763 protein-coding genes, 15 tRNA genes, 1 other RNA gene, 2 pseudogenes and 3 riboswitches (1 of these 784 running past the window's edge) are annotated in these 902450 nt (G+C 50.1%); of the genes and pseudogenes, 395 read left to right on the plus strand and 386 right to left on the minus strand.

Annotated features, from left to right (window positions below; all coding sequences use genetic code 11):
- Positions 1-1521, minus strand: the 5' portion of a protein-coding gene (locus CFX1CAM_RS07350; protein WP_087862400.1) for a universal stress protein. Its footprint begins 231 nt before the window's first position; the window shows 1521 of its 1752 coding nt (coding positions 1-1521); its start codon is at positions 1519-1521; its stop codon lies off the left edge, out of view.
- Between the two features lie 386 nt (positions 1522-1907).
- Here CFX1CAM_RS07350 and CFX1CAM_RS07355 point away from each other — a divergent pair, with 386 nt between their 5' ends.
- From CFX1CAM_RS07355 to CFX1CAM_RS07385, 7 genes are all read left to right on the plus strand, one after another.
- Complete coding sequence (locus CFX1CAM_RS07355) at positions 1908-2777, plus strand: PfkB family carbohydrate kinase (protein ID WP_157891784.1); 870 nt, start codon at positions 1908-1910, stop codon at positions 2775-2777.
- Positions 2778-2797: 20 nt separating this feature from the next.
- A complete protein-coding gene (locus tag CFX1CAM_RS07360) occupies positions 2798-3595 on the plus strand; it encodes a ParA family protein (protein WP_087863251.1) in 798 nt (265 codons plus the stop codon).
- Positions 3595-4467: a ParB/RepB/Spo0J family partition protein gene (locus CFX1CAM_RS07365; RefSeq protein ID WP_087862402.1), complete on the plus strand. Its 873-nt coding sequence runs from the start codon at positions 3595-3597 to the stop codon at positions 4465-4467. Before CFX1CAM_RS07360 ends, CFX1CAM_RS07365 begins: the two co-directional genes overlap by 1 nt.
- A gap of 4 nt (positions 4468-4471) precedes the next feature.
- Positions 4472-6094 (plus strand): amidohydrolase, encoded by a 1623-nt coding sequence (locus CFX1CAM_RS07370; protein WP_087862403.1) that lies wholly within the window; start codon positions 4472-4474, stop codon positions 6092-6094.
- A gap of 67 nt (positions 6095-6161) precedes the next feature.
- Positions 6162-6830: a helix-turn-helix domain-containing protein gene (locus tag CFX1CAM_RS07375; RefSeq protein WP_087862404.1), complete on the plus strand. Its 669-nt coding sequence runs from the start codon at positions 6162-6164 to the stop codon at positions 6828-6830.
- 52 nt (positions 6831-6882) lie between these two features.
- Positions 6883-7752: a GNAT family N-acetyltransferase gene (locus CFX1CAM_RS07380; RefSeq protein WP_087862405.1), complete on the plus strand. Its 870-nt coding sequence runs from the start codon at positions 6883-6885 to the stop codon at positions 7750-7752.
- Positions 7753-7851: 99 nt separating this feature from the next.
- Positions 7852-8523 carry a DsbA family protein gene (locus tag CFX1CAM_RS07385; protein ID WP_087862406.1) on the plus strand — a complete coding sequence of 224 codons (672 nt, stop codon included), beginning with the start codon at positions 7852-7854 and terminating at the stop codon, positions 8521-8523.
- A gap of 64 nt (positions 8524-8587) precedes the next feature.
- Here the strand turns inward: CFX1CAM_RS07385 and CFX1CAM_RS07390 are convergent, their stop codons facing one another.
- From CFX1CAM_RS07390 to secG, 4 genes are all read right to left on the minus strand, one after another.
- Positions 8588-9301: a DUF554 domain-containing protein gene (locus CFX1CAM_RS07390; protein ID WP_087862407.1), complete on the minus strand. Its 714-nt coding sequence runs from the start codon at positions 9299-9301 to the stop codon at positions 8588-8590.
- 3 nt (positions 9302-9304) lie between these two features.
- Complete coding sequence (locus CFX1CAM_RS07395; RefSeq protein ID WP_087862408.1) at positions 9305-9853, minus strand: cob(I)yrinic acid a,c-diamide adenosyltransferase; 549 nt, start codon at positions 9851-9853, stop codon at positions 9305-9307.
- A gap of 8 nt (positions 9854-9861) precedes the next feature.
- On the minus strand, positions 9862-11568 hold the full coding sequence (locus tag CFX1CAM_RS07400) for an ABC transporter substrate-binding protein (protein WP_087862409.1): 1707 nt from the start codon (positions 11566-11568) through the stop codon (positions 9862-9864).
- 98 nt (positions 11569-11666) lie between these two features.
- Positions 11667-11897 carry a preprotein translocase subunit SecG gene (gene secG, locus CFX1CAM_RS07405; protein WP_087862410.1) on the minus strand — a complete coding sequence of 77 codons (231 nt, stop codon included), beginning with the start codon at positions 11895-11897 and terminating at the stop codon, positions 11667-11669.
- A 57-nt stretch (positions 11898-11954) separates the two neighbouring features.
- Between secG and CFX1CAM_RS07410 the strand changes: the two genes are divergently transcribed.
- Positions 11955-13022, plus strand: coding sequence for a CehA/McbA family metallohydrolase (locus CFX1CAM_RS07410; protein ID WP_087862411.1), 1068 nt, complete (start codon positions 11955-11957; stop codon positions 13020-13022).
- Here the strand turns inward: CFX1CAM_RS07410 and CFX1CAM_RS07415 are convergent.
- Together CFX1CAM_RS07415 and CFX1CAM_RS07420 are read right to left on the minus strand one after the other, a co-directional pair.
- Complete coding sequence (locus tag CFX1CAM_RS07415) at positions 13019-14476, minus strand: RtcB family protein (RefSeq protein ID WP_087862412.1); 1458 nt, start codon at positions 14474-14476, stop codon at positions 13019-13021. The two genes, CFX1CAM_RS07410 and CFX1CAM_RS07415, sit on opposite strands and share 4 nt — an antisense overlap.
- A gap of 11 nt (positions 14477-14487) precedes the next feature.
- Positions 14488-14889: an archease gene (locus CFX1CAM_RS07420; RefSeq protein ID WP_087862413.1), complete on the minus strand. Its 402-nt coding sequence runs from the start codon at positions 14887-14889 to the stop codon at positions 14488-14490.
- A 34-nt stretch (positions 14890-14923) separates the two neighbouring features.
- Between CFX1CAM_RS07420 and CFX1CAM_RS07425 the strand changes: the two genes are divergently transcribed.
- The 4 genes from CFX1CAM_RS07425 to CFX1CAM_RS07440 all read left to right on the plus strand — a co-directional run bounded on the left by CFX1CAM_RS07425 (position 14924) and on the right by CFX1CAM_RS07440 (position 19662).
- A complete protein-coding gene (locus CFX1CAM_RS07425) occupies positions 14924-15718 on the plus strand; it encodes an FhaA domain-containing protein (RefSeq protein WP_087862414.1) in 795 nt (264 codons plus the stop codon).
- Positions 15715-16146 (plus strand): FHA domain-containing protein, encoded by a 432-nt coding sequence (locus tag CFX1CAM_RS07430; RefSeq protein ID WP_087862415.1) that lies wholly within the window; start codon positions 15715-15717, stop codon positions 16144-16146. The genes CFX1CAM_RS07425 and CFX1CAM_RS07430 overlap by 4 nt, the downstream gene beginning before the upstream one ends.
- Before the next feature lie 10 nt (positions 16147-16156).
- A complete protein-coding gene (gene mtnP / locus CFX1CAM_RS07435; RefSeq protein WP_087862416.1) occupies positions 16157-17023 on the plus strand; it encodes an S-methyl-5'-thioadenosine phosphorylase in 867 nt (288 codons plus the stop codon).
- A 65-nt stretch (positions 17024-17088) separates the two neighbouring features.
- Entirely contained in the window at positions 17089-19662 is a 2574-nt protein-coding gene (locus CFX1CAM_RS07440) for an FtsW/RodA/SpoVE family cell cycle protein (RefSeq protein WP_087862417.1), read from the plus strand.
- Positions 19663-19705: 43 nt separating this feature from the next.
- Here CFX1CAM_RS07440 and tyrS read toward each other — a convergent pair whose 3' ends face one another.
- Positions 19706-20920 carry a tyrosine--tRNA ligase gene (tyrS, locus tag CFX1CAM_RS07445; RefSeq protein ID WP_157891785.1) on the minus strand — a complete coding sequence of 405 codons (1215 nt, stop codon included), beginning with the start codon at positions 20918-20920 and terminating at the stop codon, positions 19706-19708.
- Between the two features lie 448 nt (positions 20921-21368).
- Between tyrS and CFX1CAM_RS07450 the strand changes: the two genes are divergently transcribed.
- Positions 21369-21872 carry an HNH endonuclease gene (locus CFX1CAM_RS07450; RefSeq protein ID WP_087862419.1) on the plus strand — a complete coding sequence of 168 codons (504 nt, stop codon included), beginning with the start codon at positions 21369-21371 and terminating at the stop codon, positions 21870-21872.
- A gap of 68 nt (positions 21873-21940) precedes the next feature.
- Here CFX1CAM_RS07450 and CFX1CAM_RS07455 read toward each other — a convergent pair whose 3' ends face one another.
- Genes CFX1CAM_RS07455 through CFX1CAM_RS07495 form a run of 9 tightly spaced genes read right to left on the minus strand, consistent with a single transcriptional unit; the run spans position 21941 to position 31593 of the window.
- Entirely contained in the window at positions 21941-22648 is a 708-nt protein-coding gene (locus CFX1CAM_RS07455; protein ID WP_087862420.1) for an MBL fold metallo-hydrolase, read from the minus strand.
- A 37-nt stretch (positions 22649-22685) separates the two neighbouring features.
- Positions 22686-23558, minus strand: a complete 873-nt coding sequence (gene lgt / locus CFX1CAM_RS07460; protein WP_087862421.1) for a prolipoprotein diacylglyceryl transferase — start codon at positions 23556-23558, stop codon at positions 22686-22688.
- Complete coding sequence (locus tag CFX1CAM_RS07465; RefSeq protein WP_087862422.1) at positions 23551-24201, minus strand: CDP-alcohol phosphatidyltransferase family protein; 651 nt, start codon at positions 24199-24201, stop codon at positions 23551-23553. Before CFX1CAM_RS07465 ends, lgt begins: the two co-directional genes overlap by 8 nt.
- A gap of 39 nt (positions 24202-24240) precedes the next feature.
- Positions 24241-26496, minus strand: a complete 2256-nt coding sequence (locus tag CFX1CAM_RS07470) for an FtsK/SpoIIIE family DNA translocase (RefSeq protein WP_087862423.1) — start codon at positions 26494-26496, stop codon at positions 24241-24243.
- A gap of 10 nt (positions 26497-26506) precedes the next feature.
- Positions 26507-27520 (minus strand): 30S ribosomal protein S1, encoded by a 1014-nt coding sequence (locus CFX1CAM_RS07475; RefSeq protein ID WP_087862424.1) that lies wholly within the window; start codon positions 27518-27520, stop codon positions 26507-26509.
- Positions 27517-29430, minus strand: a complete 1914-nt coding sequence (locus CFX1CAM_RS07480; RefSeq protein WP_087862425.1) for a hypothetical protein — start codon at positions 29428-29430, stop codon at positions 27517-27519. The genes CFX1CAM_RS07475 and CFX1CAM_RS07480 overlap by 4 nt, the downstream gene beginning before the upstream one ends.
- A gap of 15 nt (positions 29431-29445) precedes the next feature.
- Positions 29446-29985, minus strand: a complete 540-nt coding sequence (locus CFX1CAM_RS07485) for a GNAT family N-acetyltransferase (protein WP_087862426.1) — start codon at positions 29983-29985, stop codon at positions 29446-29448.
- 8 nt (positions 29986-29993) lie between these two features.
- Positions 29994-30710 (minus strand): hypothetical protein, encoded by a 717-nt coding sequence (locus CFX1CAM_RS07490; RefSeq protein WP_087862427.1) that lies wholly within the window; start codon positions 30708-30710, stop codon positions 29994-29996.
- 46 nt (positions 30711-30756) lie between these two features.
- Complete coding sequence (locus tag CFX1CAM_RS07495; protein ID WP_087862428.1) at positions 30757-31593, minus strand: purine-nucleoside phosphorylase; 837 nt, start codon at positions 31591-31593, stop codon at positions 30757-30759.
- Between the two features lie 325 nt (positions 31594-31918).
- On the opposite strand from CFX1CAM_RS07495, the gene CFX1CAM_RS11505 reads away from it, so the two are divergent.
- Together CFX1CAM_RS11505 and CFX1CAM_RS07505 are read left to right on the plus strand one after the other, a co-directional pair.
- Positions 31919-32689: a hypothetical protein gene (locus CFX1CAM_RS11505; protein ID WP_162287632.1), complete on the plus strand. Its 771-nt coding sequence runs from the start codon at positions 31919-31921 to the stop codon at positions 32687-32689.
- Positions 32690-32759: 70 nt separating this feature from the next.
- The gene (locus CFX1CAM_RS07505) at positions 32760-33650 is read left to right on the plus strand and encodes a hypothetical protein (protein WP_087862429.1); all 891 of its coding nucleotides are present in this window, start codon (positions 32760-32762) and stop codon (positions 33648-33650) included.
- Between the two features lie 71 nt (positions 33651-33721).
- Here the strand turns inward: CFX1CAM_RS07505 and CFX1CAM_RS07510 are convergent.
- The 5 genes from CFX1CAM_RS07510 to CFX1CAM_RS07530 form a co-directional block, all read right to left on the minus strand.
- A tRNA-Met gene (locus tag CFX1CAM_RS07510) sits at positions 33722-33793 on the minus strand.
- Positions 33794-33858: 65 nt separating this feature from the next.
- Positions 33859-34605: a hypothetical protein gene (locus CFX1CAM_RS07515; protein ID WP_087862430.1), complete on the minus strand. Its 747-nt coding sequence runs from the start codon at positions 34603-34605 to the stop codon at positions 33859-33861.
- A gap of 377 nt (positions 34606-34982) precedes the next feature.
- Positions 34983-35705 (minus strand): lysoplasmalogenase, encoded by a 723-nt coding sequence (locus CFX1CAM_RS07520; protein WP_087862431.1) that lies wholly within the window; start codon positions 35703-35705, stop codon positions 34983-34985.
- Positions 35698-36621: a GTPase Era gene (era, locus tag CFX1CAM_RS07525; RefSeq protein WP_087862432.1), complete on the minus strand. Its 924-nt coding sequence runs from the start codon at positions 36619-36621 to the stop codon at positions 35698-35700. Before era ends, CFX1CAM_RS07520 begins: the two co-directional genes overlap by 8 nt.
- 57 nt (positions 36622-36678) lie before the next feature.
- Entirely contained in the window at positions 36679-37203 is a 525-nt protein-coding gene (locus tag CFX1CAM_RS07530; RefSeq protein ID WP_157891786.1) for a methylated-DNA--[protein]-cysteine S-methyltransferase, read from the minus strand.
- Between the two features lie 381 nt (positions 37204-37584).
- On the opposite strand from CFX1CAM_RS07530, the gene CFX1CAM_RS07535 reads away from it, so the two are divergent.
- The 8 genes from CFX1CAM_RS07535 (at position 37585) to mutS (ending at position 48095) form a co-directional block, all read left to right on the plus strand.
- Positions 37585-38136, plus strand: coding sequence for a phosphoribosyltransferase family protein (locus tag CFX1CAM_RS07535; protein ID WP_087862434.1), 552 nt, complete (start codon positions 37585-37587; stop codon positions 38134-38136).
- A gap of 125 nt (positions 38137-38261) precedes the next feature.
- Entirely contained in the window at positions 38262-38975 is a 714-nt protein-coding gene (locus CFX1CAM_RS07540; protein ID WP_087862435.1) for a DinB family protein, read from the plus strand.
- Between the two features lie 236 nt (positions 38976-39211).
- The gene (locus CFX1CAM_RS07545) at positions 39212-39742 is read left to right on the plus strand and encodes a lamin tail domain-containing protein (protein WP_087862436.1); all 531 of its coding nucleotides are present in this window, start codon (positions 39212-39214) and stop codon (positions 39740-39742) included.
- A 16-nt stretch (positions 39743-39758) separates the two neighbouring features.
- Entirely contained in the window at positions 39759-41465 is a 1707-nt protein-coding gene (dnaX, locus tag CFX1CAM_RS07550) for a DNA polymerase III subunit gamma/tau (RefSeq protein WP_087862437.1), read from the plus strand.
- Positions 41466-41494: 29 nt separating this feature from the next.
- Positions 41495-41842, plus strand: coding sequence for a YbaB/EbfC family nucleoid-associated protein (locus tag CFX1CAM_RS07555; RefSeq protein WP_087862438.1), 348 nt, complete (start codon positions 41495-41497; stop codon positions 41840-41842).
- 13 nt (positions 41843-41855) lie between these two features.
- The gene (gene recR, locus CFX1CAM_RS07560) at positions 41856-42464 is read left to right on the plus strand and encodes a recombination mediator RecR (RefSeq protein ID WP_087862439.1); all 609 of its coding nucleotides are present in this window, start codon (positions 41856-41858) and stop codon (positions 42462-42464) included.
- 252 nt (positions 42465-42716) lie between these two features.
- Entirely contained in the window at positions 42717-45461 is a 2745-nt protein-coding gene (gene alaS / locus CFX1CAM_RS07565) for an alanine--tRNA ligase (RefSeq protein ID WP_087862440.1), read from the plus strand.
- 63 nt (positions 45462-45524) lie between these two features.
- Positions 45525-48095, plus strand: coding sequence for a DNA mismatch repair protein MutS (gene mutS / locus CFX1CAM_RS07570; RefSeq protein WP_087862441.1), 2571 nt, complete (start codon positions 45525-45527; stop codon positions 48093-48095).
- A 99-nt stretch (positions 48096-48194) separates the two neighbouring features.
- Here the strand turns inward: mutS and glpK are convergent, their stop codons facing one another.
- Both glpK and fmt read right to left on the minus strand, forming a co-directional pair.
- Positions 48195-49694, minus strand: a complete 1500-nt coding sequence (gene glpK / locus CFX1CAM_RS07575) for a glycerol kinase GlpK (protein ID WP_087863253.1) — start codon at positions 49692-49694, stop codon at positions 48195-48197.
- Positions 49695-49699: 5 nt separating this feature from the next.
- Positions 49700-50623 (minus strand): methionyl-tRNA formyltransferase, encoded by a 924-nt coding sequence (gene fmt, locus CFX1CAM_RS07580; RefSeq protein ID WP_087862442.1) that lies wholly within the window; start codon positions 50621-50623, stop codon positions 49700-49702.
- 129 nt (positions 50624-50752) lie between these two features.
- Here fmt and CFX1CAM_RS07585 point away from each other — a divergent pair, with 129 nt between their 5' ends.
- A complete protein-coding gene (locus CFX1CAM_RS07585; protein ID WP_087862443.1) occupies positions 50753-51091 on the plus strand; it encodes a DUF4870 domain-containing protein in 339 nt (112 codons plus the stop codon).
- Positions 51092-51368: 277 nt separating this feature from the next.
- On the plus strand, positions 51369-51620 hold the full coding sequence (locus CFX1CAM_RS07590) for a glutaredoxin domain-containing protein (protein WP_087862444.1): 252 nt from the start codon (positions 51369-51371) through the stop codon (positions 51618-51620).
- 64 nt (positions 51621-51684) lie between these two features.
- Here the strand turns inward: CFX1CAM_RS07590 and CFX1CAM_RS07595 are convergent, their stop codons facing one another.
- From CFX1CAM_RS07595 to CFX1CAM_RS07605, 3 genes are read right to left on the minus strand one after another with little or no spacing between them, the layout of a single operon-like run.
- The gene (locus CFX1CAM_RS07595; protein ID WP_087862445.1) at positions 51685-51933 is read right to left on the minus strand and encodes a hypothetical protein; all 249 of its coding nucleotides are present in this window, start codon (positions 51931-51933) and stop codon (positions 51685-51687) included.
- A 13-nt stretch (positions 51934-51946) separates the two neighbouring features.
- A complete protein-coding gene (locus CFX1CAM_RS07600; protein WP_087862446.1) occupies positions 51947-52792 on the minus strand; it encodes a DegV family protein in 846 nt (281 codons plus the stop codon).
- Positions 52785-53348 carry a sigma-70 family RNA polymerase sigma factor gene (locus CFX1CAM_RS07605; protein ID WP_087862447.1) on the minus strand — a complete coding sequence of 188 codons (564 nt, stop codon included), beginning with the start codon at positions 53346-53348 and terminating at the stop codon, positions 52785-52787. Before CFX1CAM_RS07605 ends, CFX1CAM_RS07600 begins: the two co-directional genes overlap by 8 nt.
- 564 nt (positions 53349-53912) lie before the next feature.
- Here CFX1CAM_RS07605 and gcvT point away from each other — a divergent pair.
- Positions 53913-57047 (plus strand): glycine cleavage system aminomethyltransferase GcvT, encoded by a 3135-nt coding sequence (gene gcvT, locus CFX1CAM_RS11390; RefSeq protein ID WP_157891788.1) that lies wholly within the window; start codon positions 53913-53915, stop codon positions 57045-57047.
- 6 nt (positions 57048-57053) lie between these two features.
- On the plus strand, positions 57054-58271 hold the full coding sequence (locus tag CFX1CAM_RS07615) for an aminotransferase-like domain-containing protein (protein WP_087862448.1): 1218 nt from the start codon (positions 57054-57056) through the stop codon (positions 58269-58271).
- Positions 58272-58331: 60 nt separating this feature from the next.
- On the opposite strand, the gene CFX1CAM_RS07620 is transcribed toward CFX1CAM_RS07615, so the two are convergent.
- Together CFX1CAM_RS07620 and CFX1CAM_RS07625 are read right to left on the minus strand one after the other, a co-directional pair.
- On the minus strand, positions 58332-60059 hold the full coding sequence (locus tag CFX1CAM_RS07620) for a nucleoside kinase (protein WP_197687111.1): 1728 nt from the start codon (positions 60057-60059) through the stop codon (positions 58332-58334).
- Positions 60060-60117: 58 nt separating this feature from the next.
- A complete protein-coding gene (locus CFX1CAM_RS07625; RefSeq protein WP_087862449.1) occupies positions 60118-63183 on the minus strand; it encodes a glucodextranase DOMON-like domain-containing protein in 3066 nt (1021 codons plus the stop codon).
- Between the two features lie 472 nt (positions 63184-63655).
- Here CFX1CAM_RS07625 and CFX1CAM_RS07630 point away from each other — a divergent pair, with 472 nt between their 5' ends.
- Positions 63656-64342 (plus strand): 50S ribosomal protein L25, encoded by a 687-nt coding sequence (locus CFX1CAM_RS07630; RefSeq protein ID WP_087862450.1) that lies wholly within the window; start codon positions 63656-63658, stop codon positions 64340-64342.
- Positions 64343-64415: 73 nt separating this feature from the next.
- Here the strand turns inward: CFX1CAM_RS07630 and CFX1CAM_RS07635 are convergent, their stop codons facing one another.
- The 5 genes from CFX1CAM_RS07635 to mnmA are packed head-to-tail and all read right to left on the minus strand — an operon-like array spanning position 64416 to position 68885.
- Complete coding sequence (locus CFX1CAM_RS07635; RefSeq protein ID WP_157891789.1) at positions 64416-65021, minus strand: NUDIX hydrolase; 606 nt, start codon at positions 65019-65021, stop codon at positions 64416-64418.
- Positions 65009-65536: an IS1096 element passenger TnpR family protein gene (locus CFX1CAM_RS07640; RefSeq protein ID WP_087862452.1), complete on the minus strand. Its 528-nt coding sequence runs from the start codon at positions 65534-65536 to the stop codon at positions 65009-65011. The genes CFX1CAM_RS07635 and CFX1CAM_RS07640 overlap by 13 nt, the downstream gene beginning before the upstream one ends.
- A gap of 29 nt (positions 65537-65565) precedes the next feature.
- The gene (locus tag CFX1CAM_RS07645; protein ID WP_087862453.1) at positions 65566-67488 is read right to left on the minus strand and encodes an alpha/beta hydrolase family protein; all 1923 of its coding nucleotides are present in this window, start codon (positions 67486-67488) and stop codon (positions 65566-65568) included.
- A gap of 20 nt (positions 67489-67508) precedes the next feature.
- The gene (locus tag CFX1CAM_RS07650) at positions 67509-67772 is read right to left on the minus strand and encodes a hypothetical protein (RefSeq protein ID WP_087862454.1); all 264 of its coding nucleotides are present in this window, start codon (positions 67770-67772) and stop codon (positions 67509-67511) included.
- Positions 67773-67808: 36 nt separating this feature from the next.
- Positions 67809-68885, minus strand: a complete 1077-nt coding sequence (gene mnmA / locus CFX1CAM_RS07655; protein ID WP_087862455.1) for a tRNA 2-thiouridine(34) synthase MnmA — start codon at positions 68883-68885, stop codon at positions 67809-67811.
- 80 nt (positions 68886-68965) lie between these two features.
- Here mnmA and CFX1CAM_RS07660 point away from each other — a divergent pair, with 80 nt between their 5' ends.
- A complete protein-coding gene (locus CFX1CAM_RS07660; RefSeq protein ID WP_087862456.1) occupies positions 68966-69772 on the plus strand; it encodes a TatD family hydrolase in 807 nt (268 codons plus the stop codon).
- A 61-nt stretch (positions 69773-69833) separates the two neighbouring features.
- On the opposite strand, the gene CFX1CAM_RS07665 is transcribed toward CFX1CAM_RS07660, so the two are convergent.
- From CFX1CAM_RS07665 to CFX1CAM_RS07680, 4 genes are all read right to left on the minus strand, one after another.
- The gene (locus tag CFX1CAM_RS07665) at positions 69834-70493 is read right to left on the minus strand and encodes a response regulator transcription factor (RefSeq protein ID WP_087862457.1); all 660 of its coding nucleotides are present in this window, start codon (positions 70491-70493) and stop codon (positions 69834-69836) included.
- Positions 70493-71233, minus strand: coding sequence for a response regulator transcription factor (locus tag CFX1CAM_RS07670; RefSeq protein WP_231940973.1), 741 nt, complete (start codon positions 71231-71233; stop codon positions 70493-70495). Before CFX1CAM_RS07670 ends, CFX1CAM_RS07665 begins: the two co-directional genes overlap by 1 nt.
- A 25-nt stretch (positions 71234-71258) precedes the next feature.
- Complete coding sequence (locus tag CFX1CAM_RS07675; RefSeq protein ID WP_087862458.1) at positions 71259-72143, minus strand: PP2C family protein-serine/threonine phosphatase; 885 nt, start codon at positions 72141-72143, stop codon at positions 71259-71261.
- 128 nt (positions 72144-72271) lie between these two features.
- Positions 72272-72778 (minus strand): hypothetical protein, encoded by a 507-nt coding sequence (locus CFX1CAM_RS07680; RefSeq protein WP_087862459.1) that lies wholly within the window; start codon positions 72776-72778, stop codon positions 72272-72274.
- A 212-nt stretch (positions 72779-72990) separates the two neighbouring features.
- Here CFX1CAM_RS07680 and CFX1CAM_RS07685 point away from each other — a divergent pair, with 212 nt between their 5' ends.
- Both CFX1CAM_RS07685 and rpe read left to right on the plus strand, forming a co-directional pair.
- On the plus strand, positions 72991-74085 hold the full coding sequence (locus tag CFX1CAM_RS07685) for a protein kinase domain-containing protein (RefSeq protein WP_087862460.1): 1095 nt from the start codon (positions 72991-72993) through the stop codon (positions 74083-74085).
- A 26-nt stretch (positions 74086-74111) separates the two neighbouring features.
- Complete coding sequence (gene rpe / locus CFX1CAM_RS07690; protein ID WP_087862461.1) at positions 74112-74771, plus strand: ribulose-phosphate 3-epimerase; 660 nt, start codon at positions 74112-74114, stop codon at positions 74769-74771.
- Positions 74772-74837: 66 nt separating this feature from the next.
- On the opposite strand, the gene rpmB is transcribed toward rpe, so the two are convergent.
- The gene (rpmB, locus tag CFX1CAM_RS07695) at positions 74838-75023 is read right to left on the minus strand and encodes a 50S ribosomal protein L28 (protein WP_162287669.1); all 186 of its coding nucleotides are present in this window, start codon (positions 75021-75023) and stop codon (positions 74838-74840) included.
- A 116-nt stretch (positions 75024-75139) separates the two neighbouring features.
- On the opposite strand from rpmB, the gene CFX1CAM_RS07700 reads away from it, so the two are divergent.
- The 5 genes from CFX1CAM_RS07700 (at position 75140) to CFX1CAM_RS07720 (ending at position 81025) form a co-directional block, all read left to right on the plus strand.
- Complete coding sequence (locus CFX1CAM_RS07700) at positions 75140-75505, plus strand: Asp23/Gls24 family envelope stress response protein (protein WP_087862463.1); 366 nt, start codon at positions 75140-75142, stop codon at positions 75503-75505.
- Between the two features lie 57 nt (positions 75506-75562).
- Positions 75563-77248 (plus strand): DAK2 domain-containing protein, encoded by a 1686-nt coding sequence (locus CFX1CAM_RS07705; RefSeq protein WP_087862464.1) that lies wholly within the window; start codon positions 75563-75565, stop codon positions 77246-77248.
- A 206-nt stretch (positions 77249-77454) separates the two neighbouring features.
- The gene (recG, locus tag CFX1CAM_RS07710; protein ID WP_087862465.1) at positions 77455-79953 is read left to right on the plus strand and encodes an ATP-dependent DNA helicase RecG; all 2499 of its coding nucleotides are present in this window, start codon (positions 77455-77457) and stop codon (positions 79951-79953) included.
- A gap of 1 nt (position 79954) precedes the next feature.
- Positions 79955-80479 (plus strand): pantetheine-phosphate adenylyltransferase, encoded by a 525-nt coding sequence (gene coaD, locus CFX1CAM_RS07715; protein WP_087862466.1) that lies wholly within the window; start codon positions 79955-79957, stop codon positions 80477-80479.
- A gap of 81 nt (positions 80480-80560) precedes the next feature.
- Positions 80561-81025, plus strand: coding sequence for an ATP synthase subunit B family protein (locus CFX1CAM_RS07720; protein WP_087862467.1), 465 nt, complete (start codon positions 80561-80563; stop codon positions 81023-81025).
- Between the two features lie 85 nt (positions 81026-81110).
- On the opposite strand, the gene lon is transcribed toward CFX1CAM_RS07720, so the two are convergent.
- Both lon and CFX1CAM_RS07730 read right to left on the minus strand, forming a co-directional pair.
- On the minus strand, positions 81111-83570 hold the full coding sequence (lon, locus tag CFX1CAM_RS07725; protein WP_087862468.1) for an endopeptidase La: 2460 nt from the start codon (positions 83568-83570) through the stop codon (positions 81111-81113).
- Between the two features lie 40 nt (positions 83571-83610).
- A complete protein-coding gene (locus tag CFX1CAM_RS07730) occupies positions 83611-85005 on the minus strand; it encodes a bifunctional folylpolyglutamate synthase/dihydrofolate synthase (protein ID WP_087862469.1) in 1395 nt (464 codons plus the stop codon).
- Between the two features lie 378 nt (positions 85006-85383).
- Between CFX1CAM_RS07730 and mreB the strand changes: the two genes are divergently transcribed.
- The 8 genes from mreB to CFX1CAM_RS07770 all read left to right on the plus strand — a co-directional run bounded on the left by mreB (position 85384) and on the right by CFX1CAM_RS07770 (position 93377).
- Entirely contained in the window at positions 85384-86394 is a 1011-nt protein-coding gene (mreB, locus tag CFX1CAM_RS07735; protein ID WP_087862470.1) for a rod shape-determining protein, read from the plus strand.
- An 18-nt stretch (positions 86395-86412) separates the two neighbouring features.
- Positions 86413-87243 (plus strand): DUF6585 family protein, encoded by an 831-nt coding sequence (locus CFX1CAM_RS07740; protein ID WP_087862471.1) that lies wholly within the window; start codon positions 86413-86415, stop codon positions 87241-87243.
- Between the two features lie 479 nt (positions 87244-87722).
- Positions 87723-88091: a hypothetical protein gene (locus CFX1CAM_RS07745; protein WP_087862472.1), complete on the plus strand. Its 369-nt coding sequence runs from the start codon at positions 87723-87725 to the stop codon at positions 88089-88091.
- Between the two features lie 3 nt (positions 88092-88094).
- Positions 88095-89849, plus strand: a complete 1755-nt coding sequence (locus CFX1CAM_RS11600) for a hypothetical protein (protein WP_087862473.1) — start codon at positions 88095-88097, stop codon at positions 89847-89849.
- Positions 89850-89873: 24 nt separating this feature from the next.
- Positions 89874-91247 (plus strand): radical SAM/SPASM domain-containing protein, encoded by a 1374-nt coding sequence (locus tag CFX1CAM_RS07755; protein ID WP_087862474.1) that lies wholly within the window; start codon positions 89874-89876, stop codon positions 91245-91247.
- An 18-nt stretch (positions 91248-91265) separates the two neighbouring features.
- Positions 91266-92423 (plus strand): radical SAM protein, encoded by a 1158-nt coding sequence (locus CFX1CAM_RS07760; RefSeq protein WP_087862475.1) that lies wholly within the window; start codon positions 91266-91268, stop codon positions 92421-92423.
- 1 nt (position 92424) lies between these two features.
- Entirely contained in the window at positions 92425-93192 is a 768-nt protein-coding gene (locus CFX1CAM_RS07765; RefSeq protein WP_157891791.1) for a class I SAM-dependent methyltransferase, read from the plus strand.
- Positions 93193-93302: 110 nt separating this feature from the next.
- Positions 93303-93377, plus strand: a tRNA-Pro gene (locus tag CFX1CAM_RS07770).
- Between the two features lie 61 nt (positions 93378-93438).
- Here the strand turns inward: CFX1CAM_RS07770 and CFX1CAM_RS11510 are convergent.
- Positions 93439-93717 carry a hypothetical protein gene (locus CFX1CAM_RS11510; RefSeq protein ID WP_087862477.1) on the minus strand — a complete coding sequence of 93 codons (279 nt, stop codon included), beginning with the start codon at positions 93715-93717 and terminating at the stop codon, positions 93439-93441.
- 247 nt (positions 93718-93964) lie between these two features.
- On the opposite strand from CFX1CAM_RS11510, the gene CFX1CAM_RS07780 reads away from it, so the two are divergent.
- Entirely contained in the window at positions 93965-94846 is an 882-nt protein-coding gene (locus CFX1CAM_RS07780; RefSeq protein WP_157891794.1) for a family 16 glycoside hydrolase, read from the plus strand.
- A gap of 41 nt (positions 94847-94887) precedes the next feature.
- On the plus strand, positions 94888-96132 hold the full coding sequence (locus tag CFX1CAM_RS07785; RefSeq protein ID WP_087862479.1) for a YcjF family protein: 1245 nt from the start codon (positions 94888-94890) through the stop codon (positions 96130-96132).
- Positions 96133-96208: 76 nt separating this feature from the next.
- Here CFX1CAM_RS07785 and CFX1CAM_RS07790 read toward each other — a convergent pair whose 3' ends face one another.
- Positions 96209-97387 (minus strand): aminotransferase class I/II-fold pyridoxal phosphate-dependent enzyme, encoded by a 1179-nt coding sequence (locus tag CFX1CAM_RS07790; protein ID WP_087862480.1) that lies wholly within the window; start codon positions 97385-97387, stop codon positions 96209-96211.
- A gap of 181 nt (positions 97388-97568) precedes the next feature.
- Between CFX1CAM_RS07790 and CFX1CAM_RS07795 the strand changes: the two genes are divergently transcribed.
- The 20 genes from CFX1CAM_RS07795 (at position 97569) to CFX1CAM_RS07895 (ending at position 130126) form a co-directional block, all read left to right on the plus strand.
- Positions 97569-98432 (plus strand): hypothetical protein, encoded by an 864-nt coding sequence (locus CFX1CAM_RS07795; protein ID WP_087862481.1) that lies wholly within the window; start codon positions 97569-97571, stop codon positions 98430-98432.
- A gap of 252 nt (positions 98433-98684) precedes the next feature.
- Positions 98685-99806, plus strand: a complete 1122-nt coding sequence (locus CFX1CAM_RS07800; RefSeq protein WP_087862482.1) for a hypothetical protein — start codon at positions 98685-98687, stop codon at positions 99804-99806.
- Positions 99807-100037: 231 nt separating this feature from the next.
- Positions 100038-100784, plus strand: a complete 747-nt coding sequence (gene fadR / locus CFX1CAM_RS07805; RefSeq protein ID WP_157891795.1) for a fatty acid metabolism transcriptional regulator FadR — start codon at positions 100038-100040, stop codon at positions 100782-100784.
- Positions 100781-102379, plus strand: a complete 1599-nt coding sequence (locus tag CFX1CAM_RS07810; protein WP_087862484.1) for an FAD-binding oxidoreductase — start codon at positions 100781-100783, stop codon at positions 102377-102379. Before fadR ends, CFX1CAM_RS07810 begins: the two co-directional genes overlap by 4 nt.
- Before the next feature lie 17 nt (positions 102380-102396).
- A complete protein-coding gene (locus tag CFX1CAM_RS07815; protein WP_087862485.1) occupies positions 102397-103974 on the plus strand; it encodes a glycerol-3-phosphate dehydrogenase/oxidase in 1578 nt (525 codons plus the stop codon).
- 85 nt (positions 103975-104059) lie between these two features.
- A complete protein-coding gene (locus CFX1CAM_RS07820) occupies positions 104060-105607 on the plus strand; it encodes an FGGY-family carbohydrate kinase (RefSeq protein WP_087862486.1) in 1548 nt (515 codons plus the stop codon).
- Positions 105608-105649: 42 nt separating this feature from the next.
- Positions 105650-106021, plus strand: a complete 372-nt coding sequence (locus CFX1CAM_RS07825; protein ID WP_087862487.1) for a VOC family protein — start codon at positions 105650-105652, stop codon at positions 106019-106021.
- 89 nt (positions 106022-106110) lie between these two features.
- Positions 106111-107376: a nickel-dependent lactate racemase family protein gene (locus CFX1CAM_RS07830; RefSeq protein WP_087862488.1), complete on the plus strand. Its 1266-nt coding sequence runs from the start codon at positions 106111-106113 to the stop codon at positions 107374-107376.
- A complete protein-coding gene (locus tag CFX1CAM_RS07835) occupies positions 107373-108161 on the plus strand; it encodes an alpha/beta hydrolase (RefSeq protein WP_087862489.1) in 789 nt (262 codons plus the stop codon). Before CFX1CAM_RS07830 ends, CFX1CAM_RS07835 begins: the two co-directional genes overlap by 4 nt.
- A 305-nt stretch (positions 108162-108466) precedes the next feature.
- Positions 108467-110281, plus strand: coding sequence for an ABC transporter ATP-binding protein (locus tag CFX1CAM_RS07840; protein ID WP_087862490.1), 1815 nt, complete (start codon positions 108467-108469; stop codon positions 110279-110281).
- Positions 110268-112070: an ABC transporter ATP-binding protein gene (locus tag CFX1CAM_RS07845; RefSeq protein ID WP_087862491.1), complete on the plus strand. Its 1803-nt coding sequence runs from the start codon at positions 110268-110270 to the stop codon at positions 112068-112070. The genes CFX1CAM_RS07840 and CFX1CAM_RS07845 overlap by 14 nt, the downstream gene beginning before the upstream one ends.
- Positions 112071-113042: 972 nt before the next feature.
- Complete coding sequence (locus tag CFX1CAM_RS07855) at positions 113043-117806, plus strand: right-handed parallel beta-helix repeat-containing protein (RefSeq protein ID WP_087862492.1); 4764 nt, start codon at positions 113043-113045, stop codon at positions 117804-117806.
- Between the two features lie 650 nt (positions 117807-118456).
- Positions 118457-122614, plus strand: a complete 4158-nt coding sequence (locus CFX1CAM_RS07860; protein WP_087862493.1) for a dockerin type I domain-containing protein — start codon at positions 118457-118459, stop codon at positions 122612-122614.
- A gap of 123 nt (positions 122615-122737) precedes the next feature.
- Positions 122738-123277: a cohesin domain-containing protein gene (locus tag CFX1CAM_RS07865; protein WP_087862494.1), complete on the plus strand. Its 540-nt coding sequence runs from the start codon at positions 122738-122740 to the stop codon at positions 123275-123277.
- A 41-nt stretch (positions 123278-123318) separates the two neighbouring features.
- Positions 123319-124308 carry a dockerin type I domain-containing protein gene (locus CFX1CAM_RS07870; RefSeq protein ID WP_087862495.1) on the plus strand — a complete coding sequence of 330 codons (990 nt, stop codon included), beginning with the start codon at positions 123319-123321 and terminating at the stop codon, positions 124306-124308.
- 144 nt (positions 124309-124452) lie between these two features.
- The gene (locus tag CFX1CAM_RS07875; protein ID WP_162287671.1) at positions 124453-125445 is read left to right on the plus strand and encodes a cohesin domain-containing protein; all 993 of its coding nucleotides are present in this window, start codon (positions 124453-124455) and stop codon (positions 125443-125445) included.
- Positions 125442-126323 (plus strand): cohesin domain-containing protein, encoded by an 882-nt coding sequence (locus tag CFX1CAM_RS07880; protein WP_087862497.1) that lies wholly within the window; start codon positions 125442-125444, stop codon positions 126321-126323. The genes CFX1CAM_RS07875 and CFX1CAM_RS07880 overlap by 4 nt, the downstream gene beginning before the upstream one ends.
- Before the next feature lie 82 nt (positions 126324-126405).
- Positions 126406-128397 (plus strand): cohesin domain-containing protein, encoded by a 1992-nt coding sequence (locus CFX1CAM_RS07885; protein WP_087862498.1) that lies wholly within the window; start codon positions 126406-126408, stop codon positions 128395-128397.
- A gap of 55 nt (positions 128398-128452) precedes the next feature.
- Complete coding sequence (locus CFX1CAM_RS07890; protein ID WP_087862499.1) at positions 128453-129538, plus strand: immunoglobulin domain-containing family protein; 1086 nt, start codon at positions 128453-128455, stop codon at positions 129536-129538.
- 210 nt (positions 129539-129748) lie between these two features.
- Positions 129749-130126, plus strand: a complete 378-nt coding sequence (locus CFX1CAM_RS07895) for a cupin domain-containing protein (RefSeq protein WP_087862500.1) — start codon at positions 129749-129751, stop codon at positions 130124-130126.
- Positions 130127-130198: 72 nt separating this feature from the next.
- Here the strand turns inward: CFX1CAM_RS07895 and CFX1CAM_RS11410 are convergent, their stop codons facing one another.
- The gene (locus CFX1CAM_RS11410) at positions 130199-130528 is read right to left on the minus strand and encodes a hypothetical protein (protein WP_157891798.1); all 330 of its coding nucleotides are present in this window, start codon (positions 130526-130528) and stop codon (positions 130199-130201) included.
- Between the two features lie 39 nt (positions 130529-130567).
- Positions 130568-131251: a metal-dependent transcriptional regulator gene (locus CFX1CAM_RS07905; RefSeq protein WP_087862502.1), complete on the minus strand. Its 684-nt coding sequence runs from the start codon at positions 131249-131251 to the stop codon at positions 130568-130570.
- A 158-nt stretch (positions 131252-131409) separates the two neighbouring features.
- Here CFX1CAM_RS07905 and CFX1CAM_RS07910 point away from each other — a divergent pair, with 158 nt between their 5' ends.
- Positions 131410-132009, plus strand: coding sequence for a helix-turn-helix domain-containing protein (locus CFX1CAM_RS07910; RefSeq protein WP_087862503.1), 600 nt, complete (start codon positions 131410-131412; stop codon positions 132007-132009).
- 464 nt (positions 132010-132473) lie between these two features.
- Complete coding sequence (locus CFX1CAM_RS07915) at positions 132474-134204, plus strand: ABC transporter ATP-binding protein (RefSeq protein WP_087862504.1); 1731 nt, start codon at positions 132474-132476, stop codon at positions 134202-134204.
- Between the two features lie 35 nt (positions 134205-134239).
- Here CFX1CAM_RS07915 and CFX1CAM_RS07920 read toward each other — a convergent pair whose 3' ends face one another.
- Positions 134240-134893, minus strand: a complete 654-nt coding sequence (locus tag CFX1CAM_RS07920; protein WP_087862505.1) for an IMPACT family protein — start codon at positions 134891-134893, stop codon at positions 134240-134242.
- Between the two features lie 215 nt (positions 134894-135108).
- On the opposite strand from CFX1CAM_RS07920, the gene CFX1CAM_RS07925 reads away from it, so the two are divergent.
- Complete coding sequence (locus tag CFX1CAM_RS07925; RefSeq protein ID WP_269457049.1) at positions 135109-136365, plus strand: nickel-dependent lactate racemase family protein; 1257 nt, start codon at positions 135109-135111, stop codon at positions 136363-136365.
- Positions 136366-136464: 99 nt separating this feature from the next.
- On the plus strand, positions 136465-138309 hold the full coding sequence (locus CFX1CAM_RS07930; RefSeq protein WP_087862507.1) for an alpha/beta hydrolase: 1845 nt from the start codon (positions 136465-136467) through the stop codon (positions 138307-138309).
- Between the two features lie 186 nt (positions 138310-138495).
- On the opposite strand, the gene CFX1CAM_RS07935 is transcribed toward CFX1CAM_RS07930, so the two are convergent.
- Positions 138496-138571, minus strand: a tRNA-Glu gene (locus tag CFX1CAM_RS07935).
- A 93-nt stretch (positions 138572-138664) separates the two neighbouring features.
- Positions 138665-139333: an SOS response-associated peptidase gene (locus tag CFX1CAM_RS07940; RefSeq protein ID WP_087862508.1), complete on the minus strand. Its 669-nt coding sequence runs from the start codon at positions 139331-139333 to the stop codon at positions 138665-138667.
- 196 nt (positions 139334-139529) lie between these two features.
- On the opposite strand from CFX1CAM_RS07940, the gene CFX1CAM_RS07945 reads away from it, so the two are divergent.
- From CFX1CAM_RS07945 to CFX1CAM_RS07955, 3 genes are read left to right on the plus strand one after another with little or no spacing between them, the layout of a single operon-like run.
- Positions 139530-140705: a radical SAM protein gene (locus CFX1CAM_RS07945; protein ID WP_087862509.1), complete on the plus strand. Its 1176-nt coding sequence runs from the start codon at positions 139530-139532 to the stop codon at positions 140703-140705.
- Positions 140702-141079, plus strand: a complete 378-nt coding sequence (locus CFX1CAM_RS07950; RefSeq protein ID WP_087862510.1) for a DUF6504 family protein — start codon at positions 140702-140704, stop codon at positions 141077-141079. The genes CFX1CAM_RS07945 and CFX1CAM_RS07950 overlap by 4 nt, the downstream gene beginning before the upstream one ends.
- A complete protein-coding gene (locus CFX1CAM_RS07955; protein ID WP_087862511.1) occupies positions 141072-142715 on the plus strand; it encodes a hypothetical protein in 1644 nt (547 codons plus the stop codon). Before CFX1CAM_RS07950 ends, CFX1CAM_RS07955 begins: the two co-directional genes overlap by 8 nt.
- A 35-nt stretch (positions 142716-142750) precedes the next feature.
- On the opposite strand, the gene CFX1CAM_RS07960 is transcribed toward CFX1CAM_RS07955, so the two are convergent.
- Positions 142751-144607: an HD domain-containing protein gene (locus tag CFX1CAM_RS07960; protein WP_087862512.1), complete on the minus strand. Its 1857-nt coding sequence runs from the start codon at positions 144605-144607 to the stop codon at positions 142751-142753.
- Between the two features lie 306 nt (positions 144608-144913).
- Between CFX1CAM_RS07960 and CFX1CAM_RS07965 the strand changes: the two genes are divergently transcribed.
- The 4 genes from CFX1CAM_RS07965 (at position 144914) to CFX1CAM_RS07980 (ending at position 148563) form a co-directional block, all read left to right on the plus strand.
- Entirely contained in the window at positions 144914-145318 is a 405-nt protein-coding gene (locus CFX1CAM_RS07965) for a helix-turn-helix domain-containing protein (RefSeq protein WP_087862513.1), read from the plus strand.
- A gap of 91 nt (positions 145319-145409) precedes the next feature.
- Entirely contained in the window at positions 145410-145961 is a 552-nt protein-coding gene (locus tag CFX1CAM_RS07970) for a hypothetical protein (protein ID WP_087862514.1), read from the plus strand.
- Between the two features lie 30 nt (positions 145962-145991).
- Positions 145992-146255, plus strand: coding sequence for a hypothetical protein (locus CFX1CAM_RS07975; protein WP_087862515.1), 264 nt, complete (start codon positions 145992-145994; stop codon positions 146253-146255).
- The gene (locus CFX1CAM_RS07980; protein WP_087862516.1) at positions 146248-148563 is read left to right on the plus strand and encodes a DNA polymerase domain-containing protein; all 2316 of its coding nucleotides are present in this window, start codon (positions 146248-146250) and stop codon (positions 148561-148563) included. Before CFX1CAM_RS07975 ends, CFX1CAM_RS07980 begins: the two co-directional genes overlap by 8 nt.
- Here CFX1CAM_RS07980 and CFX1CAM_RS07985 read toward each other — a convergent pair.
- Positions 148462-149016: a 3'-5' exonuclease gene (locus CFX1CAM_RS07985; protein WP_087862517.1), complete on the minus strand. Its 555-nt coding sequence runs from the start codon at positions 149014-149016 to the stop codon at positions 148462-148464. The genes CFX1CAM_RS07980 and CFX1CAM_RS07985 overlap by 102 nt on opposite strands.
- A 24-nt stretch (positions 149017-149040) precedes the next feature.
- The gene (locus CFX1CAM_RS07990) at positions 149041-149532 is read right to left on the minus strand and encodes a metallophosphoesterase family protein (protein WP_087862518.1); all 492 of its coding nucleotides are present in this window, start codon (positions 149530-149532) and stop codon (positions 149041-149043) included.
- Between the two features lie 225 nt (positions 149533-149757).
- Between CFX1CAM_RS07990 and CFX1CAM_RS07995 the strand changes: the two genes are divergently transcribed.
- From CFX1CAM_RS07995 to CFX1CAM_RS08015, 5 genes are all read left to right on the plus strand, one after another.
- Positions 149758-150693: a tetratricopeptide repeat protein gene (locus CFX1CAM_RS07995; protein WP_087862519.1), complete on the plus strand. Its 936-nt coding sequence runs from the start codon at positions 149758-149760 to the stop codon at positions 150691-150693.
- Positions 150694-150805: 112 nt separating this feature from the next.
- The gene (gene gltA, locus CFX1CAM_RS08000; protein WP_087862520.1) at positions 150806-153073 is read left to right on the plus strand and encodes an NADPH-dependent glutamate synthase; all 2268 of its coding nucleotides are present in this window, start codon (positions 150806-150808) and stop codon (positions 153071-153073) included.
- Positions 153074-153080: 7 nt separating this feature from the next.
- A complete protein-coding gene (locus CFX1CAM_RS08005; protein ID WP_162287672.1) occupies positions 153081-154478 on the plus strand; it encodes a family 4 glycosyl hydrolase in 1398 nt (465 codons plus the stop codon).
- Between the two features lie 198 nt (positions 154479-154676).
- Positions 154677-154892 carry a cold-shock protein gene (locus CFX1CAM_RS08010; RefSeq protein ID WP_087862522.1) on the plus strand — a complete coding sequence of 72 codons (216 nt, stop codon included), beginning with the start codon at positions 154677-154679 and terminating at the stop codon, positions 154890-154892.
- A gap of 147 nt (positions 154893-155039) precedes the next feature.
- Positions 155040-156125: an AOC03_06830 family ribosome hibernation factor gene (locus tag CFX1CAM_RS08015; protein ID WP_087862523.1), complete on the plus strand. Its 1086-nt coding sequence runs from the start codon at positions 155040-155042 to the stop codon at positions 156123-156125.
- A 486-nt stretch (positions 156126-156611) separates the two neighbouring features.
- On the opposite strand, the gene CFX1CAM_RS08020 is transcribed toward CFX1CAM_RS08015, so the two are convergent.
- From CFX1CAM_RS08020 to CFX1CAM_RS08085, 14 genes are all read right to left on the minus strand, one after another.
- Positions 156612-156686 (minus strand) — tRNA-Pro (locus CFX1CAM_RS08020).
- Positions 156687-156980: 294 nt separating this feature from the next.
- Entirely contained in the window at positions 156981-159962 is a 2982-nt protein-coding gene (locus CFX1CAM_RS08025) for an MBG domain-containing protein (RefSeq protein WP_087862524.1), read from the minus strand.
- 27 nt (positions 159963-159989) lie between these two features.
- Positions 159990-160799: a hypothetical protein gene (locus tag CFX1CAM_RS08030; protein ID WP_087862525.1), complete on the minus strand. Its 810-nt coding sequence runs from the start codon at positions 160797-160799 to the stop codon at positions 159990-159992.
- Positions 160800-160874: 75 nt separating this feature from the next.
- Positions 160875-161081 (minus strand): hypothetical protein, encoded by a 207-nt coding sequence (locus CFX1CAM_RS08035; RefSeq protein ID WP_087862526.1) that lies wholly within the window; start codon positions 161079-161081, stop codon positions 160875-160877.
- Positions 161082-161149: 68 nt separating this feature from the next.
- Positions 161150-161446, minus strand: coding sequence for a hypothetical protein (locus tag CFX1CAM_RS08040; protein WP_087862527.1), 297 nt, complete (start codon positions 161444-161446; stop codon positions 161150-161152).
- A gap of 230 nt (positions 161447-161676) precedes the next feature.
- Positions 161677-166629, minus strand: coding sequence for a DNRLRE domain-containing protein (locus tag CFX1CAM_RS08045; protein WP_087862528.1), 4953 nt, complete (start codon positions 166627-166629; stop codon positions 161677-161679).
- A 202-nt stretch (positions 166630-166831) separates the two neighbouring features.
- Positions 166832-174424 carry an MBG domain-containing protein gene (locus CFX1CAM_RS08050; protein ID WP_087862529.1) on the minus strand — a complete coding sequence of 2531 codons (7593 nt, stop codon included), beginning with the start codon at positions 174422-174424 and terminating at the stop codon, positions 166832-166834.
- A 719-nt stretch (positions 174425-175143) separates the two neighbouring features.
- Positions 175144-176112 carry an MDR/zinc-dependent alcohol dehydrogenase-like family protein gene (locus CFX1CAM_RS08055; RefSeq protein ID WP_197687112.1) on the minus strand — a complete coding sequence of 323 codons (969 nt, stop codon included), beginning with the start codon at positions 176110-176112 and terminating at the stop codon, positions 175144-175146.
- A complete protein-coding gene (locus CFX1CAM_RS08060; protein ID WP_087862530.1) occupies positions 176112-177026 on the minus strand; it encodes a carbohydrate kinase family protein in 915 nt (304 codons plus the stop codon). The genes CFX1CAM_RS08055 and CFX1CAM_RS08060 overlap by 1 nt, the downstream gene beginning before the upstream one ends.
- A gap of 8 nt (positions 177027-177034) precedes the next feature.
- Entirely contained in the window at positions 177035-178783 is a 1749-nt protein-coding gene (gene mutL / locus CFX1CAM_RS08065; protein ID WP_087862531.1) for a DNA mismatch repair endonuclease MutL, read from the minus strand.
- Positions 178784-178869: 86 nt separating this feature from the next.
- Positions 178870-179268 carry a YkoF family thiamine/hydroxymethylpyrimidine-binding protein gene (locus CFX1CAM_RS08070; RefSeq protein ID WP_087862532.1) on the minus strand — a complete coding sequence of 133 codons (399 nt, stop codon included), beginning with the start codon at positions 179266-179268 and terminating at the stop codon, positions 178870-178872.
- 10 nt (positions 179269-179278) lie between these two features.
- A complete protein-coding gene (locus CFX1CAM_RS08075) occupies positions 179279-179920 on the minus strand; it encodes a class I SAM-dependent methyltransferase (RefSeq protein ID WP_087862533.1) in 642 nt (213 codons plus the stop codon).
- 200 nt (positions 179921-180120) lie between these two features.
- The gene (locus CFX1CAM_RS08080) at positions 180121-181128 is read right to left on the minus strand and encodes an AIR synthase family protein (RefSeq protein ID WP_087862534.1); all 1008 of its coding nucleotides are present in this window, start codon (positions 181126-181128) and stop codon (positions 180121-180123) included.
- A gap of 38 nt (positions 181129-181166) precedes the next feature.
- Positions 181167-182129 (minus strand): radical SAM protein, encoded by a 963-nt coding sequence (locus CFX1CAM_RS08085; RefSeq protein ID WP_087862535.1) that lies wholly within the window; start codon positions 182127-182129, stop codon positions 181167-181169.
- A 365-nt stretch (positions 182130-182494) separates the two neighbouring features.
- On the opposite strand from CFX1CAM_RS08085, the gene CFX1CAM_RS08090 reads away from it, so the two are divergent.
- The 4 genes from CFX1CAM_RS08090 to CFX1CAM_RS08105 all read left to right on the plus strand — a co-directional run bounded on the left by CFX1CAM_RS08090 (position 182495) and on the right by CFX1CAM_RS08105 (position 184650).
- Positions 182495-182719: a hypothetical protein gene (locus CFX1CAM_RS08090; protein ID WP_087862536.1), complete on the plus strand. Its 225-nt coding sequence runs from the start codon at positions 182495-182497 to the stop codon at positions 182717-182719.
- Positions 182720-182747: 28 nt separating this feature from the next.
- On the plus strand, positions 182748-183299 hold the full coding sequence (locus CFX1CAM_RS08095) for a hypothetical protein (protein WP_087862537.1): 552 nt from the start codon (positions 182748-182750) through the stop codon (positions 183297-183299).
- A gap of 115 nt (positions 183300-183414) precedes the next feature.
- Complete coding sequence (locus CFX1CAM_RS08100) at positions 183415-184128, plus strand: hypothetical protein (protein ID WP_087862538.1); 714 nt, start codon at positions 183415-183417, stop codon at positions 184126-184128.
- A gap of 75 nt (positions 184129-184203) precedes the next feature.
- Positions 184204-184650 carry a hypothetical protein gene (locus CFX1CAM_RS08105; protein ID WP_087862539.1) on the plus strand — a complete coding sequence of 149 codons (447 nt, stop codon included), beginning with the start codon at positions 184204-184206 and terminating at the stop codon, positions 184648-184650.
- Positions 184651-184789: 139 nt separating this feature from the next.
- Here CFX1CAM_RS08105 and CFX1CAM_RS08110 read toward each other — a convergent pair whose 3' ends face one another.
- The 7 genes from CFX1CAM_RS08110 to CFX1CAM_RS08135 all read right to left on the minus strand — a co-directional run bounded on the left by CFX1CAM_RS08110 (position 184790) and on the right by CFX1CAM_RS08135 (position 192159).
- The gene (locus CFX1CAM_RS08110; protein ID WP_087862540.1) at positions 184790-184969 is read right to left on the minus strand and encodes a hypothetical protein; all 180 of its coding nucleotides are present in this window, start codon (positions 184967-184969) and stop codon (positions 184790-184792) included.
- A 554-nt stretch (positions 184970-185523) separates the two neighbouring features.
- Complete coding sequence (locus CFX1CAM_RS08115) at positions 185524-186330, minus strand: DNA adenine methylase (protein ID WP_087862541.1); 807 nt, start codon at positions 186328-186330, stop codon at positions 185524-185526.
- 24 nt (positions 186331-186354) lie between these two features.
- Complete coding sequence (locus CFX1CAM_RS08120; protein ID WP_087862542.1) at positions 186355-187257, minus strand: hypothetical protein; 903 nt, start codon at positions 187255-187257, stop codon at positions 186355-186357.
- Entirely contained in the window at positions 187254-189377 is a 2124-nt protein-coding gene (locus CFX1CAM_RS08125; protein WP_087862543.1) for an AAA family ATPase, read from the minus strand. The genes CFX1CAM_RS08120 and CFX1CAM_RS08125 overlap by 4 nt, the downstream gene beginning before the upstream one ends.
- A complete protein-coding gene (locus CFX1CAM_RS11415) occupies positions 189370-189531 on the minus strand; it encodes a hypothetical protein (protein WP_157891800.1) in 162 nt (53 codons plus the stop codon). Before CFX1CAM_RS11415 ends, CFX1CAM_RS08125 begins: the two co-directional genes overlap by 8 nt.
- A gap of 24 nt (positions 189532-189555) precedes the next feature.
- Positions 189556-191100 (minus strand): ATP-binding protein, encoded by a 1545-nt coding sequence (locus tag CFX1CAM_RS08130; protein WP_087862544.1) that lies wholly within the window; start codon positions 191098-191100, stop codon positions 189556-189558.
- Between the two features lie 3 nt (positions 191101-191103).
- Positions 191104-192159: a DNA double-strand break repair nuclease NurA gene (locus tag CFX1CAM_RS08135; RefSeq protein ID WP_157891801.1), complete on the minus strand. Its 1056-nt coding sequence runs from the start codon at positions 192157-192159 to the stop codon at positions 191104-191106.
- A 241-nt stretch (positions 192160-192400) separates the two neighbouring features.
- Here CFX1CAM_RS08135 and uvrC point away from each other — a divergent pair, with 241 nt between their 5' ends.
- From uvrC to CFX1CAM_RS08160, 5 genes are all read left to right on the plus strand, one after another.
- On the plus strand, positions 192401-194263 hold the full coding sequence (gene uvrC / locus CFX1CAM_RS08140) for an excinuclease ABC subunit UvrC (protein WP_087862546.1): 1863 nt from the start codon (positions 192401-192403) through the stop codon (positions 194261-194263).
- A gap of 133 nt (positions 194264-194396) precedes the next feature.
- On the plus strand, positions 194397-195188 hold the full coding sequence (locus CFX1CAM_RS08145; protein WP_087862547.1) for a class I SAM-dependent methyltransferase: 792 nt from the start codon (positions 194397-194399) through the stop codon (positions 195186-195188).
- Complete coding sequence (locus tag CFX1CAM_RS08150; protein ID WP_231940974.1) at positions 195181-195957, plus strand: SagB/ThcOx family dehydrogenase; 777 nt, start codon at positions 195181-195183, stop codon at positions 195955-195957. Before CFX1CAM_RS08145 ends, CFX1CAM_RS08150 begins: the two co-directional genes overlap by 8 nt.
- A gap of 5 nt (positions 195958-195962) precedes the next feature.
- Positions 195963-196655 carry a 5'-methylthioadenosine/S-adenosylhomocysteine nucleosidase family protein gene (locus CFX1CAM_RS08155; RefSeq protein ID WP_157891802.1) on the plus strand — a complete coding sequence of 231 codons (693 nt, stop codon included), beginning with the start codon at positions 195963-195965 and terminating at the stop codon, positions 196653-196655.
- Positions 196656-196810: 155 nt separating this feature from the next.
- Positions 196811-197113 (plus strand): DUF5661 family protein, encoded by a 303-nt coding sequence (locus tag CFX1CAM_RS08160; RefSeq protein WP_197687113.1) that lies wholly within the window; start codon positions 196811-196813, stop codon positions 197111-197113.
- Positions 197114-197306: 193 nt separating this feature from the next.
- Here CFX1CAM_RS08160 and metG read toward each other — a convergent pair whose 3' ends face one another.
- The 3 genes from metG to CFX1CAM_RS08175 form a co-directional block, all read right to left on the minus strand.
- Positions 197307-199106 (minus strand): methionine--tRNA ligase, encoded by a 1800-nt coding sequence (gene metG, locus CFX1CAM_RS08165; RefSeq protein ID WP_087862550.1) that lies wholly within the window; start codon positions 199104-199106, stop codon positions 197307-197309.
- Positions 199107-199284: 178 nt separating this feature from the next.
- Positions 199285-200448, minus strand: a complete 1164-nt coding sequence (locus CFX1CAM_RS08170) for a sigma-70 family RNA polymerase sigma factor (RefSeq protein ID WP_197687114.1) — start codon at positions 200446-200448, stop codon at positions 199285-199287.
- Positions 200449-200514: 66 nt separating this feature from the next.
- Positions 200515-200976, minus strand: a complete 462-nt coding sequence (locus CFX1CAM_RS08175; RefSeq protein ID WP_087862551.1) for a YceD family protein — start codon at positions 200974-200976, stop codon at positions 200515-200517.
- 423 nt (positions 200977-201399) lie between these two features.
- Here CFX1CAM_RS08175 and rdgB point away from each other — a divergent pair, with 423 nt between their 5' ends.
- Complete coding sequence (gene rdgB / locus CFX1CAM_RS08180; RefSeq protein WP_087862552.1) at positions 201400-202014, plus strand: RdgB/HAM1 family non-canonical purine NTP pyrophosphatase; 615 nt, start codon at positions 201400-201402, stop codon at positions 202012-202014.
- A 5-nt stretch (positions 202015-202019) separates the two neighbouring features.
- Here rdgB and CFX1CAM_RS08185 read toward each other — a convergent pair whose 3' ends face one another.
- From CFX1CAM_RS08185 to CFX1CAM_RS08205, 5 genes are all read right to left on the minus strand, one after another.
- The gene (locus tag CFX1CAM_RS08185) at positions 202020-202529 is read right to left on the minus strand and encodes a nitroreductase family protein (RefSeq protein ID WP_087862553.1); all 510 of its coding nucleotides are present in this window, start codon (positions 202527-202529) and stop codon (positions 202020-202022) included.
- Positions 202529-204358: an ASKHA domain-containing protein gene (locus CFX1CAM_RS08190; protein WP_087862554.1), complete on the minus strand. Its 1830-nt coding sequence runs from the start codon at positions 204356-204358 to the stop codon at positions 202529-202531. The genes CFX1CAM_RS08185 and CFX1CAM_RS08190 overlap by 1 nt, the downstream gene beginning before the upstream one ends.
- An 8-nt stretch (positions 204359-204366) precedes the next feature.
- A complete protein-coding gene (locus tag CFX1CAM_RS08195; RefSeq protein ID WP_087862555.1) occupies positions 204367-204852 on the minus strand; it encodes an adenosine-specific kinase in 486 nt (161 codons plus the stop codon).
- Between the two features lie 134 nt (positions 204853-204986).
- Positions 204987-205919 (minus strand): lipoyl synthase, encoded by a 933-nt coding sequence (lipA, locus tag CFX1CAM_RS08200; protein WP_087862556.1) that lies wholly within the window; start codon positions 205917-205919, stop codon positions 204987-204989.
- Between the two features lie 137 nt (positions 205920-206056).
- Positions 206057-206278: a PspC domain-containing protein gene (locus CFX1CAM_RS08205; protein ID WP_087862557.1), complete on the minus strand. Its 222-nt coding sequence runs from the start codon at positions 206276-206278 to the stop codon at positions 206057-206059.
- Between the two features lie 185 nt (positions 206279-206463).
- On the opposite strand from CFX1CAM_RS08205, the gene CFX1CAM_RS08210 reads away from it, so the two are divergent.
- The 5 genes from CFX1CAM_RS08210 (at position 206464) to CFX1CAM_RS08230 (ending at position 210797) form a co-directional block, all read left to right on the plus strand.
- Positions 206464-207291: a lipoate--protein ligase family protein gene (locus tag CFX1CAM_RS08210; protein ID WP_087862558.1), complete on the plus strand. Its 828-nt coding sequence runs from the start codon at positions 206464-206466 to the stop codon at positions 207289-207291.
- A gap of 6 nt (positions 207292-207297) precedes the next feature.
- The gene (locus CFX1CAM_RS08215) at positions 207298-208389 is read left to right on the plus strand and encodes a phosphate/phosphite/phosphonate ABC transporter substrate-binding protein (protein ID WP_087862559.1); all 1092 of its coding nucleotides are present in this window, start codon (positions 207298-207300) and stop codon (positions 208387-208389) included.
- The gene (locus CFX1CAM_RS08220) at positions 208386-209042 is read left to right on the plus strand and encodes a SanA/YdcF family protein (protein WP_087862560.1); all 657 of its coding nucleotides are present in this window, start codon (positions 208386-208388) and stop codon (positions 209040-209042) included. Before CFX1CAM_RS08215 ends, CFX1CAM_RS08220 begins: the two co-directional genes overlap by 4 nt.
- A gap of 70 nt (positions 209043-209112) precedes the next feature.
- A complete protein-coding gene (locus tag CFX1CAM_RS08225) occupies positions 209113-209685 on the plus strand; it encodes an HD domain-containing protein (RefSeq protein WP_087862561.1) in 573 nt (190 codons plus the stop codon).
- Between the two features lie 14 nt (positions 209686-209699).
- Positions 209700-210797: a nuclear transport factor 2 family protein gene (locus tag CFX1CAM_RS08230; RefSeq protein WP_087862562.1), complete on the plus strand. Its 1098-nt coding sequence runs from the start codon at positions 209700-209702 to the stop codon at positions 210795-210797.
- Between the two features lie 25 nt (positions 210798-210822).
- Here CFX1CAM_RS08230 and CFX1CAM_RS08235 read toward each other — a convergent pair whose 3' ends face one another.
- The 14 genes from CFX1CAM_RS08235 to CFX1CAM_RS08300 all read right to left on the minus strand — a co-directional run bounded on the left by CFX1CAM_RS08235 (position 210823) and on the right by CFX1CAM_RS08300 (position 239549).
- A complete protein-coding gene (locus CFX1CAM_RS08235) occupies positions 210823-213264 on the minus strand; it encodes a DNA gyrase/topoisomerase IV subunit A (protein WP_162287673.1) in 2442 nt (813 codons plus the stop codon).
- 145 nt (positions 213265-213409) lie between these two features.
- Positions 213410-217768, minus strand: a complete 4359-nt coding sequence (rpoC, locus tag CFX1CAM_RS08240; RefSeq protein WP_087862564.1) for a DNA-directed RNA polymerase subunit beta' — start codon at positions 217766-217768, stop codon at positions 213410-213412.
- 354 nt (positions 217769-218122) lie between these two features.
- Positions 218123-221386 carry an ATP-binding protein gene (locus tag CFX1CAM_RS08245; RefSeq protein ID WP_087862565.1) on the minus strand — a complete coding sequence of 1088 codons (3264 nt, stop codon included), beginning with the start codon at positions 221384-221386 and terminating at the stop codon, positions 218123-218125.
- 90 nt (positions 221387-221476) lie between these two features.
- A complete protein-coding gene (locus tag CFX1CAM_RS08250; RefSeq protein WP_087862566.1) occupies positions 221477-222820 on the minus strand; it encodes a C69 family dipeptidase in 1344 nt (447 codons plus the stop codon).
- Entirely contained in the window at positions 222813-223493 is a 681-nt protein-coding gene (cmk, locus tag CFX1CAM_RS08255) for a (d)CMP kinase (RefSeq protein WP_087862567.1), read from the minus strand. Before cmk ends, CFX1CAM_RS08250 begins: the two co-directional genes overlap by 8 nt.
- A gap of 13 nt (positions 223494-223506) precedes the next feature.
- Positions 223507-225222, minus strand: a complete 1716-nt coding sequence (locus tag CFX1CAM_RS08260; protein ID WP_087862568.1) for a hypothetical protein — start codon at positions 225220-225222, stop codon at positions 223507-223509.
- Between the two features lie 200 nt (positions 225223-225422).
- Positions 225423-230810, minus strand: a complete 5388-nt coding sequence (locus CFX1CAM_RS08265; RefSeq protein WP_087862569.1) for a DUF2298 domain-containing protein — start codon at positions 230808-230810, stop codon at positions 225423-225425.
- Positions 230810-232927 carry an ArnT family glycosyltransferase gene (locus CFX1CAM_RS08270; RefSeq protein WP_087862570.1) on the minus strand — a complete coding sequence of 706 codons (2118 nt, stop codon included), beginning with the start codon at positions 232925-232927 and terminating at the stop codon, positions 230810-230812. The genes CFX1CAM_RS08265 and CFX1CAM_RS08270 overlap by 1 nt, the downstream gene beginning before the upstream one ends.
- 162 nt (positions 232928-233089) lie before the next feature.
- The gene (locus CFX1CAM_RS08275) at positions 233090-233893 is read right to left on the minus strand and encodes an FkbM family methyltransferase (RefSeq protein WP_087862571.1); all 804 of its coding nucleotides are present in this window, start codon (positions 233891-233893) and stop codon (positions 233090-233092) included.
- Positions 233890-234687 carry a class I SAM-dependent methyltransferase gene (locus tag CFX1CAM_RS08280; RefSeq protein ID WP_087862572.1) on the minus strand — a complete coding sequence of 266 codons (798 nt, stop codon included), beginning with the start codon at positions 234685-234687 and terminating at the stop codon, positions 233890-233892. The genes CFX1CAM_RS08275 and CFX1CAM_RS08280 overlap by 4 nt, the downstream gene beginning before the upstream one ends.
- Entirely contained in the window at positions 234680-235840 is a 1161-nt protein-coding gene (locus CFX1CAM_RS08285) for a glycosyltransferase family 4 protein (protein ID WP_087862573.1), read from the minus strand. The genes CFX1CAM_RS08280 and CFX1CAM_RS08285 overlap by 8 nt, the downstream gene beginning before the upstream one ends.
- Positions 235840-236862 (minus strand): lysylphosphatidylglycerol synthase transmembrane domain-containing protein, encoded by a 1023-nt coding sequence (locus CFX1CAM_RS08290; RefSeq protein WP_087862574.1) that lies wholly within the window; start codon positions 236860-236862, stop codon positions 235840-235842. Before CFX1CAM_RS08290 ends, CFX1CAM_RS08285 begins: the two co-directional genes overlap by 1 nt.
- A complete protein-coding gene (gene lepA / locus CFX1CAM_RS08295) occupies positions 236862-238658 on the minus strand; it encodes a translation elongation factor 4 (RefSeq protein WP_087862575.1) in 1797 nt (598 codons plus the stop codon). The genes CFX1CAM_RS08290 and lepA overlap by 1 nt, the downstream gene beginning before the upstream one ends.
- 87 nt (positions 238659-238745) lie before the next feature.
- Positions 238746-239549 carry a TlyA family RNA methyltransferase gene (locus CFX1CAM_RS08300; RefSeq protein WP_087862576.1) on the minus strand — a complete coding sequence of 268 codons (804 nt, stop codon included), beginning with the start codon at positions 239547-239549 and terminating at the stop codon, positions 238746-238748.
- A gap of 303 nt (positions 239550-239852) precedes the next feature.
- Between CFX1CAM_RS08300 and CFX1CAM_RS08305 the strand changes: the two genes are divergently transcribed.
- The 5 genes from CFX1CAM_RS08305 to greA all read left to right on the plus strand — a co-directional run bounded on the left by CFX1CAM_RS08305 (position 239853) and on the right by greA (position 244240).
- Positions 239853-240731: a decaprenyl-phosphate phosphoribosyltransferase gene (locus CFX1CAM_RS08305; RefSeq protein WP_087862577.1), complete on the plus strand. Its 879-nt coding sequence runs from the start codon at positions 239853-239855 to the stop codon at positions 240729-240731.
- A 13-nt stretch (positions 240732-240744) separates the two neighbouring features.
- Complete coding sequence (gene mvk, locus CFX1CAM_RS08310; RefSeq protein ID WP_087862578.1) at positions 240745-241698, plus strand: mevalonate kinase; 954 nt, start codon at positions 240745-240747, stop codon at positions 241696-241698.
- Positions 241698-242510, plus strand: a complete 813-nt coding sequence (locus CFX1CAM_RS08315; protein WP_087862579.1) for an isopentenyl phosphate kinase — start codon at positions 241698-241700, stop codon at positions 242508-242510. The genes mvk and CFX1CAM_RS08315 overlap by 1 nt, the downstream gene beginning before the upstream one ends.
- 73 nt (positions 242511-242583) lie before the next feature.
- Positions 242584-243738: a deoxyguanosinetriphosphate triphosphohydrolase gene (locus CFX1CAM_RS08320; RefSeq protein WP_087862580.1), complete on the plus strand. Its 1155-nt coding sequence runs from the start codon at positions 242584-242586 to the stop codon at positions 243736-243738.
- A 31-nt stretch (positions 243739-243769) separates the two neighbouring features.
- Positions 243770-244240: a transcription elongation factor GreA gene (gene greA, locus CFX1CAM_RS08325; RefSeq protein WP_087862581.1), complete on the plus strand. Its 471-nt coding sequence runs from the start codon at positions 243770-243772 to the stop codon at positions 244238-244240.
- A gap of 55 nt (positions 244241-244295) precedes the next feature.
- Here the strand turns inward: greA and CFX1CAM_RS08330 are convergent, their stop codons facing one another.
- From CFX1CAM_RS08330 to ffh, 8 genes are all read right to left on the minus strand, one after another.
- Positions 244296-245366, minus strand: a complete 1071-nt coding sequence (locus tag CFX1CAM_RS08330) for a hypothetical protein (protein WP_087862582.1) — start codon at positions 245364-245366, stop codon at positions 244296-244298.
- A gap of 102 nt (positions 245367-245468) precedes the next feature.
- The gene (gene topA / locus CFX1CAM_RS08335; RefSeq protein ID WP_087862583.1) at positions 245469-247790 is read right to left on the minus strand and encodes a type I DNA topoisomerase; all 2322 of its coding nucleotides are present in this window, start codon (positions 247788-247790) and stop codon (positions 245469-245471) included.
- A 12-nt stretch (positions 247791-247802) separates the two neighbouring features.
- On the minus strand, positions 247803-248897 hold the full coding sequence (locus CFX1CAM_RS08340) for a mannose-1-phosphate guanylyltransferase (protein ID WP_087862584.1): 1095 nt from the start codon (positions 248895-248897) through the stop codon (positions 247803-247805).
- A gap of 7 nt (positions 248898-248904) precedes the next feature.
- Positions 248905-250005: a DNA-processing protein DprA gene (dprA, locus tag CFX1CAM_RS08345; RefSeq protein ID WP_087862585.1), complete on the minus strand. Its 1101-nt coding sequence runs from the start codon at positions 250003-250005 to the stop codon at positions 248905-248907.
- On the minus strand, positions 250005-250559 hold the full coding sequence (rimM, locus tag CFX1CAM_RS08350; RefSeq protein ID WP_087862586.1) for a ribosome maturation factor RimM: 555 nt from the start codon (positions 250557-250559) through the stop codon (positions 250005-250007). The genes dprA and rimM overlap by 1 nt, the downstream gene beginning before the upstream one ends.
- Before the next feature lie 16 nt (positions 250560-250575).
- Positions 250576-250827, minus strand: coding sequence for a KH domain-containing protein (locus CFX1CAM_RS08355; RefSeq protein WP_197687115.1), 252 nt, complete (start codon positions 250825-250827; stop codon positions 250576-250578).
- A gap of 25 nt (positions 250828-250852) precedes the next feature.
- Positions 250853-251206, minus strand: coding sequence for a 30S ribosomal protein S16 (rpsP, locus tag CFX1CAM_RS08360; RefSeq protein ID WP_087862587.1), 354 nt, complete (start codon positions 251204-251206; stop codon positions 250853-250855).
- A 106-nt stretch (positions 251207-251312) separates the two neighbouring features.
- Positions 251313-252635 (minus strand): signal recognition particle protein, encoded by a 1323-nt coding sequence (ffh, locus tag CFX1CAM_RS08365; RefSeq protein WP_173745457.1) that lies wholly within the window; start codon positions 252633-252635, stop codon positions 251313-251315.
- 230 nt (positions 252636-252865) lie between these two features.
- On the opposite strand from ffh, the gene CFX1CAM_RS08370 reads away from it, so the two are divergent.
- The 4 genes from CFX1CAM_RS08370 to recA all read left to right on the plus strand — a co-directional run bounded on the left by CFX1CAM_RS08370 (position 252866) and on the right by recA (position 257309).
- A complete protein-coding gene (locus CFX1CAM_RS08370; protein ID WP_157891803.1) occupies positions 252866-253738 on the plus strand; it encodes a DegV family protein in 873 nt (290 codons plus the stop codon).
- 223 nt (positions 253739-253961) lie between these two features.
- The gene (locus tag CFX1CAM_RS08375) at positions 253962-255290 is read left to right on the plus strand and encodes a DUF1015 domain-containing protein (RefSeq protein WP_087862590.1); all 1329 of its coding nucleotides are present in this window, start codon (positions 253962-253964) and stop codon (positions 255288-255290) included.
- Between the two features lie 8 nt (positions 255291-255298).
- Positions 255299-256126, plus strand: a complete 828-nt coding sequence (locus CFX1CAM_RS11530) for a M23 family metallopeptidase (protein WP_231940975.1) — start codon at positions 255299-255301, stop codon at positions 256124-256126.
- A gap of 142 nt (positions 256127-256268) precedes the next feature.
- Positions 256269-257309: a recombinase RecA gene (gene recA / locus CFX1CAM_RS08385; RefSeq protein ID WP_087862591.1), complete on the plus strand. Its 1041-nt coding sequence runs from the start codon at positions 256269-256271 to the stop codon at positions 257307-257309.
- A 160-nt stretch (positions 257310-257469) separates the two neighbouring features.
- Here recA and ahcY read toward each other — a convergent pair whose 3' ends face one another.
- Genes ahcY through mtnA form a run of 3 tightly spaced genes read right to left on the minus strand, consistent with a single transcriptional unit; the run spans position 257470 to position 260793 of the window.
- Positions 257470-258729, minus strand: coding sequence for an adenosylhomocysteinase (gene ahcY, locus CFX1CAM_RS08390; RefSeq protein WP_087862592.1), 1260 nt, complete (start codon positions 258727-258729; stop codon positions 257470-257472).
- A 51-nt stretch (positions 258730-258780) separates the two neighbouring features.
- On the minus strand, positions 258781-259740 hold the full coding sequence (locus CFX1CAM_RS08395; RefSeq protein WP_087862593.1) for a carbohydrate kinase family protein: 960 nt from the start codon (positions 259738-259740) through the stop codon (positions 258781-258783).
- A 9-nt stretch (positions 259741-259749) separates the two neighbouring features.
- Positions 259750-260793, minus strand: coding sequence for an S-methyl-5-thioribose-1-phosphate isomerase (gene mtnA, locus CFX1CAM_RS08400; RefSeq protein WP_087863259.1), 1044 nt, complete (start codon positions 260791-260793; stop codon positions 259750-259752).
- A 414-nt stretch (positions 260794-261207) separates the two neighbouring features.
- Here mtnA and rpiB (CFX1CAM_RS08405) point away from each other — a divergent pair, with 414 nt between their 5' ends.
- The 11 genes from rpiB (CFX1CAM_RS08405) (at position 261208) to CFX1CAM_RS08455 (ending at position 269983) form a co-directional block, all read left to right on the plus strand.
- Positions 261208-261807 (plus strand): ribose 5-phosphate isomerase B, encoded by a 600-nt coding sequence (rpiB, locus tag CFX1CAM_RS08405; RefSeq protein ID WP_087862594.1) that lies wholly within the window; start codon positions 261208-261210, stop codon positions 261805-261807.
- Between the two features lie 245 nt (positions 261808-262052).
- A complete protein-coding gene (gene deoC, locus CFX1CAM_RS08410) occupies positions 262053-262739 on the plus strand; it encodes a deoxyribose-phosphate aldolase (protein ID WP_087863260.1) in 687 nt (228 codons plus the stop codon).
- 16 nt (positions 262740-262755) lie between these two features.
- Complete coding sequence (locus CFX1CAM_RS08415; RefSeq protein WP_087862595.1) at positions 262756-263046, plus strand: EutN/CcmL family microcompartment protein; 291 nt, start codon at positions 262756-262758, stop codon at positions 263044-263046.
- Positions 263047-263051: 5 nt separating this feature from the next.
- Positions 263052-264515 carry an aldehyde dehydrogenase family protein gene (locus CFX1CAM_RS08420; RefSeq protein ID WP_087862596.1) on the plus strand — a complete coding sequence of 488 codons (1464 nt, stop codon included), beginning with the start codon at positions 263052-263054 and terminating at the stop codon, positions 264513-264515.
- Positions 264516-264545: 30 nt separating this feature from the next.
- A complete protein-coding gene (eutM, locus tag CFX1CAM_RS08425; RefSeq protein WP_087862597.1) occupies positions 264546-264875 on the plus strand; it encodes an ethanolamine utilization microcompartment protein EutM in 330 nt (109 codons plus the stop codon).
- Positions 264876-264889: 14 nt separating this feature from the next.
- Entirely contained in the window at positions 264890-265756 is an 867-nt protein-coding gene (gene eutJ / locus CFX1CAM_RS08430) for an ethanolamine utilization protein EutJ (RefSeq protein ID WP_197687117.1), read from the plus strand.
- A gap of 23 nt (positions 265757-265779) precedes the next feature.
- Positions 265780-266406, plus strand: coding sequence for a hypothetical protein (locus CFX1CAM_RS08435; RefSeq protein ID WP_087862598.1), 627 nt, complete (start codon positions 265780-265782; stop codon positions 266404-266406).
- A gap of 32 nt (positions 266407-266438) precedes the next feature.
- Positions 266439-266804 (plus strand): hypothetical protein, encoded by a 366-nt coding sequence (locus CFX1CAM_RS08440; RefSeq protein WP_087862599.1) that lies wholly within the window; start codon positions 266439-266441, stop codon positions 266802-266804.
- Positions 266805-266807: 3 nt separating this feature from the next.
- A complete protein-coding gene (locus tag CFX1CAM_RS08445; protein WP_087862600.1) occupies positions 266808-267128 on the plus strand; it encodes a EutN/CcmL family microcompartment protein in 321 nt (106 codons plus the stop codon).
- A gap of 11 nt (positions 267129-267139) precedes the next feature.
- Positions 267140-267409, plus strand: coding sequence for a EutN/CcmL family microcompartment protein (locus tag CFX1CAM_RS08450; RefSeq protein ID WP_087862601.1), 270 nt, complete (start codon positions 267140-267142; stop codon positions 267407-267409).
- Positions 267410-267553: 144 nt separating this feature from the next.
- A complete protein-coding gene (locus CFX1CAM_RS08455; protein ID WP_087862602.1) occupies positions 267554-269983 on the plus strand; it encodes a lytic transglycosylase domain-containing protein in 2430 nt (809 codons plus the stop codon).
- Positions 269984-270042: 59 nt separating this feature from the next.
- Here CFX1CAM_RS08455 and CFX1CAM_RS08460 read toward each other — a convergent pair whose 3' ends face one another.
- From CFX1CAM_RS08460 to ppdK, 5 genes are all read right to left on the minus strand, one after another.
- Entirely contained in the window at positions 270043-270876 is an 834-nt protein-coding gene (locus CFX1CAM_RS08460) for an alpha/beta hydrolase (RefSeq protein ID WP_087862603.1), read from the minus strand.
- A 151-nt stretch (positions 270877-271027) separates the two neighbouring features.
- The gene (locus CFX1CAM_RS08465) at positions 271028-272332 is read right to left on the minus strand and encodes a dihydrolipoamide acetyltransferase family protein (RefSeq protein WP_087862604.1); all 1305 of its coding nucleotides are present in this window, start codon (positions 272330-272332) and stop codon (positions 271028-271030) included.
- Entirely contained in the window at positions 272325-273305 is a 981-nt protein-coding gene (locus CFX1CAM_RS08470) for an alpha-ketoacid dehydrogenase subunit beta (RefSeq protein ID WP_087862605.1), read from the minus strand. The genes CFX1CAM_RS08465 and CFX1CAM_RS08470 overlap by 8 nt, the downstream gene beginning before the upstream one ends.
- 1 nt (position 273306) lies before the next feature.
- Positions 273307-274320 carry a pyruvate dehydrogenase (acetyl-transferring) E1 component subunit alpha gene (gene pdhA / locus CFX1CAM_RS08475; protein WP_087862606.1) on the minus strand — a complete coding sequence of 338 codons (1014 nt, stop codon included), beginning with the start codon at positions 274318-274320 and terminating at the stop codon, positions 273307-273309.
- Positions 274321-274646: 326 nt separating this feature from the next.
- Positions 274647-277490, minus strand: coding sequence for a pyruvate, phosphate dikinase (ppdK, locus tag CFX1CAM_RS08480; RefSeq protein ID WP_087862607.1), 2844 nt, complete (start codon positions 277488-277490; stop codon positions 274647-274649).
- Between the two features lie 457 nt (positions 277491-277947).
- Here ppdK and CFX1CAM_RS08485 point away from each other — a divergent pair, with 457 nt between their 5' ends.
- Complete coding sequence (locus CFX1CAM_RS08485) at positions 277948-279423, plus strand: hypothetical protein (RefSeq protein ID WP_087862608.1); 1476 nt, start codon at positions 277948-277950, stop codon at positions 279421-279423.
- Between the two features lie 156 nt (positions 279424-279579).
- Positions 279580-280575, plus strand: coding sequence for an NAD-dependent epimerase/dehydratase family protein (locus tag CFX1CAM_RS08490; protein ID WP_197687118.1), 996 nt, complete (start codon positions 279580-279582; stop codon positions 280573-280575).
- A gap of 10 nt (positions 280576-280585) precedes the next feature.
- On the opposite strand, the gene CFX1CAM_RS08495 is transcribed toward CFX1CAM_RS08490, so the two are convergent.
- The 12 genes from CFX1CAM_RS08495 to CFX1CAM_RS08550 all read right to left on the minus strand — a co-directional run bounded on the left by CFX1CAM_RS08495 (position 280586) and on the right by CFX1CAM_RS08550 (position 290219).
- Complete coding sequence (locus CFX1CAM_RS08495) at positions 280586-281110, minus strand: nitroreductase family protein (RefSeq protein ID WP_087863263.1); 525 nt, start codon at positions 281108-281110, stop codon at positions 280586-280588.
- Positions 281111-281179: 69 nt separating this feature from the next.
- Positions 281180-281971: an alpha/beta fold hydrolase gene (locus CFX1CAM_RS08500; RefSeq protein WP_157891804.1), complete on the minus strand. Its 792-nt coding sequence runs from the start codon at positions 281969-281971 to the stop codon at positions 281180-281182.
- Complete coding sequence (locus tag CFX1CAM_RS08505; RefSeq protein ID WP_162287674.1) at positions 281961-283481, minus strand: tRNA nucleotidyltransferase/poly(A) polymerase family protein; 1521 nt, start codon at positions 283479-283481, stop codon at positions 281961-281963. The genes CFX1CAM_RS08500 and CFX1CAM_RS08505 overlap by 11 nt, the downstream gene beginning before the upstream one ends.
- Complete coding sequence (hpt, locus tag CFX1CAM_RS08510; RefSeq protein ID WP_087862611.1) at positions 283465-284022, minus strand: hypoxanthine phosphoribosyltransferase; 558 nt, start codon at positions 284020-284022, stop codon at positions 283465-283467. The genes CFX1CAM_RS08505 and hpt overlap by 17 nt, the downstream gene beginning before the upstream one ends.
- Positions 284023-284025: 3 nt before the next feature.
- Entirely contained in the window at positions 284026-284610 is a 585-nt protein-coding gene (locus CFX1CAM_RS08515) for a thymidine kinase (protein ID WP_087862612.1), read from the minus strand.
- Positions 284611-284695: 85 nt separating this feature from the next.
- Positions 284696-285175 carry a 50S ribosomal protein L31 gene (gene rpmE, locus CFX1CAM_RS11760; protein WP_087862613.1) on the minus strand — a complete coding sequence of 160 codons (480 nt, stop codon included), beginning with the start codon at positions 285173-285175 and terminating at the stop codon, positions 284696-284698.
- Positions 285176-285210: 35 nt separating this feature from the next.
- Entirely contained in the window at positions 285211-285477 is a 267-nt protein-coding gene (rpmA, locus tag CFX1CAM_RS08525) for a 50S ribosomal protein L27 (protein ID WP_087862614.1), read from the minus strand.
- Between the two features lie 5 nt (positions 285478-285482).
- Entirely contained in the window at positions 285483-285800 is a 318-nt protein-coding gene (rplU, locus tag CFX1CAM_RS08530; RefSeq protein ID WP_087862615.1) for a 50S ribosomal protein L21, read from the minus strand.
- A gap of 260 nt (positions 285801-286060) precedes the next feature.
- Entirely contained in the window at positions 286061-286462 is a 402-nt protein-coding gene (locus CFX1CAM_RS08535; RefSeq protein ID WP_157891805.1) for a hypothetical protein, read from the minus strand.
- 118 nt (positions 286463-286580) lie between these two features.
- Positions 286581-286964: a PadR family transcriptional regulator gene (locus tag CFX1CAM_RS08540; protein ID WP_087862617.1), complete on the minus strand. Its 384-nt coding sequence runs from the start codon at positions 286962-286964 to the stop codon at positions 286581-286583.
- Between the two features lie 284 nt (positions 286965-287248).
- Positions 287249-288706 carry a hypothetical protein gene (locus tag CFX1CAM_RS08545; protein ID WP_162287675.1) on the minus strand — a complete coding sequence of 486 codons (1458 nt, stop codon included), beginning with the start codon at positions 288704-288706 and terminating at the stop codon, positions 287249-287251.
- Positions 288696-290219: a UDP-N-acetylmuramoyl-L-alanyl-D-glutamate--2,6-diaminopimelate ligase gene (locus CFX1CAM_RS08550; RefSeq protein ID WP_087862619.1), complete on the minus strand. Its 1524-nt coding sequence runs from the start codon at positions 290217-290219 to the stop codon at positions 288696-288698. The genes CFX1CAM_RS08545 and CFX1CAM_RS08550 overlap by 11 nt, the downstream gene beginning before the upstream one ends.
- A gap of 782 nt (positions 290220-291001) precedes the next feature.
- Here CFX1CAM_RS08550 and mraZ point away from each other — a divergent pair.
- From mraZ to CFX1CAM_RS11420, 22 genes are all read left to right on the plus strand, one after another.
- Entirely contained in the window at positions 291002-291445 is a 444-nt protein-coding gene (gene mraZ, locus CFX1CAM_RS08560) for a division/cell wall cluster transcriptional repressor MraZ (protein ID WP_157891806.1), read from the plus strand.
- Positions 291442-292410 (plus strand): 16S rRNA (cytosine(1402)-N(4))-methyltransferase RsmH, encoded by a 969-nt coding sequence (rsmH, locus tag CFX1CAM_RS08565; RefSeq protein WP_231940978.1) that lies wholly within the window; start codon positions 291442-291444, stop codon positions 292408-292410. The genes mraZ and rsmH overlap by 4 nt, the downstream gene beginning before the upstream one ends.
- 19 nt (positions 292411-292429) lie before the next feature.
- Positions 292430-292915: a hypothetical protein gene (locus CFX1CAM_RS08570; RefSeq protein WP_087862622.1), complete on the plus strand. Its 486-nt coding sequence runs from the start codon at positions 292430-292432 to the stop codon at positions 292913-292915.
- Positions 292912-294696, plus strand: coding sequence for a peptidoglycan D,D-transpeptidase FtsI family protein (locus tag CFX1CAM_RS08575; RefSeq protein ID WP_087862623.1), 1785 nt, complete (start codon positions 292912-292914; stop codon positions 294694-294696). Before CFX1CAM_RS08570 ends, CFX1CAM_RS08575 begins: the two co-directional genes overlap by 4 nt.
- Positions 294693-296132 carry a UDP-N-acetylmuramoyl-tripeptide--D-alanyl-D-alanine ligase gene (locus CFX1CAM_RS08580; RefSeq protein WP_087862624.1) on the plus strand — a complete coding sequence of 480 codons (1440 nt, stop codon included), beginning with the start codon at positions 294693-294695 and terminating at the stop codon, positions 296130-296132. The genes CFX1CAM_RS08575 and CFX1CAM_RS08580 overlap by 4 nt, the downstream gene beginning before the upstream one ends.
- Positions 296132-297124 (plus strand): phospho-N-acetylmuramoyl-pentapeptide-transferase, encoded by a 993-nt coding sequence (gene mraY / locus CFX1CAM_RS08585; RefSeq protein ID WP_087862625.1) that lies wholly within the window; start codon positions 296132-296134, stop codon positions 297122-297124. Before CFX1CAM_RS08580 ends, mraY begins: the two co-directional genes overlap by 1 nt.
- 3 nt (positions 297125-297127) lie before the next feature.
- The gene (gene murD, locus CFX1CAM_RS08590) at positions 297128-298519 is read left to right on the plus strand and encodes a UDP-N-acetylmuramoyl-L-alanine--D-glutamate ligase (protein WP_087862626.1); all 1392 of its coding nucleotides are present in this window, start codon (positions 297128-297130) and stop codon (positions 298517-298519) included.
- Positions 298498-299724: an FtsW/RodA/SpoVE family cell cycle protein gene (locus CFX1CAM_RS08595; protein WP_087863265.1), complete on the plus strand. Its 1227-nt coding sequence runs from the start codon at positions 298498-298500 to the stop codon at positions 299722-299724. The genes murD and CFX1CAM_RS08595 overlap by 22 nt, the downstream gene beginning before the upstream one ends.
- On the plus strand, positions 299699-300763 hold the full coding sequence (locus CFX1CAM_RS08600) for a UDP-N-acetylglucosamine--N-acetylmuramyl-(pentapeptide) pyrophosphoryl-undecaprenol N-acetylglucosamine transferase (RefSeq protein WP_157891807.1): 1065 nt from the start codon (positions 299699-299701) through the stop codon (positions 300761-300763). The genes CFX1CAM_RS08595 and CFX1CAM_RS08600 overlap by 26 nt, the downstream gene beginning before the upstream one ends.
- A complete protein-coding gene (locus CFX1CAM_RS08605; RefSeq protein ID WP_087862628.1) occupies positions 300760-301287 on the plus strand; it encodes a CvpA family protein in 528 nt (175 codons plus the stop codon). The genes CFX1CAM_RS08600 and CFX1CAM_RS08605 overlap by 4 nt, the downstream gene beginning before the upstream one ends.
- Complete coding sequence (gene murC / locus CFX1CAM_RS08610) at positions 301287-302690, plus strand: UDP-N-acetylmuramate--L-alanine ligase (protein ID WP_157891808.1); 1404 nt, start codon at positions 301287-301289, stop codon at positions 302688-302690. Before CFX1CAM_RS08605 ends, murC begins: the two co-directional genes overlap by 1 nt.
- Positions 302687-303607 carry a UDP-N-acetylmuramate dehydrogenase gene (gene murB / locus CFX1CAM_RS08615; RefSeq protein ID WP_087862630.1) on the plus strand — a complete coding sequence of 307 codons (921 nt, stop codon included), beginning with the start codon at positions 302687-302689 and terminating at the stop codon, positions 303605-303607. Before murC ends, murB begins: the two co-directional genes overlap by 4 nt.
- Positions 303607-304710, plus strand: a complete 1104-nt coding sequence (locus tag CFX1CAM_RS08620; protein ID WP_087862631.1) for a D-alanine--D-alanine ligase family protein — start codon at positions 303607-303609, stop codon at positions 304708-304710. Before murB ends, CFX1CAM_RS08620 begins: the two co-directional genes overlap by 1 nt.
- Before the next feature lies 1 nt (position 304711).
- The gene (locus tag CFX1CAM_RS08625) at positions 304712-305716 is read left to right on the plus strand and encodes a cell division protein FtsQ/DivIB (protein ID WP_087862632.1); all 1005 of its coding nucleotides are present in this window, start codon (positions 304712-304714) and stop codon (positions 305714-305716) included.
- 2 nt (positions 305717-305718) lie between these two features.
- Positions 305719-306948, plus strand: coding sequence for a cell division protein FtsA (gene ftsA / locus CFX1CAM_RS08630; protein ID WP_087862633.1), 1230 nt, complete (start codon positions 305719-305721; stop codon positions 306946-306948).
- Positions 306949-306992: 44 nt separating this feature from the next.
- The gene (gene ftsZ, locus CFX1CAM_RS08635; protein WP_087862634.1) at positions 306993-308150 is read left to right on the plus strand and encodes a cell division protein FtsZ; all 1158 of its coding nucleotides are present in this window, start codon (positions 306993-306995) and stop codon (positions 308148-308150) included.
- 503 nt (positions 308151-308653) lie between these two features.
- A complete protein-coding gene (nrdR, locus tag CFX1CAM_RS08640; RefSeq protein ID WP_087862635.1) occupies positions 308654-309103 on the plus strand; it encodes a transcriptional regulator NrdR in 450 nt (149 codons plus the stop codon).
- 36 nt (positions 309104-309139) lie between these two features.
- Positions 309140-311710, plus strand: a complete 2571-nt coding sequence (locus tag CFX1CAM_RS08645) for an adenosylcobalamin-dependent ribonucleoside-diphosphate reductase (protein WP_087862636.1) — start codon at positions 309140-309142, stop codon at positions 311708-311710.
- 169 nt (positions 311711-311879) lie between these two features.
- Positions 311880-312704: an alpha/beta fold hydrolase gene (locus CFX1CAM_RS08650; RefSeq protein WP_087862637.1), complete on the plus strand. Its 825-nt coding sequence runs from the start codon at positions 311880-311882 to the stop codon at positions 312702-312704.
- Between the two features lie 40 nt (positions 312705-312744).
- Positions 312745-313380, plus strand: coding sequence for a deoxynucleoside kinase (locus CFX1CAM_RS08655; protein WP_087862638.1), 636 nt, complete (start codon positions 312745-312747; stop codon positions 313378-313380).
- 208 nt (positions 313381-313588) lie between these two features.
- Complete coding sequence (locus tag CFX1CAM_RS08660) at positions 313589-314440, plus strand: toast rack family protein (RefSeq protein WP_087862639.1); 852 nt, start codon at positions 313589-313591, stop codon at positions 314438-314440.
- Positions 314441-314581, plus strand: a complete 141-nt coding sequence (locus tag CFX1CAM_RS11420) for a hypothetical protein (RefSeq protein WP_157891809.1) — start codon at positions 314441-314443, stop codon at positions 314579-314581.
- 131 nt (positions 314582-314712) lie between these two features.
- On the opposite strand, the gene nadD is transcribed toward CFX1CAM_RS11420, so the two are convergent.
- The 6 genes from nadD to CFX1CAM_RS08690 form a co-directional block, all read right to left on the minus strand.
- Positions 314713-315330 (minus strand): nicotinate-nucleotide adenylyltransferase, encoded by a 618-nt coding sequence (gene nadD, locus CFX1CAM_RS08665; protein WP_087862640.1) that lies wholly within the window; start codon positions 315328-315330, stop codon positions 314713-314715.
- A 3-nt stretch (positions 315331-315333) separates the two neighbouring features.
- Positions 315334-316593 (minus strand): GTPase ObgE, encoded by a 1260-nt coding sequence (gene obgE, locus CFX1CAM_RS08670; protein WP_087862641.1) that lies wholly within the window; start codon positions 316591-316593, stop codon positions 315334-315336.
- 119 nt (positions 316594-316712) lie between these two features.
- A complete protein-coding gene (locus CFX1CAM_RS08675; RefSeq protein WP_087862642.1) occupies positions 316713-318029 on the minus strand; it encodes a cyclic 2,3-diphosphoglycerate synthase in 1317 nt (438 codons plus the stop codon).
- Between the two features lie 44 nt (positions 318030-318073).
- Complete coding sequence (gene argS, locus CFX1CAM_RS08680; RefSeq protein WP_087862643.1) at positions 318074-319831, minus strand: arginine--tRNA ligase; 1758 nt, start codon at positions 319829-319831, stop codon at positions 318074-318076.
- A gap of 283 nt (positions 319832-320114) precedes the next feature.
- A complete protein-coding gene (gene rpsT, locus CFX1CAM_RS08685) occupies positions 320115-320378 on the minus strand; it encodes a 30S ribosomal protein S20 (protein WP_087862644.1) in 264 nt (87 codons plus the stop codon).
- Between the two features lie 96 nt (positions 320379-320474).
- Positions 320475-321800: a hypothetical protein gene (locus CFX1CAM_RS08690; RefSeq protein ID WP_087862645.1), complete on the minus strand. Its 1326-nt coding sequence runs from the start codon at positions 321798-321800 to the stop codon at positions 320475-320477.
- Positions 321801-322127: 327 nt separating this feature from the next.
- Between CFX1CAM_RS08690 and rnpB the strand changes: the two genes are divergently transcribed.
- Positions 322128-322504: RNase P RNA component class A (gene rnpB, locus CFX1CAM_RS08695), an RNA gene on the plus strand.
- Positions 322505-322552: 48 nt separating this feature from the next.
- Here rnpB and CFX1CAM_RS08700 read toward each other — a convergent pair.
- From CFX1CAM_RS08700 to tgt, 3 genes are read right to left on the minus strand one after another with little or no spacing between them, the layout of a single operon-like run.
- The gene (locus CFX1CAM_RS08700; protein ID WP_087862646.1) at positions 322553-323302 is read right to left on the minus strand and encodes a type 2 periplasmic-binding domain-containing protein; all 750 of its coding nucleotides are present in this window, start codon (positions 323300-323302) and stop codon (positions 322553-322555) included.
- Positions 323303-323306: 4 nt separating this feature from the next.
- Positions 323307-324131: an undecaprenyl-diphosphatase UppP gene (uppP, locus tag CFX1CAM_RS08705; RefSeq protein WP_087862647.1), complete on the minus strand. Its 825-nt coding sequence runs from the start codon at positions 324129-324131 to the stop codon at positions 323307-323309.
- Positions 324132-324146: 15 nt separating this feature from the next.
- Positions 324147-325271 carry a tRNA guanosine(34) transglycosylase Tgt gene (gene tgt / locus CFX1CAM_RS08710; protein WP_087862648.1) on the minus strand — a complete coding sequence of 375 codons (1125 nt, stop codon included), beginning with the start codon at positions 325269-325271 and terminating at the stop codon, positions 324147-324149.
- Between the two features lie 146 nt (positions 325272-325417).
- Here tgt and CFX1CAM_RS08715 point away from each other — a divergent pair, with 146 nt between their 5' ends.
- The 6 genes from CFX1CAM_RS08715 to CFX1CAM_RS08740 all read left to right on the plus strand — a co-directional run bounded on the left by CFX1CAM_RS08715 (position 325418) and on the right by CFX1CAM_RS08740 (position 330400).
- Complete coding sequence (locus CFX1CAM_RS08715; protein ID WP_162287676.1) at positions 325418-326110, plus strand: PHP domain-containing protein; 693 nt, start codon at positions 325418-325420, stop codon at positions 326108-326110.
- A gap of 95 nt (positions 326111-326205) precedes the next feature.
- Positions 326206-326658 carry a hypothetical protein gene (locus CFX1CAM_RS08720; protein WP_087862650.1) on the plus strand — a complete coding sequence of 151 codons (453 nt, stop codon included), beginning with the start codon at positions 326206-326208 and terminating at the stop codon, positions 326656-326658.
- A gap of 183 nt (positions 326659-326841) precedes the next feature.
- Positions 326842-327702, plus strand: coding sequence for a glycosyltransferase family protein (locus CFX1CAM_RS08725; protein ID WP_087862651.1), 861 nt, complete (start codon positions 326842-326844; stop codon positions 327700-327702).
- Positions 327703-327839: 137 nt separating this feature from the next.
- The gene (prfA, locus tag CFX1CAM_RS08730; RefSeq protein WP_087862652.1) at positions 327840-328901 is read left to right on the plus strand and encodes a peptide chain release factor 1; all 1062 of its coding nucleotides are present in this window, start codon (positions 327840-327842) and stop codon (positions 328899-328901) included.
- Positions 328902-328944: 43 nt separating this feature from the next.
- Complete coding sequence (gene prmC / locus CFX1CAM_RS08735) at positions 328945-329757, plus strand: peptide chain release factor N(5)-glutamine methyltransferase (RefSeq protein ID WP_269457050.1); 813 nt, start codon at positions 328945-328947, stop codon at positions 329755-329757.
- 16 nt (positions 329758-329773) lie between these two features.
- Complete coding sequence (locus CFX1CAM_RS08740) at positions 329774-330400, plus strand: L-threonylcarbamoyladenylate synthase (RefSeq protein WP_087862654.1); 627 nt, start codon at positions 329774-329776, stop codon at positions 330398-330400.
- A gap of 345 nt (positions 330401-330745) precedes the next feature.
- Here CFX1CAM_RS08740 and CFX1CAM_RS08745 read toward each other — a convergent pair whose 3' ends face one another.
- The 6 genes from CFX1CAM_RS08745 to CFX1CAM_RS08770 form a co-directional block, all read right to left on the minus strand.
- Positions 330746-331729, minus strand: a complete 984-nt coding sequence (locus tag CFX1CAM_RS08745; protein ID WP_157891810.1) for a DUF4349 domain-containing protein — start codon at positions 331727-331729, stop codon at positions 330746-330748.
- Positions 331730-331856: 127 nt separating this feature from the next.
- Positions 331857-332588, minus strand: a complete 732-nt coding sequence (locus CFX1CAM_RS08750) for a metallophosphoesterase family protein (RefSeq protein ID WP_087862656.1) — start codon at positions 332586-332588, stop codon at positions 331857-331859.
- A gap of 3 nt (positions 332589-332591) precedes the next feature.
- Complete coding sequence (locus CFX1CAM_RS08755; RefSeq protein ID WP_162287677.1) at positions 332592-333809, minus strand: DUF3048 domain-containing protein; 1218 nt, start codon at positions 333807-333809, stop codon at positions 332592-332594.
- A gap of 109 nt (positions 333810-333918) precedes the next feature.
- The gene (locus CFX1CAM_RS08760; protein WP_087862658.1) at positions 333919-335802 is read right to left on the minus strand and encodes a bifunctional homocysteine S-methyltransferase/methylenetetrahydrofolate reductase; all 1884 of its coding nucleotides are present in this window, start codon (positions 335800-335802) and stop codon (positions 333919-333921) included.
- Between the two features lie 18 nt (positions 335803-335820).
- Positions 335821-339345: a methionine synthase gene (metH, locus tag CFX1CAM_RS08765; RefSeq protein ID WP_087862659.1), complete on the minus strand. Its 3525-nt coding sequence runs from the start codon at positions 339343-339345 to the stop codon at positions 335821-335823.
- A 94-nt stretch (positions 339346-339439) separates the two neighbouring features.
- A riboswitch (SAM riboswitch) is annotated at positions 339440-339552 on the minus strand.
- Positions 339553-339583: 31 nt separating this feature from the next.
- Entirely contained in the window at positions 339584-340438 is an 855-nt protein-coding gene (locus CFX1CAM_RS08770; RefSeq protein WP_157891811.1) for an acetate and sugar kinases/Hsc70/actin family protein, read from the minus strand.
- A 228-nt stretch (positions 340439-340666) separates the two neighbouring features.
- Here CFX1CAM_RS08770 and CFX1CAM_RS08775 point away from each other — a divergent pair, with 228 nt between their 5' ends.
- From CFX1CAM_RS08775 to CFX1CAM_RS08810, 9 genes are all read left to right on the plus strand, one after another.
- The gene (locus tag CFX1CAM_RS08775; RefSeq protein ID WP_087862661.1) at positions 340667-341074 is read left to right on the plus strand and encodes a hypothetical protein; all 408 of its coding nucleotides are present in this window, start codon (positions 340667-340669) and stop codon (positions 341072-341074) included.
- 23 nt (positions 341075-341097) lie between these two features.
- Positions 341098-342471 carry an L-seryl-tRNA(Sec) selenium transferase gene (selA, locus tag CFX1CAM_RS08780; RefSeq protein ID WP_087862662.1) on the plus strand — a complete coding sequence of 458 codons (1374 nt, stop codon included), beginning with the start codon at positions 341098-341100 and terminating at the stop codon, positions 342469-342471.
- Between the two features lie 46 nt (positions 342472-342517).
- Complete coding sequence (locus CFX1CAM_RS08785) at positions 342518-343756, plus strand: M24 family metallopeptidase (protein WP_087862663.1); 1239 nt, start codon at positions 342518-342520, stop codon at positions 343754-343756.
- A gap of 12 nt (positions 343757-343768) precedes the next feature.
- Complete coding sequence (tsaD, locus tag CFX1CAM_RS08790) at positions 343769-344803, plus strand: tRNA (adenosine(37)-N6)-threonylcarbamoyltransferase complex transferase subunit TsaD (RefSeq protein WP_087862664.1); 1035 nt, start codon at positions 343769-343771, stop codon at positions 344801-344803.
- A gap of 184 nt (positions 344804-344987) precedes the next feature.
- Complete coding sequence (locus CFX1CAM_RS08795; RefSeq protein WP_087862665.1) at positions 344988-345197, plus strand: transcription initiation factor IIE subunit alpha family protein; 210 nt, start codon at positions 344988-344990, stop codon at positions 345195-345197.
- Between the two features lie 45 nt (positions 345198-345242).
- A complete protein-coding gene (locus CFX1CAM_RS08800) occupies positions 345243-345665 on the plus strand; it encodes an OsmC family protein (RefSeq protein ID WP_087862666.1) in 423 nt (140 codons plus the stop codon).
- A gap of 191 nt (positions 345666-345856) precedes the next feature.
- Complete coding sequence (locus tag CFX1CAM_RS11425) at positions 345857-346000, plus strand: hypothetical protein (protein WP_157891812.1); 144 nt, start codon at positions 345857-345859, stop codon at positions 345998-346000.
- 255 nt (positions 346001-346255) lie between these two features.
- Positions 346256-347758 (plus strand): M1 family metallopeptidase, encoded by a 1503-nt coding sequence (locus tag CFX1CAM_RS08805; protein ID WP_087862667.1) that lies wholly within the window; start codon positions 346256-346258, stop codon positions 347756-347758.
- 100 nt (positions 347759-347858) lie between these two features.
- Positions 347859-349058 (plus strand): M23 family metallopeptidase, encoded by a 1200-nt coding sequence (locus tag CFX1CAM_RS08810; RefSeq protein WP_162287678.1) that lies wholly within the window; start codon positions 347859-347861, stop codon positions 349056-349058.
- 148 nt (positions 349059-349206) lie between these two features.
- On the opposite strand, the gene CFX1CAM_RS08815 is transcribed toward CFX1CAM_RS08810, so the two are convergent.
- The 4 genes from CFX1CAM_RS08815 to CFX1CAM_RS08830 all read right to left on the minus strand — a co-directional run bounded on the left by CFX1CAM_RS08815 (position 349207) and on the right by CFX1CAM_RS08830 (position 355172).
- Positions 349207-350598, minus strand: a complete 1392-nt coding sequence (locus tag CFX1CAM_RS08815) for a LysM peptidoglycan-binding domain-containing M23 family metallopeptidase (RefSeq protein WP_162287679.1) — start codon at positions 350596-350598, stop codon at positions 349207-349209.
- Between the two features lie 237 nt (positions 350599-350835).
- Positions 350836-352491 carry a M23 family metallopeptidase gene (locus CFX1CAM_RS08820; RefSeq protein WP_087862670.1) on the minus strand — a complete coding sequence of 552 codons (1656 nt, stop codon included), beginning with the start codon at positions 352489-352491 and terminating at the stop codon, positions 350836-350838.
- The gene (locus CFX1CAM_RS08825; protein ID WP_162287680.1) at positions 352457-353983 is read right to left on the minus strand and encodes a LysM peptidoglycan-binding domain-containing protein; all 1527 of its coding nucleotides are present in this window, start codon (positions 353981-353983) and stop codon (positions 352457-352459) included. Before CFX1CAM_RS08825 ends, CFX1CAM_RS08820 begins: the two co-directional genes overlap by 35 nt.
- A 4-nt stretch (positions 353984-353987) precedes the next feature.
- Positions 353988-355172 carry a polysaccharide deacetylase family protein gene (locus tag CFX1CAM_RS08830; protein ID WP_087862672.1) on the minus strand — a complete coding sequence of 395 codons (1185 nt, stop codon included), beginning with the start codon at positions 355170-355172 and terminating at the stop codon, positions 353988-353990.
- Positions 355173-355283: 111 nt separating this feature from the next.
- Here CFX1CAM_RS08830 and CFX1CAM_RS08835 point away from each other — a divergent pair, with 111 nt between their 5' ends.
- A complete protein-coding gene (locus CFX1CAM_RS08835) occupies positions 355284-356408 on the plus strand; it encodes a polyheme membrane-associated cytochrome C (protein WP_157891813.1) in 1125 nt (374 codons plus the stop codon).
- A 67-nt stretch (positions 356409-356475) separates the two neighbouring features.
- Here CFX1CAM_RS08835 and CFX1CAM_RS08840 read toward each other — a convergent pair whose 3' ends face one another.
- The gene (locus CFX1CAM_RS08840) at positions 356476-357801 is read right to left on the minus strand and encodes a ferredoxin reductase family protein (RefSeq protein WP_162287681.1); all 1326 of its coding nucleotides are present in this window, start codon (positions 357799-357801) and stop codon (positions 356476-356478) included.
- Between the two features lie 196 nt (positions 357802-357997).
- On the opposite strand from CFX1CAM_RS08840, the gene CFX1CAM_RS08845 reads away from it, so the two are divergent.
- The 4 genes from CFX1CAM_RS08845 to CFX1CAM_RS08860 all read left to right on the plus strand — a co-directional run bounded on the left by CFX1CAM_RS08845 (position 357998) and on the right by CFX1CAM_RS08860 (position 362305).
- Positions 357998-358435, plus strand: coding sequence for a DUF488 domain-containing protein (locus tag CFX1CAM_RS08845; protein ID WP_157891814.1), 438 nt, complete (start codon positions 357998-358000; stop codon positions 358433-358435).
- 78 nt (positions 358436-358513) lie between these two features.
- Positions 358514-360109, plus strand: coding sequence for an NBR1-Ig-like domain-containing protein (locus CFX1CAM_RS08850; RefSeq protein ID WP_087862676.1), 1596 nt, complete (start codon positions 358514-358516; stop codon positions 360107-360109).
- A 128-nt stretch (positions 360110-360237) separates the two neighbouring features.
- Entirely contained in the window at positions 360238-361236 is a 999-nt protein-coding gene (locus tag CFX1CAM_RS08855) for a hypothetical protein (RefSeq protein ID WP_087862677.1), read from the plus strand.
- A gap of 16 nt (positions 361237-361252) precedes the next feature.
- On the plus strand, positions 361253-362305 hold the full coding sequence (locus tag CFX1CAM_RS08860; RefSeq protein WP_087862678.1) for an SIS domain-containing protein: 1053 nt from the start codon (positions 361253-361255) through the stop codon (positions 362303-362305).
- Between the two features lie 56 nt (positions 362306-362361).
- Here the strand turns inward: CFX1CAM_RS08860 and CFX1CAM_RS08865 are convergent, their stop codons facing one another.
- Positions 362362-362940, minus strand: coding sequence for a nitroreductase family protein (locus CFX1CAM_RS08865; protein WP_231940980.1), 579 nt, complete (start codon positions 362938-362940; stop codon positions 362362-362364).
- Between the two features lie 510 nt (positions 362941-363450).
- Here CFX1CAM_RS08865 and CFX1CAM_RS08870 point away from each other — a divergent pair.
- Positions 363451-364884 carry an SdrD B-like domain-containing protein gene (locus tag CFX1CAM_RS08870; RefSeq protein WP_087862680.1) on the plus strand — a complete coding sequence of 478 codons (1434 nt, stop codon included), beginning with the start codon at positions 363451-363453 and terminating at the stop codon, positions 364882-364884.
- A gap of 46 nt (positions 364885-364930) precedes the next feature.
- On the opposite strand, the gene recF is transcribed toward CFX1CAM_RS08870, so the two are convergent.
- The 3 genes from recF to CFX1CAM_RS08885 all read right to left on the minus strand — a co-directional run bounded on the left by recF (position 364931) and on the right by CFX1CAM_RS08885 (position 368408).
- Complete coding sequence (gene recF / locus CFX1CAM_RS08875; RefSeq protein ID WP_087862681.1) at positions 364931-366139, minus strand: DNA replication/repair protein RecF; 1209 nt, start codon at positions 366137-366139, stop codon at positions 364931-364933.
- A gap of 6 nt (positions 366140-366145) precedes the next feature.
- Positions 366146-366649 carry a peptide deformylase gene (gene def, locus CFX1CAM_RS08880; protein ID WP_087863266.1) on the minus strand — a complete coding sequence of 168 codons (504 nt, stop codon included), beginning with the start codon at positions 366647-366649 and terminating at the stop codon, positions 366146-366148.
- A gap of 61 nt (positions 366650-366710) precedes the next feature.
- Positions 366711-368408, minus strand: coding sequence for a cyclic nucleotide-binding domain-containing protein (locus CFX1CAM_RS08885; RefSeq protein WP_087862682.1), 1698 nt, complete (start codon positions 368406-368408; stop codon positions 366711-366713).
- Positions 368409-368618: 210 nt separating this feature from the next.
- Here CFX1CAM_RS08885 and CFX1CAM_RS08890 point away from each other — a divergent pair, with 210 nt between their 5' ends.
- Positions 368619-372977: a SpoIIE family protein phosphatase gene (locus CFX1CAM_RS08890; RefSeq protein ID WP_087862683.1), complete on the plus strand. Its 4359-nt coding sequence runs from the start codon at positions 368619-368621 to the stop codon at positions 372975-372977.
- Between the two features lie 61 nt (positions 372978-373038).
- Here the strand turns inward: CFX1CAM_RS08890 and CFX1CAM_RS08895 are convergent, their stop codons facing one another.
- The 3 genes from CFX1CAM_RS08895 to ruvB all read right to left on the minus strand — a co-directional run bounded on the left by CFX1CAM_RS08895 (position 373039) and on the right by ruvB (position 377738).
- Complete coding sequence (locus tag CFX1CAM_RS08895) at positions 373039-375507, minus strand: ATP-dependent Clp protease ATP-binding subunit (protein WP_162287696.1); 2469 nt, start codon at positions 375505-375507, stop codon at positions 373039-373041.
- 158 nt (positions 375508-375665) lie between these two features.
- Complete coding sequence (queA, locus tag CFX1CAM_RS08900; protein WP_087862685.1) at positions 375666-376688, minus strand: tRNA preQ1(34) S-adenosylmethionine ribosyltransferase-isomerase QueA; 1023 nt, start codon at positions 376686-376688, stop codon at positions 375666-375668.
- A gap of 18 nt (positions 376689-376706) precedes the next feature.
- On the minus strand, positions 376707-377738 hold the full coding sequence (gene ruvB / locus CFX1CAM_RS08905) for a Holliday junction branch migration DNA helicase RuvB (RefSeq protein ID WP_087862686.1): 1032 nt from the start codon (positions 377736-377738) through the stop codon (positions 376707-376709).
- A gap of 174 nt (positions 377739-377912) precedes the next feature.
- Here ruvB and CFX1CAM_RS08910 point away from each other — a divergent pair, with 174 nt between their 5' ends.
- Positions 377913-378440: a flavin reductase family protein gene (locus CFX1CAM_RS08910; protein ID WP_087862687.1), complete on the plus strand. Its 528-nt coding sequence runs from the start codon at positions 377913-377915 to the stop codon at positions 378438-378440.
- Between the two features lie 53 nt (positions 378441-378493).
- Here the strand turns inward: CFX1CAM_RS08910 and CFX1CAM_RS08915 are convergent, their stop codons facing one another.
- On the minus strand, positions 378494-380335 hold the full coding sequence (locus CFX1CAM_RS08915) for a hypothetical protein (protein ID WP_087862688.1): 1842 nt from the start codon (positions 380333-380335) through the stop codon (positions 378494-378496).
- Positions 380328-380825 carry a hypothetical protein gene (locus tag CFX1CAM_RS08920; protein ID WP_087862689.1) on the minus strand — a complete coding sequence of 166 codons (498 nt, stop codon included), beginning with the start codon at positions 380823-380825 and terminating at the stop codon, positions 380328-380330. Before CFX1CAM_RS08920 ends, CFX1CAM_RS08915 begins: the two co-directional genes overlap by 8 nt.
- 165 nt (positions 380826-380990) lie before the next feature.
- Here CFX1CAM_RS08920 and CFX1CAM_RS08925 point away from each other — a divergent pair, with 165 nt between their 5' ends.
- The 16 genes from CFX1CAM_RS08925 (at position 380991) to CFX1CAM_RS09000 (ending at position 394297) form a co-directional block, all read left to right on the plus strand.
- The gene (locus CFX1CAM_RS08925) at positions 380991-381398 is read left to right on the plus strand and encodes a cobalamin B12-binding domain-containing protein (protein ID WP_087862690.1); all 408 of its coding nucleotides are present in this window, start codon (positions 380991-380993) and stop codon (positions 381396-381398) included.
- Between the two features lie 2 nt (positions 381399-381400).
- Positions 381401-382420 (plus strand): methylmalonyl Co-A mutase-associated GTPase MeaB, encoded by a 1020-nt coding sequence (gene meaB / locus CFX1CAM_RS08930; RefSeq protein ID WP_087862691.1) that lies wholly within the window; start codon positions 381401-381403, stop codon positions 382418-382420.
- A 71-nt stretch (positions 382421-382491) separates the two neighbouring features.
- Positions 382492-383811, plus strand: a complete 1320-nt coding sequence (gene aspS, locus CFX1CAM_RS08935; protein ID WP_087862692.1) for an aspartate--tRNA(Asn) ligase — start codon at positions 382492-382494, stop codon at positions 383809-383811.
- Positions 383812-383832: 21 nt separating this feature from the next.
- Positions 383833-384405, plus strand: a complete 573-nt coding sequence (locus CFX1CAM_RS08940) for a GNAT family N-acetyltransferase (RefSeq protein WP_087862693.1) — start codon at positions 383833-383835, stop codon at positions 384403-384405.
- 127 nt (positions 384406-384532) lie between these two features.
- Positions 384533-385876: a lysine 2,3-aminomutase gene (kamA, locus tag CFX1CAM_RS08945; RefSeq protein ID WP_087862694.1), complete on the plus strand. Its 1344-nt coding sequence runs from the start codon at positions 384533-384535 to the stop codon at positions 385874-385876.
- A 221-nt stretch (positions 385877-386097) separates the two neighbouring features.
- On the plus strand, positions 386098-386451 hold the full coding sequence (locus tag CFX1CAM_RS08950; RefSeq protein WP_087862695.1) for a cyclic-di-AMP receptor: 354 nt from the start codon (positions 386098-386100) through the stop codon (positions 386449-386451).
- Positions 386448-386711 carry a cyclic-di-AMP receptor gene (locus CFX1CAM_RS08955; protein WP_087862696.1) on the plus strand — a complete coding sequence of 88 codons (264 nt, stop codon included), beginning with the start codon at positions 386448-386450 and terminating at the stop codon, positions 386709-386711. Before CFX1CAM_RS08950 ends, CFX1CAM_RS08955 begins: the two co-directional genes overlap by 4 nt.
- Positions 386712-386728: 17 nt before the next feature.
- Entirely contained in the window at positions 386729-388075 is a 1347-nt protein-coding gene (locus tag CFX1CAM_RS08960; protein WP_087862697.1) for an MFS transporter, read from the plus strand.
- 342 nt (positions 388076-388417) lie between these two features.
- On the plus strand, positions 388418-388834 hold the full coding sequence (gene msrB / locus CFX1CAM_RS08965; protein ID WP_087862698.1) for a peptide-methionine (R)-S-oxide reductase MsrB: 417 nt from the start codon (positions 388418-388420) through the stop codon (positions 388832-388834).
- Positions 388831-389301, plus strand: coding sequence for a peptide-methionine (S)-S-oxide reductase MsrA (msrA, locus tag CFX1CAM_RS08970; protein WP_087862699.1), 471 nt, complete (start codon positions 388831-388833; stop codon positions 389299-389301). Before msrB ends, msrA begins: the two co-directional genes overlap by 4 nt.
- Before the next feature lie 87 nt (positions 389302-389388).
- On the plus strand, positions 389389-390153 hold the full coding sequence (locus CFX1CAM_RS08975) for an NYN domain-containing protein (RefSeq protein WP_087862700.1): 765 nt from the start codon (positions 389389-389391) through the stop codon (positions 390151-390153).
- Positions 390154-390228: 75 nt separating this feature from the next.
- Positions 390229-390846 (plus strand): HD domain-containing protein, encoded by a 618-nt coding sequence (locus CFX1CAM_RS08980; protein WP_087862701.1) that lies wholly within the window; start codon positions 390229-390231, stop codon positions 390844-390846.
- A 9-nt stretch (positions 390847-390855) separates the two neighbouring features.
- On the plus strand, positions 390856-391884 hold the full coding sequence (locus tag CFX1CAM_RS08985; protein WP_087862702.1) for a DUF2804 domain-containing protein: 1029 nt from the start codon (positions 390856-390858) through the stop codon (positions 391882-391884).
- Between the two features lie 148 nt (positions 391885-392032).
- Positions 392033-392692 carry a Crp/Fnr family transcriptional regulator gene (locus CFX1CAM_RS08990; protein WP_087862703.1) on the plus strand — a complete coding sequence of 220 codons (660 nt, stop codon included), beginning with the start codon at positions 392033-392035 and terminating at the stop codon, positions 392690-392692.
- A gap of 103 nt (positions 392693-392795) precedes the next feature.
- Positions 392796-393008, plus strand: coding sequence for an ATP-binding protein (locus CFX1CAM_RS08995; RefSeq protein ID WP_157891815.1), 213 nt, complete (start codon positions 392796-392798; stop codon positions 393006-393008).
- Between the two features lie 47 nt (positions 393009-393055).
- Positions 393056-394297 (plus strand): DUF438 domain-containing protein, encoded by a 1242-nt coding sequence (locus CFX1CAM_RS09000; RefSeq protein ID WP_087862705.1) that lies wholly within the window; start codon positions 393056-393058, stop codon positions 394295-394297.
- Between the two features lie 180 nt (positions 394298-394477).
- Here the strand turns inward: CFX1CAM_RS09000 and CFX1CAM_RS09010 are convergent, their stop codons facing one another.
- Together CFX1CAM_RS09010 and CFX1CAM_RS09015 are read right to left on the minus strand one after the other, a co-directional pair.
- On the minus strand, positions 394478-397546 hold the full coding sequence (locus CFX1CAM_RS09010; protein ID WP_087862707.1) for an alpha-mannosidase: 3069 nt from the start codon (positions 397544-397546) through the stop codon (positions 394478-394480).
- Positions 397547-397621: 75 nt separating this feature from the next.
- A complete protein-coding gene (locus CFX1CAM_RS09015) occupies positions 397622-398743 on the minus strand; it encodes a 6-phosphofructokinase (protein WP_087863267.1) in 1122 nt (373 codons plus the stop codon).
- 650 nt (positions 398744-399393) lie between these two features.
- On the opposite strand from CFX1CAM_RS09015, the gene CFX1CAM_RS09020 reads away from it, so the two are divergent.
- The 8 genes from CFX1CAM_RS09020 (at position 399394) to CFX1CAM_RS09055 (ending at position 407490) form a co-directional block, all read left to right on the plus strand.
- The gene (locus CFX1CAM_RS09020) at positions 399394-399942 is read left to right on the plus strand and encodes an ECF-type riboflavin transporter substrate-binding protein (protein ID WP_087862708.1); all 549 of its coding nucleotides are present in this window, start codon (positions 399394-399396) and stop codon (positions 399940-399942) included.
- Between the two features lie 186 nt (positions 399943-400128).
- A complete protein-coding gene (locus CFX1CAM_RS09025; protein ID WP_087862709.1) occupies positions 400129-401838 on the plus strand; it encodes an ABC transporter ATP-binding protein in 1710 nt (569 codons plus the stop codon).
- Positions 401835-402674 (plus strand): energy-coupling factor transporter transmembrane component T family protein, encoded by an 840-nt coding sequence (locus CFX1CAM_RS09030; protein ID WP_087862710.1) that lies wholly within the window; start codon positions 401835-401837, stop codon positions 402672-402674. The genes CFX1CAM_RS09025 and CFX1CAM_RS09030 overlap by 4 nt, the downstream gene beginning before the upstream one ends.
- Before the next feature lie 10 nt (positions 402675-402684).
- Entirely contained in the window at positions 402685-403527 is an 843-nt protein-coding gene (locus CFX1CAM_RS09035; protein ID WP_087862711.1) for an SAM hydrolase/SAM-dependent halogenase family protein, read from the plus strand.
- A gap of 291 nt (positions 403528-403818) precedes the next feature.
- On the plus strand, positions 403819-404238 hold the full coding sequence (locus CFX1CAM_RS09040; RefSeq protein ID WP_087862712.1) for a secondary thiamine-phosphate synthase enzyme YjbQ: 420 nt from the start codon (positions 403819-403821) through the stop codon (positions 404236-404238).
- A gap of 135 nt (positions 404239-404373) precedes the next feature.
- Positions 404374-406101, plus strand: coding sequence for a YgiQ family radical SAM protein (locus tag CFX1CAM_RS09045; RefSeq protein ID WP_197687119.1), 1728 nt, complete (start codon positions 404374-404376; stop codon positions 406099-406101).
- A gap of 64 nt (positions 406102-406165) precedes the next feature.
- Positions 406166-406816 (plus strand): SMI1/KNR4 family protein, encoded by a 651-nt coding sequence (locus CFX1CAM_RS09050; protein ID WP_087862713.1) that lies wholly within the window; start codon positions 406166-406168, stop codon positions 406814-406816.
- Positions 406810-407490 carry a hypothetical protein gene (locus tag CFX1CAM_RS09055; RefSeq protein ID WP_087862714.1) on the plus strand — a complete coding sequence of 227 codons (681 nt, stop codon included), beginning with the start codon at positions 406810-406812 and terminating at the stop codon, positions 407488-407490. Before CFX1CAM_RS09050 ends, CFX1CAM_RS09055 begins: the two co-directional genes overlap by 7 nt.
- Positions 407491-407579: 89 nt before the next feature.
- Here the strand turns inward: CFX1CAM_RS09055 and gltX are convergent, their stop codons facing one another.
- Positions 407580-409025 carry a glutamate--tRNA ligase gene (gene gltX, locus CFX1CAM_RS09060; RefSeq protein ID WP_087862715.1) on the minus strand — a complete coding sequence of 482 codons (1446 nt, stop codon included), beginning with the start codon at positions 409023-409025 and terminating at the stop codon, positions 407580-407582.
- 141 nt (positions 409026-409166) lie between these two features.
- Positions 409167-411581 (minus strand): DUF2298 domain-containing protein, encoded by a 2415-nt coding sequence (locus CFX1CAM_RS09065; protein ID WP_087862716.1) that lies wholly within the window; start codon positions 411579-411581, stop codon positions 409167-409169.
- A 538-nt stretch (positions 411582-412119) separates the two neighbouring features.
- Here CFX1CAM_RS09065 and CFX1CAM_RS09070 point away from each other — a divergent pair.
- The 3 genes from CFX1CAM_RS09070 to CFX1CAM_RS09080 all read left to right on the plus strand — a co-directional run bounded on the left by CFX1CAM_RS09070 (position 412120) and on the right by CFX1CAM_RS09080 (position 416449).
- Positions 412120-414243: an ATP-binding protein gene (locus CFX1CAM_RS09070; protein WP_087862717.1), complete on the plus strand. Its 2124-nt coding sequence runs from the start codon at positions 412120-412122 to the stop codon at positions 414241-414243.
- Between the two features lie 78 nt (positions 414244-414321).
- Positions 414322-415410 carry an LCP family protein gene (locus tag CFX1CAM_RS09075; RefSeq protein WP_087862718.1) on the plus strand — a complete coding sequence of 363 codons (1089 nt, stop codon included), beginning with the start codon at positions 414322-414324 and terminating at the stop codon, positions 415408-415410.
- Positions 415411-415492: 82 nt separating this feature from the next.
- Positions 415493-416449 carry a tyrosine-type recombinase/integrase gene (locus tag CFX1CAM_RS09080; protein WP_087862719.1) on the plus strand — a complete coding sequence of 319 codons (957 nt, stop codon included), beginning with the start codon at positions 415493-415495 and terminating at the stop codon, positions 416447-416449.
- Positions 416450-416480: 31 nt separating this feature from the next.
- On the opposite strand, the gene tilS is transcribed toward CFX1CAM_RS09080, so the two are convergent.
- Positions 416481-417920, minus strand: coding sequence for a tRNA lysidine(34) synthetase TilS (gene tilS / locus CFX1CAM_RS09085; RefSeq protein WP_087862720.1), 1440 nt, complete (start codon positions 417918-417920; stop codon positions 416481-416483).
- Positions 417921-417992: 72 nt separating this feature from the next.
- Here tilS and coaE point away from each other — a divergent pair, with 72 nt between their 5' ends.
- The 5 genes from coaE to lepB all read left to right on the plus strand — a co-directional run bounded on the left by coaE (position 417993) and on the right by lepB (position 423468).
- Positions 417993-419102, plus strand: a complete 1110-nt coding sequence (coaE, locus tag CFX1CAM_RS09090; RefSeq protein ID WP_087862721.1) for a dephospho-CoA kinase — start codon at positions 417993-417995, stop codon at positions 419100-419102.
- A gap of 20 nt (positions 419103-419122) precedes the next feature.
- Positions 419123-420019 (plus strand): diadenylate cyclase CdaA, encoded by an 897-nt coding sequence (gene cdaA / locus CFX1CAM_RS09095; RefSeq protein ID WP_087862722.1) that lies wholly within the window; start codon positions 419123-419125, stop codon positions 420017-420019.
- Positions 420016-421245 carry a CdaR family protein gene (locus CFX1CAM_RS09100; protein WP_087862723.1) on the plus strand — a complete coding sequence of 410 codons (1230 nt, stop codon included), beginning with the start codon at positions 420016-420018 and terminating at the stop codon, positions 421243-421245. The genes cdaA and CFX1CAM_RS09100 overlap by 4 nt, the downstream gene beginning before the upstream one ends.
- 171 nt (positions 421246-421416) lie before the next feature.
- The gene (der, locus tag CFX1CAM_RS09105; RefSeq protein ID WP_087862724.1) at positions 421417-422787 is read left to right on the plus strand and encodes a ribosome biogenesis GTPase Der; all 1371 of its coding nucleotides are present in this window, start codon (positions 421417-421419) and stop codon (positions 422785-422787) included.
- Between the two features lie 75 nt (positions 422788-422862).
- Positions 422863-423468 carry a signal peptidase I gene (gene lepB / locus CFX1CAM_RS09110; protein ID WP_087862725.1) on the plus strand — a complete coding sequence of 202 codons (606 nt, stop codon included), beginning with the start codon at positions 422863-422865 and terminating at the stop codon, positions 423466-423468.
- Here lepB and CFX1CAM_RS11640 read toward each other — a convergent pair.
- On the minus strand, positions 423433-423582 hold the full coding sequence (locus CFX1CAM_RS11640; RefSeq protein ID WP_157891816.1) for a hypothetical protein: 150 nt from the start codon (positions 423580-423582) through the stop codon (positions 423433-423435). The genes lepB and CFX1CAM_RS11640 overlap by 36 nt on opposite strands.
- On the opposite strand from CFX1CAM_RS11640, the gene CFX1CAM_RS09115 reads away from it, so the two are divergent.
- The 4 genes from CFX1CAM_RS09115 (at position 423567) to rlmB (ending at position 427417) form a co-directional block, all read left to right on the plus strand.
- Entirely contained in the window at positions 423567-423854 is a 288-nt protein-coding gene (locus tag CFX1CAM_RS09115; RefSeq protein ID WP_157891817.1) for a YgiT-type zinc finger protein, read from the plus strand. The genes CFX1CAM_RS11640 and CFX1CAM_RS09115 overlap by 16 nt on opposite strands.
- A gap of 303 nt (positions 423855-424157) precedes the next feature.
- Positions 424158-425237 (plus strand): PIN/TRAM domain-containing protein, encoded by a 1080-nt coding sequence (locus tag CFX1CAM_RS09120; RefSeq protein WP_087862727.1) that lies wholly within the window; start codon positions 424158-424160, stop codon positions 425235-425237.
- 44 nt (positions 425238-425281) lie between these two features.
- Entirely contained in the window at positions 425282-426682 is a 1401-nt protein-coding gene (cysS, locus tag CFX1CAM_RS09125; protein ID WP_087862728.1) for a cysteine--tRNA ligase, read from the plus strand.
- A gap of 3 nt (positions 426683-426685) precedes the next feature.
- Entirely contained in the window at positions 426686-427417 is a 732-nt protein-coding gene (gene rlmB / locus CFX1CAM_RS09130; protein ID WP_087862729.1) for a 23S rRNA (guanosine(2251)-2'-O)-methyltransferase RlmB, read from the plus strand.
- A 105-nt stretch (positions 427418-427522) separates the two neighbouring features.
- On the opposite strand, the gene serS is transcribed toward rlmB, so the two are convergent.
- The gene (gene serS, locus CFX1CAM_RS09135) at positions 427523-428800 is read right to left on the minus strand and encodes a serine--tRNA ligase (protein ID WP_087862730.1); all 1278 of its coding nucleotides are present in this window, start codon (positions 428798-428800) and stop codon (positions 427523-427525) included.
- A 373-nt stretch (positions 428801-429173) separates the two neighbouring features.
- On the opposite strand from serS, the gene CFX1CAM_RS09140 reads away from it, so the two are divergent.
- The 6 genes from CFX1CAM_RS09140 (at position 429174) to CFX1CAM_RS09170 (ending at position 437572) form a co-directional block, all read left to right on the plus strand.
- Positions 429174-430148, plus strand: a complete 975-nt coding sequence (locus CFX1CAM_RS09140) for a hypothetical protein (RefSeq protein ID WP_087862731.1) — start codon at positions 429174-429176, stop codon at positions 430146-430148.
- Positions 430149-431421: 1273 nt separating this feature from the next.
- Positions 431422-432390, plus strand: a complete 969-nt coding sequence (locus CFX1CAM_RS09150; RefSeq protein WP_087862733.1) for a CAP domain-containing protein — start codon at positions 431422-431424, stop codon at positions 432388-432390.
- Between the two features lie 423 nt (positions 432391-432813).
- Positions 432814-433809, plus strand: a complete 996-nt coding sequence (locus tag CFX1CAM_RS09155) for a GNAT family N-acetyltransferase (RefSeq protein WP_087862734.1) — start codon at positions 432814-432816, stop codon at positions 433807-433809.
- A 57-nt stretch (positions 433810-433866) separates the two neighbouring features.
- Positions 433867-435141 (plus strand): MFS transporter, encoded by a 1275-nt coding sequence (locus tag CFX1CAM_RS09160; protein WP_087862735.1) that lies wholly within the window; start codon positions 433867-433869, stop codon positions 435139-435141.
- A 72-nt stretch (positions 435142-435213) separates the two neighbouring features.
- Entirely contained in the window at positions 435214-436221 is a 1008-nt protein-coding gene (locus tag CFX1CAM_RS09165; protein WP_087862736.1) for a GNAT family N-acetyltransferase, read from the plus strand.
- 127 nt (positions 436222-436348) lie between these two features.
- The gene (locus CFX1CAM_RS09170; protein WP_087862737.1) at positions 436349-437572 is read left to right on the plus strand and encodes an MFS transporter; all 1224 of its coding nucleotides are present in this window, start codon (positions 436349-436351) and stop codon (positions 437570-437572) included.
- A gap of 225 nt (positions 437573-437797) precedes the next feature.
- On the opposite strand, the gene CFX1CAM_RS09175 is transcribed toward CFX1CAM_RS09170, so the two are convergent.
- Positions 437798-439702, minus strand: coding sequence for a CASTOR/POLLUX-related putative ion channel (locus CFX1CAM_RS09175; protein ID WP_087862738.1), 1905 nt, complete (start codon positions 439700-439702; stop codon positions 437798-437800).
- Between the two features lie 440 nt (positions 439703-440142).
- Between CFX1CAM_RS09175 and CFX1CAM_RS09185 the strand changes: the two genes are divergently transcribed.
- Entirely contained in the window at positions 440143-440940 is a 798-nt protein-coding gene (locus CFX1CAM_RS09185; protein ID WP_087862740.1) for a TrmH family RNA methyltransferase, read from the plus strand.
- Positions 440940-442151 carry a DUF711 family protein gene (locus tag CFX1CAM_RS09190; protein WP_087862741.1) on the plus strand — a complete coding sequence of 404 codons (1212 nt, stop codon included), beginning with the start codon at positions 440940-440942 and terminating at the stop codon, positions 442149-442151. The genes CFX1CAM_RS09185 and CFX1CAM_RS09190 overlap by 1 nt, the downstream gene beginning before the upstream one ends.
- A gap of 633 nt (positions 442152-442784) precedes the next feature.
- Here CFX1CAM_RS09190 and CFX1CAM_RS09195 read toward each other — a convergent pair.
- The 14 genes from CFX1CAM_RS09195 to CFX1CAM_RS09260 all read right to left on the minus strand — a co-directional run bounded on the left by CFX1CAM_RS09195 (position 442785) and on the right by CFX1CAM_RS09260 (position 456786).
- Positions 442785-443627, minus strand: coding sequence for a hypothetical protein (locus tag CFX1CAM_RS09195; protein ID WP_157891818.1), 843 nt, complete (start codon positions 443625-443627; stop codon positions 442785-442787).
- Positions 443539-444450 carry a peptidylprolyl isomerase gene (locus CFX1CAM_RS09200; protein ID WP_087862743.1) on the minus strand — a complete coding sequence of 304 codons (912 nt, stop codon included), beginning with the start codon at positions 444448-444450 and terminating at the stop codon, positions 443539-443541. Before CFX1CAM_RS09200 ends, CFX1CAM_RS09195 begins: the two co-directional genes overlap by 89 nt.
- Before the next feature lie 215 nt (positions 444451-444665).
- The gene (gene groL, locus CFX1CAM_RS09205; RefSeq protein WP_087862744.1) at positions 444666-446309 is read right to left on the minus strand and encodes a chaperonin GroEL; all 1644 of its coding nucleotides are present in this window, start codon (positions 446307-446309) and stop codon (positions 444666-444668) included.
- A gap of 29 nt (positions 446310-446338) precedes the next feature.
- On the minus strand, positions 446339-446632 hold the full coding sequence (gene groES / locus CFX1CAM_RS09210; protein ID WP_087862745.1) for a co-chaperone GroES: 294 nt from the start codon (positions 446630-446632) through the stop codon (positions 446339-446341).
- Between the two features lie 164 nt (positions 446633-446796).
- Positions 446797-448212 (minus strand): tetratricopeptide repeat protein, encoded by a 1416-nt coding sequence (locus CFX1CAM_RS09215; protein WP_087862746.1) that lies wholly within the window; start codon positions 448210-448212, stop codon positions 446797-446799.
- Between the two features lie 46 nt (positions 448213-448258).
- Positions 448259-449497, minus strand: a complete 1239-nt coding sequence (locus tag CFX1CAM_RS09220) for a tetratricopeptide repeat protein (protein ID WP_162287682.1) — start codon at positions 449495-449497, stop codon at positions 448259-448261.
- A gap of 238 nt (positions 449498-449735) precedes the next feature.
- Complete coding sequence (locus CFX1CAM_RS09225) at positions 449736-450209, minus strand: CopD family protein (protein ID WP_087862748.1); 474 nt, start codon at positions 450207-450209, stop codon at positions 449736-449738.
- 105 nt (positions 450210-450314) lie between these two features.
- Complete coding sequence (locus CFX1CAM_RS09230; RefSeq protein WP_087862749.1) at positions 450315-450983, minus strand: Crp/Fnr family transcriptional regulator; 669 nt, start codon at positions 450981-450983, stop codon at positions 450315-450317.
- 52 nt (positions 450984-451035) lie between these two features.
- Entirely contained in the window at positions 451036-451794 is a 759-nt protein-coding gene (gene pgl / locus CFX1CAM_RS09235; RefSeq protein WP_087862750.1) for a 6-phosphogluconolactonase, read from the minus strand.
- 16 nt (positions 451795-451810) lie between these two features.
- Positions 451811-452770, minus strand: a complete 960-nt coding sequence (locus CFX1CAM_RS11695; protein WP_087862751.1) for a DnaJ C-terminal domain-containing protein — start codon at positions 452768-452770, stop codon at positions 451811-451813.
- Between the two features lie 168 nt (positions 452771-452938).
- Positions 452939-453646, minus strand: coding sequence for a lysophospholipid acyltransferase family protein (locus tag CFX1CAM_RS09245; protein ID WP_162287683.1), 708 nt, complete (start codon positions 453644-453646; stop codon positions 452939-452941).
- A 222-nt stretch (positions 453647-453868) separates the two neighbouring features.
- The gene (locus tag CFX1CAM_RS09250; RefSeq protein WP_087862753.1) at positions 453869-454582 is read right to left on the minus strand and encodes an HAD family hydrolase; all 714 of its coding nucleotides are present in this window, start codon (positions 454580-454582) and stop codon (positions 453869-453871) included.
- Positions 454579-455745 (minus strand): hypothetical protein, encoded by a 1167-nt coding sequence (locus CFX1CAM_RS09255; protein ID WP_162287684.1) that lies wholly within the window; start codon positions 455743-455745, stop codon positions 454579-454581. The genes CFX1CAM_RS09250 and CFX1CAM_RS09255 overlap by 4 nt, the downstream gene beginning before the upstream one ends.
- A 372-nt stretch (positions 455746-456117) precedes the next feature.
- Positions 456118-456786 (minus strand): response regulator transcription factor, encoded by a 669-nt coding sequence (locus tag CFX1CAM_RS09260; RefSeq protein WP_087862755.1) that lies wholly within the window; start codon positions 456784-456786, stop codon positions 456118-456120.
- A 348-nt stretch (positions 456787-457134) separates the two neighbouring features.
- On the opposite strand from CFX1CAM_RS09260, the gene CFX1CAM_RS09265 reads away from it, so the two are divergent.
- From CFX1CAM_RS09265 to CFX1CAM_RS09280, 4 genes are all read left to right on the plus strand, one after another.
- Complete coding sequence (locus CFX1CAM_RS09265; RefSeq protein WP_197687120.1) at positions 457135-457689, plus strand: bifunctional nuclease family protein; 555 nt, start codon at positions 457135-457137, stop codon at positions 457687-457689.
- A gap of 120 nt (positions 457690-457809) precedes the next feature.
- Entirely contained in the window at positions 457810-459180 is a 1371-nt protein-coding gene (dnaB, locus tag CFX1CAM_RS09270) for a replicative DNA helicase (protein ID WP_087862756.1), read from the plus strand.
- Between the two features lie 13 nt (positions 459181-459193).
- Positions 459194-459886 (plus strand): DnaD domain-containing protein, encoded by a 693-nt coding sequence (locus CFX1CAM_RS09275; RefSeq protein ID WP_087862757.1) that lies wholly within the window; start codon positions 459194-459196, stop codon positions 459884-459886.
- Positions 459816-461201 (plus strand): ATP-binding protein, encoded by a 1386-nt coding sequence (locus CFX1CAM_RS09280; protein WP_087862758.1) that lies wholly within the window; start codon positions 459816-459818, stop codon positions 461199-461201. Before CFX1CAM_RS09275 ends, CFX1CAM_RS09280 begins: the two co-directional genes overlap by 71 nt.
- A gap of 81 nt (positions 461202-461282) precedes the next feature.
- Here the strand turns inward: CFX1CAM_RS09280 and CFX1CAM_RS09285 are convergent, their stop codons facing one another.
- Together CFX1CAM_RS09285 and CFX1CAM_RS09290 are read right to left on the minus strand one after the other, a co-directional pair.
- Entirely contained in the window at positions 461283-461618 is a 336-nt protein-coding gene (locus CFX1CAM_RS09285; protein ID WP_269457052.1) for a DMT family transporter, read from the minus strand.
- Positions 461619-461627: 9 nt separating this feature from the next.
- Complete coding sequence (locus CFX1CAM_RS09290) at positions 461628-462263, minus strand: DMT family transporter (protein ID WP_087862760.1); 636 nt, start codon at positions 462261-462263, stop codon at positions 461628-461630.
- A gap of 185 nt (positions 462264-462448) precedes the next feature.
- On the opposite strand from CFX1CAM_RS09290, the gene CFX1CAM_RS09295 reads away from it, so the two are divergent.
- The 4 genes from CFX1CAM_RS09295 to CFX1CAM_RS09310 are packed head-to-tail and all read left to right on the plus strand — an operon-like array spanning position 462449 to position 465762.
- On the plus strand, positions 462449-462751 hold the full coding sequence (locus CFX1CAM_RS09295) for a metal-sensitive transcriptional regulator (RefSeq protein WP_087862761.1): 303 nt from the start codon (positions 462449-462451) through the stop codon (positions 462749-462751).
- On the plus strand, positions 462748-462954 hold the full coding sequence (locus CFX1CAM_RS09300; RefSeq protein WP_087862762.1) for a heavy-metal-associated domain-containing protein: 207 nt from the start codon (positions 462748-462750) through the stop codon (positions 462952-462954). Before CFX1CAM_RS09295 ends, CFX1CAM_RS09300 begins: the two co-directional genes overlap by 4 nt.
- Positions 462955-462958: 4 nt before the next feature.
- On the plus strand, positions 462959-465388 hold the full coding sequence (locus CFX1CAM_RS09305) for a heavy metal translocating P-type ATPase (protein ID WP_087862763.1): 2430 nt from the start codon (positions 462959-462961) through the stop codon (positions 465386-465388).
- A 35-nt stretch (positions 465389-465423) separates the two neighbouring features.
- Entirely contained in the window at positions 465424-465762 is a 339-nt protein-coding gene (locus CFX1CAM_RS09310) for a rhodanese-like domain-containing protein (protein WP_157891822.1), read from the plus strand.
- A 242-nt stretch (positions 465763-466004) separates the two neighbouring features.
- On the opposite strand, the gene CFX1CAM_RS09315 is transcribed toward CFX1CAM_RS09310, so the two are convergent.
- From CFX1CAM_RS09315 to CFX1CAM_RS09330, 4 genes are all read right to left on the minus strand, one after another.
- Positions 466005-466856, minus strand: coding sequence for a hypothetical protein (locus tag CFX1CAM_RS09315; RefSeq protein WP_087862765.1), 852 nt, complete (start codon positions 466854-466856; stop codon positions 466005-466007).
- 92 nt (positions 466857-466948) lie between these two features.
- Complete coding sequence (rnhA, locus tag CFX1CAM_RS09320) at positions 466949-467383, minus strand: ribonuclease HI (RefSeq protein ID WP_087862766.1); 435 nt, start codon at positions 467381-467383, stop codon at positions 466949-466951.
- On the minus strand, positions 467383-468819 hold the full coding sequence (locus CFX1CAM_RS09325; protein WP_157891823.1) for an extracellular solute-binding protein: 1437 nt from the start codon (positions 468817-468819) through the stop codon (positions 467383-467385). The genes rnhA and CFX1CAM_RS09325 overlap by 1 nt, the downstream gene beginning before the upstream one ends.
- Positions 468820-468827: 8 nt before the next feature.
- Complete coding sequence (locus CFX1CAM_RS09330) at positions 468828-470051, minus strand: site-2 protease family protein (protein ID WP_087862768.1); 1224 nt, start codon at positions 470049-470051, stop codon at positions 468828-468830.
- A 160-nt stretch (positions 470052-470211) separates the two neighbouring features.
- On the opposite strand from CFX1CAM_RS09330, the gene CFX1CAM_RS09335 reads away from it, so the two are divergent.
- Positions 470212-471474: a hypothetical protein gene (locus tag CFX1CAM_RS09335; protein WP_157891824.1), complete on the plus strand. Its 1263-nt coding sequence runs from the start codon at positions 470212-470214 to the stop codon at positions 471472-471474.
- A 2-nt stretch (positions 471475-471476) separates the two neighbouring features.
- Here the strand turns inward: CFX1CAM_RS09335 and CFX1CAM_RS09340 are convergent, their stop codons facing one another.
- A complete protein-coding gene (locus tag CFX1CAM_RS09340) occupies positions 471477-471857 on the minus strand; it encodes an FmdB family zinc ribbon protein (RefSeq protein WP_157891825.1) in 381 nt (126 codons plus the stop codon).
- A 127-nt stretch (positions 471858-471984) separates the two neighbouring features.
- On the opposite strand from CFX1CAM_RS09340, the gene CFX1CAM_RS09345 reads away from it, so the two are divergent.
- Positions 471985-472608, plus strand: a complete 624-nt coding sequence (locus CFX1CAM_RS09345; protein ID WP_087862771.1) for a guanylate kinase — start codon at positions 471985-471987, stop codon at positions 472606-472608.
- Entirely contained in the window at positions 472605-473366 is a 762-nt protein-coding gene (locus tag CFX1CAM_RS09350) for a rhomboid family intramembrane serine protease (protein WP_087862772.1), read from the plus strand. Before CFX1CAM_RS09345 ends, CFX1CAM_RS09350 begins: the two co-directional genes overlap by 4 nt.
- 87 nt (positions 473367-473453) lie before the next feature.
- On the opposite strand, the gene CFX1CAM_RS09355 is transcribed toward CFX1CAM_RS09350, so the two are convergent.
- Complete coding sequence (locus CFX1CAM_RS09355) at positions 473454-479429, minus strand: Ig-like domain-containing alpha-2-macroglobulin family protein (protein ID WP_087862773.1); 5976 nt, start codon at positions 479427-479429, stop codon at positions 473454-473456.
- Positions 479430-479594: 165 nt separating this feature from the next.
- Positions 479595-480254 (minus strand): HAD family hydrolase, encoded by a 660-nt coding sequence (locus tag CFX1CAM_RS09360; RefSeq protein ID WP_157891826.1) that lies wholly within the window; start codon positions 480252-480254, stop codon positions 479595-479597.
- 151 nt (positions 480255-480405) lie between these two features.
- On the opposite strand from CFX1CAM_RS09360, the gene CFX1CAM_RS09365 reads away from it, so the two are divergent.
- From CFX1CAM_RS09365 to CFX1CAM_RS09375, 3 genes are read left to right on the plus strand one after another with little or no spacing between them, the layout of a single operon-like run.
- A complete protein-coding gene (locus tag CFX1CAM_RS09365) occupies positions 480406-481332 on the plus strand; it encodes a quinate 5-dehydrogenase (protein ID WP_087862775.1) in 927 nt (308 codons plus the stop codon).
- Entirely contained in the window at positions 481329-482111 is a 783-nt protein-coding gene (locus CFX1CAM_RS09370; RefSeq protein WP_157891827.1) for a nucleotidyltransferase family protein, read from the plus strand. Before CFX1CAM_RS09365 ends, CFX1CAM_RS09370 begins: the two co-directional genes overlap by 4 nt.
- The gene (locus CFX1CAM_RS09375; RefSeq protein WP_087862777.1) at positions 482108-482659 is read left to right on the plus strand and encodes a phosphatase PAP2 family protein; all 552 of its coding nucleotides are present in this window, start codon (positions 482108-482110) and stop codon (positions 482657-482659) included. The genes CFX1CAM_RS09370 and CFX1CAM_RS09375 overlap by 4 nt, the downstream gene beginning before the upstream one ends.
- Positions 482660-482667: 8 nt before the next feature.
- Here the strand turns inward: CFX1CAM_RS09375 and CFX1CAM_RS09380 are convergent, their stop codons facing one another.
- Entirely contained in the window at positions 482668-484290 is a 1623-nt protein-coding gene (locus tag CFX1CAM_RS09380; RefSeq protein ID WP_231940982.1) for an elongator complex protein 3, read from the minus strand.
- Between the two features lie 333 nt (positions 484291-484623).
- On the opposite strand from CFX1CAM_RS09380, the gene CFX1CAM_RS11435 reads away from it, so the two are divergent.
- Together CFX1CAM_RS11435 and CFX1CAM_RS09385 are read left to right on the plus strand one after the other, a co-directional pair.
- Positions 484624-484776: a hypothetical protein gene (locus CFX1CAM_RS11435; RefSeq protein ID WP_157891828.1), complete on the plus strand. Its 153-nt coding sequence runs from the start codon at positions 484624-484626 to the stop codon at positions 484774-484776.
- Between the two features lie 70 nt (positions 484777-484846).
- Positions 484847-485584 carry a class I SAM-dependent methyltransferase gene (locus tag CFX1CAM_RS09385; protein ID WP_157891829.1) on the plus strand — a complete coding sequence of 246 codons (738 nt, stop codon included), beginning with the start codon at positions 484847-484849 and terminating at the stop codon, positions 485582-485584.
- 52 nt (positions 485585-485636) lie between these two features.
- On the opposite strand, the gene CFX1CAM_RS09390 is transcribed toward CFX1CAM_RS09385, so the two are convergent.
- Entirely contained in the window at positions 485637-486449 is an 813-nt protein-coding gene (locus CFX1CAM_RS09390; protein WP_087862779.1) for a ZIP family metal transporter, read from the minus strand.
- 105 nt (positions 486450-486554) lie between these two features.
- Positions 486555-488012, minus strand: coding sequence for a glycoside hydrolase family 13 protein (locus CFX1CAM_RS09395; protein WP_087862780.1), 1458 nt, complete (start codon positions 488010-488012; stop codon positions 486555-486557).
- Positions 488013-488240: 228 nt separating this feature from the next.
- Between CFX1CAM_RS09395 and CFX1CAM_RS11440 the strand changes: the two genes are divergently transcribed.
- The 3 genes from CFX1CAM_RS11440 (at position 488241) to CFX1CAM_RS09405 (ending at position 492607) form a co-directional block, all read left to right on the plus strand.
- Positions 488241-488334 (plus strand) — tRNA-Sec (locus CFX1CAM_RS11440).
- A gap of 241 nt (positions 488335-488575) precedes the next feature.
- Positions 488576-490624, plus strand: coding sequence for a M6 family metallopeptidase (locus tag CFX1CAM_RS09400; RefSeq protein WP_087862781.1), 2049 nt, complete (start codon positions 488576-488578; stop codon positions 490622-490624).
- A gap of 111 nt (positions 490625-490735) precedes the next feature.
- Positions 490736-492607 (plus strand): glycoside hydrolase family 2 protein, encoded by a 1872-nt coding sequence (locus tag CFX1CAM_RS09405; RefSeq protein ID WP_087862782.1) that lies wholly within the window; start codon positions 490736-490738, stop codon positions 492605-492607.
- Between the two features lie 57 nt (positions 492608-492664).
- Here CFX1CAM_RS09405 and CFX1CAM_RS09410 read toward each other — a convergent pair whose 3' ends face one another.
- A complete protein-coding gene (locus CFX1CAM_RS09410; protein ID WP_087862783.1) occupies positions 492665-493000 on the minus strand; it encodes an STAS domain-containing protein in 336 nt (111 codons plus the stop codon).
- A gap of 163 nt (positions 493001-493163) precedes the next feature.
- Here CFX1CAM_RS09410 and miaB point away from each other — a divergent pair, with 163 nt between their 5' ends.
- Entirely contained in the window at positions 493164-494480 is a 1317-nt protein-coding gene (miaB, locus tag CFX1CAM_RS09415; protein ID WP_087862784.1) for a tRNA (N6-isopentenyl adenosine(37)-C2)-methylthiotransferase MiaB, read from the plus strand.
- Between the two features lie 61 nt (positions 494481-494541).
- Here miaB and CFX1CAM_RS09420 read toward each other — a convergent pair whose 3' ends face one another.
- From CFX1CAM_RS09420 to CFX1CAM_RS09435, 4 genes are all read right to left on the minus strand, one after another.
- Positions 494542-495234 carry an endonuclease III domain-containing protein gene (locus CFX1CAM_RS09420; protein ID WP_087862785.1) on the minus strand — a complete coding sequence of 231 codons (693 nt, stop codon included), beginning with the start codon at positions 495232-495234 and terminating at the stop codon, positions 494542-494544.
- Positions 495231-496292 carry an asparaginase gene (locus CFX1CAM_RS09425; protein WP_157891830.1) on the minus strand — a complete coding sequence of 354 codons (1062 nt, stop codon included), beginning with the start codon at positions 496290-496292 and terminating at the stop codon, positions 495231-495233. Before CFX1CAM_RS09425 ends, CFX1CAM_RS09420 begins: the two co-directional genes overlap by 4 nt.
- A complete protein-coding gene (locus tag CFX1CAM_RS09430) occupies positions 496279-497145 on the minus strand; it encodes an MBL fold metallo-hydrolase (RefSeq protein ID WP_087862787.1) in 867 nt (288 codons plus the stop codon). Before CFX1CAM_RS09430 ends, CFX1CAM_RS09425 begins: the two co-directional genes overlap by 14 nt.
- Before the next feature lie 88 nt (positions 497146-497233).
- Positions 497234-497968 carry a M23 family metallopeptidase gene (locus CFX1CAM_RS09435; RefSeq protein WP_087862788.1) on the minus strand — a complete coding sequence of 245 codons (735 nt, stop codon included), beginning with the start codon at positions 497966-497968 and terminating at the stop codon, positions 497234-497236.
- Between the two features lie 146 nt (positions 497969-498114).
- On the opposite strand from CFX1CAM_RS09435, the gene CFX1CAM_RS09440 reads away from it, so the two are divergent.
- The 3 genes from CFX1CAM_RS09440 (at position 498115) to CFX1CAM_RS09450 (ending at position 500563) form a co-directional block, all read left to right on the plus strand.
- Positions 498115-498531, plus strand: coding sequence for an Hsp20/alpha crystallin family protein (locus tag CFX1CAM_RS09440; protein ID WP_157891831.1), 417 nt, complete (start codon positions 498115-498117; stop codon positions 498529-498531).
- Between the two features lie 529 nt (positions 498532-499060).
- Entirely contained in the window at positions 499061-500080 is a 1020-nt protein-coding gene (locus CFX1CAM_RS09445) for a hypothetical protein (protein ID WP_087862790.1), read from the plus strand.
- A gap of 102 nt (positions 500081-500182) precedes the next feature.
- On the plus strand, positions 500183-500563 hold the full coding sequence (locus CFX1CAM_RS09450) for a hypothetical protein (RefSeq protein ID WP_087862791.1): 381 nt from the start codon (positions 500183-500185) through the stop codon (positions 500561-500563).
- A 204-nt stretch (positions 500564-500767) separates the two neighbouring features.
- Here CFX1CAM_RS09450 and CFX1CAM_RS09455 read toward each other — a convergent pair.
- From CFX1CAM_RS09455 to rho, 3 genes are all read right to left on the minus strand, one after another.
- Positions 500768-500841, minus strand: a tRNA-Arg gene (locus tag CFX1CAM_RS09455).
- Positions 500842-500872: 31 nt separating this feature from the next.
- The gene (locus tag CFX1CAM_RS09460) at positions 500873-501964 is read right to left on the minus strand and encodes a peptidoglycan DD-metalloendopeptidase family protein (protein WP_087862792.1); all 1092 of its coding nucleotides are present in this window, start codon (positions 501962-501964) and stop codon (positions 500873-500875) included.
- Positions 501965-501984: 20 nt separating this feature from the next.
- Positions 501985-503259: a transcription termination factor Rho gene (gene rho / locus CFX1CAM_RS09465; RefSeq protein ID WP_087862793.1), complete on the minus strand. Its 1275-nt coding sequence runs from the start codon at positions 503257-503259 to the stop codon at positions 501985-501987.
- A 547-nt stretch (positions 503260-503806) separates the two neighbouring features.
- Between rho and CFX1CAM_RS09470 the strand changes: the two genes are divergently transcribed.
- The 8 genes from CFX1CAM_RS09470 (at position 503807) to CFX1CAM_RS09505 (ending at position 513444) form a co-directional block, all read left to right on the plus strand.
- On the plus strand, positions 503807-506089 hold the full coding sequence (locus CFX1CAM_RS09470) for a DNA translocase FtsK (RefSeq protein ID WP_087862794.1): 2283 nt from the start codon (positions 503807-503809) through the stop codon (positions 506087-506089).
- A 167-nt stretch (positions 506090-506256) separates the two neighbouring features.
- On the plus strand, positions 506257-507720 hold the full coding sequence (locus tag CFX1CAM_RS09475; protein WP_087862795.1) for a 30S ribosomal protein S1: 1464 nt from the start codon (positions 506257-506259) through the stop codon (positions 507718-507720).
- A 61-nt stretch (positions 507721-507781) separates the two neighbouring features.
- On the plus strand, positions 507782-508882 hold the full coding sequence (locus CFX1CAM_RS09480) for a dipeptidase (RefSeq protein WP_087862796.1): 1101 nt from the start codon (positions 507782-507784) through the stop codon (positions 508880-508882).
- Entirely contained in the window at positions 508879-509457 is a 579-nt protein-coding gene (locus CFX1CAM_RS09485) for a hypothetical protein (RefSeq protein WP_087862797.1), read from the plus strand. The genes CFX1CAM_RS09480 and CFX1CAM_RS09485 overlap by 4 nt, the downstream gene beginning before the upstream one ends.
- A gap of 318 nt (positions 509458-509775) precedes the next feature.
- Positions 509776-511056 carry a M16 family metallopeptidase gene (locus tag CFX1CAM_RS09490; RefSeq protein ID WP_087862798.1) on the plus strand — a complete coding sequence of 427 codons (1281 nt, stop codon included), beginning with the start codon at positions 509776-509778 and terminating at the stop codon, positions 511054-511056.
- A gap of 3 nt (positions 511057-511059) precedes the next feature.
- Positions 511060-512352, plus strand: a complete 1293-nt coding sequence (locus tag CFX1CAM_RS09495; RefSeq protein ID WP_087862799.1) for a M16 family metallopeptidase — start codon at positions 511060-511062, stop codon at positions 512350-512352.
- A gap of 11 nt (positions 512353-512363) precedes the next feature.
- Positions 512364-512732 (plus strand): holo-ACP synthase, encoded by a 369-nt coding sequence (acpS, locus tag CFX1CAM_RS09500; RefSeq protein WP_087862800.1) that lies wholly within the window; start codon positions 512364-512366, stop codon positions 512730-512732.
- Positions 512733-512793: 61 nt separating this feature from the next.
- Positions 512794-513444, plus strand: a complete 651-nt coding sequence (locus tag CFX1CAM_RS09505; RefSeq protein WP_087862801.1) for a metallophosphoesterase family protein — start codon at positions 512794-512796, stop codon at positions 513442-513444.
- Here the strand turns inward: CFX1CAM_RS09505 and CFX1CAM_RS09510 are convergent.
- From CFX1CAM_RS09510 to CFX1CAM_RS09520, 3 genes are all read right to left on the minus strand, one after another.
- Complete coding sequence (locus tag CFX1CAM_RS09510) at positions 513436-513702, minus strand: hypothetical protein (protein WP_087862802.1); 267 nt, start codon at positions 513700-513702, stop codon at positions 513436-513438. The genes CFX1CAM_RS09505 and CFX1CAM_RS09510 overlap by 9 nt on opposite strands.
- A gap of 16 nt (positions 513703-513718) precedes the next feature.
- Positions 513719-514552 carry a hypothetical protein gene (locus tag CFX1CAM_RS09515; RefSeq protein ID WP_087862803.1) on the minus strand — a complete coding sequence of 278 codons (834 nt, stop codon included), beginning with the start codon at positions 514550-514552 and terminating at the stop codon, positions 513719-513721.
- Positions 514553-514813: 261 nt separating this feature from the next.
- Positions 514814-516109 carry an alkaline phosphatase family protein gene (locus tag CFX1CAM_RS09520; protein ID WP_087862804.1) on the minus strand — a complete coding sequence of 432 codons (1296 nt, stop codon included), beginning with the start codon at positions 516107-516109 and terminating at the stop codon, positions 514814-514816.
- Positions 516110-516135: 26 nt separating this feature from the next.
- On the opposite strand from CFX1CAM_RS09520, the gene CFX1CAM_RS09525 reads away from it, so the two are divergent.
- A complete protein-coding gene (locus tag CFX1CAM_RS09525) occupies positions 516136-517302 on the plus strand; it encodes a hypothetical protein (protein ID WP_087862805.1) in 1167 nt (388 codons plus the stop codon).
- Between the two features lie 3 nt (positions 517303-517305).
- Here CFX1CAM_RS09525 and CFX1CAM_RS09530 read toward each other — a convergent pair whose 3' ends face one another.
- Positions 517306-518073 carry a nucleoside phosphorylase gene (locus tag CFX1CAM_RS09530; protein WP_087862806.1) on the minus strand — a complete coding sequence of 256 codons (768 nt, stop codon included), beginning with the start codon at positions 518071-518073 and terminating at the stop codon, positions 517306-517308.
- A gap of 180 nt (positions 518074-518253) precedes the next feature.
- Between CFX1CAM_RS09530 and CFX1CAM_RS09535 the strand changes: the two genes are divergently transcribed.
- Positions 518254-519714: a hypothetical protein gene (locus CFX1CAM_RS09535; RefSeq protein WP_157891832.1), complete on the plus strand. Its 1461-nt coding sequence runs from the start codon at positions 518254-518256 to the stop codon at positions 519712-519714.
- Here CFX1CAM_RS09535 and CFX1CAM_RS09540 read toward each other — a convergent pair.
- Positions 519699-520553 carry a DNA-methyltransferase gene (locus tag CFX1CAM_RS09540; protein WP_087862808.1) on the minus strand — a complete coding sequence of 285 codons (855 nt, stop codon included), beginning with the start codon at positions 520551-520553 and terminating at the stop codon, positions 519699-519701. The two genes, CFX1CAM_RS09535 and CFX1CAM_RS09540, sit on opposite strands and share 16 nt — an antisense overlap.
- A gap of 178 nt (positions 520554-520731) precedes the next feature.
- On the opposite strand from CFX1CAM_RS09540, the gene CFX1CAM_RS09545 reads away from it, so the two are divergent.
- The 3 genes from CFX1CAM_RS09545 (at position 520732) to CFX1CAM_RS09555 (ending at position 523079) form a co-directional block, all read left to right on the plus strand.
- On the plus strand, positions 520732-521103 hold the full coding sequence (locus tag CFX1CAM_RS09545; RefSeq protein ID WP_087862809.1) for a PadR family transcriptional regulator: 372 nt from the start codon (positions 520732-520734) through the stop codon (positions 521101-521103).
- The gene (locus tag CFX1CAM_RS09550) at positions 521090-522118 is read left to right on the plus strand and encodes an HAAS signaling domain-containing protein (RefSeq protein ID WP_087862810.1); all 1029 of its coding nucleotides are present in this window, start codon (positions 521090-521092) and stop codon (positions 522116-522118) included. The genes CFX1CAM_RS09545 and CFX1CAM_RS09550 overlap by 14 nt, the downstream gene beginning before the upstream one ends.
- A 592-nt stretch (positions 522119-522710) precedes the next feature.
- Positions 522711-523079: a hypothetical protein gene (locus CFX1CAM_RS09555; RefSeq protein ID WP_087862811.1), complete on the plus strand. Its 369-nt coding sequence runs from the start codon at positions 522711-522713 to the stop codon at positions 523077-523079.
- Here CFX1CAM_RS09555 and CFX1CAM_RS11445 read toward each other — a convergent pair.
- Together CFX1CAM_RS11445 and CFX1CAM_RS11765 are read right to left on the minus strand one after the other, a co-directional pair.
- Positions 523076-523261 carry a hypothetical protein gene (locus CFX1CAM_RS11445; RefSeq protein WP_157891833.1) on the minus strand — a complete coding sequence of 62 codons (186 nt, stop codon included), beginning with the start codon at positions 523259-523261 and terminating at the stop codon, positions 523076-523078. The genes CFX1CAM_RS09555 and CFX1CAM_RS11445 overlap by 4 nt on opposite strands.
- The gene (locus CFX1CAM_RS11765) at positions 523221-523388 is read right to left on the minus strand and encodes a hypothetical protein (protein ID WP_087862812.1); all 168 of its coding nucleotides are present in this window, start codon (positions 523386-523388) and stop codon (positions 523221-523223) included. The genes CFX1CAM_RS11445 and CFX1CAM_RS11765 overlap by 41 nt, the downstream gene beginning before the upstream one ends.
- A gap of 371 nt (positions 523389-523759) precedes the next feature.
- Between CFX1CAM_RS11765 and CFX1CAM_RS09565 the strand changes: the two genes are divergently transcribed.
- The 17 genes from CFX1CAM_RS09565 (at position 523760) to pnp (ending at position 543934) form a co-directional block, all read left to right on the plus strand.
- Positions 523760-524374: an inorganic pyrophosphatase gene (locus tag CFX1CAM_RS09565; RefSeq protein WP_087862813.1), complete on the plus strand. Its 615-nt coding sequence runs from the start codon at positions 523760-523762 to the stop codon at positions 524372-524374.
- Between the two features lie 76 nt (positions 524375-524450).
- Positions 524451-525212 carry a tRNA (guanosine(37)-N1)-methyltransferase TrmD gene (gene trmD, locus CFX1CAM_RS09570; RefSeq protein WP_087862814.1) on the plus strand — a complete coding sequence of 254 codons (762 nt, stop codon included), beginning with the start codon at positions 524451-524453 and terminating at the stop codon, positions 525210-525212.
- A gap of 9 nt (positions 525213-525221) precedes the next feature.
- On the plus strand, positions 525222-526526 hold the full coding sequence (locus CFX1CAM_RS09575; protein WP_087862815.1) for an MFS transporter: 1305 nt from the start codon (positions 525222-525224) through the stop codon (positions 526524-526526).
- Between the two features lie 111 nt (positions 526527-526637).
- Positions 526638-527738: a BMP family lipoprotein gene (locus CFX1CAM_RS09580; RefSeq protein ID WP_087862816.1), complete on the plus strand. Its 1101-nt coding sequence runs from the start codon at positions 526638-526640 to the stop codon at positions 527736-527738.
- 116 nt (positions 527739-527854) lie between these two features.
- Complete coding sequence (locus tag CFX1CAM_RS09585) at positions 527855-529414, plus strand: ABC transporter ATP-binding protein (protein ID WP_087862817.1); 1560 nt, start codon at positions 527855-527857, stop codon at positions 529412-529414.
- A gap of 12 nt (positions 529415-529426) precedes the next feature.
- Positions 529427-530713: an ABC transporter permease gene (locus tag CFX1CAM_RS09590; protein WP_087862818.1), complete on the plus strand. Its 1287-nt coding sequence runs from the start codon at positions 529427-529429 to the stop codon at positions 530711-530713.
- Complete coding sequence (locus tag CFX1CAM_RS09595; RefSeq protein ID WP_231940983.1) at positions 530710-531987, plus strand: ABC transporter permease; 1278 nt, start codon at positions 530710-530712, stop codon at positions 531985-531987. The genes CFX1CAM_RS09590 and CFX1CAM_RS09595 overlap by 4 nt, the downstream gene beginning before the upstream one ends.
- Before the next feature lie 110 nt (positions 531988-532097).
- Positions 532098-533261, plus strand: coding sequence for a cysteine desulfurase family protein (locus CFX1CAM_RS09600; protein WP_197687122.1), 1164 nt, complete (start codon positions 532098-532100; stop codon positions 533259-533261).
- Positions 533262-533461: 200 nt separating this feature from the next.
- Positions 533462-534373 carry an ABC transporter ATP-binding protein gene (locus CFX1CAM_RS09605; protein WP_087863272.1) on the plus strand — a complete coding sequence of 304 codons (912 nt, stop codon included), beginning with the start codon at positions 533462-533464 and terminating at the stop codon, positions 534371-534373.
- Positions 534366-535580, plus strand: coding sequence for an ABC transporter permease (locus CFX1CAM_RS09610; protein ID WP_087862820.1), 1215 nt, complete (start codon positions 534366-534368; stop codon positions 535578-535580). The genes CFX1CAM_RS09605 and CFX1CAM_RS09610 overlap by 8 nt, the downstream gene beginning before the upstream one ends.
- Complete coding sequence (locus CFX1CAM_RS09615) at positions 535577-536845, plus strand: ABC transporter permease (protein WP_157891834.1); 1269 nt, start codon at positions 535577-535579, stop codon at positions 536843-536845. The genes CFX1CAM_RS09610 and CFX1CAM_RS09615 overlap by 4 nt, the downstream gene beginning before the upstream one ends.
- A gap of 267 nt (positions 536846-537112) precedes the next feature.
- The gene (locus tag CFX1CAM_RS09620; protein ID WP_087862822.1) at positions 537113-538273 is read left to right on the plus strand and encodes an NBR1-Ig-like domain-containing protein; all 1161 of its coding nucleotides are present in this window, start codon (positions 537113-537115) and stop codon (positions 538271-538273) included.
- A 150-nt stretch (positions 538274-538423) separates the two neighbouring features.
- Complete coding sequence (locus CFX1CAM_RS09625) at positions 538424-539038, plus strand: NBR1-Ig-like domain-containing protein (RefSeq protein ID WP_087862823.1); 615 nt, start codon at positions 538424-538426, stop codon at positions 539036-539038.
- A 36-nt stretch (positions 539039-539074) separates the two neighbouring features.
- A complete protein-coding gene (gene queG, locus CFX1CAM_RS09630) occupies positions 539075-540154 on the plus strand; it encodes a tRNA epoxyqueuosine(34) reductase QueG (RefSeq protein ID WP_087862824.1) in 1080 nt (359 codons plus the stop codon).
- Positions 540147-541106, plus strand: coding sequence for a tRNA dihydrouridine synthase (locus CFX1CAM_RS09635; RefSeq protein ID WP_157891835.1), 960 nt, complete (start codon positions 540147-540149; stop codon positions 541104-541106). Before queG ends, CFX1CAM_RS09635 begins: the two co-directional genes overlap by 8 nt.
- Before the next feature lie 146 nt (positions 541107-541252).
- Positions 541253-541525, plus strand: coding sequence for a 30S ribosomal protein S15 (gene rpsO, locus CFX1CAM_RS09640; protein WP_087862826.1), 273 nt, complete (start codon positions 541253-541255; stop codon positions 541523-541525).
- 222 nt (positions 541526-541747) lie between these two features.
- Positions 541748-543934, plus strand: a complete 2187-nt coding sequence (gene pnp, locus CFX1CAM_RS09645) for a polyribonucleotide nucleotidyltransferase (protein WP_087862827.1) — start codon at positions 541748-541750, stop codon at positions 543932-543934.
- Between the two features lie 1257 nt (positions 543935-545191).
- On the opposite strand, the gene CFX1CAM_RS09655 is transcribed toward pnp, so the two are convergent.
- Positions 545192-545265, minus strand: a tRNA-Val gene (locus CFX1CAM_RS09655).
- A 65-nt stretch (positions 545266-545330) separates the two neighbouring features.
- A complete protein-coding gene (locus CFX1CAM_RS09660) occupies positions 545331-546557 on the minus strand; it encodes a DegT/DnrJ/EryC1/StrS family aminotransferase (RefSeq protein WP_157891836.1) in 1227 nt (408 codons plus the stop codon).
- 219 nt (positions 546558-546776) lie between these two features.
- Between CFX1CAM_RS09660 and CFX1CAM_RS09665 the strand changes: the two genes are divergently transcribed.
- Positions 546777-547535 carry a PIG-L deacetylase family protein gene (locus tag CFX1CAM_RS09665; protein WP_087862830.1) on the plus strand — a complete coding sequence of 253 codons (759 nt, stop codon included), beginning with the start codon at positions 546777-546779 and terminating at the stop codon, positions 547533-547535.
- A 6-nt stretch (positions 547536-547541) separates the two neighbouring features.
- On the opposite strand, the gene CFX1CAM_RS09670 is transcribed toward CFX1CAM_RS09665, so the two are convergent.
- Both CFX1CAM_RS09670 and CFX1CAM_RS09675 read right to left on the minus strand, forming a co-directional pair.
- The gene (locus tag CFX1CAM_RS09670) at positions 547542-548825 is read right to left on the minus strand and encodes a hypothetical protein (RefSeq protein WP_087862831.1); all 1284 of its coding nucleotides are present in this window, start codon (positions 548823-548825) and stop codon (positions 547542-547544) included.
- Complete coding sequence (locus tag CFX1CAM_RS09675; RefSeq protein ID WP_087862832.1) at positions 548818-550167, minus strand: MFS transporter; 1350 nt, start codon at positions 550165-550167, stop codon at positions 548818-548820. The genes CFX1CAM_RS09670 and CFX1CAM_RS09675 overlap by 8 nt, the downstream gene beginning before the upstream one ends.
- A gap of 548 nt (positions 550168-550715) precedes the next feature.
- On the opposite strand from CFX1CAM_RS09675, the gene gyrA reads away from it, so the two are divergent.
- Positions 550716-553169, plus strand: a complete 2454-nt coding sequence (gyrA, locus tag CFX1CAM_RS09680; RefSeq protein ID WP_087862833.1) for a DNA gyrase subunit A — start codon at positions 550716-550718, stop codon at positions 553167-553169.
- Between the two features lie 59 nt (positions 553170-553228).
- Here gyrA and CFX1CAM_RS09685 read toward each other — a convergent pair whose 3' ends face one another.
- Complete coding sequence (locus CFX1CAM_RS09685; protein ID WP_157891837.1) at positions 553229-554008, minus strand: biotin--[acetyl-CoA-carboxylase] ligase; 780 nt, start codon at positions 554006-554008, stop codon at positions 553229-553231.
- 87 nt (positions 554009-554095) lie between these two features.
- Complete coding sequence (locus CFX1CAM_RS09690; protein ID WP_197687123.1) at positions 554096-554902, minus strand: HAD-IIA family hydrolase; 807 nt, start codon at positions 554900-554902, stop codon at positions 554096-554098.
- A 240-nt stretch (positions 554903-555142) separates the two neighbouring features.
- Between CFX1CAM_RS09690 and trpS the strand changes: the two genes are divergently transcribed.
- From trpS to CFX1CAM_RS11450, 4 genes are all read left to right on the plus strand, one after another.
- Positions 555143-556135, plus strand: a complete 993-nt coding sequence (gene trpS, locus CFX1CAM_RS09695) for a tryptophan--tRNA ligase (RefSeq protein ID WP_087862835.1) — start codon at positions 555143-555145, stop codon at positions 556133-556135.
- A 516-nt stretch (positions 556136-556651) separates the two neighbouring features.
- Positions 556652-557500, plus strand: coding sequence for an alpha/beta fold hydrolase (locus CFX1CAM_RS09700; protein WP_087862836.1), 849 nt, complete (start codon positions 556652-556654; stop codon positions 557498-557500).
- 79 nt (positions 557501-557579) lie between these two features.
- Positions 557580-560015: a glycoside hydrolase family 3 C-terminal domain-containing protein gene (locus tag CFX1CAM_RS09705; protein WP_197687124.1), complete on the plus strand. Its 2436-nt coding sequence runs from the start codon at positions 557580-557582 to the stop codon at positions 560013-560015.
- A 143-nt stretch (positions 560016-560158) separates the two neighbouring features.
- Positions 560159-561565 carry a bifunctional glycosyltransferase/class I SAM-dependent methyltransferase gene (locus CFX1CAM_RS11450; RefSeq protein WP_157891838.1) on the plus strand — a complete coding sequence of 469 codons (1407 nt, stop codon included), beginning with the start codon at positions 560159-560161 and terminating at the stop codon, positions 561563-561565.
- A 152-nt stretch (positions 561566-561717) separates the two neighbouring features.
- Here CFX1CAM_RS11450 and CFX1CAM_RS09715 read toward each other — a convergent pair whose 3' ends face one another.
- The 5 genes from CFX1CAM_RS09715 to thrS all read right to left on the minus strand — a co-directional run bounded on the left by CFX1CAM_RS09715 (position 561718) and on the right by thrS (position 569521).
- A complete protein-coding gene (locus CFX1CAM_RS09715; protein WP_197687125.1) occupies positions 561718-562692 on the minus strand; it encodes an aldo/keto reductase in 975 nt (324 codons plus the stop codon).
- 258 nt (positions 562693-562950) lie between these two features.
- Positions 562951-565485: a phenylalanine--tRNA ligase subunit beta gene (gene pheT, locus CFX1CAM_RS09720; protein ID WP_087862839.1), complete on the minus strand. Its 2535-nt coding sequence runs from the start codon at positions 565483-565485 to the stop codon at positions 562951-562953.
- A 109-nt stretch (positions 565486-565594) separates the two neighbouring features.
- Positions 565595-566020 carry a four helix bundle protein gene (locus tag CFX1CAM_RS09725; protein ID WP_087862840.1) on the minus strand — a complete coding sequence of 142 codons (426 nt, stop codon included), beginning with the start codon at positions 566018-566020 and terminating at the stop codon, positions 565595-565597.
- Positions 566021-566121: 101 nt separating this feature from the next.
- Positions 566122-567165: a phenylalanine--tRNA ligase subunit alpha gene (pheS, locus tag CFX1CAM_RS09730; protein WP_087862841.1), complete on the minus strand. Its 1044-nt coding sequence runs from the start codon at positions 567163-567165 to the stop codon at positions 566122-566124.
- A gap of 574 nt (positions 567166-567739) precedes the next feature.
- Positions 567740-569521 carry a threonine--tRNA ligase gene (thrS, locus tag CFX1CAM_RS09735; RefSeq protein WP_087862842.1) on the minus strand — a complete coding sequence of 594 codons (1782 nt, stop codon included), beginning with the start codon at positions 569519-569521 and terminating at the stop codon, positions 567740-567742.
- Positions 569522-570172: 651 nt separating this feature from the next.
- Here thrS and CFX1CAM_RS09740 point away from each other — a divergent pair.
- On the plus strand, positions 570173-571513 hold the full coding sequence (locus tag CFX1CAM_RS09740; protein WP_087862843.1) for an MFS transporter: 1341 nt from the start codon (positions 570173-570175) through the stop codon (positions 571511-571513).
- 34 nt (positions 571514-571547) lie between these two features.
- Here the strand turns inward: CFX1CAM_RS09740 and CFX1CAM_RS09745 are convergent, their stop codons facing one another.
- Both CFX1CAM_RS09745 and CFX1CAM_RS09755 read right to left on the minus strand, forming a co-directional pair.
- Positions 571548-572648, minus strand: coding sequence for a glycoside hydrolase family 172 protein (locus tag CFX1CAM_RS09745; protein WP_087862844.1), 1101 nt, complete (start codon positions 572646-572648; stop codon positions 571548-571550).
- Positions 572649-573459: 811 nt separating this feature from the next.
- Positions 573460-573533: transfer RNA gene (locus CFX1CAM_RS09755), tRNA-Val, on the minus strand.
- Between the two features lie 449 nt (positions 573534-573982).
- Here CFX1CAM_RS09755 and CFX1CAM_RS09760 point away from each other — a divergent pair.
- Positions 573983-574423, plus strand: coding sequence for a deoxycytidylate deaminase (locus tag CFX1CAM_RS09760; protein WP_087862846.1), 441 nt, complete (start codon positions 573983-573985; stop codon positions 574421-574423).
- A gap of 95 nt (positions 574424-574518) precedes the next feature.
- Here CFX1CAM_RS09760 and CFX1CAM_RS09765 read toward each other — a convergent pair whose 3' ends face one another.
- Positions 574519-575349 (minus strand): FkbM family methyltransferase, encoded by an 831-nt coding sequence (locus CFX1CAM_RS09765; protein WP_157891839.1) that lies wholly within the window; start codon positions 575347-575349, stop codon positions 574519-574521.
- A 294-nt stretch (positions 575350-575643) separates the two neighbouring features.
- On the opposite strand from CFX1CAM_RS09765, the gene CFX1CAM_RS09770 reads away from it, so the two are divergent.
- The 12 genes from CFX1CAM_RS09770 to rplL all read left to right on the plus strand — a co-directional run bounded on the left by CFX1CAM_RS09770 (position 575644) and on the right by rplL (position 581125).
- A tRNA-Thr gene (locus CFX1CAM_RS09770) sits at positions 575644-575715 on the plus strand.
- Positions 575716-575793: 78 nt separating this feature from the next.
- A tRNA-Tyr gene (locus tag CFX1CAM_RS09775) sits at positions 575794-575876 on the plus strand.
- 34 nt (positions 575877-575910) lie between these two features.
- Positions 575911-575983: transfer RNA gene (locus tag CFX1CAM_RS09780), tRNA-Thr, on the plus strand.
- A gap of 66 nt (positions 575984-576049) precedes the next feature.
- Entirely contained in the window at positions 576050-577252 is a 1203-nt protein-coding gene (tuf, locus tag CFX1CAM_RS09785; RefSeq protein ID WP_087862848.1) for an elongation factor Tu, read from the plus strand.
- Positions 577253-577316: 64 nt separating this feature from the next.
- Positions 577317-577484, plus strand: a complete 168-nt coding sequence (rpmG, locus tag CFX1CAM_RS09790) for a 50S ribosomal protein L33 (RefSeq protein ID WP_087862849.1) — start codon at positions 577317-577319, stop codon at positions 577482-577484.
- A 55-nt stretch (positions 577485-577539) separates the two neighbouring features.
- Positions 577540-577613, plus strand: a tRNA-Trp gene (locus CFX1CAM_RS09795).
- A gap of 62 nt (positions 577614-577675) precedes the next feature.
- Positions 577676-577894: a preprotein translocase subunit SecE gene (secE, locus tag CFX1CAM_RS09800; RefSeq protein WP_197687126.1), complete on the plus strand. Its 219-nt coding sequence runs from the start codon at positions 577676-577678 to the stop codon at positions 577892-577894.
- 273 nt (positions 577895-578167) lie between these two features.
- Entirely contained in the window at positions 578168-578674 is a 507-nt protein-coding gene (gene nusG, locus CFX1CAM_RS09805) for a transcription termination/antitermination protein NusG (protein ID WP_231941028.1), read from the plus strand.
- Positions 578675-578736: 62 nt separating this feature from the next.
- Entirely contained in the window at positions 578737-579162 is a 426-nt protein-coding gene (gene rplK, locus CFX1CAM_RS09810; RefSeq protein ID WP_087862851.1) for a 50S ribosomal protein L11, read from the plus strand.
- Positions 579163-579213: 51 nt separating this feature from the next.
- The gene (rplA, locus tag CFX1CAM_RS09815; protein WP_087862852.1) at positions 579214-579924 is read left to right on the plus strand and encodes a 50S ribosomal protein L1; all 711 of its coding nucleotides are present in this window, start codon (positions 579214-579216) and stop codon (positions 579922-579924) included.
- Positions 579925-580145: 221 nt separating this feature from the next.
- Positions 580146-580670 carry a 50S ribosomal protein L10 gene (rplJ, locus tag CFX1CAM_RS09820; protein ID WP_157891840.1) on the plus strand — a complete coding sequence of 175 codons (525 nt, stop codon included), beginning with the start codon at positions 580146-580148 and terminating at the stop codon, positions 580668-580670.
- Positions 580671-580744: 74 nt separating this feature from the next.
- Positions 580745-581125: a 50S ribosomal protein L7/L12 gene (gene rplL, locus CFX1CAM_RS09825; RefSeq protein WP_087862854.1), complete on the plus strand. Its 381-nt coding sequence runs from the start codon at positions 580745-580747 to the stop codon at positions 581123-581125.
- 155 nt (positions 581126-581280) lie between these two features.
- Here rplL and lexA read toward each other — a convergent pair whose 3' ends face one another.
- Positions 581281-581973, minus strand: coding sequence for a transcriptional repressor LexA (lexA, locus tag CFX1CAM_RS09830; RefSeq protein ID WP_157891841.1), 693 nt, complete (start codon positions 581971-581973; stop codon positions 581281-581283).
- Positions 581974-582179: 206 nt separating this feature from the next.
- Here lexA and CFX1CAM_RS09835 point away from each other — a divergent pair, with 206 nt between their 5' ends.
- Complete coding sequence (locus CFX1CAM_RS09835) at positions 582180-583091, plus strand: YitT family protein (RefSeq protein WP_087862856.1); 912 nt, start codon at positions 582180-582182, stop codon at positions 583089-583091.
- A 10-nt stretch (positions 583092-583101) separates the two neighbouring features.
- On the opposite strand, the gene CFX1CAM_RS09840 is transcribed toward CFX1CAM_RS09835, so the two are convergent.
- The 3 genes from CFX1CAM_RS09840 to CFX1CAM_RS11770 are packed head-to-tail and all read right to left on the minus strand — an operon-like array spanning position 583102 to position 584076.
- Positions 583102-583515 (minus strand): OsmC family protein, encoded by a 414-nt coding sequence (locus CFX1CAM_RS09840; RefSeq protein WP_087862857.1) that lies wholly within the window; start codon positions 583513-583515, stop codon positions 583102-583104.
- A 22-nt stretch (positions 583516-583537) separates the two neighbouring features.
- Entirely contained in the window at positions 583538-583825 is a 288-nt protein-coding gene (locus CFX1CAM_RS09845; RefSeq protein ID WP_087862858.1) for a metal-sensitive transcriptional regulator, read from the minus strand.
- A gap of 47 nt (positions 583826-583872) precedes the next feature.
- Positions 583873-584076 carry an FmdB family zinc ribbon protein gene (locus CFX1CAM_RS11770; protein WP_087862859.1) on the minus strand — a complete coding sequence of 68 codons (204 nt, stop codon included), beginning with the start codon at positions 584074-584076 and terminating at the stop codon, positions 583873-583875.
- A 152-nt stretch (positions 584077-584228) separates the two neighbouring features.
- Here CFX1CAM_RS11770 and CFX1CAM_RS09855 point away from each other — a divergent pair, with 152 nt between their 5' ends.
- A complete protein-coding gene (locus CFX1CAM_RS09855) occupies positions 584229-586583 on the plus strand; it encodes an SLC13 family permease (RefSeq protein WP_087862860.1) in 2355 nt (784 codons plus the stop codon).
- 182 nt (positions 586584-586765) lie between these two features.
- On the opposite strand, the gene CFX1CAM_RS09860 is transcribed toward CFX1CAM_RS09855, so the two are convergent.
- Entirely contained in the window at positions 586766-588439 is a 1674-nt protein-coding gene (locus CFX1CAM_RS09860) for a DUF4153 domain-containing protein (protein ID WP_157891842.1), read from the minus strand.
- 131 nt (positions 588440-588570) lie between these two features.
- Complete coding sequence (amrA, locus tag CFX1CAM_RS09865) at positions 588571-589134, minus strand: AmmeMemoRadiSam system protein A (RefSeq protein ID WP_157891843.1); 564 nt, start codon at positions 589132-589134, stop codon at positions 588571-588573.
- A 257-nt stretch (positions 589135-589391) separates the two neighbouring features.
- On the opposite strand from amrA, the gene CFX1CAM_RS09870 reads away from it, so the two are divergent.
- The 5 genes from CFX1CAM_RS09870 (at position 589392) to CFX1CAM_RS09895 (ending at position 593739) form a co-directional block, all read left to right on the plus strand.
- Complete coding sequence (locus tag CFX1CAM_RS09870) at positions 589392-590249, plus strand: N-acetylmuramoyl-L-alanine amidase (protein WP_087862863.1); 858 nt, start codon at positions 589392-589394, stop codon at positions 590247-590249.
- Positions 590250-590251: 2 nt separating this feature from the next.
- Positions 590252-591286 (plus strand): L,D-transpeptidase, encoded by a 1035-nt coding sequence (locus tag CFX1CAM_RS11535; RefSeq protein WP_173745460.1) that lies wholly within the window; start codon positions 590252-590254, stop codon positions 591284-591286.
- 18 nt (positions 591287-591304) lie between these two features.
- Positions 591305-592345, plus strand: a complete 1041-nt coding sequence (locus CFX1CAM_RS09885) for a L,D-transpeptidase (RefSeq protein ID WP_087862865.1) — start codon at positions 591305-591307, stop codon at positions 592343-592345.
- Positions 592346-592434: 89 nt separating this feature from the next.
- Positions 592435-592860: a hypothetical protein gene (locus CFX1CAM_RS09890; RefSeq protein WP_087862866.1), complete on the plus strand. Its 426-nt coding sequence runs from the start codon at positions 592435-592437 to the stop codon at positions 592858-592860.
- Positions 592861-592908: 48 nt separating this feature from the next.
- Entirely contained in the window at positions 592909-593739 is an 831-nt protein-coding gene (locus CFX1CAM_RS09895) for a tetratricopeptide repeat protein (protein ID WP_087862867.1), read from the plus strand.
- Between the two features lie 813 nt (positions 593740-594552).
- Here the strand turns inward: CFX1CAM_RS09895 and CFX1CAM_RS09900 are convergent.
- The 8 genes from CFX1CAM_RS09900 to CFX1CAM_RS09935 form a co-directional block, all read right to left on the minus strand.
- Positions 594553-595257: an MBL fold metallo-hydrolase gene (locus tag CFX1CAM_RS09900; RefSeq protein WP_087862868.1), complete on the minus strand. Its 705-nt coding sequence runs from the start codon at positions 595255-595257 to the stop codon at positions 594553-594555.
- A 108-nt stretch (positions 595258-595365) separates the two neighbouring features.
- Entirely contained in the window at positions 595366-595839 is a 474-nt protein-coding gene (locus CFX1CAM_RS09905; protein WP_087863275.1) for a DUF3021 domain-containing protein, read from the minus strand.
- Positions 595840-595849: 10 nt separating this feature from the next.
- Positions 595850-596290 carry a LytTR family DNA-binding domain-containing protein gene (locus tag CFX1CAM_RS09910; RefSeq protein ID WP_087862869.1) on the minus strand — a complete coding sequence of 147 codons (441 nt, stop codon included), beginning with the start codon at positions 596288-596290 and terminating at the stop codon, positions 595850-595852.
- 351 nt (positions 596291-596641) lie between these two features.
- Positions 596642-597874 (minus strand): class I SAM-dependent RNA methyltransferase, encoded by a 1233-nt coding sequence (locus tag CFX1CAM_RS09915; protein ID WP_087862870.1) that lies wholly within the window; start codon positions 597872-597874, stop codon positions 596642-596644.
- A 311-nt stretch (positions 597875-598185) separates the two neighbouring features.
- Positions 598186-599088: a 1-acyl-sn-glycerol-3-phosphate acyltransferase gene (locus CFX1CAM_RS09920; RefSeq protein ID WP_157891844.1), complete on the minus strand. Its 903-nt coding sequence runs from the start codon at positions 599086-599088 to the stop codon at positions 598186-598188.
- Between the two features lie 291 nt (positions 599089-599379).
- Positions 599380-600846, minus strand: coding sequence for a potassium/proton antiporter (locus CFX1CAM_RS09925; protein ID WP_197687127.1), 1467 nt, complete (start codon positions 600844-600846; stop codon positions 599380-599382).
- A gap of 329 nt (positions 600847-601175) precedes the next feature.
- A complete protein-coding gene (locus tag CFX1CAM_RS09930; RefSeq protein WP_087862873.1) occupies positions 601176-602600 on the minus strand; it encodes a sensor histidine kinase in 1425 nt (474 codons plus the stop codon).
- A 2-nt stretch (positions 602601-602602) separates the two neighbouring features.
- Entirely contained in the window at positions 602603-603289 is a 687-nt protein-coding gene (locus CFX1CAM_RS09935; protein WP_087863276.1) for a response regulator transcription factor, read from the minus strand.
- Between the two features lie 84 nt (positions 603290-603373).
- Here CFX1CAM_RS09935 and CFX1CAM_RS09940 point away from each other — a divergent pair, with 84 nt between their 5' ends.
- The gene (locus CFX1CAM_RS09940) at positions 603374-604045 is read left to right on the plus strand and encodes a sugar transferase (RefSeq protein WP_087862874.1); all 672 of its coding nucleotides are present in this window, start codon (positions 603374-603376) and stop codon (positions 604043-604045) included.
- On the opposite strand, the gene CFX1CAM_RS09945 is transcribed toward CFX1CAM_RS09940, so the two are convergent.
- Complete coding sequence (locus CFX1CAM_RS09945; RefSeq protein WP_087862875.1) at positions 604035-605090, minus strand: type 1 periplasmic-binding domain-containing protein; 1056 nt, start codon at positions 605088-605090, stop codon at positions 604035-604037. The genes CFX1CAM_RS09940 and CFX1CAM_RS09945 overlap by 11 nt on opposite strands.
- Before the next feature lie 148 nt (positions 605091-605238).
- Here CFX1CAM_RS09945 and CFX1CAM_RS09950 point away from each other — a divergent pair, with 148 nt between their 5' ends.
- On the plus strand, positions 605239-606420 hold the full coding sequence (locus tag CFX1CAM_RS09950) for an SH3 domain-containing protein (protein WP_087862876.1): 1182 nt from the start codon (positions 605239-605241) through the stop codon (positions 606418-606420).
- A gap of 33 nt (positions 606421-606453) precedes the next feature.
- Here the strand turns inward: CFX1CAM_RS09950 and CFX1CAM_RS09955 are convergent, their stop codons facing one another.
- The 6 genes from CFX1CAM_RS09955 to CFX1CAM_RS09980 are packed head-to-tail and all read right to left on the minus strand — an operon-like array spanning position 606454 to position 613046.
- Positions 606454-607524, minus strand: a complete 1071-nt coding sequence (locus tag CFX1CAM_RS09955; protein WP_087862877.1) for a hypothetical protein — start codon at positions 607522-607524, stop codon at positions 606454-606456.
- A gap of 15 nt (positions 607525-607539) precedes the next feature.
- Positions 607540-609309, minus strand: a complete 1770-nt coding sequence (locus CFX1CAM_RS09960; RefSeq protein ID WP_087862878.1) for a glutamate mutase L — start codon at positions 609307-609309, stop codon at positions 607540-607542.
- The gene (locus CFX1CAM_RS09965; RefSeq protein WP_157891845.1) at positions 609309-610001 is read right to left on the minus strand and encodes a hypothetical protein; all 693 of its coding nucleotides are present in this window, start codon (positions 609999-610001) and stop codon (positions 609309-609311) included. The genes CFX1CAM_RS09960 and CFX1CAM_RS09965 overlap by 1 nt, the downstream gene beginning before the upstream one ends.
- Positions 610002-610003: 2 nt before the next feature.
- The gene (locus tag CFX1CAM_RS09970; RefSeq protein ID WP_087862880.1) at positions 610004-611695 is read right to left on the minus strand and encodes a hypothetical protein; all 1692 of its coding nucleotides are present in this window, start codon (positions 611693-611695) and stop codon (positions 610004-610006) included.
- Complete coding sequence (locus CFX1CAM_RS09975; protein ID WP_087862881.1) at positions 611695-612315, minus strand: hypothetical protein; 621 nt, start codon at positions 612313-612315, stop codon at positions 611695-611697. Before CFX1CAM_RS09975 ends, CFX1CAM_RS09970 begins: the two co-directional genes overlap by 1 nt.
- Positions 612312-613046 carry a hypothetical protein gene (locus CFX1CAM_RS09980; RefSeq protein ID WP_087862882.1) on the minus strand — a complete coding sequence of 245 codons (735 nt, stop codon included), beginning with the start codon at positions 613044-613046 and terminating at the stop codon, positions 612312-612314. Before CFX1CAM_RS09980 ends, CFX1CAM_RS09975 begins: the two co-directional genes overlap by 4 nt.
- A 365-nt stretch (positions 613047-613411) precedes the next feature.
- Here CFX1CAM_RS09980 and wecB point away from each other — a divergent pair, with 365 nt between their 5' ends.
- The 4 genes from wecB to CFX1CAM_RS10005 are packed head-to-tail and all read left to right on the plus strand — an operon-like array spanning position 613412 to position 617974.
- Positions 613412-614551 carry a non-hydrolyzing UDP-N-acetylglucosamine 2-epimerase gene (gene wecB / locus CFX1CAM_RS09990; protein WP_197687128.1) on the plus strand — a complete coding sequence of 380 codons (1140 nt, stop codon included), beginning with the start codon at positions 613412-613414 and terminating at the stop codon, positions 614549-614551.
- Positions 614552-614595: 44 nt separating this feature from the next.
- Positions 614596-615621 (plus strand): glycosyltransferase family 4 protein, encoded by a 1026-nt coding sequence (locus CFX1CAM_RS09995; protein WP_087862884.1) that lies wholly within the window; start codon positions 614596-614598, stop codon positions 615619-615621.
- Positions 615618-616724, plus strand: a complete 1107-nt coding sequence (locus CFX1CAM_RS10000) for a glycosyltransferase family 4 protein (RefSeq protein ID WP_087862885.1) — start codon at positions 615618-615620, stop codon at positions 616722-616724. The genes CFX1CAM_RS09995 and CFX1CAM_RS10000 overlap by 4 nt, the downstream gene beginning before the upstream one ends.
- The gene (locus CFX1CAM_RS10005) at positions 616721-617974 is read left to right on the plus strand and encodes a glycosyltransferase family 4 protein (protein ID WP_087862886.1); all 1254 of its coding nucleotides are present in this window, start codon (positions 616721-616723) and stop codon (positions 617972-617974) included. Before CFX1CAM_RS10000 ends, CFX1CAM_RS10005 begins: the two co-directional genes overlap by 4 nt.
- Before the next feature lie 168 nt (positions 617975-618142).
- Here the strand turns inward: CFX1CAM_RS10005 and CFX1CAM_RS10010 are convergent, their stop codons facing one another.
- Both CFX1CAM_RS10010 and pgm read right to left on the minus strand, forming a co-directional pair.
- Positions 618143-619117 (minus strand): phosphatase PAP2 family protein, encoded by a 975-nt coding sequence (locus tag CFX1CAM_RS10010; RefSeq protein ID WP_087862887.1) that lies wholly within the window; start codon positions 619115-619117, stop codon positions 618143-618145.
- A gap of 60 nt (positions 619118-619177) precedes the next feature.
- Complete coding sequence (pgm, locus tag CFX1CAM_RS10015) at positions 619178-620830, minus strand: phosphoglucomutase (alpha-D-glucose-1,6-bisphosphate-dependent) (RefSeq protein WP_087862888.1); 1653 nt, start codon at positions 620828-620830, stop codon at positions 619178-619180.
- A 335-nt stretch (positions 620831-621165) separates the two neighbouring features.
- On the opposite strand from pgm, the gene CFX1CAM_RS10020 reads away from it, so the two are divergent.
- Positions 621166-621675: an FKBP-type peptidyl-prolyl cis-trans isomerase gene (locus CFX1CAM_RS10020; protein ID WP_087862889.1), complete on the plus strand. Its 510-nt coding sequence runs from the start codon at positions 621166-621168 to the stop codon at positions 621673-621675.
- Positions 621676-621762: 87 nt separating this feature from the next.
- Positions 621763-621835: transfer RNA gene (locus CFX1CAM_RS10025), tRNA-Glu, on the plus strand.
- A gap of 338 nt (positions 621836-622173) precedes the next feature.
- On the opposite strand, the gene CFX1CAM_RS10030 is transcribed toward CFX1CAM_RS10025, so the two are convergent.
- Both CFX1CAM_RS10030 and CFX1CAM_RS10035 read right to left on the minus strand, forming a co-directional pair.
- On the minus strand, positions 622174-622806 hold the full coding sequence (locus CFX1CAM_RS10030) for a cobalamin B12-binding domain-containing protein (protein WP_087862890.1): 633 nt from the start codon (positions 622804-622806) through the stop codon (positions 622174-622176).
- A gap of 264 nt (positions 622807-623070) precedes the next feature.
- Positions 623071-623712 (minus strand): hypothetical protein, encoded by a 642-nt coding sequence (locus tag CFX1CAM_RS10035; protein ID WP_087862891.1) that lies wholly within the window; start codon positions 623710-623712, stop codon positions 623071-623073.
- Positions 623713-623888: 176 nt separating this feature from the next.
- Here CFX1CAM_RS10035 and CFX1CAM_RS10040 point away from each other — a divergent pair, with 176 nt between their 5' ends.
- The 3 genes from CFX1CAM_RS10040 to CFX1CAM_RS10050 all read left to right on the plus strand — a co-directional run bounded on the left by CFX1CAM_RS10040 (position 623889) and on the right by CFX1CAM_RS10050 (position 627545).
- The gene (locus CFX1CAM_RS10040) at positions 623889-624308 is read left to right on the plus strand and encodes a CBS domain-containing protein (RefSeq protein WP_162287685.1); all 420 of its coding nucleotides are present in this window, start codon (positions 623889-623891) and stop codon (positions 624306-624308) included.
- Between the two features lie 118 nt (positions 624309-624426).
- Positions 624427-625680 carry an LCP family protein gene (locus CFX1CAM_RS10045; RefSeq protein WP_087862893.1) on the plus strand — a complete coding sequence of 418 codons (1254 nt, stop codon included), beginning with the start codon at positions 624427-624429 and terminating at the stop codon, positions 625678-625680.
- 11 nt (positions 625681-625691) lie between these two features.
- Positions 625692-627545 carry a hypothetical protein gene (locus tag CFX1CAM_RS10050; protein WP_087862894.1) on the plus strand — a complete coding sequence of 618 codons (1854 nt, stop codon included), beginning with the start codon at positions 625692-625694 and terminating at the stop codon, positions 627543-627545.
- Between the two features lie 105 nt (positions 627546-627650).
- Here the strand turns inward: CFX1CAM_RS10050 and CFX1CAM_RS10055 are convergent, their stop codons facing one another.
- The gene (locus CFX1CAM_RS10055) at positions 627651-627863 is read right to left on the minus strand and encodes a YtxH domain-containing protein (protein ID WP_157891846.1); all 213 of its coding nucleotides are present in this window, start codon (positions 627861-627863) and stop codon (positions 627651-627653) included.
- A gap of 291 nt (positions 627864-628154) precedes the next feature.
- On the opposite strand from CFX1CAM_RS10055, the pseudogene CFX1CAM_RS10060 reads away from it, so the two are divergent.
- Both CFX1CAM_RS10060 and CFX1CAM_RS10065 read left to right on the plus strand, forming a co-directional pair.
- Positions 628155-628523, plus strand: a pseudogene (locus CFX1CAM_RS10060) (secondary thiamine-phosphate synthase enzyme YjbQ); the annotation flags it as partial.
- A 96-nt stretch (positions 628524-628619) separates the two neighbouring features.
- Positions 628620-629792 (plus strand): TolB family protein, encoded by a 1173-nt coding sequence (locus CFX1CAM_RS10065; protein WP_087862897.1) that lies wholly within the window; start codon positions 628620-628622, stop codon positions 629790-629792.
- Between the two features lie 157 nt (positions 629793-629949).
- On the opposite strand, the gene CFX1CAM_RS10070 is transcribed toward CFX1CAM_RS10065, so the two are convergent.
- The 4 genes from CFX1CAM_RS10070 to CFX1CAM_RS10085 form a co-directional block, all read right to left on the minus strand.
- Positions 629950-630363, minus strand: a complete 414-nt coding sequence (locus CFX1CAM_RS10070) for a GtrA family protein (protein ID WP_231940985.1) — start codon at positions 630361-630363, stop codon at positions 629950-629952.
- Positions 630364-630402: 39 nt separating this feature from the next.
- Positions 630403-631512 (minus strand): DegT/DnrJ/EryC1/StrS family aminotransferase, encoded by a 1110-nt coding sequence (locus CFX1CAM_RS10075; protein ID WP_087863278.1) that lies wholly within the window; start codon positions 631510-631512, stop codon positions 630403-630405.
- Entirely contained in the window at positions 631512-631934 is a 423-nt protein-coding gene (locus CFX1CAM_RS10080; protein WP_087862899.1) for a sugar 3,4-ketoisomerase, read from the minus strand. The genes CFX1CAM_RS10075 and CFX1CAM_RS10080 overlap by 1 nt, the downstream gene beginning before the upstream one ends.
- 107 nt (positions 631935-632041) lie before the next feature.
- On the minus strand, positions 632042-632971 hold the full coding sequence (locus tag CFX1CAM_RS10085; protein ID WP_087862900.1) for a glycosyltransferase: 930 nt from the start codon (positions 632969-632971) through the stop codon (positions 632042-632044).
- Between the two features lie 258 nt (positions 632972-633229).
- On the opposite strand from CFX1CAM_RS10085, the gene CFX1CAM_RS10090 reads away from it, so the two are divergent.
- The 3 genes from CFX1CAM_RS10090 to CFX1CAM_RS10100 all read left to right on the plus strand — a co-directional run bounded on the left by CFX1CAM_RS10090 (position 633230) and on the right by CFX1CAM_RS10100 (position 636589).
- On the plus strand, positions 633230-634012 hold the full coding sequence (locus tag CFX1CAM_RS10090) for a class I SAM-dependent DNA methyltransferase (RefSeq protein WP_087862901.1): 783 nt from the start codon (positions 633230-633232) through the stop codon (positions 634010-634012).
- 176 nt (positions 634013-634188) lie between these two features.
- Positions 634189-636150 carry an aldehyde ferredoxin oxidoreductase family protein gene (locus tag CFX1CAM_RS10095; RefSeq protein ID WP_087862902.1) on the plus strand — a complete coding sequence of 654 codons (1962 nt, stop codon included), beginning with the start codon at positions 634189-634191 and terminating at the stop codon, positions 636148-636150.
- 1 nt (position 636151) lies between these two features.
- Positions 636152-636589: a 4Fe-4S binding protein gene (locus CFX1CAM_RS10100; protein WP_087862903.1), complete on the plus strand. Its 438-nt coding sequence runs from the start codon at positions 636152-636154 to the stop codon at positions 636587-636589.
- A gap of 319 nt (positions 636590-636908) precedes the next feature.
- Here CFX1CAM_RS10100 and CFX1CAM_RS10105 read toward each other — a convergent pair whose 3' ends face one another.
- Together CFX1CAM_RS10105 and CFX1CAM_RS10110 are read right to left on the minus strand one after the other, a co-directional pair.
- Positions 636909-638693, minus strand: a complete 1785-nt coding sequence (locus CFX1CAM_RS10105) for a vWA domain-containing protein (protein ID WP_087862904.1) — start codon at positions 638691-638693, stop codon at positions 636909-636911.
- Positions 638694-638850: 157 nt separating this feature from the next.
- Positions 638851-639465, minus strand: a complete 615-nt coding sequence (locus CFX1CAM_RS10110) for a MerR family transcriptional regulator (RefSeq protein ID WP_087862905.1) — start codon at positions 639463-639465, stop codon at positions 638851-638853.
- Positions 639466-639851: 386 nt separating this feature from the next.
- Between CFX1CAM_RS10110 and CFX1CAM_RS10115 the strand changes: the two genes are divergently transcribed.
- The 7 genes from CFX1CAM_RS10115 (at position 639852) to CFX1CAM_RS10145 (ending at position 651676) form a co-directional block, all read left to right on the plus strand.
- Positions 639852-640913, plus strand: coding sequence for a metallophosphoesterase family protein (locus CFX1CAM_RS10115; protein WP_157891847.1), 1062 nt, complete (start codon positions 639852-639854; stop codon positions 640911-640913).
- Between the two features lie 2 nt (positions 640914-640915).
- Positions 640916-643003, plus strand: a complete 2088-nt coding sequence (locus CFX1CAM_RS10120; RefSeq protein WP_087862907.1) for an ATP-binding protein — start codon at positions 640916-640918, stop codon at positions 643001-643003.
- A 43-nt stretch (positions 643004-643046) separates the two neighbouring features.
- Positions 643047-646124, plus strand: a complete 3078-nt coding sequence (locus tag CFX1CAM_RS10125; protein WP_087862908.1) for a PD-(D/E)XK nuclease family protein — start codon at positions 643047-643049, stop codon at positions 646122-646124.
- Entirely contained in the window at positions 646105-649416 is a 3312-nt protein-coding gene (locus tag CFX1CAM_RS10130) for a UvrD-helicase domain-containing protein (RefSeq protein ID WP_231940986.1), read from the plus strand. The genes CFX1CAM_RS10125 and CFX1CAM_RS10130 overlap by 20 nt, the downstream gene beginning before the upstream one ends.
- Before the next feature lie 315 nt (positions 649417-649731).
- Positions 649732-650133 (plus strand): hypothetical protein, encoded by a 402-nt coding sequence (locus CFX1CAM_RS10135; RefSeq protein ID WP_087862910.1) that lies wholly within the window; start codon positions 649732-649734, stop codon positions 650131-650133.
- A gap of 182 nt (positions 650134-650315) precedes the next feature.
- Positions 650316-650981 carry a head GIN domain-containing protein gene (locus CFX1CAM_RS10140; protein WP_087862911.1) on the plus strand — a complete coding sequence of 222 codons (666 nt, stop codon included), beginning with the start codon at positions 650316-650318 and terminating at the stop codon, positions 650979-650981.
- Between the two features lie 29 nt (positions 650982-651010).
- The gene (locus CFX1CAM_RS10145; RefSeq protein ID WP_087862912.1) at positions 651011-651676 is read left to right on the plus strand and encodes a pentapeptide repeat-containing protein; all 666 of its coding nucleotides are present in this window, start codon (positions 651011-651013) and stop codon (positions 651674-651676) included.
- Positions 651677-651805: 129 nt separating this feature from the next.
- On the opposite strand, the gene CFX1CAM_RS10150 is transcribed toward CFX1CAM_RS10145, so the two are convergent.
- The gene (locus tag CFX1CAM_RS10150; protein WP_087862913.1) at positions 651806-652315 is read right to left on the minus strand and encodes a lysozyme inhibitor LprI family protein; all 510 of its coding nucleotides are present in this window, start codon (positions 652313-652315) and stop codon (positions 651806-651808) included.
- A 312-nt stretch (positions 652316-652627) separates the two neighbouring features.
- Between CFX1CAM_RS10150 and CFX1CAM_RS10155 the strand changes: the two genes are divergently transcribed.
- Entirely contained in the window at positions 652628-653575 is a 948-nt protein-coding gene (locus tag CFX1CAM_RS10155) for a uroporphyrinogen decarboxylase family protein (protein ID WP_157891848.1), read from the plus strand.
- Between the two features lie 84 nt (positions 653576-653659).
- On the opposite strand, the gene CFX1CAM_RS10160 is transcribed toward CFX1CAM_RS10155, so the two are convergent.
- The 5 genes from CFX1CAM_RS10160 to CFX1CAM_RS10180 form a co-directional block, all read right to left on the minus strand.
- Entirely contained in the window at positions 653660-654787 is a 1128-nt protein-coding gene (locus CFX1CAM_RS10160; RefSeq protein ID WP_087862915.1) for a sodium ion-translocating decarboxylase subunit beta, read from the minus strand.
- A gap of 12 nt (positions 654788-654799) precedes the next feature.
- Positions 654800-655228: a biotin/lipoyl-containing protein gene (locus CFX1CAM_RS10165; protein ID WP_087862916.1), complete on the minus strand. Its 429-nt coding sequence runs from the start codon at positions 655226-655228 to the stop codon at positions 654800-654802.
- 4 nt (positions 655229-655232) lie between these two features.
- Positions 655233-655589, minus strand: a complete 357-nt coding sequence (locus CFX1CAM_RS10170) for an OadG family protein (protein ID WP_087862917.1) — start codon at positions 655587-655589, stop codon at positions 655233-655235.
- A gap of 12 nt (positions 655590-655601) precedes the next feature.
- The gene (locus CFX1CAM_RS10175; protein WP_087862918.1) at positions 655602-657146 is read right to left on the minus strand and encodes an acyl-CoA carboxylase subunit beta; all 1545 of its coding nucleotides are present in this window, start codon (positions 657144-657146) and stop codon (positions 655602-655604) included.
- Between the two features lie 171 nt (positions 657147-657317).
- On the minus strand, positions 657318-659750 hold the full coding sequence (locus CFX1CAM_RS10180) for a hypothetical protein (protein WP_087862919.1): 2433 nt from the start codon (positions 659748-659750) through the stop codon (positions 657318-657320).
- Positions 659751-659814: 64 nt separating this feature from the next.
- On the opposite strand from CFX1CAM_RS10180, the gene CFX1CAM_RS10185 reads away from it, so the two are divergent.
- From CFX1CAM_RS10185 to CFX1CAM_RS10215, 7 genes are all read left to right on the plus strand, one after another.
- On the plus strand, positions 659815-660852 hold the full coding sequence (locus CFX1CAM_RS10185; protein WP_087862920.1) for a GNAT family N-acetyltransferase: 1038 nt from the start codon (positions 659815-659817) through the stop codon (positions 660850-660852).
- 308 nt (positions 660853-661160) lie between these two features.
- Positions 661161-662192: a heat-inducible transcriptional repressor HrcA gene (gene hrcA / locus CFX1CAM_RS10190; protein WP_087862921.1), complete on the plus strand. Its 1032-nt coding sequence runs from the start codon at positions 661161-661163 to the stop codon at positions 662190-662192.
- A gap of 51 nt (positions 662193-662243) precedes the next feature.
- Positions 662244-662819 carry a nucleotide exchange factor GrpE gene (grpE, locus tag CFX1CAM_RS10195; RefSeq protein ID WP_157891849.1) on the plus strand — a complete coding sequence of 192 codons (576 nt, stop codon included), beginning with the start codon at positions 662244-662246 and terminating at the stop codon, positions 662817-662819.
- A 26-nt stretch (positions 662820-662845) separates the two neighbouring features.
- Positions 662846-664747: a molecular chaperone DnaK gene (dnaK, locus tag CFX1CAM_RS10200; protein ID WP_087862923.1), complete on the plus strand. Its 1902-nt coding sequence runs from the start codon at positions 662846-662848 to the stop codon at positions 664745-664747.
- Positions 664748-664889: 142 nt separating this feature from the next.
- Positions 664890-666020: a molecular chaperone DnaJ gene (dnaJ, locus tag CFX1CAM_RS10205; RefSeq protein WP_087862924.1), complete on the plus strand. Its 1131-nt coding sequence runs from the start codon at positions 664890-664892 to the stop codon at positions 666018-666020.
- Positions 666013-666954: a 50S ribosomal protein L11 methyltransferase gene (gene prmA / locus CFX1CAM_RS10210; RefSeq protein WP_157891850.1), complete on the plus strand. Its 942-nt coding sequence runs from the start codon at positions 666013-666015 to the stop codon at positions 666952-666954. Before dnaJ ends, prmA begins: the two co-directional genes overlap by 8 nt.
- 147 nt (positions 666955-667101) lie before the next feature.
- Positions 667102-667767 (plus strand): pyrimidine 5'-nucleotidase, encoded by a 666-nt coding sequence (locus CFX1CAM_RS10215; RefSeq protein ID WP_087862926.1) that lies wholly within the window; start codon positions 667102-667104, stop codon positions 667765-667767.
- Between the two features lie 116 nt (positions 667768-667883).
- Here the strand turns inward: CFX1CAM_RS10215 and CFX1CAM_RS10220 are convergent, their stop codons facing one another.
- From CFX1CAM_RS10220 to CFX1CAM_RS10235, 4 genes are read right to left on the minus strand one after another with little or no spacing between them, the layout of a single operon-like run.
- On the minus strand, positions 667884-669209 hold the full coding sequence (locus CFX1CAM_RS10220; protein ID WP_087862927.1) for an ABC transporter permease: 1326 nt from the start codon (positions 669207-669209) through the stop codon (positions 667884-667886).
- Between the two features lie 12 nt (positions 669210-669221).
- Positions 669222-670631, minus strand: a complete 1410-nt coding sequence (locus CFX1CAM_RS10225) for a COG1361 S-layer family protein (RefSeq protein ID WP_087862928.1) — start codon at positions 670629-670631, stop codon at positions 669222-669224.
- Between the two features lie 10 nt (positions 670632-670641).
- Positions 670642-671358 carry an ABC transporter ATP-binding protein gene (locus tag CFX1CAM_RS10230; protein ID WP_197687130.1) on the minus strand — a complete coding sequence of 239 codons (717 nt, stop codon included), beginning with the start codon at positions 671356-671358 and terminating at the stop codon, positions 670642-670644.
- Positions 671359-671367: 9 nt separating this feature from the next.
- Positions 671368-672159, minus strand: coding sequence for a Yip1 family protein (locus CFX1CAM_RS10235; RefSeq protein ID WP_087862930.1), 792 nt, complete (start codon positions 672157-672159; stop codon positions 671368-671370).
- Between the two features lie 357 nt (positions 672160-672516).
- Here CFX1CAM_RS10235 and CFX1CAM_RS10240 point away from each other — a divergent pair, with 357 nt between their 5' ends.
- The 3 genes from CFX1CAM_RS10240 to CFX1CAM_RS10250 all read left to right on the plus strand — a co-directional run bounded on the left by CFX1CAM_RS10240 (position 672517) and on the right by CFX1CAM_RS10250 (position 675646).
- On the plus strand, positions 672517-673848 hold the full coding sequence (locus CFX1CAM_RS10240; RefSeq protein ID WP_157891851.1) for a S41 family peptidase: 1332 nt from the start codon (positions 672517-672519) through the stop codon (positions 673846-673848).
- A 21-nt stretch (positions 673849-673869) separates the two neighbouring features.
- Positions 673870-674571: a zinc metallopeptidase gene (locus CFX1CAM_RS10245; protein ID WP_197687131.1), complete on the plus strand. Its 702-nt coding sequence runs from the start codon at positions 673870-673872 to the stop codon at positions 674569-674571.
- 148 nt (positions 674572-674719) lie between these two features.
- A complete protein-coding gene (locus tag CFX1CAM_RS10250; RefSeq protein ID WP_087862932.1) occupies positions 674720-675646 on the plus strand; it encodes a polysaccharide deacetylase family protein in 927 nt (308 codons plus the stop codon).
- A 114-nt stretch (positions 675647-675760) separates the two neighbouring features.
- Here the strand turns inward: CFX1CAM_RS10250 and CFX1CAM_RS10255 are convergent, their stop codons facing one another.
- From CFX1CAM_RS10255 to CFX1CAM_RS10265, 3 genes are all read right to left on the minus strand, one after another.
- Positions 675761-677647 (minus strand): S1 family peptidase, encoded by a 1887-nt coding sequence (locus CFX1CAM_RS10255; protein WP_157891852.1) that lies wholly within the window; start codon positions 677645-677647, stop codon positions 675761-675763.
- 116 nt (positions 677648-677763) lie between these two features.
- Positions 677764-678177: a hypothetical protein gene (locus CFX1CAM_RS10260; RefSeq protein WP_087862934.1), complete on the minus strand. Its 414-nt coding sequence runs from the start codon at positions 678175-678177 to the stop codon at positions 677764-677766.
- Positions 678178-678181: 4 nt separating this feature from the next.
- On the minus strand, positions 678182-678826 hold the full coding sequence (locus tag CFX1CAM_RS10265) for a class I SAM-dependent DNA methyltransferase (protein WP_157891853.1): 645 nt from the start codon (positions 678824-678826) through the stop codon (positions 678182-678184).
- A gap of 285 nt (positions 678827-679111) precedes the next feature.
- Between CFX1CAM_RS10265 and CFX1CAM_RS10270 the strand changes: the two genes are divergently transcribed.
- Positions 679112-679618, plus strand: coding sequence for an NfeD family protein (locus CFX1CAM_RS10270; protein ID WP_087862936.1), 507 nt, complete (start codon positions 679112-679114; stop codon positions 679616-679618).
- Between the two features lie 113 nt (positions 679619-679731).
- Here the strand turns inward: CFX1CAM_RS10270 and CFX1CAM_RS10275 are convergent, their stop codons facing one another.
- Positions 679732-680193, minus strand: a complete 462-nt coding sequence (locus CFX1CAM_RS10275; RefSeq protein WP_197687132.1) for an HIT family protein — start codon at positions 680191-680193, stop codon at positions 679732-679734.
- 333 nt (positions 680194-680526) lie between these two features.
- On the opposite strand from CFX1CAM_RS10275, the gene xseA reads away from it, so the two are divergent.
- The 5 genes from xseA to CFX1CAM_RS10305 all read left to right on the plus strand — a co-directional run bounded on the left by xseA (position 680527) and on the right by CFX1CAM_RS10305 (position 684235).
- Positions 680527-681771, plus strand: a complete 1245-nt coding sequence (gene xseA, locus CFX1CAM_RS10285) for an exodeoxyribonuclease VII large subunit (protein WP_087862939.1) — start codon at positions 680527-680529, stop codon at positions 681769-681771.
- A complete protein-coding gene (xseB, locus tag CFX1CAM_RS10290; RefSeq protein WP_197687133.1) occupies positions 681761-681991 on the plus strand; it encodes an exodeoxyribonuclease VII small subunit in 231 nt (76 codons plus the stop codon). The genes xseA and xseB overlap by 11 nt, the downstream gene beginning before the upstream one ends.
- 4 nt (positions 681992-681995) lie before the next feature.
- Positions 681996-682457 carry a divergent PAP2 family protein gene (locus CFX1CAM_RS10295; protein ID WP_087862940.1) on the plus strand — a complete coding sequence of 154 codons (462 nt, stop codon included), beginning with the start codon at positions 681996-681998 and terminating at the stop codon, positions 682455-682457.
- Positions 682458-682781: 324 nt separating this feature from the next.
- Positions 682782-683588: a hypothetical protein gene (locus CFX1CAM_RS10300; protein WP_087862941.1), complete on the plus strand. Its 807-nt coding sequence runs from the start codon at positions 682782-682784 to the stop codon at positions 683586-683588.
- A 221-nt stretch (positions 683589-683809) separates the two neighbouring features.
- Positions 683810-684235 carry a hypothetical protein gene (locus tag CFX1CAM_RS10305; RefSeq protein ID WP_087862942.1) on the plus strand — a complete coding sequence of 142 codons (426 nt, stop codon included), beginning with the start codon at positions 683810-683812 and terminating at the stop codon, positions 684233-684235.
- Between the two features lie 209 nt (positions 684236-684444).
- Here CFX1CAM_RS10305 and CFX1CAM_RS10310 read toward each other — a convergent pair whose 3' ends face one another.
- From CFX1CAM_RS10310 to CFX1CAM_RS10320, 3 genes are read right to left on the minus strand one after another with little or no spacing between them, the layout of a single operon-like run.
- A complete protein-coding gene (locus CFX1CAM_RS10310) occupies positions 684445-684795 on the minus strand; it encodes a DUF488 domain-containing protein (RefSeq protein WP_087862943.1) in 351 nt (116 codons plus the stop codon).
- Entirely contained in the window at positions 684792-685736 is a 945-nt protein-coding gene (locus CFX1CAM_RS10315; RefSeq protein WP_087862944.1) for a DNA-3-methyladenine glycosylase family protein, read from the minus strand. The genes CFX1CAM_RS10310 and CFX1CAM_RS10315 overlap by 4 nt, the downstream gene beginning before the upstream one ends.
- A 59-nt stretch (positions 685737-685795) precedes the next feature.
- Positions 685796-686281 (minus strand): carboxymuconolactone decarboxylase family protein, encoded by a 486-nt coding sequence (locus tag CFX1CAM_RS10320; RefSeq protein ID WP_087862945.1) that lies wholly within the window; start codon positions 686279-686281, stop codon positions 685796-685798.
- 367 nt (positions 686282-686648) lie between these two features.
- Here CFX1CAM_RS10320 and CFX1CAM_RS10325 point away from each other — a divergent pair, with 367 nt between their 5' ends.
- From CFX1CAM_RS10325 to CFX1CAM_RS10345, 5 genes are all read left to right on the plus strand, one after another.
- The gene (locus CFX1CAM_RS10325) at positions 686649-687482 is read left to right on the plus strand and encodes an energy-coupling factor transporter ATPase (protein WP_087862946.1); all 834 of its coding nucleotides are present in this window, start codon (positions 686649-686651) and stop codon (positions 687480-687482) included.
- Positions 687467-688324 (plus strand): ATP-binding cassette domain-containing protein, encoded by an 858-nt coding sequence (locus CFX1CAM_RS10330; RefSeq protein WP_087862947.1) that lies wholly within the window; start codon positions 687467-687469, stop codon positions 688322-688324. Before CFX1CAM_RS10325 ends, CFX1CAM_RS10330 begins: the two co-directional genes overlap by 16 nt.
- Positions 688321-689112: an energy-coupling factor transporter transmembrane component T family protein gene (locus CFX1CAM_RS10335; RefSeq protein WP_087862948.1), complete on the plus strand. Its 792-nt coding sequence runs from the start codon at positions 688321-688323 to the stop codon at positions 689110-689112. The genes CFX1CAM_RS10330 and CFX1CAM_RS10335 overlap by 4 nt, the downstream gene beginning before the upstream one ends.
- 187 nt (positions 689113-689299) lie before the next feature.
- Positions 689300-689848 (plus strand): ECF transporter S component, encoded by a 549-nt coding sequence (locus CFX1CAM_RS10340; RefSeq protein WP_087862949.1) that lies wholly within the window; start codon positions 689300-689302, stop codon positions 689846-689848.
- 49 nt (positions 689849-689897) lie between these two features.
- Positions 689898-690488: a class I SAM-dependent methyltransferase gene (locus tag CFX1CAM_RS10345; RefSeq protein WP_087862950.1), complete on the plus strand. Its 591-nt coding sequence runs from the start codon at positions 689898-689900 to the stop codon at positions 690486-690488.
- 35 nt (positions 690489-690523) lie between these two features.
- Here the strand turns inward: CFX1CAM_RS10345 and CFX1CAM_RS10350 are convergent, their stop codons facing one another.
- Entirely contained in the window at positions 690524-690859 is a 336-nt protein-coding gene (locus tag CFX1CAM_RS10350) for a metal-sensing transcriptional repressor (RefSeq protein WP_087862951.1), read from the minus strand.
- Positions 690860-691171: 312 nt separating this feature from the next.
- On the opposite strand from CFX1CAM_RS10350, the gene CFX1CAM_RS10355 reads away from it, so the two are divergent.
- The 4 genes from CFX1CAM_RS10355 (at position 691172) to CFX1CAM_RS10370 (ending at position 696275) form a co-directional block, all read left to right on the plus strand.
- Entirely contained in the window at positions 691172-694294 is a 3123-nt protein-coding gene (locus tag CFX1CAM_RS10355; protein ID WP_197687134.1) for a type ISP restriction/modification enzyme, read from the plus strand.
- A gap of 136 nt (positions 694295-694430) precedes the next feature.
- Positions 694431-695255, plus strand: a complete 825-nt coding sequence (locus CFX1CAM_RS10360; protein WP_087862952.1) for a PDDEXK family nuclease — start codon at positions 694431-694433, stop codon at positions 695253-695255.
- Positions 695256-695420: 165 nt separating this feature from the next.
- On the plus strand, positions 695421-695603 hold the full coding sequence (locus CFX1CAM_RS10365; RefSeq protein ID WP_087862953.1) for a hypothetical protein: 183 nt from the start codon (positions 695421-695423) through the stop codon (positions 695601-695603).
- Between the two features lie 33 nt (positions 695604-695636).
- Positions 695637-696275 (plus strand): hypothetical protein, encoded by a 639-nt coding sequence (locus CFX1CAM_RS10370; RefSeq protein ID WP_087862954.1) that lies wholly within the window; start codon positions 695637-695639, stop codon positions 696273-696275.
- A gap of 379 nt (positions 696276-696654) precedes the next feature.
- Here CFX1CAM_RS10370 and CFX1CAM_RS10375 read toward each other — a convergent pair whose 3' ends face one another.
- On the minus strand, positions 696655-697062 hold the full coding sequence (locus CFX1CAM_RS10375; protein ID WP_157891854.1) for a transposase: 408 nt from the start codon (positions 697060-697062) through the stop codon (positions 696655-696657).
- A 322-nt stretch (positions 697063-697384) separates the two neighbouring features.
- Here CFX1CAM_RS10375 and CFX1CAM_RS10380 point away from each other — a divergent pair, with 322 nt between their 5' ends.
- Complete coding sequence (locus CFX1CAM_RS10380) at positions 697385-698266, plus strand: M48 family metallopeptidase (protein WP_087862956.1); 882 nt, start codon at positions 697385-697387, stop codon at positions 698264-698266.
- A 96-nt stretch (positions 698267-698362) separates the two neighbouring features.
- On the opposite strand, the gene CFX1CAM_RS10385 is transcribed toward CFX1CAM_RS10380, so the two are convergent.
- The 9 genes from CFX1CAM_RS10385 to CFX1CAM_RS10425 form a co-directional block, all read right to left on the minus strand.
- Positions 698363-700159: a M3 family oligoendopeptidase gene (locus CFX1CAM_RS10385; protein WP_087862957.1), complete on the minus strand. Its 1797-nt coding sequence runs from the start codon at positions 700157-700159 to the stop codon at positions 698363-698365.
- A gap of 141 nt (positions 700160-700300) precedes the next feature.
- A complete protein-coding gene (locus CFX1CAM_RS10390; RefSeq protein ID WP_087862958.1) occupies positions 700301-701188 on the minus strand; it encodes a PHP domain-containing protein in 888 nt (295 codons plus the stop codon).
- 109 nt (positions 701189-701297) lie between these two features.
- Positions 701298-703907, minus strand: coding sequence for a type IV secretory system conjugative DNA transfer family protein (locus CFX1CAM_RS10395; RefSeq protein ID WP_157891855.1), 2610 nt, complete (start codon positions 703905-703907; stop codon positions 701298-701300).
- Positions 703908-704422: 515 nt separating this feature from the next.
- A complete protein-coding gene (locus CFX1CAM_RS10400) occupies positions 704423-705049 on the minus strand; it encodes a hypothetical protein (protein ID WP_087862960.1) in 627 nt (208 codons plus the stop codon).
- Between the two features lie 566 nt (positions 705050-705615).
- Positions 705616-705807 carry a hypothetical protein gene (locus tag CFX1CAM_RS10405; RefSeq protein ID WP_087862961.1) on the minus strand — a complete coding sequence of 64 codons (192 nt, stop codon included), beginning with the start codon at positions 705805-705807 and terminating at the stop codon, positions 705616-705618.
- A gap of 447 nt (positions 705808-706254) precedes the next feature.
- A tRNA-Gly gene (locus CFX1CAM_RS10410) sits at positions 706255-706326 on the minus strand.
- Positions 706327-706378: 52 nt separating this feature from the next.
- On the minus strand, positions 706379-707872 hold the full coding sequence (gene gatB / locus CFX1CAM_RS10415; protein ID WP_087862962.1) for an Asp-tRNA(Asn)/Glu-tRNA(Gln) amidotransferase subunit GatB: 1494 nt from the start codon (positions 707870-707872) through the stop codon (positions 706379-706381).
- Positions 707869-709464, minus strand: coding sequence for an amidase (locus CFX1CAM_RS10420; protein WP_087862963.1), 1596 nt, complete (start codon positions 709462-709464; stop codon positions 707869-707871). The genes gatB and CFX1CAM_RS10420 overlap by 4 nt, the downstream gene beginning before the upstream one ends.
- Positions 709465-709469: 5 nt before the next feature.
- Positions 709470-709790, minus strand: coding sequence for an Asp-tRNA(Asn)/Glu-tRNA(Gln) amidotransferase subunit GatC (locus CFX1CAM_RS10425; RefSeq protein ID WP_157891857.1), 321 nt, complete (start codon positions 709788-709790; stop codon positions 709470-709472).
- 231 nt (positions 709791-710021) lie between these two features.
- Between CFX1CAM_RS10425 and CFX1CAM_RS10430 the strand changes: the two genes are divergently transcribed.
- Complete coding sequence (locus tag CFX1CAM_RS10430; protein ID WP_087862965.1) at positions 710022-711206, plus strand: glycine C-acetyltransferase; 1185 nt, start codon at positions 710022-710024, stop codon at positions 711204-711206.
- A 94-nt stretch (positions 711207-711300) separates the two neighbouring features.
- On the opposite strand, the gene CFX1CAM_RS10435 is transcribed toward CFX1CAM_RS10430, so the two are convergent.
- The 3 genes from CFX1CAM_RS10435 to CFX1CAM_RS10445 form a co-directional block, all read right to left on the minus strand.
- Positions 711301-711549, minus strand: coding sequence for a hypothetical protein (locus CFX1CAM_RS10435; protein WP_087862966.1), 249 nt, complete (start codon positions 711547-711549; stop codon positions 711301-711303).
- A gap of 172 nt (positions 711550-711721) precedes the next feature.
- Complete coding sequence (locus tag CFX1CAM_RS10440) at positions 711722-712069, minus strand: hypothetical protein (protein ID WP_087862967.1); 348 nt, start codon at positions 712067-712069, stop codon at positions 711722-711724.
- Between the two features lie 63 nt (positions 712070-712132).
- On the minus strand, positions 712133-712927 hold the full coding sequence (locus CFX1CAM_RS10445) for a glycosyltransferase family 2 protein (RefSeq protein ID WP_157891858.1): 795 nt from the start codon (positions 712925-712927) through the stop codon (positions 712133-712135).
- A 264-nt stretch (positions 712928-713191) separates the two neighbouring features.
- On the opposite strand from CFX1CAM_RS10445, the gene CFX1CAM_RS10450 reads away from it, so the two are divergent.
- Entirely contained in the window at positions 713192-713857 is a 666-nt protein-coding gene (locus tag CFX1CAM_RS10450; RefSeq protein ID WP_087862969.1) for a YveK family protein, read from the plus strand.
- 9 nt (positions 713858-713866) lie between these two features.
- Entirely contained in the window at positions 713867-715429 is a 1563-nt protein-coding gene (locus tag CFX1CAM_RS10455) for an O-antigen ligase family protein (RefSeq protein WP_087862970.1), read from the plus strand.
- Positions 715430-715451: 22 nt separating this feature from the next.
- Here CFX1CAM_RS10455 and CFX1CAM_RS10460 read toward each other — a convergent pair whose 3' ends face one another.
- From CFX1CAM_RS10460 to CFX1CAM_RS10600, 29 genes are all read right to left on the minus strand, one after another.
- Complete coding sequence (locus CFX1CAM_RS10460) at positions 715452-716957, minus strand: glycosyltransferase family 39 protein (RefSeq protein ID WP_087862971.1); 1506 nt, start codon at positions 716955-716957, stop codon at positions 715452-715454.
- A 3-nt stretch (positions 716958-716960) separates the two neighbouring features.
- Positions 716961-717917: a glycosyltransferase family 2 protein gene (locus CFX1CAM_RS10465; RefSeq protein ID WP_157891859.1), complete on the minus strand. Its 957-nt coding sequence runs from the start codon at positions 717915-717917 to the stop codon at positions 716961-716963.
- Between the two features lie 2 nt (positions 717918-717919).
- Positions 717920-718735, minus strand: a complete 816-nt coding sequence (locus CFX1CAM_RS10470; RefSeq protein WP_087862974.1) for a 6-hydroxymethylpterin diphosphokinase MptE-like protein — start codon at positions 718733-718735, stop codon at positions 717920-717922.
- Positions 718732-719496, minus strand: coding sequence for an SDR family NAD(P)-dependent oxidoreductase (locus CFX1CAM_RS10475; RefSeq protein ID WP_087862976.1), 765 nt, complete (start codon positions 719494-719496; stop codon positions 718732-718734). Before CFX1CAM_RS10475 ends, CFX1CAM_RS10470 begins: the two co-directional genes overlap by 4 nt.
- A gap of 59 nt (positions 719497-719555) precedes the next feature.
- Positions 719556-720533, minus strand: a complete 978-nt coding sequence (locus CFX1CAM_RS10480) for an NAD(P)-dependent oxidoreductase (RefSeq protein ID WP_087862977.1) — start codon at positions 720531-720533, stop codon at positions 719556-719558.
- Between the two features lie 45 nt (positions 720534-720578).
- Positions 720579-721253, minus strand: coding sequence for an acylneuraminate cytidylyltransferase family protein (locus CFX1CAM_RS10485; RefSeq protein ID WP_087862978.1), 675 nt, complete (start codon positions 721251-721253; stop codon positions 720579-720581).
- A 175-nt stretch (positions 721254-721428) separates the two neighbouring features.
- Positions 721429-723039, minus strand: coding sequence for a capsular polysaccharide export protein, LipB/KpsS family (locus CFX1CAM_RS10490; protein ID WP_087862979.1), 1611 nt, complete (start codon positions 723037-723039; stop codon positions 721429-721431).
- A gap of 16 nt (positions 723040-723055) precedes the next feature.
- On the minus strand, positions 723056-723931 hold the full coding sequence (locus tag CFX1CAM_RS10495) for an N-acetylneuraminate synthase family protein (RefSeq protein ID WP_087862980.1): 876 nt from the start codon (positions 723929-723931) through the stop codon (positions 723056-723058).
- A 19-nt stretch (positions 723932-723950) separates the two neighbouring features.
- Entirely contained in the window at positions 723951-725015 is a 1065-nt protein-coding gene (locus CFX1CAM_RS10500; protein ID WP_087862981.1) for a radical SAM/SPASM domain-containing protein, read from the minus strand.
- Positions 725016-725055: 40 nt separating this feature from the next.
- On the minus strand, positions 725056-726303 hold the full coding sequence (locus tag CFX1CAM_RS10505) for an acylneuraminate cytidylyltransferase (protein ID WP_197687135.1): 1248 nt from the start codon (positions 726301-726303) through the stop codon (positions 725056-725058).
- Positions 726297-727118, minus strand: a complete 822-nt coding sequence (locus CFX1CAM_RS10510; RefSeq protein ID WP_087862983.1) for an SDR family oxidoreductase — start codon at positions 727116-727118, stop codon at positions 726297-726299. The genes CFX1CAM_RS10505 and CFX1CAM_RS10510 overlap by 7 nt, the downstream gene beginning before the upstream one ends.
- Before the next feature lie 126 nt (positions 727119-727244).
- Positions 727245-728240 (minus strand): Gfo/Idh/MocA family protein, encoded by a 996-nt coding sequence (locus tag CFX1CAM_RS10515; RefSeq protein ID WP_087862984.1) that lies wholly within the window; start codon positions 728238-728240, stop codon positions 727245-727247.
- Positions 728241-728286: 46 nt separating this feature from the next.
- Positions 728287-729282 carry a glycosyltransferase family A protein gene (locus CFX1CAM_RS10520; protein ID WP_087862985.1) on the minus strand — a complete coding sequence of 332 codons (996 nt, stop codon included), beginning with the start codon at positions 729280-729282 and terminating at the stop codon, positions 728287-728289.
- A gap of 27 nt (positions 729283-729309) precedes the next feature.
- Entirely contained in the window at positions 729310-730245 is a 936-nt protein-coding gene (locus tag CFX1CAM_RS10525) for a hypothetical protein (protein WP_087862986.1), read from the minus strand.
- A gap of 3 nt (positions 730246-730248) precedes the next feature.
- Positions 730249-731130 carry a class I SAM-dependent methyltransferase gene (locus tag CFX1CAM_RS10530; protein WP_087862988.1) on the minus strand — a complete coding sequence of 294 codons (882 nt, stop codon included), beginning with the start codon at positions 731128-731130 and terminating at the stop codon, positions 730249-730251.
- A gap of 188 nt (positions 731131-731318) precedes the next feature.
- Positions 731319-732092: a cytidylyltransferase domain-containing protein gene (locus CFX1CAM_RS10535; protein WP_087862989.1), complete on the minus strand. Its 774-nt coding sequence runs from the start codon at positions 732090-732092 to the stop codon at positions 731319-731321.
- 11 nt (positions 732093-732103) lie between these two features.
- Entirely contained in the window at positions 732104-732745 is a 642-nt protein-coding gene (locus CFX1CAM_RS10540) for a hypothetical protein (RefSeq protein WP_087862990.1), read from the minus strand.
- A gap of 117 nt (positions 732746-732862) precedes the next feature.
- On the minus strand, positions 732863-733957 hold the full coding sequence (locus CFX1CAM_RS10545; protein ID WP_087862991.1) for a glycosyltransferase: 1095 nt from the start codon (positions 733955-733957) through the stop codon (positions 732863-732865).
- A gap of 39 nt (positions 733958-733996) precedes the next feature.
- Positions 733997-735067, minus strand: coding sequence for an N-acetylneuraminate synthase family protein (locus CFX1CAM_RS10550; protein WP_087862992.1), 1071 nt, complete (start codon positions 735065-735067; stop codon positions 733997-733999).
- A 34-nt stretch (positions 735068-735101) separates the two neighbouring features.
- Positions 735102-736022 (minus strand): SDR family oxidoreductase, encoded by a 921-nt coding sequence (locus CFX1CAM_RS10555; protein WP_157891861.1) that lies wholly within the window; start codon positions 736020-736022, stop codon positions 735102-735104.
- Position 736023: 1 nt separating this feature from the next.
- Complete coding sequence (gene pseB, locus CFX1CAM_RS10560; RefSeq protein ID WP_087862994.1) at positions 736024-737028, minus strand: UDP-N-acetylglucosamine 4,6-dehydratase (inverting); 1005 nt, start codon at positions 737026-737028, stop codon at positions 736024-736026.
- Positions 737029-737056: 28 nt separating this feature from the next.
- On the minus strand, positions 737057-737980 hold the full coding sequence (locus CFX1CAM_RS10565) for a class I SAM-dependent methyltransferase (RefSeq protein ID WP_087862995.1): 924 nt from the start codon (positions 737978-737980) through the stop codon (positions 737057-737059).
- Positions 737981-738037: 57 nt separating this feature from the next.
- The gene (locus CFX1CAM_RS10570) at positions 738038-739624 is read right to left on the minus strand and encodes a capsular polysaccharide export protein, LipB/KpsS family (RefSeq protein WP_087862996.1); all 1587 of its coding nucleotides are present in this window, start codon (positions 739622-739624) and stop codon (positions 738038-738040) included.
- Positions 739625-740908 carry an ABC transporter ATP-binding protein gene (locus tag CFX1CAM_RS10575; RefSeq protein ID WP_087862997.1) on the minus strand — a complete coding sequence of 428 codons (1284 nt, stop codon included), beginning with the start codon at positions 740906-740908 and terminating at the stop codon, positions 739625-739627.
- Positions 740909-740914: 6 nt separating this feature from the next.
- On the minus strand, positions 740915-741763 hold the full coding sequence (locus tag CFX1CAM_RS10580; RefSeq protein ID WP_087862998.1) for an ABC transporter permease: 849 nt from the start codon (positions 741761-741763) through the stop codon (positions 740915-740917).
- 4 nt (positions 741764-741767) lie between these two features.
- A complete protein-coding gene (locus tag CFX1CAM_RS10585) occupies positions 741768-742712 on the minus strand; it encodes a GDP-L-fucose synthase family protein (protein ID WP_231940987.1) in 945 nt (314 codons plus the stop codon).
- A gap of 46 nt (positions 742713-742758) precedes the next feature.
- Positions 742759-743229: a MarR family winged helix-turn-helix transcriptional regulator gene (locus CFX1CAM_RS10590; RefSeq protein ID WP_087863000.1), complete on the minus strand. Its 471-nt coding sequence runs from the start codon at positions 743227-743229 to the stop codon at positions 742759-742761.
- 390 nt (positions 743230-743619) lie between these two features.
- Positions 743620-745185, minus strand: coding sequence for a hypothetical protein (locus CFX1CAM_RS10595; protein ID WP_087863001.1), 1566 nt, complete (start codon positions 745183-745185; stop codon positions 743620-743622).
- 61 nt (positions 745186-745246) lie between these two features.
- Positions 745247-746371: a glycosyltransferase gene (locus CFX1CAM_RS10600; RefSeq protein WP_087863002.1), complete on the minus strand. Its 1125-nt coding sequence runs from the start codon at positions 746369-746371 to the stop codon at positions 745247-745249.
- A gap of 288 nt (positions 746372-746659) precedes the next feature.
- Here CFX1CAM_RS10600 and CFX1CAM_RS10605 point away from each other — a divergent pair, with 288 nt between their 5' ends.
- The 3 genes from CFX1CAM_RS10605 to CFX1CAM_RS10615 all read left to right on the plus strand — a co-directional run bounded on the left by CFX1CAM_RS10605 (position 746660) and on the right by CFX1CAM_RS10615 (position 749639).
- On the plus strand, positions 746660-747562 hold the full coding sequence (locus tag CFX1CAM_RS10605; protein ID WP_087863004.1) for a lysophospholipid acyltransferase family protein: 903 nt from the start codon (positions 746660-746662) through the stop codon (positions 747560-747562).
- Between the two features lie 15 nt (positions 747563-747577).
- On the plus strand, positions 747578-748300 hold the full coding sequence (locus CFX1CAM_RS10610; protein WP_087863005.1) for a CDP-alcohol phosphatidyltransferase family protein: 723 nt from the start codon (positions 747578-747580) through the stop codon (positions 748298-748300).
- Positions 748301-748397: 97 nt separating this feature from the next.
- Complete coding sequence (locus tag CFX1CAM_RS10615; protein ID WP_087863006.1) at positions 748398-749639, plus strand: metallophosphoesterase family protein; 1242 nt, start codon at positions 748398-748400, stop codon at positions 749637-749639.
- Positions 749640-749800: 161 nt separating this feature from the next.
- On the opposite strand, the gene dnaK (CFX1CAM_RS10620) is transcribed toward CFX1CAM_RS10615, so the two are convergent.
- From dnaK (CFX1CAM_RS10620) to CFX1CAM_RS10645, 7 genes are all read right to left on the minus strand, one after another.
- The gene (gene dnaK, locus CFX1CAM_RS10620) at positions 749801-751696 is read right to left on the minus strand and encodes a molecular chaperone DnaK (protein WP_087863007.1); all 1896 of its coding nucleotides are present in this window, start codon (positions 751694-751696) and stop codon (positions 749801-749803) included.
- A gap of 106 nt (positions 751697-751802) precedes the next feature.
- Positions 751803-751937 (minus strand): hypothetical protein, encoded by a 135-nt coding sequence (locus tag CFX1CAM_RS11700; RefSeq protein WP_269457035.1) that lies wholly within the window; start codon positions 751935-751937, stop codon positions 751803-751805.
- Position 751938: 1 nt separating this feature from the next.
- Entirely contained in the window at positions 751939-752622 is a 684-nt protein-coding gene (locus CFX1CAM_RS10625; protein WP_087863009.1) for a cytochrome c biogenesis protein, read from the minus strand.
- Position 752623: 1 nt separating this feature from the next.
- Positions 752624-753307, minus strand: a complete 684-nt coding sequence (locus CFX1CAM_RS10630; protein WP_087863011.1) for a heme exporter protein CcmB — start codon at positions 753305-753307, stop codon at positions 752624-752626.
- On the minus strand, positions 753304-754029 hold the full coding sequence (gene ccmA, locus CFX1CAM_RS10635; RefSeq protein WP_087863012.1) for a heme ABC exporter ATP-binding protein CcmA: 726 nt from the start codon (positions 754027-754029) through the stop codon (positions 753304-753306). The genes CFX1CAM_RS10630 and ccmA overlap by 4 nt, the downstream gene beginning before the upstream one ends.
- Positions 754030-754070: 41 nt before the next feature.
- Positions 754071-754601 (minus strand): zinc ribbon domain-containing protein, encoded by a 531-nt coding sequence (locus CFX1CAM_RS10640; RefSeq protein ID WP_087863013.1) that lies wholly within the window; start codon positions 754599-754601, stop codon positions 754071-754073.
- A gap of 199 nt (positions 754602-754800) precedes the next feature.
- Positions 754801-755238, minus strand: a complete 438-nt coding sequence (locus CFX1CAM_RS10645; RefSeq protein ID WP_087863015.1) for an RrF2 family transcriptional regulator — start codon at positions 755236-755238, stop codon at positions 754801-754803.
- A gap of 263 nt (positions 755239-755501) precedes the next feature.
- Between CFX1CAM_RS10645 and CFX1CAM_RS10650 the strand changes: the two genes are divergently transcribed.
- Positions 755502-756461, plus strand: a complete 960-nt coding sequence (locus CFX1CAM_RS10650) for a GDP-mannose 4,6-dehydratase (protein WP_087863016.1) — start codon at positions 755502-755504, stop codon at positions 756459-756461.
- A 60-nt stretch (positions 756462-756521) separates the two neighbouring features.
- Positions 756522-757799 (plus strand): Kelch repeat-containing protein, encoded by a 1278-nt coding sequence (locus tag CFX1CAM_RS10655; RefSeq protein WP_087863017.1) that lies wholly within the window; start codon positions 756522-756524, stop codon positions 757797-757799.
- Positions 757800-757910: 111 nt separating this feature from the next.
- Here the strand turns inward: CFX1CAM_RS10655 and CFX1CAM_RS10660 are convergent, their stop codons facing one another.
- The 26 genes and pseudogenes from CFX1CAM_RS10660 to CFX1CAM_RS10790 form a co-directional block, all read right to left on the minus strand.
- Positions 757911-758372 (minus strand): peptidase associated/transthyretin-like domain-containing protein, encoded by a 462-nt coding sequence (locus CFX1CAM_RS10660; RefSeq protein ID WP_087863019.1) that lies wholly within the window; start codon positions 758370-758372, stop codon positions 757911-757913.
- Between the two features lie 165 nt (positions 758373-758537).
- Entirely contained in the window at positions 758538-759947 is a 1410-nt protein-coding gene (locus tag CFX1CAM_RS10665) for a hypothetical protein (RefSeq protein WP_087863020.1), read from the minus strand.
- Positions 759948-760027: 80 nt separating this feature from the next.
- Entirely contained in the window at positions 760028-760984 is a 957-nt protein-coding gene (locus CFX1CAM_RS10670) for a class I SAM-dependent methyltransferase (RefSeq protein WP_087863022.1), read from the minus strand.
- The gene (locus tag CFX1CAM_RS10675) at positions 760981-762153 is read right to left on the minus strand and encodes a glycosyltransferase family 4 protein (protein ID WP_087863023.1); all 1173 of its coding nucleotides are present in this window, start codon (positions 762151-762153) and stop codon (positions 760981-760983) included. The genes CFX1CAM_RS10670 and CFX1CAM_RS10675 overlap by 4 nt, the downstream gene beginning before the upstream one ends.
- Complete coding sequence (locus tag CFX1CAM_RS10680; RefSeq protein WP_087863024.1) at positions 762150-763400, minus strand: lipopolysaccharide biosynthesis protein; 1251 nt, start codon at positions 763398-763400, stop codon at positions 762150-762152. Before CFX1CAM_RS10680 ends, CFX1CAM_RS10675 begins: the two co-directional genes overlap by 4 nt.
- Positions 763397-764227 (minus strand): methyltransferase domain-containing protein, encoded by an 831-nt coding sequence (locus CFX1CAM_RS10685; RefSeq protein WP_087863026.1) that lies wholly within the window; start codon positions 764225-764227, stop codon positions 763397-763399. Before CFX1CAM_RS10685 ends, CFX1CAM_RS10680 begins: the two co-directional genes overlap by 4 nt.
- A 39-nt stretch (positions 764228-764266) precedes the next feature.
- Complete coding sequence (locus tag CFX1CAM_RS10690; RefSeq protein WP_087863027.1) at positions 764267-765202, minus strand: glycosyltransferase family 2 protein; 936 nt, start codon at positions 765200-765202, stop codon at positions 764267-764269.
- The gene (locus tag CFX1CAM_RS10695) at positions 765186-766001 is read right to left on the minus strand and encodes a class I SAM-dependent methyltransferase (RefSeq protein ID WP_162287687.1); all 816 of its coding nucleotides are present in this window, start codon (positions 765999-766001) and stop codon (positions 765186-765188) included. The genes CFX1CAM_RS10690 and CFX1CAM_RS10695 overlap by 17 nt, the downstream gene beginning before the upstream one ends.
- Before the next feature lie 342 nt (positions 766002-766343).
- On the minus strand, positions 766344-767453 hold the full coding sequence (locus CFX1CAM_RS10700) for a glycosyltransferase (protein ID WP_157891863.1): 1110 nt from the start codon (positions 767451-767453) through the stop codon (positions 766344-766346).
- Positions 767454-767730: 277 nt separating this feature from the next.
- The gene (locus CFX1CAM_RS10705; protein WP_157891864.1) at positions 767731-769278 is read right to left on the minus strand and encodes an ArnT family glycosyltransferase; all 1548 of its coding nucleotides are present in this window, start codon (positions 769276-769278) and stop codon (positions 767731-767733) included.
- Between the two features lie 168 nt (positions 769279-769446).
- A complete protein-coding gene (locus CFX1CAM_RS10710; protein ID WP_157891865.1) occupies positions 769447-771273 on the minus strand; it encodes a DUF6541 family protein in 1827 nt (608 codons plus the stop codon).
- Positions 771270-771752 carry a 2-amino-4-hydroxy-6-hydroxymethyldihydropteridine diphosphokinase gene (gene folK / locus CFX1CAM_RS10715; protein WP_087863033.1) on the minus strand — a complete coding sequence of 161 codons (483 nt, stop codon included), beginning with the start codon at positions 771750-771752 and terminating at the stop codon, positions 771270-771272. Before folK ends, CFX1CAM_RS10710 begins: the two co-directional genes overlap by 4 nt.
- Entirely contained in the window at positions 771752-772783 is a 1032-nt protein-coding gene (locus tag CFX1CAM_RS10720; RefSeq protein WP_087863034.1) for a homoserine dehydrogenase, read from the minus strand. Before CFX1CAM_RS10720 ends, folK begins: the two co-directional genes overlap by 1 nt.
- A 1737-nt stretch (positions 772784-774520) precedes the next feature.
- Positions 774521-776416: a DUF5666 domain-containing protein gene (locus CFX1CAM_RS10730; RefSeq protein ID WP_087863037.1), complete on the minus strand. Its 1896-nt coding sequence runs from the start codon at positions 776414-776416 to the stop codon at positions 774521-774523.
- 3 nt (positions 776417-776419) lie between these two features.
- On the minus strand, positions 776420-776947 hold the full coding sequence (locus CFX1CAM_RS10735) for an RNA polymerase sigma factor (protein ID WP_157891866.1): 528 nt from the start codon (positions 776945-776947) through the stop codon (positions 776420-776422).
- 2217 nt (positions 776948-779164) lie between these two features.
- A complete protein-coding gene (locus CFX1CAM_RS10745; protein WP_087863042.1) occupies positions 779165-779470 on the minus strand; it encodes a hypothetical protein in 306 nt (101 codons plus the stop codon).
- A gap of 7 nt (positions 779471-779477) precedes the next feature.
- Positions 779478-779927 (minus strand): hypothetical protein, encoded by a 450-nt coding sequence (locus CFX1CAM_RS10750; protein WP_087863043.1) that lies wholly within the window; start codon positions 779925-779927, stop codon positions 779478-779480.
- A 453-nt stretch (positions 779928-780380) separates the two neighbouring features.
- Positions 780381-782858, minus strand: coding sequence for an N-6 DNA methylase (locus CFX1CAM_RS10755; protein WP_087863044.1), 2478 nt, complete (start codon positions 782856-782858; stop codon positions 780381-780383).
- Positions 782859-782877: 19 nt separating this feature from the next.
- Positions 782878-785034 carry a DEAD/DEAH box helicase family protein gene (locus CFX1CAM_RS10760; protein WP_407923334.1) on the minus strand — a complete coding sequence of 719 codons (2157 nt, stop codon included), beginning with the start codon at positions 785032-785034 and terminating at the stop codon, positions 782878-782880.
- Positions 785035-785397, minus strand: a pseudogene (locus CFX1CAM_RS11775) (type I restriction endonuclease); the annotation flags it as partial. It abuts the gene before it with no gap.
- A 591-nt stretch (positions 785398-785988) separates the two neighbouring features.
- Positions 785989-787188 (minus strand): methionine adenosyltransferase, encoded by a 1200-nt coding sequence (gene metK / locus CFX1CAM_RS10765; protein WP_157891883.1) that lies wholly within the window; start codon positions 787186-787188, stop codon positions 785989-785991.
- A gap of 96 nt (positions 787189-787284) precedes the next feature.
- Positions 787285-787391: riboswitch (SAM riboswitch) on the minus strand.
- Between the two features lie 361 nt (positions 787392-787752).
- Positions 787753-788859, minus strand: coding sequence for an NAD/NADP-dependent octopine/nopaline dehydrogenase family protein (locus CFX1CAM_RS10770; protein WP_087863049.1), 1107 nt, complete (start codon positions 788857-788859; stop codon positions 787753-787755).
- A complete protein-coding gene (locus tag CFX1CAM_RS10775) occupies positions 788856-790493 on the minus strand; it encodes a cobalamin B12-binding domain-containing protein (RefSeq protein WP_087863051.1) in 1638 nt (545 codons plus the stop codon). The genes CFX1CAM_RS10770 and CFX1CAM_RS10775 overlap by 4 nt, the downstream gene beginning before the upstream one ends.
- Before the next feature lie 351 nt (positions 790494-790844).
- Complete coding sequence (locus CFX1CAM_RS10780) at positions 790845-791318, minus strand: GNAT family N-acetyltransferase (protein WP_087863052.1); 474 nt, start codon at positions 791316-791318, stop codon at positions 790845-790847.
- A 23-nt stretch (positions 791319-791341) separates the two neighbouring features.
- A complete protein-coding gene (locus tag CFX1CAM_RS10785; RefSeq protein ID WP_269457036.1) occupies positions 791342-792289 on the minus strand; it encodes a bifunctional NUDIX hydrolase family protein/GNAT family N-acetyltransferase in 948 nt (315 codons plus the stop codon).
- Between the two features lie 46 nt (positions 792290-792335).
- A complete protein-coding gene (locus CFX1CAM_RS10790; protein ID WP_087863055.1) occupies positions 792336-792575 on the minus strand; it encodes a hypothetical protein in 240 nt (79 codons plus the stop codon).
- Positions 792576-792843: 268 nt separating this feature from the next.
- On the opposite strand from CFX1CAM_RS10790, the gene CFX1CAM_RS10795 reads away from it, so the two are divergent.
- Both CFX1CAM_RS10795 and CFX1CAM_RS11780 read left to right on the plus strand, forming a co-directional pair.
- On the plus strand, positions 792844-793251 hold the full coding sequence (locus CFX1CAM_RS10795) for a Zn-ribbon domain-containing OB-fold protein (RefSeq protein WP_087863057.1): 408 nt from the start codon (positions 792844-792846) through the stop codon (positions 793249-793251).
- A 60-nt stretch (positions 793252-793311) separates the two neighbouring features.
- A complete protein-coding gene (locus CFX1CAM_RS11780) occupies positions 793312-793476 on the plus strand; it encodes a DUF4256 domain-containing protein (RefSeq protein ID WP_157891867.1) in 165 nt (54 codons plus the stop codon).
- On the opposite strand, the gene CFX1CAM_RS10800 is transcribed toward CFX1CAM_RS11780, so the two are convergent.
- Complete coding sequence (locus CFX1CAM_RS10800) at positions 793473-794654, minus strand: MFS transporter (protein ID WP_087863059.1); 1182 nt, start codon at positions 794652-794654, stop codon at positions 793473-793475. The genes CFX1CAM_RS11780 and CFX1CAM_RS10800 overlap by 4 nt on opposite strands.
- Before the next feature lie 170 nt (positions 794655-794824).
- On the opposite strand from CFX1CAM_RS10800, the gene CFX1CAM_RS10805 reads away from it, so the two are divergent.
- Positions 794825-796564: a CapA family protein gene (locus CFX1CAM_RS10805; RefSeq protein WP_087863061.1), complete on the plus strand. Its 1740-nt coding sequence runs from the start codon at positions 794825-794827 to the stop codon at positions 796562-796564.
- Between the two features lie 128 nt (positions 796565-796692).
- On the opposite strand, the gene folP is transcribed toward CFX1CAM_RS10805, so the two are convergent.
- From folP to CFX1CAM_RS10820, 3 genes are all read right to left on the minus strand, one after another.
- Positions 796693-797562 carry a dihydropteroate synthase gene (folP, locus tag CFX1CAM_RS10810; RefSeq protein ID WP_087863063.1) on the minus strand — a complete coding sequence of 290 codons (870 nt, stop codon included), beginning with the start codon at positions 797560-797562 and terminating at the stop codon, positions 796693-796695.
- A gap of 26 nt (positions 797563-797588) precedes the next feature.
- Positions 797589-798605: a hypothetical protein gene (locus CFX1CAM_RS10815; protein ID WP_087863064.1), complete on the minus strand. Its 1017-nt coding sequence runs from the start codon at positions 798603-798605 to the stop codon at positions 797589-797591.
- Positions 798606-798697: 92 nt separating this feature from the next.
- Positions 798698-799114, minus strand: a complete 417-nt coding sequence (locus tag CFX1CAM_RS10820; RefSeq protein WP_157891868.1) for a hypothetical protein — start codon at positions 799112-799114, stop codon at positions 798698-798700.
- A gap of 263 nt (positions 799115-799377) precedes the next feature.
- On the opposite strand from CFX1CAM_RS10820, the gene CFX1CAM_RS10825 reads away from it, so the two are divergent.
- From CFX1CAM_RS10825 to CFX1CAM_RS10835, 3 genes are all read left to right on the plus strand, one after another.
- A complete protein-coding gene (locus CFX1CAM_RS10825; protein WP_087863068.1) occupies positions 799378-800283 on the plus strand; it encodes an endonuclease/exonuclease/phosphatase family protein in 906 nt (301 codons plus the stop codon).
- Between the two features lie 74 nt (positions 800284-800357).
- Positions 800358-801851 (plus strand): phosphoglucosamine mutase, encoded by a 1494-nt coding sequence (gene glmM, locus CFX1CAM_RS10830; RefSeq protein WP_157891869.1) that lies wholly within the window; start codon positions 800358-800360, stop codon positions 801849-801851.
- 65 nt (positions 801852-801916) lie between these two features.
- The gene (locus CFX1CAM_RS10835; protein WP_087863071.1) at positions 801917-804469 is read left to right on the plus strand and encodes a phosphohexomutase domain-containing protein; all 2553 of its coding nucleotides are present in this window, start codon (positions 801917-801919) and stop codon (positions 804467-804469) included.
- Between the two features lie 79 nt (positions 804470-804548).
- On the opposite strand, the gene CFX1CAM_RS11460 is transcribed toward CFX1CAM_RS10835, so the two are convergent.
- From CFX1CAM_RS11460 to CFX1CAM_RS10855, 3 genes are all read right to left on the minus strand, one after another.
- Positions 804549-805544 carry a hypothetical protein gene (locus CFX1CAM_RS11460; protein ID WP_157891870.1) on the minus strand — a complete coding sequence of 332 codons (996 nt, stop codon included), beginning with the start codon at positions 805542-805544 and terminating at the stop codon, positions 804549-804551.
- Between the two features lie 29 nt (positions 805545-805573).
- Positions 805574-806422: an AmmeMemoRadiSam system protein B gene (gene amrB / locus CFX1CAM_RS10850; protein WP_157891871.1), complete on the minus strand. Its 849-nt coding sequence runs from the start codon at positions 806420-806422 to the stop codon at positions 805574-805576.
- Positions 806423-806521: 99 nt separating this feature from the next.
- On the minus strand, positions 806522-807736 hold the full coding sequence (locus CFX1CAM_RS10855; RefSeq protein WP_087863077.1) for a M23 family metallopeptidase: 1215 nt from the start codon (positions 807734-807736) through the stop codon (positions 806522-806524).
- 90 nt (positions 807737-807826) lie between these two features.
- Here CFX1CAM_RS10855 and CFX1CAM_RS11465 point away from each other — a divergent pair, with 90 nt between their 5' ends.
- A complete protein-coding gene (locus tag CFX1CAM_RS11465) occupies positions 807827-808015 on the plus strand; it encodes a hypothetical protein (RefSeq protein WP_157891872.1) in 189 nt (62 codons plus the stop codon).
- Here CFX1CAM_RS11465 and CFX1CAM_RS10860 read toward each other — a convergent pair.
- The 4 genes from CFX1CAM_RS10860 to CFX1CAM_RS10875 are packed head-to-tail and all read right to left on the minus strand — an operon-like array spanning position 807988 to position 810434.
- A complete protein-coding gene (locus CFX1CAM_RS10860) occupies positions 807988-808647 on the minus strand; it encodes a translin family protein (protein WP_087863078.1) in 660 nt (219 codons plus the stop codon). The genes CFX1CAM_RS11465 and CFX1CAM_RS10860 overlap by 28 nt on opposite strands.
- Positions 808647-808955, minus strand: a complete 309-nt coding sequence (locus CFX1CAM_RS10865) for a DUF3467 domain-containing protein (RefSeq protein ID WP_087863080.1) — start codon at positions 808953-808955, stop codon at positions 808647-808649. The genes CFX1CAM_RS10860 and CFX1CAM_RS10865 overlap by 1 nt, the downstream gene beginning before the upstream one ends.
- A 12-nt stretch (positions 808956-808967) precedes the next feature.
- Complete coding sequence (locus CFX1CAM_RS10870; RefSeq protein ID WP_087863082.1) at positions 808968-809393, minus strand: single-stranded DNA-binding protein; 426 nt, start codon at positions 809391-809393, stop codon at positions 808968-808970.
- Between the two features lie 36 nt (positions 809394-809429).
- The gene (locus tag CFX1CAM_RS10875) at positions 809430-810434 is read right to left on the minus strand and encodes an alpha/beta hydrolase (RefSeq protein WP_087863083.1); all 1005 of its coding nucleotides are present in this window, start codon (positions 810432-810434) and stop codon (positions 809430-809432) included.
- A 24-nt stretch (positions 810435-810458) separates the two neighbouring features.
- Here CFX1CAM_RS10875 and CFX1CAM_RS10880 point away from each other — a divergent pair.
- The 3 genes from CFX1CAM_RS10880 (at position 810459) to CFX1CAM_RS10890 (ending at position 812057) form a co-directional block, all read left to right on the plus strand.
- A tRNA-Pro gene (locus CFX1CAM_RS10880) sits at positions 810459-810532 on the plus strand.
- Between the two features lie 93 nt (positions 810533-810625).
- On the plus strand, positions 810626-811357 hold the full coding sequence (locus tag CFX1CAM_RS10885; protein ID WP_231940988.1) for a dolichyl-phosphate beta-glucosyltransferase: 732 nt from the start codon (positions 810626-810628) through the stop codon (positions 811355-811357).
- Positions 811341-812057 (plus strand): ribonuclease HII, encoded by a 717-nt coding sequence (locus CFX1CAM_RS10890; protein ID WP_087863085.1) that lies wholly within the window; start codon positions 811341-811343, stop codon positions 812055-812057. The genes CFX1CAM_RS10885 and CFX1CAM_RS10890 overlap by 17 nt, the downstream gene beginning before the upstream one ends.
- On the opposite strand, the gene CFX1CAM_RS10895 is transcribed toward CFX1CAM_RS10890, so the two are convergent.
- A complete protein-coding gene (locus CFX1CAM_RS10895; RefSeq protein WP_087863087.1) occupies positions 812054-812881 on the minus strand; it encodes an NAD+ synthase in 828 nt (275 codons plus the stop codon). The two genes, CFX1CAM_RS10890 and CFX1CAM_RS10895, sit on opposite strands and share 4 nt — an antisense overlap.
- Positions 812882-813095: 214 nt before the next feature.
- On the opposite strand from CFX1CAM_RS10895, the gene CFX1CAM_RS10900 reads away from it, so the two are divergent.
- Entirely contained in the window at positions 813096-813551 is a 456-nt protein-coding gene (locus tag CFX1CAM_RS10900; RefSeq protein ID WP_087863089.1) for a GNAT family N-acetyltransferase, read from the plus strand.
- Between the two features lie 155 nt (positions 813552-813706).
- Positions 813707-813949 (plus strand): SWIM zinc finger family protein, encoded by a 243-nt coding sequence (locus CFX1CAM_RS10905; RefSeq protein ID WP_087863091.1) that lies wholly within the window; start codon positions 813707-813709, stop codon positions 813947-813949.
- Between the two features lie 172 nt (positions 813950-814121).
- On the opposite strand, the gene CFX1CAM_RS10910 is transcribed toward CFX1CAM_RS10905, so the two are convergent.
- Complete coding sequence (locus CFX1CAM_RS10910) at positions 814122-814943, minus strand: aldo/keto reductase (protein ID WP_087863093.1); 822 nt, start codon at positions 814941-814943, stop codon at positions 814122-814124.
- 210 nt (positions 814944-815153) lie between these two features.
- Here CFX1CAM_RS10910 and CFX1CAM_RS10915 point away from each other — a divergent pair, with 210 nt between their 5' ends.
- The 8 genes from CFX1CAM_RS10915 to CFX1CAM_RS10950 all read left to right on the plus strand — a co-directional run bounded on the left by CFX1CAM_RS10915 (position 815154) and on the right by CFX1CAM_RS10950 (position 824242).
- A complete protein-coding gene (locus tag CFX1CAM_RS10915) occupies positions 815154-815759 on the plus strand; it encodes a class I SAM-dependent methyltransferase (protein ID WP_157891873.1) in 606 nt (201 codons plus the stop codon).
- 215 nt (positions 815760-815974) lie between these two features.
- Positions 815975-816400: a DUF3788 family protein gene (locus CFX1CAM_RS10920; protein ID WP_087863097.1), complete on the plus strand. Its 426-nt coding sequence runs from the start codon at positions 815975-815977 to the stop codon at positions 816398-816400.
- Positions 816401-816657: 257 nt separating this feature from the next.
- A complete protein-coding gene (locus CFX1CAM_RS10925; protein WP_162287688.1) occupies positions 816658-817701 on the plus strand; it encodes a sugar-binding transcriptional regulator in 1044 nt (347 codons plus the stop codon).
- On the plus strand, positions 817691-818719 hold the full coding sequence (locus CFX1CAM_RS10930) for a thiamine pyrophosphate-dependent dehydrogenase E1 component subunit alpha (RefSeq protein ID WP_087863101.1): 1029 nt from the start codon (positions 817691-817693) through the stop codon (positions 818717-818719). The genes CFX1CAM_RS10925 and CFX1CAM_RS10930 overlap by 11 nt, the downstream gene beginning before the upstream one ends.
- Positions 818712-819698: an alpha-ketoacid dehydrogenase subunit beta gene (locus tag CFX1CAM_RS10935; protein WP_087863103.1), complete on the plus strand. Its 987-nt coding sequence runs from the start codon at positions 818712-818714 to the stop codon at positions 819696-819698. Before CFX1CAM_RS10930 ends, CFX1CAM_RS10935 begins: the two co-directional genes overlap by 8 nt.
- Before the next feature lie 13 nt (positions 819699-819711).
- Entirely contained in the window at positions 819712-821037 is a 1326-nt protein-coding gene (locus tag CFX1CAM_RS10940) for a dihydrolipoamide acetyltransferase family protein (RefSeq protein WP_087863104.1), read from the plus strand.
- 285 nt (positions 821038-821322) lie between these two features.
- On the plus strand, positions 821323-822618 hold the full coding sequence (locus tag CFX1CAM_RS10945) for an NAD(P)H-dependent oxidoreductase (protein WP_087863105.1): 1296 nt from the start codon (positions 821323-821325) through the stop codon (positions 822616-822618).
- Positions 822619-822979: 361 nt separating this feature from the next.
- Positions 822980-824242, plus strand: a complete 1263-nt coding sequence (locus CFX1CAM_RS10950) for a sn-glycerol-1-phosphate dehydrogenase (protein WP_087863106.1) — start codon at positions 822980-822982, stop codon at positions 824240-824242.
- A gap of 152 nt (positions 824243-824394) precedes the next feature.
- Here CFX1CAM_RS10950 and CFX1CAM_RS10955 read toward each other — a convergent pair whose 3' ends face one another.
- The 13 genes from CFX1CAM_RS10955 to CFX1CAM_RS11020 form a co-directional block, all read right to left on the minus strand.
- On the minus strand, positions 824395-825471 hold the full coding sequence (locus tag CFX1CAM_RS10955; protein WP_087863108.1) for an ABC transporter ATP-binding protein: 1077 nt from the start codon (positions 825469-825471) through the stop codon (positions 824395-824397).
- A 22-nt stretch (positions 825472-825493) separates the two neighbouring features.
- Positions 825494-827212 (minus strand): ABC transporter permease, encoded by a 1719-nt coding sequence (locus CFX1CAM_RS10960; protein ID WP_087863110.1) that lies wholly within the window; start codon positions 827210-827212, stop codon positions 825494-825496.
- A gap of 86 nt (positions 827213-827298) precedes the next feature.
- Positions 827299-828453 (minus strand): ABC transporter substrate-binding protein, encoded by a 1155-nt coding sequence (locus CFX1CAM_RS10965; protein WP_157891874.1) that lies wholly within the window; start codon positions 828451-828453, stop codon positions 827299-827301.
- Positions 828454-828538: 85 nt separating this feature from the next.
- Positions 828539-829336, minus strand: a complete 798-nt coding sequence (locus CFX1CAM_RS10975; RefSeq protein ID WP_087863116.1) for a sugar phosphate isomerase/epimerase family protein — start codon at positions 829334-829336, stop codon at positions 828539-828541.
- Positions 829333-830199, minus strand: a complete 867-nt coding sequence (locus CFX1CAM_RS10980) for a PHP domain-containing protein (protein ID WP_087863118.1) — start codon at positions 830197-830199, stop codon at positions 829333-829335. The genes CFX1CAM_RS10975 and CFX1CAM_RS10980 overlap by 4 nt, the downstream gene beginning before the upstream one ends.
- A gap of 340 nt (positions 830200-830539) precedes the next feature.
- Positions 830540-831004, minus strand: a complete 465-nt coding sequence (gene rpiB / locus CFX1CAM_RS10985; RefSeq protein WP_087863120.1) for a ribose 5-phosphate isomerase B — start codon at positions 831002-831004, stop codon at positions 830540-830542.
- Positions 831005-831180: 176 nt separating this feature from the next.
- Positions 831181-831942, minus strand: coding sequence for a sugar phosphate isomerase/epimerase family protein (locus CFX1CAM_RS10990; RefSeq protein WP_087863122.1), 762 nt, complete (start codon positions 831940-831942; stop codon positions 831181-831183).
- 54 nt (positions 831943-831996) lie between these two features.
- Positions 831997-832773, minus strand: coding sequence for a sugar phosphate isomerase/epimerase family protein (locus CFX1CAM_RS10995; protein ID WP_157891875.1), 777 nt, complete (start codon positions 832771-832773; stop codon positions 831997-831999).
- The gene (locus CFX1CAM_RS11000; RefSeq protein ID WP_087863126.1) at positions 832766-833860 is read right to left on the minus strand and encodes an ABC transporter ATP-binding protein; all 1095 of its coding nucleotides are present in this window, start codon (positions 833858-833860) and stop codon (positions 832766-832768) included. Before CFX1CAM_RS11000 ends, CFX1CAM_RS10995 begins: the two co-directional genes overlap by 8 nt.
- A gap of 7 nt (positions 833861-833867) precedes the next feature.
- The gene (locus CFX1CAM_RS11005; protein WP_087863128.1) at positions 833868-834704 is read right to left on the minus strand and encodes a carbohydrate ABC transporter permease; all 837 of its coding nucleotides are present in this window, start codon (positions 834702-834704) and stop codon (positions 833868-833870) included.
- The gene (locus CFX1CAM_RS11010; RefSeq protein ID WP_087863130.1) at positions 834694-835596 is read right to left on the minus strand and encodes a carbohydrate ABC transporter permease; all 903 of its coding nucleotides are present in this window, start codon (positions 835594-835596) and stop codon (positions 834694-834696) included. Before CFX1CAM_RS11010 ends, CFX1CAM_RS11005 begins: the two co-directional genes overlap by 11 nt.
- 87 nt (positions 835597-835683) lie before the next feature.
- Positions 835684-837036 carry an ABC transporter substrate-binding protein gene (locus tag CFX1CAM_RS11015; RefSeq protein WP_157891876.1) on the minus strand — a complete coding sequence of 451 codons (1353 nt, stop codon included), beginning with the start codon at positions 837034-837036 and terminating at the stop codon, positions 835684-835686.
- A 332-nt stretch (positions 837037-837368) separates the two neighbouring features.
- Positions 837369-837611, minus strand: coding sequence for a hypothetical protein (locus tag CFX1CAM_RS11020; RefSeq protein WP_087863134.1), 243 nt, complete (start codon positions 837609-837611; stop codon positions 837369-837371).
- Between the two features lie 173 nt (positions 837612-837784).
- On the opposite strand from CFX1CAM_RS11020, the gene CFX1CAM_RS11025 reads away from it, so the two are divergent.
- Together CFX1CAM_RS11025 and CFX1CAM_RS11030 are read left to right on the plus strand one after the other, a co-directional pair.
- A complete protein-coding gene (locus CFX1CAM_RS11025) occupies positions 837785-838219 on the plus strand; it encodes a DUF3788 family protein (RefSeq protein WP_087863136.1) in 435 nt (144 codons plus the stop codon).
- A 267-nt stretch (positions 838220-838486) separates the two neighbouring features.
- A complete protein-coding gene (locus CFX1CAM_RS11030; RefSeq protein ID WP_087863138.1) occupies positions 838487-839158 on the plus strand; it encodes an MgtC/SapB family protein in 672 nt (223 codons plus the stop codon).
- Between the two features lie 100 nt (positions 839159-839258).
- Here CFX1CAM_RS11030 and CFX1CAM_RS11035 read toward each other — a convergent pair whose 3' ends face one another.
- Positions 839259-839966: an HAD family hydrolase gene (locus CFX1CAM_RS11035; RefSeq protein WP_087863140.1), complete on the minus strand. Its 708-nt coding sequence runs from the start codon at positions 839964-839966 to the stop codon at positions 839259-839261.
- 135 nt (positions 839967-840101) lie between these two features.
- Between CFX1CAM_RS11035 and glpX the strand changes: the two genes are divergently transcribed.
- The gene (gene glpX, locus CFX1CAM_RS11040) at positions 840102-841097 is read left to right on the plus strand and encodes a class II fructose-bisphosphatase (RefSeq protein WP_087863141.1); all 996 of its coding nucleotides are present in this window, start codon (positions 840102-840104) and stop codon (positions 841095-841097) included.
- A 95-nt stretch (positions 841098-841192) separates the two neighbouring features.
- On the opposite strand, the gene CFX1CAM_RS11045 is transcribed toward glpX, so the two are convergent.
- From CFX1CAM_RS11045 to CFX1CAM_RS11060, 4 genes are all read right to left on the minus strand, one after another.
- On the minus strand, positions 841193-842008 hold the full coding sequence (locus tag CFX1CAM_RS11045; protein ID WP_087863143.1) for a metal ABC transporter permease: 816 nt from the start codon (positions 842006-842008) through the stop codon (positions 841193-841195).
- A complete protein-coding gene (locus tag CFX1CAM_RS11050; RefSeq protein WP_087863144.1) occupies positions 842008-842793 on the minus strand; it encodes a metal ABC transporter ATP-binding protein in 786 nt (261 codons plus the stop codon). Before CFX1CAM_RS11050 ends, CFX1CAM_RS11045 begins: the two co-directional genes overlap by 1 nt.
- An 86-nt stretch (positions 842794-842879) precedes the next feature.
- A complete protein-coding gene (locus CFX1CAM_RS11055; protein WP_157891877.1) occupies positions 842880-843815 on the minus strand; it encodes a metal ABC transporter solute-binding protein, Zn/Mn family in 936 nt (311 codons plus the stop codon).
- Positions 843802-844239 (minus strand): Fur family transcriptional regulator, encoded by a 438-nt coding sequence (locus CFX1CAM_RS11060; protein WP_087863147.1) that lies wholly within the window; start codon positions 844237-844239, stop codon positions 843802-843804. Before CFX1CAM_RS11060 ends, CFX1CAM_RS11055 begins: the two co-directional genes overlap by 14 nt.
- A gap of 255 nt (positions 844240-844494) precedes the next feature.
- On the opposite strand from CFX1CAM_RS11060, the gene dnaG reads away from it, so the two are divergent.
- The 4 genes from dnaG to CFX1CAM_RS11080 all read left to right on the plus strand — a co-directional run bounded on the left by dnaG (position 844495) and on the right by CFX1CAM_RS11080 (position 848830).
- Positions 844495-846405, plus strand: coding sequence for a DNA primase (dnaG, locus tag CFX1CAM_RS11065; protein WP_087863149.1), 1911 nt, complete (start codon positions 844495-844497; stop codon positions 846403-846405).
- A gap of 96 nt (positions 846406-846501) precedes the next feature.
- Positions 846502-847932, plus strand: coding sequence for a sigma-70 family RNA polymerase sigma factor (locus tag CFX1CAM_RS11710; RefSeq protein ID WP_087863151.1), 1431 nt, complete (start codon positions 846502-846504; stop codon positions 847930-847932).
- Positions 847933-848081: 149 nt separating this feature from the next.
- The gene (locus CFX1CAM_RS11075) at positions 848082-848408 is read left to right on the plus strand and encodes an MGMT family protein (protein ID WP_087863152.1); all 327 of its coding nucleotides are present in this window, start codon (positions 848082-848084) and stop codon (positions 848406-848408) included.
- 65 nt (positions 848409-848473) lie between these two features.
- A complete protein-coding gene (locus CFX1CAM_RS11080; RefSeq protein WP_087863154.1) occupies positions 848474-848830 on the plus strand; it encodes a VOC family protein in 357 nt (118 codons plus the stop codon).
- Positions 848831-848943: 113 nt separating this feature from the next.
- On the opposite strand, the gene CFX1CAM_RS11085 is transcribed toward CFX1CAM_RS11080, so the two are convergent.
- Entirely contained in the window at positions 848944-850008 is a 1065-nt protein-coding gene (locus CFX1CAM_RS11085) for a D-alanine--D-alanine ligase family protein (RefSeq protein WP_087863155.1), read from the minus strand.
- Positions 850009-850314: 306 nt separating this feature from the next.
- Positions 850315-851625 (minus strand): MFS transporter, encoded by a 1311-nt coding sequence (locus tag CFX1CAM_RS11090; protein ID WP_087863157.1) that lies wholly within the window; start codon positions 851623-851625, stop codon positions 850315-850317.
- A gap of 315 nt (positions 851626-851940) precedes the next feature.
- On the opposite strand from CFX1CAM_RS11090, the gene CFX1CAM_RS11095 reads away from it, so the two are divergent.
- Complete coding sequence (locus CFX1CAM_RS11095) at positions 851941-852948, plus strand: alpha/beta hydrolase (protein WP_197687136.1); 1008 nt, start codon at positions 851941-851943, stop codon at positions 852946-852948.
- A gap of 9 nt (positions 852949-852957) precedes the next feature.
- On the plus strand, positions 852958-853692 hold the full coding sequence (locus CFX1CAM_RS11100) for a DUF1638 domain-containing protein (RefSeq protein ID WP_087863159.1): 735 nt from the start codon (positions 852958-852960) through the stop codon (positions 853690-853692).
- 136 nt (positions 853693-853828) lie between these two features.
- Here the strand turns inward: CFX1CAM_RS11100 and CFX1CAM_RS11105 are convergent, their stop codons facing one another.
- Entirely contained in the window at positions 853829-854821 is a 993-nt protein-coding gene (locus CFX1CAM_RS11105) for a hypothetical protein (RefSeq protein ID WP_087863161.1), read from the minus strand.
- Positions 854822-855263: 442 nt separating this feature from the next.
- Between CFX1CAM_RS11105 and CFX1CAM_RS11110 the strand changes: the two genes are divergently transcribed.
- The 3 genes from CFX1CAM_RS11110 (at position 855264) to CFX1CAM_RS11120 (ending at position 858603) form a co-directional block, all read left to right on the plus strand.
- A complete protein-coding gene (locus CFX1CAM_RS11110) occupies positions 855264-856664 on the plus strand; it encodes an efflux RND transporter periplasmic adaptor subunit (RefSeq protein WP_087863163.1) in 1401 nt (466 codons plus the stop codon).
- Positions 856665-856726: 62 nt separating this feature from the next.
- Entirely contained in the window at positions 856727-857368 is a 642-nt protein-coding gene (locus CFX1CAM_RS11115) for an ABC transporter ATP-binding protein (protein WP_087863285.1), read from the plus strand.
- Positions 857365-858603, plus strand: a complete 1239-nt coding sequence (locus tag CFX1CAM_RS11120; RefSeq protein ID WP_087863165.1) for an ABC transporter permease — start codon at positions 857365-857367, stop codon at positions 858601-858603. The genes CFX1CAM_RS11115 and CFX1CAM_RS11120 overlap by 4 nt, the downstream gene beginning before the upstream one ends.
- A 206-nt stretch (positions 858604-858809) precedes the next feature.
- On the opposite strand, the gene CFX1CAM_RS11125 is transcribed toward CFX1CAM_RS11120, so the two are convergent.
- On the minus strand, positions 858810-859595 hold the full coding sequence (locus CFX1CAM_RS11125) for an ATP-binding cassette domain-containing protein (RefSeq protein WP_087863166.1): 786 nt from the start codon (positions 859593-859595) through the stop codon (positions 858810-858812).
- Between the two features lie 255 nt (positions 859596-859850).
- Here CFX1CAM_RS11125 and CFX1CAM_RS11130 point away from each other — a divergent pair, with 255 nt between their 5' ends.
- The 3 genes from CFX1CAM_RS11130 (at position 859851) to CFX1CAM_RS11140 (ending at position 864535) form a co-directional block, all read left to right on the plus strand.
- Positions 859851-860648, plus strand: a complete 798-nt coding sequence (locus CFX1CAM_RS11130; protein WP_087863168.1) for an inositol monophosphatase family protein — start codon at positions 859851-859853, stop codon at positions 860646-860648.
- 420 nt (positions 860649-861068) lie between these two features.
- Positions 861069-863468, plus strand: a complete 2400-nt coding sequence (locus CFX1CAM_RS11135; protein WP_087863170.1) for a ComEC/Rec2 family competence protein — start codon at positions 861069-861071, stop codon at positions 863466-863468.
- 131 nt (positions 863469-863599) lie between these two features.
- Entirely contained in the window at positions 863600-864535 is a 936-nt protein-coding gene (locus tag CFX1CAM_RS11140) for a pseudouridine-5'-phosphate glycosidase (RefSeq protein WP_173745461.1), read from the plus strand.
- A 22-nt stretch (positions 864536-864557) separates the two neighbouring features.
- On the opposite strand, the gene CFX1CAM_RS11145 is transcribed toward CFX1CAM_RS11140, so the two are convergent.
- On the minus strand, positions 864558-865487 hold the full coding sequence (locus CFX1CAM_RS11145) for a hypothetical protein (protein WP_087863172.1): 930 nt from the start codon (positions 865485-865487) through the stop codon (positions 864558-864560).
- A 110-nt stretch (positions 865488-865597) separates the two neighbouring features.
- Between CFX1CAM_RS11145 and CFX1CAM_RS11150 the strand changes: the two genes are divergently transcribed.
- Positions 865598-867676, plus strand: a complete 2079-nt coding sequence (locus CFX1CAM_RS11150) for a protein kinase domain-containing protein (RefSeq protein WP_087863174.1) — start codon at positions 865598-865600, stop codon at positions 867674-867676.
- Positions 867677-867725: 49 nt separating this feature from the next.
- On the opposite strand, the gene CFX1CAM_RS11155 is transcribed toward CFX1CAM_RS11150, so the two are convergent.
- The 3 genes from CFX1CAM_RS11155 to CFX1CAM_RS11165 all read right to left on the minus strand — a co-directional run bounded on the left by CFX1CAM_RS11155 (position 867726) and on the right by CFX1CAM_RS11165 (position 871818).
- A complete protein-coding gene (locus tag CFX1CAM_RS11155) occupies positions 867726-869678 on the minus strand; it encodes an alpha-amylase family glycosyl hydrolase (RefSeq protein WP_087863176.1) in 1953 nt (650 codons plus the stop codon).
- A gap of 11 nt (positions 869679-869689) precedes the next feature.
- Complete coding sequence (locus tag CFX1CAM_RS11160) at positions 869690-870688, minus strand: PfkB family carbohydrate kinase (protein WP_087863177.1); 999 nt, start codon at positions 870686-870688, stop codon at positions 869690-869692.
- Positions 870689-870804: 116 nt separating this feature from the next.
- Positions 870805-871818 (minus strand): LacI family DNA-binding transcriptional regulator, encoded by a 1014-nt coding sequence (locus CFX1CAM_RS11165; protein ID WP_162287689.1) that lies wholly within the window; start codon positions 871816-871818, stop codon positions 870805-870807.
- 466 nt (positions 871819-872284) lie between these two features.
- Between CFX1CAM_RS11165 and CFX1CAM_RS11170 the strand changes: the two genes are divergently transcribed.
- From CFX1CAM_RS11170 to polA, 3 genes are all read left to right on the plus strand, one after another.
- A complete protein-coding gene (locus CFX1CAM_RS11170; protein WP_087863179.1) occupies positions 872285-873253 on the plus strand; it encodes a potassium channel beta subunit family protein in 969 nt (322 codons plus the stop codon).
- A 273-nt stretch (positions 873254-873526) separates the two neighbouring features.
- Positions 873527-873682: riboswitch (M-box (ykoK) riboswitch) on the plus strand.
- Between the two features lie 216 nt (positions 873683-873898).
- Entirely contained in the window at positions 873899-876619 is a 2721-nt protein-coding gene (mgtA, locus tag CFX1CAM_RS11175) for a magnesium-translocating P-type ATPase (protein ID WP_087863180.1), read from the plus strand.
- Between the two features lie 170 nt (positions 876620-876789).
- Positions 876790-879579, plus strand: a complete 2790-nt coding sequence (polA, locus tag CFX1CAM_RS11180) for a DNA polymerase I (protein ID WP_087863181.1) — start codon at positions 876790-876792, stop codon at positions 879577-879579.
- 179 nt (positions 879580-879758) lie between these two features.
- Here polA and fusA read toward each other — a convergent pair whose 3' ends face one another.
- Positions 879759-881831 carry an elongation factor G gene (fusA, locus tag CFX1CAM_RS11185; protein WP_087863182.1) on the minus strand — a complete coding sequence of 691 codons (2073 nt, stop codon included), beginning with the start codon at positions 881829-881831 and terminating at the stop codon, positions 879759-879761.
- A gap of 265 nt (positions 881832-882096) precedes the next feature.
- Here fusA and CFX1CAM_RS11190 point away from each other — a divergent pair, with 265 nt between their 5' ends.
- The 6 genes from CFX1CAM_RS11190 (at position 882097) to CFX1CAM_RS11215 (ending at position 887280) form a co-directional block, all read left to right on the plus strand.
- Complete coding sequence (locus CFX1CAM_RS11190; RefSeq protein ID WP_087863183.1) at positions 882097-883083, plus strand: ROK family protein; 987 nt, start codon at positions 882097-882099, stop codon at positions 883081-883083.
- A 175-nt stretch (positions 883084-883258) separates the two neighbouring features.
- On the plus strand, positions 883259-883762 hold the full coding sequence (gene sodN, locus CFX1CAM_RS11195) for a superoxide dismutase, Ni (protein ID WP_087863184.1): 504 nt from the start codon (positions 883259-883261) through the stop codon (positions 883760-883762).
- Positions 883763-883767: 5 nt separating this feature from the next.
- Positions 883768-884079, plus strand: coding sequence for a S26 family signal peptidase (locus tag CFX1CAM_RS11200; protein ID WP_087863185.1), 312 nt, complete (start codon positions 883768-883770; stop codon positions 884077-884079).
- 7 nt (positions 884080-884086) lie between these two features.
- Complete coding sequence (locus tag CFX1CAM_RS11205; protein WP_087863186.1) at positions 884087-884962, plus strand: DMT family transporter; 876 nt, start codon at positions 884087-884089, stop codon at positions 884960-884962.
- Positions 884963-885121: 159 nt separating this feature from the next.
- Positions 885122-885838 carry a 16S rRNA (guanine(527)-N(7))-methyltransferase RsmG gene (gene rsmG / locus CFX1CAM_RS11210; RefSeq protein WP_087863187.1) on the plus strand — a complete coding sequence of 239 codons (717 nt, stop codon included), beginning with the start codon at positions 885122-885124 and terminating at the stop codon, positions 885836-885838.
- Between the two features lie 41 nt (positions 885839-885879).
- Positions 885880-887280 carry a HEAT repeat domain-containing protein gene (locus CFX1CAM_RS11215; RefSeq protein WP_087863188.1) on the plus strand — a complete coding sequence of 467 codons (1401 nt, stop codon included), beginning with the start codon at positions 885880-885882 and terminating at the stop codon, positions 887278-887280.
- 110 nt (positions 887281-887390) lie between these two features.
- Here CFX1CAM_RS11215 and CFX1CAM_RS11220 read toward each other — a convergent pair whose 3' ends face one another.
- The 5 genes from CFX1CAM_RS11220 to CFX1CAM_RS11240 all read right to left on the minus strand — a co-directional run bounded on the left by CFX1CAM_RS11220 (position 887391) and on the right by CFX1CAM_RS11240 (position 894165).
- Positions 887391-888113, minus strand: coding sequence for a LysM peptidoglycan-binding domain-containing protein (locus CFX1CAM_RS11220; protein ID WP_087863189.1), 723 nt, complete (start codon positions 888111-888113; stop codon positions 887391-887393).
- 172 nt (positions 888114-888285) lie between these two features.
- On the minus strand, positions 888286-891195 hold the full coding sequence (uvrA, locus tag CFX1CAM_RS11225) for an excinuclease ABC subunit UvrA (protein ID WP_231940990.1): 2910 nt from the start codon (positions 891193-891195) through the stop codon (positions 888286-888288).
- Positions 891196-891396: 201 nt separating this feature from the next.
- Positions 891397-892005 (minus strand): class IV adenylate cyclase, encoded by a 609-nt coding sequence (cyaB, locus tag CFX1CAM_RS11230; protein ID WP_157891878.1) that lies wholly within the window; start codon positions 892003-892005, stop codon positions 891397-891399.
- Positions 892005-892502: a hypothetical protein gene (locus CFX1CAM_RS11235; protein ID WP_087863191.1), complete on the minus strand. Its 498-nt coding sequence runs from the start codon at positions 892500-892502 to the stop codon at positions 892005-892007. Before CFX1CAM_RS11235 ends, cyaB begins: the two co-directional genes overlap by 1 nt.
- Positions 892486-894165 (minus strand): hypothetical protein, encoded by a 1680-nt coding sequence (locus CFX1CAM_RS11240; RefSeq protein ID WP_157891879.1) that lies wholly within the window; start codon positions 894163-894165, stop codon positions 892486-892488. The genes CFX1CAM_RS11235 and CFX1CAM_RS11240 overlap by 17 nt, the downstream gene beginning before the upstream one ends.
- Positions 894166-894336: 171 nt before the next feature.
- Between CFX1CAM_RS11240 and murI the strand changes: the two genes are divergently transcribed.
- Positions 894337-895179 carry a glutamate racemase gene (gene murI, locus CFX1CAM_RS11245; protein ID WP_087863288.1) on the plus strand — a complete coding sequence of 281 codons (843 nt, stop codon included), beginning with the start codon at positions 894337-894339 and terminating at the stop codon, positions 895177-895179.
- Positions 895180-895344: 165 nt separating this feature from the next.
- Here murI and CFX1CAM_RS11250 read toward each other — a convergent pair whose 3' ends face one another.
- Together CFX1CAM_RS11250 and CFX1CAM_RS11255 are read right to left on the minus strand one after the other, a co-directional pair.
- A complete protein-coding gene (locus CFX1CAM_RS11250) occupies positions 895345-897615 on the minus strand; it encodes a S8 family serine peptidase (RefSeq protein ID WP_087863193.1) in 2271 nt (756 codons plus the stop codon).
- Positions 897616-897797: 182 nt separating this feature from the next.
- Entirely contained in the window at positions 897798-899729 is a 1932-nt protein-coding gene (locus CFX1CAM_RS11255) for an ABC-F family ATP-binding cassette domain-containing protein (protein WP_087863194.1), read from the minus strand.
- A gap of 98 nt (positions 899730-899827) precedes the next feature.
- Here CFX1CAM_RS11255 and CFX1CAM_RS11260 point away from each other — a divergent pair, with 98 nt between their 5' ends.
- Positions 899828-900865: a lysylphosphatidylglycerol synthase transmembrane domain-containing protein gene (locus CFX1CAM_RS11260; RefSeq protein ID WP_087863195.1), complete on the plus strand. Its 1038-nt coding sequence runs from the start codon at positions 899828-899830 to the stop codon at positions 900863-900865.
- Between the two features lie 13 nt (positions 900866-900878).
- On the plus strand, positions 900879-902198 hold the full coding sequence (locus CFX1CAM_RS11265) for an NAD(P)/FAD-dependent oxidoreductase (RefSeq protein ID WP_087863196.1): 1320 nt from the start codon (positions 900879-900881) through the stop codon (positions 902196-902198).
- The last annotated feature ends 252 nt before the right edge of the window (positions 902199-902450 follow it).

A 902450-nucleotide genomic window follows, 5' to 3' on the forward strand; every position in this document is an offset into this window, starting at 1 on the left:
TTGTCCTTGAGCCTCATCTTGATCCACAACCACAACGGATAAATCTTTGTCGTAACGACTGGCAAGGTACGTGGCAATATACAGCGCTTGTTTTCCCTTCGGACTGCCGTCATAAGCCAGCAACATACGATTCATCTCGCTTAATTCATTGCACACAAAAAGCATTGGGATTGTGCTTTTACGAACAATTCTACGCATACCTGATTTGAGCCGAGCAAACCGATTGGTCGAAGGCGGATGATCCAGTTTTAACACAACCAGATCATTGACCTTGTTCCTATTTAAAATCGTTTCTGCAATATTACCTTGAGCAAAAACCAGGTTGCCGTGTACTCCTTTGTCTTCAAGGCTTTCAGAAAAATGTCTGATGATCTCTTGTTCTGACACTTCCGGCCCGATCCAATCGAAGCCTTTTTTTATAACAAGGCCCCTCACATCAGCGCCTTCCAGTGCTCCGACCCTTACTGCCTGTTCAAGCGCAATCCAACTTCCTGACTTTCCGCTAAACGCTACGAGGATATCAGAAAACAACTTGTTGTGGTGGCGATTGATATTTAATTCATGCCCTTCATGGATTTTCTCACCCCGTGTGCTGCTTATCATAAATTCGTTGTTTTTCTTTCTGAACCAGCGTTTAATGGTGCGAAACATTTGTCCACTTTGTTGGCGCAGTAGATCCAAAGCAGCTTTTTCTGGCCTTACGGACCACCCCAATTGCTCTTGTAGATAAGCTTGATGATCAAGGATCCAAATATAGAGATCCGTCTCAGTTCGTTCAGGAAATTCCTTCATCAAATTCTGATCACGGATAATTTCTATCAGAGGTTGGTAAACATGCTCATACCAATGCCAAATCGCTTCATCCCAGGGTATTTCACGTTGCTGTTCCAAACCCATGTAATGTCGGTGAACGTGGATGTGTTCCTCAAGAATCAGGTATTGACCAGGAGAAGTTAACGAAAAGGTTGCGTCTGGAATAATCGAATCGATGTTAGTGTTTTCGAGGAATTTGCTGTATTCAGCCTTTAGAATAATATCATCCGGCGAATCCTCTGGGGTTATGGGGACACGCGTCTTAATTTCCGTTACGTAGGCTTCCAGTTCTTCCATTCCCATTTGCTTGGCAATCGACACACGGTGGTTGCCGTCTAAAACGAAATAAGCCTCTCCGATCTTATAAACCAGGATTGGTGGCAACCCCACTCCTCCAGGTTTTGTTATCGCAGCTTTGACGTTAGCCCAGCGCTCTATATCCGCATCCAGCAGTGGGAGAAAATTTCGATTAAAATCCTGGTAGCGATTCACACTACCAACAATCGCATTTACAGGGATTTCTTGCAACCCTCGTGATGAGAAACCGGTGCTCCTAATTCTCTGGGAAATGTCATTGAACCGTAGCAGGTCCAAAGATTCACCGGTGAAGGCAGCCCAAAGGCGCTGTAACCTTGCCTTTGCCCGCGCCCGCCTGAAGTCTTCTAATGCCCTCACGTATTCGATTTTGTTTTCATTTCCAGGCAGCATTTGACACCCAAATAACCTTTGCGCAAAATAAAAGAATGATTGTTATTCGCACACTGTTTATCTTACTGATTAACCAGCTTATTGACAATATCCATCAACTGGAATTTTTTAATGCATGGATTAGAAATCCAGGATGATTTTGGGAAATGCAGATCAACGGATTTCTATCACCAACATCAAATGAATCAATATTGATGTCACATGGCTATGTTTTATTAAGGTAATGGTTTAATAAAGAGGCAGAAACTCAAGCTTTCAGGGCTAGCGATGTTATCTATTCCGATTCAAAATGCCAACAGGTATTCATGCTATAATTTCGGAGACAAAACGCAGAACCCAAAATGATTTACCGGTTCATCAAACCTTGGAATATGAAGCAGCCAACAATGGATCAAGCAACAACTCTTCTTCAGCCCACAACGATCAGCGCATTAACTTATCTGGTCATCGGACATGTCACCGCAGACCTGACGCCCACAGGGATTCGTTTGGGGGGTACAGCAGCATTTTCGGGGTTAACGGCTCAGGCTTTAGGTTTAAGAACAGGAATAATTACCGCTTGTGCACCGGAGTTGAATACTCTGCGCATTAAATCCCTGTTGTTGTTTACAAAAATTAGCACACAATCCACCACCTTCGAAAATATTTCGGACGGCACGCAACGAGTCCAATATCTCTACCACCTGGCTGAACGGTTAACCGTTGAAGATATCCCCAGGTTTGACCCCGCACCGGATATCATTCACCTTGGCCCGGTTGCCAATGAAGTGGATTGGAAGATTATCCACAATTTCCCAAACAGCATGAAGTGTCTTACACCTCAGGGCTGGATGCGGTCAAGAAACTCAGAAAATCAAGTCCACTATCAACACTGGGATAACTTTGAACTTGCCCTTTCACATTCAGACGTTGCTGTCATCAGCCTTGATGACGTTCTCAAAGATGAAGCCTTGATTGCAGAAATGGCCAGCGCAATCCCTGTTTTTGCAGTGACTGAAAACTATCGTGGCGCTCGGGTTTACTGGAACAATGACGTCCGTTTTTTTAAAGCACCTGAGGTAAAATATGTAGACGATACAGGTGCAGGCGATATTTTTGCAACAGCTTTCTTTTATCGATATTTTTTCACCAAAGATCCCTGGGAAGCTGGCCGGTTTGCGGTGACGCTTGCCTCTAATTCGGTAACACGCAAGCACTTGGACAGCATTCCTTCAGCAGAAGAAATAGCTCATGCAAAAATTCAGCTGATCGGATGAAGAAGGATTCAGTGATGGCACTGGGCAGAATTTATACAATCGTTAATCAAAAAGGCGGCGTTGGTAAAACAACCACAGCGATTAACCTGGGGGCTTATTTAGGTTATTTTGGGCAACGAGTTCTCATTGTTGATATCGACCCGCAAGCCAATGCCACTTCCTGTCTTGGAATCGACAAACAAACAGTCAATGGCGGCGCCTATAACGTATTAATTGGCGCCCAACCCATCCTCTCCCAAATACTCCATAACCCCAGATTTAAAATATCCATACTCCCCTCCACGCCTGCGTTGGCTGGTGCTGAAATTGAGTTAATTGATATGCAGAATCGGGAGTTCACCCTGAAAAACGTTCTTGAACCCGTCAAATTTCGTTATGACTATATCTTAATTGATTGTCCCCCATCACTGGGCTTACTGACTCTCAACGGGCTTGTGGCAGCAGCCAATGGGGTACTCATTCCTGTTCAATGTGAATTCCTGCCCCTGGAAGGTTTGGGGCAGTTGACCACAACCATCAACCTGGTAAAAAGCTCATTATTTGGAAGTTTGCAAATTCGTGGCGTCATCCTCACCATGTTCGATAGGCGGACGAATCTGGCTGCAGATGTCGTCAGAGAGGTAAGAAATCACTTCGGAGACCGGGTCTTTGATGCAATTATTCCTCGTTCCATCCGTCTGGCTGAAGCACCATCTTACGGATTGCCAATCTCTGTATATGCACCGGATTCCATTGCCGCACACGCTTATAAAGCCCTGGCAAGAGAATTATTACTTGCGGACCAAGTACAAATACCGATCGTTCAGGAGACAAACTAATGGCACGTAGACCTGGCTTGGGAAAAGGGCTGGATGCATTAATCCCATCAAGCGATGAAAAGATATCAAACGGTTTGACCACCACCGGCAGCCGCATCCTGCACATCCCTGTTGAAAACATTTTCCCAAACCCTCAACAACCGCGCAGTAAGATCGAAGACAAAACTCTGGAAGAATTGGCTGCATCAATTCATGAACATGGCATCTTGCAGCCGTTAATTGTCACAAAACAGCACGACCAGGAGAAATATTTCCTGATCGCGGGTGAACGTCGTTGGCGGGCGGCACAACTTGCCGGTCTCACCATGGTGCCAGTCATTGTACGTACAGTCACAGAGCAAAGCCAATTAGAACTGGCATTAATTGAAAACTTACAGCGAAGTGACCTCTCACCCCTTGAAATGGCTGACGCCTATCATCATTTGGTTGAAGATTTTTCCCTGACGCACGAGCAAGTCGCTGAGCGGGTAGGAAAAAGCCGCACAAGTGTGACCAATACCTTGCGTTTGCTAAATCTACCGGAACAGGTCAGAAAATCCCTTGCTGAGAACCTGATCACTGAAGGTCATGCTCGAGCACTCCTTGGGCTGTCAACGGAAGCAGCACAATATTCAGTGCTGAGCATCATTCTTCGAGATAGTCTAAATGTTCGCCAAACCGAAGCCCTGGTTAAAAAAATGAGTGGAGAAAGACCCCCTTCCAGGACGAAACCCGGCCCCACCCCCCAGATCAGAGCGCTTGAAAACCGGCTCAAGAGTTTCTTTGGCACTAAAGTGAGCTTGCATGACGGACAAAACAGTGGGCGCTTGATCATTTACTATTATTCAGACGAAGAATTAAACGCGATTTTGGAAAAGATTCTCCCCGAATAATCCAATGATCATTCTTCACAACGCGAACATCTTCTCACCGGATCATCGCGGTGCTACCGCGCTTGCGATCGAAGACGACTGCTTCATAGCTGTAGGAAATGATGCAGAAATTCTCGCAAGTTTTCCATCCAGCGCTAAAACCATCAATTTGCACGGCATGACCATATTGCCTGGATTAATTGATGCTCATATCCATCTACGCCATTTGGCTGAAAGCATGTCAATCGTTGATTGTGAGACATCCACCCTTCAGGAATGCCTTTTGCTAGTAAAAAATGTCGTTGAGCGTTTGCCAAAGGATGCCTGGGTTAGAGGTCATGGTTGGAATCACAATCAATGGCGAGAGGGCTATGGCAACGCAAACCTGCTGGATCAGGTATGCGAAGAAAGACCCGCGTACCTGACCGCCAAGTCCTTGCATGCAGGCTGGGCAAATAGCCAGGCATTGAAACTGGCAGGGATCGACGCAGAGACACCGGATCCGCCAGGGGGTGTCATCCAGCGCAGTGCAAATGGTCAGCCAACGGGTATCCTTTTAGAAGCAGGTGCGATGAACTTAATCGAGACGCTTCTTCCCAAGCCCACTGTGGAAGACACCATCCACAAGATGAAAGCCCTCTTGCCTGAGCTCTGGAAGGTTGGCTTGATTGGAATCCATGATTTTGACGATTACACTTGCTGGATGGCATTGCAAGTGCTCAACCAGGAATGCTCAACACTTTTGCGTGTTCATAAACAAATCCCCTTCACAGACCTGGATGTGTTCATCAATGCTGGGATGAGCACCGGTTTCGGTGATTACCGCCTCAGTCTGGGTGGCGTGAAGCTCTTCTCAGATGGCGCATTAGGCCCGCATACCGCAGCGATGCATGAGCCATATGAAGGGACACACACCACGGGCGATCTCCTGTTGACCGAAGATGAGATTGTTGATATCGGGTGCCATTCAGCGAACCATGGTGTTGCGCTGACCGTTCATGCCATTGGCGATAAGGCAATTCATATCGTTTTGAACGCCATCGAGCGGATCAGGATTTATGAAGAAATTCATCATTATCCTCATTTGCCTCACCGCATAGAACATGTTCAGATCATCACTCCTGATGATCTGCCCCGGTTTAAAAAACTGGGTGTTATCGCCTCAATACAGCCAGTGCATGCACCTTCAGATATGGTCATGGCAGATCGCTTCCTTGGTCAAAGGTCACATTATGCTTATGCTTACCGCTCAATCCTGGATGCTGGCGCTGACTATGTGATGGGCTCTGATGCACCTGTCGAACCCTTTAATCCTTTCTATGGGATACATGCAGCGGTAACTCGCCGCCGACTGGACGGTTCACCCGGGGATGAAGGTTGGCACCCCGATCAGCGCATCTCACTTGCAGAAGCCTTACAGGGGTTTTCTCTTGCGCCCTGCTTGCTTGCAGGTCACGGGCGTCAATTGGGAAAAATATCACCCGGTTACCAGGCTGATTTTCTTATTCTTAAAGAAGATCCTTTCAAAATTCACCCACACGATTTAGGGTCCTTAAAACCCCTGGCAACCTTCATCGCCGGCGAATGCAAGCACAATAGTGTTAATTTCCCATTCGAAGTTCAAAATATACTGGGGCAATTCGTCTAATAAGCTGGCATGCGCTATAATAGGAGGACATCGTATTCCAAACGAATTCAATCACAGGACGTTTCTGATGACAGAATTAACCGACCACATCCCTGAACGGATTAAAACCATACGAAAGAGCAAACGTCGCAGCATTCATGATTGCGCGACCATACTGGGCTTGTCGAAGGGGACTTACCTCAACATTGAAAAAGGTTTAGAGCCGATCACCTTGCCAGAACTCGAGTTGTTGGCTCTTTATTTCGAAGAAGATCTGTCTGTTTTCCTGAACAGGGATCAATCTCCCAACGCAAATACCGCCTTTTTGGACGCAAACCTTCGTTCACAATACGTCCGGGTTCGAGACAAAATGCTGTGCGCCCTGATCAGCCTGGAGATAGATAAGCAGGCGGTAACCCTGGATGACATTCAACAAGCCACCCGCATTCCTATGGAAACTTTGCAAGCCTATGAAAATGGAACTGCAGCAATACCCGTTGGAGATCTGATCAAAATTTCAGTTTTTCTGGGCATTCAAATCGATTCTCTTTACAAACCCCTATGGTTAAATAAGCCTGAGCTTGAAGAGGATGTCAGCAAAGATGCCTGGCAGCCGGAATATCCAAAATCGGATATCCAGGAAAGTTCAGATGATGAAGAACCTTTTACTGACATCATGAACGCACTTCGTCAAGTTTCCAAACAAGACCAGGCATTTATCGCAAAGTATTTAATCGAGAAACTCAGATCGATATAAACCAACATGTTAAATTCAACATTGACTGATTCGCAGGTATCGTTTCTGAAATATGCACGATAGCCAGCTCTTTTCTTCGAAGGACAGAATTATCAGCGCTGCAACCAGTGAAGATCTACGCGAAATTACCCATTTTCTCAGTCAGAACTACCGCATTCATCAACATTTAGACTGGTTCAACGCGCCAGAATGGATTGGTCAACAGCCCTTTCTGGTTGAAAAATACCAGCAGCGGATTTATGCAATACTCCTTGCCGCGCCCGAGGTACCGGGAGCGACCTGGATCCGCTTATTTTGCATTAAAAATTCCGGGATGCTTGAACCCACATGGCAACGTCTGCTTGATCATGCCATTTTATCGATTAAATCAATGGGAATAAAAACATTGGCTGCACTCGGTACCAGCAGATGGTTTACAACCTTGCTTTCAGGAACAAAATTCGAGCAGATAAATAACATCGTTTCTCTTGAAAAAAAATGTTCGTCCGTGTTTGTGAACAACTACCCTTCACAAATTGAAATCAGGTCCATGAACGAAGATAATTTGCCTGAAGTCGCACAGATTGACCATGCCGCTTTCACTCCAATCTGGCAAAATTCACTGGCAAGTCTCAAGAAGGCTTTTCAACAACAAGGCGTCGCAACGGTGGCCGTCTGGAAACAAAAAGTCGTTGGATACCAAATCAGCACCTGGTGGAGCTTTCATGCTCATCTGGCTCGCCTTGCAGTACATCCCGAGCAACAGGGACAACACATTGCATCGATGCTGGTCGGCGACCTGCTAACCCGGTTATTAGCAAAGGAAATTACTCATGTGACAGTGAATACACAGGCTGATAATCATTCATCTTTAGCTGTCTATTCAAAATTTGGGTTTCAACAAACAAGTGGGGTAATCCCCGTCTATCAACGCGCCCTGTAATCCGATCAATTAACCCTGAAATTAATAATTTTTTTACTAGACAATGCAACGCAATTGTGAGAGAATCAAGCCATTACTTTGTCATTGGAGATCCTTTTTATGTCAACAAACCCTGCAAGACAACAACTGATCAGAAAAAAACGCCTGGAACAGAAGCGAAAAAAAACAAAGCGATTCCTTTTCATAACACTTGGGATCGTTTTGCTAATCAGCCTCGCAGCTGTTCTTCCCAATTTGCTGCACTCTAAAATAAATTACAAAGATAGCGCCGGTTTTACGCTTGGAAATCCGGATGCTCCGATAAAAGTGGTAAATTTTTCGAGTTTTTATTGCGGCTATTGTGCAGCCTTTTCAATGAACGATGAGCCAGAATTCATCAAAAAATATGTTGATACCGGTGAAGTTTATTATCGCTACGTTAACTTGGCCTTTTCAAGTGATGAGGGAACGCAAAACGCAGCCAAAGTCGCGTATTGCGTTGCAGAACAAAACCTTTTCTTTGAGTTGAAACCGAAACTTTATTCGGCTGCCGGGAACCAGGGCAGTTTTTCAATTACCAATTTGACCCGCCTGGCTGAATCCGTGGGTGTGGAGCGTGAAGAATTAGAAGCCTGCTTGACCAATAATGGCGCCCTTAACGAAAAACTCGCTGAAGATCTCCTCTTTGCTCAATCCGTTGGTGTCACCGGTACCCCAAGTTTTTTAGTCAACGACCAGTTAGTTTATTCGAATCAGTTGGTGCCACTGGTTGAATCATTGCTTGGGCGTTAATAAGGGAAGTTGAGAGCGAACCCCGGTTGCAAACGCGCAAGAAGCCGTCACAAATCCGAATGACTTACCCGCCAAAAAATTGTTCCAATAAGAACACGATTAATGGCGTAACCAACAGCGCCGGAAGGAAGCTACCGGTCCGGATTTTCTTGATTTCTAACAAACTATTAAGGGAGACAGCAATTAATATCAATCCGCCTGCGGCTGTCATTTCAGTAATCATGGCAGTCGAAAAGAACTGGCTGAACAACCCGGAGGTGAGTGCGATTCCACCCTGGTAAATCAAAATGCTTAATGCAGAAAAGGCAACACCAACGCCTAAAGATGAGGCAAAGGCGATCGAAGCAAATCCATCCAAAATTGCTTTGATGGATAACATTTCATAATTCCCGGTCACACCATCTTGTATGGCACCCAAAATCGCCATCGGGCCGATGACAAATACAAGCGAAGCCGTGACAAAGCCCTCTACAAATTTGGATTGCGTCTCCTGGTGTGAACCTTTGCGTACAAACAGTTGTTTTAATTTCTCGCCAATACGGGTAAGGCGTTCTTCTACTTTCAACCATTCCCCCATTAACGCGCCGATCAACAACCCACCCAAAGGCACCAGGGGATTGGATGTTTCTAAAAAGGACATCAATCCAAAGGCCAGAGTGAACAAACCCAACCCGTTGACCACGGTTTCACGCAGTTGTGAAGATAGGCGGGCACTGATCACAATTCCCAAGATAGAGCCGACCACGATGGTCGCAACGTTGATCAATGTGCCATGCATTGATCAGGTCTCTTTTGCCAATTGAATATCGTTCCCGGTGTTCAAAGCTTCGTATACTTCAACCATAAACAACAACGACGATAAGCGATTGAGGTATGCGATCAATAATTGCTTTTTGATTAATTCTGCCTCCAACAAGCTAACAGCCCGGCGCTCCGCTCGCCTGACAATGGTGCGCGCCAGATCAATTGCGCCGCTGGCTGGTGAGCTGCCCGGGATGATAAATTCTCTGGGCAGAACAACAGCATCCTCCAGTTCCTCAATTTGTTCCTCGAGCCAATTGATATGATCCTGGTTGAGGCGATCAAACTGAGCTGCCGTTTCAGGAGATGCTGACAATTCAGTCATTAACAAATACAGGTGTTTTTGAACTTCTAACAATACCATTTGCGACTTGGGGTTTGCACAAAGAGCACGAGCCAGGCCAATCGCGGCGTTGGCTTCATCAACGCTTCCAACAGACTCAATCCGCAAAGATGATTTTGAAATTCTGCCTTTGCCTAAATATCCTGTTTCCCCCTGGTCTCCATCCGATGTGTAAAAAGGGGACATTCATCCTCTCATTCTTCAATGACCACAGGCGCTTCCTTTGTGGCAGCCGTGTTTAAGTCACGCCCGGTGAGGATAAACCACTCCTGAACGTTTTGAAACCGATCGCCTGGCTCAAAAATTGGACCCAGGACAATTCCATTAATATCCGAGCTGATCGCGTAGGTGTAGGTCGAGTAAAACAAAGGTAAGGACGGCATTTCTCGGTTAAACATCACCTGGAAATTTCGGTAAAGTCGCTCTCTTTCACCCATATCCACTGTCATTCGAGCCTGCTCTAAAAACTCGCTGGCAGAACGATTATCCCAATCCGCATAATTTTGACCGGAGAGCGTTTGTGCCTGCCCCCAAAACGGGTATGGATCAGGATCGGGTGAACGCATCAGGTTGATTTCTACCAAAGCCACCTGGTAGTCCCGTGCTTCAAGATCAGCCAGAACGCTTTCGTATGGCTTGGCGTTCAGTTCAACCTGAAGCCCCAGGGATTCCCAATCCGATTTGATCATCTTCGCAATTCGTGTATGTTTCTCAGTGGAAGGGTGCTGCAAGGTGATCGCAATCTCTTGGCCACTATCGGTAACGTAAAACCCAGTTTCCTCATCTTGCACTGCACCTGTTGCCTCAAGCAGGCGCCGTGCCTCGAATGGATCATAACGAACACTTTCAAGGCTATCATAATAAGCCCAAGTTCCGGGCATAATCGGGCCATTGGCCATAACAGCCTGACCCCGGAAAACCTCATTCACAATACGTGACTGGTTGATTGCAGCCATTAATGCCTGTCGAAATTCGGGCTCTTGCAGAAAGCTAACCTCAGGATTGTTCAGGTTGAGATACACAATTGAGAGCAATGGCGCTCTCACCGTAAAAATCGAAAGTTCGGGTTCTTTTAAAACCTCACTTAATATTGAATCGTGAACCCACGCAATTCCCTCAACTTCTCCGCTTCGAAAAGCGTCCAGGGCTTTTTGAGAATCGGGATAATATCGAAAAATAAACTCATCCAGATATGGACGACCCAGGTAGTATGCATCAAACGCCTCGAGAACCACGCCGATGATTTGTTCGTTGTCAACCAGCAAACGTTGAAACCGAAATGGACCGGTGCCTACCGGCGCGAGGTTGAAAGGGTGATCGATCATTTCTTCCAGGCTCAGTCCGCCAAGCAAGTGTTCGGGGATGATGCCAAAGGTTAAATAATCCAGAAAAGGTGCAAAAGGTTCAGGAAGGAGAAACTGCATCTGAGTTTCCGACAAGGCCACGACCTCAACTTGCGACCAGAAGTTATGCAAGTCCTCGGGGATTAAAGGGTGATTTGATTTTAAGAAATCAATGGAAAAAAGCACGTCACTGCTATCGAAGATTTCACCATCATGCCAGAAAACATCATCTCGCAAAGAAAAATTATAAACAGTGCCATCAAATGAAACGCCCCAAGATTCAGCCAGATCCGCCTGGGGGATACCGCGCGAATCGAAGCGAATCAGGCCATTAAACAGCAGCCGGCTCACATCTTGATCGGGAGGATTGTAAATGCTGAGGAAAGGATTCAAACGCATGAAACTTCCGACCTGCGCTTCAGTATAAATCCCGCCTGAAATCGGTGAAGGCGTGGAGACAACTTCAACATCATCCTCAATTTGTTGAAGAATCAACAAAATGCCAACAATCAACCCGGTAATCAGAATGGTTAATAATTGCCAACGGAATTTTTTCATGATGTTAATATAAAATGGGCAACCTCGTTCTTGATCAGTTGCCCGCTTTTTCCTGATCAAAGTTTACAATTACCCAGGATTTTCACAAATAATGTGGATTATTGTCCAAACATGACCGTTAACATGGTAAGGATGAAGAAAAGTACACTAAGCCCTATTGTGATCCAAAACAAGGTTTTTTCCACACCACGCCGTTTTGTATAAACACCGCCAGCATCACCACCCCCACCTGTCAATCCACCCAAACCAACGCCTTTGCTCTGTAAAATGATACTCGCAATGAGGGCTACAGATGTTATAATCAAAGCTATGCTAAAATAATTTTCCAATCAAGCCTCCTTTAACAGGTGTGATTATACCCTTACATCAGAAACCTCGTCAACCCAATGAATGAAACCAGGTTCTCAATCCACATCCATACGCATTACTCTGACGGAAACGCATCTCACACAGAGTTGGTAAAAATTGCTGCAAAAGCCGGTCTGAACGGAATTATCACTACCGACCATAATATCTGGCTTGACGGATTAGACGGATACTATGGCGAAGGTAAACACAAGGTCATGCTGCTGGTCGGTGAAGAAATTCACGACCGTAAATTAGAGCCGCCTGGAAACCATTTGCTCGCCATCAATGCAGGCAAAGAAATGGCAATGTATGCTGATTCACCTCAGCGATTAATCGATCAAATTCAACGCAGCGATGGGCTTTCTTTTTTGGCTCATCCTATCGAAGATCCTTTAGAAATGTTTAACGAGAAGGAATTTTCATGGCGGGATTGGGATATCCATGGTTTCACCGGAATTGAGCTGTGGAATCAGATGAGTGAGTTCAAAAGCGTCACCACGGGCCTTTTTTCAGCCTTAAAGAATGCGCTTTTCCCTAAGCGGATGACGCAGGGACCCCTGGAACGGACACTGGCACTTTGGGACCAGTTAATCACCACTCAAATGCGGAAAATTGTTGCTATTGGCGGTGTTGATGCCCACAAAATTCAGAAGAAATTAGGTCCGTTCACCATAAACCTGTATCCATATCTCCATCATTTTAAAAGTGTGACTACGCACATCATCAACCCAAGACCATTGAGCGGTTCCTTTCCTGATGATCGCAATATGGTTATGCAATCACTCCGTCAGGGACATTGTTTTGTTGCTTACGACTTGCCCGCGCCAACCGAAGGATTCAAGTTTTTAGTTAACAACGAAGACGATCAATTTATGATGGGCGATACAGTAAAAATTCAAAATGGGCTAACTTTTCAAATCCGCCTGCCAGGTCGGGCGCTTTGTCGGTTACTCAAAGACGGAAAAATCATCAAGGAATGGGCAGACCGCGATATCAACACCTATATAACCACAGAACCCGGCGTCTATCGAGTAGAAGCTTTCATTCCATATAAAGGCAAAATGCACGGATGGATTTTTAGCAACCCCATTTATGCCTGGCGTTAACCTTTGATTACAATTAGCGGGGTGAGCACAGCAACTTTCTTCGCAATCCCTGCACCAACAACACTTTGAACAACCTGGTCCACATCCTTGTAGGCTTGCGGCGCTTCCTCTGCCAGCCCGGACATTGAACCAGCCCGAATTTCAATCCCAACCTTTTCCAACTCTTTCAATAATGTTTCTCCCCAAACATTGCGTTTCGCTTCCGAACGGCTCATCACACGACCTGCCCCATGACAGCATGAGCCAAATGAACGTTCCATGCTGGTGTGGGTACCGGTTAACACCCACGAACTGGTTCCCATGGAACCGGGAACCAGGACTGGCTGACCAATTTCTTGGTATTCGGCTGGTAAACCCTGTGTCCCCGGTCCAAAGGCGCGTGTAGCCCCTTTACGGTGGACACAAACCGTTTTCTTCACGCCATCAACCAGGTGATGCTCAAATTTGCCAATATTATGCGCAATGTCATAAACCTGTTTCAGGTGCCATTGGTCGACTTTTCCTGCCAAAACAATTTCAAAAGCCTGACGTACCTTATTGGTCAAAATTTGACGATTCAAAAAGGCATAATTCGCTGCGCAACGCATCGCAGCTAAATAATCCTGTCCCTCCTCAGAAGCAATTGGGGCACACACAAGTTGTTTGTCTGGCAATTTGATGCCATATTTCGCCACTGCACCTTGAAGTCGGCGGACATAATCCGTACAGATCTGGTGACCAAAACCGCGCGATCCGGTATGGACCTGGACAGCCAATTCTCCTGCAAACAGCCCCATTGCCTCCGCAGCGACCTCGTCATAAATCTCAGTGACAAGATCGACCTCAATAAAATGGTTTCCGCTTCCCAGGGTGCCAAGTTGTTTTCTGCCACGTTCCATGGCGCGTGAGCTGACTTTTCCCGGGTCGGCTCCTGCTAAACAACCCTGGTCTTCAGTTCGCTGAAGGTCTTGTGGCTCGGTGTATGGATCGCCCTTAGCCCAATTCGCACCCCGGATGCATACTTCAACCAGGTCTGCATCGGACAATTTCCTCTGGCTACCAACGCCAACCCCGCTCGGACAAAGCTGATTCAACATCGATGCCAAATCAGATAGAAAGGGAGTTGCCTCTTCCAACGTGATCCGCGAAGCCAGTAGGCGCACGCCACAATTGATATCATAACCAATCCCGCCAGGTGAGATCACACCGGTCTCAATATCCGTTCCCGCCACCCCCCCGATAGGAAAGCCGTACCCCTGATGCATATCAGGCATCACCATCACCGCCTCAACCAGCCCGGGTAGAGTGCTGACATTGACCGCCTGTTCGATTGATTGATCCTTAAAAGCGTCTTGCAGCAATGCCTGTGAGGCAAAAACACGTACTGGAACGCGCATATCTGAACAGAAATCAACAGGGATTTCCCACTCAAAATCGCTGATTTTGATAAACGATTTTTGTGTTATCGGTTGCATGAGCAATCCTCCTATACGTCGAAGGTAATTGTGGTTGAAAAGCCTTGATCGGTTGTTTCCACATGTAAATTGTGGAACGTTACTGCTTTTATTTCACGGCTCAGGGTCAGGATCTTTTCCCCGGTTGACCGAACAGAAATCGCATCCTGACTGGCATCAAAGCAAAAACCAGACAGAAACAAACCATCCTCTTCAACCAGGAACAATAATTCAGTTAAAAAATCAACCAGGATGGTTTCTTTGCTCCCCTGAGGAAGGGTGAACAGCCGTTGTAAAGTTGATGCTGTGGCAAGTTTAACCCCCATCAGGGCATACAGCCCCTCTGCCGCCTTCCTGAGCAATGTGTAAAAATCCTCTGCCCAAACCTGCAATGCGATATCCGCAGTATGCTCAACCTCTTTATATCCGTTCATAGCCTTCCTTGAGTATAATTATACCGGTATTGATATGATGAACACGAGCTTTGACCGCTTGGAAGCAAATCTGCGCGCCCTCTTTGAGAAAAAACTGCCCAAACTCTTCACCGGGCACCAGCCTCACCAATCATTGGTAGAACAAATCATTCGCTTAATGCGCGCCAATGCGATCAGCGATGCGACTGGACGTCTTCACGCGCCGGATTTGTATTCGATGAAGGTCTCACCCGAAAAATTGATCGAATGGCAATTACACCGGGATATCCTCGATGAAATTGCCGAATCAATCCTGGATGTGGGATCATCATTGGGTGTTTTTTTTACAAGGCCTCCAGAAATTGAGCTGGTTCCGCAGCCCGAAATTGCTATTGGCGCTTATGAAATCACCGCTCATTTTTCTGTTGCTGATCAACAACTTTCGGATACAGCCGTAATGATTCAAAATGAGCAAGGCAACGAGCAACCCGACTTGCCAGAAAACGCAATGCTGATCATCGACGGGAAAACCACCTATCCTTTAGACAAACCTGTCATCAATATCGGTCGCCATTCGAGCAACGATCTAATTCTTACTGATCCCCATGTATCTCGCCATCACGCCCAGCTCAGGGCGATAAAAAACCACTTTTCGATCTTTGATGTTGGCTCGACGGGTGGTTTATTTCTAAATGGGCAACGGATCTCCCGGGCGACTTTACACGCTGGCGATGTCATACGCGTTGGGACGATCAGCCTCATTTATAACCAGGAACCAACCCTTACTTTTGAAACCTCAGTACTGCCTGTAGATGATTTGGAAGAAAAACCTGGAGTTACGGGGCAATGACTGCTATCCTTGCGCTGACATTACGCATTCTATTTCTGGTCTTAACTTATCTTTTCGTCGGTTGGATTGGTTTTACCATTTATAGAGACTTGCAATCGCATTTTCACCAGAAAAATGCGCATGTTTCACCGCTCACCCTGCAAGTTGTCATCAACCAAGAACCCGTTGAAAAGCAGTTCACAAAAACCGAAATTATCATTGGGCGCGACCCGAGCAGTGACTTCACCATTTCCGATGAAACCATTTCCCTCAGACATTGCAGACTTTACTATCATCACAAACAATGGTGGGCGGTAGATCAAAATTCAACCAACGGTTCTTTTATTAACAATACACTGATCGACGCCCCAATCGTTGTTACAGAAGGCGATGAATTGAGATTAGGTAAAGTCACAATCCATATTCAAATCAATCAACAAAAAAGATAGGATGGAAACCATGTACGAAACCCCTGTATTAGCTGTTATCGGCGGGTCTGGATTGTACAATTTCAAAGAGCTTCGTGATATCCAGACAATTGAAGTGGACACCCCATTTGGTCAACCCAGCTCACCGATTACAATTGGGAAATTATCCGGCAAACCGGTTGCATTTCTCGCGCGCCATGGCATTGGTCATATTTTCCCACCCAGCGAAGTCCCATATCGTGCCAATATTTACGCCCTGAAATCCCTGGGGATCCGTCGCATTGTCAGTGTCAGCGCATGTGGATCGCTGCGCGAATCCTTTGCTCCCGGGCACATTGTCATCCCCAACCAGATCTTTGATTTTACCCATCTGCGCCAGCGTAGTTTTTTTGAAACGGGACTGGTCGCCCATGTCAGCGTTGCTGATCCGTTTTGCGAAGCGCTGTCAGATGTTCTTGAAGAAGCAATAAAAGCAACGGGTGCTACTTATCACCGAGGTGCAACCTACATCACCATTGAGGGTCCGCGCTTTTCTACAAAGGGTGAATCCAATCTATATCGGTCATGGGGTATGGATATTATCGGAATGACCGCTTCTCCCGAAGTATTTCTCGCGCGTGAAGCAGAAATGTGCTATGCCACCATGGCACATGTCACCGATTATGATGTCTGGCATACCGCCAAAGAGCCGGTAACAGTGGAGATGGTCATTGAAACTCTCTTCAAAAACATCGGCATTGCCCAGGCAGGAATTAAAAACATGGTTTCTTTAATTGATCCGGATTCTCGTTGCGATTGCGAAAATGGTTTGAAGAATTCGCTTATCACCAACCCTGAATATATCGATCCCGCAGCAGTTGAGAAAAGATCGCTATTGGTTAAAAAATACTTGGGTTAATTGTGCAAAGATTATTCTCAAGCAGGGGTCGAGGCGTTAATCACAAACAGCTTCAAAGCCGGTTGATGATCATAGCAAGTTTGGTGATCTTCTCCCTGGCTCTGATCCTGACGCTGACACCGGCTGTCCGTTACCACGCCGGGTTCGATCGATACCAGTTCCAACATTGGATCGGCGTAATCGTTTGGTGCCTGTTGTTTTCAATTCTAAATCATCAAACGAACCGAAAATTACCCCAAAGTGACCCTTATATATTGCCAGTCGTCGCACTACTGAGCGGAATAGGCTTACTCACCATTTGGCGACTTTTTCCCGGCCTTGGGCTGCGTCAGACCGTTTGGCTGGGTATTGGCTGCTTGCTGACATTGACTGGTTTTTTCTTTCCAACTTTTTTGCAATATTTACGCCGTTACAAATACATCTGGTTGATGACTGGTTTGTTACTCACCGGTTTGACCATTTTCCTGGGAACCAACCCCCAGGGTGAAGGGTCAGCCCGTTGGTTGTCTTTGTTTGGAATACACTTTCAACCATCCGAGCCATTAAAAATTTTATTGATCGTCTATCTTGCAGGCTATTTCACAGACCAGATAACCCTATCAACGAAGAATTTCGAGTCATTCCTGCCAACTGTGATAATCACCGGCATTGCATTGCTTTTATTAGTCTTCCAGGGTGATTTGGGAACTGCGTCGATATTCTTGCTGGTTTACCTGGCGATGTTGTTCACATCCGGAGGTCGGCGTTGGCTTCTCTGGTTGACACCTGTATTGATGTTCCTTGCAGGTTTGTCGGGTTACTTTTTGTCCGATATTGTCAAACTGAGAATAAATACCTGGGTAAAACCCTTTAGCGATCCAGGCGGTACTTCCTATCAGGTTATCCAATCGATAATTGCCATTGCAGAAGGGGGTCTGATGGGGACAGGGCAGGGTCTCGGCAGCCCGGGTTTGATACCGGTTGCCGTCTCGGATTTTATTTTTTCAGCTTTAGCTGAAGAAATAGGCCTGATGGGGATCACTGTCATTATTCTTCTATACATCATCTTAATTTATCGAAGTTTGCGCATCGCCATCACCACCAACACCTCATTCCATCGCTATTTATCCCTGGGTTTGACCTTCCTTTTTGGCGCCCAGAGCATTCTCATTATCGGTGGAAACATTGGATTGCTGCCCCTCACAGGTGTTACATTGCCATTTCTATCCTATGGGGGTTCTTCTTTGCTGGTATCTTTTATGGGCATGCTGATCCTGCTGACAATCAGCCATCAAACAGTACCGAAAGAAGAACTTTCAACCATTAAATTCCCACGATATGCTTTGATCGGATCAATTCTGATTGCTGCTCTAATTGTTGAGATCATTGCTGCAAGCTTGCTGGGATTTTGGTTTTCTCCTTCACTGGTCAACAGACCGGAAAACCCACGCTGGGTCATCGATGACCGTTTTGTTGAGCGAGGCGAGATCGTTGATCGAAACAATCAGGTCATCATCACCAATAGCGGACAGACAGGCAGTTTCAACCGCACAAGCCACCACATACCCCTCTACCCGGTGATCGGTTATACCAATCCCCTTTTTGGTCAAACTGGAATTGAAGCCTCCATGTTCAACTATCTCCGGGGGAATTCCGGCTACCCGTATTCAACCCTGTACTGGCAACGAGTCCTATACAATCAGCCTCCCACAGGATTAGATATACGCCTTACAATCGATCTTAACCTTCAACAGTCAGCGGACACCCTATTAGCCGAGCATCCTGGTGCAATTGTGATCATAAACGCCAGCTCTGGAGAAATTCTGGCGATGGCCTCGCATCCATATTATGATGCCGCTGATTTGCAAGAAAACTGGGATGAATTAATCTTAGATGAACGCGCACCTCTGCTCAATCGGGCTACCCAGGGTCTATACCCACCGGGAGCGACCCTTTTCCCCTTTATCGTTGCCATCGATCCAGACTATCTCTGGCAAGAACAGGAAACCCAGGAGAAAATTGAGAACAGGGTAGCCCATCTTAACTGCGCTCTCAACCCTGATGAGCCCCTCACCTGGCATAGAATCATAACGAATGGGTGTCTGGGAGTTCAAAAGGCAATCGCTGCAGACATCGGCAGTGAAACCTTGCTCGATTTATATTCCAACCTGGGTTTCTTCACCAGTCCCCGTTTACATCTCCCCGTTGTTGACGCTGTTGCAGCAGATTTAAATGATTTAAACGCCTTTTTCAATGGAGAGGGAAACTTTAAGGTCAGCCCTCTACAAATGGCGATGGCAGCCAGTACCATTTCCAGCCAGGGCATATTGCCCGGACCAAGGATCGTTAATGCTTTCAACGACCCCATCGATGGGTGGACCACTTTGCCGAAATTGCAGCCCAACAGCGACGCACTTAATCCTGTTTCAGCCGATCAAGTCAATGATTTGCTCAAGCTTCCAAATTTTCCCTATTGGCAGGTCCTATCAACGGTCTCAGCAGAAGACCAGCAAACGATCACATGGTTCATCGCCGGCACGTCATCCGATTGGCAGGGACAACCTTTAGCGGTTGTTGTCGTGTTAGAACATGATGAGCCTATCCTGGCAAGGGTAATTGGCAGGGCGTTGCTAAAAGAAGCAATCCGCTTTTCAGAGTAGAAATCCTGACCATCACCCTCCCGGAATACCCCAAAAATTATCGCTAATTTATTATCCGAATAAAGTGGCGTTTCCCAACCTGGATAATTGCATCAGGGTTAACCTGTAAATAGGGGTCGCCAACAGCCTTGCCATCAATTTTTACACCATTTTGCTCAATTAGCCGGCGCGCCTGGCTCTTACTGGTCGCCAATCCGCTATCCACCAAAATCTCTAACAGAAGCGGTTCGCCATGCGGTTTAAAATCAGGGATATAATCTGGCAGTTCCCCTTTTTGAAACATGTTGATAAATTCTTGACGGGCATGTTGTGCCTTTTCTTCATCGAAAAATGCAGCCGTGATCTCTTCAGCAAGTTCCATCTTTGCATCACGCGGATGAATCTCGCCGGAGTCAATATCACGCTCAAAGCGCTCAATTTTGTCGACCGACCAGCGGGTGACCAGGCGTGAATAGCTAGGCATTGCAGTATCCGGAACGCTCATCACCTTGCCAAACATATCCTCAGGCGTCGTGTTCAGGGGAATATGGTTACCCAAAGATTTACTCATCTTCAATACACCATCTGTTCCCGGAAGGATGGGTAAAATAATGCCAATGTTGGGCTTTGCCTTAAGATAGGTCATAATTTTACGTGCAGCAGTAATAATATTGAAAACCTGATCGGTACCGCCGACCTGGACATCTGCTTCTAATGCATAGGCATCATAGCCCTGCATCAAGGCATAGAAAAATTCATGGAAATAAATCGGTTCTTCACCATCCCAGCGCTTGCGAAAGTTTTCACGAGATAGGAATTGTTGTAAGGTGAAATTTGAGGCAAGGTGAATTAATTCACCAAAATCCAGCTTTGAAAGCCATTCCGCGTTGTAGCGAATTTCTGTTTTTTCTTTGTCCAGGATCCGAAAAGCTTGTTCAGCATAGGTTTCAGCATTAATTTTTGCTTCCTCGGGGGTTAACTGAGGGCGAAGTTTATCCTTATCCGAGGGGTCGCCGATCAAAGCTGTGTAAGTGCCAATCAAAAAGATCGCTTGGTGCCCCAACTCTTGAAATTGGCGCAGCTTTCTCATCGTCACCGTATGCCCGATATGTAAATCAGATGTGCGCGGATCATAACCGCAATACACCCGCAATGGTTTTCCAGTCCGATCGGCTTCGATTAAGCTGGCTCGCAATTCCTTTTTCATCACCTCAAATGTCGCCGGATCTCCGTAATCAACTCCGCGCATCAAGTATGTGACCTGTTGGTTAATGTTCATGCTCATCTCCTTGCAGTAAAGTAAATCTCAGTCCTGTTTCAAGCAAAATAAAACGCGCCCGTCTCACCAGGCGCGCCATCGGCCCAGAACGGAGTTTTTACCATCATCTTTCGTAATAATATTTCCTGTAGTTTTTCATAGTTAGATTATATCGAAAAAAACTAATTTTGATAACTATAATCCTTTTCTGACCTTAATTTCGGCTACAAAAGCGATTGAGCGCAGATGCACTCTAAACGATGAGCACTATCTCAATCATAATCTGACTGATTTTCATAGCCGTCCTTTCTATCAATACGATTTTAACCGATATTGCAGACCAACAGGGATTGACTTAAGGTCGTAGTTTATGCTGATTGTTGCTGGAAACCAATGCCCAGTGTTTAACTCCCCGTGTAGGGAAATATCTATCGAATTGCATTGCTGTTATAATTATGTTGGTGATGTTATGAAAGACCCCGTGCTTGTCCTGAATGCTAACTTCCAACCCATCAATGTCACATCGATGTACCGCGCCATCAACCTGGTGCTGTCGGATAAAGCAACCCTGATATTAAACGGCAGGGGAGTGATCCGAACGGTTTCACAAATCTTTTTAATGCCATCCGTAATTCGCCTCAATCACATGGTTAAACGTCCTAGACCGGTGGTTAAGTTGACCCGAAAAGAAATTTTCCGCAGAGACCGCTTCACCTGCCAGTATTGTGGTCGCCAGACCACCGATTTGACCATTGACCATATCATTCCTCGCCATTTAGGGGGCAAAACCCAGTGGGAAAATGTCGTTTCCGCATGTCCACGCTGCAACCACCTCAAAGGTGGTTTAACTCCGGAACAATCTGGAATGGTTCCAATAAAACCACCAAAATGTCCTCCCAATACAGCTACATACCTGTTTGGAAAGCACTTGAATCATCATAATGAATGGGAAAACTTCCTCTCAGGCTGGTAATTGGTTTTCGCCATTGTTTATAAAATCAATCAGATGTTAATCGTCATCCAATCCTTGGCTGCTTGAACCTACCCAGAGTAACGACTCCTGGCTCTATTCACCCATTCTTCAGTATCAACCCTTGAGGGATAATGAATTAATAATAATTGGCCTGCACCTGCCCTTTGAGCAATTTCACCAGCCTGCTCGGGAGAAGAGTGACCCATTTTTTCACCTGTCGCTTCATGGATCAGGACATCCACCCCCCTTGCCAATTCAATCATATTATCACAAGGCTGTGTGTCCGATGAGTAACACATAGAGCCGCCTGGGAATTGCATCCTTATCCCAATGGTGGGGATCAGATGGTGCACCGGAGATGTCCAAATTCGCACGGATTCAGTGTTCAACACATTCCATAACACTTGATCGGGGATGCGATGAAATTGAACCGGGAAAAAATCACCCCAATCCTGCCATTCGAACAATTCCAGCATTCCCACTGCCTGATCAATGACCTTACCTAAGCCATAGATATTTAACGGGTCCTTGCGCCCGAAGATTAACAAATCTAATAACAAAATAGGCAATCCAGCCACATGATCAGGGTGAAAATGTGTCAGAATAATATCTGTGAGTGAACACGGGTCAAGTCCAGCCTGGTCAAACCGTCTGATTGGATTACCAGCACAATCAACAAGGATTCGATGCTCACCTGATTCAACCAAGAAATGCGTGCTTTCACGGTCTTTGTTCGGCACCGCATTGGCCGTTCCCAGGAAAGTGATCGTCGCCATTTTATTAATTGTCTAACCTTATTGTTGCCAAGAAAAACTATTCTTCGTTTTTTTCAATCGCGTCTTCTAGATTTTCGATATCTTCGTGCTCTGGCTTTTCATTAGCCTGTCGGGGGAAAATTGTCTCGCGGTGTCGCCAAACAATCAACCCTGCAGCTGCCAATGCAATGATCAGCATTAAAGTTTGGTTTGCGTTCACGCCCCCCACAAGGCTGGCATCCAACCTGAGAAATTCCAAGAAAAACCTGAACATCGGGTAGGTCACCAAATAGGATAAGAAAATGTCACCTTGTTTAAGTTTATGCGCCATTTTTCGGGTGAGCCACAGCAAGAAGCCCATATTCAACAAATTGAAAATAGATTCATATAAAAATAATGGATGATAAGTGGCAACATCTCTGTATTCAGGCAACCTGTACCGCGGGTCAATCGTAATTGCCCAGGGAAGGTTTGACGGGCGACCATAAACTTCCTGGTTTATGAAATTACCCCAGCGGCCAATTGCTTGCGCCAGCGCTAAACCGGGGGCGATAATATCGACCCATAACAGGAAACTGATTTCACGCTTCCTGGTATAGAGATAAAGTGCCAGTGCACCGCCAGCAACCGCACCGGGTATCCCTAATCCGCCCCGCCAGATTGCGATGGCATCCAATGGATGCGTGAGGTAATACCAGGTAGTAACGCCTTGTTCGACCATCGAGGCGGGCGGAGTCAGGATATGCCAGATACGGGCGCCAATCACTCCCCCAAGAACGACCCAGGGTAAACAATCCCAAACGATATCAGCGTTCAACTTCCTGCGTTTTGCTTCATAATGGCTTAATGCCGCGGCAGCGATGACTCCTGCCATGATGATCATCCCGTAATAATTAAGTGTTAATGGGCCAATTCGAATACCTTCAGCCATTTTTCTTTTCCTCTCTAATATTTCGAACCTCTCCGTTGGCTTTCGCCTGTTTTCTCACGTGCAAAATTCGATGCAATGCTGTCACATTGCTAAGGATTGCCAAAATCCACAGAGATATTCGAGGAATACCAAAAATTACCCCGGGGATTAATACCAGGTATCTTTCCACACGGGTGAATAATCCAATCTTCGCTGAATAATTCAAGGATTCAGCTTTTGCGCGGATATAAGAGACCAAAATCGATCCCATAGCGGCAAACAATACCAGCATTGCATCTTTCCAGGTGCCGGTTTGAATAAAATACACCAACAAGCCTGCATATAAAGCAAACTCAGAATAGCGGTCAGTGACTGAATCAACAAAAGCACCGTAGCGACTGCTCTCGTTTCGCAAACGCGCCATGGTTCCATCAAGAGCGTCAAGAGGGGCCATTATCATAGCAACCAAACCGCCCCACATTAATTGACCTGAAGCAATTAACACACCACCCGCAACATTGCCCAATAATCCCGCCAGGGTGATGACATTAGGGCGAATCCCCAATCGATTCAAGAATATACCTATCCCGTCCAGAACCCCTTTAAAAATTATTCGCAAATGATCGGTAAAGGTTTTTTTTTCGGCGTTTTTCGATTGATTCATGGCTGTAAGTTTATCACACTGTAAGCAAAACAGAGAGCATCATTCATTTTCCCCATCTTCAAAATCAATCAAAATCTCTCGTTCTCGTCCGCCTCCCTGTGAAGGCCCGATAATGCCCATTTCCTCTAACTGATCGACCAATCGTGCAGCCCTTGGATATCCAATTCGTAATTGTCGCTGTAAAAATGAGGCGCTCACGTGGCCTTGTGCTTTGATCAATTTAATGGCTTCATCCACCAGTGCATCGTCGCTGCTCGAGGTCGCATCGTTTCCAACCTGGTCTTCCCAGGGTGGTGACTTTGAATCATCATAACGCTCATTTAGTGACGTAGATTGATCCTTTCGGTTCTTTTGCCACCAGCGGATAATCCGGTTCAGCTCCTTGTCAGTGACGATTACACCTTGGGCTCGTTGTGGAAGACCAAATTCAGGATGCATGAACAGCATATCTCCCTTGCTTAGCAAGGTTTCTGCACCACCTGTATCCAAAATGACGCGCGAATCCACAGATGTGGCAACAGCAAAAGCAATCCTGGTCGGAAAATTGGCTTTAATCAAACCGGTTACCACATCTGTGCTTGGACGCTGAGTGGCAAGGATCAGGTGAATGCCTACAGCACGCGCTTTTTGCGCCAGGCGAATAATTGCAAATTCTGTTTGGTCAGGAGCTGCCATCATCAAATCCGCAAGCTCATCAATGATGAGCACGATTTTAGGCATTTTTGGCTTGTTTTGGATTTCTAATTTTCGATTGTACGCGTCAATATTCCTCGAACGGGCTCGTTCCAGTAATTCATAGCGAAAATCCATTTCAGCCGTTGCCCACCGTAAAATCGCTAAAATTCGCTCGATTTCAGTCTCAACCTGACCCATTAAGTGTGGCAGACCATTAAAGCGCATCAATTCCACACGTTTTGGGTCAATCATAGCCAGCTTAATCTCGTCAGGTGTGTTATTCATCACCAAACAAGCTGTCAGCGCAGTGATACACACGCTTTTCCCGGATCCAGTCGTTCCAGCAATCAATAAATGCGGCATCGTTGCCAGATCGGAAATTACAGCTCGACCAGACACATCCCTTCCCAATGCCAGCGCTAACTGGGAATTAATCCTCGAAAAAGAATCCGTTTCAAGTAATGGTCTTAACTGTACATCAAAGCTGGTAGGGTTTGGGATTTCGATACCGACGTAGGATTTCCCGGGAACAGGCGCTTCGATTCTGAGCCGTTCAGCAGAAAGCGCAAGCGCGAGATCTCTTTGCAGGGATGAAATTTGGGATACCCGAATCTTTTGCCGATCATCGTCAGCTTTATCAATGTATCCTGGCTCGACGGCAAATTGCGTCACAGTGGGACCGGATCGAAATCCAACCACCTTCGCTGGAATCCCAAATTCAGCGAGTGTTTTCTCAATCAGCCCCGCAGTCATATTAATCGATCGCTTATCGGGTTTGAAAGACTCACCCTTATTTAATAAATCGAGTGGCGGCAGTTCCGGTGAACGCTCTAAAATAGAATCGGACGTTTCGTCTGCGACATCAGGAGTGGTAAACGATTTTCGAAATTCTGGGGGTAGCCAGGTAGTCCTCGCCTCTGGCCGTGTTTCTTCTTCCGGTTGCCTGATTTTTGTGCTCTCTGCGGCAGAAGGCTGTACAGGTTCTTTCTGCCTATCAAAGGTCTCCTCAACCATCGATAGATCGCGCACTTGCGTCTGGACGACCTTTTCAAGTTTCGGAAACACATTAAATGCAACTGCCACACATAGGAGCAATAATCCCACCAGGAGCAAAAAGCCTGCTGTCGGACCGATTGTTGAGCGAAAAACCTCTGCAATTCCCCAACCAACAATACCGCCGGGGTCGCGCCCTGCCTCAACCTGAGTAACAACACCGCTGGTTGCGATGGAAAGTACAGCCAGGAACAGAAAACCGATTCCTTCAAAAGCTAAAATCCGCCCCAGTGAGAGCTTGTGTAAAGGATATTTGCGCCATCGAACGACCTGTAACCCAACAGCAACCATTGCAACCACAATCAGGAAGCGACCTAAGCCAAACCAGCGCGTGAGAAAATCCACTAATGGGGTGACCAGCTCGCCTGATGTCACCTGGAAGAATCCAAGCAGCAGAATAAACGCTGCGGCAAAAAGCAGTATCCCAATCAAATCCCACCCATACTGCAGGATTTGCTTGTTGCGTTCTACTTCTGAATTGCCGGCTTTTTCAAACTGCTGGAACAATGAATCCTGCTGGACTTTACCTTGTTTTTTCTGTACGGGGGTTGAGATGCGCTTCGCCATTTTTCGATATCTAACCTTCCAGTGTTAAGCCCAATCGTCTTTTGGGCGCATCAATGCTGATCACATTGACTTTTACCCTCTGCCCAACTTTTAGAAAATCACTAATATGGACACAATCTGCAGGAAAGACGATGGTTGAAATATGGATTAATCCTTCTAAACCAATATCTAAACAGGCAAATACACCATATTTGACAATCCTGGTGACAACGGCATCAAGAACATCACCCGGACAGAGTTGACTGGATAAATTATCCCAGGGATTGCTCTTCAGCCGTTTAAGGCTCAGGGCAATCCGGGCCTGTTCTTCTAAGACTTCAACGATCACGGTCTCTATTTCTTGACCTAATTTCACGACCTCTGAGGGATGTTGCACGCGTCCCCATGACAACTCAGAAACATGGATCAATCCTTCAACTCCACCCAGGTCAACAAACACGCCAAAGTCAGTGATATTGGTCACAAATCCGCTGATGATATCCCCTTTTGCCAGACTGGCGAGAAGAGATTTTCGTTTTCCTGCGCCTGCCAGGGCGGCTCGTTCTGAAAAAACAACGCGATCCTTTTCAGGTTCGCATTCAATAACTTTCACTTGAATCTCTCGGCCTAAATATCGGCGGAAGATTTCTTCCCGTATCCCCTTGTTGGTCCCCACGGGATGATCAACCAGGTGCGATGCCGGAACGAAACCATGAAGAGAATTGCCTTTTACCAGGATCCCCCCACGATTATAACCAACCACTTCCAATGTGATTATTTCATCATTGTTTAATAAACATTCGACCTTATGCCAATTGATTGCAGATGCAAGTCGTCCCGGATTTTGGTGTTGATTATTTTTCTCATCACCCGTGTTGCTCGCTTCCCATCCAGCCACGAGCAGGGGTTGATCCGCACCAATTGAAATCCACCAACAATCATCTAATTTGTCAGGAGCAGTTAAATTGCGTGTCTCGCGATGATGTTCGCGATCTTTGGGGATGCGGTCCTTTTGCTTTCGCCCCACCCCGGGTTTTGCTTTCATGTTTGCTCCTTCTCACGCTCCGATAATTCCATACTGACAATCGTCTTCGAGACTGCTTCCAGTGCAATACGTTGTTTACGATAAAGATCAGCCTCAGACATTGCCAATCGGTTCGCAACCTCACGAACCTTCCTGCCCTCGAGGAATTTTAATTCGAGAATATTATATAAAATCCATTCTGCAGTGAACCGTCTTTCACCCTCAGGCTTGATATTATCAATAGCCGTTTTAAGGATTCCTCGCAAAGCATTAATTGGACTACCGTCATAATCATCGATCGCTGATTGCACGATCTGCAGACTCAGCAAAGGACTCTCCGTTAGTTTTGGTCCGCCCCAATAATGGGTAAGAGCACCTTTAACCCATTCAATGAAATCTTCCTCAGGTAATTGCACTTCATCCAGTAATACGCTGGTTTTGTTGTAACTTGATGCCGCTCGTAATTGCTGGATTAATGCAACTTGTGGATGCAGGCTTTCTAAAGAATCAATTACCTGTTGTTGTAATTTCCAATCCCGTAATGCAATGCTAATCCGAGTGGTCAACAAATTGATTGATTGTATATGCTCAGCATCCATTTCGCGGTCATTTTCCCAGGGGAATCCGCATAAACCAAGAAGCAATTTCCCGTTTTGCTGATCATCGTACACCAGAGGAATCAATAAATGCCCGCTCCACCTAAGAAAACCTTTATTAGTTTCGGTTCCATTTTCCAATGTCAATGCTAATACTTCATCAGACGATTCAATTTCGTTAAAGGCTGATTGGTCACCTGCCACAGTTAACATCATCAAGCCGCCTCCGTCCATCATGGAGATAAACGCGCTCTTTACCTGTAAAAGATCACAGATTGTGGCTGTGACAATTTCTAAAAATTGCTTTAAATCGGAGCGGGTCAACATATGGTCTTCAAGGGATTGAATCTGCATAATTTCTCTGCGGTCGCTACCATAAAAAAGCAACCGCTCCCAAAAAGGGGCCAACAAGGTGATGGAGTATTCCATTATCAAGATCAAACCCACCATAAAAATGGGGACAAAGGGATTATACGGGTCATCCCACAGCATTCCAAAACGCCGAATAATTGTCGTGGAAGCAAGTACGATCGAAGCTGTTAAAGGCCCGCGCAGAAACCATTTAAACAGGCGTCCTTTCACCAAGCGATCAGGCCAGCTGACTCCAAAGAAAGCAACCGAATAAGAAATGATCACCAGGAAACCTCCCACCAGCAAGTTTGCTATGCTGACAATAATCCAGAACAAGATCGGGAATTGGGAGAACAACCCGGACCCAAACAGTGAATAAGGAAAAATCCCCACTGCTGCTACTGTAGCACCTAATAAAAGGTAGATCATCCTGCGCCGACTGGTTTTGGTCACCGTACGTTGAAATGCTCGGTAAAGAATGGAGCCAGCAATGACCATAACACCAACATAATATAAAGCGAAAAACCCGGTATACAGAGTCCTTTCTAAATGTGGGGTTGGCTGGCCAGTTATATCCAGCGGTCCCACAAGAATATTCAAAGGAATTAAAAGGCATAAACCCAGAGAAAAAATAAATACCGCGCGAACCAACCACAAACGGCGTCCTCTGCTTGGTCGACCGGTCAAAGTTAATAATGCATTGGAAAAATACAAATAGGAGGCGGGAAGAAAAACTATTCCAACCCATTTAATTTTCAGGCTGATTTCAATGATCACTGCTTGGGTACTGACACTGGCGATGGTCTCTGCTGTGTAAAAAACAACGACACAGAGCAAAATTAAAATAAAAGCCCTAACAACTTGTTCCCGCAAATTGTAAATCAGGGCGAACAAGAGCAAAGAAAGCGCAGTGATTGCAGCCCCAGCGGCTGTAATCTGGCTGATCGTCTGAAAAATGCTTGTCCAGCTAATACCGAAAATCATGTCCTGATCTCTGGCTTAATGCGAAAACCTGCTAAAAAACAATGCCAGGTCATTATTTGGGAAATATTGATCCCTGAAACCACAATACTTGAATCCAAGTTTCGCCGCCATGCTGATGGCTGGATCATTTTTTGACTGTATTTCCAGCATCAAGGCTGAAAAGCCTCGACGAGAAATCAAGTCCATCACAGTTAACAATAATCCGCTGGCAATACCCTGCCTCCGGAGGGCGGCTGAAACAACCAGATCTGACACTCTGGCAATATGATTTGATCCTTCAGCCATGACCTTTATATAACCAACGGGTCGCTGATCAAGAATTGCAGCTAACACTGCCTCAGCATTGTTGAGGTCATTAAAGATCTGATCACGGTTTCGAGGGTAAGGCACAAAAACCTGGCGGGGCAACCGAATTCGAATAAATTTAATTTCCATCGATTCAAGTGCCAGATTCATGTTCATCTGCCAGACATATGAGCTGTGGTAGCCATGCTCAAATAACGAGAGGTCTTCAATATCAGCAGGTACTACCTGTCGAATTTCTATTTCAGGCATAAATTCCTTTACTCCTTGGGGGCAACAACCTCAACCGTGATGATACACGGCATTAACTCCTTACCAGTGTTATCTAACGGTACCAGGCGTAACAAATAACGACCGGGTGTCAATTCACTGGTATACCAAAACCCAATACTTTCGTGAAGTTTCAATTGATTACCGGCCGCTATTGTAATCCAATTGATGTTTCCGACCGGCGAAAATTCATATTTATACGAACCAAAATTATCAACATAAACCGAACCAAAAATTTCAACCGTGCCACTGATCGTGCCTCCATCAGTTGGTTCAGTAATTTCAACTTGATCTTCCACACACTCAAATACGAGTTCACCTTGTTCAACAGATGCATCGCTGCCTTCAACTACAGGTAGCGTTCGAGAGTTAGGGTTCTCATCGAGTTGCAATGTGGTTGTCGGGACGACCAGAGGATCCACGGACACCTGTGATTCGCTGGATTGTGCCGGCATGCGGGGTTCGATCAGGGTTACCAGCAAAAACTCACCAACCAATAATAAGAATAACAAAATCAGCCCGGTTGAAGCAGATACCAACCGCCGCTGGGCAATTCGGCGTTCAAGGCCAAAAACAGATTTTTTCCATTCCATCACGCCAATAATTAACATCCTTAAGTATACCAGGATGCCAACCCCCAACAGGATATAAATGATGGCCCGATACGTGACTAAACCGCGGAGGACTTTCTGTAAAACCATGTCCATGCTACAGATCCCCGTTAGAAGAAAATTTTAATAATAATTGACCGGCTTACAGTTTTGCCAGGAACCCGCGAATTAACGTCGTCAGCTTGGGTACCAACACCTGGCCTGCTTCCAGTACTTCTTCATGAGTTGTTATCGTACTTCCGTCCAGATTGGCTTTATTACTAATTCCTGATACGCCCAACACTCGCATCCCGCCGTGGCGAGCAACAATAACCTCAGGCACTGTGGACATTCCCACAGCATCTGCTCCGATTCCCCGCAGGAAACGCAGCTCAGCCGGGCTCTCAAAAGAGGGGCCGGAAAGAGAGGCATATACCCCTTCCCGATAAGTCATGTCGGCATCATCACATGCGACCCTGGCCATATCCAAAAACTCTCGGTCATAAGGTTGGCTCATGTCCGGGAAACGAGGCCCGAATTCATCAAGGTTAGGACCCTTCAGCGGGTTGACGCCTCCCATACCGATTAAATTAAGGTGATCGGTGATCAGCATCAATTCTCCAGGAACAAATTCAGGATTAATCGCGCCTGCTGCATTAGTAACAACCAACTTATCACAGCCCAACCGCTGCATTACACGCACCGGCAAGGTCACCCGACCTATGTCATATCCTTCATAAAAATGAGCCCGCCCCTGCAATACGAGGACCATTACACCCTCAAGCCGACCGATAACCAGTCGACCCTCATGACCTACCACAGTAGAAATCGGCCAGTTTGGAATCTGATCTGTTGGAATGATCACAGCATCCTCAATCGTTTCTGCCATCGGACCCAGTCCCGATCCCAGTATCATGCCAACCTCGGGCTGAATTTTGATTCTTGCCCGAATTGCATGGACAGCCTGGTCAATCTCTCTTATTGTCAGAAATTCACCCATAATTACCTCGTTTCGCTTAATTTCTCAATGCTCGTATTATAACACTCGGATAAGATTCTGTGGTTTCTAAAGGAGGGTTCGATTAAATCAGTATTTGATATTCGTTTTCGATTAACAAACAATTGACATAAATCACTCACACAAGGAGAACAGAATAAAGGGGTGTTTTAATTTGTTCTTACAATTGCACTTACATTCAGGCAACAACTAAATCAAATGCGTTCTTAACCCCCACAATGAGAACTGAAAGCTTATTGTCAAAAAGAATTGCGATATGGCAGATTTTTAGATTCGTTCATTTGGACCATACTGGTATAAAACTTGCATGACATCAAAAACAAGACTGAAATGGCATTTAATGATGGCAAAACTCAAGAAATTCATCATAAATTATCCAGTTTATTCTAGCGTCATTATTCTTGTGTTGGCGATAAGCCTCTTTTTAAGTTTAGGATTATTCACTCCAAAAGTGGGTGCTGCTCGTCAAAAAAACCTGCCGATTTACGGATGGATCGTCTGGGAAGACCTTGGTTTTGGTGAAATACCAGGACATCCACCAGCGCATCGCTTCAGGCTGGTTAACTTTTCAGGTGGACAAAGTCTATTGGCGTTCTGTTTAAATCAATATCTCCCTCCCCCACCCGTTGGGCAAATATGCGAACGAATCAGCAAAGATATTTTCTGGTGCGGTGAAATATATCAACCGGTGAAGATCTATGAATTACAGGCAACCACAACACCACAACCTTCAATAACTCCTACGGCTACCAACACCCCAACGCGAACGAATACGCCGACTGAAACATCAACGCCAACCGAAACACCAACACCGACTGAAACGCCAACACCAACTGAAACACCAACAGCGACTGAAACACCAACGCTGACAAGCACAGTTACATCAACTCCCACAATATCCCGTACGCCTTCAGTTACTCCGACAGAACGTAAACGAATGGGTGGGGAAGGCAATTTTCAATCAAAGGATTTAACAAAAGGGGTTTTAGGAGTGATTATTATTGGTTTCGGAGTCTCCATGGCGTTGATTAACTTTGGAATTCGGCAAAATAACCGCAAAAGCAATCCTAACAGATAAACTTCCGCAGTTACCAGATCGGGATTACTCGAAAACATAGCCATTTGAGAATTGGGAAACCGCAGTTCAAATGAAAACTAAACAATGCCTATCTTTTTTACTAAATTACTGGGGTGTCTGGGTTCTGGCCCTGTGTTTACTGGTTGGCGGAATTTTAATCAAACCTGTTCTGACGTTGGTTCCGGTCCTGCTGAACTCGGCTTCACGCAAACCTGCAACCAATAGTTCTGCCTTCAATCCGATTAATAATGAATTCCCGGCTGAAGTTCCAATCGAGCCAAATTATGCTCGTTTTTTACCATTGATTATTCAAAACGAATCCTTTAGTGAAGACCAACAAGTGGAAACATGGGATAAGGGGGCATTATCATCATTTGATTTTTCACCAAATAGCTCGCCAATCAAAGTGGCGTTCCTGCCCAAGAATGGGAACGATGCGGAAAAACTGGTAGAAGTGTTATTTTTGCCCGGAAGTCAATGCATTTACGGTGATGGACAGGCTTGCATTTTTGCTTTCCATCTTCAAAATCAAACACAGGTGATTTTTGCCAGTGTACATTCAGGTATGGATGGTGAAGGCGAACCTTTTAGAAATATGATCGAAGGGACTGGGATCAACAGGGGATTATTTACCCCTTTTCAGGTTGAAGACAACATGGCATCTATCGCAGGATCACAGGTAGTGATCAAACAAGGGGATCTCGCACTACAAAATCTGGAATTAACCGCCATTGCACGTATTCCACCAGCGTTTGTAGAAGCTTACCTGGCTTTGCCAATCGAATCCACCCTCGAGTATGCAATTGAAATCGGTGTTTTGAATCCAGAACTTCTTCGTGGGGAGGTATTTATTCTTGAAACATGCGGATGGCAATTGCCGGGTGAAGAAGCAAATGCCAATTATCCCAGCTCTGCCCAATCGATTTATCTTGGCGTTGTTCGTCCAGTTTCAATGTATTAGCTTGAAATTGGAAAACGATGGTTCTCAAAGGGCGTGTTTACCCATCACAGACAACAATTTAATAAAAAACATGGCGAAGGGCGGATTTGAACCGCCAACCAATGGCTTATGAGTCCACTGCTCTACCATTGAGCTACTTCGCCAGCTTTTTGGTCGTTTACCGTGATTATATTACTATGGCTTTTTTAAATTGTCAATTGTTTCTTGATTATGCCCGACGTTGCCCGCTGCCAGGGGACTTCAACGCATGGAAAACCGCTTCATCTTGCATGGGGATATAGGTCGGTTCAGGGCGATAGCCACGTTTTGCGTTTAAAGGCTGGGCAAAAGCAGTGCTATTCACCCCGGAAGGAACAGAGCGTTGATTCCCTGCTGGATGGGCTGCCCGACTTTGCGCCTGGCGCAGTTCTCGACGCGAGATTGTCGGTCCGCCAGACTGACCCGCTTCCGCAGTCAATCGATTCGCCTTCTTTGAAAAGCTGCCCACGATCATGATACGGATCACCCACACCATCATGGCAATAAATACCGGCACAGTTCGGAGGACAAGGCTCTCATTCACCACGCCCGCACTCGCCACCGGGTGAGATCCCACAGCCAGCGCTACTCCCCACCAGGTCAGGATGGCATTCATCGTAGCCGCTAAAAACCATGCGCCAAACATAAACCAGACAGAGCGATTCTCACCCTTCTCAGACTGCGGCGCCAGTAGAAGTGCGATGCCGGCAAAATCAATCCCGCAAAAGGCAATTGAAAGCAAGGTAGCCCAGCGAAATCCCAGGAAGCTACGGACACCCAACAAGTCAGAGAGGGCAAAATCAGTCGTGCTGTAATTAAAAGCCTCAAAGGCGACCAACGCTAGGGTAAAAAAGATAATATACAACATTTCTTTGCGCGTTTTCAACAACGAGTAAAAATTGGATAACGATATTTTTGCTGATTGGCTGACATTCATGAGTACCTCCAGTATGTTAAAGGGTTGAATTATGCACATTATAGAACACTTGTTCTATTTTGTCAAGCCCTTCACCAACTCATCTTGCCTGCAAAGTTTATGCATGCCAGCCCGGAAAAATCGTGCCACCCTTGACATCAATTTCATTTTTTCAGAGCAGCTCCCACCCGTACCACACCGGGTGCACTGATGGCGGCAATTCAGTTTTCTTTAACAAGCAAAACGATATCCTTGAAAACACTCCGTTCGAAAGCGTCAATGATCAAACGACAATTGTCCCCTCAACCATAAAAAAACTACATCAAAAACGAGAACTGTTTAATAGTTGTGAATTCAGGTATCTGGCCTTGAAGAAAAATCGAAAGAAGATGATTCGCTCAGGGAATTATGCCGAGGGCAGCAATAAAGCCCGCAGCCAGGCCAAACTGCGCCAGGTGATAGGTCACCATGACCCACAACCTGATTGCGGGAGTTTTTCGGGTAAACCGGTCGTATGCCAATAAGGAATCAGAAATGAAGAAAAGCAGAGCGCCAGCTGGCAAAAACAGCATTGCTGGTGAATAATTCGCCGGTATGGTTACCAATAAAAAGGAAACCATCACCAATATTCCCAGGATCCAGGCATAGACCTGAACCAAGATCCAAAAATAACGCAGCATCTTTAACCGGGGTGCTTCAGGGATAACAATGCGGTAAAACAACCTTAGCATAACTGCCCAAATGATGATAATTAAAACCATCCACCAGGCTGCATAGTGATTCAGACCAAACTCACGGGTAGCAGTGATGATTTGCCTCCCGATAAGCCCGATATAAAACAGGTGACCCACTAAAAAAGAGGCTAAACCCGCTAAAAACCAGCGCGGGCTCAGCATGAGGAAAATATCGCCAGCCAGGCCGGCTGTCTGACCTAAAATGAACAGGATCAGTAGAACCTCAAACGTCCACCCTGCGGTGAAACACGTCCACAATATAACCATCGCCATGGCAGCCGGCTTTAGAATATATTCAGCTTTTCGCCATGAAAAACCGACCGTCAACCAATCGGCAAAAAAGATGGCGAAAACAACTGCAGTCATCAACCAAAAGCGTTCAGTCATGGCTCAACCCGTATTGCCGCAAGAAATTTTGATCATTACGCCAATTCTTAACTACTTTGACCTTTAACTCAAGAAAGACTGGATTTCCGCTCATCTCTTCGATCTCCCGTCTGGCAACAGTGCTGATCTGTTTGATCATCGAACCGCCCCTACCAATCACAATCCCCTTATGCGATTCGCGATCAACGATCAGCGTGGCATGAATATAAAGCACGTCATTCTCGCGCAGCTTGTAATCATCCACCCGTACATAAAGACCGTAAGGCACTTCATCACGTAGAAAAGTTAATGCAGTTGAGCGAATCAGATCCTCTGCAATGTTTCTTTCGTAGATATCTGTGATTTGATCATCCGGAAAATACTGGGGACCTTCCGGCAGCAACTCAATTACCCGCTTCAGCAAAGCATCCTGTCCACGTGTGGTGATAGCAGAAATATAAATCCGGTCGACAAAGTCCAATAATTCGACGTAAGCGAGGGCGTTTTGCTCAGCTACGGTGGAATCGACTCGATCGGTTTTGTTCAGCACCAGCAATTTCTGCGTCTTTTGTGCCTTTTCAGCCACTTCTTGAGCCAGCCAACGGTCGTCCTCATCGGGCAACTGGCTGACATCTACCATGAACAGGATTAAATCGGCATCCATCAATGCATAGCAGGCTTCCTGGTTAATAAAATTGCTTAATTTATAGCCTCCTTTGTGTAATCCCGGGGTATCCACAAAAATGATTTGGGCATCTTCGGTTGTTAAAATACCCAGCTGGCGACGCCGTGTCGTTTGCGGTTTTATCGAAACAGCGGCTACCTTTTGCCCAAGATACCCGTTCAACAAAGTTGACTTGCCGACATTCGGTTTGCCCAGCAGGGCAACGTAACCCGACTTATAGCCGCCAAAATCCAATCCATCATGACTCGTCATTTTTGTTCTTCCCTGTATTTGTCCGCTACAAACGAAAAATTTGGGCGCGCGACCTTTTTACGGCTGAATCACCCTGTGGTTGATGACCGTATGACCTTCCAGTTTTAAAAGGTAAGCTTTTACATCCAAACCGCCACCGAAGCCGTGCAATCCATGGTCAGACCCAATAACCCGATGGCAGGGAATCACAATTGGTATCGGGTTGCGCGCCAGGGCGGTGCCAACTGCTCTTGCTGCACCCGGTTTACCAAGCTGATTTGCGATTGCACCGTAGGACATCACCTGTCCAAAAGGGATTTCATAGGTGATGCGCAGAACTTGGAGTTGAAATCCCTGGATATACGACCAGTCAATATCAACGGTGAACTCGCGTTGGAGGCCTGACAGGTAGGCATTCATCTCAACCAGCAATTTATTGGCGGTTTCCCAGCCCGCCAAAGTCGGAGTTTCGTCCGGTTGGTTGAGGGTTGCCTTATATTCTTCCAGGTTCGAGAAAGCGACACCTTGCAATCCGTGCTCACCGGATGCAAAACTGATCGGACCAATTGGTGAATTCGTTATTTCAACAAATGTGAGCCCCAAACAACACCTCTTTTCTTCTACTGAATTGATTTGTGTGGCGTCAATCATACTGCATATATTGCCAAAAACTACTTTTCTCAATGCTTTTCCATATGTATTATGGGACAATCGTAGAGTAATCGTAGGGCAATCGTCAAGCATGATCTTTCGATTTGCTGTAACATGGGTACAAGTAAAGGCGACTTCTCTTCTTCTCCTCCTTATATGAACGTGCCAGGGTCGGCGTCCATGGCACGTTCGAAATTTAATCTCTCAGAACCTGGCAATTGACAATATCTTTGCTGTCGATTACTTTTACGTTTCAGAAGCGGGAGAGTTGATAAAAAAATGAACAACATGATTTATAATTAACCCAATTAAAAATTCTTTGGAGAACTCACAATGAAAAAACGTGAAACTTATGGCATCGAAATCGCCGGATTGCACCGTGAATTAGAATTATTTGAAGTTAAACCTGGTTTAAGAATCGCGATTCTAAATATCCTTGGAGATACGCCCTTAGTCGAGGCTTGTGCTACAGCCCTGGCTGAAAAATTAATTGGTCTTGATTTTGATGTTCTGGTAACTGCTGAAGCAAAAAGCATTCCGATTGCCCATGCACTGTCCGTTGCCACTGGCAAACCCTATGTGGTGTTACGTAAATTCTATAAACTCTATATGGGCGATGCCTTGCAATCGGAGACATTCTCCATCACCACTGGCGAACAACAAACCCTGTTTCTCGATGAGAAAGATCGTGCATTAATCAAGAGCAAAAAGGTTGTGATCATCGATGATGTCATCAGTACAGGTTCGACACTCCAGGGCATGCATTTTATTCTGGATAAAGCCGGTGCATCCGTTGTTGCTGAAGCCGCAATACTCACCGAGGGCGAGCAGGCAAAATGGTCTAACATCATCTCCCTCGGACATATCCCAATATTCGTCGATTAATCATGGTCTCATTTCGCACAAAGCGCTGAATAACCAGGCGAGATCGGTCAATATTGTGCCCGATTTTCAATTCTCCGGGTCGTTAATGCGATTAGAATATGGCTGTCGCGTACAAAGGAGCATTTATGCACATTCGGATTGGCATCGAAAATAATATTGAAGGACGTACCCTGGCTTGGGCTTTGGATTACCCTGGCTGTTTCGCCTATGGCATGGACGAAGCCGAAGCTCTGATCAACCTGCCCCGAGCGCTGCTGGAATACGATTACTGGATCAAGAATCACACCGATGATCCCTGGGTGAATTTTACGGACATGGGCATGGTGGTTGTGGAAAAGTATGACACTTTCCGCCTGGGCGCAGACTATTTGCCCGCTCCCGCCGGCGAGGGATATGAGATCAACGCCTGGTTCATCGATGATTGGCGCCCGCTTTCAATGGTGGAGATTGAACAGGGGTTGATGATTTTTCGATGGCAGCGTGAGGAGTTGCTGGCAGGTCTAACCACACTCCCACCGCAATTGCTGGAAAAAGACTTCCCAAATCAGCGCTGGACCATTCTGGGCATCGCCAAACACGTCGCCAATGCGGAACTCTGGTATCTCCAACGAATGGATCTGGTTAACCTCACCCGGCAAGAATTCCCTACTGAAACAACAGCCCGCCTGGCACATACGGCGAATTTGATTGAGCAAACTTTCCCACAGTTTGCAGACAAGACGGTCGTCAGGGGCATTGAGGGCGAAATTTGGTCATATCGCAAAATCCTGCGGCGAACGCTCTGGCATCAGCGCGATCACATCGAACATATCAAACAATTGGCTTTTAGCGAAACATAAAATGTGATCAATCGCAGTCCAAAGCAAGCATTTAGAGCAATGCCTGTCTTGTTATTCATTAACCTGATATCGATAATGTACAGGGAAAAGCAAGGCTCACGAATCTCTTCTTCGGTGGAAAATTCGCAGTTCAAACGAATACGGCATTATGCTTTCATTAATTGTGGCTCTGATCCATTTTTTGGCAAAAAACCTAAGGTGTGCTATCATTTCATTACATCGGAAGGAAGCTTTCAATGGGAAAGAAATCGCGCGCGTTCCTTTTTATTTTAGTCAATATCATCGTTTCTGTAAGCGTTACACTGACTGTGCTGTGGTTTTGGCAGCGCGCGCATCCTCTCCCTGACATATCAGCCCCTTCTATTCCAGCCACTGCAGTGGATCAACCCTCCAGACAGAGCCAAACAGGCGTCCAGGATCTCGACCCCACTCCTGATCTTTCGCTCTTTGATCAGGATGTCAACATCACCATCCGTGCAATAGTCGGCGCTGGGGATATAAATATTGAATACGTTGAAATCATCAACCAGGGGAAAAATCCAACCAATCTAACGGGGTGGCAACTCATCGACGAGGACGGGCACAAATTCACATTTCCTGCCCTGATACTGAGCAGCGGCGGTGCCATCAAGATTCTCTCAAAAGCCGGGACGAATACGGTAATAGAATTGTTCTGGCGGGCAGATTCTGCCATTTGGCAATCTGGAGAAACAGCTCGTTTGGTGGATTCTGCTGGCGAGACTATAACAACTTATTCAATACCTTAGGGATAAAAGATAACTTATGACCCAAGCACTTTATAGAAAATGGCGCCCACAGGGTTGGGAAGAGGTAATCGCCCAGGAACATGTGACCCAGACGCTTAAAAATGCTGTCGCCAATGACCGAGTTGCCCATGCATTCTTATTCGCCGGTCCACGCGGCACAGGCAAAACAACAACCGCACGTATACTGGCAAAGGCTGTCAACTGCCTCGAACCGGACCTCTCCATGCGTCCATGTAATGCCTGTGCACACTGCCAGGCTCTCAATTCTGGACGATTCATGGATCTCATCGAAATCGATGCCGCTTCGAATACCAGCGTCGATGATGTCAGAGACCTGCGCGAAAAGATCAACTTTTCACCATCACAGGGACGTTTCAAGGTTTATATCATCGATGAAGTCCACATGCTTTCGAATGCAGCCTTCAATGCCCTCCTAAAGACGCTGGAAGAGCCACCTCCCCACGCAATTTTTGTCCTGGCCACCACGGAAATTCACAAAATTCCGGCGACGGTGCTCTCACGGTGTCAGCGTCATGAATTTCGCCGGATTCCTATTTCCAGCATGATCTCATACTTGAAAGAAAAAGCTCACGCTGAGGAACTCAATGTAGACGAATCCGTCTTTACTGAGATCGCCAGGCAAGCCACCGGCAGCCTGCGGGATGCAGTTTCTTTGCTTGATCAGCTCACATCCTCAGACGAGCACATCACGCTTGAGATGGCTCAACAAGTTTTAGGCACAGCCACCAGTTTGCGGGTGATTGAAGTCATCGACGCACTGCTGGCAAAAGACACTCAAACAGGTTTGTCCTTGATCAGCAATGCGTTGGACAGCGGCGCAGATGCGCGCCAATTTTCGCGACAAATCGTAACTTATCTTCGAAACGTTCTTCTTTACAAAATGAATAACAAAATCCAGGTTGAAGCGGTCGAGACCATCAAAGATGCACTCGAAAAACATGCCTCTCAATTTTCAATGCGAGAATTACTGGAAGCCATTAACGGATTCAATGCAGCAACCACCCAGGAACATTTCAACTGGCATCCAGGGTTGGGGCTCGAATTAGCCTTTAGCAGTTATTTAGCCCAACCCGAGCCAGAATTAGGCGCCCCTCGAGTGGATGTCGACCTGGTTAAAGTCGCAAAACCATCTCTGACAGCAGCAGAAAATTTAAAAGCATCCAAAGAGAAAGTCGAAGACACGACTCCAGCCCCACAAATCACCCCTGTCCCGAAAGCTGAAAAGCTTGTCGATAAAGCGGACCTTGAAGCAATAGATCTCGTGACACATGAAGCGGCGGAACCAGAAACCGTTGCAAATGCTGCGGTCACAAGCACCGCATCCTTACAGGATGCTGGAGGAATCAGCTTCAGCGATATCCAAAAAGCCTGGCCGAAAATTAAAGCCCTGGTTAAAAAACACAACCCTCGAACTGAAGGTCTGCTCAACTCGTCGAAACTGACTGGTATAAGAGAAAATGTTGTGATCCTTGGGTTTTCATCTAACCTGCTTAAGGAAATGATGGAAAAAGAAGGCAACCTCACGCTGACCATGGATATTCTCGAAGAAGTTCTGGGCCAGCCTTTATTAATCAAATGTATTGTTAGCACACACGATGGGAATCCAATTCCCGACGATTTAAAGATCGAAGAGGATGGAATGGTGAGTACAGCAACACGTGATCTGGGTGGTAGAATCAGCCGAGCAAAAGAAGAAAAATAAAGATTGAATAGTTGTTGAAAGGAAAAAACATGGCAAAAGGATACAATCGACCCCGACAAAGCAAGGGTGTTGGCGGAGGTGGGATGATGACACAATTTCAGCAGATGCAGGAGCAGATGGCACAAGCCCAGGCTGAATTGGCTGATGAAACCGTCACTGCGACCGTTGGCGGCGGCGCGATTCGTGTGACCATGACCGGCGATCAGGTGTGTAAATCGGTGGAAATCCTGCCGGATCTGCTGGAAGACATCGATGCCGAGATGCTTCAGGATTTGATCACCAGTGGTGTAAATGCAGCCTTAGACCAATCCCGAGAGCTCGCCAGCCAGAAAATGAGCCCCTTCACCAATATGTTGGGCGGATTGGGTTTGGGTTAGTAGGTTACTGTTTATGCATCGATTACCCGAACCTGTCCAGAATTTAATTGATGCCTTTGCTCGCTTGCCCGGAATCGGCCCAAAGACAGCTTCTAGGCTCACCTTTTTCCTGTTACGCGCGCCCGAAGATCTGGCTACATCCCTGTCTCAGGCTTTATTAGGAATTAAAAAAGATACAAAGCTATGCGAAGTTTGCTTTAATATCACCCTAAAAGACCGGCCAACCTGTGAGATTTGCAACAGCCCGCTTCGGGATGCCCAGACTTTGTGCATCGTTGAAGAACCCCTGGATGTTTTGGCGATCGAAAAAACTGCTGGATACAACGGTCTTTACCATGTCTTACACGGTGTGCTTTCGCCTATCGAAGGGATCGGCCCGGAGGATCTCAAAATCAAAGAATTACTGATTCGGCTGGAATCTCAAGATTTTAAAGAGGTTATCCTGGCTACAAACCCGAGCATGGAGGGTGATGCGACCGCCATGTATCTGCATGAGCGCATTGCACCTCTCAACATCCGGGTGACGCGGCTGGCTCGTGGGTTGCCCGTCGGTGGGGACCTGGAATACGCGGATCAGAATACGCTCCTGCGAGCATTGGCTGGCCGGGAGCGGCTGGAATGAGATCCACGAACTTGATCAGCAAATTACCTGCTTTTTCGAATCAAAATATTAATTAAAACCATAAATATCCTGTGATTTTTTGATTGCGGTTTCTATTTCCCCAAGCGATTTTTTCCTCGATTGAGTCAGAAAATGGCAGAAACTCAGGTACTGAATGATTTGGCATTCGCCAACCCGTTCGCCTTCCCAACCCCCTGCCAAATATCGTATAATTTATAGGTTATTATCATTACAGCATGTCAGGAGTCCTTTATGTCAGTAAAACCCACAGGGGCGGAGATAAGGCAAAGTTTCATTGATTTTTTTGTCGAACGGAGCCATACTTTTGTCCCATCATCCTCCTTGGTCCCCGGGGGAGACTCAACCTTGCTGTTTACTAATGCTGGCATGGTTCAATTTAAAGATGTCTTCCTCGGCACAGATCAACGGCCGTATACTCGCGCAGTCAACTCACAGAAATGTCTGCGGGTATCCGGAAAACACAATGATCTTGAGCAGGTGGGACGGGACAATACGCACCACACCTTTTTTGAAATGCTGGGAAACTGGTCCTTTGGCGATTATTATAAAAAAGAGGCTATCGCCTGGGCCTGGGAATTGCTGACGGAAGTCTGGAAACTCCCTAAAGAGAAATTGTGGGCTTCCTACTTCAAAGACGAACTGGGAATCATCCCGGAAGATCGAGAAGCTGCAGAAATCTGGCTTAAACAACCCGGTTTTAATCCTGATCACCTTCTGCCTTTTGGCCGGAAAGAGAATTTCTGGGAAATGGCTGATACCGGGCCCTGCGGACCGGACTCCGAAATTCACTTCGACCGCGGCCCTGAGTTCTGTGAATTTGGTGATGACCCGGACCACGTCTGCCAGGTCAATGGCGATTGTGGGCGCTTTTTAGAATTCTGGAATCTGGTTTTCATTCAATACAACCGTATCTCGCCAACTGAACTCATTCCATTAGAAAAAACTCATGTTGATACTGGCATGGGATTTGAGCGCATCGTTTCAATCTTGCAAGGTGTTCCGTCGAATTATAAAACCGACCTGTTCACCCCGCTGATAGCCTGTATCCAAAACCTGACATCACAGTCTGACGAAGAACGAGAAGCCAACCTGACACCCTACCGGGTGATTGCAGACCATGCCCGCTCTACGACCTTCCTGATTGCCGATGGCGTGGTACCTGGCAATATCGGTCGCAACTATATCTGCCGTATGTTGGTCCGCCGGGCGGCTCGTTTTGGAATGGCGCTGGGCTTGCACGAACCATTTTTAGCCAAAGTTTCGCAGGTCGTAATCGATGCGTATGGAGAATTCTTCCCAGAACTCAAGCGCAACGCCCCTGCCATTTTAGATAACCTCACACGGGAAGAAAAACGCTTCGCCAAAACGGTCCATGCCGGGTTAGAACATTTAGAAGAGCTGCTCGTTGAACTTAAAACCAGTGGAGAAAAGGTGCTGCCTGGAGAAAAAGCTTTCAATCTTTATGCTACATTGGGATTGCCTTTTGAAATTACCCGTGATATCGCCCAGGAACAGGGACTGGATGTCGATGCCTCAGGTTATCAAGAAGCCATGGAAACGCATCGTTTGATTTCAGGCGCGGATAAATCTTTTGCCGGGGAGGCCCCTGAAGAGGTGAAAGTTATTACCGCACTGCATGACCGACTGATCGACGCTGGAAAACTCTCACAATCCGGTGTCGGTTATGACCCATACCATCCTGAGGAAAAGCCACAAGAAGTCCTGGCACTGATTAAAGAGGGTCAAGTCGTGGACCAAGTTGCCTTGGGTGATACAGTCGAAGTGCTCTTGCCAGAAACTGCATTTTATGTCGAATCCGGCGGCCAGGTCTCTGATACAGGTCAAATCGTCAGCGCGGTTGAAGGCAATTGGGTCATCGATGTAACGGGGATGCGAAAACCCGCTGCGGGGATGATCGTTCACACTGGCAAAGTTACCGCAGGCAACCCACAGGTCGGTGACGTGGCCATAGCCCGGGTTGATCTCACACGAAGAGCCGAGATTATGCGTAATCACACCGCCACTCACCTCCTGCACGCTGCGTTGCATTCGGTTTTAGGATCACATGCCAGGCAGGCGGGTTCGCTGGTCGCGCCGACTCATTTGCGCTTCGATTTCACCCATCCTGAACCCATGACCCACCAGGAGATACTTGCGGTTGAGGCGCATGTCAACCAGGCCATTTTAACCAACTATCCTTTAAACATCGCTCAAAAGCCCCTCGATCAAGCCATACAGGAAGGCGCAATGGCGATCTTCGGTGAGAAATATGAGGGTATCGTTCGGACGATTCAGATCGGTGATGATGCACTTCTTTCCTACGAACTTTGCGGCGGTACCCATGTCGATAATACCGGCGATGTGGGCTTATTCCTGATCACCTATGAAGGCAGCATTGCAGCAGGTGTTCGCCGCATTGAGGCCGTCACCGGATGGCGCGCTTATCAGCTCGCCCGTGAACGCATGAACACCCTTGATGAGATTAATGCCCACCTGGGCACATCGCCGGCTGAAACACTACCTAAGGTAAAAAACTTACTCGATGCCATCAGCAACCTGGAAAAAGAAAATGAAAAAATCCGCCATAAGCTGGTCGGCAGTGCCTTTGATGAAATCCTGGATCATCTGGACCACATCGAAGGGATCCCAGTTCTTAAAGCCATTCTCCCTAACGCAGACATTGATGTCCTGCGTGAAATGGCCGACAGGTTCCGGGCAAAACACGGCACAGGTGTGACCGTCCTGGCATCCGACCAAAACGGTAAGCCGATCCTAATTGCCGCAGTTACGGATGACCTGGTGAAGCGCGGTTTTCATGCCGTTCACCTCGTCCAAAAGGTTGCCAGAGTTGTCGGCGGCGGCGGTGGAGGCAAGCCAAACCTGGCGCAAGCTGGTGGAAAAGATTCATCCAAACTGGCTGAAGCCTTGGATCAGGTGCAGGTTTATATCCGCGAAATTATGCAATCACCTCAGTAAGCAGTTCTCGAATGAGTCGGAATGGATTGACTAAAACAAAAGCACTTAATGTAATTTTAATTGATGGATAAATTAACCCCTCTCCGCCGGCAATATTTGGATATCAAGCGTCAGCATCCTGATGCGATCGTCTTTTTTCGGTTGGGTGATTTCTACGAAACCTTTGATGAGGATGCAAAAATCACATCGCGGGAACTGGATATTGTCCTCACCTCTCGACCGGTTTCAAAAGGCGTTCGCGTACCGATGGCAGGCATCCCCCATCATGCAGCTGAGAATTATCTTTCACGCCTGATCAACAAGGGTTACCATGTCGCCATTTGCGAACAGATCTCAGATGAACCGGAAAATGGACTGGTGCCGCGTGAAGTCATCCGTGTAGTCACACCGGGGACCGTTGTTGAACCCGGCTTGCTCCAACAACCCAGCAATAATTACCTGGCAACCGTTTTCTTCCAGGACCAGCGAGCCGGACTGGCTTATGTCGATATCTCAACCGGTGAATTTGCAGTCACTGAGCTGGTTGGCAAAGATGTCGAGGACCAGATCCGCTCCGAGCTTTTCAGGCTGCAACCATCAGAGATTCTCTGGCCCGATTCACTGCCACGACCTGAACATCTGCCCGGCTTCAGTACGCCTTATGAAAGCTGGCATTATGAGTTAGGTCGCTGCACCGACACCCTTAAAGAGCACTTTGGCGTGATTTCACTGGACGGCTTTGGTCTGAGGGGTAAGCCCATGGCGGTGCGCGTTGCTGGAGCAATCCTGGCTTATCTTGAAGACACCCAACGCCAATCCCTCAAACTGCTCAATCATCTCAGCACGTATACCCTGGACGAATTCATGGTGTTGGATGCAGAAACCCGTCGAAATCTTGAGCTCACCGAAACCATCCGCTCAGGGAAAACCCATGGCTCCCTGCTGGGCATCCTCGATTGTACGCTCACCCCGATGGGTCGTCGCTTGTTACACCAGTGGGTCAGCAAACCTTTGCGCAACACCGCTGAAATTCAACGCCGCCTGGACGCAGTTGAGTATTTTTATAGAAACGGTCTCATCAGAGCCGAAGCCATGGAGGCTTTGGAGTCCTTTGACGACCTTGAACGCTTGACCAACCGGGTGGTCTCCGGGCACGCCATCCCACGCGACCTGGTGTCAATCCGCGAAAATCTGGCACATTTACCGCGTTTGAAAGCTATTTTTAAGGATGAAGATCCCGCTATCGCCCACACATTGAGCAATATCCGCCTGTGCCATCACCAGCTTTCGCTGCTCCAAGCCGCCATCCAGGATGAACCGCCAGCAACTTTGGCAAGCATCGGTGTTATCCGCAAAGGATTTTCACCTGAATTAGACAACGTAATGGATTCTTCACAGCATGCGCGCCAGTGGATCGCAGACCTTGAAAAAAACGAAAAGCAACGTACGGGAATTAAAACACTTAAGGTTGGATATAACAAAGTCTTCGGTTACTACATTGAAGTGACCAAAGCAAACACCGATTTGGTGCCTGAGGAATATATCCGTAAACAGACGCTGGTGAACGCCGAACGCTATATTACTCCTGAGCTTAAGGAATACGAAAGCCTGGTTTTAAACGCTGAAGAACACATTCATGAGATTGAGAGCCGGGTATTTGCCCAGGTTTGTGCTGAATTGGCTGAAGGCGCCCAGGAATTGCTGGCTACCGCCCGGGCGATTGCACAGTTAGATGCTTATCTTTCTTTGGCAGACACTGCTGCACTCAACGGCTACCACCGACCTGAAGTCGTTGACAAAAAATGCCTGCAGATCATAAACGGGCGGCATCCGGTGGTTGAGAAGTTGCGCACATCTGATCGCTTTGTCCCAAACGATGCCGTATTTGAACAGGACGAGATCATCCGCATCATCACCGGTCCCAATATGAGCGGTAAATCAACCTTTTTGCGCCAGGTCGCGTTGATCGTCTTAATGGCGCAGATGGGTTCTTTTGTTCCCGCTGAATCCGCCAAAATCGGCCTGGTGGATCGGATATTTACCCGCATCGGCGCCCAAGATGAAATCCACGCCGGGCAATCGACCTTTATGGTTGAAATGGTCGAGGCAGCGAATATCTTGCACAACGCCACCCACCGTAGCTTGTTGATTCTGGACGAAATCGGTCGAGGCACCAGCACCTATGACGGGGTGTCTATCGCCTGGGCGATGGTTGAGTATATTCACAGCCACCCTGATTTAAAAGCTTCCACCTTATTTGCCACCCACTACCACGAGCTGACCCAGCTTGCTGATTTGCTGCCAGGGGTTCGTAATTACAATATTGCGGTTTCTGAAGCGGATAATAACGTGGTATTCCTGCACAAAATCGTGCCCGGGGGCGCCGATCGCTCGTATGGAATCCACGTGGCGCAATTAGCCGGTCTGCCAAAACCGGTGACCCAGCGCGCCCACGAAATATTGCGCCAACTGGAAATTTCTTCTGGATCCACGCTCGAACAAAAGGAGCAGGAAAAGGGTCAGCTCACCCTGTTCCCGGAGAACAATCCGCTGCTTCAAGCCTTTACAGACCTGGATATCAACAGCCTGACTCCAATCGAAGCTTTGAACCTGCTATATGACTGGAAGCGGCGATTCTTTCGCGACGATCAATAATTTGGAATAAAGCCACCGACAAGCCCTGGAACACTCCACAGATTTAAATCAGAGGATAAGCCATGACTGGTTCGGGTTAGATTTCAATGGGCATTAAGCTTAAGACTCGACCCAATCAAAGGTGCGGGTGACCGCTTTTTTCCAGCCTTGATACTTCACCGTGCGCTGTTCTTCTGACATCGTCGGCATCCAGCGCTGGTCCTCACGCCAATAGTCCCGCAGTGAGTCAATATTGGGCCAGAACCCTACCGCCAATCCGGCAGCATATGCCGCACCGAGGGCGGTGGTTTCTGATACCACCGGGCGGATCACCGGTACATTCAGGATATCCGCCTGGAACTGCATCAATAAGTTGTTAACGACCATCCCCCCATCCACCTTCAAAGCCTGTAATTTGACCTGTGAATCCTTCTCCATAGCATCCAGGACTTCGCGGGTTTGGAAAGCAGTTGCCTCCAGTGCCGCCCGGGCAATATGGCCTCGGTTAATGTAACGAGTCATTCCCACAATTACGCCACGTGCATCACTGCGCCAGTAAGGCGCAAACAAGCCTGAAAATGCAGGCACAAAATAAATTCCGCCGGTGTCCTCAACTGTTTTTGCCAGCCCTTCAACCTCGTCAGAAGAACCGAACATACGCAGATTATCGCGCAGCCACTGAACCAACGCGCCGGCAATGGCAATCGAACCTTCCAGGGCATAGACCACTGGCTGGTCGCCAATTTGGTAACCGACCGTTGTCAACAGGCCAGACGCACTGGGAACGACCTCCTGCCCGGTATTCATCAGCATGAAACAACCCGTGCCATAAGTATTCTTGGCTTCTCCCGGGTCGTAACATGCCTGGCCAAACAATGCAGCTTGTTGATCGCCCAGGATGCCGGCAACAGGCACGCCGGAAAGCACGCCTTTCGCTGTACCGTAAATCGTCGATGAGGGCCGGATCTCAGGAAGCATACTCCGGGGAATATTCAAAATTGAGAGGATGTTTTCATCCCAATCCAATGTGTGCAAATCCATCAACAAAGTTCTAGAGGCATTTGTCACATCCGTAATATGCACTCCCCCCTGTGGACCTCCCGTCAGGTTCCATGTCAGCCAGGTGTCAACTGTACCGAATATCGCCCTGCCAGCCCGTGCATCATCTTGCAAGCCAGGCACATTTTTCAGCATCCAGGCGATTTTTGGCCCAGAAAAATAGGTGGCAAGGGGCAGTCCTGTGACCTGGCGAAAACGATCCTGACCAAAGTCTTTAGCCAGTTCATTGCACAGTTTGTCCGTACGTGTATCCTGCCACACAATCGCGGGGTAATAAGGCTTGCCCGTCTCCCGATCCCAAACCAAGGTCGTCTCCCGCTGATTGGTGATCCCAATTGCAGCCAGAGCATTGGGTGTAAGGTTCAGGTCATTTAATACTCCCTGCACCACTAATTGGGTTGATGACCAGATTTCCAGAGGGTCATGTTCAACCCATCCCGGCTTGGGGTAATGTTGTTCGTGCTCCTTTTGTTTTATACCAATGATCTCCCCCTGGTGATTAAACACAATCACCCGTGTGCTGGTTGTCCCCTGATCAATTGCCATCACGTAGTTTGCCATTTGCATTAATCCTCCTGGTCTTCTATCCAATTATGCGTGCCCCGCAAGAATTCCCTGCCAGACATTCGTTTTTTTCCTGCCGCCTGCACCTCACTCAGTACCAGCATTCCCTTCCGAGTGCCCAACGCCGGTTGAGAATCGATAATATAGCGTTTGCCAGGGACAGCTTGTTTCTGTACCAAAGCCTGCGCCCGGAATACCCGGATTTGCACACCTTCTAAATAAAAGAAAGAACCCGGCCAGGGGTTGAAAGCCCGGATCTGACGGGTCAAATACTCCGCCGGGCGATTGAAGTCCAGCTCGCCGTCTGCCTTTACGAGCCGGGGTGCCTGCGTTGCCTCGGCATCAACTTGGGCACGGGGTTTAATCGCGCCATCGAAATATAATGGCAGGGTATCAATCAATAATTCTGCGCCCATTTGTGCCAGCGCAACGGATAAGTCGCCTGCGGTCATCTCATGTTGAATCGGCACTGAACGCTGGCTGAGTATTGGACCTGTATCCAAACCCTCGTCCATCTGCATAATAGTAACGCCGGTGATCTCATCATGCAAAATCGCCGCCTGGATAGGTGCTGCTCCACGCCAACGGGGCAGCAAAGATGCATGCACATTGATGCAACCATAAGACGGGATTGCCAGGACATCTTGTTTAAGAATTTGCCCAAAGGCTACCACGACAATCACATCAGGAGCAAGCTTGCGAATTAAATCAATCGCAGCAGTTTCTCGAAGCGTTTTTGGCTGAAAGATGGGCAACTGTAATTCATGAGCCAAAACCTTCACAATCGGGGGTTGAAGTTTTCGACCGCGTCCAGCGGGTCGATCGGGCTGGGTCACAACACCGACGATGCTCCAGTTCTTAGCAAGCGCCTGCAATGCAGGAACTGCAAAATCTGGTGACCCCATGAAGACGATCCGCTTATCCATACCTCCCATTTTAACATAATAAATCCCCCGGTGCGGGAGTTGTTTGGCATTTAAAATAATTTATGCTATACTTTTTTATAGAATGAACAAACCAATCATCAAACAACCACTACTTTCAGGAGGCATAGGATGACTGAGGAAAAAATAATTGATCCAAACATTACTAGCGATGATAAACTGTGGGCTTTATTGGCCTATCTACTTACACCATTAATCCCGATAGTTCTTTTATTGCTCGAAGACAAGAAAGATCGACCTTTTCTCAAGGCACATTATCCACAAGCCTTGGCTTTCGGCATTGTTGCCTGGGTGATTTCTGGTTTATTGTCGTTTGTATTTGTTGGCTGCGTGACCGGGGTCGCTGCCCTGGTCTTCCAGATTATTTGGGGCATTAAAGCCTACAATGGAGAGTATGTAACCATCCCGGTCATAACAGATTTTGTCAAAAAGCAGGGTTGGGCAGACTAAAAATTTTCAAAAATAAACAACCTGTCCAAACTTTATTGGACAGGTTGTTGTTTAACGATCTTTTTTTGGCCGATGGATTTCAGCAAGCCAACAATCGCCTGAAGATCTGACGATTTACTGTTTATTGGAATGAATTGTTAAAATAACCTGATTGGAGCCACAAATTTCGGGCGGAACATCCCCGGATTAACGATGATCGATTTGAGATCCTGGAATTTAGAATCGCTTTTCAGTCCATCTGATTACAATTAATCGGATCATCTGCTAAGGAGTGAATTTGACGAATAAGATCACAGTTTATGGTGTCCGCTGGTGCGGCGATTGCAAGCGAGCGTTGCGAATTTTGGATGAGCGCCAGGTTGATTATGTCTGGGTTGATATTGATCAGAATGAGGACGGAGAAGCCTTCGTTAAATCGACCAATCATGGTAATCGCAGCGTTCCGACAATAATATTTCCTGATGGCAGTATTCTGGTTGAGCCTGCAAACCAGGCATTGATCAATAAATTAGAGATTTTTGGTTTTTAAAAATCCACCCTCGACAAAACAATCTTGACTCAAATGATCAAGAGGCTTCAATCAGAAAGCTGATTTAAGCCTCTCTTGATCCTTGCAACAATTCTTTACCAATTAAAAAGATGATCAAACCAAAGAGAAGGCCGCCGGCTGTTGTAATAAAAATATAGGCAGTCCGGCGTTGCTTTAGAAATATCGGGGAATTTTCAAGGCGTGAGCGCAAATTTCCCACAAATCGCTGATCAGGCTTGATCGGATGAAACCTGTTTTTTAATATTCGTTCAATAGCCAATAACTCGTCGCTGACAGAGAGATGATCCTTCATTCCAAATTTCTCCCTAAATCATTTCCGGATATGCCACGATCCCAACTGTTTTGGGACCAAGATTCGCAGCTACCGAAATTGAAAGCTCAGTGAAGATAGTCTCAGTGACATTAAGCGTGTCACTAATCATTTTTTGCAATAATTCTGCAGTAGGCCTGTCTTGTGAATGAACAATCGCCACCTTAATCGCTTCATTGCCAAACCGCTGATAAACTTTAGCAACAATTTTTTCTAAAGACTTCCTACGTGTCCTCACCAGGTCTGACATGCTTAATAAACCTTCTTTCAGCGTGACAATTGGTTTAATATCCAAAATTGATGTTAAGGCGGCTTGCAGCTTGCCAACTCTTCCCGACCGATACGCAAACTCCAGGTTGTCAAGGGTTAGAACAATGATCAATTGATCTCTTAGCAGGCGAAGTTTTTCCAAAATCTGTTCAATGGTTTCACCGGCGATATCCCGCAGGCGTGCATCTCGTGCCATCAATGCAAGCACTGCAGATCCCGCATTCGAGTCAAATGTAATCACCTCTATCTTGTTTTTAAGCTCTTCAGCAGCTTTTTGCACCATTTGAACAGTTGCTGACATTTTCCCAGATACGTTAATCGATAGGACCGTATCACCTGCATCATATAAATTCTCTATCAACGTTTTGATCATGTCGGGTGATGGGGCTGCGGTTTTGGGCCGATTCTTTTCATCCTGAACCAGTTCATAAAAAAGACTAGGGTTGATATCCACACCCTGGTAGTAGGTTTTATCACCAATTTGGATTGGAATGGGAACGATCTGAAACTGGTATTTTTCTTCCCAACCTTCTGGCATGTCGCCCGAACCATCGATAAGGACTTTAAGCATTTTCTTCTTTTCCTGTGCTCATAATATCGCGCAATTCCAGCAGTGTCCGGTGATAAAGGCTTTTAATCGCGCCCTCGCTCTTTCTTAGAATTTTTCCAATTTCTGCGTTTGAAAGTTGATCCAAAAACTTTAACACCAACAATTCCTGGCGAATGGGTGAAAGCTTACGAATTGCTGCCATTAAATTTTCAATTTCTTGTGTCTTGACCGTTTGCTTTTCCGGATGTTGGTCATACTGGGGTAGAAACTGAGCCTGTTCATCATCCAGTGCTATTTCCCGTTTTCTCACTCGATCATGATAGTAATTTGCAACCAGATTGTGCGCAATTCGGTACAACCACGCTGAAAAGGGCAAACCCATGTGACGATAACTTTTAATATTACTCATCGCCTTGAAAAATACTTGCCCGGTCAGGTCCTCTGCATCCCTTTTGCTGTCAATGCGAAAATAAATGTAGTTATAGATGCGGTCAACATACCGCTCGTACAGTAAACCAAAAGCGTTTGGATCAGATTTCGCTGCATCGATCAGGGCGATTTCTTCCTGCGGGTCCATCAAGGGTGAGCGCCCTTCTGCTTAATAGTCATTAACAAAGAATTCATCAATAAGTCACATGAAATTGGAAATGGATTGACTTTTGTATGATTATAACAAAATAAGCCCATAAAGGAATGGATCATGCTTTATGTTCATCAAGCATTAATTTTAACCTTTTTCCGCCTTGAAACAGCAATCCAGTCCACCCAAGGTATGAAGTGGACTCTTATTATAATCACTGAGATCATCAGGAATCACGATTTTTCTCTCTTCTTTACCCAATGATGCGTAACAGAACACATTTGGCGTGCAACCTGTCCAAATTGCAGGTGATTAAAATCACATCTCTTATTATTACATGAAAAACATAACCATAAGCAATGTATAATATAATGTAACTACAGAATTATAATTTCATTGTCATTTAGAATATTTCTTGTATGCATTAAGGACAATGATACAGTTATATCACGCTTGCATGCGGAGGATCAAATCTCATGGTCAGTGCACATGATCCGGTTGAAAACATGTCAGCGGCATTATTCATTAAATTATAAAATTTTCCATAAAAGGAGATCACAAATGCGTCAATTTCATCATCAAAAAGACCTTGAGAATATCGATCCGGGCCTTTATGAAATCATTAAACTTGAAGAAGAAAGACAGGTAAGGCGCTTGATCATGATCCCCAGTGAATCTGCAACGCCTGTGGCAGTGCGCGAGTCGTTGGGTTCGATCTTCACCAACATCTATGCCGAGGGTTATCCACCTCCAGAAACACAGAAGTACACCGAGGAGGAAATCCTTGATTACACCCACATGCTGGGCATGTATCGGCGATATGGCGACCCGCGCTTTTACAAAGGCGTGGAATATGTTGATGTTGTTGAAGCCTTAGCCAGGCATCGCTGCGCGAAGGTCTTTGCCACCAACAACCTGACTCCGGATGATCTGTATGTAAATGTCCAGCCATTATCTGGTGCACCTGCCAATAATGCCGTTTATTCTGCCTTTCTACAGCCAGGCGATACCATCCTTGGTATGAATTTATTGCATGGTGGTCACCTCACGCATGGTTCTTCCGTAAACCGCTCGGGCATGATTTATAATGCCCAGCACTATTCTGTTGACCCGGTAACAGAAAAACTGGATTACGATGCAATCCTTGAAAAAGCACTCGAGGTTAAGCCAAAGATCATCATCGCTGGCTATTCCAGTTATCCCTGGATGCCAGATTGGCAGAAGTTCCGTGAAATTGCCGACAGTGCAGGCGCACTCCTGCTGACAGACGTGAGCCATATCGCTGGTCTAATTGCGGCTGGTGTGGTTCCTTCTCCAGTTGGGTTTGCTCACATCATCACGTTTACTACACATAAAAGCATGTTGGGTCCTCGTGGCGCCTGTATCATCACGGATAATCCAGATTTTTCTAAGAAAATCGATAAAAGCATTTTCCCGGGTGAACAAGGCGGACCTCATATAAACACAATCGCTTCAATGGCGCTGGCTTTTAAACTGGCACAAACCGACGCGTTTAAAAGGCTCCAAGCCCAGGTCTTGAAAAACGCAGTCGCATTCGCCGATCAGCTGCAAAAGCGTGGAATGCGTGTTCCCTATCAGGGCACCAACACTCATCTTGTTCTTCTGGATTGCAAAACGGTCAAAGCCAAAGATGGGACACATCTTTCCGGTGAAATGGGAGCTCGAATCCTCGATATCGCTGGTATTGTAGCCAACTACAATACCATTCCAGGCGATCGCTCGACCTTCTCTGCTTCGGGGATTCGGTTTGGAACGCACTGGCTGACCCAGCGTGGCCTGGAACCTGAAGATTTCGCACAAATTGCAGACATCATCTGTGACCTGTTCTGCGCTGTCACACCCTATAAAATGCCCGGACGTACGCGAACTTTACAGCACGCAAAAGTCGATTTCAACATCCTTGAAGACGCAAAGCGAAGAGTTATTGCCCTTGCAGAAAAAGCGGACCCCCTCATCGACCTACCGAAATACCATGGCTATCCGCATTTCTTCAGCTTAGACGACAATATTGATGCCGAATGGGCACGGTTTTCCCTCTCTGGCGATCAGATCCGAATGTTCCTTGACTACACTTTAGTCAGTGAAATTGAGAACCTGGATGAGGGAGAAAGCCAGGCAACCATGATCCACACCTCTGAAGGCTCGATTAAAGGCGTGATCAAATGCCTGGACCCAGGCACATTTACTCTTTATGTCCCTGGTCATCAGGCAGGATTGACCAGTAGCTGGTTACGTAACCTCTCTGACGGTTACATCAAATTTGACGACGATCTGATGCTTACTGTTCCAGGACCTGTACGCGTCGAAGACCTGCCCCCTGGCGCACCAGATATCACCATTAAAATCCTTTCAAGCAATCGTAAACCTTACTATATCGGGATGGATAATGACGAACATACGGGCGAAATCCTGCCTGAATTTGTGTGGGAAGAACCGCAATCTGAAGAACTCCGCAGGACACCGCTCTTCCAAACCCATGTTAACATGGGAGCCAGAATGATCCCCTTTGCGGGTTGGGAGATGCCGGTTTGGTACACTTCGGTTATGGAAGAACATAAGGCTGTGCGCCAGACAGCAGGTTTGTTTGATGTCACCCACATGGGTGTTTACCAGGCGGAAGGACCGGATGCTGCCATCTTCCTTGATAGCGTCTGCGGAAACGACATCAGCTGGCTGGCTGTCGGCGAATCCTGTTATACACATTTCATGGACCTGGATGCCAATGTCATCGATGATTTGTTGGTTTATCGACGGGATAAACAAAAATTCCTGGTTGTGGTCAACGCCTCCAATGATGATAAAGATTGGGCGTGGTTGAACGCTGTGCGCAAAGGCGAAGTGTTGGTTGACAGAGGAAAGCCATGGGCAGTTGCCTTTGGCAGAAACGTCATCTTACGAGATCTACGCGATCCCCAGGCAGGTGAAGACATGCTGGTGGATATCGCCATACAAGGACCAAAATCCCGTGATATTTTACTTTCGCTTAATTGCTCTCTCGTGGATCGAGAAGCCATCTTAGAATTGAGCAGGTCTCATCTCTGTGAAGCGACCCTGGATGGGATTCCCATCGTGGTGTCGCGAACAGGTTATACCGGCGAACAAATCGGTTATGAACTCTTTGTTCACCCTGATCGCTCCGTTGAGCTCTGGAACAAACTGATCCAGATTGGTCAACCCTACGGGATGAAACCTTGTGGGTTAGGAGCTCGAGATTCCCTGCGCACAGAGGCTGGTCTTCCGCTTTATGGTCATGAAATGGGCGGCGAGCTCAACTTAGGCACCAGCGAGGCCGGCTTTAGCTGGTTCGTCAAACGCCACAAGCCCTGGTTCATCGGACGAACGGCATTCCTGGAAAGAGAAACTAAACGCGAAGGCAATATTGTTCGCTTCAGGTTTGATGAAAAACGAACCCGACTGGCACATTTAGGTGATCCGGTCGTTGATGAGCGTGGCAAGGTTGTTGGCACTGTCACCAGTTGTGCCATTGATACTGAAGGCTCACTCACCGGTCAAGCCTATGTTTTAGACAAATACACAAAAGAAGATACCCCCATTTTGATCTACCAAAGCACTCCTTCATCCGGTGGAAAGGCTTTGGGGCAACTGCAAACAGGTGACCGGGTCACCTTACCATCCCGGGCAACAGTCATTAGTCGCTATCCAAAAAGGAGTTAATTGCTTATGAACACATTATGGAACGATAGATTTGCCAGTCGGACAGACCTGATTGGAAGCTCAGCAATACGGGAACTTTTAAAAATTACGTCCCTTCCCGATGTGATTTCCTTCGCAGGCGGTTTGCCAGCGCCGGAGGTGTTTCCAATTGAGCGCTTCAAGGAGGCAGCAGAAGTCGTACTCACAGAAATGGGAGATCGCGCACTGCAATACGGCACCACAGAAGGCTATCAGCCCCTGCGTGAAATGATCGCAAAAAATGCCAGCAAATATGGCATTAATATTACTGCTGATCATGTGCTGATCACCACAGGATCGCAACAAGCCCTTGACCTGCTTGGCAAAATCCTTATCAACCGGGGCGATCGAATTCTGGTCGAATCCCCTACTTATCTCGGTGCTTTACAGGCGTGGAACGCTTATGGTGTGAAATATATCACTATTCCTTATGACGATGATGGTATGCAAATTGATCTTCTGGAATCGCGTTTACGCAGAGGAATTAAATTCATTTATGTCCTACCGAATTTTCAGAACCCGACAGGCGTTACCCTTTCTCGTGAACGCAGAATTAAGTTGGTTGAATTAGCAAACGCTTATGGCGTTCCCATCATCGAAGATGATCCCTATGGCCAGTTGAGATATGAGGGCAATCATATCGAACCTGTTGTCGTTCTGGATGATCAATGCAACACCTCGGGTGAGCCGGCCTACAACGGGAATGTGATTTATACCAGTACTTTCTCAAAAACCCTGGCCCCCGGCTTACGCCTGGCTTGGGTTATTGCACCTCCTGAAGTCATAACAAAACTGGTTCAAGCGAAACAAGGGGCAGACCTTAACACATCAACTTTGAATCAGTTTCTGGCATATGAAGTTGCTAATGGTCCCTGGATGGATACCCATATTAAGACCATTCGCGATACTTATAAAGAGCGACGCGATGTTATGCTCAATGCATTGGAAGAATATATGCCAGATGGCGTTCATTGGACACGCCCCAAAGGTGGATTATTCCTGTGGGTAACCTTACCAGAAGGTTTGAACTCTAGCCACCTCTTCCCGACGGCAATTGAGAAAAGAGTGGCTTTTGTACCGGGTACTTCCTTTCACCCATTGGGTGGTGGGGAAAACACGATGCGGCTGAATTTCTCCTGTATGCGGCCAGAATTAATCGTTGAGGGTATCAAACGTCTATCCGAAGTATTTAAACAGAACCTTTAGACAAAGTTTGATTTTGAAGAAAAAAGGGGCTGAATTTTAATCAGCCTCTTTTTTTTCAGTCTAATACTGGATCATGCTATTGTGTTGCCAGATTGAAAAATCCGAAAGTATTGAATCCCCAATAAATTCGCGTAAAATCGAATTGTCAGGGATCAAGTTCTGATCGATTGGTAAAAACCATTGCAGGAATTTAAGCAGTCGTTTGGCTTCAACATGTTCAGGTGACCCGAAGGGAACCTGCCTTAGCAGCGGCTCGACTAATGGTTTTAAGGCTGAAAGCTCGTATGCCAGCGCAGAATTGAACATGATATCTGCATTTTCCTGGTAAGGAAAGATATGGTTCTTTTCGCCCTGCCTGACCAATTCCCACATGTTGATGGTTTGCTGGGCAGTATAGCCCCGGTCGCGGGAGTCACGCACAATTCGCCGTAGCTCTCGGGTATCCGTTGTTGAAATGCGGTTATGGCGGTCGAGATTCAATTGTGTCAAACAAGATACATAAATTTTATAAGTTTGCTCATCAGGGAAATTTTCTAACAGCTTTGGATTTAATCCATGGATTCCTTCCAGAATAATCATCTGATCCGGGGCTAAGCGAATTTCATCCCCTGGCTCGTTTTTGCCTCTTTTAAAATTATAGTGCCGCAATTGCACCTTTTCACCAGCAATCAACCGCGAAAGATGATCGTTTAACATCGATCGGTTTACGGCATCGATGTGTTCGAAATCATATTCACCCTTTTCGTTGAGGGGGGTGTCTTCACGGTCTACAAAGTAATCATCGATCGCTAACGCGAGTGGTGATATTCCCTCTGTGAGCAATTGAATCATCAGGCGTTTTGAGAAAGTTGTCTTGCCGGAAGAACTGGGTCCAGCAATTAAAATCACTCGAATTTCTTCTTTTCCTTTTCGGATGTCATTGGCAATCCGAGAAATTTGCTGCGCATGGAGTGCTTCAGAAACCAGGATTACCTCATTGATGCGGTCTTCTTTTATGGCATCATTTAATGCCCCCACACTTTGAATGCCCAGAGTTTCCAACCAGCCGCCGTATTGACGAAATGCTGTTAACAATTGTGGAGAACTGGTCAGTGGTGATAAATAATTGGGGGCATTTTTCCTGGGGAAACGGAGCACAAAACCCAGATCAATCAGTTGAAGATCAAAACGTTTTAAATACCCCGTCGAGGGCACCATGTAGCCGTGATGATAATCTCTCATATCGTGTAATGAATACAGCACAAGGTCATCGCCAACACGATAATTCAACAAGCGTAGTTTATCGTCCTGCCCAAGCTTTCTGAAAAAAGCCTTTGCTTCAGAAAGGGAAACCTTTTCTTTTAGAAGAGGCGCATCCTCATCAACCAAAGCACGCATGCGCGCTTCCAGGGCATCCAGGGATTCCTTCTGGAAAGGCTCCTGTTCACGAACATGGCAATAATAAGCTCCAGATGAGACGGAATGATCAATTGTCAACGTCCAATCCGGGAAAAGTTCCAAGAAAGCCACTTCCAATAAAAAGGTCAAAGAACGCCTGTAAATCCTGGCTCCATCGGCATCCGTCATAAACACCGGTGTGACTTTTGCGTCCGCCGAAATCGGGAAGGTCAGCTCGCGTAACTCGTGGTTCACAATTGCACCGACGATCAACGGCTGCTCAGGCTTTTGATATTTACGCATGAATTCTCCGACAGGGGTGTGCCGGGGACCGCTCATCACAGTTCCATCGCTAAGGACGACTTCAACTTCATCGCGCATTTTTGACTCGATTTTTATTTGATCATGCATCGTATCACCCTTAAATAATTAAAATTATTAACAATAGATTAATTCAATTCATTGCTGATCAGTTTTCAGGCTTCATCATTGGTATCTGAGCAAAATCATCTGGTGAGAGGGTGTCCGGGTTAGAAGCGCTGGGAACAAAATTCGAGAGCAGAGTCGCCTGGTCAAATTCGTTATCAACAGGCAAAACCAGATCGATAATGCGTGTGTGGTTTTTACTACCCTGAGGAGCACCGCCGAACCGCCATTGTGCTGCGGCAGGTTCAATATCCCGTATTCGCCATACGCCCTCAGCAGGGTAGCCTTCCTGGCTCATGACGACAGCTGAGTAAGCCCAATCCTCCGGATTGCCTTCACCCAGCAAATTCAACGGTATTCGAATAATCACCGCATTTTGAGCGGGGTCTACAATAATCCTCATGGCATTGGTCGCCTCGGAAAAAGGTAATGGGACCAAACTTTCCGGATCGGATTGCAGTACCTGAGCGTTCCAGCCCTCTGCCCACACGGCATATTCCCAACCAAACCCAGACATTAAAGCGGCGTTGCGTCCCGGCAGAAGCATCCTGGCGCCGGTGCCTTCACCGGGATCGGTGTCGATATACACATCCATGGTCTGAAGAGAAAGACCAATCGGTGAACCCCAGGGATTCTCAATTTCGCCAAGAAATTTAAAGGTCAACACCAGGTTCTCCTGGTCGGTTCCTACTTCAAAATAAGTTACATCAAAAACAGAGTCTTTGAAGACGCCATCCTGAGGATAGGTGTAAGTGCCAGGGCCATTGTCATCACCCGTAGGGTCATCTACCTGCAAGATTGCCGCAACCCCGCCTTTATCCGGGAGGACAACCCTGGCAGGTCCGCCTTGTGGTAGCAGGTCACCGAAAGGCTCAACAACCACGGCCAATTTGAGGGCGTCTCCAGCAGCAACTTCACCCAAGAACTCCAGCGGAAATGATATTTCAAGAATATCATCGCCGGCTTGAGCCAAGCCAGCGTCGGTTTTTTCAATCTGCCATGCGCTTTCTTTTGCCTCATAGGTGTTAACAACCTCCCCACCGTTCCATTCCACGAGTTTATTGGCGAAAATTCCTAAAATCACACCAGAGTCACGGCTGAAGGCTGAGGTGCCTCCTGTCCCTCCAGGGACATTAAAATAGAAACCCACGCCGATGTCCTTCATAGCACCATCAACATCCAGACGCAGGTAGAAATGATCCTCGTCCATAGTGAAGTAAAAACCCGTAACAGGAGAACTGCCCTCGACCGCATAAAATGCAGCAGTGTCCCAACCGGGGTCATTTCGACCGTCAATGATCGGCGTTGAGCTTCCGCTAAAGGGCCGTGTCGCAGACACAGGCCCGGCCTGGATGATGGGAACATTTACAAATTGCGGTACCTCGGCGTCCAACGCGGTATACACGCCCGCAAGCAACGCCCGAAAGGCTTCCTCAAAATAATCATCCTGTCCAGAATCCTGGTCATCACCAAACCACCAGAACCAATCCGATCCTTCAGCCAGGTACATAAAGTCAAAAGCTCGCTCAAGTGCGTCCGGGTGAGCTGCAACTTGTCCGCTCTCATATGGCACCAGGAACTTACGCGTGCGTGCAAGGTAATCCCAAGCTGTCGCTTCCTCGGATTCACCAATCCAGGTGTCATAATTTGGGCTGAACCAGGCGCCTGGAAATAATTGTTCAAGCGTTCTTTGTTCGGGGAAAAGCGCCAAGTATTGGGATGGCGTAACGGTTCTGAGTACTTCACTCTCGGTCAGACGCTGATACAGGGAATTTATAAAGTCATTGCCATCATTTGGGAAATGCTCCCAGGCATTTTCTCCATCCAGGATAATGCTGACAATATGAGGTCCTTCAAACCCGTTTTCCTGCAAATAAGCGTGGATGGCTTCCAGTCGATTGACCAGGTCAAGCGCACCAACATCGCCGGACATCCCGCTGTAAACAAAACCGATATTGTCAGAAAGCGTCCAATCTCTAAAAAAGACAGCAACCTGGTTTCCTGCCTGGTCGCGCACATAATAAGGTCGATACAACTGATCGGCTTCGCTGACCAAACCCTGAGAATCACGTGTGAAACCATCAAAACCGAGGGATTTCGCCAGCACCGGCTCACCGGTTTGCATAAAGGAAAACCCGGCTTCAGCAACCATCGGGATAATTTCCTCTGCCACAGCGCCCTCACCAGGCCACAACCCACGCACCTCGCGGTCAAAAGTCTCCATATACATATCAACACATAAATCCAGGTGAACCCGTGCATCCTGGGGGTAGGAAAAGGGCAATTCTGGCATTTCGGCGCCTGGATTGCCAATCAATGCAAGCTGATTATCGTAGATCAATGGCAAAATTGGGTGCGCATAAGGCGTGGTGGTCACTTCAATTTGACCGGCATCCTGCAATTCCTTGTGATAAGGCAGTACCAAGCGGATGATCTTCAACACTTCATCAAAAACGATCGTTTTATCGTCCTCAGTAAAACCCTCACCCTTCGTCACCAGATCCACCAGCGGTTCTCGTGCCAGGTAAACCGGGTCAAACCAGGCCAAATTGAACCAGATCTGCAGATCGCGGAAATCTTGTTCAGTAAATGCCGACAAAGCAACCTGGATGCTTTCCTCATCGGTACCGCCACGTTGGTCAAGCAAAGCCTGGTAACGGGGATAACGGGCGATGATATTCGTCCAATTCACATCATAAAACCGCTCCAGGATAAAACGTTTATCTGCCTCCGTCAGGGTTGAGGCAGGTTTTTCGCTTAACACCCAATAAAGGTCTTTGGCGCCATCGGCAAATGCATTCAATTGGCGGATTAAAGATGGTGTGTAATTGAAACTCACATGCAGACCCTCATAGTCCGCAACTTTCTCAGCCATGTCCAGGTAATCCTTCGTTGCGTGCACTCGGACCCAGGGGCGTGAAAACACACCATTTTCATCTTGATAATATAAAGGTTGATGCTGATGCCAGGTCAGGTTAACATAGAGCACATCCAGATCAGGCTCCAGCGTGGTTGTTACATCTGGTTGAGGTTTGCAGCCGGATAATAAGCTGAACAATAAACAAATTAATGCAAAAATAGAGTATAAAACTTTAATTTTTTTATTCATAGCGTCATCTCCCGATCGCTTCAAAGGTTTATCTGTCAATCAATAAGATTCTACTCGAAAAATTCAGCCTCGTGCTTGGTTGCTCAACCGGGTTGGCGTGAAGGTAAATTCGAGTGAACTTTGCTTCAAATTACACCGGAAAAGAAATCTCAACAAAACCGGACCAGCTCTCATTCTTTAAAACAAAAGCCAATCGTTATAAAATAATTAACTGAAACTCCTGATTATGGATGATTTGACCCATCGTACCCCGACCTGTGGAAATGAAGATTTTCCTTTTGAGTGCGGATAAATATTCAGGACTAAAACCAACCAACCTGTTTAGGATAAACCTGGTGGAATTTCCTTGACCTTTGTCCTGACCCCGGATAAAATTCAAGGTCGCTGGTTGCTACCAGAACATAAACCAAATTGATCAAAGAGCGAAGGTAATCCGTGCTTAACGGGTGAGAGGCGCTCGAAGGATGGAACTATGCCAGAAACAATCACTATTGAAGCACAAAAACGAACCGTGAGAGGCAAGCAAGTACGCGCCTTACGTCGGCAGGGGATTCTCCCTGCTGTAATTTACGGCAGGATCGGCAAAGAGCAGCTTGAGCCTATCCTCATTCAATTCGACCTCCATGATGCCTCCCTTATTATCAAGAAACTGACCGGATCGAGCCTGGTAACCATTGACGTTGAGGGTGAGAAATATCCCGCTATTATCCGGGAAATTCAAAAAGATATCATCTACGGCACCCTGCGGCATGTAGATTTCATGGCGGTTTCATTAACTGAGAAACTTCAAACTGCAGTTTCAATCGAATTGGTTGGTCAATCACCTGCTGAGATCAATCTGGCAGCTGTTGTCGTCACCGGCATTTCCGAGCTTGAAATCGAATGTCTCCCACAGGATCTGCCTGAACGCATTGAGGTTGATGCCACCCAGTTGGTCGATATCGATAGTGTAATTCACGTAAAAGATATTAAATTATCGGATAAGATCACAATCTTGACCGATCCGGAAGAACTCATTGCCAGTGTTACCCATGTCGCCATCGAAGAAGAACCGGCAGAGGAAGAAGGCGAACTCGCAGATTTGTTAGACAAAGATGTTGAGCCCGAAGTTATCGAAAAGGGCAGAGGTGAGGATGCTCTTGAGAGCGAAGAAGAATAATCTATCCGAATTGTAAACGAAAAATCAAAACAGAGATGCTCGCGAGGCATCTCTGTTTCTTTTAATTTTCGTGTTAACCAGATAAATTCAAAGCTTTCAGCAGTCCCAAAGTCATCTCTGCACTTGCCCCCCACAACTGGTAGCCATCATAATAATCGAAGAAAATCACCGGAACCTCACGTCCGGCGTAGTTGCGAAATTGAATGTGATGGTTTTCAGAATCAGCCAACCAGGGGATTGGAATTGAGAAAACACTCTTCACTTCTTCCCTGGCGATTTTTATCTCATAAGGCCATGGGATTCGACCCACATAAATTCGCACCAGGAAACCAGTCAAAATGGACATGTCGCCCAAATGACCAAAAATATCGACATCCTCAGGTTTTACCCCAATCTCTTCTTGCATCTCCCGTAGCGCGGTCTCACTAAGATCCTTATCTTCTTTTTCACGTGCCCCACCGGGAAAAGCGACCTGGCCGCGATGATCTTCCACGGTATCAGAGCGTTGCGTCAGCAGGATATGCCAATCATTGTTGTATTCAAACATGGGGATCATCACAGCAGCGCGTCGGAATTGATCAAGCTGGTCACGGGTATAAACGCTGCGATGCCGGAGCGCGACATCCGCCTGATAACTTTGAATCGCGTGTTGAATACCACTTTGTGTCAGATGCAACATGCCTCCCATTTTAATATCCTTGATATAAGTCTCATGCCAGATACTACTGGGTTGCACCGATACCGCGCCCTTGTTGATGGGGAAAAAATCAGGTAACCCGGATTGATGCTGAAATCTTCAGGCGGAAAAGCACAAGCTCCATCCATACCTAATGCGCCCGAAAAGAGCTCGACTGAATCATCAATACTGACGATCTCGTTCTCGTGTTTCCACTCATCGCCTATATCATTTGGATAGAAAGTTTCTTCCCTGAATGAAATTCTTTTTGCTACAAGATCTTCAAGAATAGCAAATGCTGCAAATAGGAACTGGAATGCATCTTCTTCCCAGCACGGAATATTGATGAACGTCATCGATTTATTCAGCAGGATAAAAAAGTGACTATTTGTCCACCCAAAAACATGCAGGATGACATAATACAAATCGAGCAAGGGTGCCTTCTCGGATATCCTGATCAGTCTCCAGAAAACAGGTTCAATCAGCATTAACGATATCTTGAGATTGATGGTTTTCATTCGATTTGTTTATTTTTAATGATTCGTTCCTACACACGAATTTTAGGTTTTAATGTCTTCTTGAAAAAATCTGTGATGGCGTTATAACAAATCACTTTATTGGCGAATTTTTCAACGCCATGACCCTCATCCTCAAACAGGAGCATTTCAATGTCCTTACCAATTTCCTGTAAATGGGCGACCAGATCTTCCGATTCCTCCGCCACAACCCTGGGATCATTGCGTCCTTGGATCACAAGCAGCGGCGCGTTGAAGTTCTCAATCGAGGTTTTGGGTGAGCGATCTTGTAGGAAAGCCAGATCCTCCGGATTGCTCGGGTCGCCCAGGACCATGCGATAATAAGGCTTCCACGTCGGTGGAATGCGCTCAAGAAAGGTGGTCAAATCATAAGGTCCAAACATATCCACAGCCGCAGACCATAATTCGGGATGCTTTCCCGCCAGGGTCAACGTCATATATCCTCCATAGGAGCGTCCAACAACACCCGCACGGCTAACATCCAGCCGATCATCCTTGGGCAGTACTTGCGTCATGGCGTGCACATGATCCAGACGGTCCTTGCCGCCCCAATCGCGATCCACATGCTTCGTATAAGAAAGTCCGTAACCCACACTCCCTCGAACGTTTGGAACGAAGACCGCAAACCCCTGCAGGGTTAAAAATTGGATCAGCGGCATAGAAAACCAGGCGAAATCTGGCCTTTCCTGGCTCTGGGGTCCGCCGTGGATATAATACACAACCGGTCGCTTGCCTTCAAAACCCAATTCAGGTGAGGGCAAATACAGCCTGGCAGATATGCGTAATCCATCAAAGGATGTAAATGTGCAATCCTCGCCCCGAGAAAGCAGGTTCTGGGGTACTCCCAGGATGACTTCATCCGTGTGGCGAACCACCCGGTCCCGGTCGACTCCCTCGATGGTGTAAATCTGGGTGGGCGATGTTGCAGTTGAAAAGGAAATGGCGAAGGCATCTCTCTCAGGAGTGTATGCAATCGCTTCCAAAACACCCTCAGAGAACACACCTTTACCGACCAGAACATTGACGACACACATCGTTTTTTCTACTGGATCATATTCTGCCTCGTAAGCCCAACTGGCGCCATCAATGTTAAAGTGCAGCAACAAACACCCCGTTTTCAATTTTTCCAGACCGGTGAATTCCCCAATACCTTTATGTGATAAATCCCTGAATGGGACCGGCGTAACACGTTCAGGTGCACGTAAATCAAGATATCCCAGACTGTAAGTGTTTTCAAACAGGGCATTGCTGAACACTAGTCCCTGACCGTCATCAGTGAAGAATCCATCACCAAAAGCCGTTAATGGAACTTCTTCACCCGCTTCTCGATCGACTAAGGGCTTGCCATATAATAAGCGCAGCTGTTTGCCCCGCTCCCACAAATAGGCGACCGTATCTCCAGCCATATAACTCTCAACCAGCACAATGCGTGAATAATCCTGATTAATAGCTGCCGGCCAGGCGCCAAAGGGGCTGGCATAGATTTCCTCAACTTTGCCAAGTGCAAAATCGCAAAGATAGGCGTGCACCATTCCCTCATCGCGTGATTCCGCCTGGATCACAAACAAGTTTTGTTCAGCATCCACTGCCCCCAGATGGCAACGGGTGTTTGCAAAGAAATTATCAAATGCCGGTTCGGGAAATCCTCCCTCAAGGGGAATCTGCATCGGCAGATAATTCTCATCGCCATCCTGGTCGATCATCACCAAAATTTTATCCAGGTTTGGAAAAACAGCGAAGGATTCACCACCAATGAGAAGTGGATTCTGGAGTGCAATATTTGGCGGTATCAGCGGCACCGGTACGCTGCCACCCTGTTTCATTACGTACAAACTATTGTGCCCACTTAAATTTGAGAGAAAATAAATTTGATCGCCAACCCACTTGGGACGCAAAAACATTCGTGCTGAGAGCAAGGCATCAATTCGATACATCTTTGTTAAACTCCTTTGTCCTAATGATTCATCTTTGGACTTAACCAGTATCCCAAAATCAGCAGCAATACGGAACCCAAAATTCCAAAACCCAGGTTAATCGTGCCCACCTGCAAAAAGCGGATTGAAAGCAAATTGGCAGCAAAATGACCGCCAAAAAAACCGATCACGCTGAGAACAAGGTAAAGAAGCAGGCGATACAAGCTGCCACCTCGCCACAAATGCAGAAGGCTGCCCAATAACAAAGCCATAAAAAACGAGAAAACAACTCCAGGAAGGGTCATCTTAATACTCCTTGAAAACCATCCATTTGATCGCAGTCACCAGGTTCGTTTGATAATTCCGCCGCCCAGGCAAACTTCATCCTGGTAAAGGACTGCAAATTGTCCGGGGGTGATCCCACGCAGCGGCTGATTAAATTCTAACCGAAATTCATCCATTGACGCCTCCTTCAGCTTTGCAGATACAGGGTTAGCCCGGTAGCGGATCATAACCTGGTATTGACCGCCTTCTTCAGGTGGCAAACCAGAAATCCAGTTCGACCTCGCGGTTTGAAGATGCTTGTTACCAGCATCTTTTGCATAACCAACGATCAAACGATTTGTCTGCGCGTCTTTGTCGATTACAAAATACGGCTCAGATGCCGCTATCCGGATTCCTCGACGCTGACCGATGGTATAAAAAGCCAGTCCCTGGTGCTCTCCCAGGACCTCGCCTGCCAGGTTGACAATCTCACCCGGTGCAGCAGCTTCAGGCGCATGCCTTTGCAGGAAAGCGCGGTAATCTTCATTTCGTAAAAAGCACAGGTCCTGGCTCTCTTTCTGGCCTGCCACAGATAAATTCAACGCGCCGGCAAGCCTGCGGACATCGGCTTTTGTCAGGTCTCCCAGGGGCAGCAAGCTGCGACTGAGCTGATGCTGACTGAGCATCGCCAGTACATATGATTGGTCCTTTCCGCGATCAAAGCCACGGAACAACTCAACTTTACCATTGGTTGTGGGTTTCAGACGGGCATAATGGCCTGTGGCAAAATAATCAGCGCCCTGGTCGAGTGCATACTCTTGCAATAAGCCCCATTTAATTTGCGGATTGCAAAACAGACATGGATTAGGTGTGAGTCCGCTCAAATATTGTTCAATAAAGGAGCGAATGACAACCCGGTAAAACTTCTCACGCACATCCAGGCAGATAAAAGGGACGCCGATCTTCTTTGCTGTAGAGGCTGCCACTTCCGCTTGTTCAAGCTCGGAGTCAGCAACAGTCCTGGCATGGGGATCATGCCAGGTTTGCATAAAGATCGCGGTAACGCGGTAGCCTGCCTCCAGCAAACGCACAGCAGCAACTGCACTATCAACACCGCCACTCAAGGCGACATACACATGTTTCACTGATTTCATTCAGTCCAATTTTACCTTATCCTCACCAGGCACTGCTATAATGATTAAAAACAACCCTGAGAGATAAATTAGGACAAACTGTGATCCCATATACTGATACCCATTGCCATTTAGATTTTGATAGATTTGAAAAAGATCGTGAGCAGGTTCTCAAGCGAGCCTGGAAAGCCGGGTTGGTTTGGATACTTAACCCGGGTACAGACCTGCATACCAACCAGGCTGCTATCGAACTCACTAAAAAATACCCTGGCAGAATTAGCGCAGCCGTCGGCATCCATCCCAATTTTGGAAAGCCCTGGCGAACTGAAATCCTGGTTAGATTACGTGAACAGGCTCAAGAAAAAGGCGTGGTCGCCATTGGGGAGATCGGTTTGGATTATTACCGTCAGTACACACCCGTTGATCAACAGCGAAAAATGTTTACTGACCAGCTCTCCCTGGCTGAAGAATTGGCTCTACCGGTGATCCTGCATAACCGCGATGCAGAGCATGACCTGCTTTCGATCCTCAGAGAATGGTGCCGCGGTTTACGCACGGCATCCCATCCCCTTGCTGAAACGCCAGGTGTGTTTCACAGCTTCAGCTCAGATCTCGAGACAGCAAAAGCCGCTCTGGAGATGAACTTCTTGATTGGTGTCAGCGGGCCGGTGACTTTTACAAACGCTATCGATCGAAAAGCGGTTGTGCGAAATTTGTCTTTAGAAAGCCTCTTACTCGAAACTGATGCCCCCTATCTAACACCGCATCCTCACCGCGGAAAACGCAATGAACCGGCTTATATTCCCCTGATTGCAGAGGAAATTGCCCGCTTGCACAACACGAGCCCCAAACAGGTCGCAGAAATAACCTATGCGAATGCCCGAAGGTTGTTCAATATATCTCCGTAAGCAAAAAATAATAATTCCGCCCGGTCAGGCGTCTGATCAAAAATTAATCTAAGTTCAACGATTAAAGATCAATATAATCCTTCAAACTGTGGGTGATTGCATAGGCAGCCGCCTCAGCACGGTTTTTTACCCCCAATTTTGAAAGGATACTGCTGACATAATTCCGTACAGTACCTTCACCAAGAAATAACGCCTCCGCAATTTCACGGTTGGTCTTACCTTCAGAAACAAGGGACAGGACATATTTTTCTTGCTGACTGAGACACGCAAAAGCAGCAGCTTCTTCTTCCTTCACTGCGCGACGAACCTCCTGGAACACCCTTTGCGTGACCGCGGGATCCAGCGGAGCTTCACCGCGATAAGCAGCCTCAATTGCTGAGATCAACCCTTCTGCGCCAATTTGCTTGAGCACATATCCGCTGGCACCGGCTCGAATCGCCGAAAACAACATGTCATCCTCTGCATACGATGTCAGCATGACCACCCGAACGTTCGGCCAACGTTCTGTAATCTCATGACAGGCCTCAATGCCTGATGCCCCGGGTAAACGGATATCCATCAAAACCACGTCAGGCTGGTATCGTTCCACCATCATGACGGCTTCTCTGGCTGTACCGGCCTCAGCGACAACATCAAATTTATCGCTATGTTCCAACAATGATTTCAATCCCAGGCGGACAACTTCATGGTCGTCAACCAGCAGGATTGTTTTCTTTTTCATCACAAGTCTCCTTTTCGATGGGAGTCGGAACGCTTGTAATTAACAAATCGGTAACCCACACCTCGCTCAGTAAGTAAATAAACTGGATTGGCTGGGTCTTTCTCGATTTTTTTGCGCAGATAGTTAACATACAGCCGTACATAGTGGGGTTCATCGCGATATTCATAACCCCAAACCTTGGTCAGGATCTGATCGTGAGTCAGAACCCATCCTGCGTTCTGCACCAAATGATACAACAAGCGATATTCTGTCGGGCGCAGTTTGACCAGCTTGCCCTCCACCCAGACTTCACGTCTGCCAAAATCGATCTTCAACCGGTCATCAACCTCGATCACGCCCTGTTCGTCCTCCTCAAAAGAAGTCCCACGGCGCAGTACTGCCCGCACCCGGCTGACCAGTTCCCGCGGGCTGAAGGGTTTGGTTATATAATCATCCGCGCCTAATTCCAGCCCTTTAACTTTATCATCCTCCTCCCCCTTAGCTGTCAACATGATCACAGGCACCTGGCTAACTTCACGAATGGTGCGTAACACCTCAAACCCATCAATGTCGGGCATCATAACATCGAGGAGGATGAGGTCTGGCAGTGAATCTCGCAATCTTTCCAACGCTTCGGTGCCGTTGTAAGCTTCTACAACCTCAAATCCATCCTGTTCAAGATTCAACCGAATAAAACCTACCATTCGGCGTTCATCATCGACCACTAAAATTCGATATTTCCGGGAAGATTTTTCCATCATCATTGCTCCTGTTTGTAAATACTGATTATGTCAATCGCTCTATCAAGATCACGCTGATGTTATCCGGACCCCCGCCATCATTGGCAGCCTTAACTAAATTGGTCGCGGCAGCATCAAGGTCCTCACTGTTTTGTATGATGTGTTGTAACTGTTGATGGGCAACAACACCCCACAGCCCGTCAGAACAGATTAATAATCGTTCTCCAACTTCCAGTGAAAATTCACCGATGTCGGGTTCAAAGGGGTCTGACTGGCCCAATGCTTTATACAAAATGCTGCGGTGCGAGTGTAATTCCGCGTCGTCCTCAGTTATTTCACCAAGATCGACCAGTCGTTTTACCAATGTATGGTCACGCGTGTGCAAGATAAGTGAACCATCCTTTTTAAGATGGTATAACCGGCTATCACCAATGTGGGCAAAGAACAATTCATCGCCAAAGGTTAGTACACAAGTTAGCGTGGTTCCTCCGCCAGGAACTCGTTGAAGAACCAGTGTTTGCGCTTCTTCAACAGCATTTTTAAGATGTTCGCGTAAATCAGATGAGGTGAGGGTTCTCCGCTCAAAAAGTGTACTCTGATACACATGGCTCATCAGATATTGACTGATCCCCTGAGCCGCATAATTACTGGCGATTTCTCCGCTCTGATGTCCCCCCATTCCATCTGCGACCAGATAAAACCCAAAGGCGATGGGCATATCCAGCCCACTGATATAAGTGTTCAAAGTCAAGAGTGTGTCCTCGTTGTTGGGACGTGCTTTTCCAGTCGATTGACAACTGGCAACCCGATACTTCGTCTTCGCAATGTCGGTTTCTTGAGCATCACCAGAAACAAAGTCAACCCGATCCTTAGCCCGGTTGAAAGCGCCCTTCTTCTTGTTCTTTGATATTTGTTTAATTATTTTTCGCATGGATCATGCTCCATACCCATCCAAAGGACTTGACAGGCGCATTAATTCTACCGGATTTGTCTCCCCATAACCAACCATATTGTTGGACAAGCAAACACTGCTTCATGGAAGTCGATTAATGAAATGTTCTAATCAATATCTTCTTTAATTGGCGACAAAAAGTTGGCAGAAGACCAGCCATTTCGATTCCGATCATAGGGCGCTTCTAAGTGCCACCATGTATGCCCATCAAGGGTTACGGGTCCATCAATTACCAGAAATACTTCCGAATCCATAGCAGAAAAATTAATCGCAGCTCCTAAGCCAGGCTCCGCTCGCATTCTCAAACCTGCGCCGTCCGTCCCGGTCACCTGGACATAAATACCAATCCCAATCACGCCCTCCGGTAAGAAGAAAATTGATGTCGGGGTTGGGGTGGGCGTCCTGGTCGGATCAATGACCCGGGGTGTTAAGGTTGGTGCTGGAATCAGGGTTGTTTCAGGAATGGTGCTGGCTCCGGTTGTCGGATTACGGCCAAAAAAAAGGATGACCAGCGAAATCAAAACCAATCCCACGGTAAGGATCGCCGCAGTCATAAGCGTGACGGGGTTTAATATCGAAATTATTTTGTGGCGCTTGGGTTGGTCTGGTATCATTTTTGTCGCTCTGGTACTCGTTGTCAAGTGATCATGGTAATTATAACTTATCCTCCAGGAGGACGACAAATTATCACCTGCAATCCCCTGGCGCATTTATCATTGAAAACACCGATATCCTTCACAAGGATCACAACCCGAACCCATCAACCTGAACCACTTTTGATCATCTGTTAGATATGATATAATTTTATGAGTAAAATAAAATTGCTATGATGGATTTACCTTTATTAAGCGGTCGCTATAAACTACTGCAACCCATTGGATCTGGGGGGACAGCTGTGGTTTATAAAGCCCTGGACGAAATGCTCGAACGGATCGTTTCGGTCAAGATCTTGCGAGAAGATCATTCCAATGACGGTGAGTTTCTTGAGCGTTTCAGACAGGAAGCGAAGGCAGCGGCGAACCTCTCCCATCCCAATATCGTCACCGTTTATGATTTCGGTTTTGATAAAGACCAGGTTTTCATCGTCTTCGAATATGTGGATGGAACCGATTTGAAAACTCTTATCCGCCAACAGAGCCGTTTCAGCATCGAAGACACACTTGGATTGATTACCCAGGCTTGTGCTGGTGTCGGCTATGCTCATCGCGCCGGTCTGGTTCACTGTGACATTAAATCCCACAACATGCTGGTATCAAAAGACTTCCGCCTAAAAGTCACAGATTTTGGCATTGCGCGTGCCCTGGCGACCATTCACCCAGAAGAACGCAGCGAAGTAGTATGGGGTTCACCTCATTATTTCTCACCTGAGCAAGCTTCGGGTTATGCACCTTCTCCAGCATCAGATGTATACTCGCTGGGAGTTATTCTATACGAAATGCTCACCGGTCGCCTTCCCTTCGAAGCAAAAGATGCCACCGAATTGGCTCGCATGCATCGCATGGAAACCCCTGTTCCGCCCAGAAGGCTGAATCCAGCCATCCCTGAACCCTTGGAGGAGATCACCCTGAAAGTCCTTTCAAAAGAGCCCGCGGCGCGTTATCGAACCGCTGACCAGCTGGGGCGGGTGTTGATGTCCTTTGGCAATCTAAATCCGGAAAAAACCGGGCCAATTATCCTCCCAGTAGCAAAAAGATCCAATATATCATCACCTCAACCTCACCCACCAGTCATTCCCAGGCGTACGCAAACAGAGACCCAACCAGTTGAAAGGACTTGGACGGATTACGCGAAAGACCACGAGGACACATTTGAAAGCCAGGCAATCGATTGGGGGACCTGGTTGCTGGGGGTGCTTGCCTTCACGGCAGTATTTGGTTTGATTCCCTTCTGGCTGTACATTTATTTTTTTCTCAACCCATGATTACAGATTAAAGGTATAGTAAACACATGTCTTATATTATTGCGCCCTCAATATTGTCGGCTGATTTAAGGAATTTTGAGGACCAGGTCAAACAGGCTATCGACTCTGGTGCTGACTGGCTCCACGTAGACGTGATGGATGGCAGCTTTGTTCCCAACATCACTTTCGGCCCCAAAATGGTGACAACGATTCGGAAAATCACATCCATGCCTGTTGATGTGCACTTGATGATTGTTAAGCCAGAGCGCCATATTCAGGCTTTCGTTGAGGCTGGCGCCAACTATATCACCGTCCACTACGAAACTTGCCCACACATCCAACGCACCCTAACGAGCATTCGGGAATTGGGTGCGACGCCATCGATTGTGATCAACCCCGGCACACCCGTGAGCATATTGCGAGAATTAGTGCACGACTTTGACATGGTCCTGCTGATGACGGTCAATCCTGGATTTGGCGGTCAGACATTTTTGCCTGGTATGGTCGATAAAATCCAACGAATGAAATCACTGCTTGATAAAACGGGGTCAAAAGCCATGATCCAGTTGGATGGCGGCATTGATTCGACAAATATTAAAACCTGTTACCAGGCAGGTGCAAGAAATTTTGTCGCTGGATCAGCAGTTTTTGGCCATAAAGATGGTATTGCAGCCGGGATAAAAGCGTTGCGCGACGCCCTGGAATGAGGGGTCAAATTAAAAGCAAAAATCGCAGCAGAGTGCCGCGACTAATGCGCTACGAGTATGTTTAACCTACTTAGAGGATTTGACCAACGTGCGAATGCAACGGGTGCACAATGTCTTGCGAACCATTCGTCCGTTCTCGTACACCGAGATTTTCTGAAGGTTGGGCTTGAATTGTCGCTTGGTCGCTCTCATCGAGTGGCTTCGATTGTGCCCGAAGGCGGTCTTTTTTCCACATTGTTCACAGATCGCCATGATGTCGTCCTTTCACAACTATACGATATAATAACAGGGTTTGGTAATTCTACATCCAAACAGCTAATGATTTTACCATACTCGATGAAAAGCTACAAGCAAGTAAGGTGAGATATATGAATAAAACAGGCAACATTCACAACGAATTAGGCAGCATCCTGATCCAAAAAGATGCTATCGCCTCAATTGCGCGTCAATCAACGTTGCAGTCCTATGGGGTTGTCGGTTTGGCGCCTAAAAACCTGGCTGAGAGCATACGTCAGATCATAAAAAAGGATGCTAAATATGGCATTGACGTGTCTTATGATCATGAGGGATTGGTCATTCAACTCTACATTGTGGTTGAATATGGTTTGCGGATCAAAACAATTTCAAATAGTATTGCCAAAAGCGTTAAATACAATGTTGAAAAAACCGTCGGGCTTCCCGTTCGCAGAATCAACGTGCATATCCGCGGTTTACGAATTAGTAACATGGATTAACCTGCTTCGAACATGAAGCCGCTTTGATATTATTGCGTTTATTATCGTTGGAGAATTATGAGTGCTGCGGAGTTATCGAAAATAAGTGCTGCTGAACGCCATAAATTGGTGTCTATTCCAATCAATGGCCACGGCTTGAAAACACTGCTTGAAGCAGGCATGGTGTGGTTAAAGACCAATCAACAGGCTGTCAACAGCTTGAATGTTTTCCCGGTTCCAGATGGTGATACCGGGACGAACATGGTTCTCACCATGCAGGCAGCCTTTGAAGAAGTTGAAAACTCTGCTGTGGATAACGTGGGACAGCTTGCACATGCCATTGCACGCGGCGCTTTGATGGGGGCACGCGGCAATTCTGGTGTGATTTTGTCCCAAATCTGGCGCGGTTTTGCTCGTGCCCTGAATGACATGCCAACGATGGACGTGACAACCCTTGCCAAAGCCTTAACTGAGGCTAAGGAAACAGCCTATAAAGGCGTTGTTCGACCCGTTGAGGGGACTATTTTGACGGTTATTAAAGACATTGCCACACAGGCAGAGGTTTCGGTTCAGAGAACTACCAGTTTCACAGAGGTGTTATCGGATATCGTTCAGGCAGCAGAAGCATCCCTTGAACGAACACCTGAGCTTCTTCCAATCTTGAAACAAGCCGGTGTTGTTGACTCGGGTGGAAAAGGGCTTGTTTGTATCTTTGAAGGGATGTGGCGCTTTATTAATGGTGATGCACTCGATAAACCGGTGACCGAAGTCATGTCCTTGTCAGAAATGAATCTTGAAAATGCGCTGGAAACCATTGAGCCGGGACAGGATTACGAAGTCGTCATCGACTTCGCCCCCAAATCCAGCTTTAAATTAGAAGAGTATTACGAAACGTTATCAGAAATCGGCACCTCGATCCAGGTTGGTGAGGGTGAAGGTATTTATCGGATGCATATTCATGTGCCCCAAGAATATCGCTACCAACCCATTGACCATACCATGACCTTCGGCACGGTTAAAAAAGTGATGATCGAAAACCTGATGGTGCAAGTGGATGATATGAGTCATACAAAAAATCCGAAATTGAAATTATCCAAAGTGCAACCGGGTGAAACAGCCGTTGTGGCGGTTTCTCCTGGGCCGGGTATCAGTAGGATTTTTGCTAGTTTGGGTGTGGCAGCGATCGTCCCCGGAGGACAAACCATGAATCCCAGCATCAAAGAACTGCTGGCTTCCTTTGAAAATTTATCCACAGACAAAATTGTGATTTTACCCAACAATAAAAACATCATCCTGGCTGCCAGGGAAGCCGCTTCTATGACCGTTAAGGATGTAGCGGTAATACCTTCCATCAGTGTGCCTCAAGGCTTATCAGCGATGTTCAGGTTGATCCCGGATGCCGATTTCAACGAGAATGTCGAGGGGATGCAAGAAGCAATTCATGATGTACAAACGGGAGAAATCACTATCGCCACCCGCAGCGTAGAGGTTGATGGGGTTCAGGTTGAAAAAGGTCAGGTTATTGCATTACACAATGGGAAGCTTGTTTCCTCTTCAAGCTCTATCGATAAGGCTTGCGAAGCCTTTTTACACGCCGCTGAAACACACCTGTATGAACGCATCACCCTGTATTACGGCATAGATATCAGTGGACAACAGGTCAACAACCTGGCGGACAAAATCCGTTCTATTTACCCCGACCATGAGATTGAGGTTCATGAAGGCGGGCAACCTCACTATCAATTAATCATCGCTGTCGAATAGTTTATGCCAAGGATAAGGTTTCAATCAAACCCCGCAGAGCGGGGTTTTTATGATTATGCCACTATAACCCTATCCTGCCTGCAAACCCTGGAGTTTTTCGCGCGTGTTGACGATGACTTACAATAAACAGGGCGGATGCGTTATGCTTAATGTGCGATTCACGATAAAATAAAAATGACTAACAATTGAAAAGGCCATTAGTGATCATGTTTCGATCTATTGAGAAGTTGTATAAAATATTCAAACTGGAAGCAGATTTAAATTATTCTGATAAGGCAGTAGTCGGCGGTTTAACAAAATTGACCGAAATCTGGCAAGCTGACGCACGCGGTGACGGAGTGCCGGAAGGAGAAATTCAGCAGGTCGCGGACATTCTCAAAGGCTACTCCGATTTATCGATCCAGAAACGCGCTCAGGCTATAAAGCAAATCGGCCAAATCCTGGATAACCCCGGCATTAAACACCTTCCTGGGGCAAAAGCGCTGGAACAACCACAAATTCCCAAGGAAACTCAAAACGATCCATCAAAACCAACCCAGATGCTCCCGAAGGTCACGCAAACAACAAGTCGTGCATCTTCGAGAAAGCCCTCAGGAGGTGCAGCACCCATACCTGCCAATGCCCTCCCCGACCCCTTTCTCTCGCCCACCAACACGGTTCATGGGATCGGGCAAAAGCAATCGCAGTTATTGAGCAAACTTGGCATCTTCACCGTGGAAGACTTGATCTATTTCTTCCCACGCCGCTACGATGATTACACAAAAATGAAGCTCATCAAGGATCTCACCTACGGAGATGAAGTCACGATCATCGCCTGCGTTGATCGGGTCGGTACCTTCTCGTCTCGAGATAAGAATCGCAAAATCATACAGGCGGTAGTCTCAGATAATACAGGCAGCATCCAGTTGATGTGGTTTAATCAAATCTACCATCTTCGGCAGCTCCGTAAGAATATGTTTATATCAATTTCGGGGAAAATTGAACAGTATATGGGCAGGCTGGTCATGTACCACCCTGATTATGAGAAAATTTCGCAAGAACAAATCAACACCAAACGCATCGTTCCTGTATATCCCCTTACCGCGCGGTTGAACCAGCGCTGGCTACGGCGAGTCATTTTTTCCGTCCTGGAAAATTGGGCTCCAAAGATCCCGGAATATTTAACCGAATATATCCTTGAAGATGCCAGCTTGATGGATTTGCCAACGGCACTGAAAGAAATCCATTTCCCGGAAAACCATGATAATCTTCTAAAAGCTCGTCACCGTCTGGCTTTTGATGAAATCTTCCTGCTTCAATTAGGCGTTTTGCGGCAGAAACATGAGTGGATCAATGCAGAGGGGCGAAAGTTTCCGGTCGATGACGATTGGCTGAACAACCAGCTCAACCGATTGCCGTTCTCACTGACAGATGCACAACAAAAAGTTCTCTCTGACCTTCGGGCAGATCTTGATTCTGGCAGACCCATGAATCGTCTGCTTCAGGGCGACGTTGGATCGGGAAAAACAATCATCGCAGGTTTGGGTATCGCTATGGTTGTCAGGTCCGGATCGCAGGCAGCCTATATGGCGCCCACCAGCATCTTGGCAGAGCAGCATTACAAAAACCTTAAACAATTACTGACAACATCGTCGGATCATCATCCGTTACTCGAAGAATCTCAAATCCGCCTGTTGATTGGCGATACCCCGTCCAGGGAAAGACACGAAATATTGGAAGGGTTGGCACAGGGGTGGGTCAAATTGGTGATCGGCACCCACGCCTTAATCGAAGACCCGGTCGTTTTTAACGATTTACAATTTGTTGTGGTTGATGAACAACACCGATTTGGCGTTTCACAACGCGCAGCGCTCAGAGAAAAAGGAGACAATCCTCACCTACTGGTGATGACAGCCACACCCATCCCACGTTCCTTAGCCCTCACAGTCTATGGAGATTTAGATCTCAGTGTCCTCGATGAAATGCCGCCCGGTAGGCAGCCCGTAAAAACCTACATTAACTACCCGGTTGAAAGAGAACGCATCTATAACCTGGTGAGAATACAGATCAATCGTGGACATCAAGCTTTTATCATCTATCCCCTTGTTGAGCAGGGTGAAAATGAAGAGGTGTTGGCTGCTGTCCAGGAATATGAACGTTTACAATCTGAAATCTTTCCCGATTTACGCCTTGGCTTGATACACGGACGGCTTCGCGCTGATGAAAAAGATGCCATCATGCGGCAATTTCGCGACCATCAGTTTGATATCCTCGTCTCTACGACGGTCATCGAAGTGGGCGTTGATATCCCCAATGCAACCATCATGATCATTGAAGGCGCCGACCGGTTTGGTTTAGCCCAATTACATCAACTGCGGGGGCGGGTTGGGCGCAGTGCTGAGCAATCCTATTGTTTCTTGATCCCCCAGACGAGCGATAAGGTGGAAAACGAACGCCTACTGGCAATGGTCAGCACACATGATGGATTCGTCCTGGCAGAACATGATTTAAAACAACGCGGCCCAGGAGAATTCCTTGGAACCCGCCAATCGGGGTACGCTGGTTTGCGGTTGGCAAGCCTGACCGACGTACATCTCATCGAAACGGCAAGGAATTATGCCCAGCAAGTCTTTGAAAACGATCCAACCCTCCAGGCTGAAGAGCATCATCTGATGCGCCAGGCCATGGAGCATTTTTGGCCAAACAAAGAAGGAGATATGAGCTGAAATGACTATTGTTTTGTTCCCCGGGACCTTTGACCCCATTCATTACGGGCATATCAATATTGCCAAACGGGCAGCGAATCTCTTTGATGAGGTGTATGTTGCCGTGTACGCCAAAGAACAACGTAACATCCTCTTTTCTCCGCAAGAACGCCTGGCGCTGGTGCAGGAAGCTTTCATAGATTACAAGTCCATACATGTGATTGGCTATACGGGGTTGACGGTTAAAGTTGCAAAAAAAGTGGGCGCCCAGGCTATTGTTCGGGGTTTACGTGTTTTTTCAGATTTCGAGTATGAATTTCGCATGGCGCTGGCTAATAATCGGCTTGAGCCCAGCATTGATGTGATTGCCCTGATCACAAACGAAGAACACACTTTCCTCTCATCAACAACGGTCCGAGAGGTCGCAGCCCTGGGTGGGGATGTCTCGAGTTTTGTCCCACCACACGTGGAAGCAGCCCTGAAAAGCCGTTTTAATGTTTTAGGTGAAGAACAGGATATCGTCCCACTCACCTCATTACGAGATTGATATCGAAATATATGAAAAGATATGTTAATATTGGTATAATGCTTGCAACGTTTCAGATGTAATGTCGACACGGAGGTTGGAATGGATATTTTGCATCTTGTAGATCGCTTAGAAGAACTGTTTAATGAAAGCCGACCCATCTGGCTGACGCACAGTGTTATTGTCGATGAGGACCGCATGTTGGATTTGATCGATCAGATGCGTGTTGCCATTCCTGAAGAGATTAAAAAAGCACAACAGGTGATCGCCCAACGCGACCGTATCCTTGCCCAGGCTAAAGAAGAAGCCAACCGGACAATTGCGCTGGCTCGCGAAAAAGCAGAAAAAACCCTGGAAGATAATGAGATCATTCAATCCGCGAAAATGCGCGCTGAGGAAATTATTAACCAATCACGCCAGGAGTCCGAAATATCACAGCGGGAAGCCGACAATTACATCCTTGAAACCCTCACCGGACTTGAACTGCATCTTGACCGATTGATCACTCAGGTTCGAAACGGTATTAAATCCCTGCAGGATGAAATATATGCAATCCACAAAGAATAGGTTGCATGGTTTTTTCTAACCATTTCTAAAAAAACAGCTTCAGACAAATCATTAGAACAATGTTCCGCCGGGGGATACTATCGTTTTAACCCGAATTTTTCCGCCGAGTCGTTTTTAGATTGGGCGTTGCTTCATGCAATGCAATTGGCAGAACTTCATCCATATGCTTAACCGGGATAATTTCCACATCTTTCAAAACCGGTTTGGGAATATCCTCCAGGTCTTTGGCATTCTTTTCAGGGATAATCACTTTTTTCAATCCAACTCGATGTGCAGCCAACACTTTTTCCCTGATCCCGCCAACAGGGAGGACCCGACCGCGCAAGGTGATCTCGCCTGTCATCGCCACCATATGATTACTGGGCCTGCCGGTGAAGGCTGAGATCAGTGCCGTAGCAATCGTAATCCCTGCGCTGGGTCCATCTTTAGGAATGGCGCCCTCGGGAACATGCAGGTGAACGTCAATGTTTTCAAATATTTCTCCGTCAATATTCAGGTATTCAGCCCTGGATTTGAGGTATGAAAGCGCCGCCTGTGCTGATTCTTGCATCACTTCCCCAATTTGACCGGTAATTTGCAAATTACCCTTGCCATCAAGGATTAGAACCTCAACCGGCATTATTTCTCCGCCATTTTCCGTCCACGCCAAGGCGGTCGCTACGCCCGCTTCATCGTCGCCTTCAGCTTCGGTCTCAAAGAATTGCTGCGGTCCTAAAAAACGCCGGATCGCTGATGCTGTTATCTTCTTTGGAAATCGCTTTTTTTCAGTCTTCAAGCGGGCAATTTTTCGTAAAACACGTCCAACTTCACGTTCGAGATTGCGAACGCCCGCTTCAAAGGTGTATTCACGGATGATCTTCATTAAAGCCTGTTCAGAAAACTGAACACCCTCTTCGTCAATCCCGGTCTCTTCAAGTTGCCTTGGAATCAGAAAGCGTTTGGCAATCTTAATTTTTTCATCTTCGATATACCCTGAAAATTCAATCACTTCCAACCGATCTAATAACGCAGGAGGGATCGTACCCAGCGTGTTGGCAGTAGTAATAAAAATGACGTTCGAAAGGTCATAATCGACCTCCAGGTAGTGATCGGAAAAGGCATCATTTTGTTCTGGATCCAACACCTCCAAGAGTGCGGAAGATGGGTCTCCCCTAAAATCCGTGCCTAATTTGTCAATTTCATCCAGCATAAACAGTGGGTTCAGTGTCCCGGAGCGGCGCATCGTCTGAATGATTCTGCCCGGCATCGCACCGATATAGGTTCGGCGATGCCCCCTAATCTCGGCTTCATCCCGCACTCCACCCAGGGACAACCTGACAAAATTGCGCCCCAGTGCACTGGCAATGGACTTACCCAAAGAAGTTTTTCCCGTACCGGGCGGCCCCACAAAACAGAGAATCGGCTGGTGCAAGCGCTTGGGTTTCAAGCTGCGAACGGCTATGTATTCCAGGATGCGGTCTTTGGCCATTTTTAAGCCGTAATGGTTTTTTTCCAGCACGCGTGATACATGCAAAACGTCCAGGTTGTCCTCAGTGGTTTCAGTCCATGGAAGCTCCACAATCCAATCCAGGTAAGTGCGAATAATGCCCACTTCGGGAGCTAACGGCGGTAATTGCTGCAACCGCTGTAATTCCCGTGTAGCCTGTGCAGAAACTGCTTCGGGAAGGTTCAATGCTTGGATCTTTTCTGCCAGTCCACGGATTTCCTGACTCCAGAGATCGTCTTCCCCCAGTTCCATCTGGATCGCTTTCATTTGTTCACGCAGATAATATTCCCGATGCGATCGATCAACTTCCGTTTTAACCTGGGCTTGAATCTCATCCTCGAGTTCCAATACTTCCAATTCTTCAGCCAAAATTTGGTTTACGGCCTTTAATCTGTCAGCAGGATGGATGAGCCTTAACAGGTGTTTGCGTGTCTCAATCGTTAGCGGCAGTGAGGTAGCAATCATATCCGCCAGCCAACCCGGATCACTGATATTGATTGAAAAAAGGTGCGCTTCTTCAGGGAGGTTTTCATTTAGCGAAACACAGCGCTCAAATAAATTTCGTGAAGTCCTCATCATAGCAGTCAAATGACGGGTAATGCGGTAACTATCATTAACCGGACGCACTTTCACAATGTAATAAGGTTCTATTTGCACAATTTCTGCAATTTCAACTCGTCGGCGCCCTTGCACCAACGCAGAATGCTCACCACCCAGTAAAGTGAGGATGCGCCCAACTGCAATATCCATCCCAATCGACAAAAATCGTTCACGGCTATCTTCAGGAGCATCGTCATCGAAGTATAACGCGATAACCGTCCTGTTTTCCTCCTGGGCAGCTTCAATTGCCAATGTCGATGCCTCGTCACTGAGAAATACCGGTGAGATCATATGAGGGAACACCACGACATCCTCCAGCACAATAGCCGGACAAGTGAAAAAGCCATCCTCGTCCAATTCCCAGCTTAAAATGCGGTACAACTCTTCTGTCCTCTGATGGATATTACCCATCAGATCGTCGTGTTCGTCATCGTTGTGGTACCAATCGTCATTGTTCATAAAAACTCCAAAGAATTGAATGACCCAATCGCTGCTGGTTTTACAAGTGATTGTTTTCAATATCACGTTTCAAAGTTGAATAAGTATCTCTGGCAGCCGCGGCGATAAATATGCTGCCTGTCACCAATACAACTGATTCCCGCCCGGCTTCTTCCAATGCTGCGATCATTGCATCTTCGAAGGGGACGATGGCTTGTGCGGGTCGACCAAAACGGTGGGCAAGCTGGACAATTTCCTGTGCATCAATAGAGCGTGGATGCGTGGACTGGGTAGCGATCACCTTCCACACTCTTGGAAGCAGTTCCTGGAACATCCCGTCAATATCCTTATCTTCTGAAGCGCCAAAAACCAGCACGATTGGCAAACCCGGAAAATAGTCATCCATGGCTTTCCTTAAAACCAGCGCTGAATAACGGTTATGCGCTGAATCAATCACCACGGTTGGGCGATGGTCAAGGATTTCCATTCGCCCCGGCCATTGAACGGAAGCAAAGCCAGTGCGATATGCCTTTTGGGTAATTTCAACACCATGTTTTTCCAAGGTTCTCAGGGTTGCGTATGCAGTAGCGGCATTTTCAATCTGGTGAAATCCCAGTAATGGGATTTTTAAGCGCATGGGACTCCAAATGTCACGCCCTGCTGACTCGATAAACGTGTCTACCAGTGGCTGTTCCTCAGGCGTCCACACCAAAAAGGTTTGTCCTTCCAGGCTGTGCGAGTCTGCTGCGTAAAGATAGTCTCTGCCCACTTGAATGACGGAGGCATTTTTTTTCTGTGCAATCTCCTTTAACCTGAGAAGCGCCTCCATTTTCTGGGGTGCAATCACCACTGGAATATTTGGTTTGATGATGCCGCCCTTTTCCCGGGCAATTTCAGAGAGCGTATTCCCTAAAATCTTTTCATGATCGTAAGAGATGGAGGTGATTACAGAAATTATTGGTAAAACAACGTTTGTCGCGTCCAACCGACCACCCAGCCCAACCTCAACAATGGCATAATCGACGTTCACTTTCGAAAAGTAAACGAAGGCTAATGCGGTTGTTAACTCAAAAGTGGTTATTTCAGGAACCTGTGCCACGACCGATTTCAAGGTCTCGACAATCGTAACCAGTTCAGCTTTTGAGATGGTATCCCCATTGACCTGGATACGTTCAGCAAAATTCACCATGTGGGGCGAGGTGTATAACCCGGTTTTATATCCCTGCGCGTTGAGAACGCTGGCACACATAGCGGAAACCGAACCCTTCCCCTTGGTCCCAGCAATGTGGATGATCTGAAAATCATTTTGCGGATTGTCCAGCAAATGCATTAATTTGTTCATGCGGTCAAGGTTGAATTTTTCAGCAGAATAACGAAAATTTCGTTTTAAGCTATAGTCGATAAAACTATACAAAAAATCCAGCGCGGCCTCGTACTTTAGATCCACATCCGTCATTCTAACGCTCCCAATCAGGGGTTTTAGCCCTCACAATTACCAATAAATAACAACCAAATTTCGACTAATTTCTGGTTAACCGACTTCTAATATACGAGTGGGCAACAAAATACTTTCAGGTGTCCATTCCTCGGAGAACTAATCATCAATTATCGAGCTTAAGTATACCTTGGCGCGATTTGTCGTACAATTATTGCAAACCTGTTCAAGTTATGGATTTGAATATCCAGGTTTATGCCAGGAAGGATAAGAAAAAAACCGCTAACACTTTTATCCATTCTCTTATCAAAGCCTGGTAGATTTGGTAAGATAGAGTTAGTCTATTTTTGATTTATAATTGAATTTTATCGATTTCATTCCAAACCAAGGAAGGCACATGTGGCAAGTCTCTCTCATGAATTAGGTATTGATTTAGGCACTTTGAACACCCGTATTGTCGAAGGCAAAGACATCCTCCTCCAGGAGCCCACTATAGTCGCCATTCTTCTGGATGAACTCAAACTGGTTGAGATTGGAAAATCAGCGCTTAATATGATGGGCAGGGTACCTGAAAACATTGAGGTCATCCGGCCGATGCGCTTTGGTGTCATCGCTGAATACGAGATTACAGAAAATTTTCTACGCGAAATGGTGCGTATGGTGACCGGGCGCATGCTTTTATTTCGCCCCAAACTGATGATCACCGTGCCCTTTGGCATCACCAGTGTGGAGCGGCGCGCCGTCTACGAAGCCGGTCTTGGCGCGGGCAGCCGTGATGTGTATCTGATCCAGCAGCCATTGGCTGGCGCTATTGGCATTGATCTACCCATTGGTGCACCCACCGGCAACATGATCATTTGCCTTGGTGGGGGAACTTCACAGGCAGCAGTGCTTGCCATGCACAGCCTGGTCTCTGCTGAAACATCCCGTGTAGCTGGGCTTGAATTGGATGAAGCCATCATCAGCTTTGTGCGCCGTAAATTTGGCTTGATCATTGGACAGCCCACCGCGGAACAACTCAAAATTCAAATCGGTGCTGCACTTCCTAAAGACAACCCGCAATCCATGCAAATCCAAGGGCAGGATCAGGTTTCAGGTTTACCCAGACCTGCCACAATTACGACAGATGATATCGTAGAAGCCTTACAAACACCGCTTGAAAACATCGCCGGGACCATTCGCCGGGTGTTAGAGAAAACTCCCCCTGAATTGATTTCCGATATCATCGATCGTGGTGTGGCTTTGTGCGGTGGTACTGCTCTTTTAGCCGGCATCGATCGTTACCTGACTGCATCCCTGGGCATTCCTGCTTATCTTGTTGATAATCCCACCACCTGTGTTGCTGAAGGCGCATCAAGAGCTTTTTCAATGATCGATGTCCTCTCTCGCAGCCTACCATCCAAGACATAAGCCTCACCGATCATCATTATGACCCAGACAAACCTCAAACACCCCTCAAATGCTGATCCTCGTCGAGATCAGTTGGGGAATATATTGGAGAACCACCCGGTTCAAAACCAGGGTTTGAGGCGCTGGCTGACCGTGTTCCTGGGTGGACTGACCGTCTTGGCTTCAATCGGCTTCATTGTTTTACTTGGCATCAACACCTGGGACAGAATCAATATCCATGGCAGGGCAGTTCTTTTAAACGTCATTTTTTATCCGGCAATCCTGTATGCAGGCATGTTGATTGCTGGTGTTCTGGCGATCAGCCTGGCGGTCCTTTTTTGGCAGGATGGCGTTACTCTTTATGAAAAAGGAATGGTGCAAATAAAAGCGAAGCGCACACGTTCCTGGCTTTATGCGGATACCACCCGGTTTGACAGTCACATCTCGCGAATCTCCTTTGGCGGCTCAACGGTCAGTCTGCGCGTGAAGATCATCCTGGAAAATGCCGACCGTCAGCGGTTGGTGATTCGCAACCGGTATAGAAAAATCCTCGAAATGATCGAAAATCTTCGCGGTAAAATTTTGCCAGAATTGATTAGAAAATGCCAAGATCGCCTGCTGATGGGTGAAAAGCTGTATTTTCACAAACACCTGCAGGTAGATCAAAACAGAATATTTATTAAAATGGTTGAATTTCCAAACAATAAAATAAATCTGTCACTGCAAAACCAGTTTCTCACGCTGCGCGAGAAAGACAATCCCAAAAAAGTTTTATTAAAATTACATTGTCACCGGGTGCGAAATTTCGATGTACTGATTGACCTTTTAGACACCCTCCCTGGAGAAGGCGATCTTTCTTCTTTTAGATAATCGAGCATTTGTTGAAGAAGCAACACAGGGTCAACCCGTTCAACAAAAACTATTTTGCAACTTTAATCTTGTTTGTGTAAAGGTGAGACAATCTTTGATCCCCGTCTGACCCAATTCATCAGCAATGGGTTGGGCAGCTACTCGCAGCAACGCCAATTCGTTCCAACCCGTTCTGCCTGGAATATTGACAAAATTTCATGCAAGACTGCTTTAGCCATCAAATTCAGCGCTTGCAAATAGCATGGTAATTTGTTTTTAACAATTCTGAGGACGAATTCATCATTCATATTGAGCGAGCTCGTTGACAAAGATAATGTAACCGCAATAGGCAACAACTTCTCGCGAATTATATGCTAAGATAAGAGTTGTCAAAGATAATTGTTCTCTTTCTGGGAAATGCCTGTGATAATCTCAGGATTAATCATTCAAGATGCGTTAAAATTAGTCATATTAATGAATAGACGATCAAAGGAGATGCAATGCGCGCTGGAAAGATAATCGCCTTTATTGCTGCTGGAATATTTATCATCTTTTCCTTCCTGTTCATCCTGGGCGGGTTCAGCCCTGAGGGACAACCTGCCTGGATTTTGATCGGCCTGGTCGGCATGGTCATTGGTTTTGGCTTGATTTTTATCGGCACCAAACTCAGTCCCCCGCAAAAAGCCGGTGACCAGGTTGTCAACCTGAACATTGACCTGCCCGGTCAGGTCGGGATGGATACGATCAAATGTCAGGCCTGCGGCGGCCCAATTACGTCTAAGGATGTAAAAATGATTGCCGGCGCTCCGGTGGTGGAGTGTCCGCATTGTTCGACAACTTACCAGTTAACCGAAGAACCCAAATGGTGACCTATGAAAAGAATTATTAAGCTTGTCCTTTTTCTAATCCTGATCTTGCAGTTTGTTTTTCCTGCATCAGTATCTGCCCAAAACTATCGATTTGAAGTCACGGTGATGGAAGTGGAAGCTTATGTTGAAGACGATGGTTCCCTTTCGCTGTGGTATTACATCCAATTTCAAAACAGCGCTAATGCTGACCCAATTGATTTTGTTGACATCGGTATGCCTTCTTCTGCATATAATCTGGCTTCAATCCAGGCTGAAATTGATGGAAAGGCAATCAATAAAATTGAAAGCTCGCCTTATGTGCCCAATGGGTTTGCCCTGGCACTTGAAAGCGATTCAATTCCGCCCGGTCAATCCGGACTGGTTACCATCTGGATCCCGGGCATCAAAAATGTGCTCTCTGCATATGATGGCGGTGACCGGGAAGATTACACCAATTTCCAGTTCACTCCCAACTGGTTTGATGCAAATTATGAGCGCAGCACCCAAACCCATTACCGGATGACCATCATCCTGCCGCCTGGCGTGGGTGACAACGAGGGTGTCTATTACACCCCACAGGGCTGGCCTGGAGATTCTTCGCCCGATGATACCGGCAGAACTGAAGCCGAGGAACGGGTGTACTATTCATGGTTTACAACTAACGCCAACGTGCACACCCGATATCTCTTTGGCGCCGCTTTCCCCAGCCGGTTGGTTCCTGAGGATACATTAATCACCAAACCACCTCAAGATACGACGCCGGGCATTGTCAGGGAGCCACAGGGGTTTCTACCGTCGTTTTTCGCATTCTTCAGTAACAACTTATGCTGCTGTGGAATAGGCACATTCTTTATCGGTATGTTTGGCTTTGTGTTTTACCAGGCAACCATTGGAGCCAATAAACGTAAGATGGCTTACCTCCCACCGAAGATGAAGATCGAAGGCAACGGGATCAAACGTGGTCTCACCGCGGTTGAAGCAGCAATCCTAATGGAACAGCCCATGGATAAAATTTTCACCATGATCCTGTTCGGTGTGCTAAAAAAAGAGGCCGCGACCGTCGTCAAAGAAGATCCCCTCGAGGTTATCGCCAGCAAACCCCTTCCGGAGGGTTTGCATGCCTATGAAACTGAATTTTTAGAGGCAATCGCGCTGAGCGGAGTACAACGCAGAACAGCCATGCAAAATTTGATGGTGACCCTGGTCAAGAGTGTTTCGGCAAAAATGAAGGGCTTCAGCCATAAAGAAACCGTTGCCTATTACAAAGATATTATGCAAAGGGCATGGAAAATGGTTGAGGAATCCGATACACCCGAAGTTAAAAGTGAACGCTACAACCAGGCCATGGAATGGACCATGCTCGATGATAGATACCAGGAGCGCACCCGGCGCACTTTTACTACCGGCCCGGTCTTCGTCCCTGTGTGGTGGCCCCGTTACTCGCCCTCCTATCGCCGCAGCATCGGCGGCACAACGTCAAACCCGGTTCCCGCGCAAAAAACGGCACCTGGCGGAGGAAAAGTCTCGTTACCCAATATCCCGGGTTCAAATTTTGCCGCTAATGTCATTAACGGCGCTACCGCGATGTCTGCAGGGGTGATCGGCAACCTGACCTCCTTCACAAATAGCATTACCTCTCGCACCAACCCGATACCGGTCAGCAGTTCATCCGGGTCTGGCGGCTTTCGCGGCGGGGGCGGGGGCGGCGGCGGTAGTTCCTGTGCTTGTGCCTGCGCCTGTGCTGGCTGTGCATGCGCTTGTGCGGGCGGTGGACGTTAAGAGTAGCAAACGATATGAAATTGGATGATGAACGTTTTGAACAAAGCGATTGACAGGTTCACCCAGTTATTCAAAAAAGGGGTTGGCCCCACTCCCGGCTTGCATCATTATCTTCGTGAGGGAGAAGATGGAAAAGTGCGCCTTCACCTCAGAATAGACGCCGATGGAAGCGGGTTATTAATTGCGAACGCAAACCGGGTTGTTCATCTCAACCCGTCAGCTGCGTTGATGGCATATCTTCATCTTGAAGGTCATACACCTGAATATGCTGCACGCGTTTTACGTCGCCAGTTTAAGGTATCAAGATTAAATGTACTGCAAGACATTTTTGAATTCACGGCACAATTAGAAGACCTGGTCAACCCGAATGGCGGTTGCCCAATTTGCGAGCTGAACCTGGAAACAACACCACCGTTCAAAGCGACTCCCAGCGCTCCCTACCGAATGGATCTGGCGCTCACCTATCGATGCAATAACGACTGCCATCACTGTTACAACGCCCGAGCTCGCAACTACCCAGAATTGACCGTTGAGACATGGAAGAAAATCATAGATCAAATTTGGGATTTGGGTATCCCTCATGTTGTGTTCACAGGAGGAGAACCAACTTTGTACCAGGGCTTGCCAGAATTGGTTGCCTATGCCGAAGAGAAGGGCTTGATTACCGGTTTGAATACGAATGGGCGAAAACTGGCAGATCAATCTTACCTGACAAAACTGGTTGAAGCCGGCCTTGACCATGTACAAATTACCATCGAATCCCACGATCCCAATATCCACAACCAAATGGTCGTTGCAAAAGATGCCTGGTCTCAAACTGTGGCAGGCATAAGGAATGTGCTGTCCACACCCTTATATGTGATGACCAACACCACACTGTTGACACACAACGCTCCATCCATTGATGCCACCTTGATCTTCCTGGCTCAGCTTGGCGTTCCAACCGTGGGTCTCAACGCCCTGATCTATTCAGGCAAAGGTGAAACCGTAGATACAGGCTTAAAAGAAACAGAGCTTCCGCCGTTACTGGAAAGCGCTCGCCAAATAACCCAATCCCACGGTCAGCGGTTGATTTGGTATACGCCTACACAGTATTGTCATTTCAATCCCCTTCAGCTCGACCTGGGAATCAAGGGTTGCACGGCTGCCCTGTATAACATGTGCATTGAATCCAACGGTGATGTAATCCCCTGCCAATCCTATTACCAGTCTCTGGGAAATTTCTTTGAAAATGCCTGGCAAGAAATTTGGGAGCACCCCTTGGCTGTGCAACTGCGCAACCGGCAAGATATCCCCGAAGGATGCCGAAGCTGCGATTTTTTACCGGAATGTGGCGGAGGATGCCCGCTTGCTCGCCAGCATCAATCCATTCATCCCATCAAATATCCCCTGTTTTAGAATGTAATTGGAGTTTCTATGCCCAACCTGATCGACACCTTCAAGGATTTATTCACTAAAAAAAAGCCTTTGCCTGCTGGCATGTACTCATACCAAACACCACCCGAGGAGGAACGTCAATATCGTCTTCACCTGCGGGTTGAGCATGACGGCAACAGCCTGCTGATCATCAATGCGGCAACCGTGCTTCATCTGAATCAAACGGCATCGGAGTATGCCTATCACTTGATCGAGGGTACAGATCCCGAAACTGTGGTCAATGTAGTTTCAAAAAGGTATAAGATCGACCGGGAACAAGTACGCCAGGACTATCAATACTTCATCGACCGAATCAATACCCTGATTGAAACCCCGGGACTTGACCCTGTAACCTATCTCGACATTGAACGCCAGGAACCTTATTCGGCAGAGATCTCTGCACCTTACCGCTTAGATTGCGCCCTGACCTACCAGGTCTCAGATGAAAGCTACAGGGAAGCAGCACCTCTCGACCGGGTTGATCGCGAATTAACTACAGATGAATGGGAGGTCATCTTCCAGAAAGCCTTTGAGCAGGGCATACCTCATCTCCTGTTCACCGGTGGAGAACCGACATTGCGTGAAGACTTGCCTGACCTAATCTTGAAGGCTGAGCAATTGGGTCTGGTAACCGGGTTGTTGACCGATGGGCTGAAATTAGAAGAGGACGCCTATCGAAGTATGCTGTTGATGAATGGGTTGGATCACTTGATGATTGTTTTTAACCCGGATAGCCCTGCCGCATGGGAAGTGCTGGAAAAGGTGCTTTCTGATGATATCCACACCACTGTGCACCTCACCCTTAAGGCAGGGGAAGATCTCCACTTCCACCTGCAACGCATGGCAGCGATGGGCGTTCACGCTATTTCGCTGACCAGTGCATCACTTGACCTGGCTTCAGAGCTTGAAGACCTGCGCAACTTCGCCGCCGTTCTTCAACTGGATCTTGTATGGGATATGCCCGTGCCCTACTCTGAAAACAACCCGGTTTCGTTGGAATTGGAGCAATCAGGCGAGTTTGAAGCACCTGAAGGCGCTGGTCAAGCATGGCTTTATGTTGAACCTGATGGCGATGTCTTGCCAAGCCAGGGTTTGTATCAACAAATTCTCGGCAATATTCTTACAGACCCCTGGGAAAAAATTTGGGGAAACAGGTAAAGTGCAGGATTTCCGCAATCTCGACCGCCAGGAATGGCATCGTCGATACTTGGAGCAGGTTAGATGGACGGCACATCTCAGGCAATATATCTTCGATAAAATCTCACTCGATCCGAATGACAGTATCCTTGAAGTCGGCTCGGGTACCGGCGCGATACTGCAGTCTCTGCTTGATGAGGGTTATCACAATACCATCGGAATTGACCTTGATTGTTCCAGTGTAGTTTTTTCTAAAAATCAACACCAGAACTTTTCCCAGATCATCGGTGATGGTCACCACTTGCCCTTTGTTTCAGGCAAGTTCGCGGTATCTCTGTGCCATTTCCTGTTAATGTGGACGCCTCATCCTGAACAAGTTCTAAACGAAATGCAGCGGGTAACACACTCCGGTGGCTGGGTATTGGTTCTGGCTGAACCGGATTACCAGGCGCGCATCGACTTCCCACCGCCACTGGATTTGCTCGGGGCTTTTCAAACCGAATCTCTGCAAGCACATGGCATCGACCCCTGCATCGGCAGGAAGCTGCGCTCTCTTTTTATCCAAACGGGGCTGATTAAAATTGAAACTGGCATCCTGGGGGCTGAGTGGCATCATTCAGCGCAAATGACAATTGATCCAACCGAATGGACCATGCTACGCGCTGACCTTGAAGGTCACCTCAGCCCAAATGAGCTATCTCGTTTTTTACAACAGGATGAACAAGCACGGAAAATGGGGACACGGGTGCTGTTCATTCCGACCTTCTATGCGTTTGGACAGGTGCCCTAAAAAAGATTTGCTGAGGGCGTTAATATTTTAATTCTTGCAACAAACGGATCTTGATTAACCAATTTTCGCTTGCCAAACGGGAAAAAGGCGGTTATAATTTGATCTTAGTTCGGGGCGTGGCGCAGTCCGGCTAGCGCGCTTGCATGGGGTGTAAGAGGTCGGAGGTTCAAATCCTCTCGCCCCGACAGAAAAATCGCTATCCAGGTGGCGATTTTTTCTTTAACAAAGCTCTCATCTCAGAACCGATTAAGCTCTACCGACTACCGAAGAATAGCTCAGCTTGATCATTGCCTGTCCAGTATACAGGGTGGTCGGTTTTCCTGCCGTCCAATCATTCACATTTTGCATGAAGCTGCCGGTGGTCGCCACATAAGTCCCCTGTGCTTCCTCATGGAGTTCTGTCACGCCACTCAAAAATCGCTGATTGAAATGGGTGGTCTTTTTTAGTAATCTTCTCAATTCGAGCAGTAAAATCAATGCCCGGAATGGGTAGGAAAAAGAAAAAATGTCGGGAAGTGCGACCAAAAAGGTTTCTCCTGATGGCTACATAAATCCATTGAAAAAGACCTGTGTGAAGAAGTTTTTCCATTCTAACATGCCAAATAATTAAGGTGGAGTTGTAAGTGATGGTTCCTTCAGTTGTTATGCTGATGGTGACAAGACCACCTTTCCATGCTAAAATTATCACAGCTTAATCGAAAAGAATCAGGTGCCTATTATTTTTATCCCATTGTGGAATAATCTTCTCATTTTCAAGGAATGGATGGTAACCATGAAAAAATTGTTCATCACCACAATCCTCATCCTGGCTTTTGCCCTTTCGGGATGCCATTTTCCAGGTTTTCAAAGCGATTCCGCTGTGGATCCAGAAGATGTCATGGCGACGGAAATCTCAAAGATCTTAACGGGCACACCGATCCAAATTGAACCTTTAGCGACGACGATCATAGAGGTTACTTCGCCAACAGAAGAAATCATCAAAACCGAGGCGGTTGAGCCTGCTGAACTCGAAGAACCTCAACCAACACCCGCACCGACTCATACGCCGCCGCCAACACTAACAGCCACCCTGGCTAGTACTGACCCCACTCTGAACCTGGGAGATCCGGACTGGGTTGATAACATGGACGATGGCGACGGCTGGCCAACAGGTTTGGACAAATATACCGCCATCAAATTTGAGAATGGTTTCCTGAAATTGACGTCCAGCACAGGAGTTGATGGCTGGCGGGTGACCTGGCCAACTATCGCCAATTTTTACCTGGAAATGACCCTGCAAACGCCCGAGTGCGAGGGCAGCGACCAGTTTGGTCTTATGTTCAGGGTGCCAGCAGATTCACAGGCAGGAAAAGGCTATTTGTACGGGATCACCTGTGATGGTCGTTATAGCCTGCGCCGCTGGGATGGCTCTGTGATGCATTCATTGATTGGATTAACACCAAACGATGCAGTTAAAAAAGGCCCTGATGCGGTCAATAAATTGGGTGTGATGGCACGCGGCGCAAATTTAGCGTTGTATGTCAATGGTCAAAAAGTCAATGAAATCTCTGATTCAACACACCTTCAAGGACGCTTTGGTGTTTTCGTTGGCGGTATGAATGTCGATAATCTGACGGTTTGGGTTGATCAAATCCGCTATTGGGATGGCCCCTAGTCTTTTTATGGACAAAGCTCATATTTCTCAAGCGTTAAACCATGTCAAAATTTGACCAAATTCTCAAATTACTGCCCGACAACACCCTGGAAATATTGAATCCACTGTGGGATGCCATCCCGGTGGACGAAAAAGAAGCCCTGAAAGAAAAATTTGAGGGCTTACCCCTGGACCTGAATTTAATCAATATGCTGATGGATCTGTCGAAGATCCAGATGAAAGTAGCTTTTGGGCACAAGAACAGAGTGGTTCTTGTTGGACCAGCCAATGTTGGAAAATCGACACTGTACAATCACTTTATCCGCGCAAAAGAAGACCAGGCTGAAGTTAGCCCGGTACCTGGCACAACTCGAATCAACCAGGTCGCTGATGCAGGAATCTTTGCTGTCATAGACACTCCCGGCGCAGACTCTGTGGGTCCAGTAGGTGAAAAAGAAAAAGAAGAAGCACTGAATGCCGCCCAGGAGGCAGATTTCCTGGTGATTATGTTTGACGCCATTCAAGGTATAAAAGATACCGAGCTCCAGCTATATCAACAACTCTTAGCTTTGCAAAAGCCCTACCTGGTGGTGCTCAATAAAATTGACCTGGTTGGCAGCAAACATGAAACCGGTGTGATCGAAAAAGCCGCCAGCAATCTGGGCGTAGAAAAGGACAAGGTCATCCCGATCTCAGCAAAGCGGGGCTTTAACATTTCAAAAGTATTGATGGGGATCGTGATAACTGACCCGGAATTCTTAATTCCCCTGGCACAAGCATTGCCCCATTACCGTTGGAATCTGGCCTGGCGGGTGATCGTCACCGCTTCAGTTGTCTCAGGCGCCATTGCTTTAGTGCCTTTGCCACTGATTGATTTCATCCCTCTAATTGCCAATCAATCCACCATGGTACTCAGTATTGCTCGCATTCACAATTATAAAATTACCTTCGTGCGCGCTCGTGAACTGATAGCAACTTTTGGCATTGGATTGCTGGGACGCACGCTATTCCAGCAGTTAAGCAGGCTTGGCGGCATACCTGGCTGGTTGCTCTCTTCAGCCATCGCATCCTCAACCACAGTTGTCCTGGGTTACGCAGCTTCGTTATGGTTTGAAAAAGGGGAACGCATCAGCCAAAAATCGCTCAATGCACTGACCAAGAACCTGACACAAAATTTGCTTGAGAAATTAAAGAATCGCTTCAAGCGCAAGCCTGATAAAAAGGATCTGGAGCAAGCTTTGAAAGAAGCTTTAGAAGATACCGGCATGGCAGACCGGGATGCCATTGATCAAGCCGCTGAAAATTAATCGGCAGGGAGAATAAATCCGGCTGTTCTTGGGGTTATGGAGACAGCCTTTTTTTCCAATCAGAAATAATTTGCCTCTAGATTAAACCCAATTCTTTTCCAACCCTGGAAAAGATTTCAATCACGCGCTCAAGTTGTTCATCCGTATGGGTTGCCATGTAGCTTGTTCGCAATAATTGGCGACCGGGCGCTACCGCTGGTGAAATGACCGGGTTCACAAATACACCGTTTTCAAACAATAGTTTCCAGGCAATAAAGGTCAGATCATTATCTCCGATAATAATCGGGATCACGGGGGTAACGGAATCACCTGTATCAAAGCCCAGGCGTTGGAATTCTGCTCGCATCGTATCCGCAATCTGGTTTACCCGTACGACCCGCTCAGGCTCCTCGCGCATCACCTCAAGTGCTGCCAATGCCGCAGCCGCATTAGAGGGTGGAATACTGGCGCTGAAGATTAAACTACGTGCCTTGTGTTTAATATAATCCACCACATCAGCATCACCAGCGATAAATCCACCCAAAGAGGCAAAGGATTTGCTGAAAGTTGACATAATTAAATCCACATCGTCGGTCAAGCCAAAATGCGCTGCCGTCCCTCGTCCACCGCCCAGAACACCGATTGCATGAGCATCATCGACCATCAGACGCACACCATATGCTTTACATAGGGGCACGATTTCCGGCAATGGTGCGATATCGCCTTCCATGCTGAACAATCCATCGACTATCAATAATTTCCCCTGATCCTCCGGTAAACTATCCAGCACCCGCTGAAGCTGAGCCATGTCATTATGCCGGTAGCGTTCGATTTTTGCTCTGCTTAAAAAAGCCCCATCCACAATACTGGCATGGTCTTCTTTGTCCAGAATCACAATCTCACCCCGTCCTGCCAGGGCGCTGATCGTACCTAAATTGACCTGCATCCCCGTTGAGAACACGAGTGAATCGTCCTTGCCGACCCATTCCGCAATTTCAGCTTCAAGACGTTCGTGTAAAGCCATATTGCCATTCAAAAACCGGGAGCCCGTGCAGCTGGTGCCGTAACGGGCAATAGCATCTATCGCAGCTTGTTTGACTTTTGGATGGGTCGTAAGTCCCAGGTAGTTGTTCGAACCGCACATAATCACATTGCGCCCCTGAAATGTGACTTCTGTGCCCTCATTTTCATCCAAAGGAATAAAATATGGGTAAATACCTGCTTCCTTTGCATCCTTAACTTCAGTATACCGGTAACATTTTTCAAAAATATCCATAAAGATTTCCTTAATCAAGAATAAACCTGCACAGTGTTTTTTATCTGTTTCGGCGCGAAGGCATGGTTGTAGTTATTCCTCCACACATTGATTAACCAGTTCTCTCAATTCAAGTTGCGTTTGGAGATTGAACACCATATAATATCTCTATTGTTCATCAATGCCAATATTCGGAGAAACCATGAGAAAAATCGTCTTCATCTCTCTATTTGTTATTACTGCTTTGGTAATCACAGGTTGCAGTCCTGAACCGAAGCAGGAGCAACTTACTGATGACCTGGTAGCCACTCAGGTCAGTCTTATCCTGACAGAAACCGCCATCCAAACTGCGCTCCAACAAATACCTACCCACACAGAAACCCTCGAGCCTTCTTCGACGCCTGAAGAAGAGCCAACAGTTGCCCCTTCCGAAACCCCGACGGACATCCCAACGGAAACACCCACCAGTACACTTACAGCCAGTGATCCGGCACAGGTGTTGGGTCAGCCAGCATGGACTTACGATTTCACCGGCGATACCAGCCCCTGGGATCATGTCGATACAGACCAGGCAAGCTTTAAAACTGGCGGTGGTTTCCTCAACCTGACAGCAAAAGCCAACGCCAACTGGCACAGCTGGTATCTATCAGCTCCAACACTGAAGAATGCCTATGTGGAAACAACCATTCAAATGCCAGCCTGTTCAGGTGCAGACCGGATTGGACTGGCAGTACGCGGCAGTTCAGATGGTCAGCAATTTTACTTCCTGGCAATTACCTGTGATGGACGCTGGGGGTTGTTCCGCATGTCGGAAAACGTCACCATTAATACGGTCAGCGGCTTCCAGGAAGCAAAAGAACTCACTGTTGGTCTCGCCGACCCACACCGGGTTGGAATTTGGATGAGAGATAATAGTTTCCGCATTTTTGTAGATGGGGTCGAGGTTGGTTCTGCCACGGATTCAACCCTGACAAATGCAGGATACACCGGTTTTCTGATCGCCTTTGCTAACACACCCGGTTTCACTGTAAAGGTTGCCCAGTTAAAATATTGGAACGTACCCTGAGCATCACAATCAATGTTTCACTCTATCAACAGGAAGTTTTCTTTCGTGGGCTTGCCAAAAACAATCAAGGCTTCCTTATTTACCCACCCTAACCCTCCCAAACTTAAACACCGCTTCAAAAGGGAGGAGTGGGTGGATCTCAGTTGCAGCTTTCATTGCTACCTGGAAGTACTTTTTTGCGCGCCCTTGAGCTTAACAATGATTTCGTCTATGATTTGATATGAAAATTTCACTATTAAGAGGGTTGCTCCAATGAAGATCATCGAAATACTACCCAGACATCGCCGATTAGAAAATGCTTTCATCGATTTCCCTTATCAGCTTTACCAGGATAACACCCAATGGGTGCCGCCGCTCAAAATGGAGATGCGCCAGATCTTTAAATCGGGCTACGCGTTTTATCAATATGGTCAGGCAGCCTTCTTTCTGGCGATGACAGATACGGGTGAAGTCGTTGGTCGGTTAGCCGTGGCTAATAATCATCGCTATAATGATTTTCATCAGACAAAAACCGCTTTCTTTTACTATTTTGAATGCATTGATGACTTAAATATCGCCCAGGCGCTCTTTTCGCGAGGTTTTGAATGGAGCGATAGTCAAGGATTAAATCACGTTTACGGGCCAAAGGGTTTTACCGTTTTAGATGGTTTTGGCATGCTGGTCAAGGGTTTTGAGCATCGGGCAGCCTTTGGACAGGCCTATAACCCGGATTATTACCCTAAACTGATTGAAGCTCAGGGTTTTGCCAAAGTGAAGGATGTATTTACCGGGTGGATCGATCGTAATACCCATATCTCTGAAAAGATTTTTAGAGCCGCCGAAATTGTCGAAAAACGCATGGGATTTAAAGCGCCGCTGATCAAAACAAAACGCCAGCTACGCACCGTCATTGACGATTTCAAGCAAATGTATAATGACACCTTAGCCGTTCCGGCAGGAAATCCGCCCATCACTGATGCAGATATGGACAACCTGGCCAGGCAGTTGCTGTGGATCGCGGACCCGAGGTTGGTTAAATTAATTTATAAGGACGAGCAGCCCATCGGCTGGATCCTGGCTTACCCCGATGTGGGTGCCGCTTTTCAGCGCATTAAGGGACGCTTGTTCCCTTTCGGATGGCTGGAAATTCTGCGTGAAAGTAAAAAAACCAATTGGATTGATTTTAATGGCATTGGCGTGATTGAAGAATACCAGCGCCTGGGTGCAACTGCCATTCTGTACAATGAAATGTTTAAAAGCGTGATGGAATTTGATCAATATCATTACGCAGAACTTATACAAATGCGCGAAGAAAACACCAAGATCCTGAATGAATCTCAGAATGTGGACATCAACTTTCATAAAACCCATCGCCTGTATGAAAAATACCTGTAATTAACGAATAACCGCGTCCAAGGTAATGGGGCTCCATTGACCGGTAATGATCTACAAAAACTCCCCTGCTCTTCTTTCGCTGGAAACCCTGGTCGCAACGGGTCGCAACTTGAGGTTAACTATGGGCTTGATTCCCGGTTCCAAGCCGTCAATTCTCTTTTTCACAGCAACAGCTCATAAATATCTCATTTAACCCTTGTATTATTTCCACTTCTCATGTATCATACTGGTATGACCACTTACCAGTTAAATGAAGTAACCTCATCCAAATGGCAGCACATCAGCAAACCCGCTCAAATCGCGGAGCGTCGCCTGATCTCTGCCATTCTCGATGGGACTTTCGCAATCAACAGCCACCTCCCTGGCGAACGTGAATTAGCCGAATTTCTCGGAGTCACCCGCCCCACCCTGAGAGAGACCCTCGGTCGACTGGAACGCGACGGCTGGGTTGAAATTAACCAGGGAAAGGCGACCCGGGTGTGCGATTATTGGAAAGAAGGCAACTTGGGCGTGTTAAACACCCTTTCCCGTTTCCCGGAACACATGCCCGATAACTTCATTGAAAATTTGCTGATCGCCCGCCTGGCAATGGCTCCGATCTACACGGCCATGGCTGTTGAAAATGCACCCGTTGAGATCGGTTCTTTTTTGGCGGGTCGCCACAACTTGGGTGAAGACCCGGGTCACTATGCCCATTTCGATTGGGAGGTTCATCACACGCTCACCCTGTTAAGCAATAACCCGGTTTTTGTGATGATTTTAAATGGATTTAAAGACCTTTACTTGCGCCTGGCACCTTATTACTTTAAAATTGCCTCAGCCCGCCAGCATTCGATACATTTTTATCGAGACCTTGCCCATGCTGCTGAAAAAGGTGACCCTAACCAGGCGAGAATACTCTCGGATATGGTCATGCGTGAAAGCATGATTTTTTGGCAACAAGTAAAACTGGATTTATTTGAACGGAGGAAACCATGAAACGTATTCAAGGTTGGGGAAATCTCGAAACCGATTACCCGGTACCCGAGCCAGCCCGGGTTTATCTTGAAAAGGTCGTCGGGAAACCCCATCACCAAAAAAACATCTCCATCGAGGAACTCATTCGCAAAATTCCCCCTACCCGCCTATCTGCCCACCCCCTGATAAATACAGACCCTGAACAGAGATTGCGTCATGCACGCGGGCAATCGCTCAATGACTGGATCGATATGTGCGACGGTTTGGTCAACACGTTCCCGGATGGTGTGGCATATCCTGAAACCGATGCGGATGTGAGGGCATTGATAGAATTTGCCCAATCGGGGAATGTGAATCTTATTCCCTATGGCGGAGGATCGAGCGTTGTTGGTCACCTGACGCCCCCGGGTGAAGGACCACCCACACTCAGCGTTGACATGCAAAGGATGAATCAATTGATTCACCTCAGCGAGGAGAATTTTGAAGCCACCTTCGGCGCGGGTGTCAACGGCCCGCAACTCGAAGCCCAGCTCAAAGGACACGGTTTTGTTCTCGGACATTTTCCACAATCCTGGGAATACTCAAGCCTGGGCGGCTGGATTGCCACCCGCTCGGTTGGGCAGCAATCCTATCACTACGGTCGCATCGAGCCCCTGTTCGTCAAAGGGCATCTCGAAACTCCGGCAGGCCCCATGGACCTGCCGCACTTCCCTAAAAGCGCTGCCGGTCCCGATCTGCGGCACCTGGTTTTGGGCTCTGAAGCGCGTTTAGGGATCATCACCCAGGCGACGATGCGCATCCGGCGCCTGCCCGAAGAAGAACATTTTTATGCAGCATTTTTCCCCAATTTTGAAATCGGTGTGGAAGCTGTGCGTAAGATCGCTCAAAGCGAGTTGGCAGTCTCGATGGTCCGTCTAAGCGATCCCATGGAAACCGAAACCACCTTCCAGCTTTCTGGTGAAGAAAAGCTGGTTAATATCGCCAAAAAGGGCCTGAGCCTGTTCGGACACGGTGAAGAGCGCTGCATGTTGATCTATGGGTTGACCGGCACACGTGCAGAAAATCGCCTGGCTGACCGTCAACTGGCGCACATTGTCCGCTCGCACCAGGGCATGTTGATCAAGTTTTACCTGGGCAAAGCCTGGATCGAAAAGCGCTTCCTCACGCCCTATCTACGCAATACGTTGTGGGATCTTGGCTACGCGCTGGATACCCTGGAAACCGCCCTCCCCTGGGAAAAGCTCCACAGTGGACGGCAGGCGATCTACCATGCCATCAGCCATGCCATGGAAGGCGATAACGAGCCGGTGCTGATTTTCAGTCACATTTCACATGTGTACACTAACGGCGGCTCTATGTATGTGACCTATCTTTTCCGCCGTAGTCAGGACCCTCATCAAACCCTGGCGCACTGGCAAAAGATGAAAGGCGCAGCCAGTCAGGCTATCACGGCGCTGGGCGGAACCATCAGCCATCAGCATGGCGTCGGCATCGACCATAAGCCTTTCCTCAGCGTTGAAAAAGACCCTTTGAGCATGCAGGTTCTGAAGAATATCATCAAAACCGTCGACCCTGAACAAATTATGAACGCCGGTAAGCTGATCGATACGGACTGAGGAAAGAGGGAACAACCATGCTGACACAAACCTGGCGCAAAGACACCTGGTCGAACCTCGATCAACTCTGGGACCTGATTGTGATTGGCGGAGGCATCACCGGGGCGGGGATTTTTAATATGGCGGCGCAAAAAGGGCTTAATACCCTCCTGGTGGAAGCCAGGGATTTTTCCTTTGGCACCTCCAGCCGTTCTTCCAAGCTGGTCCATGGCGGCATTCGCTATTTGCGCAACCGGCAATTTGATGTGGTCAGAGAATCGGTTAAGGAGCGCGAACGCATGTTGCGCGAGTCCGATGGGCTGGTTGACCCTTTGGCGTTCATCTTCCCCACCTATGAGCACAATGCCCGCGAGACAAGGCTGATGAAACTCGGAACGCTGATATACGACCTGCTGGCGCCAAAATGGCAGCATTACACCCTCAACCAGCAGCAAGCCAGGAATGCGCTTCCCGCATTGAGCGATGCAAGCCTTGTTGGGGGCTTGAAATATTTCGACGCGGTTGTGGATGATTCGCAGCTTGTTTTGCGCGTGATCATGGATGGCATCCGCTTCGGCGGCACGGCTATAAATTATGCAAAGGTGATTCAGTTGTGCAAAGCAAAAAATGGGTCGGTTGAGGGCGTCATTGTTGAGGACCAATCCGGAAAAATTGCCCCCTCACAGGTCGAACTGCACGGCAAGGTGATCATCAACGCCAGCGGACCCTGGTCGGATGAGCTCAGAGAGCAAATCCAAGGACCCGCCAGGCTGCGCCGGCTGCGCGGCAGCCACCTGATTTTTTCACAAGAGTCAATTCCGCTTAAGGCAGCGGTGACCATGCTCCACCCGCGCGATAACCGCGCGTTGTTTGCCATTCCCTGGGAAAACCGAACGCTGATTGGCACAACAGACCTCGACCATGAGCTATTTGAAGACGAAACCCGGATTTCAACCGCAGAAGTGGATTATCTGCTGGAGGCTGCTCAATACACCTTTCCCAACCATCCGGTGTCCGAAGTTGACATCATTTCAACCTTCTCCGGTTTGCGCCCGGTGATCAACACCAACGCTGCGCACCCCTCCCTTGAATCCCGCGCCCACAAGATCTGGGAAGAAGATGGTTTGGTCACGGTAGCAGGCGGAAAATTAACGACCTTTCGCGTCATGGCTGCCGACGCGCTCAACTTCTGTGCCGATCGGCTGCCCGGTCGTCCCAGGTTCACGCATCGCGCGCCGTGTTTCATCCATCCCCAATCTCAGGCGCGAAATGATCGCTCAAACCCGGACTGGTTGCTAATGGCAGGTCGTTTGGGCATGGACGTGAACCCGTTTTTCCAGCAGGCTGACCCGGAAGACCTGGTTCCCATTGAGCCGATTCCACAGCTTTGGGCAGAATTAACCTGGGCGGCAAAAAATGAAGCGGTCCTCCACCTGGATGATCTGCTCCTCAGGCGGGTCAGGCTGGGCGTCCTGTTCCCCAACGGCGGCATGGACCTAATCGACTCGATTAGAGCCAGGGTGCAACCACACCTGGGCTGGTCTGATGCTGATTGGGCAGCCGAAGTCGAACGCTACCGCCAAATCTGGCGGGAGAATTATCATTTGCCCAATTAAGGCGCCCATTTTTAAAAAAATGGATGATTATCGATTATGATTGAGTAAACACGTCACCAACAATCGCCATCCATTGGAGAGAACCATGGCAAAAGACCAAATCCTGGCTATCGATAACGGCACGCAAAGCGTAAGAGCCTTAATTTTCGACTTAAAAGGACAGTTGATCGCCAAAAACAGGGTCCCTATCCAGCCGTATTACTCCGTAAAACCCGGTTGGGCTGAACAGGATCCGGACGTGTTCTGGCAGGGCGTTTGCCAGGCCTGCCAGGAAATATGGGCGATGGAAGGAGTGGATAAGGATGCCATCGTCGGGGTGGGTTTGACCACCCAACGCTCGACGTTGATCAATCTGGACAAAAACCAGCAGCCCTTACGCCCGGCTGTGGTCTGGCTGGATCAACGTCGCACCGAGGGGTTGCCGCCGGTGGGCGGTGTGTGGGGGCTTTTATTCAAATTAGCCGGCATGAGTGAGACCGTCCGCTATTTTCAAGCCGAAGCCGAAGCCAATTGGATCAAAACCCATCAACCGGAAATCTGGAAGCGGACGGATAAATTCGTGCTGCTTTCAGGTTTTCTAACGCATAAGCTGGTAGGCAAAGTCATCGATTCCATCGGCTGCCAGGTGGCTTATATCCCCTTTGATTATAAGAACCAGGATTGGGCTAAACCCTCCGATTGGAAATGGCAAGCGATCCGAATGGATCGGGAACAGTTACCCGATCTCGTGCCGCCAGCCCAGTGGTTGGGGCACATCACCCGCGAGGCGGCGGAAGCAACCGGCATCCCGGAAGGCTTGCCGCTCATCGCCACCGCAGCCGATAAGGCAACGGAAGTGATCGGCGCAGGCTGCCTGGAACCGCACATCGGCTGCCTGAGCTTTGGCACCACGGCTACCATCAACACCACCCACACAAAATATACCGAGGTAATCCCCCTCATCCCGCCTTACCCGGCAGCCGTACCCGGCGCTTACTCGCTGGAGGTGCAGATCTACCGCGGTTTTTGGATGGTGAGCTGGTTTAAAGAGGAGTTTGGGCTCGTCGAACGCAGAGAAGCCGAGAAGCTGGGGGTTGAAGCCGAGGTTTTATTCGATAACTTGCTACAAACCGTGCCAGCTGGCGCAGAAGGTCTCATGTTGCAACCCTACTGGTCGCCGGGGTTGAAGATCCCCGGGCCAGAGGCCAAGGGCGCGGTGATCGGCTTTGGCGATGTGCACACCCGCGCCCATTTTTACCGGGCGATCATCGAGGGGTTAGGCTATGCCCTGCTGGAAGGCATGCAGAGGACCGAAAAGCGTTCTAAGATCCCCATCACTGAGCTCAGGGTCGCGGGCGGCGGCAGTCAGAGCCCGGGCGTCATGCAAATCACCGCCGACATTTTCGGACTGCCCGTCACTCGCCCCCATGTGTACGAAGCTTCGGGACTGGGTGCCGCCATTGATGTGGCCGTCGGTTTGGGTTTGCACCCCGATTTCAACCAGGCAGTTTCAGAAATGACTCACCTCGGTGATACCTTTGAGCCCGACCCACACCGCCATAAAATCTACACCGACCTGTACGAACGGGTTTATCAGCACATGTACAAACGTTTACAGCCGCTCTACAATGAAATTCGAGAGATCGTCGCCTGACCTGGGCTTCTTTAATGTTATCCCAGAAAGGACTAACACCTCATGCCTGCTTTGGAAATTAACCAACAAATCACCTTTTTACATGCCAGCAACCTGGAAGAAACCCGCCGGTTTTACACGGATGTTTTAGGGCTGCCCCTGGCGCGCGAACAGAGCACCTGCCTGATTTTCAAAGTCACCCGGGAGGCTTACCTGGGCTTCTGCGAACATATTGAGTCGATTGAGCCGGGCCGCAAGGTGATCCTGACCCTGGTCAGTAAGGATGTCGATGGCTGGTATGCAGCCCTGCAAGCCAAGGGAGAAAATATCGTCAACCCACCCATCCACAATCCGAGATATGGCATCTATCATTTCTTCATCATCGACCCGAACGGTTATTGGGTCGAAATTCAAAGATTTGACCAGCCGCTGTGAAATCGGCTCCGGCTTGAGCGAACGAAAGGCAGCACCTGACAGAAATCTGGTCAAAACAAACACAATCAACACACAATCGGAGTGAGATCATGGCCTCTTATACCCTGCCCTATGGGCATGAACACATCAGCATTGAAGTTCCGGCGACATGGCAGGTCGACCTGCTCGAACCCCAGCCTGGTGATCCCCTGCCCGATCCTGACCGGGCGATCATCGAAGCGCTGCATTCCCCCATCGGCGTAATCGGCTGGGAGCAATTCCTTGAGGCAAAATCGGTCGGCATCGCCTTCAACGATAAGACCCGCCCGGTTCCCAAGCCCAACCCGATTGTTCACCTGCTCGATCACCTGGAAAGCCTCGGGTTCACGCCCGACCAGATCACCCTGTTTGTTGGCAGCGGCACCCATGTGCCGATGACGCCCGATGAACTGCCCCTCATTTTGGATCAATCGATTATCGATCGATACCGGGTTCAGGTTCACGACTGTGATAACGCTCCGATGGCAGATCTGGGTCAATCTGCCCACGGCAACCCGATCCTTATCAACGCCGATTTTTACAACTGCGACCTGAAGTTTTCCGTGGGCAATATCGAACCGCACCACTTTATGGGCTTTTCCGGCGGCGTGAAAACGGCCGCCATCGGCCTGGCAGGGCGCGCCACCATTGACGCCAACCACGCCGGGCTCACCCATCCCCATGCACGCACCGGCGAATACAACCTCAACCCTTTACGTCAGGAAATTGAGGAGATCGGTCGCAAAGCCGACGTCCATTTTTCGTTGGGCACGGTTCTGGATGAGGACAAACGCGTGCTTAAAGTCTTTTTCGGCTCGCCCCTTGCCGTCATGGATGCCGCGATCCCCTTTGTAAGGCAGTCCTTCGGCGTGGAGGTTCCCGCGCCTTATGACCTGGTGATCGCCTCGCCGGGCGGAGCGCCCAAGGACATCAACCTTTACCAGAGTCAAAAAGGCCTCACCCATGCGGCTCGCATCACCCGCGATGGCGGCTGGGTGTTCTTGTTAGCCGCCTGCCCGGAGGGATCCGGTAGCGCCAGCTATGAGGACTACATTCTCAACGCCGATTCGCACTCGGCGGTCATCGATCATTTTGAATCCGGCTTTTTTCAAGTCGGACCGCACAAAGCCCTGCAAATTGCCCGCGAAGCCGTGCGCATCAACATCGTGCTGATATCAGATATCCCTCCGAAAACCGTTAAAACCTGGAAACTGACCCCCAGCAAGCCCGAATTGATCAACGATTTGATCTCCTGGATCAGCAACCAGATCCCTGCAGACGCCCGGGTCGCCATCCTGCCCGCTGCAACCCGAACAATGACCGAGGTTAAAAAATGACGAACTCTAATTTCATAAAAAACCCCCACCTTGACGGCGATGATTTTTTCTGGCAAGGCAACCGAACCGGCATCCTGCTGATCCACGGCTTCACCGCCACCACCGCCGAAGTCAGGCTCCTGGCAAAAAAGCTTCACGAGGAGGGGTTCACCGTTGCCGCTCCGCTGCTGCCCGGGCACGGAACGGACCCCGAGGACCTGAACCGCGCCACCTGGCCGATGTGGGTTGAAAAGGTCAAACAATTCTATGAGAAACTCATCCCACACTGCGACCGGATTTATGTCGGCGGTGAATCCATGGGCGGTTTGTTAGCGCTTGAGCTGGCGCGCCAGCACCCCGAGATCCGCGGGTTATTCTTGTTTGCCCCGGCACTGAAAGTGAAAAATTTATGGCTTACCAGAATTTTGTGGCCGTTCATTAAATACCTGGTAAAAGAGGATAAGGATGATGGACTGGCTTGGAAAGGCTATACGGTCCAGCCGCTCAGAGGGGCAGCCGAGCTGCATAAACTCCAAAAACACATCTGGCGCAACCTGCCGAAAATCGCCCAGCCTGTGGTGATCTTCACCGGCGAGAATGACACCACCATCGCGCCTCAGTCCGCTGGATTGATCCTGGAGAAAATCGGTTCGAAGGTGAAATACCATTTCCACCTGGTGAACTCCGGGCATTGCGTGATTCTTGATCGCGAGCTGGATGAGATTTATGATCATATGCTGCGCCTGATCGAAACCGATTTTACCAAGGACCCGAGCTCGCCCACCTTCAAGCTGCCATTACCGTAAGTAACACCCTGTGGGTCATGAGGAAAAATCACGGTGTCCCGCCAAACGTTGCCCGGGTATTTTTTGAGGTTAATCGACTTCGAGAAATCACATCCCTTGCTTCGTAAATTGACAACAGCGGTGCAACGCAGTAAACTTGTCTCTTGGGAACGGGAACAATTCCAAGTGCAAGCCTCACTGTTTTGTGAAAAACGGTTCTGCGGTCACTGTTTCCGCGGACCGAGATATTGTTATTCTCTCAAACACCAGTTACAGCGTCGCGACCTGGCTCTGACGGATGAACCCTTGCTGGAGTGAATTTTTTTATGTCTACCAACACGTATTATGACGTTGATTTAAGTCAAAACCTGTCCAAGAACCGCTTTATTGGCTTAATGCGGGTGATGAAGGGCTACCGAGTTTTGTATTTAGGCGCCATCATCGCCCTGGCCATCGCAGCCATCGCCCGCACCGGGATTTACCTGGTGCTGCGGCGCTTCATCGATGAGATCGTTGTGCCTCGCAATTTCGGTTCGGAGATGATCCTCATCATCGGCTCCTATATCGGGATGGCGCTGCTGCAGGGGACCTTCACCTTTATCTCCGGCTGGCTGGCTGCCCGAGTGGCTGAGGGAAGCACACGCCGTTTGCGCAATTTCCTCTACGACCACCTGCAGCGACTGTCCTATGCCTACCATGCAGAAGCCAAAACCGGAGACCTGATCTCGCGCGCCACCTCAGATATCGACGCCATCAACCGGTTTTTCGCCGACCAGGCGATCGGCATCGGCCGCATCATGCTGATATTTGCGATCAACTTTGTCGCCATCATGCGATTGCACCCCCGCCTGGCGTGGACGTCTGTGATCGCCATCCCGGCCATTTTGGCTGTCTCCCTGTTCTTTTTCTCACGTGTCTCCAAAGCCTATGAAGCCTACCAGGAGCAGGAAGCAACCCTCAGCAACCGCTTACAGGAAAACTTGACCGGCGTTCGGGTGGTCAAAGCCTTTGCCCGCCAGGGCTACGAATCCTACAAGTTTGACAAGGAAAACTGGCACAAATTCAATCTTGGTCGGCGTTTGCTCACCATCCAGTCATTTTTCTGGCCCATATCCGATATTATCTGCGGCGCACAACTGCTTGCCTCCTATTACATTGGCGCCATCATGGCATTAAACGGCGAGATCACCGTTGGCACCTACATGGCGTTTATCGCCCTGGTCATCTGGATCATTTGGCCGATGCGCAACCTGGGGCGTTTGATCGTTCAGGCTTCCACCGGGATGGTGTCCTACAAGCGTGTGGCTGAACTGCTGAAAGAAGAACGCGAGCCCCTCCTGGAAGGCGATTACCAGCCCGATGGCGACCTGAGCGGAGACATTGTTTTCAAAGATGTCAGCTTTGAATACGAACCCGGTCAACTCGTGCTCAACAAAGTGAGTTTTTCCTGCAGCCCGGGCGCTGTGATCGCCCTGTTAGGCTCCACCGGTTCGGGCAAGACCAGCCTGGTCAACCTGCTGCCGCGTTTTTATGACCCCACCGACGGCTTGATCACGCTGGACGGCGTTGATATCACCCGCTATCCGCGCAAGTATTTGCGTTCGCAAATCGGCATCGTGGAGCAGGAACCGTTCTTATTCTCACGCTCGATTCGTGAAAACATCACTTACGGCGTCCATCGTTCGGTTTCAGAGGATGAGATCATTCAAGCAGCCCAATTTGCCGCCATCCACGACGTCATCCTGGAATTCCCCAGGGGTTACGACACCCTGGTCGGCGAACGAGGCGTGACCCTTTCGGGCGGCCAGAAACAGAGGCTGGCGATCGCCCGTGCGGTATTGAAAAATCCGCGCATCCTGATCCTGGATGATTCCACCTCCAGCGTGGACACGGAAACGGAAATGCACATCCGGGCAGCCCTGGAGCGGCTGATGCAAACCCGCACCACCTTCATTATTGCCCACCGCATCCAGAGTGTGATGGATGCTGACCTGATCCTGGTCTTTGACCGGGGAGAGATCGTCCAGCAGGGCACCCATCAGGATCTGATGCAGATCAGCGGCATGTACCAGGATATTTTCAATATTCAAACCAGGATCGAGCTTGAATTAGAAAAGGAAATTTCGGGTGTCAACATTTGACGAATTTGAAGAAAAAGATTATGGCAAGTTGAGCACGCCCATCCTGCGGCGTTTGCTCCTCCTTTTAAAGCCCCACTGGCGCTGGGTCGCCGGGTTCTTGCTGAGCATCGCCCTGGTCTCGATCATTGACGCCTATACCACCTATCTGAGCTCCCAAATCATCGATGAGGGCATTCGCGCCGGCAGTCGCGAGGCGATTGTGCGCATTGTCCTCATCTACGGCGGCGTCATGCTGTTCCAGGCCGTGCTGACCTTTGGTTTTATTTACTTAACCGGTGTGTTGGGGGAGCGGGTGCGCTACGACATGCGCAAACAAATGTTCAACCACCTGCAGAGCCTTTCGCTATCGTATTTCAGCAAGACGCCGGTCGGCTGGATCATGGCGCGCCTGACCTCGGACACCGAACGCCTGGCTGAGTTGATCACCTGGGGCTTGCTGGATATCACCTGGGCGACCGTCAACATCATCACGGCTGCCGTGTTCATGTTCATCATCAACGCCAATCTGGCGCTGATTGTGCTGGGGATGCTGCCGTTTTTAGCCGTCGTCGCTTACCAGTTCCGCATTCGCATCCTCCATCACTACCGTCTTTCGCGCAAGATGAATTCAAAAATCACCGGCGCCTTCAACGAAGGGATCACCGGCGTGCGCGTCATCAAAGCCCTCTCGCGGGAGGATGCCAACTTGGCTGAATTCAGTGAGCTGACGGATGGCATGTACCATGCCAGCTACAAAGCCGCCTGGCTTTCAGCGTTGTTTTTGCCCACCGTTCAGTTGATCAGCGCCCTTGTGCTGGGCTTTGTCCTGTGGCGCGGCGGACTTCAGGTTGAAATCGGCATGATGACCGTCGGCGGCATCCAGGCTTTTGTCTCCTACGTCACCTTCATCATGTGGCCCATTCAGGATATGGCGCGGGTTTATGCCCAGATGCAAAATGCCGTCGCCTCTGCTGAACGCATCTTCCACCTGATCGATACCGAACCGGTCGTCAAAAATCGCCCCAGAACGGTTGCGACTGAAACCCTCTCGGGCGACATCCGCTTTGAGGATGTTCACTTCGAGTATGAATCCGATGATCCTGTGATTAAGGGATTGACCTTTCATGTCAACCAGGGCGAGACCGTGGCGCTGGTTGGACCGACCGGCGGGGGGAAGACCACCATCGTCAACCTTTTATGCCGTTTCTACGAGCCCACCTCCGGCGCCATTTACCTCAACAACATCAATTATTTAAATATGAAGCTTGAGGACATTCAATCGCGCATTGGCATGGTCCTGCAAACACCGCACCTTTTTTCCGGGTCGATCAGCGAGAACATCCGTTACGGGCGCCTGAACGCCAGCGATGAAGATATTGAAGCCGCGGCAAAAATGGCTGGCGCGCACGACTTCATCATGACCTTCGAAAAAGGCTATGACCAGGACGTCGGCGAGGGCGGCAACTTGCTCTCGGTCGGTCAGAAGCAGCTCATCAGCATTGCGCGCGCCATTTTGGCGCAGCCCGAGCTGTTCATCATGGATGAAGCCACCAGTTCCGTGGACACGCTGACCGAAGCATTAATTCAGCGCGGCATGGAACAGTTGATGACCGGTCGCACCAGCTTTGTGATCGCCCACCGGCTTTCCACCATCAAACGCGCCGATAAGATCATCGTCATCGAAGATGGGCAGATCCAGGAGATGGGCACCCACCGGGAATTGATCAACCTGAAGGGCAAGTATTACAACCTGTACACGCGCCAGTTCCGCCAGGAGCTCGAAGCCCAATATGATGTTTTTGGGAAATAGGGTGGTGAGTAGTGATCCCACTCGCTTCGCTTCAGCCCCTTTCTCTTCGCTACAGGGGTTCCGCTGCGCTTCAGGACGATGATGGTGAGTGGTGATTAGGTATCAGGTATCAGGTATCAGGTAACAGGGATCAGGGAGCAGGGAGCAGGTATCAGGGAGCAGGTAACAGGAATCAGGTATCAGGGGGCAGGAACCAGGAATCAAGAATTGGTGTACTGCGTTTATTCTTTCTTCTAAAACCTAAACCCTAAGCTCTAAACTCTAAGCTCTACCCCCTTTCAACTTTCAGCTTTCACCTTTGAGCATTGAGCTTTGAACTTTCACCTTTCAGCCAAATTCCCCTTGACATGATCCCCAACCTCCATTAGAATAACCTAATAATAACCATAATTGACTGGAGAACACGTGGGATACTCCATCAAACCGACGTCGGACCGCCAGCCAGGGAAGAACCGGCTGGCAGAAAAAGATCAAGGACTATTTTATGGGGCTTGCAGGGGACCGTCTTTATCACAGCACAACACACATCACATCCATCGGAGACGAGGGGAAAGCCTCTGCACGCACAGACGAATGCTGTCAGTTTGTAGCTGATAGCCGATAGCTGATAGCTGAAAGGAGGCAAAATACGGAAAATCGGAGACGGGAAACGGATGACCGGAGGACGGAAGACCGAAGACGGAGGACGGAAGACAGAGGACGGAAGACCGGAGGACGGAAGACTGAAGACGGAGGACGGAAGACGGATGACGGAAGAACGGAGGACGGATTACCGGAGACGGAGGACGGCAAACCGGCTTCCTGCTCCCTGATTCCTGATACCTGCTTCCTGATCCCTGATTCCTTATCACTATTCACCATTCACCACTCACCATTCACCATAAAAAAGGAGGTGCCTTTATCAGCAAAGCAAACACATGAAGGACAAGTTTCAAATCAATTCAAATTAGCAATTTTTTGGAGGAATAAAAAATGCAAACGAGAAAAATTTTATTCAAAACCCTGGGCGCGCTGATCGCCGTGGCGGTGCTGCTGGCGCTGCTGCCCGGGAGTCATGTACAGGCAGACCCATCAACAATTACGGTTTGCGCATCGGGTTGTGATTATACAACCATCCAGGCTGCGATTGATGCTGCCAACGCCGGTGACACGATTGCCGTAGGCGAGGGGTCCTATATCATCACCAGTTCGATCAACGTGAATAAGTCACTCACGATTGAAGGCGCCGGCCCTGATAAAACTGAGGTCCGGTTTCAGAACATCAGTGATTATGGCTATGTGTTTTTTGTTACAGCTGCATCTGATGTCACCCTGAGTGATATGACCGTTGGAGCGACCAACTACTTAGATAGGAAAGGGTATTTTATTGGCGGACCTGATGGGGGCTTTATTACAACACAGAACCTGGTCATCGATAACATCACTTTCGACGGCGGACGCAGCGCGATTATGATCAGCGGCGAAGGGCAGGTTGTAAAAAACAGCCATTTTACCGGTGAGTGGTTAAGAGCCTCGATCAGAGTAACCGCTACGGACTTCCTGATCACCAATAACCTGTTTGAATGTTTACATTACCAATTTGGCCCAGTTGAAATAGAAGGTGGCAATCAGACAGCTGGGGAAATATCACATAACATCATGCGCAACGGTGCTATCCCTGGCTATTTTAAAACTAATGGTAACGTTTTCACGCTTGAATTTTATGGGGGAACAGGGACTGGGAACCTGGTCATAAAAAACAATGTGTTTGACGGTATAACCAACGACCCTGGTGTGCCAAATGACAGTGGCAAATACGTTAGAAAACTTGCCATTTATTTTGAGGGCAACAATTTTGATGGCAGCAAGATATTTATCCAGGACAACGATTTTTTTGGATATAACGTTACCGCAGTTTATGCTCCGGGCCCGACAACCATCACAGGCAATGAATTCAGCGACAATTTAACCCATGTATGGTTATATAATGCTGGAACTGGAATTCCCGCCGGCGCGATTGAAAGTATATTCGCGAGCAACACTTTCGATAAAGCGACATTTTTTGATGGTGGCTCTCGGATTTACAGCTCTATCCAGGCTGCGATCGCTGCTGCCGCGGATGGCGATACAATCGAGGTGGCGGCTGGGACCTATGTTGAAACGGCTCAGATCGTCATCGATAAAAACCTGACCATCATTGGCGAAAATAAAGCAACTACCACTATCAAACCTGCCCAAAGTACCGGTTCTGGCGGTGATGCACGCGGCTGGTTCCTTGTTCAGTCGGGTAAGGAGTTCAATCTCTCCAATGTCACCCTTGATGGGGATGGTAAAGAGATTTACCAGGCGATTCGTTCACACGGCACCGGCACGATTGAAAATAACATCATACAGAATATCATCTATCCTGGTTACCAAGGTGTGGGTGTTGTCGCTATGGGTGGCAATATGATCATCAGAGCCAATAAATTAGAAAATATCGGTCGTATTGGGATCATGGCCTTTGGTTCTGGTGTTACAGACGCACAAATCACAGGTAACACATACACCGGCAAAGGAGAAGGTGACCATCTGGATTATGGTATCGAAATTGGCGGCGGCGCTAAAGCCACAATCACAGGCAACACCATCTCAAACTGCCTTGGTGTGGCTTCTGGCACATGGGGTTCTGCGGCTATTCTGGTTACTGATCATTATGGACCGAAGAGTACCGCTACAATCATTGATAATGACTTGACCGACAACGAGTTCGGTATCTCAATTGGTTATAGCGGCACTGATACTTCTATTGTTGCGATAGCAACCGGTAATAAATTCACTCGCAATCTATTTCCAATTAGCGCACGGAATACAACCAACATCGACATGGCTGCGGCTTTTGCGGAGAACACCTTTGATAAAGCGGTTATGATCCAGGGCGATACCGTAATTTACAGCTCCATCCAATCGGCGATTAATTGGGCAAACGCTGGCGATACGATCCTGGTTGGTCCCGGCACCTACGAAGAAGCGCTGCTGCTGAACAAGAAAGGTATCACCGTGCAGGGCGCTGATCCTGATAACCCGCCGGTAATCAAGGGCGAACTCACGATCGATCACACCGGGGCGACCACAATTCGCGGCATCGACTTTGAGGTTCAGAACATATTACATGATTCCATCTATATCAAAAAGGGGAATGGCATTACGATTGAGGACTGTAAATTTGATGGCGGTGGCAGGGAAACGATCACCGGTCGGCGCGGGATTCAGGCGGCAAGTGACGTGTCCAATGTGACCGTTGAGCGCTGCACCTTTACCAATGGGTATGACATCAGCATTCAGGGTAATATGTCCGATTTAACCGTTAAAAACTCCACTTTTACGGATGTAAAAAGTGGCATCAATCAACAGGGCGGTGGCGGCCTGGTGGTTGAAGACTGTTATTTCAAAAACAAACCGTTTAATGATGGCAATTCCTATGGTGTCCGTTATACGGCGGTCGGTGGCAAGTCCCTGTCGATCACCCGTAGCACTTTTGAGATTGACCTGGAAGGCGCACCTGATCCGGGATCTGGTAAATATCACGGCTCAATTATTTTGCGTGGCAGCAACGCTGATACAACCAGCGTTAAGGACAATACCATTTTGGGCGGTGTGTGGAACGCATCGACAGCAGCCACATTGAATGCCTCCCCCAACTGGTGGGGCAGCCCCTGTGGGCCTTCAAGGGTACACGGTACTGCCACCTACGCCCCCTGGTACGCGGACGAAGCCATGACGATTTTGCGTTCCGAGAATGTCTCCGGCGAATACACCTTCCCATCGGGGACAAGCCATGAAGAAATCAATGCAGTGGTGGCCTGTGCGGCGCCCGGCTCCACGCTGATTTTCGACGGCACCTACGAAGCCAGCATCTGGGTGCACGAAGACCGCGAAGACCTGACCTTCCTGCTGAAGGACGGCACGGTTCTTCAGGGCTATGAAGAAAAAGGCTATCTCTTCTACGTTGATGCCGATTACATCACCATTATGGGCGAATCCTATGGCGGCGCCAAGCTGGTTCCGATCAATAACTGGCATGCGGTCAATGTGGGTTGTGGTTACCCCCAAGGCGGCGTGACGAATTTCATCCTGGATGGGCTTGAAATCGATGGTGCGTATTTGGGAAAGGGAAAGGCAGGTATAGGAGTATATCTTTGCTCCATTAATAAGGATGTACAAATACTCAACAACTATATCCATGATTTATATTGGGACGATACGGAACTAAATTATGCTATTGACAATGCCAGTGGATCATTCTCGGGTGTATTCGATGTCCAGGGCAACCTGTTTAAGAATACTGGGGGCATCATGGATGAAATAGGTGATGGTATCAACGCAAAATTCAACAGTTGGGGTGAATATACGGTTATAGAGGATATGGTTGATGCTGGCGGTTTTGGACCTGTTGCCTTCGAACCCTGGACGCATGTGGAGCTGTTCGTGGAGTACCTCGGGGGCACTCCCTGGGTAGACCGGGTGGTGAGCAACAATGATATGGAAGTCACCTATGCGGTCAAAGCCGATATGGTCGAGATTGTCGGCGCCGAATTTTTACTGCCGATCCCGGATGATTTAGAAATTGTTGAATTTGAAGCGAAGGGCACCTTTGATTGGGAGCTGATCGAAAAAGTGGCTGGCGGGATCTTTTATGTCGGAGCCCACCTTGATATGGGTGGTGAAATAAGCGATCCGATTGAGAATGAAGGCATCGTCCTGTTTACCGTGACCCTGAAGACGGACAAACCCGGCAAATACACCCTGAAAGTTGATGAAACAACTGCTGAGTTTGCCATGCGTCCGGTAGATAATGGTGTTCCCGGCGGCCCATCGACCTGGGTCTACCTGGATGAAGCACATCCAGCCACGCTCAATGCCTTCGAGCTGCCGACGATTGCCATTGTCCCGGTCCCCGGACAGGATTATGTGGTCACCCTGCCGATTGAATTCAACATCACGGTTGATAATTCCGATGGTGGCGATTTTGAAAATCTGGGCTTGGTGTTCACCTTGCCACCGGGCGCTGTGCTTGAATATACAGATGATGGCGGACTAACTTGGAAACCGGTTGTCAGCACATTTGATCCAGGCGATTTGGCAGCCGGTGGGATAGCCTTTGATCCGGAGCTGGTGTTGTTCCGAGTGACCTTCATTGAAGCTGGTGATAACACGATTTATGTTGCGCTTAACGATTATGACCCGACACCACCATTTGAGCTGGCAAATACCCAATACACTTTTCCAACCAGTGGAGTTTCGGTCATTGGCACCTTCTGGATGCAGGGACGCACCTATCGCGGCGACATCCCGGTGACGGTGGAACCATACCCTGAAACGAAGACCATTAACCGCATCAGTAATAACCTGGTCATTGTCAATGTAAATGGCGGAATGTATCTGGTCACCACGCTGCAGGAGCGCTACCTGAACGTACACGCAGAACTTGGAAAGACCATCAATGTTAATAACGGCAACTACCTCATTCCAACGCTTGAACTGAAGGGCGGCAATGCCTACTGGAAAAAAGGTGACGGCACACTTGATAATGTCATCGACATCTCTGATGCGGGCCTCGTTGGTGGCGCTTATGGTGGCGCGGGTTCCACCGAACCAACGGGCGAGAACAACCCGGATGTGAACTTTGACGGCAAGGTTAACATCCTGGACCTGGCGCTGGTCGGCGGCAACTTCGGCCTGACTTCAGAAACCGCGTATGCGGGTTGGACACCCTAACCTGAAATTTAGACTTCTTGCCGGTGCGCTTTTTCCCGCTGGCAGGATTTGAATCTCACACAAAAAGCCCCCGCTCGTCACCGCGGGGGCTTTGCTAAATGAGAGGGGCAAAAAATATTCTAATCTTAAAAACTTGAAATTTACCTTGACCTGTATTAAATCTCCAATTAGAATAGGTGTTAAATCCATTGAAGTACGGGTTGAGGGATGCAAGACCAAAAACCGAAACCATCTCTGGAACGCCGAAAGAGAAAGTTATTGCACATGGGATTTGGCAGGCACTTCAATTTTCTCGATAGGATTGTTAACACCACCTTGACCGGTGGTCTGCTTCCGCGTATGCCGGAAGGAAAGCGTGCGCAGGGGGCGCGCGTTTGTTGGTTAAAGATGCGGATCGTTCACAGCGGATAACGGACCGGCGATGGAGGAAGGAGGACGAAAGACCGAAGACAGAGGACTGAAGACGGAAGACAGAGGACCGGAGCCAGAGGACGGCAAACCTGCTCCCTGCTCCCTGATTCCTGATACCTGCTTCCTAATTCCTGATTCCTAATCACCAAAAAAAGGAGGTGCACTTACCAGGCAAGCCAACACACGAAAGAAAACACATAACTCAACTCAAATTAGCAATTTTTTGGAGGATTAAGAAAATGCATACGAGAAAAATACTATTCAAAACCCTGGGCGCGCTGATCGCCGTAGCCGTGCTGCTGGCGCTGCTGCCCGGGAGCCATGTACAGGGTGCCACGCTTTGCGTTAATCCGGGAGGAACAGGCGGCTGTTACGGTGATATCCAGGGTGCGATTGATGCTGCCCAGGATGGCGACACGATTGACATCGCCGCGGGCGATTATTTTCCGGCTGCGGCTGGCGGCGTTCACCTGACGATTGATAAAAGCATCACCTTGATCGGCGCGGGCAGAAATGCAACCAGGATTATATTTACCGAAGGGTCTTCCATCGGCCTTGCGATTAATGCGGGATCAGGTGTTACGCTCGGGCCGGTAAAGATCCAGGGCGTTGGCTTTTTCAACGTGTCCGGTGGCTTATCGGGTTGGTCTGCAGATTATCCGGTCAGAATCGGGCAGACCGGCGGAACCTTTGAAAAAATTGAACTGGAAGACGTCCGGATCTATCGCGGCAAAGCGGACAACCTGCATTTTGACGCTAATGCGATCTTTACCGAAGTGGTGATTAAAAACCCCTTTATCCAAAATGGCGGTGTACATGGTGCGGTATTCGGTGGACGAACGGATGCGCTCACCATCACGGGTGGTCATTTTAGTTGGAACGGTGATTTAAATGAAAATTTTGGTTTTGGGCTTTCTTTTGCCTCAGGAACAGCCGGCCCGGTTAAAAACATCCTTGTCAGCGGAACAAAATTTGAAGGCAACACCGCTAAGGGTATTAATGCCAACCATATTCAAGACGCTGTTTTTGACCAGCTCACAGTAATCCATAATGGTAAAAACAACCTTCCTGATTATGAATTTGGGATTTCGATCAACCAGTGGGAATTAGGTGATTGCAGTAATATCGTTATCAAAGACAGTCTGTTCAAAGGGAATACAACGGGTATTTTGGTTGCAGCTCCTTTTGAAGACTCTAAAGTCAATGGTGTTCAAATCCTGTCCTCAGATTTTGAAGGCAATAAGAGAAACGACATCTCACTGTGGGATTCTCATTATGTGAGCAATCTGACCATCCTGTATAATCGTTTTAAGGGGACAGAATGGGCTGTGTATGGAAATCTTCAGCTTGGCAGCAGCTCGGTGAAGATTGGCCCCAACTGGTACAATCGTCCTGAAGGACCTCGCAAATATAATGAAACGGGCACCGGAAAGCTGGCCTGGAATTATTACGAAAACCCCTGGTGCTACGTTGCAGACTGCTCTGAGCTGTACGTCGCTGAAGGCGGATCCATCCAGGAAGCGATTGGTTTTGTGCCCGAAGGTGGAAAAGTACATGTCGGTCCCGGCACCTACAACGAAGCGCTTACACTGAACAAGCCCAGTATCACCGTGCAGTCCACCGACGGGGCGGATGATACGATCATTGACGTTCCTGATGACCCGAATAGCGTTGGCGTAACTTTTGTCAAAGACATGGGCACGGTCACATTTGATGGTTTTACTGTTAAGAACTGGAAAATGGTAGGTATTACCCAATCATGGACACAACGGGTTGGCACCACACCGCGTATTTTAAATAACAAAGTTATTGGAACCGGTCATCCGGTTCATGGCAACTGCATCCAGGTAACTGGTGACAACGCCCTGGTTAAAGGCAATTTTGTTGAGGGTGCCCACTATACCGGCACTGAGGGTTATGCTGCCAGTGGGATTTTAGCCTACCTTGCAAACAATGCCGTCATTGAAGGTAACGAGGTTACTGATTCCGATGCGGGAATTGTTGCTTCGGGCGGCTCAATCTTTGGACATGCCTCGACAACGGGAGTGAAGATCACAGGGAATACCGTTTATGATAGCGATGAATGTATTGGGGTGCATGCCGATGCAATCAACACCGTCATTACCAGCAACACGTTACATGGCTGTGAAATCGGTATTGCAGAATCCTTTGAGTGGGGCGCGGCAGGCCCATCAAATTCCTCGGCAAATCTGAATAAAATTTATGATAATGATATTGATATTGGTGTTTATGCTGATGATGAAAGTGTAATACCAAGCGGTCATGTTTTTAATGCCTCACCCAATTGGTTTGGCTCACCCTGTGGGCCTTCAAAGGTTGAAGGCGAACAGGTCGTTTACAGCCCCTGGTATATTGATGAAGAAATGACCACCACAACCGATGTGCCGCCTGTTTCTGGCACCTACACCTTCCCTGTGGAAATGAGCAGCGCTGAAAAGAACGCCATCATCGCCTGTGCGGCGCCCGGCACCGAGTTCACCTTCGAAAAGGGCACGCACGCTGGCGGCATTGTCATTCCAGAAGGGCAAAATGAATTGGTCTTCAACCTGGCGGATGGTGCTAAGTTTGGTAACAATGCCCCCTGCTTCGAGGTCTATGCAAACGATATCACCATTGAAGCCGAAAGCAAGCTGGGTGCGGTGTGTTACCCCGGCTCGCATGGTGTGGTGGTCGGCGCAGGCGTGGATTCCTTCGAACTGATCAACCTGGAGATTGACGGTACAAATATGTCCCCCGGCAACGGCGTTCACTTTGAAGGCGCAGTTTCCAACGTGTGGCTGGTGAATAACTTCATCCACGATATTAAGGGTACCCCCACTGCAACTGGAAACGGCGTATTCTTCACCGATGGCCTTGGCGGATTTCACAACTATATCCAGGGCAACCTGTTCCATAACAACGACGGCAACGGCATCGAAGCAGGCACAGCAGCGATCGACGCCCGCTACAACGCCTGGGGACATTTCAAGGGCGCTGAAGTCGGTGATGGTTTCAGCTCTGGCGTGGAATGGCAAAATGATCACACCCATGTGGATCTGTACCTGGTCTCCTCCGGCACACATTACCCGAACCAAGTGGTCAAGGGTGAAGACATCACCTATACCATTAAAGGCAGCCTCGCCAATATCCAGGGCATGGAATTTACCCTGACCCTGCCGGAACAGGTGTCCTATGTGGCTGGTTCTTTCAGCCAACTTCTATCCGGTGGATTTTCTAATTTTGGCGCTTCAGTTAATAGTGAAGGAAACCTGGTGATTTATGCCTTCCAGTACTCAGAAACAGGGGTAACAACACCGGTGAACGCTGAGGACGAGGCGCTGTTTGAATTCAAGCTGTCCGGTGTTAATTTTGGCAAAGAACTGGCTATCGGATATATCAACACCAACTTCAGTTTTGCCCACCAGCAGGGCGATGAAGGCCCAACCAACAACGTCTATCCGACGCTATTGCTGGGCATCGACGACCTGGAAGTGATCGATTTGCCGAAGCTTTCGCAGGACGGCCTGACCGACCCCTTGACGGTCGGCATAGAGCGTGAGTTCACAATCACCCTGGAAAATCCTGAAGAAGGCGGTGTATTTGAGCACACACTGATCTACATCTTCGTTAAAGATGCCAAGCTGGATGATATCTACAGCTTCGTATGTTATGACGAAGATGATAATCCGTATAATGCCCTGCTTTCGGAAGATGGTCAAGGCAACCTGGTCGGCACTTGGGGTCCACCTGATGGGTTTGAGCTCACCGCTCCCTATAAAGAAATAACGAAATGCGAGGTGACGTTTAAGGAGCCGGGTGAATATGAGGTTGAGATCACTTTGGTTGATGAAGACACCGATTGGGAGCTGGCACGACTGGAATTTACAGTCGTGGTCAACGCAGGCGATTTCTCAGTGACCGGCACGGTCTCGATGCAGGGTCGCACACTGCGCTCCGGTGTGCCGATGACGCTGACCAGCCTGATTTTCGGCGACTTCACCGAACTCTCCGGCCCAACCATCACCGACAACCTGCTCTTTGAAGGCCTGGGCGGTGGCGATTACCTGATCACCACGCTGCAGGAGCGCTACCTGAACATCCATGAGGGTCTGAATATGACGATCTACCTGAATGGTAACGTTAAGCTGCCACTGCTGCACCTGTTTGGCGGTAACGCCTACTGGAAAAATACTGACGGCACATTTGATAATGTGATCGACATCTCTGATGCGGGTCTCGTTGGTGGCGCCTATGGTGGCGCTGGTTCTACCACCCCAACGGGCGGGAACCACGCGGACGTGAACTTTGACGGCAAGGTCAACATTCAGGACCTGGCGCTGGTCGGCGGTAACTTCGGCCTGACTTCGGCAGGCGCGTATGAGGAATGGATGCCGTAACCCTGATTTAGACTTCTTGCAGGTTGGATTAAAAAACCCGGCCTGCAAGATTTAAAGATTGAACAACAAAACACGGGCTCACCTGTCGATCGATTGGCAGGTGAGCCGGACAGGACTTATTCGATGAAGCGTTTATGTTTGCTTCTGCTCGTATTAACAGCGATTTTTTTGCCCTTTTCCACCACTCACTCGGCGCACTCGCAGGCTGACACCCGGGTGCGCGTGTCTCCCGCGCAGGTGACCCTGCAGCCGGGCGATCGCGCGACGATCGAAATTCGGGTGGACGCTGTGGAAGCGCTGTTTGCCTTTGAAGCGGATATTCATTTTGACCCCGATTTAATCTCCGCTGAAGATTTAACCCTGGGAAGTTTTTTAGAGCCCGGCTGGGAACCAATCAACTTAATCGACAACGACAGTGGTATCATCCAGTACCATATGAGCCAGTCGGGCATGGACACGCCATCCAAGAGCGGGTCTGGCGTGTTATTCTCCTTCGAAATTACGTTGCTGGGCGCCACCGCCGGTTCTGATATCGAAATTGAGCACATTTTGCTATCGGACCGCGATGGTTTTGAGATTCCTTGTGAGGTTCTACATGGCACAGTCAAATCACCGGGTTCTGGACCAGAATTTTCAGTCTTTTTGCCATTGATCCTGCACTGAACTGGCATCTGCCCCTCGGGCAGGCATTGAAAGGTTTAGATTTGAGACGCAGCACATTTTCCGTACCATCGCTTTCATTATTGATCCTTTTTCTGGGTCTGGTTCTGGTCGCCTTTAGCCACGGTCGGGCAGTGCGGGCTCAGCAGACCCCCACCCTGGTCGTCTCTCCGGCGCAAGGCACCATCATCATCAACAACAGCAACACCATCACCCTGGAACTGGTGGCAGCCAATGTGGTCAACATGCAAAGTTTTGAGGTCACCCTGGCGTATGATCCTTCGGTCATCAAGTTTGAAAGCTGGGCGCTGGGCGAGCTGGTGAGTGTATTTAACTGGAAACTGGCTGAGCAAACCAGCCCTCCGGGCCATTTTTACCTGGCTTATGGGCGCTTTGCCGGGGGCCCGGTCAGCGGGGACGGGGTTCTATTAGAGGTCACCTTCAGCGGGGTGGGGAAAGGGACTTCCCCGGTCGCGATCGCCCTGGCAAGGTATTCCGCCCCTACCGGTGAGAAAACGGTCTTTGTCTGCCAGGATGGTAGCGTGTCTGCGGTTTACGACCCGACGCTCCTGCCGAAGTCGACGCTCAGCGGCCGGGTTTTACTGCAAGGACGGGCGAATCCCTCCGGCGCATCTGTATTTTTAAGTCCGGGTGCATTTTTTGAGATTGGCCCTTATGTAGCCCTCAGCCAGAATCTTCCTGGGATAAACCTGCGCTTTGACCAGGTGGTGAATGATACCTACACACTCAACACGGGTTTGGATGGCTACCTGAACCCCGCCCTGCAAGTAACCCTCACCGCTGACCTGACCCTGCCGCCCCTGCACCTGCTGGGCGGGGACGTGAACGGCGATGACCGCGTCGACACCACGGACCTGGACGCCATCCGCGCGGCTTTCGGCTCCCCGGGTGCTGGCATCGCCGCGGATATCAACGGGGATGGCGTCGTCAACCTGCAGGACCTGGCGCTGGCAGCCGGCAATTTCGGTCTGACCACCGATGAAGCCTATGCGCAATGGATGAATGGTGAATAGTGAATGGTGAATAGTGAATGACGATCTCATTGACTATGCGAAATGGGTTGAGCTTTGAACTTTGAGCTTTGAGCTTTCAGCTACGAAGTCCCCGAGCGAAGCGAGTGGGATGAGCTAAAATAATTATGAGTTATGATGATATTCATGCAAAAGAGACCCACCTGGCAGCGCTGGATCATCGCCCTGAGCCTCAGCCTGTTGATTGCCAGCCTGGCAGCGCCTGCACGCGCCCAGGGCGGGACCCTGGTTACGGTCCAGCCGCCGGTCACTCAGGTGCCGGTGGGCAGCGACCTTGCCATCGAACTGATCATCGTCGGAGGTGTCAACTTGAACGCCTTTGACGTCAGTATTGCTTACGACCCCTCGCTGCTGGTGCTCAAACGCTGGTCGCACGGCGGTTATTTTACCAACCTGGCTGTGGTCAGCGAGGTGAACCAGCCTGGCAGCTTGCGCCTGGCAGCCACGCAGTTGGCTTCTCCGCCCGTTTCGGGAGATGGGGTGCTGCTGGTCCTGACCTTTACTGCCCTGGCGCCGGGCGTCACAAACGTGACGATCGACCGCGCCGAGTTCGCCGATCCATTCGGCAACAAGGTGATCCCCGAACTGGCGCACGGGACGGTCACGGCGGTATCCGCGCCCACCTACACCCTGACGCCCACCTTCACCCGCACGCCGACCGTCACCGCCACCCGCACCTCAACCCCAACCGCCACCTTCACACCCAGCTTTTCCGCAACAGCCAGGGCAACCTCTACACCAACCGCCACAACGACCAGTGGCGTGCTGGCGCCCACCGTCACGCGCCCGTCCACCCGCACAGGAGCGCCCACTGCCAGCCAGGTCGTCACCCAACCCGAACAGGCGCTCACCCTCCCGGCTATTGCGACGGCTGCCCCGAGGACCCAGGTCGCACCGACGGACCTGGCGCCGCTGCCAGAGAGTGCTGTGCCGTCACCCCCGGGCGCTGAGTCACCGGGTGAAGCCCTGCCTGCCCAGGCTCAACCGCAGGATGGCTGGCTGGTGGGTCTGCTGTGGGGCGTCCTGATTGTCGCCACGCTGGCGATCGGCGTGATGCTTCTGATCCTGCTGCGACGCAACTCGCGCCACAAACACCATGAGGAGGATTTATTGTTATGAAAATCATTAATTTAAGGTCGGTGTTGCTCGTTATCATCCTGCTGGGACTGGTTTTCGCACCCCAGGAGCCTGTGCTTGCTCAGGTGGCAAAAGCCGGCGTATTTGAAGACATCAAAGTGCAGCCCGGGGCGCAATTTGAGCTTCCCGTGGAGGTGCGCGGCGTTGAAAACCTGTACGCGGTCGATATCGAGATACGCTTTGACCCCGCCATCCTGCAGGCTGAGGATGCCGATCCGAATATGGAGGGCGTACAGGCTGGGCTGAGCACCTTTTTGGAAGCCGGCTTGCTGCTCTATAACACGATCGACAACCAGGAAGGCGTGCTGCGCTTTGCGATGTCGCAGGTCAACCCGGCTGAGCCGGTATCGGGCGATGGGATCCTGCTGGTGGTGTACTTTCTAGCCCGGGCAGAGGGCAAAACCGAACTGGAGATCAGCTTTTTGGAAGCCTCCGACCGTTACGGCGTGGAGGTCGTGTTGGAGCCCGAGGACGGGCTGGTGACGGTTTCCCAGGGGGCACCGATTATCAACGCCACCTCAATTCCCACCCAGGACCCGGGTTCGGTCATCCTGATTCCCACCCTGGCACCGACCGAAATCCCCACCCAGGCGCCCACCGAAATCCCCACCGAGCCGCCGGATGAGGGCGAGGCAGAGATCGCCATGGCGTACCCCGAGTCGAAGCCTGAAGTGTACACGGCTTACCCCGAGTCACAACCGGTCGAGCCGCCCACCACCGTTGCTGCCGAGGTTGAGGAGGGGGCTGCGCAGGCAAGCCGCTCGATTCTGGACTACTGGTGGGCGGTGCTGATTGTGGTCCTGGTGGCCGGCGGGCTGGCGGTTTACCTGTGGTTGAGCAAGAAGCGAGCCGTAGGGTGATGCGGTCTATGACGATCGAAATCAGACTGGAAAAGTACCCAATTTTCTGTTATACTAAAATGAAGTAAGAACAGGAGGCATGATGAAAAAAGACAAGAAGGGTTGGTTGAAATGGACTGGGATATCCGTCCTGCTCCTGGGCGTGATGATCACAGCCGTCTTGGCATCGAAGGGGCTGGCGGAAACCGTACACAGCGGAATCGGGCCGATTGAAACACTGATACTGAAAGAATCAGAGAACCAAACCAGCTGGTCCACAAGTATTGGCACCCTGACAGATGGCTATTCTGTGGCGCTGGACGGTACAAAGCCCTTTTACAAGTACCTGGATGTGGAAACTCTGATTGCCAACCCCGCATTAAAGGTTGGAACCTACGATTTTTATTTTGACCACCTGCGCGTCCCGGATGGCTACTGGGCCTACTGGGCAGCTAAAGGGGTGGATGAAAATGCAACGGGTGACTGGCAAGCCGTCATGTGGGATATTCTCAATGGCCGCACACCGATGTTCTATCTGGAGGTCAGTGCAGGTGGGAGTGAGTTTCATTTGCTTGATGGGCTCCTCAAAGAAGCTTTTGGTGACAGCATCCCCTTGCGGGTGAGCCAGGATTATCCTCTGGCGACCTATCATTATGGCGGTTGGGTCACCGATGCCAATGACGATGAAACTTATATCAATGTGCAGATGACCTTCACCAAAGAAGCCGAGGTCTCTCTCCGGGTTGAATCTCCAGACACCTGGACGATCGACGGCTGTGGCTACCTGGACGTGTACATCCATCTGGCAAACATGCACGACCTGTACGCGCTGGATATAGCGCTTGCATTCGACCCGGACATCTTAGAAGTGGTGGATTTGATTTTAGATGATCCTTTAGACCCCTTTTCAGAAGGCATCAACCTTGAGCCCGTGGCGGGCTGGTTTGATGCCGGCTACTGGGCTGTCAACAAAGCGGATAACACAGCCGGCACAATTCAGTATGCTACCACGCAGAAGCGCCCGGCTGAACCGGTCAGCGGAGCTGGCGATGTGGCCAAAATCCGATTCCGAGCGAAGGCGCTGGCGGTTGACACACCCGTCGCGATCGAAAAGGCCGAGTTCTCCGATCGTGATAGCTTCCTCGTCGGTCGGCCGGTAGTGTTCACAGACCCGGCAGCCGAGATCACCACGACCTTCAGCACGGACGCCGGTCTGGATCTGGATATTATCCGATTGGACGCGTCCACCGTGCAGCTCCAGTGGCCAAAACCCGCTGTAAATTCCGGGATTGAGGGTTATGTGCTTCATAAATCAAAATTGCCCTATTTTGAGCTTGGAGAAGCAGATTTTGAAATCACAACCGGTTTTGATGAGACGGGTGACCCGATCACCTACGATGATGAGGTTTTGGGCGATGTGATCGACAATTGGTTTTACGCCCTGCAGCTCACCTGCGAAAATGATTTCGCAAGCCCGCTCAGCTGGCAGGTCGGCAAGTTTGAGTTCGAGCTGTTTGAGACGCCGACGACGGATTTTTCAATGATCGGACTGATTTTTGATAACCCGAATCTTGTTAAAGCCCAGGATCTCGGTAATCACATCGAGAACAACCTGTACACAGGCTCGGTCGATGTATTAACCATAAGTACCTGGAACCCGGTGGCTCAGACTTTCACTTCATATGTGTATACAACAATTGCCCCCGGCTTTGACATCTTCAGCAAACAAGCCTATCGAGTGGAAATTGACATAGATGGAGTTACATCCGGAAGCGTGATCTGGGCGCAGGTGGGTAAATTGCCGGAGATCACCCCGGATACTTACACCCTCTATCAAACAGCGACTACGGATTTCAACTGGATCCTGCAGCCTCTGGATATGGTTTCCATTACCAATACCACCCAACTGGCTGAGGCGATCGAAGCCAGTGCCAGTGGTGAGGTTGAGGTGTTATCCATTGCGCTTTGGAACCCTGTAGCTCAATCATTGACCAGTTATATCCGACCCCATTCTTCAACCACCCGCTTTGGTTACCCTTACCGGGTGGAAGTTAAGATTAAGGACGGACATTCCGTGGTCTGGCCGGTAGATTAGGTGATAGATGGTCAATCAATTTCGCAAGAGTTCAGGTAAAAAGGAGTTTGAACCAATGAATAAGAAATTTTTCTTCTCGTTAATTTTGGCTTGTGTATTAACCACAGCAGTGGTTTTCCAGGTGATCGCAGGTGCGGTCTTCGATTATGGCACGCTGGCAGGAAAGGCAGAGGGCGACCCGCCACCGCCAGAAGGCACCGTGAATTGGGTAGCTTGGTGGGATGAAGATAACGGAATTCCATATGAGATATTAACCGAAGATAATACCAACTGTATAGATGGTGAAGATCTTGGGTACTCAAAGGTAATCATCCCCCCAAATGATCTTGTCAGATGGCAGATACAAATTGAAAATTTTTTATACGAACCACCAACTAATAGAGATAAACCAATTTACATGGTTTTTGGCGGCCTGGGAAAAGATTGGTCAGGCACAATATGGAAATACACTATTCCTCGCTGGGTAATAACCCAGTCAATCACAGATCATGGCATTGTGCCCATCCACACCACCGAAGGCGCTGCCTGCCCGACCATTCAAGAACAACCGGTATACGGGGAGGAAAGAACCGTAATGTTTTGGGGTGAACCCGGGTATTACCATGTTTACCGAAGCCAGAACGGTTCCGGGCATTCGAGCAACAATGCCAGCAACGGTCGATACTTCTACCTGTTCTCAACAACAACCGACGAATCCGGCGTGGGCGTCTTTACAGATTCAGAATCTTGGGATTTAGAAAACTGGTACCTGGTCATCCAGTATGACCCCGAGACAAAAGAGATCATCGGCTGCCACAGCGAACCCACCAAACCTACCAGCGTCCGCATCCCCGAATTTAGCAGCGAATTTGACTTCGACAACAAGGAAATCCGCCTGTTCTGGGAAACGACCGCGAATGATTACGATATCCTGGGCTTCAACCTGTCTCGCAGCGGCAGTGACGGCATCAGCATCAAGCTCACCGATCTGCTGCCCATGCTGCCCGGTCAGACCGAGTACACCTTTACGGATACGAACATCCAGCTGGGCGAAACCTACCATTACACGCTTAAGGTATTATTGTCGAATATGAGGGATGAAGACATTGACACAATCTCGCAGCGGGCTGGATACGTCTTATTTATGCCCCTTATTCAATAAGGCGAACAGCTGTCTGTTGATAAGAAAGGAACCAGGAGTTAGGAATTAGGAACTAGGAATCAGGAAGCAGGGATTAAGAATCGGTGTACTGCGCTTATTTTCTCTTTCAAGCGCTTCGACCGACGCCCTGTTTCCTGCTACCTGATACCTGATTCCTGTTCCCTGCTACCAACTACCAGTCACGAGCTATCACCTATCACCTTCACAACAATGAAACCGATAAAAAACCAAGACCATCCCCAACCCATCCACACCCCCAGCGGTGAAATCATCCAGGAATTGCTTGGGCTCGTAGCCGGTGGCGTTAACAGTCACAGCCTGGCACGCGTCACCATCCCGCCCGGAAAATCTTGCCAACCCCACTTCCACAAAACATCCGACGAATCCTACCTGATCCTTTACGGTACAGCCACCATGTTAATCAACGGGATTGAATTCATCCTCCACCCCTGGGAATCCGTCCTGATCGAACCGATGGACGTGCACCGGGTCTTCAATCACGGCGATGAAGACCTGGTCTTCCTGGCTGCGTGTGTGCCTGCCTGGCAACCCGGCGATTCCTTCGACGTTGAAACACATCAACCTTAATCATATTTGTCGTTAATTATTCCACTCAGCCGATCCGTTTGCTGAACGAAAATGCAATGTAAATCGACCGGATCAAACGCCCGGGTTAAGAGGGGATGCTTGCCGCTGGATTAAGCCCATGCCAGGGTCACAGCGGGACGCGCGGCTGTAGATGTCAATGACCATATCCGAGCCCTGACATTTGAGCGCCCGGTTGAAATGTATATCACCGAGAGCAAAACCCGCGAGGGCGTATTGACCGACCACTTTGAACGGGGTGATGCCAATTGGGGCGTCTTCCACGGGGCGTTTGATCAAATCCACACCGGCTGTTGGCGTAAGCCCGAGATTATGGCTGTTAAATACGGTGGCATCGGAGGGATCTTTGCACAGTACGATGAATATCCCGCACTGAAAGAACATACCCTTATACTATGCGAAATGATCGCCGTCACCATTTGATCAGAGCTTTTCTTGTGGGCCTTCCACGTAAAGCTGTTCAGCCAGAACAAGCCCCAGAATAACAGGATGCCGATCAATGCTGATCTGCATGGTCTCATTAAACGGCAGTACTTCCTCAACCTGGATCAATACGCCGGGTTTCAAGCCGTTGTTTTCCAAAAAGAATAACTGATCATAATCATTCTCCAGGTTTTCGTGGATCCGACGCAAAATAACCTGGTCTCCGGGCAAAAAATTTGTCAGGGGCTGCCAGTGGCGAGCTTCGTCTTCAAAACCTGGCAGCGGGTTTCCATGCGGGCAAAACATGGGATCGTCCATCTCTGATTGCAGTCGTTCTTCAACTTCAGGAGACAGCGTATGCTCAATTTGATGGGCTTCGCGGTGAATTTCCGAAAGCGGCAGTTTCAGCACCCTGGCAAGCATCCATTCCGTCAACATATGCCTCCGGATGACGCTCATCGCGATGGACTTGCCAGTATCCGTCAACTTGATTTCTTTGTCCTCTTCAAACACAATCCACCCATCGCGTTCCATTCGTTTCAGTGTAGCCGTCACCGTCGGCGCCGAAACGTCCAGAGATTGAGCCAGGCGGGCGCCAATCACCCGTTCGCCATCGCGGTCAAGGGTATAAATCACAGCCAGGTAATCTTCGATCGTTGGGCTTGGTCTCATCTCATCTGTCATCGATTGATCCTTTCTGTCTCAGACAGATTCATATTAACATTTTACTCGTGAACAGGCAAGTTGTCAGTAATAGTTAACCTTTTTATTATTGTAAAAAGCTATTCATTTTTCTTGATTTTAAAGGTAATATTATGTAAATAATATGAAAGGAGTAAAATATGTCAACTTTAGGACAAAAATTACGGGAATTACGCCACCACAAAGGTTTCAAACTCAACGAAGTCGCAGAAGGAGCTGATCTTTCAATTTCATTCATCTCACTGATTGAACGCGACAAGGCATCGATTTCTGTTGAAAACCTCCTCAAATTGGCTAATTACTACGATGTGCGCTTGTATCAAATCTTTCAGGATATTGAAGAAGAAGATGCACACATCGTGCAGGAGGATCAGCTAAATTCAGCCAGTGGGCCGCACATGGACACCAAGCCCACCTTCTTCTCGCTCTCTTCTGAGGACAATCTCTCTTTTAAATCATTTCTGACCTTCATCCCCCCCGGAGCACAGAATGCGGAAATTAAACTTCAAAAAGGAGAAACCTTTATCTACGTCAAAGAGGGTGAGCTTGAAGTTCATCTGCCAAACCAAAAGCCACTCATTATTGGTGAGGGCGGCACAGCGCATCTAACAAGTTACAAAGGGACAGTATTGAAAAATTCCAACAAGGATATACCAGTAAAATTGCTGATGATCGTTTCTGCAACCACCCAGGTCGTTGATCTGATGGGTGACGCCTTCCATATTTACGAGTTAGCGTAAAACCACCTCAGACCGTTTGGTTTGACAGTTATGGTGTTTGCCGTTTCTCGATAATGGATCAAGCCTGCTCATAACAGCTTTTACAAGAGAGAGCAGTGAATCCACGCCAGAATTCCGATCACAGGCTTGATAAGAATTATTACTGAATCTTTGAGTCAACGTCTCGTTAATCGACAGACCTTTTATATCCTCCAAATTTTCTCTATGCATGAAGGAACCGCCTCACAAGGCGGTTTCTTCATGCTTGTGATCATTTTTTAATATTTCCACAGAGTAAATAATGTGGCTCGGAATCAGGGCATACTCCGGTAGGAATACTTTTTAATTTTATAAATGAAATTATTCTTACCAAGTTTGGGCTGATTTCTTATTTTTTCTTTTATTTTTCCATTTTAATTGAGTGGCAATAAAAATATATCGATTTATTTGTAATTATTGCTTCCAGAGTGTATAATTCTCAGGCTATGAAATTGTTACTTCGTTTTTCAAAGAAATATTTTTGGGCGTTGGCAATCACCGTCCTTAGCATGCTGACCCTGGTTGCCGCACAATTGTTAATTCCCTGGCTGATCCGTACCTTGATCGACCTGGTAACTACTGAAAGCCAGCTAACTCAGGATACGTTGAGTACGGTCAGTCGCCTGGCGTTAGTCGCCCTGATCACCTTCCTTGCGCGCGGGCTAATGCAATTCACCCGTAGTTACATGGCACATATCGCTGGATGGGGTGTTGTCTCTGATGCACGTAAGTTCGTATATGAACACATGCAAAAGCTTTCCTTGCGGTTTTACGAAGACAAACAAACCGGTCAATTAATGTCCCGCATCATCAACGATACGGATCTTTTCGAGCGCATGATCTCCCACGCGATTCCAGATGTGGTGGTCAACGTGCTCACTTTCCTCGCGATTACAGCGGTCCTGACCGGCATCAATTGGAAACTGACTCTGTACAGCATGGCGCCAATCCCGCTGGTGATTCTGGCGCTGATCGGGTTTTCAAAAGTTGTCCGACCAGCCTTTCGCAAACGGCAGCATGAAGTCGGTGAATTGAACGCCGTTCTCAATGACAGCATCTCAGGTGTCCGGGACATCAAGGCCTTTAATCGGGAGAGCGAGCAACTCGAACGCGTGGAACTTGGCATTGAACGTTACCGCGTCTCCCTATTGACCGCACTGAAGCTGATGGCTATTTTCCAACCCTTTATTGACTTTTCAACCTCAATCGGTCAACTTGTGGTGATATTTTTCGGTGGTCAAATGGCGTTGCAGGGCAGTCTGTCTGTGGCAGACCTGGTGGCATTTTTCCTTTACCTTGAAATGTTCTACCAACCTATCCGCGCTTTGGGCATGTCATGGGAACAGGTACAGGAAGCCCTCGCTGGTTTCGACCGGGTTCAAGAGCTTTTGGAAGAATCTCCCGATGTTAAGGAACCGGAACATCCTAAACCCTTTCCCAAACCAATGTGCGGAGAGATCAGTTTTGAAGGGGTCAGTTTCAGTTATAACGATCATGAAATTGTGCTCAACGATATCAACCTGAATATCCCAGTGTCCCATGTCGTCGCATTGGTGGGGCCAACAGGGGTCGGCAAATCCACCCTCGTCAGCCTGATCCCGCGATTTTACGATGTCAAATCCGGATCGATCAAAGTGGACGGGATCGATATTCGGGAATTCAACATCGATGCGCTACGCAGCAATATCAGCATCGTATTGCAGGATGTATTTCTGTTTCATGGCACCGTTCGTGAAAACATCCTTTTTGGCAACCCGAAAGCCAGCGATGAAGAGGTGATTGAGGCAGCAAAAGTTGCCAATGCATATGACTTTATCACTGTCTTGCCAAACGGGTTCGACACCGTCATCGGAGAGCGCGGCGTAAAACTCTCAGGGGGGCAGCGTCAGCGTATCTCCATTGCTCGCGCCGTATTGAAAAATTCACCCATTCTGATACTGGACGAGGCTACATCCTCAGTGGATACTGAAACCGAACTCCTCATCCAGCAAGCTCTGGAGCGTTTAATGAAAGGTCGCACCACGATCATCATTGCCCACCGTTTGTCAACCATTCGCAACGCAGATCAGATTGTAGTCTTAAGTGGCGACACCATTATTGAACAGGGGAAACACCATGAGCTGATCGAAAAAGGCGGCCTCTATCAGCGCCTGTACACGGTTCAAGAACACCTTTAATTTCTGAACGGTTGAAAAAGCAAACAGCGTTGATCTCAACGCTGTTTATTTCTTAAGGGCATGATGGTGTTTTCTCGTTCCTCGATTGTGATAAATTCGATTCCCCCATGGGTGAGGTTATCCATCCGATCCTTGAAAGAGGCGAGGTGTTTGTTGATTAACCGAACGGTCAATGTGACATCGGCACCGAAATTTTGGTCCATGATCATCCCATCATGATTATAGACCATCAACTTTGTTTGCTCAAAAAATGAATAGGGCACCACGAACATGATCGTCGTAGTGGCCACCTTTTTCGCAAGTGGGAGTTCTTCCAGCATTATCCGTATACTGTCGCTATACGCCCTGACCAGACCTCCTGTCCCCAATTTCGTCCCCCCAAAATAGCGTGTGATCACTGCAACAATATCCCCCAAACCACTCCCCTGCAAAACCGCCAGAGCCGGCCGTCCCGCAGTACCAGCAGGCTCACCAGCATCAGAGCAGTGGGCGATGACTGCATTGCCATGACCAATTAAGTAAACTGGTACATGATGATTGGCATCAGGGTGCTTTTTTCGAACACAGTCAATAAAAGCTTGCGCCTCTTCGACGCTGAATGCAGGAGCGGCATTGGTAATAAAACGTGAATTTCGGTCGATTAATTCAGTTTCAACCCGTCTGGCTGGGATCAAGTGATATTCACTCATAAAGCGACTCTGGTTGCTTCGGTCAAATCGTTTTCATTCTACCCCATCAGATCATGAGGGGAAACATGTCGACCTTCTAATGTTTCACGCCTATTTTTTTGTTCTCTGTCAAATTAACAAATACGATCTGAAATAGTCACAATGGTTTTCTCCAATTTCATGATATCATTAGTCAGACTTCATACAAAAAGGATAAACCAAAAATTAAAACAAAAATTGATTATGGACAAAATGGCTTGCTGATCGATACGCCCAAGGGAGCCGCCATTTACACCGTAAGGGATAGGCCTGCATTCCAAGACGAAGCCCTGGCGATCCAGGAAGCCCTTTACAACCCGATACAACATAACCCAATCGATGAGCTCCTCAAACCAGGGATGCGGGTGCTCATCGTTCACAGTGATATCACCAGGGCGACTCCTAACGATCGCCTGCTGCCTGTGATCCTTCAAGAAATTATTGCACATGGGGTTAAACGTGAGGACATTACCCTCCTGAATGGACTGGGGACCCATCGCCTCCAAACCCGCCAAGAATTGATCAAAATGCTGGGTGAAAACATCGTTTCCAATTACCGCTGCCTGCAGCACGATGCCTACGATCAATCCCAGCTGGTCCAGATTGAATCCCCCGGTCTTCAGCGCCCGGTTATGGTCAACCGTCAGCTTTTCGAAGCAGATCTCATTATCCTTACGGGCTTTATTGAACCGCACTTTTTCGCGGGTTACTCTGGAGGCCCGAAGGCTATCCTCCCTGCCCTGGCTGGCGCAGAAACAGTTTTCCACAATCACAATCCCGCAATGGTGACCCACCCGAATGCAACCTTCAATAAAACACTTGGCAACCCGCTCTGGGAAGAGATAAAAGCGGCTGCCGAATGCATCGAAAACACTTTCCTGGTCAATGTAACCCTCGATCGAAACAATCGCATCACCGGTGTGTTTACGGGTGATGTGATTGCTGCGCATCAATCGGGATGTCAATTCGTCAGGGAGACCAGCCTGTTTAATATTTCTGAACCCTATGACCTGGTCATCACTTCAAATAGCGGGTATCCCCTGGATCAAAACTTGTACCAGTGCGTTAAAGGTATGGCAGCAGCAAAAAACGCCGTTCGCAAGGGCGGGTGCATACTCATGCTGGCGGCCTGCGAAGAAGGCCTGCCGGACCAGTCTGCTTTTGCCAGGTGGCTAAAACAAGCCGGGTCACCGCAGGGATTACAGGAATTAATATCTCAACCTGAATTCTTTGGGCAGGACTCCTGGCAGGTTCAAATTCAAGCCCAAGTTCAGGCACATGCCGACGTTTTCCTCTACAGCGATGGACTGGATGAGTCTCAGCTCAAAACCAGCCAACTTTTTCAATGCCAAAACCCGAACGATACAATCCCTGAGTTGATCAAACAGTACGGGCCGCGCACCTGCGTGTTGCCCCAGGGTCCCCTCACCATATTGGAATTAACTGGCTGTTGAAAATGATTTTTCATTGACCAATCATCTCATGCCTTATAAAAGCTATGATTATTATCAGCAAGCAAACCACCAAAATTATCATCTTTTCTCGGAGGAACCATGCCAACATCTTTCATCTTTGATAAAAAAGTGCGTAAAACTGCACTATGGTTATTAATCGTTGCTGTCATCGTCACCCTGGCAGCACAGGTGATTGCCCACGCAGCCATGACCAGCGGGTATCAGGTTGAGGTCAAAAATATCACTTTTCACAACAAGAACGGGTTGATTGTGCGCGGTAAACTCTATCGACCGAAGGACGTGACTGCACAGAATCCGGCGCCCGGGGTCGTATACCTGCATGGCTATCAAAACAACCGTGAGACTTCTGACCCCTATGCCATTGAATTGTCCCGACGCGGTTTTGTAGCCATCACCCTGGATGCACTCGGGAGAGGGAATTCTGACAACCAGTTTTCCGAAAATGAACCTGGCTTTGACCCCACCTATGGCGCTGATTCCGCCTTTGCCTATCTACAAAATCTTCCTTTTGTCGATGCTGAGCGTTGCGGGCTGGCCGGCCATAGCCTGGGCGGAGAATGGACCTACCTGGCTGCCATGCAAAACCCGAATGTGAAGGCAATTTCATTTTCAGGATTTGCTTACCTGGAGGATGCCAGCACAAACCTTCCCTCCAACATGCTGATGATTTTTGGCAAATTTGATGAATACCGCCAGCGTATGACCGGAACGCGGGATTTTGAAGCTGAATGGATGCACACCCCTCAAACAATAGCCGCCTTCGGTTTTTCTTCACCCGCCTTCGACACCACCTATGGTGAGTTTTCTGACGGCAGTGCTAGGCGCGTGCACATGACTCGTACCACCCATGTCGGCGAATCCTTTGACAAAGGCGCCATCGCTGAAGCAGTGACCTGGTTCAGCCAGGCCCTAAACCCGAAGGTGCCGCTTTCTATCCCCGCAAACCAGCAAATCTGGCGCATCAAGGAGATCGGCTCTTTGGTGGCTATGCTCGCCGGCTTGTTCAGCGTTTTCCCTGCCAGCATCCTTCTGCTCGGCGTCCGGCCATTTTCACAACTCGTCAAGGCGCCTTACCAGACCTATACTTACGACAAAAAGACCTTCAAAAAAGCCTATTCCCTCAACGCGCTGCTGTCTCTGCTGTTCCTTGCGTTTGTCATGGTCATCTTTGGATTCCATGTCTACGTCCTGCCGATTGACCGTGTTTTCCCGATGATGATGGTCAACGGGGTCATCTTCTGGTTTTTATTAAAAAATATCATTGGCTATTTAGTTTTCCGCGGTTGGGTGAAAAAGGAACGTGCTTCCCGTCCAGAGGTCAATTTCAAGGAATTCGGAATCTCAGAGGATGAAAACCGCATCAAACTGAGCTGGTCTATGGTATGGCGGACATTTCTGCTGGCTTTCGCCCTGTTTGCATTTGTCTATATCCTGCAAGCCTTACCGGAAGCATTTCTGATGATTGACTTCCGTTACAAATTCCCCTATTTCAGCGATATGACGCCTTACCGCTGGTTGATGATGCTGCTTTATTTTCCATTGTTTTTGGCAGCATTTATCTATTTCAACATCCTCCTGCAAGCCCAAATGCGTCCTGCACCTGGAAAATCCTGGCTACATACCATCATCCGCAAATCGCTGATCGGTTTTGCTGTCATACTGCCACCACTGCTACTGCTGATGGCCATCCAGTACATCCCCCTGTTCACCACAGGCTTTGTCCCCTTCGTTGGCCCGGGCGGAGCGCTGGTCGGGTTTGTAATCAACCTCGAATCGACAATCCTCTTGCTGGCTTTGATGATCCCCATGGGGAGCGTTCTGTATGAGGCTACCGGTAACATATACACCGGTTCAATCCTGAACGCGCTCATCATCACCTGGGCGTTCACCTCGTCGTCGGTGATTGCTCCATTACCGGTTTAATCTACAAGAACAAGATACCCACAGTCAAAAGGGTTGATTAACTCAACCAAAACGACCCACAGGTTGGGTCGTTTTATTTAATTCACGGAGACTGTGACCCCGGTTTTCGCTTTATACTCACATCGATTGACAACAGGTGAGAACCTAACCAATAACCAAAAACGACCCTTGTGTTGGGTCGTTCTCTGGTGCCCTCACGGGGATTCGAACCCCGGTTTTGGCCTTGAAAGGGCCACGTCCTGGTCCCCTAGACGATGAGGGCGTTTGATTAAGCGAATAAAATTCTACCACAAAATTAAAACCGGTCAAGAAGGAGTTTTTTACTGTTTAACCAATATCCCTCTGAAAACTCAAATTAGCCCGCCACAGGTTCTACAACCTCTGGTCGGTCATTTTCAGGCAAATTAACCGCTCGTGACACCGGGAAACACTTCATCGCGTCTGCTGGGAAAGGAGCCATTAATGCTCGCAATACCGATTGGTCTGCATCCGGTTTCAACCAGGTCCAGCGAGCCTTTTCATCCAGTATCACCGGCATGCGGTTGTGAACATCACGCACCAGCTCGTTTGGCTCACAGGTCAAGATCGTACAGGTGTGCAATTCGCCGCCCTCGGGTAATTCTTTGTGCTCGTATAACCCGGCAAAGGTAAAGGGATTGTCGTTCTTCAATTTGAACAAAAAGGGTGTTTTCGGGCCGCTCTGTTCAGCCCGCCATTCAAAAAACCCATCTGCCAAAATCAGGCAGCGACGATACTTGAATGCTGATCGGAAGGAAGGCTTTTCGTGAACCGTTTCTGAGCGGGCATTGATCATGCGGTTCCCAATATTGAGGTCGTCCGCCCAGGAAGGTACCAAGCCCCAGCGGTATAGCTCAACTGTACGCGTGTCAGCGTTTTTAACGATTGGCACAGGTTGCGATGGAGCAATGTTATAGCGGGGTTGAACAATATGGACAAAAGGACCCAATTCAAGCAGGGTTTGAATCTCGCCCGGGTCGAGTGTTAATGTGAAGCGTCCACACATAATAACTCCTTTTCAAATTAATCATGAAAGGTGTGTCAATTTGATTTTAACATAATTGCAACGCGATTACGAAACCGGATGCTATTCTTAAGTGGCGCTACATCTTCTGAATCGGACTCCGGGGCTTGTCCAGAGTGAACACAGGTTCTTTGGTTGCAACCTTGCATTAATAAAACATTTGTTCTATAATGAGCACATGGACGTGTTCGAAAAAATCAAGCTGACCGGGCTCAATATGCCATTCGAGTCTGCTGAAGATGAAATATCTTCCAGGCAGTTGCCAGATTGCGCTGTGGATGTGGATGTGCTCAGTACAATTTTCCCGATGATCCAGGCACGCCTGCCCAACGGTCAGACGATCCCTCTGCTGAAAACCATGCAAACATCCGTCTGTGAGAAAGATTGCCATTACTGCTGTTTTCGCTCTGAAAGAGACACACCTCGCGCCAGCCTGTCGCCAGATGAACTGGCATCAGCAGTGAACAGGCTTACCCGAGCAGGTATTGCCAAAGGCTTGTTTCTCAGTTCGGGCGTGGCAGGCGGAGGCGCCCACACCCAGGATAGGTTGATCGCTACCGCAGAAATCCTACGCCAAAAATATCATTACCAGGAATATATCCACCTGAAAATCATGCCCGACGCTGAAAAAGACCAGGTCCTCCGAGCCATGCAACTGGCTGACCGAGTTTCAATCAACCTGGAAGGGCCGAACGAAACCAGTCTGCGCAGGCTGGCACCGCATAAATCATTCTTGTCCGAGCTGCTGGGTCCACTGAAAATGATCGAGGATATACGCCAAACCGAGTCACCACACCTGGTCTGGAATCAACGCTGGCCCTCCAGCTGCACCCAGTTCGTAGTCGGTGCTGTAGGTGAATCAGACGCCCAGCTACTACACACCACTGTCCAACTGCAGCAGCGTTTCCACATCACTCGGGCTTATTATTCAAAATTCTCTCCGGTGATCCGCACCCCGTTTGAAAATCTCCCTCCAGCCAGTTCCTTGCGGCAACATCGCCTGTACCAGGCCTTTTTCCTGCTGCGGGATTATCATTTTGACTACGAGGAACTGGCCTTCGACTCTGGGGGCAACCTGAACTTAGAAAAAGATCCTAAATTGGTATGGGCAGAATCTCACCTGTACGAAACCCCGATTGAGATCAACACCGCCGAATATACGCAGCTCCTCAAGGTTCCTGGCATTGGCTCAATCGGCGCAAAAAAGATCCTCCTGGCGCGCACTTATGGTATCATACGAGATGTACACACCCTACAAAAAATGGGCATCACGACCGCCCGGGCATCAAAATTTATTCTGATTAACGGGCGCCGCCCCCCTTACCAACCAGGCTTGTTGAAAATATCATCATGAAAACACTTTTTAAGAATTTCTTTTCTGAACCGATCACCGTACACTTCTCATCTCCGCCTGCGTTCATAAAAAAACCTCCCTGTCCGGAGAAATTCACCTGGCGAAATAATGAATTCATCATTACGGCTTGCCTGGCGGAATGGACAAATTTCTCCCGCCGAGGTCGTATGGAAAATAACATGCAACCTGAACATGCACAAACTGCCAGCCAGCGCGGTTCATGGGGTGTGGGGAGATATTACTTCGATGTCCGCACCGCCAACAACCGCTGTTTTCGTGTGTATTATGACCGTGCGCCAGGGGACGTAGCCAATCGGGCAGGTGCCTGGATTTTAATGGCAGAACTCATTCCACCTGAGGAGAGAGATGATTAAAAAAACAAAATTGCTATACTTAATGACATTATTGATTATCATCAGCGCCCGCCTGCTCAGCCCACAGATGCCGCTTTTTTCGCAGCCAGCCTACGGGCAGCAAAAATACACCTATCACTTCCCACTCTTCCTCAAGTTGGACCCCTTCTCGTCCTCATCCAGTTATTACATCACCACGCTAAACAACCCCCATATTAACAACCTGGGCTGTCAATTGGGCACAAGGGATAAAAACACTCCCGGCGCCCAGGATAACGTGGTCATACTGGCTTTTGGTTACCCGCGTTGCTTTAATTCGGGGGGCTATGGCGCCAACCTGTTTGGCTACGGCCCGGCAACCCTCAGCGATGTGAGTAACGCCGTCAAACAATTTGCGCTCGGTTATTACAACTGTACAGGTTCTGACAAAAAATCCAACCTGGTTATTGGCGTGGGCACCAGTAATTTCCCGGGAGTTGCAGACTCCTGCGCGACCGAGGAGATGGGCAGAGCCCACGGCGCAGCCTGGTCTGCCATGGTTAAAGGGCTTAACCAATGGGCTCTCGACCTGGGAATGTTTCACCAGGTCCAGATTTATGGCGCCAATGATATGGAAATCGGGTGGAATACGCCCTCCTGGTCACGCGCCTGGTTGTCTGGCTTTGAACAGGTCAGCGGAAACCTCATGCTTCACTTTGGCGACGCAGCCGGTTGTCCCTATGATGATCACCCCAATTGGTCATGCGGTACCTCTGCTTACCCCGAGTGGACGCAAGAAGATGTCTGGTATCTTTCCTATGGTGCGCCTTCCGCACTGCCCCTGCCGTTGATCTACCTGACCAACGGCGTGCATGCCAAGCAATGGGCGCACCTCAGCCGCTATAGTGTCCTCAAACACGGCTACAGGATGGACTTTAGCGGAGTATTCACCCAATGGGCTTACTGTCAACAATTTGGTTGGTGTAATAAAACGGATAACACCCCTGATATGGCACATCAACAACTCACCTTTGAATTGAGCAAGTCCCCATCCACAGCGCAGACCATCTTGTGGACAACCGATATCCGCTGGATCATGCAGAATGAATTTTCCAACGCCAACGAGGGTGAATCTATGGAAGAAATAAAAACGCATCCTGCACAGGAGCGGAGCGACAGCCTTGCATTTGCCCTGCTGGAACCCGGGCTGAGCCCGACGATGCGCGCCAGCCTGGCAGCAAAACAATATGCTTACCAAACCATTGCTGAGATGGCTGCAACCTCAATGGGCAGAGCCGCTCCAAAAGAGACATTGAGCGCGCAAATCGCTACAGATTCCCGGCAGATACCCTTCCAGAGTGGGATCATTGAACGCGGTGAAATGCTCGGTTTACCCTACGGCACAAAACTCAACCAGGTGTGGCAGTCCATCACCGAAGGCGGATATCTCCAAGTGGGGGCGGGGGCAGCTGCGGACAATTTATCTCAAGGCGTGTTGTACATTTTACTAACCTCGCCGGATCACACCCGTTTCGAATCGACACTGATCGAGGCGCCTGCTGGGTGCGCTTCTCTTTCTATCCTGAACGAATCAAACGGTTTCCTGAGCATTCAATCTGCCAATGGCTGCCAATTGGAATTTGACCTGGCAAACTGGGCCTGGTCTATTTCCCCATAGAATAAAAAGCGCACAATGCGCTGAATGGAAAAAATTTATACAATCTCCACGTTGGTGAGGTGAATTTCACTGGTCAGGAAAGCCTGCAGCAAATCTTGTTTCTTCTCCTCGTTCACCCCGTCAATTACCCACCGCAGGGTGAAGGAACCATCTTGAAAAGTGTTATTCACCGTACGGATGATGTTTCCCCCAAAACCCGATACCAAACTCGCTAAAGAAGCCAGCACACCGGGTCTGTTCGTTTGGCTAGGTCCAACAATGTTGATCGTCGTCCAGCCCAAAACTTCCTTAGATATTCCAACTTCATCTAAGGCTTCTTCAATATCAGCTTCCAGGATTGCGCCTCCACCCAAGGCAGAATAAATATCATCCAGGCTGGCTGCAGCCAATGTACTCAGCAGGTTCTCGAACTTATTTCGCTCCTGCACCTGAACATCTTCCAGGTCAACGATGCCCCGCTTCTTCAACAGGGGTTTTAGCTTCCTGCGTCCTTCTGCAGCCATCTGTTTTAGCTCAGCCATGATCAGCACCGAACGGAGTACGCGGGCAGTCTTCAAATTGCAAAACTTAAGCCATTCTTCTGAAGGTACGATACGAGCACCATGGGTGATCACTTCTACCACGTCGCCGGGGAATACCTGGGCATCAAGCGCACGCAGTTCATTGTTAACTTCCACTCGATTGATTTTATCCATCAAGAAATCCTGGATCGACGCTACCGCATCCAAAACCGTTGAGTTGTCCGGCAGGAAACGAGTGCCGCCGGTGGGCGTAAAGATCTGCACGGGTCTGTACTGGGTGATGGGCTTTTTATTCTGAAGAGCGTACACCACCCCCCATAAATTCTCGCCCTCCATCTCTTCAGTGGCAATCGCTACTTCAATCGACCCCCGCCCTGGCAACCACGCGGACACTTGCAGGGCGCGATATCCATCCTGGGGGTTGGCAATATAATCATCAAAGCTACCTTGTTCCAGGTTGCGATTAAAGAAACGGTTAACACGTGCCAGTAGCTGGTAACAGGCTGGAATATTGTCATTCTCAACCAGCATGCGAAAGCTGACCACATCATTCACATCAGAAAAATCGTTCAGTGAAGTTTGCCGACCACGCGCCATTCGACGCAGTTTTTGCCATGCCTGCCAATAGCCATTAACAATGATCCTGATCTTCCCGGAAACACCCTCTGCTTCCATGAGGTCCCGTAGTTCAGCCAGCATTCCATTGATAAAATCCAGCTCCAGGCGAGGGTCCCGGTCGATCTCGCCCCTGACAAAGTTGTACACCTCCGGTTCTGCAAAGGGGAAGGCCATATCTTCAAGCCAGCGCCGCCAGCGATAGCAATTTAAAATACCCGCCAGCTTGCCGTATGCCCGGATAGCCTCAGTCGCTTTCTGGCGCTGCTTTTGTGGTGACATAAACTCAAGCGTTTTTATGTTATGGCTTTTATCCGCCAGTTTAATAAGAAAAACCCCCGGATCGCGAAAGCGTGCGATTTTCCGCAGGGTTTCCAATTCTCGTGACTGTCCCTCTCGGGGGTTACTCATCTTGGTAACGCCATCAACCAAAAAAGCCACATGTTTTCCCAGGGAACCCGGAAAATAATCTTGAATCTGGGACAGGCTCTCATCCTGGTCCTCCACTGCATCATGCAGCAGCGCCGCAATCGTCCAGGCTTCATTTTGCAACAGGCGGTCAATAAATTCTGCCACCCAGGCACAATGGGTTTCAAAATAAGGTTCCCCACTCAGCCGCAGTTGACCGCGATGCAGATGCTTGCCCAGCTCGTAAGCCCGGGCAATCTCAGGCGTGCGCGGCTGAAAATTCCCCGAAAAGTGGAATTCGTCCAGAATTTGTGGACGAGTCTCGCGTACGTACTCTACCTCAACCATAACATCGTCTCGTCGATCAAATCAGGGTCACTGCCTGGTCAGCATCACAGTGAAACTGGTCCTGCAGACGTCTGAATCCAGTCTTTATTTCGGCATTTTTCCAACCAGGCTCTCGATTTGAGCCCTAAGCCAGATAACTGAGCTGTAAAGGTTAATTATATCTCTTTCTCAGTTTTTTTGCTAATTTCGTTTTCCTCATAACCACGCAAACTCTCACGTTTAGGTTTCCAGTCGATCAATTAACCTGATGAATATTCTTTCATTTTCCCCCTTGCAATAGAACATATATTCTATTATAATTAGAGCATGTTATCAATTAAACTGCCCTGGCGCCGGCTCAACCCCGCTAACCTGTCACGCGTCCTGCTTTTAGAGCTTGACCCCCTCAACGCGCGTTATTTGAAACAAATCGCTGCCAGGACCGGGGTCTCGTGCCGACAAGCTGCGCAGAACCTGCTTAAGGACGCCCTGGTCGATCGCCAGGTCTCCGAGGCGCACCTGTCCCATTGGCGCGCACTCACACCCCGCCAGCAGCAGGTGGCTGCACTGACCTGTCTCAACTTCACCAACCGGCAGATCGCCGCCCGGCTGTCGATCTCGCCCCAGACGGTCAAGGCTCACCTGCGTAACCTGTTGCAGCGCTTCGAGTTGCATAGCAAAGCCGAGCTGCGCCAGGCGCTGGAAGATTGGGATTTCAGCGAGTGGATTTAAGCGGTTAACCCACCCGGTTAACCTGTCTTTCACCCCCATTTAACCCCGCAGTATCATGGTAAGCCTCGCCCATCTGGCGTAAGATGGACCCATGGATCGACACATTACAACGTTTCCGGTGCCCCTAACCGGCAAAATCTCCCTAGTGGTCGCCCCGCGTGCCGTCGTGGGAAGCTTGATGACCATGCTGGCGACCCTGGCGCTGCGCGGGCAGGTGACCGTCATCGATGGCGGCAATTGCTTTGATGCTTACACCCTGGCCCGTACCCTGCGAGCACACACCCACCAGATTGAGGCTGCTCTCAAACGGGTGTGGCTCTCGCGGGCCTTCACCTGCTACCAGGTGCTCGCCATGCTGGCAGAGCTGCCCGTGGACGGCACGCCTGTCATCGTCCTGGACCTGCTGTCTACCTTCCTGGATGAAAGCGTGAATCTCAACAAGCGACTGCGCCTGCTGGATAGCAGCCTGAACCTGCTCCGTCGCATCAGCCAGGGTGCACCGGTTGCCATCTGGGCACGGACACGCACAAGCACAATCACCAGCGAAGACCAACGTTTGCTACTCCCCCTGCTCGAGATCGCTCATGATATTTGGGAATTGCAGACCCCGGAAACGCCCACCCACCAATTACCCCTATTCTAATGACCATACCGATCGCACAAGGAGAACTCCATGGGACGCACACTCCCCTCAGCTACCCAACTCATGCATCAGGAAGAAGCCGCCCTGGCCCGCTTCCGCCGCGCCCTGCGCCGGGACGATCAACTCGTCTTCGATGACCTGTTCACCGCCGCACAAAAGCACATCTCAGCTACAGCCTACGCCGCCCACGCACTGCCCTTTGAAACCTTCCTGATGGCCATGCTCCTCGAAGAACACAAAGAGGTCATGCGCCTACGCGAAATCGTCGCAGTGCTTGAGGCGATGCATGTCTGAGTTTACCGGCTGGATGCTCGACCTGTTTGAGGATCCGCGTGAAGGCCTGGTGCTGTATTTCATCGACGAGCAGGGGCCGCGCTGGCGTCTCTGGCGTTCTTTCCCGGTCACCTTTTATGCGCTGGGTGAAGACGCCCAACTGCGCACCCTCTGGCAGTACCTCGACGGTCGCCCACATGAGATCAGCCTCAGTCGGACTCAGCGCATGGACGTGTTTAAACGCAAACCAGTGAGCGCGCTGGGTGTCACCATTAAAAATCCCTACGAGGCGCGCAAAATCTTTCAGCAAATCGCCAACCGTTTCCCCAACCTGGAATACGCCGACGCCGACCTGCAGATCTCCCTGCGCTTTGCCGCCGATACAGGCGCCTTCCCACTGGCGCGCTGCCGCGTCGTCGCTGATGAAGCCTATCAACTGATCGAGATCAAAGTTCTGGAGGACGCCTGGGCATTAAAGCCGCAACCCATTCCTCTGAGCGTGATGATCCTGGCGCCGGATGTCGCCCCGCATCATGCCGTCCCACGGAGCCTGCTGGTCGAGGTCGCAGGCGAAACTTACCGTTTTGACCTGTCCACCCCTCGCCCTCTGCTGGCGAACCTGCGGGCGCTGATCCAACGCCATGATCCCGACCTGCTGCTGACGGATTACGGCGACACCTGGCTCTTGCCGCAATTGCTGCAGAATTCTGAGAAATACCATATTCCCCTGGGCTTGAACCGCGAACCCGGGCGGGGAACCCGCTGGCAGGAGGAACGCACCTATTTCTCCTACGGGCAGATCGTCTATCGCGGCCAGCAGATCCACCTGTTTGGGCGCTGCCACATCGACCGTCAGAATGCCGTGTTGTGGAAGGATTATGCCCTGGAAGGCACCATCGAAGTCAGCCGGGTGACCGCCCTGCCCCTGCAGACCGCTGCGCGTGTTTCGCCCGGCACCGGCATCTCCTCCATCGAGATGCTCACCGCCCTGCGGGAGGGTATCCTCGTGCCCTGGCAAAAGCAGCAGGCGGAGATGCTCAAACCGGCTGCCGATTTGTTTTCTGCGGATCAGGGCGGGCTGGTTTATCAACCCAAAATCGGCGTGCACAAAAACGTGGCCGAAATTGACTTCGTCTCCCTGTATCCGGCCATCATGGTGCACTTCAACATCTCGCCAGAGACAATCCTGCCCAACCCTGCAGGAGACAACCTGGTCCCCGCCCTGGGACTGTCCATCGACACCAGCCAGGAGGGTCTGATCCCCAAGGCGCTGCGACCGCTTCTGGAAAAACGCATCGAGATGAAAAAACACCTGGCCTGCACCCCCCATTGGGACCCCTGCCGAAAAAGTTTTAAAAGCCGTTCATCAGCGTTGAAGTGGCTGCTGGTGACTTGTTTTGGCTACCTGGGCTACAAAAATGCACGCTTCGGGCGCATTGAAGCCCACCAGGCCGTCACTGCCTACGGCCGCGAGGCGCTTCTGCGCGCCAAAGAGGCCGCAGAGGACCTGGGCTATGAGGTTATTCAGCTTTATGTGGATGGGTTATGGGTGCATCACCCCGAAAAAACACAACCCGAGGAGATCCAGCCCCTGTTGCTGGAAATCCAGGGGCGCACCGGTTTGCCCATCTCTCTGGATGGAATCTATCGCTGGGTGGTGTTTGTTGGCTCGCGCCAGAACAAACAACGCCCGGTTGCCAACCGCTATTTTGGTGTTTTCCAGGATGGGACGCTTAAGGTACGCGGCATTGATGCCCGCCGGCGTGACAGCACGCCCTTTGTTTCCGAAGCGCAAATGCACCTGTTGGAATTGCTCGCCAATGCACACAATCCGGAATCTGCGCTCCCGGAAGCCATCGCATTTCTAAAAAGCCGGCTGAGGGCGCTACGCAATGGGGAGGTCAGACTGACGGATCTCCTCGTCCGGCAGCGTTTAGGGCGCAAAATGGAAGCCTACCGCACGCTCCCCCCCGCCGCACGCGCGGTGCAGCAGCTTAATACGGTGGGAAAAACGCTGCGCCCCGGCCAGCGGGTACCTTTTCTTTACACATTGGGAAAGTCGGGTGTCTTAGCCTGGGACCTGCCCCAAAAGCCCGACCCGCGCACGGTAGATGTCGCTCGTTACCAGCGCCTGCTCCTGCGGGCAGCGGGTATTGTGCTTGAGTCCTGGGGACTGGATGAGGGAAAACTGACTGAAAAGGTCGTCACTGAGCTCAGCCAGTTGCAGTTATCGCCTCCGCCCCAGAAGCACCCGCTCGAGCACCGCCGCGACATTCCAGGCGTCATCAACCCCGCGGTGCAGCGAGCCCTCAAAGGTCAGCCCCAATAAACTGCACCCGCGCTGCAATCCAACCTCTCTCTTCAACCCGAGCTGCAAAGCTAGCAGGTTTTTGATGTTGATGTGCGAGCGTCCAAAAGGGTATGGGATGTCCCATGCCTCACACTGTTTAATAAATTGTAGGCGGTCGTAATCGCCGAAGCTGGCCCACGTCCGTTGGTGAGCACGATATTCTTCATCTAAAACCGCACATGCTTCCGCAAAAGACAGCCCATCAGCCAGCATCTCCGGAGTAATGGTGGTCAATCGGATGCAATACTCACTTAGTGTTGAACGCTGTGGCTTAACCATGATCGCTCGGCGCACTGAACGCTCACCACTGCTAACATCCAGCATGCATAAACCAATCTCAATAATTTCACTGCTTTGCCCTGCCGGCGGATCGCCCTCCCAGCAGGTGGCCTCTACATCAATTACCAGAATCTGATCAAGCGCTATTGCCATCGCCTACTATCCCTTCTCTCTGTGTTAAATCCTGATAAATTCTACATCTTCGGTGAGTAAATTTGCAATGCAAAAAGAACGGGGCTCTCTGCCCAAACCGCCCAGCGCACCCGGGTTGACAATCCGCAATCCGTGGATAATTTCATCTCGTTTCAGATGTGTGTGCCCGTGAAAAACCCACTTGTACCGCTGACTGCTCACCAGGTCCATCAGCTTACCCTCAATATGGCTGTGCGTTGCTGCAATCGAAACGCCTCCCAGCGCACCAGTAAATACCAAACCGGCATAATTATCCTTGCCGATCTTTTCAAACCGTTTTTTAATGGCGCCGGAAACATGATCCATATTGCCAAAGGTAAAAATCGTCCGAAAACCGGCAAAATGCGAGACCATCTCCAGCCCGGTCAGGTCTCCGCAGTGGATCACCGTATCAATCTGTTGTTCACGACAAATTTCCAGTACGGCTAATAGATTAGCCAGGTTATCATGTGTATCAGAAAGAACGCCGATTTTCATTAAATTCTGCCTCCAATCATCTCATAAATTATACGCTATCATTTCCGATCACTGCCTAAAAACCGCCTAAAAACCGCCTGAAAGCCATTATTGATATTTGATGAAATTTCGCTATGTGGTAAAATTAAATCAATATATGATTAATTGGTTTTCATAGCTTGATTTATTTAGCTGCACTATCGCATTAATTAAGACTGCTAGAAATGCGGAAGCAAGGTAGAGATTATGACATCCTCATTACAAGCCGGAATCAACGCAGCCAAGGCCGGACGCATGCAGGAAGCCCTGGAGCATTTGAAGGATGCCATTATTGAAGAACCGCAAAATGCTGATGTCTGGGTTTGGGTCGCTGCCATTATTGATGACACAAACAAACAGGCAATCTTCCTGGAAAAAGCGCTTGAGATCGATCCCCACAACATTCCGGCCCAACGCGGACTGGCATACCTTGAAAAACGGCGGCGCGATGAAGCCAGCGTAAGCGGTGAACACCTCTCCGATTACACCCGACCAATCTCACCCTTCCCACATGGCGTAAAACAACCTGCCCCTGTTCAGCCTGTGCAAGCGCCTCAATCCACCATTGTTGAGTTAGGATTTATGGCACAAGCTGATCATAAAAAATCTGCGGGAAAAGTTCCTGAAACAGGGCAACAAGCCAATGGATCGAAATTAACCGCGGTTGAAGTCGGGTTGCTGGGGATTGTTGCCCTCGTGTTTTGTTTTATTGGCTTGCTGGCAGCCAGCGCACTCTTCAACTTCGATCTGCCGGTGGGAAATATATTCGGGGAACGTTCAGCGATAACGTCCGCGCCCCCCTATGCAGGCGTTTTCTTATATGAAGACAATAAGTTCTTTGATATGACGCAGCACGAAGGCCTGCCCACCCAACTTTCAGGGATCCCCACCAGTCGGAATGAAATCCCCCTGGTTGTTCTCTACGAAACCCATGCAGACCGCAACCAGATGAAGCTGATTTTCGAAACCGGCGCGTATATTCCCATTCGGGGCAAAGCTGGCCCGGATGGGGCTGTTGTGATCATGCCTGAACAGGCACTGCAGCCCGGGCTGTATTGCTTTCAGCAGTTAAACGCTGCAGGCGCAACTCCGGATGCCTTTTACTGGTGTTTTATTGTTGATGTATCGATTGTTTTAGATTGAGCCTCACAATGGTGACAGTCAGGCTCATAATTCATGAAGATTCTCAGCTTAACTTGACAATTAAATAATTTATAATCATGCTGTTATCAACAACTGCACTTAGAAGGCGTCTATGGCTGAACACATAATTCTTGCTGAAAATTATATTGCCCCCGAGACAAAGAAGTTCATTGTCTATGCACCGGTGATTGCAAAAAAACGCAAACCCGGACAATTTGTGATCATTCGAATCTCAGACCGTGGTGAACGTATCCCGTTGACTATCGTCGATTCGGACGAAGACGCCGGTACGATCACCCTTATCGTTCAGGGCATCGGTAAATCAACCCGTGATATTAACCGACTTGAAATCGGTGATAACATTCAAGACCTGGTTGGCCCTCTGGGCAACCCATCGCCAATTGATTGTTTTGGTCATGTGGTTGTGATTGGGGGTGGTGTCGGTACCGCGGTCAGTTTTCCACAAGCAAAGGCTCTTAAAGCAGCCGGAAATCGAGTTACAGCAATTATTGGCGCTCGTACTAGGAGTTTGGTCATTCTGGAGGATGAACTGGCTGAATTCGCAGATAAAGTTTTAGTGTGCACTGACGACGGTAGTTACGGTAGAAATGGGTTGGTCACCGATGAACTTAATGCTTTGCTTAATAGCGGCGAGCAGATCGATTATGTATTAACGGTTGGTCCCTTGGCTATGATGCGGGCAGTTGCTGAAATGACTCGACCACACGGTATTAAAACTGTCGCCAGCATGAACTCGATCATGGTCGATGGTACCGGGATGTGCGGAGGATGTCGTGTCTCAGTGGGAGGCACAACAAAATTTGCTTGTGTGGACGGTCCAGATTTTGATGCCCACCTGGTCGATTTCGATTCGCTGATGAAACGAAACCTGGCTTATATTCATGAAGAGCAGTGCGCCCTCGAGCAGGCAGCCCAAAAAATTGAACAGGCTAACCGTAAAGAAGTCAGGAAGATCCCACGCCAGCCGATGCCTGCCAGGGAACCTGAAGAACGGGTTAAAGATTTTATTGAAGTCAACCTCGGATTTACGGAAACCCAGGCTTTATTAGAAGCCCAACGCTGTTTGGAGTGTAAAAACCCGCCCTGCGTGGAAGGTTGCCCTGTCGGGGTAAAAATCCCTGACTTCATTCGATTGATCAAGGAGGGAGATTATATTGCTTCCTCAAAGAAATATAAAGAAAATAATGTGCTGGCAGCCGTGTGTGGCCGCGTTTGTCCACAATCCGATCAGTGCGAAGGTGCTTGTATTCTTGCCAAACGCGGTGAAGCTGTAGCGATTGGCGCCCTTGTTCGTTTCGTCACCGATTATGAACGTGTCCACAGCAACTTAACGCCGGAGCCCTTCCCCTTCCAACAGAAGACCGGTAAAAAAGTCGCCATTATCGGTTCCGGTCCAGCTGGACTCGCTTGCGCGGGAGATCTGATTCGTATGGGTCACGCAGTCACTGTCTTCGAAGCTTACCACGAGTATGGCGGTGTGCTGACCTACGGCATTCCAGAATTCCGCCTGCCAAAAGCGATCGTTCGGGAAGAAGTAGAAAGCCTGGCCGCACTGGGAGTGGAATTCAAACCCAATATTGTCATCGGGGTAACTTACACGATTGATGAATTGATGGAAGAAGAAGGCTACCAGGCCGTCTTTGTCGGTGTCGGCGCAGGCTTGCCTTATTTCATGAACATCCCCGGAGAAAACCTGGTCGGAGTCTACTCTGCCAATGAATTTTTAACCCGCGTCAACCTGATGAAGGCCTATGAATTTCCCAAATCCGATACTCCCGTAATTGATTGCCTGGGTAAGCGAGTGGCAGTGATCGGCGGCGGCAACACCGCCCTGGATTCAGCACGTGTCGCCTTGCGACTCGGTGCCTCCCAAAGCAGCATCATCTATCGACGGACTGACAAAGAAATGCCCGCCCGGCTGGAAGAAATCAAACATGCAAAAGATGAACACATCGACTTCCAATTCCTCCAGGCACCGGTCGAATACATCGGTGATGAACGGGGTTGGTTAAAGGCGATGCGCCTGATCCGCATGGAACTCGGCGAACCCGATCAATCCGGTCGCAGGAGCCCTGTCCCGATTGAAGGATCTGAATACGAGGTACCGGTAGACCTGGTCATCGTCGCCATCGGCAATGGCTCCAACCCGATCATTCAACGCACCACGCATGACCTGAACTTCAACCGTTGGGGCAATATCATTGTTGATGAAGAGACCATGGCTACTAGCAAACCTGGCGTGTTTGCCGGCGGAGACATCGTCACCGGCGGTGCAACTGTGATTTTAGCGATGGGTGCTGGGCGTAAAGCAGCCCGCTCAATTGATGCGTATTTACAATCTTCTGATGGGAGCAAATAAAACTGGAATGAAAGTACAACCGACAAAAATCGTATGCGTTGGCGCAGGTAGCTATTCCTTCGGGTTAACGACCCTGGTTTCTCTTTTGCGTAGCCCAATTCTCAACGGCAGCCAACTGATCCTGGTGGACAAAAACGAAGCCCACTTAGCGATCATGGTTGAACTGATCTCCTGGTTGAATGATGTGTGGGATGCTGGCATGCACATCGATGCCTATACGCATCATCGCCAGGCCCTCAAAGATGCAAATTTTGTAATTAACGCCATTGAAGTTGGACCGCGCGAGGGATTATGGGAATCCGACTTCCGCATCCCGCTAAAATTTGGTGTTCGTCAACCCTACGCAGAAAATAGCGGCCCTGGCGGTTTTGCCCATGCTGCTCGCAATATCACACCCATAATGGAAATTGCCCGCGACATGGAAAACCTCTGCCCTGATGCCTGGCTGATCAACTTCACCAACCCCATGGCGCGCATCTGCGCCGCCATCCACCGCCATACTCGCATCAAGGTGGTCGGCTTATGCCACCAGCTCAGTGCGGGTTATGCCATGGTCGGTAAGGCGCTGGCAAATGACCTCAACATCATGGTCCCCGACTTTTTCACCAGCACCCACGCCAGCCCTCGCTACGCTGCAAGCATGTTTTTTACCTATTTCCAAGCCGTCGAAAAAGTAAAGATTATTGCAGCCGGAGTTAATCACTTCACCTGGATGTTAAACCTGACCGACCGGAAAGCCAATGCTGATCTCTACCCGCTGTTTAGAGAACGCTGGCAAGCCCTTCCGGAAAACTTCGAACCTCTCACACGTCGAGTTTTTGATGCCTTCGGTCTTTTCCCGATTCCCGGTGATGAACACCTGTGCGAATACCTCCCCTGGGTCAGTGATCCCGTTACAAAACCCTGGGAAAAATACGAGCTTGAGCTTTACGAATGGTCTGACCACGAACAGAGCCGTGAGGATCAATGGTCAAGCCTGGCACAAGCCGCACGGGACAAGGCCAACCCCGAAGAATTTGTGCCGAATTATAGCGAAGGCGCTCAGGAGGTTATCGAAAGTTTCCTCACCGATGGTCATTTGTTATGGGAAGCCCTCAATATCCCCAACCAAGGACAAATTACCAATCTACCTTTGGACGCCATCATTGAATTACCCGGCACAATCGCTGCTGATGGCATCACAGGAGCCCAAATCGGTGAATTGCCAGAAGGAATCGCTGAACTCCTGCGCCGGGAGATTACTATTAGCCATCTCACTGTGGACGCTGTCCTGTATGGTGATCGGAAGCTGGCTCTACAGGCATTGTTGCTCGATTCTGTCATTCGTGATATGGATATCGCACAGAAGATATTGGACGAGTACCTTATCGCCTACCGGGAACAACTGCCAACATTCTGGGAATAAAATGCGCTCCCCCTTAATTCGATGGGGTTTTTAGAAATAAATTACTTTTCGATGTTTTATTGACACCAAAATTACCTCATAGTATATTTATTTATGGAGGTTAACGGAAGTTCGATAAGAAGTTCGTTCGTTTTGCTTTAGTTTGGACCACACGTTAGCAAGGTTGATAGGAATTTGGAACAAAGGAGGTTCCCAAACATGGCAGAGCGAGAACTTGGCGTTGTTAAGTGGTTCAGCGACCAAAAGAACTTTGGCTTCATCGCCCCTGATAACGCCGAAAAAGACGTTTTTGTTCACTACTCTCAGATCAAAGTTGAGGGTTACAAAACCCTGCGCCAAGGTCAGCGAGTGGAGTTCGAAATCGTTGAGGGCGATAAAGGCCCTATGGCTCAAAACGTCGTTCCCATTGATTAAAGGCTCATCATTCAACCAACAAGAGAAGCGCGGTCCATAATTGGGCCGCCTTTTTTCTCCCGACCGGTTCAAATTGACCTTACTGATCGACTTCGGGTAAAATTACTGCTGTTGTTTTACAAAGAAAAACTATTAGGAGCTAAGTCAATGAATCGTCATGATGTCCACCTCGTTCAACAAATTATGGGTTACCCGTGTGTCTCGATCACTTTGCCGACCCACCGTACAGCACCGGAGAACCGGCAGGACCCTGTTCGGGTGAAAAATCTCGTCCGTGAAGCAGTGAACCGGCTTTTAGATGAATTTCCCAAACGTGAAATTGAACCTTTATTGATCCGCCTGGAGAAATTAGCCGAAAGCATCGATTACAACTATCTTCTGGATGGGCTCGTGCTGTATGCCAACCATGATTTCAGCCAGAGTTTTATGCTGCCTTTTTCAATTCCTGAGCGTGTTGTGGTTGACGATACCTTTTTAACCCGCGACCTGGTGCATGCCCTCAACCATACCACCCGCTACTGGGTGTTGAGTTTGAGTGAAAAGCCCACCCGCCTATACGAGGGCGTTCGGGACAACCTCAAAGAAATACAGATAGAAGGGTTTCCCATGGAGCATACCATGCCAGGGGGAAGTAAATCCTTGCCCGGAGGAAAGGGTGTCAACATTTCAGCTTATCGGGATGAATACCATCGGAAATTCTTCCGTCAGGTTGATAGCGCCCTCAAACCCTTTATGGATGCAGACCGACTGCCCCTGGTTGTTGTCGGCGTGGATCGATACCATTCGTTTTTCAACGAAGTGACCAAGTATTCAGATCAGATCATTGGGCGCATCACGGGCAATTATGATAAGACATCTGCCCATGACCTGAGCAAACTCGTCTGGCCCCTGGTTGAAGAAAACCTTGCTAAAAAACGCGAAAAGATGTTAGGCGAACTGGAAAAAGCAGTGAGCGACCGGAAAGTTGCGACCGAAATCAGTGATATTTGGCAAAAAGCTTCATCCGGACTTGGCAGGCATCTGATGGTTGAAGAAGGCTTTCAATTTCCTGCCCGCCTTGATCAGAGCGGCCAAAACCTCATCCCTGCAGATGACGTCACCGCTCCCGATGTGATCGATGATGCTGTTGACGAGATCATTGAATTTGTTGTTCAGATGGGCGGCGAGGTCACATTCATGCAAGATGGTCAGTTGGAAAAATACCAGCGGATTGCGCTCATCTTGCGCTATTGATGCAAAGTCCACTCAAGACGTTGTTGTTTTAAAGCGATATCTTAACTCAAGGATTAGAGGCGATGTGTCTGCATCGCCTCTTTTTTTCGAAAATGTATTGTCTGCGAAGGTGTTTCATCCATTTTTTCCAATGCCAAAGCACTTCAATCAGGAAGTTTCTTTTTTCAGTCCACCACTGCTAACGTTGTTATGGCTCCACTCCAGGGTGAGCGGATTTGCCTGTCCTGAAGCGCAAGCGGCAAGAAACCGCTGGCATTTTAGAATCTAACCGCAGTCATTAAATATAAAAACACTATTAGCATGAGTGTTTTTAGTCGGGGTGAGCGGATTTGCCTGTCCTGAGGCGCAAGCCGTAGGAAACCACTGGCTTCCGCGAAGTGGCTCAAGTGAAACGAGAGGCTCGCGTAGCACCCCTACCGCACCGAGGTGCACGGACCCGAACCTCAGTCATTAAACAAAAAACACTCCGAACTTGAGTGTTTTTAGTCGGGGCGAGCGGATTTGAACCGCTGGCCTCACGGACCCGAACCGTGCGCTCTATCCGGGCTGAGCTACGCCCCGCAAGGCATGATTATACCACTGCACACCTTTTTGACAATAAAGTGAACATTAATAATGTCACAGAAGCCCTCAAAATCTGGGCTTTTCTCATCCCATAATTGCATAATAACTTAACCAATATCACTGACAGGTAGAGTTCATCACCTATGTTCAACAACTTTCATGGAAAAACCAACTTGATCTTGCCCAGATTAACTCAGTTCATGAATTAAAAGAATTTCCAAATCATTCTTGATATTGAACCTTCAGTGTTACTGAAGGTTCAATATCCTTTTTATCGTTGGTTTTAACTTTTTATTGTCTCAAAAGAGGGATGAAGATATAAAATTTTCCCGAAAGTATTTTAAAAGTACCTTCCTCAAATTTTAGATTATAGTTCTCACCATTATTTCCATCATCAATTTTCAGTGAACCAATTAAGATCTTATAAACACCCACATCTTCACCGGATTCACGCTCCAAAACGCCGGTGATTTTATCAGCAAAAGCCAGTGAGCCGCTTTTAATCTTCCAAGTTAGCACAGGATCAGGATCCCCCTCTACTTTTTCTTTGTCATCAACAGCGATCGTGATAGGACGTTTAGTAATAGAAAGGTCGGCTGAAACAAACGTGATAGCATATTCTGGCCCGGCAGATAAGGTGCCAATCGTGATCGCATAAGCGCCTACATTCTCACCCGGCTCGCGCCCTAATGCGCCGGTTAGTGCTACCGATGGATCAGAAGCAGTATAAGTGAATTCAGGATCTTCTTCGCCATACACCTTGGTCGCTGCATGGGCTGTAATTGTGATGGGAATCTGCTTGATGGTGAAGGTGCCTTCAACAAAGGTCAGATCATAGTTGGCTCCGCCTTTGCCATCATCGATAGCCAGGGTTCCCTGCTTGATCGGATAAGTGCCAAGAGCTTCTCCAGCATCCCGGACCAAGGCGCCTGTGACCTCATCGTCAAATGCCAATGAACCTGCTGTGATGCTGTAGGTCAGAACCGGATCTGAATCACCGATCATTCTCTCCTTATCATCTGCTGTAATCGTGATTGGTCGTGCGGTGATCGTTAGATTTGCCGGTACAAAGGTAATGGTGTAATTGGGGCCAGCCGTCAGGGTCCCGATGGTGATCTGATAGGTTCCCACATTTTCACCAGCGACACGCGCCAAGCCACCCGTAAGACTGTCGCCATCCTCCATACCTGTCACACCATACGTTAATGCAGGATCCGGCAAGCCGTAAGTCTTAGTCTTTGGATCAGCAGTCACTGTGATCGCTTTGGGTGTGATTGTGAAGTTCGCCGTGTTGTAGGTGATATCGTAGTTATCCAGAACCTCTTCTGGGCTGAGCACCGCGTTGATGACGTAAGGGCTGCCAGCCACCGTCTCACCAGCCTCACGGCTGTAGACTGCGGTCACACCATCCGCAACCAGGAAGCCGGTTAACACACCTGTAAAGGTCGGGTCAGCCTCGCCATAAACCTTGGTGGCGTCATTTGGGGTGACTGAGGCTTCCTTTTTCGTGATGGTAAATTCAGCCGTGTTGTAAGTGATGTTATAGTTTGCCAGTACCCCTTCTGGGCTGAGCACCGCACTGATGGCGTAAGGACTGCCAGCCACCGTCTCGCCAGCCGCCCGGCTGTAGACTGCGACCACATTATCACCTGCCAGGAAACCGGTTAACACACCTGTGAAGGTCGGATCAGCCTCGCCATAGACCTTACTGGCTGCATTTGGCGTGACTGAAGCTTCCCTTTTCGTAATCGTGAAGTTGGCGGTGTTGTAGGTGATTTCATAGTTGCCTAAAACGCCTGCAGGGCTCAGTGTCGCGCTGATTTCATAGGGACTACCAGCCACCGTCTCGCCAGCCTGACGGCTGTAGACTGCGACCACATTATCACCCGCCAGGAAACCGGTTAACACACCTGTGAAGGTCGGGTCAGCCTCGCCATAAACCTTGCTGGCTGCATTCGGTGTGACTGAGGCGGCTTTCTTCGTGATGGTGAAATCAGCCGAAACAAAATTGATCGCATATTGCTCACCTGCAGAAAGTGTGCCAATCGTGATGGCATAGATTCCTGCGTTTTCTCCTGGCTCACGCCCTAATTTACCGGTCAGAATCACCGATGGATCAGAAGCAGTATAAGTGAATTCAGGATCTTCTTCGCCATACACCTTGGTCGCTGCATGGGCTGTAATTGTGATGGGAATCTGCTTGATGGTGAAGGTGCCTTCAACAAAGGTCAGATCATAGTTGGCTCCGCCTTTGCCATCATCGATAGCCAGGGTTCCCTGCTTGATCGGATAAGTGCCAAGAGCTTCTCCAGCATCCCGGACCAAGGCGCCTGTGACCTCATCGTCAAACGCCAATGAACCTGCTGTGATGCTGTAGGTCAGAACCGGATCTGAATCACCGATCATTTTCTCCTTATCATCTGCTTTAATCGTGATTGGTCGTGCGGTGATCGTTAGATTTGCCGGTACAAAGGTAATGGTGTAATTGGGGCCAGCCGTCAGGGTCCCGATGGTGATCTGATAGGTTCCCACATTTTCACCAGCGACACGCGCCAAGCCACCCGTAAATTTATCACCTTCTACCAGAGGCACGTCGGATTGATAACTTAATGTAGGATCAAAAGCGCCATATACCTTCGTTTTCGCGTCAGCAGTGATCGTAATCGGTTTAGGATTGATGATCAAATTGTCTGATTTGAAAATGATGGTATAACCCTCAGCTGAAAGATCACCTTGTGTGATGGCGTAAGTCCCTACATCCTCACCCTCTTCACGAGCCAATGCACCATCAAAGATGATTTCGTCATCAGGATCATAGGGTGTATAGGAGAAAGTCAATTCGGGATCATCATCCCCATAGACCTTTTCCTGTGGATCAGCAGTTATTGTTAGAACTTTAACGGATAAGTCTTGTGGACGATATGTTCCTGTTTGCCATTTGGCGGTTTCGTCAGCTACCAGATCGCCAATTTTGAAGACGATAGTATCATTTTGCTTACCACCCTCGATTATTTCTGGTGTAGAAGGATCATCACCAGGCACGTCGATTGCGAAAACCGAGAAGCCTTCGTGAAGGATGACAGTGGTAGATGCATATTGCACTCCGTCAATCCAGGCACTGATGACTGTACCAACCTCAACATTCTCACCGTTTATTTGGACAGTCCCGTAAAAACTGGATGGCAAAGGTGGCACCGCTTTCACCAAAGTGGTTGTGCCGAGCAACAGGCTTACAATAATTAATGCTAAAAATATAGTTTTACGCTTGATCATGGTTATCCTCTCTTTTCATTCTTAAATTTATAGAAATAGTGATTTATCGGTCTTTTTCTTTTTTCTGAAAATTAGTGTTATCGAAGTGAGTACACCAATTAATCCGCCAACGCTCAATACCCACATCAAACTGCTTGAATGATTCTTCTTGTTTGTGTTTCCCTGATTTTGGCCATCTTCATGAACGATCGAGGATTTGGTTGATGTCGGAGTAAAGCTTTCAGCGATTTGTTCTACGTTCACTATTGGCGATCGGTTTAACTCTGCATCATCGCTTTGCGAGATCGTAGGAGTCAACCCGGGTATAGTGTTTGTTGCTTGATATTCTGTTATTTCATCAGTTGCCTGCAAAGCAGGACTATTTGTTGGTTGCAATGCCATTGGTTGCGTAGGGAGTTTAATCGGAGTTTGGGAAGGCAGTGGTGTACGAGTTGGCTGCGGTGGCTCTGCCGTTGATTCTGAGGTCACTGTGAGATTAAGTTCTATGTAGGTTCCGCTTTGCCATTTTCCAGTTTCATTTGCCATTAATCCACCAACAATGAAATGAATTACATCACCTTCTACACCTCCTTCAACTTGACTTGTGCTTGCATCATCTCCAGGAATGTCCATTGAAAAAACAGATTTCCCTTCGTGCATGATTGATTGAGTGAAAGCCACGATCTTGTTCTTAATTTTTGCTTGTATTACCGTTCCCACAGGCAGGTTATCCCCATTTACCGTCACAGTTCCATAAAAACTCGATGGCAATGGGGGTATGGCTGCAACCATGTCAAAGCACATCAGTAGCAAGGCAAGACATAGTATTATGGGTAAATATTTTGAAATATTGCGCATCTTCGATTGTTTTCCTTGTAGGCATCCCCTGGGGACAAAACTTCCCTGCCCCATGGTGATCTCTTTAATTGATGTTTATTTAAAACTCGCTATCCAATCGTTTTCAACAGCAAAGTTGACGCCATCTTGCACCTGCGCTTCACCAGCAGTTTGAGTGGCCAGCAACGAGAAAAGGGCCACCAGTGCGAGCAAAGCCTGAAACAACTTTTTACCTTGAGAGACTCGCTTTTGCTGTGTTAGACAAAGCATAGTGTTCATCATTTCAGAAATATTATTTCGCATTGCTTAAACCAGGATATCGGCAATTATTTTTTTTATAAACAAGTAGATACATTCAACTGTTTTTCTTGTCACTTCAATACCATTGGTAGAAAAATCTGATACTTTTCTTGGACTTCTCCCATCAATGTCAAATCATGTTGGTTATAGTTGCCAGACTGCCAGGTGGCGGTTTCTGGTGCTACCAGATTGCCAACCTTGAAAGTAATCACATCACCTGGCTCTCCGCCTTCGATCACACCGGGTGTTGAAGGATCGTCCCCGGGCACATCAATGATATATTTGCTTTGTCCATCATGGATGATTGTTTCAGTATTGGCATACTGTATCCCGTTTATCCAGGCGGAGACTTCAATACCAGCGGGCACATTCTCCCCATTTATTGTCACTATTCCCCAAAAAGTGGAGGGCAATGGTGGTACTGCCCGGACACTTGAAAAAGGAATCCACCCAAGCAACACAATCACCAATATCGTTAGAAATAATTTACAAATTCTCAAAATAGACCTCTTTTATGTGCCAGGAGTTAACCTGGCGATTTTGCCGGCGGGGAGGGGTTTCTCTCCCTCCCCGGCGCGATTGTTACAGAACAGCCTGCCTAAAATGGGATTGACCAGTCAAAGGCTGTTGTCTCGGTAAAATGGATCCAGTAGCCCCAACCAGGCGCCATTGTCGTGAGGTCATTGGCATAGCCTGGTGCGCTTGGGTCATACAGCTTCCATGGATCATCAGTATCAAACGCTTTGTAGGCGAGGATCAGGTCGTACTTCTCATCAATTGCAGTCAGTGCACCCGGAATCGCAACATCATTCCGTGCGGGATACCCGATCAGATTCCATCCTTTGTAAAGTTTGATGTCTGTGGCTGTAGGCGGCGTGCCTGTGATGGTCAACGTTTCATCTTTAGCCATGTTGATCCAAAAGCCCATTTCGTTGTTGAGTTTTGCCAGTGTGTTTCCGAAACCAGCAAGAGGCACATACCGCATCCAGCTATCCGATTTAGTAGCATCCCAGGCATAGACCAGGAGCACATCGTCAATAATGTCCGCCAGGATGACCTCAATACTGTCGTCATCTGGAATCAGGTTGAAAGACACCAGGTTCCAACCGGCTTTCAGATCAATGACGTGGGTATTCGAGGGTTCATCTTCGGTCTCAGGAAACTCGTAGGTCACTGTCAGGGTTCCATTTTGATTTAAAGTCACGCTTGTGGCTGGTTCACCGTTCACAGTTGCGCTTGTGGCGCTGGTGAAGGCGTAGCCCTGGGCAGCCGTCAGAGTGAGGCTGGCGGTGTAAACAGTGCTGTAGTCAAAGCTTGCATGAGCCGGGTCCCACGTGACCGCTGCGGTTGGGCTGGTGATGCCCGCAGTCGGCGTGGCAGCCACATTGGCAGTAATATCCGGGGTAGCCAGAGCAACTGGCGTATCGATACCGGTGATTATCACTTTGGTCACATTGATTGTTGGGGACGAATACCGGGTAGCGGTAAGGGTTTCAGTCTTGTTGCAGTTGCTGCGGCGGTAGCGCGTCAGGATGATTTCTGTGTCGGTGACCGTTGCGACGGTGCCCGAATCGATCACGTTTGAATTGGTAGAGCTGCCGTTGACATAACCTGCTGCCGCATAAATAAATTTGATATTTAGGGTTCTTCCAGTGCCATTATCATTAAAGGTGACTTGTTCATTGCGGTTTTTGTAATTTTGTGTTGGATCCTGCGTATGGTTATGACCCCACAGAAAAACGACATCAAGATCACCATCGATCACGTTATTGAGCATGGAAGCCATAGCGTAACCATAGGGGTTGTCATTACGTGCCTGGTGTAGCGGTACATGCGACAGGATGAAGATCACCTTACCAGCGCCCTTCTTGCTGGTCAGGAAGGTTTGCAGGTCGCTGATCGTCTGGGCAGCGGCGGCGTTTTTAACAGCAGTACCGCCGCCGTTGCTGCTGATGCTGCTGAGCGGGAAATCGTACTCGTTGATCCCGTAAATAATGTAATCATCCTTTTCATAAACCACGCCGGTTACTTTAAAGTTGCCCGTGCCGACCAGGCTGAAAGAATCGTTGTTGCCCTGGGTGTAAATTTTGTCCACGCCCGGGAAGACAGCTTCGACAACCGGGTCAATTACACTTGAGTTATAAGCTGTGCCGGAGGTTTGATAGTTGTTGAAGTCACCCCCTTGTGCGACCACGTCAGGTGTTACTCCATCATTCTTCACACAGGTCAAGAAGGCAGAGAAATTACTTGTACTTTGATGCATGTCCATGCCAAAAGTGATCTGGCCGGTGCTTTCGCCGGGTTCTGCTGAGGTGCTTGGGAACGTGTAACTCACTGTTAACGATGTATCACTATGCCGTGCGACGCTGGTTGCCAGATTGCCATTCACAGTGCCTGAGGGCGATGCACTGAAGTAATAACCCTGCGCAGCCGTCAGGGTGACACTGGCGGTGTAAATGGTGCTGTAAGCAAAGCTGGCATGCGCTGGGTCCCACGTGACCGTACCGGCAGTGTACTTACTGCCGACTGGCACATCTGCTGTGGTATCCGGAGTAGCCAGTGCGACTGGCGCATCGATGCCAGCAACAGCAACAGATTTAATTTCTATTGGTGGCTCTTCACCGGAGGTGGAAAAATTCCAGGTTGGACCGGTGGTCGTCTTGCTACCATCCGTGATGTCCACATACCACTCGTATTCGGTACCTTCTTTTAGCCCCGACCAGATGACGGAAGCATTCCCACCGCTGGCAACATTTTGTTGTGTTCCGATCAATTTGAAGGATGATGCACTGCTGCCATCCATTTCATAAGACATGGTGAATTGTTCATAGTTACTTGCACTTGTCAGATATCCACCCGGGCTGTGTGGCGAAAAGACCTGGGCATAGATCTCGTCATCTCCTGGCTTGAAGGTGAGCAGTCGGAGGTAATCCCATGTTGGTCTATCCTGATAATTCGTCATTAAGATGTGGACGTCCTGCATTCCGGTTCTGGTTTCCCTGCGATAGGCAGACCCATCATCACCGCTGTGCATATGGCCGCATAACATCAGAAACAGGTTGGGATTCCCTTTGAGAGCATCGTAAGTTGTTTGGTTAACCCAATTGTTGTCGTAATGCAGGATATCGTGTTGCTCTACGATTGCTCTTCGGTCGCTGTATGTTTTCAGCAGCCCATCCGCCCAGGATAACGCGCCGGCTCCTGGATTGTATTGAAGGTTGATCAGGATAAAGTCCATCCCACCGGCACTGAAGAGTGAATAGTTATTGTAATTATCAGTTCCCGAAGTGTAATACCCGCCATACCAGGGTTTGCCTGTGAAACGTGAGGACCCAAAATATGTGGAATACAAAGTCCCGGTATCATGGTTGCCCGGGGCAACGCTGTAAGGCGTACCAGCGGTATCCAGGTAGCCGTAAGATTCGTCCGCGACCTGCCACTCTGTAACGGCGCTTGCTTGATCAACAATATCGCCCAGGCTGGTGACAAACACCAGTTCAGGTTCCCCTGCGCCGGGCGTGGTGTATCGGCTCGCAATCCATTGAAACTGATTTTTCATGATATCTGGGTTGTGTCTGGCCAGTTTTTGCGTATCCGGAACTGCGATGAATAAAAAGTCCTCCGCCGGAACGGATCCATTGACTGCCCGTCCATAGAAGGAAACACTCATTGCATCTCCGTCCGGGTCGGACACAGTCACTTCCAGAGTGGGTGGAATGGTCACATTAACTGCCCCGGCGTCAGGTCGCACCAGAACAGGCGGATTGGGTGCTTCATTGCCGGCACCGATACAGTAATCCACAATCAATTTTGGTCGGTTTGCTGCGGTGGTCGCTTCTTTGGCATGGAAGGTGACATCAAAATTCGCGCTATCATGGTAGTTCTGCAAAGTGACCCCAAAGTTAGTGTTAGGGTCGTTCACCCAGCCCTGGACAACGGCGATTCCAGCCTCATTCAGGAGCGTGGTTGTGTTGCCTGTAGAATTGAATGCTATAGATGTTGCTGTCCACAGGTTGACGGTGCCACGATCATTGGCGCCAACAGCCCCATTTGTTTGCCATCTCACAGCTTCTTTTTCAGTGGAATTACTGAAGCCCTGATAAGTCTCCCAGGTAGCACCGTCAGGCGGTGTAGTGGCACTGCCGGTGCCTTCAACCCAGGCGCGCAGCATTTCATAGATATACAAAGGGTGATCTGCTTGATTGTTCGCCGTTCCCACCGTTTTAACCGACAGGAACAAGCTTGCTTTTTCGATGATCGCACCAGCAGGGATTCCACCCTCTCCGTCCAACTTAAAACGGAGCAACCCACCGCGTCTTCTTACATTCGGCGACGTGGTGCGAGAAATGCGCATATCCGCCTGACCGCCATAATTCTTTTCCATATCTGTGGAAGTGTCTTTGACACCGATGTAAGTATCGGCAACGGCAACAAATTCCACATCGGTATAACACACCTGCTGGGTTGTCATACCGTCAACTGCCACGTCCTTTTGTTGTGCACCAGCGCTGGAGTGGGTGATATTCCCGCCAAAATTTCCCTGTGTTGCGCTGTGCAGGCGTACATAGACCGTACCTCCAGTCAGCGGAAGGCTTAAACTGGAAGCATAGGGCCCACCAGCAGCTGCCGCCAGTTCAAACCCTTCGGGTGCGTTGACTGCAATTTCTTCCGTCAGGTTTGCCCCGGTGACTGTGTACGATTGGGGATCAGAGGGCGTGCCTGGCTTGCTTGCAAAGGGCTGCAAACTGCTCACCGAAGTGGTGATCATCGGTCCAGGTGGCGCTTCCTCATAGGTCACAACGAGTTTAAGCCGATTTTCCCCTTGATTTGCGCCTTCTTTGGAAGTGAATTTGAAATCAAAGTTGGCTTGTTGTGAATAGTTTTGCATGATGATGCCATAGTTGGGAAGCGTTCCGTCCAACCAACCCTGTACAACTGCGATGCCTTGTTCATTCAAAGGGATTTCTACCGTACCAGTTGTTTGGAAGGTGTTCCAGACAGCCGTCCACAGGTTGGTATCATAGCGATCTAACATTGTGCTGGCAGCACCCTCGGTTCCCCATGTGTGCGAAGTTGTCCCATCATAAGTGTTCCAGGTGGCGCCGTTGGCTGTTCCTGAACCGGTGCCCGTTCCCTCCACCCAATCCCTTCGCATATTGTACAGGTACAGGGGATCATGGGTATTTTTTGACTTGGTATCCTTATCGGTGATGTACATGACCAGTTTAGCCCCGGTGATGTTCGCACCTTCAGGGATATCATCCAATTCAAATTTAAACAAAGCGCCCCGCGTATTTGAATCTCTGGTCATCAGTATGGGGTCTGACTTGCCGTAATTTGCGGTTTTGGCATTGGTGCTCATGTACGTATCCGCAGACGTCGGTATGGTGACCGTGGTGGACGTTTGAGCTACTGCCGACTCTACCAGGCCTTCAGCAGGCGCTGACGCGGGTTCTGCCATTACCCGAACAAACCCACTCAGTGCTGTTCCCAGCAGGAACAACACCACGACAAATAAATTTAAAAACTGACTACCTTTTTTTGCATTCATTTGCACCTCTCATTTCATAGATAAACCGATTCGACCTGTTTAATCGCTTGTAATCGCATTAAACATCAACAATAAAGCCCACAATAAAATAATCAAAAAATAAATTCAGTTCCAGTCCTTTTCCAATCGATATCGCAATTGGTTTATGGATGTTGGGGGGCACTGAATGCGCCCCCCAACGATTGTGATTCTTTCGTTTCTCTTAATTAAATGGCACCTCCAGAATGTCCGCTACGTTAACAAAGATCCAGTAGCCGTAACCGGGCAGCATTTCTACCAGGTCATTGGCATAACCGGGTGCTGCGGGGTCGTACAGCTTCCATGGATCGGCTGTGTCACTTGCGATATAGGTCATGATCAGCTTGTAGTTAATCTCGCCCATCAATGTGGGTGGCGTTGGCTTTAAGCTGGAGGGGTAACCCACCAGGTTCCAGCCGCCTACCGTTGTTTTGAGCGAGATCTCCGTCATGTCAGGTGCAGTTCCGGTCACCTCCAGTGTGGCAGCTTCGGTCATAAAGATCCAGAAGCCCTGGGTTTCATCCAGCGTCTCCAGCGAATTGCCATAAATAACACCAGCTGCGTAACGCATCCAGTGTCCGGATCCGCTGTGACCACCGGTGGCATCCCAGGCATAGACCAGGGTGTACTTTCCATCGATACTCGCCAGCACAGCTTCAATATTCGTGTTGCTTGGATGGATGTTGAAGGACACCAAATTCCAGCCGGCTACCAGGTCAATTTCGTGAGTAAACGATATCGGGTTGACAATGATGGTGATCTCGATTTCAACGGTGTTGTAATTGTCGGTATCTGTCGGCGTGAAGACGACCTTGTAAAGGGTTGTTCCGCTATCGGCCAGCGCGGGGACAATCGTTCCGTCCTTCCAGGCAAAGCTGCCAGGCACCGAGGCAACACCGCCGCTTAGCGTGCTATCTGCCAGCGACTGGCCTTCAGTAATGGGTGAGGCCGTTGGATTTGTGATGATGGTCGGTGTGGCTTTAGAAATTATTAGCGTGCCTGAAGCCGTTCCCTCATAGTTGATATCATCAATGGTCGCTGTTACCGCATAGCTACCTGCATTGACCGGGTCCTCGGGGTTGTAAGTCATGTTCACTTTCAAACCTGCCGGAACCGTTGAGGCTGTTGCTGCTTTAGTGGTGCCGTCATAGGTGTGGGTCAAGTTTGCCAGTGTAATTGTGGCTGTTGCTTTAGCAATGACCAGCGTACCTGAAGTCGTTCCCTCATAGTTGTCCTCATCAATGGTCGCCGTTACCGCATAGCTGCCTGCATAGACCGGGTTCTCGGGGTTGTAGGTCATGTTCACTTTCAAACCTGCCGGAACCGTTGAGGCTGTTGCTGCTTTAGTGGTGCCGTCATAGGTGTGGGTCAAATTTGCCAGTGTAATTGTGGCTGTTGCTTTAGCAATGACCAGCGTGCCTGAAGTCGTTCCCACATAGTTGTCCTCATCAATGGTCGCCGTTACCGCATAGCTGCCTGCGTTGACCGGATCCTCGGGGTTGTAGGTCATGATCACTTTCAGACCTGCCGGAACCGTTGAAGCTGTAGCTGCTTTGGCTGTGCCGTCGTAGGTATGGGTCAAATTGCCGAGCGTAACCTGGGCGGAAGCCTTGCCAATCACCATGTTGCCTGCATCATAGGTAGCCAGGGTGACGTTATCTTTCTTGATCTGAATGGTCACCGGGTAGCTGCCGGCATCCGTGGGCGGGGTTGTGCTGCCGTTGTAAAGCACTACGATGTCATAACCGGTCAGTTCTGAAACGCTTACCGATTTAGGGCTGCCATCATAAACCTGACTCAGCCCGTCCACGGTAATCACAAATACTAGGCTGTCGCCAAAGCCCTGCCCGCCCTGTTCGTCCACACTCATCAGGCTGATGGGGTAAGCACCCGTGGCATCAAAGGCAAAGGTGGGTTGCAAATTGCCTGGTGCGTCGTCAAAAACGCCGTCGCCGTCCAGCGCCCAGACATAGGACTCTACATCATTTCCTCTGTCCGTCACACTGCCAAGCAGGTCGATGGATTCATCATCCAGCAGCGCCACGTAGGGTCCACCCGTATCTGCTTTTGGTGGATGGAAATCGAGCAGTACACTCGTGCCAGTGTTCCAATTAGCAATCGCGACCACTCGGCCGTCGATCTTAAAGGTGACCTTGGTAGGAAGGGTTCCATTGGGGTAAGCCTTAACATTGATGGCATAAACCAATTGGCTGGCGTCAGTGGTGATTTTTGTCGAACAAATCGGCTCATCCATATTATCAAGGTAGGCTTGAACCAGATCATCGACCTCCGGTACGCCATCACCCTCGACATAAAGGATTTTGCCATAAAAGTTGGAGGGCAAAGGCGGCGCCGTTTCGCTGCTGAACGAGGCTTCAACAACCTTGTTTTCATCCATGGTCAATGTCACCGGGTTTGTATCACCGTCCAGATCTCCTCCCCAGCCCAAGAATGAATAACCGTCGTCCGGGATGGCGGTCAGTTCAACTTCATCTCCGTAGCTGTAAGTCTCCTTGTCCGGATCCTTTGTCACCGAGCCATTGCCGCTGATATTAATCGCCAGGGTGTAGGCATTGGCAGTCCACTGAGCATACAGGGTGAGGTCAGCTGTGAAGTCATAGGTCGCCTCGTCGGCATAAGCTGTGCCTGTGCCATCAGCCTTGGTGTTCCAGCCAGCAAAGGTGTAGCCCGTCCGTTCGAAGGCGTTCTTTTTCAACGCGGTGGGGATGTTAGCCTCTTGTGCTTCCATCGTACCCGAGCCACCATTGGCATCAAAGGTCACGGTGTGCATTTCTGCTGCGGTCTTCGGGAACGTGTAGGTTGCCGTCAGGGTACCGGCTGACCAACTTGCGATGGTTGCGGCTTCATCGTTGACTTTGGCTGTTGTTGCCCCAGTAAATTCAAAACCTGCTTTCACCTCGAGTACCACGGTAACGGTATAAGCCATATCGTAGCCAAATGGGATGTCGCTTGGATCCCAGCTGACTGATTTTACGCTTGCTGCTTCATCAGGATCTGTGACCAGTGTTGCTGTGCCTGCCGGCGTAGCACCCGCCTCGGGCGCTGTAATAGTGAGCGCAGCGCTCGTAATGGGAGTGTTTTCCGCTTCGGTTACCGCTGTGACGGCCGGTTCACTGGCAAAAGGCTCAAAATTGGTTGAGTTTAAATAGGCGATGTTTTCAATTTCATCCTCCGCCGATGCATCGACGGTCACCTGGAAGCTCAGCTCAGGAACGATCAGCACCGAATTGGATAAGCCTTCAGGATATTGATTATCCTCACTTTTAGCATCCAGTTTAAAGGCGATGCTGCCGATCTTGTCGGTATCAACCGTACATTCATACGTCACCGTCAGCGCACCGCCTGCTGAGATGTTTCCGGATGTCGCACCAACCGGTGTACAAGCTACCTTTTCAGGTAAAATATCGCCGGTTAAGACGTACTTCAGTGTACCGGCAGCAACCGCTGTATCCGCCTGGGTATTGGTGAAGACCGCCTCAACCGTGACCGTATCCCCCGCGCTGACGAGGCTGTTGGCTGCCTTCAGCGTGGTGGTACGGGTGCTCCCGCCAGCGGCTGGTTCGATTGGCAACGCAATGGTTGCATAAGCTGTTTTCGCAGCGGTCCATTTTAGCGTTGTTGAGGTGCTGGTTGCCAATTTTATGCTGCCCACCCCTCTAATGAAGGTTCCTCCGGCCGTATCTTTAAGCCAATAACGTGTTTGTGCCTGATCATCGGTTACATCGTAATTTCCAAGAGACAGGAAACCGAGGACAAGGTCGTCAGGATCGGTAGTAACTGTGATTGAGGGATCTTCCTCCCATGCATTCTGTGTGGCGGCAGTTTTCACATCCTCAACGTTTGCAAAGTTGATCGCACCGGCAGAAATACCAACGGAGCCTGCCATGGTAATTTCAACCTGAGCGGTTTTTGATGCCGGCGGATCGATCAAGTAATAAACCGACCCACGTCGGACGGTGGAGTAGACATTGGTTCCCGCTGATGTTAAACTAACCCCATCAAATTTCACCGAAGAAACAGCAGTGTTTCCAGATGATGCGATACCGACAACCAGTAGCCGGTTACTTCCGGGGCCAGTGGCATGGTTGAACGTGAGAGAAGTTGAATTGGTTGTTGTGGCAGCTGTGGTAGGAGCACCCTCTACAATGACACCTGATTGCCCGCTGCCTTCAATTACCTCACCCGGCACGCCGGCGGTATTGCTGCCCAGGCTCCAGGTCAGCACGCCGCTTCCCAGCGTGGCAGCCGGGCTGGCGCTATCGGTCACATAGTTGGTACCATCGGGGATAGCATCGGTCACGGTGACGTTTGTCAGCAGGTCATTTTTTGCATAGCTGATATCACTGATCGTGTAAGTGAGAGTCTCACCGATTCCCGCCTCATCTTTATCAACCGCTTTGTTGATATTGCGTGGGTCAACCATAGTATAGCAGACCTCTAATTGAGGCGCTAAAGTAGCACCATTGCTGCTGTCGAAAGAGGTTGCGCTCCGATTTTGTGATACCGTCGTCTGCCCAAGAATTGCAATGGCGTTTTTGGCTGCCCACCCGGGCCGATCGACAATTTCCTGGATAACATCCGCTAAATCCGGGGTGACATAATCCTCTCCATTGGTCCATTGCGGCACGCTCCACGCCACTGAAGCAGTTGTCTTAGCCCTGCTTGAGACGTTGTATTTAGCTGTTGTGAATGTAGCCGGATTATCATCGGCCTGTCCCCACAGCGTCATACCAGAAGCAGTAGCTCCACTATTCGCGATCGCCCTGAAGGTGATATCTGCACTGGTAATCGTCGCTCCTTCGGGCACATCCACATTCTGGAAGCGCAACCCCCACCAGTTTAAATCTGTAGTTGAGCCACCATAAGCACGGTACATTTGCAGGGCTTTAGTGCTCGTATCTCCATCCAGATCAACATCACCGTTCGTTGACCCTGTGTTCATCCGTTCTTCCACGTCATCACTTTTGAGACTGATTCGTGAGGTAACACAAATTTCCGATGAGATGCTTCCGCTGACAGCCACATCCTTTTGGGCTGCACCGATGCTGGTATGCGTGATATTTCCGCTAAATACGCCTTCGTTGGCCCCCGTCAGGCGGACATAAACAGTTTCATTGATGGCACCTTCTCCGGAAGGTGTAAGTTCTAATTCAGAATTGTAAGTTGTGCCATCGATTGAGAGCACAAAACCTTCCGGTGCGGTAATGATCAGTTTGTTTTCCAGATTGACGCCCGCAACCGTGTATGTTTGCGCTTCAGACGGAATTCCCGGTTGAGTGTGGAAAGGTTCCAGCGCACTGACCGAGGTGATAATGGTTGGGTCGGTTGAGGGCATACAATAGGTGATGTTGAGGGTGGGTTTGGTGTAACTGGATGTGTTTTCCTTCGAAGCCACAATCCAGTAATCTTTTGCGGTGGTCGTGTAATTTTGAACAGTGAACCCATAATTTGAGAGACTTTTGTCTACCCAACCCTGAACAACGGCGATACCTTCTGCATTTAAAGGAATGGTCACGTCGCCGGATTGGCTGAAAGTGCCGCCTGTACCGCCTGTAGCATCCCAAAGGTTGATTTCATCACGGTCACTAGTTGTGTTGGCAGCACCGCCAGTACCCCAATTGTTTTTCCCATCATAGGTATTCCAATTAGCGCTCGTTGTACTCTCTGCATCATTTGATGTACCCTCCACCCATTCCCGTTTGAGGTTATAAAGATTAAAGGCGGTTTTTGATGCATCGGTTACATAAAAGGAAAGGCTGGCACTCTCGACAATAACATCCGTTGAAATTTCGCTCAGGTCCCATTTGAACAAAGCGCCCTGGGCAGTGCTGGTATGATCGCTCATGGAGATCGTTGTTGTACCGCCGTAATTTCGTTTCGGATAACCCTGCCTGAGGTAGGTATCTCCTGTGGTAACGAGGCTAACCGTTGTACATAGCGATACCTCAAAATTCGCCTTGACGGATTTGTCGTCATCCATGACGATGGTATATTTTCCGGCGGAATAAACGATGTCACCGGCATCATCCCCGCTCCAGTGGCTGAAGGCAAAACCCGGGTTCGGTTTTGGCGTTAAGGTAACGGTCTGGTTCTTATAATATACACCGCCCGGGGGCGAAAGTTCAACGCTGCCGTTGCCGTCGTCGGTGACGGTCAGCGTGTAGGTTTCAGCATCACCGATTTCCTCCGCCAGATAGAATACCGCTGGACCATAGGAGGTGGTTTCAGTGCCATCGCTCTGGTTAGTAAAGGTAACCACAAAATCGCCATCCGAACCGGGACTGATATTCTCCCAGCGGGCAACATAGCCATTAACGGTGTTGTAACCTGTTGAGAATTTTGTATATAACCCATCAATTTCTGTGCCGGAACTGCTTCTATTAACTGCCGACTCAACATCTGAAAGGGTGAAGCCAGTCTTGCGGTTGGCATTATCTTCTACACCGCGATTGGCTGTGGTGGCGAAGGTGTAGGTTTTCTCCGGGTCAAGCCCTGAAATTGTTAAATCAACTTTAGATTGCTTATTACTGTACAACCGCACACCGCCATAAATACTGGCTTTGCCATTAAAAAGATTGGCTGCGTCGGTACCCTGATTTGGCAACTCGCCCCACAATGTGCTGCTTGTCTGGGAATCGACCGATCCGCTGGTTGCGACCGTAGCTGATATGTCCAAGTTTGATCCTGTAGCGAAGTTTTTCAGCGTTCCAGACCCGTTTTGGAAACATTTAATCGTGGTTGTGTTATCCGGGTTGGTGGTGCCGGATGGGCCTGCCTCTACACAGTCGTTGAAGGCTTCCCAGGCGTAAGCCGACGGGGCTTCGCGGGTTTTAGTGAAGGTATCTAATTGAGTGCCACTTTGATTTATATAATTAATGTCGATCTGGGTGTTAGTGGCAATAAGCTGCATATAGCCGCCCTCATTAGAGCAAAATTTGCTTGTAGCAGTTGTTGTTCTCGTTCCACAACTGTGGTGATCACAGTTCCCAGCAAATCCCGCGATATAATAAACCACACCCTCTTTTTCCAAGCGCTCATAATGATGATTATGACCACCAACGACAAAATCAATACCATATTCATGATATGGCAACTGGCTGCTTGAAATATCTCCATAAGTACCGGTGCCATAAGGCGGTTGATGGACGATCACGACGTTCCAGGCAGCGCTTGTATCAGGAGCATTAGCGCTCAACCAGGCTGCCTGAGGGTTTCCGGTTGCAGTTAGATTTTCATTCCCGTTCAGAAACCAGAAATGGATGTTCCCAACTTTAACGTCATAATACCTATGGCTAGAGTCGGGGTTACTAGGCAGATATGAGAAATAAGTGGTGTATGCACTGGCATGCATTGCATCATGGTTGCCATAGGCTGGGAAGAATTTCTCTTGACCGACGAAATCGGTATAACCGGATGTATGGCCATTGTAACCGGCAACACACTCTGCGTAAGAACCACAACTGGGCGACCGATCGTGATAGTTGTCTCCAGCAGTCACCACGGCATCTGGCGCCCAAGCAGTGATTAATCCCGCAACGTTTGATTTTAATGAATCCGAGATATTCACCCCAAAGTCCGTAATCAATGCGACCTTGGTCTGCGCACCTCCCTGGGCACTGGGGGCTTCTAAGTGCTCTGCCATCACCGGCGCGGCCGGCTGCACCCCCAGCAGAGAAAATATGAACACAAACGCAAACACTGCCTGAAAAAGCCTGGCGCTGGTGTGAGTCCGTTTTTTAATCATTTGGCGTTTCATAAGTTTTTACTCCTCTATCCTTAAGCTTGTGAAAACAATATTCGTTAATTTGTTCACCATTCATCAAAGGTCTCCGGTACCCATAGATTAAGAAAAATCTCCCCCAATCACTCATTAACCACAGAAGTCTGAAAAACCAACTGGTGAATTTTTTTTCCGCGGCAAAACATTCTCAAAAACAGCTGAAATCACTCCATTTACCCTCCGTTTTGTTATATGCATCAAACCCATCCGCCTGTAGAATAACCTGTCTTTATTGGTTTATTCTTATTTAAATTTCATGGCATAGGCTTCAAAAAAACCACGTTTCACGAATAAAATAACATCGAATAACGTGCTGCATACTGATCTATGACAATATTACATACATATTAATTTTCTGTCAAGTGATAAAAAGTATTCCTCATGTAAAAATAGAAATTTAAATGTTAAGTTTGAAAAGTAAATGGACAAAAAAACTCAAAAAGTGCCAATTTAGGCAGATTCCTCGGAAACTTGAAGAATCAACGTCGAGCCGTTCTTAAAGATTCTTCGTCCATTTCGTCCTGAGAAGATAATCAAGATTGGAAATTGGAAATTAGCTGAAGCTTGAGTTCCAGAATTTGTGAAAGATTTGTTAATTTGTCTTTCTTAAGAACAAAAAATTTAAGCAACGCAGGCTCTCAATTTTTTGAGAGCCTCAGCTTAATTTCGGGGTGCTCTATGGCAGCCTTTCCCCCTCACTCCCCGGCCACCAGTACCTTCAGCACCCCGCGCTTTGCGGCCCTTTCAAACGCTTCCACGCCTTGTGCCAGCGTAAAGTGCTCACTCACCAATGATTGCGTATCGATCAATCCTGCCGCCAGCAGACGCAGCGCCGGCGCAAACGGCCCACAGCGGCTGCCCACCAGCCTGATTTCATCCACCACCAATGCTGAAAGGTTAAGGCTCACGTCTCCGGCAAAGGTGCTTTTCAGCACCAGCGTGCCCGCCGGGCGCAGCGCTTCACGCGCCAACGCAAACCCCGCCGGTGAACCCGTCGCCTCCACCACCAGGTCCGCCGCGCCTTTTGCCAGTGTGCGTTCATCCACCGCGGGGATACCCCAGCGCGACAGCAGTTGGGTCTGCGCCTCGCGCCGCACGACCACCGCCAGGTCACAGCCGATCAGCTTGAGCACCTGCGCAATCAGCAGTCCCAGCCTGCCGGCACCAACAACCAGAACTTTCATCTCCGGCTGAATGTGCACCTGCTGCAAGATCTCCAGCGCCGCAGCCAGCGGCTCGGTGAAGACCGCCGCCTCATCGGTGATCTCACCAGGGACGGGGTGCAGGTTCGCCAGCGGCAGGGTGAAGTATTCTGCCAGCACGCCGTCCACCCCCTGAATACCCAGCGCACGGCGGTTGGTGCAGTGGGTTTTGCGCCCTGCCCGGCAGGCTTCACACTGACCGCAGATCAGGTTGATCTCGCCCACCACCCGCTGACCGATCCAACCTTCAAACCCCGGAGCTTCAACGACGTCCCCCACAAATTCATGTCCGGGCACGCCGGTGAAGGGGTAATAGCCGCGGGTCATCTCTAAATCTGTAGCGCAGATCCCCGCCAGCCGGGTTCTGATTAAGGCTTCACCTGCCCGGGGTTTTGGGATGGGAAGGTCCGTCCGGTAAGTGATTCTCAGGTCTTCCAGCCACAAACCTTTCATCGTCTGCATCATGCCGCTCCTTTGCCCTTTGCGATCCAACTGTCCAGTTCAGTCCCGCTCAAAAACCCTTCCGCTGCACCCTTTTCCCCAATTTTGTATGAAGCAAACACCTGCGCTGCCTCCAGCGCCCCGTAGGGGTCGCCAGTACGCAGGTAGCGGTCGATAAAGGCTGCGAACAGCGCGTCCCCTGCACCGATGGTGTTGACGACTGCACGGGTGTGCACAGCCGGGTAGCGCCCGATGAAACCATTTTTCCGCACTCCCAGCAGGGCACCCTTATTTCCCAGCCCGATCACGATGATCTCCGCCGGGTAGCGCTGCAGGAGCTCCTTGATCACGACCTCAGGCGTCCCCGGCAGGCGTTCATCGCTTAAAAATAGAATCGTTGCCGCAGCTAAAAACTCCTGGTTGTAGGCGTCCTCCAGGTCTGCCAGCGCGTGCACATCCGTGGCAATTGGCTTGCCTGTTGCTCGGACTGCTTGAAGCAGAGGGCGGACAAAGTTGATATTGCAGATCACCGCCAGGTCGCAGGCGCCCAGCGCAGCCTCAGCCAGACCCAGCGGATATTCTCGCTCCTGGATGTCCTTCAGGTCCACGTGGATCTGTCGGCGCCCGTCAGGGTCATATAAGATCACCGATTGGGCGGTCTTCTCCAGCGTGCACAACACCAGAGCGTCGTCAACCCCGGCGCGCGCCACTGTACGCCGCGCCATGGCCCCGTTTTCATCGGTTCCAACCAGCGAGGCGAAATCCACACGGTTCCCCAGCGCGGTCAACGCGCGGGCGATATTCCAGCCCACGCCCGACACCGCACTGTGCAATCCATTGAAGGGATAACGCACCGGAAAATATTCCAGCGGGAAGCCGTCGATCGCCACTGTCGTTTCGATATTGATCAACCCAGCAACAAAAATCTGCGACATCTTCGCCCCTACCTCGCTCCTCGACGCCCGAACTGTCGCTCCAGCAAGTCCGCCGAGAGGTGGATCATCGTGGGGCGTCCGTGGGGACAGGTGCGCGGCGATTGACAACGCTCCAGCGCGCGCAGCAGCGCCACCTGTTCATCATGTGAGAGAATCTGACCGCCTTTGACTGCCATACGTTTGCACACCCGGGCGGTGATCATCGCCTCTCTGGCAGCAGCCAGCGGAGTTTCGTCCTCCTCGAATTCCTCCACCACGGCGTTCAGTGCGGCTTCAGGGTCGCCGCCAGCCAGCAGCGCGGGGATCGCCCGCACCGAGTAAGTATTGGGGCCAAAGGGTTCCACCTCAAAGCCCAATCCAGCAAGAATGGGCAGTTGATCCTCCAGCAAACGTGCCTTTTCCGGCGTCAACAGCACACTCACCGGCGTCAGCAGCGCCTGGGAAGGGACACTGGCATCGGCTTGCTGCGCCATCAACTCCTCAAATAGCACCCGCTCGTGCGCAGCGTGCTGATCGATCAAATACAACCCGTCGGGTCCTTCAGCCACCAGGTAAGTCGCGGCCACCTGGCCCACCAGGCGCAAGAGCGGTAAACGCTCGGGGGCATCCTCCGTTCCTGTTAGCAGGCTGATGCGCGGTTGGACAGATTGAACGGGCCCCTCCCAGGTTTTAGGGATCTCCGCTGCCATTTTCCACGCCGGGTCGATCTGGCTGCGGTCCTCTTCGCGCCCGGCGCCCCACCAGGGTCGCATTTCAAGTTCGGTAACCGGTGAATAAGCCATCAGCGCCCGCCGCACTGCCCGCTGGGCCCGCGAAAACACCAGGTCGCCCTCTCTGAAGCGCACTTCAGCCTTGGTCGGGTGCACGTTCACATCCACCGTCTCTGGTGGCAATTCTAAAAACAAGACCACGATCGGGAAGCGTCCAACCATCAACAGGGTGTGATAAGCACGGATAATCGCAGCGCTGACGGCTGTATCTCGCACCCAACGTCCATTGACGAAGACGGTGATTTCCCGTCGGTTTGAACGGGTCAGCGAAATCGGGCTGATAAACCCGTGGATGTGGTAACCGGCTTCCAAGAATTCCAGAGCCAGCATTTGTTTGGCAATCTCCACACCATAAAGGTTTGCCAAAACTTCCCGCCGGTCAGCGTTGCCGCTGGTTTTTAGCGTGGTCTTGCCTTCCATCGCCAGGTGCCAGCGCACGTGCGGATAAGCCAGGGCATAGCGCGTCACCAGTGCTTCGATATTGCGGCGCTCGGTGGTATCTGATTTCAGGAACTTCAGCCGGGCTGGCAGGTTATAAAACAGGTCCTGCACGGTGATGCTGGTGCCCGGCGGCATGCCCAGCTCGACCAATTCGCCCAGTGCGCCACCCTCCACGCGCAGTTTGGCGCCAACCTCAGCATCAGGCGGGCGCGTTTCAACCGTCATGCGGGAAACGGAGCCGATAGAAGCCAGCGCTTCACCTCGGAAGCCCAGTGTCGCGATGTGAAATAAATCCTCCGCTCGGGAGAGCTTGCTGGTTGCATGCCGCGAGACAGCCAATCCGAGTTCCGCCCGAGGGATGCCCCCGCCATCATCGGTCACACAGATCAAACGTTTTCCAGCGCCCAGCACTTCAATGGTGATTTGCTGGCTTCCAGCATCGAGCGCGTTTTCTGCCAGCTCTTTGACCACCGACGCCGGGCGCTCGATCACCTCGCCCGCGGCGATTTGAGAGGCAATATGTTCCGGTAAAATTCGTATGGCCATGCTCTGAATTATAACCGATGGCAATTGTGAATGGATTGTTCGTGAACCGCGTTTTCAGATAAAAAATATCGGCGGTCAAATAATCTCTAACATGCATTCGAAATCGTGACCACCATAACCACTTCAGCCTGGCTCGCTGCATTTGAAAAGGCTCCCTGCAATCCGCCCCAAACTGCCCGCTGTGTCCCTGATATAACGGTGCTCATTGAACCGGGTTGCGTTTTCAGGTTGAAGTCTTCAAGAGCGTCTAGCGCAAGATTTATTGTTTGGGAAAGCGAGCTTTGTCTCAAAGGATAAAGGCTGAATTGAGCCGTTATAAAACGCTTTTCAATCAAATCCTCGCCCGTAAGCAAGGGCAGTAATTCGTTCAATCCTTCAATAATAACATGCGGTTCTTCCTGAATTTCGCATGATCGTTTGATGGCTTCAATTTTTTCCTTTATCGCCTGGGCTTCAAGTGCCGTTAGCACAATTCCTTCTAACATAATCACCTCTTTAACGAATATCCATCACAGCCAAAACAAGAAAACCTCCCCAAGGCAGTTTAGAAGATTTAATAAATAATGGCCACAGTGTCGTTTTGCTTTGCATCATAAACGGTGTACCCAATATTTCTTCCAGCATCTGCTTTAACTCTCCCAAGGTAAACAGCCTGGCGTGCCCCCAAATCGGACCGCCTTTTTTCCGGTATTTCAACCCCAGTAAGCTCTGCCGATTGATTGCCCCCACAAGCATCCCCTGCCGGGCAACGCGCAAGCCTTCACGCAAAGCTGCTTTCACGTCAGGAAAAAATTCAAGCGAAGTCACATAACTCACCAGGTCAAAGGAATGATCTGGAAAAGGCAGCGCAACGGCATCTCCCAAACAGCAAGGCAGATTCTCATATCTTTTACTGTGTTTGATCATCATGAAAGATCGATCCAGCCCATAAGCTTGATAACCCATTTTCTGATACCAATTTGTAAAATAGCCCGTTCCACAACCAATATCCAGGATTGTAGTTGTGCCTGGAAATTTTTCCAAAAACGAGCCTAAAAGCTGCTTTTCCAGGTGAGCCGCTTGTTTACCGCTGGTATGATACCAATGTTCATACTTGCCAGCAATTTCCGGATCATCAAAGGGATTGTACACCGTCATTTATTTCACTCTGATTTTGGAAGGCGAACAAAAGTATGTGGATTCAAGTGATCATCGGGGGGAGAGCCACCATTGTTCACGTCCAAACAAATTGGCTTAACAATATTTCGGAGGATGCTTAATCCTCAAGCACTTCTAATGATTGATGACCTTGGCATCTGGAGCGTTCAAGCTGATTTTACACATTTTCTTTCACCACATCAATCCGGTGAATATTCTTGCCACATGCGAGCCAACTCATCTTCCTCAGGGCGAATGTCAACATAATGGATCACCTGATTTTCTTTGATGAGTTGAACACCCTTGCCAGGGACAGCCTTTCCGATGACTGCATAAGGGATTTGTTTTTCATCTAATTGCTGCTGCGCTTCCTCAATGTGCTCTGCCGAGATCGTTAACGCCAGCGTACCAGAGGAAATCATCTTTAGCGGGTCAAAATTAAAGGCACTGGCAAATCTATCAACAATCTCAGGAATCGGGACGCTTTCATAATCCACCTGCAGCCCAACGCCGGAAAGTTCCGCGATCTCCAACAAGGTTTCCAGCAGCCCGCCACGGGTCACGTCATGCATGGATGTGGCACCATGCTGTGCCAGTAAAAGTGCCTCCGGAATAACGCTGACATTGTTCATCAGCGCCCTGGCACGGTCGATGTCGCTTTCAGTCAACCCCAAGCTGCGCGCTGTATTGCCAAAATCACTTGCCAGGATGCCGGTCCCTTCCAAACCAATCCCCTTGGTGACCAGAATCAAGTCACCCACCTGAGCGCCGCGGGTCAGGATTGGCTTTCGTCCGCCCAAGGTCCCCAGTGCGGTGACCGCCACCAGCGGTCGATCCAGATTAGCGGAGTAGCCGGTGTGACCGCCGATGACGGTTACGTTGATTTCTTTAGCTGCCCTGGCAATTTCCGTCATGATGTTTTTCACCAGCGTTTCATCTTCTTTGTCGGGTACCAACACCAAGGGCAATATCCAGCGCGGCGGCGCACCACAGGTGGCGATATCATTACAAGCCACATGCACAGCCAGCCAGCCAATGCCCTGCACGGCACCCACAATCGGATCAACATGCGAAGCGAGAATATCGCCGCCAACACGCGTCAGGGCAACATCCTCTCCAAATTCTGCACCTAAAACCACGTCGGGATCGTCCGACTTCAACAACGGGAAAACACAACGGTTCAAGACATCTAAAGAAAACTTTGACATTTCACTCCAATAACCATCAGATCATGATTTGATTTATTTCAATCCCGGTCAAGGTCAGGGAAATAGGTCCCTGCAGCCCGCCAAAAGCGAGTTCCATGGCGTTCAACGATTTGAGCCCTGCCGCTGTGCTCCAATTGTTCAAGCGTCCAGCGAATTTCATCAGCCGACCAGGGGCTCAACGCCTCTTTCAGCTCAGATTCTCGCATCGGATGGCGGGTGATGATGCTCACAATCGCATCCACCAGATTCTCCGCACCGCTGAAGTCGAATGCACCTGTTGCCGGGTGAACAATTTCAGCGACATTGCCCAGGATTGCGCGGGCACGCAACAAACCATCTTCGTCGGGCGCTTCAACCCAGGTTTCAACCGGCGGACGGGTCGGCGTGACAATGTGAACTTCATCCGGGTTGATTTGCGTCAGCACTGCGGCAATATCCTTGAGCGCTTCTTCGGAGTCGTTCAAACCCTTCACCAGCATCACTTCCACCCACAGGCGCCCGGCATATTCCTGTCGAAACCGAATCAGTCCATCGACCAAGCGCTCAAAAGAAAGTTCCGGGAGCGCTCGATTAATGCGGCGGTAAAGGTGAGCACTGCCCGCGTCCAGCGAAGGTAAGACTGCATCCGCAGGGAGCAACGCTTCACGCACCTCGGGCAGATATAGCAAACTCCCATTGGTGATCACTGCTACAGGCAGGTCTGTCATCGACTTGACTCCGCGGATCAACTTTCCAACCCCCGCGTGCAAGCAGGTTTCACCAGACCCAACAAATGTGATCCAGTCGATCTCTCCTGCCGCGTGCGCATTTAAGGCTTCCCGTACCTGAGAAAGGATGTCATCCGGGTCAAAATATTCCTTGCGGACGTTCGTCACCGGCTGGCTGCGACCCAACTGGCAGTAAACACAATTCCAGTTGCAAGTTTTCAGCGGAACCGGGTCAATCCCCAGGGATTGACCCAGTCGCCGAGTGGGCACCGGCCCAAAAACACGTTTGTCCATAAAAGCTCAATTCTATGCTGTTTCATGCGTCATGGCGCATGGCCTGCGCGTTCGCGTAAATCAGTTGAACCAGATAATTCACCACTTACTGAGCAGCCTTCACCCAGCAAGCTGGTTTTTCGAAGTAAGTATACTCCATGTGATTGCATCGAAAGCTTCATCCGGCTACGAATAATCGAAGCACCGCAGATGCAAGGTCAAACCACCGGGCTTGCCCTGAGCATCACCTCACCCGTGTCTCAATCACCCGTTCTCGCTCCCTGCCGGGAACCATCGACCGCGACCCAGCTTGCAGGATAAGGGCAATCGCATTAGAATAAGGGCGGTAAGATTCACAATAACCCCAATCAAATAAGGAGCTTTAAATGCTGTATACATTGAAATCAAAAGCAGGCGAGCTGTTAAAAGACAAAATCGCCGTGGAAATTTTGGAAAAATACGTTCCCGGCATCACCAAGAACCCTCTGGTTACTTTAGCCAAACAAATGCCGCTGGAAAAAATCCTGACACTGCCCCAAGCCAAGCAGGCAGGTATCACTGAAGAAATGCTCACCAAGCTGCTCGACGAGATCAACGCCCGCAAGAAATAAATAACAAAGCGCTCCTGCGGAGCCTGAAATGAAGGCCTTGCCGCTTTCTCTCGGAAAGATGGTCAGTTTTGTGCTGGCTCTTGTGTCCCTGCTCTCCCTGGGAGCATGCCGCGCGGCAGAAACGCCTCCTGCTGGGAGCTTTGTCGACCCCGAACCCGCCGATTACGTCCGTCTGCAGCCGATTGTGTGGGAGTATTTTTACAACCTCAAAGCTGCAGTGATCGCCGGCGATATACAAGCCTTTCACTCCCGCTACCCGGCGCTGGCCAGCGGCGAAGACCCCGAGCGCGGCATCAACGCTGAGGCACAGCGCGTAAAAAGCTACCTGGGCTTTGCATTGATCGATGGCGACGTCTTCCCGGAATATTACCAGCGCTTCAAAATCAAAACGGTTGACGACGAGATCCACATCCTGACCCATGGGCTGGAACTCTACGTCTACCGTGATGCGCAGGGCGTCATCAGCAAATCAGGCGGGGAGTTCAAAATCGTGCTCAACTTGCAGCCTTCCGCAGAAGGCTGGGAAATCGTCCAGACCGACGAGGTCACCCTGTCTGAATGGCAGGATTTTCCAGATTGAGCCCACCCGCCGGGCGGCAATTGCCCATAAAAAGGCATGGGACGCAAGGTGGCGCTCATTTTACGGTTGAGAGAAGATATTCACAGAAAAGCAATCGTGCAGTATCATCGAAATAATGAAAAAAAGAAAAAACAAACATACCGATAACTCTGCCCGGATCTGGTCGCCGGGCCGCCCTGACCTTTCGTCCAGAAAGCGAGGTATCTTGTCGATTAATGCCGATCACGTACTGGCGCAAGCCAAAATTGGTTACCAGCTCACCCATGCAGGAGAGCCCATCGCCGAGGTCGTCGATAAACGCCCTCACCAGGTTGAAATCCAGGATTTGCACAACAAACGCTGGTTGATCAACCTGCATCAACTGCAAGACATTGAGCTGTCTGCCTTTATTGAGGACCTGGCTGAAGCCATCACAGCCTATCATCAAAGCACGCCCGAAACAGCCAGTGCACGCGAACCGCTTGAGGACACGTCCCTGGTGGATCAACCGGATGACGGGGAGCAGACCATCGATGATGATGCCCAGCATTCCCGGCGTCACAGCGACCAGGCTGCCGTCATCCCCACACAACCCCTGTTGGCGCGCTACTTCCAGGAAGAATTTATCCCGAAAATGCTGAACCAGATGGACTTTGACCAGGTCCGCTACGGCGACACGTGGTTGATGGACTATAAAGACGGGGTTGAAGCGCACATCCGCAGCCGTTTTAAAGATTATTTCAAGCTTTTCGACGAATTTGGCAAACCGATCTCCTGGCTGAGGGTGGCCGGGTACGCCATCCTTGCCCAGGCACGGCTGGACCATCCCGATTGGCTGATCAATGGTTGATCTCCGCCAGGCTGCGGGGAGAAAGATCGGCAGCGGCAGACACAAACACGACCCGAAAACCCATAAGGCAGCACAATGAACCCCACAAACCAGAACCCATCCAGCGAAGACCTGCCATCTCGACCTGTGCTTAATTCCAGCGAGGTCATCAACCAGGTGATTGAAAGCGGAGAGCAGTTGATGGCTTCGATTCAGGACCTGATCGAATGGACGGATTACGACGTCTCTCAAATCACCGATTACCTCAAGCGTATCGGCAAGTTTTTGGCTGCGGTCATCGAAGCGCATCCCATCACTTACACCGTGGAGGCGCTGACCCATAAACTGGAGCTTGACGAGCCGACCCTGCGCCGACTGTTGCGGGATGTGGGCGTGGAGATCGACCCTGCCGTCAGCAATCCCGACGAGACCGTCACCGAAGACGATATCATTGCGCTGCTGGCGGATCGCGCCGGCTCGCCGGTGGGCGACCGCCTGATGGACCTGCTGCGCGGTGACGGTCCCTACGTCACCTGGTGGTGAACACAAACGTTTCTTGCAATCCCAGTAAAACCCTGCACTCTGCGGACAATTAACAGAGGCGCTTCCAGCGTAAGCCTGTATGGCTTTGCCTTGATATTCGTTCCAAAATAAAACGAACCGAAACGAATAAAAGAATGACTCAGTCTCCGCCATTCCTCAGATCTTCTAAAACTGCGCTCATGGCGCGGTTAAGCGACGCAGCAATGCTGCTGGATTCTCTTCCGCCCAGCATATGGTCGGTGCGCAGCAGACTCGCCAAACGCAACATGGCTTCGCTGACCACAGCCAGGTGCTGGCCGCACACCCTTGTGCGCGGCACTACGCTGATGCGAATTGAGTCCGCTTCAGCTTAACCGCCGCGTTTTACGTCCGGGCTGGGTTGTTTGGATGGGGGTGTTTGTTAATATTGACATAAAGAAAGCTCCTTTCATTGTGCATGCACAATAGACCAGAACATATGTTCTGTTTTTGATAAGAGTATAGCATTAAGGAGGGGAGCTTTCAATCCGTCAAAAGCGGCAAAAAGAGGGGGATTTTCTGCCACAAGCGGCAGCAAAACGACGAAACCTTCACCGAAGATGATAGCATTGCACTGCTGGTTAACCTGGCTGGTTCAAGTGTGGGCGATCGGCTGATTGACCTTCAGCGTGGCGATGGGACATAGGTGTTACATGGTAAGAAGAACTAATTACATTTTTTGTCGAAACTGATATTAATTTTAAAAAAGTTAGTCCCAAATCTTTTTATATAGGTTTGTAAGTCCCCCAATTGCTGTTACTCCACATATAGAATAGTTCCAATACGTTTTTTTATTACTTTTTCGAATTTCTTGCTTGATTAAAAATGTTATCAAAAGTTTTTTATAAATAGCTGTTATTTATTTAGATAATTGCAAATAAACAATTCATTGCCCTTTTTAGCAGAAGCTTTACCAAAATTGTTCATACCATATTGTAATGACCATGGGATTATATGAGCAAAAGAAAAGAGTTCCCTGATCTCATTACAATCGTCATATGTTATCAACCATTTGTGTTCACATTCTCTCATTATTTTAGCAAATCTAAAATGGTCGAAATTCGCATGGAGATCTCCTCCTTTACCGTAAATTTTCGATTCTTTCGTTGAAAAATAAGGGGGATCCAAGAAAATAAACACATTTTCACCAGAAGTTTTAACTACAGACTCATAATCAAAATTCGTGATTTTTATGTCTTTGATTATTTCAACAATTCTCTTCAGTCTAATTATTGAAGATTCTGTAAACCGTTTTTGGAATGATTCTTCAGAATAGCCTCCAGAATCTATTGTGCCAGAAAAAGTGATTCTATTTAAAATAAAGAATCTGACTGCCCTTTCAAAATCTGATAAGTTTTCTCTATTTTCTTTGTAATAGGAAAATAAATCTTTGCCATTTGGATATAATTTTTTCTTTTCTCTTACACTTTCAACAAGGTCAGCATTTTTTTCTTTTGCATATTTCCAAAACAAATAAAGATCAATATTAAGATCATTTATCCAATATTCGTTACCTTTTATTTTCTGTTTAATGCTAATAAAAATAGAGCCACCTCCAACAAATGGCTCACGATATTCAATAAATGAAGGCAACAATGGTATTATTTTCTTTATTGCTCGAGATTTTCCGCCAGGATACCTTAGCGGACTTTTTATATCCATAATTTAACGTGAAATAATCAGAAATTAATTAATCCCTAGAAACATTATATTGATAACATTGTCAATTATTTTGTCCCACTCATAATTTATGAATTTGAAATTGTTTAAAACATACATGCTTTGAGATTGGGAAGTTTTGCATAAAAAATCTTTAATTTCTTCAGCTTCCTCAATTGTTGATAATTTATAAAATATTTTTCGCAATAAATAAGATATTTGACTCTCTGCTTCTTCAATATCGTGAAAATCAATGTTTAAATAATATTGGTTTTTATTTGTGACGGTAAATAAATTTTTAGTCTTCTTTGGCAAATCATTTAACCGTCTGATCATATATGAAACAGGATTTTCATGACCGGTTTTTTGAGCTAGCAAGTTCGAACTATTTACAATTTTTTTATCATTAAGAAAGGGGATGATTATATCAAAAACGATCTCCTCCCACTTAGCACTAACTTCAATAGAATTTAAATCTAGCAATGTGTCAAGATCAAAATTTCTCATTGCAACCATTGCCAAAATAATTACCTGTTCTTTTTCATTCAATGGTCTATTAACAATTGGAAAATCTAAAACATCTTCCTGTATGTGATTAAGGATTTTATTGAGGTCTAAAATGGAATTATTATATTCAATATGATAAATCCCTAATGCCGTTATAACATAATGCTTGTTCGTTGCAGCTATTTCTGATATTTTTATATATTTTTTTTCTAAGAGTGGGGCCAAATCAGCTTCAAATACTCCCTCGAATCTTTGAGCAGCATCAGATAGAACTTTAAATCTTTCATTGCTATTCAATTTATTAATAGTCAGTAGAACCGAATTTTGAATTAATTCTTTTTTTGTTTTTCTCAAGGAATTAATCAAACGTTCATATAAAGCTTCAAGATAATTTGTTGAATTTATGTTCTCAAGAAAATTCATACCAAGTTCTCCACTTCAACATCAGAACTTTTTTGTACAATTACCGCCATCAACAGTTTCCCCTCCTTATACAATTCTACAAGTTTCTCTTTTACTGGTTTTAATGTTTTTTCATCCATCATTGCTACTTCATCAAGTAATGCAATTATTTTTCTATTATCGTTAATAGCTAATTTTGCTAAAAGAAATGCGGCTTGACCTTGACCAGTACCCAAATCTTCAAACTTGATAATTTTTCTATCAAATGTTGTGATTATTCCGGCTTTAATATCAACATTTTCCACCTCATATTCTCTATCAACGTGTTTAAGAGTACCAATTTTTGAGGCTAATAAATTGCCTAAAAGATGTGCATAAATTTTTCCTTGCTCATCCACTATTTCCTTTTTTTCAATCACGCCATTGATATATTTTGTGAATTGTTGAGCAAACTTTCTTTCCAATAACTGAACACTTCTTAGAAACACTTCTAATTTTTGCAAATACGCCCTATATTGATGAGGTTCCCTTTCATTTAACAATATTAATTCTTCTTTCTTTTTTTTAATAACCTCTTTGTATCTACTCAATTGCTCTTTTTTTTCATTGATTTTTTTTCGGTTTTCTGAGAGAAAATCAGATAAACTCTGCTCATTCATTTGCTCATAAAGCTTTAAGTCTGCTTCAAAACTTAATGAAAAATAACGTTCTGGTGCTTTTGAAGGGTCAAACTGATTGTTTATTAGTTCTGTTCGAAATTTATTTGCTAAGTTATAAAATTTTTCTTTTATTTTTTTTGTATCATTCAATTTATTCCTCAAGTAGGGCGTATCAAAACCATTTATGATTTCTCCAACTTTAGGAAGTCTCTTGTATTTTTCGAAAGTGGAAATAGCTCTATTCAAAGCTTTTTCAAATTCTTTTAAATTAATAATAATTTCATCGTACATTTTTAGTTTATTAACAACAGAATCATATTTCTGCAAATCTTCAATAATTCTTTGTCTAAAAACTTCTATTGTTTGATTACTCCCCGGTAAAGTAACATCATTGTATTTTATGTTTGCAATTGTCGATAGCAATAATCTGTATACCTCAATTGTATCCAGATCTTTACTATGCACTTGTTTTTCATATTCATAACCAGTTGAAAAATTTTCTATAAAATATTTGGTTTCTTCTCTCAAAGTCGAATATACTTCCGATTGAGTAATTTCTTTATCTATATTCGCACCTTTCCACAAATTCAAGTGCTCTTTTTCTTTATTTTTAATCAATCTTGTTAAAAGTATTTCGCAATCATGGAATAATTCTGTGACATTCAGCGTTTCATTTTGAAGTTGTTTTTCAATCTTTGACTGATCTCTGGCGCTTTTCCTTCCCTCTTTTTCAGCATTATTCAATTCATTTTCTAGTTCTCTTATTTTTGTCAAATATTCTCTTACTTTTCTGTCATATTCAATATAAAATCTTGTTAGATAATATTCGAGTACTTTTCTTTGATGTTTCTCAAGTACTTTAAGAGAATACTCGATTTCTTGTTGTTGATTCAAATATTGATTTATTTCCTTTTGCAACTCTTCTATTCTATCCAGATCTTTTGAGTTTTGAATGTCAACAATTAACCCATTTAATTTGTTCTTGAATGAAAATATTTTGTCCCTTATTTCGACTTGAGCATTTTTTATATCCTGGAGTATCTGGGGAAGTCTATCCAACGGATTGTAAGGAATATCATAAATGATTCGAAATTCCCTATAGAAGTTTTCTGAACTGAGGGTTCGAACCTTTCCATCTTTCATTATTTCTACAGAAATATCTGTTGTTTCTGGGTTGAGTTTTCTCGAACTCAAAACACACCCAATTATTGGATTGTCAATATTAATTTCAAAAGCGATTCTCTGGTGTTCAATATCAAGAAGACTGGAAATTTTTTTTCGTAAAATCTCGTCTAATTCATCTTCGGATAATTTTTGTCCAAAAAATCCAGTAGCAATAAGATTCAGTAAAGTGCTTTTTCCAGATGAATTGGGGCCTTTAATATAAACAACATTTGCAAATTCGGTTGGTAACAATTCCGGGCGATAAATTACTCTTTCATCTCCCTCATCTCGGTCAATCTGATAATTTATTTTAATCATTTTCACTCTTCTCTAAATCAAAGAGGTATTCTTGAATTATTTTTTCAAAATCGACACCACCCATTAACTTTTCTAAAAGCATTTTCTCTATTTCGTTATCTAATAATTTAGAAAATAATTCAAATAAATCTTTATCATATTCAATTTTTGTCATACAAATCGCCTTTACTTTATTGATTTATACACCTGCAAGTGATAGTGGAAATTTGATAATTTTTAATTGTGGGATATTGTGGATATTAACTAATGCATAACCTGGTTTTAATGATTGAACTTCGTCACTACTGATTTTAAAATGAGCCCCACTGATCCCATCTGAACGAAAATATATTTTAGAATTTACCACATTAGAAATACCTTTTGGCAGATCGCCAGGGTTTTGTGATGAAAAAATCACTCCAATTTCTTGGCTTCGTCCCGTGCGGCATATTGTGTCTAAAACACCTAATGCCTCCCTTGAGCTCTCAGTGTTATAAAACTGATGCACTTCATCAATGATTATTAGAATAGGTATATCACTTCGCTTTTCACTTTTTGCTTGTACTATTCTTTTTAATAAATGCCGTAACAAAATTGAACCAAATTGAATCCCTTTTTCACCAGCAACATTAATTATTGACATTTTCCCTGTAGATAAGATGTCGTCAAAATCTAATGAGTTTGCATCTTGATTGTCGAAAAATTCTAAGGAGGAATTTAAATTTCTTCGTATACTATTATAAGTTCCTTTATGCAGCATTACCCCGGATTTGTCTCCTCGTGAATTCAATGTTTCAAAATAGGGGTTATCTTGAGCTTCTGTAAAGTAAGTAACAAACTCACTAAAAGTTTCGCCTTTTTTTTCATCTCGCCAATATCGAAATATGTCGGGAAGGTTTTGTGCTCCAATTTCTGTAATATTTTGCAATATTCCAGTTAATGCTTCTGGTTCAATTTCTTTAACATTTAATGTGATTCTTTGAGTGATTTCATAAGAAATATTTTTAAATGCATGTATTTGAGTGTTGGCGGGATAATAAATTACACAGTTATCAATCCCATGTGGTTGTTCATCTAAATCCTCCCACTCCTTCTTAATGCTTTCATTGTTTGTGTTTGTGGGCCTATCCATCATAAGAAAATCAGTATCTTTAACATTTATCGCTAAAACAGCGCCTTTCATTTTTTCGACAAAGTACTGTGCGAGATACTTCATTGCAACAGTCTTTCCACTACCAGTTTTACCTGTTATTTGCATTTGGTGGAAAAACATGTCAACCGGTAATTTTGTAGAAATTAGACGCTTTTCTTCATCAACTAGCAGTTGGTTTTCACCTCCATGGATAGTTGCAACAAACACTTTTGGGCCTTCTTCATGCCCCCCCAACGCAAAATTTACTTCTTCCTGAGTTGATCTCCTTGCAACCATTCGAGGTCTTATGAAATCTATTTTTCCATCCGTTCTTTTGCTAATGTTTTTCACTCGGTAGGCTGTTAATATATTTCTGCATGTTTCATCCGCATATAAGCCAGACAATCCCATTTCGATAATTAATGGTGAAGGGGTAAAAGGTTCGAATTGCGAGCTCTCATCAACTCTAAGGAGGAACTTTGATTGTGCTTCATTATCTTCAATTGTTAAATATGAGCCTTTGGGTAAAATACCTGGTATTTCTTCCGTACTCCTTGCTTTCGACACTAATTTAACTTTCCCGTTTTCTTCACCCAATACTATCCAAGCCATTAGTTAACCTCCAAACCTTGTTTGGTCCAATGTTTGAATTAAACTTGAACTTTTTAACAAAATCTCAATATCGAATGTTCTCATAACTTCCCTTGCATATTTTTCTGCAATAGCAATTGGTCTCATTTGTGGGTTCTTTTTATCCCCATGCAATAACAATAAATAATATATCAGATCAAATAAATCAGGAATAAATTCTTTATAAAAAACAAATGTCGATTGGTGGAATTCAATCCTTTGAGGTGTTATGTAATTAAATGGTTTTATATAACAAAATATTTTTGAAAATCTATTGTTATATTTATCTGAATACATAAAAAGGCTTGTTCTTTGCCCCTCTTTTAATGTTTTGTACGCCCAATGCAAATCAGAATTATATTCATAGGATAATTCTTTCATATTGTCAACAATGAGATTACTATCGCTGTTTTTAACAACAAAAACTGGGAAAATATTTTTTTTATGCAATTTTTCAACAAGTTCAATATTATAATGAGAAATGTTTCCACCAATTAATGGTCCGTCAATAAACAATATAGCATTCTCTAGTGAGAAATTTTCAATCAATTGGTTTCGATCAGTTACATAATCCAAATTGGATTCGCTTGATATATCCTCAGTGAATTTTATAAATTTCGATGTATCAGTAATTTTTTTTGATCGTGAGTAAAAATAAAAAGTTATAGTACAAATAGGAACAATTTCTTCATCTAGGAAATAATCCATTGCATGTGTTGTTACATGGGCTTCACCCTCAAGGGTTAAAAAGCGTAGTTTCGATTCATCATAACCCCCAAAGTTGATTTGTTTTGCGAGAGAACACCCCTTCTCAGCATTTAATGTGTGTGCAATGTCTTCATCAACCCTCTTTAAAAAAAGATTTCCTCCCTTTGTAATAAATGGGATATTTATTTCAACAACGCTAGGATTTTGAATGACTCTAGGGTTTATCTTCCTTACTTCATTTAATCTGTCATGAAATCCATCTTGTAGTAGTACTTTATTTAAATTTTCAACTTTTGTCGAATCAAATTTGACATCAAGCATGTATCTATTCATTATAACAACCATAAAATATATTATTTTTAAAATTACATAAGCCTATTTGATAAATCGTCTTGAAAAAATTATAGCATAAATAAGTAGTCTGATTTGAATATTGGACATCTTTCTTATTTTTTAACAAATACTTCCTGTTTTACATGCTTTTCAGATATCCACATTTTCAAAATTCTCTTTCTGCTATTAACTGTCCCCCATCCTTAGCTCCACTTCCATGATGTGCTAAAATTAGACCTGTATGCAGGTTAACGAACATCTCCAGGCGATCCTGGACACGCTTCCCGATAAGCCCGGCTGCTACCTGATGAAGAATGCGCAGGGGCGCATCATCTACGTGGGCAAGGCGGTCAATTTACGCGCGCGGGTGCGATCTTACTTCCATGCCGGCGCCCACGAACAACCGAAAACTCAAAAACTGGTCAGCGAGATCGCCGATATCGAGTGGATTGTCGTCGGCTCTGAGCTGGAAGCGCTGATTTTGGAAATGAACCTGATCAAGCGGCATCGTCCACGCTACAATGTGCGCCTTAAAGACGACAAGCGCTTTCCCTATATCAAGGTGCACTGGGCTGACCCCTTCCCCAAGATCACCGTCACCCGCCAGATGGTCATCGATGGCTCGCGCTATTTCGGTCCCTACACCAGCGTGTGGGCGGTGCACCAAACGTTGGACCTGTTGCGCAAGATCTTCCCTTACCTGACCTGCAATCGCGAAATCACGGTCAAAGATACGCGCGCGTGTTTGTATTACGACATCAAACTGTGTTCAGCGCCCTGTATTGGCGCCATCAACCAGGAGGATTACCGCCAGTTGATCGACGATTTGTGCCAGTTCCTCGACGGACGCACGGAGACGGTCGTCCAGCGTCTGAAACAGGCCATGGATGCTGCGTCCGAAGAGCTCCAGTATGAAAAAGCTGCCACGATCCGCGATCAACTGCAGGCGATCGACCGGGTGGTGGAGCGCCAGAAGGTTGTCAGCAGCGAACAAACCGATTCGGATGTGATCGCCATGGCGCGCGCTGACGGCGAAGCCTGCGTGCAGGTGTTCTTTATCCGCAGTGGAAAACTGATCGGCAGGGAATATTTCATCCTGGAAGGCACCGAGGAAGAAGCCGACCAGGAGGTTTTGGCTGAATTCGTGAAGCAATTTTACGCCCAGGCCGCCTTCGTACCGAACACCGTTCTGTTGCCGGAGGAGCTGGCAGAAGCGAAAATTATCAGCCAGTGGCTTAAGGAGCGTAAATCCGGGCAAAAGGTCGAGATCACTGTCCCACACCAGGATGTGAACCGTGAACTGGTGGAGATGGCAGCCGAGAACGCCGTTGAGACCCTCAACGCCCTGCGCACCCGCTGGGAGGCTGACAAAAACCGCCAGACCGTGGCGCTGACCGAAATCCAGGAGGCGCTGAACCTTTCGGAGCCGCCCAACCGGATTGAATGCTACGACATCTCGACCACGCAGGGGGTAGCCAGCGTGGGCAGCATGGTGGTCTTCGAGCAGGGCACGCCCAACAAGAAGCTCTACCGACGCTTCAATATCAAGTCGGTGCTGGGGCAGGATGACTTCGCCAGCATGGAGGAGGTGCTCACCCGCCGTTTTCGGCGCTGGAGGACCGCTTACGAAGCAGAGAAGGACGTTGGAAAAAAGCCCGATCCCGCTTTTGCCATCCTTCCTGACCTGCTGCTGGTCGACGGGGGCAAGGGGCAGTTGAGCCGGGCGGTCGCCGTGCTGGAAAGCTATAACCTGCTGGATCGGGTGCCAATAGCCGCGCTGGCCGAAAAAGAGGATGAACTGTACATTCCCGGGCAGCACGCGTCAATCACCCTCGAACGGCACTCACAGGGACTGTACCTGCTGCAGCGCATCCGCGACGAGGCGCACCGCTTTGCCATCACCGCCCACCGCAAACGGCGCGGTCAGCAGGGGCTGGCATCCCGCCTGGACGTGATTCCTGGCATTGGACCCGCCCGCCGAAAAGCGCTGCTGAACGCCTTCGGTTCGATTGAGGGCATTAAACAGGCGCCAGCCGAAAAAATTGCCGAGATCAAAGGCATCACCATGGAATTAGCGCAAAATATCAAACTTCAACTGGAATAAGGAGGGATCTTGAGCAAAAAAGCAGAGAAAAAACCAAAATCCTACCGCGTCTACCAGATTGTGATGGCGGTGATCGCCATCATCATGATCCTCTCGTTGATTGCCGCGGCCATTCGCTGGTAAGGTCGCTACGATGCCCGGTTTAGGCTGGCTGGATGTCAGCGACCTTGATTTCAATGCGCTGCTTCTCTTGGAGCCGTTACACGTGGTTTACCTGTCTGAGCGCCAACCGGATGCGGTTATGGGAACCGCGCTGGCTGCCCATCCCGCGGTAAGCTGGTACTTGGCGCAAGTCTACCCGCCCATTCAAGCTTACCTTGATCGCTGCCTGGCGCTGGCTAACCGACATCCCACACCGGAAGAACTGCGTCGGGCGGAGCTGGCTGTGCTGGACACGATGCAGGACTGGCTGATCTATATCCTCGACCCTGCAGGGTATGATCAGCTCCCATTCCTGGGCTGGGATGACGATTCGCTGTTGACTATGATAGATTTCGGCGACTGGGTTGTTCTCGACGTCGGCGCGGGCAGCGGGCGGTTGACCTTTACCGTCGCCCCTTATGCGCGTGCGGTCTACGCCGTAGAACCGGTGGCTCGTTTACGTTGTTATTTATGGGAAAAACGAACCCGACTGGGCTTTGATAACGTTTACCCGATCGATGGCTTGATCACGCGCATTCCTTTTGAGGATAATTTCGCTGATATCCTGATGGCTGGGCACGTCTTCGGCGAGGATTTCGAAGCTGAATACGCGGAAATGTGGCGCGTGGTGCGCCCGGGTGGCACGATTTTGCTGCATCCAGGCACGAATGCCAGCTCTGAAAATGAAGCCCACAAATTTCTTCTGTCCAAAGGGATCGCTTTCGATCTTTTTGAAGAGCCCGGTGACGGACTCAAACGTAAATACTGGCTGAGAGTTGATTAATTATCGCAAACAAAGGAGAAATGCTATGACTGAAAACAAGGGTTACGCGTTTGTCGAATCCACCAAATACCCCTACATCAGCGAATCCGCTCAAAGGCGGGGATTGCCGCAACCGCCCTTTGAATTGCCTCTTGAACCGGGCGCGCCGCTGATCGACCTGCCCGGTCCTGCCGAGATCGACCTAGGCGAATTTGACCTGCGCACAGCCATCGAGCAGCGTGTGACCCGGCGTCATTACACGGAAGACCCGCTCTCGCTGGAGGAGTTGTCGTACCTTCTATGGCTGACCCAGGGCAATAAAACCATCAACGAGCCACGCGCCGTTCCCCTGAAAACCGTCCCCTCTGCCGGATGCCGCCATCCCTTTGAGACCTATCTTTCAGTCAATAAAGTTACCGGGCTGGAAGCGGGTCTGTATCGCTTCGTGGCCAGCACCCATCAACTGGTCGCCCTGCGCACCGATGCGGATTTCAACACCCAACTGGCAGAGGTCTGCTTAAGCCAACGCCACGTGACCACCAGCGCGGTGACTTTTATCTGGGCTGCGGTTCCCTATCGCACCGTGTGGCGCTACTCCGAGCGCAGCTATCGCTATCTCTATCTGGATGCCGGGCACGTGTGCCAGAACCTGTACCTGGCTGCCGAGTCAATCCACTGCGGGGTGTGCGCCATCGGCGCCTTTGATGATGACGGCGTCGATGCGCTGCTGGGCTTCACACCGCCGGAAAGCTTTGTCATCTACCTTGCCAGCCTGGGGAGGGTGGTCTGACCTCGTTGACCCACCCCATTGACACGTGTGTGTTGATCTCTGCCAGCGAAGAATGGCGGGCTTTTCTCCCCCATTTTCCGCAGACACGGATTGAATCCACGCCCTATGGCGATTGTTTCAAAATGGCCGTCGACGGGTACCCGGTGGTTTTCTTGCATGGCGGTTGGGGCAAGGTGGCTGCTGCCGGGTCGACACAGTACGCCATTCTCCGCTGGAGCCCGGCTCGGATCGTCAATATCGGCACCTGTGGTGGATTCCATGGTCAGGTCGAGCGTGGCCAGGTGATCCTGGTTGCGAAAACCATCATTTACGACATCATCGAACAAATGGGTGACCTCGATGACGCCATCCGCCACTACACCGTTGATTTCGACCTGACCTGGCTGCCGAGCCCGACGCCTCAACCGGTGACGACGGGAACCATTGTCTCTGCCGATCGAGATATCGTCTCCGCAGATATCCCCAACTTGATCCGGCGTTACAACGCAGCCGTCGCCGATTGGGAATCCGGTCCAATCGCCTGGATTGCCCGGCGCAACCAGGTCCCCTGCCTGATTCTGCGCGCCGTCTCGGACCTGGTGAGCGAATCCGGTGGCGAAGCCTATCAGGGCGACGATTTCTTCCAGAAGCAATGTAAGCCGCTCATGGCAGAATTTGTGCGTCACCTTCCGGCCTGGCTGAAGGCGTTCCGCCAATAAGCGCGTCAAACAGCAACTTTAGCCCATTCGCACAGGAATCTCACTTGCCCACAAGGCTGTTAGGGAAGCCGGAAGCCGCTGTTTGGGGGTATGGGGTAAAATCCAGGTAGATTAAACGATTAATGCGCATTTTATTAACATGAAGGAGTTTAAAAATGAAAGAATTTACATTAGATGAAGCGCTTGCCGTAGCACAAACCCTGGGGATTGACTTCAGCAAAGCGGGGTTCACGCCAGAAGAATTTTTAGAAGGGATGAACATCGAGCTCGAGCATGGTCTGGTCGATCCGGAGACCAATGTGACGAATGACGACCCGCTGGTAACAGGGAAGATTGCCATGGCGCATTTGAATGAATTCCCCGAATATTATCATCCGGATGTCGGCCTGGAAGCCTGGGAACATGCTGTTGAAGCGTACAAGGGCGATCTCAAGGGTAAGAAAATTCAAATCGTGTGAGGATTTTAAATAAAAGGCAAAGTTGAACCATTTCTTTGCCTTTTATTGATCAATATTTCATCTACCGCAATATTAGCTTCTCAGCTCATGCTTAACTTTGGTGCTGTGAGCCTTCTGCGTCATTGATTAACTTATCGCGCGTCGAAACCTGCCCACACCGGGCAGGTTTTCCTCTTAAACGGTAAAAATTGTCTCAATTCCCCAAGCGTGCCCGTTCTTCTGCCACAATGCTTTCGTCGAGCTTTTTAAACAGCGGTGCAGGCTGCTTAAAAGCCTTCCCGGGAACCAACTCGATCGGCTGCCATAGGTCTTCTCCCGTGGCAGAAAGCGATTCACCCGGCTCATACAGCAGCACCGTGTGGGTGCCCAGGTCATCTTCAATTTCGCGAGTCACCAGCTGCCCAAATATCGGCTGCTCATGTCCCAGGTAAGCATGCAATTTCTCGCAGGTGTGGGGTAAAAACGGGGCGAAGATGATCTTCAACCAATCAATCGCCTGCATCGCCGTGTAAATCGACTTAGCCGCTGCGTCCTTATCCGTTTTAATTTCAAACCAGGGTCCGGTACTGTCCAGGTACTTATTCACCTCTCCAGCCAGGCGCATCGCTTCCAAAAGCGCCGCCCGCAGCTTGACCGCCTCTAAATAGCGTTCCATGGTTTTAAAGCCGGCACGAATGGTCTGCAAGAGTTCCAGGTCGCCTTCCCGCAGCGCATGCGGAATCGGAACAGTGCCATCCCAGTGTTTGAAGGCAAACGACAGCACCCGGTTAACAAGGTTGCCCCAGGTGGCCACCAGTTCATTATTATTGCGCTGGTAGAATTCCTCCCAATCCCAATCGGAATCGCGAGTTTCTGGCATGTTCACCGTCAAAATATAGCGCAGCGGATCCGGGTCATAACGTTCAAGGAAATCCAGCCCCCATACTGCCCAATTGTGGCTGCCGGAAAGTTTTTTCCCTTCCAGGTTCATGAACTCATTCGCGGGCACATCATAGGGCAGCACCAGCGGTTGAGGGTCAGTTGCGCCCATCTTCTCGTCGAAGGAGTCACCCACACCAATCAGCTCAGCCGGCCAGATGATGGCATGGAAGGGGATGTTATCCTTCCCGATGCAATAAAAAGCACGCGATTTTTGGTTTGTCCACCAGTGATGCCAGGCCTCAGGGTCATCATGCAGCTGGCTCCACTCCACCACACTCGAAAGATAGCCAATCACCGCTTCAAACCAAACGTACATGCACTTACCTTCCCAGCCTTCAACCGGCACAGGCACGCCCCAGTAAAGATCACGGGTAATCGGTCGACCGCGCAATCCACTCGTTTCAATTTGCCCCAGGGATTGGCGGATCACATTCGGACGCCAGTAGGATTGCCGTTCACGCAAAAACTCGGTTACCGGCTCTTCCAGTTTTTCCAGATCAAGATAAAAATGGGTTGTCTCACGCAATTCAGGGGTCGATCCGTCAATCCTGGACTTTGGATCAATGAGCTTTTCAGCTTCCAAAAGGTGACCGCAATGATCACACTGATCTGAACGAGCGCCGGTCTTTCCACAAAAATAGCAGGTGCCCTCCACATAGCGATCGGGCAAAAACCGTTCTTGTGCTGGAGAATACCACTGTTTCGATTCCTCCGTGTACAGGTAGCCGTTTTCTTTCAGCGATAAAAACAGCTTGTTGGCAACATCAAAATGAGTGCGGGTATGGGTACTGGTGAAAATATCGTAGGTCAACCCCAGCTTTTGAAACAATTCAATAAACCCGGCGTGATAGCGCTTGTAGACTTCCTCGGGCGTGGAATTATCTTCGTCAGCGCGCACGGTGACCGGTGTTCCATGTGAATCGGAACCTGAAACCATCAACACATCCCGCCCGCGCAGACGGTGGTAACGGGCGAGGATATCTGCAGGTAAATACGAGCCGGTGATGTTTCCGACATGAATTTCAGCGCTGGCATAGGGCCAGGCGACAGCCACTAATACAGGTTGTGTCATTTTTTACCTCATTTCATGGTTTGATTCCGCTGTTAGCAATAAAAAAGCTGGCCTCAGCCAGCCGCTCTCCGGAGGTGACGTGACACCTCGTGTTATGCTCCTGGCAAGCATAACATCGGAGACCAAAACATGTACATGATGAAGAATTGGTTAATCATCGTAGAAGAATTATACAAGATTATAAAAAATCTTTCAACTGCCTGGCTTTATACGGGTGTCTGAGCTGCCGTAAAGCTTTGCCTTCAATTTGTCGGATGCGTTCGCGGGTCAAGCCAAACTTTAAACCCACCTCTTCCAGGGTATAAGCCCGACCGCCATCCAAGCCAAAGCGCATGCGCAAAATGCGGGCTTCTCGCGGTGTTAATGTCGCCAGAACCTCATCGATTTTCTCATGCATCATTGATTGGTAGGTCACATCAATTGGCGAAGGATTCTCTTCGTCTTCAACAAACATGCCCAGATCAGATTCCTCATCATCGCCAACGGGCGTCTCCAAAGATAGCGGGGGCCAGGAGATGCGCATGATCCATTGCACTTTCTCCACACTGAGATTCAACTTTTCGGCGATCTCCTTTGCAAGTGGTTTCCTTCCCAAACTTTGTTCTAACTCATGATGGACCCGGAACAGCTCCCCGATTCGGTCAATCATGTGCACTGGAATGCGGATCGTCCTGGACTGGTCGGAAATAGAACGTGTGATCGATTGGCGAATCCACCAGGTGGCATAAGTTGAAAAACGAAACCCGCGTTTATAATCGAACTTTTCCACCGCTTTGATCAGCCCCAAATTGCCTTCCTGGATCAGATCTAAAAACGGTATCCCCCTGCCGATATAACGTTTGGCGATTGAAACTACAAGGCGCGTATTGGCTTTTATCAGATGCTCCCAGGCTTCCTCGCCTTCTGCAATCAACAATTGCAATTCGGCAACACGTTCTGGTTGAGCATCATTATCAATGCTTGCCAGTTCAATTTTTGCTAGCCGTCCCTGCTCTATTCGTTGAGCAATTAATTGTTCTTCTGGCATTGAAAGTAGCGGTTCCTGAGACATTTCTTTGAGATACAGTCCGATTGTATCTTCAGTGCCTTCAAAGGGTGATGACACTGGGCTTCGACCGCTGCTCATATCGCCCTTGTTATCGAGCAATGCTGGGGAATCAATAATTTCAACCCCCTGATTCCGCAAATACACAATTACAACCCGTATTGATTCGTGATCATCGTCTTCATTTGGGAAATAGACCATTAAATCGTCGATGGTCACATAACCCTGTTTATCTGCGAGTGAAAGCAGGGCATCAATAATTGCTTTAACTTTCTTCCTACAAGGATCGCTGACCACTGCTTCTTCTCCGGCTTGATTGTGGTTGATGTTAATTCACGCCTACCCCCACCCGCGAACCCGTGATTAATGCGTCTCCTGATCAAAGGTCACGGATTGGGAGCCTTCCGAGGATTGGTGTTCGCATGTCGTTAAATTAAGATCAGCACCACAGACAACACAGAGCCCCTGGCAATTGCTGTCACACAAACGCTTAATGGGCGTCGCTAAGATTAAGTATTCTCGAAACAAGGGGCCCAAATCAAGGTAGCCATCATTAGGAAGGATTAAATCCTCCTCTTCGCGATGGCGCGTCATAAACTGGTACAATTCTTCAAATTCGGTCTCAACCGGCAGGTAGATTTCTTTCAGGCAACGGACACATGAGGTCAAAACCTTCGCCCCTGTCTTAACCTGCAGCAAAATCCCTTCGCGAGTTCTTGAAAGACGCACCACGCTATGTAAAGCTTGTATTGAAAGGTCATCGACAACGATTTCATCAATGTCAACAGGGACTTCATGGCTGGAGCCAATGGCCTTGTTGTACATATGACCAACGTTCAGTCGCAAAAGGTTATTGCTCTTGTTCACAGTATATCACTCAAGAAACGATTGGGTAAAATCAATTCAGGCAGAATTATAACACGGCGCCTCATAAACATCAAACCTTATTTGGAGAGTATGATAACAAATGGTATTGAATAATCGGTTGATGAATGAAAACAATCATTTTTGACATTTGCGATTATTATGAATATTATAATAATTCGTTGGGCAACCCTTCGCGTAACGCTCCCTGTGCTCTGCAAGGGCAGTGAGCTGTGGTTGCCCTGCACATCGGTCATCTTCGGGTTGGGCGGACATAGCTAAAAATTCTTTGAGTGCTACGCTAAGGTCTATCCCGATAAATGATACTAAATCAAGAACAAATCAATTTTAAACGCTCACTATGATAATTTAGGTATTTAATAAATGAACATCACCACCGCAAAGCTGGTCATCGCTTCAGGAAACTCGGGGAAAATCTTCGAAATCAAAGCCATTCTCTCTCACCTCGAAATCGACATCGTCACCTTTGAAGACTGTGGAAATCGCATTGATATTGAGGAAACAGGATCCACCTACTTTGAAAACGCGCGGATAAAAGCGATGGCTTATCTTACAGAAACAGGTCTGCCCGTGCTGGCAGATGATACCGGGCTGGAAGTTGAGGCGCTGGACGGCGCGCCAGGTCTTCATTCTGCCAGGTTTTCACCCACGCAACCGGCAACGGATTCCGATAGGCGCAGGTATTTATTGTCACAACTGGTAGCCAAACCTCAGCCCTGGAAGGCACGTTTCGTTTGCACAACCGTACTGGCTCTACCGGACGGCGAAATCATCACGACCACGGGTTGCTGCCAGGGATTGATCGCCCCTGAAGAACGCGGTTCCAGAGGGTTTGGCTACGATCCGGTATTTTATATCCCTGAATACAATGCAACTATGGCCGAACTCTCAGCCGATATCAAGAACCAGATCAGCCACCGCGCCAGAGCCCTCGCTGCCATGATCCCACATATCCAAGAAAAGCTCATTTCAAGATAAGCGCATTACCATTTATTTCGATGCACCCGCTGCGCATTGAAGCGGTCAACCGGTTCAGGTACCGATTCAGGGTGCCCAATCGCAACCAGCGCCACTGGTCGAACATCTTTTGGTATCTCCAGCAGGGATTGCATACCAGACACGCGCACCGAATCAGGAAAGATCCCCAGCCAAACCGCGCCCAATCCCTTGGCATGAGCTGCCAGCAGGATATTTTGCGTTGCCGCTGAACAATCTTGCAGCCACGAAGCGCGTTTTGATTCCAATTTGCGATCACTACACACCAGGATCGCCAGCGGTGCATCCAGGAGCATTTTTGAATAGGGATGAAATTTGGGGATGGCGTGTAATTTTGCCCGATCGTCAATCACAATAAAATGCCAGGGTTGTTCGTTCCTTGCTGATGGTGCCTGCATGCCAGCCCTCAACAGGTCGTGCAGGTCCTCTTCGGAAACCGGCTCGTGTTTAAAATTGCGCACACTGCGGCGAGTGTAGATTGCTTCTAAAGCCTCCATTAAACCACCTTTCGATCATCTGAAAACCCAATCGCATCCACATAGGATGACATAAATTCCGGATCTGTTGTCAGTTCAATATAAGATATTTTTGCCAAAATCGTTTCAGCTTTCTTGCGGCTGTCGTTTGAAAGCAGCATCTCCAGCGCGCCTGCGCCAGCCGCATTGCCGATCTGTTGAAAGCGTTGAGCGGGAAGCGTGGGAAACATACCAATTTTAACGGCAGAATCCAGATTTAAATAGGTGCCAAATGCCCCTGCCACGATGAATTGATCGATTTCCTCAGCTTTCGTCTCAGTTGCCCTCAGCAGGGCGTTAATGCCAGCTCGAATGGCTGCCTTGGCTAATTGGATCTCGCGGATATCTCCGCGTGTAACCAGGATTTCTTTTCCCGTGCCCGATTTTGCAGCAGGAACCAGGATGATCGCGTCACCCTTTGGCAAAAGGACTTTGCGAGCCGCGCGTTTTGTGAACCGCCCGGTTGAATCTATCTGCCCGCTTTCCAGCAAACCCGCAACGACATCCAGTATTCCCGAACCACACAAACCGACTGCTGGTTGATTTTCGATGGTTGCCAGATGCCAATCGCCATCATAAAACTTGGCTCGCTCAATCGCACCGGGTGCAGCTCGCATTCCAGCATGAATATGAGCGCCCTCAAATGCCGGCCCAGATGCACACGAGCAGCTCACCAACTCTCCATCTTTAAGTAAACTGACCTCGGTGTTGGTGCCAATATCGAGTGCCAGGATCACGCCCTGTCGACCAAGGATATCGCTGGCTAACAGCATCGCAAGGTGATCCGCTCCAACAAACCCGGCAATGTTCGGCGGCATATAGACACGTGCGCCAGGAGCTCCAACCAGGTCGACCTCACGTGCCGGAAAATTCAACGCCTGGCGAACGGCGGGAACATAGGGCGCCTCGCCCAACTGCCTGACAGGCAACCCGGCATACAGGTGCTGCACCGCGGTATTGCCCACAACAACAAAGTCCATGATCTGGTCAGGGTTAACTTGGGCAGATGCGCATAGACTGCCGACAAGTTGATTGACCCATTCGACCAGGCTGGTTTGCAGTGTTTTTTGTTGGATTTTACCCTGGTTAGCGTAAGCAATTCGGCTGATCACATCTTCGCCGTAACTGATCTGCGGGTTCATCGATGCTGATTTTGCCTCAATTTTCCCGTTGAATAAATTCACCAGGAAAGCAGCCATTTTTGTGGTGCCGACATCGACTGCCACGCCATAACAGTCCTGATCTTCTCTCAAAAATCCAAGTATCTCTCCCGCTCCATTAAAAACAGCCACAGCGGACCAATCCTGCTCGCGCATTTTTATTGAAAACTGGGTTAATACCGACAGGCTGACATCTCGGCATGCCTCACCGCTATTGGAGAGTAACTCGCTAAATCGTTCCCAATCTGCGCGCAAATCATCCTGAGCCGGCACAGGCAGGGAGAACTTTTCCAGGTGAAGATTTGTCGCAAGAACAATCTCTTTCGGAAGTCCGTCGATTTGCAAACGTTGCATTGTCGTCAACGATTCGGGCGGCAATTCGATTCTGGCGTCACTGCACGGAACGGTCATACACGCCAGGCGCCATCCCTGGGCGAGCTGATCAGGGCTGAATTCGTCTTCCTCTTCAGGCTGGACAGGATTCAGTTCTCCGTCAATGCAGCGAATTTTGCAAGAGCCGCAGACACCCACGCCGCCGCATAACGCGGCAATTGAAATGCCTGCCTTTTGCGCCAGTGCGAGCAAGCTTTCTTTACCATTGGTAAAAACCCGCGAGCCAATCGGTTGAAAATCAATACGGTATTCAGGCATCGGATGTTCTATTTTTTATAGCCAATCATGCGCAAGAAATTTTTTCGCCAGGTGATGTCTTCTTCACCTTCAATGCCGCGCGAACGGTTTCCATCCGCCACGCCTAAGATCGCGCGTCCTTCACCAACATCCATCACTACCACATCCGTCGTATTGGCGGTGGCACAGAAGATGTGACAGACTTCCGGCACAGCTTTGACTTGGTTTAAAACATTGATCGGGAAAAATCCTTGTCCTAAAAAAATGATGAACGCATGGCCTGCCCGCAGCTCACAGGCATTTTTTTTAGCCAGTTCAATCATAGCTTCATCGGTGCCGCTCCAACGGACCAGGCACTTGCCCGACGCTTCACAAAACGCCAGCCCGAATTTTATCCCCGGCACACTGGACACCAGGGCTTCGTGGATATCCTCGACGGTTTTAATAAAATGCGACTGACCGAGGATAAAATTGATCTCCTCTGGCTTTTCAATCCTGATATTTTTCACGTCCATGACTGCTACCTCCTTTGATGGTAGGCTAATTTTAACATGTTTCGTGCATCACCTGGCCTGTTTGCCAAAGTTACGAATAATAAAAAGGCATCCCAATGTGGATGCCTTAATCAGATTAACAACGGGTATTTACTTTAAGTATTTAAATCTTTATGCGCCCCAGAAAGTGCACGCACCTGTTCCATGGCATGGTAGGAAGACCTGACCAGGGGAGCACTTTCAACCCACCGAAATCCGATTTCCAGTCCAAAGCTCTTTAATGCCTCAAATTCATCCAGGGTGTAGTAACGCATAATGGGAAGGTGCCTCCGGCTGGGCTGTAAATATTGCCCAATGGTGAGGATGTCCACACCCCAGCTGCGTAAATCGCGCATCGTTTCCTGAACTTCTTCAAAGGTCTCGCCCAGTCCCACCATGATGCCTGCTTTGGTTAGCACATCGGGGTCTAATTGTTTGGCAGCGGTATGAATAGCCTGTGACCACTCATAACGATCCTGAGGTTGTACACTTTTGAATAAACGCGGCACTGTTTCCACATTGTGGTTAAGGATTTCAGGACGGGCAGCCATCACGATCCGCAAAGCTTCAACACTGCCTTTGAAATCGGGGATCAACACCTCAACGGAACATCCTGGTAATAATTGCCGAATGCGCTGGATGATCATGGCAAAAATTGGTGCGCCCCCGTCCCGGCGTTCATCACGGTTGACGCTGGTGATCACCGCGTGCCTGAGGTCCATTTGCTTCACAGCCTGGGCAACACGTTCGGGCTCTTCCCAATCTATGAATTCAGGGCGCCCATGTTTAATATCACAAAACCTGCAGGTGCGCGTACACACATCGCCCAAAATCAAAAAAGTGGCGGTTCCGCTGCCCCAGCATTCGCCGATATTCGGACAGCCGGCCTCCTCACAGACCGTATGCAATGCCTTGCTGCGCATCAGGCGTTGTAGATCTTGATAATTCTCCCCATTGGGCGCACGCACCCTGATCCAGTTTGGACGCCGAACGGGTGTGGTATCAATCACCTTTGGATCTATACGATTTCTGGTCGGATTTGTCGACATTTGAACCTCCAACGAAAATTATACTCCCGTGCACCGTTAACAGAAACCAGGCAAAGTGAAACTCAAAAAGATGCTGGTATTTTTTCAACGGTCCGTTCGCGCGGGCTGCCAGGGGCCTGTCCCCATCAATTTTTAGATTAATCCGCTTCTATATTTGGGGTTTCCTCGACCTGAGGCTCAATCGGTACCATCAGCCACATAACCAGGTAAATCAGGATGCCTAATCCGCCAGAGAATGATAAGACGGCAAACAACACCCGCAAGATCACAGGGTCAATCGACAGGTGCTTTCCAAGTCCGGCGCAAACGCCAGCAAGGCTGCCTTCAGACGGGATTCGATATAGTTTCTTAACTTCCATGTTATCCAACCTTTCAAGATGACTCTCTGGGTCTGTTTTCCATTATTCGTCCACTTTCTGGAAAAATATTGCATCCAGTTGATAAAGTCAGGTCTGGATCGCCGCTTTTTGATTAATCATACCCAGTATAGCCCAGAAGTGGTATAAAATAAGGTTGGAATTATTGACCAATAGAGGCACACACGATGGATTATCTTAAATCAACCTGGCGCTTGATCAACCATCCACCGGCAAAGGGTTCCTGGAATATGGCTGTGGATGAAGCCATCCTGGAAGCGATCTTTACCGGAGAAGCTTTGCCAACATTGCGGCTTTACGCCTGGCAGCCTGCCTGCCTGTCATTGGGACATGCCCAGGCTTTTTCTGAGGTCAACACCGAGCAAGTGAAAGCCAATGGTTGGGACATTGTTCGTCGCCCAACCGGCGGCAGGGCGATTCTGCATGTGGATGAGCTGACCTATTCTGTGATTGTGCCCTTATCCGAACCTCGAGTCAGGGGTGGTGTGCTGGAAAGTTATTTGCGGCTTTCAGAAGCACTGCTCGAAGCGCTACGTCTGCTGGGTTTGAACCCGCAAGCCAATCAACAGCCTTCGAACCAGAATTCGAAAACGCCCAACCCGGTCTGTTTTGAGGTTCCTTCCAATTACGAAATTACAGTCAATGGGAAAAAGCTCATCGGGTCCGCTCAAGCTCGCCGGAAAGACGGTCTCCTTCAGCATGGGGCGCTGCCCCTGTATGGCGATTTGACGCGCATTATCGACGCGCTGAATTTCCCTGACCCGGCTGCTGTGGAAAAGGCAAAAGAACGGTTATTAGCCCATGCAACCACGGTTGAGAGCGAATTGGGATTTGCCATACCATGGGAGCAAGCCAGCCAGGCATTTCAAGATGCCTTCTCACAGGCCTTGAATCTGGACCTGGAACCGGCTGACCTCACTGAAAAGGAGTTGGCACGAGCCAAAGAGCTTGTCAACGAAAAATATGCCCATCCATCATGGACGGAACGGATTTAATCCCTGATGCCCAAATCATCTTATCAGAGCTACCGTCAATGGGTGTTGACCACAATGCTGATCGTTATGCTTGCGCTGTTGACAGCCTGCACACCTAAGGAGGAGGCCTCCACACCAACACCCTCTCCGACCTGGACGCCAGACCAAACCGCCACGCCCAAACCAACTGCCACGCCTCGACCAACAGCCACGCCAACCCTGCCGCCCTTGGGCGAAGCAGGCAACCCCGTCACCTTTGGCTTCGTGCTCCCTCAACTTGCCAATGCAGACCTTGCCGCGAAAGACCTCACCGACCTGTTAAGTGGTGAAACCGGCTATGCTATGGAGGTACTGCTCTATCCAGATTTTGAATCGCTGTCAACAGCAATACTCCAAGGCGAAGTTGATTTATTTTGGGTTAATCCGCTGGAATACCTGTACCTGAATGAACAGGGGTTCGCCGAGGTCATGCTGATGACCAATCACCAGGGCGTCTTTTCTTACGGAGTTCAGTTCATAGCCAATATGTACCGTGGGTTTGAGTACTTTTTCGACCCCGAAACCAATGAAAACACCGGCGATATTCTGCCCGCCCTGCAGCAATTTGCAGGGACTCGCCCCTGCTTCCTGGATCCCCATTCAACCCCCGGTTATTATGTGCCCATGGGATTGTTAGCGATTACCAGTACGCCAACCCAGGATCCCATCTTCGTTTACAGCTACAATGCGATCATTCGGGCAATTTATATTCAGGGCATCTGCGATTTTGGCGTCACCTATGCGCTCACGGGCGATCCGCTGACCTCCAGCGATATCATGTTCAACCTTCCCGATGCCCAGAACCAGGTTTTTGTCGTTTGGAGATCGGATGGACTGATTCCCAATGTCAGTTTATCCGCATCCCCTAACTTGCCTGTTTTTATGCGTTTTCGAATCGAGGAAGCCATGCTGCGGGTTGCAAACAGCGCGGACGGTTTATATATCATCAGTTCCGCTTTGGACTATCAAGTTGAAGCCCTTCGCTCAGTAGAAGACAATTTTTACAATGGGTTCCGTTCGGTTATTTATCCCCTGGCATTGGATTTACAGGCTCTCACGCACACCGCGCCCCAACAATGAATTACCTCCGCCGCTTTCTTCTGATCGTTTTTCACAGCATCCTGTATATCTTCATCGGCGCCTTCTTCCTTGTTGGCTTAATCCGAACGGGGATCCTGATTCACAGCCGACCAAAGACCTTTTTACCAGAGGATGTCCCTGAAGCCCCTGTCGCTCTGGTTCTGGGCGCCGGTCTCAACCGGGATGGATCGCCCGGCGTTGTTCTACGCGACCGGGTTGAAACAGCAGCAGAGCTTTATTTTTCAGGAAAAGTTGAAAAGCTTTTAATGAGCGGTGACAACGTTTCGCAATATTACAATGAACCCGGAGCCATGTTCGATTATGCCCTGTCTTTAGGCGTCCCTGATGAAGATATCGTCCTGGATCCTGCGGGGATAAGGACTTATGATAGCTGTTACCGAGCCCGAGATATTTTTGGTGTCAATCAACTGATCATCGTTACCCAGGCTTTTCACTTACCCCGGGCTTTATTCATTTGCAACGCTTTGAATATCGAAGCTTATGGCGTCAGCGCGGACGATGCCAACTACAACCGTCGCGGGTATATCTTCTGGTGGGCGCGGGAAATACCTGCCTCCAGCGCGGCGGTTTGGGATGTGTACTTTGCCCGGTCCACACCAATTCTCGGTCAACCCGAACCCATCTTCCCCTGAATCCGACTTTTTCCAATCATCATTAATAAAAACCAATTCTGGCATCAATATTGCAATGAAAGGACAAACCATGAACAGAGATCAAGCATTAACCATTTTGCATCAATACGTCAAGAACCCTAACCTCATCAAACATATGCTGGCTGTTGAAGCCGCAATGCGTTTTTATGCCCGCAAATTTGGCGAAGATGAGGAAAAATGGGCTGTGACCGCATTATTACACGACTTTGATTGGGAAATTCATCCCACCATGGAAGAACATCCCCTGGCTGGTGAATCTATTTTGCGGGACCATAAGGTTCCAGAAGATATCATCCGGGCAGTCCTCAGTCATGCGACCCACACGGGAATCCCTCGAGAGACGCTTATGGAAAAAGCGCTGTTCGCCTGTGATGAGGTGACCGGCTTAATCACTGCCGTTGCCCTGGTCAGGCCTTCAAAAGCTTTATATGATCTTAAACCAAAATCTGTGAAGAACAAATGGAAGGACAAATCCTTTGCTGCGGGCGCCAATCGGGAAGAAATTGAGCTGGGCGCTGCAGAGTTAGGAATCGATCTCTGGGAACACGTCGCCAATGTGATTGAAGCCATGAACGGCATTGCTGAAGACCTCGGCCTGGCAGGGACGCCACAGGATCATTAATCAGGACAAATACCATGGAGCTTAAAGGCAAAGGTTATTATATTTGGAGGTTGAAAAATTGCGAAAAGGGCAACCCCGATCGCATCGTCGACCTGGCGCGCGAAGCCAAATTATCACATGTGTTGATCAAAATTGCTGATGGCGCCTTCCCTTACAACGTTGACCTTGAAAGCGGCTTTGATTACGTCCGGCCTGTGATTAAAAAGCTCCAATCTCACAATATCGCCGTTTGGGGATGGCAGTACATCTATGGAAATCATCCCGATCAAGAGGCGCAAATTGCGGTTAAACGCTCGATTGAGCTGGGTGTCGATGGTTATGTGGTCAATGCAGAACATGAGTTCAAACAACCCAAAAAAGCTGCTGCCGCCAGCCGTTATATGAACATCCTGCGCAATAATTTGGGCAGTCTGCCCATAGCCCTCAGCTCATATCGCTTCCCTTCGTATCATCCTGATTTTCCCTTCAGTAATTTTCTTAAACGGTGCGATTACAACATGCCCCAGGTTTACTGGATGAAATCAATCAATACGGGGGGCGCACAATTGCAACGCTGTATCAACGAATACAACCAGATCAAGCCCTTCAGGACGATTGTCCCTACCGGTCCGACTTTCAAAGAACATGGCTGGATACCCCAAGAGAACGATGTGACCGAGTTCCTGCAGGTCGCCCAAAAGTTAAACCTTCCGGCTGTCAATTTCTGGTATTGGGAAGGTTGTCGGCGTGATTTACCAAAATTTTGGGATCTCGTTCGTAATTATCGTTATGAAAACTCCACAGCAGGCAATAATTTTCTCAGTCAATACTTTGCAGCCTTGAATAGCAACAACCCGGACAAAGTCATTAAGTTTTATCACAGCAACGCGGTTCATATTCGCTCTGGAGGTGCCATCGTCGGAAAGCCGGCAATCCGAGAGTGGATTACCAACCTGATGGAAGAACATACAGGACAAAAATTCATCCTTCTTCAGGAAAATGTCGATCGTCATATCCATAATTTTCGCTGGCAGGTACAAAAGCCAAATGGTGGCGTGACTGAAGGGCGCGACACGATGGGCGTGATCGACAACACCATCCGATTTCATTATTCGATTATCCAGCAGCCATAACCCGGGCTTTTCTGATCGTCAGCGCTTATTTTCCTACCAATGAAATCGCATCCAGCGGCACTGTCATTTCCAGGATCTCATCACCCTTTTTGACATCGATTACAACCTCGCCTTTTTGTGCCCGGGTGCGGCTGGGGGCATCCGTCACCCGCAAGAGGCGGCTGGCTGCCTCTTTAAAATGCACCACACCGTTGGATGTGAGTATCCCGATCATTGACCCGGCAATATGCTCATCGTCTGGCAACCTCCAGGCAATCACCCCCAATCCATAGCGCCCCTGGAGTGGGAATTGAGAGGGTTCTATCCGTTTTGCTTTGCCGCGATTGGTTACCAACAAAATTTCACCGCGTAGTGAGGCATTGCCCCCACCAATAACCTCATCATTTTCGCGCAGTTTAATGCCATTCACCCCGGCGGCGACCAAGCCCATGGGCCGCACCTCCTCCTCGTTGAAGCGGATTCCCATGCCCAATTTGGTCGCCAGGAAGATCGTCTGGTCGCCTTTGGTCAACAATAAGAATTTCAGGGCGTCACCGTCATTAATTTTTACCAATGTAAACAAATGCGCGGAGGGACCCGGGAGTTCGCTCAGTGCAGAGCGTTTGACCATGCCCATCTTGCTCACACTGACCACATATCCATCGCCTTCTTCAAGGTCTGTCGGCGCAGAGAAGATCAACTTCGGTTTGTGTTGGCTGGTCAGCGGTGACAAAGCCGTCAACGAGATGCCTGAATCAGGATCATCAGCAACGGGCAGCGATTGCACCGCCAGTGCAGCCGCCTCGCCAGTCTCAGTCACAAGATACAATGTGTGATGCGTCGTTGTGCGCAAAACCATGCTCGGAGCGTCAAGCCCCCATTGCCTGAAGCTTTTGTCGTCATCCGTACGGGCAATTTTGTTGTTCTTCGATACAGCGACCCATACGAGTTTTTCTGGCATCATATCCCTGGTCGTCAGCCGGTCAATGGCGGTCTCGCCTTCTTGCATCTGGATGATCTGCGTTCGGCGTGCATCCGCATAACGCGTGCGCACTTCCTTTAATTCATTGATGACAACCTCGCGCATCATCTTGGGAGAGCGCAGCAAAGCTTTCAATTCCTTAATCCGTTTCTCAACTTCCTTGTGCTCATCTTCAATTCTCTTACGCTCCAAAGCCGCCAATCGGCGCAGCGGCATATCCAGAATTGCCTGAGCCTGAATTTCATCAAGGTTAAATTTTCGCATCAGGTTGTTTCTGGCAGTTTCAACCCGGTGTGACCGTCGAATGGTGTCAATCACCTCATCCAGGTTCTCCAGAGCAATCAGGTAAGCTTTTATAATATGAATGCGTTCCTCTGATTTCTTCAATTCATATTCACTGCGACGCCTGACAACCTCCAGACGATGGTCCGCAAAGACTTTAAGAGCCTGTTTCAGGTTCAGGTTCTGTGGCTGACCTTTGACCAAAGCTAAAATGTTTATACCAAAGGTGCCTTGCATTGCGGTCCGCTTATACAATGTCTTCAATACTTCATCGGGGTTGGCAGTTTTACTCAATTCAATCACGATCCGCATACCCAACCGGTCGGATTCATCACGGAGATCACTCACCCCTTCTAAAGAACCATCGCGCACAAATTCGGCAATTTTCTCAATCAACGTGGCTTTATTGGTCATGTAGGGCAATTCGGTCACGATAATCCGCTTTCTCCCCCTGCTCATCTCTTCCAAAAGCACCCGAGCGCGCATACGCACACGACCCTTTCCACTCCCATAAGCCTGAGCCAGGGTTTCCGTGCGGTCATCTGTGATAATCAAGCCGCCGGTTGGAAAATCAGGGCCTTTAATATGTTTCATTAAATCTTCAACGCCGATATCGTCGATTTTTGTCCAATTTTCAAACATCATCACCAGGGCATCCACCACCTCACCCAGGTTATGTGGCGGGATATTGGTTGCCATGGCCACGGCGATGCCAGATGCGCCGTTGACCAATAAATTCGGGATTGACGATGGCAACACCTCCGGTTCCTGTAAAGTCCCGTCAAAGTTGTCCAGGAAATCAACCGTATCCATCCCTAATTGCTGGAGGATATCCATCGATATCTCAGTTAACCGCGCTTCCGTATAGCGCATCGCTGCCGGTGGATCGCCATCAATACTCCCAAAATTCCCCTGACCTTCCACCAACCGGTATCGCTGAGAAAAGTCTTGAGCCAGCCTTGCCATGGCGTCATAAACTGCCATATCACCGTGCGGGTGATACTTGCCCAAAACCTCTCCAACGATCCTGGCCGATTTCTTGTGCGCAGAGCCTGGTCGCAATCCCATTTCGAACATGGCATAAAGAATTCTTCGCTGCACGGGTTTAAGACCATCCCTGGCATCGGGTAAAGCCCTGGAAACAATCACACTCATGGCATAATCGAGATAAGATTGTTGCATTTCCTCATTAATATTTATTGAGCGTACCGTTCCTAAATCCATAATCGCTCCTATTGATAACATCGATGCCAAAATCTTATTGATATTGGGCAGCGGTTAAAGAACATTTGTTTCATTATAGCATAAAAATCCCGGTAATGTATCCGGGATTTTTATTTTATCAGAAAACAGAGCTGAATTTTATTTTCTATTCGCCGATTTCAGTTTCCTTTAGATCGGAATCCTCTTCAACCGAGCCGGCAATGCCCATATCCGTCTTATCAACCTTATGATCTGCAGCGGCTTCATTCGTTTCTAATTCATCAAACAGGGTGAGCACACGCCCCTCCCCAACCGCATCGTAGACATCATCGCCCTGGGCTTCATCTGAAAATTGCCCGGGTTTAAAACCTGTGCCAGCAGGGATCAATTTGCCGATCATAATATTCTCTTTCAAGCCAAACAAAGGATCTTCGCGTGATGAAATCGCTGCTGCCGAAAGCACTTTTATTGTATGCTGAAATGAAGATGCGGAAAGGAAGGAATCTGTTTCCAGGGCTGCCTTGCTAACGCCCAGCAAGACTTCAAGATACCTTGCCGGTTGTTTTCCCTGTTCAACCAATTCTTCATTGACACGCCTGATCTCCAGCCGATTGACCAGGTCCTGGGGTAAATAAGCCGTATCACCCGATCGCATGATCTGCACTTTACTAAGCATCTTGTTGATAATGACTTCAAAATGCTTGTCATTGATATCCTGCCCCTGGTTAACATAGATCTCCTGGATCTCACGCAACAAATATCGCTGACATGCATCACGCCCATTAATTCTCAGGACGGTGTGGGGGTTTAATGATCCTTCTGTTATCGCTTGACCCGGTTCTACTTTTTCACCTTCTTTAATGGTCAGTTTGGCTGTCGTAGGAATGTCGTATTCTTCCGATTCCTTCACTTCATAAGAAACTATCACCTTATGGTCTTCGATTCGCACACGTCCATTATTCTGGGCGGTAATAATCGCTTCGTCCTGGGATGCCAGCGTCGCTCCCATGACAATTTCATCTCCGTCGCTGACAGCGATTGACCAGTCCTCTGGAATATCATAGATATCCGAAACCATTTCACTGTGGTCAATCCGCACAAATCTTTTATCCGAATCTTTCTCAAACCCAAAGAGGTGAGCAGTGCCGGCAATTTTGGAAATCACTGCTTCTCCCTTGGGCTCTTTACGGGCTTCAAACAATTCTTCGACACGGGGAAGGCCGGAGGTAATGTCGCCACCAGCAACCACACCGCCGGTGTGGAAGGTCCGTAATGTCAATTGCGTTCCTGGCTCACCAATCGACTGAGCAGCAATGATCCCCACCGTTGAGCCCAGTTTTACCATTTCTCCCCGGGCAAGATCCATTCCATAACAATTGGCGCAAATCCCGTGAATCATCTCACAAGTCAACGGAGAGCGTACATGAACAGCAGAAATCCCAAGTTCTTTAATTATTTTCACTCGATCATGGGTTAGAAGATCATTTCGATTGAAAACAATTTCGCCAGTTTCCGGGTTAATGACTCGATCCGCGAGAACCCGACCATACAAACGTTTCTCGAAAGACTGCCCAGCGATATTATCATCTGCGTTGATCCAAATGCCCTGATACGTGCCGCAATCTTCTTCATTTACAATCACGTCTTGGGCAACATCCACCAGGCGCCGGGTAAGGTAGCCTGCATCGGCAGTCCTTAACGCGGTATCAGCCAAGCCTTTACGAGCGCCATGTGTTGAAATATAGTACTCGAACGGGGTCATACCTTCTCGATAATTCGAGCGAATCGGCATGGTGATGACGCGACCGCTCGGATCGGAAACCAATCCTTTCATGCCCGCCAACTGAGAAATTGCGTTGATACCACCTTTACTTGCACCGCTTTTCGCCATGGTTGTCAAATCTCCCATTGGATCAAGCGCTTTTTCTACCTCAACCGTGACCTGATGACCGGTTTCCTCCCAAATATCACCGACAATTTTGTTCCGCTCATCTTCGGTCGTAATACCACGTTCTAAACTTTGATCTATTTCATCCACTTTTTCTTGTGCAGCCTGTAAAATTTCTGCTTTACTGGCAGGCACATTAATGTCGGCAATAGCAATCGTTATCCCCGAGCGGGTTGCATATTGAAAACCAATATCTTTAATTTGATCAGCGATGATGCAGGTTTCTTCCTGTCCGCAGATATCATAGACCTCTGCAACCAGGTCTCTCACACCATTCTTATCCAATTCATGATTGTAAAAGCGCATGCGCTCAGTCAGGGCATTGTTGAAAATCGTGCGACCAACTGTGGTCTCAATGATCCTGGTCGCTGGATTCTCCATACGAGTATTGTCCTGATCGTACCAGGTTTCAGTTAGCAATTTAATTTTCTCATGCACATGGACCAGCCCCATAGAATAAGCCATCAGCACTTCATCGATACTGGAAAAGGCGCGGGGATCGCCTGCTTGTTTTTCATCTACTTCCATGGTGAGGTAATAAACACCCAAAACCATATCTTTTGATGGGCTGATGATGGGTTCACCATTAGCTGGTTTGAGCAAGTTCTTGGTCGCCAGCATTAATTCACGAGCTTCGGTGACAGCCTTGTCTGATAATGGCACATGAACCGCCATCTGATCGCCATCGAAGTCCGCGTTGAAGGCAGTCGTCACCAAAGGATGCAATTGAATCGCATTACCTTCGATCAGAATCGGCTCGAAAGCCTGGATCCCTAACCTATGCAGTGTGGGGGCTCGATTCAACAGCACCGGCCGATTTTTGATCACCTCTTCCAGGATTTCCCAAACTTCTGGACGGCCGCGCTCAATTAAACGTTTGGCGCTTTTAATGTTTCCTGCATATTCCTGCTTCATTAACTGAGAATAGACAAAGGGTCGATACAATTCTAAAGCCATAGACTTGGGAAGACCACATTGATGCAATTTTAAATATGGGCCAACAACGATCACAGATCGGCCGGAAAAATCTACTCGCTTCCCTAAAAGATTCCGACGGAAACGGCCCTTCTTTCCTTTGAGCATATCACTCAAGGAACGTAATTCTCGCCGTCCACGACGTGAAAGCGCTTTACCTCGCTGAGAATTATCAATTAGCGAGTCAACCGCTTCCTGCAACATACGCTTTTCATTGCGGACAATCACATCAGGCGCGCCCAGTTCTAACAACCGTTTCAAGCGATTATTGCGGTTAATGACCCGGCGATACAGGTCGTTCAAATCTGAGGTTGCAAAACGCCCACCGTCGAGCTGTACCATTGGACGCAAATCAGGCGGGATGACCGGCAAAACCGTCATAATAATCCATTCTGGTTTATTATTCGAGCGGCGAAAAGCCTCGATCACACTCAACCGACGGGTGGCTTTTTTTCGTTTTTGTTTGCTGCGGGTGGTATTAATCTCTTCCCATAGCTCTTCAGCCAATGCATCCAGATCAATTCGTTTGAGAATATCATAAAATGCTTCTGCTCCCATATCCGCCCGAAAGACCTGCCCCCAACGGGATTTTAACTCGCGATAGCGTGCTTCGCTTAGAAACTTAAAGGGTTCCAGCTCATGTAACTCGTCACGTGAACGCGCTGATTCTGATTGGCTCTCCTCAGCTTGATCAACCAGCATATTGCGCAGTTCTTCCATTTTTAACTCGGAAGCCGCCCTGATCTCTTCCCTCTGCATGGACAAGTGTTCCAATTCAAGATCGCGTTGTTCTTTCAGGTCTGCTTCCAGCACCTCAATCATATCCTTGACAATTTTCTGCACCTGGCTGAGATGTGCAGGCATCACCTCTTCACCGACATCAACAATCAATTCTTCTTTATCCAGCACATTGAACACGATCGCCTTGCGGATTTTCTTTCCTATCCGGGTCTGGATTTCGCTTTCCAAGCGTTGTCCTTCCTTGATCACCGGCTCAATCCGATTACCGATTTGTTCATCGTAGCTCTCCTGAAGCCGAACGCGCTCCGCATCATTTTCTTTTAGGGCTCTGTCTCGAGCTTTTTTCTCCTCGACAATCTGCGCATTGATTTTGTCTTCCAGGTCTCTTTCAGAAAGGCTGATTTCATCATCTAAGCGTTTAAGGGCTTTTTGCCGAGCGTCTTCATTGACGTAGGTCACGATGTATTGAGCAAAATACAACACCCGATCCAGGTTCCTGCGTGAGATATTTAAAATCAATCCTAAGTATGATGGGATGCGGCGAGTGTACCAGATGTGTGCCACGGGCGCTGCCAGATCGATATGACCCATTCGTTCACGCCTAACAGAAGATCGCGTGATTTCTACATTACAGATATCGCATGTAATCCCCTTTTTGCGACTATTCTTATATTTTCCACAATAACAGTGAAAATCACGTGTGGGTCCAAAGATGGCCTCACAAAACAAACCGTCTTTTTCGGGACGCAATTTTCGATAATTGATGGTCTCTGGTTTCAGAACTTCACCATAAGACCATTTACGAATCTCCTCAGGAGATGCAAGTCCAATCCGCAGTGTCTTCAATCCCTTTGTTTCCACAAAGAACCTCCTATAACCGTTGGAAGAAATACTGTGTTTAACGCGAGAAAAGCCTCGAGAAATTTAGCACTTCTCAGGCATTCTACTTAATCCATATAATATCAGCTCGATACATGCAAACTTTAATTATAGCCAATTAATATACAGTTTGTCAAACTTTTTCTTGAGAATGTTGAAAACAAGGCAGAATTTTTAAATAATGGCTTTGTACAGGCGAGATATGCATTAATCCTACAATATTATAATGATAATTTCAATAAACCTTAATATTTTTTGATTGATGGAAGGATTCTTTTCAATCTGTCCACAAATCAACGATTTTTTCTTTACGGGTGTTAAAAATTCTCCCTGCGATTATGCTGAGTATTTTCGTGGAATTTCAAAGTAAAAAATGCTTCCTTTACCCAACTGGCTTTCCACACGAACCTCTCCGCCATGCCGTTCTGCAATGCTTTTCACAATCGCCAAACCTAACCCACTCCCTTCATCATCAGCTTCAGCATCTGTGGTGATTCGAGAAAATTTCCGGAACAATTTTCTCTGATCCAGGGGAGCAACTCCAATGCCTTGATCCTGAACCGCAAAAATCACGCGCTTGTCTCTCCCTGTGACAGTGACAACAACCTCACCACCCATTTTTGAATATTTTATCCCGTTATCAACCAGATTCCTCAATGCCTGTGTAAGAAACATCTGATCTCCGAAAATCGTAATCGGAGTTTCAGGTAAATCAACCTGCAGAGAAATTTGCTTTTGCTTCGCCTTTGCTTTCAGGCTCTCCACCGCCCGGGTAATGATTTGTTCAGCCGTCACCGGGTGGATTTCAAGCGGATCTCCATCTTCTAAACGACCAATATCAAGCAACTTTTGTACCAGCTCTTTCATCCCTTCCACGCCATTAATAATGTTGCTGATATAGCTGTCTTGTTGCTCATTCAAATTACCGGTTAGGCGCAGAATCTTAGCATATCCGAGGATCAATGTCAATGGCGATCGCAGCTCATGGCTGACCATGGTAACAAACTCAGTTTTTAACGCGTCAGCTTCTCTCTGCGATGACAAATCCTTGATTATTATCGCGTTTGCATGCTGGTTCCCATCAATTTGGATCGGGCTGTAAATCAGATCATAAAGATTCCCGTCACGTAATTGGACCTCCTTCGACTTAACCCTTTGGTCCGCATATAAATTTTGTTTTGAAAGGTCATGCCGAGACAAGAAATTATTTAAAAATTCGCCTTCAAAACGTCCATCGCGATCAAAAAACAGTTGTCTTGCCCTTTTATTGTGCAGCAGCACCTGATTGTTTTGATCTGTTATTACAACTGCATCCGTCAACAAATCGAACGCTGTCATTATTAATGCTGTCGAAAGCTGAGAATCTCGATAAGTTCGCGCATTGATAATCGCCAAACTGGCGATGTGTGCCAATTGTTTAAGAAAGGTCATAATGGCTTCATCAGGGTCATCATTATCGGTAAAGGCGACCCACATAACGCCCAAGTGTGAAGCTTCCCATTTCAAAGGCAGCAAGTTCACTGAAGCAATTTCTGGACGATTTTCAATCGGGGGCAGTTGTTTTAAAATCTCATCATGGTTCAGAGTCTGCGCCCCGTTTTTCAGGACCAAGCCTGCCATAGCCTGGTCCCAGGCTGCCAGCACGTTCGCATGCGAGCCAATCCCGAATCGATGCTCAGAAAGCAGCGCTTCCGTTGTTGAATCAGAATTGACCAGTACAACCCTGGCAGCACAAACACCATCCACAAGCGCTGCAGCCAGAATCATGTGCAGCGTTTCAGCAAGATTCTGGCGTTCGGCAACCTTAACACTTGCCGATGATAGCTTTTTTTGCTGATCCATGCGTTTTTGTTGAATTGTGATCATGTTCCGAAAAGCAGTTTTCAAATATCCCCTGTCAGGGTAAGCGCGCTCCTTTAATTGACCAGGATCATATCCGCCTGCAAGAACTGCATTGATAGCCAGAGACATGGATTCTAACTCATTGACGATCGGGGTCAACCCAATCCACGCCATAACGAAAATAAAAATCATCACGCCACCAGCAATCAACAGGTTGGTCCGGGTGAGCTCCCAAGCCATTTCCTGGATAACCAGAGCAGGTAAGTTTGCAGTCAAACCCCAATCAGTGCCAGCTGCAGGTTGATAATAGTTCAACATCAATCGACCATCGCTTGATGCGCCCTGGAAAAAAGCGGACGTTGTAAGATTCGCCGTTGGTATTTCTTCAACCCGATCATCACTATTCCAATGGAAAACAACGCGTCCGCCAGCATCTATAACAGAGATGGTTCCACCCTGGTCCTTCAACGCGTTTTTGGCAATTACCAGGGGTTGTGCGACGCGGTTCTCGTCAATCTTCGTCAGACCCCACAGAAACCGTTGTTGCGTATCGGGCTGGCGTTCAACACCGGTGATAAAGCACATTAACCCATAATTCTCATCCTCCAACCCAGTCACGAAGAAATGCACAGGGCCCGATTCATTATTTACTGTCATCAGTTGGAAAAGATCGTCATCCCGCAGGATATCTGGCGACAAACCCGGGGGACTGCCTGCGATCAGGTGACCTTCAGCATCTAACACAGCCAACCACTCGAAGAAATTTGAAGTGCTTTGTGCTTCTTGAAGAAATGCTGAAATTTGTTTATCAGACCCAACACTCATCTGAGGATTAGCCGCCAGAGTATTCAGTATTTGATCGCCAGTCGTTAAGAAAACGCCCAAGCTTTCCGCAGCAATCGCGGTTGTTCCGGTCAGTTGTTTGAGAATTTGCTTCCTGGCATGGCTTTGACCCAGCGACCAGGTGGCTAACAGAACCCCAACGAGCACAATTAAAAATATCGGCGTCGCGTAACCCAACAAGCGATACCTGAAATGAACCTCGCCAGGAGCCGGCTTCAGCGGTGTTTTTGGTGCCCAATATTTTGCCGCAAGGGCTTGAACGATCATGCAGGTCGCTCCACCAATGAGCAACATTCCTCCCAGTGTGAACATCACCACCGGGAACCGTGTTATTGCCATCCCAATCCTCGCCCCGGTCGACCCGGAGGCGCATAAGATCAGTACAAGAAAAACCGAGGGAGACGATGCCAGCATGCTGGCAATTGCTGCAATGATTGGGTGGCGCAACCATGTATAAAAATTCGTTCGATATCGCTGCCGAATGCACCAGCTATAAACAATTGCTGCAATCATCATCACCAGCGGCGTGAAGATGTTGTGCGTGTCTGAATACGCCAACAAAAGTCCAGAAATTCCTGCCAGAAAAGTTGCCGGAGCAAGACCCAGTACACCAGCCCCAACCATCCAGGGGATAGCAGCAAAAAACATCAAATGTCGAAACGGCGCTTCTCCTGGTGCTATGATTGGGCTCATGCGAGGGAAAACGCCCATAAAGGGAGTCAAAATTAAAATCAGAAGACTCAATCCAGCGAACCAGCTCAAGCTGGCACGATTCAATTTGAAGGTTCGTTCGCGCAATAAAACGACCAAAATCACAAGCGCGATCAAACCAATCACCCAGGCGATCAAAATTCCCGGGTGATCCGGTATGATCAACGTATATCCTGGTGTCAAAGGTGCAAGGATGTCTGCCATTTTTCAGAGTCTGGTGATGGTTTTAATCATTATAACATCTCTTCAGCACTGCCCACATTTTCACTCAAGCCAGTGCGGATATTCGTGAGTCTAAGGATGGGACATGCTTTGACGATTCGCTTTGCGGTCAAAACCGCGCCAGGCAATCCGATCCAGCAAGGGACGCCGATCCATTACAGGCTGCTTAATAACCTTCGCCAGCCACTCTGTTTCAACGGTATCGACCTCTTGAAAGCAAGCTTGCGTCAATGCAGCTCGCACGGCCTGGGATTCAGCTTGCATGTCATCCACACGGCTCAAGAAATCAGCTTCAAGGTTCTCCCGCTCAGTTTCAATCAGCCTGATTCGTGTGGCGTAATCACGTAATATCTCGCGATGAAGATTTTCATGTCGCCACCACAAGGTTACTGAATCATAAGCCCCTGTCGGCTCTGGACCCAGGTCTGGCAACCCCGCATCGATCCACACCGGTTTGAAGACGGAGGTGCAGGTTGCTGATGTGCCCGTCAGCCAATGGGTGTGCTGTTTTGGTGTCAGGTGAGAGACCATTGCACCGGTCGCCTGGCTGCCCCTTGCCGGACCAAAACTGGCGTGCATGCACACCTCAGAGCCCAGAATCCCTCGACCCGGCTGCCAATTCTGATCGGCTTCTGGCCCATGATCACGGAGCACCTGCATTGCATAGGGGACATCGATCTCACCCTGTTTTGCTTTTAGAAGTTCGCCAGTCCGGCATGAGCGGTGTTTTCCGGCGCCAAAGTTCGTGAAAATCAGATCACTGTAACATTTGCTGAAATTAAAGGATTCCGCACTTTTACACCATCCCTTAGAAATCGCGTGTGAAACCAGGTCGGATGAAGCTCGATCCCAATGATCACCAATACTGATGATATTTGAGATCGTCCGGATATCTCGCACTTTTTCAGCAGCCCAGTGTTTCCCAGCCGTTTCAAAGATCCATGCCTCCTGAGGGTCTGCAATCAAAAAGCCGTTATGATAATAAAACTCTCCAAAGCAGGTTGAATTTCCGCCCTGCCCATAGTCTTCCAGGAGCGTGATCATCAAATCCAAGGCTTCATTGGCCGTGGCGGTCCGTTCAAGTGCCAGGCGAATAAAATCCATGCCAATCAAACCGGGCTCTTTGTCGTAAGGCACTTTGGTAAAAACGGCTTCATTGCCAATCACCAAGCCGTGTTCGTTTGCGCCCATTTCTGCCCCCCAGATCCAGAAAGGTCTGGACAGTAAGACGGCATTCGTTTCCCGCACTTGCGGCACACGGATATACGTACAGTTCACCTGCGCCCCTTCTGGATGGTGTGCACGTGGGATAATTTGAATCATATGTGCTTCATTTGGATGGCGATCACTGTTTTTTCCAAAGATCACCGAACCGTCTTTGGTGGCATTTCCCAGGGCAACAAATGTATCACACATGATAAACAAGCTCCTTTGCTTTTGCTAAAACTTCCTCAATACTTAAGTCGTCGGAATTGATCACAACGGCGTCTTCAGCCACTTTTAAGGGTGCAATCTCCCTGGTGGAATCAATTCGATCCCGGTTTGTCAATGAGCGCAGTACCTCATCAAAATCAGCCTCCTCTCCTCGGTTGATCATCTCCCTGTACCGCCGCTGTGCCCTGACTTCAACTGACGCGTCCAGATATATCTTCAGGTCTGCATTCGGTATCACAACAGTGCCAATATCACGTCCGACCACCACCACCTTGTTGCCCGATGCAACGCGACGCTGCTGATCGGTCATGGCCTTCCTGACCGCTGCATAAACAGAGACATCCGACACATAGGCATTGACCTCATCTGAGCGGATCGCCCAAGTTACATCCTGTCCATCCAGCAGAACATCACAGTCACGGCCGTCATCAATGCTGGGTGTCTCGATATCGATATGAACCGTTTCTGCTAATGTGCCGATCGCAGCCTCATCCTCGATATTCAATTCCCTCTGTAATGCCGCCAGGGTCAACGCTCGATACATGATACCCGTATCAAAAAACAGGTAACCTAACTCCTTTGCCAGCAGAAGCCCCAGGGTTGATTTGCCAGATGCGGCTGGCCCGTCAATCGCAATTATGTTTGGTAAACCCATAAGTATCCTCATTCTATTTATCGACAATTTGACCGCCAGGCATCAAGTCGGTACGCACCCAGAGAATTAATTCCTGCGCAACGGATGGCACCTCTCCCGCCACCAGCCAAACCAGGTATTGTCGCGGTGTTAATTCGCGCCAGGGAACAGTTCGCTGCCAAACCAGGCTTTGTCCTTGGTATCCATGGGCAATTTCTGGGATTTCTCCAATCGGTGTGATTAATATCCCCGGTGCTGATTGCGCCGGTACAAAGCGTTCAAAATTCAACGGAGCATATGAGCGCAGCGCCCACCGCAGACCAGGGGTGTCCATCCCAGACACAAGTATATCAACCGATTCATACCCACGAGCGTTCCAAACCATGGTCCGATCGATGGTAACCTGCATCCAACCAGGCAACACAACCGCTTCATCAGGGTGCCATAGCTCAAAGGGCGTGTTGGTACCGATCCCGGTCGAATTTACGCTCAAAGAGATCATCCCGGTCATAAACACCAACCCCAAACCCAGCAGAAACCCTGACCGGGCAACAACCTCTGACCAGCCATAATTAACCAGTAAGATCATTGCGACTAACAAAACAACGCCGCCTGCCAGTGCAATTAAGTGGCTCAACTGTTGCGATGGGACCAATGCCGGGGAGACCAAGGTGCGCATCGCCAGGGTGATGAAAGCAGCGATCACAATCACCATTCCTGTGGTGATGCCCAGAACCAGCTTTGATGATTCAGGCATTCGCCATGCAAAGATCACCACCCGGCTGGTTAAAATCCATAATGGAAAGGCAACCCAGATAAGCTCGCCCGCCGTGGCTGCGGGGTATAGAGTGATAAAAACCAATCCAATCCCAGCCCACAAGAACAGAAACATATCCAGCTTGCTTTTGATCAGCAAGCCGCGGACACCGCCCCATAGCCCAAAGATCACGGCTCCGGTGCTGTATACAAGGAGCGCGAAAATTGCCCACCCCCACGGAGCTGCACGCACCTGTCCAAACCCCTGGATAAAATCAAACAACCCGGAAAAAATGCCACTCATTCCGGCTGGAGCCAGAAAAAATCCGCTCCCGATCACAACCAGCGTCACACCCATTGAGATTCCAAACCTGGTCCACTGCGAACGCGGGTCATCAGCGCCGGGCTCCAAACTGAAGATCGCCAGCAAATCAAATAAATGCTGCGAAATGAGCCAGCTGATCCCCAGGATCACTACACCTACCCAGAAACTCGATCCACTCATCAATGCCAAACCCAGGCTGATCCCGGCAAGGACAGGGTTACGTTTTAACCAGAATCCTGCTGCCAGCAGTGTGAATACCAGCGCCATCATCGGGGAGCCAATTATCCTGGAAAGGCCGACCATTTCAGGAGATAACGCCAGGGCAAAAGCCGCCATAAGTGCAGGCCAACGTCCAATATATTTCGAAAACAATACCGGGATGAACACAATCAGTGCGCCAGTGATTGCCGGCCAGAGGCGCGCCACGAAATTCGATTCTGAGAATAAAAAGAGCGGCAAACCGGTCAGCCCCACATAAGCATGAACGCCCCCGAACAACGTTTGTTCACCCCTGGCGACCGCCAACGCACGCAATGCAAGCTGGGCTTCCGAATCATTCAGCGATACAGCTCCCAATTGAATTAAGCGAAAAGCCAGGGCGAGAACAAATGCCCCAAGAATAAAGAGCATATATGTGGATTCACGTCTTTGATTTTCTATCAGTTCCATGCTTTTCGACCGTGTTCTCCTGACTGGAATGACCGTGCCGTAGATTAAACTTATTTAACAGATATTTAAGGCCAAGATTATTTGTGCATTAATCCTTTCATTGAGCCAGGCATGTGCCAATCATCTGATTATTAACGGTTCTTCCAGTATTATACTTGTCCACCACCGCTTGTGCGGACCATTCGAGAATTATCGTGATCTTATTTTCGAACCTGGTAGATGGTTGTGCTGCCAACACGGTAAACCGCATCCCATAGCTGACCATCATAATTGCTGAACTTCGCCAGACCAGCCTGTGGGTAAAATGCCTGTTCAAGTTGCCCAACCACAATGTACGTAACATCATACGCCCGGATAAAATCAACCGCATATTGAATATCTTCGGTTGAAAAGAAAGTGTCAACCCGGTTCACCCGCTCCTGAACAACGGAGTTGCGCAAAACAGCCCGCTGCTGGCGTTGATGCCAGTTCCATCCAACTACACCCGGCAACCCCGTATAGATCGTATAACGGGCACCCCAACGGTATTCATAAGCCTGTCCTTCCAGGATCACAGGCGAGCCTTCAATGTGATCCTGCATCCAGCGGATGGCATCATCATCCTCCACCAATTGCATGTTCGAACCCATATCATAATAGGTGGAATAAGCCATGTATGCCATTCCATCCAACCCCTGGGGAGCTTCCGGTGCAATACGATCGTTGATTTTATCCTTCGTACCCATCACGGTGAACATCGCCGCAGAGAAAAACAGCACGAGAAGGGATATTTTCCAGACTAAACCCAGGTGTTTACGCCAGTAGCGCAGTGATTTCAGCAGCCACACAAAACACACACCGGCAGAGAGCGCAAACAAAATCCAGGCTTGAAGATAAAATTTAAATACACTGTTCATGCGACCAATATCGCCATGCAGATACACCAGTTCCACAGCTAGGGTCAGAGTCAGCGCCGTACCGATCATAAACAAGTGAAACCGCCCGGCGTCCGACCGATCTGGACGAAGCATCAGCACCACCACCCACAGCCCGAGAGGCAGGACGATCAAACCGACCGGAACGCCCATCACCAAAAAGAGGATCATCAGAATCAGGAATAAAACCAGGATCAGGGTGATCCAACCCCGGTAAGGCGTTAGCGCAGACAATGCTGATGCAGGCGTTGTCTTCATCCAGTGATAGGTTTCCCATGTCATCCAGCTTACGATAATAAACAGCAACAATCCCCAATGCGTGAAATACGAATCCAGCGGCGTTCTGTTGCCCTCCCAAATGCCAATCTGCGTATATCCCTGGCTAAACCAATCCGAGAAAGGCTGGTAAAAGACCAAAGCCAGCGTTGCCAGAGCCACGACGGCAATTAACGCTACAGCCGCCTTCTCAAGCGATTGACTGCCGCGGAAATTCAGCTTTAATCGCGGCTGGTAATTTCTGAAAACGCTGTAAGCTAATGCCGCGCAAGCCAACACCAGATAGGTATAGAAGTCCCAGGTATTGGTTGGACGCAGCGCGCCAATCACCATTCCGCCAAGCGTAAAACCGATCACAGTCCCGAGTATCTTCAAGCGGCGACCCTCTTCACCCCAACGCGCTTGACTCAACACCACTGACAAACCCCAACTAGCAGCCAGCACCGTAATCGGGAAGGCAATCAGGTGCGCGTGCAGGTCAGCGTAAAGGAATGTGAAATACGGGAACTCCGTAATTGCCTCGCCCGGGATCACTCGACTGGGATGCCAGTACCAGTCCCCGGGATAAAATGGCAGACGTGCCCCTTTGATGAGCTGGAAAAAGCCCTGGAATGTCCAACCAATGTGTTGAAGGATCGATGCCTCTTCAATCGCGAGTCCGCCTGATGCCATCCGTTGGAGTCCATTGAGCAACAATCTGACCGTCCCCAGGTTGCCCAGTACCACCAGCAACACAACCGTCGCCAGGCCGGCTGCAAAAGCCGTTCCCAGCACACATTTGCCTTTTTTTTCGCCTGCACGCAAAGCCAACGAGCGCGGGATGCCCTGGTACAGGTTCCAACCCACGGAAAATGCACCCAGGGCTGTCAAGCTGAACCATAGCGGTAAAACCAGGTTGTACGCCACAGCAGGGATCATTCCCAGCAATTTGATTGGCATACCAACGATTACAAAACCATAATAATAATAATTGATATACCCGCCAGCAAACCACGGGTCAAACGGCGGAAAGGTTACGCTCTTGATCACCGCGTTCAGGTACGAAAAGTCCATAGGCTTTTCGCCGCCTTTGTAAGGATGCCACAGATCCGGGTTGCCCGTTCGCACCCACAAAAACAGCATAAAGGCAATTAACCCCAGGACTTCGATGGTCAGGTAATAGCGCCATTCCTGTTTTACCGCCTGCCAGAGCGTTTTTCGCTGAAAAAAGACCAGGCTGCCGCTCAGGGCGACGAGCCCCAACAAAACCCAGCAGATCATCTGCCGGGTGACCAGTATGCCAAAGGAACCAAAAATCCACACAAAAAACGCCATCAGCAGCAAGCCGACCAGCTTGGTAAACGGGTAGCCGCGATCGCTCATTCTCGGGAAAGCCAGGCGCACAATCGGATAGCTGATCCAACCTAAAACCAGAACAAAGGCATAAAAGACAGCCGTGGCTGCAATTTGTGAACGGTTCACCAGACTGTCACGATCAAACAATTCCGACCAGGTGCCTCCAGCCCGCAACCTTGCCAACCGATCAGCAGGAAGCATCAGGTTGTGCTGCGGCTTATCCGATTTCCCGGGACCCGGACCCCGATAGCTGGCAGCTTCGCCAGGCGTAAAGTACACCACTTTGCTCAAATCAACCGAGCGCAACGAGTTCCGCACCGCGATTGGGTCGTACTCCCCTGTTTTTTTGAAGATCAAAACCTTGGGATGATCATAAACCGTGAAGGCTTCTTCTGCAAATTGGGTATTGAATTCAAAAGGACCCAGCCTGGGGTTGGAATGGAAAACGGCCACCAGCTCAAATCCCAACTCGCCGAAAAAGGATCCGGGCTCGGCTATGCTGTAACACCACAGGACATCCTTGTACGCCGGGCATCCCAACAGGTAGCGATAATAGAACGTTGTCAGCGGATAGCGTTCAGGCACGCGAGTTGTCGTGCCCCACTGGCGGTTCGAGGTGATGAAGATGTAATCTGCCTGGTCGAGAATGGTTTCAAACCGCTCCAATTTGCTGTGATCATCCGGCCAGTACATCTCAAAATTCAGGTTGCCCGTGTAAATTCCGCCGTCTTCGCTGTACGGGCTGAAACCGTCCACCGGGTAAGGAATGGCATCGTCCCAACTACTTTCATGGGCAGGTGCAACCGAATGCAGTACCAGTTGAGCGGCGCTTTCCTGTGTTGATAGGGAGACAGCCAGTGTTTGCCCCGCTTCCACCTGCAAAGGCTCTGGAAGAACAAAGGTAAAGGGACCACCCCTGACATCTTCTTGCACTGAGAAATCGGCGCGAATGCTGCTGAATTGCGATTGTCCGCCCTGGTCGGTCAGCGCAAGGTTGAGTGCCAGGGTTTTTTCACCCGGCGAACCCGCCTGATCCACGATAAAAGGCGCACTGACCGCGGTGATGCTTCCACCCGTGACCATTCGAACGCTCATTTGGTATGGCTGATCAGCCCGGACGCCCTGTTGAATGCGCGGCAACGCACTGTTGAGTACCATGCCGTCATCCGTCATCAGCGTCACCGCTGGTGAGCCGCTTATCGTCAGGTTTAAGTTTTCTTCGGGCAGCGAAAGGCGCAAAAAATATAGCTCATTTTCATTCACCTGCAATGGCGCATCGAAGATGAATTTATAAGCCATGCCGCGCGGGTGGTTGTCCGTTGCCAGGAATCCGCTTTGTACTGATGCTGCAGCCAGGACGGCATCCGGGTTACTCGCAGAGACAATCGACAGGAGCACAGTTTTCATCCCGCCCATCGCCGAGCGGTCTAAAATGTGCTCAAATTGAACTGCGGAGATCAACCCATCCGCCGGGCTGATAAAAGGCTGGGAAAAAGGTGCATTTGATGCCAGCGTATCACCAGCACGGTAGGGCAATGGCTGCATAAAAGCGCCGTCGTCGGTATCGATATGCAGGGTCAACGCGCCCGGGAGGTTGTGGTAAATCCAACGGCTGGCTTCTGCCCGGGTGTGCGGTCGGGTGTAAATCTGAGAAAATGAAAACGCCCATACTGCGGTACCCAGAATGATCACCACTGTCAGGACAATACCCACAACCCGGATGAGACTGGATTTAATTTTGTATCGTCCTAACCTGATGTCACAGCAAGCTGACAACAACCGCTGTAAACCCCACCCGGCGATCAGGGTCAATAAGGGGTAAATCAACACCTGATAGCGCATCGTGCGCACCCAGGAAATCGATTGCCAGACAAAATATAACCCGGTGAATACCCAAAAGGATAAATGCTTCTGCCATTCGTCTTTCCGCAGGATTGAGATCCCCATGCCCAAATATGCCAGCCCGGTAAAAATACCCAACGGCCAGCCCAGCCCCCAGGCGACCAGGTTGCGTCCAGAAAATGTGATCGGTCGCCGCGCCCATTGCAGCGCTGGCGGAAAATCGACTGCGCCGGAAGCTTGCGCACGCAAGCTCTGTAAACCGGACCACCACGTCTGGTTAATCCCGAAATTAAAAAAGCCAGGACCGTTAAAGGCATACGGCTGCCCGATGCGAAAGCTAACAAAGCTGAGCACTGCCGCCAGAACCAGGTTGCGAATGATCTTTAAAAGGGCAACACGGCGCTCATCCGGGTTCATCCCAAGATAGCGCATGCCCTCAACCAGTGGCAGGAGTAGCGCCAACACGACCGCGTTGATCTTTGAGGCTGTTGCCGCCCCTAAAGCCACACCAAACACGATGTAGGGTGCCAGTTCATTAATTAAGCCGGTCACCCGGGCGCCATTCCATTTGGCTGTATCGTTTTTAACAGCCTCGAGCTGGTCTGTGTCTGTCGATTCCGGTTGATCACTATCACGCCCGTGCGTTTTAGATCGGGTCAGCGCCCAAACGGCGGCATACATCGTCAACGCGGCAAAGGTATTCGTGGCTGAATCCACTGTGGCATAATGTGAAAGTTGAATCGGCAACACCGCCAGTGCGTAAAATACCGCTCCCAGCAACCCAACCCAGCGATTGTACAGACGCCTGCCAATGGCAAAAATTAGTAGAATGGTGAGCAGGTCGAAAACCGCTGAGAGCTGCCTGCCCAGGATGGTAATGGCATGATAATCGGTTTGACCGAGAGCGTCACCGGCATATCGAACAATAAAAATCGGTAGTGTGCCGTAAACAAAAAAGGTATATCCCCGGTTTGCCGGGTTCAAACTTGAATTCTCAGTATTAAAGTATTCACTCAGGCTGTTCACGGGGGAAATCGACACCTGGACCAGGCTGAGAAACCGTTCATCCGGGTGCATATGCTGGTCTTCATCCCAATTGACCCCCGCCAGTCGCAGATAGGCGCCCGCAATCACACTCAGCAGCAGAAGGATGATCAGCAGGAAATCGGACCAGCGTTTGCGATTGAGCGCAGCGTGGTCGGCTGTGTTCAGATCAGTCATCAGGGCAGTACCCCCTCTGATGGCGGCACAAAAAAGATCAAAAACTCTTTATTTGGGATCTCAGAATCAAATTGCCACAGAACGCCATTCGGAAATATCTGCTGGACAAACCGGGCGTTTTCTTCATCGTTGACATTGATGAAGAACATCTTCGCCCGAGGATCAGCCCGGGTGCCAGGAATCTCATCCGGAAAGATGGCAAAATCCATGCCGGGATAACCGGCATTGATCGCAACCAGGCGCGAATCAATCCAATGTGGATATCCCACAACATAGGTGGTCTCCGGGTACCCCAGGGTTTCAATAAACAGGGCTGCCACCCTGCCCACCTCTGATGTGTTCCAGCTTGCAGACCGATAAAGCGTGTAATACTGGTTGAAAACCAGGTCATAATTATTGACAGCAGACCAAACCAGCAGCAGGATGATCACCATCATCAATACATGCCGACCTGATTTCCCGGAAAGGCTCGCCTGAAAGCCGCGGACCATAGTGACAAAAGCCGTGCCAATCACGATAAATACGGGTACAATTGCCCCGGCGGTGCGGTTCAAACTGGGGTTTTCTCCCGGATAAGCCAGGGATAAAATCGAGGGCATCATTAAAATGGGGATTGAGACCAGCATGAACAGATCGCGCCAATCCCACTTGCGAAAATAGCGCAGGGTGATCGTGGCAATGCCCAGGAAATAAAACGCCCCTGAAACCACTTCAAGCGCTGGTCTCCCCGGAATAGAATGCGCCCAAATTACACCATTGTTCCAAAAGAACATCACACTGGCGCGCCAGAAGTTTTGCGTAAAGATCACCAGGGGCGAATTTTGAAAACCGACCTCCATACCGGTCAGGCGAGAAAAAGCACGGTAAGTGAACAGTTCCGGGTTGTGCAGCCAGTAACGCAACAATGGGATGAACACCAGCAGGGATACGGCTGTTATCACAGCCAACCCCAGCACAGCACGCCAGCGCAGATTCTTGTTCTTGGTATGCACCAGATAGATCAAAATACCAATCACGACCAGGATCGGCACGATGCGGAAAGGGGTGTAGCCATGCAAGCCCAACCCGAGAAAAAACCCTCCCCATAAGAGATCGGGCAGGTGCTGACGGCGTAGACCCCGAACCATGAAGAACAGTACCGGTGCCACAAACAGGGGGTAATATGGGATGCGCAGCGCCAGTCGGGTGAACAACAGCGGCCAGTAAGCCATCCCGGCAAAGAGGGCAGCGACCAAACCCACCCAGCGATCGCCCCATTCCTTGCCCAGTAAATAAATAAAAAATAGGGTCAGCAGGTTGGCAAAAACAGCAACGATCTTTAAATTAAGAAACGAAACATCGAGGTTGAAAAGACTCATAAAGGCAGCCGATGCGTAGAAGTGCAGCACCTCTCTACCGGTATTGCGAGGAAAATACACCGGCCTGTACCCGTTGAGAATATCGTTGATGTCCAACAATTTCTCTGCCTGGTCTGAGAGCATTTCCGGCGGCACAGAGTCCAGGCGATAGAAATTAAAGAATAAGATCACAGCGATCACCGCCAGCACGATAATGGACCCGCGTGAAAGTCGCACCTGCCACTCCCGTTTGTCGATTTGCTGCCAGGCTTTTTTGAGCCGTGAGCCGACACCCGCCTTAATCGGCCAAAAAGCCAAAAAGAAGAATAAAATGCTCAGAATCCAAAGCAGCATGTTTAATGGCGTAAAGCGTCCGCTGCCAAAAGCAAGAAATGCCAGAAGCCCCAAAGTGAGGCTGACCAGGAGGAATTCTATTTTTATAGTAATTTTATAAAGTTCTTCAACAGGCGGTTTGTGGCATGGCAGCTTCCATTCCGCGCGGAAAACCGCCAGTACCGTGCAGGCGAGCGCCCCACCATACAGGATCACCCCCGACCAGGCCGTTCGCCCGGGCGAGGGTTCTAATGAAAGCTGAGCGATCAGAGCCAGTACCACTGCAGCAACGATCAACCAGGGAAATGTTTGTTTTAGTGCCGCGTCTTCATCGACAATGACTTGTTTGTCAAGGGGTCGGGGATTAATCCAGGATTTAATTTGATCAGCGAGGTAGTCCCAAACGCTGGGCTCTGCCGGGGGGGTGGGGCTGGATTGATCAACCATAGAAAATCTCAACATTGTGCCATTTTCAGCGTATGGTCATTAATTTCTTAATCTGGAAAATATGATACCCTAACGACCATATCCTGACAACTGTGGAGCATTTCAATCTGTAGACAAAATCGTTCTGGCAAAAAAGTTCAGTGAAGCAGATATAGCGGGGCGTTATGAGCGGTAGGCAAATAAATAGCCGATCTCCCCGTGCACAAGATTCGGATGGCAAATGACAGCATAACCCTGTTCTCTGAAAAACCTGATCAATGCCCTGTGGTTGCGCGTTTCATCCAAATCGTGGAATTCCATGATCACCCGCTCGATTTTGCCAAACACATCCGCCGGGGCTTTGAAGAAGATCTCATATTCAGCCCCTTCGCAATCCAGCTTGAGCAGATCAATCTTTTCTATCCTTTCCTCGCGCAGCAGGTCCAGCAAAATCACCGCTTCGACACAAGTTTTCCCCGCAACCCTGTTCCTACCAACCCTCTCACTGCTACTGATCTGCAGCGGCTCTCCGCTCGAAAGGTCCAATTGCACCTCTCCGGCTGATCCCCAAACAGCCTGCTGGCGAGTGTGCACATTCTCAATGCCGTTCAGAGCCAGGTTGCATTTTAATAACGCGTAAGACTCATGAAAAGGTTCATAGGCGTAGATGACGCCTGAGCGATTCCCATGCGCTGCATAAAGACTGTAATCGCCGATTCCTGCACCGATATCCACCACGGTCCACCCCTCCTCAACCGGTGCGCCATAGCGAGTGTAGAATTGGTCTACGAAGGTTTCTTTTACAGACCAAACATCCATCGCACTACGCACCATGACTTCCAGTGTTGGACGGCGCAATTTTAATTTCTTGATGCTGGTCCTTGATCTGCACAAAAATAATGGGATTAACGACGGCCAATTTTTAAACCAGACCAGGATTTCCAACAAGGATTTGGCGTAATACAGCCAGGCGCTCAGGTTCTTCATGCAGGTCTCCGCGCAATGAAAAATGAACACACACCTTCTGCAGACCGGGGGTTATCCATAAATTTACGAGTCCAATGCCAGGGGACAGCCAGGTTCCAGCGTGTTGGGATCAGAATCCAGCGTCCAAACAGTTTTTTAGAGAACAGGGACGGCAGTCCCAGGGGGTGCCCCCATTCCAGGACGCGCAGGGCATCAGGAGGGAAGTAATCCCAGCTCTGTTCAAGTACAAAACCCGCCCGGGTCAGCCGTTCTTTCCATATTTCCGGAGCGTCCGTATGCGCATGGCGCGCAATGCGGTTGAAAAAGCGACTGTAAGCCCTGCCCAGACGTGGTAAGCCGATTTTCGTCAGGAATTTTCGCACGCTCAGGGCTTGGGGAAAACGGTGATTGGGAACACAAAACACAAACCTTCCCCCGGGAGTTAACACCCGCATCACTTCTTCCAGCACAGGTTCCAACTCCTGAATATGTTCCATAACAGATACACTCGTCACCGTGTTGAAGGATTGGCTTCTAAACGGGATGTGACCACCTTCAGCCAGAACCAGGGAGCGGTAAGCTTGCCTGCGGCGCGCCTCCAATGTTGGCGCAACCCAGGGGTCCATCCCGACATCCAATTTTTCTTTAAAAGCTGCTGCCGCAAAGTGACCGTCGCCGGAACCCAGGTCCAGCACCGGTGCCTCTATTGTGATCTCCTGGAAAAATCGGTCTTCAATCGCGCGTAAAAACCCCCGAAAATAAGGCAGGCTGGATAAGTGCCGCCAGAGAATTTCATCCAGTTCCTGGCTATCCATGGTCACCAACCCGTTGTTCGAAAAGGATTTCGTAAGCTTCGGCTATCGTCTGCGGGGAGTAGTGCGCAGCGATATGTTTGATCTGACCGGGTTCAACCCGCATGCCTGATTCCAGCACTGCGAGGATACCACGCGCCAGGGCTGCAGCATCCATCACGGGCACAATTTTCCCCATACCGGTTGTTAATACGGGCTGCCGGACGCCGGGCAAATCCGTAGCGACCACAGGCGTACCGCTAATCAGCGCTTCAACCTGCACCATCCCGAAAGATTCTGTGCTGTTGATGCTGGGCAGAACCAGTACGTCGCAAACATGGTAAAAAGCAGCTTTTTCTTCCTCGGTGACCACACCCAAAAAAGTCCAGTGCTCACCAAGGGCATCAATCAGCGGCAATAATTTTTCGCGATAGGCATGTTCTCCAATCACCCGTTGATACTCGCCGACAAAAATCACCTGGGCGTCAGGGTGTGCTTGCAATACAGCCGGCATCGCCTGGACCAGGTACTCAACGCCCTTTTCTGATGCCAAACGCGCCACCATTCCGATGATCCGCCGTTCGGGATTAATATCGAATTTATCCTGGAAAGCGTTGATTTGCTCAGCAGAAACCGGTTCACAAATAATGGGTGGCGGGATCACGGTCAACTTGTCCAAAAACCGTTTCAAGAAGGGCGACTGTTCCGCAAAGTCACGGGTATTGTGAACAATTACATCCGCAAAGTGGGCAGAAATACGGTTTGCCAAAATGGCCGCACCTCCTGCAAGCTGGGAGAGCCAGCCAGCGGGCATGTGCAAATCGCAATGATAGGTCAGCACCACGGGCTTCCCTTGCAATTTGGCGAGGATGGCGATTAATGCTGCATCCACCTGGGGCACATGAAGGTTGACCACATCGGCTTTCTTGATCAACCGCCACGCGCTGAATGGCATGCGCGGCATGATTACGCCTTTGGAAAGGCGAAAGGCAACGGGTACCCGGATCACCTCAACGCCATCCGTAAACTCCCGCTCAGGCAGCGAGCGGTCATACTGTGATGTCAGCACAGTGACCTCATGCCCCAATGCTGCCAGGGCATGAGCCTGGCGCACTGCATACACGGTCAGTCCTGATTTATGCGGCTGGAAATACGTCAGGATAATCAAGATTTTCATCACGCTCTCCCAATTTCCTGCTTCCTCGGTGAATGTTCCAACACGCGCTGAACAAAGGCGATCAGCGCCTCATCACGCATTTTTAAGCCAACCAGACCGATGAGCGTGGTAAATAAAATACTCATACCATGAGTCACAATTGCGTATGTTAAGGCAGTTTCCATATCAACACCCAAAACAGCAAAGGCAGCCATCACGGCGCCTTCATAGACGCCTAATCCCGCCGGCGCAGAGGGAAGTGCAGCGGCAAATGCACCCGCGCTAAGTACAAAGATCATCCACCAAAATGGAGGGTTCAGATAAAGGTCTCTAAAAATGATCATGGTCTGACCAAATGCCAGCCACCAGCTCAACACGAGGCTGCCAAAAGCGATCGTGAATGCTTTTAGATCAGTCAAAACGGCAAAACCCTCCAGGGCATGGGTGATTTTTGGCGCCAACCAGCCTCCGATGAATCGGGAGCTTTCACCCCATCGAGAAAACCAGGCGGATAAGCGATCTCGATATTTTGCAACCAGGAACAACCCGATCAACCCCATCAGCGTCAGTAGGAAGACAGCAAAAATCAGGCGTAAATCAAAACCGCTGCTTAAAATCCTCGGAAGAACGCTTAAGATGAATATCGCTGCCAAAAATACATCAAAAATTCGCTCGACGATCACGCTGGAAAAGACTTCGAACGGTGAAATCCGCCTTGATTGATCCAGCATGACCGCACGGGCAATTTCACCCAGTCGCAATGGTAGGATATTATTCAGCAAATAGCCGACGCCCATGGTGAAAAAAGCATCCCAGTAAGAAACTTTTCGTCTCAGGAGGGTATGCCAGCAGAATACACGCAAAAAATAGCTGAGGAAAAAGACAATACTGGCATAAAGCAACGTTTGCCAGCGTATCAGCGCTAAATTTGAGATCAACGTTTGGAAGTCGATTGCTCGCAATACCAGCCAGATCACCAGACCGCTGATCAATAATGGTATCAGCCAGCGCAGTAACCCGGCGATGACACGCTTCTTCGCCATTATTTATCCAGTCGGAGGATCGCCATGAAGGCTTCCTGCGGAATTTCCACGTTGCCCACCATCTTCATCCGCCGTTTACCCTTTTTCTGCTTTTCGAGCAGCTTCTTTTTTCGCGTGATATCGCCGCCATAACACTTCGCAAGGACGTCCTTGCGTAACGCTTTTACGTTTGCGCGCGAGATCACCCTGCCCTGCGAGTAAGCTTGAATGGGAATCGTAAAGAGCTGCCGTGGAATCAGCCCTTTAAGCCGTGAAACCAGTGCCTGACCCTTATGGTAAGCGTCATTTTTATGCACAATGGCGGTTAACGCATCAACAGGCTCCCCATTGACAAGGATCTCCACTTTAACCAGGTTTTCAGGGCGATACTCTTTGAAGTAATAGTCCATAGAAGCATAACCACGTGTACCGGATTTAAGCTGGTCAAAGAAATCAATAATCAGTTCAGAAAGAGGAATCTCACATAAGATCTGTACCCGGGTTGGTGAGGGGTATTCCTGGGAGACAAAAATCCCACGTTTGCTTCTGACCAGGTCCATCACGACACCATAGTACTCCGTCGGTGTGAAGATGGTCAGGTCCATCCAGGGTTCAAAGATTTGTTCAATCAAACTCTCATCAGGCAATTCAGCAGGCGAAGAAACCTTCACCAGCTCACCGTTATTGAGCTTAACCCGGTATTCAACGGTGGGCGCAGTAAACACGACATCCATATCGTATTCTCGCTCAAGCCGTTCCTGGATAATCTCCATGTGAAACAGTCCCAAAAAGCCGCAGCGAAACCCGAAATTGAGCGCTTCTGAGGTCTCCGGCTCAAAGGTCAAAGATGCATCATTGAGCTGCAACTTGTCGAGCGCCTCGCGTAAATCCGAGTAGTCCTCGCCTTCCGTGGGGTAAACGCCAGCATACACCATTGGCTTGGCTTGTTGATATCCTGGCAACGGTTGTGGAACGCCTCCGGAGGCAAAGGTAATCGTATCTCCAACCCGGCATTCCGAAACCGTCTTCAAACCAGTGGCGATATAACCAACATCGCCTGCTTTCAACACGTCAACTGGCTTGAGATTAGGCGAAAATACACCGATCTCCACCGGCGAGGTCTTCACTTTCGTCGACATCATCAACAGTTGATTGTTCCGGGTAACCGTGCCGTTAAAGATCCGCACATAGGCGACCACACCCTTGTAAGAATCATAATGCGAATCGAAGATTAACGCCTCCAGGGGCTGATCATCCTGACCGGTCGGTGGCGGGATACGTTCAACGATCGCCTGCAGCACCTGGTCGATGTTCAAACCCTGTTTGGCTGAAATGTGGATGATCTCATCCAATGGCGTTCCTAAAAGGTTTTGCAGATCCTCAGCGACAGCATCCGTTTGAGCGGAAGCCAAATCAATCTTGTTGATTACAGGGATGATGACCAGGTTCGATTCCAATGCCAGGTAAAGGTTCGCCAGGGTTTGTGCCTCAATGCCTTGGGTTGCATCCACGACCAGCAGCGCCCCTTCACAGGCAGCCAAAGCCCGGCTGACCTCATAATTGAAATCCACATGACCAGGGGTGTCGATCAGATTCAATTCATAAGGTTGCCCGTCAGTGCCTTGGTACGCCATTCGCACAGCCGAGGCTTTGATCGTGACTCCTTTTTCCCGTTCCAGGTCCATGCTGTCTAAAACCTGTTCGGTCATATCCCGATCAGCGATCGTGCCGGTCATTTGCAGCATACGATCAGCCAGGGTCGATTTTCCATGGTCAACATGGGCAATGATGCAGAAATTTCTTACATTATCTTTCATAGATATTGAGTATAACCGAATTCGAAATAATTAATCAGGAAGACACTTTATTAATAATACTATACGAAGTCTCTGTCCATGAAACCATTATGCCTGGTCCAGATGAGCCGCATGCTCCAGTGCATCGTCGATCATCTTCTCAAGGTCAATCGGATCTCCAGGCGTCAATCGTAGATCGACCAGGAATTCAATATTGCCTTTAGGACCGCGGATGGGCGAAGGGATCAAACCCCGTGGAAAAAACCCTGAAGCAGAGGCTTCCGCCAGGATTTTGTCCAGAACCTGTGCGTGCACCGCTCGATCTTTGATTACCCCGGCATGTACTGCAGCCTGTTTTCGACCAGCCTCAAATTGGGGTTTGATCAACGCGATCACCCCTCCACTTGAGCCATCAAACCAGCCCCTTACAACCGGAAGAAGCAGCGTTAACGAGATGAAAGATGCATCAATTGTGACCAGGTCTACCGCTTCGGGCAGTCGATCAAGATAGCGCGCGTTGGTTCGTTCCATCACCACCACCTGCGGGTCCTGGCGAAGCTTCCAGTGCAACAACCCGTATCCCACATCAATGGCATAGACTTTGTCTGCGCCATTTTGCAGCAAGCAATCGGTAAATCCACCCGTCGACGCTCCCACATCGGCACACACCCGACCTGCCGTTTTAACAGAAAAGGACTGTAGGGCTGCTGCCAATTTTTCTCCGCCGCGCGAGACAAATTTCGGTCGTGCTTTTAACGTGACCTGCGCATCAAACGCAACCTGCATTGAAGGTTTATCGACCAGCTCGCCCGCAACACACACCTCACCCGCCATCACCAGGCGCTGTGCCCGGTTTCGGCTTTCAGCCAGGCCGCGTTCTACCAGCAATTGATCAATCCGCATTTTTTTCATCAATTAATTGTATCTCTAAATGCCGAAAGGGAAATTATCTTCAAATCGAAGTGCATGATAGCATTATTTGGGTCGCATTTGGTATAATTTCAATGTACCATGATGTTCACAAGTGTCTCTGTTGCGGGTAAAACATGTTTCACTCTCGTTTCCTGCGCGTTCTGGCACCCAAAAGCTCGCGGCTAATCTCGACACGATTGAATTGTGCATATTCCTGCAGGGAAAGCGAAGGAACCATCAAAAGTCCCAATAACAGGATCAAAGAAATTCTCAACGAAAGACCCACTGTATAGAAACAGGCAAATGAGCAATCAACTACACAACATCGTCAAAACCATGCGACCAAAACAATGGCTAAAAAACGTGTTTGTGTTTGCAGGTTTGGTTTTTGACCGTCAGCTTTTCTCTTTAGCATCATTTCTTCTCACCCTGGCGGCGGCGTTTTTATTTTGCCTGGCATCCAGCATGATTTACATCATCAATGACCTTGTCGATATCGAATTTGACCGGCAGCATCCGATAAAAAAGCATCGCCCGCTGGCTTCCGGAGCGCTATCACAACGCTCTGCAATCATCGCGCTGGTCATGCTGGGTTTGTTCACCTTTCCAGCAGCATTTTTCCTAAACACCGCTTTGGGATGGATTATTGCAGCCTATTTCATCCTCATGCTGGCTTACTCCCTGTGGTTAAAGCATATCGCCCTGATCGATGTCATGATCATTGCTGCGGGTTTTGTCTTGCGTGTCGCGGCTGGTGTAATGATCATTGAAACTGAGCGCTTTTCTCCCTGGCTGGTTGTCGCAACCGTATTTCTGGCTTTATTCATCGGGCTGGGAAAGCGTCGGTCTGAGATTGAGCTCCTCAATACGCAGGCGCCTTCACACCGGCGCGTTCTGAACGGTTACACACTTGAACTCCTGGATCAGTTATTAACCATCGTCCTGTCTGCCACGCTGATGACCTATTGCCTGTATACCTTTTCAACGACAAACACACCCGACAGCTACCACATGATGTTCACCATCCCCTTTGTGATCTATGGGCTTTTCCGCTATCTCTACCTGGTGCGGATTGAAAATTCTGGCGGCACACCCGAAGATATTGTTGTTTCCGACCGCCCGATGCAAGCCGCGATCCTCCTGTGGGGTATCACCGTTGTGGTGATTCTGTACTGGCTCTGACCTGGATTAAAATATGCCTGCCATTTATGCAAAAGCGCCCGGGAAAATCATCCTCTTTGGTGAACATGCTGTTGTCTATGCTCAACCTGCAATCGCCATCCCGGTCAACAAAGTCTATGCCACGACGCGAGTGATTCCGGAAGTTGCTGGGCGCAAGAACCAGGTGCACATCAAAGCCCCGGACATTCAGCTCGACGTTGATCTGGCTGACCTTGACGAGGAACACCCCTTCGCTGTGACGATCCAACAGGTTCTCAATGCGGTCAACCTCGATCACCTGCCGTCCCTCACCCTGCTGATTTCATCGACGATTCCCATCGCGGCTGGAATGGGATCCAGCGCAGCAATCGCCATCGCAACCATTCGCGCATTAACGGATTTCCTCGGCAAACCGCTGACTGCCGGGGAAATCTCTTCCCTGGCATTCGAGGTTGAAAAAATTCATCACGGCACGCCTTCCGGCATCGATAATTATGTCATCGCCCACCAAAAACCGGTTTTCTTCACCCACGGCAAGCCCATCGAACACCTGGAAATTCAACAACCTACCCATTGGGTGATTGCCGATACCGGTGAAAAAACATCAACAAAAGATACCGTCGCGGCTGTTCGTAAACTGCAAGCGCTGGACCCGGAAACTTATCACCCCATCTTTGAACAGATCGGAGAAATTGCATTTACTGCCCGCCAGGCTTTGATTACAGGCAACATCGATCTCTTGGGTCAATTAATGGGTGACAATCAACGCCTCCTTGAGCAATTAACCGTCAGCAGTCCGAAATTAGACAAACTCATCTCAGCAGCGCTGACTGCCGGTGCGGTTGGCGCAAAGCTTTCTGGCGGCGGGCGCGGCGGCAACATGATCGCCCTGGCGCCCACACAAAATACACAGTCGATCGAATCTGCCCTGTTGGAAGCAGGCGCTACCCGGGTCATCACCACAACACTCAACAAAGGTGAAACATAATGGATCAATCCCGTTTGGTTTTTCTGAAATTAGGGGGATCGTTAATCACCGATAAAACAAAGCCCCTTACCCCCCGCTTGGATGTCATCGCTCGCCTGGCAGAAGAGATTTCTGCAGCAATGAAGACCTCGCCAGGGTTGCGCCTCTTGATCGGGCATGGTTCGGGGTCTTTTGGGCATGATGTCGCCAATCGCTACCAGACTCATTCCGGGGGTGAAGGCACGGCATACTGGCAGGGGTTTTGCGAGGTGTGGCAAGCCGCACGCGCCTTGAACTTGCTGGTCGTTGAGGCGTTAACCCGCTCCGGTCTGCCCGTTGTCGTCTTCCCGCCCTTAGCTATGGTCACTGCAAAGAACCGTCGTGTTCACGCCTGGGACACTCAACCGATTAAACTCGCCATCGAGCATGACCTTGTCCCGGTGGTGTATGGTGATGTGGTCTTTGATCTTGAATTAGGGGGCACCATCCTCTCAACAGAAGACTTGTTTCAGAGCCTGGTCCAACCGTTATGCCCTCAGCAGATCCTGATTGCCGGTCAGGATGCCGGGGTCTATGGCGATCCGCAAAACCCGGGGGAAACCATCGCGCGGATTACACCTGGAAACTTTGAGCAAATCCAACCCGCCCTCGCGCCATCCCAGGCTGTGGATGTCACCGGCGGCATGTTGTCCAAAGTTCAAGCCATGGTCAAACTGGTACAAGAAAACCCGGCGCTCGAAGTCACCATTTTTTCCGGCTTGAAGGCTGGAAATCTGCAGGAATTGCTCTCCCAGCCAGGCACACAAATTGGAACATGGATTGCTCACCAATAAGAGCAACCCGGTTGAGCAAGCCTGTTTATCCGGTATAATCACCTTTTAGGTTTAATTTCGGAGAGACTACGAAATGATATTCACGCGTCACCAACTCGAAGAATTAGAAGAGCAATTCCTGGCACCTTATGCCATTCGCAGCAAGGACAGCAAAGGCCGAAAACAACCAGAAGATGAACCGGATTATCGCACGGTTTTTCAGCGCGACCGGGACCGTATCCTGCACACAAATGCTTTTCGGCGCCTGGAATATAAAGCCCGGGTCTTCATCAATGACGAAGGCGACCACCATCGCTCCCGCCTGGCTCACACCCTCGAAGTGGCTCAGATTGGGCGCAGCATTGCACGCGCGCTGGGCGCCAATGAAGACCTGGTAGAAACCATTTCACTTGCGGTCGACCTGGGTCACCCACCCCTGGGCTCTGCTGGAGAACGCGCCCTGGCTCGCCTGATGGTTGATCACGGGGGTTTCAACCATGTCCGGCATGCGTTTCACATCGTAACCAAAATTGAGAACCGCTACCCTGAATTTGACGGACTCAATCTCACCTGGGAGGTTGTGGAAGGGATTGTTAAGCGCGAAAGCGAACACGCCCCCTTGATTAATCAGGATTTTGACCCCAAATTGCGCGGACACCTCGAAGCGCAAATCACCAATGTTGCTGATGAATTGGCCTGTACCGCAAACGACCTGGATGATGGACTGCGCTCTGGAATGATCACAGCGGATCAATTGGCGGGAATCTCCCTGTGGGAGGTTGTCAATGAGAGCATAGGACGACGCCGCAGCAAAGATTTGGACGACCTGGCACGCCATCAACTGATCCGCCGTTTAATCAGCATCGAGATCACTGATTTGATCCAATCCATTGACCGCATGATTCGGCGCAGCGGCATCCGTACAGTCGAAGAACTGCAAAAACTACCCTACAACGTGGCTGGATTTAGCGAAGATATGCACCGCCGAAACCGAGAATTAAAGGATTTCTTATATAAAAATCTCTATAAGCATTTTCGGGTGACGCGTATGGCTGTCAAAGCTGAAAGAATAATCGAAGCTTTATTCAATACCTTTGTCGCTGAGCCTGCCACTTTACCACCGCAATACCAAAAGATGATTGATGAACTCGGGCTTGAACACACCGTATGTGAGTACATTGCCGGAATGACTGATGGGTATGCCATCGGCGAGTATCAGAAATTATTCGACCCCAAAACCATTCCCTGATTAATAATTCTTATTTGAGGAACGAGAAACGATGAACGACAACACACACTATCTGACGCCAGAAGGAAAAGCAAAACTTGAAGCCGAGCTTAAACACCTGAAAGAAGATGAGCGCAAGAAAATTTCAGAGCGTTTAAAGCAAGCCATCTCCATGGGCGACCTATCAGAAAATGCGGATTATCAAAAAGCCAAGGAAGACCAGGGTTTCCTGGAGGGTCGTATCCAGGAAATAGAAGCCATTTTGTTGCATGCAGAGGTGATTGAAGCCCAGGTCAATTACGATGAGGTTGCTATCGGCGCTAAAGTTACCTTCAAAGTAGCTGACGATCCCCCTCAAAGCTACACGCTGGTGGACAGCAATGAAGCCAACCCCAGCGAAGGGAAAATATCCTACCGATCTCCCGTTGGTAGTGCGCTGGTCGGACATCAAGTGGGGGATCGTGTTAAAGTCGTCTTGCCCAATCAAGAAATCATTGAGCTTGAAATCCTGAACATTGAGTAAAAAAGAGGCTGCCCAAAATGGCAGCCTCATATTTTTATGTAAACAAAATTGCTCTCTAAGATAAAGCAGCTACCTTAGGCCAAACAGCCAGTTCCAAAGTCAGCCGATCAAAGAAGCTCAAGTCAGGTGCAGCACCTTCGCCATATTCCATATCAATGATGCGGGCTTCAAGCTGAAGGGTTGCGGTTTCTAATAAAACCTTCTTCCCGGGTTCAGCTAAAACCAACTCGCCCTTTGATTCTAAACGCAGTTGGAGTTTATCATCTTGATAGGCATAACCACTCATGATCACCTTGGTCACGGTTTGAATATCATCTTTATCAAATAACCAAATCTCAAATGCGGTCACACGCTTGGGTTCACCCACACCAACCGTTTCCGAAATCCCAACACCACACTCCCCCAAAAAGGCTCCTGTTGGCGAATCGATGCTGAAGGAATCATCGTAAAAATCATCGCCCAGCATGTAGGTTGTCATAAATTGAGCCACGGGCTCGGTGTGTTCAGCATGAAATGCTGGCACGTAAACGGATTCAGGCTCAGGCGAGTGACGCGGCATGCCCTGATCGTATCCAGCTTCAGGAGGCATGCCATGTTGATCGAGCGCTTCCGGTTTTTCTGCCTGGGTTCTGTTTGATCTCAGGTACAAAAACACAGCTACGCCAGCAATCACAGCCACCAAGGCAATACACAGACCTCCTAACAACAGCCAGTTCGGACCACTGCCCTTAATTTCGGGGCTCACCTGAGGGGCAGTCTCTTCAATTTCAGGGAGAACCTCGACTTTTTCCGCCCCAACGGCTGCCAGAAAACTGGAAATTTGTCCATCTGAAAGATAACCAGGCTGATTGCGAACCTCAGCCATGGTTTCCTCTGCTGTATCGCCCAGTTCAGACCAAGCCTTTTGTGCAATCGCCACATTACCCACGGAGGTCGACGTATAAATCGACATCCGCAAATAATCTTCTCTCAAATCTGGGCGCAAGTGATAAGGCGCCAGGTCTGTCCATTGCACAGGCCAGATGCCCCATCCGATCACCAAACCCAGAGCCAATCCAATCACAGCTCCAACCGCCAGCATGATGCGGAAATCTTCAAGATACTTTTTTAGCTTCTCCGAGTTCATCGTTAGCTCCTTAGCTTTTAATTAAAGAACAAACTTTACTACAATTTTAGAATAAACGATCATTTCGCGCAAGTGCGAAACTCAGATTAACCTGTGCAAGCTTTATGCCACATCATGATCATCCATGATTTCATCTCGCGAGAAAGTCGCCTTGCATTGCATACATTCCACAAGGCGTTCATTGGACAAAACCAGTGTGCCCTGGCAGTTTGGACATCGCTGTGGAATGGGTTGTTTCCACGAAGTAAAATCACAATCCGGAAAGCGGGAACATCCATAAAAGGTTCGTCCGCGTTTTGTCTTGCGCCTGACCACATCACCCTGTGCACACACCGGGCATGTCATGCCAATTTTCTCAAGGTAAGGCTCAGTATAGCGGCATTCAGGGAAGTTACTGCAACTGATGAACCTGCCGTAGCGGCCCCAACGCAGAATCAAATCATGACCGCACTCCGGGCAAGTTCGTCCTACCCGCTCCGGCTCAGCCTTCTTTTCCGGCATAGCTGCCTCAGCATGCGCCAGAAGCTCACCGAAGGTCGCATAAAATTCTCGGATCACCTCCACCCAGGTGGTATCACCCTGTGCAATCATATCCAACTGATTTTCAAGACTTGAAGTAAAACCAATGTCGACCACATTGGGGAAGAACTCCACCACCAGATCGTTCACCAGGTAACCGATTTCAGTCGGAACAAGGCGTTTATCATTTCTGAGAACATAACCGCGATTTTGAATCGTGGTCAGGATCGGTGCATAGGTCGAAGGGCGTCCGATGCCATTCTCCTCAAGTGCCTGGACCAGGGAAGCCTCAGTATAACGCGGCGGAGGTTGTGTAAAGTGCTGTTCAGGATAGAGTTCCTGAAGGCTTTGTGGTTGTCCTTCTTTAATATCATCGATAGGGATGCGATCACTGGCGCCCTCATCCTCTTCCGTATGGTCTTCATCCTTTCCTTCTTCATAAATATACATAAACCCCTGAAATTCAAGCTGGCTTCCGGAAGCCCGCAACAAATACAGGCTCTGATCGCCCTCCCCCCGGACATCGACGGATAGAGTTTTATAAATCGCTGGCGTCATCTGGGAAGCAATAAACCGCTGCCAGATCAACTGGTAAAGTTTGAATTGATCTCGCGTCAGGTACATCCTGATCGTTTTAGGAGTCCGGTGAATGGATGTCGGACGCACAGCCTCATGCGCTTCCTGCGCGGATTGGGCACGAGTCTTATACACTGGTGGTTTTTCCGGCAAGTACATGTCGCCATATTGCGTCTTGATATATTGCCGCACCTCATCCGTGGCAATTTTAGAGATATTGGTCGAATCGGTCCGCATGTAGGTGATCAAACCCGTGGTTCCCATTCCGTCCAGCTCAATGCCCTCATACAATTGTTGTGCAACCGCCATGGTTTTACGAGCCGTGAATCCCAGTTTGCGAGAGGCATCCTGCTGTAATGTGCTGGTGATAAAAGGCGGCGGTGGGTTCCGTTTGCGTTTTCCGTGCTTGATGGCTTCAACCGTATATGCTGCCGAGCGCATGTCAGCCAGAATGGGCTCCACAAGCGCTTGATTGCCCAGTTGCGGATCATCACCATTGATTTTGACAAGCCGGGCGCGATAGGCAACCTGCCCGCCCTCAGGCAGTAAATCCGCGTCGATTGACCAGTATTCAACCGGGTCAAAGGCGTCTATCTCACGCTCGCGTTCAACAACCAATCGCAAGGCAACGGATTGAACCCGTCCGGCAGAAAGTCGACTGCGCACTTTCTTCCACAATATGGGGCTGATCCCGTATCCAACCAAACGATCCAGAATACGGCGTGTTTGCTGAGCATCGACCAGGTCCATGTCGATTCCCCGCGGGTTGGCAAAGGCATGCTTAACAGCGTCTTCCGTGATCTCATTGAAAACCACCCTGTGGGTGCGCTCTGCGTCGATTCCCGCCGCTTCCATCAGATGCCAGGCAATTGCTTCGCCCTCGCGGTCAGGATCAGTTGCCAGGTAAATCGATTCGGCTTTTTGCGCTAACTCCTTAATTTCCTTAACAACTTCCCGCTTTTCTTTCGGCACCCGGTACTGGGGCGTAAAATCGTTGTCGATATCCACGGATAATTTCGAACGCAGAAGATCGCGCACATGACCAATGGATGCACGCACCGTGTAGCCCTTTCCCAGGAACCGGTTGACCGTTTTTGCCTTGGCAGGCGATTCCACAATCACCAGATTGCCTTTGCGCACAATCTCTTTTTTCCGTTTAACTTCAGGCTGCGGTAATCCCTCATGTGCCTCTGTTCTACCCATCCGCACCATTTTAGTGCCGCAATGAGCACAGACACCCCTGGTCACCGGGCCTCCTGCAGCATTAAAACCCGCGACGGGTTCAATTAATTCCCGCTTTTGGCGGCATTTTACACAATAGGTTTCCAATTTATAAAACTCCTACAAATAATCTTCGTAGCCATGCGCTTTCAGGTAATCAACAACTTCGCGCACCCGTTGTGATTGTTTCCGGTCGCAGATCAAAATCGCATCACCGGAATCAATGATGATCAGGTCTTCCACACCAAGCGTGACGATCAGACCTTTGGATGAATCATCACAAACGAGTGTACCCTGTGTGTCAAGCAGGATAGGATCGCCCCTCAGGACAATATTGCCAGCATCATCACCCTCTATGGAATCAAACAGCGATTCCCAGCTTCCCACATCGTTCCAACCCAGGTCGATTGAAGGGATCACAGCAACATTTTGGGCGTTTTCCATAATGCCATAGTCGATTGACTGCGGTTGAATCGTTGGCCAAACCGTTCCAAGCGTTTGTTCTCGGGTCGGTTGGGTCCAGTGTTCAGCGATTTCACCCAGTTTATGAAACAAATCGGGCATCTGGCGTTTGATTTCGTTCATCACCGTATCCGCGCGCCAGATGAACATCCCTGAATTCCACACATGTTCACCATCGACAATCATCAACCGAGCCTGATCTTCGTGAGGTTTCTCTTTGAATTTTTTTACCTCAAAGACGTTCAGTCCTTCAAAGGTGCCAACTTGCATCCCTTTTTGAATATAGCCATAACCTGTTGCCGGGTAACCAGGCGTGATTCCCAGGGTCACCAGGGCGTTCTGCTGAGCAACAGCAAAAGCAGAGCGCAGCAACTGCCTCAGGTGCTCAGCATTCTTCATCAAGTGGTCAGCCGTCAGGATGGCCATGGTCGCACCAGGCTGCCTGGCGTTAAGCGCAACTGCGGCTAAACCAACCACCGAGGCTGTGCCGCGCGGCATCGGTTCAATAATAAAATTGTCAAGCGGAATTTCTGGGCATTCCCGGCTGAGTAATTCAACCTGGTCGGCAATCGTCACAACCAAAATTCTTTCAAAGGGGAATAAACCCTGCAATCGATCTACCGCACATTGGAACAGTGAGCGCTTTCCTGTCAGGGTCAGGGTCTGTTTGGGCTGACCCTTTCGCGAAAGCGGCCAGAGACGCGTCCCACTGCCGCCTGCCATGATCACTGCATAATATTGATCGTAATTCATCCTGACCTCACTTTCCGCTCATCTCGCGGATTGCTGCATATCTCATCCCACCCACATGCTGAACCATCCCCTTCAATTCCATCATGGTGAGGGACGCTGAGACCTTTTCTACGGGCAACCCCGTCTTGTTGCAAAGCTCATCAATGTGAATGGGCTCATAGTCCATCGCCAGCAGAATTTTCGCTTCAGTGGTATCTGCCGGCAATACCTGTCGTGCGTCTTTATAATCTTCTACCTGGGATAAGTCAAGCAGGTCCAACACGTCCTGTGGCGAAACCAGTACATAAGCTCCTTTCTGGATCAGGCGATTTGTGCCCCGACTTGCCGGCGAAAAAACGTTTCCTGGCACAGCAAACACGTCCCGGCCCTGTTCAACCGCAAAATCAGCTGTAATCAATGCCCCGCTGCGTTCACCCGCTTCGACCACAATTGTCGCCAGGGAAAGCCCCGATATAACCCGATTCCTGGGCGGAAAGTTGCTCCCTTCGGGTTGGGTTCCCAGCGGGTAATCGCTGACCAGCGCGCCGCTTTCCACAATTGCTTCAGCCAGCTGGCGGTGTTCTGGTGGGTAGATCACATCCACGCCACACCCCAACACGGCAATGGTTCGGCCGCCCGCCTGCAGAGCGTGCTGATGCGCCAGGGCATCCACCCCGCGCGCCAGCCCGCTGACAATCGTCAACCCATGCCCTGCCAGGTAAGTGCTGGTATCTCGAGTCACCTGCTGACCGTAAGCCGTCACCCGGCGCGTACCGACCATTGCCACAGCGAATTCATCTGCCGGCAACAGGCTGCCCCTGACGTAAATCACGGGTGGTGCCTGGTCAATCTCTTTCAGCAATTTAGGATAATCCTGATCCAGCAGTGTTAGCACGTGGGCATCACCCTGCAAGACCTGTTCATAATAACGATCGAGATCAAGCGATCTCCGCAATTCAAAGATATTCTTCAAAACCTTGTCTGGTAAGCCAATTTCTCGAAACGCCTCAATTGGCGCATGCCAGGCGGTCGATAGATCCCCAAAATGTGCCTGAATTTGTTTGAATCGGACTGACCCTATACCCTTAACCTGGTTGAAGCCAATCCAGTATTTCTTCTCATCGGACATCAATCCCCCTCACCATACCAATGGATGACAGCAACGGTCATCCGCCCCCGCTCCAGGTCAATCTCCAGGATGTTTTCATCGACCGCGGCAATTAAAACTTCTCCTCCTGCCTGATCTCTAATCAGATAAACATCGTTGGCACCGGTTTCAAGAATTTCTGTCAACACGCCCAGGTAATGGTCCTCGGTGTCAAAAACATCCAGACCGATCAGTTCATGGAAAAAGAACTCACCTTCAGGCAACCCCGGCAGGTGATCAGACCTGGTATAAACAAGCTGGTTGGTCAACCCAGACGCTTTCGTGCGATCGTTAATTTTAAAAAACTTCAATAATAAGAGTTTACCCTTGGGGCGTGTGGATTGAATGGTAAACGGTTGGTAAGTCTCCCCAATGAAAACCGTTCGGTCAACGCTTAACAATTCCGGAATGCGAGAATACACCTCCAGGGCAATTTCACCCGAAACCCCATGCGCACGCCGCAATTTTCCTATGACAAGAAAGGCAGGCTCAGCATTCTTGCCTGAGCCTGCATCATTTCCATTTTTAAGAGGCATTTTCACCCTATTGCCTTTAATAGGGTTCAACAATATCCAAATTGACTTGTTGACCTTCTCGTGCTGCTGCAACCTTCAGCAATGTTCGAATGGCATTGGCGACCTGGCCCGATTTTCCGATCACACGGCCCATATCCTCTTTTGAAACATTCAATTCCAGTTGAATGGTGGAACCACGCTGGTATTTGTTAACCTTAACCTCACTCGGGTCATCGACCAGTGATCGAGCGATAAACTCAACCAATCCTTGCAAGTTCTCGCCTTCCATATCTACCTCGGTACTTTTTCTGGCGTTAATGGGTCTGTGGTGGGTTGGTGCGCAGATCACTCACTCGTGTTTTGTAAATCTTTTCAGCTTCTGCAACCAGAGCTTCAAGGTCCTCTCCGGCTTTAAAGCGCTCGTAACGCTCCCACAGACCAACTTGTTTGAACAGTCCATCTACCGCTTCTGTGGGCTGGGCACCAACTCCCAACCAATAGATGATGCGCTCGTCGTTCAAAACAATTGTAGAAGGGTGTGTACGTGGGTTGTAATGCCCAACATTTTCAATAAACCGCCCATCGCGTGGACTTTCCTTATCGGCGACAATCACCCGATAACTTGCCTGATTCCGGGGACCCACCCGGCGTAATCGAATTCTTACCATCGAATTTATGCTCCTCTTGTCTGTTTATTCATCCTATACATTGCCCGATTCTATTGAAAGGGTCGAGGGAGCGTTGAAGGGAACGCGCACCTTTCTCATCTTCAGGCTACCCCATCAAGCGTCCTAAGCCTTTACCGCCTGATTTTTGCAGGGTGCTTATCAGCCGCTGTGTCTCTCGGAAGCGTTTCATGACCTGGTTGACCACTTGCACCTCCAATCCAGACCCACGCGCAATTCTGCGCCTGCGGCTGGCATTTAATATTTTCGGACTGCGGCGCTCTTCGACTGTCATCGAGTTAATCACCGCTTCGATCTGTTTCAGTTGATCCTCAGCTTCGCGCGGGTCAACCTGCCTGGCGACCTGGCCCATATGCCCGGGCAACATCTCCATTACCTGTGCCAGAGGACCCATCTTGCGCATCTGCTTCAATTGCTTGGCAAAATCCTCAAGGGTGAACTCGCCGCGCATCAATTTTTCAGCTTGCTTTTCCGCTTCTTGCTGGTCGAAGGCTGATTCAGCCTTCTCGATTAAACCAAGCAAGTCGCCCATTCCCAAAATTCGTGAGGCCAGCCTATCTGGATTATACTCCTCAATCGCATCGATAGACTCACCAACGCCCAGGAATTTAATGGGAATGCCGGTGACTTCCCTGATCGAAATGGCAGCGCCGCCGCGTGCATCACCATCGATTTTGGTTAAAAATAAGCCCGATAAAGGCAGCGCCTGGCGGAATCCCTGGGCAACATTCAACGCCTCCTGACCAATCATAGCATCAACAACCAGGATGGTTTCGGTCACAGGCACTTTTTTCTCGATGGCACGCAGCTCATCCATCAAATCCTGGTCCATCTGCGAACGCCCAGCGGTATCAAGAATGACCACACTGACCCCGCCTTTACGCGCGGTTTGATAGGCTTTTTCAGCTAATTTTGGCGGTGTAAGGTCGGCATCATGGAAAACCGGCACCCCAATTTGCTCTGCCAGGGTTTGTAATTGGGTCACTGCTGCAGGACGGTAAGGATCTGCGGCGACCAGCATGGTGCGTTCACCCATAGCTCTCAACCGTTTGGCAAGCTTTGCAGCTGCGGTTGTCTTTCCCGAGCCCTGCAGACCTACCAGCACAATCACATACGGTCGTTCGCCCTTCAGTTGCAACGAACTTGGAGGTCCCAGGGTTTGAATTAATTCTTCATTGACGATCTTGATGACCTGTTGGGCAGGGTTGAGTGCCCTGGAGATATCATGACCAACGGCGCGTTCTTTAACCCGGTTGGTGAACTGCTTAACAACACCATAATGAACGTCCGCTTCCAGTAAAGCCAGGCGGACTTCGCGCATGGCAGCATCAACATCCGCCTCAGACAGGCGTCCTCGACGGCGCAAATTTTCAAATATCCCTGATAAGCGTTCGGTCAGATTTTCAAACACAATTAACCAGCAATGTTACTTTTTTCGTCAAATTACCAAATGGTGATTTTAGTATGTATCCACCTTCAGGTCAAGTGGATCATCTTACTGACGGCATAATTATGATCTCCTTCATCGAAGATTGGATTTTCGGAAAAAAGCCGTAACGCAACTGAACTTACCAACAGGGGTTAATAGTATTGACCGAGCAAGAAATGAAAAATGAAACTCGTTTTACGAAAGGAATATCGATGTCAAAAATTGCGATAGTAACCGATTCCACGGCTTATTTGCCAGAAGAAATTATTTCTACATATCAGATCAATGTTGTGCCCCTGGTTGTAATTTGGGGTGAAGAGACGTTCCTGGACAATGTTGAAATTGGACCAGAAGAATTTTATAAACGCCTTTCCACTGCAGAACAGATGCCATCCACGTCACAACCGTCGATTCAGGCTTTTTACGATGTCTTTAAAAGATTACACGCCGAAGGGTACGACATCCTGACCATCGTGATTTCATCGGCGCTTTCGGGGACGCTGGATTCCGCTTTACAGGCTAAAAAGATGCTTCCAGACGCCAACATTGCGCTGGTTGATTCGCAATACACTTCTCTTCCCATGGCATTTATGGCCTTAGCCGCTGCCCGAGCTGCCAAAAACGGTATGTCCTTAGAAGAATGTGTGAAGGCGGTTGAAACCGTGCGTGACCATACCCAGGTCTTTTTTGCGGTAGACACCCTGGAATTTCTTCACCGTGGCGGTCGAATTGGTGGCGCTTCGCGCTTTTTAGGCACTGCCCTGCAGCTTAAACCCATTCTTTTTCTCAAAGATGGCAAAATTGAAGCTCTTGAGAAGGTGCGCACAAGCAAGCGTGCCCATGAACGTTTGATTGAGTTGGTTGAAGCTGAGGTCGGTGACAAATCTCCGATTAATTTTTTAGGCGTTGTGCATGCCGCTGCTGAAGAAACAGGACAGGGGTTGCTCAAAGTCGCTGAACAAAAATTTGAACCGGAAGAGCTCATGTTCGCGACGCTCAGCCCGGTACTGGGCACCCACACGGGCCCTGGTACAATCGGCATTGCCTACGTTGCCGGCATCAATCAACAACAGGTCAAAGACTAATCGACTTTCTCTTTCAAAAAAAAGTACTATCAAGGCAGCCGAGACATTGGCTGCCTTATTTTATTGTTTGACACCAACAGCAACCATAAAAGCCATGGATTGGTTTAATTCATTGAATATTTTGAGAATAATTGCGATTTTTATAAAACAGGTTTGCGATTCCATATTTTTTTAATTTCAGTTAAAATAAGAACAAAATCACGAACCAGCAAAGGAAAAGCAAATGCACAAGTATCAAAAAATCGGCATAAAAACCCCCCGCATCCTCCTTCCTAATAAAAACATCGATCTGCGGAAATGGGCTGTTATTGCCTGCGATCAATTTACAGCGCAACCCGAATACTGGCAGGAAGTTGAAAACATCGTCGGTGACGCGCCTTCCACATACCACATGATTCTCCCGGAAGTATTCCTTGAAACTCCGCAGGAAGAAGAACGCATTAAAAACGCCAATATCGCAATGCAAAATTACCTCCAGTCGGGCATTTTCACGTCCATGGAAGGATTTATTTACGTGCGTCGCAAGTTGAACGGTCAAACACGGCGGGGATTGATGGTTTGCCTTGATTTAGAGCACTATGATTACACCCCGGGCGCGCAAACCCTGATTCGAGCCTCAGAAGGCACCATTGTTGATCGGCTGCCGCCCCGCATCCGCATCCGCAAACAGGCTGTTCTGGAAACGCCCCACATTCTGGTCCTGTTCGATGATCCCCTGGATACCGTTTTCGGGCCCCTTGAAGATCAATTGGGCACATTTGAAAAATTGTACGACTTTGAGCTCATGCTCGGCAGCGGTCATTTGGAAGGTTATGCCATCAATAACGATGCCATCCAGCAAGGCATTCTTACCGCATTAGAACAACTCATCGACCCGGAAACTTTCGCTAATAAATACGCTCTTGAACCGGGGAAACACCAACCCATGTTGTTTGCCATGGGCGATGGAAATCACTCTCTGGCTACCGCAAAAGCCATTTGGGAAGAGATCAAACCAAGCGTTGGCAGCGATCATCCGGCTCGATATGCCCTGGTTGAGATTGAGAATGTTCACGATCCTGCGTTAGCCTTTGAACCCATCTACCGCGTCTTGTTTGATCTGAACACCGATATCCTGCAAGAGATGCACGCCTATTGGGGCGACAGCTTGCGGGTTGAGGAGGTTGACACTCCTGAAGAATTAATTGCAGCCGTTGATGCTGCCCGGGGATCGGTTCATAAAGTTGGTATGATCACCTCTGATGGGCTGAAATTAATCACCATTCACGATGCCAAAGAAAACTTGCCCGTGGGAACGCTACAACACTTCCTGGATATGTTCATGGCAAATCAAGGCGCTGAAAAAATCGACTACATCCATGGCGAAGACGTGCTGTTTGAAATGGGAACGGTCGAAGGAAATGTCGGTTTTTATATCCCCGGAATGGACAAATCAGACCTGTTCAAAACGATGATCCTCGATGGTGCCCTGCCGCGCAAGACGTTTTCGATGGGTTCCGCAAAAACAAAGCGGTTCTACATGGAATGCCGTCGCATTCAACCTGCATCATGAAGTTGATTTTGCTGGTACTTGTCTGCTTCCTCACTGCTTGCCAGACAAATCATCTGGCAAGCAGTCCCACTTTTACCCCGACGCCGCCCAGCCCCACACAAACCGCCTTACCAACCCAGACAGCCACCAGCACAGTCACACCGACAACAGCGCCCAGCCTCACCCCGACACCCGTTTTCTTGCTGTGTTCGCCCCTGGAAGACGAAACCTTCGATAGCCTGCCGTTGATCCTGGCCAACCCCCTGAACATCCCACCCCACTTTGGGCAGGATACCGGGCACCACGGCGTTGATTTTGCCTATTATCGGCGCGGAGACCGTGAATCCATAGAAGGCATTGAAATCTACGCAATCATGGCCGGGATGACCGTATTTTCTTTTCCTGCAGATGATCTTCCATACGGTTATGGGGTCATGATCGAGACCCCGCTTGCTGACTTACCCGAGCCGCTTCAGAAACAACTCCTGGGCGGTTACCTGCCTGTACCGGAAGACCCACACTATCGGCTGTATTGCCCTCCGGTTGATCCGCCAACGATCACCGGTGATTTTTCTGTTTATCACCTGTATGCTCATATGGAAAACCCGTCTACGTTAGAATTTGGAGATCCAATTCGCTGCGGGCAAGTTCTTGGCACGGTTGGAAATACAGGCTATTCCAGCAGTCCACATCTCCATTTAGAGACTCGCCTGGGACCGTCCGGGGCGGATTTCGAATCCATGGCACATTATGACATCTACACCCCACAGCAGATGGGCAATTACTGCCTGTGGCGGATGAGCGGGTATTACCAGCTATTTGACCCGTTCATTTTGCTGGATGCTGCCCTGGATTGAGCACTTGACAGACTGAACATATGTGCTAAAATGTATTTGATAGAAAAATAATCATTGGATTATAATTAATCCATCAAAACATAATTACGAAATACATGCAAAAGAATCCTCAGTATGAGGACCCTTAGAAAAGGATGAAGCCATGGATGATGCAAAGAAATCAGTGCTGGATAAGGCGTTGAAGGATATTGTTAAACGTTACGGCGAAGGCTCGATCATGAAACTTGGGGAGGCGAAACACCTCGCCGTTGACGCCATCCCCACCGGTTCTCTGTCCCTGGATATTGCCCTGGGCGTGGGCGGCATTCCCCGGGCACGCATCAGCGAGATCTTCGGGCCGGAAGCTTCAGGCAAGACGACGATCTGCCAGCACATTGTCGCTGAAGCCCAGAAGTTGGGTGGGACCGCTGCCTTCATTGATATGGAACACGCGCTGGACCCGGTCTATGCTGCCAAATGTGGCGTCAATATTGACGAGCTCTTGATTTCACAACCGGACACAGGCGAACAAGCCCTCGAGATCACTGAAGCCCTGGTGCGTTCTGGCGCTGTGGATATCGTCGTGGTCGATTCCGTCGCCGCCCTGGTGCCCCGTTCTGAAATTGAAGGTGATATGGGCGATCCAACCATGGGCACCCAAGCCCGGCTGATGTCGCAAGCCATGCGCAAACTATCCGGCGCCATCAATCAGACACGCACGTCTGTGGTCTTCACCAATCAATTGCGACACAAAATCGGTGTGATGTTCGGCAACCCTGAAACCACCACCGGTGGTAACGCCCTGAAATTCTATGCTTCGGTCCGTTTGGATGTCCGCCGCATCCAATCAATCAAATCTGGCGCAGAGATCATCGGTAACCGGGTCAGAGTGCGCGTGGTAAAAAACAAGGTCGCGGCGCCCTTCCGGACGGCTGAATTTGACATTATGTACAACGAAGGCATCTCAAAAGTTGGCGATATTCTTGACCTGGGCACAGAATTGGATATCGTCAACAAGCACGGTTCCTGGTACTCCTATGGCGATATCCGCCTTGGTCAGGGACGCGAAAACTCCAAAGAGTTCCTGCGTCAAAATGAAGAGTTGACCAATGAAATCGAGAAAGCTATCCGAGAACAGGGCATGTCCGAGGGTGCGGTATCCTCCTGGTCTGAATCAGATGATGATTACAGCGATGATGTGTAAAACGATTGGAACTCAGCAAAGACAGCAACACCTGCACTGAATTGGAAATTGTTTCCTTCGCTTTAACAAAACCCTTTCAATGCAGTTGATTTAACACACAACAGGTCACCCCGGGTTATCGGGGTGACCTGTTGTTTATGCTCCTTAACAAGAAGAGACTTTATGTGCCTTCCTGCCAGGAGGATAAGTACGCAATCTGTTCCTCAGTCAGAACATCAATCTCAATCCCCATTGATTCCAACTTCAACCGGGCAATCTCCATATCAATATCTTCGGGGATAGCGTAAACTTTGTTTTCCAGTTTACCGGCATTTTTAACTATATATTCCGCGCCTAAAGCCTGGTTAGCAAAGGACATATCCATCACACTGGCTGGATGCCCTTCAGCCGCAGCCAGGTTGATCAGGCGACCCTCACCCAAAATGTGGATCGTCCGCCCGTCCGGCAATTCGTAGGCTTCAACAAAGGGGCGGACCAGCCGCTTTGCTACAGCCATTTCTTCCAGAGCAGGGATGTTCAATTCAACATTGAAATGTCCTGAGTTAGCCACAATTGCGCCGTCTTTCATCACCTCGAAATGGTGTTTGTCAATGACATTGATATCCCCGGTAAGGGTGACAAAAATATCCCCGATGGGAGAGGCTTCAATCATCGGCATGACCCGAAATCCATCCATGACCGCTTCCAAAGCCTTCAAATGATCAACTTCGGTGACAATCACGTTAGCGCCCATGCCGCGTGCCCGCATAGCCAGACCCCGAGAACACCAGCCATAGCCGCCGACCACAAAGGTCTTGCCCGCCAGGAGGATATTCGTGGCGCGAATCACCCCGTCAATCGTGGATTGACCGGTGCCATAGCGATTATCAAAGAAATGCTTGGTCATGGCGTCGTTGACTGCAAGCACAGGGAATTTCAATTCATTGTCCTTGGCCATGGCGCGCAGACGGATCACGCCTGTGGTGGTTTCTTCGGTGCCACCTATGATTTCTGAAAGCTGTTCTCGGCGCTCCATGTGCAGCGTGCTGACCAGGTCAGCGCCATCATCCATCGTCAGGTGCGGCCGATGATCCAGGGCGGCATTGATATGCTTGTAATAGGTGGCGTTATCTTCGCCTTTGATGGCAAACACCGGGATCTCAAAGTGCGAGACCAGGCAGGCAGCCACATCGTCCTGTGTCGAAAGCGGGTTGGAAGCCGTCAGCACCACATCTGCGCCACCGGCTTGCAAAGCGCGCATCAGGTTGGCAGTCTCTGTGGTGACATGCAAACAGGCTGCCATGCGCAAGCCTTCAAAGGGTCTTTCGCGCGCAAACCGTTCGATGATCGAGCGTAATACCGGCATTTCTCGCTCTGCCCACTCGATCCTGCGACGACCCCCCTCGGCAAGTTCTAAATTTACAACATCATAATTTTGCATCAAATCCTCCAAAACTTATCATAATGAGTTTGAATTCTTTTCTTGTTGATCTTATTGAAACACATCCAACGCGCCCTGGTCATCAAAGTATGTCCGGAAGCGGTTAACAAACTCGTCCACCAGGTAGCATTGGGTTTGAGGTCCCATTTCTTCCAAAGAATAAGTTGCTGCCAGCGCCCCCATCTGGGCACACAGCACCAGATTTAGCCCGTGTACATACCCTTTCAAAAAACCAGCCCTGAAAGCATCCCCTATACCCGTCGGATCGAGAATCTGCTTTGGCGGAAAAGCTGGCACATTACTCAGGAATTTTCCGTCCTTGAACACGCGCGAACCCTGTTCACCCATGGTAATCACAACAAAGGATAACTGGTTTAATATCTCCTCAGCACTCAATTTGGAGTGCTTTTGCAGGAGTTCGAACTCATAATCGTTCACAAACAATGCATGCGCACCGGAGATTCCCTGCACCAAATCTTTTTCATCCAAGCGTATGATTTGCTGGCTGGGGTCAAATATATAGGGCACGTTCAAATCCTGGCATTCCTGCGCATATTTAACCATTGCGTCCGGTGCATTGGGCGAGATGACCACGATATCCTCAGCCGTCAAGCCCAGGTCATGCATTGAAATAATCGCCGCGTCTGCCATTGCTCCGGCGTAAAAACTGGCAATCTGTGCGTTTGATCGATCGGTGTTCACAAAGAACGACGCTGTGAATTTGTCTTCAATGATCCTGACCCCTGAGGTATCCACACCGGCGCTTTCCAGCGATTGCCTGTATTCCGTAAAATCCACCCCTGCTGTCGCCACAAGTTTGGGGTGTTCGCACAGCAACCCGAGGGTGTACGCGATATTGGCAGCCACGCCTCCAGGACGCCGTACCATATCATCGACCAAAAATGACAGGCTGATCGATTCCAGGTGCTCCGGGAGGATATGGTCTTTAAAATATCCTGGAAAAGACATCAAATAATCAAAGGCGATTGAGCCAGTCAGGTAAATGCTCATGAAAAATCCTTATTCATTTATCTCAGATTGAAAGTTTGTCTGAAATGGCGGGTAAATCACGCCATATTCTGTCACCCAACCTGAAATCAAGCGGTTGGGAGTCACATCAAAAGCAAAATTGCGCGCTGTTGCCCCTTCAGGCGCAACGGGTTCACCCATCAGGGTTAATTCCAACACTTCTGCCTGGTCACGTTCTTCAATCGGTATCAGATCGCCGCGCGCCAGGTTGAGATCCACGGTTGAAACAGGGAAAACGCTATATGCAGGAATTCCATTATCGTACGCAGCCAGAGCCAACATATATGTGCCGATTTTATTCGCTACATCGCCATTCGCTGCAACACGATCGGCGCCAAAGAAAACCTTTTGTACCAATCCCCTGCGCATCAGGTACCCGGACGAACTATCGGTAATAATGTCATAAGGGATACCATATTGCTCTAATTCCCAGGCTGTCAAGCGTGCACCCTGCAAACGTGGGCGGGTCTCATCGACAAACACATGAATGCGCTTTCCCTGTTCGTGCGCCATTCGAATCACGCCGAGGGCAGTGCCCCAATCGACCGTTGCCAATGCCCCGGTATTGCAGTGATGGATGATGTGATCACCGTCCTCAATCAACTCTGCCCCATAAGCTGCCATGCGTTTGTTGATTTCAACATCTTCGTCGGCGATTTCTTTGGCTAACTTCAATAAAATCGCTCGCAATTCGTCGGGACTGCCCTTAAAATCCCGGGCTGCATCCAACATGCGTCGGACAGCCCAGGACAGGTTCACCGCAGTTGGTCGAGATTGGTTGAGAACCTCTCCGGCGGAATCTAAGTCTGTCAGCAATCTTTCGATTGATTTAGCGCTCGATTGATGGGCTGCCAGAGCCACCCCAAATGCTGCCGCTGCACCGATCGCCGGAGCGCCTCGAATGACCATGGTTCGAATCGCATCAGCCACATCACAATAATCCGCATAAACAAGGGTTTTAAACTCCCGGGGGAGGATTCGCTGGTCAATCATTTCAACTGTATTTTGATCATCATTCCAGACAATTGTTCGCATCATCTCATTTCCTGTTTTCATAAAAAGACGCCCTTTTGGGCGTCAAATCTGACATTGGTTGTCCATCCGGTAGACAGGTCTTACTTGACCCTATTATTATACCCTTCTTATCACTTCGACAACTGCATAATGAGCGAGCTTGGACCATTCACCTTTAATTATCCACAAAAAAATGTCTTCATTAACTACATCTTGTCAGCTCCAGGTTCTTTTTTCACCCCAGATGAATTTGGTTTTTACAAATCGTTTTCCCTTGATTTCTGCCGATATATTAAATCTTTGGTACAATATAAACCATTATAAATAACCTTACCCGTACTTCCCACGCCTGTTCTTGCAGAAGGGTGGGGATTGTTCAGCCAGTGCCAAATTTTTTGGCGAAACTGAGCTCTCCTACGGATTGGAGGCTTTTCGATGAGCGCCAAGCTCGAAGATAAAGAGATTCAGGAAATCGTACGAAGGACCGTACATCAAACCCTGGGGCTATCTGCCGAGTCGAATGTTTCAACCATTGATTCTCTCAAACCCGTTGTGCCACAAATTAATTCTCAGAAACTCACGGTGGCTATTGGGACGGATCATGGCGGCGTTGATCTGAAAGAAATCCTCAAACAACACATGATCAATCTCGGGTACGAGGTGATCGATTGTGGAACGCACACCAAAGACGCTGTCGATTACCCGGATATCGCCCGGGCAGTTGCCGAACAGGTCGCCTCTGGCAAAGCCTGGCGCGGTGTCATCATCGACGGCGCCGGCATTGGATCTTGCATTGCTGCCAACAAAGTCCCGGGGATACGAGCTGCCCTGTGCTATGACCATGCGACAGCCGTCAACAGTCGTGAGCATAACAATGCCAACGTGCTCACCCTGGGTGCGGGTCTCACCGGCGCGAACCTCGCCCAACAGATCCTCAAAACCTGGCTTGAAACAGATTTTGGGGGTGGCAGACATGCCAAACGCGTTGATAAAATTACAGCCATTGAAAAAGCTTGCTTAGAAAGCGGAAAGTAACCATGACATTCGATATAAAAACAATCGAATCCCTGGTCGAAATTATTACTCGAGAAGTGCTCCTTGCCCTGGCAGAATATGAAGCCCAGGGACACCATCCCCAGGGTGCCACCTGTAAAGTTGAGGTGTCCGATGGCGTTAAAGTCACGACCTGCTTTGATAATGCCGGGCACGTCATCAGCGCCGGCGCTGAACGGCTCACCTCAACTCTGGGTATCATCCCTAACGACGATGCACTCGCCAGGATGATTGACCACACCTTGCTCAAACCCGATGCCACTGCAGATATGATCGCACAGCTCTGTTATGAAGCCCGCAAGCATCATTTCGCTTCGGTGTGTGTCAACCCCACGCATGTAAAATTGTGTGCTGAACTCCTGCAGGGCACCGACGTCAAAGTTTGTACGGTGATCGGCTTCCCTTTAGGCGCCACCTCTACGGAAGTTAAAGTGTTCGAGACAAAAAATGCCCTGGAAAATGGAGCCACTGAAATCGATATGGTTATCAACATCGGCGCTTTGAAGGCAGGGGATAATGAACTGGTCGCTCACGACATTCGCGAGGTGGTGGCAACCGCACATGCTGCGGGTGCCCTGGTTAAAGTCATTATTGAAACCGCCTTGCTCACCGATGAAGAAAAGGTCATCGCCAGTTTGCTCTCAAAAGAAGCTGGCGCTGATTTCGTTAAAACGTCTACCGGGTTTTCCAGCGGAGGCGCCACTGTGCATGATGTAGCCCTGATGCGCAGGGTTGTTGGTCCTGACCTGGGTGTCAAAGCTGCCGGCGGTATCCGCACCCATGAAGATGCAGAGCAGCTAATCGCTGCAGGCGCCACTCGCCTGGGTGCCAGTGCCGGGGTGAAAATCATCCAGGCATCTAAATCTGCGACACCGCTTGATAATGTTCAAGCATCCGCCGATAAATCCTATTAATCGGGAGAATATGCTCATGTTAATTGCTAAGGTAATTGGAACAACCGTATCCACTATCAAGGATGAACAACTCACCGGGCAAAAATTACTCATCCTCCAGCAAACAGATGAGACTGGCGCAGCAATTGGAAAACCCTACGTCGCCGTTGACACCGTCAACGCTGGCGTGGGAGATTTGGTGCTAACCGCCCACGGTTCCAGCGCCAGGCAAACCGCCATCACCAAGGACCGACCGGTAGACGCGGTCATCATGGCGATGATTGATTCACTCGAAGTCGACGGAAAAATAACCTTCCAGAAAACATAACCATTATGTCTGAATTCGACCACGACCTGCAATCCATCCAGGAAGCTCGCGACCTTGCCAGCCGAGCATTTTCGGCCTGGAAGCAATGGTCGACTGCATCCCAGGAGCAAGTTGACCGAGTCTGCGCGGCTATGGCTGCTGCAGCCCAGGCGGCGTCGGAGCGCCTGGGTGCTGAAGCCCATCAAGAAACCGGTTTTGGCGTTGCGGAACACAAACACCTTAAAAATATTTTTGCGTCAAAAAACGTTTGGGAAAGTATCCAGAACCTCAAAACCGTTGGAATCATCGGGCACGACCCTGAAAAAAAGATTTATGACATCGCCTGGCCGGTGGGTGTCATCGCTGCGTTAACGCCCAGCACCAACCCAACCTCAACTGTCATGTTCAAAGTTTTGGTCGCGGTCAAAGCCCGCGATGCGATCATCATCGCACCGCATCCCTCTGCTGCAAGGTGTTCCTATGAGACCACTCGCATCATGGCACAAGCAGCAGAAGAAAATGGTGCCCCGCCCGGTCTGATATCCTGCATGCAGCACATCAGTCTGCAAGGAACCCAGGCGCTTATGCAGCATAAATACGTGGCATTGATCCTGGCTACAGGTGGAACCCCCATGGTCAGAGCCGCTCACTCCACCGGTAAACCCGCTTACGGCGTCGGTCCTGGAAACGTTCCCGTTTACGTAGATCGCTCAGCAGACCTGGAAAAAGCTGCCCGTTACATCGTCGCCAGCAAGGCTTTTGACTGCTCAACCATTTGCGCCACAGAACAGGCGGTGGTAGCCGATCGACCAATTGCTGACCAGCTTGCTGCATTGATGGAACAGGAAGGCGCATATTTCGCCAACCGCGAGGAAACCGATCGGCTCCGCAAGCTCCTCTTTCATCCGGATGGTAGCATGAACGTGGCTACCGTTGGTAAATCTGCACAATACCTGGCTGGCATGACGGGTTTATCCATCCCCAGCAGCGCGCGCATCATCGTCACTCGCCTGGAAAAAACCGGCAAGGATGAACCCCTTTCGCGGGAGAAGCTGACCACGGTTCTGGGCTGGTACGAAGAAGAAGGTTGGGAAGCAGGCTGCGAACGCTGTATTGAACTGATCCAATTCGGCGGGCGCGGACACAGTCTGATCATCCATGCCACAGACCAGGATGTGATCATGGCTTTCGGACTTGAAAAGCCCGTTTTCCGTATCGCGGTCAACACCATGGGCACATTGGGCGCCATCGGATTGACCACCGGCGTGATGCCCTCGATGACACTGGGAGCAGGCGGAGTCGGCGGCTCAATCACCGGCGACAATATCACTGCATCTCATTTGTTCAATGTCAAACGTCTCGCGTTTGAATTATCAGCTCCCCCGGCTGCTGCCATGATCCCTGGGAAAACTGCAACAGGTCCAAGCGCGCAGGAGATTGAAAGAGCAGTACGGGAAGCTTTGAATGAAATATTGAAAATCGGTACATAATCAACTCAAATATCGAAAGGATTGAAGAAAATGGCATTAGATACAGCATTAATTGCACTAGGAATGGTCGAAACCAAGGGCTTGGTCGGCGCAATCGAGGCAGCAGACGCGATGGTCAAATCAGCCAACGTGGTCCTGATTGGCTCTGAATACGTTGGCGGCGGGTTCGTCACCGTGATGGTGCGCGGCGATGTCGGCGCGGTCAAAGCAGCCACAGACGCAGGCGCAGCAGCTGCCAAGCGTGTTGGAGAACTGGTGTCTGTGCATGTCATCCCTCGACCCCATTCAGATGTTGAAATGATCCTGCCGCAAAACACAAAGGGCAGCTTCGGTGGTCGCAGTACAGAAGCCAAAAAATAAACCAGGTTTAGCCTGTGAAGAACCCCTTCCTGAACGCCACGGGATTTGACCCGGAGGATCTGCTTTCACGTGCCCATCAAGTGATTTTGCCCAGTCCCAACGGTCATCAGCCGCCGCCAATACCAGAGATTGACGGTGAATTGCGCGTGGGCGTTGACCTCGGCACCTCGTACACCGTCTTGGTCGTCCTCGATGCTCACAACACCCCCATTGCCGGGGAATACCGTTTCACACAGATTGTGCGCGACGGGCTGGTCGTGGACTATATTGGCGCTGTGAGCATCCTGCGAGAAATGAAACACAACCTCGAATCTCGCCTGGGACGAACATTAACCCATTCAGCCAGCGGTTACCCCCCCGGTGTGCCGCAAGCCGAGGTGCAATCCACAGCCAATGTGGTTGAGGCAGCCGGGATGATCTGCTCGAGCCTGGTTGACGAAGCTTCCGCTGCCAACAACGTGCTTGGGCTCAAAGATGGCGTCATCGTCGATATTGGCGGCGGAACCACCGGAATCGCGGTGCTTCAAGCGGGTCAGGTGGTCCACACAGCAGATGAAGCCACTGGCGGTACCCATATGTCTCTGGTGATCGCCGGCGGCGCAGATATCAGCTTTAAGGCCGCAGAGGTCCAGAAAACAGACCGGACTCAACAATCCCGCCTGTTCCCAATCGTCCGCCCGGTGATGGAGAAGATGGCGACGATTATTAATCAGCACATCCGTGGCTTTAGTGCGGATTCCATCGTTCTGGTGGGCGGTACCAGCCTTTTCCCCGGTATTGACCGGGTCATTGAAGCGATCACCGGTCTTCCCACCCGAGTTACACCACATCCGCTGTTCGTTACACCGATTGGGATTGCGATGCACAACCAGGCTAATTAAATAACCAATCATCAGGAGTGAATATGTCCGATAATTTTTCATTACGTTGCTATTGTTTTATTGACCGCATGCAAGCCCAGTTCTCTGCCTTTGTGGGCACAGTGACCCAGGGTGATCTCCCTGTGGAGGGCATGGCATCCCTGTATGTTGAGATGGCACCCGGCAACGAGGTCTTCCGAGTGGTCGATATTGCCGTGAAAGCGACCGAAGCCAAACCCGGCGCACAGATCGTCGAGCGCGAATTTGGCATGTTTGAAGTGCATTCTCTCAACCAGGCCGCCGTGCTCGAGGCTGGGCAGGTCGTCCTCGACCGGCTGGGACTGAAGAAGGAAGATCGTATCAAGCCCGAGGTGGTTTCCAACCAGGTGATCACTCGCGTGGATTCCTACCAGGCACAACTACTCAACCGCTTCCGGCGCGGCAGCATCCTGGTGCCTGGCGAAACCTTGCTGGTGCTGGAATGCGCCCCCGCAGCTTATATCAATTACGCGTGCAACGAAGCTGAAAAGAAAGCCAACATCAAGATCATCCACATTTCTTCAGTTGGGCGTTATGGGCGTATGTGGCTTTCTGGCAGCGAAGCGGAGATTATCACCGCGAAAAATGCCGCGGTCCAGGCTCTGGAAGCCCTGGAAGGCATCCCCGGCTGAGATCAGACTTCTACAGCGTTTAGGAGAAATCGATGTCCAAACAATTCTTTACTGAACGAGATATTGAAGACCTCGCTTCCCAGGGGGTATTTACCCTCACCATCGGAGAGAATGTGGTCCTCACAGAGCTGGCTTTTGAAAAAGCCCAGCGCCTGGGCGTAAAGCTGATCCAACAACACCAACTCCCGCCATCAGCGCCGATTCGACCTTATCTTTCCGAAACGGTCGCCCCGTCACCTTCCAGCCAGCACCATACAGCGGGATTGCCTTTGAATAAAGATGAATCCTTGCGAGAGCGCATCCGGATCGCCGTCAGGGCAAAACTTGGTGACCAGGTCGACCCCACCCTGCTGGAAACGATCATCACCCGGGTGCTGGACAACATCGGGGCGCATTAATCCATGCTTTTCGGTCGCGTCCACGGCACAGCCGTTTGTACCCTTAAATATCCCGGGCTCGAAGGGATTAAACTGCTGGTTGTTCAACCGCTTAATAAGAACCTCGAGCCCGTAGGCGCCCTGCAGGTGGCAGCCGATGTGGTTCAGGCTGGCATGGGCGATCTGTGTGTTATGGTGCGAGCCCGGGAAGCAGCCCTGGCAATGCCCGATATTAAATTCGTACCGATCGATCTTGCGCTGGTGGGGATCGTGGATGAATTGATTCTTCGCCCCGATGGCGAGTTTGATTACGTGCTTAAACCCGGTAAAACGCGTTACACCTGAGGTAAACAGCCATGATTCTTGCAAAAGTTATCGGCACAGTTGTGACCACGATCAGCCATCCGCATTATGATTGTCAGCGTTTGCTCGTCGTTCAACCCCTGGTATCTGAAGGTGACCGGGCTGATGATGATTTCATTGCAGTCGATCATACTCACGCAGGGATCGGTGATACCGTTCTGATTAATCGGGAAGGCAATGGCGCCCGCCAGGTCTTAAATTTACTGGATGGCTGTATTATTTCAGTCATTGTCGGGATTGTGGACGAGGTCAGAATTGGCTGACCTGGTGGTCGCTTACTGAAAACCACCCCTAATTCAAAACAGCTCAACACGATTTCTTGCCCACTCGCCAAATTCCAAACTCTTGATTCCTACCCAATTTCCAGTTCCTTCTCCCTAATACTCCCCATGTGTTAAACTTTAATCATGAACAATGTTTTCAAAATCATCCTGGGCGCCCTGTTATTGATTATCCTCGCTGCCTGCAGCAGCCCGATGGCACAATCTCCAGCGAAAAACACGCTTCCGCCCTTCCCCACAGTTGTTGAACCGCAAACGCCACAACCCTCGCCAACAGCAACCCGTCTGCCTCCTCCTGAACTGCTGGTCGGCGAAGGCGATTATGCTCTCCTGGCAGGCGATTTTCAATCTGCGATCAGAATCTTTCAGGAAGCGCTCAACAACAGCGAAGATGATGAGGTCACTGCTCTGGCGCACTTCGGGCTTGGTCGGGCGTATTTTAACCAGGGCGAAATCAGCATCGCGTTAACCCACTTCCGCCAGGCAGCTCAGACCGGCGAGACCACCACTGCCGCCCGCGCACAATTTATGCTCGGTCAAATCTACACCCGTTTAGAACGCTACCAGGAAGCACTTGATGCCTATCAATCGTATCTCGATGTGCGCCCCGGTTTGATCGATGCCCATGTACACGAGCTGCGCGGCGATTTATTCACAACGCTTGGCAATTATTCCGCTGCCATCGAGTGCTATCAGCAGGCATTCCTCTCCGATCCCAGCGGTGGAACAGACACACAGGCAATCAAAATCGCGCGTGCATACCAAGCTAACGGCGAGACTGAGATTGCATTATCGCTTTACAAGGATCTCTATTCTGGCGACAGTAATGACTATACGAAAGCACAGATGGCGCTGTTGATCGGGCGCATTTTCCTTTCTCAAAACAACGACGACCAGGCTTACGCCATTTTCCAGGAATCAATCCACAATTTCCCCTTTGCCTACGATGCCTATTCCGCCCTTGTGACCCTGGTAGAAGCTGACATCACGGTCAACGAATTTGACCGCGGCCTGGTCAACCATAACATGGGCAATCACCTTCTGGCGGTTGAGGCTTTCGACCGCTACCTGGCTGAAGCACCCGAGTTCCTGGCTGATGCTGCCCTCTACTATAAAGGCTTATCCATGCGAGCGCTGGGGGAGGGAGAAAACCAGCAAGCTGCTATTGCCTTGTGGCAGGAGTTGATCGAGAGTCATCCGACCAGCAGCTACTATGTAGATGCCTGGCAGTCCATCGAGTACACCTTATGGGCTTACCTGGGCGATCACCAGGCGGCAGCACAGGTTTCCCTGGATTTTGTTGCCCAGAGACCTGAAGCCGCTGAAGCGCCCGACTTCCTTTTTCGCGCCGGTCGCTCCTACGAACGTGCAGACATGCTGTCTGAAGCAGCCGAAACCTGGGCAAGGGTTGCTGCCGAATATCCGGAGTCGGATCTGACCTTTCAAGCCACCTACTTTGCCGGGATCTCCCTTGTCCGCCTGGGTTTGTGGGAAGAAGCGCAAGCCCTCTTTTCGCGTGCCATGGTGCTGACCGGTGAACCCTCTGAGTTGGCTGCAGCCCACCTGTGGATCGGAAAATGCCAGCAAGCCCAGGGCAATATCAGCGCTGCGCTGGACAGTTGGAAGATCGCCCAAACCACCAATCCCTTTGGTCATTACAGCATCCGCGCAGAAGACCTGCTCATCGGTCGTGAGCCTTTCTCCACGCCCACCCGTTATGAACTTGATCCCGATCTGACGCCCTTCTTGCCTGAAGCAGAATCCTGGCTGCGTGAGACCTTTGGCATTGCGCCTGAAATTAACCTGGAAAGCCCCGGCATGCTGGCTTATGATCCCCGTTTCCAGCGCGGCCTGGAATACTGGTCCTTGGGAGATTACGCTGCAGGAAAAGTTGAGTTTGACGCCATACGCCTGGAATACACTGAAGATCCCGCTCAAACCTTCCGCTTGATCCCCGCATTGGTGGAGATCGGCCTGTACCGCTCTGCCCTGGTAGCCAGCACTCAGCTCCTGCGGCTGGCTGGCTTGCAACGTGGAGACGCCCTGCAAGCACCGGAATATTTCTCACGGGTGCGCTTTGGAGCGTACTTCCTCGAGTGGGTCCAATCCGCGGCTCAATCAGAAGGTCTTTCACCACTCTTGCTGCTCTCGGTTATACGCCAGGAAAGCGCCTTTGAAGGTTTTATCCTCTCTGGAGCGGGCGCTCGCGGTTTGATGCAGATCATGCCAGCTACCGGCGCCCAATTGGCTGCGAACCTATCCTGGCCTGAGGACTACACCGTCGATGACCTCGATCGTCCAAATATCAGTATCTTCTTTGGCGCCAACTACCTCAGGCAACAGTACCAGCTCTTTGATGAAGACCCCTTTGCCATGCTGGCAGCCTACAACGGAGGCCCGGGGAATACCATCATTTGGAAAAACCTGACCCCCTTTGATGACCCTGACCTCTTCCTCGAGATTGTGCGCATCGAAGAGACCCGTAATTACATCCGTCTGATCAATGAGATTCACTACATCTACGGGTGGCTGTACGGTGAACCAGAGGAACGCTAAACCAGCCAGAATTAATTCCGCATCACGTTTGCTCAGCCAGCGTATGCTCTGGAAAAAATTTACAAATGTGCTTCCAACCAGGCAGACACCTCACCCAACACCTGTTCATGTTCGGGTTCGTTGAATACTTCGTGATACAACGCATCGTAGAGCTTGATGGTTTTATCCTCAGAACTCGCCCGGTCATAGAGCATTTGTGAGGCATTTGGGTTTACCAGGGTGTCAGCCAGCCCATGAAGGATGATCAAGGGCACTGTGATCCGACTCACCTCTTCACTGACTCTCATCATCGCCTGCAGCGTCTCAGCGCTCAGTCTTGCAGTCGTTTTGCCATGAAAAACCAGCGGGTCATTGACATATGCCTGCACAACTTCAGGATCCCGTGAGACGCCGTTTGGATCCAGCTCAATCAAACCCATTTTCGGCGCGAGGATGGATAAAAGCTTTCCAGCGAACACTGTGAACCCGGTTACAAAATCGGGCACCAGAACGCTTGGTGCAGAAATCACCGCACCCCGAAAATCCTCCGAATGGTCCAGCAGGTAATAGCTTGAGATCAGCCCGCCCATGCTGTGACCCAGCAGAAACACCGGTTTATCAGGCTGTTTTTCCTTAACGATGTTGAAAACTGCAGTTACCGTGTGAGTGTAATCTGCGAATTCCTTGACAAACTCTCGCACACCTTCCGATTTACCGTGGCCGGGAAGGTCAAATCCATAGATGGCATAACCCTGTGGCACCAGGTGGTTGACCACATTCATATATCGCCCGCTATGTTCCCCTAAACCATGTACAACCAGGATGGCAGCTTTGATCTCGTGTTCCGGAATCCAAGCCTGATGGTAAATAGATAAATCACGCACACCTTTAAAAGTGCCTTCAAAATGGTTCATATATTGTTCTCCTTTGGGCATTAAAAACCCGGATATTGATGAGTGTTCATGTGCTATTAACCATATTATAGCAGGATTGACAGTGCCATTTGCATTAAAAGAAAAAAGCCCACAGTCATTTTCTGTGGGCTATCACAATCGATTAAAAAACTTACACCAAGAGTTTCAATGGCGCTTCCAGGTACTCCGCCAGCACTGCCATGAACTCTGCTGCTTCTGCGCCGTCGGTTACGCGGTGATCGGCTGAAATTGTCGCCTTCATTCGTGAGGCAATCACCAGTTCACCATCTTCAACCGCTGGGACATCCTGGACAGCGCCCACCGCCAGGATCGCAGCCTCGGGTGGGTTGATGATGGCAGAAAATTCATCGATGCTAAACATACCCAAATTGCTGATCGAGAAGGTCGAGCCTTCGATGTCCTCAGGTTTCACCTTTCGCTCTCGCGCCCGACTGGCCATTTCGCGCACTTCACGTGCAATCAACCGCAGTGGTTTCTGATCGGCGTCCTTGCACACCACCGTCATTAATCCACCTTCCACCGCCACAGCCACACCAACGTTGACGTGTCCGTGCCGCCGGATATGGGCATCATCCTCAATTGACGCGTTCAGATTGGGGAACTGCCGAAGCGCCAGCGCCACAGCTTTGACGATGAAATCGTTTACGGAAAGTTTTTCTTCACCCGGCAGAAACTGGTTGAGCTCCTGGCGTAACCTCATCAATGTGCCGGTCTTGTACTCGCGGGTCAGATAAAAATGCGGGATATTCATAAATGAGTCCTGCATCCGTCGGCTGATCGCCTGGCGTAAACGGCTTATAGCGATCACCTCATCGTCTGGTATTGCACCAGCAGTAAAAGACGCCAGGGGCTGCAGGGCTTTGCCAACCGTTTCTGCTTCCTGTTCCTTGCCTTCAGCCCGCAATTTTGCCAGGTAATCCTCAATATCCTGTTTAACAATTCTGCCTCGTGGACCGCTGCCTTCCAGCTCGGTCAGTGCGATTTCGTGTTCTGCTGCGATCCGACGCGCCAGCGGCGAAGAACGCTTGCCACCCGCCAGGGTTTCACCCTTTTCTTCGCCATGATCATCCCCAGGGGTTTCTTCAACCTTTTTGGCTGCCTGAACCGCTTTTTCATCCTTTGAAACAGGCTTTCCAGGCGCCTTCACATCGGCCCCAGCCAGCAAGGCGTCGATCTCATCATCAGAAAGAGCTTCGCCTTCATCTGCAACAATTGCAATCGGCGCGTTGACGGGCAAATCAGCCCCTTCATCAGCCAGGTGGCGCAACATCACTCCCGCGTATCCAGATTCAACCTCAACCGTTGCTTTGTCCGTTTCAATCTCCGCAATCACCTCACCCTTTTTCAGCGGGTCACCCTCGGCTTTTAACCAGCGCACCAGCGTTCCCTCTGCCATGTCAAAACCCAATTTGGGCATCGTAATCAGTTCAGCCATAAAGCACCTCCTTCGCAGCCTGATAAATATCTTCAATTTGTGGCAGAGCTAATTGCTCTAAACGAGCGTTATAGGGCAGCGGCACCTCTGCCTGGGCGACTCGTTTAACCGGGGCGTCGACATAGTCAAATGCCAGTTCGTAGATCCTGGCGGAAACTTCAGAGCCCACCCCGTACGAGCGCCAACCTTCCTCAACGATCACGGCCCGGTTGGTGCGCTTGAACGACGCGATCACCGGATCCATATCCAGCGGGCGCAATGAACGCAGATCAACCACTTCGGCTTCGATGCCCTCTGCCGAAAGCCGTTCTGCAGCCTCCAATGTGGCAGGCACCATTTTCGAGTATGTCACGATGGTCACATCGTCGCCTTCGCGCTGGACTTTGGATTTGCCCAACGGTTCAAGATAATCCTTATCCTCTGGAACTTCGCCTTTTACCTGGTAGAGGGTTGCATTTTCAATGAACAATACCGGGTCTTCACTGCGGATGGCGCTTTTCAACAAGCCCTTGGCATCCGCGGGCGTTCCGGGGGAAACAACCTTTAAACCAGGAAAATGTGCAAAGATAGCATCCGGTGTCTGTGAGTGAGTTGCCCCTAACTGGCGCCCGGCGCCGCTGACCGTGCGAATCACCAGCGGTAATTTGATCTGACCGGCAAACATGTAATGTAGTTTTGCGGCCTCGTTGACGATGTGGTCCATTGCCACAAAAGCAAAGTTGATCGTCATCAGCTCGGCAATCGGGCGCGCTCCGGTCATGGCAGCACCAATTGCGCCGCCAACAATTGCTGCTTCAGCAATCGGCGTATCGCGCACGCGCTTCTCACCAAAGCGATCGTAAAACCCTTTCGTCACCGCGTAAGTGCCGCCCCATACGCCAACCTCTTCGCCCATGATGAACACGCGTTCATCGCGTTCCATTTCTTCCCATAATGCAGCGGATATTGCTTCTCGCATACTCATTCGTGCCATTTTATTTGCCCTCGCTTTTCTTTTCCAAAGCATAACCTCGATATTCTATTGGCGTTGGTTCCGCATAAATATGTTCAAACAAAGTATCATCGCCGGGTTCAGGACTTGCTTCTGCAAAGTCAACGGCTTCCTGAACAATCTTTTCAGCCTCTTGATCCTGGTCATTAAGCGCTTCTTCTGTGGCGAAGCCTTTTTCTATCAGGTACTTGCGGAAGATGCCAATAGGATCTTCCTCTTCCCATTTCCTGACCTCATCTTTTTCACGGTAGCGTTCGGGATCGCCCATGGAGTGCCCACGATAACGGTAGGTCATGATTTCCAGTAAATACGGCCCGTCTCCTTTGCGGATGGACTCTAATATTTTTGCGGCTTCCTTCCTTACCGTCATCACGTCCATGCCATCGATGCGTTCATTGCGCATGCCATAACTCTCTGCTTTCAGACGGATTTCCGAAACTGCCGAAGCACGATCAACGGCGGTCCCCATGCCATATTGGTTGTTCTCACAAACCCACAGCACGGGCAGGTTCCACACCTTGCTCAGGTTTAATCCTTCGTGGAAAAAGCCAATATTGCTAGCGCCATCCCCAAACACACAGATCGTGACCGCATCATCCTTGCCCAAGTAAACATCCCCCAGAGCCATCCCTGCAGCGATCGGGATGTGAGCGCCGACAATCGCATGCCCGCCCCAAAAGTTCTTTTCCACATCAGCCATGTGCATCGAGCCGCCCTTCCCCTGTGAGCAACCATCCACCTTACCTAAGAGTTCCGCCATGACCGCGTTGAGTTCAATCCCGGCGCTAATCGCCCACCCATGATCGCGGTAAGAGGTAATGATGCGGTCCTGCGGTTCCTTGACGGAACAAATCCCGGAGCAAACCGCTTCCTGTCCAATATAGAGATGCAAAAAACCGCCGATCTTGCCCTTCTGATACAATTCAGCCGAGTGTTCCTCGATACGGCGGATCACGACCATCTCTCGATACAGATCAAAATAATCCTTTTTTTCCATAAATGATCATCCCTTCATATGATAAATGAATAATGACTTTTTAATTCAAACACGCATATTTTTGCAAACACGTGTTTATTCCAGTATACTCCCAAGACCGCGCAATAGCATCCAGCCAGAAGGCACAATTTCATCGAATTTTTCAAGGTTTCCAATCCTCTCCGTCCACAGCAGAGATTATTCTCTACCACAGCCATAATTCGCCCTTCCCACTGATAAAAGCCCCTTATCCTTGGTTACTCTTTTCTAATTCTCACAGCTTACTCCTTTAAACAAAAAAGGCCGCCTGGCTTCAGGCGGCCTCTTCGTTTGACTACTGAAATACTTTAACTATTCTTGATATTCGCATGAGCCGCTGCCAGGCGGGCTACCGGCACACGGAAGGGAGAGCAGCTTACATAATTATTGCCGACCAGATGACAGAACTCGATCGAGCTCGGATCACCGCCATGCTCACCGCAGATACCTACTTCAAGGTCAGGGCGAACCTCACGGCCTTCTTTGACCGCCAATTCCATCAGGCGACCGATGCCTTTTCGATCCAGAACCTGGAAGGGATTTACAGGCAGAATGCCCTTATCAACGTAGGTGAACAGGAAGTTCCGCTCCGCGTCATCGCGGCTGTAGCCAAAACCCATTTGCGTCAGGTCATTCGTGCCAAAGGAGAAGAATTCAGCAACTTCTGCAATCTCACCTGCAGTCAGTGCAGCCCGGGGGATCTCAATCATCGTGCCGAACTTATAATTGAAATTCACATTTTTCTCTGCCATAACGCTCTTGGCAATCGCTTCCAATTCTGGTTGTACCGATTTAAGTTCATTGATATGACCGGTCAGCGGGATCATGATCTCGGGATAAACCACGAAACCTTTTTGGGCAGCTTCACTGGCAGCTTCAAATATTGCCCGAACCTGCATGCGCATGATATCCGGATAGACAATGCCCAAACGGATGCCGCGCAAACCCATCATCGGGTTACTTTCATGCAATCTGTTGACGGCATCCAGTAAAATTTCTTTTTCTTCCAAACCATCTTTTTCGCCTTTTAACCGCATGGTGGTAACATCGACCAGCAAATCCTCCTGGGAAGGCAAGAACTCGTGCAGCGGCGGGTCAATCAAGCGAATAATCACGGGCAGTCCGTCCATCGCTTCGAACAAGCCGTAAAAATCACCGCGTTGCAAGGGTAACAAAACATCCAGCGCCTCATAATACGCCTTGACAGCTTTTGAACCCTCCAGGGCGGCTTTGGCTTCCGCCAATTCAGCTTCGACCATTTTGCGCGTTTCATCCGTTAGCGGACGTCCTTCAAAACGACCAGTTTCCAGGGAAGCCTCCAAACGTTCAGCTATATCGATCAATTTCTGTGCTTCTTCGGCATTGATAATCATCTTCTCGACGTGCGGCAGACGTTCTTCTTCAAAGAACATGTGCTCTGTCCGACATAAACCGATGCCCTTGGCACCGAACGAGCGAGCGCGGATTGCATCTGCCGGGTAATCAGCGTTGACCCACACTTCCAAACGGGAATTTTCGTCAGCCCAGTCCAGCAGGGTCATTAATTCCTTTTGTTCCTCAAGATCTGGCGTGGTCAGGTCCAACTTACCGATATAAGCCTCACCTGAGCTACCATCCAAAGAAATCCAATCGCCCTCTTTGATAACTTTGCCATTTGAGCGCAATTCACGTTTTTCGAGGTTAATGGACATCATCGATGCGCCCACCACGCAGGGAACGCCAAACTGGCGGGCAACCACAGCCGCGTGGGAAGTGGCTCCGCCCTCGCTGGTCAAAATACCTTTGGCAGCCAGCATACCATGCACATCATCTGGTTTGGTGAAGGGGCGTACCATGATCACATCCTGGCCTTCTTCATGTGCCATTTTTTCAGCCGTATCAGCATCAAAATAAACCTGTCCGACGGCGGCACCAGGAGAAGCATTAACACCACTGGCAAGTAGACGATTATCATTGCGGGCTTCTTCAACGATTTCCGGGTCAAATTGGGGATGGAGCATCTGGTCAACATGCTCCGGGTCAACCCGCAAAACGGCTTCTTTGCGATCAATCAAACCTTCATTGACCATGTCCACAGCGACCTTGATGGCTGCTTTCGCAGTACGCTTGCCAGATCGAGTCTGCAGCATCCACAGCTTGCCTTTTTCGATGGTGAACTCAACATCTTGCATATCATGATAATGATTCTCAAGGTTGAGGGTAATCTCCTCAAATTGACGGTAGACATCGGGCATTTCATCAGCCAGTTGGCTGATCGGTTCGGTGTTGCGAATACCAGCCACAACATCCTCACCCTGGGCATTCAAAAGGAAATCACCATATAATTTCTTTTCACCTGAACCCGGATCGCGCGTAAAAGCCACACCTGTGCCTGAATCCCAGCCCATGTTGCCAAACACCATTGTTTGGATGTTTACGGCTGTGCCTAAATCATCCGGGATGCCCGCACGGCGCCGATAGTCGACGGCACGCTTACCATTCCAGGAGTTAAACACGGCTTTGATAGCTAATTCCAGTTGCTTTTCGGGTTCCTGAGGGAAATCAAAGCCCATTTCCTTTTTAACAACAGCCTTGAATTTTTCCGTCAGATATTTCCAGTCCTCGGCATCGAGGTCGGTATCAGATTGAACGCTCTTTGCAGCTTTGTAGCTATCCAGTTCATCTTCAAAAGCTTCATCCGGGATACCCAAAACCACGGAGCCAAACATTTGCACCAAACGCCGGTAGGAATCAAATACAAAGCGAGCGTTCTGCGTGAGTTCGATCATACCCTTTGCGGTCTCATCGTTCAGACCGATATTCAGCACCGTGTCCATCATGCCTGGCATAGACATCTTCGCACCTGAGCGACACGAAACCAGCAGGGGATTGGTCGGATCACCAAACTTTTTGCCCGCTTTTTCTTCAACTGCCCGCATTGATGCCATTACCTGATCCCACATCCCTTCCGGAAAGATCTGATCATCCTGGTATACAATACAAGCTTCAGTGGTAACAGTAAATCCGGGCGGCACGGGAACGCCAATGCGTGTCATCTCGCCAAGATTAGCACCTTTACCTCCGAGAAGGCCGCGCACGCTTTCCCAGTCTCCAGCTCGTTCTTCTGCCTCATCAACCTGGTCAAATAAATAGACCCATTTCTTATCTGACATTCTTCCTCCTAAAAAAGAATTTTTTATTTATAAATTCGAACACATCCAAAAAATTGCTCTCAAACAAAGCATTCTACCATTAAGAAACAAGAAACTGCAAACCCGGCGGGATTTTCTGATTAAGGTTTAATAGAACGGTATTGAGTCACCTTAAGCGCACTGAAAAAAGCCAATCAGACGATATTCGAACACAAGAAAACGGGCAACCGGCATAAAAGAAAAATTTGCACCTCGCCTAGAAATGAGAATATCAGTTCAGAAACCAACATCGCAGATGATTCCACACCACAATAACAGCGAATCGCTGTTAATTCACATTAAACCTTCTAATCTAATGTTGTTGACCATCACCTTAACGGGTTCGAGGATTCCGGTATTATAATAAAAAAGAGAATTCCAACCCCTGTAACTTGCCACCTATGCTTTCACCAAAGACCATCACAAAACACGGCTAACAATGAAATCAGAAACACTATTTCGATTATTGATTCTATTGACGCTATTGAATATTTTGGGATGTACTCCATCAACCCCGCCCGAGCCTGTTTTCGATGCTACGCTGCCTTTCGCAACCTCGATTGACACCGAAGGAATCTCTGAAACCCACGACCCCGCGCTTGAGCCTTCTCCTGCCACGACTTTAGATTTTTCCTCGCTTGGTCGCCCTGTCTTGCTGATCCAAACCGAAATTGATCATTATCTGTTCTTAAACCCCGTTTCACAGGTCAGCATAGCGTTTCAACCACCCATTTCAAACCCCCAATTTCGCTTGAAAGCCCACATTTCACCCAGTTCCAGGCGCATGTTTTTCCCGCTGAATGATTACGAGGGGATCATCATCGACTTGAGGACCGGTGAAACTCTCAGCACCTACGAGTTTGGCGGTCCGGCGTTGTTTATACCCCAACAGGCAGCCATCGAGGCAGCGCCCCTGGTCACAGAATTAAATTTAACCGACACAGCCTTGCTCGAAGCCGTTATGGACGCCCATAAACATTCTAAGCAGCTCACCCGATGGGGTCAAAGCGATCGGTATCATTTTTCTGTACAGGATACCGGTCCAACGAGTACCTGCCTTTTCCTTGACGATCACCAAACCGGTGAGCGGATTCGATTGGAAAATCTGCCTGGCATGGTGGAAAATTTTTCGCTTGCCCCGGACGGAAACAGCATCTTGCTGAAAAAAGGTCTTGTGCTGCGAACGGGCGCCCTTCGCGATAAGCGCCATTATCTGATCAATCTCGCCGACCAGAGCGTGCAGTCTTTGCTATTGCCTCCAGATGTGAACAATCCGTCTTTTAGCTGGTTCGCTGAAGATACCATCGCCCTCACCGATCAAACAACCACGAGCAGGAACGCAGGATTCTTTCTCATCAACACAAATTCTTTTACAAAGACGCCGATTTTCACCGACGAATTTGAAGACCTGTGGCGACTTGGAGACCATTTGATCTTTGTCCAAAGAGAGCTTGATCCCGAAGCAACCCTGTTCCATTCTCTTTCTCTCGCTGGCGACCTACTGGGGACAAATCGGGTCGAAAGGCACTGCTTCCATCAATTTTCCACACCCACACAGATCCTGTTCCAGTGCGATTTAGAAAGCTATCTTTTAGACCAGGCGTTGATTATCGAACCTTTTTACGATGCAGTGCTGACGTTAACGCCCGCTCCCGATAAAAGCGCTTATGTGATGATCAACCGGGCAGCGCAGATTTTTCTTTTAGACGCTGATTTACAATGCATCAATGAACTGATTCTTGAAGAGACCCCTTTAGAAATTCTTTGGCACCCGGATGCGAGTGGTTTTTTATACCGGGCTCATGGACGTTTGTACGATTATGACCTGCTGAGCCAAACCAGCCATTTATTGATTAAATCTGATCTTTTCACCGATTACACCAACCTGAATGCAGTTTGGATCAACCTGGATTGATATCGCGTCTTTCCCCTTCTAATGATTAATAAAAATCCAGCCCACGCGATCGACTGATTATTGTATAATAAGAAAAAAGCAGACCCAGCCGGTGTGATGATCCTTTTAAATAATCGGATGTCCAAAACACACCGTATATCAACATGCGAGGAACACATGAAAGTTCTCATCTTAGGCGGCAAAAGGTTTTTGGGCAGAGCTCTTGTAGAAGCACTGCTTGAGGCAGGTGACACCCCTGTCCTTTTTAATCGCGGCCTTACCAACCCGGAGTTATATCCCAAGGTTACCAATCTGATCGGCGACCGTGACGGCAATCTTGAAGCCCTTAAACGCCGTAAATGGGACGCAGTCATCGATACCAGCGGCTATGTGCCGCGCATTGTTAAACAATCTGCAAAGATGCTCTCCGGAAAATGTGAAACCTATGTGTTCCTTTCTACAATCTCTGTGTACCAGGATTTCAGGACGCTCGATATCGCAGAAACCTACCCGTTGGCGCAACTTGATGATCCAACCTCCGAAGATTATGCCGGGGATGACTTTGGTCCCCTGAAAGCATTATGTGAGTACGAGGTTCAGCAAAACTTTGATGGCCGCGTGCTGGTTTTTCGACCCGGGTTAATCGTCGGTCCCTACGATCCATCAGACCGATTCACCTATTGGCCCTGGCGAGTGTCCCTTGGTGGACAGGTTCTGGTACCCTCACCGCCGAGCACCAATCTGCAATTTATTGATGTACGCGATCTGGCTGAATTCATTATCAACCGGATCAAGGCTAAAAGTGAGGGTGTTTATAATGTCACAGGTCCTCGAAAACCTGCCACTTTTGGCTCGCTCCTGGTTGCTTGCCGGGAGGCAGCGCTTTCAAACGCCAGTTTTGTTTGGGTTGATGAATCTTTCCTGCTCGAAAACGAGGTTTATCCCTGGTCCGACATTCCCCTGTGGGTGCCCAGTATCGACCCTGAGTATGCCGGCTTTTATAATATCAACATCAATAAAGCCCTTAAAGCCGGGCTAAACTTTAAGCCCCTCTCACAAACCGTCAGCGACACCCTCGAATGGCACCGCTCTCGTCCCGGTCCACCAAAGTTGAAGGTCGGGATGAATATCGCCCGGGAAACAGAGCTTTTACTCAAATATCAAAAATATTAACGGGATAGGGTTAACCAGGCGATCCATAGGTTTGCCAGTGAACCCGCTTTGCATCATATTGGGTGCGAGCGGGTTTTTCTTCCGCTGGATAGCCGACATAAATGACGTTCAAAGGGATCACATGCTTGGGCAGCGACAGGATCTCGGAGATGCGCCTGATAAAGTTATGAATGGGGTATACCCCCAGCCAGACCGTACCCAAACCCAATTCAACAGCAGCGAGCAGGATGTTTTGCGTTGCTGCGCTACAATCCTGCACCCAAAATTTTTCGGCTATGGGGTGTTTAAAGAAGGAGGTGTTGCCACACACCACAATAGCCGCTGGGGCATCAAATTTGGCAAACATCAATGACGAGCGGACTTCGATTAATAGGTCCGGATGAGTCAGGACGACAAACTCCCAGGGTTTGACATTCATCGCAGATGGTGCTGCCATTGCAGCTTTGAGCAGGAGTTCAATCTTTTCGGTTTCTACGGACTTTTCCTGGTATTTTCGAATGCTTCGTCGCGCGTAGATCGTTTCTTGAACCGTCATTGTCACCTTCTTGTGATAAAAACGAGCCGGATTGATTGTTTTTTCAAAACAGCGCTCCAAAACTTAAAATCAATCAACGTTAAATGCCTCAACACGCTCAACCAGCTCGCTGAGGGCTTGTCCCAACCCTGCCGGGTCCTCAAACATCGGCATATGGCCAACCTTCGGCATTCCAAAAAACGCTCCCTCAGGCAGAGATTCAGCCATGACCTGGGATTCCTGGAAATCAGTGATCTGATCTTCCTCACCTGCCACAACCAGTGCTGGTACCCGTATCCGCTGTAATAACGCCGTTTTATCCGCACGGTCAGCCATTCCCTGCAGCGAGCCAATCAGACCGGTCGGGTCACACCGACGGATCATTGTGTGGGCTTTATTGATCACATCAAGGTTGGTCGAAAGCCTGGGCGCCAGGTTATCCGCTACCGCAAGCGACCCGCATGCCTGAGCTTCATCAATCAAGGCCCGCCTTCCGGCGCGTTTTTCAGGTGTGTCTGCCGCGGAGTTGGTTGTGATCAATCCCAAACCAGTCAATTTTTCGGGGAATTGCTCGGCAAAGGCCAGGGCGACATAACCGCCCATCGAATGCCCGCATACAATCGCCCGGTCAACATACAGAGTTTCTAACAAAACTGCAATGTCGCGGGCGAATAATGTCATCGCATACGGTCCGGGTGGAGCATAACTCTCCCCGTGCCCGCGCAGGTCAGGCATGATCACCTGTTGGTTACCCAGGTGGTTTTCAACCAGGTCAAGCCAAATTGAGCGGTTCAGTCCAAAACCGTGCAATAAGAGCAAGGGGGGTGAGTTCCTACCCAAGAGATCAAAACCCAGCGTGATATCATTGACATTAATTTTCATCATTTTCTCCAGAATCGACCCCTTCAATCAACCTTTTCCTGATAAAGTCTCGGGCCTGGTCAGAATTGCTTATGGTCCCGCTGGCCTGCTCTTCCTCCAACTGGCTCAACAAAGTGCCGATGGTTTTCCCAGGCATCAAGCCAAATTCATCCTGCAGATCAAACCCATCCAATAAGAGTTTGGGTTCAACGACCATCGAATGCTTCTCCCACCAAGCTGAAAGAATGGCTCCCACAACCGATACATACCATCGCCAACATTCCTGATCCAGGTTGTGATCCTTGAGTGCCATGGCGTCCGCTAGAAAATGCAGGGCAATCGCCACGCCGACCTCTCCTGTTTGCTTGAAGAAGTGGTATATCGCCCGCTGATCGGGAATCTTTCGATTTGCAACATAAGGTAGCAAATTCATGTGGTGCTGAACAAGGGTCTGCACCCAGTGTGATTCTGCGGTGCTCAGGGTCAACTGTTTGGCGATTGTAAAAGCCAGTTGGGCGCCCTTCAGATGATGATTGCGCTGGGGGATGCGTTGTTCCTTTGAGCCGGTGCTCATTGCTGATGTTCCCAATCCTTGCAACAATGCCCCAAAAAAAGCCAGGCTGAGCTTATCGCGACCGGGGGTCACTTCACCACGAAAGTAAGTTGCAATTTCCAAGGAAAACTTGCCTAAAGCGTCCCGAACCCCCTGCATCATCCAATCCATATCCGCTATACTTTGCGTCCCGGGCTTTAAATGATGTAACAAAGCATGATATTTCTCAACGGTTTTGATCGCATGGCTGAGCATCGATTGAGGATGCTCGCCTGCAACAGGCATCACTTCGAGCTCTACCAACGCTGGGATCAAAATTTTTAAAATTCCCAGGCGTCGGAAATGTTCCAAGCCTTTCGCCGGATCTGTCCCTGATAAAAGCCGAAAGAACTCATCGCGTTGGCGTTCACTCGAGGTCCGGGTTAATTGGGGACCGGCTTCCTGTAGCGCTTGCTCCAATCCTGGGGCATAGTCAAGATCTAATTGAACTGCCAGGCGCACGCCGCGCAGGACACGTACCGGGTCATCGAATAAGGCATGTTCACTGCACGCCCGCAGCACACCCCTCTCCAGGTCAGACTGGCCTCCCAGCGGATCAATAACCTGTGTTAATCGATCCACAGGCACCGCCATCGCGTTGATTGTGAAATCGCGGTTAAATAAATCTTCCCTCAAGTCCATTCCGGAAAACTGAACAAAATCCAGTGGGAAAAATTGGCCCTGCGAATCATAATAGACTACTCTGGCCGTATGGCGATCATCATCCAGCACGAAAAAGCCAGCCTTCAGATGTTTCGCCAATTTCCTGGCCAGTAAGGTTGGGTTACCTCCCATTGCAAAATCCATGTCGTGCAGCGGTTTTCCCAAGAGCACGTCACGAACAGCGCCTCCCACAAGATAAAGCTGCTGTTCAGTGCCGAACACTTCTCTGATCTGCGCCAACAACGCCCGGTAATGGGGCTCAAAGACCAGCTTCATATTTTTCCAGGTCAACCACACCGATAAAGGGCAGGTTTCGATAAAACTCATCCATGTCTAAGCCATAGCCAAAGACAAATTTATCAGGGATTATAAATCCGCAATATTTAATCGGGATATCCACCTCCCGCCGCGACGCTTTATTTAATAGTGTACAGACTTCTAAACTTGCCGGATGCCTGGTTTGCAGCATTTCAATGACCGAAGCCAGTGTATTTCCGCTGTCAATAATATCCTCAACGATCAGCACATGTTTTCCGGCGATACTGGTCGTCAGATCCAGGGTGATTCGCACCTGGCCTTGCGAACTGCGCGTTCCGGCGCCATAAGAGGAAACGCCCATGAAGTCAATCGCCACCAGTGGTGTGATATGTCGGATCAGGTCGGTCAGGAACATCACACCGCCCCTTAAGATGCAGATTGCTAATATCTCTTTTCCATGATAATCCCGGCTGATGTCTTCACCTAATTCCTTAACTCGCTTTTTGAGCTGCTCTTCTTCGATCAGTACTTCGCCAATAAATGAATGATAATCTTGCATGTTCTACCTCGGATACTCACCTCTAGGGACCTCATGATGGGTCCGACAGCGGGCTTCGTACATTTCATTGGCGCCAATCACCACAATTGGTTCGTCATAATGAGCTGGCTTCCCATTCACCAACCGCTGTGTCCGACTGGCAGTCTCGCCACAAACCATGCAAATGGCATGCAGCTTATCCACAAATTCTGCCCTGGCCATCAATTCGGGCATGCAGCCAAAGGGTTCACCGCGAAAATCGGTGTCCAGTCCACTGACAATCACCCGGAGATTGCGCCTTGCCAGCGTTTCCACCACACCAACGATATCTGCATCAAAAAACTGGGTTTCGTCAATCCCCACGACGGTCGTCTCCGGTTCCAGAAATTGAAGTATCTCCTCGGATTTTTCCACAGGCTGAGCGTCAAAATTAAATCCAGAATGGGAGGTGACTTTTGCTGGAGAATAGCGATAATCGACACAGGGCTTGAACACCTGAACCGACTGTTTGGCGATTCGTGCCCGAGTTAACCGCCGGATCAATTCTTCTGTCTTCCCACAAAACATTGACCCACAAATAACCTCAACTACACCAAATCGATGTTTCATTTCCTACTCCTGAAAATAAAAATAACAGGCAGACGAAGGTTTCATCTGCCTGTTAAGTTTACCGGATTTTTTGATTTTAAAATGACTAAATCGTAATTTCTTCTGCCGCTTCTGGAATTTGATAGCCAAAATTACGGAGAGCTTTCTTAAGGTCAATTAATGATTTTCGGCCAAATCCGCTAATTTCCAACAAAGCTTGTGATCCGCCTTCCAAACGCTCGAGAATATCTCCAACGGTAGCCAAGCCAGCTTCAGCCAGCACCTTTTCCACCCGGGTTCCCAGGTTTAGGTCTGTCACAGGGCGATCAAGAGAAACTCTAGCATCAGCTTTTGCTTGCTGTTCATCGATATAATCCTGCCGCACCTGGAGTCGTTTATAGAAGCGATCAACCTGTCCTTCACGGTCTAAGATCCGTTGTTGCTGACCGGTGTAAAAGGGATGGCAATTTGAACACACTTCCGTGCGAATCTCCGGTTGGGTTGATCCTGTCTTCCAGGTCGCGCCACAGGAACTACAAATTACCGTCGCTTCAGCATAGTATTTAGGATGAATTTCTTTTTTCATGATGTCGTTACAATCCTCTCAATAATAAACGTACGCTATTCTTCCTCTGGAACGGTAACGACATGCACCTTTTTGCGTCCACCTGCCATCGTCTCAAAATGGACAAGACCGTCTTGGGTGGCAAACAGGGTGTAATCTCTGCCCATACCCACATTCCAGCCGGGGTGAACTTTAGTCCCGCGCTGGCGTACCAGGATGTTTCCGCTAAGAACGAATTCCCCGCCGAATTTTTTAATTCCAAGTCGCTTTGATTTGCTATCACGACCGTTACGCGATGAGCCGCCGCCTTTTTTGTGTGCCATGTTTCTTACTCCATTTCAATCAATTCGATCAGCAAACGTGTGTATTGCTGCCGGTGACCTGATTTTACACGATACCGTTCTTTTGGGCGGTATTTAAACACCAGGATCTTGCGCCCTTTAAAATGGTCAACCACTTTCGCCTGAACCTTTGCGCCTTTGACCGTCGGAGTCCCGACGGTGACTTCATCGTCATTGACAAATAGAAGTACATCTTCCAGGGTAATGGTCTCACCCACCTCATTTGGCAATCGATCGACTTCGATCGTTTTGCCTTCAGAGGCACGGTATTGTTTACCGCCTTGTTCGACAATCACAAATTTCATTATCTACTCCAATCTTCACTTAACCAGTCTCACCCGCGTGCAACCGCCGGCGACCGGGAAAGTTTGGGTTACAAAACTCTACCCCAGCAAGGATTTCCTGCCGGGGCAAGGTCACATTATTATATTCACTTGGCTGGATGAAGTCAACCAGAGTCTGGCTTTTTCTGATTCAAAAATCGATCAGAAACCGGCTTAACCCAGAAAATTGCCTCTCGGTTCCATCGGTCAAGGCAAGTTACTCCCCCCAAGCCAAAAATGGATTAGCAGGAATAAAATTTTTCTCTGTTCAGGGGTTTTCTATACCGAATTCCCCCACGGTCATGACGACGATCAACACGACCAGCTAATTCTCGATTCACTTGCCTCAACCTTTGTTGCAGGCGAAAGATGCGATGTTCCAATTGCCGTTTCTCCCGATAGATAGGCGCAATCGCTCGTTCGCGAAAAGCCTTCTGTCCACGGGGATAGTGACCAAAATGATGTGTTCTAAACCCACGCATGTCGATTGTGTCGCCATAGCGATGAATCTGTCCACCCCGATTAATCCTCCGACGAGAGCTGCGGCAATCGCCCCTGCTATACGCATATTTCCGCGGTCTGCGTGAATAGCCCGGTTCCAATTGTTGAGTAAAATTTTCTTCCATCCGATTCTTTCTATACATTCTTCTCATAACTCGATCTCTCCTTTTCTCAATCATGTGTTTAATCCTTCCTGCATGATGCGTGTCTTGCCGGTCAAACGCCTGAGCACCATTTTTTCTAACTCTCATCCAACTCCTTTCATTTTTCGCTCGCAGGCTCCAATAATATATGGATGCTTTTTTGAGCTTTAGCCAATTCCTCTTGCCAGGTTTGGTGCGCCGCTTTACCTTGTTCACTCAATTTGAACACTTTTCTTGGTGGACCCTGTACGTTTTCGGTGTCCCATTCAGAGTCAATCCAGCCCAACGCTTCCATATGTCGCAACGTCCGGTAAACGACCGATGGGTGAATTGAGGTAATTCCCAATTCTTTTAGGGCGGTAATTAAAGCATAACCATGTCGCTCTTTCTTGTTGATCAAAAACAATAATGCTGGTTCAACCAGCGCAACCGTCAGGGGCGTCCGTCGCTTTTCACGTCTGTGACCACCTTCAATGGACCATCCACGCTTATGTCTTGGCATTTACGCACCAACCTTTCTTTACAAGCTGATCCATTATAGCATAGTATTCCATAACTGTCAATAGTCTCTATATAAGAATATTGTTTAATTTCAATTAGTTTAATGTTCTAAAACTGGAATATCCGCGGTTCATCAACAATTTCGGGTTAAACCCTTATTGAATCATGTCATGCAATGACGATCACGAACGATCATCGTACACATGCTTCTGCAGTGATTGAGAATCATTAAATAATAATTTGGGAAAAACATGTTCCCCAAAGGAAACAGAACGCCACACACCCCTAAATGATGTTCAGTTTTTCTCGTACTCTTGCTGCTAACCCCCTGGACTTGAATAATAAATCTTCTGTCAGATGATCTGGAAAATATTTACCCAAAGCCAGTCTCCTTTTGGCTCCCCAGGTAACGTTGCTTCTCTCAATTTGAAGCTTCCTTAAAACAGCAGAATCATAAGCCAGGTTTGAAGATTTCAGCATTTTTGAAATGCCTCTATTCGGGATTGTAGCCTCCTGGAAATTGATCGCCGCAACCAATGCTTCATACATACCCTGGACATCCTGTTTTTTAATTTTCTCAAGAACAATCTCGCCATTCTCTCCAATGTTATGTTTAAGTGGATTGGGAATGTTCAGCGTCACAATATTGCTGGTTGTTGGGAAAAGAGAATAAGCAGTGCCATTACATGCTCCCCCGGACACCGTGTGTTGAACTTTAATTCTTTCAGTTTCAACGACCTGGAGAAGCAAGTCTTCAGCCCTGTTGTCCTGATCCGGAAAGAAAGTCCCATAGACACAATCTGTGTCATTGATTTTAATCTGCAACCCATCATCATAGTTAGGCTGAGCCAATCCAACATCAGAATATATTCGATTGACCATTCCCTGGCTAAATATCTCTTCCCTCAATTCAGGTGAATAGAAAGTGTTATCATCGCTGAGCCGCAAGGTTTTCAAGCTTTCTGAATCAAGCCTGTTTTGAAGGATGATGTCATCAGCGTGCAGCGGGACGGACTGCATACTCTCTAACACCAAAATGTTTGTTTCGGGATCAATTTTTCCAAAGGGCGTGTTCTTTTTAATAGCGACATGATTCGCAGAAATTTCAAACACTTCTTCTACAAAAGTAAAAATAAAAGTTACATCAACATCCCTGAAAACCTTAGGAGAATTTACAATATCATCGATTATTGCAAACGCAACCGCTGTGGCAATCATATTGTCAGCGTTTTTCATGTACAAATGGGATTCATCTTCTGAAAATTCGGGTAAATGCCAAATCCCATGGCTGTTATTAGGAATACCAAGATTGTCTTCCAAATAAATATAGGGTTTATTTGCGTAATGAAACCTGGTGATTTTCTTAGTGGAAACCAATTCGCCCTGGTTTGAAAAAATATCAATTTCTGGTGGTGATACTTCCAGCAATTTCTCAAGCCTGTGGAACCCAACACTCCCAAAAGCGACACCAATACCATTATTACCGATAACGAACCCTGGATGGTCGATGTGGGTATCAATGATCAGCGGATAGCGAGGATTTCCTCGTCGAAATTTGATGAACAAACAATATTCGTCAAAGGAATAATTCCCGTTATACAAGTCGCGTCTTGAGCTGACAGAACTGATACCAAGGTCATTAAGCATCAATAAAATTTTCTTCAAAACATGTCCATATAAAAATGGAGCATTAGGCATTTGATTAAAGAGTTTCGAGAATTCAACGACTTTTTTATTGATCATTTTGAGCAAATTTTCTAATTTTACTTTTGGTAACTTCAACTTCATTCCAGGGATATTCCACACCATTAATACTTAATGATGTTTCATGACCTTTCCCCGCGATGACAACAACATCTCCGCTTTTCGCTGTTTGGATCGCGTACGCAATTGCCTGTTCCCGGTCAGGTATTTTAACGAAGGTTCTTTTCTCCTCGCCACCTGCAGCAATACAGCCTTCAGCAATTTGGTCTATGATTTCAGTTACGGGTTCGGAAGGGTACCAATCGACCGCGGTGATGATTGCCAGGTCTGAATTTAATTCAGCGATCCGGCCTAAACCGGGCCTTTTAGATTTGTCTCTCAGTCCCCCCGACAATCCGAAGACTAAAATCAATCGTCCCTTTTTAATTTGATTTGCCAGGTCCAGAACATTTTGCAACGCATTTTCCGTATGGGCGTAATCCACAAACACCCTGAACGGTTGACCTGAAACGATCTCCTCAAATCGTCCGGGGAGGATATCCGGGTTCAAGAAATAATCCTTAATCGACTGTGTTGGGATGTTTTGCAAGTAGGTTACAGCAATCGCTGCTAAGGCATTGTAAACATTATGAATTCCCATCAATTTTGATTTAATTTCGATCTTCTTCCCACCTGGCATGTTAACAGTGAACAAATAATGGTCATCAACACAAACAATATTTGACGCGAAAAAATCTGCGCTGTTTTTAATTCCATAAGAGTAAGAAACTACGCATGCCTGGTCTTTGAAGAAATCATAGGATGGATCATCGGCATTAAGGATGGCGTATTTCTGGAAATCTTTTCCAGATTCTCTATTCAACAACCTGAAAAGAAGTGACTTTGCTTCTCGATATGAATTGAAATCTTTATGGTAATCAAAGTGTTCATGAGTAACATTTGTGATCATGCCAATGTCAAATTCGCAATCGTTCACGCGATACTGAGACAACCCATGTGAGGTTGCCTCAATAATTGCATATTGAACACCCGCAGCGACCATCTGCGCAAGATAGGATTGTACCGAGACTGCATCTGGCGTCGTCACGTGAACACCGGTATCCACAACTGTATGGTCGATATCGACATTAATGGTTGTTAACAAGCCAGTTTTAAACCCGGCTTTTCTGAGCAATCCAGAAATCATATTGCAAGTACTGGTTTTCCCGTCAGTGCCAGTGACACCGATGACCGTTAGTTTCTTGGCCGGGTTTCCATAAAAATTTGCAGCAATTTTGCTCAACAGTTGACGCGAGTTGGGAACCTGATAATAAGCTGTTGCGCCAAAAGCAGGCATTGACACCGCTGGGCGTTCACCAACAACAACTGAGGTGCCATTTTTCACAGCATCAGAGATGAAATCATGGCCATCCACGATGTTGCCCGCAAGGGCAACAAAAATATTGCCTGGCTTCACGCTCCTTGAATCGAAAGCAATGCCAGTAATATCCAATATCCCAGCTTCTTCTGAAACCTTGATGTCACAATCTGAAAATAGTTGTTTGAGTTTCATGATTTTCAAGTTTTAATATGTCAGAACAAGCGCCATATTGACGGTCAGATCATCAATAATCAAGGGAAATCGAACCCTACCATTTCTGCAAAGACTAATTGTACTCTGGCAACCCGGAATAACATACTTTGGCGATCTTCTCCGTTCAGCAATACCAGCATCATCTTAGCTATTCCACGAACGCTTCCGAATGAAAACACAGCTATAGACGCATTTTTTTTAGAATTCAGGAGAAACATATGCGTGTCAAATTTCAAAGATCTGCAAAGTCTCTGGCTTGCCTGATGCAAATCTTCTTGCCGTGACAAGTCACAGAGATCCTCTCACTCGATCAAATTGCATACATGCCTACAACTTGAAAACCGTCAGAAAATCCGGTTCATGCGCATTGTACTGATTTCATTTTTGTACATCGTAAGGTTGTAACGGTTTTGGATAAACACGAATTAAGGTATGAACGGATTGAAACTTTGCATTGGAGAAGTTAGGTATGATAAGTGTTTTGTCAATAATTCCTGAAAAGAAAATATGGGTTTTTTGAAGTATAATTCGTTTTTAATGGAAACACAAAGTAGAATTTGCACTGCTTGTCAAGCCACCATGCACAAAACTCGATCTTTCATGACATTTTTTAACTATTTTTCAATCAAATTCTAATTTTCCCCCTTGATTTTTTTAAATACTTCCGTTATACTGAAGCCACTAGTGGTTAAAAGTGGAGAATTGTGGTATGAAGTGGAGCATCGAAGTCTCGGTGTGAAACGAGAATCAGGAGAGATCGCGTGAATTTCTTTGGCAGGTACGAACATACCATCGATGAAAAAGGACGCATCACCATCCCCTCAGAATATCGAGAGGTCTTAGGTGATTCCGTTTATGTTACGCAGGGCTTCGATGGCAATCTGCAGGCTTTTCACATCCAGATGTTTGAGAGGTTATCCGAACAGCTTCGGTCGATTGGCTTTTTATCACCGAACAGTCGTTTACTTCGCAGACTTCTTTTCTCCAATGCAAAGCAGATCAATTTCGACAGCGCCGGCCGCATCTTAATCCCTGCCTTTCTTCGAGAGACTGCAAACCTCGAAACAACTGCCATGGTGGTCGGTATGGGTGAATTCTTTGAGATCTGGACGCCTGAACGTTGGCAAGATCAACAGAATGCACTCAATGACGTCGAAGCGAATGAACAACGCTTCAGTGCCCTGGATTTAACAACCCTACTATGAACGGTTCTAACATGGGTGGGAACACTGTCTGTAGTGATTCATTTCCCCACCTACCAGTACTTTACCATCAAGTCCTGGAAGCTTTGGCACCGGTCAGTGGCGGCAATTATCTTGACGGCACACTTGGCGCTGGTGGGCATGCTGAGGGAATCTTACAAATATCTGCGCCCCTAGGCAGGCTGCTCGGTCTTGACCTTGACCCGGAGGCGCTGGCAATCACTCGCCAGCGTCTCTTTATCTATAGAGACCGCGTTGTCCTGCAGCAGGCAAGTTATCACCTGGCACCGCAGATTCTCAAAAGCCTGGGCTGGTCGCATCTGGATGGCATCCTGTTAGACCTGGGTGTGTCATCGATGCAAATTGATCAACCCGGTCGGGGTTTCTCTTTTCAAAAGGATGGCCCCCTTGATATGCGCTTTGATCAGGGTGAAGGCCCAACCGCAGCAGAGTTGATCCACTCCCTCAGCCAGGAAGAACTCGCAAGAATCCTGCGCGAATATGGCGAAGAACGTTTTGCCAACCGCATTGCTCGTGCCATTATCAAAGCCCGACCGATTCAGTCCACACGTGCCCTGGCTGCTGTGATCGAGGCAACGGTGCCGTACTATGAAGCCGGTCTGCACCCTGCCACCCGTACCTTCCAGGCTCTGCGGATCGCAACCAATACAGAGCTTGAAAAGCTTACCTTGGCTTTGCCCGGCCTGGTAAACATTCTTGCTCCCGGTGGAAGAATCGCTGTGATCAGCTTTCATTCTCTGGAAGACCGGATCGTCAAGCAGTTTTTCAAGACAGAAAGCAGCGATTGCATCTGTCCACCTGAACAACCGGTGTGCACCTGTGACCATTCTGCGTCGATCAACATCATCACCAGGAAACCGATCAGACCAGGTGCTCAGGAAATTATGGAAAATCCGCGTGCCCGCAGTGCACGCTTACGAGTTGCTGAAAAGATCAAAAAGGCATGAATATTGCAAGGCAAATAACATGAAGAACCGCCTACTACAAGCCTACAAACAAGCCCCCTGGCGAATCCAGATCCAATGGATTGGCCTGTTTCTGCTCGGGTTGGTTTTGGTCGCTTCCATCATCGGTTTGTACCTGAGCATCAGTGCCCAGGCTGCTGCATCGGGGCGAAGCATCCAATTTCTCGAGTATCAAATCAGCAATATCAACGATGAAATCGCTGAACTAACCTCCGATTTAGCTAAAACAAAATCTATCGCAGTCATGCTGTCTAAAGCTGAGGCGATGGGGTTCAAGCCATTAAACCCCCACGACGCGATCTATCTCGAAGTCCCGGGCTACAACCCCCGCGCCGCCCTTGAGCTTGCGCCACCCAGGGTGAACACGATCTCAGAAACCCCGATGATCCTGTCCGCTTACAAGACCTCGCTCTGGCAGTGGTTGATTAAAAATATTTGGCAGTCACCTTCAAGTGACCACCTGGTTGAGGGAGAGTTATTGCCATGAAACCCCCTTTCTACCAACGCTACCTGATCATCGTCATCGCATGCGCCATCTTTGGTCTGGCGACGGTGATTCAAATGGTCCGCATCAATTACACCTCGTATGCACAGGAGCTGATCGCTAAATCAGAAGAGTATCAGGGCGTTAGCAAGACAATTTATCCTCCACGCGGCAATATTTACGACCGAAAGGGCAACATCCTGGCTGGCAACCAGATTGGGTACGAGGTCGGAATCGACTTAAAATATGTAACCGATCCGGATTCGATCGCTTTTGCCGCCGCTTCCCTGCTGGACGGATTGGATTACACTTATGTTTTTGGACTGGCCAGCACCGAAAAACAGGCTGGTGAATACAGGTATTTTGTCCTTTCAAGTTACGTCAGCAAAGACAAAATCGAAGAGCTCATCGAGCTTAAGAATAGCTATGCTGAACGACGCAAGGAACAAAAAACGCTTAAGCCCAGTTTGTCCGGCCTGGTATGGGCGCCCATGCAGCAGCGCACTTACCCTGAAGGCACTCTGGCTGCCAATGTGCTGGGGTTTTACGATTATTTCACGCGAGAAAATGCCCAGGGCGCTTATGGGGTGGAAGGCGCCTACAACCGCTTGCTGACCGGTAAACCGGTCCAGGTCTTCTTGCCCAATGACCCGAACCTGGTGGAAGCCTTACCAGCAATCGATCCGGGCGCCAGCCTGATTTTGTCTATCGATCGTGAAATACAAAAAATGCTCGAGCAGACATTGCAGGACGCCATCGATTGGTCAGGTGCTGAGGGCGGAACGATCATCGTTGCTGACCCCAAAACCGGTGAGATCCTGGGGATGGCCAGCACACCGTTTTTTAACCCTAATGAATACTGGAAGTATGGGGAAACGTTTACCGGCATCGTCCCTTATAACCGGGCGATTGGGACCGCTTACGAACCAGGCTCTGTTTTCAAGGTGATTACCATGGCTGCTGCACTGGACAGCGGGGTCGCAGATGTGAACACAACCTATAACGATGCATCCGGTGTCTATTGGGTGGAAAACACCTGGCCAATTTATAACTGGAATTACGGCGCCTGGGGTCTCCAGGACATGACCGGCTGCATGCGCCATTCATTAAACGTCTGCCTGGCGTATATTGCCATTGATTTGCTCGGTGAGGAGTTGTTTTACGATTACTTGCAGGCTTTCGGTTTTGGCAGAAGCACCGGGATCGACCTGGCTAATGAAGCCAATTACCCGCTCCGCTTGCCCGATAGCAACCTGTGGATGACCATGGATTTAGCCGCAAACTCCTTTGGCCAGGGCATTGCCGTCACGCCAATCCAAATGGTGACTGCAGTATCAGCGATAGCCAACGATGGCCTCATGATGACTCCCCACGTTGTGCGCGCGGTCATCGATAAAGGACAGCAATACAATGTCTCACCGCAAGTGATCAACAGCCCGATTTCAGCCCAAACCGCCAGAGACCTGACCGAAATGCTCTCTGTCTCTCTTGAAGAGGAATCCTCTGCAGCTCTGGTTGATGGTTACCGGGTTGCTGGAAAGACCGGGACAGGACAAATTCCAACCGAATTGGGATACACCAGCAACCTGACCAACGCCTCTTTTGTCGGTTGGGGACCCTCAGATGATCCTCAATTTGTCGTATATGTATGGATTGAAAAACCCACCATCTCCCAATGGGGGTCGGAAGTAGCTTCACCTATCTTTAAAGACGTCGTCGAAAAATTGGTCGTTTTAATGAGAATTCCACCGGACAATGTTCGGAACCGGCAGGCGAATGAATGATGATGGCATCCGTGATTAACTTGAAGGACATCCTTTACGCCCTAACCGGCCAGACCAACCCAAAGTTGGATATCCCCGTCTCCAAAGCGGTGATTGATTCGCGCCAGGCAAGCGAGGGCAGTCTGTTCATCGCTTTCCCGGGTGAGCACGTTGATGGGCATGATTATGTACAAGCTGCCTTCGACAACGGTGCAAAAATCGCATTGGTTGAAAAAGACCTGCCCGAAGGACTGAACGTCATCGATTTACGTGCTGAATATTTTCAGCCCCACTTTCTTAACCAAGTCACGGCACCGGTGTGTCTGCGGGTGGAGAACACCCTGGCTGCCCTACATCAGATCGCAATCCATTGGCGCAAAGAACACCCGATACGTATTATCGGGATCACCGGAAGTGTCGGAAAAACATCCACCAAGGAACTCACCGCAGTCCTGCTCTCACAAAAATTTGCGGTGCTCAAAAACCCGGGAAACAGGAACAATGTGATCGGTTTGCCGCTTACGCTGCTCGAGCTGGATTCTCACCATCAATGTGCCGTGCTGGAGATGGGATTTTATGTCCCGGGAGATATCCGGCTCCTCTGCGATATTGCTCAACCTCAAGTTGGTGTGATCACCAATATCGGCACTGTTCACGCTGAACGAGCCGGCTCGCAAGAAAATATTGCCAGGGGCAAAGCAGAGTTGGTCGAAGCCCTGCCCCCGGCACCGGATGGCGTGGCTATTCTGAACATGGACGATCCACGCGTGAGCGCCATGCGCTCAAAAACCGCCGCAAAAATTTTCTCCTATGGGGTCAATGAGAAAAGTGACCTGATGGCCAGGGACATCCAAACCCATGAACTGGAAGGTCTATCCTGCGTTCTATCCTACCAGGGCGAAGACCATCCCGTTCACTCCCCTCTCATGGGTGCCTTTTCAGTTTACACCATTCTGTGTGCGACGGCTGTCGCTTTAACCGAAGGCTTGGATTGGGAGATGATCACAACCGGTCTGGCCAACAGCCAATTGGATTTGCGCTTACACCCGCTTCCCCTGGCAGATGGCACCGTCATCATCGATGATACCTATAACGCCTCACCGGCCTCAACCTTAGCAGCTCTGGAATTTTTACAAACCTTTTCCGATCGACGGGTGGCCATTCTCGGTGACATGCTGGAATTAGGGCAATATGAGCGCGCGGGTCATTACGCTGTTGGGGCTTCGGTTGTAAACGCGGCTGATGTGCTGATCCTGGTCGGCGAGCGGACATTGATGATTGCCGAAGCTGCCGTTGATCGGGGTTTCAAGCAAGATCGTATTCATTGGTTCGCCGATTCAGAGCAAGCAGCACTACATGTCTGCGGGTTAATCCAACCGGGCGATCGAGTTTTGATTAAAGGTTCCAACAGTATGCGTATGGATCGCATCCTTCGAACCCTGGCGGGAGGAGAATAATGGAAAACAGCCCCGTTGCCATCGCCATCAGCGGTCTCAGTTTTGTGATGACCATCATTTGGGGGGAACCATTGATCCGTTTGCTGAAAGCCTGGCGTGTCGGTAAGGTCATCCAAAAAGAAGTTGACCAACATCAACAAAAGATGGGCACACCCACCATGGGTGGCTTCATGTTCCTCATCCCGGTTACCCTGCTGACCATTCTTTTCAATGCAGTCTCCATCTTTGGCTTCGACCTGCTGGGACGATCGGTATTATTACCCCTGCTGACATTGTGGGCTTATGGCCTTTTAGGCATGATTGATGATTGGGAGGGAATACGAGGGTCTCGCAAAGGCTTGGGGATGCGTTCCAGTGTCAAGTTTGCCATCCAGGTTGTGTTTGCGATTGTGATCGCGTTTGTCCTGCGGGACATTCTCAATGTACCTCAGATGATCTGGTTCACTGCCAAGCAACCCTTAACGCTCGGTCCGCTGTATATCCCCGTTGCGGTTTTCATCATCGTTGCCACATCCAATGCTGTCAATTTTACAGATGGCCTGGACGGGTTGGCTGGCTTGATCGCTGCCACAGCCTTTGCTGCTTTTGGCCTGGTCGCTGTGATTCAAGGACAAAACTACCTGGCACGCTTTTGCTTCTCACTGGTGGGTGCCCTGTTTGGTTTTTTGTGGTTTAACGTCCACCCGGCCAATTTATACATGGGAGACACTGGCTCGCTGGCTTTAGGCGCCACCCTGGGTGTGGTTGCACTGATGACCGGTTACTGGGTCCTCATTCCCCTGTTGGCAGTGATACCCGTTAGCGAAGTCGTCAGTGTTGTGATCCAGGTTCTGTATTTTAAGGTAACCAAAGGCAAGCGCTTCTTTAAAATGGCGCCGTTGCACCATCACTTTGAACTCATCGGTTGGAGTGAAACACAGATTGTTCAGCGTTTCTGGCTGATCAGTTTGGTTTTTACAATGTTGGGCATTGCCCTGGTATTTGTGGAGTAAATCATGCGTCAATGGGACGGAATGCAGGTTGTGATGATCGGAGCTGCCCGCCAGGGCATCGCCCTCTCGCGCTATCTTGCAAAAAAAGGCGCCAGGGTGATCCTGAACGACCAGCGTTCTGCTGAGGCTCTGAAAAACGTGCGCGAGTCTTTGCCCTCGGAAAATATCACCTGGGTCACAGGTGGACATCCCCTTGAAATCCTCACCGGGGCAGACCTTGTGTGTGTTTCAGGCGGTGTTCCCCTCAACCTGCCAATCGTTTTAGAGGCTGCCCGCCGGAAAATTCCCATTTCCAATGATTCACAAATTTTCCTCGAAGAAACGCCGTGCCCCGTGATTGGAATCACGGGTTCTTCCGGAAAAACCACGACAACAGCCCTGGTTGGATTGATCGCTGAAAAGCATTTTTCCCTCAAAAAACCGGGTAGAAAAGCGTGGATGGGCGGCAATATTGGCAATCCGCTGATCCAATACCTCGACCAAATGCATCCCGAAGACCTTGCAGTGATGGAGTTATCCAGCTTCCAACTGGAAATCATGACTCGCTCTCCTCAGATAGCAGCAATTTTAAACCTCACCCCCAATCACTTGGATCGGCACGAAACCATGGCGGAGTATATTTCTGCAAAATCCCACATCCTGACCCATCAAACCGCCCAGGACATCGCCGTGTTGAACCGAGATGACCCACACACCCGCAGACTCTACTCTGAGGTCAGGGGAAGATTGATCACCTTTGGCTTCCATCCGCCCCACGACAATCAGGATAGCACCTACCTCAAACGTGGAAAGCTCTATCTGCAGGCGAGTGGGCAGGTTGCAAAAATCGTCGAGGTCGACCGGGTCAATTTACGCGGGAGCCACAACCTGGCGAATGTGTTGGCTGCCATCGCCATCTCAGCCGCGGCCGCGTTCTCGCTACAGGCGATATATGCTGGCATTGTCGAGTTTACAGGGGTCCCCCACCGGCTGGAATACGTCCGTGATTGGAACGGCGCTGCCTGGTACAACGATTCTATCGCAACCTCGCCCGAAAGAGCCATCGCTGCACTGCAATCCTTTGACGAACCGATTATCTTGCTGGCAGGCGGCAGGGATAAAAACTTGCCCTGGAAGGATTTGGCTGAATGGATTTACAAGAAAGTGGATCACCTGGTCTTATTTGGCGAAGCAGCGACCTTGATCAAAGACGCCGTGAATGAAACAACACCTGGAACGCAGCCTTTTACCGTTGACCTCTGCCAGGGATTAAAAGATGCTGTCATCAAAGCTTCTGAATACGCATCGCCGGGTGATGTTGTCTTGCTCTCACCGGGTGGCACCAGCTATGATGAGTTTGTTGATTTTGAAGAACGTGGAAAGCGATTTATACAATGGGTGAAGGAACTTTCGTAACTAAAGCGGATAAACCTGGCAAGTTTCAGTCCATCAAACTGCCCTTTGATGTGCCAATGCTTTTAATCGTGATCGTCCTGGTTGTTTTTGGCTTATTAATGGTTTATTCTGCAAGTTGGGACTTTTCAATTCAAATGGGCAAGGGACCCACCTATATCTTTGGTAGGCAGGTTGTGTGGGTATTGTTGGGGTCTGTGACGGCAATCATAGCCAGTTTTTTCGATTACCATCGCTATCGAAAGCTCCTTGTGCCGACGGGTGTCATCACCTTGATCGCTTTACTGGCAGTATTGATTGTCAACGAAAAAGGAAGCCCAGACTACACGCGCATGTTAATCGGGTCTTCAATCCAACCCTCAGAGCTGGCTAAAGCGGTCATTATCATTTACCTGTCTTTTTGGCTCTATCGCCGCAAGGATTCCCTCAACGACGTTCAGGCAGCGTTGATCCCTATGGGAATCATCCTCGGTGTCACTGCCACCTTGATCATGCTACAACCCGACCTCTCGGCTGCCGTTACCGTTTTGATTCTCGGCATCATGCTCCTTTTCCTGGCAGGTTGTGATTGGAAAATCATCCTGATTATCTTGATCATTGCGCTGATTGGTGGTTTACCGGTCATGTTTCTCTATTCAACCGGTCGAAATCGTATGAGTTCATACCTTACGGGACTCAGCAACCCTCTCGAGAGCAGTTATCACATCCAGCGCAGCCTTGAAGCCGTGATTAAAGGCGGATGGTTAGGTGTAGGTCTTGGCAATGCAGAAACAAAATTCACAGGGTTACCGCTTGCGGCAACCGACAGCATCTTTTCAGTTGTCGCTGAAGAAACTGGCATCCTGGGTGGCTTATTTCTGGTAACCATGTTTGTCTTGTTAATCTGGCGCGGTCTGGTGATCGCAAAGAATGCGCCTGACCAACTGGGCTCCCTGTTGGCCTTCGGTTTGACAGCCTGGATTGGACTGGAAGCATTGCTCAACATGGCAGTACTGGTGGGTCTGGTCCCTTTCACCGGTAACGCCTTGCCGTTGATCAGCGCGGGTGGCTCCAGCCTTGTTGTCACCCTCACGTCAATTGGCATCATTTTGAATGTTTCGAAAGCGACCTTTGAACAAAAAACATCCGAAAGGAGTCCACGCAGTGCGGTTGTTGATTTGCGCAGGCGGGACGGGCGGGGGAGTGTACCCCGCCATAACCGTCCTTAAAGCCCTCGAGCTTGAAAAGAACCAGGTCCTCTGGGTGGGTGGACATGGCGGCATGGAGGAGGCATTGGTGACCAGGAATGAGGTCCCCTACACCTCAATTTCAGCCGCAGGCGTGCACGGCGTTGGACTTGCCAGGCTTCCGATTAATATTTGGAAGCTGATCAAGGGTTTTTTCGCATCGCGCAAAATCCTCAAACAATTTAAACCGGACTTACTCTTCTTTACGGGTGGTTATATCGCATTCCCCATGGCAGTGGCAGCCATTGGAAGACCTTCGTTATTGTTCGTCCCCGATATCGAACCGGGTTTAGCCCTCAAAGTCCTGGCACGCTTCGCCAGCCGCATCGCCCTGATAACAGATGCCTCATCTCAATACTTTTCAAACCCATCGAAACTCACCGTCACGGGTTACCCGGTTCGCCAGGAATTAAAAGATTGGAATCGAGCAAAAGCCCTGGATAAGTTCGGCTTTGACCCCAATTTGCCAACGCTGACAGTAACGGGCGGAAGTAGAGGTGCTCGTTCAATTAATACGGCTATTATGAACATCCTCCCCAGGCTGCTTGAAAAAATGCAGGTCATCCATCTCGTCGGTCACCTGGATTGGGAGGTGATTGATTCGCAGTCCCGCAACCTGACAAACAGCCAGGCAAAACGCTACCGGGCTTTTCCTTACCTCCATGAAATGGGCGCAGCCTTGGCAGCCGCCAACCTGATCCTTTCCAGGGCGGGTGCTTCTGTGCTCGGAGATTATCCCTTGTTCGGCTTGCCGGCAATCCTCGTCCCTTATCCTTATGCCTGGCGTTATCAACAAATAAATGCCAATTATCTGGCTGAGCGTGGTGCTGCTGTCATCGTGCGTGATGAAGACCTTGAACGTGACCTGTTTAATCAAATTGTCGAATTGATTTCCGACTCGTCGAAACTCTCCGACATGAGCCGTTCAATGTCGGCTTTAGCTACGCCGAATTCCGCTGCAAAAATCGCTGCATTAATGCAAGAAATGATCGGAACTAACAACGGAGGTTCACTACGATGATCAGCCTTTCCGTTCTGTTTTGGATCTACGTGATCATGTTTGCCCTGATCGGTGCTATGCGTGGCTGGGCTAAAGAGGTCCTGGTGACGTCTGGCGTAATCGTAGCCCTGTTCCTGGTTACAATTTTGGAAACCTTCGTTCCAATTCTGAAAAGCATGACCACCGAATCGAAGTTTTGGGTCCGTTTGGTCACTTTAATTCTGATGGTCTTTTTCGGGTATCAATCACCGAAATTCCCACGCAATATAAACTCCGGAAAATTCGTCCGGGATCGGTTTGAGGACACTCTATTGGGCTCCGTGGTTGGCGCGTTCAACGGGTATATGATCTTTGGCACCGCCTGGTTTTACTTGATGGAGGCTGGATATCCTTTTGCTTGGATCACTCCACCGGATACGATCACCGAGGCCGGTCAGAGTGCTGTCCGATTGATCGAATTTTTACCTCCGCAATGGCTGAATGTGCCCCTGATCTACATTGCGGTTGCGGTTGCTTTTGTGCTTGTATTGGTGGTGTTTATCTGATGAAACACGTTCACTTTATCGGCATTGGAGGAGCAGGACTCTCGGCGATCGCCCTGATCCTGCTGGAAAAGGGCTTCGCGGTCAGCGGTTCTGACCGCGAGTGCACTTCAATGCTGAGTGCCATCACAGATGCAGGTGCCCGGGTTTTTCTCGGGCATGCGCCTCAGCACATCGAGGGCGCTGACCTCGTGATTCGATCATCAGCGATCCCCGATGAAAACCCGGAGGTGGTTGCTGCCCTCGCCAAGGGCATTCCTGTCATCAAGCGTCAGGAATATCTTGCAGAGTTGACCGCTGGCAAGCTGACGCTGGCCGTCGCAGGAACCCATGGCAAAACGACCACCACCGCATTGCTGGTCTGGATCCTTCATCAAATGGGGCTGGATCCCAGCTATATCTCAGGTGGAATGATCAACCAGCTTGGATCCAATGCCCACGCAGGAACTGGATCTCATTTTGTAATCGAAGCCGACGAATATGATCATATGTTTCTTGGTCTTGCACCTCAAATTGCTGTGATTACCAACATCGAGCACGAGCATGCTGATTTTTTCGCCACAGCAGCCGAATATCAGGACGCGTTCAAAGCCTTCACCCGCTGCGTTCTACCAGGCGGCAAGATCATCCTGTGTAGCGAAGATCCGGGCGTCAGGTCTCTTTTGTCAGATATGCCCAGGCTGGACGCTGAAATTTGGACATATGGCACGAATTCCGAGGCTCATTATTTTGCCGATAATATCGCCTTTATTAACGGATATCCTCAGTTTGAATTAATGTTCCGCGATCACATGGGTGATAAAACCAACCTCGGCACCTTCAATCTGCTTCTACCCGGGCGTCACAATGTCCTTAATGCAACCGCAGCCCTGGCTGTTCTGCACCAAGCAGGCGTATCTCTCAACGCAGCGAAACAGGCGATCCGGGAGTTCACAGGTGCAGGGCGAAGATTCGAGGTCATCGGTCAGGCAGATGGCGTCACCATCATCAACGACTATGGACATCATCCCACTGAAATTGCCGCTACGCTTGAAGCAACCCATTCTCGTTACCCAGAACATCGCATCTGGGCTGTCTGGCAGCCTCATACCTTCAGCAGGACACAAGCTTTGGCGGATCGCTTTGTCGACGCGCTCAACCTGGCTGATAAGGTGCTCATCTTGAAAATCTTTGCCGCCAGGGAAGCTGACCCCGGCATATCAGCAGAAGATCTCTGTCCGGCTTTCCCGGCGAATAAAGCCACCTACGCCTCAACCTTTGACCTTGCTGCTGAGAATTTGACCCGAAACCTGGCGCACGGCGATGTTGTGATCGTCTTTTCTGCTGGTGATGCCATTCAGCTCAGCCAACAGTTATTGAAGAATCTACAACAACAGGAAATCATTCGTCAGGAAATGAACCGATGAAACCACATCAATTGGATGAACTGAGAGCGGCTTTCGGAGCCAGGCTGCACGAAAATATCAGCATGGCCAATTACACCACGGCCAGGGTTGGCGGTTCTGCCGTCGCACTCATCCCCACCCACACGCAAGAAGAACTGTCCGAATGTGCGCAAATGCTTTGGAACCTGTCAATGCCCTTCATCATTCTGGGGAGTGGATCGAATATCCTTGTTAGCGACAAGGGTTTAGACGTCATTGTCGTTCACAATCGTGCACACAATGTGAGGATTAAAACCAACTCCGACTCACCCTATATCGAAGCAGAATCGGGTGCAATCCTCGGGACCGTTGCCAGGCAATCCGCTTTACGGGGGATCAGCGGGATGGAATGGTCTGCACCGATCCCGGGAACGGTGGGCGGTGCAGTCTATGGCAATGCCGGCGCCTATGGTAATAGCATTCAAAGCTGTTTGAAAATGGCAAAGATCTTGCACAAAACTGAGGGCGTAAGCGATTGGCCTGTTGAAAAGCTGAACTACCAGTACCGCAGCAGCGTGTTTAAGCGCGAAAAGATTCCCGCGGTGATCCTCTCAGCCACGTTTAATGCTGTCCAAACAAGCCGTGAGGAAGCCTGGGAAAAGATCGATGCTTATCAGGTCCATCGGAAAGAAACTCAACCACCTGGTGCATCAATGGGTTCCACGTTTAAAAACCCGCCCGGTGAATCCGCTGGAAGACTTATTGAGGCGGCTGGGTTAAAAGGTCATCGCATTGGTCGGGCGATCATCAGCCCCATCCATGCTAATTTTATTGTTAACTTGGAAGGTGCAACCGCTCAGGAGATCTACCAGTTAATGAAGCTCGCACAAGAAACGGTTGCAGATAAATTCGGGGTTGTTTTAGAGCCCGAAATCGAATTTTTAGGTGATTTTAGTTAATGAGTCAAAAGTTGAAACTCGGCATTATCTACGGTGGGCGATCCGGGGAACATGAGGTTTCCCTGATGTCCGCGCGTTCAGTGCTTTCGGTGATTGACACCGCAAAATATGATGTGATCGAAATCGGCATTTCCCGCCAGGGAAAGTGGTTTGTCGGAGATGACCTGTGGTTCAAGTTAAAAGATGAGGATTTATCGAACCTGACGCCAGCTTATTTCCTGCCCATTCCGCAAAATCCCGGTATCTACACCGTCCGGAATGGCGAGATGTCACTGCTCTCACCCCTCGATATCGTCTTTCCGGTAATGCATGGGTCATTCAGTGAAGATGGTGCCCTGCAGGGCTTGTTTGAGCTGGCGGATATTGCCTATGTTGGCGCTGGTGTTTTGGGGTCAGCGGTGTGCTTAGATAAAGGCCTGTTCAAAAATGTCATGTTAGCCAACCACATACCGATCCTGCCCTTTCATGTCTTCAATCGTATGGAGCTTGAAAAAGACATCACCGCTTGCCTGCAAACCGCGGAAGCCATTGCTGATTATCCCCTGTACACCAAACCCGCTAACCTGGGTTCTTCTGTTGGCATCAGCAAATGCAAGGATCGCACTGACCTGCTGAAGGGTTTGATGGAAGCCAGCCGTTACGATCGGCGTATCTTGGTGGAGAAAGGACTTCAAAACCCACGAGAGATCGAAGTGAGCGTCCTCGGTAATGAGAATCCATCAGCATCCGTACCTGGCGAAGTCATCCCCAAGGATATTTTTTACACCTATGCTGAAAAATACATCAACGATACCGCAGAACTGGTGACAAAAACCGACTTGTCGCCTGAAATGGTGGCGACAATCCAGGGGTTGGCTGTCAAAGCTTACACCGCAACCGATTGTGCAGGCATGGCCAGGGTCGACTTTTTGATTGATCGGGAAACCATGCAGGTATACCTGAGCGAGATTAACACCATTCCTGGATTTACAAAGATCAGTATGTTTCCCAAACTTTGGGAGGCATCCGGTTTATCCTACCCGGCGCTGATCGAAACGCTGATCGAATTAGCGCTTGAAAGAAAAGTTCAACGAGACAGAACAGAAAGGGAGTTCAGGAGGTAATATGGCTAACCGTCGCCAGGCCGAAATGAGCCGGGCAGAGCAGGTCCGGGCTCGCCGGCAGAAAAGCCGCAAAGAAACGCCCAGGGTTCCCTTTGGGAGTAGTGTCACGCGCAGGCCGGCACCCAAAAATGTAACTGTCACGCACAGGAGCACCAGAACAGTTCCGGTGGTCACCCGCAAGAAACATACCACCACGATTCCTCTTAAAAGGAAGGGGGCAGAATTACAGATTCCGGCTTTGCCCAGGTTGCAATTCGGTTGGCGCCTTATTTCAGGAGGTATCTTTCTGCTTTCCCTGGTAGCCGTGATCAGTTTTTCAAGCTTGAATACCTTTCAAGTAACCGCTGTCAACCTCAAAGGTGCTCAACGCCTGAGTGCCGAGGTCATTCTTTCCCAATTAGACCTGGTTGGCAAGTCGATTATCACCCTTGAACCCGAAAGTATCAAAGACCGAGTTGAAGCCAATTTCCCGGCCATTCGCAGTGCACAGGTAACCGTCAACCTTCCTGCCAGGGTTACCATTCAGGTTGAAGAACGAGAGCCCATCATCCTCTGGGAACAGGAGGGTTCATCAATGTGGATTGACGCGGAAGGCGTAGTCTTCCCCATTTTTGGCGAAGCAGAGATATTCCACAGGGTCATTGCTGTCGGAGATCCTCCCCCAGAGCCTGAAGTTTTTATTACGGATATTGACGCTGATACGGGCGAATTCAGCCAGCATTTTGAAAACAGAACACCCCGTACCACGGCAGAATTCGTTAAAACAATCATCTCCCTGTCAACAACGGTCCCTGAAGGCAGCCAACTCCAATATCATCCTCAATTCGGTCTGGGTTGGCACGATCCACAGGGTTGGATGGTTTATTTTGGCCAGGATACGACCAACATCGATTCAAAGCTTATGGAATATCAAAACATCTTATCAGTGCTGAATCAACAGGGAATCACCCCGGCTTTGATCAGTCTGGAATTCATTCATGCACCTTTTTACCGAATGGAGCAGTAATTATGGACGAGCCAATTATTGTCGGAATAGACATCGGAACAAGTAAGATCTGTACCCTGGTTGCCAGGGTGGAAAATGGCAGTGATCTTCGCATCCTCGGCGTGGGCATTGAGCCTTCTCAGGGGCTTCGTAAAGGCGTTGTCGTCGATTTGCAGGCGGCATCACTTGCGGTATCTCGCTCGGTTGAAAAAGCGGAACGCACCTCGGGTTTCGAGATTAATGCCGCCCTTGTCAGCCTGGCTGGATCCCATGTATCTTCGATCAACAGTCGCGGCGTTGTTGGCATCTCCGGTGGGGTCGTTGATCGTGAAGATATTGAGCGCGCACTGGATGCAGCCCAGGCAGTGGCTATTCCTCACAACCGAGAAATCGTCCATGTCATTCAACGCAGTTTCATCATTGACGGCCAGGACGGAATTCGCACCCCAATTGGTATGCACGGTTACCGCCTGGAAGTTGAGGCACACATTATTACCGCATCTTCTTCTACCATGGAAAATCTGCGCCAATGTGTTGCCGCTTCGGGGATAGAAATTTCTCAGTTCGTTCTCAACCCCCTTGCCTCTGGCGAGATTGTCCTTACAGAAAACGAACGCCAAATGGGGGTCGCGGTGATCGACATCGGTGGAGGAACAACAGACATGGCTATTTACATCGATGGTGATGTCTGGCACACCATGGTCCTGGCTGTTGGAGGAGACCACGTCACCTCAGACATTGGCTATATTTTACGACTGCCAATTACCCAGGCAGAGGAAATTAAACTGAAATTCGGTCATGCCCAAAAAGACGCCATCAACCCCGAAGAGCAGTTCACCATCCGCAGTTTCGGTGGTGATGCACCTGACCGAATCAATCGGGTGGATCTGGCAGAGATCATACAGGCTCGCATGGAAGAAATCTACCACCTGGTATTACAGGAGATACGGCGATCAGGTTATGACGGACTTCTGCCGGCAGGCGTGGTGCTGACCGGCGGTGCAAGCCTTCTCCCTGGAGCTCGACAGCTTGCCTCCCAGGTCATGGGGTTGCCCGCCCGCATTGCCCAACCTCAAAACCTGGTGGGGCTTGTAGACCAAATTAATTCACCGGCTTTTTCAACCAGTGTTGGTCTCTTAGAGTGGGCCTTGCTCATTGCTGAATCAAGTCAGTATAGCGACCGCAGACGACCGAAGCAGACCGGCGAGTGGTCCATAAAAATTAAGGATCTCCTCAGGCGCCTATTGCCCTGAGTTCATTCAGTAATTAGATTAGTTAGAAAAAACAAGAGGAGTTAATCATGGATAAAAGTTTTCAACCCGAATCATATGCACGAATAAAAGTTGTTGGCATCGGTGGAGGCGGTTGCAATGCTGTCAACCGAATGATCGATGAAGGCCTAACCGGCATCGAATTTATCGCAGTCAACACGGATGCACAAGCCCTGGCGTTCTCAAAAGCCAAAGCGCGTGTGCGAATTGGCGAAAAATCTACCCGAGGACTCGGCGCTGGTGGAGATCCCCGCATCGGTCGGATAGCAGCAGAAGAGACCGCTGAGGAACTGTATGAAGTCCTTAAAGGCAGTGATATGGTCTTCGTGACAGCAGGCCTTGGCGGCGGAACTGGCACAGGCGCTGCACCGGTGGTCGCCCAAATTGCTAAGGAAATCGGCGCGTTGACCATTGGTGTGGTCACACGCCCCTTTACCTTCGAGGGCACACATCGATTAAAAGCGGCAGAAGAAGGTGTTTTAACGCTCAAAGAACATGCCGACACCCTGATCATCATCCCCAATGATCGGTTATTGCAAATTGTTGATAAACGCGCCAGCCTTCAGGAAGCTTTTAAAGTTGCTGATGACGTCCTGCGCCAGGGCATCCAGGGCATTTCTGAGCTGATCACCATTCGCGGCTTGATCAATCTCGACTTCGCTGATGTTCGCACCATCATGTCGGAAGGCGGCGCAGCCCTCATGGCTGTCGGGGAAGCCAGCGGTGAAGATCGAGCAGTTAAAGCCGCCGAGATCGCCATCTCCAATCAATTACTGGATGTCACTATCGATGGCGCACGCGGGATCCTCTTTAATGTAACTGGCGGTGATAGCCTTAAGCTCTCCGAAGTTAACCAGGCAGCAGCCCTGATTAAAGAAACTGCCCATCCTGATGTTAACCTCATTTTCGGTGCTGTAATTGACGAAAGCTTGGGAGAGAACTTGCGAATCACTCTGATTGCCACCGGGTTTGAGGGTCAAAGCTTAAACAACGTGTTGAGTAAAACCGAAAACAAAGGAAGCTATGTCCCAAGGCAACGTCCCTTACCCAGCATGCTTGAACAAGAAGCTGAAAAGTCCGGCGAAGCATCGCTGAAGGGAGCTGAAACTTATGAGTTTCCAACGCGGATTAACACGGAAGACCTGGATTTACCGCCTTTCTTCCGGAACCGAAATCCCAGATAATCGGTGCTGATGAGACTGACGAGGGCGCACCCAAGTTGCGTTCCTCATAAATTTACATAATTTCCGGTTGGAGCTGCATTCGAAAAGCTTGCAGACTATCGGAACGCCTATCAACCAGCCAAAATTCAGGAAACAATTACTCCTCTCCCCTGAATTCATGGTTTCAATGGAAAACGCAGGCTGATCCACCTGCGTTTTCCTGTTAACCTACGACGACCTGGAACCACTTCGCCAACTGCAAGAACACGCCCGCCTCGTTTGGCGTCAGGTTCAGAGAAATGTACTTAACCCATTTCCTGGATTTTAGAAGGCTTGTATCTGAAGGTTAAAAAATGCAATGACAGGCGATATTTTAAGGTTTATACACGAAGATTCCCTTACTAAAACCAAAACATATGCTACAATAAAAATTCTCCCAAATAGGTGGGGGTTATGAGCAACCTCACCCCCACCTGTGGGGGGTTGAATATTAACAGCAATATATTTTAAAAAAGCGAGTCGTAATGCAATGTCCATTTTGCCTGTCGCAAGATTCTAAAGTTATCGATACCACAAAAATCGCTTCCAGGGGGATCAGACGCAGAAGAGAGTGTCTCCAATGTGGTGAAAGATACACCACCCTGGAGCGTCCCATCCTTGGAACGCCTTTGTTGGTAAAAAAAGACGGCACGCGCGAATCTTTTAACCGTGATAAATTAAAAGAGGGCATCCTAATCGCCTGTGGCAAACGCCCCGTCTCCGCAGCAAAAATTGAACGGCTTACAGGGGAAATTGAAGCCAAGCTCCAACGCATGGGGAAATCTGAAGTCCAGTCTCGCGTGGTCGGCGATATGGTCATCCAGGGATTAAAGGAATTGGATTACATCGCTTATATTCGTTACGCCATCGTCTATTTACAACTGGATGACCTCGAAGATATTCGCTCTGAAATTGATCGCTTATTAACTGACTGAATTTTTCTATAAATATTACTTTTTAAGGAACAGGATATGACCGATAGCGAACAAATCCAATCGAATGAGCTTTTACCAACTCCTCCTCTGCCTGAAAACCTGCCCAGAGTAAACCTGAGTGAAAACGCCCATCAGGTGATCTCGCGTCGTTACCGACGAAAAGGGGAGAACGGTTCTCTGATTGAAACCGTCGAAGAAATGTTCTGGCGTGTTGCCTATCATGTGGCAAAGGTTGAAACTGTAAACCCAATCTCAGTCGATGCACGAGCCCAAGATTTTTATCATTTATTGGCTGAAAAAAAGTTCTTTCCTAATTCGCCTACCTTTACCGGAGCAGGCACCCCACTCGGGCAGTTGGCAGCGTGTTTTGTTCTGCCGATCTCCGATGACATGGGAAGGCAGGAAGACGGCATCTTTTCCACACTGCGAAATGCTGCCCTGATCCAACAAACCGGGGGCGGAAACGGGTTCAGCTTTTCCAGGCTACGGCCCTCTGGCGCACGCGTTAAATCCTCTGCTGGTATTGCCACGGGTCCGATTGGTTTTTTGCGAGTCTATGACCAGGCCTTCGATGAGGTTGCGCAGGGAGGCACCCGAAGGGGTGCAAACATGGGCACCTTACGTGTGGATCATCCTGATATCGAACAATTCGTCACCTGCAAAACGGATGAAAATGCGATTACTAACTTTAATATCTCCGTAGGCATCACCGATGCTTTTATGGAAGCGGTAAAAGCCGACCTCGATTGGGAATTACGCTTCCCAGACGAAACGGCCCCTGAATACAAGACCTTCAACGGCGACCTGGATGAAGCGATCGCCAACAACATCCCTATCAAGGTCCATAAGGTGGTCCGTGCCCGTGAGCTCTTTGATAAAATCGTCACACAAGCCCATCACAATGGAGAACCCGGGTTGCTGTTTATTGATGCCGCCAATCGAGATAACCCTGTTCCCCACCTTTACCCTCTGGAATCAACCAACCCCTGTGGTGAACAATGGCTGGGTCCCTTCGAGAATTGCTGCCTGGCTTCTATCAACCTGGCAGAACATCTGGTCCCCGAGCATACCATCGATTGGCGCGAGCTCCAAAAGACTGTAGAAACAGCCACGATCTTTTTGGATGATGTCATCGATGCCAACGCCTATGTCCCTGCTGTTCCCCAACTCAAAGAAGCAGCGCAGAACTCTCGACGAATCGGTCTGGGCATCATGGGCTTAGGTGACTTGCTATATCACGTTCAAATCCCATACGGGAGCAAGGAAGGACAGGAATTCTCAGCCCAGGTCATGGAGTTCATTCGCTATCACGCGATGCTGACCAGCATCAAATTAGCTGAAGAAAGAGGGAGTTTCCCAGCCATCAAGGGCAGCCTTTACGACCCTGAAAATATGCGCTGGACTCCCCCAAAACCGCTGTTTCCTTACAAAAACAATTATCATCGACCTGAAATTAACTGGGAAACTGTGGTCGAAGGCATTCGTAAGCACGGGATTCGCAACGCCGCCCAAACCACGATCGCCCCAACCGGCACGATTGCCACTGTTGCTGGCTGTGAAGGCTATGGCTGCGAGCCCGTTTTTGCCCTGGCTTACGTCCGCCATGTCAATGACAACGGCAAGGATTTAAAACTCAATTACATCAGCCCAAATTTCTTGAAAGAACTGGACGCTTGCAATTTTGACGCTAAAACCCGGGCACAAATCCTCGAAAAAATCCTCGAAACAGGTTCCTGTCAGGATGTGGATGACCTGCCACCTCGCATCAGAAATGTGTTTGTCGTTTCCAGCGACATCACGGCTGAAGAACACGTCCGCATGCAAGCTTCCTTGCAGGCTTTTGTCGACAACAGTCTTAGCAAAACGATCAATTTTCCTTCAACTGCAACTACGGAGGATGTGGCTCAGGCTTATATGCTCGCCTGGGAATTAGGCTGCAAGGGCATCACCGTTTATGTCACGGGTTCAAGGGACCAGGTTGTCCTTGAGACCAAAAGCACAGCCAAATCAAAACAAACTGAGAGCAGTGCAACCTCCCGTCAATTACCCATCTGGCACGACCCGGTCAAACCTCGGCAACGCTCTTTGAAGGGTTACACAAATTCAATTGAAACGCCTTTGGGGAAGACCTATGTCACCATCAATGAAAATGGCGAAAATCAACCGTTCGAAGTATTTATCAACACGGCTAAAGCTGGCACAGAAACCGCTGCCCATTCTGAAGCTATCGGGCGCTTAATTTCATACATCCTGCGGCTCGCATCGCCAGTTGAACCCCGCAAACGGCTGAAGGCTGTGATAGAACAACTCTCTGGCATTGGTGGAAGTCGTTCCCTCGGATTTGGTGCAAACCGCATTCTTTCTTTACCCGATGGTATTGCCAAAGCGTTGGATTCATATCTATACAACCTAGACAAAGACATTGAAGAAAGCAACCAGCAAGATCAAATGCGTGATGCGCCTACCCTGCCATTATCCAATTTTGAACCCAATGAAGAGCATAAACCTCGACTGAAAAGGGGGCTATGTCCCGAATGCGGTCATGCTTCCCTGGTCAACGAGGAGGGCTGTCGGAAATGTTATAGTTGTGGGTATAGCGAATGCTGATCTTTCTGACAAAACGGGCACTTCCCGGACCAACATCTACCTTTGATGTTGTCTTACCTTGTCTTGGCGAGTTTACATTCGAAAGCCACATTAATTACCAGCACTTATTTAAAAAACCAAAAGATTATGTATAATTACGGAAATCATTATTTTTTGTCTGGAGGAAAACATGCGTAACGACTGGACGCAAGGAACAGTATCTGTTAATGATGGAATTGAGCTGTATTACACCCGAACAGGAAATGGCGACAAACCTGTTCTTGTCCTTGCCCATGGGTTGACGGGCAGCGGCTTGTGCTGGCACCAACTTGCCGCGGACCTTGAGCCGAATTACGACATCATCATGTTTGATGCCTATGGTCATGGAAAATCATCCCGTATCGATCCTAACAAGCGCTTTGACCTTGTCGCCGATCTGAATGATTTGATTGACGGATTGGCATTGAACCGTCCGGGCATCATCGGGCATTCCATGGGCGCAGCTACAGCGGCTGTTTTCGCTGCGCACTATCCTGAAAAACTTGCGTTGTTGATCCTTGAAGACCCCCCCTGGTTTGATTTACCGGTTGACGAACAAAAATCAACCAAAACCATGCAGGATTGGAAACAACAAAACCTGGCAGACAAAAAGAAGACCCTCAAAGAACTTCAAAAAAATAAAATTAAAGAATCACCCAACTGGGAAGAAGCCATTCTCCCGGAATGGGCGCAAGCCAAGCTTGACCTTGACCCTGCATTCTTCGATCAAGTTTCCTTTGACCCTACGGGCTGGCAGGACATTGCCAGCAAAATCACCGTTCCCACTCTGATTATCACCGGAGACAACGATCGGGGAGCTATTGTAACCCCCAAACTCGGGGTGAAAGCCATCCAAATTTTAGATAAGGGCGAATTTGGTCATATCAGCAGCGCCGGTCATTGCGTCAGGTTTGAACAATACAAACCTTATCTCACCATGGTGCAACTTTTCCTCAAGCAGAATATGCCCAAATAAGGGTTCAATAGCGCTTACAGTCAGGAGAATTCATAAAATAATGGCAAAACGCCTTGTACTGCTCGCCGGAAACATCGGCGCTGGAAAAACATCCCTCACCGAACGGATCGGAGAGAAATTAGGCTGGACAACTGCCTTTGAATCGGTAGTTGATAATCCCTATCTTCCTGATTTTTATCAAAATATGCAAGCCTGGTCCTTTCATTTGCAGATTTACTTTTTAGGGCATCGGGCTGACCAACACCTGTACCTATCAGAATTACCGCAATCCGCCATTCTTGATCGCAGCATTTACGAAGACGCTCATATCTTTGCGCGCGCCCTGCATCATATGGGCAATTTAAACGATCGTGATTACCAGGCTTATTTACGCCTTTTCAATCTGGTTGTTGAGCGTCTACCCAAGCCTGACCTGTTGATTTATCTTCAGGCACCGGTACCTGTGATCTTACAGCGCATCCGCCGGCGTGCCAGAAGCATTGAAGCCAGCATTGACGAATCCTACCTGTCACTTTTAGAGCGGTTTTACTCCGAATGGATTGAAAGATTCGAGTTGTGCCCGGTATTAACAATCCGCAGCGATGACCTCGATTTTGTCCACCGATCAGAGCATTTAGAAATCGTTGTGGAACGTATCAAGGATCTCCTGGCGGGTCGGGAAGAAATGGTTTTCTAAGTTAATTCTTTCCCTATAACCTGATAATCAATAGCCTTTAAACGCTCATAACGATATTTTTTATTTGTGTAGGAATATCAAACAATTCTTTCCCTTTGATTGATTCATGATGTCAGATAAGCCTTTCTGGTGTATAAACATCATATGATAGAAAAATAATCAGGATATTTTCAAAAAGGCAAACAACAAGAAGCAAGGATAGAAACCGATGAAGAAACAAATTTTTGCTGTAGTGATCACCCTCCTTCTGGCAACACTCGCATGCACACTTCAAAATATCCGCCTGGAGACAATTGACCCACAAATTGTGTTTATTTCGGAACCTGTACCGCAAAATGCCCGCGAGACTGAACTGATCTTTAAAATGTCCGGCGGGAAGTTTTTCATTACTCCCGATGCCAGTGAGCTGATAGAGGGTAGTATAAAATTCAATGTTGAAGCTTGGAAACCGGAAATTGTCCGCCGAGACAATTATGTTGAGATCAAACAGGTCAATCCTTTCAACATAAAAGGGTTTCCCCACAGTGATATCGAAAATACCTGGGAATTGAGGTTGACCGATGCGCTTCCACTCCGATTGTCCATTGAAGGAGGCGCCAGTCAAAATATTTTTGATCTGACAGGTTTGCAGCTTTCCAGATTAAATATCTCACAGGGCGCCAGTGATACCACCATTCGCTTTGATGCCCCAAATCCAATCCTCTTGCAGGAATTTAAATTCACTACCGGGGCGTCTTCTGCCGATCTCCACGGGCTTGGCTATGCGAATTTTCAGCAAATGACCTTTTCCTGCGGCGCAGGTGATTACACCCTCGACTTTTCAGGCGGACTCAATCAAGACGCCAGTGTGGATATCAAATCAGGCGTCAGCAACATCACCATTGTCATCCCAGCCGGGTTGAAAGCCGTTGTCCACAACCGGGGCACCGTCAGCAATGTCAACACTCGCGGTACCTGGCTGGTCTCCGATCAGACTTATTCAACCCTTGCTGAGGGTTATACCCTAACCATCAATCTTAATGTGTCCGTGGGTAACATCAACCTGAACTATGAAGAATAAATGCGTCAGGAAAAATGGATTGTTGATCTTCGAAGGACCAAAATGCTTAAAGTTGCGGGGATTTTTCGCAAATTAATGAACCAACAAGGGCAATTAAAAGGAAACTTACGCGAAGGTATTGACAAAATTGAAAAAATGTGATTTAATATAATTACTCACTGGCCGGGTGCCCCCCTCACCCGGTCAGTGAGCCTTTTTAACCCTTAAAACAACCGGCGTTTCAATTCACCTTCATCAACAATCCCTGTTAAAACCAGCTTCGGGTTGGCTGTTTAATCGGTTTCTCTCTGGTAAACTTGGTTTACACAGATGTATTCATAAATTTTCGGAAGCAGGTAATATCGAAAGTTACGGTTCTGTCGGACTCGCCGGCGAATCTGGTCTGCTGAGATTTCCAACAGGGGTGCAGTTACAAAATTTAGTTTCTCTTCAAGCTGAGGAAGAGCTGAATACAGCTTGCTCAAATCAATATCATCCCCGGGTCGTCGCATCACCCCGACCCCATCCAGGTTCTCCAGTAATGCATCAACCTCGTACCAGTTGGGCAGGTCGTGTAAAGAATCCCCGCCCAACAGGTAAATCAACACCTGGTCGGGGTATTCCTGTTTCAAAATTTTTACTGTGTCAACCGTATAATGGGGACCCGGACGGTCAATGTCCACATAAGAGAGCGAAAAAGCGTCGTCATCACCAATAGCCAGTTTGATCATGTCCAGCCGATGTGTCAGCGAAGAGATCTCTTGACCGCGTTTGTGGGGTGGATCTGGCGTAAGCACCCAAAGCGTTGTATCCAACGCTAACTGATCGCGTGCTTCGGCTGCCAAAATCAAATGACCGATATGCGGAGGGTCAAAAGTACCGCCAAAAATCCCCAAACGTTTTTTTGTCATCGATTAATCCTGCCACTCTAATTCAAAATCGCCGATATAGACCGTATCACCCTCCTCGATTCCGGCTTTGCGCAAGGCATCGTCAACACCGATGTTTTCTATCAGACGCTGAAAACGCCTGACTGATTCTCGGTGCTCCCAGTAGGTCATGGAAGCAGCTCGTTCAATCGCTTCGCCGCGAACAACCCAACCATCATCTGTCCTTTGAATGGTAAAGGCTTGCGGGTCCGCTTCAGCACGATAGACGGGCATTTCTTCAACCGGTTGCGGTTCTGGGGCTTCTTTAAGCAGCGTTGCAGCTCGCCATAATAATTTTTCAACATTTTCATGGGTCACAGCTGAAATTGGAATATTCTCAAATCCCAGTTTCTTTAGCGCAACGGCTATGTTTGGCCAGCGTTCCTGAACCTGGGGCAGGTCCATTTTATTAAAAGCCACGATTTGCGGTTTTTCAACGATTTTCTCGTCAAATAACGCCATCTCACTGTTAATTTGCGAAAAGTCAGACAGCGGATCTTCAGAAAGTCCGTCCAAAACATGGATCAAAACCCGGGTTCGCTGGATATGCCGTAAAAAGGAAGAACCCAGCCCGACTCCCTGGTGCGCGCCTTCGATCAACCCTGGGATATCCGCCAGAACCAGTGTTGTATCGAAATCCAGCCTGGCAACGCCCAAATTCGGGGTGAGTGTCGTAAACGGGTAGTCAGCAATTTTCGGCTTTGCATTCGAGACAACCGCCAGCAAGCTGGATTTACCCGCATTGGGCACACCAACAATGCCAATATCTGCAATCAGTTTCAATTCCAGTTTGAGGTTTTTTGCTTCTTCGGGTTCTCCGCGTTCCGCCATTTGGGGCATCTGGTTACGGCTGGTGGCAAAATGCTGGTTGCCGCGTCCTCCGCGACCGCCTTTAACGACCACCAGTGTTTGCTCCGGTTCAACCATATCGCCGATAAGATCGCCTGTATCTGCATTGTAGACCAGCGTGCCGGGGGGCACTTCAACGATCAGGTCTTTGGCCGATTTACCGGTCATATTGTTCGGTCCGCCAGGTCTGCCGTCAGCGGCAACGTACCTTGCACGATGATGAAAATCAAACAGGGTGTTCTTTTTCGGGTTAACCCGCAGGATCACATCACCGCCCCTGCCACCATCTCCCCCATCAGGGCCGCCGTGCGGGCGATATTTCTCCCGGTGGAAATGTACCATACCATCGCCACCCCGCCCTGATTGCACATAGATTTCTGCTTCATCAAAATACATGGTGTTCTTACTCGTTGTTCTCGCTGATTAATTCGTTGCCAATTTTAAATCTTACCGCATTAAGTGCAAAACGGGGTCCCCGTCATGGGACCCCGTATAAAATTTTAATAAATTTGAATTTACATAAACTTTTTCTTCAAAATAGATGTCAATGAAGGTTCACCAATCTCTTGCAATTCGTAGTGTACACGAACAATGGGTTTGTTGATCTTAATCACGCGGTTCAGGTCAATGGGTGTACCCGAGATCACCAGGTCAGCATCCGTTGCATTGATCGTTTCTTCCAGGTCTCGCACCATCTGACCGCCATAACCCATCGCGGGTAAAACCCTGCCGATTCCGGGGAATTTTTCAAAAGTCTCACGGATTGAACCGACCGCGTATGGGCGCGCATCCACGATCTCTCCTGCGCCAAAGCGCCGGGCAGTGATGTAACCCTCTCCATAAGGCATATCGCCGTGAGTATGCGTCGGTCCGTCCTCAACCACCAGCACGCGCTTACCGCGAATGGCTTCGGGATCTTTCACAAACATAGGAATGGCGCCTTCAACGATCACAGCGTCGGGGTTCAGCTTATTAAGGTTTTTTCTGACCGTGATCACATCCTCCAGATTGGCTGTGTCAACCTTGTTGATCACGAACACATCCGCCAGGCGTGCGTTGGTTTCGCTGGGATAATGAAGCAGTTCATGCCCGGCCCGATGCGGGTCCGCCACAACGATCAGCAAATCACTGACGTAGAAAGAGAAGTCATTGTTGCCACCGTCCCACACAATGATGTCGACTTCTTTTTCAGCTTCGCGTAAAATCGCTTCGTAATCGACACCGGCGAAAACAATCGTCCCGTTGTCAATATGGGGTTCGTACTCCTCACGCTCTTCAATGGTGCATTCATGCTTGTCCAGATCGCTGTAGTCAGCAAAACGCTGCACCCTTTGTTTAACAAGATCACCATAGGGCATGGGATGCCGAATGGCAGCGACTTTGAAACCCAGTTCTTGCAGGATCGTCGCCACGCGTCGACTCGTCTGGCTTTTTCCCGCGCCCGTCCTCACAGCGCACACAGAAACCACGGGCTTGGTGGATTTGATTTGTGTTTCCTTGGTACCCAATAAGCGAAAATCGGCGCCGGCTGCATTGACGATAGCCGCCTGGCTCATCACATGGGTATAGGTCACATCGCTGTATGCAAACACCACTTCATCGATGTTTTTTTCTTTGATCAAGGTTTCTATCTGTCCCTCTGCTAAGATCGGGATACCTTCAGGGTAAAGGTCTCCGGCTAATTCTGGCGGGTATTTGCGATCCTCAATGTTGGGAATTTGGGCGGCGGTAAAGGCAACGACTTCATATTGCTCATTTCCTCGGAAGTAGGTGTTGAAGTTGTGAAAGTCACGTCCTGCAGCACCCATGATAATGGTTCTAATTTTTTTCATGAAAATTTTCTCCTTTTTGAATTGTTGGTTAACACACGTTATGATTACATGACACTGGGCGCTCTGATTCCCAGCAACCGCAAGCTGCTTGCCAGCACTTGCTGTGCTGCTGCAACCAGCCGTAAACGAAACTCCCGTATGCCGGGCGCGGCATTAAGCACCTGGCAAGAATTATAAAAGTCATTAAACGCCCTGGCAACCTCAAAGGACAGATTAGCAATAATCAAGGGTCGATACTCCTCGGCAGCCCGATAAACTTCTGCGGGCAACCGGGTCATTAATTCAATCAGGTCCACTTCGGTTTTGTGCAATTCATCTGGATAAACCTTAAGCTCCGGCAAAACTTGCCCGGCTTTGCGCAATATGCTACCTGCCCTTACATGGGCGTACTGAATATACGGCGCAGCCTGGCCGTTAAAATCCAGCGCAGCATCCCAATCAAAGGTGACCACTTTGGTATTGTCCCGCGAAAGCATCGTGTATTTAATTGCGCCCAGTGCAACCGCTTCGGCGATCTCTTGTTTTGTTGTTTCAGTTAGTTCCGGGTTCTTTTCTTCAACAATTGCCTTAGCCCGGCGTGTCGCCTCTCTGACCAGGTCATCAAACAGCACCACCGTTCCTTCGCGAGATGCCATCGTCACATTTCCGGGCAGATTCACCAGCTCATAAGCCAGGTGGTAGAGTTTATCCGCCCACTCAAAGCCCATGATCTCTAATGTCTTAAAAATCTGTTTTAAATAAAGTGACTGGCGCACATCGATCACATAAATCGATTTGTCCAATTGATAGTCTTCAAATTTTTTAATCGCCAAGGGCAAATCCTTGGTTGCATACAGCGATGAACTATCGGATCGGAGCACGACTAAAACCCGGTATTCATCTTCGGTTCCTAAAATTTGATCCAGATCCATAATCACGGGTCCCTCAGGACGTTCATCCTGTGCCAGACCTGATGCGATCAAGCTCTCGACCAATTCAACGCCCGCAGTTTCCACTTCACTTTCATAATACAAGCGGTCAAAGTGCTCGTCCAACTGGTGATAGATTTGATCAAACCCCTCCAGCGACCAGGCACGGGTCTTTTCCCACAAGGCAAGTATTTCAGGGTCTCTCTGATTCCAGCGGGCATACAGGGCACGCACTTCCGCTTCATTTTCCGGATCCTGGAACAAGCGGTCCGCTTCTGCGTAGATCTGGTTCATCCAGTGCGTATGGTCCTCAGTGGGGGTTTCACCGTCATGGTTCTTCAAGTAATTCCACATCCATTTGATCACATGCAGACCAATATCACCCAGGTAATTCGCCCGGATCACCTTGTATCCCGCACATTCCAAAATCCGGCAGATGCTGCCACCCAGGATCACATTGCGCAGGTGCCCCACATGAAAGGCTTTATGCGTATTGGGCTGTGAGTATTCCACCATTACGGTCTCACCCCGGTCGGGATGGCAGCCATAATGCGCCCCCTGTTCCAATACGGTGTCGATCACCCGCTGCGCGTAGGTTGAGGTTGAAAAATACAGGTTGAGGTAGCCGTTCACGGCTTCAGCGTGAGAAAAGCCGCCCAAATCATCCCCCAGGTAGGTTTTTATGCCCTCAGCCAGCTCCTGCGCGCGTTGGGGTACATTGATCTTTTTCCCCGTCCGCGCCTCAGCCGCTGCCAGAGGGAACAGGGGCACTGCCAGACCCCACTCACCGCTGAAGGGAATCTGCCGAAATTCAATCGCCGCGTGTTCAATCTCCAAAGATTGTAAATACGCCTTGATTTTCGATTCGATAAACGTTTTCTCTGCTGCAAACATGAGCTGCGATCATCCCGATGGCATTTTTTCGACCGAGAGTATTATATCACCTGGATCATGGATAAAAAAGCGATCTGGTCGATTTCTAAGGCTAACGATTGGCTATACGAAACCCTCAATGGCGATTGATTTCACAAATATCTTCGCTTGATCCGTTTTCCTGAGTTGTTGAATGTTTTTACCGCTAAGATTTAATTCTTCGACGGTTCTAATAAGCACAAAACGGGAGCACATTTTGCTCCCGCTGCAATTGATCCATTAACACAGGTTTAACGCGCAGACGCTAATCCATACGGTTTAATCGCTGCATCAGTCGGCTTTTCTGGCGTGCAGCCTTGTTCTGATGATAAACGCCCTTTGCGGCGGCTTTATCGATGGCTTTTGTCGCAACCTGGGTCGCTGTGCGCGCTTCCTCAACATTGCCGCTCTCAATCGCCAGCCTGGCTTTTTTAAGGGCTGTGCGGGCTCGTCCCCGAACCTCACGATTCTGGTCGCGTCGCTTTTTATTTTGACGATTGCGTTTGATTTGCGATTTAATATTTGCCAAGGTCCTACCTCCAATAGCTTTCTGGATTTCTTTCAATGTTAACGACGGCTTATTTTACCTGAAGCAAGGGCGTTTGTCCAGTCACTTATCCTGTGTTTAATCGTCTTCTATGAACGAATTCATATAATCCCGGATTTCAGGTATGGCGGTCAACTTCTCATAAAAGAAGTTATTCACCACGTTGATCACCTCATCACGAGCCGCTTCTGCTTCCGCAGTCAGAGACACATTGGTTTCCATATTTTTGATCGCATCCCTGAAGCGCAAAATGCGCTTGACGATTTCAGCCTCGCGCGGGTCCTCCATGACTCGGATGACCTCCATCATCAATTCCTCAGCCTGGCGGGTCAATTGCTCGGTTTTGAAGGGCGCATTGGCTGCGATGGCATCGTCCACGGTGCGAATCAACGACCACACCTGGTACAGCAATGAAGCCGGCTCATCAAAAAGCTCTCGCAGGAAAACCGCTTCAGGGTATTGACCCGTCAGCCGGAAGATATTGTACATGCGCTTGGCAGCCTTCCCATAATTAATCTGCTTGGTGAGGTATTTTCGCACCTCCCCTTCCAGCGCGGTCACGTATTCGTCCAGCGCATCTGCGCTGACGTGTTGCGCCAACTTGGAGAAAATCGGTACGGATTCAGCCTGCAGGTAAATTTCCTGAAAATAAGGGTCCAAATACCCATCCAGCGGCGTGATCGAACCGTCGGGCGCCTCCCAGGTCACATCCAGCATATTGCTAGCATTCGCCAGCGAACCGTTGATCGGGTCTGCCACCACCCAGTCCAGTTTGCACCAGCCCGGGTCCTGGGCAGCCTCCTCCCAGGGGATCTCAAAGGGTTGTCCGTCTGGCGTAAAGCCAACCTTCTTTCCAGCAGCGATTTCATCCGGCTCCCAGGAGATCGGGCTGTCAGCCCGGTAAGTGCGATTACCCTTGACAAAATCCGCCGGGTAAGAGCCCATTTTCACCTCGATCAACTGGTAGGTCGGTCCCTGCGCCGTTGAGAGCGCCTTCTCGCGCATGATCTCCGCCAAGATCTGGCAGGCCGCTTCCTTTGTTGGCGCGATGATGTTCACCCGCTCAAAATAGTCAGCATCGCCCGGAAAGCGTTGAATTTTTGACTGCGCCGATGACCCCGACAGCGCCAGCGCGGTCTCTACCCGGCCGGGCTCATCATAGAACTCAACCAGGTTGCCAATTTTGCGGAAATAATCCAGCCGCTCGGGGCTGAAATCCAGCATAACTACATTCTGACCGAAGACCCCGGTCCGCTCGCAAAAAGCGATGTCATCATCGCTCTCTTTTGCCTTCTGGATCGCTTCCAGCCACTCCACAGCTTCGGTTTCGTCCAGCTCCACATTCAACCGCTGCGCCGCATCGATTACATCCTGAATATCTTTTTTTGAAAACTGCTTAACCATCAGATACACCTCCGAATCAGCCCATTTTCTAATAATGTATCAAATCAGACCAATTAAGTCAAGTATTTTCACCGCGCCTGTGTTTCGGGTTTAAAAAATCTTTAGCCTAGTCTTTGGGTTGGGCAAAAACAGTTCGATGCCCTTTCAGGGTACATAGAGAATTTGCAATGGGTTGTTGCTACGAATTGAGATAGTATTCTCTATTTCAATAAATTATTATTTATATTTACATTCATTCATAAACCGATTGAAAAATTTCATTTATCTTTCAACACCACCAACCTTTTGATCGCATTTAATCGTATAATAAGACTCCATTCAGAAGACCAGGTCAGCCGGATGGACGCGGGCGCGCGGCGCCCGAGGAAAGTCCGCACACCACAGGGCAGCATGCCGGGTAACGCCCGGAAGCGTGTAAACGTTTGGAACAGGGCCACAGAGAGAAGACCGCTCACCTTTGGGTGAGTAAGGGTGAAAGGGTGGTGTAAGAGACCACCGGCGGGGGCAGCAATGTCCCCGGCCAGGCAACCCCCATGCGGTGCAAGGTCAAGCAGGAGAGAAGCTCTTTTTGGGCGGGAGCAGCCCGGCTCCCCATCATCTCCGGGTAGACCGCACGAGCTGGCGGGCAACCGTCAGCCCAGATAGATGTCCATCCAGGCGGGTTTCCCACCGGACAGAATGCGGCTTACAGGCTGGCCTGGTCTTATGTGTGATCATTCACTGATCATCACCTTGATTTTCCCCCGCAGCGCTCATTGAGCGCTCTGCAAGCAAGTCAGCAGCGCCTTCAAACGGCCTTCCGGCGCCTGTGAGGTGACCGCCAACACGTACTGCTTGCTGGCAATCGGCGTTTCAGCGTCGATGGGCACAATGCGCATTCCCTCCGTCGCCTGGCTCTGCAGCAGGAAACCGATCCCCGTGGGGTACAACGCCAGCAGTTCTTCTAAAAATCCCACTGTTGAAAAAGTCTGCACGGCGCTCGGGATGGCGGCATCGTGTAGAAATGCCTTCCTGAAGAGAAACGTCATTTCATGCTCGGCAGGGTAAGCCAGGGGTACAATCGGCGCTACTCCTGCGCCCGGGTTGACCCGTGCTTCAGGGACATCAGCCCAGTCGCTGATCTCCCCGGCGTAGATCGCCTGCAGGCTCTCCAGGCTCAGGGCAGCCGTCGGCACGTCTCTTCCTGCCACCAGGACGATTTCCTCGCTGCCCATCACCGCCACGAACACATCGCCCTCCATCCGCTCCCCCAGGCGCAAGACCAGGTCGCTATCTTCACCCGCCAGGTCTGCTCGGGGTCGAACCCGGGCATAAACACCAAAATCGGGGATCTCCTGCGCACAGGCGGCGACTCGCGGCAGCCAGTGTTCCACCGCCGGGGTAACCTGCACTGTGATCACCTCGGGCTCAACGCTCTCCAGCGCGCCGGGCAATGGAGGCTGGCAAGCCGTCAATACAAGCCCAAAAGCCAGGACAAAGGCAACCCGTATTATCACTTTCATCGAGTTATCTCACCGCCCAGACCAGAATTGAAACGCCACCCAGCAGGAAGCAGTACGCAGAAAAATAAGCCAGCGAATGTTTCGCCAGGAATTTCAGCAGCCAGCGGATGGCGATATAGCCCACCACCAGTGCGGTCAGGAAACCCAGCGCCATGATCGGCAAAAAGCTTGCCAAATCCGGCACTTCCTTCACCATCTTATAGGTTGAAAGAGCACCTGCTGCCAGCATAATCGGGATCGACATCAAAAATGAGAACTTGCCCGCAGCTTCGCGGCGCAGGTGACGCAGCATCCCGCCGGAGATCGTCGCGCCCGAACGGGAAATTCCCGGCACCAGGGCAAACACCTGCATCACACCCATCATCAACGCGGTTGAAAAAGTCACATCGTGGGAATCCCCGAGATTCTGGCTGACCCTTTCTGCCAACAGCATCAGGGCAGCCGTCACCAGCAGGGCGATCCCGACAACGAGGGGAGATGTGAACGCCGCCTCCACCAGGTCGGAAAACAGCAATCCAGCCAGCCCGGCAGGGATCGTCGCCAAAATCAGCAGCCAGCCCATCCGGGCGCTGGGGGTGACAAAGGGCCTTCCGGCAAACAGTTGCTTGAAAAAATCAACCAGGATGGCAGCCAGATCCTTGCGAAAATAGAAAATGACAGCCACCAGCGTGCCGACCTGCACCAAGACGTTGAAGATGAAAGTCTCTTTGACCGGCAACTGCCAGTTAAAAAAATAGGGCAGCAGCACCAGGTGCGCCGAACTCGAGATCGGTAAAAACTCGGTGACGCCCTGGATAACCCCTAAGATAACAGCCTGAATGACGGACATGGTTTGATCCTCTTTTTATGAATTCAGGTTTGATAAATACGCCCTGGCAAAGTGGGCATATTCTCCCGCTGAGATGGCGGCTCGCAGGCGGGCTACCAGGTTCAGCAGCGTATGGACATTGTGGATCGAAAGCAGCGTACCTGAGAGCATCTCACGTGCCTGGATCAGGTGGCGGATATACGCCCGAGAATGAGTCTGGCAGGTATAGCAGGTGCAGGTCTCGCTGATCGGGCGCTCATCGCGGGCATAGCGGGTATTCATCAGGTTCATCTGACCGCTGTCGGTCATGGCGGCGTTGTGCCGCGCCAGTCGCGTCGGCAGCACGCAGTCAAATAGATCAACCCCCAAGCCAACGCACTCCACCAGGTCCTGCGGCGTGCCCACCCCCATCAGGTAGCGCGGTTTCTCAACGGGCAAAACTGCGTTGACCACTCGGATCATCTGGTGCATCTCGGGTTTGGTCTCACCTACCGAAAGCCCGCCGATGGCGTTGCCCGGCAGGTCCAGCCCGGCAATAACTCTTGCCGACGCCTCCCGCAAATCAGGAAACGCCCCGCCCTGGACGATGCCAAACAGAGCCTGGTCAGTCCGCTTTTTGGCTGCCAGGCAGCGCTCTGCCCAGCGGTGAGTGCGCTCCACGGCGCGCTGATTGTATTCGCGGTCGTAGGGTTCGGCACATTCATCAAACGCCATGATGATGTCAGATCCCAGGTTTTCCTGGATTGCCACCGAAAGCTCGGGCGTGAACCGGTGGGTCGAACCATCGATGTGGCTTTTGAAGGTCACCCCTTCCTCATCGACCCGGCGCGTATCTGCAAGGGAAAACACCTGAAAACCGCCAGAATCCGTGAGGATTGGCCCGCTCCAGCTCATGAATTTGTGTAACCCGCCCATTTCAGCGATCAGATCATCTCCCGGGCGCAGGTAGAGGTGATAGGTATTCGCCAGAATCAGCTTCGCGTCCAGTTCACGCAGATGGCGCTGGGTTAACGATTTGACCGTCGCCTGGGTACCCACCGGCGCGAAGATCGGCGTGGGGATCGAGCCGTGCGGGGTGTGAAAAACGCCAACGCGGGCATCCCCATCCTGAGCCAGGAGTTCAAAGGTGAAGGTGTCTGATGGTTTTTCGGGTTTTTGCATCGGGTTTAAACCTGAACTTAATCTCGATTGATGATTATACCTTAGGAAAGCCGTCGCTTTATCAACACCTATTTTCTCCGCTCCGGCGGTGCACCAGGGTTAAAAACCACTTGATAGGATTCACTCAAACCGCTATACTTCATGACATGAACACTGAAGATACCCACCTCTGGCTGCGGGTTGAGCTGCACGTGCACACGGCTGCCTCGACCGATAGCCTGGTTTCACTCCAAAAACTGATCAATCATTGCCAGCGCATCGGCATCGATCGCGTCGCGATCACTGATCACAACAGCATCGATGGCGCACTGGAGGCTCACGCCCTGGCGCCTGAACGGGTCATCGTCGGGGAAGAGATCGAAACCACCCAGGGCGAACTCCTCGGGTATTTCATGACCGAGCACGTCCCACCCGGGCTTGAGCCCATGGAAGCCATCCACCGCCTGCGCGCCCAGGGCGCGGTGATCAGCGTGGCGCATCCCTTTGATCGCGTCCGCAGCGCACAATGGACCGCAGAGGGGCTGCTGTCTATTGCACTTCACGTGGATGCAATTGAAGTCTTCAATGCCCGCTGCCTGGGCAATCACCCTAACCAGCAAGCCGCAAACTTTGCCAGAGCCCAGGCTTTGCTGACCACCGTTGGCTCTGACGCGCACAGCCTGGTTGAGATTGGGCAGGCATCGCTGTGCATGCCCCCCTTCGATGATGCAGGCGGTTTTATCTCAGCCCTGCAATACGCTGTGCCCAGAACCCGGCTTTCACCGGCATACGTACACCTCTTTTCGACCTATGCAAAACTGGTTAAAAGGCTCCGAAAAGTAAAAATCGCTCATCATTGATGATCTCATCTATGAGCGCCACCACCCGGGATAATCTTTACTGAACGGACGAAACGCACCGCACAAAATTTTCTTGTTTTCATTATAATTACACCATGCATCAATTGTTTTCCCGCCAGAACAACCCGCGTTCGGTTTGGGCAGCGCGCGTGTTAATCGCCATCGTTTTGTTCTGGAATTTGCAGGCTGCGGTTCATTTCATGCTCAAGCCGGCTGTATATGCCCCCTCCTTCCAGTTACAGGGCGTTCCCGGTCAAGTGGCAATAGCCGGATATGGCATCCTGTTTCTGATGTGGCAGGTACCCTACGTCTTTGCCGTGCTGCATCCGGGCATATTTAAAATCTCGTTGTGGTCAGCGTTGATCATGCAGGTCATCGGGGTGATCGCTGAATCGCTCCTGCTTTCCACAATCCCGGGCGATTACACGCTCCTGCGAGGCAGCATCACCCGCTTCATCATCTTTGACGGCGCCGGCGTGCCGATCTTGCTGGGCGCACTGGTGTTGGTGCGGCGTGAAAAATGTCACTCAAACCCGCAAAGCCGTTAGGCATGTTGAAGCGCTGAAAAAACCTCAATTTTCACTGCCGCTTCTATCGACATTTTCACATCGATTTACACGCTCCACATCATCAGTTGTATTATAATGAAGTTAGTTTAATATCTCATAAATGATGAGCGGGCTGAAATTAACCCAGGGCAAGCGGACAAAGGCGTTGATCGAGAGGTCCAAATGGTCATGCAACAGGAAAGAAAATACCCGGTCTTTGTGATGTGCGGGCGAGACCATCAACGGAGCAGATTATTAAAAAACATCGACCCGGACGAGAAGTACAAATCCAAAGCTTTACTGCCTTTTTTGGGCAGGCGCTTGATTGATTGGCAACTGGAAGCGCTGAACCGCTCCTCTTACATTGAAGGGCTCTACCTGCTCGGGCTATCCGCAGCGGATGCCCGTTTCAGCTTTCCGGTTCACTACGTGCCCGTTGAAACGACGGCAGAATTCCCTGATAAACTTGCAGCCGGTCTAGAATATCTCAGCGCAATCGGTAAAAATTCGCACCTGGTGGTGATCAGTTCAAGCGATGCGCCAGGAATCCAAACACCCCAGATCAACCAGTTCTTCGAACATTTGAATTCCCTGCCAGGAAGTGAATTTGTGTTATCGCTGGTTCCCGAAGACCGGGTCGAAGTTGCCTTCCCAAATTCTGGGCGGGTCGTACTCCGCTTTCGTGATCAAAACCTTATCCTGGGTGAGCTTTTCGCCCTCAGTCCGCGCGCCATTCGTAACAATCGCAAAATCATCTCCCAGATCAGCACCCGTCGCCTCCAGATCAACCGCCAGGCGGAAAAGATCAATCCCAAGCCGGTGATCCGCTTACTGGCTCAAAAACCTCACATGTGGGGCGTGATCATCAAGTATCTTTTCGGGCGGGCAACCTTGGAGGACGCTGAACGAATGATCACAAAAACCTTCGGCTACCAGACCAAGGGGGTGATCATTTCCGATGCAGGTTTTGGTATGGATATCGATCTCCCCGAGGATTATGAGCGCCTGAAATCATATGTTCAGGCATTAATGTGTCCCCCATAGCTCGATCTTTTACGTGGATGGGGGTCAGTGGTGAAGGGTTTTTTCGGTCATCACCGGTTAACGCAAGCCCAAATTCATCTGAAGGAGTATAATCCGTTGGCTGAAAATGGAAAATAATAAAAGTGAAGTCTTAAGAAATGCTTGAAAAACTTACCGGGATCATTCAACGCTTCGAGGAAATCGAAGCCCAACTGGCACAAGTCGGCGATGACTACGCCGCTGCTATTGAGCTATCAAAAGAACGCGCGGATCTTGAAGCACTGGTGATGCTGGCACGCGACTACCGAGAAACCCTGGATCGCATCGAGGAAACCAGAGTTCTACTTGATGCCGAAGATGAAGACCTGCGCAACTTGGCAGAAATGGAGCTCGAAGCCCTCGGAGATCGGCGCGACCAGCTTGAAATCCAGCTTAAGAGCATGCTCGTTCCCAAAGATCCGCGTGATCAACGCAATGTCATCATGGAAATTCGCGCGGGTGCTGGCGGTAACGAGGCAGGGCTGTTTGGAGCCGATCTGTTTCGGATGTACTCCCGCTATGCAGAGCGCCAGAACTGGAAAATCGAGATCCTCTCCCTTCATGAAACCGGCATCGGCGGGATAAAAGAGGTCAGCTTTATGATCAAGGGCAAGGGTGCCTTTTCGCGTTTGAAATTTGAATCAGGCGTGCACCGGGTGCAACGCGTCCCCGAAACCGAAGCCCAGGGACGCATTCACACCTCGACGGCTACCGTTGCCGTATTGGCAGAGGTTGACGATGTCGAAATCGAAATTGCCGATTCGGATATCTCCATCGAAGTTTTCAAATCTGCAGGCGCTGGCGGTCAAAACGTGCAGAAAAATGCCACCGCGGTCCGCATCACCCATCTCCCAACGGGCATGGTCGTCGCCTGCCAGGATGAACGCTCTCAGCTTCAAAACAAAACACGCGCGATGAGCATCCTTAAAGCGCGTCTGTTTGAAATCGAAGAACAAAAAAAGCACGCCCAGGAAGCCGCCACCCGGCGCTCACAAGTCGGCACAGGTGAACGCTCTGAAAAAATCCGCACCTACAACTACCCGCAAAACCGTGTCACCGATCACCGCATCAACCTTTCCTCCTATAACCTGGTCGGTTTTCTGGATGGTGATATCGACGAATTCATCGATGAACTAACCCTGGTTGACGAAGCCGAGAAATTAGCCATGGTGGAGGAATAAACCCATTAACCTGCAGCACACCCGGCAAAATCTCAATTTTCAACTGGCACAGGCTGACTGTGAGGCGCCCGGGCAGATCAGCCTGGTTTTGCTTCAACATGTCCTCAAACAGTCAAAAAGCTGGGTGCTCAGCCATTCAGAATACAGGCTCACACCTCAAGAACATGAAGCCCTGCAAGAAAGCCTTGATCACTTCCTCAAGGGCGTTCCCCTGCCTTATATCCTGGGTTATTGGGAGTTTTTTGGGCGAACCTTCCAGCTCACGCCCGATGTCCTCATTCCTCGTCCAGAAACCGAGATGCTGGTTGAATTCGCACTTCAGCACGCCCAGGGTTTGCACTCCTGTAGAATCATCGATATTGGTACGGGTTCAGGTTGTATTGCCATCAGCCTGGCGGCAGAATTGCCTGAAGCAACCGTATTCGGCGTGGATCTCTCCATGGCTGCACTGCGCATTGCACAAAAAAATGCCCGCTACCACAATCTACCGCACATTCATTTCATCCAGGCGGACCTGCTTTCATCGTTTTCAACCCAGTTTGACCTGATTTGCGCCAACCTGCCTTATATCCCCACCCGAACACTGGACGCCCTGCCGGTCTCCAGGTGGGAGCCTCGCCTGGCACTCGATGGCGGTCAATCGGGGATGGAAACGATCCGCCGCTTACTCGTTCAGGCTAAAACCAGAATGGCGCCAAACAGCGTACTCCTGCTTGAAGTCGAATCCACCCTGGGCGCAAGCACCCTGGCATCAGCCCAAGAGGTGTTCCCCAATGCGTATCACCAGCTCGTGCCTGACCTGACCGGTCTTGACCGCATGATCAAAATCCAGTTGATAAGCGATGACCATCTTTAAGAAAAGGGGATAACCTGTGATTAAAACCCGCATCCTCAGCATTAATGACCCCCAGGCGATACCAGCTTCCAAACGCATTATCCAGCAAGGCGGATTGATCGCCTTCCCCACTGACACCATCTACGGCGTCGCTTGCGATGTTTTTAACCCGCAAGCGATTGAAGCCATCTATGCCGCTAAGGGGCGCCCGGTTGAAAAAGCTTTGCCGGTATTAATCGGTGATTATCACCAGCTGGCTGAACTGATCCTGAACCCCGACCGGCGCCTGGAACGAATTACAGCCGCGTTCTGGCCAGGTCCGTTGACCCTGGTCCTCCGTAAGAACCACAAAATCCCCCACCAACTATCAGCCGATGTAACCATCGGCGTTCGTATGCCAAACCTGGATTTCACCCTGACCTTATTGCGTGAGACCGGTCCCCTGGCAACGACCTCTGCCAACCGTTTCAGGGGTCCCAACCCGGTTGACGCCAATGATGTGATCGCCCAATTGGGAGGCCGAATTGATTTGCTCATAGACGGGGGGGTAACACCCGGTCAGACCGCTTCCACCGTCGCCGACCTCACTGGAAGAGACATACGCATCTTGCGCCCCGGGCCAATTTCTCTTGCCGACCTGCAGTCGGTAGCAATCGATGAATAAGCCCGCTCACGATCAGTTATCTTAATATATTTTAATCTATATCGTCCATACTTGGCTTAACCCGTCTGATCGCGCGAAGACAACGATCTCGTAAGTTCGGGATTTTTTATCCTGTGTCAGTTTTTCATCATAAGGGTCTGGAACCGCATCCGGGATTTTGGTCTCAATCTGGCGAATCTGTGGATTAGCATATGCGATTACACTGGCAGTTATCAAAATAATGTCGCTAAATATCGTGCGAACCAATTTTTAACACTCGCATCCAGGCTTACAAACAACAAAAAAGCACCCCTTTGTGATGGGGTGCTTTTTTAAATCGTTATCGTTTTTTTTTGAATGAGGCAGCTATTCGCCCGGTTCTGGCGCTTTCCCCGGTTGGCTGAGCGTCTCGATCTCAGCTTTTCCTGCCTTCTTCAGTGCTTTTCGTTTACGGAAATATCTCACCAGGAAGTAAATTACAATCCCTAAGGGGATCAGGAAGGGCAGGCAGAAAATGCCAAACCAGATCAATGCGTCAACCAGGAATTGACCCGCGTCAATTAACGCTTCGACAGCCTCTTTAACGGTTCCTTTTGGTTCCCAGCCAGCGATCTCTATTGGCTGCAAGGAACGTTTGGACACAACTTCGACCGACAGCGCTGAAAGGGCTGCAGATTCTTCCAGATACCGCATGCGCCCTTTGACAATTTCAATCTCACCTCGATAGTAGGTCAATTCGCTGAACACGTCCAGCACATCCTGGGGATCCTGGGCATCCTCCATCAACGTTACCAGGGCTTGCTCAGCAGCCTCCAGGTTGCGCAATCGGGATTCAAGGTCGGTGTATTCAGCAGTGACATCCTGACCCGAGACGTTTTCAGAAAGTACATCATCCTTAGGATTGAGCGTGAGCGCCCTGATCGACGTCATGATCGGATCCAAACTCCCGGCTGGTACCCGCACCGTGATATATGCTTTCGGTAAATTTCCTCGATCCGTATTCGTCTTATACAGATTAGAAGAAACCACAAAGCCGCCTGAATCAACTGCCATATCGATTATGGCTTGCATGGTTACCTCAGGGTCTTCTACAGAAATGCGCATCTCTGCGTTGTAGACCACCATACGTTGGATCATCTTCGCCGATTCACCCGTTCCAGAGACAAATTCACGTCCTTCTTCAATCGCGTACTGTTCTTCAGCGACCATATCGTAGGATTCCATGGGTGCCGCGTACATCGGTGCCTCCCTGGCTTCATAACTGTCAGGCGCGGATTTCGAAGCACAGGCGCTTAACACAATTGAAAGCATCAATAAAATAAAAAACGAAAACGTCAGTCTTTTCTTCATAATTTCTCCTCTTTTTCTCTTATACAAATCTATTATACAGCTAAAAGACGCCTGTATTGAGAGAAAAGTTCCAATAAAATTGAAAACCATCCCCAGTTGCAACAAGCGCCTGTTCCAATTCCAATCATTACCACCCACCCGCCAGTCTATTGGCGTGAAAGCGTGGAAGTCCGGCAGACAAAATTCGCTCCTGCACCCGGGCAATATCATAGGCAACTCGATGGTATGACCATTTTAAACTATCATCGTCATAAACCATGTAAGCTGCCCGCGGGTCCCGATCGCGCGGCTGTCCAACCGACCCTGGATTGACGATGCATTTTTTCTCAAACGAGAAGGGTTCATTTTCAACTATAAAAAAGTGCCTGGGAACCAGCGAGTTTTCCCCTGACATTTGAAAAACACCCGCCACATGCGTATGACCCACCAGGCAGACCGGTGTATCGAAATGTTTCATATTCGCTCGGGCGGTCGATAGATCCAGAATGTATTCCCAAACCGGATTGCGCGGGCTACCATGTGCAAGGGTCACGCCATCTATAACAAGGCGCTCCGGTAAATTCGCCAGCCATTCCTTTTGGGAAGGCCCCAGCCGGTGTTCCAGCCAGTAAATTGAGTTTCGCGCCTCTTCATTAAATGTCTTTATGTCGATTTCACCCAAGATGGCTGCATCGTGATTGCCCTTCACACACATCAGCCCCGGTAAATCTGCAATCCGATCAATACATTCATTGGGGTCAGGCCCATAGCCAACGATATCGCCCAAACACCAGACACGATCATACTCACCTGCATGCTCCAGCACTGCGTCCAATGCGGGCAGATTGGCATGCACGTCTGAGATGATCAAAATTCGCATGGGTCAGGGCATTAAGAACGTAAATGACCAGTGATCTGCGATCGTATCCACCGTGGAATACAGACCAAACACGACCACCCAGGTGTTGCCAGGCTTCAACCTGAAGGTTTCGCCAGAATCATCGATCAATTGAATAGGTTGAGTCCGGCTGGGCGTCTTCCACGTAATTTCATACGCCTGTCCATCGCGAAACGCAATCGCCCTTTGCCCAAAAGTGTTATCCCAAATGGCCATATCGTGCAGGGTTGGTGCATGTTCTATATGGCTGACAAAGATGACAACGACGTTAGAAAATGCGAGTTGTTCGTCTGTAATGCGGTCTACCAGTGGGATCAGGTCAATGACTTCGCCGCTCTCATTATCCGTCCAGCGCAGATAGTCCCCGCTTTCCTCATCATATCGCCATTCCTCAGGGTTGACCGTAGAAAATTGGGTCGTAATGATATTGGCAGTTTTTCCACCCTCTGGCACCTCGGGGTCAAAGGCCATTCCTTCCAGCAGATAACGTTGCTGAACAACACCTCGATCGGCAGCGATTTTGGTCAGTGCTTCAGAATCGCCAAAGACACTGGTGACCAGCATCCGACCGTCATCACACAAGCCGGGGCACAATTCTTTGCTGCTGATCATCCGGTTGTCGAGGATATCAACAATATGCTCTCTTACGGTAATATAAGCGCCTTCCATCCCTAAAATGCCTTCGTAAAGGCTCACCAGGTAGGGGTCAATCATCCTTCCAGAACGGACCGGACCGATCATATCCGCATCTTGACCGTAAAAGAGGGCGATAAACCGGTTGCCCCCCGAACCAATATAATACTCAAACACCATATCCGCAAAGGAAAGTCCAGCGTGCGGTCTACCTGAAATCGGCTGATTCGCAACCTTAATGAGAACCGGCCGGCGATCTAGTATCGAGGGATCATCCACAACCAGGCCGGTTAGGGGATTTACATTTTCCGGAAACCCAACCGGTCCCACCGGGTACAATTCGGTCACGGGCGTCTCCGTAGCCGTCGCTGTGGCCGTGGGCACAACGACAGTTGCTGTTGAAGTTGGCACAGGTTCCATCGTGTTGGTCGGCATCGCGGCCAGTGTTTGGGCTGCGTAAGTTGGTGCCAGTGAAAGATCAACGGAAGTCGTGTTCCCGTTACAGGCAGCCAGGGTGAGGATCAAAACAGCCAGGATAAACCACTTAATTTGCGGTTTTAATTTCATCATTTTGTTCACCTCAGGTTCATAGTTACCAAGATATTCATTCATAAAACAAACAATGTTGAATTATATTCTTTAAATTGAAATTCGCAAATCACACGGTCGACTATTGAAATCAGGTAACTTTTTCTCCTCTGATTTTGTCGATAATCTCTGCGACCATGTCAAATCTATTGAAAGCTGGCATGATATACACCCCTTGATAAACTGAGCGCAATTCATCAATTAATTCAACAGCAATACGCACACCTTCCTGCACCGATGCCTCGCCAGCTGCAGACATGCGCTGCTGAATTGATGCCGGAATTTGGATGCCTGGAACTTCATGATGTAAAAAGCGGGCATGTCGATCGGTAACCAGCGGCAAGACACCCGCCAGGACAGGGATATTTTTCCATTCGATCTCTTGTTGACAACGATGGAAGAAAGCGCCTGCTTTTTGAACGTCAAACACCGGTTGGGTCATGAAAAAATCCACACCGGCATCGATTTTTTTCTTAAGCACACGAATTTCTTGCGCCGGATTATTCGGCGTCAGATTCATCGCAGCACCAATAAAAAAGGAAGTTGGCTGCCCAATCAACCCTCCGGAATGATCCTTGCCGATATTAAATTTCTCTTTAATCAGCCGGATTAACCCGGTGGGCACCAGATCATAAGCATCGTTAGCATCCGGATAGTCACCAATTGCGGTCGGGTCACCCATGATCACAAATACATTGCGTATGTTCAAAGCGTGGGCTGCCAGCAAATCGCCCTGCACGCGCAGCAAATTGCGCCCCCGGGTAGGGAAGTGCAGGGTGGTTTCAATATCAAATTTTGACTGGATCAATTGACACACCGCCCAGGCACTCATCCGCATGCGCGCCATCGGGCTGTCGGCCACATTGATCACATCAGCGCCGGCATCGGCCAGCAAAGAGGCCCCAGCCAGCAGTTTTTGCGTGGAAAGGCCTCGCGGTGGGTCCATCTCAACGGCGATGACGAACTTACCTGCATCCAACTTCTGCGCTAAATGCGAACGATCCTCTGCCGGCTCTTGCACCACCTCAACCGTGGATTCAAGGACCGAGACGCCGTTCACCAGATCCTCTTTCGAGGTGTTTGCCACTGCTTTCGTCATCATCGCAATATGAGCAGGGGTGGTCCCGCAACAACCGCCGACCACATCCGCTCCAGCCCGCCAGAAAGAGAGTGCGTAATCATGAAAATAATCCGGACCAGCCGAGTACATGATTCGCCCCCCCACCTTTTCCGGTAAGCCAGCATTTGGCATCACGGAAAAACGCCCTGAGGGCACAGCGCTTTTCATCAAGCGCAAGATGTGCAAAAGTTGCGCCGGTCCGCCCGAGCAGTTTACCCCTATCACATCAACTCCATATTCATCCATCCGCTGGGCAACTTCCTGGGGCGTATTGCCCAATAAGGTTCGCCGATCCAGGGTAAAGGTCATCGAGGCAATCACCGGGATATCGGGGTCCACATAACGCGCAGCATTAACCGCTGCCTTGACCGCGTAAAGGTCTACCATGGTTTCAATTAGAATCAAATCCACGCCAGCTTTTACCAGGGCAGAAATCTGTTCCACGTAGATCTCAAAGGCTTCTTCGGGCTGAATGCGACCAAATGGCGCCAGAGGCATCCCCAGGGGGCCCACGTCACCCGCAATCATCACATCTCTGAAGGACGCCATGATCACACGCTGCGCCAGGTTGACCGCGGCGACATTGATCTCTTCCACCCGGTCAATCAATCCATGGCGTTCCAGCTTGATGCGGTTCGCACCAAAGGTGTTGGTTTTAATGATCTCCGCACCAGCCTGAATATACTCAAGATGGATCTCCGCCACCGCAGCAGGCTGGGTGAGGTTCAATGCATCAAAGCAAGCATCAATTTTAACCCCCCGATCATGCAAAAGGGTTCCCATGGCGCCATCCGTGACAATCGGACGATCTGAGCTGATTAATCGGTTTTTAAATTTGTTTACGTTTTCACACATCTGAATTTCTCCTGTGCTTTATTTCAACAGATGTTCCACCCGGCTGAGTCCCACATTGAAGTACTTTGCATCCGGGTGATGCACGATGATCGCCGCTGTGGACTGCTCAGGCACCAATTGGTAGGCAGAGGTCAACCCCATGCCCAGGGCTGATTCTGCCGGCAAAAGGTCAAATACTTTACGATGATCCTTCAATTCCGGGATAGCCGGGTAGCCCCATGAATAGCGCTTTCCGCGTTCCGGCTCCAAGTTTAATTCGCGGCGAATATGCGCATGCAGGTAATCCGCGGCAGCTTCAGCCATCTGCACAGCCAGGCCATGGCGATAATAGGCTTCAGTGTACATCCCTTCCGCCTCCAGTTCGGTGTACCGCTGTGTGGCTCCATGCCCTACAGTGACCACCTGCAGCGCCACCACATCGATCAGCCCGGTATCCCTTGGCGCGAAATAATCCGCCAGGCACAACCCATCAGTTCCCTCCTGCCTGGGGAAAATGAAGCGTGTCAGCTCTTCAGGTTCACCTGTTTGCACGCTTTGCGGGTCGTAAATCAGCAGCGCATTTCCCTCTGACTGGCAGGGCCAATACCCATAGACACCCTGGGGTGTTAACCACCCCTCTTGTAGAGCCGATTTTTCCATCTGGATCAGGCGCTGGTCAAATTCGGTTTTTAGTGCCTCCCAGGCTTCGCCATGTGCATTTTTAGCGCCCCACGAAAGTCGATAAAGCTCGTTAATCGAGAGGTGCTCAGCCACCATCGCCAGGGGCATATTCTTCACCACACGCGGGCCCCAGTGAGGCGCTGAAGGCAGGTTCTTCAAAATCGGCACCGTCCTGCTCCTGTGTGCATGCGATGGGGTGGACTTGCTGTCCAATGCCCTGCCAAGCTCAAAATCGGCAGCTTTGCGGGTTTTTTCCAGCAATTCAGATCGTTTATCTGCGTTCATCAACATATCCATCGTCACCAAGCCCTCAAAGGCATCTTTGCAATAGAAAACGCCCGCTGGATAATAGTGCCCACTTTCTGTCAGAAGGATACGTTTGCCAAAGCGGGTGTTAATGGCTGCGCCACCGATCAACACCGGTATCTCCAACCCGCGCCGATCCAATTCATTGATAATCTGCGGCATCTGCCGGCTGGTGCTCACCAGCAGCGCACTTAGCCCAATAGCATCAGCTTTTTCCTCCACCGCCTTGGAAATAATCGTCTCGGCAGGCACCTGTTTACCCAGATCAATCACGTCATAGCCATTATTCACCAGAATGGTTTTGACCAAGTTTTTTCCGATATCGTGTACATCGCCGTAAACCGTCGCTAAAACCAGCTTTCCCTTGGAAATGCCCTGTTTCCTCTCGAGGAAATTCTCCAAATAGCTGACTGCAATCTTCATCACCTCAGCGCTTTGCAACACAAAGGGCAAAATCAACTCGCCAGAGCCAAATTTGTCGCCCACATCCTTCATAGCGGGCAGCAAGGTGTCGTTCAGGATCGCCACTGCGGTTTCGGCTTTCAGCCTGTGTGGATCTCGTGCCAGGATTTCGTGAATATCGGCTTCTACACCGGTTTTATGACGATGCAGAATGCGCCAGTGCAAACGCTCTTCCGGTGAAAGCCTGTCCAGATCGATTTTCCCGCGCTCCTGGTCATCACCGCTGTCTTCGACGTTCTCGAAATACGTAACCAGTTGGGATAACGCCTCCTCGTGCCGATTGAAGATCAAATCCTCAGCCAATTGCCGTTGCTCGGGCAGGATTTCGGCATAGGGTTTTATATGCGCCGGGTTTACAATCGCCATGTCCAATCCCGCTGCAACCGCATGATAGAGCATCACGCTGTTCAAAACTGCACGTGCCGGGCGCGAAAGCCCAAAGGAGATATTGCTCACACCCAATACCGTCAGCACACCCGGCAGTGAAGCCTTTACACGGCGGATGCCCTCCAGGGTTTCCAGCGCCGAATCCCTCAGTTCAGGGTCACCTGTTGCCAATGTAAAGGTCAACACATCGTAAACCAAGTCCTCAGGGCGCAGACCGTGTCCATCAACGGCCAGGTTATAAATCCGTTGGGCGATTTCCAGTTTGCGGTCCGCACTTTTCGCCATCCCGGCTTCATCAATCGTCAGGACGATGATGGCTGCGTTAAACTTCCTGGCCAGCTTGAAGATCTGATCCGCGTTCTCTTCACCCGATTCAAGGTGAGTTGAATTGATCAGGCAGCGTCCAGGGTTGGCTTTTAATGCTGTTTCAATAACTTCCACTTCGGTGGAATCAATCACCAATGGCACCGGTACTGCGTTAGATAGCTTTTTGACCAACATTCGCATCTGTTCAGCCTCATCTGACCGTTCGGTCAGCGCAACGCACAGGTCCAGCCCATGCGCGCCGCTCTCCACCTGCTGGCGCGCCATCTCAATGATCGCATCAATTTCGCCATCCATAATCAGCTGCTTAAACTTGCGCGACCCCTGGGTATTCAATTGCTCGCCGATCAGAAAAGGAGCCGGCTCCTGCACCATGTTCACCGCCTGCACCGGGGACGCCAACTGCGCCAGCGGTGCAGATGCGGGCAACCATCGCCGATCACGGTCCAGCCTGGCATCGATTAACGCAATGTGATCCTCTCGAGTGCCGCAGCACCCGCCGATGACGCGCACGCCAAATTCGTTCACAAATTCAAGCAACAGGTCAGCAAAGGGCTCCGGTTCCATCGGGTAAACCGCTTGCCCGTCCACATTCAGCGGCAAACCGGCATTGGGAATACAGGAAACGGGTAAATTAGAATGCTCAGTCAGGAAGCGGATCGGCTCACGCATGTAATCGGGACCGGTAGAGCAGTTCAGACCGATTACATCAATGTCCATCCCCTCCAGGATTGCCAACGCCGCAGCGATATCCGTCCCCATCAGCATCCGCCCGGTGGTATCCAGCGTGATCTGCGCCTGGATGGGCAGCACCTGACCGGTCTCTGCGTAGGCAGCCCGGATGCCCAGAATGGCAGCTTTGACTTCTAAAATATCTTGTGCTGTCTCAATCAACAATAGATCCACGCCGCCATCAATCAACCCCACAGCCTGCTCACGAAAGACGTCCACCAGAGCATCAAAATCGATATCCGACATGATCGGGTCTTCGCTCGAGATCAGCTTTCCGCTAGGCCCAATCGAACCTGCCACAAAGCGCGGCTTTCCTTGTGTGGTGTATTCATCAGCTAATTTGCGCGCCAGCCGTGCTGCAGAATGATTGATCTCAGCCACGCGCTCCCCCAATCCGAATTCACCCAGTGTCAGCCGGTTAGAACGAAAGGTGTCCGTTTCAATCACATCGGCGCCGGCTTCCAAAAAAGCACGGTGGACCGTTTCAACAGCCTGCGGGTAGGTGATCACCAGGTAATCATTACACCCAACAGTGGCTTCACCACCGAAATGATCTGCTGTCAGGTTCTGCCGGTCCAGGTTGGTACCCATGGCGCCATCGAACAACAAGACGCGTTGCTGAAGGGCATCTAAATATGCCCGGTTGCTAAAGATTTTTTTCGCTTGCTCCATGTCGGGTCCTTTTGCTGAAAGGATTACAAAAACCTTGCTAATAAAAACATTGCCTCTCAATGGATGAGAGGCGATGATGGTTGCATTTCATTTCACCTCATCTTCCAGAACGTCCCAAATCGGGGTCTGCCGGAATTGGCACCTGCATTAATCTCTGTGGTTGCCGAGGTATCATCGGGCCGGTCCCTCCACCTCTCTGGATGAGTCACTAATGAAGAAGATCTTATCACATTTGAAATTATGAGTCAATCCGGTGCAGACCCCCGTGATATGTTTCTCGTTTCATCACATCGATCACACCTCTGGCTGTTGCAAAGCCGGGATGTTCCGGCATGATGAAGCTGCGCTGGTAAAACTCACCCACCAGGGCAATCTCTTTTTGAATTGAGACTAAATCCATCGTGTGTCCAATCAGGATGATGTCGTGTAACCCGGCGGCATTTGCGGCGTTGATGGCAATTACAGCAATCACCTGCGCCACCAGGCGAACCAGCCCGGCAGCCAGGTCCTCGCGAGTAAAATCCTTGCGGTCGATCAATTTTCCCAGGTTGACCGCGTTAGCATTCGCCGGAAGCTTGCCGACCTCACCGCCAACGGCCTCGCTGACCATAATATCAGCGAGATTGGCATCACCTGCAAGCGCCAAAGCGTCAATTTCATCATAATCTGCTGTTCCCAGGATCAAGTTAGCAAGCCCGAGTACTGTTCCCCCACCGACAGCAGATCCTGTCACATGCTGAGCTGAAGTGCCTCGGGCTGCCACCATTGCTGTGCCCGTTCCGGCGCTGACCACCAAACCTTCCTCAAGACCTGCTGCGACCAGCCCACCCAGCCCCAACGCGCGCATCTCATCCACTTTTAATAAATGAAACCCATCCAGCACAGGGGGCAAAGCACGGTAATGACCGCCTGTTACACCAATTCTCACATCCGCATTCAGGGCATCGCCGACCAAATTCAAACAGTGGCGCACCTGTTCTGCAGCCGACAGGCGCAGGTTTTCCAGTTTATGCATGTGCATCTCGTCGCCATCCAGCCAAACCAAATCGGTATTTGTCGTCCCCATGTCTACAGCGATAAATTTCGCTTTCATCATCTGCTCCTGGTTAATCATCAGCCTGGCTAGATTTTACCCCTTTCCATCGGCTGCGCGAATAGAAGGAGACCAACTCCTGCGCACGCCGGTCTTTTTTTCCTCCGAAACGAAGCGGAGAAGGGACTAAGCAGCGCAATCAAATGAAAGCCTGATTTGGCGAACAGCGGTCAAAACCATCCACACCCTCGCGTTATGCGTTACAATAATTAAGGTAAGGAGATGACCATGAAGTCTGAAGAAAAACCATCCTTTATTAACAGCTTTTTACCCCTTTCAGTGGTCCTGACTCTGATTGGATGGGTGGGGTTGATCATTGTCGTCCGCCATACCCTGCCCACGCTCGGGCCGCGCTGGCTGTTCTTTTTTTTAATTGTACCCGCACTCACCGGGCCAGCCATTCCCGTCAGTTTTTACCTTAACCAACGTTTCCCCAGCACTCCCCCCGTAGAGGGGATGGTCATCATCCGCCAGGCGTTGTGGTTTGGCATTTACGGAAGCACAATTACCTGGATGCAACTCGGTCGGGTGCTGACACCCGCCCTGGCAGGGATCATGGCTGGGGCTTTCATCCTGATCGAATTTCTACTGCGTTTATTCGAACGCAGCCGCTGGAATCCAAAAGGCAATCCTTAACCTGAATCGGGGCTAACCTCTCCATGTCTGAACTGAGCCAAATTCCCTCAATCGACCAGCTTCTTAAATCTCGTGAGATGCAAAATCTCCTGGGGATTTTCGGCCGTCCGCTGTGCGTGGAGGCAGCGCGGGCTGTTCTGGGTGATATTCGCACAGAATTCATCCAGCGTCGCAACCCTGTACCAGATCACGCAGGGCTCATCGCCAGGGTCAATCAACAGTTGGAAGCCTGGCTCGAACCCTCGTTGGTCCCGGTAATTAACGCCACCGGCGTTGTCTTGCACACCAATCTCGGACGGGCGCCTCTCAGCCAGTCCACGCGCCTCGCGATCGCACAGGCGGCAGAAGGTTACACCAACCTGGAGTTCAACCTGGAAACCGGTAAACGCGGTACCCGCTCGATCCACGCCAGCCAGATCCTGGCTCGGCTCACTGGCGCAGAGATCGGGTTCGTGGTTAATAACAACGCCGGCGCTGTCTTGCTGACCCTGTCTGCTCTGGCCAGCGGTCGTAAGGTGATCGTTTCGCGCTCGCAACTGGTTGAGATCGGAGGCGGATTTCGCATTCCGGACGTGATGGCTCAATCCAGCTCAGAACTTGTCGAAATCGGCACCACCAACCGCGTTCACCTCCATGATTATGAAAATGTTCTCCAGAATGAGGGTATTGCCTTGGTGATGGTCGCACACCACTCGAATTTTAAGCTGATCGGTTTTCACAGCGAACCCGAACTGGCTGATATCGTCGAAGTAGCCCATCATTACGGCGTGCCAGTGGTGCACGACCTGGGCTCTGGCGCCTTGCTGGATACCGCCAAATACGGTCTCTCTCATGAGCCCATGGTACAGGAATCCCTCGCCGTGGGTTGTGACCTGGTTTGCTTTTCGGGTGACAAGCTCCTTGGCGGTCCACAGGCAGGAATTATTGTCGGAAAAGCAGAGCTGATCCAGCGCATTCAAAAACACCCCCTGGCGCGTGCGCTGCGTTCAGGAAAGTTAACCCTGGCGGGTATCACAGCCACCCTTGCCCACTACCTCAAAGATGAAGCTGAACAAGAGCTGCCGATCTGGCACATGATCGCCAAATCTCTTGACGCCATTCATACTACAGCAGAAAACTGGCGCGAACACCTGGGCGTTGGCGAGGTCATTCCTGGGCGTTCAACCGTTGGCGGCGGCAGTCTGCCAACCGAAGAGATGCCCACCTATATCCTGGCCCTCGACCCGCCTGACCCCGATGCGTTCCTATGCCGTCTGCGCAAAGCTCAGCCGGCAATCATCGCCCGAATTGAAGACGACCGGGTCCTGTTTGATCCGCGCACCGTCCTCCCTGACCAGGAAGCAGCCTTGTGGCACGGCCTCTCGGCATCCTGGGCTGCCGAGCAGGCGCTGGAATAAACCCTGTATCTGCTGAAAAGATCACCACAAAAAAGACAGGAAAACCATGAAAACAGACCTACAAAAGAACCTCACCCAAAACCACGCCGACGCCCTTTGGATCACCGGTCCAGCCCAACACAATCCTTTTATGATGTACCTGACCGGCGGCGGTCATATCACCATGGCTGATGTCATCATCCAGACCGGCCAGGAGCCCGTGCTGTGTCATGCCCCTATGGAGCGTGATGAAGCCGCTAAAACCGGTTTAAAGACCCTGAATTACAGCAAATACCCGATCAAAGAACGCCTGGCAGCAGCTAATGGTGATCGGCTGACAGCCCATGCCCTGCTTTACAAGTCCATCTTCGAAGAGCTGGGATTAACTTCGGGCAAGGTCATCCTCTGCGGTCAGTCTGATGTGGGCAAAATGCATTCCACCGTCAACAAGATCCAGGAATTGCTTCCCGGTCTGTCCTTCCATGGCGACCATGAAGATGCCATCCTGCTGCAAGCCATGTCCACCAAAGACACCGATGAAATTGAGCGCATCCGAAAAATGGGTGCGGTGGTCGTTGAGGTCGTCTCCCGGGTGGCTGATTTTCTCACCAGCCACAGAGTCGCTGACAATCTGCTGATGAAAGAGGACGGCGTCCCCCTGGTGATCGGCGATGTTAAAGCCAGAATCAACCTCTGGCTGGCTGAATTGGGCGCCGAGAACCCCAACGATACGATTTTCGCTATTGGCCGCGATGCCGGCGTGCCCCACAGCAGTGGCAACGCCACCGATCCCCTGACCCTTGGGCAAACCATCGTCTTTGACATCTTTCCTTGTGAACAGGGCGGTGGATATTTCTATGATTTCACCCGCACCTGGTGCCTGGGATATGCACCGGACGAAGCCCAGGCATTATATGACCAGGTGAAATCGGTTTACCAGCAGGTGACCTCCGAACTCGAAATCGACGTGAACGCAGCCCACTTCCAGGAGCTCACCTGCGACCTGTTTGAAGCCATGGGACACAAAACGATCCGCCAGGACCCGACGGCTGAATCCGGTTATGTCCACTCTGTGGGACATGGGTTGGGCTTGCACATCCACGAAAAACCCTGGTTCAGCCAGAAGGACGATCCCACCAATATCCTGGCTCCGGGTTCGGTGTTTACGATTGAACCCGGTCTGTACTACCCTGAAAAGGGACTGGGTGTCCGGTTGGAAGATAGTTATTACGTTACTTCCGCCGGGACATTTGAGAAGTTTATCGACTATCCCATGGAACTCTGTCTGCCCATGAAAAGAAAGTAGAGGTGAACTGCTATGGCGCTTCCACCAGCACGCATTCTTGGCATCGAAACCTCCTGTGATGAGACTGCTGCCGCCGTCATCAGCAATGGCCGGGTGATCGAATCCAACGTGGTCGCCAGCCAGGTTGACCTGCATGCACAATACGGCGGTGTGTTCCCCGAGTTGGCTTCACGTGAACACGTTAAAGCGATTTACCCCATCGTCAATGAGGCGCTACGCCAGGCTTATGTTGACATCAGTGAAATCGACGCAATCGCCGTCACCCAGGGGCCTGGCCTCGCCGGGTCGCTGGTGGTCGGTGTGAATATGGCCAAAGGTCTCTCCCTAGTCGCCGAAAAACCCCTGATTGGCATCAACCATCTTGAAGGCCATATCTATTCAGCCTGGCTTCATCCTGCCGATGTCACACCCCCTCAACCACCCCGTTTTCCCTTGCTGGCGTTACTGGTCTCCGGCGGACACAGCGAACTGATCTTAATGACGGACCACCTTGCGTATCAACGCCTGGGAGGCACCCTGGACGATGCGGCCGGGGAAGCTTTAGACAAGGTCGCCCGCTTGCTCGATTTGCCCTATCCTGGCGGACCGTCGATCCAGAAAGCCAGTACCTCGGGCAAAGAAACCGCTTTTTCTTTTCCCAAAGCTATGCTGGAAGGAAGCTGGGATTTTTCCTTCAGCGGGGTGAAAACAGCCGTCCTGCGAGCCGTTGAAGCTCTGCAGGCTGAGGGGCGCCCATTGCCGATTGAAGACCTGGCAGCCAGTTTCCAGGCAGCCGTGGTCGACGTTTTGGTAGAAAAAACCCTTCTCGCAGCACAAAAATATAAAGTGCGCGAAATTATCGTCGCCGGAGGTGTTTCCGCCAATAAGCGTCTGCGTGAAAAAATTCTGGCTGAAAGCAAATACCCGGTGCATATCCCACCCCTCGCATTGTGCACTGACAACGCCGCTATGATCGCCGCTGCGGGTTATTTTCATTTCATCAAGGAGGATTTCAGCCCCTTTGATATCGACGTCCTGCCGAACTGGCCGCTTTCATTCTCGCATTAAATGTAAACGATTGCAGTTTCAACCATCCTATGAATAACGGGCTCCCACAGATGACACTGATGAAGCGACTTTACAACTCAAGGACAGAGACACGATTGCTCGACAGGCGAACGCGCAATCCAAAAAGATCCACCGCCTGGCGTGCGGGCGCACCCCCTCTCCCGTTCAGGCATGAATACTGAAGATGACGAAGCATATCGAACCTGACCAGCCTGCTGGAATGCGTTCTGACCAGCAAGATGTTAAATCTACAACAAGTTGCAACCCCTATGTGCTCCGGTTCAGCACAGGCAGGATCTGCCCGCGCTGCCAGATCGAAAAGCTGGAATATAACAGTATGTTACAGCTGACCTGTCCTCGCTGCGGTATTGTGGAGGGCGGAGCATTTACCTGATAAAACCAAGTCATCTCCGGTGGAGATTAGAAAGGAAAATAATTTATGGAAAGTAAAGTCGTTTGGAACGGAAACATGTCCTTTACCGGTTTTTCTGAGACCGGCAACTCGATTCCCATGGATACGAGCAAAGCGATGGGCGGCTCCGAGCATAGTTTTCAACCTATGCAATTGTTTGCCATCGGGTTGTGTAGCTGCACCGCCATGGACGTGATCTCGATCCTGCAAAAAAAGCGCCAGGAGGTTACCAGCTTCGAGGTCAACGCCCAAATTGAAAGGGCTGAAGGCCATCCCAAAGTGTTTACCAAGATCCACCTTGAATACAAGGTTACCGGAAAAAACCTGGATCCAAAAGCGGTTGAACGCGCGGTGGAATTATCAGAAACCCGCTACTGCCCTTCAATAGCTATGCTTGAAAAAACTGCCGAGATCAGTAATACCATCACCATCATCGAAGCAGAAGATTAGAACGTCACTCTTCGGTGCCGCTTTAATAAATCGAACCGCTTTTTCAACCTGGTCTGATTCAGCGTAGTCGGGAATGTGCTGTTCAACTTCCCGTAAGGGTGTAACCCGGTATGCCACCAGGCATACAGCCGCAATTAAAATCCCGTTCAACAGGATGATCAGGGACATTCCTCCACCTGGTTCTGAGCCGAATGTCGAATTTAGCAGGCGGGTCAGCCAGTTTTTCGGCGGATGGGCGGTTTTTTCTCAAGCCCGGACACCCATGGCAAAACGAGTCATCTGCGAGCCACCATGGAAAACAATTGCCCGACCCAGACCAGGTTAAAACCGCGTAAGCTGTCTAGCTTTGATGCCATCAGCGCACACTTTCTGTTTTTAATTTCTATTTTCGCATCAAAAGACATTTATGCTCACAAACCCTTCATCCCCACCCTCAGGAGATTTAAGTCATTGGGGCGTTTAATGTCAGTTAACGTTTTGTGCAAAGACAGATCGTCATAAATTATTAATCACAAATGAATTGAATGCTTTTTTAAGAATACGTTTAACAGGCGTCATAAACGGGTAGAATTAGGCTGATTGAGGTCAAAATGAGGAATTATTTACCTATACGAAGTTTTCTTCTGCTCCTGTGCGTCATTTGCCTGCTGGCAGCTTGCTCGCCGGGCGAAGAGATGATCCCCACCCCTTCTCCAACGGTCACCCTGCAAGCAACAGCTACACCACTCCCTTCACCAACGCCCACACCGGAGCCAACGCCGACACCCACGCCCCTGCCCATGGATGGAAAGCAGACACAGTACATCATTGATGCCACGATCAATTATTACAACCGGTTCATCACGGTTTCCAGCCAATCCACCTACACCAATAAAACCACCGTCCCCATCACAGAAATGGTGTTCATCGTCTATCCGACCATCTTCCAAAACGCGATCTTTATGCGCTCCGTCAAACTGGGCGATGGCACGACCATTGACAACTACCGTTGGGAAAGCCACCGCATGGTGGTTCCCCTCGAAATGCCGCTGCAGCCCGGCGAACAGATCAGTTTTATTCACAACTATGAACTGTATATGCCCGATCGCTCAGGCGTCTTCGGGCAAACCGGGCGCCAGTTGCTGCTTTCCTACTGGTTCCCGACCATTCCGCCCTTCGACGCAGAGCAGGGATGGCTGGCTTACGAGTTTTCTCTGGTCAACAGTATGTTCGTTGGCGAACACCAGGTCTTCGAATCGGCTGATTTTGATGTAACCATTCGCTTTACCGATCGGGCTGAAAACTTGGAGATCGCCGCCGGGGCGCTGCCCATCATTGAAGAGGATAGCTACCGCTTTGTGCAGCCCTTAGCGCGCACCTTTGTGTTGGCGATCAGCGACTCTTATCAAATCCTTACCCGCGAGGTTAACGGGGTGCAGATCAGGGGGTTCTCATTACCCGAAGTGATCGAATCCTCTGAGGTTGCGGTGGACCTGGCTGAAAAAGCACTGCGCCTGTATTCTGAGTTGTTTGGACCTTATGAACGGGACGTGCTCAGCGTGGTGCAGGCAGATATGGATATCAACATGGAATTCGACGGCCTGATCCTGATCCAAAGCAGTTTTTACTGGCTCTACCGCGATCCGCCGCGTTCAGACTTGCATATCATCGTCCCTCACGAGGTGTTGCATCAATGGTTCTTCAGCCTGGTGGGTAATAACCAGGCCATGGAACCCTGGCTGGACGAGTCGATTGCCACCTATGCAGAATCCCTGTTTTACGAACGCTACTTTCCAGACGATCTGGAGTGGTGGTGGAACACCCGCGTTTATTCACACTTACCCACCGGCACCATCGATACATCGATCTATGTCGCCGGCGGCGTACCGGAATATTTCAATCGCGCTTACCGACGCGGGGCATTATTTTATAAAGATCTGCGTGAAGTTATGAACGATGAGGCTTTTTTCAGGTTTATGCTGGATTATGCCCAGTCGCACCGCTATAAAATCGCCTCAGGGATAGATTTTTACAACACTCTGATGAAGCACACAGAAGCCAATGTATCCCCCGTTTTTGAGCTTTATTTCACCAACCCGCCAGGCAATCCATAAAACCAGAATAAGTATCACGCTTGAAAACAGACCGTTTTCTTCGATATTAACCGTGCTTGACATTCATATCTTCCGTGATACTATGCTATTAGAGGATAAAATGAACAATCAACCAGATCCTGAGAGCAAAATCGAAGAGATTGACCTTGATAAATCCGAAACAGACTCGCCAGAAAGACCTGGGGCCGAAAATCCGATAAGCGCAGGCTCTAAACTTGTCGCAATGTTCAGGCGTCCAGCCGTGACCCGAACAGCGATGCTGATCATTACAGGGATCGTGTTCACACTGATGGTCTGGGGTGTTGGCTCGCTGATTGTTCACGCCATTATGCCGACGCCAGAACCCACCCCTGTGCCCACGGCAACCCGCGTGACCCTGCCTGCAGGGGTTAGCACGCCAGCTTTTTCAGCCAGCGGGCAATCAACCGGTTTGCTGCGCGGGCATGAAATTCAAATTACCCCCGCAACCGCGGTTGAGGGTCGCACCGAAGTGATCCAATACACCGTTGAAGCAGGCGACACGATCTTTGGGATCGCAGAAAAATTCGGATTAACGCCAGAAACGGTGTTGTGGGCCAACCGTTATGTCATCGGCGACACTCCGGATGGCTTAAGTATCGGCGTGGAACTCTTCATCCTGCCCATGGATGGCGTTTATCACCGCTGGTCCGAGGGAGAGGGTTTAAACGGCGTTTCCTCCTTTTACGGTGTCTCTCCCGATGTGATTGTTAATTATCCCGGCAACAACCTGGATCAAGATCTTGTTGGTGACTATTCAAACCCCAACATTGCTCCGGGCACGATGTTGGTCGTCCCGGGCGGTAAACGACCAACAGTCGCCTGGATTGTTCCTCGGGATAGCCCCGCTTCAGGCAATTCCTATCTCGGTCCTGGCGCCTGCGGAGGCATCCTTTATGGTGATGTCGGCACCGGTACCTTCACCTGGCCGACCACAGAAAAATGGCTTTCGGGCTACGATTACAACCCACCCGTTCACAATGGGCTTGATTTTGCCGGTCGTTCCGGCTTCTCCATCTTCGCGTCTGATTCCGGCGTGATCGTCTATTCGGGCTGGTCGGATCGCGGGTATGGCAATTTGATCGTTATCGACCACGATCGCGGCTGGCAGACCTTTTATGCCCACCTGTTGGATGGTTCAATGCTGCCCTGTGGCAGCAATGTCCAGAAAGGTCAATTGATCGGCTTAATGGGTAGCACTGGAATGTCCACCGGTCCTCACCTCCATTTTGAAATACGGTTAAACGGATACCCGGTCAACCCCTGGCAATTCCTCAATTAAGCGCGTGTTGAATATTCGCTAATTTAATAACAGGAGATGCTCGTCAACGCAAACCTTCTCGTAGCGTTCCCTATGCCCTGCAAGTGAATTGAGCCGTGTCCACCCTGCCTAATGCACGCCCTTTAGGCTGGCAGTGGATCTAAACGACTCATTGATCCAGATCAATCGGGATCATACTTCTACCATCCGGGTTTTCACTGGCCAGGACTGTGATTGGACCCTTTACCAGCCACCCCTTATAAGGTGCCTCACCGCGCAGCGGTCGCCAGCCTGAAAGCACAAACGGCACGACCCCATCCGCCTCGACCCATTCCCCATTATATTTTCGGGCGATATGAATATGCGTCCCGGTTGACCTTCCCCCTTCGCAGGATGGAAAGCCCAACGGATCGCCTGCTGAAACATAAGTCCCCAGCGGAACCCGACCGTCATTGGCAATGTGCAGGTAAAGCACAACCCATCCAGTGCGTTCATCGCCATCGCCATCCAGATCGAGGATCAATAAACCGGTGCCATCTCGCACCACCAGGCCGTCTGCCACAGCGGTTGTAGGCACTGAAGAGGGGAAACAGCCGGTGACTGTCGACGGTGGAGCAAAATCCAGCGCTGCCCAGGGCGCCAGGCTGCCCCAGCCCGTATGCGGTCCACCCGTGAATGCCCAAACCTTGTCCGGCGTAAAGGGTAGCAAAAGCTCAGGTTGACTCAGGGAGCCAGGGATGTGCGGTTCAGCATCCCATGGGTCGCCAAACAGGTTCTGATACGTCAGGCTGAAGCCGTCCGGACCGATCGCCCGGTGAAAATCTGCAACTCCCATGATTTGTGAGAAAAAGTGCTGCAATGCAACACTGGCCGCGTTTTGCCAGGGGTCAGGCCGTACCAGGGAACCATCCGCCAGTTCGAATTCAAGCAGCTCACCGTTTCTCCAGCGGTAATAGCTGTCATTCAGCAGGTTCGAGGCATGTGATAACTGCAGGTAAACCCCTGTCCAGTAATTCGTTTCCAGGCCAAGGATATTCTTTTCAGCAGCAGGGTCGAGTTCGGGTTGAGAAAACGCGCCGGCCAAATACTCCAGCAAAGCCAGTTGCACCTTGGGGCTGATCGAATAGTTCAAGCCGACATAATCAACAATTTCACCTGCGGTGCGCGTGCCACTGAACGCCCAGGCAGTATACGAGTGAATCCACCCTCCAGATTGGGCAATAAAAGCAGAAGCTTCAAAACTCACCGCGTCAGGGCCATTTACAAACACAGCATCCGGAATGATTTGGAACGGGGTTCCCCACAGGGGGCGGTAATAAATAGGAATTTGCATCGGCATTCCCGGCGGCATGGTGGTGGCATCATCGGGGATGATTGGGTTTGCCTTGCGGATTTCACTCTCTGTCGTATTAAAACGAGTAGCCAGTGCGGGGAGCGTGTCGCCCGTTTGCGCAATGTATTCGACCAATTCACCGGGCTCATAAGCTCGACGGGTTGGGAATGGTGTGATCTCAGCAAAAACCTCGACGACAGCTTCATCAACCGGGGTGGGGTAAATCATCGTTGGCAGTGGCGAAGGCGAACACGCCGACAGAATGAATGTTAACAAAAAAAGGATTGAGTAAATCTTCAGGTTTTTCATCACAATGGAGTGGCTAATCAGGCCTGATACATACAAAAACGAACAGAGTCTATCATCAAATTGTCTCAAAAACTCAGCAGATTGATTTTCGCTTACAGAGCTGCTTTTTTCAAGGACATCATATCAAAAAATATCGAACCTTCCCGCTAAAGGTCGCTATTTTTCTCGTTTAATGTGGGTTTCAAAGGTTGCGGCAGTGTTGGCATAAATAATTTCAGTCCCTCGAGTTAGCCATCCTTTGTAGGGCACGCTGCTGGCGCGGGCAGTCCATCCACTGAGTGTAAACGGTAAAGGACCGCCAGCCGGAACCCATTCGCCATTGTAGCGCCGGGCGATATGGACATGCGTACCGGTGGAACGACCGCCTTCACACGAAGGGTGCCCGATTCGATCTCCAACCTCAACCCAGGTGTCCAGCGGGATCCTGTCCTTGGTGGCAATATGCAAGTACAACAGGGTCCAGCCCGTTTGCTCGTAGCCATCACCATCCATATCAATCACAACCACACCATTCTCAGAACGAACCACCCGTCCTGGTACTGAAGCAACCACCCAGACTGGCGACTCGTGGCATCCCGTTTCAGAGCTGGGTGGAGCAAAATCAAGTGCTGCCCACACGTCGGCTGAGCTCCAGGCAGCGTGCGGTCCCCCGGTGAAAGCCCATTTATAGTTTGGCTCAAAGGGGAGGATCATCTCGGGTTGTGCGATATCCGCCGGTATTAACGGCTCAACTTCCTGGGCACGGATCCATGGGTTGCCAAACATTTGTTCAAAAAGGGTAAAAAAGCTCTCTTCAGTATACAGGGCTTGCACCCAATCATCATAGCTGTATAAATCTGAAAATGCGTTCATTAACCCGACCGTTCCCGAGTTCAGTTCCGGTGCCAGGCGCAAAAACTGCCCATCATCAAAATCAATCGCCAGTTTTCTGCCTTCCTTCCAGCCATAATAACCGTCCATCACCCGGCTGGCAAACCAGGCTGCCTGTAGATACAGGTCTTTCTTTGCTTCCATGTAATAGCCCAGGGGGTAGTCAATCGACCGTTGATCCTCGGGGAAACCATAAACCCAGCCCGATCGATATTCCAAAAATGCCAGCAACAACCTGGGGTTAACCGAATACTCGAGCGCAATGCGGCCAATCACATCAGCACCCGAAGTGATCCCGGTCGTTGCCAGGTATTGAGAATGGGTCGCAAGATAACCACCTGCTTCCTCAACGAAGCTTTTGATATCAAAATCGACCGTTGATGGTGAGAATGTCACCTCGCTATCGGGCAGCAACTTACTGCGAGAACTGGTCTCTCCCAGTCGGTTGGGGATGATTAACAGCTGCCCGGGCGGAAGCAGCCCATGATGGTCAATTTCCATGGGAGATTTCACCTCGCCAACATTAACCCCAAAACGCAAACTGACTACTGCAAGGCTGTCTCCGGCGACTGTATAATACAGGATACTTGGGTCATCACTGGGGGGGATATTCCGCGCCTGGGTGGGCAACGGCAATCCAGGTTCTTTCTGAGTTGGCGTTGCTTCTGTGGTTAAGAGAACGGCTTCTGTCGGGGTTTCTGGTGTTGGCAGGCTTGTTTCCGGCACTGAGGAGATCATGCTTTCCGCAGTCGGACTGACCGTCGGCGTTATCACGGGGCCGCTCCACCGGGAAGAATCCGGAGCCAGTACGGGATAAGCCAACCCACCGCCGACAATCCCGGCTAAGATCAACCCCGCCGTTAACAGCCCAAGTGACCGCTTAAGTCGACGCTTAAAATAGCGGTGCCTAGCGCTGGATTGCATTGGTCGCTGTGCGCCCATTCCATGCCTCCAAAACGGTATCTCCTTTCGTCAGATAACCGTCATATTCCACGCCATATCCTGAAGAGACCCAACCATCCATAACAAACGGCAGGTTTCCATCGGCTGCGATCCATTCTCCATTATACCTTCGGGCAATATGCAGGTGCGTTCCGGTAGAGAAACCGCCTTCACAGGAAGGGTGACCAACCCGATCCCCCGCCTCCACATAGGTGCCCACGCTGACCCGATCTTGGGTATCCATATGCATATACAGGATCGACCATCCTGTCTGCCAGACACCATCTCCATCCAAATCTTGAATCACAGCGCCATGCCCTGAATAAACCACCTCACCCGGCGCTACCGCGACCGCCCAGGCATCACTGGGAAAGCAGCCCAGGGCTTCTCCTGGCGGTGCAAAATCAAGCGCTGCCCAGGCAGACCCTGTACCCCAACCGCCATGCGGGCCGCCCGTAAAGGACCAAACTGCGCCTGCCTGAAATGGAAGTTGTAATTCAACCTGTACCAGGTCATCCGGAATAAGGGGTTCAATACCGTGATCAAAAGGATAGCCAAAAAAACGATAATAGGTGGCAAAAATCCCGGTTTCAGAAACCGCCCATCTCCAATCTTCCTCTGTGGTCAGGTGACGCATCAGGTTCAACACGCCGGCTGTCCCTGCGTTTATGGTCGGATCAACTCCGATCATGCTGAAATCAGAAAGCTCCCACATACTGATGGCTTCAAGCTTCCACAGGTAGTAACCTTCATTTAGCAAATTCGCCGCCCATGCCAGTTGATCAAACAAACCGCTGTTCCAGGCGTCATAATAGCGCATGGGGAATTCGAGAGTCTCATCAGGCGGTTCTTTTTCAGTCACCCATTGGCTTTGAAACTCCAATACGGAAAGCAACAAACGGGGATTAACAGAGAATAACAATGCGACTTGCTCCAAGATTTCAGCGCCGCTCATGCGAACATCGTCCACTTCTTCGCTGTAAACCGACAGGTATCCTCCCTGGGCGGCCACAAATTTAGCCACATCAAAATCAGCATTGCTGGGGCTGTTTATCAATTCAGAATCGGGCAGGATCTTAAAACCTGGGGCAACATCTGTAAATGAGGACGGGGGAATCAATAGCACTTGCCCGACTTCAATCAGGTTTTGATCGGCAATATCATTTGCTTCAACGATTTGGTTGATCGAAACCTGGTATTTCTGGGAAATCTTCCGCAGAAAGTCTCCTTGTTGAACGACGTAGGTCAGCGTTTCACTCCTGGGTGTAGGCAAGGTAATGGGTGGATTGGGTGTGGGCGTGGACGCTGTGATAATCGGGGCAATATGCATCTCCGAACTGTTCCCATCCGTGGTGGACACGATAATATTCGGCGCATCCTTGTCGCTGAAAGACGCTTGCCAGGGCTTCGAACCCGGGCCAGGCTGATAACATCCACCCAGAAAAATCAGACTGACCAGCGCAATTGTGATGAGCGTGCATCTGAGCCTCATTGAATCACTCACTTCCTTCAGCATGACAATAATAGTAATAATATTCCCGTTCAGCTTCATCAACACTTCTTGCGTATTCCTTGGCAGCCTCGCTCACCATTACAGCTTCATTCAGCGCCTGAACAGCAGCGGTTGACCAAAACCGGGGCAGTACCAACAAAGGCGTCTCCATGGACATTTCAGGCTCTCCCAGTGGAATCCAGTTGTACATAATTGGTCCGCGCGAATAAACGGTGAATCCGATTTGATATCCTGCTTCAACAGCGATGGCAACCGCCCGCGCATCAAAATTTCCGCCTGGCCACACGTGTGCAATCGGTCTTTTTCCGAAACGTGCTTCGATGGCTTCAATCGGTTGATACAATTCTTCCTTAATCTGCTCTATCGTGGTGTAATCTTGGATGTAAATGTGGTTATAACCATGGGATTGCACATCCAGCCGACCGGTGCTGGCTAATCTTGTCATCGTTTCCCAAACCGAATCGCGGGTACTGTCAGTAGCAATCCAGCCCAGAGTCAGCGTCCAATCCTGCTCTTCCAGGTAAGGCATAAACAGCTCGGTGACGCCAGGTCGGCGGTCATCCAAGATTAACAGCATCGACCGCTCTGGGATTGCCTGGTTGTATTTAAGAAAATCAACCAGTTGTTGCGATGTGATCGTTGAAAAGCCTAATTCTATCGCTGTTTCCATAAAATACTCAAAATAATCCATCGATATTGATGTTGTGTCGCTGATCTGCCGACCAGGACTCACTATTGAATGAAACATAATGGGTACAACAACCGTGCCAGGACTGCTCTTTTCTTCACCCCAGCGATTTTCAAGATACTGGCAAACGCTGGACAGGTATGCCACGGGTGTAACGGCTGGTTTCATTGTTTCAGGAAAAAATCTTTCAGGAAATTCCGGCCCAACGTCGTGTTCAATAGTGCTGATCTTTGTCGGTCTGTTCGAAGGGGTTGGTTCCGGCGTGGCTGAAGTTGTCGGCGTAGGTGCCGGATAAGTCGTTGTGGGAGTACCAACAATCGCAAACTCGGGGACGATCTCGGTATGCACTTCGAGATTATCAGATCTCCCGGCAGTTACCAGGGGGGTTATTTCTTTTGTGCAGCCCTGCAGCCAGGTGCTCCCAATACAAATCATCGCAAAGGCGCCGTATTTTAACAACGCTCTCAATTTTTGTGTCATTTGTCTCTGATTATACCGAATTTACGCCTGGAAATTCGTTTTCAGTTTTCCAGTTTTTCTGGTAAAATGTTTGCTAAATTAACTATCATTCTTTTTTATGGAGAAATGCTGATGAAAAAATCGATTTGGCCTTTACTTCTGATCTTCTTTGTTCTGGGTGGACTGGTTATCCTGCTGGTTGGGAAGGTGATCTTACCACCGCAACCGCGTCCCGAAAGCGTACAGGCGATCAGTGAAAATTGGGCAGAGTCTGCACATGCTGATCGTGAATCCTTCACTTTTAACTATTGGAATGAATACGAACCACCTGAGATACCTGCCTTCTGTGCGAAATGCCATAGTGCGTATGGCTATCTTGACTACCTGGGTGAGGATGGCAGTGAAGCCTTTGTTGTTGATTCATCCGTGCCAATCGGTTCTGTGGTGACTTGTCAGGTGTGCCACAACCCCAGCGCCCACGAAAAAAATGAGACTCTGTTCCCTTCTGGCGTCAAAATTGACATCCATGGCATGAGTTCGAATTGTGCTGAGTGCCACCAGGGCTATAGCTCAGGCGGTGATGTCACCAAAGCCGTTGCCACATTGCCGGAAGACGAGGTTAATGAAAATCTCGAGTATATCAGTGCCCATTACAAGGTTGACGGCGCCCTCCGTTTTGGCGCAGACGCAATGATTGGATATCAATATCCTGGTAAAACTTATGCTGGTTTCTTTCGACATGTTCCGAGCTTTCAAAACTGCACAGACTGTCATGACCCGCATTCACTCCAGGTTACGCCTAGTGATTGCGCCACCTGTCACTCTGTCGTCACTGATTACTCTAATCTGCACGATATTCGCGAGGCTGGTCGTCCCGATTACGACGGGGATGGAAACACCACCGAGGGCATCCATTACGAAATTGCCACCCTGCATGAAGCGCTACACGACGCCATCAAGGCTTACTCCCTTGAAGTTGCCGGTCAGCGGCTTGTGTACGCCTTCCGTTACCCTTACTGGGTGGTCGATACAAACAGCAATGGGGTTGCAGACCCTGATGAGATCAACTATGGCAATCTTTATAAAAACTGGACCCCGCGCCTGGTGAAAGCCGCTTACAATTTCGATCTGATTGTTCATTCTAAGGGTGCCTTTGTACACAATCCTCAATACGCCATCCAATTGCTCTACGATACCATTGAAGATCTGGCTACCGTGATTGATGTCGACATGTCAAACATGGTCCGACCCGATTAAACTTCAGCGCCATTAAAATAAAAAAGGCTGCTTTGGATTCTCAAGCAGCCTTTTTTGGTTATCTCAATCAAGCCATCTCATATTTTTCAGAGAAGATTTTCTTACTCCCCACATCCAGGCTGTGCAAGGCGCCTTCCACAGCCTCAATCATTGGCGTTGGTCCACACAGGAAGAAGAGATATTCCCATTGTTTATAATCAGCAGGCAAATGGCGGGCCAAAATATCAGCGGTAATATATCCACTTTCGCCTTTCCAGTCTTCCGTCGTGTGTTCAAGGACGTGTATCACTTTCAGGCAATCCATTTCTTTTTCAAGTTCAGCCAGTTCGTCTCTGAAAATAACCTTATCCCAACTTGGGCTTCCATAAAAAAACATCACCGGTATACAATGATCACGATCGCGCATGGTACGCAAAATGCTTAATACCGGCGCTGACCCAATCCCGCCTGCAATCAATACCAAGCGGTTGCTTTGATGCTCATCAAGGCTGAAAGTGCCATAAGGGCCATCCACATAGATCCGATCGCCTGGCTTCAAATCCTTGATAGAGCTGGTGAAATCACCCAGTTCCTTAATCGTAAAACTCATCAGACCATCATCTCGATCCGAGCTGGATGAAAATGAAAATGGGTTTTCTCGAAAAATAAAGGGGGATTCTACCGTTATCCAGGCAAATTGACCCGCTTGGAATTTAAATCCGGGATGCCCATCTGGACGCACAAATAAGGACCAGGAATCCCCAAATTCCTTTTCAACATGGTCCACCACGTAGGGGTGTTTTACCATGATAATCGGGCGCGCCACACGAATGTACACGATCACTGCCAACCAAATCGCTGCTAAAACCAGCCAGATGACACGCTGATAGGTAAGCGACAGGAAATAATTGATCCTGAACATATGGAAGAAGGCAAACCCCACAGCCAGCAGGGTCATTGCATCGTGCAACCAGCGCCAGACATCATATCTCATTTTGATATCTTCCCGCCACACTGAAGTGACAATCAAAATCAGCATCGCCAGCACCGAGATCAACGCTGCCCGTGCCCGCCAAGGGGCAGTCGTAAAGTTTAGCAACAGCAAAGTTTCGGGGTTATTAATAATCAATAATACAGGGTGAATCACCGATAAAATCAATGTGGCGATTGACATTTTGTGATGGATCGTATACAGTTTCTCCATTGGAAAATGCCGGGTTATGAATTTCAAGCGTGATGTTGGAATGGTTTGTAATCCCAGCAAGGACATGGTGATAAAGCCCAATGCAACCGAGAAATCTCGCAAAAATTCGCGTGACCGTGGGCGTGGAAAAATGATCAACAAAACCAGGGGTAAAAAGACCAGGATCACATAAAATATCGCCCAGAGCCTTGTATATAAAGACTTTTTCAAATTATCCATCCTTTCTTTTGCATGCTTGCACCCAATACAGGTGATAACAATTAACTTGTTTGATTTTACCTTATTATTTAAAATCTCAAGCATTGAATTCAAGGTTTGGATTTGAATTTGATTTATTTTTCAAACTCCGCTACAATTAAATATGGCTCAGACGATTTTTACAGTCGGGCATAGCAGCCTGAATTTTATGCAATTCATTACACTGATCCAGGCGAACAACATCAACCATATCGTAGACATTCGCAGCATACCTTACAGCAAGTATGCACCCTGGAGCGATAAGTCGCGCCTGCCTAACATGCTGTTGCCTTTTAAAATTAAGTACACCTATTTAGGTCATAAACTTGGGGGAAAGCCAATTAAAAAAACGAGATCTCCTGAGCAAAGGAACTTACCGCCTCAAGCCGTGTATAACGAGGCGATAAAAGTGTTGATGGAACTTTCCATGCGAAGCCACCTGGCGATCATGTGTGCTGAAGGAGATCCTGGAAGATGCCATCGTCAGCACACAATTGCTCAAACGTTGCTTGCATCCGGGACAAAGGTTCTTCACATCCTGAACGATGGAACAATCAAAGAAGCCTGGATTGAAGAAAAAGCCCCTGATCAACCCCGATTGTTTTAAGCTTTCATAGATTTCATCATATAATTAGAAGACTTGAATAATGCGCTTTGTTATTGAATTAAGCAAAGGGATTTAAACATGTCTGCTCGAAAATTTTGGCTGCTTGCCATCATCATCCTCGTTACCCTGGCCGGGTGCCATTTTCCCGATCAACCCTGGGTCCTGATCGAGATCACAAACCTCGAAAATGGGCAACACGTGCTTTTCAACGAAGGGGTGCTCATTTACGCAAAAGCGAGGTCTTCTCAGGGCATTTCCAGGGTTGAATTGTATATCAACGGTGAGCTAACGGCTACTCAATTACCGGCAAGAGGTAATCCGCGCGACCTCATCGCTGAACTCCCCTTTGCGCCGCTCACGGAAGGCAGTGTGATCGTTTCAGTGTTAGCGGTTGATCGTAAGGGAACGGTTTCAGACCCATTCAGCATCACCCTGAATGTGGTGAGTTCAATCGAAGATATCGAAATTTCATCCACGCCTACGCCAACACCCTCCGCGGAAGAGTTTGCCCAAACTCAAACAGCACAGGCAATCTGCACGAACAGTGCTTCGTTCGTGACCCATGTGACCATCCCGGAAAGTACACAGATATCGACGAATGTGAACTTTACCAAAATCTGGCGTGTAAACAATAATGGCTCCTGTGATTGGATCGGCTATCAGCTGGTTCACTCAGGGGGCGACCACATGGGAGCTGTCTTTCCAAAAGCCCTGCCCGTCGTTAAGGCTGGGTCGAATGCGGATCTTGTTATCGAAATGACGGCACCCTCTCAGCCAGGCACACACACGTCCATCTGGCGGATCCAGGCAGGTGACGGAACCCTGTTCGGTCCGGAGCTCATCACGACTATCAATGTGATCGAGCTCCCCACCCATACACCGGTGCCGACACATACTCAAACACCGACGCTCTCACCAACCCCAACCACGTTCCCAACCCAAACCTACACACCAACGCTCCCGCCAATCAGCGTGCAGCAAATCAGTGCGCAGATCTCCATCCCGCCCAATTCAACGGAAAGCAAAACCATTACTTGCCCTACAGGATCGATTGTCGTTTCAGGTGGATTCTCACATCAATTTGACATTCAGGTATGGCAATCGAAGAAAGATGGCAACGGTTGGAGCATCACCGCCACCAATTTCGACTCTTCAGCGAAGGAGTTAACCATATCAGCCACCTGTTTATTGAATTCGAAAGGAACTAGCAGCACTGTTTCTGAGGAAAAACTAGCGTTGCCAAACGATAAAACAATAATTACAGCCAGTTGTCCCTCAGGATCCCTGGTGACAGGCGGCGGTTGGTCGGTTGAAAACAATGCGCCGGTTAAAATTTTCATTTCAGCCAAATCGGGGAACGATTGGCAGATCAGTGTCCACAATCCGACGGATATTTCGCCCAAAGTCACAGCTTTTGCCATCTGCCTGACCGGCGCTTCTGGCAGCACCTCTCAATATGATAAGAAGGAAAACAAAGTCCCGGCTAACAGTACAGCCAGCGCTCAAATGAATTGCCCTGCTGGCAGTTACGTTACCGGCGGCGGGTTCATCATCGACCAGGAATTGACCTTGTTCCAAACAACACAAGAGGACAACGGCTGGATTAATTTTGTTTCCAACCCAACTGACGAAGATAAACGCCTGGATACCTTTACAATTTGTTATCAACCCTGAACAGACCCCCAGCGAACCTATCAACCATTCGAAGCAGGCATCATTTCCCGGTGCCTGCTTTTTTTGTGGAAAATCTGGGATTGAGTATAATAACCAGGTCCATTAATTAACACGAGGTGACTGACTTTATGCGAAATTTACTCAACCAGGCCTTGATCGCCAGAACCAGAGCTGCGAGCGCCGCAGAAATTATCCAACCTGTCCAAATTGGAAACCCTGTTTTCCAAAATGAATTGGTCTTTTTTATCAAACCCGAGCTGCTCAGTGTGGAAGATGACGCAAAGGTTCTTAACAGTCTGAAAATGATTGAGGATTTGTTCTCCACATACCAGGTTCACATCAATGGTTTGGTGGTTATGCCGGGAAAGGTTCTGGCGGATTACCAGATCATGAATCGGCATTACGGTTTTATCAACCAGCTCTCTCGTGAAGCCTCCCAGATCATCAATGATCAAACCCGGCAAGAAATGTTCCAGGTTCTTAACATCGAGGACGACGGAAGTCACAAAATCCTCGGTGGGCATGAATTCCTACAAACATATTCATCTGATGTCGACACATTGAATGCGATTTGGTTTGGGCAGGGTGCCCAAAAACTCCGCAGCGGGTTTTATTTTGTCGCCATAAACTATAAAGGCGATCCAATCCTGCTTGTCAACGGGTTTAATCCCTCGCAGTTAATGCATTTCACCCGCGAGGATCACTGTATTGTTCTCATGCTGGTTCATAGCAATACCGATTGGTACGATCTCAAATTCAACCTGGTTGGTGATACCTTCCCAGCCCGGGCCAAGCCTGATTCGATTCGGGGGCAACTTCATGCCCATCCTGAACTTTTTGGACTGGATGAAGTGGGTATCAATGCCAATGGCGTACACCTTTCTGCTGGGCCCTTCGAATCAGCCTTCGAAGTGGTCAATTTCTTCGGAGAAATTCTATCCTACACCCCTCGCATCAACCCGCCCCTGGGTATTCAACGTGTCATCGATAGCGGCATCGGCTCAGATCTTGCCCTGTCGCTTCTGAATAACCCCGTCATCGGAGAGAGCGATTTATTCTCTGAAACAGAAAATCTCAACACAGACGCTGCTGTTGAATTTGCCAGAGAAAAATTGCTTGGCTCCTGAACAACTTGAGGAAAACATGAAACCCATTCATCACACCGCTTTATTTCAAGAGATTCATCAACAACCTGCAGTGATCAGCCGGCTCCTCTCTCAGCCGCAAGACGCTATCATCGAACTGGTACAGCAAATCCATGCGAGGAGAATTACCCAGGTTTACATCGCCGCTCGCGGCACCAGTGATAATGCCGCCCGGTATGCGCAATACCTTTTAGGTGCGTACAACAACATGCTGGTCTCCCTGGCAACGCCCAGTTTATTCACGGTTTACCGCCAGAGTCCCAATCTCTCCAACACCCTGGTATTGGGGATCAGCCAGAGCGGTAAAAGCCCGGATATCATCTCCGTGCTGGCAGAAGGCAAACGCCAGGGTGCATTAACAGCAGCCATTACGAACACCGCTGATTCCCCCTTAGGTCACACCGCCGACATAGCCCTCGACCTGCAAGCCGGTGTCGAACGCTCCCTGGCAGCCACCAAAACCTATACAGCGCAGCTCGCCTGCCTGGCACGCCTGTCCTTTGAAATCCATCCAGGTGAAGAACTTCGCCGCAACCTGGAAGAGCTCTCTAACAGCGTAGAAAAAGCCTTGCAACAAACAACCCATATCAACAGCCTGGCCGAACGCTACCGGTACATGACCCACTGTGTGGTCCTCAGCCGGGGATTCAACTATGCAACCGCCTTTGAGTTTTCGCTTAAAATGAAGGAGCTCACTTATACGATCGCAGAGCCCTATTCCAGTGCCGATTTTCAACATGGTCCCCTTGCTCTCATCGACAGCGGTTTTCCGGTGTTCATCTTTGCACCCGGAGGATTGATGGTCTCAGAATTCCAGTCCCTGGTTGAAAAATTCAATCAGCGGGGGGCAGAGGTAATCATGGTCAGTGACCATCCGGACCTCCTCAAATTAACCGAATACACGTTGACCGTTCCCGATGCCGTACCCGAGTGGCTCTCACCGATCACAACCATTATCCCCGGTCAACTTTTCGCCATGTACTTAGCCAATACACGCGGTCTTGATGTCGACAATCCTCGCGGGCTGAAGAAAATCACTGAAACCTGGTAATAAAGAATCGCCACCGAAATGCATGTTTCGGTGGCGATTCTCGAAGTTTTCATTCCCTAAACATCATGCAAAATCAACTCATCCAGTCCCCGTTTGGGCACATGGTGAACATCCTGCTCATCTCGATAGTAAGTCAGGTTTGCTTCCTCATCGACAATATCGACCACGACTTTTTCTGCAGGCTTGCCCAGGGCAATGGCGAGCAAGATTTGGTACCTTGACGGAATCGCCAGCGCCTTGACCAGAACATCACGCTGCACCGAACCGATGATGCAGCCACCCAAGCCTGCCTCAACAGCGCCCAGCAGGATGCTTTGCGCTGCAATGCCATGATCAACGCCAAAGCTCTCACTGATGGCGGTATCCCCCAGGATCAGGATATACGCACTTGGGCGTTCACCTCTGGCTGGACCTGGCCAATCTTTTAAATCGCCCGCCCAGCTTAAGGTAGAGAAGATGGTTTCATTCATCTCCGGTGTGTTGCTTAACCAGTACTTTAACGGCTGCCTGTTCCTGCCCGATGGCGAATATTGCGCCAGACGGATCAATTCACGCAGTGTCTTGCTGTCAACCCGGTAATCCTCGTCAAACCGGCGATAACTGCGGCTTTTTTGGATAAAGTTAATTAGTTTCATCATCTCTCCTCGCCAGGTTTTTTGTTTTCTGAGAAATTGACCTGGCCTAATTCGATTTTTGTTAATCCATTACAATTTCTACGACAATAATTCCTCAATGTAACAACACCATAAAACAATTATAACGAGATAATAAAGTTTCAGAAAATTGTGTTAGGCACTAACATTTTATATCCAAAAAATACATGGCTATCCATCCAATCAATAAAAAACGTTACCAGAAAACACAATAAAACAGCAATCCCACTCGGACATAAGTTAAGAGTCATGCAATCACAGATTTATTTTCACCAATTGTCCCTAAAGCACAAAACCTCCAGCGACCAGGAAAAAGATTTACTTTCTCCAAAAACATTTGATTTTTTGTCATCTTTTATGTTATACTGAATTTTAAGATCGTTCCTCAACAATACGATATAACAATTATTGTGCAAATATTTCCAAACCAAAACTGTTTTCTATCTTTTTAGTGTTTTATACATCTAACCGGTTTTATTTTGGAGAAAACTGATGAAAAAAATATATTTGGTTACCATCATTTTCTTGATTCTATTTGCACTCCTCATAGCTGCCTGTGCCCCATCGGGTCAGTCAACTGATCTGTCCGACATCCACATCGCCGAAACCATGCTGGCGATTGCCATCACTCAAACGTCCATGGCACAAATTCAGCCCCCTGCTACCATAACACAGGAACCATTACCCCCAACTCCCATGCCTACAGATCCACAAATTGATCTTCCTGCAGAAGGGCCACCGGCTGATGAGGAGCAAACCACCGCGCTAACTGAAATTGTTCACCAGGTCACACCGGGTAATCCAGGTTGGATCCACAAATGGTTCTACGATACCGATTCCAGTAAAAATGCTGGCAACAAATCTGTCACGGCAGGCGATGATTTCACTGCCAACTTGTACGAACGTCCCTTCACCGAGGGTGAAATGGTTTATCGCCCAGATATCGATATCAATAAAACCGAAATTTCTGAGGACAACAACTTCTATTACGTGACGATCTACCCCAACAACACACATCCTGTTGGCGGTTTTCAGGCTGCTTATGCTATTGAAATTGATGAAGATTGGGATGGGCGCGGTGATCTGCTGGTTATCGCCGACAGGCCTTCCTCAAACCAATGGGACATCACTGGTCTGAGCGTTTGGCGTGATGGCAACAAAGATGTTGGTGGGCAGACCATCTTGCGTCCCGATACCGGATATTCTGGTGACAGTTACGAACAGGAACTTTTTTCCATCAACGTCCTTAACGATCCAGACGTTGCCTGGGCGAGGGTATCAGAAGGCTCACCAGTATCGGTCTCAATTGCTTTCAAGAAATCACTGCTGACACGGACAACCTTCGTCTGGGGCGTCTGGGCTGCAGACAGCCTGCTCGATCCCGCCCTGTTTGATCATCATGATCATTTCACCAAAGAAGATGCTGGTTCGCCCAATAAATCCCACACCACCTACCCGCTCAAGGCGCTGAACCTGATCGATAACACCTGCCGGGAAACCTACAATTTTGCCGCTACCACACCGATCCAAGGGCTATGCTACAGCCGTGAAGTGCCCATGCCCACGCCTGAAACTCCTAACACCCCTGGAGTGCCCACGCCTGAAACTCCTAACACCCCACAACCTCAATTTGGATACATCGAAGGCATTGCTTTTCAGGACTTCAATAACAACGGTAAACGCGATGCAGGTGAACCTCCTGTCGTATATTATGATGTAAAAATTACACTGCTAAAAGACAGTTGCTTCGGCACAACTGTGACATCAACAACTGCTAAAGAATTTAGTTTCGGCCCACTCGCCCCAGGAACATACTGCGTAACGATCGACCCACCCTTTCCTATGACCACGCCTAGCTTTTATTTATTTTCACTTGGCGCTAATGAAACTATATATCTTGAATTTGGATATGAAACACTGATTTAACAGTAGTGTGTAAATCAAATAAGATGGGCTTTTTTGTTGAATGGATTTAAAAATCAGGAGAGACTAGGCCGCTTTCCACGTGCCAGACAGGGTGTGTACTCACAAATTCAGGATCAACCATTGAAAGGTCCGTTGTCGTCAGCACAGCCTGTTCACAGTCCGTCAGGGCTAGTAACAGGTCTTTTCGCCGTTCGGTATCCAGCTCAGACATTATCTCATCCAGCAGTAACACCGGCCATTCCCCGCTGCGCTGATGCAACCAGTTGATCTCTGCCAATTTCATCGCCAGCAGAGCGGTGCGTCCCTGCCCGCGTGAGCCATAATCGCCCAGGTCGACCTGGTTACTGAGAAAGCGCATCTCGTCCCTGTGCGGTCCGATGGTGGTTATACCGCGGGCAATCTCCTCGCCCTGTTTATTTTTCAACGCCTCAAGCATACCGGATTCGATTTCCTCGCTGGTAATACCGGTGCGGTCGGCAACGGTTTTCACAGGCAGCGTCATCTGTCCATTCGGAACGCTTAGCGGGTCGTAAGCAGGCTGGTAATCCAACCGCAAGACTTCCTGACGCCGGGTCAGATCATAATGCAAGCGTTTGGCTTCAAGTTCCATTTCATGGATAGCCTTGATGCGTTCTTGCATGATAAATGCCCCATGACGGACCAACATGCCATCCCAAATCGCCAGTTGACTGCGGTCTCCACCCCGCTCAGCCAGTTGTTTGAGAAGCGCGTTGCGTTGTGATAGCGTTTGAGAATAATCGCCCAGGTGCCTGACGTATGCAGGAGAAACCTGAGAAATCAGCATATCCAGGTATCGCCTGCGTTCAGCAGGCCCTTCTTCAATAATCCGGGACATTTGCGGGAGAAACAGAACGGCATTCAAAAATCCGATCAACTCATTCAGCTTGCGCTTGACGCCATCCAGCAGGACTTCCTTCCGAAACCGCTGATTGCCGTTGATACTGTTGGGCTCGCGAATTAAGCGCACTTCAATACGGTGCGTTTGCCCCCGTTTTTGAATTTCTCCGACAATTCGGCTGACTGCAATTCGATCTGCAGGTGCCGTGAAGCTGATTAATTGCCGATCAGTGCTGGCATGAAAGGAGGTAAATGTCGATAATAAATAAATCGCTTCAAGCAGCGTCGTCTTACCCTGGGCATTATCACCCACCAACAGAAAGATTTCCCGGGGAAATTCAAGGTCCAGCCGGGAAAAACTTCGAAAGTTGGTCAGCGACAAATGCTTAACATACATTGAAAATTAAATCGTTTCCATCTCATCCTGGTCTGACTGCCAGATTTTTTCCGCACGGTCCGTATATAAAACGCCGTTAAGATGATCAATTTCATGCTGAAAAATCCTCGCCAGCCAGCCCTGTGCCCGGATCTTCATGTTTTTTCCCTGACGATTCTGACCACGTACCGTCACTACCTGCGACCGCGCCACCTCTCCTGCGAATCCTGGCACGGAAAGGCAGCCTTCAATCCCTAATACCTGTTCTTCAGACTGTTGAACAATTTCTGGATTGGCCACGACAAACAATTGCTCTGGAATAGTTTCATCATCCTCATTACCAAACTCAACCACGATCAATTGCTTTGAAACGCCAATCTGAGGAGCAGCAAGTCCCACGCCAGGGGCTTCTCGCATGGTTTCGATCATGTCATCGATCAGTATTTGCAGATCTTCATCAAAAACTTCAACCGGTTGTGCTTTTTGACGTAAAACGGCTTCTTGATAAGGGTATATTTTTCGAATAGCCATCATTCATACTCCCGATACATTTTACCAGTAAGTTCCATTAACCGTTTACAACGGCTTTCTCTTATTCAGAAGGGTTAATTTTACCCCGCACTTGGCGACGTGTTGCCTGCGATTCAGCAGCCTTTCGATGGTACGTGGCTATCCACTCCGAAAAGCGCTCTCTTTCTGCGTCAATCTCGAATTGCCTGACGGTTTCAAGCCGTTCACCCATCCGATAAAAAATATCTTCCTGCACCCTGGAGGGATTGTAAACATGATCGAATGATAAACGCGAGTTTCCAACGACAATGTAAACCGTTCCAAAATTAAATAAATAACCCCAAAAGCCCAATCGCTCATACTCAATGCTGAGCACGTTTTCCAACGGGGCTGATCGGCGACGGGTTTTTCCCAGGGGTTTGCGATCCAAATCGATAATTTGGTCAAGGGTTAACATAAATATGTCATTGCGCCAATCAACATAGACATAAACCATCCACAGGAAGATCGCGAACAAAAACAACATGATGAACGCCAGAGTCTCGGTAATCGGAACAAACGACAGTCTCCCGCCCATCCGTAATATGGCAACAGCAACCGCACCGATCATCAACAAGCCCGGCAGCCAAATTCCTCGGACGAGGACAAACCAGTGCTTACGGTAAATGATCGCCCCGTCCTGTTCATGGCGCAAGCGGATAAAGCCCGAAAACAACCAGGCAAAAAACCCTGGTTCCTTCTCTTCCGCTTGAAGACGAACTGCTGCACGCTTGACGGGTTCTTCTTCAACAACGTCTTCAGCGTCCCGGGCAAAATTTAATTTTTCCTGTAATTTTCGGCTCATAATGCGCGCCTCGTCCCGTCTGTCTACCGATTGAGAGCGCTGCCAGTACGATTCGATCATACTGGCTGTGACTTCAGTGTGCGCGATTTCACGCAAGCGGAGTGTGCCCACATAGGTCGTCACGACCACGTCACCAAAGCCCAATAAGGTTCCCAGCCGAGTGCGATGAACACCCACCGACATGATTGTGCGTAATGGTGCCTCCTGCCGGCTTTCATAAATGAAGGCGATCTTTTCCATCCACACCACGCGCTTGTTGGTCACAATGAAATAATCATTCCGCCAATCCACATAAGCCCAAACCAGCCAAAATAGGCTTGCGGGGAGGCCGATCGCCAGGACAACCCACCCGAAAACTTGCCCTGGCAACCAAAGCATTTGCATTAAAACAGTCGCCAATAACACAAATACACCGACAGCGACAGGTTTCGCCAGTTTCGACCACAGGATGGCCGGATGTCGGCGGGTCATGACATGGACAAATTCATCTTCATGCAGCCAGGGCAATGTAATCACGGTTGCAAGCCGTCGGCTTTGGATGGAAACATCCAACGACGCCTCCAGATCTGGCAATTCGTCATGGATTTCGAAATAGTGCTTGTAATCTAAGGCGAGGACAATCGTCTCCCCTGAGGCAACGGCTCGATAGTCGCGCAAATCGTCATAAAGTAACGCTTCTTCACCAAAAATATCTCCCCTGGAAAGCTTTGCCATAAGAAATTCATCATCGGCTTGTTCGAAAGACAGAACCACCTGACCCTCATAAACAACAAACATCGTCTCCGATATGTCGCCGATATTAAATATCACGTCGCCATCTTGAAAAACTATCGGAACGAAAGCGTTCGCCAAAAAGCCCACTTCTCTGGGATTAAGTTGCGCAAAAAGCGGAACTTGTGAGATGACTTCAACGATGGTGTCTTTCCTGATGCTCATAAGTACAAGTATAAAACAAGTTCTTGCTTTGTGAAACAACTCGTCCAGGAGATAAAACAGTTTCAGAAATAACAGGGGGATCAAAGAAGGTGCCCCGCCCTCTGTAGTTTTAAAAAACCTGCCCTGCCCGAGTTTCAAGGTTCTTTAACAAATTTACTACTTATATGATATAATTTATCAGGTTATTGATGACCAGCGAATAAAAAGAAAATGAACTGCACAAATTGCCAGTCTGAACTGCCTTTGGGTGCACATATATGTCCATCCTGTGGCTTCCCTGTTTCCGTCAATATACAGCGAGAAGATCTCTATTTCTCACGCCTGGCTTCCTTCGCACCCGACTCATTGATCCGGAAAGTCCGCGCCGCACCCTATCTTACCAAAGAGCGACGCAACGTCACTGCGATCATGACAACGATTGCAAACGATACTGAGATCGACAATAAAATCCCCAAAAAAGAACGCGTTGAAATCTTCAACGACCTCCTCGATTTGATCGCAAAACGCGTCTACGAATATGAGGGCGCGATTGCCAAGCTGTGGAAGAACACAGCCCTCGCCTTTTTCGGCGCTCCCATTTCCCACGAAGATGATCCATTGCGTGCGGTTCATACAGCTTCTCTAATTCTTAAGGATATCGACAGCCTCAATCAAAAGCTGAAGACCGCCTATGACCTGGTCATCCAAATGAAAATTGTCCTCAATACCGGGCCAATCCTGATTGGAAATATCAAACCCAATTTGAAATTCGACTTTCAATCTCTCAATGGGGCGATTGAATGTATTGATCTTGCCATCGCCGCAGAGATTCCCAAATCAAGGGTCGTGCTGTTTGACGACACCTATCAGTTTATTCGTTCGTTCGTCAAAGGTAGAAAATTGGAACCCGTTTTTTGTGAAGATAGCCGTGAGCTGCTCAATCTTTGGCAGGTCGATCAAATAATCGATCGAAGATCGTCATTACATCGCTCACCCATCTCTCACACAACCAGCATGATTGGACGAAAAAAAGAACTGGATTCATTACTCGAACTCAGTGAAACCGTTTTAGCCGGCTTAGGTCGTGTTGGCTTGATTTTAGGAGAACCGGGCATCGGTAAATCCAGGTTGATTCTGGAATGGAAACGCCTCATGCAATCCCAGAACATAACGGCACCGATCCGCTGGATTGAATCGCATAGCCTGGCTTTCGGACAGGAATTTGCCTACCACCTGCTCAAAGACCTCCTGCGTGCTGCACTTGAAATCACGACAACGACTCCCGATTCCCGTGCTAAAGGAATGTCAGAAGCCGTGTTTATGGAGGATATCTGCCTGGGTGATGAGAATCTACAACTTTACCTTGCTCATCTTTTAGAATTTGATCTTACTGAGCAAGAAGAAGTTCAGGTCCACCTTTTACAAGCTCAGGAACTGCGTAACAAGTATCTGCAATCGGTTCAAACCCTTTTTCGCTGTCTTTCAAATCAACAACCGCTGATTATCGTTTTGGAGGATCTCCAATGGGCAGATGCATCTTCAGTGGACCTTCTGATTGACCTCCTTTCCCTGACGACATCGTCCCCCATCCTGTTTTGCCTGGTGTCACGCCAGGAACGGGATTCCATCGGTTGGAATCTAATCAAAGCTGCAAGAGAAAGAATTGGGCTTAGATTAACCGAGCTTAAATTAGAAAACCTGTCAGAAGATGAAAGCCAATCTTTCGTTGAACAATTGATTAACACCAAAGAAATCCCAGAAATCATCCGAACTGCAGTGCTCAACAAATCCGAGGGAAATCCCTACTTTATCGAAGAACTGATCAATATGCTGATTAACGAAGGCGTCCTGCAAAAAAAGGGGGAAAAGGTCATCGTTTCAACGAAAATTGATCAAGCCCGTATCCCCGATAGCCTGCAGGGCTTGCTGACCGCGCGCATTGACCGTTTACCAGAGGATGCGCGTTTGACGCTGCGCATTGCCAGCGTGATTGGGCGCTATTTTCCTGAAAAGGTAATCGCACTTGTTATGAAGGAACATGCGCCGGGCGTCAACTTGCTGACACAGCTCAACATTCTTGAATCATTGCAGATTCTTTCCGTAGCCGAAGTAAAACCTGCCCTAACGTACAAATTCCACCATATCTTAATGCACGAGGCTGCCTATCATTCCATCGTTGAAACCGATCGGATTGATCTGCATCGCAGTGTTGGCTTGGCATTAGAAGATTTATACCCCGAGCAAAAAGAGCGGTTAGCACCCCAGTTGGCGCACCATTTTCTAATTACCAACGACACAAAAAAGGCTTATCAATATTTGGATCTGGCTGGGCATGCCTCCATGGATGCCTTTGCCACTGCTGAGGCAGAGGTTTATTTTGCCAGGGCAATCACCCAGACGACAGACCCTGAACAATTGGCGCACCTCTACATCGATTTAGGGGAAGCCCGTGCTCAACAGGGAAACCATCGCCAGGCCGTTCATGCCTGGAATAAAGCCATTGATTACCTTGAACGTTTCAACGATCCCGATCGCCTGGCCAGAACATATGCTCGGTCTGCGCGCTCTGCCTGGTGGGGTTATACCCCGCAATACAGCCTTGAAATCTGTCTCAGGGGGATGAAAGCCATAGAGGGGGCAAAAGAAAGTCCCGATATTGCCTACCTCATCCATGAGACCGGTCGTGCCTATTTCTTTAACGATCAACCCGATAAAGCCCGTGCCTTTAGTGAGCAATCTCTTGAAATGGCTCAGCGTTTAGGCGCAGCAGAAGTTCAGGCAGAAGCCCTGGCAACCATTGGCGTCCTTCCCACAACCAGCCCAGAACAGGCTGTTGAAGCCCTTGAAAAGGCTGTAAAAATCAGTGAGGAAAACGATTTGTTTGGATCGGCTTCGCGTGCTTATATCAACCTGGCTTTGGTGGTCGACAATCTTGGCAAGGTCCGTCTCGCAAGGGATTATCGCATGCGTGCGATCCAGCTCGGCAGGAAGATCGGCGGTCTTTCTGAAGAGTTGTTACTATATCGAGCAATCGCCCGGGCATCAATCTGGTTAGCCGACTTTCAAGATGCTGAAATTCGACTCTCTAAAAGCGAACAGTTAATCCAACAGACCGAAACGCACCTCTCAGAATCCGGATTGACCCAATCCTACCTGAAAGGAAACCTTCTTCGCTTAAAGGGAGATTTCAACCAGGCAATCGAGATCTTCACCGAATTAATTAGCCACAGTCGTCAACTGGGGGCCGAGCAGCAATTAATCGATGCCCACCGCGCATTAACTGAAGCCATTCTTGAGCCTTATCTACTTGGTGATCCCAATCACAGTGCACTCGATTTAGACATCGCCCTTAAAATGCTTGAAACTGCCCAAACAAAATCGGCAGACGAGACAAATTATTCCCAGATTGGCTCTTTATGCCTGAAGAGTGATATTTATACATCCAAAAAAGATTTTGCAAATGCCAGGCTGGCGTTAATGGAAGCCGAAGAGGCTTATCGCGCCCATCCCAATATGAGCGACCAGGTCAGGATTCTCCACGCAAATGCCAGAATAGAAGCAGGAGAAAAAAACTATCAGGAAGCGATTGTCTTGCTCACAGAACTGGATCGCATGCTTGAGAAGATGGAAGGACGCTGGTGGCGCGCGCGTGTATGGCTGGAGCTCGGTGAGATCCATCTACAAAGGAACGACCCGGAAGATGTCGACCAGGCACAGAATTATTTCCGTGATTCGCTGGCAGAATTTCTCTCAATGGGCGTGAATTATTACCCTGACATCATTACCGAAAAATTACGCCAGGTCAAACACCTTTCCCGGGCCCACGCGATTGCTCATCGCAAAATTTCTGAAGAAATGGTGCAGGCCGGACGGATACAACACAGCTTAATTCCCACACAATCGCCGGTGATCGATGGATACGATATTAATGGCACCCTGCTGCCCGCGCGTGAGACCTCCGGTGATTTTTATGATTTCATTAAACTGGACGATGGAAAACTTGGCATTGTTATTGCTGATGTCGGCGATAAAGGCGCCGGGGCTGCGCTGTATATGGCTATGAGCCGAACCTTGATCCGCACTTATGCAAGAGAAAGCCGGATGAGCCCTGAGCATGTCCTGCACGAACTCAACCGGCGTATCCTGATAGACACGGAATTTGGCATCTTTCTAACCGTCGTTTTCGGCATCCTGGACCCCGAACAGGGAACCTTTACTTATGTTAACGCCGGTCACAATCCACCCATCCTGCTCAGCCAGAAAAACGATCAGATCGAATTAACTGAGCTTAAGAAAACCGGCTCACTGGTTGGCATCTTCCCAGAAAATACATGGGAAGAAAAAACGATCACAATCCACAGCGGCGATGTGCTAATCCTCTATACAGATGGCATTACCGAGGCACAAAACGAAGACGATGAATTTTTCGGGATCGAACGGTTTGTTAAGACCTTGAAGGACAATTTCTCCCCATCCGCAGAAGATTTACGTAACTGCATTTTAGAAGATGTGCAGGCATTTACCGGCACGTCGCCGCGCTTAGATGACATCACCCTGGTCGTGATCGCGAAGCATCTCAATCATTCATGAAATACGATTTAAGAAAAAAGCCTGGCTGGAAGAGCCAGGCTCATTGCTGTTCAAGCAATTTTCACTGCGATATTTCAGCCTGATCCAGATCGGGTACACTTGCCGCCTTCTTTTTCTTGAAAACCACCTGTTCATCTTCAATATCGATCAAAACAGTATCGCCATAAACAAACTCACCCGAAAGCAAGCTGATGGAGAGCGGGCTTTCAACATGCTTCTGCAGGGCTCGCTTAAGCGGACGCGCTCCGAAAGCCGGGTCGTAACCTTCGTTAGCCAGCCAGAGTCTGGCTGCCTCTGACAATTCAACCTGTAAACCATGATCTGCCAGCCGCACCTGGATCTCTTTCATCTGCAGAACCACAATTTTCTCCATATCATCCTTTGAAAGCTGTGAAAACAGGATGATTTCATCGATGCGGTTGAGGAATTCGGGCCTGAAAGCGCCTTTGAGGGCTTTTTCAATTTTCTCCTTGTCGGCTTTATCGGATTCATCCGTTGAGCTCAAAAAGCCCAGGGTTCCACCCTTGGTCACGTATTCAGTCCCAAGGTTGCTGGTCATGATCAAAACCGTATTTCTGAAATCAACCACCCGACCCTGTCCATCGGTCAGGCGCCCATCATCGAGGATTTGCAACAGCGCATTCCACACCTCAGGATGCGCTTTCTCTATCTCGTCAAATAACACCACCCGGTAAGGGCGCCGACGGACAGCTTCGGTCAGTTGACCGCCTTCCTCGTAGCCCACATATCCGGGTGGGGCACCAAACAAGCGTGAAACAGAATGCTGTTCGCGGTATTCGCTCATATCAATCCGCACCAGCGCATCTTCATCGTCAAACAAGAAGTCAGCCAGGGCTTTTGCCAGTTCAGTTTTCCCCACGCCAGATGGACCGATAAAAATAAATGAGCCAATCGGTCTGCGCGGGTCCTTTAACCCGCTTCTGGCCCGACGAATAGCATCAGCCAGCGCCTCCACCGCCTTTGCCTGCCCAACCAGGTGTTCATGCAATCGGTCTTCCATTTGCAGAAGTTTGTCTTTCTCATCTTCCAACATCTGGGAAACAGGGATACCCGTCCACTGGCTGATCACCTCGGTGATGTCAGACACATCCACCACCTCATCAAGCTTGTGCTCCTGTTCCCAACGGTCACGTAGGTGATTAAATTCTCCCTCGAGGCGCAATCGATCAGATTTCAAGCGGGCTGCACGTTGATAATCGCGCTCAACACCCGCGTTTTCTTCCTCTTTCATCAGGCGATCGATCTCATTCTTCACTTTCTTAAGATCATCGGGCAGCGAATACAGGGTCACCCGCAGTTTGGCTGCAGCTTCATCGATCAGATCGATGGCTTTATCCGGTAAGCGCCGATCGGTGACATAACGGGCAGATAATTTCGCCGCCTGGACGAGAGCTTCATCGGAAAACGTCACTTTATGATGGGCTTCGTAGCGGTCACGCAGACCGTACAACATCTCTATCGTATCATCAACGGAAGGTTCTTCCACATAGATGGGTGCAAACCGCCGTTCCAGGGCTGCATCTTTCTCGATATATTTATGATATTCATCCAATGTGGTCGCACCGACGCACTGCAGCTCACCGCGTGCCAGCGCGGGCTTAAGCATGCTGGAAGCATCCATCGCACCCTGGGCTGCACCTGCACCTACCACGGTATGGAGCTCATCAATGAACAGGATGATTTCACCTTCCGAACGTTGGATTTCTTCAATGGACGCTTTTAATCGCTCCTCAAACTCCCCTCTGAAGCGCGACCCGGCGATCATGGCACCGAGATCGAGGGAAATAACCCGTTTGCCCATTAATATTTCAGGCACATCATCGGTGGCAACCTTTTGGGAAAGACCTTCAACAATTGCGGTTTTGCCAACGCCGGCTTCACCGATCAACACCGGGTTATTCTTCGTCCTTCGGCACAAAATCTGGATCAAGCGCAGAATTTCAGTATCGCGTCCTATCACTGGGTCCAGCTTTCCCTCACGGGCTAGTTGGGTCAGGTCACGCGAATATTTTTCCAGCGTGCGGTAACGTGTTTCAGCCTTAGGATCAGTCACCTTCTGACCGCCGCGCAACTCATCGATCGCATCCATCACACGCTGTCGGGTGATGCCCACATCTTCTAACAGGCGAGATGACGGCGTGTTGCGTTCGCTGAGGATAGCCAGGAAGAGGTGCTCCGTAGAGATGTAATCATCCTTCAAATTATAGGCTTCCTGGTTGGCCTGATCAACAATCCGTTTGACCCGCGGTGTGATTAATACCTGTCCGGCACCGCCACCAAAAATATTCGCTTTCGGACTGGTCCTCAGGATATAATCCAACCGCTCTTTGAAGTTTTCTCCATCGATATTAAGGGTCGCAAACAATTGTGGAATCACACCCTGAGGCTGCTCGATCAACGCCAGCAGGATATGTTCAGTATCAATCTGGGTGTGCCCATAACGTTGAATAATCTCAGCAGCGCGCTGAGCAGCTTCCTGGGCACGTTCTGTAAAACGATCAAATCGCATCATAATCGTACTTATCCTTAGTCGTGTGTGTAACCGAGTTCTGATAGAACATATGAATTATAACATTTTTACTGCTACACCGAAAGAATTATGACGAGAAGTATATAAATTATTAACAGTGTGTCAAAACAGGCTGCAAGATCTCAACCAGGCTCAATTCACAAGATCAGCATGGCATCGCCAAAAGAATAGAACCGATAACCCTCATCAATGGCAACCTGGTAAGCCTTGAAAATCAGATCACGTCCTGCAAAGGCACTCACCAACATCAGCAAAGTCGATTTTGGCAAATGAAAATTCGTAATCATGATGTCCACCGCGTTGAAAATAAACCCGGGCAGGATAAACAGATCGGTATGCCCACAACTTGCTGCAACCACCTGGCCATTCGCGCGTCCCCGAGCCGCTGTTTCCAGGGTCCGCACGCTGGTCGTTCCCACCGACACCACCCGCCCACCGGCTGCCTTGGCTGCATTAATTTGGTCAGCGGTTTGCTGGTTGAGCAGACACCATTCAGTGTGAATCTTGTGTTCCCTGGGGTCGGCTTCGGTCACGGGTGCAAAGGTGTCCAAACCCACATGCAGGGTTACCCTGGCAAACAGGATCCCCTGATCCAAAAGTTTTTTAATCAGCGGGTCTGTAAAATGCAGACCGGCGGTCGGCGCTGCAGCAGAACCCGGCGTGGTGGCATACACAGTCTGGTAACGTTCCAGATCATCCAGCCGGGTATGAATGTAAGGCGGTAAGGGCACATGCCCGACACGCTCAAAAAAAGGTTCGATGGGTTCGTCAAAGCGCAACCGGCGTTTGGGACCCTCCAGCACCTCGATAATCTCTACCTCAGGACCGCCCGCAATGGTCAACCGTCTGCCCGGTATCAAACCCTTCCCGCCCACCCATGCGGTCCAGGTACGAGCATCGTTTCTTTCCAGCAGCAGCAACTCCACCTTTCCTCCGCCAGGTTGTTTAGTAGCGAAGATGCGGGCTGGGATCACCCGGGTCTCATTAATCACCACAACATCGCCCGGCTTTAAAAAGCGGTCAATTTCCCAAAAACAACGGTGCTCAATTTTCCCCGTGCTGCGATCCACAATCATCAAGCGTGAATCGTGACGGGGCGTGATGGGGGTTTGCGCGATCCGATCCAGGGGCAGATCGTAATCAAATTCTGCAGTGCGCACTTTCGATCTCCAACAGATTTAGAACAACTTCTGCTGTGGATTCTGCCGATCAACCTCGATCCCCAGGTGCTCATAAGCGCTGTGCGTTGCCATTCGACCCTGGGATGTGCGTTCCAGGAAACCCAATTGCATCAAATAGGGCTCCACCACATCCATGATGGTATCCGGCTCTTCACTCACTGAAGCCGCGATGGTATTCAAACCCACCGGACCGCCATTGTATTTCTCAATCACACACAACAGCACCCGGCGATCCAATTCATCCAACCCGAGCTTATCGATATCCAACAGGTCCAGGGCAGCCTTCGAAACCTCCCCAGAGATCCTTCCATCAGCCCGAACCTGGGCATAATCCCGTACTCGACGCAGCATGCGCAGTGCCACACGGGGCGTGCCGCGCGCTCGACTGGCGATCTCCTTCACTCCAAGAGCATCAGATTCAATCTGGAGCAACCTCGCCCCGCGCTGAATGATCTCGATCAATGCGTCGACATCATAATAATCCACCCGGTAAGTTGCACCAAACCGGGCACGCAGGGGTGAAGTGATCAAAGCCAGCCGGGTGGTCGCACCCACCACGGTGAAATGTGGTAATTTCAAGCGGATAGAGCGTGCAGCAGGACCTTTTCCAATCACAATATCCAGCGAAAAATCCTCCATTGCCGGGTAGAGCACCTCTTCCACAACTCGACCCAGGCGATGGATCTCATCAATAAATAAAATATCGCCCTGGTGCATGTTCGTCAGGATGGCTGCCAGGTCGCCTGCTCGTTCAATCGCAGGTCCCGAGGTCACCTTGATGTTAACTCCCATTTCGTTCGCCAGGATATGCGCCAGGGTCGTTTTTCCCAGACCGGGCGGACCGTAAAAAAGCACGTGGTCAAGCGCTTCTGTGCGCAATTTTGCTGCTTCAATCAGAATCAATAAATTTTCTTTAATCTGCACCTGCCCGATTAACTCAGTCAGGTAGGTCGGGCGTAATGCCCGGTCAAATCGATCCTCAGGCTGTACTTCGCCATCGGTGATGCGATTGGATGCTGTTGAGGTCATAGGATCGATTATACCCGAACAAATTGTTTTTCTATCCACCAGCATGGTTGTTAAGTGGATCGATCACCCGGGCTTGGCTGACCTCCATCGGTCTTCCACCTGATTCCGATCAAGCCGACAGTGAAATCAAAAAAGGTGATATTATAGTGAAAACATCAAAACCGAGGAGAATCCATGCCAAGACAACCGATCAACATTGAAGATTTAAGCCTTCAACCCCACTTTTTATTCCATCATCGCAGTGTTTTACTGACTTGCGGGGATTACCTGACGGAGGATTTCAACGCCATGACCATTGGCTGGGGCGCGTTGGGCACCATGTGGAGCAGACCCTTTGCCTTCGTAGCGGTGCGCCACTCTCGCTACACCTACCAGTTCATGGAAAAATATGATTCATTTACCGTCTCAGCCTTTCCAGAACAATACCACGATGCCCTCAAGCTTTTAGGATCTCGCTCCGGGCGAGACGGTGACAAAATCGCGGCTTCCGGCTTGAATCCCGAAGCATCGGTTGCCATCTCTGCGCCGTCCTTCAAAGAAGCCGAGCTGGTGCTGGAATGCCACAAGATCTATGCAGACGATCTGAACCCGGCACATTTTTTGGATGAAACCATCGAGAATCACTACCCCACCCGGGACTATCACTGCATCTACTACGGTGAAATCGTTGCAGTAACCGGAATCGATAATTATCGGGCTTAATTAAAAAATCCCCTGATGAAATTTCTTTCATCAGGGGATGATGATCAATCATTTCAACGCCGGGAAAACAACTCGCGCAGGTTTGAAATAATCATATACACCCCGGTGATCACCACGCCAGCCAGGATAATATACCAGAAAAACTGAACCACGAGCACCATCAGGCTAAATACCGCCAGGATGATGGCAATCCACCGCACAAGGTTTGCCAATTGACGCTTAAATGCTGCTTCAATCGTGATCATCAACAGCAGCAAACCCACCAACCCATAACCCAAAAACGGTCGGGCAAAAATAACCAGCAAAACGACCGCGATAATCATCAAGCCTATGCTCACCGCAGCCCATATTTCAGCGACCCGGTTGAAGCGCAAGGATCTCTTTTCCTGCGGTTTGTGAGAGTGCTTAATGTGCGCCCGCAACAAAGCCATGTTTGGAGGGGCGTCTTCAACGTCGATTTCAGAAATAGCCTCCAGTTTTGCCTGTTCAACCGTCAGCCGGCGGCGTTTCTTAGCCAGCGTCTCGCGCTCACTTGCCAGTATTCGGTTAAGCTCAACAACCTCCGGTTGAAGGTGCGAGCTATCCTGAATGACCATCAAATCAAAGCCGAGCGCATAACATCTGCGCTGAAGTTCATCAATCTCCCTGGTTAAGTCATTGATGCCATTTTGCAAATCTGCTTTTCTACTGGCTAACATTGCGCCCTGCTCAAACGGTGGGACCACTTTTTCTAACCCAGCCCATCCCAGGGGATCAAACCAGGCCAAGCGTACGGTCCCATCGCGGTTGTAGCGAGGTCCAGCAGGGGCATCTTCGCCAGAAAACGGGTCCTGTGCATAAAACCCCCACAAGCCGCGATAATTCGTCACCCATTCCGGGGGAGGATCGATCACCACCGGCGGCGCCCAGGATGCCTCACAACCGAATCCAATTGAAAAGCCGTCACCTGTAGCATAATCAACAAAGGGAATCGAAAAAATCCGTTGACTCTTTTCTTCATCATTTGCCCGCGTTTGATTGTTTTGTGTAACCCGACTGAATAAATGATTCAGCCGATTTTTATACTTAGAGAAGAAACTTAAAATCGGCAGACTCAACTCCATCAGGTATTCACCTTCGGTGAAGTAACTGGCATGCGAACCCCCGCCCACAAACACAACCGGATGCTCGCCAACCTTTTGCAATTCAGGGTCAATCCAGTGTCGACGCAGGTCATCACCGGAAAAATTGTGGTTGGCATAAGCCACCCAGGCTGGTTGCACATCTCCCTGCTGGTCTTCATAAGCATAAACGTTGATCATTTCCCAATCGGCTTCATGATCATTGGCTCCATAAAAACCTGTGCGCCAGTTGTTATAGGGGTAAAAAAACCAGTACTGCAGGACAATCCATCCATTGTCGCGGATAACCCGCCCGTAATACTGAAAAGAACGGTTTTTTGCCAGCATTTCTTTAAAAGTCAGCATCGCTGCGACTGCAGAATCGCCAGGAACGCGACCGCGCAGCAAAAGGACCAGCGAAAAAGCCGTATCAACCAGCCGGGCCAGATAACCTACCCTTGCCAGTCGGCTGCGGCTGGGATTAAATTTTCCGGTCTTGATGGTCTTCCGTAACTCGTTCAAACGATATTCAGCCATTTCAGCCAGGTTCATCAGCGAGCTGAACTGCAGATAATGCACGGTCCTAGCCCCTTCCAGCTTCAAATGACCCAAATGTTCCAATTCCAGTTCGCCCGCTGCAATAATTTCTCTCGGGGGCAGCTTGGGCTCTTTCACCCACAGGCTGGACTTATTTACATAATCATCCACGTTGTAAGGAAAAAATTGTTCATCCCGGGAGAACTTTAAAATCGGTTCAAAGCGCTGTAGCAGGGAAACATCTTCGTGCTCAGACATACAACCCCTCCGCCAAATCTTCCCTGGGTAGCAGGAACCATTGGCGTACATCGCGATAATTCAAATACAGCACCATGATGATGCCCAGCGCCATTAACCAGTATGCCTGCGGTGCTCGATGCATAAAAAACAGACTTAAACCGCTACCAAGCGTGCCAATCTGAGCAAGCAATGCCAAAATCCATGCAAACCGTTTCCCCCGTGGAAAAGCCAGCCCAGCCATCAAGGACACAGCCGCAGAAACCTCAATCGCAACAAACAACAACACATCATAAAACAAAATCTCTTTATGAACGGTCTCTCCTGGCGTTCTTAAAACCAGGGCAACCGCCTCCTGTAATTCCATCCAGAAACGAGACCAGGAAGTAAGAAAAGACCAGCGATGTGTGAGTGAATTTAAGCCTAAAAATATTAATATCGCTGATTGCAATATCAGCAAAACCATCAGTATCGGGATTAAACGGGGTCGGGTGTGTGTCTCATTTGGCATAGGGTTTCTCTTCGACTGCAACCAGGCGGCTCCAGCTTCTTAACAAGAATTGGATTAATTCTATTGAAAAAACGCCTCTTTTGCAAGCTTATATTAAGAGCCGTAAGATAATCTCTAAATGAACGCGGTATAATCAAAATTACTCTAAAACCTGCGGAGAATATGATGACAGTTAAGAGAATTCGAGTTCTAATCGCAAAACCCGGTCTGGATGGGCATGACCGCGGAGCAAAAGTGATTGCCCGCGCCTTGCGGGATGCCGGCATGGAAGTGATCTACACTGGCTTGCGCCAGACACCTGAAATGATCGCTGAAGCAGCCCTGCAAGAAGATGTGGATGTGGTCGGTCTTTCAATTCTCTCCGGTGCGCACAATGCCCTCGTCCCCGCTGTGATTGAAAAATTGCATGCCAATGGACTGACCCATATCAAGGTGTTTGTGGGCGGAATCATCCCGGAACCTGATGTTGCCAGACTGCTCAAGCTCGGTGTGTACGCTGTATACGGCCCCGGCACCGATACACAGCAGGTGATTGCAGATATCAAACACGCCATCCAGATTTCAAATATTTGATCATGATTCAAATTGACCCAATCGCAATTCGCCAGGGAGACCGCCTGGCACTCTCCCGGGCGCTGACCGCGGTCGAAAACAATGCCCCAGAGAGCCGTGATTTACAATCAGCGCTGTTTCCCTTTACAGGCAAGGCGCACCTGATTGGTGTCACTGGCCCTGCCGGCTCAGGAAAAAGCACACTGGTCAACCAGCTCGCCAAGCACTTCCGCCAGGACAAGGATAACCAGCTTGCCCCAAAAGTTGCCATTATTGCCGTCGACCCCTCCAGCCCATTTACAGGCGGCGCTCTGCTGGGGGACCGCATCCGAATGGGCGATTTGGCTGGCGATAAGGGCATTTTTATCCGCTCGATGGCGTCACGGGGCGCTCTGGGCGGGCTGGCAAATCAAACCGCGGCCTTTGTCACCGTTCTCGACAGTGCGGGTTTTGACCTGATCATCATCGAAACCGTCGGCGCTGGTCAGGCAGAAGTCGATATCGCCAGCCTGGCGCACACCGTTATCGTCGTGGAAGCCCCGGGGATGGGCGATGATATCCAGGCGATTAAGGCTGGCATTCTCGAAATCGCCGACATCATCGTGGTTAACAAAGCCGATCGCCCTGGCGCTGAAAACACCATCCGCGCACTGCGGGTTATGCTGGAAATGGCTCAAAGAAAATTTGATTCTCATGCTGTTGCAGGAAAACACCTCCTGGATGCAACACCGGCACCCACTGCAGAAACGCAGCAACCTCAATCTGGCTGGCTCCCGACCATTCATTCCACAATCGCAGTCGATGGAAAGGGCATCGCTCCGCTGATTGACGATGTTCAGCGCCACCGCCAATTCCTCAGGGAATCGGGCGAGTGGCAGCAAAAGGAAGCAGCCCGCCTGCGCCGTGATGTGCATGCCCTCATCCGGGAAGCCCTGCTAACCCGATGGTGGGAAAAGCTGGATGAGAACCAGTTTGCACAGATTTTGGATGATGTCATCCACAGGAAATACAGCCCCATCGAAGCTGTGGAGAAATTATTGTAAATTCATGATCGGTGTTTTCCGATCAGATATAATAAAGTAAAATATTTTATGATATACAGGAGAAGAACTTGATGAAGCGCACCCTGATAAAAGATTTAGATCAGCACATCGACGAACAGGTGACCATCCAGGGATGGCTGCACACCCTGCGCGATCAGAAGAGCATGCAATTTTTAATCATCCGCGATCGCACCGGGCTGGTCCAGGTCGCCCATTATAAAAAGGGAAACCTCGACCTGGCAAAAACGATCTCTGACCTGGGGACAGAATCTGCCCTGCGCATCACCGGAAAAGTCGTCAAAAACGAGATTGTCAAATTAGGCGGTCTCGAAATCCAACTTGAGGACCTCCTGGTTGAAAACGCGGCTCAAGTCCCGCTGCCCTTTGAGCCCTTTGGCGAATACTTACCTGAACAAGATTTCCGTCTCGATTGGCGCTATCTCGACCTGCGGCGGGAGGTCAACCAACTTCTATTTGAAGTGCAAACCACTGCGGTACAGGCGATGCGCGAATTCTGGCTGCAGGAAAATTTTATCGAAATCAACTCGCCGAAGATCATGGGCGCCCCCAGCGAGAGCGGCGCTGAGCTGTTCAGCCTCCCCTATTTCGATACCACAGCCTATTTAGCTCAATCGCCCCAGTTTTATAAACAAATGGCGATGGCAGCGGGATTTGAGCGTGTGTTTGAATTTGGACCTGTATTTCGGGCTGATCCTTCCTTCACCTCGCGTCACATGACTGAGTTCACCGGCGTCGATATGGAGATGTCCTGGATTGATTCCCATGAAGATGTCATGAGGTTAACAGAACGCTGGCTGGCGCATACCATTCAACGCGTGGTTGAAAAGCATGCCTCTGAGGTTGAAACAAAATTGGGTCTCCACCTGGAAGCGCCTATGGTGCCTTTCCCGCGCATTTCCATGGCAGAGGCTCACAAACTGCTCAAAGAAATCGGCTACAAGTTGCCGCCTGAAAAGAAGTTTGACCTCGACCCCGGTGCAGAAAGGGCGATTGGCGCCCATTTCAAAGAAATCCAGGGACACGATTATGTCTTCATTACGGATTGGCCCTTTGCATCACGCCCTTTTTACCACATGCTTCATCCTGAAGAGCCGGGGCTAACGCGCAGCTTTGACTTGCTGGGCAAAGGGCTCGAATTGGCTACCGGCGCGCAGCGTGAACATCGCTATGACGTTCTCAAAGCCCAGGCGCTCGAAAAAGGGCTTTCGCTGGAAGTGATCCAGGATTACCTGAATTACTTCCGCTACGGAACACCACCTCACGGTGGCTTTGGCTTCGGTCTCAGCCGATTTATGATGGTTTTGTTAGACCTCCCCAATATCCGTGAAGCCGTGTACATCTTCCGCGGTCCGACCCGATTGACGCCATAATTTAAAGAAAGGTAAGATGCCATGCCGCACTTGTTTGGAAAGAGAATTCGCCTCAGGGCTGTTGAACAAAGTGACCTCGACATTTTTTGCCGTTGGATCAATGACCCGGAAATTACCGAAAATCTTTTATTGGTTTACCCTATGTCACAGGTCGAAGAGGCGCGCTGGTATGAAAACATGCTTCAACAACCGCCCAGTAACCATGTGATGGTGATCGATATTCAAACGGAAAAGCAACCCGATTCCTGGCAAGCAATAGGGAATTGTGGGTTCATGAACTTCGATTGGCGTAATCGATCCGCAGAAATCGGCATCATGATTGGTGAAAAACAGTTCTGGGATCAGGGTTATGGGACTGATGCCACGCTCGCTCTTCTTAAACATGGCTTTGAAACCCTCAACTTGCACCGTATCTGGTTGCAGGTCTACTCAAAAAATAAGCGTGGCATCCGTGCCTATGAGAAGGCAGGTTTTGTCCATGAAGGCATTTATCGACAGGCCCATTACCAGCATGGTCGATATTATGATGTCCACCTGATGAGCGTTCTTAGAAATGAATGGCAAACAAACGATCAATCCGATCGCGATGAATGAAAACAGGTTGGAACCATTAACCACAGCCTTTTTATCGGAGATAAAGCTTGTCGTTCAATGCGTTTAAAGTATTCAATTCAACACACGACCTGACTACAACCGTAACCAGAAAAACAAGGAGAATCCTATGCAACCCTTTCCCTCAAAACGAGCACCGGCCTTTGCAGACATTCCCGATGACAAATGGTCGGATTGGCGCTGGCAGCTCAGCCATCGCCTGAATTCAATTGAGGATTTCGAGCAGATCCTTACGCTAACTGAAAGTGAGCACCAGGCGCTTTGCCAGGTTGGTCTTTTTCGGGTGGACATTACGCCCTATTTCGCGTCACTCATCGACCCGGAAAACCCGCTGGACCCGATTCGCAAGCAGATCCTGCCAACGGCTGCTGAAATTCTGCCCTTTACCGGGGAAATGGAAGATTCCCTCTCAGAAGACGCCCACTCACCGGTGCCAGGTTTAGTTCACCGCTACCCCGACCGGGTTTTGATGCTGGTCACCACCCAGTGTGCCAGTTACTGCCGTTATTGCACGCGTTCTCGCATCGTGGGTGACCCCACCCAATCCTTTTCATCCAAGGACTTTGAGGCGCAACTCGACTATCTGCGCCGAACACCCCAGGTACGCGATGTACTCCTCTCCGGTGGCGATCCCCTGACCCTGGCACCCAAGGTCCTTGAACGCTTGCTGACCGCCTTACGAGAAATCCCCCATATTGAGATCATCCGCATTGGTTCCCGCGTCCCGGTCTTCATGCCCCAGCGCGTCACCGACGAACTGTGTGAGCTGCTGCAAAGATTTCACCCGCTGTGGTTAAACATCCACGTCAACCATCCCAACGAAATTACCGCTGAGCTGGCGGACGCCTGCGACAAACTGACCCGAGCAGGCATTCCCCTCGGCAATCAGTCCGTTCTTTTAGCAGGTGTCAACGACGACCCTGCCATTCAACGCAGGTTGGTCCACAACCTGGTTCGCCTGCGGGTCAGACCGTATTATCTCTACCAGTGCGACCTTGTCCAGGGCGCCGGTCACTTCCGCACGCCGATCGGTAAGGGTATTGAAATCATCGAATCACTGCTTGGCCACACCTCAGGTTTCGCTGTGCCCACCTATGTGGTGGATGCCCCCGGCGGCGGTGGCAAAATTCCCCTCACCCCCAATTACATCCTCAGTTATTCCGATCAAAAAGTCGTATTACGCAATTACGAGGGGTTCATCACCACCTATTATGAGCCGACCGAATATCAACCCATCGATCCTTCTTTAACAGCGCCTTTCAAGGGTGAAATCCTCGAGCCCGGGCAAAGCGGCGTTGCTGGCTTGCTGGCAGGCGATGCCATGTCCCTCAAACCCGCGGGTTTTGACCAGGTTCATCAGCGCGGCGGTGAGCCTCATCGACTGCGCGATCGCACTGAAAAATGGGTGCCGCGCGGCATCGGCGACGGGAAATCAGCGGATAACGAAGCCTGATCAGCCACGCAATAAGATGAATGATCCCGAGCGAGTGTTACCGCCCGGGATTTTTTATTTCTGAAGCACCGCAAATACGGTGAGAATGATGATTGTTTTATTGTTCGATCTTTGCATGTGTCATTTCTCAATTAAAATCGATTGGCTGATTTTCCCATCAGTTGCCACTTGATATGATGTAAAATAGGGATGATGTATTCACCTCTGACCAAGGAAACCCCATGCCTGAACGTCAAATTGATTTACTATTGCTGATCATCGTCTCTCAATCCCAGTCAAAGAAATTGATCGCCAACCTCAACAGGCAGCATTTTTACTTCACCGTTATCGATAGCAGCAGCAGCCTTTTCCAGGAACCAACAGTGTGTCTTCTGATGGGGTTAAATCATTCCCGGATCGACGCGCTGAATCGTTTGATCAACAAATACTGCCAGCCCTACCGGAAATTCATCCCGGTTCAGATGCGGGCCATCGGGGAACTCAGCCAGTTGCCTGTGATCGAATCGATCGAAGGCGGTGCAACGATTTACGGTATGCCCGTAGAACGCTTTGAACAGATCGGGGGTGAGCCGTGAAATTAATTTACGCCATCATCCATGAAAAAGACGCCGGGCTTGTGATCGAAACCCTGTTCGAGCACGGCTACACCGTCACCCGTATGGCAAGTACCGGCGGGTTTCTGCGTTTGGGAAATGTGACGCTTTTAATTGGAGTTGAACCGGACAAGGTGCCAGCAGTGATCGCTCTGTTAAAGGAATGTTGCACTCCTACCCACCCCAATCAGTATGCTGCGACCATCTTTGTGGTTGATATGCCTGTGTATAGAAAGCAATAGACAATTCGCGATTCACCATGAGAATTAACCAATTACGGGACCGTTCTGTGCGTATCCGGCACACAATAACCCGCTTCACCAGGGGCGGCGCCTGGGCAGCTGTCTTATCAGCCAGCCAACAGCGCAACCTGACCCTGTTTTTCTATGATGGTCTCTTTTCTGCCGCCAGCGATAAGATCATCCTGACTTACTTGACGATTTACCTTTTATCGCTTGGTATCACGCGGCAACAGATTGGCTTTCTCAGCTCCATCAGCAGTTTTTCTAACGCACTGCTGCTGCTGCCAGCCGCTTTTCTGGTTGAACGGTCGGGAAGGCGCAAAGAGATCACAACCACAAGTGCCATTATCAGCCGCTTGATGGTATTCCTGATGGCATTGCTGCCCTTTTTCCTGCTGGGCACGTCAGCCCTGGTGTGGATCATGCTGGCACTGGTGATCATTCGAGAGGCAGCGAATAACTTTGCCTACCCGGGTTGGATCGCCCTCATCGGAGATATCGTGCCGATTGAAGGTCGGGGACGCTATTTTGGCTCACGTAATTTCATCATGGGCCTCGCCGGGATGCTGGTTACCCTGCTGATGGGTGAATTCATCACCCGCATTGGCGAACCCCTGGGGTACCAGGTAGCCTTCCTCGTAGCGACATTATTGGCAGTTTTCGCAATTTTCTTTTTCAACCGCATCGAAGATCCACTCGCCGTCGAAAAAGTCGACCGACAACCTGACGATGCAGTCAGCGCCTCTTTCCTCGACAATCTGCTCAGCATATTTTCTTCGTTTAAGAAACACAACCAATTCCTGCGTTTCATCATCTTTGTTGCGGTTTGGAATTTCACCATCCAAATTTCGGGGCCGTTTTTCACCGTGCACATGGCGGAAACTCTTCACTTTACTGCAGCGATGATCGGGGTTGTTGCAGTCACGAATACGGCTGCCAATATGCTTGTTCAGAGGCAGTTTGGATTGCTGGCAGATAAGTGGGGTGACCGCACGGTTTCGATCGTGCTTGCCTTCTTAATCCCGCTGGTGCCCCTTATTTGGGGTTTATGGGTCAGAGTCTACTGGCATGCCATCGCTGTTGAAATCCTGTCAGGTTTATTATGGGGCGGGTTCAACCTGGTTCACTTTAACAGTCTGCTTACGCAAACCCCTGAAGATCAACGGGCGCGTTTTTCTGCCTATTACCAGATCATCGTCACCCTCTCAATGGCGCTTGGTGCAGCCTTTGGGTCGTTTTTGATCCCCGTGATCGAATTCGTGGGCGTTACCCTCGCATCAACTATTGGGCGCCTGATTGCGGCCGTAATTTTCCTGGTCCTGGTCAAGGAAACCAGCACCCTCGAACAGACCTCACCCGATTAATACCTTGCCCTGTCAAGGGGGTGGACCGGTAATATTTTTCAAGACCGGCACACGGCTTGTTGTGCATCAAAAACAAGAGAGCCCCACGAACGCCAGCATCATAAGGGGATCATCTCCACCAAGTCGGGAATACGTCAATTTATCTTGACCGGATGAGCTTCGGGAATGATTCTAAGGCTTTCTTCGCAATTCGATCTGCAGTCGCATTTGCGCTAATGTTATTCCAGCAGCAATTCGCCGGGTAAATGTGTATAAAAATTGTTAATATTACTGATAAATATCATATTATTTATCATATTTATGGTAAAATAATCTCAGTTACTCAATAGGTCAGGAGTTACCATGCTGGAAAAAATCTACAAGTCCGATGCGGAATGGCGGGCTCAACTCACCCAGGAGCAGTACGCGGTAACGCGTCGCAAAGGCACCGAACCGCCCTTCTGTGGCAAATTTTACGACCATCAACAACCGGGAACCTACTCCTGTGTGTGCTGCGGTTTGCCATTGTTCTCGTCAACCGCCAAATTCATCTCGAGTTCTGGCTGGCCGAGCTTTTTCGCACCGATCAATGAAGATCACATTGCATACCACGCGGATGACAGTCACGGCATGCACCGAACGGAGATCACCTGCGCCCGCTGTGATGCCCACCTGGGGCATGTCTTCAACGATGGCCCCCAACCAACCGGCTTGCGCTACTGCCTGAATTCAGTCGCATTAACTTTCATACCTGAACACGATCAGGAGGCAAGCGCATGACAGAAAAAATCGCCACCTTTGCTGCTGGCTGCTTTTGGGGTGTTGAAGCCAGCTTTTCAAAAATTGCCGGTGTTCTGGACACCGTCGTTGGTTATACGGGCGGCACCTTCCCGAACCCCAGCTATCAAATGGTCTGCACAGGCAACACCGGACATGCCGAAGCCGTCCAGGTCACCTTTGATCCGCAGAAGATCACCTATACAGATTTGGTCAAAGCCTTTTTCGACCTGCACGATCCAACCACCCGAAACCGCCAGGGTCCGGATGTGGGGTCGCAATATCGCTCGGTCATTTTCTATCATGACCCGGAACAGCAAAAAATCGCTGAACAGGTCAAATCAGAGTTGGACGCATCGGGAAAATACCGCTATTCTATCGTGACCCAAATTGTCCCGGCTGGTGAATTCTACAGAGCTGAAGAATATCACCAACAGTATTACGCCAAACACATCTTGAGGAGATGTTAAGCTTTTAATATTTTTCAACCACAGAGCATTAATCAAAATCGACTTATTTTTTTTACCTGACCGGCCTTGTTAAGGTATAATTCTTGTATGCCAAGAATTAAAAATCAACCTGAACAAGATAAAATTTTAGATATTGATCGCCGTGTTGCCATTCTCATCGATGGTGACAACGCCCAGGCTTCATTGATCGAACAAATACTGGTCGAAGCCGGAAAATTCGGCAACGCCACCATTCGACGCGTTTACGGTGATTGGACCACTCCCAATATGAACTCGTGGAAAGATATTTTAAACATCCACGCCTTTCAACCCATACAGCAATTTCGCTACAGTGTTGGCAAGAATGCCACCGACAGCGCCATGATCATTGACGCCATGGACATTCTGCACTCAGACCAGGTCGAAGGTTTTTGCCTGGTTTCCAGTGACAGCGATTACACCCGCCTGGCCACACGGATCCGCGAAAGCGGTTTGCTTGTGGTTGGCATCGGTAAAAAAAATACGCCCCGAGCCTTTGTCAGCGCCTGTAATGTTTTCATTTACACTGAAAACCTCAAGCGGCAAAGCCAGAGCAATGGTAGCAGCAGTCGCCGTAAAACCAATCACCTCAGCGAACAGGAAAGAGAGCTGGTCGAACTGGTCAGCCAGGCAATCGACATGGTCGGAACCGATGATGAAGGCTGGACCCGACTCTCAGAGGTCGGTACAGCCCTGCGTCGGATAGATCCCGGGTTCGACCCGCGTTCTTTTGGTTACCGCCAGCTCAGCCAGTTGGTTAAAGGCAGCAGTCGCGACTTTGACATGCGCAAAGTAGCCAATGGCGCCATCATTGAATTGCGCCTGAAAGATTGAAACCCATGAACACCGCTGGGGCGCGTTCGCGCGCCTCAGTTTTATAACTGTCCACGACCAGAAAGAGCCAGTCCAATGACCCATCCCTTCAACCTTGATATCATCTTCCAAGCCATTATTTTTGCTACCCGCAAACACCACGGACAGGTTCGCAAAGGTGAGCTGGCTGCGCCGTATATCATCCATCCGCTGGCAGTTGCCCGGGAAATATTTACCACTGGCCAGGTTGACGATCCGCAGGTTCTGGTCGCAGCTATTTTGCACGACACTCTCGAAGACACGGATACAAAACCCGAAGAAATTCGCTCTCTTTTCGGTGAAGAGGTCTTGAATATTGTGCTTGAGGTCTCTGATGATAAATCACAGGAAAAAATGTGCAGAAAACAACTCCAGGTGATCAATGCACCAAACCTGTCTTACCCGGCCAGAATTGTCAAACTGGCTGACAAATTGATCAATTGCCGCGACATCCTCTATTTTCCGCCCTACAAATGGCCCCTTACACGCCGCCAGGAATATATCCAATGGTCGGCAGATGTGATCGCTCAAATTCGCGGCACCAATGCCAACCTTGAAGCTGCTTTTGACGAATTATTAATCAAGGCACAAGCCAGGCTTGAATTCCACCTCGAGCCCTTTGAACTGGTGGACAACCGTCCCTGGGGGCCTGGCGCCACTGACAAGTGTGCATAGGAGGAAAATATGCCATCGGTATACCACGAACCCGAACTGACCCAACCGGTTCAACTCTGCGATTCACGCGGCAATCTCAATCCCGACGCTATTGGATGGAGCCGCCACCCGCTGCACGACTGTAATTTGCGCGGGCATTGGCTACGTAAAAAGCGTTGGAATTACTGGGCGATCACCAGCCCAACTCACTTTTTTTCCGTCACCCTGTCGAACATTGACTATATGGGCTTGCCCTTCGTTTACTTACTCGATTATGAGACCAAAACATTCTTCGAAAAGACGCTCCTCGTCCCCTTCAGCGCTGGGCTTTACCTGCCGCCCGAAGCTGATGGCGATATCGTTTTTAAGGGGAAAGCCATGCCCATTTCCATGGTCAAAACCGAGGGTGGCACCCGGTTGTCCGTTGAATGCCCCGATTTTGGAGGAAAGCCGCTCTATGCAGATTTCTTTGTGCATCGACCAGCAGGTCATGAAACTCTCAACGTCGTCATCCCCTGGTCTGAAAAACGCTTCCAGTTTACCAGCAAACAGAACACCCTCCCTACAGAAGGCACCCTGCGTTGGGGTGACGACCTGGTGCAATTTGACCTGGCGAACACCTTCGCCTGTTTGGATTTAGGACGCGGTATTTGGCCTTATCAATCCTTCTGGAATTGGTCCAGTTTCTCAACGCGCCTTCCGGATGGTCGCACCGTGGGCAGCAACCTGGGCGCTGGATGGACCGACGGCACCGGCATGAACGAGAATGGACTGTGCGTGGACGGTCGTCTGACTAAAATCAGCGAGGATGTCAAATTTGATTATGACCGCGAAAATTTCCTGGCACCCTGGCATTTGCACACAACCGTCACGGATCGGGTAGACCTGGTGTTCACTCCCTTTTATGAACGCCATGCAAAAACCGATGCTCTGCTGGTGCGCTCTGAAGTACATCAAATGATCGGTCACTTTAAAGGCACGCTAAAACCGGATGAAGGCGGTCCCATCTACATCGAAGATGCTGTCGGTTGGGCTGAGGATCATCATGCACGCTGGTAAAGCTGTTATAAATGACCGTTAATCCCAACCCTTTAATGCCTGTTTCGAATTCAAAGTAGAAGATTCCGGGTTCTGTATTCATTAAAAAGCAGTGTCCAACAGGTCATACCAAACCACTAAACGTTGCTCTATTGAAAACACGCGCTTCATGGAAACGGACCACATCAACCAGTTACCCATCTTTGCTGGCCTGGCGCAAGAAACCCGGTTAGAACTTGCGCGGCGGTCGTATATCCGCGAGTTGCCAGCCGGTCACACCCTGCTGCTAGAAGGGATGCCAGCTGAATCCGCTTATGTCCTCGTCTCGGGCGAAGCCAGGGCCTTCCGCATGAACAGGGAAGGCCGGGTGCAGATCCTGGCGCGTTTCAAGCCTGGCGACCCTATCAACATCATTTCACTGCTGAATTCAGATAAGCTCAATCGGGCGACGATTGAAGCCCTGAGCCCGATGACCGTCCTTGTGATCCGATCAACAGATTTTGAGGCTCTCATCACCCGCTACCCGGATTTTTCCAAGATGCTCTTGCATCACCTGGCTGATCGCCTGGCAAAGATCACCGACCTGGCAGCGGGGCTGTCGTTGTTTGCGGTGCGGGCGCGCCTGGCGCGTTTCCTGATTGAACTGGCTGATCTCAGCCCGTCTTCAACAGGTTGGACCCAGGATGAAATTGCCGCCCACGTCGGCACAGTACGAGACGTGGTCGGTCGCCTCCTGCGGGATTTTGAAGCTGGAGGTCTGATCCAGCGTCAACGCGGCCAGATCATCCTCTTAGACCGAGAAAAATTGATCCAGGCTGCTCGCGAATGACAGCACCCATCTTGATCATCTTTGACGACTTCGATGTGACAAAAGTCGTATGGAACGACGAGGATTTTGGATAAGATCAATCTACACACAATCAGGAATAACCATGTCTGAACGAATCCTGCCGAGTATCAATCTTTCCCTGTGCACCCGCTGCAACCTGTGCGTTTCGCAATGTCCTGAGCTGGCGCTGATCATGACCAATGATGGCCCTATCTTTGTTGACCTGATCACATGTTCCTATTGCGGCGTGTGCGAAGAACTCTGCCCAACTGGCGCAATCCGGGCGCCATCATCTGTCGTCTGGAGTGTGCGCTGAACGAAATACAAACAAACCAAACTGGAATACATTAACTGGAGGAATCAATGAGCAATCTTATCAATAATGCCGACCAACGCAAACAAGCCCTGAAGGAAGTTATTCAACGCCTGCATGACGGCGAAACCGTTGAAGAATTAAAGAAAAAATTTGGCCACGTCATCAGCGGCGCCACCGCCAGCGAGATCGCTGAAGCCGAACGTGCCCTGATCAGCGAAGGCACCTCTGTAGCTGACATTCAGCGCTTATGCGACCTGCATGTCGCTGTCTTCCAGGACAGCCTCGATCAGGAACCCACCCCAGAATCCCTGCCGGGGCATCCCGTTTACACGTTTCGCATGGAAAACGAGGTCATCCTGCGCTTACTGGAAACAATGGAAGAAACCCTTCATAAATGGGAGGACGGCGATTCAAATGCTTTGACATCCTTAATCAAGCAAACGGAAAACCTGGGAGCGCTTGAAAAACACTACTCCCGCAAGGAAAACATCCTCTTTCCTTACCTCGAAAAGAAGGGCTTTGAAGGCCCAGCGACGGTGATGTGGGGTGTGGATAATGAAATTCGCGCTCAGATCAAAATGTTCAAAGAATCCATCCTCGACCCTGAACCGGATGTCATCGAAGCCACCAAGTATTTTGAGACTATGTCTGACAACATTGTTGAAATGGTTTACAAAGAAGAGAAAATTCTCTTCCCGGCTGCTCTTGATCGGCTTACCGAGCAGGAGTGGGCAGAAATCCGCAACCAGGAAGCTGAGATTGGTTTTGTAGGTGTCGAGGTCGGCGATGAATGGCAGGCACAAGCCGAGGCTATCGTTGCAGAACCCGAAGCATCGCCTGCAACCGACCCATCAGATTTAGCAGAAGAGTTGGTCTCCCTGTCCACCGGCGCGCTGACCCGCGAGCAGATCAACCTCCTGCTGACCCATCTCCCCGTGGACGTAACCCTGGTGGATGAGCACGATCGCGTGCGCTATTTCTCCCAGGGCCGTGAGCGCATCTTTGACCGTTCACCCGCGATCATCGGTCGCGAGGTCACCAAGTGTCACCCGCCTCAAAGTGTGCACAAGGTCACCATCATCCTGGATGATTTTCGCGCCGGAAAGCGAGATGTAGCCGAATTCTGGATCCCGATGGGCGATCAATTCATCCACATCCGCTATTTCGCCCTGCGCGATGCCGAGGGTACCTACAAAGGCACGATCGAGGTTTCTCAAAACGTGACCGATATCCGCAACCTCGAAGGCGAGAAACGCCTGCTGGACGATTCCCCCGGTTACGACAAATAATCTCTCCCTGGATTAAAACCAATCAGGCTGTCAAATGGACAGCCTGATTTTTTTTCACGAGTGATGGGCTTCAGGATTTTATCAGTCAGCCGCAACCCGGCTCTTTCTTTCAGAAGAAGGATTAAGGAGTGATTTTCTCGCAACCAGGTTGGATTATTTGCCGGTCTTAATGGCATGGTTTCACAATTTTATCCGCAGAGTTTTGATCTCAAAGGGACGGAATTCCAAGGACAAAACTCCATCAGAAGAATCCAGACTCTCCAATTCCCTTTCTAGCATGTCTGTTCGATAAGCCGCCCTGAGCGGCAAGCTGGTGCTCAGCTTAACCCGGGTGCGGGTGCCCATCGCTTCATACAGCCGCAGCACGATCACACCCTGCGAACCATCCTCAGCCGGCTTGACCGTCTCGAGGATGATGTTTGCCCGGTCCAGGCTGAACAGTGACCGCGATCCTGCCTGGCCAGCAAACGCCTGCGGGGGCACATTTAATTGGTATCCCTGCCGGATCAGATCGGAATTGACAAAGGCGCCTTCCCAAAAATAGAACGCGTAGGTAAATTCCTGTCGACCGCGGTCAGCGTTCATATCCGGTGCCAATGGGGATTTCAACAGGGTGAGGTTGATGCTGTTATCCAGCACGTCCACGCCATACTTACTGTCATTCAAGATTGCAAATCCGCGCCCGGCTTCAACCAGGGCTGTCCATTTATGATTGCAAACTTCGAAACGGTCGCGATCCAACTCGCGTGAGCGGTGCGTTGGTCGCTTCAGGTGACCAAACTGGATCTCATGCAGGGCTTCATGGGCGAAATAATTCACCGGGAAATTCACCTTCAGCAGCTTGTGGCGTTCCTGCCAGTCGATCACCGTGTGAAAATCCACACGCCGGCTGTTCCGACGCAGCACGATCGTCTGGGTCATGAGGGAGTGGTTTAGTTTTCGCCTGACGACAAGGCTGGCAAAAAGCGGACCTTCAGCGAAGATTTCAATATCGGCTGGTTCACAGATTTCCACCGGGGTATGCCGGTACATGGAGTCAAGATCCCAGGCGTCAAAAGCACTGGGGATATCCTGGTACATCGCCAATTGATTGCAGATGCCTTCTGCCAGCTCGTAATCCTTCGCCTTATCATAAATACTGGTGATTTCCCCGAATTCGTTGAACCGCACCCTGACCAGGTCATTTTCCAACAGATCATTTCGCACTTTGAGTGTGTTTTCCAGAATGGATGGCTTCCCGAAGGCGAAGCTTTCCCAGCCGCACGCTGGCAGGTTGACTTCAGCAAACGACTTTCCGCCTGTGGTTTGCAGAGGCATTGATGTGCCATCGCCCGCTTCCAGGCCTGCAATGTCACCAGGGATCTCTACCAGTTCTGTTCGCGGCCACGAGAGGCTGTTAAACACGCTGATTCCACCCTGTGTTCTCGCCAGCGCCCGCCCGATATTTCGCAGTGCATCTTTTGACCAATTTACCACATTGGATAATTGTGCTTCTGCCTCGTCGTGGACTCTTGCAATCGATGATCCGGGCAAAATATCATGGAACTGGTTCAGCAACACCGTTTTCCAGGCTGCGTCCCAGGCTTGATATGGGAATTCATAGTCGGTCAGTGCTGTGGCAGCAGCTCCCCACAGCTCCACCTCTCGCAGGGCAAGCTCACTGCGGCGGTTCAACGCCTTGGTACGCGCCTGTGAGGTGTAGGTACCGCGATGAACCTGGAAGTACAGCTCGCCCACATACCGATCCTTGGGCCACCCGACCTCATCCTGTGCCTTGAAGAATCTCATCGGGTCTTCGATCCGAAATTTTGGTGCGCCTTCCAGGTCCTTCAACCGCCGAGCATATTCCAGATGTTCCCGGGTGGGGCCGCCCCCGCCATCTCCATAGCCAAAGGGAAACAGGCGGGTTGAGAAGCCATCTTTTTGCACGCGTTCGTTCCAGCGTTGGATCACCGTTCTCGGTCTGACCTCACTGGTGTAATCGTTGTGAAAATGTGCTTTAACCTGGGAGCCGTCGATGCCTTCCCAAATAAAAGTGTTGTACGGGAATGTTTCCCCGCCATGGTAAGCCCAAAAGATCTTCTGTGTGGAAAAATACGACACGCCGCAGCCCAACATGATCTGCGGCAATGCGCCTGAATAGCCAAAAACATCCGGCAGCCATAACAGATCGCAGTCCACACCGAATTCATCCCTGAAAAAACTCTTGCCGTGTACCAGTTGCCGAATCAGGCTCTCACCGCTGGACAAATTCGTGTCCGGTTCAACCCAGGCAGCTCCATCGGGGATCCATTGGCCGCGTTTGACGGCTTCCTGGATCTTCTCGTAGAGTTCCGGGTACTTCTGTTTGACCATAAGATACAGTTGCGGCTGGCTTTGGAAGAAACGATATTCCGGATAACGCTCCATCAACTTGAGCTGGGTGCTGAAGGTGCGCGCACATTTTCGCTCGGTTTCTGCCAGGGGCCACAACCAGGCCACGTCGATATGGGCATTGCCAAAACCAAACATCTCCGGCGTTGTCATGCCATTTTTCTTTTCCAGCAGGGGTTTGAGCCGTTCCCGCGCGGCCTGCAAGCTGGTCAGCATATCTTGATGCGGCGCTTCAAAATCAGCGATGAGCGTGAAATCTTTTAACCCCTCGTCGATTTCCATCACGCGCAAGGATTCCGGGTCAATGTTCTCGCGCAATTCCCACAGCGTTTCAACGTCAATCGCCAGTTGGAAGGCAACTTCCTGCCAGATGCCAAAAGAACTGTGCCCAAGAACGCATTGCCGATCAGGCGGTTCGGGAACTGTCTCCCGCTCCGGGGGTGTGGGCCCGCTGCGCCACTCCTGCGGACCGTGCCCGGCATAGGCTTCCAGCACAACAGCATAGGACCTGCCTGCCTGCGCCACATCACTGATCGGGATAAACTGGTGTTCTTTGTCAATCGCTCCCGCGTGGACGCCGTCGATGAATACGGCTGCCTCTCCTCCCACATCCAGTCTGACCGTAACCATCTGCCCATCTGCTGCCTGCGGCAGGGTAAACTCACCCCTGAACCAGCCATACTCCCATTTCGCCCCCCAACGTTGGCCGGGCGCGATTGCCGAATAACTCAATCCTGACTGCGCGTCATCCAGGCGGTATTGATCCTTTGTAAAGCTTGCTTCAAACGAAATTTCGCCTAAAGGCAGGTAGAAATGTTTTGACAGTTCTTCCCGCCAGGCCATGATCCGGTGTCGCCATTCTAAAGTTAGACTCATCAGTATCCTCTCTTAACACCACACTTTTTCGTTGTATTTACAATCCCTTATTCGCAGTCCGTACGGCTGATGCGTTCAATCGCCAAAAATTGTGCCAATATTGCGCGCGCTGACCAGCCAGGGATGATCTAAAGGCACCGGTTTTTCAGACTGAGCAACGTCTTCAATCGGGACAGATCCTGTCCTTCCATCGTGGATGCCGACCATCACCCCAAACTTATTTTCAGAAACCAGGTCCGCCGCGTAGGCCCCCAATTGCGTAGCCAGGATGCGGTCCGTGGCGGAAGGGGTGCCTCCGCGCAGCAAGTAACCCAAAATCGTAATGCGGCTTTCGATCCCGGTGCTGTTTTCCAGTCGGTTAGCCAACTTCAACGTTTCTCCGGTGTACTTGCGTTTCAGTTCAGCCATCCGTTCACGGTGCTCATCAGCACTTTGATCCTTATGGGTCTGCTGGTTCATCTTCATCGAACGCTCGAAGAAATCCACCAATTCGGAAGACTGTGCACCTTCAGCAACAGCCACGATGCTGAAAAGTTTTCCCGCCTGATTGCGCTTTAAAATCGCTTCAGCAAGTTTATTAAGATCATAAGGAATTTCCGGGATCAAAATTACATCTGCACCGGCTGCAAGTCCAGCAGACAGGGTGAGCCAGCCAACTTCCCGCCCTAAGAGCTCCACAATGATGATGCGATGCGTGCTGTTGGCAGTGCTGTGCAAACGGTCAATCGCCTCCGTGGCGATCATCCTGCTTGTGTCAAAGCCGATGGTGGTATCCGTCAGGGGCATATCATTTACGCCAGATTTCGGCAGCGTGATCACATTTAATCCAGCCTGTATCAGGTGCTGTGCAGCATCCATCGTCTCACGCCCGCCAATACACACCAGCGCATCCAGTTGATTTTCCTTGTAAGCCGCCAGGGCTTCGCCAGTTTTGTCCAGTATCTGGTTATCTTCCACAACCTGGTGCGGTACCAATCGACTGGTCCCCAGTATGGTGCCGCCAGCCGTAAGGATATTGGAAAGTGCATCACCGCTCAAATCAACGGTATGGTTGGAAATCAAGCCTTCAAAACCGTCACGAAACCCAATTATTTGCATCCCGTGAACCTGCCTGGCTGTTTTTCCAAAACCTCGGATGGCTGCGTTCAAACCGGGGCAGTCACTGCCAGCGGTCAATATCCCGATTTTCTTTGTCATGGCGATTTCCTTCCTGATATCAATCATTCAATCTCCCCTATTATACTCATTACCAGCCTATGTTCTGAAATTCAAACCCCTTTTGAATGACACGACAATCATACCGATGTAAATACATGCCTTTTAAAAATTTTCAACTCACAAAAATTGCCTTGATCATGCTGATATTATTGCCGTGTGAGCGCTGCTTGATTTACGCACTGTCAAAATCAATTTTTCAATGCGATAGTGTCAACCCGAAGAAGTCCATCTCGAGATCATCGCTTGGTGTGCACGATAAACAATCATCAAACATCGAAAATCAACGCAAAAACTCGTGTTTACTGATTTTCTGTATGTTGAACCGGGTAAATTGAGTTGCAGAAACAATAGGTTCGTTATAAAATAGTAAATGAATTAATATTGCCAGGAAGTCAGTGAAAGGAGGTTGAATCGAGAAAGGCGAAAACCAGGATCGTTTTTATTGGCTGAAGACAGCCAACCAGATCAAAGGATTCGGCAACAAGATTTTTCTGCCGCACTTCTAATTTTTGATCTGGGCATTCGCTTTTTATGAAGGATTATTAACCCCGGATCTTTGATGAATTTTCTTGTCATTGATCAATCGCAACCCTTGCACGTAAACCTTCACATCATATTAAGGAGATTTTATGTTTAAAATTACAACTCGCACAATTGTTGCTATTGGCATCGGTGCTGCACTTTTTATGCTTTTATTCATGTACGTGAAAGTCCCTTCACCCATCCCTGAAACAAGCTTCATGACCGCCTATGGATTAGGTGCATTCATGGCAACGATCTTTGGGCCGATTGCAGGCGGTTTAATCCAGTTCATTGGTCACGCATTGTCGGATGCTATTCAGTATGGCTCGCCCTGGTGGTCCTGGGTGATTGCCAGCGGCGTAGCCGGTTTTCTGTATGGTCTTGCTTTTAATCGGACCCGTGTCGAAAAAGGTGAATTTAAAGGCAAGGACATCCTCACATTCAATGTGATCCAAATTATCGGCAACGTGATTGCCTGGTTAATTATTGCACCAGTTCTTGATATCCTCATTTATCAGGAGCCCGTCAAGCTGGTTTTCACGCAGGGCGCAGTAGCCGCACTGATGAACAGCGTCAGCGTCGGTGTTTTTGGAACCCTGTTGCTGATTGCTTATTCAGCCACACGCACAAAAAAGGGCAGCTTGAGCAAAAGCTAAGTCGATCATCATTTGATTGAAACCATGGATAGCTGCGGTTGACAATCCTCAGCTATCCATTATTTAACCCCACACCGTCAGGGTATCGTCAGAACAGCATGAATCTCGTTATTTGCTGCCCAAACCATAAAGTTATGCAAGCTACCTGAAATAATCAACCCTGGACAGTGCCAAAAAAGAGTCAGCATGGATTTACAACCGATTATCGAATTTAAAGATTTTTCATTTCAATACTACAGCCAGGTCGATCCTACACTTTATAATATTAATTTATCCATCCTCCCGGGCGAAAAAATCCTCATTGTTGGGCCCAGCGGAAGCGGGAAAAGCACGCTTGGTAATTGTATCAATGGCTTAATTCCCTTTGCATATGATGGTGAAATCACGGGCGATTTGCTGATCAACGGTGAATCAACCCAGGACAAAAATATTTTTGAGTTGTCAAAATCCGTCGGCACAGTCCTTCAGGATTCAGACGCCCAGTTTGTCAGCCTGACCGCCGGCGAGGATATCGCCTTTTCACTTGAAAACGACAATGTACCCAACGCCGAGATGCATGAGCAGGTGAAAAAAGTATCCCAGATGGTTGATATGCAAAACTGGCTGACCTCATCTCCCTTTGAACTTTCGGGCGGGCAAAAACAACGTACAACCCTGGCCGGGGTGCTTGTCAACGACGTGGATATATTGCTGTTTGATGAACCCCTTGCCAACCTCGACCCCGCCACTGGAAAAACAGCGATTGAGATCATCGAAGAGATTTGCTCCAGCGTGAATAAAACCATCATCATCATTGAACATCGTCTTGAAGATGTCTTGCATCGATATGTGGACCGTATCATTGTGATTAATGAAGGTCGGATCATCGCCAACACAAATGCCCATGCACTGGTCAGCTCAGACATCCTGACAAAAACGGGGATTCGTGAGCCTTTGTATGTCACAGCATTAAAATATGCCGGTGTGCCAATCACGGAAAGTATTCAACCAGGATATATCACGAGTGTAAAAGCCCACCAATGCAAAGACGCCCTGACAGCCTGGCAGGCGAGCATCCAACCGCCACAGGTCCAGGAAGAAAAACCCACGGTTCTGAAAGTCGAAAACCTTAACTTTTCGTATGATGGCATCAGAAATGTCCTGGAAGAGATTAATTTTGAATTAAAAGAGGGCGAAATGGTCTCCCTGATCGGCAAAAATGGATCCGGCAAGAGCACCCTTTCCAAATTAATCTGCGGTTTTGAAAAACAAGATCAGGGAATAATTTCCTACCGTGGCAATGACACCCGGGATAAATCAATTAAGGAGCGCGCTGAAATAATCGGGCTCGTGCTGCAAAACCCCAACCAGATGATCTCTAAAAATCTGATTTTCGATGAAGTCGCGCTGGGTTTGCGCTTTCGCAAGATCCCTGAAGAGGAAATCGTTCCCCGGGTCGAAAAAGTGCTGGATGTTTGCGGTCTGGCTCCCTTCATCGAATGGCCGATTTCTGCCCTCAGCTATGGCCAACGAAAGCGCGTCACCATCGCGTCCATCCTGGTTATGGGTTCTGAAATCCTGATTCTCGATGAGCCCACCGCGGGTCAAGATTACCGCCATTATACAGAAATCATGGAGTTCCTGGTCGAGATCAACAAAATGGGTGTGACCATCATTTTGATTACTCACGATATGCACTTGATGCTGGAATATACGCCCAGGGCTCTCGTTCTTGCAGAAGGGCACCTGATTGCAGACGCCCCTGCATCTTCCGTCCTCACCGATCTTCAGATTATTCAAAAAGCAAACTTAAAGGAGACTTCTCTTTACCATCTGGCACAGATGGCCGAGATTCCGGATAGTACTGCCTTTGTGCAGGGTTTTATCAACTATGAAAGGAAACTCAAAAACCGATGAACGCAAAGACCAAGTTATTTTCTTATGACATCATCGATTCGCCCATCCGCAGCCTTTCAGGGTTAACAAAGTTGATTTGCTTCCTTCTGCTCACCTTCGCGGTCATGTATTCCTACGACATTCGGGTCATTTTAGCGGTGATGCTCTTCGCAGCCTATATCATGAAGATCTCAAAGATCAAGTTTTCTCAAATCAAGCTGATGGTGATATACGTGTTGATCTTTGTGCTGACCAATGCGGTAATTTCTTTCCTTTTCGCACCTGAAATGGGCGTTGAAATCTATGGGACTCGGACAGTCCTTATTGAATTGCCAGGCAAGTTTGACATCACAGCAGAGCAGTTATTGTACAGTACCACCAAATTGTTCAAATACTCATCGGTCATTCCCTTTGGCATCATCTTCCTGTTAACCACCAACCCGAGCGAGTTCGCATCGTCACTGAACCGAATCGGGGTTCATTACAAAGTCGCTTACGCTGTTGCTTTGACCTTGCGTTATTTCCCCGACGTCCAGAGGGATTACTACGACATCAGCCAGGCGCAGCAGGCTCGCGGTTTGGAACTTTCTCGCAAAGCCTCTCTATTTAACCGGATTAAAAATGGCTTGCTGATCATCATTCCCCTGATTTTTTCCTCACTCGACCGCATCGAAACCATCAGCAACGCCATGGATTTGCGCGGGTTCGGGAAAAGCAAGACCCGCACCTGGTACACAAGTCGCAAAATGAAACGCGCTGATTATGTGGCGATTTTCATCTCTGTCTTGATTTTTATTGCCACGGCAAGTGTTTCAATTTTCATCAACAAAAGCCGGTTTTACAACCCTTTCATTTAGGAGCAATGATTTGAAACCCATTCTTGTTTATCAAACCGATTTCACCTACAAAGAAGGCGCGGTGTGCGCGATGTATGGCGTGGTAAAAAGCGTGGATCGAGAGCTGGAAATCATCGATGGAAGCCATGAAATCCCCAAATTTGATACCTGGAGCGCTTCCTATCGTCTTTATCAATCCATGCCGTTTTGGCCGCAGGGGACGGTCTTCGTCTCTGTTGTGGATCCCGGTGTAGGGACGAACCGCCGTGCGTGCGTCGCCCGCACCTCTAATGGATATTTCATCGTCACGCCAGATAATGGTTCACTGACCCATGTCAAAACCGTGTTTGGCATCGATGAAGTGCGCGAAATTGATGAAACCATTAACCGCTTGCGCGGGATGGGCACCGATGACGTTAGCGTGTTCCATGGTCGAGATTTGTTTTCCTATTGTGCTGCCAGGTTTGCCAGCGGGAAAATCACCTTTGAAGAAATTGGCCCGGCTTACAACCCCGATGAAATCGTCATGCATCCCATTGATGAACCGGTTTTTGATGTTGAGCATGCCAGGGGAATTTTCGAGATTAACGACCCCAATTTTGGCAATATCTGGACGAACCTGCCCTTAAAATCGTTCCTGAATGCCGGCTTTAAATTTGGCGACTGCTTGCAGGTCACTATCTTTCATCAGGGAAAACAAGTGTTCGCCCAGCGATTGCTATTTGAGAAGTCTTTTGGTTACGCAAAACCAGGCGAAGCCATGCTTTACAACAACGAACTGATGCGGGTCAGCATCGCTATTAACCAGGGCAGCTTCGTTGAACAATTTGGGATTGGTTATGGCCCGGAATGGGAAATTGATATTAAAAAATAAATATTTTAATATATTGCCAATAATTTAACCAGTCAGACCCTCTTTTTCAGGCAAAGCCTTTAACAACCGGCTGAAGATAAAGCGAAACCAAGATTTTAATCGCAATTAGAGGGTGACCCGCTTATTCCTGACAATCAGCCGCACTTCTTTGAACCGGTTTGACAATCATTTCCCAATATGTCTCATCATCGGCGTGAAAGGACCTTGTCCGCTTCGTTAGGGCGTATAAGCTTACACTTCGCAGGTAAAATTAACTTTGAAGCTCAAATTTTAGACGGAAAGGAAACCCTGATGAAAACTTATCGGAAAGAACTCTGGTTCCAGGTGCCGACCCGTCGGGCGTTCATCAATATCACGCCCGAGGTGGTTCAAGCCCTGCGCGAAAGCGGCATCCAGGAGGGATTGTGCCTGGTGAACGCCATGCACATCACCGCCTCTGTTTTTATCAACGATGACGAATCCGGCTTGCATCACGATTATGAGCACTGGCTGGAAGAATTAGCGCCGCATGCGCCCATCGATCAATATCGCCACAATCGCACCGGTGAAGACAACGCCGATGCACACCTGAAGCGCCAGATTATGGGCCGCGAGGTGGTGGTGGCGGTCACCAATGGACGATTGGATTTCGGAACCTGGGAGCAGATCTTCTACGGAGAATTCGACGGGCGTCGCCGCAAGCGTGTGCTGGTCAAGATCATCGGGGAATAAAGAAACCCCGCTCACCGGGTGATTCAAAAAGAAGTTTTATGCTAAGGGTGTCGAAAATTGGTTAGTTTACGATTCAGCGTCAAATGTAGGGGCTGCGCTTCGCGTAGCACTCTCTGTGCTCTGTAAAGGTAGCGAATGACCGTTATCATGCCCCAAGCGCCTCAATTTCTCCCCACAACACCTCAAGAGCTGCGGGCTCTTGGGTGGAAACAGCTCGACGTGATTCTGGTCACCGGCGACAGTTACATCGACAGCCCGTATTCCGGCGTCGCCATCATTGGCAGGGTACTGCACGCGGCAGGTTATACCGTCGGCATCATTGCCCAACCGGATATCCACTCAGCGGATGATATCACCCGCCTGGGTGAGCCGCGCCTTTTCTGGGGTGTGAGCGCGGGCAGCGTCGATTCAATGGTCGCCAATTACACTGCCACCGGTCGCCCCCGCCGCGATGACGACTTCACCCCCGCTGGACGCAATACCAAACGCCCCAACCGGGCGACACTGGTCTATGCTAACCTGATCCGGCGCCACTTTAAGGGCACCGTCCCCATTGTCCTGGGCGGTGTGGAAGCTAGCCTGCGACGGGTAGCGCACTATGATTACTGGTCAGATTCCATCCGCCGCTCCGTCCTGTTCGACGCCAAGGCAGACTATCTCATCTACGGGATGGCTGAGCGTAGCATCCTCGAGTTCGCCCAGGCCCTCGCGTCCGGGGAAGACCCTACCCGTATTCGTGGATTATGCTTCATTGCCAAACAACCGCCCGAAGGCTTTCGGATTCTGCCTGCCTATGAACAGGTCGTTCAGGACAAAGACGCCTTTACGGACATGTTCCACACCTTCTATCGAAACAATGACCCCATCAGCGCCTCAGGATTGGCTCAACGCCATGGTGACCGCTTCCTGGTGCACAACCCGCCTGCGCCTTATCTGACAACAGCAGAGTTGGATCGCGTATACAGCCTTGATTTTTCCCGGGCACAACATCCCTATTATGAGGCTCAGGGTCCCGTCAAAGCAATGGAAACGATCCGCTTTTCCATTCCCTCTCATCGCGGCTGCTATGGAGAGTGTAATTTCTGTGCCATCGCCGTCCATGAGGGCCGCACCGTGCGCTGGCGCAGAGAAGCCTCTATCCTGGCCGAAGCGCGGCGCCTCACCCGCCTACCCGATTTTAAAGGTTATATCTTTGACCTCAGCGGTCCTACCGCCAACATGTATGGCTTTGAATGTCCGATTAAACTACAGCAGGGTTCTTGCCAGGATCAGTCTTGCCTCTATCCTGATATTTGCCCGTCCCTACCGGTGGATCATCAAGTTCAAACCCGCTTGCTGCAAAAACTACGCCAGGTTGAGGGCGTGAAAAAGGTCTTCATCGGTTCCGGATTGCGCTATGATCTGCTGCTCGCCGACCATGCCCACGGTGGGGCGTATCTCAAAGCGCTGGTGCAGCATCACACCTCGGGTCAGCTCAAAGTTGCCCCCGAGCATACCCAACCGCAAGTTCTGGCTCTCATGCGTAAACCGGGAATTGACAGGCTGCTTGAATTTAAACGGCGTTTTGAAAACCTCAGCGCTGCAGTGAAAAAGAAGCTGTTCCTCAGCTATTACCTGATCGCTGCGCACCCGGGTTGCACTCTGGAGGATATGTTCGCGCTTAAACGCTTTGCCAGCCGCGAACTGGGCTTATTGCCAGAGCAGGTGCAGGTGTTCACACCCACGCCATCCACCTATGCCAGCCTGATGTATTATACTGAAAAAGACCCCTTCACCGGCGAGGCTTTGTTCGTTGAAAAGAACCCGGCTGGCAAACAACGCCAAAAAGCGGTCATTACCGGAAGGCGCCATCCTAAGAAATAAACCGCGTCCACCGCTCTGCTTTAGTGATAAAATCGAATTCGCGCCTTTGAACAAGGAGATTGAAATGCCCGCATACCGCCCCATAACCGAATCCCTGGTTGAACTCATGGATTGGATGCATAAAAATGCACCGGGCGTCGCCTTCAACCCACCGGCAAAAGCGGCTGCCCTGGCTAACTTTGTAGAAAAGAGTGGGTTAGTCATCCCGGAAGATTTGCACCAGCTCCTGATGCTTGCCGATGGCGAAACTCGCAATTCAGCCGGGGCGGTCGGCAATTGGCGCTTCATGTCCATCAATGAAATCCAGGCTGCCTGGGGATGGGTGACGCAAATATCCGTCAAAGCCGCCTTTGAAGGTCTGACTCCGCAGCCATCGCCCTACTTGCAAAACCATTGGTGGCACCCTGGCTGGATTCCGCTGATCAGCAGCGATACCGGCTGCTATTATTGCCTTGATACCGCACCGCCTGAGGTTGAAAGAACCGGGCAGATGCTGCTTTTTTGTCAGGAGCATCCGGCGCGTCCGCTGGTGGCAGCCAGCCTGGCAGCCTGGTTAGACCGTATCACCGGGGATCTTTACGCCGGGGTTTACACCTACAACGAAGTTGAGGGCTTCAACGGGGAAGCGTTTTTATGGTCCTCACTGGAAGGCAAACACTTGATGGATAAAATCCCGGGACAAATCATCGTCGATGGAGAATATGGCATATGTTGACTTCTCTTCCTAAAATCCTGCACGCCAAAACTGAGGCTGATCTGGCGGGATACCAGGTCAACCAGGTGGGCAATACCTGCTCCTTCCACGCGATTGGAACCAGTTTGCGCCTGCTGTTAAATGTGGTCATCGACCCGATGGAACTTTCTGATCAGGTCAATCGCTTATGGCGGCGCGGGCGCTTCATGCGTGTGGCGCCCGATTGGGCAGTAACTCCGCGCATGCAGGTGCGCATCGTTCGTTACCTTGCCCACATGCACGGCTGGCCAGTCACCGCCACCTTCCAGCACGGCGATCCTGAAAGCCTGCCCGATACGTTATCCAACCTGGACGCGGTACCCATCATCACCCTGATCTGGCCCTGGCACAAAGCGCCGCCGATTTACCTGGGAGATACCACACGCAACTTCAATGCCTCACGTTCAGCCGGCGGTCACAGCATGATTTTCGCAGCCTATGACCCCAACCACACCGCTGGCGGCGCCTTCACCACGCCCTGGGGTTTCATCAACCCCTGGATGGACAACGCAAAGCAGTTGTTCTGGATGACCGATGCGGATTTTCGCCGGGCGTGGGGTTTCTGGCTGCCGGGGATTGGGGTTAACCCCCTGGTGCAAATCCGGCTTGAAGATCGGCTTTCCGGAGCTCTGCCCAGCGATGACGACCACGAATAAATAGAAGCGGGAGACAAACCCGATCGCTGCGCAGCGGCCTCCCGGGTGAGGCACTGCGCCAGCCCGCGCAGGTACAGGAAAATTACAGATTATTTTGCCGCGTTTTCCAGCTTTTCAATCCCGGCTTTGATCCGCCTCAGGGTTTCTTCTTTCCCCAATATATCCGCCAGCTCGGTTGCTCCGCCCGGTGTCACTAAAACGCAAGAAAGCGCAGTACGAATTGGCCACATGACCGTGCCAACTTTATATCCCCGTGCTTGGATAAAGGCTTTCAGCGCTTGAAGCAGGCTGTCATTGTCCCACACTTCCAGTTCTTCCAACACAGGCAGGACAGACCGTAGAACATCCAGGCTGATCTGAGGGGTGCACTTCGATTTTTCATGCTGGTACAGGGATACATCGCATTCCGGTAAATCATAGAAAAACGCCACAGCTTGCGGGATGTCCGTCAATTTTTCAGTGCGTACCTGCATCAGCCTGCTGATCTTCCGGGTGTCAAATTGTGATAGCTCATCCGGGTAATATTTTTCTGCCAGCGTGTGAAATTCATCGCCAGAAAGCGCCCGAATATGTTCCCCGTTGATCCAGGTCAGCTTGTCAAAAGAGAACGCTGCGCTGGACTTGTTGATCTGATCGATGCTGAAAACCCGTTCCAGATCAGCAAGGGTGAAGAATTCTCGCTCATCTCCCGGATTCCAGCCGAGCAGGGCAATATAATTCACGATAGCTTCGGGCAGGTAGCCCATCCTCACCAGGTCTTCAAAGGAGGGGTCTCCCAGGCGTTTGCTGAACTTGCTGCCATCCGCTTTGACAATCAAGGGGAGGTGCACATAGATCGGAATCGGCCAGCCGAAGGATTCGTAAAGCAGGTTGTATTTTGGGGTGGACGAGAGGTACTCCTGCCCGCGCATCACATGCGTGATGTCCATCAAGTGGTCATCAACCACATTGGCAAAATTATAAGTCGGAAAGCCGTCCGATTTTAACAGCACCTGGTCGTCCAGTTGCGAATTTTCAATCGTGATCTCGCCATAGACCTCGTCCACAAAGGTCGTACTCCCGCTTTCAGGGATTCGTTGCCGGATTACAAATGATTCACCCGCGTTAATTTTTGTTTTGATCTCGTGTTCTGTCAAAAACCGGCATGGGTCTCGGCGGACCGGTTCAGCATCCTCCTGCCCGGTGTCATCTTTTTTACAAAAGCAGCGGAACGCGCCGCCAGAAGCGAGCAGACGTTCCGCATGGGCTTTATAGATGTCCAATCGCTCCGACTGCACATAGGGACCATGCCCACCGTCTTTACCCGGTCCTTCATCGTAATCAAGCCCGGCCAGCGCCAGGCTGGCATAAATTGCAGCCAACGCTTCCGGGATATTGCGTTCCTGGTCAGTATCTTCGATCCGCAGGATAAATACGCCGTTATTCCGTCGGGCTGTCAGGTAGGCGAATAATGCCGTACGCAAATTTCCAATATGCATGTAACCTGTCGGGCTGGGTGCAAATCGTGTTCTTACGATCACCGTTGATCCTTTCATTGTTCAATCACCAAAGTCAACCTGCTATCCTCCTGGATAAGATGCTTAACGCTGCCTGATTTTCAACCAAGTCAACCAGGTGGGCCTTATTGATTTAATATAATTATTTGGATAATACTCCAAAATCCAAATCCATGACCATTATTGCCTCAGGGATGTCGGCACGACATAAATTCGCACATTGCCCTGCTCAAACCCGAGGTATAGATTTTGCTCAAATTTTTCAGCCATCAGGTAATACGTCGTGCTTTCCAGTGAGCCGACATAGATATATTCAATATCATAGCGTTGAATGATCTCCTGGGCTGTTGCCCACAGCGGGGTTTCGTACAAGGTTTGAATATCCGCTTCACGGTTGCCCACTTCCGTATAACCGCCGCGCCATTGTCCCTGATGCCCGGGCCAGCCCAATACCGTCGGCTGACCAGAATGGGTGGAGACGCGCGCATAGCCGCTATATTGTCCGCCCACAGCTTCAGCCACCACGCCCAGCGGCGCGTTTGACAGCCAGCGAATGGCTGCGGCTTCTTGCGGCTGATTTTGTTCCAGGTAGGCACTCGCATCCAGGGTATAACCTGCAACAGGTTGAAATTGATTGGTCTTGGTTGGAAAAGCCAGCACCGGGTACAGTAAGCCCAAAATCATAACGACCAGAACAAGGGCTTTCGCCAGCTTGCGACCTGCGGTAAACACGATCACGGTTGAAAATGCCGCAGCTAAAGACCATAACATCCAGGCCTGATAATAAAATTTAAAAATCGTGTTCATCCGGGCGCCAAAAACATCTCGCAGATACACAAACTCCGGCGCCAACACCATCACACCGCCCAGCAGAATCATCAATAACACAAACGGCGTCGGCGTATCAGCGTGAGCCTCATCACCGCTCAGCAAAAAGCTCCCGATCAAATACGCAAGGCTGACAACCAGCAGCAGCGCCAGCGTTAGCAAGCTCAACCCGAACCCTAAGCGGTGCAGCAGGGCGGAGATCAACAACCCGCCAAAGTGAGCTTTCCCCTGCGAGGTGATCAACCCCCGACCCGCTTCACCGCGCGCCAGCCCCAAGCCCAACCCGATCGATGCCAGATACAGCAGCCCGATCAGCGCACCAACCAGAATCGTTGACCAATTCCAGGAACCAGGCGTTTTTTGGCGTCGCAGCCAGCCCCAAAAAAAGAACATAGGGACAAACAGGGCACCAAACATCAACCATAAGTACAATCCCCGGGTCGGATAGACCAGGTTGGGCAATATCCCACCCGCCTGTGATTGAAACCCAATATAAAAAGGCGCATACAAAGCCAAACTGACGATCCCCAGCGGAATAGCCAAAATGAGCAGTTCGGTCAACCGCGCCCAATCCCACCCTTTCAACCTCACCTGTCGCAAGGCATAAGCGCCGACCAGCAAGACAAAATAAACCGGCAGGTCCCAGGTGTTGAGAAAGGCAATCCCACCCAGAACAACCCCGCTGAAAAGGAAGACATCGCCTTTATATGGCATACCAAACCGCTTTTTTTCTGCTGCCATGCCGCCCAGGTAGATGTTCAATGCCAGGCCGATCAGCAGCATCACGAAGGGAATCACCAGCACGTGAGGGTGAAGATCGCCCAGCACAAAAGAAAATGCAGGGAATTCATCGATGGGTGAAAGCCCGCTTACGTTGCCAGCCAGGTCAATATCGTGGATCACCCGCGACGCCTGCCACCACCACCAGAAGCGCTGGGGCATCAATGAAAGCGGCTGGGTCGGTGGTTTGCGCAGGCTGTCGATATTCACCCAGTTCCAAAAACGGGATGAACCGCTTTCCAGGTCCCAACCAACCCCGGCTTGATGCAAGATTTCAAAAACCGCCTCTAAATTGCTGACCAACAATAAAAAAACCGGCCCTAAAAGAGCCCAAGCGAGATGATTAATGCGCGCTTTCCAGGTTTTTCCAAACTCAGCCAGCAAATTATTGAGCACACCGTACGCCCCCGCTGCGCTTAATCCAAACACGGCAGCCAGGGTTAAATTGAATGCCACACCTCCGCTGACCGTTGTGATTTTGGCCAGCATGGCAGCCAGGATATACCCAAAATGATAGTAGGAAATAGAATACCCTGAAAGCCAGGGGTCGTGCGGAGGCAATTTGGGTGAGTTGATGATTGCATTGATGAAAGCCAATTCCATCGGCTTTTCAGTCCCAGTTGCGTCAGGGTCGGCGTAGCGTACCAGCGCCATGAAGGCAAAACCAGCCAGGAAGACAGCTTCTGTGGTGATAACGAGCCGTCGGTTTTCCTTCAGCCAGGACCAAATTTCCCGCCAGTGCCCCCAGCCAGCCCAAATACTCAATCCAGCCAATAGAAAAAACGCAAACAAAATCCCGCCCGGAGTGTTCTGCAGAAGCCCCAGGTTTCCTAACAGCCAGTGAAAAAACCCCCATACCAGCAGTCCCAACACTTTGCCCAGGCTGTAACCGCGCTCCGGGAGCTTCGACAGCAGCCGAAAGGCCAACGGGAAGGATACCCAGCCCAATAACAGCAGCAAAATATACCAGGAAAGCAGGCTTAACATGACAAAAATCCCATAATTTCCTCCCGGTTAAGCACCCGGGATAGGGTAATTATAACCAGAACCGGTTCAAAAAGAACACCCACCATGGGGGCTTCAGTATCTCTGCCCCTTGTTTTCATTGTATTTATGAAAGGTGCCATAAAGCGCCAACGGCTTAATCGGTATCTGTATTAATTGTGAGTAGTGAGTGGTGAATGGTGAATAGGAAATTGGATGTTATTCAGCAGGTCTCCATTATCGGTGTCCCGCCTCTATGGCGTGGCTCCGGTCTGGAGACCGTCGCAATCGAAAAGCGACCTTGACCGAAGGTCACCAAGTACTTCAACCTTGTGATTGACACAGCGGGTCAATCGTTTTCATTAACAAAATCATGATCATTATCAGGTATGATTGGGTTGGTAGCCTGTGACTCATGCTGCAGAGAGAAATGCAGCCTTTTATGATCAACTTAAACTGCCGACGTTTCGGTCTACCGTTGGAATGATACTTGCACTCATTTAACCGAAAATCGAAACTTTTTTAGCACCAAACATGGCTTATGGCAGCAAATCTTACATCACTCTTCAATTTTCTTACAACACCTCCGGGCGATCTGATCTACCACCTTGTAACCCATGTCACACTGGTTTTTGTGATCCTGTACCTGCTGTTCAAGCGCTGGGAACCCGATACAAGGGGGCAGGCGCGCCGATCTCTCATCGGTTGTATCATCCTCATTTTGCTTCAACTGAGCCTGTGTGCCCTGCGCTTCATCAGCTCATCAACACACTTGCATAACATCGATTTCCCACCCATTTTTGAACGGCTGGTTGCATCATTAACCATCCTGTGGGTGATTTGGACTTTATTCACCGGATCGCAACGAAAGACTGCCACAACCGTATGCATCACCCTGTCTCTGACATTGATCGTTTTAGCCCTGGTTTCGGTCTTAATCAAGCCACACTTTGCTGTCATTTTTCTTATCAATCCCCTGGCGTTGGATTTCATCTGGCAGTTGATCGCCCTGTTAATGATTGTCATCGGCATCATCCTGGCGATCTCTCTTCGACCTCCCATGATGAAAGTGTTGAACATCAGTCTGCTCGGATTAGCCTGCGGTCATTTACTTCAAATCCTATTGATCAATGAAATGGACTGGCAGATGGGCGCGGTGCGCTTAAGCCAGATGCTGAGTTTGCCCTGGCTTATAGCAATCATTAAATACCTGTCCTCGGGCATAACACATGTATCATCCGCGGCAAATCTCTCCGATACTGCAGTGATCAAAAATGGCAAGAAGCCTGTACTTGCAAACGCCGAGGTGACAGCCGATACAAAGCCTGCCCTGGTCAACCTTTTACTGAAAATCAATACCACCCAAACCAAAGATGAAAAATATCAAACCGTGGCGCAGGCGCTCAGTCTCAGTGTTGTGGCAGATATCTGCTTTCTGATCAGCAGATCCAAAGAAGATGAGAAAATTCATATCCTGTGTGGATATGACCTGATACGCGAGACCATCCTCAAAGCGGACATCCTTTCCAGAGAAGACCTGCCCAATGTAATCACAGCCTGGGAGTCCCGGCAAGCCCTCAACCTTTCGTATGCTGACGCAAACCTGCGCGATGCTCAAACCCTGGCCATGCTGCTCAACTATCACACCATTGGCAGCCTGTTCGCTTACCCCTTAGGACTGCCCGGCCATCCATGGGTCGGTGGTGTTTTCTTTCTTTCTCCGTATACCGGGAAACGCTGGGACGATAAAACCCTGCAGTTGATGGATCAGATAAAAGACACACTGTCCATGGTCCTGTTCGGACCAGACGCATTAGAAGCCGCCAGCCAGGAATCGATCCAGGCTGAAGTAAAAATCAATGCGCTACTTCAGGCAGCAGAAAATTTACACGCGGCACTCACAGAAAAAGAAACCCTGATCCGAGAAAAAGATGCTTTGATCAAAGGGTTGAAAGCAAAATTCCAGATCGATAGAATGGAGAGCGTCACCCGGCAGGAAGAATTACAGCAGAAAATTACTGATCTCACGGCTCAAATTGCAAGCCAACCGGGCATTTCCTCAAAATTGGAACAACTTGAGGAGGAAAATCGTCGCTTATCCAGTGAACGCGATCAGCTCATGCTGGATTTAAACCGGACGAAAAACATGCTCACTAATCTGCAGATGGAAGCCGGTCAGACCGGGCCGATCCGCCTCTCCCTGGAGAGTTCGATCATCAGCCTGGATTCGATTGCAGCAAATGCTCGTTTGCGAGTTGTCTCACAATTGCAGGGACGCAATATCGACCTCGAAATTCACAACCCGGACGGGCGCTTGATGATTAAAACTGATCCCGAATTATTGCAGACTGCACTGTACGAATTACTCACAAACGCCATTCTTGCCACTGAATATGGCGGGACAATCCGACTTGAGCAGAAAATATCCCTCGAAATGGGAATGTTAACGGTTCAGGTCACTGATTTTGGGGTGGGCTTGACACAAGCAGAACAAACCGCGTTATTCAGCGCCCAGCATGAAGTCATCCCTGGAATTGGAAGCGTCCCGGCTGTGCGCAACGCCATCCGGGCAATTCGCGTCCTCAACGGGAAAATTTGGTTAAAGAGCAAGAAGGTCTCGTACACAACCTTCCGTTTCCAAATCCCTGTCAGGATCATTGATTAATCTCGTTGCGATTTGAGCTATAATAATGAAATCAAACCGAGGCAATAAACTGAGGGAATCATCAGGTCAACGAAATTTATGGCATCAAGACAATTAACTTCCCATTACAAGGATGTTTACAGCCCGTCAAAGGGGTTCCAGGCTCTCATCGTCACTGTATTTCTTTTCCTGGTGTGCTTGCTAGGATTCATTCTTATCGTCGGTTTTCGATCGAATCATCAGGTCAGCCCGGCATATACTTACGCAATGCAAACACGGGCTGCGTATAATGCCGACCCAACACCGACACCCTTTCAGCCTGAAGCCTTCGGTTATGTTCCAAATGTAACCCCGGAGCCCATCGTTGCAGCCGACCCCGAGGTCTGGTCAAGTTCAATCGCGCCGGTAAACCTTGAAAAGCCTGAAGGTCAGATCAATGTTCTTTTGCTGGGAACCGATCTGCGCGAAAACGAAGGCGGGTTCCGCACCGACACCATCGTTTGGGTGTCATTGAACCCCAAAGAAGGGTTTGTAAGCGCCATCTCATTTCCGAGAGACCTTTACGTTCAAATTCCAGGTTATGGTGAAAATCGAATCAATACCGCTTTCGGCTGGGGTGGATTTTCCCTGCTGGCAGACACCATGGAAATCAATTTCGGTGTGCGCCCCGACAACTACGTTCTGATCCATATGAACGGCTTTAAATCCGTGATCGACAGCCTGGGGGGGATCAATGTCGAAGTTGAAGAGAATTTATCCGATAGCTGTGCCATCTGGATCAACGAAAGCGGCTGGTGCAGCGTTGGACCGGGCACTGTGAACATGAATGCAGATGTTGCCCTCTGGTATGTACGTTCGCGCTATTCCACCAGTGATGTTGACCGCGCCCGCCGTGCCCAGGAAGTGGTCGAAGCCATCTTCAGGCGTTTGATGAGCCTTGACGTGGTCTTCAAAGTGCCTGAACTCTACAATGCTTACACCAGCTATGTCCAAACTGATATCGAGGTGGGCAAAGTGATCGCCATGCTACCCCTGGCAAATACCATTTACGAGAATGGCGATATCCGCAATTATGTAGTCGGTTTTGAAGAAGCCTATAGTTGGGTCACCGCTGCTGGTGCCAGCGTTCTGGTGCCAAACAATATTTTAATTCAGGAATTGTTAATTGAAGCCTTGCAATTAAAATAGGACCAGCAATTGACATTCCCTTGATATCGATTTATAATCATTTTTAAACATTGACTACACGAAAATTATTCGGGGAGGTCTGATGACAAACCAATCCAGTGATTCAATGAGCGTGCCTGCCCATTTACATGAGCGGACGCATCTCAAGCCGGCCATCCAGGCCTGGATGTATTTTCTGAATGACAAGGGGCGGTCTCCTTATACCATTAAAGCCTTTGTCGCTGATCTCAACCTGCTCGATACCTTTCTGCCACCCGATATCACCATCGGTGAAATCACCCAGAAAGACCTTGAAAATTTCCTCAACTGGCTGGAAAACGAACGCGGTATTCCCTGCAGTCCAAAAAGCCTTTCCAGAAGGATCACCTCTGTCAAAAGTTTTTTCCGCTGGTTACAAAGAGGTGGTGCGCTGGTCAACGACCCGGCCGACAAGCTTCCGCAAAAAACGGTTTCCAGCCCCCTGCCAACGGTGTTGACCCACCCTGAATTGAAAACCGCACTGAAAACTGCAGAGAATATGCGTTATGGGGATCGACCCGACGCCCGACCTTACACCCTGCTCATGTTGCTTTTAGAAACTGGAATTAAGAAAGGGGAGTGCACTGAGATCAATCTCAATCACCTCGACGTTGAGAATCCACAGGATGCCTTTGTTTTTATTCGCTACACCAACCCACGCTATCGCTATAAAGAACGCAAGCTTCCCCTATCCCAGCAATGGGTTGAGGTTTTTGAAGAATATGCTCAGCAATATGCGTTACAGGATCGATTATTCCCCTGGACGGCGCGGCGCCTGGAATACATCCTCGAGGACATCTCAGCAGCCGCGGGCTTCGAGAAACGCATTTCCTTCGATATGTGCCGTTGGACGAGCGTATTAACCGATCTGATCGAAGGTGTTCCCTCGGATAAGATTCGCCAGAAACTTGGTATCTCGAAGATCCAATTTCGCGAGGCACGCCAGAAATTGCGCAGTCTTGCCTTACAACAGGGTTATGATCTTGGTGATGACCCTGAAGAAAGCCCGGCAGATAATTAGCCTTAGGTCCTTTTCTGAATTCACAAGGCGATCATTGATCGCTTTTTATTAATTTTATTTTCACAATTCGCTGTGTTTTTTCTGAAATTTTAAACCCTTCTGACGGGCGCAAGCCAACGACCCACGCAATTTGCCCCTCAGAAACAACCAGCGGCCAGAATGGACGCAAATGTGCCGGGACCTTTTGGTTGACAAACAAATCCTGTAAGCTTTGCGAATGTCCACCCATGCCCAGAGGCTGGAAACGTTCGCCCGCCGCCGATCCCCGCACCATCACTGGCATCGTCACACGATCATAATCGAGCCAGGCCTCATCCGTGGGTATATTTTTGACGTTTTCTAACAGCTCTGCTGAGATTTCCTCGAGAATTTCGGCTTCCAGTCGCCAACCATGCCTGAGTTTGACGTGTCTACCGATGTCCAGCGTCGCGTGATAAGCTGGCTCGGTCAACAGTGGCAGATCAAAATCCGGCAGTTCTGCTGACCAGGTTTTAACAATCAAAACATCTCCAACCACCACCAGGTTCAAACGGGCGATCAGGTCGATTTGATCCCCAGAGTTTGCGCCATAGGCAAAATTCAGCCCACGGTTGATCGCGTCAAAGCCAATATCGCGTAAATCAGGTTGCAATTTTTCAATGGCATGCCGTAACACCCGCCGCTGTAGAGCTGTTGGTTGCTGCAGAAAATGTGAAAGCTTGATCTCGATCCAATCTTTAGCCTCTTTTCGCAGGCATTCCTGGTACCCCTGAAGACTGAGCTGATCCATCCAGTTCGCCTCCTCATTTAGAACGTCCGCCATGCGCCAAATGACAGCCTTAAGCCGGGGATTGTAAGTTTCTAATTCCGGGATCAATTCCTGTCTGAGCCGATTTCGATAAAAAGTCGTATCGAGATTCGAGAGGTCTACACACGGCGTCAGACTTAACGAGTTCACATAAGCTTCAATTTCCACCCGCCAAAAACCAAGCAAGGGCCTGACCAACGGGATGTGTGCATCCCACTGGGGCATCAATCTCCGGAAAGGCATCCCCCTTAACCCGGATAGCGCGGCGCCGCGCAGCAAATGCATCAATACCGTCTCGACCTGGTCATCTGCATGATGTCCAACGGCGACGGCTTGGCATCGATGCTGCCGCGCCTGTTCAAACAGGAACCGGTAACGAACCTCTCGCGCGGCTTCCTCAATCGACAAGCGTTCATTTTGAGCAAATTCGCCCACGTCAATTCTCTGGCTAAAAAAGGACCATCCCTGTAAAGTGGCGATATTTTGCACAAAATCGGCTTCAGCTCTGGATTCTGAGCGCAAGGCATGGTCAACATGCGCAATCACCAGTGGATACCCCAGCGCCTCCAAACCGAATAGCAACGCCAGGCTGTCAGCGCCACCCGAAACCCCTACAAGGATGGGCACGTCTTGCTGCAAACCGCATTGAATGGAAGCCGCCTTAGCCAATTTTTTTAGAAACATATCCGAATTATAGCACCCAGCCAGCGATGAGCGCAGGACAAATGAGGTATACTTCAACGTGGACCGACGAAGATGATTGACTCAAGCTTCACAATTGGCATCACAGGCAATATCGCTACGGGGAAAAGCGTGATTCGCCACATGCTGGCTAACGCTGGCTTATTCGGTCTCGATGCGGATTCCATCGCCAACCGCATGTTGTACCCGGGAACACAGTCCTACCAGCAGGTGTTGGATGCCTTTGGTCCAGAGATTAAAACCGAGCAGGGTCAAATTTCCAACAAAAAACTCGGACAGATCGTTTTCAACGATCAGCGCGCATTAGAAAAACTGGAAGCCCTCGTCCACCCCGAGGTGATCAAGACGATTTTCAATCGAATACAGGCTGCCGGGCAGCCGGTGGTCTCGATCGAGGCGATCAAACTCATCGAATCCGGTCTCAGTAACCATTGCGATAAAATCTGGGTCAGCTATGCTTCCTTTGACCATCAAATGCGACGTTTACGAAGTTCGCGGGCTCTAACGGATCAAGAAGCAAAGGCCAGGATCAATTCCCAACCTCCGCAAATCGACAAATTCGCTCACGCCGACGTGATCATTAATACAGAAACAACATTTAAAGAAACCTGGATAAGGACACAACGGGCGCTTAATGATACAATTCAATCAATAAATGATTTTGCGCCTCTGCACATTAATATTTCAAAGGACTGGTTCGGCACTTCCGTCAACACCGTGCCTGCAACACAGTTAGAAAGAGCATGGAAGGAACTGACCCGGCAATCTCTCACTGATCTGTATGAATGCCTTGGGTCAAAAATGGTTCTTGCACTCTCAAAAAATGAGCACATCCAGGCATTCGTCCTCTGGGAAAGCTGGAATTTTTCTGGCACCCTGAACCGGGTTTTCCCCGGTGAATTCTTCGAAGCACAGCCCGCACTGGTTTTTGATGCCTTTGAGAAGCATGCTCAATTTCACCAGGTGGAGATCTTGCTGGTTGCCCAAAAAATACTTGAGGCTGGAGAAATCCGACCTGAACAATTCGCATTTGATCTTCAGCTTCCTGCTCAAATCACCTACCCGGCTTGGCAAATTGCGGCTCAAAAAGCAGTTTGTAACACGCCCACCTCGATCTGGCAAAAGGTGTTGGCGCAGCCCTTTGAATCGATCAATGCAGCTTAGTTTAATCTTTTAAGTTTCGTATGGCTCAATTCTTAAACGACCTCTCATTTCTTATTCAGCGCTTTGGTTGGACCGATTTACTCGATATCGTCCTGGTTGGCGCGGTCTTTTTTATCGTACTGATGTTTCTGCGCGACACTGAAGCCCTGGTGTTGCTACGTGGAGTGTTCTTTATCATCGTCCTTCTGGCATTGTTCACCAGCCTGATCGAACTGCCAGCCTTTTCCTGGCTGATCAGAACGGTTTTGCCAGCCCTGGTGTTTGCCATTCCGGTTATTTTCGCCCCAGAAATCCGGCGCACATTAGAGCGGGTTGGTCGGGCAGGAAATATATCTTTCTTGATCCGTACGCGCAACATCACCGAAAAACAATTCCTGGAAACATTGGATGCGATCATCAAAGCCAGCGGGCGCCTTTCTGAACGCCACCATGGGGCTTTGATTGTCATTCAACGTAACCAGGGGCTGAGCGAATATGTTAATACCGGCGTATCATTGAACGCCCAGGTGACGCCCGAATTGCTGTTGCAAATTTTTTATCCTAACACGCCTCTGCATGATGGTGCTGTCATCATCGTTAATGACAGGCTGGTTGCAGCCTCCTGTGTGATGCCGCTCTCGTCCAGCGGCGTGCTCAACCGGTCGCTCGAACACACACTGGGATTGCGCCATCGTGCTGCCCTCGGCATTACAGAAGTCAGTGATGCCGTTGCCGTCGTAGTCTCCGAAGAAACCGGCAGTATTTCCATCGCCCAGGATGGAAAAATATTCCACCGCCTCAATATGGAGCGCTTTCAACACACCTTGCTGGCTTTCTTCCAGGCAACCGACTTAAAGCGAGAAAAAAGCCTGACAGCTCGCTTATTATCCCTGTTTACCGCAGGTAAAGGCGTAGATAAAGAGGGTGATGAATTATGAAACACTTTCGCAGGATCATTCGCAGCCTCCCCACCCTTCTGACGGCTTTGGTTTTTGCCACCATTGTATGGATCTACGCTGTCACCCTGGCAGACCCCACTGAAACGCGTACCTACCCCAGGCCCCTGCCCATGGAGATCATCGGCCTGGATCCAGATCTGACCATCATCAATGAAATTACCCAACAGGTTTATTTGACGATTCGCGCCCCATCCTCATTTCACACACAACTCGAAAATGACATCAACCTGATCGATGTGGTGCTTGACCTTTCCGGCCTGGAATCTGGAGTGCATATCCTGACCCCTCAGGTCAACCTTGCCCTTTCACCAGCTGAAATCACACGCGTAATGCCATCCAATGTAACCGTTAAATTAGATGCAATCGTCACTGAAAGTTTTCCCATCAACCTGAAGGTGGTTGGAAACCCAACGATTGGTTTTGAAACCCAGACACCAGTATTGAGCGATCAAAACGTGTTCATCTCCGGTCCCAGATCGCTGATTGAAACCATCGACCATATCGACGCTGAGATCAATATTTCCGATGCAACCGAAGATGTTCAGCGCATGATCGAACTAACCCCGCTCGATGCAGAAGATAATCCAGTTACAGGAATCAGCCTCAACCCGGCTTCCATCCAGGTCACTGTACCAGTCACTCAGCGCGGTGGGTTTAGAACAGTGGTGGTAAAAATTGTCACCAGCGGACAGGTAGCCCCCGGGTACCGACTGACCAACATTTTTTCTTCCCCACCCGCTGTAACCATCTTTTCAGCAGATTACGACCTTGTCGATTCTATCCCGGGTTACGTTGAAACAGCGCCAATCAACCTGAATATGGCCAGCGAAGATATCGAGATCAGGGTTGCTCTGAACCTCCCAGAGGGCATAAACGTGGTGGGCAGCCAGAATGTCACCATTACAATAAGTATCGATCCTATCGAGAGCAGCATCCGCTTTGTCAACGTTCCCATACAAATTAGAGGCTTGGGAGCTGGCTTAGCGGTTGAAATTTCACCTGAAAGCGTGGACATTTTCCTCTCGGGTCCCCTACCGCTGTTGGATGGGCTCAGCCTGGAAGACATCTTTGTCCTGATCAACCTTTCAGACCGGGGACCGGGGACATACCAATTAGCCCCAACAGTTTTGCTGGAAAACAACCTGATCAGTGTTGATGCCATCCTGCCAAGTTCCATCGAAGTGACCATCAGCGAAGCGAAATAAGGCATCAAAGCCTGAAAAAATCAATCGTAAACATTTTTGTGGCGGTGGGAATTTTTTACATCTGAGATAGCACACGTTGAGCCGGTACCCTATTAGACCAAAGCGTACATTAAAGTTAAGCTGTCTCGCCCTCTACACCCTCCCCTTTTGCGTGAGGTATAATCACGACCCATGGGTAAACCTGTTATTGCCCTTGTGGGCAGACCCAATGTCGGCAAAAGCGCTCTTTTCAATCGCCTGGTCGGTGAGCGTCTGGCCATTGTTGATGAGATTCCTGGCACCACCCGGGATCGCCTCATGGCAGAAGCAGATTGGAGCGGGTATTACTTCTATGTCATGGATACTGGCGGGATTGACCCCACCAAAGGCAAAGACCAGGCCCCGCTTTCGATCGGATCTAAGGCGTTCATCCAGGAAATCCGCGCCCATGCTGAAAGGGCCATGGAGGAAGCGGACCTGATCCTGTTCATCGTTGATGGTCAGGCGGGAATCACACCGGCAGACCAGGAAATCGCCGAGATTTTACGCCGCAAACAGCGCACCGTCGAGGGGCGACTTTACCCACCGGTCATCCTGGTGGTCAACAAAGCGGAAAGCGCCAAAATTCGCCAGGTTGCAGCCGATTTTTATCAACTCGGTCTGGGCGATCCTTACGCAATTTCTGCGCTACATGGGACCGGCACGGGCGATCTATTGGATGAAGTTGTTCGCTACATTGCAGAATTTGGTGAGGATACCGAAGAAGACCTCTCTACCAAGATTGCCATTGTCGGCAAACCGAACGTGGGCAAATCCAGCTTACTGAATAAGATCATCGGCGAAGAACGCGCCATTGTCAGCGAAATCCCTGGCACCACCCGCGATGCCATCGATACCAAGCTTGAATTCCAGGGGTATCCCATCACCTTGATTGACACCGCCGGGATCCGTCGTCGGGGCAAGGTTGAACCAGGCGTTGAAAAATACAGCGTCATTCGCAGTATGAACGCTATTGAACGCGCCGACGTCGCTATCCTGGTCATCGATGCCACCACCAAAATTACCGCACAAGACACCCATATTGCCGGATACATCAAAGACGCGTGGAAAAGCGCCCTTGTGGTTGTCAATAAATGGGATTTGATCGAAAAAGACACCTACACCATCAACGAGTACACTGAACAAATTCGTCAAGAGCTGAACTTTATGCCTTATATCCCGTTGGTTTTCATCAGCTCACTCACCGGTCAGAGAGTCGACCGGGTGCTCCCTCTTGCCCTCCGGGTTCAGGAAGAGCGCCTGGTACGCCTGTCTACATCACAAATCAACCGGATTATCCAGGCTGCCCAGGACCGTCATCCTGCCCCATCAAGGTCAGGTCGTTCACTCAGGATTTACTACGGCACCCAGGTGAGAAACGATCCGCCCACCTTCATGCTGTATGTTAACAACCCTGAATACGCACATTTTTCCTATCTCCGCTTTCTTGAAAATCAGATCCGGAAGGAGTATCTCTTCATTGGAACGCCCATTCGCCTGGTGCTGAAAAAACGCCGTGAATAAACACCCTTTCGGGTGGGATACGATATAATTAACTCATGCATAATGGGAATTCAATAAGCAGAAAAAGAAAATTTAATGTTAGACACTCTTCAATCCGAACCAACATCAGCTAATCCCGCCGACGGATCTTCAGGAAAATCCAAACGATCCGGCTGTTTGGGGTTTTTCATAGACACCGTTGAAACCATCCTGCTGGCTCTGGTCCTGTTTTTAGCCATCAACGCCCTTTCTGCCCGGGTGAGGGTAGAAAATGTCAGCATGAAGCCCACCCTGCAAGAGGGTGAATTCTTATTGGTCAACCGGGTAGCCTATACCTTTGGTCAACCCTCCATTGGCGATATCATTGTATTTCATGCTCCTGGGGCGAGCGACATGGACTATATTAAGCGGGTCATCGGTCTTCCTGGTGACCAGGTTCGCATTACCGATGGCATCGTTTATGTCAACAATCAGCCGCTCTACGAACCCTATATCGCAGAATCGCCGCGTTACACCGGCACCTGGGACGTTCCACAAAATGAATATTTCGTTTTGGGGGATAATCGCAACAACTCCAGTGACTCACATATGTGGGGCTTTGTGCCCCATGAAGATATCGTCGGAAGGGCTTTGCTGATTTACTGGCCTCTCTCAGAGATAACCCTGTTACGCAGTTCGGGTATCGTCACTGCCATTCAATAAAGCAGCCTTGCCAACCGCTTTGGCCAGCATCAGGACGTTGATGACGACCTCCTTCTCAAAAACCAATTTGGTGATAAAATCATTGCCAAAGGATGCCCATGCAAACACATTCATCTGAGAATCATGAATCCTATCCATGCCAAAAATGTCAGGGCGGACGCAAGCATCGGCAAACCATCACCCTGATGACCTGGCTTGGCGATGACCTGATCACAGTGCCCGACTTCCCCGCCTGGATTTGCGACCTGTGCGGTCACCGGTTGTACGATTCCCACGCATTAGCCCAGTTGAGTTTGTTGCTCAACCCGGATGTCGGGACACCTATCCAGCATCGATTGATTAACACCCGGAAAAAGCCTACAGCCAATTACCCCCCATTTGCCTGACCCATCTCATCCGCATACGAACCCGAGTCCCCTGTCAACCTTTCTGATTTTTTTAAAAGCCGGTAATTAAAAAATCGGACAGCCTTCTTTTTTTCTGACGGGTTGCAATTAAACATCGAAAGTTGAGGGAGTCACCAGCTCGATTTTCCAGAGGCGATAATTTAACCAGATAGTTTGAAATTATTATGATTAATCAGAATATTTTATAGTTTTAGGCAAAAAATTGACTAATTTCAACCCGCATGTTATGATTAACACTGTTATTATTTATTTTATTTTGCACCTTAAAAGGAGTCATTTATCATGTCCATTGAACTTATTTCTCGTATTATTGGACTCATTGTTTTTGGATCGGTCGGTACTTTCTTCGGACATAATCTGGGGATCATGCTTCAACGTAGCCTGTCCATAGAACCTCTACCGATCATTGTATATCGAATTGGTTCAGCCGTAATTTTTGCAATACTGGGTTTCATCATTACGCCCTGGATTACCGTCAAGCCAATTAAATCTCTACGAAAAAACCTGAGTAACCTTTCCGCACAAACCCTGATCTTTGGGATAATCGGCCTGGTGGTCGGGCTGGTTCTGACCCTCCTGCTTGCCTACCCCATGTCCCTGTTGGGCCCCCCCTTCGGAAATATTTTACCGGTCATTAGTGCAGTCGTTTTGGGCTACCTGGGATTGATCACTTTCGTCGCCCGTCAAAAGGAGTTACGCACCTTTTTCCGGATCGGCAGCCGCAGCCGGGCCAGCGATGGTGGGTCTATTGACTCGACCAGTACCGTCGATAGCTGCCGTATCCTGGTCGATACGAGCACGATCATCGATGGACGGATTTACGACATCGCCCGCACAGGTTTTCTGCCCGGTCAATTGCTTGTACCGCGTTTTGTGCTCAATGAATTACAATATGTCAGCGATTCTGCCGACAACCTGCGCCGGCAGCGCGGTCGACGGGGAATGGAAGTCTTATCCGAATTGCAAAAAGACCCCAACATTCCCATAACAATCACCGATATCGATGTGGAAGGCGTGCGCGAGGTGGATGATCGCCTGGTGGTCCTCGCCAGGCAATTGAATTGTCCCATCCTGACCAACGATTACAACCTGAACCGCATTGCTGAACTGCAAGGCGTGAGCGTTCTGAACATCAATGAGCTGGCTAATGCCGTCAAAGCCATCCTGCTGCCCGGCGAGTCAGTTGAAATGGCAATTATCCAGGATGGTAAGGAATACGGCCAGGGCGTCGGCTACATGGAAGATGGCACCATGGTCGTAGTTGAGGATGGCCATGATTTTATCGGTAAAACCATCAGGGTGACCGTCACAAAAGTTCTCCAAACCGCGGCTGGCAGGATGATCTTCGCCAAGCCCGATTGAACTGACGATTTACCGGATCAATATAGCACAGGAGTTTAGCCAGCATGACTTTAAGAATTTACGATACCCTGACCCGCAGCAAGTCTGAATTCAAAACCATCGAAGAGGGAAAGGTCAGGATGTATGTCTGCGGTCCAACAGTATACGATAGCGCCCATGTTGGACACGCCATGTTTGCCCTGGTTTTCGATATCATTCGCCGCTACCTGATTTACCGTGGTTATGAAGTGAACTATGTGATGAATTTCACCGATGTGGATGACAAAATCATCGATCGTGCCAATCGTCTGGGGGTTGACCCTTTTGAGCTGGCTGAAAAATACATTGAAGAGTTCAAACACAACCTGCGTGATCTTAACATCCTGCCCGCTTCAGAAAACCCCCGCGCCACGAATGAAATCGACACCATCATCAAAATGGTCAGCCAGTTGATCGAAAAAGGCTCTGCTTACGAAGTTGATGGTGATGTGTATTTCCGAGTTGAAACCGCCAAGGATTACGGTAAGCTTTCAGGGCGTAAGCTGGAAGAAATGAACGCAGGCAGCCGCATTCGTGTGGATGAGCGCAAAGAAAACCCCATGGATTTCGCTGTGTGGAAGAAAGCCAAGCCTGGCGAACTCGCCTGGGACAGCCCCTGGGGACCCGGTCGACCGGGCTGGCATATCGAATGCTCTGCGATGAATCTCAGCCACCTGGGCGAACAAATCGATATTCACGGCGGCGGCAACGATTTAATCTTTCCCCACCATGAAAACGAAATTGCTCAGACAGAAGCCATCACCGGCAAGCCCTTTGCTCGTTACTGGATGCACAATGGCATGCTGCAGCTCAAGGGCGAAAAAATGTCCAAGTCCACCGGAAACCTGGTGCCGATCAGCGAATTCCTGAACGAGTATTCAGGCGATGTGCTCCGCTTGCTCGTACTCAGTTCATATTATCGCAGTCCGCTCACCTTCAACAGCGAAGTCATTGAAGCCAACCAGCGCGCGCTTGAACGCCTCCTTTCTGCCCTGCGCCCTGCCCAGCCCGGAGCTGCTGGCGCGTCCAAAGCCGTCCTTGGTGTGTTGGCTGAACAACTTGAAGCCACACAGCAGGGCTTTGTCGAGTCAATGGATGAAGATTTCAACTTTGCGGGCGCTCTTGGTCACATTTTTGACCTGGTCAGGGCGATCAACCAGGCTCGTGCAGAACAAGCCACCGATGAACAACTGGCGCCTGCACAAACCGGCTTTAAACTGCTGACGGATGTGCTCGGTCTTGAGCTCAAAACACCCGAACTGACCACCACTGGCGCAGACGCGTTTATCGACCTGATCCTTGCCCTGCGCAAAGAACTGCGCCAGAAAAAACTATACGAATTATCAGACCACGTGCGGGATGAGCTGATGAAGCTGGGTGTGATCATCGAAGATACTCCCCAGGGTTCAACCTGGCGATGGGAGTAAGCCGTGAGTGAGTGGATCACCGGGCGCAATCCGATCTACGAAGTCTTGCGATCCAAACGACGGCAGATCAACCGCTTGTGGCTGGCAGAAAAACTTCAACCCAGCGACCGCCTGGTCGAAATCATCCACCTTGCCCGCGCTTTACGGATTCCCATCGAACAGGTCATGCGAGCCAATTTAGATGGCATTGACCCCCATCACCAGGGCGTCGCCCTCAATGTGAGCAGCTATCCCTATTCAGACCTGGAAAGCATCATTCATACCGCCAAAATACGGGGAGAACCGGTGTTTGTTCTCCTCTTAGACCAGGTGCAGGATCCTCAAAATTTAGGCGCCCTGCTGCGCTCTGCAGAAGCCTTTGGCGTGCACGGTGTTGTCCTACCCCTGGCACGATCAGCCGCAGTGACCCCCGCCGTGGTCAGCGCCTCATCAGGGGCTACTGAGCTGCTCCAGATCGCTCAATACAACCTGGTCCAGGCTATGGACCATCTGAAAGAGGCTGGCGGTTGGATGATCGGACTGGAGGACAGCCCCAGGGCACAACCCCCCGAAAAAGTTAACCTGAGCGGCGGGATCGGATTGGTGGTCGGCAACGAAGCCAGCGGTTTACGCCGCCTGGTCAAGGAGAGGTGCGATCTGCTCATGCGACTGCCCATGCAGGGGCAGATCGATTCACTAAACGCAGCCGTCGCTGGCTCGATTGCCCTGTACCTTGCCCGCCAGGCTCGGGGTTGATCCGAAATTCAAAATCCCCAACGGACGCTCCCAATCCTTTACCTTGTGCAAATAAAGACGCCGGGATTAATAATTTATTAAATAATTGTTCTTCAGCCCCAAACCTTAACTCTCCCGCCTGATCACGGTTTCCCCGCCCATCAGCGGAAGCAGCACCTCAGGGATCGCTACCGAACCATCAGCTTGTTGGTAGTTTTCCAGCACCGCGATTAAGGTGCGTGGGAGTCCCAACCCCGAGCCATTCAGGGTATGCACAAAGCGAGTATTCTTTCCATCGCTCGGTCGGTATCGAATGCCGGATCGCCGCGCCTGGAAATCGCCAACAATGGAGATTGAAGAAATTTCCAGCCACTCCCCGCAACCTGGCGCCCACACCTCAATATCATAGGTCTTATGCGACCCAAACCCCAAATCGCCCGTGGATTGCAACAGCACTCTGTAAGGCATGCCCAACAGAGCCACCGTCTCTTCGGCGTCGCTAACCATACGCTCAAGTTCAGTGGCTGAATTTTCAGGCAGACAATAAGTGTACAGCTCCACTTTGTCGAATTGATGGCCGCGTTTAATGCCGCGTACATCTCGCCCAGCACTGACCTTCTCCCGCCGGAAGCATGCGGTATACGCTGTATACCGCAACGGAAGTTGCTCTTCATCCAAAATCTCGTCCATATGCAAACCGGTCAATGGCACCTCAGCCGTCGGAATCCACCACAGGTCCTCTTCATGATCCTTATACAGGTTGTCTTTGAACTTGGGCAACTGCCCCGACCCAAATAAAATATCTCCCCTGACCATCAGGGGCGGGTATTTCTCCAAATATCCCTGCCGGATATGCAGGTCAACCATCCAGAAGATCAGCGCCCGCTGCAGGCGCGCTCCGGCACCGCTGAGCACATAAAACCGCGATCCAGCCAGTTTAACACCCCGCTCAAAATCGATGATGCCCAATTCAGGCCCCAAATCCCAATGCGGCTTGGGTTCAAAGTCAAACTTTGGCAGGTCGCCCACCGTACGAATAACGATATTGTCGCTGTCATCCACACCCACGGGGACATCAGGATCAGGGATGTTAGGCAACTCTGAAACGAGAGTGTTGAGTTTTCCCTCAACCACTTTTAGCCTGTTGCCAGTCTCATCAATTTGGTCGCCCAGATGGCGCATTGCCTCAATCTTTTCCTTGCGCTGAACCTGGTCTTTAATTTTTGAAATCTCCTTCGAGACAAGATTACGTTCAGCTCGCATCTCTTCCACATCTTGGATCAACTGACGGCGCTGTTCATCCAGCAAAAGAATATCATCCACCGGCGAGGGGTCCATATGGCGTTTTTCTAGTGCCTCTCTTACACGTTCCGGTTCCTCCCGGATCAATTTCATGTCCAGCATTCGACGACAACCTCCGATTTTCTCAATTAGGGCTGATTCTACCTCAATATTCTCATCTCTTCCCTAGCATATAACTGCAAAAAAAGATGCCCTTCATCCCGACCAACTTTCCGTCCATTAAATTGATCTACACCGAAATTCATTCCAAAATTGCGTTATCTTGCATTATAATGAGCGGGGATTCGCGGAGCGTTACCCAAAAACAACCGGTCTGGAACCATGAAAGCATCCATTAATACCGGGTAACACCGCGAGTTACTGCACCTGGCAAATCGATATCGTCGTTATTCTCTTTTGATGGAGCCAACCTGGTTGAAGTCCATCACTGCCAGTAAAAATTATATCAAATCGAAACCTAATAGAAAGGAATGCTATGCCATCCAAAACCCAGAACAAAAATGCAACAAAAATTTCAGCTGTGATTGGTTTTATCATTTTAACAATTACAGCGACCGTCCTGCTCGTCAATGCCGTTATTCAAAGCTTTCCCATACACCCGGCAGCAGGCATCGCTGTAATTCTGATTGCCATTGGCACATACTTCACAATTTTTACCGAAGGAAAAACGATTTTAAAGGCTGATTTTGGATCAGTCGATTTCTCAACAAAACTGTTTGAGTTTATCGCTGTTTTTGTCGGCGGTATATTAAGTTTCTACCTCAATAACAACCTTGGTTTAGGCTTGGTGGTCGGGTCTGCCCTGGTCGGTCTGCTGGCTGTGGTGGTTGCCCCCAAATACGCTGTACCTGCTTATTGCGGTTCTTTCGCAGGCATGTCTTCGGCTGCTTTATTTCCCAAATACCATGGAATCATTCTAGCCAGCGCCATTGCAGGCCTTATATATGTTATTTGTCGGGATATTTTCGGTGGGTTTGGTGGAAAATTAGGCGCGATGAGCTTTATAAGCGCGATCGCTGCCGGATTGCTGTTGAGCGGAACTTTCGCTACCGCACCAATTCCAAATTGGAACACCAGCCTTTGGATCCTACTGACAGCATTCATCGCCGCACCCCTCACCTTCTACCTGAACACCGTTCTCGGCAAAGGCCCTGTTCTTGCCTCAACTTTAATCGGTTTATTGGCAGGGTTAACTTTGCCGGTGTTGGTTCCAGGAATTGGCACCCAGCTCGGTGTTGTAGCCATTTGCGCCAGTTTTACCGGTATGTCAAATGAAAAGCGCAGTCCAAAGTTCTGGTATATGCTGCTTGCCGGGTTATTTACCGGGTTTCTGTTCATTCTCAGCACGCCGCTCCTGGGCGGATGTGGCGGTAAGCTGGGCACAACAGCCTTTGTCTCCATCATGGCTGTCAACGGGTTAACCGGCCTGGTTAACAAGATTCGCAAATAAATCTTCTTGTCGCCAGTCAACGGATGATACCCCCTTACCTAACAGCTCCCTTCTCCCAGGCAGGGAGAAGGGCTGGGGGTAGGGTCAGCATTATTCTTCCGCATCGCATCGACGTAACTTGCTGCAAACAAAGACACACGTGAAAACCCCGAGGGTCTGAAGAGAAAAAGCGATTCGTTCTTTTGAAATTAACCCCAATCAAATCGCAAACAAAGACCCACGTGAAAACCCCGGGGGTCTGAAGGTAATAAACAGTTTTCTCTCCTTGAAGTAATGCCAGCTAAAGCGTAAAAAAAGACCCCCGGGGTTTATTTGATTTGCTCAACCCCGGGGGTCTGAAGAGAAAAAGCGATTCTCTCTTTTGAAATTAACCCTAACCAACCGCAAACAAAGACCCACGTGAAAACCCCGGGGGTCTGAAGAGAAAAAGCGATTCGTTCTTTTGAAATTAACCCCAACCAACCCGCAAACAGAGACCCCCGGGGTTTATATCCAATCTTCTCAACCCCGCGGTCTGAAGAAAAAAAGCAATTCATTCTTTTAAAATTAACCCGAACCAAATCGCAAACAAACATCCATGTTAAAACCCCGGGGGTCCAGGGGGTTGAAGGGGAAAAAGCAATTTGTTCTTTTGAAATTAACCCTAACCAACCTGCAAACAGAGACCCCCGGGGTTTATATCCAATCTTCTCAACCCCGCGGTCTGAAGAGAAAAAGCAATTCATTCTTTTAAAATTAACCCGAACCAAATCGCAAACAAACATCCATGTTAAAACCTCGGGGGTCTAAAGGGAAAAAAGCAATTTGTTCTTTTGAAATTAACCCCAATCAAATCGCAAACAAAGACCCACGTGAAAACCCCGGGGGTCTGAAGGTAATAAACAGTTTTCTCTCCTTGAAGTAATGCCAGCTAAAGCGTAAAAAAAGACCCCCGGGGTTTATTTGATTTGCTTAACCCCGGAGATCTGAAGAGAAAAAGCAATTCGTTCTTTTGAAATTTACCCCAACCAACCCGCAAACAAAGACTCCCGGGGTTTATGTTCAATCTTCTCAACCCCGCAATCAAATCCCCGGGGGTCTGAAAAGGAAAAACGGTCCGCGCTTTTGAAGATAACCCCAACCAACTCGCAAACAAAGACCCCCGGGGTTTGTGTCCAATCTTCTCAACACCGGGGATCTAAACAGGCGAGCACTCCTCCACTTCCCATAAAAGAATCATAAGAACCTGCGGGGCTTTCTTCTTTTCAGGTAAACAAGCTATAATAACCACACCATGCGTGAAAAAACGCAGCAGTTGATCCTGCTAATCCTGGCACTCATCCTGGCATTTTTTGTTCAGCCTCAACCGACACACGCCCAGGCCGGTTCAGCCGCGGATTTAATCAACGCGGTCAACCAGTTGCGTCAAAGCCAGGGTTTGGCTCCCTATACCGTTGATAATTACCTGATGGGCTTTGCTCAAAGTCACAGCGATTACATGGCTTCAATCGGGCAATGGACGCACACCCGCGCGGATGGGACAACCTCTTTTGACTATGGGATCAAAGAAAACGTTGCCATGGGTAACAATATGTCCATCCAGTATTGCGTTTACACCACTTGGTCCGATTGGGTTCATTTGCAGACAATGACGGGTTACGCCTCAGGTAGGGTGGGCGCAGGGGTGTCTAGCGCAAACGGGATTGTATATTACACCCTCAATGTTTTGCCAAACGAAACCGTAGTCAGGCAGCCAACCACCGCCAGCAGTAACAACAACCCGGCACAGCCTGCAGATTCCAGTCCGCCCAGCCTGCTGGTTTCAGCCTCGCAGGTGATTATCGCCACACCCAATCCGGACGGCAGCGTCATCCATACGGTTCGCTACGGAGAAACATTGTGGGCGATCTCCGAAGCCTATGACATCCCGATCGATCAAATTTTAACCAACTCGGGATTAAGCCTGGGAACCACCCAGGTCCTTGAAGGACAGGATCTGGTGATCATTCCCCCGGCTGACCCGACGGTCACACCGACGATCACCGCCACCCCCACTCCACCCACCCCAACCCCCACCCAGCCACGACCCACCATGACCCCTTTTCCAACTCGCACCCCCATGCCAACGCTCACGCCAACCACGCCCCCTTCTGCGCTGCACAGGGCTCTCAGCAACGGGAAGAACCTCGGACTGGGGTTAATTCTGACCAGCGGTTTAGGCATCATCGTCGTTGTATACCTGGGTTTCCTTAAGAAACGATAATTCCCCCATTTTCCCCTTGACAGAACTAAAAAAACTGTGATACACTTTTCCTGTTATTAATGATGCCTGCAGATCAGACCATTCAGATAGAATTTTATCAGAAAGGAAGGCAATCGCGTGAACAGAACTCATTTTGACAATCATGTGTTGCGGTATCGTACCGTCGATTCCTTCGGACGCGATCGCCAACCGCGGAGTGCGCCTATTTTTAAGTAGCCTTACCTGAATCAGTACTTGGCCACGGGCACACTCCAAACCCCGTGGCTTTTTTATTCTCAACTCAAAGATGAATAACCCAATCAGACAGAAAGCCAGAAGCCACGGGATGACCCTCAGCTAACTGGCTTTTTTAGTTTTGAAAACGAAATCATGCCAGGCTGAACATAGAAACCATTACCGCTTAAAATAGCTGGAGGAGAAATAATGGAGTCAAAAACAATCAAACGCCTGCGCCCCTTTACCCTGGCAGATGCACAGGAAGTGACGCACCTGTTTAATATTTGTTCACGGGCAACTTCCGGGAATGACGAATTTGAGCTGGAAAGCATGATCAACGACTGGAAGACGCCAGGTTTCGATGTTGAGAAAACGGTGCGTGTTTTAGAAAATGAGCAAGGCCAGATTATCGGCTACATTGAAGTTTGGGATAGCTCAAAGCCGCATGTCAACAAGTCCGTTTATGGCTTACTCCATCCTGATCATTGGGATGATGATCAGTTTCGCACCCTGTTAAGCTGGGCTGAAACCTGCGCCAGAGAACGCATCAGCCTGGCTCCCGATGGATCCCGGGTAGTTATGATGCATTACACGCCGAACAATGATTTGCAACGTAAAAAAACATTGGAAGCCTATGGGTTCAGCCTGGTCAGACATTTCTACCGGATGGAAATTGAGCTGGGGAGCAACCCCCAATCCCCCGTGCTCCCTGAGGGAATCAAGGTCACGACAATTGATATCAACACAGAACTTAAAGCGGCGTTACTGGCATTAGATGACGGATTTAAAGATCATTGGGGTCATGTTGACCGACCCATTGATGATCGCCTGGTCGAATGGCAGCACTATTTACAAACCGATAAGAATTTTGACCCTACACTTTGGTTCTTAGCAAAATCGGAGGGGCAAATTGCAGGCGTCATTCGCTGCAATCCCAGAACCGTCGAAGACCCGCAAATGGGCTGGGTTTTTCAATTATGTGTCCGTCAGCCCTGGCGCCACCAGGGCCTGGGGATGGCGTTATTACTGACAGCGTTTGCTGAATTTTATCGCCGTGGAAACAAACGCGTCGGATTGATCGTTGATGCTGCCAGCCCGACCAACGCGACTCGCCTGTATGAAAAAGCCGGCATGCACATCGCCCGGCAAACCGACACCTATGAATTTGAGCTGCGTCCGGGTGAGCGTTTGGATACCGCTTAGATAAAACACGCAATGAACAAAGCGACAAAAGCAGGTCATTAAGGACATTAAAACTTCATGAAAACAACCAACACTATATTACAGAAGAAAACGAAACAGCGCATTCTTTCCAACACCCTGATTGTGTTCATGGTGGCGATGGTATTTGCCAACGTTGCCTCCGAAATGTACATGACCATGCTGCCGCTGTATATGCGCTACCTGGGGGCAGATGTGGTCCAAATTGGCATATTCTTCACTGTCTCACAAATTATCCCCCTGATCCTGCAGGTGCTGGGAGGCTGGGTTTCGGACACCATCGGGCGTCTGCGGAGTGTAGCCCTGGGCAGCGTGATCGGTCTGGGCGCATTCATCAGCCCGATCTTTGTGCCCACCTGGCAGTGGCTCTACCTGACAGAGGGCTTGAATGCCATGACGCGTTCGCTGATTGGCCCCAGCTTCGGCGCTTTTATCGCTGAAGAGACTAGTGAAGAGCACCGCGGCAAGGTTTACGGCATGACCGATACCATCTACTCCGTGGTGACGGTGATCGGGCCGCCGCTGGCAGGCTGGCTGGCGGATACCTATGGCTTCAGGATCATGTTGACCGTTGCCGCAGCAATTTATATCTGCGCCACGATCATCCGCGTGTTCCTGTCAAAAATTGCTGTTAAAAGGCATCCGGACATTTCTCGAGAAAGCTTCTCGTTTAAGACAATGCGAAACAACTTTAAAACCATTTTCGGGTTAGCGATTGCTGGGGGCGTGCTCACCTGGCTGTTGCTCACCGACGGTGTTCGCGATATCGCCTTTTCACTCTCATTCCGTCTGATGCCGGTATACCTGGAAGACATCGCTGGTCTGAATCTGCAGCAAATTGGCTGGCTGACCTCCTTCTTTGGCATCGCCATGATGTTGACCACCATTCCCGCCGGATGGTTTGCAGACCGGTTCAGCGAGCGCGCCGCCATCGCCCTGGGGTTTATCTTAGAATTCGTGGCGCTGATCATGATGATCAACCTGGAAGCCTTCATCGGTTTCGCCGCCGCTTGGATCATTTTTGGCGTTGGTGTTGGGTTGCTCTCCCCCGCTTATCAATCGTTGCTCAGCAAAGCGCTGCCGGAAAGGTTGCTTGGTACAGGGTTTGGGTTGATCCACGCCAGCCTGGGCATTTTCTCTCTGCCCGCTCCAGCCTTCGGATCCTTCTTGTGGAAGGCAATCAGCCCGCAAGCGCCCTTTTACATCACCGCTGTTTTTGCCCTCATCACCGTGATCCCGGCCTGGCTCAAGTTCAAGCTGAGCGCACACGATTTAGAACGAGCAGCACAGGCGAATGGCAATCATCAGCACTAAAACCGCAATGAGCATGCTTGTTGGTTCTGCAGATTTATTCAAATAATTGATGTGAAAGGAAATGACGAGATAATGATGAAGAAACTTGAAATTTTAATCGCATCTCCACCGAAAATCGACGGGCTTCGTTTTCGCAAATTTGCGGGCGAAAGCGATTTTCCAGCGATGCTGCACATCATCGAGGCTGGGGCAATTGCAGACCAAGAAAAAATCAGGGACACTCTTGATGATCTTAAACACGCCTATACTCACCTGAGAAATTGTGACCCCTACCAGGATATGATTATCGCTGAAATTAATGGTGAGCCCATTGCCTATTCCCGGGTTGAATGGTGGCAGGAAGAAGATCCGCAAGTGCGGGTCTACGGGTATTTCATCAACCTTCTTCCAGAATGGCGCAGCCAGGGGATTGAAACTGCGGTTATCGGTTGGAGCGAAGCACGCCTGAGGGACATTGCGGCTGAACATCCACGGGAGATGCCAAAGTATTTCCAAATCGGCAGCAGCGAATCCAAGGTCTGGCTCAACGAGATCGTCGAATCCCTGGGCTTTGTTGCTGAACGCTATTTTGTCGAGATGTCTCGCACCCTCGAAGATATCCCCGCAGCCGAATTACCCGCCGGCATTGAAGTACGGCCGGTAATCAAAGGTCAGGAGCGGAAAATATGGGATGCCTCGTGCGAGGCATTCCGTGGCCATTGGGGTATTGTTCAACCGGAAGACCACCATTACCAGGAGTATGCAAGTTCAAAATACTTCCAGCCGGATTTATGGCAGGTAGCCTGGCATGGCGATGAGGTCGTTGCAAGCGTGCTCAACTATATCGATCACGACTATAACCAGAAGAATCACTGCCTGCGCGGATGGACGGAAGATATTTCCACCCAAAGAAAATGGCGCAAACGGGGCATCGCCACAGCCCTGATCCTGCGCTCTTTGCACATGCACAAAGCTTTGGGTATGACCGAGGTCGCACTGGGCGTCGATACCAAGGGCCTCTCCGGCGCGCTTGATTTATACTTAAACCTCGGCTATCACATCGACAAAACCTACATCTGGTATCGAAAACCGCTGGCATAGCGCATTGAAAGCACGGAAATGAAAAAGTGGCGTTCGAAACTGAAGCCTGACGGGCGTCACTTTTTTCCCCTGATTGTGATCATGGTAGAATCAATTCCGGCATTTATACCAACCAAAACAACACGCGATGTCATTAAAATTAAACCGTAACGCCAAACTGTTTTTATTATCCACACTGCTGTACGGGTTCTCCTTCAGCGTGTGGGAATTGTTTTTTAATCTCTATATCCTCTCCCTGGGATTTAACAACGACGTGCTCGGTCTGATCCGCTCGGCAACGCCATTGGCTGCGCTCCTGCTGGGCCTACCGCTGGGGTTGTTGTCCGATCGGATTGGTCGGCGGACAAGCATGTTGGTTGGTCTGGGCATCGATTTTGTGGGCATGTTCATGCAGATCAGGCTACCCAACCCGATCCCGATCTTTTTATTTGGGATGGTCCAGGGCGCCGGTTTTATGCTCTACAGCGTCTCACATCCGCCCTTTATGATGACTCTCAGCGAAAAGGAAAACCAGGCCATGATCTTTGGCTTGAATGTTGGTCTGCATACTATTGCCACCACCATCGGTAACCTGGCAGCAGGGCAGGTGCCTGCTTTGCTTGAACGCTGGTTGAACATTACCCAGGACACGCCTGCTTCTTATCAGTGGGTGATCACTGCAGGCATTCTGCTCGCCGCAACCAGCCTGGTACCGGTATTCCTGATCAGAGAAAACAAGACAAACGCGAACAACAAGCAATCCAGGCCCCCGCTAAACGCAATCATCCGCGAGCTCACCTCCCGTCCGGTGGTTCGTCAATTAACCACGGTCAACCTAATCCAGGGTTTTGGCGCTGCACTACTGATCCCCTATCTAAACGTGTTTTTGCGCGGCAAATTCAACATCAGTGACGATTTGCTGGGCTTGATCTTTAGTATTTCATCCCTGTTCGTCTTCCTGGGCACAATGATCTCTCCCTGGTTAGCCAGGATAACCCGCAGCCGGATCATCCCAACAGCAGTCACGCAGAGCCTCAGCCTGGTATTTTTATTTTCACTGGGTTTCTCGCCCTTACAATGGCTGGCAGCTGTCAGCCTGCTGTTTAGAAATGTGTTAATGCAAATGTCTACACCCTTGCTGGATAATTTTGCCATGCTCGTCAGTCAACCTGAAGAGCAGGGGGCAGTTGCTGGTATACGCGGCATCGGGTGGCAGGCGGGGCAGGTTTTCGGCATATTGATTTCTGGCTTGATTCAAACACGTTTTGGTTTTTCGCCCCTATTTATTACCACCGGCTTGCTTTATTTCATCACCATCATCCTCACCTGGGTACACTTTCGCCCCCTGGAAAAGGATAAATCCTTTGGGTGATCAACACAAACCCATCACCTTCAACATCCTGTAGATCCGCAAATTCCGGGTTGGATCAAAAAGTCCGGTCTTCCTGCTGGGTTGGCAGTAATTACTGGTTAATCCCCGGCGTCGTCCACCCGTGTAAGCATAATCACAATCAACCCCAATTTGCAATCCTCATCATCCTGAGAACATCGTTCAGCCGCAATGCTGCCCTGAACGTGCCTGAAGGCTCAATAGGGATTAACTTTCAGCAACAACAATGAGTTTGTCTTCCTCGGTAAACCGCATGCTTTCTGATTTTTTCGGGTTCAGCACAATGCCATAGTTTTTTTCTGGATTATCATGCTCGCGAGTAATGCGATAGCCCAGGGCAATTTCGCTTTTACGCTTGGCTGACTCAATCAGCGTGTAAAAATTAACCGGTGTTTCAAGCGCGACATAATCACCCATCGGTTTAAGATATATTTCACTTCCCTCTGGATTGAAGAGATCCGTAAAAACCGCGTTCAAAGCTTTCTGTTCAGCGATTTGAGAGAACATCAAGCTGATCAATTTGTCACTGACGATGAAATCATCAGCTTTCGCAATTTCTGCCAGGTTGCGGTTTCGCACATCGAGCATTTCGGTTGTGATAGAGTATTTGATTTTCGGATTTTTAACCGCAATATCCCTGAGATGCAGCAAAGTAATCAGCGTATGCGCATCCGCCACCTGAACCGGCAAACATTCAGAATAACAGAGCACAATGATCTCATCAAAGTTTTCTGAAGCCAACTGGTCTAAAAGCGCCCGGTTTGTCGTATCACCGACCTGATGGGAGATGCTTAAATTTTTAAAACCCGTCAGTTCAAATCCTTTCAAACAATCCCCTATGTCCAAATTGCATACGATCTTCACCATCGATTGAGGAGCAACATATTGATCCAATTCTTTAACGATGAGCGGTCCACGCCAATTCCAGCCTAAGATCAATATTTTTTCCGGTTCGGCTGGTTGCGGCTCAACAGTCACAATTTTATCTTCTTCAACAAGCGACTTGATTGAATAATCTGGAAAGATTTGATCGTCATCCTCAGCCAGCAGAAATAATTGATCACCCTCTTCCAGGATGCTGTTCATCTCCGGGTTGAGCTCAGGTATTCCTCCCTTTTTCCACAACCCCATCACGGCGTTTTTCTCAAACAAAGGCAAAGTGTCGCCAAATCTTTTTCCAACCAGTTGCGGATCCTGGTAAAAATAGATTTCATCACCAGAAAAATCCAGTAAATCTGTGTTGATAATCGATAGTCCGGGTTGTCGGCAGGTTTGAGCGATAACTTTGGCGATGATCTCCCCGCTTAATATCCACTCGATCTGATTGCCTCCGATCAACTCGGCGACCTGCTTGTTTTTCAAATCGCGCAATTCAGCCACGATATGATATGACTTACCATTTTTTCTCGGTCTCTTGGTGATCGCCAAACAAATCTTGATCACCTCTGAGTCGGTATCATCACCCTGTGACGAAAGGACAATGATCGCCTTGGAGTTATCCAGGTTGAGGATGTTCAGTGAGCTCATATCAAGCGGGTCACCGCTGCGAACCACGATTTTCGTGTTTCCTGTATCAGGGATGCGCTCATTAATCAGGTTCTCCATTTCCACCTTATCCCCAGGGCCCATGATCACAATACATCCTTCTGGCTGGTTTTCGTTGGCAATCACCAGCTCTTCGATGATGGTAAACACCTGTTCGCTCCATCCCAAAACCACGACATGCCCCGTTTCGATGACCCGCGATCGCCCCCTTTGTAAATTATCCAGCTGTTGCTCGAGACCGCTGGTGATCAGCCCGATGAAAGTGCTGATGAAAAACACGCCACCCAGGGTTACCAGCAGCATGATCAAACGGAATCCCCAGCCAGCATCGTCGGCCATCGTCCCCGCATCCAGGGTGCGCATCAGACTCTGCCAGATCGCCTCTGATAAGGGTAAAACGGATTCGCCTTCTGCTTTAATTTGAAAAATTACAATAACCAGTGAAAAAAAGATAATGAAGGCGAGTGAGAACATCCCTAGCCAGAAGATGGTCATCCACGTTCCTTTAGAGAACATCGTGTCCAGTTTATAACGAATTTTTTCGACATAATGGGATTTTGCTTTCATCGCAGACCTCCTTTTGAATCATCCAACGGGGGTGATTCTATTATAACAGCAATCATACGTTCAAAAGAAAATATTCTATAATATCAAAATACGTTATTTAATAATCGATATTTGAGTTAACATGACAATTTCACAATTTAGACTAATTTTTGTCAATTCGTAAGGGCAAACCTTCGCGCAGCACTCCCTGTGCCCTGCAAGGGTATCGAGCCGTGCCCGCCCAACCCAAAGCAGGGGCAGAACCCCGTATCTGCCCAGCCCAAAGTAGGGGCAGATCTCCGTGTCTGCCCAAACCATTCCCAATACTCCCTATTGATACCTGGCGATCGATTTACTTGTCGTTTCCATTACGCGATAAACCAATTACAATAAAGACGGCACTCGAATTTGTCGCTCAGTGAAATTTTCTGTGAGTTTGGTGAACTCCGAAAGGTTGACTTATGAAGACCATCATCGCATCAACCAGTAACCCAAAGATTAAACGGGTACGCGCACTGCAAACCCAGTCTCGCAAACGCAAGCAGGAAAACGCCTTTGTTGCCGAGGGCACACGATTAATTGAAGAGGTTATTGCAGCTCAATGGCCTTTAGAATTCATCCTCTACGATCAAACCCTCTCTGAGCGCGGGAAAAATCTCATCGCATCTCTGCCGGCTTCGGATCTAAACGCTGTCCACCAGGTGACCCCCGGGATTATGGCAGCAATCAGCGATGCAGAAACTCCCTCTGGCATCCTGGCAGTGCTGAAATCACGCGTATTGCCCTTACCCACAGCCCCCACTTTTGTGATCCTTGCCGACCAGGTGCGCGACCCCGGCAATATGGGCACCCTGTTGAGGACCGCTGAAGCCATGGGTGCAGAATGCATCATTACCACTCCCGGTACCGTCGACGCCTTCGCGCCCAAGGTGGTCCGTTCCGGAATGGGCGCTCATTTTCACCTGCCTATCCATTCCCTTCCCTGGCACGCCATTCATCAATATCTGCGAGGGCTGCCTGTAATCCTTGCAACGACTGACTCTGACACCAGCCTGTGGGACGTTGACTTCAGCAAGCCCTGCGCCTTGCTGATCGGCGGAGAAGCTTTTGGCGCCAGCCCCCTGGGTGAAGAAATCGCCACCCGGCGGGTCGCCATCCCGATGACCGGTAGGGCTGAATCTCTTAACGCTGCGGTTGCTGCCGCCATTCTGATGGCAGAAGTTCTGCGGCAGAGAAGTACCCCAGGAAAGGAAAACTAATGCGCATTCGATCGATCACCTGCTTTGTCCATCCCCGCTGGCCCGTCAGCGAACTCGTTTTTCAAAAAGCGGGGCTGTTTGCCCGGATGGCCAGGCAATCCTTTGAAAATGCGGGATATGCTGTCCAAACCGTCCGCATGGCCACGCCGCCCTTCGCTGAATTCATAACCGAACAGGACTACGCCCAGGCGGGTACCCACATCGACGTCATCGCACACAGTGAAGGGTTTGAGTATGTCTCCCTGGGCCCGGCGTTGACCGGCGTACCACAGAGTTACGCTGCTATCCCCGAACTGCTCAGCCGCTCTGGCAACCTGTTTTTCGGCGGACACCTGACCACGCCAAACGCCGAAGTCAGCCTGTCCGCCGTGCGTGCCTGCGCACAGGTGATCCACCAGGCGGCGACCCTGGAAGCCAACGGCTTTGCCAACCTGAGGTTTGCCGCGCTGGCTAACGTCCCCCCCTGGGCGCCCTTCTTCCCCGCAGCTTACCACCAGGGGAAGTCGCCCGCCTTCGCGTTGGCACTGGAAGCCGCCGACCTGGCGGTGAGCGCCTTCACAGAGGCGCAATCCCTGCAAGATGCACGCCAGAAGCTGGTTGACCGGATAGAAGCGCACGCCCGGGATTTGCAAACCATCGCCCAGCGCCTGGCGGATGCATACGGGGTTGAATTCAAAGGTCTCGACTTTACCCTGGCTCCCTTCCCGCAACCCGATAAATCCATCGGCGTTGCCCTGGAGCTTTTAGGGCTCCCGGCGTTGGGTCTCGCTGGCAGCCTGGCAGCATCTGCCTTTCTCACCGAGACCCTCGACCAGGCTGTCTTCAAGCGCAGCGGGTTCAACGGCCTGATGCTGCCCCTGTTGGAAGATGCCACCCTGGCGGCGCGCGGCGCGCAGGGCGTGCTGGGCGTCAACGATCTGTTGCTGTATTCAGCCGTGTGCGGTACGGGTTTGGATACCATCCCCCTGCCCGGAGAGACCTCCGTCGAACAGCTCAGTGCGCTTCTGCTGGACCTGGCTGCCCTGGCGTTGCGATTGGATAAGCCGCTGACCGCCCGCCTGATGCCAATTCCCGGAAAAGCGGCTGGCGATGATACCAACTTTAATTTTGAGTATTTTGCCAACAGCAAGGTCCTGGCGCTGCCCGCCGAGCCCCTGACTGGCTTGCTATCTGGCGACGAAAACATCGCCATCCAGCACAGGGTGGATTGAAAACCTGAACCGCGCCTGGAAATTGTGAGAAGGTCAGCCCGATGTAGGGGCAGACCTCTGTGTCTGCACAGCCCAATGTAGGGGCAGATCTCCATGTCTGCCCAGCCCGATGTTGGGACGGATCTCCGTGTCTGCCCAACCCAATGTAGGGGCAGACCTCCGTGTCTGCCCAACCCGATTTAGGGGCAGACCTTCGCGCAGCACTCCCTGTGCCCTGCAAGGGTATCGAGCCGTGTCTGCCCAACCCAATGTAGGGGCAGACCTTCGCGCAGCACTCCCTGTGCCTTGCAAGGGTATCGAACCGTGTCTGTCCAACCCGATGTAGGGGCAGACCTCCGTGTCTGCCCAGCCCGATGTTGGGACGGATCTCCGTGTCTGCCCAACCCAATGTAGGGGCAGACCTCCGTGTCTGCCCAACCCGATGTAGGGGCAGACCTCCGTGTCTGCCCATCCCGATGTAGGGGCAGACCTCCGTGTCTGCCCAACCCGAAATACTCGTTGTTCAGGGCAACCACAGGGGGTTGCCCCTACAGGTTTAATCCAATAAAAGGTTCCATTATTTTCAATACCCACTTGTGAAATAAAAAAGCCGCCCCTGTAACCCGGGTTCTTCTAATGCACCGGCGTTTCAGTTTATTCCGAGCGCACCTGTTTAAAATTTACCAAAATCAAGTTTCTCTGACAATCCTGGAAAGTCTGCAGGGGGTATGCCAGCGAATAGGGCGCTCCATCGGCGTCCACAAGCTGGATATACAGCGCATCCTGGCTATCAACCACTAAATTCTCCAGCAAAAATTCATATCCCGAAATCCCGTAAACCGGCGCCGAGCCCGTCACCGAGTATTCGTCGATCAAATAACCCTCCAATTCACCTGTAAGATTTAGCTCCAGCCCTTTCACAGCCCGGTCCTGCAAATCCCACACCTGACCGGCAACCACCAGCCAGTCACATCCCAGTGAGGGACGCAGCAGGTCGCTGCTCATCATCTCGGGTTCGCCGATCAGGATAAACGGGAACAACTCCGGCGTGGGTGAGGGCGAAATCGTCGGGGTGTAAGATAGGGTTTGAGTCGGGGTGAGGACGGTAGGCGCCACACCGGTAGCCGTGATTGTTGGCACCTGGGTTATCATGCTGCTGGGCGGCAGGATGGCAATCGAGGTGGGGTGAGGTGTTGGCGGATTCTCATCCGCATATGGACCCAGAGCAAAGATCAGCATGAACAGCCAGATCAAACCGCCCAGGATGGCAAATACAAACAACCATGCCAGGAAACCCGGTTTTTTAGGAGGGTAGGCTCCTCGCGGGGTTGCCATAGAAGGCACCGCCTTTGGCTCACGCCGCTTAGCCTGGCTTTGCGGATAATGGGGCGGTTGACGGCTGGACATGTCAGTCGATGATGATCTCGATAACACTGTTCGCTCGCCGGTCTGCCAGCCAATCGTACAGGGCTTGCCGTGCCAGCGTAATTCGGGCATCCACGCTCAACGGACGCACGTCCCGGTCAATCACCAGGACGATGTGGTAACCAATATCCGAGGCAATAATCTCTGAATAGCTTCCCACCGCCAGGTTAAAAGCGGCTTCTTCTACGGCTGAGATCAACAAGTATCCTCGGGGCACCCAGCCAAGGTAGCCGCCCGTCTCCGGCTTGAACTCAAAGGCAACGTCCTTAAAGGGCGTTCCTGAATTTAATTTTGCCAGCGCCCGCTTGGCGCCTTCTTCGGTGAAGGTTAACACCTGTCGCAGCTCAACTTGCTCAACAGCTTCAGGGATCGTGTCGACAATCCGTTGGCGTTGATCCGCCACCAGCATCTGCAAGCGTAAACTTTCAAACAGTTCATCCCGCGTATACCCCCAGTCTGCCATCCAGGCTTCGAGATCAACGTCTTCTGCCAGTTCGTCAAGGCGTGCCTGCACCTCAGCCTCGCCGAACTCCGTCCCTGCTTCGCGCGCACCCTGCGCCAGCAAAACCTGGTCGATCAGGTCGTTCAATACGGTTTCCCGTGCGTGATCCAGGTCAGGATTTTGATTGCCGAGGGCGTTTTGGGTCAGTAAATAGCGTTCCACCTCACGTTCAAAGACGACCAGCGGTATCCGCTCCCCATTGACCACTGCTGCAGCCGGCTGGGGCGTGGCGGTCGGGTCCGCAATCGTCGGGGTGATGGTCGGAAAAACCTGAGGTGGGCTTGGTTCTACTTCGGGTGTGGTATCAATCGGTTGAGTACAGGCTGTCAAAAAAAATATAAATACTAATAACCATATGATCGGTTTCGTTGTGGTCCACTTTACGGCATGCATGCCTAATATTATACCAGCGCCAAGGGGATTTCAACCACTCACTGCTTCCTGATTCCTGCCGCCTACTTCCTTCCTTCCTACTCCCTACTCCCTGATTCCTACTTCCTGATCCCTGCTTCCTGATCCCTGCTTCCTGATCCCTGCTCACCATTAACCAAAATAAAAAAAGCTGCTCCGAAATGGAGCAGCTTAATAATCTATTGAACTCGATCGGCTTAATAGCCGCCCATGCCCATTCCACCACCTCCAGGAGGCATTGGCGGTTCTGGCTCGGGAACATCCGTGATCAGGGCTTCGGTGGTCAGGATCATTGCCGCAATTGAAGCCGCGTTTTCCAGCGCACCGCGGGTCACCTTGGCAGGATCAATCACACCGCAGGCAACCATGTCGCAATATTCTTCGGTCAAAACATCATAACCGATGCGGGGGTTCTTTTCCTTGATCTGTGCCTGGCGGGCGTGCTCAACAACCACTGATCCATCTTTACCGGCATTTTCGGCAATTTTTCGCATCGGGATTTCCAATGCGTCGCGGACAATTTTAACACCGACCTGAGCATCATCACTGTCCATTTTCAGGTCTTCAACCGCGCTCATGGCGTTGATCAAAGCCACACCGCCACCGGGCACGATTCCTTCTTCCACAGCCGCTCGGGTTGCAGACAGGGCATCCTCAACACGGTGCTTCTTTTCCTTCAGCTCAGTTTCGGTGGCTGCGCCTACACGAATGATGGCAACGCCGCCAGCGAGCTTCGCCAGCCGTTCTTGCAATTTCTCACGGTCGTAGTCGCTGGTTGTATTTTCAATTTCAACCCGGATCTGATCGACGCGTCCCTTGATGGCATTGGGATCACCCTTGCCGCCAACAATGGTTGTCTCGTCTTTTGTGCTGAAGATTTTTTCAGCTTTTCCAAGATCATTGACCGTGACGGTCTCCAGCTTGCGGCCGGTTTCCTCAGAAATCACGCTGGCGCCTGTTAAAACAGCGATATCCTGCAACATGGCTTTACGGCGATCGCCAAATCCTGGCGCTTTGACAGCGAGTACGTTGATCATGCCGCGCAGTTTGTTGATCACCAGTGTTGCTAGGGCTTCACCATCGATATCTTCTGCAATAATCAGCAGCTCGCGCTTGCCGACCTGTACCAATTTTTCAAGCAGAGGCACGATGTCGCTGGCAGCAGAGATTTTCTTGTCGTAAACGAGGACATAGGGGTCTTCAATTTTGGCTTCCATTGTCTCGGGGTCAGTAACGAAATAGGGCGAGATGTATCCACGGTCAAACTGCATACCGTCAACATAGTCGGTTTCAAATTCGAGGCCGCGTGATTCCTCAACCGTGATCACACCATCATTGCCAACTTTGTCCATCACCTCAGCGATCAGTTCGCCAATTTCACGGTCCTGGGCTGAGATTGAGGCCACATTTGCAATTTCTGCCGGGCTGGTAATCGCAATTGACTGGGAACCAATCGCCTCTGCCACTGCCTTCGCCGCGGCTTCAATACCCCGTTTGAGCAACATGGGGTTGGCGCCGGCAGCAAGGTTTTTAAGGCCGTCGGTTACGATTGAATGCGCCAGTACAGTGGATGTGGTCGTGCCGTCACCGGCGATGTCATTGGTTTTGGTTGCAGCTTCTTTAAGCAACTGAGCGCCCATATTCTCAAAGGGGTCTTCCAGCTCGATTTCTTTTGCAACGGTAACACCGTCGTGGGTAATGGTGGGAGAACCAAATTTGCGATCGATAGCGATATTGCGTCCCTTCGGACCGAGGGTTGTAACAACCGATTTCGCCACCATATCAATGCCGGCTTTGAGCGAACGGCGTGCTTCTTCTGAAAAAATAATTTGTTTAGCCATTGTTAATTACTCCTTGGATGTTTTTCTCATTAGTTGATTTTGGCGAGAATATCGCTTTCTCGCATGATCAGCAATTTTTTGCCATCGTACTTAACTTCGGTCCCCGAATATTTCGCGAACAGGACACGGTCACCCTCTTTGACTTCAAGGGGCATATATTCGCCTTCGTCATTGCGCTCGCCGGGGCCAACAGCCAAAACAATGCCCTTTTGGGGTTTTTCTTTGGCGGTTTCAGGAAGCACGATGCCTCCAGCAGTAATTTCTTCTTCCTCGATGGGTTCGACCACGAGGCGATTGCCCAAAGGTTTTATTGAAATTGTCATCAGTTCCTCCGTTTGAATTTGTTTTCTTTTATCAGTAGTTTTCCGACTTTTTAGCACTCTCACAACAAGAGTGCTAACACCCCCCAATATTACCTTTTTCCAAAATGGTCGTCAAGGGTAAAATATAGAATTCTTACAAAAGATTTACACAAACTCAGGGAGAGCTATTCTTCCGCTGCATCATCGACCGGCTGCTCAAGCGGCGGCGTTTCCGTTGCGCTGACCGGCGTTTCCCCCGTTTCGCTCAGGTCCATTAATCCAAGGCTGTAAGCACAAATTTCTTCACCCGCGCGCACAATGCTCATCACCGAGGGATCATCCGCATAGCGACTGCGGATCTGTGCAAAGATAGCCAGCGCTCGATCGCACTTATCATCACCTGGGCGATGCAAGCCGGCTAAAACAGAGCCATAAGTAAAGTAATTCACAATCGTGCTCCCCGAGAGCGGCAGCCCTTCCACGGGCACCATCGGATCGACATCCGGATCGCATTGACGTACTTCACAACTGATTTCGGCGCTGCAGCCTTCAATTGAGCACTGCAACGCCGGGATAGCGCCCTCGTAATTGCGTGACTTATGATAAATTACGCCTAACTGTCCATAAACACTGGGGTTGGCAGGTGTAAAACTTAGCGCCTTTTGCATATTCCAGGCTGCGGCAAAAAATTCGCCCTCCTGGGCATAAGTATTGGCAATCGTCAGGTAAGGCGTGGGGTCTTTGATGCCTAATTGCTCATTCAGGTTTGCCGCCCTGGCAAAATGCTCCAGAGCTTGATCATAAAGTTTAAGGTGGCGAAAGATCCGTCCCACGGCAATATACAGGTATGTATAATTCGGCATGATTTCAATCGCGCGCTTATAAGACTGGATCGAGAGGTTGTATTCTCCCATGGTCTCATAAGTGAAAGCCATGATCCGATGGACATCCATCAGGTTTGGATCTCGCTCCGCAGCCTGTTGAATATACTGGTAAGCCTGGTTTAACTTCATCTGACTCACCAGAACTTCGGCGTAATACGCCAACGCCAGGGTGTTCGCGCTGTCGATTTGCAGCGCCATTAATGCCTCGGATTCGGCGCGATTCAACAAATCTTCTTCCGTCTCCGGGTCCACCAGGAACGGGTTTGCATTCCAATCCAACACAAAGGCACGGATTGCCAGGACCTCGCTGTTATCGGGATCGATTTCCTTCGCACGATCAATGGATTCAAGCGCCTCAGCCAAACGCTGAGAGCGATCAGCATCAGTCGTGCTGAGGGCTGAAGAATAGGTTTGAATTCGTGCCAGCTCGGCAAGGATGGCTGTATTCTCAGGGTCAAGCATCACCGCGCGTTTTAGCGCGGTAATGGCCGCCTCCAGGTTGCCGGCTTCAAAATGAGTCATTCCCTCTTTCACAAAAGAATCTGAAGTGCGGGTGGGCGTGGGTGTGGGTAAAAACAGCGGCTGAACATCGCCCCGAACAATGCTGGTTAACAGCGTCAGGAAGAAGGCAATCAGCACCAAGAAAATTAGAACCCGATAGGGGTTTGATTTTTTACGGACAATTCTGAAATGCGGTTCTCTGCCGTTAAGGTACATCGTTTTACCCTAGTTGTGCTTCAGGCTAATTGTCATTATCCTGAATTTATTCCACTTCTTCTGACTCACCATTTTCCGGTATGGGCGTGGGCGGATGTTCCTGGAATTCCTGGCAGGTTTCAATAATGATCTCCGCGTTGTACACCGCTGTCGGATCGTCGGGCACGGTCTGCAGTAGGGCCTGGGCAACCTGCACAGCTTCTCCACAGCGGTTCACTCTGGCAAGCGCCAGTCCATAACGGCTGTAAAACTCCATCACCGTCATGGAGTAACTCAACGGCAGGCCTTCAACCTCCACACCGCCCGCGGCAACGCCACCTCGCACCGCCAGTTCCAGGGATTCAATCGCCTGGTTGTATTGCAAGTTGCGGAAATACATCGAACCCAGGTTGCCGTGAAGCCTCGGGTTGGAGGGATCATCATTGACGGCCTGTTCAGCGTATTGAACAGCCTTGGCAAATTCACCAATGCGAGAAAAAACCCGCGAAATGTACCAGTTTGGCTCTGGATCGGTCGGATTCAGCGAGTACGCTTTAGTGAATTGACCAACCGCTAGTTCGTATTCTTCAATTGTGAAATAATTCCTGCCCATGGCCATGTGCAGCTCTGCGATCATGTCATTCATCTCAACGGCGACCTCTAATTGTTCGAGTGCTTCCTCGTAGTTGCCAGTGATTTCAAGTACATAGCCGCGTGCCCAGCGAGCTTCCAGCAATTGCGGGTCGATCTCCATTGCTCTTTGCGAGTGTGTGATCGCTTTTTCCAGCGTGCTGATTTCTCCCAGATCATTTGCCACCCGCCTTGCCAGGATGTTGGCGTAAACAGCATGGACAAAGGCATTGTTCGGGTCAAGATCCAAAGCCGAGCGGATATCCGCTTCAGCCTCTAAAAATTCACCCAAATACCCCTTCGACCAGGCCAGCAGTGCATAGGCATTAGGACGTTTATTGTCCAACAACAACGCGTTTTCTGCATTGACCCTGGCTGCTTCATACTCACCGCTGTAAAGCTGCAATTTCGCCAGGATGAGGTAATTGGGAACCTCCTGGGGATTGGCTTTGATGGCAGCCTCATAAGACGCCTTAGCCATGCCGAGGCGTCCTTCTGCCAGGTAGCTTTCAGCCTCCTCAGCATAAGATACGGGATCTCGTGTAGGCGTTGGTGTGGGAACAAAAGGCGGCGGTATTGCTGGAATCACATTGGTATTTAGATACAAAAAGAAACCGATTCCAGCCAGCAGGAACAGGATCAACCAGGGGTTTGATCGCCTTCTGCGCTTATTCATCGACCACTTACTGCCGCGCAAATACATGTTAAGAATCATAGTCCTGAAGTTATTGTCCGTCAAGCGAGGCAAAATTGTTATTATTTAACGCAAGTCATCAATAATCATGGAAAGAATATATTGATCTGTGCGTTTATACTGTCAGGTGAATGTGGGTTCCGATGACTGTAATTCACTCAATCCGATTTAAGTGGCTGGCATTGGCTTTCTATATACTGGATATCACGTGTTCTTAACCTTATCCCAGGGCTGCGCCAATTCCACTCAAAAAAATGACAACCACACCCAGAATAATGTTGATGACCAATAACAGCATATAAGTTTTTTGTTCCTGCTGGTTAAATTTCTCAATCTTACGACCCAAAATGAAGCCTCGATAGCCTCCAATAACGATCATCGTGAAGACAACCAGATGTTTGATGGATATCAATGTATGATAAGGTGTAGTAAAACTCAAAAATCCAGAAAGGCCACCAGCTTGCTTACTCAACAATAATCCGGTGATCCAAAGCACGCCAATACTGATCAAACCAACAACTCTGAGTTTGGATTGGTAAATTTTTAACAATTTATTCTTCAATTTTGGCTCGGCACCGGCATTTTTAACAACTGGCAAGAAAGCAAATCCAGTCGTCAACATCCCGCCAATCCAGAAGGCAGTAAATAGATCATGTAATGATCTGATCATCCCAAAAACCAATTGTTTTTGCATTTTTCCTCCAAAAGTTTATGATGTTTTCCAACACTATAGCATTTGAGGAACAATTATTCTTCGACATAAGTCGAACTGAAATTTGGGTTTTGTGAATGATCGAAATTAGCCTTGCGCAATCTCTTCTAATCTATTTCGATCCACGATTGTGATCTTATCTCGTTGGATCTCTATCAAGCCATCTCTGACGAATTTCTGCAGGTTACGATTAACCACATCTAACACGGTACCCAGACGAGCTGCCATTTCTGTTTGCGTGATCCACGACTGCCTGTTCCAAACATTGCCATCAGCCTGTAACAACAAGAAACGAGCAAGCCGGACATCGACCGTGTAAAAAGATAAATCTTCAATCTGTTCAAGCAAATACTGAATTCTTACCGCCAGGCTCTCAACCACTGCACGAGAGAATTTTGAGTTGGTTTCTAATAATTGCTCAACGTAACTCTGAAACAAATAGAAGACTTTGCCTTCTTCCATGGCTATGACCGAAACGGCATTATCAACTTTTGAAAACACAGCAAGTTCGTTGATTAACTCACCCGGGCCAATAAATCTCAAAGTTGTTTGTCGACCATCTGCAGCAATTTTTTCAGTTTTAAACCATCCATTAATTACAAAATACAATTTGTCTGAAGTTTTACCCTGAACATACAATATCTCACCTTTGTGAATCGTTTGAGTGCGTACGTTAGGTACGACCCGCTTAAGTTCATTTTCTGAAAGGATCTCCAAAAGGGGAAATTTAGATAAGCATTCCGGGGTGATGTTCATTTTTATATATCTTTATTAAGGAATTGCACACGAAATGCAAAGTGGAAAACAATCAATTTCTGGGTGATGTTCGTCTTATCCATTTGTCTGACAACTGGCTGGCAGCAGCCTCATCGAGCAGCCATAATAAATCACCGTCCTGTGGTGAGATCATTTGAATCGGCTTTTGTTCAGGTGCATAAGCCCCAGAAAACACTTCCGCAAGCATGTGCGCCTTAGATTCTCCGCTTACCAGCACCACGATTTGGCGGGCTGCATTGATGGCGTTTTTCGTCAGGGTCAATCGCCAGAAAGATTGTGATGGTAGTTGATGCGCAACAAACCAGCGGCAGGTTTCGTTCAACGCAAAACTGTGGGGAAACAGCGATGCGGTGTGCCCATCAGATCCCATCCCTAACAGCACCAGGTCAAATCTTGGCCAAGGACTGAGAAAAAAGGCTTTCAACCTTGTTTCATAATCAAACGCAGCTAACCCGGCATTGAGTTCTGTGCGCACACGATGAACATTCATCTCTGGTACGTCAACCTTCGAAAACAAAGCCTCCTGAACCATCCGGAAGTTCGAATCAGGGTGATCCGGTAAAACATAGCGCTCATCACCAAAGAAGAAATGAATATCATTCCATGCCAGTTTAGTTTGAATTTCTGGCTGCGCCAAACCCGCATACACCGGTTCAGGTGTGCTCCCACCAGCGAGCGCAACCGAAAACCTCCCCCTGGCTTGAATTGCCTCTTGCGCCCGGTGAACAAACTGATCGATAGCTGCTCGAGCCAAAGCTAATGGATCCGATAATACCTGGATGGATTCCATTTCTGATCACGTCCTGTCATTTCATCGATTTTTGTAAGGCTTTAAACTGTTCTTTTTGCGCATCTGTCAGGTTTTTTGGTACCAGCACATTAATTTCAGCATACAGATCCCCGCGTTGATTGGGCTTACCCAGTTTTGGCATTCCTAAACCCGTCAGCCGAAAGGTTTTTCCGGAATCGGTTTCAGGCGGGATGGTCAATTTCACAGCCTTGTCCAGGGCATTCACGGTCACCTCTCCACCCAGCAAGGCGACAAAGAAATCCACCGGCAGTACAATTCTCAGATCATCACCCTCGCGCTTAAACTTTGCGTGCGGTTTGACATTGATTTTAAGGAATAGATCGCCAGAGCCTGCCGTCCCCTCTCCGCCCTGCCCGCTGAGACGAACCCTGGAACCTGATTTCACACCGGGGGGAATTGAAGCCTCAATCCGCCGACCGCCCTCATAGGTCAGCAAACGCGTCGTCCCTCGAAATGCCTCTTCAAGCGTGATGTCCACTGTATGCTCAATATCCTGTCCGCGCTGCATGCGCTGATAAGATGCCTGCCCGGCAGGTCGCCTGGTTGACCTGGCACCCGCCATACCGCCAAACAAGGTTTCGAAAAAATCTGAAAACCCGCCCAAACCGCCACCAAACATTTGCTCAAACTCTTCCTGCGTGACGGATCGATACTGAGTTCCGCCGCGCGGGCTTTGAGCAGCCCATTGAGACCAGTCAAAGTCTTCGGCTCGACCACCCGTTTGTTTATAATGCTTCCACTGTGACCCAAATCGATCATATTTTTCACGTTTTTCAGGGTCAGAAAGCACCTGGTAGGCTTCGTTGATGTCTTTAAATTTCTCTTCCGCGTTAGGATCATCCGGGTTAACGTCCGGATGATATTCACGCGCCAGCTTTCGATAGGCTTTTTTTATGTCCTCCTGGCTGGCGTTTTTGCTGACATTTAATATTTTATAGTAATCTCGATACTGCATTTAGCATTCCTTCCAATGCCAATAATGTCATTATTTTAGGCGCATTTTATCTAAATAAGATTAGATTGCTTCGAAGTCCACCCAATATTGTCAAAGACGGATTGGAGGTACAAAAGCAGTTATGCGCCTTTTTTTAAACTCTCCGGGCAGGCTTAATGATCAAAAAACTCAGGCAAGCTCCGGGTCAAATTCGCCCCGGTAATCTTTCGGCAGCAGCGCGGCAATTTTGGTCATGATCAGTTGACCGGCAGCTTTGATCTCTTCACGGGTTGGACGCTCAGGGGTATCCGTCGGAATCGGTCCGAACACCTCCCCAATTCGCGTACACACTCGTAATCGCCGCTTTTTTTCTGTGATAGTTTTTACCAGTTTCCAATGATTGTCACTCACGGTGCCCATGGCGATAATCGGCGCGCCGGTGCGCAGTGCCATGTAGGCAGCCCCGGGCAACGCTGGCCTCAGCGGACCGGGATGAACATGCCCCTCAGGGTAGATCACCAACACACCCTTTTGCGCCAGGATGGATTCGGATGCACGCAATGCCTCAAGATTAGGGCTGCCCTGCTGGATTTTCAACGTCTGCCAGGCATTGGGAAACAACCGCGTTAAACGAGGTGCGTTAGGCATCACCAAATCCCCAATAAATTCCAGCGGCCAGGGCGTGCTGTGAATGGGCGCCACAGTATCTAAAAAATGGAAATGATTGCCCACAATCAGCAGGGGACCTTCTGTCGGAAGATTCTCTAAACCTTTGACTTCCCAATGCGTCAGCACACTGGCCAGGACATCAATCCCGGTTTTCAGGACGCTCCGAATAAAGCGCCGGCGGGGCCAGCGGTATTTCTGCTCCAGGGATGCTTGGGTTTGGTTTTTCACAATGCTCACAGGTAATCGACTCCGGATCTTTTAACGAATAATTCCAACAGATATAAAGGCATCTTCAACGGCGATTTGATACTGCCTTAAATTATATCCAATTCACAAGGGGATTGCTGGCATCCCTTTTGTGAAACGCATGGGCTTCTGGTTAACTCATTTTCAGCCTGGGCTTTTCAGTCCGCTTCAGGTAAACACCTGATCCGCTGACCCGCTTTGCGATCAAAGCGTAAACAACTCTTGAATATCGGCTGTCGACTCCACAATCAAATCCGCGCCGGCGCGTTCCAATTCTCGCCTGCTGCCGAAACCGCACAAAACTGCAATCGTTTGCGCACCGGCTGATTTCCCGGCTTTCACATCCACAATCGTGTCGCCGATCATCACACATTGAGCAGGCTCCAGCCCGATCTGCTCGGCGGCGAAAATCACCGGGTCGGGAAAGGGTTTCGTGTGGTTGCAGGTCTGGGCAGTGACAACAACGTCAAAATACTGCTGCAGTTCAAAGTGCTCCAAAAATTGATGTGTGGTGTCCTTATCCCGAGCGCTGACCACCGCCATGCGCATGCGCCCATCAAAATCGTCCAGCATATTCTTCACACCCGGGATAATCCAAAACCGATCCTGCATTGATTTCTTTTTATTGCGTTTGCGGGAAAGCCAATCGTAAATTTTCGAAAGCGGCTGGTCAAGATGAACCCGGTCGAAGAGGTGGTAAATCGTGTTGGCTGGCGTTTCCATCGCCATCACCAGAGTCCTGGCAAGGTGATGGGCACCTTGCTCTTTGTGCAGCCGTGCAATGGGCGCCAGGTACTTGCTGATCCGGTGGATCAGGCGGTCGTCCGTGTCACTGAGCGTGCCATCCACATCAAACAACAAGCCCTTCACGCGCGAAACATCAAAATGCCGGGCTAATATAATCTCGTTCTGTTTCATTTCAGCGCTTCGAAAACAACCTCAGCCAGCCCCGGATTTGGTGCAATCACCCACAATACCCGCTCCCCTTCTTGGAAAACAAGAGTGGTCTCCCCACGACCAGACCAGGTCGGCTGCCCTGCAATGGGCTGGGAATCAACCTCCCAACGCTTATCTGCGTATTTCGTCAATGCAAACTCGAATTCATCGGCATCCAGAGCCGAATCCCATACCAAATCGAGGATAAAAATGACCTCATCCGTTAATTCGTTTAGATAAATCGCATAGGCATCACCACCCCAACCCTCCGTCGCCTTTTTTGCCAGGTCGTCATTGAGTCGGTGGTCCCTGTCATACGCCTGGCTGAGGATTAAATATGTGGACCATTCTCCCATGACGTTCTGATCAATTAGCGTCCAGGTCTCTCCCAGAGTGTTTTCCAATTCTGGCAGTGTAACCTTTTTGGGCTCATCCCAAGGATAGCGCTCCGGATGAAGGATTTGCTCTGTCGACACGGGTGGGTCAAGGAATGCTGCATCAATTGAATCAAACCCATTCTTTTCAAAAAGAAACTCCACAAATGTGAAGCCGTATTCATAAGGAAACATAAGGTCCATCTGGACGTAGCTCGGAGCGTTGTCAAAAACCGGGCTTTTAAACGCTGTATAAGTTTTGAGGAAATCCAAATACTCACTTCGGGTAGCATAGGTTTGAAACCAGAGCGATTCAGTCCAGGAGGCGTCACCCTCAATCAGCGCCTGGATGGCTGCGCAGCGTTCTGAATCCAATTCACAGGCTTCATCGGTGTAATTGAGTCCTTCTTCAAATCTGAAAGTTTGATCCTGTAATACATGGGTAAACTCGTGGGCATAAGTCATTTTTTCATTGATGCCAAACACGTTTCCCCCAACCACAAAGATTTCATTAGTTTGACTGTCGTAAAAACCGCTTATTTGCTCACTGTACAGTTGATGATAAAGATTCTTCAGATCGAAATCCGCTGGCAAGAGCCCCAATAATGCCATGATGATCACATCCTGGCGGGCATCTTCATCGGTGTACTCAGCAAAAAAATCGTTCACGACCCGATCCTCAAGCGCTTCTGAGGTCATTATCACCTTGGGGACCTCTTCCAACAGTGTTAAACCTCGCAACTGGCTCACCTGATCCTCGATTTCAAGCATTGCAGCCACAGTCTTGTTCGGTAGTGAGGTTGTGTTTCCTGGTAGACATGTTCCAGAATCACATGGAAAAATCAAGTTCCCAATTTTGTCAAAATTGATGGGCCACAGCATCGAAACCACAAAGCCACTGATCATGATCAAACTGATACATAAACAGGAGATGATCAAAACGGCGGCGCAGCTGATGATGATATTTCTGCTTGAATTTGATTTCATATTTACCTTTTTATTTTTATATGTGTTATGACTTAAATAATCGCGCATAATCTGCTATCGAATCGTTTAACAACACCCAATGATAATCCATCATATATTAAATAAAAACCCCACCAGGGGCTTTCGACAAATTTTCTGTTTTTGAAAGGAAGCGGATTAAGCCTTCAAAATGTAACCAACCCCCCGCTCCGTGATAATTAGTTTTGGATTACGAGGATCTTCCTCAATCGCCTTACGCAACCAACTGATATGCACATCCAGCGTGCGGGTGTCACCGGTATATTCTGTATCCCAAATTTGGGTAAACAAAGGATCCCGTTTGACGACTTTGCCATTGTTTTTCATCAACACCTGTAGAATTTTCACCAACCGGGGTGTGATTTTTGTTTGGCGATCGTTGCAGGTGACAAACTGGGTATGGGTATTCAGCTCAATGGGTCCCGCCCGTAAGATATGCTTTTCATCTGAGGGATGATAAACCTGCAGACGGTTGATTAATTTTTGAACAGTAAAAGGGAGCCGCAATACCAGGTTTGCATCGATGTTCGCAGGAGTTGCTGCATCCTTTTCGATGATCAGGATGATTGGCAAGTCACTATTAGAAATCCTGAAGGATTTGCAGATACGGATACCGTTGGTTCTCATTGAAGCAGCATCAACAACAACGGCATGCGGTTGAAGGTCTTCCATCACGTCAAGGCCCGCTCTCCCGCTCGATGCTTTTTGAACCTGGTATCCTTTACGACGCAATTCTTCACTGAAGGAAATATAATCACCCCTGCTGCCTTCTATGACCAAAATCACAACGCCTTGATTATCCGACAAAATCCTGTCCTTCCCAAGTGGCTGTAAAAATGTATCGGAGCACCATCAATCTGTTTCCTGATTTACAATTTTCATTATATCAATAAACATAAACAAAATGGTTCGCTTCAGGTTCTTTCAATCCGGGTTCCAAATCTCATGAATAGATCGATTATATGAGAGAACCTCTTTGACCTGTAATTCATCAACTTTTTCTAACAAAAATGTTAAAATTATCCTCGATTGTTGCTTATTTTCGATTATACTCGAAAACCTTAACAAGTCGAATAGTTCTAATCCTGATTTGGTTGATTCTTGTTGTCGCCCGTGTTAGAATTAATTTCATCTCGGTAACTGCAGGAGAATCCCATGCCAAAAATGATTGAGGTAGAGATCGACAGTGTTCGCGTCAGCCTGACCAATCAACAACGCATTGTCATCTTGAAACAAGTTGACAAAGAACGCTATCTGCCGATTTGGATTGGCCTTTACGAAGCGGAGGCAATTACCATTGCTTTACAAGACATCCAGATCGCCAGGCCTCAAACCCACGATTTACTCAAAACCTTAATCCAATCCCTCAACGGCAGGCTGATCCAGGTAGAGGTTAGTTCGCTCTCGGATGATGTATTCTACGGCAACCTGGTCATCGAGATCGACGGCAAACGCAAGTTTGTCGATTGTCGCCCCTCAGACGCGCTGGCATTAGCCGTGCGCATGAATGCACCCATCCTGGTAGCGGAAGATGTCATGGCACAGGCCAGCATCATTCCAGAAGAGGATATCTCTGATCAGGATGCTGCTGAGTTAGAAACCCGGGCCAGTGCAGAAATCGAGACCGGTAACCTGGACATCTTTGACGATTTTCTAAAGAATATCGACCTGGATGATTTCAGATCAGATGATGAGGAAGACGAACCTTAACCCGGACGGTTGCAGTTTGCTATTATCACCGGGAGATGTCAGCAGGCGCTGAACCCCGGTTTTTTACACCATGGGGACTAACACCAGCCCGACTTAGTGAAAAGCATTGGAATACCTCTCATGAACGATGATTATAATTTCAACGACGATAGCTTGTCCCAGCCACTGACCCAGCCCAGCAACCGTGAAGCTGAAGAAGCACTTATCGGGGCAGTGTTGATCAATCCCGATGTTTATCTGGAGGTTGCTCAGTTTCTTTCTGCCGATGATTTTTTCCTTGAGCGAAACCGCTGGATTTGGGAGACTTTTAAATCCCTGAGTGAATCCCGACAACCGATTGACATGGTAACCGTCCCTGAAATGCTGATCAACAGAAAACAGCTTGATGAAATTGGCGGTGAGGGATATTTGATCTCATTAATTCACAAATCGCCCAATGCCTATCACGCTGAATCCTATGGGCGTATCATTGAGCAAAACGCCATTCGACGCCGCATGCTTCAAGCCGCAAACGAGATCGCCCGGTTAGTATACAGTCAGAATCAACCGGTTGAAGTTCTCATCGACGAAGCGGAAAAGGCAATCTTTAATGTCAGTGAACGCCGCATCAAACGCGATCTTGTTCGCATCAGCGATGTCGCTCACGAGTATTACGACAGGATTGATGAGGTGGCAAAAAGGCCGGATGATATTATGGGCGTGCCAACCGGTTTAATCGATATCGATAACCTGTTGGGAGGCTTGCAAAAATCTGACCTTCTGATCGTTGCCGGTCGACCGGGTACGGGGAAGACCGGCTTTTTACTCGGCACCTTGCGCAATGCTGGCTTGGTGCACAAGAAACATGTCGCCATGTTTTCAATGGAAATGTCCAGCGAACAACTGCTTCAGCGCCTGATCGCCATGGACACTCGCATTGATTTTCAGCGCCTGCGTTCTGGCAAGCTGAATGCGGACGAGTGGGATATTTTTTACCAGGCTCTTGAACCCTACGACCGAGCGATGATTTTCCTGGATGATACCCCTGCCATCACCCCCCTGGCGCTACGCACGAAATGCCGGCGATTACATTCTGAGTTTGGCCTTGACCTGGTGATCGTTGACTACATCCAGCTCATGAGTGGAGATACCCGTACCGATAACCGCGTCCAGGAAGTTTCAAATATCTCCAGGAACCTCAAGGTGCTGGCCAGAGAATTAAATGTCCCCGTTCTTACGGCTGCCCAGCTCTCCCGTGCAATTGAACATCGACCCGACAGAAAGCCCCAGCTTTCAGACCTGCGTGAGTCCGGCTCGCTGGAACAGGATGCGGACATCGTCATGTTTATCGACCGGGATCCAATCAGCGAAGATTTGAGCAAGAAAAACGAAGCCCGCATGATCATTGCCAAACATCGCAATGGTCCCACACATCCGGGCATCGGGCTGGTGTTTATTGAAGAATTAGCAAAGTTTGAAAACGCTGCCCGCGGACCTGATCGTGGATATTGAAAGCGGTTGATCGATGTCACAACACCCAGTCCCACGATTCAACGGTTTTCCCGAGAACGACCCGGCGTTCACACAGATTCCAGAGGCGTTCTTTACGCAACTGCTTGAACAGATCAACGACCTGGATCAATTGCGTTTGCTGCTGTACCTTTTCTGGCAATCGGGACAGTACCACGATCAGGTGCATTATTGGAGATGGGGGGATCTGCTCGCTGACCCCGCCCTGCTGAACATGCTGGGAAGTGAAAATCGTCTTCAACTTGCTCTGCAGGAATTAATGGCGCAGGACGTGGTCATCCGGGCTGAAATTGAATACCTGGCTGAAACATATTACTTCCTCAATACACCTCAGGGACGAGCAGCCGTCGTGGCTATCGAAACGGGTGAATGGCACACCCCTCAACAGGATCGCCAACCGGCACATCTTCCGGACCCGACCCCAAACATTTTTCAGTTGTATGAAGAAAACATCGGCGTGATCACCCCCCTGATGTCGGAAATTCTCAAAGAAGACGAAAGAACCTACCCGGCGCCCTGGATTAGAGAAGCCATCCAAATTGCCGTTACCCGCAATGTGCGCACCTGGAATTATGTCCAGGCGATTTTAAAACGCTGGCACAAGGAAGGACACAAAAATGACCAAAAACGAAAAGACGATTCGCAAGATCCGGAAAGATATCGAAAAAGCTGGCTCAAAAACGAATGATGAGCAGGAGAACCCGGGTGGTGCTCGCCAGGTAAAGTTTCCCGGCAAGCCGGATTGCCCAATTTGTAAGGGTATTGGCTATTTACGGCGCGATCTTCCGGTTGGACACCCAGATTTTGGTAAAATTGAGCCCTGCCCCTGCCGTGCAGACGAAATCACCCAGTCGGCAAAATCACGTTTATTTCGCATGAGCAGCCTTGATGCTCTGATCAATCTTCGTTTTGACAATTTTGAAAAGCGCGGTCATCTTGGCATGGCAAAACACCAGGCCGATTCTCTTGAAAACGCCTTTAACCAGGCTTTAAACTTTGCCAATAACCGCCAGGGCTGGTTATTGATATTGGGTCGTTATGGCTGCGGTAAGACACATCTCGCTGCTTCCATTGCCAACCACGCCATCGAAGCGGGCGTTTCGACCCTGTTCATTACGGTACCCGACCTGCTCGATTGGCTGCGCTATGCCTATACCGGCAGTGAGTTGAGCTTTGAAGAACGTTTTGAAGAAATTCGCGAAATCCCCCTGTTAATTTTGGATGACTTTGGCACCCAAAACGCCACCAACTGGGCACAGGAGAAGATCTTCCAAATCATCAATCACCGCTATGTCAACCAGTTGCCCACCGTGGTCACCAGCAACCTCCCGACCAATGACTTTGAAGGACGCATCCGTTCCCGCATACAGGACCCAAACCTGGTGACCGTGGTCAAAATCCTGGCGCCGGATTATAGAAACCCCGTCGATGATATCGGGCATCCCGAGCTTTCAACCCTGAGTTTGCACAGCCGGCAAACCTTTGGCAGCTTCAGCCTGCGTCAAAATGAAAAATTACCCGCACAGGACCTGAAGGATTTGAAACACGCCTTTGAAGTCGCCCGGCAGTATGCAGAACATCCCCATGGCTGGCTGGTGCTGACCGGACCCTACGGTTGTGGCAAGACCCATCTGGCTGCAGCGATTGGTAATTACCAGACTGGGCTGGGCTTCCCGCCCCTGATGGTGAGTGTTCCCGACCTGTTGGATCACCTGCGGGCAACCTTCAGTCCTACCAGCCCGGTTTCTTTGGACCGGCGCTTTGAAGAAGTGCGCACAACCCGTCTGCTGATTCTCGATGATCTGGGCACCCAATCTGCCACCCCCTGGGCGCGTGAAAAAATTTACCAGTTGTTTAACTACCGCTACAATGCTGAACTGCCCACCGTCATCACCACCGCCAACACCGAAGAAGAGTTGGACCCCCGCCTGTATAGTCGCATGCAGGATGAACGTCTTTGCAAAGTGGTTGTGATTCCTGTGCCAGCATATCGCGGGAAGTGATTTTTCGTCATCACCCTGCAGCCATTGAAAGCCAGCCCTGATCGGCGCTGAAGCTATCCTCACCAGGACTAACACCAGCTATCAATGTTTGTTTGGATAGCTCATCGATTCCTTTGAAGCACACGCCTCTGAGAGGCTTTGCTCCTTGCGGGTGTGATATATTCCATCCGGGGCAAACCTTTTGAGTGGAACCCGGTCAGGACTGCGGTTCAATAGAATCACCGCCAGGATCACCAACCCGCCCCCAATCCATTGTTGAAAGGTCAATTTTTCCTTAAAAACCAGCATTCCCAGCAAGATGTTCACGACGGGCTGACCGGCGATGATACTCGCCCCGCGTGCGGCCGTTAACAAGCTCAACCCGTAATTCATAGCCAAAATTGGAATCAGGGTGCCAAATATTGAAAGAGAACCCAGAAGCGCCCATCACTGGGGCGTCGTTGGAGCGCTGATGCCTAAAACCGGGATCAAAATACAACCGGACAGCATAGCGCCAGTAAACACGACAGCGGTTCCAGCCAGCTTATCATCAACGTTTGCAAATACTTTTTCACTGAGGATCATATAGGTTGCTACAGCACCGGCATTCACTACAGTGATTAAAACTCCAATTGGGTCAACCACAAAGGTGGAACTGAAATCAATTGAAGCCAGCAACATACCCACCATCGACAGCGGAAGTCCGAGCCAAACCAGGCGCGGCACCGCCGAACCCCTTATCATCGAATACAGGATCACCAGTGATGGATAAATAAAAAAGATGATGATATAGATTGAGGATGGAAGCCGCTGGACAGCAAATATCGCAGAAAAGTTCGATGCGGCATAAACACAACCCAAAACCAAGAACCGCCATGGGCGTTTGAGCGCCTTGCCTATAGGTTTTTTCCTGAAGAGCAGAATCAGCCACAACACCGGTGCAGCGATGGTGAAACGCCAGATTGCAACATGCCGCGCTAGCAAATGGGTATGCATAGGAATTAATTTCATGAAAATAACAGCAATTGCCAGCCCTAAAGCGGCAATCAGCATGGCAATAACACCAATCAGCTTTTTATTCATCGACCAATCTCCAAATTAATAACAGCTTTCATTATACTGATAACTTGTTAAGAAATTAGTTCCGAAGTTCTGATTTTTCTCAGGCAGAAAATTAACAAATTTCTTATTTGACGAAATAAGCCGAATACGGTACTCTTTGTATAAGAATACCCCTCCCCCCTGGGGGGGGGATGGAGAAGAGGCTTATGGCACACGATCACAGCGAGAACATCCAGCGCTTAAAAATTATCGAAGGTCACATTCGCGGCATTCAGCGGATGCTGGAAAATGATCAGTACTGCATCGACATCATTCGTCAGATCCAGGCTGTTGGCGCCGCACTGAATAAAGTCAGCGTCAGCTTGCTCGACGGACACCTTAACACCTGTCTGCTGAATGCCATCCACAGTGATGACCCCGTGGAACAGAAACGCGTGCTGAGCGAAATCACCGAAGTATTTGAAACATCCAACAAAATCAAACCATCAAAAGGAGCATCATTAAAATGAAATCCGTAACCTATTTAGCCCCAAATATTTCCTGCAAACACTGCACCCACACCATTGCCATGGAATTGATGGCGATTGAAGGCGTTTCCAAAGTGGATGCCGATGTACAAACCCGGCTTGTCACAATCACCTTTGACGACCCGGCGACTGAACAGCAGCTCAAAGCCACCCTGGCTGAGATCAACTATCCCGTTGCCGAGTAAAACCATGTCTGATCAAAAACATCTTACCCTGCCCATCCTGGGAATGACCTGCGCCAACTGCGTGGCTACAGTTGAACGCAACTTGAAAAGGGTTGATGGAGTTGAAGCAGCCAATGTCAACCTGGCTTCTGAGCGCGCCGCAGTCACCTACGATCCGGACAAAGCCAATCTGGACGATTTCATCAAACGTGTTCAGGGCGCTGGCTATCAAGTTGCTATCGGTGAAGCTTCGTTGGGAATCAAAAATCTCACTGATGCTTCCGACGTTTTACGCCTGGATAAAGTCCTCAACGCTCAGGAAGGTGTTATCGAAGCACAGGTTAGCCTGGCCACCGAAAGAGCGTTGATAAAATATGTCCCGACAGTGATCAGCCAGAACGAGTTACGGCAGTTGATCAGATCATCGGGTTTTGACCTGCTGGAAACCGATCGCCCACTGGAAGACGCAGAAGCCAGTGCACGCAAACAAGACATCGCCCAGCAAAAGCGTTTGCTGTGGATTGGTCTGATCTTCACGGTGCCTCTGTTTATCCTCTCGATGAGCCGCGATTTCGGGCTATTACCCATGTCTTTCGCCCATGCCCCATGGATGAATTACCTCTTCTGGGCTTTAGCGACTCCGGTTCAATTCTATGTGGGTTGGCAATATTTTGCCAACGGCTTTAAATCACTGCGCAATGGCTCAGCCAACATGGACGTCCTGGTGGCTTTGGGCTCATCAACAGCTTACTTCTATTCCATTTTCATTACCCTCGGCTTCATCCCCGGCCACGTGTTTTTTGAAACATCCGCTGTGATCATCACTCTGGTGAAATTGGGTAAGTTCCTGGAAGCGAAAGCCAAAGGCGGCGCCAGCGACGCGATCCGCAAGTTGATGGACCTGCGTCCGCGCACAGCCTACGTGGTGCGCGACGGCATCGAGGTGGAAGTGAACATCGACGAGGTGGTCGTCGGCGACCTGGTGCTGGTTCATCCCGGCGAACAGATCCCGGTTGACGGCGTGGTTGTCGATGGGCGCTCCAGCGTCGATGAATCGATGCTGACTGGCGAATCCCTCCCTGTGGAAAAAACGCCTGGCGAGCCATTAATCGGCGGCACGATTAATAAAATGGGATTATTAAAATTTGAAGCCACAAAAGTCGGCAAAGAGACGGTATTAGCACAGATTATCAAACTGGTTGAAGAAGCCCAATCCAGCAAAGCGCCAATCCAGAACCTGGCGGATAAGATCTCTGCCATTTTTGTACCGGCTGTCATCGTTATTGCTGCAATCACTTTTTTGATATGGTATTTTCTCATTCCGCTCAGCCCGGGTACAGATGTGAGCCTGTTCACCCGCGCGTTGATCAACACAGTAGCCGTGCTGGTCATTGCTTGTCCGTGCGCCATGGGCTTGGCGACACCTACCGCGGTCATGGTGGGCACGGGTAAGGGCGCTGAGATGGGCATCCTGATCAAGAAAAGCGAAAGTCTTGAGCGCGCCGGGCAAATCACCACCGTGGTCCTTGATAAAACCGGCACCATCACCCGCGGTCAACCTGCAGTCACCCGGGTGATTCTAATTGAATTTGCTGGCAGCGAAGATGACATGCTTCGGCTGGTTGCTTCTGTTGAAAAAAGAAGCGAACACCCATTGGGTGAAGCCATCACGGCAGAAGCCAATGCCAGGGGACTGACGCTCAGTGAACCCTTAGGTTTTTCTGCAGTCGCCGGGCACGGCGTGCAAGCAGAAGTTGACGGGCGTCAGGTCCTTGTTGGCAACCGCCGCCTGATGAGAAACCAGGCTATCGAGATCGAAAGCGCCGAAGATGATATCCGCGAACTTGAGGAGGACGGAAATACTGCCCTACTCGTCTCTCTCGATGGGCGCTTGTCGGCTGTGATTGGCGTTGCAGACACGATTAAGGAGGGGTCTCAAGCAGCCATTGACACACTGCATGCGATGGGCTTGCAGGTTGCTATGGTCACCGGCGACAATCTCCGCACAGCCCATGCCATTGCTCGACAGCTCAACATCGATACCGTACTGGCTGAGGTCTTGCCTGGCGATAAAGCGGCTGAGATTAAAAAGCTCCAGGCAGAAGGCCATACGGTTGCCATGGTTGGCGACGGCATTAACGACGCACCCGCATTGGCTCAGGCAGATATTGGCATCGCCATCGGCACTGGCACCGATATTGCCATGGCTTCCGCCCCGGTTGTGCTGATCAGCGGTGATCTGCGCGCAGTGCCCAAAACCATTGCCCTGTCGCGAAAGACGCTCAAAACGATCAAGCAGAACTTGTTCTGGGCTTTCTTTTATAACATCATCCTGATTCCCGCGGCAGCAGCTGGTTGGCTCAATCCTATGCTGGCAGCGGGCGCCATGTCTTTTAGCAGCATTTTTGTGGTCACCAACAGCCTGCGGTTGAAGCGCTTTCGCTTTGACGCCTGAACCCATCTGCTCATCAAAAAACCAAAGGACGCGCATTGTATAGAAAAAGAAAAAATTACACGTTCTTCCCATTAATCCTCTTGGGGATAGTGCTGGTCGTAACCGTCGGGCTGGCATTTCTGGCGCGAAAAATACGCCAGGACAAGATCGCCAATCCAGGCGAGTACAGCACGCAGGACCAGATCCCACGAGTGACCGTCGCTGAAGCCAATCAAGCTGCCCAAAATGGCGTTGCCGTAATCGTCGATACCCGGGCAGCATCACAATTCAATTTACAGCACATCAGCGGCGCAATTAATATCCCGTTGGATGAGGTTGAAGCCCGGATCAACGAGCTGGACCCGGACACCTGGTACCTGACCTACTGCACCTGACCGGCTGAAAACACGAGCGCCCGTGCGGCACTCATCATGCACCAAAATGGTGTTTCCAGGGTCAATCCAATTCTCGGCGGTTTTGACGCCTGGCTGGACGCGGGTCTACCCGTGACTCCTTGAATCTTGATAACGAATTCCAAATCTGCAGTTCACCAAGAGCTCGATTTCCGTAACAAAACAAAAAAGAGGCTGTCTTTTTCAGACAGCCTCTGTGTTTCATCGCCAACGCTCTGTTGGGCTTACGGTTCGTCAATGGCAAAATAATCCACTTCGACAAGAATAGGAAGCACATTAAAGGATGACACCCCGAAACCAACCTGGCCATCGCGCAGATTATACTTACGATCCGTGAATTCTTTTTCCAAAACTCCGTTGATATACAAAGCAAGCTGATTGCCCCGACAAACTGCGGTGTAAACGTTCACATCCCTGCCCGTGCGGACGTTTTTAGAACCGCCGCTGGTCAAAGTAAAATAACCACCGTCAAGTTCGGAATAAATTAATATGTCATACAGCCCACCATTGGAAATATTAAACTCATACCAGCCAAATCGATCACTGTAATTACACACCAGGCTGACGTTGTTGGTGTTCTTACCCAGGTTTTCAGCATAAACCTCAATGATCACATCAGAATAATAAAATTCTTCATACAAAACATACACATATTGATTTCTACCTCGAAGATCAAAAACCAGGCGACCATTATCAGTGTACAGGTCCATTTCGCTTTCATCGCCGCTCATTAAAAAGTAAGAATAGCTCGAAAGATCGCCATCAAATTCTTCGACATAAAAAGCCTGTGCTTCGGTATACTCGAATTCATATTCTTCTTCTGTTGCCACGGGTTCTTCAACTTGAGGTGGGGCTGGTTGCGTCGGCGCGATCTGGCGGCTGGGGGGATTTGTTGCTATCGGGGTCACGACTTCTTCGATAATCTCTTCCTCAGTTGGTTCTTGTACAATTTCTGTCGGTGGTATTGGCTCTGCAGTAGCGGTTGGATCAGGCGGCGTTGAAGTACTGCAAGCAAGACTCACCACGATAAAAAAGCTGATAAATAAGAAAATGATTTTAAAAATTTTGTGGTTCATGGGATCTCCTTTTAGACAAATTATAACCAATGCGGTGGTTAAATACAATAAAGTCCATCCCTTGACCGAGGAGATCGGACCGCTGCTGTAGTTTATTCTGGGATTGCCCTGCGAGCCAGGCGGTCAACCCGTTCATTGAAACTATTTCCTGCATGCCCACGCACCCAACGCCAGTGGATCTCGTGGCTTCCAATTTCCTCGTCCAAAGCCCTCCACAGATCAACATTGGCCAGTGCTCCGCCCTTACGCTTCCAGTTGCGTTGTTTCCAATTCGGTAGCCATTCGGTAATCCCCTTTTTAAGGTATTCAGAATCGGTATACAGGGTGACCTGGCAGGGTTCTTTAAGCGCACGCAAAGCTTCAATAGCTGCTTGCAGTTCCATCCGGTTATTGGTGGTGTTCTTAGCCCCGCCGGAAAGTTCCTTTTCATGACTTCCATGCCGTATAAGCGCTCCCCAACCGCCAGGTCCCGGATTTCCCTGGCAGGCGCCATCGGTATAGATGGTCACCTTAGGTTTTTCAGCCATTATCGTGATGCACCCACAAACTCAATGATCTTTTCGTCCAGTTGTTCCAGGTAGGGGGTGACATTTCCGCTTTCATCCTGCAAAATCCGATTGGCGGCATCCTGCAACAGCCATTGCGCAATCTCCCACTCTTTGGAAGCGGGCAGAGCCCTGGCAGATTCCATCAACGCCGCCCCCTGCGCCCATTGGGGGTATTCCTCTGCGAAATCGGCCAGAAATTTCATCGCAGATCCCCGTACCGGCAGGGTGAACAAACTTTCCACAAGCTGGGCTTGTATCTCAGGCTCGAGCAAATGCTTGACAAATAACCAGGTCGCCAATTCTTCTTCCGGGGTGCTTGCTGTGATCATCAACCCCGGACCTTCAACCAGGATAAGTTCTCCTTCAGGACCTGGGAATCCGATCACCTCCCATTCATCGTCGTTGCCAGCAGTATTCATCCAGGCGGTTTGTGTCGCAATCTGGTCTAACTGCCCGGCATACATTAATGCCAATCGTTTAGCAAAATACGCCTGGTGATCGGGTTCCAAAGCAAACCAAATACATCCCTGGCTTTTAATATCCCAGAGATAACCAAAACTTTCCTTTCCAGCCTGGTTATTGAACAGGGGGATTTCATCTTCAGGCAACACCCCGCCAAAAGCATAATACCAGCCAGCCAGCACCCTGGGGTCAAGGTTGATCGCCCAGCCACCGGTACCGCCGACCTTGTCATCGTCCTGCCAGTTTGCAAAGGTCGCATCGCAATTCTGCTTCGTAAAAGCATCCAAATCCCCGGGCGCTCCTGAAAAACCCAAATCCATTGCCCAGGTGCGGTTATAAAATAACACCGTTGCTTGAGGTACAAAGGGCATGGCGATGATCTGCCCGTCTATTTCGAAGGGTTCCAGGAATAGCGTCAGGATATCTTCACGCTCTGCTAAATTGAACCCCCACTCGGGATCGTTGAAATAAAAGCCTAAATCCACCAGGAATCCATCTCCATCCAGGCTGGAACGTAAATATACTGAGGCAGCAATCACATCGGGGAGATCATCACCAACCTCCATTTGCATGATGGACTCCATCAGGGCGGTCTCACCACTGTAGGGATCAACCTCCACCTTGATGCCCCAGGGATTAGACCGTGAAAACTCCTCGGCTATTGACTCCAAGGTGTCTGCAGCTTGGCCGACCCAGGGATGAGCAAAGCGGACCAGCGTTCCCTGCAAGTCCTTCGGACCAACTCCCACAGTGACAACGCTTTGCGTCGCTGTGACCGTAGCCGTAGGGGGGGTCGCGGTAGCTGTGCGCGTAGGCGTTCTGGCCTGGGTTGCAGTGAAAGTCGGCTCAGCGACCTCAGGAACAACTTCAGGCGTACAGCTCGCGATGGCTAAAAGCGCAACGAAAAGGATGAGCATTCCGCGCATACCTGAGAATAAAAATTTTCTTTGCATCGACTTCCTCATTGGACAATGACCAGGGGCACCGGGCTGAAGATCAACAGAAATATCACCAGGGCGATTATACCCAGAATTTTGTGCTTTCGGTCAATTGGCGTGATCTGATCCAGGGGTTCAGCATAACGCCTCCCAAAGAAAAAGATCAACGCTGCCCACAACCACCATCCCTGCCAGGCAAATCCCAACACAAACAAACCTCCCAGGACGAAAGGAAAGACCTTTTGAGAGCGTTCCTTTCCCAGCAACATTGAAAGGATGTGACCCCCATCCAATTGCCCAACCGGGATCAAATTCAACGCGGTGACGAATAAACCCGCCCATCCCGCCCAGGCGACCGGGTGAATTTGAACATCAATCCCACCTAAAGGCAGCGGCTGCCCGGTGAAGAAATATCGCAACCAGTAAAAAATCGGCGCTGTCCCTCCGTAGCTGGCGGGCTGTGGGAACAGTTTGCCAAAGGTGATGTACTTCGCCAGCAGGTAAAGCACAGAATTCCCCTCCAGAAGCTGAACCGTGCCCGGCGCTATCTCAGCAGCAATCGGTCCAACAGTCGAAAGATGGAGGCCGATCGCCAATACCGGAAGGGTGATCAGCAGCCCGGCCAGCGGACCGGCGATGCCAATTTCAAGCATGTGCTTTTTGTTTTTTGGCACCTCTTTCATGCTGATAAACGCGCCCATGGTGCCAAAATAACTGAAGGGAAACGGAATAAAATAAGGCAGCGTAACCTTAACCCCGCGTGCGCGACCCGCAAGGTAGTGTCCAAACTCATGCGCCAGCAAAATTCCCAGTAAGCTGACCGTAAACGGCCAGCCTTGCAGGATAAACCTCACGATGCCCTCCAATGAATTGAGCATCTGTGTGCTGGCTTCTGTAGCGCTGAATTGAGCGCCCGTAAATAACACGCTGATCAACGTCAGCACAAACAGCACGATATTCACCCAAATCGGACCCATCTTCACTTTGGGTCGTTGACGGGTGATTAAAATCACCTGCCCATCCTCTTCTTCGCGGAACAAGGGCAAGAAACCCAGCGGTGTCAATGTATCGGCAAGCTCATTGTAGGCAGTTTCGCTATCTGCTGTGGACAGGTGCCCGACATAACGCACATGGAACCCGTGACGAGGCCCGCCAGTGACCACACTCTGGATGTCAAAATATTTACTGACCAAATGGGTGATCGACCGCGTATCTACCGACAGTGCATCCAACAATTGATTTTGCATTGTTTTTCCGATCTCTGTTTATTCCAGGTCGTTATGCCCGGGCATCAGGCTTAATTAGACCATAAAATCGCCTGGAATGAAAACTTTTCTGTGTTTTCCATTCACTGTTCCTTGTGTTAAAATCCTGAACATGGGTCCATGGTCAAAGTTTCAGAGCGTATTGCTTCAGAGGCGACGATACATCCGCATCTTCATCCTGGTGGTCCTGATGGCGGCTGTGTTGGGCGGCTCCGCCATCCCTGCCGGTGGGTTAACTTTTCTGGTACGCACCTTTACCCGCCCAATCGAGTTTGATTTCAGCACCTGGACCCTGGACGCGATCGGTGCCAAACTCACCAGTTGGGGATTATGCCTGGAGCGGTTTCTCACGCCTCAGGCACAATCCGCCCTGGTGCTGGACCACCTGGCACGGGTGCAGCGGGTTAATAGACTGAATGCTGAAATGGACGCCATCTATACCAACCCCAATATCACCAATCCCGATCAAGTCAGCCAATCTGTGCATGAGGAGTTTAATACTGAACTGGAGCGGTTGAATTCCACAGCCTCACTGGCTGAGGCAGTCCTTCAAACCCAGCTGATGACCGTTATCCAGGAGAGTGGTCTGCAGTTTTTAGGGCAGGTTTCTCCACCATCGCTGTACCGAGTCAGTGATGTTCCTCAATCACTCGTCATCTCACCCCGCACCGAGATTCGCCAGATCCTGGACGTTTCCCTCACGCCGTCCATCAGTGTCGATCAAAAAGAGCATCTTGAAAGCATCATTTTCAAAAAATTGGATCACTCTGCCCTGGTCGTCCCCGTAGGCGGAATTGGCAGCTACCCGACCATGGTCATGCAATCCTCCGACCTGGTGTGGCTGACCGAGGTTATCGCTCATGAATGGGTGCACAACTTCCTTACCCTGCGACCTTTAGGCATTAATTATTTCACCAGCGATGTGCTGCGCACCATCAATGAAACCACAGCCACCCTTGCCGGTCAGGAACTGGGGCGGATGATCCTGGAAAAATACTACCCCGACCACCTGCCGCCGCCCCCAGTTCAGACGCAAGTTCAACCTGGGCCTCCAGAAACGGTCTCTCAACCGGATGAGTTTAATTTTCAGACTGAAATGCGCCTTACACGGGTGGAGACAGACCGTTTGCTGGCTGAGGGGGACGTCGAAGGCGCTGAAGCATATATGGAAGCACGCCGACAGGTCTTTTGGGAAAATGGCTATCCGATCCGCAAGCTGAACCAGGCGTATTTTGCCTTTTACGGCGCCTACAGCGCTGATCCCGAAGGCGGCGCAGCCGGTGAAGACCCAGTCGGACCTGCAGTGCAAGCCTTGCGCGCCCAATACGATCAATTGGCGGATTTTCTCAACGCCATCTCCTGGGTGACCTCTTTCAATGACCTGTTAAAACTGCTGGAACGTTGAAATTAATCGTCAAAATCGAAAGAACCCTCTCCCAAATCTGGCATATCCCGTTCGATTTGTTCGGGGTCTTCTCCCTTTTCCAACCGTGAGACTACTTCATCAAATTCAGGACCGGTGTCCTCACCCATCTCTTGACCCATTTTCCGCATCAACCGTCCAAGTGCCCGGGGATCATCTTCAATCCCGGCTAACTGGGTCGGATCGACCAGGTCTTCGATGCGCCGATCCTCAGATTTAGCAATTCGCACTCTGCCAATCCGTCGTTGGACGTGAGAGCTGCCACAGACCGAACAGACAATTTCCGCACGATCATATTCGGCGTAAGTCAGGTAGCGCTTAAAACGAGCCTTACAGTCCAAGCATTGGTAATTATAGGTCGGCATTGGCATTTCTCCAGTTCATGTTATAAAATACATTATAACCAATGACTGAATTTGTCAAATATAAGGGTCAAGGTTTTTCAGCGTCAGGTTCAAACATTTTTTTCAAGAAGACGAATTGGAATAATATATGAAAATTGATATAGAAATCAAACAACCGCAACACACACCTCTGCTGATTGTTATCTCGGGACCTTCAGGGATTGGCAAAGATGCTGTTGTTAAGGGTCTTCGAGCGCGTCAATTGCCTTTTCATTTTGTGGTCACAGCCACCAGTCGCCCGCCACGTGTGAACGAGGTAAACGGTGTAGATTATTACTTCTACAGTAAAGAGGAGTTTGAGGCGTTAATCGCAGCAGGTGAGTTTTTTGAACATGCTAAAGTCTATTCAGATTATAAGGGCGTCCCAAAATCCCAGGCCAGGCAAGCGCTGGAAACCGGGCTCGATGTGGTGATGCGCCTTGATTTCCAGGGGGCAAAAACTGTGCGCACCCTGAGCCCGGATGCGATCCTGATCTTCCTGACCGCCAGCAGCAGCGATGAATGGATCCAACGGCTGAAAAGACGGCGCAGCGAATCCGAAGAAGAGCTGCTTGTACGCATCCAAACCGCCAAACAGGAATACGACTCACTGGATATCTTCGACTACATCGTCGTTAACAAAGAAGGGCAGCTCGATCGCACGTTGGATATTATCGAAAACATCATCACTGCAGAGCATCACCGTGTCCACCCCAGAAGGGTCCAGCTATGAACGAAGAAACACCACCACAGGGCGAAGAACAACAACGCCAGGCTGTCCGGGTGCAACTGCCCGATCGTAAGCCCATTGTGACCATCATTCTGACAGTGATCACATCAGTGATTTTTATTGTTCAATACCTGGTGCAGATATCGACCGGGTATGATCTTCTGTTCCTCTTTGGCGGGAAGATTAATGAATTCATCATGCAGGGTGAGGTCTGGCGTTTGCTGACGCCAGCGCTTCTACACGGCGGAATTCTGCATCTTGTTTTAAATATGTATGCGCTGTTCATGATCGGAAACCGCCTGGAACGTTTTTATGGCCCCGGGCGATTCTTATTAATGTATTTCCTTTCAGCTTTTGCGGGTAACGTGCTCTCTTTTGTCCTCACCCCTGCACCGTCTTTGGGGGCATCCACCGCCATTTTCGGAATCTTTGCCGCTGAAGGGATATTCATCTTTCAAAACCGTACGCTGTTTGGACCCACCCGTACACGGCAGGCGATCATTAACCTTGTAATGATCTTATTAATTAACCTGGCTTATGGTTTTTTAGGCAGAGCCTTAATCGATAATATGGGACATATCGGCGGCTTTCTGGGCGGAATTTTCTTTGCCTGGAAAGCGGGTCCTACCCTGAAACTGGTGGGGGCTCCGCCCTTCCTTTCAATCAGCGACAGTCGCCGTCGTAGCGACATTGTGGTAGCCAGCCTGGTGGTTTTTATTGGTTTTACGATCATCGCGTTAATCCCCTTCCTAAAAACCTGATTTAAACTGAATCTTCTGGTCACAAATTCCATTAAACGTATAACGCCGTTCCTGATGTGAACGGCGTTTTCGCTTTCGTCAATCCTGCTACTCTATAATAAACCGGCTCCCCGCAGTTGTTCCCTGAACCTCCGGGTAGAACATTTGCCAGGCATGGGCTGGCAGAACCTGGTAGGTCCCGCGCTGATAGGGTAACAGGTTATAAACCAGTAAATAGGTCCCGGCAAGTACATATTCGGCTGTCCACAATATATGATCATCATAAATTTGGGGCTGGTCAAAATACCACCATCCCCAGCCGCTCGCAAAAGGCGACCCGGGATCAAACAACCCGCCTGAACCTTCAAGCAGGATTGGTGAGGTTGAGAACCGGGGATCGATAATCTCCGTTCCCGCCGGGATAAAATCTTCAACCATCAGATTGTACATACCATTGGGCAGGTTTACCGTCAGCACAACGGTGATGAATTGGGCAGGATTGTCGGTGCTGAGTGAAACCGAATCAATGGGCACACAATCTTCGGCGCCCGGACACCCCTCAGCAGCCAGGTAGTAATCGCGTTGCAGGTTGATACCGTGATTAATCGCCGGTGCATTCGCTGCTGGCTGATAAGTGTTCAGGTCCACCCGATAATACAATGTACCTGCACCTTCCCCTTTTTGAATTAATAAGGTGTTGGGAGCATCAGCGTACAGGGTGCTGATTGGCGCCTTGGCAATGACCGTATCGATTGATTCAGGGCCTGTTCCTCGCCCTTCAACGAAAGCCGTCTCATTCAAATCCGCCTGGAACGTGTAATCAGCCAGGTAATCGCCTGTACCTTCAATCGCCCTGGTCACCGCCATCAGCACCCAGGCAGATTCAAAACTGGAGGACCACAACCCTTGCATATTACGATGACTCATCAGGTAAACCAAGCCCGGGGATAGGCTTGTTGATGCAGGGTCAAGCTGCGCCAATGTGTAGATCACAGCCGCAGTATTGAAGACGGGCGTTCCGGGCAGCATCCAGTAAGCACGTTCGCTCTCCCAATGCACACCCGTGGCTGAACGGATCGCCCTGCTTTCAATGTCAGCGATCAAAGTGTTCGATCGGGTGACCATCCCTCCCTGCTCGCGGATTGTCAACGCCAGCAAACCCAATGCCCAGGAACTCAATTCTGTTCGACGGGCGTAAAGGCTATCGATAGTCGGAGTCAGGTTTAAATTGTGATTTCTGAGGGCATAAACCAGGAAAGTTTGTTCATCAAGCATCCATGCCGTGTCCGCATCATCCGGTTGTCTCAATTCAAAAACCAGGTAATCTCTTGCCCGGGTCATCGAACTCTCGTTAATCTCTATGCCAGCCTGGTTGGCCATCTCCAGGCCCAATAACACATAAGCTGTAATAAATGGGCTGGATTTCTGATCCTCAATGTTGGCTGTTCCCCACCAGGACCAGCCGCCATCGTAATTTTGAATGGACAATAAATGATTGATACCCGAGCGGGTCACCTGTTCCAAAGATGCTGCCAAAGTGCCTGTGGCGAGGTCTAAATTCTGTAAAACAAGGTAAGCGTTTAGGTTCGCCAACAGACGTGAAAGCACGGAAATCGTGTCGCCATAGGGAACATCCTCAAGCGCTTCCAACCCTTCAACCAGGCTCGCCAGTAGCGATGGATTTATCGTTAACACCAGTTCTCCCGAAGATGGGTCGCTCGTGATCGGTAAACTCACTACCTCAAGACGCTCGCTTGCTTCAACCAACTGACCTGCTGTGCTGAAAGTGTGTGGCATCCTGTAGCGTTTTACCGGCAAATCTCCCCATATTGGGGCGCTGGCGTCAGAATAAACGCCGCCTACAGCCTGGAAAACGAGAGCGACAGCGTCAACGCTCTCCACAGTTCCCCACCACGCGACGCGCTGGCTCCGACCCGGTTCAATCGTCACCCGCTGCGAAGATTTCGCATCGGTCAGAGTAAAACCTTCTGCCGCCAGGGTCACATCGACCTGCAAGGCTTCAACGGTGTTGTTGTGCACAATGGCAGCCAGCTCAACCTGGTCACCGTCTACCAGGAAGCGCGGTGTAACCGGGCGGATCATGAGAGGTTTTTGGGTTTTAACCTCAACCTCAGCCTGCCCCACAAGGAAGGTATCACTTAAGCCACGCGCCTCTACCACCCATGTGGTCAGGCTGTCTGGCAATGGGATGACCAATTGGGCTGTACCGTCCACGCCTGTGATCACATTTGCCTGCCAGAAAGCGGTGTCGGGAAAGTCTTCCCTGATTCCAGTTTCAACCAGACCGTCCGAACCGCCGCCCAGCCCACCAATATCCAGGGGAACAACAGAGAATTGTTTGACGTAGGTATATAAAGAAAAACTCGTTTGAACAGAAAGCGGTGTATCCTGATAAATCGCATCGATGATGGGGGATGTGTTGGGCGGCACCAGCGCGAGCAGAGCCTTGTCTACCACGCTCACAGAGAACTCGCCCTGGATTGGATTTCCAGCGTGATCGGTGATTTTCAGCTTCAGGCTCACATTTTCACCCGGTTCAGTCAGTTGGGGGTCGACTTGTAGTTCCATAGTCAGGGTTTTACTGGCTCGTGAAACAGGTAATATTATCGTTCCCTGCCTGTAATCCGGTCTATCAGCGGCATCCCTGCCTAAAAGAATGGCAGAGACATATAGATTAGGGATCGATTCTTCTGTGATTGGAAACGATACAGTTGTTCCTGAACCAGAGATATCAAATATCTGGCTGCTCAGGACTGAACCGCGTTCAATTGTCACCAGGGCTTTGGCGCCTCCAGTAAACGGATTAGGGAAAAACACCTGCGCCACCTGGCCCGGCTGATATTCATCAAGGTCAGGTATCAATTCGATCTGGTTATAGGATTGCACGGGCCAGATAGCGCCGCTCTCGCCGCCAACCCAAACCAGCACCTGGGTCAGGGCATGATCCGCCTTTAGGGTCAGGCGGTATGTGCCAGGATCAGGTGGAGTAAAACCAATCTGCGCCTTACCCTCCCGGTTGCTGACCGGGCTCGCACCACCGATCAACTTGGTGACCTCCACGTATTCAAAAGGCTTTTCCGGGTTACCGGTCTCTTTCACATCCCAATGTATCGACTCAAAGGTCGCTTCCAGCTCAATTTGACTCACAGGTTCCTTGTTCCAATCCACGGTAAATATTGAAAATTCAAACAAAGAACCGGCAGTGCCAAAATAGGATCCAGGTTTCACACCAATGTAAAAAGTTTCAGGGTGAACCAGGAGCGAATCTCTCAAGCTGACCGGAAAACCGCTTTCATCCATCACCGTCACTTCCAGGCTGTATTCTTTCAAACCGCCCGCCATCCCTCCCGCTGGGATGTAATCAGTCGCAGTGAAGGCCAATGTCGATTGACCAGCTCCGTCGGTAACCCCTTCGCCGTAAAGCATAACTTCACCCCAGGGAGAATATTCCGGATAATACGACCTGCTCCAAAATTCTGGAAGTGGACCCACCTGATAACCAGGCAGGGAAAAATCGCCATCCTTAATATAAAGGCTCCACGAAAAGTTCGTCTCTGCCGCAGGCAAGCCAAAGTAGTAATCCGCCCAGGTGTGCGCAATCATCTTCTCGCCAGCCTGAAGCGCTTCATCGGTAAACCTGACCGACAGATCAATTTCAGGTTTTCGGTAGGCTGCGACATCCAAAAACAGGGTTTTGATCAACGTTTCATCGACCGAAACATCGATCCAATAGTATCCTGTCGGTATATCCTCCGAAAGATCAACCGAACCCGAAGCGGTGCCAAAGCGACTTAACGGCAGGTCTTCTGTATAGATTGTTGCCGATCTTCCCGATATGCCCGGGTCGCCTTGAAGGGTGACCGTAACAGAATCAAAGGCAGGAAATGCCAGCAAACCGTCATCCCTGGAAAAAACAATCGTCTTAAAGTGAATGGTGTCTCCAGGGCGGTAAACAGGTCGGTCCGTATAAATGTAGGCATCTAAAAGGTCCGGTAAAAAGTCATATGGGATGCCCTGTTCATAAAGCTGGAAAAGCTCCTGCCATGTGGAAATACTAAAACCAAAATCGGCTTCTCCCGGTGTGCCAGCCAGTGCAAAATACGTATCATAGGGCTCATCTACCCGAGGAAATTCACCGATAAATTGGCCTTCTGAATTAAATTTCTCCCTGACAAGGAGGTCGCCCTCAGCGTTGTACACCGCAACCGGCGCATCGCTCAGCGGAGTGAAATCATCCAGGTGTGTCGCCCAAATAAAAGCCTGTTCGGGAGCTATTTTCATCACCAGGTTGTTTTCGCTTACGATCAAAAAATATTTCTGATAATGCTCATTTTCTTCTGCGGGGATGTCCGGCGTTTGTATTCCCAGATAATAAATGCCCGAAGTCAGCGGATCACCCTGATAAGAGAGCGGCAAGGAGAAAACCTCACGCTGGTTGCTTGAAAGCGTCAATTGATGCGTCGTCACCTCTCTGACCTCAGGTAAAAATATTTCCCGGTAACGATAGTTATCCGGATGCAGCAATATGATCAAATCTTCCACGCTAATCGGCGCAATCTCAAAGGATAAAGAATTGATATTGGTCGCCTGCAAAATCAACTCTGGTGCAGACGCAGGGATAAACATCAAGTTGTCAGTGGGATAACCGCTGGCCATGTTTAGCGAGGGTGCTGCAGGCGGAGTGGTAAAGGTGGTTTCGAATGCTTCTGCCAGTTCTCCACCCCAAATATCCTTTAATTTTGGATCCAATCTCAAAGTATATGTGGTTTCATAGCGAAAATAACCGTAAATCAGAAGTGTTCTTTCTCCCGATGCCACAAAAAATCGCGCCCCGGCAACCTCTGGAGTGAGCTGAATATTTTCATCCAACGCCCGATCGTCTAAGGGAGCTGAAAAATCAATCTCGTATGCGCCAAAGCCGGCATAATACGATTCAAACTTCGGAGCAACACTGGTATTGACACCAAAGTCTGAATACGTGTGCCGGGGCGTATTGATCTCCACCAAGATGGGCAATCCACCAGCAGATTGTGCCTCCGACTTCAAGCGTATGATATACGTTGAATCCCTGTCAAGCAGACTGCCAGGCGTAAATACCAGGTGACGGTCATTCGACTCCCACTCAAACTTTCCCGCAACCTTTGTACCGCGTGCATCCGTCAGACTGAAATTTTCTTCCACGCTTTGGGTATTCATGCGCATGTTAAAGAGAATTTCCACCGGACCATCCAAGCTGAGAAGTTCACCCGGCATGGGTAAAACCTTTTCAATCTCGGGCTGTTTGGTCGAAAAGTGATATTCAAACGCCTGATTTGACGACATTGTTGCCCCAGAAGTCGCTGTCAGGTTTCTATTCAATGCTATCGTGTAGGTTGTACCGCCGCTCATACCCGGCTCAGGTGTAAATACATAAGTGCTGGTGTTCAACCAGGTACCTTTGCCAGGTACCTCTGGCGAGAGTGAGAAGCCCGGCTCAGCACTGGATTCCTCTCCTAAATGAACCACCGGCTGATTGAAAGCAACAAAAATCACGCTTTCTGGGTCGACATCCTGCGTGCCGTTCACTGGCATCACCTGTATCGTTTGAAGATGATCAGCGACCTGAAAATTCAATTCAACCGGGTCGGACAAATTCTTTTGATTGGCAGCCTGGGCGGTGGTGTCAATAGCCAATGTTAGATGACTGCCAGCCTCCAATTTTTGATCAGGATAAAATGTCACCGTGCGAGAATCTTCCCACTCAAAACGTCCGCTGATGCGCGGCTCGAAATGAAACGCGGCTTCTACAGCGCTGTAATCCATCGCCTGGTTAAAATAAAGCGTAATTGACTCATTTAAGCCAATCACACTGGAAGGAAATGGTCTGACCTCAACCAGTGCAGGCGGTAAATCAGTGCGCGGTTCGCGGGTGGGCGTTGGGGTAAACTGTACCCCCGGCTCTTTCATGACTTGTGTGGCAACCTCAGGTTGTGACTGCCAGGGCGAACGGCATCCCGACACCAGGCACAAAATGATAAAGATTATCAAAATAATCTGGATCCGTTGATAGATTTTCTGTGGCATATTTCGCCTCCCCACAAATCGCTCCTTGCTCTTTCCCGGAAATTTTCATTCCAGTGAAAATTAAATGAAACCAACCATCCGATAAGATGGCGACAAAATGCATGCTCAATCACAATTATATTGCAAAATGAATCGATTATTACGATTGGACAGGAAAAAGTTCGCTCAATCCCAGTTCAGAACCTGCAGTACCTCTGTAAAAGGGATCGTAAAATCCTGAATCACTGCATCAGCCTGGTCCAACTCTTCTGGGGGGTGAGTTGTTGCCACTGCTATGCAGGACATCCCTGCTTCATGAGCCCCTTGAACGCCAGCGATTGCATCCTCAATCACCAGGCAATCTTGTGGAAAAACCCCCAACACATCTGCAGCACGCAGAAAGACATCTGGACGTGGTTTGGCAGGCAAATCGGTTCCAGAAATTATTGCATCAAAACAGCCGTCCAGGTTCATGATTGCCAGCATGGTATTGATATTTTCATGCGGCGCCGAAGAAGCGATCGCCTGGCGGTAATTTAATTCGCGGGCGTCTTTCAGCCAGGTCATCACACCGGGAACGAGCGTGATCCAATTTGCAGCAATTTGTCGAAATAAACTTTCTTTTTCTTCAACAATGTTCATCATCAAGTCATCATCAGGGAAAAAACCCAGCAAAGCCGGTAACAGGCTGGTATTATTCCGTCCGAAATTTTCGGCATACGCTCGCCGATCAAACTCAAAACCATACTTGTTCAGCACGCTTTCCCATGTATGTGCATGACAGGCATTCGTATCAACGATGGTTCCATCCAGGTCCCATAAAATGGCGCGGTGTATTGTGTTCATGGTGAAACTCCCAGTCATTAATAGCCTGATTATACTCCTTGTGAATCTGACCTTCAGTACAAACCAGCGGTACGAGCCGGCTGGACAAAATCGATACAAACGATTTCCTTTATGGTATACTTTTCAAAATTCAAATTGAAAGAAGAATCCGATGAAAGAAGCGTTAAGTATCAGTATTGGTTCATCGATACGCAATAAAACCGTGATTGTTAACCTCCTGGGAGAAGAAGTGCGTATCAGTCGCATCGCAACTGACGGTGACATGAACGCCGCTCGCGAGAAATTTCGCGAATTAGATGGCCAGGTCGATGCCTTTGGCGTGGGCGGCACTGATTTAGGTCTTTTTTATGCCGACAGGTGGTATCCCCTCTATTCGGTGCTTCCGATCATTCAGGATGTTCAAATCACCCCGGTAGTGGATGGATGCGGGTTGAAAAACACCCTGGAAAACCGTTGCGCCAGCATTTTAGATGCCGAAATTGGCGGCTATCTCGACCAGATCGGACGCTCAGTCCTGGTGATGACCGGTGTGGACCGCTATGGTCTGTTACGCTCATTTGTCGATGCGGGTTACCAGTACACGCTTGGTGATGTGCTCTTTTCTCTGGGTTTACCCTTTCCTGTAAGGAGTGAACGCATACTCAAGCGCATCCTGGCCGTGCTGATCCCACTGGTCGCCCGTTTGCCCTTTGAGTGGGTCTACCCCACCGGTGAGAAACAAAATCAGCGAAAACCAAAATACACCTGGGTATTTCAGCAATCCAGCGTCATTGCCGGTGACTGCAAATACATCACCCGCTATATGCCAGACGATCTCGAAGGCAAGGTCATTGTCACCAATACCACCACCCCTGCAGATGTGGAGTTATTTACGAAAGCAGGCGTTAAATACCTGATGACCACCACGCCTGTTTACGAAGGACGCTCGTTTGGCACCAATATGATGGAAGCAGCCCTGCTGGCCGTCAGCGGTTATAAACAAAAAGTCGATCTCTATCATCATCAACCGTATTTCAAGATGCTCGAAGGTTTGGTCAATACAGCGGGTTTACAACCGGAATTGCGGGTTTTAAATTGATCACGCTCGATGCTGTTATCCTTGCCGGGGGCACGCTGAGCAGCGACGACCCGCTTTACCCTGAAAGCGTCCGTGGTTCGCGCAGTTTGATCGACATCCACGGCAAACCGATGGTTCAATGGGTCATCGATGCACTGGATGAGGCCTCTTCTGTAGCTGAGCTTTACGTGATCGGGCTGCCTGCGGATTGCGGATTGCATGCAGTCAAACCCTTACATTTCCTGGATGACCAGGGTGACATGGTGGATAATATCCGCTACGGCGTCACCCAAACATACATCGATCACCCCCAGCGTTCAAAAGCCCTGATTGCATCGGCAGATATCCCTGCTATTAAACCCCACATGGTTGAGTGGTTGGCCAACCAGGTGGCGGAAGACCCGTCCCGGGTGTTGTATTACAACGTCATCTCTCAGCAGGTCATGGAAGCAAGTTTCCCAAATTCCAGCCGCACCTATATTCCTTTTAAGGATGTATCGGTTTGTGGCGGTGATCTGAACGTCGTCGACAAAAATATTTTCGCCTCCGAACGACCCGTCTGGCAGAAGCTGACCGACGCCAGAAAGCGCCCGCTTAAACAGGCTGGATTAATCGGGTTTACTACCTTGCTGCTGGTTGCCACGCGCCTGATCACCCTGGAGGGAGCTGTTAAACGGGTAGTTAAACGACTCGACCTGGATGCTAGGGCTCTTCTCAATCCGTATGCTGAAATTGGCATGGATGCTGATAAACCCCACCAACTGGCTATTTTGCGAGACTATTTGCAGGAGAGTCTGTGAAACATTGGAAGCGTCAGCTACTTAAGCTTGATTCTAAAATTTCCAAATCTTTACATATCAATGAACAACAAAAATCCCTTGTTCTTGTTTTAAAAATTTTTGCTCATTCCGGGGATTCCTGGCTGTGGCTGGCTGCTCTGGTAATTGCCTGGATTTTTAGCGCGGATGAATGGCGCCAGCGGCTGTTCTTCATTGCCTTTGGTCTGGTGATTATGGCTGCGATCGTCGTCCTGCTCAAATTCACCATTCGCCGTCCCCGCCCGGAAGGCGAATGGGGGCAAATTTATCGCATCACTGATCCGCATTCCTTTCCCAGCGGACATGCAGCACGCTCAGCAACCTTGGCGGTGCTGGCGATTGCCTTCGGGCCGCCATGGTTTGCCATTTTGGTGGTGCTATGGGCGCCCTGGGTTGGCATTTCGCGTGTTGCCCTGGGGGTACACTATTTTTTAGATGTGGTCGCCGGTTGGGTGATTGGCGTGATCATGGGCATCCTTGCCATTGCCTTGCAACCCCTGGCCATGCAGATTTTTCAATTCATACCCTGATCCCGTATTTATTCCAGGGTCTTTATCATATAGTTTTCCCCCAGTGCGTAGCCCCTTTCGGCGTAATAGGCACGGGTGCCAACCGCAGCGATGACTGCCATTTTTCGGTATCCTGCTCTGCTGGCGATCTCCTCGGCGCGCTGAATCAGGCGCGTCCCCAAACCGCTGTGCTGGGCAATTCCATACCGTTCATCACCCAGCGCCAGGGACTGGCCGTACACATGCACTTCTCGAATGATGGCAGCCTCCTCCAAATCGACCATGCCCGTAAGGCGGGTATCATCTGACAGGGACAATCGCAGAAAACCCGCCAGGTGATCATCCACTGTATCAAAGGAGAGGAAATGCTCTTCCGCATGGGCAGGGCGATAGACCAGGTCATTCAAGGTCACAGTATCGACGCTTACCTGCTTTTTACGAATTTCCCGGCAGCGGATGCATTCGCAGCGGGTGCCACGCCGCGCCATCTCCCGCTGGATATCCTGACGCAGGCTGGTGTTTTTGTTCCCGGCGACGACATACGTAGAGGGGATATCGCGAATAATCCGGTTGATGCGGCAATAACGGGGAACAGTGGTCTTTAATCTCGCGATCAGGTCCAGCAGCGTCTCCTCAGAATAGGGTTGATACTTTCCTTCACGCCACAACTGGTAAAGCTGCGTTCCTTCCAGCAACTGGCAGGGGTAAATTTTAATTTCATCAGGGCAAAAAGCGCCATCCCCCCATAAGCGCGCAAAATCGTCCTGGTCGCTTTCCGGCGTCGCCCCAAACAAATTGGGCATCCAGTGCAGAACAATCTTAAAGCCGCCGGCGCGCAATAAGCTCGTTGCCTCCAGCGTGTCGCGGACCGTATGACCCCGCCGATTAAGGTGCAGAATCCGGTCATCAAGGCTCTGGGCGCCCATTTGCACCTTGGTCACGCCCAGGCGTCGATACCAGGGCAGCGCAGCCCGGTTCACCAGGTCCGGTCGGGTTTCAATCACCAGACCTACATTGCGATGCGCTGCGTTAACATTGATTTCCTGGGCTTCTTCCAATGATTTTGATCCCTGGTCTCCCCCGAGTTCATCGGCATTCATGGCATCAAAACAGCGCTGCACAAACCAGGCCTGGTAATCCCGGGGATAAGCACAAAAGCTGCCACCCAGGATTAGAAGTTCAATCTTATCCGTGGGGTGCCCGACAGCCGCTAATGCTTTGATCCGGTTGCGGGTTTGCAAATAGGGGTCGAATTTATTTTCTACACCGCGCTTGGCGCCGGGCTCTTCACTTAAATAGCTTTTTGGCAATTGATCTTCCTGTGGACAGAAAATACAATCTCCCGGGCAGGGATAAAAACCCGTCAGCACGGTGACCGTCGTCACCCCCGAGAGGGTGCGCGTCGGCTTCATGCGGATTTTTGCCAGCAAGGCATCGTCTTCAGGCCATGCGCCGCTTTCCACCATGCGGGTATAGACAGCCACCAGGGCATGTTTGGGCATAAAACCGCCACCGCCTGGTTTGGGAAATTCTCGCTGGGCGGTCTGCAGGTTCATCCCACCCTTGATCGCTTCCAATATCTGTAGAGCCAGGTCCAGTTCTTCCTGACTGTAATCGCGCTTTTTTCGCCAAGTTTCCGCTTTCATCAGCATCAATTGTACCCAGTTACAGCTCTTCGCGTTGCAGACCCACTGGCTGAAGAAGGTTGCCAAAGTGATAACAAATTGCTAATTTTGATCGATCACAAGTCGGTGTCTCAACAGGTGAAAACACAGATTTTGTTTGATGGAGAAGACCCTTCGATCACTTATGCGCCCTGTCACCTGCTTTCTCCACCAAGAAAGGTGGTGTTTTTATGACACGCCTTTCGCGGGCAGCTTCAGGAAGAATCATTTCTAAAAATGGATCCATCGATCCTCCACATCATTCTTGAATTAATAGTATAAAGAAGAACCGATCTTTACCTGATAATCTGGAGCCATTTAATGAAACGTCGGTATGTTTACGCATGGATCGGATTGGTGTTTGGCGTAATCGATTGGTTTTACTATGGCTGGTCGATCCCTGAGTTTGGTTTCAACCTGGGAGAGAAGCCTTTCATGGTGATCGGTCGCAGTGCCATCGCAGCTTTCTTCTGATGGTCGCTCAAAAACGAAAAACGGCGAGGCAGAAACTCGGCTTGAGAAAAATTAACCGTTCAAAACCATGATGAACTCGGAAATCAAAGCGAAATTACTCGAAATCAACCAGATCTTCTATCAACATCATTCTGGATCTTTTAGCGCAACCCGGCATCAGGTTCAGCCCGGGGTTCGCCGGTTGATTGACAGCCTCCAATCCGACGCCCGGATAATCGATATCGGCTGCGGGAACGGCACGCTGGCCCGGCACCTTGCTGAACGAGGCTTTTCTGGGGAATACCTCGGCGTTGACCTGAGCGCAGACTTGCTGGATGACGCCCGGCGCCTGCTGTGCTCGCCGCCATCTGGGACCTATATATTTCAAAAAATTGACTTAGCTGAACCGAATTGGTCAGCATCCATTCCGACCAATAATTTCGATTGGCTGGTTGCCTTCGCTGTCCTGCACCACCTGCCAGGAGCGGACCTGCGCCTGGAAACTGTCCGAGCTTTCCGTAACCTGATTTCACCCCATGGACGGGTGGCGCTTTCTGTCTGGCAGTGGCAAAACAGCTCACGGTTGCGCAAACGGGTTATTCCCTGGTCAACGGTGGGTCTGAAGCCGGATGAACTGGATGCCGGAGATGTATTGCTGGATTGGCGCGCAGGCGACTCTCCAGGTATGCGCTATGTCCACACCTTCAGCGAAGATCGCCTGAGCGAGTTAGCCTTCAAGTCAGGTTTCGATATTTGCGATATGTTTTATTCTGACGGGAAAATAGGCAACCTGGCGCTTTACCAGGTGTGGCGAACAGCACAGAAATAAAAATAAGCCAGATCTCCAAAGTAGTCTGGCTTTTTCAGCATAAGAGGATTTTTTATCCGAAAGCAACATCCAAAATCATCATGACGGCAAAACCTAACATCACGCCCAGTGTAGGGATGTCCGAGTGCCCCTCACATTTCGTGGCTGGGATCAGCTCTTCTGCCACAACGTAGATCATTGCTCCGGCTGCAAATGCCAGGGCATAGGGCAGTAATGGGCGCATCAGGATCGTCAACGCTGCCCCAATCACACCTGCAATCGGTTCCACGATACCGGATAGCTGACCGTAGAAAAACGCTCTACCCCGCGGCCATCCCTCTCGACGTAACGGTGCAGACACTGCCAACCCTTCCGGGAAGTTCTGCAGCCCAATTCCGACAGCCAATGCAATCGCCGAGGCAATACTGGCGCCTTCAACGTTGGCAGCCGCTGCACCAAAGGCAACCCCGACAGCCAGCCCTTCAGGGATATTGTGCAGGGTGATCGCCGTGATCAACAGCACGCTGCGCCGCCAGGAGGATTTCAAGCCTTCAGCTTCACCCATCTCCATGCCCATATGAAGGTGCGGTAGCAGCTTGTCCACCAGAAACAGGAACAATCCGCCCAGAAGAAATCCCACTGCTGCCGGAACCCAGACTGGCACAGTCATATCATGCGATAGCTCGATGGCCGGTTCCAGCAACGACCAGAAACTGGCAGCAATCATCACACCCGAAGCAAAGCCTAATAAGCCATCCAACAGTCTCTGATTGACTTCCCTGGTTAAAAATATCAGGGATGCTCCAAATGCCGTCATGAACCAGGTAAATAACGTGCCCATTAACGCCTGGATAATAGGAGAAAATTGTTCAAAAATAGCAATCATGGTTGGCGCTCTCCTTCAAAAATAAATGATTTATCACTTAATCCTTTTTAATATAATGCAAATGATTCTAATCCCATATCCTAAATCAACCACGCCACAGACGGTTCAGGATATGGGCTTTAAAACCGCCCCCTGCCAGGGTGGCAGTTGACCTTTGCGCAAATGTCCTTCTTCAATCACAGCCCCTTCACCGCCCAACAGGTCCTCGAATTCAACGGCGTTAGCAAACCATTTCTCCACCGGCACATTGAAATCCCAGGTCGAATGACCGGTGTTCAGTAAAACGAAGAGTTGCTCACCATCCAGATGGCGTAAATAAGCCAGGCATGCTTCCTGGGCAAATACAGGCTCAAATTCGCCGGCACGTAAAACGGGATGCTTTAATCGCAGATGGGTATAGGTCCTGATTGCGTTGTGCAGGTCATGATCCCAGACCGCTTCATCCCAGGGGAACGGTGCCCGGCAGTCAGGATCACGCCCGCCCATCAATCCAATCTCATCACCGTAATAAATACACGGTGCGCCAGGATAAGTCATTTGAAATAAACTTGCCAGCCGGAAGGCGTCTTTCTTCCCTCTCACCATACTCAAAAAACGCGGCATATCATGGCTATCCAGCAAGTTGAGCTGCGCCAGTGCGTTTTGACGGGGATAAATTTCCAGCAATTGCCGGGTGCGCTGGGCGAAATCTGAAGCATCCAATTCCGGAATTTCAGGCAGTCCCATCATCCCCGAGATCAGTCCATCATCCCGGCTGCCCTTCCCAAAGAAACCCACGCAAGCCGCGGTGAACTGGTAATTCATCACGGCATCAAACATATCGCCCTGTAACCATTCCTGCGCCTCCGAGGGGATTTCGCCTACCAGGTAGGCATCGGGGTTGGCTTCCTTGGTAATCACTCGAAACTTTCGCCAGAATTCGGGGTCTTTAATTTCAAAGGGTACATCCAACCGCCAGCCGTCTGCGCCTTGTTCAATCCAGTACCGGGCAATCCCAAACAAGAATTCCCGGACGCGCGGGTTATCCGTATTGAATTGTGGCAACGCGGGCATGTTCCACCAGGCGGAATAGTTTGGTTTGTCGTGGTAAGCATTCAGCGGGTAGCCATACACCGTGAACCAGTCTCGATAAGGTGATTTTTCCCCGTTCTCAAGAATATGATGAAATTGAAAGAAACCGCGACTGGCATGATTGAAAACACCATCAAGGATCAGGTACATTCCTCGCCGATGAACTTCTTCCAAAAGCGTGAAATATGCTGTGTTACCGCCCAAGATGGGATCAACCTGGTAATAATCAAACGTATGATAGCGATGATTTGCTGCGGAAGCAAAGATCGGGTTGAAATAAAGCGCAGTTACACCCAGATCCTGGAGATAATCCAAATGTTCACACACGCCCAGCAAATCACCACCTTTAAAACCGTGCTGGGTCACCGGTAAACTCCAGGGTTCAAGATGTTCTGGCTTCTCCACATTTTTCGATTTTGCGAAACGATCCGGAAATATCTGGTAAAAAATGGCGTTTTTGACCCAATCGGGTGTATGGGTTAAATCGGTCATCAAATGGTCATTCTCCTTGATAATTTTTATCGAATAGATTTTACCATTGATGCCAACAATGCGTAATCAGACCCAGGGCGCCCTGGCAGTGTGGCTTTAAAACAAGCACTCCCATGACCAGGGACACCCGGCGCTTGTCACTCTTTCAGCCCGGGTCATGTTCATCAAGTGCCAAAATTTCCGCCGGCACGATTGACAATCGGGGCAATGGAGATTATCCTTAGCTGTGGGAGTGGTTAGGTCCCGGTGGGCCTCCCGGTCTTCAAAATCGGTGTCGGGTCGCTTGGCGAGCCGTGGTGGGTTCGACTCCCATCCATTCCCGTCTTGTAAAGAGGCCTTCTAAATACAAGGCCTTTTTGCATCAATGGCACCCTAAAAACATGAGAGAAAACGAGGTCATGGGCTCATGGTGTTAGAACAGCTATTTGCCCGGAAAACAACACCGAACAGAAAATGTTAATACAGTCGTGAAGCGTCATTTCTATATGCAGAAATAGTGTAAATTGATACCATATCTTACATGATGACCCTTTCTTGATATTGAGCTGAATTCTATTTACTCTATGCGAAACCAATCCTCACGTCTCCCCATTATTTTGACCATCATTCTACTTCTGGCCCTGTGCTGCTTGTGTATTTCGCTGGTGATCTTCGCCAGCGGTTCGATCATCCTTGCCCGTTCAACCACACCGACTGTGGATCCACCGACCATCATAGAACAGCCCCTGGCAGACCTGGTTCAACCCACCCGGATTGTAACACCAACAGATCAGGGGATTTCAACCCCAGGAACTGATATTGGGGAGAAGATTGACACCCTCGAGGTCCTTAAAGCCGCAAATGTTCCCATCAATGACCCGATTCTGCTGGCTGAGCAACTGGGCGGTAAAACAAATATCCCGCGCACCTTCCCAGACCCCAACGCACCCTATCAGGTCGGCGATTCAAAGGCGTTTTGGGTGACGAACGTCGACACACGCCAGAATTTCCAGGTCATTGCCACGCTTCGATACCTTGGTGAGCATACCTATTTTTGGATTGAGGACAATGTCGCCTACGAGCCCGAAGATTTAGTGCAACTGGGTGATACCTTTGACCAGGAAATCGTCCCCATGACCCGCGCGTTCTTCGGCAGCGAATGGTCACCTGGCGTCGATCACGACCCGCGCATTCACATCCTGTATGCCCGCAATTTGGGCGAGTTTTTGGCTGGTTATTATTCATCTTCTGACGAACTGCACCCAGATGCGCATCAGTTTTCTAACGCCCACGAAATGTTTTTAATCAACGCCGATACTATGAGATTGTGGCATGACAGCATTTACAGCACCCTCGCCCACGAGCTCCAACACATGATCCACTGGCATATCGATAAAAATGAAGAGACCTGGCTGAACGAGGGGTTTTCGATGTTGGCGGAACTTATCAACGGGTATGATCCTGGCGGCTTTGACCGGCAATATATCCAGAACACAGACCTTCAATTAACCGACTGGGGCTCAAGCATTGGCAGTAACGGACCCCATTACGGCGCCGCCATGCTCTTTACCACCTATTTTTATGACCGCTTTGGTGCTACAGTGACCCAGAAGCTGGTAGCTGAGCAAAAAAATGGGCTTGAGGGCATTGATGCCGTCCTGCAAGAACTCGACATACGCGATCCACTCACTGGGGAACCTCTCACCGCAGAGGACGTTTTTGCGGATTGGGCAGTTGCCAACCTGCTTGGTGACCCAAATATCGGTGATGGACGCTATTACTACAATATCTACCCGCAAGCGCCTCAGGCAGCCCCCACCACCCATCTCACCGCCTGCCCCACCGGACCGTTCACTTACCATGTAGCACAATTCGGCGTTGACGCCATCAAAATCTCCTGCCCCGGCGACCTGACCCTCTCGTTTGCCGGTGAAACCACCACGAACCTGCTGCCCATCGAACCCTACTCAGGCAGCTTCTTTTTCTGGTCCAACACAGGGGACCAATCCAATATGAGCCTTAAACGGGAGTTCGATCTCACAGAGGTCAGCGGCCCGGTCAATATGACCTATCAAACCTGGTATGACCTCGAATTGGATTACGATTATGTCTTTGTCTCTGCCTCTATCGATGGAATCAGCTGGCAAATCCTGAACAGCACTTCCTGTACCATGAACAACCCTTCCGGAAACAGCTATGGTTGCGGCTTGACTGGCGCTTCAGACGGCTGGCAGTTAGAGCAAGTTGACCTGACACCTTTCGCCGGAAAGCTCGTCAGCCTGCGCTTTGATTACATCACAGATGCTGCCGTCAATGGCAATGGTTTCGCCCTGGACGACATTCGCATCGATGCCATCAATTATTTCACCGATTTTGAAGCGGATGATGGCGGTTGGCTTGGAGAGGGTTTTGTGCGCATCCAGAATGTCTTGCCGCAATCTTTCAGAGTGACGATGATAACTTATGGAAAACGGATCCATGTGGTTCCATTGGAATTGGACGAAAACAATCAGTTTGAAATTGATATCAGCCTCGGTCAGGACATCGAATCGATTATCCTGGTGATCAGTGGTACCACGCCGTATACACGGCAGCGGGCTGTGTATCAGGTTGAGGTCGAACCCTTGCCTTAATTGCAGGCTTTCTTTAGCTGCCTTCTATTGACCCTCAACCGGGTTGAAAAAACCTGGCAACCCTCGTCAAATTTAATATCACCCAAGCGACCAACCTCAAGGGAGTCTCTCATGACATCAAAACCCAAACAAATTGATACCAAACCAATGCACACCCCCTGGACTTCAGACGTAGATCCTCATCTCCCCCATCCCGAATACCCGCGACCGCAGATGGTTCGCGAGCAGTGGCAAAACCTGAACGGTATGTGGGATTACCAGGTCACCCGGAAATCCGCCTCCCCACCTGAAGCCTTTGCCGGGCAAATCCTGGTGCCCTTCCCCATCGAAAGCACCCTATCGGGCGTCAGGCGCCAACTGCACCCCGATGAAGAGCTGTGGTATCGGCGTCAGTTTACCGTCGACCCTGCCTGGCTGCCGGGTCGAACGCTGCTCCATTTTGGGGCGGTGGACTGGCATTGCAGGGTTTATGTTAACGGCAAATACATCGGGGAGCATGTTGGTGGTTACGACCCTTTTTCCTTCGATATCACCGATGCATTGATCGAAGATGAAAACACCCTCCTCATCTGGGTCAGCGATCCAACGGATACTCAACCCATTCAACGCGGCAAGCAGGTGCGTAAACCGGGATTTATTTGGTATAGCGCCCATTCTGGCATCTGGCAAACGGTCTGGCTGGAAAGTGTGCCCCAAACCTATCTCGAATCAATCAGGATCACCCCGGATATCGATCAGGAATGGGTGACGATTGAAGCGCTTATCGCCAATCACGTTCAGGGCTGCGCCCTGCATGCTCGTGTGTTTGATCAGGGTCAACAAGTGGCTGAAGGCAGTTCACCCGGGGATAAACCACTCCGCCTCCCCATGCCAGACGCGAATTTGTGGTCACCCGACAACCCGCACCTGTATGACCTGGAACTGAGCCTCCATATCCAGGACCAAGAGATCGATCAAGTACGCAGTTATTTTGGTATGCGAAAATTCAGCCTCGCCAGGGATTCCCGAGGCGTATTGCGCTTTTGTCTGAACAATCAACCCCTATTCCTGTACGGACCGCTTGACCAGGGCTACTGGCCGGATGGCCTGTGCACCCCGCCGACGGATGCCGCCATCCAGTGGGAGATCAACTTCATCAAGGCTGCCGGGTTTAATATGCTCAGAAAACACATCAAAGTGGAATCCGCACGCTATTACTACCATTGTGATCAGGTCGGCATCATCGTCTGGCAGGATATGGTCAGCGGCGGCATCAGTCCCAAGCCCATCTGGTTCCTGTTTGCGCAGCAATTCAAAGCCCTGCGTGACACGCATTGTTACTGGCGTTTAGGTCGCTCCGGGCAAGAAAGCCGGGATCAATTCAAACTGGAATATCAGCGGATGATCTCCGCGTTACACAACACAGTTTCGATTGCAATTTGGTGTCCTTTCAATGAGGGCTGGGGCCAGTTCGATGCAGCAGACATCGCTGAATGGACCAAAACGGTGGATCCTTCCCGCCTGGTGGATCACGCCAGCGGCTGGTTTGACCAGGGTGCCGGCGATTTTAAAAGCGAGCACATTTACTTCAAACCGCTCCCCGACCCCCGACCCGACCCCCTCCGGGCTTGGGTGCTTTCCGAGTTTGGCGGCTACAGCCTGAATCTCCCGGAACATGCCTGGAACCCCAGGAAAGACTTCGGTTATAAAAAATTTGGCGATTCCCGGGCGCTCACTCAGGGTTATGTCGAATTACTGGAAAAACAGCTTATTCCCTGGATTAATGCGGGATTATCTGCTGCAGTTTACACACAAACCACCGATGTGGAAACTGAAGTCAATGGCTTTCTGACTTATGACCGCAAGATGCTGAAAATGGACCTGCAGACCATCGCTGCTGCCCATCATCGATTAATGCAGGCCAGTATCAACTCAATTGAAATCGAAAACGAATGCGATTCATCGAATCATGCTTTAGATTACAATCGCCAGCCACGCTCGTAAGGTCGCCGCGCGAAATGGATCGAGCATGACAGATTTTTTGTCTTAGCGGAGCTAGGATTAGACCGAGCCAACAGCATCGATCAGATTGTCATAAACCGTAAAATGCGGCGCAATCCCAACCAGGTCCATTGATTCATGGATGCGTTCATCCATGTTCACCAGGATCAATTCACCACGATTATTCTTTTTGACTTCCTTCTGAACCCGAATCAATGCCCACCACCCGGCACTGGAAACAAAGCTCACGTCTTGCATATCAATGATGATATTGTATTGACCCTTTTCAATTAATTGGTTCAAGGCTTCCTCAAGCTCAGGCGCTGTATAACTATCGACACGTCCGCTGGTTGTCAATACGGTACTGCGTTTGTATTCAGTAATTTTAAAATCCATTTTTTCTCCATTTAACTCGAGGATTATGTCTTGGATCCAATTATAACCGATATCTGCTTGCTGACAATAATTTTCAGCAATGATCCGGCTGAGCTTATTTCTGCATAAGCACAACACCGCAGTCTTCTTGGTGCATTGATTCTCTTGGGTATAATAACGGACTATGAAATATCATATTTGGACAGAAGGCTGCCAGATGAATGTGGCAGATTCACACCGGCTGGCTTCTGCACTGGAAAAGATGGGATATGAACCCACCCGCCAACCGCACCACGCCGATGTCATCGTGTTAAATACCTGTGTGGTTCGCCAGAGCGCTGAGGATAAAGCCATCGGACGGCTCAGCTCTTTGCGCCCTTTAAAAGATCGCAATCCAAACCTGGTGGTTAACCTGATGGGCTGCCTGATTGGCGTACGTGGCAACCAGAAGATCCTGGAGCGCTTCCCCTGGGTGGACGTTGTTTCACCACCTTCGGACCCAGAACCGCTGATACGCTACCTGGTTGAGCGCTCCGCCAAACAAACCAGCCAAATCAACCAGGCCCAAATCAACGCCCTTCTCGACGGGGATATCATCCTCCCCAAAGCAGATCAGGGCAGGCTGGTTTCGGCGTTTATTCCTATTGTTTATGGATGTTCCCACGCCTGTACCTATTGCATCATCCCGTCTAAACGTGGTATCGAACATTCTCGCCCCTATGACGAGATCCTCAATGAGGTCAACAGTTTTGCCCGGCAGGGAGTCAAGGAAGTCACACTTTTAGGGCAAATCGTGGATCGGTATGGCCTCGACCTGCCAGAGCCCACCACGCTCTCCGCCTTATTGCACGACCTGCATAAGATCGAAGGCATCAAGCGCATTCGTTTTCTGACCTCACACCCCAATTGGATGACCGATGAATTGTTAGAGGCTGTGCAGACCCTGCCCAAGGTTTGCCCGCACATTGAAGTGCCAATCCAATCCGGGGATGATGTGATCCTGAAAGCCATGCGGCGCGGTTATACCGTCAACGCTTACCGCGACCTGATCGCCAGGATTCGCCAGCGCATCCCCGATGTTGCCATTGCTACCGATATCATTGTTGGTTTTCCCGGCGAGACCCCTGAGCAATTCGACAATACCTATGCCCTGCTGGCGGATCTGCGCATGGATGTGGCGCACCTGGCACGCTATTCACCTCGCGACGGCACCTTTTCTGCCCGCAAGCTCGTGGATGATGTGTCTGATGCCGAAAAAACGCGCCGCTTTCGCAAACTCGAGGAATTACAAGAGGAAATCGCCAGTGAAATTAACGCCCGCTTGCTGGGGAAAACGGTGAATGTGCTCTTTGAAGCTCAAAAGCGCGGGCGCTGGCGCGGCCGCACGCCCACCAATAAATTGGTTTTTGTGGATAGCCCGCATGACTTGCTGGGTCAGGAAAGATCCGTCACAATCGAATGGACAGGCCCCTGGTCGCTAATCGGAACCCTTACATCATAAGCTCGATTGTCGACTGAAAATTCAAATTGTCGCTTGAGTGATTGCCGGTGCGTCACCCGCCTTAATCCGGGGTCATATTTTTATTATCAAATTCACACAGGTCTTGAATCGGGCAGCGATAACAATGCCACTTGCGCGCACCACACACCTCACGCCCCAAACGGATCAGATTCAAGTGCAAATCGTAATACGCTTCTTCTGGGATGCGCTCTTCAAGATAAGGATGGGCTTTTTCCACACTCATTTTTGATGGTCGCAACCCGATCCTCCCGGTCACGCGGTAAATATGCGTATCAACCGGGAAGGCTGGAATCCCCATGGCGAATTGCAGGACGATGGCTGCGGTTTTAGGACCAACCCCATTAAGTGAAATTAACCATTCCCGGGCTTCGTCTCTGGACATTGCATGTAAAAATTCAAGGTTAATCTCGCCATGATTGTGTTCTGCAATAACATGCAATGCATTCTGAATACAGGGTCCTTTTTGATTAGCCAGCCCAGCCGGTCGGATCGCGTCAATAACATCTTCCGTTTTGGCAGCCATCACGGATTGCCAGTCCGGGAAGGCTGCTTTTAATGCAAAAAAGGCAACATCCCGGTTGGTGTCATTGGTGTTCTGAGACAAAATTGTCGAAACCAGCTCGTCAATAGCGGGCAGAGGCTCACGCCATTCCGGCGCTCCGAAGGCATCAATCAATGCCGCCCTGATCTGGCTGACCCAGCTTTGATATTCCTCTAAAGTTTTCTCCATCATGTCCACATTTTTCCAAAATCAGGATACGAAAACACGGAACGCACCTCACCGATCTGAATGTCGCGCCAGTTTTTAATCGGGATATTGCCATAGGCGCCCAGATTTTCGATCTCTGTTTGGCTCAGAACGCCCATCGCTTTCAGCAGCGTCAGGGCTACCGATGAACGCCCTCGGCTGCGATTATCACCATCCGAGATCTTGATCGCAATCCCAATCCCCGGCGCTTCTTCGGCGATTACACCCGGCATAACGCCAATAATTTGGTAACCCTCTGCGCCGCCCTTCGCGAACAGCTTTCCAGCCCCAACCGACATCAAATTGGTGTCAAATAGATCCGGGCCGGCAATCATCAGTGGATTGGCGATCATGGCAGAAGTGATTGTTCGACAGGCTTGTGCCCGGCTTTCTTCCATCCCCGCTGGCTCAGCCAGGCTGGCAACCGCCTGTGCCATATTCAGCATGGGCACACCATACACTGGCGCCGAACAGCCATCGATCCCCAGGGGCATTTGCCCTGGATCCATCCCCAGCATCTCGCCCAGCGTCTCTCTGATGTCCACCTGTACCGGATGTGCCGGATCAAGGTAGTCCGTCAGTGGGTAACCCTTCAGGCGGGCGTAAGCCAGCATGCCGGTGTGCTTGCCGGAACAATTGTGGTTCAACGCAGTCGGCTGTTTCCCTGCCAGTTTCATCTCATCACGCGTGGCTGGGTCGTAAGGCCAGTGAACGCCACACGCCAGGTCGGCTTCGGTGATCCCAATTTTTTGATGCATCTTCGTCAATACTGACGTGTGTTGATGTGTCCCCGCGTGGGATGCACACATGATGGCAACTTCTTCACTGGTAAAATCAAATGCTTCCGCACCGCCCTCCTCGACAAACCGTAATGCCTGAAGGGGCTTCAATGAGCTGCGAGGGAAAGTCATCAAATTCGGATCACCCGCATGAGCCAGCAAACGCCCCTTGCTATTCACCACGCAAAATGCGCCGTAATGGATTGATTCCACAATATCACCCCTGGTCGCTTCAACCAGTGGTACATAATTAAGCGCCTGCACGACCGTCTCCTTTACCCTGATCTGTTTTAATACGTTTTATCAATTGGTTCAACTCGCCGGTCAACCGTTTTTGGTATTCTTCTTTTAGATGGCTATCAACATTGAAGAATTTTAATAACTTGATGGATTCCTGTTCAATTCTTCTTTCAGGGTCATCTATCATCAGCAACTCGCTCACAACGCTCTTCAGGCTCTGAAGGAATTTAATCATGTTTTCCACAGATTTCTGAGAAACAATCCCGTCCCGACCGCTGATCATGAGATGATATTTAAAGAAATCCGAACTTAACCACATCAGTTCTTCAATCCAACGGTCAATTGAGCACCATGATAGAAAAGGCGGTTGATTGACCACCACACTGTCTCCAACAAAAATCACCTTTTCTGTATCGTATTTCACCCAGCTAGCAGCCAAATGTGCTCCAGGCTGGTGTGACACAACGACAGGCTGTTCACCCCAATACAGGTTCACCTGCCTGGAATAACTTAAATCCGGCAAGGACCAGCGCGTGGTCTGGGGCGCGTCATGCGGATCAGGTTCCGGTTCAGATAACTTTTCTAACGGGCGGTTAACAATCGGCAGGTTATGAATAATTTCAAGGGCATTTTCTTGCACCAGGACCGGTGCGTCAAGCAGCGGCGCGTTCATCAAGCGATCCGGATGGGTGTCCAGCAAAACAATGACTTGCGCAGCCCCCAAACCCAGGTTAACCAGTTTCTGCTGCCAGGTCTTCCGCTCATCAGCCTTGCTCGGACTGTCAATGATTAGCAGCCCGCGTGGCAATTTCAACGCTGCAGTGACAATACCTGTGAAACTCTGTTCGATAAATACTTGGTTGGCGATTTCCTCCATAACGTTTTCATCCCTTTGTTAAAAATCTTACTAAAATAGTACTTGCATTATACGATTAAACAACCAGCCTGAATTTTGTTCTATATCACTATTCGCTCTCACAAACCGGTATATCTGCCTCGTTCTTGCCAGCATTGAGCCTTAGCCCAAAATATGGGGCTGGGTCCAGGGTGTTTTCGATCTTCAGTTCATTCATAAACCTTCCCTGACCGTCGTCCTTCACAATGGAAAAGTGCAAATGAACGCCGGTTGGCTTGCCTACCGTCCCTGAGTAATTTCCCTGATATCCCAGAAGCGTGCCTGCCGAAACTTCGATCTCGGTGCTGCCCGGGGGAAAGGCGTCAACAATCAAAGATCGACCGTTTTGATCAGCCATATGGGTGTAATAGGTCCAAATTTGGCGCTCAGGCTGCAGAGGATCAGAGGGAATGCGAATAATCACCGTCGAAGTCCATTTCGGCAGACGGCTGAGAAAACCGTCATAAGCGGCGTAAACCGGTGTTTCACCAGCAGCGGTTCCTCCGAAGATATCAATGCCCTGGTGACGGTGACCGGGTCGAAAAGAATCCCCCCATAAAAATCCAATCATTCCGGATGTTGGCATGATAAAAGGCGCTTCACCACAGCGGGTCAATGCAGGGATGACCGCTTCCTGATGCGCGCTGGGGTTTCGCAAAAATTCAAATACTGCGCGGTTACGCGAAGTATATGAAAAATATGCACGGTAAAGAAGGTAAATTCCTGAAACTATTCCAGCCAGTGCAACCGACATTAAAACCAATAACCACTTTCGATGCATCATTTTGTGAATAAAACGGGACATGACACCATTCTATCAAAAATCCTGCACCCCAACCATCAGACGTAACAATTCTTATAGTTTTCCAATTCTTTTCCGACACGCTGTTAATACTTCCACAATAAGATAAGAGATAAGAAATAAAAACCAATTAACAAATGGAGGATGACATGACCCTGTATATCAACCCTGGTAGGCGATCTTTGCGAAGGCGAATGATGGAAGAAATGATGCGCGATTGGGATGAAGACTACTCACCCAACCTGACTTTCCCCATTGATGTGATAGCCGACAAGGATTCCTTTACCATTAAAGCACTTCTACCTGGCGTTCAACCGGATGACCTTGAGATCAACATTGTAAATGAACTTGTCACCATTTCTGGCGAATTGAAGGTAAACCGTGAAGAAAGCGAAAACTATCTGCTGGCGGAATGCCCCAGCGGGAGGTTCCACCGGGTATTGACCCTGCCCACTCCGCTTGATTCATCAAAGGTGCAGGCTGAGCTTGAAAACGGCATTTTAACCGTGGTTGTGCCCAAGGCAGAGGAAGCCAAACCGCGCACGATCAAAGTCACCCAGAAATAAATCTGAATGATTATCAATCACCGCCTCGTTATTGAGGCGGTGATTGATATGGTTTAAAGGTGATACCATCTTCCTGCCGTGTTTAATAAAAACGGGGAGACAAAGCCTTTTGAGGTTTAAAACTCAGCGCGTGAGGAGAGAAATATGCGCATGTTCAACTTTTTGATTACATTCAGCCCATTTTAATCGAGATCATGAAAAACACTTTGACGCCCTCCCTGGTGATGATCGCAGGTTATTTGTATTTGTGGATTAAATCTCGTATAATTAGAAAAAGTGATCATCACTTCACATATCTTTGTTCTGTGCAAGCAGGGCGATGGAAAACATGGGAGTGCCGGTTTGTTTTCACAAAAGAACCTCGTTCACCAGGATTTTCCTTTGTGTGAGCAAACCGGCAGGACGAGACACTTTCATCGATTGGCTGAATCACACACCAAGCGAGGAAGCGATTAACCACCACAAAAGAAAAGGATTATTGATCTTCAATTAACTCAACGAGAACCAAGTCAAATCAAGAGGTGACCCAATGAAAAAACTCTCCCTAACCATTATATTTGTGCTTATCATGGCACTCGCGTTTGTGAACACAAACGTTTCCGCCGCGAAGATACCCACCATTTCGATCGTTTCTGTTGAAGCGGATAAAACTGTTACGATTCAAACCCACAACTTTCCGGCAAACCGATCATTCCTGGTTTTAATGGGGAAAATCGGGACTCGCGGCGTTGGTGGTATTAACGTTACCACCATCTCCTCCGGCACGGGCGGTTCCTTCAGTCAAACTTTTGACATACCGGCAGCATTGAAGGGTGATTACCAGATTGCCATCCGCCTACAAACCCCTGACGGCTATTTCTATGCTTACAATTGGTTTTTTAACAACACCAGTGCAACTCCGCCAGCCGGCGGCGGCACGCCAGGCGGTTATAAAGGCATCCCAACCTTTTCAATCACCGGCGTTGAAAAGGATGATACCGTCACCATCCGCACCAACAACTTCCCCGCCAACTACGATTTCAAAGTTCTGATGGGAAAAATGGGCACCAAAGGGATCGGCGGCATTCACGTGGAGACCATCTCCTCCGGTACGGGCGGCGCTTTCGATAAGACTTTTAACATTCCTGCAGCGCTAAAAGGTGATTACCGAATTGCTATCCGGCTCGAATCAACCACAGGCGGATTTTATGCCTTCAACTGGTTTTACAACAACACCACAACCGCCTCAACCACACCGCCCGTTTATAGCGGTTATACAGGCATCCCAACTTTCTCAATCACCGGCGTTGAAAAGGGCGATACCGTCACCATCCGCACCAATAATTTCCCTGCCAACTACGACTTTAAAGTTCTGATGGGAAAAATGGGCACTAAAGGGATTGGCGGCATCCACGTTGCCACGATTTCTTCTGGCGCAGGCGGTGTCTTCAATGAAACCTTCAACATTCCTGCAGCCCTCAAAGGCGATTCCATGATCGCCATCCGGCTCGAATCAACCAGTGGCGGGTTTTTCGCCTTTAACTGGTTCTTCAACAACACTTACCCCTGAGCCAGCGATCATCGAAGCGAGGTGCAGTCATTTTGATATTGGATTGAAAGGTCTGGTTTAACACCTTTTTGTGTAGTAATATGCACAAGAGGTTTATTAACAATGAACAACAAAATCACAATTATCGAAGGCCCAACTCCAAACTTTGACTCCGTCGAGACTGACTTTATTATGGGTATCAACGGATGGACCGCCGGTTTGACCGAAGGCCCTTTCCTGTACGATACCGCGCGCACAACCCTGCGCACCTTCAATGGCGAAGCGCTGATTGAACGCTGTCATAAAGCCTGGGCTCACAAACTCACCATGTACCTTGAATACCGCGATCCGATTGGTTTGAAGAAAGAAGTCCCCATCGTCGCAGCCCGAACGATTGATTCTGAGGATGGCGATCTGCTCATCTTATGGGTCAGGCAATATCCAGAAGACACCGAAGAAATGGAAGACGATCTGGATTTTGACGACGTCGACAGCGATTGGTAAACAGATCTGATCACTTACAAGAAAACAAAGGCGATCAAACTTCTGATCGCCTTTGTTGATTCAATTTTCTTTTATCAACCTTCTCGTTTGCTGTGTACCTCAATTCGCCAATTTCAGGCTCTGACAAAAACAACACGAAAGAACATGCGGGCTGACTTCTTCTAATTCGTCAGTAAAACACACTCAGGGATATTAAATAATTAATACTCCAGGAGGGACTCGAACCCCCAACCTAGGCGTTAGGAGTGCCTTGCTCTATCCATTTGAGCTACTGGAGCAAACTTAATTGTGGACTGATTGTATCACAAATCAGGGTAAGACGGTCCACGGGTTGATAAACCCGCCCAGATACCTGACCTCAAAATGCAGGTGTGGACCGGTTGAATTGCCCGTTGAACCCGCATATCCGATGACCGCTCCCTGCCCTACATTTGATCCACAAGATACGTTGATCGCACTCAGGTGGGCGTACAGGGTGTGGTACCCGTTCATGTGATCAATCATCACCACATTGCCATAGCCATTGCTGTTCCAACCAGCAAAAACCACTACGCCAGCATCAGAAGCGTAAATGGGTGCGCCTGTTGCTGTCGCAATATCAATGGCGAGATGACCCGACCAAAAGTCATTTCCGGAAAGATAGTGATTGTCAGCAGGCCAAATAAACCAGCCGCCCCCGTAATAATGGGGTGAAGAGATCACACAGCCTTCGGGGAGGGATGCCGTCCCAGATCGACCAACAGCATAAGTAGGCACCACCCATTGTTGAAATTCACGTTGACCGCCCGGGATCATCACCATTGTGCCCGGTTCAATCTCCGGGTTGGTCAGATCCAATTTGTTTCCGGCCCAATTTAAGATATCATCGGCTGTAGCTTTAAACTCTGCAGCAACAGCATCCAGTGTATCACCCTCTTTCCACTCATACATGATGCCATTGGTGGGCGGAATAAGCAATACCTGTCCAATCCTCAACGTGTGGGGATCATCACGCAACACCGCATAGTTGGACCACAACAACGTTTCCGGAGAGATATTAAATTTCTGGGCAATGCTAAAAACAGCATCACCCGATAAAACCTCGTAATCAACCGAATGACTGCGTGGCCGCGTGGGGGCAATGGTGTAGGCGACTGGAATCCGCATCACTGAGGGATCATCAAGCAAAAACTCAAAATAGGGTAAATTCGCCGAGGTCTCTCCAAGCAAAACCTCGAATGCGTCAGGCGCCAGAGCTTGCGTCCCACCGTTGTGATCAGCGATTTCTTGGGCTAAGATGGGTTGCCAGTAAAGCACGGAAAACAAAACACCCACCAGGATAAACGTCACCAACCAGGACAGCCATTTATGCCAGCGTTTCATGGGTGGCTGGTTTGTTTTTTCTTCAGGTTGAACAGACAAAATACATCACCTCGAAGAAATTATACTTCATCCGTAAGCGTTTCGAGGAATTCAAGGTTATTCTTTGTCCGGCTCAATTGTTGAAGAACAGCCTCAGTTGCCACAGCCGGGTCTAAACCTGCGCCTTGGGGTGCATTTCCAATCATTTGTAGATACATCCGCCGCATCAGCCAGACAAGCTTGAGAATGTCGGGACCCAACAGCAGATCCTCTCTGCGGGTTGATGACCGTTCAATATCAATCGCCGGGAAGGTGCGCCGTTCCTGCAATCGGCGTGAGAGGTGCAATTCCATATTGCCGGTTCCTTTAAATTCTTCAAAGACCACATCATCCAGCCGAGAGCCGGTATCAACCAGCGCTGTGGCAATGATGGTCAATGAGCCGCCTTCTTCCAGGTTCCGGGCAGCGCCAAAGAAACGCTTGGGCGGATAGAGCGCCGAGGGATCCAAACCACCAGAGAGCGTCCGACCGGAAGGGTTGACCACCAGGTTATATGCCCGCGCAAGTCTGGTCAGCGAGTCCATCAAGATCACAACATCGTGCCCGGATTCCACCAGCCGTTTTGATCTTTCCAATGCGATCTCAGCCATGCGCACATGCGCCGACACCGGCTCATCAAAGGTCGAAGCCACAACTTCAGCTTCAACCGAACGATCCATATCCGTCACTTCTTCTGGGCGCTCACCAATCAACGACATAATTTGCCTGACTTCAGGGTGATTGTGGAAAATGGCGTTGGCAATTTCTTTCAAAATGGTTGTTTTCCCTGCCTTCGGTGGGGAAACGATCATCGCGCGTTGCCCGCCTCCAATTGGCGCAACCATGTTGATGATCCGGGTCGAAAGCACTTTAGGGTCATATTCTAAATCAAAACGTTTATCTGGAAAGATTGGCGTCAGGCTTTCAAATTTGGGCCGATTGCGGGCTTCTTCCGGGGTCATGCCGTTAACAAATTCAACCTTTAATAAGCCATAGTGCCGTTCTGATTCCCGCGGCGGTCGAACATGACCGATCACCATATCACCAGAACGTAATTCATAACGCCTCAATTGCGCCTGAGAGACATAGACGTCCTCAGCCCCGATTCGGTAATCCTGGCGTAAAAAGCCAATACCCTCGTTCATTATTTCCAGAATGCCACCTCTGATTTCTAAACCTTCGCTCTCGCCCAGGGCGCGCGCGATATGCAGAATCAGGCTTTCTTTTTTGTGACGATGGGGTCTTTCGACGTTCAAATCTTTTGCCATTGAACGTAATTCAGATAATGATTTTTTTTCTAGTTCAAGAATGTCCATAGTTGTTATTTCTCTTCTATAGGATTGGTTTTAGAAAAAGGGTTCGCAGATGGTTTGCAGCAACAATATCCACTGCGACAAATTTAGAGGTAAATAAGAAGCATAAAAAAATTTTAAAAGTATTTGTACAATTGTTTTTAGGCACGTGATAATCCCATGTGCTGCCCTAAAAACGTGGTCTTGACCTGGCCATTGTTGGCCTCTATGAATGATAAGGGCAAGCGGGATGATTGTTTTCGGTGAACTGCTGAATTTTTTCTTACTTTACTGAAACGACTGTCTTATCAATGGATAACAAACTTATTATAGCAGATATTAATTCCCTTGCAAGTATTTTAAAATTCTTTTCCAAAAGGTGTGGCGTTTTTCTATCCTTCATCATACTAGAAATTTTCTAATCGTCAAGCGCTGAAAAATCCATTTATAAAAAGAAATCCAGTTCAATAAATGATGAGAAAACCGTCTCAACTTCCTGCATGTGTTACTCACAAATTGCTATGCTATAATCCAATTTAACACCAACCTAAAAACTATTCAGGAGACCCGCATGGCACGTCGGTCAACAAAAACTTCCACAGCCACGCAGAGCAGAAAATCAAAGCCAAAAGCAAAACCGGGATCAAAACCAAAACAAAAATCAAAAGCAAAATCTCAGGAACACCTTCTCTCCGGAATCTCACGCCAGAAACGTGTTGATATTATTGCAATCCTGCTGCTATTGATCGGAGCCTTAACCCTGATCAGCCTCTTTACTCAAAGCAGCGGTCGATTAACAGCCTGGTGTGTGCAATCCCTTTCTATACTCATCGGCTGGGGTGTTTATATCTTTCCCCTGGTGTTGATGCTCTTCGGCGCCTGGATACTCCTCAGAAACCATCAGCGTTTTCCAAAATTATCCTTTGTACGCATTATTGGAATAATTCTGATTACCATTAATTTAACCGCCTGGTTCCATCTAATGATTGATGGTAGCTTTTCAGATGCTCGGCTGGGAAACGGCGGCGGTTACCTTGGTGCAGCAATCAAAATCGGGTTTATCCGCTTGCTGGGCAAACCAGGCACGATCATTGCCCTGATTGCCTGGCTTCTGATTAGCTTGATCATCACCCTCGACCTAACTATGGCGAACATTATTAAGTGGCTCGGGAGTTTGCTGAACACGGTGGGTAAAAGCATCGCTCGGGTTGCCGACAACATCAAAGCCCATCTTCAGAATCGTTGGAGAGCCCGCAAGCAATTAAAACAAGCTGAAACTCACCGCGTCAGCCCTGCTGGAAACCAGGAACACCCCCCACATTCCGCCATGCCTGCGGGTACAACTACCGTTACTCTCCAGAAAACTCCAGAAGCCCTGCCGAAAGAACCGGTGTGGGTCCTCCCAAACCCTGAAGAGATCCTTGATCCAGCCATTACACCTCCGGATGATACTGAAAATGACCTCCACCGGGCGCGGGTCATTGAGGAGACTTTACGCTCGTTTGGTGCCCCGGGTCATGTGGTAGAAATCAAGCGCGGACCCTCGGTAACATTGTTTGGCGTTGAACCGGATTTTATCGCCTCCCGCAATGCTAAAACAAGGGTGCGCGTGTCAAAAATCACTGCACTGTCCGATGATCTTGCATTAGCTTTAGCCGCATCGCGGATTCGCATTCAAGCGCCGGTGCCTGGCAAAGGCTATATTGGCATCGAAGTCCCTAACCAGCATATTTCAATCGTGTCCCTGCAGGAGGTGCTCCTGAGCCCAACTTATCAGCAATTGAATTCTCCAATAAAAATTGCCCTTGGCAAAGATGTTTCCGGCAACGCGGTAGCAACCGACCTGACGGCTTTACCCCACCTGTTAATTGCCGGTACAACAAATTCCGGAAAATCTGTTTGTATCAATGCCATCCTGTCTTGTTTGTTGCTGAATAAAACCCCGGATCAATTACGTTTGGTGCTGATTGACACGAAGCGCGTGGAATTGGGCGGATACTACAGCATACCGCATTTATTGTCTCCCGTCGTTGTTGATGCTGCACATGTCGTCGGTGTCCTACAGTGGATGATGCGCGAAATGGATATTCGCTATCGCAAGTTTTCTGACATCGGAGCGCGCAATATCAGCGAATTCAATCGATTTTGTGTAAAGAACAACACAAAAGAATTGCCCTACCTTCTGGTCGTGATCGACGAACTCTCCGACCTGATGATGCTGGCTCCCGATGAAGCCGAGCGCGCCCTGACGAGATTGGCTCAATTAGCACGCGCTACGGGTATCCATCTGATCATCGCCACCCAACGCCCCTCAACAGACATTATTACCGGGCTGATCAAAGCGAACTTTCCAGCCCGGATTGCCTTTGCTGTTGCATCTTCCGTCGATAGCCGCGTGATCCTCGATCAACCGGGCGCTGAACGCCTTCTCGGCAGCGGGGATATGCTTTTCAAGCCACCTGATGCCCCGGCTCCCATCCGTATTCAGGGAGCCTATGTCTCAGATGACGAAATCTTCCGCCTGGTCTCCTATTGGCGCAGATTTAGCGTTTCTGAAGACGCACCCGAACGACCCGACCAGCCGGCTGCCTTTCACACCAGTGCCGGGAGCGTCCTTAAACAAACACCGCTCTGGGAAGAAATTGAACCTGACCAGGATGATAAGTATGTTCAAGCCCTGGAAATCTTGCGCTCTGAAGGATACGCTTCCATTTCATTGCTTCAGCGCAAATTACGGATTGGCTATACCCGCGCCGCCCGGCTGATCGACGAAATGGAGAAGCAGGGCATAATCGGTCCACCCGACCCAAAGACACAATTACGAGCCTTTATTAATCAGAAAAATGACAAATAAAGCATGATAATGAAAGCGAAATAGATTAATTGACAATTACCAGGGAATCGGTACAATGGTTGAACTGATTATTATTTTCCTTGTGGTTGATTAAGGTATAAGGGTTGTCAAGTGAGAAAACAGCCTTTATAATCAGTGAGAAATTTAACTCTGGAGTATTTATTTTTATGAACCAAAATGACGATAATCAAAAGACGGGGGATGAGGAAACTCAGGAAGCGCCTGAGAACAAGATGGAAGCCTTATTGGCACAAGAAGGACTGACAATCGACTTTCCAAAAAAAGGTGAAATTCGCAAGGGAACGATCGCCAGTGTCAGCGAAGGCCAGGTACTTGTTAGTGTTGGCGCTAAATCTGAGGGTATTCTTACCGGCAAAGAATTAGATGCCATCGATGAAGAAACTCGCCAGGCTTTTAAAGTCGGCGATGAGATTGATGTTTACGTCATCACGCCGGAAGACGCCAACGGTAATCTAATTCTCTCATTCACCCGCGCCCTGGAAGAAGAAAATTGGAAAATCGCAGAAGATTATTTAGAATCTGAAAAGTCATTCACATCAATAATCGAAGGCTACAACAAAGGTGGTCTCCTGGTTCCCCTGGGTTCGATCCGCGGCTTTGTACCTGCTTCTCAAATTGGGTTGGCACGCCGATTGTCCATCACCGGCAGTTCTCTCGAAGAGCGTTACGGCAGTATGGTCAACGATGTGATCGAAGTCTGTGTCATTGAAGTCGACCGTGAACGCCGCCGTCTGATCCTCTCAGAACGTGCTGCCAGCAGTGAAACCCGCGATACCATCAAGGAACGCGTGATTGAAGACTTGAAGGAAGGTGAAGTTCGCACCGGGCGCGTAACCAGCCTGGCGGATTTCGGCGCTTTTGTGAATATCAGCGGCGCTGATGGACTGGTTCACCTTTCCGAGATTTCCTGGGAGCATATCAACCATCCCAACGAGATTTTAGAGGTCGGACAGGAGATTAAAGTCAAGGTGATTAGCGTTGATCCTGATCGCAAACGGATTGGCCTCTCTATCCGGCGCCTTCAGGATGACCCCTGGGAGAAACAAATTAAAGCCTTGACTGAAGGACAGCTGGTCGAAGGTCGAATCACCCGCCTGACCAATTTTGGCGCCTTTGCCCGCCTGGTTTTCGATGGCGTTGAAGGTGACCTGGAAGGTTTGATCCATATTTCCGAAATCAGCGAGGAACGTATTGAACACCCGAAAGAACTGCTCAAAGAAGACGATGTCCTCACCTTACGAATCATCAAAATCGATGATGATACCCACCGCATCGGCTTGAGTATGCGCCGGGTTGATTCACCGGCTTATTCGGAACTTGACTGGAAAATTGCCAAAACTGAGTTTGACATGGATGAACTCAAGTATCATGACCAAGAAGAAGATTTCGATGCCGAAGCTGGTGAAGAAGAAACCCCCGAGGTAGTGGCAGAAATTCAAGACGAGGTCTCTGTCGAGGATGTGGTAGAAGAAAAAGCTGAACCCGAGGATGAGGTTGAAGTAGCTGCAGAACCTGAGGATGAGGTTGAAGAGGCTGCAGAACCTGCGGATGAAGCTGAACAAGAACCTCCCGCCGCTGAGGAAACTGAAGAAAACAGCTCCGAAGAATAAATAAATCCAGGCGCACCAGCAATCAGGTGCGCCTTATTGATCATTACCTTTAACGAAGCACATGACTCTGATCATTGATGCGCACGAAGATTTAGCCTGGAACATGGTCAATTTAGGCCGTGACTATACGCGGTCAGCTTTTGAAATCCGACAGGACGAAGAAAATTCGCCCATTCCCGCGTATAACGGCAACACGTTGCTGGGTTGGCCGCAGTATCAACAAGCCAACCTGACCATCATATTCGGTACGCTCTTTTGCACCCCGCGCCGACGTGATAATGGGAAATACAAAATCCAGGTCTACGAAACCCCGCAGGAAGCCCATCAGTGTTACCGCCAAAACCTGGATGCGTATTTTGAACTGGCAGAGCAGCATCCACAGAAATTTCAGCTCTTATTCAGCCAGGTTGACGTGAACGCGCATCTTGAAAGATGGCAAGCTCACCAGGCGGAAGAACAAACACCTCCTCCACCCGTTGGTATCGTCATTTTGATGGAGGGCGCCGATGGGATTCAGACACCAGAAGAGGTTGAACAATGGTTTGATTGGGGCGTGCGGCTCATTGGACCTGCCTGGGCAGGAACCCGTTATTGTGGCGGCACTCTTGAACCCGGTCCACTAACCAAAGCGGGCTATTCGCTTCTCGACCATATGGCGGATCGGGGTTTGATTTTAGATATCAGCCATATGGACCATTTATCAGCCCGGCAAGCCTTAGACCACTATGCCGGACAGGTCATCGCATCCCACGCCAACGCTGAATCTCTGATCAGCGGCATCACGGTCAACCGTCACCTGAAAGAAGAAACCATCCTTCAATTGATTGAACGCGAGGGCGTCATGGGGCTTGTGCCGTTAATTTCTTTCCTGGATTGGAACTGGCGGGATCATGGTGGTCGCCAGGCAATCGGTTTAGAGAAATACATCGCTCAAATTGATCATGTATGCCAGCTTGCCGGCAATGCCCGGCATGTCGCCATTGGCACCGATTTTGACGGCGGATTTGGTGTGGAAGCCGTGCCCCACGAAATCGACACGATTGCAGATCTGCCCAAACTAATCCCGCTGTTGGAGGAAAAAGGTTACAATCAAAGCGATATTGATTGTATTATGCACGGAAATTGGCTCAGAATATTAACAAACAACCTGCCGACCTCATGACACACCCCGAAAAACAGCCACACATAGAACCCTTACAGGGGAGAACACCCGATCCTGCTGTGGATGACACCACGGATATGGTCCTCGCCTATCGAAAAAATCGCATCCGGATCGGTTTAGTCATGGCATTTGTTGGTTACCTGGTCTTTTTACTTGGTGCCCGACCAAGTATGTTTGGCTTAGACCGCAGCCCCGTAGTGGGGTTTGTCCAAATTTCAGTGTTCTTGCTGGGTTTGGCAATCATCTGCCTGGGAAGCTTCTTGACCCTGAGCGCTATTTGGCCCAAAGGGAAAAAGACGATCGCGGCAGACATCGGCTCTCGTCTGATCAGTACCGGCTATGTTGTTTGTTTCTTTTCAGGAATGGCAGATATTTTTGGGCTGGGAAGTCATCCCCTGCCCAATGTCCTTTTTGGTCCTTTACAGGCACATGGAATGGTTTTAGGGATCCTTACGATCGCGATAGGATTTTTGCTCCTCATTCGGTATCCGAGCTACCGGCTTGGAAAACATCGTGGAGAAAATTCAAGCGCTCCCCAGCCGTCCATGAATAACGAAACACCACCCCAGGATTAAACCGGATCAGACTCCCTCAACATTAAACTTTCGACGCTTTTTTAATAGCACGCACTCTCTCAGCCTGTGTTAACAAATCATGGGCTGACATGCCATATTGCCGGGAAATTCCTGTATCGCCCGCAAAAGCCCAACCAAGAAACCCCATCGGATAGCAGTGTTCCAATCGCCCCAATGAAAAAACCGCACTGAGGAAGGTTTCATGATTTTAAATTTCGCATATAATGAATGCAAACAGGCCATTTTGATTTATACAGGATGGAACAGGACCACTTCAAAAAGGAAGCAAGCACTTAACGCACCCATTGTGGACATCTTATGACAAATGCTGCGCAATTAATCACCTTAGATAACGGGCTTAAAGTTCACCTGAAAGAAATCCACACAGCCCCCATCATCAGTACCTGGATCTGGTATCGCGTTGGCTCACGTAATGAGTCCCCTGGGATCACGGGGATCTCTCATTGGGTAGAGCATATGCAATTCAAGGGCACCCAGGACTATCCCGCCGGCATCCTCGACCGTGAGATCTCCCGTGTCGGCGGTGATTGGAATGCGCTCACCCACATGGATTGGACCACCTATTTTGAGATCCTGCCCTCTCACCTTTATAACCTCAGCCTCAAGCTGGAAGCTGACCGTATGGTCAACAGCCAATTCCTTCCTGTGGAAGTCGAGCGGGAACGCACTGTGATCATCTCCGAACGAGAAGGAAACGAAAATCAGCCCCGGTTCCTGCTGGCTGAGGCAGTACAAAACGCTGCCTTTTCACAACACCCTTACAAATACGAGGTGATTGGGGTTAAAGAAGATTTGTATTCGATTTCTCGCGAGGATCTCTATCAGCATTATCGTCGTTATTATCAACCCACCAATGCGGTCCTGTCGATTGCAGGCGATTTTAATACCCATTCGTTACTGCAAAATATCAAAGAAATTTTTGGCGACATTCCCTCCGGCGATTCCGTCAGGCTGATCCTCCCACCCGAACCGGCCATTGGGCATGAAAAACAGGTGCACATCACCGGGCCGGGCGAAACCAGCTATCTCCAGATTGCCTATCGCGCGCCAAGTGCACAAAACCCGGATTTCTTTGCCCTGACTGTGCTCGACAGCCTGCTCACCGGTCCCAGCAGCCTGAATATGTTTGGCTCTGGTGGAACGAGCAATAAAACCAGCCGGCTTTATCGTGCCCTGGTTGAAGGCGAAATCACCGTATCGTGCCAGGGCGCCTTGCATGCGACCATCGACCCCTATCTCTATTCGATCAACCTGACCCTGCACCCAGATCGCACGCCAGAGGAAGTGCTTTTTGCTGTTGACCAGGAAATCAAACGCGTTCTCGATTCCCCAATCAGTAAAACTGAAATCGATCGGGCGATCAAACAAGCCAGGGCCTTATTTGCCTTCAGCAGCGAAAATATCTCTAACCAGGCTTTTTGGCTTGGTTATTCGGAAATGTTCGCCAGTTATGATTGGTTCGAGAACTATGTTAATCATCTTTCTAACGTCACCCCGGAAAGAGTTCTCCAAATTGCCCAAACCTACCTGGAACCCGACAATCGCGTGGTCGGCATCTATATCCCGGAAGGCGGATAATCCTTGATCATAAAAAATACCATATTCGACGATCATATCCATGCCCTGCCCAACCCAGAGAATACCACACGTGTGCAGCTACCCAACGGGATAACCCTGCTTACACGGCCCAATTTCAACAGTCCTACCCTATCGATCAAAGGTTATTTAAATGGAGGCTCACTATTTGATCCTGAAGACAAGCTCGGATTAAGCTACCTGACCGCCTTTGGATTAATGACCGGAACAGCCAACCATGATTTTCAGAGCCTGTATAACCAGATTGAATCCATTGGCGCCAGCTTGAGGTTTTCATCCAGCACATTAAGAACTTCATTCAGCGCACACTGCCTGAGTGAAGATCTTGACCTGATCCTGAGTTTGCTCGCGGATTGCCTTCGCTCCCCCAGTTTTCCTGAAAAAGAATTTAACCGCCAAAAAAACCAGATGCTCACAGCTTTGGCGATTCGCGCCCAAGATACCGGAGCAATGGCCAACTTGCTCTTTGATCAAATCGTATACTGCGGTCATCCCTATCAACACCCTGAAGAGGGGTACACTGAAACTGTACAGGCAATCCAGCGTGACGATCTGCCTGATTTTTACCAGCGGATTTACGGCCCGAAAGATATGGCGCTGGCCATTGTGGGCGCCGTTGAGCCACAACTTGCAGCAGATGCCGTCCAGCAATACTTTGGTGATTGGGAAAATCCCAGCCAGAATCCCTTGCCGATCATAGAGAGCATAGAACCCCTGGCAAATCCCACTGAAAAAAGGCTCAACATCCCCGGAAAGTACCAGGCGGACATCGTCATGGGTTGTCTGGCGCCGGATAGGCATTCGCCAGACTTCCACGCCCTGCGTCTTGGCAACAACATCCTCGGCGAGTTCGGTATGATGGGGCGTCTGGGTCAGCGTGTGCGCGAAGTGGCTGGCCTGGCTTACTATGTCGGTTCATCCCTGAGCATCAGCCTGGGACCGGGCGCCTGGGAGATCATCGCCGGGGTCAACCCCGAAAACATCGATCAGACCATCGCATTAATCACTGACGAAGTGGTCAATTTCGTCTCACACCCTGTGACTGAGCAAGAGCTTTCGGATAGTAAATCCTTTTTCCTTGGGCGAATGCCATTAATGCTGGATTCCAACAGCGATGTTGCTGCTTCGCTTATAAATATCGAGCGCTTCAACCTTGGTCTTGATTATTTCCTCCGTTATCCACAGCTTGTCCAGGAAATCACCCGCGAAGATATCTTTGAAGCCAGCCGCAGGTACCTTGACCCGGAGCGTTTAGCCATCGCAGTGGCAGGTCCATAGGAGGTGATGGTTTGATTTTGCACAGCGGCATTGACATCATTGAAATAGCCCGATTGGATCAGATCAACCCTGCCATTCGTGCACGGTTCATCAAGCGCGTTTACACAGCCAATGAAATCGCCCAGGCTAACGACCGCACGGATACGCTAACAGGCATTTTTGCAGCCAAGGAAGCGGTCTCAAAAGCGTTGGGCACCGGCATCGGGCGAGTCCACTGGCAGGATATTGAAGTTCTTCACCTTCCCACAGGTCAGCCCGTGGTTCATTTGCATGGGCAGGCAAAAATTGTCGCTGAGCAATTGGGCATTCATACCTGGTCGGTCAGCATCAGCCATGATCGAGATAAAGCCGTCGCCCTGGCAGTGGCTGCCAGCAGTTAAAATAATCGCCCTTCACCAAAAACAACTTCCTCTTTTTCTTTGTTGGTTATAAAATACGAACATGAATTTATTAGCCGTCAGCGATATTGAAAGCCCCCTGATTTATAGCCAAAATATCTCTAAGCGTTTTCAAGAGATTGATATCGTCATCAGTTGTGGGGACCTGTCCTATCATTACCTGGAATACATCATCAGTTCTCTGGATATCCCCCTCTATTTTGTGCGTGGCAATCATGCCAGGGAGATTGAGTATGGAAGTGGAGGCACACGTCATGCGCCATGGGGCGGAATCGACCTGCACAAAAAAGTGATCAGGAGAAAAGATTCCGGGTTAATTCTTTCAGGAATCCAGGGATGTATCCGCTATAACCTGGGCGATTATCAATACACTCAACAGGAGATGTGGTTGTTGGTCATGAAATTGGTTCCGAGCTTGCTCATGAACAAAATCCGCTTCGGGCGCTACCTGGACATTTTTGTGTCCCACGCTCCCCCCTGGGGCATCCATGATGAAAAAGATCGGGCACACCATGGGGCTAAAGCCTTTCTCTGGCTGATCAAAGTCTTTCAGCCCACATTTCATTTGCATGGGCACATCCATGTTTATTCGCCCAGCACAATAACAGAGACCATTTTCGGTAACACCACGGTTCACAATGCATTTGGTTTTCGCACGTTAACCTTTGATTTCCCACCAAAAACTTCATCCTGATTTTTCATGCGCCTGGCACGCAGCCAATTCCTCTTCTTCAGCGAAACCAATCCAAAAATGATCCGGCCTGATCATAGGATTGGATCGAATCAAGATCGAGCCAACCTGCACATCTGCATCCGTGAGCATACTGGGGTGCACAAAACACAGATTGGGCTGCTGTCGATACTTACGCTGATAATAAGCTGCTGCCTCGACGACCTTTTCATGCAGGCTTAGTTTCGGGTTATTATCAAACCAGAGCAAACCGATCTCCATTTTTTCCTCTCACCGTCTAATCTCCCAGCAGCGGCAATCGGTAGGTCCGCCATTTTGAACACGTCCACACCCGGAACATGCCCGGTTCTAACGCATCGACAGCAGAATTTTTTCGCAGCGTAAGCGTCTCGGCTACAATTTTATCGGTGATCCTGCCCACGATCCGCGTCCGAAATGGCTCTACCCAAAACCGAAATCGATCAAGCTGACCCGAATTAATTGACGCCACGACAAATATACCTGCCTGGGCGCCATACTCCAACAACCAGCGCAGATTCACCTGGGCTTCATAGCTCAGTTCTTCAACGAAGCCTAAATCATCCAGAATAAGCACAATCTGTGCGCCGGTTTTTGCCCCGTCATAACGAGTTTCTGCCAATTCCGTCAGGTTTTTAATCAAAACTTCAGCCCAGGGATCATACCAGGCGAAAATCCCCTGTAAATATTTTTTGTTTTCAGGTTTTCTTTCCCAAAACTGCCACTCACCGGGTTTGAAGGTAATTATGCCAATCTGCAGCGCGCTGGGAGGATTGAGCTTCACCGCAGATTCAGCCAATACCTGTAGGTGATGCGTCTTACCCGTGCTGCGCTCACAGCCGATTAACGCTGCGCCCATAAAGGGGTCGCCCAACTTAATTAAAAACGGTAAGCCATCAGCACATTCCCCTAATAACAACGCCGGAGAATTGCCCGGGCGAATTGAATTGAGCAATCTGCCTACAGTAGTCGCCTTGAAGGGCACTCGGAGTTTGTCCGCCCCGGGTTGACGCACCCGATTGCGTGTATTTATTGGTGGAAAAGGCTTTCGATTAACCTTTACATCGTTGACGATCATATTTACTGCACCCATTTGAGCCTCCTGGTCTTATTAACAGAACGTTTGTTCTAATTATACAGAACTTTTGTTCGATGTCAAGGGGGTAAATTGATCACAAAAAAACACAAGGCTGAGTGATTGTTCAAGACAATTCGTCATCAACAATCAGGTGGAGCTAACGCGTGAAAACCTGCACGATACGTTATAACGAATTAAAGATTGCCTTTTTTTGGCAATCCAAATACCAATTGGAAATTTAATTCAGAAAAGGTGATGACCCCCTACACTGAAAAATCAGAGAAGATTGCCCAGGGGTAGCGCAAAAAAGGGCACCAGCATCTCGCTTGCGTGTAAACCGCCGTGTCGCCCTTCCATTAAATTGGGTCGATCCGACCACCACAAGTAGGCATCTCCCCGGGTGACAACAATTAAATCTCCCAGCCGGTCAAGCACATCCTCAACATAAGGTCCCGCACCAAACAACCCGATCTCAAGCGCCTGGGCTGGCTCAATTAAATAAAAATCATTCGGCCAGGTTTTCGCAAAATAATCGCGCACCTCGCCGACCTGACCGGGTTTGATATACAAAAACGCCAACCGGTTTTCACAGGTGGGCTGCATCACCAGGTGGGAGCTTAACGCAGGATGGTTGGCCAGGTCAAACCGATCATACTGGGGTGTGGCGATCGAGCCATGATCTGCTGTAAAAATCAACAGGGTCTCTTTAGCAACCTCAGGAGATAAATTTTGGATGAACCCGCGCTCAAAAAGCGTTGAAAAAACCGAGAACTGAAGCATAACCCGGGTGTCGTTTGCATTGTAGCGGTGCATGAGCGAATCCACAGCAGAATAATAGACATAAATAAAATCCCGCATTCCGCTGTGACGATTCAGGTATTCCGCCAGGTTGACAGTAAGGTCGGCTTCGGTCAGGTAAGTCTGCAGGACAACCTCCTCCAACTGCATCAGGGACAACCCTGAATTGCCAATGGCAGCGTGAAGAAAAGCGGTTGGTCTGATGCCATAGGCACGCAGATGGGGACCCAGGGTCGGCTTATCCATAAATTCTCTTGGTACAAAACCGGCACGGTACAATCCACCGGAATCCTTTTTTGTGCTAGCGGCTGAATGCAGAATGTTATTGATCACCATGCCGAATTGTTTGACCCACATTTCATAGCCGATAATCCCGTGCGCTGCAGATCCAACGCCTGTCCACAGGGTGGTTAAGGCTGAGGCGGTTGTGCTCGGGCAAATGCTGGTGATCGGGCTGAACACACCCCGATCAAAATATCGCTCCCAAATTAATCCAGGTTCAGGTCTGATCGCGTGCTTGAACAGGTCATAACCCATTGCGTCTACCAGTAATAAGATGACTTTCTGATAGGGACCGTCGATATGTTTCAGGATCTCCGTATTTAAAGACGGCCCGCTGAACTCAGGGACACCCAGCAACCGGGTCACCGTTGCGGGCAGGTTGACCAGTGAAAGACCTTCATAATTTGGCATCACCAGGTTATCGCCATGCGGCAATCCCTGAAAGCGATGATCAATTATTCTCGGTAAAATTTGCGCTGTTAAATCTGGCATATGATCTCCTCGGTTGGTACCATAGTATGATACTATATTTCATCATGGGCAATTCACTGCCTTCAACCTCGAATAACAGGTTTGCTTTAAGTTTATTACTGGGCTTCTGTAGCCTTTGCATCCTGGCGATCGTTATTTCCGCGTGCAATAACTCAGCGCCGGTTCAAACTCCAAACGTGATCACCACAACAGCGACGGATGATTTGCCGCCGACAATTTCCACCGCCACCGAGGCGATTCCCACACGCCTCCCCTCGCCAACAAGCACGCCAGGTCCCAGTCCCACCAGCACTGCCCTGTCCAGGCTTGCACCACACACATGGTCCGCAAAGCCTATCATGGTAGAAGTTGCCCATATCGAGGGAACCAGCACGGATCCCTTTAATTACTTGCCGCTGTTTGTGCTCTATGGGGATGGGCTGTTGCTCAAGCGCACCTGCCAGGCTAATAATTGCCAATACTTTCAAACCCGCCTGGAGCAAACCGACCTGTGTCGATTGGTCAATTCCATTGACCGGACAGGCTTTCTCCACACTGACCCGCTTGCTTTCGCAGTTCCAGGTGAAACGGGAGCAGCAATCCGCCTGGTTGTGAATGTGTACACTGAAAACACGGCCCAAATCCCCAACCTTGATCGCTGGGTAGAAGCGCCGCAATGGTATGAGACTTCCATAGGCCGTCCAGGCAACACCAACGCCCCATTAATCGACCCGGCGTTCATAGAGCTGTATCGCCTGTTAATCACCTATCCTGATGATGACATGACGGTTTATGTTCCGGAGCGCCTGGCAGTGTCCCTCACACAACCGGTGATTGCTGGGGATGCGCTGCCCTGGTCTTCCGAGCGGATCTCACTGGCAGAAATCGCCGAATTAACGACCTGCGCAGATAACCCTAACCGGGAAGCAGCCATCATTTTCGAAGGCGCATTTGCTCTGAGCCTCTCGAGCGCCCTGTCCCAGGGAGACGCCTTGCTCCCCCTGTTCAGCGAAAACGAGGCGGTCTGGCAGGTGCACAGCCACTGGTTGCTTCCGCACGAATATCCCCAAACCTGCGATAAAGAAGCCGGGCTTTATCCCCCTGCAAGCCCATTGGAAATCACCTGGGTATGCGTTCCTGAATTCGGCGTCATCCCCACCGCCACAAGTACGATCACGCCAACGCCAACCATTACCCCCACACCCCTGCGCTGAACCTTACAGTTCGAGCACCGCTTCCGCCGCCAGCCAGAACAAATTTCTGCGAATATCTTTACGCCTATGCCAGTCACGCCCATCCCAGCCTTCCTCAATGACCGCGTCACCGCCGTACAGCAACTGCCCAAATTTTACCTTCCTGAATTTTGCCACCGCAAAAAAGGCGGCGGCTTCCATCTCAACCGTCAGACAGCCTTCTTCCAGGTAGCGGGCAGCTTTTGCAGGAGTTTCACGATAAATTCCATCCGTTGTCCAGGTCTTTGTGCGGAAATAAGCCAGTCCATGTCGCTTGAGGACGGATTCCAGCGCCTCCACCCCGCGCGGGTCTGCCTCAACCTCTCGAGATGGAGCCAGGTAATGGTAAGAGGTGCCCTCATCGCGGATCGCAGCGACGGGTAAAAGCAAGTGACCTACCGCAATCTCCGGATCCAATACACCGCAGCCGCCGCAAGCAATAAATTTGCGGCAGCCCACTGCGATCATCTCCTCGAACAAACCCGCTGCTAAAGGCGCACCAACGCCCGGGTGATAAAAAGCCAAACGCTGACCCTGGAAATCGATTTCATACAAGGGATGCGGTCCGATTTCCGAGCTTGTACGCCAGACCTCTCGTGGGTTGTGATTTTCCTTCACCCAATCAATCACTTCGGCAAAGAAGCAAATTACGCAATGATCGGGTACATCCCTGGGTTGGATTATCTTTCCTGGTTCAATAATCGCTTCCCGGGTAGGATCAAAGTTAAGCAGGGGAATATTTTCGTATATCATAAAAAAAGCCTCCGGTAAGCTTTAAATGCCACAGCAACTGAAAAGTTGGCGTATTTTGCGCAGCAAATCAAGCACTCTCATTATAAAGCAAACCGAGCGCAAAATATTGATGGCACAACCTGTTCAACCAGTGTAAAATTACACCCAACAACCCGCAATAGCATCGGCAAAGCAGCATTTATGGACCAACCAATCAATTTATCAGATCAAAATTCACCTCAAACACCTCTCTTCACGTTTGGCAAGAAAATTACCGTTAAAGAGGCGGGCTTTTCCTTTCAACCCATAGAAGGCTTTGAATTGGAAGTGGATGGATCGGTATATATGTACTCAGAAGACGGGCATCTGGAAATCTGTATGATCGGTGGTGAGCTTGACCCAAAAACCTCTCTTGCTCGGTTCAGCAACGAGCTGGCATCCGATTTTATGATCAATTTCGATGAGTATCAGCTGGTCGACGCCAGTAAGGACTTTATCCAGGGAAGCCCATGCCTGGTGAATGAAATTTATTTCACCCATGCAGATGAGGGCGGGCAGGGAAGGGCTTTGATCTGCTCACCGCACACAAACCAATTCTTTTTCTTGCTGGTGATTGCCACTGCTGAATATTGGTTAGAACGGGGGATGGAGATATTCTCAGCGATCAAAGATCAGGTCCAATTTCATCCGGAGTTCGCGCCGGTCGCCAAACCAGAACACATTAAAAAGCACTCCGACCTCACGATTGAAACCTTCGAAGCAGTCCAATCCAATGAAAGCCTGGTTCTTTCAACACACCGAGGAGCGATCAGCTTACTGCTGGCTGCCAGAACGTTACTCATTCAAGATGAAATAACCCTGATTGAAATTATTGGTCACAAGAATGAAGTGCTTTATCGTTTCGATTCTGAATCCGGAGAATTAACCAGCCAATTCTACAATCAACCCATCCTCAGCAGCCATGGCGAGCTGTGTTTGTTGCTGCCCTTACCGCATCAGCAGACCTTGCCAACCGGGAATTACCGGTTAACCTTTGCCACAAAAAGCGCAAGTCCGCTGCAAGAGGTCAAGGTCATCTTCCGCCAGGGTCGGGTATTCGATTTAGAAACCATTGATCTGAACCTGTGGCTGGCTTCAGAAGATGAACGCTTTAACCATTCCGAATTCCTGGTTGAATTTGAATCTCAATTGCGCACCGCGCTGAAAACACAATTAGCGCCGTTGAAATTAATTCCTGGCAAAATCCTAACTTACCATCCAGCCCCGGATGAGCTGCTTGCTTTTTCCAGCATTAACCTGAACAAAGACCTGGCGGATTGCAGCTATATGATCGCAGAGAGCGTCGAAGTCGGACGCGCCCTCAACGTCGGGCTGGTTGATCGTTTGACCCGCGACGACCCGACCGGTGAGATTGAAATTGCCTCTGTTAGCAGCGGGGCGCCTGGAATGATCCTCTCGCCCACGTCGCCCCACGCCTGTATCCTGGTCAATTATTCAGCAGTCAAAGAAGATTTTTATGTCCTGGCTGATGCGATCATTGAGCAAATGCTGATATTTTGTGGCTTACCGCAACAGCCAGAGTCTGCAGATCAGCCTTTGTCCCTCAGCCCCGATTTACTCCGGCAGCTCAGACGACACCCGCTATTCTATAACACCGTTTGAGGATCAATCCCCACCCATTCAATCGATTGGTGTTCGCGAAAACGCGCCTGCATCACCGCGATTGCCTGGGGGTTGTTGTCCACCAAAAGGAAACGACGCTCCAGCGCAAGACAGACCTCGCCGACAGTTCCGCTGCCAGCAAAAAAATCCAGCACAAGGTCGCCCGGGTTAGATGAAGCTGTAATTATCCTGCGTAAAACACCCACCGGCTTTTGGGTCGGGTAACCGGTTTTCTCCTTGCTGTTGGTGCCTACAATCGTGTGCCACCAGGTATCCGTGGGGAACTTGCCGCGGGCTGCTTTTTCTTTTCCAACCAACCCCGGCGCCATATAGGGGATGCGTTCGACCGCTTCATAATTAAATGTGTATCGTTTGGGGTCCTTTGCATAAAACAGGATGTTATCGTGTTTGGCTGGCCAGCGGGTTTTCGAACGCCCCCCAAAATCATAAGCCCAGATGATCTCGTTAATAAAAGACTCACGGCCAAAGATTTCATCCAGCAAAATTTTACAGTAGTGCACTTCTCGGTAGTCGATATGGAAATACAGGCTGCCTGTTTCGGAAAGCACTCGGTATGCCTCCAGCAAACGCGGCTTGAGGAAGCCCAGGTAATCGTCAAATTGATCCCGGTAGGCTTTTTCGCCAACCACACGGCTTTGATAGCGGTTACCGCCAAAGCCCACCCGGTCGCCATCAGCGTCTATTTCCACCGTGATCTGTTGACGCGCTTGTTGCTTGCCAGTGTTGAAGGGAGGGTCAATGTAAATCAAGTCTACCGACTCATCAGAAATGGTCTTAAGTACTTGTAAATTATCTCCGAAGATGATTTTATTCTCCATACCCCTATTTTAACATCATTAAAACGATATTCTTAGGACAACTTGGAATAAAAGTTAAAAATCAGGATCAATCCACAAAGTTTTAACCTTAAAATATGTCTTAATATCTTGACATACTGTGTATCACATTATATAATATATTTCATAATTATGGTTATCACATTATGAAAGGTGATATATGAGTAAAGAAACGGATCAATCTGAACAAACACAAAACCTGGTCTTAGAGCTCCGGCGCGGGGTGATCGTCCTGGCGGTCCTCAGCCAACTGCATGAGGAGCAGTACGGGTATTCACTGATGAAACGGCTTGAAGATCAGCACATGCAAATAGACCAGGGCACGCTCTATCCCTTGCTCCGCCGCCTCGAAGAACAAAACCTGCTGGAAAGTTCCTGGCGAGTGGAGGAATCTCGCCCACGACGCTATTATCAATTGAACCGTTTTGGCGAAAAAGTCCTCAAGGAAATGAGTGCAGAATGGTCACGCATCAAGACCACAATCGACAACATTTTATCAGATCAAAAGGAGGCAAAAAATGCAAATGATTAATTTATATTTGGCAGAAATTGAAAAACATTTACCCGCGCGCAACCGGGAAGATGTCCTTAAAGAAATTCAATCCACTTTGATGGATATGATCGAGGATCGCAACTCGGATTCGGAACAACCACCCAATGACGATCTGATCATATCCGTGCTTCAGGAGTACGGCAAACCTCGCCAAGTTGCCCAGAAATACATCAAATACACCTCCTTAATTGGACCGAGGATGTATCCCACCTACCTGCAGGTTCTAAAAATCGTTTTAGCCGTTCTCGCTGGCATCAATCTGATTGGGATCATCATCACGATTGCAACCTTTTCAGGCACCAGCCTGGGTCTTTTTGAGACGATCGCTCAGGTCATTGGTGGACTTTTCAACAGCCTGTTTTTAGGGTTTGGCATCGTTAGCCTGGTTTTTGCGATCATCGAACGAACTTTACCGGCAGATTTGAAAATCAAGATTGGAAAGGAGTGGACCTCTGAGGATTTACTCAGCCAGAAAGACCATCACACAATCAAAATTGCTGAAATTGCCCTGGAAATCATCTTTACGCTGGCTTTTGTCGTGCTGATCAATTTCTTCCTCGATCGAATTGGCATTTATTATCTCGGTGAAACCGGATGGATGGTCTCGCCTATTCTCAATCAGAATTTCAATCGCTACATCCCCTTGCTCACCGTAGCCAATCTCTTGAGCATTGTTCTGAATCTCTTCCTGATTCGCAAGGGTCGCTGGAACAAAGCCACGACGGTTGCCAAATTGGTGATCAATGTCTTCACGATTGGAATCAGCATCGCCATCCTGACCGGACCGAATATTCTCACGCTTGATCCTTCAGCATGGAATGCCCTGGACATTGACATTTCGAAAACCGCCGCAGAGCTCACAGGTCTTATGAATATGGGGATGCGGATCCTGATCGGGCTTTCTATCTTTGGGCTTGTACTGGAATCTATCAAACGCCTGGTCGCTGATTTCTTCAATAAAGACCGCGCCCGCTCATTGATCAACGCAAAATAACGATCATTAACCAGAAGTTCCGAGGTTGCTTAAGAAGCAACCCCGGATGATTTTAACCCCATCGATCCGCACAATACCTCATCTGGCATATGGATTGTTTAGCGCCTGGCTACGCCGCAATCCGCCGATTAACGAAGCCGTCCACAAGCCATGCAACTCCAGCAGGGTGATAGTTTGATAGCCATATTGCTCGGAAGAAGTACCAAAACTGGGCGTCTAATCCAGGTCGAAATCCGGCTGAATATTTGCATGTATCCGCTGTTTTGATGATTGCTTTTATTGATTCATCAATTCACATAAAGCCAATACCCTGCATGAGTTGTTTTTCCCCATGAGATCCTATCATGATTAAAGAATTAAAGTATATAATAGCTTTAGCAGGTCATTATTTTGTCTTGATTCTGACCGGTTAACATCATCGGGACAGGTTGCCTTAAGATGGGAATGTTTCAATAACCAGGACAACTCCCGGGGCAGACCAGAAAACAAAATGGAAGCAAAGAAATTGCGCTTATCAAATAACAAGCCAAAACTGTGTCCCTGCTGATGGAGCGATGCGCGGCTAACCAATCAAACAGGAAAGGAAAACAAGATGGGAAATTTCTCAGACGATACCCAAAAAGACGACTTCATGAACGCGTCCGCAGAAGAATGGAGCAAACCTACACCGCCGGCACAAAGACCGCCGGCACAATCCGAGCCAACGGATCGCTGGGGTTCACCAATCACCGATAAAACCGCATCCAGCAGCCCCACCCGCTGGGGATCAGAAACACAATCCCATCCCGGCGGTACAACGCCCGCAAAAGCCCGGAGTGGCTCAAAATGGTGGATCATCCTGATCGTGGTCCTGGTTGTGCTGTGCCTGTGCGCCTGCCTGGTTGCTGTCGTTTTGCCATTGTTAGGTTTACCGGCGCTTGGATGGAACTTATTCCAGAGTGGGTTTGAATTTATTCCTTAACGGTATTTTAAAAACGCCCGGGTCAGTTCAGACGCTATCGTCCCATCGTCAGGTGTGACGATCAGCTCAATCTCAGCATTGCGGACCGCATAGAAGGGGTAAGCCTCCAACATCTTCAAAACCGGGAAAAGTTCATCCAGGTTAACGATCATCACACCGGTGATGGGCACAGAAGAACGCATCGAATATCGAGCTCATAACTCCTAAGAAGCGTAACCCTTCCAAAACTGGATTGCCTGGGTTCATGGCTTCAAACAAAACCCGCCGGTGAAATTTCAGCATCGATAATTCCCGTTTGAGATAATTCATCGAATCGTCGATGGAAACCTTGAGGGTTTGTCCCGGGCCATTCTGATGGTTTTTCGGCGTTACGTTTTCAATCTTTCACGGAATGAACTTTTGCCCACCTGCGTCTATCGGCTATCCTATCAAATATGGTCTGAACGCCGAAAATCGCACCCCGCCTTTTTTAGGTGCACTCACCAGGAGCGGCAACCGGATCACTAATTGAAGATACCAAAGGAAATTGAATGGCGATTAACAGAGAAAGAAAAGCCCGACTTGACAAACAGGTTATCCTCATAGACAATAGTGTTCAGTCAACAGGAGCATTGAATATCAATACACCAGGATATCACCCTGGATCGATGGGTTCCTGGTTGTAATGAAAGGAATTTACCATGAGCTTTCCCTCTCCATTTTACCGTTGGCGGCCTCATCCCTGGCATGGGTTGGAAATTGGCCTCAACCCCCCGGACCTGGTATACGCCTACATTGAGATGACGCCTTTTGATCACATTAAGTATGAGGTGGATAAAACCACCGGTTATTTACACGTTGACCGCCCTCAACGGACATCCTCACTATCACCCTCTTTATATGGCTTTATTCCCCGCACCTATTGCGGAGAGAATGTTAGGTCACTTTCTCCGGAGGCCATTCGCGGCGATGGCGATCCGCTGGATATTTGTGTCATCAGTGAACGCCCCATAAACCGCTCCGAGATCTTTTTAAATGCTGTTGTTGTGGGCGTTTTGCAAATGCTTGACAACATGGAAGCAGATGACAAAATCATCGCGGTTTTAGAAAACGATCACATCTATGGGCACATCCGCACGATTGAAGAACTTCCCGGCGCTATTGTTGAGCGGCTAAAACACTACTTCAGTACCTACAAAATGATCAAAGATCTTAAGCCTGGAATAAAAATTATCGATACTTTCGGTGCAAGTAAAGCAAAAGAGATTGTCAATGCAGCCATTGAAGATTATCGTCTGACCTTTGGCGGTGAGTGAAACCGATTAATTAATCCCTCGATCGCCTGTCCTGATACACCTTGTCAGAAACAAGCCTTGCCGCTAAAATTGATTTATGCGCTTCGATGTTTTCTCCCTCTTTCCGGAGGTGTTCTCTGAATATCTCAATGCCAGCATCCTCAAACGGGCTCAGGAACTCAAGGCGCTGGAAGTACACCTGCACAATATCCGCGACTGGGCAATCGATAGTCACCACACCACCGATGACACGCCCTATGGCGGCGGGGGTGGGATGGTCATGAAACCAGAGCCCATTTTCGCCGCCCTTGAGAGCGTCCTGGGCGCGCCGCCCTCCTGTCCGGTGATTCTCCTGACACCCCAGGGGCGTCTTTTAACCCAAAAAATCGCCTTCGAACTGGCCGAACACCCCCACTTAGCCCTGCTTTGTGGACGCTACGAAAGCGTGGATGAACGTATCTGCCAGCACCTGGCGACAGATGCCATCTCCATCGGTGACTATGTGCTTTCTGGTGGTGAACTGCCGGCGCTGGTGATTATCGAGGCGGTCACACGCTTGCTGCCGGGTGTGTTAGGAGACCCCACTGCCCCCCAGAACGATTCCCACGCCACCGGTTTGCTGGAATATCCCCACTACACACGCCCGCCCGAATTTCGCGGCTGGCGCATCCCGGATGTCCTGCTCTCCGGTAACCATGCTGAGATCGCCCGCTGGCGCCGACACGAGTCCCTGCGGCGAACGTTGCAAAACCGACCTGACCTGCTGAAAAATGCGCTATTGAGCCAGGATGATCTGGCTTTTTTAGAAACACTGGGATACCAACCCGGTGAACCCATCACCCCATCGACACAAACTTAAGGAGAGCAAATGGAAAAACCAAAAATGAACTATTTGAAAACTTTTTTGCTGGGCTTTGGCTTTTTTGGCGTCAGCGTCATCTGGTCAGTTTACAATGCCTTCGTACCGTTATTCCTAGACGAGCGCTTTGGGCTGCATGCCGGTTTTATTTCCTTTATCATGGTATTGGATAACATCGCTGCCCTGGTCATTCAACCACCCCTGGGAATTTTTTCCGATCGCATGCGATCACCAATCGGTCGGCGTTTGCCCTTCATCGTGGTAGGCGCACCGGTAGCAGCTGGTGTGTTCGGATTGATCCCTCACGCCCAGGTGCTGCCATTATTCATCTTCAGCTGTATTACATTGCTGTTGGCGATGGCTTTCTGGCGCACACCTGTGGTGGCGTTGATGCCAGATATCACCCCTTCAGAACACCGTTCTCCTGCTAACGGCGTGATCAACCTGATGGGCGGTTTGGGCACTGTGCTGGCAACACTGATTGGCGGTCCTCTTTATAATATCAACCCGGCGTATCCCTTTTATCTTGGTGGTGGACTGGTAACTCTGGCGGCCATTCTTGTGTTGATCTTCATTCGAGAGCCCAAGGAATACATTGCTTCCAAACTGCACCTGGCAGATAAAGCTGAAGGTAGCCAGATGGAAACCAATGTGTTAAAGAACATCTCAAATGTGTTTACGCAAAAAGATAAAAGCGCTTTATTTATTTTGTTGTCCATCCTGCTCTGGTTTATCGCCTGGAATGCGCTCGAAACTTTCTTTACTTTGTATGGAGTCAACCATCTTGGCTTGAGTGGTGGTGATAGCGCGTTTCAAATCTCTTATACCGGTCTGTCCTTCATGCTGATGGCCATTCCAGCAGGTATTTTAGCTCGCAAGTTTAAACGCAAGAGGGTGATCAGTGCTGGATTGTGGATCATGATCGCGACCATGATCTTAATCTACCTGATCCCTGGAAACATCCTGTTAACCAAATTCGCCTCTTTGATGGGTTCCGGTTTTTATATCATCTCCATCATCCTGATCGTCGCTGGTTTTGGATGGGCATTGATCAACGTAAACTCATTGCCCATGGTGGTGGATATGACTGATGATGAACGCATTGGTACCTATACCGGTTTGTATTATTTCTTCTCACAACTGGCTGCCACCATCGGTCCCGTCTTGTTTGGATGGTCAATTCAGCTTGCAGGGAACAATTACCGGCTGATGATGGTCATTGCCCCGATTTTCTTCTTCCTGGCATTTCTCACAATGCTCGGCGTCAAAAAAGGCGAAGCCAAACCGGTCTCCGTCCCAGAAAGTGAGGTGTAAATCAGATCAAATTGACCTTGTAATTAAACGGATTAAGAATTATACTAAATTAAGGTTTTGCCTTAAAACCTGACACACAAAAACCATATCCAATTAAAGGAGGAGGATCTTATGTCCAAGAAAATTCTGTTCGTTTTTGCTATTCTTATGATTGGCAGCATGTTAATGTCTGCCTGCGCCCCTGCCGCACCCAAAGCAGAGGAACCTGAAACGGCACCTCCGGCTGTAGAGGAGCCGGTGGTTGAAGAGCCAGTAGTTGAAGAGAAAAAACTTCTGGTTTGCCAGATCACGGATACTGGCGGTATTGATGATAAATCATTCAACCAGACCGCCTGGAAAGGCATCGAAGATGCCATTAAGGGTCTTGGCATTGAAGGAAAATACCTCGAATCCCAGGAAGTTGCCGATTACGAGAAAAACCTCAATGCATTCATCGAAGAAGACTGTGACTTGATCATCACCGTAGGCTTTTTGATTGCCGATGCCACTGCTGCAGCTGCTGGCGATTATCCGGATAACAAGTTTTCCATCGTCGACTTTGCTTACGATCCAGCCATTAACAACGTCGTTGGACAACTCTTCCAAACCGATGAGGCTGGTTTCCTGGCTGGCTATGCTGCTGCTGCCGTCACAAAGACCGGAAAAGTGGGTACCTTTGGTGGTTTGCCAATTCCTACCGTCACCATCTTCATGAAGGGTTTTGTCGAAGGTGTTGATTACTACAACTCCGTCAAAGGAACCGATGTTGTTGTCCTCGGCTACGATCTGGAAGATGAAACCAAAGGCTTGTTCTCGATGGACTTTGACGATCAGCAAAAGGGTCGTGAGCTGGCTATCTCCTTAATGGACGAAGGCGCTGACGTAATCATGCCCGTGGCTGGCCCCGTTGGACTTGGTGCGGCTGCTGCTATCCAGGAACGCGGAAACGCTTATCTGATCGGCGTTGATTCGGATTGGTACCTGACTGCTCCCGAATATGCTGCCATCACCCTCACCTCTGTGATGAAAATGATGGACGCCACCACATATCAGGTGATCGAATCTGTCATCGACGGCAGCTTTGCTGGCGGGAATGTCATTGGCACGCTTGAAAATGGCGGTGTGAAAATCGCTCCCTTCCATGACCTTGACAACCTGGTCCCAGCAGATATTAAAGCCGAACTCGAGCAGATCCAGGCAGACATCATCTCTGGCAAAATCAAACTTAAATAAGAACAAGTAAATAATCGAATCGGGTTGGAGATGATCTCCAACCCGAGTTTTCTATTATTACCTGTTTGCAAACTCGAAGCCTCCGTGTAAAAATTTGAACTAGAAAAGGGGATTGTATGGAATTTGTTCTTGAACTAAAAGGAATCACCAAACAGTTTCCCGGCGTACTCGCAAACGATCATATCAACCTCACACTGAAAAAGGGTGAGATTTTGGCGCTTTTAGGCGAAAATGGCGCCGGAAAATCGACCCTGATGAACATTCTTTATGGCCTGTATCAACCTGATGAGGGTGAGATCTTCATCAACGGGAAAAAGGCTGTGATCAATTCGCCAACCGATGCCATCCAAGCCGGCATTGGTATGGTCCATCAGCATTTTATGCTCATTCCGGTGTTTACTGTGGCTGAAAACATCATGCTGGGGCAAGAATCAGTGAAATTTGGAGATTTTCTTGATCGTGCCGAAGCCTCAAAAAAGATTTTGGAGATTTCAGAGCAATTTAATTTGCCAGTAAATCCCAATGACATGGTCAGGGATATTCCCGTCGGTATTCAGCAAAAGGTAGAGATTATTAAACTCCTCTATCGCGAAGCAGAAATTTTAATTTTCGATGAACCTACTGCTGTCCTAACGCCGCAAGAAGCAGATGAATTGTTTGCAATTATGCGGTCTCTCGCCAAGCAGGGCAAATCGATCATCTTCATCACTCACAAACTACGCGAAGTACTTGAAGTAGCTGATCGCATCATGGTCATCCGACTGGGCACAGTGGTCGGAGAAACCATACCGGCTGAAGCCGATAAGAACAGCCTGGCAGCCATGATGGTCGGTCGTGAGGTGAACCTGGTTGTTGAAAAAGAGGTTAAGGTCCCGGGTGACGTAGTCGTTAGCATTCAGGACCTGGTTGTTGTTGACAAATTCAAAAACATCGTGGTAGACCACGTTTCATTAGAAGTGCGTTCCGGTGAGATTGTCGGTGTAGCTGGCGTTCAGGGCAACGGTCAAACTGAGCTGGTTGAAGCCATTACTGGTTTACGCAAAAACTCCGGAGGTTTGATCACACTTTTAGGGGAGGATATCACCCACGCCACCCCACGCCAGATCACTGAATTGGGTTCAGCTCATGTTCCCGAAGACAGACAAGCGGACGGGCTGGTATTGCCTTTCCCGACCGCAGAAAATCTGGTTTTATGCACATATTATAAAGAACCTTTCTCAAAAGGTGTCGTCTTGCAATATCAAACCATCCTCGAACACGCACAACACCTGATCCACGATTTTGACATCCGCACACCCACCGCATTAACCCCCGTCAGTAACCTTTCAGGTGGCAATCAGCAAAAAGTGATCATCGCCCGGGAACTTTCTCGTCCTATTCAATTTTTAATGGCTTCGCAACCCACACGCGGCCTGGATGTCGGTTCTATCGAATATATCCACAAACGCATTGTACAAAAACGTGATGAAGGTTGTGCAGTATTGCTCGTTTCACCTGAACTGGACGAGGTCATGGAGCTCTCCGACCGAATTGCTGTCATGTACCGTGGCAAGATACTGGCTATTGTCGATAGCAATATGGTAACCAAAGAGCAGGTTGGTCTGATGATGGCGGGCGAAATACCAGAAGAAGGGTTTACCGCCAGAGAAGAACGCCTTGTAGAAAAGACCTTTTAGGAGGGCGCGCTTATGAAACGTGAACTTAAAAAACTTGAAGAAGCAGGTCAGGTCTTGCTTCAGGAGATTAACGAACCCGAAGGCGAGCCCACCGGACATAAACGCTCTTTTTGGAATGTGATCTCCATCCCGGCACTTGCGATCCTGACCGGGTTAATCATCGGCGCCATATTGATTGTTGCAACCAGTTCCTCAGTCTATGAAGCCTTCAGTCATTCTTTCGGTGAAGGCCTGGCTGCGATTGGTAAAGAGGTGTTTACCGCTTACAAAGCCTTGTTCACCGGTTCAATTGGTGACCCGGTCCGGATTATCAATGCAATTAGCTCAGGCGATGACCGCCTGATACGGGCGGCTGTAAATCCCTTTCTCGAAAGCCTGGTACAGGCAACACCTTATATTTTTGCTGGACTGGCTGTTGCACTTGGCTTTCGGGCTGGCTTGTTCAACATCGGAGTTGAAGGGCAGTTGTTCATCGGTGCTGCCTGTGCAACCTTCGTCGGCTATGCCATCAAAGGCTTGCCCTTTATCATTCACATGCCTCTTGCCTTTCTGGCAGGCGCATTAGGCGGTGCCCTGTGGGGATTTATCCCCGGCTTGTTAAAAGCCCTTACAGGGGGGCACGAAGTGATCAACACCATTATGATGAACTATATTGCCTTCCGCCTGACCGAATGGCTGCTCTCTGGACCAATGACACGTCCAGGTTCTGGCGGCATGCCGATCAGTCCTATAATTGAGGAAAGCGCACAAATCCCACAATTCTTCAAAAACCCCATTCGTATCCATCTGGGTTTCTTTATTGCTTTGGGGGTCGCCTGGTTGATTTGGTGGTTGCTTTTCAAGACCAAGTGGGGGTTAAATCTTCGAATAGTGGGCGCTAATCCACGGGCGGCTAAATATGCCGGATTGAGTGTAGGAAAATCTTACATGCTCGGCATGGCAATTTCAGGCGCACTGGCTGGCTTAGCCGGAGGCGTCCAAATTCTGGCTGTTAATCGCAGTATGGCTCTTGGTCTATCTTCTGGGTATGGGTTTGACAGCATCGCCCTGGCTTTAATTGGAAACAACCATCCTCTGGGTGTCATTCTGACATCAATTTTGTTTGGCACCCTGCGCAATGGTGCCACCCGCATGATGGTTGTTTCCAGCATTCCCATCGACATCGTGGATGTTATGCAGGCCATCATTTTGATGTTTGTAGCAGCGCCAGCAATCATCCGCACACTTTACCGCCTGCGTAAACCCAAACAAGAAGAAGAAACAGCCTTTGTCAGTGGATGGGGAGGAGGTCAATCGTGACGAACACTTCACTTGCAATTAAACACAAAAGGATTTATGAAATTTCCCCGGGCAGAAAGATATTTATGGGCATTGCCGAGTTGTTAATCGCCCTGATCATCCTGGTTGGATTTGTGCTCAACACCGAAGCGAACACCCTGACCACATTTGTTATGACCCCTGGCGGGATCGAAATCGGTGCAATGCCCGATTGGGTCATTCCAGCCCTACCAACGCTAATCGTTTTGACAATCATCCCAACTTTGATTGGCGTCTATCAGCTCATCCGCGGCTTTGGACGAGCAACTAACGCTATGGTGGGCGTAAGTGCACTCTGCCTCATCTTTGGCTTTGTTACCTGGCAGGCTAGCGGTAAATCCGTTAACCTGGCAGGCATGCTGACCAGTGCCGTTTCACTCGCTGTCCCAATTACCCTGGGCGCGTTCTCCGGTGTTCTTTCTGAAAGGGCTGGCGTTGTCAATATCGCCATCGAAGGCATGATGCTGATGGGAGCCATGGTTGGTTCATTAATTGGCAGTCTCACCCATAACGCTTGGATTGGCTTGGCAGGTTCGATATTGTCGGGGTTATTGCTCAGTTCAATCCATGCTGTTCTTTCCATCAAATACAAGATCAATCAGGTCATTTCCGGGACGGTGATCAACATCTTCTCGGCGGGAATGACAGCCTTTATCTCACAGAAGTACTTGCAGCCGAACCAGGCTCTGAATACGCCGCCGCTATTTGCACGGCTTCCCATTCCTGGTTTAGCCAGCATCCCGCTCCTTGGTCCGATGTTTTTCAACACCAACGTATTTGTTTACCTGATGTTCATTTTGCTGATCGTCATTCAGGTAGCACTATTTTCTACACGCTGGGGATTGCGTCTTCGCTCCGTGGGAGAGCACCCACGCGCCGCCGATACCCTGGGGATTGACGTCATCAAAACCCGCTATGTAGCCGTGTTATTGAGCGGCATTGTCGCAGGCCTGGGAGGTGCATTCTTCACGCTGGGATCAGTGGGTCGTTTTAATGAAGGCATGACAGCAGGCAAGGGGTTCATTGGTTTGGCTGCCATGATCTTCGGCAACTGGCGCCCCTTAGGCGCCATGGGCGCTGGCTTGATTTTCGGTTTTGCCGATGCCATCGGCTCCAAGCTTCTGCTCCTTGGCAGCGCGATTCCACCCCAGATTATGGCTATGGCGCCCTATCTGATCACGATGATCGTCCTTGCCGGGTTTATTGGAAAAGGTGATGTCCCTGCCGCTGACGGCGAACCCTACGAAAAAGAATAAAACTACAAGATCTTTGAATCAACCATAACCACCTGGTAAGCTCGCCAGGTGGTTTTTGTTTTCTAATCAGCGGTATAATTACGCACAATTCCACCAGAGCAAGGAGGAATTTGACACAAATTCACCCGATTTACCTTGATTACAACGCCACAACCCCATTAACCCCGGCCGTCATCGCAGCGATGCGTCCTTTCTTGGAAGAACACTTTGGCAACCCGTCTTCAAGCCACATTTTTGGTCAAATCGCCCAACATGCTGTAGAGAAAGCCCGTGGGCAGGTATCAGCATTGATCGGCGCCAGCCCGGATGAAATCGTCTTCACCGGCAGCGGCACAGAAGCTAACAACATCGCGATCCAGGGGATCGCCAGGGCGCGCCAAACCAGGGGCAATCATATCATCACCACGGCCATTGAACACCCGGCGGTGACCGAAGTGTGCACCTACCTGGCATCACAGGGGTTTCAGATCACCACTTTGCCCGTTGATGCCTGTGGGCAGGTCTCACCTGATGACCTGGCTGCCGCCCTGACCCCTGAGACCATCCTGGTGAGCATCATGCACGCCAACAATGAAGTCGGCACCATCCAGTCGATTCGAACACTGGCTGAAATGACCCGTCAAACCGGCGCATTGTTTCACACCGATGCCGCCCAATCCGTGGGAAAGCTCCCCGTTGATGTCCATAAATTAGGTGTTGATCTGCTTTCAATTGCCGGGCACAAGCTTTACGCGCCCAAGGGCGTCGGCGCTCTTTATATCCGGCACGGAGTCACCCTTGAAAAAATCCTTTTTGGTGCGAATCAAGAGCGCGCACTGCGTCCGGGCACCGAGAACGTCCTCGAGATTGTCGGGTTGGGTGCAGCTGCTGAGGAAGCCAGGCAAACCCTGCCAGAACGCGTTCAACACCTCCAGACGATGCGCAATCGCCTGCATGCCGGCCTGCAATCAGCCCTGCCCTCTGGTATGCTGCGTCTGAATGGACACCCCGATGAACGCCTGCCAAACACGCTCAACCTCTCATTTAAAAACCTTGAAGCCAGCATGCTGCTCAATAATATCTCCGAATTTGTCGCCGCCTCTGCGGGAGCTGCGTGCCATTCAGACCGTATCGTCATCTCCAGTGTACTGCAAGCCATGGGTGTCCCCCTCGAATGGGCCAAAGGTGCCCTGCGCTTCTCTGTGGGCACAATGACCTCAGCAGATGACATCGACCGCGCGGTTGAAATCATTGCCCGCGCAGTCTCCACGTTGGATCCAACCTTTGTTAAATAACTCGGCAGAAATATTGAATGTCATAATAATATTTCTATTTTCAACACTTTTTCAATCCGGAGTTGTTGATCGAGCCTTTATGGGGAGCCTGTTCCTTCAACTGAAGGGTGTATAATCGAAAATGCGCTCGGGAAACTCCCAGAAAAAGCGCCAGATCTGAAATTATGCTGAACAACCTCAAAGCACCGAAAGAGAATTTTATGTCAACCATTAGCATTCAAAACATTTCCAAACGCTTTGGCACAACCCAGGCTGTGGATAATTTGAGCTTTGACGTCCACCCGGGAGAGATTTTCGGATTGCTGGGCCCCAACGGCGCTGGTAAAACCACCTGCATCCGCATGATCCTCGATATTTTTGAGCCCGATGCCGGCGAAATCGCGGTGTTGGGCGGTCCTATGACCGATGATAAAAAGAATCGCATCGGCTATCTTCCAGAGGAGCGCGGCCTTTACCAGGACATTCCCCTTGATCGCTGCCTGACCTTCCTTTCCACCCTTAAAGGCATGCCCGAAAAAAGTGTTGCGCCCATTTTAGCGGATTACCTGAAGTTGTTTGACCTGTATGAAGTCCGCAACAAGAAGGTTAAAGAGCTCAGCAAGGGGATGCAGCAAAAAGCGCAGCTTATCGCCACGCTGATCCACGACCCCGAGCTGCTTATCATTGACGAACCTTTTACTGCGCTCGACCCGGTCAATACGGAGATGGTCAAAGACATTCTCGAGAGCAAACGCAATGAGGGCAAGGCGATCATCATGTCCACCCACCAGATGAACCAGGTCGAAGAACTTTGTGACCGAATTCTTCTGATTGACCATGGTCGGCGCGTGCTATACGGCACCTTGCAGGAGATTCAAAGCCAATTTGCCTCGCGGGACATTCTTGTAACAGCACTCACACCTTTGCCTGAATCGATCGACGGTGTTAAAGATATCCGGCCGCAAAATGGCCGTGAACTGCTGGTGCTTTCAGAAGATGCTCAGCCTAACCAGGTGCTCAAACAATTAATCAATCAGGGAATAGAAATATCTGCCTTTGAAATCGCTGTTCCACCCCTGAACGAGATCTTTATCCAGGTCACCAAAAAGCAAGCGGAGGATCAGGATGAATAAAACCTTGAAAGTCATAAAATATGAATACACGCGGCACGTGTTTGAAAAACGGTTTTTGTTCAGCTTGCTGAGTTTGCCCCTGGCGGTGATTGCCATGGTGATCATCGCTGTTGCAATTGCTTTGTTTTCCGTTGATAGGTCACCTATCGGGTATATTGACCGTTCTGGCTTTTTTGCTGAGGCTGCTCCACTTGAAATCAAGGGTAACCTCTTTGACCCAGCAATTGATTTCATCCCTTATTTTGATATCAACCAGGCTCAAAGTGCTCTTGAAGCCAATTCAATCCAGGCTTACTATGTCATTCCAGAGACTTTCCCAAAATCGCGTCAGGTTGAGTTATTCTTCCTGAAAACGCCCTCGGAGCAAGCACAAGGTCAGTTTGTTCAATGGACTCGGCAAAACATGGACCCCTACCAGACAATGGACCCGCTTATTCTTGAAAGGCTTCAAAAGGGCAGCGTGTTCACCATGGTATCATTGGATGGCAGCCGTGAAATGCGGCAAGATCAATGGTTATTGATCGTTCTTCCCTTCGTTGCCGGCGTCACGTTCATCATCGTGGTACTGACCAGCGGTGGCTACCTTTTGCAAGCTGTCGTGGAAGAAAAAGAAAACCGCACCATGGAAATTGTGGTTACGTCGGTCACCCCCACACAATTGATGGCCGGAAAAATCATTGGCAACATCAGTGTTGGATTAACACAACTGGCTGTTTGGCTGGCTTTTTCCTGGATCGGTCTGCTGGTTGCAGGACGATTTTGGCCTGCATTGCGAGAGATATCTATTCCAGGTCAGACAGTCGCTGTTACGGTTTTATTGTTCCTACCCGCTTTTGTTATGATTGCCGCGATCATGTCCACTATCGGGGCAGTCATGACCGAAATGCGTGAAGCCCAACAGATCAGCGGTATCTTTTCAATCCTGGTCACAATACCTTTTTATGCTACAACTCCAATCATGTTCAAACCCAATGGCACACTGGCGATCATATTAAGTCTTTTCCCTCTATCTGCACCGATCACCTTAATGTTACGGATGGCTTTAACCACAGTGCCGATCTGGCAAATTGTCTTGATTATCCTGGTGTTAATCGCCGTTGCCATACTTTCTATCGTGTTGGCAGGACGCGCCTTTCGTATGGGAATGCTGCAATACGGTAAACGGCTCTCCCTTAAAGAATTGTTGAAGAGTCAGGAGGCAGTGTGAAAAAGACCTGGATTGTGCTCAAAACCGAATTTTTAAATACGGTCACCAGACGTTCATTCATCCTTGCACTGATCTTGGTCCCACTAGTGCCTGCGATCATTTTAGGCGTTATGTCTCTGCTTAAGACCAAGGAGCCGGTGGGTGAATCGGGGGTTTCCATTTCCGTATCCCAGATTGAAGAGCAGCTGCCACAAGGCTACGTGGATTTGGCAAAAATTGTCAACAGCTCCCCGGAATGGCTCGGGGAGGATGTATTGCTCCTATTCCATCAAGAATCAGAAGCCGTAGATGCGATACTCACCGCAAAAATCAGGGGGTATTTTGTCATTCAACCGGATTACCTGGAAAGCGGCTCTGTGCGTTACATCAGCCGTGAATTTAATCCGGTTACATCCCTGGATTCAACTTGGACCATCAATTCTTTGATCCAGTACAACCTGCTCGGCGAAGACATCGATCAATTTGATGCATTTTTCTTCCCCCTTCACGTTCAATATATTGATCTGGCTCCCGATGAAGCTGAAATTGGCATCGACATCGGTAAGGATCCATACGCTTTCTATATTCCCTATGGGATGACCATGCTGTTTTATGTCCTGATCCTAACCTCTGCCAGCCTGATGATGAACAGTGTGGCAAAAGAAAAAGAAAATCGAGTGATGGAAATACTGGTTAGCTCAGTAAACCCGCGTCAGCTTTTAACGGGAAAAATCCTCGGTCTGGGTCTGGTTGGTCTGCTTCAGTTGGTGGTCTGGTTAGGCTCTGCGATCATATTGATGCGTTTGGGCGGTGCTACGCTGAAAATACCTGCAAACACCCAGCTTTCAGTTGGAGTTCTCATCTGGGGCATCGTGTTCTTCATTTTGGGTTATTTACTCTATGGCACCATCATGGCAGGCGTGGGTGCGCTGGTGGGCTCGGTCAAAGAAGCATCGCAAGCCACTTTCATTGTGGTCATTCCCATCCTGATCCCGTTGATGTTGATCGGCTTAATTATTAACCAGCCTAATTCCACTCTGTCTGTTGCTCTGAGCCTGATCCCTTTCACCGCGCCCAATACCATCATGACCCGAATGGCTGTCGCTCCGATCCCTCTCTGGCAACTGCTGGCCACCATCCTCCTGACGATGGGTGCCATCATCCTGTTGATTCGCGCGGTTTCAGGCATGTTCAGGGCGCAGTTGCTGCTGACCGGTCAAAAATTCAGCATTGGGTTATTCATCAAAGCCTTGCGCGGTAAACTGCCTGACAGTATTAAAACTTAATTTTCACAGCTGTTGGCAAAAAATCAATCCGAGCCGCATAAGCGCCATTTTTAATCCCCACGCTGAACGGATAACAATTCCCAGTCAATATGGAACGATTAATGCATTGATTACGTCATAGAAACAGCAATAAATCGAACGTCAGGGGTTGATCAGACACCTGCGCTGGCAACTCGTATGATTCAATTTAATGCAGTTGAAAATTTAATGCGGTTCAATATATAATATACTTGAGGAATGGATGATTCAACAATCAGGAGAAGCGCCATGAAAAAACCACTGTACGTGACCATAGTCACGTTGATTTTATGTCTTATTTTGGTGGGATGCAATTTTCCCAAGCAAAAACCACAGGAAAACCAGGTAGATCTGCTGAATACTGCTGCTGCTCAAACGGTGCAGGCGAAACAGACTTTGATTGCTCAGCCCTCTGAGGTTCCCCCTACACTGCCACCTTCGCCAACACACACGCTCGATCAATCCGAGCCAACTCTCGCGCCGACGAGTCCCCCAACCGCCGAACCAACCGCCGAACCAACCGCCGTGCCAACCATCACAGCGACCAGCACGCCAGAAATCCCCTGCGACCAGGCGAGCTTTGTTTCCGAAACGATACCTGATGGCACAGATTTTTTCCCGGGACAGGGCTTCACCAAAACCTGGACTATCAAAAACACCGGTTCATGCACCTGGACTGCAGATTATCATGTTGTTTTCTTCAGTGGTAACGCCATGGGTGCGCCCGCGGCCAGGTCCCTCACCACCGGAACTGTTGCCCCCGGACAAACAATCCAGATCTCACTGGAGATGCAGGCGCCAATTACATCAGGCACATACCAGGGTGATTTTAAACTGCGCAATGCTGGCGGCGTCCTGTTTGGCATTGGCGCCAAAGACGGTCCGTTCTGGGTCAAAATTAATGTGTATACCTTGCCCTATGATTTTACCGAAAACGTGTGTGCATCGGGCGTCAAATGGACCAGCGGTGCAGGAACATTGCCCTGCCCTGGAAAATATGACGATCATCGCGGCTGGGTTTTGGTGATTGACAAACCGACCCTGGAGAATAAGACCGTTGAAAACAAGCCGGGCATGCAAGTTCATCCAGATTACTCCGATAAGGGCTGGATTCGAGGTACCTACCCGGAAATAACCCTCCCTGGCAGCACCATTTTCAGAGCCACCATTGGTTGTTATGGAAATGAAAAATGTGATGTTAAATTCAAATTAAATGCTCGCATTGATGGTGGGGACGAACAAACCCTGGCTACTTGGAGTGAAATCCAGGACGGGAAGGTCAACAAGGTAGAGTTTGACCTGAGCCATCTGGCGGGTAAGAAAGTGCAATTCATTCTAATGGTTGATGCCAACGGCAGCCCGACCAATGACGTCTCGCTGTGGTTTGGTCCCAGGATTGAATCCAAATAATTGCGCCACAAAAGTAACGGCAAGAAAGGCCACCGCTGGTGGTCTTTTTGCCTTTTTCAGTAGATTGCGCCTGGCAGCTTGACTTTTTTAACCCATCATCTAGAATAGAAGATTAATCAATCCATCATCGGATCGAAGGAATGAAATTAAATGCTCAAGAGAATAAAGAAACACATCCTTGTGTTAAGCCTGATCATCTCACTGGGGTCGCTCCTCAGCGCCTGTAAGCCTGCAGAGCCCAAGCTGGATGTTAATGCCCAGAAAACCGGTTTCGTTCTGACCGCGGAAGTCCAGGCTTCTATGACTGCAGCCGCTCGACCCACTGCAACAGAAACGCCCATTCCGGAACCGTCTGCTACAGCCACCGTTCTGCCCAGCAACACACCGATCCTTCTCCCTACCAAAACAACTGAAGGAACAACCCCCGCCACTGGGGTTGATCGCGCACAGATCATCGCACAGGAACCAGAGGATAACACCCGTTTTGCGCCCGGTGAAACCTTCACCGTCACCTGGACCCTGGAAAATACGGGCACCAGCACCTGGACCACCCAGTATTATATTGAGTATGCCTCCGGAGAAAGTCTGGGTGCAGAAGATAAGGTCTACATCTGGCTGCCTGTTTCTCCTGAAACCAGCCTGGCATTAACCGTTAACATGGTTGCCCCAAGCACGCCCGGCAACAAGATCTCTTATTGGAAAATGTATAACGCCAGCGGTGATGCTTTTTATGATTTCAATATCACCATCACCGTTGGGGAGTGATTCAGCCACCTGAGATCCCGACAACGATTGCAGGATATGCGTTGTTTAGCAGAACTTAAGCGTGCTTTCTCTACCAGAGCCCATCAGCTTGGATTTACGCATGTCGGTATAACTCCTGCCCACCCTGTTCCGCATTTTGACGCTTTTGAACGCTGGATCCGCGCGGGTCATCATGCCGACATGCACTACTTAGCGCGCCAGGACACGCTGGCGAAACGGGCTGATCCAAGCCTGGTTCTGGAGGGTTGCCAGCGCGTGATCTGCTTGGCGATGCCTTACACCCCACCCCAATCCTCACTAACCGCAATCTCTCCGGGGTTTGGCAGGGTTTCTGCCTATGCCCGCCCCGCAGACTACCACCAGGTTATCCAGAATAAGCTGGTCGAATTGGAGAATCTCATTTGCAGCCTTGCAGATGGCGCGGTGAAAATAAAATCCTATGTTGATACTGGACCGGTGCTTGAACGCGCTTTTGCCGTTCAGGCCGGGCTGGGGATGGTCGGAAAAAACAGCAACCTGATCATCCAGGGAAAAGGGACTTATTTTTTCCTGGCGGTGATGCTTACTGACCTGGAATTGCCCGTTGACGCCCCCTTCACACATGACTTATGCGGGTCTTGCCAGCGTTGTATTGAAGCCTGTCCCACCTCTTGCATCCTGCCCGACCGAACCATCGATGCCAGACGCTGCATCAGCTACCTGACCATTGAAAACAAAGGGGTGATTCCGGATGCTCTCAAATGCCAGGTTGGAAACTGGCTGTTTGGCTGCGATATCTGCCAGATGGTCTGCCCGCACAACATCAGGGCACAGACTCAGCCCAGCATGCTCGGTGAGCCTCTGCTGCCAGAGCAAATGAATTTAACCGACATCCTGAACTGGGATGAGGAAGATTTCAAATCTGCCACACAAAACACCGCCCTCAACCGACCCAAACAGCGTGGGTTGGTGAGGAATGCAATTGTGGTTTTGGGTAACCAGGCTCAAGCAACCGCACTTCCATTGTTAAGAGATCATCTCGATAAGGAGGCACATCCCATGGTCTTGGATGCCCTGTACTGGGCAATTGACCAAATTGAGCGGAATCAAACCGACGATGCAAGATCAAATGGCTGATAAACCCACGTTAATGGTCGGCACTGTGCCTATTTACGGCGACCTGATCTTGGCGCCTATGGATGGAATCACCGACCTGCCCTTTCGCGGCCTGTGCCGCCGTTTGGGTTCCGCCATGAGTGTGACCGAATTCATCAACGCCCTGGATGTGCTTGAACACCACCCACGTTACCCCAAACGGCATGCCTTTGAGCCATACCATCGACCGCTCTCGCTGCAATTACTGGGCGATCAGCCCGAACAGATCCTACAAGCAGCGCTGCAGCTCGTACCGCAAGTTCAGCCCGATATTATCGACATCAACCTCGGCTGTCAATCAAAAAACGTGGTCAGTCGCGGCGCTGGGGCAGCCTTGTTGAAAACACCTGAAACAATTGCTGCCATCTTCCGCCTGATGCGTGAGAATTTCTCGCAACCTATCACCGCTAAAATCCGCCTGGGCTGGGACGAAGATTCGCTAAACTACCTGGAAGTTGCACAGGCGATCGAGGAAAATGGCTGCGCCATGCTCGCTGTGCATGGTCGCACACGCAACCAGGCATTTCGCGGCCAGGCGCGCTGGGAACCGATTCGCGAGCTCAAACAGGGGCTGACCATCCCGGTCATCGGAAACGGGGACGTGCGCACCGTCGCGGATATCGAACGCATCAAATCGATCACAGGGTGTGACGCCGTCATGATTGGCCGGGCTGCTGTGGGTAACCCCTGGATCTTCAGCCGCGTGGACCGCCATGATGTGCCCCCACAGACGGTTCACACGACCATCCTCGCCCATCTTCAGGCGATGCTTCAGTTTTATGGCGAACGGGGGGTAATTGGTTTTCGAAAATTTCTCAAAGCTTACCTGGCGCACGACAATATCCCCCGGGAAGCTCTGCTGTCATTGCTGAACAGCCAGGACCCATCCTTTATCATCCGCTGGATCGATGATTATTATGATCATCGCGCGTAAAGCAGCCCAACTTTAATGCCTTTTTCCGCCATCTTGCACAATCTAACTCGTCAGGTATAATCTAAACTTGTGACTGGTCCTGTGTCCGGTTCCGGCTGGGCGCATGGAGACCTGCAAAATATCAATACTTAAGGAGTAGCAGTGTCATGGCTTTAGATAAAGAAGTTAAAAACGAAATTATTCAGCAATACAAACAGCATGGCGAGGATACAGGCTCGCCAGAGGTTCAAATTGCGATTCTGACCACCCGCATCAAAGGTCTCACCGAGCACCTGCGGGTCAATAAACACGATGAGAGTTCCCGCCGTGGTTTGCTCAAACTGGTCGGCCATCGACGCCGTTTGCTGACCTATCTGCGCCGCAAGGATTACCACCGTTACGTGGCGCTGACCGACAGGCTTAACATCCGCAAAAAATAATTCTTCGTTTTTATTAACCTCGCGAATAACACCGCAGACAAAGCAGGTTGCTGGGCAAGAAGATCGTTGTACGCAACACCAATACTGATGGGCTTTGTCTGCGGAAATATTATTTTAATATGCAGTCCGCCGGTTGGGTATTGAAAATTGCTGAGGAGCAACGCCTCATCGGTTTTCAGTTCCTGACTGGGCGGGAAATTAGACAAAAAGGAATAACAAGTAATGCAACCCAACCCAAAAATTTATCGTACCAAACTCGGTGACAAAGAGATCATCATCGAAACGGGCAAACTGGCCGGACAGGCTGGCGGGTCCGTGACCGTTCGCCAGGGCGACAGCCTCATGTTCTGCGCTGCCACCTTGGGCGGCATCCGTGAGGGGCTCGATTACTTCCCCCTAAACGTTGAATACGAAGAACGTATGTATGCCGGTGGAAAAATTCCCGGCTCGTTCTTCCGCCGCGAAGGGCGACCCCGCGATGATGCCATCCTGATTGCCCGCATGACCGATCGCCCGATCCGCCCCCTGTTCCCCGATGGCATGCGCAACGAGGTGCAGGTGATCCTCATGTCGCTCTCCGCAGATACCGAAAACCCCCTCGATATCCTCGGCATCAACGCCGCATCAATCGCTCTGATCATTTCTGATATTCCCTGGGCAGGGCCGATCGGCGCAGTACGCATCGGTTACATCAACAGCGAGCTGATCGTCAATCCAACCATCAAGGAGATGGAAGATTCCAGGCTGGACCTGATCGTTGCTGGCACAAAACAGGCCATTGCCATGGTCGAATGCGGCGCGATCGAGGTCTCCGAACAGGTGATGGTCGAAGCCCTGGATTTGGCGCATCGCGCCATCCAGCCCATCATTGAAATCCAGGAACAGATGGCGCGTGAAGTCGGCAAGGTAAAACGTGAGGTCGAACTGACCACCCTCGACCAGGCTCTGGTCGATCAGGTTAAGCCTGCCGTTGTAGACCGTCTGCTGGATATTCTCAGGCAGCCCTATGTTAAAGAAAACCTGTACAATGGCATCCGAGATTTGAAAGAAGCAGTGATTGAAGAACTGTCTGCTGAAAAGTCTGAGACTCTTACCGAAACAGAACTGAAAACCCTCAAAAATAACATTGGCGACGCCTTCGAAGAGGTTGAAAAAGAGGTCATCCGCAAACGGATTCTCTCCGACCGTATCAGGCCTGATGGGCGCAACCCGCAGGATGTGCGTGAGATCTGGTGCGAGGTCAACACCAGCCCGCGTGCCCATGGTTCCGGTTTGTTCACTCGCGGCGAGACCCAGGTGCTCACTTTGGCGACACTCGGCACGCCCCGCGAAGCCCAGGAACTCGATAACCTGATCCCCACGGAAACCAAACGTTATATTCACCATTACAACTTCCCGCCTTATTCCACCGGTGAGACCGGCCGGCTGTTCCAATCCCGCCGTGAAGTCGGTCATGGCATGCTGGCAGAGCGTGCCCTGCGTGCGGTTCTTCCGGATGAAAAGGATTTTCCCTATACCATGCGCCTCGTCTCCGAGGTGATGTCTTCCAACGGCTCATCTTCGATGGCATCTACCTGCGGTTCTACCCTGGCGCTGATGGACACTGGCGTGCCGATCAAACGACCTGTCTCCGGCGTCGCCATGGGCATGATCAAAGAAGGCGATGATTATGTCATCCTGACCGATATCCTCGGCATGGAAGATCACCTGGGAGACATGGACTTCAAAGTCACCGGGACAACTGAAGGCATTACTGCCCTTCAAATGGACATCAAAATCAGCGGGATCACCACGCAAATCATGTCGGAGGCGCTCGAAGAAGCTCGCAAAGCCCGGCTGCACATCCTCGACAAAATGCTGGCAGTCATCGACATACCCCGCTCCGACATTAAAGATCACGCGCCGCGCATCGAGGTTATCAAAGTGTCCGTTGATAAAATCGGCGCAGTGATCGGCAAGGGCGGCGAGACGATCCGCAGCATCCAGGAAGAAACCGGCACTCGCATCGACATCGAAGACGACGGCACCATCTTTATCGCTTCAACCGACGGGGTCGGCTTTAAGGCGGCCCGCGAACGCATCGAGCGCCTCACGGAAGAGGTTAAAGTCGGACATATCTACACCGGCAAAGTGGTACGCATTGCTGACTTCGGCGCCTTTGTTGAAATTCTCCCCGGCCAGGACGGCCTGGTGCATATCTCGCAACTGGATACCAGCCACGTCAGCAAAGTGACTGATGTGGTCAAAGAAGGCGATGAAATCACCGTGATGGTCACCAATATCGACAGCCAGGGCAAGATCAGGCTCTCTCGCCAGGCGCTGCTGGAAGGCTGGACGCTGGAAGAAGCCCAATTCCACGATAGCCAGGGGAATAAAGGCAGCAATCGCCCTCGCAGCCGTCGACGGTAGCCATAAAACGGTTAGCATTAAAAAAAAACCTGCCCTCGATATGCGGGGCAGGTTTTTTAATTATTAAATCCCGGGAAAGGATGTGAACCTCGGAGAATACATTATTTTAAAAACAAAATGGGCGCGGACTGCATAACGCTCGAACTCACGACCTTCGCACAGCACCCCCGAAGCGCAGCAGAGGGGGCAGGATGTGAACCCCGGTGAGTCCATTATTTTAAAAACAAAATGGGTGCGGACTGCGTAGCGCTCGAACCCACGACCTTCGCGCAGCACCCCTGAAGCGCAGCGGAGGGGGCAGGATGTGAACCCCGGTGAGTACACTATTTTAAAAACAGAATGGGCGCGGGCTGCGTAGCGCTCGAACCCACGACCTTCGCGCAGCACCCCCGAAGCGCAGCGAAGGGGGCAGGATGTGAACCCCATGAGTACATTATTTAAAAACAAAATGGGCGCGGACTGCATAACGCTCGAACCCACGACCTTCGCGCAGCACCCCCGAAGCGCAGCAGAGGGGAAAGGATGTGAACCCTCTTGAGTACATTATTTAAAAACAAAATGGGCGCGGACTGCATAACGCTCGAACCCACGACCTTCGCGCAGCACCCCCGAAGCGCAGCGAAGGGGGCAGGATGTGAACCCCGGTGAGTACATTATTTTAAAAATAAAATGGGCGCGGGCTGCATAGCGCTCGAACCCACGACCTTCGCGCAGCACCCCCCAAAGCGCAGCGAAGGGGGCAGGACGTGAACCGTGCGCTCTAACCAGCAGCCCTCGACAGGGTCTGCGAAGCTAGGTGCCCAAAACATTATAAAATTTAAAGATCTCTATCACAAACTCGAACCCACGACCTTCGCGCAGCAACCCCGAAGCGCAGCGGAGGGGGCAGGATGTGAACCCCGGTGAGTACACTATTTTAAAAACAGAATGGGCGCGGGCTGCGTAGCGCTCGAACCCACGACCTTCGCGCAGCACCCCCGAAGCGCAGCGAAGGGGGCAGGATGTGAACCCCATGAGTACATTATTTAAAAACAAAATGGGCGCGGACTGCATAACGCTCGAACCCACGACCTTCGCGCAGCACCCCCGAAGCGCAGCAGAGGGGAAAGGATGTGAACCCTCTTGAGTACATTATTTAAAAACAAAATGGGCGCGGACTGCATAACGCTCGAACCCACGACCTTCGCGCAGCACCCCCGAAGCGCAGCAGAGGGGAAAGGATGTGAACCCTCTTGAGTACATTATTTAAAAACAAAATGGGCGCGGGGGGACTCGAACCCACGACCTCACGGATGTGAACCGTGCGCTCTAACCAGCTGAGCTACGCGCCCATCGTGAAAAGCATTATAGCAAAAAATACTTCATGCGTCAATCAACCTCATTCGCCAATCCAGCTTTACCGAATGCTCTTTGCCTGGCGTTGAATTTTCCTCACTGCATCGACAATCTCTTGCGCGTCCTGCTCATCGCCCAATAGCGTACGGTGCAGCAACCAGACCGTATTTCTAAAGCCGACCTCGGTCACAGGGAAATCTTCGTCTCTGAAGGGTTTCTGAGCCGCGGCGTGCTCTGGAAGCAAGCGTTTCAGGTATTCCCCGCTGGTGAACACATCCAGGGCGTGCAGTGGCGGGTAGCTGGCTTGTGTGGGAATGCCTTCCGCCTCCAGCGCCTGGATAAACGTTTGCGTTGGTAAGCCATCAAAGCATTCCGGCTCGTAGGTGAAGATATAGCAATAATGTCCGTTGCGCGTCACGCGGGGATCATAAAATTGCGGAGTAATGCCTTCAATCATTTTTAAATTTTCGTTCAAAAAACTCGCATTTGCACTGCGCACCCTTGCCTGAGAATCAAATCTGCTCAATTGCTGATTTAAAATCGCACCCTGCCACTCACTTAAGCGATAATTTCCACCGTTGATGAAATGAGAATAAAACCACTCACCCGGCATGCGCCCACAATCATGAACTGACCGTAAAAGAATTTCCAGTTCCGGGTCGTTGGTCAACAGGATGCCGCCCTCCCCGGCGGTCATCAATTTGCTCTGTTGAAAACTGAATGTGCCAGCTTTTCCGAAGGCACCGACTTTTTTCCCTTTCCATTCACTGCCATGCGCGTGTGCGCAATCTTCAAGTAAATGTAATCCGTATTGATCAGCAATTTCTTGTAAGGCATCCAAATCTGCAGGATGACCGGCCAGGTGCACTGCAATAATCGCCCTGGTCCGCTCCGTTATCGCGGCTTTCACTTTTTGCGGGTTGATGCAGTAGGTATCCCGATCGACATCCACGAAAACAGGTAGCGCACCGTGCAGCAGGACGGCTGAGGCGGTCGCCACAAAGGTGAAATCAGGTACGATGACTTCATCGCCCAGTCCAATCCCCAAGGCGGATATCATAATTTCAATGGCTGCAGTGCCATTGGTGCAGGCAATGCCATAGCGTGCGTCGTGATAAGCAGCGAAGGCTTCCTCAAATGCTTTCGTGCGTGAGCCCGGGGTACGCCACCATGCACCGCTTTCCAGCACCTCAAGCAACGCTTCTTGCTCGTGTTCATCATATTGCGGCCATTCTGGAAATGGTTTCGTTTTCAGGGGATCTCCTCCAAGTAGTGCAAGTTTTTCCATAGTTCCTCTCGTTTTTCCGGTTTTGATTGACTGCTTCGGTATTATGTTACCACTATTCGCCGGGCAGTCGCATGATAGGATTTGTTTCATCTCCAAAACTAAAGTCATCTGATCACCCGCTTCATAAATAAAAAAAGATGCCCGTTAATTTTCGCTTATAATAGGTGCAAATGATCCTTTGATATAACTCATTTCAGATAATATCCTGGGAGGGCATTCATGTTTAAGCAATTTGGCGTTGAAATACCGGATATTTTCGCAGCCAGACGTGTTCTGGCGGTACAACCCCACTATGATGATAATGATATATCTGCCGGGGGTACACTGGCACGCCTGTCAGAGAATGGGGCTGAAGTGATCTATTTAACCGTCACCGATGACCTGGTAGGGATCATCCATGACGACTGGGATGCACACGAAGCGGTCCAGCAGGTCAAAGCGGAACAGGAGCGCGCCGGAAAAATCATTGGTGTGAAGCACCAGTACCGCCTTGACTATCCTGACGCAGGCGATTACAGCTATTTTTCTTTACGCAGGGAGATTATCAAGTATATCCGTTTGCTTAAACCCGACCTGCTTTTCAGCCTCGACCCCTGGATGCTGTACGAAGCTCATAATGACCACCTGTTGACAGCCAGAGCGAGCGCTGAAGCCGCAATATTATACACATTTACGCGCCTGACCAGCGACCTGGATGTCGATGCAGATTACCAACCTCACCCGCTGCAGGCTGTTGTTTTTCACAACACTTCCTACCCCAACACAATCGTTGATATCGGTTCGACGTTGGAAAAGAAAAATGCTGCCCTGCGCTGCTATACAGCGCAGTTTACCGAATCAGATTTAGAAATGCTGATCGCACGTACTTCACTTTATGCGCGTTACCTGGCGCGCGAAGAGTCCTTTGAATACGGTGAAGCTCTTAAAATTATGCCGCCCGAACTCCTGCACGGGATCAGTGATGCCTTTCGCTTTTAAAGCGCGTCAATCAAGCTTTGTTTTCAGTCGTTCCAGCCCCTCCAGGGCAAGTTGATCGGCATTGGCTGGCATTGGCCCGGGCATACGGTAAATTTTCCAGCTCATATCCACTTCATAACCGCCGAGTTCATATTCCGCCCGGGTAGGCAGGTAACCATAACAGCTATTAACCAGGCTGCCAAACACCGCTGCTTTCCCCTCAAAAAAGCACCTGGCTTCCTGACCGATCTGGTTGAATACCTCCATGCCCATGCTCATCAGCACCAGCCCGCCCAGGTCCAGTAGGTTCTCCTGGATCGGGAATGCCCAGGCGCCCTGGTACAGCTCTAACCTTGTCTTCCAGGGATAGAGGAACTCCAGGGCAATATCAGCCAGAAAGGGAGGCAAACCGACGGTTTTTGCTACCTCTCGATACGTTTTGGCGGGTTTTTTCATGCCCTCCGTCCCTTGCAGCGGGATCATAACGTCTGAACGCAGGTGAGTTAAGCGGTCCACCTGTATATATTGCAGACGGGTGAGTATTTCAGAGATTGAGCCATAAGCTTCCCCTCCCAATCGACTGATGTTTTCAAAATCATTCCCAACGTTCAATTTCGGGTTTAAATCACCGGTTGCTCCCTGGATATACACCGTCAGACCACCGCTCGCGTCCTCGAGCTGACGCCGCATCGCGCCCACCCAATCCGCAGACACCAGCAAGTTTTCAGGTCCCATCACCGTGGCATGACATTGCATGTTGATCACCCGACCCAACACCTCGCCCTCCTCAGACCGGGCTTCGATAACGGCAACCCGCCTGTCAACCGGGCCATCCGGGTTGACCCCAATCTCAACCCTCCCGTCTGGCAGGCGCTCCCGGCGATTAACCGCGATATCAACGTTTCCCTCACCCCAAAACAGGCTGGCGGGTTGTAATTGACCCCGGGCTTGATCGACCGCCAGGATAATCTTTTCCCGCAAGGTTTCAGCGTAGCGCTTCACCTTGGTCCGTAGTGGGTTGCTCGAAAAGCTCATCGGTGCTGAGTGCGTGTGGGCACAACACAACAATAACGGGATACCGCAGAAGTTTTCCAGCTCACGGGTAAAGTCTTCGTGGACCGCCAGCAGGTCCAGGGCAACGATCCCCACCTGCTGATCGCCCAGCGCCAACACCATGGCTGTGGCGGTCAGATCATCGTGTACGCCCCGGTTGCCTTTGAAGCGATCTCCAAAGCCGATCGTCAGAATACCCGTGGGCGGGTTGATAATTTGTCGGACAAAGCCTACTTTGAGCGAACCTGTTTCAGACATTGTTCTCCTCCTTTTCAACCAGGCCCAGGTTGTGTTTGGTTTCCTCGATCGAATCTCCCAGGTTGTAACCGCAGAAGGCAAGCAGCCCGAGTAAGACAACCAGTGAAATCACAGGGAAAACCAGACGGACGCCCAGGGGGTTGCTGGCGGTGTATCCAAAGGTGTTCAACAAGAAAGGGAGCAGGATGGCTGCAATCGAAGGCCCGATGCCAACTGCCAGGGAAAAAGCCCCGTAGAAAATCGCTTCGCGGCGGCGATTGGTGAGGTATTCGTCATAATCGACCACATTGCCCATCATGCTGTAAGCCAGAATCAGGTATCCCCCAAGGAAAGGTCCGATCAATCCCAGTGTGGCATAAGCCAGAATGGGGGCTGGGATCAATCCTACCTGGCCGACTAATAAATTCGAAGAGGCAAAGACCGCCAGCAACACCATACTCCAGCGCATCACCTTCGCATTGGAATACTTCTTTCCCAGCCAGTTCCATACGGGCGTGGTCAACACCATCAAGATCACCACCACCCCCAGATAGAGGCCCACATCCCCCTCAGATGCCCCGATCACCAGGGTTACAAAGTAGGGCAGGTTGGCGGTGATCATGGCATATGCTATATGCACCAGCAAGGTCGAAAGGAGCATCGATTGAAACGGCTTGTTTTTCAATGTATGTTTCAAACCCTCGATCACGTCTATCTGCTCGCCGACGGGTTTGCGGGTTTCGCGGATAGCCGGCACAGACAGCAGGATCGTCACAAATCCAACCACCGCAGTCACGATCCCCATGTACAAGGCGCCTTTGCTCTCAAACAAAGGAGCAATCAGCAAAGAACCCGCCATCACCCCGATGATGCCAAACACGCTTTTCCAGCTGGAAAGAGAAATGCGTTCAGCATTATTCTCTGCCAGTTCGGCCATGGTCGCATCATAGGGGATGCCCGCCAGGCTGAAGGATGAGCTGTAAACCAGCATGATCAGTGTCAGGTAGCCAGCCACCAACCAGGTGCTGCCCCCCGGCGGCATCCAGAGTAAAACCATGCTGATGGCAATAAAGGGCAGCGAAAACAGGATGAAAGGCCTGCGTCGACCCATTTTCGAGCGCAAATTGTCGCTCCAATGCCCAATGAACGGATCAATCAAGGCGTCATACAGGCTGATGATGGTCATGATTGCACCGACCACCCCAATGGGCAGGAAAATTGTCCTGCCCGAATCCACCGGCGGAGAATAAAAATATAATAGCCAGGTAGAAATCGTTATGGACAAAATGTTCAAACCGATCGATGCAGAACTGTACAATATTTTGTACCTGAGGGATAAATGGTCAGCGTTCTTGGGTTTCATGGCAGGGCTCCTTTTGTTTGATGATTCTTGCCTTATTATAAATTATAAGTTGAGGTTATTTGCCCCTGTCAGTGGATTTTTAAAAATTAGAATACCAGAATTCGCAATTTGACGACGCGATCGGCGCTCACCGCAATTTGGGTAGCTCCATCCCGAAAAGCAGGCTTTAAAGGCAAAAGGTTGATGGCAAATCGATATTATTCAGTTGTTTCGTTTCAACAGTCTCCCTCATTTTTAAATCAAAACTGGATAAGTTGAAAATTTATGTTTTTAAGCTATACGAAGTCCACCAGCAACATGATGCCTTTTGTTTCTCAAACAAAAAAACAAGTCCTTCTGTAGTTCAACATTGTGCCTGGGAGTTACTCAGCTCCTGGTTCTCGCTTCATTTAATGCCTGAATTTTAATCTGGTAAATCTCAACCAAAATCAGCATTCTGGAGTATAATAAAACCGTTATGCAAGATCGCCAAGCGCCTCCTTTTGCGTATGCCGGAGGTGCTTTTTAACGAATAGATGGACCCAATAAACCCACAAGGATCTTAAACAATGTCTGAAATTGGTAGCGTTCAACAGGTGGATATCGACAATGAAATGCGCGAGGCTTACCTCGATTATGCGATGAGCGTCATCGTCGCCCGTGCACTGCCGGATGTCAGGGATGGTCTCAAGCCGGTGCACCGCAGAATTCTCTACGCCATGCGCGATATGGGCATCCGTTCTTCTACCGCGTACAAAAAATCCGCTCGAATTGTCGGCGAGGTCCTCGGCAAATACCATCCCCATGGTGATATGGCGGTTTATGATGCCATGGCTCGCATGGCTCAGGATTTTTCTTTACGTTACACGCTGGTTGATGGTCAGGGTAATTTCGGTTCCATTGATGGCGACTCTCCCGCAGCCATGCGGTATACCGAAGCACGCCTGACGAAGATGGCTGAAGAACTGTTGATTGACCTCGATAAAGAGACCGTTAATTTTGTCGAAAACTTTGATGGTTCCTTGCAGGAGCCCGAGGTCCTGCCAGCCCGGCTTCCCAACCTGCTGTTAAATGGGTCTTCTGGTATTGCCGTGGGCATGGCAACCAACGTCCCACCGCATAACCTGGTGGAACTTGTAAACGCACTCAATTACCTGATTGATCACTACGATGACATGGACGAGGTCAGTGTCGAAGATTTAATGCAATTCCTGCCAGGTCCTGACTTTCCTACCGGAGGCATTATCGTGGGCGATGAGGGTATCCGCCAGGCGTATAGCACCGGGCGAGGACGCATTGTGATGCGCGGTACTGCCACCATCGAAGAGGTTAGCGGTGGTCGTTATACCATCAAGATTACCGAGATTCCCTACCAACTCAACAAAACCACGCTGATTGAGCGCATTGCCGAACTCGTCCGTGAAGGCCGCCTGGATTCTATCTCCGATATGCGCGACGAATCCGATCGAAATGGCATGCGGATCGTGATCGAGCTGAAGAAAAACTCACAGCCCAAACGGGTGCTTAACCAACTTTACAAATACACACCCCTGCAATCGACCTTTGGCGCACAAATCCTGGCGCTGATCGATGGCGAACCCCGCTTACTAACCCTGAAACGCGCTTTGCAAGCCTACCTGGAACACCGTCAGGAAGTAATCACACGCCGCTCGGAATATGAACTTAATAAGGCAAAACACCGGGCGCACATCCTGGATGGCCTGTTGATTGCTCTGGCGAACCTTGATGATGTAATCCAAACCATTCGCGAATCTGAAGATGCCGATATAGCCAAAGAGCGCTTGATGACACGCTTCAACCTGTCGGAAATTCAATCTCAAGCGATTCTGGATATGCAATTACGCCGGCTTGCCGCCCTGGAACGTCAGAAAATCATGGATGAGCACAAGGAAGTCATGGACCTGATCGCCTACCTGGAGGACTTGCTGGCTAATCCCAAGAAGATCCTTGATATCATCAGCGCCGATTTGGATGAGATTGCAAAAAACTATGGCGATGAGCGCCGCACACTAATTGCGCCTGACGCCACCAGTGACCTTTCTGAAGAATCATTGGTCAAAAAGGAAGAGGTCTTCGTCAGCATCACTCAAAAAGGTTATGTCAAACGCGTGTCAGAGAACACCTACCGCTCCCAGGCGCGGGGCGGTCGGGGCGTCATCGGGCAATCCATGCGGGCTGAGGACGAAGTGAAGTTCTTCCTGCGTTGTCACACCCTGAGCACATTGCTGTTTTTCTCTGATAAAGGCAAGGTCTATTCTGAAAAAGTCTGGCAGCTCCCCGAAGAGAGCCGCACCGGGCGGGGAATCGCAATCAATAACATCATTAACATTGGCGCTAACGAAAAAATTACCGCTGTCGTGCCGGTGGTAAGTTTTGAAGCAGCAGCCTACTGCACCATGGCCACCCGGCAAGGTCGGGTCAAGCGTGTTGAATTATCTCAATTCCAGGCTGTGCGCCCCTCCGGTTTGATCGCCATCTCACTGGAAGAGGACGACCAGTTGGGCTGGGTCAACCTGACCAGCGGAAAAGACGAGCTGATCTTTGTCACCCGTGATGGGTCTGCATTACGCTATTCCGAAACTGAAATACGTGTAATGGGTCGAACCGCCAAGGGTGTGATCGGCATCCGCATGCGCCCCGGGGATGCCATGGCAGATCTGGAAGTGGTTGAGCCAGACGGCTATCTACTGGTCGTGACTGAAAAAGGCTTTGGCAAGCGCACGCCATTGAAAGAATACTCACCCAAAGGGCGCGGTACAATGGGGATTGCCACCATTAATAAAAACGCTCATAAAATTATTGGGAAAATCGCCGAAGCACGCGTCGTCAAAGAAAAAGACGATATCTCAATCATCTCCAGTCATGGGATCGTGATTCGCTTTGCAGTCGCAGATATTTCCATTCAGGGTCGAGCGACCCGTGGCGTCAAGGTCATGCAATTGGAAGAAGGTGACACGGTTGCCGCGCTGGCGCGTATTCCTGACTTGACCTCTAAAGAATAAACGAACACCCCGCACGCTTTAATCGGCTTGCGGAGTGTTTTCTTAATCATCAGCCGCGATTAATCATCTCGCATTATAATCTCGCCATTCAGCACATCGAATTTTCTGTCGTCCTGGGTCTCAACCGAAAGCCGTCCGTCTGACATGATCCCAATGATCCGCACCCTTTGCGGCTGTTCACCGGGTCGCTGAAATCTAACCCATTCATCCCGCCAGGATAAATATTGATTGCAAGCCGCAACAAACGCGTCTTCCGCCAGTATATTCCGATATTTCCGCAACCCATGCACAATCTGAGCAAGCAGAGACCAGCGGTCGACCGGCTCCCCCAGGGCAGATTGGATATCGATCGCCGGGTACCGTAATTCCTCTGCCGGTGGGACCGACCCAAAGGACACATTGACTCCGATGCCAATCACGGCTGCCTCCAGTTGATCAGCCAGCCAGCTCGATTCAACCAGCACACCACCCACCTTGGCACCAGACAGCAAAACATCGTTGGGCCATTTTAACGACCCCCTTAATCCCAGACCTTCCAGCGCATAAATCAACCCCAATCCGCCCAGGGCAGCCAGGCGCGCATAATATGCGACCTCGTCGGGCGAAAGCCTGAAAACCAGGCTGAACGCCAGGGCACAACCCGGCTCGGTAATCCAATGCCGTCCAGCCCGCCCCCTACCGGTGGTTTGTGCATCTGCCACAACCAGGGTCCAATCAGGCGCCCCTTGTTTAGCCCAATTTAAAGCCATGTCATTGGTGGATCCTACCATTGGGAAAAAGCGCCAGGCAGGGATATCCATCTGATCCAGATAACTTCCGACAGTATCAATCGAGGTCATAGGATGTTTTCTTAGAGCCATCACAACAATCACCAGGGCGCCAAAAGGCAACAAAATCGGCGTGCTGTGTTTGGTATAAAATAGTTTTTATCCTTTCAGAGCTTTTTTCAGCAATTCCGTCATCTTGGCAATATCGGCAGCGAGGATATCGGGTTGATATTCCGAGCGGGTCAGGTCTTCAACCTGGGTCTCGCCGCTCAGCACCAATGCCGTGGTCATTCCCCAACGTCCCAGCGCAATATCGGTATACAATCGGTCGCCAATCATGCAGTGTTCCTCAACTGCAAAACCGGTCTTTTGAACCAGGGCATCCACAATGGGACGGTTGGGTTTGCCGATGATCACATCCGGTCGCCTGCCGGTTGAGGTCGCCACCAGCTCGATCATCGAACCGACGTCCGGTTTAAACCCGTCTTCCGTGGGGCAGTTGATATCCGGATGGGTGGCAATATAGGGCTTTCCAGCAGTCACCAGGACACACAATTTCCACAACTTGTCGTAGGTCAGCGTGGTATCAAAGCCCAGCACAGCCACATCCGGATCGTTATCGGTCAGCTCGAAGCCATTTCGCTCAAATTCGGTCATTAAAGCCGGCGTCCCAACCACGTATAACGCGGCATCCGCAAAATGCTGATGTAAATAAATGGCGGTCGCTTCGCCAGAGGTGAAAATCTGTTCCTGGGGCACATCCAATCCCAAACGGGTGAATTTCTCAGTATATTCAACCCGCGAACGCGAGGAATTATTGGTCAAGAAATAATATGGGATTCCATTTTCATTTAATAAATCGAGCCAACTCTGTGCGCCTGGTAATAGTTGATTTCCCAGGTAAATGGTGCCATCCATATCCATTAAAAAGCAGCGGATATGGCGTAATTTTTCCATCGATTCCATTGGTCCGTATCCTCTTTAGCCATGACAAATTTTAACAACCATAATCATAGCCCGACTTGCCTTTTTTGGGGACAAATCATCCGGAATAAAGGTTAAAAGACCCTGCTGGCAATGACACTGGGGGACAAAACACGAAAATAACAATCAAACCAGGGGCTGAAACATGGAAACCTGTCTTCAAATCGGCTATAATAATTCAGCAAGCCCTTAAGAAGTCGATAAACCCTGAAAGGTAGAGAAATGAAACCCATTTCATTAACCGGCATCAAGCCCACCGGCAAACCCCATATCGGAAACTACCTGGGTATGTACCGCCCAGCACTTGACCTGATGAAAACTTATCAGGGCATTTACTTTGTTGCCGATTACCACGCCCTGACCATCATGCACGACCCGGAAACACTGCGGGAACTGGTTTACGAGGTGGCAGCAGGCTGGTTAGCTCTCGGGCTTGACCCGGATGAAGCTATCTTTTTCCGCCAATCCGATGTTCCCGAAATCCCCGAGTTAACCTGGGTCCTGTCTTGTTTCACCTCCAAAGGTTTGCTCAACCGCGCCCATGCTTACAAAGCTGCAGTGGATGAGAACCTCTCCCTGGGCAGGGATCCTGATGAGGGCGTCAACGCCGGTCTTTTCAACTATCCCGTCTTGATGGCTGCGGATATCCTCCTGTACGGTTCTGATGTGGTCCCGGTCGGACTGGATCAAAAACAGCACATCGAGATCACCCGTGACATTGCAGAAGCCTTCAACCGGACCTACGGACCGGTACTCAAGGTTCCAGAGGGCATCATCCAGGAGAATGTGATGAAAGTGCCCGGCATCGACGGTCAGAAAATGAGTAAGAGCTACAATAACACCATCCCGATCTTCGCACCTGAAAAAGAAGTCCGCAAGCAGGTGATGCGGATCGTCACAGACAGCAAGCGCCCCGAAGACCCCAAAGACCCGCACGACAGCACCCTGTTTACCCTGTTGAGTTTCTTTGCCAGCCCTGAACGCCTGGAGGAAATCCGCCAGCTCTATGTGCACGGCGGCGCTGCTTACGGTGATCTCAAGAAGGAATTAGCCAATTTGATCCTGGCGCATTTCGCTGACGCACGCCAGAGTTTTGCTGACCTGATGAACAATCGCGGCTATATTGACGATGTCCTGGCTCAGGGCGCTCAAAAAGCACGACGCATGGGACAACCTTACCTTGCTGCCGTCCGCAAGGCGACAGGAATCGATTAAAATTTGGGGACAAGAAATCAAGAAAAATTAACCGGCAGCCGGGTTTCCCCGCTGCCGGTTTTTTTAGTTTTTTCAGTGCACTCATCCACTGGGGTTTCGTAAACATTCTTCGCAATGATGAATACAACACCCTCTCCCAACAGGGAGAGCGGTGATCCGCGCCGGTTTATGGTAACATCCTGAAAGACTTGAAACCAACATTAACAAACTTTGGCGTCCAAGGATGTCTGAAAACGCCACTTCTATCAATAGCATTGACACGTTTCAATAGAAGATGGACGATCCTTTGGTAACCTTATCTTTTAACTTAACAGAAGCGATCTCGCAAACCGCACAACAATTGCCAGCATGTTGGAAAACCTTGCTATAATATCAAAGCAGGAGAATTTAACCACGCCCGGACCTCTGTCGATTGAGACCATCTCCAGAAATTCGGGTAAGGCTCTGGGCGCAACTTTGCGGTCAAACCGTGCATGATGTGGGTTTGAACAGACACAGGCATGAAAGGCAGGCACAATGAGGCAAACATGGAATCAAGGCGATATTTACGCCAACGACATTAATATTTTTTATTATCGCACGGGCGGAAATAAACCCCAGGTGGTGCTCAACCATGGCGCCATGGATGACGGCCTGTGTTGGACCCGGGTTGCAAAAGCATTGGAAAACGATTATGACGTACTGATGCTCGATGCCCGCGGTCACGGGCATTCAGATAACGGACAGGGAGATTATTCATCTCGCAGCCGGGCGGAGGATTTAGCCGCTGTGATCAGGGCTTTAGGGCTGGATCGGCCTGTTATAGGCGGGCATTCGATGGGAGCGGAAGCCGCATTAACCATGGCAGGGCTGTATCCTGAACTGACAAGGGGGGTCTTTCTTGAAGACCCGCCCATCTTTTTACCCGGTCAACCCATTTTCGGCGGTGACCTGGCTGGAAAGGGAAGGGACCCCTTCAAATATATGATGGTCTTCATGCGATTCATCCGAATGATGCCCCTTTCTGTCGGCGTTTCGATCGGGCGCCGGATATTTTCGAATTACCATGAAGACGAAATTCTGCCCTGGGTCAATTCAAAAAGAAGCCTCAGTAAAGATTTGCTCGCCAGCCTTTTTACCATCTTAGACTTAAACGGCGGCATCCCTATTGAACCTCTATCCAGAATTGACTCACCCATACTGCTGATCATGGGTGACCGGGAGGCTGGCGCAATCGTCTCTCAGGAGGTAGCCGAGGCGGTAAAAACTGCCGCCAGGGACGTTCGCCTTTGTCACCTCTCTGGCGCCAGCCATGACGTTCGCCGCACCCGGTTTGAAGGTTATATCCAAGCCCTGCGCAAGTTTTTATCCGAAATCTACACCTGAGCTGGAGTTCGTGTAATATATTAAGAATGTGTCAATTAAAATTCGTTTGATCATGATTTAGAAGTTTAAGGAGCTGATTATGCCCAACATCCAACAACTGATTGCTGAGATGACCTTAGAGGAAAAAGCCTCCCTGTGCTCGGGGTTGAACCTGTGGTACACAAAGCCTGTTGAACGCCTGGGGATTCCCTCGATCATGGTCACTGACGGACCTCACGGCTTGCGCAAACAGGTTGAAGTCAACGATATGGGCGGCCTGTCAGAGAGCTACCCGGCGACCTGCTTTCCAACCGCGTCAGCGCTGGCAGCGACCTGGGATCGCGAACTGGTGCAACAGGTGGGCATTGCCTTAGGCGAAGAATGCCGGCAGGAACGCGTACTTGTGCTCCTCGGTCCAGGAGCCAACATCAAGCGTTCTCCCCTGTGCGGGCGCAACTTTGAATATTTCTCTGAAGACCCCTTTCTTTCAGGTGAAATCGCGAAGAGCCATATTCTCGGTGTTCAAAGCCAGGGGGTCGGGACTTCGCTGAAGCACTTTGCAACCAACAACCAGGAATATCGACGCATGACCGTTGACGCGGTCATCGACACGCGTGCCCTGCACGAAATCTACCTGGCCGGGTTTGAAATTGCCGTTCGTGAAACGCAGCCCTGGACCATCATGGGCGCTTACAACCGGCTGAATGGGACTTATTGCTGCGAAAACCCGCTGCTCTTGAACGAAATCCTCAGAAAAAGATGGGGATTTCACGGCCTGGTCATGACCGATTGGGGCGCAATGAATGCGCGTGTAGCGGCGCTTGAATCTGGACTGGAACTGGAAATGCCCGGCCCGGCTGATGCCAATGATGCCCGTATTGTAGAAGCCGTTCGCAGCGGTGAGCTGGATATCGCCGTACTGGATCAGGCCGTAGAACGCATCCTGGAGATGGTATTTAAAGCCCAACCTGTCTTTGCTGAAGATGACCGCTTTGACCAGGATGCCCACCATGCCCTGGCTCGCCGGGTGGCTGCAGAAGGCTCGGTGTTGCTTAAGAATGCTGGGGAAATTCTTCCGCTGGAAAAAACAGCCCGGATTGCGCTGTTGGGGAGCTTTGCGAAACAGCCCCGCTACCAGGGTGCTGGCAGTTCGTTGATCAACCCTTTGCGGCTCGATAACCTGCATGATGAGATGGTCAAAATTGCTGGCTCTGAAAACATTGCATATGCGCCCGGATATCCAGGGCAGGGGTTGATCTTTGATGCGAATCTGCTGAATGAAGCGGTTCAATTGGCGCAAACTGCTGATATCGTTGTCGTCCACATCGGTTTGCCCGACTCCTTCGAAGTTGAAGGAATGGATCGAGGTCACCTCAAGCTGCCAGAAAGTCATAACCGGTTGGTGGAAGCGGTATGCGCTATTCACGATAAAGTTGTGGTCGTGCTCAGCAACGGCTCCCCGGTGGAAATGCCCTGGGTCGACCAGGTTGAAGCCATCCTGGAAGGCTACCTGGGCGGTCAGGCGGGGGGCGGCGGCTTGGCAGATGTTCTTTATGGTCTTGTCAACCCGAGCGGTAAATTAGCCGAGACCTTCCCCCTGCGGCTGGAAGATCATCCCTCTCATGCGTACTTCCCGGGCGGACCGAAAACCGTGGAATATCGCGAAAGCCTGTTTGTCGGTTACCGATTTTTCGAAACGGTTGACAAACCCGTCCTGTTCCCCTTCGGGCATGGTCTGAGCTATACCACCTTTGCCTACGAAGACCTGCGCCTCAGCCATTCAACCCTGACCGACCAGGAGACCCTGACCGTCCGCTTGACCGTGCGCAATACAGGCGCCAGGGCAGGCAAAGAGGTTGTCCAGGTTTACATCAACCCCGAATCGCCAACCGCCTTTCGCCCGAAAATGGAGTTGAAGGGCTTTGAAAAGGTTGCACTGCAACCCGGGGAAGCCAGGGAAGTGAACATCACCCTCGGTCGTCGCGCCTTTGCTCACTTCAGCACCGCCCTCAACGATTGGCAGGTTGAACCTGGAAACTACCGCATCCTGGTGGGCTCCTCTTCACGCGAGATCCATTTGGAAGGCACAGTTCAGTTAACGGCCACACAAACGCCAGCTCCGATCCCGGAACGTGATCGTGTACCCGCATATGTCAACTTCCCTTCTGATGCACGCATTGCCCGGGCTGATTTTGAAGCGCTGCTGGGACGCCCCACACCCAACAACACCATCAGTGAACGTGAGCCAGCCACAATCAATACCCCCCTGGCGGATTTACAACACTCCTTTGTCGCCAGGCAATTGAAGAAAGTCGTTCAAAAAGAAATCGAAGCCATGTCTGAGGACAATCCCGATAGCCCCAACACGCTGATGATCACTGCCATGATGTTGGATGCCCCCTTGCGCACAATTTTGATGTTTGGCGGCGATAAGCTGAATCAAACGATGATGGATGGTTTGATATTGATGATCAACCGCCGTTTCATCAAAGGTTTGATTAAACTGGTTCAAGGACAAAAACAACTTAAATCCTGATGGGATTGTTTTTAAAAAGTTAACCAAATCCGGTAAATGTGCCGACAAGGAAGGATTTCTTCGCTGGTTAAAGTGTTTACGCCAGCGTTAATCGATTGCAATGTTATAATTCCTGTCTAAACCGGTGGATCTGTAAAAAAATTATGAAATTATCGGTATTAATGCCCCTCTACAATGAACGCCGCACGCTCAGAGAGATTGTTCAGCGTGTTTTAGAGCAGCAGGTCCCCGGTGTCGATCAATTAGAATTGATCATCGTTGACGATGGTTCCACAGACGGCTCTGCAGATATCCTCCGCCAGCTCCAGGAACAACACCCGGAGATCATTCGCTCCATCTTTCTTGACGAAAATCAGGGTAAGGGTAATGCCATCCGCCTGGCTATCCAGGCAGCCAGCGGAGATATCGCCATCATCCAGGATGCAGACCTGGAATACAGCCCGTCGGATTACGGCGTTGTCCTATCCCCGATCATCAGCGGTGTAGCCGACGTGGTTTATGGGTCTCGCTTTGCCGATCGTGAACAGCGCCGTGTGCTCTACTTCCGCCACACCCTGGTCAACTGGCTCCTGACCTTCATGAGCAATTTTTTCACCAACCTGAACCTGACCGATGTCGAAACCTGTTACAAAGCCTTTCGGGTTGAGGTTGCCAAGACCATTCCCATCCGCTCTAAACGCTTTGGGATTGAACCTGAGATTACTGCCAAATTTGCTAAGCGCAAACTACGCATTTATGAAGTCCCGATCAGCTACCATGGTCGCACTTATGCCGAGGGGAAGAAGATTACCTGGAAGGATGGGCTACAAACCTTTTTCGTGATCATTAAATTTTGGTTAATCGATGATATGTTCCAGGGCAATTATGGACAGAAAGACCTGATTGACATGGAAGCTGCTCCCAAGTACACCGAATGGACGCTCGAACGCACCCGCCGATACATGGGAGACCTGCTGCTGGAAATTGGCTCCGGCATCGGCAACAATGTACGCATCCTGATGCAGTATACCGATGTGATTGCCACGGAAATCGACCCGACCTATCTGCAGGTATTGCGCAATGCCTACTTCAACACGCCCGGCGTTGAGGTTGTTGCCTGGGACGCCACCCAACCCGCGCCCCCTGACCTTCCGGAACCCGATACGATCCTGTGTTCAAATGTGATCGAACACATCCAGGATGACCACAGCGTGGTTGTTAACGCCGATAAAATTCTCGCACCGGGAGGAAGGATGATCTTCATCGTGCCGCGCGGCGAAAAGCTCTATTCCTCCCTTGATGAAGCCATCGGTCATTTTAGGCGCTACGATGCAGAGCGCTTGCGGTCGTTATTCACAAACCTGGGATATGAGATCGAAGAATTATTCACCCTCAACAAAGTTGGCGTGCTCGGCTGGTGGTATCGCGGTAAGATCGCCAAACAGCAAGCCATCGGTCGCTTTGGGTTGAAGGTCTTCAATGTGCTGGTGCCAATCTTCAAGCTGATCGACCCCATTTTGCCCTGGAAGGGGTTGTCGCTGGTGATTGTCGCCCGCAAGCCGACTAATTAATTTTGTTGTCTATGCTCACCGGGGTATTGCGCTTGAGGCGTAGCACTCGCTGTATTCGTGAATGGTGAATGGGCGCAGGTCACGCTCATTGAAAAAGTCGCCGCACGTGACGTCTGTTTTCAGCCTCCAAAGAAAAACATCTTATCCACTCCTTACGCTGGCCAGATCTTACGCCCGCCGCCAGGGGGTGTGATCGCGTCAATTAACGCCATCTCCTCGGCTGTCAGCGGGGGCAGCAGCGCGGCTTTGATGTTCTCCTCCAGTTGAGAAACTCGCTTGGCGCCCGGGATGGCAACGGTCACTGCCGGGTTCGCCATCACAAACTGGAGAGCCAGCTGGGACAGGGTACGCCCATTGGTGAGTTCTTTAAGCTTTTCAACCTTTTCCAAATCCTCCAGGAAGACGCGGTACTCATCCTGATTCCCAGTCCAGCGCTGGCGAAAATCCCCTTCTCCGAAGGTGGATTCTGGGGTGAACTTGCCGGTCAGGATCCCCATCGCCAGTGGACCGCGCACCAGCACGCCCAGGTTCTTTTCGAGTGTATAGGGAAAAATCTCCGCTTCAGCCGTACGGTTGAGAATCGAATAATCGATCTGCAGCGTGCTGGCCAGGTTGTCGGCATTAAATGCCTGTAGATACTCGAAATCGCTGGTGCTGAGCCCGTAGGCCCGCACTTTTCCCTGAGCCTGCAATTTCTGAAAACCCTCGATGTACGCTTCCATGTTGGGTTCCCGAAAATCAATGTGATACTGGATCAGATCCACATAATCGGTATTCAAACGCCTCAGGTTGGATTCCACCCCGGCGATCACCTTGTCCGCTGTGTCGTAGACGCTGACCCGTGCCTGGTGGTCAAACCCCACCCAGCCGATCTTGGTCGCCACAACAAACTGGTCCCGCCGTCCTTTCATCGCCTGCCCCAGGAGCTCTTCGCTGTGCCCCAGGCCGTACACGTCGGCTGTGTCAAAGAAGTTAATCCCCATATCCAGCGCGGCTGAGATCAAATCCAGCGATTCGCGGTCATCCACCGCGCCCCACTCATCGCCGCCCACTGCCCACAAGCCCAGGCTGAGCTTGGTAACCTCAATCCCACTTTTGCCTAAGACGCGTTTTTCTATGTCTGCCATCATTCCTCCGATTCGTGTTTGATCTTTATTCTTAGTATATTCGATAACCAAAAACCACAAAAATTGTTAAACCCTTCATATTGGTTTGATTATGAGATGATGGGTACACATCAACCCAAATCGAGCATTAAGAAGGACGATTGTTTCCATCTGAAAGCACGGAATGTCGGACCCAATACCGTGGGAGGCGGTTTCTGTGTCGCAGTAAGATTAGAGCTCCTGCATTGAAAGCGAATCTTTGATCGAGAGGATATGACCTCAACTGCGCAAGACGGCGCCCAATTCCTGATCCAGCAGGGAGATGATGCGCTGGCGCAGTTTACCCACGTCCCGATCAGTGAGGGTGCGGTCGGGAGCTGTATAGGTCAGGTTGAAGGCCAGGCTCTTTTTGCCCTCGCCGATTTGCTTTCCGCGATAGATATCGAATAATTGCACCCGGGTCAGGTATTCACCGCCACCTTTGCGCAGTACAGTCTCCACCTCGGCAGCTGTCACGGCTTCATCGACGACCACTGCCATGTCTTCCAGGACGGGCGGGTAAGCTGGGATCGGCTCAACATCAAATAAGCTCCGGGACGCAGCCAGCAATAGGTCCAGGTCAATTTCTGCCAAATAAACGGGCGGATCACCCAGCTCGGTGTTGACCTTCACCAACGGGTGCAGTTCACCCATCACTCCCAGCACTTTGCCAGCGTGTACGATTTCAGCAGTCTTTCCCGGGTGCATGCTGGGGTGCTCAGCGCGCCTGTATTCGATCTCATGAACGTGCAAACCTGCCAGCATCCCTTCAACAATGCCCTTCAGGTCATAAAAATCCATCCAGGCGGGTTCACCATCTGCCCAGTAAGGCAGGTCCCGCAACCCCATTATCCCGATGGAGAGCATCTGCTTTTCATGCGGCAATACCTGCCCATCCACCGGCAGGAATACCGGTCCGATTTCAAAGAACGCCAGGCGCTGATCGAGATGGCGATTGTATTCCAGCGCTTCCAGCATGGTCGCCAGGATGTTGCGACGCATCACCCGCCGTTCGACGCTGATCGGGTTCTTAATCTCGATATAGTCCTCAGTCGGCACATCATAACCCGAGGGGAAACAGCGCGCTTCTCGCTCAGGAGAGGTCATGCGGTAAGCCACCAGCTCCAGCAAGCCCAGGTTAACCAGCAGGTCGCGCAGCGTCTCCTGCAACATCAATCCCGGGTCAACCATCTGCGGGGGCAGGGGTTGATCCAGCCGTCGCGCGGGGATTCGGTCATAACCGTAGATGCGGCTGATCTCTTCCAGCAGGTCTGCCCTGCCGATCAGTCCCTCGCCAATATCCAAGCGGTGCGGCGGTGTATGCGCTGTGATCCTGTCGCCATCGACCTCACACACGAACGCCAGCCGCGTGAGGATCTCTGCCATCTCCTGCGCGCTGATCTCGGTTCCCAGGCTCTGATTAACCCACTCTGCTGAGAGGGTGATCACCGGGTCCTCAGGCGGGTTGGGATAGTGATCCACCAGCCCCTGAGCCACCTGACCGCCTCCCCATTCCAGCATGCGTTTCAGTGTCATTCTTACGGCAAGTTCAGCCAGGGCAGGATGCACGCCGCGACTGAAACGGTAAGCGGCTTCTGAGTTAATTTTAAGTTTGCTGACGGTTTTGCGGACGTTGATAAAATTCCACGAGGCGCCCTCCAGCAGCACATTGACGGTATCGGGATTGACTTCACTTTCCATGCCGCCCATCACTCCGGCCAGAGACAGGGGCCCGGCGGTATCGCTGACTAGTTCCATTTCGGGGTCCAGGGTGTGCGCCACTCCATCCAGTGTCGTTAGAGCTTCGCCAGGGTGTGCCGTTCGGGTAATGATTGTCGGAACGCCGCCAGCGGCGCGTTTGACAAGAACATCGTAGTCGAAGGCGTGCAGCGGCTCACCCAATTCCAACATCACATAATTGGTCGCATCGACAATGCAATTGATTGGACGCATCCCCGCCAGGTTCAGGCGTCGGCGCACCCAGTAGGGGCTGGGCTTGATGGTGACGCCTTCAATTAAACCCAAGACGAAGCGCGGGTTGAGCTCAGAGTCTTTGATCTCAACCGCAGCGCGGCCTTTTATCGGTGGACCGCTCATCTCAACGCTCGCATCCGGTTCCCTGAGCGGTTTTGCCAGTGCTGCGGCGATCTCGCGTGCCATGCCCCATACGCTGGCGTCGCGCATCATGTTCGGCAGGATATCCACGTCAATGACCGCATCGCCCATGTAATCCACCAGGGGCATGCCGGTCGGCGCATCGCCATCCAGGATGATCACACCTTCATGTTCATCCGAGATTCCCAGCTCCTTTTCAGAGCAGATCATCGACGAGGATTCAACGCCGCGGATTTTCATTTTTTTTAGAGTCATCAGCTTTCGTCCAGGCTGGTGCCCATCATAAAGTATCGCGCCCTCCCGGGCATAAGCGACCTTTAAGGGCTGCGCAAGCGGACCCGCGCCCTTGTATTCAAACAGGTTTGGCGCACCGGTCAGCACGATGAATTCCTCACTGCCGTCGCTCACCCGGCACAGCACCAGGCGGTCCGCGTTGGGATGCGGCATGACCTCATCGACCTGCGCCACCACAAATTTGTCCGCCGGCCAGCTCAGACCGGTGTACTTAAATTCGTGCTTTTCGCCAGGTGGCATCGGCAAGCCCACCCGTCGAATCTCTTCAACCTCTAACCCGACCATTGTCATCGCCTTCGCCAGGGTTTCAAGGTCAAGTTCGTCAAGTTCTACATATTCTGCTAACCAAGATAAGGGTAATTTCATAGGTCCTCATTCGTTTCATGTTTGTAAATTCTTAACCATTGATAATGTTTACTATTGAGCATCAAGCAGTGGGAATCAGGTATCAGGAAACAGGAACCAGGATAATATCTCAAATCTCATAGATATCTTCACCATCGATTGTTTCCTTAATGCCGTGGATCGTTTTTTGTTTACGTAGATGCGTAACATAGCCATTGATCATCTTTCCCAATTCGGATAATACGCTAAGATATTTTATATAGGTTGAATCGTTGATATAACCCAAGCGATGGGCAAGAACCAAGTGGGTTTCTACTTCTGCCATAGAGCCCCGAGCGATGTAACAAAAATGGATTGTCTCCTGGAAATTAAAACGACCGTATCCCTCAGCGATGTTTGCTGGGATACTTTGGACAGATCTCCGAAGTTGAGATGCCAAAGCCCATTTTTCTTCGTCCGGGAATAAGGGGATTAAGTTTTGGCAAACGTCCACAGCATAATCAACTGTTTTTTTCCAGATAAGCAAATTTTCCAATCCCTTTTCTTTCTCACCCATTATTTCCTCTCACCATAACCTAAATCCTGATTCCTGATTCCTAATTCCTGATTCCTAATTCCCGATTCCTAATTCCCGATTCCTAATTCCTGATTCCTTTCTCAAAACTGCTTCAAAAATCGCACGTCATTATTGCGGAAATGACGGATGTCATCGATGCGGTAACGCATCAAGGTGCTGCGGTCGACGCCCATTCCGGCGGCAAACCCCGAATAGATCGTCGGGTCGTACCCACCATATTCCAGAACCAGCGGGTGCACCATCCCGCACCCGAGGATCTCTAACCAGCCGGTCTCTTTACACACCGGGCAGCCTTCACCATTGCACACAAAGCAGCCCACGTCTAACTCTGCGCTGGGTTCGGTGAAGGGAAAGTGCGACGGTCGCAGGCGTGTGCGCGCATCCTCGCCAAACAGGCGTCGGGCAAAATCGTCCAGGGTGCCCTTCATCTCCGCGAAGCTGACCTGCTTGCCCACCACCAGCACCTCAACCTGGACAAACTCAATCTCGCTGCGCGCCGAGAGCTGCTCGTAACGCATCGTCGCACCGGGCAAGATGACCCGTATTGGCTCTGGCGCCCGCGCCCGCATCACACGGATTTGCCCGGGAGAGGTATGCGTGCGCAGCAATACGCCGTCCTTCGTGGTGTAGAACGTATCCCACATGTCCCTGGCGGGGTGATAGGGCGGCATGTTCAGGTATGTGAAGTTGAAATCATCTGTCTCCACTTCGGGTGAGGGATACACCTGGAAGCCCATATCACCAAAAATCTGCGTGATTTGCCGCAGCACCTGGGTCAGGGGATGGAGCCGACCACGGGTCACCGGGCGGCCGGGCAGGGTGATATCCAGTTTCTCAACCTCCAGTGATTGTTTGAGGGCAACCGCCTCCAGCGTCTGGCGTTTCTCCTCCAGGGCTGCTTCCAACGCCTGGCGCACCTCGTTAGCTGCCTTGCCCATCAGGGGACGCAGCTCCTTATCGATACTCCCCATGCTGCTGAACACAGCCATCACCGCAGAACTACGCCCCAGGTGCGTCACCCGCCAGGCTTCCAGGGCATCCAGGTCAACCACCCCTGATAGGGCGTCCAGCGCAACAGACTGGATCTGCGCCAGTTTTTCTAATTCTGTCTGTTTCGATGTCATCAATCCTTCCTCCTTAATCCTGCCACTTCTGGCAGGAGAGCAAACCCATTAAACAAAAAGCCCGTCCAAAAGGACGGATTGACCGCGGTACCACCTTTTTTGGCATTGCAGGGTCGCTGCAAAGCCCGCTCACCACCAATGGCATCCGATGCCATTGGCATCCCCGGTTAACGGTAGGGTTACCGGCCCAAACTACCAGCAAAGAATTGCCTTCACCCGGGCAGCTCAAGAGTGAACTTCAATTGGGTTCAGCAGGGTGTGGGTCTCAGTCTCAGCCCGCACCGCCCTGTCAGCCTCTGCCAGCCTACTTTCCTCTGTCATTGCTGTTTGTTATTGGTCTCTTGTTTATTATCCACAACTTTGGGTCGCTGTCAAGTGAATTGTGAAGGGCGAAGGGTGATCCGCTCACAACCCGCGGGGACGATGATGGTGAGTGGTGAATGGTAGGCGGGAGAGCCAGAAATCAGGGGGTCCGATTTGAAGGGTCATGTGACGCGCGGCGAGTAGGGGCGACGCTGGTTATCATCGCCCCTACCAGAAAAATTGACCTGATTAATTTCTCGTCGAATCCATTTCACCCGACGAGCTTCTCAGCCACATCCTTCAGGGCTAAAGCCTTAAAATCCGCCACAGACAGGGCGCCCAGTCGCTCGCCACTGCGACGGCGGACATCCACCTGGTTGTTTTCCATTTCACGGTCACCGATCACCAGCATGAAGGGCACTTTTTGTTTTTCAGCATCCCTGATTTTGGCGTTCATACGATCGCTGCGCTGATCCAATTTTACACGCAAGCCTGCCGTTTTAAGGTCTGCCGTGACTGCGCGGGCAAAGTCGACGTGGCGATCAGCAATTGGGATGATCACCGCCTGCACCGGCGCCAGCCAGAGCGGAAAGGCGCCGGCATAATGCTCGATCAAAATGCCGAAAAACCGCTCCATGCTGCCCATCAAAGCCCGGTGCACCATATACGGTTGATGAGGTTGCCCGTCTTCTTCAATATAGGTCATATCAAAGCGTTCCGGGTTATTGAAGTCAAACTGGATCGTCGAGAGCTGCCATTCACGCCCCAGCGCATCCTTGATCTTCAAATCGATCTTCGGACCGTAAAACGCACCTCCGCCTTTATCAACCTCATAGGGCAGTTCTGCCCGCTTCAGTGAGGCTTCCAGGGCTGCTTCGGCAGCCTGCCAGCGTTCGGGGTCGCCAACAGCCTTCTCCGGTCGCGTGCTCAAATAGGCGCTGATTTCGTTGAATCCGAAGGAGCGCAGAAAGTTCAGACTGAAGGAGAGCACGAAGTCGATCTCCTCTGGCATCTGCCCCGGTGTGCAAAAATGGTGGGCGTCATCCTGTGTGAAACCGCGTACCCGCATCAACCCATGCAACACCCCACTGCGCTCGTAGCGGTAGACCGTGCCCATTTCAGCATATCGCAAGGGCAGGTCGCGATAAGAACGGATATCGGATTTATAGATCTCGATATGGAAAGGGCAGTTCATCGGCTTGAGGTAATACTGTTGATTTTCAATCTCAATCGGCGAGTACATGTTCTCCGCATAGAAATCCAGGTGTCCGCTCGTCTTCCACAGGTCGGCTTTCCCGATATGCGGCGTGTAGACCAGATCATACCCGTTTTTCAGGTGCTCATCCTCCCAGAAGCGTTCTGACAGGTGACGAATCATGGCGCCCTTGGGATGCCATAATACCAGGCCCGAACCGACCGCATCACTGATGCTGTACAGGTCTAATTCCCGACCCAACTTGCGGTGATCGCGTTTTTTAGCTTCTTCTAAAAATTGCAGATATTGCTTGAGGTCCTGGGGCGAGAGCCACGCCGTTCCATAGATGCGCTGCAGCATGGGGTTATGCTCATCACCGCGCCAGTACGCGCCAGCCACACTCATCAATTTGATGGCTTTGGGGTTGATCTGACCCGTGGTCTCAAGGTGCGGTCCACGGCACAGGTCCACAAAGGTATCGCTCTTGTAAATGCTGATCACCGGTTTTTCATCAACCGGGTTGCCATGCTCATCCACCCCGCCTTCCTCAAGTCCGTCGATCAACTCCAGTTTATAGGGCTGATCTTTAAAGATTTCGCGGGCCTGGTCTGCTGAGACTTCCTCGTAGATGAAGGGTTCGTTGGCTTTGATGATTTCCCGCATGCGGGCTTCGATCTCTTCCAGGTCTTCCGGGGTCAACGGGCGCGGAAGGTCAAAGTCGTAGTAAAAGCCGTCCTCCACGGGTGGGCCAATTGCGACCTTGCCTTCCGGAAACTTCTCCAACACCGCCTGCGCCATCACATGCGCGGCGGAGTGCCGTAGCCGATAAAGCCTGGATTCTTCATATTTTTCAACCATCTTAATCCTCCTCCAGAAGATCATCTACCACCTGAGCGAAATTCGCACAGGGTTGTCAAACCATACTTAAACAAAAAAGCCCTCGCCCACTGGGGCGAGAGCAATCTCACGCGGTTCCACCCAGATTCGTCCGCGAGCTGCGCTCGGCGGACATCTCTTTGAGCCGTTAACGGGGCTATCCGTTCGCCTTATTCTGCCCGGGGCATTTCAGGTTCAAGCTCACGGGGGGTTTTGGCCGGTTCACGCCAGAGAAAACTTTCAGCCGCTGGTCTTCTCTCTCTGGTGGCGAGTGTGCCGGTTACTCGTCCCGGTCTACGCTGTGTATTTGAATAACAATATACTCCAACTCTTCCACTTAAGCAAGCGAATAGAGAGCCTGCGGTGATCATCAGTTCGGTAGATGAGGCTGTCATTTGAGAACGTCCTTCGACTGATATTTTGTCTATTTTCAAGGCGTTCTCTCCTGTTGTCTCGTGATATGAGGCAATATGATGCCGTATCCTTGGTTCAAATTTTATTGAGTTCGTTAATCGCTTATGATATACTAAATCATGTTTCCTTTCTTAATCTCTATTTTTTATCGTTTCCGGATGCGGAAAATATTAATCAAAATTTAAGCAACCTATTAATTAAACAGACAGGCAGGTCTCTATGGATGTGAAGTCTTTATCAGCCACTGAAGTCGTCAAGCCGAAACGGCGCTGGTATACCGTGCTGGCGTTATCATCAGCTGCACTGGTTGATTCAATGGAAAGCTTCGGTTACGAAATTCTGTGGCCCTATATGTATCGTTCATTGGGGGTGGCGATGAGTATGTTGGCGCCTATCCTGAGTGTTGGTAAGTTTATTGGCACCATTACCACCCCGATTTGGGGCGTACTGGCGGATCGTTACTCGCGAAAAGTGATGTTGATCGTGATGACCGGCATCTGGGGGCTGTGGACCGGGGTCATCGGGTTTGTGCAATCATTCTGGCAGTTGATGGTTGTGCGCGTATTGGCATCTTTGGGTTTGGCTGTTTTGTATCCGGTCGCATTTTCAATGATTAGTGACCTTTTTACCAGTGATAACCGGGGAAAAGCGATTGGAGTCATGACAGCGTTTGGCTTTAGCGGCAGTATGATTTCCACCGTCGTTCTCTCCACCCTTGCAACGACGGACCCAGAAGCCTGGCGTTATGGCTTCATTATTATGGGTTTGTCGAGCTTCATCACCGGCTTGATGTTATTGTTTGTCATTGAGCCGCCAAGGGGCAGCATGGAACCAGAACTGGCGGATGTGGTGGATAAGGAGACGGCACTTAAGTTTGACATAAAAAAAGTGCCAGTGCTCCTTAAAATCCCCAGTTACTGGATCTTGTTGGTGAATGATATTACGGATTGGATTGGTTTCTCAACGCTCACCGCCTGGGCGTTCACCTGGTTAGATTTGCTTGATCTTGGCACGGGCGGCATGCCCATGGTGATGCTGCTGATCTTTTGCGGTGTGATTCTCGGTCATATTGGTTTTGGCTGGTTCGGGGACTATTTAGACAAACGTTACCCTCGCCTGGGACGGATCACCCTGGGGCAGATCGGTCAGGTGCTCAGCGTTCTATCGATTATTGGGTTTCTTTATTTGGGCGCTGCCAATATCACTTACCTGTTGATCACCGGGCTTCTCTTTGGGTTATCCTTTTCAATGAAGTCAACGGGGGCTCGCGCGCCTTTATTACAGAACATCTTGCTACCTGAGTTGCGCGCATCCGGGAGGTCTTTCATTGAAATGGTATCCGGATTGGTGCTGACCGGATCCCTGACTTTTTCAGGCTGGCTTTTGAACCGGGTCGGAGAGGATCTGCAATTGATGATGTTATTGATGGTGCCAACGACGACATTTGCTGCAACGTTGGTCTGGTCACTTTTGTTCCGTTTTTATCCCGCAGACCGGATGCATTATAAGGCGATCCTGATGAACCAACGTCAAGAAATCCTTGATGATAAAGAAATATAAAAGTTGGTGTCTTATTTCACGCAGAGAAGCGAAATTACACAACCTCAAGGTAGTCGATCCCAGGTAAGGCTGCAAAAGCCGCATGCGGCTCAGTCTGGTACCAAAAAGCGACAGAAGCAATATCATCTGACCTTTGCAGGTAACGCATGGGTTTCACCACACGCCAGCCTAAATCCTGAATGGTGATCCGCAGGTCGGTTTTAAAGCGGATGGGGTCCATGATATGCCAGCGGTAGAGGCCAAACCTCGCTTGGCTTAATTTCAATCCATCGGGAAGGAGCACTTGGGGCATACCAAGAAAGGGGGTACTGAAGCGACCGTACTTTCTTTCATTTCCTTCACCTTCATAAAAACACCAGGCTCCGCCGAAATAATCCTCTGTCCCTGTACCGCAGATCGTGGGAAAGGCTTTGTCGCCGTCCAGGAAGACTTTGACCTCACCTTCCCCCCACCATCCGGATTGGATGGCTCCCCAGGCTAAGTAAGTGCCCACATAATGTCCCTGTCCCTTCACATTGTCGATGATGGTGAAGTCTTCTCCCCTGGGGAGTGGGTTTGCTCGGCGCCAAGCTGCATGCAGTGTAGCATGGTCGTCTGGAATTTGTGTTAATGTATAGTTGATCTGGTAAAAGAAGCTGTCAACTTTTTTATATCCAATATTCTCAAGCGTAACCCGGGCATTGCGATGGAAAGGCATCGGCCAGTAGGCGTTGAAACCGCCATTGGGGTTGACGACCACCGGCAATGAGTTGACCCGGCAGGGCACAGTCCATCCACAGCAGAAGAAATCTCCTAATGGGACTTCAATGGACGGCTCTTGTTCATCATCCCAATAAAAGCGCAAGATTAAAGAGCGCCAGTGTATTGAAGGGGTGGTGCACCAAATGTGTTGAATGCATCCAGGAGATGGGATCTCAGCTAATGTTGAAATTTCGCCGGGTTGAAGGGCGATAAAGGGTGATACTTTCCAACCCTGCCCCAGGTCGGCGGCTGCTCGTTCCCACTCCAACCCTGTGGTGGACATCCCACCTTCGCCTTTGGCGCCCGTCCTGTTTTCGGGACTGATGGAACGGGTTTCAGCCTGGGAAAGCCGTGATAAATTACCAAGAGTTAACCCAAAATCAAACATCGACATATCCGGCTCCTTTTCGCATATTGGGTTGTAGTGCCTCATTAATGTGCTGCTATGAACGGTTCGTATGAGGCAATTTTACCTTAGAATGACAGCTGCATCAGGGCAGCTTAAGAGCCTTGATGTGTGCCTGTAACCTTGCTTGATTTTATTCCACCACAATCAGAAATTGAGACAAGGTGTTTTTATGTGTGGAGAAGGGTAACGAACTGATGTGCCCGCTCTCCATTAATGCCACTCTGGAAGGCCTTCGGCGAAGTTTCCAGAGGAATTTGGTCATTCCCAAAAACTTCTCCGATTGCTTGGATCCATCGAAACACTTGATAAATACTCAAAGTACATATCTTCGTTAATGAGAAATTAATAATGTTATCATGGGCATAGTATCCAGTCTTTCACCAAAATTTTCTCTTTTCGCTCACACGTTTACACCCACCTCTGATCTTTCGTCAAAAGGAAAAACACAATGATCGAACTTCCTGACACAAGCCATCGCCAGGCATATTAACGAAACTCTCATCGGGAAAAGGGTCACATCGGTCTTAGCGGCTTCTTCTCCCCACAAATTCGCCTGTTACCACAACGACCCGGCTGGGTAGGCGCGGTACAGAAAAGAATCTGTTCGGTCAACCCGTCAGGCGTGCGGCTAATCGAGGCTTGCCCTGTCCCAATTGCAGCGTACCCATTCAAAAAGATTCCTTCCTGGGAGGCAGCATCATCACCTGCAGCCACTACCATCCACTTGACATTTCACCATAAAAATTCAGCACTCTTTTGGAAAACAAAAAAGCACCCGTACCCAACAGGTGCTTGATGGGTGATATAGGACTCGAACCTACGACCTTCGCGATGTCAACGCGACGCTCTAACCAACTGAGCTAACCACCCGAAAGTGTTAGCATTATACAGTCTGCCATCGATAAAATCAAGGGGAAACTATAAAACTCATCAACGTCCACTCGATCTTCATGGCTGGTCAATATCCCTTAAAGCATCGACAGCAATTTTCAACATCAAAACAGCAATGAGCATCGCCCAAAACACGATCCGCCAATTATCCTTTGCTTCAGACATTCCTCTTCTGTTGCACTTCAGTCCCGCTGTCAATGAAATCCCTATGCGAAACCCGATATGGGGTGAACGCGCGTTCGACATCACCCTGTTGATCAGATTTTAAACCATCAGCAACGCCCGTCCGCGCGCACAGGCAGCGAGGAACACCTTGTCCAACATCAAAAAACGCGAAAAAACCCTGATGATTTTTACTGGATAAGCCGTGAAAAGCCGAGATTCTATCAAAATTATGCTATCATTGTGACCAAAGGAGATACTGTACCATGCGTCCAGATTGGGATTCTTATTTCATGAAAATTGCTTATTCAGTATCCGAGCGCAGCACCTGTGACCGCGCCTTTGTGGGCTGTGTGCTGGTTCGTGATAAACGCATCCTGACCACCGGGTTTAACGGGTCGCCTGCCGGGCAAGCCCATTGTGACGAAGTGGGGCACCTGCTGGTGGAGGGACACTGTGTCCGCACCATTCATGCAGAGACCAATGCCATCATCCAGGCTGCCCTGCATGGCGTTTCCACCAAGGGTTGTTGGTGTTATGTGACGCATTTTCCCTGCCTTAATTGCACCAAGGCGCTGATCAACGCCGGAATCGCTCGCCTGATCTACCATGTGGCCTACCGTGTGGATGAACATGCAACAGAATTCTTACGCCTGGCTGAGATTGAGGTCTGTCAGTTAGATTTCACGCCCAATAACTTCGCTTAAAAACCCCAACGGCTCCCCGCGATGCTGATCATCATGGAAACATCGACCTTTGACGGGGAGCTGATAATCATCCGCTCACACCGGTTTTATGCCTTTTAAGGTCTGTCAAGTTTGCATAACTGGCAGAGTTGACGATAAATTTCGTTGTCTTTCGTCGCAATGATATTTCCCCAGCCCTGGGAATCAACCCGTTCGCAGGGGTAAGTGGAAAAACGCCGCCAGCGATGTGGCCCGCCGTATGACTTCACCGGGTACCACTCGGAGATGATGAGCCGGTATGCCCTGTCAACCAGGAAGTCAGCCAGTTGGTGAAAGCTGTAACCCAGGGGGAGTGTTTTTGCATCCTCAAACTCACACACAATGACCTTGGGGTGGGAAGATTGCGCCCATGGAAAACCTTTCAAGACCATCAGGTCAAACCCTTCGGTGTCAATTTTTAAAAAATCGACCGGCTTTGCTGAAAAGCCGTACTCCTCCAGCGCGTCGGTCAAAGTGGTCACGCTGACCTTTTCTGAAGCATGATGGCTCTCAAGGAAAGCCGAAAGCCCGCTGACACCACTTGACTCGGAGCTGACGAACAGGGTGACTTCCGGTTGTGCCCGGTCCGAGCAGGCTCGAGGATCAATAATGACGTTATTCCATGTAGAAAATGAATCTTCCAGCACGGCACGGTTGTTGGAGTCGGGTTCAAAGGCAAGCACCTGCCAGCCCAGTTCTGCAAACGGCGCCAAGCTCGAACCGTGATGCGCGCCGACATCGATCATCAACCCTGGATGTGAGCTGTTTTTAATTAAATCGTAAACGATTTTTGTTTCATCAGGGCGAAAGGAGCGGTCTAATTTTAACCTGAGGGTCGATATGATGCCTGGAATACCCTTCGTTTTGAGAATGGTTTGAGCCGTTTTCAGCTTTTTCATCAGCGCCATCATTTCACTCCTGCGATAAATTATCGAATTAATTAAGGTTTTCACATTTTACAAACAATTCGGTTTGACCGGGAACTCATTGTTTTATTTCAGCTGCGATTATACCTTGAAATTCCGACATCACCTCTCGAGCATAAACCAACGCATGCGTCATCTTGACCTTTCACCCCAAATCGGATAGACTCATAAATCGCACTTTGTGGCAATACAAGCTGGAAATATCTTGCCTTTAGGCTCATGCTTTGGTATAATCCTGCAGTCATTTGACGCGTCGTTCTTTAAAAAGTAGGGCCTGCCGATGTAGCTCAATGGTAGAGCAATCGCCTTGTAAGTGATAGGTTATGGGTTCGATTCCCATCATCGGCTCAGATTATACGCTTGTGATCGGGATGCATTTTAATCAATCATCCCGATCCCGAGCGGGTAATTAGCCCGTTTGATCCTGGACGGTTACCCAAGTGGACAAAGGGGACTGACTGTAAATCAGTTGGCACAGGCCTTCGTTGGTTCGAATCCAACACCGTCCATGTCTGGCAGCGCGGGTTGTCAGTCGGATCGGCTGCCCTCATAGCTCAGTTGGCAGAGCGCATTCTTGGTAAGAATGAGGTCATGGGTTCAAATCCCATTGAGGGCTTTCTGCCGAAATTAACATCATTGAAATTATGGTAAAGAATCTTTTTAGTTAAGGAGAAAGGAAGTTATGGGAAAACAAAAATTTGATCGCTCAAAACCGCATCTCAACGTAGGCACCATGGGACACATCGACCATGGTAAGACGACTTTGACAGCGGCGATCACCAAGGTTCAGGGTTTGCAAGGCTTCTCGAAAGCTCGCGGCTTCGCAACAATTGATAATGCGCCTGAGGAAAAAGAACGTGGCATCACCATCAATATTTCTCACGTGGAATACGAGACGGAAAACCGCCACTATGCTCACGTGGATATGCCCGGGCACAGGGACTACATCAAGAATATGATCACAGGTGCAGCACAGGTCGATGGCGCCATTCTGGTTGTGGCCGCACCTGATGGCCCCATGGACCAGACCAGGGAACACGTGTTGCTGGCGCGCCAGGTGGAAGTGCCGAGCATCGTGGTCTTCCTGAACAAGGTCGACATGATGGACGACCCTGAATTGCTGGAGCTGGTCGAGCTTGAGCTGCGCGAGATGCTGACAGGCTACGGATTCCCTGGAGATGAAATTCCGATCATTCACGGAAGTGCACTGAAGGCGTTGGAAAGCGAATCAACCGACCCGAACGCTGAGGAATACCAAAGCATTCACGAGTTGATGAAGGCTATCGATGAATACATCCCCGAGCCAATGCGTGAAGTCGACAAACCCTTCATGATGCCAGTTGAAGACGTGTTCTCGATCAAGGGCCGCGGCACCGTGGTAACCGGGCGTATTGAACGCGGCGTAATCCACACCGGCGACCCGGTTGATATCGTCGGTCTACAGGAAAAGAAATTGACCTCTGTCGTGACGGGTGTGGAAATGTTCCACAAGCTGCTCGATGAAGGCATGGCTGGTGACAACGTTGGTTTGTTGCTGCGCGGCATTGCTCGTGACGAAGTGGAACGAGGCATGGTGATTGCCAAACCGAATAGCATCACACCGCACACCAAGTTCGAAAGTGAAGTCTATATCCTCACCAAAGAGGAAGGTGGACGTCACAGCGCCTTCTTCACCGGTTACCGCCCACAGTTCTACATCCGAACCATGGATGTAACCGGCACGGTGACGCTGCCCGAAGGTGTGGAGATGGTCCTGCCGGGTGATCGTGTGAACCTGACCATTGAACTGATCGTACCGGTAGCCCTGGAGCAGGGTTCGCAATTCGCCATTCGCGAAGGCGGCCTGACCGTCGGCGCAGGTTTGATCACCAAAATTATTACCTAAATAGTTTTTATTGGAAGGATGACATGGTTGTCCTGATAAGAAGGGCAACCATGCTAGAATCAAAATGGCGAAGAAAAAAGGCATCCGTCCGGTTATTACACTGGAATGCACGAATTGCAAAGAACGCAATTACACGACGGAAAAGAACCGACGAAACGATCCAGCCCGGATGGAATTGAAAAAATATTGCTCTCGCTGCAGAGAACACACCCTGCATCGAGAGATTAAATGAGCATGCTGAGCTTGCGATTTTTGCAAAAAATGATGAGCAGCTCAGAAATGCACACAGGCCAGTAGCTCAATTTGGCAGAGCACCGCTCTCCAAAAGCGGGGGTTGCGGGTTCAAGTCCTGCCTGGCCTGCCTGGATTTTTTCAACGCCGTCTGTCATGGGCGGCGTTTTACGCCAAGACAAGGAGTGACCGGTGTCACAAAAAAAGAAAAAGAAATTGTCAATTATTCAAAAAATCCAACGCTTTTGGCGTGAAACCGTAGGTGAGCTTCGCAAGGTCACCTGGCCAACGCCCCCCGAAGCCTGGAAACTGACCAAACTCGTCATGATTGTTATGGTCATTTTGGCGACAATTCTGGGTGTGTTGGATTTCTTGTTTTCAAGATTGATCTCCTTCCTGGTTACCCTTTAATCGATTTTTAAAGGGTTTAAACAAAAAGAGTCGGACAAGGTAATTATGGCTGCAAACGATAAACCAGACGAACAAGTTCCAGAAGAGGAACAAAATACGACTGTTTCTGAATCCGAAGAAACGGTTGATATTCCTGTTCCGGCTGAAGATCCTGCTGCTGATTCCTTCAAAGACGAATTAGACGTTTCAGAAACCAAGGATTTCGAATCTTCGTCGCCAGAACAGTCATCCGCTGAAAAACTCGATGATCCCGGCGACGACCGAGCCTGGTATGTGGTCCACTGCTATTCAGGTTACGAGAATAAAGTGCGCCATAACCTCGAACAACGCATCGAATCAATGAACATGAAAGATCAGATCTTTGATGTGGTCATCCCTACTCAGGAAGAGATCGAGGTTCGAGATGGCAAACGCCGGTACATCGAACGGCATGTTTTTCCCGGATACGTGTTGGTCAACATGCTGTTGAGTGAAGAAAGCTGGTACGTTGTTCGCAACACTCCAGGTGTTACAGGCTTTGTGGGTATGGGCAACGAACCAACCCCCCTGCGCCCTGAAGAGGTCTCACAAATCCTCCGCCGCATGGAATCCGATGCCCCCACGATTAAGGTCACCTTTAAACCCGGCGAGAAAGTTCGCATTATTGATGGTCCGTTCAATGATTTTCCTGGTGTGGTGGACGAGATTGATATGGAACGTTCAAAGGTGCGTGTGTTAGTTAATTTCTTCGGGCGCTCAACGCCTGTTGAATTGGGCTTTTTACAAGTCGAAAAAATATAATCGTTTAAATCAGTTAGTTGTGGGAGGGTTTTAGCCCGTTTGAACCACAAAGGAGTATTGACGTGGCAAAGAAAGTAAAAGCAATTATTACCCTGCAAATTGAGGCTGGAAAGGCTAATCCGGCACCGCCGATTGGCCCAGCCCTGGCGCAGCACGGCGTGAACATTATGGCTTTCTGCAAAGACTATAACGGCCGTACGGCTTCACGCGCTGGCGATATCATCCCGGCGGAGATTACGATCTTTTTTGATGGCTCATTCCGTTTTAAACTGAAATCGCCACCAACGGCAATTTTACTGCGCAAAGCAGCCGGAATTGAGAAAGGTTCCAGTTTGCCTAATCGAGAAAATGTTGGAACCGTCACCCGTTCCCAGGTGCGTGAAATCGCCGAGCAAAAATTCAATGACATGAACGCGACCGATATTGAAGGTGCAATTAAGCAAATTGAAGGCACCGCCAGAAACATGGGTATTGAGATCAAAGATTAATCATTTAATGTGGGAGGGTAATGCGCCCGTTTGAACCACAAAGGAGTAATTATGGCAAGGCATGGTAAGAAATATTATGAAGTTATAAAGAAAATCGATCGGGATCAAGTCTATGATCCCGTTGAAGCCATTAAAGTATTGAAATCCGTCAGTTATGCCAATTTTGATGAGACCGTTGAAGTGCATGTGCGCACCGGTCTTGATCCGCGCCAGGCAGATCAACAAATTCGTGATGTGGTCGTGCTGCCAAATGGCCTTGGCAAGTCGGTGGTCGTGTTGGTATTTGCCCAGGGTGAAGGCGCAGACGCTGCCCGTGCAGCAGGTGCGGACTATATTGTCGATTCTGAAGAAATGGTCACCAAAATCCAGAACGGTTGGACAGAATTTGACGTAGCCATCGCGACCCCGGACATGATGGGGACGGTCGGTAAACTCGGGCGGGTTTTGGGACCGCGCGGCTTGATGCCCAACCCCAAAGCAGGCACCGTTGTCCAGGTTGATAATATGGCTGTTGCCATTGAAGAAGCCAAAGCAGGACGTGTTGAGTTTCGCCTTGATCGGACCGCCAACATCCATGTGCCAATCGGTAAACTTTCATTCACCGAAGAGGCACTGCGTGAAAATTTGGCTGCGTTTATGGTTGCTGTCCGCCAGGCACGGCCTGCAGCCGCCAGCGGCAACTTTATCCGCCGTGTGACCGTGACCTCTTCCATGGGGCCCGGTCTCAAAATTGACCACAATTCACCATCGCTGGTATTGTAATATTTTTTATTTGTGCTATAATCTGGCGATGCAGTAGACAATTGAATAATTCTTTGCTGAAGAAAGCAGGTGCTCCCGAGGGAGCTTAATATCCCGCCGAGGTGAAGACAGAGTGAAAATTCGGTGCCAAAGCGCATCTTGCACAGAAGTCCTTGCCTCAGCAAAAACGGAAGCAAGGACTTCAATGCTTAACAATTTAGAACCGGAAGGAGGTGAACACATTGGCGTTTACTCGAAAAGAAAAAGAAGCAATTGTCGAACAATATAAACAATGGGTCGATAACAGCAATGCATTCTTTGTGTTGTCTTACCAAAAGATGAACATGAGTGCCATCAATGAAGCACGTGAGAAACTGCGTGAAGTTAATGCTGAGATCCATGTTGTTAAAAACCGCTTGTTTAAACTCGCCCTTGACGAAAAACAACTGCCGTATGACCCAGAATTCTGGGAGGAAAACAACATCGTCGGTTTTGCGTTTAGTGATGCGCCCGCCACAGCCAAAGTGATCACAGAGATCACAAAATCAAATATCTTTGGCATTCGGATGGGCTATATGGACCAGAGAGCGCTCACCGCTGAAAATGTCAAAGCCCTGGCAGATCTTCCAACCCTGCCCGTCATGCGTGGAATTTTGCTTGGAACGATTATGGCTTCAGCATCAAAGCTGGTTCGCACCCTGGCAGAACCTGCTCGTTCAATGGCTGCGGTTATCAAAGCCTTCTCAGAAGAAGGCCAGGCTGCCTGAGTGTTCTGGCAAGTTTAATATTAATCAATAATAAGTAAAAATCATACAAACCAATTGTAAGGAGAATTATAAAAATGGCTGATTTAGAAAAATTAATGGCTGAATTAAGCGAGTTGACCGTGTTAGAAGCCTCTGAACTCGTCAAAATGCTGGAAGAAAAATGGGGCGTTTCCGCTGCTGCTCCTGTTGCTGCCATGGTCGCAGGCCCGGCCGCTGCTGAAGTAGTGGAAGAAGTTGAAGAGAAGACTGAATTTGATGTGATCATCAAAGACGCTGGACCAAAGAAGATTGAAACCATCAAAGTCATTCGTCAATTGACCAACCTGGGCTTGGTTGACGCCAAGACCTTGGCTGAAACAGCCGGTGGCAAGGTTCTCGAAGCCGTCGGCAAAGATATTGCTAACGAAGCGAAAGAAAAACTCGAAGCCGCTGGCGCGGTTGTCGAACTACAATAACATCGTTCGCAATTCACAAACCAACCAACAAGCCCCGCTCTATTGGCACATGTGTGCACTTTAGGATGGGGCTTGTTCCCGTTTAGAAACGTCCCCGTCGGCAATCAGCCTGGGGGCATTTTTATTGAGATTATGATCAATCAAGCAGCCGTGAGCTATGCTTGATCCAGCCGGCGAATGACCAGGACGACCTTGCCTTGCACCTGTACATGGGCAGGGTCATCAATGATGATCGGTTTCATCAGCGGGTTGGCAGGTTGCAAGCGGACATGCCCGCCTTCAAGGTAAAAATACTTGAGCGTGGTTTCATCACGGTCAGCAAGCCACACCGCCACCATTTCGCCGTTATTGGCTTGAGTTACCGGTCGCATGATGACAATATCGCCATCGTTGACCATGGCATCGATCATCGAATCCCCCTGGACTTCCAGCGCAAACAGGTCTTCTGCTTTCTCCTTGAGCGGGAGCAGGCTGCGCGCAATGTCAATGCCGGTTTCTGAGTCAAAATAATTGAAATCCGAGGAGGGCACCGGCACCGGTTCACCCGCAACGATGCGCCCAATCACCGGCACGCTGAACATCTCTGTGATGTCCTGGGCTGTCTTGAGCAGATTGCCTTCCAGGTTTCGCAATAACCGAATCCCGCGCGAAACGTTGTCCTCACGCTCAATGTAATGCATTTCTTCGAGTTGTTTAAGGTAATAATTGACCACCGAGGTGGAGGAGATGTCGGTGTTTTCACCAATTTCTCGGATTGAGGGGGGATAGCCATTTTCTGCTTGAAATTGTTTCAGAAATTTCAAAATTTTCTTATGTCGTTCGCTAAGTCCTGCTCTTTTTCTCGCCATCATCTCAGGCTCCTTTTGCTAAATACTGCTCATTTGTGCTATGATTACCTCCAATCATACCCGAACATCTGTTCAGTGTCAAGGATAAATTCAACCTTTATTGAGGCTAATCCGAGGCAAAACCACTGTCTCTGTTGGAGCAAAAGGTATAATGGTGAGGCTATGAAAAGCAAATCATCGGCAATTGAAATGATTGAGGTTTCTGGATGAAGTCAAACTCTTCCAATCAGATTAAAAAATTCTTTTCAGAAATTCATTTTTCACGAAACGATGTGTGGGATTTCGCATTGATCCTGGTTGGCGCCCTGATCCAGGCGGCAGCGATGAGCTTATTTCTGGTACCGGCGGACCTGGTCAGCGGTGGAATCAGCGGCCTGGCGCAATTAATCCATCATTACACAGAATTTCCAATTGGCTTGATGGTCTTTTTAGGTAATATTCCCTTATTTATCCTGGGATGGAAACATCTGGGCGGTCCGCGGTTTGCCATCCGCACTGTGGTGTCGATCATCGCATTTTCAGCCTTTACTGACCTGCTGATGCTGTTTTTGCCGCGCGGCGGCGTAACGGATGACCCCGTGCTCAACACCATCTACGGGGGGTTGTTGTTGGGCGTCGGGTTGGGAATCGTCTACCGTGGACGCGGCACCAGCGGAGGCTCAGATATTCTCGGACGCATCCTCAACTTCCGCTTTCATCTCACCATCTCGCATGCGTATTTAATCACCGATTCGCTGGTGGTGCTGGCAGCAGGCTTTGTCTTTGGCTGGACCAAAGCGCTTTATGGCTTAGTTTTGATCTATGTCAGCGGGTTGGCGGCAGAACTCGCACTGGAGGGAACCAATGTCGTTCGCTCAGCCATGATCGTCACCACGCAAACCGATGCGATTACACAGGCAATCATGAAAGATCTTGAACGCGGCGTCACCATCCTTGAAGGCACAGGCGGTTACACGGGTGAGCCGCGCGATGTGGTTTATTGTGTGGTCTCCCGCATGGATGTTCCCCGCTTAAAAACCCTGGTTCACGAAAATGATCCCCATGCCTTTATGGTGATTGGTCAGGCACAGGAAGCCCTGGGAGAAGGTTTTACCCCGTTGAAGGTTGACCATCACTGAGCCGTGATTATCAGCCTTCTAATATCTCGAAACTGGTGCTGATTTCTGCAACGCCGCGCAGGGTTGCTGCCACCGAGCAATATTTTTCTTCCGACAGATCGATCGCTTGCTGAACGCTTTTCGCACTCAGCCCCTCACCTTTGAGGAGGAAATGCAGGTGAATTTTTCGAAAAGCCCAGGGTGCGCTTTCATCCTGTTCCGCAGTCACCTTGGCTTCAAGGAACGAAAGCGGCGTTTTTTTCTTCTCCAAAATGCCCACCACGTCGAAAGCAGCGCAACCTGCCAGCGCCGAAAGGATCAGCTCAGAGGGTTTCATGCCAAAATTCTCACCCGGTGCGGATAGAGTCACCGAGTGACCCGTCGAATCGGTGGAGACGAATCGTCTTCCATCCGGAATCCAGCGTAATACGGTGTTAGCTGCCATTATTGCTCCTTAATCATGTCTTTCACTCAGAGAGTTTTCCCAACATTTTAATTAAATCCGTCATCGTGGCTTTTTGAACATCCAGGTCGTCCGAGTCGTCCATGTTCAACAGGCATTCGCTGACCACACCCTGTAAATAGCTCAGGCTGGCGGATTGCACCGCAGCACGGATGGCAATCAACTGCTGAAAGACCTCTCTGCAATCTCGGTCGTCGGCAATCATCTTCTGCACACCCCGCAACTGACCTTCCACCCTCGCCAGGCGATGAATCACCGGTTCTTTTTCTCGGATGTTTTTTGTCTGCAACATATGGATTTATTCTTTCCAGACCACCGGTCTTAGGAATGTTATCCTGCTCAACGGAAGGGCCCAGAACTGACGCAACCCCCAGCGCTTTGGGATTGCCCGGAACTGATCGCTGCAATTGTTGAAAGGCGTTTGCGCGTCTTCCTCGATTGGCATCCCGGGCACTCCGGGGTGTTGCTGTTTGGGTCAGAAAAGCGCACCAGTTTCTCAAAGTCCTGGTCGCAATTATCACAGTGATAAGCATAAAGCGGCATAGGTTTCACTCTCCAATATACTATACTGGGGTATAGTGTATTATTTTTAAATCGGTTTGTCAAGAATTAAGAAGCCGTGATCTATAAATTGGGTTGCATAATTATTGAGTATAATCTCATCAAGGGATGATCTTTCATCCCGGAGTGCTCCAATGCTACCTGAGATCGTCATCTTAGCCATCATCATCGTTATTGCGGCTCTCTTGTTTGCCACCGGCCTGATCCCCATGGATTTAACGGCATTATTCGTCCTGGTTGCGCTGGCGCTCACCGGACTGGTTTCACCTTCCCAGGCGCTTTCTGGTTTCAGCAGTCCGGCGATCGTCATCCTGTGGGCGATGTTCATCCTTTCTGCGGGCTTTAACCGGACGGGCATCTCCAATCTGATTGGCGCCCGCTTGCTCAAATTAGCGGGCAAGAGTGAGAGCCGGTTAATGGCTTTTCTGATGGGAATCTCCGCGTTATTATCCGCCATTATGAATAATGTCGGCGTTGCAGCCATGTTTTTACCGATTACCCTGGATATTGCCCGCCGCACCAAGCGTCCTGCTTCGCGTTTATTGCTGCCAATGGCTTACGGCGCATTACATGGCAGCATGATGCCTTTGATTGGCACCTCCGCCATCCTGATTGTCCGCGAGGTCATGATTGAAGCCAACCTTAAACCGCTAAATTTTTTAGATTTTGCCCCGGGTGGGCTGATTATTTTAATCATCAGCATCGCTTACATGGTCCTCATTGGGCGACGCTTTCTTCCGTTCCGTCAAGCTCCCAAGGCACTCTCCGCTGCTGATACCATTAATGAGGGCTTTGCCCAGAATCAGTATGCTTTGCAAGAGCGACTGGCTATGTTAATCATCCAGGATGGCAACCCGCTGGCGGGAAAAACCCTGACCGAAAGCCGCATCGGTCAGGCTTTGGGATTGACGGTATTAAGCATCAAGCGCAAAGACGGCGAGATCATCCAGGCAACAGCAGACGCAATCATCAAAGATGATGATCAACTGCTGGTATTGGGGCGCCTGGACCGAATCAACGAGCTTTGCCAGCAGCCGCTCTTCGTTATTGATGATATCCGACCCATCGCTGAACATTTGGTGTCGGAAGGAATCGCCATGGCGGAGTTATTGATCACGCCAGAATCCCCCTTTGTAAAAAGAACCCTTAACGAGATTGATTTCCGAAATAAGTATCGGGTCAATGTACTTGGCATCCAGCAAAGCGATATTATCAGAAGAACCAACCTGCAGCACATCGCATTAATGCCCGGCGACCAGGTATTGATCGAAGGCCCGCAAGCCAGCATTGAGGAATTCTGTCAGCACCCGGGTTTTTGTCAGCTCGAAAGTAAGGACTTGTCTAAGTATCTCCTTGATGAACGGCTGTTATCGCTACACATCCCTGAAAATTCATCGCTGATAGACAAAACTCTCCAGGAAAGCCGTTTCGGCTCCGCTTACGGGATCTCCGTATTAAGGGTCATCAGGGACGGCGCTCAGGCTTACCTGCCTGATCATGAATTTCGTTTGCAAGCGGATGATGTATTAATCGTAGAGGGACGTCCTTCCGATATCGACACTTTCCGTGGCTTACAATTAGTGCAGGTCGTGCCAAAGGTTGAGGTTGATTTGGAAGAATTAACCAGCGGTTCGCTGCAGATGGTTGAAGTCATGCTTTCACCGACCTCAAAACTCGCGGGAAAGACCCTGCGGGACGTCCATTTCAGGGGGAAGTATAACGTGACGGTACTTGCCATCTGGCGTAGAGACCGGGCTTACAGAAGTGGTTTGGGCGAATTAACCCTGCAGCACGGAGATGCCTTGCTGTGCTTTGGAACCGTTGAAAACCTGAAAGCAATGGCGCGTGAAAGCGATTTTGTGGTGCTGAAGATGGACCTTCAAGAGCCCCCTTTGTATAACAAAGCGCCGCAGACAGCGTTGATCATGGCCGGAGTAGTTTTGTCGGTCGTTTTCTTTAATGTCCCCATTGCGATCTCAGCAATCGCGGGCGGCGCGTTGATGGTGCTTTTCGGCGCGTTGAGCATGGAAAACGCCTATGAAAGCATCGATTGGAGCTCGATCTTTTTGCTTGCAGCCATGCTGCCCATGGGCATTGCCATCCAGGAAACGGGCGCAGCACTGATGGTCAGCCGCTGGTTGGTATCTTTAATCGGTGGCCTGGGACCTTCCTGGGTGCTGGCGGGGTTGATGGCACTGGTTATTTTAGGAAAATTAGTGATTCCTTCCACAGTTCTAGCCGTGTTCATGGCACCGATTGCCCTCAGTGTTGCATTTGAATTGGGCGTTTCACCCTACCCGTTCATGGTGGGCATTTCTTACGCCCTGGCTGCATCGTTTATCAGCCCCCTGGCGCATCCAATCACACTCATGGTGATGACACCCGGCAGTTACCGCTTTTCCGATTACGTCAAACACGGGTTGCCAATTTCGTTGATCGTGATCCTGGTGAGTGTTCTCCTGCTGCCGCTGTTGTTCCCCTATTACTGACGGCGAAAAGTATCACTCTGCTAAGGGCTGTTTAGCAGAGTGACTTCCTTCCAGATTAAAATTTTTGCCAGTTTTTACCCTGCCAGGTCAGCAGTCGAAATCCATTTTCCCTAATTGGTGACGATCCGCAACAAAACATCTCGATTTTTCGCCCAGGTGGTCTTCAAACTTGACTGAGTTCATCAATCAACGGGCATGCAATAAATTTCCTCACCACCCACTTCAAAATAATAGTATTGATAGGTATCTTCAAAACGCTGACCACCTTCTTCATAGATAGAACTTTCGCTCTTCAAACTTAAGGGGTAGTTTTCAAGTCTACCGCGGTGTTGTTCAAACAAACGGTCTGCTGTGGATTCCGAAAAATGCCATTCCGGCCAGGAACCCTCCCGTCCCGAGTGATCGCGGAGGGTTAATTTACAGGCCAGGATAGCGGTCAGCGCTTCTTTGAGTTCAGGCGATGTTTCCGACGCTTGTTCAGCCTCAAACAAGGCTGGGACACTATCGACGCTCAGATTATGCACTAAATAACTGGCATCCAGAGGATTTCCAGCCTGGGCATGCGCAATGTTGCGCTGAGTGATGAAGCGATCTAAATTAAACAGGTTCAGCGTTAACGTAAATCCGAAGAAAATGATCAAAAGGACCAGCGCCAGCCGCTTAAACTGGTTGAAAACCTCCATCAAAGCAACCGCGATGATCAGAACACCTAACCAAATCATAAAAATATAGGTCATCGCTCGCAGGGTGGTAAAGCCATAAGCTGCTTCGTACAAACTCAAGCGTTGAAATGCAGAGACAAGCATGCATCCAACCTGGAGCATCAGCAGGATGCCCAGGGCAGAAAAGGTGCGCCTGGTAGCGCGCGTTGACCGCTTGGTGAAGGCGCTCATCAGGTAAAACACCCCCAGGCTGAGTACAGCGACAATGATCAACTCGAAAAAGCCGCGCCTGGCGTATTCAGCGTAGGTAAAACCCTCGATGGAGATATTCGCCTGCCCGGCAAAGAAATAGCGAAATTGGATGATGATAAAACTCAGGAATAAAAGATTCACCAGTCCAAGAACGATAAAAGCTTCCACATGCCCCAGGAAAGGTTGCACCAAAGGCTTGTCGGGAGTGATGTCTTTCTCCTTTGCGCTCCTCACAAGCGTATGCACATAAGCGCCGGTCATAAAATATCCCAGGGTGATGATGTAAAAAGTACGAAACAGTAATTCCGCAAGGTTCTCAATTTTAAACAGATCAAAAAAGCTGGAGAGTTGCTCCCGAAAGATCAGGTCTGCACTGGCTAGCAGTGCCCCGAAGATCAATAGCAATGGGATGGCGATCACCAGCCCGATGAAAAAAGGTCGAATTCTTCGCCAGGTTCTATTTTTCTCACCGGCTGGGGGCTTCTTCTGAGTCCGCTTATTCTCAATTAAGATTTTTATCGGGTCAACAATCATTGATTCGATCAGCAACAATATGCCCATCGCTACTTCCCGGATGCGGTAACCCAGCCATTGTCCGTTTCGCAGGGCGATTGCGAGCAGAATTAGCCCTAAAAGGGTGAGTACAATATTAAAAAACGTGGTGCTGGATGCCTTCTGAAATATCGTCATGGTCGCTCCCAGCAGAATGGGCGCCAGGAGCAAGTACGAACGCCAGGGGATATGTTTCTTCTCGACCCTTGCCATAATAAACAATGCCAGCAGAATCATCAGCACCAGCAAGAAGAATTGCAATCCAAATTTTCGTTCCCAGGCAAGCTGATCAAAGATCACCATGATGATCAGTGAAATGATGTGGGGTAAAAAAGGAGTTGCGATTTGAACCTGTGTTTCTTTTAGATTTTCAGGTGTATGTTCAGTCATCATTATTAGCCTTTCCGGTTAACTTTAATGTGTCGGGGACATTGACCTTGATTTTAACCTTTACAGCTATCAATAACTCTCGATCTTATCGTTAATCGCACCTTGATAGTCATTTGAGAGGGGTTGATCTTCTATTCCTGGAATTCCAGCACCTGGTAAACAAACACTTCCAGCCGTTTTTTGCGCCATATATCCCCATCGACGCCCATTTTTTGGCACAAATGATACAGGAATTCTTCAGGATTGGGCAGTTTCTCCCACACCTGGGGTAAAAAAGTGGCTTTTTTCAACCCATCCTGTAGAATGACACCGTCAATACTCGGCTTGAGTTTGGCAACCAGATCCTGGGGATGATCATAATCCAGGGGAGAGGGCGGCGTCAGAACCGAGATTTCGATTTTTATCAATGGCAGCTCAGCAGGCTGAACTTCATTAAAACGATAGTCTTGCAATCCAGCAGCGGCGGCGTGCACCTGAACATCCCTGGCAAGGGGTTGGTAAGCCTCAAGTGTGCCGATACAACCTCGCAAACGTCCGTCAATGGTCAGGGTTACAAAGGATGCGCCCAATTCCACCAGCGAGGACGGAAGTTGAGCCAGGTCAAGTTCCGGCAAGGGTTTTCCGAGCACGGCATTTTCTAATGCCTGGCGTGCAATCTGCAGTAACAGCGTTTGTTCTTCCTGTTTTAATTTCATTTTCATCTCTCCACAGCTTCCGTTAATGAGATTGACTATCTATATCATATCAAAGACTACCGATTTTTTGTTTACGCAATTGCAATTGCCAATAATTTAACTGCAGGTTAGCAAGCATTCAGGGGTAAACATGATGACCTGCAACTTAACAACCTGCCGTTGACCATTGCTGACCCTCACGCCCCTATCGACATTCAATACCCTGGGTTCAAATAATCTCCTATCAAAAACTTGAGATTCATAGTAATATTTATGGCATGAGCGAGCAAACACCACCAGACGAACAAGACCTGTTTCCGGAAGAACCGATCAATGAAGAACCCCCGAAACACGATCAGCGCACCAGGGGACGTAAACCGCATGTGTTGACCTTTTGGAGTGGTCTAACAACGGTACTGGCTTCAGCGTTCCTCGCGGCAACCCTGTTCACAATCTGGACGCCAGGCAGCGTGGTCGATAGCAGCTTGCAGGCCAGGATGGTACAGGTTCTTGAACCCGATCCTGCTGAAGATGAAATTCTTGCCAGCACACATGCAGATTCCGAAGATTCAGCCCATTGGGACAATATCGGCATTGTTGCCGGGCACTATGGTTTTGATTCCGGCGCGGTATGCCCCGATGGCACGACAGAAGTTGAATTAAACCTGAAGATTGCCACATTGGTTCAAAAAATGCTCGCCGACCAGGGGTATCAGGTGGATTTACTGCAGGAGTTTGATCCGCGCTTGCAGGGCTACCAGGCGGCAGTTCTGGTTTCTATCCATTTGGATTCCTGCGCATATATCAACGACCAGGCGACCGGTTTCAAAGTGGCTTCAGCATTGTCCGCCAGGGATGCTGTTAACAGCCAGCGGCTAACCCAGTGTCTGGCTACCCGCTATGGCGAGGTTACGGGGTTACCCTATCACGCCGGCTCAGTCACCGACGACATGACCTATTACCATGCCTTCAATGAGATTGATATTCGCACAATGGCTGCCATCATCGAAGCTGGGTTCATGAACCTGGATTATCCCTTGATTACCGAACACACCGAACAGGTTGCTGAAGGGATCGTTGCCGGAATCCTGTGTTTCCTCAATAACGAACCGTTGCAACCCGTACAAAATCCCTGAAAATGAAACCCCAATCGGACAGTCAATTGCTATTGGAGAGCAAAGCCGCCTTACGGCGCGGTGATCGCGCCCTGGCACGGCGATTGGCTCAGCGAGCTGTTGCCCTTAACCCGGAGTCCCTGGAGGGCTGGCTGATCCTGGGAGGATTGTCAAAACCAAATGCTAGCCTTGCCTATCTTGAAATCGCTCGCAACATCGCCCCAGACGATCCGCGTGTGATTGCTGCCATCACTTGGGCTCAGAAGCGCTCAACAATTCGTCCCGAGCCAGACCAGGAAGTAACCCGCGAAATTCGCACCCTTGTTGAGCCACAAACTGGGAAAATCCGGCCCCCGATAATTGCAGAAGTTCATCACCCGGTATGGCTGTGGACCCTGATCATTCTGGTGGTTTTTGCCGCGTTGATGCTGACCGTTGACATGTTCCCAACCCGGTCGCCGAGCCGCGCCAAACAAGCCGCTCCCATGCTTGCTGAGGGTTTTACGAAACCTTCGCTGACGCCGACAGCAACCTTTACCCCCACACCAACCAACACGCCCACCTCAACACCGACCAGCACACCCACCTCAACGCCGACCAGTACGCCTACAGCCACACCCACTTTTACACCCACCTTTACGTTGACTCCCACCCCCTGGCCAACCAGCACTCCCGAGCCGGTTATCCCACCCGTGTCAGGCGCCGGTGAGCGCTGGATCGATATCGTCCTCTCAGAACAGCGCCTGTACGCCTATGAGGGCGACACCGTTGTACAGTCCTTTTTAGTCTCCACCGGGTTGCCCAACACGCCCACACTGGTGGGCACCTATGCGGTTTATGTCAAATTGCGCTGGGCTGACATGGCCGGTCCGGGTTATTATCTACCCAATGTTCCCTTTACCATGTACTATTACAAGGGATACGGCATCCATGGCACCTACTGGCATAATAATTTCGGCATGCCGATGAGCCACGGCTGCGTCAATATGCTCACTGAAGAAGCAGAATGGCTTTTCAATTGGTCTCATGTGGGGATTGTTGTCAACGTTCGTTACTAACTCGGATTGCGAAACACAATGAGCATTAATATTTCACGTCGAGAGTTTTTAAAACTTAGTGCCACAACCCTGGTCGGCTTAATGCTTCCGCGCAATCTGCTCTCGCGTTTAGATGCTGATCCTGCCACACGCAGAAATCCCCAGCTTTTAGGGCGGGTGCTAAAAGATCAAGCCCCGCTGTATACCGTTCCCAGCGAAGGTTCTGCCATCCTTAACGAGCTGGTCAAGGATCAAATCCATCGCATCACCGACGTCACAACCGGGAAAGACGACACTTCCGGCAATCGGGTTTGGTATCAACTCGATGGCGCCGGTTATACCCACTCACGACATATCCAACCCGTCAGGATGGAGGTCAATACGCCCGCGCTCACAATACCCGAAAAAGGTTGCCTGGGTGAAATTACCCTTCCTTATGTGGATGCCTATTCATCCCTGGGCACAAAGCGCAAATGGCTGTACCGTTTTTATTACGCCTCAACCTTCTGGGTCACCGGCGTGAAGAGCGATGAAAATGGCGTAGCCTGGTATGAGCTGTTGGATGACCGTAACTATACGAAATTTTATATCCCAGCCATCAGCATGCGTCTGGTCCCCGACGATGAACTCACCGCGCTTTATCCCCACATCCCCTATCAAGACAAGCAACTGGTGATTGATTTGGCTAAACAAACCCTGACGGCGCTGATTGGGGAGAGGGTCATCACAACCATGCGCATTTCCAGCGGTATCCGGCAGGGCGAAGGGGGGTTTGCCACCCCTAAGGGCGCCTTCCGCACCGTCCGTAAGCGACCCTGCAGGCACATGGTTGCCCTGCCCAGTGAATTTGGCACAGGCTTTGATCTGCCCGGTGTCCCCTGGGTTAGTTATTTCACGGTTGATGGCGTCGCACTCCACGGCACTTACTGGCACAACGACTTTGGCATACCTCACAGCCATGGCTGCATTAACCTGCATCCCCAGAATGCCAAATGGATTTATCTCTGGACAACGCCCACGGTGCCCCCGGATGAATATTATTTTGCCGACGATCAGGGGACGCGTGTCATCATTCAATAGCCGCCCAATACTCCATTTCGGTTAACTGAAATCTTATACAATAGGGCTATAGTTCAATAGAACGTAAATTAAAATTTTTGGAGGACAACTTGCGTAAAAAAGCTGTTTTTGAAGGCCTGGTTTACGATGAATTCGGAAATCCGGTTGAAACCGGTTGGATTGGTTCGGAACCCTGTTACATTGTTGATGATGATGGGTTCAGACGGCATATCTCGGCTGAGGAAGTCGATCGGCAGGTATGGGCTCACTTCCAGGAACAGGTTGAAGGTCATGAAGACTTGCTATCTGCAAAAGCCGCAGAAATGCTGGGACAGGATGATATCTTCACCGTAGCTGCCATTCAAAGCCAGTTTAAAAACCTGGATGCCCATTACGAAAAACTGGCAGAGATTGGCCTCCCCGAGGAGAGCCGTATGTACCTGGGAATGATGGGGTTTCGCATCATCATTTCCATCCACGGCGAAGTTTTAGAGGTCATCCAGCCCGGGATTGTTGACAACTCCAATGACGATTAACCCCCTCCGGATGAGATTCGCAGTAAAATAAAGCTGAGGAGAATAATCGTGACCCCGGATTTTATCATTCACGTTGATGAATCTGATTTTGAATACGAAGTTTTGCAATATTCAACCCAAGCACCGGTGTTGGTTGATTTCTGGGCGACCTGGTGCGTCGCCTGCCGTGTTTTGAGCCCCAAGCTGGAGGCACTTGCCCTTGAAGCCGAAGGGCGTTTTCGACTGGCTAAACTCAACGTCGACGAAAATGAAAAGCTGGCCAGAAGGTTCAAAATCCGCAATCTCCCCGCTGTAAAAGCTTTTGTGGACGGCAATGTGGTCGGTGAATTTACCGGCATACCTGCAGATGAAGGCTTGCGGGCTTTTGTGCGTCGCCTGTCACCGGCTCCTGAAGACCTGTTGTTTGCCAAGGGCAACAGCCTGTTAGAATTGGGCGAATATGGCGAATCTGAACAAGCCTACCGGAAATTCCTTTCTGTTCAGCCTGACCACTCCGGCGCTCTGCTGGGGTTGATCCGCGCCTTGCTCCTCCAGGGTGAGGGCCAAACTGCCGGCATATTGCTGAAAACTTTCCCAGCCAGCTCGGAATATGCAACCGCCCAGCAGCTCAAACCAGTCGCCAGGGCTTTTTCTGAGGTCAAAGACGAATGGTCAGGAACCGACCAGCCCCTGGAAGCGGCTTTCAGGAACAGCGTTCGCCTGGCTAAACGAGGAAACATTTTCGCCGCCCTGGACGGCTTTTTAGACATCTTGCGCAAAGATCGCCACTATCGAGGGGGCGAGGTGAAAGACATCTTTGTTGGGCTGCTGACCTTGTTGGGAGATGCACACCCCGAGGTACCGCAATACCGCAAGGATTTGGCGTCAGCGTTGTTTTAGGTGTGGTGAATGGGGGATTGGGAATCAGGAATCAGGATTTGATTGTCGGGCGTGCCGATTTCTAACGCTTCAGGTGGTACCGATCTCATCAGATGCACGCGTTTCCTAACCTGTTAAAACAAGCATATCACGGTAAATTCGTTCATCTTTTTTTAAATTTCAGATTCAAGCACTTCAAAGACGGTCTTGTTTCATACAGGCGATAAACTCGCAATTTTCGCTCAATGGGCCTCGTATCCATATGCGCTGAAAGCATTGATGTATAAGGACTCGTCAAATCCTCAATCTTTTTCCTTTAGCATCAATACGACCGTCTCGAGAAGGCGCGAAAACCTCAGATGGATGACTGGTTTGGTGATTATTCAACCAGGATCAGTTGTCTGCCGAGCAGGAAACCAATTAGATTTACCTGCATAATCCCTCCTTCGGATCAGCCCAGTCGATCCAGCGTCAGTACATGTTTTGAGGAGTTGCCTTAGATTGCCTTTTGACTGCGAAATTCATGTTCCCTTGTTTTTTCGTTTTCCAGAGAAGCAATCACTTAGACATACGCCATGCCCTGACCTTTTCTAATGATGAAATCGATCTGGTTATCTCCCGCATTCCCGCAAATACTCGATAGCCACGTCGTTACAGTTCCAGAAACACAGTATTCTCAAGGAGGCTTTCGGTGCATCTTGTCATCTTCAAGCCCACAGCTTCGGGGTTAAACCACATCATCCCATGCGGTTAATTTCGACATAAAGATGCTCAACCACTGGTGAATGCCGGTTTTCACGCTCATATGACCAAACGCTGAGTATTGACCCTGGTTTACACAGTTGTTTTATCTCCAACTTCAAGAGTAACTACTCTTGACCCAGATTTGGATTTCACCGCACTTTTAAAAATCTGCAGATTCTCATTGGATTGATGCATGGGAAATGTGATATTTGGGTCAATGACGCAAACTGCTGCAACGGCTTCCTCAATGTCCATTACGAAAGTTCCACCAATGGGAAGGAACGCAATATCAACTTTGCCGAGATCTTTCATTTCAGGAATTAAATCAGTATCTCCGGCAAAATAGAGTGACTTACCCTTAAGATTGATTAAATATCCAACAAAATCGCCTTTATGGTGAACTTTTCTGGTTGAATGTCCCTCCTGGGTATTATATGCATTCACAACCGTGATCCCAATCTCAGTGAATTCCAAAGAATCCCCCGGCTGAACGATTCTTAAATTCTTAGAATTTATTCTGCTTGCGCATTTTATTGGTGCAACAATGACCGTGTCTTGTTTGATAATCCTATTAAGCGCTTCTTGCTGAAGATGATCTTTATGACAATGTGAAACAAAAACAATATCCGCTTTCTTTTTTAATTCATCCAATGGTATTCTCTGATTTTGGAAATAACCTGCATACCCCGGATCAAAGTGCAGAATCTTGTTATCAGTTTCTATCATGAACCAGGAAGCCCTTGACAATCTTGTTATTATGATTTTTCCAACTTCTGTTTTATTAATTGGTGACACAATGATTGCTCCTCACATGGTGAAATAATTTAAGATCATTTCTGCACAGATTGTAAAGGCAAGGCTTAATGCCAGGCGATACGGTTCCAAACCATGCGCTATCCACAATCAATGCGACCGGTCATTCAAATTGTAATGATTGGTTTTCATATTCAGTGCTCGAATTTTTCTTATCCAATAAAAATACTGAAATAACCAGATTACAAAGAAAATCACCAGAAAAACCCCGAAATAGATCAAAAAACCGATGAGTGTATGCTCCATCCATTCGGTAAGGTATGCGATCGGGAGCATCGCAATGGCGGTGACAAAAAAGTAAGTCGCCGTTTGCTTGGCTATGCTCCAATCCTCAATTTCCCAAATAACAGAAGCAGCCGCAAAAGACGCTCCGAGCAACCCGCTTAATGCAACCTGTATTGTTACCGCCCATATCTCGCTTCCAACGCTTTCAACCAATGTGGGGACGCAGGGATAAAAGTGCCCATCTCCTTTAATTAAGGAAATGATCAATGCTAAAATACAATTCAGAGCGATCCCCAATGGAAAACCTAATAGACCGCGTAATAATGCTTGCTTTTTCATGTTTTTCACCTCATATTCCTAATAATTGTTTAATTTTAGAGACATACCGTCTGGAAACATAGCTCCTTGTGCCATCAACTAAATTAATACAGATCGTACCGGCAAAGCTTAGATCAAATTTTTTAGCTTTCTTAATATTAATAATTTCCGAATTTGATATGCGCACGAAAGTGGCTTTATCCAGCTTCTGTTCAAGTTCATACAATTTCAAACGCAAAGTGTATTCGCCATGGTCCGTAACGGCGAATATTTTGCCATTTGCCGAGTAAATCCGATAGAGTTCAGCTTCGTTCAAGATTGTGGCAGCCCCATCACGAAACCCAAGTAATATTTGTGGCGATTCATCCGATAACTTCTTAATAATTTCATTCACTTCATTTGACATATTTTGGGTAACAATAATTATTTTAAGTTCCTTGCAATTTTCATCTTCTACGATCTCAATTTGCATTTTCTCATCTCCTTATGTGTTACATTATAGCCAGCAGGGTTAGACATTCAACCTTTTTTTTACAGGTGGTCTGATTTCACAGATAAGTGGTCAATTATGACCGCTAAATTACTGAATGTAGAAGGATAAATTTTAATCAGTGCTTACAAAAAAGTGATTTCGTAATTATTTTAAAAGGCGGAGTTCTGAACAATTTCAACCACACCAGAAACACCTGAGACGACTTTAAATTTTCAGGTTTACTGATGTGAAATTTTCTAAAGAAAGTTGTTTTTCAGATGCAGATTAAATGTTGATGTTTTCAACCGACCTCACAAATTCCAGAAATTAAGCCATTTCTAAGGTGTCGTTTCAAACTCGTGACATCAATGTTACGCTCTCCACGTGTGCTGTGTGCGGAAAGAGGTCAAAAGGGGTCACCGATTGAAGGTGATAGCCACGTTGAAGAATACGTTTAACGTCGCGTGCCAGGGTGGCTGGGTCACAGGAGATGTAGGCAATCTGTCCAGGCAGCAGCTCAGCCAGCACATCGTGGACTGCCGGTGTCAGCCCGGCGCGCGGCGGATCCATCAGCAACAGGTCAACCGGTATGTCCAGCGCCGGCAGTGCCGCTTCAGCCTCGGCTTCATACAGGCTCACGTTGTCAAATTCATCCAGGTTGACCGCAAAATCATGGCAGGCGCTGCCTGAGTTCTCAATTGCAGTGAGATGTCCAACCCTGGGCGCAATAAACGCGCTGAACGCGCCCACGCCGGCATATAGCTCAACGGCTTGCATGTATTGTGTCATGGATATATTTTCCAGCAGGTACGTGATCATTTTCTCTGCCATGGGCGTGTTCACCTGGAAAAAAGAACGGGCAGACACCTGGAAATGTCGCCCGAGCAGGGTAAACACCTGGTGATCATCCCCTGCCAGGACGGTTAAGCGTGCCTCCGGCGGTGTATACACCGCCGAGACCGGGATATCCTCGCTAAATTCGGGCGCTTGTGGATCATCACCTTCCAAAATTAGCATGATGTCTTCAAAGCTGTTCTGGCGCACCCCCAGGCGATATACGCCTGATTCAGCGCCAAAATCAAGTTGAGGCCAGAGCGTATTGATCCCCGTTTGTGGCAAATGACATTCTTCAATCACCAGCAGGTGCTCGCCATCCGCATGCACAAACCCCAGCTCACCCGCCTGGCTGAGATGAAACTGAACATGATTGCGGTAGTTCCAGGGGTTGGGCGCGGGCACCATCGGCTGGATCGGTGGATTTTCCAAATTTGCAATGCGCTGAAACTGGTCGCGCAATAAAGCTTCTTTCAAGCGCAATTGGGATTCATAATCCAGGTGCTGATACTGGCATCCGCCACACTCACCAAAATGAATACAGCGCGGGGCAATCCGCTCCGGTGAGGGAGATAAAACCTCAACCGGCCACCCCCGGGCATAGCGTTTCTTCTCGTCCACCACTGCTACGCGGACGGTTTCCCCCGGCAACACAAAAGGCACAAAGAGCGCGCGGCCATCGGGCAATCGACCCATACAATCCCCACCCGAGACCATTTTTTCGAAGGTTATTTCAAACATATCTGCCATGATCGCACTTTATTCTTTGCTTGTTTTGACAAAATAAGATCCGGTCAAAAGAGGTTAGCAGACCGGGTCAATGACTTAGTAAGGTGACCCGTCATTACATCTCGGCAAAAAACGGATCGAAGGCTTCCAGTGACGCATCACTGCGACGCATCCGGGTTTTACCCATATGAGCCATGCGACAGGAATAAACAGAGGGCTCATTGGGTTGATCATTTCCGAAAGATTGTGGGTCAGTTGCAAAAAATCCCGTCGAATTCATATTAACATAAGCCTGTATAACTGACAAGGCAGTGTTTCACGCCGGCTAAAAATCAGGTCGCCGTTTCGAAGTCAAAGCGCTGCAAATGATAAGACAACTGTGCCTGTATTCGCTGCAGCACCTCGGACATCAGCTCCAGTTGGTCACCCAAAGGACTTAGCTCTGCCAGGGAAAATGGCGTTCCAAAACTGATGCGCGGCTTTGCCTCGATTGATTTTGGAAACACAAGCTGCTGCATCACCTGCATAAATTCTGCCAGGCGGCGCTGATCCATCGGCTTACGGCGCAACCGGGTCAAGAGATGTTCGGCAAATCGCCGCAGGAGGACATGCGAAGCAATCGTAGGAACGATCTTCAAGCCCGGCACCTTGCGTAAGAAGATCTCAATACTGGGTGACCAACGCTCAAACACAGGCTCATCCAGGGGGTACAGCGCCGGTTCAGGCTCGATCAATCCAGAGCCAAATTGCAATAATGCACCGTTGCTCTGCAGATGCCGAACAGCCTGGCGCAAGGCGATCATACTCTCTGAACGCTCTTGGCTGGCATAATACAGATACGTGTGAATATGCGGCAAGACCTGGTAGAACCGCGCTTTAGCCACAATCACCTTCAGGTCGGTGCGCGAGATCAAACTCCCAATGGCGATCGAATCATAGGCGCCGGGGTGATTCGCCAGGATCACCACCGGACCGGAGCGAGGAATATTCTCGACGCCCTCCGCTTTAAGTCGTACACCAAGGGCATCCAGCATCATCTGAGAGCCAGCAGGAAATCCACCTGTCGCCACCGCTGCATCCACATCTGCCATCAAACAGGAAAAACGGCGTACAGGCAGAGCGAATACCCACCCGAGGCTTCGTCTCAGCGCGCCGCTCCGTCGCAACCCCAATGCATAAAATATTTCATCAGTAATGGCGGATTGGATTTGTTTAACCAGGGTTTTATCGGTCATCATAACCCATTATATAAAACCCCCTCCTTGAAAACAACTGATTTCAAAAGAGTGCTGTTGATTTTCCCCCTTGTGAAAACCTTCAGATTAAAAAGAAACTTCACCGCGGGCGACGTTATCATCGGAATAGCTCTCATTGGTCAGGTCCAAAGGATTAACATTAGCTTTCACCCCATCTGAAAAATTCAACCGACACAGAATCGACTCCTCACCCGCAGAGCCTGCACCCAAACCTCACGGTCAAATCAAATTTGACCCGCGAAAAATGATCCGGGCTTTATGGCTGAAGGTTTACTCGATTTCTAACTGGAGAAAATTAAACCGCTCCTGAACCTGGTTGAGTGACCTCGGATCAGTAAGTGCCAGCAAGGTATCATTGGCTTGCAATACGGTACCGCCATGTGGCACTATAAAGTCCTGATTGCGTTCGATCAAGGTGATTAAAAATTGTTCTGGTAAATTTAGCACGTCAATGGTTTGGTTAATCACCCTCGAGTTCGGCTGCACGACCAGCCGTGTCAATTCACTTTCCATTCCCGGTACGGGTTGATATTCAAGTGGGTACAAAGGGGTCGAAATGATGGGTTTATCCAGTTTCAACCAGCGAGCGACAAAGGGCAACGATGTTCCTTGAATCAACAACGAAGTGAGAACCACAACAAAGATGACGTTATAAAAGAGGTCCGATTGTTCAAGGCCCGCAACCATCGGAAATGTCGCCAGGATAATCGGCGCTGCCCCGCGCAAGCCCACCCAGGAAATGAGCACTTTTTCCTTAATGCTCATCGCGTTTGGAATAAGGGTTAGAAAGACGCTCAAAGGGCGGGCAATGAAGAATAACACCAGGGAAATTAACAAGGAAACCCCTAAAACAGGGATTAAACGACTCGGAAAGATAAATAGCCCTAAAGATAGAAACAGGGCGCTTTGCATCAACCATCCAATGCCATCATGAAAACGTTGTAGCGTTCGTTTATGCACAAGGTCAACCGTGTTCATCACGATGCCCATAATAAATACAGCCAGGAACCCGCTTCCATTAATCAGTGAAGCCATCCAGAAGGTGAGAAACACCGATCCTAAACTAAGAACCGGGTAAAGTCCATTGTAGCCCAATTTAATCCGGTTGAGGATCAGCGCGACGAGCCGCCCCATCAAATAACCTAAAATCGCGCCGATGACCATCTGCTGAAAGAAAAGCAAAACCATCGAAAACAACGAAGATGCGGGGTTTTTAATCAGCTCGATTAACCCGATGGTCAGGAACATCGCCATAGGGTCATTGCTGCCGGATTCAAGCTCCAACAGGGGTTTTAAGTTGCCCTTAAGGCTGACACCTTTTGAGCGCAGGACTGAGAAAACAGCCGCGGCATCCGTCGATGACATCATTGACCCCAGCAACAACCCTTCAAGCAAGGTCAACCCCAAGACGCGCCAGGCAAACAAGCCCACAATCACTGCAGTTAACAGAACACCGACGGTCGCCAGTGAAAAACTTTCAATCATCACCGGGCGGGAGTCCTTCCACTTCGTATGAAAGCCGCCTGAAAACAGGATCAACACAAATGCAAATATGCTGAGCGTCTGCGCAAGGTTTGGGTCATCAAAGTGTATGCCCCCAATCCCTTCCGACCCGGCTAACATGCCCAGGATTAAAAACAAAAGGATTGCCGGGATTCCAAAGCGATCAGAGAGCTTACTGGAAAAGACGCTCAACGACAACAGTACAGCAACGACGACATAAACAGTGATTTCCATAATAACATCAATCTATCAGGGCGCGATCAGTGGTTAAAAATGTTTTTCAATCATACCAGCAGATATCTTTTTTTATCCACGCAAGGTTTTTATCCAAATCAAAGCTAATAATGTACCCTAAGATCAACGATGGTGCAAATGCCAAAACGAAAGTGATGAAAATTAGTTGGTCCTAAAATTCAGTCATTTGAAGGAGCAAACCTTCGCGAAGCACTCCCTGTACCCTACAAGGGCACACCAAGAAAACCCATGACAAAGTCTTCATGCAGGAATGAGTTCCAGCAATTACCAGTCATGCTACATACAACCAGCAGCAGCTTTCGCTGAGTCTATGATGGATAGTTTACGCCCGGTGATACCCCCCTTAAGGGTGGATGGGATTCCTCGTCCTGGGTCTTTGGCAGCCAGACTGTAAAAACCGTTCCCACACCCTCCTGTGTTTCCACATCGATGCGTCCCTTGTGATTGCGCACAATCCAATAGGCGATGGGCAGACCCAAACCAAAACCCGACCGATTTTCATACCGAGTGCGCGATTTTTCACCGCGGCTAAATCGCTCAAAAAGGAGTCCAAGCTCTTCCTTTGGAATTCCCTGGCCTTCATCGCGCACAACGCATTCAACCCAATCCTCATGCTGGATCAAACGGAGTTCAATGCGTTTGCCTTCGGGCGTGTAATTGATAGCATTAGCCCCCAGGTTCAAAAACGCCTGTTTCAAACGATCACGATCTCCATACACCCGCGCCTGGTCAAAATCACCCAGGTGAAGTGCATGTTTTCCGCCTGAAATGACATTCATCTCTTCAAATACTTCGAGAAGGATCTCTCCAACGTCAACTTCGACAATGGTCAGGGGCAGTTTGCCTGCTTCAGCCTGAGCCATTAATAATAAGTCTCCCACCAACCTTGATAAGCGATCCACCTCTTTTTCAATGGTATTCAGTGAATCTTCATCAAAGGTCTTCATGATGCGCATGAGCCCCACATTGCCTTTAATGACCGTCAACGGTGTGCGCAAATCGTGGCTCACATCGGCTAAAAACCGTCTTTGAGAATCAAATAAACGCTCAAGTCGTACGAAGGTTTGGTTAAAGTTTAAAGCCAAAGCATTGATCTCATCACCCGATCCGGTTGACAACGGAATTCTTTGAGAAAGGTCATTGGTGCTGGTAATCCGATTGGTAATATCAGCCATGATTGCCAGTGGAGATAAGGCATGGCCGATCACAATCCACCCTAACACAATCGAGACACAAATCGCAAAGATCGCAGAAACCAGGAAAGCAATTTTAATTAATTTCAATGTGAAGCGTATTTCGCCCAGCTCCAGGCCGGCTTGAAGACATCCGCTGGGCTGGTTGTCAACCTTCAGGGGGACTGACAGAATTCGGAAGTACTCCCCATCGATCTCAACTTCATTGAACTGGACAACCTGTTCACCCAGGGAAACCGGGTCCAGGGCATGTGTCAGCTGTGCCGCATTTTCCGACCTGGCAATCAACTGAAGGTCTGCTGACCAGATCTGAAAAAAAACATCATCAGAGAGCAGCAGGAGATCAGATCCAACGATCAGGTTGCCAGTCGAATCAGCCTGCAAATGAGAGATGATCAGGTTGGCATTGTCCTCAAGATAATCATCAATAAAATTCACAAACAGCATGCTGACAAAAGCATAAATAAGAATGCTGAGCAAGCCAATAAACCCGCTCAGCATTCCAGAATACACTAATGTCAAACGCAGCCGCAGTGACATCGCTATGGTTGAACTTCAGGCTCTCGCATAACATAGCCCACGCCACGAACCGTGTAGATTAAGCGGGGTTCGCCGCCAGCTTCAAGTTTTTGACGCAGATAACGGATGTAAACATCTAAAACATTACTCTCTCCCCCAAAATCATAATCCCAAACCTTGTCAAAAATTACTTCGCGCGACATAACCATCCTGGGGTGGCGCATGAACAGGTCTAAAAGATCAAATTCTTTCGCTGTCAACACAATCTCACGATCGCCACGCTTTGCGCGATGCGTTCCGCTGTCCAGAACAAGGTCTTCAAATTCCAGGATTTTGATCCGGTCAGCAGCCGTCCTGCGGAGTAAGGCGCGAATCCGAGCCAGCAATTCATCCATTTCAAAGGGTTTGACCATGTAATCATCTGCACCAGAATCCAAACCCTTCACCTGGTCTTCCAGGCTGTCCTTGGCGGTTAAAATCAGGATGGGTTGGTTCCCCAGTTTCTGCAAACGGCGACCAACTTCCAATCCGTCGATGTTGGGGAGCATCAGGTCTAGAATCACCAGGTCCGGCCGCTGCTCACTGGCCAATAAAAGGCCCGCTTTGCCGGTCAATGCTGTATCGACCAGGTAGCCTTCATAGGTCAGGACTCGGTTTAAGACACGCAGGATCTCCTCATCATCTTCAATAATCAAGATTCTCTCGTCCATCATTCTTCCTTTCCTTTTTCATGATCGCTTCTTGTTCATCAGGTAATCGATCTCATTTGATTTGTTTGGTAAAATTAATTAATCATGACATGTGTTTTATTGCCTAGAGGCATCCCCGTTATCAAACGGGTTCTAGATATTATTATATCATTTCCTGCATTAATCGTGCTTTCTCCGTTATTTTTGATCATCAGCATGATTGTGGTCATCCAATACGGACCTCCGATCGTGTTTAAGCAGAATCGCCCGGGCTACCAGGGCCAGATTTTCACCATCTATAAATTCAGAACAATGCACAATCGAGCAGACGAGCACGGGAATCCCTTACCGGATGCCCAACGTCTGACAAAATTTGGCCGTTTCCTGCGTGCCACCAGCCTCGACGAATTGCCCGAACTGATCAATGTTCTCAAAGGCGAGATGAGCATCGTCGGGCCGCGACCGTTGTTGGTTGAGTATCTGGATCGGTACAGCCCACACCAGTTCCGCCGTCACGAGGTTCTTCCAGGTATCACCGGGTGGGCACAGGTCCACGGCCGTAATGTCATCACCTGGCAGGAGAAATTCGACCTGGACGTCTGGTATGTTGACCATTGGTCAATTTGGCTGGATCTAAAAACGATCCTGTTGACGGTTGTTAAAGTACTGCGCCGAGAGGGCATATCTCAGCCCGGACAGGCAACGGCAGAACCGTTTTTCGGCAATCCACCCGAAACGGGTGAACCTTCATCAAGCGAACATCAACCTAAGGCGTGATTTCAATTGAAACCATGCCTGATTGTAAGTCTGTCGTCATCGCCTCAAATAAGCGGTAGCGCCCTGCAGATAATAATCCGCTGTGTCGGTCCGTCAGCACAATTAATGCTGGAACCTGCTTGCCAGCCCCTGCCGCAATGAGGTCCGGCCAGATGGCTTCCAGTGCCGGGGCTGGATCGACGGCGATTGTGCCGATCCAGTTACTTCGAGGTAGGTCCGGACTGCGATCGCTGACCACTTTGATGCCAACCTCTTCCAAGTAAGCAAATAATTCGGGTGAAGCCAAATCGCCATCCACATACATGATTTCAACAGCGATATTGGAATACTGATCAATAATAGCTCTGAAATCGTTAGCTAAAGTAGAGGTAGATACGGCTTCCCACTGCGGAAAGGTGCCATAAGGCGGAAACACCTGGTGACAGATGCCACAGAAAAAACGTGCCCCGACTTCATAGCTTTCTGCCAGCAAATCCCTGGCAGGGTTTTCTTCAGCGATCAACGCTGCGATTTTATTGTCAGACGAGGTTATTGCTGATAAATATCCTGCCATAAAGGCTTTCTGTCGCGTTTCAACAGCCGGGTTTCCAATCACACTGACGTTATCGGCTACGGATGCGGTTGCACTACCAATCGCCACAAAGGCAATACCCGGATAGTTGACTGCCAGGGTGTTCAAATCCAGGTCCTGACCAACACCGACGACCACTTTAACCTCCGGTGTCAGCATCTCGGGTTCCAAGCCCTCAAGCTTTGCAAATTGCATGGATGCTTCTTCTGCCAATTTTTCCAGCATATCCTCGCTTTGGGAGACCATAAAAGGATCAACTTCAGTCCCCGTGATCAGTAAGACTGTTGGCAAAGCCTCAGGGATGGGCGAGGGCGTCGTGACTTCCAAAACAGGGGAGACGGGCGTGTCGACCAGGGGCTCTTCTGTGGGCTGATCAACGATTGGTACAGCGGGCGCACAGCCAGCCACACTCAGCATTAAACCAACGCAAAAGATCAAAAATAAATTTTGAAAAGCAAATTTTAACTTTATCATTACCTTAATTTTACCGCAGCAAACATTAAAATTCACACAAAGATTAATGCAATGGTCGATCATCTTTAATTACAGGCTGGTGTATTATAATTAATCAATAAACGCAAAGATGCGCAATCGGTTCAACAACGCCAAAGGGTGAATGTCTATGAGCTTACCCAGCAGTGAATCCCTTCCGAACGATATCAACGATTTACCCCCGGCACGACAACGCCACATCCGCCGCCAACCCCGATCCGTTTCGCTGGCGGAACAGCAAATCCTGCTCGATTCCCTCATCAAACTCACCACACCCACACCCGCATTTTTTATTCGGGCATTGCTGGGCGCGGTTACGCTTGGATGTGCGTTCTACCTTCAAAACCTGGCGCTGTTGGTCGTCGCTATCGTGGTCTTTCCGTTTCAGACGCCATTGTTTGGGTTGGCACTCTATCCGCTGACTCTCAACGCCAAACACGCAGTCAAGGCGCTGGTCAGTACGCTGCTGTTGATTCTGCTCTCCTTTGCCGCAGGCATCCTGGCAGGTTTATTCCAGCCATTTAAATATCCCGACGCCTTAGGACTCTTTCGCTTTACCTCTCCCTACTGGCTTGATATAGCGCTCGTCGCCATAAGCGCGTTTTTTAGCGCACTGACTTTAATCAGGAAAGGAAAAATCCCTGAGGGATTAGGCGTCCTGCTTTCCTATATGGTAGTGGTGCCCTTTGCTGTGATCGGTTTTGGATTGACCTACTGGTCAGGAGCACTTTTTGTTAGCCTGGAGCATTTGGGGCTGGCATTCCTGTTTGCAGTTTTTGCCTTCATTGTTTTTGGTTTTCCTCCGAAGAAACCGCTGGGCTGGCTTGTGGTGATCACCGTCCTGGCCATCACCCTGGCCGTAAGCAGCGTGGGCTTGAATTTCTCTGTGAATCAGGTCCCCGTCGCGCCGACCGGGCTGCCAAATGCCACCTACAGGGTGATAGCGTCTATCAGCCCCGCTGCGCCGACCAAACCTGTCCCAACAAATACCATGACGCCAACCGATATTCCACCCACAGCGACCCTCGCACCGACCCTGGCGCCCACCGGCTTGCCAACAGCAACATCTGAACCCACAACGCAATGGGGTGTGGTTAAATCGGAGACAGGCGCCGTCATCCGTAAAGAACCCAACTTCAACGCAGAAGTTATTGGCTATGCGAATAACGCCGACCGAATTGAAATTCTGGGGGAGTTTACTGCCCTGAACGGCTCACTCTGGTTTGAAGTCCGAACGGCACCAGAGCAGACAGGCTGGTTGTTGGGTTCGCTTTTGCAGACTCAAACCCCGGTTCCAACACCTGCAAATTAAAGTTCTCCTATTAAAACCTGTGGAAAGCGGCTGTCAGCCTGTAATTGCATCGTCGACGATGATCAGGTTTTGCTGCGGAACCGTGATTTTCTGCCCATCATTGAGCATCACAACTGCCGCTGGCTGTCTCACGCCACTCTCAAAATCAGTGTCGCCCTCAGGCAAATCCAAAACTTCGCCTACCTTGCCCCAGGATCCTTCAGCAAACACCCGCACGATTAACCCCACCTTCAATTCCTGCTGCACACTGAATCCGCCCTCAAAGCCCTCATCACTCAAGTGAATAACCGCCTCAGGGCGCATTCCGGTCAATGGGTCAAACTCACTCGCATTCAGACTGACGGATTTTTCAGCATACGGTGTCAACCCGTCTAACAGGCTCTCGTCAGGCTGGCGGCTACCAAAGCCCTGCACTACAAGAATGGGGGTTTGCATCGCCGTAGCAATTGATACCAACTCGGGTGCCATTGATCCCAGCATTAATCCCCCTGAACTGCGTTTGCCGTACCAGTTGAGCGCGTCCGGGTCAACACAGGACCCTGCCCCGATCATCAAGCCCTCCCCTCTTTCAGCCAGCATGCCTGGCGTCAAGGGTTGGGTCCACGCTTCCTCGACGATCTTTAATTCCCCCAATCCAATCGCACCATTGCCCCATACGCCTTGCAGCAAGAAGCCAGCGGCAGATATCATCGCGCCATATTCTGGAAACACAGTCTGAACCACACCCATCATCCCTGCCCTGACCTGGATCGTCCTGTACCCGACCTCAAATACCGCCTTGCCCTGGTGAAGCCCAATAAAGCGTCCATCTGCTGGAGCGCGTACCAGGCGTGAAAGCGTGCCGGTGATTTTTGCGATGACATCACCCTCATGAAGTTGTTCACCGGGCTCGCGCACCAAGTATTCCTTTACATCCTGAACGTCTACCCCCAAACTTTGGGCAATTTCTACCATGAGGATCTCGACGGGCATGCTGGCTTGCGCAATCACATCTTCGGGCAAAACCTGCTGGCCCTCATAGACCAGCACTTCCCCCGGGTATTTCAGCCTACGTACGCGTTGAATCTCCTTGATGGTTCCTGCCCTGGACACCGGTAAAAACATCCTTAATCTCCCAACTTATCCATGATCATCCTGCAACATGCGCTGCCAGCGATTCAGCAATTCAATTCGTGATTCGGGTTGCTTTGGCAGTTGCAAGGGGCGGCCGCGCGCATCGATCACAACTCCCAGCTTGCCACCGACCACCTTTAGCCGTCCTCCCCGCCCCCGACCACCAAACCCGATGTCCACGCGGCGATGAGGGTTTAATTCGAGCACAGCTGGCTCACCCTGGGGAACCTTCAGGCATGCTAACCGGCCGTGTTGCACCTCCTGACCGAAACTTGCGCCGGATGCGGTTTTTACATCAACTGACAGAGCTGTTTTTCCCCGGGGCAGTTCTCCTACCGTCGAAATGACTGTTCCCAAATTTTCAAATGCCGGGGAAGACAATAAATGTACCGGTACAAGGGGTTCGACTTCTCCAAACTTGGCTAAAAGCGGAAGAAGATGGTGTCGATCAAGCACCATGGTGGTAATTTGGCGCGGCTGGAGCCCGTCCAACAAGGTCAACATCACAAGGGCAGGGTCTGGTGCACCGGTAAGCACAGCGCCGCTGGCAATGATAGGCTCAAAATACCCGTCCAAACCGTGTTCTGGATGATATTCCAGCCAATCATGGTTCCTTGCCAGGCTAATTAATCCCTGCTGCAGCCGATAACGGGCAAAGGACAGGGAGAGGCTGAGCATTTTCTGGGTGTCAGGAATCCACCTGGGCACCATTGCGTAATTGCATAAAAACTGGTCAGCTTCGTCAAAGGTCACCGATGTGGCTGACCAATCACAAATCGCCTGTGCAGTCGCCTGCTGATCCCGCTGGGCCAGGTCAGGAAATTTTTCCAACATCACAGCCCCGCTGATACCATTTTGGCTTGCTGCAAGCGTGGTGTACACGCCGCCCAGGTCAACCGCCAGAAAACCCCTTGAGGTGACCTTTTCTGAATCATCCGCTCTTACCTGGCTGAGCCAGCGGATCATCCGCTCTGCCCCGAGCCCTGTGAGCCCAAACAAATTCTCCGTGAGCGCAAACAAAGCCTCAGACCCGTGTAAATCTGTCTTGCACGAACGCAGGATCTCACGTTCCAGGTAATTTTGAGCAAGCGTAAGGTCGTACTTGCCAAAGGTCGGCTGAAGATTGGGCACAATCCGCAACCTGGCAACCCGCTCCAAACGTTGTTTTGCTGCGGCTTCCATGGCAGCATTCCCGGCATAAAGGATCAGCGGTTTGGCGGCTTGGGGCAATATACCGCAGATGGTGCGCACGATTTCAAGGGTTCGGCGCATCATCTCTGTTGCGCCGTGATCCTCGCCACCGGTAACAATCAATATCTCCGGCAATGCAGCCAGCAACCTCTCAATGGCGCGTTGCTCATCCATTTGCATTGCAGCATCTAAATGGGCAACGGCACATATGGGCAGCGAATCAACTAAAGCTCTGGCGGCTTTGAGAGAACCCTGATCGGAAAGTCCCACCAGGGCTACCCTGATCCGCCTTCCAGCAGATAGGGTCATCCCAACCCGGTCTAACCCACGCCCGATGCGGTCAACCGGCATTAATAAACCGCCACCTTCATTTAGAAACAGGTGATAGGTTTTCCTCTGCAAGGCTTGCACAGCCCGGTCAACGCCGCTGCCAATGTGCAGGTCTTGTCCAAGGGAGGTCAACGAACGAGCGCTTGCGAGTAAGCGATATTTTCCATCAGAAATCCCAACCAGGCAGGCGCGTGAATTCACCCCACCCACATCCAGCCCTAAAAGCGCATAAGGGTGTCTGGTCGGCCCGCTCATCACCCACCCCCAACCCAACGTGCAATCCAGCCCCCAAGAAATGCAATGCGGTCAATCATCGCCAGCAAGGCAGATGAAAAAATACCCGCAAATACGGCGCCGAGGGCAAGCCCAATAAATACCTCACCGATGTGCGCCAGCGCCTGTAGAAGGCGCGGTCGTGAATGATCTGAAGAATCAGTCTTGCGTTTAAATCGGCTTCCAAAGTGAAAATAGCTTAATGTGCCAATCACGCCAATCAGCATCACGACTGCATCCACGGTATGCATCCATGGACTGCGAGATTCTATGCGCCAGGCAGCAGGTCGAAAATCAATCACCACCGCCCGCATTTGTGGGATCATCGTTCCAAAAACAGAGCCACCAATAACCAGCGCAGCAGTCAACCCGGCTAAAAACGCCAGTGGAATACGGCCAAGCGCACGCAACTGGGAAATTTGACTCAAGATCAACATAAGAGATAATAACAGCGGAATCAGCACCCACAACCGCTGATAGGTTGTCCCCCCCAACAGGGGTTGGAGTAAATACGGCCACAGGATCTGCCGGGCGATGAGAACCGTCAGAAATCCGGCGGTTACACCCACGAAAAGGTATGCTGCCAGCCGAAAAAAGAAATTGTCGCCGATGAAATAGCTTAAAATCATCACCGTCAGCAGGAAGCCAACCACGCCCCAGACCAGTTCAGGCATGTTCATCGCTCACCCCCCTCATCTCCCAACGACCCCCGAGAACTGGGAAAACTCATCCCAATCACTAACATAAGGATCATCAAAACAATACCCACCCTGTAAGCAAACCAATGGATCGAAGAGACGGAGTTTTGCCCTTCCAGGTTGACAGCATCTGCAATACCGCTGATCATGCCTGCTACCTGTCCCGATTCCCAGTAGGGCTGCAACAACGGCCCTGCCTGGGCGCTGAGGATTAAAAGAATCGGTACATCGGGTTTCAGGCTCTTGATTTGCTCAATCCAGGCCATCACACCCTCATAATCATCCCCTAGAATCAAAATTGCATCAAAGGGCTTAACGGGCAGGGTCAGCGCGAACTCCGGTTCGTTTTCGCCCGGTAAGGTCTGGCGCGCAAGCCCATAAGCGCCAAAAGACCCTACCGGATAGTACCCCAGATCCGTCACAACCCGTTGATCAACCAGAGTCGCTTCCTCAACCAGGAGATCAAAAAGTAAACGCCCGGCAGGTGCTGATGAGAGCGTCGATACCTCAGCGCCTGCCTCGAAAATTCCTCTGAGGATTGGCGTGGCGATCAACGTCATTTCGCCTGAAAATGCTGCTGAATAATCCATCACCAGCAATACTTTCGAATTTTCCTGTAATCCGCCCACCCATTCCACCATATCTCTCATGTGGGGGGCTGCTACTCCGGAGACCCTTTCCCCGGGGCGTCCCATAAAAAGGACCAGGCTCAAGATCGTGATCAACAAAAACCCGATTCCCAGGCGTAACCCGCGGTTAAGCGCCGGCCTGTCCGAGGTGTGCGCAGGGCGTTTCTCCTTGTCGGAGCGCATCGTCGCGGCGAGCTGATCTGCTCTTGCCTGCTCTTCGCGGCTGATGGACAGTGCCATTGCTTCGAGCTGGGTGCCTTTGATGTCGTCAAGGATAATTTCTCGGGTAGCCTGCTCAGAACCCTTCGATATAGCCGTCTCCTTTGTGTCTTCGGCACGACCTGCTTCATCAACAGGAGCCTCTTCCACAAGCTCTTCCATTGTTTGTTCGCCGTTTTCCAACGCAACCAGCCAGTGCAGCAGGCTATCGCCTTCCCTTTCTGAAAGGATCTCCTTTGCATCCTCAGCTTCAGCCGGGCGATGCTTCTTTCGGATGCGCCGGAGCCAATTTTCGTGCATAGAGCCAGAAGTGCCGACCTCCTCCGAATCCTCGATCTCATCAGGGACTTGATCGGGCGGTTTTTTTTCAACCTCACCCTGAATTTTCTGCAAAACCGATCGCAACTGCAGCTCCTGATCCTCTTTTTGTGCCGTTTCAAGGCTTGCCCGAGCTGCGTTGATCTTCTGGGTGATCTCGCCAATCGAATCTGGTTCAGTTTGTGCACGTTGCCGAATGCGATACAACCACTCCGGCACTTGCGGCTCATCATCAGGTTGTTCTGCATCTTCCAAAATTTCATCATGATCAGGTGATGGGGGAAACTCCCCGTCAGCCCCGTCAAAAAGTTGGTCCTGGTCTTCATCCTGCTTGAGGGAATGCAGTAAATCGGTGAGGTGCTCCTCATCCCCTGCTAAATCGGGCTGATCATCTCGGGGCAAATCGACAGGGACGACGCCCTCCAGGGATGCTTCACACAGCAAGCATTTTTCTGTACCAAGTGGGTTTTCTGCACCACATTCAGAACAAATCAACACAAGCATTACGGCCCATCCTCATAAGGGCGATCCATACCCAGTAAAACCCGCAACCCAACAATCAATCCACCCAATGCAATTCCGATCAGTATGCCTCTCAGACCTGCCAGTGGAAGTCGGCGGACAAATTCAAGCCATTCAGCGCCCGCTGTACCGTTCGCAGGGTTCAGGTAATGCAAATTTAGGATCAGAGAGATCAGAGCACTGATTAAAAACGATGCCGACATGAGCGTCCAGCCCCGGGTGCGAATAATCCGTAAGCTGGCGAATAGCATGGTCACCGTCAGGATAGCCAACAGGCTGGTCTCTACCGGGATCTGGATGTTGAGCACCCAGTTACGGAAAAAGGCGCTCTCCGAAGGTAAGAAAAACCCGATGCCGACGGTGACCAAAAAAGCCACCAGGACGATCAGACTTAACAAGCTGCCCTTTTGCCAGTGTGCAACCCGAACAAGATGCATTTTGAGTAAATACCCGATCCCGATCACGCCAGCCAACCCTATCAGCAAAATCCCCCACTCGATCAGCAACCCTGTGAGATTTGCCAGTTGCGCCTGGAAAAAATATCCCGCCAAAACGGTCAGCCCAGTCAGGCTGGCGACCAAAATTGCAATAATTCGCTTCATAAAACACCCGCCAGCGTCAATCCTGCTGCAACCACCAGCAGTGTAATCAGTAAAACACGAAGGATGTCCTCGCTGATCCAGGCTGCCTGAAGAGAAGGCGACCGATCCATCAAACCGGGCAAAAGAAATATTTCCTCGCCAATTAATAGATCACGCGTGGTTAAAAACAGGGCTGCCTGGGCGCTGATGGATCCGGCTGCAGCAAAGGGATGCCCCCCTTTTATCTGCGCAGCTTCCAGGATCAAAGCTCCCATCGGGCCATAGTGCCCGAATAATCCCACAGAACCCGGGGAATGCAGTCCCATCTCCCCTAAAAAGCCCGCCAGGAAGGCATACGGTGTGGGTCCGGTTAAGATCAAATTCAACGCCGATGAATAGCCGCCCTGGTAGGTGCCGCAAAGAATTTGGCGTGCAAATAAGGCGAGCTCCCCGGTGCCGGCGGCAAAGACCTGTGTTTCCTGGGCGCCCAGGTCTGTCTCCGCAAGGCTGGCGCTCACAGAAAGAGCATGCAATCCCAATGCCGGGTAAGACCGCGACCAGAACCGGTCCCCTAATGCAACCTGGCTTTGTTTGCCCCCTTCGAGGGAGCGCACACGCTGCTTAACAAAGGCGTTAACCGCCGGGTTAACCCGCACTGCGTATCTGCCACGCCGTGAAAATAGAAGACTGAAAAATAACAGCAAAACGACAGCCAGGCCGATGATGACCCACCCGATCTCAGTCCAGGTCATGCCCCGGTCTCCTGTAAAAAGGTTTTGAACTGGTTAATTTCATCAGGGTCTCCCAACAAGTTCAACAGCTTCGCATAAGTAAGGCCAAAAGGTGTGGCTTTTAACAACGGAAAACCCAGAAACATACTTTGGGCAATCAAAGGCAACAGGGGCTGAAAGAAATCCAATAATTCGCAGGCTGGCGATATCCATCCCCTTTTTGCAAGAAAACGCTTCCATGTGAGCCAGTCAGTATTCTGCATAACAAAAGTATAACATAAGGGCGCGAAAAATTAATCCCATAAACTCTTCATTTTCATTTGATGAAGACGCAGCGACGACCTGGTGATCTCCAATTGAATCCAGCTTCAAGTATAATGGGTTTGATGGAACAAAAATTAAAGGTTATGACGATATTTGGCACCCGCCCGGAAGCTGTTAAAATGGCGCCGGTGATTAAAGCCCTGCGGGAACATCCAGATCACATTGATATCACGGTGTGCGTCACTGCCCAGCACCGCGAAATGCTCGACCAGGTCCTGCAGGCATTTGACATCATCCCGGATATCGACCTGGATTTGATGGATCACGACCAGACACTTCCCGAGTTGACCGCTCGCATCTTCACCCATCTGGACCCTGTGCTGCTTCAAATCCGTCCCGATTGGCTGCTGGTCCAGGGGGATACCACGACGGTCATGGCAGCAGCGATTCTCGGGTATTATCGCCAGATCCGGGTGGGTCACATTGAAGCCGGGCTGCGAACCCACGATAAATGGCAGCCCTTCCCCGAAGAGATGAACCGCCGCATCGCTGGTGTGGTGGCAGACCTGCACTTTGCCCCAACAGAAAACAATCGCCAGAACCTCCTGCGAGAGGGCATCCCGGATGAGATCATCAAAATCACCGGCAACCCGGTCATTGACGCCCTGAAGATCATCAGCCAGCAACCAGCCCCTCCGCAGGTGGATCAACTGCTTGACCAAACCGGCGTGTCCGCTGGAAAGCGCCGCCTGGTGCTGGTGACTGCACACCGCCGGGAAAACTTCGGTCAACCCATTCTGGATATTTGCCTGGCTCTCAAACGCCTGGCACAGGCTTACCAGGATGAAATTGTCATCGTTTACCCGGTTCACCTCAATCCCAACATTCATGTACCGGTCCACCAGGCGCTATCTGGTATCGATAACATCCACCTGCTGCCGCCCCTGGATTACCTGCCCCTGGTCCACCTGATGAAACACGCCACCCTGATCCTGACCGATTCGGGCGGCATCCAGGAAGAAGCACCGTCGTTTGGTGTTCCCACCCTGGTCTTGCGCCAGCGCACCGAACGCCAGGAGGGCGTACAGGCGGGCACTTTGAAACTGGTCGGTACAGATCCAGACACCATTTTCATGGAAGCCCTAAAACTGCTCGATGACCGCGCGGCTCATGCTGCCATGTCCGGGGCTGTTAATCCCTATGGCGATGGGCATGCGGCTGAACGGATCGTTGCCGCGCTTTTGGCTTCACAGACGGGGTAGAACGTGACAAAAGCAATCGATACCCGATCGGATGATAGGCTTTCATGAAGACTCAAATCTGTCTGGTGCCTGAGCTGACCGGGTTGGGTGGAACAGCCTCCTTCCAGGCCAGAATGATTGCCGGACTGAAGTCTCGCGGCATTCCCCATACCTTTAACATCGCCAGCCCAGAGAATACCGCCGTTCTTGTCATCGGCGGCTCCCGGCAACTTTTAAAGCTCTGGCAGGCCAAACGCCGTGGTGTGCGCATCATTCAACGGCTCAACGGCATGAACTGGATTCACAGGCTGGAAAAGACTGCCCCGCGTCTTTTTTTAAGGTCGGAGGTCAATAACCAGGTCCTGGCTTTCATCCGCCGCCACCTGGCAGATGGCATCGTGTACCAGAGCCACTTCTGCCATACCTGGTGGAACAGGGTCTATGGGTCTCGACCGATCCCCCACCAGGTCACTTATAACGGGGTGGATCTGCAAGAATTTTCTCCCAACGGGCCTGAAACTCCACCAGAGGATCACTTTCGGATTCTGCTGGTGGAAGGGCGCCTGGTTGGCGCTTACGCCCGCGGGCTGGAAACCGCCGTAAAACTGGCCAGCGCAGTCAAAACTAACTGTGGAAGACCCCTTGAATTGATGGTTGCCGGTGATGTTAATGACGAAATGAAAGCCCGTGCCTACAGCCTGGCGCCTGATCTGTGGATTACATGGCGCGGCGTGCTCCCCCGCGAGGACATCGCCGCCGTTGACCGCTCTGCTCACGTGCTGTTCAGTGCTGATCTCAACGCCGCCTGTCCCAACAGTGTGATCGAAGCGTTGGCTTGCGGCACCCCGGTCCTGGCTTATGATACCGGCGCACTGGCTGAACTGATCCAGGACGGTGCCGGAAGGGTCGTGCCTTACGGTGCTGATCACTGGCGGTTAGAAGACCCGCTGATTCCGCCCCTGACTGAGGCTTGCGTTGAAATCCTGCAGAATAACCCCGCCTACCGGGCACGCGCGCGCGCCCGAGCTGAAGCCGTATTCAGCCTTGAAGCCATGCTTGCCGGCTATCTGAATGCCCTGGGGGTTTCATGAGTACGTTTGCAGGGAAGGTTGGCGTGGTACAGCGCGTTCTGGCTGAATACCGGGCGCCTTTTTTCAACGCCCTGGGCCAGGCTTGTCCTGGCGGATTGGAAGTCTTCGCTGGCGAGCCTCGCGATGACGAAATGATTAAAACCGCAACCTCCCTCGATTCTGCCCATCTTATCCATGGAAAAAACCTGCACTTGTTGAAAAGCAATTTTTATCTGTGCCTGCAATTCGGTTTGCTGCGCTGGTTGAAGCAGTTTAACCCCGATATCCTGATCGTTGAAGCCAACCCCCGATATTTACGCACTCCTGCTGCCTTGCGCTGGATGCGCAAACGGGCTCGCCCGGTGATCGGTTGGGGTTTGGGCGCGCCGCCGATATCCGGGCTGCTGACCGGATTGCGCCGTCGGCGACGCACACACTTCATCAGCCAGTTTGACGCCCTGATCACCTACAGCCAGACCGGTGCGGATGAATACGCCCGTTTGGGTTTTCCACCCGAGCGCATCTTGATTGCCATCAACGCGGTGGCTCCCGCACCCACTCACCCGCTGCCTGTACGCCCTGTACCAGCCAAAGATCAGCCCGAGCGAGTCCTGTTTGTTGGGCGACTGCAAGCGCGCAAACAGGTGGATCAATTGCTGCGCGCCTGCGCTCAACTGCCAGAATTATTACAGCCAGACCTGGTAATCGTCGGTGACGGACCCGACCGGGAGCGCCTGGAAAACCTGGCTGAGGAGGTCTACCCCCGTGCGGTGTTCACCGGTGCCCTGTACGGCGCCGAACTGGCAGAACAATTTCGTGAAGCGGATCTTTTCGTCCTGCCTGGCACCGGCGGGTTAGCGCTTCAGCAGGCCATGAGCTACGGACTGCCCTTGATCGCCGCCGAAGCTGATGGCACCCAGGCAGATCTCGTTCGCCCGGAAAACGGCTGGCAAATTCCGCCCGATGACCTGCCCGCCCTGGGCGCAGCCCTCTCCACAGCATTGAGAGATATCCCCATGCTGCGTAAAATGGGAGCTGAGAGTTACCGGATTGTGTCCGAGGAGATCAACCTGGAGAAAATGGTTGCTGTATTCATCGAGGCGCTCAAGCGGAGTTTGCCATGAGCACACATATCTTGTTGATCGCTGATGGTCGCAGCCCTACGGCACAAAGCTGGATCACAAACATCCAGGCGCTGGGTTACTCCGTCAGCCTGGTTTCCACCTTCCCCTGCAACCCACCAGAAGGCATAAGACATTTTTCTATTCTGCCAATCGCTTTCAGCCAACTGAGCTCTTCAGCCCAGGCCGGTTTAGCCGCCCCTGACGGTCAGCCCAAATCCACTCCTGCGCGTAGGCTGATCCGCCATTTTGCCCCGGTCTTGCAACCTCTGCGCTATCTCCTGGGTCCGCTGACGGTCGCCAGGTTTGCCCGTCCCTACCAGGCGCTGGTATCCAGGATCAAGCCCGACCTGGTACATGCACTGCGCATCCCCTTTGAGGGCATGCTGGGCAGCTATACCCCAAAAGGAATCCCTTTCATCGCCGCTACCTGGGGCAATGACCTGACCCTGCATGCCAGCGCCTCGCCTTTAATGCGCACCTTCACACAACGCTGCCTGGTGTGTGCCGATGGCTTTGCCGCCGATACGCAGCGGGACGTGCGCCTGGCGCGCAACTGGGGTCTGCCAGCAGATGTGCCGACGCTGGTCGTCCCCGGCTCAGGAGGTTTGGATCTAAACGCCATATTCGCTGCCCCGTCCTTGGACCCTGACGCATTTGGCTTGCCAGCATCCGGTGTCTTTGTGGTCAACCCGCGTGGCATGCGGCCAAAATCTGTTCATCAGGATGTATTCTTTGCTGCTATTCCTGCCGTCCTTGCTCGCTATCCCGAAGTTCATTTTATCTGCCCCAACCTGGCTGGGATCCGCCAGGCTGAAACCTGGGTCAGCCAATATGGCATTCAAAGCAATACCCACCTGCTGCCCAAACTCTCCCAACCTCAATTATGGTCGCTGCTCAAAACTGCCCGGGTATTTGTTTCACCCAGCAGTCACGACGGCACCCCCAACTCGCTGTTGGAAGCAATGTCCTGCGGCTGTTTCCCGATCGCCGGCGATATAGAATCCCTGCGGGAATGGATTGAAAACGGCATTAACGGTCTGCTGGTAGACCCACGCTCACCCACGCAGCTGGCTGAAGCGCTGTGTCAGGCTCTGGAGGATCAAACACTGCGCCAAAAAGCAACTGAGCACAACCTGGCTCTGGTCAGGCAACGGGCTTCCCAGGAGGCAACTCACCCGCAAATTTCAAATTTTTACGAGAAATTGCTGGGGGATGATCCGACTTCGCGTCGCGCTCCCCGTGCCCTTTAAAGGTTTTATGCGCCTTCGTTCGGGGACGATGATGGTGAGTGGTGAATTGGACTAAGTGATTAGGAATCAGGAAACAGGAATTAGGAAACCTTAAATGGAGAATAGAACTCAGTACTTAGCTCTCAGTTCTAAGCTCTAAGTTCTAAGTTCTATCCCCCACCAGCGATCTCATTCCTTAAACTTCAACACACCCACTTTTTCAAATACCAGCGGTGCCAACCATGAAACCCACAAACCCACCAGCGTGTAACGAATAAACCGCATGGAATAACCAAGGAAATGTGCACCCCGCGGGAGGACCTGTCCCAAGCCAAAGTACAGGATCACCACGCCGAGCAAACCGATCAGAAAGCGCACCAGCCGACGCCATCCGCCTTCATTTGCCAGGAAACGCCCTTTTTTCTCTGAGAGGATTACAAAACCAACCAGCAATCCCGTCCAGGTGCCACCCAGGGTAAAGGTGCCATCCAGACCGAAGGGCGCCACCTGACCAGCACGACCAGCCCATTCAGGATCCATCACCCACCTGGGACCCAAAGCCCAATTAACGACCAGGATCAACAGCATCAACACGACTGTGCTGGCAATCACCAGCCCGAGCCTTGCGCCAAAGGAACGCGCCTCAAACCAGCGCCCAATTTTTTTGGACCAGGCTGCAAACCCCGCCAGCAGCAAGCCGCCGATCAACCAGCCAAACAGTACATCGCCCAGGAAGTGCACACCTAAAACCAGCCTGGAAATCCCGATCAGGAAAATCAGCGCCACCATCGCAATCGAAAACCAGCGTTTCTTAACTTCAACAGCCAGCCAGCCCCATACTGAGATCGCATTTTGAGCATGCCCTGAGGGTAAGCCAAACGAAGTTTCATGAACATGGCAGGTGACTGTGTCACTGATCCAGCAGGGACGCGGTAAGCGGAATAAAAACTTAAAAAAGGCATTAAACCCGTTGCTGAGCAGCAACATCATCCCCACGCGCAGACCCAGCAACTGGTCAAAACTCCAATAAAGGACCGGCAGTAAGAGGATATAAAACAATTCTTCCCCAAAAAACGTAATAACCTTCATGGGCGCCAACAACCATGCCCCCAGGCCTTGAAAAAACTCATTAACCACAATTTGCCAAAGATTAACAGCCGCCATACAAACCTCCTTGAAAAATTAATTCATTAAAACGTCAACTCCAAATCGCCGCATGATTAATCAGCCGGACTGGCTGTCAAACAAATCCTGGACGATGGCTTGCCCTTCCTCCAGGATGCGGTTCAGATGCTCCTGGCTTAAAAGGCTTTCTGCATAAACCTTGTAAATATCTTCTGTACCTGATGGGCGGACAGCCGTCCAACCATTTTCAGTCACAATCTTCAGACCGCCGATGTCAGCATCATTCCCGGGAGCCCGGGTTAGCTTGGCAATGATTTTCTCCCCCGCCAATTCTTCGGCGGTGATCATCTCGGGTGACAATTTTCTGAAAACCGCTTTTTGTTCCGCAGTGGCTTTGCCTTCCAGGCGCTGGTAAAATGCCTGCCCGAACCTCTCCTGCAGTTGCTGATAGATGTGTGCCGGATCCTCTCCGGTCACAGCCAGTATCTCCGCTGCCAACAGGTTCAGGATGATCCCATCTTTGTCCGTTGTCCAGGTCGTGCCATCCCTGCGTAAAAAGGATGCTCCAGCACTTTCTTCGCCGCCAAAACCCAGGTCGCCCGTTAACAAACCCGGCACAAACCACTTGAAGCCCACAGGAACTTCAACCAGGTCCCGGTTGAGGAATTTAGCCACGCGGTCAATCATTGCGCTGGTCACAACTGTCTTCCCCACTTTGACTTTGGCTGCCCAAGCCGGTCGGTTCTGGAACAGGTACCACACCGCAACCGCCAGGTAATGATTGGGGTTCATCAACCCCCCCACGGGCGTCACAACCCCATGCCGGTCAAAGTCGGAGTCATTACCAAAGGCGATATCGTAGCTGTCTTTCATTTCAATTAAGCCCGCCATGGCGTAGGGCGATGAACAGTCCATGCGGATCTTCCCATCGTGGTCAACGGTCATAAAACGAAAGGTGGGGTCGACGTCCGGGTTCACGATATCTAAATCCAAACCATAGATTTCGGCAATCGGGCCCCAGTAAGCAACCCCTGCCCCGCCCAGAGGATCAACGCCAATGCGTACTCCAGCAGTGGAAATGGCTTCCATGTTGACGACGTTCGCCAGGTCTTCCACATAGGGCTGGATGAAATCCACCGGGTGGGTGGTGGAAGCCTTAATTGCCTTAGAGTAGGGAATGCGTTTGACAGCCTTCAAGCCTTCCCTCAAAATCTGGTTAGCCCGATCTTCGATCGCCCTGGTGATCTCAGCACCCGCTGGGCCTCCGTCCGGGGGATTATATTTAAAGCCCCCGTCTCCGGGTGGATTATGCGAGGGCGTAATCACCACGCCATCTGCCAGACCCCGGGTACGCCCCAGGTTGTAGACCAGGATCGAACGTGAAATCGCGGGTGTGGGTGTATAACCGAAACCTTCCTGCAGCATGATCTGGACGCCATTGGCAGCAAACACCTCCAGCGCGCTGCGCATCGCTGGCTCAGACAGCGCATGCGTATCTTTGCCGATGTACAATGGACCGGTGGTGCCCTGCTTCATGCGATATTCAACAATAGCCTGGCTGATGGCCAGGATATGATCCTCATTAAAGCTCCGCGTCAGTGATGTGCCGCGATGTCCCGAAGTGCCAAATGCCACCTGCTGGTCAAAGATATGCGGGTCAGGTCTCTCGGTGTAGTAGGCAGAAATTAATCGGGGAATATCAACAAGCAATTCTCGAGTGGCTGGTTTTCCAGCCAAGGGGCTGATTTTCATAGCATGATCCTTCCAAAAAGGGTTCGACAACGATCCACTTCAATTATACACGGGTCAAGCACCGATTAGCGGTTTTAAATTGTTGGTTATCATCGATAGGCAACCGATTCCCATTGCCCACAGATACCCTATACCAAAGCTCATCTTTACTTAAGATGCATTAAATTGAAGGGAAACCTGGGAAGTTAAAATTCATTTATTTATCAATATAAATTCTTTATCAGAAGAGAGAGAAATAACTGGTTTATTCAGAGCCCTGCAGTATAATGACCTGCTGATTTTAAAATAAACCAGCAGGGCTGTTTGCCTTGCGATAACGAGATTGGAGCTTTTTAATGGCTGAAAAACAAATCACAAGTGTTGAGAAAAATGTTGTGGTAACGATGGATTACCGTTTAGAGGTCGATGGCAAGGAAATTGATTCCGGACCAATTCAATTTCTCCAGGGTCATGGCAATATTATCCCTGGCTTGGAAGCAGAAGTTGAAGGCATGCAACTGGGTGAGGAAAAAGAAGTCCTTGTCAAAGCTGAAGACGCCTACGGCAAATATGATCCCGAGCTGGAGATCGAAGTCCCGTTGTCCTCATTCCCCGAGGATTTTGAGATCAAATTAGGTCACCCGATGCGTATGCAGGATGACAAGGGACATGTGTTTACCGCCGTTGCTATGGGCATTTCCGATGAAATCGTGATGCTCAACCTCAATCACCCCCTGGCAGGCAAGGACTTGCTCTTCAAAACCAGAGTGAGTGCTCTGCGCCCGGCGACTGAGTTGGAAATTGCCCAGGGATGCCTGGCCAGTGCCTGCAGCGGATGCACGTCAAGCAATTGCGGTAATTGCTGATCCATATTTTTAGTGTTTAAGTTTTTTATATCCCTGCGAGCGTTTTGTTGACGTTGCTTTGAGGATGTGATAAAATTTTCTGCACTTGCCCCCATCGTCTAGTGGCCTAGGACGTGGCCCTCTCAAGGCCAAAACCGGGATTCGAATTCCCGTGGGGGCATTTTTTTATTCTCTATACAAAGGTGTTGGCCCTCTCAATACCCCTTAGGGGTACAGGTGCCAAAACCGGGATTCGAACATCGTACCCTTTGGGTATTCCCGTGGGGGCATTTTTTTATTCTCTATACAAAGGTGTTGGCCCTCTCAATACCCCTTCGGGGTACAGGTGCCAAAACCGGGATTCGAACATCGTGCCCTTTGGGTATTCCCGTGGAGTCATTCTTTTATTCAAGCGAATTTTCCAGTGATGTCCCGGCATTAATCGGCGTCGCATATCAAATAAAACAGGGCGTTCACCATGCAACGCCCTGACTTTTCCTAAAACCTGGACGAAAATCGTTACCCGAGCAAAGTTTTTGCCAGCTTGACCGCACGGCTGGCATCTGGGGCATAACCATCAGCCCCAATTTTATCTGCATAACTCTGCGTAACCGGCGCGCCGCCAATCAAAACCCTGACTGCACCTCGTAAACCGGCTGCATTCAGGGCAGTGATGGTGGTTTCCATGTTCGGCATGGTCGTCGTCAACAGGGCAGACATAGCCACAAAATCAGGCTGATGTTCCTGAACAGCAGCAATAAAAGCTTCCGGGGATACATCCGTGCCCAGGTCAACCACCTGGAACCCGGCGCCCTCCAGCATCATACAGACCAGGTTTTTACCGATATCATGCAGATCACCTTTGACCGTCCCGGCAACAATCTTGCCAATTGGCTGGATATCCGCACCCACCAATTCGGGTTTGAGGATTTCCATTCCTGTTTTCATAGCCCGGGCAGCGATCAGCATTTCCGGCACAAAGTATTCGCCCTCCTCAAACAATTCTCCCACCTCGCCCATGGCATTAACCATCACATCCAGCACCTCCCCTGCCGGCACGCCTGCACGTAAAGCAGCTTCAACATATTCCTTAGCCTCGTCGCGCTGCCCTTCGAGGATTGCTGTATAGAGTTCTTTTAACTCGCCATCCATGTTGCTGTTCCTTTCTGTCAAAACACTCGCACCGATCCGCTCCTGAGCGAGGCGATGGCGCTCGACAACACTCCTATTATATAACAATAACCTGCTGGTAATCTGAGACCTTCAGAGTTGGATCGTTTCGATTTCAGCAGTACCGATAACCTGATTTTCTTTCAAGCCAAATAACGCATCCCCTGTATGAGGGCTTTTTGGACGCGTATTCACAACCCCATGACCTTTAGGCAGGTCTGCAGGGCTGCTGTAAAAGGGGTGGCGTTATTTTCGAAGGGCGCGAACAATCACGTACACGCCAAAAGCCAGCAGCACAAGCGGTCCGACAAACGCCAACAAATTCGTCGCCCCCAATGTGATAAAAATCCCTATCAGCAGCAAAATGCCTGCAGGATACAATGCCCATTTGAGTTTGCCCGAGGGTGTGGGAAGTAAGTACAACAAGCCAAAGGTGATCGCTAATCCCAGGAAAAATATACCATCTTTCAAAGCGGACGAGTCCGGGATCAGTTGAGTCACAGCTATCGATAACAAGACGCCCCCCGGGAGCAGTGCCCACCAATGACGATGATTGGAAATATAGATCAATAAAAAGGGCAACCCAACCGACCCTAAAAAGATTGCACTGGTCACGCTCCCTTCATTTTCTCCTAGCCAGGGGCTCACAAATGCATTGATCCCCACACCAATTAAGGTAAAACCAGGAATCAGCGCCCACCACGCGTCAGTATTCGTGATGAAAACCAGCAAGAAAATCAGTCCTCCACCGGCCAACAGCGGACCAATTACCGACTCCAGTTCGAGGGTAACGATACCCAGGTTGGAAAGCAATAGAAGCACACCAACCACAAGCAATAGGATGCCCCCGGTTAAAGATATTAAAAATCTGCGGTTTAGTTTCTTCATTTCCAAGCCTCCTTGCAATCCATGTTCCAACATCATTATAAAGGAAATCAATGCCATTAACAAATACTACTCGTGTTTTTCGGCGTTGCATTCCCAAATTCCACTTGCTTTATAATCTGTAATATAATAGGGATTGCAGGAAAAAATCAAACCTGATGCTAATAAGGAGTCTGAACATGCAGGATCTGGTAAAAGATTGGATGATTGATCTGGTAATTTACATTGACCAGGAAAGAAACGTTTTGGATGCGCTGTCCATCATGCGCCGCAGGTATGTGAACAGCCTCATCGTCAAAATCAACGAAGAAGAAAAACAATACGGGATCATCACCTCCATCGACATATGTGACAAAATCGTTGCGCGTGGGAAAAGCCCGGCAACAACTAAGGTTCAGGAGATCATGACCACACCCCTGATCAGCGTTAGCCCCGATCAAACCATCTATGAATGTGCCAGGACCATGAGCGATTCACATATTCACCAGCTTCCTGTTATTGCAGAAGATGGAACCATCATTGGTATCATCTCGGCGTCAGATTTTCTCGTTGTCGCTGAAGCCCTCGGTCATGGAGATGGCGACAGGCTCCTTCGTTAAAGGAGATAGACCGATTCAATAAAATTTTTAACATCACCAGTGATCACCCGGAGATGTTTACACCTTGTTGAAGATATTACATGCTATAATATCAAACAAGTATCAGATAGGTGAACCGTTGCTAAAACACCGGAATTTTCTACTGGCAGTTCTGATCCTTTCTGGCATGATCGTGTTTGGTTTAGCTTTGCAAGGGTGTCAAATTGAAGATGGAGCACCAGCCTTTGACGACAACCTCAACTGGCTCACTGTAATTGAGACACCGCCAACCATCTTCGAGACAAACTTCGACCAAATCCAGGATCAGACGGAGAGAGAACCAACCGCCCAAGAATTTGATCAGGACGATCAATCATTCTGGCCATCCTTTCCGCCGCCTGCCATCCAGCCTGCCACACCGATTCCGCCGCCCCTCGAAAGGCTGGAAATCGATGATCATATCCTGGTGTGGGTGTTGTTGGGAACAGATACTGAACCGCCTTTCAGCGGAAAAACGCAAGCCATCCACCTGGTTTTTATCAATCCCAGGTTTTCAAAAGCCAGCCTGATCTCCATTCCTGGCGATTTGTACGTTTACATTCCCGGCTTCACAATGCAACGGCTCAGTACCGCTTATGCCATCGGTGGAATTGAAACCTTGCGTACGACGCTGGCTTATAATTTTGGCGTGCTTCCCAGCCGCTTTGTTCTCGCTCACCCGGGTGACTTTCAATGGTTGGTGGACGATATCAATGGGATTGAAGTCACAGTATTTCAACCCATTCCCCATGCATGCGGAGGCATTCCCGCAGGGGTCATCCCGATGGACGGCACTCTGGCACTGTGTTATGCCTCTTACCGTGATGGAATGGACGAAATCAGCCGTATGCAAAGACAGCAACAGCTCTTGCAGTTGATCTTCCATAACCTCACCCATAACGGCAACCTCGCCAAACTGCCCACACTGTTTGCCAGTTACCAGGGCTGGATCAAGACCGATTTTTCACTGCCCGAACTGATGGGGTTCATCCCCCTTGCACTGCGATTGGCAGACCCTGACCGGATTGGTTATTTTCTCATCGGGTGGGACCAGATTTCTCTCTGGGAAGTTCCTGGCTACAGTCAGGCGATGGTGTTTTTGCCAGATCAAGAAGCGATTAAATACGTGCTCGAAACTGCACTGTCCACGATCCTGATTCCCAGTCCGCTTACCAACCAGTTCCAAACCCTGGAGGCACAGCTGATAGCCGCTCAGCAGGCTACGGCAATCTCCTTCCAGCAAAGTACCCCCATACCACCAGACGCGCCAACGCCATCGGAACCTTTAGAATTAACCCCACCCTGGGAAACGCCCGGCGTCTCCGCTACCCCCACAACGCTGGGATATCCGTAAAAAGGTTGAGTATGTTAAAAAACCATCTCAAACACACAAGAAAAATTGTTTTTTCGATCGTTTTGATCGCGTGTGTTGTGGTGGGTTTGATCTCTGCCCGCTATCTTCAAGTCGATGCATACAGCCTTGGATCGAAATCTCCCGACCGCCAGGCGGTGATTACCGTTTCATACACCACGTATGAATGGTGGTTGCTAACCTGGAATAACTCCAAGCTCATCTGCACCATGTATATCGAACACGAAGGCTGGCCTCATCCAGATGAGGTGAAATACTTTTGTGGAGATCAAATTTCCAAGGATTGGCAAGAAACCAATCCCTGCATCTTTTCTGAAGATATTGAAAGTGCTGCACAATGCCCCGGGCTGTATCTTCACCTGGTCAGTGTCACTCCGGGCGAGCGGGAAATCGAAGTGACCCTCTTACCACCCGAAGTTTTTATCGACATTGCCGATTGTGACCCGCAGCCGCCTGAAAATCGTTGCGAAACGCAGCCAAGACTGCACCTGATAGCAGTCGAACCGCTTCCCAACGAGCAGATTATTAGCATCCAGGGTACGATCGGCAACGACTATTTTAGCTGCCAGGGGAGTGAATGCACGGTGCCGTTGCCAGCCACCGGAATCAACGGTGTGCGGGTTACCTTCTGGGCTGATTCCAGCTTTGGGGATTCGACTGAACTGTTTACCGCTCAAATCCGGGTAATTCCCTGGGGCGACTTCGCAGCGCCTGACGTCAACACCGTGGACACCCCCTACTGGTACGTGGATATTCTCAGCAGTCAGTATTTGCGCGATATTGGATCATCATGCTCACAAATTTGGTCTGCATTCCCTCCCGTTGGTGGACCGCCCTTATGGTTGTCTTCGCCTGACCATCCTGATGCACTCATCTCAAGCGAGCCTTATTACTACCTGGCCGGGTCGCTCATCCGAGAAGGCCTGGCTGGCGCCAGCGAATGCCCGGGCGGGGGTTTGCAACCATCCGGCGTTGCCAATCAATGCGGCTTGGATGCCACGCGCGAGTTGATGAACGATTGGCAAAACCAGTTCAACGCCGAGATTGTACGTGTGTCAAAAGAGACCGGTATCCCAGGTCAACTGATGAAGAATATCTTCAGCCGAGAAAGTCAGTTCTGGCCAGGATTCGCAGCCAGCCACTATGAAGCAGGGCTGGGTCACTTAAGTGACATGGGCGCAGATACCGTTTTACTCTGGAATCCTGAATTCTTCAGGCAATTTTGCCCTCTCGTACTGGATACCACGGTTTGCCAGCAGGGCTTCGGCAACTTGGACATCGGCGAACAGGAGATGCTGCGCGGCGCATTGGTGAACAAAGTCAATGCCGCCTGCCCTGAATGCCCGATGGGCATCGACCTGCAGCAGGCGAACTTCAGCATCAGCATCTTTGCTCGCAGCCTGTTGGCAAATTGTGAACAGGTAGGCCAGATCATTTACAACACCACACGTCGCCTTGCTGGTGAGGTAAGCTCATATGAGGACCTGTGGCGATTTACGCTGATCAATTACAACGGCGGCCCGGGTTGCCTTTCTAATGCCATTGAACAAACCTACAAAAGCGGGCATCCCCTGACTTGGGATGCCGTCATCCAGCACATTGAACCCGGTATTTGCCGGATCAGCATCGACTATGTCAACGACATCGCTTATATGCCAGGCATACCCACAACAACCCCCACACCCAGTGTTAGTCCCAATATTTTCCGTCCCACGACCACGCCGACCCCGCTGCCTCAAGAGGTGGTACCGCCGTTCATCATTCAGCTTACGCCAACGCCCACATCGCCCTATGGCGGAGGTTATCCCCCAGCGCCAACCAACGCCTATCCGCACTCCTATCCTTGATATCGGATCGCAACAACATACGCAAAAAAGCCCCCGAATATCCGTGGTCTTTATTGTTAATCCAAGTTGATTGAAAATCTTGATCGAAAATTGTGTTGTTCTATGCTATTTTCCAGAACGCAAAGCTTCAAGCTGTTCCAACATTTCAGCACGTTTTTCGTCGGCGGCACGGTTTACCTCATCCTTGATATGGTTGAAATAAGCCACAATCTCTTTACGGGCGCTGTCGCCTGATGTTGGGGCAAACAAAAGTGCCAATGTACTGCCAACCACACCGCCGATAAGGGCACCAAAAATGAAATTTCCAAATTTTCGCATACTTTCCTCCAAATGTACCCGGTCTGTTGATGAAAATATTATAACGCATCGCCTCATAATTGAAAATATCGCCCCAGTGATTATCAGTAGCTTGCAATCAAATCTTGGAATTTTGTTCTATTTCAGCCATTTTCAATAAAACCCCGGTGTCACGGTTAATCGACAAATTGCAATTGCAAACGAAATCCCGCCCTCTGAAAGAAAGGAATAATGGCTGTAAATTAAGAGGTGATCCTTATGAGGTTTCATAAAACTAACCTGACAGTTTACACTTAGGGACGCGGATTTTATGAGATCACGCGCGAAATCAACACCAACATCCAGAATTGGGGCGTGGTTGAAGGCATGACCTACCTTTTTATTCCCCATACCAGCGCCTCATTGGTGATCAACGAGAGTTATGACGCCACAGCCCGGCGTGACCTGGAAGCTTATCTCGACCACATCGCGCCTGAGGGCGAAAGCTGGTATGTGCACACGCTCAAAGGCCGGGATGATTCCCCTGCACACTTGCGTACCATGATCACCGCCACCAGCCTCACCATCCCGGTTGATGCTGGCCGGCTCAGTTTGGGCCCCTGGCAGGGTGTCTATTTAGCAGAACACCGACGCCGTGCACATCGGCCTGAGGTTTTGCTGCGGGTCTTGTCAGTGGAATAATTTGTTGTAAAATTCTTAATAATTCAAACCCTGACAGCATCGGAATCACTCCAATCAACTTTACACAAAGCAGAACAACCAGCCCGGTGAGCATTTATGAAAAAATCAATCCAGCCCAAAATGATACTAACTTTGATCGGACTGCTGTCGATCACCCTGTCAGCGTGTTTGACAACCACAAAATACTCCCCACAAGAAAGTGAGCCCGTTCCTGAAATGACCACTCAAAACCTGCCACCAGAGAAATTTGAATTACCAGCACCCCTGTTTTACCTGCAAAATGGACAAATCTGGCGCCTGGATCCAGACGCCCAATCCACACAGCAGTTGACGAATGAAAACGCGCCAATCGAGTCCTTTGACCTATCTGTGAACGGAATGCTGGCGTATATCAGCAACAACAGCCTGATCACCAGCGATTCACAGGGGAATAATCGCCAGGTTCTGCGAGCGGGGCCTGCATTACCGCCAATTTCGGACGAGCTGGCACGCCTGAACGATTTCGAGTACATCACTACGGCTCTACGCACACCCTGCTGGTCACCGGATGGACAGAAAATCGCCTTTATTGAAAACGGGTTGCAGATTTTCAATTTAAAAACCGGCCAGGCGGATATGGTTTGGCGCCAATCGACCACATCCAGTAATCCAACCCTGTTCGAAGGCGTGCTCTCCTGGTCTCCTGATGGACGGTTCATCCTGCTCGATCAGTACACCTATCCGATTGAAAACAAATATTACCGCTGGATAAGTCTGCTACAATTGGGTGAATCCTTGCATTTGAATATATCGCCCCAATCAGGAGGGTCTTTCGCGTGGAGCTCCGATGCGGGCGACCTTTTCCTGGCGAATCAAGCGTTTGGATCAGAACAGTCTTTGATGCGCTGCAAGCCAGAAACCGCACAATGCCAAATGATCGCTGAATTTGAACCGGCACGCTGGTACTACCATTATGCCTTTCCCTTCGTCAGCCCTGATGGGCGCCTGCTGGTGTTAATGGGCGCTTCCAATGATCCAGTTCAACAACCACAAGGTCTAAAACTGATCAGCGTGCGCCAGGATGGTTACGGGCGTAACGAACTGCGCCGCGACAGATACCGGGTCGAGTCCGGCCTGTGGGCGCCCGCTGGTAATGGCGTGCTGATTCGCCTGGCACAGGGCACAGACGATTTCCCGGCAGGATCAACCCTTTGGCTGAGCGTGGAAGATGTCCCGGCAGTTCCTCTGCCGCTGCCCAATGCGACCAATCTGCGCTGGGGAGTTGATTAATCAATCATTTCGGCTGCAGTCAGAAGGCATCAACCTGTGTGCAGGACCTGGTGCTGGAATACTTACACAATCAACAGAATATCAAAAAAAAGCTGAGGGACGTTTCGTCTACCGGTCGCAAGCACATCAGGTCAGTACGCCAACCCGATGAAGATAACTACTGCTGCAGTTCATCTTCCGCCGCGCGGTCTTTTCCCTTCAGGATCAATTTGCTCAGCAGGTAAGTCACCGGCAGGCTGATGGCCAGGACAAAGATTGGCGCCAGCGTTTCACTGACCATAAAAAATTGCACAAATACGGTCAGCAAGCCAAGACTCAATAAATACTGAACCAGGTAAACCATGGGAAACAGGGCGAATTTCTTGAATGAAAGCGGGCTGTGAAAGACCACCAGGGAATTATAGAAAAAGGACAGAACGATCCCAATCACATAAGATGCTGAATATGCAATGGGGTAAACCATAATCAGGTTAAAAGCCAAATACAACCCGTAAGTAAGCAAGGTGTTGACCCCACCGCCCAACGCCCACAACAGCACCTGTTTGTGCTTTTGCCACACGTTCTTAATCAATTTCCCGACCTCAGCCATTGATGATGCTGCTTGCCCCCATCACCCTGTTTTTAAAAACCCAATCACAGCCTGTGCCACCACTTCGGCATCGTTCAGGCTCATCACCGGGCTGATGGGCAGGCTCAACTCAGTCTCGGCGATCTCCTCAGCCAAGGGGAAGGCGCCCTCAGGATAGCCAGAAAAGGCGTAGGCTTCGGAGCGGTGTGGCGGGTGCGGGTAATGAATCAGGGTTTCGATCCCTTCCCGTGCCAGGTAGGCTTGCAGCGCATCCCGACGGGTGCACCGCAGCGGGTAAATATGCCACACGTGAGACGACCTCTCCGCCACGTACGGTACGATCAACCCCGGCTCCTTGGAGAAAATTTCAGTGTACCGATCAGCGATTGCCTGGCGGTGACGGTTCCACTGCTCAAGATAGGGCAGTTTAACACTCAAAAAAGCAGCCTGCAGTTCATCCAGACGAGAATTAAAACCCAGTCTTTCATTTTCATATTTTTTCTGCGAGCCATAATTTCGCAAAGAACGCACGGCTTCCGCCAGGACATCATCGTTGGTTGTCACCGCACCGGCATCGCCCAGTGCCCCTAAATTTTTCCCCGGGTAGAAACTAAACCCGGCGGCATGTCCCAGACTGCCGCACATGTGACCCTGGTAGCGGGCGCCATGGGCTTGAGCAGCGTCTTCAATCACAACCAGGTCATGCCGATCTGCGATGGCCATGATGGGTTCCACCGCTGCGGGCTGACCGTACAGGTGCACGGGTAAAAGCGCGCGTGTCCGCTCGGTAAGGGCCATTTCTATCCTGGCAGGGTCAAGATTGTATGTGCGTGGATCGGGTTCCACTGGAATCGGTCGGGCACCGGCATAGGTGACAGCCAGCCAGGTCGCGATATAGGTGTTGGAAGGGACGATCACCTCATCGCCCGCCCCGATCCCATACGCTCGCAAAATCAGGTGCAGGGCTTCCAGTCCGTTGCCTACGCCCACACAGTGCTTCACCCCCACATAAGCCGCAAACGCCTCCTCAAAAGCTCTGACTTCCCTGCCCAGGATGAACCAGCCCGAATCAAGAACCCGCGCATAAGCCTGATCAAGCTTCGCCTGCACTTCTGCGTTGACGGCTTTAAGGTCAAGGTAAGGGATACGGATCATGCGTGCTCTCCACGTGCTGCCAGAAGAAATTCGTCATAATCGTTGAAATAATCATCCAAATCAAAAGGCTCTGAAGCTAACACCAGGCATACCGAACCTGTTGAAAAACCCTTCAACTCACGCCAAATGACAGGCGGAATGAGTAAGCCTTTATAAGCTCGGTTCAACACATACTCACACCGGCTAACCCCATTGTCGATCACCACTTCGAAACTGCCCGAAATTGCGATCAGGAGCTGGTGACAGGTTTTAAGGGCATGCCCTGCTCGAGTAGCGCCGCCAGGTACGTCGTACAGGTAAAACACCCTTTTAATATCAAATGGAACGTGTTGAAAACTCTCCAAAAACGTCAGGGAGCCGCGTTCATCCGAAAATTTTGGTAGATCAATAATCCTGCAAATGGTATCATCAGCACTCATCATTCATTCCAGTCATTGATAGGTGATATTCTGGCTGTAGCGAGCACAACCTCACAAATTATAATCGATTTAGCTCGTTTTTCGATTAAATTCTCTAAGGGTCGCCGTCAATCGAGCAATTCGATTTCAACCACAGATTCCGGCGCGCCGTTTACCTCGTCAAAGATGCGCCAGATGTACTGTCCGATGATTCCCAGCATCGTCAGGGTCAATCCGGATAAAAAAGCCGTCAATGCAAATAGCGATGCAAACCCCGGCACTTCTCTGCCCAGGAAGAGGACATACAAAACTTGGTACAGACCGTACAGGAAGCTGACAATCGCCAGTGTGATCCCAACCCAGGAGATCAAATGCAGCGGGATCACTGAAAAGCCTAAAATTGAGTCGATGAAATAATTGAATTTCTTGGCAAAGGTCCAGCGTGATTTGCCGTGCTCACGTTTCTGACGGGTGTAATTGATCTTTACCGGGGTGAATCCCAGGGAATAAGCAAAAAGGGCTGTGTTGATATTCTTTCCGCTGGCAAGCATATACGGCAGCAACGCCCTGTCCATCAGCGCCAGGTCAAAGCCACCCTTGGGATAATCTTTGATCACAAAGCCGCGCACCAGTTTATAAAACAGGTTGGCAAAGAAGGTCGTCAGGGGAGGATCGATACGCTGCTCCCTGACGCAAATGACAAATTTTTCACCCTTCAGCCAGTAATCAATCATCGTTTCGATCAACTCTGGAGGGTCCTGCAAATCCGCTGACAGGGCGCAAAAACAATCTCCTGTGATATAGCGGTAGCCGGTCTTCTCGGCGCGGATATTGCCAAAATTTCGGGTGAGCTTCACCAGTTTGGTCGCAGGTCGAGCACGCTTGATTTTCATCAGCTCGATAAATGAATCATCGCCTGAACCGTCGTCGACAAAAATCAACTCCAGGGCGACTTCTTTTTGTAGCAGGTTATCCTCCAAACGTTGCAAAGCCTCGAATAAAAACGGCAGTGATTCTGCGTTGTAATACACCGGGATCACAATAGAGAGCGTTTTCATAACATCAATTACCTCTGTATTCCACAAAAGACCGCCAAAGCGGTGTTTGCTTCAAAATCATTATTCTGTGCTTATTCTATCACCTGGGGTCAATTTCGTGTCCGTATAATGACCCAAAGCGAACCACGGGCAAAACGCGTCCGGTTTGTAAACCGCGCTTTCGCTAACTTGACAGGATACGCACCTGAAAGGTATCCTTATCAGCGCGTTACGGCGCCTGTTGCTGAATGCATATCCCTATAAACCAGGACTGCTCCGATGACAAATCCCTCTCAACAACCCAATTACAGCGGCAAATTTTCTTCAATCTATGACCTGTTTTATGCCCACAAAACCTATGCCCATGAAGCAGATTTTGTGCACACCTTGCTGTTAAGGTTTGGCAAACAACCCGCTCAAAAAATCCTCGAACTGGGTTGCGGCACCGGGACGCATAGCTTTCTTCTCGAAAAAAAAGGGCACGAGATCGTGGGCACAGACCTCTCGCCCGATATGATCAGCAAAGCCAAAATCAAAGCAGAAACCATGGGATCAAAGATCAGCTTCTTTGCCCAGGATATGCTCCAACTGGATCAGCCCGCACGCCCCTTTGACGCGGTGATTTGCTTGTTCGATTCGATCTGTTACGTGACGGGTAACGCTGACTTCGAAACCCTCCTGACCCGCATCCACGCGCACCTCAAACCTGGCGGTTTGTTCATCTTCGAATTCTGGAACGCCGCTGCCATGATCCAACACCTGGACCCGATTCGCATCTCGCGGTTGCACGACCAGGAACATGAGTACATCAAGATTTCAGAAGCCCACCTGGATTATCAGCGCCAGCTTTATAAAGTCACCTATACGCTCCTCGAGATCAACCCCGCTGGTCGCTGCCAGACCTTTACCGAAGGCCACGTCAACCGCTATTTCCAGGTCCAGGAGATGGCATACTTTCTAACCCGAGCCGGTTTCACGCCCCTTAAATGGTACGCCGGCTATTCACAGGACGAAACCATCACCGCCGACACCTGGAACATCCTCTGCGTGGCACAAACATGATATCATTTTCTACACTTGGTCAAACCCCTACCTGCCAGGCAAAACCGGGAACCTTGCTGGCTTAGATAGACCAAACGCATAACACATTTTAAATACAGGAATTAATCATCCTGCAATAGGGCTAATCCGCCACGGAAGACATTGCAGAACACAACACAAACAGGATTAAGCAGAATATGTCAGGATATATGGGCAAAGTTTTATGGGTGGATTTAGACAGCGGCAGTTTTTGGGAAGAAGCCATCCCTGAAAAAATCTACAGGGAGTATCTTTCCGGCTTAGGATTGGCAGCCCATCTGCTGTATGAACATATCCCGGCTGGAGCGGACCCCCTCGGTCCAGAAAACATACTGGGGTTGGTCTCCGGTTTGCTGACCGGGACGCCCAGCTTATTTTCAGGTCGCTGGATGGCTGTTGGCAAATCTCCCCTCACCCAAACCTGGGGTGAAGCCAATTGCGGCGGCAATTTTTCACTGGCAATTAAAAAGTGCGGCTATGACGGCATATTTTTTAAAGGCATCAGCAAAAAACCGGTCTACCTCTTCATTGACCACCGCGGCATCCAGCTAAAAGACGCCGCAGACCTGTGGGGGCTGGATACATCGGTCACAGAAAACACCCTCCTGGAACGTCACCGAAAGTCGAGAACCCCCAGCATCGTTTGTATTGGTCCATCCGGCGAAAATCAATCCCTGATCGCCGGCATCTGTCACGATTTTGGTCGCATGGCAGCCCGCTCAGGTTTGGGCGCCGTCATGGGCAGCAAGCGCCTTAAAGCCGTGGTTTTAGCCGGCGCCAAGCCGATCCCTGTTGCCCACCCCCAGCGGATGAAAGCATTGTGCCGAAAGCCCGCCAAACTCATCCGTTTTCGTATCCCCTTCTCTGCACAGATCATGGCGTTAACCGGCATGCTTCTGCGCAATCCCTGGATCGAAATCCGCTGGGATGGGCTGATGTGGTCAGGTATCCTTCGCAAATGGGGCACCGTCGGTTTGAACCAGACCGCCATCGAATGGGGCGATGCGCCGATCAAAAACTGGGCAGGCACCCACCAGGATTACCCGCTCCGCTCTTCAAACAACCTCTCGCCGAGAAAGATCGCCAAATTTGAAGATAGGAAATATCACTGCCTCTCCTGCCCCCTCGGTTGTGGCGGCATCATGCGCCAACAGGGCGAAAGCCAGGCTGCCCATAAGCCCGAATACGAAACCGTCATGGCTTTTTCTTCCCTCTTATTAAACGATGATGATCAGCTCGTCTATGAAATTGGCGAACGGCTCAACCAGGCGGGCATGGATAGCATTTCAGCCGGCGGGACTGTGGCAGCAGCCATCGAATGGTATCAGCAGGGGATCATCACCGATGAGCACACCGGCGGCTTAAAGCTCGATTGGGGGGACGGGGAAGCGATTTTAACCCTGGTTAAAGCCATGATCGCTCGTCAGGGCATCGGTGACCTTCTGGCAGACGGCTCCAAACGAGCCGCTGAACGCTTGCAGATTGAAGATCATTCCGCAGCGGTTCACGCCGGCGGATCTGAACTGGCTCAGCACGATACCCGCCTGGATCCGGGTCTTGCCCTGCACGCCGGCGTCGATCCGGCGCCCGGCAGGCACACATCAGGCTCCTTTGTCTACTATAATTTCTACCGCCTGTGGTCCGCCTTCAAACATTTACCAAGGCCGCCCCTCATCTCGCTTAAAAAACACAAGCAGACCCCCTCACCAGAACTGGCAAAAAGAGCCGTGGGCACCGCCAAGTTCACCAATTTTTATAATGCCCTCGGAATTTGCATGTTTGGCGCTTACCTCGGGATCGACCGGCTCCCCCTCTTCAAGTGGGTCAATGCCGCCACCGGGTGGTCGCTCTCCCCTAAGGATTATCTCCACATCGGTCACCGCATTATGACCTTAAGGCAGCTTTTCAACATCAAACACGGGGTTTCCCCAAAAGATATTCGAATCAGCCGGCGCGCCCTGGGCATCCCCCCACAGGAGAGCGGGCCGCACCAGGGAAACCAGGTGGACTTCCCTGCCATGCGCCGTATGTTTTGGGATCACATCGGTTGGCATCCGAAAACCGGGGTTCCAACCCAAAGCCTGCTGATCGAACTCGGCTTGGACGATCGGGGGTTCTGAAATGGCGTACCGGATTACCGAAAACTGTCGCGGCTGCCAGGCTTGCGTTCGCCCCTGCCCCACACAGGCAATCAGTGGTGAACGCCATCAGGTTCATGTCATCGACCCCCAACGTTGCATTGACTGCGGCGCCTGCGGCAGGGTGTGTCCCTTTGGCGCCGTCCTCACCCCCGCAGCGGAACTCGCCGGGCGGGTTAAAAAAGCGAATTGGCCAAAGCCCCACATCAACCACAAAACCTGTGTTTCCTGCGGCTTGTGTATCCAGATTTGCCCGGTCAGTTGCCTGGCGTTTGAATACGTCAGGGAAGGTTCAGCCGCCCGCGGGTTCCCCATCCTGGTACAGCCCGCTGCCTGCATCGCCTGCGGGTTTTGCGCCAACATCTGCCCGGTGGAGGCGATCACCATGCGCGCCGGTCTTCCCACCCCTGCTTCACCCTGAAGACTTTCCGGGCTTGTTTATCATTCAATCTTTTTTAGCCAATCAGCAGATTTGAACGATTGGTCCCTTTATCACACGGTCCTACTCTTGGATTGCTAAATCTGATGGAGTTTGCGGAGCAATCACATCGGTCCGCTGAGATCTATTACCCCCTACGCCATTCCACTGCTATGCAAAGAATCTCACCTCACTGCCCGTTAAAAAAGAAGATGGTTTCCCATCTTCCTCCCATCGATCTTGTAGCAAAGGCATTGGTTTCCCCTGTTGGGGTTTTACAGGCTTATACCTGTAAAACCCCAACCCACACCCCCTTCCAATATCAAATGTACAGAATCATCTCCCCATCAGGGAAAGCCAGTGTAATTGGTAAACTTTGCAGCAGGTCAGCGCCCAGGACGCCTTCGTTTTCTCCCAACCCCAGCGCAGACCGCAGGGATTTTGGAACCACCCCACAATTCAACGATAGCACGCGACTGCCCACGGGAAGGGGTAATTTATACAGATGCGTTTGAAAGCCCTCTCCGCCAGGCAGGCGATCGCCAACCGTGCTGACCTGGTTCAGCCCCACAACAAACCTCTCAGGGACGTAATTGAATTTTAAACCGGTCACCAGGCGCATGGAGATGTCCTGTTTTCCAATTTTCAACATAACATGCGGCGGGGTTTCTCCCGTCAGCACAGGCAACCGCATCCCCGAAGAACGCAGAGCCTGCCTGCTGAATTGAACCAGTCCCTGGACGGGGTTGATCCGCATATGCAAATGATGCAAGATGTCCATCGCCAGCATCATATCTACAGAAATTCCCAGCTCCTGTGAAAGTTGCGAACAGGTCATCCCATGGTCCTCACCCTGGATTTTGAACGCTTCATTCATAAATAGCCAATCCGGGAATTCAGCAATGCTGGAAGGCGCAGCAGTATCGATGAAAACTGAATAACCTTCAATTCTCGCCAGCGGTACACCGGCAACAAAGTTGATCTGATAATCTCGAATAGCTTGCCCACCTCGTTTGTTCTGATATTCCTGGTAATGGCGGCGCTTCCTTTCCAACGCGTCGTAACCGAAGCGCAACTCTTCGGTCATGAGATGATATTTTTCTGCGGTGTGATCAGAGACAAAATCCTGGTGTTTCGACAGGGCCTCTTGCATGAGGGCTGCCGAGCCAATTCGGTCGCCAGCCCGCTCACGCTTCAGGGCTTCATTAGCCTGGTCAGCCAGGTCGACAACGGCAAAGCGCTCCATCAGCTCTGCATCTGGTTTGACTGCTGCCTCTTCAGATTCAGGCACAACCTTGAAGACGAGCTCTGCGTCAGCCGTGTGTTCTTTCTGGTCCGCATCCAACCCGGTCGCCTTAACGGGGATGTGCATTGGGGCTTCATCTGCACCGATAAGGTTCGACAGGCGCAGGTAGAGGCGTTGTTTTTGTTCAGCCACCAGGCTGCCGAGGTAGATCGAAAATTGCCCGCTATTGCCCTCAGCTCGCCAACCTGCTGAAACTTTGGCTTCTACATGCGCAGGCAGAGTGAGTGCCACCCGCACCTCTTTTAAGACAATGCTGATAATCTCATCAAATTCACGCTCAAACACATGTGGGATGGCATTGACCGTCTCAAGGAAGTGGAAATTCCCCCCGCCGTGGTTGGCAATCGCCTCCAACATGTGCTCGTCATAATCCGCACCCACCCCAAAACACGAGGTGGAGATGTTGCGAGAGAACAACTCCTGGGCATGCATTGAAATCGCGCTCACATCGCGCAACCCAACATTGGCCAGCCCGTCAGTCAACAGCAGTGTACGGTTGAAGGATTGTTTGCTGATCGTCTCAGCGATCTGCCGGCAACCTTCCAGCCAGCCCCCGTACAGGAAGGTGCTGCCGCGGCTTTGGATGCCCATGATCTTCGCTTTGGCTTCATGCTTGACCTTCTCGGTGAGGAATTGCGACTGCATCAAGACTTCGACCTCGTTGTCATAGATCACAATCGCCGCACGGTCTTGCTGATCCAGCAAGTCAATCACGTGGGCAGCCGCCTGTTTGGCGAAGTGCAGCTTCTCGCCATGCATCGATCCGCTGCGGTCGATCACCAGCGCAAGGTTGAGAGGCATGCGCGGCTTTTCCAGGGCAGCCGCAGGTGCAGCCAGGTTGATCTCCAGGATGCGCTCACAGGGCTTGCCCGCCGGGATGAGGGTTTTGTCTGCCTGGAGAGTGAGTTTTAAGGTGTTATTTGAATTTTTTGGTTCATATCAATATCTCCTTTTCTATTTACCGATCAAATAGTGAATGTGCAAAAGACAGCAAGCGTTTAATTTTATACAGGGTTTCTTTGTCACGAGTTTCACGGGTGTGGAGTTCAATCCCTTCCGCCAGTACCATCCGCCTCCAGCGTTCCTCCAGGGGAGGCGCGGAGGGCGGTTCTGCCCTGCTCTGGTCGTCTCGACTGCGACGATGGAACTCAAACGAATCCTGATATGCATAAAAACTCTGATAATTCTTGATCTCGCGGATCATGCCGTGAGCTTCTTCCAGCCCTTTGATGTAATCCAGCGCGCTGCCCTCTTCATCAGTTTGGGCAGGGCTGCCTTCTTCGGGTCTGGCTGCCTTGATCCTGGCTAATAAATCCTCCTGGTCATCGCGATAATGCTGGATCTCAAGCGGTGTCAGTACGTCCATCAAGGCACGGATGTCTTTCAGCGGCAGGTGCATCTCTTTTAAGATCAAGATCAGGTCCAAACGATCCAGGTGCTCTTGCGAGTAGCTGGCATATTTACCGCGCTTGTCTGGCCCGGGAAGTAAACCTTCCTGCATGTAGTAATGGAGCGTACGCACACTCAACCCGCTATGGTTGGCAAGGTCGTCAATGCTCAATTCATCCGTCATCTCAAATCCAATCGTTTATAATCTCAGTATCACTGTTATTATACAGTATAACTGAAATTTGTCAAGGGTTTTCGGAGGAATTCAATGGTTTTAAGAGTATTAAATGCAAGCAAAACAACGCCTATTCCTATCGATTAACAATTCACGATTACCGTCAGCTTCGTTCGGATCTAAAACCTGTTATCCATCGCTGTTTTGGGTGCATTGCAAGGGCTTGGAAGAGCGTCTTTTCCGGCTTATGATAAACTTATGAATCAAACCCAAAGTGTTGATCTAAAGGGTCGATGTGCAGCAAACAAAACAGGACGGAAAAGCCTTCTCACACACCGATCCACAACTCGCGCTGATCAGCAAACTCGGCTCGACATGATAATCAAGGAGAAATGATGAAAATTGCCATCACAGCAGATGTCCACCTGACCAGCTACGAAAAACATCCCGAGAGATTTAATGCACTTAAAAATATTCTCGACCAAATGGTTGATCAGAACATCGATAAACTGATCATCGCCGGCGATTTATTCGACGCAGCGTGCGATAACCCGGGTGAGTTTGAAAAGCTGGTTGGTCAGGAAAAATTCAAACACATGATCATTTACATCATCCCGGGAAACCATGATCCCGCCCTATCTTCGGGGTCATTCGCTTTGTCAAACATCAGGTATCTGACTGAACCTGAAAAGATTGCTTTCACGGAAGAGGTTCTATTTCTTTTTCTTCCCTATAAACCCAAAACAAGCATTGGCGAAACACTGGTTGCACATCAAGATTCGATATCGGGTAAAAATTGGGTGCTCGTCTCACATGGGGATTATCTTTCCAGCACAACCCTTCGTAATGATTACGAAGAGGGCGTTTATATGCCCCTTTCAAGGCGCGACATCGAGCTATACCAGCCTGTGAAGATGTTTTTAGGGCATATACACCTGCCTTACAACATGGATAAGTTGTACTATCCGGGTTCCCCCTGCGGCTTGGACATCACTGAAACCGGCATACGGACCTTTCTGATCTATGATACGTTTACCAACGCCGTCGTCCGTCAGCCCGTTAATACAGACGTGATCTATTTTCAGGAGCGATTAACTGTGCTCCCGGTGGAAAATGAGGTTGACTTTATCAAAAATAAGCTTTCCGCGCGAATCTCAGGTTGGAGAGTTGAAGAAAGACACAAAAAGCTGCTGAAGGTGAGAATTTCTGCCCACGGATACTCTGCTAACCGTGAGGTTGTTGGGAAAACGATCATCGATTACCTTCAACAGGAGAATATCAATCTGATTGAGCCACCGGACCTCAGCAAACTTAAAATATCCACCGACCTGACGCGGGCAGATATCATTTTAGCCGTTCAGGAGCGATTGGCTTCTTTGGAGTTGCCTGATGGTCATGATGACCCGGTCCTTGACGATTACATCCTGTCAGCCATGAACCAGGTCTATGGAGGTTAGCCATGCATATACGACTCGAAAATCTTTCGGTTAATCGTCTCGGACCTATTGCATCAATCAAATGGCAATTTAAGGATGTTAACCTGATTTATGGCAAAAACGAGCAGGGAAAAACATTTCTTGTTGAATACCTCTTAAGTTCATTGTTTAAAAATCATTCTAAAACCCGCCCCCTGACAGATTCTGGACAGATCAATATTTCTGGATTGGCTGAGAACGTGATGAGATTTGATCCTAAATCCAGGAAAAAGATTGAGGATTATTTATACCCTGATGACAAGCCGGTGGATCTCTCCCGCCTTTTGGTGGTTAAAGCGGGCGTAACAAAATTTTCATCAGATAGTGAAAAGGGGGTCACAAAGACGGTCCTGAAAGATTACCTGTCCGATCAGCGAGTATTGGATTTGATTTTAAACCAAATACCAAGCAATATTCAAAAAAGCTCCTGGGAGAATGGGCAGCTTATTCCTGGCCAGCAGTCCGGTGATTGCAGGACTTACAATAATTACATCATCGAGCTTCAAAAAATCGATGAACTTCTCGCCGAAGTTGATGAAAAATACACGATGGGTGAAATCATGATCGAAAAACATCAGCTTGAGGAGGTTGATGGTTTGTTGCAGGTTCAGGAACAAGCACGCAGATACAGTGCTTATCAGAAAAACAGCAGAATCAAGGCGCTATCTGAAGAACTTAAACAGCTTCCACAAACAGAATTGGATGCAATCAAAAAAATCAATAATGATGTTCAGAGATTGAAAAAGCAAATTCAAAAAGACAAAGATCAAATCAATGCCCTTGAACTTAAGTGCATCCATTATCACTGGCTGGAAACGGCAATAGCTGAATGTGAAAAGAGACCGGAAGCCCTTTCCCTCAAATCCGATTTATTTTTCACCATCCTGGGAGTTGTCCTGATCGTCACTACGGTTGGACTTGCTTTTTTACAATTACCCTGGGGGGCACTCGCGGCTGGTTTGCTGGCCCTGCTGTTTTTTATATTGATAAGCCGCCGCTATCGGTTGATGGTGCAGCAGCGTGATGATATCGCTGAAATCAACCGGATATTTGCCGGTTATCAGAAGAGGTTTGGTCAAAAAGCACAGGCGATAACGGATTTAAAAAGCAAACATGCGGTGCTACAGCCCGAATATTATGCCTTAGAACAAATCAAATCACAATCTATCGTCAACCAGAGAGAATTGGATCATTTAGAACAAGAGCTTGAAGCCAGACTCTCGGTCTATTGTGCACATACCCCGGATCATGATGACCCGGATGAGCGAATTAATGCGCTGCAGAAAAAGCGAGATCAACTTGAAGAAGCACACAAAAACGAGAACATCGCCCTGGCAGCTTTAGGGGTTGAGCCTGAAGATTATTTCAGTGGCCCGGTTGACATACAATATGATCGGGAGTTGTTTAACAAACTTAACCACCAGAAAAATGAGCTTGTGAGTTCGATCAATAAAAAAGAAACCAGCCTTTTAGCTTTGAAACAACGCATCTGTGACTTCACCTCTTCAGACATAAATTCAGAATGGGACAAAATAATTAATGACTTACGTGTTCACAGGGATAAAACCAGCCAGTTAAAGAAAGAAATTATGGCAAAAATCGGTTCAGGAGCCGTTATCACAAAAGTAATACAAGAAATTCAAGACAGGGAAGATGAGGGCATTGCAAAAGCCCTGGCTGCTGACACCATCTGCGAGCCCATTAAAGCCTTAACCCAAACCTATCAAGGAATCGAGATGGATGGGGATGACATTATTGTATTCAGCGAGAATGAAAGGTTTCCAGTACATCATTTAAGTACCGGAGCACAGGAACAAATTTTGCTGGCTTTAAGAATTGGCATCGCTGCTCACTATTTACAGGACAAAAAGATGTTCTTGATTCTTGATGATGCCTTCCAACATTCGGACTGGCAGCGCCGAGAGTGGATGGTTGACCAGATGGCTTACCTGGCATCAATTGGCTGGCAGATCATCTATTTTGCCATGGATGATCACATCAAAGGACTCTTTGAAGAACGGATAAAACCGAGGTTCATGGATCGCTATGTAATGTTTGAATTGGCAAAATAAACATGATAACACAAATTCGTCAACGCAATCAAGGAGGTTGGAATTGCCCGTTAATTTAATCCTTGCGCCTGCAGCGGCTGGCAAAACCCGTGCCTGCTTGCAGCGTATCCAATCCCTCCACGCCGCCGAGCCTTTCGCGCCCGTCTGGGTGCTGGTACCCGACGCACAAAACGCAGCCTATTTCCGCCAGCGTATGGGGCGCATCGGTGGTGGCATGGGCGTCAATGTAGGCACCTTCAGGGTACTGTTCACCGACCTGCTCGAACGGCAGGGACGCTTCTCACCGGTGATCACCTCTGCCCTGGAACATCGCCTGGTTCAGCAAATTGTAGAGGCAGCCCATACTGCCGGTGAGCTGGATCACTACGCTGCGATCAAAGCCAAGCCGGGGTTTATCAGCATCCTGCAGGATGTTTTCTCCGAACTGCGCAGCGCTTACATTTCCCCTGACCAGTTTTTGGTTTACACGAGCGCGTCTCCCCGAGCCAGGCAAGAATTGGCGACCCTGTATGCCCGTTTCATTGCTCAACTGGAGGAGATCGGCTGGATCGATCATGACGGTCAGGTTTGGGAGGTGATCACCGCCCTGGAAGACGATCTGAAAACGGCAGCTCATATCCGCCTGCTGATCGTCGACGGGTTCAGCGCCTTTGCCGGCGCTCGTCTTGAGTTTCTCAAACGGATCTCGGTCCAGGTGGGCGAGATGCTGATTACCCTGCCCGGTGTGCAGGGCTCAACTCGCGCAGTTGACCGTCGAACCCGGGCGGTAATCCAAACCCTGCTAAACGAACTCTCACCCCGGGTGACCGAACTTTCCAGCGCGCCTTACCTCCCCCGTGAGAGCAAATATCTTGAGCAGCACATCCTGGAACCCGGTGAAACTCCCAAAATGCAAGCTTCCACCCCATTCTTCCTGGAAACTCAAAACCAGGGCGAAGAAGCCCGTGAAGCGCTGCGCTGGGTCAAGCGCCTGTACAAACGCCATGGGGTTCCGCTCTCAGACTGCGCCCTGTTCGTCAGCCACCTGGACACCTACCGACCTCACTTGCGAGCCGCCGCTGATGAGTTTGGGGTCAAAATACGCTTCTCCCACCCGGACAGTCTTATGAAATCACCCGCGGTGCAATCGTTGCTTAATTTACTGGAAATGCCCCCGGAGGACTTCACGACCCGGGCTGTGATCAACGCCCTGCGCTCGCCCTATTTTGATTTCGGACTGGACGAGAAGGATATTGACCATCTGGAATTAGTCAGCCAGGTGGCGCGCATCGTTGTCGGGCAGGAGCAATGGACGGAGGCGTGGGAGATGCTTTCAACAACTCGCCGTGATTCCGAGGAACCTCTGGATGATGAACGCCAGATAAGCAACCCGCTGCGCGCCGTCGATCTTACGGCTTTGCGCCAGCGGTTTGTTCGCTTCTGGCAAGTTTTTGATGGCATCGAAACGCCGCGCACTCAAACTGAATGGGTCGCCTGGCTGGAATCCACCCTGACGAATCTGCAATTTTACAATCAGCTCTCCGGTGAACGTGATATGGAAGCCTGGCAAGCCCTGGGCGAAAGCATGGGATCACTCATCCTGAGTGAACAGGTGCTCGGTAGGCACCCGGTTAGTTACGAACACTTTTTATCCATCCTGCTGGGCGCAATTCAGGGGGCACGCCTGGATGAACCCCGCGAAGCGAAACAAAATGCCGTGTTTGTCAACGAAATCCAGCATGCCGTCGCCTCTCGCTTTAAGGCGGTGGCGCTGCTGGGCTTTTCCGAAGGGTTATTCCCTGTCGTAGAGCACCCCGACCCCTTCCTGGATGAGCACACCCGGGCTGACCTGGGTTTGGACCCGCGATTGGGGCGCGAGCAGGTCAATACCTTTTACCAGGCTTTTACCCGCGCCGACCATTACTTATTGTTCACCCGTCCGTACCTTGCCGAGCACGGTGAGCGTTGGGAAGCCTCCCCTTACTGGCTCTCCGCAGTCAGTTTGTTCGAAAAAGAAGCCGTGCAGAAGATCAGTCCGAACAGGGTCCGACCCCAGGCAGAAGCTGCCTCTCCTCAAGAGCTGCTGTTTTGGGCGGTCCAACAACAGGACCTGCATTACAAAGACGATGACGAGCTGGTTTCCGGCTGGAAGCAACTCGCCTTTGCCAGAACAATCCTCAATGCCCGTCGGATGAAAGTACCGCAAAGCCAATACGAAGGTGATCTCAGCGCTCAGGCAACAATCTTTGAAGCAATTTTTTCACCTGACCATACCTGGAGCGCCTCGCGCTTTGAGACCTACGCCACCTGCCCACATCAATTTTTTATTCAAAACCTGCTGAAACTTGAACCGAAAAAACCGCCCGAGTTGGGTTTGGACGCAGCCCAAATCGGTAGTATCCTGCACGACATTTTAGAAAAGGTTTATCGGGCAGCAGAAGACACCACCGACCTTGACGCCCTGCTGTCCAACCTCGAGAGCCATGCTGCCAGCGTCTTTGCACAAGCCCCGCACAAAGAGGTTTTTCGCCCGTCACCGCTGTGGGAGGTTGAAAAAGACCAGTTTATTGCCATGCTACGCAAGACGATTGAAGCACTCCATGCAGAAAGCATGGGCTGGACGCCGATCCGCTTTGAAGAGAAGTTTGGCATCAGCAATACGCCCGCCCTGGTCCTCGATCTTGGAGCTGAAGAAGTTCGCTTGCGCGGGTTGATCGATCGGGTGGACCGGAATGAGTTTGGTGGTCTCCGGATCATTGATTACAAAACAGGTGGGTCAAACCTGTCCAACAAGGACCTGATCAGCGGGCGTCGCCTGCAAATGCCAATCTATGCTCAGGCAGCCCAGCAAGCCCTGCGTTTGGGCACGGTTAAAGAAGGTTTTTACTGGCAAATCAGAGCTGCAAAGCCAAGTTCCTTCAAGTTATCAAAATTTAAAAACAATCAGCAAAAAGGGCCACAAGCTGCCTACACGATCGCCCTCGACCATATCAGGCGCATGCTGGGGGATGTTCGTTCAGGCTCATTCCCACCGATCGCACCCGGGGATGGTTGCCCAAGCTATTGCCCGGCTGTCCAATGGTGCTGGCGTTACCAGCCTGGCTATTGGAGAAAGAGGAATGATGACCGATCCTCACATTAAAAAAATACTGGACACCCTCAACCCACAACAATACCTGGCAGCTACCGTTCGCGGGCGGGATGTGGTCGCGACAGCCGGCGCGGGCAGCGGTAAGACAAAAACCCTGGTCGCCCGTTATACATCGCTTTTAGCTGAAGGAATTCCGCCGCGTCGGATTGCAGCGATTACTTTCAGCATCAAAGCGGCACGCGAGATGCGTTCCCGCGTGCGCGAGACTCTGTACGAGCTCCAGCAAGATGCTACGACTGAAGAAGACCGCCAGAAATGGTTAGCGCTTTCAGCACAAATGGACGCTGCACGCATCAGCACCATCCACAGCCTATGCGCCGAGATCCTGCGCGCCCATCCTGCAGAATCCGGCATCGATCCCAGGTTTGGGATCGTCGATGAAAGCCTGGCAGCCGCCTTACGCCTTCAAGCGGTAGAGGATACGCTCAAAGCACTGGTGGATGAGGAATCCTATGCACCCTTATTAACGAATATTCCCCTGTTTGATTTGCGGCCAATGCTGAAAGACCTGCTTAACCGCCGTTTGGAAGCCGATGAAGCCATTAATCAGCAGGCAGACCACCTCACAGTGATCACCCAGATGCTGAAGGAGGCCATGCACAACCCGATCATCAAAGACGCGATTTCTGCCCTGCGAGGGACGTCTCTGGATGAGTTAACCAGCGACGCAGGTGAAAATTTGGCGGGTATGGTTCAGAATCTGCTGACCATGTGGGATGAAGCTGAACGCGCCATGGATCGCAGTGACCTGTTTGGCTGTGCAGCAGCACTTTACCAGGCCCGGCGATCATACATGAAATTGAACATTGGAACAAAGGGTGACACAAAAGAGATCATCCAGGAATTACGGACCAACTTCGACCTGCTAATCAACCCATCTACCGGCGGAAAAGAGGCTGTCGATCAGGCTCCAGACCCAAAAATTGAAACGTTGTTTAGCGAATTACGGCTGTTGCTGCAAAACGCCTATGTGACATTGTGCCAGAACTACCAGAATCTGTTGCATGCCCGCCAAGCCCTCGATTTCGACGACCTGGAACAGGGCGCACTCCAGCTTTTACACAATCATGCCATCCGCCAGCACTGGCAAAACGAGCTGGACGCCATCCTGGTGGATGAATTCCAGGATACCAACCGCCGCCAACAGGGCATCATCGAAGCCCTGGCCGGTCCCCCGGGGCGCCTGTTTATCGTCGGCGATATGCGCCAATCGATTTACCGCTTCCGCCAGGCGGATGTAACCGTGTTCAAACAGGTGCAAGACCGTATTCGCGCCGCTGGCGGCCAGGTGATCGACCTGCCATTGACCTACCGAACCCACCAACCGTTGCTGCTGGCCATCGATGACCTGCTTTCCCCGGTGATCGGTACCCAGCCCGACCCGGCGCGGGATTATTATGTCCCCTATTCAACAATGAAAGCCCATCGCCAGGAACCGCCCGAGGGCATCCAGCCCCCCCACATCGAGCTGGTAATCGGCACAGCCGAAAACGCTGAAACTGCCCGGCAAAAAGCCGCCCAGGCGTTGGCGGTGCGGTTGCTGCAGCTTAAAGAAGAAGGACAGGTTCAAACCTGGGATGAGGTCGCACTGCTATTTCGCGCCTCAACAGGTTATGCAGATTATGAAACGGCACTGGAAGAGGCGAGCATTCCCTTTGTGACGGTTGCAGGTCGAGGGTTTTATGATCGCCCGGAAATTCGCGACCTGATTAACATCCTGCGAGCGCTGGCAGACCCGCTGGACGATCTTGCTTTTGCCGGTCTGCTGCGTTCTCCGGCTTTCGGATTGAGCGACAGCGCGTTGTTCCTGCTGCGCCAATCCGGACTGCCCTACTGGGAAGCTTTGCAGGCGGATCTATCGGTTTTGAATACCCAGGATTGTGAACGAGCCCACAGGACCCTTGAAATTGTTTCACAGCTCCTGCCCCTGGTCGATCGTATCCCCGTGGCAGAATTGCTCCCCAAAATCGTCAATGCAACTCAATACCGCGCCATCCTGGCTGCAGCGGATGTGAAGGACAATTCACAGGGCGCCAGTACAACCGGGGGTAGGCTGTGGCGAAACCTGGACAAACTTCTGGCTGACGCCCTGGCCAGCGAAGAACTGCGTGTCCGCAATTACCTGGACATGATCGAAACCCTCAATGACGCGGGTGCTCGCGAAGGTGAAGCCTCTGCTGAAGCCCAGGGAGCCGTACAATTGATGACCATCCACAAAGCCAAAGGACTGGAATTCAAAGTGGTCATCCTGGCAGCCGCCAGGCGGGAGCCCAGATCGCCCGGCGAACTGGTGTACCTGTTCGAGGAACTGGGCATGGCGTTCAAACTTGATCCTCCGCCCATGCTTTACAACCTGTCTAAGCATTTTGATAAAGACCAGAACGCAATGGAGCAGTTGCGGTTATTGTACGTTGCCCTGACGCGCGCAGAGGACAAATTGATCATCAGCGCTCATGCCACCCAAAACGAGGAGGGAAAGCTAAGCTTTCGCGCCTGGGGAAAAATGCTTTCCGAAGGTCTCGGGTTGAAGAGCGAGGACATACATCTTGCCGATGGTGAGCCCTTTGAATTCCGCACACCATCTAACCAACCCCTGCGGGTGTGGTGTTTGAGTGATGCTCACCCGGTGCCTGAAATTTTTCTCCCCGATGAAGTCGGTGAAACGTTGGAAGTCAGCAAATACATTCCCCTGTATCATCCCATCCAGATCAGTGACCTGGAACCGGCAAGCGACGAAGGTGAGGAGCAGGTCGATCCGCCAAGCTGGTGGAGTATCAACCAGGATAGCGCACAGATCGGAAAAATCCTGGGGACGATGGTACACAAAGCGCTTGAACGCTGGCGCTTTCCGGGGGAGACAGGCTTCGAGCAGATGCTGGGCACGGTAGCATTGCGTGCCGGGATCGTTCAGGAAGATCAACGATCCGAACTCATCCAACAGGCGATCCTTCTGCTCGAACGCTTGCGGGCACACCCTCTCTGGGGTCAAATCAACACCAGCGCAAAGCGCCTGCATGAAGTCCCCTACACCCTGCAGGTGGGCGGGAAAACTGATAATAGAATCATTGACCTGATCTATCAGGATGACGAGGGTTGGAAAATCGTCGAGTTCAAGACGGACACCATCCAAAAACCGGGTGAAAAAGCAGAATTAATGTCCCTGTACGCGCCCCAGGTACAACGCTACCGGCGTGCCTTCAAACAACTGATGGGCATAGACGCCCAGGCAAGCCTGTGCTTTTTAGATGATCATGGCAGGGTGGGGCTGGAAAGCATCTGGTGAGGTTGAAAATTAAAAAAACTTCTGGAAATTTTCAGGGGCGATGCAATTTCTTGTAGCTGAAAGCAAGAAAAAATTGACCGATCGAAGATCGCGGACCACAGCTCCTGTCTTCATTTCTGTGGTTTTCTTTGGATGTAATGATGATTCAAAACAAGAGATGCGTCTCGACCACTAACAGTTAATCTCTGTGTTCAACCCACCCCATACACCAACAAGCCTGCCGTTTGCCTCGCAGGTATAATTAATTGGATCCGATTATGATGTGAACCGGGTGCGACAGGACATTTCCCTGGTCGAGCAACTTGAAAGGACCTTATGGCGTTTTTAATCACAAAAGAATGGCTGATCGACCTCTCCGAAGACTTTGATAGCCGGGTGGAGGAAGGCAAGCTCATCTATTGGAAAGCCGGGATCACGGTCATTGCGGTTCCCTTTCGACTCCCTGAAGAAACTGACAAACTATCCTTGCTCAAACAAATCCAGGAAAAAATGCCGGCTGATACTTTGGAAACCATGGTTTCCACCAAAGGCAAACTTGTCGGCTTAGGTTATACTCGTATCAATAACGAGCAGAATGAAATCAAGCGCCTATCACTGTATACTTTCACCGCCAGTGATACCTCGTGTTTGCAAATCGCCTTTTATCTGGATAATCCGGATGACCTGCCCTGGGCAAAATCAGTATGGGAACATTTAATTTTCCACCCGGCTGAATAGGTTCGTTTCTTTTCTTCATAGCTTCCACATCCATCAGTAATGATTTTAATTTTATAATTGATTATATTAAGTTTAACAACATAATATCTTTGTTATCTTTACTTCGTATTTGATTTTATTTAATTTTTATGTTATAATCATTACTGTCAATACGATGATCAAATAGAAACACAGGTGAGCAGATGCAAAAAGAATTCCAACTGCTAAAGCCCTTTTCAAAAGTCAGGTGTAAGGATGTTGGCACGCTGATGCTAACCCAGGGCGAGGTACCCGCACTGACCATCGACGCAGATGAAGGTCTGTTCGAAAAGCTAATGGTCGAGGTACACGGTGACAGCCTGGTACTGGGCTTTGATGAGAGCTGGATAAATCAGATCGAAATGATATTCTCATCGATGTTTTCCAAAGACAATCGCAAGGTCGCTTATTATCTCACCGTCCCCGATTTGCGCCAGGTGAGCATCAGCGGAAAAATCGACCTGAACTGTGATTCCTTCACAAGCGATGATTTTAAACTCAACGTCTCAGGATTGGGCAAATTGAACTTCGGTCATTTAGAATGTAGAACTCTCGATGTGACCATCAGCGGGCGCGGCGAATTCTATGCCGCCGGTCATGCCGACCATCAATCGATCCGCATCTCAGGCTCCGGAGAATATCAAGCCCCCAATCTCGCCAGCCAGTCCGGACGAATCGTGATTTCGGGGCAGGGCAATGCCACCTTGCGGGTGGATGACAGCCTTGAAATCATCATCTCGGGAATGGGCCAGGTTAATTACTACGGTCAGCCGAAATTGCGCCAGGTCATTAGCGGGATGGGCAAATCAAAAAGGTTGAGTAATTGTTAAAAATTCGATAAAATAATAAGGGAGGAACTATGCGTCAGGAAATTCAAATCGAAAAGAAAGCTTCAGAAGTTGTTCAACCCAAATCCGTTGAAGAAGCTCGGGAAGCCATCTGTACCCGGCAAGACCTTTCCGGCGCAGACCTGCGCGGCATGACGCTGGGAAACATCACCGCTGTCGGTGCAATTTTGCGTAAAACCAATCTGACCGGAGCTAAACTTTCACATGGATTGCTGATTAAGCCGAATTTCTATAAAGCTTCTCTGCAGGATGCAGCTATCCATAACACGATTATCCTGGGCGGCGACCTGGTGAAAGCCAACTTTACCGGGACGGACCTCAGCGACTCAGCGATCGTCGGCGCGGATGCTTCCGAAGCCAGCTTTGAAGGCGCCAGCTTGCGCAACGCCGCGCTGGTGGGAACAAGCTTCACCGACGCCAATTTCACCGGGGCAGACCTGATCAACACCCGCCTGGCAGGATTAGATATAACCGGTGCAAAATTCACCAACGCGAACTTTACCGGCGCACGTGCTCATAACGTCAACTGGGAAAAGGCTCTGGTTCCACCCTTGACACTGCCTGCCCCCATGATTCAACTTCCCACCTGGGTCTGGTCGGTTTTGCTGGGTGGAATTCTTGGCGTTCTGGCTCTGATCATCTATGCCCTTATCCGAAGAAAGCGCAAAGCTGCCTGATTTTTCTCAAACAGCGCAAAAAAGCCCCGAAAGCCAGTGCTTCGGGGTTCTTTTTATCGGTTTGATAACAACTTTTACTGTATGATTTTTTGCAACAGAAAGGGGGAGATGCGCTGGATGGGAATCAAATCATTGGTTTGCTTCAACGTCATTTCTGCAATCCTTCAATCCATGCCACTCATTGCAGTATTGTTCAAGCCTTGCCAGTCGTGTCAAATTGAGTTCGGTCAGACAGATTAATTCCTGCAATTGGCCCTCATCGCTGCCCCCCGCCATTTCGTGCACCAAATGACATTCCGAATTGCGCGATTCCTCCCAGGCAATTTGGTTTTCGATCAGTGCAATCTGGTCCACTGCTTTGGGCTCCAACTGAACAAGCCTGCTCTCCATAGATTGGACCAACGCGCCAGAAACCTGTGCTGCCTTAAGATGGCACGAGATCGCATCTTGAATGGGCAGCTCTTCCGAACAATCTGGCATATCGACCAAAGAATTTTTTTCAGTACGGGGCGTCACCGTCAGGCTGGGCTCTTTATCGCCAGTTTGTGTTTGCAGAGAAATATAAAAAGCAATGACCAGCAGGATCCCTGCCAGGCTGAGAAGGGTGATGCTTTGCATGTGGGGTCGAATTTTATTCATCAGATTTAAATAGCCTGCCTTATTCGCAGGTGATCACCGGTCATCATTCGCAAACGAGAGCATTATACTGCAGTACACCCATTAAAACTGCAAGAAATATTCCAAAAGAACCCTTCGTCTTGCATCAACGAAAATCCCTGCGCGCAGGGCCTTCTTTGGCAAGGTTGAACACGCAGGTCAGCCCCAATTGCTGAGTTTTTAACTATTTACAAGGTTCTCAGGGTTTCCACGATGGCTTGTTTTGCAGCAAATTGGTTTGTGAGCGAGTTCTGGGCGTCAAAGACTGGTAAAATTAAAACAGGAGAATATATCATGAATCGGTTAGAACGAATTCGCGCTGTCCTTGCTGGCCAGGTACCCGATCGTGTGCCAGCCAGCTTTTGGTTTCACTTTCCTGCTGAGCAAGCCCACGGGGAAGCTGCGGTTAAAGCTCATCTTGATTATTACCGCCAGGTAAAACCGGATTTTCTAAAGATCATGAACGAGCACCCCTACCAGACGAAGGTACAGATTAGAACGCCAAGTGATTGGCGCAAACTCAAACCTGCGCCGTTATCAAGCGAGTTCTTCCAGGCACAACTTGACGAGATCAAACAGATCACCGATGCGCTCAACGGGGAATGTTTAACCACCACCACCATCTTCAATCCTTTTTCCTCCGGCAACCATGCCTCAGGTCGCCTGGTGACGCAACACCTCAAAGAAGATCCCCAATCCGTGAACATGGGCCTGGCTGTGATTGCAGAAAGCCTGGCTGAATTCGCCGTTGCGTGCCTGGATGCCGGCGCTGACGGTATTTACTTCTCGGCTCAGGGCGGGGAAGCAGATCGCTTCAGTGAGCATGTGTTCCTTGAATTCATCAAACCCCACGATCTGACCGTGCTGAATGCAATCCGGTCAAAGGGCGAGCTGAATATCATCCATATCTGCCGCGACAACGTCCGCCTGCACCTCTACTGCAACTACCCGGGACATGTTTTCAACTGGGCTGTGACTGCACCATCCAACCTTTCGCTGAAATCGGGCAAGCGATTATTCACTCGTCCTATCCTCGGCGGGCTGGATAACAACGGTCTGATCGTTAAAGGAAAGCCAGAAGAGATTGAACATGCCGTGCACGAAATTATCCGCAGCGTGGGACCTGCCAACCTGATCATCGGCGCTGATTGCACCCTGCCAACTGACATCAACCGGGAAAACATTCGTCTGGCTATCGAAGCGACGGGCACCTACCCCATGCCGGCACAGACTTCGAATTGATCCTTCGCTAAGTGCCAGAACCCATTAAAACCAACAGGCGCCGCAACCAGTTGCGGCGCCTGCTTTAATATTAACCCGATGTATTTACACGATCCCGGAAACCAGGGCGAGCAGCAATCCCCCGGCGATCACGCTGCCCAGCTGTCCGGCTGTATTGGCACCCATGGCATGCATCAAGATGAAGTTTTCAAAATCCTCATCCTGCGCAACCTTCGCCGCCAGGCGGCCTGCCATTGGGAATGCGCTGATCCCGGATGCGCCAATCAGCGGGTTGATCTTACCGCGGCTTAACACAGCCATCAGCTTGCCAAACAGCAGCCCGGCAATTGTGTCGAGGATGAAGGCAATCAATCCCAGACCCAGAATCATCAGTGTCTGCAGGTTTAAAAACGATTCAGCTTTCATGGTTGCGCCAATTGCCAGCCCAAGGAACAGCGTAGCCACATTGATGATCTCGTTTTGAGCGCTCTTACTCAGCCGGTCCACCACAAGGCTTTCCCGCAGCAAGTTACCCAGCATCAACGACGCGATCAGCGGAGCTGCGTCCGGCGCCACCAGGCTGACTACAACGGTCACAAAGATCGGAAAGATCACCAGGGTCAAACGTGAGACCGGTCGTGGGGCATACTCCATGCGAATCAGACGTTCTTTACGTGTGGTGAATGCTTTCATAATCGGCGGTTGGATGATCGGGATCAAGCTCATGTACGAGTATGCCGCCACTGCAATCGGCGCCAGGAGTTCAGGCGCCAGCCTGGCGCTGACGAAAATCGCTGTTGGGCCGTCAATCGCGCCGATCACCCCAATCGATGCCGCCTGGTTCAGCGGAAAACCCAGCAGGAGCGCCAACAGCAGAGTGCCATAAATCCCAAATTGCCCGGCAGCCCCTAACAGCACCATTTTTGGTTGTGTCAACAGGGGGCTGAAATCGATCATCGCACCCACACCGACAAAGATCAACAGCGGAAATAACTCCGTGGCGATCCCGGCGTCGTAGATCACTTTCATGAAGCCTGCATCAGTCGACATGCCAATATTAGCCATGATGCAGCCAAAGCCAATCGGCAGCAGTAAGACCGGTTCGTAGTCTTTGGCCACCGCCAGGTAGATCAACACCACCCCCAAAAGAATCATCACAGCATCGCCCCAGTTAAAGGCGGTGAAGCCCTTGGTGATTTCTCGGATCAGGAAGGAAAAGTCCAAATAGGCCATTGATTCACTCCCTTATTCTACAAAGGTGATCAGCACCTGACCGTGATTGACCTGTTCACCCACAGTAACTGCGACCGCTTCGACCACTGCCTCCCGGTTGGCGCGGATGGCGTTTTTCATCTTCATCGCCTCCAGGGTGCACAATTCCTGGCCACGGATTACAGCGTCACCGGGTTTGACCAGTACCGCCACAATCACGCCGGGCAACGGTGAGGTCAACTCACGCCCGCCATCTGCGAGCACTTCCGGCGCTTTAGCAACAGGGGTCACATCCGGAACCGAGACCAACGGCATGGCAGCCTGCCCGGTTTGGGTTGAGCCCGTGTCCTCTGGCCATACCTCAAACCGTTCGCCCTGTACCCATGCAATCACCGGCCGGGCATGAATATCATCAATTTCAACGGTGTAATGCTGATTATCAATTTGCACTTCTATTTTCATTTAATCATCCTCTTTTTCGCTGTCCAAAAAATTGTTGTGAGCGATGCACGCTTTGCCAGGGGCTCATCGTCCCGAGTTGAGCCTGTGCACCCCGGGTTATCGGTCTGCTTTGGGCAATCGCCAGTCCAACCGCCACCGCGGCTGCAGCCGCGCGGCGTTGTTTTTCAACAGCCGCCATATCCGTCACCGAATCGGCTGTCTCCACATCATCCACATCTTCTTCAGTAGGTTTATTGGTTGATTTGGGAGTCGTCACCCATACCAACAGCACCATCATCCCCCATAAGAAGATGATCACGGCAAACACCAGCCCCATACCAATGGCTGTGATCATTAAACCTTGCTGGATTACTTCATTCATCACATGACCTTTCTAAACAGGCATATTGCCGTGTTTTCGGGGCAGGCGTTGTTCAGCCTTGTTCTGGATCGCCCGCAGAGCGGCAATAATCTTTTTACGAGTCTCCGCAGGTTCAATCACCTCATCAATATAGCCGGCATGGGCAGCGGCATAAGGCGTCAGATAGCGCTGACGGTATTCTTCTTCCAGGCGGGCTCGCTCTGCCTGTGGGTCTTCGGCTTTAGCCAGGTCTTTCCCATGCAAGATATTGGTGGCGCCTTCCGGCCCCATCACAGCGATTTCTGCGCTGGGCCAGGCATAGTTGATGTCCGTGCCCAGGTATTTGCTGCTCATCACCACGTAAGCCCCGCCATAAGCCTTGCGCGTCACCACGCTGATCTTGGGCACCGTCGCCTCTGAATAGGCAAACAGCACCTTTGCACCATGGCGGATGATCCCGCGGTGCTCCTGCCCGACCCCTGGCAAGAATCCGGGTGAGTCCACAAAGGTCACCAGGGGGATATTGAATGCGTCACACAAGCGCACCGTTCGGCACAACTTATCCGCAGCGTCGATGTCGATCACCCCGGCCATCACGCTGGGTTCCTGCGCCAGGATCCCGACCGTCATCCCATCAAACCGCGCCAGACCCACAATCGAATTGCGGGCAAACCCGGCCTGCAGCTCGAGGAACGAGCCCTGATCCACCACGGATTCAATCACGGAGTGCATGCTATAGGGTTTGCTGGGATCCAGCGGCACCAGGCTGTTCAGTGCCTCTGCCAGGCGCTGCGGGTCATCCGTAGCGGGTTTCAGCGGCACGTTTTCAACATTGTTCGAGGGCAGGTAACCCAACACAACGCGCGCCAGTGCCAGGGCGGATTGCTCGTCTTTGGTGATCAGATGCGCGGTCCCGCTCACATTCAGATGCACCTGTGCCCCGCCCAGGGATTCAAAATCCGTCTCTTCACCGGTAACGGTTTTAATCACCTGCGGACCGGTCAGAAACATGAAGCTCTGCTTTTCAACCATGATAATCATATCGGTCAGCGCCGGGGAATAAGCCGCTCCACCAGCGCAGGGTCCCAAAATCAGGCTGATCTGCGGTACTACCCCGGAGTACTGGGCATTTCGTTTGAAGATCTCGGCATAGCCACCCAGGCTCCTCACGCCCTCCTGGATACGCGCGCCGCCCGAATCAATCAATCCGACGATCGGACACCCATTAGCAGCGGCCAGGTCCATTACCCGGCAGATCTTGCGGCTGTGCATTTCGCCCAGCGCCCCGCCCATCACGGTGAAGTCCTGGGCATAAACGTAGATCGTTCTGCCCTCCACCGTGCCATATCCGGTGACCACACCGTCGCCAAGAACAGCCTCGTCCTCGGGAACGTTTTGCTGAACAACAAAAGGTTCTAATTCGGTAAAACTGCCCTGGTCCAGCAGCAAGTCCAGGCGCTCCCTGGCAGTCAGTTTCCCTTTGGCGTGCTGGCGGTCAATTTTATCCTGCCCGCCGCCGCCCATTGCTCTGGTGCGCATCGCGCGCAACACTTCTATTCGCGGATCAACTTGTGCCATAATCCTCCTAATTGATGATGGTCTCGATTCAAATCTATTGTAACATTAATGGGAACAGGTGATTGGGAATCAGGAATTAGGTATCAGGTATCAGGTATCAGTACAGTGCTATAATGCAGATGTTTTCCGGATGCCTAATTCCTAGTCTCCTGGTTCCTAATCACTAAATTTTTACTCCACATACGCCCAAAACACCTGGTGACCAAAGGCAATGAAGGCGATTCGGTCCACGCCGATGGTAAAAGCTGTTGCCGCGGGTGAACTCACTTCATAATTTCCGATATCAGAGCGCATGCGTTGATACAACCTGAAGCGCAGCGAAAACCGGAAGATATCCGCGTTTTCTGCATCCAGGATATCCACAGTCGGGTCGGGCGGAGCTGTGTACAACACAGCGGCAAACCGGGAATCTGGCATGCTTACCGGCTGACCTTCCTTTCCGGGACGCCCGTCAATATACTCTACCGGGTTCTCACAGTGAACCGGATCATCGGACAGCCCCGTCGCTAAACAATGTGATAGCATCCCATCGCTCCGCAGCAGGTAAAGCTCTGCACCATTGACAGCTATATCCACCATCTGTCTTAACGGAGGAATCTGGTCAACCTGTGCTCTCCCGAAAAACACGGTCGGTTCATCTAAAAATTGCCCGTTTGTCGAGCGGTAAACCCGCACTGCCTCAGCAGTGGGGTCAAGGACATACAGAAAATTGCCTTCAGAGGCAATGCGCGTCACCGCGCCGATGGTCTCAACACCGCGCGGCAGGGTCTGCACCACCGGTTCCAGCCCCGGACCGCAGTAAATCACATGGCCATTCGCATCCGCCGCCAGAACATGGGCGAGATAGGGATTGTTGATCGGAAGCGGAGTGGCATCCACCAGCAGATCCACCGCCCCCCCGCTGTAATTACCTGCTTCGCATAGGAAACTGGTATCAATCTGGTATCCCTGGCTGTTCCGAATAGCGTGGATCACCCGTCCTGCAGTGGCGTCGAGCATGTATAAATCCATGCCGTACGAGATGATGCGAGTGATATTAATGCTTTCGGACAGCGTTCCAAGAATTGCCGGGTGATAGCTGAGCCGTAAGGCCCCATCAAACACGTCCAGGGCATGCTGGGTGTTTGTTCTCAATTCTTTGGTTTCATTCGTCGATCGGAACGATTCCGCCTGGTCCAGAAATTGGATCGCAAGTGCCAACGCTTCGCGTGCCTTTACAGGGTCGTTAACCGCCTGCGCGCTGGCAATTGCCGTTTCTGCTTGGGCAAGGTAATACTGATGTAGCTGTACCCGTCCGCGGGTGAGGTAAACGCCAACCGCAATCCCTACCACCAGCAAAGGCACGGCAATGACAATAATCAACGAAGTCCGCAAGGACAATGCTGGAACTTCCGCTTCTTCGGCAGACCCACCTCTTGTAAAGATTTTTTTAAAAGCAGTGCCCAGTTTTCCCCGGGTGCCGCCCCACCATCTGAAAAACTTCGCCAGGCTCTTTAAACCCACTTCGCGCATCTCGTCGACCTGGTCGGCAAAGGCTTTGCGGTCCTTGCGAGCTTTGGTAGCTTCTGACGAGCGGGCTCTCTCTGGGGGCTGGTCCTGAGCACTGATTTCACCCGGGACGCCAGGCTCAACCGGCGCCGAAAGCGGTTCCTTTTCTACGCCATCGGTTTCTACGTCATCGGTGATGATACGCTCATCCTCGTCTTGATCGGTGAGCTCAGGCTCCGGCGCCGATACGAGTTTCTCTTCCACAGGCTGCTCCAGCGCTGTTTCACCTTCAGGTGGGGGCACGGGCTGCGTATCGTCAATGACGATTTCCACGGGGCTTTCATCGACCAGGGGCAAGGCGTCATTGGCAAGTCCTTCCTGGACGGAGAGGGAAACCTCAGCTCGCTCAGGGGCTGCCGGCACCGAAATAACCGGGCTGATCGTTGTGATCTGACCTTCACCGGGTAAGATCTGCACCAAATCCAGGCGCAAATCGGGCGAAGACTGGTTCATTAAACGCCGGCGCAATTGCTCCAGGCTCGGAAATCCATCCTTACACAATTGTTCCTGTGTCCACGTGGGCGCAGGCGTATCCGACATAAACAGGTAGCCTCCGGAACCCAGGTCTGCCTGGTAGTAACGGATTGTGGGCGTGCGGCTCAAACCCAGGCCGCGATCGAGCCGGCTGGCATCGTGGAAGTGCTCCAGTCCAGCCTGGGTCAGGGCATAAGCATGGGTCAACCCGGATTGAGCGATATACACCGCACGCCGATGAACGGCAGCCAGGTTGATCGCGCCGGTGACCGCTGCCCCGGCTCCAGCTCCCTTGAGGTTCTTTTCCATCATGGTCAGGTTGAGGGTCTCGATAAACGAGCGCAACGCCGATGTCACCGAACCACTGGTCTTAAAAAACGGTTCAACAAATTTTTCCAGCCATGAATCGTGCAGCTCTGCCACCGCCTGTGCGTCACCGTTGATGATTAATGAAAGAATCAGCATGTCATCTTCGCGGCTGCGCGCGGCTCTGCGCGGTGGCCTAGCGGCGGTAAAACCGCGCTGCTGCGGGATTGGCTGCCCTTTTTCCTGGTGAATGGGGATTAATTTAAGATCATACATGTGCACCTAACCCGTTCATTCTAAAGCTTGCCTCCATTATACACGCTTGCGCTAAGGTATAATCATGACCATGAAATTTCAACCTTATCACAACTTCGCTGAGCTTGAGTCATTAAAAGATCCATGGAATCAACTTTTAGGACACAGTGCAAGTGATGTACCATTCCTCACCTTTGAATATCAGCAAGCGTGGTGGCAGACGCGCGGCGGTGGAGAGTGGCCCGAAGACAGTCAGTTGGTGATCATCACTGCGACTCAGGACGACCGCCTGGTGGGAATCGCGCCCCTGTTCTTCGCTCAGAATCTCACCGGTCAGCCTGCGTTGATGTTCGTTGGCGCCGTTGAAGTTTCTGATTTTCTGGATTTTATCGTCGATCCGCAGGACCTGCACCCTTTTCTGAGCGGTCTGTTGGACTTTCTTTCAGTTGATAACGATCTGCCCCACTGGGAAGTTCTGGATCTACACAACCTGTTAGAATCCTCCCCCACCCTGGCGTTGTTGGAATTCGAAGCCAAAAAGCGCGGATGGGAGCACCAACAGACTTATCTTCAGCCAGCGCCTTACATCTCCCTCCCAGCGGACTATGAAACCTACCTGGCGGGACTCGATAAAAAACAACGTCATGAGATCCGCAGAAAATATCGCAATGTGGAGAACAGTCTGGCAGAAGCGGATTTTTATATCGTCGAAGATCGGGACCAGTTGGAGCGAGAGACCCAGGCTTTCATTGAAATGATGGCCCAGGACCCCAGCAAACGCGGTTTCCTGACCGAGCCGATGGTGCAGCATCTGCATAACACCGCCCGGATCGCCTTTGAGCACGGCTGGCTCCAGCTCTCATTTTTCACCCTGGACGGGAAGAAAGCCGCCGGACATCTCTCCTTTTTGTTCAATAATCGCCTTTGGGGCTATAACTCCGGCTGGGAATGGGCGTTTCGCGATTATTCTCCCGGCTGGGTTCACCTGGCACATTTAATACAGTGGTCTATCGAGCAGGGACTTACTGAGTTCGACTTCATGCGCGGCGATGAGGATTATAAATATAAATTTGGCGGCGTCGACCGGCATGTGCACCGGGCGACCCTGACGCGGGGGATATAAGAAGCTGGCAGTTGATCGTTGACAGCTGTTAGTGGATTGCGGGCTTTGCCTGCAAACCGGAACTTCTGTCATTGCGACCGGAGGGAAGCAATCTCAAACGTGTTGTCTGGGATCACTTCGCAAGCTCGTGATGACTAACTCAAACACAATTCCTAATCACCAAATTCGCCCTTCCACCATTTCTAACAAAACGCTTACGTACACATGACCTCCCCTTTCTTGACGCTCTAAAGCCTGCATGGTAAGATTAAACCTGTGCTTTTTAGCACTCTCCACATGAGAGTGCTAAAATTTAATCGGAGCAAGCCATGCGATTGACTGACCGCCAGAAATTAATCCTGACCCTCGTGATTCACGAACATATCCAGACCGCACAGCCGGTCGGGTCTAAAACGCTGGTTCTAAAATACAACCTGGCGATGAGTTCGGCTACAATCCGCAACGAGATGAGTGTCCTGACGGAACACAACCTCCTGCGGCAGCCGCATACCTCTGCCGGTCGGGTGCCCACCGAAGAGGGCTACCGCTTTTTTGTCGGCAACCTGATCCAAAAAAGCACGCTCCCCACCGCCACACGCCGCACTATTTCCCACCAGTTCTACCAATCCCGTCAGGACGTTGAACAATGGCTGAAATTAGCCGCCTCAGTGCTGGCCAATCAATCGCAGGCTGCCTCATTGGTGACCGCACCCCACGCGGATAAGACCATCTTCAAACACCTGGAACTGATTGCTGCACGCGGCCGTCAGGTGTTGATGGTACTCGTCCTGATGGGGGGCGAGATTCGTCAGCAGTTCATTACACTGGCTGAAGCCGTTTCACAAGAGCGCCTATCAGAGGTAGCCAACCGCATCTCACACCAGTGCACCCGCTGTGATATCGACGACATCGCCCGCTTACGCCCTCAATTTGATGCTCTCGGACAGGATATCATCGATATCCTCCTGGCTGAAATGACCCTGATTGAAGAATCGGTCACTGGAGAAATTTACCTGGACGGGATGGCCTATGTCCTCTCGGAACCTGAGTTTGCTGAATCTGATGAAGCCCGCCAGGCACTGCATATCCTGGAGGAAAGCTCGCTTTTAGAAAACTTGCTTGCCAGCACAATGATGAACACCGATGTTGGCGGTATCCAGGTTCTCATCGGCGGTGAGGGTACCTGGGAAGAGCTGCGCCAGTGTTCGGTGATCCTGGCCCGCTATGGCGATCCCCAGTCCCTGACCGGTTCGATCGGCGTGCTGGGTCCAATCCGCATGCCCTACGACCGCACCATCTCTACTGTTCAATTCGTCGCCAATGTGCTCAGCGATCTCGTGTCTGAGTCCCTGGTGGTGTAAAACCCTGTTATGACATGGAATCATCCATACCCTGATCTACTGGAGCAACCTATGACCGAAGAAAAAAAAGAGAAAAACAAAAAACAAGCACAAAAAGAAGAAAACAAAGAGCACAACCCCGCCGATGAGGGTCAGCCTATGATTGCCTTGACCTTTGACGAATATTCCAATCTGGAAAAGGAAATTGAATCCTTACAGCTACAGGTTGATGAGCAGCTCGACAGTTATTTGCGCACCTGCGCTGATTTTGACAATTACAAAAAACGCGTGCAACGCGATACGACACGTACTTACCAGGACGCCCTCGCCAGTACGGTCAAAACCTTTTTGGTCATCGCTGATGACCTGGAGCGCGCCCTCAAGGATAAACCAGCCGAAAAAGGCGCTGCTGCCTGGGTTGAAGGGATCGAATTGATCTATCAAAAGATCCTCACCCAGTTGAAGAACCAGGGTGTCGAGCGCATGGACGTTAACCCCGGGGACGAATTTGACCCCAACATCCACGAAGCGATCACCCTTGAAGAACACCCGGGATACAGCGAAGGGCAGATCATTGACATCATCCAGCCCGGGTACCGCATTTCTGACCGCATCATCCGCCCGGCGATGGTGCGTGTCGCCCAGTAATAGAAATTTTTAGGAGGCATAATCACATGGGAAAAATAATTGGTATCGACCTTGGGACCACAAACTCCGCCGCCGCAGTAATGATCGCTGGCGAACCGGTTGTGATCCCATCCGCAGAGGGCGAACGACTGGTCCCTTCCGTCGTCGCCGTCAATAAAAATGGTGAGCGCCTGGTCGGCCGCGTCGCCCGCAACCAGGCCATCACCAACCCGGAGAACACCATCTTCTCCATCAAACGCTTTATGGGTCGCAAATACGATGACCCCGAAGTTCAACAGGCTTTAAAAGTGGTCCCCTACCAGGTGACCAAAGCACCGAATGGCGACATGCGCGTGGTGCTGGGAGGCAAGGAGTACTCCCCGCCCGAAATCAGCGCCATGATCCTGTCTAAAATCAAGCGCGATGCCGAAGCCTACCTGGGTGAACCCGTCACCCAGGCAGTGATCACCGTGCCGGCTTATTTCAACGACGCCCAGCGCAACGCCACTAAGGACGCAGGAAAGATCGCCGGTCTGGAAGTATTGCGCATCATCAACGAGCCCACGGCATCCTCCCTGGCTTACGGTTTGGATAAGAAGAAGAACGAGGTCGTCGCTGTTTACGACCTGGGCGGCGGCACCTTTGATATTTCCATTTTGGATGTCGGCGAAGGCGTCTTCCAGGTACGCTCCACCAGCGGCAACACCTTCCTGGGCGGCGACGATTTTGATCAACGCCTGATCGATTTCATCGCCGACGAATTCAAAAAAGAACATGGCATTGACCTGCGCAACGACCGGCAGGCTTTACAACGTCTGAAAGAAGCAGCCGAGAAAGCCAAAATCGAGCTTTCTTCCACCATGCAATCTGAAATCAACCTGCCCTATATCACCGCTGATGCTGCCGGACCGAAGCATCTGGTGATGACCATCAGCCGCTCCAAGTTAGAACAACTCACCGATGACCTGGTCTCCCTCAGTCTTACCCCGGTTAAAAATGCCCTCAACGATGCCAACCTGACAAAAAACCAAGTGGACGAGATCGTCTTGGTGGGCGGAATGACCCGCATGCCCAAAATTCAAAGTGAAGTGGAGAAGTTGTTTGGTAAGGAGCCGCACAAAGGCGTCAATCCCGATGAGGTGGTTGCAGTTGGCGCAGCGATTCAGGCTGGCGTTCTGGGCGGGGAAGTCAAAGATATCCTCCTGCTCGATGTGACCCCGCTGACCCTCTCGGTTGAGACTCTGGGCGGCGTGGCCACACCCCTGATCAAGCGCAACACCACCATTCCCACCCGCGAAAGCCAGGTGTTCTCCACCGCTAGCGACAGCCAGACCCAGGTGGAAATTCACGTCCTCCAGGGTGAACGCCCCATGGCAGCCAACAACAAATCCCTCGGCAAATTCATTCTCGATGGCATCCCCCCTGCCCCGCGCGGTATTCCTCAAATTGAAGTCACCTTCGATATCAACGCCAACGGCATCCTGGAAGTGACCGCACAGGATAAAGCCACCGGGCGCAGCCAGAACATCACCATCACAGCTTCTTCCGGCCTTAGCGAAGATGAAGTTGAACAAATGCGTCGCGATGCTGAACTGCACGCCGACGAAGATCGCAAACGGCGTGACTTGATCGAAGCCCGAAACCATGCCGACAACTTGGTCTACTCGGCTGAAAAGACTCTCACTGACCTGGGTGACAAGGCGCCTGCCGACCTGAAAACGCAGGTCGAAGATGCCGCAGCCAGAGTCCGTGAGGTCAAGGACGGCGAAGATATCGAAGCCATCAAAAGTGCCACCAACGCGCTTTCCCAGGTCATGCAAAAGCTGGGCGAAGCAGCTTATGCCCAGGCAGGACAAACCCCGCCGCCCGGCCCTGAAACAGAGGGTGAGCCTCCATCTGACGACCGGGACGATGGTGACGTTGTTGAAGGCGAGTTCAAACAAGTCTAACCCGATGATCCACGCAGTGCCCGGAGTTAACCCCGGGCACTGTGACACGAGCCAATTTGACATGGCCCTGCCAAATGAGTAAACTTATGCGGCTGAATTGCTGAAGCTCTTTTGGATAAAACTGTGAGATTAGATTAAAAAAATGCCTAAGCGAGATTATTACGAAGTGCTTGGCGTCCCACGAAGCGCCAATGATGATGAACTGAAGTCTGCCTTCAGGAATTTGGCGCGCCAGTGCCATCCGGATGTCAGCAGTGACCCGGATGCGGAAGAAAAATTTAAAGAGATTAACGAAGCCTATGCCGTCCTTTCAGACAGTGAAAAACGCGCAGCCTATGATCGTTTTGGGCACGCTGGCGTCAACACTCAGGGCATGCCCGACTTCTCCAATATCGACCTTTCAGACATCCTCGAGGGATTGTTCGGTTTTGGTGGGTTCGGCGGGTTTGGCGGTATGGGCGGCAGACGCGTTCGCAATGCCCCCCGCCGCGGTGCAGACCTCTCCAGTCGGGTTAAGCTGACCTTTGAAGAAGCAGCCTTTGGTATCGAAAAAGAAATCCAAATCACTCGCGATGAACAGTGCCAGACCTGTAATGGTTCGGGCGCCAAACCGGGCACCTCGCCGGTCACCTGCCCACAATGCAATGGTCAGGGCGAAACGCGCCAGGTCCATCAAACCTTGCTGGGGTCGATGGTGCAGGTGGTCACCTGTTCACGCTGCAACGGTACAGGTGAGGTCATCGAAACGCCCTGCGATACCTGTCATGGGCGCGGCCTGGAACGCAAGACCGTCAAAAAGCTGGTCAACATTCCCCCCGGCGTCTCAGATGGTGTTCAAATTCGCCTGGCTGGCGAGGGACAGCCCGGAACCCACGGCGGACCCCACGGCAATTTCTACCTGGAAATCGAGGTTGAGAAGCATCCCTTCTTCCGCCGCGCAGGGGATGATATCCTGCTCGATCTGGATATCAACATCGCCCAGGCTGTTCTGGGCGATGAAATTCGCATCCCAACCCTGAACGGCGATGTGGAACTGCGGATTCCACCGGGTACCCAGCCCGGAAAAATCTTCCGCTTGCGAGGTCGGGGCATCCCTCACCTGCGCGGCTCCGGCACCGGCGACCAGTTGGTGACGGTTTCAGTGCAGATTCCCACCCGATTGAATGCAGAGCAACGCGAACTGTTTGAACAATTGGCCAAAACCATGGACCCCGATATCAAAATCCAGGAGCAAAGCTTCTTCGATAAGTTGCGCGAGGTGTTTGGTGGCTGATGCCGGTGCTCCGGTCCGCTGGATCGAAATCAAGCTGGTCACCGACGGTGAAATCGCGGAAGCCCTGGCCGAAGTGCTGGGGCGTTTTGTTGATAACGGCGTAGTGGTGGAAGCTGAAACAAATTTCAATTCAAAAACCCAGGAGAATGAGCCAACAGGGAATATTGCTGTATATGGCTACCTGCCCGATGATAACACCCTGGAAGATAAACGAAAGGCGCTCGAAGAAGCCCTGTGGTACCTGGGGATGATCGCGCCAATGCCCCCGATTCAGTACACACCCATCCACGATGAAAACTGGATGTCAGCCTGGAAAACCCATTATCAGCCCATCCAGGTTGGGAAAAACCTGTTGATCTTGCCCGCCTGGAGGCAGCCTGATGAAGGTGAAACTCGGAATGTGGTGCGCATCAACCCGGCTATGGCTTTTGGCACCGGGGCACACCCCTCTACTCAGCTCTGTTTGCGCCTGATGGAAGTGCACCTGGAACCCGGAGAGCCGGTGATCGACCTGGGCTGCGGTTCGGGCATCCTCTCGATCGCTGCCCTTCTGATGGGCGCAACGCATGCTTTAGCGGTGGATATTGACGAAGAAGCGCTGGCATCCACCCGGGAAAACGCTGAGCTGAACCGAATAGACGCCGTCCGACTGGAGGTCGGTCAGGGCTCCGTGAATGAAATCCTTGCCGGGCATTTCTCGCTGCAGGAAGCGCCACTGGTGTTGGTCAATATCCTTGCGCCGGTCATCATCCGCCTGTTCGGGCAGGGGCTGCCCGCACTGGTCAGCCCGGATGGGGCGTTGCTGCTTTCGGGCATCCTCGCCGAGCAAGAGCTTGACTTGCTTGATGTGGCGACAAAAGCCGGCTTTTCGCTGATCGAGCGAATGATCGATGGCGATTGGGTAGGATTGATGATGCAAAAATCAACCGGTTAGCCGGAATCAATCGATGCCGATAGTCTGCCTCTTAAAAACCTCAAACAGGGTCGACCCTCTCTACCAGCCCGAATAAGCTGCACTTTAGCAAAGGACCGCCCTGGCAGCACATGGTATCATTGATGCCTGAAGGATTTTTTTTACACCATGTCTATGAATCAACCCGACAACCAACCTGCTTTTGAGAATATTCGCTGTTTACTGATTGACCTGGATGACACCCTCTATCCCTTCGAAACCGGCGCCTGGACCCTGGTCGGCGAGCAGATCGATCGGTTCCTGGTAGAAGTGATGGGCTTTCCGCAGCAGGAGGTCAGGGCACTGAGGGCGCGCCTGTTCAACCAGTACGGTACCACCCTGCGGGGATTGCAGGTGGAAAATGAAGTCGATATGGATTTCTACCTGGATTATGTGCACGACGTCCCCATCGCTGACCTGCTTTCACCGGATCCTGAGCTTGACCGATTCTTGCACTCCCTGCCTCAGCGCAAGGTGATCTTCACCAATGCCAACACAAACCATGCTCTACGTGTCCTGCAGGCATTGGGTGTGCAGGAGCATTTTGAACGCATCATCGATATTTACGATATTTACCCCCACTGCAAGCCGGAAGTCGAAGCCTTCCATAAAGCGCTGGAAATTGTTGCAGAGCAACCTCAGCACTGTTTGATGGTCGACGATAACCCCAATAACCTGGCGACCGCCCATTCCCTCGGCATAAAAACCGTCAGCGTTGGAAGGCACCAGCATGACGGAAGTCCCCACATCCGCGACATCAAAGGTCTGGCGCGGCTGTTAACTCGTAGCGGATAGTTGATAGCAGGCCTCGGATACCTGATACCTAATCACCTAATTCCTGATTCCAAATTCCTGTTTCCAATTCACTATCATCGTCCCCGAGCGAAGCGGATGGGATCACGATCCCCCATTTACTCATTCTTCAATGCCTGTACCGGCACCAGGCTGGCAGCCTGGACAGCCGGGTAGACGCCTGAAATCAAGCCAATTAGCGTTGAAAATAGAAGTGCAAACAAAATCAGCCAGAGCGGCGTGGTGGCTAATATCCCTGTAGAACTGCCGCCCATCATCCCGGAATCTTGCCCTGCCATATAGACGCTTCCGAAAATGTTGATCAACTCTCCCAGCAACAAGCCCAACAACACACCCCCAATCCCGCCAATAAACCCAATACTCGCCGATTCGCCTAAAAAGATGCTGAGCACGTCCTGGTTGGTCGCGCCAATCGCTTTCATCAACCCAATTTCGCGGGTACGTTCTAGAATCGCCATGGTCATGGTATTGGCAATGCCAATCGCTGCCACCAGCAGGGCAATCCCGCCCACACCGCCAAAGATAATCTGCAGCACAACAAAATAGTTGTTGACGCCTTCAATAAATTTCTGTGGGGTATAAGCCATGAACCCCATATCATTGATCTGGCTGGCGATGTTCAACACATTTTGGCGATCATCTGCGACGACAATAGCTGTGTCGAAGCCATCTTTTTTCGGGTCAAACCGCCGCCCATTAACCCAGGCATTGATATCCAGCACATCGTTCAGGGACATATACACCGAATAATCCGATTCGCTCCGGGTTGAGCGGATAATACCGGCAACTTTGAATTTCAAAGCTTTCTTGGTTTCAAAATAATTCCCCGAATCGTCTTCGCTCCATTTCGTCAGCTCGAGGGTTACCACCTGGTCTTGCAAGTCAGGCACAAGAGGCGGTTCATCCACGGTTTGACTCGCAGGGTCATAAAAGCTTTTCAGCACTTCTTCACCCATGATCACCGTTCCCCGGGACAGTTCAAAGGTACCTGAAGCCATCTCCATCCCGAGGATTGAAAGGTCATCGATGCCAATGCCAATGATATTCACCCAGGATTCCAGCTTGCCGGTTTTCATTATGGTCATAGCATAAACTCCAACACGTGGAATCGCTGCCTTTACAGAGGGAAGCGCGCGAATGTCTTCAATAACAGCCTGGGTGATCGGTGGCGGTTCAGTGTGCTCGCCCGTCCTTGTCACTTCCTGGCTATATTGAGACCCCCAATCCGGGTAAACACTGATCTGCGACATTTCAGCAATATTGCCGAACTGTGCATTGGCGTTTTGCTTCAAACCCTGTGCCAGGGAGACCAACACCACAACCGCCGCCGTACCGATCACCACGCCGATAGCCGTCAGCATGACGCGCCCTTTACGCCGGTTGAGGTTAAGCAAAATCAAACTGATGAGTTCACGCAGTTTCATTGCGAGTTTCCATCAGGGCAGGTTGCTGGGCGTCATTGCATCTTCAAAAAACACAGGCTCGGTCCTGACGCCGCTATCCAGTCCGAGCAGACCTTTGAGCACACGGAGTAATTTTTGCCAGAAGGTTTCCTCTACCGCTTGGGGTTCCCAATCTTCAAAACCATCCTGCGGTGAGAAAGGATCACCGCCTGGATAAAAATCACCACCATCCATCTCCACCACATCAATCAAAAGCGTGGTTTCGAAAGTGCGTAGCTGGTTAAAATCATCCGTAAAATTGACGCTGACCAGGATTTCCATCGGACCAACCTGGAAGGGTGTGATCATGGTGTCCAGGGTGAAGTAGAAGCCCGGTTCAATCACACCAACCAGTGCCGTGTTGTTCTCAAGCAGAGCATCGTCGGCAGCAACCAGCATATTCCCCAAAACAACGGATTGCTTGCTAAGATTAACCACCTGCAAAGGCAAGACATTGGGCTGATTGACAAAAATCGGACCTGGCTCCATAGAAAAGTCTACTTGCAAAGAAGGCAGGCGATAAACCAGCAGGGTGATCACCTGGTTGTCGACGACTTTTTGCTCGTCCTCGGTCTGGTAAACGAAGGAGTAATTAATCGAGTGCGCGCCGGGAGTTGTATTAACGTTGACGATGATGCGCTGGGTTGTTTTGATGGTTTTCCCGGGAAGGATATCCCCGATAAACGTGATGTTGGAGGAATCAAGCGGTGCAAAATGGGAAAAATCTCCCGCGCTGGCAGAGATGCCTGGCTGGGGTGTGCCTTCCATATTGGTCTCCACGCTGCCACCGCCCATAACCATTGAGACGGATTTAGCGGGAGCATTCCCCAGGTTCTTCAGGTTGAGGCTCAGCTCAAAAATCGTGCCGGGTTGCAGGATAGCTTCATCGGTAGAAAAGGATTGAATCACCAACTGCGGATGCAACATCGGCGCTGGGGTAGGTGTTGGCGTGGGGGTCGGAACAACATAAGGTGGGATCCTGAGATCAATCGCCAGGATAAAACTATCGCTGTAGAGATTGCCATCGTAATCGGAATAGTTGATGTTCACGGTTGTGTTGGCAATACTCGCACCCCATAAATCCGGGCTGACCGTAAAGGTTTGTGTGATATTTTTCTTTTCGCCTTTGATCAACTGGTAGATCGTTTGGAAGCCGCCGGTATCGCGCGGGATCAGGTCACCGGGAATGAACTCAATCATCAGGTTGGTAGAGGTTATTTGCCCGAGGTTCAGAAAGCCAATCGTTATGGAGAAGGTTTCGCCGCGTGCAGGGGTGATGTCAGTCGAGTACGAATCAATGGCAATCACCGGGCGCTCAGATGGAGACTGCGCGTTTGCAGGCATCCTCACCTGGGATAATAAAACGATCACAAGGAAAAACAATAACAGGGATTTCTTTTTCATGTTGTGTTCCTTAACGAGATTGTGTATTCTCCTGGGCAACCTGGTTGTAAACCGATGCTTCTACAATTTTACCGTCCAGCAAATGGATAATGTGAGAAGCAAACTGCGTCATACGCGGGTCGTGGGTAACCATCAGAACCGTCCGCCCGGATTGATTGAGCGATGCCAAAATTTCCATGATGCTGAACCCGATCGTCGTGTCGAGATTGCCGGTGGGTTCATCAGCCAGGATGAGTGAGGGGTTGTTGACCAGAGCTCGGGCGATGGCGACACGTTGCTGCTCGCCGCCAGAGAGCTCTGCAGGTTTGTGGGTGGCACGGTCTGCAATCCCGACCTGCTCTAAATAAAACATTGCCGTTTCATTGCGTTTTTTACGGGGAATGTTCATAAAACGCATGGGAAAACTGACATTTTCTACCGCATTGAAGGATTGAATCAGGTTGAAGGATTGAAAAACAAAACCAACAGTCTGGCGCCTGAAAACAGCCAGGTCGTTTTCATCGAGCTGTGACAGCCTGCTGCCATTCAAGTAGATTTCGCCACTCGTCGGCCTGTCCAGTCCACCAAGCAGGTGCAGCAAAGTGCTTTTCCCAGAACCAGAAGGTCCCATCACCACCGACAGGGATTTTTCAGGCAGATTCAGGTCAACGCCGTTGAGTGCCTTAACGGTACCCGAGCCCATTCGGTAGTGCTTGGTGAGGTTGGTGGTATTAATATAATCCATCATGACGCTATATTAAAAATAGATGAATGGCCTCACAGCACCCAGTCCACCCAGTTGTGTGCGAACAATGCCGGGGATTAGCGCCAGGACGATAAAAATCAATAGGGCGATCAGCGCGGTCGATATTGCTTTGCTTGTTTTGAGGTCGCTGATGATTGGACTCCCCACAAGGAGTAAGATGACGAACCAGATGCCGTACAGGTCCACCAGCTCCAGAACCAATCCAAGGTAAACTCGCCAGCCGCCAGCCTGCTGACTGATTAACCCGGAGAGCCCGGGATAGTTGATCACTTGCCGGGTAGAAAGCAGCGCAACGCTCTGCACCAGGCTGCGCAGTGCAAAGGGCACCGCGGCCCAGGCGACAAAATTGAGGTAGGCTTCACGGCTTTGCCGGGAGCCCTTAAGCGTCATCAGCAAGTGCAAAATGCTGCTGAGCAGGAACCAACCCAACCATAGTCCGGCTAAGCTGCCAATCATTGGGAAGATAACTGTGAACAGGGGCCCTTGCATGGCGATTTGTCCTTCCGCAAATTGGTTTTGTTGTTCAGGCGTCCAGTACAAAAAATCGTCCGGGGGCTGTTCAAGGTTCATGAGGGTGTGCTGCAACCTGGCTGGGCCGCCAGCCAGCGCTGCAAGGATAATCAAGGCTGTCAGCAACAGCATCGGAATTCGCCAGGCATTCACTTCGATATTGGCTAAGTCATTAAAAACACGCCGAGGAGCATAAAAAATTTCCAATAAATAACGCCAATGTCTTTTTGGTGATTCAATCTGTACGTGTGCGGGCTTGTTCTCATCTGCCATTTTTGATCTCCGTATGAGTCGGGTAGACTTTAATATAGACGGAATTTGTACTGCTTGTGTTCCACAGTATTATAGCTGATTGTAAGGAGAAGTAGGAAAAACAGAGTATAGAAGAAAGGTGACAGGCGGTAGTCATAGAGAGAGTTGGTGAAACATGGCTGGCAAAAAACTTCAACCTCCTCCCCTTGATCACGCACATTAACCTCACCTCGGCGTGGACACAGCCTTAATCTCAACAGAAGAATTCACAAACCTCATGCATTCCTACCAATTGTTAACATTTATGTGGTAATCTTCAAGGAATAATTAAATAGAACATCAATCCATGGTGAGCCGATGGATTTGAAGGAGATTTGCATGGAATCGAAAAGCCTCCGCACCTGTTTATTGACAGTCCTCGCATTGGTTTTTTTGGTATTTGTCTTCGGACTGGGTTTTGGCGCTGGTTATGTCACCCCCCGACTGCTGGGGAGAACGCCTTCCGTTACGGGGCCGGTCACCTGCCCGCCCTGTCCTGAGACGGTCATCACGCCGGGCGAAGATGGTGAAACCGTTGTTGTCACGCCAATTGAGTGCCCCAAATGCCCTGAAATCCCCTATGTGGATGCCGAGGGCGATACTCCCGAGGAATTGCAAGGTTTATTTAACCCCTTCTGGGAGACCTGGGATATTGTCCACGAACTGTATGTTGATCAACCCGTAGACCAATTGGCGCTGATGCGCGGCGCCATCATCGGCATGCTGGATGCCCTGGGTGACAAGCATACCTCTTATATGACGCCCGATGAGTTTAAACAGGCCAATGAAAACCTGGAAGGTGAATATGAGGGTATTGGCGCCTGGGTCGATACCTCCGGAGACTATATCGAGATCATCAGCCCCATGCGCGGTTCCCCGGCTGCTGAAGCGGGCTTGCAACCCAAAGACCTCGTCATCGCTATTGACGGCGAGGATATGACCGGCATTCCAGGCGACCTGGCGCTCAAGCGCATCCTTGGCCCTGCCGGAACCCAAGTAACCCTCACCATCCGTCGCGGCGACGAGACCTTCGATGTCGTCATTACGCGTGCGAATATCATCGTCCCCACCGTGGAATCTGAAATGCTGGAAGACAACATCGCCTATATTCAATTATCGAACTACGGCGATAAAACCACCCAACAACTGCGAGATGCTTTAAAGAGCCTGCAGTCACAGAAGCCGGAAGGTTTGATCCTCGACCTGCGCGGCAATGGCGGCGGTTACCTCAACACCGCTATCCAGGTGGTTTCAGAATTCATCGCTGACGGTGTGGTCATGTTCGAGCAATATGGCGATGGCGAAACCTTCACATACCAGGCAATACCGGGTGGGTTAGCCACCAAAATTCCGCTTGTGGTGCTGGTTGATGGGGGTACTGCTTCCGCTGCGGAGATCACCGCCGGTGCCATCCAGGACCACAACCGGGCGCCGCTGGTGGGCGACGTAACGTATGGCAAGGGTTCTGTTCAAAGCTGGATTACGCTGAAAAACGATGCGGGCGGTGTGCGTGTCACAATTGCCCGCTGGCTCACACCTAACGGGCGCCAGATCAGCGAAATCGGCCTGGAACCTGAATATATCGTCGAATTAACCGTCGAAGATTACGAGGCTGGGCTCGATCCGCAATTGGATAAAGCCATCGAGGTCTTGAAAGAATTGATAAAATAAGCGAATGAAGCAAGGCAAATCATGATGAATCCGATGTTTAACATCAACTACCTGGTTTACATGCTCCCGGCGCTCTTGCTGGGGTTGATAGCCCAGGTTTATGTCCAAAGCCGGTACAACAAGTGGAGCAAGGTGCAAAACCGATCCGGCATGTCCGGCGCCCAGGTTGCACAACGCCTGATAGAACGACAGGGTATGCACAACCTCCAGCTCAAAGGTATCGCCGGTCAGCTAACCGATCATTACGACCCACGCAATAAAACCCTGGCCCTCTCGCAGGGCGTTGCCCAAACCTCAAGTGTGGCAGCGATGGCGATTGCCGCCCACGAGTTGGGTCATGCCCAACAGGATAAGGATAACTATCTGCCCATGCGCCTGCGTTCAGCCCTAGTGCCCATGGTGAATATCGGCACCAACCTGGGTTGGATTTTGATCATGCTCGGGCTGATCATCCAGATCAGCGGGTTAGCCTGGCTGGGAGTAATTGCCTTTTCTGCTGGCGCGATCTTTTCTGTAGCGACTCTGCCCGTGGAACTGAACGCTTCTCGTCGGGCACGCGTTATGCTTAAATCCAGCGGCTTGATCATGACACAGGCAGAGGATCAGGGCGTGAAACAGGTGCTGAATGCTGCGGCACTGACCTATGTGGCTGCCATCGCCACCTCTCTGATGCAATTGCTGTACTTCGTCTCCCTGGTCGGCGGCAGAAGTCGGCGACGGTGATGATCGAGAGTCAGGATCCAGCGTTTTGTGATTGGAAATTAGGAATTAGGATATTGGTATTAGATGTGCCGTCCTGAAATATGTTTACGGGTAGCGAATAAAACTGAAAGGGATTTCAGGATGAAGAACAGATGTAAATGGATTCAACATGCAAAATAATCGTAAATTTCAGTTAATACACATTTTTTTAATGAGTATCCTCATCCTTACGGGTTGCCATTTTCCACAAACGCCCTTGGAAACCATACCGGCTGCCTCCGCAACCCTGACCGCCACACCGCCAGACCCCACACACACCGCTGAAGTCCCGCCGCCCACCCTTACCCCGACGGTCACAGCATCCCCTTCACCAACACCACCCCCGCCCACAGCAACGCCGACCCCTGTTTTGGTATATCACGAGCCTGGCGAGGTCGTTGCGCCGATTTTGCTTTACCATCACATTGACGGGGATGATTACGATAACCGTTACCAGGTAGCGGTTCCTGATTTTCGCGCCCAAATGCAATGGCTTTACGATCACGGCTATACCGCCATCACGATCTCTACCCTGGTTGACGTGCTGCTGGAGGGCGGTGAACTGCCAGAAAAACCAATCGTGCTCACCTTTGATGACGGTCATTTAAGTGTGTATGAGAAAGCCTTTCCCATCATGGAGGAATACGGCTTTCCGGGCGTGTTTTACATCGTCGCCAACCGCATCAATGGCTCTCCGGATTTCGTTGATGTGGAACAAATCAAAACCATGCTGGATGCCGGCTGGGAGGTCGGAAGCCACGGCTACTCTCACCTGGATGTCACCCAAAATCATTACGCCGCAGAATACGAAATTGCCCAATCAAAGTATGACCTGCAAGCTGCCCTGGAGGCACCGGTCAACACTTTTGCCTATCCCTACGGGTTGATCGATCCATATACCGCCACAATGGTCAGCAACGCTGCTTACAAGGCAGGCATGGGTTTGGGAGTGTCCATTACCCACACCTGGGGGAATTTGTTTTATCTTAATCGAATCGAAATCTATGGCAGCGATTCGTTGGAGGAATTCGCAGCCAGGTTCGCCCAGAACCCATAATCCTGAAATCCGTCGTCAAATGTGCGCATAATTCAATCAGATTGATTGAAAACGACATCCCCCAATGCTTTTCATTCCGGGGTCGATGTTTTTCGAGCAGCTAAACGGTATCGGTCAGGGTTTATAAATTGCGAATTCTGAAAACCCAACCATGATTTCCCTTTGATCCCAGGTGCCGACGAAGAGTCCGGCCTGACCAGGCCAATAGATATCGCTATCGACATCAACCAGCAGGGTGCTGTTGACCGCCAGGGCAAACCCATCATATCCGCAATAAGCAGACAGGGTGTTAATTCCACCGGTAGGAATAGCACTCGAAGGGGTCCAATCGACTACCGAGACCGGCTTATCATCCACCAGCGCCCAGATTGTGTAATAACCATCTTCGCTGATTTCAAGGACGGTAAAGTTCCCTTTATCCACATAGCCGCAGACGAAGCCAAAATCACCGTCCCCTGCCGCCAGCAAAACCTCATAATCAACCGCCATGATGATATTTGAATACGAATCTGGCAAGATGGAATAAATATAGGTGCTCTCGTCGATCACTTTGATCACCAACTGCCTGTCCAAAATATCCGCCCAGCCCTCGTTATAATCTTCAAGCAGCCACTTGTTGCGATTATCTTCGAATGTGTCGTACAGCAACACATCACCTTCATAATCGTAATCATCAACATACTCTTCTGACGGGGGCTCCTCAATAATTGCCACCTGGCCAGCCAGGGCAGCATCGATTAAGGGAAGCGCCAGGTTGATTGGGCGCAGCGCGTTAATAAATCCACCGGTGGGCACACAGTTATCAAATTCATCAATGACGCCGTCCCGGTTCGTATCCGCCAGGGCGCGGCAATCTACAACCTGCCCCTCCAAATCACCCGAGCCGACCTGCGTGGGCACACCGATGATCTCGCCCTGGGGGGTAGCTGCCAGGCCACCGCTGTTGCCGCCAGCGATGGTTGCCGAGGTTTTGATGTAAGCACGGTTGCCGTAAGGAGCTTCTGCTGTAAAACCGCTCACCTCTCCACGCGTCAGCGTGATGGTCTCACCGCCAATGCCCGGATAACCAATGATAACGAGGGGATCACCCAGTTTAAGCGTTTCAGCCCGTCCAATTTTCACCGGTTCGATCCCCAGCGCGCTGAAATTCGGTGGGTTTCCATTCAGGTCCGACCTGATTTTAATCACCGCCAGATCCAGGTTATAGTCCGCTTGCAGCACATCCGCATAGAACATCTCTTTAGGCGGTTGATCCGGTTCTTCGGTGATCGAGATCACCAGGTCAACCACAGTGTAAAACCGATCCGAAAGTACCACATGTGCATTGGTCAGGATCAGTCCATCCTCAGAAATAATCGTGCCAGACCCCGTCCAGCCATCAATCACATCACCATAGAACTCGACAAGAGCGGTAATCTGCACAACCGCCTGAAAGGGGATCACGTCGCCCATCACCGCTGACGCCGTTGCGGTCGGTTCTACAACCACATCGCTTTGATCGGCAGCGATGACCACACTGACAGGGACCGTAATCGAATCTGAAGTTGTTTTCACACTCACCGGGTCTTTAATTTCACCAGGACTGACCGCCTGAAAATGAAAGGTCACCGTTTCTCGTCCATTGGGAGCAATCATCATGTCGTATGCGAATTTATTCTGCAATCCAGAACCCGCAGGATCGACGCCGAGCACGGTTGCTCTTTCGGTCATTGAATTGGGCAGAAGGATTTCGGTCACCGTCACATTTCGGTTGCCGGTGTTCGAAAGCACAACTTCAACGGTAAAAGCCTCTCCAATGCTGACCGGACCCGACGGTGCAGCAATTTCGACGGTCAACCCACCTTCTGTTTGTCCGTTAAACATCGACCCCAGACATCCCAAACCGGCGATCATAACAAAAGATAATAAGCCCAGGATGAGCCATTTATTCAGGGCGCGCCTTTGAGTCCAGCCATGTTGTATTTTTTCAGGAATGTGATCTTCAGTTTTGTAATCAGCCATCATCATCCTCGTTCTTTGATAGGAAACCAGTAATAAGTTCATGAATTATAAGCCCTGTCAAACGGTTAATAAACCACCTGTTTTTCCTGTCGATCAATCAAACGACATTGATTGATTTATCGGCCTCTGTTTTTGTTCAGCCCAGCTTGCATGATTCGGCAACGATCATGCCACAGGCGCTCATAATCCTCGGCGTCCAAAAGCCTGCCCGCCAGATCAGCGATGGAATAAACCCCCTCGGCATGGCACCAGCCCACACAAATGCGGTAAGCCTCCCAATCCAGTTCATCCGGATCGGGATAAGCCGGTATGGCGTCAAACCCCGCCAGATAAGCTGCAAAAGCTCGGGTGTGCCCATCGGTCATCACCAACAGACCGTCCAAGTCCTTGTAGGGTATTGAATCAATACTTTGCAGGCAATGCGGATTAAGTTCGGCTTGAACCCGCGCAAGTTTTTCGCGGCTGATATACAGCTGTGAGGGCTGTAAATCGCACAACCTGATCAGGCGTACCTCTGACTGGTTAGCCATCGGGTCAATACCCTTTCCAGCGCAATTGATAAGTGCCAGCGCAAATCGAAATCTGCTCGTAATGAACGGAAAATCCAGCCTGGTTGAGCATGCCTGCCAGGGGCTCGGCGCACCAGTAATATTCATCCTCATCCCAAGAATCAAAAAACTTTTTCCGCACAAAATGGTAATCAGCCTGGTGCTGAAAAGAAATATCCCCGATGATCATTGCCCCGTCTGCTTTCAAGCTATTTTTTGCCAGCTTGGTCAAAATTTTTATTTTCAGGGGGTCAGGAAACTCATGCAGGGTATAGGCTGACAGGATGCACTCAAAGCGCTGCTCAATTTTTGCCAGCCAATCCTCACCAACCAGATCAGCCTGAATAAGGTGTGCAGCGGGCAGCGCCAGGCGAGCTTTTTCCAACATCGCTGCAGAAAAATCCAGGCCCCAGATTTGGTCAACAGGAATGGGCAACCGCCGTGCTAAATTGCCCGTACCAACTCCCACATCGAGGACCCGGTGACCGGGTTGGAGCTCTGCGGCTGTGAGCATGCTTTGCAAAACAGCATCATAACCGAAAAACGGGAATGCTTCCTTTCCTTCCAGGTCTTCGTCATAGGTGGACGCCCAACGATCAAACAGGTTTTGGCGCTTGTTTGTTTGTGACAATTTAATGACCTCTGCAATCGGCAAGTTCTTTACGTCATTTTATCATTTTTCGAATACGACCATCAAACGCAACCCGGGCAACAACTATGGATGAAGTCCTCAATTCGGACCATCATTTTGCATTTTTTTAAGAATAATACTATGGATCGCCAGAGATCTCACACCACCCGAGCATGAGCCGGTTAATAGTACTGGGCGGAAAATAATTCGTCCTTATGATAAAATTAACCAGGAACCCAGGTCAGCTCGGGTTCCATTAAATCGTTTCATTGTAAGGAGATCGTTATGAAACAAAAAAGTATGATCTTTGGTGGCATTCTGCTGGTCCTAATAGGCGCATTTCTGCTCAGCCGGGAAATCTGGCCAGGATTATTTCAATTCTGGGATTGGCCGTTTTTTATCATCGGCCTGGGCGGTGTTTTCATCCTCTGGGCAATTGTCAACAAAACTGGCGGACTGGCTGTCCCCGGAGCAATCCTGGCAGGCATCGGTGGCATCCTTTATTACCAGAGCCTGACCAAGGATTGGGCTTCCTGGTCGTATATCTGGGGATTGATCCCAGGCTTTGTAGGTATCGGGGTGATCCTCAGCGGGATCATCGATGGCAATTATAAAGAAGCCTTTACCGGAGGGCTTACCCTCCTGTTGATCAGCGGTGTATTATTTTTTGCCTTTGGAGAGTTCTTCGGGCTGTATGCAGAGATAACCCGTTACTGGCCGATATTGTTGATCCTTCTGGGTGTGATTGCCCTGGTACGCGCCGTCTTCTCCAAAAAGAAAATGCGTACCTGAACCCATTGCCAACACATTGGCAATTTCTGTAAAATGACCTGCACATCAACGTTCACAGGGCTGAATGTTCATTACATCCAGCCCTGTTGTGATGCAGTCAGAATTGAGATTATCTAATCCACCCGTTCCCAGGCTTCCTTCACTTTCTGATAAGTAACCTCCAGGGATTCTGGAACCACCCGCGTACCACTCAGGATGGAGATAAAGCTCGTGTCGCCCCCCCAGCGTGGGACGATGTGCATATGCAGGTGATCGGCAATGCCTGCCCCAGCCACGCTGCCCAGGTTCATCCCCACATTAAAACCTTCCGGCTTATACACGTCACTCAATACCCGTACCGCCTTTGCGACCAGTTCCATCAGCTCACAGCGCGCCTCTGAGGTGAGATCATCCAGCTTGCTAACATGCAGAAAAGGGACGCACATCATATGTCCGCTGGTATACGGGTAGCGGTTCAAAATCATAAAAAGATTTTCGCCACGATGAAAGACCAGGTTTTCCTGTCCATCCTCTCTTTCAGCTGCCAGGCAAAAGGCACAAGCCCGCTCAGCAGCGTCTCCTTGAATATATTTCATCCGCCACGGTGTCCATATATGGTTCATTGAGTCTCATCCTTTCGCTGCGTTCATAATTGTATCCGAATTAAACCGGGTAAGGAACATTCCGCTCTGGGGGTCTTTTCCTGCCAAAAGTGGGTTAGCAAGCGAAGAAGGAGGACATCAAAGGCAGATGTTGCAAATAAGAAAATTTCATCTCCGCAGATCAAGAATTGACAGGGATTAATAGAACAAGATTTGCCCATTTTCTTATTTTTTACGCCTTGACCTGCTTGTGGATTAATCTCAACCCCCTCGCCAGGGGTATGATTATTGGATATACTTAACCCATTTTCAAGTGATAGCGATACCATGGAACAATACAGCCTTTTTCAACCACAAAACATCCTCAGCGTCAGTCAGCTAACCGGGTACCTGCGCCAGTTAATTGAGGACGATGACCTGATGCAAGATCTGTGGGTTGAAGGTGAGATTTCCAATTTTTCCCGACCCTCTTCAGGTCACCTGTACTTTACCCTTAAAGACAGCCAGTCCGCCATCCGCTGCGTGATGTGGCGCAATTCAGCAGCACGCTTAACCTTTGAACCTCGCGAGGGATTGGCCGTCGAAGCCCACGGTGGAATGGGCGTCTACGAGACCTCCGGTCAGGTGCAGCTCTACGTCGACACCATACGCCCTGCCGGTGAAGGTTTGCTCTTCCAGGAGTTTCTGCGCCTGAAAGCCAAATTGGAGGCTGAAGGCCTGTTTGACCCGTCCACAAAACAACCCATCCCAACCCTGCCCAAGGTGATTGGCATCGTCACTTCACCAACGGGCGCTGCCCTGCAGGACATGCTCAACACCCTGCGGCGCAGGTTTCCGGTCGTTGAAGTGGTCATCGCACCGGCGTCGATGCAAGGGGTTGCAGCCCCGGGTGAGATCGTGGCCGCCCTGGAGCTGCTTAACCGCCAGGTCAAACCGGATGTGATTCTCGTCGGGCGTGGCGGCGGTTCGATTGAAGACCTGTGGGCTTTCAACGATCAGGCTGTAGCACGCGCCGTGGCTGCTTCGGAAGCACCGGTCATCTCAGGCGTCGGGCACGAAACCGACTTTACCCTGACCGATTTCGCCGCAGACCTGCGCGCACCCACGCCCACCGCCGCAGCCGAAGTCGCCACCCCGGATCGCGTTGATTTACTGGGAGCCATTACAGAGCTATCTAACCGACATACCGCTTACCTGAATTCGCGCCTTTCCAGCCTGCGCTGGTCGCTCGGACAAGCACACAATACCCTGGCGCGCATTTCTCCCCGCTATGCAATCAATACCTATCGCCAACGCCTGGACGAAATCAGCCTGCGCCTGGAACGTGCCGCCCGGGTCGCCCTGGAAAGAAAGACCTTACATTTAGCTCACCTGGAGCAATCTCTGCGCAGCTTGAACCCCCGCGCGGTGCTCAACCGCGGATATGCCATCGTCACCCGAACCAGCGACGGCGCCCTGGTCAAACGGTTTGACCAGGTGAAGCCGCAGGATGACATCCGCATCCAGGTCAGCCAGGGGACGATGGATGCCCGTATTTTAAAAACCCACCAGGAGAATAAACATGACCGATAACCCATCTGAAGATATCCAGGCAATGGATTTTGAAACCGCCTTTAATGCCCTGCAGGAAAATGTGAGCAAACTTGAAGGGGAAGACCTACCCCTCGAACAAGCCCTGGCTTTGTTTGAGTGCGGACAGGCTCTGGTCAAACGCTGCGCTGCTTTGTTGGAAGAAGCCGAGCTTAAAGTCCGCACCTTAACTGTGGATTCTGAAGAAGCCACAGAAGCATAACACCATGCCACTATCCGGTCTGCTTCACAACCCGGTCTTCATTGCCACCCTGGTGACTTCATTTGTGGCCCAGGTTCTCAAACTGCCCCTCAGCTACCTGCAAACCCGGGAATGGAATTTTTCGCTGCTGTTCAGCACCGGCGGAATGCCCAGCTCGCACTCTGCCGTGGTTACTGCCGCGGCTGCGGGTGTGGGCTATTATACCGGCTTCAATACGCCCCTGTTCGGCCTGGCTTTTGCCATCGCTGTTGTGGTGATCTACGATGCCACCAATATCCGCCGCCAGGCCGGCTTCCATGCCCAGCAGATCAATCGCATTATTAAAGAAATGTTCGGTGGTGAAAAAGCACCGGTGGAGGAGTTCAAAGAATTGCGCGAAGTGCTGGGACACTCACCTATCGAAGCCCTGGGCGGTGTGATCCTGGGAATACTGGTCAACCTGGTATTCTGGCAGCTCTGGCCTTGATTTTATATTTCAGTCAATGGTAAGTGGAAAAATGGGGGTTTGGGATTAGATATTCGCAATCAGGAGATTGGGATCCGGAAAAGCAATGCCCTACCAAGCGCCTGGAGCGCAGCGACAAAGCGAAAGAAGTGTAGCGAAAGGGGTTGAGATACAGCAAGTAAAAAATAATCTTGTGCTAAAGAAAAGACCCGCCGATTTTCTGAAGCGGGCGGGTTAGCTCTGAACTGTCGCAGTCCGTGTTCAACATTGGCAAATTTGTAGTAAAATTCCCTCTTTATATGAACCATAACCCTTAATCAACAACTGGCGCATCCATATCAAACGATGAAAAAACAATCAACCCTCGTCATTATCGGTCTTTTTCTTGTAACTTTACTGTTTTTGCTTTCAGCCTGCAACGCACCGGAGGATCTAACAATCGCAAAAACCACCCCGGTAATCGATCCGCCCGATCCTGACCCCGTCAGCCCAACGCTGTCTCCATCGCTTACAGCAACAGAATTACCAACCCTGACGAGCACACCCTTGCCTACGGCTGAAAAGTCATCAACTGCAACTGCGACTGCGACCACAACTCCAACCGCCACACCGACAAAATTCTCAGGCTTCGAGAATGCACGGGTGTACAAAGCCTATGCAGGTTTTGAGGGAACTGTGTTTTATTTCATCGTAGTCGGAGTGGAATCACCTTATTTCGGAACCGTCGATGGTCATGATCTGACCTGCGAGCCTGATCCCAACAAGGTTAACCTGCTGGTGTGCAACACAAATGCGAACTTATTTGGCACCAGCCTCAAAGCGTTTGAGTTTTTCGCAGATGAAGCGCATACCTACCAGGTTTATGCGGGGTCCTTTGTCACCGGTCTTGACATCATTCCACTCACCCCAACCCCTGTGGGGTTCATCTGGCCAAGGGCAGATTATTTGCCTGCAGATATCACCTGGGGCTACAATCCTCCCGACTGCCCCGTCAGGGGGATTAATTTATCATGCGAAATCGAATACCGCCGCTACGAAGACAACTCCTGCCTGGTTGGGATGAGCTGTTATGACTCGTGTGGCTTCTATTATTCGGTTGATACGATCAAAGACAAATCCGGAGAGTGGGAATCCTCCGGTCCCTGCTGGTAAAAAATTGCCTTTCATTGTGGTGGATTGGGAATTGTTGGTTGGTATATTTACCACTATTAATTAATTGGCGAAATTGAAAGATTTAACAAACTTATTACGGCTTTTAAAGTTTTCTGCCAAACTGTAATCTAGAGGCTGGGTTGACATTAATCAGATTGTTAAAATTCTGGTTTTAAAGTAAAATATTTAATCATTTTTATTGGTACTTCAGGAGTCAAAAAATGAAATCGAGTCGATTATGGATAATTGTGCTGATTATTCTCAGCAGCATGATGCTTGCCTGCCGTTATTCAATTAACTACCAATTTTTCGAGAAAAAATGTCCCAATGAAGTTACATATATTCAAAATGAATACATTAAAGCAACAACTGTGGACCGGCTTGAGAATGGTTGGTCTATAGGATTAGTCCATGTCTTTTACGGAAAATATGTCGATGAGGCTGGTAATGAACGCTTTGGACGCAACGCACATATCTCCGTGAGGAATGACATTACAGGGGAAAGTGACTCGCTTGTCGTACATAAATGTGAAATCTTCTACACCGGTGATACGGGTTACCAGGTAATAGGTCTAAAAATAAACACCTCATTCAAAAGTATGCCCGGTTCAAGCAATGGCTATATCTTGCTCGGTCAACTCCCCTGAGAGAATGTGATCCTCTTTAAACTCAAATCCTCTAAAGTTTTTGTATTAAAGACGATTTTCACAATTTTCCACCACAAACTTGCAAAGAGGCCTTCTTGGCAAAATCACCAGCAATTAAAATATAACTGCCAACTTCTCCTGCCGCAGGGGCTGGTCAATCTTTCCGATATTAGCCACAAAGCATAGCAAAAACAGGATACATTAAAACGCTAACCCAGGTGCTCTTCCAGGAAGTGTTTTAAAACAATGGCATTATTATGTTCAGTATCATGTGTGCTATAAAGCAAGGTCACGTCTGCATTTTTGGCTGCTTTCAATATTGGCTCCCACCCCGCTGGGTTGCCCTGTAACTCAGCCCGATAGCGTTCTTCGAATTGCGGCCACTTTTCCGGATCATGCCCAAACCATTTACGCAGTTCAGTGCTGGGTGCCACATCTTTCAACCAGGCATCCATTTTTAGAGATTCTTTTTTCATCCCGCGCGGCCACAAACGTTCAACCAGAAAGCGCACCCCATCACTTTCGTCAGCCTCTTCATAAACACGTTTTAATTTGATCATCTTTCCTCCTTCGAGGTAATCCTTAAAGATTTATCATCAATACCTTTCATCAACAGATGAAAATATATCAAACCGCCATAGTCTTTCCAGGGCTCCAAAACTTGATGAGCCCCATCGTGATCCAACTTTTCTGGCAAACCCAACCAGCGCTGTAAATTATTACGTCCACCCACATCATCACCCGGGAAAATGTGCGTTCGCCCAAGTCCTCGCAGAAGAAAATATTCCGCTGTCCAGCGTCCGACGCCTTTCAATTCACATAATCGTTCCACTGCACTGCGGTCATCCAGCAAACGAATCGTTTCCAAGTCGAGTTCACCATCAACAATTGATCGCGCAATTCCAGTAATATATCGGGCTTTCTGGTAACTGAACTTCATCCTGCGCAAATCTTCGATGTCGGCGTCTGCCAGGTCTTGAGGGCGCGGGAAGGCATGATAAGTCCCATCATTGTTTTGAAATTCAACACCGTAAGTTTTCACCATTTCGTTCAATATCCGGATTCCCATGGTCAATGTCAACTGCTGGCAGGCAATAGCATTCACCAGAGTCTCAAAATAGGTTGGGTAACGTGTTGGTTTGAAGCCGCGAAACCGATCAACGAGTGGTTTTAAATCGTCGTCCTGATCAGCCAGGCGGTAAAAATCATCCAGGCGCAAATTAATCCCCAGCACTCGCTCCACAGTTGTGGTAACCTGGCGTTCTATTTCGCTGCTCGCCTTGTGGCTGTGAATGGAAACATGGAGTTGCGGTGTGTCCACCTCGCCTAACATCCTCACCTCGATTTCAAACGGCGTTCCCGCATTGTCGATCAACACGCGCCGGTAGGTTTCGCCATCCCAGCGATCGACAATGTTATCCGGTCGCCGGCGCAGCGCCCAAACGGTGTGATCCAGTCTGAAGGGCGGAACAGGATTTAAGATTAATCGACGTTCTTCCATGAGTCAGCGGTCAACCTCCTGCCAAATTTATCGATCATCGGGCGCATGCCTCAACATCTTCATTTTTCCAGGGTATTCTTTTTCGCCACGGGATGGTTCGGCTGGTAAGATCCCGCCAGCGTGTGAAAACTGATCGCCAGCCGGTTCCAAGAATTGATAGCGATAACTGCCAAGGTTAAATCGACCAGCTCCTTCTCTGAGAAATGCTCCCTGGCTTGGGCATAGACCGCGTCGGGCACATGGTTCTGGTTGATTAATGTAACATGTTCTGCCCACTCAAGCGCAGCCCGTTCACGCGGTGTGTAAAACGGTGCTTCCCGCCAGGCACTCAGCCCATACAACCGTTGCTCACTTTCGCCCTGGCTGCGGGCGTCCTTTGTATGCATATCAATACAAAAGGCGCAGCCGTTGATCTGCGAGGCACGCAATTTGACCAGTTCCACCAGCTCGGGTTCAAGTCCGGACTGTTTGATGTAAGCTTCCAGCTTGCCTAAGATTTCAACGCCTTCGGGGGAGGTTTTGGGATAACTCAGCCGTGGTTTCATTTGACTTCACCATCTCCTTTCGAACGAAATTGATTATGAATTTCGTTCATAATTTTTCTTTTTATTTTCTTTCTTCTACACGCTTAATTTTGCTATATTAGACAGAATTTGTCAAATTAAGCAAGAAATAACACATTCTAAAAGCTATGGGATTTTGAGATTGGAACCCTTCGCGATGCTTTATTCACTGCGCATCAAAATCCACCCCACTATCCCCCCAGGGGGCTTTCACAATTGGGTTCCATTTAGTAAACTGAGCCAGGTTTTAAGCCACAAATCAATAATGATTGTTCAGTCATTCGATATTGGCTGATAACAAGGTTTATCTGTGGACTGTCTCACATGGTCTGCAGCCAGGTTTTATCTTATGGCAATTATTGAAGCCACCGATCTGGTGCACTCATACGAATACGAAGGGAGTCACAATCGCTCCATCGACGGGATTACCCTCCATATTGAACAGGGAGAGTGGCTCGTTATTCTGGGCAAAAACGGGAGCGGCAAAACCACCTTCGCCAAGCATATCAACGCCTTGCTGCCCGTCCAGGGTGGGGAACTGAGTGTTGCCGGGCTGGATGCGCGCGATCCAGCCAATATCTGGGAAATCCGCAGGCACTGCGGCATGGTGTTCCAGGATCCCAACAACCAGTTCGTTTCATCAGTGATCGAGGAAGATATCGCCTTTGGGCTGGAGAACTACGACACGCCCGAAGGTGAAATCCCCGCGCGGGTTGAACGTGCGCTGGCGATTGTGGGCATGGACGGCTTCGAAAAGAAGTCCCCGCACATGCTTTCCGGCGGTCAGAAACAGCGCATCGCGATCGCCGGCGTTCTGGCTATCGACCCGCAGATCATCCTGTTCGACGAAGCGACCAGCATGCTCGACCCGGAGGGTCGGCAGGAAGTTCTCTCCACCATCCACAAACTGCATGCAGAAGAAGGCAAGACGATCGTGATGATCACCCACCTTGTGGAAGAAGCAACACTGGCTGATCGCGTCGCTGTTTTCAGCCAGGGAAGGCTGATCGGCGCCGGCAGTCCAAGGGAAGTCCTCAGTGACCTGGATTTATTGCATAACGCCGGTTTAACCCCGCCCCTACCGGTCAAAGCCTATTATGACCTGCAAAAAGAGGGCGTGACGCTGCCGTGCTGCCCGCTAACCCATCATGAACTGGTTGAGGTTCTATGCCCATCGAAATAAAGCATGCCTCCTACACTTATTTCCCGGGCACCATCTTCGAGGCGCCGGCGCTCCAGGATTTAAGCCTGAAGATTGATGATGGCGACTATGTCGGGATCATGGGCAAAACCGGGTGCGGTAAATCCACACTGATCCAATTGATCGCGGGGTTAATGCAGCCTTTGGAAGGGCAAATCATCATCGACGGCAAGGACATCAACGCCCGCGATTACCCGCGAGAGGAACTGCGCCGAAAGGTGGGCATTGTCTTTCAATATCCCGAAGTGCAGTTATTTGAAACCAGCGTTGAAAAGGACGTCGCTTTTGGATTAAAACATTCGGGATTATCCAAAACTGAAATTGCCGAAAATGTCCGCTGGGCGATTGAAACCGTCGGCCTCGACTTTGAGGCGATCCGCGCCGAATCGCCGTTTAGCCTTTCCGGCGGTGAGAAGCGGCGGGTTGCCATTGCTGGGGTTCTGGCGGCAAAACCAAAAATCCTGATCTTTGATGAACCGATTGTTGGTCTTGATCCCCACGGCAGGGCAGCTTTTCTCGAGCTTACCGGGCATTTGAACGCAACCGGCGCGACGATCATCATGGTCTCGCACAATGCTGATGCCATCGCAGAAAACGCCCAGCGCGTGATCGTACTCGAAGACGGTCGCTTGCTCATCGACGCCCCCGCAAAGCACGCCTTCAGGGACGTTACATTACTCCAGGAAAAAGGCGTTGGCATCAGCCCGGCCAGGGAAATGGCGCACCTGCTATCCGCCTGCGGTCATCCCATCCCCCAAGACACCATCCGCTATCAGGAACTGCTGCCCTTCTTAATCAACCTTGGCAAGGGGGCCAGCTCATGAACCGTCTTCCAACCGGTATGTACCTGCCAGGCGATTCACTGATTCACAAGTTAGACCCACGCGTCAAGCTGCTGGGGCTGTTTATCTCAGTTATCGCCATCATCCTCGTCAGGTCGCTGATCGGTTACGGGATCATCCTGGTTTTTCTGGCTCTCACTGTAGCACTATCCGGCATTTCAATCAAAATTGCCCTCAATTCGGTTCAAAAACTATCCTGGTTCTTTTTGGTCATTTTCTTGATGAACACCTTTTTCTACAGCCCGGAAAATGCCTGGTTCTCCTGGTGGATCTTCAAACCCTCTCCCGCTGGTTTGATGCAGGGCATCGACGTTGTGTTGCGCGTTATTTTTGCACTGGTTGCCAGCAATGTCATTACCAGCTCCACAGCGCCGATGGAGATCACCAACGCACTCGAAGCCCTTATCTCCCCATTTAAGCTGATTGGCGTCCCTGCCGAGCAAATTGCCATGATCTTGTCGATTGCGATCCAATTTATTCCAACCTTTTCTGAAGAGACGGAGATGATCCGCAAAGCACAGACAGCCAGGGGTGCAAGGTTTGACAGCAAAAAATTGACCGAAAAAGCCGCTGCAGTGCTGCCACTGGTCGTTCCGATCTTTTTATCTGCGTTCAAACGTGCTGACGAGCTTTCCATAGCCATGGAAGCCCGCGGCTACCGTTCTGCATCCGGCCGTACCAGGAAAAAATTCGCCCCCCTGCAGGCAGTGGATTATTTCGCCCTGTTGATTGTGATTGCGATCTGTATATTTCAAATGATCATCAGGTAGATTGCGAGGTTGTCAAAATGATGCAGGTGATGGTGTTCAGCGTGGGACTTGGAAGTACCGTCCCTCTAGCAGGGTTCTCCCTGTGTCCTGAAAGGGCAGCAGGCCAGGGAGGTCAACACCGCAACTTGCATCAAGTTTAGAACAGGTTCAACTTATATTATCTTTGAAAAAAAAGGAGAAAAATATCATGAAAGAAATGTCCGTTGTTAAAAAATCGATTATCACCGCGGTTTGCCTGGCGCTGTGCGTGGTTCTACCGCAGGCGTTTCATGCCGTCCCCAATGCCGGTTCGGTGTATCTGCCAATGCACATCCCGGTCCTCCTGTGCGGCCTGATTTGTGGCTGGCCCTTTGGATTGTTGTGCGGACTGGCGGGTCCTGCCCTGTCTACGCTGTTTACCGGTATGCCCCCGGTTGCGATTTTACCTGTTATGATGATCGAGCTGGCTGTTTACGGGTTGGTGAGCGGTTTGATGATGACCTTGATCCGCACCAAGAAAATCTACCTCGATTTGTACATCAGCTTGATCATCGCCATGCTAACCGGGCGGATTGTCGCAGGCCTGGCGAGGGCTTTCATCTTTGCGCGTGGAGCCACCACCATGGCCACCTGGGTTGCCAGCTATTTTGTCACCAGCCTGCCGGGCATCATCATCCAGCTTGTGCTGATCCCGACGATTGTCTTTGCACTGATGAACGCCAGGCTGATCCCCCGGCGTTATCCAAAATCAGCATAAGAGCATTACTGCGCCCTAACTGCCCGCCGGCGCTGAGGGGAACATCCACATGAATCAGCAGGAGATCATCAAATTTTTTGATCGCCGTGCACCGGATTGGGATGCAGAAATGATTCGCGACGATGCGGTGATTGATGCTATCCTCGATAACGCCGGTGTGAAAGCTGGCGATGATGTGCTGGATGTCGCCTGCGGTACGGGTGTATTGATCCCGGATTACCTGCAGCGCGGCGTGTCACGGATCACGGCAGTGGATATTTCACCGGAGATGATCGCACACGCCCGCCGGAAGTTTTCCCAGCCCAATGTTCACCTGATCTGCGCCGATGTTGAAACCTTTGCGTTTGAGTCAGCCTTTGACCGCATCATCGTGTATAACGCTTTTCCGCATTTTTTCCAACCCGCCAGATTGATCGAAAAGCTGGCGGGTGACCTTAAACCCGGTGGCGTGTTGACAGTCGCCCACGGCATGAGCCGCGCCAGCATCGATCAGCATCACCAAAGCACCGCCAGCAGCGTATCCATTGGATTGATGCATGAAGATCAGCTTGAAACTTTATTTGGGCAATATCTGACCGTGACGGTGAAGATCTCAAACGAGCGGATGTACCAGGTCGCCGGGACAAAAGCTAAATTTTAATAAGCGCTGCGCCAGCGGTTGAAAAATAGCGTTTTTTATTTTATAAACCGATCAATGGCGGTGTTCAGGTCGCTGATCGCCTTCTCATCCCCCTCTTTGGCTGCCTGAACAATGCAATGACTGATGTGATTCTTCAACACCAGGTTTCCAGTGTTATTGATCGCCGCTTTCACCGCAGCAAGCTGGATCAGGATCTGGCTGCAATCGGCATCGTTTTCGACCATGCGCTTGATGGCCTCAATGTGACCCACAGCCTTCGAAAGACGATTGATCACCGCCTTTTTTTCAGCCTGGCTGTGAACATAGGCATGCTGCGCATGATCGTGATCCGGGTGTGGGCTTGTTCCTCGATTATCAGAGCGATTGTTCATCTGCATTCACCGTGTTTGGCTTAATTCTTTTTTCCGCTTACCAGACCTTATTTTACCCCGATCAAATGATATCCCAAAGGAGGGGCAGGTCTCTGTGCCTGCCCTGGGCGGACACGGAGGTCCGCCCCCACGATGGGATTGTCGATGTCAATCCCGGTCTTCCGTCTCCCGTCCCCGGTCTCTCCATTCACCATCATCGCCCCTGAATGCGGTGAGTGTGAACACCAAAAACCAGAAACACCGGTGAGATCCGACGCAACCCTCAGAATGGTTTATAATTAAACCGATGCCATTATCAGAAGGGGACCTGCCATGGAGAAACTGCTCACTCAATACCTTAAAGATATCGCCGATACCGAGAAGCGCGGTGACGCACGTGAAGAAACCTTTTACCCTGCGCTGAAAACCCTGTTTTCCGGCTTCCCGCTTGAAAAAGGGCGTAGAACCGATGTAACCCAACTGCCCAAACAGACCGAAGCCGGCAACCCTGATTTTCGCGTGTGGGACGGCGACCACTTCATCGTCGGTTATATTGAAGCCAAGGCGCCAGGGACCAACCTGGATCAGGCTGAAACCAGCGAGCAGTTGGAGCGTTACCTGAACACCTTTCCCAACGTGATCCTGACGGATTTTTACGAATTTCGCCTGTACCGCAATGGGATCATGATCGACCGGGCAATTATCGGGCGACTCTTCACCGCCAGAACCTTAAAAACAACACCCCCCCTTGAAAATATTGACGCGTTTGAAAAATTAGCGAACCGCTTTTTCTCATTCAAACTCCCCAAAACTTTCACTGCGGAAAGCCTGGCTGTTGAACTTGCCAAGCGCACCCGTTTTCTGCGCGACCAGGTGGTCGCCGAAGAGCTGCGTGAATCAGAGCGGGGAAAGGGCGCAATTTACGGTTTTTACCAGGCCTTTCAGAAATACCTGATCACCAGCCTGACCCCCCAACAATTTGCCGATCTCTATTCCCAGACGATCGCCTACGGGCTGTTCGCTGCTCGCACCCGCGCCGATGGGGACTTCAACCGGAAAATTGCCTTTGACTACATCCCCCAATCGATCGGCATCCTGCGGGAGGTGTTCCAGTTTATTTCCCTGGGCAACCTCTCCGATCAGATGGAAGTGATCGTGGATGACATCACTGCGGTGCTGAACGCTGCCGATATCAACAGCATCCTCGACCAGTATTACAAGGAAGGCCGCGGCGAAGACCCGATCGTACACTTTTACGAGACCTTCCTCAACCAGTACGACCCGCAAACCCGCGAACGGCGCGGCGTGTATTACACCCCCGAACCGGTGGTGAAGTACATTGTCCGCTCGGTGCACAGCCTGTTGAAGACCCGTTTTGGACTGCGAGACGGGCTGGCTGACCCATCCGTCACCGTACTGGATCCGGCCGCCGGCACCCTGACCTTTCCGGCGGAGGCGATCCGCCTAGCGGTAGAGGAATACGTGGGTAAATATGGCCAGGGTGGCAAGCAGGGCTTTATTCGCAACCAGATTCTGAAAAATTTCTACGCGCTGGAACTGATGATGGCGCCCTACGCCATCGGGCACATGAAGATCAGCTATTTACTTGAGTCACTCGGCTATCAACTGCAGGGGGATGACAGCTTCCAGCTCTACCTGACCAACACGTTGGAAATGGAGGAGATCGAGCAGATCAGCATTCCCGGAATCAGCGCACTGAGCGTGGAAAGCCGGCTGGCGGGCAAGGTGAAGCGCGAGCCGATCATGGTGATCATGGGCAACCCGCCCTATTCCGGCATCTCTGCAAACAAGAATGCCTGGACGGAGAAACTGCTGAAGACCGATGTTGACGGCGCACAGGGCTATTACACGGTGGACGACAAACCGCTGGGTGAGCGTAACCCCAAAATGCTGCAGGACGATTACGTCAAGTTCCTGCGCTTTGCCCAGTGGAAGATTCACAAGGCTGGCAAGGGGGTGGTGGCGATGATCACCAACCATGCCTACCTGGATAACCCCACCTTTAGGGGCATGCGCCAATCGCTGATGAAGACCTTTGATGAGGTATTTATCCTTGACCTCCACGGCAACAGCCTGAAGAAGGAAACCGCCCCGGATGGCGGCAGGGATGAAAATGTCTTTGACATCCGCTTGGGTGTAGCAATTATCCTTCTAATTAAACAGTACAAAAATGCTAAATTCATAAAAGCAATAAAACACAGTAATTTGTTTGGGTTAAGAAGTGAAAAATATCATTATTTAACTGAAAACCAACTTAACACAATTCCATGGAAAGAAATCCATCCAAAATCGAAGTTTTATTTTTTTATACCGAGGGATTCATCATCAGAGAAAAAATATTATCAATTACCAGCAATAACAGATATTTTTATTCAATACAGTAGTGGAATAAAAACCCATCGAGATCATTTTGTTTACGATATTGGTAAAGATGCGTTATTACGCCGAATTAGACAATTCCGGGATATGTCTAATCCTGATGAAATTATTGCTTCTGCATACAATTTGCGTGACACAAGTTCATGGAATTTGGGGAAAAGTCGAAGAGAATTATCAAGATTAGAAAATTTGGACAGTTATGTCTTTCTTTGTCTTTATAGACCCTTTGATATCCAAAACATATTTTATCACCCAAGCCTTGTTGACAGGAATCGGTTTGAAGTCATGCAACATATGCTTGATGAGAATATTGGCTTGACTGTTGGCCGTCAAGGGCAGGTTGTCGGGAAACAACAGAAATGGAATTTAGCATTTATTTCAGACAAAATTGTTGATGTGAATTTATATTATCGAGGCGGGGCGGTGCTTCTGCCTTTATATTTAAATAAAGAAAATCAAGAGTTTAACCTTTTTAATCAAGATTCGAACGGTAAACAAACAAATATTTTGCCGCAAAAATTAACAAAACTAATGATTGAATATGACGATAGTTTTTCACCCGAAAATATCCTTTATTATATTTATGCGGTTTTATACAGCAATATTTATCGTATTTCTTATGCAGACTTCCTGAACAACGATTACCCTCGAATTCCATTTACAAAAGATCCAGAATTATTTATAGCTGCTGCTTCATTGGGAAGGAGGTTGGCTAATTTGCATTTGCTGAAAAGCCCGGAGCTTGACCAGCCGACCGTCAAATACCAGGGGCAGGGCGATGATCACACCATCGGGAAGCCCAGCTATAATGAAGACGAACAACGCGTTTACATCAACAAAACCCATTATTTTGAGGGCGTGCCGCCCGAGGTGTGGGCTTACCAGATTGGCGGCTACCAGGTGCTGGACAAATACCTCAAAGACCGCAGGGGTCGCAAGATGGACGACCCGCGGCATTACATCCACATCGCCACCGCGCTGGAAAAGACGATCGAAATCCAAGCCGAGATTGATGCGCTCTACCCCGAGGTGGAGGAGGATGTAATAGAGTTTTAGAGATAAAATAATTATTTTCGGAGGAGAAATGCGTAATTTATACTAGAAATCGAACAACATAACAAAGAATTTAATCCCTAAGGAATTTGAAACCGAAGCTGCATTTGAAGAGTATGTCTTCAAAAACCAGGATCTCTTGGATGATGTCATTATTCTTTACCGCCAAATTCGAACAGGTTCCAAGCAAGATATCCCGGATATGTTAGGCGTTGATCAAGATGCAAACGTATGCATCATTGAAATGAAGAATAATGAAGTCAGTGAAGACATTCTTCCTCAAGTTTTAGGGTATGCCATGTGGGCAGAAACAAATCCCGATTCAATCAAAGCAATTTGGCTTGAATCAAAAAACAAGCCTGATGATATTCAAATCGATTGGGATTCAATTCAGGTAAGGGTAATCGTCATTGCACCATCCTTTAAATCAAATGTCTTGAAAATGACTTCAAAAATTGGTTACCCTGTTGATCTTGTCCAAATTCAACGATTCATCTTTGAAACCGATGAATTTGTCCTTGTTGAGACAATCGAAGATTCTTTTTCCAGAAAACCCGGTGTAACAACTACTTTACAGGATTGGACATGGGAATACTATTACGAAAATCATAGCAAAGAAGCAACCGATCAATTCAAGAAAACAGTAGAGGCTCTTGATGCCTTTGCCAAAGAAAAGGGTTGGAATTTACCCTATAATCTTAATAAATACTATACAGGATTCAAGTTTACGAATAAAGTTGTTTTTGATGTATGTTGGTCAGGTATAAGTACCTGGGATTTACGAATTAAAATTCCTGAAGAAATTGCTGCAAATTTTATAGGCGAAAAATGGAATTATCAAAGATACGACTCCCAATTTAAACAAGCCTATTTTCGAACAAAATCCGGAAAATTTGAAGAACTTAGAGAAATGGACGATTTTCTTGTCTTGGCATACAAGCGAATTTCAGGATTTAATAAGTAATTACTCACTTATGCAAACAAAACAGCCAGAAAAATTAATTGACCATACTATCTTTAAAGGATAAAAAAATGATTGTTAATTGGGTTCAAGCAGTGATTACATTAGGAGCAGTTTTCGTAGCATTATTTCAAGAACATATCAAGAGGATGTTTTGATTTAGAAGTAATGCCAACAAATTTGGGAAACCTCATCTTTGAGGTGGGTAAATATAAATTAAATATTATTGTTGGGGCTTCAAATATCGATAAGCCAATAAAGAGATCTATTTATATTGACTTCAGTGGAAAATGGAATGATGACGAAAAACAAATGATCGGTAAAGAAATTAATTTAAAAATGAGAGGTTGAAGAAAAATTTATTTTGACAATAAAGGGTTAATTATGGCTTTTTTTTCAAAATTTGAAGGCGATAATAATAAGGATTTATATGAAATCCAAAATTCAATATTAAGCGACCCGGGAGGAGACTCGGCAATTCCTCTTTTTCTACGACCAAGTATTTCTTTGTATAAGAAAGCCATGCATTTTTTCGAACTCAATGACGAAATTACCAGGATAGTAAGCATGGGTTGCCCTTATAAAACATACAATTTCTCTCCATTTATAGAAATTATTGAGGCTTACTATCGATATATTTGGGGGCGTCAATACTACTTAGACTTCCCTGGATATAATATTCCAAAAGAGAAGGATGATTGGATTGATCATTATAAGAAATTCTTAATTCAAGAGGGAAATTCGTTTTCAGAATGGGATTATTTTTTTCCAAGCATTATCCACCTCTTAGCTGTTCAAGGATTGGGTTATTTTTTTGAATTAAGAGACCATTTATTATTAATAATGAATAATTCATATACCAACAACATACGAAGAGTATTTGACCGTGAAATTTCATTTTTAAGCCCTAAACAACAAGCCCGAATGTTAGAAAATGAGGATAATTTTGTTGAGTTAAATCGGGATCAAATAATTGAACTAATAATAAAAAATAAGACTAATAATATGAAATTATTATTCTAATCAGCTTCTTAAAAGTGCGCGGCTGCCTGCCGTGTAAGAAACAATAGGAGTTCCGAGCACCAATTTTCTCAACCAGTTGTCATAGTGAGAGGAGCGCTGTGGAGGGAAGCCGTCTCTGGTGGAAACATGAGATCGCTTCGTAATCTCGCGATGACAGGTGGGACGCGATGTCATTGCGAACGCAGTGAAGCAATCTCCGGGGCGGAAGTGGAGATCGCGTCGCAAGCTCGCGATGACAACCTTCGTGTTCTTTGTGTCCTTTGTGGTTCAAAACAAGGCGCTGGGCTCAGGTGCACTTCACAGTCGCTTCGCTTTTGAGAATACCGCGTTCACAGGTGGTCAGGGTTTGATTTTTTCATCGTGATGGGTGTTCCCGGTCCTACTCCCAGTTTTGGGGGTTTGCAAGGATATAATCGAAACATGATTGGTAATCCTGATCATCGCGGATGATGTGTTCGTAGTAATTGCGCTGCCACAGGCGGGTTGGAAATGGCTGCCAATTGTCGCCATGGACGCCATCGAGATAGCGCCGCGTAGTCAGGGATTTGAAACGTCCCACAATATTGCCCAGGGTTAACCGTTGGATTGATGCATCATCCGGAGGGAGATTGATTTGCCGATCACCCGTAGGGGCAACCCTCCGTGGTTGCCCTGGGCAGGCACAGAGACCTGCCCCTACGATGGGATTATCTACTTCAGGTGCATCGCCGATGTGCAATTCAATAATCCCATGAAAAAGATTCGGCATGATCGTAATATAATTTGATATTTCCTCGTATACCTGCACCACCCTCTCCCCGGCTGGGCAGGGGTAGATTTCACCATTATTGTCATTGCGAACGAAGTGAAGCAATCTCAGGAGTGCGGCACTTGAGATCGCTTCGCAAGCTCGCGATGACAAATTCGCATCGCTTGGTGGCGCTTCGCAGTCGCAGCTTGTGATGACAGACATTGTCACGCGGTTCACTGGCGTGAACACACGGTGACCTAAGGTTTTCTATCAGTTATCCCTGTCTGATGCATCATTCGCAGTGAGTTTAATTTGCCGGTCACCCGTAGGGGCAACCCTTCGTGGTTGCCTTGGGCGGACACGGAGGTCCGCCCCTACGATGAGATTATCGATTCCAACCCCGGTCTTCAGTCTCCCGTCCCCGGTCTCTCCACTCACCATCATCGTCCCCGAGCGCAGGCGCTCGAAGAGTGCTACGCAAAGTGGGATCACTATTCACTATCATCGTCCCCGAGCGAAGCGAGTGGGATCACTATTCACTATTCACTATCCACCATTCACTCCAAGTATAATATTCCCCATGCCACTTTCAACCGAAATCTCCCAGATCATCCGCTCGAAGCGCAAAACCTACAGCCTGGAAGTCAAACCCGATGGTCAGTTGATCGTGCGCGCACCCGAATCCGCCACCCGAGCCGAGATCAACGCTGTGGTGAAGGCAAAAGCTGCCTGGATCGAAAAAACCCGCGCCAGGCTGGCAGCCAAGCCTGCGATGCCCCCACCCAAAACCTTCACGCCCGGTGAAAAATTCTGGTACCTAGGCAAACAATATCCCCTGCGCCTGACAGACCGCCGCTATCCCCTGCTGGACCTCGACGGTTCATTCAATCTCGCCCGCCATGTGGGTGGACGGGCTCGAGAGGTCTTCGTCGCCTGGTATCGTGAGGAGACCCGACAGATCACCCACGATCTGATCACATCATACGTGGCGCGCTACGGCTTCAATGTCAACGCGGTGAGCATCACCAGCGCCCGCACCCGCTGGGGCAGTTGTTCGGGGAAGGGTAACCTCAACTTCACCTACCGCCTATGCATGGCGCCCTTCAGCGTGGTGGAATCCGTCGTCGTGCACGAGCTGGTCCACCTGATGGTACCCAACCACAGCCAAAAATTTTGGGCTGAGGTCGCCCGTATCAACCCGGGGTATCCGCAATCACGCGCCTGGCTGAAGCAAAATGGTCATCTGCTGACCCTCGATTAATCGCAGCCCACCCCGCATGGTTATGGTAAAACCACAACGACGCCGATAACGGCGTCGCTGTTTTTTATTGACGATTTCCAGATTACAAAAGAAAACTTATAGTTCGCAGTACCGGTCAACCCGCTGCCCGATCACCGCCAGGCTGTCTACCCAGAAATCCCTCGAGCGGATATCAATGCCAAAGCGGGCAGCCAGTTCAGCCGCAGGAGCTTCACCGGTGCTGGCGAGCAATTGTTTGTAATCCGGGATAAAGTCTGCGCCGCGCTGCTCGTAGATGGCATATAACCCCACCCCAAACAACATTCCGAAGGCATAGGGGAAGTTATAAAACGAGAGCCCGGCATAATAATAGTGCGGTTTCCAGGTCCACATGAACTTGTGGCGGTATGCCGGATCCAGGCCTTCTCCATAGGTCTGCGCCTGGGCATCCTCCATGATTTCGCACAGCTCATCAGCGCTCAGTTCCGATTTCGCCCGGCGTTCAAAGACCTCTTTTTCAAACAGGAAGCGCGAGTAGATATCCACGATCACCTGCGAATCACCGATCAGCGCCGTTTCCAGCAACGCCAGCTCCGCCTGTGGATCTTCAATTGTATCCATCACCGCGTTAAACATGACCGTCTCACACATAATCGATGCGGTCTCCGCCATGGTCATCGGAGTATGCCTCTGCAGGGGTGTTCTGCCAGCCTGGTACATGTTGTAATTGTGATACCCATGACCCAGTTCGTGCGCCATCGTCATCACCTGATCGAGTGAGCCATCAAAATTACACAAAATGCGCGATTCCTTCACTCCTGGAACGGGCATACAAAACGCGCCGCCGCGTTTTCCCGTGCGCTGTTCAGCATCAATCCAATGATGATCAAACGCGGTTTTTGCAAAGGTTTTCAAGTCGGGAGAGAACTTTTCGAAGTTCGCCTGGATAAAATCAGCCGCTTCAGCAAAGGTGTAGGTCTGTTCCAGTTTTCCAACCGGCGCAAACAGGTTCCACCAGGGCAGCGCTGTGCTTCCGAAGCGGGCCGCCTTGGCCTTAAAATACCGCCGGAAGGTAGGAAAGGATTCCCGCATGGCTTCCAGCATCACATCCAGGGTTTCCCTGTCGATGCGTGCCTGGTCGATAGGCGCATGCAGAGCGTCAACGCGGCCGCGATGCTGGTTAAGGGTATTCACCCAGCCCTTAACCCCGTTCATGCAGGCTGCCAGGGGTTCTTTAATCGATTCCCAGGCTTCAAACTCGGCGGCGTAGGCGCGCTTGCGAACATCCTCATTCGGATGATAATACAGGTTGATCAACGCCGGCATGGGCAAGGTTTTAACTTCACCATCCAGCTCAAAATCGACGGTTTTTTGAGAAGTCACCGTTCCCTGCAGCTTCGACCAAGCGTTCGCCCCTGAAAGATCGAGCTCATTAGAAAGGATTTCCTTTTCTTCACTCATCAAGAACTGGCTTTGCTCGGCAATTTCCAGCAACGGAAAAGCATGCTCGCCGGCGCTCCCGCCCAGCTCCAGGGCTGCTGGCAAAACCGCTCTTAACCTGCCCAACCGGCTTTCCAGCATCACATTCACCTGACTAATTTCAACCATCACCAGTTCAAATTGAGAGTTCAGTCGCATGGCAGCCTGGTTGAAGGAATCCGTTGAAATGAAGGAATGGATATAGGCGCCGATGGTGCTGGCTTTTTCCAACAGGGGATTAATCCGATCAACTATGACGCTGATGGCGGTATTGAGCGTTTCAGGTGAACTGCTCTCATCCAGTTTGGAAAATTCCTGTTGATAGAATTCACCCAAAGCTTTAATCTCAGCCTTCACCCAATCGATATCTTCGGCTAACTCTGGTGAATCTAAGCCGGGGTAAACATTTGAAAGATCCCATCGTGGGGGTGTCATAAATACTCCTTTCGAGTCAATAGAAAATAATGCCAACAATCTCTTAATTATATGCGCGTTTTGCCTCTTCTTCGTGCCAAAAAGCAAAACAGCGTCATTCCCTGGAAAGTTTTCCGCCTTGGTATCAACCAGCTTTGGTGATTAATGCATGATTCTGCACATCAACGCAGCGATGATATCCGCTTCCAGACCTTCGCAATCCGTTCCACCAATTTTAATGCCAGGTTTTGTTTTTCCGTGAAAATCACTGCCGCAGGTCAGCAAAAGCCCGTTATCCCGCGCAGCCTCGCGGTAAAATTGCTCCTGCTCCCGGGTATGATAGCTGCTATAAACCTCGATCCCGTTGACGCCCTCAGCAATAATCCTCGCCAGCAGGCCTCCATCTTCTTTGACCTGCAGGCCCGGATGCGCCAGAACAGCAACGCCCCGGTTGGCACGGATGATCTCAACTGCCTGCGCCAGCGAGATGTAATCTATGGGCACATGGGCTGGTTTTCCCTGTGCACAAAAATCCCAGTAAAAATTTACAAAAGGGTTGTCACTGCGGGTGCCACTTCCCCTGTAGGGGTCGAGCAAGGAGTTTTCAGACTTTACGTCATGGTGTAAAGCCGCCTCGGCGATCACCTCACCGGTGACTACCCCGTTGTGCGCTAAACTGGCGATCAAATCATCATCAAAATCAATCCCCAACTGGCGAACCAGGCGCATCCGGCGTGTGGAGGTTTCCAGCTCCTGCCGGTGAATGTCCCGCTCAATCTGAAGAAAAATACTCGCGCTGTGGTCGATGCCATAACCCAGCAGATGGAGGGCGATTCCTTCGAAATGACAGTCCATTTCAAGCGCCGGGATGATGCGCAGTGATGTCCCTTCAGCGGCTCCTTGTGCCTGAGCCACCCCCTTAACCGAGTTATGGTCGGCGATTGCTGCGTGAGTCAACCCGGCGCCCAGGCAAAATTCCACCAGCTCTGCCGGCGAAAATTCACCGTCATCGCTGCAATTGGAATGGATATGCAAATCTATCGTTGCCATATTTTTCCTGGTCTCCCATTTCCATCATAACATCCGGAGATGCGAAAGCCTGGTCTCGTATCTCTTTTTACTGAAATCCCAATTTCATTCATTACGATGCAGATGTGATTTATTGATTCATATCGTCAAGGAATTTATTGAAAAGTCTTCTATATTCCTCGTCATCAAATCTTTCACCTTCATTGTCAAGAGATCTTGCAACAATCGCCTCGGCTTCAGCCTTTGGAGTAGCATATTTCTGACGTGATAAAGCAACTACTTCCTCTCTCTTGACATATTTTTCATTTTCGGGGGGCAAAACGGTCTTTATTGTGCATGGATCCGTGCGCTGACCGTCAATATTGGCACGCATCACCGCGTAATAATTGGGTAAATTGCACAGGTCCTGAACGGTGAAATCTGGCATAAACTGGCTTCCTATGATTTTGGCGTCTTCATGACCCAGACGGAATGAAATCAGCGTCCCCACATTGCCGAAGATGGCATCCAGTATTCTTAATCGACTGATCTGACTGAGGAATTGATTGGCCAGAACTAAGCCCATACCAAATTTGCGCGATTCCGCCAGTAAGATAGAAAAGTTTTCAGTCGCAATACTTTGAAATTCATCCACATACAGATAAAACGTCTCTGGTTTTTCGTCAGCGCCCAAATCTTTCAAACGCTCCATAAAGGTGGTATTCAACTTAGCCATCAACATCATTCCCAGCATTGACGCGTTTGCCTCGCCAAGCAATCCCTTCGAAAGGTTAATCAACAGAATTTTATTGTTCTCGATCACTTCTTTGAATTTGACCGTAGAAAAATTTTGCCCGAATATCAGGGCAATGCGGGGATCGTTGACAAAATCTGTCAGTTTCGACGAGAAATAATCCCCCATCACATTCCCCTCATTGGACCGGTGAAAATAGTTCGTATTGGGAAGGTAATTTTCGACCCAATTTCTGAGCACATGGTTATCCCATTTTAAAGGCAAATACCGCTTCCAGTAATCTTTCTGTGTATAAATATTATTTAATTCCAGGATCGTCCCAGGTTTGCTCAAATCTGAGGAAACCAGCATCATATTGTTTTGCATATGTTCGAAAAAAACAGCTCCTGCAAAATCACCGGAACTGTACTGGAAATATTCCATAATATAACGTTTCAAGATCGCGCGCATTTCTTTGATGATCATCACACGTTCATCGTTATTACTGAACTCGAGCAAATTGAAACCAACCGGAAATTCAGTGTCAGAGGGATCAAATAGGACCACATCGTCTTTTCGTTCCTCGGGGATCAATCCCACAAGCTCATAATAAAGCTCGCCATGCGGATCAATCACGCACAATCCTTTGCCCGCCTTCATATCTGAAAGGATCATCGTCTTCATCAAAGTGGTTTTCCCCGTCCCGGTTTGACCGACGATATAGGCATGTTGCTTGCGCGATGACTCGCTCAACAGCACATCCTGCTTGAAACCAAAATAATGATTTACGCCCAGGTGAATGGCTGAATCCTCATCCGCAGTTAGTTTCAACATCGCCCTGGGAATTGGGAGCTCGTCCAGGTGATGGGTTTCAATACCGGGCAAGTTCTCTGCGGTATTGATCGGAAAATAGAATGCACTTGCAGCCTCATTACCATCGAACAGAAACCTGAAGCGGCTCATTTCCGGATGCACATGGGTGCGATTCCACGGGTTTTGCGCAAGGGTTGCCAGGTTGTCTCGGGCAATCTTGTAATCCTCATCTGTCAGGGGATATACAATGTCATACCCACCGGCATGAAAGCTGAAGCTGCTGGTTGGGTACCTGGCAGGGATGCCCTGACCAATAGGCTCCGTAATAGCCAGGCCTATAAATTCAAGCAGCATGCTGTCAATCTCTTCGTCACTACCAACACTGAAGGTCATGTAATAGGGCGCATCCTGCAACAGCAGGTATTGACGCAGCAATCCCTGCCCCAAATCCGCCGCACGGTTGCGTTGAATGCGAACGGATGCTGTACGCGGTTCGCGGTAACCTTCGCAATAGGAGATTTGCCCCTCCAGGAACTCAACCTCATCGCTTTGTAACACCGTCGGGCTGATTGTGGCTGATAAAACCAGTTTCTGGTGTCCCTGCATCAATGTCTTCAGCAGCAATTCAAATCCACCCAAAGCCGGAGAGTAGGGGTGAATATAATACACTCCTTCAGGGTCTTTGGTTGGTGTATGCCCATCAAGCTCATCCGAAAAGCCCATGGAACGCGGAGGAACAACCGTATCCAACAACACCCTGTTTTCACGACGACGAACTTCAGCAATTTCTGGTTCAAACTCCCCAAACGGCATGATCAGGTATTCCAGAGCATCCTGGTCTGTTATCGTCTGCCAGATATAATCCGAGAAGGTGCCCCCCAGCAAGGTTTTAATATTTTTGTGCAGCGCCTGCGCATGAGCATCCAACGATTCATATTTTTCTTCCCAAAGGAACCGGATCAGCAAAGCGATCTCTAACTGACCCAAGCGTTCTGCACTGCCCTGAGGGTCAATGATTGTACGGATGGTAAAGCTGATTGTGCGGTGATGATTATAGAGCATGTTAATAAAATTTGACATTTGGCGTTGGTGGCTTGCCAACAATTCCCCCAAACCACCGTATCCACGTCTTGACTTCAACGAAGCAATTCTTAGCCCGAAGATGCCGTAAGTTTTACCGTTTTCCAAAAGTTTTTTTATGGCAAAATTTTGCATGGCGTACCCCATTCCTGTCGAATAATAAAAGGTTGGCGATATTTTTGATTAGTAAACGATTGAACACCTGGTTTTAAAACACAGATCGATCCATAACCCTATTGACATAAAATTAATCACAAGTTTAAAATGAAGTTAGCCTCCTGTCAAGGTGGTGTATGGGTTCAATGCCTATGAGACAATTGGGGGATCATCGAGGATACAACGCCCTCAACTCCAGAATGAGGGTGATTTCTTTCAACCCCCACTGACGTCGCCGCACACGCCTCGGACTGCGGCTGCGCTGTTCTAATCCCTTATTAATGCCCTCGCTTTCTAACCTCCTATTCCAACGCTACAGGGTGGCTCGTGAAATCCCCATAACCTCAGCTGCCTTTCCGCCAGGCAGTCCTTGTTGTATGAGAGCTTGTCATGCCATCACCATCCTCAGTCGATATTTGGCTTCCTCACTCAGCTTGGGTGTCATGCTTTTGGCTAGTTGGTAAAAATGTTATACCAGCCCATTCAGGGGCAGGTTAAAAATCTAATAGGTGGTACAAATCCTTATAATATTCCAGTATGATGATGGTTGTGTTTGGAGGGATCTGGTCAGCGATGCCGTGCGCGGCAGCAGCGAAACTCAGGCGGGACCATTCATAACCAGCATTAGAATGGGTAACCTCTAAACTCAGTAAATATCCATCCATGGCTTTCGAGATCTCTTTCATCTCCTCAACATCCTCAACACCGTCCAAAAAATCCATATGCTCAGGATTTGCCAAGCCAAGGTATCTGATTCCATCAACGATTTCATCATGTTCAACATCAAACCAGTAGAGCTGCTTTTTGTAATATTCAGCCAACTTTTCCCCGCTGGCATTGGGTACCACATAGAATCGCCATGGACTCATCGGTCCGCCAATCCCATCCACTTCCAGCAAAAATTCTGCTCCCGGGTAAACCATGTCTTCCATCCAAACGACTTCACCAGGAGGTGGCGGGCTCTCGCTTTCCGTGGGAGGATCGGCTGGGACGTCAACCGCAGTGGATTCATCCTCCCTCACATTCTGTGCGGGCTTATCTGTGCTGCACGCTGTTAATAGCAATATAACCAGTAAACAAACCAAGATATTGACTTTGATGATAGGGGATTTATTCTTCATTTCCGTTTCTCCTTTCAGGCGTAGTGACTTCGGGAGGCGTGAGATGTAAGGTTTACAAATAGCCTCAACCTTTTATACCTGTAACAAGGTTGATAGTCAACCGTTAGTGCGCTATGTCATTTACACTTTAAAAATGAACCGTTGAAATCATCACAAAAGAAAAATGATTGGGTAGATTCCACAGAAACTAGAGGAATCTTTGTCTCAACTTAATAAAAGGCTGGCGGACGACCAATTACGCGCCTTTTTCCATAGTTGTTGTCAGGGAACCTTATCACAAACGGAAATTCAGAAAGTGTTGGAGATTGGTAAAACACGCTTGTTTGTCGTATTAAAAGTCTTTCGAGGAGACCCCCAAAATTTCACTATCGCTTGTAACCAGAGGGCACCTGCCAAATTATCCTAAAAAGCAGAAAGCAAGATAAAAAAGGCTTGCTTAAAGAGAAAAAGATTGAGGGGAACCCGGATTTATAGGGCTCTCATTCAAAACGATGTGTCCAAACACTTATGGCACCCCTTGCAAAAGAAAGGGGTTCATTAATGTGGGATGCTCCGCTGTGTTCTGTCTAATCAAGTAGCGCCTTTACTTCGGGGTTTTCTCCACAAACAGGGCAGTTTAGGTCTTTCAGGACTTCGATGTGCTCAAATTCTGCACTCAGGCTGTTGATCAACACTAATTTCCCACCCAGCGTTCCTCCAATTCCGAGAATAATTTTAAGGATCTCCGCAGCCTGCAGCAATCCGACCAACCCGGCCAACACTCCAAAACACCGCTATCAACAGGTAGAGGGATGTGCTCAGACGGCGGGGGGCTGCCAAACACACAGCGATAACAAGGTCCGATCCGAGAATCAAACAATGCCAACCTGGGGCAGCAGGATCTGTTTTGAGTATCGGAGGTACTCTGACTGTGAAAAACCTGAAATCATTGCAGAGCCTTTGCTGGTCATTCATTTAATGATGATTTTCAATATATCATAAATATTTTATTGAGCTCCATCAACACGCTTCTTGATGGGTACAACCCTCCTTCTTGGAACATAAATTACAACCTTAACAAACAGTTTGATGATTTTAAAAATATGTCGTCCTCGTTTTAAGGGGAGAGCCGTCATAAACCTCAAAAACAATTTCTGAAATCGAGTTTTTGGATTCTAACCTTATAAAAAAACGCCTCCGTCGTAGAACGGAAGCGATTTTCACAAAGCGGGCGATGGGACTCGAACCCACGAATGTCAGCTTGGAAGGCTGATGCCTTACCACTTGGCGACGCCCGCAAGGTTGTATTATTTTACGTTAATCAACCCATTTGGTCAACCAACTGTTCCCTTAGCGCTTTTCCTGCAACGCCTTTTGCAACAGCTCCCTTGTTTTTGCCGGGTCAGCCTGACCGCGTGTCTGGCGCATCACCTGACCCATAAACCAGCCAAACAAACCTTCCTTGCCATTGCGGTAGGATTCGACCTCCTGCAGATGGGCAGCTAGAACAGCGTCAATCACCGATTGCAAGGCGCTATCATCGCTCACCTGAGACAAACCCTCCGCTATAACGATTGCCTGCGGCGCCTGACCGCTTTGCTGCACTTTCATCAGCAAAGCCTTGCCCGTCGCGGCGTTGATCGTACCCGCGTCGACCAGCCTGATCACCTCCGCCAGGTATTCGGGTGTGAGAGTCAGTGCATCGGCGCTGAGACCCAGCTCATTTTGCATCCGCAACACCTCGTTCATAATCCAGTTCGAAAGAACCTTCGGGTCGCCCTCATATGCGGTTAAAGCCGCTTCATAATAATCTGCAATTGGACGGTCTGCGGTGAGGATATCAGCGTCATATTCTGGCAACTGGTAATGGGTCATAAAGCGCAACTGCCGCTCAAGGGGAAGTTCAGGCAGGTTATGAATCACAGCATCGCGCCATTCGGATGTCAGTTCCAGGGGGAGCAGGTCCGGTTCCCTGAAGTAACGGTAATCTGCTTCCGTCTCTTTAGAGCGCATTTTATTCAAACGTTGCCGGGTTTCATCCCAATCCAACGTCCAGGATTCAACCTGCCCACCGGCTTGCACCAGCGATACCTGCCGTTCGATCTCCATGTTGATTGCTGCCCGTACAGCCTCGATCGAGTTGACGTTCTTGATCTCTGTCTTGGTGTTCAGATGAGTGCTGCCAACTGTCCTGATCGACACGTTGGCGTCACAGCGTAGATGGCCCTTTTCCATGTCGGCTTCAGACACACCCATCCAGCGTAAGAGCTGGCGCAGCCGGATCAGGTACTGCGCAGCTTCGTCAGCAGAACGCAGGTCGGGCTCGGTCACCATTTCCACCAGGGGGACACCGCAGCGGTTAAAGTCCACCAGGCGCTTCCCGCCTTCGTACTTGGTCTTACCGGCATCTTCTTCAAGGTGCAACTTGGTGATGTTCACCCGCCTGACAAACCCACCCGGCATCGTCACGTCCAGGTAACCGCCGTCACCCAGAGCCAGGTCGAATTGCGAGATCTGGTATCCCTTTGGCAAATCGGGGTAGAAATAATTCTTGCGGTCAAAATAGGAAACCAGCCGTACCTCGGCGTGCATCGCCGCCGCCAGCAGCGCGCCCTTGTAAACCGCTGCCTCGTTCAACACAGGCAGCACACCCGGCAAACCCGCGCACACCGGACAAATATTCGTGTTTGGCGGGTCTTCCCAGGAATCGGCTTTGCAACTGCAAAAGATCTTGGTGACCGTGTTCAATTGAATATGGGTTTCCAGCCCGATGACGGCTTCAAAATCTGCCATAAGCCCATCCTTATTGCTGTGTTGATCAGAAACGGTGTGTGGGTCCATCATTCCACCTCCGCCAGCACACACGGTTTCACAGCCCGCCAATCGGCATCCGCAGTCGCCTGCTCGAAGGCATATCCCGCCCGAAACAGGGTCGCTTCGGCAAAATCGGTTCCAATCAATTGCAGACCCATCGGCAATCCCTCTGCTGAAAGACCGCCCGGGATCGAGAGCGCCGGAACACCGGCGTGGTTGGCAGGTACTGTCAACTGGTCAGAATACTGCATCAACGTTGAATCGCCGTAAAAATCCCCCATTTTAAAGGCTGGGGTGGGCGCTGTAGGCGTCAGCAAGACATCCAGCCGATATGGTCCATCCGGATCGAAGGCGGTTTCAAAATCTGCGCGGATCATGCTGCGCGCCTGGAGCGCACGCTGGAGATACTGCAAGCCAAGCTGCCCGCCGCTCATGTACATCCCCATCAATACACGCAGCTTGGGTTCCAAGCCAAAGCCCTCCGCGCGGGTCATCCGGTACAACTCGGTCAAATCACCCTGGCTTACCCGGGCACGGTAGCCGTATTTAACCCCGTCAAAACGGTGCAGATTGGAAGATGCCTCAACCCGGCTGATAACAAAATATGCCGGAATGCCATAAATGCTGTTGGGCATGGGGACGTTTTCCACGATCTCCGCCCCTTCAGTCGCCAGAATTTCAGCCGCGCGCAGCGTCATGTTACGGATTTCAGCGGGCAGGTCTTCCACAATCGTTTCGCCGGTATCCGGGTGTGGATAGGAAATCTGCAGATAATCCTTAGAAAGCCCGATGCGCAAGCCCTTCACGCCCCGGTCTATACCTGCCAGGTAATCCGGCACGGGAAGCCTGACTGCTGTGCTATCGCGCGTGTCGGCGCCCGCCATCACCGAGAGCATCAGGGCTGCATCGCGCACGTTTCGCGCCAGGGGGCCTGGACAGTCCAGGGAAGAAGCAAAGGCGATCGCTCCATAGCGAGAGATGCGCCCATAGGTCGGCTTGAGACCCACCACGCCGCAATACGCTGCTGGCTGACGGATCGATCCACCCGTATCCGTCCCCACCGAAAGGCACCCCTGCCCCGAAGCCACAGCCGCAGCAGATCCGCCTGAAGAACCGCCCGGCACCCGCGACAGGTCCCAGGGATTGCGGGTTGTGGGTTTGAACGCCGATGATTCGTTCGAAGAGCCATAAGCGAACTCGTCCATGTTGACCTTCCCCAGCACCACCGCGCCGGCATCCTCCAGGCGCTCAATCGCGGTGGCGGTATATGGCGCCACGAAGTTCGATAATATGCGTGATGCTGCCGTGGTGAGCACGCCTTTCAAGCAGAAGAGGTCCTTGATGGTAATCGGTACGCCTGCCAGCGCGCCGGCGTCTTCTCCGGCACTGACCCGGGCATCCACACGTTCAGCCTGCTGACGCGCCCGGTCGGCAGTCAGGGCGATGAAAGCGTGTACCTTGGTTTGATCCTCCTGTGTAAGTGGGCTGTTGTCCAGTGTACCCGGCCTTCCATCCACCGCAGCAATGCGTTCCAGGGCCGCATCCAGTACGTCAACTGCAGCCAGCTCACCTCGCTGAATTTTACGGGCAATATCAAAGGCAGATTGATCCATCAGGGACATGGCGTTCAATCCAGTTCTCTGTGAGGGATGTCCGGCACAATCAAATAACCGCCCTCCACCTGGGGCGCCTGGTTCAGAATTTCTTCTGGGTTTTCACAGGGCACCCAAACATCCGGCCTGAGGGGTGGACGGGATTCGGCTGTATAGGTCACCCCGTGCGGCGCCAGGGGTATGTCCACATCCAGGGCAAGTGTCTCTAACTGCCGAATCGCCTTTAGCTGCTGATTGAGTTCCATCCTCAGGTACTCTGCTTCTTCGGGGTTAAAACGAAAGGCTGCCAGGTCGGCTAATTTTGCAAATATTTCAGGGGAGATCTCATCGCGCATCGGCTTAATCATCCATTCTAAATCAGGGCGTTTCTGAAATTATATAATACCTTAAATTCGTGGAATTGCGCATGCTGGAAGCTGATCGTTGCTGGATCAAACCTGTAAGCCGAATTCCATATTGCTTTGTTGCGAAGCGCCAAACACAAAATCCCTTTTCACAACGCGCCATTCTCCAACGACTCATTGTATAATAACCCCGTAAACATCACCTATAGCTGCGAGGGAATCATGTCTCAAAAACTCAAATGGATCGATGAAGAGCTGCAAAATTTGCAGGATGCTGGCCTGTACAACAAAATCCGTACGCTCAGTTCACCCCAGGGCGCCTGGCTGGTGGTCGATGGGAAACACGTGCTTAATTTTTGCTCAAACAACTACTTGGGTCTGGCTAATCATCCGCGGGTGATCAATGCTGCACAGCAAGCAATGCAGCAGTACGGGCTGGGCCCTGGCGCTGTGCGTACGATTGCCGGCACCATGGATTTACACCTGCAATTAGAACAACGCATGGCCGCCTTCAAGCGTGTGGAAGACGCCATTACCTTTCAGTCGGGCTTTACTGCCAACACAGGCTCTATTCCCGCGCTGGTCGGAAAGGGCGATATGATCTTTTCCGACGAGCTCAACCATGCCTCCATCATCGATGGTAGTCGCCTTTCGGGGGCAACCATCACCCGTTACAACCACGCCGACCCTGCTGACCTGCAAGCGAAAATTGAAAGTCACGCCGGAACCTATCGCCGGGGGTTAATCATCACCGACGGAGTTTTTTCGATGGATGGAGACTATCCACCCCTGGACAAAATAGCCGATATCGCCGAAGCCCATGACCTGATGCTGATGGTTGATGATGCTCACGGTGAGGGTGTTTTGGGTGAAGGTGGACGCGGGATTGTGGATCATTTCAAATTACATGGTCGGGTCGATGTAGAGGTCGGTACTTTCTCCAAGGCTTTTGGCGTTGTTGGGGGTGTGGTGGCTGGTAATGCCCGCATCATTGAATGGTTAAGGCAGCGAGGACGCCCCTTCCTGTTCTCCTCGGCAGTGACGGTCCCAGATGTTGCGGCAACCCTGGCCGCCGTCGATATTCTTGAAGAATCCACCGAGCTGGTCGATCGACTGTGGGCCAACGCAGCCTTTTTCAAACAGGAGATGTTGAACCTCGGCTTTGATACCGGAAAGACCATGACTCCCATCACGCCGGTTATGCTGGGCGATGTGACCCTTGCCCGGGAATTCAGCCGCCGATTGTACGAGGAAAATGTCTTCGCCATGGCTCTGGGCTTTCCCACAGTGCCCGTTGGACTGGCGCGCATCCGGGTGATGATTTCTGCAACCCATTCTCAAGAGGATCTTGAACAGGCATTGCAAGCCTTTGCTCGTGTCGGTCGAGATTTGGGCGTGATTGGATAGTTGTTTCGTTTAGCGCCTTTTTAGCATCCACCAGCACACTTAAAAACAAAACGCCCTAACGGGCGTTTTTTAATCGTCACAGGGTGTATCTGTATTACTCGGATCGTTTATCTGATTTTGGCGCTTTGAAGGGATCATAATTCGGGTTAGTGCCCGACCAGCAGCAACCCGGTTGAGAAAAACTATTGCATGCTAAACCTCGCGAGCAGCGATGCGCCAGGATGCGCGGTGCTTGATTCGGCAAAAAGGTCGCCGGGTAGACAATGTCTGCCTCCAAATAAACTTCCTCGCCGGCGTGTTCACAATAAGCGATCTTAATTACTTTCCAATCTCGATAAGCCATATTTCAACCTCCAAAAGCAGCAAAACCGTTGCCGCTAATCTCTATACAGATTATAACACATCCTCTTTTATTCTAAAAAAACGCACCTGGACTCTGTTGCCAAAACCTGGCCTTCTATTTCAGTGAAGATCAGGCGTCCACGGTTTCATCATGATTTTCATTCACCCAGAAATCACCGGGTATCTTTAAACTCCCCATCAATCACCGTACGGGGTTGTTGTTTTATCCTATTATTTTTCTGCAGCGCCTTCCGGTGTTCATTTACCACATCCTCGGGGCACAACTCCAAAAACAGCGCCAAGCCTGCCCAGAGCACCAGGGCATCGTCCAGGGGATTGATCGGCAAAAGATCATAAGGAACCACAAGGTAAATCAATGCGCCAACCGGCAACGCTTTGAGAAAAATATTCACGCGTGAATCGCCCATCAGGCGAATGATCAGACGTATGTTTTGATATAAATCACTGAAAAACCCTTCTTTAGCCTGGTTCAGTGATCGGTTATCCTTCATGTTCATCATAAACTGCCTCCTGCGGTCTTTTTAAGCATTGATATGCATCAAACGGGTGGATGAACGCTAAAATTATTCCATCTCGGCTCGCGCAGGGAAGCGAAACATGCGTTGCCGACGCCAATTAATCACAGGCGCTACCAGTTTGCGCAGTTGATATTTTAGCACAATCGGTGCCAGGCGGTGCCCACCCTCCCGATAATGCACGCGCAGCATCTCCGGCCAGCAGCGATCGTCAGCAGCGATGGTTTTTGCGTCGCCATGCAGTCGAAAGCTGGCCCAAACCCGCCCGGGCTGGTAAATCAGCGGAGCTTCTTTAGCCAGGCGTACCCACAGGTCATAATCCATGGCAAAATAAAAACTGAGGTCCAGCGGTCCGACCTTGCGCCACAGGTCAGCCCTAAAAAACGATGCCTGCTGGGGAATGTGTACATATCCCCGTCGTAAGCGGTGAACATCCGTCTGTGCTGCCGGAAAGCGCCCGATTTCCCGATCCTGGGCATCGATAAAAGTGCAATCTCCGTAAACCATCGCGGCTTCGGGGTGATTCTCGAGAAAATCTACGGCTTCAGAAATTGCGCCCGGTTTATAAACATCATCCGAATTCAACCAGGCCAGATATTTACCCGTCGCCCTTGCAAAGCCTTTGTTGATTGCATCGGTCTGCCCCCTGTCAGGCTTCGATTCCCAGTAAGACAGTCGATCTGCATAGTTCCTAATAATCTCCAGGCTTCCATCCGTTGATCCGCCGTCCATCAGGATATATTCCATGTTGGGATAATCCTGCGTCAATACCGATTCGATCGTTCTGGGCAGAAAGCGTGCTTGATTAAAAGAGGGTGTAATGATACTGATCGTAGGTTGCATGAAATCTATGACCTGGGTTAAAACCATAAAGTGGGAGAAATCCGTTCCCGTTGTTTAATCGCCATAATTATACTGGAGTTTCACCAAAGTCCATAATGGCCACTGTCTACATTCAATATGCAAGCAAGGCCTGGTCAGGTCGACATAATGTGCCATCGGTGCAATAACTTTGAAGGTTTTACAATAAACCGTCATCCATCACCATTTTCCATTGGACAGGGCGATGTGTTATAATTTTAGCCGTCTCAAGAGGAAAAACAATCAATGGAACCAAACAACCCTCAAGATGAATTTTATCCGATCCAGACCATCAATCACCTGCTCAATAATTGGTGGAAAATTGTCCTGTGGGCGGGGATCTTTGGCATATTAGGCCTGGCTTTTTCATATCTCAAACCTCCAAAATACGAAGCAGAAGCCATTTTTTCCTCAACGATCGATTACAGTCAAATCAACTTCGAAAACCTTGTTAACGAGAGAGGGCAGCCACTGGAAATGACCCAGTATGATCTTGACCTGGCGCTCTCGTCGGTCCAAAGGATCATCTACCAGATGAAAGACAATGCCCTCGCCTACGCGCAATCCCTTGACCCAAACCTCGAAGCCGGCACCTTCGAATATAACATGGCCGTTGAAAGGCTGCATGACCGCTGGTATCTCCGCTTCCGGCACGAAGACCCCCAAATCGCCCAATCAGTGGTCAATTACTGGGCTGAAACCGCCATGACCCAATTGGAAAAGGAACAGGCTGACAGCAAAATCGAGCCCTTTGTGCTGTCGAGCTTGATTGCCCGGGCCACCTTACCCAATCGACCCCTTTACCAAAACAGGAATATCCTGGTCCTGGCTGGGACCATCATCGGGTTGTGCCTGGGGATTCTGCTGATCGATATACGCTACCGTTTTATCACAAGCGCTAAACAAGGTTAATCAAAAACCATGCTGTCTCGGATCACCAGCCACCGGTTTTACCAGAGTCTTTGCACCCTTCTTCTGGCCCTGGTGTTAATGGGTCTGCCATTAACAAGCGTGCCCTTTCTTACCCGGGCAACCGGGGTACTGGTGGCGCCCTTTTCAATACTGCCCTTGTTCGTCCTTGTCCTGATCTGGTTGATCCCTTATTTGCTCCGCCGTGGGTCCTTCCCCAAAGAAATGACAGCCATTTTCTATTTTGTCATTGTTGTCGTCATCAGTTCAGCGGCTGCATATTTCCTCGATGGGTTTTATATGCGCGGCAGAACTTATTTTGGTCAAAGCTTGCGAGCTCTATTTACATTGGCGATTGGGCTCAGCTTCTATGTGACCCTGTCTGCCTATCTGCGCCAAAGATCTGTGCTGCAGCAAGCTATGTTATTCATTTACATCGGCGGCATGGGGTTGATCCTCTGGTCGGTGATGGAAATCATCGTCTTACATCGTTTCGGCAGTGTGCAGAATTTCCCTGCCTGGCTGACCCGCATCAAATCCGTGCTTGTTTTTCAACAGCCAGGCATGCTCTTCACCAATCGATTAACGGCGCTGGCTTACGAACCTTCCTGGTATGTGCTGATCTTCACCCTGGTGCTCTTCCCCTTATGGTTATCCGCCGTATTTCAACGAAAATCACTTTTTTCAATCAAGCTGTGGCGATTTATAGTTGAAGATATTTTGTTATTAGCGGGGATGACCGTCTTTATGTTCAGTTTTCCTCGTATCGGTCTGCTGGCATTGATTGTGATGCTGCTCTATTTTGGAATTCAGTTGACCAGACGACTGTTTGGCAAAATTCATGCCTGGCTGATCAACCACAAGAGGTTCAAAGTCGGCGATACAACCCTGTTCCGAACCGTTTTAACCCTGGCTTTAGTGACCCTGACACTCATCATTCTGATCAGTTCAGCAGCGATTTTCATCAAAATCGCCAGCCAACAAGACGCCCGTTTTCAACTGATCATTGACCTGTTTTCGACAAAGGCATTTAAGGAACTGCCCACCTCTGAAACAGATATTATCCTGTTTTCACGTGGATTAGCCTTCATGGAACGCACCATTTATTGGTTTGGGGGATGGAGGATCTTTGCTGATTATCCCTTTGGCGTTGGTTTGGGTAACGCGGGTTTCTACATGGTTGATCGAATCAACAGCCTGGGCTATGGGTCTTTTGAAGTGCGCAATATTTTATACCAGTCGACTTCCTTGATGAACATCAAGTCCCTATGGATCAGGCTGTTGGCAGAAACAGGCTTTATTGGACTGAGTGTTTACTTAACCTGGCTGTACCTGCTGTGGCGAAATAGCACATTCATTCAAAAAAGCGATGACACCCTTTTGCAAATCGTAGGGATGGCTGGGAAATTCTTCGTCCTGGCATACCTGATCGAAGGATTCAGCGTCGACACTTTTACCTTTCCCTATCCCTGGGTTACGGCAAGCTTGATTTCCGCAGGCAGCTTGATTATGCGTAAAGAAATCCAGAGCAGACGACCCATCGTAGCCAACTCTGCAAAACATTCGTCTTTTTAATTTCGTGCGTGAATGCGATGGTTTACCTCAGAAGAAATATCAGGAAGCCATCGCCCTCTTCAAAAATGGGGTAGTTTTCCAGCAAGATTTCCTTCACATCAGCCTGGCGGTCAAATTCAGCAAAATCCGTGACCAGGAACAACTCTCTTCCCTCCAGGGCTTCAGCAAACAATGCGTTTTTGTCGAGGTCCATCCCTGCCATTTCTCGCATCACAAAATCACCCATCGACATCCAATTTTGCGTTGGTTTCCAGCCCCAATATGCCAGGCGATAGCCATAATCGGGCGTGATGGAAATCACCGAGTAATCTCGCAGTTTCTCACCCAATACAGCGTAAAAACCCGGCTGATCATGATACCTGGCATGCTTGAGGCTCATTCTTGCATCCCAGAAATTAAATGCCATCCAGAAAAACGTCAGCCCGGTGAGCACAGCCAGCCCAAAAGTCTTCTTGCCGGGCAGTTTTTCGATCAACACAGCCGCACAAGCCGCCAACCCGATGCCAATTACGGGGGTCAATGGGATTTGATAGTAATTATGGGTAATAATATGATATGAAAAAACCATGCCATACAGGAAATAGCCCACAAAGATACTCAAAACCATGACCCGATAGGGTTTGTTTTTAATCACCAGGGCTCCTGCAATGCTGAATAAAAAGAATTCAATCCCCAGCGTGCTATTGATCACATCTTTCCATTGCAGATAATGAAAGGGGTCTTTCAACAAATCAGGAAATACTCTAAAGCTGGTTTGATTTTGTAGAAAACCGGAGATGTACATCCCGTCGATATGATAAATCAATGCCGGCAGGACGGTTAACCCCGCAATGAGAAGCACCTGGCGATTGGTCAGGGTCTTGATCAACTTTTGATCCGTTACCACAATCGCGATCAAAGCTGGGGCAACAAAAAATACAGTCGGCGATTTGACATAGATCGCCAAACCAGCCGTAATACCGGCAATCACCGCATTGAGCCAGTTCTTGTTCTTCGACCACCTGACCATTGTCCACCAGGAGATGATGATCGCAGCCGTCATCAATGACTCCGGTTGAAATGAACGACTTGCATAAAGTGGAAAGGGCAACACCATGTAATAAGCCAAACCGAGAACCGCACCTTTTTCTCCAACCAGCTCACGCATTAAATAGAACAAGCCAATCCCACCGATCGTCCAAAAGAAGATCGATAAAAACCTGGGGATTCGTAAGTCATCTGTTCCGAACAGTCGGTAACCCCATGCCGATAAGCGTTCCATTATTGGCGGTTCAATTTGGCCTTCTGATTTCCACTGGTGAACAGCCAGCTCCCGCTGTTCAGGCGGTGCATCCTCCAAGCCCTCATAATACATGCCCCTGGCAATCAACATCGAATGGAGCTGCCGGGTCGGATGAAAATCCAGCGGTGGATCATCAAAATCATAGAAGCGCCCCACCAGTCCAAAGAAAAACACCAAGGCGAGCATTAACCAGACCCAGTATCGATGTTCCTGAAAAAATTTGTTTTTCCTGGGTTTAGTTTCCATTTTTCATCTGCTGCTTTCGTTCTTAATAAAGTGCTGTTTTCGTTTCTCTAAATAACGGTCTCGCAAGGCGTTGACCTTTAATGGGCTCAGCAGTGCAAAAGCAACCCGTCGCCAATCTTTGACGACGACGGAAGGATTTTTCACAAAAGCCCTTCCATAAGCTTTGAGTGCTGCTGCGGGTTGATCTGCATTGAGTAAATAAAAAGCATTCAACCGGTGTGCACCTGCCAAAATCTTTTTCTCGTTTTCGGCGTACAGATCGGCAAAACGGTCATCCTTCTGCATCCATTCTGCCAGGCGATAGGCTTCTTGACCAAAACCTTCAGCATGGGCGACGTTTTTTGCATCGGCATGCATCCTGGCTGCCGCCCAAACCTGATCGGGAGCATAATGAATTTTTGTCAGCAGTCCCATGCGCAGCCACAGGTGATGATCTAACAGGTAATGATAAGACCCATCCAGATAGCCCGCTGCATCCAGTACACACCGGCGAAAAAAAACCCCCGGCTGCCCTAAAATGTTAAAAGCCATAAGATCCTTTAACCCCCAGTGGTCATAAGACATGCGGTTAAAAACCTCACCCTCCGCATCGATTGAATCAACATCACTGTAAACCAATCCAACGTCGGGATATGCTTGAAAAATGGCAACAGCCCTCTTAATGGCATGCGGGCGGTAAACATCATCCGAGTTGAGCCAGCCGACGATTTCACCCCTCGTCCGTTGAAATCCCTTATTAATCGCATCAGCCTGCCCCTCATCCGGTTCAGATATCCAGCCTGTCAGGCGGTCAGCGTACTTCTGGATGATCTCCAGGCTGCCATCCTGCGATCCCCCGTCGATGACCCAGTATTCCTTATGGGAATAATCCTGGTTGATGACGGATTGAATGGCGCTTTCAAGAAACTGGCTCTGATTGAACGAAGGTGTGATGATCGAAACAAGAGGTTTCTCAGCCATGCTCATTTCCCAAAATACTGATCAAAATCAACCTTGGGAAACACCTGCAGTTTTCCACCGACGGTAGCATCCAATACCTGGCGACCATCAGCTAAAAAAGCCCGGTGTGCCATTTGATAAGCCACTTCCGATGTCTCCAAATCGGGGAGTTGCCAGCGAAACCCTTTGCCAAAATAGTGTGGGCTGAAATGATTGGGGTCATCCCCTTGGGATTCAACCGTCTGGTTGGGCTTGCCCTTTGATGAGAAGCTGTGATCCACCCCGATTAACACCACCGTTGAAAAACCCATGTGGTAAGCCAGTTGCAGGGCGGTATAGGTTACTGTTGCACCTTCCCATACGCGCTTGCTGACATCTTTAGCAAATTTCGGGCCAGTGTACGTTGTATAGAGGAAATGCAGGTTGTCTTGAGGTTCAAGCCAGCGATGGGCACGCCAGGAAATGAACACAGGCAGGGATAGTGCCATGATCTCATGGGCACACTGCTCAATCACCAGGTCATTTACCGATAGAAAATAAGAGGTCGTAAAGCCCCATTCTTCCCAGGCAAGGTAGATCCGATTTAATCCAAAACTGTATTCATCCCTGATTTTCTGAATATCGGTTTTATTCAAGCTGGGACCGTTGCCGATAATTACACACCGTTCACCCTTATGAACGTCCTTAAGAGCGCGTAGTTTCTGGATGCTGTCGCGCCGCCAGGGATGCAGGGCAGCCTCCACACGACCTGGAATCCTCTGGATCCCATCCCAGCTCGACCTCCCAAATTGCCACACGCGATTTGGTACGATCCGTTTGATCAACGCTTTAGGGTTCATTCTGTACTCAATCGACAGGTTGCACCGCCATCGACGATCATCGCCTGCCCGGTCATAAATGAGGACTGTTGATTATCAGCCAGGAAATAAATCGAGCGGGCAATCTCCTCGGGTTTACCGACCCGACCGTTGACCGTCTTGCGAGCCAAATTTTCCAGCCGATCAATGATGGTGCCGTCACCGACATGGCCGCGACTCAAGCCCGCACGCAGCATGGGCGTATCCACGGCGCCGGGCAAGATGGCATTGACACGAATTTCATCCGGGGCAAACTCGATCGCCATTGCGCGGGTTAATGCCAGCAGTCCACCCTTGCTGGCAGCATAGGCGGAAATATCCGCTGAGGTAACAACAGCATGCACCGAAGAGACGTTAACAATCGCGCCTCCCTGAACTTTAAGCAAGGGATGCGCCAGCTTGGCGCCTAAAAACACCGAACGCAGGTTGGATGCCATCACCAGGTCCCATTCTTCGGCTGTCGTCTCTAAAAGCGGTTTGGCGATCTGTACGGCAGCGTTGTTTACCACAGCGTCCAACCGATCCGTATAAGCGGATACCTGTTCATATATGTTTTCGATTTGCTCGGGTAGTGAGATATCCGCCTGGATATACATCCCGTCTTCCGGGAAGCCCGCGTACTTCGGTTGGCGATCGACGCCAATCACCCGCCAACCTCGTTCAGAAAAGATGCTTACCGTCGCGCGGCCAATGCCCCCTGCCGCGCCGGTAATGAGTAAGGTTCTGGTTTTTGTTTCAGACATCATATTCTTCCTGATCAAGCCGGTTTACATAGTCGATATTCAATCGTTTTGCCGTGTTTTCAAGCCCCATATTTTTCTTTGAACGCATCAAGCCGACCTGCATCGATTGCGAGACCTTCCAGCAAATTCCTGATTGTGTTCCAGTGCACTCGCTCCCAAAACAGGGGGCTCGAATTTGAATTATGTGGCGCCAGCATCACCTGTTCCATATGCCGCAAGGGGCTATCCGAGGGCAGGGGTTCGATTTCAAAGACGTCCAGGGCTGCACCGCGCAACGCATTCCTTTGCAGTGCCGAGATCAGGGCTGATTCTTCCACAATTGGACCGCGGGCAGTGTTGATGATCACGGCTTCGGGTTTGCAAAGAGAAAGTGTCTCTGCGTTGATCAGGTGATAACTGGACGGGTTCAGGTCGCAGTTGATGCTGATATAGTCTGCTCGAGATAGCAAATCATCTAAATCGGTCATCTCTACCCCGTATTCCAGCAAGAAATCCGGCTCAATCTCAATGATGTCATTGCCCAATATTTTCATCCCGAATCCCCGCGCCCGCCGAATGACCGCCTTACCGACATGACCCACACCAACCACGCCCATGGTGCTCTCTGCCAGGGTTCTTCCGACAATTTTCTCCCATGCTCCGCTTTTTACCTCTGCATCCAAACGTGTGAGGTGCCTTGAAAAGACCAGCATATAACCGATCACACTCTCAGATACCGGTACAGTGAAGGCGTTGGGGGTATTGCAAACCGCCACGCCCAGTTCATTCGCTGCAGCCCGGTCAATCGAATCGATGCCCGTTCCCCACTTAGAGATCACCTTCAGACGCGGAAGACAGGCTTCAATCACCCGCCGGGTAAAACGATCATCACCGCAGATCACGCCATCGAATGCCCCGGCATGAACAAGGATTTCCTCCTCGGAAAGGCGTTCATGGACGGTCGGTGTGATCAGGTCAAGGTCGAAGGCTTCCAGAACAGGACGAAAGCGCTTCATTTCAGGCAGCATATAGGGCGCAGAGATTAAAACCGTTTTCATAGGCAAATTCCTTATAAAATAATTCAATGGGTAAAAAATTCAATCTCATTCGCCATGTATCTGACGATAGAGCATATCGGTAATGATAAAATCCAGTTCATCATCGATATCCTGGGCTTCACGGGCAGGAATTTCGAACATCAATGGGCGCTCACCCAGACGGTTACGGCGTTTAATCAGGGTTTGCCGTTCGAAGATGTACACACAGGAATTTTCTTCGTAAATAGGCGGCAGGTCCTGGGTGCGCAGGAGGATGTTTGGGTTATGGTTGATGGGTCTCCCAAGCTGATCCCACAAACGGGTTTGATAACGCGTGACCCCAAACAATGAATCATATTCGGGGATGGCGCCCAAAAAAGCCCCGATCGCCGCTGAAACCGTTTCAGGTCGCAGCAGGGGGTTGGTTGAATGGGTTTGCAGATAAAAATCGGCTTCGATTATGCTGGTATCGTGAATCAGGATCTCGTTCATCGGAACCTGGTCCCCCCGTAAATGCTCCGGTCGAGAAATCACTTTTACATCGGGGAAATGATCGTGCAAACCGGTGATGATTTCTAAACTGTCGGTATCGACTAGGATCGCTTCAAGCTCGGGAACCTTCAGCAAGGTATTGATAATATGATGAAAAAGTGGCTTTCCTGCCAAAATACGGTAGTTTTTTCCGGGCACCCGAACCGATTCATGGCGCATGGGCACCAATGCAATTATCTTTTGAGTCATAAACTTACCTTTAAACGTGTAATTTTCTCGTCTGTTATTATAACCCGGAATCCAACAGGTTGATGATGTTATGCCTGTTAGGACATCGGTGCAGAATAAGCACACTCCGAAAAAAAGCAGGCTAAAAGGCGCTTTTGATTGTTCTTTTCGCTGATATTTTGGCTGGTTGTGATACTCACACCTCTGGCAGCAGAAAATTACCGCCCTGTAGCAATCCTTCAGAGATCGCTTTTAACGTCGGCGAGTGTTCGGGCAACAAATCCTGCGGGCTAAAATCCTTCAAGCGCACAAAGCCAGGCCAGATGCCATCCGGCTCTAAAAAGTGGTCAAAGGGCAGGGATGTGCGGAATAGTTGAAAATAGAGAAAGCGCCTGGCATTGAGCCGATGCACTTCTGGCGCACTGACCTTTTCAGAGGTTAAAAATTCCTCCAACTGAGCCATATATTCAGCCCGGGTTTGAGGGAAGAAAACCGTCTCCAGTTGGGTGAAGCGGGCTTTTCCAGCGCACAGCACCGGCGCACCCATGATCGCAGCCTCCATGCCGATGGTGGAATTATAGATCATGACAAATTTTGCTCTCTGGATCATTTCGTAGGAGCTGAAGTACTCATCCGGCTTCACAAAGACCGCATTCGGCAAGCTGTCAACGCCCCGCTCCTGAACCCATTCCGCCACACTTTCCTGGCTGGCTTTGCCCGGCCGCGATTCATCAGGATGTGCCCGGATGACAAATAATGTCTCCGGATGGGCTTTGATGACCGTCAGAACCTGATCCAACCAAGAAAACATATCCGTGAAAATCACATTCGCGTGGGGTTGGCTGGTGTCAAAGATCACATTGGTAAAGATGGGGACCACCTGCGTAAAAGATTCCATCCGTTTGAGAAGGGTCTCATCCAGGCGGGTCATCTCCGGCCAAAATTGGATGCCAGCCATGCTGAAATCGCCCTTAAAACGTTTGGAGAGATATTCATCCAGTTCTGCGTCTTGTGCAGGAGTGAGTTGAAAATCTTGCGGGATGTCAACATCGTAAGCCGTCGCCTCGCCTTCAGTAAAGAAAACCGAAAAGGGGCGCATACCCACCTCATGTGAATACACTGGCACGCCACGTTGTCGTGCCACCCACCGGGCGGATGCCTCCGGAAAAAGCATGCCATTAAACACGACCACAGCCTGCGGCGATTCTGTGATCACCAGCCAGTCGAATTGCAAAGCCACTTTATAAGCAGAAAGAATGAAATAACGGTAAAGAACACGGGTAGGTTCGTCATCAATCAGATGATGACGGCGTAATACCCAGCGCATGGAAGGCAAGCACAGGTCGCCCAGGGGGAAGTCCTCAAACCGAAAATGGCGTAATTCATCCAGGCTTGTATTTTGTAATTGTTTAGCCAGTTCCTCGCTTGATGTGGAAATTAATCTACTGACCTTCGATTGGTGATAGATGATTTTCGATTGCGTCAAACACTGATTACATGGCGGTAGTCGATAAACATCGGTTCGATCTGTTCCCTGGACACAGCGAGGCATCCCCTGATGACAAACAAAATTAATCACCCGCACCCCTTGCATACGCAAGGACCAGCCGGTCAGCATGGCAAAGGCAGCATTCAAACTTAAACCGCTGATACGGGTTGATGCGTTAAACAAAAGAATGGTCTTCGTTTCGTCGGGTTTTGGGGCTGCTTTAGCTACCCGAGTTGCCATCTGACGGATATCCTGATTAACCTTTCGTCGCAAAGAGCGGTTAGCCAGGAACTCTTGGGAAAGCTGGAAGAAGGTCATACAGGAACTCACATTTCTAAGTGCTGTATTTTCTCAGCTTTTTGAGGATCGATTGTTCGCTATCGTACACATGCTTCACGCCATCTCCCAGGGCTTTTTCCGTCACCCGGATGTATTTGACCAGTGTACGCATCCCCTGCGGTTCAACCGAAGCTGCCTGATCCGTGCCCCACATCGCCCGGTCAAGAGTCACATGGCGTTCTACCAGGCAGGCGCCCAAACCTACGGCAATGGCTGATGTTACCAGCCCCACCTCGTGCCCTGAATACCCGATTGGGCAATCAAATGTTTCTTGCAGGGTTTGAATCATCCTCAAATTTAACTCATCCGGCGGGCAGGGATAGCTGCTGGTGGTATGGCAGATGAGCAGTTTGTCCAGCCCCAACACGTCGACCGCTGCTTGAATCTCTTCCATGGTGGACATTCCGGTCGATAGGATGGCTGGTTTCCCGGTTTCTTTAACAGCCCTAAGCAGTTCATGGTCCGTCAGCAAAGCTGAAGGAATTTTGTGCGCCGGGGGATTATAAGCGTCAATGAAGGCCAGGGATTCAAGATCCCACGAGCTGGCTAACCAATCAATACCTAATGACTTGCAATAAGCATCAATCTCATCAAATTCATCCCGCCCAAATTCCACCTTGTAGCGGTAATCTAAATAAGTGATATAGCCCCAGGGGGTGTCGCGCATCTGATCTTTCTGATGATCAGGAACGCTCACCGCTGGCGTGCGTTTTTGGAATTTCACCGCATCAACGCCGGCATCAACCGCCGCTTTGATCAATTCCCTGGCAATTTCAACCCGACCGTTATGGTTGATGCCAATTTCTGCTATGATATAAGTGGGGTGACCATCGCCCACCAACCTGGTTCCAATTTGTATCTCTCTGTTCATTTATGCTCCCTTAAATCTATTAACGATCCGAGAGGAAACTGCCGATCAATTGCATATCACATTGTTCGGTACACTTGATCCCCGGCGTCAGGTCAAAGTGATCCATGCGGAATTTCCTGTACTTTTCGCCATTCCAGATGTCAAATAACGATTCAACTCTCGCATCACCCAGGATAATCTCATTATTAAAATCTTCCACACATTCCGCACATTCGCCGTTAGACTTGACCGTCATTGACGACCACGGGAACTGGCAGAATTCAATCCAGTGTATGGATTGAGTCTGCTGTTTGTTGTCCTCATACCATTGCTGATCCTGGCTCTTCAGGTACACATATACATCACAGCCATCGAAAGCTTCCTGCAAGCGCTGGAATTCATCCTGCTGCCAGGGCTTATTCAAATTGATCATTGTGATAACAATCTCGGTCTGAAAATTTCGCTGGGCTTTGTAATCCAACAATTTTAAGATGTTCTTGTAAGATTCAGTGAAATTCGAAGCCTGACCGCGCACTTCCTTATGACGCAGGTCGTCCACGCTCTCGATTGAATATTTGATATAACCCAATCCGTTTTCAAAGGTCTCCAGGGTGCGTTCCATGTTAATATTCGCCGGGTTGCAGGAAAAGTAAGATTCCAATCCTCTTTCCGTCATCCACTGCACGTACTGGGGCATGTTTTTATCCAGCAAAGGGTCGCCATAGCCATGCAGAACGATCACCCGCGGAATCACGTATAAAAAGAAGTGATTCTCGCTCATATCGTCCTTATCGATGCCGTAGTTCTGCTTGACAAAGGCTTCCCATTGCGCCAATTGTTCCGGCGTAAAGGGCTTTAGCTGATCAATGACGCGCTTGAACAGCTCGGGCGCCATAGTTTCGATCGGGCGAGTCATCATGGTGGTGCGGGGGCACATCTCACAACGCATGTTGCAGGCGTTGGTGGTTTCAATATTGTAAACCACCGGTTCAGGGTTACGATAGGATTCAAACGTTTCCATCAGGGTTTCACGCGGCATCCTTTCTCCGCCCATTAACCGATACTTAAGGTCATATACTTTCATGTAAAAATCAATATCAATCATTTATGCTCCAATTTATAAGACTCAAACAATCGGTGTCACGTCAAGAAGACCTGACACCCAGATGATCCATGATCAAATCGCATAACTCCCTCACAGCGCCTCTTCCACCGGGGGCAGAAAGTACCCGATCGGCTTGCCTGATGACAGCAGGATGCGCATCGACAGGCACAGCCGCAAAAGCCACCTCGGGAAATACCGGCAGATCATTAATATCATTGCCCATAAACACAACCTGTGAGTGGTTGAGCTTTTTATCGGCGATAATGCCACGAATGGCACTGACTTTGTCCTGCACAGCTTGCAGCATTGGCAATTTTAATTTATTGCAGCGCGCTTCCACTACCGGGTTGGTCTCTTTGGAGAGAACCATCACATCAATGCCCGTCAACCTGCGCAGGATTTCAAGCCCCAGGCTGTCTGAACGATTGGAAGCCACCATTTCCTGTCCATCTTCATTGACCCACACCCGGTTGTCGGTTAACACGCCGTCAAAATCAAGCACGATCAATTGGATATCTTCAGGTAACCGCCGACGCTGATTGGCAGGGTCGACCATTGTCAGTTCACGGGTATTGTTCAACACGAGCTGTTCAGCCGCAGGCCAATCGGAGGGCATATCAATGTCAACGGTATAGCGTGGGTCAATCATCAATGGCAGGATGGTTTTGCCGGTCATCGAGTGCTTTTCAAGAACGGTTTTTGCCCACAATGCATCGATATGCCCGGTCTGCCAGTAAACATCTGGCAGGGCTTGCCGCGGGGCGTTGTAGGCTTCAGGAATACCCTCAACTCCCAGTAAGGGAATCATGATCGAAGTTTCGCCATCAAGCGTCCACATTTTAAAAGGGTTTTGCCCGGCGGGAACAACCCCGCGCACACTGTCCGCCTGGGGGTGTTCCAGCAGCAGGCGGATCGCCTGGTCAACACAGTCCAGGGGCCGGATTGGCGAGGTCGGCCGCAGCCACACCAGGATCTCAGGGTGATAACCTTCATGTTCAGCCAGCCAATCCAGGCAGTGCTGCGCAACCGGCAAATCCAGAGTGTCATCCCGAGCAATCGATTCAGGACGCAAAAAAGGCGTTTCTGCGCCATAGTGGCGCGCCACCTCGGCGATCTTTTCATCATCCGTGGAGACAATCACCCGGGTGACCAGCTCGGATTGCAAGCCGGCAATTATACTATACGCAATCAGCGGAAAGCCAGCAAAATCCTTGATGTTTTTCCCCGGAATGCCCTTAGAGCCGCCGCGCGCCGGGATGATCGCCAGAATATCAGGTTTCATTACCATGCAGTATACCCTCCATCTACGATCAAATTCGCACCGGTCATGTAACTTGATGCATCAGATGCCAGAAACAAGATGGCTCCATTGATCTCATCGATGTCTGCCATGCGTCCTAAGATTGCTTTCGCAGAATAGCGGCGCAAAAAATCATCATCATGCCCATTAAAGATGCCGCCTGGCGTCAGGGCATTAACACTAATGCCTGTGCCCGCATAATAGGCTGCCAGGTAACGTGTCAATCCAAGTATCCCGGCTTTGGTGACCGGGTAATCAACGGGTTTGAACTGCTGGCGCCCCTCAACCTGGGGATAAATGCTCTGGTCCGCACCTACCAACCCATAAATTGACGAGATGTTGATGATCACACCCGAACCCTGCTGCACCATGCTCTTCACGGCTGCCTGGCAGCTTAGAAAAACGCCGGTTAAATTGACCTCCAGCGATCTCTTCCAGGCTTCGAGGGCATAATTTTCAAACGCATTAGCCGATTGGTCGCCCAGGTGCTGCGGGTCAAATTTCGGATCGAGGGCAGCACAGTTGACCAGCACATCCAGCCGCTCATATTCCGAGAGGGTATGTTCAACCATTCCTGCAACCGAACCCGGATCGGTTACATCGACCCTTATCGCAATCGCCGGGATTTGGCTGGCGCGTAATTCCCGGGCATGTTCGTAAGCTGCGCTGAAATCGATGTCTGCAATGACAACCCGTGCCCCCGCTTCACCCAATGTGCGCGTAAATTGTCGGCCCAGCAATCCGGCGCCTCCCGTCACCAGCGCCGAACGTCCTTCTAATGAAAACTTATCAAAGATCGTCAAATTTCATTCCTTATTCTGACTGACAAATCATCGATGGGTATTATACCTTCGGGTTAGCAATTAGCGACTGCAGCGCAAACACTGCAGGCTTTGCTACCTTCATTCCTTTTTTCAGTAATGAAGTGGCTATTGAAACAGATCAAGCGTCTCACCCAGAACGGCTGCTTTATGGACGGCGGTGGTGAGGGCTAAAGATTTGATCCCATCTGCCAGGCTGCACCGAGATGCTTCCTGCCCGCTAATCACCGCTAAAAAATGGCGCATCTCCGCCAGGAATAAGGCATTCCGTTCAAAATCTGCCGGCGGTTGAATATCGTCCCAGCGACCATCATTGGCATCATAAACCCGGGCTGCCCCGTTGGCGTTATCCCAGCGGATTAAACCTGCAGTGCCGCTGATCTCCAACCAGTGCGCCGGCGGCTGTTGAAAAAAGTCCAGATGAACCGAGCCGATCACACCGTTCTCAAAACGCAGGGTGATCTCAGCCAGGTCTTCCACGTCGATCTCAAGGTCAGAGACCCGGTCGGTGACGGCAAACACCGACCTCACCTCGCCAAACAGCCAGCGCAGGTAATCCAGCGGGTGACAGAGCGTGTTGACCACGCCGCCGCCCAGGTCTGCCCTGGCGGAATATCCCTGGCGGTAGTCCTCCCAGGGATGCCAGCCCGGCAGATACTCGCCCCAATGGGCGCGGAAGTGGAGCGAGCGCCCAATGCCACCGGCATCCAGAATCGCCTTCACCCGCTCCAATACCGGATGAAAACGAAATTGAAACCCGATCAGGGTTTTGATCTTTTCGGCGTCTGCCAGGGATCGCAGCCTTTCAACCTCCAACCCCAGTTGAGGTGCGATGGGCTTTTCAATCAGCAGATGGCATCCAGCTTGCGCGGCTGGGATGGCTACATCCAAATGCAGCGCAGTCGGATTGGCGACAATCACAGCATCCGGTTGATGCGCCAGGGCTGCTTCGAGGTCCGTTTCAACAGGAAACGGTGCCAGCTCATCCTCCGGCAATGTGCTGCGGTGCGTGCGATACAGCAGGATATCCCGTTCACCCAGGGAAACCAGGTTGCGCAGGTGTCGCCTGCCTATTGAGCCCAAACCTGCAATTAAGAATTTCATGTTGACTTCCCAGTTTGAAACATAAGTCTTGTTGATCACAGCCGGGTCAATTCAGCCAGTGGTAAAGCCGATTGACCATTTTCTGTAGGGCATAACGGATTAAGCGTACGTCAGCCAGGCGCTGCATCAAACTCCTGGCGCGAGGTTTTACAACCCGCACTGCCGAAGAGAGACCCGTCTGCACAGCCAGCGCCACCACCTCCTCAGAAAGGGCGTTTCCCATTAAGCGCATGGTTTGCTGGCGGGTACACAGCCGCAGATACCCCTTGGCATCCATCAAGTCATCCATCTCCACCATGCGCCCCATCACGTGTTCACCCCAGCCTGTGGGCAGCATCTCCGCCAGGACTTCCTGGAGCACAGTCTTGGGACACACCATCTGGAAGTGATGAGCAGAAACCCAGGCTTCAAGCCCATCATAAGCAACAATGATGTCCTCAATTCCATCCACTTCCGCCTGGTAGACCTCCCAGGTGCGACCGCTGTTTTCGATATACTCTTCCTCCCACTTGTGGGGCATCAGCAAACCGCGCTGAACGATCAAGCCAGATTTTTCGACAAAATCGATGGTGCTTGTCGAGCTCATTGCCACGCGCTGACGGATATAAAAACCCGTCACCGCGCCCACATTGGGAAAGGTATCGATGATTTTAAGATGTTCGCCCAGCCAACCGGGCAAGTGAAAGACGTCATCATCCGTATACGCCACAATCTCTCCTGGGGCTGTGTCCACAATCATCCGCAGAGCGTTCAGCTTGCCGATATTCTGTTTGGAAAGCAGCAGGTAATCGATGGCGCCCTGTTCGTACAGGGATTGAAGATATGCCACCATCTCAGGGCAACTTCCGTTATCAAAAACCAGCAGGTCATAAGCCTCGTGTGTATTCGTCAGAATGCTTTCAATGGTCATGCGAGTGACATCCAGACGGTGTTGAAAATAACCCGCCTGGTAGGGCGCATAAACCAGCACCGCCACTGTCGTGCGCGCCGGTGAAAAATCCAGTGTTTTTCCGCGGGAAGGATTAATGCCAATACGAGCCATTTATTACTCTCTGTTCATTGATCATCTTCAGTTCACATTGCGATGTTTAAGTTTTTCTGCCAACCAACCCCGCAGCTCACCGTAGCCTTTTATCGGGTGAAACAGCGCAAAGAATAGCCAGCCCAAAACGCGCGAATGTAGACGAATAAGGGGAAAAATCTCCACTTCACGCCAGAAACCGCTCCAATCCAGGCGTTTTCGTTGCAGCCTATCTGCGTTCAGCACATGTGTGACATCATGAAGTGTGAAAATTGTGCGCCGTCCACCTCCCAGCCGCACATTGACGCCAGTCTCCGGTTGGTAATAATGTTTCAGCCCGCCCGGCAGGTGGCGATAATCATGGTTCTGATGCACGACGGTCACCACCTCTGAAAGGTCAACTACCGGCCAACCCTTCCAACGCGCCCGGAAAATCATCCAGTTGTCCCATCCCGCCCTGCCAACCGCAAAATCCGGGATGTCTTGAAAGCACGCCCGGGGGAAAATAAAATAATCGCTGCCAGTAGGTGTGTGCAAAACACCCTCATCCCGAATGCGCGCCAGCAATTCCTGTTCCCAACCTTCTGAAAAATCCATGGGCGCATCAATATCCATATCCCAACGCTGACCCACAGCCAAAAAGCGTTTTTTTACGCCTGAAAGTCGCCGCACAGCATCCAGTAAGTCCGGCAAGAACAGAATGTCGGCATTGGCATAGACCAGGAAAGGGGATTCACTCACCTCCCGCGCGAGGGCAAAAATCGAACTGATCAACGGTGTTCCTAACTCGTTGCAGCGTACACCCGTGAGATGCATCAAACCCAATTCCTGGCAGTGCTCGGCAATCCCGGGCTCATCTCCGATCACAACCACCTCGACCTCATCGCCCAGCGCCTGCCAGTTGCGCAGCATATTGTCCTGAATCATCCTGATATGCGGGTCAGTAAAGGGTTTGGGGGCGGTAAACAGGGTTAACAGCGGCATCGTTCAATCAGCCTCATCATTTGGGAGGGGCAACCAGGCCTGGCGAGGGAAAAGCTTCTGAACTGCCTGTCGATACAACATCCCTGCCCGCCGCTTTAAACGCACCATCCGCTCACGAGTAGGTTGTGGCTGAGGTACGTCAGCGGGTAAGGGTTGTGCCAGTGCGGTCAGGTAAAGGTTCAACAGCGAGGAGCGCGGAAAGCCGTGGCGATGAAAAAAGAATACATGATAGCCAGCCTGCTGTAAAACCGCCTGCAGGCTGTGCGGGGTATAACAGGCCAGGTGTGCCAGCTCAAAACTGTCATGAGCATAAAAATTGGGCACCTCCAGCAAGAGGATGCCGCTTTCATTAAGAAGCTCTCTGCGGATTGTGCTCAACATCCCCACCGGGTCTGGCAGGTGTTCCAAAACATGCACCAGGCTGACCAGGTCAAACCTGGGCGGGTTGTCCGCTAACAGCTCGTCAAGCGCCGCATACATGTTAATCCCCCGACCCTGAGCATACCGCCGGTAAGCCTCTCCCGGTTCAACCCCGACCACAGTGCTGCTGAAGGCGTCTTTAAACGCTTCCAGCAGGGTGCCGGTTGAGGCGCCAATATCTAAAATACGCCCCGGCGGATCGATCCGCAGTGTGTGCAATATTTTAATCAGGGATAGCGCCCGATGTTCCTGTACCCACAGGTCTTTTACTGTTGGCTCTTCTGAAGATTGGTAAATTTCGCGGTATGTTTCTGCATAAAAAGCCGGATCTGACGCCTGGCTGGCTTGTGGAGATTGATAAATCAACCCGCAATCTGTACATTGGAAATACTCCAGTGGAAAGCCAAAGGATTCCACCTGAGTAAAAAGATCATATTGGTCAGATCCACATACCAAACAAGTCATAAACAGCTCGCTAAACCGGTTTAAATTCGATTATATCATTCTGCAACCGGTCTAAGCCTCCACAATTATCAGATCGTTTACAATCGCGTCCTCAGCAGCAAAAGACACCTTTCGGCTAACCGGTTTGAGCCGCAGTTCCCCACGATCAACCCCGATTCTCAGTTGGTGTCTCCGGGTTCTGCCAGGCATCATTGAAAACGTGTATCTTTATCCAGAAAATCTTTTTGAACCACTTCGGCATTCAAGGCTGCCAGGTCGGGACGTTGCTCCAGCAGGGAAATGATTTCATCCAGTGAAAATTCGTCGGTACACTCAAAATGCTCGTAAATCTGCTGAATCAAAGCCAGATCCTCAGGAGTATCCACCGTCAGGCGATAATGGCTTAAGTCGGGTTCGTGGTCAAGCAAAACGACTTTAAACCGCCCTTCCTGCTGGTAGAAATAGGGCATCACATGCTCCCGCTCGTGTTTTTGCTCAGCCTCACACCAGGCGCGCGCCAGGTTGTCAAAACTCACCACCTCGGTATCCATACCGATGGGCGTGGTGCGCTTGAATGGCGGTGGCAAGCGGTTGGCAGCAAAATCTGCCTTGTGTTCAAAAAAACTGTGTACAGTCCGATCGATTAGACGGGGGTCAATCACGGGACAATCCCCGGTTAGCCGCACGATCGTTTCAGCGCCAAACAGACCCGCTGTTCGATAATAGCGGTCGAGCACATCGAGGGGGCTGCCGCGAAAATAGGGGATGCCAAATTTCCGGCACATCTCGGCGATGCAGTTATCCTCCGGGTCAGACGTAGTAGCTACAACCACCTGTCCGATGGTGCTTGCGCGCCGCACCCGGGTCACCTGGCGAACGAGCATTGGCTTTCCACAAACTTCCTTAAGAACTTTGCCCGGCAGCCGGCTGGAACCCATCCGGGCCTGGATAATGGCTACAACTGAGGAATCTCTGGCAGGCATATGCAGTGAATTTACTCCAAATCCTCAATACGCAGGGAAGCCACAATGGCATCGTAATTGTCCAACTGAGCAGATACTTCCTGCTGATCGGCATTGAACCCAATCAGGTAAATCACCCCCGAATCTTTAAATACGTACACCGCCTGGGTCAGTTCCAACCCACCTTGCTTGGTGAGGGTGATCCAGCGCAGGGTATCACGCCCACCAATCGACAGTCGGCTTTCCTGCAGAATTTCAACATCATTTCCCAACAATGTGCCCGCCAGGGTCGAAAGCAAGTTCAGGGGCATGAAAGCGAAGTCTTTATTCTTAATCACCACAAAACTGGTTGGAACAACGGCAGTGCTGCCCTCGTCATAGCCCCACATGAGAATATTAGCCTCGGCGTAACCGGTCAGGTTGTCCAGGCCAACTAGCACCACGCCAAGACTATCAACAAGGTCAGTCAGTTCGGTAACAGAACTGGCTACATAATACGATTTAGGAACCCACAGGGTAATCATGTCATGATCAATTACTCGGCTCTCTTCCCAAAAGCCTTCCGGGGGCACGTAGTCGGGTAGATGATTTGCTGATTTCCGAAAGGGAAGGTTGCAGGCCAGGCTGGCCAGAATCAGTATGACTGCAATAAAAAGAAAAGGTTGTTTTTTCATAAGCGGTTGTACCAATAATGATCTTTTTTCACCGTTAATAAACGCCACTGCATTCTATCGCATTTTGACCTGTTCTGCTACCGTTTGAAAAAGATCACATCAGCCGAGGAAAAGGGGTTACCCCTGCGATAATTGGTAGGCACTCAATAGTTTGGGAAAGTTAATTCTCCAATCTGCACGTTCCTCCGCCAGCAGTCTGGCACGCCTGCCATAATCAGCCAGGTTTGAATCATCAACCAGCTTCAGAATTTGATTGGCTAATGCATTGATATCGCCATCACTGAACAGATCACCCACCTCACCGGGCTTGACCCATTCGCAATTGCTGGGGATGTCAGAAACTAAGACCGGTCGTCCGCAAGCCAGCGCCTCCAGCAGGGATACCGATGAGCCATCACAGTGCGAAGGGCTGATAAACAGGTCGCCAGCCCCATAATAAGCAGGCAATTCCTCGTGGGTGATCCAGCCAGGAAAGCATACCGCATCACCTGCAGGGGCTAAAACGTCCCGAATTCGTTCTGACTGCGGTCCATCTCCTGCGAGCAACAGGCGTAGATCAGGGCGGCTTCGATGGACAATCAAAAAAGCTCGCGCCAGGTCATCCACACCATAGGGCACAGACCAGGTACGGTTGCAAAAAAGGACAAACTGTTCCTGCCAGCCCAGGTCATGTTTGAGTGCCTGCCCGACTTCTCTTGCTCGCTCTGGCGAAAAATGACCCAAATCGACACCCCAGGGCAGAAGAGCCATCCGCTGGCGCGGGAACCTGTAACCGGCTACCCGGTCAGCAACTGTCTGGCAGTCTGCGACCAGAACTGCGCTGCGATCCAGGACACACTGAGTAACTCTGCGCATCCAGGGACTGCGCCCTGCATTCCGCAGCAGGTCAAACGCCCAGGACATGCTCACCAGCGGTGTAAATTCAGCCAGTGCTGCTGCCAGGGCTGGACCCTGGATTGGGCCGGCATGGATCAGGTCTGGTCGCAAATCCATCAGGATGCCCCGCAGTTGATGAACGCCTGCCTGCCACCCTTTCCAATGTGACCAATCCGGCTGTCCCTCCCTCCAGGTCAGTTCTGTAATCTTCATGGGGGTATCAGGTGTACAGGCATGCATGCGCAAGCTGAATACCTCGAGTGAAGTCTCAGCCAGCGCGGATAAAAATCGCCGGTCATGGGGGCTATCCTGTGCTGTGAAATAAAGAACCCGCATCAGGCCTCGATTCTCCGGCAACACGCAGTCAAAATACGGTTACGACTCGCCAAATTGGGTCCAGTACAGCGCCTGACCGCCTGGAATCCGCACCAGAGCAGTTAACCCAATGACCGCGTTGATTTCATAGGGCAAAATCGCTCCCGGTGTGGCAGGACGAAGGACATCGATCATCTCCCGGGTGATCACCTCGCCCGGTTCAATTTCTCGAGAGGCTCGCAAACAACGCCGCTGAATGATGACCGTCTCCTGTTCATTGGCAGCCACAAACTTATCACCGGAACCCATCGCTCTTTCCAGTTGACGGGTTGCCCTGACCATCTCTGCCCAGGATACAGGGTTCATGGCAAAGGGATGATCCGGACCGACACGATCATTATCATCGGTGAAGTGTTTTTCAATCACTCGTGCCCCCAGGGCAACCGCCCCCAGCACCGTCGCATACCCATGGGTATGATCCGACAGACCTAAAACCACATCAGGGAACATCGTCCGATAGGTTTTGAGGACGTTCAAATGAATGTTGTCAAAGTTGCCGTCTTCGGCGGTGTAATTGGTATTGCATTGCATCAAAACCAGCTGCGGGTTGATCTCCAAAATGGCGTGCACCGCTCGCTGAACATCGCCGATATTCGATGCACCGGTTGCCAGCAGCACCGGCTTACCTTTGCTGGCGATGCGTTCAACCGCTTCAATCCAGGTGATATCGCCCGAGCCGATCTTGTAAGCCGGCACATAATCATCCAGCATATCTGTGGCTTCAAAGTCATAGGGTGAGGAGAAATAATGGATCCCCACCTCATCACAGGTCTCTTTCAGCACCGGCGTCCACTCAAAGGGAATTGAAGCCTCCGCATACACTTCCGAAACCGACTTTTTCCACGTGGCCTGGTGAGAAACCTGGGCATCCATGTGGGAGAAACCATAATCCGATACGATCTTCGGCGCCTGGAAGTTCTGGAATTTGGCGGCATCCGCTCCGGCTTCCTTCGCCAGGCGAATGAGCAGCATGGCACGCTCCAGGCTGCCATCATGGTTAGCAGCAATATCGGCAACAAAATAGGTGGGGTGCGCATCGCCAATCAGGCGATCAGCAATTTTCAGGTCCATTGTAGCTCCTATCCCGTAATTAGTTATCTTGAACTTATCGAGATGTGTACGCCTGCAGTGTATCTGGATAGCCTTCCTGCCAGCGCTGATACAATCTCTCAATCCCGGCTGATACCGAAGGCAGCGGGTGACCAAGGGCAGCCTGGACTTTATCCGGTTTCAAGGTCAGGTTTAACGCCCGCGGCGCACCGCGTGCCATCTCGAGCATGCGAATGGGTTCGATCAACTCGGCGTTAAATCCAAAACGTTCAGCGATACGCATGCCAAACTCGTATTTGCTCAGGTGTTCTGGGCTGACCACATGGTAGAGGCCAGATAGTCCTGCCGCCAGCATCTCTAAAAGGGCTTCCGCCAGATCTTCTGTGTACAGTGGACAGAAGAGCGTATCCGTAAAGCCCTTGACCCGTTGTCCAGCACGCAGATTGTTGAAGAAAAATTCTGCCAGGCTGCGCTGACCGGACATGCTCCAGCCAAAGAACACCACCCGGGCAATGATCGCCCCCGGGTATGCTCCACAGACCGCAGCTTCGCCTTCCAGTTTCGTCCGAGCATAGACACTCAGCGGGTTGGTCGGTGCATCCTCGGCATAGCCGCCGCTGAGACCATCAAAAACGGCATCCGTCGAGATGTGGATCAGCGGGATGCCCCAACGCGCGGCAGCGTCAGCCAGTTCAGCGGGCAGATCTCGGTTCATCTGGCGCGCAAGTTCAGGGTTGCCTTCCGCCAGATTCAGATCGGCAATAGCCGCACAATGGATGATAGCTTCGGGTCGGGTTGTTTCAATCGCGAGGAGCGCGTCCTTGGTCTCCAGCAGGTTCACTGAATGGGCATCAAAAGGCACGCCGCTCAGACCATGTTGATGCGTAAGTCCGACCACATGATGACCGCGGGCAGCCGCAACCAGGCTCAGATTCAAGCCCAGAAGCCCACTGGCGCCAGTCACCAATAAACGCATTTTAAAAGCCTCCGTGGTTGGTTTCATTTTCGAAGGCGCTTACCATTGCCTGAATTTCCTCCACAGAAAGCCATTCGGTGTTGTTGTCCGAGGCGTAGTGGAAGCCTTCCGGCAGCGGGGATCCTTTTTTAGACCAATCATAGCCAAACCATAAGGCGGCTTGTGGTTGAACAACGTACATATCCGCCAGCTCAATAGTTGTGCGGGCTTCATCCTCTGAAATCAGCACCTCGTGCAGTTTTTCGCCCGGTCGGATGCCGATGGTACGGATTTGTGCCTCCGGGGCAAGCGCCTTTGCCAAGTCTATCATTTTCATACTGGGAATTTTAGGGACAAAGACCTCACCACCCTGCATGTTTTCAATGCAGTTGATCACAAACCGCACGCCCTGCTCAAGAGAGATCCAAAAGCGGGTCATGCGCTCATCCGTAAGGGTAATTTCGCCCTTTTCCCGCTGCTGAATGAAGAGCGGCACCACACTGCCCCGTGAGCCGACAACATTGCCATAACGCACACAACTGAAGCGCGTCGCTTTTCCACCTGCATAAGCGTTGCTCTGGATTAATAATTTCTCGGCTGCCAATTTGGTGGCGCCATATAGATTGATCGGATTGACCGCCTTATCTGTGCTGAGCGCCAGAACCTTCTTAACCCCTGCATCGAGGGCAGCATCCACGACGTTGCTGCTACCCAGAATATTCGTTTTAACGGCTTCCATCGGGTTATATTCGCAAGCCGGCACCTGTTTGAGCGCTGCCGCGTGTACGACCAGGTCAACGCCATTGAAGGCGCGTCGCATTCGTTCCCGGTCGCGCACATCGCCGATAAAATAACGCAAATTCGGATGCACGAAGCCAGCGGTTTGCATCTCGTGCTGTTTGAGTTCATCCCGGCTGTAGATGATCAAACGGGCCGGGTGATATTCATTCATCATGACTTCAACAAATTTCCTGCCGAAGGACCCCGTCGCACCGGTCACCAGTATATGTTGTTTGGTCCAATCCATTATGATCTCCTGGAAGTTTTGCTAAAAATTATACTTCAGATGGATTTTTAGGCGTTGCCCCATCCGGTTTGTGAATGACAATTAGCGGGTATTGCCCAATGCGGCCCAATAGCCGGGGGAAGCGCTCCTCTAACCAGTAAATCACCCTCAACCAGAACTTGCCGCCCCAGTCCGGGTAAATCACAGATCGCAAAAAGGCCACACTGACACTCCGCCAAACCAGGATTTCAAATGGCATTCGATCATCCAACAAATTGATCAAACCGTCGACATCAAATTTCTCCACAAAGGTCCCGGCCTGAGGAGGTGAAACTTGGCTTTCGGTCTCTTTAGATTCGGCGCCTGGCATATCGCCGCGGTCGCTTATGCTTGCGTCTTTCTGACCTGCTCTTTTATCTCGCCAGGACCTTAAACGCTTGACAAAAGCCATAAGTTTTTTCAGGGGCTTCAACAAGGGAGCATGCGTCCATCCATCCACCACCACTGCCTTCCGCCCTGGTTTAAGCACACGATACAGCGAGTCGAAAGCCTTTCCCTTTTCGTCCATGGGCACATGATGGATCGTGTGCAGCGCAGAAATACCATCAAAGGTATCCGATTTAAACGGTAAATGGACAATGTCCCCAACCACAAAAAAACCATGCTCGCCCAGGCGTGCGCGCGCCTCTTTAAGGCCCACAATCGAGATGTCCATACAAACCCTCGCCCGGTAACCTTCGGAATAGAGCAAGTATTCCGGGTACTGGACCGGACCGGAGCCCGCATCCAGGTAATAGGTTCCTTCATGTGCCAGATGACGTTTTACCCGCATGTGGCAGCGGTGCAGGTACTCCTGTGAAACCGGACGTAAGTCCTCATACTGGGCATTCTGGTACAGGGTCTCACCGATGAACTGCCAGCCAACCCGGTCATAAAATTCTCGAACAGACTGTTTGATATTATTTTCGCTCATTTAGGGTGTAATAACCGGCTTTCTAAAGATTTCGTTCGGCTCACATTGTTGGCGCAATTACCAGATCAGGGGCGTACCGGTCAGGGCATCAAAGGTTGGTCCGTATTTTTGATCACCTTCAGCGCTTAAAACATAAGCCATCGGTCGGGCGCGAAGATCATCTTTCAGGTCAAGAAGATGCCAGGGAAAAGGCTTCGGAAAGTTGAAAAAGAACAGGTAAGCATAGCGCCATGCCAGATCAACCTGATCCTGGGTCAATTGCGCAGATTGCAAATCAGCCAATTTCTCATCCAGCAGCGCAAAGTAATCCTCCCAGGAAGTCGGGTCGTTGGTGAAACCTCGACCCCGGTAATGGGTTTGCCCGGCAATAATCACCGGGATGCCACGCATGGCCATCTCCATCCCGACCGTGGTGGAATACACCAGCCCCAGGTGAGTGATCTCCAAAAGATCATAGGTGTTGATCTTCGCCTGCGCTTCAACCAGGTGAAAATGCGCCGGGAGTTCGCCCATGATCGATTTAATGATGGTCGCAAGGGATGTTCCTTTTATCAGCAGTTCGCCAGGGTGCATACGTATAATGAGTTGAACATCGTCACGATCGATAAAATAGCGCAAGGTGCGTTCAACCCACTCCGTCATGGATTGGCTGAACACCTGCCTTCCCAGGGTTAAACTATCGCCAAGCACATTAGCCGCCAACAGTATGACCGGTCGGTCATCCAGGTTGAGCGCTGCCTTCACAGCCGCGCCGCCCTGGGTGGCGGTCTCCTGCCATTGACGCGTAAAGTTCTGCCAGATTTTCGAATCCACCCGTGCTGAATACAGGTCTTGCAGTTGATTTAATTGCTTCTCGTCCAGGGGTTCCTGCCCCCTCGCTGCCCAAAGCCCATCCGTGTTATGCCGCATGATCTCGGAATCCTGAGCCAGCCAGATGCGCTCGCGCTGTTCGCTGAATTCAAAGGTCACTGTTTTCAGGTTCAGATGCCGTGCAACCTGGTAAACCACACCCATCTCCTGGATGGTGCCGTTGGGGAGAATGACCACATCGGGCTGATGCGCCATCAACCAGGCGCGCGCATTCAGCGCAGCGTCCAGATTACGTTCGTATCGCAGTTGAAAAAGCGGCTCTTTTTGGGTGATGTCTTCCATCTGTAACGCATATTGGGTATCAAAAATACTCACCTGTTCTACTGCTTGTTTTATTTCCAACGGTAGTTGCCGCGAGAACGGCTTAACATCCAGCAGCGACTGCACCTGCAGCACCGAACCCGCTTCTCGGAGCACATCGCGCGCGTAGAGATTTTGGCGGCGCAGGTCAAATTTCTCGATCGGCTCGTCCCAACTGGCGTAGGGTAAAAAAGACAGGGTGACCTGATGTCCACGACCGGCCAGCGCAACGCCCAACAGGGCTGCGTATTCAATCCAGTAATGCAGCGAGGCAAAAATAAACACTTTTTTACCCAGCTTTCGCTGCCGGCGAGCTTCCTCAGCCTGTTGTGTTGCTTCAGAGAGCACATCCGTTAACAGGTCCAGGTTAAAATGCGCCTGCCACAGCTTATGGCGCTGAATCAAGTGCCAGTAGAGTTCAACAGCACAAGGCAACTGCGCCAGTATTCTCTTGACAGTGTGTCGATTCATCATTTAGCGTCCGACCTTCCCAATCGACCAGTCCAGTTTCGGCCGTACCAGTCCGAGGCGAGGTTCAGGCCACTGCATCCCCGGCGCGCCGGTGGCATCCACGGTGAAGGTGAGCGCTTTATCATCCTGAAAATAACGTTGAATACGGTAAGAACTGGCATTGACCCCCAGCACATAGCGACCCTCATTCATCAAATCCGGTGGGACTTCACAGCGGCTGATATAGCGTCCCGAGGCGCGAGAGGTGTGTTTTTCAAACATGTGCTCTGCATCGGTATCAAAGCTGGTGAAGACAATTTCACCGCGGGTGGTCATCATATAGATCCCCACCCGCAAACCGCTAATATCCTCGCTTAGCTGGTATTCAACTTCAATTGAAAAGCCTTCTGCCGCGATAACCGTGTCAACCACCTGTTTCGCCAAATTTAATACCCGCAGCGCAATCGGGATGAAAGGCCCTTTGTGATTGAAAAAATCCTCATCAGACCAGGTGCGCTCGCCCTGTTTTGTGAGCCCCATATTCAGGTAATAATCCACCGCATCCGGTGTAGGCGCTCGCATCACCATCTTGCCCTGGTCAAGAACAATCGTCTCCTGCGTCAACCGCAGAATAGCAGACATATTATGGCTCACAAACAACACCGTACGCCCTTCCTGGGCAACATCGCTCATCTTGCCCAGGCACTTGCGCTGGAATTCAGCATCACCCACCGCGAGGACCTCGTCAACAACCAGGATCTCCGGTTCAAGATGAGCTGCCACAGCAAAAGCCAGACGCAAATACATGCCGCTCGAGAAGCGCTTGACCGGTGTATCAATGAACTTGCCAACTTCCGAAAAAGCGACAATTTCATCAAATTTTCGATCAATTTCTTCGCGGCGCATGCCCAGGATGGCTCCGTTAAGGTAAATGTTCTCACGACCGGAAAGTTCCGGATGAAAACCCGTCCCGACCTCCAGTAGAGAGCCAACCCGCCCATGGATTTCACCGTATCCCAACGTCGGATCAGTGACCCTGGACAGTATTTTTAACAAGGTGCTTTTCCCTGCACCGTTCCTGCCCACAATCCCCAACACCTGGCCACGTTCCACCTCGAAAGAGATGTCCTTCAACGCCCAAATGTGTGAAGGCCCCTCAGAACGTGACCCGTCCCCACGCTTGAACCAGCGACCAGCCCGCTGTACATTGCTCGTCACCAAATCTCGCAGCGTGTCGGGTCGCTCTTGCAGGAGCCCAATACGGTATTGTTTGGCGATATTCTCAACGCGAATGGCTATTTCTGACATAAACCTCTAAACAATATCGGCGAAGGTCTTTTCCATCCGCCGAAAATAGAATAATCCGCTCACCAGCAAGATGATCACCACCAGTACCGAGATCCACATCGTCGCATCAGGCTGGTCCCCTCCCAACAAAGCCCAGCGATAGCTCTGGATCACACCGACCATCGGGTTCAAACCGTACAGAACTCGCCAGATCCCCTCCGGGATGATATCAATGGGGTAAACAATCGGTGATGCATACATCCACACCTGCACGATGAAGGGCACCATGTGTTGAACATCACGATATTGCACATTGATGGCTGAAAGCCACAAACCCACAGCCAGGGCGGTTAGAAGCGCAAACAGGATAATCACAGGCAGCCACAGCATATTCCACCCGGGCATGTAGCGATAATACGCCATCATCCCAATCAATACAAAAAAAGAAACGCCAAAATCGACCAGGGCAGCCATCACAGCCGATAAGGGGATCGCCAATCGGGGGAAGTAGATCTTGGTGAGCAAGTTCGCATTGCCAACCAGGCTGATACTGGACCGCTGCAAGGCATTGGCAAATAATTGCCAGGGCAGCAAAGCTGAGATCGTAAACAATGGGTAGGGAAGATCCTGGGAAGGTGTTTTCAACAAAATGCCGAACACCACTGTGAAGATCAACACGGTCAGCACCGGCTGCAGGACCGCCCAGGCAATCCCCAATACGGCTTGTTTATAGCGCACCTTGATATCTCGCCAGGTGAGGAAATAGACCAATTCACGGTAACGCCACAATTCCTTTAAGTCAATCGAAAGCCAACCCTTCGATGGTTTCAGGTAGGTGACCGGGGTGTGATTCTTTTGTAGTTGAGTGTTTTCCATCAGCCTAATGAATTACTTCCGATGTTTTGAGATACCAATCAATCGTCTGCTGTAAACCTTCGTCAAAATCTGTTTGTGCTTCAAACCCAAATTTTTCTCGAGCGCGGCTGGTATCTAATGCCCGTCGTGGTTGACCGTTGGGTTTGCTGGTATCCCACACCAAATCACCCTCAAAACCCGTCATCCTGGCAATTTTCTCAGCCAGGTCTTTGATGCTGATCTCAAACCCGGACCCAAGATTAACGGGCAGGGATTCATTATAACACTCCGTCGCCAGTGCAATTCCGCGAGCAGCATCTTTGACATAAATAAACTCTCGGGTCGGTGAGCCATCACCCCAGACCACGATGTGATCAGAGCCGCTTTCCCGGGCTTCAATGCATTTGCGGATCAAAGCTGGGATCACATGCGAACTGCGCGGGTCAAAATTATCGCCCGGTCCATACAGGTTGACCGGCAGCAAGAAAATGCTATTGAACCCGTATTGTTCACGGTATGCCTGTGACTGAACCAGCAACATTTTCTTCGCCAATCCGTAAGGGGCATTGGTCTCCTCAGGATAACCGTCCCATAAATCATCTTCCTTAAAGGGCACTGGGGTAAATTTTGGGTAGGCACACACCGTGCCAATGGCAACGAATTTTTCAACGCCGCTTAAGTATGCCTGGTGCATCAATTGGACGCCCATCATCAGGTTGTCATAGAAGAACTCTGCTGGATGTTCCCGGTTGGCGCCGATGCCGCCCACATGTGCCGCCAGGTGAATGATCACATCCGGGTTTGAATCCGCCAGCATACGATTGATGGCAGCCGGGTCAACGAGGTCATAATCCTCAATTTTGGGGATAAAAATATCCGTTGCACCGCGCGTCCGCAGCTCCTTGATCAAATGCGTCCCTAAAAAACCCGCCCCACCGGTCACACAAATTCGTTTTTCAGACCAATTCATAAATTTCTCCATACCTTCTATGCCAATCTCATTGTGCAAGTGCTCTTCATTCTATCCTGATATCCAGACCGTCGACCACAATTTCTGGGGCATCAGGGTCATTCGTAATTTTAACATGATACTCCAGGCAAGTCAGCCGGCAGACATCACGAACATCACCCTCTCCATTCAGGCGCACTGTGGTGATACCGGCATCTGTTACCGCCTTCAACACATCCTTGACCTGCTGGCGCACCTGCCGGTAGACGTCAAAAGACTGCTTGATATACGCCTGAGTTAACGTCCTGTACAAAGTGCGCCCTTTTGGGGTAAGCGTATAACGTAATTTGCGGCGGTGCGTGCGTTCGACCTGAATAAAGTCGTTTTTAACCAGCTGCTGCAGGCGCCTGTTGACCGTGCCAATCGCAATGCTCAAATCCTGTGCTAAGTCCGACTGCGAGATATCAGGGTCAGCGTTTACCCGCTCTAACAAAGCTAGGTCACAAAAATCGTTGCGATTATTATTTAACTTGATCATATTTCAACTCATGAATTATAATCCCCCTTCCTCACCCGTCAAGATAGCCTTTAGGTAGTGAGTTATTTAACAGAAATTGACCTGATTTGCAATCGCCTGTCGATTATATCCAACTGTCACGAGCAGGTCGTAACTGAAAGCGATTTTCGTCGGTTTCTCAAACATTTATTAGATAACGCCCGATTGACGATACCATCAACTCTTTTACACCGCTTTATTAGATATCATCAAGGTCAGGCAGTGAAATATCGATAATGCGAGGCGCAATCCTGAGGTCTTCGACCACGATTCCGGAGCAGACCAGCTGTTTTTGAGAGGTTCTGAAATCAAGTAACAAGATTGGTCGGTCGGTTTCACCGGAATGAGTCAAACACGATTGCACTATCGTGTTCAATCCCTATTCGTACCAAAAACAGATGGTTTTATACGTTTGGAATCACAAATTATTCCGCCAACAATAATCAAAAGACTAAGAAATACGATGCTTCCGACCATAAACCAGAAATTAATGGTCGGAATAGCTTTGTAGTATCGTCCGATATACCATGAGGTAAAGAAGCCAAGGAAGATCACCTCAATCAACAGGCCGCGCCGCAGCCATCTGTCCTTTGTTTCTTGCGCAAAATGGACTGCCCAGGCGCCCAAAGCCGCCATCAAAGGCAGGAAAATGGTGCGGTAGCGTGGATTGTCCCACTGGTTGCCGCCGGCGCGGGCTGAGGCGATTAAGATCCATGCCCAAACCACAATCGCCATCAGGCGGATCAGCCGTCGTCTTTGTGAAGGCTCCAATCGCCAGGCGCGCACTGAGGCGTACACCAGGAGGGGCAACATTGCGTACCACCCCACTGAACGAAAAATTGCCAACCCCCACCAAATCCAGGGAGCTGGCGCAGCGATCGCTGCGGGTAAAACCGGCTGAAACACCCCATAAACCAGGATAAAGGGAAAAACCACCCATTCCGGCAATTTCTCGAGTTGAGCCTGGATCATTCCCGACCGTAAGACTGTCACATAAACGTCCCAACTGAGAAAATTTTTCACCCAATCGATGAGGTACCAGGATACAGCCAGTACGCCGACCCCCACAACAGCCCAAACCGCTCCTTTGACCCATTTCTTTTCCACTTCGGGTGATTTGATCACCCACGCCCACAACAGCACAACCCCGGTGATCGGAACCGCAACCCTGAAGGAGAACAAGAACAAGCTGATCGCACTCAATAAAAAAACAATGGCGGCTGTCTTCTGGTTCGATCGCTCAATCCAATGCGTTCCTGACCACAACATCGCCGAAAACATCAGGATGATAAAAGGTTCCCGCATTTGCGATGCAGCTAACAAGATGAGCTCAGGGTACAGAACCATAATCCAGCCTGCCCAAATCGCAGCCCGGGGACTGATTTTACGTTTTAAACCCGATATCAAGAACGGAACACTCAATGCCATAGCGCCAGCCGCCAGGAGCACAATCAAAATCGGTCGATGCTCATCCGGACTGATATAACGGTAAACGAACCCACTTAATGCCAGCAGTCCGCCGTATTGATCGACCTCGTATTCATCACTGAATGCCCCGAGTAAAGGCTGATCGGAACGAGCCAACGCCCAGGCATCGCCATCACGGCGGTAAGCGTCTTCAAAGACATAACCTGCCTGCTGGACGTCTTCTTCATAGCCAAAGCGTGGCAAGCCCCAGGCCAGAAATACACCGAATGCGATCCGCAAGAAAAAAGCTAAAAACAGCATCCAGGCCAGCATCTTTCCCGCGCCGGCTTTCTTCCAGGTAAAAAACAGGGCGATGCTGACCATAAATAGCATACCTGCGATTGACATTAATCCCGGCCAGAAATTGCCTCGGGGTAAAATCGTCTGAATCAGAGCGCCCAACCCCAGGCTGGCGGAAAGAATGACTCCCAGTGGAACAATTATTTGGTATTTTTCTTTTCGCTCAAACATCGGCTGCCTGCGCTTTTATTCGACGGATCAAGCATGCTCACAATTTCACCACAAATCCGGATTAAATCAATCCCTCCAAAGCCCGTTCAGCCCGGGCTTGCCAGGTGTAGGACCCAATAGCAGCCCTGGCAGCGTCGCCCAAAGCACGGCAAACAGAGGGGTCGCCCTGAAGCTTTGAGAGTGCTTCGCTCCAGGCTTGCAGGTCTTCAGGCGGGCAAAACACCGCCATCGTATCATCCAGCACCTCGTGGATCACTGGCAGGTCGCTGCTGATGATCGCCCGACCTGTTGCCATATACTCAAACATTTTCATCGGGCTGGCAATTTTGGCTGTATCCCCACCGCTGCTTCCAGCAATTTGCCGACCGTAGGGCATCAGGAGCACGTCAGCCGCGGCCTGATATTGTGGAAGGACCTGGTTGTTCACAAACCCGGTCAGGGTGATGTTGGTGATCCCTGTGGATTGAACCCTGTGTTTCCAGTATTCAACATCGCCTGCCTCACCACCAACCCACAGGAAATGCACCTGCGGCATGGTCTGCGCCAACTTGAACAACAATTCCATCCCGCGCCCGGCATAAAAATGCCCAGCATACCCGGCTGTGAACTTATCGGGCAAGCCCAGTGACTGGCGCGCTTGCGATGATGCAGGCAAACCCTGGTACCGTTCCAAATCAACGCCCATAGGCGCGACCTGGAGATTCACTGCAGAGGGGCTGAAGCTAAAGTCCTCCATCAACACCTGGCTGAGCGCGTGGGTAATGGGCAACAATCGTCGACGCGTTTTTGATCCGCAAAAACGTCGGAATAACCACGGTCCAAGCCTGCCTTTGACCCGGTCATGCATCTCAAGAATTGTGGGAATTTTTAGCCACAGCGCCAACACCGCCGTTTGCAGCATCCAGGTGTAAACCACATCGGCTCCCATCTTCCGAGCCCTGTGCACGGCTTTGATGGCAAAATCATAACGTTTCCAAACCTGGTTTTCAGAGATCCAGAGAATATCCAGGGCTTGCTGCAAGCCATAATGCACCTGAAGATCCTCCGCAGGTGTAGATCTTTCACCCGGCACGAGCAAGGTCACCTGATGGCCCAAAGCAGCTAAAGCCTGGGTCGTCTTGACGACCTGGATGCTGTTCGCTGTATTGGAGGGAATGGTTGAAGCGCTGATACTGACGATCTTCATATTTGTTCCGCCGGTTAGCCGCCTCTCAAAGCAAATTGGGTTTGCGCTGGCAAAAAGCGATAAGACGACTGACGAATGGAAATATACCACAGGAACGCGTTTTTAATCGTCTGCGGCGGGTGAATGATTTGAAAAATGAAGCTCTTAAATGGTTAATCAGTCGATCAGAGAGAATTAATATTTATTTTGATAAACCAGCTCGGTTTAATTAAATGAAGTAAAATACTAAAAAATAATCATTACTGACACTTAGAAGAAGTAATTTTTTATTACGGATCTCTTTAAAAGATGAAATACAGCGAGTTTAAACGCCTGCCTTTCTTATTTCAGATTCTGGTCTTGCTGGGGCTGATTTTGCCTCGGAGAGTAGGCTTATTAATCGCCAGCCTGATTGGAACGATCCTGGGCAGCCTGAAGTCACTGAATCCGATCAAAGCCATTCGAGCCAATCAATGGGTGATCCACAACCAGCAGTTGACCAGGAAAGACTTAAATCGATATCCCCGGGTGGTTTTTCGGTCAATTGCAAAATGTTTTTTCGATTATTTTTATTTCCTCTCCCGGCCAGAAAAATTGACCGAAATCGTGCGTTTCAGTCCTGAAGCAGAGGCAACTATCAAACGCATTGCAAATCATGAACCCTGCATGATCGTCTGCCCCCATATCAGCAACTTCGACCTGATGGGCTATGCACTGGCCATCCACAATGTGAAACTACAGGTGCTATCCTTCCCGAATCCTGTAACCACTTATCGTTGGCAAAATGAACTGCGGCAGAGGGAAGGGATCATCGTCACGCCCATGAGTCTGAGCGCCTTCAGACAAGCCCGACAGCGCTTGCGAGATGGGGGTAGCGTGTTGACCGGTCTTGACCGCCCTCTTGAAAAGACTTTTCAAGAAAAATATCAACCCAGTTTCTTTGGCTATAAAACATCGCTCCCTGTTGCCTATGTTCGCATGGCCCTGGAAGCCAGGGTGCCGGTTTATGTGTTTGCCGCTGCTTACCTGCCAGATGGAAAATATTACCTGGAAGGTTCGGAGCCCATCTGGATGGAACCTCACGATGACCTTGAAACAGAAACGCTGTCCAATGTTCACAAAGTCCTTCATGTTGCAGAAGAACTGATCAAAAAGTATCCCCAGCAGTGGGCGATGTTCTACCCGGTTTGGCCGCAATTTCTCGGTGTTTAAACAGAAAGGGAAACAATGTCAAACGTTGAAAAGCATAAAAGAGAAAATAAAATTTTGCTGGGGTTTCTCGAGCGCCCCGCCCTGCGCTGGCTGGCAGCGCATATGCCTGCCTGGGTAACCCCCGATATTCTCACCTGGATTGGGGTCGGTGCGTCTGTGCTGATTTTCGTCAGTTACGCCCTCACCAACATCAGCCCCAACTACCTGTGGTTAGCCAACCTGGGCTTCCTCCTCAACTGGTTTGGCGATAGCCTGGACGGCACCCTGGCGCGCTATCGGAAAATTGAGCGTCCGCGTTATGGCTTCCTGATCGATCACTGGGTTGACGCCATCAGCATCTTGCTCATTTTCCTCGGGCTGGGCCTCTCTCCCTATGTTGACCTGCAGGTTGCCAGCCTGGCTGTGATCAGTTATTTGCTGGTTTCAATCATGGTCTACCTGATCACCTACGTAACCGGCATTTTCAACATTACCAACGCCTATATCGGACCTACTGAATTTCGCGTGCTGGCGATCATTCTCAACACCATCATCTTCTTCAGCGGTGAAGTCACTTTCAAACTCCGCTGGGTGGGCGAGACGAGTTTATTCACCCTGGTGACCGGCGCCGTGGCTTTGATTTTGTTTCTGTACTTCATGATCAATACAGCCATCCAGGCACAAAAATTAAAGCTATTGGATGAAAAGCGCCTTGAGCGCAGGCTCGCCAAAGAGCGCAAAAACCAGGATACCAACTGATCCCATCACGGGGTTGCATTCACTGACCAGACCCAACCAAATGCCGACGCCTCTGCATCCGCCGCGGCGCCAGGCTTGAAAGATAATATTTAGCTTTATGATCAAGATTCTCCACTTTGCTGATGCCCACATCGACATGGCCAACTTTGGAAGGCATGACCCTGAATCAGGGCTTCCCCTGCGGGTGATGGATTTTTTAAAATCCCTGGACGAAATTATCCAATTCGCTCTCGCTGAAAAAGTCGACCTGGTCATTTTCGCAGGGGACACCTACAAAGACCGTTCGCCCGCACCAACCTTCCAACGTGAATGGGGAAAGCGCATTATGCAGCTTTCACGGGCGGGCATTCCAACGCTTTTATTAACCGGGAATCACGATATTTCTCCGGCGACGGGCCGTGCCCACGCCATCCAGGAGTTTGACACCCTGGAAGTGCCTCACGTGCATGTGGTGCATCAGCCCCAATTTCTCACGCCAGCTGACCTGGAAGGCCTGCCCGTTCAAATCATCGCCTTTCCCTGGATCTCCCGCTCGTCGATGATGTCCATGCTGGATCCCGGCAGTGTAGAACCTGGTCAGATCTATGCTGCGTTTAATGCCCACCTGGCTGAATTAATTGAGGACTGGCTGGATGCAGCAGATCCTGACCTGCCAATCATCCTGACTGCGCATGCCTCGGTTGAAGGCGCCCTGTATGGCGCAGAGCGCACGGTGATGTTGGGCAAGGACCTGGTACTGCCATATGCACTGGTGAAAAATCCAAGGTTTGATTATGTCGCCCTCGGGCATATCCATAAAGCACAGGATTTGAATAAAGATGCCCACCCGCCGGTGATCTACCCGGGCTCCATCGAACGGGTGGATTTTGGCGAAGTTGCTGACCGGAAATACTATGTCCTGGCGGAGGTCAACAAACAGAACACCAGGGTCACCTGGCAGGAATTGAAAAACATCCGCCCCTTTATCGACCTCCATGTCCGACTTGAAACAGACCAGGCCATCAACCAGACCCTTCAGAGTCACCTTCCACCCCCAGATGAGTTGCAGGATGCAATTGTGCGCATGGTGATCGAGTACCCGCGTGCCTGGGAACCCCTGATTGACGACAATCAGTTGCGGGAGTTAACAGCAGGCGCGTTTGAATTTCACCTCGTAAAACGCCCCCGCTTTGAGACCCGGGGGCGCCTGCCAGAAGGGCGCACAGCCAGCCAGCTCAGCGCCCTCGAACTGCTGAACTTTTACTGGAAGACAAGCTCCAGCAACCTGGATCAGGAAAGAGTACAAACTCTGAACAACCTTGCCAGCTCAATCATCGATGAAGTCAACATGCGGGAGTAAACTCTACGCCAGTTGGAGATCGCCCCTATAGTTTTTAACAATGGGAAACTTAAACGGGTATCCAGGGACAAGGTTTAATTTTTAAAAAGGCTGCCCCATCAGGAGCAGCCTTTCTCTTTTTTGGTCTACCAGCGCCTTATCGACTAAGCCAACCCACCTCTTTAGGCTTCTCTGAATTCGCCTTCGACGACGTCTTCGTCATTCGGGTGGGCGTCATGCTCAGGCGGTTGAGGTGCCGCAGCGCCAGCATCCGTGTGCTGGTAGGCTGCTTCTCCGATGGCCTGCAAGTCAGTTTGCAAGGTATCAATCAAGCTCTGGATGCGGGCTTTATCCTCACCCTGGATGGCTTCGCGCAGGTCGTTGACTTTGCTTTCCACGTTGGCGCGTTGCTCGGCGGTGACCTTCTCGCCCATATCCCTCAGCAGTTTTTCTGCCTGGTAAGCCAGTTGATCGCCTTGATTGCGCATTTCGATCAGGGCTTTACGCTGCTCATCTTCTGCGCGGTGTTTGGCAGCATCGGAAACCATCTTATCGATATCGGATTTATCCAAGTTGGTCGATGCGGTGATGGTGATCTTCTGTTCTTTTCCACTGGCTTTGTCTTTTGCAGTGACGTTCAGGATGCCGTTGGCGTCGATATCAAAGGTGACCTCAATCTGCGGGATACCGCGCGGCGCCGGCGGGATGCCGTCCAGGCGGAAGCGTCCCAGGCTCATATTGTCGCTGGCCATCGGTCGCTCGCCCTGCAGGACATGGATATCAACCGATGTCTGGCTATCCTCAGCGGTAGAGAATACCTCGGTCTTTTTGACCGGGATAGTGGTATTGCGCTCAATCAGGGTGGTCATCACCCTGCCAAGGGTTTCCACGCCCAGGGAAAGGGGCGTCACATCCAGCAGGAGGACGTCTTTCACATCGCCAGCCAGAACGCCGCCCTGGATGGCTGCGCCCATCGACACCACTTCATCGGGGTTGACGCCCTTGTTGGGCTCTTTTCCGCCAGTCAGATCACGCACCAGGTCCTGGATCATCGGCATGCGGGTTGCGCCGCCGACGAGGACGACTTCATCAATCTGCCCGACCTTGAGGTTGGCGTCTTTGAGAGCAGCGTTGAAGGGTCCCTTCGCGCGCTCAACCAGGTGGGCGGTCATTTGTTCAAGTTTAGCCCGGTTTAATTTCAACAGCAGATGCTTCGGTCCGGAAGCGTCAGCGGTCACATAGGGCAAATTGATTTCCGTTTCCATTACAGAGCTTAATTCAATTTTCGCCTTTTCGGCTGCCTCGCGCAAACGTTGCAATGCCTGGCGGTCTTCGCGCAGGTCAATACCCTGCTCGCGTTTAAATTCATCCGCTGCCCAGTTCACAACGACTTCATCCCAGTCATCGCCACCCAGGTGTGTATCGCCGTTAGTGGCTTTGACTTCAATCACGCCTTCGCCGACTTCAAGCAGCGATACGTCAAAGGTTCCGCCGCCCAGGTCAAAGACGAGGATGATCTCGCTTTCTTTTTTGTCCAGCCCGTAGGTCAGGGCTGAGGCGGTGGGTTCGTTGATGATGCGCATCACTTCTAAACCGGCAATCTTACCGGCGTCCTTGGTGGCTTGGCGCTGGCTGTCGTTGAAGTATGCAGGTACAGTGATCACCGCCTTTGTCACAGGTTGACCTAAATAGGCTTCTGCGTCCGTCTTCAGTTTGGCGAGGATCATCGCCGAGATTTCCTGCGGTGTATAGGTCTTGCCAGTGATCGGGATATTCACGCGCGCATCGCCCGTGGGCCCGCTGACCACCTTGAAGGGTACCATTTCACGTTCGGATTTAACTTCATCGTAACGGCGACCCATAAAGCGTTTGATCGATGATATCGTATTTTCCGGGTTTACAACCGCCTGGCGTTTGGCGGGGATGCCGACCAGGCGCTCGCCTTGTTTATTAAAGGCAACTACTGATGGAAGCAGTCGTGAACCTTCTGCGGTGGAGATGACGGTTGCTGTGCCGCCTTCAACCACAGAAACAACGCTGTTTGTTGTTCCCAGGTCAATACCAATAATTTTTGACATAATCCATCCTCCAATTTCTTTTTCTTTATCACTATGAAGATACTGAATCAGTCATAGAAGATCGTTAACAAATTATTGGATAATTATTAGCATCTTGGGGGGAGGGTCAATCGCGGTTCTTTTGATCAAGCTTTTTCCTCGCATGGCGGGTGCGCAGGATCAACGTGAAGGCATAAATCGCCAGGGTGCCGAGGATGATGGAAAAACCAAGGATCATTTCAGTGAGGGTGTTGGCGGGCATCTTATTCTACCTCCCGGGTCATTTCAAACTCTAATTGTGCCAAGCGCACACGGCGCCAGACCAGGTCGACCAGCAAAACCGTGAAAACCAGCAGACTGAGCAGCAGGGTGTTTAACATGCGGGGTGACATACTGAAGGCGCCACCTGTCCTGTCAGCGGGCGCGATCACCACCGGGTGGATGGTGCGGAATAGCCGAATGGAGAAAAAGGTCAGCGGGACAGTTAACGCCGCCAGTATGGCGAAAACAGCTCCCAGGCGCGCCTGGGCTTCCGGCGTGCTCACCCCGGCGCGCAGGATAAAATACGCCAGGTAAATCAGCGTCATGATCGCGGTTGTGGTCAATCGCGGGTCCCACACCCACCACGTGTTCCAGATCGGGCGCGCCCAGATCATCCCGCTGAAGATGGCAATGATGGAGAACACCAGGCCAACTTCAATGGCTGCAGAAGAAAGCCAATCCCAGCGGATGCGGCGCGTCAACAAGTAACCGGCGCCGCCCACTGCCCCGAGAATAAAGCATACCATTCCAGCCCAGGCGGCGGAGATGTGAAAGTAAAACACCTTTTGTACCGGGCCCATCACAACTTCAACCGGCGTATAAACGATGATGATCAGCATCGCGAGGGGCACCAGGATCAGCGAGAGAAGATCCAGAACCACCAGGGCGACGGGTTTTTTTGGCATCTCAATCCTCCAGGATGGTTTCAAAAAATAACAAACCGGCAGCGTTGAAGATCAATACCCCTGCCAGCAGCAGGTAGATCCAGCTCGACATCTCAGACAGCGGTTGTTCGGCGAGCACACCGCGGCTGGCTTCCACAGCAGCGATCAGGATCGGCAGCGCCAGCGGGTAGAGCAGCACAGGCAGCAGCACATCACGTGTGCGCGCCTGAATGCTGAGCGCAGATAGCAGGGTTCCCAGGCTGGTGTAGGCGGCTAATCCTAAAAGCATGACCAGAAACAAGGGGGCGCGCAGCAAGTTCTGCCCATAAAACAGGCTGAACACTGGCAACAGCAGCAATCCCACCAGGGTTGTGAAGCAGAAGTTTCCCAGGGTCTTGCCAAAAAAGATGGCCGAGCGATCGACCGGCGCCAGCAATAAGCCATCCAGGGCGTTGTTTTCACGCTCCAGGCTGATGCTGCGATTTAACCCCAGTGTGGAGGCAAAAGCCAGGGAGACCCACAACAGCCCGGAGGTCAGCCCAGCCTGCACATCCGGTGCGAGTTGCAGGGCGAAGTTGAACAGGAACACGATCATCAACGCAAACATTAACATGACGGGCAGACCCTGGCGACCGCGCCACTCAACCTGGATATCCTTACGCAAAATCTGCCACACCACGCCCAGGTAAGCGCCGATCGCTTTCATGTCACCTCCCCCAGATAGCTGTTCAGTTCAGGCGATTCAGCCAGCGCGGAAACGGGGATATGCACGTCGATGCGTCCATCTTTGAGCCAGGCCACATGCGAGGCGAGCGTCAGCAGGCGCTGCGGACGGTGGGCTGCCAGCAGGATAATACGGTCCGGGCGGTGCCAATTTTGCAGGAATCGATCGAGAAAGCCGGCGGCTTCCTGGTCCAGGCTGGTGTAGGGTTCGTCAAACAGCAGGATGGAAGGTTGGTGCAATGTGGCGCGGGCGAGTGACAGGCGCTGCAGCAAGCCGCGAGACAGGGTGCGCACGGGCTGATGCTGATGTGCGACTAAACCGAGAGCCTGCAGAGCCTGTGAGATTCTTGCCTCACGATTTTCCAACGGGTAGAGACGTGCACTGTGAAGCAGGTTTTCATACGCGCTCAGGTCCTGATAAACCATGGGTTGATGACCTACATAGCCAATTTCCCTGCGCACCAGGGGATTGCTCGGCCCATCTGCACCGTAAAGGGTCACTGCACCCTGGCTGGGGCGCACCAACCCAGCCAGAGTGCGTAAGAGGGTGGTTTTACCGACGCCATTGTCACCCACCAGCAGGCAAAAATCACCGCGATTAATGGTCAACGATAATTGATTTAACACAGGATGGCGATGATAGCGTTTTACCAGGCCATGAACATCAATCCGAAGCAACTCCGGCGGAAAAGTCATTCTTGCCATGATGGTTCAATTATATTGCAAGGCTTGGGATGTGGGTACTGTTATAGGGCGTGACCGCAGTAGACGCAAAATTTGTCACCAGGTTTTATCGGTGCACCACAATACGGACAATATGGATTGCCATCCGCTGCATATGATTTTGGGAAAAAGTCTGGCGCCACCGATTGGGGAACTGAATCCTTTAATTCAGATGAATCGTCAGCAAAAGAGCTCACATGATAGGTACCCGTTTGCTTTTCCTTGATCATTCGCACTTCGGGTTCCTCTGCGGAAGTAGAGAGCCAAGCATCTTGATCTTTTTTCGCCTCAATCCCATGCAAGGTGCCCTGGTATTTGTGAGCGCTGGCATGCCCAGGTTCGAGGTTTGAAGGTTCAATTGCATCGCTGTTGGCGGCATCCTCAGGGGAGGGGATCAGCTCGATTTCCAGAAGAGGTTCTTGATCATTGGATTCATGCTCTGCTTTGGGATTTGAGGTTTCATTATCCTTTTCAGCCCTGTAGAAAAGGATAAATAATAAGAAAGTGATGCCAATCGCAATGATCAGAAAAAGGAGAATCAGAGTTAAATCCATAATTACTTAACCCAGTTGATACTAAAAAAGTACGCTTAATACAATGTTAATTCATTAATCGTTTTTTGTACAGGGTTATAATGATCAAAATTAAAAAATAAAGAGAAATCGTGCTGAAAACTTGGCAAAAATGCAATTTATAAGACCCCCTGGCTATTGAGCGGGCTGATAGCAATGAAGCAGATGGCAGTGAGTGAATTTAACCCGTTAAGACTTCTTCGCGCGCAGTTAAATAGGCTAAGGAGACGCTCCTCAGCTTTTCAACCAGTTCATTCTGTGTTTCGCACCACACTTCGTGAAGGGGGCAGTTGCTCCCAAAAGAGCACAAGGAAGCGTCCTTCGTACACTCACACAGTGTGATTGGGCCATCAATGGCTTCAACCACATCCAACAGTGAGATGTTTTCTGGATCACGAGCCAGTATGACCCCGCCGCTGGCACCGCGTATGGTGTTAACCAGGCGCGCAATCGAGAGTTGAGAGATAATCTTCGCCAGGAAGGACGATGGAATCAGTTTTTCCTCTGCAATTTTGCTGGTGGTGGCTGGCTTCCAATTGGGCTTGCTCCTGGTTTGCTCGTGCCTGGCGAGGTACAGCATCGCTCTGAGGGCATAATCAGCCTGTCGGGTTATCTGCATGGGATTGTTCTCTCTCTTTCCGTTTTCGTCCCGGTTTACGATAAATTGTATCTAATTTAGGGGGATTTGTAAAGGATAAAAGGAATAAGAGGTTAGGAATCGTATCCGAAGCAACATTACTTAATCAATCCTGATACCTGATTCCTGATACCTGTTTCCTGATTCCTGCTTCCGAACCGTCCACTCAGTATTCTCCAAATTGGTATAATCAACTTTGTAAGTTCTTAACACTGAAGAACTGTTTTTTTAAAGGAGCACAGCTTTTGAAAACCGCATTAATCACCGGGATCACCGGGCAGGACGGCTCGTACCTGGCGGAGTTCCTGCTCGCCAAAGGCTATCGCGTCGTGGGCATGGTTCGCCGGACAAGCACCATCGATTACAGTCGCATCGAACACATCCAGGATCAAATTGAACTGGCCCATGGCGATTTGTTGGATCAAGGCTCGCTATACGCGATCTTTGACGCCTATCGTCCCGATGAGGTCTATAACCTGGGCGGGCAGTCCAATGTACAGCTCTCCTGGTCACAGGCGGTGCTGACCGCCGAATCGACCGCCCTGGGCGTGACCCGTTTACTGGACTGTATGCGCCAGGTGACGCCCGCGTCGCGTTTTTATCAAGCCTCCACCAGTGAGATTTTTGGCGATGCAGATGAATCCCCCCAGACCTTGACCACCCACCTCAACCCGCGCAACCCCTACGGGGTCGCCAAGGTGTACGGGCATCTGATCACCCAGAATTACCGCCAGCGGCAGGGTTTGTTTGCCGTTTCGGGCGTGCTGTATAACCACGAGAGCCCGCGGCGCGGCCTGGACTTTGTCACCCGTAAGATCACCCATGGGGTGGCGCAAATTAAGCTGGGATTAGCAACGGAATTGCGCCTGGGCAACCTGGATGCCCAGCGAGATTGGGGCTTTGCCGGCGATTATGTGCAGGCAATGTGGCTGATGCTCCAACAAGATCAACCGGTGGATTACGTGGTTGGCACAGGTCAACTGCATACCGTGCGGGATTTTTGTCGAATCGCGTTTGAGGTTGCTAACCTGGATTACCGCAACTATGTTGTTGAAGATCCTGCTTTCTTCCGTCCGACAGAACGCTTCCCCTTACTGGCCGACCCCAGCCAAACCATCGCAGATTTAGGTTGGCTTCCGCAGGTTGATTTTGAAGGGTTGATCGAGATGATGGTGACCGCCGACCTTGCAGCCCTGGGGGCATGAGCGAAACACTGGATATTCCAGTATAATTTGATCTATTACAGATCTTATCGATTGGTATATATGGCCGACCAGCATCAACTCAGTGCGCGCGAAATTGAGATCCTCAGATTAGTAGCCAAAGGTCTCACCAACGGCGAAATTGCCCATCTTCTGACCATCAGCCCCAACACGGTCAAGGTGCACCTCAGCAACATCTATGAGAAGACGGGCGCGGCCTCACGCACCGAAGCGACCATGTACGGCATCGAACACGGCATCATCGACGTTCCAGGCGGGGCTGAGGCTGTCGAAGTCATTCCGCCCACCCGGGCGGAACTGCTGCGTAAACACGTCTGGTGGATCATCCCCGCCGCCGCGCTGGTGATGGTCTTAATCATCCTCACGCTGGTCATCCTGTTCCGACCGCCTGACACTGAAGCCCAGCCGTTGGCTGCCTTGACTGAGCGCTGGCAGGAACTGGCGCCGATGCCCGTCGCTCGCGCTGGCATGGCGACTGCGGCTTATGACGGCGAGATCTATGCCATCGCCGGTGAAGGGCCCGAAGGCATCAGCGGCAGCGTCTTTCGTTACACGCCTGAGACAGACCACTGGACACAACTGAGCGAAAAGCCCCTCCCCGTGGCGGATGTGCACGGCGTGCTGATCGGCGAGAAGATTTACGTCCCCGGCGGCAGGCGTTCGGATGGAGCACCGACCGATATCCTGGAGATTTACGACCCCCGGCGAGACACGTGGTCAACGGGTGCACGGCTGCCGCAGCCGGTCAGCGCGTATGCATTGGCAGATTTCGAAGGTCAGATGTATTTGTTTGGCGGCTGGGATGGGGAACAAGCCCTTGACACCGTGTATGTGTACAATCCAGCAACGGATGCGTGGAGAGAGTTGACGCGTATGGGCTCCCCTCGCCAGGATCACGGTGCAGTGGCTTTGACGGATAAGATTGTCGTCATCGGTGGCAGGAATGACGGTGGTGCGCTCACCGAGGCGGTGGGCTTTTACCCGTCACGGGATTTTGAGGGGGAAAATCCCTGGGAGGAGTTCGTGGACCTACCGGAAGCCAGGTATGGCTTTGGGGTGGAAAGCAGTGGCGAAGTCATTTTTATTTTTGGCGGAGCGCAAGCCTCAGAAGCAGTCGCTGATTTCCCCCTGTTGTATCAATACACAGAATCAGGTTGGCGTTCAATCCCAACAGATATGACAGAGCCCGTTTTCAAACCTGTGCTGATTTCCCTCGGCTCGCAGATTTACATAATAACTTCAGCTTTATCAGAAAATCAAACTTTATTTTTAAAATATCAAGCGATTTACTTTGAGGTCTTCCTCCCAATTATTCAATAAAAATCCCATAACGGTTTTTGTGAATGCATCCTTGCCGGTATTGTAAATAAAAAGCTCCTCAAGCCTGAATATAAAACCCTGCTTGAGGAGAGGATGGCTGAAATAAGGAATTTAATCTGGCATTTCTATGAACAATTCACCCAGATCGATTGAATCTCCACCTTTCACGGAGATTGTCAACGGGGTTTTTCCATCATCTTCTGTGACGAAAACAAATTCACCCGGGCCACCCAGAACGGTAATCACATAGTTTTCTCCGGGTTCTACATTCTCAAAATAAAAATAACCCCGGGTCGTATCGACGATTGCTCTGGGAGAATACTGATACGAGAAGGAAATTGTCGGTGGCAATTCATCGTTGTCGAATGCTAAATCTTCTGACAAAAACACCATATCTCCGACTGGAGCATTGGTGGATGAATGAATTTCGCCATAAATAACTGCTGAATCTTCGGATGGCGAAGGGACTGACCACGCCTGTTGTCCATCATCTGGTGCGGGTGTTTGAGCCGGAGAGCAACCGAAGGCAAATGCTAAAAACAGGAAAAGGAAAACCAATAAAGCTTTTTTCATTGAAAGTGTCCGTGTCATTAAAGATATTAGGAAAAGAAGTAGAGGAAGTAATCCTCTACTTCTTTTAGTGTTAATCTTCAGATCATTTAATTCATCCGACTGATGACCGCTTTCATTGCCAGTGCGTCGATCTGTCGGGCTGCTTTGACTTCAACAGGGTCGAACTTAGGGTGCGATACCCTCATATACAGCCAAGGAGTCGACTTGAAGCCCAGCATTGTGCGCCAGGATGTTCAGCGTACCAACTAACTGTTTGCCCGATGTTGATTTGCAGATAGCGCCGCCTAAGAATCCATTCGGCATCGGAGTTCTATCGTTGTAGAACTGGTGCAGCCAACCCGAATTATTGGGCAGTGCAGTCGGGTTTTTCAGTGTCTTGGTAACCGCGCCGCCGGGACCAGTGCCCTTGATGGTGCAGACGATATCGTTCTTTGGAATGGTGCTGCCACTAACATTAATTACTGTCATGGAGGTCCACCAATTCCAGGGGCCGACCCATTGTTGAACAAAGGGGAACACGATGGTGTCGGTTGCCGCGGCGGGGTTCTGAGACATTAACGCTGCGCCCTTATTGGGGTCAATGGTGTTGTTAATCTGGTTGACGATACCGACCAGCGGCTGGTTGGCGGAATTTGTTATTACTGCAGCGCTGCCGATGAAGCGTTCACCATTCTTGCATGTTGAGGATACGGTGTATGGTGCCCAGGATGTTGGGAAGGCAAAAGCATAAGTAGCAAAATCGCGTTTTGCCCCGGGAGGAATGGTAATGGTCTCAGTACAGGCAGTACCGACCTCAGTGGGTGTATATTTCATTGTCACAGTAGTCGCAACAGTGCCAGCATTTTGAATATTTGCCGAAGTCCAGTAGCCATAGTTGTTCTCGTTGATCATCGGGAAAATGGGCTTTGTGGTTCCAGCGACAAACCCGTTGTAGGAATACAATTGATTTCCTGGGCCATCGTTATATTCAACAACAGCAACCGCTACAGCGCCAGACGTGGTGACGATGGCTGAGAAGTCTTTGGGCAGGCCAGCCATACCGCGATTGTCAATTTTGTAAGAGGCGTAGGGCTTAATACTTGGAATATTGGTTACCTTCCCGTTGCTGTAGGTCACAGTTGCGGAAATTGCGCTGCTGGTTGTATTCTGAATGTAGAAATAGGTGCTGTAGCCGTAATTCTGGTTCATTAACAGGGGTAAAAAGACCTTATTTGCTCCTCCCGAGACGCCGATATAACCGGCGTAACCGGTATAGTTGCCGGCACTATTCTTGCTGGCCAGCATCCCCATGGAAGCCAGGGGCACATCGGATTCAATCACCATAGAACCATCGAAATTGCTGACACCTGCGAATGAGGTAAAATATATCGTCTCATAAGCTTTAATGGGTTTAGTGATTGGAGCGAGTTCAGTCCCATTCTGCCTGAAGAAACGCAGCGTGATCGTCCCATTCACATTAGAAACATTGGTGACATTAACTTGCGTCTCATATTTTGCGGGGGGTTGTGCTTGCACCGGGGGAATGGCAAAAAACAACATTGCAATGATTAATGATAAAAATAGTAATTTGCGCATTTTGTTCTCCTAAAACTAAAATCGGTTTTGATAGTCTAAGAATAAAGCACCAGGGGCATTATTTCAATAATACATACGGGTTATTTTTCCACAAAGGCTGGTTTTCGAGCGGCGAAGGACATCTCGGTGCTGCGGTTGAACATTTCAAAAAGCATAAAAATTGGTAATGTGAGCATCCTCACAATGAATGACCCCAATACAGTCATGATAGTCTTCTTTTTCCATTCAGCCATGTCTGTGCTGTTCAACCAGAACTGGATGCTGAGCATAAACGCGCCGTGTCGACCGGTGAAGCTGAAAATCTCGATATCTTCAAAGCCAAATTTTGCCAAGAAATCAGTAATCGTCTTTGGCGTAAACGTGCGATAATGCCTGGGGACTTCCCATCCAACCCAGTATTCTTTAAACCAATATCTTTCAAATGCGTTTGCATTGGGCAATATGGCGATGATCACCCCACCTGGCTTCAGTACCCGTTTAATCTCAGCCATGGTTGAATTCAGGTCGTATACGTGTTCAAGCACATCCCACAGGGTTACAACATCAAAGCTTTCAGCCGGCAGATTGGCATCTTCAACGACGCCGCAATAAACATCCAAACCAAAGCGACGTCGGGCATAGTCCACCGCGGTTTGATCCGGTTCAACGCCCTGACATTCCCAGCCTCGCTTTTGCATTTCGTTTAAAAAAATGCCCGTTGCACAACCGATATCGAGAATTTTTCCAGGGTTTTTCACCCGGCGCGCCACCTGGAGGCTGCGCTTTCTCTGTCCAAGGTAGCGATTGAACCGTGTCAGGGGGTTGCGCTCGTCTTCAATGGCTTCCAGGTAGCAAATGTATTCATCTGGATAATATTTTTCCATCTGCTGGCTGTTCAGTTTTGGGTCAATCAGGTATAACCCACAATTCTGGCATTCAAGCACATCAAAGTTGCCGGCAATTCCAAGCAATTTATCACTACCTGAAAAAAGAAGAGAAAATTGATCGTGATCACAGTTTTCGCAGCGCATGTGGGCATTGCTCTTGATCGTGTTCATGGTTTGCCTTTGATATGCTCTGAGTAAAATTGATTCAACGTGGTAGCCCTGCTCAACCAACTTTCTTGAGGGTTCCCGGATAATTCTAAAGCGGATTGACCGCAATCCGACCCAAGATCAGGATGTGCTTTCAGGTGATGGATGGCTTGAACCAGTGCTTCGGGGGAGTCTTCGATAACAATGCCACACCGATGCTTTTTAATATAATGTGGAATATCACCAACATCGGTAGCAATAATTGGCCTTCCGCAAGCCAGGTAATTTGAAAATTTTAATGGGAAGCGACCGTTATTGGCTGGATTATTCTTAAATGGAAGTAAGAGCACATCACATGCAGACAGGTAAGTTTGCATGTTCTGAAAGCTTTTCGGTCCGGTCTCGATAACCGCTGCAGAATGATTTACACCAGGCTTGACGCGGTAGTTACTGTATCCAATATGCATAAATTTAATTTGGGAATCACTGGCAGTCAATCGATTGAAAGTGTCAATAACCAGTGTCGCATCATTGGGGAAAAACGAGCCCAGATAACCGACAAAAAATTGTTTTTGGGCAAGACCCAGCGTTAACCTCGCTTGTTCAGTGGAAATGGGAGACCAGTTCTCAACGTCAAATCCATTGGGCAATAAACAAACCTTGTTTTCTGGCACGCCCAGGCTGATGGCACGTTGGGCTAAGGTTCGACAGATGACGCTTGTGCCAAGGGGCAGCTTTCGGAAATGGGTTTCATAATAATTTTCAAATGGTCTTAACAGCGCACGTATCATCAAATTGGGGCGTTCTTCGATGGACCCTTTGCTGCCAAACCAGTCTGCCCAATCCAGGAATAAGGAGACGCCTTTTTTATGCAGCGTTAATGCCGGATAAATAACCGTTGGGCGGGATTCAAAACCGTGCACCAGGTCAAAATTCAATGAGCGGATTGCTTTGATGCGCGCACTTAAGTTTCCTAAATCCCACCCTGCCCGAGTTGGACCGTTAATTCGATCTGAAACCTCGATTATCTTAAGCCCATCCTGGACATGGATTTTTGTCTCTGCACGTAACTGAACTGCGGAAGCCAGGATAGTCATTTCATGCCCCAGTTTTGTTAACGCTCGTGCCAGTTCATGAGCGCGTAAGTAGGTGCCCCGACCGACCTGATTAAATACAATGAATAGGATTTTCAAACCGACGCCTTTAATTCAGTTCTGACATGCATCACAACGTATAAGAAATAACCCATCAACAAGAATAAATCAACAGCGATGCTCATCCAGATTAAACCCGTTACGGCCCATTTCGCTATCAGGAGTACGCCTAGGATCAGCTTTAACAGGATCGAAATCATTTGCGGGAGCAAAAGTTTCCGCTCCCAGCCGACGGAAAACAGGTACACCCTGTTAAATTGGTTCACGGTCCTGATCAATAATAAGGGGCTGGCTAAGAGCAATAGATTTATCGCTGACAGATAATTTTTGCCCAGTATTTCTTGAATCCAGTTTAATCTGAACAATCCGACCCCAAGCCACAGCGCCAAACCCACCAATATAAAACCGACCAGCAATTTTAACAAGCGCTGAGGAAATTTCTCAATCGCGTTTCTATAAATATTTAAGGTACTGGGAAGCACCAAATAAACGATTGCTAATGGAACGGTCATAATCATGTTGATCAGGTTGATGGCAATGGCAAAGTCGCCGATTAACTTAGGGTCGCCATTAATCCAGGTAATCAAATTCAAGTCCAGTTGTGTGAATACTAAATTGAACAATTCTGAGGTGTTGAACACCAGGGAATACCGCAGAACCCTGGCAATTTCCGGGATTTGGTCTCTTCTCAGGATGGGTCGGGCTTGCGCAAGGGCGAAGATCAGGATGATAAAGGTGCTGATCAGCCGAAAGAGGCTGATCAATAGGATCGATTTTGATTGTAAGATGATGATCAGTCCCAGGGAAAGAAGACGCAAGGCTCTGGATAAGATCAACAATATCGAGGTGGTTTGTGCTCTTTCGTTAGCCAACAGGTCGGCAAGCATTAAATTGAACACCGAATCCAACCAGATATCGATGATAATGATCGCCAGCAAGCCCTTCTGGTAGATTTCGGGTTGGACCAAGGGCATGATCAACCAGATGCTCAACCCCCAAAGAACGCCAACGATCAATTTATAGTAAACGATGTTTCCCGTCAGGACTTTCGGCTCTTGGGCGCCTGGAATCGTTCTGACCAGCCACTCATGCAACCCAAGCGTGATTACAAAGGAAAGCATGGTAACAGTGGCGTAGTTAGCGGCAATTAACCCGTATTCTTGGGGATTCAACCACCAGATGCTGCCTAATGTGTACACAACCATTAACGATTGAGAGATCGTCACAGCCGAAATATAAGAAAAGATGGACCGGGCGAGTTTGGAGTTCAGAAAGTTCATCATCATAGAACTGTTTTCCAAAACAAATTAATTGAAAAAGGTCGCCCAAAGACGGATAGATGCTTTTTGGTTATGTGGAACCAGCGGGTGTAATAAGCGTATTCAGGAATGGTCCATAAATCCTTGGCGGTTGAAATTTTTTCAAAATCTGTTTCCTCTTTGATCCCATTGATTTTTCCGGTGAGGTAATTGATGATCGGGTGCACCCACAGATGATCCTGGAACAAGAGTGCATCCACACAGTGCAAGCAGCAGGCATGGCTCTTTAATAACCGTTGAAGGTCGTCCACGATATTTTTGATGGCTTTTTCGTCCGTGGAAAAATGTTCCATTGCTGAGATACTGTACACAAAATCAAAATATTGTTCCGGGAGTTCGGTGGAGAAATTCCCGATATAATCTCTGACCAGCTTAAATCCCTGGGCTTTAGCCGCTCTCTTGGGTCCGTGTCCCTGCCCTTCGATCTTGTCCAGGTTCCAGAACTCGTAATCATCTTTCAGGCAGTCAATGATACGCGAATCACCACCGCCCAACTCTAATATTTTTGCCCCTTTTGGAATGTTTTCCAATATGAACGTGTAAACAAAAAGGTCCTGATACACTTTTAAATCACAGGTAGCTAAGGTTTGTCGCCGATATGTGGGCAGCAAGCGAAAATTTTGGAAATGACTTGATTTTGAGAAGGTAAATTCATGAAAGTTCTCAGGCTCAAGTTGATTTGGCGCTTTTTCTACCACGGAAGTCAAATACGGCGCTCTGGAAAAAATATGCCCCACAATTCCATCGAAATCCCTATGAATTTTTTGAATGTGCTTACGAAATTTGCTCGCCATTGTTTCCTTTTTTTGAGAAATATCCTTGTTTATCAGCGATCACCTGTTATTGATGTTACCTTCAGCGCGAACAGGCTTCTTGAAAACAAAGGCAATAACACCCCGCAGATATGCCAGCAAGGACTTGTACCCATTGGAAAAGAGGAGTTGAGCACTCAACTTCAGGGTGTGGGCAAATCGCCAGGGTAGGATAAAAAACCATTGCCATAGTTTTGCGTGTTTATGGAAATATCGACAGCTTGAGTATCCCATCCAATAATAGAAATGAGCCCTGTTCTCTGATGCGGTCGAAGCGCCAACATGATGCAGCAGTTTCGCTTGCGGAATTAGCCAGGCTGCCAGGCCCATATTTTTTGCCCGCATGAAAAAATCCAGGTCTTCATAGTACAGGAAGAACCCTTCATCAAAAAAGCCGATTTTGTCGAACACCTGGTGATGAATCAGCAGGGCACACCCGGTCAGAAAATCGCGCTCGACAGGTCGCCCCGGCAAGGTTTTTTTGCGCGAATGTCCGTCTATCGGCGCACAGAGAATCGGATTGATTTTTCCGCCAGCAGACCAGAGGCGCTCGGGTGAATTTGCATAATAAACAGCAGGGGCGGCAATGTCTGCTTGTAAGCTCTGAGCAGCCTTGACCAGCATGTCCAGCATTTGGGGCTGGCTGAGGGTGTCGTTGTTGACCATGAACACATAGTCCGCACCCTGCGCCAGGGCGTATTTGATCCCCGTGTTAAAGCCTCCAGCAAATCCCAGATTTTGAGGATTTTGAATCAGTGTATCAGCCGGAATCTGCTGCAAGATTTCTATCGATTGGTCTGTTGAACCATTGTCAACGATGAGCAATGAAAAGGGCGTGATATTATTTTCGCGCAGGCTGTGGACGCATGCCCGTGTTAAACCGGCTTGATTCCAATTGACCGTCACAACCCAAACATTGGGGGTAGCCTCTGAGAGCTGGTTATGCGCCTTCAGCATCCTGAACACCTTGGTTGTCTTTTTGAGAGAGGGCAGCCTTTTTTGTTATGAGGACGTGGTGAGAGACAAAAAACAATAACAATAATTCTCGAATGAACATCATGTTGCGGATGGCATTGAATAAACCTGCTGCCCTGCCCTGATATCCATAAGCTCGAATATCGGGGGGATGGATTTCGATCTCATCAGCAGCAAAAACTTTGCGCAGGGAACGTTTCAGCTCGCACCAGGACAACAAATATGTGCTCTCATAATCGGCATCACAACGCCAATTGACAAATTTTGGAATGAGCGCCCGCGGCAAAAAGCCTAAAAATCTTAATCCAGTGTGGGGTTCGGGTGCAAAAATATCGTAACGATTTCTGGAATCCCCGGCAAATACGCCTCGGTCAACTAGGCATCTTCTGACTTCGCTCATAACTGCGGGCAGGTCTGAAAGATGTTCAATCACGTTGATCGACTGGATGTAATCAAAGCAAGCGCTTTTTAATGGTAATGATTCGCCGTGGGCACAGATGAGATGAAGTTCGCCCTGGTTGATTTCTTCAGCCAGGCTTTTTCTTGCCAGGAGGAGCTGCCCAAAATGAGCATCAACTCCTATCGTAAGCTTAAAATTGCGCTTAAGGCTGCCCAATGCCGAACCTGAGCCGCAACCTAAATCCAGAACATGCCCCCAATTTAGCACCTTTGCATCCTGAAGAAATGCAGCCGTCATTGCTTCGGTGCGTATGTTTTCTGAACAATAATAATCTTTAATCTTCTGGTCAATGCGTTTGGGCAATCTTTTGGTAACCAGCACTAATGTTAACAATTCCTGATAGGTTAACTGTTGAAATTTCTGAATCGCCTCTTCGATGTTGGGCTCAAAGGGTTCTGGTCGGCACCGAAAATCATGGATACCGTGAATGATCGGGTATATTTGCTGACAAACTTCACAGCTCCAGTGATCAGGACTTGCGACCAGCTCACCGGAACATTGGGGACAAATGAGAATTGAAGAGAGATTCATTGCGTGATTTAGAATCAGTACCAGATTACAAGAGATAATTATCTAACCAGAATTGGTCATTATGAAATGAACTTATCACCATCGGAGGTGTAAAAACGCCTATCTTAACCCTTTGTTTGCGTGTAGTGACGGTCATGAGCGCTCCCCGATTACAACAGACACCATCGGCGTCCAGGATTGGGCAATCATACGCTGAATTTGCTCCTGGGTTTGTGGCGACACTTTGATCTGCGCCATAATTCCATCAGCCAGGTCAGCTGCATCCCCGGCTCGGACCACCCGGCAGCGTTCCGGCAGGCTATCAATTATCACGTCCGTGATCACATCCGTCACCACAACCGGCAGGCCAAACCCCAGCGCCGTCTTCAGGGCAGCGCTTTGTGTGCCGTCAATATACGGTGCGACAAACAGGTCAGCCGCCTTAAAGAAACCCGCGACCTCATCATCCGGTATGTACCGGTCATACACATGAACACAGTCGGTTAATCCCAAACTCTGGATCTGAGACAGGTACTTCGCCTTATCCTCCCAAAACTCACCGACGATCAACAGCTGCGCGGCATTACCTTGGTCAGCAATCACCTTTAGCGCATCGATCAACACACCCAGGCCCTTATAAGGGCGCACAATCCCAAAATAAAGGATTACCACCTGGTTATCCGGCAAATCCATCTGCTGTCGCAGGGCTTCTCGAGATAAACGTGTGGGTTTGAAGGAATGATCGATCGGCAAAGGGGCGATATCGATTTTTCCCGCCTCGGGCAATAAACCCAATAGGCGTCCTTTTTCTTTTTCGGTCATAATAATATAACGGTCTGCCTTTTCCAGTGCGCGGCGTGCCAACCAGCGGTCAAAAGCACGCTTTTCGTGGGGTAAGGTGTTGTGGATCAGCATGGCTGCAGGGATGCCGCGACGTTTGAGGCGGGTGATAAGAAAACGAAATGCCGGTCCCCAGATCGTCACCCACCAGGGAATGATCACCTGCTGGGGTTGGAAGTCCGCCAAGGCTTTCACCGCCCTGTGCCAGGATAGGGGATTCAGCGGAGTTAACAAGTATTCCGCATCCACACGTTCGCGCCCCGGGCTGTAATCTCTATCGCTCTCACCCGGATAGAGCCAGGCGGGGTATTGCTTTTTAAAAGAAATCACCTGCAGCTCGTGCCCAGCTTCGATCAATTTCTTGGCCAGCAGGGTGGTGAAGTGCGCGATCCCGCCGCGGTAAGGCGTGACAGGACCAACCATACCGATCTTCACAGCAGCTCCCCTTCTTGTGCAGTGCAATTTTCAGTTATGTGATGGTTTAGATAGGCAAGGTTAATCATCAGTACAATTATTATAGCTGTTTTTGTTGATCGGGTTGCTGTTCTGTCTTTATCCCAAGCTTTTCTCAAGCCGGACAGGTGCTCAAAGCTGGTCGGTTACCCGGATTGCTGGTAAAAAAACCAGGGTATTATTGCGAGCGCGCTGTCTCGGCAATGGGTTTGGTGGGCAGCCCAGAAGAGCATCGAAATTGAGGCTTTCATCGGACCAATTCAAAGATCTGAATCGTCGGACCCCCGAATCGGTCTTCAACGTCCAGCTTTAAACATTTTTTCACATAAAAAAGGATGTCATCGGATCTTTCCAGCAAATTTTTTGCCGGGGGTGTTGGTTCAACTTCGAAGATCAAACGATTATTTTCCCTGATGCTGTTGTAAAAAGTAATCCAATCTGCATAGCGTTCCGGTTCGGCAAAAAACCGATCGTACATATATGAAGAGAGAATAACGTAATCATATTGATTGTTGTTTTCGAGCTCGTCTTTTGAGATCTCAATTGGGTGGCCGGGCAAGAAGGGGGAATAGCCTTCATAGAGACTGTTCTCGGGTGTAATGCCCCTTTGCTCAGCGTAATTCAAAGCAATTAATCGGGTGTCTGTAAACCTCATCATGGTTGGAATGTGTAAAGTGACAATAAATTGTGCAATCAGGAATACCACAATACAGAGGGGCACCAGGTACTTCACAATCACATTTTTCTTGCGAAATTCCCAAAGGAAATTCATACCCATTCCTGTGAGGAACAGGGGCGTAATGTACATGGGTAAAGCCCATCGTTCCCAGTGCAGAGAAAGAACGCTGAGCGCAATCCAATAAATCGCTCCATAAAAAAGAAAGATGTGAGATTTTTCCCTGTTTTTAATCAGGGCATATATACCGCTGCTAATAAAAAGGATGGATAATAGATTGGTCCATGAACAAAATGAGCGCAGGTAAAAATACAGGTTGCCGCCCCAGCCCAAATTATCTGCGCCGAGATGGGTGGTTCGGGACTCGCGCAACAAAGCTTCTATGACCTGTTGATATTCAATAAAAATAAAAGGCGCCACGATGAATAATGCGATGATGAAAAGAAAAGAAAATTTCAATATCTCCTGGACTAAAGACCACCATTTAATTTTTTTAAAGGGTTCAGGATTTTGAAAATGGTTAAGGATGATCCCGGTCCACACAATTAGCATCGTAAGCAGTCCAGGATATTTTTCCGCTGTCGTAATTGCCGCAAACAGGGTGGCTAAAAAGATTGAAATTTTTTCGCCTCGCTTCAGATAGCGTACAGTAAAGTAGATCACCAACAGGGTAAACAGGGTGACCGGCACGTCCGGCGTAATATAAAGGGAGTGTAAAACATATGATGGGAACAGAGTAAAAACAAGTGCTGCGAATAATCCAAATTTATTGCGAAATTCGTTCCCAATTTTATATGCGATGACCGGAATCATTGCCCCCATTATGGAAATCAGAAAGCGCGCATAGGCATAGAAATTTAAATAATACTTTGGAAAGGCGGCGCCCAAATGTTCTCCAAAGCGGATAAAGCTCAAAATATTTAAATAAAGAAAATTCAGCAGGTATAAAATCTGGTTGGGACGGTTAAAATTTCCGGGATTTAACGTCCTTTCCAAGGTCATATGGACAACACGGTCGATAATTACTGATTCATCGGGATGAGTTAACAATGGGAAACCATGTTTGACACCAATTCGTCTGATTAGCAATGAACATAAAAACAGCGATACCAATATCATGATCTCTTTTATTATATGTTTTTTGAATATATTCGCTAATCGCTTCTTGATCATGGTTGAATGCTTTTAAATTGCTCACTGAAAATTATTAACCGGAAAAACAGGTTCTCAAGATTTATATTTGCTTTGATCATATAAGGCTGATTAGAATTTTACCACCGACAAACATCACTCAATGGGAAGTTTGTATATATAGACCCCTCCATCCTCATACACCTCCTCCACGCCCGGGCACGCCTCCAGACCTTCGGGCTGCAGGTTCCCAACCCCTTTTCGCAAGTAAACCCAATTCAGCCCGGCTTCCCCAACCAGGTTCCAAAAGTCATCCGAGCAGGTGCTCACCTGGCTGGCAGCTTCTCCCCAGCTACGCACTTCTCCTATCCAGTCTTTATCCGGTGAAAAGCCATAGAAGATCGTGGGAACCAGCGACCAGCGCCCCGTATACGGTAGCAGCCAGCCGCCACCATCCACGCCACGGTAAACACCTTCCTGCCAATAGGTGGTGTTGATAAAAAAGCGCGCCTCAGGCGGTGTGTTTTCTGTGATCCAATCCAGGGCAGCCATGTCCGCTTCAGTAACCAGGACGGTCGTGGGATTAGCCACATCCTGCGCGTCCGAAATTCCCCACGCACACCAACCCAGAACCAGCAGCACCAGCAGGAGCGTACCCACCCAGCGCTGCTTCAGCAGCCGTCCTGCCTGGCGTGTGCACCACCAGAACAACCCCCCTGCCAGCAGCGTGATCGGGATGAACAGCACAATCGCAAAGTGATCCGACCTGAAGGGGCTCAGCGTCAACCCCCAGGGTAGCGCCATCAACGCCAGTGTCAGGCTCCACAACCCGAAACTCAGCGTATGGCGTTTGCACAAAGCAAATAGCAAACCCAGTCCAGCCGGCAGCAACAACCAATGATTGCTGGTGGGTCCCAAAAGCTTCCAGATGTAATCCACATTGCCGCCGGTAAAGATTGTCTCGATGCTTTCGGGCCACCGGGCATCAATTCCCGGGTTGCTGAGAGAATACTGCGCTACACGCCACAACCAGGGCGCAGCCAGTAGTACACCAGCCAGGGCGCTGTTCAGCGCTGCGGATGCGCCGACCCACACCTTTGGTAAATGCCGCAGACTGAGCAGCAGGGTTCCCAGCGCCAGCAGGACGATAAACACAGCCAGCAGCAGGGCAGCAAAATAATGGGTCAGCAGCAGACCTGCCGTCAGGAGGGCCATGGACAGCGCACTGACCCAGCGTTGTTTTCCGCGCACCAGGTTGATGGCTTGCCCCATTGCCAGCGGCAGCAGGACCAACCCGGTCAGGAGCGTATAGCGCCCCCAACTGAGGTAATAAGCTGGCATACGGGTGGCGAAACTTACCAGCAGCGCCGCAGCCAGGGCTGGACGCCAGTTACGCCACAGGGTTTTTCCCAGGGCGTACACGGATAATCCGACCGCAGCATTCAGCACCTGACCCAGGATGAGCATCGCCTGCCCGATGGGCAGGTTGCTGAGGGCGGTGAACAGTGCGGTCACGGCATGGTTGCCAAAATGGTAGTAAAAAGGCATCGGCAGGTAAGGCATGAGGTCCTGAGGCACCCCGCCACTTTCAAGGATCGTTTTGATGATTAAAAAATGATGCTGTGAGTCGACCCAGTTCGGCAGCAGCAGGTCCCGCGCCTGGTACAACCGCCAGGCAAGGACCGAGCCGAACACAGCCAGCCCAATCACCAGGTGGAGACGGTAGCGGCGCGGTAACCAAAAGCCATGCCGGATCAGCCCGTCCACCACCAGGAGCAGGCAAGCAAGCAATAAGATAACGATCAGGGCAATTGAAAACCGCAGGCCGGTCACAAAACCTGCCAACGCCAGCAGGGGGATCATCGCCAGGCTGATGCCCACAGCCTGGACAAAGCTGAGAATCGGGTCCTCTTGCCGCTCACCCAGCCAGGCCCACCAGACCATTCCGGGCAAAAGCAAGCAAACACACGCCAGGATGCTCACAGGCGTATCACCCCCTCAGTATCGACATCGGTCAACATCTGCTGAACGCTGATTCCCAGGGCAGGGTGGACCAGATCGGGGGCAATTTCGTTGAGCGGCACCAGCACAAAGGCTCGCCCGACCATGCGCGGATGAGGGATTTGCAAATTTGGGCTTGTTATCATCCGGTCACCATAAAACAAAATATCCAGGTCAATCACCCGCGGACCGTTCAGGATCAGTTTCACGCGCCCCATTTTCCGCTCGATGCGCTGTAAGAAGCGCAGAAGAGAACGGGGTCCCAGGCGCGTGTTGACCTCAATTACCTGGTTGAAGAAGTCGGGTTGATTTGTATATCCCCAGGGCGGGGTTATGTACACCGATGATTCTCGCGTGATGATGGCTTTACGGCTTAACCAGTTTTTTGCGGTTTGAAGATTCAAAGCACGGTCGCCGATATTGGTGCCCAGGGCAATATACACCGGTTGTGGTTTTCGCATTAGGCCTCAAGGATATTCAGGAAGTCCGCCAGCAGGCCATAGGCGGTGGTTTCAGGCCCGGGATCAATCTCCAGGATGCCCAACCCTGGCAGCACATCTAACTTGAACTCGCAAAAAGAACTGGTGCCAGTGACGCTGTACAGGGGGGATTCGGGGCTCACCCGCTGCGGAGCCACCCGCGCCACCAGGCCATCCGGGCTGGTTTGCGCAGAACAAACCAGTTTCCAGCGTTCGCCGGCTGATTTAGCCTCTGCCACCATTTGCGGTGTGATGCCACGGATGCCGGTGCGGTCGACCGCCTGGGGGGTGAGGGGAATCCCCATCAATACGGTCACCAGTGCGGCAACCTTAATAGCGGCATCCCAGCCATCCACGTCATTGCTGGGATCGGTTTCCGTGATGCCGATCGAGCGGCCGTATTCCAGGGCTTCTTCCAGGGACGCGCCTGCCTCCATCATACCGAGCAAAAGGTTGGTGCAGGAATTAAGGATGCCCTCAAACCCTAGCAGGTTTGCACCCAACAATGGCTGGCGAAACAGGCTAAAGATCGGTGCGCCGTCCATGACGGCTGATTCAAACAGGAAACGCACGCCCTGTTGTTCCGCCAGTGAGGTCAGCGCTTGATAGCCGTGCACGACCGGACCCTTATTGGCTGTGACCACGTGCATGCCCGCTTTTAGCGCTTTTCTGATGTGGTCCAGGGCAGGCTGCCCGGTGTGAGGGTTGACCGGTGTGGTTTCGAACATAAAATCCGCCGGGCAGGCGCTGATAAAGGTCCGGGATTCAGTGGGCGTATCAACAGCACTCAAGCGGGTCAATGTCTGCCCCGTCACAGCCAGCTCAAGGGCGGCTTGCAGGTCAAGACCCTCCGGGTTGATGGCTGCACCGTGAGACCCGGTAATAATCCCTGTGACCAGGGCGGTCACTCCGTACCTTGAAGACAACTCCTCGGCTTTATCGAGCAGCAGGCGGGCAAAAGACCTGCCAACATTGCCAAATCCGACCAGGCATAAACGGTGAACCTTGGGCATGTTTCGCTCCTTTGTGAATAATGTTCAATCAACCTAATTTAACCACAGAATTGGAAAATTAACCAATAACAAGAGATGCTGAGCGGGTCCTGTGTTCATTGCGAATGGTGAACCCAACTTCGCACAGTACTCCCTGTGCCCTGCAAGGGTATCGAGTCGTGTCTTCCCCGGTCACATGTAGGGGCGGACCTCCGTGTCCGCCCAGGGCAGGTACAGAGACCTGCCCCTACAGTCGGTGTGATTATCGATTTCGGGTGCATCACCAATTGGCAATTCAATAACCCTATGAAAATATTCGGCATAACCTGGAAATTCTTCACACACCCGCACCACCATCTCTCCGGCAGGGTAGGGATAGATTTCACCATTAATGTCATTGCGAACGAAGTGAAGCAATCTCAGGGGTGCAGCACTTGAGATCGCTTCGCCAGCTCGCGATGACAGGGGTGTGGGGCTCACGATAATAGTAGGAAGGTATTGTCATTGCGAACGCAGTGAAGCAATCTCAGGAGCGCAGCACTTGAGATCGCTTCGTAAACTCGCGATGACAGGGGTAAAGGTGGATTTCAGCATTATTGTCATTGCGAACGTAGTGAAGCAATCTCAGGGGTGTGAAAGATGAGATCGCTTCGCAAGCTCGCGATGACAGGGGTGTGGGGCTCACGATAATAGTAGGAAGGTATTGTCATTGCGAACGCAGTGAAGCAATCTCGGGGGTGTGAGAGATGAGATCGCTTCGCAAGCTCGCGATGACAGGGGTGGGGGGCTCGCGATGACAGGGGTAAAGGTGGATTTCAGCATTATTGTCATTGCGAACGTAGTGAAGCAATCTCAGGGGTGTGAAAGATGAGATCGCTTCGCAAGCTCGCGATGACAGTAGGAAGGTATTGTCATTGCGAACGCAGTGAAGCAATCTCGGGGGTGTGAGAGATGAGATCGCTTCGCAAGCTCGCGATGACAGGGGTGGGGGGCTCGCGATAATAGTAGGAAGGTATTGTCATTGCGAACGAAGTGAAGCAATCTCAGGGGTGTGGGGTTGGAGATCGCTTCGCAAGCTCGCGATGACAGGGGTGTGGGGCTCGCGATGACAGTAGGAAGGTATTGTCATTGCGAACGAAGTGAAGCAATCTCAGGGGTGTGGGGTTGGAGATCGCTTCGCAAGCTCGCGATGATAAATTCGCTTCGTTTGGTGGCGCTTCGCAGTCGCAGCTTGCGATGACAGACATTGTCACGTAGTTCTCTGGTGTGAACACGCGGTGACCTAAGGTTTTCTACCAGTGACCCCTGCCTGATGTATCATTCGCAGTGAGTTTAATTTGCCGGTCATCCGTAGAGGCAATCCTTCGCGTAGCACTTCCTGTGCCCTACAAGGGTATCGAGCTGTGTCCACCCCGGTCACCCGTAGGGGCAACCCTCCGAGGTTGCCCTAGGCGGACACGGCTCAAAGAGTGCTTCGCGAAAGTCCGCCCCTACGATGCGATGTGTCTCTCTTCGGTCTTCCACCCCCGGTTTACCCAATGCTCATTCACTATTCACTATACGAAGGCAAACTTCGTGTTCTTTGTGCCTTTTGTGGTTCAAAACAGGGTTAACCACCGGAATAATTGACCGGCATCAAAAAACCCACTTATAAAGTGGGTTTTTAGTTTAACACCGGGTCAGCCGCTTACGTCCACGATGCTGATCAAACGAAATCCGGCAAGGGACGCTCAATCAGCATCTTTCGCACGGCGGGGGTCAATCTTCGTGTTCAACCTCCAGCAAGAAGTATTCCCCGGCACAGTTTTTGAAGAATTCAACCTCGACAAAGTCACCAACCTTAATCCCCCGCTCGATTTCAGATTTCGGCAGGAGGTTAAAGCGAATGCCATTAATCACCCAATAATCGGAATGGATTTCGTCCACAAAGCCAACCATTTCATCACCATCGCCGCCGTGATGGCCATAGCCGTAGCCAGCATCAGAACTGTTGTAATCATCTTCGTGTTCAACCTCCAGCAGGATGTATTCGCCAGCCTGATTGCGCCCAAACTCCACCTCAACAAAGTCGCCGACTTTGATGCCCTCTTCAATCTTCGAATTTGGCCGCACTTCAAAACGGATGCCGTTGACGATCCAGTAATCGGTGTGGATTTCGTCAACCACGCCGTAGATTTCGCTGTCGTCAAATTCAACCTCCAGCAGGATGTACTCACCAGCCTGGTTGCGCCCAAATTCCACCTCGACAAAGTCGCCGACCTTGATGCCCTTTTCAATCTTCGAATTTGGCAGCACTTCAAAACGGATGCCGTTGACGATCCAGTAATCGGTGTGGATTTCCTCAACCACGCCGATGATTTCGCTATCGGCAAACTCAACCTCCAGCAAATAGTTTTCGCCAGATGCGTTGCGCACAAATTCTACCTCGACAAAGTCGCCGACTTTGATGCCCTTTTCAATCTTCGATTTCGGCAAAAGCTCGAAGCGCAGACCGTCAATCACCCAGTATTCGGTGTGAATTTCATCGACGGTGCCGTAATACTCGTCATCATCTAACGCGAATTCGACCTCTCGCAAGATATATTCATCCCTGTTATTGCGCACAAATTCCACCTCAACGAAATCGCCCACCTCGATGCCGGGTTCGATCCTGGCCGTGGCTGAGACTTCGAAACGAATTCCGTTGACCACCCAGTAATCGGGTTGAATTTCGTTGACGATGCCCAAAAATTCGCCCTTCCCGTTCAGGTTGAAAGCCCGCCCATCGCCATCGTGTTCAATCTTCCGGGCGTAAATGCTGCCCAGGGCGTCCACCCAACCTTTCACTTCCACCTGTTGACCAACATCAATCCCCATTTCAACTTTCGTTGACGCGGTGATGATCACCTCAAGCCCGGAAACGACCCACAGATTCGGGTCGATTGCGTCAACCGTGCCGACAAATTCAATCTTCCCATGGTAGGCGCCGGCTGATTTTGAAAACAGGGTCGCTTCTTCGAGCCGCTCCCTTCGTTGGGTCTGCACACGGTTAGAGAGAGTCTCCAGGTCAGCGGTGTATTTCCCCAGGGAAGCCCTGATGGCACGACCCAACTGGGAATCGGCTGCCAGGCTGTTGCTGCGAATGCCTTCCAGCCCGGCCAGCGCTTCTAAGATGCAGGTTTCATAAGCCTGCACGGGGGCTTCTAAATCGTCCAGGCGTTCTGCCGTGATTAACGCTTCAATTTCATCCAGTCGGTTTTGGGCGTAAGCCAGGTTGAGCTCTACCTTTTTGAAATCCTGCCGGGTCAGTTGAAGTCGGGTTCGCTCCCACCCGGTTTTAACCCCGTACAATGGATCGCCGGGCAGCGCGCTCGAAGCCGCCACCGCGGTGACTCCCAACCCGCCCAGCAGGAAGACCAGTAAAACAGCGGCCAGTGTAAAAGCCAGTGAAAATTTTTTAAAGAAAGGTTGCATTTCTTTGAACTCCTTTTTTCGTCTCGTTTTTGTTGTTTGTTCGGTTGTCATGGCTTGCAGGCACCTTCCCGCAGCGATTAAATACCGGGCTTTCGTCCGGTCGGCGTTATCCGGATTGCGCTGTGGCACCTGGCCGATTTCAGCCAGCAAGCCTTCCAGCTCGGCATCGGTCATCGGGTGGTCGTTGTTTTTTTTATGCATGGTTCACATCCATTGTGGGCTAAAGGATTTTCGTAATTTTTTAAGGGCGCGATATTGCAAAGCCCGGCTGGCTTCAACCGATTTACCCAAAACATCGGCTACCGCTTCGTAGGGCCATTTTTCCATCACCCGCAGCTCAATCACCAACCGCTGATCTTCCGGCAATGCCAGCAGCGCTTGACGCAGGCGAGCCTGGTTTTCCTTTTCAAAGAGGCGATTTTCTGGGTTCGCATTGTGCGCCGGCAGGGGCTGGGCTTCCAGGTCGGCTTGTGGTTTTTCCTGGCGGTAATGATCCACAACCCAGTTGTGTGCAACCCGGTAAAGGTACGCCCTGATATTGCCGGTCAGCGGCTTACCCGTGGCCACCCGCTCCAAAAAGCGGGTGAACACATCAGCGACGCAATCTTCCGCCAGGTTTGCTTCGCCTAAAGAGCGGAAGGCGTACCGATAGATTGAATCGCTGTGATCATCGTATAAAGCAATCAAAGTTTCCTCATCAAAAATATGGGGTGCCTGGCTTTGAACATCCATAAAGCGTCCTCTTCTAACCTGTATAACGTAAAATGCGCCAAAACATGACGGTTTTAAGGTGAACATCCCTGTCTGTGGCGCAGGGTCAGCCTAATTATCTTAGGTTTTACGCAGATTGCAATCAATCCCCGGCGGGGTAGAGGTGGATTTGGCCATTAATGTCATTGCGAACGCAGTGAAGCAATCTCAGGAGCGCAGCACTTGAGATCGCTTCGTAAACTCGCGATGACAGGGGTGTGGGGCTCGCGATGACAGTTAGGAAGGTATTGTCATTGCGAACGCAGTGAAGCAATCTTAGGAACGTGGTGTTGGAGATCGCTTCGTAAGCTCGCGATGACAGGGGCAAGGGTGGATTTCACCATTATTGTCATTGCGAACGCAGTGAAGCAATCTCAGGAGCGCAGCACTTGAGATCGCTTCGTAAGCTCGCGATGACAGGGGTGGGGGGCTCGCGATGACAGTAGGAAGGTATTGTCATTGCGAACGCAGTGAAGCAATCTCGGGGGTGTGAGAGATGAGATCGCTTCGCAAGCTCGCGATGACAGGAGTGGGGGGCTCGCGATGACAGTAGGAAGGTATTGTCATTGCGAACGAAGTGAAGCAATCTCGGGGATGTGAGAGATGAGATCGCTTCGTAAGCTCGCGATGACAGGGGTGGGGGGCTCGCGATGACAGTAGGAAGGTATTGTCATTGCGAACGCAGTGAAGCAATCTCGGGGGTGTGAGAGATGAGATCGCTTCGCAAACTCGCGATGACAGGAGTGGGGGGCTCGCGATGACAGTAGGAAGGTATTGTCATTGCGAACGAAGTGAAGCAATCTCGGGGGTGTGAGAGATGAGATCGCTTCGTAAGCTCGCGATGACAGGGGTGGGGGGCTCGCGATGACAGTAGGAAGGTATTGTCATTGCGAACGAAGTGAAGCAATCTCGGGGGTGTGAGAGATGAGATCGCTTCGTAAGCTCGCGATGACAGGGGCAAGGGTGGATTTCAGCATTATTGTCATTGCGAACGCAGTGAAGCAATCTCAGGAACGTGGTGTTGGAGATCGCTTCGTAAACTCGCGATGACAGGGGTGTGGGGCTCGCGATGACAGTTAGGAAGGTATTGTCATTGCGAACGCAGTGAAGCAATCTCAGGAACGTGGTGTTGGAGATCGCTTCGCAAGCTCGCGATGACAGGGGCAAAGGTGGATTTCAGCATTATTGTCATTGCGAACGCAGTGAAGCAATCTCGGGGGTGTGGAGTTGGAGATCGCTTCGTAAACTCGCGATGACAGGGGTGGGGGGCTCGCGATGACAGTAGGAAGGTATTGTCATTGCGAACGCAGTGAAGCAATCTCAGGAACGTGGTGTTGGAGATCGCTTCGCAAGCTCGCGATGACAGGGGCAAGGGTGGATTTCAGCATTATTGTCATTGCGAACGCAGTGAAGCAATCTTAGGAACGTGGTGTTGGAGATCGCTTCGCAAGCTCGCAATGACAGGGGCAAGGGTGGATTTCACCATTATTGTCATTGCGAACGCAGTGAAGCAATCTCAGGGGTGTGGCACTTGAGATCGCTTCGCAAGCTCGCGATGACAGGGGTAGAGGTGGATTTCAGCATTAATGTCGTTGCGAACGCAGTGAAGCAATCTCAGGAACGTGGTGTTGGAGATCGCTTCGCAAGCTCGCGATGACAGGGGTGGGGAGCTCGCGATGATAGTAGGAAGGTATTGTCATTGCGAACGCAGTGAAGCAATCTCAGGAGTGCGGCACTTGAGATCGCTTCGCAAGCTCGCGATGACAGGGGTAAAGGTGGATTTCATCATTAATGTCATTGCGAACGCAGTGAAGCAATCTCAGGGGTGCGGCACTTGAGATCGCTTCGCAAGCTCGCGATGACAAATTCGTGTCGCTTGGTGGCGCTTCGCAGTCGCAGCTTGTGATGACAGACATTGTCACGCAGTTCTCCGGCGCGAACACGCGATGACCTAAGGTTTACTACCCGTGACCCCTGTTTGATGCATCATTCGAAGTGCGTTTAATTTGCCGGTCACCCGTAGGGGCAACCCTTCGCGTAGCACTCCCTGTGTCTTCCAAGGGTATCGAGTCGTGTCTCCCCGGTCACATGTACGGGCGGACCTTCGCGAAGCACTCCCCGTGCCCTGCAAGGGTATTGAGCCGTGTCCGCCCAGGGCAGGTCCAGAGACCTACCCCTACAGTCGGTGTGATTATCGATTTAGGGTGCATTGCCAATGTGCAACTCAATAACCCCCATGAAAATATTCGGCATGACTGTAATATCATTTGACATTTCCTCACACATCTGCACCACCAACTCCCCGGTTGGGTTAAGGTGGATTTCACCATTGATACCCTCACCGAAAGGGGGGATGCGCCCCTGGGCGACGATGGAGATGAAACTATTCAGAAAGGAAGCAGTCTCAATGGGTTGAACAAGGTCATTTTCTTCCGGAATGCTGTGCTGCAATCTGCTTTGCTTGATAAATTTATAACCATATACAAAAACGAGCCGTGCTTTCAAATATAAATCATTTCATTAAAATAGGAAGTATAAGAGAAACAAATGTTGAAATTAATGAAATATATAAAGAAAATATTGCAAACGAAAAAGCACCTGTTTGTTGGATAGAACTCTCGACCCTGCCCCATTGGGTTTGAAGATGTGTGATTTTTGTGGCGAGTCTTATGGTATCCAAACAGGATGAAAGGATATTACCCATATTGTTGTCAGGTGCAAGCATTATTATTTTTTGAAGTTCTTCGACGACATTCGTTATTTCTTTTTCAAGCTTGCCTACTTCAAATGATAATGTTTTTATCATTTTGTATGCTTTTATAGGTCTATAAATACAAATATCACTAACTTGTTTCTGAATATCACGTAATTGATTTTGCAGTTGAAGTGCCCATTTTAATGATTGTTGGGTTCTTACTTGCAATACTTCCCAAATTAAATTTTCTTTATCACTCGATATCATAATTAACTCCCAATTCAAGTCTTTTTCCTCAGCTGGAAACCATATTTACCTTCAATGATTATCAAGCGGAGCAATGCGTAGTTACACTTAATTTTGATGGTGCAGTGTCCAGTAACAAGAGATCTTTACTGCAAGATTTATTTATAAATAACCATTAAGCCCATAATGAAAGTATTGCACCAAAAATCATTATGATTCAATGGGAAGGTCTTCAACTTACTAATTATTTTTTCTTAATCATAGATTTAATCTCACTGGACATGATGATTTTTCTATTCTTTAATTAGATTCAAGTTGCATTACGACAACAGCATAAATAACAATAAACGAGGTTGACATTATTTTATGACAAAGTTTGATTAGATAATGAAATTATTGTAGAAATAATATGGTTGCAACGTTTTGTCTTATGAGAAACCTGTGCATCACGTTTATCATCTTGCAAAAAGCAATTTACCCCGCCCCCCACACGGACTGGATGCGGGCAGCGATTTTGGTTTCAAAGCGCTCGATTAGTGTTTTATTTAATTCTATGACTGAACGTTCACTTTCAAGGGCTTCTACGATTTTCTCTTGATCAGAAATATTAGGCTTTGGTATCAACAGCTCTTTTATTATCCTCTGAGAAATATTTGGTTGCGCTCCTCCGCCACTAATTTCCACAAAGTATTCAGTTTTTGATAATAGAAAATAATATAAGAATTCGGGAATATACTGATCGTTTGGTAATATTCCACATATTGCCTGATTTGTTGAAGACTCGAATTTTAATAACCCCACTTGACCTGCTGTAGCACCGTACATGGCTACTAGTACCGTATTGATAGGAAATATTTTTGCTGATGAATTATTCAATCCCATTTCTGTTATGAACAGCTCGGATTCTTCAATATATCCCCGATTAACTTCACCACTTCTTAACCAAGGAATAGTACCACCTTCATAGTATTCGGTAATTGATCTTAATGGTGTACCTCCTGATGTTGTTTCACACACCTCCCCCAACTTGACCAGCGGCCAGTCCGGGTCGATGGGGATGACGGGCTTGTAGTTTTCGACCACCTGGCGCGCCCCGTCGATGACCTTCTGGTAGCCCTCGATCTCATCCACGATCTCCTGCTGGACTTCCAGCGGAGGGAAAGGAATTGAAAAATCATAAACCATTGAGGACTTTAGATTCCTAATATTTACAGCCAAAATACTATGATTTAAATGGGTTCTGAATATTGGAGATTTTAATAATTCGAAAACATATTTTGGATTGACTTTTTCATTGCAGCGAATAACTGCCATGAATCCCCCAAAATAATAAGGTAGATCCTCATTAATAAATGCTACTTTACCAATATGTTCTTTACTACCGCTTGCTGAACAAATGAAAATGTCATTTTCTTTTAGTAATAAGTCATCACCAAGTTTAATACTCTTGTCAATCATCTTTAAATCTGAAAGATCAAGGCTGTTTTTCGTTATATCAATATTATTAGCTCGAAGGATAATATTTCCTTTTTCTTCAACCTCATTTTTTTTTGAATAAGTTACACCTCTAATAAACTTACAACATTCTTTAAGCTTTACCATTGGCCATTTTTGGCTCACCAATACAACTTGGCGGTAGCGTTCACCGCTCAAGTTATAATCGCCGTCCTCGCCCAGGCGCGCCTTTTCAACCGCCCACGCCCGCGCGCTGTTTTCTGGTTCCATTGCCAGGTCAGCCTGGAAGGCTTTGACCGCTGCCAGCGCTTCGGGCAGGTCGTTCTGCTCAATTTCCCGCCGCTGGGCGCCCAGGTCGAAGCCGTCCTGTTCCACCCTGACAAACAAAACACGCTCCGCCCGGCGCGCCAGGTCTTTATCCAGCAGCAAAATGCTGGTCTTCACCCCGCTGTAGGGATTGAACACCCCCGCCGGCAGCGAGACCACTGCGTAGAGGTAGTTCTCCTCCACCAGCATTTTGCGCAGGGCTTTATAGGCATTGCTCGATTGAAAGATAATCCCCTCCGGCACGATCACCCCCGCCCGGCCGCCCACGTTCAGATGCTCGGCAATGTAATCCACAAACAGCACCTCCGAGCGGTTGGCTCGCACGGCAAAGCGTTTGTGCGGGCGGATGCCGCCCTTGGGCGTCATGAAGGGCGGGTTGGCTAAAATCACATCGAAGGTCTCATCCCAGCGGTCTTCGGTGGTGAGGGCATCGTATTCGTGGATGGTGGGGTTGGGGAACTGGTGCAAATACATGTTCACCAGCGACAGGCGCACCATATCGGGCGAGATGTCGTAGCCGACGAAGTTTTCCGTCAGGCGCTGTTTCTGGTCGGGGGTCAGCGGGTCATCGCGGTGTTTTTCGGTAATATGCTTGTAAGCCGAGATCAGAAAGCCGGCGGTGCCGCAGGCCGGGTCGAGCACGCTGTCGTGCATGTCGGGATCCACGCAGTCAACGATGAAGTCGATGATGTGGCGCGGCGTGCGAAATTGCCCGGCTTTGCCCTGGGTGGCGAAGATAGAAAGCAGGTATTCGTAGGCGTCGCCCAGGTCTTCGCTATGGTCGTAGGTAAAGCCGTTCATCTCCTTCAGGAACAGGTTCAGGGTTTCGCTGTCGCGGTAGGGCAGAAAGGCGCCCTTGAACACATCGCGGAACAGCTGGGGGATATGGGGGTTGTTTGCCATGCCCTCCAGCGCTCGCACGTACAGGTCCAGCCGTTGGCTGCCAGAGAGCTTTTTATCCATCAGTTTCGACCAGGCAAAGCCCTCGTAGCCATTGTTGAAAAAAGAAGCCTTGCCGCCTAACTTCACTGAGATCTGGTCCATATCGTCCATGAACTTGTAGATCATGGCAAAGGTGATCTGTTCCACCTGGGTTTTGGGGTCGGGCACCTTGCCAACCAGGATGTCGCGGGCGTTGTCGATACGGCGTTTGGTTTCAGCGTTGAGCATGGGATTTCCTTGCGCCCCTTTAGGGCAAATACGTGTTGATGGAGATGTATTCCTTGATGTAAGCCGGCACCAGCCGGAGCCATTGATCCAGCGCCAGCAGGTCGTTTAAGGAAAGTTTTGGGTTGCTGGCCAGTTCTGCGTAATTACCCGCGTCGATGATCCTGCGCACCTCGGCATCGGTCAGGTAAGCGTGCATATAGTTGCGAATCCGCACGATATTTTCAGGCTCGGGCTTATGGATGGCGACGAATTTCTGGAATTCTTCATCCAGGAGTTCATCGCGGGTTTTAAAGCGGTCGATCAAGCCGAAGATGCGCATGAGCACCTCCTTCCAGGTCAACCGGCGGTCCAGCCCCTCCGACCGGATCAGCTTTTCAATGGTGACATAATCCTCGGGTTTGTTGGCATAATTCTCGCGCAGCAGGTGCACGGCATGCTCCCACTGTCTATCCAACACGGCCTGCACCAGCTCGGGGTCATCCAGGATGGGCCGAGAGAAGCGCTCAAAGAGTTTGCGGTCGATCTTCATGCCGTCCAAACCGATGACCTTCTCTTCCAGGGACTTTAGAGGGTCGGGGATAAAAACTTCAGCGCCTTCCGGTACGGTATAGGTCACCTCTCCGTTATCTGAAACTCTGGCGCTTACCTGGGGCAGTTTGATGACTTCGTCGTAGTTGAATTTTTCTTCAAAATATTCACAGTTGCCAAAAAAGTCGAAGAGTTTAAAGTTCTCTTTTTCTACCCGCTCTTCTTCCGGCCGGTTGGCGCTCCTGTACTGACGTTTAAAAGTCCAGCGGCGGGTGCCGCGCCCTTTAATCTGGATAAAATCCGTGGGCGAGAAGATCGGGCGCATCATCGCCAGGTTGAGGATGTCCTGGCAGTCATAACCGGTGGTCATCATGCCCACGGTAACGCAGACGCGGGTTTTGCTGGATTTATAACCATCTAAAAAGCGGGTGCGTCCGTTGAGGTTGTTGTTGGCAAAGCTGATGCTGTACTCCTGCGCACCGGGGATATTCGAAGTGATCTGCACGGCAAAGTCAGAATTATATTTGCCCGGGAAATATTTATGCGCCAGCTCGTTCAAAAGCTGCGTCACCCGGGAGGCGTGCTCCTGGCTGACACAAAAGATGATCGACTTGCCGATCTCCTCGCTGAAGGGGTCGCGCTGGGCATTCGCCAAAAAGGTCTGGCACAACTCCAGGTTGGTCAGTTCCGAAAAGAAGGTGCGTTCAAATTGGCGCTGGAAAAAAACCAGTTCCTGTTCTTCGCCTTCCTCGTTGACCACCGTGACGGCGTAGCCCTGTTCGGAAAGCAGTTGAGTGGTGATCTCGGTGCGGGCATCCACCACCACGGGGTTGACCAGGTATCCATCGCGGACACCATCCACCAGGGAGTAGCGATAGGTGGGTTCGCCCTGTTCACAGCCAAAGGTTTTATAGGTATCCAGTAACTGGCGGCGCTCCCAGGTGCGCGGGTCACGCTGGCTGAGGGCATCCGGGTCGATGTTCTTGATATAGTCCTTGGGCGTGGCGGTCAAACCGAGTTTAAAACCGACAAAATACTCAAACACCGCCCGGCTGTTGCCGTTGATCGAGCGGTGGGCTTCATCGGAGATGATCAGGTCGAAGTCGGTGGGCGAGAACAGGCGCATGTATTTATTGTCAAATTCAAGCGATTGCACGGTGCTAACCACGATCTCTGCTTTGCGCCAGTCCTGCCGGTTTTCTTTGTAAATGACGGTCTGGTAATCCTTTTTCAGCAACAGGTCAAAGTTTTTGTAGGCTTGATTTTCCAATTCAATGCGATCGACCAGGAACAGGATGCGACGGGCGTTGCCGGTGCGCAAAAAAAGCTTGATCACCGCGGCGGCGACCAGGGTTTTACCGGTACCGGTTGCCATCTCAAACAGGAAGCGGTCGTTCCCTTCGCTGGCGCTTTTTTGCAGGGCGTGAATTGCTGCCAGCTGGTACTTGCGCAGGATGCGCAAGCCCAGGTCAGTGATGAATTGTGGGCGTTGATCAGGGTTCAGCCAGCGGGGGTCGTTGGTAAAGCCGGGCAATTGCGATTGGGCTACATAATCCTCGTTAACGGGCTCGCGCGCCAGGGCTTTGGGGTTCGGTTTGAACTGGGTGCGGTGTTTGACGGACTCCAGGCGAGGAAATTCAGTAATCACCTCGGGGTTGCCGCGCTCCAAGTCCCAAAAATAGTGCAGGTTGCCGTTGGAAAGGATGATGAAGCGCACATTTTGGGAACGGGCATATTTACGCGCCTGCTCTTTGCCGTCTAAGGGGGATTTTTCTTCGCGCTTGGCTTCCAAAACAATGAAGGGGAAGCCGTCCTCATCCAGCAGGAGGAAGTCCACATAACCGGTTTTGAGTTTTTCAAAATTTTCACCCAGGTTATCGATGTCAGCTTTTTTAAGCGAGGTTTTGCCCTCGAGGATGATATTAGCGCTGCCTTCGGGCGTGTCAAAAAAACGCCAGCCAGCCTTTTCCAGCATCCGGTTGATTTTGATCCGAGCTATTGCTTCGTTCATGATTGTTCTGCCCCGTGTGTCAGATGGTGATTAAATTATAACATGGGGCATGCGATGTATGGATGGAGAATGGTGAATAGTGATTGGTGAATTGGAAACAGGAATTGGGAACCAGGAAGTAGGAATCAGAGGTTATGCTTTTCCTTCGTGCTCTTTGTGGTTCAAAACAGGGTTAACCACCGGATTAATTTGCCGGTCACCCGTAGGGGCAACCCTTCGCGTAGCACTCCCTGTGTCTTCCAAGGGTATTGAACCGTGTCTCCCCGGTCACATGTAGGGGCAACCCTCTGTGGTTGCCCTGGGCGGACATGGCTCGGAGAGTGCTTCGCGAAAGTCCGCCCCTACGATGGGATTATCCCCCTTCGGTCCTCCGTCCCCGGTCTTCCGTCTTTCTCCCCCGGTCTAATCTACACCCACTCACCATTCACCACTCACCATTCACCACTCACCATTCACCACTCACCATTCACCATCATCCCTGAAGCGCAGCGATTAAAAAAATCACCCTGGATCTCACACAATCGATGTGAGACACAGGGTGACAACGCTGATTCGCTATTCTCCCCCCGGTTTCAAATTGCGGATCCCGGCTTACAGCCCGGCGGCGTCGCGCAGCAGGTCAGCTTTATCCGTTTTCTCCCAGGTGAGATCCAGATCATCGCGGCCAAAATGACCGTAGGATGCCAGTTGCTGGTAAATCGGGCGGCGCAGATCCAGATCGCGAATGATGGCGCCGGGACGCAGGTCAAAGTGCGCCGTAATCAAGTCAGCAATGCGGGCATCTTCAATTTTACCGGTACCGAAGGTTTCCACGTTGATCGAAAGCGGACGCGCCACGCCAATCGCATAGGCGACCTGCACTTCGCAACGGTCGGCCAAGCCGGCGGCAACCACATTTTTTGCCACCCAGCGGGCGGCGTAAGAGGCAGAGCGGTCCACCTTTGTCGGGTCCTTGCCGCTGAAAGCGCCGCCACCATGACGACCCATCCCCCCGTAGGTGTCTACGATGATTTTCCGCCCGGTTACACCCGCATCCGCCATGGGCCCGCCGAAAACAAAGCGCCCGGTTGGGTTGACATGCACAATCAGGTCATCATCGACCAGTTCGGCAGGCAGCACCGGTTTGATAATTTCTTCGATAACGCCTTCCTTGATGTGTTCAATGGTTACATCCGGGGTGTGCTGGGTGCTGACCACCACGGTATGGATGCGTTTGGGCTTTCCGTATTCATATTCCACGGTCACCTGGCTTTTTCCATCCGGCCAGAGGAAATCAAGGACGTTAGCGCGGCGCGCCTCTGCCAGGCGGCGGGTGAGCTTGTGGGCATAGTAGATCGGCATGGGCATGAGCACATCGGTTTCATTGCAGGCATAGCCAAACATCATGCCCTGGTCGCCAGCGCCCAGCGCTTCGATGGCGTCATCGTCGTCCATTTCACCTTCTTTGGCTTCCTTAGCCTGGTTCACGCCCTGGGCAATATCCGGCGATTGGTTTGCCAGCGCTACCATCACGCCGCAGGTAGAGCCGTCAAACCCCTTTTTTGCCCGATCGTAGCCGACCCCGATCACCACTTCACGCACCAATTTGTCAAAATCGGCAAAGCCTTTGGTGGTAATCTCGCCCATGGCGATCACAAAGCCCGTTTTGGTGGCGCACTCACAGGCAACCCGTGAGAAGGGATCCTGGCGGATGAGCTCATCCAGCACAGCATCGCTGATCTGGTCACACATTTTGTCCGGATGACCCTCAGTCACCGATTCTGAGGTGAACAGATATTTTGGTAAATTCATAAAAGTTAATGTCATCGTGAGAACCTCCAAGTCTCATAAAATGATAGCGCCCCTCCTGGCTGGTGCGAGAGGGGCGTCATTTATTCTAAGGCTTCCCTCTCATCTTCCAGATTATCGCTCTGCCGGAATTGGCACCATAAAAGCGTTGCTTTCTGGTTGCCGAGGTTTCATCGGGCCGGTCCCTTCACCTCTCTGGATAAGAGTGCCGCATGGGGCTATTGAATTGTTATCGGGAGATTATAACACCAAAGTATTTAATTGCAAATGGGATTGAGGGAAATAGCATGGAAGATCTGAGTCCTCAGGGGTGATGATGGTGAGTGGGAATTTAGAATCAGGAAGCAGGAATTAGGAATTAGGAATTAGGATTTAGGAATTAGGAATTAGGAAGCAGGTATCAGGAAAGCAGAATGGGTCAGCAGCAAATGGAGAACCGTATTAGCTCCAATCTCAATCAGCGATGAGCTATGATAGAATCGCTCAGCCTCGTCTTCCGCCATCAGCTCTGAACCCATCCCCGGCTTTTCCCCCTCCCGAGGGAAAGGGGGAGATTGCAACGGTCAGCTAAATTGCCACTTCGCCTTCGTTCACATAGAGGGTCAGCTCGCTCACGCTCAGGTCTTTGATACCCAGTTTGTCGAGGGTGCGCCCCTTGCGCCAGTAATCGGTGCTGTGCAGAATGCATCCCAGGCGGATGATGGCGTTGATGCCATTGACCGATACGCCGTAACGTTCGCCCAGGGCGGCAATCGGCACCAGGCTCATCGGCACGTCCTCAGTAATATAACGGTGAATCAGGGTGCTGGGCGCGTTGATCCCGTAATAACCGGTTTGGTTGTGAATGGCTTCGTACAGGGTCTCACCGTGCACATTGTACGCCAGCGATAGCCACTCCATAGCCGTGCGGGCTCGGATGCCCAGGGCAGACGCAATCGTCACACGCTCGCGGTCAATCGTTGCGAGCACTTTGGCAACAGAAGGCGTAACGCCATCCACATAAAACTGGAAGTCGCCATGGGTCGATTCAATTCTGCCGGCATTGAGGATCGCCAACGCCGGGTGAAACACAGCCCCCATATTGTTTAGGCCGGTTTGCAGAACATTGACCCCGTCGATGAATTGCGGGTAAACATGCTCGATCGCAGCCAGCACCGTGGGTGTATCGATGGCTGGTAGGGCTGCCAGGGGCACAGCTTCCTTGATGCGGAAAATGCGCGCCTGGCTGGGGCCTTCAGAACGGCTGGCATAGATAAAAGTCTCCGCTTCCGCCAGGAGGTAATTTGCCGCACACTTTTCCCGGTTCAGCACCGCTTTAAATTCGATAGCGCCACAAGTGCGCCCCGGGTGCAGGATGATGATCTGTCCGTCCTGTAAATGGGGTGCGACGATGCGGGCGATATCGCTATGCCCGGATGAAGGCACCACCACCATGATGATCTCTGCGCCCTCGAGCGCTTCCTGGATATCGTCGGTGACTTTCTTAATTTTTCCAAACCCGATCGGGCCGCCAGGCGGGCTCTCCAGGTCAATGCCCCCACGTTTGGCGATCACCTCGATGTGCGAATAGGTCCGATTGAACAACGACACTTCCTGACCCATCAAAGCCAGGTGAGCAGCCATCGCTTTACCCCCATTGCCCGCTCCAATTACGGTAAATTTTCTTCTGGTCATGTGATCTCCTGTAATAATTGATGAATCCGCTTGGATTCTGATAAGGGGTTACCTGCCGAATCGGTAGCCAAACATGCGCCTCCTACAATGCGAGTCTGAATGATGCCCCGGGCAAAGGGGTTGTTCTTGAGGTGGGGCGCATCCAGGATGCCAATTTGCACAGCTTTTGCCAGGTTTTGCGGGTCAAGTAATGGGTCTGTGCAGGTTGCAGGCGCCAAACCTCGAATCGCTTCAAGCGTGTGTTGGGCTTCACGTATCAGTTCGCTGACCCGTTCCTGGATGGATGGATCGCCTGTCAGGTCGGGCTGCCCGCCCAGGGCATTGTCAATCACCTTGCGCGCCATCTGGCTGGCGGCGATGATATCCTCCGCCGTTGCTGCATGGTGGGCTTCGGTATGCCCGACAATGTGCAGGATGTGCGGCTTGAGCGCCATTTGCAGGTAGATGCTCGCAGCCAGGTGCGCCCTGGCAGCATTCTCCTCAAGCGGGTAGCTCAACAGACCGGTACGGGTCTGGCGCCAGATGCGGAAGTTTTCATCCTCCAGGGGTTCGATCAGCGCCTTAATCGCCAGCATTTTGGCCAGGTCCATCGCATCCGAGGTGCCCGGCGGGCTGTTGAACATCATCTGGGCGATATAATCGCGTACGCCAAAAGCCTTGGCATTGTAAGCGGAAAGAAAAGCCGAAACCACAAAGATCACATCGGGGGCATCGCGCATTCCCCAGTGATGGGGCTCATTCAATTCCACCGGGATGTTATTCTCACCGTACCAGCGCATCACAAGCTGGTGTTCGCGGATGCTTTCAGCCAACCCCCAGGGACCGCGCCCATCCATTTGGTTAAACCAGAAGATGGGAATGGCACACCAGGCGATATTAATGGTCTCACGATACATTTCAGCCAGCCGGATAAAATCGTCTGTACCGGAATACGTGCGCAGTAAGGGATAGTTTCCTCTGCGGCTGGCTTCGTAAAGCGCCCGGTAATCCTGCGCAGAACGCACCGGGACGCCGCCCGCGCCCTTCTGGCGGGGATTTTGACGCTCAGGATGAAAGAAGTTCGCCTGTGCATCCTGGTCGATGCCCAAAGAGATGACATCCAGTGCTCTGGCATCGGCAATCCTGCGGATGCCCTCCAGTGTTGCCCCCATGCTCGGCTGCCCATAATGATGGCGTAAGATGGGGAAGGGTTTCTTCCACAAGATGCGCTCAACCGCGGTTTGCGGAAAGTTCACCTCACTGGCAGCGTCGGGCGATTGACCCCGTAGATAAGCCAAAACCGTATCGGAGGACTCGTTTCCGTCAAATACGGTTTCAAAGAAACCCAAGGATGCAGCTCGACAGGCAACGGGTGGCGTTCCACCAAAGGCAAAGCGAACGCCTTGCTCGCGGAGTTCATCGGCTGCTTCAGCAAATTCACCTAACAAACGCTCTCCGGTTTCCGGGGTAAGCCGATAGGAAACCCCTACCAGATCTGCCTTTTCCCGCCTGGCAGCTTCAATGATGGCTTCGGTGGAGTTCGCTGGTCCTAAAAACACCGTTCGCCAGCCGGCTTGTTCAGCCAGTCTTAAGAAGTTGATTACGCCTGCTACATGAACGCATTCGCCAATTGCGCCGGCAATAACAGTCTTCAAATTTGACTTCCTATCCACAATTCGGGTTCTGCTTTTCTTCAATACAACGCATACCGGAGGTTTCTTTCCCCCGGTTGCTATGTTATTGAAACCTTATTCAATTATTATACTTGACAGTGGGTGAAATACCAGTTATTAAATGAATGGAATCGTGGCAGGGACTTCTTATAGCCAAATGACGGCAATACCTGTGAAGTGCACATGGCAAACAACCGATATATGGACCCCTAATCAATGCATCGATTGGGAGATGTTCACAAACCCCATCGTTGAATGGGATAAAGACAATCAAGCATACGGCAAACCGCCTTTCAACCCGTAGCCAATCCTGAAGATGCGCCTGTTGAGATGCTACTGTTCTCCGGGTACGGAAAACTTTTTCTGTGGGCTGCGCAAAAGATCGGGATGGACCCGTCCCATCCAATTTTGTGGTAAATAAAGCTTTTTGTAACCGCCATAGATCTCGTAAAGTTCATGGGCATCACGGGTGGCTAACATGGACCAGTTTACACCTTCATGATCCAGTACTTGCAGCATGGCTTCTGTCAGCCACTTGCCCAGCCCCTGCCCCTGGTATTCCGGCAGGACGAATGCATCACATAAATAGGCGAAAATCGTATAGTCGGTGACGATTCGAGAAAAGCCGACTTGTTGCTTACGATGGTAAACACCAAAACACAGAGAATGTTCAATTGTTTTCTTGGTCATTTCAAGTGTGCGACCGGTAGCCCAGTAGGCTGATTCCGTCAAGTAACGATGAATAACCTCAATTTGTAATTTATCCTTGTCAGTATTGATCTGATAATCACCTCTGATGAAAATCATGGCAGATCTCCTTAGCGATATTTTTATTCCTGTTCCCAATACAATCGAACCCGTTGAAGCCAGGTATTGGAATCATCAACAGGGGTAAAGTCTCCATAGGTTTCATATAACGATTGTGCGTCTTTGGTGATTAACACCATGCGCCTGATTTTTCGTTGATCAACAAACCGGATGGACGCTTCCAGCAACCATTTACCCAATCCCTGATTACGATGCGCTTTATCAACGAAAACATCGGCCAACCAGGCAAAGGTGGATTGATCGGTCACCATGCGGGCAAAGCCCACCTGCCGCCCATGGTGATAGATGCCCAAACACACAGAATGCTGGATCGAGGTTTTAATCACTTCCAGGGGACGGTTTTTTGCCCAATAAGACTGCCGAGCGATGAAGTCTTCAATACGGTCAAGTTGCAAGCGTTCTTTGTCAAAACTGAGCAGGTAATCACCGCGTTGCTCTTCCCATCGTTCTGAATCGAAGGGGATGGGTAGATCAGGGTTAAATCCCTCGGGCAACGGAGTAATGATATCTTCAATCCGCTTACCATCCTGGTAGATGAAGTGATAATGTCGCGGAGGCTCATCGGCAAAAACCAGCGGCAAGAACACGAGAATATTGTCCACCACTTCTGGCGAAGTGCACACCCAATCTCGGGGTTTCCATGCGAGCTCACCCTCGTGGTTGTTGATGAAATTTTTATGCGGAACCCGTGCGGTGAAAATGGCAAGTGCGCCCGGGGGAACCTCGTACCCCTCCCAGCTCAGCAGACCAGCAAATTGCGGGTGGTCGATCTGGTAGCCGGTCTCCTCGGCTATCTCGCGGATCATCGCCTGGCGGGGGGATTCGCCCGGCTCGATGTGACCGCCCACGCCATTCCACAACCCCTGGTTGGGCGGATAGCGACGATGCAACATGAGCACATCATCGTCGTGTAAAAGAAAGCACAGGGTAAATCCAGGGGAAATTGTCACGGCAAGAAGGTCTTAAATTTGCGTGGACGAGATGGTGACCTGCGTTTCAGGAATCCAAATGGCTGGATTCAGCATGGCTTTTCCGAGCAGCCTCCAGCAGGGCTTCACCCAGATGTTGCGCCTGGTCTGCTGTCAGATAAAGGTGGGTTGTGCCGGAGCGAAAAATCTTCTCTTCCGGTGGGCAGCGTTCGATGATTGAAACGCAGACATTATCTTCCAGGTCGTGGTCTGCACATTCATAAAAGATGCTGATTTCTAAGGTCTTATCCAGCAAATAAATCGTCATCGACCCATACCTCCTGATGGTATCAACGGTGAGCCAATTTCAAATCATATCATCATATTACCCCTTTGCGCCTGAAAATGTGCTCTGGAAGCAAAGCCCTGGTGTGCAAACCCGGAAGTTGATTGATATTACGCCTGAAACAGGGGCGAAGGTCGGGATAATGGGGAATTTGATAGTTAATGAGAGTTTCAATTCAGTACACTATGAGTCAGAAAATTAGAATAAACCAGCCAAAGAGCTGATTTATGGGTTACCAGGAGAGATTGTCATGGAAGTTCCACGCCACTGGAGATTAAGAAAACAACGCTATGCCCTGGTGGGTGAGGTTTGCCCCCATTGTCAGGCAAAGATCTTCCCGCCGCGGGATGTGTGCCCGGAATGCAACGGCGAAGCCAAAACTCCCTACGTGTTCAGTGGCAAGGGGGAGGTGTATTCCTTCACCCGCATGAGCACGGTGCCAGCCGGCTTTGAAGCGCAGGCGCCCTATACCGTTGCGCTGGTCAAACTGGATGAAGGTCCCATCGTCACTGCGCAGTTGACCGACCTGGGCGATGAGGATGTTAAGATCGGTATGCCGGTGGAGATGGTCACCCGCAGGCTGCGTTCCGATGGCGACGAGCGCGGCATCCTGGTGTACGGGTACAAGTTCAGGCCGGTGGTGGGCAGTCCGCGTTAATCTCTTTTTCAAACAAAGATCACAAAAAACGTTCTCCCTAACATGAGAACGTTTTTTTAATTGCTCTTCCACCTCAAGCAGTTTCTGCGACTCAGCATTTTTTTAAAATTATGTCCTGCGGGAATTTGTCGTTGTGCGCATGTCTTTGTGAATCACAATGGGGCAGATTATTATCATTCCTTGCGGGGCTTTCGTGGCATGCTGAGGGTACAAGGTGTGCCTTAAGCCGTCATCGCCGGCGAGGGAGGCTCTACCCGCACCTGGCTTAAGAATCCAGCAGCACACAGGTTTAAGAACGCCGCTGCCAGGCAGACCGCCCAAAAGCTGATTGCAAACAATCCAGGCGCAATCAGGCTCCCCAACAAGCGCCCCAGGGAGAATCCGCCCAACGTCGCTGCTATCATCGTCGCCCGCGCCTCCGGCACCACCTCGCTCATCAATGTCAGGGAGCTCACCAGGCTGATCTCAAAGGAGATAAAAAACAGACCCAAACCCGCCATAGCCCAGCTAAGGTTGCCTTGCATCAGGGGCAGCAACACCGCAGCCAGGGTGTTAACGCCGATAGAAAACCAGATCATGCGGCGCTTACCAATGGTATCGAGAAACAGGCTCGTTATCACCCCGCCCCCCAGTTCCGAAAACCCGATCACCACCGAGGCAGCCGTCAAAGCTGCGAAATTTATGCCAAACTGGTCTTCGATCCACAATCCGAAGATCAGGTTGACCGTTTCATTCGCACCCGAAATCAGTATGCCCACCAGCAAGCCTGCCACAGCAGGCCAGGAGCGTGCGATGCGCACCAAATTCTTCACAATTTTATTTTCATCAGTTTTAGAAACGCGCTGTGCGGGCAGGATCACAAAGAAAACGATTAAGCATAATATGCCGATGGCGGTGAAAACAAAAAACGGTGCCACCCAGTTGTAGTTTTCGATTAAGAACTGCACAATGGGGATGCCGATGATAAACGATAGCGCCCAATTCAATTCCAGGATGGCGATGACTCGGCCGCGCTTCTCGTAGGGGATGCGATCCGCGAGATACGCGTTAACCGAAGGAATAAAAACGCCGGTGCCTAAAAGGGCCAGGCTGGTACCCAGGATGAAAGACCAGAAGGTTGGCCAGATGCCAAGCATCCCGCTGCCGACCGTGAACAGGCCCATTCCCAGGAGAATGCCTGTTTTCCGGTCGTGGGTGTCGGCTATTGAGGCAAAAAAAGGTCCCAGGACGCCTAAAAAAGCGCGTACGGATAAGGCCATCACCAGGGCAGCCGGGTCAACGCTCATACCCCGGGCGAAAACCGGCAGAAAGGGGTATACCATGCGGGTATTTATGCTAAGTACCATCCTGATCAGCGTGAAGAGGATGATCTCAGCTTTTATTTTCCAATTCTTCGTGGTCATGTCCCAGTCATTATACACTTATATATGCAATAATCTCGATGATTGATGGTTTTGGCTTCGCAGGCAAGCGTTCTGGTGGTTTTACCCCTCCTTTTCATGAGATATAATCGGGGGATGAAAATGACCACCCATCAATCTCATGCCAAACACCTGAAAGGGAATCGCAGTTTATGTACAGCGTATCCACTAAAATCATCCAAATAAGCTTGGTTGTGACCCTAAGCCTGCTTCTGATCAGCGCCTGTGTTTCCGAACCCGTCTTCAATGAACTTCCGCCTGACCCAACGCCCTTGCTGCCAACCTTTGGCAATCCACCCACAGCGACCCCCACACAGGATCCCACCGCCACACCTGCGCCCCTAACGCTGTACCTCTCGGAAAAACTTCCATCGGAGTTGATCGCGCTGGACGCTATAAGTGGAGTGGTCATCAGCGCCGATCCCACCGCTTCCCTGTGGTTTGGGCCGGCAGTGGAAGCGCCCTCTGGCGAGGTTTTACAGACCTCAGCCCTGGTGTTTGCCCTAGCTGCACCCTTCCCGACCCTGTTGGACGATATCTCTTTGGATGAGTTACAGGCTTACTGGTTGGGGATGACTGTCGGACGGCTGGACGCGGTGACACGGCTGTACGTGCCGGAACTTCTGTTCCAGGTCCTGGTTGAACGCTGGGGCACTCCTGGTGAAGCCCGTATCCAATCCTTCCAGGAACCCCCTGAGATTGCAGCGTTATGGGAGGACAACGCCTGGATGCTGCTCCCCTTTGAGGAGCTGAACCCGCAATTGAAGGTCATCCAGGTGGATGGCTCCTCACCGCTGTTCAAGGATTTTGACCCCGAGAGTTATCCTTTCACGCTTCAGTTTCAGTTGGTGCACAAGGTTCAGGCAGCAAGCATCCCTGCTGATGTGCTGGAATCCCTCCTCTCGGCTGTTCAGCCCGGGAATCGTGATCCGGAGATGCTGACCACCCTGGTGATGACAGGCGTGACGGCTCTGGTCAGGGCGACTGCCTACCGCATGGAAATGTATGGCGTCACCTACCCCGGGGAGAAGGTGCGCCACTGGCTGACCGAGGCAGACCTGACCCATATTTCCAATGAGGTCTCATTTTACGAGGACTGTCCCTTTCCCGACCCGACGTCCGAAAGATTGTTGTTCTGCAGCGATCCGAAATATTTAGAGCTGTTTAAGGAAATCGGCGTGGATATCATCGAGCTGACGGGAAACCACAATAACGATTCATTAATTGTATATGGTGTGGATGTTGTGCCGTTCACGCTTGACCTGTATGACGAACATGGAATGCATTATTTTGGCGGCGGTCGGAACTTGGCGGAAGCGAAAACGCCTTTATTGATCACCCATAATGGTAACAAACTGGCGTTTATCGGTTGCAACGCTTTTGGACCGGATTTTGCCTGGGCAACGGACGCGGGCGGTGGTTCAGCGCCCTGTGAAGATTACCAGTGGATGGCCGCTGAGATCAGCCGGCTGAGGGATGAAGGCTATCTACCGATCGCCACTTTTCAATACTTTGAAGACTATTACGATTTTGCCGCCGATCACCACAAGCGTGATTTTGGCATCATGGCTGATGCTGGCGCGGTGATCGTCAACGGCAGCCAGTCGCACCGTCCCAAGGCAATGACCTTTAGCGGCGATGCCTTTATCCACTATGGGCTGGGAAACCTGTTTTTTGACCAGAACTGGTATGTCGATATGTACGGCAATGTGATCGTCCAAACCAGTTGGGAGTTCATTCAGCGCCATACTTTCTATGCCGGGCGTCATTTGAGCGTCGAGCTGCTGACGGCTAAGCTGATCGACTACGCGCAACCCAGACCGATGACAGAGGAAGAACGCGCCCTGTTCTTAACCGAAATATTTACAGCCAGCGGCTGGGACGTGCGCTAATTTTCCACAGGTGACACAAAATGACAAACGGCTGTGAGCAGCTAAACCCGTATCCGCCGTTGTCTATCCGCTGCCAGCTTCGAGCTATCAAGCCCTCGAGATTAACAAACGGCAACACCATTCCCCCCTCACCGTCTGACGATGGCATCGGTCATCCTGGCGACCCGGGTCATCACACCCACGTCGTGCACGCGGATGATGTCCGCGCCGCGATCGATGCACAGCGCCACTGCCGCCGCTGTACCTTCAAGGCGTTCCTCAAGCGGCAAATTCAGCGTGTACCCGATGAAGGATTTGCGTGAAGGACCGACCAGCAGGGGGTATCCCAGGGCTTTGATCGCTCCCAGCCGATCGATCAGCTCGAGGTTTTGTTCCACCGTCTTGCCAAAGCCGATCCCGGGGTCGAGGATGATGTGTGTATCGGGGACACCTGCCCCGTGTGCCAGGGCGACGCTTTCCAGCAGCTCGCGCTGGATGTCAGCAAGCAGATCATCGTATTCCACGCCCACGTAACGCCCACCCAGGCGTGCCTGCAGTTCAGCGCTGTCTGGCTTCAAACGGTTGTGCATTAAAACCAGCGGCGCCCCATGCTTTGCAGCCACATCAGCCAGGTTTGGATCGGCATGCAATCCCCACACATCGTTGACCCAGCGAGCTCCGCTATCCAGGGCTGCCTGTGCTACAGCAGCCCGGTAAGTGTCGATGGAAAGCAGGGCATCGGGGAAGGCTGCGTGGATGGCTGTTATCACGGGCAGCACCCGCGCCAGCTCTTCATCAACATCCACCGGCTGTGACCCTGGACGGGTGCTCTCGCCGCCAATATCGAGGATATCGGCGCCTTCCTGCAGAAATTGTGCTGCCTGGGCGACCGCTGCTTCAACGGTGTTGCTGCCTTTTAAAATCCCGTCTCCCGAAAAACTGTCGGGGGTGACGTTGATAATGCCCATGATGAAGGTGCGTGTACCCCAGGGCAGCGGGGCGGATGGAAATGGGTTCATAGTCTATTCTCCAGGAATTGAGCGGTTCAATCTTTGTCTGGGGCTTCAGCTAGGGCAGGGGCTTCGACCAGCAGGTCCACCCGCTCGATTGGCCCGCCCAGGCTGTACAGGTACAGGGTGAAGGGCAGCTCGTTGCCGCCTGACAACAGCCCGGGGCTGTCCCAGCGCCGGACGGCCACGATGCGCCCCTCAGCATCGAAGGCGGTTGCGTTGACCCAGACATAGCGTGCCGTGGGCTGACCCGCGGGTAAGCTCACCCAACCGCGCACCGTCGCCTGGCGACCATCAGCGTTAAGCTCCTGGGTTTGCTCCGTGATGGTGGCGGGCAGGTAACGCTGATCGCCGGGCATGACCGGCAGCAGGAAATCCACCCGGGCGTTGACGGTGTACTCTTCAGGCAGGGGCGGCTGAATATAAGCGATCAGGGGCAGAGCCTTCCCGTCCGGCAGCAGGTTGAGGGGCATGATGGCAGAGACGTGCAATGTTTCATCGCCATGCTGCAGGGAAATCACGCCTGAGAGGTTTTCAACGGGTTTTTCGGTAGTGTTTGTTATCAGCACAAAGCACCACAACCCGCCCTGGGGGTCCGGATAGCAATCTGGCGCTTGGAGGTCGGTGAAAAATGGCGTGGCGGTAGGTGTCAGTTCGACCAAAGGCGTAGCTGATGGGTCGGGTCCGGGGGTGATTGGGATCAACAGGATGGTGCCGACGCCCATGGCGCGCGGATTAACCGAGGGGTTGGCGGTCATGATCTGCTGTGGGCTGACATTAAAGCGCCAGCCGACGCTGTAAAAATCATCGTTTTCCAGCACCGCGTAATAGACCGGGGTCATGGTGGGTGTGACCGTCGGCGAGGAAGTGGGGGTGACGTAGTCGGTGGGTAGCGGCGTCGCTGAATGGGTGGATGTGGGATAGGGACGCAGGGTCGAATCGCGGGTGGGGCTGGCTGTGAGGGGCTCGAGCATGGGTGCTGGCGCACAGGCGGGCAGGGCAATCCCCGCCAGGATGAGAGTCAACAGGCAAACCAGCAGTGTTTTTTGCATGTAAGGATTATACCCGGGAGGGTGCGTTGACTCTGCAAACGAGTTGGTTGCCGGTCACCGTTTTCTCATCTCGCATCGGCAAGTAAAGCGGTTTATGCAAACCCTTCCTGCTCAGGGATGAGCTGATCCCCCTGGCACAGGGTCCCGCCCGCCTCCACGCTGGCATAGCGCACGCCATCAATCAGCGGGCAGGGCAGACCTTCCTGGACCAGGATACACTCGGGGTAACAACTTTTACCCTCCGGCAGGATGCAGATGGTCACAACCCCGCAGGTCAGTCGTGCACCCTTTGGAGGCATCAATTCGCAATCCAGGGTGATATCCGCCTTGAAGCGCGGGTAGCACAGACCGATTTTTTCAGCCGAGTCGACCTCCTGGCGTGCGGACAGGCTGATCAGGCTGAGGGGGCGCGTGGCAGACTTGAGGTGGCTGCCCTCCACGCCCGTTTCAGTGATGGTCACGCAGGGCTGCTGAAGATAAAAATATGCGATTTTATATGTGTTTTCCATGCATGCGATTATACCCTTAGCGAGTGGATTGGCGGGAATAATGCGGTTTTTCCAGCCTTTGCCGGTTTTGGTTGGCGCAGCCAAGCTCATGAATTAAGTTGATGGCTTTTTTATCACACGCCGACGAACAACCTCCGGTCAACCGAGGAACGATCGCTCCTGGCAAAATCCTCATTGCCCACGCCCTGATTCCTGTTGGTATAATAATGGGATGATGTTTCAATTTCGACCTGATCTTTTCAGCGCACACCGGGGGAGTGCCTATGACCTCTCTTGACCTGCGCGTCGCCACCCTGAATATCGGCGGCGGCGAAAAAACCTTCGATGACTTCACCGAATCGACCCAGGCATCGCGCCAGAAAGCGCTGGAACTGCTGATCAAGCAGTTGGAAGCCGACGTTCTGTGCCTGCAGGAGGTCACCCAACACATGGATGTCGACGGGCAGACCCACAGCCTGATGGATGTGATCGAAAGGACGGATCACTACCCCCACGCATTCTTCGGTAAAATCATCTCGATGGAAACCCACATGCAGGTCAAAAAAGACGTGATGGTCAAGGGTATCTTTTCAGATTGGTGGAACTGGTCGATGGGAAATTCGATCCATTCCTCCTTTCCCTTTGCCCGCCTGGCTGATCCAACGCGATCGGGCATGCCGCGCAATATCCCCATCTTTCAACCGCTGTCCTATGAAGGCAACCGGGATACCGATCCCCGCTATGTGCTGTTGACGCGCTTGAAAGAGGCGCCTCACCCGTTTATTGCCAATCTGCACCTGACCACCCTGGTGGGAGAGCGCCCGCCGGACATGATCCCTCGCAAGAGGGAACAGGCGCATTTGATGCGCTTTCAGCAGATCAGCCGCTTTTTGGATCTGGTACACACCCATATTTTGGAGAAAAATGAACCTTTGATTGTCGCCGGCGATTTCAATGCCACCGAAGATGAGGCAGGCATCCGGCACCTGCTGGATGCGCATCCCGAGTTGATGCGCCTGCGCCCTGAAAATGACGGTCCAACCCACCCTGACCTGCGGCGCGCTGTGGACCACATTTTCTTTTTCCCCCGCTCGCGCCTGGTGGACTATACCTGCTGGATCGAAACCAGCGACCTCAGTCGGCGGGCATCCGATCACCTTCCGGTGGTCGCTGAGCTACAGATCAGGTAAACCGACTTTTAATTTCTGCTGTGCCAACCCGTTTGGGTCAGCGATGCAGCGTGAATGAAGAGGATATTTTCAATTTGGAAAACACAAGTACGGCATCCGCATCACAACATCGAAAGTATTTTGGCACCGATGGCATTCGCGGTCATGTCGGCAGCGATCCGTTGGTGCCCGATTTCATTACCCGCCTGGGTTATGCGGCTGGAACGGTGATCACGCACCAGGCAGAGCATCCCACCTTTGTAATTGGGCGCGACACCCGTCAATCGGGTGAGATGCTGCAAAACGCGTTGACCGAGGGTCTGCTGGCCAGCGGTGCCAACGTGATCGACCTGGGGGTCATCCCCACACCCGGGGTTGCCTTCATGGTCAACGAAATGCATGCCGAAGCCGGGGTGGTGATTTCAGCTTCTCACAATCCTGTGAACGAAAACGGAATCAAATTCTTTAACCAGGGCGCCCTGAAACTCAGCGAAGGCATCGAACTGGAGATTGAATCCCTGCTGGAGAAGCCGTTATCCTTGCGCCTGTCACAGGCAGACCGGTCCACACAGCGCATGGATGGCACACACCTGCGCAAACTGTATATTGATCACCTGGTGGGCGAACACCAGGACCTGAAACTGAATGGGATCAAACTGGTTGTGGATTGCGCCAACGGGGCAGCATCCTGGTATGCCAGCGAGGTGTTTTCACGCCTGGGCGTTGACGTTGTGGCAGTGCATGCCTCACCTGATGGCACGAATATCAACCGGGATTGCGGTTCAGAACACGTGCGCCAGTTTCCGGAAGACCTTTTCGCACTGATCCAACAACACCGGGCGAATTTCGCAGTCGGTTTTGACGGGGATGCGGATCGGGTGATTTTTGTGGATGAGACCGGTCACCTGGTGGATGGCGACCATTTCCTGGCAATCCTGGGCGATTACCTGCAGGGTCAGGGCAGGTTGCTGGGCGATACCGTGATCAGCACGACGATGCGCAACGGAGCCCTGGTGAACTATTTTGCCGACCGGGCGATCAACTTTGTCGAAACGCCGGTGGGCGATAAATATATCATGGGTGAACTGCACAAGCTGGCCCTGCAAAACCACCCCGAGAACCAGATCGGCCTGGGTGGAGAGCAATCCGGGCATATCATTCTGATGGATCAAAAACATACCACCGGCGACGGGCTGCGTTCGGCAATTTACCTGCTGCGTGCTTTTCTGGCTAGCGGGCGGTCAACCCTGGCTGAACTGGCGGAGAGCATCCAAAAATACCCACAGATCATCGCCTCTGCCACGGTGAGCCAAAAAATTGACCTGGAAGAACTTGAGGACGTGGTTGCCCTGCGGAAGGCGCTCAGAGATGAGTTGCCGGGTTTGACCCGTATCAATTTACGTTATTCCGGAACGGAGCCGATGGTGCGCCTGATGCTCGAAGCAGACACACGCCACACGGAGGCTGAACTGGCTGAAAAAGCCTATGCCCTGTGCGAGGCGGTCCAGGCCGGAACAAACACACCAGCGGGCAGCCGACTGGAAGTGTTAAATGTCTCGCGCGGCGGATTGATCCCCAGACCGGGATGATCGAACCACCCATTTTATAGGATAGAAAATCAATAAAACCCGTATTTTATAGTTAGGAGCGTTACATGGACCCATTGAATGTTGCCTTTGATCAAATCACAGTCCCGCAATTGGGGACGGTCTTTAACCAGTTGAACCGGGCTTTGATAACCGCTGAAAGCGAAGCAGATTGGCATGCTTCAGTTACCGCCATGGACCAATTTCTCGATATCCTGGCGCAGCGAGTGATTTTTGACCCTGAATTAATCGCACAGATGCCAATTCATGCCTCACGGGCTTTCAGCATCCTGTTGACCCTGGCGGCCACGGGGACGCAGTACCGCCTGGAGCAGTACCTCCCCCAAGACGCTGCCGGTCGGGAGCGCCGGGCGTTGATCGACACGGTTTACCTGCCCCTCACCGGGCAATTGCGCAAAAAGGCGATCAACCTGGCCGTAGAATTCCTGGCAGCCCCAGTCTTTGACAGCTTGCGAGATGATATTGATCATGAAATTCTGCCCTTGCTTCACAGCATGGACTTTGAGCAGGACCGCGATCGCTGGATGCCCTTCCGGGTGATCCAGATCGGCAATATTTATGAGCGATTGTTCATGTTCCGCCTGCGCACACAGGAACCGCACTTGATCGCCAATACCCACGGACCGGGCTTGCTGCGCATGATCTACGACCGTAAGTACCTGCGTTTTGGCACCTCCGGGGTGCGCGGCCGCTGGGGCGCTGATTTCACCGAGCGGCGTGCCAAACAGGTCGTCCAGGCAATCTGTGATTTTCTAAACGACGTTGATGTCCCTAATTTTGTGGGCAGAGAGAACTTGGCTGGACGTAAGATCGTCATCGGCTATGATACCCGTAGAAATGCCGACCGGGTCGCAGAATGGACTGCACAGGTCTGCCTGGCGAATGGTTTCCAGGTGGAATTTGCCAACCGCGATACACCCACGCCAGCCCTGGCTTTTTACCTGACGGAAGCCTTACCTCCCGATGAGGTGGCCGGGCTGATTATCTGTACAGCCAGCCACAACCCGCCGGAATGGCAGGGGATTAAGTTCAACCCGCGTCTGGGTTACCCGGCGCCCACCAACTTGACGGACTTCATCGCCTTTCGCATCAACGAATTGCAATTAGAGGATGTTAATGCGCGCGTCATAAATACAGAAGAAGGCCGGCAGGAAGGGCGTCTGCGCGGCTTTGATCCACTGGATGATTACGTGGCGTGGATCAAAAATAACGGCAACGGGAATGCCCGCATTCCGATCGATTTTGATCGCATTCGGAAATTCTTCAGCGATAAGATGGTGGTGATTGACGAGTTTCATGGTTCCGGTCGAGGGTATCTGACCCGCCTCTTGGGTGAGGCTGGGGTACGTTACACGGTGCTACACGCCCAGCGCGACCCGGATTTAACCGGGCTGGATTACGCCAACCCTGAAGAACCCTTTATTAATCCGCTTAAAGAGAAGGTGCGGGAAACAGGCGCCCACCTCGGTCTGGGAATGGATACCGACGCCGACCGCTTTGGCGTGGTATCTCTGGGAGGGGTGTATTTCCGTCCGAACCAAATTTTAACCATGCTGGTGCGCTACCTGGGCGTGGAACGCGGCTTTACCGGTCGGGTGATCGCCACACAGACGGGCTCCCCCCTGATTGAAGTTTTGGCGGGAATGATCCCGGGCAATGAGGAAAACAAGCCTGCGGAGGGCGCACTTCCGGGGTATGTGAATCATCCCTTCTACAAGACCGTTATCGGAAGCCCGAAGGACCGCATATTAAAAAATGCTTTCCTGGTGCCCGTGGGCATCAAATACATCGAGGAAATCCGGCGTGTGGACCGCTCCTACCGGGGACTAAACCCGCTACCGGCGGATTGGCGCGATCGCATTCTGATTGGCGGAGAGGAATCCTCGGGGCTGACCAGCCGCGGACACATCACCGACAAGGACGGACCGTGGGCAAACCTGCTGATCATGGATATGCTGGCTTATTTCGGAACCCGACCCGAGAACCCGCTGACCACCATTGCCGAGATCTGGGAGGATACGGTCAGGATGCCGGGTTTGTGGGAAACCTTTGGATGTTCACCGGATGACCCCACTTCACACACCGGCCGCGCGGACGTGGATGCTCCCCTGGAAGCCAAAGAAGCTTTCATCGACCATTACCTCAACCTGGGCGCAGGCGCTGAGATCGCCGGGATGGGCATCGCTTTCCTGGGCGGGATCCGCTATGAAGTGGCTGAAATGCAATTGAAAGATGCCGAAGGGGATGAGCGCTATCAGTTACGAGTGCGCGCCTCGGGTACAGAACCGATCAACCGGGTGTATGTGGAGAGCAAAGACCCACTTCAGGGCAAGGTGATCATCGATGCTGCACTGGACCAATTGGAGACATTGACGATCCAGGAGATATGCGCGGCTTACAGCCAGTGGCGCCTGGTGGATATGCTGTCCCAGACGCGCTTCACTGAGAAAACCTGCCAGGCTGTGCAAGCAACGATCGCCGCGCGCGGATGGCCGGTGGCTGAACTTAAGGTTAAGCTGTTGACCCTGATGGGGGCGCTGGAAGCGCGCAATCGCAAGATCGCCGCGGTTTGGCTGGAGGAGTTGACAACAAACGGTTGACAGCCGGCTGTGATGATGAATCCCCGCAGAGGGCAACTGTGAAGCGCCAGGTTAACCGTTACTAACAACAAACGACCAGCTATTGCCCGGTAATGATGATCAAATTGCGACTGCTAAAGGCATAAATACCGGCTGGCACCGCTTCCCTGCCAAAGATATGGTCCCTGAGGGCATATGCAAACGCGCTCTGATCCACAATGCGGTCGTAGGGGTCCAATTCGAAAAAGGGCTGGTAGCGCGCGGCCAGGAAACTGACCCGCTCCATATCCAGCTTGACCTGCGGCCAGTCGTTGCGCGGCACCAGGATCGGGTGGTTAGCCAGTAAGATCAGCTCATCGGGCAACTCTGGCAGCAGTGCCTCTAACTCATGCAAAAACAGGAAGGGATAAGCCTCATCGCGTTCGTCAAAGGCGCGGTTGGCTTCACGGTGGGCGATGCGCGGCGAAAAATAGGTCGACCCATCCCGGATCGCCACCTGGGCATAGGCTGTGCCGCCCGCCGGGATCACGCTGATCGGCACGTTTTCGCCTGGAGTGCCGCCCAGCACCAATTGCATGGGCAGAGGCTCGTCACCAAAAGCATGTGCCACATTCAGGTAATAAACGGTGATCGTCTCCCCCTGGAAGCGGAAATTGCGCTGATGAATGCCCCGATCCAGCAATTGAAAAGCCATAAATGCCCACAGGTCATTGACCTCACCCCGATCGTTATAGCCGACGTGGGTAACGTGAATGTAAGACCAATCGATCGTGATGCCAAAGTTATCCTGCAGCGGAAATAACACCGCCGGTCTCAGCGGCGCCTGGCTGGGAATAGGCGTCGGGCTCAGGATTCTAAAGGGCGTGGCGGTCATGGTCGGCGTGCTGGTGGGCGGCGAGGTGATTGTAAACGCCGGTGTGCTGGTGTGGGTGGGCGTAAAAGTAGGCGTGTTGGTGGGGGTCGGGGTGATTGTCGGCGAGGGGGTGGCTGTGAGCGTCTCGGCGCCGGCTGGCGTTCGCGTGGATTGACAGCCAGAAGCCGCCAGGAGCAACAGGGTCAGGATCAAGATCAGCGGTGATCTGGTGAGCTTACGCATCATGAGTCGTGTGGGGTGTGCGTGATTCCTCAAAACGGGCGGGTGATGGCAGCGGCGCCGTATCCGACCACGGATGCGGTATCTCCGGAAGTCGCTGCTGACGTGTTGTATTTAAGCAGGGTCACATCGGTGGCGCCCAACTGTGCTGAAGCCCATAATGCCGCAGCGATTGGCGCCAGGCCGCAAGCCTGCCCCTGCCCGCGATCTTTGAGGTCAAACAAGCCCTCGGGTGAGAAAGCTTCCAGCACCTTCAGCACGTGTGAATCCAGCTTTTCCGCCTGGGATTGCGCATAAAAATGTGACAGGTCGCTGCTGGCAACCAGCAGGCATGCTGTGGACTCGATGACCTCAGCCAAAACCTCAGCCAGCGCTTTGGTCACCTGGCGGGATTGGTCGCGAAACATAATTGGGATCAGTGTGAACTCGCCTGACAGGGCAACCTGCAGAAAGGGCAATTCAATCTCTAGGGAATGCTCATAATCATTGCTGATGGGGGTCAGCCCGAACCCAATTTTCTGGCGCAGCCTGGCGTCGATTTGATCGATAATCTCATCGGCCAGGGGAATCTCGCCCAGGGGGGTCCAGTATGCGCGATGCGCACTGGTCAACAGGGATTGCGGGTAATACTGATGCATGGGTGCCAGCAGGCAGACATACTCAAAGCTGAGTCCCTGAACAGTCTTGAAAGCATGCCCCGCAACCGTCCCTGAATAGACATAACCCGCATGGGGTGCCACCAGTCCGACCACTTGGCCAGGCAGGGTGGGATTCACAGCCGCGTCAAGAAAAGCAGATACACTATTTCTGAGCTGGATTGCGTTGCCCGGGTACCAGGTGCCTGCAATTGGGGAAGGTCTGACGGTTCGTTCTTCAGTCATCATGATTAAATTTTAGCATAAACCCGGTTCGAAATCCATGATCCCCCCTGAACAAGCTGGCGGTTTGATCATTTACGAATTTTTCGCGCTGGTTCAGGTTCAGTTTAAGAAATTCCAGGGGTTGACACGTCCGTAATCGTCGCTACGCATCTCAAAATGCAAGTGCGGTCCGGTAGACTTGCCGGTGCTGCCCATAAACCCGATGGTGTCGCCCTGGTAGACTTCCTGCCCGCATACGACGGTCACCTGGCTGAGGTGGGCATACAGGGTTTGCCAGCCTGACCCATGGTCGATGACGACCATCTCACCATAGCCATGATCATTCCATCCTGCATACACCACCACACCGTGATCGGCAGCGAAGATCAGGTTGCCGATACGGCCAGCAATATCGATGCCAAAATGGTTGGTTTCGGGGGTGTAGTCAAAACCCGACAGGTGTCGTTCGGTCGTGGGCCAAATAAAGGTGAGCGACCCGGTCACCCCGTCATAGCTAGCGCTGCAGGCGCCCGGGCCGAGGTTCCGGGCTTTGGCGGGTTCATCCCGGCTGATGCGGGGTGTGCGCCAATCAGTGAATTTGCCCTGCCCGCCCGGGATGACCAGCATTTTGTCCGGCGGGATGTTAGGATTGGAATAATCTCCGATTTGATTGGGATCAAGTTCGTTACCTGGCCAGTTGATGATGTCCTCAGGGGTGACCCGATAAAAGGCTGCGACGCCATTCAAGCCTTCGCCCGCGCTCCACTGGTGATAAACGCCATCTACGGGCAGGATGTTGATGATCTGACCGGGCAGGATGAGGTGCGGGTCATCGCCCAGGGTGTAGCGATTGCCCCACAGGATGCTCTCTGGTTTGAGGTTGAATTTTTCTGCAATCGAAAAGATCGAATCGCCGGGTTCTATGGTGTATTGGATGACTGCGTCGCGTGCTGAACGATGCGGCAGGACGGTGTTCAGACCCATTGCGCGGGAGACGCCCTCCGCATCAGCGCCGCCGACATGAAAAAAGGGGGCAGCGGGGGGTAGCGCTTTCTCACCCAGGGATTCTGCCAATGCTACACCACTGCTTTCGTATACGGGTTCGGGACCAGGCTGGGAAAAGGCGCCCATCACCCATACCACCAGCAGGATTAACAGGAAGGTCGTCAATACGGTAGCGCCCCGCAAGACAGAATCGCCCAACCCCCAGTGACGCAAGCGCTCCCAAAACTGAATGTATTTGGGTTCAGAGGGCACCGATGTTGCTTCGTCTGGGGAGGCGGCTTCGCTGGAAGCTGTTTCGGGGAGCTGCCAGGGATTTCTTGTATCCTTCATGTTTTATCTCGCCTAGAAGTCTAGCATTATTATCGATAAAAGGCGAATCTTGAGTCAATCATCGTATATGGCACTATCGTTGGATCGCAATTGATTAAAACAGCGTATCCAGGCTCAGGTGTTTTCGAAAGCGGATCGCAGTTAGCGGCACAGGAGCCCGTGGTGTCAATCACCTGGCATAGACTGAGGATCAAACACAGCCCCCGAGTTGGCTTGTGGTACGACCCCGTTGAGCGCGCTGAGCAGGCGGCTCAGGGCATTTCATCCGGCATTTCATAGCGGGACAACCGGTCAGATAGGTCAGCGATCCGATTTTCGAGCAATTGCTGGCGGTAGCTGATGGTCACATCTGCCTGGGTGCGTTCGATGATGCTGCGGGCAATATCAGTCCGGCGGCGCAAGCCATAGGTAAGGGCATCGGGATAATCCATCGTGACCAGCAGTGCATAGATACTGTCCATATTATCCAGCAGGCGTTCGACTTCAGGGGAATGACCGGTGCGCATCAGGTCCATAATCCTGCGGCGTAATTCGCCGACTGCCTCAGACAGCCCGTTGAGGTAAGTGGCATAGCTCACCTGCAGGTCCTCCGGGGTGGAATAATCCTCATTCAGGATGATGGTCACGGTTAGATGAGCCTCGCAATATTCCTTAAGCGCGTCCTGTGTATAACCGGAATAATACAGGTCGGGTTCATCAGCCAGGTCGTTTCGCAAGGCTTCAGCCAGCAGTTTTGCCTGGGCAAGATGGTTGTGAGCCAGGCTGGCTTCATTGCGATGGATGGCTCGAATGGCGCGCGCGGCATGGCGCGTCAGTTCGCGGCTGTGAGCCAGCGCTTTATCTCGTTTTTCAGTTTTCCGTTCAAAGGACTCCCTGATCCGATCGGAAAGCGACTCCAGGTGGTTGTCCATCAACTACCTTCGGGTGGATCGATAGAGCGGAACAGGTCATCAGCCAATGAATGGCTGCCCGGTAGAGTAATCTTGCCAAAATTGGCTTCATAGCGCTTAAGGTTTTCCGTCAGGGCCTGCAGGAAAAGTTTGGCAGCCGTGGGGGACATCATCAAGCGAGAATTAACCTCGAATTTGGTGACACCCGGCAACAGCAAGGAAAAATCGAAGACAAATTCCGACACCGTGTGCGCAATCCGGACAAAATTTACATATTTAGTCTCCAAATCCTGCGGGATTTCGAGATTAGGAATTGGTTTTTGCGTCATAGGCTTTTCGGCTTAGAAGGGAATTTCGTCGTCGGTTTCTGGGCTTCCGTGCATATCTCCGAAATCATCTTCACCGCCGCCTGCGCCGCGGGATCCGAACGGCAAGAATTTTACCTGTTGCGCCGTGACTTCAAAGGATGCAGCCGGTGTTCCGTCCTGGCGATTGAAAATCCTGGGATTACCGGTCTGCGGATCGGGTCGTAAGCGACCGATGACCAGAACGGGTCGACCCTTTTTGAGATATTGGTTACAGGATTCTGCTTGCGCCCCCCAAACCGAAACGCGGAACCAGGTGGTCTCGTCAACGCGTTGTCCGGTGTTGCTGGTGTATTTATTGGAGGTGGCAACTGAAAAGCTGGTAACTGCCTGACCATTTGGCATGAAGCGCATCTCAGGGTCATTGCCTAAATACCCAACGATAGTGATCTGTTGATACATGTGTGCTCCCTTTCCTGGATGAGTGTGTAAGTACCCCTATTTTACTTGATTATTTAAAGAATTTTTATACCAATCCTGTGCATACCAGTGGAGATAAAGTTCAAGGTGGGTTGACCAGTAGGCTTCGGTGTGCCCGCCGTTGAACAGGTACCAGGTATGGGGGATGTGATGGACATCCAAACGATCAGCAAAGTTCTGGGCAGACCAGCGTTCCGGATCCGAGCGTCCAATATCAATAAAAAAATCAGGTAGACCGATATCGGGTGTTTCCACCAACCAGCCATCCAGCCGACCGCCATCGACTTCAAACAGGGGCAGGCTGTGCGCTCCCACGCGGCTGAAAAGATGCGGATGCTCAAAGCCAAGGTGCACCGCCCATGCCGCACCACGTGAAAGCCCGCCAATCGCCCGGTAAGCTCTCTCGGCCAGGGTGCGGTATTGCTGATCGACAAACGGGATTAATTCTTGCACCAGGGCATCGGCGAAGGCTGAGTTGAGTGGCGGTTGGAAACGAACCTCATTGGGCATAATGATAATGAAGGGAGCAATCCGTCCTTCAGAAATCAGGGCATCCATCTGCTCAGCCACGCCCAGGCGCACCCACTGGTCCTGTGTGTAGGAAAGACCGTGCAGCAAATAGGTGACCGGGTAACCTTCTGTGAGATCCTCGTAGTAACAGGGCGGAAGGTAAAGCAGGTAGTGCAGGTCCTCTCCCAGGTGCTCGCTAAACAGTGCTTCGCTGAGAACCTGTCCCCCTGCATGGCGGCAATCCATGCTGGTCAGGGTTATTCCCGGTGTTGGGGTTGGCTCTTGCGCTGTGGAGGTGATGGAAGTTGGTTCCAACGCAATTGGTGTAATGCTGGCGCCATGAAGCGCAACCGGCATGGCGGTTATGTGAACAGGGGTAGGATCAAGAGGCACACTCGTCGCGGGGCTTTCACCTGCCTGGCAGGCTGCAGCGCCGAGCATCAATATGAGCATACAGGTCAGGTAAGTCGCACTTTGAAAAAGAAAGTGGAGGATATCTTGACGTTTACCCATGGTTCGGATTATACTCTTATCTGCCGGGGTGTAGCGCAGACGGCTAGCGCGCCGCGTTTGGGACGCGGAGGTCGGCGGTTCAAGTCCGCCCACCCCGACTGACGGTTGAATGGGAAGGTGAACGACCACAAATCCATCGTTCCCTTGCCATTTTTTCATCTCTGATTGACCAACGGATTAAGGGTGACATTTTGACCCAACCTTTCCTTTCCATCATTATCCCAGCCTATAACGAAGCTGAGCGGCTTCCATCCACCCTGGAGAAAATTGACCGCTTCCTCGGGCAGCAGACTTATACAGCCGAAGTGCTGGTGGTGGAGAACGGCAGCAGCGATGCCACTTTAGCCCTTGCTCAAAGCTTCCAGGAGCGCATGCCATACCTGTGGGTGTTAACAGAAGCACAGCGTGGGAAAGGCCTGGCTGTAAAGCGCGGCATGCTGGCAGCACAGGGCGAATACCGCTTTTTATGCGACGCTGATTTATCGATGCCCATCGACCAGGTGAACCGTTTTTTACCCCCCGCCCTGTCAGGAGTGGACGTGGCCATCGGTTCGCGTGAGCAGCCCGGCTCGGTGCGCTATGGTGAGCCGGGCTATCGACACCTGATTGGGCGAATATTCAACGCCATGGTGCGCGGGTTGGTGCTGCCCGGAATCCAGGATTCGCAGTGCGGGTTCAAGTGCTTCCGGGGTGATGTCGCCGATGCAGTCTTCCCCCTACAGACCCTGGTCGGGATGTCCTTTGATGCTGAAGTGTTATTCATCGCCCGCAAGATGGGTTACAGTGTGTGTGAAGTGGCGATCGACTGGTATTTTGATCCCGACAGCCGAGTGAGGCTGGTGCAGGATTCATTACACATGGCGTTTGATTTGCTGAAAATCCGCTCAAACGCCAGGCAGGGGCTGTATGACGCCCAGGGTTAAATTTGACCCGGCGCTACTGCCCGAACGGCCGGACCTTTCCTTTGAAATCGAATTGTGGAAAAAGGGGGCGACCCTGGTGGCAGGCATCGATGAAGCCGGTCGCGGCGCGCTGGCTGGGCCGGTGGCCGTCGGCGCGGTGGTACTGCCGGGTGAGCAGGTGGATTTAATGTCCCGTCTGGGCGGTATCCGCGATTCCAAGATCATGACGCCGGCTGAACGGGAGCACTGGGCAGCGGAGATCAAGAAGGTTGCGCTGGCCTGGGGGGTGGGTTTTGCTTCCAATACGGAAATTGATCATATGGGCATTGTCCCGGCAACGCTTTTGGCGTCTCAGCGGGCGCTGGGCGCCTTGAATGTGACCCCTGCCCACCTGTTGGTGGATTACCTGCTTCTGACGGGGCAGGCAATCCCGCAAACAAGCCTGGTCAGGGGCGATGCGCGCTCGCTGTCGATCGCGTCGGCTTCAATTTTGGCTAAAACCGAGCGGGATGCCGTGTTGATTGAGATGGACAAGATCCACCCCGGGTACGGCTTTGCCCGCAACAAGGGCTACGCCACCCACGCGCATCGTTTGGCAGTACGCGAGTTGGGACCATGTGCGGTTCACCGGCGGAGCTTTGAGCCGGTGTGTGAATATGATTCATTGTTCCCGCCCAAGATGTCGATACCTGCCAAGGATGCCGATGGCTCCAATGATTAATTCCGTCCCCACTTCCACAGACTTGAAAGGTCATACCCCGCTTTGCCCGCGGAGAGCCAGCCGATGGGCGGCATAACGCGTTTGAAGTGGTTCTGACGCACTCTGCGCACCACGCGTTCGACAAATTCCCGTTTAAAGCCCGCTTCGATGCAGGCTTCGGGATGGTAGCCCCGCTCGACCAGCAAATACAACAACCGGTCGACCTCGTCGTAGGTGAAGCCCAACTCATTTTCATCGGTTTGTCCCTCCCACAGGTCGGCTGAGGGGACTTTGTTGATCACGGTTAAAGGCACGCCCAGGTGCCGGGCTAACTGTCGCACCTGAGTTTTGAACAAATCGCCCAGCGGCTGCAAAGCGACGCCCGAATCGCCGTGGACGGTGGTATAGCCCAGCAGCAGCTCCGTTTTATTGCTGGCGCCCACCACCAACCCGTTGAAGACCACGGATTGGTCGAACAGTACGATCATGCGCATGCGTGCCATAAGATTGCCCGCCCGCAAGCGGCTCATATCGGGGAATTTGGCAATCAACGGGTCGACCATGGGGGTGATCTCGACCGTCAGCGACTGGACGCCGAGGGCAGCAATCATCGTCTGTGCATCAACCAGCGTATGCAGCGGCGAGGTCTTATAGGGCAGGCGCACCGCCAGCACATTTTCAGGTCCCAGCGCTCTGGCACATAAATACAAGCTGACCGCTGAATCCAGACCGCCGGAGACGCCCAGCAGGGCACGTTGGAACCCAGCCCGGTTCAGCTCCGTGCGGATGAACCCGATAAGGATTTTTTCAGTCTGTTCAGCCTCGATGGTCAGGTCGAATTTCATGTTTTGCCCATTCCCGTTTTAGCGCTCGCCATTCTGCACGTAAAATCGTTGAGCGTGGTGGTCTATGCAGTATTTTACCTGGTTTTGATTCGGAAATATTCAGCAGCCTGCCAGTATAAGCGATCAAGGTATAATGTTTTTATCGTCCATTGTTTGAGCAGCATTGATTTTAAAAAATCACCCTGAACAATGCGAGCCAGGCTTAGCAGATAGCATGAGTTTCAGTATGAGCGATTGGTCCATCCACGTTGCCAGTTGGCGCGATTACACCCATTTATCCCAGCTCGAACGGGCGTGTTTTCCGGCAGAAGACCTGTGGCCTTTTTGGGACCTGATTGGCGTGCTGACCCTGCCCGGCATCGTGCGTTTGAAGGCACTTGTGGGCGAGCAGATGGTGGGATTCATCGCTGGCGAGCGTGACCTCGAAACGCGCATCGGCTGGGTGACCACCCTCGGCGTGATGCCTGAGCACCGGCGGCTCGGCATCGCCCTGGCTTTGCTGGCTGCCTGCGAACGAGACCTGGATATGCCCATCATTCGGCTCAGCGTGCGGGAATCTAACCGGGCGGCTATTTGCCTGTATGAGGGGCAGGGTTATGCGATCATTAACCGCTGGAAGAAATACTACGTGGGCGGTGAAGATGCCCTCGTGTTTGAAAAAAGGCGTTGACATTACAGCCAAGGAGGTTTATACTCAAACTTATGAAGCTGTGTGCAAAAGGTACATATGCAAACAATCAACCGAAGACAAAGAGCTTGTAGCACGCCGGCAGGCCCGCGCGTGCTTTTTTTTATTTCCCCACCTATAGAAAGGAAAAGTGCGCCATGGACTATGGAATGATTGGCAAAATGGAAAAAGCCAAACGTTACGCAGAAGAACGAGAACGGATTGTATTCAAGCAATTCAAGGTCCTGTTTACCGGGAATCACAGCGATCACACGGTGACCTATGAAGATGGGAAGTGGGGCTGTACGTGTGAATTTTTTCACTCTCGCGGCCGCTGCAGCCACACCATGGCGCTCGAGTTGATCCTCGAGCAGATGGTCGATATTGCCCAGGAAGTCTGATCTCGTAATTTATTGCAATCAACAGGAAAACACCAGGCCGTGCGATGACACGGCCTGTTTTTTTAACCCGTGGTGGTTATTTATAGCGGACTAACACAAAATTTTTCCGGCGTCGGTTTCATTGCAAAATCAAAACCCGCCGCTGTTTGCACACCCCCCTTCACCGATTACCCTAATCTTTGAACAGGTTGGGCTCTTGTACCAATCGCCTTTGCGGTTGAAGATTATCCAGAATATCCATATCCTCTCGGTCAAGCTGGAAAAAGATATCGGCGTTCTCTAAAATCCGCGCCTCGTGGATCGATTTTGGGATGGTCACCAGGTCGTGGTTGATCAGCCAGGCCAGCATCACCTGGGCGGGTGTTCTGGAGTATTTTTGGGCGATTTTCACCAGTTTTTCGTGGTTGAAAAACTTCGCCCTGGCAACTGGACTGTAGGCTTCAATTTGAATCCCTTTTTCCCGGCAATACGTCAGCAGTTCACGTTGATAGAGAAAGGTGTGAAATTCAACCTGGTTAATCGCCGGGACCACATCGGTTCTGCCCAGCAAGTCTTCCAGCAGATCAACAGGGAAGTTGCTGACGCCAATGCTGCGGGTCAGACCGCGCCTTTGCAGTTCAACCAGCGCCTGCCAGGTTTCAAAGGTGCGCTCGATGTCGGACAGATTTGGCCAGTGGATCAGCAGCAGGTCAACATACTCTGTTTGCAACGCCTGCAGACTTTTTTCCAACGAGCGTATGCTCTTTTCATAACCCTGGTTGGGGGTGCTGATTTTTGTGGTGATGTAAATCTCTTTTCGCGAGCGACCGCTGGCTTTCCAGCCTTTACCGACATCCTCCTCGTTATCATAGGCCTGGGCGGTGTCGATGTGGTCATAGCCGTGGGTGAGAGCAAATTCTACGGCGCGTTGACAATCCCGTCCGCGTGACAGCCAGGTGCCCAGCCCCAGCAGGGGAATCTCAACCCCGCCATTGGTGATGATTTTTTTCTTCATGGCCTTCCTTTCTTTTTGTTGCACATGTTTAATTCTACCGCCTAAGAATTAAGAGGATCTTTTCTGTCTGGCTTTCGAATTGGGGCACACAGCAAAGTGAGGTTACCCGTAAGGCAGCCCGACCTCGTTTTATCCAGCTAGTTTTGTCGGTATACTTAATCCGGTCGGCTAACAAGATGAATCGCTATGTCAACCTTGCAAGGATCAGCATTGAACAAAATAAATCGTCGGTTTCGCTACAATCTGTGCTATTTTGGTCGTCCACCGTGGGATACGGGCATTTCGCCGCCTGAATTGATTGAGTACCTTCAAAATACGACGCCCGGCAAGGCTCTGGATGTGGGTTGCGGAACCGGAACCAACCTGTTAACCATGGCGTCTTATGGCTGGGACGTGGTCGGCTTCGATCTCGCCTGGATTTCAGTTTTAAAAGCACGCATTAAGCTGCTCAAAGCCGGTGTAAAAGGACGTGTGCTTTATGGTGATGTCTCCGCTGCCTTGCAACCTGGAACAGATTTCGACCTGATTTTGGATATTGGCTGCTATCATGGGTTAAGCCCCCAGGAAAGGGCGAACTATCGCCGCAACCTGGCGCGTTGGTTGAAACCTGGCGGGAACTATCTGCTGTATGCCCACTTGAAAACCGCGTCAACCGCTCTTTATGGGCTCTCAGAGGCGGATTTTGATGGGTTCTCAGAATTCTTAAACTGCCACTGGCGCGTGGACTCGCCTGAGCGTCGCCCCGACGGCGGAGGTGGAAACCCCGCCAGCTGGACTTTATTCGAGCGCCGGGAAAGCACTACTCGGGGTTGTTAATGGCGATTATGTGCTGGACGTGTTGACCGGGTAAACAGAAGTTAACCAGGTTCGCTCCCAGCAATTCCCTCCTCACTTTTTGAAGCTTGCCGTTAGCGGATCGGCAGTTGAACCCAGCCCCATTGATGTTAAGATACAATCAAGTGCCAAGTGTGCATAGAACCCTTGAGATGTTGACTGGATTTTATTTAAACGCAGGCTGAGTTTCATAAAAAATGATTGATGAGCGATTGCTGGATCGAAATAACCCTCCTGAACCCGAACTGATTCGCCAGGTGATTGGCGATGAGGCTTTCCCTCTTTGGGAGCAGGTCAATCAATTTTTACAAGAGCAATATCCGGACTTTCAGGGCGGTATGACGTATTACAATGCCCAGCGCGGCTGGGGGCAGGATTATCGCAAAGGTGCACAACGCTTGTGTATGCTGTTTCCAGAGCGGGGTGGCTTGACCGCCTTTCTTACCCTCAGTCAGGACGGTGAAGAAGCAGCCCAAGCTAGGATCCGTTACTTCAATGCTCGCCTGCGCACTTTGTTAAATCAGCCCTCAGCTTTACCCCAGGGACGTTGGCTGTGGATGCGCCTTGAGGACTATACGGATTTGGTGAGCTTGAAATTATTGCTTGAGATCACGTCCAGCTGATAGACAATCTGAGAAAACACCTATTGACACGCTTGAAAAACGATTGTTCACAACTTGAAATACTGCATTTTCAACCACTCCCTTTTATGAATATATTCAAATAAATTCCAGGTAATAAGTAACAAAAAATCAAAAGAGGCCCACAACGTAGTAGATTTGCCTTCTGAAATCATTTTTTGGTTAACCTTCCGCTGAAATTCTTCGTAATGCGTATATATACTCGCTTGACTTGGAGGGCAGCCTCTGATAAAATTCACATGATTGAATTATCGAATACAATTGTGAAAAGAAGTCCTGTGAGCAATAAATCCAAACATAGAGATCGTACAATTTTATTGGCAAGAATTGCCGAAATGCATTACTTGGACGGGAAAAATCAGAATGAAATTGCCCAGGAAATTGGCATGACTCGCTCTAATGTTTCGCGTTTACTAAAAGAGGCTCGGGAAAAGAACATTGTAAAAATTCAAGTTATTCATCCTGTTCAAGAAAACGATTTGCTCAGTCAAGAATTGGTTACACGTTTTGAATTAATTGATGCGCATGTTATTCAGGTTCATCAAACAAAACAGTTGCTTCACACATTAGGCAAAGTTGCGGGAAAAGAATTAACGAAATACTTGGAACCCGATATTTCATTAGGAACGACATGGGGCACAGCAGTTAGTGCAACGATCGATCAGTTAGAAATCACAAATCGAATCCCTAACATTAAAGTAGTTCAACTTTTAGGTGCAGTTGGTTCGCGTATCCAGGTCTATGACGGACACGGAATTGTGCGCCGCCTGGAAGAGATTCTTGACGCTGAAGGTATTTACATTAATGCACCATATTTTGTTGAAAGCGCCACAGCTGCAGAATTATTGTTAAGAACGCCCAGCATTAAAGAAAGTATTAATGCCTGCAAGGAAGTGGATGTTGCCTTGTTGGGTGTTGGCAGCCTGGACTTCTCACATTGTAGTTATTATTTGGCTGGCTACATGCCTGAACATGAACTTTTAGAAATCCAGAAAACCGGTGCTATCGGGGACGTGAGTGGACGTTTTTACAATATTAACGGTGAAAAAGTTGCACAGAGCTATCAAGACAGATTGATTGGTATTCCCTTTGAGGACTTGTTAAAAATTCCGATCCGGATCGGTGTAGCTGGTGGAAGAGAAAAAATTGACCCGATTATTGGAGCTTTGCGAGGGAAATTGATCAATGTATTAATTACCGATTCGGATACAGCCATGGAGGTGCTTGAGAAAACAAACCATCTTTCAATAAATAACTTTAAGGCAGGAGACTATGGAATATAGACAGTTCGCAGAGTTTGACAATGAAACAACGACGGATTTAATAGCTAAGTCCAAAAAATTAGGTTTGTCTGAAAAAAACCTGATCGAAATGTATCGCACTATGATATCTATTCGACTATTTGAGGAAATGGCTGATAAATTGTACGCCTTGGGAAAAGTACATGGCACTATGCACTTATCGGCTGGGCAAGAAGGGGTTGCTGTCGGAGCAGGTTTTGTAATGAGAGAAGATGATTACCTGCTTAACCATCATCGAGGGCATGGGCATTTTATTGCCAGCGGTGCAGATATCAACAAAATGATGGCAGAATTCCTGGGCAAGGAGACGGGCTACTGTAGGGGGCGGGGAGGATCGATGCACATTGCTGACGTAGAGGCTAACAACTTGGGCGCTAATGGTATTGTTGGTGGAGGCATACAGCTTGCTGCTGGGGTTGGTTTAGCCATCAAATTGATGGGTACCGACCAGGTTGTACTGGCAATTTTTGGTGACGGCGCAGCAAATCAAGGTATTCTTCACGAGTCAATGAATATGGCTTCTATCTGGGCTCTCCCGGTAATTTACTTATGTGAAAACAACGGGTATGGAATGTCGGCTGATATTGCTAAGGTTAGTTCAAAAACGCCTTTCAAAGATCGGGCACTTGCTCATAACATTCCTGGTTATTACATTGATGGAAATGATGTTTTGGCCGTTTACGAAACAATGAAAAACGCAGTCGAGCACTGCCGAGCGAGAAAAGGTCCAGTTTTTATCGAAGCTCAAACATACCGCTATTTCGGTCACTCGAAGAGCGATCGAAACCTTTACCGCACAAAAGAAGAAATCGACGCCTGGAAACGACATGATCCAATTGATCGATTTCAGAACTTGTTGTTAGAAGCAAAGATAATTGATGATAAAGACATTGAAAAAATACAAGAAGATGTGAAACAACTTATCGATAATGCAGTTAAATTTGCTGAAGAATCGCCGGAACCTGATGTTACAGAAGTTATGGGGTGGGTCTATGCCTGAGATCACTTATCGTCAAGCAATACATGATGCTATGGTAGAAGAGATGCGCCGAGACAAGCGTGTCTTTCTGATTGGTGAAGATATTGGTACCTATGGCGGCGCCTTTGGCGTTAGCGCAGGAATGTTAGCAGAGTTTGGCCCTGACCGGGTTATTGAAACACCAATCTCAGAAGAAGCAATTATCGGGACCGCTGCCGGGGCAGCCATGGTTGGTATGCGACCGATTGCAGAATTAATGTTCATGGACTTTATCTTCCTAGCCATGGAACCCTTAGTTAACCAAGCGGCTAAAGCACGGTATATGTTTGGTGGGAAAGCCACTGTGCCAATGGTAGTCCGCTTGCCTGGCGGATCCGGCACGGGTGCAGCTGCACAGCATTCTCAGTCCCTTGAAACAATCTTGATGCACATTCCTGGGCTCAAGGTCGTTGCTCCCAGTACACCCTACGATGCAAAGGGATTGTTGATCAGCAGCATACGTGATCAGAATCCAGTATGTTTTGTTGAGCATAAATTGCTGTATAAAATCAAAGGTGAAGTCCCAGAAGAGGAGTATTTGATCCCCTTGGGTGAAGCCGATATAAAACGTGTTGGACGGGACATTACTATTGTTGCTTCGGGCATTATGGTCCATAAGTCTCTTGATGCAGCAAAGATTGTGGAAGAAGATGGTATTTCTATAGAAGTTGTGGATCCCCGAACATTATCTCCATTGGATGTGGATACCATCGCCAAATCCGTCAAGAAAACCGGCAGACTTTTAGTTGTACACGAAGCGGTTAAAACAGCGGGTTGGGCAGGCGAAGTGATGGCTTCAGTTTCGGAAACAAAAGCCTGGGATTATTTGGATGCCCCTATGCGCCGTTTGACCGGTAAAGACGTCCCAATCCCCTACAACCGACATCTTGAAGCGGCTGCTGTACCCCAAGTTGATGATATTGTTCGCGAAGTGCGAGCAATGGTAAACAACAAGTATTGAAAGGAAACATGTCATGCCCATTCCCTTTATTATGCCTAAGATGGATATGGACCAGGAGACAGTCGTCATCAACGAGTGGTTAAAGAAAGAGGGCGACATGGTAGAAAAAGGTGAGCCGGTTGTCATCATAGAAACCGATAAAATCACCAGTGAAGTTGAAGCCCCCGCATCGGGTCGTTTGGCTGGGGTCTTATATGCCGATAATGAAGAGGTGCCTGTTACTCAAGTGATCGCATATATCCTTGAAAAAGATGAAACCGAAGCCGACATACCTGATTTGCCACATAAAAAGCAAGAAACATTTGACCAGCATCCGCCACAGGAAACATTGGATATCGAACCAGAGAAGAAACATAAGCCAGCCACCCCTGTTGCAAAACGAATGGCAGACGCGGAAAAAGTTGATTTGTCTAAGGTACCGTCTACCGGTGAAAAGATCACAAAAGAAGATGTCTTGTCCTACATTGAGAGCCTTGATAAGGTTGCGCCCCGAGTCCAAGTGCCTGCTACCCCTGCAGCTCGGCGAATTGCACAGGAACAAAAAGTTTCTTTGTCTGAAATTATAGGGACTGGCCCAAGTGGACGGGTTCAGGCAGCCGATGTTGGTACTTTCATTATTGAAAGCTCAGAAAAAACACAGCCGTCTGTTTCCCTGGTGGAAACTTTGCCTTTATCTCGCATTCGAAAACGAATCGCTGACAAGATGACAGAGAGCTATCAAAATGCGCCCCATATTTACCTAACAGTTGAAGTCGACATGCATGAAGCCGAAGAAAGTCGAAAGCGCATCAATCAGTTAGCCAATGAAATCCCGGTTTCTTTAACAAGCTACCTCATTCGAGTCGTGGCTTGGGCACTAAAGCGTCACCCATTCTTGAATGCTGGATTTGAGGATGGACATATTAAACTGTGGGATCAAGTTAATATCGGGATTGCCACAGCGATTGATGAAGGGTTAATCGTGCCAGTGATTCACAATGCTGATCAGAAAACAATTCGAGAAATCAGCAAAGACCTTGCCTACCTAACCACTCAAGCAAAAGCTGGCGTATTAACAATGGAAGAGGTTCGAGATGGCACATTCACTATCTCAAACCTGGGGATGTTTGGCATTCAATCTTTTACAGCAATTATAAACCCACCACAGACTGCCATACTTGCGGTGGGTTCTATAAAGCGCAAGCCCATCGTAATTGATAAAGAAGACACAATTAAAGTGCGTCCTATGATGATGATGACATTAGGTGCCGATCATCGTGTTGTAGATGGCGCTGTTGCGGCAAACTTTTTAACAGACCTCGTCAAAGCGCTCGAAACACCAGAGCTTTTATTGATGTAACGTGATTTATGTTAAACATACACAAAAGTGGAAATGAGCTAAATCTACCTGTCGAATGATCATAATGGTATCCTATGCATTGAAACTTCATCTTACTGATTGGCAGTCGGAGATATCGCAAACAAGAATATATCCAATTTAGGATATTTGTAGTTAATTTCAGTGACCAAACAGAACCAGAATGACTTCGTGATATATATGTTTAAGAAAAGTCGGCTTACAAAGCGGACATTGAAAAAATAAAAATGTTGAAAAATTATTTTAATAAATTTACAGGAGAGTGATATGGCAACCCTAAAAGAAGAACTAATAGAAGCAGAGGAATCACGTGGTCCGTTCCGGGTAGGACTTGTGGGGGCAGGCCAGATGGGGACTGGAATGATATCGCAAATTGAGAAAATGCACGGCATGAAAATCGTTGCCGTTTCTGATATCATGCCATCCCGAGCTAAAGATGCCTATATCGAAGCTAGTGTGCCTGAAAAACTTGTGCACGAAATTGACGATGACTTGTCAAGGGCTGACGAGTTAATTCGCGATGGCCAGCGCGTCGCCACACATTCTTCAAATTTTTTAGCACAAATTCCATCATTGGATGTTATTGTTGAGTGTACAGGCATTCCTAATGTTGGCGCTGAAGTTTGTTATCAAGCAATTCAAGCAGGCAAGCCAATTGTTAATATGAATGTGGAAACTGATGCAACCATTGGATACATTCTGACACAAAAAGCTCAAGAAAAAGGTGTAATTTATTCATTGGTGGCAGGAGATGAACCCGGTTCGATTAAAGAGATTTTTGACTTTGCTGACGCTTTAGGATTCGAGATAGTGACCATTGGCAAAGGGAAAAACAATCCCTTAGATCGCTCAGCCACACCGGATTCTCTAGCAAAAATTGCTCAACAACGAGAAATGAGCGCAAAAATGTTGTGCTCGTTTGTTGACGGCACAAAAACTATGGTAGAGATGACCTCAATTGGTAATGCGACCGGCTATGCACCAGAAGTACGGGGCGCTTATGGCCCGAAATGCAGCGTTACAGATCTGCCTAAGATGTTTGTTCCAAAATCTGATGGTGGTATTTTTGAAGCAAAGGGTGCTGTTGATTACGCTATCGGCCCAGCACCAGGTGTATTTGTTATCATCGCTACCGACCAGCCAAAAATACGGAAAGATCTGAATTACCTTGGTCTGACCGGCCATGGCAATTACTGGAGCCTTTATCGCCCTTACCATTTAGCAAACCTGGAAGCACCGATCACCATAGCAAACATTGTTTTACACCAAAAAGAAACGCTTAATCACAAAATCTTTCCTGTAGCAGAAACCATTGCTATCGCCAAACGCGACCTTGAAGTCGGCGATGTGATAGATGGTTTGGGAATGTTCACGATTTATGGAATGATTGAGAAAGCTTCTGTTGCTTATGAACAGGGTTTAGTGCCTATGGGCTTAACTGTCGGAGGTAAGATTGTTAAACCCGTAAAAATGGGCACAGCAATTCGATACGAGGACATTGCCTTGAAAGAAGATGATCTGATTTACAAATTGCGCCGGGAGCAGGATAAACTGGTCAGTTAAGTCTACAAGATCCTTGCTTGATGTACAGAGAATTCTTATAGGTTAAATTGCACAAAGGTTAACCAGATTCATTAAAAAAAAGCGCATCTACAAAACCATTTAAACAGGAAGAGAACTGGACCTGTTTTTTAATGATTTCCAGTTCACAGTAAATTAAATGTTTATTCTGGCGCCTTTTTGTGCAATTTATCGCTTGAGCGGAGCAGGCGATATTTTAACAATCATCAGAATATGAGATTGTCCAAAGTTTTTTAAATAACTTTGACAGTGATACTTTAAAATTGCTACTCATGCTTTTTGTAGCAATTCTTTCGATATTTTCATGTGACAAGGAATATTTCAGTAAAAAATTAGGAGCCTAATGCAAACAAAATACCCTTTTATTTATATTGGCAGTGATACTTTAGAAGCTTTAAGTTCTTATTGCTCTAAACAGAAGCTGGATTGTTTCACTTTAGTCACAGATCAAAACATCTACCCTCGATGGGGCGAGCCAGTTCAAAAAACTTTACGGGATCTTGGTTTTAATGTGCAATCAATTATCCTTGAAGGTGACCCTATAACTCCAGATGAAAATTATTTAATAAAAATATTATTAATAACGAATGATGCGCCGTGTACTTACCTAGCGGTAGGTTCGGGCACAATTACGGATATGGTTCGTTTCGTAGCCGATCGTACACAATCGGCCTTTATTTCCCTGCCATCTGCCCCGTCAATGGATGGATATGCATCTTCGGGGAGTTCGTTAACAATTCAGGGATTGAAACAAACGGTTATCGCCCGTCCACCAATTGCTATTTTTGCTGACCTACCAACATTATCAAAGGCACCCCGCGACATGATTGCGGCTGGTTTTGGTGATGTTTTTGGCAAATTTACAGCGCTAGCAGATTGGGCAATGGGAAACCTAACAATTCGTGATCCTTATGACCCCAATTTGGCAGGACGTGTTTCGAAACGCTTAGAGCAGAGTGTCAAATTAATCGATCATCTTGAAGATGCTTGGGAGCAAAACATTTATGCATTGACCGATGCTTTATTGGACGTAGGCTTGTGTATGTTGGAGATGGGAAATTCGCGTCCTGCGTCGGGCTCAGAACATTCATGTTCACATTACTGGGAGATGAAATTGCTACGAGAAGGGCGACCGGCAATTTACCACGGGACCAAGGTAGGCATCGCTTCTATGTTGATGGCAGAACGTTATGAATGGATTAAGAAAATTGACATTGATGAAGTTAATAGGCGTTTGGCGTCTACACCAATGCCAATTTTGGAAGATGAGATCAGCACAATCCGTAATGTGTATGGCTCTATAGCCGATGACATCATTCGCTCACAAAAGATCTATCTTGAAATGACTCCCGAAGAGTACCATAAAGTTCAGGAACGAATCAGTTCCCACTGGCCCGATATTCAAGCTCTGGCGCGTTCTGTCCCTTCACCTGAAGAAATGGGTCGATTGTTGCACAAAGCAGGATTGCCAGTGGAACCTGAAGAGATTAACCTTACAAAAGAAGATGTTAAAGAAGCCCTTTATTATGGTCACTACTTAAGAAACCCATTCACAATCATTAAACTTCTGCGTATGTTGGGCATTGACGTCGTTACCGGCGAGTAATTCAACCAGTCTGGCAATTAAACGAAAAATCGTAATTTCGGTCAGGTTAGTTGCACCTGTTATTTTTTTTGACATGAGTGCCTGGCACGTCAAAGATGAAAAACCTTATCGGTTTTTCTTGACGAACCTGGAAAAAATAAAAGTTGATAATTTTATTTCTTTAATATAATCGGGTTCGAAAAAGTAAGTTTGACCTCTTGCCCGTTTTCCAATTCAGCATAGATTCCAATATTTGCCCGAATTTCGATAGGGCCTAACTTCAACAAACAATCGCTTTTGTCTCCCAAGTAATTTTGTCTGACAAGTACAGCTCGCGTACCTCCTTGGTCGAAAGGCAAAATTTCCACATCTTCAGTCCTTACCATCATAATGGCTTCTTCACCTAGATTAAACATATTCGGTATAACGGGAACGTCCAAAAAGTGATCTGATGATCCATCTAATAGTTTTACTCGCGCGTGGTCACTTGTAATTGCATCCACGATGCACGGGATGAAATTAGCCAAACCAATAAACCCTGCTACAAATTGACTGTTAGGTTTCTGGTAAATTTCTCTGGGTGAACCAATTTGTTTTATAAAACCATCTTGCATCACTACAATGCGATCGGACATTGACATGGCCTCAGTCTGGTCATGAGTTACATAAAATACTGTCATTGATAAGCGCTTTTGTAACTCTACAATTTCAAAACGCATACTTTCACGTAATTTTGCATCAAGGTTAGATAAAGGCTCATCCAATAGCAATACTTTAGGTTCCATGACCAAAGCTCGTGCCAAAGCAACCCTCTGCTGTTGACCACCTGAAAGTTGATCTGGCATGCGATCTTCAAAGCCACTTAATTTGACCAGATTCAAAACTTCTGAAACCTTCTGTCGCACCTCGGTTTGACTAAATTTCTTAAACTTTAATGGGTAAGCCACATTTTTAAATACATTCATATGAGGCCAAACAGCATAAGATTGAAAGACCATACCCATATCACGCTGTTCAGGGGCTAGAGATATTTTCTTGTCTGTAGAAAAAATTGGTTTGCCGTCCAATAAGATGCTACCAGTTGTTGGCTCTGTAAAACCTGCAACCATGCGTAAGGTTGTGGTCTTTCCACATCCTGATGGACCAAGCAAGGTTAGAAATTCACCATCTGCTATTTTTATATTGAAATCTTGTACAACCGTAACTTTATTGTAAGATTTAGAAATATTGCTAAGTTCTAATTGTGCCATAATTAATTGTCCTTAATAAGAATTAGAATCCCATCTGATTTTTTGTAACTTTGTTAGTTATAAAGTTGAGTGTCAAAACAATCAGAGTAACCATAAACGCTAACGCAGCTGTCATTAAGACTTTTCCTTCCTGGTGCAAGCCAAAAACGACTGTTCCTAGAGTTTCGTTGCCGACTGAGAACAATAAGATAGAAAGGGTCAACTCTGTCAAAGCAGGAATAAAAGCCATAAACCAGCCTGCAAAAACATTCGTTTTGATTAGTGGGATGACAATATCCTTAAAAGCTGTAATAAAATTGGCGCCCGACATTCGAGCGGCTTCTTCCAAAGATACATGTACTTGCTCGAAGGCGGCACTTATTGACCTGATACCCAAAGTTAAAAACCTAGTAATATAGCCAATAACAATGATCCATATCGTGTTGTATATTGAGATGCCTATAAGCGGCAAAGGTTTTAGAAAAGCTAGGATCAAAGCCAGAGCAACTACGGTTCCTGGTATTGCATAAGGCAAGAGAGTGATCGTTTCAATTAACTGACTCCCCTTTACGCGAACACGCACGAGCAAGTAAGAAAGAATTAAAGAAATTATAACAATCACAGTCGCCGAACCGGCCGCCATAAGCAAGCTGTTTCTTATCGCTCGTTTTACTTTTGCCACACCAACGACAACTTGAATGTAATTGTTTAAGGTCAGGTTGTCGGCTGTAAGTGGGATGCCAATGACACGCGTGATTGATGTGAGAAAGATCGCTGTCAGTGGTGCGATAACCGTTCCGATGACCATAATAGACAAAAAAGTGACGGCAAGAGGCTTCCACTTACCCAAAGCAACGAGCTGTGGCTGTGAGCTTTTTCCGCTGATGATCGAAAAACTTTTACCCTTTTGTAATAAACGTTGCAAGCTCATCATAATTGTTGCGATGACCACCAGAAGCATCGACAAGCCAGCCGCGAGCGCCAAATTATTGGCTTTGTCATAATTTAATATGGTCAGGAAAATTTTAGTCGTCATGACATAATACCGAGCTGGCATTCCAATGACTGCTGGAATCCCGAAGTTGGCCATCATTGACATGAAAATAAGCAAAAACGCTCCACCAATACTCGGAATCATCAAAGGTATAACAATATCTCGCAAAGTGCGCCCAATTGAGGCTCCAGATATACGTGCCGCCTCTTCTAATGAGGGATTCATCTGTCGAAGTGGTCCTAGTGTCATCATATAGGCAATTGGATAACTATAAAAAGCCATGACAAAGATTATGCCCCACTTGCTGTAAATTTTTATTAACGGCCGGATCGTTCCACTGATTGCTATCCAGAGTTTATTGATGTAACCTACTGGCCCAACTAAATAAACCCAGGCTATTGCTCCAATGAATGGTGGTATCAAGTAAGGAACAATCAATAAGGTTTGCCAGAAACGCTTATAAGGGATATCTGTTCGTGCTAATAACCAAGCAACAAGCACGCCAATGATTGTGGCTCCAATACTACCCAAACTCGACACAAACAATGTGTTTTTTAGTGCTAAATACGTGCTGGAATCACTCAGTAGCTCACCGTAATTTTGAAATGAAAATTGCTTATTTGCGGTTAGGCTGGTTTTTATGAGCGTCCAAGATGGGAAAATGATCAGAGCTAATAGAAGGACAAAAATGATAATGCCCAAAAAGAAGATGGTCGATTGAATTAATCGACTACGGTCAACCTGTTTTTTTGATGTTGCTGTTTTCATTCCCACATCCACTTGTCCTATCGTTTAATTCAGTTATTAGTTGAGGAGGGTAATTGATTACCCTCCTCTTGTTTTTGGTTATTATATTATTCTACTGGAGCACCAAAAAGCCGTTCAAACTCACTCCGGATCAGGTCGCGGTTTGCAGCAATGTATTCGAAATCAGGCATTAAGACTTTGAAATCGGCCATATCGGGAACACCAGCAGGTGGCTCGACACCATCAATGACACTGACATAACCTTGCTTCACAAAAAGTTTTTGAGCACTATCAGTGAACATGTAATCCATAAAGGCTTTTGCAGCATTAGGATTTTTTGTGGAGCTTAGAATACCAATAGGCGTTGGAATTAAAAGTGCGCCTTCTTCTGGCCAGATGTGTTCCACAGGCGAGCCCTCGTTCTTGACATCCCTTGCCATGAAGTCGACAACCTGTACAATAGCAAATTCGCCGGATGCCACTTTGGCTTGCACGCCACCATTAGCTCGTTCAACAACAACCCCATTATCGTTGAGTGCCTCATAATACTCCCAGCCAAAACCAGGCATATTAGCAAAGGTACCTACGTGATTAAAGGCTGCGCCAGAATATAATGCGCTTGGCATACCAACCATGCCAGCATATTGTGGGTCTAAAAGATCTTTCCAGCTGGTTGGTGGAGTTTTAACCAAAGTGGTATTGTAGGCAATGATATTGAAGATGAAACGAACTTCTTGGTAACGATCGCCATTATAGTGAAACATCTCGTCAACGACATCACTCCCAGCAGGTCGGTAGACCAAGAATAAATCTTCGTCAGCTAACTTATCGAAGAAATCAATATCGGCAAACCAAATGAGGTCAGCCTGAATCTCTCCAGCTTCTTTTTCTGCCTGGATTTTGGCGATCACTTCACCTGAACCCGAGCGGAAAACATCCACAGTGACATCTGGATAGAGTTTGTTAAAGTCAGCCACCATTTCAGCGACTTTGCCCTCCGGTTCAGAGGTGTAAAGAGTGATGGTGCCAGAAGCAGGTTCAACAATCTCTTCGACTTCTTCGATGACTTCTTCAACAACTTCTTCGACTTTTTCGACGACTTCTTCGACGACTTCTTCGACTTTTTCGACGACTTCTTCCACAGGTTGTTCTACCGCAGGTTGTTCTACTGCAGGTTCTTCAGGCTTTGCAACCTCTTTGGGAGTACAGGCGGCTAATACGACCATAAGGATGGTTAAAGCTATTAGTAATTTGTTTTTCATCTTATTCCTCTCAAAAAAAATTAAATGTGTTTTTTTATACAATCTTGATGATAATGTTGATTTTCTTTGATTTGACGACCTCCTTTCATGTTTCCCTAATTAAGTTCATCCACCTATCAAATTGAAGTTTGTTTTTTGCCGCCAGCTGAGGCGTGCGTTCAAATTCCAATCCTTCAATCACAATCGGTAATGTACATTTGATATTGTTCAAGTGTTGTAAAAACTGATCTAGTTCACGGGTCCCCTCGCCCAAAGGTAAATGGTATTTAGTTTTGCTACAATCACTAAGGTGGATGTGTCCAACTCGAGGCATTGCCTGAAAATAATCAATCAGCCCTATGTTATATGGAACGTGGGCAGCATCAAAGGTGATGTTAAAAGAAGGGGAAGTGATATGCTCCAGAATGTAAGTTGCATCTTGCGGCTGAATAAAAAACTCCCTGGGGATATGTTCCATAACCTCTAATGAGAGTGTTACGTCCACACTTTCAGCATAATCAACCAACTTTTGAGTACCTTCAATTAATAAAGGCCAGTTTGCTTCAGGTGTATCATTTGGCACTGTAATTCGTCCCGGGTGGACAACTACGGTTTTAGCACCTAAATCACGAGATAAGGCGATGCTTTTTTGAAGGGCTTGGAGAGAAGCTTCTCGAATATCGGGTAAACGTGAACAATAATTAAGATCCCAGCTAAGGGCGTGCACCGTTATTAGCGCTTCATATTGCTCAGCCAGCCTAGACAGTTTTCCTATGTCTTCTCGGGTTCGCTCTAAATGAAAATGCCAGATCTCAACACCGTCGTACCCTAAATCGCGCATCATCGGAATAACTTCAGCTAGTTTGTAATCAAAAAGGAGGGTTGATGCACCGAGGAGAATCATTTGACCGCCTTAATCTTATATGTATGCCAAGCTTCTTGCACTTTGTCAACGAGAGTTTCCATTACTTGGATTGGAGTCACTACACTACCCAGCATCTTGTTTTTATTTCGATTTGGACCATGATAATCGCTACCGCAGCTCACGATCACATTATAGTCATTTGCTATTGCCAGATACTTGTCCTGTTGCTCCTTGGTATGATAAGCATAATATGCTTCTAAACCTTCTGCACCCTGGTTCAGGAGGTCGTGCACAATAGAATCGTCACCGATTAATCCCGGATGAGCAATAATCGGCACACCGCCAGCGGATTTAATATGTTTTATTGCAACCTCTGGTTTGAGAGGATCCCGTTTTGCATAAGCCGGGGCGCCAAAACCGATTAGGCGAGCATAAGCATCTTTCTGGCTCGATGCATACCCATTCTCGATTAGTGCTTGGGCTATATGAGGTCTTGCGATCACACCGCCAGCAATCTCGCGCACTCTTTCATAGGTAATGTTGAATCCCAACTCAATGAGCTTTGAAACCATTTCCGTTGCTCTTCGGATCCGCTCACCTTGACGATACTCAACCATATTAATAAAGGTTGGATCTTCAATGTCGACAAAATAGCCAAGTATATCAACCTCAACACCGCTGGCATCTGTATTCAGCTCTACACCATGTAAAAAATAAATTCCAAACTCTTTTGCTTTTGCAGATCCATCAGGTAAACCAGCGATTGTATCGTGATCGGTAATCGCCATCGCAATTAGACCCAATTGTTTGGCTAGCGTGACGAGTTCGGTTGGCGTTAATGTCCCATCAGAAGCAGTAGTGTGGGCATGAAAGTCAAATAAGGGTGTTGGTATTGTGTTCATTTTCTGTAACTTAGATTAGTTTAGGTTCTGTGGACAATCGTATAATAAAATAACATAGTAATTATAACACATATGTGAATTAAAAATCACAAATGTAATAATACCATGTAAATTTAAAATTTGGAAATGAATTTTTGCAATCACTTTAAATAATAAGATGAGCCATCGATACAAGCTATAAACCACACATGTCGATGGCTAATCTCATTTCAGCATTGATAGCTATGCGATAATCGGGAAGAACGGCTTGGATACTTTTAGTGATCCAAAATAAACAGCTCTTCTCCTATTTAATGAGTATCGTCACCTGCTTACGCGATGACACCTTGTCCATGATCGCTTATTCTAATTTTCGATACCGTTCATCCAGTTGTTTTATCTTATTAACTTTTTGGGTAGAACCGCCTCCACCAAACTCGGAGACCAACCAGGCCTCGATGATTTTCTTCGCCAGTTCTTTGCCAATAACCAGCGCCCCTAATGTAATTACCTGGGCATCATTGCTTTTTCGTGCACGTTCAGCGGAATAAACATCATGTGCTTGTGCCGCTCGCACACCTGGCACCTTATTTGCTGTGAGTGCCATACCAATTCCAGTACCGCAAATTAGAATCCCACGCTCACAATTTTTCGAGGCGACTTCCAAGGCTACCTTTTCAGCGATATCAGGGTAGTCAACAGGATTGGCATCGAAAACACCTACATCAACGATCTCAACCTTAACAGTCCCCTGTGTTTCGAGGAACTCCTTGATGGTGTTTTTTAATTCAAGTCCAAGGTGGTCTGATCCAATGGCAATTTTCATTTTTCCTCCATTGAGAACTAATTCTAACTTACTTTTGTTTCGACAACCTTACTTATTAATGATTAGGCAACCAAAAGCAAATCAATTTTTGCTCACCAAGTTGATATCAATCGATTACTCCCTGTTTGAGCAGAAAAATTCATCGTAAGGTTGAACTTCCTATAAATAAACGATAATTATAAATAGCTTTCTACAAGGGCTATATTTTCAATGATTGAATCCATTGGACCATACATATATTCAAGAACTAAGCGCGCATTAGGAGAATTTTGCTTATAATCTAAGAAAAACTGGTTCCAATCAAGAGGGCCCTCACCAACTTTTAAATGCGAGTCAGCATCCCCGAAATTTTCATGGACGTGATAAGCACGTATGCGAGTGCCTAAATCGCTGAGTAATTTAGAAATGTCCCAGCCATGTAGCATTGCATGTCCAATATCAATCAGAAAGTTAATGTCTTCAACCGAAGCGAAATACTTAACGAAATCGTCCTGCTGAAAAACAAGTTCTGGAAATGGCATGTTTTCAACCAGTAATTCAACACCTTCAGATTTAGCTATTTCATTGAGGATAACGACCCGTTCTAAAGCCAGTTTTTGTCCATCTTCTAAAACAAACCCTTCATAATCTGGCATTGGCCCGTGAGGGTGACATACACAATGGACAGCATTATATTGATTACAGATATCATAGCTCAATTTGTAGGTTTCCAAAACGTCATTCCAATTACATTCTTTTGAAGCCAGGTTTATCTGACAAAAGGGTCCGTGGACGCTTAATTTTCCAGTTCTTCCATTCATTAATTCTGCTAAATGGTATTTCCAGTAATAATTGTTACCGTACTCGGCAAAAATTTCAATACCGTATTGTTTTGGGAGGTCTTTCATGTTAATAATTGAATAACCTAAATAGGGTAAGTGACTGACGATAATATCCATTTTTTCTCCAATCGTTTGTTGTTAAATAATGAAGAGTTTATTTCCTTGTGATGCTTATTCAGCCAATAAATTACTGATCATGTTTGCATTTTCAACAATCTCTTCAGTTGTTACATTTAAGTACTCTAATACAAGGCGGGCGTCTGGGCAGAATTTTTTATAAGCTTTTATGAATTCTTTGTAATCGAAGACGCCATCGCCCACTTTCATGTGAACATCAGCTTGGTTTAAACCATAATTATCATTAATATGGAAAGCATCTATCTTCGAGCCTAAAATCTCTAAAACTGTAGGGATATCCCAGCCTTTAATTAGACAGTGACCAACGTCAATTATTGAACCAACGCTGGGAATTTGTTTAAACAGGTCAAAATAGTCTTCTTGGCCAAAAACTGTGTAAGCATAAGGAAGGTTTTCCACCAATAAATTGACATTTTCTTTTAAAGCTAGTTCAGCAATAGTGTTAATATTTTCTAGGCATCTTGCCTTTCTTGTTTCTGCATCTTCTTTTTGCGGTTCGAGAATTTGTCCATGAGGGTGAAGTACAACATGTCTAGCACCATAGGTGTTGTAGTAGTCAAATGTCCATTTATAGTTCTCAACAACCTGATCCATCTCACAATTTGGGGAAGCAAGATTCATATACAAAAAGGGGCCATGGATACTAAATTGGCTTGGACGGTCAATCAGCAATTCTTTAAGAGCATGCCGCCAAACAAAATCATTCGCATTTTCAATAAGAACTTCTATTCCTAGCTCTCGTGGAAGGTTAACCATATTTACGATATTAAAAGCAAGGTAAGCAGAAGAGCTTACAAGTATATTATTCATTTGTCTCCTCATTCTTCAATTTTGATGGGTAACCAATATTCTCGTCAGTATCACTATCAAAGAAGTGAACTTTGTCCCAAGGAATATTCATATAGATCACATTCGAAATTGTTTCATCAGGGTCTGAAGTAGCCATCAATTGATCTTTTCCAACTGCAAACGAGTAACATTTACGGTTGCCATGATTCTCTGTATAACCTATCTTAAGTTGTTTATCACCTCTCGAATTATTGAGTACGACATGTTCAGGCCTGATACCAAATTTAACTTTTGTGCGATTACCAACTAACTCAATCCAATATGGGGGAATCTTAATACGGGTGTTGTCCAATATCATGTCATGTCCATCGATAATAACTTCAATAATGTTCATGCTGGGCGAGCCGATAAACTTAGCTACAAAAACATTTTTTGGCATTTTGTAGATAGCATCTGGTGAATCGAGTTGTTGAATAACGCCTTTATTTAGCACGACAATTTGATGGCCTATTGTCATGGCTTCCACTTGGTCGTGAGTTACATAAACAAAAGTTGGGCTATATACTTCGTGTATTTTAATTAATTCCGCTCTTGCATTTGTTCGTAACTGAGCATCTAAGTTTGATAATGGCTCATCAAGCAATAAATACGGCGCTTTTTTAACCAAGGCTCGACAAAGTGCTACGCGTTGTCTTTGCCCACCTGATAATTCTTTAGGATAACGTTTTATATAGGGCGTTAACTCAAGGATATTTAACGCCCAATACAAACGTTCTTGCTGGTCCTTTTTGTCGACTTTCGCCACTTGCATACCAAATAGGATATTATCTTCAATTGTCATATGCGGATAAAGCGCATAATTTTGAAACACCATTGAAACATTGCGGTCGCCAGGTTCGACATCATTGACCTTTTTTCCTCCCATGAAAAGATCACCTGCAGTGATTGATTCAAGGCCTGAAATCATACGCAAGATTGTTGTTTTACCACAACCAGATGGTCCGAGAAGGACCAATCGAATGCCTGATGGAATATTTAAATTCAGACCGTTGATAACTTCAACATGACCATAGCTTTTATGTACATTTACAAAATCGATACTTTTCATTGGCGCTTTACTCCTTAAGGCCGGATTGCAAAAATGTGCTGATAATTTGTCTTTGAGAAATTAGGTACAAAAACAAAGGAACGATTGTAGCAATTGTTGCGAGGGCCATCGACGATCCCCATGCGCTTCCGCCCTCACTGTTTAAAAAATAATGCAAAGCAATTGTAACGGTTGATTTTTCACGCGACTTAAGAATTAGCATTGGCCAAATGAACTCATTCCATGAGTTAATGAAAAAGATGATGCTCATTGCTACAATCGATGATCTTACCAAAGGTATCACAATTCTGAGCAATGTAGTGAAGTGATTTACTTTTTCAATTCGAGCCGACTCTACCAACGATTTGGGGATTTGTCGCATCGCCTGGCGAATACGAAATATACCCATGGCGTCAGCTAATTGGGGCAATGCAACGCCAACAAGTTTGTTCATTAAGCCTAATTTATTAATTGTCAAATAGTTAGGAATCATAATGACTGAAAAAGGAACAAACATCGTAAGTGTAAAGATATAAAAAATCACTTCCTTGTACTTAAGATCCATAAAAACAAGCGCATAACTGGTTAAAACACTGGTGATTACTTTAGCAATTGTCACAATAGATGCGATGACCAGAGAATTGAGGATGAAACTTACAACAGGATGTTTTGAGAAAACAGCATTGAAATTAACAAGTGTTGGCGATGATGGGAGAATGTGCAAACCAGACGAGAACAACTCAACATTAGTTTTGAACGAAGCAGAAACCATAAATACCAAAGGGTAGAGCGTGATGAAAATCATCGCCAATAATAACAAGTGCCATAGCACCTGTTTAAAAATGCGCGGGTTTTTAATTAGCATAGAACACTCTCCTGTCGACAATTTTTTGAATAATGATTATGATCAAGAACATCACCATCGATACTAACGCGTATGCAGAAGCCTGTCCGGATTGGAAAAACTTAAACCCAAATTGATAAACTATATACACCAAGTTTGAGCTATGCTGATTTGGTCCGCCAACAGTTAACATGTGGATAGGCGTAAAAACATACTGAAGACCAAACACAAAAGTAATGATAAAAACATACAAGGCAGCTGACGAAGTTAATGGACGTACGATACGCCAAAAAATTAGCCAATCAGAGGCTTTTTCAATTTTTGCGGCTTGAATTAACTCATCCGGAACATCAAGAATCGCTCCAATGAAAATGATCAGATTAAAGCCAAAGCAACGCCAAGCAGTAATAATGCTAAGAGCGACCAGTACATAATAAGGAGTATTAAACCAATTTGGAGCTTTTATCCCTACAATTTTTAATAACTCAGTTAATGGACCCCCTAACGGAGTCAGCAACCACATAAATATGATCGAAGCAACGGCTAGGGAGAGTAAGCTGGGAAAGAAAAAAATTGATCGATAAAAATGGTTGCCTGACCTAATCAGTTGAGCCAATATATAAGCAATTAAGTAAGGTATAACAAAGTTTAGCACTAGCATGATCAGAACATAGATCACTGTGTTTTGCAGGATTAACGGGAATTGAGGGTCTTTAAATATGGTTTGGAAGTTTCTCAGCCCAACAAAAACCTTGTTTGGCGAAACCATATTCCATTGAAGAGTACTCAAATAAATGTTATGAATGATGGGCCAAACCATAAATATAGCATAGATGATAATTACCGGGAAAAGGTAAAGTAGGGGTTCAAATTTCTTATATTGAAACTTCTTCAATCCTCGAAAAATGTTCATAATTTATCTTGCCTCTTTTGCGTCCATCGATGAAAATTCCATACTGCTGGAAGGCTTTCCAGCAGTATGGAGAAATTGGGATTCAAATTACTGGTTTAACAGCGTGTTGATCTTAGATTCTGCATCGTCTACAGCTGTTTGAACATCATCGAAGTTGGAAAGTATCGCATCTCTCATATCAACAAGATATTGATCAACTTGGAGACCGTTAGGGCCAGGCCAAGATGTCCAAGGAACTGCATCGCTCAAAAGTTGTTTGTAGGCTATGGACGCCATTGGGTTAGAATCTAGCCATTCCTTAATTTCAACTGATTCAACTGCTGTTTTTGTTGGTGGAAGGTAGCCAGTTCCCTGAGTCCACAGAGCAATTGATTCTGGTTTAAAGATGAACTTAAGCCATTCCCAGCTTGCTAGAATGTCATCTTCATTTTCAGCAACAATAACTAAAAGATTACCGCCAATGCATACTTTGCGGTCTTTATCGCCCCATGTCGGATGGTATGTGGCGCGGACATCAAACTCTGTGTTTTCCATCAGATAGTTAATTCGCCCTGAGGTTGTAATCATCATTCCAACCGTGCCGCCTGCAAAAGCACCCACGCCCTCTTCAAGGGGTACGTGAATATTTAGCCCATCAGAAGTCATTTCTTGGATGAAAGTCCATGCTTCAATAGTTTCTGGTGTGTTGAATGCTGCTGCATAAGTACCATCAGCATTGATTTGATACATTTCATCAAGGCCGTTAGAGAGCATTATTGGTATTACATTATAAGTATCTGTAGGTGCTTGCAAATACAGACCATATAATCCAGTCTTCTCTTTAATGGCTTCAGCGGCTGCTCTAACTTCATCCCATGTTGCAGGTGGGTTGTCAGGATCGAGTCCCGCTTCTCTGAAGAGGTCCGCATTGTAATACAGCAGTGGGGTACTTACTGAATAAGGCATTCCCAGAGTTCTACCGCTAATAGATGTTCCCAGAGCTAAAACGGCTTCAGAGTAAATTTCATCTAAGAAACCAGCATCTTCAGGAGCATATTTTTCAATAACAGTTTGAGGGTCGGTAAATTGCGGAAAGTTATCAGCGAAATAATTCAAATATACATAACCTACTTGAACAACGCCTGGATAAATCCCCGCAGCAAGTGACGCCTGCAAGTTTTGTGCAACGCCAGTATAAACATCAGGGATGAATTTCTCAACCACAGTAATATTTTTGCCATTAGTTGCGTTGAATTCTTCAATTAACTGGCGGATAGCGGGCAAACCAAAGGTCTCGTTATTGATGTGCCAATACTCAATTGTTACTGCTGGCCACTCTTTTTCTGTTTCGGGAGCGTCAGGTTCGACGGGGGCTTCAGCTGGTTTTCCACTGCATGCTGCAACAGTTAGCAGTGCAATTAAAACCACTAATAAAAGCAAGTGTTTTTTTGTTTTCAACATTCTCATTGTCTCCTTTTAAGTTATAGTAAAAAACGATGTGGGTATGAATTATGAATTTTATCCGACTTATACGCTTTCCTTTCTATCTTCACTTCTCTTTTTACAAATGAGGTAACTATAACAGGTTTAACTTTTTAAGGGAGAGCCTGAAACGAAATTACCGCATAAATTAGTTCGTAATAACACACTTTGATATTTGGTAGCGTGGGCATGTAATTCAAATAAAGAAGTTGCTATCATGTTCATTTCCTGTAACTTGGATTAGCTTAGCGAGATTCTGCGAGCCAATTATCAAATAAGTTAACGATTTGATTATAACACATATGTGAATTTCAAATCACAAATGCTATAGTACCATAGAATTGAAAAATTTGGGAACGAATTCTCACAGTTACCTTAAAAAATGGTCGGAGAGCCATCTGTGCTTTTTCTAAGTTAAACATGTAGCTGGCTAATCTCATTCCAGCATTGATCGATGTGCCACAATTAGGATGAATGGCTTGAAAATCCATGGCGCTCCAAAATAAGTGGTCGGCTTCGATCTCGCCTGGATTTTCAGTTCTAAAAGCACGCATTAAGCTGCTCAAAGCCGGTGTAAAAGGATGTGTGCTTTACGGTGATGTCTCCGCTATGTTGCAGCCTAGAACAGATTTCGACCTGTATTAAGATACAATCAAGTACCAAGTGTGCATAGAACCCTTGAGATGTTGACTGGATTTTATTTAAACGCAGGCTGAGTTTCATAAAAATGACGGATGAGCGATTGCTGGATCGAAATAATCCCCCTGAACCCGAACTGATTCGCCAGCTGATTGGCGATGAGGCTTTCTCTCTTTGGGAACAGGTCAATCAATATTTACAAAAGCAATATCCGGACTTTCAGGGCGGTATGACGTATTACAATGCCCAGCGCGGCTGGGGGCAGGATTATCGCAAAGGTGCACAACGCTTGTGTATGCTGTTTCCAGAGCGGGGCGGCTTGACCGCCTTTCTTACCCTCAGTCAGGACGGTGAAGAAGCAGCCCAAGCTAGGATCCGTTACTTCAATGCTCGCCTGCGCACTTTGTTAAATCAGCCCTCAGCTTTACCCCAGGGACGTTGGCTGTGGATGCGCCTTGAGGACTATACGGATTTGGTGAGTTTGAAATTATTGCTTGAGATCACTTCCAGCTATCCGAAGTGAAAACAATTCAAATCGCATAATGAGTAAAAACTTGATTCTTCATTGACAGATTAAAATAATTGGGGAATCTCACATATCCGTATGTCAATAATGATCCGTTGTTGTCAGTTCATTAAGGTTGAGGGTAGAATCAAGGTTCAGGTCGGCCTCGTTGTTTCTTTTTCAGGCCGGCACAATTATTAAATAAGCGATCAATAACCGAGTTAGCACGTTCTGGGTGATCTCAATCTTATCGCTTATCGTTTTCATTGTTGGAGGATAAAACCGATGATGGTTTCTGAAAAACAAATCATCTTAAGAATACTGGTAGGGGCAATCCTGGGTGGCGTGATTGGCTTTGAGCGTGAGCGGCACGATCAACCCGCCGGGCTTCGCACCCACATGATCCTGGTGATTGGCGCCACCCTGGCCATGATTCTATCGGTTAATTTAGGCCATATCTATGCCCGGGAAAATTTACCCTTTGATCCAGCACGCCTTGCCGCACAGGTGATCTCTGGAATTGGTTTTCTGGGTGCTGGTGCAATCCTGCGTTACGGCAATAACGTCAAAGGCTTAACGACTGCGACTTCCCTGTGGACCATGGCAATTGTTGGTCTGGCAGTGGGCGCAGGCTATTACCTGGTTTCCGTGGTCGCTACTGCGCTCATGCTGGGCGTTCTATCACTTTTGCATGTTATTGAGAACCGCTATGTTCGCACGTCTGTTGCACGGTTTATTCAAATTGAAGCTGAGTACCGAAAGGGACTGGTCAAGACGGTCAGGAAAATCATCTTTGACCACGCAGAAAAGATGTTAAGTTTTAATGCTCAAAAAAATATTAAAAATTTCCGTCTGCACATTCAGGCTTTGGCTCGCTTCGCAAACGATGAACCTTTAGAAGAATTGATCGATTCCCTTTACGAAATTGACGGGGTTGATAGTATTAAAATCGAGTAAATCCGGCCTTTAACTTCAGCACATTCTTTAGCCCCGATATAATTCGAAAGCTCCCGATCGTTGGCGTTTTGAAAAGTTGAGATCAGCTAAGGCAAATTGCTCAAGGGGTGCCGTCAAGCCTGGCAATCAGATCCAGAAGCTGCCCCATATGTTCCAATACATAATACCCATCATGCGTGGTGTCAAAGCTCGGTATATTTTCGTGTTCCCAGGTGGATTCCGCTGGGATATGAATGGCTCGACATCCTAATGTCAGAACCGGGTGAATGTCAGAGCGGATGGTGTTGCCAATCATCAGAAAGTTTTTCGGATTGATGTGGTGCTTTTCGAAGATGCTGGCATAAGTCTCCACTGATTTTTCGTTCACAACTTCAATCGATGAAAAATAATCCCCGATACCGGAGCGCTTCACCTTGGTTATCTGGTCTAAAAGATCGCCCTTGGTGATAATCATCAGCGGATACGAAGCGACCAGCCTTTGCAGCGTCTGCTGGACATGGGGCTTTAAGACAATCTCTTCAGCGAGCATCCTTTTGCCTATGGACAAAATTTGCAAAACCTGATGTGCCGGGAGCTCACCCTGGGAGACGTGGATGGCGGCTTCAATAAGCGAGAGAATAAAGGCTTTGATACCATAGCCGTAATCGGATAGGTTGCTGAGGATCATCTGGTCAATCACCTCGCTGACCTGATCTGCTTTTCCCCACGGGCTAAGGATCTGTTTAAGGTCCTCCTGCGCCTTAAGGTAGTGGACCTCGGTATACCAGAGGGTGTCATCGGCATCAAAGCCTATCATCTCGATGTTCATTAAATCTCCTCACAGACGGTCTTTAGAGCCTATTATACTGGCTTCACACGGTTAGTGAACGGCGCTGACGTCTGAGCCGAGTCGTAGCAGGATTTGATATAATGGACTCAAGATATGCAGACGAAAGGATGGCATATGGAAAACCTCACAACGCAAAAACCAACCCGGAATATTGCCCTGGAACTCGTTCGAGTTACAGAGGGAGCCGCAATGGCAGCCGCGCGCCACTTTGGTCGCGGATCAAAAATCGAGGCTGATAAGGCAGCAGTGGATGCGATGCGCTTTTTGTTGAATGAGATCGATCTGGATGGAACGATCATCATCGGTGAGGGTGAGAAAGACAAGGCGCCGATGCTCTATAATGGCGAGAAGGTCGGCACCGGCGAGCTGCCTGTATTGGATATGGCGGTTGACCCTGTGGAAGGCACAGAATTGGTTGCCAAAGGCATGCCAAATGCGATTGCCACCATAGCGGCTGCCCCGCCAGGGACCATGTTTAACCCGGGCCCGATGTTTTACATGTCAAAAATTGCCGTCGGTTATGAAGCCAGGGACGTGATTGATATTTACGCTCCCGTGAAAGACAACCTCAACAAAATTGCGCATGCCAAGGGTATGGACATCGATGAATTAACTGTGGTGATTCTGGACCGCCCCCGGCATAAGCGTTTGATCCATGAGGTGCGCGATTGTGGCGCACGGATCCGTTTGATTCCCGACGGCGATGTAGCCGGTGCCCTGATGACTGCCTGGCCGGGAACTGGAATCGATGTCCTGATGGGCGTTGGCGGAACGCCCGAGGCTGTGCTGGCTGCCTGTGGCTTAGGCGCAATGCGGGGCACGATGCAGGGCATTCTCTGGCCGCGCAATGTTGAAGACCGCCGGCTGGCAAAAGCTGCTGGCATTGATTTAACACGTGTCCTGACCCTGGACGACCTGGTTTCCTCAAATGACACCTTTTTTGTCGCCACTGGTATTTCCGACGGAACGCTTTTGGATGGTGTCAATTACTCCGGGGATTTTGTCCGCACCCACAGCCTGGTGACGCGCGGTCTGACCCACACGGTGCGCGAGATTGTTTCCCACCATCATCTGGATACCCTTCAAAAAATCAGCCCGATTGCCTATTAGGTGTGGTTAATTGCGAGTGGTAAGAGGGAAACCGGTATGAATCTGTCTTCTTAGGTGATTTGATTAAAATAAAATAAACCACGAACAGAATTATTTTAAGCTGGGCAACGTCGGCAAGATTTGTGGATCAGCAACGCACTCAAATAGCTTATTCCGGCAATCAAGATGATGGTCGCACCTGAGGTCAGGTTGAAAAAATAAGAGAGCAACAAACCGCCGGTTGTGAATACCAGGCTCAGGACCATTGCCAACCACATGATGTGTTTCATATGGTTAAGAAATAGAGAACCAATTGCGGCAGGGACGGTCAGCAAGGCGATGATCATAATCAAACCGACCACCCGCATCAGCATCACGACTGCCAATCCAATCATTGCCACCAGAGCGATGTAAAGCAAATCCACAGGCAGATTACGCACCCGGGCAAAGGATTCATCAAATGCGACGGCTTGCAATTCCTTGTAAAAGAGGATTACGAAACCGAGCACTAAAAGATTTACCCCCAGCATCATCCACAGGTCCGTATGGGTAACCGCCAAAATGCTGCCAAAAAGGTAGCTCATCAAATCTGCTTTGTAACCTGGGGTCATATCAGCGAAAATGATCCCAATTGCCATGCCGATAGCCCACATAACACCGATCAGGGTGTCCTGACGCTGTCGGGTTTGACGCTGGACATAACCCATTAAAAAAGATGCAACCAAACTGAAAGCTACTGCCCCTAAGATTGGGTTCACGCCCAGGTAGAAAGCCAATCCCACACCGCCATAGGCAGTGTGAGCCACCCCACCGGAAATAAATACCATCCGTTTGAGGACCACCAGAGTACCAATAATCCCGCAGGTCAGGCTTACCAGAACCCCGGCTATCAGCGCGTTGCGCATAAAGCTATAGCTGAGTAATTCTGCCATTAATTCCCTCCTTTGTGTTCAGCTAACACCCGGTGGGGCAGCCCATGGGCGATCAGATCAACCGGGCAACCATAGGTCGATTGAAGCATTTCATCGGTGATCTGTTTTTCACCATGATAATGTAATTTTCGGTTCAGGCAACCGATGGTCTTAACATAGCTTGAGATCACATTTAAATCATGGGTCACCAGGAAAATCGTTACGCCGTCCTGGTTGATCTTATGCAGCAGCTCGTAAATTTGGGTGCGGGCTTCGATATCCACACTGATGGTGGGTTCATCCAAAACAAGCAGTGTGGGGTTGGTCGTGAGGGCTCGGGCGATGTATACCCGCTGACGCTGTCCACCAGAAAGTTCGCGGATGGCTCGGTCTTGATATTCGAGCATCCCCACCCAGTCAAGACGTTCGTCGACCACCCGGTCATCTTCGGTAGAATACGGTTTAAAAAGGCGCTGACTGCTCAGGCGCCCCATTCGGACCACGTCGCGAACTGAAATTGGGAATTCTGCATCGTATTCAGCAAATTGGGGCACATACCCGATTCGCCGGCGACCCTTTTCGGGCGTCTCGCCCATGACCGTGATGCTGCCACTTTTCGGCTGAAGCAAACCGAGTAAGACCCTGAGTAAGGTCGTCTTACCACCGCCATTGGGGCCAATCAACCCAATAAAGTCATCCTGTTCAATGGTTAGATTGATATCTTCAAGTACGACCTCGTACTGATACCCGGCGTAAAGATTTTTTATTTCAACTAAGGGTTGTGAATTTTTAAATATGTCATTCATGATAGTTATTTTATGTCTTCCATTTAATTGATCTCAATATGTATTTGTCATGACAATGCGACCTAAAACCTGGCGATTGATCCACATTATTTTTCTAAGGCGGCGGCGAAAGCTTCTGCAACACCTTCCAGGTTATTTAACCAGTCATGTGCCAATGGGTCTACAATGGCAACCTCAGCGTTGATCTCTGCAGCAATAGCTTGTGCGATGGCGGTACTATACGTCGGCTGAATGAAGATCACGCGGATGTTTTTTTTCCTGGAGGTGGCAATGAGCGCTGCCAAGTCGCTGGCGCTGGGCTCCTGACCGCCGACCTGAACAGGGATCTGTTCAAGCTGGTATTGATTGGCAAAATAGCCCCAGGCAGGATGAAACACCACAAAAGCTTTCCCCATATTTCCAGAAAGCAAACCTTCAATTTTTTCATCCAATGCGACGATATCAGCAAGCAGGGCGTCGTAATTCGACTGTAAGGCGTCTGCATGCTCAGGCAGCAGGGTCTGCAGGGCTTTAAAAATAGTACTGGCGATGATTTTCCCATTGGCGGGCGCCAGCCAAACGTGGGGGTCAAGGCCTTTTTCTCCTGAAGGGTCGGTTTTCTCGAGATCGGTTTCTTGACCAGCATGATCATGCGGGCTGATCAGGGGAATGCGTTGAATACCGGCAGCACTATCGACAAAGGTTATTTGAGGGTTAGTTTCCCGCAAGCGCGGCAGCCAGGCGTCTTCATATTCGGTTCCAATGGTGAAAAATAGCTGTGAATGACTCAGCGCGCGCATCTGGTCGGGCTTGGGTTCATAAGTATGTGGGTCTTCACCCGGACCAACCATCACATTGACCGCAACAAAATCACCGCCGATGCGCTCGACAAAATAAGCCTGGGGCAAAATACTGACGGTGACCTGCAGGCGACCATCATCACTCGGCCCCTGGCTGGGCTCTGGCTGACAGGCGACCAGGAACAAGATGGATAACAAGACCAGCCCGAGTTTCCAAAGGCTTGTTTTCTTATTCCTGATCATGGTTTTCGGTTCTCCTTTGACATTCGGGACAAACACCGGAAAACTGGAGCAGATGTTCATTGATTTTAAAGCCGGTTTCTAATTCTATTGAGGCAAGCAGGGTTGAAAGGTCTTCCACTCCGCTGAATTCGACTGCTGCGCCACAATGTTGACAGACCAGGTGATGGTAATGTCCGGGCGATGCCAGTACATACCCCTGGCAATCATTGTGACCATGCACACGCCGCACCAACCCAAGTTCAGCCAGCAGATCCAAGGTGCGGTAGACAGATACCAGGCTGATTTCTTCTTTGGCATCCAATGAACACTGGTGAATGGTCTGTGGCGAAAGCGGAATGTTTGCTTGTTCTAACAACGAGATGATCACCCGGCGTGGATGTGTCAGTCTGAGCCCTTCCTGATTGAGCTTTTCTTGCCAATCCATAATGTTTCCTTATTGAAAATCTTTTTCAATAAGGATTCTACCGAAGAGAAAATCGATAGTCAAGTGGTTGATTTTAGATTTGGAATTAGCTGATCAGGAATTAAGAAAAAGAGACGCTGTTACAAGGGAGCAGAAAACAGGATTTGATGGTTTTATGGGCAGCGTTTGTTATCTTGAACGCTTTTCCCAATTTCTGGAATCACTTTCTTGCCTTTTATTCTTCATTTTCCCTTATAATTTAGGTAGGATAAGCTTATGAGCGTCGTTGATGAGATTAAGGGAAGGCTGGATATTGTTGATATCGTCTCCGAGACGGTGAAATTGCGTCACTCGGGGAAGAATTACACCGGTTTTTGCCCCTTTCACCACAACACAAAAACACCCGCTTTTGCTGTATTTCCCGATTCTCAATCCTGGCGGTGCTTTGGGCAGTGCAACGAGGGCGGGGATATCTTCAGTTTTGTGATGAAGCGCGAGGGTTGGGATTTCCCTGAAACCCTGCGCTACCTGGCAGAACGCGCGGGCGTTACGCTGCAGGAGTTCACCCCCGAGGAGCAGGAACAGGTCGAAGAGAACGAGCATCTGCGGGAGGTTCTCAGCATGGCAGTGACTTTCTTCCAGCATCAATTGCGCAACACCGCCGCGGGGAAGGCAGCCCTGGATTATCTCTATGCTCGCAAACTGACGGACGAAACCATCAATGCATTTGCACTGGGGTATGCACCCGCTTCCTGGGATGCCCTCACCAATTATTTGACCTCACGCCAGATCTCCCTCGACGCTCTGATCAAAGCCGGCCTGGTCTCTGAGCGGGAGGAGGGCGGCGTATACGATCGTTTCAGACACCGCCTGGTGATTCCCATTCGCGACCACCAGGGGCGCATGACGGGCTTTGGTGGACGTGTGCTGCGCCCGGATGATATCCCCAAATATCTCAACTCACCCACAACTGCCGTTTTTGACAAGGGTCGTTTGTTGTTCGGTTTGGATACAGCCCGCAGGGAGATTCGTTTACAGGACCAGGTCGTGATCGTTGAAGGTTACCTGGATGTGATCGGCCCTTACCAGGCTGGCTTTAAAAACTGCGTCTCCCCCATGGGCACTGCCCTGACCGAAGACCAGTTCCGCCTGATCAAACGCTATTCGCGCCGGATTATCCTAGCGCTTGACCCGGATGCTGCCGGGCAGCAGGCGACCTTACGCGGGCTGGAGACGGCTCGTCAGTCCCTGGAGCGCGAAGGTGAACTATTTTTCGATTCTCGCGGCTTGATGGGAATTGAAGGACGGCTCAAGGCAGATATCCGGATAACGACGCTCCCGGAAGGCCGCGACCCGGATGAAATTGCACTGGAGGACCCCGACCGCTGGGCGCAGATCATCAAAGACGCCAAACCCGTGGTGATCCACGTGATGGAAACCCTGGCACAGCGGGAGGACTTCGATGACCCCAAAGCCAAGGAGGAGATCGCCGCGCAGGTTTTGCCGTTGATTGAAGACGTGAGGGGCAGTGTTGAGCGAGAGGCTTACCGCCAGCGCCTGGCACGCTTGTTAAAAGTCGACGAACGCGCCCTGGTCACGCGCCCCGCTGGAAGACCTGCACGCAGACGAGGAACATACCGACCTGCCCCCGAAGATCCTGTGATCATAACCAAAGCTTTCCTGACGCCCCATCGTCAGCTTGAACAAGCCTGTCTGCTGGCATTGCTTTCAGATCCAACCCTGCTTAACTATATCGATCGGGCTTTCAGGAGTTTTGAGTTAGCCTGTATCCATGTTGATGATTTCTCAGACACTGACCACAGAGAAATCTTTAAACTTTTAAAGGAATCGATCGATCAAGAAGCGGAAGAGCCACTGAACTTTATCCACGAGCGTTTATCTGCCGAGATGAAAGAGGCATTCACCGAAAACACGCCCGAAGAGACTTACCCGGACTGGCGCCTTCAACCGACGGACCCAAAATTAGAAGCATTGGTACGAACCTTTATTCGTCTACGGCGGGTTCGGATTGACGAAGGTCTGGATCAACTGGTTTTCCTCCAGACCCAGGAGCGGGATGAATCCGGTGAATTTTCCATTGATGTAAAAAAGACAGCCCTGGAGTATATCCAGGTTCGGGCAAAACTTGACCATGCTTTACAACAATCCTTTGCCAGGGCAAAGTAATTGTCAATTTACGGGTGTTACAAATGAAATAAGGGTTGTTATTGGGATTGTTTTCCTTGTTAATTTTGATCGGAGTGCACTCCTAACCAAATTGCTATGACCACAAATGATTCAGAAACAACCGGTAACGAGAAGCATGATGAGCTTCCTGGCAGTGATGCGTTATCCAGCGCGCTGAATGATCCCGTCAGATTGTATATGCGCGAAATTGGGCATTTCAATCTGCTTGACGCTGATGACGAATTCTGGCTTGCCAGTCGAATGAAAGCGCAGGGTCTGGTTGAAACACTGGCTGGTCAGCTTGACAAAGCAACGCAGGGTGAGATAACGGCATTAATGCGGTTAATCTTTGACGAAATCCTGGCGATCAATCGCCAGCTCAAAAAACAGGTCAGGAAAAGCCAGGTCAATATGCCAGATTTAAGCCGCATGGCGCTGGAAGCTCAAAGGCTGAGGCTTACCTGGCAACTGGATGAACCCTCATATATGCGCAACTTTTTTAACACTGAGTTCTGGGAACCGGAAAAAAAGGACAGGGCATTAATCGATCAGATATTCAAGTTGTACCTGTGTTTCTATGTGTTGCCGCCTGCACTCCTGGAAAAAATGAGGGACTTCCTGTCACAAAAAGCGAGGCTGCCAGGTCAGGCATTCTTTGAAAACAACCTTCCGGGGGATGAAGCACTGCGAGAGAATTTCACTCAAATTGATTTACTGAACGGTGAAGCTCACCAGGTCTTAACCCTGGCGAACCTGCGCCTGGTAGTCAGTGTGGCAAAGCGCTATATGAACCGGGGGATCCCCTTACTGGACATGGTTCAGGAAGGGAATTTGGGCTTGCTACGAGCGGTAAAAAAATTTGATCCCATCCTGGGCTATAAATTCAGCACCTATGCGACCTGGTGGATCCGGCAGTCAATCAGTCGTCATATTGCGATGCAAGCCCGCACCATCCGCATCCCGGTACATATGTATGAAATGATTTCGCGTGTTTTGCGCATTCAGCAAGGTTTAACCCAGAAATTGGGACGCGAGCCAACCCTTGAAGAGATTGCTGTTGAGTCAGAATTTCTCGATACAACCATGGCATTATCCATTCAACAAGCGCTGGCTGATGATACTCCATTGAACACCGTGCAAATTGCAGCCCTGGAAGATGCAATTCTTAAGATTCAACATGTTCTTAAAATTGCCGAAGAACCGCTTTCGTTAGAAAAACCGGTCGGTGATGAGGATGACAGCACCCTGGCAGATTTCATTGAAGATCAGGCAGTGATGATGCCCATGGATGAAGCCGAAAAGGAAATTTTGAGAGAGCAGATCAACAACTCATTATCTTCATTATCTGAACGCGAGCGGGAGGTGTTGGAATTGCGCTATGGATTGATCGATGGTCGGGAACGCAGCCTGGAGGAGCTTAGCCAGCAGTTCAACGTGACGCGCGAACGCATCCGCCAAATCGAAGCCAAAGCATTGCGCAAGCTGCGCCATCCAAGCCGCAGCAGCGACCTGCGCGAGTTTCTATAGCCAGTGAAGGTCTTTTCCCACGAATATGAAGCACTCAACAAACCCGTCAATCCCGAAATGAAACCCAGTGCTGCCGAATCGTTCACATTCCCAAAGCTGTGCGTGCCTATACCAGGGATGTTTCCTCTTAACGCCTGCAAAGATTGACAATGAAACCGCTTTATGAACGAATCTACGCACTGGTTCGCCTGATCCCAAGGGGAAAAGTGACCACCTACGGGCGCATCGCTGAGCTGGTGGGCGGATGTACTGCGCGCATGGTCGGATATGCCCTGGCATCCCTCAGATATCGCTCTTATCCGGATGTCCCCTGGCAGCGGGTGATCAACGCGCAGGGGAAAATCAGCATCCGCAGCGATGGTTTCGGACATGCTGTTCAACGCACCCTTTTAGAAGAAGAAGGCGTGCTCTTTGATGTCCATGGTCGGGTTGATTTTGCGGTATTTGGCTGGCCAGGCCCTGATGAGCCCTATTGAGAAATGGATAGCTGGATTTAACCAGTCGCTGTATTAATTAATTATTAATTACAAGGGAAATCACAATGGCTCGAACTTCAATTAATCAAATCATTTTGTTTGTTAAGGATATGGCCGGTGCGGTACGCTTCTATCGGGATCTGCTCGGGCTGGAAGTACGCTATCCAAGCCATTTAGAAGACGTTACTGACGAAATGTGGGTTGAACTTGACGGCGGGGCGTGTTCATTGGCTTTGCACGGTGGTGCCGATGAAGCCCCGGGTAAAGGGCATCAGATCGTCTTCAAGGTGGACGACTTAGAAGGGATGTGGCAGAAACTGCATGCTGCCGGGGTCGAAATTGGCGAAATTCGCCTCCTGGAAGATGGCAAGCCTGCCGCCAAAGCGGTTGACCCCGAAGGGCATTGCTTCACAATTCGTTGAGCGTTCCGTCCCTCACAGATGATCATCGCTTGTATTTAACAATCCATTAAACCTGGCAAAGCTCTGATTTTTTGCCAAGGTGGTCTATCTTCCCCCTGCAGTTGTCCGAATGCTTACGCGATCAACCCATACCGTCGGAGTGCAGTTTCAAGGATCATGTTGACCAGTTCAGTGTGTTCTACCCCATCAGCAGCGGCTTCAATGACGATGTCCGAGATGCCTGGCGATAGCCCCGGCAGGGGGTTAATCTCCAGGATATAGGGCTTCTCGTCCTCATTGATGTTTAAACGAAAGTCCACCCGCGCTACATCCAGCGCACCGGTCACCCGGAAGACGGCCGCGGCCAGCCAGTTGAGTTCGTCAACCATATCATCGTCCAGCGGTGCCGGGCAGAGGTAGGTGAGCTGATCAGCCAGGTCAACCTTCAACCGGTTATCGTAGACAATATCCGTCTCAAAGAAGGGGGAGAGGTCAACCTCCAGCGGCGGAAAGAAGCGCAACCCCGCCTGGATGCGAGGCAGGTTCTCATCATGCGGGATGCGACGGGCAACCGGGCCCACCAGGTTTCCGACCAAGCCCACCGTCACCTCCCGGCCTTCAATATAAGTCTCTACCAGAGCCGCTTGCTGGTAACGTTCAACCATGATCCGCACCTGTTCGCGCAGTTCCCGCTCATCTCTGACAATGGATTTGGCAGAAACCCCCATACCGGTACCTTCGCGGCTGGGCTTAACGAATAGCGGAAACTGCATTTTTGGGTCTAAGGGTTCATCGACGCGTTCAAAGGTTTGGAATTCCGGTGTGGGCAAATCGTGGTAGGTTAAAATGCGCTTGGTCATTGGCTTATCGAGGGTTAAAGCCAGGCATGTGACCTGTGACCCGGTATAGGGAATGCGTAATTTTTCCAGGATAGCCGGCACCTGGGCTTCGCGCGCATCGCCAAAATGGCTTTCACAGATATTGAAACAAATATCAGGTTTAAATTTTCGCACAGTATCGACGATCGTGATGTCACCTTCCAGGAACTCACAGGTGTGTCCGCCCGCCCTTATCGCCTCGACCAGGGCCTGGATCGTCGTCTCGCCATCCAGGTCATCCCATTGATCCTCAGGCATGCCGACCCAGCAGGGCGCGTTTTTCTTCAGGTTGGCCAGTAATGCAACTCGAAATCTTTTCATGTTCGTATGGTTTCGTCTCCAGTGGTGGGAAATGGATTGATCTTAATTATAGCATCCGAAATTCAGAGTAGATCACATTTTAAGCGCGTGGATTTGATTTCGGCGTTTATTAAAGGTGCACCAACCTGTTGTGCTAAAGAATCTTCAAGTAATGGTGAAGAGGGATTTGGTGTTCGGAATCCAGGCATCAGCGAATGTGATGAAAGCTGACAACTGTCCCCCTTCAGCTATCAGCTTTCTGTTACGTTTTAAAGGCTGTCCTCTGTTTCCTTACCCGGAAGATGGACTCAATTGGGATTTCGAAATTTACTCCACCTCGACCATCTTTGCGTCGACTTCCTGTGCCAACCTGACCCCGCGTTCAATATCAACACTTCGCAGCATGAGGATGCCGGCAACAAAGAAAATCACCAGAGAAATAATTCCATAGCGACCATCGCCTGTCAGTTGCGTGATTAAAGCCATAATGAAAGGTCCCACCACGGTGTTAAACTTCTCCGAAACGCTGAAAAAGCCATAAAACTCGGCGGTTTTGCTCTTTGGCATCAACTGACCGACTAACGAGCGGCTGAGCGCCTGGCTGCCGCCCTGCACCATCGCCACGCCAAACCCCAGCAAGAGGAAGTGCCATTCTTTTGACATAAAAAAGCCCACTACTGCGATCACGGCATACACCATCAGGCTGAGGGAAATGGACTGTTTAACACCAATTTTCTTTGAGAGCTTGCCAAACCAGATAGAAAAGGGAGCCGCTACAAACTGCACCATCAACAGGGTGCCAATCAGGATCATCGTGCCAAAACCCAGGTCGGTACCAAAAGCCACTGCCATCGTAATAATCGTCCCAATCCCGTTGGCATACACGAAAAAGGTCAGCAAAAACCAGAAAAGATCCCGGAATTTGGTGATCTCTTTTAAGGTCTTAAAAAAGCGGCTGAATCCCACGGTCAACACGCTCTGCCCGATCTCGCTGGTTTCGACCATGCGGACGGGCTCCTTCACCCGTCGGAAGATTGGGATTGAAAATACGGCCCACCAGACGGCCACACTGGCCAAACTGAGGCGCATCATCAGCATGGTCGCTTGCTCTTCACCCATATGGGGTAACAAAGTAGGGCCCAAAAAGATCATGATGACATTGAACAATAGAAGCAAGCCCCCGCCAATATAGCCCAGGGCATAGCCTTTGGATGATACTTGGTCAATCTCATTGTCATCCGCTACATGAGGCAGCAAGGCATCATAAAACACCAGCGACCCTGCAAACCCAATTGTGCCGAGAATATACAAAATCGATGCCAGCAGTTGATCATCCGGCGATTTGACCATGAAAAGTAACCCGGTGCTGATCACACCTACGGCGATGAAGAACGCCATAAACTTCTTCTTCGAACCGCGGAAATCGGCGATCGCGCCCAGTACCGGGCTGATCAACGCCGCAATCAGGCTGCCAATCGCTACGGTATATCCCCAAATAGCCAGAGCCCCTTCGGCCGCGATATACGCTGCGAAGTAATTGGGCAAAATTGAACCCATGATGGTGGTGGCAAAGGATGAGTTTGCCCAATCATACATCGCCCAGGCCGTCTGGGCACGCTTTTTCTCGACCAGGTCCATTGAATCCTCCTATAACAGATTGATTAATGCCCTTATTATAAGCGTAAAACCGATCTTGAAACACGGAAATTTCAGCAGTATCGTTTTGGGCAAGATTTTCCTGATCCGCCTGTGGATCATTCCTGATGATGAGAAAAAACGTGTGACGTGGTAGACAGGGTGGCAGGATTTGACCAAACCGGTCTTTCCATTCGTGGGAACACGATCAAGCGCAGCAAGAAATCGATGAACGACTTCACTTAATCGGGTCAAGATGTGCTAAAGTTTAAGTACGTTTCTCATCCATTGAGGAGCAATTCCATCTGGAGGTTGGCTATGAAGAAAGCCATCAAGAAAACTGTTAAAGGTTTCGCCTGGGGAACTTCCGGGTTGCTTTCCGGTATGGCCGCGGCTGTTGCTGGCTGGATCCTCTTCAGCCGCAAATATATCCGCCACGACATGCCCCTGGATAAAGCCCTCGACGCAGACAGGCACGATTTCTTCTCTCAACACGCGGGGCGCATCAGCTATTATGCCAGTACAAGCGACAAAGGGACGCCCCTGGTCCTGCTGCACAGCATTAATGCCGCTCCCAGCGCTTATGAAATGAAACCTTTATTTGAACACTACCAGGGGCAGCGACCGGTTTATGCCCTTGACCTGCCCGGCTTTGGCTGGTCAGAACGCTCAGACCGTCTGTACAGCCCGCAACTGTATCAGCACGCGATTCACGACTTCCTCAAAGAGGTGGTTAAAAAACCGGCTGATGTGATTGCGCTCTCGCTCTCCTGTGAATTTGCCGCACGCGCAGCCGTTCTCAGCCCAGATCTGTTCCGCTCCCTGGTGATGATCTCACCCACCGGATTCAACCCACCTCGAATGGATAAATTCGCTCAAAGCGCAGCCCGGTCCGGAGCAAGAAACACGTTTTATACAGGTCTGGCTGTACCTCTGTGGAACAGACCCCTTTATGATCTGGTCACAATTCGACCCAGTATTCATTATTTCCTCAACAAAGTCTTTGAGGGGCTGGTTCCGGAGGAGTTTGTGGATTATGCCTACCAGACTGCACACCAACCCGGGGCACAATATGCGCCCACCTTCTTTCTGAGCGGCAAATTATTCACACCTGCTGTGCGAGAGACCGTCTATATGGCGCTTAAGCCTCCGGTTTTGGCGATCTACGACCATGGTCCCTTTACAAATTACGATATGCTGCCCATGGTCTTGCGGGAATGCAAAAACTGGAAAGGCGTCCGCATTTCTCCCACCAGGGGCTTGCCCCACTGGGAGGAACCCCAACGGCTGTTCAACACGTTGAACAATTTCTGGGCAGGGCTGTAAGGCGGCTTTATGCGCATCAAGTGCATTGCCTGTGATGTGCTGGCGCGCCCGGTCTATCTGGCAGCAGCTCATTCATCCCACGTGGTGGATGTGGTTTTCGAACGTTTTGGATTGCACATCAACCCCAAAAATTTACGCCAGGTTCTGCAAGCTCATATTAACGCCGCAGACCAGTTAGACTGCTACGATGCGGTGATTCTGGCATATGGCCTGTGCGGTCAGGTTGTCCATGGCTTGCAGGCGGGGGCGATCCCGCTGGTGATCCCGCGCGCCCATGATTGCGTCACCCTTTTCCTGGGCGGACGGGAGCGTTACGATCAAGAATTCTCTGCCTGTCCGGGCACCTACTGGTACGTGCAGGACTTTGTTGAACGCGGTGAATCTGAATCGACATCTTTATCGATGGGGGCTTTTACCGCCGGCGATGCGGAAACGCTGTATGCCGCATACGTTGAAAAATACGGCGCGGATAATGCCGCTTACCTGATGGAGGTGATGCAAGCCTGGCAGGCGCATTATGAACGCGCCGCCTACATTGACCTTGGGAATGGGGATGGCGCTAAAGCCTCGGAGCGCGCCCAGAACGATGCACAACGCCGCGGCTGGCGCTTTGAATGCCTGGCTGGCGACCTGGTACTGATCAGGCGTTTACTGAATGCGGCATGGGATGCAGATTTTCTCATCTTGCAGCCCGGGCAAACCGTTGAGATGACCGGTGATGGGGAAATTATCCGGGCAGTTTAGACGGAATGGCAGCCGGTTTTCGTTGCGTGTAAAATTCTTCAGGAAATTTCTACGAGATCAGAAACAACAATAAAACCAGCCCACCTTCGTTTTTGGTGGGCTGGGAAAATCTTCAGCAACTGCTTTAAACGCAGCTTTATTTGACCGGTTGCAAAGATTGCACGCCGCCCAATTGATTGATATTCAAAATCCAGCGGCTGCCAATTTCTGCTTGTGAGAATATTTCAGCGTTCCTGGTTGTGAATCGGTAAGAGTCACTGCCATCACGGAAGTTGATCACGTAGTTCTCAGCGCGATCACCTTCACGCTCACCGGATTGCAGATTAACCGCCGGCCAGAAGGGCGACAGGTCGTGTCCGCTTTCGGTGACCGTCCTGACCACAACCCACGCCATCGCCGTGTATTCGCAGTAATCGTCATAAACTTCGTAGGTGCAGTCCTGCACCACCTCGCCGACGCCGGTGCCGGTGTCTTGCACATAGGGATCACCGCACACTTCAACCGCACCCGAGACGTAAGTATCGGATGTATACCGGTAAGTGGGTGAGCAAAAAGTCACCTGGGCACCCGTGGGCACTTCATCATGCCAGGCCGTGTCGGTAATCGATGTGTAGACTTCAACATTGATGGAACGCTCCCACTGGACATCGGAGACCGTAGCGGTGACATCATCGGTGCGCAGGAGCATGAACAACAATACCACGCACCCTACGATGAGCGCCAGGATGATGAGAATGATTGCCAGCGTGGGCGCTTTACGCTTTTTGGCGGTTGAATCATCGATTTGCGGCGGAGCTTTCGCCTCGGTGACGGTGCGCACCCGCTGACCGACCTGGCGTTCTTTGCCGCCCCAGCCGAGATCACCGCCGCAATTTGTACAAATTTCGTTTGTAGCAAGGTTGCGCGTGCCGCAAAATGGGCAGTGAATGTCCGGGCCGGATTTGGCCATGCGGATCAGCGCTTCGTCTTTAATGAAGTTAAAGCGCTCTTCATCCACTTGCAGGAACTCCACGTTTTCGGGTTGGGGTGCACCGCAGTTCGTACAGTTTTTAATCGGACCCGGGTTCTGGGTGTCACAAAATGCGCACTGCCAGATCAGGGGTACAAAGCCAAGTGATTTGCGAGTCATAGATCCTCCAGTGATTACCAATATTTTTCGAGGCTGATCCTCATTATAAACAGAAATCGCCGCGCTGTCTAATGGCGAATGGTGAATGGCGAATGGTGAATGGTGAATGGTGATTAGGAATCAGGTATCAGGGACCAGGTATCAGGAACTTTTTCCAGTGATCAACCACGAACCATAAGCTGTGCAATCCCCGAGCGCAGCGAGCGGGATCAGCTATGCAATCCCCGAGCGCAGCGAGCGGGATCAGCTGTGCAATCCCCGAGCAGAGCGAGCGGGACCAGCGAATAGCCACTCATTACCATTCTCTAATCTGAAGAGTAAAATGGAATTATTGGCTGAATATCAAGGGGGTTATTGCCGGGATAAACATATGCCCATTCACGATAAGTGAAGGATGTGATAACAGCGGGGTCACGCTACCCGCGAGTTTTGGAGGAAGAGTGTGACGGAAACAAGTAAAAGAAGAAAAAGAAGCAAAAAAGGGCTGTGGATACTGCTTTTAATCCTGGTTTTTGTTGGTTTATATGTTGGGTGGCGGTTTTATAACACTCGCCAGGCAGCCAACCGGGTTCTGGCGAATATTGAAACACAACCCTATCGACGGGACAGTCTGAGTGCTTTCATTTACGGCACCGGCACTGTCGAGCCCGGCCAAACGGCCGTGCTGACCTGGTCTGCCAGCGGCATTATCGGCGAAGTCGGTGTCGCAGTGGGTGACCGGGTTGAAAAAGACCAGGTGCTGATGTCACTCGAAACGGATTCCCTGTCTGTGGAGATTCTGCAAGCCCAAATTGATGTAATCAACGCGCAGCGAGCCCTGGATAAGCTTTATGAAAACTGGGGTGTTGACCTGGCACAAGCCCGGCTGGATTTGTTGAATACCGAAGAGCGACTGGAAAATCTGCAAAATCAGCGGTCAGCGATGAATTTTCAGCGCTGTTCAGACGAGAAGATCGAGGAGCTGGAAGATGCGCTGGATAAGGCAGAACAGGCGTATAACTTCCAGCAAAATGCGACCAATCTGCAGCGGGTCAATACTGCCCAGGCTAATTTAAATTTCTGCTTGGCGGAATTTAGCGAACGCGAAATTGCAGAAGCTGAGTTAGAGATCGAGCTGGCAGAAGCCCGCCTGACCAGTCTGCAAGACCGGGTGAACCTGCTCACGGCCGGGCCGGATCCCGACGAGGTGACCATCCTGGAAACTCGCCTGGCGATTGCCCAATCGCGGCTGGACAGCCCGAAGATAAAAGCACCCTTCGCTGGCGTGATCACGGAACTGCCCGCACAGGTGGGCGATGTCGTCCAGATGGGCGCCAGGGCGGTACAGTTGAACAATTTGGCAGAACTGCGGCTGACAGTGAAAATTTCGGAAATTGATATTCCCCATGTGAACCAGGGTCAGCCGGCACAACTGGTATTTGATGCATACTATGAAAGAACCTTCAATGGAACCGTGACAGAAATCTCCCCTGTGGGCAGTTCAGGCCAGGGTGTGGTCGAATATACGGTCACCATCCAGATGCAAGATGCTGATGTGAGCATCCGTCCTGGCATGACTGCGGCAGTGTCGATCCTGATCCAAGAAATCGAGAATGTATTTGTCATTTCCAATGAAGCCATCGTCAGCATTAACGGGCAGGAGCAGGTTTTTGTCCGCCGGGGCGACTCGTATGTGGGCGTGCCTGTTGTTTTGGGCTTTTATTCGGACTATTACAGCGAAGTGCTTGAAGCAGAAATACAAGAAGGTGAATTGATCGTGCTCAACCCACCGGCAGAGATCACCGGAGTGATGCCTTTTAATATGGGTCCTGGGAGTAGAGGGTTTGGCGGGTTTAGAAATTAGGATGAACAGTGGCTGAGCAGGAATATGTCATTCAAATTGAGAACCTGACCAAGGTCTACCAGATGGGAGAGGTCCAGGTGCATGCCCTGCGCGGCGTTAGTTTTACCGTGACACCCGGAGAAGTGCTGGCGATCATGGGTCCTTCCGGCTCTGGTAAATCAACACTGATGAATATGCTCGGCTGTTTGGATACCCCCACCGCAGGCGACTATTATCTGGACGGTGAGCGGGTTTCCACCCTGGTGGACGATGCGCTGGCTGAAGTGCGCAACCGTAAGATCGGGTTTGTGTTTCAGCAGTTCAACCTGCTGCCGAGGGCAACGGCGCTGGCTAATGTTGAGCTGCCCTTACGCTATTCAGGGATGACTGGCAACCGGAAAGCATTAGCCCTTGACGCCCTGGAGGCTGTGGGGTTGGGTGATCGGGTGCACCACAAGCCGAATGAGCTTTCAGGCGGTCAGCAGCAGCGGGTGGCTATCGCGCGTGCCCTGGTCAATAGCCCTGCCATCATCCTGGCGGACGAACCCACCGGCAACCTGGATACGTCCTCCGGAGAAGAAATTATTAATCTCTTGCTGTCCTTGAACCGCAACAACGCCACCACGCTGTTGATTGTCACCCATGATGCAGAAGTGGCGGCGGTGGCTCAACGTGTCATCCACCTGCGTGATGGGCTGATCGAAAAACAGGAGGTGCGCCAGTGAGCTTGATCCTGAACATCAGGGAGGCTATGGGCAGCCTGGGCGCCAATAAAATGCGCTCCCTGTTGACGATATTGGGGATTGTGATCGGCGTGGCGTCGGTGATTGCCCTGCTTTCGTTAGGAGAGAGCGCTGGAGCTTCCATTACCGGGGAGATTGAGAGCATTGGCACCAATGTGATCTACGTTCTGAGAGGCAACAGCAGTGAGGATGTCACCAATCCCAAGGATCTGACTCTGCGGGATGCACAGTCCCTGTCAGCCTCAGCGCGCACATCAGAGATTGCCTATGTAGCGCCGGTCTTCTCCGGTGCTGCTGAGATCACCTATGCTGATCGCAGTGTGACGACGTCCATCCTGGGAATCACTCCCGATTACCAGTTCGTGCAGAATCTGACCATGGCGGAAGGTGAATTTATCAGCGCAGCCCGGGTTGAGGGACGCAGCGCCGTGGTGGTGCTCGGGCCATCGATCGCGGAGCAATTAATCGGGCGCAGTTCCGGGGTGGTGGGAAACACGGTCAGGATTGGCGGATACCCGTTTCGGATTGTGGGGGTCACCGAGGCTAAGGGCGGCAGCGCGTTCAATAACCCTGATAAAAACGTCTATATTCCCATCTCCACCGCCCAGGCTCGCCTGCCACGCAGCGGGAGCGGGGCATCTGACCGCGTTCAGAATATTCTGGTCTCCATGGTCAACTCCGACAATGCAGACCTGGCCATCCGTCAGATCCGTGAGGTGCTGCGCAGTACACACCGCATCCCACCGCGCAGCCCGGATGATTTCACCCTGTTGAACCAGCAGGATATCCTGGCCGTTGCAGATACCATCACCAACGTGTTGACCATCTTCCTGGGGGGTATCGGGGCGATCTCGTTGCTGGTGGGCGGCATCGGGATCATGAACATCATGCTTGTCTCTGTGACCGAGCGTACCCGGGAAATCGGGTTGCGCAAAGCTTTAGGGGCGCGAAAGGCGGATATCTTAATCCAGTTCCTGACAGAATCGGTGTTATTGAGCCTGTTTGGCGGCACCATCGGCATTGTCCTGGGCTGGGGCATTTCCGCCGTCGTCAGCCAGATTGCCATGAGCAGCGGCACCCCACTGGAGATCGCCGTGACATTGAACTCTGTTTTGCTGGCCACCCTGTTCTCGGCGGCTGTTGGCGTCTTCTTTGGTTTTTATCCTGCCAATAAAGCAGCGAACCTGGCGCCGGTTGAAGCCTTACGTTACGAATAGCCGAGTAACTTTGGCACAAGAATCTAAAATTCAGCGCTGATTCCATTTGATTTTCAAAAAAAACCTGTTTTAGAGGGCGTACGTAGGGTGATCGTAGGAGAGCCGTCAAGTAGAGACGCCGCTCAAATGCTACAATAACCTCAGCAAACACACTTTTCTTCTCCTTCTGAAGAGCGCCAGGCCCGGCTTCCCTGGCGCTCGGCAATTTAATTGGGGGCGTCTGGCGACAAACGTTGAATTTCGTAATCCGAATAATTTCCTGAATATTCACTTAATCCATCACCGTGCAACTCGATGATCCGGTTAGCAATTCGATCGAGGAAATACCAGTCATCGGAGATTGCCAGCAGGGTGCCGTTGAAATCCAGCAGGGCATCCTCAAGCAATTCGCAGGAGGGAATGTCGAGGTGATTGTCCGGTTCATCCAGCAAAAGGATATCTGGACGGCTAAGGATGATGCGCGCCAGGCCTAGCAATTTCCTCTGTCCCCCGCTGAGGTTTTTAACCGGCAGGTTCAGCTCATGGTCTTTAAAGCCGATGCTGGTCAGCAGGGCTTTCACCTGGCCCTCAAGCCCGGAACCGCCCAGTTCGTGATAGGCGCTCAGGGCGCGTTCATGTTGTTCGATCAAGCGCGCCAGGCGCTTTTCGTCTGCATAATATTCAGGATGAGCAAATTTTGCTTCCAGTTCAGCCAGCTGGATCTCAAGCGCCAGAACCCGCCCCGCACCCTGGCGTACGGCTTCAGACGCAGGTTGTTCGGGGTCGAGGGCAACTTCCTGTGCCATATAGGCAACGTTCATGCGCTTATCGATCAACACCACACCTGCGTCCGGCTTCAGCTCGCCAAGGATCAGTTTTAACAGGGTGGTCTTTCCGCTGCCATTGGGGCCGATCAACCCATAGCAGCCCTGCTGGATTTCACACGAGGCATCGCTAAAGATGGGCGTGGAAGGATATGAGAAAGTGACTTTGTCGAGGCGCAGGGTAATCATGATAAAAGGTGATCAGGAATTGGGTTTATGGCTCGTTCAGAACAGAATATATCAAAATGAGGTTGCAGTGTTTCAAACCGCTGGTTGCACTGACGATTATACACAAACCTCCCTGAAAAGTGACCCGAAAACAACCGCAATACAGGCAGGACCAATTTCCAATGACTGATTCTAAATGCCTCTTCACCATGCACACGCTGCGCATGTGCTACAATGAAGCCTTGATCGAATCAAAAGCATGAAAGGAACCTCGCTATGAACCCCACCCTCGATTTCGTTAACCAGATTGCTGTCAACGCGGGTGCTATTTTGAAGAATTTTAAACGTGAAGATTTGGGCATTGCCCACAAAAGCAGCCGGGACCTGGTCACCCAGGCGGACTATGCATCGGAGCGCTATTTGATCGATGCCATCCAGCAGGCCTTTCCCGGGCACGCCATCATCGCTGAGGAATCAGGCAAGTCGGAGGGCTCGAAGGAGCACCAATGGTTCATCGACCCCCTGGACGGCACCGTCAACTATGCCCACGGGGTGCCCTTATATACGGTCTCGATCGGTTATGCCTATCGAGACGAGCTGACCCTGGGCGTGGTGTATGACCCCGAACTCGGGGAACTGTTTTCGGCTCAGCGTGGTTTGGGTGCAACCCTTAATGGAGCTCCTCTCCAGGTGTCGCAGTACACGCAATTGGTGGACTGCATGCTGGTGACCGGCTTCCCCAACGAAGCAGAGGATTCGCCCGATGATAATGTGGGAAATTTCCTCCAGTTTAACGCCCGTACACAGGCTGTGCGGAGATTGGGTTCAGCAGCGCTGGATATGGTCTACGTGGCTGCCGGGCGCCTCGACGGGTTCTGGGAGGTGAGCACTAATCCGTGGGACATCGCCGCAGGAACCTTAATGGTGCAGGAGGCTGGCGGCGTCGTGACAGATCTGTACGGCAACCCGGATTACCTGCAAACTCCGTCAACCGTTGTGTGCGCCAACCCGGTGATCCACCAAAAGATGCTGGAGGTGCTAGCTGCAGTGCGCGCCGAACGCGGCGGGGCTTAGCAAGAATCGCTACAAATAATAATTTTAAGACCGCTGGCTGGGATGCTGATCTTACCAGCGGTTTTACTTCTTATAAATGGGGATTGTTGTGTTTGTGTGATTAAAAAAAGAGCGTGTGTAAAAACGAATGATGTTAAATAATGGGCGCATGAATCGTTTTAAAATTTTATTTAACACGATTCAATCGAATATTATATCAATTCCTAGGGGCAACCCTTCGCGTAGCACGCCCTGTGCCCTGCAAGGGCATTGAGCCGTGGTTGCCCTTACATCCCATTATTCAGCACTCTTTAACCCCCCAGGGAATCTCATCACAAGGCTGTTTCGATCCATAATTTGCGCCTCCAACCGCACAAGGCCATATCTTTGATAAAATTAGACTGCTGACCCCGATTTAGCTCACTTTGCGAAAGAGGTGCCATGCCAGCGCCGTCCCCGCAACAACCCGTAAAACGCTCACCTTTCCAGGGCTTTTTGCCCTTTTTCTGGCTGGCATTAGCCAGCATGGGCGGCATCCTGCTGGCAGATCGGGTCGCAATCCCCGCCTGGGGCTGGCTGGCGGGGTTCTTGTTGTGCCTCCTGGCGCTGATTTTAGCCTGGCGCCTGCCCGAGCGCTTAGCCCTGACCCATCACCTGCGCCGCCTAACGCGGGTCGATCAACGCCTGCCGGGTGCGATTTTAGCTGTCGCCCTGTGCCTGGGTGGCTGGCGCTATGCCGCAGCACAGCCCGCGATCACACCTCAGCACGCCGCCTATTACAATGACCGCGGCACGGTCCAGATGGTGGGAACGGTGATCAAGCCGCCTGATTTTCGTGATGCTGTGACCAACCTGACCGTAGCAGTGGAATCTTTGGAAGTCCTGGGCGGGTTTGCACAACAGGTGAACCCCGCTGAAATCTCCGGCGGGGTGCTGGTGCAGATGCAGCCCGGCAGCGCCTGGGCTTACGGGATGCGCATCAGCGTTACCGGTCAGTTGCGCACGCCACCCGATGGCGATGATTTTTCCTTTCAGGATTTTTTGGCTCGCAAAGGCATCGGAAGCCTGATGACCAATCCCCGGGTTAACCGGGTGGAATTCGACCGGGGCAACCCCATCAAAGCGGCGCTCTTCACCCTGCACGACCGTGCGGTTGCCACATTGCAAACCCTGTTCCCCTCTCCGGAGGCTGACCTGCTGGCGGGCATCCTGCTCGGGCGTGATCAGGGCCTTTCGCCTGAATTGCAGGCTGCCTTCCGCCGCACGGGTACAGCGCATATTATCGCCATTTCGGGGTTCAATATTGCCATCCTGGCGGGTTTATTTTCTGCTACCTTCACGCGCCTGCTGGGACGCAGGTGGGGCGCGCTGGCGGCTGTGTCGGCTATCTCAGCCTATGCAGTCTTTGTCGGTGGGGATGCGGGCGTTGTAAGGGCGGCGATCATGGGTGCCATGGGGGTGCTGGGCGGGATGTTCGGTCGCCGACAAAACGGGCTCAACAGCCTGGGCCTGGCTGCCCTGGGTATGGCGCTGATCAACCCGAACCTGCCCTGGGACGTCGGCTTTCAGCTCTCCACCGCGGCAACATTGGGGTTGGTGTTGTACGCACAACCCCTGGAAGAGTGGTTTGTTCAGTTCGCTGCTCGGAGGATATCAGAAGAAAAAGCCCAAAAGCTGGTGGGTCCGGTGAGCGAATTTTTGCTCTTTACCCTGGCTGCCCAGGTGATGACCCTGCCGATTATGATTTACCATTTCGGGGGCGTGTCCTGGATTACCTTGCTGGCAAACCCTCTGATCCTGCCACCGCAATCCCTGGTGATGGTGTTGGGCGGGCTAGCCCTGCTGACAGGATTGGCCCTGCCCGGGATGGGGCAGGTTCTGGCGATCATCGCTCTGCCCTTTACGCGCTACACCATCCGCATGGTAACCTGGCTGGCGCGCCTGCCCGGCAGCGAAGTGGCATACCCCTCCTTTCATGTCCTGTGGTTGGTGGTGTTTTATGCCGTTTTGTTCCTGTTGACGCTCCTTCCCCCTGGGGCGCGCAGGTTAACCCTTAAGAAAATTTTTTCTCCACAGGTTGGCTTGCTGATGCTGGCAGGCCTGACCGTGCTTGTGTGGAATCGGGTTTTAAGTGCGCCAGATGGTCGTTTGCATTTGACCCTGCTGGATGACCGGGGGACGCTGCTGGTGCAAACCCCGTCGGGAGGGTCCGTGTTGATCGGTGGGGGTGAGAGCGGGTCGGCGCTCAACCAGGCGCTGGGCGAGATGCTCCCGAGCGGGGGGCGCCATCTGGACCTGTTGATCATCGGCAGCAATGCCCGTGAAGATCTGCTCGGGCTGATCAGCGTGATCAAGAAAGTACCGATTGATATGGCCCTGTGGGCTGTGGACCCGGAAGTCAACCAGACCAGCCGTACTGTGGTTGCCCTGTTGGCTGACCAGGGCGTGCCAGCTCAGCCTGCAAGCGCGGGTGCTGTTGTGGGTGCCGGAGAAGGGTTGCGGATTGAAATCCTGTGGGCGGGCGAGCGCGGCGCCCTGCTGTGGCTGACCTGGGAAAATTTCCACGCGGTGATTCCCACGGGCAAGGTCGGCGAATGCTGGGATCATCTGCCTGCACCGCCGAATGCGCTGTTCCTGCCCGCGGGTCTGAACGTGGATGACCTTCCCCTGGAGCAAATCACGCTCTGGGCGCCTGAAGTGATCCTGCTTTCCGCCACAGAAGCGGATGCGCTCCCCCTGCAGGCGGCGTTGACCGGCTACCCGCTGGTCAGCAGGCAAGTCCACGGCTGGGTGCGGGTCAGCAGCGATGGGATGGGAATGTGGGTGCGCGGCCAGCGCTGAGGATGCGCCTGGCAAAATCAGCGGGTTTTGTCACATTTTCCCCATATGATTCGTACGCGGCAAAATCATGCTTTACAATCGAACTATAATCATTGACTGAAATAACTTCTTGCAAAAAGGATCAACACCTGATGAACGACCCCTTGCCCCCCTCTTTTGTCCTCTCCCCCGACCTGCTGCAGGCGCTCAACCTGGGCTTGCCCGTTGTGGCGCTGGAATCGGCGGTGATCACCCACGGCTTACCCCACCCGCACAACCTTGCCCTCGCCCGGGATGTCGAAGCCGAGGTGCGCGCCCAGGGCGCCACGCCCGCCACCATCGCCCTGCTGGAGGGCAAAGTCCACGTCGGGCTGAGCGAGGCGCAGATCAGCGCACTGGCGGAGATGGAAGCGCCCCGCAAGATCAGTCTGCGCGACCTCGGCATCGCCCTGGCTGGCAAACTGAGCGGGGGCACAACCGTCGCAGCCACGCTGTACGCAGCCGCGCAGGCGGGCATTCGTGTATTTGCCACCGGCGGGATCGGCGGAGTGCACCGCGGATCAGTCTTCGACATCTCAGCCGATTTAGTTCAACTGGGTAGGTCACCCGTGGTGGTGGTATGCGCCGGCGCCAAGGCAATTCTCGACCTGCCAGCCACCCGTGAGGTGCTGGAAACCCGGGGGGTGCCGGTGATCGGCTACCAGACCGATGAATTTCCCGGGTTCTTCACCCGCAGCACTGGGTTGAGCGTCGATCAGCGCGTCGATACCCCCGAAGCCGCCGCCCAGATCGCACTGGCGACCTGGAAAGCCGGCCTGCGCAGCGCAGTGCTGCTGGTGGTACCGCCGCCTGAAGCGGTATCGATGCCCGCCGATGAAATCGAAGACGCCATCCAGGCTGCGCTGGCACAGGCGGAAACGGCAGGAATCCACGGTGCGGCGGCCACGCCCTTCTTACTGCAGCGCGTCAGCGAACTGACAGGTGGTGAAAGCCTGCGTGCGAACCTGGCATTGCTGAAGAATAATGCCAGCGTTGCTGCGCAGGTTTCTAAAGCGCTCCATGCGACTCAAGGTTTTACCAATTTTTAGACAGCGTCTGTGTTGATTATGGTCAGGGGCGCCGGGTCATCGTCGGTGTCATGGTGTTGGTGGCTGTCGGCCAGCGCGTTTGTGAGGGGGTCACCGTGGGCGTGCTTGTGGGCGTGCGGGTGGGGGTATCGGTCTGTGTGGGCGGCAAAGACGCCGTGGGCGATTGCGTCCATGTGGGAGATGGTGTAACCGTTGAGGTCACAATTTCACCGAGAACGGTAAAATATCCTGTAACCTTCCACTGTGTGCCTACGAAAATCTGCACTTCATAGGTGCCCGGTCGCCAATGTTGATCGGGGGGCTCCCAATTGGTATAACCGTAACCGCCGGTGCCATCGAGCCAGGGACGGGTTTGAAAGTGCACCAGTTCGCCCTCCCAATACCAGAGTGCGCTCCATTGTGAGCCAACCGCCATATTGTTATAACTGAAGGTGCCAAACAGTTGGCCAACCGGGTTATCAAATTCCTCTGCCGGGTCAATCGGCTGCCAGTCCTCATCCACCCGTCGGGCGAAAACAATCGGGCTGAACAGGGCATCGGGGTTGGGAGGAACCTCAGATTCACTTTTGCTTTCCACTTCAGGGGGCAAGCTGGGCGTGCTGGTGATCGAGGGTGTGTCAGTGATGGTGGGTGTCAGCGTAATCGAAGGTGTGATGGTGATGCTGGGCGTGACGGTAACGGTCGGCGTCTGAGTGATGGTGGGTGAAGGCGTAATAAACACATACACCATCGGTTCAGCGTAATTGAGGGTTACCCAAGCCAGGGGAATTAACAGGATCGAGATGATGATCAACCGCCAGCCGCGGCGCATGCGGGCTTGCCGCTTTCCAAAGAAAGGTATTTTGCGTCCTTTGGTCAGATGGTTGATGCCGAAAATCAATGTTAAAATAGCGGCAACCCCCATGATGATTACCGCGGTAAAAACCGTTGATTGAATATCAATTTTCAACATAAGCCGATTCCGTAAATACAAACAAATTATAGCGTATTTTATCGTTTACAATTAACTGTATAACGATAGATATCGATTTTTTCGATACGATCAGATGATTAATTAGTGCAATGACCTTGAAAAACGGTTATCTCTTACGCGATCGCTACCGCATTCTTGACATCCTCGGGCAGGGGGCTATCGGGGTCATATACCGCGCCGTTGATGAAAAACTGGATATCAGCGTGGTGATTAAGGAACGTGCTTATCGTTCAGAAGACGATGCTCAGCATTTTCAACGCGGCGCCAGGGTTCTGGCTTCACTCCGGCATCCCAATATCGCAAGAGTTTATAATTATTTCCTGATTGAAGGTCAGGGACTGTACCTGGTGGGGGAGTACATCGAAGGGCAGGATTTGCGGCAATGGTTGTCTGAAGCGGGAGAGTTGACTGAAATGGAAGCCTTGCAGGTTGGGATTGCCATTTGCAATGCTTTAATTTATTTGCACAGCCAGGATCCGCCCATCCTCCATAACGGAATTGCGCCCAAAAACATCAAAATCTCACCCTTTGATGAGATCATGCTGCTGGATTTGGGAATTGATGATGATTATTTGCAAAGCCAGTGCAAAAGCACCTCCACGCAAGTAAAGAACCACAGATTTATCGCACCAGAGTGTTTTTCTGACGAAGGGCTCGATCAGCGGTCGGACATCTTCTCCCTGGGTGGGACTCTGTACACTGCCCTGGGCGGATATCCGCCTGAAAACAGCCGGGAACGGGCGCTGGGCAAAGCACAACTATCACCATTGCTGGGATATCAACCGGGGCTCACCCGCCTGACCGTGAAGGCAGTCAAAACAGCGCTCAACCTGCGCTGTGAAGACCGCTGGCAATCGGCTGCTGAGATGAAAGCCGCGCTGATCACCGCCCGCAATGCCCTCCCCGCAGATAAGCAGAAAGACACCCGCCTGACATCCCTTGATCAGATGTCAACCTCGGCGTCATCTTCTCGCAAAGAGTTGAAAAAACAAGGTGCCTCGTTGATTGACCGGATCAAGTCAAAAAAACCGTTTTCTAAACGCGATCCGGGCCGGTATATTTTTGCTACCGTCATTGTTGTATTGGGGGCTTTGCTTGGTTTTACGCTTCTCAGGCCGCAGGGTTTGCATGGACTCATAACGATCGATCCGCAACCCACCACGATGCAAATCGATGTGGATCATCAAAATGAGATGGTAGCGCTCCCGTTACCCACAGCAGAACCGATTATTGTGAATACAGTCGCCCCCCCGAATGAAGAAATCATCTTGACAGAAACCGAACCCGGTTTCGACCCTGCTCCCACGTCCATAGGCGGCGGCGCTCGATTGCTGGCATTTGTCTCGGAGCGCTCGGGCATCCCTCAAATTTGGCTGATTGACGTGTCCAGTAAGGAGACAACCCAGCTCACCGACCTGGATGACGGCGCTTGCCAGCCTGATTGGTCTCCCAGCGGGGAACACATCGTGTTTACGTCGCCCTGCATGTCAAAACGGGCAAGCTACCCTGGTTCCCGGTTAATGATTATCGATATTGCCAGCGGCGAAATACACTCTCTACCCCCCTCTTTGGAGGGAGATTTTGACCCGGCCTGGTCACCGGATGGCGAATGGATTGCCTATACCACCCTCATCAACAAACGAGAACAACTGGCAAAAATTAACATCAATGAGCTCAAGCCCCTCAGGCTTTCTGACGGCAGTTATCGCGATTCTTCGCCTGCCTGGTCGCCAGATGGAACACAACTGGCTTTTGTTCGCAACCGGGGTGTGGATCAGATCTGGCTGATGGATCCGAATGGCAAAAATCAAGTTCAGTTCACGCGGTCAGGTAGGATTGATAACACCAACCCCACCTGGTATTACGATGGCAGCCTGATTCTTTTCAGTCAATCTTTTGGCGAAGGCAGCGCTTCCAAGCAGATTTACGGGATGAGAGTCGAAGATATAGGTCATGCATTAGAAAACAATATTATCCCCATGATGAAACTGGATTACATTCCCCTGATGGATCATGTGGATGTGTCGCCGGACGGTTACTGGCTGGCGTTTGAATACTGGTATTTTAACATCCTTGAAGATATTTATGTCATGTCTTTTCCCAGCGCCAACTTGATCCAACTGACTGATCACCCCGGTCCGGATTATCATCCGGTCTGGTCTCCCTGATAGGGTTCAAAAGAAAACAAACATCAAAGGGTTCAATTTCCTGTCCCACCTATGATTCTGACTGCAACCACAGGTATTGACAGGGCGCCAGGGATAGGACGGAGTCGCCATTTATCACGGTTCCGCTGACCATGTCCACGAGGGGGAACGCCAGGTTGCACAGCCGCAGCACATTGTTTGATACGGTCTGAGGTTGATCGCTGAAGTTATTCAGGAACAAAATATTCGTTGCTTCGTCCGCATGGCGATAGGCAAACACGTGCGGGTTGCCTGAATCGATAAACTCAGGCAGCCCCTGTTGAATTATGGGCGTTGATTTCCTGAGCTCAATCAGGTTTCTTAAACCGTGAAATATTTTTCCGGAGATCGTGCTCTCATCGGTGCTGAGGGCATAAAGTTCCGGGTCAGCTTCCGGGCGGTGCACCCAGCGGCTATCATCGGCTTTAGCCGGGTTCTGGCGATAGGAGTAATCGTTGAGGGTTCCCACCTCATCTCCCAGGTAGATCAGCGGTATCCCACCAATGGAAAGGATCACATTGTGGATCAGCAAAATCCGGCGGATGGCGATATCGACCTCAACCTCGGTCTCTTCGGTGATGGCTTTTTCTAAACCAGCCAGAGAGGCACAGGTGCCGGAGATGCGGGCGTCGCGAGTTTTTGGGTTTTCCTGAAAGGGCAAACCGCGCCCAAAGCTGCCCTCAAAGACACCGGTGAAAAATGCGTTCAGAAATTGACGGTGGTCAAAGGCGTTGATGCCCAAAGCGCTGGCATCTTCATCGGAAAAAGTCCAGCCGATGTCATCGTGGCAGCGCACATAGTTGACCCAGGCGCATCCCGGTGGAAGCGCAAACCGGTTAGACATTGAGTAATGCAGAAGATCTACCTCACGGGTAGCCAGGCTGTTCCACAGCAGCGCCATCAACAGGGGGTTGTAAGATAGCTGGCATTCCTCAGAATGAATATATTTAGCCACTTCATCGGGGTGCACAATTGCTTCTGACTTAAAGAGCAGGGCGGGCGCGGCAATCCTGGCAATAGCATTGAATGCCTGGATCAGCATGTGCGCTTCGGGCAGGTTTTCGCAGGTGGTTCCCAGCTCTTTCCAGATGAAGGCCACTGCATCCAGGCGTAAGACTTCCACCCCCTGGTTGGCTAAAAAGAGCATCTCATTGGCCATCTGGTTGAAAACTTCCGGGTTGGCATAATTGAGGTCCCACTGATTGCTGTGGAAAGTGGTCCATACCCATTGGTCGATATCGTCAAAATAAGTAAATGCACCCGGGTGCTCATCAGGAAAAATTTCGCGCAGGTGAGCTTCATAGGCGTCGGGCATCTGGCGGTTGGGGTACATGCGGTAATAATCCTGGTAGACCGGGTTGCCAGCCCGCGCCTTGACAGCCCACTCATGTTCGCTGGAGGTGTGGTTGAACACAAAGTCAAGCACCAGGCTGATGCCTTCGGCGCGCAATTCTTTAGCCAGTGCACGCAGTTCTTCCATAGTGCCCAGCCGTGGATCGACTTCCCGATAGCTGCTGATGGCGTAACCGCCATCATTTTCGCCCTCGGGGCTTTTAAACAAGGGCATTAAGTGCAGGATGGTCAGACCAAGTGTCTTGAAATAGGGAATTTTTTCACGAATGCCTGCCAGGTTGCCAGCAAAAAGATCGGTATAACACACGCCGCCCAGCATCTGATGGCTCTGAAACCAGTTCGGGTGTTCCTCGCGGGCAGCATCCAGCGCCTGCAGTTCAGCGTCCCTCGCAGTCCAGGCATGCGCCATCAATCGCAGCAGAACTTCAATGTGATAGAAAAAATCGTACTGGTTGCCGTAAAGGTGCAGCAGGATTTGAAATAAACGCGGAAAATGCTGCTTCAAGCGGGTTTGAAATTGCCCCCACGCCCGGGGGTTTTGCGCAGCATACGCCGAAAATTCAGTTTCCAGTCGCGGCTGCAGCCTTTCTAATGTACGTTGTGCTAAAAAAATTGGCTCGTGCTCAGACATTGTTTTCACCATCAACCCAATGATGCCTTATTCGTAGGTCCCTCATAGCCGGGTTCAGCAGCCTGCAAGAATGCCTCCACCTGCGATTTGGTGGGCAAAGCCGGGATCGCCCCGCGTTGTGTAGTGGTCAGCGCACCGACGGCATTCGCCACTCGGCAGACATCCCTGAGCACATGGTCTTCATGCCAGGCTGCCGGGTGATTGAGCAGACCCATCAACAGACCGGCGACAAATCCATCGCCGGCACCCGTTGTGTCGACCGCCTGGACGTTAAAGCCCTGCACCTGTCCCTTGATTCGGGGTGTGTAATACCGGCAGCCATCCGCCCCCAGGGTCACCACGAACAAACGCAAATCATCATGCCAGAGCGCTTCCACAGCCCGGTCGAGATCTTCCACACCGGTCAGAAAAAAAAGCTCTTCCACACTGACCTTAACCAGGTGCGCCTGCTCCCAAATGCTCAAAATGCCCTTTTTTGCAGCCGGGGCATCAGGCCACAGCATCAGGCGCAAATTAGGGTCATAGGATACAAGAAGACCCTGTTGGCGGGCAACCTTCAAAGCGGTCAGCGTGGCACTCCTGGAGGGTTCACTGATCAGGCTGATCGACCCGATGTGAAGGATTTTTGCCGCTCGAATGAGATCCACAGCGACTTCTTCCGGCGAAAAAAGCATGTCTGCGCTGGGGTGCCGATAAAACATAAATTCACGTTCGCCATCAGCCCGCAACGAGACGAAAGCCAGCGCGGTACGCGCATCCTGTGAGAACACCAGCCCGCGCGTATCCACGCCTGATTGGTCCAGCGTTGCTTTTAGAAACAAACCGAAGGCGTCATTGCCCACCTTCCCCAGGAACGCGCTCGAGACGCCCAGTTTCACCAGCCCTGCTGCCACGTTGGCGGGCGCACCGCCAGGCGCTTTTTTAAACGCCGGCGCGTCGATGAGCGTCACCCCGGAGACCGTGGGGACAAAATCGATCAATAATTCGCCTAAGGTGATCACATCAACCATGGTGTCTCGTCTTCTTTCTTAACACTAAAACTTTATAAGTTGGTCATCTTAGCGTAACACAACCCGACCAATGATCAGCTCAATTTTTTAATTGATGGGTTTTTAACCCGGTTATCTTACGTGGTCTGCCGTTCAATGATGGTGAGTGGCAAGCGGACATGTCGCAAGGGACGCTCGGGATCTTTGATGCGGGAGAGCAGGATTTCAACGGCCAGCCGCCCGGATTCGTCCAGGGACTGGTGGATGGTGCTCAAGCCCACGTAGTCAGCCAAATCCAGGTTGTCGAATCCCAGGACAGCCAGGTCCTGCGGGATGCGCAACCCCAGCGCGCGCGCTTTGTTAAGCACACCCAGGGCTTGCATATCCGTGGCACAAAAGATAGCAGTTGGGCGGTCGGGTCGGGTCAGCAGGGGTTCAATCTGACGTTCGGCGTCGATGACGGTATACTGCGAAGTACAGATAAAATCAATCGGTAAGGACAACCCGGCTTTTTCAATCCCTTTTTGAAATCCGAGCAACCGCATCGTAATCGGTAAAATGGCAAATTCACCCAGGTCGGTGGTGTCGCCAAGGAAGGCCAGTCGCTGATGTCCCTTGCTGATCAGGTATTCAGCCGCCATTTCGCCCCCGGCAATATCATCAATTTCGACTGTGTTGAGGTCTTGCCGGGGAAACTCGATCAGAACCGTTTCCAGACCATGATCTTTTAGTTTTTTCGCCGATTCATCGTTGACGCGCAAGGAGAGCAAGATCAGACCCTCCAGGTGACCGGTGACTGGCAGGGTCGCCAGGTAGTAGTTCAGGTGGTCAAGGGATTCAATGGTAAAAATGGTCAGCTCGTAACGGGTTGAAAGCAGCCCTTGTGCCACGCCGCGCAAGCGCTGGACAAAGGCTGGGGCGGTAAAAAAGGGCGTCAGCACGCCAATGCGGGCAAAATCCTTCATTGCCCGGGCGCGTGCTTCTGCCTTGGGGACAAACGCCAGGCGGTCGATTGCCTTCTGGACGCGTTCACGCGTGTCATCGCTAACGCTGGAGCTGGCGTTGATCACCCGCGAAACGGTGGAGATGGACACGCCTGCCGCCTTTGCGACATCGTAAATGGTGGGTGTACGGCTGGATTTCGAACTCATGGCACAAAACGGGTTGATTGAGGGTTTATGAAACTGCTTCCATAAAAGGATTTTCATCAATATATTAACACAAAGTGCTTTGCCTGTCAAATCTTAAGAGAGGCGCCTTGAAAAACAAATGAGATTGCCCTATCGACATCCTTGCAGAACGCGGGGAGCGCTACGTCAAAGTCCACCCAAAGACAAATAACGTTATATAACGAACGAAGCAATTTTCAAAACGCTCACCACAGGTTGAACACACATATTGTGAAATTCGCTTTGCATTTTTAAATCTGGATTGCAACAGCAGGAGGAATGTACCCTTAAAGGGCTTTTCACAGTTGAATCTCCCGCTCAGGGTTGGTTCATGGTTACAGGTTCGGGGTTGGGATCAGTCCCCCGCTTTACTTTGCGCGTATAATAAAGGAGTCGTTAGATGAGATGTTCTTCAAAAATGATACTGTGAACGCATAAAGGAGAAAAAATGGAATATCGAAATTTAGGAAAAGCGGGTGTTAAAGTCTCAGAGCTCTCACTAGGTGCCTGGGTGACTTACGGATTTCAATTTGGTCTACAGGAAGCCAAGGAGATTATGGCGGCGGCTTTTGACGCCGGTGTGAACTTCTTCGATAATGCTGAGGCTTATGCTGCCGGTGAGGCAGAGATCATCATGGGTCAAGCCTTCAAGGAGCTGGGCTGGGCGCGTAAGGATTACCTGGTCTCGACCAAGATCTTTTGGGGTGGAAATGGGCCTAACGACCGTGGGCTTTCTTACAAACACATCATCGAAGGCACCAACAATGCGCTCAAACGTCTGAATCTGGAGTATGTTGACCTGATCTTTGCCCATCGCCCGGACCCCGAAACGCCAATCGAAGAAACGGTGTTTGCCTTTAACCAGGTCATCCGGGAAGGCAAAGCCTTCTATTGGGGCACTTCGGAATGGTCCGCCGCAGATATCATGCGAGCCACAGACTTTGCCCGTCGCAACAGCCTGCGACCGCCCAGCATGGAACAACCCGAATACAACTTGCTCCACCGTTACCGGTTTGAAGTGGAATATGCACCGCTGTATAAGGAGCTGGGTTACGGCACAACCACCTGGAGCCCGTTGTACAGCGGCTTGCTGACCGGCAAGTATAACGAGGGAAAAATCCCCAAGGGCAGTCGGGGTGATCTGAAAGCCTACGCGTTTTTGCGAGAGAAATTTGAAGATGAGAAGAAATTAGCGGTCGCCCGAAAACTGACCGAGGTGTCGGATGACCTGGGAGTCAGCCTGGCGCAGATGTCCCTCGCCTGGCTGTTGAAGAATCCGAACGTCAGCACCGTGATCACCGGCGCAACGCGGGTCTCGCAGGTTGAAGAAAACATGAAAGCTGTGGAGATCAAAGACCGTCTCACCGATGATGTGATGGCGCGCATTGATGAGATCATCAAGGACGTGGAATTCTAATGCGCTGGCGGTTGTAAATGACGCCATCAGGCTGAACGTAGTGCGTTCAGCCTTTTTGTTTGCCTATTGGTTTTCAGTTTAAACAGGATATGATCAGTCAGGTTAACGGATTTAGACGTGCGGGCGGAAAGGCGCCAAACACCGCCATCTTTCGGCGGTCTACACTTTTTTCCTGCCAGACTTACATGTGTTGTTCTATTAAGTTTTCGGCGGGAAAAATGAAAATCCTTGACAGCCCAATTTATATATGCTAAATTTATTTTTGAACAAAATATTACGACTCGGTAGGTGAGGCTACTACGCGGATACGGATTACTGCCGCAAAATAGTGGAGACACTATGAGCTGGTATGAACAGTTGTGGTCGATTAAGGCTTCAACGAATGTAATTTCATCGCCTCGCAGAGTTAAAGCTCAAACGGGACTGCTTATGAATTATGCTCTATGCATCTGTTGGGTTTGCATGGAGCTTTTTTATGCTCAATCAGGGTAGGCATCACAAATCTGTCTGACAGCCTTGATGGATAAGCCTTCATAAGCTAAAGAGATGCGTTGCACCGATCGCGATCCACCCGCAGTAGTGCTAAATCAATCGAGTGGATGTGCTTTTTCAATGCATTCTGCCCAAAATATTGGAGTTGAAACGATGACGAACAAAAACAATACCAATTCATTCGTTGCTGCCCCAGGGGATATCGTCAGAAACGGTGAAGTCAATCAGAGGCTTTTGGATGCATCCAGAAACAAGATGCCAATTGTCTATGACCTGCTGGAGAGTTCGGAAAGCGGCAAAACAGAAGAGCAGATAAAAACCGCCAGACATCTGTACGGGGAAAATATCGTCACTTACGAGAAAGGTGATTCCGTATTCAAACGGCTGGTTGATGCGTTTATCAATCCATTCACTTTGATTCTAATTGCCCTGGCTGTCGTATCTGCTTTCACTGATATTATCTTAGCCGGTGCGGGCGAAAAAGATTTTACAACCGTTTTGATCATCGTCGCGATGGTGTTGATTTCGGGAATACTGCGATTTGTTCAGGAGACTAGAAGTGGAAACGCAGCCGAAAAACTGCTCGAGATGATTGAAACCACCGCGAACATTGAAAGAATTGGTGAAGGGGCGAAAGAAATCCCTTTAGATGAAATCGTTGTCGGTGATATTGTGCATTTATCCGCCGGGGATATGATCCCTGCTGATATTCGTGTCATCCAGGCGAAAGACTTATTTATCAGTCAAGCTGCATTAACCGGGGAGAGCGAAGCTGTAGAAAAAACTTCAACAATTATTGAAGATGACAGCACTGTCCTGGAAAAGAATAACCTGGCTTTTATGGGCACCAACGTGCTCAGTGGTTACGCAAAGGGAATCGTTGTTGCCACCGGCAATGACACGATCTTTGGCGGAATTGCTCAGGAATTAAAAAAGGAACCGATTGTTACCAGCTTTGAAAAGGGCGTAAATGCGGTCTCCTGGGTTTTAATCAGGTTTATGATGGTGATGGTTCCAATTGTTTTTGTGATCAACGGCCTCACAAAAGGGGATTGGTTAAGCGCCTTGTTGTTTGCAATTTCGGTTGCGGTTGGTTTGACCCCAGAAATGTTGCCGATGATTGTGACCGCTGGACTGGCGAAAGGTGCGATCGCGATGTCTAAGGAAAAGGTAATCATTAAAAATTTAAACTCAATTCAAAATTTAGGCGCAATTGATATTCTTTGCACCGATAAAACAGGAACCCTTACCGAAGACAAAATTATTTTACAGTACCACTTAGATATTGATGGCAACAGCGACACCCGGGTGCTGCGACATGGATTTTTAAATAGTTATTACCAGACGGGTTTAAAGAATTTATTGGATATCGCCATCATTAATAAAACCATGGAATTAAAAGATCATGATGAAAACATCAAAAGCAGCATACATCGCTATGTGAAAGTCGATGAAGTTCCATTTGATTTCGAACGGAGAAGAATGAGCGTGGTGGTCGAAGATGAAACCGGTAAACGGCAGATGATCACCAAAGGCGCCGTTGAAGAAATGCTGACCATCTCAACCTTTGTGGAATATAAAGGAGAAGTTGTTGAACTTACCGAGAAAAAGAAGGAAATCGTCCTGAAAAAAGTTCAGGAGTTAAATAGCGATGGCATGCGGGTCATCGCGGTTTCACAGAAAACAAACCCCTCACCCGTTGGTGAATTTTCCATTGAAGATGAGAGCGACATGGTTTTAATTGGCTATCTTGCGTTTCTTGACCCACCAAAAGTAAGCGCAACTGCCGCTATCGAAGCGTTAAAAGCCCATGGCGTTAATGTGAAGGTCGTTACAGGGGACAATGAAGAAGTCGCCAAAAGCGTCTGTAAACAAATTGGCATGAAATTCGACAAAGTTTACATTGGTTCAGACGTTGACGACCTTTCAGATCAAGAACTGGGCGATCTGGCAGAAAAGGCAACAATTTTTGCAAAAATGTCGCCTTCACAAAAATCCAGGTTGATCAATGCTTTGCGGGAAAAGGGGCACTCTGTAGGGTATATGGGCGATGGCATTAACGATGCCGGGGCGCTGGAAGCAGCAGATGTGGGCATTTCCGTTGACAATGCAGTCGATATCGCCAAGGAATCAGCCGATGTGATCTTGCTGGAAAAAGATTTAATGGTGCTTGAAAATGGTATTCTTGAAGGCAGAAAAACCTATGCGAATATCATTAAGTACATCAAGATGACAGCCTCTTCGAATTTCGGAAATGTTTTTTCTGTATTGGTGGCGAGCGCATTTCTGCCCTTCCTGCCAATGGCGTCTTTGCACCTGATTTTGCTCAATTTGATTTATGATCTTTCCTGCATTGCCATTCCGTGGGACAACGTCGATAAAGAATTTCTAGAAAAGCCCAGAACTTGGGATGCCAGCTTGGTAACAAAATTTATGCTCTGGATCGGGCCAACCAGTTCTGTGTTTGACATCACGACCTATTTATTAATGTACTTTATCATCGCGCCCATGTTCACAGGCGGGTTACTGTTTCATCAATTAACCGATCCAAAAATGATGGCATTGTACATTGCCGTCTTCCAGGCGGGCTGGTTTGTGGAATCAATGTGGAGTCAGACCCTGGTGATTCATATGATCCGAACGCCAAAGATCCCTTTCATTCAAAGCCGTGCTTCAACAGAGCTGATTGCCCTCACCTTTGCCGGAATCGCCGTGCTGACGGTCATCCCATTTACCGGTTTTGGCGCCTCGATCGGCCTCGCGCCGCTGCCCAGTATTTATTTTGTGTATTTGGGCATTACGGTTGTCCTGTATATGGTGTTGGTGACAATCGTAAAAAACCTGTATGTAAAAAAATATAAAGAGCTCCTGTAAAGCGGAAAGGGCTTTACGACTCTCTCCCTCCGCGAAGCACGTTTTGCCTTCACACCTGAATGCCCTGTACGGTGTGCCTGTGCATACACGCTATGTGCGGCTTTGTTTTCAGCAAAAATCAGGATAAAATGAAATTGTTCAATGCCGTTTTCTAGCCTGAAGGAGTCAACATGCCCCCAATCCTTTATTTACTCGACGGTCACGGTCTGGCGTATCGGGCGTATTTTGCCCTGACCGCAGGCGGCACCCGCTCCAATGCCTTCCAGACCAACAGCGGTGAGCCCACCGCGGGCGTGTATGGCTTTACCAGCATCCTCATGCGTATCTTTCAACAGGAAAACCCGGATTACCTGGCAGTGGTTTTTGATAAAGGCAAGTCCTTCCGTCACGAAATCTATGAAGGCTATAAAGGCACCCGGGCAAAGATGCCCGATGACCTGCGCGGGCAGGTCGAGCGCATGCGGGAGATTGTGGACGCTTTCAACATCCCCCGCTTGGAGCTGGAGAATTACGAAGCCGATGATGTGCTGGGCAGCGTGGCACACTGGGCTGCCGAAGAGCAGGGGCTAGGCGTTAAGATCATCACTGGCGATAAGGACTTACTGCAACTGGTCACCGACCGGGTGGTGGTTAACCTGGCGGGCACCAAGCTCTCGGAGGCTAAAGATTATTTTCCAGAAGACGTGGTGGAGAAAATGGGCGTGCCACCTGAAAAGGTGGTTGATTTAAAAGCCCTGAGCGGCGACCCCTCCGATAATATCCCTGGCGTGAGGGGCATCGGTGAAAAAACGGCTGTAAAACTGCTGAATGAATACGGGTCGTTGGATGGCATTTACGAGCACCTGGACGAGATCACCGGGCGGGCTAAATCCGCCCTGGAGGCGGGCAGGGAGTCCGCCTACATGAGCCGTGAATTAGCCCGGATCGTTACCGACCTGGACATAAAAGTCAATTTAGATCAGGCACGTATTGACCATTTCAACCCCAAAGCGGTGGAGAACCTGTTCCGCGAGCTGGAATTCCGCAGCCTGGTTGAACAATTGAATACCCTGGTGGGGAAAATGCATCCGCAGGCGACCCGGAGCGGCCAGATGGACTTGTTTGACCAGGCCGCATCAAACCTGCCTGCTTCAGAGCAACCTGGATTGGTGAAAACGACGATTGTTGATACACCCGAAAGGCTGCAAGAACTGGCAAAGGTCCTTTCTGGTGCTGAGCAGATCGCCTTTGATACCGAGACCAACGATACCGACCCGATGCGCGCCAGGTTGGTCGGCATTTCACTGGCAGTTGATCCCGAGCACGGATACTACATCCCACTCGGGCATCAGCAGGGCGAGCAGTTGACCATTGAGGAGGTTTTTAAAGCCCTGGCAGGGGCGATGACGGACAAAAACATCGGCAAAGTCGGTCACAACCTGAAATTTGATTATTTAGTCCTCAAGCGCGCCGGACTGACCGTGGAGCCACTGACCTTTGATACGATGGTCGCTGAATGGCTGATCAACCCGGCTTCGCGCAACCTGGGCTTGAAGAACCTGGCTTGGGTGCGCCTGGGCTACGAAATGACCCGGATTGAAGAACTGATTGGCAAAGGGCGAGGACAAAAGACCATGGACCAGGTGCCGATCGCTGAGGCAGCCGGTTACGCTGCAGCGGACGCGGCCATCTGCCTGCGCTTGATTCCACAACTGCGGGATGAATTGGGCAGCCACAACGCACAAAAACTCTTTGATACCATGGAAATGCCCCTGGTACCGGTGCTGGCTGGAATGGAAGAAGTCGGCTTCAGCCTCGATACCGCTTTCTTTAAAAATTTTTCTCACGAGTTGGAAGGTAAACTGGCAGAGATCGAAGCCCGGATTCAAACTGCGGTGGGATATGCGTTTAATTTAAACTCCACCCAGCAGCTTTCAGAAGCCCTGTTTAATAAGCTCGGGCTTGAACCGCCCGATCGGGCGCGCAAAACAAGTTCTGGCTTGTATTCCACGGCGGCTGATGTTTTAGAGGCGATGACCGGGCAGCATCCCGTGGTGGCCTGGGTATTGGAATACCGCGAACTGGAAAAATTGCGTTCCACCTATGTGGATGCATTGCCCTTGCAGGTCAACCCCGATACCGGGCGCGTGCATACCTCGTTTAACCAGACGGGCACCGTCACCGGGCGGATTGCCTCTTCCAACCCCAACCTGCAAAACATCCCCATTCGGACTGAAATCGGTCGAAGGGTGCGGGAAGGTTTTATTGCCCAACCGGGCTGGTTGTTAATGTCGGTGGATTATTCGCAAATTGAGCTGCGCATCGTGGCTCACATGTCGCAGGATGAAGCCATGCTGGCTGCCTTTAGAGCCGGGCAGGATATCCACTCCACCACGGCGGCAGCCGTCCACGGGATCGACCTGGCGGAAGTCACGCCTGAAATGCGCCGACATGCCAAGGCGATCAACTTCGGCCTGATCTATGGGATGAGCGCCTTCGGGCTGACCAACGCCACCGATCTGACCCTGGCTGAAGCCGAAAATTTTATCGAAGCCTATTTTAAGGAATTCCCGGGGGTCAAAAATTACTTGCAGGGCATCCGTAAGCAGGCTGCGCAGCAGGGCTATGTTGAGACCCTCTTGGGTCGCCGCCGGTACTTCCCCAACCTGAAAAGCGGTGCGCCGCACAACATCCGCCAGCGCGAGGAACGCGAAGCGATCAATGCCCCCATCCAGGGCACGGCAGCAGACATCATCAAACTGGCGATGCTCAGGCTTCCGGTCGAGATCAAAAAAGCCGGCCTGGGAGTGCGCATGCTGCTGCAGGTGCACGACGAGTTGATCTTCGAAGTGCCCGAGGACGAACTGCAGCAAACGGTGAAACTGGTGCAGTCAGTGATGGAAAACGCCTACACCTTATCCATTCCCATCGGTACCGAAGCCAGGGTTGGAAAAAGCTGGGGTGTGATGGAGGAAGTCTGAAGGGGGGAGGCGACAACGACCCGCCAAACCGAACCGGCTGCCGCGGGTCTGTCACAAAGGTAATGAGGCAGCCTGTTTTCTTATCTTCTCACTCAATAGCAGGTTTTCCTCAATTTAATCAACAAAGAGGCTGCCTTTTATGACAGCCTCTCTGATGTACTCCTGTTGCGTGAAGATCATTAATCTTCTTTTTCCTGGTCTTCGCGGCGTTTGGCGTCGATAATGTCCTGGGTCAGGTGCTGAGGCACCATTTCATAATGGTCAAATTCCATGCTGAAGTAACCGCGACCGCCGGACATCGAGCGCAAGGTGGTCGTGTATCGCAGCATCTCTGCCAGGGGCACAAGGGCTTTGACAATCGAGCGACCTTTTTGTGTGTCCATTCCCTGCACGCGCGCCCTGCGGGAGTTCATATCCCCCAGCACGTCGCCCATGTTCGCTTCGGGGACGATCACCTCAACGCGCATGATGGGTTCATATAGAACTGCACCCGCGTCCTTGAAAGCCAGCTTAAAGGCTTCTCGCCCCGCAATTTCAAAGGCGATCGGCTTGGAATCCACCGGGTGCTCTTTCCCATCATACACCGAGACCTTGACATTGTGCACCGGGTAACCGGCGATTACGCCTTCCTTCATCACATTGCGAATACCTTTTTCAATCGAGGGCATGAAGTTGCTTGAGATTGAACCACCAAAGACATCGTTGACAAACTCAAAATCGTCTTCAGGGAGCGGGCTGACCCGCAGGTGCACCTCGCCAAACTGACCGGCTCCGCCGGTTTGCTTTTTATGGCGGTAAACTGCAGCGTTCTCGCGGGTGATGCGCTCTTCGTAGGGTACCTTTGGCTCCTGGATATCAAGCCCAAGCTGGAATTTGCCTTCAGCACGACGAATAGTCACATCGATGTGCTGGTCGCCCATGCCCTGCAGGATGGTCTGGCGGGTGGCGGGTTCATTGTGCCACGAGAGGGTCATATCTTCTTCGCATAGGCGAGACAGGGTGATACTCAACTTAGCCGCGTCCGACTGGGTTTTGGGGAAAACCGCTACCTGGTAGAGCGCATTTGGATAGTTGGCTGTGGGCAAGGTCAGGGTGTTTGCCTTTTTGCACAGTGTGTCACCAGTCGTGGTGGCGCTCAACTTGGCGACCAGACCGATATCACCGCTGTGCAAAACATTGATTGGTTTCCCATCTTTGCCAAAGGGAACTTGCATACCAGCCAGGCGCTCTTCTTCTCCCTTGTTGCTGTTCCACACGCGATCATCGGCAACCATCTTCCCGGAATAAATCCTGAAAAAGGTTTGTTTACCAACAAAAGGATCAGCCGTGGTTTTCCACACATAAGCTGCCAGCGGACCGTCATCCACAGGTTCGAGGGTGACCTCCTCGCCCTTGGCGTTTTTCGCAATGGCAGGCGTTGCGTCTGCCGGGGAAGGCATCAGATTAATCAATGCGTTTAGCAAGGGTGCGATGCCTGTTTTATGAGCGCCTGAACCAACCAGCACGGGGATGAATTTACCCGCCCAGATGACGCTGCGCAAACCTCGCATGATCTCCTGGTCGGTTAGATCACCATTTTCGAAGTATTTTTCCATCAGGTCATCTTCACCTTCGGCAGCAGCCTCAACCAGCGCCAGGTGACCCTCTTCAGCTTTCTCCTGGAATTCTGCCGGGATTGCTACGGCTTCATTCCCATCGCCTTTAAGCGCCTTCATGGAGAGCAGGTCGATCACACCGTTGAAATTCGCTTTTTCACCCCAGGGCAACTGCAGAGGGATCAGGCGCGTTTCAACATGCTCCTGAACCGACTTGAGCACCTTTTCAAAGTTGGCATTGTCCCGTTCCATCTTGTTAATCAGGATCATTCTGGGGATATTGAACTCTTCACTGTACTGCAGCGCCATCTCGGTTCCCACCTCGAGACCAGCCACAGAATCAACCAGGATCAGCGCACCATCAGACACACGCATGGCAGAGATGACCTCTCCGATGAAATCGGTATAGCCCGGGGTGTCGAGTAAATTGAGTTTGACGTTGTTGTACTCTACTGGAACGACTGAGGTAAAGAGCGAAATTCCGCGCCGGATTTCTTCTTCGTCAAAGTCAGAGATTGTTGAACCATCTTCAACCTGGCCCATACGCGTGCTTCCACCGGTGTAATTCACCAGGGCTTCAACCAGCATGGTCTTACCTGCGCTGCTGTGAGCGGCCAGGACGATGTTACGGATTGACTCGGTTTTATATTCTTTCATCTAAGAGGCCTTCCTAATTCCTTAAAATATGATGCAATTTAGATAATGACATGCAATCTTCCATTTTAAGACAATCGTGAACAAAAGTCAAAGAAATCGCCGTTTTTGATGGATTAAGTTAATGGACGAATGTCAATCCCCGGCAATTAATATCGAGTGGCGGTAGTGGATGGTGTACCAGGCTCAATTATCCCGGGTGTATCTGCTTCAGGATATCGTATAATCATTACAACGAGCGAATGATGAGGAGTTGGCAGCTAATAGCATGACATCACGACCACTTGAGATCCTTAATGATCTGAGCCCAACCGCTAAAATCCTGGGAATAAACATTAGCGGGCAGAAAACCAGCGCCGTTTTTGGAGATGTGACCGGGTTGATCTACGAGCGAAATCAAATGGAAGCGATCTCCGGACACGCCTTTCCGGAGGCATTCGATGCCATTTGTGCTCTGGTGGATGCGCTGCTCAAAGTCTGCCGAGCCCAGGGATTAAGCAGCCCCGAGATGATTTCGGTGGCGGTCAGTGGTTCAGTAGATTTCAGTCGGGGTATTGTCATGTCTGCACCCGATTTGCCCAAATGGGATGATGTACCGCTCAAAGGTCGCCTGGGCGTTCGCTACAACCTGCCGGTGATGATCGAACAGCACAGCAATGCCGGTGCATTGGCAGAAATGGTTTTTGGCGCCGGGGTTGGCGTTACAGATCAAATCTTCCTGGACCTGGAACCGGTGGTTTCCGCCGGCATTATCAAGGATGGGAAAATCTATCACGGTGCAAATGATGCTGCTGGAGAGATTGGATCCATGCGCATGGCTCCAGCCGGGCCGGCTGGGCTGGGTTATCCAGGTTCTCTGACCGGGTTTGCCAGCGGATTGGGCATGGCAGAATTAGCCCACATGCGCTATCCCGGGCTGTGGCCTGTACCGCCAAAACCCTATGAATTCGTCAGCGCTGCTAACGCTGGGCAGGAAGAAGCACAGCAGGTGATCGTTGAATCTGCCGAGCACCTGGGAAAAGCCTTGCTGTGGCTGGTTCTTACCCTTGACCCGGAGTTGATCGTCTTCGGTCATCCGGCAGATCTGCTGGGTGAGACTCTGCTGGAACCCTTGCGGGATGCTGTCCTGCGTCATGGTGGTGGAGAAGCCCGCTCGTTGCCTCGCCTGGCCCTTTCAAAATTTGCGGCAAGGCTGGATGACATGGCAGCATTGATGGCTGTGATCAGCGCTTATCGGGACCATGCCCGGGATTGAAACGGTCTGGATTGCTTGGGCAAAGCTTGGATTGCATCAATTTCTGTTGAATTAACCGGTATTCCGCGATAAACCTGCGCGGTTTTCCCATTAATTTGCAGAACCATGTTATAAAAAATATAATGATCTCGACAAGTGCTCGTAAACCATTTTCAATATTAAACTGGAGGTAAACATGTTACACAAAATCGTCCAAAAAATTGACCAGCACAACCCTGTTGAGGTTGTAGACGCCCATTGCGATATACCCTGCGGCATTTATGATCCGCACCTTGCATTGATCGGTGCGTTGACCGTAATTCGCATGATTGACCTGATCAACAACCTGGTAGAAGCCCATGGCGACGCTATCGATGCAGAATATCTCAACAGCATGGCACGCTATGTGGCGGTTAAAGAAGAACACGCAGAATTAACCAAGCACGAGATCCGGGTTATCTGGGGTGATTTCATCAAAGATCAGCACATCGAATCCTACCCACAACTGCCCGGCCTGGTGCACAAAATCCTGGAGCTTGGCTCCAAAGCCCGCCAAACCGTTAACCGTGAGACAGGTGTGGCGCTGCTGGAAGCGGTTAATGAGTTTGCAGAAATTTTCTGGCAAATCAAAGGCAAGGAAACAAAGCGGGTGGCGGCTCCCTTCCCGGTCACCGATGAAATCGTTGTTCCGCTCCTTTAATCCATATGGTCCGTCTGCTAAAGGTGCGCGGTTCGAGCCTGTGGCCTGATTTTCGCGAGGGCGATTATGTCCTGGCGGCTGGCTTTCCTTTCCCTGCCAGAAAGATCAAAACTGGCGATGTGATCGTCTTTCAGCAGCCCGGCTATGGCACGCTGATCAAGCGCGTTCACCGCGTGCTGGGGAATGGTCAGTCCTTTGAAGTGCGCGGCACGCAGATTGCCAGTACGGATAGCCGCAATTTCGGAGCGGTTCCACGAAAACGGGTGCACGGCAAGGTGATTTGGCACATTCGTAATCATTCAGACAGGAAGAACTGAGCGCCTCTTGACGGTCGACCTCTTATTACTTTTAACGGCTGCTATTTGGGGCTTTGCCTTCGTTGCTCAACGCGTTGGCATGTCCCACATGGGGCCGTTTACTTTTAACGGGATCCGCTTCAGCCTGGGCGCGCTTTCCCTGGTGCCGATTCTGATCTGGCAACGTAGGAAGAATCCAGCTACAGCAGGATTCAGCCTGAAGACCTACGCTGTGCCGATTGGATTGACGGGCGCCGTTTTGTTTATCGCTTCATCACTGCAACAGGTCGGGTTAATGGGTTCAACTGCTGGCAAGGGCGGCTTTATTACCGGATTGTATGTGATCCTGGTGCCCTTGCTGGCTTTATTCTGGGGGCAGCGCACACATATCGCCCATTGGACCGGCGCGCTGCTGGCTGTGTTCGGGTTGTATCTGCTGTCATTCGAAGGTGGCTGGACGATCTCACCCTATGACCTGGTTCTCCTCGCGGGAGCTTTTATTTGGGCAGTGCATGTGCACCTGATTGCCAAATATGCCGACCCTGTGGGACCGGTGCGGCTGGCTTGCATGCAGTTTGCTGTTTGCGGGTTCCTGAGCCTGGCTGCCGCATTGTTTTTTGAGCCGATTACCATTAGCGAAATTCGCGACGGCTTATGGACGCTTCTGTATGGGTCATTTTTATCCGTTGGTCTGGCTTATACACTGCAGGTCATCGCGCAGCGAACTGCCAACCCAACCCATGCGGTCATCATCCTCAGCCTGGAGGGCGCTTTTGCCGCCCTGGGCGGTTGGCTGTTCCTCCATGAAGCGATGGCAGCACGCACTCTGCTCGGCGCTGGTTTGATATTAATCGGCACGCTCGTTTCACAGATTTTTGGGATAGAGCGCAAGACAACTCCTTAATGAAGTACCCAGGGGGAAGGGTAGAAACTTGGTATTAACGGCGCGTTGTGGTTAAAATTAGCTTGTTCGATTGGATCATTCCTTGCCCGACGATGATCTTAATTGTCTGGCAAAAATCGCTAAAACACTGCGGTTGCTCAGGATAGGAAACGACTTTGCATGCAAAAGCTTATTGACCAGGTCAGGTCCGTGTTAGGATTTGAGCTTTCAAACGAAAAAATCGCCCTGCTGAAAATCTACGAAAATGAGCTTTTAGAATGGAATCAGAAAGTTAATCTCACTGCGGTTAACGATCCTGAAGGCGTGCGGGTTAAACATTTTCTCGACTCGATGACGGTTCAGAAAGCCTGGGGCAAGCGCGTACCACCTGAACGGCTGATTGACGTGGGCACCGGCGCTGGCTTTCCCGGTCTGGTCCTGAAGGTGCTGTGGCCCAAAACCCGGGTTACGCTGGTTGAATCGGTGGGAAAGAAGGCGGAGTTTTGTCGCCACATTGTCCAGCGCCTCGGATTGGAACAGGTGACGATTTTGTCTGAACGCGCTGAGGTGGTCGGTCAGGACCCGGACCATCGCCAGACCTATGAACTGGCTGTGGCGCGTGCGGTAGCCCGCATGCCCATTCTGATGGAGTACCTGCTACCCCTGGTTCACCGAAACGGCAAGGTGCTGGCAATGAAAGGGGAAACTGCCCCGGTGGAAACTCACAGTGCCAGCCGGGCGATCCACCTGCTGGGGGGAAAGTTGCATAAACTGGTTCATATCGAGTTGCCAGGGGTTGTGGAGGAGCGCTTTATTGTGATCGTGGATAAAGTTGCCCAAACGCCCGATGAATATCCACGCCGTACCGGTATACCCTCTAAACGACCCATTCAGTGAGAAAAGCGGATCAATCCTGAATGGGGTAGACTTAAGGAATAATGGACGACCACATAAAAAGAAATAATGATAAATCAGAAGAAGTTGAACGCTGTTTAGCACTGATCCAGTCCCGGAATCCCCGCGACCGGTCATTTGCTGCCAAGCGCCTGGGGGAATTGAAGTCCAGGCCTGATATCCTGATGAAATTATTACAGGACCCCAATGGATTTGTTCGTTCTGCAGCAGCGGAAGCCCTTGGACGCTCAGTGGAATTGCCAGCGCCGGAGGTGATTTCACATTTATTGACCGCAATTGACGACCCGAATCATTATGTCTGTGCGGCAGCGGTCAATTCCCTGGGGCTACTGGGAGCCGCCCAGGCAATCGACCAGATCGAGGCATGTTTGGACGATGCAGAGCCGATTGTGGTGCAAGCAGCCATCCTGGCGATGGCGCGTATCGACCCCCAGCGGATTGAAAACCGATTGCTGGCGTTCTTACAATCAGATGAGTACCTGGTCCATCTGGCTGCGGTCAGGGTATGCGGGTGGCTACAACTGGATTTTTGCAGCGGTTTAATCTTGCAAGCATTGCAGGATTTGATGCAAACCAATGGCAAGCATGATCTCAAACTTCCCAAGCTTTACATTGAAGCCCTGACCCGGTTAAACGCCAGGGAAGCGATCCCCACCCTGGTTGGAATAGCTGAGCACGAAGTAGGGTTGCGAAGTGCAGCGGTGGAGGCTCTGGTAGATATGAATGCCGATGAGGCTGCAGCGATCCTTTCACCCTTGTTGAATGATCCCAGCTACAGCTTGCGTCGCAACCTGATTGAAATGATGATCAAGGCAGATTACACTGCAGCCTTGCCGCTGATTCGACCGTTGCTTAAAGACAAAGCCATCACTGTACGCGAAACAGCGCTGGCTGCGGTTTCAAAATGGGGTGATAAGGTCTCAATTGATGATGTGCGCGAGATTGCCTTCAGCGACCCCAACCCCTTTGTTCGCCCCCAGGCAGTGATTGCGCTCACCCGCCTTTTAGAGCAAGACGCGCTGGCGGATCTGGTTGACCTTTCGGAAGATCTTAACCTATATGTGAGGCGAGCGGTTGCGCAATGCCTTGCTGAGATTGATTTCCTGACCCCGGAAGGTAAAAAGGCATTGTTAAGTCTGGCTGAGGACCCGGAAACAGCAGATTTTGTAAAGGATGCGCTAAAAGCCCACGACCTGGACACGGTCCAGCCGCTGCCTGAAAAGGTCGTAGAAACGCGTGTCCCTGTGCCGAAGGCGTTAAGTGAAGAGGCTCACAAGTTGCTGGTTTCCCTTGAGTCCTGGCAGAACGCTTTGCCCTCGCTACAAAAGGATTTTGACCTGGGCGAACTGGCTGAGGTGGATCGGGCGCTTTCGACTTTGATTTTATATCTACGCGAAACACTGAACGGGGATTGGGGCGCGTAATCCACACCCCGTGATTACGATCGAAGTGAAGCAAGCGCAGCGGCCTGGCTTTTTTTTAAAACGTCAAAAGCTCAAGCCGCTGCGGTGTTGTTTTTAAATCGGGCCTTGAATCAGGGGGTCGGCGTTTCCGTTGCTGTCGCGGTTGGAATTGGCGTTGGCACAATATTGACCGGGATAATCAGAATGTCGCCGACGAAAATGTCAGTCTCTTCTTCCATTTGTTTGAGATCATGTTCCCGCCGATAGCGATTGGTTTCTTGCATGATACGACTAACTTCGCTATGAAACTGCGTGGCTAAAACAAACAGACTGTCGCCAGGGCGTACACGATACTCAATCAACGTGCCGGGAGGGGTGTCATCCGGGAGGGGCGTGGGTGTGGGCAATTGCTGACCAGGTGCCGGGATCAGGATGGTTTGCCCAGGGTAGATCAAACAACGGCTGTCCAGGTTGTTCAACACCAACAGAACTTCAACGTCCACTTCAAAGTTTTCAGCGATGGTTGTACAGTTATCTAATTCCTGTACCTCGTATTCAATAGGACCCGAAGGAGTATTGGTCAATGTCGGCGTGGGGGTATTGGTGATCGTCGGTGTTAGGGTGAAGGTCGCCGTGGGAGTGACGGGCGTTGGCGTTGGCGTCTCTGTAGACGTTGGCGTGGGTGAGTTCAAAAACGAGGGCTTTAATCCAGACCCACCGCCGATTAGGTAGACCACCAGCAGAACAATACCGACGACCACCAGAAGAATTGCCAGTCCACCAAGGATGTAAGGTCCCATCTTCTGTTTTTTCCGATAAGATGAAATCACGTTTTTCGCATCTTTTTTGCTCATAAGATTTCCTCTTTTTCTATATCAATCCGGAAAATATGCCGGAAAGCCCCGAATCCATCAAAAATTCTAATTCCATTTTATCCGATTATCAAATTTTGGTCGAGTCAACACGTTTTGGAAAGTTTGTTTGTCAAAGCGGCGTGACCAACAACAGCATGTCAAAAGGCATGGTTCATGCAGGCAGGTTTGACCTTCTGCATTCAAGGATGCGCTTCATAAACTGACCGGTGTAGGAATGCTCCATTTCACAGATTTCTTCAGGTTCGCCCACGGCAATGATCTCGCCGCCAGCATCACCACCTTCGGGACCCAGATCGATGATCCAGTCCGACACCTTGATGATATCCAGGTTATGCTCAATGATCACCACGGTATTACCTTCGTCCACCAGGCGCTGCAAAACATCGATTAATCGGTGCACATCGGCCGCGTGCAGGCCCACCGATGGCTCATCCAGAACATACAGGGTGCTGCCGGTGGACCGGCGTGAGAGCTCCTTGGAAAGCTTGACACGTTGTGCCTCTCCTCCTGAGAGCGTGGTACCCGATTGACCCAGCCGGATATAACCCAGCCCCACATCCTGCAAGGTCTCCAATCGACGGATAATCTTGGGGAAGGCTTGGAAAAATTCGATAGCGGCATCGATGGTCATATCCAGTACATCGGCGATGCTCTTTCCTTTGAACAGGATTTGCAGCGTCTCACGGTTGTAACGCGAGCCGTGACACACATCACAGGGCACGTAAATGTCGGGCAAAAATTGCATTTCGATCTTCAACTGTCCCTGACCGGCACAGGCTTCGCAGCGTCCCCCCTTGACATTAAAGCTGAAACGTCCCTTTTTATAGCCGCGCATTTTGCTTTCGGGCAATTCGGCGAACAGATCGCGAATGGCATCGAACAAACCGGTGTAGGTACCGGGGTTAGAGCGCGGTGTGCGACCGATTGGCGATTGGTCGATATTGATGACCTTGTCAACGTGCTCAAGCCCTTCGATAAAATCATATTCACCGGGTGTCGTATGGGCGCCATGGAGTTGACGGACCAGGCTGCGATAGAGGGTGTCGATCAACAACGAAGATTTTCCCGATCCGGAAACGCCGGTCACACAGATAAACTTGCCCAGAGGTAAATCAAGGGTGACATTTTTCAGATTATTCACCCGGGCACCATGCAGACGCAGGTGTGCACCGTTGCCGGTACGGCGCTTGTCAGGAACGGGGACGTACATCCTGCCGGAGAGGTAGGCGCCCGTGATCGATTCGGGATGGTTGATGATCGTATCCGGGGGACCTTCAGCAACAACCTCGCCGCCCATGTCGCCAGCACCAGGACCCAGGTCGACGATCCAGTCTGCCCTGCGGATGGTTTCGTCATCGTGTTCGACCACCAGGACGGTATTGCCCAGATCGCGCATCCCTTCCAGTGTGGTCAGCAGGCGGTCGTTGTCACGCGGGTGCAGACCGATGGAGGGCTCATCCAGCACATATAGAACGCCCATCAGCCGCGAACCCACCTGGGTGGCCAGCCGGATGCGCTGTGCCTCCCCACCCGACAGGGAACCGGCTGAGCGCTGCAGAGTCAGGTAGTCCAGCCCGACGTTAACCAAGAAGCCCAGCCGGCTTTCAATCTCTTTAAGAATGCGGTCGGCAATCAAGCGTTCGCGCGCACTCAGGGGAGAATTGTCACTTGCCAGGTTCCGGATCCATTCCAGGCTGTGTTTTACCGGCCATGCGGTAACTTCCACGATATTAAACCCGTCAATGGTCACTGCCAGTACTTCTGGTCGTAAACGGTTACCCTGGCAGGTTGGGCAGGGTTTGCCACTCATGAATTCGCCAATCCTGCTGCGCACATATTCGGAATTTGTCTCGCGGTAGCGGCGTTCAATATTGTTGATCACACCCTCAAAGGATGCTTTGAAGGTACTCTGGCGACCGTTGCGCCCGGTAAAGGACACGGTCAGCTCTTTACCGCCGGAACCATAGAAAAGGATGTTCAGCTTTTCATCGGGGATGGTGGACACCGGCGCTTCCAGGTCGATGCGATAATGATTTGCAACGGCTTCCAGCATCTGCCAGTAATAACCGCCGTTTTCTTTGGGACCATGCCAGGAATCATCCGCAATGGCTCCATCAATCAACGCCACAGAGCGGTCGGGGATCAGCAGATCAGGGTCGATTTCCTGACGACTGCCAAGTCCCTGGCAGGTTGGGCAGGCGCCATGGGGGGTGTTAAAGGAAAAGGTGCGCGGTTCGATCTCGGTGATTACACTGCCGTGCTCCGGGCAAGCCAGGTGCTCTGAATACTGGATATCCTGTTCCATCCCTTCTGAGAGGATTTGCACAGTGACGTAACCATCGCCGAATTTGAGGGCTGTCTCAACAGAATCGGTCAGGCGCGAGCGGGATGCTTTGGCGTCTTCAGGATCCTCGTGAGCATGCAGGATCACCCGGTCTACCACAGCTTCGATGGTATGTTTTTTATAGCGTTCGAGGTTGATTTCATCATCCAGGGAACGGATTTCGCCATCGACACGGGCGCGTACGAAGCCAGCCTTACGGATCTCATCAAAGACAGCCTGGTAAGTGCCCTTGCGCTCGCGCACCAGGGGCGCCAGAATCTGCAGGCGGCTACCCTCGGGCAAGGCTTCGATCGCCTCGACAATCTCCTGAGCGGATTGTTTCTGCACCACCCGTCCGCAGATCGGGCAGTGGGGAATACCCACGCGAGCATATAAAAGGCGCAGGTAATCGTAGATCTCGGTCACCGTGCCCACCGTAGAGCGGGGATTGTGCGAGGTGGATTTTTGATCGATAGAAACTGCGGGGGAAAGCCCTTCAATGGATTCCACATCGGGTTTGCGCATCTGACCCAAAAACTGGCGAGCATAAGCCGACAGGGATTCGACATAGCGCCGCTGTCCTTCAGCAAAGATCGTGTCAAACGCCAGGGAACTCTTCCCGGAACCGGAGAGTCCGGTGATCACCACCAGCTTATCGCGGGGGATCTCCACGGTGATGTTTTTCAGGTTGTGTTCGCGTGCTCCGACCACACGCAAACTATCACGAGCTGTCATCATCTTATTTTCACTCATTCAATCTATGATAGCACAAATGTTTCAGTAAATACGTCAAACGCGCAATTTAGTATTATACCCCCGTGGGGTTCCGCCTGCATACCGCACGGCTTTCACCCAGGTTTGCTGAGCTGATGCAGATTCACCACAGCATAAAGTTGATCAACACCGGGGATGAATACCCGATTTTTTATATTCAGTCCATCACTCATCCGCAGGGCTCACCCCCATATCCTCCGGCTGAATAGTCAAACCGCGGAAGTTTTCAAAGGTCAGGTCGTTGAAGGTAAAGCCCCTCTTTGAGCGGGCGATCTCAAACAAGCCCAGGTAATTGGTGGTAATGCCCCTCGACCAGTCCAAGCCCAACAGCAGCGCCACGCCTGCGATCAAAGCGTTGGTCGGCCCCTCAATTTCGAGATAATTCCCAAGGGGCAGCTCATCCAGCACGACCTCCACATCCCCCAACCGATAAATGCGCCGGTACTTCTCGTAGGACACCACCACCTGGTAACCCAGCGCTTCAAACAGCCTGCGCGCCACGGCGAAATCATCCACGGTAAATTCAAGTTCAGTGCGGGCAATGACTCCCCCTTCAACGTGAGCATTTCCTTTAAACGTCACCCGGGCACAGTCATCCTGACGCAAGCGCAGGAGGCGTCCGCTTTTATGCAGCTCGTGGAAGGCGGTGTCAAAACGCAGGTTGAGCTCAAATGTGCGCTGACGGACCAGGTCGGCGCCGCCTGCTTGCAGGCGTTCCGCCATCGCCTCCAAATCTTGGATATAGAATTTAACTTCGCGTTCCTGGTCTGACATCATCCACCTCCCGTATTGTCGTGTTTACGGTTAAAAAAACCGCTGCTTTGTGCTGAGCGCAGCCCCCAAAACACCAACCCGACCCAGGCAATGGTTAAGAGCAGCATCAAAGGCCAGTTTCGATGGGCGCCAGGGTCCCGCCAGAGCAAAATGCGCTCCAGCCAGTAGAGCACCGGGTAGAGTGCAGCGGCAGGCTGCAGGGCAAGCGGCGCCCAATGAGAGCGAAAGGTCAGCGCCCACAGAACGGGCAACCCCAACAATCCCCATGCGAGGCCGGCCAGCAGCAAATAGGCATGAATGCCCGGGCCGACCAGGCTCACGATCAGCTCCCGTCTCGCCAGGGCACCGAAAAAGCGCAACCAGCCCAACACAGTCCACAGGGCAAAAACCAACCCGATCAGGATGAGCGGCAAGGAACGCTTTGGTCGCCGGTAACGGTCGGGGGAATGCGGTGTGGGTTGAAGTTCTGGCATGGGTTGATTATAAACCGGGTCCATCCTCAGGGTCCGAGCTTTCGGGATATTCAATATCCGCCAGGTAGCCCAACCGTGCCAGGGCTGCCGCCACCTTTTCTTGTGTGCCCGGGTTGAGGATCACGCTGGTGGGACCGAGGGAATCGCCCAGAAAACGCCCAGCAGGAGACTCGCGCAGCAACTGGAGGATGCGAGGTGCTTCCACCCGCAAAATCACTGCAGGCTGAATGTGTGCCTGACCGCCCTTTTTATACCACTGGCGCAAAGCAGTCACCAGGTTGGGCGGCGTGGATTCCGCATACTTGTGCAGCAGTATTTCCAAGTGGGTGATTTTTAGCCCCTGTTTGGATGCAGTTCCCAGGGAGGCCGGGGTCATCTGGTAGATGTATTCTGTTTCGTTTTCATCGATCCACAGGCAAAACCGAGCTAACTGGTAGCGTGCCAGGCGAAGGGTATGGACACTGGCAGCCAGCCTGCCATCTGAAAAGACGCTCACGGGCTGATCTTCATCAGCCAATTGGGTCACCGGCAGCCCCAAAAGGAGCTGCTCTGCCCAGGCAGAAAATCGAAACGCCGTTGCCGGCTGCCCTTCAGCAGGTGCCGCCAGGTCCATCATTCCAAGCCAGTGTAACGGTCCGGTGATCAGGTAGCGCAGCAGGGCGCCATCCACCCGGTCCCAATGCTGGATGCCGTTCAGAGGCTCGCCGCTGTGGGCATCGCGGATCAACCAGGTGTCAAAATCTCCTGCTGGTCGCTGGAAATCTGGCGCTCGCTTAAAGACCTCCTGAACAAAGGATTCCAGGTGCCACCAGATGCCCTCAGGTAGCTCGCTGAGCAAGGCAAGCAGGCGCTCGCGGGTGCTGACGGGATCATTTTGCCAGGCGCCTTCACAGATCAGGCTGGGCACCAGGCGCAGTTCGTTAAACAGGTGCGAGGTGCGCCAGCCCCGCACCAGCCAGCTCAGAGCCTCCGCCCGGGGCATTTCGAGGAAGGGACGTGCGTCTTCAGCGACAGGTTGTTCTTCTGAGGTGATTAATTTCACAGCTCCCAGCAGGGCGTGAACCACATGCAGCGGAGGGCGCCAGGTCTTCACAGCGGGGGAGCGTTGCGGGTCGCCCAGGCGCAGGGCAGCCAGTAATGTACAGGTGTGATCCAGGATGCGGTCTGTGACCGGTAGGATGTGCGAGGTTTCACCCGGAGAGGCAGCTCTGCCCGGGGGTCCGGACTTTGTCTGCTTAACGGGCGGTATCAGGGTGAGTAAGTCATCGGGAATATAGGCACATTCCTGAAGTTCCCCGCCCCGTCGGAGAAAATCGCGCCCGATCAGGGCGCGGTACCACAGGATTTCAGCCGGGGAGATCGGGTCAAGAAATGGTTTTTCACGGTCACGCCTGCCAGGTCCAACCTCGCGCAGGGGACCAAATTCCTGGTTGAAGCGCGCCCAGGGCAGCCAACCACCTTCTGCGACCAGGGTATTCAACGCTCGGCGGGCATTCCCTGGCAGAGATTCGATGATCTCAATCACCAGGGTCGGGTCCAGCATGGCACGGATCAACGGTGACAGGGCAAGGCGGATGTCACGCACTGTCAGTTCCACGCCCCATAATTCAGCGACGATCTCAAGAAAACCGAGGTCCTGTGTGCCCAGGCGATGTTTTAAATCCGGCATGGTATTTAGAGTATACATCAATTTAATTACTGCGTTGATGGGAAGAAGGTCGGTGAACGGTGAACTCTGAAAGGAGACAGAGGACGGACGAAAACGTTGTGTTCATCACCCCCGCTTTGGAGACCCCGCGCGTTTGATTGGGTTTTTCTCGTTATTCTGCTGTCTTCCCCCCGTGATACAATAAACGCCATGCAAACGAACACACTGTCCAACAAGCCGATCGGCATTTTCGATTCCGGGGTCGGAGGGCTGTCAATCCTGCGCGCTATGCGGAAATTTCTGCCTGCAGAGCACATCCTTTACACGGCTGACCAGGCGCATATCCCTTACGGCCCTCGCCAAAGGGAGGACATCCGGGACTTTGCCTTTGGCATCACGGAGTTTTTGTTGGATCGCGGTGCTAAGCTGATCGTAGTGGCTTGCAACACCGCCTCCGCAGTGGCGCTGCATGATCTGCGTGCGCGTTACCCTGAAATCCCCTTTGTGGGTATGGAACCGGCGGTCAAGCCTGCTGCCGCACAGAGTCAAACCGGGCGAGTGGGCGTGCTGGCTACTCCCACAACCTTTGCCGGTGAGATGTACCATGCCCTGGTGAACCGCTTCGCACAGGGCATTCAGATCTATCAAAATACCTGTCCCGGCCTGGTTGAGCAAATTGAACGGGGCGAGCTGGAGGCTCCTGCCACCCGCGCCATTTTGGAAGCAGCGCTGCAACCCATGCTGGCAGAAAATGTTGATACGATCGTGCTGGGCTGCACGCACTACCCTTTTGTGATTCCCCTGATCCAGGACATCACCGGTCCGGATGTGCACACCATTGATCCCGCACCAGCCATCGCCCGGCAAACTCAGCGTTTGCTAGACGAACATGGCTGGCTCAACACTTCACAAGCGCCAGGCAGGTTGCAATTCTTCACCAGCGGGGAATCCGCCAGCCTGGAGGCGCTGCTATTACCCCTTCTGGGCGAAACCGGGATTGTGACACCCGTGGTGTGGGAAAATTCAACGCTGAAGGCTGTCCATCGGTCTTAATCTTCACGGATAATGGCTGACCCTGTAGACCCATCCTGCCAGATTTTCAGGAGCGAGGGTCGCCACCTCGGTCTGACGGCGAGCTGGGTCAAATTAGCCGCGTACCATCGGTTGAGGAAAGTGGCACCCCTGTCAACATCGTGGATATTGCGCGATATCGGGCAGCTATCGATTAATAAAGAGGGGGAAGATATAGCTGAATACAGGCGGAGGCGGCAGCCGTTCGCCAAAATAGATCACCATTGCAAAGTCCTGATCCAGGTCGCCGCCAAAATTAGGAACACCGTCAGCGCTGATATTCGCCGCTGTGACTGTCAGGGTGTAGGTACCGGCTGGCAGGGAGCCCAGGAAGATGCCCTCGGTGTTGTTTTTGTCATCCGGCGTCCCGCCGGGGATGGAAAGGCCATCATCACCAAAGTTGTTGCCATAGTAGGTCTGCCCATCAATCTCGATAGACAAATCCAGATCATTAACCCATGCCGGGGTCGTGCCGCCCAAACCGTGCCCGGGGGCATCGCACCATGCCAGCATCGCGCGTAAAATATCCGCGGGCTTCTTGAGGGTAATCTCCACCGTCCAGGTCTGCCCGCTTTCCGTAAAGACATACTCCTGGTCAAAATATAGCACCTCGTCCGGGGGGTTGAGGACCGCAGCGAGGTTCAGACGCCCCCAGCCCTGTTTGGAGTCAAAGGGGTGACCCAGCACCCTGCCGTTTGCGTCAAGATGTCCTGCCAGGTCATAGGCTACAGGCAGGAATGCAGCTTTAACCAGTGCAGGGCTGGGATCGGAACCGAACTGCTCCCGATACTTCTCAAAAAACAGTGCTGCAGCACCGCTGACGTGGGGGGCGGACATACTGGTACCACATATCATGCCATATCCGGAGCTTAACACGCTCGAATCCACGTAGCAGCCCGGGGCGACCATCAGGGGCAGGTTGCGTCCATCCAGGGCTGGCCCGTAGGCACTGTTTATCGACAGGTTATTGATCTCCAGGTTCTGGCTTCCGGTTGAGTACTGCATCTGCGTAGACCCCACGCTGAAGACGTTCTTGGCTTCATCCGGTGTTCCTTGTGAAGAGGTGCCGCCGTTTCCATTCATGATCGAAAGCACGTAGGTCAGGGGCTGGTTGCCCGGCTGTTCTGGGTCAGCATCGCGCACACCGACATCGACCAGGCGTGTGTCCGCATCGTAGCCCACAGGCCTGCTTCCAGGTCCCCAACTATTATTGGAGATCACCGCGTCATTACGATAGGACTGTGTCATCAGGGTTAACATGCCGCCCGGAGCGTAGTAAGTGGGCGCATACAATTGTTCCACCAGCATAGCACCAGGCGCCATCCCCAAGCCGCGCAGAAAACCGTTGCTGTCCATCACCGCAGAGGAACCATCCCCGGCCATAATACCGGCAGTGTGGGTGCCGTGATGACTGGCAGCATCATCCCCACAGGTAAAGCCACTGCAGGGCAGCACACGGCTGACCAGGTCCGGATGCTCCTGGTCAACGCCGCTGTCCACGTTGGCCATCACCACGCCCGCACCGGAAAGCCCCACCCGCCCTAACCATGACAGGTAGCCAGGATAAGCACGGTTATTGCTGAAGACATTGCCGGCATTGACCTGGTTGCTCATCTCGCCGCGGTCGCCGCCATCGGTAGACACGGGTTGCAGGGTGTACACACCCGGCAGCGCTGCAACTGCGGGCAGTTGGGTCCCGGGCAGGATTACGGTGACCAGGTCAAAAACCGGGTCCAGGCCCGATTGTGCCTCTATCTGCGTCCCGCCCAGGGCTGCGATTGCCTGCAAAGTCTCTTCCAGCCCGGCTGCGGGGTGGATCAGAATACGCACCCGCACGTGTTCATCCGTTTGGGTGCGGTACATGGGCAACAATGCATACGCTGGCAAGTAGTCACCTGTCCAGCGGAGGAAGTCTTGTTGGGTTTGCGCATCCAGCGCATCCGCCGTCCCCCACACCACATAGGTAAAGGGGTGAATGTACTGTACGATCTCCAGCCCAGACGCCTCAAGCTCCAACAGCCAACGACTCTTGGTCGGTCCATAGAATTGCATCAGGTGCAGACGGGGTTTACCTGGGTCGGCAAGGACGCTCAACTCCGGGCTAACGCGCGGCGGTGAGAGCAGGGGGTCAAAGGTCTCCCCGCCCAGGGTGAGCGCGTAGGGATTGGGGTAAACCTGAAACGCGTCAGCGTCGGACTCGAGCGCAACCAGTTCAGCGGGGGAGACCAGCGCCCAGGTGAAGGCGCCGTAATCGATCACCAGCTCGTCCGCAATTCCAGAGCGCGCCCAGAGTTCCTGTCCAGCAACTGGAACCCGCACTGCCACCAGGGACGCCTGGGCTTCAGCGCTCGGGACCAGGGGAGCCAGTAAGAGAATTAACAAAGCTGAAAGAAAGCTCAGGATGAACCTGCGAGTCATGAAATCTCCAAGCTTATTCGGTCATCACTGCTTAATCATACATGGATAAGAAAAATGTGACAACAGGGGCAGGTAACGAGTAGAGCTTAGAACGGAATGCAACTCCAGTACACGGGGTCGCCACCCACCTTTCACTGCGCTGAGATTGCGCTTCCAAACACGTTTCCGTGTATCTAAAATATTCAATAATTTAACTTTTCTTCAAGCTCAGCCCACTCTCCCAGCAGCGCGTCCACTTGCTGTTGAACATTCACGTAATGTTCGCCCAAAAGGTGGACTTCGGTCGGGTCAGCGGGTGGTGTTTCCAGGGACTTAGCCAGTCGGGATTGCTCGTGCTCCAGGGCATGAAGCTGTGCCTCAATTTCTGCAATCCGGGCATGGATCTGCTTGCGGGCAAATTTTGACAGCGGCTTGACCCGAGCCTGACCCTCTACCGCCGTTGTGGATGCAGAGCTGGCTTTGGGCACTCCGTCCTGGCTTGGAAGCGTTCCTGCTTCCTGCAGTTTGAGCTTATGCGCCTTAAATTGCGTATAAGAACCCTGAAACACCTGCAGGGTTTGCCCCTGGGGTTCAACCTCCCAGATCTGCGAAGCCAGCGAGTCAATCAGGTAGCGGTCATGGGAAACCAGCATGATCGTTCCAGAAAAGTCTGACAGCACCGATTCAAGTACCTCCTGGGTGGGCAAATCCAGGTGGTTGGTGGGCTCATCCAGCAGCAGCAGATTCGCATCCGAAAGTGAAAGCTTGGCCAGTGCCAGCCGACCGCGTTCCCCGCCGGAAAGGGTCTCAACTTTGCGAAAGACGTCGTCGCCGGTAAACAGGAAGCGAGCCAGGTAATTGCGCACCTCGGCTGGAAGAAGATTCGGCGTCAGCGCTTCGATTTCCTGCATGAGGGTTCTGTTGGGGTCCAATTCTTCGTGCGCCTGGGCAAAATAACCAATCACCAGGCTGGCGCCGAGCTGAACCTTGCCAGAGTAGGGCGGAGTCTTTTCCAGGATGGTTTTAAGGAAGGTCGTTTTCCCTGCCCCGTTGGGTCCAATGATCGCAGCGCATTCCTGACGCTGTAAAATCAGGTCCGGGCAATCAAACAGGGGCTGACCCTCATCATGATAACCGATCTGCAAGTTGTGCGTGCGCAGCACCAGATTCCCCGAACGCCCCTGAGTTTTTAAGTTGATATGCATGCGGCGCGGTTCTTTAGGCGGCGGGGCTAAACGGGCATCCTCCAGCAAACGCTCCAGGCGGCGTCGACGACCCTTTGCCTGGCTGGTATTTTGCCCGGCGATATTCCGCCGGATGAATTCTTGCTCTTTTTCAATGAAAGCGGTCTGCGCTTCGTATTCCGCCAGGCGACGGGTATAACGCTCTTCGCGCTGTGCCAGGTATGCCGAGTAGTTGCCGCGGTAAATCTCCAAACTGGGCGTCATTTCCCAGATTGTGTTGGCTACCTGGTCCAGGAAATAGCGGTCATGAGATACCACCACCAGGGCGCCTTCCCAATCCTTAAGGAAAGATTCCAGCCACTCCACAGACTGGATGTCGAGGTGATTGGTCGGTTCGTCCAGGATCATCACATCTGGGTTCTCTAACAGGATCGTAGCCAGCAGCGCCCGCGTCCGCTGCCCGCCCGAAAGCTGGCCAAGCGGGCGGTGATAATCTCTTTCATCAAAACCCAGCCCGGAAAGGATCTGCTTGATGTGCACCTCGTAGGTATAGCCGCCGCGCTGCTCAAAAGCCTGTTCCAGGTTTCCGTAGCGGGTCAGAGCGTCTTCAGCCAGCTCGGGGTCAGCCATGGCTGCCACACAGGTTTCTAATTCATCTTGCAGGGTGAGAAGATCCTCAAACACCGCCAGGCAGTGCGTCCAGAGGGTGCCCTCTTTACTCAGGGTGGCGACCTGCGGCAGGTACCCGATTACCAGGTCTCTGGCATGCTGAACTGAGCCAGCGCTGGGAAAGTCCTCCCCGACCAGGATGCGCAGAAGAGTGGTCTTGCCCACGCCGTTGGCTCCTACGATGGCGATCCGTGCCCCGTGTGGGATGGAAAGCGAAATCCCTTCAAAAATATCATCGGGACCGAAGGATTTTGCCAGGTCAGAAGCGATGATCAGTGACATAGCCAAAGTATACCATTTTGAGCTCCCGGTAAACCAGCCGGGTAGCAGAGGATACGGGTCATCCTTCTGGCTCAGCTTTGCATGGTAAAATTTTATTTATGAAACGCAACTATCAGCGCGGCCTGGTGTGGCTTGGATTGGTCATCTCAGCCGTGTTTTTATACCTGGCATTTAGAAAGATCAATTACAGCGATCTGTGGCACACCCTGAAGCAAACTCGAATGCTGTGGCTGGCGCCGGGACTGGCAATTTATTTTGGGGGAATGCTGGTGCGTGCCTGGCGCTGGCAGGTCCTGCTTAAACCCCTTAAAAAGGTATCGATTGGAAATGTGTTCCAGATCCTGATGATCGGTTTCATGGGCAATAACGTCTTCCCACTGAGGATGGGCGAAGTTCTGCGTGCGGTGGTCCTCAAACGGCGTGCTGATGTGGCAATTTCGGGCAGCCTGGCGACCATTGTGGTTGAAAAAATCTTTGATGCGGTGGTTGTGATCGGGTTTGTACTGCTCAACCTGGGTCAGTTGGCACGGCTGCCTGGCGGGATGGCGCTGACGCAAATCAGCGGACTGGCAGCCTGGTCTGCGGTGATTTTCCTGGTGGGATTGGCGCTCTTTGTGGCGATTGCCATGTTCCCCCAGCCTGCCCAGCGCCTGTTGCACGGGATCATCGCCAAAATCATCCCGGAACGCTGGCGCAACCCGCTATACAACATCATCGACAAATTCCTTGATGGATTGATGAGTCTTCGCTCGCCCGCGAACGCCCTGATGATCCTGCTGACCTCCATCCTGGTATGGTTGCTGGAAACCGGGCTGTATTGGGGGGTGAGCCGCGCCCTTAACCTGCACCTCACCTTCAACCAATTGCTGCTGCTGAACGGCGTGGTCAACATGGTTTTATTGATCCCGGCAGCGCCGGGCGGCCTGGGCACCTTTGACGCAGCCGGTCGAACCGTACTGGAGGCATACGGCATCCCTGCTGAGCCCGCTCTGGGTTACACGCTGGTTCTGCGGATTGCTATCTGGCTGCCCATTACTCTGCTGGGAACCCTCTATTTTGTCCGCGAGGGGTTAACGTGGACTCTTGATATCAGCAAAATGCAAGCCCAGGCCGAAACCCTGGATTCCAGTGATTAGAAAGGTTGAAAAGATGCATGTACGGCAGGACAATATAGCGGTCATCGGCGGGGGGATTGGCGGGCTGTCTGCCGCTTACGACCTGGTCAGGGCTGGTAAGCGGGTGACACTGTTTGAAGCCGCCGATGCTGTCGGCGGGCTGGCAGCAGGCTTTAAAGAACCGCACTGGGATTGGAGCGTGGAGCGATATTATCACCACTGGTTCCAATCTGACCAACACATGCTGGGCTTGATCGATGAACTGGGCTGGATGGACCAGGTGCTGTTTCCACGACCGGTGACGGTGATGTATCACCAGGGGAAGTTCTATCCCTTCGATTCGATCCTCGCCGCTCTACGCTATCCCGGCCTCGGTTGGGGGATCAACAAAGTGCGCTTCGGGCTGGTCGGTCTGTACCTGCGGCTGACCAACAACTGGCAGGCGCTTGAGAAGACGACCGTCGATGCCTGGATGCGAAAATGGGCTGGTGATAAAGTCTATACGACCATGTGGGAACCCATGATGATCGGCAAGTTCGGGGAAGAATATGCCAGCGTGGTCAACATGGCCTGGTTTTGGGCGCGCCTGCACGCTCGTACCACCCGCCTGGGCACCTTCACGGGCGGATTTCAAGTCTTTTGTGATCGCCTGGCGGATCACCTGCGCGCTTTAGGTGTGGGGATTCACTTAAATACACCCGTGAGCGCCATCAATCCTCGTGGTGAGGGCCAGCTGTCTGTTTCGCTGGAAGATGGCAGCAACTCTACCTTCGACCAGGTTCTGTTCACAACTTCGCCAGGGTTGCTGGCGCGGCTGGCGCCGGATCTCCCCCGGGATTACCTGGCAGGTCTCCTGTCACTTAAAAGCATGGGTGCGGTGGTGATGACGCTCTCCCTTAAGCATCAACTTTCGAAAGAAGGCTATTACTGGTTCAACCTTCCAAAAAGCTCCGGTTTCCCTTTCCTCTCATTGGTGGAACATACCAACTACCTTTCGCCGGCGTATTTCGGCGGCGATCACATCGTCTATGTCGGCGACTACCTTCCGGTCGACCATGAATACTTTCAGCTTTCGCAAACCGAACTGGAAGCCAGGTTCATCCCCCAGTTAGCCCACTTCAACCCGGATTTTTCACCGGATTGGGTCAAGCGCACCTGGCTCTCGCGCACCCGGTATGCCCAGCCAGTGCCCCTGGTGAATCACTCGAAGAATATTCCTGCGATCCGCACTCCCATACAGGGCTTATATTTTGCCAGCATGAGCCAGGTTTATCCCTGGGACCGGGGCACAAACTTCGCGGTCGAGATCGGTCGGCGCGCGGCAAGGATGATGATTGCGGATAAAAGCCCTTGATTCCATTTTCCGCGTTTCGATTTCGAACAAATGAGCATTTGTTACAAGCATCATTTTTTATGCTCCCTTGATTTATGGGCATACAGCCTGTTTTCTGCCTCATAACCCCCACAAGTGGGGGGCGATCTCTTGGGGCTCCCTACAAAAGGGGTCCATTGCTACGCGAAGTGATGCATTTAATACTGACCACATAAATCAGACTTTTTAAGGTTTCAGTGTCTTAAAGATTCTGATATTTTTAGCAAGATTAGT

Source organism: Brevefilum fermentans (assembly GCF_900184705.1).
Taxonomy (GTDB): domain Bacteria; phylum Chloroflexota; class Anaerolineae; order Anaerolineales; family Anaerolineaceae; genus Brevifilum; species Brevifilum fermentans.

Excerpts from the sequence above, each read along its gene's own strand:
- CFX1CAM_RS07355 (WP_157891784.1), top strand. The coding sequence starts at position 1,908 with ATGGATCAAGCAACAACTCTTCTTCAGCCCACAACGATCAGCGCATTA.
- CFX1CAM_RS07365 (WP_087862402.1), top strand. The coding sequence starts at position 3,595 with ATGGCACGTAGACCTGGCTTGGGAAAAGGGCTGGATGCATTAATCCCA.
- CFX1CAM_RS07370 (WP_087862403.1), top strand. The coding sequence starts at position 4,472 with ATGATCATTCTTCACAACGCGAACATCTTCTCACCGGATCATCGCGGT.
- CFX1CAM_RS07375 (WP_087862404.1), top strand. The coding sequence starts at position 6,162 with ATGACAGAATTAACCGACCACATCCCTGAACGGATTAAAACCATACGA.
- CFX1CAM_RS07380 (WP_087862405.1), top strand. The coding sequence starts at position 6,883 with ATGCACGATAGCCAGCTCTTTTCTTCGAAGGACAGAATTATCAGCGCT.
- CFX1CAM_RS07385 (WP_087862406.1), top strand. The coding sequence starts at position 7,852 with ATGTCAACAAACCCTGCAAGACAACAACTGATCAGAAAAAAACGCCTG.
- CFX1CAM_RS07390 (WP_087862407.1), bottom strand. The coding sequence starts at position 9,301 with ATGCATGGCACATTGATCAACGTTGCGACCATCGTGGTCGGCTCTATC.
- CFX1CAM_RS07395 (WP_087862408.1), bottom strand. The coding sequence starts at position 9,853 with ATGTCCCCTTTTTACACATCGGATGGAGACCAGGGGGAAACAGGATAT.
- CFX1CAM_RS07400 (WP_087862409.1), bottom strand. The coding sequence starts at position 11,568 with ATGAAAAAATTCCGTTGGCAATTATTAACCATTCTGATTACCGGGTTG.
- CFX1CAM_RS07410 (WP_087862411.1), top strand. The coding sequence starts at position 11,955 with ATGAATGAAACCAGGTTCTCAATCCACATCCATACGCATTACTCTGAC.
- CFX1CAM_RS07415 (WP_087862412.1), bottom strand. The coding sequence starts at position 14,476 with ATGCAACCGATAACACAAAAATCGTTTATCAAAATCAGCGATTTTGAG.
- CFX1CAM_RS07420 (WP_087862413.1), bottom strand. The coding sequence starts at position 14,889 with ATGAACGGATATAAAGAGGTTGAGCATACTGCGGATATCGCATTGCAG.
- CFX1CAM_RS07425 (WP_087862414.1), top strand. The coding sequence starts at position 14,924 with ATGATGAACACGAGCTTTGACCGCTTGGAAGCAAATCTGCGCGCCCTC.
- CFX1CAM_RS07430 (WP_087862415.1), top strand. The coding sequence starts at position 15,715 with ATGACTGCTATCCTTGCGCTGACATTACGCATTCTATTTCTGGTCTTA.
- mtnP (WP_087862416.1), top strand. The coding sequence starts at position 16,157 with ATGTACGAAACCCCTGTATTAGCTGTTATCGGCGGGTCTGGATTGTAC.
- CFX1CAM_RS07440 (WP_087862417.1), top strand. The coding sequence starts at position 17,089 with ATGATCATAGCAAGTTTGGTGATCTTCTCCCTGGCTCTGATCCTGACG.
- tyrS (WP_157891785.1), bottom strand. The coding sequence starts at position 20,920 with ATGAACATTAACCAACAGGTCACATACTTGATGCGCGGAGTTGATTAC.
- CFX1CAM_RS07450 (WP_087862419.1), top strand. The coding sequence starts at position 21,369 with ATGAAAGACCCCGTGCTTGTCCTGAATGCTAACTTCCAACCCATCAAT.
- CFX1CAM_RS07455 (WP_087862420.1), bottom strand. The coding sequence starts at position 22,648 with ATGGCGACGATCACTTTCCTGGGAACGGCCAATGCGGTGCCGAACAAA.
- lgt (WP_087862421.1), bottom strand. The coding sequence starts at position 23,558 with ATGGCTGAAGGTATTCGAATTGGCCCATTAACACTTAATTATTACGGG.
- CFX1CAM_RS07465 (WP_087862422.1), bottom strand. The coding sequence starts at position 24,201 with ATGAATCAATCGAAAAACGCCGAAAAAAAAACCTTTACCGATCATTTG.
- CFX1CAM_RS07470 (WP_087862423.1), bottom strand. The coding sequence starts at position 26,496 with ATGGCGAAGCGCATCTCAACCCCCGTACAGAAAAAACAAGGTAAAGTC.
- CFX1CAM_RS07475 (WP_087862424.1), bottom strand. The coding sequence starts at position 27,520 with ATGAAAGCAAAACCCGGGGTGGGGCGAAAGCAAAAGGACCGCATCCCC.
- CFX1CAM_RS07480 (WP_087862425.1), bottom strand. The coding sequence starts at position 29,430 with ATGATTTTCGGTATTAGCTGGACAAGCATTTTTCAGACGATCAGCCAG.
- CFX1CAM_RS07485 (WP_087862426.1), bottom strand. The coding sequence starts at position 29,985 with ATGCCTGAAATAGAAATTCGACAGGTAGTACCTGCTGATATTGAAGAC.
- CFX1CAM_RS07490 (WP_087862427.1), bottom strand. The coding sequence starts at position 30,710 with ATGGACATGGTTTTACAGAAAGTCCTCCGCGGTTTAGTCACGTATCGG.
- CFX1CAM_RS07495 (WP_087862428.1), bottom strand. The coding sequence starts at position 31,593 with ATGGGTGAATTTCTGACAATAAGAGAGATTGACCAGGCTGTCCATGCA.
- CFX1CAM_RS11505 (WP_162287632.1), top strand. The coding sequence starts at position 31,919 with ATGACATCAAAAACAAGACTGAAATGGCATTTAATGATGGCAAAACTC.
- CFX1CAM_RS07505 (WP_087862429.1), top strand. The coding sequence starts at position 32,760 with ATGAAAACTAAACAATGCCTATCTTTTTTACTAAATTACTGGGGTGTC.
- CFX1CAM_RS07515 (WP_087862430.1), bottom strand. The coding sequence starts at position 34,605 with ATGAATGTCAGCCAATCAGCAAAAATATCGTTATCCAATTTTTACTCG.
- CFX1CAM_RS07520 (WP_087862431.1), bottom strand. The coding sequence starts at position 35,705 with ATGACTGAACGCTTTTGGTTGATGACTGCAGTTGTTTTCGCCATCTTT.
- era (WP_087862432.1), bottom strand. The coding sequence starts at position 36,621 with ATGACGAGTCATGATGGATTGGATTTTGGCGGCTATAAGTCGGGTTAC.
- CFX1CAM_RS07535 (WP_087862434.1), top strand. The coding sequence starts at position 37,585 with ATGAAAAAACGTGAAACTTATGGCATCGAAATCGCCGGATTGCACCGT.
- CFX1CAM_RS07540 (WP_087862435.1), top strand. The coding sequence starts at position 38,262 with ATGCACATTCGGATTGGCATCGAAAATAATATTGAAGGACGTACCCTG.
- CFX1CAM_RS07545 (WP_087862436.1), top strand. The coding sequence starts at position 39,212 with ATGGGAAAGAAATCGCGCGCGTTCCTTTTTATTTTAGTCAATATCATC.
- dnaX (WP_087862437.1), top strand. The coding sequence starts at position 39,759 with ATGACCCAAGCACTTTATAGAAAATGGCGCCCACAGGGTTGGGAAGAG.
- CFX1CAM_RS07555 (WP_087862438.1), top strand. The coding sequence starts at position 41,495 with ATGGCAAAAGGATACAATCGACCCCGACAAAGCAAGGGTGTTGGCGGA.
- recR (WP_087862439.1), top strand. The coding sequence starts at position 41,856 with ATGCATCGATTACCCGAACCTGTCCAGAATTTAATTGATGCCTTTGCT.
- alaS (WP_087862440.1), top strand. The coding sequence starts at position 42,717 with ATGTCAGTAAAACCCACAGGGGCGGAGATAAGGCAAAGTTTCATTGAT.
- mutS (WP_087862441.1), top strand. The coding sequence starts at position 45,525 with ATGGATAAATTAACCCCTCTCCGCCGGCAATATTTGGATATCAAGCGT.
- glpK (WP_087863253.1), bottom strand. The coding sequence starts at position 49,694 with ATGGCAAACTACGTGATGGCAATTGATCAGGGGACAACCAGCACACGG.
- fmt (WP_087862442.1), bottom strand. The coding sequence starts at position 50,623 with ATGGATAAGCGGATCGTCTTCATGGGGTCACCAGATTTTGCAGTTCCT.
- CFX1CAM_RS07585 (WP_087862443.1), top strand. The coding sequence starts at position 50,753 with ATGACTGAGGAAAAAATAATTGATCCAAACATTACTAGCGATGATAAA.
- CFX1CAM_RS07595 (WP_087862445.1), bottom strand. The coding sequence starts at position 51,933 with ATGAAGGATCATCTCTCTGTCAGCGACGAGTTATTGGCTATTGAACGA.
- CFX1CAM_RS07600 (WP_087862446.1), bottom strand. The coding sequence starts at position 52,792 with ATGCTTAAAGTCCTTATCGATGGTTCGGGCGACATGCCAGAAGGTTGG.
- CFX1CAM_RS07605 (WP_087862447.1), bottom strand. The coding sequence starts at position 53,348 with ATGGACCCGCAGGAAGAAATCGCCCTGATCGATGCAGCGAAATCTGAT.
- gcvT (WP_157891788.1), top strand. The coding sequence starts at position 53,913 with ATGCGTCAATTTCATCATCAAAAAGACCTTGAGAATATCGATCCGGGC.
- CFX1CAM_RS07615 (WP_087862448.1), top strand. The coding sequence starts at position 57,054 with ATGAACACATTATGGAACGATAGATTTGCCAGTCGGACAGACCTGATT.
- CFX1CAM_RS07620 (WP_197687111.1), bottom strand. The coding sequence starts at position 60,059 with ATGCATGATCAAATAAAAATCGAGTCAAAAATGCGCGATGAAGTTGAA.
- CFX1CAM_RS07625 (WP_087862449.1), bottom strand. The coding sequence starts at position 63,183 with ATGAATAAAAAAATTAAAGTTTTATACTCTATTTTTGCATTAATTTGT.
- CFX1CAM_RS07630 (WP_087862450.1), top strand. The coding sequence starts at position 63,656 with ATGCCAGAAACAATCACTATTGAAGCACAAAAACGAACCGTGAGAGGC.
- CFX1CAM_RS07635 (WP_157891789.1), bottom strand. The coding sequence starts at position 65,021 with ATGTTGCATCTGACACAAAGTGGTATTCAACACGCGATTCAAAGTTAT.
- CFX1CAM_RS07640 (WP_087862452.1), bottom strand. The coding sequence starts at position 65,536 with ATGAAAACCATCAATCTCAAGATATCGTTAATGCTGATTGAACCTGTT.
- CFX1CAM_RS07645 (WP_087862453.1), bottom strand. The coding sequence starts at position 67,488 with ATGTATCGAATTGATGCCTTGCTCTCAGCACGAATGTTTTTGCGTCCC.
- CFX1CAM_RS07650 (WP_087862454.1), bottom strand. The coding sequence starts at position 67,772 with ATGACCCTTCCTGGAGTTGTTTTCTCGTTTTTTATGGCTTTGTTATTG.
- mnmA (WP_087862455.1), bottom strand. The coding sequence starts at position 68,885 with ATGAAATCAGTGAAACATGTGTATGTCGCCTTGAGTGGCGGTGTTGAT.
- CFX1CAM_RS07665 (WP_087862457.1), bottom strand. The coding sequence starts at position 70,493 with ATGAAAAAGAAAACAATCCTGCTGGTTGACGACCATGAAGTTGTCCGC.
- CFX1CAM_RS07670 (WP_231940973.1), bottom strand. The coding sequence starts at position 71,233 with ATGATGGAAAAATCTTCCCGGAAATATCGAATTTTAGTGGTCGATGAT.
- CFX1CAM_RS07675 (WP_087862458.1), bottom strand. The coding sequence starts at position 72,143 with ATGCGAAAAATAATTAAACAAATATCAAAGAACAAGAAGAAGGGCGCT.
- CFX1CAM_RS07680 (WP_087862459.1), bottom strand. The coding sequence starts at position 72,778 with ATGATACCAGACCAACCCAAGCGCCACAAAATAATTTCGATATTAAAC.
- CFX1CAM_RS07685 (WP_087862460.1), top strand. The coding sequence starts at position 72,991 with ATGATGGATTTACCTTTATTAAGCGGTCGCTATAAACTACTGCAACCC.
- rpe (WP_087862461.1), top strand. The coding sequence starts at position 74,112 with ATGTCTTATATTATTGCGCCCTCAATATTGTCGGCTGATTTAAGGAAT.
- rpmB (WP_162287669.1), bottom strand. The coding sequence starts at position 75,023 with ATGGCGATCTGTGAACAATGTGGAAAAAAGACCGCCTTCGGGCACAAT.
- CFX1CAM_RS07700 (WP_087862463.1), top strand. The coding sequence starts at position 75,140 with ATGAATAAAACAGGCAACATTCACAACGAATTAGGCAGCATCCTGATC.
- CFX1CAM_RS07705 (WP_087862464.1), top strand. The coding sequence starts at position 75,563 with ATGAGTGCTGCGGAGTTATCGAAAATAAGTGCTGCTGAACGCCATAAA.
- recG (WP_087862465.1), top strand. The coding sequence starts at position 77,455 with ATGTTTCGATCTATTGAGAAGTTGTATAAAATATTCAAACTGGAAGCA.
- coaD (WP_087862466.1), top strand. The coding sequence starts at position 79,955 with ATGACTATTGTTTTGTTCCCCGGGACCTTTGACCCCATTCATTACGGG.
- CFX1CAM_RS07720 (WP_087862467.1), top strand. The coding sequence starts at position 80,561 with ATGGATATTTTGCATCTTGTAGATCGCTTAGAAGAACTGTTTAATGAA.
- lon (WP_087862468.1), bottom strand. The coding sequence starts at position 83,570 with ATGAACAATGACGATTGGTACCACAACGATGACGAACACGACGATCTG.
- CFX1CAM_RS07730 (WP_087862469.1), bottom strand. The coding sequence starts at position 85,005 with ATGACGGATGTGGATCTAAAGTACGAGGCCGCGCTGGATTTTTTGTAT.
- CFX1CAM_RS07740 (WP_087862471.1), top strand. The coding sequence starts at position 86,413 with ATGACCCAGACAAACCTCAAACACCCCTCAAATGCTGATCCTCGTCGA.
- CFX1CAM_RS07745 (WP_087862472.1), top strand. The coding sequence starts at position 87,723 with ATGCGCGCTGGAAAGATAATCGCCTTTATTGCTGCTGGAATATTTATC.
- CFX1CAM_RS11600 (WP_087862473.1), top strand. The coding sequence starts at position 88,095 with ATGAAAAGAATTATTAAGCTTGTCCTTTTTCTAATCCTGATCTTGCAG.
- CFX1CAM_RS07755 (WP_087862474.1), top strand. The coding sequence starts at position 89,874 with ATGATGAACGTTTTGAACAAAGCGATTGACAGGTTCACCCAGTTATTC.
- CFX1CAM_RS07760 (WP_087862475.1), top strand. The coding sequence starts at position 91,266 with ATGCCCAACCTGATCGACACCTTCAAGGATTTATTCACTAAAAAAAAG.
- CFX1CAM_RS07780 (WP_157891794.1), top strand. The coding sequence starts at position 93,965 with ATGAAAAAATTGTTCATCACCACAATCCTCATCCTGGCTTTTGCCCTT.
- CFX1CAM_RS07785 (WP_087862479.1), top strand. The coding sequence starts at position 94,888 with ATGTCAAAATTTGACCAAATTCTCAAATTACTGCCCGACAACACCCTG.
- CFX1CAM_RS07790 (WP_087862480.1), bottom strand. The coding sequence starts at position 97,387 with ATGGATATTTTTGAAAAATGTTACCGGTATACTGAAGTTAAGGATGCA.
- CFX1CAM_RS07795 (WP_087862481.1), top strand. The coding sequence starts at position 97,569 with ATGAGAAAAATCGTCTTCATCTCTCTATTTGTTATTACTGCTTTGGTA.
- CFX1CAM_RS07800 (WP_087862482.1), top strand. The coding sequence starts at position 98,685 with ATGAAGATCATCGAAATACTACCCAGACATCGCCGATTAGAAAATGCT.
- fadR (WP_157891795.1), top strand. The coding sequence starts at position 100,038 with ATGACCACTTACCAGTTAAATGAAGTAACCTCATCCAAATGGCAGCAC.
- CFX1CAM_RS07810 (WP_087862484.1), top strand. The coding sequence starts at position 100,781 with ATGAAACGTATTCAAGGTTGGGGAAATCTCGAAACCGATTACCCGGTA.
- CFX1CAM_RS07815 (WP_087862485.1), top strand. The coding sequence starts at position 102,397 with ATGCTGACACAAACCTGGCGCAAAGACACCTGGTCGAACCTCGATCAA.
- CFX1CAM_RS07820 (WP_087862486.1), top strand. The coding sequence starts at position 104,060 with ATGGCAAAAGACCAAATCCTGGCTATCGATAACGGCACGCAAAGCGTA.
- CFX1CAM_RS07825 (WP_087862487.1), top strand. The coding sequence starts at position 105,650 with ATGCCTGCTTTGGAAATTAACCAACAAATCACCTTTTTACATGCCAGC.
- CFX1CAM_RS07830 (WP_087862488.1), top strand. The coding sequence starts at position 106,111 with ATGGCCTCTTATACCCTGCCCTATGGGCATGAACACATCAGCATTGAA.
- CFX1CAM_RS07835 (WP_087862489.1), top strand. The coding sequence starts at position 107,373 with ATGACGAACTCTAATTTCATAAAAAACCCCCACCTTGACGGCGATGAT.
- CFX1CAM_RS07840 (WP_087862490.1), top strand. The coding sequence starts at position 108,467 with ATGTCTACCAACACGTATTATGACGTTGATTTAAGTCAAAACCTGTCC.
- CFX1CAM_RS07855 (WP_087862492.1), top strand. The coding sequence starts at position 113,043 with ATGCAAACGAGAAAAATTTTATTCAAAACCCTGGGCGCGCTGATCGCC.
- CFX1CAM_RS07860 (WP_087862493.1), top strand. The coding sequence starts at position 118,457 with ATGCATACGAGAAAAATACTATTCAAAACCCTGGGCGCGCTGATCGCC.
- CFX1CAM_RS07865 (WP_087862494.1), top strand. The coding sequence starts at position 122,738 with ATGAAGCGTTTATGTTTGCTTCTGCTCGTATTAACAGCGATTTTTTTG.
- CFX1CAM_RS07875 (WP_162287671.1), top strand. The coding sequence starts at position 124,453 with ATGCAAAAGAGACCCACCTGGCAGCGCTGGATCATCGCCCTGAGCCTC.
- CFX1CAM_RS07880 (WP_087862497.1), top strand. The coding sequence starts at position 125,442 with ATGAAAATCATTAATTTAAGGTCGGTGTTGCTCGTTATCATCCTGCTG.
- CFX1CAM_RS07885 (WP_087862498.1), top strand. The coding sequence starts at position 126,406 with ATGAAAAAAGACAAGAAGGGTTGGTTGAAATGGACTGGGATATCCGTC.
- CFX1CAM_RS07890 (WP_087862499.1), top strand. The coding sequence starts at position 128,453 with ATGAATAAGAAATTTTTCTTCTCGTTAATTTTGGCTTGTGTATTAACC.
- CFX1CAM_RS07895 (WP_087862500.1), top strand. The coding sequence starts at position 129,749 with ATGAAACCGATAAAAAACCAAGACCATCCCCAACCCATCCACACCCCC.
- CFX1CAM_RS11410 (WP_157891798.1), bottom strand. The coding sequence starts at position 130,528 with ATGTTCTTTCAGTGCGGGATATTCATCGTACTGTGCAAAGATCCCTCC.
- CFX1CAM_RS07905 (WP_087862502.1), bottom strand. The coding sequence starts at position 131,251 with ATGACAGATGAGATGAGACCAAGCCCAACGATCGAAGATTACCTGGCT.
- CFX1CAM_RS07910 (WP_087862503.1), top strand. The coding sequence starts at position 131,410 with ATGTCAACTTTAGGACAAAAATTACGGGAATTACGCCACCACAAAGGT.
- CFX1CAM_RS07915 (WP_087862504.1), top strand. The coding sequence starts at position 132,474 with ATGAAATTGTTACTTCGTTTTTCAAAGAAATATTTTTGGGCGTTGGCA.
- CFX1CAM_RS07920 (WP_087862505.1), bottom strand. The coding sequence starts at position 134,893 with ATGAGTGAATATCACTTGATCCCAGCCAGACGGGTTGAAACTGAATTA.
- CFX1CAM_RS07930 (WP_087862507.1), top strand. The coding sequence starts at position 136,465 with ATGCCAACATCTTTCATCTTTGATAAAAAAGTGCGTAAAACTGCACTA.
- CFX1CAM_RS07940 (WP_087862508.1), bottom strand. The coding sequence starts at position 139,333 with ATGTGTGGACGCTTCACATTAACACTCGACCCGGGCGAGATTCAAACC.
- CFX1CAM_RS07945 (WP_087862509.1), top strand. The coding sequence starts at position 139,530 with ATGGACGTGTTCGAAAAAATCAAGCTGACCGGGCTCAATATGCCATTC.
- CFX1CAM_RS07950 (WP_087862510.1), top strand. The coding sequence starts at position 140,702 with ATGAAAACACTTTTTAAGAATTTCTTTTCTGAACCGATCACCGTACAC.
- CFX1CAM_RS07955 (WP_087862511.1), top strand. The coding sequence starts at position 141,072 with ATGATTAAAAAAACAAAATTGCTATACTTAATGACATTATTGATTATC.
- CFX1CAM_RS07960 (WP_087862512.1), bottom strand. The coding sequence starts at position 144,607 with ATGGTTGAGGTAGAGTACGTACGCGAGACTCGTCCACAAATTCTGGAC.
- CFX1CAM_RS07965 (WP_087862513.1), top strand. The coding sequence starts at position 144,914 with ATGTTATCAATTAAACTGCCCTGGCGCCGGCTCAACCCCGCTAACCTG.
- CFX1CAM_RS07970 (WP_087862514.1), top strand. The coding sequence starts at position 145,410 with ATGGATCGACACATTACAACGTTTCCGGTGCCCCTAACCGGCAAAATC.
- CFX1CAM_RS07975 (WP_087862515.1), top strand. The coding sequence starts at position 145,992 with ATGGGACGCACACTCCCCTCAGCTACCCAACTCATGCATCAGGAAGAA.
- CFX1CAM_RS07980 (WP_087862516.1), top strand. The coding sequence starts at position 146,248 with ATGTCTGAGTTTACCGGCTGGATGCTCGACCTGTTTGAGGATCCGCGT.
- CFX1CAM_RS07985 (WP_087862517.1), bottom strand. The coding sequence starts at position 149,016 with ATGGCAATAGCGCTTGATCAGATTCTGGTAATTGATGTAGAGGCCACC.
- CFX1CAM_RS07990 (WP_087862518.1), bottom strand. The coding sequence starts at position 149,532 with ATGAAAATCGGCGTTCTTTCTGATACACATGATAACCTGGCTAATCTA.
- CFX1CAM_RS07995 (WP_087862519.1), top strand. The coding sequence starts at position 149,758 with ATGACATCCTCATTACAAGCCGGAATCAACGCAGCCAAGGCCGGACGC.
- gltA (WP_087862520.1), top strand. The coding sequence starts at position 150,806 with ATGGCTGAACACATAATTCTTGCTGAAAATTATATTGCCCCCGAGACA.
- CFX1CAM_RS08005 (WP_162287672.1), top strand. The coding sequence starts at position 153,081 with ATGAAAGTACAACCGACAAAAATCGTATGCGTTGGCGCAGGTAGCTAT.
- CFX1CAM_RS08010 (WP_087862522.1), top strand. The coding sequence starts at position 154,677 with ATGGCAGAGCGAGAACTTGGCGTTGTTAAGTGGTTCAGCGACCAAAAG.
- CFX1CAM_RS08015 (WP_087862523.1), top strand. The coding sequence starts at position 155,040 with ATGAATCGTCATGATGTCCACCTCGTTCAACAAATTATGGGTTACCCG.
- CFX1CAM_RS08025 (WP_087862524.1), bottom strand. The coding sequence starts at position 159,962 with ATGATCAAGCGTAAAACTATATTTTTAGCATTAATTATTGTAAGCCTG.
- CFX1CAM_RS08030 (WP_087862525.1), bottom strand. The coding sequence starts at position 160,799 with ATGCGCAATATTTCAAAATATTTACCCATAATACTATGTCTTGCCTTG.
- CFX1CAM_RS08035 (WP_087862526.1), bottom strand. The coding sequence starts at position 161,081 with ATGCGAAATAATATTTCTGAAATGATGAACACTATGCTTTGTCTAACA.
- CFX1CAM_RS08045 (WP_087862528.1), bottom strand. The coding sequence starts at position 166,629 with ATGAATGCAAAAAAAGGTAGTCAGTTTTTAAATTTATTTGTCGTGGTG.
- CFX1CAM_RS08050 (WP_087862529.1), bottom strand. The coding sequence starts at position 174,424 with ATGAAACGCCAAATGATTAAAAAACGGACTCACACCAGCGCCAGGCTT.
- CFX1CAM_RS08055 (WP_197687112.1), bottom strand. The coding sequence starts at position 176,112 with ATGCAGACGATGAAAGGTTTGTGGCTGGAAGACCTGAGAATCACTTAC.
- CFX1CAM_RS08060 (WP_087862530.1), bottom strand. The coding sequence starts at position 177,026 with ATGTCGCAGATTTTTGTTGCTGGGTTGATCAATATCGAAACGACAGTG.
- mutL (WP_087862531.1), bottom strand. The coding sequence starts at position 178,783 with ATGGCCATACGAATTTTACCGGAACATATTGCCTCTCAAATCGCCGCG.
- CFX1CAM_RS08070 (WP_087862532.1), bottom strand. The coding sequence starts at position 179,268 with ATGTTAGAAGGAATTGTGCTAACGGCACTTGAAGCCCAGGCGATAAAG.
- CFX1CAM_RS08075 (WP_087862533.1), bottom strand. The coding sequence starts at position 179,920 with ATGACGGTGTACAATCCCTTTGATGATCCGGAAATTGCTGGCAAGTAT.
- CFX1CAM_RS08080 (WP_087862534.1), bottom strand. The coding sequence starts at position 181,128 with ATGTCAAAGTTTTCTTTAGATGTCTTGAACCGTTGTGTTTTCCCGTTG.
- CFX1CAM_RS08085 (WP_087862535.1), bottom strand. The coding sequence starts at position 182,129 with ATGGACAAACGTGTTTTTGGGCCGGTGCCCACTCGGCGACTGGGTCAA.
- CFX1CAM_RS08090 (WP_087862536.1), top strand. The coding sequence starts at position 182,495 with ATGCTGTATACATTGAAATCAAAAGCAGGCGAGCTGTTAAAAGACAAA.
- CFX1CAM_RS08095 (WP_087862537.1), top strand. The coding sequence starts at position 182,748 with ATGAAGGCCTTGCCGCTTTCTCTCGGAAAGATGGTCAGTTTTGTGCTG.
- CFX1CAM_RS08100 (WP_087862538.1), top strand. The coding sequence starts at position 183,415 with ATGAAAAAAAGAAAAAACAAACATACCGATAACTCTGCCCGGATCTGG.
- CFX1CAM_RS08105 (WP_087862539.1), top strand. The coding sequence starts at position 184,204 with ATGAACCCCACAAACCAGAACCCATCCAGCGAAGACCTGCCATCTCGA.
- CFX1CAM_RS08115 (WP_087862541.1), bottom strand. The coding sequence starts at position 186,330 with ATGGATATAAAAAGTCCGCTAAGGTATCCTGGCGGAAAATCTCGAGCA.
- CFX1CAM_RS08120 (WP_087862542.1), bottom strand. The coding sequence starts at position 187,257 with ATGAATTTTCTTGAGAACATAAATTCAACAAATTATCTTGAAGCTTTA.
- CFX1CAM_RS08125 (WP_087862543.1), bottom strand. The coding sequence starts at position 189,377 with ATGATTAAAATAAATTATCAGATTGACCGAGATGAGGGAGATGAAAGA.
- CFX1CAM_RS11415 (WP_157891800.1), bottom strand. The coding sequence starts at position 189,531 with ATGACAAAAATTGAATATGATAAAGATTTATTTGAATTATTTTCTAAA.
- CFX1CAM_RS08130 (WP_087862544.1), bottom strand. The coding sequence starts at position 191,100 with ATGGCTTGGATAGTATTGGGTGAAGAAAACGGGAAAGTTAAATTAGTG.
- CFX1CAM_RS08135 (WP_157891801.1), bottom strand. The coding sequence starts at position 192,159 with ATGAATAGATACATGCTTGATGTCAAATTTGATTCGACAAAAGTTGAA.
- uvrC (WP_087862546.1), top strand. The coding sequence starts at position 192,401 with ATGCAGGTTAACGAACATCTCCAGGCGATCCTGGACACGCTTCCCGAT.
- CFX1CAM_RS08145 (WP_087862547.1), top strand. The coding sequence starts at position 194,397 with ATGCCCGGTTTAGGCTGGCTGGATGTCAGCGACCTTGATTTCAATGCG.
- CFX1CAM_RS08160 (WP_197687113.1), top strand. The coding sequence starts at position 196,811 with ATGAAAGAATTTACATTAGATGAAGCGCTTGCCGTAGCACAAACCCTG.
- metG (WP_087862550.1), bottom strand. The coding sequence starts at position 199,106 with ATGACACAACCTGTATTAGTGGCTGTCGCCTGGCCCTATGCCAGCGCT.
- CFX1CAM_RS08175 (WP_087862551.1), bottom strand. The coding sequence starts at position 200,976 with ATGTACAACAAGGCCATTGGCTCCAGCCATGAAGTCCCTGTTGACATT.
- rdgB (WP_087862552.1), top strand. The coding sequence starts at position 201,400 with ATGAACATCACCACCGCAAAGCTGGTCATCGCTTCAGGAAACTCGGGG.
- CFX1CAM_RS08185 (WP_087862553.1), bottom strand. The coding sequence starts at position 202,529 with ATGGAGGCTTTAGAAGCAATCTACACTCGCCGCAGTGTGCGCAATTTT.
- CFX1CAM_RS08190 (WP_087862554.1), bottom strand. The coding sequence starts at position 204,358 with ATGCCTGAATACCGTATTGATTTTCAACCGATTGGCTCGCGGGTTTTT.
- CFX1CAM_RS08195 (WP_087862555.1), bottom strand. The coding sequence starts at position 204,852 with ATGGACGTGAAAAATATCAGGATTGAAAAGCCAGAGGAGATCAATTTT.
- lipA (WP_087862556.1), bottom strand. The coding sequence starts at position 205,919 with ATGTCGACAAATCCGACCAGAAATCGTATAGATCCAAAGGTGATTGAT.
- CFX1CAM_RS08205 (WP_087862557.1), bottom strand. The coding sequence starts at position 206,278 with ATGGAAGTTAAGAAACTATATCGAATCCCGTCTGAAGGCAGCCTTGCT.
- CFX1CAM_RS08210 (WP_087862558.1), top strand. The coding sequence starts at position 206,464 with ATGGATTATCTTAAATCAACCTGGCGCTTGATCAACCATCCACCGGCA.
- CFX1CAM_RS08215 (WP_087862559.1), top strand. The coding sequence starts at position 207,298 with ATGCCCAAATCATCTTATCAGAGCTACCGTCAATGGGTGTTGACCACA.
- CFX1CAM_RS08220 (WP_087862560.1), top strand. The coding sequence starts at position 208,386 with ATGAATTACCTCCGCCGCTTTCTTCTGATCGTTTTTCACAGCATCCTG.
- CFX1CAM_RS08225 (WP_087862561.1), top strand. The coding sequence starts at position 209,113 with ATGAACAGAGATCAAGCATTAACCATTTTGCATCAATACGTCAAGAAC.
- CFX1CAM_RS08230 (WP_087862562.1), top strand. The coding sequence starts at position 209,700 with ATGGAGCTTAAAGGCAAAGGTTATTATATTTGGAGGTTGAAAAATTGC.
- CFX1CAM_RS08235 (WP_162287673.1), bottom strand. The coding sequence starts at position 213,264 with ATGGATTTAGGAACGGTACGCTCAATAAATATTAATGAGGAAATGCAA.
- CFX1CAM_RS08245 (WP_087862565.1), bottom strand. The coding sequence starts at position 221,386 with ATGGCAGACATCCTTGCACCTTTGACACCAGGATATACGTTGATCATA.
- CFX1CAM_RS08250 (WP_087862566.1), bottom strand. The coding sequence starts at position 222,820 with ATGTGTGATACATTTGTTGCCCTGGGAAATGCCACCAAAGACGGTTCG.
- cmk (WP_087862567.1), bottom strand. The coding sequence starts at position 223,493 with ATGGGTTTACCAAACATAATTGCGATTGACGGGCCAGCCGCATCTGGC.
- CFX1CAM_RS08260 (WP_087862568.1), bottom strand. The coding sequence starts at position 225,222 with ATGGAACTGATAGAAAATCAAAGACGTGAATCCACATATATGCTCTTT.
- CFX1CAM_RS08265 (WP_087862569.1), bottom strand. The coding sequence starts at position 230,810 with ATGACTGATCTGAACACAGCCGACCACGCTGCGCTCAATCGCAAACGC.
- CFX1CAM_RS08270 (WP_087862570.1), bottom strand. The coding sequence starts at position 232,927 with ATGGTTGATCAATCCAGCCCCACCCCCCCGGCAGAGCCCAGCGTTTGG.
- CFX1CAM_RS08275 (WP_087862571.1), bottom strand. The coding sequence starts at position 233,893 with ATGAAGAACCTGAGCGCCTGGCTGTATTACGCCAAATCCTTGTTGGAA.
- CFX1CAM_RS08280 (WP_087862572.1), bottom strand. The coding sequence starts at position 234,687 with ATGGATAGCCAGGAACTGGATGAAATTCTCTGGCGGCACTTATCCAGC.
- CFX1CAM_RS08285 (WP_087862573.1), bottom strand. The coding sequence starts at position 235,840 with ATGAAAATCTTGATTATCCTGACGTATTTCCAGCCGCATAAATCAGGA.
- CFX1CAM_RS08290 (WP_087862574.1), bottom strand. The coding sequence starts at position 236,862 with ATGGCGAAGAAGCGTGTCATCGCCGGGTTACTGCGCTGGCTGATACCA.
- lepA (WP_087862575.1), bottom strand. The coding sequence starts at position 238,658 with ATGAAAGATAATGTAAGAAATTTCTGCATCATTGCCCATGTTGACCAT.
- CFX1CAM_RS08300 (WP_087862576.1), bottom strand. The coding sequence starts at position 239,549 with ATGAAAAAAATGCGGATTGATCAATTGCTGGTAGAACGCGGCCTGGCT.
- CFX1CAM_RS08305 (WP_087862577.1), top strand. The coding sequence starts at position 239,853 with ATGAGCAATCAACTACACAACATCGTCAAAACCATGCGACCAAAACAA.
- mvk (WP_087862578.1), top strand. The coding sequence starts at position 240,745 with ATGCCTGCCATTTATGCAAAAGCGCCCGGGAAAATCATCCTCTTTGGT.
- CFX1CAM_RS08315 (WP_087862579.1), top strand. The coding sequence starts at position 241,698 with ATGGATCAATCCCGTTTGGTTTTTCTGAAATTAGGGGGATCGTTAATC.
- CFX1CAM_RS08320 (WP_087862580.1), top strand. The coding sequence starts at position 242,584 with ATGATATTCACGCGTCACCAACTCGAAGAATTAGAAGAGCAATTCCTG.
- greA (WP_087862581.1), top strand. The coding sequence starts at position 243,770 with ATGAACGACAACACACACTATCTGACGCCAGAAGGAAAAGCAAAACTT.
- CFX1CAM_RS08330 (WP_087862582.1), bottom strand. The coding sequence starts at position 245,366 with ATGAACTCGGAGAAGCTAAAAAAGTATCTTGAAGATTTCCGCATCATG.
- CFX1CAM_RS08340 (WP_087862584.1), bottom strand. The coding sequence starts at position 248,897 with ATGAATTACGATCAATATTATGCAGTGATCATGGCAGGCGGCAGTGGG.
- dprA (WP_087862585.1), bottom strand. The coding sequence starts at position 250,005 with ATGTCCGATGAGAAGAAATACTGGATTGGCTTCAACCAGGTTAAGGGT.
- rimM (WP_087862586.1), bottom strand. The coding sequence starts at position 250,559 with ATGCCTCTTAAAAATGGAAATGATGCAGGCTCAGGCAAGAATGCTGAG.
- CFX1CAM_RS08355 (WP_197687115.1), bottom strand. The coding sequence starts at position 250,827 with ATGGAAGGCGAGAACTTGCAAGGATTGGTTGAGTTTATCGCTCGATCA.
- rpsP (WP_087862587.1), bottom strand. The coding sequence starts at position 251,206 with ATGGTAAGAATTCGATTACGCCGGGTGGGTCCCCGGAATCAGGCAAGT.
- CFX1CAM_RS08370 (WP_157891803.1), top strand. The coding sequence starts at position 252,866 with ATGTCAAAAATTGCGATAGTAACCGATTCCACGGCTTATTTGCCAGAA.
- CFX1CAM_RS08375 (WP_087862590.1), top strand. The coding sequence starts at position 253,962 with ATGCACAAGTATCAAAAAATCGGCATAAAAACCCCCCGCATCCTCCTT.
- recA (WP_087862591.1), top strand. The coding sequence starts at position 256,269 with ATGGATGATGCAAAGAAATCAGTGCTGGATAAGGCGTTGAAGGATATT.
- ahcY (WP_087862592.1), bottom strand. The coding sequence starts at position 258,729 with ATGCAAAATTATGATGTTGTAAATTTAGAACTTGCCGAGGGGGGTCGT.
- CFX1CAM_RS08395 (WP_087862593.1), bottom strand. The coding sequence starts at position 259,740 with ATGAGCATTTACCTGACTGGCTCAATCGCCTTTGATTATTTGATGTCT.
- mtnA (WP_087863259.1), bottom strand. The coding sequence starts at position 260,793 with ATGCGAACAATTGTCTGGAATGATGATCAAAATACAGTTGAAATGATT.
- rpiB (WP_087862594.1), top strand. The coding sequence starts at position 261,208 with ATGAGCGCCAAGCTCGAAGATAAAGAGATTCAGGAAATCGTACGAAGG.
- deoC (WP_087863260.1), top strand. The coding sequence starts at position 262,053 with ATGATTGACCACACCTTGCTCAAACCCGATGCCACTGCAGATATGATC.
- CFX1CAM_RS08415 (WP_087862595.1), top strand. The coding sequence starts at position 262,756 with ATGTTAATTGCTAAGGTAATTGGAACAACCGTATCCACTATCAAGGAT.
- CFX1CAM_RS08420 (WP_087862596.1), top strand. The coding sequence starts at position 263,052 with ATGTCTGAATTCGACCACGACCTGCAATCCATCCAGGAAGCTCGCGAC.
- eutM (WP_087862597.1), top strand. The coding sequence starts at position 264,546 with ATGGCATTAGATACAGCATTAATTGCACTAGGAATGGTCGAAACCAAG.
- CFX1CAM_RS08435 (WP_087862598.1), top strand. The coding sequence starts at position 265,780 with ATGTCCGATAATTTTTCATTACGTTGCTATTGTTTTATTGACCGCATG.
- CFX1CAM_RS08440 (WP_087862599.1), top strand. The coding sequence starts at position 266,439 with ATGTCCAAACAATTCTTTACTGAACGAGATATTGAAGACCTCGCTTCC.
- CFX1CAM_RS08445 (WP_087862600.1), top strand. The coding sequence starts at position 266,808 with ATGCTTTTCGGTCGCGTCCACGGCACAGCCGTTTGTACCCTTAAATAT.
- CFX1CAM_RS08450 (WP_087862601.1), top strand. The coding sequence starts at position 267,140 with ATGATTCTTGCAAAAGTTATCGGCACAGTTGTGACCACGATCAGCCAT.
- CFX1CAM_RS08455 (WP_087862602.1), top strand. The coding sequence starts at position 267,554 with ATGAACAATGTTTTCAAAATCATCCTGGGCGCCCTGTTATTGATTATC.
- CFX1CAM_RS08460 (WP_087862603.1), bottom strand. The coding sequence starts at position 270,876 with ATGAACCATTTTGAAGGCACTTTTAAAGGTGTGCGTGATTTATCTATT.
- CFX1CAM_RS08465 (WP_087862604.1), bottom strand. The coding sequence starts at position 272,332 with ATGGCTGAACTGATTACGATGCCCAAATTGGGTTTTGACATGGCAGAG.
- CFX1CAM_RS08470 (WP_087862605.1), bottom strand. The coding sequence starts at position 273,305 with ATGGCACGAATGAGTATGCGAGAAGCAATATCCGCTGCATTATGGGAA.
- pdhA (WP_087862606.1), bottom strand. The coding sequence starts at position 274,320 with ATGGAAAAAAAGGATTATTTTGATCTGTATCGAGAGATGGTCGTGATC.
- ppdK (WP_087862607.1), bottom strand. The coding sequence starts at position 277,490 with ATGTCAGATAAGAAATGGGTCTATTTATTTGACCAGGTTGATGAGGCA.
- CFX1CAM_RS08485 (WP_087862608.1), top strand. The coding sequence starts at position 277,948 with ATGAAATCAGAAACACTATTTCGATTATTGATTCTATTGACGCTATTG.
- CFX1CAM_RS08490 (WP_197687118.1), top strand. The coding sequence starts at position 279,580 with ATGAAAGTTCTCATCTTAGGCGGCAAAAGGTTTTTGGGCAGAGCTCTT.
- CFX1CAM_RS08495 (WP_087863263.1), bottom strand. The coding sequence starts at position 281,110 with ATGACGGTTCAAGAAACGATCTACGCGCGACGAAGCATTCGAAAATAC.
- CFX1CAM_RS08500 (WP_157891804.1), bottom strand. The coding sequence starts at position 281,971 with ATGAAAATTAATGTCAATGATATCACGCTGGGTTTTGATCTCTTGGGT.
- CFX1CAM_RS08505 (WP_162287674.1), bottom strand. The coding sequence starts at position 283,481 with ATGAAGCTGGTCTTTGAGCCCCATTACCGGGCGTTGTTGGCGCAGATC.
- hpt (WP_087862611.1), bottom strand. The coding sequence starts at position 284,022 with ATGCAAGATTATCATTCATTTATTGGCGAAGTACTGATCGAAGAAGAG.
- CFX1CAM_RS08515 (WP_087862612.1), bottom strand. The coding sequence starts at position 284,610 with ATGAAACATCGATTTGGTGTAGTTGAGGTTATTTGTGGGTCAATGTTT.
- rpmE (WP_087862613.1), bottom strand. The coding sequence starts at position 285,175 with ATGAAAAAAGAAATTCATCCTAAATACTATGCTGAAGCGACGGTAATT.
- rpmA (WP_087862614.1), bottom strand. The coding sequence starts at position 285,477 with ATGGCACACAAAAAAGGCGGCGGCTCATCGCGTAACGGTCGTGATAGC.
- rplU (WP_087862615.1), bottom strand. The coding sequence starts at position 285,800 with ATGAAATTTGTGATTGTCGAACAAGGCGGTAAACAATACCGTGCCTCT.
- CFX1CAM_RS08535 (WP_157891805.1), bottom strand. The coding sequence starts at position 286,462 with ATGTATAGAAAGAATCGGATGGAAGAAAATTTTACTCAACAATTGGAA.
- CFX1CAM_RS08540 (WP_087862617.1), bottom strand. The coding sequence starts at position 286,964 with ATGCCAAGACATAAGCGTGGATGGTCCATTGAAGGTGGTCACAGACGT.
- CFX1CAM_RS08545 (WP_162287675.1), bottom strand. The coding sequence starts at position 288,706 with ATGATCAATAAAAAAGTCGTTGAATTCTCGAAACTCTTTAATCAAATG.
- CFX1CAM_RS08550 (WP_087862619.1), bottom strand. The coding sequence starts at position 290,219 with ATGAAACTCAAACAACTATTTTCAGATTGTGACATCAAGGTTTCAGAA.
- rsmH (WP_231940978.1), top strand. The coding sequence starts at position 291,442 with ATGAACGGTTCTAACATGGGTGGGAACACTGTCTGTAGTGATTCATTT.
- CFX1CAM_RS08570 (WP_087862622.1), top strand. The coding sequence starts at position 292,430 with ATGAAGAACCGCCTACTACAAGCCTACAAACAAGCCCCCTGGCGAATC.
- CFX1CAM_RS08575 (WP_087862623.1), top strand. The coding sequence starts at position 292,912 with ATGAAACCCCCTTTCTACCAACGCTACCTGATCATCGTCATCGCATGC.
- CFX1CAM_RS08580 (WP_087862624.1), top strand. The coding sequence starts at position 294,693 with ATGATGATGGCATCCGTGATTAACTTGAAGGACATCCTTTACGCCCTA.
- mraY (WP_087862625.1), top strand. The coding sequence starts at position 296,132 with ATGGAAAACAGCCCCGTTGCCATCGCCATCAGCGGTCTCAGTTTTGTG.
- murD (WP_087862626.1), top strand. The coding sequence starts at position 297,128 with ATGCGTCAATGGGACGGAATGCAGGTTGTGATGATCGGAGCTGCCCGC.
- CFX1CAM_RS08595 (WP_087863265.1), top strand. The coding sequence starts at position 298,498 with ATGGGTGAAGGAACTTTCGTAACTAAAGCGGATAAACCTGGCAAGTTT.
- CFX1CAM_RS08605 (WP_087862628.1), top strand. The coding sequence starts at position 300,760 with ATGATCAGCCTTTCCGTTCTGTTTTGGATCTACGTGATCATGTTTGCC.
- murC (WP_157891808.1), top strand. The coding sequence starts at position 301,287 with ATGAAACACGTTCACTTTATCGGCATTGGAGGAGCAGGACTCTCGGCG.
- murB (WP_087862630.1), top strand. The coding sequence starts at position 302,687 with ATGAAACCACATCAATTGGATGAACTGAGAGCGGCTTTCGGAGCCAGG.
- CFX1CAM_RS08620 (WP_087862631.1), top strand. The coding sequence starts at position 303,607 with ATGAGTCAAAAGTTGAAACTCGGCATTATCTACGGTGGGCGATCCGGG.
- CFX1CAM_RS08625 (WP_087862632.1), top strand. The coding sequence starts at position 304,712 with ATGGCTAACCGTCGCCAGGCCGAAATGAGCCGGGCAGAGCAGGTCCGG.
- ftsA (WP_087862633.1), top strand. The coding sequence starts at position 305,719 with ATGGACGAGCCAATTATTGTCGGAATAGACATCGGAACAAGTAAGATC.
- nrdR (WP_087862635.1), top strand. The coding sequence starts at position 308,654 with ATGCAATGTCCATTTTGCCTGTCGCAAGATTCTAAAGTTATCGATACC.
- CFX1CAM_RS08645 (WP_087862636.1), top strand. The coding sequence starts at position 309,140 with ATGACCGATAGCGAACAAATCCAATCGAATGAGCTTTTACCAACTCCT.
- CFX1CAM_RS08650 (WP_087862637.1), top strand. The coding sequence starts at position 311,880 with ATGCGTAACGACTGGACGCAAGGAACAGTATCTGTTAATGATGGAATT.
- CFX1CAM_RS08655 (WP_087862638.1), top strand. The coding sequence starts at position 312,745 with ATGGCAAAACGCCTTGTACTGCTCGCCGGAAACATCGGCGCTGGAAAA.
- CFX1CAM_RS08660 (WP_087862639.1), top strand. The coding sequence starts at position 313,589 with ATGAAGAAACAAATTTTTGCTGTAGTGATCACCCTCCTTCTGGCAACA.
- CFX1CAM_RS11420 (WP_157891809.1), top strand. The coding sequence starts at position 314,441 with ATGCGTCAGGAAAAATGGATTGTTGATCTTCGAAGGACCAAAATGCTT.
- nadD (WP_087862640.1), bottom strand. The coding sequence starts at position 315,330 with ATGACAAAAAAACGTTTGGGGATTTTTGGCGGTACTTTTGACCCTCCG.
- obgE (WP_087862641.1), bottom strand. The coding sequence starts at position 316,593 with ATGTATTTTGATGAAGCAGAAATCTATGTGCAATCAGGGCGGGGTGGC.
- CFX1CAM_RS08675 (WP_087862642.1), bottom strand. The coding sequence starts at position 318,029 with ATGAAAAAAATTAGAACCATTATCATGGGTGCTGCAGGACGTGACTTT.
- argS (WP_087862643.1), bottom strand. The coding sequence starts at position 319,831 with ATGTTTGCAGCAGAGAAAACGTTTATCGAATCGAAAATCAAGGCGTAT.
- CFX1CAM_RS08690 (WP_087862645.1), bottom strand. The coding sequence starts at position 321,800 with ATGGTTAAGCAGTTTTCAAAAAAAGATATTCAGGATGTAATCGATGCG.
- CFX1CAM_RS08700 (WP_087862646.1), bottom strand. The coding sequence starts at position 323,302 with ATGAAAGTGATAATACGGGTTGCCTTTGTCCTGGCTTTTGGGCTTGTA.
- uppP (WP_087862647.1), bottom strand. The coding sequence starts at position 324,131 with ATGTCCGTCATTCAGGCTGTTATCTTAGGGGTTATCCAGGGCGTCACC.
- tgt (WP_087862648.1), bottom strand. The coding sequence starts at position 325,271 with ATGCAAAAACCCGAAAAACCATCAGACACCTTCACCTTTGAACTCCTG.
- CFX1CAM_RS08715 (WP_162287676.1), top strand. The coding sequence starts at position 325,418 with ATGAACACTGAAGATACCCACCTCTGGCTGCGGGTTGAGCTGCACGTG.
- CFX1CAM_RS08720 (WP_087862650.1), top strand. The coding sequence starts at position 326,206 with ATGCATCAATTGTTTTCCCGCCAGAACAACCCGCGTTCGGTTTGGGCA.
- CFX1CAM_RS08725 (WP_087862651.1), top strand. The coding sequence starts at position 326,842 with ATGGTCATGCAACAGGAAAGAAAATACCCGGTCTTTGTGATGTGCGGG.
- prfA (WP_087862652.1), top strand. The coding sequence starts at position 327,840 with ATGCTTGAAAAACTTACCGGGATCATTCAACGCTTCGAGGAAATCGAA.
- CFX1CAM_RS08745 (WP_157891810.1), bottom strand. The coding sequence starts at position 331,729 with ATGAAGAAAAGACTGACGTTTTCGTTTTTTATTTTATTGATGCTTTCA.
- CFX1CAM_RS08750 (WP_087862656.1), bottom strand. The coding sequence starts at position 332,588 with ATGCGAATTTTGATCATCTCAGACGTGCATGCCAATCTGCCCGCATTG.
- CFX1CAM_RS08755 (WP_162287677.1), bottom strand. The coding sequence starts at position 333,809 with ATGATGAAATTAAAACCGCAAATTAAGTGGTTTATCCTGGCTGTTTTG.
- CFX1CAM_RS08760 (WP_087862658.1), bottom strand. The coding sequence starts at position 335,802 with ATGTGTGAAAACGTAAACAAATTTAAAAACCGATTAATCAGCTCAGAT.
- metH (WP_087862659.1), bottom strand. The coding sequence starts at position 339,345 with ATGGAGCAAGCGAAAAAAATCTTTAGCAACCGGGCATATTTAGATGCC.
- CFX1CAM_RS08770 (WP_157891811.1), bottom strand. The coding sequence starts at position 340,438 with ATGAAAGCGAAATTTATCGCTGTAGACATGGGGACGACAAATACCGAT.
- CFX1CAM_RS08775 (WP_087862661.1), top strand. The coding sequence starts at position 340,667 with ATGAAGTCTGAAGAAAAACCATCCTTTATTAACAGCTTTTTACCCCTT.
- selA (WP_087862662.1), top strand. The coding sequence starts at position 341,098 with ATGTCTGAACTGAGCCAAATTCCCTCAATCGACCAGCTTCTTAAATCT.
- CFX1CAM_RS08785 (WP_087862663.1), top strand. The coding sequence starts at position 342,518 with ATGAAAACAGACCTACAAAAGAACCTCACCCAAAACCACGCCGACGCC.
- tsaD (WP_087862664.1), top strand. The coding sequence starts at position 343,769 with ATGGCGCTTCCACCAGCACGCATTCTTGGCATCGAAACCTCCTGTGAT.
- CFX1CAM_RS08795 (WP_087862665.1), top strand. The coding sequence starts at position 344,988 with ATGACGAAGCATATCGAACCTGACCAGCCTGCTGGAATGCGTTCTGAC.
- CFX1CAM_RS08800 (WP_087862666.1), top strand. The coding sequence starts at position 345,243 with ATGGAAAGTAAAGTCGTTTGGAACGGAAACATGTCCTTTACCGGTTTT.
- CFX1CAM_RS11425 (WP_157891812.1), top strand. The coding sequence starts at position 345,857 with ATGTCGAATTTAGCAGGCGGGTCAGCCAGTTTTTCGGCGGATGGGCGG.
- CFX1CAM_RS08805 (WP_087862667.1), top strand. The coding sequence starts at position 346,256 with ATGAGGAATTATTTACCTATACGAAGTTTTCTTCTGCTCCTGTGCGTC.
- CFX1CAM_RS08810 (WP_162287678.1), top strand. The coding sequence starts at position 347,859 with ATGAACAATCAACCAGATCCTGAGAGCAAAATCGAAGAGATTGACCTT.
- CFX1CAM_RS08815 (WP_162287679.1), bottom strand. The coding sequence starts at position 350,598 with ATGATTTACCCCACCCCGGTTGATGAAGCTGTCGTCGAGGTTTTTGCT.
- CFX1CAM_RS08820 (WP_087862670.1), bottom strand. The coding sequence starts at position 352,491 with ATGGGCGCACAGCGACCAATGCAATCCAGCGCTAGGCACCGCTATTTT.
- CFX1CAM_RS08825 (WP_162287680.1), bottom strand. The coding sequence starts at position 353,983 with ATGAGGCTCAGATGCACGCTCATCACAATTGCGCTGGTCAGTCTGATT.
- CFX1CAM_RS08830 (WP_087862672.1), bottom strand. The coding sequence starts at position 355,172 with ATGACACAAAAATTGAGAGCGTTGTTAAAATACGGCGCCTTTGCGATG.
- CFX1CAM_RS08835 (WP_157891813.1), top strand. The coding sequence starts at position 355,284 with ATGAAAAAATCGATTTGGCCTTTACTTCTGATCTTCTTTGTTCTGGGT.
- CFX1CAM_RS08845 (WP_157891814.1), top strand. The coding sequence starts at position 357,998 with ATGCAATTCATTACACTGATCCAGGCGAACAACATCAACCATATCGTA.
- CFX1CAM_RS08850 (WP_087862676.1), top strand. The coding sequence starts at position 358,514 with ATGTCTGCTCGAAAATTTTGGCTGCTTGCCATCATCATCCTCGTTACC.
- CFX1CAM_RS08855 (WP_087862677.1), top strand. The coding sequence starts at position 360,238 with ATGCGAAATTTACTCAACCAGGCCTTGATCGCCAGAACCAGAGCTGCG.
- CFX1CAM_RS08860 (WP_087862678.1), top strand. The coding sequence starts at position 361,253 with ATGAAACCCATTCATCACACCGCTTTATTTCAAGAGATTCATCAACAA.
- CFX1CAM_RS08865 (WP_231940980.1), bottom strand. The coding sequence starts at position 362,940 with ATGAAACTAATTAACTTTATCCAAAAAAGCCGCAGTTATCGCCGGTTT.
- CFX1CAM_RS08870 (WP_087862680.1), top strand. The coding sequence starts at position 363,451 with ATGAAAAAAATATATTTGGTTACCATCATTTTCTTGATTCTATTTGCA.
- recF (WP_087862681.1), bottom strand. The coding sequence starts at position 366,139 with ATGTATGTTAAGCATTTGTCGCTGACCAACTTTCGAAGTTTTTCCCGG.
- def (WP_087863266.1), bottom strand. The coding sequence starts at position 366,649 with ATGGCTATTCGAAAAATATACCCTTATCAAGAAGCCGTTTTACGTCAA.
- CFX1CAM_RS08885 (WP_087862682.1), bottom strand. The coding sequence starts at position 368,408 with ATGAGCATCAGGAAAGACACCATCGTTGAAGTCATCTCACAAGTTCCG.
- CFX1CAM_RS08890 (WP_087862683.1), top strand. The coding sequence starts at position 368,619 with ATGAACTGCACAAATTGCCAGTCTGAACTGCCTTTGGGTGCACATATA.
- CFX1CAM_RS08895 (WP_162287696.1), bottom strand. The coding sequence starts at position 375,507 with ATGCGATTTGATCGTTTTACAGAACGTGCCCAGGAAGCTGCTCAGCGC.
- ruvB (WP_087862686.1), bottom strand. The coding sequence starts at position 377,738 with ATGACCTCAACAGCATCCAATCGCATCACCGATGGCGAAGTACAGCCT.
- CFX1CAM_RS08910 (WP_087862687.1), top strand. The coding sequence starts at position 377,913 with ATGCCAAGACAACCGATCAACATTGAAGATTTAAGCCTTCAACCCCAC.
- CFX1CAM_RS08915 (WP_087862688.1), bottom strand. The coding sequence starts at position 380,335 with ATGTCTGAGCACGAAGATGTTTCCCTGCTACAGCGCTTTGAACCGATT.
- CFX1CAM_RS08920 (WP_087862689.1), bottom strand. The coding sequence starts at position 380,825 with ATGCCAAATGAGACACACACCCGACCCCGTTTAATCCCGATACTGATG.
- CFX1CAM_RS08925 (WP_087862690.1), top strand. The coding sequence starts at position 380,991 with ATGACAGTTAAGAGAATTCGAGTTCTAATCGCAAAACCCGGTCTGGAT.
- meaB (WP_087862691.1), top strand. The coding sequence starts at position 381,401 with ATGATTCAAATTGACCCAATCGCAATTCGCCAGGGAGACCGCCTGGCA.
- aspS (WP_087862692.1), top strand. The coding sequence starts at position 382,492 with ATGAAGCGCACCCTGATAAAAGATTTAGATCAGCACATCGACGAACAG.
- CFX1CAM_RS08940 (WP_087862693.1), top strand. The coding sequence starts at position 383,833 with ATGCCGCACTTGTTTGGAAAGAGAATTCGCCTCAGGGCTGTTGAACAA.
- kamA (WP_087862694.1), top strand. The coding sequence starts at position 384,533 with ATGCAACCCTTTCCCTCAAAACGAGCACCGGCCTTTGCAGACATTCCC.
- CFX1CAM_RS08950 (WP_087862695.1), top strand. The coding sequence starts at position 386,098 with ATGCCTGAACGTCAAATTGATTTACTATTGCTGATCATCGTCTCTCAA.
- CFX1CAM_RS08960 (WP_087862697.1), top strand. The coding sequence starts at position 386,729 with ATGAGAATTAACCAATTACGGGACCGTTCTGTGCGTATCCGGCACACA.
- msrB (WP_087862698.1), top strand. The coding sequence starts at position 388,418 with ATGCTGGAAAAAATCTACAAGTCCGATGCGGAATGGCGGGCTCAACTC.
- msrA (WP_087862699.1), top strand. The coding sequence starts at position 388,831 with ATGACAGAAAAAATCGCCACCTTTGCTGCTGGCTGCTTTTGGGGTGTT.
- CFX1CAM_RS08975 (WP_087862700.1), top strand. The coding sequence starts at position 389,389 with ATGCCAAGAATTAAAAATCAACCTGAACAAGATAAAATTTTAGATATT.
- CFX1CAM_RS08980 (WP_087862701.1), top strand. The coding sequence starts at position 390,229 with ATGACCCATCCCTTCAACCTTGATATCATCTTCCAAGCCATTATTTTT.
- CFX1CAM_RS08985 (WP_087862702.1), top strand. The coding sequence starts at position 390,856 with ATGCCATCGGTATACCACGAACCCGAACTGACCCAACCGGTTCAACTC.
- CFX1CAM_RS08990 (WP_087862703.1), top strand. The coding sequence starts at position 392,033 with ATGGAAACGGACCACATCAACCAGTTACCCATCTTTGCTGGCCTGGCG.
- CFX1CAM_RS08995 (WP_157891815.1), top strand. The coding sequence starts at position 392,796 with ATGTCTGAACGAATCCTGCCGAGTATCAATCTTTCCCTGTGCACCCGC.
- CFX1CAM_RS09000 (WP_087862705.1), top strand. The coding sequence starts at position 393,056 with ATGAGCAATCTTATCAATAATGCCGACCAACGCAAACAAGCCCTGAAG.
- CFX1CAM_RS09010 (WP_087862707.1), bottom strand. The coding sequence starts at position 397,546 with ATGAGTCTAACTTTAGAATGGCGACACCGGATCATGGCCTGGCGGGAA.
- CFX1CAM_RS09015 (WP_087863267.1), bottom strand. The coding sequence starts at position 398,743 with ATGACAAAGAAAATCGGGATATTGACCGCTGGCAGTGACTGCCCCGGT.
- CFX1CAM_RS09020 (WP_087862708.1), top strand. The coding sequence starts at position 399,394 with ATGTTTAAAATTACAACTCGCACAATTGTTGCTATTGGCATCGGTGCT.
- CFX1CAM_RS09025 (WP_087862709.1), top strand. The coding sequence starts at position 400,129 with ATGGATTTACAACCGATTATCGAATTTAAAGATTTTTCATTTCAATAC.
- CFX1CAM_RS09030 (WP_087862710.1), top strand. The coding sequence starts at position 401,835 with ATGAACGCAAAGACCAAGTTATTTTCTTATGACATCATCGATTCGCCC.
- CFX1CAM_RS09040 (WP_087862712.1), top strand. The coding sequence starts at position 403,819 with ATGAAAACTTATCGGAAAGAACTCTGGTTCCAGGTGCCGACCCGTCGG.
- CFX1CAM_RS09045 (WP_197687119.1), top strand. The coding sequence starts at position 404,374 with ATGACCGTTATCATGCCCCAAGCGCCTCAATTTCTCCCCACAACACCT.
- CFX1CAM_RS09050 (WP_087862713.1), top strand. The coding sequence starts at position 406,166 with ATGCCCGCATACCGCCCCATAACCGAATCCCTGGTTGAACTCATGGAT.
- CFX1CAM_RS09055 (WP_087862714.1), top strand. The coding sequence starts at position 406,810 with ATGTTGACTTCTCTTCCTAAAATCCTGCACGCCAAAACTGAGGCTGAT.
- gltX (WP_087862715.1), bottom strand. The coding sequence starts at position 409,025 with ATGAAAGGATCAACGGTGATCGTAAGAACACGATTTGCACCCAGCCCG.
- CFX1CAM_RS09065 (WP_087862716.1), bottom strand. The coding sequence starts at position 411,581 with ATGTTAAGCCTGCTTTCCTGGTATATTTTGCTGCTGTTATTGGGCTGG.
- CFX1CAM_RS09070 (WP_087862717.1), top strand. The coding sequence starts at position 412,120 with ATGGCAGCAAATCTTACATCACTCTTCAATTTTCTTACAACACCTCCG.
- CFX1CAM_RS09075 (WP_087862718.1), top strand. The coding sequence starts at position 414,322 with ATGGCATCAAGACAATTAACTTCCCATTACAAGGATGTTTACAGCCCG.
- CFX1CAM_RS09080 (WP_087862719.1), top strand. The coding sequence starts at position 415,493 with ATGACAAACCAATCCAGTGATTCAATGAGCGTGCCTGCCCATTTACAT.
- tilS (WP_087862720.1), bottom strand. The coding sequence starts at position 417,920 with ATGTTTCTAAAAAAATTGGCTAAGGCGGCTTCCATTCAATGCGGTTTG.
- coaE (WP_087862721.1), top strand. The coding sequence starts at position 417,993 with ATGATTGACTCAAGCTTCACAATTGGCATCACAGGCAATATCGCTACG.
- cdaA (WP_087862722.1), top strand. The coding sequence starts at position 419,123 with ATGGCTCAATTCTTAAACGACCTCTCATTTCTTATTCAGCGCTTTGGT.
- CFX1CAM_RS09100 (WP_087862723.1), top strand. The coding sequence starts at position 420,016 with ATGAAACACTTTCGCAGGATCATTCGCAGCCTCCCCACCCTTCTGACG.
- der (WP_087862724.1), top strand. The coding sequence starts at position 421,417 with ATGGGTAAACCTGTTATTGCCCTTGTGGGCAGACCCAATGTCGGCAAA.
- lepB (WP_087862725.1), top strand. The coding sequence starts at position 422,863 with ATGTTAGACACTCTTCAATCCGAACCAACATCAGCTAATCCCGCCGAC.
- CFX1CAM_RS09115 (WP_157891817.1), top strand. The coding sequence starts at position 423,567 with ATGCAAACACATTCATCTGAGAATCATGAATCCTATCCATGCCAAAAA.
- CFX1CAM_RS11640 (WP_157891816.1), bottom strand. The coding sequence starts at position 423,582 with ATGAATGTGTTTGCATGGGCATCCTTTGGCAATGATTTTATCACCAAA.
- CFX1CAM_RS09120 (WP_087862727.1), top strand. The coding sequence starts at position 424,158 with ATGTCCATTGAACTTATTTCTCGTATTATTGGACTCATTGTTTTTGGA.
- cysS (WP_087862728.1), top strand. The coding sequence starts at position 425,282 with ATGACTTTAAGAATTTACGATACCCTGACCCGCAGCAAGTCTGAATTC.
- serS (WP_087862730.1), bottom strand. The coding sequence starts at position 428,800 with ATGCTGGACATGAAATTGATCCGGGAGGAACCGGAACGTGTAAGAGAG.
- CFX1CAM_RS09140 (WP_087862731.1), top strand. The coding sequence starts at position 429,174 with ATGCCATCCAAAACCCAGAACAAAAATGCAACAAAAATTTCAGCTGTG.
- CFX1CAM_RS09150 (WP_087862733.1), top strand. The coding sequence starts at position 431,422 with ATGCGTGAAAAAACGCAGCAGTTGATCCTGCTAATCCTGGCACTCATC.
- CFX1CAM_RS09155 (WP_087862734.1), top strand. The coding sequence starts at position 432,814 with ATGGAGTCAAAAACAATCAAACGCCTGCGCCCCTTTACCCTGGCAGAT.
- CFX1CAM_RS09160 (WP_087862735.1), top strand. The coding sequence starts at position 433,867 with ATGAAAACAACCAACACTATATTACAGAAGAAAACGAAACAGCGCATT.
- CFX1CAM_RS09165 (WP_087862736.1), top strand. The coding sequence starts at position 435,214 with ATGATGAAGAAACTTGAAATTTTAATCGCATCTCCACCGAAAATCGAC.
- CFX1CAM_RS09170 (WP_087862737.1), top strand. The coding sequence starts at position 436,349 with ATGTCATTAAAATTAAACCGTAACGCCAAACTGTTTTTATTATCCACA.
- CFX1CAM_RS09175 (WP_087862738.1), bottom strand. The coding sequence starts at position 439,702 with ATGAAAGCAAAATCCCATTATGTCGAAAAAATTCGTTATAAACTGGAC.
- CFX1CAM_RS09185 (WP_087862740.1), top strand. The coding sequence starts at position 440,143 with ATGAAGACCATCATCGCATCAACCAGTAACCCAAAGATTAAACGGGTA.
- CFX1CAM_RS09190 (WP_087862741.1), top strand. The coding sequence starts at position 440,940 with ATGCGCATTCGATCGATCACCTGCTTTGTCCATCCCCGCTGGCCCGTC.
- CFX1CAM_RS09195 (WP_157891818.1), bottom strand. The coding sequence starts at position 443,627 with ATGCCCGAATTACGCTGGCACGGCAAGCCCTGTACGATTGGCTGGCAG.
- CFX1CAM_RS09200 (WP_087862743.1), bottom strand. The coding sequence starts at position 444,450 with ATGCATGCCGTAAAGTGGACCACAACGAAACCGATCATATGGTTATTA.
- groL (WP_087862744.1), bottom strand. The coding sequence starts at position 446,309 with ATGGCTAAACAAATTATTTTTTCAGAAGAAGCACGCCGTTCGCTCAAA.
- groES (WP_087862745.1), bottom strand. The coding sequence starts at position 446,632 with ATGACAATTTCAATAAAACCTTTGGGCAATCGCCTCGTGGTCGAACCC.
- CFX1CAM_RS09215 (WP_087862746.1), bottom strand. The coding sequence starts at position 448,212 with ATGTACCTTAACGGCAGAGAACCGCATTTCAGAATTGTCCGTAAAAAA.
- CFX1CAM_RS09220 (WP_162287682.1), bottom strand. The coding sequence starts at position 449,497 with ATGAATAAGCGCAGAAGGCGATCAAACCCCTGGTTGATCCTGTTCCTG.
- CFX1CAM_RS09225 (WP_087862748.1), bottom strand. The coding sequence starts at position 450,209 with ATGCAAAAACAATTGGTTTTTGGGATGATCAGATCATTACATGATCTA.
- CFX1CAM_RS09230 (WP_087862749.1), bottom strand. The coding sequence starts at position 450,983 with ATGAACATCACCCCGGAATGCTTATCTAAATTTCCCCTTTTGGAGATC.
- pgl (WP_087862750.1), bottom strand. The coding sequence starts at position 451,794 with ATGGAATCCATCCAGGTATTATCGGATCCATTAGCTTTGGCTCGAGCA.
- CFX1CAM_RS11695 (WP_087862751.1), bottom strand. The coding sequence starts at position 452,770 with ATGCAGTATCGAGATTACTATAAAATATTAAATGTCAGCAAAAACGCC.
- CFX1CAM_RS09250 (WP_087862753.1), bottom strand. The coding sequence starts at position 454,582 with ATGAAACAGAACGAGATTATATTAGCCCGGCATTTTGATGTTTCGCGC.
- CFX1CAM_RS09255 (WP_162287684.1), bottom strand. The coding sequence starts at position 455,745 with ATGCTTGAAATCGAGGATCAGGTGAGCCAGTTGCGAGGTTTAACACTG.
- CFX1CAM_RS09265 (WP_197687120.1), top strand. The coding sequence starts at position 457,135 with ATGCCAAAAATGATTGAGGTAGAGATCGACAGTGTTCGCGTCAGCCTG.
- dnaB (WP_087862756.1), top strand. The coding sequence starts at position 457,810 with ATGAACGATGATTATAATTTCAACGACGATAGCTTGTCCCAGCCACTG.
- CFX1CAM_RS09275 (WP_087862757.1), top strand. The coding sequence starts at position 459,194 with ATGTCACAACACCCAGTCCCACGATTCAACGGTTTTCCCGAGAACGAC.
- CFX1CAM_RS09280 (WP_087862758.1), top strand. The coding sequence starts at position 459,816 with ATGACCAAAAACGAAAAGACGATTCGCAAGATCCGGAAAGATATCGAA.
- CFX1CAM_RS09290 (WP_087862760.1), bottom strand. The coding sequence starts at position 462,263 with ATGAATAAAAAGCTGATTGGTGTTATTGCCATGCTGATTGCCGCTTTA.
- CFX1CAM_RS09295 (WP_087862761.1), top strand. The coding sequence starts at position 462,449 with ATGGCACACGATCACAGCGAGAACATCCAGCGCTTAAAAATTATCGAA.
- CFX1CAM_RS09300 (WP_087862762.1), top strand. The coding sequence starts at position 462,748 with ATGAAATCCGTAACCTATTTAGCCCCAAATATTTCCTGCAAACACTGC.
- CFX1CAM_RS09305 (WP_087862763.1), top strand. The coding sequence starts at position 462,959 with ATGTCTGATCAAAAACATCTTACCCTGCCCATCCTGGGAATGACCTGC.
- CFX1CAM_RS09315 (WP_087862765.1), bottom strand. The coding sequence starts at position 466,856 with ATGAACCACAAAATTTTTAAAATCATTTTCTTATTTATCAGCTTTTTT.
- rnhA (WP_087862766.1), bottom strand. The coding sequence starts at position 467,383 with ATGGCTGAAAAACCTAAGGTGACCATCTATACCGATGGCGCCTGCCAG.
- CFX1CAM_RS09325 (WP_157891823.1), bottom strand. The coding sequence starts at position 468,819 with ATGCAAAGAAAATTTTTATTCTCAGGTATGCGCGGAATGCTCATCCTT.
- CFX1CAM_RS09330 (WP_087862768.1), bottom strand. The coding sequence starts at position 470,051 with ATGCAAAATCAATTGTTGGATGCACTGTCGGTAGATACGCGGTCGATC.
- CFX1CAM_RS09340 (WP_157891825.1), bottom strand. The coding sequence starts at position 471,857 with ATGCCGACCTATAATTACCAATGCTTGGACTGTAAGGCTCGTTTTAAG.
- CFX1CAM_RS09345 (WP_087862771.1), top strand. The coding sequence starts at position 471,985 with ATGAAAATTGATATAGAAATCAAACAACCGCAACACACACCTCTGCTG.
- CFX1CAM_RS09350 (WP_087862772.1), top strand. The coding sequence starts at position 472,605 with ATGAACGAAGAAACACCACCACAGGGCGAAGAACAACAACGCCAGGCT.
- CFX1CAM_RS09355 (WP_087862773.1), bottom strand. The coding sequence starts at position 479,429 with ATGCCACAGAAAATCTATCAACGGATCCAGATTATTTTGATAATCTTT.
- CFX1CAM_RS09360 (WP_157891826.1), bottom strand. The coding sequence starts at position 480,254 with ATGAACACAATACACCGCGCCATTTTATGGGACCTGGATGGAACCATC.
- CFX1CAM_RS09365 (WP_087862775.1), top strand. The coding sequence starts at position 480,406 with ATGAAAGAAGCGTTAAGTATCAGTATTGGTTCATCGATACGCAATAAA.
- CFX1CAM_RS09380 (WP_231940982.1), bottom strand. The coding sequence starts at position 484,290 with ATGCTGATGAAAGCGGAAACTTGGCGAAAAAAGCGCGATTACAGTCAG.
- CFX1CAM_RS11435 (WP_157891828.1), top strand. The coding sequence starts at position 484,624 with ATGAAACGTCGGTATGTTTACGCATGGATCGGATTGGTGTTTGGCGTA.
- CFX1CAM_RS09385 (WP_157891829.1), top strand. The coding sequence starts at position 484,847 with ATGAACTCGGAAATCAAAGCGAAATTACTCGAAATCAACCAGATCTTC.
- CFX1CAM_RS09390 (WP_087862779.1), bottom strand. The coding sequence starts at position 486,449 with ATGATTGCTATTTTTGAACAATTTTCTCCTATTATCCAGGCGTTAATG.
- CFX1CAM_RS09395 (WP_087862780.1), bottom strand. The coding sequence starts at position 488,012 with ATGACCGATTTAACCCATACACCCGATTGGGTCAAAAACGCCATTTTT.
- CFX1CAM_RS09400 (WP_087862781.1), top strand. The coding sequence starts at position 488,576 with ATGCGAAACCAATCCTCACGTCTCCCCATTATTTTGACCATCATTCTA.
- CFX1CAM_RS09405 (WP_087862782.1), top strand. The coding sequence starts at position 490,736 with ATGACATCAAAACCCAAACAAATTGATACCAAACCAATGCACACCCCC.
- CFX1CAM_RS09410 (WP_087862783.1), bottom strand. The coding sequence starts at position 493,000 with ATGGATTTTAAAATTACTGAATACAAACGCAGTACCGTATTGACAACC.
- miaB (WP_087862784.1), top strand. The coding sequence starts at position 493,164 with ATGAAATATCATATTTGGACAGAAGGCTGCCAGATGAATGTGGCAGAT.
- CFX1CAM_RS09420 (WP_087862785.1), bottom strand. The coding sequence starts at position 495,234 with ATGATGGAGAAAACTTTAGAGGAATATCAAAGCTGGGTCAGCCAGATC.
- CFX1CAM_RS09430 (WP_087862787.1), bottom strand. The coding sequence starts at position 497,145 with ATGGAGGAAATCGCCAACCAAGTATTTATCGAACAGAGTTTCACAGGT.
- CFX1CAM_RS09435 (WP_087862788.1), bottom strand. The coding sequence starts at position 497,968 with ATGTCCCGTTTTATTCACAAAATGATGCATCGAAAGTGGTTATTGGTT.
- CFX1CAM_RS09440 (WP_157891831.1), top strand. The coding sequence starts at position 498,115 with ATGACCCTGTATATCAACCCTGGTAGGCGATCTTTGCGAAGGCGAATG.
- CFX1CAM_RS09445 (WP_087862790.1), top strand. The coding sequence starts at position 499,061 with ATGAAAAAACTCTCCCTAACCATTATATTTGTGCTTATCATGGCACTC.
- CFX1CAM_RS09450 (WP_087862791.1), top strand. The coding sequence starts at position 500,183 with ATGAACAACAAAATCACAATTATCGAAGGCCCAACTCCAAACTTTGAC.
- rho (WP_087862793.1), bottom strand. The coding sequence starts at position 503,259 with ATGGACATTCTTGAACTAGAAAAAAAATCATTATCTGAATTACGTTCA.
- CFX1CAM_RS09470 (WP_087862794.1), top strand. The coding sequence starts at position 503,807 with ATGGCACGTCGGTCAACAAAAACTTCCACAGCCACGCAGAGCAGAAAA.
- CFX1CAM_RS09475 (WP_087862795.1), top strand. The coding sequence starts at position 506,257 with ATGAACCAAAATGACGATAATCAAAAGACGGGGGATGAGGAAACTCAG.
- CFX1CAM_RS09480 (WP_087862796.1), top strand. The coding sequence starts at position 507,782 with ATGACTCTGATCATTGATGCGCACGAAGATTTAGCCTGGAACATGGTC.
- CFX1CAM_RS09485 (WP_087862797.1), top strand. The coding sequence starts at position 508,879 with ATGACACACCCCGAAAAACAGCCACACATAGAACCCTTACAGGGGAGA.
- CFX1CAM_RS09490 (WP_087862798.1), top strand. The coding sequence starts at position 509,776 with ATGACAAATGCTGCGCAATTAATCACCTTAGATAACGGGCTTAAAGTT.
- CFX1CAM_RS09505 (WP_087862801.1), top strand. The coding sequence starts at position 512,794 with ATGAATTTATTAGCCGTCAGCGATATTGAAAGCCCCCTGATTTATAGC.
- CFX1CAM_RS09510 (WP_087862802.1), bottom strand. The coding sequence starts at position 513,702 with ATGGAGATCGGTTTGCTCTGGTTTGATAATAACCCGAAACTAAGCCTG.
- CFX1CAM_RS09515 (WP_087862803.1), bottom strand. The coding sequence starts at position 514,552 with ATGGGTGCAGTAAATATGATCGTCAACGATGTAAAGGTTAATCGAAAG.
- CFX1CAM_RS09520 (WP_087862804.1), bottom strand. The coding sequence starts at position 516,109 with ATGCCAGATTTAACAGCGCAAATTTTACCGAGAATAATTGATCATCGC.
- CFX1CAM_RS09525 (WP_087862805.1), top strand. The coding sequence starts at position 516,136 with ATGATACTATATTTCATCATGGGCAATTCACTGCCTTCAACCTCGAAT.
- CFX1CAM_RS09530 (WP_087862806.1), bottom strand. The coding sequence starts at position 518,073 with ATGATATACGAAAATATTCCCCTGCTTAACTTTGATCCTACCCGGGAA.
- CFX1CAM_RS09535 (WP_157891832.1), top strand. The coding sequence starts at position 518,254 with ATGGACCAACCAATCAATTTATCAGATCAAAATTCACCTCAAACACCT.
- CFX1CAM_RS09540 (WP_087862808.1), bottom strand. The coding sequence starts at position 520,553 with ATGGAGAATAAAATCATCTTCGGAGATAATTTACAAGTACTTAAGACC.
- CFX1CAM_RS09545 (WP_087862809.1), top strand. The coding sequence starts at position 520,732 with ATGAGTAAAGAAACGGATCAATCTGAACAAACACAAAACCTGGTCTTA.
- CFX1CAM_RS09550 (WP_087862810.1), top strand. The coding sequence starts at position 521,090 with ATGCAAATGATTAATTTATATTTGGCAGAAATTGAAAAACATTTACCC.
- CFX1CAM_RS09555 (WP_087862811.1), top strand. The coding sequence starts at position 522,711 with ATGGGAAATTTCTCAGACGATACCCAAAAAGACGACTTCATGAACGCG.
- CFX1CAM_RS11445 (WP_157891833.1), bottom strand. The coding sequence starts at position 523,261 with ATGCGTTCTTCTGTGCCCATCACCGGTGTGATGATCGTTAACCTGGAT.
- CFX1CAM_RS11765 (WP_087862812.1), bottom strand. The coding sequence starts at position 523,388 with ATGAATTATCTCAAACGGGAATTATCGATGCTGAAATTTCACCGGCGG.
- CFX1CAM_RS09565 (WP_087862813.1), top strand. The coding sequence starts at position 523,760 with ATGAGCTTTCCCTCTCCATTTTACCGTTGGCGGCCTCATCCCTGGCAT.
- trmD (WP_087862814.1), top strand. The coding sequence starts at position 524,451 with ATGCGCTTCGATGTTTTCTCCCTCTTTCCGGAGGTGTTCTCTGAATAT.
- CFX1CAM_RS09575 (WP_087862815.1), top strand. The coding sequence starts at position 525,222 with ATGGAAAAACCAAAAATGAACTATTTGAAAACTTTTTTGCTGGGCTTT.
- CFX1CAM_RS09580 (WP_087862816.1), top strand. The coding sequence starts at position 526,638 with ATGTCCAAGAAAATTCTGTTCGTTTTTGCTATTCTTATGATTGGCAGC.
- CFX1CAM_RS09585 (WP_087862817.1), top strand. The coding sequence starts at position 527,855 with ATGGAATTTGTTCTTGAACTAAAAGGAATCACCAAACAGTTTCCCGGC.
- CFX1CAM_RS09590 (WP_087862818.1), top strand. The coding sequence starts at position 529,427 with ATGAAACGTGAACTTAAAAAACTTGAAGAAGCAGGTCAGGTCTTGCTT.
- CFX1CAM_RS09605 (WP_087863272.1), top strand. The coding sequence starts at position 533,462 with ATGTCAACCATTAGCATTCAAAACATTTCCAAACGCTTTGGCACAACC.
- CFX1CAM_RS09610 (WP_087862820.1), top strand. The coding sequence starts at position 534,366 with ATGAATAAAACCTTGAAAGTCATAAAATATGAATACACGCGGCACGTG.
- CFX1CAM_RS09620 (WP_087862822.1), top strand. The coding sequence starts at position 537,113 with ATGAAAAAACCACTGTACGTGACCATAGTCACGTTGATTTTATGTCTT.
- CFX1CAM_RS09625 (WP_087862823.1), top strand. The coding sequence starts at position 538,424 with ATGCTCAAGAGAATAAAGAAACACATCCTTGTGTTAAGCCTGATCATC.
- queG (WP_087862824.1), top strand. The coding sequence starts at position 539,075 with ATGCGTTGTTTAGCAGAACTTAAGCGTGCTTTCTCTACCAGAGCCCAT.
- CFX1CAM_RS09635 (WP_157891835.1), top strand. The coding sequence starts at position 540,147 with ATGGCTGATAAACCCACGTTAATGGTCGGCACTGTGCCTATTTACGGC.
- rpsO (WP_087862826.1), top strand. The coding sequence starts at position 541,253 with ATGGCTTTAGATAAAGAAGTTAAAAACGAAATTATTCAGCAATACAAA.
- pnp (WP_087862827.1), top strand. The coding sequence starts at position 541,748 with ATGCAACCCAACCCAAAAATTTATCGTACCAAACTCGGTGACAAAGAG.
- CFX1CAM_RS09660 (WP_157891836.1), bottom strand. The coding sequence starts at position 546,557 with ATGGAAAAACTTGCACTACTTGGAGGAGATCCCCTGAAAACGAAACCA.
- CFX1CAM_RS09665 (WP_087862830.1), top strand. The coding sequence starts at position 546,777 with ATGTTTAAGCAATTTGGCGTTGAAATACCGGATATTTTCGCAGCCAGA.
- CFX1CAM_RS09670 (WP_087862831.1), bottom strand. The coding sequence starts at position 548,825 with ATGTCTGAAACAGGTTCGCTCAAAGTAGGCTTTGTCCGACAAATTATC.
- CFX1CAM_RS09675 (WP_087862832.1), bottom strand. The coding sequence starts at position 550,167 with ATGAAACCCAAGAACGCTGACCATTTATCCCTCAGGTACAAAATATTG.
- gyrA (WP_087862833.1), top strand. The coding sequence starts at position 550,716 with ATGTCTGAAATTGGTAGCGTTCAACAGGTGGATATCGACAATGAAATG.
- CFX1CAM_RS09685 (WP_157891837.1), bottom strand. The coding sequence starts at position 554,008 with ATGACCTCGATTGATACTGTCGGAAGTTATCTGGATCAGATGGATATC.
- CFX1CAM_RS09690 (WP_197687123.1), bottom strand. The coding sequence starts at position 554,902 with ATGGAATCGATGGAAAAATTACGCCATATCCGCTGCTTTTTAATGGAT.
- trpS (WP_087862835.1), top strand. The coding sequence starts at position 555,143 with ATGAAACCCATTTCATTAACCGGCATCAAGCCCACCGGCAAACCCCAT.
- CFX1CAM_RS09700 (WP_087862836.1), top strand. The coding sequence starts at position 556,652 with ATGAGGCAAACATGGAATCAAGGCGATATTTACGCCAACGACATTAAT.
- CFX1CAM_RS09705 (WP_197687124.1), top strand. The coding sequence starts at position 557,580 with ATGCCCAACATCCAACAACTGATTGCTGAGATGACCTTAGAGGAAAAA.
- CFX1CAM_RS11450 (WP_157891838.1), top strand. The coding sequence starts at position 560,159 with ATGAAATTATCGGTATTAATGCCCCTCTACAATGAACGCCGCACGCTC.
- CFX1CAM_RS09715 (WP_197687125.1), bottom strand. The coding sequence starts at position 562,692 with ATGGCAGACATAGAAAAACGCGTCTTAGGCAAAAGTGGGATTGAGGTT.
- pheT (WP_087862839.1), bottom strand. The coding sequence starts at position 565,485 with ATGAAATTACCCTTATCTTGGTTAGCAGAATATGTAGAACTTGACGAA.
- CFX1CAM_RS09725 (WP_087862840.1), bottom strand. The coding sequence starts at position 566,020 with ATGGGTGAGAAAGAAAAGGGATTGGAAAATTTGCTTATCTGGAAAAAA.
- pheS (WP_087862841.1), bottom strand. The coding sequence starts at position 567,165 with ATGACATCGAAACAGACAGAATTAGAAAAACTGGCGCAGATCCAGTCT.
- thrS (WP_087862842.1), bottom strand. The coding sequence starts at position 569,521 with ATGGTTGAAAAATATGAAGAATCCAGGCTTTATCGGCTACGGCACTCC.
- CFX1CAM_RS09740 (WP_087862843.1), top strand. The coding sequence starts at position 570,173 with ATGGATGTGAAGTCTTTATCAGCCACTGAAGTCGTCAAGCCGAAACGG.
- CFX1CAM_RS09745 (WP_087862844.1), bottom strand. The coding sequence starts at position 572,648 with ATGTCGATGTTTGATTTTGGGTTAACTCTTGGTAATTTATCACGGCTT.
- CFX1CAM_RS09760 (WP_087862846.1), top strand. The coding sequence starts at position 573,983 with ATGCGTCCAGATTGGGATTCTTATTTCATGAAAATTGCTTATTCAGTA.
- CFX1CAM_RS09765 (WP_157891839.1), bottom strand. The coding sequence starts at position 575,349 with ATGGCGCTGATGAAAAAGCTGAAAACGGCTCAAACCATTCTCAAAACG.
- tuf (WP_087862848.1), top strand. The coding sequence starts at position 576,050 with ATGGGAAAACAAAAATTTGATCGCTCAAAACCGCATCTCAACGTAGGC.
- rpmG (WP_087862849.1), top strand. The coding sequence starts at position 577,317 with ATGGCGAAGAAAAAAGGCATCCGTCCGGTTATTACACTGGAATGCACG.
- rplA (WP_087862852.1), top strand. The coding sequence starts at position 579,214 with ATGGCAAGGCATGGTAAGAAATATTATGAAGTTATAAAGAAAATCGAT.
- rplL (WP_087862854.1), top strand. The coding sequence starts at position 580,745 with ATGGCTGATTTAGAAAAATTAATGGCTGAATTAAGCGAGTTGACCGTG.
- lexA (WP_157891841.1), bottom strand. The coding sequence starts at position 581,973 with ATGGCGAGAAAAAGAGCAGGACTTAGCGAACGACATAAGAAAATTTTG.
- CFX1CAM_RS09835 (WP_087862856.1), top strand. The coding sequence starts at position 582,180 with ATGAAGTCAAACTCTTCCAATCAGATTAAAAAATTCTTTTCAGAAATT.
- CFX1CAM_RS09840 (WP_087862857.1), bottom strand. The coding sequence starts at position 583,515 with ATGGCAGCTAACACCGTATTACGCTGGATTCCGGATGGAAGACGATTC.
- CFX1CAM_RS09845 (WP_087862858.1), bottom strand. The coding sequence starts at position 583,825 with ATGTTGCAGACAAAAAACATCCGAGAAAAAGAACCGGTGATTCATCGC.
- CFX1CAM_RS11770 (WP_087862859.1), bottom strand. The coding sequence starts at position 584,076 with ATGCCGCTTTATGCTTATCACTGTGATAATTGCGACCAGGACTTTGAG.
- CFX1CAM_RS09855 (WP_087862860.1), top strand. The coding sequence starts at position 584,229 with ATGCTACCTGAGATCGTCATCTTAGCCATCATCATCGTTATTGCGGCT.
- CFX1CAM_RS09860 (WP_157891842.1), bottom strand. The coding sequence starts at position 588,439 with ATGACTGAACATACACCTGAAAATCTAAAAGAAACACAGGTTCAAATC.
- amrA (WP_157891843.1), bottom strand. The coding sequence starts at position 589,134 with ATGAAATTAAAACAGGAAGAACAAACGCTGTTACTGCAGATTGCACGC.
- CFX1CAM_RS09870 (WP_087862863.1), top strand. The coding sequence starts at position 589,392 with ATGAGCGAGCAAACACCACCAGACGAACAAGACCTGTTTCCGGAAGAA.
- CFX1CAM_RS11535 (WP_173745460.1), top strand. The coding sequence starts at position 590,252 with ATGAAACCCCAATCGGACAGTCAATTGCTATTGGAGAGCAAAGCCGCC.
- CFX1CAM_RS09885 (WP_087862865.1), top strand. The coding sequence starts at position 591,305 with ATGAGCATTAATATTTCACGTCGAGAGTTTTTAAAACTTAGTGCCACA.
- CFX1CAM_RS09905 (WP_087863275.1), bottom strand. The coding sequence starts at position 595,839 with ATGAAAAAGCAAGCATTATTACGCGGTCTATTAGGTTTTCCATTGGGG.
- CFX1CAM_RS09910 (WP_087862869.1), bottom strand. The coding sequence starts at position 596,290 with ATGCAAATTGAGATCGTAGAAGATGAAAATTGCAAGGAACTTAAAATA.
- CFX1CAM_RS09915 (WP_087862870.1), bottom strand. The coding sequence starts at position 597,874 with ATGGCAGATATGTTTGAAATAACCTTCGAAAAAATGGTCTCGGGTGGG.
- CFX1CAM_RS09920 (WP_157891844.1), bottom strand. The coding sequence starts at position 599,088 with ATGACCGATAAAACCCTGGTTAAACAAATCCAATCCGCCATTACTGAT.
- CFX1CAM_RS09925 (WP_197687127.1), bottom strand. The coding sequence starts at position 600,846 with ATGGAAATCACTGTTTATGTCGTCGTTGCTGTACTGTTGTCGTTGAGC.
- CFX1CAM_RS09930 (WP_087862873.1), bottom strand. The coding sequence starts at position 602,600 with ATGTCACTGCGGCTGCGTTTGACATTAGTGTATTCTGGAATGCTGAGC.
- CFX1CAM_RS09935 (WP_087863276.1), bottom strand. The coding sequence starts at position 603,289 with ATGGACGAGAGAATCTTGATTATTGAAGATGATGAGGAGATCCTGCGT.
- CFX1CAM_RS09940 (WP_087862874.1), top strand. The coding sequence starts at position 603,374 with ATGACATGTGTTTTATTGCCTAGAGGCATCCCCGTTATCAAACGGGTT.
- CFX1CAM_RS09945 (WP_087862875.1), bottom strand. The coding sequence starts at position 605,090 with ATGATAAAGTTAAAATTTGCTTTTCAAAATTTATTTTTGATCTTTTGC.
- CFX1CAM_RS09950 (WP_087862876.1), top strand. The coding sequence starts at position 605,239 with ATGAGCTTACCCAGCAGTGAATCCCTTCCGAACGATATCAACGATTTA.
- CFX1CAM_RS09955 (WP_087862877.1), bottom strand. The coding sequence starts at position 607,524 with ATGTTTTTACCGGTGTCCAGGGCAGGAACCATCAAGGAGATTCAACGC.
- CFX1CAM_RS09960 (WP_087862878.1), bottom strand. The coding sequence starts at position 609,309 with ATGAGCGGGCCGACCAGACACCCTTATGCGCTTTTAGGGCTGGATGTG.
- CFX1CAM_RS09965 (WP_157891845.1), bottom strand. The coding sequence starts at position 610,001 with ATGCCTGAACTGGTCTGGGGCGTGGTTGGCTTCCTGCTGACGGTGATG.
- CFX1CAM_RS09970 (WP_087862880.1), bottom strand. The coding sequence starts at position 611,695 with ATGCTTGTGTTGATTTGTTCTGAATGTGGTGCAGAAAACCCACTTGGT.
- CFX1CAM_RS09975 (WP_087862881.1), bottom strand. The coding sequence starts at position 612,315 with ATGAAGCGAATTATTGCAATTTTGGTCGCCAGCCTGACTGGGCTGACC.
- CFX1CAM_RS09980 (WP_087862882.1), bottom strand. The coding sequence starts at position 613,046 with ATGACCTGGACTGAGATCGGGTGGGTCATCATCGGCCTGGCTGTCGTT.
- wecB (WP_197687128.1), top strand. The coding sequence starts at position 613,412 with ATGGAACAAAAATTAAAGGTTATGACGATATTTGGCACCCGCCCGGAA.
- CFX1CAM_RS09995 (WP_087862884.1), top strand. The coding sequence starts at position 614,596 with ATGAAGACTCAAATCTGTCTGGTGCCTGAGCTGACCGGGTTGGGTGGA.
- CFX1CAM_RS10000 (WP_087862885.1), top strand. The coding sequence starts at position 615,618 with ATGAGTACGTTTGCAGGGAAGGTTGGCGTGGTACAGCGCGTTCTGGCT.
- CFX1CAM_RS10005 (WP_087862886.1), top strand. The coding sequence starts at position 616,721 with ATGAGCACACATATCTTGTTGATCGCTGATGGTCGCAGCCCTACGGCA.
- CFX1CAM_RS10010 (WP_087862887.1), bottom strand. The coding sequence starts at position 619,117 with ATGGCGGCTGTTAATCTTTGGCAAATTGTGGTTAATGAGTTTTTTCAA.
- pgm (WP_087862888.1), bottom strand. The coding sequence starts at position 620,830 with ATGAAAATCAGCCCCTTGGCTGGAAAACCAGCCACTCGAGAATTGCTT.
- CFX1CAM_RS10020 (WP_087862889.1), top strand. The coding sequence starts at position 621,166 with ATGGCTGAAAAACAAATCACAAGTGTTGAGAAAAATGTTGTGGTAACG.
- CFX1CAM_RS10030 (WP_087862890.1), bottom strand. The coding sequence starts at position 622,806 with ATGGATGGCGAGTTAAAAGAACTCTATACAGCAATCCTCGAAGGGCAG.
- CFX1CAM_RS10035 (WP_087862891.1), bottom strand. The coding sequence starts at position 623,712 with ATGAAGAAACTAAACCGCAGATTTTTAATATCTTTAACCGGGGGCATC.
- CFX1CAM_RS10040 (WP_162287685.1), top strand. The coding sequence starts at position 623,889 with ATGCAGGATCTGGTAAAAGATTGGATGATTGATCTGGTAATTTACATT.
- CFX1CAM_RS10050 (WP_087862894.1), top strand. The coding sequence starts at position 625,692 with ATGTTAAAAAACCATCTCAAACACACAAGAAAAATTGTTTTTTCGATC.
- CFX1CAM_RS10055 (WP_157891846.1), bottom strand. The coding sequence starts at position 627,863 with ATGCGAAAATTTGGAAATTTCATTTTTGGTGCCCTTATCGGCGGTGTG.
- CFX1CAM_RS10065 (WP_087862897.1), top strand. The coding sequence starts at position 628,620 with ATGAAAAAATCAATCCAGCCCAAAATGATACTAACTTTGATCGGACTG.
- CFX1CAM_RS10080 (WP_087862899.1), bottom strand. The coding sequence starts at position 631,934 with ATGAGTGCTGATGATACCATTTGCAGGATTATTGATCTACCAAAATTT.
- CFX1CAM_RS10085 (WP_087862900.1), bottom strand. The coding sequence starts at position 632,971 with ATGAAAACGCTCTCTATTGTGATCCCGGTGTATTACAACGCAGAATCA.
- CFX1CAM_RS10090 (WP_087862901.1), top strand. The coding sequence starts at position 633,230 with ATGACAAATCCCTCTCAACAACCCAATTACAGCGGCAAATTTTCTTCA.
- CFX1CAM_RS10095 (WP_087862902.1), top strand. The coding sequence starts at position 634,189 with ATGTCAGGATATATGGGCAAAGTTTTATGGGTGGATTTAGACAGCGGC.
- CFX1CAM_RS10100 (WP_087862903.1), top strand. The coding sequence starts at position 636,152 with ATGGCGTACCGGATTACCGAAAACTGTCGCGGCTGCCAGGCTTGCGTT.
- CFX1CAM_RS10105 (WP_087862904.1), bottom strand. The coding sequence starts at position 638,693 with ATGCCTCTCAACCTTGCGCTGGTGATCGACCGCAGCGGATCGATGCAT.
- CFX1CAM_RS10110 (WP_087862905.1), bottom strand. The coding sequence starts at position 639,465 with ATGACGGATGAATTGAGCATTGACGACCTTGCCAACCATAGCGGGTTG.
- CFX1CAM_RS10115 (WP_157891847.1), top strand. The coding sequence starts at position 639,852 with ATGAAAATTGCCATCACAGCAGATGTCCACCTGACCAGCTACGAAAAA.
- CFX1CAM_RS10120 (WP_087862907.1), top strand. The coding sequence starts at position 640,916 with ATGCATATACGACTCGAAAATCTTTCGGTTAATCGTCTCGGACCTATT.
- CFX1CAM_RS10130 (WP_231940986.1), top strand. The coding sequence starts at position 646,105 with ATGACCGATCCTCACATTAAAAAAATACTGGACACCCTCAACCCACAA.
- CFX1CAM_RS10135 (WP_087862910.1), top strand. The coding sequence starts at position 649,732 with ATGGCGTTTTTAATCACAAAAGAATGGCTGATCGACCTCTCCGAAGAC.
- CFX1CAM_RS10140 (WP_087862911.1), top strand. The coding sequence starts at position 650,316 with ATGCAAAAAGAATTCCAACTGCTAAAGCCCTTTTCAAAAGTCAGGTGT.
- CFX1CAM_RS10145 (WP_087862912.1), top strand. The coding sequence starts at position 651,011 with ATGCGTCAGGAAATTCAAATCGAAAAGAAAGCTTCAGAAGTTGTTCAA.
- CFX1CAM_RS10150 (WP_087862913.1), bottom strand. The coding sequence starts at position 652,315 with ATGAATAAAATTCGACCCCACATGCAAAGCATCACCCTTCTCAGCCTG.
- CFX1CAM_RS10155 (WP_157891848.1), top strand. The coding sequence starts at position 652,628 with ATGAATCGGTTAGAACGAATTCGCGCTGTCCTTGCTGGCCAGGTACCC.
- CFX1CAM_RS10160 (WP_087862915.1), bottom strand. The coding sequence starts at position 654,787 with ATGGCCTATTTGGACTTTTCCTTCCTGATCCGAGAAATCACCAAGGGC.
- CFX1CAM_RS10165 (WP_087862916.1), bottom strand. The coding sequence starts at position 655,228 with ATGAAAATAGAAGTGCAAATTGATAATCAGCATTACACCGTTGAAATT.
- CFX1CAM_RS10170 (WP_087862917.1), bottom strand. The coding sequence starts at position 655,589 with ATGAATGAAGTAATCCAGCAAGGTTTAATGATCACAGCCATTGGTATG.
- CFX1CAM_RS10175 (WP_087862918.1), bottom strand. The coding sequence starts at position 657,146 with ATGGCACAAGTTGATCCGCGAATAGAAGTGTTGCGCGCGATGCGCACC.
- CFX1CAM_RS10180 (WP_087862919.1), bottom strand. The coding sequence starts at position 659,750 with ATGTATGATCTTAAATTAATCCCCATTCACCAGGAAAAAGGGCAGCCA.
- CFX1CAM_RS10185 (WP_087862920.1), top strand. The coding sequence starts at position 659,815 with ATGACCATGAAATTTCAACCTTATCACAACTTCGCTGAGCTTGAGTCA.
- hrcA (WP_087862921.1), top strand. The coding sequence starts at position 661,161 with ATGCGATTGACTGACCGCCAGAAATTAATCCTGACCCTCGTGATTCAC.
- grpE (WP_157891849.1), top strand. The coding sequence starts at position 662,244 with ATGACCGAAGAAAAAAAAGAGAAAAACAAAAAACAAGCACAAAAAGAA.
- dnaK (WP_087862923.1), top strand. The coding sequence starts at position 662,846 with ATGGGAAAAATAATTGGTATCGACCTTGGGACCACAAACTCCGCCGCC.
- dnaJ (WP_087862924.1), top strand. The coding sequence starts at position 664,890 with ATGCCTAAGCGAGATTATTACGAAGTGCTTGGCGTCCCACGAAGCGCC.
- CFX1CAM_RS10215 (WP_087862926.1), top strand. The coding sequence starts at position 667,102 with ATGTCTATGAATCAACCCGACAACCAACCTGCTTTTGAGAATATTCGC.
- CFX1CAM_RS10220 (WP_087862927.1), bottom strand. The coding sequence starts at position 669,209 with ATGAAACTGCGTGAACTCATCAGTTTGATTTTGCTTAACCTCAACCGG.
- CFX1CAM_RS10225 (WP_087862928.1), bottom strand. The coding sequence starts at position 670,631 with ATGAAAAAGAAATCCCTGTTATTGTTTTTCCTTGTGATCGTTTTATTA.
- CFX1CAM_RS10230 (WP_197687130.1), bottom strand. The coding sequence starts at position 671,358 with ATGATGGATTATATTAATACCACCAACCTCACCAAGCACTACCGAATG.
- CFX1CAM_RS10235 (WP_087862930.1), bottom strand. The coding sequence starts at position 672,159 with ATGGCAGATGAGAACAAGCCCGCACACGTACAGATTGAATCACCAAAA.
- CFX1CAM_RS10240 (WP_157891851.1), top strand. The coding sequence starts at position 672,517 with ATGGAATCGAAAAGCCTCCGCACCTGTTTATTGACAGTCCTCGCATTG.
- CFX1CAM_RS10245 (WP_197687131.1), top strand. The coding sequence starts at position 673,870 with ATGATGAATCCGATGTTTAACATCAACTACCTGGTTTACATGCTCCCG.
- CFX1CAM_RS10250 (WP_087862932.1), top strand. The coding sequence starts at position 674,720 with ATGCAAAATAATCGTAAATTTCAGTTAATACACATTTTTTTAATGAGT.
- CFX1CAM_RS10255 (WP_157891852.1), bottom strand. The coding sequence starts at position 677,647 with ATGGCTGATTACAAAACTGAAGATCACATTCCTGAAAAAATACAACAT.
- CFX1CAM_RS10260 (WP_087862934.1), bottom strand. The coding sequence starts at position 678,177 with ATGGCTAACCAGTCAGAGGTACGCCTGATCAGGTTGTGCGATTTACAG.
- CFX1CAM_RS10270 (WP_087862936.1), top strand. The coding sequence starts at position 679,112 with ATGAAACAAAAAAGTATGATCTTTGGTGGCATTCTGCTGGTCCTAATA.
- CFX1CAM_RS10275 (WP_197687132.1), bottom strand. The coding sequence starts at position 680,193 with ATGAAATATATTCAAGGAGACGCTGCTGAGCGGGCTTGTGCCTTTTGC.
- xseA (WP_087862939.1), top strand. The coding sequence starts at position 680,527 with ATGGAACAATACAGCCTTTTTCAACCACAAAACATCCTCAGCGTCAGT.
- xseB (WP_197687133.1), top strand. The coding sequence starts at position 681,761 with ATGACCGATAACCCATCTGAAGATATCCAGGCAATGGATTTTGAAACC.
- CFX1CAM_RS10295 (WP_087862940.1), top strand. The coding sequence starts at position 681,996 with ATGCCACTATCCGGTCTGCTTCACAACCCGGTCTTCATTGCCACCCTG.
- CFX1CAM_RS10300 (WP_087862941.1), top strand. The coding sequence starts at position 682,782 with ATGAAAAAACAATCAACCCTCGTCATTATCGGTCTTTTTCTTGTAACT.
- CFX1CAM_RS10305 (WP_087862942.1), top strand. The coding sequence starts at position 683,810 with ATGAAATCGAGTCGATTATGGATAATTGTGCTGATTATTCTCAGCAGC.
- CFX1CAM_RS10310 (WP_087862943.1), bottom strand. The coding sequence starts at position 684,795 with ATGATCAAATTAAAACGTGTTTATGAAGAGGCTGACGAAAGTGATGGG.
- CFX1CAM_RS10315 (WP_087862944.1), bottom strand. The coding sequence starts at position 685,736 with ATGGAAGAACGTCGATTAATCTTAAATCCTGTTCCGCCCTTCAGACTG.
- CFX1CAM_RS10320 (WP_087862945.1), bottom strand. The coding sequence starts at position 686,281 with ATGAAACCACGGCTGAGTTATCCCAAAACCTCCCCCGAAGGCGTTGAA.
- CFX1CAM_RS10325 (WP_087862946.1), top strand. The coding sequence starts at position 686,649 with ATGGCAATTATTGAAGCCACCGATCTGGTGCACTCATACGAATACGAA.
- CFX1CAM_RS10330 (WP_087862947.1), top strand. The coding sequence starts at position 687,467 with ATGCCCATCGAAATAAAGCATGCCTCCTACACTTATTTCCCGGGCACC.
- CFX1CAM_RS10335 (WP_087862948.1), top strand. The coding sequence starts at position 688,321 with ATGAACCGTCTTCCAACCGGTATGTACCTGCCAGGCGATTCACTGATT.
- CFX1CAM_RS10340 (WP_087862949.1), top strand. The coding sequence starts at position 689,300 with ATGAAAGAAATGTCCGTTGTTAAAAAATCGATTATCACCGCGGTTTGC.
- CFX1CAM_RS10345 (WP_087862950.1), top strand. The coding sequence starts at position 689,898 with ATGAATCAGCAGGAGATCATCAAATTTTTTGATCGCCGTGCACCGGAT.
- CFX1CAM_RS10350 (WP_087862951.1), bottom strand. The coding sequence starts at position 690,859 with ATGAACAATCGCTCTGATAATCGAGGAACAAGCCCACACCCGGATCAC.
- CFX1CAM_RS10355 (WP_197687134.1), top strand. The coding sequence starts at position 691,172 with ATGGAGAAACTGCTCACTCAATACCTTAAAGATATCGCCGATACCGAG.
- CFX1CAM_RS10365 (WP_087862953.1), top strand. The coding sequence starts at position 695,421 with ATGCCAACAAATTTGGGAAACCTCATCTTTGAGGTGGGTAAATATAAA.
- CFX1CAM_RS10370 (WP_087862954.1), top strand. The coding sequence starts at position 695,637 with ATGGCTTTTTTTTCAAAATTTGAAGGCGATAATAATAAGGATTTATAT.
- CFX1CAM_RS10380 (WP_087862956.1), top strand. The coding sequence starts at position 697,385 with ATGAGATTATCGATTCCAACCCCGGTCTTCAGTCTCCCGTCCCCGGTC.
- CFX1CAM_RS10385 (WP_087862957.1), bottom strand. The coding sequence starts at position 700,159 with ATGACACCCCCACGATGGGATCTTTCAAATGTTTACCCCGGCTTAGAT.
- CFX1CAM_RS10390 (WP_087862958.1), bottom strand. The coding sequence starts at position 701,188 with ATGGCAACGATAGATTTGCATATCCATTCCAATTGCAGCGATGACGGT.
- CFX1CAM_RS10395 (WP_157891855.1), bottom strand. The coding sequence starts at position 703,907 with ATGCAAAATTTTGCCATAAAAAAACTTTTGGAAAACGGTAAAACTTAC.
- CFX1CAM_RS10400 (WP_087862960.1), bottom strand. The coding sequence starts at position 705,049 with ATGAAGAATAAATCCCCTATCATCAAAGTCAATATCTTGGTTTGTTTA.
- gatB (WP_087862962.1), bottom strand. The coding sequence starts at position 707,872 with ATGATGGACCCACACACCGTTTCTGATCAACACAGCAATAAGGATGGG.
- CFX1CAM_RS10420 (WP_087862963.1), bottom strand. The coding sequence starts at position 709,464 with ATGTCCCTGATGGATCAATCTGCCTTTGATATTGCCCGTAAAATTCAG.
- CFX1CAM_RS10425 (WP_157891857.1), bottom strand. The coding sequence starts at position 709,790 with ATGCGCGATGAGATCTCCCCTGAAATATTTGCAAAATTAGCCGACCTG.
- CFX1CAM_RS10430 (WP_087862965.1), top strand. The coding sequence starts at position 710,022 with ATGTCTCAAAAACTCAAATGGATCGATGAAGAGCTGCAAAATTTGCAG.
- CFX1CAM_RS10435 (WP_087862966.1), bottom strand. The coding sequence starts at position 711,549 with ATGGCTTATCGAGATTGGAAAGTAATTAAGATCGCTTATTGTGAACAC.
- CFX1CAM_RS10440 (WP_087862967.1), bottom strand. The coding sequence starts at position 712,069 with ATGATGAACATGAAGGATAACCGATCACTGAACCAGGCTAAAGAAGGG.
- CFX1CAM_RS10445 (WP_157891858.1), bottom strand. The coding sequence starts at position 712,927 with ATGCAACCTACGATCAGTATCATTACACCCTCTTTTAATCAAGCACGC.
- CFX1CAM_RS10450 (WP_087862969.1), top strand. The coding sequence starts at position 713,192 with ATGGAACCAAACAACCCTCAAGATGAATTTTATCCGATCCAGACCATC.
- CFX1CAM_RS10455 (WP_087862970.1), top strand. The coding sequence starts at position 713,867 with ATGCTGTCTCGGATCACCAGCCACCGGTTTTACCAGAGTCTTTGCACC.
- CFX1CAM_RS10460 (WP_087862971.1), bottom strand. The coding sequence starts at position 716,957 with ATGGAAACTAAACCCAGGAAAAACAAATTTTTTCAGGAACATCGATAC.
- CFX1CAM_RS10465 (WP_157891859.1), bottom strand. The coding sequence starts at position 717,917 with ATGGCTGAGAAACCTCTTGTTTCGATCATCACACCTTCGTTCAATCAG.
- CFX1CAM_RS10470 (WP_087862974.1), bottom strand. The coding sequence starts at position 718,735 with ATGAACCCTAAAGCGTTGATCAAACGGATCGTACCAAATCGCGTGTGG.
- CFX1CAM_RS10475 (WP_087862976.1), bottom strand. The coding sequence starts at position 719,496 with ATGTCTGAAACAAAAACCAGAACCTTACTCATTACCGGCGCGGCAGGG.
- CFX1CAM_RS10480 (WP_087862977.1), bottom strand. The coding sequence starts at position 720,533 with ATGAAAACGGTTTTAATCTCTGCGCCCTATATGCTGCCTGAAATGAAG.
- CFX1CAM_RS10485 (WP_087862978.1), bottom strand. The coding sequence starts at position 721,253 with ATGACTCAAAAGATAATTGCATTGGTGCCCATGCGCCATGAATCGGTT.
- CFX1CAM_RS10490 (WP_087862979.1), bottom strand. The coding sequence starts at position 723,039 with ATGACCTTCTTCCAGCTTTCCCAAGAGTTCCTGGCTAACCGCTCTTTG.
- CFX1CAM_RS10495 (WP_087862980.1), bottom strand. The coding sequence starts at position 723,931 with ATGAACAGAGAGATACAAATTGGAACCAGGTTGGTGGGCGATGGTCAC.
- CFX1CAM_RS10500 (WP_087862981.1), bottom strand. The coding sequence starts at position 725,015 with ATGATTGATATTGATTTTTACATGAAAGTATATGACCTTAAGTATCGG.
- CFX1CAM_RS10505 (WP_197687135.1), bottom strand. The coding sequence starts at position 726,303 with ATGGTAATGAAACCTGATATTCTGGCGATCATCCCGGCGCGCGGCGGC.
- CFX1CAM_RS10515 (WP_087862984.1), bottom strand. The coding sequence starts at position 728,240 with ATGAAATTCTTAATTGCAGGTTTGGGCTCAATAGGCAGGCGACACCTG.
- CFX1CAM_RS10520 (WP_087862985.1), bottom strand. The coding sequence starts at position 729,282 with ATGGCTCGTATTGGCATTAATCCTTCCCGCGGAAAAACACTGGATTTT.
- CFX1CAM_RS10525 (WP_087862986.1), bottom strand. The coding sequence starts at position 730,245 with ATGCCGCTGTTAACCCTGTTTACCGCCCCCAAACCCTTTACTGACCCG.
- CFX1CAM_RS10530 (WP_087862988.1), bottom strand. The coding sequence starts at position 731,130 with ATGACTTGTTTGGTATGTGGATCTGACCAATATGATCTTTTTACTCAG.
- CFX1CAM_RS10535 (WP_087862989.1), bottom strand. The coding sequence starts at position 732,092 with ATGCCTGCCAGAGATTCCTCAGTTGTAGCCATTATCCAGGCCCGGATG.
- CFX1CAM_RS10540 (WP_087862990.1), bottom strand. The coding sequence starts at position 732,745 with ATGAAAAAACAACCTTTTCTTTTTATTGCAGTCATACTGATTCTGGCC.
- CFX1CAM_RS10545 (WP_087862991.1), bottom strand. The coding sequence starts at position 733,957 with ATGCGGGTTCTTTATTTCACAGCACAGGATAGCCCCCATGACCGGCGA.
- CFX1CAM_RS10550 (WP_087862992.1), bottom strand. The coding sequence starts at position 735,067 with ATGGACCTGAAAATTGCTGATCGCCTGATTGGCGATGCGCACCCCACC.
- CFX1CAM_RS10555 (WP_157891861.1), bottom strand. The coding sequence starts at position 736,022 with ATGCGTTTATTGGTGACTGGCGCCAGTGGGCTTCTGGGCTTGAATCTG.
- pseB (WP_087862994.1), bottom strand. The coding sequence starts at position 737,028 with ATGGATTGGACCAAACAACATATACTGGTGACCGGTGCGACGGGGTCC.
- CFX1CAM_RS10565 (WP_087862995.1), bottom strand. The coding sequence starts at position 737,980 with ATGAGCGAAAATAATATCAAACAGTCTGTTCGAGAATTTTATGACCGG.
- CFX1CAM_RS10570 (WP_087862996.1), bottom strand. The coding sequence starts at position 739,624 with ATGATGAATCGACACACTGTCAAGAGAATACTGGCGCAGTTGCCTTGT.
- CFX1CAM_RS10575 (WP_087862997.1), bottom strand. The coding sequence starts at position 740,908 with ATGTCAGAAATAGCCATTCGCGTTGAGAATATCGCCAAACAATACCGT.
- CFX1CAM_RS10580 (WP_087862998.1), bottom strand. The coding sequence starts at position 741,763 with ATGGAAAACACTCAACTACAAAAGAATCACACCCCGGTCACCTACCTG.
- CFX1CAM_RS10585 (WP_231940987.1), bottom strand. The coding sequence starts at position 742,712 with ATGAATTGGTCTGAAAAACGAATTTGTGTGACCGGTGGGGCGGGTTTT.
- CFX1CAM_RS10590 (WP_087863000.1), bottom strand. The coding sequence starts at position 743,229 with ATGATCAAGTTAAATAATAATCGCAACGATTTTTGTGACCTAGCTTTG.
- CFX1CAM_RS10595 (WP_087863001.1), bottom strand. The coding sequence starts at position 745,185 with ATGTTTGAGCGAAAAGAAAAATACCAAATAATTGTTCCACTGGGAGTC.
- CFX1CAM_RS10600 (WP_087863002.1), bottom strand. The coding sequence starts at position 746,371 with ATGAAGATCGTCAGTATCAGCGCTTCAACCATTCCCTCCAATACAGCG.
- CFX1CAM_RS10605 (WP_087863004.1), top strand. The coding sequence starts at position 746,660 with ATGAAATACAGCGAGTTTAAACGCCTGCCTTTCTTATTTCAGATTCTG.
- CFX1CAM_RS10610 (WP_087863005.1), top strand. The coding sequence starts at position 747,578 with ATGTCAAACGTTGAAAAGCATAAAAGAGAAAATAAAATTTTGCTGGGG.
- CFX1CAM_RS10615 (WP_087863006.1), top strand. The coding sequence starts at position 748,398 with ATGATCAAGATTCTCCACTTTGCTGATGCCCACATCGACATGGCCAAC.
- dnaK (WP_087863007.1), bottom strand. The coding sequence starts at position 751,696 with ATGTCAAAAATTATTGGTATTGACCTGGGAACAACAAACAGCGTTGTT.
- CFX1CAM_RS11700 (WP_269457035.1), bottom strand. The coding sequence starts at position 751,937 with ATGCCCGCCAACACCCTCACTGAAATGATCCTTGGTTTTTCCATCATC.
- CFX1CAM_RS10625 (WP_087863009.1), bottom strand. The coding sequence starts at position 752,622 with ATGCCAAAAAAACCCGTCGCCCTGGTGGTTCTGGATCTTCTCTCGCTG.
- CFX1CAM_RS10630 (WP_087863011.1), bottom strand. The coding sequence starts at position 753,307 with ATGAAAGCGATCGGCGCTTACCTGGGCGTGGTGTGGCAGATTTTGCGT.
- ccmA (WP_087863012.1), bottom strand. The coding sequence starts at position 754,029 with ATGGCAAGAATGACTTTTCCGCCGGAGTTGCTTCGGATTGATGTTCAT.
- CFX1CAM_RS10640 (WP_087863013.1), bottom strand. The coding sequence starts at position 754,601 with ATGGATTTAACTCTGATTCTCCTTTTTCTGATCATTGCGATTGGCATC.
- CFX1CAM_RS10645 (WP_087863015.1), bottom strand. The coding sequence starts at position 755,238 with ATGCAGATAACCCGACAGGCTGATTATGCCCTCAGAGCGATGCTGTAC.
- CFX1CAM_RS10655 (WP_087863017.1), top strand. The coding sequence starts at position 756,522 with ATGGCCGACCAGCATCAACTCAGTGCGCGCGAAATTGAGATCCTCAGA.
- CFX1CAM_RS10660 (WP_087863019.1), bottom strand. The coding sequence starts at position 758,372 with ATGAAAAAAGCTTTATTGGTTTTCCTTTTCCTGTTTTTAGCATTTGCC.
- CFX1CAM_RS10665 (WP_087863020.1), bottom strand. The coding sequence starts at position 759,947 with ATGCGCAAATTACTATTTTTATCATTAATCATTGCAATGTTGTTTTTT.
- CFX1CAM_RS10670 (WP_087863022.1), bottom strand. The coding sequence starts at position 760,984 with ATGAACACGATCAAGAGCAATGCCCACATGCGCTGCGAAAACTGTGAT.
- CFX1CAM_RS10680 (WP_087863024.1), bottom strand. The coding sequence starts at position 763,400 with ATGATGATGAACTTTCTGAACTCCAAACTCGCCCGGTCCATCTTTTCT.
- CFX1CAM_RS10685 (WP_087863026.1), bottom strand. The coding sequence starts at position 764,227 with ATGGCGAGCAAATTTCGTAAGCACATTCAAAAAATTCATAGGGATTTC.
- CFX1CAM_RS10690 (WP_087863027.1), bottom strand. The coding sequence starts at position 765,202 with ATGCTGAAGGCGCATAACCAGCTCTCAGAGGCTACCCCCAATGTTTGG.
- CFX1CAM_RS10700 (WP_157891863.1), bottom strand. The coding sequence starts at position 767,453 with ATGGTTGGTCCTGTCACGCCTTACCGCGGCGGGATCGCGCACTTCACC.
- CFX1CAM_RS10705 (WP_157891864.1), bottom strand. The coding sequence starts at position 769,278 with ATGATATTGGTATCGCTGTTTTTATGTTCATTGCTAATCAGACGAATT.
- folK (WP_087863033.1), bottom strand. The coding sequence starts at position 771,752 with ATGCGAAAACCACAACCGGTGTATATTGCCCTGGGCACCAATATCGGC.
- CFX1CAM_RS10720 (WP_087863034.1), bottom strand. The coding sequence starts at position 772,783 with ATGCCCAAGGTTCACCGTTTATGCCTGGTCGGATTTGGCAATGTTGGC.
- CFX1CAM_RS10730 (WP_087863037.1), bottom strand. The coding sequence starts at position 776,416 with ATGCATAAAAAAAACAACGACCACCCGATGACCGATGCCGAGCTGGAA.
- CFX1CAM_RS10735 (WP_157891866.1), bottom strand. The coding sequence starts at position 776,947 with ATGGATGTTCAAAGCCAGGCACCCCATATTTTTGATGAGGAAACTTTG.
- CFX1CAM_RS10750 (WP_087863043.1), bottom strand. The coding sequence starts at position 779,927 with ATGATATCGAGTGATAAAGAAAATTTAATTTGGGAAGTATTGCAAGTA.
- CFX1CAM_RS10755 (WP_087863044.1), bottom strand. The coding sequence starts at position 782,858 with ATGCTCAACGCTGAAACCAAACGCCGTATCGACAACGCCCGCGACATC.
- metK (WP_157891883.1), bottom strand. The coding sequence starts at position 787,188 with ATGAATTTACCAAAATATCTGTTCACCTCAGAATCGGTGACTGAGGGT.
- CFX1CAM_RS10770 (WP_087863049.1), bottom strand. The coding sequence starts at position 788,859 with ATGACCAGAAGAAAATTTACCGTAATTGGAGCGGGCAATGGGGGTAAA.
- CFX1CAM_RS10780 (WP_087863052.1), bottom strand. The coding sequence starts at position 791,318 with ATGATTTTCATCAGAGGTGATTATCAGATCAATACTGACAAGGATAAA.
- CFX1CAM_RS10790 (WP_087863055.1), bottom strand. The coding sequence starts at position 792,575 with ATGACGATTTATTTGCTGGATAAGACCTTAGAAATCAGCATCTTTTAT.
- CFX1CAM_RS10795 (WP_087863057.1), top strand. The coding sequence starts at position 792,844 with ATGGAAGTTCCACGCCACTGGAGATTAAGAAAACAACGCTATGCCCTG.
- CFX1CAM_RS10800 (WP_087863059.1), bottom strand. The coding sequence starts at position 794,654 with ATGACCACGAAGAATTGGAAAATAAAAGCTGAGATCATCCTCTTCACG.
- CFX1CAM_RS10805 (WP_087863061.1), top strand. The coding sequence starts at position 794,825 with ATGTACAGCGTATCCACTAAAATCATCCAAATAAGCTTGGTTGTGACC.
- folP (WP_087863063.1), bottom strand. The coding sequence starts at position 797,562 with ATGAACCCATTTCCATCCGCCCCGCTGCCCTGGGGTACACGCACCTTC.
- CFX1CAM_RS10815 (WP_087863064.1), bottom strand. The coding sequence starts at position 798,605 with ATGCAAAAAACACTGCTGGTTTGCCTGTTGACTCTCATCCTGGCGGGG.
- CFX1CAM_RS10820 (WP_157891868.1), bottom strand. The coding sequence starts at position 799,114 with ATGGAAAACACATATAAAATCGCATATTTTTATCTTCAGCAGCCCTGC.
- CFX1CAM_RS10825 (WP_087863068.1), top strand. The coding sequence starts at position 799,378 with ATGACCTCTCTTGACCTGCGCGTCGCCACCCTGAATATCGGCGGCGGC.
- CFX1CAM_RS10835 (WP_087863071.1), top strand. The coding sequence starts at position 801,917 with ATGGACCCATTGAATGTTGCCTTTGATCAAATCACAGTCCCGCAATTG.
- CFX1CAM_RS11460 (WP_157891870.1), bottom strand. The coding sequence starts at position 805,544 with ATGCGTAAGCTCACCAGATCACCGCTGATCTTGATCCTGACCCTGTTG.
- amrB (WP_157891871.1), bottom strand. The coding sequence starts at position 806,422 with ATGACTGAAGAACGAACCGTCAGACCTTCCCCAATTGCAGGCACCTGG.
- CFX1CAM_RS10855 (WP_087863077.1), bottom strand. The coding sequence starts at position 807,736 with ATGAAGGATACAAGAAATCCCTGGCAGCTCCCCGAAACAGCTTCCAGC.
- CFX1CAM_RS10860 (WP_087863078.1), bottom strand. The coding sequence starts at position 808,647 with ATGGACAACCACCTGGAGTCGCTTTCCGATCGGATCAGGGAGTCCTTT.
- CFX1CAM_RS10865 (WP_087863080.1), bottom strand. The coding sequence starts at position 808,955 with ATGACGCAAAAACCAATTCCTAATCTCGAAATCCCGCAGGATTTGGAG.
- CFX1CAM_RS10870 (WP_087863082.1), bottom strand. The coding sequence starts at position 809,393 with ATGTATCAACAGATCACTATCGTTGGGTATTTAGGCAATGACCCTGAG.
- CFX1CAM_RS10875 (WP_087863083.1), bottom strand. The coding sequence starts at position 810,434 with ATGGGTAAACGTCAAGATATCCTCCACTTTCTTTTTCAAAGTGCGACT.
- CFX1CAM_RS10890 (WP_087863085.1), top strand. The coding sequence starts at position 811,341 with ATGACGCCCAGGGTTAAATTTGACCCGGCGCTACTGCCCGAACGGCCG.
- CFX1CAM_RS10895 (WP_087863087.1), bottom strand. The coding sequence starts at position 812,881 with ATGAAATTCGACCTGACCATCGAGGCTGAACAGACTGAAAAAATCCTT.
- CFX1CAM_RS10900 (WP_087863089.1), top strand. The coding sequence starts at position 813,096 with ATGAGTTTCAGTATGAGCGATTGGTCCATCCACGTTGCCAGTTGGCGC.
- CFX1CAM_RS10905 (WP_087863091.1), top strand. The coding sequence starts at position 813,707 with ATGGACTATGGAATGATTGGCAAAATGGAAAAAGCCAAACGTTACGCA.
- CFX1CAM_RS10910 (WP_087863093.1), bottom strand. The coding sequence starts at position 814,943 with ATGAAGAAAAAAATCATCACCAATGGCGGGGTTGAGATTCCCCTGCTG.
- CFX1CAM_RS10920 (WP_087863097.1), top strand. The coding sequence starts at position 815,975 with ATGATTGATGAGCGATTGCTGGATCGAAATAACCCTCCTGAACCCGAA.
- CFX1CAM_RS10925 (WP_162287688.1), top strand. The coding sequence starts at position 816,658 with ATGATTGAATTATCGAATACAATTGTGAAAAGAAGTCCTGTGAGCAAT.
- CFX1CAM_RS10930 (WP_087863101.1), top strand. The coding sequence starts at position 817,691 with ATGGAATATAGACAGTTCGCAGAGTTTGACAATGAAACAACGACGGAT.
- CFX1CAM_RS10935 (WP_087863103.1), top strand. The coding sequence starts at position 818,712 with ATGCCTGAGATCACTTATCGTCAAGCAATACATGATGCTATGGTAGAA.
- CFX1CAM_RS10940 (WP_087863104.1), top strand. The coding sequence starts at position 819,712 with ATGCCCATTCCCTTTATTATGCCTAAGATGGATATGGACCAGGAGACA.
- CFX1CAM_RS10945 (WP_087863105.1), top strand. The coding sequence starts at position 821,323 with ATGGCAACCCTAAAAGAAGAACTAATAGAAGCAGAGGAATCACGTGGT.
- CFX1CAM_RS10950 (WP_087863106.1), top strand. The coding sequence starts at position 822,980 with ATGCAAACAAAATACCCTTTTATTTATATTGGCAGTGATACTTTAGAA.
- CFX1CAM_RS10955 (WP_087863108.1), bottom strand. The coding sequence starts at position 825,471 with ATGGCACAATTAGAACTTAGCAATATTTCTAAATCTTACAATAAAGTT.
- CFX1CAM_RS10960 (WP_087863110.1), bottom strand. The coding sequence starts at position 827,212 with ATGAAAACAGCAACATCAAAAAAACAGGTTGACCGTAGTCGATTAATT.
- CFX1CAM_RS10965 (WP_157891874.1), bottom strand. The coding sequence starts at position 828,453 with ATGAAAAACAAATTACTAATAGCTTTAACCATCCTTATGGTCGTATTA.
- CFX1CAM_RS10975 (WP_087863116.1), bottom strand. The coding sequence starts at position 829,336 with ATGATTCTCCTCGGTGCATCAACCCTCCTTTTTGATTACAAACTAGCT.
- CFX1CAM_RS10980 (WP_087863118.1), bottom strand. The coding sequence starts at position 830,199 with ATGAACACAATACCAACACCCTTATTTGACTTTCATGCCCACACTACT.
- rpiB (WP_087863120.1), bottom strand. The coding sequence starts at position 831,004 with ATGAAAATTGCCATTGGATCAGACCACCTTGGACTTGAATTAAAAAAC.
- CFX1CAM_RS10990 (WP_087863122.1), bottom strand. The coding sequence starts at position 831,942 with ATGGATATTATCGTCAGTCACTTACCCTATTTAGGTTATTCAATTATT.
- CFX1CAM_RS10995 (WP_157891875.1), bottom strand. The coding sequence starts at position 832,773 with ATGAATAATATACTTGTAAGCTCTTCTGCTTACCTTGCTTTTAATATC.
- CFX1CAM_RS11000 (WP_087863126.1), bottom strand. The coding sequence starts at position 833,860 with ATGAAAAGTATCGATTTTGTAAATGTACATAAAAGCTATGGTCATGTT.
- CFX1CAM_RS11005 (WP_087863128.1), bottom strand. The coding sequence starts at position 834,704 with ATGCTAATTAAAAACCCGCGCATTTTTAAACAGGTGCTATGGCACTTG.
- CFX1CAM_RS11010 (WP_087863130.1), bottom strand. The coding sequence starts at position 835,596 with ATGAACATTTTTCGAGGATTGAAGAAGTTTCAATATAAGAAATTTGAA.
- CFX1CAM_RS11015 (WP_157891876.1), bottom strand. The coding sequence starts at position 837,036 with ATGTTGAAAACAAAAAAACACTTGCTTTTATTAGTGGTTTTAATTGCA.
- CFX1CAM_RS11020 (WP_087863134.1), bottom strand. The coding sequence starts at position 837,611 with ATGCGTGCTTTTAGAACTGAAAATCCAGGCGAGATCGAAGCCGACCAC.
- CFX1CAM_RS11025 (WP_087863136.1), top strand. The coding sequence starts at position 837,785 with ATGACGGATGAGCGATTGCTGGATCGAAATAATCCCCCTGAACCCGAA.
- CFX1CAM_RS11030 (WP_087863138.1), top strand. The coding sequence starts at position 838,487 with ATGATGGTTTCTGAAAAACAAATCATCTTAAGAATACTGGTAGGGGCA.
- CFX1CAM_RS11035 (WP_087863140.1), bottom strand. The coding sequence starts at position 839,966 with ATGAACATCGAGATGATAGGCTTTGATGCCGATGACACCCTCTGGTAT.
- glpX (WP_087863141.1), top strand. The coding sequence starts at position 840,102 with ATGGAAAACCTCACAACGCAAAAACCAACCCGGAATATTGCCCTGGAA.
- CFX1CAM_RS11045 (WP_087863143.1), bottom strand. The coding sequence starts at position 842,008 with ATGGCAGAATTACTCAGCTATAGCTTTATGCGCAACGCGCTGATAGCC.
- CFX1CAM_RS11050 (WP_087863144.1), bottom strand. The coding sequence starts at position 842,793 with ATGAATGACATATTTAAAAATTCACAACCCTTAGTTGAAATAAAAAAT.
- CFX1CAM_RS11055 (WP_157891877.1), bottom strand. The coding sequence starts at position 843,815 with ATGATCAGGAATAAGAAAACAAGCCTTTGGAAACTCGGGCTGGTCTTG.
- CFX1CAM_RS11060 (WP_087863147.1), bottom strand. The coding sequence starts at position 844,239 with ATGGATTGGCAAGAAAAGCTCAATCAGGAAGGGCTCAGACTGACACAT.
- dnaG (WP_087863149.1), top strand. The coding sequence starts at position 844,495 with ATGAGCGTCGTTGATGAGATTAAGGGAAGGCTGGATATTGTTGATATC.
- CFX1CAM_RS11710 (WP_087863151.1), top strand. The coding sequence starts at position 846,502 with ATGACCACAAATGATTCAGAAACAACCGGTAACGAGAAGCATGATGAG.
- CFX1CAM_RS11075 (WP_087863152.1), top strand. The coding sequence starts at position 848,082 with ATGAAACCGCTTTATGAACGAATCTACGCACTGGTTCGCCTGATCCCA.
- CFX1CAM_RS11080 (WP_087863154.1), top strand. The coding sequence starts at position 848,474 with ATGGCTCGAACTTCAATTAATCAAATCATTTTGTTTGTTAAGGATATG.
- CFX1CAM_RS11085 (WP_087863155.1), bottom strand. The coding sequence starts at position 850,008 with ATGAAAAGATTTCGAGTTGCATTACTGGCCAACCTGAAGAAAAACGCG.
- CFX1CAM_RS11090 (WP_087863157.1), bottom strand. The coding sequence starts at position 851,625 with ATGGACCTGGTCGAGAAAAAGCGTGCCCAGACGGCCTGGGCGATGTAT.
- CFX1CAM_RS11095 (WP_197687136.1), top strand. The coding sequence starts at position 851,941 with ATGAAGAAAGCCATCAAGAAAACTGTTAAAGGTTTCGCCTGGGGAACT.
- CFX1CAM_RS11100 (WP_087863159.1), top strand. The coding sequence starts at position 852,958 with ATGCGCATCAAGTGCATTGCCTGTGATGTGCTGGCGCGCCCGGTCTAT.
- CFX1CAM_RS11105 (WP_087863161.1), bottom strand. The coding sequence starts at position 854,821 with ATGACTCGCAAATCACTTGGCTTTGTACCCCTGATCTGGCAGTGCGCA.
- CFX1CAM_RS11115 (WP_087863285.1), top strand. The coding sequence starts at position 856,727 with ATGGGAGAGGTCCAGGTGCATGCCCTGCGCGGCGTTAGTTTTACCGTG.
- CFX1CAM_RS11125 (WP_087863166.1), bottom strand. The coding sequence starts at position 859,595 with ATGATTACCCTGCGCCTCGACAAAGTCACTTTCTCATATCCTTCCACG.
- CFX1CAM_RS11130 (WP_087863168.1), top strand. The coding sequence starts at position 859,851 with ATGAACCCCACCCTCGATTTCGTTAACCAGATTGCTGTCAACGCGGGT.
- CFX1CAM_RS11135 (WP_087863170.1), top strand. The coding sequence starts at position 861,069 with ATGCCAGCGCCGTCCCCGCAACAACCCGTAAAACGCTCACCTTTCCAG.
- CFX1CAM_RS11140 (WP_173745461.1), top strand. The coding sequence starts at position 863,600 with ATGAACGACCCCTTGCCCCCCTCTTTTGTCCTCTCCCCCGACCTGCTG.
- CFX1CAM_RS11145 (WP_087863172.1), bottom strand. The coding sequence starts at position 865,487 with ATGTTGAAAATTGATATTCAATCAACGGTTTTTACCGCGGTAATCATC.
- CFX1CAM_RS11150 (WP_087863174.1), top strand. The coding sequence starts at position 865,598 with ATGACCTTGAAAAACGGTTATCTCTTACGCGATCGCTACCGCATTCTT.
- CFX1CAM_RS11155 (WP_087863176.1), bottom strand. The coding sequence starts at position 869,678 with ATGTCTGAGCACGAGCCAATTTTTTTAGCACAACGTACATTAGAAAGG.
- CFX1CAM_RS11160 (WP_087863177.1), bottom strand. The coding sequence starts at position 870,688 with ATGGTTGATGTGATCACCTTAGGCGAATTATTGATCGATTTTGTCCCC.
- CFX1CAM_RS11165 (WP_162287689.1), bottom strand. The coding sequence starts at position 871,818 with ATGAGTTCGAAATCCAGCCGTACACCCACCATTTACGATGTCGCAAAG.
- CFX1CAM_RS11170 (WP_087863179.1), top strand. The coding sequence starts at position 872,285 with ATGGAATATCGAAATTTAGGAAAAGCGGGTGTTAAAGTCTCAGAGCTC.
- mgtA (WP_087863180.1), top strand. The coding sequence starts at position 873,899 with ATGACGAACAAAAACAATACCAATTCATTCGTTGCTGCCCCAGGGGAT.
- polA (WP_087863181.1), top strand. The coding sequence starts at position 876,790 with ATGCCCCCAATCCTTTATTTACTCGACGGTCACGGTCTGGCGTATCGG.
- fusA (WP_087863182.1), bottom strand. The coding sequence starts at position 881,831 with ATGAAAGAATATAAAACCGAGTCAATCCGTAACATCGTCCTGGCCGCT.
- CFX1CAM_RS11190 (WP_087863183.1), top strand. The coding sequence starts at position 882,097 with ATGACATCACGACCACTTGAGATCCTTAATGATCTGAGCCCAACCGCT.
- sodN (WP_087863184.1), top strand. The coding sequence starts at position 883,259 with ATGTTACACAAAATCGTCCAAAAAATTGACCAGCACAACCCTGTTGAG.
- CFX1CAM_RS11200 (WP_087863185.1), top strand. The coding sequence starts at position 883,768 with ATGGTCCGTCTGCTAAAGGTGCGCGGTTCGAGCCTGTGGCCTGATTTT.
- rsmG (WP_087863187.1), top strand. The coding sequence starts at position 885,122 with ATGCAAAAGCTTATTGACCAGGTCAGGTCCGTGTTAGGATTTGAGCTT.
- CFX1CAM_RS11215 (WP_087863188.1), top strand. The coding sequence starts at position 885,880 with ATGGACGACCACATAAAAAGAAATAATGATAAATCAGAAGAAGTTGAA.
- CFX1CAM_RS11220 (WP_087863189.1), bottom strand. The coding sequence starts at position 888,113 with ATGAGCAAAAAAGATGCGAAAAACGTGATTTCATCTTATCGGAAAAAA.
- uvrA (WP_231940990.1), bottom strand. The coding sequence starts at position 891,195 with ATGATGACAGCTCGTGATAGTTTGCGTGTGGTCGGAGCACGCGAACAC.
- cyaB (WP_157891878.1), bottom strand. The coding sequence starts at position 892,005 with ATGTCAGACCAGGAACGCGAAGTTAAATTCTATATCCAAGATTTGGAG.
- CFX1CAM_RS11235 (WP_087863191.1), bottom strand. The coding sequence starts at position 892,502 with ATGGACCCGGTTTATAATCAACCCATGCCAGAACTTCAACCCACACCG.
- CFX1CAM_RS11240 (WP_157891879.1), bottom strand. The coding sequence starts at position 894,165 with ATGTATACTCTAAATACCATGCCGGATTTAAAACATCGCCTGGGCACA.
- murI (WP_087863288.1), top strand. The coding sequence starts at position 894,337 with ATGCAAACGAACACACTGTCCAACAAGCCGATCGGCATTTTCGATTCC.
- CFX1CAM_RS11250 (WP_087863193.1), bottom strand. The coding sequence starts at position 897,615 with ATGACTCGCAGGTTCATCCTGAGCTTTCTTTCAGCTTTGTTAATTCTC.
- CFX1CAM_RS11255 (WP_087863194.1), bottom strand. The coding sequence starts at position 899,729 with ATGTCACTGATCATCGCTTCTGACCTGGCAAAATCCTTCGGTCCCGAT.
- CFX1CAM_RS11260 (WP_087863195.1), top strand. The coding sequence starts at position 899,828 with ATGAAACGCAACTATCAGCGCGGCCTGGTGTGGCTTGGATTGGTCATC.
- CFX1CAM_RS11265 (WP_087863196.1), top strand. The coding sequence starts at position 900,879 with ATGCATGTACGGCAGGACAATATAGCGGTCATCGGCGGGGGGATTGGC.